This is a genomic window from Burkholderia sp. PAMC 28687, from assembly GCF_001577465.1.
Classification (GTDB): domain Bacteria; phylum Pseudomonadota; class Gammaproteobacteria; order Burkholderiales; family Burkholderiaceae; genus Caballeronia.
The window spans coordinates 968225-1890970 of sequence record NZ_CP014505.1; the positions used below are offsets into that span (position 1 = coordinate 968225).

A 922746-nucleotide genomic window follows, 5' to 3' on the forward strand; every position below is an offset into this window, starting at 1 on the left:
ACAATTGCGCAGCCTGCCACGGGCCGAACCTGAACAAGCCGGTGAGCGCGGAGTATCCGAAGCTCGCGGGCCAGCACGCCGACTACATCTATTGGGCGCTGCGCCAGTACCAGATGGGCAACGGCAATCCGAACTTCGGCCGCGCCAACGCCATCATGTCGGCGCAGGTGCAGAACCTGTCGCAGGCGGACTTGAAGGATATCTCGGCGTATATCGAATCGCTGAGTGGCGATCTGGTGCTGAAGAAGTAACTTTTTGCCGGTTTATCGCGCATGACGAAACACCTCGCTGATGCGAGGTGTTTTTGTTTGAAGCTTCAGCGCCTCAATCCCGCGATGCGCGCTGTTCGATCAACGCAAGATAGGCATCGGTGTCAGGCGGCGTATTGTTGCGTTGCGCCTCCCAGATGATCTGGCCGAGGCATTCCATGATCGCGTGCTGCGCATCATGCGTCGAACCCAGACGCCCGACCAGCCGCTCGTGCGCGCGGCGAATTCCCGGCGGTTGATCGATGGAAAGTTGCTCTGTGATCGCCAGATGCATCGACAGGTGCAGGAACGGATTGCTCTTGCCCTGGTCCGGCGAGTAGTCGGCGTGGGCGACGTCGGGATCGGCGAGTTCCTGCTGGTATTCCGGATGCTCGCCAATCCAGTCGGCCGCGATGCTTTCAAGCGGCGTCAGGACGCCGCCTTGCCGCTGTTTGCGCCAGGTTTCGGTGAAAAATTGGCGAACTTCGTCGCGGCTGGGGTTGAACATGGGGTCGTGTCGCTTTACTGAATCGTGGTCTGACGGGCATTTTAAGCTGCATCGATGCGGCTCGCTTGGCGCCGGGACAGAGCGCTTATTCGATGGGCGCCGGCGTCTTCGGCCGGTACTCGCACAAAGGTTCGATCGCGCAGTGCCAGCACTCGGGCACGCGCGCCTTGCACACATAACGCCCGTGCAGGATCAGCCAGTGATGCGCGTCTTGCTTGAATTCGTCGGGGACGAACTTCTCCAGCGCCAGTTCTACCGCACGCACGTCCTTGCCGGGCGCGAGTCCCGTTCGGTTCGAAACGCGAAAGATATGGGTATCGACGGCAATGGTCGGATGGCCGAACGCGGTATTCAGGATCACGTTCGCGGTCTTGCGCCCGACGCCCGGCAGCGCTTCGAGCGCCTCGCGGTTATCGGGCACCTCGCCGCCGTATTGCTCGACGAGAATCCGGCACGTCGCAATGACGTTCTTCGCTTTCGTCCGATACAACCCGATCGTCCTGATGTATTCCGTCACGCCTTCTTCGCCGAGCGCCAGCACCTTGGCCGGCGTGTTGGCGACCGGGTACATGCGACGCATCGCCTTGTTCACGGAGACATCGGTGGCTTGCGCCGAGAGCAGGACGGAGATCAGCAGCTCGAACGGCGAGTTGTGCTCGAGCTCGGTGGTCGGATGCGGGTTCAGGCTCTGCAGCGTCTCGAAGATCGCGCGGCGTTTTTTCGGGTTCATCGGATCAGGCGTCGGGGTCGTTTGCGGAGTCGCTGTCGGGCTCGTTGTTCGCGTCAGTCAAACCTAGGCGGCGGCGCCGGGCTTCGGCTGCGTCGATTTGCGCCTGGACCTCGGGGCTCACCGAATCGATGTTCTTCGGCCCTGCGCCAAGCCTCGCCAGTTCTTCCTTTTTCTTGCGCGCACGTTCCATCGCGGCCTGGATGATCGCGCGTTTTTTGGCTTGCGCTTCGTCTTCCGGCGTGGCGGCTGCTGTTTTCACGACGCGATCGCCGGATATGGCCGGTTCGACTGGCTTGGCCGATCCCGCCACGCGCGCAGCCTTACGCGCTTCGGCGGCATCGCGTTCACGCGCGAGCCGCGCCAGATGCTGGTCGTGCCGGATGCGCGCGGCGTCGGCTTGCGTCTGCGTCCATGCGTCCCAGCCGGTCTTGTCGCCGGTGACTGGAATCATGGCGATGCAATCGACAGGGCAGGGCGGCACGCACAGGTCGCAGCCGGTACAAAGCTCGGGGATCACCGTGTGCATCTGCTTGGCCGCGCCAACGATAGCGTCCACCGGGCACGCTTGCAGGCACAACGTACAGCCGATACACAGGTTTTCGTCGATGATAGCAAGCGGCCGCGGCCGTTCAACACCGTTCTCGGGATTCAGCGGAATGACAGGCTTGCCAAGCAGGCGGGCAAGCCGCGCCACGCCTTCCTCGCCACCGGGCGGGCATTGGTTATAGCTCGCCTGACCTGCCGCGATGGCCTCGGCGTACGGCCGGCACGCGGGGTAGCCGCATTTTGTGCACTGCGTCTGCGGCAGCAGGTCTTCAATCTGGCTAGCAAGGGTCGTGGGGAAAGTTGCAATCACTGCTGTCACATTAACGGCTGGGGTATGGCGGCGCCGGCCGCATGAATCAGATGGACACGAAGCGAACAGGTCAAGATGCGAGAAGCATCCTGACACTGCAGACGATTCGCATTCAAGCGATCAAACGGCTAAACCGACGACCACTTGTGGGGATATGTTCAAGCGCTTATGCTCGCGCTCGTTTTGATATCGCATTTGTGCGTTCGGGGCATTCGGCCTGGTTTCGATGCGTTGTGCCCGAGGCGGCATTATCGCCGAATTTCAAGCTGTTCCCAATCAATCCCAATTGCCAACGGGCCAACGATGTGCACATAATCAAATCGCTTTAGATTGACTGCAGGACGGTATTCCCAATCACGTTGGCGCAACCGATCCATCGCATGCTTCTTTAGGACACAGGAATGCATGACGCTACTCTCAAAACGCGGTTTGTCGATCATGAAGCCACCATGAACCAGCCAAAAATCAAAAGAGATCCTGAGGGCACGCGCCGCAGAATCCTGCTTGCCGCCGCCGAGGAGTTCGCGGCGGGAGGCCTGTTCGGTGCGCGTGTGGACCAGATAGCCCGCCGCGCCGAAACGAATGAGCGAATGCTCTACTACTATTTCGGCAGCAAGGAGCAGTTGTTCACCGCCGTCCTGGAACATGCGTTCACGGCGCTCACCGATGCGGAAAAATCGCTCGATCTGGAGGGCGTGGCGCCGGTCGAAGCCGTTACGCAGCTCGCGCATTTCATCTGGAATTACTATCGTGAGCACCCCGAGCTATTACGGCTGGTGAATAACGAGAACCTCCATGAAGCACGTTATATAAAGGGCTCCACGCGTATCCGCGAGCTCATCTCGCCCGTGGTCGCGAAGCTCGCGAAGATACTGGAACGTGGTCAACAAGCCGGATTGTTTCGCAATAACGTGGACCCCTTGCGCTTCTACATCACGTTGTCCGGGCTCGGGTATTACATCGTATCCAACCGGTTCACGCTGGAAGCCACGTTCGGGCTCGATTTCAGCGCTGACGCGGAACGTGATGAAATCATCAAGATGAATACGGAGTTGCTGCTCGCCTACCTGATGCGGCGCTGACCCACGCAACCTGCGCAAGAACTCATGCATCCGACTCGGCACGCCTCACTGAAGGGGTCACGCCCGCAATGAAACACGCCGCGTAAGGACGCGGCGTGCGGTGTCATGCTGATCCGACCGATCCAGACTCAGGCGGGAACTGCTTCCTTCTTCGGCGCCTTGTCGTGCGAGAGAATGAATTCACGCAGTTGCGGGTACACCATCGTGCGCCAGCGGCGGCCCGAGAAAATGCCGTAGTGGCCGGCTTTCTCGGCGGTGTAGTGGCGCTTGTTCTTGGCTGGAATGCCGGTGCACAAGTCGTGAGCAGCGCGGGTCTGGCCGCTGCCCGAGATGTCGTCGAGCTCGCCTTCAATGGTCAAGAGCGCCGTCTGCTTGATGTCCTGCGGACGTACACGCTCGCCGTTCACGTCCCACGTGCCTTCGGCCAGCTGGAAATCCTGGAAGACGATCCGAATGGTATCGAGGTAATAATCCGCGTCCATGTCGAGCACGGCGTTGTATTCGTCGTAGAAACGGCGATGCTGCTCTGCATCTTCGTCGTCGCCACGCATGAGGTTCTGATAGAAGTCCCAGTGCGCGGTCACGTGGCGCTCGGGGTTCATCGCGACAAAACCCGCGTGCTGCAGGAAGCCCGGATAGACCTTGCGGCCCACGCCCGGATAGTTCGCCGGGACCGTGTGGATCACGTTGTTCTCGAACCATTCGTAGGAATGTTCGCTTGCAAGCGAGTTCACGGAAGTCGGGCTGCGCCGTGCATCAATAGGACCACCCATCATCGTCATGGTCCGTGGCGTGTCTTCACCGCGGCTTGCCATCAACGATATGGCGGCGAGCACCGGCACGGTCGGCTGGCACACCGAGATCACGTGCAGGTCCTTCGCGCCGATGTGGCGGATGAATTCCTGGATGTATTCCACGTAGTCGTCGAGATGGAACGACCCGTCTTCTAGCGGGACCATGCGCGCGTCGAGCCAGTCGGTCAGGTAGACCTTGTGGTCCTGCAGCAGCGTTTTGACGGTATCGCGCAAAAGCGTGGCGTGGTGGCCCGAAAGCGGCGCGCACACCAGCACGATAGGTTCGGTCTTGAGGTCCGTGACGGTCGCGCTGTCGTCGGAAAAACGCTTGAAGCGGATCAGCCGGCAAAACGGCTTCTCGATCACGATCTGCTCGACGATAGGAATGGCGTGGCCATTCTTCTCGATCTGATGCAGCTCGAATTCAGGCTTCTCGTAATCCTTGCCCAGCCGATACAGCAGCTCGTAGCCGGCCGCGAGACGCGTGGAACCGGGAACATACGAAAGCGGACTGGACGGATTGGTGAACGACTTCGACGCCGCTTCCGCCCATGCTGTAAGCGGACTCAGCATGGCCCGCTGGAATTCGTGAAATTGATAGAGCATGTTTTACCCGTGTAAAACCGGCTGCGCCTATGGTGAACGGCGGGGCCGGGGTTTGGCTTCGGATGCATTGTTTCGCCGAACGACCGGTCGGAAACCTTCTCCGATCATAGCCAAGAACACCGTTTTGTGCAACGCAGCATACGTGTCGTTTACCTCAGTAAAACGCTGGTTTTCACGCAAAACTCGTCAAGTTTTGACTGAAAATTACGAATCGCTTTCGTTTGTGCTCACGGCTTCCGAGGGTTTGTCCTGACGCTGCGCAGGTTGGCCGGTCGCCTTGGCCATGCCTTGCTCGTGTTTCATCAGGTTCATTCCCGTGTGCACGAGCGCCACGTGCGAAAAAGCCTGCGGGAAGTTGCCGACCTGACGTTTCGCGACCGTGTCGTATTCCTCGGCAAGCAAGCCGACGTCGTTGGCGAGTCCCACCAGCCGTTCAAACATGGCGAACGCTTCCTCCAGGCGGCCCTGGAGCGCGAGGTTATCGACGAGCCAGAAGCTGCACGCGAGAAACGTCCCTTCGCCAGGAGGCAAGCCATCCTGCACTTCGGCCGTGTGATAGCGCTTCACCAGGCCGTCGTGCGTCAGGTCGCGTTCAATGGCATCGAGCGTCGAGATCACGCGCGGGTCTTCCGGCGGCAGGAAACCGAGCAGCGGAATCAGCAGCAGGCTCGCATCGAGGTCGCCGCCGCCGTATGTCTGGACGAACGAATTCATCGATGCATTCCAGCTCTTCGAGCAAACGTCGGCGTGGATGACCGTGCGCTGGTTGCGCCAGTGTTCGAGCGGACCTTCCAGCCCGAACTGTTCCGCCGATTTGATCGCGCGGTCGTACGCAACCCAGGCCATGACCTTCGAAAATGTGAACTGCTGGCGGCCGCCGCGCGTTTCCCAGATGCCTTCGTCGGGTTCCTGCCAGACCGTATCCAGGTGATCGAGCATGGCGCGCTGGATGGACCAGACGGTGTCGTCGCTTTGCAGGCCGCCCACCCGTGCGAGGTGCAGCGCGTTCATGACTTCGCCGTAGACATCGAGTTGCAACTGGTCCACTGCGCCATTGCCGACGCGCACGGGCTTCGAATCCTCGTAACCGGACAGCCAGTCGACTTCCCATTCGGGCAAGCGCCGTTCGCCGGCAATGCCGTACATGATCTGGATCTGTTGCGGCGAACCCGCCATCACGCGGCCAAGCCACGCGCGCCATGCGCGGGCTTCGTCGTAGTAGCCGCTGCGCATCATCGCGAGGAGCGTGATGGTCGCGTCGCGCAGCCAGCAGTATCGATAATCCCAGTTGCGGGTTCCGCCAAGCTGCTCCGGCAGCGACGTGGTAGGTGCAGCGACGATGCCGCCGGTCGGCTCGTAGGCGAGCGCCTTCAACGTGATCAGCGAGCGGCGGATCGCCGGACCCCATCGGCCATCCAGGTTGCTGCGGCCGGACCACTCGAGCCAGAAATTCTCGGTGCGTGCGAACTGCGTATGCGGATCGCGGGCGGGCGGCAGGCGCAAGTGAGATTGCGAATAAACGAGCGAGAAGGGCACGCGTTCACCCTCGCTCACCGTGAACTCCCCGACGGTACGCATGTTCTCGCCAGACAGGTCGATGGGCGTGCGCAGCACGCACAAATCGGGACCGGCGATGGCGCGAATGCCACTGTCGTCCGGAAGGCGGCTGACCCAGGGAATCGATGAGCCGTAATCGAAGCGCAGCACCAGTTCCATCTTCATCTTCACGGTGCCGCGCCGGCCAACGACAATACGCACGAGGTCGGACAGGCCATCGCGAACGGGCATGAAATCGATGAGCGAGACCCGGCCCTCGGGCGTTTCGAAATCGGTTTCGAGGATCAGCGTGTCGCCGCGATATTTGCGCGTGATGACCGGAGGCGGTGCGCCCTCGGGCAGGTCAGGCGTGATCAGCCAGCGGCCGTTTTCGGGCGTCCCCAGTAGCGCGGCGAAACAGGCGCCGGAATCGAAGCGCGGCCAGCACAGCCAGTCGACAGATCCCTCTTTCGAGATCAAGGCGGCGGTGTGGCCGTCGCCAACCAGGGCGTAGTCTTCGATCAGTGCGGGCATAGGCAGGTATTGATTTCGATGAAGCGATTGGAGCGGTCGATTATGAAGTGCATTCGTATTTCGTGCGTTGGCATGCGAGTTTGGTGTTCACTTCAAAGCGATCGGTCGAACGGAATATGTAAGCTCAACTTGAAAATAAAGTGGACGAACGCCTAGAATGAAAGTTCGCGCCTGAGCGATGCCAGCTTCCGACCGGCATGCAGATTCTGATCGCACCACGCGTCCACGCTTGCCTGACGTCTTCGAGGAAATCGAACGTGAAAGCCATGCCGAATCCGTTGAGAGCCGATTGCATCGCCATCCTGTCTGCTGCGAGCCGTATCGCCGATACGTCCACGCTCATCGATCTCGATTACAAACATCTTGGCCTCTCGCGAAATGGGATGGAGGTCGCGGCGACGTTCCTGATTGAACGCGATTGTTTCACGCAGCATCGGGATATAAACGGCTTGCTGGCTGTCGGCGGCCTTTCGCTGCAGGGCCGCATGCGCCTCGAGCAGCTTTCCAACGGGTGATGTACAGCCTGGGTCGCACCCCCAGGGTTCTTGATTTCAATGCTGCAACCTGATGCGAGACCGCTATGCACGATCTCGCACGGCGTTGCGCGCGTCCCGCCGGAACCTCAATCCCAAAGTACCGTCTTACCTCACCATGCTTCACGCGGTGGCGTGCGGCAAGACGGCGCCTGGGGCATGCAGCATTGTCAAAAATGCGTTGCGCTCAATCCGAACACGCCGATCAACCCGATGATGATCAGATAGATTGCAACAATAAAGTTGAGGAGGCGCGGTACGACCAGGATCAAAATGCCTGCGATGAGCGCGACCAGCGGACCGAGGCTCAGATGGATATCCATTATTGCTCCTTTGTTTTGATAGAAATTTGACAGAGACGTTGGTTGTAATTGGTTGGACGAAGGCATGCATCACGCGCCACATAACCTGAAACAAGCCGTAATAACGAACGATCAGGAGGTTTCAATGCATTCCGTTTTTACTTCTTCTTCCCCGCGTAGCGCCCCCACGCAAACTTCATGCCGCAACATGAATGTTCTGGTCAAGAGTTTCGCGGCGAGCGTGACGATAGGGCTGTCCCTGGCAGCGGGCCCAGCGTTCGCACAGAGCGCGTCCGACCCGTCCGTGAATCCTGCCGGGTCAGCCGAGAGCAGCGTATATGACCTGCTGGTCGGCACTTATACGGGCAGCGGCAAGAGCGAGGGAATCTATGTCTACCGGTTCGATACCGCCAGCGGCGCCATCACGCGTCTTTCCGCGACGCAAGCGGTGAATCCTTCTTATCTCGTGGTCAGCAAGGACAGGCAGCACGTCTACGCAGTCAACGAATTGCCCGGCGACAACGGTCCCGCATCGCAGCGCGGCGGCATTAGTGCGTTCCGGTTTGACCCGGCGAGCGGCCAGCTCACCTTCGTGAACCGCGTCTCGTCCGATGGCAACGATCCCGCGTACCTTGCGTTGTCCCCTGACGGCAGGTATCTGCTCACGGCGAACTACTCGGTGGCGTCGAACCCGGGCGGCAGCTTCGCCGTTTTCCCGCTGGAGGGCGAACGCGTCCTGCCGTCTGTACTCACGGTTCATCACGACGGCAGCGGTCCCGTGACCGGACGTCAGGATAATTCGCACGTTCATTCCACCGTGTTTTCGCCTGACGGCCGCTATCTATTTGCGCAGGACTTGGGAGCGGACAAGCTGTATTCGTACCGATACACCCCCGACGGGACACGTGGCCTCTTCGGTCCGACCGAATCGCGCTACACGCTGGTGAAACCGGGTTCGGGACCGCGCCACATGATCTTCGACGAAGCCGCCAGACATGCTTACGTGACGACCGAGATGAACGCGTCGGTGATGGTCTACGATTACAACGACGGCAAGCTCACGCTCAAGCAGACCTTGGCCATGACCACGCCCGGTTTCAAAGGAAAGATCGGCGGCGGCGCGATCCATTTGTCGCCGGACGGGCGCTTCCTGTACACGACCAATCGCGGCGATGTCAATGAGATCCTGACCTACGCTGTCAATCCCGCCGATGGTCATCTGAAACTGCTTGGCCGGCGTTCTACGCTCGGCAAGACGCCGCGTGAATTCGCCATCGATCCGACCGGCCGTTGGCTGATCGTCGGCAACCAGGACAGCGACAGCGTCTACTTCTTCAGGCGCAATCCGGAGACGGGGGAACTGGCATCGGATCCGAAGAAACTCGAAATCGGTTCGCCGGTCGATTTCAAGTTCGTTTCGCCTTCCTGACGATCTCCGAACGTAATTGGATCGTATTGATGTGCCGGGCCGCTTTCGTTCCACGCGGCCTGGATTTTGCACAATAAGAGTTTTTCAACCCGCAGTGCCCGCCAGTTGCCGGTATGCAAGGAATCGACCGTTGAACATCATCACAGCATCGAGCAAAGAAACAGACCAGCCCAATGCCGCAGCGCCCGACGACTCGAAGGCGCCGCCTGGCTTCATCTGCGCGTTCCGCTTTTCCGGCGCCGAGGCGCTGCGCCTGTCCTGGGACGAAGCACGCCGGGAGATCGTCGGCGATGGCCCGACCTGGCTGCACCTGAGCGCCAACGACGACACCGTCGAAAGCTGGCTCACCGGCGTCACCGCCATGCCGGATGTGGCGCGGGAATTCCTGAACGGCGAGGACAAGCGGCCGCGCGTTCATATGGGATCGACCTTCATGTACGGCGTGGTCGCGGATCTGGAGCGCGTCGCGGAGACGCCCGACGCCGATCCGAATGCGCAGGCCACGCGCCGGGCAACGGGCGCGCTGCGCTTTTACGTCGATAGAAACCGCATGATCACCGTACGCGCGCAGCCCCTGCAATCGACTGACCGGCTGCGCCATGCGGTGCTGGAAGGCACGATGTTCCGCGACACGGTCGATCTCTTCGCGGGTTTGATCCGCGCGCTGAACGACACGTTTGCGGATCGTATCGATGAAATCGGTGATCGGCTCGACGACGTGGAGGAGGGCGTGCTCGACGGCCGCCATTCAAACTGGCGCGCGGAACTGGGATCGGTGCGAAGGCGGCTGGTGGAGGTGAAGCGGTTTGTCGATCCCGAACGCAATGCGCTCACACAACTCGTGACGCGGCGGCTCGACTGGGCCGAACCGCGCTCGATGGAAACCTTGATCCAGGCCATCCAGGTTTTGAACGGACTCGCCGCGGGGCTTGAAGCGCAGTACGAACGCGCGAAGTTGCTGCAGGACGAGATCGCGGCGCTGCTGTCCGAGGACATCAACCGCAAGCTGCTGTGGCTCGCAATCATGTCCGCGTTGCTGATGCCCGCGACGCTCGTCTCGGGCATCTTCGGCATGAACGTCGCCGGTTTGCCCGGCACGCACGACCACTATTCGTTCGCGGTCGTGATGGGCGTGATGGCGGTTTGCGCGGCCGTCACGCTGTTCCTGCTCAGGCGCTTGCGCTTGTGGTGATGCGTTATTCCGGCTGGCTCGGCGCGAGCACTTCGCGATTGCCGTTGGTTCCCATCGGCGAAACGAGACCCGCCGATTCCATCTGTTCAACGAGCCGCGCGGCACGGTTATAGCCAATCCGCAACTGCCGCTGAACCGACGAAATCGATGCCCGGCGCGTACGCAACACGAACGCGACGGCTTCGTCGTAAAGCGGGTCAGCTTCGGCGTCCTGCGTCTCGCCGAACAAATCAGGCGTGCCGCCTTCGGGCGTCGGCCCCGACAAGATCCCTTCCTCGTACTCCGGCTCGCCGAACTGCTTCAGATACTCGACCACGCTGTGCACTTCTTCATCGGCCACGAACGCGCCGTGCACGCGCTGCGGATAGCCGGTGCCCGGCGGCAGGAACAACATGTCGCCGGCGCCAAGCAGCGATTCCGCGCCCATCTGGTCCAGGATCGTGCGCGAATCGATCTTCGATGAAACCTGGAACGCCACGCGCGTCGGAATGTTCGCCTTGATTAGGCCGGTGATCACATCCACCGATGGCCGCTGCGTCGCAAGGATCAAGTGGATACCCGCCGCCCGCGCCTTTTGCGCCAGGCGCGCGATCAACTGCTCGATCTGCTTGCCCGCGACCATCATCAAGTCGGCGAGTTCGTCGATCACGACCACGATCATCGGCAGCTTGGCGAGCGGTTCGGGCGCATCCGGCGTGAGCGAAAACGGGTTCGTCAGTTTCTTGCCGGCCGCTTCAGCGTTGCGAATCTTCTGGTTGAAGCCCTGCAGGTTACGCACGCCCACAGCCGACATCAGCTTGTAGCGCTTCTCCATCTCGCCAACACACCAGTTGAGCGCGTTCGCGGCGAGCTTCATGTCGGTCACGACCGGCGCGAGCAAGTGCGGAATGCCTTCATACACCGACAATTCCAGCATCTTCGGATCGATCATGATCAGGCGCACGTCTTCCGGTTTTGCCTTGAAGAGCAGCGACAGGATCATCGCGTTGATGGCCACCGATTTGCCCGAGCCCGTGGTGCCCGCGACCAGCATGTGCGGCGCACGAGCGAGGTCGGTGACGACCGGATTGCCGATGATGTCCTTGCCCATCGCGATGGTCAAAAACGACTTGGAATCGCGATACACGTCGGCTTCGAGGATTTCGGAAAGCCGGATCATCTGCCGTTTGGCGTTCGGCAGCTCGAGCCCCATGCAGGTCTTGCCGGGAATGGTCTCGACCACGCGGATCGATGTCAGTCCAAGGCCGCGCGACAGGTCCTTCATCAAGCCCACGATCTGGCTGCCGCGCACGCCGAGCGCCGGTTCGACTTCGAAGCGCGTGATGACCGGTCCCGCCGATGCGCCGACCACCGTGACCGGCACCTTGAATTCCTGCAGGCGCTGCTCGATCAACTGACCGGTAGCGGCGAGATGCTGCTCGGAGACCGGTTCGACTTCGTCGGACGCAGCTTCGAGCAGATCGAGCCCGGGCAGGTCCACCGCAGATGCCGCCGGCGCATGGAACTCGAACTCCGTCGCGATGAAACCACGGACCGGCGCGCGCGGCTCCTGGGGCGCCGGCGGGGTTTGCGTTATGGGCGCAGGCACAGGCGCAACCGCGCGGGGGAAATGCACGACGTTCGATGGATTCGGCGCCTGATCTTCGAGATCGTCTTCTACTTCAGCTTCCTCTTCGATCTCGCTTATTGGCGGCAGGGGAGGGCGGGGCGTGCTTGCCGCTGCATGCCATGCCGGTGTTGCAGCGTGCTCGATGCCTTCGACCGGCGACTCTTCACGGCGAGTGGCCCATGGCGGAATATCGGCGGGCGGCGTCGGTTCCGGTTGCGCGATGGGTGCAGGTTCGTCAACGGCATCGTCCAGATCGATCGATGCGGTGGGCAACGGGTCAGGTTGAGCATCGAGGTCGCTTGCTTGGGCTTCGGGCGGCGTATCGGCGGATGCTGCTTCCGGTGTCGCGCCGAAATCATTGTGCGTCGGAACGGCGGGTGAGTACTCGCCCGCCGCGCTGAACGTCGGCGTCGCGGCAGGAATGGGCGTGGCCGGTTCCTGTGCAACGCTCGCAGGTGGGATTTCCACAGCCGGTGGACCGGCCGTAACGCTTGGAATGCCATTGGCGCGTGTCGTCCACTGCGCTGCCGTCTGCTCGATAGAGCGCAGCGCCTCCTTGATCCGGTCGGGTTCCGGCGGCGGCGCGGCGGGCTTCGCGGGCGCGTTCCCCGCGGAGGACGCGGCCACCGCAAAAAACGATTCCTTGGTGACGACAGGCGCGAAGGTGTTGTTGCGCGAAGCCGCCGCCGATGTGCTCGCCGATGGCCGCATCGATGAATTGCGTGCTGCCTGAGCCGCACGAGCCGCCGACGATCCGATGGAACTGGCCGGCACGCTGCGGGTGATTGTCGATCGCGTTGCATCCGGACGTCGCGGTATGTTCGTCTCGACCTGGCGCTGCGTACTTTGCGTATTCGTCGGGCTCAAAGGCGGCGCAGGCTTCCCTTGCGCTGCGTCCGCCTTCAGCCATCCGGCGGGCGCGACGGGCTCGAGCGGTTCGATTGGCCCAGCGCCGCGACCGTGCAGGTCCCGTCTTTCACCAAACGATGGTTCTATCGGACGCGCAGTCTCGGGGCCGCGCGCCTGACGTTCGGCATCGCTGCGTCGAGCGGGCTGCGGCCGCCAGACCGTCGGGCGTTGATACCGGCTGCCCTGACGGGGTGTGACGGGCGGAATGCCGAGCGGGGGTGCATCGGGTGAAATCCTGCTCGATGAAGCGGCCGCGCCCGCAACGCCGCTCGCTCTTTCCGCTTTCTCCCTTGGCGCTTTCTTGCGCGATGGCTTCTCGCGGACCGCGCGTTCCCTGGGCGCGAAGGAGGCGGGATCGAATCCAAAGCCGAATGCGATGTTCGCCCACGCAAGCACTTCGCGCCACTGGAAGTCGAGGAACCACGGCAGGCCGGTCAACAACACGACGGCCGCGCCGGCACCGACGGCGAGCGCGCCCTCCGGATTGATCACCCCGCTGCGGGATGCGAACGCGTTCAACAATGCATGGCCCAGATGGTCCAGGTCGGTGGCGAAAGCAAAGGAGTGGAACAGGGCGGCTTCGAGCGTGCAACTCGCGAAGAGCACGCAGAAGAAACCGAGCCACAGGCGGATCGTGCCGGGACCGCGCAGGCCGCCGCCGTTGGGCAGGACGGACTTGACGATGCGCCAGAGAAGAGGGATGAACCAGACGGCCGAGATACCGAACCAGCCGAAAACTACCGTGTGCATGCAAGGAACCAGGAATGATGTGAGCGATGTGAGCAGCGAACCAAGGCTCGGAAAAATGCTTGAACCAAAGATAAAACCATACCGCCGAGTTTAACCGTCATGGACCTGGAAATGGTTTGGAGAACCACGCTCGGGTTCTCGTTTTTCCGGTGCGGGCGTCACTCTGAAGAAAACATCCTCAAGGTTGCGTGTGTTCGTTGAACGTCAGCACGTCGCCAGTTTTGAGCGTGATCTGCAACTCCCTTGGCGGGCGCATCTGCACCCCGGTCTTTTCGATGCCGGCCAAGCCTTGCAAGAACGGCTGTTCCAGCGCGCTGGCCGGTCCGGGCGCACATGCCATCCGCGTGCCGGCGAGCGGTCCGAATGTGAGCTTGCCATCGGTCAGGTCGTACGTGCCGGCAAAGCGATTGCAACCAGAGAAGCCGTTTGCGCGGCGCTGGCCGCCATCCGTCGATAGATTCAGCGTAAGGGGCGTGGCGTCCGGAATCTTGCGTGCACGGCCGCTTGCGTCCGTCCAGGTGGCAAGCTGCCATTGGGTATCGTCGAGAAGCTGGGTCGCTGCCGGATTGTACGGATCGGTCGGCGGCGCGGCGCTGTCGGGGTGCGTGGGCAGCGCGCAGCCGGCGAGCGCGCCGCCCAGAACGAGTGCCGCCGTTGAGAAAATAGCCGCCATGGAAAGCCTGGAACGGGCAGAAGCAGCATGGACGTGGCTACGCGCCGAGGGGGGCGCCAGGCGCGAACGGGAAGGCTGCATCGACATGAAAGATCCTCAGGCTGGCAAAACCGTAAGGGTATCGCACTCGTCAGGCGATTGACCAAGGTCGTTTGCATCGGAATCGTTGCGATGTGTAAAGAAATGTCCTGTGCGACTTGCTTTCTGGCATGCAATTTCTTGCGGCGAATGTTCCTGCGCGACAGGTCGCGGATCATGTCCGCAAGGAGGCCGCGTGTTAACATCCCGGGCTTTACTGGCCTCTTTTCCGGAGCATCCATGCAGAGCGCGAAGTCCGCTGCGTCCCCCTTTCAAACCGGCACCATCGGCACGCCGCTCTCGCCCGGCGCGACCCGCGTGATGCTGCTCGGCGCGGGCGAACTCGGCAAGGAAGTGATCATTGCGCTGCAACGGCTCGGCGTGGAAACCATCGCGGTCGACCGTTACGCCGATGCACCCGGCCATCAGGTCGCGCATCGCTCGCACGTGATCGACATGACCGACGGCGCGGCGTTGCGCGCCTTGATCGAAGCCGAGAAGCCGCATTTGATCGTGCCGGAAATCGAGGCCATCGCGACCGACACGCTGGCCGAAATCGAAGCCGAGCAACTCGCCGTCGTGATCCCGACCGCGCGCGCGACCCAGCTCACCATGAACCGCGAAGGCATCCGCCGCCTCGCCGCCGAAACGCTCGGGCTGCCGACGTCGCCTTATGCTTTCGCCGACTCGCTCGACGAGATGAAAGCGGGTATCGGGAAGATCGGGTTCCCGTGCGTGGTGAAACCGGTGATGTCGTCGTCGGGGAAGGGGCAATCGGTGCTCAGAAGTGCCGCCGATATCGAACCCGCCTGGCAACACGCAATGGCCGGCGGCCGCGTGAATCACGGGCGCGTGATCGTGGAGGGGTTTATCGATTTCGACTACGAGATTACACAACTCACCGTGCGCGCGACCAGCCCGGAATCCGGCAATCTGCAGACATATTTCTGCGAGCCGATCGGCCATGTGCAGGTCGCGGGCGATTATGTCGAATCGTGGCAGCCGCAAGCCATGAGCGCAGCGGCGCTGGAGAAGTCGCGCGATGTCGCGGAAAAAGTCACGGCGGCGCTGGGCGGACGCGGCTTGTTCGGCGTCGAATTGTTCGTGCGCGGCGACGACGTCTGGTTCTCCGAAGTCAGCCCGCGACCGCATGACACGGGTCTCGTCACGCTCGCCACACAGCGTTTCTCGGAGTTCGACCTGCACGCTCGCGCGATCCTCGGTCTTCCGGTGGATGCGGCGTTGCGTGCGCCGGGGGCATCGGCGGTGATTTACGGCGGGCTCGACGAAGCGGGCATCAGCTTCGAAGGGGTAGCTGAAGCGCTCGCGGTGCCGGATTCCGACCTGCGCCTCTTCGGCAAGCCGGAGAGTTTTACGAAGCGCCGCATGGGCGTGGCGCTTGCGACCGGACGCGATACTGACGAAGCCCGGGAACGCGCGAAGCTGGCAGCGTCTAAGGTAAGACCCGTCTCCATTCGATGACGGCAACACGCTGCCCGTATCACGGGTTTTGCACGGGCAGCACGGAGGTTCCAAGTGAAATTGTGTGTGTTGGCCGCGTTATGCGCGGTCCTGGCCGGGCTCGGCGGGTGCGGACTGGCAGCGGCGCCGTGCCGTATTGCGTCGGCGGGGCTGAAGATCGTACCGGTGGTCGGTCACGTCGCGGCGGCTCCAACCGACGCGTGCGCCGGGGTGATCGATCCTTGATTGGCGTGCAGCGCGGCGCTTGACCGCACAAACGACGAACAAAAGGATATCGAGATGAAACGAATTTTTGGACGAACGCGCGAGAAAAGGAGGAAGGTCGCCGCCACCCTTGCGGCGCTGTGTGCCGGGTCTGCAGCGCATGTGGCATCTGCCATGCCGCTCACCGTGCCCCAGATCCAGACGGCTACCATGAACACGCTGCGCTACAAGTGCGACGGCGGTCATGCGCTGACAGTCCAGTACATGAACACCAAGAACAAGCAAAGCTTCGCGCTGCTCACCGTGGACGGCCGCAAGATGTTGTTCGTCAACGTGCTCGCCGCGTCCGGTGCGAAATACGTTGGCGACCACTACACGTGGTGGACGAAAGGCCCGGAAGGCACGCTTACCGACGAGACCGCCGACCCGAAAGCCGCGCCCATGCTTGCCGAGTGCAAGACAGGAACCTGATCCGGCCAGTGTGCGGTATGCAGTGAAAGCCCGTTTCGACGTCAATCGAAACGGGCTTTTTGTTTGGCGATCTCGCCGAAAACATAGGCCGGATGGCCAGCGTGAGGGCTCGTCGCGGCATCGAACGGCTATCCGGAGTATGGTTGCCATGGTGATGTGGACTGAGGCGCACGCGCCGCTGGTACGCGAATGTTTTGCGACGCCGGGTGCGTCTGATCGACGTGCCTATCTTTAGACTGAGGCAGAGGCTGACATGCTGAAGAAAACCTATCCGTATTACCTGGCGAACAAAGCCGTGAACGCCAACACAGACCTGGAAGTCACCGATAAATACAGCGGCGAGGTCGCGACCCGCGTGGCAATGGCAGACGCGAAAACAATCGATGCCGCCATCGGCCACGCCGTTGCTGCCCAGCGCGCGATGCGCGAATTCAAGCCATACCAGCGGCAAGCCGTGCTCGACCATTGCGTGAAGCGCTTCCGTGAACGTTTCGATGAACTCGCCGAAGCGCTGTGCATAGAGGCCGGAAAGCCAATCAACGACTCAAAGGGCGAGGTAACGCGTCTTATCGATACCTTCAGGGTGGCGGCCGAGGAATCGGTGCGTATCGACGGCGGCATGATCAACCTGGAGATCGCGCCTCGCGCCGCCGGTTATCACGGCTATTACAAACGCGTGCCGATCGGGCCGTGCTCGTTCATCTCGCCGTTCAATTTTCCGCTGAATCTCACAGCACACAAGGTCGCACCCGCGATCGCCGCCGGTTGTCCGTTCGTGCTGAAACCCGCGAGCCGCACGCCGGTCGGTGCGTTGATCATGGGCGAAGTACTCGCCGAGACCGATTTGCCAAAGGGCGCATTTTCGATTCTCCCGGCGCATCGGGACGGCGCGGATCTTTTCACAACCGACGAACGTTTCCGCTTGTTGTCGTTTACCGGATCTCCTGCGGTCGGCTGGGAGCTGAAGAAAAAAGCCGGCAAGAAGAAGGTGATCCTGGAACTGGGCGGCAACGCGGCGGCCATCGTGGACGGCGACCAGGCCGACCGGCTGGATTACGTAGTGGACCGGCTGACGTTCGGCGCGTTCTACCAGTCGGGGCAAAGTTGTATCGGCGTTCAACGGATCATTGCTCACGCGGATATCTACGATGCGCTGCGCGAAAAGCTCATCGCAAAAACGAAATCGCTGAAGATGGGCGATCCGAAAGACGAAAGCACTTTCGTGGGCCCGATGATCTCGGAATCCGAGTCCAGACGGCTGGCCGGCTGGGTGGAAAGCGCCGTGGCGAGCGGCGCGAGGATCATCGCCGGCGGGAAGGTCGACGGCGCCATGTTCGAAGCGACGTTGCTCGAAGGTGTGAAGCGCGATCAGGATCTGTATCGGAAGGAGGCGTTTGGTCCGGTTGCGATACTCGAAAAGTTCACTGATTTCGCGCAGGCTCTCGAAACGGTCAATGACAGCGATTTCGGCCTGCAGGCCGGTGTTTTCTCCGATAGCCTCACCCACGTGAATCTCGCCTGGGACGAGCTGGAGGTGGGCGGCGTGGTCGTCAACGACGTGCCGTCGTTCCGCGTCGACAACATGCCTTATGGCGGTGTGAAGGATTCCGGGCTCGGGCGCGAAGGGGTCAAATATGCCATCGAGGACATGACCGAACTGCGGCTGATGGTGGTTCGCGATGTGCCGAAACCGGCGCCAGACACCGCGTCGAAGGCGAAATAGCCTGTTGTCGCCGCTGCGCTGTGTCGCCGGAAAGCCCGGCAGGCTGGGCCGGCGGGGTTTTCGCGGCAGCGGGGTACGCGACGCGATCGGTGTGTGGCTGCAAGCGGCGCAGTGCTACAATATCGGGCTTTCCCGTAGTTCGGACGCCACGACTGGCGCGGCTGCGGCGAAGGGCGGGACCGGCATGCTTTCATGTCGGTTGCCGTCGAGGTGGCGCCATGTGAGTCGCTGCCACCCGGCGCGCTACTTGTAACTTGCCGTTTGAGCCGTTTGTACCAGCTGCACGTACTACGCTGTCCGGCTGAATTAGTACGGACCTGGCAACAATTCGCAGAGGTCGAAACCTTGCGAATTCGAAGTCCGCGCGTTGATCGTCGATTGCCAGTTGCAAGGCGAAACACGCGGCTTCTTTCTTCACGATGTCCATGAGCGGTGGAATGACCGCTCGCGCGCCGCTCCGGCGCATTTTTAGCGAAAGCGAAAGCCACCAAAGTCACCATGTCCGATCCCGTCGTCACGAACCCGTCCGCCGCTCAATCCGACGCACCCGGCGCTGAAATCAGCGCTACGCCTCACGTACCCGAGGCTGCAGCGCCTGCTCCCGTGCCTACATTCGACCAGTTCGGCCTGTCCGCCGACATCCTGCGCGCAGTCGTCGAATCCGGCTACACGATCCCTACGCCCATCCAGGCGCAGGCCATTCCGGTGGTCCTTGCAGGCCGCGACGTCATGGGCGCCGCGCAAACCGGTACGGGCAAGACTGCAAGTTTCTCGCTGCCGATCATCCAGCGCCTGCTGCCAATGGCCAGCACGAGCGCATCGCCTGCCCGGCACCCCGTGCGCGCGCTGATCCTCACGCCCACACGTGAGCTCGCCGATCAGGTCGCCGCCAACGTGCAGGCTTATTCCAAGCACACGCCGCTGCGCAGTACGGTGGTGTTCGGCGGTGTCGACATGAATCCGCAGTCGGAAGCCTTGCGGCGCGGCGTGGAAATCCTGATCGCAACGCCCGGGCGCTTGCTCGACCACGTTCAGCAAAAGACGCTGAATCTCGGTCAGGTACAGATGCTCGTGCTGGACGAAGCCGACCGCATGCTCGACATGGGTTTCCTGCCGGATTTGCAGCGCATCCTGAACCTGCTGCCGAAGGAGCGCCAGACGCTGCTGTTTTCGGCCACGTTCTCGGGCGAAATCAAGAAACTGGCAGCGACTTATTTGCGCAATCCGCAAACCATCGAAGTCGCACGCAGCAATTCCACGAACGCGAACGTGCGGCAAATCGTGTTCGAAGTCGCTGAAAGCGACAAGTCGGGCGCGGTAACGCAGTTGATTCGCGAGCGCGGGCTGAAGCAGGTGCTGGTGTTCTGTAACAGCAAGATCGGCGCAAGCCGTCTCGCACGCGTGCTCGAAAAAGACGGAATCATCGCGACGGCCATCCACGGCGATCGCACGCAGGGCGAGCGCATGCAGGCACTCGATGCGTTCAAGAAAGGCGAGATCGAAGCGCTGGTCGCGACCGACGTTGCCGCGCGTGGCCTCGACATCACCGATTTGCCGGCAGTGATCAATTTCGACCTGCCGTTCAGCGCGGAAGACTACGTTCACCGTATTGGCCGGACCGGACGGGCGGGTGCGACGGGCGACGCGTTGTCGCTGTGCAGCCCGAACGAGCGCAAGCAACTCGCCGATATCGAAAAGCTGATCAAGCGGCCGCTCGAAGTCATGACGCTGAAGGTCGATGTCCCGGTGCGGCGCGAATCGTCTCCGGGTCGCCGCGACGAACGGCCGGCCCGCGCCGAACGCGGTGAATCCCGGCATGCACGCAGCGAGGAGCCGCGCCGCCGTTCTACATCGTTCGAACGTTCGCATTCGCGCCAGCAACCGGTCGATGACTTTTTCCTGAAGCCGTACGTAGCGTCGCCGGCATCGGCGAGGAAAGCACAGGACGAGGCAGCGGCGGAAGCCGAGCGCAAGAATACGCCGCGTCAGCCGTTGGCTGCGTTGCTGGGCGGATTGGGCATGCCGCGCAGGACGCCGTCGGAGTCTTGATGGGTTCGTGGGAGTGTGTAGCGAAGAAAGCGGCCGCGATGCCGCTTTTTGCTTTTTGAAGATTACGAAACTACGGCCCGAACCTTTGCGCCCATTGAGTCGTGGCGTCCAAGAAAAAAGCTTCAAGCGATCCGGCGGGCAAGGGTTCCAGGCTGAGATGCCTCGCTGCTTGCGTCAATGCTGCGAGCGGTTTGGCCGTGTCCAGTGCCGTTGCGCCGGTTTGTTTGCTGAGCTTCTCGCCGTGGTCATTCTCGACCACGGGCACGTGCAGATAAGCGGGCGTAGGCACATCGAGGCATCGCTGCAAATAGATCTGGCGCGCGGTCGAATCCAGCAAGTCTGCGCCGCGAACAACATGCGTGATGCCGCAATCTGCATCGTCTACTACAACTGCGAGTTGATACGCCCATTCGCCATCGGCGCGCTTGAGCACGAAGTCGCCTACTTCCGTTGCAAGATCCTGCGTCTGCGTTCCCTGCCAGCGATCCTCGAAAGTGAATACGGCGGCGTCTCCGTCCGGCACGCGCATTCGCCAGGCGCGCGGCGGCTTGCCATGCAATCCGTCGCGGCAGATCCCTGGATAAGCGAGCGTGGCGTGCCGCAAGTGAGCATGCGCGAGCGAATCGGCTATCTCGCGGCGCGTGCATCCACAGGGAAACACAAATCCCGCCGATAACAACTGGTCGAACGCTCTCTGATACGCGTCCTCGCGTTGACTTTGCCAAATGGGTTTCTCGTCGGAATGCATGCCGAACCTGCGCAGCGTTTCGAGGATATCGTCAGCCGCGCCGGCTACTGTGCGCGGACCGTCCACGTCTTCGATCCGCACGAGCCATGTGCCGCGATGGGCGCGTGCGTCGAGGAAACTGGCCAGCGCGCTCACCAGCGAACCGAAATGCAGCGGTCCGGTGGGGGAAGGCGCAAATCGCCCGCGATAGCCTTGTCCGGCGTTCATTGGCTGAGCCTGCTTATTGGCATCGCTCCAAAAAGAACCAGCCACGCGGGCGCGGCCCTCATGCCTTGTGTCGCTGCTCGCCGGGGCCGGGGAAAGACGCCCGGCCATCGGCGGTGATTGCGGCGTGCGCTTCGTCGCTGTTTGCAGCCTCGTCTTCCGCGCCCGCGGCATCGCCACTTTGCGGATTTGCCGCCGGCTCGAGCGCCGCATTCAACGCCGTCCGATGATCGAACACAAAACACTCGCCATGGTAATGCGCGCCGCCAACTTCCTCGAAGTATTTGAGAATGCCGCCTTCGAGCTGATACACGTGGTCAATGCCCACTTCCTTCATGTGGATCGCTGCCTTCTCGCAGCGGATTCCTCCGGTGCAAAACGATACCACCGTCTTGCCTTCCAGTTCCGCGCGGTGCGCTTCGATCACGTCCGGAAATTCGCTGAATTTGTCGATGCGGTAATCGAGCGCCTGATCGAACGTGCCCACGTCGACTTCGAACGCATTGCGCGTGTCGAGCATCACGACCGGACGGCCTTCGTCGTCATATCCACGGTCGAGCCACGACTTGAGCCGGGCTGCGGGGACGGACGGCGCACGGCCCAGTTCCGGTTTGATCGCCGGCTTTTTCATGGTGATGATCTCGCGCTTGAGTTTCACCAGCATCTTGCCGAACGGCTGCGTGGCCGAGATGCTTTCCTTGAATTCCAGGTCCGCGAATTTGCCTTCGAAGAGCGCGTCCGTGCGCAGGTAGTGCATGAATGCATGGATAGGTTCCGGCGCGCCCGCGACAAACAGATTGATGCCTTCGGGCGCGAGCAGGATCGTCCCGCGAAGGCCAAGCGCCGCGCAGCGCTCTACAAGCAACGGCCGCCAGTCGGCGCCGCTCTCGATGCTCACGAATTTATATGCCGAAAGATTGATGATGCTCATGACGCAAATGCTCTTAAAGTGCTTGAAAACGGGCGTTGCCGGGCGAAAAAGCGGGTTCGACGAGCGGAACCGGCATCTGTCGAATCCGTATTATCTCGCAAACGGCCCGCGCTTCCGACTCGGCCGTTCGGCTAACGAGTACACGTCGATGCGGCACTTTTTTCATCATGCGGATCGATCTTGCGGAACCATAGGTCGAATGGCTAACGCGCGCTTTCAAGGCTATTTTCGCGAATAGGCGCATGTACAATATCGTTCATGTCAGATCCCCGCTTTGTCCATCTTCGTGTTCACTCCGAATTCTCGATTGCCGACGGCATCGTGCGCCTTGACGACGTCGTCAAGGCCGCAGCCAAGGACGGCCAGGGCGCGCTCGCGCTGACCGATCTCGGCAATGCATTCGGCCTCGTCAGGTTCTACAAGGAAGCGCGCAGCAAGGGCGTGAAGCCCATTGCCGGCTGCGACGTCTGGATCACCAATCCAGCGGATCGCGACAAGCCCGCGCGTTTGCTCTTGCTCGTCAAGAATCAGCGCGGTTATCTGAACCTGTGCGAACTCCTGTCGAAAGCGTGGCTGACGAACCAGTATCGTGGGCGCGCGGAAGTCGAGTACGAATGGCTCGAAGGCGGGTTGTCGGAAGGATTGCTGGCGCTGTCAGGCGCGCAGCATGGCGACATTGGCATGGCGTTCGCCGCCGGTAACGACCAGGCAGCGCAACGTCACGCAGAGCGCTGGGCGAAGCTGTTCCCGAATGCGTTTTACATCGAGTTGCAGAGGGCCGGGCACCCGGGCGGCGAGACCTATATCCAGCAGGCTGTCGCGCTCGCCGCGCAGTTGCAGCTGCCGGTCGTCGCCACGCATCCCATGCAGTTCATGACGCCGGACGACTTTACGGCGCACGAAGCGCGCGTGTGTATTTCCGAAGGAGACATGCTCGCCAATCCGCGTCGTCAGAAGCGCTTTACGACCGAGCAATATTTCCGTACGCAAGAGGAAATGTGCGCGTTGTTCGCGGACATTCCATCAGCATTAACGAACACCGTCGAAATTGCGAAGCGCTGCAATCTCAAGCTCGAACTTGGCAAGCCGAAACTGCCGCTGTTCCCGACGCCCGACGGCATGTCGCTCGACGACTACCTCGTGCATTTGTCGAAGGAAGGGCTCGAGAAACGCCTGGCCCAGCTCTACCCCGACGAAGCCGCGCGCGAAGCGCAGCGCGAGACGTATTACGCGCGCCTGGAATTCGAGTGCAAGACCATCATCGGCATGGGCTTCCCGGGCTACTTCCTGATCGTCGCCGACTTCATCATGTGGGCGAAGAACAATGGTGTGCCGGTCGGGCCGGGCCGGGGATCGGGCGCCGGCTCGCTCGTCGCGTATGCGTTGTTCATTACCGACCTGGATCCGCTCAAGTACAACCTGCTGTTCGAACGGTTCCTGAATCCGGACCGCGTGTCCATGCCTGACTTCGATATCGACTTCTGTCAGGAAGGGCGGGACCGCGTCATTCAATACGTGAAGCAGAAGTACGGGGCTGACGCCGTATCGCAGATCGCGACGTTCGGTACGATGGCCGCGAAGGCCGCCGTGCGCGACATTGGACGGGTGCTCGATCTGGGCTACATGTTCACCGATGGCATCGCCAAGCTGATTCCGTTCAAGCCGGGCAAGCACGTGACCATCGCGGACGCGTTGAAGGAAGAGCCGACGCTGCAGGAACGCTTCGACAACGAAGACGAAGTGCATCAGTTGATCGAGCTGGCGCAACGTGTGGAAGGGCTCACGCGCAACGTCGGCATGCATGCGGGCGGCGTGCTGATCGCGCCGGGCAAGCTCACGGACTTCTGCCCGCTCTACACGCAGGGCGAAGACGGCGGCGTGGTCAGCCAGTACGACAAGGACGACGTGGAAGCGGTCGGGCTCGTGAAGTTCGACTTCTTGGGCCTGACCACGCTCACCATTCTCGACTGGGCTGAACGGTATATCCGCCGGCTGGATCCATCGAAGAAAGACTGGAATCTGTCGCAGGTTCCGCTAGACGATCCCGCTTCGTTCCAGATCCTTAAGAAAGCGAATACGGTCGCCGTATTCCAGCTTGAAAGCCGCGGCATGCAGGGCATGCTGAAGGACGCGCAGCCTGACCGGTTCGAGGACATCATCGCGCTGGTGGCGTTGTATCGACCGGGCCCGATGGACCTGATCCCGAGCTTCTGCGCGCGTAAGCATGGCCGCGAAATCGTCGAGTATCCGGACCCGCGCGTGGAATCCGTCCTGAAAGAGACCTACGGCATCATGGTCTATCAGGAGCAGGTGATGCAGATGGCGCAGATCATCGGCGGATACTCGCTCGGTGGCGCCGACTTGCTGCGGCGCGCGATGGGCAAGAAGAAGGCCGAGGAAATGGCCGAGCATCGCGAACTGTTCCGGCAGGGCGCGGCGAAGAATGGACTGACCGCGGTCAAGGCCGACGAAATCTTCGACTTGATGGAGAAGTTCGCCGGCTACGGTTTCAACAAGTCGCACGCGGCCGCCTACGCGTTGCTCGCGTATTTCACGGCGTGGCTGAAGGCGCATCATCCAGCCGAATTCATGGCGGCCAACATGTCGCTCGCCATGGACGACACGGACAAGGTCAAGATCCTGTTCGAGGATTGCCTCGTCAACAAGATGGTCGTGTTGCCGCCGGACATCAACCAGTCGGCGTACCGGTTCGAGCCAGTGCCCGAAGCCGATGGCAAGCGTTCGAAGACCATCCGGTACGGACTCGGTGCGGTGAAGGGCAGCGGGCAGAGTGCTATCGAAGAAATCTTGCGGGCGCGCGACGAAGCGCCGTTCACGGATATCTTCGACTTCTGCACACGCGTGGATCGGCGCATGGTGAACCGGCGCACGGTGGAAGCGCTGATTCGCGCCGGCGCGTTCGATTCGCTGCATGACAATCGGGCGCAACTGATTGCATCGGTGCCGCTCGCCATGGAAGCGGCGGATCAGGCCGCGGCGAACGCCATGCAGTCCGGTCTCTTCGACATGGGCGACGAACCGCAACAAGGTCACGAACTCGTCGACGAACCCATGTGGTCGGACAAGAAGCGCTTGCAGGAAGAGAAGAGCGCGCTGGGTTTCTATTTGTCGGGCCATCTCTTCGACGCCTACAAGACCGAAGTCCGCCGTTTCGTCCGCCAGAAGATCGGCGAGTTGAAGGAAGGGCGCGAGAAGCTGGTTGCGGGCGTGATCACGACCATGCGCACGCAGATGACCCAGCGCGGCAAGATGCTGATCGTCAATCTCGACGATGGCACCGGCCAGTGCGAAGTCACTGTGTTCAACGAGCAGTTCGAGGCGAACAAGGCGCTCTACAAGGAAGACGAGTTGCTGGTCGTGCAGGGTCAGGCGCGCAACGACGCGTTCACCGGCGGCATTCGTTTTACGGTTGAAGCGGCAATGGATCTGGAGCGCGCGCGCAGCAAATACGCGCAATCCGTGAAGGTCGAAATGAACGGCAACGCGGACGCTTTGCGATTGAAGAAGGTGCTGGAAGCGCATAGCGCACCGCCCGAGCAGGCTGCGGCGCCCGCTGCTGTTCAGCCCTCATCGCGGGGCGGCTTCAGAGGCGGCGATCGCGATGGCGGCGGCCGTGGTCAGCGCGTGCCGGTCCCAATCCCGAATGGCCTGAACGTGAGCATCCTGTACCGAAGCGAACACGCGGAAGGCGAAGTGCGGCTTGGCGACGAATGGCGGGTGAAACCAACCGACGACCTCATCACGGCGTTGCGCGGAGAGTTCGCGGGAAGCTCCATCGAAATCGTTTATTGATGCGCGCCGGGACCGACGCGCGGCCAAGTCTCGGCATCTCCGCCAATGCGCTCAAACAAAGCGGCGGCCTCGAGCGTTACGCGCTGGACCTGGTTCGCGGGCTCAACGCGGCTGGTTACGCAGGCGAGCGCAAGCCGGCGTTTTTTGCCCGCAAGATCGACACTTCTCAGCCCGAAAGCGCGATGGTTGCGGCGCACAGGATCAACGTATCCTTGCTGCCGTCCAAGCTGCGCGATTCCTATTTCAACTGGGCGTTGAAGCGTGCGCGCAAGAAGGCGCAAGTCGATGTGCTGATTGGCTGCAATCGCGTGGAGTCTTCGGAGATCGCGATTTGCGGCGGTACGCACATCGGTTTCCTGGCCGCGACCGGACGTCATGAACGTCCCTCTGACACGCGTCAGATCAAGATCGAGCGTTTGCAGTATCAGCAGGCCACGGTGATCGTCGCGCACTCGGAGATGATGCGCGACGAGTTGCGCGCGCTCTACGCCGTGCCCGATTCGAAGATCCGTGTGCTTTATCCGCCCGTGGATGGCGCGCGTTTCTCGCCGGTATCCGCCGAAAAACGCGTGGAGCTGCGCAAGCAGTTCGGTTTCGCCAATAACGAGATCATCCTGCTGTTTCCATCCAGTAGTCACGAGCGCAAGGGTTTGCCGCTGATCGACGCGGCGTTGCGCGACAGCGGCTTGCCCGTGGTGATCGCAGTCGCGGGAAGGCCGCCTGTGCAGACATCGGAAACGCTCCGATATATCGGATACGCGAAGAACATCGAGGACGCGTATCGGGCGGCGGACTTCACGATTCTTGCATCTTCGTATGAACCGTTCGGGCTAGTGGGTATCGAGTCGGTGATGTGCGGAACACCGGTGATTTTCCCGACGAGCATCGGCTGCGTCAGCGCGATTGCTGACAACGCCAAATTCACGTTTCAGCCCGGCAATGCCGATGATCTGCGCCGCGCGGTGCAGCGCGCGCTTGCAGCAAAACCGGCGAATGCATCGGCCGAATCCATTCTCTACGACACGAGCATCGCGGCGCACGTCAGCGCCTTGCTGGAACTCGCCGTCAGTGCGGCTGGTTCAACTGTGACAGTTTGAGAAAGCGGTAATACACGGTCTGCGCGTTGAACACCGCGATCATGAAACCGGCGCGGCCATCGAGAAAACCACGGCGCAGGAAATAGGTCCGCACGAACGCCCATGCACCGCGCAGCACCGCGGTGCTGAAGCTGCCGCGCTTGCCCGCCGCGTGACGTTGTTGTGCACCGGCCGTCGAGTACGTATCGAGCTTGCGCAGCACGGTCTCGAAGTCCTCGTAAGAGTAATGCATCAGCTTGCCGTTCAAGCGCGCGACCTTTGTTGCGTCCGGTTGTGTGAGCACGAGCCGCTCGTGCACGAGATCATCGGAGAAACGCGCCGTGCCGCGTTTGAAGAGCCTGGGAATCCAGTCCGGATACCAGCCGCTGTGGCGAATCCAGTTCCCGCAAAAATTCGATAAACGGTCGACCGCGTAGACATCGGCCTGTGGCTTGGCGAGCGCTTCTCGGATCGCCAGGCCCAGTTCGGGCGACACGATTTCATCGGCGTCGATCGACAATATCCAGTCTGTTGTCAGCGCATCGAGCGCGCGGTTTTTCTGCGGGCCGAAGCCGGGCCAGTCCGGCGCGTCTATCACACGGGCACGATGCGCCTCGGCGATCCCGGCGGTAGCGTCGGTGCTGCCGCCATCGATCACGACGATTTCATCGGCGAACGCGACTGCCTCGAGGCATTGCGCGAGTCGGGCCGCAGCATTGAACGTGATAAGGGCGATGCCGAGCGTTGGGCGGGTCATGGGGCGTGAAAAAGGTACATGAATTGCTATAATTTGACGCTAAAAGCACCGGCCGCGAGTGCTGCGTTTATAGTCGCGGTCGCGGCAATTTATGCCGTGAGCTGCACCAGATCGTGCATGGCTGCAAGACTGGTTGAAGTGCACATCGAGCACCAGGCATCAGGCGGTGTGGCGTGCCTGAAGTCTGCGAAGCTGGACATCGTTATACCAGACTCGGCCTGCCCGGCTCAGCGCCGGAACTCACAATACAACCGCCTGGGGCAAGCAGCGGCACGTCAGGATCAAACGGAGTCCATCACTGCAATGAAACCGCTGAGAATTTTGCACAGCGAATCGTCCAACGGGTGGGGCGGTCAGGAACATCGCACATTCAAGGAAATGCTTGCGCTGCGTGAACGCGGCCATACGCTGGAACTCGTTTGTGTTCCGGGCGCGCGGCTCGGCGAGCGGCTCGGCGCGGAAGGCTTCACGATTCACACCACACCCATGCGATCGGGCATGGACGTGAGCGCGGTCGCGCGCATTCGGCAGCTTTTGAAGGAACGCCGTTTCGACGTGCTCAATACGCACAGTGGCCGCGACAGCCTGCTTGGCGGCGCTGCCGCGCGTCTCGCAGGTACGCCGCTGATCGTGCGCACTCGCCATCTCGCGCTTGCCATCACCTCGCGCGCCACGTACACATGGCTGCCGCACAAGGTGGTCGCCGTGAGCCAGTCGGTGCGGCGTTATCTGGTATCCGAAGGCGTGCCGGAAAACGATGTCGTGACCATTTATACGGGTATCGCGAAACCACCGTCGGTGAGCCGCGCGGCATCCACGCTGCGCGCGGAACTTGGCCTCGGAGAGAACGCGGTAATCGCCGGCACGGTCGCAATCCTGCGCGACAAGAAAGGCCACGCGGATTTGATCCGGATTGCGAAACCTTTGATCCAACAGCGTCCAAACCTGCATTTTGTGTTCGCCGGCGACGGACCTCTCTTCGATGAAATCCGCGCGAGCGTGCAGGACAACGGTCTTGCCGATCACATCCATATGCTCGGGCTGCGCCGCGACATCCCCAATGTGCTGGCAGGCTTCGATCTGTTCGTGCTGCCGACACATCAGGAGGCGCTGGGGACGTCGTTTATCGAGGCCATGGCTGCAGGACTGCCTGTGATCGGCACGGCGGTGGACGGTGTGCCCGAGGTTATCGACGACGGCGTGAACGGCCTGCTCGTTCCGGCGCACGACGACCGGGCGCTCGCCGCCGCCCTGCTGCGCCTGGCCGATGCCCCCGACGACCGCCGCCGTATGGGCGATGCCGGTTTGCGCATCACGCAGACGCGTTTTTCGGTGGACACCATGGCGAACGAAATGGCTGCGTTTTATGTGAGCAGCCTGAGCGAGCGGGGCCTCGCATGAAGACGGCGCGCGCCGTGCCCGTGCTGATGTATCACCACGTGAGCCCGGCGGCGGGCGCAGTGACCGTATCGCCGACGAATTTCGCGGACCAGATGGCGATGCTCGCGCGCGAGGGTTACACGACATTGGGTGCGAGCGCTTTCAGCGCGTATCTTGCAGGCGAGCCGGTGCCCGAGAAGTCCGTGGTGCTCACCTTCGACGACGGATACCTCGACAACTGGGTTCACGCCCATCCGGTGCTCGCACGGCACGGATTTACGGCGCTCGGTTTCCTGGTATCGGGATGGATCAACGACGGCCCCGTGCGTTCCAACTCGGTGAGCGCATTGCCGGACCTGCCCGAGTTGCTGGGGCATACGGCATCGAAGGCGGCGATCGAGGCAGGTGAAACGGACAAGGTGATCGCCCGTTGGTCCGAGATTCACGCCATGCGCCAGGCCGGAACGTTCGAATTCCACAGCCATACGCACACGCATACGCGCTGGGATCGGGTGAGCGCGGACCCGGCTGTCAGACGCGCCAGCCTGCGATATGACTTGCTAGAAGCCCGCGCGACGCTCGAACGGAATCTCGGCGAGGCATCGGATCATCTTTGCTGGCCGCAGGGTTATTTCGATACCGACTATCAAGAAGAGGCCGCCGCCGCGGGGTTCCGGCATCTCTACACGGTGCAACCGGGCACGAACGTCCAGCGCGGTGATCCGGGTCATATCTTCCGGCTCGACGTACGCGACAAACCCGCTGCGTGGCTGAAAAGCCGCCTGTGGGTTCACAGCCGGCCGCTTCTCAGCCGCCTTTACCTGAAAATCAAATGACGATGGACCGAAGCAGCCGCCGCGGCGACGCATTCGGACCCACGCGAGTCCCGACACTTACGAGTAATTATCGCCATGCATGATCGACACGTCTCCGTTATCGGCCTGGGTTATGTGGGTTTGCCCGTCGCCGTTGCCTTTGGCATGCAGCGCCGCACGATTGGCTTCGACGTCAGCCCGAACCGGCTCGCCGACCTTCGCGCGGGTCTGGACCGCAACGGCGAGGTCAGCCGCGACGAACTGGCTGGGGCGCAGATCGAACTGACCGACAGCGTCGAGAGCCTGAAGCAAGCCGACTTCCACATCGTCGCTGTGCCGACTCCGATCAGCGCCGGCGCGCAGCCGGACCTGCAGCCGGTGATCCGCGCCTCCGAAACGGTCGGCCGGGCGCTCAAGCGCGGCGACATCGTGGTGTACGAATCGACGGTTTATCCCGGTGTCACCGAAGAAATCTGCGTGCCGATTCTCGAGCGCGAATCGGGCTTGTGCTTCGGCACGGATTTCACGGTGGGGTACAGCCCGGAGCGCATCAACCCGGGCGACAAGCTGCACACGTTCTGCAATATCGTGAAGATCGTCTCGGGGTCGGATGCAAGGACGCTCGACCTGGTCGCCGAGGTGTATGGCTCGGTGGTGACGGCGGGCGTGTTCCGCGCCGGGTCCATTAAGGTGGCCGAGGCCGCGAAGGTGATCGAAAACACCCAGCGCGACCTGAACATCGCGCTGATGAACGAGGCGGCGATCATTTTCGATTACCTCGATATCGATACCCGCGAAGTGCTCGACGCCGCCGGCACCAAATGGAACTTCCTGCCGTTCACGCCCGGTCTGGTGGGCGGTCACTGCATTGGCGTGGATCCTTATTACCTGACGCACAAGGCGCAGGTATCGGGTTACACGCCGCAGGTGATCCTTGCGGGACGACGGGTCAACGACGGCATGGGACGGTTTGTTGCCGAGCGTGCCGTCAAGACGCTGATCCGGACCGGCCGCGCGCCGCTGGGGGCGAAGGCGGTCGTGCTCGGGCTCACGTTCAAGGAGAATTGCCCGGACCTGCGCAATTCCAAGGTGATCGATATTGTTCATCACCTCGAAGACTACGGTCTCAACGTCCAGCTCCACGATCCGCTCGCGGACCCGGAGGAAGCTTTCACCGAATACGGCGCGTCGCTGACCGCGTTCGATGCGCTGGAACAGGCCGATCTTGTTGTTCTCGCGGTGCCGCATCGCAATTTCCTGCAAAATACGGGCGCATTGATCGCGCTGGCGAAACCGGGCGCCGTTTTCGCCGACGTGAAGTCGACCTTGCCGCTGGAGGAGATCGCTGCGGCGGGCCTCGTAGTGTGGCGTTTGTGAACGGTTAGCCGGGCCTGAACCTCCTCTATTGCCGGGTTCGCTGAATGGGCGTGGTTCCTGGCGTGTATCGATCGCAACCCACACACTCTAATTCTCAAGCAGGAACGCTGTCCGATGAGCCGACTTTCTGGACGCATGCGCATCATGACCCGCGCATTGCCCCGGCTGACGTTGAAGCCGTTGCGCCGGAAGCCGCAGGTGGTGAGGCGCGTCCTGATTGCGCATCACTTGTTGCTTGGCGACACGCTGCTGCTGACGCCGCTCATCGCCAAATTGCGCGCCCAACATCCGGATGCGCAGATCGTGCTGACCTGTCCGAAGCCGATCGTGCCGCTTTACGCCGGCAAGCCGTTCGGTATCGATGTGATTCCCTTCGATCCGCGCGACCAGCGCTCGGTCAGGGCCGTGTTGCGTTCGGGACCGTACGATCTCGGCATCGTAGCCGGGGATAATCGTCATGCGTGGCTGGCGCTCGCGGCCGGATGCCGGTGGATCGTCGGTCACGCGCACGATCTCCCTGCCTGGAAGAACTGGCCGCTCAACCAGGCCGTGCCCTATCCAGACCATCCGGGCGCGTGGGCCGATATTGCCGCCGGGTTGATCGACGGGCCGGCGCCGCGGGCATATCGGACGGAGGACTGGCCAGCTCCGGCGCCTGCGGCGCTCGCGGAAGACGATGCACGCATCTTGCAGCAACCTTACGTGGTGCTGCATCCAGGCGCGAGCACTGACGTCAAGCGCTGGCCCGATGAGCGCTGGCGCGCGCTGGCGGCTTATGTGGAAACGCTCGGGCTCAGGCCGGTATGGAGCGGCGGCCCCAGCGAAACCGGGTTGATCGACGCAATCGATCCCGCCGGACGGTATGCGAGCTTTGCCGGCCGTATCGATTTGCGTCAGGTGTGGCATATGTTCGCCGGTGCGCGGGCGATCGTCTGCCCTGATACCGGCGTGGCTCATCTCGGACGTCTGACCGGCGTGCCGACCATCGCGCTGTTCGGGCCGGGCAACGCACTGATCCATGGCGCGGGAAACTACTGGCGCGATGCGCCGTTCACGCCGGTTACTATCGCTGAAATGCCGTGCCGTGATCAACCCGATATTTTCAGGCGGTACGTGGCGTGGGCCCGCCGCTGTGATCGCAATACATCGACGTGCGTCGCATGGCGCGGCGACCATGCCGACTGCATGGGCTTTATATCGCTTGAGGCCGTCTGCAAAAGCTTGCGGGCGGCTCTTCCGGGAGTGCAATGACGAAGATGTGCGTGAAGGTGGAACGCGTCCTGTGGGTGGCGTGTCCAGTCATTATGTTTGTCGCGATGTTCGCCCACATGACCGCGCTCGAAAACCTGTCGCTGGGACTTGTGGGGATCGGCACGCTTGCCGCGGCATTTTCGCCGGACCGGCCATCGCCGTTGCGCTGGCCGTTGGTACTGCCTATAGCGGCCTGGGGCGCCTGGGCGCTGATATCCGTCTCGTGGTCGCCGTTCCCGCGCGACAGCATGCATGCGTGGCTCGACGAAGTGCTGTATCCGCTCGTGTCTTTCCTGGCGTTCTGGCTCGTCGGCACACGCACTGAGCGGCCGCAGCAGATCGTGCTGATCAACTGGGTTGCGTGCCTGCTGCTCGCGGCCGGCAGTGTGTATTACTGGGGCCGCCTGCAGCCGCCCACCAATCCCGCCGATGTCCTTCTTCACTACTACAACCGGGTTGGCCACACGAGCACGCTCGCCATCTTCTCGATAACCCTTTTCACCGGCTTCCTGATGGATCGCCGCTGGCGGCTTTTCGGGCTGAGCGGCATTGTGCTGGCGCTGGTCATCGGCCTGGCGACGCTCAATCGGTTTTTCTGGCCGGCTGCGGGTGTCACGCTCGTGGTCGCGGCTTACCCGCTGTATCGGAAGCATTTGTTCCTTGCGGCGGTGAGCGTGCTGGTGATTTGCGTCGCAGCGGTGGGAACGCTCGAGCTGAGCGTGCGTTTGCGTCTCGGTCACAACATGCCGAAACCGGTGGCGCGCGAAGTCACGGTCGCCGGCGACAAGATGTACATGCCGGAGGCACTGGCGGGTATCGGCGACGCGATGTCCTCCGATACCCGTCCCAAACTGTGGGCGTTCTACGGGCGGGAGGGCGAGGCGCGCACGTGGACGGGCGTTGGTTTTGGCAAGCCTTTGCCGGGACGCGTCTTTCAGGCGGAAATTCCGCCGAGCTTGCTGGAGCGTGAGCCGCAGGCGTTGACGCACGCGCATAACCTTTTCCTGAACACGTGGCTCGAGACGGGCATTGTCGGCGTGGTGCTGGAGATTTCGTTGCTGCTGGCGTTGATCTGGCGCTTCTGGCGTCTGCGGCACGCGGTGCCATGGGTGAGCGCTGCGGGAATAGCGCTGGCGGTGGGCATGATCGCGAAAAATTCCACCGATGACTTCATGTGGCAGACGACGGCACTTGCATTCTGGTGTTTTTCCGGCTTCCTGATGGGGCAGGGGGAAAAGCTGGCTGGAATGGTTCCGAAAGCGCGCAACGGCGAACAGCGATGATCGTGCGCCGTATGTGTTAGCCGCGTTTCTGAGCTTCTCGGAAAATTGCCGTGGCGAAGCGCCGAGGGTGTTAATGAGACAGAGCACCCCACCGCATTACAATACCGGTTTGCCGAACCGGCACAGGGCAGAGTCAGGGCAAGAGCACAAAAGCACAGGCGCCGTGCGAGCGGCCAAGTCCCGTGCGCGCCCGCCCATGCACCAACCAGGAAAACAACTTTTGAGTCAAAAGCCAACCTTGAGCAAAACGATTGGCGGCGGCAAGACCACATCGCCCGCCGCCGTCATGACCCGGCTCTGGCCATACATCAAGCCGCTCCTCGGCATCGTGACGCTCGGCCTGATCGCGATGGGTTTTGTCGCCGCCAGCGAAGCCGGTATCCCGATGCTGCTCAAACCGCTGCTCGACCACGGCTTCGGCGCGAACGGCAGCGCGAGCGCCAAGTGGATCGTGCCTGCTGCGGTTGTCGGTCTCGCGGTCGTGCGCGGCGGTATGCAGTATGCGTCCGGCTACCTGCTTTCGTACGTCACCAACAAGATCCTGCTCGAACTGCGCCTCAAGATGTTCGACCGGATGATCAACACCAGCGCCGGTTTTTTCCAGCGCGAAACTGCCAGTACTATCATCAACGCGATCGTGTTCGAGGTGAACCAGATCCTGAACGTGCTGCAAAGCGTTGTCGTGACGCTCGTGCGCGATTCGCTGACGGTGATCTTCCTGCTCGGCTATCTGTTCATCCTCAACTGGCGCCTGACGCTCGTGATCGCGGTGATCCTGCCGGCTATCGGCTGGCTGGTCAGCAAGATCAACCGGCGGTTGCGCCGCCTGAACCGCGAGCATCAGTTGCTCACGAACGAGCTGTCGTACATCGTTGAAGAAACGGTCGGCGGCTACAAGGTCGTGAAGGTGCATAACGGCCAGAAGTACGAAAACGACCGCTTCACCGACATGAGCAACCGCCTGCGCGGCTACTCCATGCGCATGACGGTGTCGGGCGGTCTCGCCCAGCCGCTGACGCAATTCCTCGCATCGATTGCGCTCGCGATCGTGATCACCATCGCCGTCGTGCAATCGGCGAACGACCAGACCACGGTCGGCGGTTTCGTCGCGTTCGTCACGTCCATGCTGCTGGTGATCTCGCCGCTCAAGCACCTGATCGACATCAACCAGCCGCTGCAGCGCGGCATGACGGCGGCCGAGCTGATCTTCGGTCTGATCGATGAACCCGTCGAGCCCGAAGGCGGCGGCCGTTCCTTGCAGCACGCGCGCGGCGAAGTGGAATTCCGCGACGTGTCGTTCAGCTATGGCACGAGCGGCGCGCCTACGCTCGATGCCGTGTCGTTCAAGGTCGCGCCGGGCGAGATGGTGGCGCTGGCGGGGGCATCGGGCAGCGGCAAGACAACGCTGGTCAACCTGCTGCCGCGTTTCTTCGACCCGGCCGGCGGCGCGGTCATGGTCGACGGCGTGGCGCTTCCCGAATACAGCCTCCACGACCTGCGCAGCCAAATGGCGATGGTGAGCCAGGACGTGGTGCTCTTCAACGACACGATCGCCGCCAATGTCGCGTATGGCCAGACACCGGACCGCGAACGCGTGAGAGCGGCGCTCGCCGCGGCAAATCTGGCGGACGTGGTCGACGCCATGCCCGAAGGCATGGAGACACGCGTAGGCGGCAACGGCATGCGGCTCTCGGGGGGCAGCGCCAGCGGCTTGCGATTGCGCGCGCCATCTACAAGGATGCACCGATCCTGATCCTCGACGAAGCGACGTCCGCGCTCGACTCCGAATCCGAGCGGCACGTCCAGGAAGCGCTGGAAACCCTGATGAAAGGGCGCACGACGCTGGTCATCGCGCACCGGTTATCGACGATCGAGCGCGCGGATCGCATCCTCGTGATGGACGCGGGCAAGATCGCCGAGCAGGGCAGTCACGCCGAATTGCTGCGGCACAACGGGCTGTATGCGAACCTGCATCGGATCCAGTATCAGCAGCAAGCGGCTTGAAATAAGAAGTCGCTCTGACCGAAACGCGCGCTTTGCTCAACAGGCAAGGGCGCGTTTTTTATTTGCGCGGGTTCACGATTGAACCGGCGTTGCCGGTGCGGCCGCCTCGCGCGCTTTCATCCGCTTGCGATAAATGATCGTCCACACCGTCAGGCCGCCATAAATCCCATAGCCGATAAACGGCGACACCAGCAGGAAGCGTTCGATCGGCCAATGCCACGCAAGCCACGCGCGCAGCAGGTTCTCGCCGGTCAGCCCCAGTCCCCACGCAAACGTCATCAGGCGGATCGAGCGGCGCAATTGAGGCCGGCTCTCCCACAGTGTCTCGAAGCGCTCGGCGCCGCCATCGGATTCGCGTGCCACCGTCGCCCGTGCGAGGTAGAACGTCAGCGGCCGGCGCGCGACGAGCGATAGCAGGAACGCAAGGCCGATGGCGCCGGATGCCATCGATTCACGCATCAGCAAGAGGCGCGGACTGCCGCCAAGCGCCATCAGCACGATGGACAGCGCAATGCCGATCAACACCAGCACGCTCAGGGCATCGACACGCCGGTTCCTTGCAAACTCGGCAAGACTCCAGACAATCGGCGGCACCGCCGATGCATACAGCGCCCCAAGCTCACCCCAATACGGCAACGCGAGTTTGTAAGCGAGCCAGGGCAGCAGCAGATTCACCACGAGCTCGATCACTTGTGCGGGGCGAATCTTCATATTGAACGGAGGGCGGGTCAAAGGCGGATATTCACGTGAAGATCGACACGACGATTGCCAGCCAAAGCGCGCCCACGCCTGCCAGAAAGGCGTGCCGCGCATGGCGTATCAGGGAGTCGTCGTCGGGATGGGCGACGGGGGAGGTGGCGAGCCAGGGCACCAGACCCAGGCATATGAAGCCGCCGAGTGCAAGGATGGCCACGGTGACATCGGCGAAATGCCACTGGGTTGATTCGTGGATGCCCCAGTACCCGAGGAACACGATGCCGATGGAAAACACCGTCGCCGCCGCCGAACTGAGCGCGGCGACTGTACCCGCGGGATAGGCCATTCCAACCTCCGGCGAACGCGTTAAACGCGGATTGTAGCAATCATAGGTCGTTGCGACGGGAGTTTGGGAAAGCGGTGCGGCCGCCCGGTCAGCTATCGCGCGAACCCTGGATATCGGCGCGGGGCAGGTCGTCGAGTTCTGTGCTGGCCGATGGTTTTTCGCGGGTCATCGACTTGAATTTGCGCTGCATGAATCTTTGCACCGATACCACGATGAAAAACGCCAGCGGCGTGAACACGAGCCCGAGAACGGTCGCGGTGATCGCGCCGCCGAACACGCCGGTGCCAATCGAACGCCGGCTTTCCGCCCCGGCGCCGCTCGACACGAGCAGCGGCGTGACGCCCAGCAAAAATGCCGCCGATGTCATCACGATTGGCCGGAAGCGGGCGCTTGCAGCGGCGACGATGGCTTCGGCCAGCGCCATGCCATCGGCGTGAAGCGTGCGGGCGAACTGCACGATCAAGATCGCGTTTTTCGCCGATAACCCGATCACCGTGATCATGCCGACCTTGAAATACACGTCGTTCGGCATGCCGCGCGTGTACATCGCGATCACCGCGCCGATCATGCCGAGCGGCACGATGGTCAGCACCGCCAGCGGAATGGTCCAGCTCTCGTAGAGCGCGGCCAGCGCCATGAACACGGCCAGCAGCGACAAGCCGATCAGCACCGGCGTGAGCCGCGCCGCGCGGGTCTCTTCGAGCGCGGTATCGGTCCAGTCGAAGCCGACGCCAACCGGCAGCATCTGCGCGAGGCGCTCCATTTCGGCCATCGCCGCGCCGGAGCTCACGCCGTTGGCCGGGCGGCCGCTGACATCGAGTGAAGGCGAGCCGTTGTAGCGCGTGAGCACGGAAGGACCGGTCGTCCAGTGGAGCGATGCCACCGACGACAACGGCACCATCTGCCCCGCAAGATTGCGCACCGAGAGATTCATGAGATCGGCTTCGGTCATGCGCGAAGACGCATCGGCGGCGATCATCACGCGGCGCATCCGGCCGCCGGACGGGAAGTCGTCGATGTACGTCGAGCCGAAGGTATTGCCGAGCGCATCGCCGATCCTGTCGAACGACACCCCCAGCGCATACGCTTTTGCACGGTCGACATCCAGCACGATGCGCGGTGCGTCCGGCAGCGCTTCCGAGTGGACATCGGCGAACGCGGGGTTGCGTTTGGCTTGATCGAAGAGCTGTTCCCGCGCCGCGGTCAACGCCTGGATTCCAATGCCGCCACGGTCCTCCAGGCGCATCACGAAGCCTTCTGAATGGCCCATGCCGGGCACGGGCGGCGGCATCTGCGCCGAGACCGTCGCATCCATGATGCCCGCGAGCGAGCGGTTCAATTTGTCGCGCAGCGCGCCTGCATCGATATCCCGCGCGGACCAGTCCTTCAGGTCCACGAAACACATTGCCACGTTCTGGCCGCTGCCCTGGAAGCTCCAGCCAACGACGCTCGTGATATTCGATACCGCCGGTTCGCGTCGAAGAATGGCTTCCGTTTGTTCGATCGCCGCGAGTGTGCGCGCCTGCGTGGCGCCGGCCGGCAATTGCACCATGACCTGGAGCTGGGCCTGGTCTTCCTGTGGCAGGAAACCATTGGGCATATGCATATAAAGCAGCGCGCATGCGCCGGCGAGCACGAGATACACCACGAACATGGAACCTGCCCGACGCAACACGCGTGCGACGAGGCCGCTGTATTTGCGCGAGGTCCAGTCGAACATAGCGGGAAAGCCGCGTGAACTGTGCTTGCCGTGAGCACCATGTCCTCGCGCGTCGCGCGGCGGCGCCTTCAGCAAGTTCGCGCACAACGCGGGCGTAAGCGAGAGCGCGGTGAACGCGGAGACGAGGATCGACGCGATCATTGCCACCGTGAATTGCCGATAGATCCCGCCTACGCTGCCCGGGAAAAAGGCCATCGGTACGAACACGGCAGTAAGCACCGCCGTGATGCCGACAATCGCGCTGCCCATCTGTTTCATCGCGCGGCGCGTGGCGGCCTTGGGTGCAAGACCTTCCTCACGCATCACGCGATCGACGTTTTCGACGACCACGATCGCGTCATCGACAAGAATGCCGATTGCAAGCACCAGCGCGAACATGGTGAAGACGTTGATGGACATGCCGAGCGCGTAGAGCGCGAGCAGCGCGCCGGTGAGCGCGACCGGAATCACGACGGTCGGCACGAGCGCATACCGCAAGTCGCGCAGGAACAGCCACATGACGAGGAACACGAGCAGCACGGCTTCGAGCAGGGTCAGCGCCACTTCGTGCAGCGCGACGTGGACGAACCTGGAGGTATCGAAGGGGATCACGACTGCCACGCCCGGCGGCAAGCTGCGCGACAGTTCGGCGAGCTTCGCGCGAATTGCATCCGACGTTTCGATGGCGTTGCCTTGCGGCGAGAGCTTGATCCCGACCGTTGCCGATGGTTTGCCGTTCAGCCGTGAAAACGACGCGTAACTATCGCGGCCCACCTCTACACGCGCCACGTCTTTCAGCCGGACCGCCGATCCGTCCGGCCGCGCCTTCAGCACGATTTCGCCGAATTCGTGCGGCGAGATCAACTGGCCGCGCACGGTCACCGTCGCCGTCAGTTGCTGCCCCTCGACGAACGGCACGTCGCCGAGCGTGCCGGCTGTTACCGTCGAGTTTTGCGTGGCGATGGCCTGCGTCACGTCGGCGGCGGCGAGGTTGTACTCGCGCAGTTTCATCGGATCGATCCAGACGCGCAGCGCCTCGCCCGCGTCCCACAAATCGGCGGCGCCGACGCCCGGCGCGCGCTTCAGGTCGCGCAGCATGTAGCGGTTCACGTAGTCGCTCAGCACCACTGAATCGCGCTTGCCATCGGTGGAGGTGAGCGCCACGAGCATTAGGAAGGTGCCCGTGGACTTGAACACGCTGATGCCTTGCTGGACGACCTGCTGCGGCAGCCGCGATTCGATCTGCTTCATGCGGTTCTGGACATCGACCATGGCGATGTCCGGGTTCGTTCCCGCCGAGAAGGTGGCGGCGATCTCGAGTTCGCCGATGCTGTCGCTCGTGGTTTCGTAGTACTGCAGGCCTTCGGCGCCATCGAGACTTTCTTCGATCACGCTCGCGACCGTGTTGTCGACGCTTTCCGGCGCGGCTCCCGGATACATGGCCGAGATCACGATGCGCGGCGGCGTCAGCCGCGGGTATTGCGCGACGGGCAGGAAGGGCGTGACGAGCGCGCCCGCCACGAAAATGGCGAGCGCAACGATCCATGCAAATACCGGACGATCGATAAAGAAAGACGACACGCAGGTCCTGACGATTTAACGGGGTTGATCCGGGCTTTTTTCTGGAAAAGCGTCTGCGAGGCGCGGATGCGCGAGCAGCGGAGCCGACGGAAAATCGATCTTAAGTGTTCAGGCGAAACGGATTTCAAATTCTGAGCCGTAGGCGGCGAGCAGTTTGCCGATCTCAGCATCGATGGTTTCCTTGGTCCAGGTAACGAAACGTCGCCAGTGATACTTTGCATGCTTCCAAACGATTTCGATCAGGTTCAGCTCGGGACTGTAGGGCGGCAGATGGAAGAGCACCATGCGATGCTCGAGAAACCACCGGTCGATCGTTTCCTGCTCGATGTTGTGATGAATCGAGGCGTTGTCGAGGACGACCACCGTCATCAGACCGGGCGAGCCGTCCTTCGCGATCTGGTCAAGAAACTCAACGACGGCGGGGCGTTTGATGGTCGCCTTGCTGACTTCATGCTTCAGAAGGTTGGCGCCGAAATCAAATGCGCCGAGGACCGAGCGTCTGCAATGCGGCCGAGGAACAACACGGTGTGGCTCGCCGATGGGCGACCAGCCGCGTTGCACCGGCGGTGAAGCGCAGAACCCTGATTGGTCAAAGTAGACCAGGCGGCACGCCCCATCACGAGCGGCCTGCTGCAACTTTGAGAGCGTGCCTGCTTTCACGGCGAACTCCAGTTCGTCGCGCTTTTTTTGAGCGAGTAGCGGCCACGTTTGTAGGAAAACCCCGCGCGCTTGAGCGCCACCGACAGCGTTTCCAGGCGGCATGGCAAAGGCTGGCCATGCACCTCCTCAATGCGCAGCGCGATCTGCTTGAGCGTCATCGATTCGGTGCGGGCCGCTTCGATGGCAGTGGCGATCAAGGCATCAGACAACGCGCGAGGCCGCCCGCCTTTATGCCCGGTCAGCAAACCACACAGGCCCCTGTCGTTCCAGGAATGCACCCAGTTGTACACCGACTTGTCGCTCACATCGAGCTCGACGGCGATCTCATGAACCCGTCGGCCGCTGCCAAGCTCCAGCAGACCCAGCCCTCGGGTTCGAAAGTCTTGATGAGGATGCTTGCGCGAGAGTTGTTGCAAGGTCTTCGTCTCCGCTTCGGTCAGTTCAACAGCACATTTCATCGGCAGGCAGGTAATCAGGATGGGATTGCCTGTCAGACTCGCCATTCTGAAATTCGTTTACTCCGCACACTTAGAAATATAAAAAGACCGTGTCCAGCATTATTAAAAAGGAGGATTGAAACAGGCGCGCTTCATATTTATTTAATAATCGCGCCAGTGCGTATCTTCACTTTTCCAAATGCTGGAATATGTGTTTAACGCATTGCCTATTATCAAACCTGATACCGGGTGTGCTGGTTCGACGTTGAGGCCGAGGGCAACGCGATGTCGCTTGTTGAGTTGGATGTGCGGCTTCCGGCAGGCCTGCCTTCGCAGTTGCCGGAGCGCCAGGGACGTCAATATTTCAGCCACACGTGGACGCCGGTCTTGAATTCGAGTCTTCGAGCATCGAGATGGCCGCGTGTATTTGCCCAACTCGTTTGCGCTGGGCGGGCATGAGCGTCAAGGCATCGCGTTATACACAAGTGTCGTCGCCGTCGGCTTCGCGTAATAGGCGCAGTGTTTTTGCGGCAATATGAACTTCCCTGAGTCCGAGCCAGATCGTTTTCGCGCCGGGTTCGCCGTCGCTTTTGCGTCCGAGGAATCCCCCCAGGCGTGCGATCAGGCGCAATACTTCATTGAGCTTGGGCTGGGTCGGACGGGGTACTTTCGTGAACAGGTAGGCACTGCGAATTTCGTCTGGATCAAAGAAAAGATGCGCGTCCAGATCGGGGCAAGTGCGTCCCAGCCGCATCAGATAGGCCACGCGCCAAGCCACTACCAGGAACAGCGCCAATGCGCGCTCGAGCTGTTCGATCGAGCCGAGCTGAAGCGCCTCGACGCGGCAAGCATTCTTCAAGATGTTGAACAACATCTCAATTTCCCAGCGCGTTCGATACCAGTCGATCAATTCGATCGCCTCTTCCGAGGTCGTCGCCACGCGGTTGGTCAGCAAGCGCCATTCGATCGGCTTGACTCCCGCGGGCGCATCAAACTCGCGCGCGACCAGACAGGTGGCCGCCACGCACTTGCCTCGGCCTGTGGGCAACTCTACGCGCTGCATCCACAGGTGCTGGCGCACCGTGCGTGCCTTGACACCATGACGCGAGGCCATTGTGAAGCTGATCTGCCCGATGGATTCGCCACGGGTCGCGCGGTCCCACAGCTTGTCTCCCTCCGGCAAGCAGCGGTTATGCGTGGCACGTACCAGCCAGTCGGCCGGCGTACCCAGTGCTTGGGCGCGCTCCATGAGCGCCATCAGGTCCGCTTCGCGGTCCGCCACGTACACCAGGCGCGTGGATGGCAGGCTCGGTGCCATCTCGGCAATGCGTTCATACCCCTCGATCCAACGCAGACTTTCCTTCAGCCCGCCGCGCTTGCCCGATTCGTCCTTCTTCTCGCGCGCCCACATCCACGCGTCCAAAATACCCAAGGGCTCGCGCTGCGGCGTGACCGCGTAGGTCGGATGCAGATACATGCCGCGCTGGGCCTCATAGCTCAGTGGTCCGAGTCCGAACGTGCCTTGACCGTTAAAGTCCAGCTCCGTGGTGTCTTGCAGGCACAGCACCACACGATGCGCTTCCATCCGCTTTTGCGTGTGCTGCCAATGGGGCTCGAGAATCGCGTGCCAGTCGACGTTCTCGTTGTCGAAGAAGCGGTACGCCGCCATCGTCTCGCCCCAACCCTGGCATGCCTTGGGGACACTGGCCATCGGGTCGGCCGCCAATCGTTGCATCAAAAGCCTCGCTCGCTTGTTCAGGCGCGCATCGCCGAGCTCGAGTTGCTCGAATTCCGTCTGGGTCCAGGGCGTCGTTTCGGTGACCAATACGTTCACTCAAAAAGCGAAAGTAAACGCGATTTGCCGAAAGTTTACAAGCCCCCACTCCATGTCATTGAAAGTAAACATGTTTCTCTGCGCTCAGCGACCACCGATCAGAGATGTGTATAACGCAATGGCGTCAAGGACAACATCGAGTCCACGCGTTTTCTCCAGTACGACAGAGAAAGCCCGTGACTCGCGGCAATCTTGTTTACCACGCGTTCAAGATGCACGAGATCTTTTTCGATAAGATAGTTATTCAATTTAATTCCCCGGTTGCGCCACAATTCGGTTGCTATTAATGGTGGCCTGTTTGATTCGAGCCGTGTGCTTTTATTGTCTGAGCGTTCTCGTTCAGACCCGCACTGGTCAATGCGATACGTTTTAGGTGCACGAGACGTGCCACGTATTTCGAAGAGAACACGATTGCTGCTACACCCCGTAGCGTCCCCAGCCGGTCACATTCACCGGGCTGTTACGCCGCAGCGTTACGTAACGGCGGCGAAAAGATCGTAACGCGGAGAGGGATGGAGTGGGTCATCGTTGCCGGTTTAGCTGTTTTGGGCGGTGGGACTCAATTAGATTTTACCGGGCCTTTTTCCCGCATTTTTTGTACGGCGCTAATTCGTTTCTACCGATTAAACGGTGAACAGGTTCACAGGTGTAGGTGGTGCAGCCTTATAACTACATCCGCCTGATTAATCCCGATATTGTCTCGACCGCATTTGCCAATAGCGACTAGTATCAGTTAAAAGGACGGCGAAAAATAACGCCACCCATCCTGATATATCTCGCGTGGCGGAAGGACACCCGGCGCGAATTCTCAGGAAACAGATTGGCCGGCTCGCCCCGCGTTCGTACGCTTTTTGCGTCGATTGTTCGTGCGATTTGCCGGTTCTCGGAAGGAGCTTCCGATGAATCCTTCAACCCAACCGGGCTCCCTTATTATTTCGTCCTCTGACTCGAAGGCCCTGAATGAGGAATTACAGGCGATCAATGGGGAGCTTCGTTCTACCGGCGAGGGGCTCGAAGCAGGTAAGGAAGAGCTTCAGTCGGTCAATGAAGAACTCGTCACGGTGAACATCGCGCTGGCCGATACAGTCGCCGAAACCGTCGACGCCAACGACGAGCTGCAAGACCTGATCACCTCCACCGGTGTAGCAACGGTGGCCGTCGATCGCGAACTGCGGATCAAACGATACACGCCGCGTGCGGCCGAATTGTTCCGGCTGAGTGCATCGGATATCGGGCGGTCCCTGCTTCATATCACCCATGGGCTCGATTATCCCGACATGGCCGCCGACGCCCGCGCCGCATTCAACGAGTTCAAACTGACCGAACGCGAGATCGGCTCGGATCGAGGCGAATGGTTTATCGCGCGCGTATTGCCATATCGCAGGGCGGGTGAGCACATCGACGGCGCCGTGATCGCCCTGATCGACATCACCGTGCGTCGCGCCGCCGAAACCGCCATGCGCAGCAGCGAAGAACGCCTGTGGCTCGCGGCCGTCACCACGGACGACTATGCAATCATCGTGCAGGACATGGATGGTCTCGTGGTCATGTGGAACGGCGGCGCGCAGCGCATTTTCGGCTACCTGGAAAGCGAAGTGCGCGGCAAGCCTATCGATCTCATCTTTCTTCCCGATGACCGCGACGCACACGTGCCGCAGATGGAACGCCAGCGGGCTACCCAGGCCGGGCGCGCAGAAGACGAACGCTGGCATGTGCGCAGCGATGGCGTAGAGGTCTTCTGCAGCGGCGTGACGACGCCCGTCGAATCGGGTTCGTTCCGGGGCTTCGCGACGATCTCCCGCGATGTCACCGGCAAGACCGGCGTCGAAAGTCCGCAGCAACTCACGCTGGCGCTGGAGCGCGCCATTCGCACACAAGCCGAAGCCGCAAATCGCGTGAAGGACGAGTTCTTTTCTGTCCTGTCGCATGAGTTGAAGAACCCGCTCAACCTGATTCACGTCAAGGCCGAGCTGCTCACGCGCACCCCCGAGGTGCGCGACAACGCGATCGTCCAGGATGCCGCCGACGCCATCCAGCGCGCGGTGGCGGGACAGGCGAAGATCATCGACGACCTGCTGGATTTGTCGCGCGTGCGCACGGGCAAGCTCGCGCTGCGGTTCTCGCCGGTGGACGTGACGTCGATGTTGCGTGCAGTCGTGCAAGCAAGCACGGCGGATGCGGTTTCGGGGGGTATCGATTTATCGATGACAGGCGCCGACGCCGCCATGATGATTTACGCCGACGCCGAACGCGTCGAGCAGATGATCTGGAATCTCGTGCGCAATGCGCTGAAATTCACGCCGCGCGGCGGGCGCGTGCAGTTGGCGATATCGCAGCTTGCGGGTTCCGTATGCCTTGACGTGACGGACACCGGGCAGGGCATTGCGCCGGACTTTCTGCCACGCATCTTCGAGATGTTCAGTCAGGCCGATGGCGGCGGCCGTCGCGATCGCGGTGGTCTCGGTATCGGACTGTCGCTCGTGAAGCAGCTTGCAGAGTTGCATGGCGGGCGCATCGAGGCGGAGTCGGCAGGGTTGGGACAGGGCGCGCGCTTCAGGCTGTGGTTGCCGGAGAATGCGCCGTCGCCGCGCGGGGAAGCGCCGCGCGAACTCGTCGATCCGAGCATCCTGACGGGCCTGCGCGTGCTGCTTGTCGATGATTCCGTCGAAGCGCTCGAAGCGTTTCGCACGTTGCTGGAAATGGAAGGCGCGCATGTGCGGGCTGAGCCGAGCGCGGAGCAGGCGCTCGTGGCCACGACGCAGCAGGAGTTCGACGTGGTGCTTTCGGACATCGGCATGCCGACCATGAACGGCTACGAGATGATCCGGCAGATGCGCAGCACGCCGCGAACCGCGAGAATTCCGGCGCTTGCGCTTACGGGTTTTGGCCGCGAGCAGGACGTGAAAAAAGCGCTGGATGCCGGCTTCGACGGGCATTTGAGCAAGCCGGTTTCGCTGCATGCCCTGGTCGCAGCGATCGACAGGAGTTTGCATAAGTCTTTCAGTTGAGCGATTTTCTGTTTCACCGATAAAAAAATTCCGGACACGATGTGGCGCGGCTGAATCTGGCCGCTGTTTGCGTGCGTATATTCGATCGGTATCGATCGAGGGGCCGTTGATCTTGAACATTTCGAGCGGCCGTATCGATGCCAGTCACAGCTTTTGTCTGCTCCAGAAAACGATGCTATTGAAGATTGGAGAGCGCAATGCACAACGACCTCACCGAATTCGAACTGGACTGGCTGCTCGAACTGGCAATTAACGGAAGCGGGAGGATACCCGCCACGATTGCCGCGCATTTTCGGGAACTGGGTTACGCCGAACTGATCTTTTCGACGACCTGCGTCACGCGCAAGGGCCGCGAAACATTGATGGCAGGAATGCAGGCCGGAGCGGGTTCGAAGATCAAGGTGCGGCCGGGGGTGTTGCTGGATTGAAGTGGGGTGTGCGGCACCCTGGCGGCCGCTACTTCGAGCCACTTGGAGGTTCGCTGATCTTTTTCACATCAATGTGGCGAACCCGACGGCGAGGGGAAATGAAGGTGTACATGGCAACCTCCCAACGAAGCTGGCCTCTCGCTCGTCCTGCTACGGAACAAGGACGTGCAGCGTATGGGCGGGACGTGCACGACCCGGCACTAGCTCAACGCTTTCTCTTTGCATTATACGTATTTTGTATATACAATTAGGTTCATGCACGTCACCTTCGATCCGAACAAGAATTCTCGAAACATCACCGACCGTGGCCTTTCCTTTGAGCGTGCAGTGGACTTTGATTTCGGAACCGCCCTTATAGGCTCCGACGAACGGCGCGAGTACGGCGAGGTTCGGTACATTGCGCTCGGCTTCCTTGACGCCCGTTTGCATGTGCTGTGTTTCACTGAAACCGATGATGGGATCCGCGTAATCAGTTTTCGCAAGGCTAATTCGAGAGAGGTAAAACGCTATGACAGCACGCAAACCCATGATTGATGAGCACGGTGAAGTGCGTGAACTCACGACTGACGATCTGAAGACGTTCGAGCGCGGTGAGAACGCGTTGCCGCCATCTTTGCGCGCGAAAGTTGGGGTACGTGGCAGCCAGAAGGCTCCGACCAAGGTTCCGCTTTCGCTTCGACTGTCGCCGCAGGTGGTGGCGGCTTTCAAGGAAACTGGAGATGGCTGGCAGACACGGATTGATCTGGTGCTGTCTGAGTGGCTGAAAACGCATTCGCCGAAAGAGTTGACGGTATAGCTGCACCATGCGTTTTCCTACGGATCGAACGCCGTGCTCGCGAGCGTCGGGCTTAGAACAATCTCAGGCTCTTAGTTCGGGCGCGGCTTTCATGGGCGCTCTTTATGCGGTCCTTTCCGGCGTGGCATGATCACATCAAGACAATGTCGTATTGTTCGCGATAGCGTTTTTATTCATATAAAAATCGAATACTTATTGTAAATAAATGCAAGAATTGTCGTCTAGCTACCCATCCAGCTACCCGACTTGAGGGCTGCGTCGTTCCATGCGAATATTGCCGGGAAAGCGAAAGTTGGAGTGTGTGACCGCAGTTGATATGGACTGCCTATCCAGCAGGTTTTGCTTTTCCATCCATTCTTTTGTCACCTCGACATTCCGAGTGACCTACATTGCCGCGCTCGGGAAGTTTGTACTTAAGCAGACGAAACCCTTCGTCAATTTGTGTCGCTCCAAGCCGGCCGTGCGCGGGGACGTCTCGAAGAGCAACAATTTTGTCGGATATCAGGTCCCGATCGTAGCGCTTGGCGTCACTGTTGAAATCTCGAATGAGATTGCTCAATGAACGATAGTCCGTAAGCGGAGTGGCTATAACGTTCTCTCCAACATGCGCGACATGCGGAAAATCAGCGACCGAGTCTTTTCCATCTAAGCGTGCAAGAAAACAGCGGATCAGATACTCAAGCGACATCAAGTTGCAATGGACTTTTCTCTTCGAAGCGGAAACAAGTCACGCTCGGTCAACTGGGTATTCATCGCATAATTTTGGGACATTCACCTTCCTTCTCTAATACGTGCTCACGCGATCAAAATCGTAACTGAAAATTTACAAGCGAACGCTTGCGGAAGTGCGCTGATACAACTGGTAGCAAAGAGTGGCCAAAAAAACACAACATTTTGTGTTTTTCTTAGGTATTAGGATTGAAGTTCACGGTAATGTCTACTTGCACGAAAAAAGGGCCGCACCTGTAAAAGATGCGGCCCTTGTGCAGGCCAGCTGCGACACATCCCCATGCGAGAGCGGCTGATTTCGAAACGCGTAGGGCGTGAGTATTGGCTGCTCATAAAGCAGTGTCAAGCCTCGTCCTCGCTAAGAGAAAAGGTATTTATCATGGCAACAAGCTACAAACCAGGCGAAAAAGCACCACGTAGCGGCGAGTATGAGATTAAGGGTCCTCGAGGTGGTGATACCGGGAAGGAGCGAACGGTAGTACGAGGTGAGCCACTGCCTCCTACTCCGAAACCAGGGCAGACCTACACAATGCATCGACCGGCGCACAACGGCGCCGGCAAGGGTGGGAAAAAATAATGTCCAACGCCGGGCGGCATACGCTGTCCGGGCCTTTCCAAAGTAGGGACCAAGAATGTCACAACGCGTAGAAGTGAAATGCATTAACAAATTTGACCGTCTAAGTCGGCACGAAGCAATCCGCAATATTGGCGGTATTAATGTGGACGGAACCCGTTGGAAAATGAGCGAGGCAAACGCCATATCTGCGATCGAGGAGGGCAAGTATTCCTTCTTTGTGACTGCTGGTGGTTATACGACTGACGTGCTTATTTGGAAAACTCAACAAGGACACAAGTTTCTTAGAACGGGTCGTGATGCGACGACGGCCGACAATCTGTTGAGCTTGCCGGAATGTCCCGCCTAATCATATGTATTGGGATGGGGGATCGCCGTAGATGGCGTTCCCCCACTCGGACGGGCCGCGATAGGAGAACTATCCATAGAGATTAGCTACAACGCAACCGTGAACATTATCGAAAGCATAGCCGAGCTCGGTCCCGTTATGGTCGGCATCTATGTCGCATGGATAGACGGTCAACAGTTTGCCGCTACTCGGCAGAAGCTTCGGCTTGACCTTTTCGACCGTCGCTTTTCGATATTTGCCGCTACTCTGGATTGTTACCAGGCACTGCTCAGTGGGCCACGAAGCCGAGATGATTTGCGGTCATACAACGCGAATTCATCAAAGCAGTACGTGAGTCTAGGTTTTTGTTTGGCGCCGACAGCGAGGTCGTCAAAATTTTAGATGACATGAACGAGCGAAGCTTCAGAATTTTGGGTTTTCGAGATTCGAAGGACATTTCGTCGGCTGATCCCGAACTCTATCAACGCCTATATTTGCAGCAGAACGATGATGTGCAGTGGTTCGGAGGCGCGTCGGGAATGCTTGCGCTCTAAGAAGAAATGTTGCCGTTTCTAGATTTTCGGCGCGTTCGAGGATTGAGTCGTAGAAGCTGATAAATATTCAAGACCTGCAAAAGTTGCCACGCTGAATTTTCAGCCGCAGCTATTTACGTCCGATCTGTAATGCAGGGCGGAGGGCCATTCTTTAGAAGATGGCTCCAATCTGAGCCGTTAAGATAGGAAAGGGGAGGGCGTTTGCCCACCCGGGAAAGCGGGTGGGCAACTCTTGGCAGCTTTCGTCTGTCCCCTCACGCACGCGCAAGGCAACGCACGACTCCTGACGATTTCAGACGGCGCTCGTCGTGCTCGACTGGAAGCAATCGGACTTCTGCCGAATGGCAGGCGTCGACAAAAACACCCCAAGCCGCTGGCTCAAACGCGCCACGCCAATACCCGGCTTGGCGCCGCGCTTCTTTGCGATGGCCACCGGGATAAGAAGCTGGCCGCGCTGATCGAGCCGCCGAGGGTGTGACGCTCCCACGCGCGCCCGGCTGCGTCGAAGTACCGTTCCATTGCGATCGAAGCCTTTGAAGCGTTGCAGGACGCGCACGGCGGCCGCAACGCATGAGGCAGAAGGGACGCGCAGCCAGAGCGCGAGCGGTTTTTACCGGCTATAAAAAGGGCGCCGGGAAAATGGCGCTTTTGGCCTGGTATCCACGGTTTGCGCGCTGCCCGGCCCGCGATGCCTGAAGTCACGCAACGAATAAGAGGACCGCAGTGGACCAACTTTACGACCACGCAATAGCGAACATGACGGCAGCGCTGTATCGGCTCCGGTTGTTTGGACACACTTTTGCAGTTCAGGCGGCCAATTTCATCAGCCTTTCCTGACGGGCTTCGAGGGGTGATTTGAAGCCCAGCTTTTCAAGACGCCAGTCGCGGTTGTATCGATCCTTGAACGCGACAGCGGCGGCACGAACTTCCTCCAGGTTTTTGAAGATACGTCCATGAACAGCCTGCTCCTTCATGGTTCGGTTGAACCTCTCGGCCACGCCGTTGGTCTGCGGCTCGGCGACGAAGGCGTAGCTCGGCGCGATGCCCCAGAATTTGATCTGGTCGCGAAAGTTGTCCGAGGTGTACTGCGAACCATGATCCATGCGCAGCGACAGCCCGCGACCCGCGTCGGCACCCACGGAGCCAAACTCGCCCAGCAGCCCCTGGGAGATCGGCTCGAGGGCGGCGAAACGGTCACCAATTTTCGCGGCATGAATGCCGGTGCACATGCCGTCGCAGTGGTCGACGGCGCAGAAGATCCACACCATGCCGTCGTCCACGGTCGCGATGCGCACGCCGTCGGTACCCCACATTTCATTGGGGCGATCAGTTGTAATCCGGCCGTCGTGAAGGATGGGTTCGCCTCGCGCTTGACGATGCGGCGAGAGCAGACTGTGCTCCCGCATCAGCCGCAACACGCGGGTCCGGGAGACACGGATGTCATGCAGGATGCGCAGCCGTGCCCAGACCTTGCGATGCCCCTCGCCCTTGAAGGGCGAAGCCGCCAGATCGTCACGGATGGCCTTGAGCAGGTCAGCATCGGGCATCTTCGGCTTCGGCCCACGCCTGCGCACAACCATCGGCGTCACGCCGGCGCTCGCTCTGGCACGTACGGCGTAGATCGTCGAGCGCGGGAAGTCGAGCACCTGGCAAACCCGTTGCAATCCAAAGGGCTTGCCGACGCTCACGGAGATCTCGTGGCTCATGTCGATGATCTCCGAGCGCTCAAAGGGCGACGGGCCTGCCGCTCGCGTTCCTTGTTCAAAATCTCGATTGTCATCGTGAGCTCGCCGACGCGCCGGACGGCCTCGTTGAGTCGGGCTTCCAACGGATCGCTGGTGCGTGCCTTCAGACCTGCCTCCATGCCCGCCAGAGCCTGTTCACGCCAGCATTCAAGCTCAGCGATCGTCACGCCAACTTCGCGCGACACGGCATCGACTGGTTCGCCGCGCAGCAATCGGAGCACCACGCCACGTTTGCGCCCGGTCGACCAGCGTTTGACTTCGGGGGCGCCAGAGGCGCTTCCAGTCGCGCTACGCGCGCCTTCCAGCGACTCTGGCGCAACTGCATTCGCATCAGCTTTCTTCAACATGAACTACTCCAGTTTGGAACACACGTTTTACCCCAAATCTGTGTCCAAAAAAACCGGAGGCGCCGCACATGACGGCAGCGCTTCAGGTGCTTGTCCGAAGTGTGCCGGCGCCGGAAGCCGTCCCCATCGAAGGTGGAGGGTTCTTTTTCCGCTTCAAGGAAAAGACCGTGCATCAGGCGCTCGTTCAAAAGCTGGCGCGCGTGGTGAGTGGATTGAACGCTGTGCGAGTCCTCCACGATGCCGGATTCATTCAGGAGCAAGGCGCTATCCAGCGGATGCTGGATGAGTTCGAGGAGGATATTAATTTTCTGTCGCTCGCCGAGATAACGGGTAAGCGCACACCCTCCCATGACAACTACCTGATGTGGTTTTGGCAGGAGGAATACGCAGATCCGCGCCGCCCGGCCGAGACTCGCATTGCCCGAGCCATGGTGCCAAGGAAGCAGATCCGGGCTTATATCGCCAGTGCTGATTCCGTCACTGGCGACCGGGCGTCATTTGCCGCTGTAATGGAGACACTCAGCAAGACATATTCAGGGTATGTCCACGGTGCTTCCCCGCACTGCATGGAGATGTGGGGCGGCGATCCGCAACGCTTTCATGTAGAGGGGATGCAAGGGACGTTGCCTTGGTTCGATCACTTCACCGATATCTTCAACTACGTGTATCGCGGCTTGTTGTGCTTTGCGCTGGCAGCGCGAGCCTTTGGCAACGAACAACTGTTCAACGAGTTACGAGCTTTCGGCGGCCACATGGACCGGCAGCAGGACGCATGGGACGCCGCCGCCCGGTGAGTGAAACGCCATTCAGCCGCCGCCTTGGGAAAAGTCCTAACGCCTGTGTCGAAGCCACGGGACCGCGCGACCAATCAATACCGCGGCAGTGGCATCGCAAGTGGTGCGCGCGCCTTCCGTGGGTAGCTACGTGGGTAGCTACGGCGGAAATCAGCCGGAGAAAATCTCTGTAAGCCTTTCTGGTAAGGCTTGGAGGCATCACATCAAAACAATGTCGTATTGTTCCTGACTCAAATTCGACTCGACCTGCAACGACACCGGCTTGCCGATAAAGTCCATCAGCATGGCCAGATGCTGCGACTCTTCTTCCAGGAACAGATCGATTACCTGCTGTGACGCCACCACCCGGAACTCGCGCGGGTTGAATTGCCGCGACTCGCGCATGATCTCGCGCAGCACGTCATAACACACCGTTCGCGGTGTCTTGACCTGGCCTTTTCCATCGCACGTCGGGCAAGGTTCGCACAGCACATGGGCAAGCGATTCGCGCGTGCGCTTGCGCGTCATCTCGACCAGTCCAAGCTGGGAAAATCCGTTGACCGTCACCCGCGTGCGGTCGCGCGACAACGCCTTCTTCAACTCCCCGAGAACCTGATCGCGATGCTCGACGTTCTCCATATCGATGAAATCGATAATGATGATCCCGCCCAGATTCCTGAGCCGCAATTGCCGCGCAATCGTATGGGCGGCTTCGAGATTGGTCTTGAAGATCGTATCGTCGAAATTCCGGGCGCCGACATAACCGCCCGTATTCACGTCGATAGTGGTCATGGCCTCGGTCTGATCGATCATCAGGTATCCGCCCGACTTCAGATCCACGCGGCGGGATAACGCGCGCTGGATCTCCGCTTCGATGTTGTACAGATCGTAAAGCGGGCGCTCGCCTGAATAATGATGCACGCGCGATGCAACCGCCGGCGTGAACTCGGCCGCGAAGTCCGCAAGCATCTGATACGTCTCGCGCGAATCCACTTGAATGCGCGAGGTCTCGTCATTCACGAAATCGCGCAATACGCGCTGTGCCAGATTGAGATCCTGATGCAGCAACGAAGTCGGCGCCACGCGCTGGGCCTGCGCGACGATCGTCGTCCATGTCTTGCGCAAGTATGCGACGTCGGCGGCAAGTTCTTCGCTCGTCGCATCTTCTGCGATCGTGCGGACGATGTATCCGCCTTTTTCATCCACGGGCAGAACCGCCGTGAGACGCGCACGAATCGCCTCGCGCTCGGTCTCACTCGCGATCTTCTGCGAAATCCCGATATGTGGTTCCTGCGGCAAATAAACCAGCGTACGTCCTGCGATGCTCACCTGAGTCGAAAGCCGCGCGCCCTTGGTACCGATAGGATCCTTCACCACCTGCACCATCAGCGCCTGCCCTTCAAACACGATCTTCTCGATGGGGATATGCGGCGCACTCGAATGCGTCTCGCCGGCAATGCGCGGATGCCAGATATCGGCAACATGGAGGAACGCGGCGCGCTCGAGCCCTATGTCGATAAACGCCGACTGCATGCCCGGCAATACACGCACGACCTTGCCGAGATATACATTACCCACTCGGCCGCGCGACAACGTGCGCTCGACATGAAGCTCCTGCACCGCGCCTTGCTGAACGAGGGCAACGCGGGTTTCCTGCGGTGTGACGTTGATCAGAATTTCTTCGTTCATGGACGGGTTTAAAAGTCGACGCGCGCCACGCGCAGGAGTGCGGCTGTTTCGAAAAGAGGCAGGCCCATGATACCCGAATAGGACCCTTCAATCCGTTCGATAAACGCTGCCGCGCGTCCCTGAACGCCATACGCACCGGCCTTTCCGAGCGGTTCGCCAGTGGCGGCGTAGCGTTGCAGTGCAGCACGGTCGACCGCGGCGAAGCGCACGAGCGAACGCGACAGGACGGGCTGGAGCATCCCGCCTTCGGAATCGACGACGGCGAGCGCCGTCAACACTTCGTGATCACGCCCGGACAGCCGTTCGAGCATTGCGACGGCATGGGCGGCATCGTCCGGTTTGCCCATGATGGCGCCATCGAGCGTGACGGTTGTATCGGCAACAAGGATGGGCGAAGGCGCGTGCTCGCCCTTTACGCGCCGAGCATATGCAGCCTGTGCCTTCGCCGCGCATACGCGCAGGACGTAGGCATCGGCGGCTTCGCCGGGAAGCTCGGCTTCGAGCGCTTCGGCGTCTTCATCAGGAAGGGGGAGGAGCAGTTCGCACTTGACGCCGAGTTGCTGCAACAACTCCCGGCGCCTGGGACTTTGCGACGCAAGATAAACAAACGCAAACGTGGTCGATGACATTGAGGCAATCCTCGAAGCGCACGCGTTGGCGGTTCCGCGCCTTCGATGACCCGTTGCCGTTCACGCGCGATGATATGGGTGGTTCTGCGTGATGCTCCACGCACGATAAAGCTGCTCGGCCAGGAGCACGCGGACCATGCCGTGCGGCAGCGTAAGACTCGACACACGCAGTAATACGTCGGCGCGCGCCTTGATGTGCGGATCGAGACCGTCGGCACCGCCGATCACGAAGGCCACGTCGCGGCCATCTTGCTGCCAGTCGGGAAGGGCGCCGGCGAGTTGCATCGTGGTCCAGTCGCGGCCGCGTTCATCGAGCGCGACAAGACGCGCATTTTTCGGCAACGCTGCTTCGACGCGCACACGTTCAGCCGCCATGACGCTCTCGGCGTTACGGCCCGACGAGCGCTGTTCAGGCTTGATCTCGCGCAACTCCACGCGCAACTCGGGCGGCATGCGTTTCGCATATTCGTCAAAGCCGGTTGAGATCCAGTCGGGCATCTTGTGGCCGACCGCGAGGATATGAAGTTTCATGGCAGCGTGAGGCGCACGAAGCGTCCGCCTTCAGGTAAAGCGGTACGTTCGCACTGAACCTGAAGCTCAGCGACGCGTGGTCTTGCGCGCGGGCTTGGCCGCCGGTTCGTCTTCCTCGTCTTCTTCGTCCGCGGTCACACGCGCGCCGCCGAAACCGCCTGCGCTTTGCAGCTTCACGCGCACGGGTTTGTCGCCCCAGACTTCTTCGAGGTTGTAGTACTGGCGCAGCGCCGGTTGCAGGATATGGACGACGGCGTCACCGCAATCGACCAGCACCCATTCGCCGATTTCCTCGCCCTCGGTGCTGATGACGTCGCCGCCCAGCTCCTTGACCTTTTCGCGCACGCTGTTCGCAAGCGCCTTGGTCTGACGATTCGACGTGCCGCTCGCCACGATCACACGGTCGAAGAGGGCGGTCAGGTGAGTGGTGTTGAACACCTTGATGTCCTGCGCCTTGACGTCTTCGAGACCGTCGATGATCGCGCGTTGAAGCTTTTGAATTTCCATATTTTTACCGATGGTACAAGTGGTGTTGAACAATATAGTCCCATACGGCGGACGGAACATTACTCTCGGCAGCAATCCCGCCTGCCGCGTGCGTTTTGAGGCGTTCGCCCGACTGCTCGCGGATTTCGGTGGCGGATACTTCGAGCGCCAGCGCCGAGTCGATCAACAGGTGCCCGTGCGGCGTGGACCGGAGCACATCCGCGCTCGCGCTGCGGGCCGCAATTTCCTCGGCAACAGCGGGTGAAACCGTCGATACATCGAAACCCGCGCGTGTTTCCACGCATACGTGCGCAAATTCGAACAGCCGTTTCCAGTCGCGCCAAGAATCCAGATGCACGAGCTGGTCGGCGCCGATCAGCAACGCCAGCGACGCATCCGCGCCTTCCCGCTCGCGCCAGCGCGCGAGCGTCTCCACGGTATAGGTCGGGCCATCGTGATCGATTTCGTCGGTCGCGACGGTGATCTTCAAACCGTCGATGTGCAGCGCTTGCGCCGCTGCGCGAGTCATTGCGAGCCGGTGATGCGCCGGAGTCACGTCTTTTTTCTGCCACGGTTGGCCTGCCGGCAGAAATACGAGTTCGGTCAGGTCCAGCAACTCGGCGAAACGCCGCGCGAGCGCCATGTGAGCGTTGTGTATCGGGTCGAACGTGCCGCCCAGCAAGCCGACGCGGTGAACGCAAGGAAGATTGGGTTTCAGTGGACGGTCCTCTTTGGGGACGGAATGCAACGGGTACAGCGCCGGTTTCTCATGTTTCCGTGGCTATTTAAACCCACTCTCGCGCGACAAGGAAATCGGAATAAAGCCGCGCTTCGGGCGTGCCGGTTTCCGGTTTCCAGTTGTATCGCCATGAAACGGCCGGTGGCATCGACATCAGGATGGACTCCGTGCGCCCGCCGCTTTGCAACCCGAACAGCGTGCCCCGGTCGAATACCAGGTTGAATTCAACGTAGCGGCCTCGCCGATAGGCCTGGAATTCCCGCTCGGCTTCGCCATACGGCGTATTGCGCCTGCGTTCGATGATCGGCACGTAGGCGTTGAGAAAGCTGTCGCCGACGCTGCGCATCATCGCGAACGATTCGTCGAAACCGGGTTCCGAGAAATCGTCGAAAAAAATCCCGCCGATACCGCGCGGCTCGTTGCGATGCTTGAGATAAAAATACTCGTCGCACCATTTCTTGAAACGCGGGTATAAATCCGCGCCGTACGGCGCAAGCGCGTCACGGCACACGCCGTGGAAATGCTGCGCGTCTTCCTCATAACCGTAATACGGCGTCAGGTCCATTCCGCCGCCGAACCAGAAGAGCGGCGCCTCGCCGGCTTTCGTGGCGATCAGCAGGCGCACGTTCATATGCACGGTCGGGCAGTGCGGATTGCGCGGATGCATGACCAACGATACGCCCATTGCCTCGAAACCGCGGCCGGCCAGTTGAGGACGCGCGGCACTCGCCGATGGCGGCAGGGAGTCGCCCGCGACATCCGAAAAGCCAATGCCGCCGCGCTCGAAAAACTGCCCGCCTTCGAGAATCCGGGTGCTCCCGCCGCCGCGCAGCCGCTCCTCAGGCCCACGCTGCCATGAATCGACGGCAAATTCGGCGCCCTCGAACCTGCCGAGCGTATCTGCGATCTGCTTTTGCAAACCGGTGAGATAGGTGCGGACAGCGTGTACGTCGTAGGTCGAATCGGTCATCGTGCTGCGTGCTTTCTGGTGTGCGGGAAGGCGGACAAGGAGGCGGTCTGCCGCCATTCGGCGCGTTTCGTCTAAAAACGCACTGCCGGACGCGAAGGTCCGGCAGTGCTGTACTTGAATGCGGTGTCGAATCAGCTTTGTCGGTCCGACGCCTTTCGATTGAGCGCCCGATACCCAATGTCCCGCCGATACTGCATGCCGTCGAACGCGATCTGGTTGATCGTATCGTAGACGACGGATTGCGCGCCGCGAACCGAATCCGACAGACCCACGACACACAGGACGCGGCCGCCGGACGTGGTCAGCTTGCCGTTTTCCAGCGTGGTGCCGGCATGGAACGTCACTGCTTCCGGCGTTTCCGCAGGTATGCCGTTGATCCGGTCGCCCTTGCGCGGCGTGTCCGGGTAGTTGTGAGCGGCGAGCACCACGCCAAGCGCGGTACGCCGGTCCCATTCGATCTCGGCCGTGGCAAGCGTGCCCGCGATCGCCAGTTCAACCACCTTCGAGAAATCACCCTTCAGGCGCGCCATGATCGGCTGCGTTTCCGGATCTCCCATGCGGCAATTGAATTCGAGCGTCTTCGGATTGCCCTGCGCGTCGATCATCAGGCCGGCATACAGGAAGCCCGTGTAGCGGATGCCTTCCTGCTCCATGCCGCGCACTGTCGGCAGGATGATTTCGCGCATCACGCGCGCATGCAGTTGCGGCGTGACGATCGGGGCAGGTGAATACGCACCCATGCCGCCGGTGTTCGGGCCCTTGTCGCCATCGAGCAGGCGCTTGTGGTCCTGGCTCGACGCCAGTGCCAGCACATGCTTGCCATCCACCATCACGATAAAGCTGGCTTCCTCGCCGTCCAGGAACTCCTCGATCACCACGCGTGCACCGGCGTCGCCCAGCTTGTTGTCGGCGAGCATGGAGTCGACGGCTGCATGCGCCTCTTCCAGGCTTGTCGCGACAACCACGCCTTTACCCGCAGCCAGGCCGTCGGCCTTGATGACAATGGGCGCGCCCTTCGTGTCGAGATAAGCGTGTGCCGCACCGATGTCCGTGAACGTTTCATACTCGGCCGTGGGAATGGCATGGCGTTTCATGAACGCCTTGGCAAAGTCCTTCGAGCTTTCGAGTTGCGCCGCTTCTTTGGTCGGACCAAAAATCTTCAGGCCACGCGAGCGGAACAAGTTCACGATGCCTGCCGCCAGCGGACCCTCGGGACCCACTACGGTCAGCGCGATCTGCTCATTTTCTGCGAAATCGGCCAGCGCGGCCGGATCCGTGATGTCGACATTCAGCAGACGTTCGTCCTGAGCCGTGCCGCCGTTACCCGGCGCGACATAAACCATCTGCACGCGCGGCGACTGCGCGAGCTTCCACGCGAGCGCATGTTCGCGACCGCCCGAACCGACGACGAGTAACTTCATTTAAACCTCGAAGACCTTAAGAAATTCGTGGCGGCTGGCAGCGCGAACCGGTGAGTTCTTCCTGAACCGGTTCACCGCGCCTCCGCAGTTTTGCTTTGCTGCATTCCGGCTGACTGTCAGTGGCCGCAGGGATCATGAGAGAGAGAAGAGGGCTCGCGCCGATAACGGCTGCGTCACACGACTTCGCGTCTTTAAACCCGGCCGTCAAAAGCCGTTTGCGGCTTGTTTCTCTGCAGACCCGGAACGGCTGCTGAACGCGCATGCACCAATCGGGCCAGAAATGCTTTGGGTTCTCGACTTCGCCTGCTGCAATTTCCAGCGCGTGAAAGACAAGCCCCTTACCAACCCGCGTTTACTCTTCGTCGATTGTTGCGTTGGTATAAACCTCTTGCACGTCGTCAAGATTTTCCAGCGCATCGAGCAATTTCTGCATTTTCGCGGCGTCTTCGCCCGTGAATTCGACTTCAGTCTGCGGTTTCATGATCACTTCGGCGACTTCAGCCTTGAAGCCGGCAGCTTCCAGCGCGTCCTTTACCTTTTGGAAGTCGTTGGCCGGACACACCACTTCCATGCTGCCATCGTCGTTCGTCACCACGTCGTCCGCGCCCGCTTCGAGCGCCGCTTCCATCAGCTTGTCTTCCGGCGTGCCGGGTGCGTACAGGAACTGGCCGACGTGGTCGAACATGAACGCGACCGATCCGTCCGTGCCCATGTTGCCGCCGAACTTCGAGAACGCGTGGCGCACTTCCGCGACCGTGCGGGTCCGGTTGTCCGTCATGGTGTCCACGATGATCGCCGCGCCGCCAATGCCATAGCCCTCGTAGCGGATTTCTTCGTAGGTCGCGCCGTCCACGCCGCCCACCCCGCGCTGGATCGCGCGGTTGATGTTGTCCTTGGGCATGTTGGCGTCGTACGCCTTCTCGACGGAGAGCCGCAGGCGCGGATTGGTGTCGATCTCTCCGCCACCCATGCGCGCTGCAACCTGAATTTCCTTGATAAGACGCGTCCAGACCTTGCCGCGCTTGGCGTCGGTGGCCGCTTTCTTATGCTTGATGTTGGCCCATTTTGAATGACCCGCCATACCTTTCTCCATCGCGCCCGAGCTGTTCTCGCACGCCTGTGTGTCAATGTCGCCGCCTTATGCAGCTTTGTGCAGCTTTCTTTCAGCTTCCCTGCGCAGCGTTTTTCGCCAGCTGGCATGTATGTTCCCGCTGCTTACATGACGGGGCCTGCCGGGCGCGAAAAAACCGCGGCAAGGCTGCCTCAATGCTGCATCAACGCATTTGGCGGACCCGAATTTTATCATGGCGCGCCCGTCCGGCAGGCATTGGCCTTATGGCGGCGACGCGATGAGCCGTAGGTTCGCCGGGCTTTCCGTCAGTTCTTGGTGCCGAACAGCCGGTCGCCGGCGTCCCCCAGGCCCGGGACAATGTATGCGTGCTCGTTCAAATGGGAATCGAGCGAGGCGACGTAAAGCTTCACGTCAGGGTGGGCATCGGAGAAAACCTTCACGCCTTCAGGCGCCGCGACCAGCGCGACGAAGATGATGTTTTCACCCAGCACCTTGCGCCGTTTCATGACGTCGACCGCGTGCACGGCCGAATAGCCGGTCGCGAGCATGGGGTCGCACAAGATGAACACGCGCTCCTCGAGATCCGGGGGCAGGCGCACGAGATACTCGACCGGCCGGTGATCTTCCGCCCGATACACCCCGATGTGCCCCACGCGTGCCGACGGAATCAGGTCCAGCAACCCGTCCGACATGCCGATGCCGGCGCGCAGCACGGGCACGATGGCGAGCTTCTTGCCCGCAATGACAGGTGCGTCGACGGTAACGAGCGGTGTCTCGACACGCTTCGTGGTCAGCGTCAGGTTGCGCGTGATCTCGTAACCCATCAGCAGCGTGATTTCGCGCAGCAATTCGCGGAATGTACGGGTGGACGTGTCCTTGTCCCGCATGTGAGTCAGCTTGTGCTGGATCAGCGGGTGGTTGAGGATGAAAAGATTCGGAAAGCGGCTGTCCTGGTTCATGGTGTTCGCGCGGTTGCCGCGGCATTAAATGTGGTTTCGGGTCATGCTTGTGACGCAGATTGTCGGTGCGGCTGCTTTCAAACCGCGCGTGCAGGGCGGTTTCAATTGCTGAGCTTGGGCAGTGCCGCCAGTTTACCCAAATTAGGGGCGCTGAAAGTGGAGATTGCGGGCGACAGGCCATCCGGTCTATTGCACGGCCGACGTCCGATCCCTCATTCTTCTAGAATTGCATCATGCGATCCAATGCATGATTGCGAGCCGGGATCCGGCCGACATTCGAAATTCCGCTTGGACCGGTGCAAACCTGTCAAAGCGCGGGCAACTAGCGGACAACTACAAAGGGACAGCAATGGACATGGGAATCAAGGGGCGCACGGCGCTCGTATGTGCGGCCAGCAAGGGTTTGGGGCGCGGCTGCGCGGAAGCGTTGGCCGCCGAAGGCGTCAACCTCGTGATCGTGGCGCGCACGGCGGTGCCGCTGGAAGCCACGGCGGAGCACATTCGAGTGACCTATGGCGTGAACGTGACGGCGGTCGCCTGCGACATCACCTCGCCGGAGGGGCACGCGGCGGCGCTGGCCGCTTGTCCGGCGCCCGACATTCTCGTGAATAACGCCGGTGGTCCGCCGCCGGGCGACTTCCGCCAGTTTTCCCGCGATGACTGGATCAAGGCGCTCGACTCGAACATGCTCACGCCTATCGAGCTGATCAAGCAGACGCTCGACGGCATGATCGAACGGGGTTTCGGGCGGATCGTGAACATCACGAGTTCGTCGGTGAAGGCGCCTATCGACGTGCTGGGCTTGTCGAACGGCGCGCGTTCGGGGCTGACGGGGTTTATCGCGGGATTGTCGCGCAAGGTGGCGGCAAGCGGCGTGACCATCAACAACCTGCTGCCAGGTTCCTTCGACACCGACCGCCTCGTCACCACGTTCGCGGCCGACGCGAAGGCGAACAACATCAGCGTGGAAGAAGCCAAGAAGCGCCGCATGAGCAAGTTGCCCGCCGGCCGCTTCGGCTCGCCCGAAGAATTCGGCAAGGCGTGCGCTTATTTGTGCAGCGTGCATGCAGGGTACATCACCGGACAAAACCTGCTGATCGACGGCGGCGCGTATCCGGGCACTTACTGACGTATCGATGTATTGAAGTATCGGCACCGAACCCATAACAACCCATGACAGAGAGACATTCGATGAACCCACGCGTCGCGCTGATCGCGCACGACATGAAAAAGGATGACATCGTTGCGCTGGCCGGCGAGTTCGCGGCGACGCTCGCGCAGTGCCGGCTGCTGGCAACGGGCACGACCGGCGCGCGTATCGCGGCAGCTCACGGACTGGAGGTGGAGCGCAAGTTGTCCGGGCCGTTTGGCGGCGACCTGCAGATTGGCGCTGAACTGGCGGAGGGCCGCGTCGACCTGGTGATCTTCCTGCGCGACCCCATGACGCCACAGCCGCACGAGCCGGACATCAACGCTTTGGTTCGCGCCTGCGACGTCCATAACGTCGCGTGCGCCACGAACCTCGCAACGGCGCGCATGATTCTCGACGACTTGAAGCTGCGACTGGGCAGGGCCGCTTAGATAGGGCCGCTAAACCAGGCTTGGCGTTGCGTTTGCTGGTCATTGGACGCGCAAGCGCCCTCAACACGGAGACAACGGTGACAAAAGCAATTCGATTCGAAAAAACGGGCGGCCCCGAAGTATTGAAATGGGTCGATGTGGAAGTGGGCGCGCCGGGCAAGGGCGAGATCCGCGTGAAGCATCACGCGGTGGGCCTGAACTATATCGACGTGTATTTCCGAACCGGGCTTTATCCGATGCCGTTGCCGGGTGGCATCGGCATGGAAGCGGCGGGCGAGGTCACCGCAGTGGGTGAGGGCGTGACCGGGTTCAAGGTCGGTGACCGGGTGGCCTATGCGTCGCGGCCGCCGGGCGCCTATGCCGAGGAACGCGTCATGTCGACGCAATATGTGGTGAGCCTGCCCGACGCCATCAGCTACGAGGACGCTGCCTCCGTGATGCTGCAGGGTCTGACCGCGCAGTACCTGTTGCGCAGGACCTATCGTGTGAAGGCGGGCGACACTGTACTGATTCACGCCGCCGCGGGCGGAGTTGGCATGCTTGCCTGCCAGTGGGCGAAGGCGCTCGGTGCGACCGTGATCGGCACGGTCGGATCGGACGAAAAAGCAGCGCTCGCCAAGGCGCATGGCTGCGATCATCCGATCGTCTATACGCGGGAGGATTTCACGAAGCGTGTGCGTGAAATCACGAATGGCGCGGGCGTTCCCGTGGTCTACGATTCGATCGGCAAGGACACGTACACGGCGTCGCTGGATTGCCTCGCGCCGCTCGGCATGTTCGTGAGCTTCGGCAATACGTCGGGTCCGTTGCCGCCGATCGACTCATCGGAATTCGCCGGGCGCGGGTCGCTTTATTTCACGCGCCCGACGTTGTTCAGTTATATCGCCAAGCGCAGCGATCTCGAGCAGATGGCCGCTGAGCTCTTCGATGTATTGACGACGGGGCAGGTCAAGACGAGCGTGCGCCAGCGTTATCCGCTCTCGGAAGCGGCAAGGGCTCACGAGGATCTCGAAGCACGCCGGACGACCGGGTCGACGATCCTGCAGCCTTGAGCGAATGAGACGGCGCGGCGCTGACCGGGTGTGGACGGTGCTGGCGCCGCGCTCTTTCTTTACACAATTTTTATGCTCGCGCATCGACCTTTGATCCGGTCTTAATGCCAACGCGCTTAATGTTCGAGCCATCGCAGGCTATGCAGACGTCATAGGCCAAACGGCGGAGGATACAAGTCAGCCCCAGTTGAGCATACTGGGACAGTCGCATACCGACGCGCCGGGTCTTCGCGTCGATATGCTCGTTCCCGCCAGGCATGCGACCGCTCCTGAACACCAGAAAATGAACCGCCCGAACCCAGACGAGCTGCTGGACAAGCTGCAAAGAGAAGAAGAAAAGCGTCATCGCGGACGGCTGAAGATATTTTTTGGCGCATCGGCCGGCGTGGGGAAGACCTACGCCATGCTGCTTGCCGCGCGGCGGCGCAAGGAGCAGGGCGACGATGTGGTTATCGGCATCGTGGAAACGCATGGCCGGACCGAGACCGCCGCGCTCACCGAGGACCTGGAACACCTGCCGCTTGCGCAGATCGCGTACCGCGGCCATTCGCTGCAGGACTTCGATCTCGACGCCGCCCTGCTGCGCCATCCGCAACTGATTCTGGTCGATGAACTCGCGCATTCCAACGTCCCCGGCGCGCGTCATCTGAAACGCTGGCAGGACGTGCATGAGCTGCTCGACACGGGTATCGATGTCTACACCACCGTCAACGTCCAGCATCTGGAAAGCCTGAATGACATCGTCGGCCAGATCACGCAGATCCGCGTGTTCGAGACGGTTCCTGACCGCGTGCTTGATCAGGCCGACGAAGTGACGCTCGTGGACCTTCCGCCCGAAGAGCTGCTGGAACGGCTGCGTGACGGCAAGGTGTACATGCCGCAGCAGGCAGAACATGCCGTGCGCAATTTCTTCCGCAAGGGCAATCTGATCGCGCTACGGGAACTGGCGCTGCGGCGCACGGCAGATCGCGTCGATGCCCAGATGCGTGAGTATCGGGCGGACCGGTCTATCGAGCGCATCTGGCAGGCGCGTGAACGGCTGGTAGTCTGCATCGGTCCCGGGCCGGAAGCGCCTACGCTCGTGCGCGCAGCGGCACGGCTCGCTGCCAGTCTGCGTTCCGACTGGATCGCGGTGTACATCGAAACACCGCGCTTGCAAAAACTGTCCGATGCCCGTCGCGAACGCACCCTCGCCGCGCTGAAGCTCGCGGCTGAACTCGGCGCGGAGACGGTCACGCTGGCTGGCGCGGATGCCGTCGCTACGCTGATTGGTTATGCGCAGGCTCGCAATGCATCGAAGCTTGTTGCAGGAGCGTCGGCGCGACGTGGTTTTGATCGCTGGCTAAAACGGCCGTTTGGTGAGCGGCTGGCGGAGCGCGCAGGGGACCTCGACCTTACGCTGATTCGCGCCCGCGAAGGTGAGAAGAACCCAGCGCTGACGCAGAAAGACAAAGCTGGCGGAGGTGAATGGCGAGACACGTTGGGTGCTGCCCGCGAGCAACGCTCGGCGCCGCGTGGCTACCTGTACGCCGTCGCCATCTGCGCAGTCATCACGGTGCTTGCCAGCCAGATTCGTGACCGCTTCGATCTCACCAATCTCGTGATGCTATATCTGGTCGGCGTGATCTATACGGCGGCGCGAATCGGGCGCGGTCCGGGCGTGCTTCTGTCGTTCCTGAGCGTAGCCGCCTTCGACTTCTTTTTTGTGCCGCCGCGCATGTCGTTGTCGGTCACGGACACGCAATATCTGCTGACCTTTACCGGCATGTTGTTGACTTCGCTGGTGATCAGTCACCTGACGTCGAGTCTGCGGCGCGAAGCACGCGTTGCATCTAAACGCGAACGCCGCACGGGCGCCATGTATGCCATGGCGGGTGAACTCGGCGCGGCGCTCGCGACCGAGCAGATCGTGGGTATCGGCATGCGTCATGTCAGCGAAGTGTTTCGCGCAAAAGTCGCCATCTTGCTCCCCGATTCCGCCGATAAAGTCCGCCAGAAACTTGACCCTTCGGAACCATCGGCCACAGCCTTGTTACTCGAGGAAAGTGCGCTTGATCTCGATGTCGGCCAATGGGTCTACGACCAGCAAAAGCCGGCCGGGCGAGGGACCGATACGTTGCCGGCCGCCGCAGCGCTTTATTTGCCGCTGAAGGCGCCAATGCGAACGCGTGGCGTGCTCGCGGTGATGACGCACGACGCCAGTGAACTCGAGGTGCCCGAGCAGAAGCGCATGCTCGATGCGTTCGCCGCGCAGATCGCGCTTGCGCTGGAACGCGTGCATTACGTGGACATCGCCCGTGATGCGCTTGTCAGCATGGAGTCCGAACGTCTTCGGAACTCGCTGCTGTCCGCAATCTCGCACGATCTGCGCACGCCGCTTACAACTATCGTCGGATTTGCATCCATGCTGGCGCAAGCCCATGGCGACGCCCGTTCGCCGGCAAATGTCGAGTTGATCTCGGCGATTCACGACGAATCGCTGCGCATGACGAGTATCGTGACAAACCTGCTCGATATGGCTCGGCTGCAAGCCGGTGGCTTGCGCCTGAACCTGCAATGGTCGTTGCTCGAAGAAACGGTCGGGGCCGCGTTGCGCGCGTGTCGCCGAGTGCTGGATGGCCGTACGGTCGACGTCCGCTTGCCGGCCGACCTGCGGTTCCTGCAACTCGATGCCGTGCTGATGGAACGGCTCTTCTCGAATCTGCTGGAGAACGCTGCCAAGTACACGCCGACAGGCTCGAAACTCGTGATCGGCGCGCAGAACGTCAGCGCGGGTGGAAAGCCCTTTGTGCGTGTGTACATAGACGATAACGGGCCCGGTCTTCCCGCGAACATGGAAGACCGCGTCTTCGAGAAATTCACGCGTGGGGAGAAGGAGTCGGCAAAGCCGGGTATTGGCCTCGGGCTCTCGATCTGCCGCGCGATCGTGGAGGCCCACGGTGGTACGATCGGCGCTGACAATCGCCTGAGCGCGACCGCTCGAGAAACGCAAATAGAAGGCGCGCGCTTCTGGTTCACGCTGCCGGTCGAGCCCGCGCCGCCCGTCCCTTCTCTCTTCGATGAAGTCGAACAGGACTTCGCCGATTTCCCTCAGTCCGACCCGAAAAGCGCATGAGCGAACCTACTGTCACCGTCGTGCTGATCGAGGACGAAAAGCAGATTCGCCGCTTCGTGCGTGCGTCGCTCGAGGCCGAAGGCATCACCGTGCACGAAGCGGAAACGGGCAAGCAAGGCCTGGTGGAAGCGGCCACGCGCAAGCCCGACCTGCTGATCGTGGATCTTGGTTTGCCGGATACGGATGGTCTCGATGTGATACGCGAGCTGCGGAGCTGGACGGAGCTGCCGGTGATCGTTTTATCGGCGCGTACGCAAGAGGAAGAAAAGGTCGCCGCGCTCGATGCCGGCGCGGACGATTACCTGACCAAGCCCTTCGGCGTATCGGAATTGATGGCGCGGATTCGCGCGCATTTGCGCCGGCGCAACCAGGCGGCATCGAGTGAATCGCCGTTGGTGAAATTCGGCGAAGTGTCCATCGATCTCGGCCTGCGTCAGGTGACCCGTGCAGGCGCGGCCGTGCATCTCACGCCGATCGAATACAGGCTGCTTTCCACGCTCGTGCGGCATGCGGGCCGGGTATTGACCCATCGTCAGCTGTTGCGCGAAGTGTGGGGGCCTTCACATGTGGAAAGCCACCACTATTTGCGCATCTACATGGCGCATCTACGGCAGAAGCTCGAACGCGACGCCGCCCAGCCCGAGCACATCGTGACTGAGACGGGCGTGGGCTACCGGCTGGTCGGCGCGGTCTGAACGGTGTCGAGCGCCACGTCTATGGGCGTGTCGCCACCGACAAAACCGATCACCTCGTCGCGCACGCCGCGGGTAATGCACGCCACTGTCACGCGCGCCACGTCGTCGCGTGACACCGGCAACGTACTGGCGTTGCGATCGGTTGCGAGCGCGATCGTGCCCCGGCCGGTTTCATCGGATAGCGCCCCCGGACGCAAGATGACATACGGTACGCCGCTTGCCTGCACGTAATCGTCGGCTTCGCGTTTCATCTTCGAGTAGTGCTTGAGTTGGAGCGTGCTTGATTCCGGCCAATACGCCGAGATCGCGCTGATCACCACGAGTTGCTGCGTGCGGCGGCGTTTGGCGTAGTCGGCCGTGCGTTGAACGGCGTCGCGGTCGATCGCGCGTTCCTCGTTCACGCCTTCGCTTTCCGCCGATCCCGCCGCGTAAACGACGTGCGTGACGTCATCGAAGGCATGGGAGAAATCGTGCGTCAGATCGCCCAGCACGATTTGCGCGCCGAGCGCCGCGAACTCACCGCGTTGCGTCGATTTGCGCAGCAGTACCTTGAAAGGAAGAGATGCGGCACGCAGTTGCCGGGCAACGTGACGCCCGGTGCGGCCATTTGCGCCGATGAGCAGGACTTTCATCGCTGAAACGCTCCTTCTATTGGTGGGCAGACGGAAACGTTAAGCCATTTTGGGGAATCCTGCTCAGGGCTTGTTATTGAAGCGTCTCATTCCGTCACGCTTGCCGGTCGTTGCGGACCTCTGCGCGCCCGGCGATTCTCCGACCAGATCCGGATCCGGTCCATATAAAGATAAACGACCGGTGTGGTGTAAAGCGTCAGCAACTGGCTCACGATCAGGCCACCCACGATTGCGATCCCGAGCGGGGCGCGCATTTCCGATCCTTCGCCCGTTCCGAATGCCAGCGGCAACGCGCCGAGCAACGCGGCGGCGGTGGTCATCATGATCGGACGAAAGCGCAGCAGGCATGCTTCCTCGATTGCCGCGCGGGAAGTCGATGCCCCGTGCCGCTGCGCCTGGATCGCGAAGTCGACCATCATGATGGCGTTCTTCTTCACAATCCCGATCAACAGGATCACGCCGATCAACGCAATGATGCTGAACTCGGTGCGAAACAGCAGCAGTGCAAGCAATGCACCGATACCAGCCGAAGGCAGCGTGGAGAGAATCGTGATCGGGTGGATGTAGCTTTCGTAAAGGATCCCCAGCACGATATACACCGCTGCGAGCGCCGCCAGGATCAGGATCGGCTGGTCCTTCGTGGAATCCTGGAACTGCTGCGCCGTGCCCGCGAAACTGCCGCGAACCGTGGCCGGCACGCCGATGGTCGCCATCGTCTCGTAGATTGCTGCAGTTGCGTCAGACAGCGACTTGCCCGGCGGCAAATTGAACGAGATGGTCGACGCCACGAACTGGCTCTGGTGATTGACCGAAAGCGGCGTATTCCCCGGCCCGAACTTGGCGATGGACGAGAGCGGGATCATGGTTTCCTTCGACGTCGATACCGCCGCGCCCGACGACGAACTCGACTTTCCGCTTGCCGCAATGGCATTGGTCGCGCTGTTGCGAATGGACGCAAGCGCAAGCGCGCTGTTCACGCTCGTCGAGGCATCGGCGGCCGTGGTGACGCTGGTCGCGGAAGTGGGAGCCGTGGTGGTCGTCGCGTTTGTCGATGCCGCCCCGTTCGCTGACCCGCCCGACGTGCTGATGTAGATCTGCTTGAGCATCTCCGGGTCTTGCCAGTACTTCGGCGCGAGTTCCATCACCACGTGGTACTGGCTCAGCTCGTTATAAATGGTCGATACCTGGCGCTGGCCGAAGGCATCGTAAAGCGTGTTGTCGATCTGCGCCGGTTTGATGCCATAACGCGCCGCGGTTGCGCGGTCGAACGTGACGAACGATTCCAGCCCGCCTTGCTGCTGGTCGGAATTGACGTCGGCGAGTTCGGGGCGGGCGAGCAGGGCGTCGGTGAGTTTCGGTCCCCACTTGTAGAGGTCGGCCGTGGAATCCGCGAGCAGCGTGAACTGGTATTGCGCGTTCGATTGCCGGCCGCCCGAGCGGATATCCTGAACGGCTTGCAGGAACGTGCGGGCCCCCGCGACGTTGGACAACGCTGGACGCAGGCGCTGGATCACGGCATCGGCGGAAACCTTGCGCTCTTTCTTGGGTTTCAGCGAGATGAACATGAAGCCCGAATTGGTCTGCCGGCCACCCGTGAAACCCGCGACGCTTTCTACCGCAGGATCGGCCTGCACGATCTTCATCATGTCGGAGAACTTGCCCTTCATCGCCTGGAATGACGTGCTCTGGTCAGCCTGAATTCCGCCGACGATCCGCCCCGTGTCCTGCTGCGGGAAAAATCCCTTCGGCACGATGATGTACAAATAAACGTTCAGCCCGACTGTCGCGATCAGCACCAGCAAGACGATTCGCGGATGCGCGAGCGCCACGCCGAGCGTGCGTCCATAGCCGCGCTGCATGGCGTCGAACTGGCGTTCGAGCCAGCGCGAGAAACGGCCCGGCGGCTTCTGGTTGTGCGGCTCCTGCAAGAGCCGCGCGCACATCATGGGCGTGACAGTCAGCGATACGACCAGCGACACGGCAATCGCCAGCGACAGCGTCAGCGCAAATTCCCGGAACAGCCGCCCGACAATGCCGCCCATCAGCAGAATCGGCAGGAACACGGCGACAAGCGAAATGCTCATCGATAACACCGTGAACCCGACTTCCTGCGCGCCGAGAATGGCGGCTTTCATGCGCGGCACGCCGTTTTCTATATGCCGCGAGATGTTTTCGAGCACAACGATGGCGTCATCGACCACGAAACCGGTCGCGATGGTCAACGCCATCAGCGAGAGGTTATCGAGCGAGAACCCGAGCAGATACATGGCCGAAAACGTGCCGATAATCGATATGGGCACGGCCACGCTCGGAATCAGCGTCGCGCGCCAGTTGCGCAGGAACAGGAACACGACCATCACGACCAGCGCCACCGCAATGATCAGCGTGGCTTCCGTGTCGTGCAGCGACGAGCGGATCGTGGTCGACCGGTCGGCAGTCGGCGTGATCTCGATGTCGGCGGGAAGGGCGGCCTGCAATTGCGGAACCATGGCCTTCACGCGATCGATGGTATCGATGATATTCGCGCCCGGCTGGCGATACAGGATCACGAGCACGGCGCGCTTGCCGTTGATCAGGCCGAGATTGCGCAGGTCTTCGACCGAATCGACCACTTCGCCTACGTCGCTCAGATGCACGGCCGCGCCGTTGCGGTACGCCACCACAAGGTCGCGATATTGCGCGGCCTTTGTGGCCTGGTCGTTGGTGTAGAGCTGGAAGTGCGTGCCGTTGAACTCGATTGCGCCCTTGGGACTGTTCGCATTCGCCGATGCCAGCGCCGCACGCACGTCTTCCAGGCCAATGCCGTAGTGAAACAGCGCGCCCGGTTCGAGTTCCACGCGCACGGCGGGATTCGCCGAGCCGCTTACATCGACCTCGCCGACGCCCGGCACTGTCGACAATGTCTGTTGCAGCACCGTCGCGGCGGAATCGTAGAGTGAGCCGGCCGTTCGGGTCGGCGAGGACAACGCCAGGATCAGGATCGGCGCGTCGGCGGGATTCACCTTGTGGTACGTCGGATTGCTTCGCAACGACGCTGGCAGGTCGGCGCGCGCCGCGTTGATGGCGGCCTGCACGTCGCGCGCGGCGCCATCGATGTCGCGGTTCAAGCCGAATTGCAACGTGATCCGCGCTGCGCCCACCGAGCTCTGCGACGTCATTTCGGTGACGTCCGCAATCGAACCGAGGTGACGCTCCAGCGGGCTTGCCACGCTGGTCGCGACCGTTTCGGGACTCGCGCCCGGCAAGCTCGCCTGCACGGAAATGGTCGGAAAATCGACTTGCGGCAGCGGCGCGACCGGCAGCTTGGTGAACGCGAAGAGGCCAGCCAGCGCAATGCCGATTGCCAGCAGCGTGGTGGCGACCGGGCGCGCGATGAACGGTTGCGACAGGTTCATGCGCTTACTCCGCGTCCGCCGCGGGGCGAGGCGGCGCGTTCCGGTTAAAACGCGCACGCACACGGCGGCCGAGCGAATCGAAGCCGAGATAGATCACCGGCGTGGTGAACAGCGTGAGCGCCTGCGACACGATCAAACCACCCACGATAGCGATCCCCAGCGGCCGCCTGAGTTCCGAACCCGCGCCCCAGCCGAGCATCAGCGGCAACGCACCGAGAAGCGCGGCCATGGTCGTCATCAGGATGGGCCGGAAGCGCAGCAGGCACGCCTGGTAGATGGCTTCGCGCGGCGTCTTGCCTTGCTCGCGCTCGGCCTCCAGCGCGAAGTCGATCATCATGATGGCGTTTTTCTTCACAATCCCGATCAGCAACACAATGCCGATGATCCCGATGATGTCGAGATCGTGCCCCGTGATCATCAGCGAGAGCAGCGCGCCGACGCCGGCGGAGGGCAGTGTCGAGAGAATCGTGATCGGATGGATGAAGCTCTCATACAGCACACCGAGCACGATATACATGGTGACGATCGCGGCGAGGATCAGGAACAGCTCGTTCGAAAGCGATGCCTGGAACGCGAGCGCGGCGCCCTGGAAGCGGATCTGGAACGACGCTGGCAGGCCGATGTCCTGCTTCGCCTGTTCGATGGCCTTCACGGCCGCGCCGAGCGACGCGCCGGGCGCGAGGTTGAACGACACCGTGGTCGCCGGGAACTGGCCGAGGTGAGTGATGAGCAGCGGCGCGGCGCGTTCGTGGAACGTCGCAATTGCGGATAAGGGCACTTGCCCGTTCGACGCCGTCGATGACGGCAGATAGATGCCGCTCAGGATTTCGCTGTAATGCGCGTCGCTTGGTTCGTTCTCGAGGATCACGCGGTACTGGTTGGACTGCGTGAAGATGGTCGAGATGATGCGCTGGCCGAATGCATCGTAGAGCGCGTTGTCAACGGTTGCAGGGGTGATGCCGAAACGCGCCGCCGTCGAGCGATCGATTTCCACATACACCGATTGCCCGTTCTGCTGCAGGTCGGTGGCGACATCGGCGAGTTCCGGCGATTGCTGCAGACGTGCCGTCAGCTTTGGCACCCATTCGGCGAACTCGGCCGAATTGGGATCGGTCAGCATGAACTGATATTGCGTCGGGCTGACCGTGGAGTCGATGGTCAGGTCCTGCACCGGCTGCATATAAAGCCGGATGCCGGGAATGTTCGCCACATCCTGCTGCAGGTTGCGGATCACGTCGCTCGACGTGCTGCTGCGGTCGTCGCGCGGCGTGAGGTTGATCAGCATCCGGCCGCTGTTCAGCGTGATGTTGGTGCCGTCCACTCCAATGAACGACGTCAGGCTTTCGACGTCCGGGTTCTTCAGGATCTGCGCGGCGAGCGCCTGCTGCTGCTGTGCCACCGCCTGATACGAAGCGGCTTGCGGCGCCTGCGTGATCGCCTGGATCACGCCTGTATCCTGGATCGGAAAGAATCCCTTCGGAATCCAGATATAGAGCAGGGCAGTGAACACGAGCGTGAGCAGCGCGACGACCAGCGTGGAGCGCTGCCGGTCGAGCACCCACGTAAGCGCGACGGCATACCGTCCAATCACGTAATCGATGAACTGATGCGCCCGCGCCGAGAACCGGTGCGTCTCGGTCGGCGGCGTATGGCGCAGCAGTTTCGCGCACAACATGGGCACGAGGGTCAGCGACACGATTGCCGAAATCACGATGGTCACGGCCAGCGTGATTGCGAACTCATGGAACAGGCGGCCGACGACATCGCCCATGAAAAGCAGCGGGATCAGCACCGCGATCAGCGAAACCGTCAGCGAGATGATCGTGAAGCCGATCTGCTTCGAGCCCTTCAGCGCGGCTTCGAGCGGTCCTTCGCCTTCTTCCACGTAGCGGGCGATATTTTCGATCATGACGATGGCGTCATCGACCACGAAGCCGGTCGCAATGGTCAACGCCATCAGCGAGAGGTTATCGAGCGAGAAACCGCACAGGTACATGACGGCAAGCGTACCGATCAGCGACACTGGCACCGACAAGCTTGGAATCAGCGTGGCCCAGATGTTCGCGAGGAACAGGTAGATCACGAGCACGACCAGCACCACGGAAAGCGCCAGTTCGAACTGCACGTCGCGCACGGACGCGCGGATGGTCGTGGTGCGGTCGGTGACAATGCGCACGTCGAGCGCGGCGGGCAACGCCGCTTGCAACTGCGGCAGGATCTTCTTGATACCGTCGACGACCGCGATCACGTTCGCGCCCGGCTGGCGCTGCACGTTCAAGATGATGGCCGGCGTGTTGTCCACCCATGCGCCGAGCTTCGTGTTTTCCGGACCCGACACCACGGTGGCCACGTCCGTCAGCATCACCGGCCGGCCGTTCCTGTACGCGATGACCGCGCTCTGGTAGGCGTTGGCATCGGTGAGCTGGTCGTTCGCGTTGATGGTGTAGGCGCGCGACGGGCCATCGAAATTGCCCTTCGGCGTATTGACGTTCAGGTTCGCAATGGTCGTGCGCAAGTCGTCGATATTCAATCCGTACGACGCCAGAGCGCGCGTGTTCGCCTGGATTCGCACGGCGGGCCGGTTGCCGCCGCTGACCGAGACCAGACCCACGCCTGCGACTTGCGAGATCTTCTGCGCGAGACGGGTATCGGCGAGATCCTGGACTTGCGTGAGCGGCAGGGTCTTCGAGCTGATCGCGAGCGTGATGATCGGAGCGTCGGCGGGATTCACCTTCGCGTAGATCGGTGGCGCGGGGAGGTCGGACGGCAGCAGATTGCCCGCTGCGTTGATTGCGGCCTGCACTTCCTGCTCGGCGATATCGAGCGGCAAGTCGAGACTGAATTGCAGCGTGATGACCGAGGCGCCCGCGGAACTCTGCGACGACATCTGGTTCAGGCTCGCCATCTGCCCGAACTGTTTCTCGAGCGGCGCCGTCACCGACGTGGTCATTACATCCGGCGATGCGCCCGGGTAGAACGTCTGCACCTGGATGGTCGGATAGTCGACAGCCGGCAGTGCGGACAGCGGCAGGAAGCGCAGCGCAACGAGGCCGACCAGCATGATCGCCGCCATCAGCAGCGCCGTGCCGACCGGACGCAGAATAAAGGGACGCGATGGATTCATGCGGTATCGGTGCGGTTAGGGAGCATCAATGCGTTATTGCGGCTGCGGGCGGTGACGGCCATGATGCGCGCCGGAAGCGCCATGCGCGCCCGATGCCCCCGACGCCGTCGCTGCACCTGATGCACCTGACGCGCCTTTCGGTGCATCGGCCGGAATGGTGATCTTCGCGCCTTCCTTCAGCCGGTCCGACCCGTCGATCACCACGCGTTCGCCCACCTGCAGACCTGTCCTGATGCTGGTGCGCTCGCCATCCACCGGGCCGATCTTCACATTGCGCACCGTCACCGTGTTGTCCGGCTTGACCACATACACAAATGCGCCCGATGACCCGTTGAGCACCGCGGGCGTCGGAACGATGGTCGCGTCCTTGATGACATCGACGAGCAGCTTCGTATTCACGAACTGATTTGGAAACAGCAGCGATTCCTTATTGTCGAAGGTCGCGCGAAGCTTGACGGTGCCGGTGGTGGTGTCGATCTGGTTGTCGACCGTTTCGAGGTAACCGCTTTCCAGCGACGTTGTATTGGCCCGGTCGTAAGCGGTCACCGACATCTTCGAGCCCGCATGAAGCGGCTTCAGGATGGCGGTCAGGTTGTCCTCGGACGTCGTGAAGATCACGCTGATAGGCTGGAGCTGCGTGATGACGACCACGCCGTTTGCGTCGCCGGTGGTCACGTAGTTGCCTGGATCCACTTGCCGCAAGCCGACGCGGCCCGATACCGGCGCCGTGATGCGCGCGTAATTGAGGTCGAGCTTGTATGTGTCCACGTTCGCCTGGTCGGACTTGACCGTCCCTTCGAGCTGTTGCACGAGCGAGGCCTGCGTATCCACCTGCTGACTCGCGATGGAATCCTGCGATAGCAGCACCTTGTAGCGCTGCAGATCGAGCCGGGCGGTTTGGAGCAACGCCTGGTCCTTCGCGAGCGTGCCCTGCGCGTTGCGCAGCGAAATCTCGTAGGGACGCGGGTCGACTTGTGCGAGCAGATCGCCCTTTTTGACCATCTGGCCTTCACGGAACGCGACTTCCTGCAGCGTGCCGTTGATCTGCGTCTTGACGATCACCGACGCCAGCGGCGTGACCGTCCCGAGCGAGTTGATCACCACCGGCATTTCACCTTGTGTCACGTTCGCGACATGCACCGGCTGGGGCTGCGCGCCCATGCCGGGGCCACCACCACGCCTGCCGCCTCCCTGCCGCGCTTGCGGCGCGTTGTCCGGGCTGCCCCGGTTCCACGGATGCCACGCGAACAAGCCAATCAAGACCAGCACCAGCACCACGATCCACAACAACTTGCGGCTGCGGGGGCGTGAAGCGGGTGGACGGGGTGTGGAAGCCTGGGAGATGGGCGAACGCGGTTCAGTATGAGGCGGTGGCGTTGAGTGGTTTTTTTGTTCGTCCATCGTTTCAGTGGCTCGGTGAGTCGGTGGGCTCGGAAAAGGTTTCTTGAAGCAGTGTCTTGATGCGCGGCCGCGCGGCCTTGCCGAGCGCTCGCACTGACGGTCGAAAGCAGGCCTTGAACGGGCCGGTTTTGACGCCGTGGCGGCGACCCGCGTGAGGCCGGGCATGGGCGTTGTGGCGTCCAAAGCGGTTGCACGAAGCGTCGAATGATAGCTTTTAAGCGGTGGCCGGGCGCGCGAAGCATGATGCTACGTCCCGCGCTTCCTTGCAGTCCAGTTATCTTTCTTTCGATTGATTACGAGCGTTACAGGACCTTGCTCGTGCTGCAGGAGAGCATCGGGCGATGAACGCTATGCTGGAAACTGCGCTGTGGGCCGCAAGGGCGCGCAACGAAGGCACGTCTTGAAATGGTAATGAAAGCTTTTGTCGAGACGAGCGCCCGACAGGAAACCGAAATGATCGATGCTGCGCCACTACGACCGGCGCAGCATCGGCACAAGCAAGGCTTTACTCGCTCAGGCGCGCAGTCGGCGTGCCACCGATCTCATTAGTGATTCTTGCGACACATTCAAGCAACGCCGGCGCTACCGTTTCGAGCAGCACGTCGAGGGGCGCCTGATATTCGGCGCCACCGCAGTTCACCGCGTAACGCTGGCCGGACGGACCGACAAAACCGGCCGCGACTGCATTCAGCCCGTGATGCCACTCGCCGGTCGACATGGCAAACCCGCGGCGCAAGGCGTCTTCGAGTCCGGTCTTCAAACCGCTGTCGATGCTCGGCCAGTCATCGCCCGACGCAATGCGCAGGCTTTCGACCAGACTGTCGCGGTCAGCCTCGCCCAACGCAGCCAGGTACGCCCGGCCGACCGCGGTCCGCCCGAGATCCATGCGCGCGCCCACTTCCAGCCGAGACACGAGTACCGCCGAGCGTGGCCGGATAGTATCGATGACGACCATGTCCAGGCGGTCGCGGACAGCCAGATGAACGCTCAAGGTCGTCCGGTCAGCCAGCGCGATGAGAAACGGCCGTGCGCGTGCCCGGATATCGAAGTTGCGCAGGAATCCGTTGCTTAGCTCGAGCACTGATGCCGTGAGCACGAACCGCTCACTGTCGGGTAATTGAAACAGCAGGTTGGCGCTGACCAGGGTCGCTGTCAGGCGCGAGATGGTCGGCTTCGGTATGCCTGTCCACTCTGCGAGCTCACGGTTGCTTACCGGCGCATCAGCCGCTGCAATTCGCCTCAAGACATCCAGTCCACGTGACAACGCAACTACTTCTTCTCCGTCGCGCCCTTTTTCTTTTTCCCGGCTCGCTGGCCGGCTCTCAGTTGTGTGCATTTATTTTTCGGAACTTGGTTTCGTTGGGAAGGACGTTTGCTGCCGATCGTTGATGCTGACCGGTGACGGGCGTCCCGCTTATCGGAATCGTACCAATCAGCGACCATAGGATGCATTCGCTGAACCCGTTTTTGTCATTAAACCCGTGTACCGTACCGTTGGATAGTCGCTCACCCCCCGAAATTTCGCTTGACTCGGTTTCGCTTAACGTAAAAAATGGAACCCGATTTCGAAAGACTGGTTAGAGACGCTTTAACGACTCGCTAGCCAATTGATCACCGGCTCTCAGGTTCTAGCACGGCCCTCGGAATGGCTAGAACTTTTAAGGCGCTACGGCAACGTAGCGCCTTTTTTTTCGCCCCTGTCCCGCTTAAGCGCGCCGCCTGAAGCGCCATGACACCCGATCTATATACCTCAGACCGCGTAATCCTAATCCGTACGGCATCCTATTTTTTACGTTTTTCCGCTCGCGGAAAGGTTTGTTTAGTAATTTCAGGTGAACTAGACAGTGCCGTCTTCCATCTCGATGTCTCCCGCCAAGCGTCGATTCTTATCGGAGTCGTCGAATAGAAATGTGTAGCACCCCACATAACGCGCGTACCGATAGCCTCAATGCGTCGAGAACATCTTTCCCGGTTTGAGCAGGCGCGTCCCGCGCCAGGCCCAATAAATCCCCGCGAGCATGAGCAATACCGAACTGCTCAGGACCAGGAGCGGGGAAACCAACTGAGGCGACGGCTCGCTGGTCGCTATGATCAGTGCCGCCAGCAACGCCGCGCCCGCCTGAAAGAACGCGCGTTTCGCGCGATTGCGATGCCCGGTAAATCGAACGGATCGCGAGACCGGCGCGCGCGTGAAGGGTTCAAACAGGATCAGTCCCGCGACAAATGCGACCAGCAAGTTCATGAGAATCATGACGACACTTCAATGTAGGAATCAAGGATGGTCCGCACTATAAGAAGGGTCACTCACGAATTGAATCAGAAGGGTCTGAAAGGAGGTCGGATTGTTAACACTCCGGATCGGTCGCCCCGTGAAAGGGCTGTTTTGAATGTTGAAGATTAGGCGCAACGGCTAACGTCGCGCTCCGAAATAGAGGCGGCGGGCTTCGGCAGTTATCATTTGTATGGTGCAATCGATTGAACTCAGGAATGGACTTCTGGCGTGCGGCGACACGCACACCGGGCAAGGAAGACGAGAAATGAACAAGTTGCGAACGAAAGGAATGAACCGGCTGGCGAGCGCAGTGATCGTGATCGGCTTTCTTGCTGCTTGCGAAAAACACGACGCCGCGGCCGGGCAGGCCATGGGTGCGCTGAACAACGTCGCGAGTCAGGCGGGCCAGAAATTCGACCAGGCCGCCAACTATGTCGGACAGCACGTCGACTCGGTCAAGCAGTCCGCACAGCAGAATGTCGAGTCGGCGGGAACCCTGCCGGATTTGTCGGCGAGCGGCGTAGCGGCCACGGCCCGCGCCAATCTGGACGGGGCCGCGAGCGCAACGAATGCGGCCATCGCGAACGTGGCGAGCGATACTGGAGCCGGTTTGCAGACGGCCGGACGCAAGCTGCAAGGGTGGTCGGCAAGCGGTACGCCTGGTTCCCAAGGGGCGGCGAGTGGGGTGTCCGGCACCGGCGCGGCCGGTTCAGGAACACCGTCGGCTTCATCAGATCCGGGCAACGCGCGCGCCGACATGGATAAATAAGCTGGAGCGAGCGGCGCGGCTACTGGTTTTTCCCGGCTACATTTCGTTACGCACCTGACCGTTTCGTCTAAAGATAATTTCGGGACAACGGCTAAACTGGCGGTCTTTTACATCTTCCACACCGCCATGAAGCCAAGCCGAATCCGGGCGCTCGCTGGCGCGCTGGTCTTTGCTGCGATGTTTTTCGCCGCCATGACCGGTTTTTCTCCCGACGCGCACGCGGCGCCGCCAGCGCTTGCACTGCCGTCATTTCAGGAACTGGTCAGCCCGCCAGCCGCTTCGGACGCAGCGGCTGTCCCCGCGTTCACAACCGGGGCGTCGGATACGCCTGCGAGTGCCGCGACCAACGCCGACCTGACACGCTCGCTCGACACGGTGATCTCCGCACTCGACAGCGACCGCCAGCGCACGGCGCTTGTCGCCCAACTGAAGAAGCTGCGTGACGCGAAGCGCGATGCCGAATCGGGCACGCTGCCACCCGTCACAGCCAGCGCGACGTCTGCGGATGATTCCGCATCAGCAGCGAGCGCGGCGGCCGAGGCGCCGCCGGCAAGTTCTACGTCGGCGGCGTCCTCCGTCGTCGCGGCGATCACGCCGAAGACCGGGCTGCTGGGGGCAATTGCGTCGGGTCTGTCGAACATCGAAGCCGATATCAGCCGCGGGCACACGCCGCTCAACTACTGGGGCGGCCGTCTGAACGCCGCGGGCAACGAGTTGTACACCATCGCCTCGGGGCAGAGCCGCGAACCGTTCGGCCGCACCTTGCTCAACTTTTTCCTCACGCTTGCCGGTTGGGGCGCATGCGCTTTCCTGCTCGTCTACCTTCAAAGACGCCTCCATGCCCGTTTCAAGATTCATTTCGGGCTGCATCCGAATCCGAGCACCCGCGAACTGCTGATTTTCACACTGCGCCGAGTCGGGCCCTATTTGTTCGCGTTTGTCGCGGCGTTGACGTTCGTGCGGATGATGCCGGTATCGCTCGGCCGGACGCTTGCGATGGTGACGGCCTACGCGATCGTCGCGGGCGCGATTTTCTCGTCGATCTGCCTGATCATGTTTTCGCTGTTTGGTTCGGCGCACCGGCGGGTGGCGGTGAACGTGCTGATCGTCCATGCGCGCCGCCTGCTGTTCGTGATCGGCACGCTTGGCGCGCTCGGGGACGCCGCCGCCAACTATGACGTGGCCCAGCAGCTCGGAACGAACTTGTCGGCGCTGATATCGACCATCGCAAACATGTGCGCCGCTATCCTCACCGGCTACTTCGCGCTCGCGTTCCAGCGGCCCGTGGCCCATCTGATTCGCAGCCGTTCATACGAGCAGCGCAGCCGCCACAAGGCCGCGACCGAAACGTTCGAAGTGTTCGGCTCGTTATGGCATTTGCCCATGCTGCTCCTTGTTGCCGTGTCCGTGATCGGGACGCTGGCGGGGATCGGTACGTCGGAAAATGTGCTGCAACTCGATATTGCCAGCGCCGGGCTGCTTGTCATCGGCCTGTTTCTCAGCGCGATCGTGCTGCACGTCACGAAGCTGCCGGAGCGCAAGACCCGCCGGCAGTCCGCTTATGTGCGGCGGCTCGTCAGGTACTCCGGCCGGCTGCTGGTGCTTTTCATCTGGCTCGGGTTTCTTGAGCTCTGGTCGCATCTCTGGGGTTTTTCGCTCGCGAATCTCGCGGAGGAAAGCGTCGCCGCACGCGGCATCACGCACGCGGTCAGTGCAATCCTGCTGACCATTTTCGTCTCGTGGCTGGTGTGGATCATCATCGATACGGGAATCCAGGAGGCGCTCAATCCGAACGCGCCGCGCGGCAAGGGGCGCGGGCCGAGCATGCGCGCGCGCACCATGCTGCCGCTGATCCGCAACGTGGTGTTCGTGGCGCTCCTGACCACCGCCGCCATTGTGACGGCAGCAAATCTTGGGCTGAACGTGACGCCGCTGCTTGCGGGCGCGGGCGTGATTGGCCTGGCGGTGGGTTTTGGCGCCCAGTCGCTGGTGGCCGATCTGATCACGGGGCTTTTCATCATTATCGAGGACACGATTTCGGTAGGCGATTCCATCGAAGTCGATGGGGGCCATGCAGGCGTGGTCGAGACGCTGACCATTCGGACGGTGCGTTTGCGCGACGGGCAGGGCGCCATTCACGCGATTCCGTTCTCGCAGATCAAGATCGTTAAGAACCTGTCGCGTGATTTCGCCTACGCCGTGTTCGAAGTGCGCGTGCCGTTCTCGGCCGACGTCGACCATGTCACGCAAATGATCCGGGAAGTGGGCGCCGAACTGAAAGCGGATTTCCGCTACCGGCGCGAGATGCTCGGTCCAATCGAAGTGTGGGGGCTCGACCGTTTCGATCCGAACTGGATGGTGGTGAAAGGGCAGATCAAGACGCTGCCGTTGAAGCAGTGGAGCGTCGCCCGGGCGTTCAACGTCAGGGTCAAACGGAAGATGGACGAGGTCGGGATGGACGTTCCGGTGCCGCAAATGCAGTTGCGGGTATCGAAGGAATCATCGGGCAAGGACGCGCCTTGGGACGATCTCGACGAGGTGAAGGACCCCTCGCCGATGTCGCCCGTGTCCCCGGCTGCGCGCAGCGCCGCGTCGGAGGCGCGTGATATCTCGCATGATCCGCAGCCCGCGCCGCCGGCAACGGATCAATCCGTGCAGATTCCGCCGCAGATTCCGACTGCAGCGGCGCCGGGGAAAGCGTAGCTGTCAGGCGGCTTGCACGAGATCGTTCACGTGCGTCGAAATTTGCGCACTCGTCACGCCGTAGACATGAATGGAGACAGCGGTTTTTCCCGCTGCTGATGCGTTACCGAGGCGGTGGATCGCGGCGCGTCCCGCGCCCACCACCGAAACCGCGCCGCAAACGCGCTCGTGCTGGCGGATTTCGACCGCGCGATGGGTATCGGCGTCAAAGGAAAACAGTGTTTCGCTCAGCGTCCCTTCGATTACCGTGTAAGCACACCACGTATGGTGCCCGTGGACCGGACTCATCTGGCCGGGCCGCCACACAAGAGCCGCCACGGCGTAGCGGCCAAGTGGATCCCCGAGCAACAGGTGCCGCCTGTAGCCATCGGCGCTGGATTCGCGCTGTGCGTTGGATAGCAGCCCCGGTTCAGCGGCCAAACCGGCCAGTGCGGCCCGGACACCCAGCGTGAAGCCTGGCGATGCCGGGTCCAGGCAGCACGCGGCATCGAGTGCATGGGTCAACCGGGCGAGCGAAAGTTGGGTGTCCAGGGCTTCAACGGTGTCGAGGATCAGAGTCATGGCGAGCTTTTATGGTCAGCTTTGGTCCGCAAAAGGGCAGCGAATTTGCGTTCTTCGATAGCTCATTTATACCGGTTTGCTTGTGGAAGAAGTTTCCATATAATTTCGTGAATTAGCGCGAAAGTAGAATAATTTCCTACAAGGGGCAGCGTGGGCATGGACCTTATCGATCGGAAGCTGTTGGAACTGCTACAGGAAGATGTCACGATGCCCATTGCCGAACTGGCGACGCGGGTCAATCTTTCGCAGACGCCGTGCTGGAAACGCGTTCAGCGCCTCAAGGAAGCCGGCGTGATACGCGCGCAGGTCGCCCTGTGCGATCCACGCAAGCTCGGCGTGGGGACCACGGTGTTCGTCGCCGTGAAGACGAACCAGCACACGCAGGACTGGGCGGACGAGTTCACACGTGCCGTGCGGGATATCCCCGAAGTGGTCGAGGTGTACAGGATGAGCGGGGAAACGGACTACCTGATGCGCGTGGTGGTGTCGGATATCGACGATTACGACCGTGTGTACAAATCGCTCATTCGCGCCATTCCGTTGTACGACGTGAGTTCGAGTTTCGCGATGGAACAGATCAAATATTCCACGGCGCTGCCAGTCAGGCCGCCGGTCGGTGTGACAGCGAATTAGCCGTCGGCCCGAATGGGGACCGTGTCTTGCGTGTTTCTCGGAGTGAAACCCCGCAATCCATCTGAAATCAGCGTCGAGTAAGATCTTGCGCTTCATCCAATCTTAAAAGAGCCCCGATTTTCATGACCGATGACCGCCGCAAACAGGCTCCGACGCGCAGCAAGAATCCCACTTTCGCGATCAGTATTCTTATTGTGGTCGTGGTGCTGCTTGTGATCGGAACGCTATTTTTCAACGCGATCCGCGAAAAGCGCGACTACGAGCATGAAAACGCGACGCCGGCATCCGGCACAACGGTGCCCGCCGTGCCTGCCACGGGCGCTTCGCAATAACGCGGCACTCGCGCCTCATTCATTCCGGCAAGTTGATGAGGCTCGCGTCCTTGAGGATCAGGAACGACGCCGTCAGCATCTGCTTGCACTGATGCGCGAGCAGCTTCAGGTCCTGCACGGCGTCGAACGGAATATCTTCCGCGCGCTCGGCGCCCACCACCATCGAATCCAGTTCGACCGTGAGTTGCTTCGATTGCTCGGCTTGATCGTCGGGCGCGGGCACGCCTTCTTGCGCTTGCGTCAGATTGTCACGAATCACGGTCAGCGCGCGTTGAACGGGTTGCGCGGCGTGACCCGCGGCGGACTTTCCAACGGACTGCAGCAAGGGACCAGCAGCCGTGATCTGGGACGCGAGCACGTGGCTGCGCACTAGAAGGTCGTTGAGTTCGGGAACGAACTTCTGCTGCGCTTTGGGCTCGAGCATCATGCGCTGAAACGCCTGGCCGAGATTCGCAAAAGCGATATGCACGTTCTTGCGTGCGAGGCGGTATTTGAAATCGCTGTCCAGGGCCGATGCGGCTTCGGCGGCGGCCGCCGATGCGCCCGACTGAGCAGTCGCCGCGGAGCTTTCGCCGGAAACCGGTTTGGTCTTGGTTGCACCGGCTGCGCTCGCGGCTTCGCTCGTGGTCGCAACCATTGACACACTCTCGGCTTCCGGCGCCGAAGCGGGCGGTTCTGCCTTTGCGAGCGCCATTGTTGCCGCTTCGGCAGTCGCCGCATTGGCATCGGCGAAAAGATTGGGGTTTGTCGCGGTCTTCGCTTCGGGTTGCGTCGCGGGCTTCCCTGTCCACCACCAGCTCGCTTCGAGGTAGTTGCGCATTGCGCCGATCATGTCGTGCACTTGCTTGCCCATCAGCCGGTATTCCCAGTACGGGAACAGATGGCTCGCGGCAATGGCGATGGCGCAACCCACGGCGGTATCGATTGCCCGTTCGCCAATCAGGCGCATCCCGCCTGGTGCGAGCAAATGCAGCATCAGCAACACATACGCCGACGTGAAAACGACGCTCGCCGTGTAATTGAAAAGCAGCAGGCTATAGCTCATCACCATGCAGGCGAACATGGCCACGAGCAGCACATGCGGATCCTTCACCACGAAAATCAGCCCGACACATGCCGTACAGCCTATGGCCGTGCCGATGATCCGCTGCACGTTGCGCTGCTTGGTGAGCGAGTAGCCCGGCTTGAGAATGATGACGGTGGTCATCACGATCCAGTACGCGTTGGTCAAGGGCAACAAGCGTCCGAGCCAGAAGCCGATACCGACCGCGATCGTCACCCGCAGCGCATGGCGAAAGCTCGGCGACGACATGGTCAGATTGGAAAAAATCTGCATGAACGGCACGCGCCGGCTCGACACGAACCGCGACAGCTTCGGATCAACGCGTATTTCTGTTTCCGTGATGCTCGGATCGTGCCGCGTCTGGCGCCGCATTTTATCGATGAGACGAGTCGCGCTCCATAACCGCCTGAACGCCGACGACACTGCCGAATACGCCTCGGGGTTCTTCTGCGGGACTTCATGTTTGCGCATCTGATCGAGTTCGTATTCGATCGCGCGCAACTCCGCTTTCACGTTGATCTTCGGACGCGCCGGTCGATTCTGCAGCACGGCCAGACCAATGTCTTCGAGATCGAGCGCAGACTTTCGCATCAGATCCCGATAGAAGATCAGGATGTCCGCGCCGCCGAAAGTGTTGCGCACGAGCGGATAGTCCGTGTGCGCGCCGACGAACATCTCATGCAGATCCACCGCGTTGATGAACAGGTTGAAGAGCATCGCGCGGCGCGGATCGAGTTTGCCGCTCCTCAGCTTGGGCAGGTTGCGCAGCACGATGTCACGCGCCGCGTCCTGACGTTCAACCGCCTGAATCTGCTTTTCGATCAGCTTTCTATAACATTCGTCGATATTCGTATCGAGATCGTAGAACTCGGAACGCGCGAGCAGATACTCGGCGCAACTGAAGACACTTTCGGCAAGCGCCTGGCGTTCGATCCGATAGACCATCCAGCGGCTGACGAACGTTGCCCAATAGGTGTACCAGAGGCCGCCGAGCAGAATCCACGATGCATAAACGAGCGCCTGCATGGGGGTGAAATGCTCTTCCAGCGTCACGATCATCATGAAGAGCGTGGCGAAGCTGATTTGCGGCCAGCGATTGCCGTACACCACGATTAGCGACAGCACGAACGTGAGCGGCACGACGGTCAGCCACAACGTCACCACATTCGCGCTCGCAATCCCGGTTGCAAGCGCCGACAAAAACCCGATCACCGTGCAAGCCAGCATCTCGTTGTGCTTGTACTTCAGCGGCCCCGGCATATCGACCACGCACGCGCCCAATGCGCCGGTCGCTATCGTGAAGCCGAGTTCACGATTGTGAAAAATGGTCAGCATCAGGACGGCAGGCAGCGAGACGCCGAGCGCAATGCGCAAGCCGCCGAAGAAGTACTGGCTATAAATGAATTTTCTGATTTCTAGCGAGTAACGCATCGACTTCCTAATTTCCCGGCGTGGTCCCGTTTGCCTGTGAGGCGTTCGGCCCCGCCTATCATTGTGGCTCCGAGTCTAACCCAACTCGACGGCGCCGAAACGTAGGCCGTTCGGCCTAATCGCCGTGGAGAACGGCCTTTGCTATCCTGTCGTTTCACCTCGCGACACGTCCCTGGCTTTTGCCGAACGAGCCGTTGCCTTTCACGCTCAACTAGCAGGATCCATGCTCGAACTTTTCTATTCGAACCGCCATGAAACGCTGTCGCAGGCGCTGCTGGACGACGTTGCCGCGTTCGCGCTCAATGATGGTGACCCCTTTGCAAGCCAGACCATCATCGTGCCGAGCGCGGCGGTGCGAAGGCGGCTGGAACTCGACATGGCAGCGCGCTTCGGAATCTGCGCCAACGTGGACCTGTGTTATCTCGCGCAATGGTTGTGGGCGCGCATTGGCGGCGTGTTGCAGGTGCCCGAGCATTCTCCTTTTGCGCCGGACCGGCTGGTGTGGCGGTGCTTTCGTCTGCTCGGCGCAATGGAGGACACGGCGCCCGAGGGTTCGTCGCGGCTTCACGCGTATCTGGATGCAGCCGACGATTCCATGCGCTACGAACTCGCGCGCCGTATTGCGACGGTGTTCGATCACTATCTGACATACCGCCCGGAATGGCTGCAGCACTGGCAGGCGGGCGGCTCGATCATGGCGTCCACCGGCGGCGCGATCGATGCCAACGGTCCACGCCTGCCCGGCGCGAGCGCCATCCAGCGCGAAGACGAACGCTGGCAGGCCGATCTGTGGCGCGCACTGCTCGCCGATCTTGCGCTCGATACCGACGCGCGTGACCCCACGCCGCCTGCGTACAAGTTCCTGACCGAATCGCCGAAGCTGGATCTCGATGCCGTGATGAAGGCGGAGTGGCCCGAGCGCGTCAGCGTGTTCGCGTTGCCGACCATGCCGCCGCTGCATATTGCGTTGCTGCGTGAACTGTCGCGCTGGATCGACGTCCGTATTTACGCCATCAATCCGTGCCGGGAATTCTGGTTCGATATTGTCAGCGAGGCACGGGTTGAACAACTCGAACTCGCAGGCAAGCTGGACTTCCAGGAGGTGGGGCATCCGCTGCTTGCCGAATGGGGCCGCCAGACGCAGGCACAGTTGCATATGCTGCATGAGTTGACCGAGAGTGCAGCATCGCGGGAAGCCAGTCATTTCGAGCACAACGCCGCGCCGAGCTGGCTCGCGCACGTGCAGAACGCCATCCTCGACCTGGACGCGCCGTCCGGAGCGGAGGAGGCACTCTCTCTCGAACCCGGGATCGAGATTCATGTTTGCCATAGTCTGTCGCGCCAGCTTGAAGTGCTGCACGACCGCCTGCTCGGCTGGTTCGACGAGGTCGACGGACTGCAGCCGTCCGACGTACTCGTGGCGTTTCCGGATCTGGCCGCAGCCGGTCCGCTGATCGACGGCGTGTTCGGCACTGCGCCGCCCGGCGTGGCCGGGGAGCGTCGGCGCATTCCGTATCGGATCACGGGTCTGCCGCCATCGCAGGCGAATCCTGTCGCGCGTGTGCTGCTTGACTGGCTGGCGCTGCCCGAGCGCAGCGTGGGTGCACCCGAACTGATCGAATGGCTGCGGGTCGATGCGGTCGCGGCGCGTTATGGCATCGATGCCGTCGCGCTCGAAACCGCGCAGACATGGCTGGCGGCGGCGGGCGCGCGGCGTGGTCTCGCGCCTTCGGCCGTCACTGGCGTGGATGTTCCTGCAGCCCGCCATACGTTTTCGGATGCGCTGACCCGGCTCTTCCTTGGCTACGCGCTGCCCGATGGCGGCGCTCCTGTCGACGAATGGCTGCCCGTGGAAGGCGCGCACGGATCGGATTCGGAGCTGCTCGGGCGGTTGACGCGTTTCATCGACGATATCGATGCCTTCGGCGAGCGCGTCGCCACACCACGCCCGCCCGCGGCGTGGACACAAACGCTGCTCGCCGCGCTCACGCAATTTTTCGATGCTGGCCTGCCGTTCGCCGATTCGATCGCCGATGTGCGCGCAACGCTCGACTCGCTGATGCTTTCAATGAACGAGGGCGCGGCCGAAAGCGAAATTTCCGCAGATGTATTACGCACGGCGCTGACGGATGCCCTGGACGATGCCGCGCGTGGCGGCGTGCCGTGGGGCGGTGTGACGTTTTCGTCGCTGACGAGCTTGCGCGGCTTGCCGTATCGCGTGATCTGTTTGCTCGGCATGGACGACGGCATGTTGCCAAGTCTCGCGCGTGCCGACGAATTCGACCTGATGGCAAGTTTCGGCAAGCTCGGCGATCGTCAACGCCGCGACGACGAGCGCAACTTGTTCCTCGACTTGCTGCTGGCTGCACGCGATCGATTGATGATCGCGTACACCGGACGCAGCATTCGCGACAACGCCGCACTGCCGCCCGCTGCGCTGATCGATGAACTGCTCGATCATCTCGCCGTGACGGTCGCGGGAGACGACGCGTCGCCTAAGGAACTCGAAGCGGCACGCAGCCGCTTTGTGTTCGAGCATCCGCTGCAACCATTCGCGCCTGAGTACTTCAGCAATCCCTTGTTCACCTATGAGCCCGAGCGTGCAGAGCTTGCCCGGACGCTGGCGCTCGGCAAGACCGAGCCGTCGGTCAGATTCTTCGGCGTGCCGTTGCCGGCGGAAGACGTCGAACCCATCGCCTTCGATGACTTCGAGCGATTTTGGCGCCATCCGGCGCGAGCGATCCTGCGCGATCGTCTTGGCATCGCGCTGTTCGACGCTGAAAGCGAACTCGGCGATACCGAACCGTTCGAGCTTGAATATCCCGGCCGTGCGGCGCTCGCTGACCGTGTGTTGCCGTCGCTGCTTGAACTCACCGTTGAAAACGAAACTCGTGCGCTCGATCGCGCGCGCCGGGTTGCGCGTGCAAGTCCGGAAATGCCGGGCGGTGCGACGGGCGGCGTGTGGCAATCACGCGAGATCGGCGCGTTGCATTCGCTTGCCAATCGCGTTCGGATCGCAACGGAAGTAGGCGCGTCGCGTTTGCCTTTTGCGTTGGACATCGCGCCGCGCTGGCCCGACGCCGAACTCTTCGGACGCTATGACGCGACGTTGCAGGCGGACGCCCTGCAACCAATGCAAATCCACGGCACGTTGAATCTGCTGACCGACGAAGGCCAGATCATCTACCGGTACGACGTCCCGCGTGCGCGCGATTATCTGTCCGCGTGGCTTGCCCATCTCGCGTATTGCGCCGCGCTGCCCGACGGTCCGAGGCGCACGGTATGGCACGGGCGCGGCGCGCAATCGAGCGGTTTCGAACTGACGCCTGTCGCAGACCCTCTAGCTCACCTTGCGACGCTTGCGGCGCTTTATCGCGCGGGACGGAGATTGCCATTGCGGTTCTTCCCCAAGAGCGCGTGGACGTGGGTAACGGAGAGCGAATCCAAGGCGCAGGGCGTGTGGGTATCGGACAGGACGCGTGGCGAGTCGGATGATCCTGCTTTGCGCATCGCGTTTCGTGGCTCGGATCTGAGACTCGATGAAACTTTCGCCACGCTCGCTCGTCTCGTTTTCGAGCCGCTCAAGCAGCACTTGCGGAGCGACGCATGACGAATATGGCAACAAATATGGCAACGACCGTGAGCATCGGCGAACTCGATGTCTTCGAGTGTCCGCTCGATGGCGTGAACCAGATCGAAGCATCGGCGGGGACAGGGAAGACCTGGAACATCTGCGCGCTTTATGTCCGGCTGCTGCTCGAAAAGAAGCTCGCCGCCGACGCGATTCTCGTCGTCACGTTCACGAAGGCGGCGACGGCCGAATTGCACGAACGCATCCGTTCGCGGCTCGTGCAGATCGCGCATGCAATGGAAACAGGCGACGCGGCGGGTGACGCATTCATCGAGCGCCTGTTCGAAACGACGCTCGAGCGTGTCGATCCGGAAGAAGCGCTCAAGCGTATCCGGATTGCGCTGCACACGTTCGATCAGGCCGCTATCCACACCATTCACGCGTTCTGCCAGCGCGCGCTGCAAGAGGCGCCGTTTGCGGCAACCATGCCGTTCGCGTTCGAACTCGAAGCCGACGACAGCGCGTTGCGTTTCGAAATGGCGGCAGACTTCTGGCGTGAACGGGTCGAGCCCGCCGCGGCGCGTGACTCGTCATTCGCTGCGTGGCTGGTGAGCAAGGGCGCCGGGCCGGCATCGCTCGATGCACAGCTTTCGCGCCGCTTGAAAAAACCGCTGGCGGCGCTGCGCTGGGGCGAAATGGAATCAGGCGTGCGGGAAGACGCACGGGTGTTGTTCGACACGGCTTGCGCGCTCTGGCATGCAGAGCGCGCGACCATCGTGCAATTGCTCGTCGATGCCGAAGCGAAGCTCAGCAAGACCACGCACAAGCGTGCATTGATCGACGCCGCGATTGCCGCATGGTCCGATTATTTCGCCGATAACGACTGTCACGCGGCGCCCCCGAAGGAAGCGCTGAAGCTCACCGCAAGCGCGTTGAAAAAAGGCACGAAGGTGAAGAACGAGCCGCCCGCGCACGTGTTCTTCGACCATGCGGAGACGCTCGCTGCCGCCGCTGCTGCCGCGGAAGCGGCGCAGCGCGCGGCGTGGCTCGGGATCGTGCGTGAGTGGCTCGATTACGCGCCGCTCGAACTGGCGGCGCGCAAACGCACGCGTCGCGTGGTTTCGTTCGACGATCTGCTGTCGAACCTGTATCAGGCGCTCGACGCCAACCCGTGGCTCGCCGACGCGCTGCGTGCCCGCTACCCGGCTGCGTTGATCGACGAATTCCAGGATACCGATCCGCTGCAGTTCGCCATTTTCAGCAAGATCTTTGCGCCGCAGGGGCCGCTGTTTCTCGTCGGCGATCCGAAGCAGGCCATCTACAGTTTTCGCGCGGCAGATCTGCATACATATTTGAAGGCGCGTGAAGAGGCATCGGCGAGATATACGCTGGCGGTCAACCAGCGCTCGACAGCGCCGATCATCGACGCCTGCAATCGGATTTTCAGCACGAATCCGACAGCGTTCATTCTCGATGGCCTCACATATCAGCCCGTGCGCGCGGGGACGCGCGAGCGCGAACCTTTCACCGATGACACGCCGTCAGCCGCGTATTCCGATACCGCCGATTTTTGCGTGTGGCTCTTGCCGCAAGGTGAATCGGTGTTGTCGAAGACGAACGCGAACCGGCAAGCCGCCGAGGCATGCGCGGCCGAGATCGTGCGCTTGTTGCGCGGTGCGCAGGACGGCGAAGTGTTGATCGGCGAGAAGCCGTTGTCGCCGGGGCAGATTGCCGTGCTCGTGCAGACTCACCGGCAGGGCAGTCTCGTCAAGCGCGTGCTTGCGAACTGGGGCGTGGGCAGTGTGGAATTGGCGCAGGCATCGGTGTTCGGCACGCTCGACGCCGAGCAGATCGAGCGCGTGCTGGCGGCTATCGATACCCCTGGCGACCTGCGTCGCCTTCGCGCCGCGCTTGCAACCGATTGGCTCGGCCTCGATGCATCCGAGCTATGGAACATGGAGCATGGCGAGACCGTAGAAAATGCCTCCGACGCCATGAGCTGGGTCGAGCGGTTCTCGCGATACCGCATGTTGTGGCACGAGCGCGGCTTCGCGGTCATGTGGCGCACGCTCGCGCGCGAGTTGTTCATTGCGCAGCGCCTGGTGGTCGGGCCGGATGGCGAACGCCGCTTGACGAACGTCAACCATCTCGCCGAGCTGATCCAGGCGCGCGGCGCGGTGCAACCGGGCATTGCGCCGACGTTGCGCTGGCTCGCCGCGCAACGCGCGGAGCAGAGTGGGGGAGAGGACGCGCAATTGCGGCTGGAGTCGGATCGCAACCTCGTGCAGATCGTCACCGTGCATAAATCGAAGGGACTTGAATATGCGGTCGTGTTTTGCCCGTTCCTGAACGACGGCGCGTTGCGCGATCCACCGTCTTCCGGCCTTCCCGATGCCCGCGAATACCACGACGAAGGCGCAGCCGTCCTGCATTACGGCTATACCGATGAAGAAGGTGAGCGCGCTTCCGGCCTGGCGACGCGCGAGCAGGCCGCCGAGCGTGCGCGGCTGGTCTATGTGGCGCTGACGCGCGCGGTGTATCGGTGTTATGTGGTGGGCGGCGTGTACCTGATCGGCAAGTCGGCGAAGGAATCGCGGCGCAGCGTGTTGAACTGGCTGGTCGCGGGAGCGGGCCGCGAGTTCAGCGACTGGCTGGCCGCGCCGCCTGAAGAGGACAATGTGATCGGCGCCTGGCAAGCGCTCGCGACTGGATCGATTTCGGTCGAGCCGTTGCCGGTCATCGATGTCCGCGAACCGCTGGTCGTGCGCCGCGATGCTGCGTTTTCGCCCGAGCCGCGGACGAGTCGTCGTGTGCTGCGCGATAGCTGGCGTACCGCGAGCTTCAGTTCCATGATAGCGGCCGGCGCGCGCGAAGAATCGAACCAGCCGCAACCCGCCGACGAACGCCCGGACCACGACGGCCGCATCGATGCGATAGTGTCTCTCGAACCTCCGTTGCCCGAGACGCCGGTTCCACTCGATCCCGACGACATCCTCGCGTTTCCGCGCGGACCGTCGGCAGGCGAGTGTCTGCACAGGATGTACGAACTGGCGGATTTCACGGAGCCTGCGACATGGCCTGAGGCCATCAAGAAAGCCTTGCACGAACATCCCGTTCCGCTTTCCGTTTTTGACGCGCCGGAAACGGATCTCCCGTTGATGATGTCGCGCGTTCTCGCCGACACGGTGAAGACCGAACTCGTGCCGGGCATGCGGCTCGACATGATTTCGCCAAAGCGCCGCATGAACGAACTCGAATTCCTGTTCCCGGCGCAATCGCTGGATTTCGCAGCGTTGCGGCGCGTGCTCGTCGCGCACGGCTTCCCCGATGTCGCACTCGAAGCTGCAACCTTGCGCGGCTTCGTGAAGGGTTTTATCGACTTGATCGTGGAACACGAGGGGCGCTTCTGGATCGTCGACTGGAAGTCGAATCATCTTGGTCTGGCACCGGCCGATTACAGCGGTGCGTCGCTGGACGCTGCAATGGCTTCGCACGCTTACCACTTGCAGGCGCTCTTTTATGTGGTCGCGTTGCATCGCTATCTGAAGATCCGGTTGCATGAATATGCGTTCGAGCGGCACATCGGCGGGTATTTGTATTTGTTCATTCGCGGCGTGCGTCCGGATTGGCGCAATGGCAGCGACCCTGCGGGCGTGCATGTCGGCAAGCCGTCGTTTGAACTGATCGAGGCGCTCGACCGCCTGATGCAAGGAGTCGCCGCATGAACGCGCCAGATCTGAATCTCATAGCCGACGAAAGCCTGGCGCTCGCCGATGGTTTCGCGCGCAGGATCGGCGTGTTGTCGAAGCGCCTTCAACGCGATGCCGGCAACACCCGATGGGCGCAGCGCGCCGCGTTCGCCGTAAGCCGGGCGACGACGCAGGGCCATGTTTGCATTTCACTCGCCGCATTGGCGCGCCGATACGGTGACCAACCCGGCACTGTGCGCGAGGCCTTGCTCGCGAGCGGTGTTGTGTGTGATGGCGAGGAAGTGGCTGCGGACCTGTTGCCGCTCGTCATCGATTCGGGCCAGCGCATCTACCTTGCGCGTTATTTCGACTATGAACGGCGGCTCGCGCGGGCGTTGGTCGAACGGTCCAAGGCGGACTTCGCCTCAGTTGGTCCAGACGAATTGAAAGCGCGAGTGGGACGGTACTTCACCGCATCAAAGAACGCCGGCGACTGCATCGACTGGCAACGCATAGCGGCGCTGGTGGCGTTGTCGGGACGCCTGACGATCGTGAGCGGCGGACCCGGAACAGGCAAGACCACGACTGTCGTCGGCGTGCTCGCCTGTTTGCTCGACCAGGACCCCGCCTTGCGCGTGGCGCTTGCGGCACCAACGGGCAAGGCCGCGCAGCGCATGCAGGAGGCGCTGGCCGAACGCGCCGGCAGTCTGCCGCCGGAACTGGCTGCACGCCTGCCCAGCACATCGTTCACATTGCAACGGCTGCTCGGCACGCAGGTGAACGGGCGCTTCCGGCATCATCGCGATAACCCGCTTCCGTTCGATGTAATCGTGATCGACGAAGCATCCATGATCGATGTCGCGCTCGCCGCGCACTTGCTCGAAGCGGTTGCGCCGGACGCTCGCCTCATCATGCTTGGCGACAAGGATCAGTTGGCGGCCGTGGAAGCGGGCGCCGTGTTCGCGGAATTGAGCGCGCGGCTGGTTTTCAGCCAGCGCGGCGTGGAGCGGATAGCCGGGGCGTTGCCGGTGCCGGTGGAACGGTTTATCGGTGAGTTGCCGAGGGCTGAGGAGGATCAGCTATCGGTCGAGCCGGACCTCGAGCCCGCGTGGTATCCCATGCCGGAGGGCGACGCCTACGCCGAACTCGACTGGCATCCGGCCGCGCCGGCCGTCGCCATGGCGGAGGCGCAAAGCCCGCTGACTGATTGCGTGGTATGGCTGCAGCGCAATTACCGGTTCGGGCTGGAATCGGATATCGGCAGGTTGTCAGTTGCGATTCGCAGCGGTTCGGTGGACGAAGCGCTTGCGGCGTTGTGGGCCGGGGGCGATGCAACGCTCATCGATGACGCCGGCCCGCATCTCGCCGACCGTACGCTCGCGCTTCTCAACGCCGGCTTCGAACCCTACGCCCGAGCGCTCGCCGAAGCGCTGGCAACCGGAAGTGACGCAGCGCCGCTATTCGATGCCCTCAACCGCTTTCGCATACTTGCCGCAACGCGTCATGGGCCGCGTGGTGTCGATGAGATCAATGCTCGTGTGTCTGCCTGGGTTCGGGCGGCGGCTTCGGTGACATTGGCTACGGGCGCGCAATGGTTCGCCGGCCGGCCGGTGATCGTCACGCGCAATGACTATGCGCTTGGCGTATTCAACGGGGATGTCGGCATTGCGCTGCCAACACCCGGCGGCGCAATGCAGGTCTGCTTTCGCCTGGCCGATGGCTCGTTGCGCGCCATCTCGCCCGCTGCGCTGCCGCCTCACGATACGGCGTTCGCGCTGACGGTCCACAAATCGCAAGGCTCGGAGTTCGATCACGCCGCGCTCGTGTTGCCAAACGCGTTCGGCCGCGTGTTATCGCGGGAACTGGTTTATACGGCGATCACGCGCGCCCGTAGCCGCGTTGACGTGATCGGCTCGGCGGCGGTTTTTGCGCATGCGGTCCAGACGCCGACGCGGCGTGACTCGGGGCTGGCGGCACGCATTGTGGAGGCGGCATCGTGAATTACATGATCGACTATGCAATTCAGCCGAACGAAGTCGAGCTGATCGCCGTGCGCGCGCAAGGCGCGGGCGGCCAGAACGTCAACAAGGTATCCAGCGCGATCCATTTGCGCTTCGACATACGGGCGTCGTCCTTGCCCGAGTCGATCAAGATGCGGCTTCTCGCGTTGCGCGACAGCCGTATCACGCGCGACGGCGTGATCATCATCAAGTCCCAGGAGCACCGAACGCAGGACATGAATCGCGCCGCGGCGCTTGCCCGGCTCGACGAGATGGTCCAGCGTGTGAGTATCGTCCGGCGCACGCGTGTGGCGACAAAACCCACGCGTGCGTCGCAGGTGAGAAGAGTCGAAGGAAAAGTGCGCCGCGGCGCCGTGAAAGCGACGCGCGGGCGAGTGGTCGGCGATTGATCCGCCACCAAAGCTTTAATGCGGAATCATCCACGTCAGCACGTTCTGCTGCAGCCAGACGAGCACGCCGAGCAGTACCGTCAGAAGGATGGAATGCTTGAACGTCTTGGCGAACACCACGCCTTCCTTGCCTTTGAGTCCCGTCGTAGCAACGCCTGTCGAGATGTTTTGCGGCGAGATCATTTTCCCCATCACGCCGCCTGATGAATTGGTCGCGGCCATGAGGATCGGATTGAGATTGAGCTGTCGCGCGGCGACCACTTGCAGATTGCCGAAGAGCGCATTACCGGACGTGTCGCTGCCCGACAGGAACACCGCAACCCAGCCGAGGAAAGCGGAAACCAGCGGGAAAAACGCGCCCACCGACGCCACGCCCAGGCCGAGCGTGTAGTTCATCCCGGAGTAGTTCATCAGGTACGCAAGCCCGACGATCGTCGCCACGGTCATGATGGCGATGCGGGTCTGAATCCACGTGTCCGCGATCGATGCGCCGAATTCACGCGCCGGCAGCTTCACGATCAACGCGGTGATGATCGCCGCCACCAGGATAGCCGTGCCTGTGGCGAGCGGCTGGAAATCCCAGATCGCGGCATATGGCTGGTTGTAGAGCGTGATGAAGACGGCTTTGTCGAGTCCGGGCCATGCCACTTTTACATCGCCGATCATGAAGATCTTTGCCACCGTCCACACGATCACGACCACTGACACCACGATCCACGGCACCCAGCCATGTCCGCCGGAAAGTTTGCCGCGTGTCTGCGCCACGCGATCCACGTTCACCGCAAAGCGTTCATCGGGTGCGGGTTTCCAGACGCGCAGGAACGCGATCGTGAGGATCAGGGAGACGAGTGACGACAGGACATCGGTCAGCGAGTAACTAATGAAATTCGATGTCACGAATTGCGTGAGCGCGAACGTCCCGCCGGCAACCAGCAGCACCGGCCAGATCTTGAGCATGTTGCGAAAGCCCGCGTAGACACCGATCACGTAGAACGGCAGCATCAGCGCGAAGAACGGCAACTGGCGGCCGACCATCTTTGCGAGGGCATCGGTGGGAAGGTGAGTAACGGCGCCGAGCACGGTGATCGGCACGCCCAGCGCGCCGAACGCAACCGGCGCCGTGTTGAAGATCAGCGTGAACGTCAGCGCTTCCAGCGTAGGAAAGCCGAGCAGGATCAAGAGCGAACTCGTGATCGCGATCGGCGTGCCGAACCCGGAGATACCCTCGAGCAGCGCGCCAAAAGAAAAGCCGATGACAACCAGCACGATGCGCCGGTCGTTCGGCAGGTTATCGATCATCCACATGCGGAATGCTTCGAAGCGGCCGGAGCGTTGTGCAATGTTGTAGAGCAGGATGGCCGCGAAGACGATCCACATCACAGGCCAGACGGCGAACACCGCGCCGGCCGCCACAGAATCGAGAGCAAGTCCTACCGGGAAATGCCACACGCCGATCGCTATCACGATCCCGACGACGAGTCCCGCTAGAGACGCCTGCCACGCAGGTCTGCGCGCCCATCCGAGCAACACGAGCACGACAATAATGGGCAGCGCCGCCACGAGGAAAGACCAGCCGAGCGAGCCGCTGACTGGAGTCAGAATCTGGTGGAACATAACGTCTCCTGGTTCTTATTTTTCAAGGACGCGCGGCAGTTCCGATTCTGGCGATCGCGGTTGCGATCCAGACGTCAGCGCGCTTTTAACGCATTAAGTAAGTGATCGGCGAACGTGTATCGACTAAGGATAGGGCGATGTGGACAGACGTCAAGGGATGAATACCCACGGCTGTCTCGTTCTATTGAGTGGTCGGCTCTTGCACGGCGGCGCCAGGCGACGCATCTGTGGACGGCGCATCGCGCAGCACCCAGACGGAGAGTACGCCCAGGCAAGCTGCGAGCCAAAGAAGGATCAGCGTAAAGACCAGCATGATAAGGAGTCCCCTGACGGAGCGCGCGAAACGGCGCTTTCGACGGAGGCAGAAGCGAAAACCGTGCCAGATCGGCTTGAAGGGCTTTACCGGCCGAGCAACGTCGCCTTCAGACAAACCAGCCGCTACTTCGGCGCGGCTGGTGTGAAACGGTTACATCAAACGGGTAAGGTGGGACTAAGCCGAACCCTTAGTGATAATGCCCGTGGCCGCCACCGCCATGCCAGCCACCACCGCCGTGCCCACCGCCCCAGAATCCAAAGCCGATCGAAACCGCTGGACCGCCATAGCCGTATCCATAGCCATACGGATAACCGTAATACGCCGGATATGGGGCATAGACAGGGTAAGCCGGGTAGTAGGCGGGAGGTGGCGCGTAGCCTGCGGGCGGCGGCGTGGCAGAGGCATAACTGCTTGAATTCTGCTGTGCGTTTTGAGTGTTGTCGTACTGCTGCGCAGGAGCCGAACCGGAAGCCCCGTCCGGCGCCACAGGAATCTCACGTTGCGCCTGCGCCGTGCCGACCACCGGCTGACCGGCGTACGCGGGGTAGCCGGGGTAAGACGGATAGTATCCGTAAGGCACGTAGTAACAGCCGCTTAAGCTCAAGGCGCCCACGAGGGCTGCGGCTGCGAGCTTCGGGTTCATGATTCGACTCCTAGGTTGCGTAGAAACGCGATGTTCGGAACAACGAGAAACTGATACCAGGAGCCTAGCGCATCGTTGAAACGTGGGAAAGCGTTGGTGAGGCCGCGAATATTTCGACGTGTTTCATGACGATGAAACCGCATCGAATCACAAGCGGCCAATAGCCATCGGGCGCTCTCTACGAAAACTTACTTGCCAACCTGATTGCCGATAATGCCACCCGCCGCAGCTCCGCCAACGGTCGAAAGCGCGCTCCCGCCGAGGGCCGCGCCAGCCACGCCGCCTACGCCAGCGCCAACGGCAGTATCGCGTTGACGGGTGCTCATTTGATCGCAGGCGGACAGGCCGCCAAGAAGTGCGACCACGAGAGCAGCAGCGCCAATCTGTTTGATCTTGTTCATTTCAACTCTCCAAATCGATAAATCAAGAAGGTGTGACAGGTGTCGCGGAATCGGCGTGTTCTTGTCTCGCATCCTCCCCGGACGACAAAACAGGTCCCGCCGATTCTTTCAATTAGAGAGCAGAAACAGTGCCTGATCGGGTGATTCCGCAGAACAAAGCAAACGGCCCGCCACATTCGCATGTGGCGGGCCGTTTCCATTTTCATCGTGCGTGAGTTTTTAAGTCCGTTGGTAAATCTCCGAGCCTTTCTTTACGAACTCGATGGCCTTGGTCTGCATGCCTTGCTTCAACGCCTCGATATCCGACACCCCCTGTTTAGCCGCATATTCACGCACGTCCTGAGTAATTTTCATCGAGCAGAAATGCGGGCCGCACATCGAACAGAAATGCGCGACCTTGGCGGAGTCCTTCGGCAGGGTTTCGTCGTGGAATTCGCGCGCCTTGTCCGGGTCGAGGCCGAGGTTGAACTGGTCGTCCCACCGGAATTCGAAACGCGCTTTCGACAACGCATTGTCCCGCACCTGCGCGCCCGGATGACCCTTGGCCAGATCGGCGGCGTGTGCGGCGAGCTTGTACGTGATGATCCCGGTCTTCACATCGTCCTTGTTCGGCAGGCCCAGATGTTCCTTTGGCGTGACGTAGCAGAGCATGGCGGTGCCGAACCAGCCGATCATCGCGGCGCCAATGCCCGACGTGATGTGGTCGTAACCCGGCGCAATGTCGGTGGTGAGCGGCCCGAGCGTGTAGAACGGCGCTTCGTCGCACCAGTCGAGTTGCAGGTCCATGTTCTCCTTGATGAGCTGCATCGGCACATGGCCCGGACCTTCGATCATCACCTGCACGTCGTGCTTCCACGCGATCTGCGTCAGCTCGCCAAGCGTCTTCAGTTCGCCGAGCTGGGCTTCGTCGTTGGCGTCGTAGATGGACCCGGGGCGCAGGCCATCGCCGAGCGAGAAGCTGACGTCGTAGGCCTTCATGATTTCGCAGATGTCTTCGAAGTGCTCGTAGAGAAAGCTCTCCTTGTGATGCGCGAGACACCATTTCGCCATGATCGAGCCGCCGCGCGAGACGATGCCGGTCATGCGGTTCGCGGTCATCGGCACGTAGCGCAGCAAGACGCCCGCGTGAATCGTGAAATAGTCGACGCCCTGTTCGGCCTGTTCGATCAGCGTGTCGCGGAAAATTTCCCACGTCAGGTCTTCGGCCTTGCCGTTCACTTTTTCCAGCGCCTGATAGATCGGCACCGTGCCGATCGGCACCGGGCTATTGCGGATGATCCATTCCCGCGTTTCATGAATGTGCTTGCCGGTCGAGAGATCCATGACCGTGTCGCCGCCCCAGCGGATCGACCACGTCATCTTGTCGACTTCCTCGCCAATCGATGATGTCACCGCCGAATTGCCGATGTTCGCGTTGATCTTCACCAGGAAATTCCGCCCGATGATCATCGGCTCGCTTTCCGGGTGGTTGATGTTGTTCGGGATGATCGCGCGGCCGCGGGCGATCTCCTCGCGCACGAATTCGGCCGTGATTTCCTTCGGCGCACCTTCGCCGAACGCCTTGGCGCCGAAAGCCTGCCCTGGATGCTGCCGGCCCATCATTGCCGCGAGCTTTTCACCGTTCGGACCGCTTGTCCTCAGCGATTCAAGATATTCCGCGCGGCGCTGGTTCTCGCGGATCGCGACGAACTCCATTTCCGGCGTGATGATGCCCTGTCGAGCGTAGTGCATCTGCGAGACGTTCTTGCCCGCTACCGCACGGCGCGGCGTGCGGTGCAAACCCTTGAAACGCAAGTCCGCGGTGGCAGGATCGGCGGCGCGTTCGCGGCCGAAATCGCTGGAGAGGCCGCTGAGCGATTCGGTATCGCCGCGTTCTTCTATCCACGCCTGGCGCAACGCCGGCAGGCCCGAACGGATATCGATGCTGGCCTCCGGATCGGAGTAAGCGCCGGAGTTATCGTAGACATACACCGGCGGGTTTTTCTCGCTGCCGAAACTTTCGTTCGTGTCGGATTGCGTGATTTCGCGCATCGGCACGCGGATGTCGGGACGCGAGCCCGTCACGTAGATCTTGCGCGAATTGGGCAGCGGGGCGATGGCGGCGGCGTCGACGACGGCGTCAGCAGACAGGAATTTCGGGTTGGCGTTCATGCGGTTTCTCCTGTGTCGACCGGACTGGGCGCTTGGGCGCTCAGTCCGGTCCCATGCAGATGGTTGCTATGGGGACGGTGTTCCCAGCCGGCTGGCGCGCGTACAAGAAATTCGCAAGACGATCGCGGGAGGATCGAAAGCACGCACACAGTCGGCTGAGCCAAACGCTAGCAACGGGAGACCGACGAAAAAGCAGAGAGAGAAGGCGGCGGATTTGGCGAGGATGCGCGAGAAGAAACAGAAAGACCCCGGCGCGGCAAAATCCGAACGCTTCCCTGCGCTGGCATTATCCAGATCAGGTTCAAAGGGTATTTCTCACCCGCGACACACGGACAATCCCGACAGACAGATTGCGATGTGCAGCGCAGGACCCCCGCGTTAGCAGCCGCAACAATACACCCCGGCGTAGCGTGTTGGCAACCATCTGTAACGATCTCGCGAAAGCGCGCGGCGCTTACTGCATAATGGCGACCACTGCGTGCTGTCATGGTGTTTTCCCGGATGCGCCCCGAATATTTTCGTGCTGCCCGGTGTCACCTCAAGCGCGCGGCGGTTCGTGCCGGCTTTCGAGCCGGTTCCGAGCTTCGGCATGGTGATGCCCGACCCTTTTTTGCTGCTTCCGACATGTTGTTCTGCCTTGCCCGTTTTGCCGCGATATTCGAGCGGCATGCGCGCCGTTCATCGGGTCGCCGGTTCCTTCCGGCCGGATCGATGCCGGCGGTTCCGAGCATTTCTTCGGATTGGGCCGCACGGCCTGCCGATACTGCCAGCGGCGCGGAGTAACGGATGTCCACGTCGTTGCCGCCGCCGCAGTCTTCATCGACACCTGCTTCTTCGTCTTCTTCGCAGTACATTCCGCCCGCGACGCAGACTTCGGCGGACGTGTTGCCGTTTCCGCAGTCCACCGCCGATACCCAGGAGACGGGCGCGACGCAACCAGACGCTTTTTCGCCTGAAACGGCGCCGCCTCAGCGCCGTCCGTTCAACCTGCCCGGCTATTTCCCCTTCCGGCTTCCAGCAACGAGAGGCGGGCGCATTGCGCTCGCGCTGTTCGTGGTCTATCTGGTCTGGGGCTCGACCTACATGGCCGTGCACTTGTCGCTGGAAGCCTTTCCTCCGCTGATGCTTTCCGGATTGCGCAATCTGTTCGCCGGCATCGGCTTGTTCATTTTTGCGGCGCGGCGCAATCCGGTCTGGCCGAAAGCCGCCGAAGTCCGCAACGCGGCGCTGGTCGGAACGTTGCTTGTGGGTTTATCGAGCGGGATGCTCGCGTTCGGCATGCGTACGGTCGAAACCGGAACGGCCGCCGTGATGGTCGCGACCGTGCCGCTGTTTGCTACGGTCATCGCCGCCATTGCGGGGCGCAAGGTGGCGAAGGGAGAATGGGTCGCGGTCGGGCTCGGGCTGGTCGGCATTGCATTGCTCAATCATGGCGATCCGTCATCCGGTTCCACGGCAGGCAGCCTGGCTATTCTTTGCGGCGCGGTCTTCTGGGCCGGCGGCTCTCATCTCGCGAGCCGTCTCAAGCTGCCTTCGGATCTGCTGGTATCGACTGCCTTGCAGATCGGCCTGGGCGGGCTGATGGCGACCATCGTGGCGTGGGTATCTGGCGAGCGCATCGTGAGCATGGCGTTCACGCCGTTCCTGTCGTATCTCTACCTCATGCTCGTCGGTTCGATGGCTGCCTACGTGGCTTACGCATACCTGATCCGTCACACGAGCCCGATTATCGCGAGCAGTTGCATGTACGTGAATCCGGTCGTGGCCGTGGTGATCGGCGCGCTCTTCCTGGGAGAAGTGATCACGAAGTGGACCGTCATGGCGACGCTGATCATCCTGGCGAGCGTGGGGTTGTCGTTCTGGTTCGATTACAAGCGGCGCGGGCTGGTTTGAGGTTCGAGCGCAAGACGAAAAAAGAGCCTCCGAGGAGGCTCTTTTTTCACATATGCATCGCGTTCCCGGCGCGCTGAATCAATTACGCGCCGCGGTCCGTTCACATTACTCCGCGCCGTGCTTGTCGGCCGAGTTCGTGAGCGCGTTGCCCGCCTTCGAAATATCCTGGCCGGCGCCCGCCGTCGTGTTGCAACCTGCGAGTGCTGCGGTTCCTGCGATCAACAGCAAAGCGATGAGTCGAGTCATGAGCAATTCCCCTTGAGTATGCTGCAATTGATATGGGCAACTGGCCTATTGTCGATAAGCCGAAAAACCTTGCCCGAAGTCCGAATCCCGGCCATTCAGCGTATCAGCTAACACATCGTGGCTTTGGTTACGAGCGACCCTTAAAACGTCATCGCCTGAATCATGATTGGCGGCTTCGTTTCGATCGACCACACCGGTCTAAAGAATCTTAAAAAATTGGCCGTCCGCAGGCTGTAGGTGCGGATGTTTTTATCGTGTAGGCCAGCTCTGCAACTTGTGTCGGCGCTGTCCTACATGACTCAAACAGCCAATGTCACGCCGTAAAGTTGCGTACGCGGGGCATGGTCACGCGGATATCGGTGCCATGCGGTTCTCGCCGCTCGATCTCGATGCGCCCGCCGCGCGCGCTCACCCGCTGCCGCATGCCGAGAAGCCCGTGCGTATGCGTGCGCAGCAGATCCTCCGGCCGGATGCCGACGCCGTCATCGGCGACATGCATGGACACGCGCTCATCGTCGAGCGCCAATGCAATCGATACCCGCGTTGCCCGCGCGTACTTTGCGGCATTCGTGAGCGACTCCTGCGCGACGCGGAACAACGCGATCTCCACTTCCTCGCCCAGCTTGATGTCGTCTTCAGGCAACGCGAGGTCGAGCGTCCAGCCGGTGCGTTGCGCGGTCTCGTCGGCAAGGGTGCGAAGCGCCGTGACAAGCCCGAAGTTCGCGAGCACGGTCGGGCGCATGTCTTCGACGATCCGCCGCTTCAGCGCTATACCCTGATCCAGGTTGACCAATGCGCGGCCGAGTTTTTCGGCCATTGCGGGTTCCACGCTTTTCAGCTTGTTGTTGACCCAGGCAACATCCATCTTGCTTGCCGTAAGAATCGAGCCGAGTTCGTCGTGAAGTTCGCGGGCGAGTTCTGTCTTCTCGTTTTCACTCACCGATTGCAGATGCCACGCGAGCGCTTCGAGTTGGCGCGTGCGCTCGAAGACGAGCTGGTCAAGCTCTTCCTGTTGCGTGATGAGTTTCTGCTGCACGCGGTCCTGCTTGTCTAGCTGGATGCCGAGGTTGCGAAACAGAAGCAAGAACAACACGATGTTGAGCGCACACAACGCGCCCACGCAAAACGTGGAAATGCGCTGGTCGGCGCGGCTTGCATCGAGCGCGGATTGTGCGCGATTTTCCTCGTTGAGGCGCAACAGGGCGAGGGTGGTGTCGAGCGTGTCCGAGGTAGGGGCGGCCTGCGCGTTCAGGCCGGCGTTGATGCGTGCATCGAGGATGGTGCTGAGCTGCCGGAAACTGGTAAGCGCAGTATCGTCGGCCTTGCGACGGTAATAGGCGTCCAGCAATGCCACCGAGTTGCGTATGCGGGCCGCCGCAGCGTTGTAGTCCACGAGAGTCGCCGCGTCCGGCGCCGAATGGAATGCGCGCTCGTCGGCGGTGAGTGACGCAATGTCACCGTTTAGCGCCGTCAACAAGGTGGTCGCGCCTTTGGCCTCGAGCGCGGTCTCGTACTCCGCGGCGATGCGCATGCGGCCGGACTCGAGGATCACGAGACCGCCAACCGTGATCACGATGGCCACGGTCATCGCGACGGCCCAGCTCCAACGGCGCATCCAGCCGTTGATGCGCGCGTTCAGCCGGGCTGCATGGCGCGCGAAGCTTGGGGCCGGGGCCGCCTTGCTGCCGTCGTGCAAAGAGGAAGTCATAAGGATCGCCGGGTTTTTATGTAGCCAGTGTAGCTTTCCGAGTCGGTCGGGTCCGCTGAATCATTACGAAACACAGCAACCCAAGACATTTGAAAGCGTTTGTCGGCGCCGTCCTACAGCAAAACCGGCCAGCATCCAGATGGAAGCCGGCCGACTCGCCGCTACCATCCGGTCATCAAGACCAACTCTATGGGAACCGATCATGTTGAAGTGGGCATTGTTTTTCGCGATTATCGCCGTCGTTGCCGGTCTGCTCGGCTTCACCGGCGTTGCAGCGGGTGCGGCCGGGATTGCCAAGTTCCTGTTCGTGCTGTTCCTGATCGTCTGCGTGGTGTTCCTCGTGCTCGGCTTTGTAGTGACGAAGAAAATAGTCGACTAGCGCCCGCTCGTTTCTTCGACGCGGCCGGTGGGTCGCAAAGGGATTCAACGAAGCCGACTTTGCGAACCCGACGCCCGGAACGCTCCATCGGACGGAGAGGTCACCATGCTTCACTACGCCGTCATTTTCTTCGTCATTGCGATCATTGCCGCGGTGTTCGGTTTCACGGGGATTGCTGTTGGCGCCGCCGAGATCGCAAAGATTCTCTTTTACATTTTTCTCGTGGTGTTTGTCGTGACCTTACTGCTGGGTGTGTTCCGGACATGACGACCGGGCACGCCGTATGCGTGCGATAAATATAGCGACCGTAGACGCGCCGCCCAAGCCGTTACTCATCCCGGCACGCGTCGTGATCCCGTCCAATCGCTGAAATTAGAACCCCAAATCTGGAGCACATCAATGTCGAAATCGTCTGCTGTAAAAGCTGCACCGGTCCAACCCAACGAGACAGGTCAGAAGTCTGATCCGTTCGTGCTGGATGTGGAGAAGATCCGCGCCGACGCACGTCAACACATGGACGACGGTCCCGTTACATCCAGCTATGGCGCTGACAAGGATGTCGTACTGAAGCTGCTGAACGACGCGCTCGCGACCGAGATCGTGTGCACGCTGCGCTACAAGCGTCACTACTTCATGGCGAAGGGCATCCATTCGGAAGCCGTCGCGAGCGAGTTCGCCGAACATGCGACGGAAGAGCAGGAACACGCCGATACCCTCGCCGAACGCATCGTCCAGTTGGGTGGCGAGCCGAATTTCGCGCCGGACAGCCTGGCGTCGCGTTCGCATTCGGAATACAAGGAAGGCGGCAACCTTATCGACATGATTCGTGAGAATTTGATCGCCGAGCGCATCGCCATTGATACGTATCGGGAAATCATCCGGTATCTCGGCGAGAAGGATGTCACCACGCGCCGTATCTTCGAGGAGATTCTGGCAGTCGAAGAAGAACACGCCGACGACATGGCCGACCTGCTCGACGGCCTCGACGGTTGACAGGGCGTTGAAGTAACGGACGACTGAAAGCGAAAGACGGCGCGCGGCGGAATGATTTCCGCCGCGCGCCGTCAGTACAATGGTTCAAATGTAAAACGGCCGCGGGCAGCGCAGATGATTCGAGTGTTGATAGCGGACGATCACGCAATCGTGCGAAGCGGGTTTCGGCAATTCGTTGCCGACGAACCCGACATGGAAGTGGCAGGCGAAGCGTCCACCGGGGACGAGACTATCGCGCTCGTGCGTGAGAGCGCGTTCGATGTGGTGCTGCTGGACATTGCGATGCCGGATAAAAACGGCATAGACACGCTGCGCGTGATCAAGCAGATTCGCCCGGAGCAGGGTGTGCTGATGCTTTCGGGCTATCCGGAGAGCCAGTACGCCATCAACCTGCTGCGCGCCGGCGCCAATGGTTATCTGAACAAGGATGCGGCACCCGACGAAATCGTGCGCGCCATTCGCACGGTCGCGCGCGGGCACCGATACTTGTCGGAATTCATCGCCGATGCACTCGCGGACAAGCTCGAAAAGCCCGCTGCGGAGCGGCCACACGAAGCCTTATCGGAGCGCGAGTTCCAGATTTTTTGCAAGCTTGCCGGCGGACAACTGCCGACTGAAATCGCGGATGAGCTGCATTTGTCGGTGAAGACGATCAGCACGTACCGCGCGCGCGTTCTCGAAAAAATGCGCCTCGCGAATAACGCCGATCTTACGTATTACGCGATCAAGAACGGATTGATCGAGTAGGAAGCAGGAGGATGCCCGCCGTGGGCCAACAAACGATCGCCGATGAAACCAGGCTTGCACAGAAGCGGCCGCTGAGCGTGTTGCTAATCGAGGATTCGCCGTTGATCCGGCGCAGCCTCGTGGAGGCCATCGATGCGTCCGGCGAGCTGAAAGTGAGTGCCTGGGCCGATACGCCTGAAGGCGCGATTGCGCTGCTGGCTTCGGCGGCATTCGACGCGGTGATCGTCGACTTGCAGTTGAAGAGCGGCTCGGGCATCGAGGTTCTTTCTTACTTGCAACGCACCGGCATCACGGATTCAACCTTCGCAGCTGTTCTGACCAACCATGCGTTGCCGGCCTACCGCGAGCGCTGCCTGCAATACGGCGTGCGCCATTTCTTCGATAAATCCCTGGAATTCGACCGCGTGCTCGACGCGCTGCATCTTTATGCGCGCGCCCGGGACTGAGCACGTCCGGGAACGGCGTCAATCCGTGTCGGCCTGATCCGGCTTCAAGGGATATTTCGCGGCGAGCGTGGCCGGCGCGAGCCACTGGAATGTGCGCATCTGATCGCCGTCAAAGGTGCATTCCACCGCGGCCGGCACAGGGGTTTTCGTGGTCTTGATCGGTGTCGCGCCCGCTGGCGCAACTCTCAGAATGTAAGTGCCTTCCACTACCACGCGCGTCCCGCGATAGGAAACACGCGGAATCTCATAGTCGAGCTTCGGGCTGGAAGCGGGATAGGTCTCGACCATCTTCGCCTTGCATTGCTGGGCGTTCTGATACCCCGTCGTGCATCCGGCGGTACAGGCGAGAACGGCGGCAGCGGCAACCGTGTAGAGGCTTCGATGTTTCATGTGGGCTCGCGCTAATAGAGACGCTCGATGAGACGCGCAGTCTACTTCAGTCGGCGGGCATTGGCAGAATCGCCCGGAAACGATAGCAGGCACAGGCGGCAGTGGCGTCCGCCCGTCTTTCCAAAGCCGTATCGGGTGCTGGTAGCGGGGACCGGACTTGAACCGGCAAGCCGTTAGGCGGCGGATTTTAAGTCCGCTATGTTTACCAATTTCATCACCCCGCCAGGCGGACGGCATTCTACCATCGGAAGGGCGGAGGGCCAATCCGCGGTGCCGTCAACGTCACGAACTCCGGTCATCGAGTGGGCCTCCGGCGCGCCGTTTTTGCACATCGATAAACGCGTTTATCTACGTTGCGCATTGCAACAAAGACAACTGCCCGCGCACTCGTCCATGTCGCTACCGGAAAGAAACAGAAATATATTCGCGACCGGGTGCATCCGTTTCATCTCAGGCCCGCGTATTTAGCTACGTGAAGATCAGCCGTCCTGATGGCATCAGGGCTTCATCGCTCCGGCCTGTCTTCATTACCTCATCCTCATGTCTCATGCATCACGGCTCCTTGTTGCAAGGTGCAGCCGCTGCTTTAACTCGGCTGTGCACTTCGAATGGCGCCGTACGGTTAATTACTCAATATGCAGGAAAGGAGATAGTCATGGCAGAAGAAATTGCGATCCTCGATATCCTCGAACGCCGCGCCAATAAGTTGGCCAAACGCCGGCAGTTCTTCAGGAGCGCAGGCGGGCTGGGATTGGGGCTCGTCGGCGGCACGATACTCGGCGCATGCGGCGGCAGTTCAGGCGACAATGCCAACGCTCAGACAGGCCCGAGCGATGCGGACATTCTCAACTTCGCGCTCAACCTCGAATACCTCGAAGCAAGCTTCTACGCCTACGCCGTGACGGGCGCAGGGCTGCCGGCCAACCTGATGAGCGGCGCGGGCACGCCCGGCACGGTCATCCCGGGGCAGAAGGTCGACTTCACCGGCGACCCGCTGGTCGGCGCCTACGCCGCTGAAATCGCGCGTGACGAGCTCGAGCACGTTACCTTTTTGCGCACGGCACTCGGCGCCTCCGCGGTCGCAATGCCGGCGCTTGACGTAGGCGGCACGAGCGCGACGGGGGCATTTTCAATCGCGGCGCAAGCAGCCGGCGTGATCGGCCCGGGCCAGGTCTTCAATCCGTACTCGAGCCCGACGAACTTCCTGATCGGCGCGTTCATCTTCGAAGATGTCGGCGTAACGGCGTACAAAGGTGCGTCGCCGCTGATCACGAACAAGACGTACCTGGAAGCGGCAGCCGGCATTCTCGCGGCCGAGGCTTACCACGCAGGTCTGGTTCGCACAGTGCTGTTCTCGCGCGGCATGACGACGCCTTCTATCTATACGACCGTGCAACAGATCTCCGACGCCCGCGATTCGCTCGATAGCTCGACAGATGTAGACCAGGGCATCACCGGCGCAACGGCGGGAAGCTCGAACATCGTGCCGCTCGATGCCAACGGTCTTGCATTCAGCCGCAGTTATGACGATGTCCTGAATATCGTGTACCTGAACAAGGGTGCAGTGACGCAGGGCGGGTTCTTCCCGGCCGGTGTGAACGGCACGCTGCACATGAGCAGCGCGTTCGTCTGAGCGTTAAGGAACTTGGGGTGGGTGAAGCGGGCGGCGCCGGTTCTCGCATGTGGGGTCATGCGGAACCCGGCGCCTCTTCGGTCATTGGATAGCTCAAAAGATTTCAGGAGAAGACCATGAAAAACGTTTCTATCGGCGCCTGGCGCGAGCGCACGCGGATCGGGATCGGCCTGTCGATCATCGCGGCCGGTGCCGGCTTGCAGCTGCTCCAGTGGCTTCATACATCGATGCCTGGATAAATACCCCCACCTTTCCCTCGTTCACACCAAATCGACAACACTGTGCCGCTCACGCATAATTTGCAGCGCGCAGTTGCGGCGCCATGCAGCCATGCTGCGTGTCCAGGTCGGTTCAAGTCGTGTAACGGGAGAGGGCGAAGATGGGTACGAACCGGATCGAAGCGTTCAGCGACGGCGTGATCGCCATCATCATCACGATCATGGTGCTGGAACTCAAGGTGCCGCACGGCGCCGACCTTGCCGCGCTAGGCACGTTGATCCCTGTTTTCTGCGCTTATGTCCTGAGCTTCGTCTACGTCGGGATCTACTGGAACAATCATCATCACCTGATGCATGCGGCAAAACGCGTCAACGGCAGCGTGCTGTGGGCAAACCTGCACGTGTTGTTCTGGTTGTCGCTGTTTCCGTTCACTACCAACTGGATGGGTGAAAACCACCTTGCGTCCTGGCCGACCGCACTCTACGGCTTCGATCTCTTCATGACGGCAGTCGCGTGGTATATCCTCACGCGCACGCTGATCGGCTTGCACGGCGCCAACTCCATGCTCGAGCGTGCGATCGGGGCGGACTTCAAAGGCAAGCTCTCGGTGGTCCTCTACCTCATCGCGATTGCCGCGTCCTTCTGGGAACCCTGGATCGCTGCCGCCCTGTACGCGATCGTCGCTGTCGTCTGGCTCGTGCCCGATCGCCGTGTGGAAAAAGTGCTGATGACCGAGGAGCCGTAAGAGCGGCTCCTGCCAGCATGAACGGTGCTACGCTTCGGGCATGAAGTCCTGAGAGCGAAGCCCATGTCATCAAATGCGATACGCATCGGCGTAATCTCCGATACCCACAACCTCGTGCGCCCCGAAGCGCTTCACGCGCTGCAAAGCTGCGAGCACATCATTCACGCGGGCGACATCTGCAACCCTGCCGTGCTGGACGCGCTCAACGCGCTTGCACCCGTCACCGCAGTGCGCGGCAACAATGATTCGGGCGTGCAGATCGATGACCTTCCCGAAGCGGTGACGCTGCGTTTGGGCGAGACATCGATTCATGTCGTGCACGATATAGCGGATGTCCCGCGACGGCTCGACGGTGTCGATGTCGTCATCACGGGCCATTCGCACAAGCCGCTGGTCGAGCGTCGCGGTGCGACGCTATTCGTCAACCCCGGGAGCGCCGGACCACGCCGCTTCAAATTGCCAATAACGCTTGGGATCATGGTCATCGAAAGCGGCGAGGTGAAAGTGGAGATCGTGACGCTGGTCGAGTGAAGCCATCGGAATAAAAAGAGGCCGTTCCCAACCAGGAACGGCCTCTTTGTCTTAGCTGGCGTGGATCAGCCCCGATCAGGCGTGAGCGGTTGTATCCGGCAAACGCTCATCCATCTCTGCAGCCTGCTTTGCGCCGCGCAACACAGCATGGGCTTCCGAGCGCGAACCGACCGACGGCGGCGAGCCCTTCAGCGGCTTCCTCGCGGTCTCATGCAGCGCGATCACCGAAACGATTCCGATCAACGACGCACCCATCAGGTAGTACGCGGGCATCATCAGATTTCCCGTCGATGAAACCAGCCACGCCGTCACGAGCGGGGTCGTACCGCCGAACAGCGAAACCGAAACATTGAAGCCGATTGCGAGCGCGCCATAGCGGATCTTGGTCGGGAACAACGCAGGCAGTGCTGAAGGCATCGCGCCCGTAAAGCACGACAGCAACACGCCAAGGATCAGCATGCCGCTGAAAATCGGCATCACGTTGCCCATGCGGATCAGCGTGAGCGCGGGCATGGACAGCACCAGAAGTCCGACGCACCCAAACAGCAGCACCGGCTTGCGGCCAATCTTGTCGGAGAGATGGCCGGCGAAAAGCGTCATCGGCATCATCAGCACCATCACGATCAACACGACGAACAGCCCATGCGTTTCGTTGAACTTGAGCGTGGCGGAAAGATAACTCGGCAGATAAGACAGCGCCATGTAGTCAGTGACGTTGAAGATCAGCACGAGTCCCACGCATTGCAGCATCGGCTTCCAGTTCTTCACGAGCATGTCGCGAAACTGATCCTTCGGCGTGCTGTGCGCTTCGGTCTCGCGCTTGTCGGCTTCACGCTGGAACGCAGGCGTTTCTTCGAGCTTCAGACGGATATACAAGCCGATCAGACCAAGCGGTCCGGCGATCAGGAACGGGATACGCCAGCCCCATGAAAGCAGCGATTGCTCCGACATGGTCGCGGTCAGGACCGCAACGCAGCCCGCGCCGAGCACGTAACCCACGAGGGTGCCGAATTCCAGGAAGCTGCCAAGGAACCCGCGCCGTTTATCCGGCGCAAATTCCGCGATGAAGGTCGCCGCGCCGCCGTATTCGCCGCCGGTCGAAAAGCCCTGCAGCAGGCGAGCAGCCAGCAAAAGAATGGGCGCGAAGATGCCGATGGTGCCGTAATCAGGAATCAAGCCGATACAGAACGTCCCGATAGCCATCATGATCATCGTCATCGCGAGCACGCGCTTGCGGCCGATGCGGTCGCCCAGCGGCCCGAACACCATGCCGCCGATCGGACGCACGAGGAATGCCGCAGCGAACGTGCCGAACGTGGCGATCAATTGCGCGCCGGGATTGCTTGAAGGAAAGAACACCTTGCCGAGCGTCACCGCGATGTAGCTGTACACGCCGAAATCGAACCATTCCATCGCATTGCCGATCGCCATGGCGCCGACGGCGCGCTTGAGGAGGCCCTTATCGACGATGGTGATATCGGCAAGCGACAGGTCTTTCTCGGGTTGGGGTTGTCGCCAGAGGCCGTCGTTCGGTGTTGCCATGAAGAGAAGCTCCAGGTGTGTCGCCGATCCATTGGGGGACGGATCGGCGGGTGCGCTATGCGCACGTTGCCGGGGAAAGTGCAGTTTCGCGACGAGGCGAGGCGTCAGTTCATGAAGAAGCCGAAGGCTGGTCGCACACCGAACGCGTCGGAATGCTCAGAGCAAAGCCTATGCCTCGCAACGATGGTCGCGAAATGGCACTTCGTGGGTACTGCTTGAATTGATGGCTGGACGCAACGAAACCCGTTCAGACGCGGCGCATGATGCGCGGCGGTACGGCTTTGCTGTGTCACGGACGGAAGAGGCTTGGGAACAGCATCCACGGACAGACCATGACCCGTGGAAGCCTCGACAATCACTCGCCGGTATCTCTTAAATGACGCTTGGGGCAAAGGGCTCAGCTACTCGGAAGGCTCTTTGCATCTAGTTCAGTCGTGAGAAATTGACTTTGAATTGCTATTGGAAAGAAGGAGATGATAGCACGATGCAAGACGATGCGCAAACCGCCTGCCCTCGCGCGGCATTTGGAGCGTTCTATCTGGTGCATGGTGGAAACGAAAAAGCCGGTCTTTGGAAGACCGGCTCTTCTAAGCCGAACGGTAGTCCCGTCTCAGCTTTGCGCTGGCGGAACATAGCCTTGAGCGGTGTCCGCGCCTTCACCGAAGAAGTACTTTTCCGTCTGCTTGAGCAGGTACTGACGCGCCCGCGGATCGGCCATGTTCAGGCGGTTTTCGTTGATCAGCATGGTTTGCTGCTTGAGCCAGCCTTGCCAGGCTTCCTTCGATACCGTTTCATAAATCCGCTTGCCGAGTTCGCCCGGCAGCGGGGGGAAGTCGAGTCCTTCGGCTTCCTTGCCGAGTTTTGCGCATTGAACCATTCGGGCCATCTGTCATTCTCCTGTAGCGGGTTATCTGGACGATTCGTTCAGGCGGCGCATGGGTTGCGCGGCGACCGGATCGAAGCGTCTGTAAATGGAGTGCTTAAAGCTGCTTCATCAGCACGAGCGATTTGCGCTGCCAGTTATAAAGGCGGCGCCGGTCTTCAGGCAGGTCGTCAACGGTCACCTTCACGAAACCGCGCTTGAGAAACCAGTGCTCCGTGCGCGTGGTCAGCACGAAAATATGCGTGAGGCCGCGAGCGCGTGCGCGTTGTTCCACGCGCTTGAGCAGCCGTTCGCCGTCGCCCGCGCCTTGTGCTTCCGGCGAGACGGTCAGGCAAGCCATTTCGCCGATACGTTCCTGCGTGTACGGATACAGAGCCACGCAGCCAAACAGCACGCCATCGTGCTCGATCACCGAAAAATGATCGATATCGCGTTCAATCTGGTGCCGGCCACGCCGCACCAGCGTGCCGTCCATTTCCAGCGGCTCGATCAGCGTCAGGATCCCGCCGACGTCATCCGGCGTGGCTTCCCGCAGGCTTTCCAGATTCTCGTACGAGATCATGGTGCCGACGCCGTCGTGCAGGAACAATTCCAGCAGGACGCTGCCGTCGAGCGCGTAAGGGATGATGTGCGCGCGCGCCACGCCGCCGCGGCACGCACGAATGGTGTGTTTGAGGTAAAACGCCGCGTCGCCCTGCAGTTCGCCGCTTTCGTGCAAACGATAAGCGTCATCGAGCGACATTTCGCGCACGAGTTCGCCGTTTTCATCGACGAGGCCCGGTGTTTCGGTCAGGAAAATGATCTTGTCGGCACGCAACGCGATCGCCGCCGCCGAAGCGACATCTTCCATCGATAGATTGAACGCTTCGCCCGTTGGCGAGAATCCGAGCGGGGAGAGCAGGACCAGCTTGTTGCTGGTGAGCGAGTGGCGAATCGAATCGCCGTCGATCTTGCGGACCACGCCGGTGTGCTGGAAATCGACGCCATCCAGAATGCCGACTGGACGCGCCGTCACGAAATTGCCCGATACCACGCTGATGTGCGCGTGAGCCATCGGCGTGTTGGGCAAGCCCTGGCTGATCGCCGCTTCAATGTCCAGGCGCACTTCGCCGGCGGCTTCCTTCGCGGATTCGAGCGCGCGGGCGTCGGTGATGCGCAAGCCGTGCGAAAACTCCGACTCCACCCCGTGCAGATTCAACTGCTCTTCTACCTGGGGTCGCGATCCGTGCACGAGCACGACGTGAATACCCATGGCGTGCAACAACCCGACGTCCTGGACGAGTGCGTTCAGCCTGCCTTCCTGCACCAGCTCGCCGCCGAACGCGACCACGAAGGTCTTGTTTCGGAACGCGTGGATATAAGGGGCGACGGAACGCATCCAGTCGACAAACTGGGCGTGTTGATCAGGCGCTTCTGGCTCGGCGGAAACCGGCGGCTGCGCGGCGGGGAGGTCGGTCTGAGTATTCATGCCGGGATTATAATGCTGCACTATGCCGAATGCTTTTAAACGTCCCGCCGATGCGGACAAGCTTGACACCCAGGAGCAGTTGAAAAAGCTGCGTGAAGCCCTGCTGCGCGACGCCGCGGCGCGCGAAAGCGATGGCGAAAACGACCCGGATGATTCAGCCGATGAAGGCGTGAACCGCAAGAAGGAAGCGGCTGCGCGGCGGTTTTCGGGCGGATCAGGGGGTGCGCCGAGCGGTCCTGGCTCGGGGTCGGGTTCGGGACGGATGGCTACTCAACCCGCTCCGAAAAAAAATGTTGCCAAGGGTGCCGCGAATTCGCCTGGCGTTGCCCCGGATTCTTCCGCTTCGTCCGCGCAGCGCAAGGAGATTCGGGGCGGTTTGGCCGTGCTGGCCTCATTGGTCGGATCGTCCGATAAATCGGCCGCGCCCGATGATGTTGCCGTCACCGCCCGCGACGTGAAGACACAGCCTAAAGAACAAGCAGTAAAAAAAGCGGTGCTGCCTCCTTTTACTGCGCCTCCCGCACCTCCCGCTCCGCCAACTGCGAAGCCAGTGCCATCGGACAAGCAAGTTGTGCGTCGTCCCGAACATAAGACTCACAAGGTCGCCGGTGTTTCCGTGACCATTGGCGCACAGCCGTCTTCCGTCGAGCGTGCGCAAAAGTCTCCAAAAGCCGCCGCCGTCGAAAAGTCGGCGGCGCCGCAGGAGAGGCGTCCTGAGCCGGGACCTGCGCCTCGCGCACCCGAGCCGCGCGCCGATGCGCCTCGCGCCAATGCGCCGCGCGCGCCCGCAGAAGCGTTGGCAAAGCCCGATTTGGAGCGCGAAGCGACACGCAACGGCGGTCGGCGTGATGCCGCGCCGCAGCCACACTCGGCGCCAGACAGCGTACGCGACCGTGTCAAACCGGACGACAAACAACCGCGCAAGCCCGATGACATCCCGCGCCGCACGCGCGCCGAGCGCGATCCGGCGCGTCACGCCGCGCGCCCGGCCCGGGTGATCGCACCGAACCCGATTCCGCCGATTCATTTTCCCGAGACGCTGCCAGTTTCCGCCCGGCGCGATGAGATCGCTGCAGCGATCCAGTCGAATCAGGTGGTTATCGTCAGCGGCGAAACCGGCTCCGGCAAAACCACCCAGCTCCCGAAAATCTGTCTGGCGCTGGGCCGTGGCCTCGGTGCAGGCGGATCGGGTCTTATCGGACACACGCAGCCGCGGCGGATCGCGGCATCGGCGACGGGACGCCGGATTGCCGAAGAACTCGGCACGCCGTTCGGCGAGGTCGTGGGTTACAAGGTTCGCTTCACGGACAACCTGTCCCCTGGCGCATCAGTGAAACTGATGACGGACGGCATCTTGCTTGCCGAAACGCAGACCGATCCGCTGCTCGCCGCGTACGACACGATCATCATCGACGAAGCGCACGAGCGCAGCCTGAACATCGATTTCCTGCTCGGCTATCTGCGTGAAATCCTGCCGCGGCGGCCTGATCTGAAGGTGATCGTGACGTCGGCGACCATCGATGCCGATCGCTTCGCCCGTCACTTCGGCAGCGATGAAAAACCCGCACCGGTGATCGAGGTGAGCGGGCGCCTGTATCCGGTTGAAGTGCGGTATCGGCCGGTCGAGGAGACGAGCGCTGCGGTGAAGTCGGCGCAGGGGACAAACAGCCCGAGCGCAGCCACGCCTCAGAAAGACCGCCCGAAAAACCAGCGTGAAAACGATCGCGACCTGATGGAAGCCATCGTGGACGCCGTCGACGAACTCTGCCGCGAAGGTCCCGGCGACGTCCTTGTATTCCTGCCCGGCGAGCGCGAAATCCGCGAGGCCGCCGAGGCGCTGCGCAAGCACCATCCGCCGCATACGGAAATCCTGCCGCTGTTCGCGCGGCTTTCTGCGGCGGAGCAGGAGCGTGTGTTCAAGTCATCGAACGCGCGGCGCATCGTGCTTTCCACGAACGTTGCGGAAACGTCGCTGACCGTGCCGGGCATTCGTTATGTTGTCGATACCGGCCTGGCGCGCATCAAACGCTACTCGTACAGAAACAAAGTAGAGCAGTTGCAGATCGAACCGATTTCGCAAAGCTCGGCAAATCAGCGCGCGGGCCGCTGCGGCCGCGTGGCCGACGGCGTCTGCATCCGTCTCTACGAAGAGGATGATTACGCGCTGCGTACGCGGTTCACCGATCCGGAAATCCTGCGTTCGTCGCTCGCGTCGGTGATCCTGCGGATGAAGTCGCTGCATCTGACGGCCATCGAAACGTTTCCGTTTCTCGAGCCGCCGCCGGGCCGCGCGATTGCTGATGGTTATCAGTTGCTGAACGAACTCGGCGCCGTCGATGACGACAACACGCTCACGCCGCTCGGCCGTGAACTCGCGCGTTTGCCGCTCGATCCGCGCGTCGGCCGGATGATTCTGGCCGCGCGGGACCATCAGTCATTGCGCGAAGTGCTGATCATCGCGAGCGCGCTGTCCGTTCAGGACCCGCGCGACCGTCCCATCGAAGCGCAGGAGCAAGCCGATCTGGCGCACAAGAAGTTCGCCGATGAACGCTCCGAATTCCTTCAATGGACCAAAATCTGGGCGTGGTTCGAAGACGCGATCACGCACAAGAAATCGAACAAGCAACTCACCGATGCCTGCCGCGCGAACTTCCTGAATCACGTGCGTTTGCGTGAATGGCGGGACGTGCATTCGCAATTGCTGACCGTCGTGCGGGAACACGGCTGGCGGCTCAACGAATCGGAAGCCACCTTCGAGCAGATTCACCTTGCATTGCTGACGGGTTTGCTCGGGAACGTCGGCCTGAAAGCCGATGACGAGCCCTATTTCCTCGGCGCTCGCGGCATCAAGTTTTACTTGTGGCCGGGCTCGGCGTTGTTGAAGAAAGCGGGGCGCTGGGTCGTGGCGGGCGAACTCGTCGAGACGAGCCGGCTATATGCTCGATGCATCGCGAAGATCGAGCCCGAGTGGCTCGAACAAGTTGGCGCGCATTTGTTGCGCAAGTCGATTTCCGAACCGCATTGGGAAAAGAAGCCGGCGCAAGTCAGCGCTTATGAGCGCGCGACCTTGCATGGGCTCATGGTCTATGCGCGTCGTCGCGTGAGTTTCGGCAAGCAAGATCCGGAACGCGCACGCGAATTGTTCATTCGCGGCGCGCTGGTCGACGGCGAGTTTGAAACCCGGCTGCCGTTTTTTGCGCACAACCGCAAGTTGCTCGCGGATATTGAACAACTGGAGCACAAATCGCGTCGGCAGGACGTGCTTGTCGATGACGAACTGATCTTCGGTTTCTACGATTCGCTGATTCCCAAGGGCATTTATTCGGGCGCGGCGTTTGAGCGCTGGTATCGGGACGAAGAGAAAAAAGAAGGGACGTCGCGCCTGCTGTTCCTCTCGCGCGACGACCTGATGCGCCACGAAGCCGCCGGCATCACGACCGACCTGTTCCCCAAGCGGATGACGATGGCCGGCATTGAAATGACGCTGACGTACCACTTCGAGCCCGGATCTCCGCGCGATGGCGTGACGCTGACCGTCCCGTTGTTCGGCCTGAATCAGGTCGACGCCCGCCGTTCAGAATGGCTCGTGCGCGGCATGCTGAAAGAGAAAGTGCAGTTGCTGCTGAAGTCGTTGCCGCAAAAACTTCGGCGCCATCTCGTACCGTTGCCCGAGTTTTCGGCGGGCGTGGTCGAGCGCCACAGCGGCAAGACGTTCGGCGCGGGCGGGTTGCTTGAAGCGCTGATCGCCGATATCCGCGAGCAGACGCAAATCGCAATGAAACCGTCGGACTTCAAGCTCGAATCGTTGCCGGCGCATCTGTTCATGAACTTCAAGGTCATCGACGAACACGGGCGGCAACTCGCGATGGGTCGTAACCTCGCGCAATTACGCTCGGAACTCGGCGGCCAGGCGCAGCAGCATTTCCAGAAGCTCGCGGCGGGTGCGACGCTGGACATCGGCAGCGACGCGGCCGCGCCTGTCACGCGAAGTGCGGCGGCGTCGGAATCTTCAGGTGGAAGTTCAGGCACCGCGTTATACGAAAACCTCACCACGTGGGACTTCGGAAGGCTGCCTGAACTGCTCGAAATTCGACGACGCGGGCAGACGCTGTTCGGTTACCCCGCTTTGGTCGATCGGGGAACACATTGCGACGTTGAGGTGTTCGATTCGCCAGAGGAGGCGGCGCGGATTCATCGGGCGGGTTTGCGGCGCTTGTTCGCGTTGCAGTTGCGCGAGCCGATCCGTTATCTCGAACGCAATCTTGGCGGTTTGCGCGAGATGTCGTTGCAGTACATGGCGCTAGGTTCGCAGGAAGAACTCGCGAGCCAGATCATCGAAACGGCATTGGATCGTGCGTGTCTGCAAGATCCGCTTCCTGATAACGACGCGGATTTCTACGCAAGGCGTGATCAAGGGAAAAGCCGTTTGACGTTGCTGGCCCAGGAAATCGCACGGCTCGCCGGCCAGATCCTTGCGGACTACGCAATGGTGACGAAAAAACTGACGCAGGCAAAATCGTTTGGCGCGCCGTACGCGGATATGGTTGCGCAACTGAACGCGCTGATTGGCAAGCGCTTCATTATCGATACGCCTTACACGCAGTTATCCCATTTCCCGCGATACCTGAACGCAATGGCGTTGCGTATCGATAAATTGAAAGTGGACGCGGTGCGGGACGCGCGATTGTCGGCAGAGATTGCGCCGCTGTTGCAAAACTATCAGCGGGCTATTGCGCAACGCGGCGGAGTAGCCGATGCGCGATTGGGCGAGTACAGGTGGTTGCTGGAGGAATTGCGCGTGTCGCTGTTCGCGCAGGAACTGCGCACGCCGATGCCGATATCGGTCAAGCGCTTGTACAAGGTGTGGGAATCAATGCAACGGTAGCCGGTAAAAAAACGCGAGACCTGACGGACAGCCAAGTCTCGCGTTTTGCAGATTTCACGAAATTACTTCGCCGTATCGCCCGGCGTTTCGACTTCAAGACTGAGCGGTGCTGCCGTCAAGACATTGGCTTCGGCGCTTACCGGCCCGCTGGCTTCTGTGCGGACTGGCGTGAACACGTACTTTTGCCATTTGCCGCCGGTGAGCGTTTCCACGTTATCTCCGCATTTCCGATAGAAATTACGAGCCTCGTCGCGCGAGGTGAACACGGCCTTGAGCTGACAGACCATCTGCGGTGCGCCGGCGTCGTTCGTGACGTTCAGCACGTAGTCCCACTCACGAACGCCGAAGAACCCTTCGTTGAACTGCGGACGACCGAGAAGGCCGGCAACCTGGTTTTTCGTCATGCCGGGCTTGAGCTTGCGCAAAGTTTCGGTAAGCGGATAGCTGCCGCCGACATTCGACGCTGATTCCGGAGCCGGGAATACCAACTGGTCTTGACCGCCGTTGCTGGCAAGACGACTGCCAGTGCCAGTGCCGCACGCAGACATGAGAAGGGCTGTGACTAGCGCAGCTGCGAATGGAAGTGCACGCGCTGCATTGCGGAGGGTGAAGTTCATCTCTTGATCGGATCCGTTGTTTTCATTAACTCGATGTCGCGGGCTTTTTGCATGCCCGCGACACTTCCTCTTATTGACTGCTGTGGCTTACCAGTGCATTCCCGCGCCAACCGAGACGCCAAACTGGCCCCGCGTGCTCGTGGTGCCGCTGACCTTGTACGCCCAGATGCCGTTCTCGGAGAGCTGCGATACGCCGACCGCGACTGCGGATTGACCGCCATACGTGCCGCCGCCAATTGCCACCATGCCGCGGCCCGGCAGTACTGCTTGCGGCAAACCCGCGACTGCCAAGGCCGACGCCGTACCCGCATACGCGTCGCGACGCGTGCCTTCCGTCTTCGAGTCGGTGTAGTCGTTGGCTGACTTGAGCGTGCTGCCTGCGCTCTGGTTCAACTGGTTGACGTTGACAGCATCAGTGCCTTGCGTGCCTGCCGCGACGTTCGTGATCTGGCGTTCGCTGCCTGCCGCACCGACCGACACGGTATTCGCACGATCCGCGACAGAGCTCTGTCCGAGGGCGACTGAATTGGCCGCAGTTGCCTGGGCGCCGTTACCCACGGCAACCGAACCCGTGCCGCTCGCGAGTGCGTTTTGACCCAATGCCATTGCGTTGTCAGCTGTAGCCTGAGCGCCATTGCCCATGGCGACTGATCCAGCGCCCGTTGCGACTGCCTTCGCGCCTACTGCAACCGCAAGCGTGCCGGTTGCCGATGCCGCGTCCACGCTGCGATCACCGTCAGCGCTGAACAAGGGGTCCTTCGCGTCGATGACCGCATTGCTTACCGCGTTCGCAACTGCATTGTTGACTGCATCGCCAACCGATGCGTTAACCTGACCGATTGCATCGTTGAGCTGTCCTACGTTCACTGCGTCGGTCGTATCCACGCCGGCTGCGACGTTGTGGAGCACGGTGCCGCTTGTGCCTTCGAGCGTCACGCTGTCATGGTTGACCGAGCCGTCCGTATTGCGGTCGTATTTGACTGCGCCGTCGGCAGTAGTAGTTGCCGTTGCAGCCGCTGCTGTTGCCTGGTCACTGACCGCCTTCAACTGTGCGACGTTGACCGCGTCCGTATCCAGCGCGCCGGCGGAAACGCCGCTGATCGTGCGGCCGCCGACGTTGACTTCGCCGGTCGATGTTTGCGGTGCCGACAAGCCGAAAGCCGCATAGCCGCTTTGAGCGCCGATGGCGGCCGACGATCCGGCGCCGAGCGCGACGCTGTTATCCGCGGTCGCCGACGCGTTTGTGCCGATAGCCACCGAGTTAGCCCTTGCGGCGGCAGCAGAACCCACTGCAACCGCGTTATCGCCGGCGCCCGAGTTTGCACCGACTGCGATGGCATTCACCCCGTTTGCAGTTGCGTAAGTTCCCGCGGCCACCGAATTGGCGCCTTGCGCCAAAGCCGCATTGCCAATTGCGGCTGAGTTGTCGCCCGTCGCTGCGGCGTTGCTTCCGTACGCGGCAGCGCTGGCGCCGCCGGCAGCGGCATTTGCGCCGGTCGCAGTGGAGTTGATGCCCGACGCCTGGGCGTTGTCGCCGACGGCAACCGACGTCTCGGCCGTGGCGACGGCGTTTGCGCCCACCGCAACAGAGCCGGCCGTCGCAATGGTGCTCGAACCCACCGCCACGCCGTTGTCGGCGGCGCCCGAGTTCGTACCGACCGCAATGGCATTCACGCCGTTTGCGGTTGCGTAGTTTCCTGCGGCCAGCGAGCCGGATCCTTGAGCCGAAGCCGCATTGCCGATTGCAGCTGAATTGTCGCCCGTCGCCGCGGCGCCGCTTCCGTATGCTGCAGCATTGGCGCCGCTGGCGACGGCATCTGCGCCTGTTGCAGTGGCGTTTGCACCTGACGCCTGAGCGCTGTTGCCTAGGGCGACTGCGCTCTCGCCCATTGATGTAGCGTTTGCGCCGACCGCGACGGAGTCAGTCCTCGCCACAGCGGCCGAACCCACAGCGACGGCGTTGTCAGCCGCGACGGTATCTGAACCGACTGCGATGGCATTGACGCCATTCGCCGCGGCATAGTTTCCTGCTGCGAACGAATCGGAGCCCACTGCCGAGGCGTTGTTGCCAACGGCTGTAGCATAAGCTCCCTCAGCCGTTGCGCTGTTTCCAAGAGCGGCAGAGTTGACGCCGCTTGCGGTAGAGTTTGCACCGATGGCCGTGGTGCCTGCGGAAGTTGCACTGGAAAGGGCTCCCAAGGCGATGGCCTGATCTGCGGAAGCGGTCGCGCCGTCACCCAGGGCCACGCTGCTGTCGCCAAGCGCGAATGAGTAGTTGCCGACGGCCACTGTCGCCAGGCCCTGTGCTGCCGACGAGTTTCCGATTGCTAAGGAACCATTGCCGGCTGACTGCGCGTCAAAACCGACTGCGGTGGACCCGCTTCCCGTGGATCTTGCTCGATTTCCAAATGCACTCGATCTCGTGCCATCCGCTTCAGCGGCAAAGCCAACAGCGGTTGAACGTTCGCCATTGGCGCTGGCAGTAGGCCCAACGCGAGTGGAGTCGCTTCCGGAGCCGACGCCCGCCCAGTCGTCAACTGCTTGCGCCTGAGCCGAGCTCCCGACGAGGAAGCCCCCGACCATTACCGCATGCACGATCGCGAGCTTGCCTGCAGAAGAGGATCGCTTGGAATGCGATTTGGAAGTCTCGGATGCTGCCACCCAGGTACCGGAAGATTCGTTCCAGACTGCTTTGAAAATTCTATTCATGAAAGAAGGATGTCTAACAATTTGACAAATACTTGTCGGTTGATCGATGGAACAGGTCGCGCTGGGTCCGGATGATGGTCGGAATTGGACGTGACCGTTCCTGGTAACGAGGATCTCCCGCCTCGCAAATTCTGGCCCGCTTGGGCGTTGGACAAGCTTCCTGCATGCTGCGCTTCGGACTCAGAAGCTCGGGATCATCCGCGTTGTAACGCCGGCGATATACACGATCTTTCTTAATTTGAGTGGGCGAGCCGGATAAATGGTTCGTATTGCAAACTAAGTGATTTAAGTGTGAAAATTTGTGATGTCTGGTAGATTTTCGTCGTCGTTTTCCACTGTTGCTTGGCTGCTTCTCTTCGGGGCAGTTGTCGAGCCGGTGGACTGGTGATGTTTTTTGCGGCATCGAACTTTGCACGTGACCGCGCCGGCGTTTGCGCGGTATTGCCAACAAAACGTGGAAAACCTGCGTCCGCTCAACCTCTCAAAAGCGCAAACGTTCTACAATGTCGACTGATTTCTGACTTGAGTTTTCATGCGCAATTTTCTTCGTACTCGCCTTCGTACTCGTTTCTCCCGCGCGACTGCAGTCACTGCGGCATTGCTCTCGGTGTTTTCCGTCACCGCGCCGGCCCACGCCAACAACGTGATCGTGCTGAATTCAGGCGAAGCCACGCTCAGTCTCATCGACGAAGCAACTCGCCAGGTCGTGGCCACCATTCCGACCGGCAAGGAGCCGCATCATTTGATGGCAACACCGGACAATTCGTCGCTGATCGTGGCGAACTCGGTGTCGAACAACCTGATGTTCGTGGACCCGAAAACAGGCAAGCCTCAGCGCTGGGTCGAAAATATCGAGGACCCGTATCAGGTCGGTTTTTCGCCGGACAACAAGTGGTTTGTGTCAACCGGCTTGCGGCTCGACCGGCTGGACATCTACCGCTATGACGGCAAGAATATTTCGATCGCAAAGCGCATCCCGCTCGCGGTCATGCCGAGCCATATCGCGTTCACGAACGACAGCAAGACTGCGTTCATTTCGCTACAGGTATCCGGCGAGATCGCAGCTATTGATCTGGCAACGCAGACCGTGAAATGGAAGATGAAGGTGGGGCCGGTGCCCGCCGGTCTCTGGATGACGCCGAACGACAAGTACATGCTGGTTGGCATGACAGGCGCGGATTACGTCGCCGTGGTGGATTGGCGTAACCAGAAGATCGTCAAGACAATCAAGACCGGGAACGGCGCGCATAACTTCCGCTCGCTGGCGGACGGCAAGCATGTCGTGGTGTCAAATCGCGTCGCGAGCACAATTAGCGTCATTGACCAGGATTCGCTCACAAATGTCGGCGACATCACCGGTCTGCTTCCCGGTCCGGACGATATGGAACTTTCCGCTGACAAACGCTATCTTTGGGTAACGTTCCGGTTCGCGAAGAAAGTCGGAATCATTGATCTGACAAATCGCAAGCTCATACAGACAATCGCTGTGGGCCGTTCGCCGCATGGCATCTATTTTTACGACCGGGCGCCGGTGTTTGGCCCGAACGGCGGCTGAGGCGAGGGGCTGGGTCGCGAGTCACGTTGAGGTTGAAGGGCGATGCTGTGCCGGCAGCGCCTGGTAACGGTTACGGAGTTTCATGTTTCAATCCATCATTTCCGTGCTCGACACGGTTGTCTCGACAATTCAGACATCCCTGTACATCGATGTCGTGCAGCCGCTCCTGTTCAAGGTCGGCTTGATGGGCTATGACGAAGACACGTACGACGCGCTCTATTGGGTGATCGTGGGTGTGTTCGAAGTGCTTGTCATGTACGCGATCCTCAGACCGCTGGAGGCGCTCCGTCCGGCGGAGAAATGGGAAAACAGGAAAGGCGTGCGCGTAGACGCACTCTATACGTGGATCGTCAAGCTTGGCATTCTGAACGTGTTCTTTTTCTTTACCTTCCAGCCGTTCTTCGACAGTTTTCAAAGCTGGCTGCGGATTCACAATATAGCGAACCTCCAGCTCGACAATCTTTGGCCGGGTGTCACCTCTGAACCCATCGTTGCATTCGCAATCTATCTGGTCGTGCTTGATTTTGCCGGCTATTGGTATCACCGGATGGAACATCGAATCGGTATCTGGTGGGAGCTGCACGCGGTTCATCACAGCCAGCAAAAAATGTCGCTTTGGACCGACGACCGGAACCATTTGCTCGACGACATCATGCAAGCGGGTTTCTTTGCTGCCATCGCGCTGGTGATTGGCGTGCCGCCTTCGCAATTCGTCGTGCTCGTCGCGATCACCAATCTCATGCAAAGTATTCAGCACGCCAATATCCGCGTGTATCTCGGCTGGTTGGGCGAACGTCTGCTGGTCAGCCCTTCGTTTCACAGACGGCATCACGCGATCGGATATGGCCACGAAGGTACGGCGTACGGATGCAACTTCGGCGTGCTGCTGCCGTGGTGGGACATGATGTTCAGGAGCGTGTCGTGGAATCGCGAGCTCGAGCCGACCGGTATCCGGGATCAACTGGCCAGTCCGGACGCACCGGGACGCGATTACGGGGACGGTTTCATTGCGCAGCACTGGCTGGCGTTCAAACGGATCGGAGAACGCATAGCATCCCACCGGGCAATGCGCGCGCCCGGGTCCGACTCTGACGCCACAGCGGTTTAGCGGGCCGTTCTCTAGAGAGCTTTTTGCTGTTTTCGCAATTTTTTGCAGTCTGACACGGCGTTGCTCTCTTTGGGACTGACCGGTGCACGACGCAGGCAGTTCGCTCTCGCGCAGCTTGAATTTGTGTTGTCGGCCTGCAACCGGCGATGTTTTTTGCAACGCCGGCGTTAGCCATCCGGACGAGCAGCGCGCAACGCGCGCTCTGGTTTATCCTAGCTTCTTTCCCTCTCTCAAACGATCTCCGCATGAATGACTTGCTGCGTTCGTTCGTGCGTGCTCTCGCGAACGCGTTTCATCCGAGGATGCTCTGGCTGACGTTCATGCCCTTCGCCGTGGCGACGGTCGCATGGGGCGCTGTCTTGTGGTTTTTCTGGCAAACGCTGACGGGCGCCGCGCGTGACTGGCTCGACGGCTGGGCATTTACATCGGCTATGTACCGACTCTTCGATTCTGTCGGGTTCTCATCGCTGCATGCCGTGATCGCGCCGTTTTTCATCGTGATCATGGCAATCCCGTTGATCGTGGTGACCATTCTGCTGCTCATCGCGACGCTTTCAATGCCGTCCGTGATCAAGCTGCTGACACGGCGCCAGTACGCATCGCTTGAGATGCGGCGGGGCGGATCGTGGTACGGCAGTCTCGGGCATTCGGTCGTCACTACCGTCGTGTGCCTCGTGCTGTTGGTCGTCACGCTGCCGCTATGGCTGATTCCGCCGTTTTTCGCAATCATTCCGCCCGTGCTGTGGGGTTGGCTGACGTACCGGGTGATGACTTATGACGCGCTCGCGATGCACGCCAGCGCAGACGAGCGGCGCACGATCGTGCGGCGCTCGCGTTGGCCGCTGTTTGGTATTGGTGTGGTCAGCGGTTTGCTGGGGTCTCTGCCGACGATGTTGTGGGCGTGGTCAGTATGGCTGCTGCCGTTGTTCCCGATCGTCGCCGCGGCGACCATCTGGATTTACGCATTTATTCTGGTTTTTTCGGCGCTCTGGTTTGCACATTATTGCTTGCATGCGCTCGAGCGCTTGCGCATCGAAACCGCTACAGCGCCTGCGCTGAGCGGTCATGGCGCGGCTGCCGAGTTGCACACTCCGGCTAATTACTAAGATCAGGGAGCATTCATGGGCTTTGGCGTGATCATCATTGGTGACGAAATCTTGTCCGGCCGAAGGTCCGACAAGCATCTGCCAAAAGTTATCGAATTTTTGTCGGCGCGCGGTCTGGCGCTGGATTGGGCCGAATATATAGGCGATGACCGTGAGCGGATTACAGCCACGCTCAAGCGGGCGTTTGCATCGGGCGACGTTGTGTTCTCGACCGGGGGTATCGGCGCCACGCCCGACGATCACACGCGCCAGTGCGCGGCGGCGGCACTGGGCGTGCCGCTTGAATTGCATCCGGAAGCGGCCGAGCTGATTCGCGCGCGCATCCGCGAAACGGCGGGCGACAAACCCGCCGACCTGAACGCACCGGACAACCTGCACCGGTTGAACATGGGAACGTTTCCGATGGGAGCGAGCATCATTCCCAACAGCTACAACCGCATTCCCGGATTTTCGGTCGGCGACGTTCATTTCGTGCCGGGATTTCCGGTCATGGCGTGGCCGATGATCGAATGGGTGCTCGATACCAAATACACCGATTTGCATCACGCGACGCCATATGTCGAGCGGTCGCTGTTCGTATTTGGCTTGCCTGAATCGCGCATTACGCCGCTCATGGAATCCATTGAAAACGATTTTGCGGGCGTGCGCGTTTTCAGCTTGCCGAGCGTCGGGGATGCCTCGCGCGGTGAAGTGTTCGGGCGCGCCCATATCGATCTCGGCGTGAAGGGTGAGCCGGAGGCGGCCAATGCGGCGTTCGAACGGCTGCGCGAGGGCGTGACTGCGCTAGGCGGCGAGATAGTCGAAGTCGAGCCGGGCGCGGGCCACTAAGGCTGAGCCGGCGCTGGCTCAACGATTCATGCGCCAAGCCAGGGCAGGCCGCGAAAGCACCATCCCGAAATGGTCTTGCGGTGACCTTGGGCGTCCTTGTCGCCTTCAAAGCCTTCTAGCAGGTCGAAGGCTTTTGTGAAGCCTGCCTTTTCTGCCGCTACGGCCGCAAGCTTTGAGCGTGCAGCGCTGCGGCAGAGAAACAGGATCGGTGTATCAGGCGCGGCGACCTCGCGTAATTGCTCGATGAAGGCCGCGTTTGGAACGGACCCCGGGTATTGGATCCATTCGATGTGCGTGTACTGCGCAGTATCGATGGCAGGACGACCGACCCAATCCAGTTCAGCGCGCGTGCGGACGTCGACAAGGCGCACAGAAGGATCGAGTTGCAGAAGCTCAAAGGCTTCCGCCGGAAGAATAGCGCCGGCGTAGGAAAGCTGATTCTCAGCAGCGCGGCCTGTACCCTGGGAATACAACTGTTCGAGCGTGCTCATGAACGAAGGTCTCCAATCGGACATTTTAATGAGGCATTCTAGCGTGCCGATGGTGGTATCAAAGCGCGCAACGTAAGACTATGGACGCGCATCAAAAAGGTGCGCAGAGTGTGAATCGCCCTGAATCAGTGCTAACGTTATGAGTTGCTGGCCTCTATGCACTAAAAAAGTGCATTTGGGGTTTGCTGCAGTAGATGCGAAGTTTTCAAGTGTGTGCGGCTTCCCCGAAAAAGCGCGCAGCTTCAACTGCTTAGCGCAATAATGGTGCAGTTGGCATGGAAGCTGCTTTTGACTATGCCGATGGTTTCGAATCGGTTAGGCGGCGAATAAAGTTTCGTCGATTTTGTTAATCAGGAGATAGGTAATGAGCAAATCCGTGGCCGACGTCATGCAACTCGTCAAGGACGAGGACGTCAAGTTTGTCGACTTCCGTTTCACCGACACGCGCGGTAAAGAGCAACACGTTTCGGTGCCGGTCTCGGCATTCGACGAAGACAAATTTGAAAGCGGCCACGCTTTCGACGGTTCGTCTATCGCCGGATGGAAGGGCATCGAAGCGTCGGACATGCTGCTGATCCCGGATGCGGACACTGCGTTTATCGACCCGTTTTATGAAGAGTCGACGCTCGTGATGTCGTGCGACGTCGTGGAACCGTCGGACGGCAAGGGCTATGAACGCGACCCGCGTTCGCTGGCAAAACGCGCTGAAGCCTACCTGAAGAGCTCGGGTCTCGGCGACGCAGCGTTCTTCGGTCCGGAGCCGGAATTCTTCATTTTCGACTCGGTGCGCTGGAGTGCAGACCAGTCGGGCTGCTTCGTCAAGGTGGGTTCGGAAGAGGCGCCGTGGTCGTCGTCGATGGAATTCGAAGGCGGCAACACTGGTCACCGTCCCGGCACGAAGGGCGGTTACTTCCCGGTTGCGCCGGTCGACACGTTCCAGGACATCCGTTCGGAAATGTGCCTGTTGCTCGAGCAAATCGGCATCCCGGTCGAAGTGCATCACCATGAAGTAGCAGGTCAAGGCCAGAACGAAATCGGCACGAAGTTCTCGACGCTGGTTCAGCGCGCTGACTGGACGCAACAACTGAAGTACATCGTACAGAACGTGGCGCACACGTACGGCAAGACGGCAACGTTCATGCCGAAGCCGATCGTTGGCGACAACGGTTCGGGCATGCACGTTCACCAGTCGATCTGGAAGGACGGCAAGAACCTGTTCGCCGGCGACGGTTATGCGGGTCTGTCGGAATTCGCGCTGTTCTACATCGGCGGGATCATCAAGCATGCTCGCGCGCTGAACGCGATCACGAACCCGTCGACGAACTCGTACAAGCGTCTCGTGCCGCACTTCGAAGCACCGGTGAAGCTCGCTTACTCGGCCAAGAACCGTTCGGCATCGATCCGCATTCCGCACGTGTCGAATCCGAAGGGCCGCCGTATCGAAACGCGTTTCCCGGATCCGATGGCAAACCCGTACCTGTGTTTCTCGGCGCTGATGATGGCCGGTCTCGACGGCGTGCAGAACAAGATCCATCCGGGCGAAGCAGCAGACAAGAACCTGTATGACCTGCCGCCGGAAGAAGATGCAAAGATTCCGACCGTGTGTGCCGGCCTGGATCAGGCGCTCGACGCACTCGACGCTGACCGCGAGTTCCTGACGGTCGGTGGCGTGTTCACGGATTCGATGCTCGACGCGTATATCGAATTGAAGACGACGGAATTGCAGCGCTATCGCCAGGCTGTGCATCCGATCGAATTCGAGATGTACTACTCGCTGTAAGCGGATGGCGCGCGTGCTTCAGTTTCCGGTAGTCGGAAAAGCATGCCGCTCGATGCGAAGCAGAAGTGTCAGGTGAACGAAAAAGGGACGGCGCGCCGTCCCTTTTTTAATCGCCGGATCTTCGTCTCACCAGTTTCAAGACCGGGTCTCACTGCACGATGGTTCTCAAGAATCTCATCAAGGCGAGAAAGAGTCCTCCCGACAATTCGCTGTCCGACGACGCGACGCTCGTCGCCACCAATCTGCTGCCGGGCATGGAAGCGTTGCCCACGGTCGTGCTCGTGCTGGACAAGTCGACGCTGAAGATCGCATTTGCGAATCCGTCGGCGGAAGCCATGCTGGAACGCTCGCGCAGGCAACTGGCTCAAACTGCGTGGCCCGAATTGTTCGCCAACGCAGACGAGCTGGTGACGACCATTGCGTCCATTGCCGATCACAGGTTTAACGCGACCCATCTCGATGCCGTGCTCGAACGCCCCGGTCGCGAGCCGCTGCATGTTCATGCGATCGTCGCTTATCTGGAAGTAGCGCCCAATTACGTGCTGCTCGAACTCTTCGAGAACGAGCGGCACCTGAAGACCGACCGCGAAGAACGTATTCACGATCTGACCGCGGTCAACAAGCAACTGATCCGCAATCTCGCGCACGAAATCAAGAATCCGCTTGGCGGTATTCGAGGCGCTGCACAACTGCTGGAGTTCGAACTCGGCGCGCGTGAGCGCGATGAACTGCGCGAATACACGCAAGTGATCATCAAGGAATCGGACCGGCTGCAGACATTGGTCGACCGGTTGCTTGAACCGCACCGGCATCCGCATATCGTGGGCGATGTGAATATCCATGAGGTGTGCGAGCGCGTGCGCGCTGTGATTCTCGCGGAGTTTCCGCGTGGCCTCACGCTCGACCGCGATTACGACGTGAGCGTGCCCGACCTGCGCGGCGACAAGGAGCAGCTTATCCAGGCGCTGCTCAACATCGTTCGAAACGCGGCAGAAGCGCTGCGCGAACGGATTTCGCAAGGCGATGCACGTATCGAATTGCGCACACGCATCGCGCGCAAGGTGACAATCGGCAAACGCTTACACAAACTGGCACTGGACTTGCATATCACTGACAACGGTCCTGGCATCCCGGAAGAGATACGCGACCGGATCTTTTATCCGCTCGTATCAGGACGAGAAGACGGCAGCGGACTTGGCCTCACGCTTGCGCAAACTTTCGTGCAGCAACACGACGGGTTGATCGAAGTGGAAAGCAAGCCAGGCTGCACCGAATTCACGATCCTGTTGCCGTTCGAAGGATGAACGGCCTCGCCCGGCAACCAACGCAATCGCGGCAGTCATTCAACGATCAATCACGAGGGTTCATCGATATCTTGAAAAGCGCTCATGCGCCTGACCGTTTCGACGGGCTTAAACCGAACCACACGAAGACATCTCGCCGAACTATATGAAGCCGATCTGGATAGTAGACGATGACCAATCCATCCGCTGGGTGCTTGAAAAAGCCCTCGCAAGAGAGAACTTCGCGACGCGCAGTTTTTCCGGCGTCCGCGACGCGCTGACCGCACTCGAACAGGAAAGCCCGCAAGTGCTCGTGTCCGACATTCGCATGCCGGGTGGCTCGGGCCTCGAATTGCTGCAAACGGTGCGCGACAAGCTGCCCGGTCTGCCGGTCATCATCATGACGGCGTTCTCCGATCTCGACAGCGCCGTCGCCGCGTTCCAGGGTGGCGCGTTCGAGTATCTCGCCAAGCCGTTCGACGTGGACAAGGCGGTCGAACTCATCCGCCGCGCGGTCGATGAAAGCATGCGCGGCGAAGCCGCCTACGACAACAGCGTCACCGAAACGCCCGAGATGCTGGGCCAGGCTCCGGCGATGCAGGACATGTTTCGCGCGATCGGCCGTCTGTCACATTCCGCCGCCACCGTGCTCATCACGGGCGAATCAGGCACCGGAAAGGAGCTTGTCGCCCGCGCGCTGCACCGCCATAGCCCGCGCGCGAACGGGCCCTTCATCGCGCTGAACACCGCGGCGATTCCGAAGGACCTGCTCGAGTCCGAGTTGTTCGGTCACGAACGTGGCGCGTTCACGGGCGCGCAGGCCATGCGTCAGGGGCGCTTCGAGCAGGCGGAAAACGGCACGCTGTTCCTTGATGAAATCGGCGACATGCCGTTCGATCTTCAGACACGTCTGTTGCGCGTGTTATCCGACGGCCAGTTTTATCGCGTAGGCGGGCACAACCCGTTGAAGGCGAATGTTCGTGTGATCGCGGCCACTCATCAGAACCTTGAGTCTCGTGTACGCCAGGGCTTGTTTCGCGAGGACTTGTATCACCGGCTGAACGTCATCCGTTTGAGGCTTCCCGCGATGCGCGAACGTAGCGAGGACATTCCGCTGCTCACCCGCCATTTCCTGCAAAAGAGTGCGCGCGACCTCGGTGTGGAACCCAAGCGCGTGTCTGAAGATGCGCTGGCGTTCCTTGCGTCGCTGCCGTTTCCGGGCAACGTACGGCAGCTTGAGAACCTCTGCAACTGGCTGACCGTGATGGCGCCGGCGCAGACCATCGAGCGCAAGGATCTGCCGCCCGATCTCACGCCGACTCAGGAATATGCCGGCGAGAGTACGGCGCTCACAGCGTCGGCGGTGGAGGGCGGAACGAGCTCGGGTTTGGCGAGTGGTCCGAATGGCGCGCCGGTTGCACTCGGCGCTGCACCGGCCGGCATTGCCGCGAGCATCTGGGAAAACGGCTTGCGTACTGAGGTCGCGCGACTGTTGCGCGAAAATACCGCCGATGTCATGGACGAACTCGCTCGACGGTTTGAAGCCGCGGTGATTCGCGAGGCCCTCGATTTCACGCGTGGCCGCAAGGTGGAAGCGGCTGAGCGCCTGGGCATTGGCCGCAATACGATCACACGCAAGATCCAGGAACTGCATCTGGACGCGTGACGTGAAGCGGGGACGATTTCGTCCCCGCTTCATTCAATCAATGGTCGCGATAACCGGTGCGTGATCCGACGGCTGTTCCCACTTTCTCGGCACCTTGTCGACTTCGCATGCAGTGCAGCGTGCGGCGAGTTCCGCCGTCGCCAGAATGTGATCGATGCGCAACCCCGCGTTACGGCGGAATCCGAGCATCCGATAATCCCACCAAGTGAATAGTTTCTCCGGCTGCTCGAATTTGCGGAAAGTATCGGTGAGACCGAGGTCGATAAGTTGCACGAAGTGCGCACGCTCATCGGGCGAAACGAGGTTCTGGCCTTCCCATGCTTTTGGATCGTGAACGTCGCGGTCTTCCGGCGCGATGTTGTAGTCGCCGAGCAGCGCCAGTTGCGGATAGGTTTTCATTTCAACTTCTATCCAGTCGCGCAGCGCTTCCAGCCAACGCATCTTGTATGCGAACTTTTCGGTGCCGGGCGCTTGTCCATTCGGAAAATAGGCCGAGATGATCCGGACGCCTTCGACCGTCAGGGCAATCACGCGTTGTTGCGGATCCTCGAACGCGGGGATGTTGCGCACGATCGTGGTTTCATCGACGCTCAAACTGCTGCGCACCAGAATACCGACGCCGTTGTAGGTCTTCTGGCCTGCGTACCAGCTCTTGTAGCCAGCGGCTTCGAGTTCGGCCACGGGAAATTTGTCGTCAGTGAGTTTGAGTTCCTGCAGGCACAGCACATCGACGCCGCTCGTTGCCAGCCAGTCGATAACGTGCTGCTGGCGGACTTTGAGGGAGTTGACGTTCCAAGTGGCAATTTTCATGAAGTAAATGTTTGGGTTTGACTCTGATCAGTGATGCAGCGGCACGGCGACGAGTTTGACGCCCAGCGCGGCCGCTACTTTCTGGATGGTTTCGAACCGGGGTTTCGCGCCTTCGGAGAGCGACTTGTAAAGGCTTTCGCGCTGCACGCCGGCGTCGGAGGCGACCTTCGACATGCCGCGTGCCTTTACGACGTCGGCAAGCGCCGAGAGCAGAATATCCGAGTCGCCCGAAGCAAGCGCTTCATTCAGATAAGCTGCGATGGCCTCTTCGCTGTCGAGATAGTCGGATGCGTCGAATGCTGAAATTTGAGTGGAGTTCATTTCCGTTCCTGTCTGATTCGCTGCCACATGGCCTTCGCTCGGGCGATATCCGCTACTTGCCCTTGCTTGCAGCCGCCTGCTAACAAGAGATAGACGCTCAGGCCGTCGCGCACATAGTAAACACGATACCCCGCGCCGGTGTGGATCCGCATTTCCCAGACGCTTTCGCCAACATCGTGGCAATCGCCAAAATTACCCTTCGCTGCGCGCTTGATCCGGACCAGGATCGTGGCACGTGCGCTCAGGTCTTTTACGCTCAACAGCCAACCTGAAAATTCACGCGTTTGATTGATGGTGTTGGTCATGCACGTGAATCCCGAGTAAGAGTCGAGCGGGATATCTGGCATCGAGTGTATCTCATTGGATACAGTGATTCAAGATATCGTTTAGTGGGGTGTGGCAGTCAGATCACAGGGATTACTTTGACCTGCGCGCCCTCGCTCTTGAAGTCGACCGAATGGCTAACGCGGCCCGTACGCTCGAAATTCTTCTTTCTGTCCCGCTACAATGTCCAGAACACCTCAGCGAAAGGACGAGCCCCATGGACCTGATCATTCGACGCGCCGCGCTCGCCCACTCGCGCGATCCTGTGGATATCGGCATCAAAGACGGCCGCTTTGCCGCCATCGAGCCGCGGCTCGACGCCACGGCGCCTGAAGAAATCGACGCTGCGGGTGCTCTCGTCACGGCGCCGTTCATCGATGCGCATTTCCACATGGACGCTACGCTGTCCTACGGCTTGCCGCGCGTGAACGCGTCGGGAACGTTGCTGGAAGGCATCGCATTGTGGGGTGAACTGAAGCCTGAGCTCACGCAAGAGGCGCTGGTCGACCGAGCGATGCAATATTGCGACTGGGCCGTCGCACGCGGTCTGCTCGCGATCCGTTCTCATGTCGACGTGTGCGATCCGCGTCTGCTTGCGGTGGAAGCGCTGCGTGAAGTGAAGCGTCGAGTGAAGCCATATCTCGACCTGCAACTCGTTGCGTTCCCGCAAGACGGCATCTTGCGCAGCAAAGGCGCTTTCGAGAATTTGAAGCGTGCAATATCGATGGGCGTCGACGTCGTCGGCGGCATTCCGCATTTCGAGCGCACGATGGCCGACGGCGCCGAGTCTGTGCGGCTGTTGTGCGAGTTCGCAGCAGAGAAGGGCTTGCGCGTAGACATGCATTGCGATGAATCCGATGACCCCATGTCGCGGCATATCGAAACGCTGGCGGCGCAGACGCATCGGCTGGGGTTGCAGGGGCGTGTGACCGGTTCGCACTTGACTTCCATGCACTCCATGGACAACTACTACGTGAGCAAGCTGATCCCGTTGATCCGCGATTCGGGCGTGGCCGCAATCGCAAATCCGCTGATCAACATCACGCTGCAGGGGCGCGCCGATACTTACCCGAAGCGTCGCGGCATGACGCGCGTGCCTGAACTGATGGCGGCGGGCGTCGACGTTGCGTTTGGCCACGACTGCGTGATGGACCCCTGGTACAGCCTCGGTTCCGGCGACATGCTCGAGGTGGCGCATATGGGATTGCACGTGGCGCAGATGACGGGCATCGACGCAATGCGCGCCGCGTTCGAAGCGGTGACTGCGACACCGGCGAAGATCCTGGGTATCGAAGGATATGGGATTGCCGTGGGTAACAACGCGGATTGCGTGGTGCTGGACGCGCGTGATCCTGTCGAAGCGATTCGACTACGGGCGGCACGCACGGCTGTGCTTCGACGAGGGAAGGTGATCAGCCGTTCACCGTCGATGCGGGCGAAGTTGAGCCTCGAGGGGCGGCCGGCGGAAGTGAATTTCAGGCTGGACCGCTAAAGCCGTTGACCAAAAAAAAAGCGGCCCCGAGAGGGACCGCTTCATCAACTCAAAAAAACAATCAATGCGCAGCGGTCGGCGACATGCCGTTATGCCTCAACAGCGCATCGATATTCGGCTCACGGCCGCGGAACGCCTTGAACGAGTCCATTGCTGGCCGGCTCCCGCCAACCTCGAGAATCTCGCGACGATACCGGATACCCGTTTCTGCATCCAGCACTGAACCGCCGCCGAGCTTCGCCGCTTCTTCGAAAGCCGCGTAAGCATCCGCCGACAACACTTCCGCCCACTTGTAGCTGTAGTACCCCGCCGCGTACCCGCCCGCGAAAATATGCGTGAAGGTATTGGTCCAGCGTGAGAAGGGCGCCTGTGGCACGACGTGGAAACGCTCGTTGATCTCACGCGCGAAGTCGTTGACGTTGGTAGCGCCTGCCGGATCGTAGTTGCTGTGAAGCTGGATGTCGAACATGGACAGTACGATCTGGCGCAATGTGCCCAGGCCGCTCTGGAAGTTCTTGGCTGCCAGCATCTTGTCGAAGAGTTCGCGCGGCAACGTGGCGCCCGTATCGACGTGACCGGACATGTCGGTGAGGACGTCCCATTCCCAGCAGAAGTTCTCCATGAATTGCGACGGCAGCTCGACCGCGTCCCATTCGACGCCATTGATGCCGGAGACGCCGAGTTCATCGACGCGCGTAAGCATGTGATGCAACCCATGGCCGAATTCGTGGAACAGGGTGATGACTTCGTCGTGTGTGAAGCAGGCGGGCTTTCCACCGACTGGCGCCGAGAAGTTGCAGGTCAGGTACGCAACCGGTGTCTGCACGCCGCCATCCTGGCTCTTGCGGCGTGAGCGGGCATCGTCCATCCATGCGCCGCCACGCTTGCCTTCGCGCGCGTACAGATCGAGATAGAACTGCGCGACCAGCGAGCCGTCCTTGTTCTCGACGCGGAAAAAGCGCACGTCCTGGTTCCAGACGGGAGCTTCATCGCGACGAATCGAAACGCCGAACAAGGTCTCCGTGACCTTGAACAAGCCCTTCAACACGGCTTCCTGCGGGAAGTATTGCTTCACTTCGTTTTCGGAAAACGAGTAGCGTTGCTGGCGCAGACGTTCGGCGGCGAAGGTCGAATCCCAAGGCTGCAGTTCCGGCATGCCGAGTTCGGTCGCGGCGAACGCGCGCAACTCCATCCAGTCCTGTTCCGCGTGCGGACGTGCGCGCACCGCGAGGTCTTCCAGGAACGAGACCACTTGCGCCGGCGACTCGGCCATCTTCGGCGCGAGGGAAACCTCGGCGAAATTCTGGTAGCCGAGCGCGTGCGCTTCTTCGTCGCGCAGCTTCAATTGCTCGACCACGTTCGCCGTGTTGTCCCATTCGGGCTTGCCTCGGCCGTAGTTCGCGCCGAGCTCGGACGCCCGCGTCACATACGCGCGATACATCGCTTCACGCAGGGGCCGGTGTTCGGCGTATTGCATGACCGGGAAATACGACGGGAAATGCAGCGTGAACTTCCAGCCTTCGACGCCTTCTTTCTGCGCGGCTTCGCGCGCAGCCTCGATCACGTCTTCCGGCAAGCCCGCAAGCTCGCTTTCATTCGTCACGATGTACGAAAACGCATTGGTGGCATCGAGCACGTGATCGGAAAATGCCTTCGACAGCGCCGCCTGTTCTTCCTGCAGACGCGCGAAGCGTGGTTTCTTGTCCTCGGGCAACTCGGCGCCTGACAAACGGAAACCGCGCAATTCATTGCTGAGCAGCTTCTTCTGCTCGGCTGTGAGTGTTGCGTGTTCGTCGCTCGCGGCGATGGCCTTGTATTTCTCGTAGAGCGCCAGATTCTGCCCAACACTTGCTGAGAACTCGGTCACGCGCGGCAGATTTTCGGCATGGGCGGCGCGCAATTCGGGGGTATCGGCGACGGCGTTCAAGTGGCCGATGACGCCCCAGGCACGTGACAACCGTTCGCTCGCGCGCTCGACACTTTCCACGATGTCATGCCACGTCGCCGGTGTTTCGGGCGCGGCGGCATGATCGACCGCGGCTTTTGCGTCGGCGAGCAGCACGTCGAGCGCGGGCGTGACGTGTTCAGGCTTGATATCGTTGAAAAGGGGCAGGTCGGAGAAGTCGAGCAGCGGGTTGCCCTGGACTTGGGACTGAGCTTGATTCGCGGTATTCGATGGTGTCGAACTGGACATGACTCTCCCGGTCTCGGATGAAAATCTTTAAGAAAAAACACAACGGCGCGCCCGACAAACGTAACGCGCCGAATTGACGGTGATCAATCTATTGTGGGGACGCCTTGGCCAATTCTCAAATCGTTTCTGACTACGGCGGCGATTGATGCATCACGCACTTGACAGGCACGAGCGTCGCGCGGTGAATCAGTCGCGGTCCTGCTGCATTGTTCGTTCCGCAGCTTCGATGGTATTCACCAGCAGCATGGTGATCGTCATCGGCCCGACACCGCCCGGCACCGGCGTAATGAATCCGGCAACATCCTTTACATTCGCAAAGTCCACGTCGCCGCACAGTTTGCCGTTTTCGTCCCGGTTCATGCCGACATCGATTACCGTTGCGCCTGGCTTGAGCATATCCGCGGTCAGGATGTTGCGCCGGCCCGTCGCCGCGACGACCACATCTGCGTGGCGCGTGAGCGCCGCCAGATCGCGCGTCTTGCTGTGCGTGATGGTGACCGTGGCGCCGGCTTCGAGCAGCAGCATGGCCATCGGCTTGCCGACGATGTTCGAGCGCCCGATCACGACCGCATTCGCGCCTTCCAGCGCGATTTTGTGCGCCTCGAACATCTTCATCACGCCATAGGGGGTGCAGGGACGGAACAACGGCTTGCCGGTCATCAGGGCGCCCGCATTCTCGACGTTGAAGCCGTCGACATCCTTCGCCGGCGCGATTGCTTCGATGACCTTGTGGCTGTCGATATGTTTCGGCAGCGGCAGCTGGATCAGAATGCCGTGGACGTTCGGATCGTTGTTCAGGTCGTCGATTCGGGTCAGCAATTCGCTTTCCGTGAGCGTGGACGGGTAACGATCGAACACGGAATGCAGGCCGTTGTCCTGGCACGCCTTGACCTTGTTGCGCACGTAGACTTCACTGGCCGGATTTTCGCCGACGAGGACAACGGCGAGGCCCGGCTGCTGGCCACGGGCGGTCAACGCGGCGGCGCGTGAAGCGACATCGGCGCGAATGGTCTTGGAGAGGGCGTTGCCGTCGATGATTTGGGCAGTCATAGGAATCTGGGCGGGGAGGCCGCCGGGTGCTTGAAGGGCGCAGAGCGCGGGAGGCTGTCGTGCCGATGGAATTCCACAGGCGTAACGTTGCGGTCAGACTTGAATTATACCCGCCATGGCTCGGCGGATTTGTATGGGGAGAGGTGCCGGGAAGGGTAAAAGCTGGTGTTGAGGCGCGTTCGTAGCGAATGCTGAACGCGCAAGCCGATCGTTCGGCGAAGTTGCAACACCGGCGCCGCCGGCCTGATAACCGGCGCGCCGATGTAACGGTAAAACCTTACTGCGCCTGCTGCGTCTGCGGCTTGTTGGAAAGCGCGAGCCTCAGCAAGTCGGCAACGGTATTCACGGAAAGCTTCTCCATGATATTCGCCCGATGTGCCTCGACCGTCTTGATGCTGATTCCGAGGTCATCGGCGATCTGCTTGTTCAGGCGCCCCGCGATGATCCGCTCAAGCACCTGGTGTTCGCGCGCAGTCAGTTTGCCCAGCCGCTCGGCCGCAGCACGCTGCTGCTGCACGCTCGAGCTTTCGGTACGCGCCTTGTCGAGCATGCGTTCCACGAGCTTGCGCAACTCGGCTTCATCGAACGGCTTTTCGATGAAATCCATCGCGCCCTTCTTCATGGTCGAGACAGCCATGGGCACGTCGCCGTGACCCGTCACGAAGATGATCGGCAGCAGCGAATTCTCGGCGATCAGCTTTTCCTGCAACTCGAGACCGCTCATGCCGGACATGCGCACATCGAGTATCAGGCACGAGATCGCGCCGGAATGGGCGATCGGGAGGTAAGCATCGAGGTACGCTTCAGCGCTCGCGAAACACGAGACGCGGTAGCCATTGGCTTCAAGCAGCCAGCGCAAAGAATCACGCACGGCCTCGTCGTCGTCGACGACAAACACCGTTTCCTGAGTGGTGACTGTGCTCATAGCTCTCCCGTAACAGTTTGTTGTGTGGGTTGATGGCTGAGAGCCTCCTGCCCGCTATTACCCGGACTGTCGGCTTCTCCGATTGGCAAACTGCAATGGAATGTCGCGCCCGTGACCTGGCCGGCGGTGTCGATATTGTTCACCACCCAAAGCCGTCCACGATGCGATTCGATGATCGACCGGCAAATATTCAGCCCCATGCCCATGCCGTCCGACTTGGTGCTGTAGAAGGGCTCGAACAGGCGCTCGGCGGTGGCTTCGTCCACGCCCGGCCCCTGGTCGACCACGCTGATGCATACGAAACCGCCGTCGGTGCGCTGCACGACCACGCGGATCACCGGATCGACGGCGTTCGGCTTGGCGTCGTGCATGGCTTCGGCCGCGTTCTTCAGCAAGTTCACGAGCACTTGTTCGATCAGCACCGGGTCCACATGGATCACCGGCATGCGCGAACGGATTTCGGTGAGTATTCGGATCTTGCGCTTGCGTGCTTCGATTTCCGCAAGACCCACGGCGTCCGCCACGATGTCACTGACACGCGTCGGCTGCCGCTTTGGCTCGCTGCGCTTCACGAATTCGCGGATGCGCTTGATGATCATGCCCGCACGCACCGCCTGCTGCGCGGTTTTTTCGAGCACGGGCAGCAGCGCGTCCTGCGTCATCCGCCCCGATTTCACGAGCGCGACGCAACCCGAACAGTAGTTATTGATCGCGGCGAGCGGCTGATTCAGTTCATGCGCAAGCGATGACGCCATCTCGCCCATCGTCATCAGGCGGCTGGTGAATTGCAGCTTTTCTTCCTGCTGATCGGCGAGTTCCTGCGCTTGTTTGCGCGTGGTGATGTCGGTCGCGATCTGCATCTGTGCGAGGTGACCGTCCACCCACTGGATGTACTGGCGGCGTACTTCGAACCATTTCTGGATGCCTTCCACATACACTTCCTGCGCGTCCGATGTACTTTCGGTCAGCGCAGTGGCGGGCAGGCCGGCGTAGGTATCGACCATATCGATGGAATCGGACGACGCCTGGGCCGTATCGAAACCCGCGCCCGCAAGTTCGAGATGGCCGTCCGGACGGATGCCGAACAAATGCCGGTAATAGCGGTTCGCGAACAGCAGTTCGGCTTCGTCGGCGGCTAGCACGGACACGGCGGCGTCGAGGCTTTCGAGCACGGTCGTGAAGCGCTCGTGCGCAGCGGCGAGGTCCTCGCGGGCGCGGCGCGGCTCGGTGATGTCGGTCATGGAAGACATCCAGCCCGTCTGGCGTCCCGAACTGTCGATCAGCGGCGACACGTAAAGCCGTGCATGGAAGAACGAACCGTCCTTGCGACGCACGCGCAGTTCAAATCCGGACGATGGCGCCTTGCCGCGCAATGTCATGTCGAGTTGCCGCTGCATCTCGGGGTACGCGTCTTTCGGCCAGTACGGGAAGGGTGCCACCTTGCCGACCAGATCGCTTTCGTCCCAGCCCGTCATGCGGCAAAACGCCGGGTTCACGTGCGTGATCCGGCCGTGCATGTCGAGCACGCGCATGCCGATCAGCACCGAGTTTTCCATCGCGCGGCGAAAGAATGCTTCGGCGTAAAGCGCCTGCTGCGCTTCGAAACGTTGCCGCGTGTGTTTCCAGAGACTCCACAAGCTCCACAACACGAAACACGACAACCCGGCGACGAGCCAGACGAGCGTGTTGTTGGTGAAATTGGTGAGTTGCGGGAACGAATAAACGCGTACCGACACCCCTTGTCCCGGCGGATCGAGCGGCAAATCGTAGAACATGTCGCGCGGCAAGCGTGGCCGGGTCGACGTCGTGGCGAGTTCGCGGTTGTTGAGATCGGTGATGGAAATCTTGTACTTCGCGGAAAGCTCGGAGGGAATGTCGTGCTTCAGAATCCCTTCGATGGAAAACACCGCCGCTATCGAGCCCAGGAACTCGCGATCGCGATACACCGGTGTCTGCAGCGTGATGTAGCCGTTGCCGACGTCATCGTAGATAAGGGGGGAGTAAATCTGGCGGCGGGTGGTGCGGGCTTCGTCAAAGGCGGCCTGGACGGCGTCGTCCATCTGCGCGTCCGTGGGTTTGGCGAGCCGCGAACCCAGCACGGGCAACGGCGTGTTTGGCCAGCGCGGTTTGTGCAGCGCCGTGTACCAGTTCATGTAGAGAATCTCGGGATGCCCCTGCATGATGTCGCCCGTGGAACTCTGGAACGACTGGGGATCGCCGTGGCCGGCCGCGATATCACGTGCGAGCGCCTGGACCTGTTCTTGCGCGCCGGTCATGGAAAGCCGGATCTGCTGCTGCGCCCATGCGACATTTCGATACAGCGTGTCCTCTTGCTGCTGCTGCTCGCGCCGGTTGAGGCTCCATAAGATGAGGCTCATCACGACGAGGAACACCAGAATGGATATCAGCGGCGTGAGCAAATACGAGTTCGACCACCACGGTCCGTGGTGCCAGCGGGTCGGCGCCGTGTCGTTGAGTTTCTTCGACGAGCGGGCCGAGCGTGCGAAAAGCCGGTCGGTCAACATGCGCGCAATTGTAACGCAGCGAAGGACTGTTAAAAGGCGTAAAAAGGCTTCAAAAGCCCGGCATTTGATTGCAAGGACACTAAACCTCTCTCAAAAAGTCCTTGTCCCACGGTGCGTTGCAGCATTTTTCCGCATTATGAGATTGCCTCTCATGATTCGAAAAATTGCTTGCGTTACCGTTTATAGCCTCTTTAGAATTGCCGCACGCGCGCTTGTCCCCATTGTTTTCCGCGGCTGATCCCGTGGTTTTCCATAAGGCTCGCGTCGTCTGTTCACAGAGCGTTCCTCAAATCAGGAGACGAGCATGTCCGCTGTACCCGACGAAGTGATGAAATATGTCGCCAACGCCAAGGATGACGAAGATCCCCAGGAAACCGCAGAGTGGCTCGAAGCCCTCGACGGCGTTATCTCGGCGGAAGGCCCGGATCGCGCACATTACCTGATCGAAAAGCAGATCGAATTCGCACGCGTGCACGGCGAACATCTGCCGTTCTCGGCGAACACGCCGTACATCAATACCATCCCCGTTGCCGCCCAATCGAAGATTCCTGGCGACCAGGACATCGAACACAAGATCCGCTCGTACACCCGCTGGAACGCGATTGCCATGGTGCTGCGCGCCGGCAAGGACACGAACGTGGGCGGTCATATCGCTTCGTTCGCGTCTGCGGCGACGCTGTATGACGTCGGTTTCAACCACTTTTGGCACGCGCCGTCGCCCGAACATGGCGGCGACCTGGTGTTCGTGCAAGGCCACTCATCGCCGGGCGTGTATGCCCGCGCGTTCCTGCTCGGCCGCCTGAAGCAGAGCCAGCTCGACAACTTCCGCCAGGAAGTGGGCGGCGAGGGCATTTCGTCTTATCCGCATCCGTGGCTGATGCCGGACTTCTGGCAATTCCCGACCGTATCGATGGGCCTCGGCCCGATCATGGCGATCTATCAAGCGCGCTTCATGAAGTACATCGATGCGCGCGGTATCGCCAAGGCGGGCAACCGCAAGGTCTGGGCGTTCCTCGGCGACGGCGAAACGGACGAACCGGAATCGCTCGGCGCAATCGGCATGGCCGGTCGCGAGCGCCTGGACAATCTCGTCTTCGTGATCAACTGCAACTTGCAGCGCCTCGACGGTCCCGTGCGCGGCAACGGCAAGATCATTCAGGAACTCGAAAGCGAGTTCCGCGGCGCCGGCTGGAACGTGATCAAGGTGGTGTGGGGCAGCCGCTGGGACTCGCTCTTCGCACGCGATAAAACCGGTGCATTGATGCGCCGGATGATGGAAGTGGTCGACGGCGAATATCAAACGTACAAGTCGGAATCGGGCGCATATGTGCGCGAGCATTTCTTCAACACGCCGGAACTCAAGGCGATGGTTGCAGAGTGGTCCGACGAAGACATCTGGAACCTGAATCGCGGCGGTCACGATCCGCACAAGATCTACGCGGCGTACGCCGAAGCATCGAAGACGAAGGGCCAGCCGACTGTCATCCTCGCCAAGACCATCAAGGGTTATGGCATGGGCGAAGCCGGTCAGGCCATGAACATCACGCACCAGCAGAAGAAGCTGCACACGGATCAGCTGAAGAAATTCCGCGACCAGTTCAAGCTGCCGATTCCCGACGACCAGATCGCCGACGTGCCGTACCTGACGTTCGAAGAAGGTTCGAAGGAACTCGAGTACATGCGCGCTCGCCGCCAGGAACTCGGTGGTTACCTGCCGGCCCGCCGTCAGAAGGCCGAGTCGCTGCCGGTGCCGGATCTGTCGGTGTTCGAACCGGTGCTGAAGGGCACGGGTCCGGGCCGCGAGATCTCCACGACCATGGCGTTCGTGCGGATCCTCAACATCCTGTTGAAGGACAAGGCGCTCGGCAAACGGATCGTTCCGATCGTGCCGGATGAATCGCGTACCTTCGGCATGGAAGGGCTGTTCCGCCAGATCGGTATCTGGAATCAGGACGGCCAGAAGTATGTGCCGGAAGATTCGGATCAGTTGATGTTCTATCGTGAATCGGAAACCGGCCAGATCCTGCAGGAAGGGATCAACGAAGCCGGCGGGATGTGTGACTGGATTGCGGCGGCGACGTCGTACTCCACGCATAACGAGATCATGATCCCGTTCTACATCTTCTATTCCATGTTCGGCTTCCAGCGCATCGGCGACCTGGCATGGGCGGCGGGCGACATGCGTTCGCGCGGCTTCCTGCTGGGTGGTACGGCGGGACGCACGACGTTGAACGGCGAAGGCCTGCAGCACGAAGACGGCCACTCGCTGATGTGGGCAGCGTCCGTCCCGAACTGCGTGAGCTACGACCCGACCTTCGGTTACGAACTCGCGGTGATCATGCAGGACGGCCTGCGTCGCATGGTGGCCGAGCAGGAAGACGTGTACTACTACGTCACGGTCATGAACGAGAACTACGAGCACCCGGCGATCCCGCAAAGCGATTCGGTTGCGGCCGATATCGTCAAGGGCATGTACGCGTTCCGCAAGTCGGATGCCGACGCAAAGGCACCGCGCGTTCAACTGATGGGCGCAGGCACGATCTTCAACGAAGTGATCGCCGCCGCTGACCTGCTGAAGAACGACTGGAATGTCGCTGCCGACCTCTGGAGCGTTCCGAGCTTTACCGAGCTCGCACGCGACGGCATGGACGTCGAGCGCTGGAACCTGCTGCATCCGACCGAAGAGCGTCGGGTCTCGCACGTGACCAAGCTGCTGAAGGACGCGAAGGGTCCGGTGATTGCATCGACCGATTATGTGCGTGCGCTGGTCGACCAGATCCGCGGCTTCGTGCCGAACAAGTTTGTCGTGCTCGGCACGGACGGTTATGGCCGTTCGGACACACGTGAAAAGCTGCGCCACTTCTTCGAAGTCGACCGCTACTGGGTCACCGTCGCCGCGCTCAACGCGTTGGCCGACGAAGGCACGATCGACCGCAAGGTCGTCGCCGAGGCGATCAAGAAGTACGAGCTCGACCCCGCCAAACCCAACCCGATGACGGTTTAACGTATCGGCCCCCGAGTGTTGCTGCGTGAAGTCGCCTTGGCCCTGGCTGTCAGCCTCGTGCCAGGGCGATTTTCGCGTCGCGACCCAGGAGACAATAAACAATGAGTCAAGCGATCGAAATCAAGGTGCCGGATATCGGCGATTACACGGATATTCCGGTGATCGAGGTACTGGTGAAAGCGGGCGATACGGTTGAGAAAGAGCAATCGCTCGTCACGCTCGAATCCGATAAAGCGACCATGGACGTGCCGAGTTCGGCAGCCGGCGTCGTGAAGGAAGTGAAGGTCAAGGTTGGCGACAACGTTTCTGAAGGAACGTTGATCGTCGTGCTGGAAGGTGGCGAGGCGGCCGCTCCTGCTGCTCCCAAGGCTGCTGAAAAGCCGGCTGAACCGGCCAAGGAAAAGACCGCGGAAACCGCTGCGCCAGCGGCATCCTCGGGCGGCGGATCGGTTGAAGTGAAGGTGCCGGATATTGGCGACTTCAAGGATATTCCGGTTATCGAAGTGAACGTGAAGATCGGCGACAAGGTCGAGAAAGAGCAATCGCTCGTCACGCTCGAATCCGATAAGGCCACCATGGACGTGCCGTCGCCCGCAGCGGGCACGGTCAAGGAACTCAAGGTCAAGGTTGGCGACAACGTGTCCGAAGGGACATTGATCGTCGTGCTGGAAGGCGGGGCTGGCTCATCGGCACCCGCCGCTGCACCTGCCGCGCCGAAAGACGAAGCGCCGAAGCAGGAAGCACCCAAGGCGGCTGCGCCCGCTCAAGCCGCTCCGGCTCAGAAAGACGCGCCGTCCGCACTTGCGCTCGCTCCGGCAATTCCCGCTGGCGAAGGCGGTGCGCGCACGTCGAGCCATGCATCGCCTTCCGTGCGCAAGTTCGCGCGTGAACTCGGCGTGGATGTATCGAACGTTTCGGGCACCGGTCCGAAGAGCCGCATCACGCAGGCGGACGTCACCGCGTTCGTGAAGGGTGTGATGACGGGTCAGGGCAAGGCGCCGGCTGCGGCTGCAGCAGCGCCGGCAGGCGGCGGCGAGCTGAACCTGCTGCCGTGGCCGAAGGTCGATTTCACCAAGTTCGGTCCGGTCGATCCAAAGCCGCTCTCGCGCATCAAAAAGATTTCGGGCGCGAACCTGCATCGCAACTGGGTCATGATCCCGCACGTCACCAACAACGACGAAGCGGACATCACCGACCTCGAAGCGTTGCGCGTGACATTGAACAAGGAAAACGAAAAGGCCGGCGTGAAGTTCACCATGCTCGCGTTCGTGATCAAGGCGGTCGTTGCTGCGCTCAAGAAATTCCCGACGTTCAATGCGAGCCTCGACGGCGACAACCTCGTCTTCAAGCAGTATTACAACATCGGTTTCGCCGCCGATACCCCGAACGGCTTGATGGTCCCGGTGATTCGCGACGCCGACAAGAAGGGTCTTGTCGATGTCGCCCGCGAAATGGCCGATCTCTCGAAGGCAGCACGCGAAGGCAAGCTGAAGCCGGATCAGATGCAAGGCGGATGTTTCTCGATCTCGTCGCTCGGCGGGATTGGCGGAACGCATTTCACGCCGATCATCAACGCACCTGAAGTGGCCATTCTCGGATTGTCGCGCGGCGCGATGAAGCCGGTCTGGGACGGCAAGGCGTTCGTGCCGCGGCTGATTCTGCCTTTGTCGCTGTCTTACGACCATCGGGTGATCGACGGCGCCGAGGCCGCGCGGTTCAATGCCTATCTTTCTGCTGTGCTGGCGGATTTCCGCCGGGTGAGTCTCTGATTTTTTGCGCCTGGCGGCCCGCTTCGCAGTGGTCCGCCAGCCATCTCGTCGAACTCGCTTTGCATGGCATCAAGGCAAAGACAGGCAAGTCTGCCGACGGCAGAACCGATCGCTTTCGCTTGAACGCTTTCGCAGGTTCTGCCCGCTTCTCATTTAGGGGACACCATGAGTCTCACCGAACTTAAAGTACCCGATATCGGCGATTTCAAAGACGTCGACGTCATCGAAGTCAATATCAAAGCCGGCGATGCCATCGAAAAAGAACAAGGCGTCCTGACTCTCGAATCCGACAAGGCTTCCATCGAAGTGCCGAGCGATCTCTTCGGTACGGTCAAGGAAGTCAAAGTCAAAGCCGGCGACAAAGTCTCGCAAGGCACCGTGATCGCGACCGTGGAAACGGCGGATGCGGGCAGCGAAAAGCCGGCGGAACAACCCGCTGCGCCGGCCAAGGCCGAAGCGGCAGCGCCGGCGCCTGCGCCGAAAGAAGCCGCTGCGTCCAGGCCTGCCGAACAAAAACCCGCAGGCGGCGGATCGCAGGACGTGAAGGTACCGGACATCGGCGATTTCACGGACATCCCGGTCATTGAAATCCACGTGAAGGCCGGCGATACGGTCGAGAAAGAGCAGTCGCTCGTCACGCTGGAATCCGATAAAGCCACCATGGACGTGCCGTCGCCCGCAGCGGGAACGGTCAAGGAAGTGAAGGTCAAGATCGGCGACAACGTCTCCGAAGGCTCGCTGATCCTGACGCTCGAAGGTCAGGGCGGTGGCGTAAGCCAGGTCGAGGAAAAGCCGCAGCCCGCCGCGCCGCAGCCCGCCGAAAAGGCAAGCGCTGCGCCCGCGCCGAAGGCCGCATCGTTCTCCGGTTCCGCTGATATCGAGTGCGACATGCTCGTGCTGGGCGCGGGTCCCGGTGGGTATTCGGCAGCGTTTCGCGCGGCGGACCTGGGTATGAACACGGTCATCGTCGAACGCTATGCAACGCTTGGCGGCGTCTGCCTGAACGTCGGCTGCATTCCGTCGAAGGCGTTGCTTCACGCTGCATCGATTACCGAAGAAGCCAAGGCGCTCGCGCACCATGGCATCTCGTTCGGTGAACCGACTATCGACCTCGACAAGCTGCGCGACTTCAAGTCGGGCGTGGTCAAGAAACTGACCGGTGGGCTCGCCGGAATGGCGAAGGCGCGCAAGGTCCAAGTGGTGACGGGCGTCGGCAAGTTCGTCGGCCCGAACCACATGGAGATCGAAGGCGAGGGCGGCAAGAAGGTCGTGCAGTTCAAGAAGGCGATCATCGCGGCCGGTTCGCAAGCCGTGAAGCTGCCGTTCATGCCGGAAGACCCGCGCGTTGTCGACTCGACCGGTGCACTCGAATTGCGCCAGATTCCGAAGCGCATGCTGGTGATCGGCGGCGGCATCATCGGCCTGGAAATGGCGACGGTGTACGCGGCGCTCGGTGCGCAGATCGATGTGGTCGAAATGCTCGATGGCCTGATGGCCGGCGCCGATCGCGACCTGGTGAAGGTGTGGGAGAAGTTCAACGCCAAGCGCTTCGCGAACGTCATGCTCAAGACGAAGACCACGAAGGCGGAAGCCCGGGAAGACGGCATCTACGTGAGCTTCGAAGGCGAAAAAGCTCCCGCCGATGCACAGCGCTATGACCTGGTGCTCGTGGCTGTAGGCCGCAGCCCGAACGGCGGCAAGATCGGCGCGGACAAGGCGGGCGTGGCGGTGACGGATCGCGGTTTCATCAACGTCGACAAGCAGTTGCGCACGAACGTCGAGCACATTTTTGCCATCGGCGATCTGGTCGGTCAGCCGATGCTCGCGCACAAGGCGGTGCATGAAGGCCACGTTGCAGCCGAAGCCGCGCATGGCGAGAAGGCGTACTTCGATGCGTTACAGATTCCGTCCGTCGCCTACACCGATCCCGAAGTGGCATGGGCCGGCAAGACCGAGGATCAGTGCAAGGCCGAAGGCATCAAGTATGGCAAGGCAGTGTTCCCGTGGGCTGCATCGGGGCGGGCGATTGCCAATGGCCGCGACGAAGGGTTCACCAAGCTCATCTTCGACGAAGAGACGCACCGGATCATCGGCGGCGGGATCGTGGGAACGAGCGCGGGCGACCTGATCAGCGAGGTGTGCCTGGCGATCGAAATGGGCGCGGACGCGGAGGATATCGGCAAGACGATCCATCCGCACCCGACGCTCGGTGAATCGATTGGAATGGCCGCCGAGTTGTACGAAGGCGTGTGTACCGACCTGCCGCCGCAGCGCAAGAAGTAACGGCCGGCAGTCGAATGCAAAAGCGGCGCGTTCTGCGAAGAACGCGCCGCTTTTTCCTGTCTTGCCACACTTCCCGAAGAGCGTAAAAAAACCGCTCGAGCGTGAACTGGAGCGGTTCTTTTTGCTACGCGACTTTCAAGCATTTACGCGAATCTTTTCGGATGCAAATGCTCGAACTACATCGCTTAAGCAGGCTTCTTTACGGCAGCGCGCGAAGCTTGAGCGGTTGCCTGCGATGCAGCCTTCGTGGCGGCTGTAGCGGCTGCGTTGAAGTTACTTTCCGCGATTTCAACGGCTTGCTTGCTTGCCTTGTGAATGGTTTCGTACGTGGTGTTGGCGGCGGTAATGGCCGACTTCATCACGGCGACAGCCGTTTCCGAACCTGCTGGTGCGTTCTTGGCAACGTTGTCGACAAGTGCCTGCACCTTGCGGTTCTGGTCTTCGTACTGGGCTTCGGCAACGCGTGCGAATTCAGCTTGCGTGGACGATGCGATCTCATACAGGTGGCGGCCATACGACAGCGCCTTTTCGGCAACCGGCTGAGCCAGGCTGGCTTGCAGTGCGAGCAGTTCTTGCGCGTCCTTCACCGACAACACGCGCTGCGTGTTTTCCTGGCTTTCAGCCAGCGTCGACTTTACGACTTGCAGGTTCAGCTCAAGCAGCTTTTCCATACCTTCGAATGCCTTGTTCGTCAGACCGAACAGCATGTCGAATTGGGCTTTGTTTGCAGCGGCGATTTGTTCCGGGGTCAAAAGGGTCATGTCACGCTCCTGAAAGTCGACCCATCATCAGCGCGGGTCGTGGGTTTTGGCGGCGCCGGATCTCCGGCAGCCGTATGAGGCGAAACAGCTATTGGTGCGTCGCAACATGGAACCATTCTAGGCATATTCCTAAAGATGTCAAGCGTCTTTTTGTGCGTCGCAGCATGGGATGAAATGTTATTAAACAACGGCTTACGTAAGCTAAGTTGTTCTATGGAACCATATTTCGAGATGGAAGGCACCAGTTTGGGGCGACGGGCGCAAACGATTCCGATGCTAGGATCACGCGTCGACAAATTGGAATTCCGTTTCAATGAAGGCTTATTACAGCGACCGCTTCGTGCTGCCCTTGCCATCCGGTCATCGCTTTCCGATGCAGAAGTACCGGATGTTGCGCGAACGCGTCGAAGCCGAGTTGCCGGATGTCGAACTGGACGAGGCGCCCATCGCGTCTGATTCGGATCTCGAGCGCGTGCATGCCGCGGATTTCGTCGCTCGGGTTGCGACGGGTTTGCTGAGTGCGCAAGAGCAGCGGGAAATCGGTTTTCCATGGTCGCCCGAAATGGTCGAACGGTCGCGGCGGTCGGTGGGTGCGACCATCGCGGCATGTCGCGCGGCGCTGCGGGACGGATTTGCCGCGAATCTGGCTGGAGGCACGCATCATTCGTACGCGTCTCGCGGCGCGGGATTCTGTGTCTTCAACGACGCAGCCGTCGCGGCCCGCGTCATGCAGTCCGAGGCGCTCAAGCGGGGCGAGGACATGCTGCAAGTTGCGATCGTCGATCTGGACGTGCACCAAGGCAACGGCACGGCGGCTATCTTCCAGGACGATCCAAGCGTCTTCACGCTGTCCTTGCATGGCGAGTCGAATTATCCGTTCAGCAAGGAGACGAGTGATCTCGATGTCGCGCTGCCCGATGGCTGCGACGACGCCAACTATATGGAAGCGCTGGAAAAAGCACTGGCGACGATGTTCGATCGCGTTCAGCCGGCAATGCTTATCTATCTGGCGGGCGCCGATCCCCACGCGGGTGATCGCCTGGGACGGCTGGCGCTGTCAATCGATGGATTCGCCCGGCGCGACTCATTGGTGTTCGCTATGGCGGCCAAGCGCGGCTTGCCGGTTGCGATTACGATGGCGGGCGGTTATGGCCGCGACATCGACGTGACTGTCGATGTGCATCTGCAAACCATCCAGCTCGCCGCGGTCGCGGCTGGTTTGAGTAGGGCAGAGCATGCCGGGCTTACCGGCGGGGACGGTTGATTTGAAAAGGTTTGAAACGGTGTACACCAAAATTGTTAAACCAACGTTAACATTCGAAGTGGGCTGAAAATCGTCATAGTTTGTATGAACAAAAACTCGCGAACTTGGTCGAACCGCCGGTCGCTTTACTCGCAGTTACGGATTACCTGAACACTCACTTCTGTTGATTCACTCGCTTTTGGCGAAATTTCGCTTTTAAGGTAGCACGCATGTTTTTCGCGGACGCCCTCCAAGCTGCCTCAAAAAGTGCCTTAAGTTTCACGAACTATTGCCGTTAGTTCGTTGATAGCCAAAGCTCTGCAATTACTTATGATGATCAAAACGATTGTGCTGATTGTCATGTTTTCTTACGATTAGGCCCTGAAACGTGTCCGGCTCCAAGGATCGTCTCTTACAATCCAGTTTAAGTACTGCCCATAAGTGCTTAATATTGCTAATTTTTCGAAGCTTTACTACACTGGCGACACTCTCTCGCCGGTCCAGAACAGAACACTAATGAAAACCGAAATGTTTTCGTCGCTCAGGGTGATCCACGGCGTTGCAGTCCGCACTGCGCTGTCGGTTGCCGTGTCGGTGGCGCTCGCGACGTCTTTCGCAGCCGCACCGGTCGACGCTTTAGCCAAGACCCCAACATCAAAAACCGCAAAAAAATCCACCAAGCCGGCCGCTGCTGCCGCGCCGCAAGCAAAGTCCGCCAAGCTGTCGAAGGTCGGCGCGCGTGCGCCCAAAGGCGCAAAGACGGCTAAAGTCGCTGCTGCTGCTCCCGCCGATGACGATGCAGTGCCCGCTGCGCGCGGTACCCGCCGGCATCGGGTGAGCTACCGGATGGATGCACATGGCCGTCGTGCCGCCGTGCGTTCGGTTGCGTATCAGCCACGCCCGCCGACCGTCGGACAGGCGTTTGGTTTGCATGAAACGCCAGATAGCCTTGCGCTGCGTTCGAGCGTCGCATACGTGGTCGACCAGAACACGTCCGAAACTCTCTTCGATAAAAACTCGCGCGCCGTCGTGCCCATCGCCTCCATCACGAAGCTGATGACCGCCATGGTCGTGCTCGATTCGAAAGCGCCGCTGACGGAAGAAATCGACGTCACCGACGAAGACCGCGACTACGAGAAATACACCGGCTCGCGCTTGTCCGTCGGTTCTGAATTGAATCGCGAAGACATGCTGCATATTGCGCTGATGGCATCGGAGAATCGGGCCGCCGCAGCGTTGTCGCGTTATTACCCGAATGGCCGGCCGGGTTTCATCGCTGCGATGAATGCGAAGGCGCGGATGCTAGGCATGACCGACACGCACTTCGAAAATTCGACCGGATTGACGAGCCTGAACGTGTCGAGCGCACGCGATCTCGTGAAGATGGTCAACGCGGCGTATCAATATCCGCTGATCCGGAAGTTCTCGACCGATCGCAGCTACGACGTATTCACCGGCAAGCGCAATCTGGCTTACAACAGCACGAATGCCTTGATTCGCAATCCGAGCTGGGACATCGGCTTGCAAAAAACCGGCTTCATCAACGAGGCGGGTGAGTGCCTCGTGATGCAGACGACTATCCACGGCCGTCCGGTCGTGATGGTACTGCTGGATTCGTCGGGCAAATATTCACGTTTTGCCGATGCCGGGCGTCTGCGCGGTTTCCTCGAAACCGCTGGAGAACCGCAAATCACCAGCGCCGATGCCGGTGGCGGTGGTACCTGATCTGCGAGGACGCCAGAAGCGTAAAAAAGCCGGTTTATCGAAAGATAAACCGGCTTTTGCATACCTGGCCCGAACAGACGGCGTGTCTAGCGCTGCTGGGAATCGGCGCTTGGTTCCGGCCGGTACCCCAGCGAACGCGAAATCTCGAGCGCGGTCCCGCTCAACTGGTTCAGCCAAGAATCCTGCAGCCGGTCTGCCGGCGCGGACAGCGATAAACCCGCGACGAGCCGGCCGGTATCGTCGTAGATTCCTGCCGCGATACAGCGCACGCCGAGTTCAAGTTCCTCGTTATCCCGCGCGCATGCCTGGCTGCGTACGAACGACAATTCGCGCTCCAGCTTGGCGAGATCCGTAATGCTGTTTTGCGTGTGGCCGGAGAGGCCGGTGCGCGTAGCGTAGGCGCGGACTCGGGCGGATTCGTCGGCCGCGAGAAAGAGTTTCCCCACCGATGTCAGATGCAAGGGCGCGCGTCCGCCAATGGCACGCACGACCTGCATGCCCGAACGCTCCGAATAAGCCCGTTCTATATAGACGATTTCGTCGCCCTGACGCACCGACAGGTTCACGGTCTGCCCGGTTTCGCGATGCAGTTCGCGCATGGGCGGCATGGCGGCTTCCCGAACCGACAGCCGCGCCTTCACCAGATTGCCGAGTTCAAGCAGACGCATGCCGAGCCGGTAAGTGCCTGGATCGGAACGGTCAACCAGCCGGCAAGTCACCATGTCGTTCAGGATGCGGTGCGCGGTCGAAGGATGCAGCGACGTGCTCTGCGAGAGTTCTTTGAGACTGACGGGATCGGTGTGCGCGGCAAGCGCATCGAGCAGGCGCATCATGCGCTCGATCACCTGAATGGACGTTCTGGATTCCGGGCTCGTATCGCTCATGGAGAAAATCAGTTGATACGTCAAACAGCGGAATTGTGATTGTATCTCGTATTGTGAAAAGAGCGAAAGGCGGTCGAACGCAGTCACGCTCGGGTTGTGGGCCAACGGTAACCGCAAAACAGAAAAAACCGTCCGGGATCTCATGTGGATCGAGGACGGTTTTTTGTGTGATAAGAAAGCGAGACGTCAGTGATTGCGTTCTGAAGTCTGCGGCGAAGGTTTCCCCCAGTTCGAACGGCCAACGTACGGCGTGCGCGCTTGCTGTTGCTGCGGTTGCGGTTGTGGCGCTGCGCCAGGGCCACCGGCTTGCGGCGGGCGGCCGCCTTGCGGACCGCCGCCTCCGGCTTGTTGTCCGCCGTGACCGCCAGGGGCGCCGCTTTGAGGACCGCCTCCGCCTGCTTGCTGTCCGCCATGACCGCCGCGATCGCCTCTGTCACCGCCGCGATCGCCGCCGCGGTATCCGCCACGATCACCCCGGTCGCCCCAGCCTCCAGGCGGCGGGCGCCGGTATCCGGGTCCATCGTCCCATCGCGGGCCGGGACCGCCGCCGTAATAGCCCCCGCCGATCACCACGCCTGACTGAACAACCGGCGCGCCATAGTAGCCGGGATCGTAGCCGCCAGGGTACGCAGGATAAGACGAGTAACCGCCACCCGCATAGGCGGGCGTGCCGTCGGGATAAACGGCGCAGCCCGCGACGAGCGCGGACGAAACGAGGATGAGTCCTGCGGCAGCGAGTTTCATATTTGATATTGCAAACAGTGGTTGATTACCGTATCTGACAGCATTGACGAAGGGTTGTCGCAAGAAACTTGTAAAGTTTTATCTCGCTGGTAACGCGCGCATAAAGGTCGAGACCCACTTGGGACGCGGCTTGCGCCGCATTACAACGCCGATTGAACATGCGCTGTTGACACAACTGCAACAATGCTTTGTGCCTTAACGCATTTATCGGATCAGGACTAACCCTTACAATTCAACTGTTCTGCAGTGGGCCCGTCAGCCCACGGGACACGAGAAAGGGGTTAGAAATGAAAAAGACAATATCGACCTACTGGCCTGTTGCCATGCTTGTACCGCTCGCTCTTGCGGGTTATTGCCACGCAATCCACCCCATGGTGGGAGCGGCAGCACACCCGCAAAGCGCCGCTACAGTCAGCGCGGAGTTTGCGCGTGCCATTTCGCTGGGTCTTGTAGATTCGGACAGCGCCGCACCGGCAACATCGCCGTCGGTCACACAGACGTTTTGAACAAGCGTCGTTCGGGCGCAAAAGCGACGTCCTTTGTATAATTCGGGACCGTTCGCGTGCGCTCGCCTTGAGGGGATGCGAGACGGCAGGCGGTACTTTATCGACGCCTCAAGTCAACGATATCCGGAACCCGATGAACACGATCGCCATCTGCTTTGTGTGCCTTGGCAACATTTGCCGTTCGCCCAGCGCCGAAGCGGTGATGCTTCATCAAGTGGGGAAGGCAAGACTCTCGGACCGGATCGTCGTGGATTCTGCGGGCACGGGTGATTGGCATATCGGCCAGCCGCCGGATGATCGCGCCCAGCGCGCGGCCAGAACCCGTGGTTATGACCTGTCCTTGCTGCGTGGCCGGCAAGTCGGCGAAACAGATTTCGCGCGGTTCGACCTCCTGATCGCAATGGACGATGCCAACGCTGCCGCGCTCGCAAAACTCTGCCCACCGGAATACCGCGACAAGATCCGTTTGCTCATGGAATTCGCCACGCGCGATGACAGCCGCGTTGTCGTCGATCCTTATTTTGGGGGCGATGAAGGTTTCGAGCAGGTGCTCGACCAGTGCGAGGACGCTTGCGAAGGCCTGCTGAAAGCGCTGCGCACCCAGCTGGTGTCCTAGGCGCATGGCAGCCGAGCGGGTTTCGGCCCGCGAAACGTCTCAGCAAATTCCTAATAAATGAACCTGAGATACTTGACTAAATCCGTAGGCTATTTATACTTGAGCAAAATCATCGAGTATTAGCAGTAGCCCCCGGTAGCCACAAATTATGAGACTCACCACGAAAGGCCGTTTCGCCGTCACGGCGATGATCGACTTGGCATTGCGCCAGGAGCAGGGCCCGGTGACGTTGGCCGGAATCAGCCAGCGCCAGCACATATCGCTCTCTTACCTTGAACAGTTGTTCGGCAAGCTGCGCCGCCACGAAATCGTGGAGTCGGTGCGGGGTCCGGGTGGCGGATACAATCTCGCTCGCCGTGCTGAAAACGTCACGGTCGCGGACATCATCATTGCGGTGGACGAACCTATCGATGCCACGCAGTGCGGTGGCAAAGGCGCGTGCGAAGGCACGAAGCAGCACGACGGCCATTGCATGACCCACGAACTCTGGTCCACGCTCAATCAGAAGATGGTCGAGTATCTCGACTCCGTCTCGCTGAAAGACCTGGTCGACCAGCAGCGTGCGCGCGATGGTTCGCCGGCGGTATTGCGCGATCGCCGTGCCGATACGGCGACCGTGGAGCCTGCCCGCGTGGCGCCAAAAGGACCGAATTCCGTTTTCAACCTGGCCGGCTGATGGCTGCCGCGCGTCCGTCAAGCTGACGCGGCTGTCTCGCCTAGAAAAGCCAATTGAGTCAATTCCCGGAGCAACTGATGAACAACGACATTCCCCATCTGCCCATTTACATGGATTACAGCGCAACGACCCCGGTCGACCCGCGCGTGGTGGACAAGATGATTCCGTATCTGCGTGAGCAGTTCGGCAATCCGGCATCGCGTAGCCATCAGTACGGCTGGGATGCGGAACGGGCAGTCGAAGAAGCGCGCGAGAACGTCGCGAAGCTGGTCAATTGCGATCCGCGGGAAATCATCTGGACGTCGGGCGCAACGGAGTCGGACAACCTCGCCATCAAGGGCGCTGCGCATTTCTACAAGAGCAAGGGCAAGCACATCATCACGGTGAAGACCGAGCACAAGGCCGTGCTCGATACCTGCCGCGAGCTCGAGCGCGAAGGTTTTGAAGTCACGTACCTGGATGTGAAGGACGACGGTTTGCTGGATCTGGACGTGTTCCAGGCGGCGATCCGCCCGGACACCATCCTCGTGTCCGTGATGAACGTGAACAATGAAATCGGCGTGATCCAGGATATTGCCGCCATCGGCGAGATCACGCGTGCGAAGGGCATCGTGTTGCATGTCGATGCAGCGCAAGCCACCGGCAAGATCGAGATCGATCTGCAAAAACTGAAGGTCGACCTGATGTCGTTCTCGGCGCACAAGACGTATGGCCCGAAGGGTATCGGCGCGTTGTTCGTGCGTCGCAAGCCGCGCATCCGTATTGAAGCGCAAATGCATGGCGGCGGTCACGAGCGCGGCATGCGGTCAGGTACGCTGGCGACGCACCAGATCGTTGGCATGGGCGAGGCTTTCCGCATCGCGCGTGAAGAAATGGCGACCGAAAACGAGCGCGTGCGCATGTTGCGCGACCGCCTGTTGAGGGGTCTTTCGGAGATGGAAGAGGTTTATGTGAACGGCGACATGGCAACCCGTGTGCCGCATAACCTCAACATCAGCTTCAACTTCGTTGAAGGCGAGTCGCTGATCATGGCGGTCAAGGATGTGGCGGTGTCTTCCGGGTCGGCTTGCACATCGGCTTCGCTGGAACCGTCATACGTGCTGCGCGCGCTTGGCCGCAACGACGAACTCGCGCACAGCTCGATCCGCTTCACGGTTGGCCGCTTTACGACCGAGCAGGACGTCGACTACGTGATCAATCTGTTGAAGGGCAAGATTCAGAAGCTGCGCGATTTGTCGCCGCTTTGGGAAATGCATAAGGATGGCATCGACATCTCGTCGATCCAGTGGGCCGCGCACTAAGCAGCACTTTGCGCCCCGGTTGAACGCACACGCATACGAATTCAAGGAGTTTGAATCATGGCTTATAGCGACAAGGTTCTGGACCATTACGAAAACCCGCGCAACGTCGGTTCGTTCGGCAAGGACGACGACACGGTCGGCACCGGCATGGTCGGCGCGCCCGCGTGCGGCGACGTGATGAAGCTGCAGATCCGCGTGGGCGCGGACGGTGTGATCGAAGATGCGAAGTTCAAGACGTATGGCTGCGGCTCGGCGATTGCCTCCAGCTCGCTCGTGACCGAATGGGTCAAGGGCAAGACCCTGGACCAGGCGCTGACGATCAAGAACACCCATATTGCTGAAGAACTGGCTTTACCGCCGGTCAAGATTCACTGTTCGATTCTCGCCGAAGACGCAATCAAGGCCGCCGTTGCAGACTACAAGCAACGTCATGGTGCGGGCGTTGCAGAAGCGGCTCCGGTTGAAGCGAAGCAGCACGCAGCGTAAGCAATTCAGGGAGGGGCGCCTGGGTCTGCAAGAGAGATCCGGCGCTCGGGTTTTGGATTCAAAGCAAGGCTGCAGCATGCGACCGGGAGCAACCATCCGGATTCAAGCAACTGCTGAAGAGAGACTATGGCAATCACGTTGACGGACAAGGCAGCACAGCACGTGCAGAAGTATCTGGTTCGACGCGGCAAGGGCGTAGGGCTGCGTCTTGGCGTGCGCACGACCGGCTGTTCGGGCCTCGCTTACAAGCTCGAGTACGTGGACGAACTCGCGCCGGAAGATCAGGTGTTCGAGTCGGCGGGCGTGAAGATCATTGTCGATCCGAAGAGCCTCGCTTATATCGACGGCACCGAACTGGATTTCGCGCGCGAAGGGCTGAACGAAGGTTTCAAGTTCAACAACCCGAATGTGAAAGACGAGTGCGGCTGCGGCGAATCTTTTCGCGTATAGCATTGTGGAAGAACAGCAAAGAGGCGGCGCGTGCCGCCTTTTTCTTTAGCGTCACTGCTTTTTAAGTCCATCTATCCTCCTCCCATGGCCACGCTCAACGACAGTCACTTCGACCTGTTCGATCTCCCGCCGACTTACGCCATCGATTCCGCGAAGCTGGACGAAGCGTATCGAACGGTGCAGGCGCAGGTTCATCCCGACCGGTTTGCAGCCGCGGGCGATGCGCAAAAGCGCGTTGCGATGCAGTGGGCCACGCGCGCGAACGAGGCGTACCAGACGCTGCGCGACCCGCTCAAGCGGGCCACGTACATGCTCTCGCTGCGCGGTGTGCATGCCGACGCCGAGAACAACACGGCGATGGAACCGGCCTTCCTGATGCAGCAAATGGAATGGCGCGAAAATATCGAGGACGCGGCGGGGGCGAAGAACGTGGGCGCGCTCGAGTCCCTGCTCGAGGAAATGCGCGACCAGGAACGCATTCGCTTCGAAAAGCTGGCGGCTTTGATCGACAGTCACGCCGATCAGGCGGCAAGTGAAGCCGTCCGCCAGTTGATGTTTATCGAACGTGTGGCGAGCGAGATTGGCAACCAGATCGAAAAGCTCGACTGATTTCAGACCACCAGACGACACTACAGGCGTCACCAACCCCCAATAGAGCAACGATGGCTTTACTGCAAATTTCAGAACCCGGCATGGCTCCGGCGCCGCATCAGCGGCGCATTGCCGTGGGCATCGATCTCGGTACGACGAATTCGCTCGTGGCCGCCATGCGCAACAGCGTAGCTGAAGTGCTGCCCGACGAGGACGGCCATTACCTGCTGCCGTCGGTGGTTCGGTATCTGGAGAAGGGCGGCCGGCGTATCGGTCGTGTTGCGAAGGAAGAAGCGGCGCTTGATCCGCGCAACACGATTGTTTCGGTCAAGCGTTTCATGGGCCGCGGCAAGAGTGAAGTGGAAGGCGCCGAGAACGCGCCCTACGATTTTGTCGATGCGCCAGGCATGGTGCAGATTCGTACTATCGATGGTGTGAAGAGCCCGGTGGAAGTATCGGCGGAAATCCTGGCGACGTTGCGTTATCGCGCGGAAGATTCGCTTGGCGACGATCTGGTCGGTGCGGTGATCACCGTTCCGGCTTATTTCGATGAAGCCCAGCGTCAAGCCACGAAAGACGCCGCGAAACTCGCCGGCCTGAACGTGCTGCGTTTGCTGAACGAACCGACTGCGGCCGCGATTGCTTATGGGCTGGACAACGCATCGGAAGGGTTATACGCCGTGTACGACCTCGGCGGCGGAACCTTCGACCTGTCGATTCTCAAGCTCACCAAAGGCGTCTTCGAAGTGCTCGCGGCAGGCGGCGATTCAGCGCTGGGAGGGGATGATTTCGATGCCATGGTTTATCGGCACGTGCTCGCAAAAGCGAAGGTGAAGCCGGCAACGCCTGAGGACGTGCGGCTGTTGCTCGATCATGTGCGTACGGCCAAGGAAGCGTTGTCGGATGCGCCGGAAGCGCGCATCCAAGCCGCGTTCTCCGATGGTCAGAAAATCGATCTGACAATCACCGAAACCGACTTTGCCGCGCTGACTGAAACGCTGGTTGCACGCACGCTGACGCCGACCCGCAAGGCGTTGCGCGATGCGAAGATCTCGGCGTCCGAGATCAAGGGCGTCGTGCTGGTTGGCGGCGCGACACGTATGCCGGTGATTCGGCGCGCGGTCGAAGAATATTTCGGCCAGCCGCCATTGACCAATCTCGATCCCGATCAGGTCGTGGCGCTCGGCGCTGCGATCCAGGCCGACATGCTCGCGGGCAATCGAAGCGGCGAGGGCGATGACTGGCTGTTGCTGGACGTAATTCCGCTGTCGCTCGGTGTCGAAACCATGGGCGGCCTGACGGAAAAAATCATCCCGCGCAATTCGACCATTCCGGTCGCGCGCGCGCGCAGGACTTCACGACCTTCAAGGACGGCCAGACCGCAATGGCCATTCACGTGGTGCAGGGCGAACGCGAGCTCGTTTCCGACTGCCGGTCGCTCGCGCGTTTCGAGCTGCGCGGCATTCCGCCCATGGCCGCCGGCGCTGCGCGCATTCGCGTGACGTATCAGGTGGACGCGGACGGTTTGCTGTCGGTGTTTGCGCGCGAACAATTGTCGGGCGTGGAGGCATCGGTGGTCGTGAAACCGTCCTACGGTCTTGCCGATGACGACGTTGCCCGCATGCTGGAAGAGAGCTTCACCACCGCCGAAGTCGATATGCGCGCCCGCGCGCTGCGCGAAGCGCAAGTCGACGCACGGCGTCTGGTAGAAGCATCGCAAGCGGCGTTGGGCGCGGACAGCGAACTGCTGGACGACGCCGAGCGCGCGAATATCGAAATGTTGATCGGCCAGCTGGCAACGGTCACGACGGGCGACAGCACGGACGCCATCGAAGCCGCGACCAAGGAACTGGCCGCCGCCACCGACGAGTTCGCCGCCCGCCGCATGAACAAAAGTATTCGCCGCGCACTCGCCGGCCGCCGGCTCGACGAAGTCTGAGCCCATAACGACATAGAACGGAAAGAAGTCATGCCCCAGATCGTAGTTTTGCCCCACGTCGAGTTGTGCCCGGATGGCGCGGTGATCGACGCGGACTTATCGAAGAGTATTTGCGACAACTTGCTGGATAACGGCATCGAGATCGAGCACGCGTGCGAGAAGTCATGCGCCTGCACGACGTGTCACGTGATCATCCGCGAAGGATTCAACGCGCTGGTTCCATCGGAAGAAGACGAGGACGATTTGCTCGACAAGGCATGGGGACTCGAGCCGACGTCGCGGTTATCATGTCAGGCGATGGCACCCGCCGACGAGGATCTCGTGGTCGAGATTCCGCGCTACACCATCAATCACGCTAAAGAGAATCACTGAAACTATCAGGGACCTTGAGACAGGAGCGCTTGCCATGAAGTGGACAGACACGCAGGACATCGCGATGGCACTGACCGACGCGCATCAGAACGTCGATCCGCAGTTCGTGCGATTTACGGATTTGCATCGCTGGGTGACGGAATTGGCAGGCTTCGACGACGATCCTGAGAAATCCAACGAGAGGATTCTCGAGGCGATCCAGGCGGCATGGATTGAAGACGCGGATTACTGAATCTGGCGTCGGCCAAGACAAAACAAAACGGCGACTCCGCGAGGAGTCGCCGTTTTGTTATCCAGTTCAACCATCCAACCGATATCAGCCCGCAGCCAGCGTACCGTTCTCGATGCGCACGCGTTGGCCCTGGCTGAATGGCGGCGGCTCACGATACGTGAAATAACGCGTCTTGCCGTTTTCCATGTGCACGCGCACCGAATAATCGGTCTCGCTGCGCAGATGTTTTTCCACCGCGTTACCGCCAAGGCCGCCGCCTAAAGCGCCGAGAATCGTCATGCCGGTACGGCCACCTCCGCGACCAAACTGGTTACCGATCAGACCACCCGCAACCGCGCCGCCAACTGCACCGATACCCGTGCCGTGACCTTCGCGCTTCACCGCCGAGATGCCTTCAACCGTGCCGCAAGTAGAGCAGTACGCAGCTTGCACTGGTTGCTGCTGCGCATAGTTCGGCTGCTGCGCGGGTTGCTGTTGAGCCACTTGGCGGGCCTGCTGTTCCTGCGCTGCTTGTTGCTGCTGCGCCGCTTGCTGTTGAGCGGCTTGCTGCTGCGCCTGTGCTTGAGCCGCTGTCGGCGCCACGGGTTGTGTCGCGACCTGTGCTGCTTGCGTCTGGTCGTTCACAGGCGACGTGCTGGACGCCTTCGGAAAGAGTCCAGTGACGGCGGCCGTAGCCGCGAGACTCGCAATGATGACCGCACCCGCGGCGGTAGCCACCAGTGGGTGAATCTTGCGATTGGGTGAATTTGGGGTGGTCATGTTGTTGTTGCTGTTATCCATTTTTGAACCTCCGTCTCAAGGCAGAGTGCGATGTTGCTGGGTGTCTGGTGATTAGTTTGCGGCAGTATCCGCCGCCGGATTTATCAATTTGTAACGTTTCGGTGTGATCTATTGACGCAAGAACCGCACCGGGATCGATAAGTGCTACAGGTGCTTGTTTTATAAGGGTTTTTGCCTGTACTGGGTCCGTGGTTTCGCTCAACAGCAATTACCTTTTACCTAAAGTTACAAACTTTATGACCCATCTGAACGTAAAAAGGCGCTTTCGCGCCTTTTTTACAAACCAGCCGTGTTTGCCGAAATCAGTCTTCCCGGCGCAAATGTGGGAACAGGATTACGTCACGGATGCTAGGGCTGTCGGTGAGCAGCATGACCATCCGGTCAATACCAATCCCGCAGCCGCCCGTCGGCGGCATGCCGTGTTCGAGCGCGCGAATGTAGTCGGCGTCGTAGAACATGGCTTCTTCGTCACCGGCATCTTTTTGGTCGACCTGCTTTTGAAAGCGTGCAGCCTGATCTTCAGGGTCGTTCAGCTCGGAGAAGCCGTTCGCGATCTCGCGGCCCGTGATGAACAGCTCGAAGCGCTCGGTGATTCCCGGAACCGTATCGGATGCCCGTGCCAGCGGCGACACTTCCAGCGGATAGTCGACAATGAACGTCGGCTCCCACAATTGCGATTCCGCGGTTTCCTCGAACAGCGCGAGTTGCAGCGCGCCCACGCCGGCATTCAGGAACTGCGGCTGCGATGCATCGACGCCAAACTTTTTCAGTTCCGGGCGCAGGAACGCTGGATCGCCAAGTTGTTCGTCCGTGTATTGCGGTGCAAATTTCTGGATTGCCTCGCAAATGGTCAGCCGATGGAACGGCTTCGATAAATCCAGCTCGCGCCCCTGATAGGTGATGTTGGCGGTACCGCGTGCATCGATGGCCGCCTGCCGGATCAGCTCTTCCGTGAAGTTCATGATCCACGTGTATTCCGTGTACGCGGCGTAGAACTCCATCATGGTGAACTCGGGGTTGTGTCGCGGCGACACGCCTTCGTTGCGGAAATTGCGGTTGATCTCGAACACGCGTTCAAAGCCGCCGACCACCAGCCGCTTCAAATACAGCTCGGGCGCGATACGCAAAAACATCTGCATGTCGAGCGCGTTGTGATGCGTGACGAACGGCTTTGCCGCGGCGCCGCCGGGAATCGGATGCAGCATCGGCGTTTCCACTTCCATGAAATCCGCCTTCGCCATGAAGCTGCGAATCGACGCGAACGCCTTCGTGCGCGCAATAAACGTCTGGCGCGTTTCCGGCGTCACGATCAGGTCGACGTATCGCTGGCGATAGCGCATTTCCTGATCGGACAGCCCGTGAAATTTGTCGGGAAGAGGGCGCAACGCCTTCGTCAGCAGACGCAGCTCGGTGCATCGGACAGAAAGTTCGCCTTTGTTCGTGCGGAACAAAACGCCCTTCGACGCGATGATGTCGCCCAGGTCCCACTTCTTGAACGCGTCGTAGACGTCCTGGCCGACGTCGGCGGGCGTGATGAAGAACTGGATCTGGCCGCTGCCGTCCTGCACTGTCGCAAAACTGGCCTTGCCCATCACGCGTTTCAACATCATGCGGCCGGCGACAGCGACTTGCAGCGGCTCGGCTTCGAGCGCTTCCTTGTCTTTATCGGCGTAATCGGCTTGCAGCGCGGCGGCCTGGTGCGTCGGACGAAAATCGTTCGGGTACGCGATGCCTTGCTCGCGCAGCGCACGGAGTTTGTCGCGACGCTCGGCGAGGATCTGGTTTTCTTCCAGTTCGGGAGCGGCGCCCGGCTGAGTCGGTTCGGTCATGATGTCTTCGGCGATGAATACGGTGACTGCGGCTGAATTGGGACCTGATTCGGTCGTTGGCCGCAAATATCAGCGACGCAATGCTGCGGTGAATTGCTGCAGAACGTCGCTGCAAAAGATGCTTAAAAGCGTGCTTCGGTTACACGCCCTGTTTCAGGCTGGCGCTGATGAAGTCGTCCAGATCGCCATCGAGTACGGATTTCGTGTTGCTGATTTCCACGTTCGTGCGCAAGTCCTTGATACGGCTGTTGTCGAGCACGTACGAGCGGATCTGGTGACCCCAGCCCACGTCGGTCTTGCTGTTTTCCAGGTTGTCTTTCTCGACCTGGCGCTTGCGCATTTCGAACTCGTACAGCTTTGCCTTCAGCATCATCATGGCTTCGGCGCGGTTGCGGTGCTGCGAGCGGTCGTTCTGGCACTGCACGACGATCCCCGTCGGTCCGTGCGTGAGACGCACAGCGGAATCTGTCTTGTTGATGTGCTGGCCGCCCGCGCCCGACGCGCGGTACGTGTCGGTGCGAATGTCCGCCGGATTGATATCGATTTCGATGGAGTCGTCGACTTCCGGGTACACGAAGATCGATGAAAACGACGTATGGCGCCCGCCCGACGAGTCGAAGGGCGACTTGCGCACGAGCCGGTGCACGCCCGTTTCCGTGCGCAGGAATCCGTATGCGTATTCGCCTTCCACCTTGATGGTCGCGCTCTTGATCCCGGCAACGTCGCCGTCGGATTCTTCCAGCACTTCGGTCTTGAAGCCCTTACGCTCGCAGTAGCGCAGGTACTGGCGCATCAGCATGGCTGCCCAGTCGCACGCTTCGGTGCCGCCGGCGCCTGCCTGGATATCGATAAAGCAGTTGTTCGGGTCGGCCGGGTTCGAGAACATCCGGCGGAATTCCATGTCTTCGACGCGTTTTTGAAGCGCTGCCGCGTCTGTCTCGCACGAGACGAGTGTGTCTTCGTCGGCTTCCTCGCGGGCCATGTCGAACAGATCCTGCGTGTCGCGCAGGTCGTTATCGAGGTCCGTGATCGTGGTGACGACGCCGTCGAGCAGCTTTTTCTCGCGGCCCAGCGCCTGGGCGTTTTTCGAGTCGTTCCAGACGTTCGGGTCTTCTAGTACCCGGTTGACCTCGTCGAGGCGAAGAGCCTTGGCGTCGTAGTCAAAGATACCCCCGGAGCTCGCCGGCGCGATGGCGCAGGTCGGCGAGGAGATTCTCGATTGCGTTTAGACGTTCCGCTTCCATGTGATCGTTTTCAGGTTTTTTGGCTAAGAGGGAAATTATAACTTAGCCGCAACCTGCGCTGGGCGGGCGCGGACGATCGGGACCCCGCGTTTCACGCGAGCGCGTGCTCGACGATCATCTGCACACGCGCCACACCATTCCATGTATCTGAAACCAGCCGGTACGCCACCACCGTGCGATTCGGCAACGTGTCCGTATGATTGAACCAGATCGCATTGAAGCGCTGCTGGCCGCGCCGCAGTTGCAGTTTCAGGTGTTTGTCCTTCACAAGCGCCTGCGAAGCCACTTCGAATTCGCCAGAGAAAACCGGCGCGGGGAAGCCCTGGCCCCAGACGGCGTTATCGATCAGTTCGACGAATTGCGGCGTGAAATAAGCGTCTTCGAGTTCGCCGTCGGTTTCAACCACCCGCGATAAGGCGTCGGTTGTCAGCCATTCGCGCCCGACCGCTTCGAACGCGGCGGTGAAGCGGGGAATGTCCGCGGTGACGATGGTCATGCCAGCGGCCATCGCGTGTCCGCCGAATTTCACGATCATTCCGGGCTCGCGCTTGGAAATCAGGTCCACGGCGTCGCGCAAATGGAAGCCGGCAATCGAGCGTCCCGATCCCTTCGATAAAACCCCGCTGTCATCCGCGTGCGCAAATGTGAACGACGGACGATGAAATCTCTCCTTCAAACGCCCGGCGACAATCCCGATCACACCCTGGTGCCAGGTGGGATTGAACAGCGTCAGGGTGGCGGAATCGGCCGGATCGATGCTCGCCAGTTCCTCGAGCGCCTGTTCCTGCATCCCGGCTTCGATTTCGCGCCGTTCGCGGTTGATGCCGTCGAGTTGCTGCGCGAGTTCCCACGCGCGGCCGATGTCGTCGGTGATCAGGCATTCAATGCCGAGCGACATATCCGACAAGCGTCCCGCCGCGTTCAGGCGAGGGCCGAGCGCAAAGCCGAGATCGAAGCCGGATGCAACGCGCGCATCGCGCGCCGCTGCGCGAAACAGCGCCGCGATACCCGGCTGCATGCGTCCCGCGCGAATCCGCTTCAGACCTTGCGCCACCAGGATGCGGTTGTTCGGATCGAGCTTCACCACGTCGGCGACGGTTCCAAGCGCAACGAGATCGAGCAGGCCGTCCAGACGCGGTTCGGGCGCTTCGTCCGTGAACGCATTGCGGCGGCGCAATTCCGCGCGCAACGCCAGCAGTACGTAGAAAATCACGCCCACGCCCGCAATGCATTTGCTCGGAAAGCTGCAGCCCGGCTGGTTCGGATTCACGATTGCGCGCGCCGGCGGGAGATCGTCGCCCGGCAGGTGGTGGTCGGTCACGAGCACATCGATACCCAACGCGTTCGCCGCTTCCACGCCATCCACGCTCGCGATGCCGTTATCGACCGTGATCAGCAAATCCGGCTTGCCTCCCGCGCGACCCGCCGCCAACGCCACGATTTCAGGCGTCAACCCGTAACCGTATTCAAAACGATTCGGCACCAGATAATCGATCTGCGCGCCGAACATGCGAAGCCCGCGAACGGCCACCGCGCAGGCCGTCGCGCCGTCGCAATCGTAGTCGGCAACGACGAGCATGCGGCGCTTCGCTACGAGCGCATCGGCGAGAACAACGGCCGCTTCATCGCAGCCCTTGAGCCCGATGGGCGCGTGCAATTTCTTGAGCTCGGTTTCGATTTCGTCCGGTGAACACACACCGCGCGATGCATACAGCCGCGCGATAACCGGATGAACGCCATGACGCACGAGAACGGCGGCATCGGCGGGAGAGGGGGCACGTGTGACGATTCGGGTCATTCGTTCCAGTTTCTATTCGATGAACAACGCGGCAATCGGACGTCGCCGCCAGAATTTGCGCAACGCACCGCGTGTAACGCTCAGCGATACGGAGCCGGTATCGCTGCACAACGTAAGGCGCAACGTGCCGAGCGAGTCATTTTCGAGCGCGCTGAGCGCAGGCGCGAACCAGTCGCGCTCGAGAACACCGAGCGCTTCATTCCACCGCGCCCAGTCCTGTTCTATAAACGGCGCCGAGAACGGATCGAGTTCTACCAGCGTGCGGCCATTGTTCTGGTTTTGATCTGCGGCAAGCGCCGCGAACGATGCCGGCGGCGCTTCCGGAACGATATCGGCGGCGAGTGCCAAGCCGCGTGTGGCTGCCGCACTCGACATGACCCGCGCGAACGGACTTGTCGCGCTGCGAATCGCGCCTTGTGCGTGCAACCAGATCGAGTTGATCGCGGGCAGGCCGCGCATCTCGCGCGCTTCGTTGAGCGGATGCTCGAACCACGCCATCTGCACTTCATTCTGCAACTTCATCCATGCCCGCGAGCGCTCGCCCGTGCCGGCTTCGTGCGGCAGCCAGATCTCGATGTTGCGCCCGCTCGCCCGCAACGGCGACGCCCCGGCTAGCGTGCCGAGGCTTTCGCCCGTGACGTACCAGCGCACCGGTTGCGGCGCCTGGATCGTCAGGCCAAGGTCTTCTATTAGTGGCTTGACGACATCGAACAGCGTTCGTGCTTCCTCGTTCTCCACGCCGAGCGTCGCCGGATCGATCAGGACCAGGTGGTCACGCGCAATACGAACGTGAACCGGCTCGATGCAAGCCCATGTGGCATCGGCCGGAGAACCGCCGTCGGCGAGCAGCATGTAGGGCGCGAGCGGTGCTTCGTCGGCGGCCTGCCTTGATGACGTATTCGATGAGTCATTCACCACGCCGAATTGCCGCGCAATCCAGCGTTCGTGCGGCAAGGTGCGCTGAAAATCCTCGCCGATCACGCGTTCGTCGACCGTTGCGCGGGCAAGCAGCCGATCAAGCGCTGGACGCGCGAGGGTGTGAAGCGCAGTTGCCGCGTCGGCGGCGGACGGCAGCGCGAACGGAAGAAGAAGATGGAGATCGTGGAGCTTGGGCGTGGGCATGATGCTGGGCATTGTATGGCAAAGGGCCCGGCGCTTCTGCTGGCTGATTGCGCGTTTTAAGCGCGGGTAGGCTCGCGCGGTTCGACTTTTCGATCGATTTCACTGCGTGTGGGCAGTGTCTTGAGGTCGTACATGGCCTGCAGATTCAACCAGAATTCAGGCGTGGTGTCGAAGTAGCGCGCGAGGCGATAAGCCGTATCCGCCGTGATGCCGCGCCGTTCCTTCACGATCTCGTGCAGCCGCGTGGCCGGCACGTTGAGCGCCAGCGCCAGCGCGTTGACGCTCAACTCCAGCGGAACCAGATAGTCTTCCCGGAGAATTTCTCCGGGATGAACTGCGCGCATTCCGTTCTTCGACATGTTGAATCAACCCGCTTAGTGATAGTCAATGATCTCGACGTCGACAGGACCCTTCGTCGTCCATTTGAAACAAACGCGCCACTGGCTGTTGATCCGAATGCTGAGCTGGCCCCGCCGGTCGCCCGACAGCCGTTCGAGACGGTTGCCGGGCGGTGATTTCAGGTCGCGCAACTCGTGCGAAGCATCCAGCGCCGAAAGCCTTCTGGTCGCGACATCTGCAATTGCTGCGAACCGCTTCGGCGTTTCACCTTCGTAAAGTGCCTGGGTGTCCTTGCATCGGAACGTTTGAATCATTATGGTCATCGTATTACGTTTTGCGTAATACGTAAAGGGTTAAATTGAAGGCCGTCGCGGCGGGCATCGCCAAGTCTTTTTGGAAGGGTTCGTGCGGCTGGCGAGCTGATCGAGTATGGACTGACGTCTCGCTTCCCGAAATTGGCCGAATGGCCAGTGTCAAGGGTTTTGCACGCGTTTCGCGTGCGTTTTCCGCCGCATTGCGTCCCTCGGTCTAAAGGGGGGCTTAAGCATTGTGTGGCAAACTTCGCGCTTGATCGGATGCGCAACGGCGCGTCCAGTTCGCGCCTGATCGACGGATCGGGTGATAAAAACGGCGCAAGTCGCACGGAACGTCCATCCGTGCACCGAATGCGCGATGGTCGGATCGAAGAACGTTAGACGCTGAAAGGAATCGCTTGAAACTTCCCTATGAATGGCAGATCGGCTGGCGCTACACCCGCGCCGGCAAACGCACCACCGGCAACGGTTTCATCTCGTTCATTGCGCTGGTATCCATGGCCGGCATCGCGCTCGGCGTGGCCGCGCTGATCGTGGTGCTTTCGGTAATGAACGGCTTTCAGAAAGAGGTTCGCGATCGCATGTTGTCGGTGCTCGCGCACGTCGAAATCTTTTCGCCGACGGGGTCCATGCCCAACTGGCAACTGACCGCTCAGGAAGCGCGCAAGAATCCGGAAGTGATCGGCGCGGCGCCTTATGTCGACGCGCAGGCGCTGCTCACGCGGCAAGGTGCTGTCAGCGGCGTGGCGTTGCGCGGCGTCGAGCCGACGCTCGAGCCGCAAGTGTCCGATATCGGCAAGGAAATGAAGGGCGGCAAGCTCACGGATCTCGTGCCGGGCGGGTTCGGCATCGTGCTCGGACGCGACCTGGCGAGCAATCTCGGCGTAGGAACAGGTGACAAGATCACGCTGGTGGCCCCGGAAGGCACGATCACGCCAGCGGGCATGCTGCCGCGGCTCAAGCAGTTCACGGTCGTCGGCGTATTCGAATCCGGGCACTACGAGTACGATTCCACGCTCGCACTGATTTCCATCTCCGATGCCCAGGCGCTCTTTCGCCTGCCGGCGCCCACGGGCGTGCGGCTGAAACTGAAGGACATGCAACGCGCGCCGGAAGTCGCGCGGCAGCTTTCGCGCACGCTCTCCGGCGACCTTTACATTCGCGACTGGACGCAGCAGAACAAGACGTGGTTCTCGGCCGTGCAAATCGAAAAACGCATGATGTTCATCATCCTGACGCTCATCATTGCGGTCGCGGCGTTCAACCTGGTTTCGTCGCTGGTGATGACCGTGACCGATAAGCAAGCGGACATCGCGATTCTTCGCACGCTTGGCGCGCAGCCCGGGTCGATCATGAAGATCTTCGTGATTCAGGGCGTGACGATCGGGTTTATCGGCACGGCAATCGGCGTGACGCTCGGATGCCTGATCGCCTGGAGCATCCCGTGGCTCGTGCCGGGTATCGAACATCTGTTCGGCGTGCAGTTCCTGCCGCCGTCGGTGTATTTCATCAGCGAACTGCCGTCCGAACTCGTCCCCGCCGACGTGATCCGGATCGGGCTGATCGCGTTTGTCTTGTCATCGCTCGCCACGCTCTATCCGAGCTGGCGCGGCGCGAAGGTCCGTCCGGCGGAGGCATTGCGGTATGAGTGAGGTGTCGAACAACATCGTGCTGGAAGCATCGGCCATTTCGAAGACGTTCGTGCAGGGCGGCTTCAACGTGCAAGTGCTGGACAATGCTGAATTGCAGGTGCATCGCGGCGAAAAGCTTGCGATCGTCGGCGCGTCGGGTTCCGGCAAAAGCACGTTGTTGCACGTGCTCGGCGGGCTCGATGAACCCAGCGCCGGCAAGGTTTCGCTTTTGGGCAAGCCGTTCACCGCGTTGCGCGAACGCGAGCGCAACGAACTGCGCAACAAGGCGCTTGGATTCGTGTACCAGTTTCATCATCTGCTCGCTGAATTCAGCGCGCTCGATAACGTCGCGATGCCGCTGCGCATTCGCCGCATGACCGAAGTCGATGCCCGCAAGCAGGCCATGGACATGCTCGAGCGCGTGGGTATCGGGCATCGGGCGAAACATCGGCCCGGCGAGTTGTCGGGCGGCGAGCGCCAGCGTGTGGCCATCGCGCGGGCATTGGTCACCCATCCGGCCTGCGTACTCGCCGACGAACCTACCGGCAACCTCGACGGCGGCACGGCGGACACCGTGTTCAACCTGATGCTGGAGTTGTCGCAGACGCTTGAAACGAGCTTCGTGATCGTCACGCACGATCCTGATCTGGCCGCGCGCTGCGACCGCATCATGCGCCTGCGCGATGGCGTGCTGTTCGAGGAGCCGGTCGTACCTGTCTAGTTGCGGGAATCACGGAGCGATCATGTGGATCGATACGCACTGCCATCTCGATGCTTCCGAATTCGATGCCGACCGCGAAGACGTCGCGGCATCGGCGCTGAAAGCGGGCGTCGGGCGAATCGTGATCCCGGGCGTCGAGCGCCAGAACTTCAGTACGGTGCGCGAGCTTGCGCATCGGATCGAGGGCGGCGCTTATGCACTCGGCATCCACCCGCTCTTTACTCCGCGTGCACAGGACGACGATCTACGCGTGTTGCGCGAGCATATCGCGGCGAGCATGGATGATCCTCGGTTTGTGGGTATTGGCGAGATCGGGCTGGATTATTTCGTGCCTGGCCTCGATGACGCTCGCCAGACCTTCTTCTATTACGAGCAGCTCAAGATTGCACGTGACTTCGATCTGCCGGTCATTTGTCATGTGCGTAAATCGCAGGACAAAGTGCTCAAAGGCTTGCGTGTGCACGGCGTGAAAGTGGGTATCGCGCACGCGTTCAACGGCAGTTTTCAACAGGCCGAAGCGTTCATTGCGCATGGCATGCGGCTTGGTTTCGGCGGCAATCTCACGTTTGAGCGCGCACGGCAGATCCGGCGCCTTGCGGCTGACCTACCGCTCGATGCAATCGTGCTCGAAACCGATGCGCCGGATATTGCGCCCTCCTGGTTATACAAACATCGGAATGCGCCGGATCAGGTGGCGGGCATTGCGCGGGTGCTGGCTGAATTGCGCGGTATCAGCGAAGAGACGCTTTCCATAGGCACAACGGCTAACGCGCAATTGGCACTGCCGCGGCTTGCACTTATCTCCGCATAATCAGTTCTTCTGACTTGTTCGATTGCACGCGTCGTAGAGAAACGCTTTCTCGCCGATGCGTTTGCGCTCGCGTCAAGGTTTTGAGGAGCGGGCGTGCGGGGAATGTTGATCGGGTTTGCTCTCGGGATCGTGTGGCTGCAGCGGCAGGCTGCGCTGCCCGGCGTGTGGGTTATTTGCGCCGCTGCATGCGCGGTTGCGTGCGCTTGTACGCTCTCAGTTTATTTGCCGCGTTGGCGTTACGCGTGCTTGATCTCCGCCGCGTTTATCGTCGGTTTTAGCTACGCCGCATCGCGCGCCGAAGGTCGTTTGCAATTCGTATTGCCCGCAGCATTCGAGAACCGCAATATCGAGCTGACGGGCTTTGTGCGCGGTCTGCCAATGCAAGGCGAGGACGGCACGCGTTTCCTGTTCGAAGTGGAATCGAACGAAGCACGGATACCTAAGTTTCCGCGCATCGTGCAGTTGTCGTGGATGGCGGTGGATGCATCGAAACGCAGGCCTGCCGCCTCGCCGCCTCCGCCGCTTTGGGCCGGGCAGCGCTGGACGTTCGTCACGCGGTTGAAACGTCCGCACGGAAACGCGAATTTTCGAGGGCGCGATGCCGAAGCGGCGCTGCTCGCCCGCAACATTCGCGCGACAGGGTATGTATCGATGCCGGAGTCCGCGCGCCGAATGCCCTCCGATGCCCGCGGTTTTACGCTGATGATCGATCACTGGCGCGCCCGGTTGCGCGCAAGGGTGTTGAGCGCACTCGATGGCTCGCCGCACCGGGGAATCGAGGTCGCGCTCGCGGTCGGCGCGCAGGACGTGGTCAGTGACGCCGACTGGGCCTTGCTGCGCGCAACCGGCACGAGTCATCTGGTCGCGATCTCGGGGCTGCACATCGGGTTTGTCGCGGGGCTCGCCGCGTTGATCGGCGGATGGTTCTGGCGACGCCTGCGATGGCGCGGCATGCCGTTGCCGTTGATCGTATCGGCGCAGAAGGCGTCGGCGGCGACGGCGGCCGCGTTCGCAGCGTTCTGTGCCGCGCTGGCCGGTTTCAACGTACCGGCGCAACGATCGATGTGGATGTTGTGCTTCGTTGCGCTTGCCGTTCTGAGCGGGCGCAGGCCGGCTTCGTCGCTGGTGCTGACGTGGGCGCTTGCGCTCGTGCTGCTGCTTGATCCGTGGGCGGTCACGGCCGCGGAATTCTGGCTGTCGTTTTGCGCCGTGGCTGCGATCCTGTTCGCGATTGCATCGCGGGGAAGAAGGGCATCGGTCGGCATCGCGGACGAGGCTGAGCCAGATCGCGACGAAGACCTGATCCCTGATATTCCCCACGATCAGCCGCGCGCACGCCGGCTCATGCGTGACCGGATCGCGGATGCGCTTCGTCGCTCCAGCATTCGCTCGAGTGTGCGGCTCAGACGTATGGCACGAGACATCGGCCGCCGGATCGCTGCAAGTGCACGAGTGCAGTACGCCATCACCATCGGGCTTGCGCCGCTCACCGCCTATTGGTTTTTCCAGATCCCGCTGCTCGGACCGCTCGCCAACGCGTTCGCGATTCCGTGGGTCAGTCTTCTGGTCACGCCAACGGTTCTGGTGGCCGTCTTGCTGCCCGCACCATTGGACGAATTCGCCTACCGCGCCGCCCATGGCCTGTTGACGATCATGTGCGACGTGCTTGCGCATCTGTCCGGCTCCGCGTGGACGCTGTGGCGTCTGCCGCAACCGGACACCTTTGCGATGACCGCCGCTGCCTTCGGCGTGATCTGGGCGCTGGCGCCGCGCGGCTGGCCATTGCGCTTCGCCGCGCCGCTCACGTGGCTGCCGCTGGTTTTTCCTCCATCGCATGCGCCTGCGACCGGCACGTTCCGCGTGACGGCGCTGGATATCGGACAGGGTTCGTCGATTGTCATAGAAACCGCGCGTCATTCCTTGCTCTTCGATGCCGGCCCGGGCCCGGAATCCACGCGCGCCGGCGAGCGGCTCGTCGTGCCATATCTCTTTGCGCACGGCCTTTCCACACTCGATACCCTCATGGTCAGCCACTCGGATTCCGATCATTCCGGCGGTGCGCCCGCCGTGTTCGAAAGCATCCGGGTGCGCCAGTTCGTGGCGTCGATGCGGCCGCACGAAGCTTTGTGGCGGATCGCCCGGGAAGAGGGCAGCGACTCCCTGCGATGCATCGCAGGTCAGCAATGGCAGTGGGACGGCGTGAAGTTCGACGTGTTGTGGCCAATGGCCGGTCCGCTTGCGGCGCAGCCGAACGCGACCTCGTGCGTGCTGAAAATAACGAGCGCGGCCGGGCGCTCGGCGCTCCTCGCGGCGGATATCGAAGCGGACGTCGAGCGCCAGTTACTGACACAAGATGGCACGTTGCTTCAGGCGGATGTGCTGGTCGTGCCGCACCACGGCAGCAAGACGTCGTCTACCGAGCCTTTCCTCGACGCCGTCGAGCCGCGCGTCGCCGTATTTCAGGTAGGCTACCGCAACCGATTCAACCACCCGAATCCAACTGTTTTCGAGCGGTATCGGCTGCGTCGTATCGAGCTGTCTCGCAGTGACGAAGATGGCGCTGCACGCATGGAGATGTCGGCGGATGTTTCCATCGAACGGTTCAGGCAAACGCACACACGCTACTGGATGGGCCGGTAAGAAAGAAGAGGGCACGAGAAGAGGACACGACGCTTGAAAGACATCCTGCATTTTTCACACGCGAACGGGTTTCCCGCGTCGACGTACCGGACGATCTTCGCCGAGCTCGCCGACGATTACGAGATCCGCGCGGTCGAGCGCTTCGGCCACAATCCGCGCCTGCCGGTCACGCGCGACTGGCCTCATCTCGTGGACGAACTGCTCGAAGACATCGATTCCACCCGTCCCCCGGATACAAAAGTCTGGCTCGTCGGGCATTCACTGGGCGGTTATCTGTCGTTGATGGCGGCGCTCAAGCGTCCGCATTGGGTGAAGGGCGTCGTCATGCTGGATTCGCCCGTCATTGCAGGCTGGCGCAGCCATTTGCTGCGGATATCCCAGTGGACCGGTCTCGACACGCGTTTGTCGCCTGCCGCCGCGACAAAAAACCGGCGGACGAACTGGCCGAGCCGTGAAGAAGCATGGCGCCACTTTCATGCAAAAAGCGCGTTCTCGCGCTGGGACGAGCGGATGTTGTCGGATTACATCGACTTCGGGATTCCGCCGGACACGGCTGCCCCCGCGGCGTCCCGCAGTCTGCGCAAGCTCGCTTTTGATCGCGAGGTGGAATTTCGCATCTACAAGACCTTGCCGCGCACGTTGGGTGCGCGGGTCACGCACGGCGTGCCGGTACCGGTCGGCTTTATCGCGGGGACGCATTCGCGCGAAGTGCGGCAAGTCGGGCTGGATATGACGCGGCGCATTGTGGGCGAGCATCTGGAGTGGATCGAAGGCAGTCATTTGTTCCCCATGGAGCGTCCCATCGAAACCGCCCGCGCGTTACAACGCACGCTTGACGGGCTGCGCCGCGCGGACATCTGATTCATCCATGAATATGCGCCGCGCACTGCAAATCCGCCCCCGCGGCGCTGGGTTCCGGGGCGCCTTTCGGGTATAATCCGTTTTTCCCGCGAGCACCTAGCGATGACCAAATATGTATTCGTCACCGGCGGCGTAGTGTCTTCCCTCGGCAAGGGTATTGCCGCCGCTTCCCTCGCCGCGATCCTCGAATCGCGCGGTCTGAAAGTCACCCTCCTCAAGCTCGATCCCTACATCAATGTCGACCCCGGCACGATGAGCCCGTTCCAGCATGGGGAAGTGTTCGTGACGGAAGACGGAGCGGAAACGGACCTCGACCTCGGCCATTACGAGCGCTTCATCAGCACGAAGATGCGCAAGGCCAATAACTTCACGACGGGCCAGATCTACGAATCGGTGATCCGCAAGGAACGCCGTGGCGAGTATCTCGGCAAGACCGTTCAGGTCATTCCGCATATCACCAACGAAATCCAGGCGTTCCTGCAACGCGGCGCGGCTGCGGCCACGTGCGGCGAGCCGGATGTGGCTATCGTGGAAATCGGCGGGACGGTGGGTGATATCGAATCGCTGCCGTTTCTCGAAGCCGCGCGCCAGATGAGCTTGCGCCTCGGGCGCAACAGCGCGTGTTTCGTGCACCTGACGCTTGTGCCGTACATCGCTACGGCAGGTGAGCTCAAGACCAAGCCTACGCAACACAGCGTGCAGAAGCTGCGCGAGATCGGTATCTCGCCGCACGTGCTGCTGTGTCGCGCGGACCGTCCGATCCCCCTCGACGAATGTCAGAAGATTTCGCTCTTTTCCAATGTGCCGGAAGACGCGGTCATTTCGGTGTGGGACGTGGACAGCATCTACAAGATTCCGCAGATGCTGCACGACCAGGGTCTCGACAACATCATCTGCGAAGAACTCAAGCTCGAAGCGAAACCCGCTGACCTCAGCATGTGGGCCGGCCTCGTGCAAAAGCTCGAGAACCCGCAGAGCGAAGTCACCATCGGCATGGTCGGCAAATATGTGGAGTTGACCGAGTCGTACAAATCGTTGATCGAGGCGTTGAAGCACGCGTCCATTCATACGTCGACGAAGGTGAACATCGAGTACATCGATTCCGAGCAGATCGACACGGACGGCGTCGATGCATTGAAGCATCTCGACGCAGTGCTCGTGCCGGGCGGTTTTGGCGCGCGTGGCACCGAAGGCAAGATCAAGGCAATACGTTATGCACGCGAATCGAAGACGCCGTATCTCGGCATCTGCCTCGGCATGCAACTGGCTGTAATCGAATTTGCACGCGACGTGGCCGGTCTCACGGACGCAAACAGCACGGAATTCGATACATCGACTACAAACCCAGTCGTGGCGCTCATCACCGAATGGTATGACCGCGCCGGTCGTGTTGAAAAGCGTACGGAAGAGTCGGATCTTGGCGGCACCATGCGCCTGGGTTCACAAAAATGTCCGATCAAGCCGGGCACCATGGCGGCTCGTATTTACGGAACGGATGTGAACGAGCGTCATCGTCACCGCTACGAAGTGAACAACCGGTTCGTGCCGCAACTCGAGGCAGGTGGCCTCGTGATCAGCGCGCGCACGCCGAGCGAAGACCTGCCGGAAATGATGGAACTGCCGGAATCGATGCACCCGTGGTTTGTCGGCGTGCAGTTCCACCCGGAGTTCACGTCGTCGCCACGCGATGGTCATCCGCTTTTCAAGGAGTTCGTCGAAGCGGCGCGCGCGCATCACCAGGCGCTTGACGCTGCGGGTCACACCGGGGCTTCTGACCCGGCGCCGGCCGTTGCGGTTTCTGTCGGAGCGCAAGCATGAAGCTGTGTGATTTCGAGGTCGGTCTCGACCAGCCGTTCTTCCTGATTGCGGGCACCTGCGTGGTCGAATCGGAGCAGATGACGATCGACGTCGCCGGCCGCTTGAAGGAAATCTGCGCCAAGGTCGGCGTGCCGTTCATCTACAAGTCGTCGTATGACAAAGCCAACCGCAGCTCAGGCAAGTCGTTTCGCGGTTTGGGCATGGACGAAGGCCTGCGGATCCTCGGCGAAGTGAAGAAGCAACTCGGGCTGCCCATTCTCACCGACGTTCACTCGGAACACGAGATCGAAGCGGTGGCATCGGTGGTCGACGTGTTGCAAACGCCCGCGTTTCTGTGCCGCCAGACTGACTTCATTCACGCATGCGCGCGTTCGGGCAAGCCGGTCAACATCAAGAAGGGCCAGTTTCTCGCGCCGCACGACATGAAGAACGTCATCGACAAAGCCCGCGACGCCGCACGCGAAGCAGGCCTGTCCGACGACCGTTTCATGGCCTGCGAACGGGGTGTGTCGTTTGGTTATAACAACCTGGTTTCCGATATGCGGTCGCTCGCGATCATGCGGGAAACCAATGCGCCCATCGTTTTCGACGCCACGCATTCGGTGCAGTTGCCGGGCGGCCAAGGCACGAGTTCCGGCGGTCAACGCGAATTCGTGCCGGTGCTGGCGCGAGCCGCGGTCGCCACGGGCGTTTCCGGCCTTTTCATGGAAACCCATCCGGACCCGGCGAACGCAAAGTCCGACGGTCCGAACGCCGTGCCGCTGCACAGAATGGAAGCCCTGCTGGAAACGCTCGTTGCGCTCGACCGGGCCGTGAAAAGCGGACCGTTCCTCGAGAACGATTTCAGCTAAAAACAAATCAAGGGCACCGCGTTTCGTGACGCAATTTTACGGACACGGCGCCCGAATCGCATCAGGAGGAGAGGGCAATGGCAAAAGGTTATGTCATCGTGAATGCCAATGTGACGGACCCGGAGAAGTACGCGGCGTACCGACCGCTGGCGGCTGCGGCAATCGAAGCGCATGGTGGCCGCTACCTCGCTCGCGGCGGTAAAAGCGAAACCCTCGAAGGCTCGTTGCTCCCGCGCGGTGTCGTGATCGAATTCGACGATTACGAGACCGCGGTCAAGTGGTACCACTCAGCCGGGTATGAAGCGGCGCGAAGTGTGCGAAGCGGCGCAGCCGAGATGCACATGATGGTCGTCGAAGGCGTGTAAGCCTCCCGTTCGAGCCCGCGCAAGATCTTCAACCCCGGCTTGCTGTCAGACCTGATTTATCGTCATTTCTTGAGGAAACCATGAGTGCCATCGTAGATATCATCGGTCGCGAGATTCTCGACTCGCGCGGCAATCCCACCGTCGAATGCGACGTCCTGCTGGAATCGGGCACGATGGGCCGCGCCGCGGTGCCGTCCGGCGCATCGACCGGATCGCGTGAAGCCATCGAATTGCGCGACGGCGAAGCCGGCCGCTACGGCGGCAAGGGCGTGCTGAAGGCAGTCGAGCACATCAACACCGAAATCTCCGAAGCCATCATGGGACTCGATGCATCGGAACAGGCGTTTCTCGACAAGACCCTGCTCGAACTCGACGGTACCGACAACAAGTCGCGCCTCGGCGCGAACGCCATGCTGGCCGTTTCCATGGCAGTGGCCAAGGCCGCGGCTGAGGAAGCGGGCTTGCCGCTGTATCGTTATTTCGGCGGTTCGGGCGCCATGCAATTGCCCGTTCCCATGATGAACATCGTGAACGGCGGCGCGCACGCCAACAACAGCCTGGACATCCAGGAATTCATGATCGTTCCGGTCAGCCAGCCGACCTTCCGCGAAGCGCTGCGTTGCGGCGCGGAAGTGTTCCACGCGCTCAAGAAGATCCTGAGCGACCGTGGCATGAGCACGGCCGTGGGCGACGAAGGCGGTTTCGCGCCGAATTTCGGCAGCAACGACGAGTGTCTTTCGACCATCGTTCAGGCGATCGAGAAGGCGGGTTATCGTGCGGGTGAAGACGTTTTGCTTGCGCTGGATTGCGCCGCAAGCGAGTTCTACCACGACGGCAAATATCAGCTCGCGGGCGAAGGCCTGCAGTTGTCGTCCACTGAATTCGCAGATTATCTCGCCACGCTCGCCGATAAATTCCCGATCGTGTCGATTGAAGACGGCATGCACGAAAGCGACTGGGACGGATGGAAGATCTTGACCGATAAGCTCGGCAAGAAGATCCAGCTCGTGGGCGACGATCTGTTCGTGACGAACACGCGTATTTTGAAGGAAGGGATCGAAAAGGGCATCGCCAATTCGATCCTGATCAAGATCAACCAGATCGGCACACTGACAGAAACTTTTGCAGCAATCGAAATGGCGAAGCGCGCGGGTTACACTGCCGTTATCTCGCATCGTTCGGGCGAAACGGAAGATTCGACGATTGCGGATATCGCGGTCGGCCTGAATGCCGGTCAGATCAAGACGGGTTCTTTGTCGCGTAGCGACCGCATCTCGAAGTACAACCAGTTGCTGCGCATTGAAGAAGATCTGGGCGATATCGCCAGCTATCCGGGCAAGTCGGCCTTCTACAATTTGCGTTGAAGCTAAAGCTTTTGTCCAGACGGACGTTAGTCCGGATATAGCCGTTTGTTCAGTCCGCCGCCCCGTGTTCCCGCGAACCCGGGGCGGCGCCGAAATACCAGTTGAAGTTTCAGCGCTTTTCTCTCGCCTCTTAAATGCGGATTGTCACCTTTGTCCTGATCCTGCTGCTGGCGATGATCCAGTATCCGCTGTGGTGGGGGCACGGTGGCTGGTTGCGTGTTCACGAGTTGCAGCAGCAACTGGTCAACCAGACAAAGAAAAATGCGGATCTGAAGCTGCGCAACGAACGTGTGCAGGGCGAAGTCGCGGATTTGCAGAATGGTACGGCGGCTGTTGAAGAACGCGCGCGTTATGAAATGGGCATGATGAAGGACAGCGAGGTATTCGTGCAGTTTGTCTCGCCGAATTCCCCTGCGCCGGCCAACTCGGTGAACGCACAGTCCAGCGCGTCCACGCGAGGACAAGTTTCCGCCGCGCCTTTGCGAGTGGTGCCCAACCCGGTTTCACGATCGAAGGAAGAGCGCCGCGCGTTCGAGCGGCAGGCGACCAAAGAGAAGCAGGACGCCGCCAAGAAGAAAGCGGGCGGCTGAGGCTAGTCGAATCGACCCGACAGAATACAAAAAAGCCGTTCCAATGTAAGTTGGAACGGCTTTTACTATTTGCGGCCCTTCTCGACCCTTGGGAATCAGCCTTACCAATAATACCCCGGGTATCCAACCCCAATACCCGTACCCCATCTGTTACCCCACCCGCCGCTCGAATATCCGCCGTACACCGTCACCGGCGGCCGATAGTATTGCGAATACGCCTGAGCCGCGGCATCCGCAGCCATGGCCTGTTGCTGCTCGGCGAGCACCTGCCGGTCGATCTGGTTGTAGCGCTGTTGCTCTTCCGGGGAAAGCGGCTGGGCCGCATGATTCTGCGTGGCGGGCAGGCGGCTGTAAACCGGCGACGGTCCTGGCGGGTCCATCATGCACCCGCCGAGCGTGAGAAACGCTGAACCGCACACCGCGACGGCCAGTTTCTTCGATACAAATGCAAAGAGTTTCATGTCGACCTCCAGCGGGCCGGGCTACTAATCGGACAGGGATAATGCCACGTCGCGCATCGGCAAAGCGCCATCCCGCGACGTCTTGTTACAGACAATAGAACTCTTCCTGTGCGACGTCGATCAATGCCGTTGATCCGGCGCCGGGCTTACGGCTTGCGAGATTTCTCCCGCGACAAAAAGTTGCGCCACGTCCACGGGATCGAACTCATAGCGCTGGTTGCAGAATTCGCAATGGACTTCAACACTGCCACGCTCTTCGACCACGCTGTCGACTTCTTCCCGACCCAGCATCTTCAGCATCCCGCCGACTTTCTCACGCGAACACGTGCATTCGAAACGAGCCTGAGCCGGCTCGAAGTGCTGCACGTTTTCCTGCCAGAACAGCCGCTTAAATACAGTCTCAGGCTCTTCCTTCAACAACTCTTCATTCGACAGCGTGCCGCCGAGGTGACACACGCGCTGCCAGGTATCGGCGTCATGTTCGCCCGGGTGCGGGACGATACCGCCATCGCCCGGAAGCTTCTGCAGCAGCATGCCCACCGCGCGCTCGGTGTTCGCGGCGAGCCACATGCGTGTATCGAGCTGCTCGGAGTGATGCATATAGTGTTCCAGCACTTCGGCCATCGATGCGAGCGGCCCATGCTCGCCGCTTAGCGGCACGATGCCCTGATACGCCTGCTGGCCGGGCTTCTTGTCGCGCGGGTCGAGCGTGATCACACAACGTCCCTGGCCATTGCGGTTCAGCAAGTCGGGGAGGGTCATGTCGTCGGTGATCGCGACGGGCGCTTCGCTCGCTCCTTCTATTGACTCAGCGAGTTTTGCCGTCGCGCGCAGCGACAGGTCCGAATTGCACTGCACGACGAGCATCGTCACCGGTCCGTCGCCGTAGATCTGCATGATCAACGTGCCATCGAACTTGAGATTCGCCGACAGCAGCGCGCAGGCAGCCATCATTTCGCCGAGCACATTGCGCACGGGCGCGGGATAGGAGCGGCGCGTGAGTACTTCTTGCCATGTATCGCGCAACGAGACGATCTCGCCGCGCACTGGCGCCGCGTTGAACATGAATTTTTGCAGCTGATCGTTAACCACGCTGGGGTCCTTTAATCGATTGCGCAAAACGCACGAAGCGGCATTCAGCCGATCCGCACGAGTTGCGCCTTGTAATATTCGCGGCGTTCCACGTAACCACGCGTGCCGCCCTGCATCTTCGCAATGTCCGCTTCCGTCAGTTCCCGCACGGCTTTCGCGGGTGCGCCGAGGATCAGGGTGTTATCGGGGAAAATCTTGCCTTCGGTCACCACGGCGCCTGCACCAACAAGGCAATTGCGGCCAATTACCGCGCCATTCAAGACCACCGCCTGAATTCCGATGAGCGCGCCTTCCTTGACGGTGCAGCCGTGCAGCATTGCCTGATGGCCGACGGTGACGTTCGCCTCAATGGTCAGGGGAAAGCCCGGATCGGTATGAAGCACCGCTCCCTCCTGGATATTGCTTCCATGGCCGAGCACGATCGGCTCGTTGTCCGCGCGCAGCGAGGCGCCGAACCAGACGCTCGAGTTCTCCTCAAGCGTTACGCGGCCGATGATGGTCGCCGTATCAGCGACAAATACGCTTTCGTGGATGGTCGGGGCGGCATCGCCGAGCTTGTAGATTGCCACTGTGTCTCCTGTGGGGCTGGAAGCGGAATTGGGCGGCAGGCTAGGGCGCCGCGGCTGGACAGTACAATCGGTCGCTGGTTGAGCTCTTGAACGGCGGCTCCAGCGCGTTTTGATGCTGAAATCTGAAATGCGACCGGGGAAACCGTTATTTTAGCCGGTTGCGGGGAAGTGCCGTGCGGCCGGCCGCCGAGGACGGGATTGCCCGGTTCCGGCGTATCAAGCATAAGCACGTCAAAACTCTTTGAGAATCATGTCCGACCCGCTCGACTTGTCCAGTTCGTCATCCTTTCTACTGAGTGTCCGGCACGCTGCACTCGCGCTGTTGCGCGAACGTGATCCGTCGACCAAAGCCCGCGCCACGCAGCTTTTCTACGACCGCATGCTCGCGATGGACATGACGCTCGACGTCACCGCCCGTATCACCGATCCGCTCGACCTGCCCGGGCGCCCCGACGCGCCGGAACTGGTGGCGCCTTCATCGCTCAAACGGCGCAGCATGCAGTCCGACGCCGGGCGCGCCGTGCTGTTGCACGCGCTCGCTCACATCGAATTCAATGCGATCAATCTGGCGCTCGATGCAGTCTGGCGGTTTCCATCGATGCCCGAGGCCTTTTACATCGACTGGTTCAAGGTGGCGGCTGAAGAAGCGCGGCATTTTTCGCTGCTGAGCGCGAGGCTGGCGGAGTTTGGTCACGCATATGGCGATTTTCCCGCCCACGACGGCCTTTGGGAAATGGCCGAACGCACGCGGGGCGACGTGCTCGCGCGCATGGCGCTGGTGCCGCGCACGCTCGAAGCGCGCGGCCTGGACGCAGCGCCGCCGATTCGCCGCCGTCTGGCGCAGGCGGGCGACCATGCATCGGCGGCTATCCTGGACATCATTCTCCACGACGAAATCGGCCACGTGCTCATTGGAAATCACTGGTTCCGGCACTTGTGCGACAAGGCGAACGCCGATCCGCACGTCGCCTACGAAGAACTCGCCGAGCGCTATCACGCGCCGAAACTGCGTGGACCGTTCAATTTCGAAGCGCGCCGCGATGCCGGTTTTGACGAGGCCGAACTGCGCGCGCTCGCAGGCCTCGACGCCACCGGGTCTTCCCGATGAAAACATCCACTTCCGACTTCGTCACCACACGCGGGACGCGCCTGCATGTCCGCCGCTGGGGCCGCCCCGACGCGCCCACGCTTTTCATGCTGCACGGGTGGATGGATGTAGCGGCGTCATTCCAGTTCGTCGTCGATGCGCTCGCCGGCGAGTGGCAGGTCATCGCGCCCGATGCCCGCGGTTTTGGCCTGTCGGACTGGCCGGTGGCCGAGGGCAAGAGCGGGAACTACTGGTTCCAGGACTATCTCGCCGATCTCGATGCACTGATCAACCACTACACACCGCCACGCGAGGCGGTGAACCTGGTCGGCCACAGCATGGGCGCGAACGTCGTCTGCCTTTACGCGGGCGTTCGGCCGGAGCGAGTGCGCCGCGTGGTCGATCTGGAAGGGTTCGGGATGGCCGCGGTGCAACCCGGGCGCGCGCCGGCACGCCTCAGGCAATGGCTGGACGACCTTCGGGCGCCGCCGACGCTCAAAACCTACGCCACTTTCGACGATGTCGCCCAGCGCCTGATCCGCACGAACCCGCGCTTGCCGCTCGCGAAGGCGCGTTTCCTGGCCGCCCACTGGTCAAAGCCGGACGGCGAAGGCCGCCTCCATTTACTCGCCGATCCGGCCCACAAGCTTCGTGGACCGGTGTTGTACCGGCTGGAAGAGGTGATGGCCGTCTGGTCGAAGGTCGAGGCGAAGGTCTTGCACGTGGAAGCCGTCGGGTCGCCGACTTTGGCTGCGATCGCGGCGGACGTTCCCATCGATGAATTCAAGCAGCGTTTCACCGCATTCCCGGATTGGCGCGAGGAACTCATCGATAACGCCGGCCACATGCTGCACCACGATCAGCCGGAGCGCGTAGCGGCGCTGATCGAAGCGTTTTGCGCGTGATCCGCTTTGACGCGTTGCAGTAGAATGAATAGATGACTCCCAGAGTTCCAACGATGAACGCCGACCTGCATTGCCATTCCACCGTTTCCGATGGCCAGCTCGCTCCAGCCGAGGTTGCCGCGCGTGCGCACGCAGGCGGCGTGACGCTGTGGTCGCTGACCGATCACGACCAGATCGGCGGCCAGCGCGAGGCGCGCGAAGCGGCCAGGGCGCTTGGAATGGACTATGTCGGCGGCGTCGAGATCTCGGTCACATGGGCGGGACGCACGGTTCATGTCGTGGGGCTCAATGTGGATGCGGATTGCCAGGAGCTCATCGACGGCCTTGCCGAGACGCGTAGCGGCCGCAGGGCACGCGGTGAGGCCATCGGGCAGGCGCTGGCCGCGATCGGCATCCCGGGCGCCTATGAAGGCGCGCTGACCTACGTGAACGACCCGGCAATGATCTCGCGCACACACTTCGCGCGTTTTCTGGTTGATAAAGGCTACGCAGAGTCCACCTCGGACGTGTTCTCGAAATACCTCGGTGACGGAAAACCGGGTTTCGTCGGCCATCGATGGTCGAAACTCGCCGACGCCATGAAATGGATCAAGGCGGCCGGCGGCGAAGCGGTGATCGCGCACCCGGGGCGGTATGATTTCTCGCAGGTCGAATTCGCCGCGCTCTTCGATGAATTCATCCAGCTAGGCGGCCGCGCCATTGAAGTGGTGACGGGCAGCCATACGCCGGATCAGTATCGGGAATATGCGGAGGTTGCGCGCCGCTATGGGTTCTACGCTTCGCGCGGTTCGGATTTTCATGCGGCGGGCGAGGGCCGTATCGACCTTGGCCAATTGCCGCCGCTTCCCGCCGACCTCAAACCCGTCTGGGAATGCCTGCGCTGAGCTTGTCCGCCAGGCTTCGCACGATCCTTGCACCACTCCACGCTCCCTTGCGCCGTTTGTCGCGCAATAGCATGAATTTGCGGGTATTCTGCCGAGTTCACATGGAGAGCCTCGGGCAAACCGACGGATGCTCCCGCCGGGCAACTTTTCTAGTCCTCTGGTCATGTCTCAATTCTTTCGCATTCACCCGGATAATCCGCAGCCGCGGCTGATCAATCAGGCGGTGCAGATCATCAACGATGGCGGCATCGTGGCGTTGCCGACCGATTCGAGCTATGCGCTGGCGTGTCATCTCGATGACAAGGACGCCGTCGAGCGTATTCGCCGCATTCGCGGACTCGACGAGAAACAACTGCTTTCGCTGTTGGTGCGGGATTTGTCTGAGCTTTCAAATTTTGCGATCGTCGATAACCGGAACTATCGTCTGATCAAATCCGTGACACCGGGTCCTTACGTTTTCGTTTTGCAGGCAACCAAGGAAGTCCCGCGGCGCCTTTCGCATCCGTCGCGCAAGACGATCGGCCTGCGGGTGCCGAATCACGCCATCACGCTTGCGCTGCTGGAAGCGCTCGGACAACCGCTGCTGGGCTCCACGCTGATCATGCCCAATGATACCCATCCGCTCAACGACGCCGAAGAGATCCGCGAAAAGCTCGAAAAACAGATCGATCTCGTGATCGACGCCGGCGCCTGCCCAATGGAACCGTCAACCGTGATCGATCTGACGGGCGAAGTACCGGTCCTCGTGCGCCCGGGGCTGGGAAGCCTGGAGTTGTTCGGTCTCACCGCTGACAGCGCGCAATGACACGGGCGGGCAACATTTCCATCACCTGAATTTCCGCGATGACACAATAGGGCGGCGCGCGAGGCAAAGCGCACGCCTCGACGCGCGACGGCCCGCGAACGCTCGCACACACCGCCATGAGTGGCGCCACAACTGCTTGATACAATAGCGAGCTATGGATTCCTCCCTGATACAAACGATCGCGGTCTACGCGCTCCCCGTGATTTTCGCGATCACGCTGCACGAGGCCGCGCACGGCTACGCGGCCCGCCTCCTGGGCGACAACACGGCTTACGTGCTCGGCCGCGTCTCGCTTAATCCGATGCGCCACATCGACCCCATCGGCACGCTGGCAATTCCACTGGTGCTGTATTTCGTCACGAGCGGCGCGTTCATGTTCGGGTACGCAAAACCGGTTCCGGTTGCATTCGGCAATTTGCGCAACCCGCGCTGGGGCAGTCTGTGGGTCGCGGCTGCCGGGCCGGCCAGCAACTTCGCGCAAGCGCTGATCTGGGGCGTGATTGCCGTGCTGCTCGCAGCATTCAATGTCAACGAACCCTTCCTCACGCGCATGGCTGCGGCGGGCGTGGGCGTGAACCTCGTGCTCGGCGTGCTCAACCTGTTCCCGCTGCCGCCGCTCGACGGCGGCCGTGTGCTGATGGCCTTGCTGCCGGTGCGTGCGTCGATCATGCTGTCGCGGCTCGAGCCCTACGGGTTTTTTATCGTGATGGCGCTGGTCATGACCGGCACCCTGACGCGTTTCTGGCTCGGACCGCTGGTGAGCGCCGGGTACGTCGCGGTGTCGGCCGTCCTGAATCCCCTTGCTTCGCTCTTCCAATAAAACCATGTTCCCTGACCGTATCTTCTCCGGCATGCGGCCTACCGGCTCGCTGCACCTAGGCCACTATCACGGCGTGCTCAAGAACTGGGTGCGGCTGCAGTCCGAATACCCGTGCTTTTTTGCGGTCGTCGACTGGCACGCACTGACGACGCACTACGAAACGCCCGAGGTGATCGAGAAGAACGTGTGGGAAGTGCTGATCGACTGGCTCGCTTCTGGCATCGACCCGGCGCAGGCCACGCTGTTCATTCAGAGCCGCGTGCCTGAGCACGCCGAACTGGCGCTGCTGCTCGGCATGGGGACGCCGCTTGGCTGGCTCGAACGCGTGCCGACCTACAAGGAGCAGATCGAGAAGCTGAAGGAAAAGGATCTCACCACATACGGTTTTCTCGGTTATCCGGTGCTGATGGCGGCAGACATCCTGCTGTATCGCGCGTCGCTCGTTCCGGTGGGCGAAGACCAGGTGCCGCACGTCGAAATGACGCGTGAAATTGCCCGGCGCTTCAACTATCTTTATGGACGTGAAGCGGATTTCGAAGAGAAGGCGCTCGATGCCGCCAAGAAGCTCGGCGGCAAGCGTGCAAAGCTTTATCACGAGTTGCGCGTCGCGTATCAGCAAGAGGGTGACGACGAAGCGCTCGAACAAGCACGCGCGATGCTGCAGGAATCGCAGAGCTTGTCCATGAACGATCGCGAACGGCTTTTCGGCTACCTGGAAGGCGCGCGCAAGATCATCCTGGTCGAGCCGCAAGTGCTGTTGACCGAAGCGTCGCGCATGCCGGGCCTCGACGGCGCCAAGATGTCGAAGTCGTATGGCAACACTATCGGCTTGCGTGAAGACGCCGAGAGCATCACGAAGAAAGTGCGCACCATGCCGACCGATCCGGCGCGTGTTCGCCGCACCGATCCGGGCGATCCGGACAAATGCCCGGTATGGCAGCTTCATCAGGTCTACACCGACGAAGCGACGCACGAGTGGGTGCAAAAGGGGTGCCGCACTGCGGGCATTGGCTGCCTCGAGTGCAAGCAGCCGGTGATCGAAGGGATCCTGCGCGAGCAGCAACCCATGCTCGAGCGCGCACAGAAATACATGGATGACCCTTCGTTGTTGCGTGCCATCGTGGCCGATGGCTGCGACAAGGCGCGCAAGTTTGCAGTCGAGACCATGCGCGACGTTCGCGACGCCATGGGCCTGTCTTACAACTGAAGCAAGCCGTGATGCCGACGCCCGCGCTGTATTCGCCCCCAACCACCGCCAGTGCATGGATCGAGCAATGGTCGCATCTGGTGGAAAAGGGCGGTGCGGTGCTTGACGTGGCGGCCGGCAACGGCCGTCATTCGCGGTTTTTTGCATCGCGTGGACACGACGTTCTGGCACTGGATCGCGATGAAACCGCGCTCGCCAGTCTCGCTGCCGTGCAGCACGTAAGCACGCGTTGCGCCGATCTTGAAAATGCGGCGTGGCCCTTGCGCGAAGACGAAAAGTTCGCCGCCGTGGTCGTGACGAACTATCTTCACCGGCCGTTATTTCCCTTTCTTCTCGATGCCCTCGCGCCCGGCGGCGTGCTGCTCTACGAAACCTTTGCCGCAGGCAATGCGCAATTCGGCAAGCCATCGAATCCGGATTTCCTGCTCAATCCCGGCGAACTTCTCGACGCCGTGCGCCCGCGCTTGCGGGTCATCGCTTATCAGGATGGATTTATCAGCGCGCCGCGTGCATCCTGCGTGCAGCGCATCTGCGCCGTAGCCGGGCCGGCGCCTCTGTCCACGGGCCTTACGGACCGTAACAATGCCGCACCCCCGGATCGTTACGTTCTACAGTCCTAATCCGCTACAATCGCGGTTTCCGACCAATTTCCCTAGCGTTTCATGACAAACGGAACACACGGCGGCATCCAGATCCGCGGCAGCATTCCTGCCATCGTCACCCCGATGCACGAGGACGGTAGTCTCGATCTGCCGGCGTTTCGAAAACTGATCGACTGGCATGTTGAAGAGGGCTCGAACGGGCTCGTGGTCGTCGGCACCAGTGGTGAGTCCGCCACGCTCTCCGTGGAAGAGCACGTGTTGATGGTGAAAACCGCCGTCGAACATACGGCCAAGCGCTTTCCGATCATCGCGGGCGCGGGTGGCAACTCCACCTCGGAGGCCGTCGAACTGGCGCGCGCCGCGAAGGAAGTTGGCGCGGACGCTACGCTGCAAGTGGTTCCGTATTACAACAAGCCCACCCAAGAGGGCATGTACCAGCACTTTCGCAAGATCGCGGAATCGGTTGATCTGCCGGTGATCCTGTACAACGTGCCGGGCCGTACTGTTGCCGACATGAATCACGACACCGTGATCCGCCTGGCAAACGTGCCAGGAATCATCGGCGTGAAGGAAGCGACGGGCAACATCGATCGTGCAGCGAATCTGATCAACGAGGCACCCGCGCATTTCGCAATCTACAGCGGTGACGATCCGACCGCGATCGCGTTGATGCTGCTCGGCGGCCACGGCAATATTTCGGTGACCGCGAACGTGGCACCGCGTGCAATGAGCGAACTCTGCCGTGCGGCGCTGGCCGGCGACGCCATCACGGCACGCAAGATTCATTTGAGCCTGCTGTCGCTGCACAAAAACATGTTCTGCGAGTCGAATCCGATTCCCGCGAAATGGGCGCTGACCGCGCTTGGGCGCATGGGGAGCGGGATTCGCCTGCCGCTGACGCCGCTCGACGCGCGTTATCACGACGTCGTGCGCGCCGCGTTGCGCGAGACCGGGCTTTTGGCCTGACTTACCGCGGGCGGATGCGCTTGAACAACACGCGCGTTCGCCTGCATGCAGTGCATCCCGGCCGCACAACCGTTCGGCCAGCCAGCGAGTGTCATCAACCCGTCGTTCATCGACCCGTTCCCGGCTTAGCTTCCAGGCAACGCGCATTCAGCATCACGAAGGACCTCATGAAACGTTCTGCCTTAATCAACAACGCTCGCACCATTGGCGCGCTGTCGCTTGCAATCGGCACGCTGATCTCGCTTGGCGGTTGTGACACCTTGAACGATTGGCTCGCGCCTGACCGTGTGAATTACAAGGGTGCTGAAACGGCGCCGTCGCTGGCAGTGCCGTCGGATCTGACCACCGGCGACATCAGCCAGCGGTACGCTGCACCGCCCAAGCTGAATTCGCTCGGCGGCGCGGCACCGCGTTCGCTGACGCCGGCAGGCAATGCGACAGTCGGTTTGCCGACGCCGCAAGACCCGTTCGGCATGCACGTGGAACGCGACGGCGACCGCCGCTGGCTAGTGGTCGACGGCCGCTCGCCCGATCAACTCTGGCCACAGTTGCAGGAGTTCTGGGAAGAGAACGGTTTCACGCTCAAGACCGATGCGCCGGCCACCGGCATCATGTCCACTGACTGGGCTGAGAATCGCGCGAACATTCCGGACGACTGGTTCAGGAAGAGCGTAGGCAAGCTGATCGACTTTGCGTATTCATCGGGTACGCGCGACCAGTTCCGCACGCTGGTGGAACGTGGCTCGAACAACTCCACGGACATCTCGATCAGCCACGCCGCGATGGAAGAAGTGCTGACCGGCCAGGACAAGACCTCGTCGAAATGGGAAGAGCGTCCGCGCAACCCGGCGCTCGAAGCGGCGTTCCTTGCGAAGCTGATGGAGAAGTTCGGTCTCACGGATGCACAAGCCAAACAATTGCTGACCGAAGCACGTCCGGCCGAGCCGGCTGTCGCACTGGATCAATCGGGCGGCACGTCTACGCTCGACATTTCCGAGCCGTTCGATCGCGCCTGGTTGCGAGTCGGTTTGGCGCTTGACCGTACCAACTTCACCGTGGACAACCGGGACCGCGCGAAGGGCGTGTATTACGTGCGTTTCTCCGACTCCATGGCGGAGCTGAAGAAGGAAGGGCTGCTCGGCAAGCTGTTCACCGGCAGCGCGCCGAAGCCCTCACGCGAATTCATGGTCAATGTGCGTCCGAAGGCCGATGCCCTGACGCAGGTCGCCGTGGTCGATGCGAACGGTCAGGTCGATACATCGACTGACGCTCAACGTATCGTTGCGTTGTTGCATGCGCAGTTGAACTAGGTCCCGGCCAATGCGCTTTGCCAGTCTCGGCAGCGGCAGTGAAGGCAACGCGTTGCTGGTCGAGTCGGCCAGCGGCACGATCACCACGCGCGTGCTGCTGGACTGTGGTTTTTCAGCCAAGGAAGTCGAGCGGCGCCTTGCGAGGCTCGACGTTCGCCCTGATCAGCTCGATGCCATTTTCATCACGCACGAGCATACGGATCACATTGGCGGCGCGCTGACGCTGGCGCGCAAATGGTCCATACCGGTACACATGAGCTGGGGCACGGCGCGCGCGGTAGGCGCCGATGACGCACCGGTCGACCTGCATGTGCTCTGGGGCGACGAGAGCGTCGCTGTGGGCAACCTGCATGTGCTGCCCTACACAGTTCCCCACGACGCACGCGAACCCCTCCAGTACGTGTTTTCCGACGGCGCAAGCCGCTTGGGCGTCCTGACGGATGTGGGCGTTGCTACGCCGCATATCACCAGCACGTTGAGCGGTTGCGATGCGCTGGTGCTCGAATCCAATCACGACATGGAGATGCTCGCGACGAGCCGCTATCCTGCGTCGTTGAAGGCCCGCATCAGCGGCATGCATGGGCATCTGAACAACGACGCGGCGGCGGCCATCCTTGCATCGCTGGATCGATCGAAGCTGCGTCATCTGGTGGCCGCCCATTTGAGCCAGCAGAACAACTTGCCTGAGCTGGCGCAGGCGGCCCTTGCTTCGGTCTTGGGCGCGACGGCCGCCGACGTGATGGTCGCGACGCAGGCGGATGGCTTCGACTGGCTATCCCTTTGAAGCGTCCTCCGTGACAGGCATATCGAACTTTTAAATCAAGAAGCACCAGACGTAAAAAAACCGGCCCGAGGGCCGGTTTTTTCGTAAGCCTACAAAATCAACCTTGTGGGCTTACTGCGGAGGCTTCGTTTCCTGCTGGATCAATCATGCTCAAGAGCGGGAAACTTGGCCTCTGACTCAATACTTACTGGCTCGCGCCCGAAGCAGCAGCAGCCGGAGCAGCAGCGTCCGATGCCGTTGCAGCAGCCGAAGCTGCGTCGCTTGCAGCAGCCGTAGCGCTCGATGCTGCGTCCGTTGCGGAAGCCGCAGCGTCCGAAGCAGCAGCTGCCGGTGCCGAAGCAGCCGACGTATCGCTAGCAGCGCCCGGAGCAGCCGTATCGCTAGACTTGTTGCATGCAGCAAGAGCAACAGCAGCCAACAGGGATGCTACGAGGAGAGATTTCTTCATGATCACGTCCTTTTATGGTTAAAGGTAAGCAACAGCGCAAAGTACCGGTAATGTGTGCTCCAACACCGACCCGGGCCGTTGTGGACTCACATTATGTATGGTTGTGAGACTTCCTACGGCTTGGGCGGAAATTATATGCACTTTCGTACTGACCGTCGATAAATGCAGGGACAATACGTTGTCTTTCTCATACATTTCATCAGCCTGCGATAACAACCCGGCGAACAACAAGACCAAACAACGCTAGGCGTTCGCGTCGACTTGAATCCAGCCCGCACAATACCACTCGTGCAGTAAGACTGTCATTGACGATTCTCCAGAGAGTGTTACAAACCGTTTCCCCTCCAGATATCGCTTGTCAGCAAGCTCGGGCAGCCATTTTCTGGCTTTCGGCGACATTAACTCGCGTTCGCCGTTGAGAAAATAAGCGTGCTTGTCGTAAAGCAGCACGGTTTTTCTATCGAGCTTCAAACCGGACTGCTTCGCGCGCTCAATAAATCGCTTTTCATTCAAAGGTCGTTGTGGCGGATCAAATACGACATTCGCCTTGGGCTCGCTCAAATAAGTACCGAGAAAACCAGCAACCTCCTTTTCAGTCCATTCGATGTTCGCAAGGATCGCGCCTACCCGCTCGACCAGAAGGGGCGGCAATTGCGCGGGATTCGTGACGGCCGGCTGAGTCGGGTCGCGGTAACGCTGTTCGCCCTTGCCGCGGCCACCCGACATCTCTTCCATGCGCTCAGCCAGGTGATACAGGAATTGTCCCGACAGTTCGGCGGCGGACGGTGCGCGAAAGCCGATAGAGCATGTCATGCATTCGCCTTCGGCCACGCCGTCATGGGCGATATGAGGCGGCAGATAAAGCATGTCGCCCGGCTCGAGCACCCATTCCTCATCGGCTTCGAAGTGCTGTAAAACTTTCAACGGCAACCCCTCTTTTAGCGAGAGATCGCGCTGCGCACCGAAACGCCAGCGGCGTTTGCCATGGACCTGCAGCAGGAAGACATCGTAGGAATCGAAATGCGCGCCGACACCGCCGCCGTCCGTCGCGTACGAGATCATGAGGTCGTCCAGCCGCGCATCAGGTATGAAACGGAAGCGGTCGAGGAGCGACCGGGCGCGGTCGTCGTGCAGGTTCACGCCTTGCACGAGTAATGTCCAGTCACGCTTTTTTACGGACGGCAGTTCATCTGGCGCAAACGGGCCGTGTTCCATTGCCCAGGATTGGCGAAAATGGGTGATCAGGCGTGATTCGGCGTCGTCGTTGTCGGCGAGGTCGAACAGTTCGTCGCGCGCGAGGGGCGCCTGGATGCCGGGAATCGCCTGACGGATCAGCAGCGGCTTTTTCTGCCAGTACCGGCGCATGAACTGCGCGGGCGAGAGGCCGCCAAGGAGGGTTGAAGGTTCGTCGGGAAGCGGCACCGCGAAAGGACTTGAGGGAACGTTTGGGGACCGCGCTGGCATCGTATAATTGAGGCTTGTATCTTGGAGAATCCAATGAAAATCGCAAAAGACACCGTCGTATCAGTCGCCTATAAGCTGTCTGACGCTCATGGCAACCTGATCGAGGAAAGCGACGAGCCGATGGTCTATCTGCACGGCGGCTATGATGGCACGTTCCCCAAGATCGAGGAAGCACTCGACGGTCAGGAAGCCGGCTATCAGACGCAATTGCAGCTCGAGCCGCAAGACGCGTTCGGCGAGTACGATCCCGATCTCGTGAAGGTGGAGGCGCGTGGCCGCTTTCCGGAGCCGCTCGAAATCGGCATGCAATTCGAGGGCACGCCGGAAGACGGCGAGGACGAACTCGATTCGCTCATCTACACAGTGACCGATGTAGCAGAAGACAAGGTCGTGCTCGACGGCAATCATCCGCTCGCCGGCATGGCGCTGCGTTTCGCGTTGAACGTGCAGGAAGTGCGTGAAGCCACCGAAGACGAGAAAGAGCACCAGCACGCGCATGGGCTCGATGGTCTCGAAGTGCTCGACGAGGACGATGAAGAGCCGGGCAAGGACGCGGGTCCGACCTTGCATTGAGGCGGTTCGGTTTTATCGGTTGATCGGGATCGGAAGTGAACACAAGGCGCAGGCAGGTTGCTGCGCCTTTGTTTTATTTCATTGACCATCTGCTTTATTCGATGCACCGCTTGCAGGTGTTATTGGGTTCGAAGGCGCGTTCAGGATCGGCGGCACAGTCGGCGGCGGATTCGGATTCAGCAACGGTGGCATCTGAGGCGTGGCATTGGACGCTGCGCCGTCGCTCGCGGGCGCAGGCGCCGGATGTTGCTGCACCGGTTGCATCTCCTGGAAAAAAGATGACGGTCCCGGCGCGCCGTTTTCAACGCTCGGCACAGACGATGCAGCCGGCGCCGATGCCGGAGGCGACCCTTGAGCTTGCGCGTTCGGCCGCACGGTCACGTCCCGCACGCGGACACGAAACGGCGGTCGCCAGCTCAGGTCGGATTCGACTTCGAGCCATTGCGTTCGCGGATTCTTCAATCCGACCTCGATGCGCGTCAGATTCGCCACCACGGTCCCCTTGTCATTGCGCAAGGGTTGATCGATACGAAAACCTTTGACAATAGGTGTGTCGGAGCCGTGAATCACAATCATCGGACCCCGAAACGATTCTGCGGCTTTCACAAGGCTGCGCTTGAGCTCGAGAAACCCGTCGCGTGATGTATCGCCGCGCGAAAACCGCAACCACGCAAACCGATCACGCCGTTCATAGCGCGTAAAGTCCGGATCACCTTGCAGGATCACCACGACCGCACGCATGTCGGTGCGGCGCGCGGTTTCGACCGCGTGTTCCAGCCAGAAAGCGTTGGCGACGGAGCGGTCCTCGAACTCGCCGTTGCGTCCGCCGGCGGTCAAATAATGATTGTTCGGCGCGGGCGCATTCAATCCGATGAACGCAATGCCGTTGGTCTGCCATCGCACGTTTTCGCGGAACGGACGAAAGCGCGCAACGTCGCTTTCGCGAATCACGCTCATGGGCGTCTGACCGAGAGAGTTCGAATCCGCGAAGAACGACTGGCGAATGAAGTCCAACCGCTCGACCGGATCATAGCCACCCGCTTGCGACGAACTGCACGACGCCCAGTCATTGCCGCCAGGCAACAGGACCACGGGTTTGCGCGAGCTATCGAAGATCTGCTGGCGCGTGTTGTACAGGGCGTCGCGACAAGGTTCGGCTTCGCTTTTCAGATTGCCGTCGTAGACGATGAACGACGTATTGCGATCGCGTCCGATGGCATCGAGCATCTGTTGCAGCGTGGTCTCGTCACTTGATCTGTTCACCACGTTCGATGCAATCGCGAAACTCATCGGCGGCGCCTCGGCGCGCGCCGTTTGCGCGGCCATGACGACGCAGGCGAGGGCAAACGCGTGCGTCACGCGCGCACGCAGCCAGTGAGCGCGTGACGCGCAATTAGCGAGATGCATCCGGAGCGTGCGACGCCAGCTCATGTAGTTCGTACAGCAGATCGAGCGCGTCGCGGGGACGCACCTCGTTGGGATCGATCGCACGAAGGCGGTCAAGCGCCGGGTGAGGCGCGGCCGGTTCATCGCGCGCTTCGGGTTCGTTAATATCCGTGAGATCTGCCGGCGGGGGCGCGAACAGGTCGAATTGCGGCGACGCCTGGCCGATCGACTGCTGCTCCAGATGCGCCAGGTGTTTTCTGGCGGCCTTGATCACGGCAGGCGGAACGCCTGCGAGTTGCGCCACTTGCAATCCGTAACTCTGGTTCGCAGGACCTTCGTTGACCGAGTGCAAAAAAACGATGCCATGGTCATGCTCGACCGCCGACAAGTGCACGTTCGCGGCGTGCGCGAACTCGGCCGGCAACTGGGTCAACTCGAAATAATGCGTGGCGAACAGCGTATGGCAGCCGTTGTGCGAGAGCAGGTGCCGTGCAATCGCCCAGGCGAGCGCGAGGCCGTCGAAAGTCGATGTGCCGCGGCCGATCTCGTCCATCAGTACGAGACTCGACGGGGTGGCGTCGTTGAGGATGGCCGCGGCTTCGGTCATCTCGACCATGAAGGTCGAGCGGCCACCCGCGAGGTCGTCGGCCGCGCCAATGCGGGTAAAAATCCGGTCGATCGGACCAAAGCTCGCGCGCTTGGCCGGTACATAACTGCCCACGTACGCAAGCAGCGCGATCAACGCCGTCTGGCGCATGAACGTCGATTTACCACCCATGTTCGGACCGGTGATCAGCAACAGTTTGCGTTCGGTGTTCAGGCAACAATCGTTGGCGATGAACTGTTCGACTTGCGCTTCGACTACGGGGTGCCGCCCTTGTTCGATATCGATGCCCGAGTCGCCCGCAAACGACGGCGCCACCCAGTCGAGCGCGAGTGCGCGTTCGGCGAATGCGCTCAGCAGATCCAGTTCTGCTAACGCCGCCGCCACGCGCTGACAGTCGCCGATATGCGGGAGCAGCGTCTGCAGCAGCGCGTCATAGAGCATGCGCTCGCGGGAGAGCGCGCGGTCCTGCGCGGACAGCGCCTTGTCTTCGAAAGTCTTCAGCTCCGGCGTGATGTAACGCTCGGCATTCTTGAGCGTCTGACGGCGCCGGTAGTCGTCCGGAACCTTGTCCGTCTGACCTCGCGTGACTTCAATGTAAAAGCCATGCACCTTGTTGTACTCGACTCGCAGATTCGCGATCCCCGTGCGGGCGCGCTCGCGCGTTTCCAGGTCGATCAGGAACTGGTCGCAGTTCTCCGAGATGTCACGCAACTCGTCGAGATCCGCGTCATAACCGCGCGCCATCACACCGCCGTCGCGAATCAGCACGGCAGGCTCCTTGGCAATCGCGCGGGTCAGCAGTTCGAGGCATTCCGGCGGCGGTTCGAGCGAGGCATCGATACGTTCAAGCCATGCCGCGTGCACCTTGACCGAAGCGAGCCGTTCGCGCAGTTGCGGCAGGGCGGCGAAGGTATCGCGCAAGCTCGAAAGATCGCGTGGTCGTGCCGACAACAGTGCAAGCCGGCCCGTGATTCGTTCAATATCCGAAATCTGGCGAAGTGCTGCGCGCAGGCCATCGAGGCTTGCGTCCGGCGGTGCTTCGAGCAATGCGCCGATCGCGCGCTGCCTTCCCTGGGCGATGGCCGAATCGCGCGGCGGATGGTGCAGCCAGTGGCGCAGCAAACGGCTGCCCATGGTTGTGCAGCAGGTATCGAGCAACGAGCAGAGTGTCGGAGATTCCGTACCGCGGAGTGTTTCGGTCAATTCCAGATTGCGTCGCGTGGCCGGGTCCAGTCCGATGTACTCCGACTCGTACTCCACCTTGAGGCTTCGGACGTGCCGCAATTGCTGACCTTGGGTTGCGGCGGCATAGAGCAACAGCGCACCGGCCGCTCCACATGCGCAGGTCAGCGAGTGGGCGCCGAAACCGTCGAGGCCCGCGACATCGAGTTGCTCGCACAAGCGCTGCGTGCCGGAGCCGACATCGAAGTGCCATGCGGGTACGCGCGTGGTTGCGCCGACGTTCGGAACCTGGAACGGTGCGTTCGATTCCGAGAACGAGTCGGCCACCAGCGTTTCCGCCGGCCGGATGCGTTCAAGTGCCGCGCCCAGTTGATCCGGCGCCACTTCAGCAAGACGCAACGCGCCGCTTGCAAGATTGAGCCACGCAAGCCCCACGCTCGTCACAACACCGCGACGGTTGTGTGCAGGGCATAACGCCAGCAGGAAGACGTCGTTTTTATCGGAGAGGAGAGCCGCGTCAGTGAGCGTGCCGGGCGTGACGACGCGTACGACCTTGCGCTCGACCGGTCCCTTCGATGTCGCCGGGTCACCGATCTGCTCGCAGATGGCGACCGACTCGCCGAGCTTCACCAGCTTGGCAAGATATTGCTCGCACGAATGATGCGGAATGCCCGCCATCCTGATGGGGTTGCCGCCCGATGCACCGCGTTGCGTGAGAGTCAGGTCGAGCAGGCGCGAGGCTTTGACAGCGTCGTCGAAGAAAAGCTCGTAGAAATCGCCCATGCGGTAGAACACGAGGGTCCCCGGATGCTCCGCCTTGATTCGCAAGTACTGCTGCATCATCGGCGTGTGATGCGACAGGTCGACCGGCACAGCGGAATCGATGCGCTGCGCGTCAGGTGCGGCGGGAGAAACGGAGGTGTGAGTGCCCATCGTGATTGCTTGGATTTCGCGAATGTCTAAGATGTCTAAGGGCACGAGTGTACCGCGTCAGGGCCTTGGCGACCCCCTGGCCGGATGGCTAACGAGAGGTCGAGATCTTGACGTTTTCGAGCGATCTTCACGCCGTAAAAGCAAAAACGCCGGCAAGCCGGCGCTTTTGCTTTGATCATGCTTGCGATTTTACGAACGTCCTGCCAGAAAACCGACCAGCAGCGCAAGGCCCGCGACGGCGCCCAGCGTGTGCCACGGCTTGTCGTGGACGAATTCATCAGCGTAACCGGCGGCGTCGTTGAAACGATCCGCGATCGCCGAGGACGACCCATCGAATTGCGAACGCGCTGTCTTCAGCTTGGACTGCAAGTCCTTGCGCAACTGGTCCACATTGACGTCTTTCGCGTCGCGGATCGAACTGTCGAGCTCGTCCAACAATCCGCGCAGTTGCGTGCTGGCCGAATCGACCACGTCGCTTGCGCCACGCACAGCACGTCGGCCGACCTTGGCGGCGTCATTGATGTTGCTATCGAGTGTAGAACGTGAAAACAAACCCATTTGCAGCTCCTTTGACGTGTCCCTGGTTTATTTCGATCCGCGCTTTTCAGTCGCGCGGCTCTCAATCGAGCAAAGTGTCCAGCAAATACCGTTCCTGCACCAGGCGTTTTATCATTCTTCCACCAGCGCGCCAAGGTCGACCGTGCGCTCGTTGCGCGCGTGCCGCCGCATCGCGAGGCCCATCATCAGGCAAATAAACACCCCGAACACCACGATGATCCATTCCACCGGCAGTTTGGTCGTGAGCAAGAGTGCGTAGGCGCCGAGCATCGATAACACCGCCAGGTTCTGGTTGAAGTTTTGCACCGCGATCGACGCGCCTGCCGTCAGCAAGGTCGCACCGCGATGCTGCAAGATTGCGTTCATCGGCACGATGAAAAACCCCGACAGCGCGCCAAGCAGGATCATCAGTGGATATGCGCCGAGGATATAAAGCGGGGCAAACAAGGGCCCGATATGCACGCCCGATCCGGCCGGAAACAGGTCCTTGTTATAGAACGCCATGCAGATGGCCACGGCGCCGGTCACGACTCCGATCGGCAACACCTTGAGCGAACTGCGCAACGGCACCCAGGCGGCAGCGGCCGATGCGCCGATCGCAATGCCCAGTCCCGTCACGCCTTGCAGAACGGCCGCTTTGGAGAGCGACAGGCCGAGGTTGGCATCGGCCCATTTGAGGACGAGCAACTGCAGCGTGACGGCGGCGCCCCACAGCAGCGTGGTCACCCACAACGCGATCTGGGCGAGCTTGTCGCTCCACAGAACCTTGAACGCATGCGTGAAATCGCCAACGAGTTTCGATGGTTCCTTCAGGCGGTTCTTGTAGCGCGCGCCAGTATCGGGAATACCGATGTTGATGACGGCGGCGGCCGCATACACGACCATGACCGCGAACATGGCGGCGTCGGCCGCCGAGCGGATCAGGACGAGGTGCGCCGCGCTTACGAAATGTTCCACGTACTGGCTGACCAGTGCGCCGCCAATCACGGTACCGAGAATGGTCGAACCGACAGTCGCCGATTCAAGCCATGCGTTCGCCGGGATGAGTTTTTCGGGCGGCAACAGTTCGGTGAGAATGCCGTATTTGGCGGGCGAATACGCAGCGGCGCCCAGACCTACGACGCCGTACGCGATCATCGGATGCACGCCCAGGATCATCAGCGCGCAGCCGCCGGCCTTGAGCGCGTTGGAGATGAACATGACGTGACGCTTTTGCATGGCATCGGCGAATGCACCGACAAATGGCGCGAGCAGCACATAGGAAATGGTGAAGAAGATCTGCAGCAGCGGCGTCACCCAGGACGCCGAATGCATCACCGAAAGCATCGCGATGGCGGCAATGAGCAGCGCGTTGTCGGCAAGCGACGACACGAACTGCGCGGCGATGATCGTATAAAAGCCTTTTTTCATGTGACGGCAGGGCGGCAGCGAAGGGTGAGGAGACTCGGATGAGGAAGCGCCGCGAGCGGCCGGACGGGACACTGTAGCGGAGGCGGGCGCTGCGTGCATGAACGCCGCGGACCAACATGAGACCCGTTCCGGACATCAAGTGCAATCTGCGTGCTCCAACAAAAAAGGCGGCCGCAGCCGCCTTTCGCTCAACCGTTACGCGCTCGTGCGCGTGGTCGTGAAGGGATCGAGGATCTTGATCATTTGCGCGTACACCTTAGGGTTCGCCGCGACAATCTCGCTCTTGTGCAGGAAGTCGGATTCGCCGGTGTAGTTGCCGACCAGTCCGCCGGCTTCCGTGATCAGCAGGCTGCCCGCCGCCACGTCCCACGCCTTGATACCTTGTTCAAAAAACGCATCGAGACGGCCTGCGGCCACGTTGGCCAGATCGAGCGCGGCCGCGCCCGGACGACGCAATCCGGCGCACGCTTCGGTCATTTGCGTGAAAAGCTTGCTGTAGGCTTCCAGACCGTCACCTTCGCGAAACGGGAAGCCGGTGCCAACGAGGGCGTCGCCGAGACGATCCAGCTTGCCCACGCGGATGCGCCGCTCGTTCAGGTAAGCGCCCGAACCGCGCGAGGCGGTGAAAAGGTCATTGCGAGTGGGATCGTAGACGACGGCCTGCGTGATGATGCCCTTGTAGGCAAGCGCAATGGAAACGCAGTAATACTGAAAACCGTGGATGAAGTTGGTCGTGCCGTCGAGCGGATCGATGATCCACTGGAATTCGGATTCCTTGTCCAGTTCGCCGGATTCCTCGGCGAGGATGGAATGCTTCGGATAAGCAGTCGTCAGCGTTTCGATGATCGCGGCTTCCGACGCCTTGTCGACTTCCGTCACGAAGTCGTTGTGCTGCTTCTTGCTGACCTGGATCCGGTCCAGATCGAGCGACGCGCGGTTGATGATCTGTCCGGCGCGGCGAGCGGCCTTGACAGCAATATTGAGCATCGGATGCATGAATAGAGTCCTTTGCCCGGCGGCTGCGCTCCACGCCATGCGCGTGAAGCCGGAACCCCGAGCGGAAAGTGCCCAACCGGCGGGCAGAATCGACGTTTGTGTCGACGGCAACAAATTGAAGAAGAGCGATGCACGTGCCTTTTTTCAACCTGAAACTGGCTGAAAACAGCGTAAGGCGCGCGCGAACTGCGTATTTTACCCGAGTCGGGCAGGGCGCGGGTTATGCCCGTTGCGCCGCGATGCACACGTTGGAAACCTCGTCTGGCGATACCATGACGGTTTTCCTACCTTTTTCGCAAGCGTTCTATCGTGACCACGAACTCTTCCCCGGATCAACCCGGCGACGCCTTCTCATCGACCCGGTTCGTGCTCGTCGAGCCGAGCCATCCAGGCAATGTCGGCGCAGCGGCGCGCGCGCTCAAGACCATGGGATTTTCCCGGCTGATCGTGGTCGCGCCGAAAATCCCGTTCGTCACCCGCGAACCCGAAGCCATCGCGATGGCCTCGGGCGCCGATGACGTGCTGGCATCAGCGCAAGTCGTCGAAACACTCGCCGATGCGCTCAGCGGCGTCCATTGGTCCATCGCGCTCACGGCCCGCACGCGGGAATACGGACCGCCGCAAATGGCGCCGCGCGCAGCCGTTGGAAAAGCCTGCGAGCAGGGCGAGGGCGGCGGCGCGATTGCGCTGGTGTTCGGCAACGAGCGCGTGGGGTTGTCGAACGCGGATGTCGAGCGATGCAGCGCGCTTGCACATATTCCGGCCAATCCGGCGTACAGCTCGCTCAATCTCGCGCAGGCGGTCCAGGTCCTGGCTTATGAGTTGCGGCTTGCGCTGCTCGAGCGTACTGAAGCGTTTGCCGCTTCGGTCCCGAGCGCCGCAGCCAGCGCGCCAAGCGACGAGATCGAAGGCATGTACGCGCATCTCGAACAGGCGCTGGTCGCGCTCGATTTCCTCGATCCGGCCAACCCAAAGAAGCTGATGTCGCGTTTGAGGCGCCTCTTTTCGCGCTCGGGGCTGGAGCACGAAGAAGTGAATATCCTGCGCGGAATCGCCAAACACATTCTTCTGCGGGTCAAGCGCTGAGCGAGTTCAGACCGTGCTGCCAGCGGGGGCATCGGAGCGTTTCCGAACGGCTCGTCCTACAATCTGCGCAAAACAAGCTATCGATTCCCGGATTCGTGCTGAGCCTTACGGCCGTGCGTTTTCGCAATAAACCCCGCAGATCACCGACCGAGCCACGCCATGTTCAGCCGACTTCGTGAAGACATTGCCGCCATCCGCGAGCGCGATCCCGCCGCCCGCAGCGCGTGGGAAGTCGTGACGTGTTACCCGGGCTTTCACGCTGTCGTACTGCACCGGATCGCGCATGCGTCGTGGGTGTCAGGCGGGCGCTGGTTCGGGCGCTTCGTCTCGCAGTTCGCGCGTTTCTTGACAGGCATCGAAATCCATCCGGGCGCGACGCTCGGTCGACGCGTGTTTATCGATCACGGGATGGGCGTGGTTATCGGGGAAACAGCGGTTATCGGCGATGACTGCACGATCTACCAGGGCGTCACGCTCGGTGGCACGTCGCTCGAGCGCGGCGCGAAACGGCATCCGACGCTCGAACGGGGCGTGATCGTCGGCGCGGGCGCGAAAGTGCTCGGCGGATTTACGGTCGGCGCTGACGCGAAGATCGGTTCGAACGCGGTCGTGGTGAAGCCCGTTCCGGCGGGCGGAACGGCGGTGGGCAATCCGGCGCGCGTTGTCATGCCGGCGACCGCGAAGCCCGTTGAGAAAGACTGCACGCCCGAGCGTTCCGCCTTTTGCGCGTACGGAATCACGCCGAACGCCGATGACCCCGTCTCGCTCGCCATTCACGGCCTGATCGATCATGCGTCGACGCAAACGCACCGGGTGGATGAGATCGTCGCGGCGCTGGACAAGCTGGGTACACGCATCGATGCCATCAGCGGCGTGGATAACGCGGCGTTCATCGACTTGAAGCGGCTTTCGGATGTGATGAAAGGCGAAGCGGCGCGTCGTTAGAAGCTGACTAAAACCCGTTACAGCGGCAGCGCGCGGATTCCCTCGGCGTCCACGCGCAGATAACCGCCGCGTGGCTCGCCATGATCGAGTTCCCAATCGGGCATGACCCATCGGACGCCATCGTTTTCACGATGCCGCGCGGGCAAGTGCGTGTGGCCGTGAATCATCGTATGCGTGCCGGTGCTGGCGAACAACTGCGCCACGGCGCTTCGCGTCACGTCGTATTTGGCCTGCACGGGGCGCATCCGTCCATCTTCGCTCGTTGACCGCATGCGTTCCGCAATCGATAACCGCAGCTTCAGCGGCAAGCTCAGGAACACCTGCTGCGCAACCTGATTACGCGCAAAACGGCGAAAGCGCTGGTACGCGGGGTCATCGGTGCAAAGCGCGTCGCCGTGCGCGACCACGATCCGCGTGCCGAATGCGGTGATGACGAAAGGATCGGGCAACGACATTGCGCCGGCCGCGCGCATGAAACGCTTGCCGAGCAGGAAGTCGCGATTTCCGTGCATCACGTACAAGCCGATGCCACGCTCGGACAACGTATGCATCAGCGCCGTCATGCGCCGCGCGAACGCCGCGCGCGGACCTTGCACGCAGGCCGCGAGCACGTCGTCGCCAACCCAGAATTCGAACAGATCGCCGAGGATGAAAACCGAGTCTGCGTCGTTCGCCGTCACTTCGATGAAATGCTCGAACGCCGCCACCGTCTTCGGAATGGCGTCGCTCAGATGGAGATCGGAAATGAAAAACAGCGGGCGCGCTGTAGCATGCGCGCCCGCTGTTTCCACTGAATCGATCAAGCCGTGCGTCAAGTCAGTCATTCACCGACTACAACAGCCTTCTCGATCACGACGTCATCCGCCGGCACGTCCTGATGAAAACCCTTCGAGCCGGTCTTCACCTTGCGGATCTTGTCGACGATATCCATGCCGTCCACGACCTTGCCGAACACCGCATAACCCCAGCCCTGCGACGTCGGCGCCGTGTGGTTCAGGAACTCGTTGTCGCCCACGTTGATGAAGAACTGCGCGGTCGCCGAATGCGGATCGTTCGTGCGTGCCATGGCGAGCGAACCGACTTCGTTCTTCAGGCCATTGTTCGCTTCGTTGTCGATGGGTGCGTCCGTCGGCTTTTGCGTCATGCCCGGTTCGAAGCCGCCGCCCTGGATCATGAAACCGTCGATCACGCGATGGAAGACGGTGTTGTCGTAGTGACCTTTCTTGACGTAGTTCAAGAAATTCTCGACGGACTTCGGCGCCTTTTCAGCGTTCAGTTCGATCTTGATGATGCCGTGATTCGTATGGAGTTCGACCATGATGAATTCCTTTCCTTTTCAAGAGTTGTTGGAGCATTACGCGACGCGCACGGCGTATGCCTGCTGCTGCAGCTTTTACTTTCCGACCACGCTGGCGGACTCGATCACGACGTTCGATTGCGGCACATCGCCCATGGGACCGCGCGTGGTGGTGGGCGTAGCTTCGATCTTCTTGACCACGTCCATGCCGGAGACGACCTTGCCGAATACGGCATAACCGTTGCCGTCGCCGTTGGGGTAATCAAGGCCGGTGTTATCGACGGTATTGATGAAGAACTGCGACGTGGCCGAGTTCGGATCGCTCGTGCGGGCCATCGCGAGGGTGCCGGTGCTGTTCTTCAAGCCGTTCTTGCTTTCAAGCGGAATGGGCGCGCGCGTGGGCTTCTCAGCGAAGCTCGTGGTATAGCCGCCGCCCTGGATCATGAAGCCTGGAATCACACGATGAAAGATCGTTCCGTTGTACTGGCCGGACTTCACATAATCGAGAAAGTTGGCGACGCTCTTCGGCGCCTTTTCAGGATAAAGCTCGACCTTGATGTCGCCTTGCGATGTCTTGAGCAGCACGTTCGGATGAGCGGCCGCCGGCGACGACTGGGCAAAAGCAGGCGCCTGGGCGATGAGTGCAGCGCTGCCGAGCGCCAACAACAAACTTTTCATGAGCAATCGATCCTCTGGTTGGAGCTGCATCGTGTAGCGGTCTGTACGGACATCCGGACCTGCGCGGTCCGGATGTCCGTACACGCCGGGTCACGGTTTGGAAGGTGCGAAATAAGGCGTGTTCGAGAGCGGCACGCTGGGTCCGCCGAACGGCGAATAAAGCGGTGCGGACATGTCCGTGGATGACGAGGACGAGCCTGTCGTGCCCGAATTCGGCGCGTTCCAGTCACCGTTGTTTGACGTCGCCGCCGATGAAGCCGCCACAGGCGCCGAAGCCGCCGGCACACCCGATGCGCCTGAAGCTGCCGCCGCTGCTGCAGCAGCCGCTTCCGGACGACGCCGCGGCGGAGGTGAAACGATCTTTTGAATATCGCCCACGCGCTGCGCGGTCAGCGGGCTTCTCGAGCCGAGCGTCTGAGCGCGCTTGTACGATTCGCTTGCGAGACGCAGATAAAGATCGCCCAGGTTCTCGTACGCAAGCGCGTAGCTTGGATTGGCCTTCGTTGCGGTTTCAAGCGCAACGCGCGCTTCGTCATAACGGCCTTCCTTCGCGTAAAGCGCAGCGAGATTGTTATACGGCTCGGGCAACTCCGGATACGTTTGCGTGAGTTCGGTGAAGGCCGTGATGGCTTCATCGTCCCGGTTCAGGCGCGCGAGGACGGTGGCGCGCTTGAACTTTGCCTGCACGTCGCGCGGATTGGTCGCGAGGCGCGCGTCGAGCTGGATGAGCGCGCTTTGCCATTGCTTCTGCGCAATGGCGGTGTCGATGGCGGGCGTGTCATCTGCAGTGGCGGTGGAGACTTGCGCAAGCGCCGGCATGACCGGCCACAAAGTTGCACCAAGTCCGAAAGCGGCAGTTGCAAGTGCGGTCGCCGCGAGCTTGGCAACGCTTGGTACGCGGCGGCTGGTAGGTTTCATAGGCTCGTTTCTGAATGTTATACTCCGGCCCATTCTAACAAAACGTCCGCAACGTTCCGTCGAACGTCCGGACAGTCTTTACGCCACTCGCGGCCGCCTCCGTTTTGATTCGCATGACCCGCATGTTTTTGCGGCGCTCTCCCTCCTGTTCCGGCGTGCTCTCATCGGGATCGCATCGCTCCGGTTTTTATAGCTGAACATGTCTCTCGCCGTTATGCCATCGTCATTATGTTGCTGCCGGTCATGCTGTCGTTCTAGTTCTTGTCGCCAGCCGATCGCTACCTGTAGCATGATCATCTCGGCGCCGACGTGCAGTTTGCACATTTTGTAAAAGGCGCCTACGTGTGAACCACGTGCCTTACGTGGGAAATACGCAGCACGCTCGCCACATTTGGCCAGCAATCGAAACACTCGGATGTCCCGGCCCACGCACCATCGTTTATGAACTCATTGCGCATCTACAACACGCTCGCGCGTGACAAGCAAGCTTTTGTGCCGCTCCGTGCAGGAGAAGTGCGCATGTATGTCTGCGGAATCACGGTGTACGACTACTGTCACGTCGGGCATGCACGCATGATGATCGTGTTCGACATCGTTCAGCGCTGGCTTCGTACGATCGGCTATGACGTGACCTACGTGCGCAACATCACGGACATCGACGACAAGATCATTCGGCGCGCCGTGGAAAACGGCGAATCGATCAAGGCGCTCACCACGCGATTCATTCAGGCCATGTATGACGATCTCGATGCCCTCGGTGTCGAGCGCCCCGACCACGAGCCGCGTGCAACCGATTTCGTGCCGCAGATGCTCGGCATGATCCAGACCCTCGTGAACAACGGCTACGCCTATCAGGCAAGCGACGGCGATGTGAACTATGCGGTGCGCAAATTCGAGGGCTACGGCAAGCTGTCGGGCAAGTCGATCGAGGACTTGCGCGCGGGCGAACGCGTGGCGTCGAACGACGCGAAGCTGGACCCGCTCGACTTCGTATTGTGGAAACGCGCGAAAGAGGGCGAACCGCCCGACACGGGCTGGGACTCTGCATGGGGACGCGGGCGGCCGGGCTGGCACATCGAGTGTTCGGCCATGGGCTGCACGTTGCTCGGCGAGCGTTTCGACATTCACGGCGGCGGCCAGGACCTGCAGTTTCCGCACCATGAGAATGAAATTGCGCAGAGCGAGGCGGCGACCGGCGTTCGGTTCGTGAACTACTGGATGCACAACGGCTTCGTGCAGATCGACAGCGAAAAGATGTCGAAGTCGCTTGGCAACTTCTTCACCATTCGCGAAGTCCTCGAAAAATTCGATGCGGAAGTCGTGCGGTTTTTTATTGCACGGGCACACTATCGTTCGCCGCTCAATTACAGCGACGTACATATAGATGATGCACGTGGGGCGCTCACGCGCTTGTACACTGCGCTGAAAGATGTGAACCCGGATACGAATCCTCTCGACTGGAACGAGGCACATGCGCAGCGTTTCCAGGCAGCCATGAACGACGACTTCAATACACCCGTGGCTGTTGCCGTGCTGTTCGAACTGGCGAGCGAAGTGAACCGCTCACGGGATGCCGTGCTCGCGCGTCAGTTGAAGTCGCTTGGCGGCGTGCTCGGCTTGTTGCAGCGCGAGCCGCGTGCGTTCCTTCAGGATGCGCCGGGCAGCAGCAGGAACAACGGCGAGGAGGGCGCTGCCGGCCTCACGCCTCTTGATATCGAAACGAAGATCGCTGCTCGCGTTGCTGCGAAAAAAGCGAAGAACTATGCCGAAGCAGACCGGATTCGCGCTGAGTTGCTCGAGGCCGGAATTGCACTTGAAGACAAACCGGGTGGGTCGACCGAATGGCGTCTTAACTGAACGTCCTTCGCATTTCTTTGATCGACTCACCAGGTAGGAGGCATGATGGCAACGGCCAGAAAGACGCCGGCTAAACGAGCCGCGTCCGGAAGTACCGCAGCGACCGAAACAACGGCTACGCGGCGTGCAAATGTAAAGACATCGACGGCGTCCAAGCCCTTGGCCAAGCGGCTCAATGGCGCGGCCGACGGCGCGGCGGGCAAGACGGCATCGAAGAAACGCGCGGTCAACGGCGCCGCGCATGAAGACGTGTCAAAAGCAAATGCAGCGAATGGCGCGACTCGGGCACGCAAGACTGTGCATACGGGCGCGCTTAAGGCGTCGCCGAAGACAGCGAACGGCGACGCGGCCAGGGCGATCGATGTCAAGGTCAACGAAGCCGATCTCGCTGCAGAGTCTTCGCAAGCGCTCGTGCGCGATCCCCAGGCTGATGGCGCGATCGTCCGAAAGTCGCGCGCCATCACTGCGGAAAAATCGGTCCCGGTGCAAACACCCGGGCTTGCCCCGGAAGCCGCCCGTCCCGAGTATTGGGAAAAAGCGTGCGCGGATCTGGTCAAGCGCGACCGGATCCTCAAGAAGCTGATTCCGAAGTTCGGCCCGGTGCACCTCGTGAATCGCGATGATCCGTTCACCACGCTCGCGCGTTCTGTCGTCGGCCAGCAGATTTCGGTGGCCTCCGCGCAAGCCATCTGGAAACGCGTGGAGGTGACGTGCCCCACGCTCGCGCCGCAGCAGTTCATCAAGGTCGGTCCGGCGAAGCTGCAGTCGTGCGGGTTATCGAAGAGAAAGTCCGAGTACATTCTCGATGTCGCCCAGCATTTCGTGTCGGGCGCATTGCACGTGGATAGCTGGACGTCGATGGAAGACGAAGCCGTGATCGCGGAGTTGACGCAGATTCGCGGCATTGGCCGCTGGACCGCGGAAATGTTCCTGATCTTCAACCTGTCGCGCCCGGACGTCCTGCCGCTCGACGACCTCGGCCTGATCCAGGCCATCAGCGTCAACTATTTCAGCGGCGAACCTGTCACACGCAGCGAAGCGCGCGAAGTCGCGGCCAACTGGGAGCCGTGGCGCACCGTCGCGACGTGGTACATGTGGCGCAGCCTTTATCCAGTGCCCGCCGATCACTAAAATGTATCGTCGGAGTCGTTCGACTATCAATATTATATAATCGATAGTTTCGACCCGAAATTTAGTGAGGCTGGCGCGGTTAGAATACGCGCTGCCCGATGCTCTAGGATTCGAACATATGAAGACCACTTTTCTGGATTTCGAACAGCCGATCGCTGAACTCGAAGCGAAGATCGAAGAATTGCGCTTTGTTCAGGACGATTCCGCTGTCGATATCTCGGAAGAAATCGAGCGGCTTTCGAAGAAGAGCCAGCAGCTCACGAAAGACCTGTACGCAAACCTGACCCCGTGGCAGGTTTCGCAGATCGCGCGCCATCCGCAGCGTCCGTACACACTCGACTATGTGAACGAGCTTTTCACCGACTTCCACGAACTGCACGGCGACCGCTCATATGCCGACGACCTGGCCATTGTCGGCGGCCTCGCGCGTTTCAACGGCCAGGCCTGCATGGTGATCGGCCAGCAAAAAGGGCGTGACACCAAGGAGCGCGCCGCGCGTAATTTCGGCATGCCGCGTCCGGAGGGGTATCGGAAAGCCGAGCGCCTGATGCGTCTCGCTGAAAAATTCGGGCTGCCGATTTTCACGTTCATCGATACACCCGGCGCCTATCCCGGCATCGGCGCCGAAGAGCGCGGCCAGTCGGAAGCGATCGGGCGCAATCTGTATGTGATGGCCGAGCTGAAGACGCCGATCATTGCGACGATCATCGGCGAAGGCGGCTCCGGCGGCGCGTTGGCAATTGCCGTTGCGGACAGCGTGCTGATGCTGCAGTTCTCTACCTACTCGGTGATTTCGCCGGAAGGCTGCGCGTCGATCTTGTGGAAGAGCGCGGCGAAGGCGCCGGAAGCAGCCGAAGCGCTTGGTTTGACTGCGCACCGGTTGAAGGCGCTCGGTCTGATCGACAAGATCGTGAACGAGCCGCTTGGCGGCGCGCATCGCGATCCGAAGGGCATGGCCGCGTTGCTGCGCCGTGCGTTGGCTGACACGCTGCGTCAGTTCCACGGCATGAACGCACTCGACGTCCGCGCACGCCGGTTCGACAAGCTGATGGCCTACGGCAAGTTCAAGGAAAACCTGCCGGGTGCGTGAGCGGCAACGCTTCGCTCACCTTCTGCGGATAAGCGATTCCCGTGACCTCCGACACTGAAACTCCCGCCAGCCGCCTCGTGATCGATGCGGTGCGCGCGGCGTTAGCCGACGTGTCGACTTCCACCGACAGTCCCATCGCCGTTGCTTTCAGCGGCGGTCTTGATTCCACCACGCTGCTCGATGCCGCCGTGCGTTGCGCGGGACAGGCTCGCGTCATCGCGTTGCACGTTCATCATGGCCTGAGCCCCAATGCCGATGCGTGGGCCGCGCATTGTCATGCGTTCGCCCGCGGGCTGGGCGTGCGGTTTGTATCGCGCCAGGTCGATGTCGTGCGTGAAGGTGGCGAGAGTCTCGAAGCGGCGGCGAGAGATGCGCGTTATCGAGCGCTCGATGCCTTATGTGAAGAGCAGGGCGCCACCACGCTCTGGCTTGCGCATCACGCCGACGATCAGGCGGAAACCGTGTTGCTGCAACTGCTGCGCGGCGCCGGTGTGGCGGGGCTCGCCGCCATGGCGCCACAACGCGCCGACGGTCTTTCCGTGCCGCGTGTCCGGCCCTTGCTGCATGTGTTGAAAGCGCAGCTCGAACACTATGCGCATCAGCGGGATCTGCGCTGGATCGACGACGAATCCAACGCCGATACCCGTTATGCGCGCAACGCGTTGCGCCACGATGTCCTTCCCGCGCTCGCCGTGCATTTCCCCGGTTTTCGCGATGCACTTGCGCGCACGGCGTCGCACGCGGCGTCGGCACAACGCCTGCTGGATGATCTTGCGCGCATCGATCTGCAATCGGCCGCCCATCCCGACGATGAAAACGCATTGATGTCATCGGCTGTGCTCATGCTCGACGATGAACGCGCGATCAACCTCTTGCGCTACTGGATGCGCGTGCTTGGACTGCAGGCGGCATCGACGGCGCGTATTGGCGAGATCCTCCGCCAGCTACGCGATGCCGCGGCTTCCCGCGACGGTCATGCGTTGCGCATCGATCATGCGGGACAGTGTTTGCGGGTGTACCGGGATTCCATGTTCTGGGAGACGGGTGACAGCGCCGATCCGGCAGATCTCGACAACGGCGCATCATCACCGCGCGCGGCAAGCAGACTCGACTGGAATGGCGAAAGCGTGTGGCGCTTGCCGCAGTGGCGCGGGACTTTCGTGTTCTCGCCAGTGACCGACGACGACACCGATACTGCCGGCTCCGTTTCCGAAGCCACTCTGCGCCTGAGCCCGCTCACCGCACGTTCGCGTGCGGGCGGCGAGCGAGTGAGGATATCGGCAAATGGGCCGAGCCGCACGCTCAAAAACCTGTTTCAGGAGCAGGGAGTGCCGGGATGGAAGCGCGACGTGCCGCTTCTCTTTTCAGGCGAGACTCTTTTGTTCGTGCCGCTGATCGGGATCAACCGCGCGTGCGAGCGACCCGGCAGCGAAACCGGCCCCCGCTGGCGTATCGCGTGGCAACCGGATCTGGTGATCGCCTGACCCGTCGAGCGGTCCAGGCATCATCTGCCGGTCGGTAATTTTCTCCCTTCCTGCGGATTCCGACGCCGTCATGCCACGTAGGAAACGGCCGTTCCAGCTTGTGTTTTAGGCCTCGATCGGGTACGTTTACCGGTTTCCCGCTACGCCTTTCAAGCAGCTTTTCCGTCCAGAAGACGCGTTTTTGGCCGCTGGAATCGCATTTCGCGTGTGAGCGAACCTTGCGCGCGCGGCGTCCGCGTTTCGTCGTCACGCTTAAGTCGTCGATCGCACCTATCCAGATTCCGCCCGGACTCACGCTCAAGGCGGGCTTCTGTTGCAATACGTGAACCACGTGCGGTACGCGGCGCATTACACGGCGCGCAGCGCGGCTTTTCCTCCAGTTCAAAACGACAATGGCACTCATCGTACATAAATACGGCGGCACTTCGATGGGCTCGGTCGAGCGCATCAAGAACGTCGCCAGGCGCGTCGCCAAATGGCACAAGGCAGGCCACAAGCTGGTCGTCGTCCCGTCGGCCATGTCCGGCGAAACGAACCGCCTGCTCGGCCTCGCGCGCGAAATCACCGCGAACCCCGACCCGCGCGAGCTCGACATGATCGCCTCCACGGGTGAACAGGTCAGCGTCGGCCTCTTGGCTATCGCATTGCAGGCCGAAGGCCTCGAAGCGGTCAGCTACGCCGGCTGGCAAGTACCCATCAAGACCGACAGCGCATTCACGAAGGCACGGATCAGCGAGATCGACGGCACGCGCGTGCTCGCCGATCTCGATGCAGGCAAGGTCGTCGTGATCACAGGCTTCCAGGGTGTCGATCCGGAAGGCCATATTGCAACGCTCGGACGCGGCGGTTCGGATACGTCGGCGGTGGCCATTGCGGCGGCATTGAAAGCCGACGAATGCCTGATTTACACGGACGTCGACGGCGTCTACACCACAGACCCGCGCGTGGTGGAAGAGGCGCGCCGGCTGGATCGTGTGACGTTTGAAGAAATGCTGGAAATGGCGAGCCTCGGATCGAAGGTGTTGCAGATCCGTTCGGTGGAATTCGCGGGTAAATATCAGGTGAAGACACGGGTGCTGTCGAGCCTGACGGACCCCTTGATTCCGCTCGAAACCGAAATGTGCTCGGGCACCCTGATTACTTTTGAAGAAGACGAGACCATGGAAAAAGCTGTTATCTCGGGCATTGCATTCCAGCGCGATGAAGCGCGTATTGCCGTGATGGGCGTGCCTGATAAGCCAGGTATTGCGTACCAGATCCTGGGCCCGGTGGCGGATGCGAACATCGACATCGACATGATCATCCAGAACACGAGCGTGGACGGCAAGACCGACTTCACGTTCACGGTGGGCCGCGGCGATTACGCGCGCGCCATGGATATCCTGACAAACCAGGTGAAGGAACATGTGAAGGCCGAGCAGGTACGCGGCGACCCCAAGGTGTCGAAGGTGTCGGTCGTGGGCGTGGGCATGCGTTCGCACGTGGGCATTGCCAGCACGATGTTCCGGACGCTGGCGGAAGAGGGCATCAACATCCAGATGATCTCGACGTCCGAGATCAAGATTTCGGTGCTCATCGACGAGAAATACACCGAGCTCGCCGTGCGGGCGTTGCACAAGGTGTTCGAACTCGATCGCGCTTGAATTGCAAATGGGTGAATGAATAGCGCGTTAGCCGGGGTGTTTGTTACCGTTTTGAGGGCTTGATGTGTCGTCCTTCAACGCACTCTCAGATACGAAAATTTTTGTCTCATGAAATTGACCCGCAGCCGCTAACCCGCTATGATCTTGGCTTCGTCGCGTTGACTCCCGCGCGGCAGAAAGTGCAGGAGACGTGGCCGAGAGGTTGAAGGTACTCCCCTGCTAAGGGAGCATCTGGGCTAAAACCTGGATCGAGGGTTCGAATCCCTCCGTCTCCGCCAGAAGATGGTCAAAACCCCGTAGATCGTCAGATCTACGGGGTTTTGTTTTTTCTGCTGAGCAACGAATCTGCAAGACGCCCCGCAAGGTCTTCTGGCTCGCGGCGGACTTCGCCTCTCAAGCAACAGCTTCTTCCTCTTCGTGCTGCCAGCCTTTCTCGGTTTCACGCATGACGATGGTCAACACTCTTTCTGTCACATTGAGTGCTTCGACCAGATCCTTGACCTTCTGATTGCCACCCACGTGTTCCATGTAGATGGCCCGCATGGCGAAGTCGGCCAGCTTGGGCAGCGGAACGTGCTTCTTTTCCCACTTGGCAACGGCCTGATCGGTTACGCCCATCAAGCGTCCAACCGACGTCTGCGATAAACACAGCGCTTGCCGAAGATAGCGAAACTCTTCGGCGGTAAGCGGTGAACGCTTGCTTGCAAGCGCGAGGCAGATTGCCCGGATCAGGCCATCCAGGTCGTGAAACGAAACGCCCGGGCCAAACTCGGTGTCGTGCTCTTCGTAGCCGTTCGCGACGACAATGTTGGTCAAGCCGCCATCGGTATAGGTGTACATTTTTTTTCTACTCCTCTCTATCTTTGTCGAACGCAGTGACAACTATGGTTTGCGTCGCGCCCATGCCGGCTACTGCCGCAATGACCTTGATCTCGTCCCCGCCACAGTCGTACTCCATCCGGCACTTCATGTTGCCGCCTGGCGTCTGCACGGGTGGACGCACTATATGTCCTCGACGCAGCGTTTCCAGCACCATTGCTTTCGTGATGCGTCGTGCTGTCATCATCTCGTCGGCATGTCTGGTAAAGATCACGTTGATGGTGCTTTGCGCTATCTCATGAATGAGCTTTTCCCAATCGCGGTTGGTTGCCATAATCTATAAAAAGTATAGGTTGATGCGATTCAAAACGCAACCGAAATTTTCATGTCGGTTGCCTCGCCCGCGCCGAGGCTTGACCTATACACTCGCCGGTTTCAAGCATTTTCGGCAAGTAATAATTCTGCAAATTAGATTGGGATGTGACCACGCGAGCTCTCGCGCAGCACGTTGCAGCCATCAATGATTTTGCTTCGCAGAGCGACGGAGTTTTATCGCTTCAACGCTGCGGCTGTTGCTTCATCGGCGGGAAAGAACATCTCGATGGCAAGCTCCGACAGCGTCACGTCGACCGGTGTGCCAAATACCAGCGTCGTCGTGATAAACGATAGACGTCCGGCCGTGGTATTCAACACGAACGGAATGGCGATGGACGATTCCATCGTCCGGTCTTCGTTCGAGGCGCCCGGATAGCTCGATAACTCGTCGCGCAATGCGATGAGTTGCACGTCGCCGCTTACGCGTATCTGGCCGTCGAGCCGTTCGAGCAGATGCCTTCGCCACTGCCCGAGATTCGCGATCTTCGACGCAAGCCCGTTCGGATGCAGGCTCAACCGCAGCACGTTGACCGGTGGCTCGAGCAGCGCAGGATCAGCACTGGCGACAAGCGCTGCGACCGCACCATTTGCCGAAATCAGATTCCAGTGCCGGTCGATTGCCAGCGCCGGGTAGGGATCGTGTCCCTTCAACACTTGCTCGACGGCGAGCCTTGCGGGCGCCATCGATTGATCTTCGAGTGAGCGTTCCCGGAACACCGGCGCAAAGCCGGCTGCCGTGAGTAATTGATTGCGCTCGCGCAGCGGAACATCGAGGTATTCGGCGAGACGCAACACCATCGCGCGGCTTGGCGAGGCTCGGCCGGTTTCGATAAAGCTCAGATGCCGGCTCGAGATCTCTGCTTCGTTGGCAAGCAAAAGCTGGCTCATGCGCCGCCGTTCGCGCCAATGCTTGATCAACGTGCCGATAGGTACGGCCGACACGGCCGTCGAGGTCAGAGTGTTCATGTCCTTACCTTAGCAAAGCGCCGTGCACGCGGCCATTACCTCTCGCGTAATCGACGCGCCGCGCGCCTCTCCCGATCATGACTTCCACGCCGTGCCAATCCGGTTCGGCCGCAAGTCAGTCACGTTGAAAACAGGAGAGCATGATGACCGAGCATGAGGTTCTGGTAGGCCGTTATATCGATGCCTGGAATGAGACGGATACATCGCGCCGCGAAACGCTTGCCGCGCAGGTGTTCCAAGAAAGCGGGCGCTACGCCGACCCGATGATGAACAGCACGGGCCCCAAGGGCTTCGCCGGCATGATCGGTGCGTTCCAGGCGGCCATGCCGGGCTTGAAGTTCGAGCGTATTGGCAAGATAGATGCGACGGGACAAGTGGTGCGCTTCAGCTGGCGTCTGATCGATGCAACCGGGCGGCAGTTTGCAAGCGGCACGGATATAGGCGATTTCGGCATGGATGGACGCTTCGCCAGTATCACGGGGTTTATCGACAGTGCGTTGATGGGCCGCGACTGGAGTGTCGAGAAGTACGCAGCGTTCTGGGCGGCGCCGGATTTCAGCAAGCCGTCGGACGAACTGGCCGCGGATATCGAAGGATATTGGCCGGGGCTCGATACACCGCTGAAGGGCGTCGAAGCGTATGTTTGTCCGCTGCATGAACTGCTCCGGCGGGTTCCCGATTTCAGCCTCGAAGTCGCAGACTACGCAAGCCGCGGCGACACGGTTTTCATTCGATGGATCGCGACGGGTACGCACGAAGGTTTGCCACTGCGTTTCGAAGGCGTGGACTGCGTCCGGCACAAGGACGGTCAGGTCCATGAAAACCGCATCTTTTGCGACCACCCGCTGGTGCTTTCGTTGAACCGCTGAAAGGCTGTGGTCAGCGGTTATACATCGCCCAGGACGTCATCCTGATCCACGTCGATATCCGGCTGTCCGCGCACCGTGCGGCGCTTTTGCTGTACGTGATAGGCGCTCAGGACGGCGTGGACGACCATGTCCAGCGCCGGCTTCGCAATGCCTTGCTTGTCGGTCCAGACCTTCGGCGTGAGCGCGCCGGCGAGGGAGACGCTGTCGCCGTCATCGAGCGCCTGCAGCGCTTCCTTGGCTATATCGTCGAAAGCGATCACGTTGATGAAAAGGCTCTCTCCATCGCCTGCCGTGGCACGAACGCGGCATGTGACGAAATGCGTGCCGTGCTGGCCGGTGCGCACTTGCGCAGTACCGTAGATTCGTCCGGAAACGAGACCGTCGATCATCGTATGTTCCTTCGAAATCACGGATTGTCTCACTGGGACTGCGACAGGGCGTGGTAACCGCACAAGCTTTCGATTTGCAGTGCAAGCGCGCGAACAGCTTGAGTCAAATTTAGAAGGCGAAAATCGGCGTTCCAAGGCGTTTCTCATGCTGCGACGCATAAGCGCCCGCTAATCATGCCATTCATCCTAAAAAAGCATGCGCGTGCGGTAGGTAAAGGTATAAGAACCGGACGCGACAAACACCACTAAAATCACTTATCACTTTAATAATTAAATGCTACGATTATTGAAAGAGGGCGCTCTATGACGTAATGGAGTAAAGCCACTAGACCTGAGAGTAATAAGAGAGCGCGTTGCCCTGCTTCATAGCAGGGCAACGATGCTTTACGAGTTAAATGAAAGGCCAGCTTGGCCGTTGGCTTGGTTTCAGCTGATGGTCCCATGCGCCAGCCTATGCAATCTGCTTATCGGTCATAACCCAAAGCTAAGCGCACTTACACGATAAGGGTGTTGCCAAGCTCTCCAATGCCTTTACTTCGAACAGCGCTCCCTCCTTCTGCTGTACCGTTCAGCGCGTTTGTAATGGCTGCATCACGGAAACCGTGATTGAATAGAACGTTATAACCAGGATCAGACGCCTTGCCGTTAGGTTGAATGAGCAAGCCTGTTGGCCAGGTTAGCAGATATATCAAATATGGTTGAGTGCCGAAACATAGTGACGAAAGCGGTAAAAGCCGGTTTGTCCGGGAAGCACTAAAAGAAACTACTGATCAGGCGCGATCGATATACCGTCCCGCGCCAAGCCATCCGAATAACAACGCGCAAGCAGCCGCATTTCCTCAGGCTGGTATCCCAGATAACACGTCGAACGAATTTGGAGTGCCGGGAAAACATTTGTTATTGGCGAGGCCCGCTGGAAAATGACGGCAGTGTCTTAAGTCACAGCCATCAATAACGGGAAACGGTGGGAAACTTTAGCGGCAAGCTCAATCACGTTCGAACAATGTGCGCCGACCGACCTGCAGGCGGGACGGTGTGCGCAGAACTGGCGGCGCTCGTCAGGGCTGCGACAGACCAAGTGCCACTTCCGGTCGTGAGGCAGAGGGGCGGCGCTGCTTTCCCACGCCAAGCCCCCGCACATCGGGCGAACCGCTGAAATTTTATGTCACATCCGGTCGGTAGTCGTAATTCGGGGTTACTGCGTTGAAACACTACCCGGAGATCGTTCAGCTAAGATTTCCATAACAACATTCCGTTGAGGTGGTCTTCAAATGAACAACACGTTAAAGACATCGATTCTTGCAGGCGCAGTCGCCATCGGGGCGTTGGGACTGTCTGGTGCAGCTATGGCACAGGTTCGCTTAGGTGTGAATATCGGGGTTCCCGCGCCGGTGTATGTCGCGCCGCAACCGGTTTATGCGCCGCCCCCGCCACCCGTGGTCTATGCACCGCCGCCGCCAGTTGTCTATGCGCCGCCTCCGCCGGTGTATGCGCAACCCGCGATCGTGATCGGCTGGCATGGCGACCGTTATTACGATGGCCACCGCTACTGGGCACGCGACGACTGGTACCGACATCATGGCGGCGGTCCGCGATACGGCGATCGTCGCGGGTATTGAGCGAACGTGGTCTGGTTCAAGTCCGAGGCCCCAGCAACAAGGCCATTCGGCGAAAGCCGGATGGCCTTTTATACAAGTTGCACGGCAGCGATCTTCGCCGCTGTCCGCCGTCCTCCTGTACGTAACAAAGAGTAAGCTTTCCACAGACGATATCACTCGTCACCGAACAACTTACAAAGTTGAAATACTGGATTGGTCTCGATCCGCTATATTCGCTTCCACCTGAACAATGACGGCCCGAGGCGCGCCTTTACACATGAATACGACCAGAAGCATCCGCAGTCTTGCAGGCATTGCCGGCATTTGCCTCATCACCTTGTCCGGCGCGGCCCACGCGGGCGGCGTGCACTTGGGTATCAATATCGGCATTCCTGCACCCGTCTACGTTGCGCCGCAGCCGTATTACGCGCCGCCGCCCCCGCCGGTCGTTTATCAGCCGGCGCCTGTGTACGCACCGCCCCCGGTTGTGATCGGGTGGTATGGAAACCGGTACTACGATGGACGGCGTTACTGGGCTCGCGACGACTGGTATCGGCATAATGGCGGCGGTCGGGGCTACTACGGTGGTCCGCAGCATGGCCATGGCGGCGGGGGCGGTGGAAATGGTCACGGCGGCGGTCACGGAAACGACCACCGCAGATAACCCCTCGCACGATCCACAATACAAAAGGCCGTCCCGGTAAAACGGGACGGCCTTTGCATTTGCTGTAAGACCAAGGCTTCCGATCGACGACTTACTCCGCCGCAGCCAGAGGTGTCATGCCGCCAACCACCGCGTTGAAGCCGCTGTCGACGTGAATGATCTCCGCGCTTACGCCGCCCGCAAGATCTGACAGCAGGAACGCCGCGACGTTGCCGACCTGATCGATGGTCACATTGCGCCGCAACGGCGCGTTGTTTTCGACGAATTCCAGGATCTTGCCGAAGCCCTTGATGCCGCTTGCCGCCAGCGTCTTGATCGGGCCGGCCGAGATGCCGTTCACACGCACGCCTTTCCCGCCCAGCGATTCCGCCAGATACCGCACGCTCGCTTCCAGCGATGCCTTCGCGAGACCCATGGTGTTGTAGTTCGGGATCGCACGCTCCGCGCCCAGATAGCTGAGCGTGAGCAAGGAAGCATCGGGGGAAAGCATCGACTGGGCGGCTTTTGCGAGCGCCGGGAAGCTGTACGCCGAAATATCGTGGGCGATGCGGAAGTTCTCACGCGTCATGCCATCGAGGAAATTGCCTGCAATCGCTTCGCGCGGCGCAAAGCCGATGGAATGCACGAGACCGTCGAGCGTGTCCCAGCGTCCCTTGAGCGACGTGAAAAGGGCATCGATGTCCTCGTCGCTTGCCACGTCGCAAGGAAATATGAGATCGCTGCCAAATTCCGTCGCGAACTCGGTGATGCGATCCTTGAAGCGCTCGCCCACGTACGTGAATGCGAGTTCGGCGCCTTCACGCTTGCATGCCGCCGCAATGCCATAGGCGATCGACCGGTTCGACAACAAGCCCGTCAGCAAAATCCGTTTTCCAGCGAGAAATCCCATGAATGCTCCTTAAGAAGTCAGTATTGCGCCTGCCCCGAATGATGGCGCGATTGCGGCGCGAGAAGCCTGTGCGCCTCGTTACAATGCCCGGGACAGTTGTTTTAAGTAGAATTCTCTCACACTGCCGCGGCTCGGCCGCGGGTTGAGCAGGCATTGCCGGACGATGCTTGCCGGACGTTTTCAATCATCGTTGCAATGGTACGCATAAAGGCACTCATGACGACTGGCTCCCGACGGGTCCTCGGTCCACTGTTCGCAGGTTTGGCTGTTGCCTTCGGCGCACTCGCGGTTTCCCATCCGGCATTCGCCGTGTATGCCATCGCGCAGTATGGCGAGCCGAAATACCCGGCCGGTTTCAAGCACTTCGATTACGTCGATCCTGACGCGCCGCGCGGCGGCACGCTCGTCCTTGCCAATCCGAACCGGCTGACGAGCTTCGACAAGTTCAACCCCTTCACGCTGCGCGGCAACTCGGCGCCCGGTCTCGGCTTCATGTTCGAGAGCCTGACGACGGGAAGCCTCGACGAAGTATCGACCGCCTATGGTCTTCTCGCCGATGACATCAGCGTCGCGTCCGACGGCCTCTCAGCCACGTTCCATATCAATCCGAAAGCGAGGTTTTCGAACGGCGATCCCGTCACCTCCGACGACGTCAAGTACTCGTTCGAGACGCTCAAGAGCCCGCAGGCAGCGCCACAGTATTCGGTGTACTTCGGACAGATTTCGCGGGCGGTGATTGTCGATCCGTTGACGATTCGCTTCGAGTTCAAGGAGCGCACGCGCGAGATGCCGTTCATCGCGGGCGGGATTCCGGTGTTTTCGCGCAAGTGGGGCATGAAGCCGGACGGAAGCCACGTACCGTTCGATCAACTCGCGTTTGAGAAGCCCATAGGCAGCGGACCGTATCTCATCGAGCAATATGACAACGGCCGCACGATCACTTACAAGCGCAATCCGGCGTATTGGGGCAACGCGTTGCCCGTGCGCGTCGGCACGTATAACTTCGAGCGTATCAACTACAAGCTGTATTCGGATGGCGTTGCACGGCTGGAAGCGTTCAAGGCCGGCGAATACGATGCGCTCGTGGAGTACATCGCGCGCAACTGGGTACGGCGTGACATCGGCAAACGCTTCGATAACGGCGAACTGGTCAAGCGCGAATTCCGCAATCACAACGGCACGGGCATGCAGGGGTTCTTCATCAACACCCGCCGCCCCTTGTTCAAGGACGTGCGCGTGCGGCAGGCCATCGATCTGGCCTTCGACTTCCAGTGGCTGAACCGGCAATTGTTCTTTAACCAATACACGCGCATCGACAGTTTTTTTGCCAACACGGATCTCGCGGCGACCGGCATGCCGAGCGCGGGTGAACTTGCGATCCTGTCGCCGCTGCGCGCGCAACTCGACCCGGCTGTCTTCGGCCCGATGGTGAAGCAGCCCAGCACCGATTCCCCCGGCTCCCTGCGCGCAAACCTGATCAAGGCGCGCCAGCTTCTCGCCGATGCCGGCTGGACGTATCGCGACGGCGCGTTGCGCAACGCGAAGGGCGATCCGTTCGTGTTCGAGATACTCGACGATTCGGGCGGCGGCGCATCGATGGAACCCGTCGTAGCGACGCTCCAGCGCAACTTGCAGAAGCTCGGGATCGTGGCGAACTTCCGCACGGTGGATTTCGCGTTGATCCAGAAACGGCTCGACGCGTTCGACTTCGACGTCACGAGCATCCGCATGCCCGACGTGCAGATTCCGGGCACGGAGCAGGAGACGCGGTTCGGCAGCAAATCGGCGGATCAGCAGGGTTCGGATAATTACATCGGCTTGAAGTCGCCGGCGGTCGATTCGATCGTGCATACGCTGATCGGCGCGCAGACACGCGAGCAGCTTCTCGATTCCACCCATGCGCTCGACCGTGTGCTGATGCACGGCTACTATGTGATCCCGCATTGGTACACGGCGTCGCACCGGGTCGCTTATCGAAACACGCTCGCGTATCCAGCGACCTTGCCGCTCTACTACACCGCCGAGGACTGGATCACATCCACGTGGTGGTTCAAACCCGCGCAGCCGACCGCGCAGTAAATCAAAGCATTCAACCGGAGCGCCGCTTATGTGGAGCTACATCCTCAAACGCATCTTGCTGATGATCCCGACCTTGCTCGGTGTCCTCACGCTCACGTTCGCCGTGATCCAGTTCGTACCGGGCGGACCGGTCGAGCAGGCCGTGCACGAATTGCGGCGCGGCGAGCAGGGCACGAGTTTCGGCATGCGCCAGCATACCGGCGTGGACGCGCAACAAGTCGCGCAACTCCGCGCGCTATACGGCTTCGATAAACCCCCGCTCCAACGCTACTTCCTGATGCTCGGCCGTTTCGCGCGCTTCGACCTTGGCGATAGTTATTTCCGGCATCAAAGCGTGTGGTCGCTGATCGTATCGAAACTGCCGGTGTCGATCAGCATCGGCTTGTGGACGTTTTTTATTACCTATCTGATATCGGTGCCGCTCGGCATTGCAAAGGCGGTGCGCAATGGCTCCACATTCGATGTGACCACCAGCTTGCTCGTACTGATCGGCTTCGCGATTCCGGGTTTCGTGCTCGGCGTGTTGCTGCTCGTGCTCTTCGGTGGCGGCTCGTTCTGGCAACTGTTTCCGCTGCGCAATCTCACCTCGGACAACTGGGCGACCCTTAGCCTTGGCGGGAAAATCGCGGACTACCTGTGGCATATCACGTTGCCGATCATTGCATCGGTAGTCGGCAGTTTCGCCGTGATCACCATGCTGACAAAGAATGCTTTCCTCGATGAAATCCGCAAGCAATACGTTCTGACTGCGCGGGCAAAGGGTTTGTCCGAGCGCACGGTGCTGTGGAAGCACGTCTTTCGCAACGCATTGCTGCCGTTGATCGTAGGATTTCCCGGCGCGTTCATCGGTGCGTTTTTCACGGGCAGCTTGCTGATCGAAACGCTTTTTTCACTCGATGGACTCGGCCTGCTTTCATACGAATCCGTCGTGCGGCGTGATTACCCGGTCGTGCTCGGCACGTTGTACTTGTTCACGCTGATCGGACTTGCCACCAAGCTCATCTCCGACCTCTGTTATGTGTGGGTCGACCCGCGCATTCAATTCGAACAACTGGAGCGTTGAGTTGAACCAGTCCATGCTCCGCACGCCCCGCGACAGCGACGCAAAACCATTGAGTGCGCCTGTCTCGACCACGCCCGGACGACGCGTCTGGCAGCGCTTCAAACGCAACCGGCTCGGTTACTGGAGCCTCGTGATCTTCGTGATCGCGTTTGCAATCAGCCTGGCCGGACCGTTATGGTCCAACGACAAACCCCTGGTCGTTCGCTATCAGGGGCAGCTCTATTTTCCGCTGGTGAGGACGTATTCGGAAACCACCTTCGGCGGTGACTTCCCGACACCCGCCGATTACCTCGACCCGTACATTCGCGACCGTTTCAGCGAGGGCAGCAACTTCGCCGTCTATCCGCCGAATCACTACTACTACGACACGCTGAACTACTTTTCGAAGGGCTCGAACCCGGCGCCGCCATCGCGCGAAAACTGGCTCGGCACCGATGACCGCGGCCGCGATGTATTCGCGCGGCTTCTGTACGGATTCCGCGTCTCGGTGATCTTCGCGCTGGTGCTGACCGCAATCGGCACTGTGCTCGGCATGCTGGCCGGCGCGGTACAGGGTTACTTCGGTGGACGCACCGACCTGACCGGACAGCGCCTGATCGAAATCTGGAGCGCGCTGCCCGAGCTTTATTTGCTGATCATCTTTGCGTCCATCTTCGAGCCGAGTTTGCTGCTGCTCGTCGTGCTGCTTTCGCTTTTCGGATGGATAGGCTTGTCCGATTACGTGCGCGCCGAGTTCCTGCGCAACCGCACGCAAGACTATGTTCGCGCGGCGCGGGCGATGGGGTTGTCGAATGCGCAGATCATCTGGCGGCATATCCTGCCCAACAGCCTCACACCCGTCATCACGTTCCTGCCGTTTCGCATGAGCGGCGCCATCCTCGCGCTCACGAGCCTCGACTTTCTCGGCCTCGGCGTGCCTTCGCCGACGCCGTCGCTTGGCGAACTGCTCGCGCAAGGCAAGGCGAATCTCGACGCGTGGTGGATTTCGTTATCGACTTTTGGCGTGCTGGTCGCGACCCTGTTGCTGCTCACGTTCATGGGCGACGCGCTGCGTAATGCGCTCGACACCCGCATCTCGGATGCCATCAAGGCCGGAGGCGGGAAATGAGCGCGCCGTTGCTGGACATCGCGGATTTGCGGGTGCGCTTTGGCGACACCATGGCGGTCGATGGCGTCAGCCTCAGGATCGCAGCCGGTGAGCGCGTTGCGCTGGTGGGCGAGTCGGGGTCGGGCAAAAGCGTGACGGCGTTATCGATCCTCCGTCTTTTACGCGATGCCGACCTGACCGGGTCGATCCGGTTCGACGGCCAGGAGTTGCTCTCGAAGAGCGAGCCGGAGATGCGCAAGCTGCGCGGTTCCGACATCGCGATGATCTTCCAGGAGCCAATGACGGCGCTCAACCCGCTGTACACAATCGGCGACCAGATCATCGAGACCATCGTGCTGCACGATGGTGTATCGGCACGCGATGCCCGTCGCCGCGCGATCGACCTGCTGGCGCGCACGGGCATTACCGAGCCGGAAAAACGCATCGACCGGTATGCGCATCAGCTTTCCGGCGGACAACGGCAGCGCGCGATGATCGCGATGGCGCTTGCGTGCCGCCCGCGCCTGCTTCTCGCCGACGAACCGACGACGGCGCTCGACGTCACGATCCGTGCGCAGATCGTGGAATTGCTCCTCGAACTTCAACGCGATGAAGCCGCGTCGCGCGGCATGGCCGTGTTGCTGATCACGCACGATCTCAACCTGGTGCGCAAGTTCGCGCAGCGCGTGGCTGTGATGGAGCAGGGTGTGCTGGTGGAAAGCGGCACGGTGGAATCGATTTTCGCGTCGCCGCAGCATCCGTACACGATCCGCCTGCTCCAGAGCAAACCGGAGCGGACGGTGTTGCCGGTGTTGCCGTTGTCGCCAGTTCTGCTCGACGCGAAGGATGTATCGGTGGAATTCGCCACGAAGATCGCGGGCGTGGGCGGCTGGTTCCGGCGCGGCGCGTTCAAGGCGGTCGACGGCGTTTCCGTAAGCGTGCGGCAGGGCGAGACGCTCGGCATTGTCGGCGAGTCGGGCTCAGGCAAATCCACGTTGGCCATGGCGTTGCTCGGTTTGCAGCGGACCTCGCACGGACAGGTCGAGTTCCAGGGGCGTTTGCTCGCCGATTACCGTGGCCGTGAGCAGACGGTGCTGCGATCGAACATGCAGGTCGTGTTTCAGGACCCGTACAGCTCGCTCTCGCCCCGCCAGACCATCGAGCGGATCGTGGGGGAGGGGCTGGCGCTGCATCGTCCCGGGCTCGACGCTGCCGCCCGTCACGCAAAGGTCGTGGCGGTCCTGCGGGAAGTCGGCATGGATCGGACATGCCTGAATCGTTATCCGCACGAGTTTTCCGGCGGCCAGCGTCAGAGAATCGCCATTGCCCGCGCATTGGTGCTCGAACCGCGCATCCTGATCCTCGATGAGCCCACCAGCGCACTCGATGTTTCAATTCAACATCAAGTTTTACGTCTGCTAGCCGACATACAACAGAAGTACAACCTGGGCTATGTCTTTATCAGCCATGACCTGGAGGTCATCGGCGCAATGGCACACCGGGTGGTGGTCATGCAGAACGGAACTGTCGTGGAAACCGGTGATGTGGAGAATATTTTTGCCACGCCGTCCCACGAATACACAAGAAAGTTACTGAAAGCCGCGATCGCGGCCTAATTTTCACCAATTAGGTGCGCATCTTAATTGTATTTTTCTATGCCTTTTGACATGTAAATAATATCTGGCTAGTATCGAGCAAACTTTTTCCGCATCGCCCTGATTTTTCAGACTTTTCACCCCAAACTTACCGACCGATGCAGCCATTGACCTTGACTCAGACATGCGCGCGTGCAGCAGCCAGCATGTTGATCGGCCTGATGATGACAGCAGCTAGCGGTGCGTTCGCCGACGAAGTCAACATTTCGAGCCAAAATGCCAGCAACGGCATTTTTTCGTCGCCGAAAGCAGCGAATGACATCTATCCCGTTGCAGGATCCAGCAACGTGACAAGCACCTCATCTTCTCCGGCACCCGCTTCTACAACTGGCGGTACGCGTTCTTTTCTTTCCGGCATGGCGAGCAAGGCAGGCGACGTGGTCGTCGGCGCGCTCAACATGATCGGCGTGCGTTACCGCTGGGGCGGCAACACGCCGGACTCCGGCCTGGATTGCAGCGGCTTTGTGCGCTACGTGTTTCAGGACACGCTCGGCATGACGCTGCCGCGCCGCGCGGAAGAGATGAGCCGGGTTGGTGAAAAGGTTCGCGTGAGCGAGCTGAAACCAGGCGATCTGGTGTTCTTCAACACAATGCGCCGTTCGTTCTCGCATGTCGGCATCTATATTGGCGACAACAAGTTTGTGCATTCGCCGTCCACGGGCAGCACGATCCGTGTCGACGACATGGACAACAGCTATTGGGAAAAGCGTTATACCGGCGCTCGTCGAATCGAAGCGACGTTCCCCATCGACGGCGTGGATCTGCGCCAGCGAGTTAGCGCCACGATTGGTGGCAACGGCGACAATTAAATTATTTGAAATGAGCTGATGCCGGCTGATAGGTAAATACGCGCCAGCCAGCCAGCAACGCATGCCTGCCTTTCGAAAGAAGGCGGGCTTTTGTCGTTGGTCGAAACAACTCGGGCACGCTTGCACGCTCAAGCACAAAACTTGACACCCTGATCGCTGCCTGCAGGCAACCTTGCCACGTACAATCGCCAGCTTTTCACGCTGACTGCGGCTCCCTGCCGCAGCCAATCACGTAGATGCCGTCAAAGCGTTTCGAAGTGAATAAAAGCGCATGTTGAAATTCGAAACAGGCTGCTGCAAATCCTTGCACCCTGACGAACCGAAGTGCGTTTAGGATCGGAAGCGCTTTTTAACCCCGTCATTCTTCCTTTGCAACGAATAAACGGCTGGTTCTAAAAGTTAATAGTTTCGGAATCCGAAATGAGTTCCGGAATTTGATTGAATGTGACCTAAGGGCGTTGAGTCGCTTGGGTGAGGAGAGTGATATGGGGGAACTCGACCGATCGCGTCGTGGTTTTCTTAAGGCGAGCGTCGTTGCAGGACTGACTGTCATCATCGCGCCGCTTGGCAGTCGCGCTTTCGCCGCGTTGTTTGAAGAAAAGGTGCTGACGCCGATCCAATGGGATGCGGCGACCGGCCGCGCGAAGTTTCGTATCGACGGGATTGCAAAGGTCACCGGGTCCAAGGTGTTTGCTCGTGACGTACGCGCCGCTGACATGCCGCACTGGCCGAACCAGCAGTCCCATGCGTTGATCTTGCGCACGACGCAGGCCGACCGGACCTATGAGGGCTTCGATCTCGGCCTGCTTGGCGACGAACTGAAACCCGACCGGATCGTCACGGCCGAGGATCTGGCGCGTGACGGTCTCGCGTTCCCCGCCTTCTATGGCGACGACATGCTCCTGCCTCAGGGCAAGACGCCGGCCTATCTGGGCCATGCCGTCGCGATGCTGATCTATCACGACTTCGCGAGCTTTCGCTTCGCGAAAGACGCGCTGCAGTTCCACGAAGACGTCATTCGCTACGGCGCGAAGACCGGGCCGCTCGAACGCGATCCATGGGGCACGTTTCGCTTCGTGCGCGTCGGCGGTGCGACCCCGTTCGACGAGGACACGTTCTCGAGCTTGAAAGACACCATGCTTTTCCCAAGCGCGATGCGCAAGCACGAGCCGCTGTGGGCCGCCGGCAATGCAAGCGGCAAGCTCGATCAGCAGGGCATGTTCCATGCCGGGAAGTTGCGCGATGAACTGGACCATCCGCCGGCAGACTGGCTGGTGCTGGATCGTCACTACACGACGCAATCCGTCGATACCGCCGCGCTCGAAGCCGACAACGCGAATTGCTGGTACGACGCGTCAACGCAGTCGCTGCACATGGTTGTGCCCACGCAAGGGCCGACCGAAGTCGCAGCAAGCGCCGCGGGTATGGCGGCGAAGTGCCGGTTTCCGGTGAAAAACCTCTTCGTGCACCCGGTATCGACCGTCGGTTACGGGTCGAAGGATCACTACAACGTGCCGTTCTACGGCCTTGTCGCCGCCATGTACGGCGATGGCCGGCCGGTGCGCCTTGCCTTTGACCGCTACGAGCAGTTCCAGACTTCCATCAAGCGTCATGCGTCGAAGATGCACTACCGGATCGGTGTCGATAAGAAAACCGGCATGCTGCAATCGTTCAACGCCGAGCTCGAAGTCAACGGCGGCGGGCGTTCGAATTTTTCACCATCGGTCGCGATGGTGGGCGCGTCGGCCGCGCAGTCGATCTATTACTTTCCGAAAAGCGATCTGTTGGGTGTGGCGACCGCATCGCGTGCAATCGATGCCGGTTCCGCGCGCGGTTATGGCACGCTGCAGACCATGGCTGCAACCGAGATGCTGATCGATGAAGTGGCCGGGCAGCTCGAAACGGACGCCATCGATTTGCGGTTGAAAAACGCGCTGCGTTCGGGCATGAAAAACACTCAGGGCGCGATCCCGGCGGGCGCAATTCGCGTCGACGAAGTCCTGCAGAGAGCCAAGGTTCATCCGCTCTGGACCGAACGCGCGAAGAAGAAGGCCGAGTACGAATTCGCGCATCCGGGCAACCGGTACGGCGTGGGGTTCGCCTGCGTGCAGAAAGATTTCGGCACGGGCGCGGAGGCTTCTTTTGCTAAGGTCGAGATCGCGGCCGACGGCACGATCAAGCTGCAGCACACCGCCGCTGAAATCGGCACGGGCATTTCCACGTCGCAGGCAATCGCGTGCGCGAAGTGGCTCGGCAAGCCGGCGGCGGAGGTTCGCATGGCAATTGTCGATTGGCCCGAATTGCCGATGATCACGAGCGGCGACCCGTACATGATGTCGCAAGCCGAGCAGGACAAAGTGTCGGCGAATCCGCGATGGACCCCGGAGCTGGCATCGCCTTCGAGTGCCACGAATTCGGCGTTCTATTTCACGCACAGCACGCATGAAGCAGCGCGCGTCGTCTTCACTCATGGCTTGTGGCCGGCAGCCATGTCCATCTGGGGTGGCGGTATTGGCGGCGGTCAGGCTGCGCCGCTGGTCGTCCGGCGCGAAGATGCGCGCTGGGTGGACGGCAAGCTGACCGCGGCGGGTCTCGAACCCCTGCCGCTAGAACAACTTGCGAAGAAGGCGCACGAACTCGGGCTCGTCACCGGCGCGGTCGTGCACGTGTTCAACCGGTGGCAATGGACCGAAGCCGAGTTCGACATCCGTGGCGCAACGGACCGTTTGCCAATAGACGGGTTGTCGCTGCTCTTCGGCGAAGGGGAAGCCAAAAAAGGGGAAGCCAACAAGGGCGAGGCCGCACCCGCTGCGCCCGCGTATCACGCTGTGAACCGCAAGCGCGTTTTCATCGCGCCTGTTCAGCGCAATAACGCGGCCGTGACGTATTACAGCGCGGTCGGAACGCTGGTCGAACTCTCGGTCAATGAAGCAAGCGGCCGCGTGGATGTGCTCTCGCATCACTCGATCATGGAGTGCGGCAACATGCTTTCGCCGGAACTCGTGTCAGGCCAGTTGCAGGGCGGCCTGGCGATGGGTATTGGCCACGCGCTGCACGAGTATTTGCCGCTTTACGAGGAAGGTCCCGGCAACGGCACCTGGAACTTCAACCGCTATCACCTGCCGCGCGCAAGCGATGTCGCCGTCTGGACCCAGACCGGCGAAGTGCTGCCGCCCTTGTCCGAAACCGATCCGCCGAAGGGCATTGCGGAAGTGGTGATGATTCCGGTGGTGGCAGCAATCGTCAACGGCATTGCGCACGCTATCGGGCATCGGTTCAACGACTTGCCTGTCACGCCCCAAAACATTCAGGAGGCGCTCGCATGACGGCCCCTAATCAAACCAGCATGATCCAGATGAAGCCTCTGTCGCTCACCATCAACGGGGTGGCGACCGGTCCGGTCCAGACGCCCGACGGGCTGATGATGATCGACTTCCTGCACGAATACGTCGGTCTGACGGGCTCGCGGCTCGGCTGCGGGCAGGGCGTCTGCCACGCGTGCGTGGTGATTCTCGACAAGCCCGACGGAACCAGCGAGGAAGTGCGTTCGTGTATCACGGGCGCGCATTTCTTCGATGGCAAGAAGATCCGGACCATCGAAGGTCACGGTTCGAAGAACGAGCAAGGCGAGATTATCGAACTCTCGCCGGTGCAGCAAAAATTCCTTGAGCACTTCAGTTTTCAATGCGGGTACTGCACGCCGGGATTCGTCAATGCTGCGACGGTTTTTATCGAACGTCTGAAGCGCGAGCCGATCTCGAAGGCATCGGTGGATAGCGAGATCATGAAGGCGCTCGACAACCACATCTGCCGATGCACAGGCTATGTACGCTATTACGAAGCGGTAAAGGACGTTGTGATGAACACGCCCGGGCTCGTCAAGGATTCCGCATGAGCACGACATCCTCACTTCGTCTTGGCGCCCTGGCGTTATGCATCGCGGCCCTGTCTACTTTGGCGGCGTGTAGCAAGACGCCCGACAATACGTCCGTCGATGCGCGCACGTCCACGCCCGATCAGATCGCACACGGCCGTTATCTTGCGAAGGCCGCCGATTGCGCCGCGTGCCACACGAGTCCCGGCGGCGCACCGTTTGCGGGCGGCGTGCGCCTCGGCTCGCCGTTCGGCACCTTCTATGGCACGAACATCACGCCGGACCCGGTGCATGGCATAGGCAAATGGACGGCGGCCGAGTTCTACAAGGCCCTGCACGATGGCGTGACGCCCGACGGCCAGCTCTATCCGGCGATGCCCTACACGTCGTACCGGACAATGACGCGTGCGGACAGCGACGACATTTACGCCTACTTGATGGCGCAAAAACCGGCTGCTGTGCCGAACCTCAAGCCCGACCTCAAGTTCCCGTTCAACATGCGGTTTGCCGTGATGTTCTGGAACATGCTGTTCCTGAAAGACAGCTTGCCGGATGCATCCGTTGGAACGTCGGCTGACTGGACGCGCGGGAAATATCTGGCTAACGCGCTGGGCCATTGCGCCGAATGTCACACGCCGCGTGGCGCGTTCGGGCAGATGAACGGGGCGAAGGCGCTGCACGGATCGGATCTCGGACGCGTCGTTCCACCGGATATCACACCCGCCGCGCTCGTCGCGCGCGGATGGACCGGCGCCGACCTGCAAACATTCTTCGCGACCGGGATCAGCCGTCAGGGACCCGCGTTCGGAGAGATGCATCCGGTGGTTTATCTGAGCACGCAATATCTGTCGCCGGGCGACTTGCGCGCGATGTCGGTTTATCTGCTGGGCGACGCACCGCCGCCGCCAACACCCGTACAGCCGGGATCGGCGGATGCCGCTCAGGTCGCCGCTGGCCGCAACACCTACGTCGCGGTGTGCGCGGGGTGTCACGGACTCGGCGGGGAAGGCAAGCCGCACGTGTCGGTATCGATGCAAGGCAGTTCCACGCTGCGTCAGGCCGATCCGCACAACATGCTCGTCGCGATGCTCGACGGCGTGGAAGCGTCGGCGTTCCCAGGCACGGAGAGCCTGCAGGCAATGCCGGCGTTCGCCAAGACGCTCAACGACGAAGAACTTGCGCAACTCGCGAACTATCTTCGTTCAGGCTGGGGCGGCCAACCCGGCGATGTCACCGCGGCGAAGGTCAAGGCGCTGCGAGACGCGCCGTCGCACTAAGGCCCCTGGGCGCTTCCGTCCTCTCAGACGGCAGCGCCTTTGGCCGCCAGTTGCCGTTGCAGATCGGGCCAGATCCTGGCAACGGCTTCTTCGCCCGCCAGGATCGCCGCATTGCGCTGACTGAAGTCGCTGCCGCTCATGGCGGCGAGGTTCGGGCGAATGACGAAGTCGGCGTATTTATCGAGCTCGTAGGCCTTGATGGTCTGGCCCATGATCGTGAAGGTCTGCATCAGCACGTCGAAAGAGCTCTGCGTCAGCGCCGTTTCCGGACGCGCTGAAATATCCACCGCGATCACGAAGTCCGCACCCATCTTGCGCGCAAAAGCGGCCGGCACCGGACTCACCAGTCCGCCGTCCACATACTCGTGGCCGCCGATCTTCACGGGCTCGAAGATCGACGGCACGCTGCACGATGCACGCACGGCAATGCCCGTATTGCCGCGCTGGAAGAGGATCGGCTGGCCGGTTTTCAGGTCGGTTGCAACGATCCCGAGCGGTTTCGCCATCTTCTCGATCGGCTTGTTATGTGTGCCTTGCTAAGGCACGGTTGATTGGTCGGTGCAAATCCGACCCGGCCAACTCTCGCTCCGGCCGGAAGCACAAGGGGCGGTCCAGGAGGTAACAAATGGGCTGAAGCACTCTTTGAAAAGGCCTCGAAGGAGGTCAGCGGGCTCTGCGGGCCGCAACGTGAGTGAACACTGAGCAGGCCTCGAAAAATCGTTGTGGAAGCCGACTCGCCATAATAACGAGGAAGGCCGATGTCGTCGGAGAAGCGAGCGAGATACGCATCCGGCGGTTCCACCGGGGTAGTGGTGGCAGCACGCAGAGAAGCGATTAACCGTGCAACAAGGGAAGTCCGTGTCGGTGCGTGGCGGGCAGTCGCGCAACGGCAATCTCGTGAGAGATCGAGCCGGCCGCACGGATGGCGGATGGGGGCGTAGTAGTGATGAAGCCGGGTAACGCTGGTGGAGCCAAGGCCCCCTGTTTCAGAGCAAATGGCGGAAAGTGGAAAGAACCCAAGGATTGACGTGAGTCTACTAACCTTGCTTGATTCGGTTCGGACGCTACAGACCACATTGCAGACGAAAGCAAAGAACGAACCGGCTACGCGGTTCTACAGTCTGTGGGACAAGGTGTGCCGAGAAGATGTTCTGTTCGACGCCTATCGGCGCTGCCGCGCAAACCGCGGTGCGCCGGGAGTCGATCGAGAGCGTTTCGAGGATATCGAAGAACATGGACGAAACGACTGGCTGGAAAGATTGCAGCAAGAGTTAAAGGCCAAGACTTATCGGCCTCAGCCCTTGCTGCGCGTATGGATCCCCAAAGCTAGTGGTGGCGAAAGGCCACTCGGTATTCCAACTGTTCGGGACCGTGTGGTGCAGATGGCGGTATTGCTGGTAACAGGTCCGATCTTCGAAGTGGACTTGTTTCGCTGGCAATATGGCTTTCGGACGGGAGTGGACGCAAAGATGGCGTTACGGCGCATCCATTTCGGCATTGTCGATCGGGGTGCACGGGATGTTGTCGATGCTGACCTGTCTGATTATTTCAACACCATTCCGCATGGCGACCTGATGCGCTGTGTGGCTCGGCGTATAGCCGACGGCTCCGTGCTGTCGGTGATTCGCGACTGGCTAAACGCCCCTGTGATCGAACGCACATCGAACGGTGAGCGGCAATCCACGGAAGCAAAGGACAGTCATCGAGGCACACCGCAAGGTGGCGTGATATCGCCACTGCTCGCAAACCTGTACTTCCGGCGGTTCATGCTGGCTTGGTATGGCCACGGCTACGCCGATAAGTATCAGGCGGAAATCGTGAATTATGCCGATGACTTTGTGATCCTCTGTCGCGAAGGACGTGGTGAGGGAGCGATGGAAGCGATGCGGCACTTGATGGGAAAACTCGGCCTGACGGTCAACGAGAAGAAAACTCGGCTGGTGAAGTTGCCGGACGAGAGGTTTGACTTCCTCGGTTATACCGTCGGTCGCTTCTATGGTTTGGGAGGCCGTCCGTACTGGGGCACCCGGCCGTCGAAGAAGTCTATCAAGCGGCTGAAGGATGCGGTCCACGACGCCACAACTCGGCGTTGGAACGCCCTTGACGTAGAAAGTCGAGTCACGGAATTGAATCCGTTGTTGCGAGGTTGGGCCGGTTATTTTAATCAAGGCCCAGTGACGCGGATTTATGAAGATCTCGACCGGTACGTCGCGCGGCGCCTACGGGTCTGGTTGATGCGCAAACGCGGGAAGACGGGAACGGGGTACCGCCAATACTCTGACCAGTTCCTTTACGAATCATTGGGACTGATACGCCTCCGCACGCTTGCCGCCAACCGTTCGAACGCGAAGGTCTGATGTTCTGAAAGAGAGCCGGATGCGGGAAATCCGCACGTCCGGTTCGATGAGCGGGATGTGGAAACGGAGCTATGGTGAGGTTATTCGGGCACCGCCAGACGAAAGAGGCGGCAACAGACAAACCAACCCTACCGCCACCGCGCCACATCTCGACTCTACCGAGCGTCTTGTTCAGGTAATTCTGCAGCGCCACGCCTTGCAGGAAACCGCGCGTGCGAAACGGCATGGCCCAGTCGCTGATCGACGCTTCGTCCATGGTGAGCGCGAGTTTGTTGATGGCAATCCCGTTCATCCCCGATGCCGATAACGCCGCGATCACCGATCCCGCGCTCGTGCCGCTCAGCAGGTCCACCTTCACGTTGCGCGCTTCGAGCGCCTTGATCACGCCGATATGCGCGAACCCGCGCGCCGCGCCGCCGCCGAGTGCAAGACCGATGCGGACGGGTCGCTGCGGCGATGTCGCGACCGGCGAAGCCGGCGTGACGCCCGATGTCCCCGCTGAACTGGACGATGTTTGAGATGTGGTAGCCGTCGTGCAGGCGCTGAGGACCGCGGACGCGCAGCCGAGAGAGAACGCCCGGCGGGACAAGCCGGACAGGCGAGGCAAAGGGGGGAGCGGCGGGGAAAGCGGCGATTTCAAGGAGTTCTCCTGCTGTGCGGCGAACGAAGCGTATTTGAGCGGATCAAGCGGGAGGCGCGCGTCCGGTCGGCGGACCTGGCCGTTCGGATACGCCGTCCTGTAGCGGCGGACATGATAAAACATGATGACCGGCCGCCGCAGGTCGAAAGTCCCCGGCGGGTATAATTCCATCTCGCATTGAGCGCTTGCAGTGTTAATCAGTAACCGCGCGGAACACGGCGCGAAAACACTTTGCCCCAAGCCGTTCCCCGATGTATCGCCTGTCTGGCAGTCCGTGCCGGCATGCGCATTTGAGCTATCGAGCACACCGCACATGACCCAAGTCCGTACCCGTTTCGCTCCCAGCCCCACAGGCTTCATCCACCTCGGCAACATTCGCTCCGCGCTTTATCCGTGGGCGTTCGCGCGCAAGATGAAGGGCGTTTTCGTGTTGCGTATCGAGGACACCGACCTGGAACGTTCAACCGACGCATCCGTGGACGCCATTCTGGAGGGCATGGAATGGCTCGGCCTCGACTATGACGAAGGTCCGATCTATCAGATGCAGCGCATGGAGCGGTATCGCGAAGTGCTCAAGCAGATGCTCGACAAGGGCCTTGCATACCACTGCTACATGTCGACGGAAGAACTCGACGCATTGCGTGAACGCCAGCGCGCCGCGGGCGAAAAACCCCGTTACGACGGCACGTGGCGCCCCGAAGAGGGCAAGGTGCTGCCGCCCATTCCCGAAGGCGTATCGCCCGTGATCCGCTTCCGCAATCCGATTGGCGGCGTGGTGAGCTGGGACGACGCGGTAAAGGGCACCATCGAGATCTCGAATGACGAACTCGACGACCTGGTGATCGCGCGTCCGGACGGCACGCCCACGTACAACTTCTGCGTGGTCGTGGACGACCTCGACATGAAAATCACCCACGTGATTCGCGGCGATGACCACGTGAACAACACGCCGCGGCAGATCAACATCCTGCGTGCGCTGGATGGCGAGGTGCCGGTGTACGCGCACTTGCCGACCGTGCTCAACGAGCAGGGCGAGAAGATGAGCAAACGTCACGGCGCGGTTAGCGTGACGGGGTATCGCGACAGCGGTTACCTGCCGGAAGCGGTGCTGAACTATTTGGCGCGGCTGGGTTGGTCGCACGGCGACGCGGAAATCTTCTCGCGCGAACAGTTTGTGGAGTGGTTCGATCTCGACCATCTGGGCAAGTCCCCGGCGCAATACGATCCAGACCGTCTGAACTGGCTGAATGCGCACTACATCAAGGAAGCCGACAACGCACGGCTCGAGATGCTCACCAAGCCGTTCCTGGCGGACCTGGGCATCGATGCGGCCATGCTGGAACAAGGGCCGGCACTCGAGCTCGTGATCGGGTTGCTGAAGGATCGTGCATCGACGGTAAAGGAGATTGCCGAGAACGCCGCCATGTTCTATCGCGAACCCGTGATCGACCCGGCTGCGCTCGAGCAGCACGTCACCGACGCCGTGCGTCCGGCGCTGGCCGACCTGCGCCATGCACTGAGCGAAGTTGAATGGAACAAGGAGGCGATCTCGGCGGCATTCAAAGCCACGCTGGCGAGCCATAAGCTCAAGATGCCGCATCTGGCCATGCCCGTACGTCTGCTGGTCGCAGGCACCACGCATACGCCCTCTATTGACGCCGTGTTGATGTTGTTCGGACGCGAAACGGTGCTGGCGCGGCTGGAAAAGGGTGCCCCCTGATCCTGGCAACGGACGTGCTCGCGCCGGCAATTTGGAACGGGCACGAACGGTGTCTGATTCACGTGTCCGTTTTGCACCCTGAAGACGATTTATTTTCAGAAGCTGTGGCGAAAGGTATTTACAACTTCAATAGCCCCCTTTAAAATCTCGTTTCTGTTCTGCAAGGGGGGTATAGCTCAGCTGGGAGAGCGCTTGCATGGCATGCAAGAGGTCAGCGGTTCGATCCCGCTTACCTCCACCACGGAATAGAGTGAAGTCAGTTGAAACGCCAAGGCATCGTACAAAAAACACTTCACAAGGTACAAAAAGCTGTTTATAATGTCGTTCTTCGCTGATCACTGAAACAAACTGATTAAACGATTCGAATGATTAAGAAGTCGTTAATCATGGTTAATCAGAAAATAATCAGGGTTTAAGCGAAAATAGTAAAGACATTAACTGAAAAGTTTATGTCCCCTTCGTCTAGAGGCCTAGGACATCACCCTTTCACGGTGAGTACAGGGGTTCGAATCCCCTAGGGGACGCCAAAACATCGGCGGCTGCTAGAAGCGCTGCAAGCTTGATGAGTCGACCAACCTCTCAAGCCGATGAAAAGAAGTGGAGCGGTAGTTCAGTTGGTTAGAATACCGGCCTGTCACGCCGGGGGTCGCGGGTTCGAGTCCCGTCCGCTCCGCCAACGAGTTGTAAGAAAAAATCCAGCCTACGCTGGATTTTTTTCGTTGAGCGTCCGCTTTTCACGCTGGCGTGTTTTGCCCTGTTGAACACGCGCGACAAACGTCGTCAAAAGCGTGTGCCCGGAAAACTCTCCATTGCCAGCGGGCGCGAGCTGACTTAGTGTGGTGACCTGATTCAGTGCTTTTATCGCGCAATGCTCGATCCCACCGAAGCCCTCTCGCCGTTTATGCTGCGCCTCGCGTCGATGGACGATTTTTCGTTCGCCGAAGCGCTCACGCGCAACAACATGAACGGCTACTATCGACGCCACAACCTCGTGTGGCGCAGCGACCTGTTCCTCGGGAGCTGGCGGGAATCCGAAAACTTCGTGCTCGAGTGCGATGGCAAAGCCATTGGCGTGATGCGGGTGACCGAAGAAGACGAGTCGCTTCATATACGCGATGTTCAGGTCGTCGAAGGCTGGCGCCGCACGGGCGCAGGCACGTTCCTCCTGGACACGGCTCACCGATGGGCGCGCGCACGTGGATTGAAAGAAACGCAATTGCGCGTTTTCGTCGATAACCCCGCGGCCCGGCTTTATGTTCGAATGGGCTATAAGCCCGCGGGTTCTCGGCTCGCACAGTTCGGCGCGATCCGGCACATGGTGCGCAGCGTCTGACAAGCTGAATTAATCCCTTTCGTCAACGGTCCGCCACGTCGTGCGGCTCGCTATCGCGGACAAAAAACGCGCGTGGACTTTCGCCGAACGCACGCCTGAACATGGCTGAGAATGCGCTCTGGCTCTGATAGCCCAGCAGCAGCGCGACTTGCGCAAGCGGTCGTCCCTGGCTCAGCAACGGAATGGCGCGCGCCAGCACTGCCTGTTGCCGCCATTGCGAAAAACTCACGCCCAGCTCGCGACGGAACAAACGCGCGATCGTGCGCGTGCTTGCACCCACAAGCGTCGCCCAATGTTCGAGCGAATCGGCGGAAGCGGGGTCCTCCAGCACCGCTTCGCACAACGCGAGCAAGCGTTTGTCCGTGGGCATGGGGATGGAGAGGGGAAGGGGGCGGGATCGCGTGATCTCGTCGAGTGCGAGGGTTCCAAGCAGCCGCTCACGTTCGCGTGAGATGGATGTGTCATTCAGTGCGACCGCCACTTCGCGCAGCAGCGGCGATACTTCCACCACGCGACATGCATCGAGTCCTTCGGGCACGACGCTTTCATCGATATAAAGCGTGCGCAGGAACGCGTCTTCCACGATCACCACTTCATGCGTGACGTTGGGCGGTACCCAAATAGCCCGCGATGGCGGCACCATCCATGTAGAACCTTCTGCGGCGATCCGCAACACGCCGCGCGTCGTACACGCGACCTGCGCCCACGCATGCGTATGACGCGCGATCCGGACGCCCGCCGGCACGGGCCGCGAACGCACGCGGATGGGGTGTGCGGGCGTAGGCGACGATTCGGCCGGAATGTCGAGGTGCTCGACTTCCTCGGCGGTCGGGCTTTCTGTCTGCTGGCGGGCGTGTATAAGCATGCGGTCTCTCGACGAATTTCATCATGATAGTCAATGCAGTGCTGTTTCTGCTCTTGGCATAATGCGCTGGCTTGTCTGCAATCGATAATTCAAGGAATCAAGCGCATGCAACACGTATTCGTCTACGGCACGCTGCGGGCCGGGGAGAGCAATGACATTCACCGCGCGGCCGAGCGCAATGGCGTCGCGGACCCGGTGCTCGTCGGTTCGGGCCGTATCCATGGCCGGCTTTATGATTTCGGCGCATATCCGGGCGTGGTTCTTGATGCCGACGCCTCATCGGTTCATGGCGATGTTTATCGGATAGAAGATACGCTCGTTCCCGTACTCGATGAAATCGAGGAAGTCGTGCCGGGTATCAGCGGACTCTTTCGTAGTGAGCATATGCACGTGACGGTGGGGCTCGATGGACCTGCCGAGACGATCGAATGTCTGGTTTATCCGGTGAGCGACGCGGCCGTGCAGGGGCTGCCGCGTATCGATCATGGCGACTGGGTGAGGCACAGGCGAGCGCGATAACTCAGGGTTGGCTTGGGCGTTCTCCGATTCCGTTACTACAATGGAAGACCACACGGAGCGGCGGGGAGCCAGCCATGTTCAAGCACATTCTCGTTTCGACGGACGGGTCGATCCTGTCGCAGAAGGCCATCGACGGCGCGATCGACCTGGCGCAATCGGTGGGCGCGCGGATCACGGCCTACGCCTGCTTGCCGCTCTATCCGTATTCCCCTTTCGCCGATGTCGCGGTCGAACCGCCCAGCGACTTCCATGAGCGATCGGAAAGGGAGGCGCGCGAGCATCTCGCCGCGGTTGAAGCGGCTGCGGCCGCCGCGGGCGTTTCCTGCGATGCCGTGACGAGCGTCGAGTCGGCGCCCTACATCGGAATAATCGATATCGCCGAGCGTGATGGCTGCGATGTGATCTTCATGGCGTCGCACGGACGACGCGGGCTGGGAAGCTTGCTGATCGGCAGCGAAACGCAGCGCGTCCTGACGCATACGAAGATCCCGGTGATCGTGTATCGATAACGCCGCAGCGGGGCGTCGTCTATCTGTTTTCACGTGCAAGCGCGAGGAAAGCGAGGACGGCTCCACTGGTTTCGTTGGCACGACTTAACAGCATCAGATCCGCCGACATCTCCGTTTCTATGATCGGCCGGTAAGTCAGGTTTGGAATCGCGACGCGAGCAACCGGCGCGGGGACAATGGCAACGCCGAACCCTGCCCCTGCGAGCGCGAGCACCGTCAACGTGCTCGACACCCGATGCACCGCCTTGGACTGCGTACCCATTTGCGCGCTCAGCATCGCCACGCTCTTTTCGCCTTCATTGAGACCGTAAAGAATGAGCGTTTCGCTGACCAACGATTTCACCGATACGCGTTTCTTTTTCGCCAGCGGATGATCCTCTGCCATGGCGATCAGCAACGGCCACGCTCCGACCTTTTCCACGATGAGTCGCGGGTCTGGCGCCGAGCCCAGACTCGGGCTGTATCCGACATCGAGTTGGCCCGAAAGGATAGCCTCGCTCTGCAAATGCGGCGACATTTCGACCGGCTGCAATTCCGCATCGGGGTAGCGTTGGCGAAACGCGCGCAAGTTGTCTGTCAGCTTGCCGGTCACAACGGCGTTGCCCGCAAAGCCGACCCTGACCGTGCCGGTCTCGCCCCGCAGCGATCGCTGCACAATGTCTTTCGTGCGCTCGGCTTGCGCAAGCGTGCGCCGCGCTTCCACCAGAAGAAGGGATCCCGCCTGCGTGAGTTCGACTTTCCGGCTCGTGCGTACAAAAAGTGCGCCGCCAATTTCTTCTTCGAGCGAGCGTATTTGCATGCTCAACGCAGGCTGCACGATGTGCAGACGTTGTGCCGCGCGACCAAAGTGCTTCTCTTCTGCAACGGCAACGAAATAACGGAGATGACGCAGGTCCACGATCGATAACTCATCAGAAAAATTGATTAATCGATCATATCAATCTACTTAACGATACGGCTCCAATGCGTGACACTACGTTCACGTTGCGGCGATCGAGAATTCGCTGCCCACTCGCGTTAGAAGGAGATTGACTGTGCAAACGTACCTGGAAGACCGGCTCAGCATTGCAGATTTGATGACCGGATGGATTCACCGCGATCTCGCGCAATGGGACGAGCTGCGCGAACTGTTCCATTCTGACGGCACTATCGAGATCACCTGGTTCGACGGCCGCTTCAGCGATTTCGTCGATGGATCAATGAAAATGGGCGCCTCCGATTTGCGCACCAAGCATTTCATCGCGGGGCCGGTGGTCGAGTTCAACGGCAACAAGGCCATCGTCGAGACCAACGCAATGATCGTTGGCGAGAATGTTCGCCTTGGCTTGGGCTGCAGTTCGCACAACCGCTTCTACGATCGGGTCGAAAAGCGCAATGGCGTCTGGAAGATCGTGAGGCGCCAGAGCATTTACGACATGGGGTCGTTCACGTTCCCGCGCGGTATCGTCGAGATTGACGCAGCGGCCGTTGAAAAGCACCCGCGCGAATACGCACCGCTCGCTTATCTGCTCGAGAAAAGCGGCTTTCCTGTACAAAAGACCTTCGCCACCAAAGGTAGCGACCTGGAGAAGAGAATGAAGGCGGAAGGGCAGGCCTGGCTGGCGGGCTGAACAGCAGCGGTGTCAGCCACGTAGAAAAGGGCATACGGTTTTTGACCGTATGCCCTTTGCAAGCCTTAAACGTCAAGCCTCAAACCAAGCGTAGCCTTTTAAGCCACTTTTTCCTCGAAGAACTGTTCGTCTTCGGTAGAACCGTGCAACGCCGTCGTCGAGGCTTCTTTTTCGACCGCCTGCGTGACGGCATCGAAATACCCCGTGCCCACTTCACGCTGATGCTTCACAGCCGTGAATCCCTTTTCAGCCGCGGCGAACTCCGCTTCCTGCATTTCGACGAACGCGCTCATCTGGTTGCGCGCATAGCCGTGGGCGAGATTGAACATCGAATAATTCAACGCGTGGAAGCCGGCGAGCGTGATGAACTGGAACTTGTAGCCCATCGCGCCGAGTTCCTTCTGGAACTTCGCGATGGTCGCATCGTCCAGATTCTTCTTCCAGTTGAACGAAGGCGAGCAGTTGTATGAAAGCAGCTTGCCCGGAAATTCGCGATGAATCGCTTCGGCAAATTTTTTCGCATATGCCAGATCCGGCTTGCCGGTTTCGCACCAGATCATGTCGGCGTACGGTGCGTATGCAAGACCACGCGATACCGCTTGTTCCAGGCCCGGCTTCGTGCGGAAAAATCCTTCGATAGTGCGTTCACCGGTGAGGAAAGGCTTGTCGTTTTCATCCACATCCGATGTGACCAGGTCAGCGGCTTCGGCATCCGTCCGTGCAAGCAGGATCGTGCGCGTGCCTGACACGTCGGCGGCCAGTCGCGCGGCCGTGAGCTTGGCGACGTTCTCACGCGTCGGCACCAGCACCTTGCCGCCCATGTGTCCGCATTTTTTCACCGATGCCAACTGGTCCTCGAAATGCACGCCGGCCGCGCCGGCTTCGATCATTGCCTTCATCAGTTCGAACGCATTCAGCACGCCGCCGAAACCGGCTTCGGCATCGGCTACGATCGGCTGGAAGAAGTCGAGATAACCTTCCTCGCCGGGGTTCTTGCCTTCCGACCACTGGATCTGATCGGCGCGCGTCAGCGTGTTGTTGATGCGCTTGACGACGAGCGGCACCGAGTTTGCCGGATACAGCGACTGGTCCGGATACATTTCGCCCGCGACGTTCGCGTCGCCTGCCACTTGCCAACCGGACAAGTAGATTGCCTTCAGGCCCGCTTTCACTTGCTGCATGGCCTGGTTGCCCGTCAGCGCGCCGAGTGCGTTGACGAACGGCTCTTCATGGATCGATGCCCACAGTTTTTCCGCTCCGCGTTTTGCCAGCGTATGTTCCACCGGCACCGAGCCGCGCAGGCGCACGACGTCATCGGCCGAGTAGCTGCGCGTGATGCCTTTCCAACGCGGGTCCGTATCCCATTGCTTCTGGAGTTCCTGAGCTTGTTGTTGACGCGACATGGCGTTTCTCCTTTGATTGCTGATAAGTAACCGGATGGTCATCTGGCCGAACAAGCAGGGCGGTGCTGCTTCCTGTTGCTCAACTCTTATATAAGAGTCTAGTGAGATGAAGACATCCGATCCAGCCTTTAAACGGAGATTTCACATAAAAATAGTATATATAAATCATAAGGATGGAGCAGAAATTTCACATCGAGAAATGACCTCTTTCATCCTGAGATTCCGAAATTTGTGCCGTGCACCAACAATTTCGCCGCCCGCAACCTCTTTCCACATCGTGAAACGTCGACCACAGGCGAAAAAAAACCGATGCACGAGGGCATCGGTTTTTTTAATCGAACAAGGCGTGCAAGGCGCACGCCACGCTCTGGCTACATTTAGCTGCCACGACGCGGAGCGCGCGGGCCGTCATTGCGACGTGCTGCATAACCATCGCGCGAACCGCCGCCGAAGCCCGAACCGCCATCACGCGATCCACCGCCGCTGCGATAGCCGTCACGCGAACCACCGTCACGCGAGTCACGTGCACCAGCGCTCGCCGGCTTGTTGCCCCAGCCACCCGGCTTGCCCGTACCGCTGCTGCTGCCGCCGCCACTGCCAAAACGACGGCCTGCGGCAGCACCTGCACCACCGCCCGGACGGCCACGGCCGCCAAAGCCCGGACGACCACCGCCACCAGCGGGAGCCGAACGACGCGGTTCGAAGCCGACAATGACGCTCACTGCCAACGGCAGACGAACGAAACGCTCGATGCGCTTGAGCGCGCCTTGCTCTGCATGGTGCACGAGGCTGATTGCCGTGCCCGTACGGCCAGCACGGCCCGTACGACCGATACGGTGAACATAGTCTTCCGCGAACTTCGGCAGATCGTAGTTGAACACGTGCGTGATGCCGGGGATGTCGATACCGCGAGCCGCGACATCGGTTGCCACCAGCACGCGCACCTTGCGTTCACGCAGCGCACGGATCGTGCGGTTACGCGCGCCTTGCGGCAGATCGCCGTGCAGTGCAGCCGATTCAAAACCAGCGTCCGACAGACGGATAGCCAGTTGGTCAGCGTCGTTCTTGGTTGCCGTGAAAACGATAGCCTGGTCGAGGCCTTCATCGCGCAACAGATGGTCGAGCAGACGATCCTTGTGATCGCGGTCATCGACGTAATGCACTGTCTGCGCAATGTTGTTCTGTGCTTCGAGCTTTTGAATGATCTCGATGCGTTCCGGGTTCTTCAACAGGCGGCCGGTCAGCGAGCTGATCTTGCCGTCGATGGTCGCCGAGAACAGCAGCGTCTGACGCGAAGCGGGCGTAGCGGCAACAATGGTCTCGATGTCGTCGATGAAACCCATGTCCAGCATGCGGTCGGCTTCGTCGAGCACGAGCATTTGCAGTTGCGACAGGTCAATACGGCCGCGTTCCAGGTGATCCAGCAGACGGCCCGGCGTTGCAACCAGGATTTCCGGGTTCTTCGCGAGCAGCATCAATTGCTGGCCATAGGCAACGCCACCCAGGATGCTGACGGTACGCAGCCGGCGCAGGTGCTTGCCGTACGTGGTTGCAGCAGCGGTAACCTGCATGGCGAGTTCGCGCGTGGGCGTCAGAACCAGCATGGTCGGACGAGCGACCGGCTGCTGGCGGCGTGCCGGACGCGCGTTCGGGTCATGCGGCTCACGGGGAGTTGCGGCCTTGGTTTTTTCGAGTTGCGAAAAACGTTCGATAGCCGGCAGCATGAACGCTGCCGTCTTGCCCGAACCGGTCGGGCTGGACACCAGCAAGTCACGGCCGGCGAGCGCTGCGGGAATTGCGCGCTGCTGAACCGGGGTCGGTACTTGATAGCCGGAAGCGGTCAGCGCAACGACGATCTCGGGCGACAGGCCGAGCGACTCGAAGCTCGGGCCAGTCTGCACAGCGATTGCGGCGGCGACAGGCGCTACTGATGAAATGGGGGTGGGAGCAGCCGGCGAAGCAGATGCTGCGGGCATGGCGGGTGTATCGGCGCCTAGTGCCTGTGCAGCGATGGAGTCCAGCGGGCTGTTGGTGTTGCTCGAAGTCATGTCGATCCTTGAAACGGGGAATAAGGCGTGTGGCGCCAATCGGCATACCCAAGTCGTCAGATTCAGCGAGCAAAGAAGCAGCGAGCAAATCGAAAAACGGGGGCAGCTCGCAACAATGAAGGCGAGCTTTTCGTTAGAAGCTGTATCGGATTCGACAGGCCGAGGCGGCGTTGTCGTCAGCCTGATGCATGATCGGCCGAAGAAGGCCTAGCAGGGAGGGGACAGTTTCTAAACTGGATTGGAGCAAAACGCTACGAGGCGCCGCGCTGCGTGCGATGAACTGACCTCAAACATCAATTCACCCGGTCACAGTGAAGCGCAGGCAACAGTATATCGGGAATTGTTGCGCTGCGCCAGATTTTAAGACAGTTTGATTCGATTGGCGCTTCACCCGCTGCAAAGTTGCGGGCGTTCTTACCAGTGCTTACGCAGATTCGCCATTTTTCAGCGATTCCACCAGTTCCACGTATTGCTGCTTGGCCGTGTCCTGCGATGTGCCAGTTAGCGCTGACCAGGCATCGTACTTGTACTTCCCGACAATATCGGCGAAACCGGGCTTGTCGCCGTCCGCATCGCCCACGCTGCCTTGCTTGAACAGCGCGTAAAGGCGCAGCAAGGTGAGATTGCCCGGACGTTCAGGCAAATCCTTGACATCGGCCTGGGCTTTTGCGAACTGCGCATCGATATCGCTCATTCTTGGTCTCCGTGATTGCTGGTTCAGGGCAATCGATCATAGCAAGCGTACTCAAGGCAGATTTCGAAGGTTTATTCCAAAATCGTCGCAGAGGGAATTACCAGGAACCGGCGTGAGCAGGCACTCAAGCACCCTTTCGCGCCGACGTCACGCATTACAATAGCGGCTATGACACGTACCGTTTTGCTCGCTCTCGATACATCGACCGAATTCTGCTCGGTCGCGCTGCTGGTCGCCGGTCCGGCGGCCGACTCGGCATATCGAAACCCTCCGCACCATGTTTCCGGCGAAATCCGCGTCTGGTTCAGCCATGAAATGACCGGGCCGGTCTCCAGCACGCGTTTGCTGCCCGCTATCCGCGAACTGTTCGATGAAGCAGGTCTTAAGCTCGCCGATTGCAGCGCGATCGCCTTTGGCGCCGGGCCGGGATCGTTCACGGGCTTGCGTACGGCAACAGGCGTGGCGCAGGGGCTCGCGTTCGGTTTGAGTGTGCCGGTTGTCCCAATCGGAACCTTGCTTGCGTGCGCCGAGTTCGCGCGGCTGCATGATCCAGCGGTCACGCGTGTGCTCGCAGCACTCGACGCCCGCATGAACGAGGCGTACTGGGCCGATTTCCGCTGGGACGACGCCACGAACGAATGGGTCACGATCCAGGCGGCATCGCTGGATGTTCCTGGCGCGATTGCGGCGCCCGATGTTCCGTTCGTGCTTGCGGGCAATGCAGCCGCCGCATTCGGCGATGTTTTATCGCTCCAGCAATCGGCCGCATGCCGAGTCGACTTCGATGCGCTTCCCCATGCCTTGCCTGTCGCGCTCGCCGGCCTCCGCGCGTTTCGCGACGGCCGCACGGTCGCGCCGGACCAGGCTGCGCCGGAATATGTGCGCAACAAGGTCGCGCAAACCACGGCCGAGCGCATGGACGCGCGGGCAGCCAAAGACGCCGCCGCTCAACTGGATTCCCAGGCCGCTTCCGCCGCGGAGCCGTTACGGTGAGCGGCGTGTTGCTCGCCGATCGCTATCTGTCTCCCATGACGGAGGCCGATCTCGATGAAGTCGCCGCCATCGAAAAGATTGCGTATGAATTTCCGTGGAGCCGCGGCAATTTCCAGGATTCGCTGCGCAATGGCTACTTCGGCGTGTGTCTGCGCCACGTCACCGGCACGTTGCTCGGTTATTGCGTGCTCATGCCGGTCGTCGATGAAATGCATCTGCTGAATCTTTGCGTCGCGCCGCAAGCACAACATGCGGGCGCCGGGCTGACGCTGTTGCGCGAAGCGGTGCGCATTTCGAAGCACCAGAAGCTCGATGGCGTGCTGCTGGAAGTGCGGCCCTCGAACCCGCGCGCCATATGGCTTTACGAGCGCTTCGGATTTATGACCATCGGGCGTCGGAAGAACTATTACCCGGCGCGGCATCGTTCGCGCGAGGATGCGCTTGTCATGCGCCTGACGTTTTCAAGGGAGGCCGCCGATGGCGCTGCATAAGTCGATGCTCGACGAGTTTGGACTCGGGACTATCTGGGTGAGGCGGGGAACGCAGCCGGTCGAAACGGCTGTGGAACCCGTTGCAGTGGCGCCCGAAAGATCGACAGCCGTTCCGTTGAACCGCGCAGCGGCGGCTGAACTTGCTGAACTCGAGCGCGCCGCGCCGGGCGCGCCGCAGCGTAGCGCCAGCGAGACCTTGACCGCGCTCGATGCCGTGCTTTCCGCGGCGCAAAAGAGCCGAAACGTTGCGCGAGAAACGCGAGAAGCGCGAGAAACGCCAGAAGCGTCAGAAGCGCCGGTGGTGGCGAAGTCCGATCCGCAGGAACCGCCTGCCTTCGATGACATTCCGTGGATCGACGATCTTCCGCAACACATGCCGCCCGAACCGGAAGCCATCGATGAAACCGCGAACGACATCGCGTCCCTCGACTGGGACACGCTTGCCGCCCGCGTCTCCGTTTGCGAGCGCTGCAAGTTATGCGAGCGGCGCACGAACTCGGTTTTCGGCGTGGGCGACCGTGATGCCGACTGGATGCTGATCGGCGAAGCACCGGGCGAAAACGAGGACAAGCTAGGGGAGCCGTTCGTCGGGCAGGCGGGCAAGCTGCTCGACAGCATGTTGCATGCGGTGGCGTTATCGCGTGAAGACAATGTGTTTATCGCGAACGTGATCAAGTGCCGCCCGCCCGGCAACCGTAATCCTGAACTCGATGAAGTCGCGCGTTGCGAGCCGTATCTGAAGCGTCAGGTCGCACTGGTGAAGCCAAAGCTGATCGTCGCGCTGGGACGTTTCGCGGCGCAAAGTCTGCTGAAGACCGAGGCGAGCATTGCGTCGCTGCGCGGGCGGGTGCATGACTATGAGGGCGTGCCGGTCATCGTGACGTATCACCCCGCGTATCTGCTGCGCAGCTTGCCCGACAAAGCCAAGGCGTGGGCCGACCTGTGCCTCGCTCAGGCGACTTATCGCGAGTCGCTGAAGGTGGCGGACGGCGCGTGAGCTTCGCCGGCGCGGTTGCGCGATTCAACGATGCTGCCGTCCGGGATCTCGCGTGGCTACTGTTCTCACCTGACTTGCTGAGCGCGTCACATGCGGGCGCGCCGCTGGCGTGTCCTGTCGAAAGCGATGAGCGCGCAGCCGTTTCAGGCTGGCTCGAAGCGCTCGATGACAATCCCGAAGCGCTTCACGCGCTGGTCCGCAAACCGTCGCTGAGACGGCTCGGTCTCTATGCCGAGGCCTTGCTCGAATACTTTTTGACGCATGGACCCAGTGCACGGCTAATCGCCGCCAACGTGCCGTTGCGCGCAGCAGGGCAGACCCTCGGCGAGGTCGATTTCCTCTTGCACAACGCCCGGCGCGAACGTCTGCATTGGGAGCTTGCCGTGAAGTTCTATCTGCATATCGGCGAGGGTGCGGCCGCGTTATCCGATTATGTCGGACCCAATCTGCAGGATCGCTTCGACCTGAAGCATGACCGGCTCTTGCATCATCAACTCGGTTTGAGCGCGCGCGATGAATTCGCATCGCTCGGATTCGAAGGACCGTGGCGCGCTGAACTGTTCGTCAAGGGCAGGCTGTTTTATCGACAATGCGCCGCGCCGACGCTGCCCCCGAACTCGCCGACGATCATTTGCGCGGCTGGTGGATGACGGTATCGGAGTGGCAGGAGTCGAAAGGAGACGAGGCCTTTGCCGTTGTGCCGAGACTTGCGTGGCTGGCGGAACGGTCGTTGTCGAACGAAGAAGCCGGAACGCTGACCTTCGATGCCGGCGCGCTGACATCGCCGACCATGGTCGCAAATTACGACCGGAGCGCCGGCGATATCTGGCGCGAGCGCTCGCGTGGTTTTATCGTGCCGGATGAATGGCCCGAACGCGCGCTGCGTTATGCGCGCCTCACCACCACTTGAAGAAATGATGCACAGGCCCGACGCCGTGCCCGACTTCGAGTCGCGCGCTCTGTTCGATCGCGCCGGTCAGATAAAGCTTGGCATCGGCGGTTGCGGCGGCGAGCGAGTCGCGCTGCGGCAATAACGCGGCGATCGACGACGACAACGTGCATCCCGTCCCGTGCGTGTTTTTCACCGGCACGCGCGGACCGCCCAGCCGTAGCGAACCACTTGCCTCGATGAGCCAGTCGGGACTGTCGGGGGCGCTCAGATGGCCGCCTTTCATCAGCACGGCCTTCGCACCCATCGCCCGCAGCGCTTCGCCCTGGCGCACCATTGTTTCTTCGTCTTCCGCTGACACGTCGTTCAATAGCGCCGCCGCTTCCGGCAGGTTCGGCGTGACGATGGTGGCCAGCGGCAATAATTCATCGCGTAACGCGGCGACGGCTTCCGGTGCGAGCAACGCATGATGACTCTTGGAAATCATGACCGTGTCGAGCACGACATGCGCCGGTTGGTATCGACGCAACGCTATCGCAACCGCGCGCACCACATCGGCGTTGGCGAGCATGCCGATCTTCACGGCATCGATACGGATATCGTCGAAAACAGCGTCCAGTTGCGCCGTGACGAACGACGCATCCGGCGTGTGGATCGCCGTCACGCCGCGCGTGTTTTGCGCGGTAAGGGCGGTGATCACCGACAAACCATATGCGCCGAGCGCCGAAAACGCCTTCAGGTCGGCCTGGATACCCGCACCGCCGCCCGAGTCGGAACCGGCGATGGTGAGAACGTTGGGGATCGAATGGGTCATGATGTCCGGGAATTTTCAGCGCGCAATTGCTGCGCGGCGAGACGTGGATCGGCGGCCTTGCAGATCGCCGATACCACCGCGATTCCGCGCGGTTTTGCGCGTTTGACATGCCCGGCGTTGCTCAACTGGATGCCGCCGATAGCCACCGTCGGATGCAACGACCGCGCACACAGCGCCGCAACCCCTTCTATACCCAGCGCCGCCGATGCATCCGGCTTCGTGGGGGTGTCGAACACGGGTCCGACGCCGACGTAATCGATCATCGTGCCGAGCGGATTGGCGTCATCGACTTCGCGTTCATCCGCTACCGACAGACCGATCAACGCACGCGGTCCGAGCAGCTTCCGGGCGACCTCCGGCGGCAGATCCTTCTGCCCGATATGCACGCCATCGGCGCCGCAGGCGAGCGCGACATCGATGTGATCGTTGATGATCAGCGGCACGGCAAACTGGCGCGTGATCGGCAGCAGATCCGAGGCGAGCGCGAGCCACGCACGCTTGTGCCATTGCGGCGCGCGCAGTTGCACGATCGTGACGCCGCCTTCAAGCGCGGCTTGCGCGATGGCGAGCGAGCCCGCATGTCCGCCGCACTGCACAGGGTCGAGCACGAGATAAAGCGAGAGATCAAGGTTCATGTTCAGGCGGCCGGGATATCGCGCTGGACGAGCGTGGCGGCGAACGCGTCTTCAGCAAGCGATGCCAGCCTGTCCAGATACGCGACTGCAAAGCTGCCGGGTAACGCTGCGTCGCGGGCGGCGAGTTCGCCGGCAATGCTCGAATACGCGACGGCGGCCAGGGTCGCGGCCCAGAACTCGTCAGCTACGGCTACGCCCACGAATGCTGCCACCGTCGCCGATAACGCGCACCCGACGCCCGTCACGCGCGTCATCAAGACCGATCCGTTCGATAACGCCACAGTCCGCCGGCCATCGGTGATGTAATCGGTCGCACCCGTCACGGCCACGATCGCGCCCGTTTTCAGCGCGAGGATCTGGGCTGCATCGAGCGCACTTTCGGCCAGGGCCGTGCTGTCCACGCCGCGTCCGCTCGACGCGCCGCCCGACAGGCTGATGATCTCAGACGCGTTGCCACGAATCACGGCGGGTTGTGCATTGAGCAGATCGAGCGCGAATTCAGTGCGAAAGCTCAGCGGGCCGACCGCGACCGGATCGAGGATCCAAGGCTTGTGCGCGCCGTTGGCGGCATCGACGGCGGCGCGGATCGCACGGCTCTGCGGCAGGTCGAGCGTGCCGAGATTCACCGATACCGCGTTCGCCATCGGCGCAAACTGGCTGACTTCCTCGCGCGCGACGACCATCGCCGGCGCTGCGCCGATCGCGAGCAGCACGTTGGCCGTGAAATTCGTGACAACGAGATTCGTCAGGCAATGGACGAGCGGCGCGCGTTCGCGCACGCGGTTTGCGAACGAAAAGAGATCGGCGGCGAGCATGGAGTCTGGCGTGAAGAGAAATGGATAGCCCGATTATCGCGCGTCCGGCTTCGCTCGCGTCGTGCCGGGTTCGGCCGGGTTCAGTGGCGTGATTCGCCGATCAGCGCGACCGAATCGAACGCGCGCTGATTGGCCTGATGCCGCCGCATGACGAAGTACATCATCAGGCAGACAAAGGTGCCGAACAGCACGATCACGAATTGAATCGGTACATCGAGCCAGACGAGCACGGCATACAGGCACAACATCACGAGCACCGAAAGATTCTCGTTGAAGTTCTGCACCGCGATCGAATGCCCGGCCGAAAGCAGCACGTGTCCGCGATGTTGCAGCAGCGCGTTCATCGGCACCACGAAAAAGCCCGACAGGCCGCCGACGATCATCAGGAAGATATACGCGACGATCAGGTAACCCGGAAGGTGCATGCGACCAAAATAGATGCCCCAGTGCACCGGGAAGAGATGCTTCGAATAGAACGCGAGCAGCATCACCGCGACGCCCATCATGATGCCAACCGGCAGCACCGACAGTGACTTCTTCAGCGGCACGCGCGCCGCCGCGAGAATTGCACCCACGGCCACTCCGACCGCGATGATCGCCTGGAGAATCGCCGCCTCCGACAGTGACATGCCGAGCGACACTTCCGCCCACTTCAGCACGATGAACTGCAAGGTCGCGCCCGCGCCCCAGAACAGCGTGGTCACGGCCAAAGAGATCTGCCCGAGCTTGTCGTGCCAGAGCGCATTGAAACAATCGGCGAAGTCGGTGATGAGTTTGATCGGGCGATGTTCCTGCTTCGGATAACGTGCGCCGGTATCGGGGATCCGCAGATTGAAGATCGCGGCGACGATGTACATGAACACGATCACGAGCATGGCCGCTTCGGCGGGCGTATCGACCTTGGGAATATGTAGCGAAAGTATGTGCGACGCTATATGCGGACTGATCAGCGCACCGCCCATGACCGTGCCGAGAATGATCGACCCGACCGTCGTCCCTTCAATCCATCCGTTGGCCGCGACCAGGCGGTCGGCAGGCAGCAGCTCGGTGAGAATGCCGTACTTCGCGGGCGAGTACGCAGCCGCGCCGAAACCGACAATGCCATACGCCAGCAGCGGGTGCGCGCCGATCAGCATGGTCAGGCAGCCGACTACCTTGATGGAGTTGGTGACGAACATCACGTGACCCTTCGGCCGTGAGTCGGCGAAGGCACCTACGAAAGCAGCCAGAACTACGTATGACAGCACAAAGAACAGCTTGAGCAGCGGCGTCATCCAGTTCGGGGCGTGAAGATCTTTCAGCAGGGCGATCGCAGCGATCAGAAGGGCGTTGTCGGCCAGCGACGAGAAAAACTGCGCGGCCATGATGGTGTAAAAACCTTTTTTCATCTGATCCGATGCTAGTCCGCACTGCGGGTGATCCGCCCCGTTTCCGCACGGCGCGCTCGTCTTTCGCGTCCGGGTTCGCGCTCAGGCTCCCGTTCAGGCAATTTCTGTTTGAAATGGGTTGTGTGCACGGCTTTATAACACGAAAATAGGCGCATTCTGACTAGCAGTAACCTCCATGACAGTCCCTTGGCGCTCATGTGACATGCGTGCCGCAACATCGGCTGGCATCAGGGTGACGATAAAGTATTGATTCGAAACATGTGTTCTTTTCGAATTTCGTGCCGGGTTCGCGGTCTTAAGTTCATCGGCGAGCTGACAGGTCTTCTGTACGAAGTCTCTCGTGCAACCGCAGCGCGGCGGTTTGCCACCGCGCCAGCGCAATCGGAACACAGTCCGCTGTTACCGCGCCGACCTTGAAAATGCCCCGTCCGCGACGACGGCCAGCTTTCGCGGAATTCCCCGTTCATCCAACCGAACCTTCCATGCCGCGCCCCTTATCCGCTACTGTCCACACTGCCGCACTCGCCAGCAACCTGGCCATCGCACGGGCGCATGCGCCGAAATCCAAGATATGGGCCGTCGTCAAGGCCAATGCTTATGGCCACGGATTGGCGCGAGCGTTCCCCGGATTGCGTGCAACCGATGGTTTCGGTCTTCTTGACCTAGAGGAAGCGGTCAAGTTGCGTGAACTCGGCTGGGCCGGCCCGATTCTCCTGCTGGAAGGCTTTTTTCGTCCGACAGATATCGATGTAATCGACCGGTACAGCCTCACAACCGGCGTTCATTGCGACGAACAGTTACGCATGCTCGAAATGGCGCGCTTGTCGAAACCGGTGAATATCCAGCTGAAGATGAATACGGGCATGAACCGCCTGGGCTACGCGCCCGAGCGTTTTCGCGCCGCATGGGAACGGGCGCGGGCGGTGCAGGGCATCGGCCAGATCACGTTGATGACCCATTTCTCCGATGCCGACGGTCCTCGCGGCATCGACCATCAGATGGAAGCGTTCGAGCGCGGTGCCGAGGGCATTGCCGGCACGCGCAGCCTGGCGAATTCGGCAGCCGTGCTCTGGCACGCCGGATCGCATTTCGACTGGGTGCGCCCGGGGATCATGCTGTATGGCGCGTCGCCGTCGGGCAGGACCGAGGACGTCGCGAATATCGGCCTGAAGCCGGCCATGACGTTCGCGTCCGAACTGATCGCCGTGCAGACCGTGGCGGCAGGGCAGACGGTGGGCTATGGTTCGTCGTTTTCCGTCACTTCGCCTATGCGCATTGGCGTAGTGGCGTGCGGTTATGCGGACGGTTATCCTCGTTGCGCGCCGGAAGGCACGCCTGTCATTGTGGATGGCGTGCTCACGCGCATTGTCGGGCGCGTCTCCATGGACATGATCACGGTGGACCTGACGCCGGTGCCGACGGCCGGCATCGGAACGCATGTGGAAATGTGGGGTGCGAAGCTGCCTGTCGATGACGTTGCCGCCGCGTGCGGCACGGTCGGCTACGAGCTGATGTGCGCGGTCGCGCAACGTGTGCCGATGCGGGCTGAATAACAGCAAGTTTGTGTGTGTAACGATGAAACCCAGGAAGGCGAGTGGCGAAAGTAGCGAAGGTTAAAACGCTTTACGTATGCACGGAATGCGGCGGGCAAGCGCCGAAATGGCAGGGCCAGTGCCCGGCTTGCGGCGCGTGGAATACGCTGGTGGAGTCGGTGGCGGAGTCGCCGTCGGCGCATCGCTTCCAGGCGCTGGCGAAGACATCGCCTGTGCAGCGTTTGTCGGAAATCGAAGCGTCGGATGTGCCGCGCTTCACAACGGGTATCGGCGAGTTCGATCGCGTGCTGGGCGGCGGTCTGGTCGCGGGCGGCGTGGTGTTGATCGGGGGCGATCCGGGCATCGGCAAGTCGACGCTGTTGCTGCAATCGCTCGCGGAAATCGCGCGTGAACGGCCCGCGCTTTACATCAGTGGCGAAGAATCCGGCGCGCAGATCGCATTGCGCGCCCAACGGCTCGGCTTGCTCGGCGATTCGGGTAACGCGGCGCCCGATTTGCGCCTGCTCGCGGAAATCCAGCTTGAGCGGATCCAGGCAACCATCGATGCCGAACGGCCGGAAGTGGCGGTCATCGATTCCATTCAGACGGTTTATTCCGAAGCGCTGACTTCGGCACCCGGATCGGTTGCACAGGTGCGCGAATGCGCGGCGCAACTGACGCGGATCGCCAAGCAGACCGGGACGGCCATCATCATGGTCGGTCACGTGACGAAAGAGGGCAATCTCGCCGGACCTCGCGTGCTGGAACATATCGTCGATACCGTGCTGTACTTCGAAGGCGATACCCATTCGTCGTTCCGGCTCGTGCGCGCGTTCAAGAACCGGTTCGGCGCGGTCAACGAGCTTGGTGTATTCGCAATGACCGAGCGCGGTCTGCGTGGCGTGGCGAATCCATCGGCGCTGTTTTTATCGCAGCATGAGCAGAGCGTGCCGGGGTCCTGCGTGCTCGTCACCCAAGAGGGATCGCGGCCGCTGCTGGTGGAGGTACAAGCACTGGTCGATACCGCCCACGTGCCGAATCCGCGACGCCTTGCCGTGGGACTGGAGCAGAACCGGCTGGCATTGCTGCTGGCGGTGTTGCATCGGCATGCGGGAATTGCCTGCTTCGATCAGGACGTGTTCCTGAACGCAGTCGGCGGTGTGAAGATCACAGAACCCGCCGCCGACCTGGCCGTGCTGCTGGCCATTCAGTCATCCCTGCGCAACAAGCCGTTGCCCAAGGGCTTGATCGTGTTCGGCGAGGTGGGTCTTGCGGGCGAAATCCGGCCATCGCCGCGTGGTCAGGACCGGCTGAAGGAAGCGGCCAAGCTCGGTTTTTCGATCGCGCTGATTCCGAAGGCGAACGCGCCGAAACAGCCTATCGACGGACTGGAAGTGATCGCCGTGGACCGGATCGAAGAAGCAATCGACCGGGCGCGTGCGTTCGACTGATTTTGCGAAAGACTCGCGATCGGGATCGGGCCCTTTCGTAATGTGGCGTAAAAATCGGTGCAGTCCCTGTAACCCACGTGGCGCGTCCTTTTTCTATGCTTCTATCGCGACAAACCCCGATACGAGCGGAAAAGGACGACGCCTTGAAACACGCAAATCAAACTTCGTCAGCCCCATCATTTCATCTGCGTGGCTGCCGGGTGTCAGCACCTATCCCGCAACCGTGGGGCGGTGGCTGCAGAATCGTCGAATGGATCGATGCGGAAGGGCAGATCTCCCGCCGCGTGGTGGCGGAAAACGTGACTGAGGACGAGGTCGTGGCAACGATCCGCTGCCACGTAAAGGGCCGCAAGCACGTGCTGCACGACGACGAAGGCATGCCGAGGCAAACCTTGCCACGGCGTTAGCCTGGACTCACTCAAGTCAGCCGATCTGCTCGAGTTCTTCGTGTGCCTCGAGCCATTGCGCTTCCAGCGCTTCGAGTTTGATGTTCACGTCGGCCTGACGGCGAATCGACTCGGTCAGCTTGGATTTCATTGACGGCTCGTAGCTCGCGGCATCGGCTACGAACGCATCCAGTTGCGCCTTCTCGGCGTTCAGCTTGTCCATCTCCTTCTCGATCTTCGAAATCCGCGACTGCAGCGGTTTCTTCAAGTGCGAGAGTTTCTGGCGCTCTTGCGCTTCCAGCCTGCGCTGTTCCTTGCGGTTCTGCCCCGAATCGAGCGTGTCGTCCGCGCTGTCACTGCCGGCATCCTTGGCGGCCGCGCGCTGCTCGGCCGCGTGCTGGAGCAGCCAGTCACGATAATCGTCGAGGTCGCCGTCAAAGGGCTGAAGGCGGTGTTTTGCCACCAGCATGAACGTGTCCGTGGTCGCGCGCAGCAAGTGGCGATCGTGCGAAACCAGGATCAGCGTCCCCTCGAATTGCGCCAGCGCCATGGTCAGGGCGTGCCGTGTTTCGAGGTCGAGATGGTTCGTTGGTTCATCGAGGAGAAGCAGATTCGGCTTTTGCCAGATGATCAACGCGAGTGCCAGGCGCGCTTTTTCCCCGCCGGAGAACGGGGCGATCTTCGCGGTCGCCATCTCGCCCGAGAAATTGAATCCACCCAGGAAGTCGCGCAGTTCCTGTTCGCGGGTATCGGGCGCGAGACGGGCGACGTGCTGCAAGGCGGAGTCATCCGGACGCAGGGTTTCGAGCTGATGCTGCGCAAAATAGCCGATCCGCAAGCCCTTGCCTTCGCGCACGGTCCCGCTGAGCGCTTCCAGCGTCCCGGCGAGCGTCTTGATCAGCGTGGATTTGCCCTGGCCGTTAGCGCCCAGCAGACCGATGCGCTGGCCGTTCTGAATGGAGAGCGTGACACCTTCCACGATCGGCACGTCGCCCGCTTCCGTGTGGTACCCGCAGCGCACGCCTTCCATCACCATCATTGGATTGGGCGCGGAGTCAGGTGTGCGGAACTCGAACGTGAACGGCGAAGAAGCATGCGCGGGCGCGATGATTTCCATGCGCTCGAGCGCTTTCACTCGGCTTTGCGCCTGCTTCGCCTTGGTCGCCTGCGCCTTGAACCGATTGATGAAGCTCTGCAGATGCTCCACCGTCTTCTGCTGCTTCTCGTATGCGCTTTGCTGCAACGCCATTTGCTGCGCGCGGAGGATCTCGAACTGACTGTAGTTGCCGCCGTAGCGCTTGATCTGCCGGTTTTCCAGATGCAGCGTGACGTTGCACACCGAATCGAGGAATTCGCGATCGTGCGAAATCACGATCAGCGTCCCCGGGTATTGATGCAGCCAGTCTTCCAGCCAGATGATCGCATCGAGATCCAGGTGGTTCGTGGGTTCGTCGAGGAGCAGCAGGTCCGAGCGGCACATCAGCGCCTGCGCAAGGTTCAGGCGCATGCGCCAGCCGCCTGAGAAGCTCGTGACCGGATCCTTCGTCTGCGCGAGCGTGAAGCCCAGGCCAATCAGCAGTGTCTCGGCGCGGGCGGGCGCGGTGTAACCGTCGGCATCGGCGAACGCGGCGTGCGCTTCGCCTTCCGCGGCGCCGTCGTGAGCGGCTGAAGCCGCCGCGATCCGCGCTTCGATGCTGCGAAGCTGCGTGTCTCCGTCGAGCGTGTAATCGAGCGCGGTGCGGTCCACCGCCGGCGTATCCTGCGCGACGTGCGCGATTTGCCATGACGGTGGCATGGAAAAATCACCGCCGTCTGCGTGCAGGTCGCCGCGCAGCACGGAAAACAGCGTGGATTTGCCTGCGCCGTTTGCACCGACAAGCCCCGCCTTTTCGCCAGGATTGAGCGTGAACGTGGTCTGTTCGAAGAGCGGTTTCGTGCCGCGGGCAAGGCTGAACTGATTGAAGCGAATCACGGCGTGAGACCCAGGCGAGTACGGGAAAACGCTATTTTAGACTGCCGCTGGCGCTCGACGCGTGCTCATTCATGTCCGGTGCCTCGCTGGCCGTTCGGCCGAATGTTCTTTGCCTGGCGTTTCGCTTAGACTGGATTTTTTCAAGCGGAGACTCGAATGAACCCTATCTACTCGTTTTCGGCGGAAACCCTGGGCGGCGAGACAGCCAGTCTGGAGCAATACCAGGGCAAGGTGCTGTTGATCGTGAATACCGCGAGCGAGTGCGGATTCACCCCGCAGTACAAGGGTTTGCAGGAAATCTACGACCGGTATAAAGACCGCGGTTTCGCGGTACTGGGTTTCCCGTGCAATCAGTTCGGGAAGCAGGAACCGGGCGACGCCGCGCAGATCGGCAGCTTCTGCGAGAAGAATTACGGCGTCACGTTTCCCATGTTCGCCAAGGTCGATGTGAACGGCGCGAACGCGCATCCGCTGTTTCGGTATCTGACTGAAGAAGCACCGGGTGTGCTCGGAACCGAGGGCATCAAGTGGAACTTCACGAAGTTTCTCGTCGATAAGGAAGGCAACGTGACCAACCGGTTCGGATCGGTGACGAAGCCTGATGCTCTGTCCAGAGATATCGAAAAGCTGCTTTAAGCATGGGTACGGTCGAACACTTCGATTCGACCGCATCCTCTTTCCATGGCGACGCCCGTCCGGGCGGCGCTTTCCGAGTAACGGCAGATTGATCGGAACCCGTGCATGCGTCGGGATTCCCTCGTCACATCCGAACCATCGCGCTGGACGTGTTAAGTGCTGCTGATTGTGGAAATATGTCATACATAACAATTTCTTGAGGCTAAATTATGTATGATTTATTCCACTGACCTTGAGCGAGTTCTTCGATGAAACCCGAATCGGCGGCCGCGCCGACCATGACGAAGCTGCACGAGGCGATCGTCATCCATCTCGCGGATGCAATCCTTTCTGGCGTCCTTCCGGTCGGATCGAGCTTGCCAAACGAGAATGAACTTGCCGCCGCGCATGGTGTGAGCCGTACGGCAGCCCGGGAGGCGATGCAAAAACTGGCATCGCTCGGATTGATCGAAAGCCGGCGGCGCAAAGGCGCGACAGTTCTTCCTCGCGATAACTGGAAGCTGCTGGATGAATCCGTGCTCGACCTGGCAGTGTTGCGCGTCACCGACGCCGCGTTCTTCCAGTCTTTGGTGGAAGCGCGGCTGTTGATCGAGCCACGCGCGGCAGAGTTGGCGGCGCAACGGGCCTTGCCGGCCGATATCGCCTGTATCGAAGAGGCGTTGACCGCGATGGCGAGCGAAGCGGATGGTGCGCGCGGAGCGCTGTGGGCCGCAGGAGACGTCGCGTTTCATGCGGGCGTCATTGCGGCGGCCGGCAACTGGGTGTTCGCGCAATTGATCGGCACGGTCCGCGCGGCGCTGGGTGCAGGGATTCGCCTTACTGGAGAACACGCGCTGTCGGCGCAGGCGTCACTGGAACAGCATCGTGCTGTGTTCGAGGCAATTCGCCGGCGCGATCCTGCCGAAGCACACGCGGCCATGACGCGACTGCTGCTCACAACGCGGCGTGACTTCGACGCGCTGGAGCAAGACGGCGTGCTTTCGGGTCGGTGACCTTAAACCTCAACAAGACACATCATGCGCAAACTTCGATCGCAACAATGGTTTGGCACGCACGGGAAAGACGGTTTCATTCACCGTTCGTGGATGAAGAACCAGGGCATCCCGCACGACAATTTCGACGGACGGCCTGTCATCGGCATATGCAACACGTGGTCCGAGTTGACGCCCTGCAACGCGCATTTTCGAGAACTTGCCGAATACGTGAAGCGTGGCGTGCGCGAAGCCGGGGGATTGCCGCTCGAATTTCCCGTGATGTCGCTCGGCGAATCCAACCTTCGTCCCACGGCAATGCTGTTTCGCAACCTCGCTTCAATGGACGTCGAGGAATCGATCCGCGGCAATCCGCTCGATGGCGTGATCCTCCTCGTGGGCTGCGACAAGACCACGCCGGCGCTTCTGATGGGCGCGGCGTCCTGCAATTTGCCGGCGCTCGCAGTCTCCGGCGGACCGATGCTCAACGGCCGGTATCGCGGCAAGCCGATTGGTTCGGGAACCGGCGTATGGCAGATGTCGGAAGAGGTGCGTGCGGGCACGATGACGCAGGAGGAATTCACGGAAGCGGAGTCCTGCATGAACCGCTCGCGCGGCCATTGCATGACCATGGGCACGGCGTCCACGATGGCGTCGATGGTCGAATCGCTCGGCATGGGCCTGCCGCACAACGCGGCGATTCCTGCCGTCGATGCCCGGCGTCAGGTGCTCGCGCACATGGCGGGACGGCGAATCGTCGATATGGTCCGCGAGGACTTGACGATGGACCGGATCCTTACACGCGAAGCATTTGAAAACGCGATTCGCGTGAACGCGGCGATTGGTGGCTCGACCAACGCCGTGGTGCATTTGATTGCGCTCGCAAAGCGCATTGGTGTGCCGTTGACGCTGGAGGACTGGGAGCTCGGTTCGGATGTGCCATGCCTCGTGAACCTGCAGCCATCGGGCGAATTTCTGATGGAGGACTTCTACTATGCAGGCGGCTTGCCGGCCGTCCTGAGGGAACTGGGCGAACACGGTTTGCTGCACAAGGACGCGCTTACGGTGAACGGCAAGACGATCTGGGACAACGTCTCGAACGCCCGCAATGATGACGAGAAGGTCATCACGCGGTTCGCCGCGCCGTTCAAGCAGAAAGCGGGCATTGCCGTGCTGAAGGGAAACCTCGCACCAAACGGCGCAGTGATCAAGCCGTCGGCGGCGACGCCTCATTTGCTCAAGCATCGTGGCCGGGCGATCGTGTTCGAGAACGTGGAAGAACTGCACGCGAAAGTGGACGACGAAGCGCTCGATATCGACGAGCACTGCGTGATGGTCTTGAAGGGCGCGGGGCCGAAGGGTTATCCGGGATTTGCCGAAGTCGGCAATATGCCGCTGCCGAAAAAGGTGCTTCAAAAGGGCATCACCGACATGGTGCGCATCTCCGATGGCCGGATGAGCGGCACTGCATACGGCGCGGTCGTGCTCCATGTGTCGCCGGAAGCGGCTGCCGGAGGTCCGTTGGCGTTCGTGCGGACCGGCGACATGATCGAGCTCGATGTCAAAGCGCGGCGGCTGCACCTGGAGGTTTCGGATGAAGAACTCGAACGGCGGCGGGCGGCGTGGCGGAAACCGGCATCTCCGCTGCGTGGATACGTGAAACTTTACGTCGATCATGTGCTGCAGGCGGATCAGGGCGCGGACCTCGATTTCCTGGTCGGGGCAAGCGGCGCGCCCGTGCCGCGTGACTCGCATTGAACCACAGCCTTAAGGAGTCACGCATATGGAATTGACCCGCGCAACACTGCCTGCGAACTCGCCGGCCGGCATATGGCCGGTCCTCTACGCTTATTTCGATCACAGCAACCAGCTCGACCGCAACGCAATGCGCACTCAGATCGAGCGGACCATCGCGGCGGGCGCGCCTGGCATCGTGGTGCTGGGTCTCGCGACCGAAGTGCAGCGGTTGTCTCGTAGCGAACGCGAGCAGATCGTGGATTGGGCGCATCAGGACATCGCTTCGCGCGTGCCGCTCGCCGTGACGGTCACAGGCGAGACCCCTGAGACGCAGATCGAGTTTGGCAACTGGGCCATCGCGCATGGTGCGCAATGGCTGGTCTTGCAACCGCCGTCGGCTCGCACCCAGCCCGAGCGATTCTATTTCGACTTCTTCGCTTCGGTCATGAGCGGTTTGAACAATACCGCCGGTGCGGGTATCCAGAATGCGCCGGAGTATCTTGGCGTGGGTTTGTCGCCGGAATCGATCGCGGAACTTGCGCGGCAATGTCCGAACTTCCGGTGGTTGAAAGGCGAGGGCGCGGCGACGGTGCTGCACGCCACGATCGAATGCTTGCGCAGGTCCGGCAGCGCCATGCCTGTGTTCAACGGGCGCGGCGGACAGGAGTTGCTGGATAACCTGCGCTCCGGCTGCGCTGGAATGATCGTGGCGCCGGACAGCTTCGATCATCAGGTGAGCATTTTCCAGGCTTACGAGCGCGATCCGGCTGAGGCGCAGCAGCTTTACGAAGATGTATTGCCGGCGATCGTTTTCGTGATGCAGTCGCTCGATGCCCTAACGTGTTACGGCAAGCGCATTGCGGCATGGCGAATGGGGTTTGAGGTCAGTCACGATCGCGGTATGGCGCCTACGGCCTTCGGCCTCGATTGTGCACGGCGCTTTGCCGACAGCCTTGGGCCCTACGCGGGATAATGCCAGCCTAAAGAATGGGCGAAAAAAGCCGCGCGACATGCATGGCCATGCGCCGCAGAGGGGGCGCACCAAGGTAATCGTCGCGGCTGATTTCCCACGATTGCGCGAAGTCGTCGAGCAGCATCTTTTCGACTTCGGCGGCAAAGCTCTGGTCCACCGTCAGCACCATGATTTCGAAGTTCAGGCGGAACGAGCGGTTATCCAGGTTCGCGCTGCCGATCGCCGCCGACATGTCGTCGACCAGCACCACTTTCTGATGCAAAAAGCCCGGCCGGTAACGGAAGATCCGCACGCCGGCGAGCAACGCATCGTAGGCATACAACTTTGACGCGGCAAACACCACCCGATGATCGCGCCGGCTCGGAATCAGGATGCGCACGTCCACGCCGCGCAGCACGGCAAGGCGTAACGCGGAGAACACGGCTTCGTCGGGGATGAGATAGGGCGTCGTGATCCATATGCGCGAACGCGCCGCGTTGATGGCTTCGACAAAAAACAGCGAACACGTTTCCTGCCGGTCGGCGGGACCGCTTGCGAGCACGAGACAGCTCATGTCTTTTTCAGAGACCTTCGATGCCTCGACTTCCGGGATGCGCTGCGTCGCCCAATACCAGTCTTCAATGAACACGAACTGGATGCTCGCGACCGCCGGCCCGCGCACTTCAATGTGTGTATCGCGCCATGGCGACAAGCGCGGATTGCCGCCCAGATATTCCACGCCAACGTTGTGCCCGCCGACAAACGCGCGTTCGCCGTCCACCACGACGATCTTTCGATGATTGCGAAAGTTGATCTGAAAGCGATTGACGAATTTCCGCTTGGTCGCGAACGGATGCGTCTGCACGCCGCCGGCGCGAAGCGCGTTCACGTAGCGATGCGGCAAATCGAAACTGCCGATGCTGTCGTACAGGAAATAAACCCGCACGCCTTCTTGTGCTTTCCTGATCAACAGGTCTTTCAGCTTCAGCCCGAGTTCATCGGCGCGAACGATGAAAAACTGCACGATCACATAAGTCTTTGCTTTTTCAATGGCTTCGAAAATTGCATCGAAAGTCGTGGTGCCGTTGATCAGCACGCGTACCGAATTGCCGCGCAAGAACGGCATTCCGCTCAGACGCGTGAGCGCGCGAATAGTCGGGTGTCCAAGATATTCGGCGGGATCGCCGGGCGCCACGCCGCGAAGGCGGGCGGCTTCATCGGGGAAATTCCATTCGGTCGGATGCGCGCTTTTGCGCAGGATTTCGTTCTCGAGGCGCCTTGCGTCGATATACCCCGCGAACTTGCTGCGCCCAAGGAACAGATACGGGATGAGCGTGAAGTACGGCATGGCGACGAGCGACACTGCCCACGCAACCGCGCCCTGTGACGTGCGCGTGTTGAGCACCGCATGGCACGCGGCCATCACGCCGAGCAAGTGGGCGATGATGACAAACGTGCCTAGATGCAGCCAGTCCTGCCATTCAATATGCATGTGCGCGGTCGGCCCGTGAGCGTGCTCTAGTGGTGCTGGAGTCCTGCGGTGGACATCAGGCCGGCAGGTCGGCGGCCTGGATGAGGAACACGTTGTCGTCGCCGGCACTGGTCGAAAGCCAGACCATGTCCAGTCCGCCGAGCGTCGCTTCCACGTTCGCACGTTCGTTGCCGATCTCGATCACGAGCACGCCGTCCTCGGTCAGCCATTTGCGCGCTTCGCCAATGATCCGCTTCACGATATCCATGCCGTCCGCGCCGCCGGCAAGCGCCAGTTCAGGCTCATGACGGTACTCGGCCGGCAACGACTGCATGGCGAGCGCGTTGACGTAGGGCGGGTTCGTGATGATGACCTCATAACGGCCGCCGGGCAGCGGCGCGAACAAGTCGCCTTCGTACAGGGCGATGCGCGAATCCAGGTCGTAGTCGTCCACGTTCTGGTGCGCGACTTCCAGCGCTGGCGCGGAGATGTCGACGGCATCGATATCCGCATTCTGGAACGCCTGCGCCGCGAGAATCGCGAGACAGCCCGAGCCGGTGCAGAGTTCGAGCACGCGCGAGACTTCGTCGGGGTCCTGCACGTACGGCTGCAAGCCGTCCTGCAACAATTCGCCAATGAACGACCGCGGCACGATCACGCGTTCGTCGACGTAAAAACGATGCCCGTGCATCCACGCCTCGTTCGTGATGTACGCCGCGGGCACGCGATCTTTCGCGCGCCGCTCGATCACTTTCATGATGGCGTCGATTTCGGTGTCGAGCAGACGGGCGTCGAGAAACGGGTCGAGCGTGTCGAGCGGCAAGTGCAAGGTGTGCAGGACGAGGTACGCGGCTTCATCGAATGCATTCGATGAACCGTGCCCGAACGACAGCTTTGCCTCGGTGAATCGCGAGACGGCAAAGCGCAGCAGATCGCGTACGGTGGTGAAGGGAAGCGCCATCGCAGGCTCCTTTAAAGAGTGGTTTGGATCAGGCGAGCAAGGTTTCGAGCACGCGCCGGTACACGTTTTTCAACGGATCGATGAACGCGATCTCGACATGCTCGTCGATCTTGTGAATGCTTCCGTTGGGCGGTCCGAATTCGACGACTTGCTCGCAGATCTGCGCGATAAAGCGGCCGTCCGACGTGCCGCCGGTGGTCGAGAGTTCGGTGCGAACGCCGGTTTCATCGAGAATGGCCTGCTCCAGCGCGCCCGACAACGTGCCGCGCGGCGTGAGGAACGGCAGGCCGCTGACGCTCCATGCGAGGTCGTAGTTGAGCGCGTGTTGGTCGAGGATCGCGTGGACGCGGCTTTGCAAGCCTTCCACCGTGCTCGCCGTGGAGAAGCGGAAATTGAACATCAACTCGATGTGACCCGGGATCACGTTGGTCGCGCCCGTGCCGCCATGCAGGTTGGAGACCTGCCACGTGGTCGGCGGGAAATATTCGTTGCCGTCGTCCCAATGCGTCTGGACGAGTTCGGCCAACGCCGGTGCAAGCAAATGGATCGGGTTCTTCGCGAGATGCGGATACGCAATGTGACCCTGCACGCCTTTCACGACCAACTTGCCGGACATCGAGCCGCGGCGGCCATTCTTGACCATGTCGCCAAGCGTGGCGCTGGATGTCGGCTCGCCGACGATGCAGTAATCCAGCCGCTCGCCGCGTGCTTTCAGCGCTTCGATCACCTTCACGGTGCCGTCGGTCGCGGGACCTTCTTCGTCGCTCGTGATCAGGAATGCGATCGAGCCGCGATGCGCGGGATGCGCCGCGACAAACTCCTCGCTCGACACCACGAACGCCGCGATCGACGTTTTCATGTCTGCCGCGCCGCGGCCGTACAGTTTGCCGTCGCGGTGTGTCGGCTCGAACGGCGGCGATGTCCATTGCTCAAGCGGCCCGGTCGGCACCACGTCCGTGTGGCCGGCGAACGCAAGCAGCTTGCCGTCAGTGCCATCCGTGCCGCGTTTGACGGCCCACAGGTTCGTGACGCCGCCCGACTCGATGGTCTCGCATTCGAAACCAACCGCCGACAAACGCTCGATCAGCACGTTCTGGCAGTGTTGATCGTCCGGCGTGACGGACGGACGCGCGATGAGTTGTTCGGAAAGAAGAAGGGTGCCGGACATGGTTTCGAGCCACTTTCAATAAAAATGCCGGCGCGGCGGCCGGCATGGATGATTATTCACGCAGGATTCACGCGCGCTACGATGGCGCGCGATGCTGCATGCAAAGCCGAAACTTCAAACAAACAGCGTTTGGTACTTTTCGGCGTCGAACCCGAGCGACTTCACGCGGCCGTTCACGACCAGCACGGGCCGCTTGATGATCGACGGCTTGTGGATCATCAATGCAATCGCGCCGGCGGTCGATCCGGCTTCGTCCTTGTACGTATCCGACAAGCCGCGCCATGTCGTGCCGCGACGGTTGATCAGTTCGTCGAGCGTGACGTCCTTCAACCAGTCCTGCAACAACGCCGTCGATACACCGGCCTTCTTGAAGTCGTGGAATTCGAACGGCACGTCATGTTCTTCCAGCCACACGCGCGCTTTTTTCACGGTGTCGCAATTCGGAATCCCATACACGACGATCTTTTTCGCGGCCATGGATCAATCGCCTCGCAGCAACTCGTTCAGACCAACCTTGGCGCGCGTCTTCGCATCGACCTTCTTCACGATCACCGCGCAGTACAGGCTGTGCGAACCGTCCTTTGAAGGCAGATTGCCCGCAACGACCACCGAACCTGCCGGAATGCGGCCGTACGTCACCGAACCGGTTTCGCGGTCATAGATCTTCGTGCTCTGGCCGAGATACACGCCCATGGAAATGACCGAATTTTCTTCGACGATCACGCCTTCCACCACTTCCGAACGCGCGCCGATAAAGCAGTTGTCTTCGATGATCACGGGGTTTGCCTGCAGCGGTTCCAGCACGCCGCCAATCCCCACGCCGCCCGACAAGTGCACATTCTTGCCGATCTGCGCGCATGAACCGACCGTGGCCCAGGTATCGACCATCGTGCCTTCATCCACATACGCGCCAATGTTCGTGTATGACGGCATCAGCACCACGTTCTTCGCGATGAACGAACCGCGGCGCGCAATGGCAGGCGGGACGACGCGAAAACCGCCCGCTGCGAAATCTTCAGCGGTGTAGTTGGCGAATTTCGACGGCACCTTGTCATAGAACTGGCTGTAACCGCCGGCGGGCATCGGCGCATTGTCTTCGAGACGGAACGACAGCAGCACCGCTTTCTTCAGCCATTGATTGACCAACCATTCGCCGTTCTGCTTTTCGGCGACGCGCAGTGCGCCTTTGTCGAGTTGCTCGATTGCGTGAGCGACGGCGTCGCGTACCTCGGCGGGCGCCGCTTTCGGCGACAGCTCGGCGCGGTTTTCCCAGGCGGTATCGATGATCTGCTGAAGTTGTTGCGACATGGTCGTGACTTAAAGTGAGTGCTGAGATTAAGGAGGGATCTAGCGGTCCAGCGAGCGGCAGAAATCCACGATTCGCTGTGCGCCTTCCACGCATTCGTCGACATCCGCGACCAGCGCAATGCGGATAAAACCGCTGCCGGGATTCGTGCCGTGGGCATCGCGTGCCAGGAACGAGCCCGGCAAAACCGTCACATTATAGTCGGCGTAAAGGCGTGCGGCGAACTCGGTGTCCGAGAGGCCGGTGCGCGCTACGTTCGCCCAAAGGTAGAACGCGGCGTCGGGCAGGCGCACGTCAAGCACCTCGGCGAGCATGGGCGTCACCGTCGTGAATTTCTTCAGGTAGAGCGCGCGGTTTTCGCGAACGTGCGCCTCGTCTTTCCACGCGACGACGCTCGCTGCCTGGAACATGGGCGAGAGCGCGGCGCCGTGATACGTGCGATAGAGCAGGAATTGCTTGAGGATGGCCGCGTCGCCGGCGACAAAGCCCGAGCGCATGCCGGGCACGTTCGAACGCTTGGACAGGCTCGACAACATTACCAGGCGCTCAAACCCGCGCCCGAGCTTGTGCGCCGCTTCCAGGCCGCCAAGCGGCGGGGCGGCTTCGTCGAAATAGATCTCGGAATAGCATTCGTCGGATGCGATCACGAAGCCATGGCGATCCGACAACGCGAACAGTTCGCGCCAGTCGTCGAGTGTGAGCACGGCGCCAGTCGGGTTGCCCGGCGAGCAGACGAAAAGCAACTGCGTGCGCGCCCAGATGGCGTCCGGTACGGCCGAGTAATCGCAGGCGAAATTGCGCGCCGGATCGCTGTTTACGAAATACGGCTCGGCGCCGGCCAGCAACGCCGCGCCTTCGTAGATTTGATAAAACGGATTCGGGCACACCACGACCGGCGGTTCGGCGGCGCTACGGCTGTCGATCACCGTCTGAGCCAGCGAAAACAGGGCCTCCCGTGAACCGGAAACCGGCAGCACCTCGGTGGCGGCGCTGACAGCGGGAAGCAAGTAACGTTGCCTGGTCCATTCCGCAATCGCCTGCCGCAACGGCTCGCTCCCGGCGGTGGCCGGATAGGAAGCCAGCCCCGCCATGGCATTGACAACAGCTTCGCGGATCAGCGCGGGCGTGGCATGTTTCGGCTCGCCGATGCCAAAGCTGACCGGTGAGAAATCCGCCCGCGGCGTGACGCCCTTGAACAGCGCGCGCAGCTTTTCGAACGGATACGGCTGAAGTTTCTGTAGAAGTGGATTCACGGCTTGGTCGATGCCCTGGGGTTCATGCGTCAGGTCGCGGCTGACAGTGAGACAACAAGGCTGCGATTATATCCCGGGGCGCTTTCCCGGCGGCCCTGCAACTTCAATGGCGGGGCCATTCGGAATAGAAACACGCCCGCTGACCTGCCTGGTCGATTGCCGATAAAAGACATACACAAAGCGTCCGCCTTGAGCGAAAAGAAATCATTCCGCGCGATGGTATGATTGTCATCGTTCGCCGGGCAGTGTCTTGATCAAGGGTCCAGCCCGCGCCGCCCGAGCGTTTTCGACCGGCGTCTTACGCCCTCCGCTGCACGGACATGCGTGCACACGAGGTTCGCCGGCCCGTTTCCAGCATTCATTTCAATCAGCGATATCGCCGTGCGTCTGACCTCGATAAAACTCGCTGGCTTCAAGTCCTTCGTCGATCCCACCCATTTCCAGGTCCCAGGCCAGCTTGTCGGCGTGGTCGGCCCGAATGGCTGCGGCAAGTCCAACATCATCGACGCCGTGCGCTGGGTGCTCGGCGAATCGCGCGCCTCCGAGCTGCGCGGCGAGTCGATGCAGGACGTGATCTTCAACGGTTCCACCGCGCGCAAGCCGGGCAGCCGGGCCAGCGTCGAACTGATCTTCGATAACGCCGACGGCCGCGCCGCCGGGCAGTGGGGCACCTACGCCGAAATCGCCGTCAAGCGCGTACTCACGCGCGACGGTACCTCCAGCTACTACATCAACAACCTGCCCGCCCGCCGCCGCGATATCCAGGACATTTTCCTGGGTACGGGCCTTGGGCCGCGTGCGTACGCGATCATCGGGCAGGGCATGATCGCGCGGATCATCGAGGCGAAGCCCGAAGAACTGCGCGTGTTCCTGGAAGAGGCCGCGGGGGTATCGAAGTACAAGGAGCGCCGGCGCGAGACCGAAAACCGCTTGCACGACACCCGCGAAAACTTGACCCGCGTGGAAGATATCGTGCGCGAGCTGAGCGCGAACCTCGAGAAGCTCGAAGCGCAGGCAATCGTCGCGACGAAATACAAGACCTTGCAGGCCGATGGCGAGGAAAAGCAGCGGCTCTTGTGGCTTTTGCGCAAGAACGAGGCGGGCAACGAGTCCGAGCGTCAGCAGCGTGCAATCAGCGACGCGCAGATCGAACTCGAATCGCAAACCGCGAAGCTGCGCGAAGTCGAAGCACAACTTGAAACGCTGCGCGTGGCGCACTACAGCGCAAGCGACGCCATGCAAGGCGCTCAGGGCGCGCTCTACGAAGCGAATGCCGAAGTCAGCAAGCTCGAGGCGGAAATTCGCTTTATCGTCGAATCGCGTAATCGCGTGCAGGCGCAGATCGCCGCGTTGACCGCGCAGCGCGAGCAATGGCAGATGCAGGCCGGGAAAGCGCGTGGCGAGATCGACGACGCTGAAGAAGCACTGGCTGTCGGCGAGGAAAAGGCGGCCATCGCGCAGGAAACGGCGGCTGCGAAACAGGACGAATTGCCTGCACTCGAAGCGCGTTTTCGCGATGCACAGACCGGATTGAACGACGAACGCGCGACCATTGCGCGCACGGAGCAGGCGTTGAAGCTGGAGGCCGCGCATCAGCGCAATGCCGACCAGCAACTGCAGCAATTGCAGCAGCGCCACGAACGCCTGAAAAGCGAAGCGGGCGGCCTGGATGCGCCCGACGAAGCGCAGCTCGAAGAGTTGCGCATGCAAATGGCCGAGCACGAGGAAATCCTCGCAGAGGCCCAAGCGCGTCTCGCCGATGCACAGGACATGGTCCCGCGTCTGGACGGTGAACGGCGGGCCGCGCAGGAGAAAGTGCAAGCCGAAAGCGCCCAGATTCACCAGCTCGAAGCGCGGCTCGCGGCGCTCAGGCAGTTGCAGGAAAACGTCCAGACCGAGGGCAAGATCCAGCCGTGGCTCGACAAGCACGAACTCGGTTCGCTGCCGCGTCTTTGGAAGAAGCTGCATGTGGAAGCCGGCTGGGAAACGGCGCTGGAATCGGTGCTGCGGGAACGGATCGCGGCGCTGGAAGTGTCGAATCTCGATTGGGTGAAGGCGTTCGCCACCGACGCGCCGCCGGCCAAGCTCGCGTTCTACGCGCCGCCGAATGCCGGCCCAGCGCAGGAAACGCCCGCGGGTTTGCGGCCGCTCCTGGGGCTGATCCGTATTGACGACGCGGGTTTGCGGGCCGTGCTGACCGACTGGCTGGCCCAGGTGTTCGTCGCCGATGACATCGCCCAGGCGCTTTCCACGCGCGCTCAATTGCCCGATGGCGGCGCGTTCGTGGTGAAGGCCGGGCACGTGGTAACGCGGGTCGGCGTGCAGCTTTACGCGGCCGACTCCGAGCAGGCCGGCATGCTCGCACGCCAGCACGAAATCGAAAACCTGACGAAGCAGGTCCGCGCCCAGGCGTTGCTCGCCGACGAAGCCAAAGCCGCCGCCGTTCGCGCGGAAGCGGCGCACACGCAGGCATCGGGGGCGCTCGGCGACGCACGTTCGGCCGCTGAACGCGCGACCCAGCGCGTGCACGCGCTGCAAATGGACGTGCTGAAGCTCACGCAGGCGCACGATCGCTACATGCAGCGCAGCACGCAAATCCGTGAAGAACTCGCAGAAATCACGGCGCAAATCGATGAACAACGCGCTTTGCGCGCCGAATCGGAAGCGAACTTCGAGCGCCATGACGGCGAGCTTGCTGAATTGCAGGCGCGTTTCGAAGACAACCAGCTTGCGTTTGAAGCACTCGACGAAGCGTTGACCAACGCCCGTCAGGAAGCGCGCGATCTGGAGCGCGCGGCTACCGACGCCAGCTTCGCGGCGCGCGGGCTTGCGGCGAAGATCGAGGAATATCGGCGCAATATCGAAACAGCGAAAGAGCAGAGCGAACGTGTTGCAGGCGCCCTCGAAGATGCGCGTGCCGAGCTCGAAACCATCAACGAGCAAACGGCGCACACCGGCTTGCAAGACGCGCTCGAATTGCGCGCGGCCAGGGAAGAGGCGCTGCAGTCAACGCGTATCGAACTGGACGATCTCACCGCGCGTCTACGTCAGGCAGACGAGCTTCGGCTGATCGCCGAGCGTTCGTTGCAGCCGCTGCGCGACAAGATCAGCGAGTTGCAGTTGAAAGAGCAGGCCGCGCGCATCAGCGGCGAGCAGTTCGTCGAGCAACTGGCGGCCGCCGGCGTGGACGAAGCCGATCTGCAGGCCAAGCTCACGCCGGACATGAAGCCTTCGTACCTGCAAGGCGAAGTCACGCGTCTGAATAACGCGATCGCGGCGCTTGGCGCGGTCAACATGGCGGCGCTCGACGAACTCGCGGCGGCGAGCGAGCGCAAGTCGTTCCTCGATTCGCAATCGGCGGATCTGAACGACGCCATCGGCACGCTGGAAGACGCGATCCACAAGATCGACCAGGAAACGCGCTCATTGTTGCAAGGCACGTTCGACGAGGTCAACCGTCATTTCGGCGAGCTGTTCCCGCGTCTCTTCGGTGGCGGTCAGGCGAAGCTCGTCATGACGGGCGATGAAATTCTCGATGCCGGCGTGCAGGTTCTCGCACAGCCGCCCGGCAAGAAGAATTCGACCATCCACCTGCTTTCGGGCGGTGAAAAGGCGCTGACGGCGACCGCGCTCGTGTTCGCCATGTTCCAGTTGAATCCGGCGCCGTTCTGCTTGCTGGACGAAGTCGATGCGCCACTCGACGATGCCAACACGGAACGCTTCGCGAACCTCGTCCGGGCGATGTCGGAGAAGACGCAGTTCCTCTTCATCTCGCACAACAAGATCGCAATGGAAATGGCGCAGCAACTGATCGGCGTGACGATGCAGGAACAGGGTGTATCGCGGATTGTTGCCGTGGATATGGAATCTGCGGCGGGTTTCGCCCAGAATGCATGAACGTTTCGCCGGAGCGCGGATTGATGCACTTCGGGCGATCAAGACAGAGTGAAGAACCGGTCCGGCAGGCCGGTTCTGGCGCGTCAGGCGCGGAGTGGCGAACGGGGTTCGATTTGTGAATCCTGATGCGGCGCAGATCGCGGGGCGTAATTCAATACAAGCGCTGGACACGGGTAGCGGCAGCTTAAAGGGCGCCGCTCGGCATGAAACAGCGCAAACAGAAAGTATGACGGAGCGTGCATGGACGAGTTGACACTCGGGTTGATCGGGGCAGGAGCCGTGGTGGTGGGCGGCGTGGTGGTCTACAACGCGTGGCAGGGCGCAAAAGTGCGCCGCAAGATGCCCCGTCCAATGCCTGAGGAAGCGGCGGAATCGCTCGCCCGGCAGGATACGGAGGACGAGCAGCCGTTCATTGAACCGACGCGCCCGGTACGGCGCGAGCCCGCAATCGGCGAGGCTGACAGAACCGACACGCCGGACTCACGCGTGGAACCGAGTTTCGGCGGCACCGGGCCGCTGTCCACGGTTGCGCCGGCAGACACGGCCGTGGATATCCAGGCCGAATCGACTTCGGTGAATGGCGACTTTGAGGAACCGGATTCGCCCTCCATCATTGCCGATGACGACGAACCGGTGCTGCCGGCCGCGACCACCATTTCTTCGGCGCCGCCGGCTATCGTGGATCGCCGGATCGATTGCGTTGTGCCAATTCGCCTTGTCGCACCCATTGCCGGCGACAAGCTGATTCCGAGCGCACAGAAGCTGCGGCGCGCGGGCGCGAAACCGGTACACATCGAAGGCAAGCCGGAAGGAGGCACGACGTGGGAATTGCTCAAGAACGGCGCGCGCTACGAGGAATTGCGTGCAGCGGCCCAGCTCGCCAATCGCGGCGGCCCGCTGAATGAACTCGAGTTTTCCGAGTTCGTGACGGGCGTACAGCGTTTCGCCGACGGAATCGACGGTTCGCCCGAATTCCCCGACATGCTCGAAACAGTCGGAATGGCGCGTGAGCTCGACGCGTTCGCGGCCCAATGCGACGCTCAGTTGTCCATCAATATTCTCTCTGACGGCGCGCCCTGGTCGGCCAACTACGTGCAGGCGGTGGCGTCGCAGGACGGCTTGCTGCTTTCACGCGACGGCACGCGCTTCGTCAAGCTCGACGCACGCCAGAACCCGGTTTTCATGCTGCTTTTCGGCGATACCAACTTCCTGCGCGACGACCTGACCTACAAGGGCGGCCAGATGATCACGCTGGTGCTGGACGTGCCGGTCGCCGACGAAGACATCCTGCCGTTTCGCCTCATGTGCGACTACGCAAAATCGCTGTCCGAGCGCATTGGCGCAAGGGTGGTGGACGATCAGCGCCGGCCGCTGCCGGAAAGCTCGCTGCTCGCCATCGAAAAACAGTTGATGACGCTCTACGCGAAGCTTGAGCAAGCCGGCATTCCCGCGGGCTCGCCCGCCACGCGGCGCTTGTTCAGCCAATAAAGCTTACCGCAGCGGCGCGGCATTGCCGAATCAATTTCGGAGGCATCGGCCATTCGGCCGATGCCACGATCAGCCGTTCTCTGAGACAATCGACAGGTCGGTTTCTTCCAACTTCTCAGCCCGTCCTGCCGCATGTCCGCCAAACCGAAAGCCGCTGCCAAAGCAGAAAAAGCAGAGCCCGCTGTTCCAGCTACGCCCATTCCGGGCGCCGACCGTCCAGCCGAGCGCGCCGGGTGGCTGCGCGCGGAACTCGAGCGTGCGAACTACGCGTATTACGTTCTCGACCAGCCGGAGCTGCCTGACGCCGAATACGACATTCTGTTCAAGGAACTACAGCAGATCGAGGCGGCGCAACCTGACCTGATCACGCCGGATTCGCCCACGTTGCGGGTCGGCGGTCAGGTCGCGACAGGTTTCCAGCCGGTCACGCACGACGTGCCCATGCTGTCGCTGAACAACGGCTTTGCCGACGAAGATATCGTTGCATTCGACAAACGCGTCGCTGACGCACTCGGCCATACGCCCGTGGAATATGCGTGCGAGCTGAAATTCGACGGCCTCGCCATTTCGCTGCGGTATGACGACGGCGTGTTCGTTCAGGCGTCGACGCGCGGTGACGGCGCGACAGGCGAAGAAGTGACCGAAAACGTTCGCACCATTCATTCAATTCCGTTGAAACTCAAAGGCAAGAACATCCCGAAGCGGCTCGACGTCCGTGGCGAAGTGCTGATGTTCAAGCGTGACTTTGAGCGGCTGAACGCCCGGCAGCGCGAGGCGGAACAACGTGAATTCGCCAACCCGCGCAATGCGGCTGCAGGCGGTCTACGGCAGCTCGATTCGAAGATGACCGCGCAGCGGAAGCTGTCTTTTTTTGCGTATGGGATCGGTGTGCTGGAAGGCGCGGAAATGCCGCCGTCGCACTCGGCGCTGCTCGACTGGTACAAGCAAATGGGCCTGCCGGTGAACGCGGAGCGCGGTGTCGTGAAGGGCGCGGACGGGTTGCTCGCTTTTTTCCACAGGACCGGCGAGAAGCGCGATGGTTTGCCGTATGACATCGACGGCGTGGTTTATAAGGTCAATCAGCGCGACGAACAGGACAAGCTGGGATTTGTCTCGCGTGCACCGCGCTTCGCGCTTGCACACAAGTTTCCGGCGCAGGAAGCGCTGACGCAGTTGCTGGCCATCGACGTGCAGGTCGGGCGGACCGGCGCAATCACACCGGTCGCGCGGTTGACGCCGGTGTTCGTCGGCGGCGCGACCGTGACGAACGCGACCTTGCACAACGAAGACGAAGTACGGCGCAAGGACATTCGTATTGGCGATACGGTGATCGTGCGACGTGCCGGCGACGTGATTCCCGAAGTTGTCGGCGCGATCCTGGATCGTCGTCCCGACGACGCGCGCGAGTTCGTGATGCCGACCGCGTGTCCGGTGTGCGGTTCGAAAATCGAACGGCTGCCCGACGAAGCCATCGCCCGTTGTACCGGTGGCCTGATCTGTCCCGCCCAACGCAAGCAGGCGCTGTGGCATTTCGCGCAGCGGCGCGCGCTGGATATCGACGGACTGGGTGAGAAGATCATCGACCAACTGGTCGAACAGAACATTGTGCGCACGCCGGCCGATCTGTTCAATCTGGGCGTCGCGAAGCTCGCGGCGCTGGACCGGTTCGCCGACAAATCTGCCCAGAATCTATTCGATTCCATCGGCAAGGCCAAGCACACCACCTTGCCGCGGTTTCTCTATGCGCTGGGTATTCGGCACGTGGGCGAGTCCACCGCGAAGGATCTCGCCAAGCATTTTGGTTCGCTCGATCCGATCATGGCGGCAAGCGTCGAAGAATTGCTCGAAGTGAACGACGTGGGTCCGGTCGTGGCCGAATCGCTGCACAATTTTTTCAGCGAAGAGCACAACCAGATGGTGATCGAGCAATTGCGCGCGCCGGGCAACGTCACATGGCCCGAAGGGCCGCCGGCGCCCAAGGCGCCGCAAGGTGTGCTCGCCGGCAAGACGGTCGTGCTGACCGGTACGCTGCCTACGCTTTCGCGCGAGGACGCCAAGGAAATGCTCGAGGCTGCGGGCGCGAAGGTGGCAGGCTCGGTATCGAAGAAAACGGATTACGTGGTGGCTGGAGCGGAGGCGGGCAGCAAGCTCGTGAAGGCCGAGGAACTCGGCGTTCCGGTACTCGACGAAGATGGTATGCGCAAGCTTTTGGAGGGAGAAACACCATGATTCGCGAAATCCTCAAGATGGGCGATCCGCGTTTGTTGCGTATCGCCGAGCCGGTGGATCATTTCGATACGCCCGAACTGCACGCCCTGGTGGAGGACATGTTCGACACCATGCGTCATGCGAACGGCGCTGGGCTTGCGGCGCCGCAGATCGGCGTGGACCTGCAGGTAGTGATTTTCGGCTTCGCTCACAACGAGCGTTATCCGGACGCGCAACCGGTGCCGGAGACGGTGTTGATCAATCCGATCATCACGCCCGTGTCGCACGACATGGAAGAAGGGTGGGAAGGGTGTTTGTCGGTGCCCGGGTTGCGCGGCGCCGTGCAGCGGTATTCCATGATTCGCTATCAGGGTTTTGATCAGTACGGCACGGCCATCGAGCGGCTTGCCGAGGGCTTTCACGCGCGTGTCGTGCAGCACGAATGTGATCACCTGATCGGCAAGCTTTATCCGATGCGCGTGACGGACTTCTCGAAGTTCGGTTTCACCGAGGTGCTGTTTCCCGGGCTGGATCCGAAGAGCGACGACTGAAAGTCGTCACGGCAGCCCGTGGAATTGCTTTGAATCGACGGGCTGCCGACGGGTTTCAGGCAAAGCTCTTATTGCCCGAAGCCGTCTCCGGTTGACGAAACAGCTTGATATGTTCCGGATTTGCCGACGCCTGCAAACGCCCATCCGGCAAACGCGCAATGACGACTTCGCCAATGCCCGGGCTCATTACCACGACTTCGTCGCGCAACGCGAGCAGTGCGTCGAGGCGGCGTCGGCCGCTGATGATTTCGAGGCCGGTTTTTGTTTCGCGAACAATGATCTCAACGGACATGGCAATTCTCCAGTGGCTTTTGCGAGGCTCACGCGCGGCGGAGCGGTAAATTGCACGCGTACCTGCCTAACGGTCATCAGTCATATTTTCTTTAACCAAAATATTGGCCAAAAAAAATCGATGTGATCAGCGGGTGCTGTTCACATCGATTTGTGCGGATTCCGTCGTTTTTTCGCGACGTTATCTATCAGATCAGAAGCTTTCGTCTGCGCCGAGGTAACGCCATTGTCCCGGCGGCAGCGCACCCAGGGTCACGTGGCCCATCCGGATTCGCTTCAGCCCAACCACTTCCAGGCCGACCAACTCGCACATCCGGCGAATCTGGCGCTTTTTGCCTTCGCGCAACACGAAGCGCAGTTGCTCTCCGTTTTGCCAGCTAACCTGGGCGGTCTTGAGCGGCAAGTCGTCAAGTGCGAGGCCGTGGCGCAAGAGCGCGAGGCTTTCCGGTGGGAAGTGCGATTCGATATCGAGTTCATGCTCGCCGAATTTCACGCGCACGAGATATTCCTTGTCGACATCCGAATGTCCGCCGATCAACTGCTTCGCCACGCGGCCATCCTGCGTGAGCACGAGCAGACCTGTCGAGTCAATATCCAGACGTCCCGCAGGCGCCAGCGTGCGCAGATGCGTGGGTGAAAAGCGGATGCCGGATTGGTCATCGGCCCAATGGTTCGAAGGGTTGACCAGCGTGACCGCCGGCTGATACCCGTCTTCCGCCTGACCCGAAACATAGCCGACCGGCTTGTGGATCAGGATCGTCACCTGTTGCATTTGTGCGGCATGCGCGGCCTGAGCGATCTCGATGTTCTGATCGGGACGGATCTTGGTGCCAAGCGTATCGATGACCACGCCGTCTACCAGCACCCAGCCTTTTTCGATCCACTCATCGGCTTCCCGGCGCGAACAGAGGCCGAGTTCCGACATCACTTTCGACAAACGCACGAGCCCGTCTTCACCTTCGCGCGCGATGCGGGCCGGTGAGGGCGGCGCGTCTGCATCGCGGGGTTTAGAGGGTTTGGCCGCTGGTTTGCGTGGGGGTTTGCGCTCGTCACCGAAGCGTTCCGGCGATGCCTCGCGTTTTGCGTAGGGACGATCGCCTGGCGGACGCTGGCGATCGAAGGAGGCCGGACGCGGGCTGCCATCGTGCGCGTGGTTGCGCTCGCGGCGAGGTGCGCCGGTGTCACTGAACGACGGGCGCGGCGCGCGATCGCTTGCCGGGCCGCGGGAATCTTCACGGGGCTTGAACGGGCGGCCTTCGCCGTCACCGGTCGGGCGATCGCCGCGCGGCGCGGCGCGGTCGTTGAACGACGGGCGGGGCGTACGATCGCTGCTTGCGCCACGGGGCGCGTCGTCACGCGGGCTGAAGGGACGGCGTTCACCGTTCCCCGTAGGACGGTCACCGCGCGGAGCGCCGCGATCGCCAAATGACGGACGTGGTCCACGATCACCGCGGGGTGCATCCCCACGCGGCGGGAACGGACGACGTTCGCCATCGCCCGAAGGACGGTCGCCACGTGGTGCGCCACGATCTCCAAACGAAGGACGTGGTCCACGATCACCACGAGGTGCATCGCCACGCGGCGCAAACGGACGGCGTTCACCATCGCCTGAAGGACGGTCACCACGCGGAGCGCCGCGATCTCCAAACGAAGGACGCGGCCCGCGATCACCGCGGGGTGCATCGCCACGCGGCGGGAACGGACGGCGTTCACCATCGCCCGAAGGACGGTCACCACGCGGAGCGCCGCGATCGCCGAATGACGGACGCGCCCCGCGATCACCGCGGGGTGCATCGCCACGCGGCGGGAACGGACGGCGTTCACCATCGCCCGAAGGACGGTCGCCACGCGGAGCGCCGCGATCGCCGAATGACGGACGTGGCCCACGATCACCGCGGGGCGCATCGCCACGCGGCGCGAACGGACGGCGTTCGCCATCGCCCGAAGGACGGTCACCACGCGGTGCCCCACGATCTCCAAACGAAGGACGCGGCCCGCGATCACCACGAGGTGCATCGCCGCGCGGTGGGAACGGACGACGTTCGCCATCGCCCGAAGGACGGTCACCACGCGGTGCGCCACGATCCCCAAACGAAGGTCTAGGCCCGCGATCGCCACGAGGTGCATCGCCACGCGGAGTAGCCGGGCGATCTCCCGCCTGATCGACCCTTACCGGCCGATCTCCAGCCGGCCCCTCTGTCCGAGGCGGTTTTTTCCGTCCGGCGACGCTGCCGGTACGAACGGGGGAACGCGCCGGCGATGCCGGTCGCGGATGTTTCGCTGTCAGTTTGACGCGCATAGATTCTCAGGCTGCGATCGCGCGCAGCAGCTCGGTTTCGACCTGGATTTGCGTCCGGTTGTCGGATAGGGTTTTGCCGTCGAGCAGGAACACGTCTTCCACACGTTCGCCAAGCGTGTTGATCCGCGCCGCATGGACGCCGATCCGGTGCTGGGCGAGAACCCGCGCGATCGAATAAAGGAGGCCCTGCCGGTCGTTGGCCGACACGGACAGGATGTAATACTGACCACGTTCGTCGGGACGCAAATCCACGCGCGGTGTGATCGGGAAAGTGCGCACCAGCCGGGAAACCCGTCCCTTCGACGGTTCCGGCAAGATGCCCTCGGCGGTGAGCAACATGCTCAACTGCTGTTCGACGAGGTTGGCAATGTCGCGATAATGCCCGTCATGGTCCGGATGCGCGACCAGAAAATTGTCGAGCGCATAACCGTGGCGGGTCGTTGTAATGCGTGCATCGAGGACGGACAGGCCGTTTTTGTCGAAATAAGCGCAGATGCCGGCAAACAGGTCCGGCCGGTCCTTCACGTACACGAGCACTTGAAGCGCCGCGCCGATCGGCGATGGGCGCGCCCGCACGATCGGCTTTTCACTCTCGACGTGCTTGTAAAGCACGCGGGTCTGCCAGGCGATATCGGCAGCGTCATGGCGCAGGAAATAGCCGACATCCAGCTTGTCCCACAACGCTTTTTCAGCGTTCTCCGGCACCGTTTCAAGGCGCAGCAGCGCAAGCGCGTCTTCCTGGCGCGACTTGAGTTCCGAGTGCGCGTGCATTTCGGCGCCGCCAAGCACGGCACGGGTGGCCCGGTACAGATCCTCGAGCAGCTTGCCTTTCCATGCGTTCCAGACCTTGGGGCTCGTGCCGCGGATATCGGCGACGGTCAGCAAATACAGCGCGCTCAGCCGGCGCTCGGTCTGCACCATCGTTGCAAACCGCTTGATGACTTCCGGATCGCTCGTGTCCTGCTTCTGAGCGACCTGGCTCATCGTCAGGTGCTGTTCGACGAGCCATACGACCAGGTCGCTGTCGTCGGCATTCATGTTGTGATCGCGGCAAAAACGCCGGGCATCGACCATGCCGAGCGTGGAGTGATCGCCGCCGCGGCCCTTCGCAATGTCATGGAACAGCGCCGCCACGTAGAGCACCCACGAGCGTTCGAAATTGCCCATCAACTGCGTGCAGAACGGATACTCGTGCGCGTGTTCGGCCATCGCGAAACGGCGGATATTGCGCAACACCATCAGGATGTGCTGGTCGACGGTGTAGACGTGATACAGGTCATGCTGCATCTGCCCGACAATGCGCCGGAAATTCAGCAGATATCGGCCGAGCACGCTTGTCTGGTTCATCAGCCTGAGCGCGTGCGTGATGCCTTCGGGCGCCTGCAGGATCGCCATGAACAGGCGCCGGTTTTCCGGGTCGCGGCGCCAGTCGCGGTCCATCAGGTCGCGTGCGTTGTAGATCGCGCGCAACGTCCTCGCCGATAACCCCTTCACCCCGCGCGTTTGCTCATACAGCAGGAAGGCTTCGAGAATAGCGTTCGGCTGACGCTCGAAGACATCGTCGCTGGCAATTTCGAGCATTCCCTGCTTCTCGACGAAGCGCTCGTTCAACACGCGCGTCACGCCGCTCGTCGATGGAAACAGTTGCGCTTCCACGTTCTGGATCAGGATGGTTGCGAGCTGCGTCACGGCTTTCGCGGCCCAGTAATAGCGGCGCATGAGCTGTTCGCTGGCGCGTTTGGACGATGTCGCCTTGTAACCCAGGCTTTCCGCGAGCGCGGTTTGCAGATCGAATACGAGAATGTCCTGCCGGCGCTTCGCAATCACGTGCAACCGCGCTCGCAGCGTCTTCAGGAAACCTTCGTTGCGCCTGAGCTCACTCGCTTCACGCTCGGTGATGAGCCCGCGTGAATCGAGTTCGCGCCAACTGCTGCCAAAACCCGCCGCACGCGAAATCCACAGGATCAGTTGCAGGTCTCGCAAGCCGCCGGGGCTTTCCTTGATGTTCGGCTCGAGGCTATACGGCGTGTCCTGGTATTTTGCGTGGCGCTGGCGCATTTCCAGCACCTTCGCCTGGAAAAACGCACGCGGATCGAGCGTCTGCTGGTAGCGCGCTTCGAAGGCATCGACCAGTTTCTCGTTGCCCACGATCCGGCGCGCTTCGAGCAGCGACGTCCGGATGGTGATGTCGTTGCTCGCTTCGTGGATGCACTGCGACACCGAGCGCACGCTGCTGCCAATCTCGAGCCCGAGATCCCACGCCATGCCGATCAGCTTTTCGATACGTGCACCAAGCGTTTCCACCTGATCGGGCGTTTCGTGATCGGGCAGCAGGACGAGGATATCGATGTCCGAATACGGCGCAAGCTCGCCGCGCCCGTAACCGCCGACCGCCAGCAACGCCGCCGATGCCGGCATCTCGCACGCGTCCCACGCGCCCTTGAGGGCGTCGTCGGTGGCGCGGGCGAGGGCATGCATCAGGCCATCGACATTGGTCGCGCTCTTGAAGCGCTCGAGCAGCGCGGCTTTCGCTGTCTTGTACGAGGCTTTCAGCGAATCGGCAATAGGCGGGGCGTCGGCAGGTACGCTCATGGGCAGGCGGATCGTGAGGTCAGTGGAAGAACGTTATATTCGACGAAACGCTGCGCTCGCCGTCTTTCAATGCGCCGGGCCGTGCCCCGAACAGTTGCGCGAGATACCGGGTCTCTCGCGGCGTGCTTCCGATCAATCAAGCCGTCGCGGCGATCAGCTCGGAAGGTGCCTGCGTTCCGGCCGACACGGTCAGCACTTCATAACCCGTCGGCGTCACCAGCACCGTATGCTCCCATTGCGCCGACAAGCTGCGGTCGCGGGTCTTCACGGTCCACTGATCAGGCATGGTGCGGATATCGCGGCGACCGGCGTTGATCATGGGTTCAACGGTAAAGATCGTCCCGGCCTGCAGTTCGATGCCCGTACCCGGGCGGCCGTAATGCAGCACTTGCGGGTCTTCGTGGAACACCTTGCCCACGCCGTGACCGCAATATTCGCGCACCACGCTGTAACCTTGTGCTTCGGCATGTTTCTGGATGGCGTAGCCGATATCGCCCAGATGCGCGCCCGCCTTGATCTGGTCGATGCCAAGCCACATGCAGTCGAACGTGGTCTGCACCAGCCGCCTGGCCAGGATGGACCCTTCGCCGACCAGGAACATGCGGCTGGTATCGCCGAAATAACCGTCCTTGATCACCGTGATGTCGATATTCAGCGCGTCGCCGTTCTTCAACGCCTTGTCGCCGGGAATGCCGTGGCAGATCACGTCGTTGACGGAAATGCAGGTGGCCTTGGGGTAGGGCGGATAGCCCGGCGGCTGGTAATTCAGGGGCGCGGGCACGGTGCCCTGTTCCTTCGCCATGTATTCGTGGCAAAGGCGGTCCAGTTCGCCGGTCGTTACGCCCGCGACAATGTGGGGCGTGATGAAATCGAGCACCTCGCTCGCGAGCCGGCAGGCGATGCGCATTTGCGCAATATCGTGATCGTTTTTCAGCGTGATGGACATGACTTGTATCGAAAATGCGTGTAAGCGGCTTGAAACGCCAATCGCGCATTATCGCACCTTAGGCGGCACGCCGCAGTGGAAAACCGGTGAGGTTTGCGCCAAAAGCGCCGCCCGGCGCGGCACCGGCGGCTTTGGCGCACCCGGAAAACGCAGTTCGGAACGACTCCTTGCGGATCGTCAGGTAGCTTGAAACGCGACATTCGTGCGTGATATACTCGCTGGCTAAGTCTGCATCCACTTTGCAATCGTCTTTTCAATGCCTTTTTCCAGAAACCCCGGTTTCCGGGCAAGCCGGCGAAAAGCCCATCAAGAAGAGATCGGACTTGAATCGCAAGCCGGCGCACCCAGGGTGTCCGACGCCTCGAAAAGCTAAGAAACACGAGGCGCCCGATGCGGCAGCCGGCTTAAGACCCAACCCTCGCGGAGAACTCTCATGGCAGTAACAATGCGTCAAATGCTGGAAGCCGGTGTCCACTTCGGTCACCAAACGCGCTTCTGGAATCCGAAGATGGCTCCGTTCATTTTCGGTCATCGCAACAAGATTCACATTATCAACCTCGAAAAAACGCTGCCGATGTACAACGACGCGCTGAAGTACGTGCGTCAACTGGCGGCAAATCGCGGCATGATCCTGTTCGTCGGCACGAAGCGTCAGTCGCGTGACACGGTGGCAGAAGAGGCGCAACGCGCCGGCATGCCGTTCGTGAACGCACGCTGGCTCGGCGGCATGCTGACCAACTTCAAGACGCTGAAGGTATCGATCAAGCGCCTGAAGGACATGGAAGCAGCGCTGGAAGCCGGTGAAACGGAACGCATGAGCAAGAAGGAAGCGCTCCTGTTCGAACGCGAAATGGCCAAGCTGGTGAAGTCGATTGGCGGCGTGAAGGACATGGGCGGCATTCCGGACGCAATTTTCGTGGTTGACGTGGGTTACCACAAGATTGCCGTGACCGAAGCCAAGAAGCTTGGCATTCCGGTTATCGCGGTGGTCGACACGAACCACTCGCCGGAAGGCATCGACTACGTGATCCCGGGTAACGACGACGCCAGCAAGGCTGTCGCGCTGTACACGCAAGGCGTGGCCGACGCGATCCTGGAAGGCCGTTCGAGCGCGGTGAACGAAGTGGTGCAGGCAGTTCGCAGCGGCGAAGGCGACGAGTTCGTTGAAGTCAACGCAGAAGCGTAATTTGCAAAAGATGACGCCGATATGATGTATCCGGCTAGAAAGGGGGCTTTGCGAAAGGCCCCCTTTTTTTAGCCAGGCTCGTTTGGCCAGCCTCAGTAAGCGCTGAGCAACACGCGGGTCATCGAATAGTGTTTAAGTAACAAGCAGTACCCCATTCTGGCCGCGGGTGATTTTCGCCGGCGGCGCGTGTCAATAGTGCGATTCACGTGCCTTAAAGCTAAGGCTAAGGCACGGCACAGACTCAAGGAGCAAATGATGGCGGCAATTACCGCAAGCATGGTGGCAGAACTGCGCGCAAAGACCGACGCGCCCATGATGGAATGCAAGAAGGCGCTGACCGAAGCCGATGGCGACATGGACCGCGCTGAAGAACTGCTGCGCGTGAAGCTCGGCAACAAGGCGAGCAAGGCTGCATCGCGCGTGACGGCTGAAGGCATCGTCTCGGCGCATATCGCCGACGGCGTGGGCGTTCTGGTCGAACTGAACTGCGAAACCGACTTCGTTGCCAAGAACGACGACTTCCTGGCGTTCGGCAAGACGGTCGCAGAACTGATCGCGAAGAACCATCCGGCTGATGTGGCGGCCCTCTCGGCGCTGCCGCTGGAAAGCTCGACGGTTGATGCAGTGCGCCTCGCACTGATCGGCAAGATCGGTGAAAACGTCTCGGTGCGCCGTTTCGTGCGTTTTGAATCCGCCAACAAGCTCGCTTCGTACCTTCACGGTACGCGCATTGGCGTGCTGGTCGAATTCACGGGCGCGGACGAGCAGGTCGGCAAGGATGTCGCCATGCACGTTGCAGCAATGAAGCCGGTTTCGCTGTCGTCGAACGACGTGCCGGCGGAATTGATCGCGAAGGAACGCAGCATCGCTGAGCAAAAGGCTGCTGAATCGGGCAAGCCGGCTGAAATCGTCGCGAAGATGGTCGACGGCAGCGTGCAGAAATACCTGAAGGAGGTGTCGCTGCTGAACCAGACGTTCGTCAAGAACGACAAGCAGACGATCGAGCAGATGCTGAAAGCGGCAGGCGCATCAGTGCAGAAGTTTGCGCTGTTCGTGGTCGGCGAGGGCATCGAAAAGCGTACGGACGACTTCGCTGCCGAAGTGGCTGCCCAGGTCGCCGCTGCCAAGCAAGGCTGAGAAGCAGGTCCTCGCATGACGTTTCAAGCGGTGGCGGGTGTTCGCAACTGACGCTCAGCCGGCCCGTCCAACCGGGCCGCTCGACCGATGCACAGCTCGCCGCCGTGTTGTCACAGTTTCAAAAAGCAGTCGGATGCGGGTCTGGCGTTCCCATCGAGGAACGCTCGTTCCGTACCCTCATAGCGGCCAAAACCGCGCCGGATGGGCAAACCGGGGTCAACTCGTTATGCCGCCGCGGCTTGCCCAATATGGGATGCTTGCCGTAAATATCGTTTCACCCCTACAGTTCTACGTTGTTGCACTCCCTCTCGGCGCGAAACCGGAAATCTCATATGCCCACAGCCTACAAACGCGTACTCCTCAAACTCTCCGGCGAAGCACTCATGGGCGACGATGCCTTCGGCATCAATCGCGCGACAATCGAAAGGATGGTGGCAGATGTTGCGGAAGTGGTGCGCATGGGCACGCAGCTCGCGGTCGTGATCGGCGGCGGTAATATCTTCCGCGGTGTGGCAGGCGGCGCGGCCGGCATGGACCGTGCAACAGCCGATTACATGGGCATGCTTGCCACCATGATGAACGCGCTGGCCTTGCAGGACGCCATGCGCCATGCCGGTATCGAAGCGCGCGTGCAGTCCGCGCTGCGCATGGACCAGGTGGTCGAGCCGTACATCCGCCCGCGCGCGATTCGTCAGCTCGAAGAAGGAAAAGTGGTTATTTTCGCGGCCGGCACGGGTAACCCGTTCTTCACGACCGATACCGCTGCTGCCCTGCGCGGTGCGGAAGTCGGCGCGGAAGTCGTGCTCAAGGCGACCAAAGTGGACGGTGTATATTCCGCCGATCCCAAGAAAGATGCGAGCGCTACGCGTTACAGCACGATCAGCTTCGACGAAGCGATCGGCAAGAACCTGCAGGTGATGGACGCGACGGCGTTTGCGCTGTGCCGCGACCAGAAGCTGCCGATCCGGGTGTTTTCGATCAATAAACCGGGGGCGCTCAAGCGCATCATCCAGGGCGACGACGAAGGTACGCTCGTCCACGTGTAAACTCTCGCAGTAAGTAACGAAAGCAGGCTTGAGGCCGAGTGCGGGTTCGTTGGGACCGGCGCCCCCCATGCCTGCACTGCGTGTAACAAAGCAAGTACGGAGGCTGAAATGAGTGTGGCTGACATTAGAAAGAGCGTCGACCAGAAGATGCAGAAGTCGATCGAAGCGTTCAAGAACGATCTCGCCAAGATTCGCACGGGTCGCGCCCATACGGGTTTGCTCGACCATATCCAGGTGGATTACTACGGCTCGAGCGTACCTATCTCGCAAGTCGCGAACATGACGCTGATCGACGCGCGCACGATCGGCGTGCAGGCGTGGGAAAAGAAGATGGTGCCGGTGGTGGAAAAGGCGATCCGCGATTCGGATCTCGGCCTGAACCCGTCGAACCAGGGCGACCAGATCCGCGTGCCAATGCCCGCGCTGACGGAAGAACGCCGCCGCGAACTGACGAAAGTGGTGAAAAGCGAAGGCGAAAACGCCAAGATCGCGATTCGCAACCTGCGTCGCGACGCGAACGAGCAACTGAAGAAGCTTGTGAAGGACAAGGAAATCTCCGAGGACGACGAGCGTCGTGCAAGCGATGACGTCCAGAAATTAACTGACAAAAACGTCGCGGAAATCGACAAGCTGGTGGTGTCGAAAGAAGCCGAAATCATGACGGTTTGAAGCCGATCACGGTCTCTTGCGTCGTGCCGGCGCGTCACTCTGTCGATACTAAGATTCAGCGGCCATGACCTATACCAGCTCTACCGTTCGCGTGCCCGATGTCGCGGCTGTCCCGCGTCATATCGCGATCATCATGGACGGCAATGGCCGTTGGGCAACGCAGCGGCGCCTGCCGCGCGTAGCGGGCCACACGCGCGGCGTCGATGCCGTGCGGGCAACGGTCGAAAGCTGTGCGCGCCAGGGCGTCCAGTTCGTGACGTTGTTTGCTTTCAGTTCCGAAAACTGGCGGCGTCCAACTGACGAAGTCTCGTTCCTCATGCGCCTGTTCGTCACGGCGCTCGAGCGGGAAGTCGGCAAGCTGCACGCAAACGGCATCCGTTTGCGGGTGGTGGGCGACACGTCCATGTTCGACGATCGCATCCGCGCGCTGATCCAGCGTGCCGAAACCAAGACGGCGCGCAACACGCGCCTGACGCTGACCATTGCGGCGAATTACGGTGGCCGCTGGGACATCATGCAGGCCGCCAGGAAGCTCGCCGAGCAGTCGGTGGAAGAAGGCCGCGTCGTTCCCGTCGACGAAGCGTCGTTCGAGCAGCATCTGGCCATGGCTTATGCGCCCGAGCCGGATCTCTTCATCCGCACGGGCGGGGAGCAGCGCATCAGCAACTTCCTGCTGTGGCAACTGGCCTACACCGAGTTCTATTTCACCGATACCTATTGGCCCGACTTCGACGCCGAGGCGCTCGCACGGGCGCTCGAGTCGTATGGCGAACGCGAACGCCGCTTCGGCCGCACCAGCGCGCAACTCGAACCGCAATCGCAGAAGGCCGATACCCTTTCATGCTAAAGACCCGTGTCATCACGGCAATCGTCTTGCTGGCAGTGCTCCTGCCAATCACGTTTTTCGCACCAGTGGGCGCTTTTGCGGCGCTGATCGCCGTAGTCGTGGTCTTCGCGGCCTGGGAATGGGCGCGGCTCCTCAAGCTGGGCGGCGGGACGCCGGTGGTGTACGCGGTGATCGCGGGCGTGGCGCTGGTCGCCAGCACGCGGCTCGGGCTCGGTTACCAACCCCTGTATCAGATGGCCGCGATCTTCTGGGTCCTGGCCGGACCATTTGCGCTCGCCCGCAAGCCGGTGCTTGCCGAAGGCGCGTGGCGCGTTTTCCTGTTGTTCGCGGGAATCGTGACGTTTGTGGCGTGCTGGCACGCTTTGGTTGCGGCTCGTACGGTAGGCGTAGCATTCGTGCTATCGCTTCTCCTAGTCGTATGGCTGGCCGACATTGGCGCATACTTCGCCGGAAAAGCGTTTGGCCGGCACAAGCTCGCGCCGTCCATCAGCCCGGGCAAGACCCGCGAAGGCGCGGCTGGCGGCTGGCTGGCGGTGATGGTCGTGGGTTCGGCGGCCGCTGCAACGATGGTTTTTGCGCCAACCCTTTATACGGCGCTCGTGGAGCATCTCGGCTGGCTCGGCGCGCTGGTGTCATTGACCGTGCTGACCGTGTTCAGCGTGATCGGCGATCTGTTCGAATCGCTGCTCAAGCGCCAGGCCGGTGTCAAGGATTCGAGCGGATTGCTCCCGGGACACGGCGGCGTGCTCGACCGGATTGACGCTCTCCTGCCGGTATTGCCGATCGCGCTGTTGTTGCTCGGATCGTTCGGCGGCTAGTTGGCCAGAAAGAGTGGCCACGTGTGCGGTCTTGCAGGTAGCCAAATGCGATGTAGCCAAATGCGCCAAATCGAAGCTAAATCGGCGGCCGGGTTGATCCGGCCAGCCCGCTAAAGAAGGATTTATGCAAAAACGTCTGACTCTGCTCGGCTCAACGGGCTCGATCGGCGAGAGCACGCTTGATGTCGTGGCGCGGCATCCCGACCGGTTCAAGGTCTACGCACTGAGCGCGCATCGCAACGGCGACAAGCTCGTCGATCAATGCCTGCAGTTCCAGCCGGAAGTCGCGGTCGTGGGCGACGCCGGCACCGCCGAGAAGGTCGCAGCCGCGCTGCGCGAGCAAGGTTGCAAGACCGAGGTGAGCTACGGCCGGCAGGCGCTCGTGGATGCATCGGAGAGTTCGGGTTGCGATACCGTGGTCGCCGCGATCGTCGGCGCCGCGGGGCTCGCGCCCACGCTGGCCGCAGCCCGTGCCGGCAAGCGCATCCTGCTGGCCAACAAGGAAGCGCTGGTCATGTCGGGGCAGATTTTTATTGATGCCGTGCGCGATCACGGCGCCGTCCTGCTGCCGGTGGACAGCGAGCATAACGCCGTGTTCCAGTGCCTGCCACGCGAAGTGGCGCTGCACGGCGGGGTATCGAAGATCATCTTGACGGCGTCGGGCGGACCGTTCCGCACGCGCGACCCGTCGTCGCTCAAGCATGTCACGCCCGACGAAGCCTGCAAGCATCCGAACTGGGCCATGGGCCGCAAGATTTCCGTCGATTCCGCGACCATGATGAACAAGGGTCTCGAAGTGATCGAGGCGCACTGGTTGTTCGACGTGCCGGGATCGCGCATCGAAGTGCTGATTCATCCGCAAAGCGTGATTCATTCGCTGGTGTCCTACGCCGATGGCTCGGTGCTCGCGCAACTCGGCAATCCCGACATGCGCACGCCGATCGCGCATGCGCTGGCGTTCCCGGATCGTGTCGATTCCGGCGTCGCACAACTGGATCTCGCGCAAATCGCCACACTCACCTTCGAGAAGCCCGACCTCAAGCGTTTTCCGTGTCTCGCGCTCGCGCTCAAGGCGCTGGAAGCCGGTGGCACGGCAAGCGCGGCGCTCAATGCTGCCAACGAAGTCGCGGTGGAGGCGTTCCTCACGCGCCGTATCGGCTTCATGGCGATTGGCGAAGTAGTCGAGCGCGTGCTGAACGCCATGCCGAACGGCAATGCATCGACGCTCGATGAAGTGCTCGCAGCCGACGCCGAAGCGCGCCGCCTCGCGGGCGAGTTCTCGGCCTTGCTGACCATGGACGCGCCGCAAGCAGAGCGCGTCCTGCATTGAGACGGACATGAACTTCCTGACTGAAATCGTTGCGTTTGTCGTGGCCATCGGCGTCTTGGTCGTCGTCCACGAATTTGGCCATTTCAGCGTCGCACGGCTGTGCGGCGTGAAGGTCCTGCGATTTTCGGTCGGCTTTGGCAAGCCGCTCGTGAAATGGGTCAGCAAGACCACTGGCACCGAGTGGACGATCTCGGCGTTGCCGCTTGGCGGCTACGTGAAGATGCTCGACGAACGGGAGTCGGACGCGACCATTCCCGAAGCCGATCTGCCGCACGCGTTCAACCGCCAGTCCGTGTTCAAGCGCATCGCGATTGTTGCGGCGGGCCCGGTCTTCAACTTCATTCTCGCCATTCTTCTGTTTGCTGGCGTGTTCGCCGCAGGCGTGTCCGAGCCGGCGGCGATCCTCGCCACGCCGGCAGCCGGCACCGTGGCCGCGAAAGCCGGCTTCGAAGGCGGCGAGACAGTCGTTTCGATGCGCGACATGACGCCCGGCGGCGGTGCGACTGGTGACACGTTGCCGATCCGGTCATGGTCCGACCTGCGCTGGAAGCTGCTCGATGCATCGTTCGACCAGCGCCGCGTCGTGCTCGCGGCCAAGACGAGCGAAGGTACGTTCGATTTTCCTGTGACGGTGGGCAAGGTCGACGACCAGGACATCGATCAGGACTTCATGGACAAGCTCGGCTTCGAACCGGGCGGCGGCACGTTATCGGTGGCGGGCGTGGAAGCGGGTAGCGCGGCCGCGAAAGCGGGTCTTCAGGCGGGCGATGTACTGCGCGCAATCGATGGCAAGAAGATCGACAACGCGATAGGCTTCATCGACTATGTCCAGCATCGTCCGGGGACGCCGGTTTCGTTGACGGTCGAGCGCAACGGCGCGCAGCGCGCCGTGCAGATCGTGCCGGAACTCAAGGCCGATGCAAGTACGAACCGCAACGTCGGCCGTATCGGCGCGTCGCTTGCCACGCGCATTCCTTCGGTCGATGTGCGCTACGGTCCCATCGAGAGCCTGCAGCTCGGCGTGAAACGCACCTGGGACATCAGCATCTATTCGCTGCGCATGTTCGGCCGGATGATCACGGGCGAAGCCTCGCTCAAGAATCTTTCGGGTCCCGTGACAATCGCGGACTATGCAGGCAAAAGCGCGCGCCTTGGCTTGTCAGCGTTTCTGTCCTTCCTGGCACTCGTGAGTATTAGCCTCGGAGTGTTGAACTTGTTACCGATTCCGGTTCTTGACGGTGGGCATCTGTTATATTATTTGGTTGAAGCCGCAACTGGCAAAGCCGTGTCTGATCGCTGGCAAATGGTTTTGCAGCGAGCGGGTCTTGTCTGCATCGTTGCCTTGTCGGCGATTGCACTCTTTAACGACCTCGCTCGGTTGATTCGCTTTTGATCCGGTTTCCGATTCACATTGATCCTTTTCATCTTGTCCGGCGGCGCTTGAACGAACGCGGTCCGGCTAGATGCAGCTATACACACTGGGGAAGCACGTTGTTCAAACCTCATCGCTTTGTTCCTAAGTCGGCTGTGGCCGCAGCATTGGCCGCTACCGGCATGGCGGCGCACGCGACAACGCCGTTTGTCGTGCAGGACATCCGGATTGACGGCCTTCAGCGCATCGAACCCGGCTCGGTTTTCGCCTACTTACCCATCAAGCAGGGCGACACGTTCACCGACGACAAAGCCTCCGAAGCGATTCGGGCGCTTTACGCAACGGGCTTCTTCAACGACGTCCAGGTTGCAACACAGGGCAACGTGGTGGTCGTGCAGGTGCAGGAACGTCCGGCTATCTCGCAGATCGATTTCTCCGGCATCCACGAGTTCGAAAAAGACAACCTGATCAAGGCACTGCGCTCGGTCGGCTTGTCGCAAGGCCGCTCGTACGACAAGGCGCTCGTTGACAAAGCTGAACAGGAACTCAAGCGCCAGTATCTGACGCGCGGTTTCTATGCAGCGGAAGTCACGACCACGGTCACGCCGGTCGACCGCAACCGTGTGCAGATCTTGTTTTCGGTGGCTGAAGGTCCGAGCGCGAAGATCCGCCAGATCAACTTCATCGGCAACAAGGCGATCAGCACGAGCACGCTGCGCGACGAGATGCAGCTGTCCACGCCGAACTGGTTCTCGTGGTACACGAAGAACGACTTGTACGCGAAGGAAAAGCTCACGGGCGACCTCGAAAACGTACGTTCGTACTACCTGAATCGCGGTTATCTCGAGTTCAACATCGACTCGACGCAGGTGTCGATCTCGCCGGACAAGAAGGACATGTATCTCACGGTTTCGCTGCACGAAGGCGAGCCTTACAAGATCAGCGCCATCCAGCTTTCGGGCAATCTGCTCGACCGTCAGGCCGAGTTGAACAAGCTCGTCAAGATCAAACCAGGCGATCGTTTCTCGGCTGAGAAGCTGCAGGCGACCACCAAGGCGATCGTCGACAAGCTGGGCGAATACGGTTATGCGTTCGCCCAGGTCAATGCCCAGCCGCAGATCAATCAGGCCAATCACACCGTCGACCTGACGCTCAACGTGGATCCGAGCCGCCGCGTGTATGTGCGCCGCGTGAACATCGTCGGCAATACGCGCACGCGTGACGAAGTCGTGCGCCGCGAAATGCGTCAGCTCGAAAGCTCGTGGTTCGACTCGAGCCGCCTTGCGCTCTCGAAGGACCGCGTGAACCGTCTCGGTTACTTTACCGACGTCGATGTGACGACCACGCCTGTCGAAGGCACGAACGACCAGGTGGACGTGGACGTGAAGGTCGCTGAAAAGCCGACTGGCGCCATTACGCTCGGCGCCGGTTTCTCATCGACGGACAAGGTCGTGCTGTCGGCCGGCGTGTCGCAGGACAACGTGTTCGGTTCGGGTACCAGCCTTTCGGTCAACGTCAATACGGCCAAGACGTATCGAACGTTGACGGTGACGCAGGTCGATCCGTACTTCACCATCGACGGTATCAAGCGTATTACCGACTTGTACTACCGCACGTATCAGCCGCTGTATTACTCGACCGATTCGAGCTTCAAGATCGTGACGATTGGTGGCGACCTGAAGTTCGGCATTCCGTTCTCCGAGCAGGACACGGTCTACTTCGGCGCGGGCCTCGAGCAGAACACGCTGGATGTGGATGCATCGACGCCGCAAAGCTACAAGGACTACGTCAACGAATTCGGCCGCGTCGTGAACAACGTGCCGGTGACGGTGGGCTGGTCGCGCGACAATCGGGACAGCGCGCTGGTCCCGAGCCGCGGGTACTACACGCAGACGAACGCCGAGTACGGCACGCCCGCGGGTAACACCACCTATGTCAAGGTGGACGCGCAGGCGCAGTATTACTATTCGTTCGCTCGCGGCTTCGTGCTGGGCCTGAACCTGCAAGGCGGATACGGTAAGGGCCTGAAGGGCCAGACGTACCCGATTTTCAAGAACTACTATGCAGGTGGTATTGGTTCGGTCCGGGGTTATGAACCAAGCTCGCTCGGTCCGCGCGACACAATCACGGGCGATCCGATCGGCGGTTCACGCATGGCGGTGGGTAACATCGAGTTGACGTTCCCGTTGCCGGGCACGGGTTACGACCGCACGTTGCGCGTGTTCACGTTCCTTGACGGTGGTAACGTCTGGGGCGATCCGGGTCAGGGCGGTACGACCACCGGCGCAAATGGCCTGCGATACGGTTATGGTGTGGGTCTGGCGTGGATCTCGCCAATTGGTCCGCTCAAGCTGAGCCTGGGTTTCCCGCTGCAGAAACATGAAGGCGACCAGTATCAGAAGTTCCAGTTCCAGATTGGTACGGCCTTCTAATACCGTGGGAACACTTTTCGCGACCCGGGTTGCGCTGCGGCGGAAACCGGGTCGAGACGAAATGGATTTCGCAGCAAACGTAAATCAAGCGACGTAAATAAGTAACGTGAGGAAGACTTTGCGAACCGGTAAGCTTTCGAAACATGTGGCACTGGCACTCCTGATGTCGGTGGCGTTCGGACTGACGGGCGTGGCTACCGCAGACGCGCAAGAGGCCCGGATTGCAGCCGTCAATTCCGATCGCATCCTGCGCGAGTCGGCGGCGGCCAAGGCGGCGCAGTCGAAGCTCGAACAAGAGTTTTCGAAGCGCGACAAGGCGTTGCAGGACATGGCCGCGCGTTTAAAGACCATGTCGGACGCCATGGACAAGAACGGCGCGGCCATGGCCCCGGCGGACCGTGCTGCCAAACAGCGTGACCTGTCGCAACTGGACCAGGATTTCCAGCGCAAGCAGCGCGAGTTTCGGGAAGACCTGAACCAGCGCCGCAACGAGGAACTCGCGGGTGTGCTTGACCGGGCCAACAAGGTCATCAAGCAGATTGCCGAGCAGCAGCATTACGACCTGATCGTGCAAGAAGCGGTGTATGTCAGTCCGCGTATCGATATCACGGATCAAGTGCTGAAGGCGTTGGCGGCGAATCAGTCGAGCCTGTCGACCAACCCGGGCGCCGGCACATCGAACTGATCGTCAAATAGTCAATCGAGTCACTGAATTTGCACTGATTTGGAGCGGTATAGCGGATGGCATCAAACAGCGCAATCACGTTAAGTGAGTTGACACAGCGCTTCGGCGGAGACATAGCGGGCGATGCCGGGCATCGCGTGAACGGCCTCGCGCCGCTCGATAAAGCAGGGCCCGAGCAACTAGCGTTTCTTGCGAACCAAAAGTATTTGTCGCAGGTTGAGAGTACACGCGCGGGAGCGGTGCTGATCTCGCCGGCCGATTTGGAAAAAGTGGCGTCGCCGGAAGGGCGCAACTTTATCGTCACACCGAATCCCTACGCTTATTTCGCCCGGGTGGCGCAGGTCTTCATCGACCTCGCGACGCCTCCGGTCGAACCGGGCGTACATTCCACGGCGTTTGTTCATCCAGCGGCGAAAGTCGCGGCGAGTGCTGTGATCGGGCCGCATGTGAGCGTGGAAGCGGGCGCGGTGATTGGCGAGCGCGTTAAGCTGGACGCGGGCGTTTCGATTGGACAGGGCGTCAGGCTCGCGGACGACGTGCATTTGTATCCTCACGTGACCGTCTATCATGGCTGCAAGCTTGGCGCGCGCGTGATCGTGCATGCGGGCGCGGTGATCGGAGCGGACGGCTTCGGTTTTGCGCCGGACTTCGTTGGCGACGGCGAAGCGCGCACTGGGAGCTGGGTGAAGATTCCGCAAGTCGGCGCGGTGGTTATCGCCAATGATGTGGAGATCGGCGCAAACACCACTATCGATCGTGGCGCAATGGCCGATACGATCATCGAAGAATCCGTGAAGATCGATAATCTGGTGCAGATCGGACATAACTGCCGGATCGGCGCTTATACGGTGATTGCGGGCTGCGCCGGCATTGCGGGCAGCACGAACATTGGGCGGCATTGCATGATCGGCGGCGCGGTGGGCATCGCCGGCCACGTCACGCTGGCGGACTACGTGATCGTCACGGCGCAGTCGGGCGTGTCGAAATCCCTGCTGAAACCCGGCATGTACACCAGCGCATTTCCCGCTGTGAATCATGCGGACTGGAACAAGAGCGCTGCCATTGTCCGGAATCTGGACAAGCTGCGCGAGCGTATCAAGACGCTGGAAACGGCGGCTGAGAAGCTTCAAGACAAGCCCTAAAGCGAGCCATACCACAAGCTGTACGGCGAGCCGTGGCGGCGAACTGGAAAGCACTTCGGACACACACCAAGACGGTAAAAACCGCCATCCCACGCGAAGTCGCCCGAGACGAAATCCACGAGCGCCTTCGCAGTCAACACCCGCGCTGTGAAGCGCGCGAGCAGAACGACTATGAGCACCGACAAAATCAATTTAGACATTCACAAGATCCTCACGCTGCTGCCGCATCGGTATCCGATCCTGCTCGTGGATCGCGTGCTCGAACTCACGCCGCACAAGAGCATCAAAGCGCTCAAGAACGTGTCGATCAACGAGCCCTATTTCCAGGGCCATTTCCCGACGCGACCGGTAATGCCTGGCGTGCTGATTCTCGAAGCGCTCGCACAGGCTGCGGCGCTGCTGACTTTTGTCGAAGATGGTGAAACAGCGCCGCATGATCCGGAAACGACGCTCTATTACTTCGTCGGTATCGACAAGGCGCGCTTCAAGCGCGTGGTCGAACCAGGCGATCAGTTGATCCTGAACGTGAATTTCGAGCGCTACATGCGCGGCATCTGGAAGTTCAGCGCGGTTGCTGAAGTCGACGGCGCGGTTGCAGCCGAGGCCGAGCTGATGTGCACGATCAAGAACACGGCTACCGAGCCAAAATGATGCCGGCCGCGCAATCAGTGCAAAAGGCGCCATCGGCGCGGCGAACAGGCAGCAGAACACATAGCGAGGGCGCATGAGCAAGATTCACCCTACCGCGATCATCGAACCGGGCGCGCAGCTCGACGAATCCGTCGAAGTCGGTCCGTACGCGATCGTAGGCTCGCACGTGCAGATCGGTGCACGTACGACCATTGGCTCGCATAGCGTGATTGAAGGCCATACGGTGCTCGGCAGCGATAACCGCATCGGCCATTACGCGTCGGTCGGCGGCCGGCCGCAGGACATGAAGTACAAGGACGAGCCCACGCGGCTCGTGATTGGCGATCGTAATACCATTCGCGAATTTACGACCATTCACACGGGCACGATGCAGGACACGGGCGTGACCACCATCGGTGACGACAACTGGGTCATGGCCTACGTGCACGTCGGTCACGACTGCCAGTTGGGCAGCAACATCATCATGTCGAGCAACGCGCAGCTTGCGGGCCACGTGATCATCGGCGATTACGCGATCGTCGGCGGCATGTCGGGCGTGCATCAGTTCGTGCGGATTGGCGCGCATTCCATGCTGGGCGGCGCTTCGGCGCTCGTGCAGGACATTCCCCCGTTCGTGATCGCGGCCGGAAACAAGGCCGAACCGCATGGCATCAACGTTGAAGGACTGCGTCGGCGCGGTTTTTCGGCCGAAGCCATCTCGGCGCTGCGCTCGGCGTATCGGCTGGTCTACAAGAGCGGCGCGACGCTCGAAGAAGCGAAGATGCAGTTGCGCGAACTCGCTTCCGCAGGCGGCGACGGCGATGCGCCGGTCACCGCTTTCGCTGATTTTATCGACGCGTCGCAGCGCGGCATCATCCGTTGACCGAGCGCCCGATGACGCTCACGCCCGCACCCTTGCGTGTTGCGATGGTCGCCGGCGAGCCGTCCGGTGACTTGCTGGCCGCGTCGCTGCTCGACGGCCTGAACGCGCGCTTGCCTGCGGGTACGCGGTTCAGCGGCATTGGGGGTCCGCGCATGACGGCCGCCGGTTTCGATGCCCACTGGCCCTTGGAGAAGCTGACCGTCCGCGGCTATGTGGAAGCGCTCAAGCACATTCCCGAGATCCTCGGCATTCGCAACGAGCTCAAGCGCCAGTTGCTTGCCGAGCCGCCATCTGTGTTTATCGGCGTGGATGCGCCTGATTTCAATTTTGGTCTCGAACACGCGTTGCGCGATGCCGGCATTCCGACCGTGCATTTCGTGTGTCCGTCGATCTGGGCGTGGCGCGGCGGGCGGATCAAGAAGATCGTCAAAGCCGTCGATCACATGCTGTGCGTGTTTCCGTTTGAACCGGCGCTGATGGAAAAGGCGGGCATAGCGTCCACTTATGTGGGCCATCCGCTTGCCGACGAAATCCCGCTCGTCCCCGACGTCGATGCCGCCCGCCGCGAACTGGGTCTGACCGTGGGTGGTCCGATCATCGCCGTGTTGCCAGGTAGCCGGCGCTCGGAGATTACGCTGATCGGCCCGACGTTTTTCGATGCAATGGCGCTGATGCAGCAACGCGAACCCGGCGTGCGATTCGTGATGCCGGCGGCGACCGCCGCGTTGCGCGAACTGCTGCAACCGCTCGTGGCGGCGCATCCGGATCTGGCGTTGACCATCACGGAAGGCAAGGCCCAGGTCGCGATGACAGCCGCCGACGCCATCCTGGTCAAGAGCGGCACGGTGACGCTCGAAGCGGCATTGCTGAAAAAGCCGATGGTGATCTCGTACAAGGTGCCCTGGCTGACTGGCCAGATCATGCAGCGCCAGGGTTATCTGCCGTATGTCGGCTTGCCGAATATTCTGGCGGGGCGTTTTGTCGTGCCGGAGATCCTGCAGCATTTCGCCACGCCCGAAGCGCTCGCCGATGCAACGCTCAAGCAGTTGAACGACAACGCAAACCGCGCGACACTCACAGAAATCTTCACCGAAATGCATCATGTATTGCGTCAGAATACGGCGCAACGGGCGTCGGAGGCTGTGGCGCAGGTGCTGGAAACGAGGAGGCCGCGGTAATGGCTAAGATCGTCGTAAAGGGCGTGGTCAGGCGCGCGAATCAGCCGGAGTTCGACTTCGATTCCCCGTCCGACATCATTTGCGGTGTCGACGAAGCCGGCCGTGGTCCGCTCGCCGGCCCGGTGGTTGCGGCGGCAGTGATCTTCGATCCGTCGAAACCGAAGATTCGCGGCCTCGATGACTCGAAAGTGCTGAGTGCCAAGAAGCGCGAGGAGTTGTACGAGAAGATCATCGATCGCGCGCTGGCGTATTGCGTGGCATCGGCGAGTGTCGAGGAAATCGACACCATCAACATTCTGCACGCCGCCATGCTCGCCATGAAACGCGCGGTCGAAGGGCTGTCGGTCACGCCGACGGTCGCGAAGATCGATGGCAACCGGTGCCCGACTTTGTCGATGCGTTCCGTTGCCGTCATCGGCGGCGACGCGCTGATTGCGCAGATATCGGCGGCATCGATTCTGGCCAAGGTCACGCGTGACCGCATGCTGCTCCAATTGCACGATACACACCCCGTGTACGGCTTCAATGCTCACGCCGGGTACGGCACGCCGCAGCATCTGAAGGCGCTGCTCGACCATGGGCCTTGCGAGCATCATCGGCGTTCTTTTGCGCCTGTGCGCGAAGCGCATGCGCGATTTGGCGTGGTGCTGCCACCCGTCGCGCCGGAGTTGCTCGCGGCAGCCGCTGCTGCGGCGGCCAGTGCCGAGCCAGGTATCGACGCACCTCCGTTTTAAATCCAAGTGAAATCCATAACCTCGCGGGACAACCCGCTTTACAAGCGGTTGAAGGCGCTCGCCGGGTCGACGGCGCAGCAGCGCCGCAGCGGCCATGCGCTGCTGGAAGGCCTGCATCTCGCCGATGCCTATCTGCAAGCGGCCGGACAGCCCGAGACTTGCGTGGTGACCGAAGGCGCGTTGCAGCACGATGAAGCGCGCGAGATCGTTGCCCGCATCGATCCCACACGGGTCCATACGTTGCCCGATGCCTTGTTCGGGCAATTGTCGGGTGTCGTGCACGGCGTGGGCATGGTGTTGCTGGTTGACCGGATTGCGCCGGTTTTGCCTGTGCGTGTGGATCAAACCTGCATCGTGCTCGATGGGGTTCAGGATGCCGGAAATGTCGGTTCCATCTTGCGGAGCGCGGCGGCGGCGGGGATCCAGCACGTGTTCTGTGCGCCGGGAACGGTGTACGCATGGTCGTCGAAGGTCTTGCGCGCCGGCATGGGCGCGCATTTCCTGCTGAACGTCTATGAGGATGTCGAGGCAGCGGATCTGCGGTCGCGGCTCGAACCCGAAGTGCGGGTTACCATCACCGATTCGCACGGCGCGAAGGCGCTCTACGACACCGATTTGTCCGGCCCGCTGGCCTGGGTGATGGGCAATGAAGGCGCGGGCGTTTCGACGTTCTGGCGCGATCATGCGGCGTTGCGCGTGACGATCCCACAGCCCGGTGGCATGGAGTCGCTGAATGTGGCGGCGGCTGCGGCGGTGTGCATCTTCGAGCAGTGCCGGCAGCGACGCGTATAAAAAAAGCCGTTTCAACGCAGGTTGAAACGGCTTTTTGCTGAAGGTCGCCGCCTGCTAATAATACGAAGGCCGCTCCAGGCGAATCTCCTGCAAGATCGTGGTGGCGATTTCCTCGATCGACTTGTGCGTCGATGACAACCACTTGACGCCTTCGCGCTTCATCATCGCTTCGGCTTCGTTGATTTCGTAGCGGCAATTTTCCAGCGCGGCGTACTTGCTTCCCGGGCGGCGCTCGTTGCGGATCTCGGCCAGCCGCTGCGGATCGATCGACAAACCAAACATCTTTTCCCGATACGGCAGCAAAGGCGTCGGCAACCGGCCGCGCTCGAAGTCTTCCGGGATCAGCGGATAGTTGGCCGCTTTCACGCCGTACTGCATTGCCAGGTACAAGGAGGTCGGCGTCTTGCCGCTGCGCGATACGCCGACCAGGATGACATCGGCATCTTCCAGGTTGCGGTTCGACTGGCCATCGTCATGCGCGAGCGAAAAGTTGATCGCCTCGATCCGGTTCTTGTACTCGTCCGTGTCGGCGTTCTGGTGAACGCGGCCCATTGCATGCGTGGACTTGATGTCGAGTTCGATTTCCAACGGCTCGATGAACGTCTGGAACATGTTCAGCACCAGCGCGTTCGAACGCTGCACGATCTCGTTGGACTCGCTGTCGACCAGCGTGGTGAATACGATCGGACGGCGGCCATCGAGGGAAACAGCCTCGTTGATCTTCGCGATGGTCGCATGCGCCTTGTCCGTGGAGTCGACGAACGGCACGCGCACGAGCCGGAACTTTTGATCGAACTGGGAGAGGATCGAGTGCGCGAAGGTTTCGGCAGTGATCCCGGTGCCATCTGAAACGATAAATACGGTTGGCGGCATCGGCGTGGTGAGCGTTGAATGACGTGAAAGAATGAGGCGATTATCGCCGATGTGCGTCGCCACACGTAACACGTGTGAAGGGTCTCATTGCGCAGCGGATTTATGCCCCGCAATAGAACATTTCGAGAGCCATCACGGTAGAATAGCGGCAACCTGTTCGATAAGCAATTGCGAACGTTCTGCCCGAGAATTGCACGAAGTTACGTATAGATCGCGTGTTCTGGGCGAAATTGTTCGGTTTTCAAAGCAAATTTGATTGGTGGCGGCGAGTTCGGCCGAACCGTCATCGTGGCTCAGGAAGTCTTATGCGGTTGCTTATCAAACAGGTTATGCAGGTTGCGGTACGCGTTGCCAATCAACGCGGCCGCATCGAGCCCACTTGCATGATCGTGAATTCCATCCACCTTAGGGGCTTGTATGACTAACGAAGCTAACGTTGCAAAGGACCAGGCGTATGTAGTTCCATTCGAGCAGTTGCGAATGACCGACGTCGACATTGTCGGCGGCAAGAATGCCTCACTCGGCGAAATGATCAGCCAGCTCGCCGAAGCCGGCGTGCAGGTGCCGACTGGTTTTGCGACCACGGCGCAGGCATTTCGCGACTTCCTGCATCACAACGACCTGACTGAGCGCATCGCCAAACGTCTTGAACTCTTCGACGTAGACGATGTAAAAGCCTTGGCTGAAGCAGGCAAGGAGATTCGTCAATGGATCGTCGACGCGCCAATGCAGCCGCGCCTCGAAGAACTGATCCGCAAAGGCTTCGACACACTTCAGGCGAGCTCCCCGGAAGAACTGTCGTTTGCCGTGCGATCGTCGGCGACCGCCGAAGACTTGCCGGACGCATCGTTCGCAGGTCAGCAGGAAAGCTATCTGAACGTGGTCGGCATCGACGAAGTGCTCGATCGCATGAAGCACGTGTTCGCATCGCTGTATAACGACCGTGCCATTTCGTACCGCGTGCACAAGGGTTTCACGCATGCTGAAGTGGCGTTGTCGGCAGGCGTGCAGCGCATGGTTCGCTCGGACGTGGGCGCAGCCGGCGTGATGTTCACGCTCGATACCGAGTCGGGTTTCAAGGACGCCGTGTTCATCACGTCGAGCTACGGTCTTGGCGAAACGGTCGTGCAGGGCGCCGTGAATCCGGACGAGTTCTACGTCTTCAAGACCACGCTCGAACAGGGCAAGTACCCGATCATCCGCCGCTCGATTGGCTCGAAGCTCATCAAGATGGAATTCACGAAGGCCGGTGAAGCCGGTCGCGTGAAGACGGTCGACGTATCGCACGAGCAGCGCAACCGTTTTTCCATCACCGACGAAGACGTGATCCAGCTCGCGAAGTACGCGGTGATCATCGAAAAGCATTATCAGCGTCCAATGGATATCGAGTGGGGCAAGGACGGCCGCGACGGCAAGATCTTCATCCTGCAGGCACGTCCTGAAACGGTGAAGAGCCAGAACGCGGGCAAGGCTGAAATGCGCTTCAAGTTGAAGGGCCAGTCGAACGTGCTCGCAACGGGTCGGGCCATCGGCCAGAAGATCGGCGCGGGTCCCGTGCGCGTGATTCACGATCCGTCCGAGATGGATCGCGTCCAGCCCGGCGACGTGCTGGTGGCGGACATGACCGACCCGAACTGGGAACCGGTGATGAAGCGTGCATCGGCGATCGTGACGAATCGCGGCGGACGCACGTGTCACGCGGCCATCATCGCGCGTGAGCTGGGTGTGCCGGCAGTCGTCGGTTGCGGCGATGCTACCGATCTCCTGAAAGAAGGCCAGTTGGTGACGGTGTCGTGCGCGGAAGGCGACGAAGGCAAGATCTACGACGGCCTGCTGGAAACCGAAATAACCGAAGTCGAGCGCGGCGAATTGCCCGAGATTCCGGTCAAGATCATGATGAACGTCGGCAACCCGCAACTGGCTTTCGACTTCTCGCATCTGCCTAACGCAGGCGTGGGCCTGGCGCGGCTCGAGTTCATCATCAACAACAACATCGGCGTGCATCCGAAGGCGATTCTCGAGTATCCGAATATCGATGCCGATTTGAAGAAAGCTGTGGAAAGCGTCGCACGCGGTCATGCATCGCCGCGTGCGTTTTATGTCGACAAGCTGACGGAAGGCATCGCGACGATTGCCGCGGCGTTCTATCCGAAGCCGGTGATCGTGCGCCTGTCCGACTTCAAGTCGAACGAGTACAAGAAGCTGATCGGCGGTTCGCGTTACGAGCCGGACGAAGAAAACCCGATGCTCGGCTTCCGTGGCGCTTCGCGTTATATCTCGGAGGACTTCGCTGAAGCCTTCCAGATGGAATGCATTGCGCTGAAGAAGGTGCGCGAAGAGATGGGCCTCGACAACGTCGAGATCATGGTGCCGTTCGTGCGGACCTTGAAGCAGGCCGAGAAGGTTGTTGGACTGCTGGAGAAGTTCGGTCTCAAGCGCGGCGTGAACGGCCTGCGCCTGATCATGATGTGCGAGATTCCGTCGAACGCGATCCTTGCTGAAGAGTTCCTTGAATTCTTCGACGGCTTCTCGATCGGATCGAACGACCTGACGCAGCTCACGCTGGGCCTGGACCGCGATTCGGGCATGGAGTTGCTCGCAGTCGATTTCGATGAACGCGATCCCGCTGTGCAGTTCATGCTGAAGCGCGCTATCGAAACATGTTTGCGGCTGAACAAGTACGTGGGTATCTGTGGTCAGGGTCCTTCGGATCATCCGGACCTTGCTGAATGGCTTGCGAAGGAAGGCATCGCGTCGATGTCGCTCAATCCGGATACGATCATCGACACGTGGAAGACGCTTGCGAAGGCGTTGAACAAGTAAGGCTGCAGGCAGGTCGCGCGATCGGCAAGAAGGCTTCTTATCAAGCTTTCAAAACCGTAAGCGTGCTATAACACCCCGGACACCATCCGGGGTGTTTTTGTTTGGAGCGGGTCAGGAGGTAGGCAATGGCTGCTAACGGATTTTTCTGGTGGATCGGCGCCGGCGCGCTCGTCTTGCTCGAGTTGATGTCGGGCACGTTTTATCTATTGATGATCGCGCTTGGATTTGTGGCGGGCGGGATCGCGCATCTGGTGGGAGCGGGACTTGAGATCGAATTGCTCGTGGCCGCGCTGGTCGCGGTGATCGCGGGAGCCGTGTTGCGGCGTTCGAAGCTCGGGCGTCCTGCGCGCCGGGACGCATCGCATGATCCGGGCGTGAACCTGGACATTGGCGAGACGTTGAAGGTCAACGAATGGCACGAAGGCCGCGCGCGGGCGATGTATCGCGGCGCCGAGTGGGATATAGAACTGGCGCCGGGGGAAACGGAAGGTGCGCAGCTCTACAGGATCACGGCGTTTTCCGGCAACACACTGGTTGTGGCTGCCAAGCGCTGAGATGTTGGACCGGGGTTCAAGCCTTTATCAGCAGGACATGCATTGTTAAGGAGTGGAGATGGACGTGACTATCATCGGGGCAATTTTGTTGATCATCGTTATTGCGATTGCTGCGCAGACGATCAAGATCGTGCCGCAGCAACATGCCTGGGTGCTCGAGCGGCTGGGGCGTTATCACGCGACGTTGACGCCGGGCATGACGATCGTGCTGCCGTTTATCGATCGGGTGGCCTACAAGCACGTGCTCAAGGAGATCCCGCTTGAAGTGCCGAGCCAGGTTTGTATCACGCGCGACAACACGCAGCTTCAGGTGGATGGCGTGCTGTATTTTCAGGTCACCGACGCCATGAAGGCATCGTACGGATCGAGCAACTTCATCTATGCCATCACGCAGTTGTCGCAGACCACGCTGCGTTCGGTCATCGGCAAGCTGGAACTCGACAAGACCTTTGAAGAGCGCGACTACATCAACCACAGTATTGTCACGTCGCTCGATCAGGCAGCCGCAAACTGGGGCGTAAAGGTGCTGCGTTACGAGATCAAGGATTTGACCCCGCCCAAGGAGATTCTCCACGCAATGCAGGCGCAAATCACGGCGGAACGTGAGAAGCGGGCGGTGATCGCTGCGTCCGAAGGTCGCAAGCAGGAGCAGATCAACATTGCCTGGGGCGCGCGCGAAGCGGCCATTCACAAGTCCGAAGGCGAGCGCCAGGCGCAGATCAACCAGGCAGAAGGCGAGGCTTCGGCAATCCTGGCGGTGGCCGTTGCAAATGCTCAGGCGATCGAGAAAATCGGTGCGGCGATCCAGACGGCGGGCGGCATGGAAGCGGTGAACCTGAAGGTCGCCGAGCAATACGTCACCGCGTTCGGAAACATTGCGAAGCAGGGCAATACGCTGATCGTGCCGGGGAATTTATCGGAGATGAGTTCCATGATCGCGTCCGCGCTGACCATCATCAAGGGCGATGCCGCGCCGGGTAGCGTGATCCGCAAAAGCTGATTTTTACTGTGGCTGAATGCAAAAGGGCGTCGACTCAACCAGTCGACGCCCTTTTTGTTTTGCCATACTGACAGCCATGCGCACGCCCTCGATCAATGCTTGGCGCCGCGCATGATTTGCGCTTTTTCGCGTTCCCAGTCGCGCTTCTTCTCGGTTTCGCGCTTGTCGTGGAGCTTCTTGCCCTTGGCAAGCCCGATTTCGCACTTCACGCGGCCGCCTTTGTAGTGAAAGTTCAGCGGCACGAGCGTGTGGCCTTTTTGCTCGACCTTGCTGATGAGCTTGGAAATTTCTTCGCTATGCAGCAGCAGCTTGCGCGTGCGGACCGGATCCGGATGGATGTGGGTCGAGGCTTCGGGCAATGGGCTGATATGCGCGCCGATCAGGAACAGCTCGTTGTCACGAATGATGACGTAGCCTTCCTTGATCTGGCCGCGGCCAGCCCGGAGGGCCTTGACTTCCCACCCTTCCAGCACGAGCCCCGCCTCGTAGCGATCTTCGATGAAGTAATCGAAGAAGGCTTTTCTGTTGTCGATGATGCTCATGAATGAAAAGTGCCCAACTCGTTTAAAATCCTGATTTTAGCAGCGCGGGCCCGGTAAAGCCCGCAAAGCTTCCCACTCTTGCCACGCGTTGCGCCCTTTATGGCAGATGTTCAGAAAACTGTATTGATCCGACATTCTGCTGAGCAGATGTTCGACCTCGTCACCGATGTCCCCGATTACCCGAATTTCTTGCCCTGGTGTGGCGGCGTGGAGGTAGGCCGCCACGACGAGCACAGCATGGAAGCGAAGATCCACATCAATTTCAAGGGTATCAAGCAGCATTTCGCGACGCGTAACGTGCAAACGCGCCCGACCAGTATCGATATGGAGTTCCTCGACGGGCCTTTCAAGAAGTTCACCGGATATTGGCGCTTCACGCCGTTGCGGGCGGACGCCTGCAAGATCGAGTTCGCGCTGCACTACGAATTTTCGAACATCATTCTCGAGAAGATCATCGGGCCTGTTTTCAGTCACATTGCGCACACGTTCGTGGATTCGTTCGTGAAGCGCGCCGACCAGCGGTATGGGAAGTGACGAACCTTTCCATTGAGGTTTGCTACGCGTTGCCGGACGGCAAGGGGGCGGTATGCGCGCTTTCGCTGGCTGAGGGCGTGACGGTGCAGGAGGCTATCGATGCGAGCGGGCTGCTGGCCCGTTTTCCGGAGATCGATCTCGGGGTGCTGAAAGTTGGTGTCTTCGGGAAAATTCAATCGTTGGATGTCGTGCTTGCGGATCTTGATCGTGTGGAGATTTATCGGCCGCTGAAGGTCGATCCCAAGGTCGCGCGGCAACGGCGGGTTGAAAAGACACGACGCGGCGGATCCATAGAAGGGCGGCGCTGGACGCGAAAGGAAGCCCGCTGAGCGCAGCGCGTCATCTCGGGTCTTCCGCAAAACCGAACTTCGATCGAACCTGAGTCGAGCGAAAAAGTGAAAAGGCGGCGTGAGTGCCGAGGCCCATAAATTGCACTGCAGAGGTCAAACGCGACCTAAGCCGCTGTTCGGGCAGTGAAAATCCGGGGAACTATCGGTATAATTCGGTTTTGCGCCCATAGGATTTGCCATGCGTCTGATCCAGAAAGCACTCACGTTCGATGACGTGCTCCTCGTGCCCGCGTTTTCCAACGTGCTCCCGCGCGACACCAGCCTGAAAACTCAGGTAACCCGCAAGATTTCCCTGAATATGCCCCTGTTGTCCGCTGCCATGGACACAGTCACCGAAGGCCGGCTCGCAATCGCGATGGCCCAGCTCGGCGGCGTCGGCATCATCCACAAGAATCTCACATCAGCCGAACAGGCCCGCGAAGTCGCGAAGGTAAAGCGTTTCGAATCCGGCGTCGTGCGCGATCCGATCACCGTTCCGCCGCAAATGAAAGTGCGCGATGTGATCGCCTTGACGCAACAGCACGGCATTTCCGGTTTCCCGGTGGTCGAAGGGCCGCAGTTGATCGGTATTGTGACAAACCGGGATTTGCGCTTCGAAGAACGTCTCGACGACGAAGTGCGCAAGATCATGACGCCGCGCGAGCGGCTCGTGACGGTCAAGGAAGGCACGCCGCTCGCAGAAGCCAAGGCGCTGATGCACAGCCATCGGCTGGAGCGGGTGCTGGTCGTCAACGACGCGTTTGAATTGCGCGGCCTGATGACGGTCAAGGACATCACCAAGCAAACCGAACACCCGGACGCCTGTAAAGACGAACACGGCAAGCTGCGCGCCGGCGCGGCAGTCGGTGTCGGTCCGGAAAACGAAGAACGCGTGGATCTGCTGTCGGCGGCGGGCGTGGACGTGATCGTAGTCGACACGGCGCACGGCCATAGCCAGGGCGTGCTCGAACGCGTGCGCTGGGTGAAGCAGAACTATCCGCACATTGAAGTGATTGGCGGGAATATCGCCACGGCCGCGGCGGCCAAGGCGCTCGTGGAATACGGCGCGGACGGCGTGAAGGTGGGTATCGGCCCGGGGTCGATCTGCACCACGCGAATCGTGGCCGGCGTCGGCGTGCCGCAGATCACGGCGGTGGCGAATGTATCGGATGCATTGCGCGGTTCGGGCGTGCCGGTGATTTCGGACGGCGGAGTGCGTTTTTCCGGCGATGTCAGCAAGGCGCTTGCCGCCGGCGCGGACGCCGTGATGATGGGCAGCATGCTGGCTGGCACGGAAGAGTCCCCGGGCGACGTGTTCCTGTTCCAGGGTCGCCAGTACAAGGCGTATCGCGGCATGGGTTCGGTCGGCGCGATGAAGGACGGCGCGGCGGATCGCTACTTCCAGGACAACTCGGCGAACATCGACAAGCTGGTGCCCGAAGGGATCGAAGGGCGGGTCGCCTATAAGGGCTCGGTCAATGCGATCCTGTTCCAGGTCATTGGCGGCGTGCGGGCGAGCATGGGATATTGCGGTTGCCGCAATATCGGCGAAATGCACGACAAGGCCGAGTTTGTCCAGATCACGGGCGCCGGCATGCGCGAGTCGCACGTGCACGACGTCCAGATCACGAAGGAAGCCCCCAACTACCACGTGGACTGACCATGAAACCGCTGCTGCGCGTTGTACTTGTCGTCAATGCACTGATCTTCCTCGCGTTTGGCGTGCTGTTTTTGCTGAGCCCATGGGGATCCTTGTGGGAATCGATGCATCTCGTGCGCGTGCAGCCGCCTCTGATCGGCCAGTTGCTGGGTGTGGCGCTGATCGGGTTTGCGTGGCTCGGGTTTCACGCGGCCATCGATGGCGCTCTCACTGCGACCGCGGCGAGGGTTTCAGGGCATGTGGAGTGGTTGTCGGGCCTGATACTGATTGTGTGGCTCGGGCTCCGGATGTCGGACGTGACCGGCTTCGGGCAGTTGCTCGGCGCGCTGATCGGCGCCGCGTTGCTGATATTGGGGCTTGGCAGCGTCCGGCTCTCCGGCGCCGTGCGGCGGCGTGAACGCGCGGCGATTGCCGGTGCGGCTGCTGCCGAGCGTGCCGAGAAGCAGGCAGCGAAGACGCGTGCTGAAGAGCGTGCTGCGGGCACGCCCGTTCGGCCGCCCATGACGTCGGATCCCGTTGCGCCGGCAAACCCGCGCTGGGACACGGAGCCTGTCGTGGGTGAAGCGGTGCGGCCGTCTTCGTCAGCCCGGCCTGCGGCGAATGCAGCGTTTGATCCGGCCACGGGACATGCCATCGGTCCGGCCACGGGCCGTTCGCTCGATCCTGTGACCGGCCGCGCGTTCGAGCCGGTAAGCAGCGGTCACAAGATCGATCCCGAGACCGGCCGGGCAATCGACCCGGTGACCGGACAAGCCATCGATCCGGTGACGGGCGCCACGATTCGCCGCGATCCGCATTGAACGTCGTGAGCGGCAACTGTGCCGCTCCAAGTGTTTCCAAAGACGAGCGGCGTCAGACGCCGGCCGTTGATATTTCTGCGCGACGCGACGCGCGGGACACCGTTCCCGCCGCTTCGCGTTTCTGTTTTGCCAACCGTTTCCGCTCACTCGCCTTCTGGCCGCTGCCATGCACGACAAGATCCTGATTCTCGATTTCGGCTCCCAAGTCACCCAACTGATTGCGCGGCGCATCCGCGAATCGCACGTGTATTCGGAGATCCATCCGTACGACGTCGATGAAGCGTTCATTCGCGAGTTCGCGCCGAAGGGCATCATCTTGTCGGGCGGACCCAACTCTGTGACCGAGCTGAATTCGCCGCGCGCCCCGCAAGTCGTGTTCGATCTCGGTGTGCCGGTCCTCGGCATTTGCTACGGCATGCAGACCATGGCCGAACAGCTCGGCGGCAAGGTCGAACTCGGCAATGTGCGCGAATTCGGCTATGCGGAAGTGCGTGCGCATAACCATACGAGTTTTCTGAACGGCATCGAAGATTTCCAGACGGCCGAAGGTCACGGCATGCTCAAAGTGTGGATGAGCCACGGCGACAAGGTGGCCGACATGCCTTTGGGATTCAAGCTGATGGCATCGACGCCGGCTTGCCCGATCGCGGCCATGGCCGACGACGAGCGCCATTTCTACGGCCTGCAGTGGCATCCGGAAGTCACGCATACGGTGCAGGGCCGCGCGATGCTCGATCGCTTCGTGCTGGAACTGTGCGCAGCGCGGCCGGATTGGGAGATGGGTCATTACATCGATGAAGCCGTCGAGAAGATCCGCGCCCAGGTCGGCGACGAACACGTGATCCTCGGGTTGTCGGGCGGCGTGGATTCGTCGGTGGCCGCGGCGCTGTTGCATCGCGCGATTGGCGCGCAACTGACGTGCGTGTTCGTCGATCACGGCTTGTTGCGGTTGAACGAGGCCGAGCAGGTCATGACGACGTTCGCCGATCACCTTGGCGTGAAGGTGATTCACGTCGATGCCAGCGAAGTGTTCTTGTCGAAGCTTGCCGGTGTCAACGATCCCGAAGCGAAGCGGAAGATCATTGGTGCTGAGTTCGTGGAAGTGTTCCAGACGGAAGCAAACAAGCTGAAAGATGCAAAGTGGCTCGCGCAGGGGACGATTTATCCCGACGTGATCGAGTCGGCGGGCAAGGGCAAGAAGGGTCACACGATCAAGAGCCATCACAACGTGGGTGGTTTGCCGGAGACGTTGAACCTGAAGCTGCTGGAGCCGTTGCGCGAGTTGTTCAAGGATGAGGTGCGCGAGCTGGGCGTGAAGCTTGGACTGCCGCCAGCGATGGTTTATCGGCATCCGTTCCCGGGTCCGGGGCTGGGTGTGCGGATTCTTGGCGAAGTGAAGCGCGAGTTCGCGGATCTGTTGCGTCACGCGGATGCGATTTTTATCGAAACGTTGAGGAATACGTTCGATAAGGAATCGGGCCAGTCATGGTATGAGCTGACGAGCCAGGCTTTCGCGGTGTTCCTGCCGGTGAAAAGCGTCGGCGTGATGGGCGATGGGCGCACCTATGAGTATGTGGTCGCCTTGCGCGCCGTGCAGACGCTGGACTTCATGACCGCGCAATGGGCGCATCTGCCTCATGAGCTGCTCGGGCATGTTTCGAACCGGATCATCAATGAGGTTCGCGGGATCAATCGCGTTGTTTATGATATTTCGGGGAAACCGCCGGCGACGATTGAGTGGGAGTGAGCTTCGAAGTTTTCAGCAGCATCTCTTTCGCCATAAAGTGGAATGGACACCTATAGAAGTTAGGCTGCAGCTTTAGTCTATCGTTTGGCTATAACGCGCGACGCCCCCCGGCATCGCGCGCAGTCCCATCTCACTGCTTATCCGGCAACGCATAAGCCATCACGTAATCGCCCAGCTTGGTCCCGAACGACCCATGACCACCAGCCGCGATGACCACGTACTGCTTACCACCGGCCTCATACGTCATCGGCGTCGCCTGGCCTCCCGCAGGCAGGCGAGCTTCCCATAGCTGCTCGCCGGTATCGGTATTGAACGCGCGCAGATAGTTGTCCGCCGTCGCCCCGATAAAGAACACGTGACCCGCCGTCGTGACTGGACCGCCGAGCATCGGCATGCCCATCTTGAACGGGATCGGGATGGGCGAGCTGTCACGCGTCGTGCCGATGCGCTTCTTCCAGATCACCGCATTCGTGCCCAGATCGACCGCCGATACATAACCCCACGCAGGTTGCTTGCACGGCAATCCCAACGGTGACAGGAACGGGTTCAGCGTCACTCCAAACGGCACGCCATATTGCGGCTGGACGCCGGTTTCGGTGCCCGTACCACTCTGGCCGGAGGCGGGAGGCTCTATCGGATTTTTAGGCCCGCGTGGAATGAGCCGCGAGACGAAAGGCAGCGCGATCGGATTGGCGATAGCGATGCGCCGGTCTGTATCGATGGCAAGTCCGCCCCACTCGAACATGCCGAGATTCCCAGGAAACACCAGCGTTCCTTGCTCAGAAGGCGGCGTGAACGGTCCTTCATAACGCAAACGATGGAACATCACGCGGCACACGAGTTGGTCGAACATCGTCGCGCCCCACATGTCCGCGCCGGTCAGGTTCTTCTTCGGCCTGAACGTGAGATCGGAGAATGGCTGGGTCGGCGACACGTGATCACCCGTAGCCGCGCCTTGCGGCACCGGTTGCTCCGGTGCGGGCACGATCAGCTTGCCGGTGCGCCGGTCGAGCACGAAGATGTTGCCCGTCTTGGCCGGCGCATAGATCGCGGGGATGATGTTGCCGCTGCTGTCCTTGATGTCGGCGATGGTCGGCTGCGCCGGCAGGTCCATGTCCCACAAGTCGTGGTGGACGGTTTGATAGAACCAGGCAAGCTTGCCTGTCGTTGCATTCAGCGCAAGCAGTCCGCTCGCGTAGCGCTCCTGATCAGGCGTGCGATGGCCGCCCCAGATGTCGGGGGTCGTTACGCCCATCGGCAGATAGATGAGATCGAGTTTCGGATCGTAGGCTGAGGGAGCCCATGAGTTCGGCGAGTTCATCGTGTAACTATGCTGGTCGCCAGGAATTGCGTTGGGGTTGGACGCGCCGGGATCGAACGCCCAAAGAAGTTTGCCCGTGTCCACATCGAATCCGCGTATCACGCCGGACGGCTCGCGCGTTCCATAGTTGTCGGTGACGGCACCCGCAACGACGATGACCTTCGATGTAATGATCGGCGGCGACGTGGGCTCATACTGACCAGGGGTCTTGACCGGCTGCAGATGCTGCAGATCGAGCACGCCGTTTTCGGCGAAGGTGGCACAGCGCTGACCGGTGGCGGCATCGAGTTCGAACAGGCGGCCATCGTTCACCGGGAGGATGATCCGGCGCGAGCACGCGGGCAGGGCCGCTGCGCTGCTGGTCTCGCGCGCCTGCGATGCGGCGGCGGTCTCGTGGTAGGAGACGCCTCTGCATGTTACGTGCTGGAAGCTGGGATCAGGCTTGAGGTCCGGGTTGAAACGCCATTTCTCCTTGCCTGTCGCTCCATCCAGCGCGATCGCAATCTGATGGGGCGTGCAGAAGAACAGCGTTCCATCGACTGCCAGCGGTGTCACTTCGTTGGTTATCTCGACCGGATCGTTCGGCCCTTTCATGTCGCCGGTGCGAAACGTCCAGGCCTCTTTCAAGGTGCCCGTGTTCTTGCTGTTGATCTGCGTGAGCGGCGAATATCGCGTTCCAGCTTGTGTATTGCCGTAGGCGAGCCAATCGCCCGGCCGGGAGGCGGCCGCTGCCGGCGCGCTGTCTGCCTGCGCCTGCACGGTGCCGTCGATTTCCTGCGGATCGTTGAACGCGGCATATGCAAGGGCGATGCCGCTAAGCACCACCGCTGCAGCGAGCGTCAGGCCGCCTTTCTTTACGGGCGTCGCAAACAGGCGATAGGTGAATGGAAGCAACAGCCAGACGCCGGCGATAACCAGTACGTCCAGGCGCGGCGCCAGCGCCCAAAAGTCGAACCCCGCCTCGATGACCGCCCATATCAATGTGCCAAAGAGCAGCAGCGCATAAAGATAAAGCGCCGATGTGCTTCGTCGCCAGACGAGATAAGCGACCGCCAGCATGAAAAGTCCGGCGATCACGTAATAAGGCGACCCTCCGATTGCGATCAGCCAGATACCCATTGCCACGAGGTAAATCCCCGACAGCAACAAAAACGCAATGGTGAGCCACTTTACGATGGGAGATGACGCGACAGGGGATCGCGCTGCCGGAGAGTTCGTGTTCATTTACGCACCTCGGGTTGTAGCCTCTAGCGGTTCTTGGCAGAACGGTGCCAAGGAAATTGCATGACGGGAAGGGTAACCGGTGTGGAATACGCTATGCCGGATCGACTTGATGCGGCTATCGCGCCGTCGAACATGGCGACGCGAAAGGCATACATATCGGCGGAGCGCCCGGGCGGGGCGCGCAAGCTTTCAAAAAAGTCGAAATTTCGGCGATGCGCATGGATATGACTTTTATAGAAACAAGCGCTGCCCAGCAATCATCATGCCCGGAGGGTCACATCGAGCCGGGGGCACGGGTCAGGTTGCGCGTCTAGCGCTTCGTGACTGCGGCAATATCGAACACGGCGCGGACTCCGAATCCGAGCTTTTCATACACGCTGGCTGCGCCGGTGTTTCCGTCTCTCACGTGAAGAAACGCGGTGTCGCCACGCTCGAGGATGGTCTCCGTGATTGCCGCGCTCAGTAGCTGCGCATAGCGCTTGCCTCGATGCTCAGGATGCGTGCATACGCCGCTTACCTCGGTTGCGCCGTCGAGCCGCATCCGCTCCCCAGCCATTGCAATGAGCTTGTCGTCGTCATCGAAAATGCCGAGATACCGGCCTAGTGTGACCGTTCGAGCTTCCATCGGGCCGGGCTGCGCCAGCGCGGCGAGCTCGACCATGGCGTTGCCATCGGCGAGGGTGAGTACGCGCATTGACGGGTGAGCAGCCGCGCGTGCGGGTGCCTTGAAACTCGCCCTCGTGCATGTCATCTGCGCGAAGGTGTAGCGCCAGTCGACAGTCCAGTCTTCGGGCGGCGCGTCCTTGTCGATGGCGAAAACGCCAACCAGCGAACCGGCGCCTACAACTTCGGCCAGTGCGCTCCAGCAAGCCGGATCGGCGGAATTCATGACCGCTGCGATGGGCGATATGGACGGTTCGAAGCGGCGAGCCAATTCATTGCCCGAGCTGACCGAGCGTTGCAAGGTGGTGAGCGCGTTCCACGCCGGATTGTCGAGAGGATGCACTAAGCGAAGCTCCTTTTAAGGTTAGTGGGGGGTGCCGTCTTACCATGAACACCAGGCAGCCCGCAATATTCCCTGCACGGCTAACTGATTACCGATATCTCGGTTGCCAATAGTGCCTTCATTGCCGGTCGTCTGCTGCTTCTGTATGGTGGTCGTCATGCGCAATGCACTGATACGCAGCACAGAAGAGGATACTGAATGACCTTCGAGAACGGCACCCATACCGATACCCCGATCCGCACCGATGTCCTAATTGTCGGTGCCGGTCCCGTTGGACTTTTTGCGGCGTTCGAGGCGGGCGTCGTCGGTTTGTCGTGCCAGATCGTGGACACGCTTGGGCGCATTGGCGGGCAATGCATCGAGCTGTATCCCGACAAACCCATCTACGACATCCCCGCGGTTCCATCATGTACGGCACGCGAACTCGTCGACCGGCTGATGGAACAGTGCCGTCCGTTTGATCCGCCTATCCATCTGAACCAGCGCGTCGAAACAGTCGACCAACGCGACGATGGCCGATGGACCGTGACAACAGGTCAGGGCCTCGTCTTCGATACCGCCGCCATCATGCTCGCGGCCGGCAACGGCGCGTTCGTGCCGCAGCGTCTTGCTCTGCCGGAAGCCACACCGCTGGAAAATGAATTCGTGCATTACAGCGTGCGCGCGCTCGCGGACTTCGCCGATAAAACCGTCGTGGTCGCCGGCGGCGGCGACTCGGCGCTCGACTGGGCGCTGGCCTTGCGCAAGCTTGCGTGGCGCGTGGTGCTGGTGCATCGGCGCAATGGGTTTAGCGCGGTGGCATCGAGCGTCGATCAGATGCGGCGTGCGGTCGATGCCGGCGAGATGGAGTTCATGGTCGGCTCGATCGCCGGGCTGCAGATGCTCGATGACAAGCTCGCGTCCATCGAGATCCGACAGATCGGCGGCGCAGCGCAGATCAATGCCGATCATCTCGTGGTGCTGTACGGCCTCGTTGCAGATCTCGGACCGATCGCGAAGTGGGGTATCGAGATCGCGGGTGGCCGCGTCAATGTCGATACATCGAACTACGAGAGCTCGCGGCCGGGGATTTTTGCGGTAGGGGATATCGCGAACTATCCGAACAAGCAGAAGCTGATTCTCTCGGGGTTTCACGAAGCATCGCTCGCGTTGAGAAAGGCGTACACATACGCGTACCCCGACAAGAAGCGCACCCATGTGCATTCGAGCTACGACGCGGGACTGGCCGAGCGGATCACATCGAGTGCAGCGCATGATGACAACGCGGCATGGCCGCGCATCAGCTGATGTTGAAATGAACGCGAACATCCTGATGGCTTTCGACCGCATGGCCGTCCTGCATCGCGGGGAAGAAACGCCACTTACGCAGTGCGTCCAGCAGTAACGCGTTCAGGCGCGGATTGGACGTCGGTTTCGATAGTTCGACGTCCACGCTTCCGTCCGCATGGACATCGAAACGGGCGATCGCCACAGCTTGATACGCGTCTTCGCGAAGATCATCGGGAAGAGAGGGCATGGGCTGATTGATGACACGCGCGGTGGAGCTTGCGGGGGCTGCGGACTTATCGCTCTCCGGTGCCGGCGGTGACGGCGCGGGTTCCTCGGAATGTGGAGGCGCTTCAGTCTTGTCGATGGCGTGTTCGATCGCCGGCAAGCGTGTCACGCGCGGCTCTCTCGCGTGAATTGGCGCTGGACTCGGCCGTGCATGAAGGGGTTTCGCTGAGGGTTCGTTGTGGGCAGGCGCGGGCTCGAGCACAGCAGGCGGCGTGATTTCGACAAGACGCATCTCCACGGGTGGCGGCTCTTGCACAGGACTTTGCGGCGACGGCTGCGACAATCGGCTCATGACATGAGTCAGCAGGATCATCCACGCAGCGACCGCGATCAGAAGCGCAATGCTCAACCTGAAGCGCGGACCATCGAGCAGAACGTTCAAACGTCGCGTCCAACTATTCACGATGTACAGCGATCAGGAAATGCTCGGCGCCGCCGCGACGTGCGGCGAGCATCGCGTGCACGACGACGCCTTGGGCTGCGGCGTCATCTGCGGCAATCACCACGTTCCGATCAGTTTTAAGGCGTCGCTTTACGCTGGCCTCGACCTGATCCAGTCGAACCGGTTGATGATCTATAAAGATCCCGTTCTTCTGATCGATGCTCATTGTCAGCGGTTGGTTTTCGGCCATGCTCTCGGCCTGTCCCGATGGCAAATTGATCTTCACTGCATCGAGGTGTTGCATTGCCAGGGAAGCGAGCATGAAGTTGGCGAGCAGGAAAAACATCACGTCGATCATCGGAATGATTTCGATGCGGCCGCGCTTCGATGCTCGTGATCGCCGAAGTTTCATGGAACATCGCTCGCGTTTGCTACTGTATTTTCAGCCCCGAGGCGTAGTTCACTGAGGCGCTCGTTGGCATGAACCTCGAGGTCATCCATCAACCGCTCGAGGCGTCGCGAAAAGTAGTTGAATGCGAAGAGCGCGAACAACGCAACGATCAACCCGATCGCCGTCGCCACCAGCGACTGCGCGACACCGCCAGTCACTGCGCCGGGATTCACGAGTCCGCTGCCTCCAAAGAGCTGGAAGGAATGCATCATTCCCACGATGGTTCCGAGCAACCCCAGCAATGGCGCAGCGGTGACGATCGTCTCGAGCAGCCAGAAACCCCGACTCATGTCGCGCTCGATGCGCGTTGCCAGAGACTGCGCCCGCGTTTCGTGCAGCCATAACGGCGTGCCGGGTTGAGTGACGAACATCGCGTCGAGGCGCCTGAAGGCGTGAAAGCGCGCAAAGACATAAGCGCGGTCTATGGTTATCGCCATTGCCAGCACCGCAAGCAGCGTCAGCGGATAGACGACCCATCCGCCTACTCGCACGGCAGCAAGCATTCCTCCCCAATCCTGCATGATCGAAGCCCTTAGCTAGTTATCCGGTCCATCAGAAATTTTTCGTCACGCCTGCGTACAGCGCGAGGTGCGGACCGTACTGTGGCGCACCTACGCCAATGCCGGATCCATCGCGCAACTCGTACACGCGATTGAACGCATTGATGAGCAGCAGCCGCCCGTCGAACTTGCCGATCAGCGGCTCCTTGAAGTCGAAGTGATGAATCACGCCGAGGTTGATCTGCGTGTACACCGGCAGGCGATCTGTGTTCGCAAAGCCGCTGCGCAGCCCGCTGCCGACAATGCCATCGAACGTGAAGGTGGTGGTGCCCAACTGATAGGCGCCCCCAAACGATGCTGTCACACGCTGGTCGTGATCGAGGAACACATAGTGGCTGCTGATGAACGCGAGCTCGTCCGGGCCGAAGTTGAACTGCGCCGAGTCGATGTCCTTTCCCTGAGCGCGGCTGAACGCGACGTTCAAGTACGCGGAGACGTTGCCCTGTTTGTAGTTGCTGGTGAACTCGACACCGTACACGCGGCCGTATTGATAGTTGAATGGCGTGAAGATCAGGGCGGTTCCGAACTGCCCTTCATCGAGCAGGTTCTTCGATTTCTTGTAGTACGCATCCACACCGACGGTGATCGCAGACGTCAGCCGTTGCGTGACGCCGAGGTCGAAATAATGGCTGCGTTCCGGCTGCACGGGGTCATTTTGCGTCGATGTCTGCGCAGTCGTTCCGGCGAATCGCGCGATGTCTTCGCCAGAGACAAGTTCAAATGCGGGCGGCGTGAAGTATCGCGAATAACCGGCATGTACGATCGTCGATGGCGTCAACGCATACACAAGCCCGACGCGCGGACTGAGCTGGCTTGCGCTCACGTACTCATCCATCTTGTCGTATCGGAGGCCGTAGTTGACCGTGAGTTTATCGGTGACTTTCCATTCGTCCTGGACGTAGGCGCTGTACAGATACCCCGTCTTGCTGCTTGAATCCGGTATGTTGAACGGTTGATCGGAGAGCGGGTTGCCGTCCTGATCGGCGGGGAAAACGCTCAGGTCATTGTTGAACACCGCGTGTTCCTGTTGAAACGATATACCCGCGCGCAACGTATGTTTTGCGTTGAGCCGGTAGGTGGTGTCGGCTTGCACGCCGTTCGCGCTGTCGCTGTGAAAATCGCTTGCGGCCACGCCGTTGAAGAGCATATCGCCTACAGGGTCGGGATTGAACTGCGTTCGGGAATAGCGGGTGAAGAGCGCGACCTGATAGTCCAGCGCGCCGCCGTTGGTGCCCTGCAGCGCGACCACCGCGAACTGGTTGAGTTCGGACTGGGTTTCGTTGAGCTTGCTCGAGTCGAACGAGTTGTTGCCGTTCAAGATGAAATTGGTGGGCAAACCCGCCGTGTTCGGAATGTCGAACTGATTGCTCGTCGTGCCGAACATCAGGCTTACGCGCGTGAGCGGGTTGATGATGTACGACATGAGGCCGAAGGCATCGCCCTGACGCGTATGGTCGTGAATGGCGTTCGCGCTCGACGTCGGATTTTCTATCCCCAGGTTGTTCTCGCCCACGGAGCCGCTGAAGTAATAGCTGAACGGCCCCTTGCTGCCGAATACATCGGCGCTGGTCTTGATGGTCTGATGGCTGCCACCAAAGACATCGATGGAACCACCGTTGCCCTGGTCCCCGGATTTCGTATGGATATCGACAATGCCGGCCGTCCGGTCGCCATATTGCGCGGGCAAGGCGCCGGTCAGCAGATTCAACTGATCGATGATGCGCGTATCGAGCGATTGCCCGAAACCGCTGATTGGTTCCGGAATGATCACGCCGTTGATACGGTATTGCAGGTTCGCGTGGTCTCCCCGCACGTGCAACTGTCCGTACGAATCGCTGGCGACGCCCGGCGCCTGCAACAGCACCTGATTGAGCGCGGTGTCCTGGCCAGCGGGGAGGGTGTCGATGTCTGTCTGGCTGAAACGATAAACGCTGCTTCCTGTCTCCGGCAGCAGCCCGTTTCGTGCGCGGTCGAGCCGTTTGGCATTGACTTGTACATCGAGTGCGTCGCTCTTTGAAATCGATATGGATACCGAAGTATTTCCGTCACTGCTTGTGGTGGCGATGGTGCTTCCGCTCGCATATCCCGGCGCGGCCGCGACGACTGCATAGGTACCCGAAGTCACGTTGTGCACGACAAAATGTCCGCTCGTGTCTGTGCTGGCTGTCCCGGCGGTCGCGCCGCTTGCGTTCTGCAATACGACATTTGCATTCGCAACAGGTTTGCCCGTGCTGTCAATCACAGAGCCGGATACGGTGGCGTCCAGACCGGCTGCATAGGCGTGCCCCACTGCTATCTGGGCAAACAGCAATAACGCCGCATGGGCAAAGAGCGTGCGATTTTTCATCGATTATTTTTTTGGTAAGTGTTGGCGGGGAGCGCGACGAGTCAGGTGGATGAGCTTGGGCAGGGAAATCGATTTGTCGAAAAGGATGTCAGTGATGTAATGTTATAACATCCAACACTATTGATGCGAGAAATTTGATGACGAAATTGATGGGAAAGCTTCCGGTAACTGTTTTGTCGGGTTTTCTTGGCACTGGCAAAACCATGCTTCTGAACCACATCCTCAACAACCGCGAAAGTCGGCGGGTCGCGGTGATCGTCAATGACATGAGCGACGTCAACATCGATGCCGCGCTGATTCGTGAAGGCGGCGCGCAGCTTGCCCGAACCGATGAAAAGCTCGTGGAGATGAGCAACGGCTGCATTTGCTGCACGTTGCGCGAGGACCTCTTGCTTGAAGTGAACCGGCTCGCAAAGGAGGGGCGCTTTGACTATCTTGTGATCGAATCAACCGGCGTGTCGGAGCCATTGCCGGTCGCGGAAACGTTCACGTTCGCCGATGAAGAAGGACAGAGCCTCGCCAATGTCGCGCGGCTCGACACCATGGTCACCGTGGTGGACGCGTTGAATTTCCTGAAGGACTACGGATCAGCCGACAGCTTGCAGTCGCGTGGCGAATCGATGGGCGAAGAAGATTCGCGCACAGTCGTGGACTTGTTGGTCGAGCAGGTCGAGTTCTGCGATGTCATCGTACTGAACAAGATCGACCTTGTCAGCGATGAAGATCGCACCCGGCTCATGACGATCCTTCGCGGCCTGAACCCGCGTGCGAAGATCGAGATGGCCGAGTTCGGCAAGCTGAGTCTGGACAAGGTGCTCGACACCCGGCTATTCGATTTTGATGAGGCTTCCAAAGCGCCGGGCTGGCTCACGGCGTTACGCGGCGAACATCGATCCGAAGCCGACGAATATGGCATCACGAACTTTGTGTATCGGGCGCGCCGGCCGTTTCATCCTGAGCGGTTCTGGGATTTCATCGAAAGCGAATGGCCGGGCGTGGTGCGGTCCAAAGGGTTCTTCTGGCTTGCGAGCAGGCCTGCCTATGTCGGTTCGTGGTCGCAAGCCGGCGGTGTATGCCGTCACGGCGCGAAGGGGTTGTGGTGGGCCGCGGTGCCGAAATCTTACTGGCCGCAAGACCCCGAGTCGCTGCAATCAATCGAGGAGGACTGGGACCCGCAGGTCGGCGATGCACGGCAAGAGCTGGTGCTGATTGGCATCGATATGGATGAAGCGGCGTTGCGTGCTCGGCTGTACGCGTGTCTTCTCACCGATGTGGAAATGTCGCAGGGACCTGAAGCCTGGCACAGGTTCAAGGATCCGTTTCCAGCGTGGCAACACGAAGCAGAGCTTGCGCACTAAGCGGCCATGATAGTCACCCGCCGCACGAAGCGAGCTCGGCCACTTGCAGCACCTCGCCGTTCGTTCCACGTTCAACGAATGCAACGACGCCGAAGCGCATGGCATCCGACGCGTAATCGCCGGATAGTTGCGCGCGTCCTTCGGTCAATCGAATGGGTCCGATCCATTGGCGCACCACGCGGTCGTGATGCAGTGTCGCGCCGTTGTTTTCTCCGCCGTTGACTGCGCTGACGAGCTGGTTTTCATACACGGCCGCGTAGGCGACGGCATCGTCCGGGAGGTTCTTGCGCGCTGTGAACGATGCGTTGAACGCAATATGGCCGGGCGCTGACGGATGGCCGTCGATGTGGATATCGGCGAGCGGCGTTTCGCTGTTCAACTGTTTTATACGCGATTCGAAACTCGCGTCGCTCGACCAGTCGCGCAACTCTTTTCCGCCGACGAAAATCTCCGGCGTGTACACGACATGTCCACTGCCAGCCGATGTCAGTTGCTGTTGGCGCGTGGTGAATGCCGCTTGTGCAAACCGGTCTTTCCACGCCCGGTTATCCCAGTAGTCCACGTGCAGGGCGAGCGGCACGATGGTATCGGTCCGGCGTGCGTGATCGAGTGCGCCAAGCCAGTTGTCGGCGGGCGGGCAACTATTGCAGCCTTCGCTTGTGTAGAGTTCTACGAGCGCCGCGCGGTGAGCGGGACTCGACGCACTGCACGTATTACCCGATGCAGCGTTGGCGCTCGCGGCGCAGAGTGAGATGCAAATAGCAAAGAGGGCGGAAGCAGACGAAGGGCGCATTGCGGACTCCAGACATGGGGCGGATGAAATCTAATTCGACCGGGACATGAAACGGGTTACATCAATGCAAGAATACTTGCTGCAGTCACCGCAGCGCCCATTCAAGGTGCGGGTCGTCGACTAGCCTGATCGATTCGGCAGCGCGTGGCTGCCACCTCGGCCGCTACCAGCGCAACACACGCGGTCCCAGAATCCCGCCGACAATCGTTGGCGCCATCATCCCAAGCACGTACCACACGCCCCAGAACGGCACGGTCATCTCCACGCAATAAAGTGTGTAGACAAGGACGGCCTGAGCGCCGCTGAGCAGACCTGCCGCAGCGCCCGCCAAAACCGGCCGGGTTGGCGCAAGCCCTTTCATGGCCCAGAACACAGCAACAAAAGTCGGCGCTGACAAGATCGCGATGTTGATCGTGCAGACTTGCCACGTGCTGCCAAGCACGAGTTGAAGCCGAAGCGCCGGCGGTGCGGCAATGATCACGATCAACGCCGCCATCCAGATAAGCACGAGTGGAATGGCAAGCGCGATCCATCCGAACGCCGTATCCGCACCGGGGCGTGAAAGTCGGGTCGCGATGAAAAGCGACGCACCAGCGACCACAAGAGGAAACGCAACTTTCAGCCAGAATAGAGGCGTGGTCAGCATTTGCGGCATGTCGCCGCGCACGCCGTAGAGGGCAACCATCAAGCAGGCAGCGCCGCTCAGGCCTAAAAACAGTGCCGTTGCGAAACGTCGCGCGATCACACGAGGGTGGGTCGGGGCGATGCCAGTGGCAAGCATCGATACAAACTCGCTGGTCTTCATGGCCACTCCGCAGACAGGAACCGATAGTGCGTCGATCCCGAGGCCGCAGAACAGGACGCATGACTTCTATTCGGTTTGATCTGCAGGAAGGTTACGCTTGCGTGCGAATTTTTATGAGGCGGCGATTGCGCCTCATTAGCCGAGCTGGCTGCCCCGTCAAGCTTATTACCAGCGCAGGAAACGCGGACCGAGCAACGCGCCGATCAGCGTAGCTAGCGTCATGCCAAGCAAGTACCAGACAGCCCAGAAGGCTACGCTCATCTCGGGACAATGCAGGCAGTACGCCATGGTCGCGATAGTTCCCGCCAGCATGCCGCCCGCGGCACCCGCGAGTCGCAACCGCGTGGGTGCAAGTCCGCGAATCGCCCAGAACACGGCGACAAAAGCCGGCACCGAAAGCAACACGATATTGAACGGGCATGAGCGCCACGTCGTGCCCATTACAAGTGGTATGCGGGCATCGGGGGAAGCCAGGCACAGGACCGCGACCGCAGCGCTCCACACTACAAGGATCGGCACGGCGGGCATTGCCCAGAATGCGCCGATGCTCGTCCCCGGGCGCGACAGGCGCGCCGCCAGGAACAGCGCGCACGCGGCAAGTGTTGCGGGAAATGCGAAGCGCGCCCAGAAGAGCGGTGTGCGCGATACAACAGCGAGGTCGTGTCGCAAGCCGTAGACGGCCAGCATGAGCACGAACGAACCCATGCCGCCCAGCAGCAACGCGCGCACGAAGCGGCGTCGCGACAGGCCGGTATCGACGGGCGTGACCCCTGTCGAGAGAAGCGAAATCAGGTCGTCGGTTTTCATGCGGTGCCTCGAATTTTTGCTGCCAGCGCTTTCAATCCTCGGTGAATGCCCACTTTGACCGCCGACTCCGACATGCCCGTCAGCGTGGCTGTCTCGGTCACGGAAAGACCCTCCAGCTTCACATGCACGATCGGCAACCGGTGACGGTCCGGCAACTGCTCGAGCAACTTGCCGATATCGCGTTTCGCGTCGGCGGGCTCTTCGTCTGAAATTGCGAAGATATCGAGCGTCTCGTCGAGCGGATCATTCAGCGCTTCGCGCCGTGATCTCGCCCGAAAGAAATCCATCAGCTTGTAACGCGCAATGGCGTGCACCCACGCCGTCAGCGGTTCGTCCGGACGATATGTATGGCGGCTGTTGTGCACCGCCAGCAGGATTTCCTGCACGATGTCTTCAATGTCGTCCTGAAGATAATGGATACGTTTCCTCAGGAAACCGCGCAGGTGTCCCGTCAGGTCGTCCAGAAACGCACGATACGCAACCGCGTCGCCATCCAGGCCGCGTACGAAGAGCGACTTCAGCCGCTCTTCGACACCCGACACGCCATTACCTTGTGTTATTCGCTTCATCGCGGCATTGGGTTACAGCGCGCTCCAAATAAAAAAGCGGCAGGGCGTCTGGTGACCTGCCGAACGCGAAACGTGCGGATTGTGCCGCAACGTTTTGCTGCTGTCGACGTCGGCGCGCAACGCCGGCGTCGAAAGCGGGGCGAGATCAGCGAGCGGCGTCCGGATAATTTGATGGGAAGAGGGCACGGCGTGCTTGTTCGTCAAGTTCGCGCTTGAAAGTCAGGTCGCGGCCGACGGCGCGTGCGCGGGCGACAGCCGGCCGGGCGCTGATGGAATCGAAGAAACGGCGCAGATTCGGGAAGGCAGCCAGCGGCTCCACGTCGCCCGGCAGAACCCGTGGCGCGCGTTCGAGCCAGCCCCAGGCAGACATGTCGGCGATCGAATAATCCTGGCCGACGATATATTCGCGCTGCGCCAGATGTTCGTCGAGCACGCGGTAATGACGTTCGATCTCCCGTCTGTAGCGGTTGATCGCATATGGCAGTTTTTCCGGCGCGGCATGCTGGAAATGCACTGCCTGACCCGAAAACGGCCCAAGGCCCGAACTGATGAAGAACAGCCATGAGAGGAGTTCGGGCCGGTCTGCCGCTGTGCCGGCAAAGCGCTGGGTCTTCTCGGCGAGGTATAGCAGGATCGCGCTGGAATCGAATACGCGCGCTTCGCGGCCGCCGGGGCCGTCCGTATCCACGATCGCCGGGACCTTGCCATTCGGGTTGACGCTCAGAAACGCGGGCAGATGCTGTTCGCCTTTGCTGGTATCGATGGGGATGACCTCGTACGCCAGTCCCGATTCTTCGAGAAACAGTGCGACTTTTGCCGGGTTCGGCGTGGGGTGAAAGTAGAAGCGGATCATGGCGTCCTGGAATTGAAGAGCGATAAGCGGGGCCGCAATGGCCGGCCGTCTGTGTTTAGCGTGTTCGATTCAGGGTATCCGATGAAATCCGGGATGGCAATCGTGTCCCGTGAGAGCGATTTACGCCTGCATGTTTGCTTACGTCCTCGCCTGAGTCGCACTGCCGGCAATAAAGATATTCCGTTGTAACCCGCCATCGGTTTCTGACGAACTAACTTGCAGACACACGTTTGTCTGTGAATGAAAGCTTTCGCAGAAACAATTTTTCGAGCGGTGTAACCGCTTATGCAGCCCCGGCGAATTAGTAAGCATTGGGCTGATCGGCAAGGTCAGCATTCCGATACCGGCACAGGATCTCTTATGAACACGACACATGCAGCACGCGGTATCAAGGGTCCTGCGAGAGTCATCCAGCCCGCATGGGTGCGCACCACGCACTGGCTCAACGCGCTTGCGGTGATCCTGATGATGCTGTCGGGATGGAGGATCTACGACGCATCACCAGTATTCAAGGGCTTCATGATCCCGCCGGGCATAACGTTGGGCGGCTGGCTCGGCGGCGCGCTGCAATGGCATTTCGCGGCAATGTGGCTGCTGGTGTTCAACGGTTTGTTCTACCTCGCAATGAACCTCGCCACGGGGCGCATCAGAACGAAGTTTTTCCCGCTGTCGCTGCGCACGATCTTTCATGACCTGATCGAAGCACTCAAGGGTCACCTCTCGCATGCCGATCCGGGCAAGTACAACGCGGTACAGAAATTCGCTTACCTGTTCGTGATGATCGATATTGCAGTGCTGGTCCTGTCGGGTCTGGCCATCTGGAAGTCGGTGCAACTTCCTCTGCTGCGCGACCTGATGGGCGGATATGACTTCGCGCGCGTCGTCCACTTTTGCGCCATGTCGCTGCTGGCGGCGTTCATCGTGGTGCATCTGGTGATGGTCTCGCTCGTGCCGCGCTCGCTCCTCACCATGATTCGCGGCCGATGAATCAACCACCGATCCCAAGCGAAGCCTCTGGAAAATCGATCATGAAACCCGTCAAACCAAACCGCATGACTGTAGACCGTGAGTCGCTGATCATCGACGTGAAGCGTGAACTCGACATGCCTTCGCGGCGTCTTTTTGGCAAACGCATCGTCACGCTTGGCGGCCTCGCGATGCTGACCGGTTGCAGCATCTCCGACGACAAGTCCGTCGAGACCTTCCTATCCCGCGTCTCGCGTCTGAACGATACCGTGCAAGGCTGGCTCTTCGATCCTAACCGCCTCGCGCCCACCTATACAGAAGCGCAAATCACACGGCCGTTTCCGTTCAATGCGTTCTACGGCGTTGACGACGTTCCTGAAGTCGATGGTGCCAACTTTCGCTTGAAAGTAAGCGGTCTCGTTCAGGACAAGAAGACCTGGACCTTGCCTGAACTTTACGCGTTGCCGAAGGCCGAGCAGATCACACGCCACATCTGCGTGGAAGGCTGGAGCGCGATAGGGCGCTGGGGCGGAACGCCGTTCTCCGAGTTCCTCAAGCGCGTAGGCGCCGATCCATCTGCGAAATACGTGGGCTTCAAATGCGCGGATGACTACTACGAGAGCATCGACATGCCGACGGCATTGCACTCGCAGACGCTCCTTACGTTCACGTATGACGGCAAGCTTCTGCCGCCCAAATATGGCTATCCGATGAAACTCAGGATGCCTACCAAACTCGGCTACAAGAATCCCAAACACATCATGGAGATTTTCGTCACCAACACGTTCCCTGGCGGTTATTGGGTTGATCAGGGCTACAACTGGTTCGGAGGTTCCTGACTGCACGCATGCACCTTGCATTGCGGCGTCAGGTACTTCGATTCACCCCGGCTCGGCCGGCTACTGTTACTTGAGAAGAGGTCCATATGAAACTGTTTATCACGGCAGCACTCGCAGCAACACTCGCATTGAGCGGCTCCATGGCGTTTGCCCAGGCAAGCGATGCAATGGCCCACGATTCAATGGCGAAGGATTCGATGTCCAAGGATTCCATGTCGAAGGACTCGATGTCCAAGGATTCCATGTCGAAAGACTCCATGAAGAAGGGCGACAAGATGAAAAAGCACGATGCAATGGGCATGGGACATCCGGCATCCGGGGCCATGGCTCAGTAATTGCCCGGCGTTTCGAAAGCGATTCAACGCATGCGTGAAATCGCTTTCGATAGAAGTTCTCTTCCCGCAAGCCCAGATCCCGGCTCCCCGCAGAGTCGCAACAGCGGATTTTTGGCGAGGTTTAATCTGTGCTGGTGTTGACCAATACGGTCAACCACGGGCGCAAGCTGTGACACCGAGTGTGGTGTGTCTGCACATTCGCCCCCAAATCATTCATTTTGATAAACAATAACGGCACCGCACGTCTTCGTGAGCTTCGAACCAATACCGCCGATGCCCGATCACCGTTTGCTTATAATCACTCCCGCCACACATGGCGTCGCCATCGACCTGGTCTACGCCACAGACCGCAATCTCACCGGCAAGCCGATCTACAAGGCGGCGCACTGCCTGCTGCTGAGCCCCGCTGAAGCGGCGTTGAGAAAGGCTGTCGAGCTTGCCGGAAACATTGGCATGACGCTCAAGATCTTCGATGCCTACCGGCCTCCGCAAGCGCAGCAAGTGCTCTGGGACTTCCTGCCCGACCCCACCTATATCGCTGACCTGAAGCGCGGCTCGAACCACAGCCGCGGGACGGCGGTCGACCTCACGCTTGTCGGCGCCAACGGGCACGAACTCGACATGGGTACGGGTTTCGACGAAATGTCGGTTGCATCCGAACACTTTCACGCTGGCTTGCCCGAGCATGTGCAGCGCAACCGCACGCTTTTGCTAGGCGTCATGCACGGCGCGGGTTTCATGCATATTCCAAGCGAGTGGTGGCATTACGAATTGCCCGGCTCGCGTGAACTTCCGGTCATCGACAATGCGGACAGCGGCCCTTTGCGTCTGATGTAAGGGCGCGCCAAGTACAGCGATCAACTTTCACGGAGCGAGTATGAAACGTGTTTTGCGCAACGCGCTGGCAGCCATCGCGGTGGCATCGACCTTGACGGTGACCATGGGCGGCTTGAGTTCGGCATATGCGGCCACGCCCAAGGACATGCTGGTGATGGCGACCTTGCTCGACGAATTCACCACGTTGGATCCGGGCGAGATCTACGAACTGGTGCCGCAGGAATATGTGGCGAACACGTACGACCGCCTGATTCGTGTCGATCTTAAAGACCCGGCGCGCTTCAACGGCGATGTTGCGCAATCATGGGCCGTGAGTCCCGACGGCCTGACGTTCACGTTCAAGATCCGGTCCGGCCTCAAGTTCCACTCGGGCAACCCGCTCACCGCCGACGACGTCGCGTGGTCGATCCAGCGCACCGCGTTGCTCGACAAGGGCGCCGCGGCGGTGCTCGCGGGCATTGGACTCACGAAGGCGAACGCGCTGCAGAACGTGAAGAAGATCGACGATACAACCGTCTCTGTCACGACCGACCAGAAGTACGCGCCGACCTTCGTGCTCAACGTGCTGGGATCGTGGCCGGCATCGGTGCTCGACAGAAAGCTGCTCGAATCGCACGCGAAGGGCAACGATTTCGGCAACGAATGGCTGAAGACGAATGAAGCGGGGTCGGGTGCCTACAAGCTCGTGAAATGGACCGCGAACGACAGCATCGTGTTGCAGCGTTTCGATGGTTATCGCGTGCCGCTTGCCATGAAGCGCATCGTGATGCGGCATGTGCCCGAGGCATCCAGTCAGCGTCTGATGATCGAAAATGGCGATATCGACATAGCGCGTGACCTGAGTTCAGATGACCTCGCCACGCTTACGAAGAAGGGCGCGATTCACGTGACATCCGTGCCGCAAGCTACGCTGATGTATCTCGGGCTGAACAACAAGAACCCGAATCTTGCGAAGCCGGAGGTGCAGGAAGCAATGAAATGGCTCATCGATTACAACGGCATCCAGCAGAACATCGTGCGCACGACGTACAAGGTTCACGAGACGTTTCTTCCCGAAGGTTTCCTCGGCGCCCTGAATACAAATCCATACCACCAGGATGTCCCGAAGGCGAAAGCGCTGCTCGCAAAGGCTGGTCTGCCGAACGGTTTTGCCGTCAAGATGGATGTGCGCAACGACTCGCCTTATGGCGAAATAGCGCAAGCGGTGCAAGCCAACCTGGCGCTGGCCGGTATCAAAGTAGAGCTCATTTCCAGCGATAACAAGCAGACGCTCGGCAAATATCGCGCGCGCCAGCATGACATATACATTGGCGAATGGTCGGCCGATTACATCGATCCGCACAGCAACGCGCAAGGCTTCGCATGGAATCCGGACAACTCCGACAACTCCAGCTTCAAGATGCTCGCGTGGCGCAATTCGTGGGACATTCCGCAATTGACGAAAGAGACGCAGGCGGCGCTCGAGGAATCATCGACGGCAAAACGCGCGCAACGTTATGAGGTTATGCAAAAGGAAGTGCTCGCCAAGTCGCCATTCGTGATCATGTTCCAGAAGGTCTCGCAGGTCGCGGCGCGGCCGGGGGTGACGGGACTGGAAGTCGGGCCGATCTTCGATCTTGTTTCCTACCGTGACTTGAAGAAGCAGTAAGCGTGGATCTGCAACTAACAGTCTCCCAACGTGCACGCCGCGCGCTTGCAAATCATGCAGGCGTGCGCCGGGGATGGCTGTTCGTACGCTGGCTGTTGATGCTGGTTGTCACGTTCATCGGCTTGCTCGGGGTGACGTTTTTCATCGGGCGGAAGATCCCGATCGATCCGTTGCTCGCCATGCTCGGCGAGCGCGCATCGCCTCAGGCTTACGCGGCGGCGCGGCTCTCGCTCGGGCTCGACAAGCCCCTGATCGTGCAGTTCGCAATCTACGTTCGCGATGTGCTGCATGGCAATCTCGGCATGTCGCTGCTGACGTCGAATCCGGTTGTCGACGACATCAAACGCGTTTTTCCAGTCACGCTTGAACTCGCCACCCTGTCCACCTTCATGGGCATCGTGATCGGTGTGCCGCTCGGCGTCGTGGCGGCAGTGCGGCATAACCGCTGGATCGATCATGTGGCGCGATTCATCGGGTTGGCGGGGAGTTCACTGCCTGTGTTCTGGCTCGCGCTGATGGGCCTGCTTTTGTTCTATGCCAAGCTGCATTGGGTCTCGGGACCGGGTCGTATTGATCCGCTTTACGACGGCATGGTCGATACACATACCGGAAGTTTGCTGATCGATTCCATCATTGCCGGCGAGTGGGACGTGCTGAAGAATGCGCTCTCGCATATCGTCCTGCCTGCCGGCATTCTTGCGTTCTATTCCATCGCTTACCTGAGCCGCATGACGCGCTCGTTCATGCTCGAACAGTTGAGCCAGGAATACATTGTCACGGCGCGGGCAATGGGGCTGAGCGAACGGCGCGTGATCTGGCGTCATGCATTTGGCAATATCGCGGTGCCGCTCCTGACGGTGATCGCGCTCGCTTATAGCTACCTGCTCGAAGGCTCGGTGCTGACCGAGATCGTGTTTGCGTGGCCGGGTATCGGTTCGTATCTCACGGGCGCGCTCCTCAACGCCGATATGAACGCCGTGCTCGGCAGCACGCTTGTGATTGGCGCAACGTTCATCACGCTCAACTTGCTGACGGACGCACTGTACAAAATATTCGATCCTCGCGCCCGATGACTGCCAAAGGTTCATGACGTGCTTCCATCCAGTGATTCCACTCGAATGACGAAACCGCGCAAGGAATGGCAGGCGTGGCTCTTGACGGACACGCCCGCGTCCCGCAGGCAAGCCGCGCTCGGATTGGCATACAGGCGATGGACACGGTTCGCGAGCAACCCACTGAGCGTGTTCGGCCTTGCAATTTTGCTCTTGCTGATCCTGTTCGCTGCAATCGGTCCGTGTCTTCCGCTGCACGATCCTTTGCGTCAGGTACTGGGTGATCGCTTGCTGCCGCCGGGTTCGCCTTCGCATTGGTTCGGCACCGATCAACTTGGGCGCGACATTCTCGCGCGCCTTGTGATCGGATCGCGACTGACGTTGAGCATCGCTATTCTGGTGGTCGTGCTGGTCGTGCCCGTCGGTTTGCTGATCGGCACGGCGGCAGGCTTTTGCGGCGGTTTCGTCGATACCATTCTCATGCGTCTCACCGACATCGCGCTCGCGTTTCCGAAGATCGTGCTGGCGCTCGCGTTTGCCGCAGCGCTCGGACCGGGCGTGATCAACGCGGTCATCGCAATATCGATCACTGCATGGCCGCCGTACGCGCGTCTTGCTCGTGCCGAAACGCTTCGGCTCGTCCAGGCCGACTTCATCCATGTCGCGCGCCTGCAAGGGGCGTCGTCCATGCGGATCTTGTTACGTTATATCGTGCCGATGTGCTCGTCGTCCGTGATCGTGCGTGCAACGCTCGACATGGCGGGCGTCATCTTGACCGTCGCGGGGCTCGGTTTCCTCGGGCTCGGCGCGCAGCCGCCCAGTCCGGAATGGGGCTTCATGGTTGCGTCGGGGCGCGGCGTGCTGCTGGACGCCTGGTGGGTCGCGACCATCCCGGGCATCGCCATCTTGTTGGTGAGCCTTGCTTTCAACCTGCTCGGCGATGGCCTGCGCGACGTCTTCGATCCCCGTCAAGGAGGCTGACATGCACGCTGATACCCTCTGCGAAATCGATAACCTGCGCATTGCGTTCGCAGCCCACGACGGCACGCTGACCGAAGCCGTGCGAGGCATTTCACTTACGCTGGCAAAGGGCGAACGCCTTGGTATCGTCGGTGAATCGGGATCGGGAAAGTCGCTGACAGGACGCGCGCTGCTCGGACTTCTGCCAACATCTGCACGATGGTCGGCCGATGCCATGCGCCTCGACAATCACAACCTGCTTGCCTTGAGCGCCAAAGACCGGCGCCGTCTGTGCGGCACGCAGATGAGCATGATCCTGCAGGACCCGAAGTATTCGCTCAATCCCGTGATGACCGTCGCGCAGCAAATGCGCGAGGCATTCGGGCGGCAATCGCCGAGGCTTAGTGGGAAGGCAATGCGCAAGCGCATTGTCGAAGCGCTTGCTGCCGTGCATATCCGCGATCCGGAGCGGGTTGCCGACGCTTATCCGCACGAGCTCTCAGGCGGCATGGGCCAGCGCGTGATGATCGCGATGATGGTCTCGTCGGGGCCCAAACTGCTTATCGCCGATGAACCCACCAGCGCGCTCGACGTCCTGGTTTCCATGCAAGTGCTCTCGGTGCTCGACGAAATGATCGCGAAGCACGACACCGGTCTGATCTTCATCAGCCACGACTTGCCGCTCGTGATGTCGTTCTGCGACCGCGTGATGGTGATGGTCGGCGGCCGCGTGGTCGAGACGTGCGCGGCGCGTGATCTCGCGAACGCGCAGCATCCGTACACGCGTGCTTTGCTTGCAGCGAGCCCACCGCTGCGCAACCCGCCGGACCAGTTGCCGGTATTGCAACGCGACGCTGCATGGTTCGCCGAGGCCGCGCGATGATCGATGCAAACGCGGTACAGGTACGCTTCAAAACCAAAACCGGTTTCGCCGATGCCGTGCGCGCAGCGACCTTTCACGTGAACGAAGGCGAAGTCTTCGGACTTGTGGGCGAATCGGGCTCGGGCAAGTCGACAGTGCTTCGCGCGCTGACCGGACTCGTGCCCATTGCAGGCGGTTCGATGCGGATCGGCCGGCACGTCCTCGGTGAGCGCGTCGACCGCACGTTCAGGCGCGAAGTGCAGATGGTGTTTCAAGACCCGTACGGCTCGCTTTATCCGCGCTTCACGGTCGACCAGACATTGCGCGAACCGCTGTCGATCAACGGCATGGATCGCCAGGACGAACGCATCCTGGATGCGTTGCGCGAGGTTGGTCTCGGCCCGGCATTTCGCTTCCGGTACGCGCATCAATTGTCGGGCGGGCAGCGTCAGCGCGTTGCAATCGCACGCGCGTTGATTGTGGAGCCGCGCGTGCTGCTCCTCGATGAACCTACGTCCGCGCTCGATGTATCGGTGCAGGCGGAAATCCTGAATCTGCTGCGGCGGCTGCATCGCGAACGCAATCTCACGATGATCCTCGTCAGTCACAACATGGCGGTGGTTGGATTTTTATGCCAGCGGGTGGCGGTGATGCGCGATGGCGATATCGTCGAGCAGCTTTCGGTTGAAGCGGTGCGCGAGCAAACCGTGGCGCATGAGTACACACGAAGCCTGTTGCTCGCAACGCAAGGTTATACGCGAAGAACGGAAGATTCAGCCCGTTCCGGAGCGCCTGATAGAATAAGAGAGTAGCTGGTGGCATCCCCGAAGCGTGTGACGCCGGAATCGCCTGCGCGGCTATGCACGCGGCCGGCTTTTCCCCGCTACCGCGAAGCGTAACCCTCAAAACGTGACAGTCTGGCTCGATCCGCTTTATCGAACATGTTTAAGAATGACATTCGACAAGCCGGTCGCCGACACCCAAAACGCCGATGAAACTGCTAGATGCCCTGGTCGAACAGCGAATTTCGGCCGCAGCCGCGCGCGGTGAGTTCGATAATCTGCCTGGCGCGGGCGAGCCCCTCGAGTTCGACGACGACGCCCTGGTTCCCGAAGAAGTGCGTGTTGCCAACCGCATTATGAAAAACGCCGGTTTCGTGCCTCCTGCTGTCGAGCATCTGCGCGCGTTGCGTGATCTGCAAAACGAAACAGGCGTTGCGGAAGATCCGGCAACACGTCTCAAGCTGCAAGCCAAGATGCTCGCGCTCGACATGGCCCTTGAATCGCTGCGCGGCAACTGCACGGTGGTGCCGCTCGAGTATCGGCGGCGCATTGCGGAGCGTCTGTCCGAGCGCTGGTCGGAGCAGGAAAAGACCGCAGACGTTGCCACGCACGATCAGGCCGGGCAGAAGTGACAGCCGTTTCCGAGCCTGCATCCCCGGACGAGCGCGACCGCCGGTTCATGGCGCTTGCCCAGGCCGCCGCCGAAAAAGCGCGTGCGCTGGGCGAAGTGCCTGTGGGTGCGGTGCTGGTACGTGGCGACGAAGTCATCTCGACCGGTTTCAATCATCCTATTGGCGCCCACGATCCATCGGCGCATGCCGAAATGGCTGCGTTGCGCGCCGCTTCCATCGCACTCGAAAACTACCGCTTGCCCGGTTGCGAGCTGTACGTCACGCTCGAACCCTGCATCATGTGCGCCGGCGCAATCATGCATGCACGCATTGCGCGCGTGGTGTTCGGCGCGCACGATCCCAAGACCGGCGCGTGCGGCAGTGTTGTGGATGCATTTGCCATCGGCAACCTGAACCATCACACGACCGTTACCGGCGGTGTGCTCGGCGTCGAATGCGCCAACGCGCTGCGCAGTTTCTTCGCCGAACGCCGGCGCGAAACCAAGGCGGCACGCGATGCCCGCAACGCCGCCACGCCTGATCCCGCCGATCCACTTTTACCTCGCCCATGACCCTTCGCGCACGCACCATCGATCTCGTTGCACCTTCTGGTTATCCTGCTCTGGAGCCGGTTGAACGCGCGATCGCGCGTCTGCAGGAGCAGGGACATACGCTCGAGAATGCGTCGTCCGCGTGGCGCCGGTACCAACGGTTTGGCGGTACGGATAGCGAGCGCGCAGCGGATATCAACCGGCTTGCCGATCCGTCGCGGCCTTTGCCTGAAATCGTGCTGGCAGTGCGAGGTGGTTACGGTGCGTCGCGCATACTTCATGGTCTCGACTACGACGGTTTGCAACGCCGCTTGCGTGATCAGCCCGTGGTGATGGTCGGCCATAGCGACTTTACGGCCCTCCAGCTTGCGTTGTTCGCCCGCGCCGGCATCAAGACTTTCGGCGGGCCGATGCTCACCGCCGATTTTGGTGCCGAAGAGCTGAGCGCATTCACGATGGATCACTTCTGGGAAGCGATCACGAAGCCATCTTTCACGGTGACGAGTGACTTCCACCAAGCGCAATCCGCCGATGTCACCGGCATGCTCTGGGGCGGCAATCTCGCGATGATCGCTTCGTTGATCGGCACACCGTACATGCCACCTGTCGAGGGCGGGATCCTGTTTCTCGAAGACGTCAACGAGCATCCGTTTCGCGTTGAACGAATGATTTATCAGCTTCATTTGTCCGGGATTCTTGCGCGGCAGCAAGCCGTCGTACTGGGTCAGTTCACGAGCGCCAAACTCTCGGAATACGACAACGGATACACGTTCGAGACGATGGTCGAGCAGGTTCGATCGCTGGTCGCGATTCCGGTCGTGACCGGGTTGCAGTTCGGACACGTGCCGGATTTGCTGACCTTGCCGTTTGGCGCGACTGCGCATCTGGTCGCGAGACCAAGTGGTTTCAGTATGAAGCTTTCGGATTACCCGCATTTGTCCTGACTACGTTCGAAAGTCAGCCGAAAAGCGCCCCGTCGGGCGCTTTTTTCATTTGAACGCACTGGATTTGGGCAAATTTGCACGGGTTTTGTGCCCAATATTGTTGACAATATGGGGGCGCACGGAGTGAGGGATTTACCTGATAAGGCCTCCCAAGTCTTTACCTGCAGGCCTCTGGACTGCTTTTGAGTATCGTGACCTCCCGCAGGCGATCGAATTTCACGAGAAATTGTTGACAGTTTTTATGTCCGTCATAAGATGCAACACATACAGGCGAACGCGCTCATGTCCGAAGACAAAATGAAAGCTTTATCGAAGGTAAGCGTCATTGGTAATGCGGTTCCGGCTGCCGCGGCTACGGCCGAATCGATCGCGGCAAACATCCGTGATGCGATCCTCGAACATCGTCTCGCGCCTGCGGCCAAGCTGACAGAAGCGCAGTTGTGCGAAGTATTCGATGTAAAGCGCGGTACGGTGCGCCAGGCGCTGGCGCAACTCGCGAGCGAGCGTCTGGTCGATCTCGAGCCGAACCGGGGCGCATTTGTCGCGAGTCCGTCGGTGCAAGAGGTCCATGAAGTGTTCGAGATGCGGCGCATCGTCGAGATAGCCGTGGTCGAGCGCATTTGCAGCGGACACGGCACGCGCAGGCTGAAGTCGATCAGCGCGACGATCGGACGTGAACGCAAAGCATATGAAAGCCGCGATTTTTCATCGTGGATAAGGTTGTCGGGCGAGTTTCACAAGGAGCTCGCGCAGCTTACCGGCAACACTGTCTTGTGCGAATGCCTGTCGGGGCTGGTGGCGCGCTCCACGCTGATATCGGCGTTGTATGAGTCGCTTGGCCGGAGCTCCTGCAGTTTTGAGGATCATGAGGAAATCCTGGCCGCACTCGACGCCGGCGACGCGCCCAAAGCCGCCGAACTGATGGCGCGTCACTTGCAGGACGTGGAAATGAAAATGCTCGACCGGCCCGCTCGCGGCGCAGTCGATCTGCATGAAGTCTTCGCCAAACCGAAGTCCGCCGAGCGCGAAAAAAGCGCTTGAACGAAGTGTGTTGCCGCGCGACCTTAAGCATGGGCGCGCCGCGATAAGCCTTAATTGAAAGTTGAGTGAATCTTAAGGTCCGCATTGAACGAATGCGTGACTTGACCGTGCCTTTTCCTGGATGCATGCGCTTTTGTGCGCGTGTTGAAGTGTTGAATTGCGTCCGCGCAACGTCTGTATGCGTTTGGACTGCTAAATGAATCGATCAAAAGAACGCCGCGCGCGAACCTGTGCGAAGGCGCCGTGTAGCCATACAACGAAGCCGTAGAAGTCGACGACCTCAACGACGATCTTAAGCGGCGCCATTGCCGAGTTCATTCAAGGAGAAGTCATGGTTCAGTTCAGCGCGACCCCTGGCAGTGCTGCAATACCCCCTTACGAAGATTCGGACCGCGATCCAGATTATCCGGCTGGCTATAGCGATCGTCTTTATAACGACGACCTCGCGCCGCTCAAGCACCAGACCTGGGGCGCATACAACATCTTCGCTTTCTGGATGTCGGACGTGCACAGCGTAGGCGGTTATGTTTTCGCAGGAAGTCTGTTCGCGTTGGGCCTGACGAGCTGGCAAGTGCTGGTTTCGTTGCTGGTTGGAATCGGTATCGTCAATGTACTTTGCAACTTGATCGCCAAGCCGAGTCAACAGGCCGGTGTGCCTTATCCGGTTGCCTGCCGCGCGACCTTCGGCGTGCTGGGCGCGAACCTTCCCGCCGTGATTCGCGGGCTGATCGCGGTCGCGTGGTATGGCATCCAGACGTTCCTTGCTTCCAGCGCGCTCGTGATCGTGTTGCTGAAATTCATGCCGCAATGGATGCCTTACGCCGATGTCCACAATCACGGCTTTGCGGGCTTGTCCGCGTTGGGCTGGGCCGGGTTCATGCTGCTGTGGGTCCTGCAAGCCGTCGTGTTCTGGCGCGGCATGGAGATGATCAAGAAGTTCATCGACTTCGCGGGGCCGGCGGTGTACATCGTGATGTTCATTCTTGCCGGTTACATGGTGTGGCGTGCGGGTTGGCGCAATATCGGATTGAACCTGGGCGGGGTCAAGTATCACGGCATGGAAGTGGTGCCGGTCATGATTACGGCGATCTCGTTGGTCGTGTCCTACTTCTCCGGACCGATGCTCAATTTCGGCGACTTCTCGCGATACTGCAAAAGCTATAAGAGCGTGAAGCGCGGCAACTTCTGGGGATTGCCGGTCAACTTTCTCGCGTTCTCGCTTGTCACCGTCGTGACGACCGCCGCGACCTTGCCGGTGTTCGGTCAACTGATCACGGACCCCGTTGAAACCGTTGGGCGGATCGATCAACCGACGGCCGTCATCCTGGGCGCCTTGACCTTTACGATCGCAACCATCGGTATCAACATCGTCGCAAACTTTGTTTCGCCGGCTTTCGATTTTTCGAATGTTGCACCACGTCTGATCAGCTGGCGGATGGGCGGAATGATGGCGGCGGTGGCGTCGATTTTCATCACGCCGTGGAACCTCTTCAACAACCCCGCCGTGATCCATTACACGCTCGATGTACTGGGCAGTTTTATCGGACCGTTGTATGGCGTGCTGATCGTGGACTTCTACTTGATGAAGCGCGGCAAGTTCGACGTGGAAGAGTTGTACACGACCTCTGAAACAGGACGTTACTGGTACACCAATGGCGTGAACTGGCGCGCGGTATCGGCCTTGTTGCCCGCTGCTGCGATTGCGGTCGCATGCGTGATGATCCCGGCGTTGCAGGATTCGGCGAACTTCTCGTGGTTCATTGGCGCGGGATTGGGCGCCTTGTTTTACTGGATCATCGCGGACAAGAAATCAGTGTCGAATTTTTCCTGAAAAAAAATTCATGCCACGCATGGTGTAGCGTGGCATGAACGTGATTTCACTGGTGCTTTCCGTACGCTCAAGGAAGAAGGTATAAATGCGCATCAAACTGATCAATCCAAATACGACCGAACGCATGACACGCGCAATGGATCGCTGCGCTAGAGAGGTGGCATCTGATGGGACGGAAGTCATCTCGGTCAGCGCGTCGATGGGACCACCGTCCATTGAGGGCTATTACGATGAAGCGCTTGCAACGCTGGCCTTGCTGCAGGAAATAGAAAAGGGCGAGAAAGAAGGCCTGGATGGTTATGTCATTGCGTGCTTTGGCGACCCCGGCCTTTACGCGGCGCGCGAACTCGCAAGCGGTCCTGTCATAGGGATAGCCGAAGCGGCAATGCATGCAGCAAGCGTGATTGCGCCGAGCTTTTCTGTTGTAACAACGCTCAGGCGCACATGCACGATGTCGTGGCATCTGGCCGAGCGATACGGTATGAAGCGCTTTTGCAAGAACGTGCGCGCAACCGATGTCGCCGTGCTCGATCTCGACATTCCCGGTTCCGAAGCGCGCGCAATCATCATCGATGAATGTCGCAAGGCGTTAGCGGAAGATGGCGCGGAATCCATCGTCCTGGGGTGCGCCGGCATGGCGGAGTTCTGTCGCGAGATTGAAGATGCAATTGGCGCGCCGGTAATCGAGGGCGTGACGACTGCGGTCAAATGGGCGGAGGCGTTAATTTCGCTAAGGCTTAAAACTGCCAAGCGCGGCGATTATGCGCGCCCCTTGGCTAAACAATACGACGGCGCCCTCGCGGCTTATAGTCCTGAATGAGTCAAATGACCCTGGTGGCGTGCGCAGAACATACCTGTCACCTGACCCGCAATATCTGCGTATGAATATGGGCGCGGCGATGCGTTTTCGCTAAACTGGACTATCGTCGCGCAGGGTCCAATGCAGGGTCCTTAGGCACCGTGCGCGGCCCCATCGACTTTCACGCACTGATCCAGCCATGTCGAACCAATCGAATTATCCACGCGACCTGATCGGCTATGGCCGGCATCCCGTGCAGCCGAACTGGCCCGGGAACGCGCGCATCGCCGTGCAATTCGTGCTGAATTACGAAGAGGGCGGAGAGAACTGTGTTCTGCACGGCGATCCGGCATCCGAGCAATTTTTGTCGGAGATCGTGGGCGCGGCTGCTTACCCGTCGCGTCACATGAGCATGGAATCCATCTATGAATACGGGTCGCGGGCGGGCGTGTGGCGCATTCTTCGCGAGTTCGAAAAGCGTGATTTGCCGCTGACCGTGTTTGGCGTTGGCATGGCGATTGAACGTCATCCGGATCTTGGACGTGCATTCGTCGAGCTGGGGCATGAAATTGCGTGCCATGGATATCGATGGATCCACTATCAGGATATGTCGCCCGAGAAGGAAGCGGAGCATATGCGTCTTGGCATGGAAGCCATCGAGCGCGTAACCGGCGTGAGGCCGCTTGGCTGGTACACGGGACGTGACAGTCCCAATACGCACAGACTGGTAGCGGAGCACGGCGGCTTTCTCTACGACTCGGATTATTACGGCGACGACCTGCCGTTCTGGATGGACGTCGAAGTAAGCGGCGGCGCAAAAACGCCGCAACTGATCGTTCCCTATACGCTCGATACCAACGACATGCGCTTCGCCACGCCGCAGGGTTTCAACACGGCGGAACAATTCTTCGTGTATCTGCGCGATGCATTCGACGTGCTTTACGAAGAAGGCAGCGAGGCGCCGAAGATGCTGTCCATCGGCATGCATTGCAGATTGCTCGGGCGTCCCGGGCGCTTTCGCGCGCTGCAGAGGTTCCTTGACCACATCGAACAATATGACCGCGTGTGGGTCACGCGCCGCGTGGACATTGCGCGCCACTGGCGCGAACATCACCCGTATGAAGGTACGGCAGGAGCGAGCGCGTGATGACGACTACACGAATGACACTAGAACAGCTTAACGCCGTGAACGCGGACGATTTCGTTGGCGCGCTGTCCGGCATCTTCGAACACTCGCGCTGGGTCGCGGAAGAGGCGGTGGCGAAGAGACCCTTTGCGAGCGTCGATGCGCTTTATAAAACCATGGCATCCATAGTCGATAACGCCGGCGACGCGCGCCAGCTTGCGTTGATCAACGCTCACCCCGAGCTTGCGGGCAAGGCTGCGGTGCGTGGCGAACTCACGCACGAGTCCACGCGTGAGCAAAGCGGTGCGGGCCTCGATCTGTGCACGCAGGAAGAGTTCGACACCTTGCAGGCGCTCAACTCAGGCTATCGTGAGAAGTTCGGTTTTCCTTTTATCTTGGCCGTGCGCGGGTTTGATCGTCACGGCATCATCGCGAACTTCCAGGCGCGGCTTAATAACAGCCGCGAGGTCGAGTTGCGCGAAAGTCTGCAGCAAATCTACCGGATAGCGCGCTTCAGGCTCGACGATCTGATCGTCGCCTGATGTCCGCGCGCCGCCTTCAACTCATACAAGGAACCTCATGTCCATTCCGACACTCGATCCCAACGCTCCCGAATTCACGCGCCGTTATGTGAACCTCGCGGACCCGCGGCTTGGCGCGCAGGCGCTCGAAGCCAGCGACGATTTTTTTGCGCCCAAGGAGCGCATGTTGAATCCGGAGCCGGCTGTCTTCATCGTGGGCAAATTCGACGATAACGGCAAGTGGATGGACGGTTGGGAAACGCGCCGCAAGCGCGTGAGTGGTTACGACTGGTGTGTGGTGAAACTGGCGCGGCCGGGCGTGATCAAGGGGTTCGATATCGACACGAGCCACTTCACCGGCAACTTCCCGCCGGCGGCGTCCATTGAAGGCGCGCATGTAGCCGATGGCGCGCCGAATCAATCGACGAAGTGGACCGAGGTCGTGCCGTCCATGACCTTGCAGGGCAACACGCATCACTACGTGGATGTCGCGAATGAACAACCGTTCACGCATTTGCGCGTGAACATCTATCCCGATGGCGGTATTGCCCGATTGCGCGTCTATGGTCAGCCGCAGCTCGACTGGAGCAGTGCGAGTCGCAGCGAATTGTTCGATCTCGCTGCCATGGAAAATGGCGCGTATCTGGTTGGCACGAACAATCAGCATTTCGGCTTGGCGTCGACCTTGCTGATGCCGGGCCGCGGCGTGAACATGGGCGATGGCTGGGAAACGCGGCGTCGTCGTGAGCCGGGCAACGACTGGTGCATCGTCGCGTTGGCGCAGCCGGGCGTGATCAAGAAAATCGAAGTCGATACCGCGCATTTCAAGGGAAATTATCCTGACCGGTGTTCGCTGCAGGCCGCGTATGTGACGGGTGGAACCGACAGTTCGCTCGTTACGCAGGCTATGTTCTGGCCGGTATTGCTTGGCGAGCAGAAGCTGCAGATGGACAAGCAGCACGGGTTTGAATCGGAGATTGCTGCACTGGGCCCTGTCACGCACGTGCGGTTCAACATTTATCCGGATGGTGGCGTATCGCGGTTGCGCTTGTTCGGCACGCTGGCGTGAAGTTCATGATGAAGCAGGTCCTGCGATGAAAAAGTTGGCAGTTGAACCGTTGACCAAGGCAGCCTTCGAGCCGTTCGGCGATGTCATCGAGCTCGAGGGCGCGAAGCAGATCCCGATCAACCTCGGGACGACGATGCGCTTCCATGATCTGGCTCGTATCGACGTGGAAGACGAAGGTGGACGGACGCTGGTGAACCTGTTCCGCGGGCAGCCGCGGGTGCTGCCGTTCGAGGTATCGATGCTTGAGCGGCATCCTTTGGGAAGTCAGGCGTTTGTGCCGCTCAACGATCGCCCGTACCTGGTTGTGGTGGCGCCGGCTGGCGAGTTGAAACCTTCTGCTATTCGCGCGTTTGTGACGCGCGGGTGGCAGGGCGTGAATTACGCGAAGGGAGTCTGGCATCACCCGTTGATTGCACTTGATGAAGTGAGTGACTTCATCGTGGTTGATCGTGGCGGTGATGGGGTCAACCTCAATGAGCAGCAACTGGAAGAATCGCTCTGGTTGATGGACGAGGACTTCGGTCGTACCTGACTAGAGTATTTGCGTGAACGAACAGCAGCGAGCCGGTTCAACCCGTGCCGCTGCTTTTTGCTTTACTGGATTTGTTTGAAGGTGTTTCAGAGGCTCAGCTAACTAAGCGAACATTTGATCAAGCCATAGATCGCAAACGAAGGATTCGGTCATACCAAGCCCTATGTGCATTGGAACTAGCCCGAGACCACTGGTGGCGAAGCGTGTGGATGTAAGAGTTCGGAGGGGGAGGGGTTCAAGTGTCGGTGGTTATGGCGTCTAGCGTTCTTCTGAAGTACCAAACAGATTGGAACTGCATGCTCGGGACACTTATGAGCCATCGGTTGAGAGGCGTTTTCTTTGCTTCGTTTCTTTTTCGCCGTTGGAAAAAGAAACGAAGTCCCGCCACGGACAGTGGCTAATAGTGTTCAAGAAATCAGCCAAGACAAACCGCGCGAGAACCTGGACAGCAGCAACCCGGCATAACCGAGCACCGAGCTACTGCCATCAACCGTCCAGGCCCCGCGCAACAAACCAAACCAGTGCGAACGAAAGTTACTTCAAAGCGCCGCCTTGAAACCACGCAGCGATCTTGGCCCGTTCGGCATCGGTCATCTGCGTGACGTTCCCAAGCGGCATTGCTTTGAGCACCACAGCCTGCTGATAGACCCGTTGCGCGTTCATCGAAATAGCATCCGGCGTATCAAGCAAAACCCCTGCGGGCGCGGCGCCCATCATCGTAGGATGTGCAGCATGACAGGTCGCGCAACGCTGCTGCAGGATCGGCTCAATATCGGCAACCCGCACAACCGGCGCACCCGCCACTGGCGCAACAGTCGGCACAGCCTTCGGCATGGTCCACGCAAACGCACCGAACATCAGCAACACGCCAATCACAGGCAAATACCACAACACCTGCCCACGATGCCGCATCACAAAGAACTGCCGAATCAGCGCACCGGCCAGCATGATGATCAGCAACACGGCCCAGTTATACGGATGCGTGTAAGTCATCGCGTAGTGATTCGACAGCATCACGAACACCACCGGCAACGTGAAATAAGTGTTGTGCACCGAACGCTGCTTGCCGCGCTTGCCATAAATGGCATTGGGCACCTGGCCCTTGAGCATGGCATCGACCATCTTGCGCTGGCCGGGGATGATCACGAAAAACACGTTCGCCGACATGATCGTGGCAAGCGTCGCGCCGGTAATCAGATAAGCGGCGCGTCCAGCGAACACATGACATGCCAACCACGCCGCGATGATCACGTAAGCGCCAACACAGATGCCCAGCAACCGGTCGCGATTCCCGAGCAGGCGGCACAGCGAGTCATAAACGATCCAGCCCGCAAGCAGGAAACCCAGCGCTGACGAAACGGCAACGACCGGCCCCATGTCGAGCACGTTTTTATCGATGAGATACGTGCTCGGCGAGAACAGATACAACACCATGAAGAGCCCGAAGCCGGACATCCACGTGGTGTACGAAGGCCACTTCGACCAGTGCAAATCCTCGGGCATGTTCTCCGGCGCGACGGTGTATTTCTGCATGTTGTAAAACCCGCCGCCATGCACGTGCCACAACTCGCCGAATACGCCGCGCTTCGTCGCGGCAGGGTCCTTCGCCGGTTTCAGGCTGTTATCGAGCGCCACGAAATAGAAGGACTCGCCAATCCACGCAATCGCCACAATGACATGCAGCCAGCGCAACGCGAGATTAAGCCAGTCAACAATAAAACCTTGCATGAAACGTCTCCACCACGAATTCTTTAATCAAGCCTCAAAGGCCAGCTCTTGAGCAAAACTCCGATCAACCTCAGCTTCCGCGATACGTGCTGTAAGCCCATGGCGATACAAGCAGCGGCACGTGATAGTGCGAGGTGGCATCGGCCACACCGAAACGCAGCACCACGCGATCCACGAATCGTGGCTCGGGCAGCGTTACGCCACTGGCAGCGAAATAATCGCCTGCGTGGAACACGAGCTCGTATTCGCCTGTGACGAATGCACCGTCCTGAAGCAACGGAGCGTCGCAACGCCCGTCGGAGTTGGTTTGGGTGGTGAGAAGTGAACGCCGGGTTTCACCGGCAAGAACGAAGAGTTCGACTTTGATGCCGGCGCCGGGACGGCCGTGCGCGGTATCGAGTACGTGGGTTGTTAGCTTGCCCATTCGCGTTGTCCTTGTAGTGTGCGAGGAGCGGCTGCGCATCGAACCGTCTGGAACAGACTTCAGCGGCGGATCGAGGCTCCACAATCGTGGCTACATACCCGTCGGCGTGAGTGGATGCGCGCCGTGTTCAGCATTGTAAAAAGTTGCCGTGATCATAACGCCCGCGATAAGCAAGATAATCCGCAGCACATGAGCGAAAACCCTGCATTGCGGGCGAGAACGGCCATGCGTTCCAACCCTTTTTCATCGCTTCCCGCCGATGCTACCTGCGCCAAAATTCACCATCATATTGAGTCTGTGAAGACAACTATGGCGGCGTTCGCATTGTCAGGGGCTTTTTGGCTTGTGACAGTGAGGCCTTGCACAGCGCGGCTGGCTGGCATCCCGAAGACGGCGATCGACGCTGGGTAACCGGGTGAATACGCGAAGTCGAGTGTTATCTTCGCGCCCTCGGAAAACAGTGAAGCAGCGGAGATCAATATGCAACAGAAGCAAAAAACCTTGCTGGTAAAGAATGCGCAGGTGCTCGTGACCATGGACGACGCACGGCGTGAGATTCGCGACGGCGGATTGTTTATCGAAGGCAACCGGATCGTGGCCGTTGGGCCGACGAGCGAGTTGCCGCAGGACGCAGACGAAGTGCTGGACATGGCGGGCCATCTGGTGATTCCGGGTCTCGTCAACACGCATCACCATATGTACCAGAGCCTGACGCGGGCCGTGCCGGCAGCGCAGAACGCCGAGTTGTTCGGCTGGCTCACGAGCCTCTACAAAATCTGGGCGAACCTGACGCCGGAAATGATCGAGGTGTCGACGCTCACCGCCATGGCCGAGTTGCTGCTCTCGGGCTGCACGACGTCGAGCGATCACCTCTACATTTATCCGAACGGCGCGCGGCTCGATGACAGCATTGCGTCGGCGCAGCAGATCGGCATGCGGTTTCATGCGGCGCGCGGCAGCATGAGCGTCGGGCAAAAAGACGGCGGATTGCCGCCGGATTCGGTGGTCGAGAAAGAAGACGCGATCCTGAAAGACACGCAGCGCCTGATCGAGACATATAACGACACAGGCCGTTACGCGATGCTGCGCGTCGTCGTGGCGCCATGCTCGCCGTTTTCAGTGAGCCGCGAGTTGATGCGCGATTCGGCTGTACTGGCGCGGGAGTATGGGGTATCGATGCACACGCATCTCGCCGAGAACGTGAATGACGTCACGTACAGCCGCGAGAAGTTCGGCATGTCGCCGGCCGAATACGCCGAGGATCTGGGCTGGGTCGGACCGGATGTGTGGCACGCGCATTGTGTGCAACTCGACCGCGCGGGTATCGAATTGTTTGGACGCACCGGGACGGGCGTGGCGCACTGTCCGTGTTCGAACATGCGGCTGGCATCGGGCATTGCGCCCATTCGTGCGATGCGTGATGCGGGCGTGAGCGTGGGCATCGGCGTGGATGGATCGGCATCGAATGATGGCGCACAGATGGTGGCCGAAGTGCGGCAAGCCATGTTATTGCAGCGCGTGGGGTTTGGTCCCGACGCCATGGGCGCGCGCGAAGCCCTGGAGATCGCCACGCTTGGCGGCGCAAAAGTACTGGGCCGCGACGATATCGGCGCGTTGGCGCCGGGCATGGCCGCGGATTTCGTGTCGTTCGATCTAAGCCATCACGCTTTCGCCGGCGCGCTGCACGATCCCGTCGCGGCGCTGGTTTTCTGCGCGCCGTCGCAGGTGGCGACGAGTGTCATCGATGGAAAGGTGGTCGTGCGTCACGGTCAGTTGACGACCGTCGATCTGGGTCCGATCGTCGAGCGTCATAACCGGCTGGCGGGAAAGCTGATGGAAATGGCCCGCTAGGGCCTCGGGCAAGGATCAGGGAACATCGATCAGCGAGCGCGTGGCATCGGCGACCAGGTGACGCAGCCACCGTACTTCGTCGGAGTAATGGCAGCGCTCGTGCCACAACTGGTAATACTGCATTGGCGGGAAATCGAGCGGGGCGGGCACCACGGTCAGCGGCAGGAACTTCGCGTAGTGATCCGCAAAAAGGCGGGTGGTCGTGAACACGAGGTCCGACTTGATCAGCACGTACGGCGCGAGATTGAAGTAGGGCAGGGTGACGACCACATGGCGCTTGAGGCGCTCGCGTGCCAGATGGACATCGATCGCACCGCGCTGGCCCACGGAATAAGGCGTGGGCGCGAGATGCGGCGCGTTGAGGTACTGGTCGAGTGTGAGCGCGCCGCGACGCGCAAACGGATGATTGGAGCTGACAAGGCACACGATCTTGTCGACAAAAAGATTCGAGAGATGCAGTTGTTCTGGCGGCTCGGGCCAGTTGCCCACAACGATGTCGAGCTTGCCTTCTTCCAGCGCGAGTTCGTAGTCGAAAGCGGGACCGAGCGAATGAAATTCGAGCGTGGCGTTGGGCGCAGCAATGCGAAAGCGCTCGACCACGGTGGGCACGAACAACACGTTCAGGTAATCAGGACAGCCAATCCGATAACACCGCACCGAAGTCGACGGTTCGAAATTATGTTGCTGGACCTTGATGCGTTCGATCTCGCGCAGTGCGTTTTGCGTGGGTTCGAGCAGGCGCAGACCGTATTCGGTCGGGACCATGCCTGCTTTGCCGCGCACGAGCAGCGGATCTCCGGTGATATCGCGCAGACGCCGGAGCGCCGCGCTGATGGCGGGTTGCGACTGATTCAACTTCACGGCCGCGCGTGTGACGCTGCGTTCCATGAGAAGGGTGTGCAGGACGCGTAACAAGTAAGTATCGATTGCTTCGCGTTGCTGACTCATGTTCTCTCCAATATACGGTCTAGCTGATAGACCAAGGTGCGGGACATATTGTTTTTAATATGACACATTCATGGCGTCAAGACAGACATACCCGAAAGCAAGTTCGTTGCAAGCTTTGCAACAGCCGTTTGTTGCTTGGAAGTGACTTCAACGTGGCGTTATCACGCGCACTATTTTGAGCAATCGACGCCCCGCACCATTTTGGGTATCTTTTCCTCGCAGACTGCTTGTTTCCGTTGCTGCCTGACCGGTTACCCCGGTTTTGCGCAATTTCCGCACTTTCTGAGTCCATATGGGCGACGCTATTTCCTCTTTCATTCAGCCGGGCGGTGCGCGTGTTCCGCGCCTCGCGCTACGCGGCATCAGCAAGCAATATCCCGCCGTCAAGGCGAACGACGACGTCACGCTCGTCGTCGAACCCGGTGAAATCCACGCCGTGCTCGGCGAGAACGGCGCCGGTAAATCGACGTTGATGAAAATCATCTACGGCGCCGTGCGGCCAGACGAAGGCGAGATTCAGTGGAACGGCGAGACGGTCGAGATCGGCAGTCCGGCTGCGGCGCGAAAGCTGGGCATCGGCATGGTGTTCCAGCACTTTTCGCTCTTCGATACGCTGACCGTCGGCGAGAACATTGCGCTCGCGCTCGACGATAAATTCGATCTCAAGACCTTGAGCAAACGCATCCGCGAGGTGTCGGCGGACTACGGACTCGATGTCGATCCGCAGCGCCACGTGCATAGCCTGGCGGTAGGCGAGCGGCAGCGCGTCGAGATCGTCCGGTGCCTGTTGCAGAACCCGCGGCTCTTGATCATGGACGAACCGACGTCCGTGTTGACGCCGCAAGCGGTGAAGAAGCTCTTTACGGTGCTCAGAAGACTTGCGTCCGAAGGCTGCAGCATTCTCTACATCAGTCACAAGCTCGATGAAATCCAGGCGCTGTGCCAGACCGCGACGGTGATGCGCGGCGGCCGTGTGACGGGCAGTGTCGATCCAAGAAAGGAAACGCACGCATCGCTCGCGCAATTGATGGTCGGCCACTCGCTGCCGGACTACACGCGGCGCGAACACACGCCGGGCGAGGTGAAACTGGCGGTAAAGAATTTGTCGGTCACGAGTGCCGATCCGTTCGGCACGTCGCTCAAGGACGTTTCGTTCTCCGTGCATGCAGGAGAAATTTTCGGCATCGCTGGGGTGTCGGGGAATGGACAAGCCGAGTTGCTTGCCGCGCTTTCGGGCGAAATCCGCGATAAACACATCGCGCCCGATGCGATCACTATCGTGGGCCAGCCAGCCGCGCGCTACAGCGCCGGTGGCCGGCGTGCGCTCGGCTTCGCCTTCGTGCCCGAAGAGCGGCTTGGACGCGGCGCGGTGCCGGCCATGTCACTCGCGGAAAACGCGCTGTTGACCGGGCATCGCGAACATATGGTGCGGGGCGGCTGGATCAGCACGAAGTCCATGCGCGCGTTCGCCGACCGTTGCATCAGCGCCTTCGATGTCCGCTGCGGCGGCAACGGCGCGCTCGCGCAAAGCCTGTCCGGCGGCAACTTGCAGAAGTTCATCGTGGGCCGCGAGATCCTGCAGGAGCCGAAGGTGCTTGTCGTCGCGCAACCGACATGGGGCGTCGATGTCGGCGCAGCCGGCTTCATCAGGCAGCAATTGCTCGATCTGGCCGCGCGCGGCGTGGCGATCCTGGTGATATCGGAGGAACTGGAAGAGCTCTTCGATATCTGCGACCGCCTCGCCGTCCTTGCCCGCGGCAAACTTTCTCCGGTTCGCGAAACCGGCCTCACAAACGCGGAAGAAATCGGCCTCTTCATGGCGGGTCTCTTCGATGGCAACCGCGCCGAACCCGCCGCCCTCGACACCACGGCATCGACATCATGAATTTTCCGTACCGACTCGAAGCGCGGCCTACGCCGTCGCGCGCCATGCAACTCGCGGTGCCGGTGGTTGCTGCCGTGCTGACGCTGATCATCGGCTTCCTGATTTTTACGCTAGTTGGACAAGACCCCTTGCGCGCGATGCACGGGTTTTTCATCGAACCGTTGTCGAACGTGAATGGCTGGTCCGAGCTTGTCCTGAAAGCGTCGCCCTTGTGTCTGATCGCGCTCGGGCTTGCTGTTGGCTACAGGGCGAACGTCTGGAACATCGGCGCGGAAGGGCAGATGCTGCTCGGCGGGATCGTCGCGGGCGGCATCGCGATTCATCTCCCCGATGCAACCGGCTGGTGGATCCTCCCGCTGATGATGATTGGCGGGGTGATCGGCGGCATGGTCTGGGCGGCGATCCCCGCGTTGCTCAAGAGCCGTTTCAACACCAACGAAATCCTGACGAGCCTGATGCTCACGTACGTTGCGACGCAATTGCTGATCTATCTGGTGAGCGGTCCGTGGCGAGATCCGGAAGGCATGAATTTCCCCATCTCGGCCATGTTCAGCGATGCCGCCCAATTCCCGCGTCTCTACAGCGACTGGGGCTGGGCGTGGCTGAAGGGAACGCGGATCAACGCATCGGTGTTCCTGACGGTGATTGCGATTCCGCTCGTATGGTTGTTCATGAGGAAAAGCTTCGCAGGATACCGGATGAACGTGGGCGGTCTCGCGCCGCTCGCCGCCCGATACGCCGGTTTCTCCGATAAAAAAGCCATCTGGACTTCACTGCTGCTGAGCGGTGGTCTCGCCGGTCTGGCCGGCATGGGCGAAGTCGCCGGGCCGATCGGCCAGTTGCAGGCCGGGTGGTCACCGGGGTACGGCTTTACGGCGATCATCGTGGTGTTTGTCGGGCGCTTGCATCCTGTCGGGATCGTGCTGGCAAGTCTTCTTATGGCGCTGCTGTATCTCGGTGGCGAAGCGGTGCAGACGTCGCTGCAATTGCCGCAAGCGCTCGCCGGCGTGTTCCAGGGCTTGCTGCTGTTTTGCCTCTTGGGCGCGGATTTGTTCGTCAACTATCGCGTGCGCCGCCGGGTCGTCGCGCACGCGCATTCATAAATAAGTCGATAAAAGCATATGGACATCAATCAAGCCAGTTCGCTTGCATCGAGCGCCGTTGTCGCGGCCATTCCGCTGATGTTCGCCGGCGCGGGCGAGCTTGTCGCGGAGAAGTCGGGCGTTTTGAATCTCGGCGTGGAAGGCATGATGCTGATGGGCGCCGTCACCGGATATGCCGTCACCGCGATCACCGGCAATCCGTGGCTCGGGATCATGGGCGCGATCGTCGCGGGCGTACTGATGTCGCTCGTGTTCGCGTTCCTCACCATCACCATGCTCGCTAATCAGGTCGCCACGGGTTTGTCGCTGACGATCTTCGGCATCGGGTTTTCGGCGTATATCGGCAAGCCTTATACGTCGGCGGCGGTGCGAGCTTCCATCGACGTATTGCCGATACCTGGTCTCGCTTCCATTCCCGTCATCGGACCGGCGTTTTTCATGCTGACGCCGCTCGGTTATCTCGCGTTCATCATGTTCGGCGTGATCGGCTGGTTTCTGTACAAGACGCGCGCCGGGCTCGTGCTGCGCTCGGTCGGCGAGTCGCCGTCGGTTGCGCACTCGGTCGGCTTCCCCGTGGTCGGCGTGCGTTACGCAGCGACGCTTTTCGGCGGCGGCATGGCGGGCATTGCCGGCGGTTATTATTCGATCGTCTACCTGCATTTGTGGCAGGAACAGTTGACCTCCGGGCGCGGCTGGATTGCGCTCGCGCTGGTCGTGTTCGCGACGTGGCGGCCGGGCAGGTTGCTGATCGGCGCGTTGCTGTTCGGCGCCGTGATGGCCCTGCAGTTCTATGCACAGGCGATCGGCGTGCCGATTCCGACACAGTTTCTCGCGATGCTGCCGTACCTTGCGACCATCGTCGTGCTGGTGCTGATCTCGCGCAATCCGAACACGATCAAGCTCAACGCTCCTGCCTCGCTCGGCAAGCCGTTTTTCGCGGCGAGCTAAGGGTGCTTGCCATCCCATTTTTGCACCACGATTTATAAACAACATCGACAGGAGAATCACGATGAAGAAAAGCTGGCTGAATACGTTGGGCGCGGCAGGCGCCGTGGGCACGATGCTCGCGCTCTCCGCCACGATGGTGACCGCCCCGGCGCAGGCCGCCGATGCACCCGGCATTGCGTTCGTCTACCTCTCCAATCCAGGCGATGCAGGCTGGACCTTTGCGCACGATGCCGGCACGAAGGAGATCGAAGCCAAATACGGCAACAAGATCAAGATCACGCGAGTGGAAAACGTCCCGGAATCGGCGGACTCCGAGCGCGTGTTTCGCGACCTGGCGGCGAAGGGCAACAAGGTGATCCTGGGTACGAGCTTTGGTTATCAGGATTTCGAACTGAAAGTGGCGCGCGATTATCCGGACATTACGTTCCTGACCGCGACGGGCTATAAGAAGGCCAAGAATTTCGGCGTCTACGACAACCGCATGTATCAGGGCGCATACCTCGCGGGTGTGGCTGCCGGTTACGTGACAAAGACGAACACGTTGGGCTTCGTTGCGTCGGTGCCGATTCCCGAGGTGATCCGCAACATCAACGCGTACACGCTGGGCGCGCGATCGGTGAACCCGAAGATCCACACGAAGGTCATCTGGATCAATAGCTGGTTCGACCCGGGCAAGGAAAAGCAGGCAGCCGAAACGCTGATTGGACAGGGTGCCGATGTCCTGTTGCAAAACACCGATTCGAACGCGACGCTCGCCACGGCCGCTGAGAAGAAGGTTTATGCATTTGGCTGGGATTCGAACATGAAGAAGTTCGGTCCGAGCGCGCATCTGGGGTCGGTGGTATCGCACTGGGGCGTGTACTACAACATGATGGTTGAGGAGCTTCTGGCGGGTAAGGTCAAGACCGATCCGGTGTGGCTGGGCATGCCGCAAAAGGCGGTCGATATTGAAGACATGAATACGGCCGTTGTCCCGGCGAAAGCGATGCAGGCGGTTCAGGCGAAGCGCGAAGAATTGCAAAGCGGCAAATGGGATGTCTTCATGGGACCTGTGAAGGATCAGGCCGGTGCGGTAAAGATCGAAGCCGGCAAGAACCTGAGCGATCCGGAACTGCAGCGAATCAACTGGTACGTTGAGGGCGTGGACGGTACGTTGCCGAAATAAGTCGCCGGTCGGTATGAACGTCATATGAAAAGGCCGCGCTCTGGTGTGAGCGCGGCCTTTGTTGTCTGCGTCGCGATTAATCTTAATCGTCGATTCGCAGTCCAACTTTAAGCGTGACTTGCCAGTAGGCGACCTTGCCGTTTTCGATCTGGCCGCGGGTCTCGGTGACCTGGAACCAGTGAAGGTTGCGAAGTGTCTTCGATGCTTTTTCGAGCGCAACGCGCACGGCGTCGTCGCTGGATTGGGTGGAGGAGCCTGTCAGCTCGATTTGTTTGTAGACGTGATCGGTCATGGATTCTCCCGGTTCTGTTGGCTGTCCGCTGCGCGGTCTCGAGTTGCTATCGAAGTGGGCAGCAAGTCTTGAGCCTAAAACAGCACCGACACAACGCCAAGATGCAGGGTTGTCGCTATCTACATTATTGCGCTCATGCTGATACGCGCAATACGGGTTTCCGATTTGACTGCCACAGGCACTGGTGGCGAAGCGTGTGGGTATCTGTTGACGGAGGGGGAGGGGTTCAAGTGTTCTTGATTGCGGCGTCGAGCGCTCTTCTGAAGTACCAAACAGTTGTCACTGCACGCTTGGGACACTTAAGAATTAGCGGTTGAGAGGCGTTTTCTTTGCTTCGTTTCTTTTTCGCCGTTGGAAAAAGAAATGAAGTGCCGCCACGCACAGTGGCCAATAGTGCGAAAAAGATCAGCCAGGAGGTAACGCGCGAAGACCTGAAAAGCAACAACCCGGCACAAACCCCGCCCCCCCCTACCTCAACCTCGAAGCCGCATCCCCCGCATCCTGCCTGCGGGCCCCACGTCTAACCCGCGAACTCGCGGTCGCACCAAACTCGCTCAAAATCTGCGTTCGGGCCCGGCTGGCAAAGACCAGAATTCCGAACCCATTAGCCTCATACCAATACCCGCCATTCTCGAGCCCATCGATCGGCTGTTCCAACGCATTGGTGATGCACTCAATACACCGCCGGTGCAATTCCTCCACTGCTGGATAGGGCGGTTGCGCACCCCGCACGCTGCAAAGAAGTACATCGAGCCCCGGCAGGACATGTGCATACAACACCGGTTCATCCTGGGCGCGAGCACGTGCGATCTTCGTATCGAGTTGGCCGAACGGCTTGAAATGCCTGAGCACGGCGAGGAAGGACTCATCGCCGTCGACCTTCGCGCGTCTACGCTTTTTCGGGAAGGACATAAAAATTCGCCTGAAAAAGAATTGCAAAAAACGCAGCGTCCTCATGCGGCCACTCCCGTCTGGCGGGCCGCTCGTTTGTCTGGACACGTCGATCTTTTATAGCACATCGAAGTGGCGGGTTCACGGCGATTCAGGGTAAGGGCGCAGCACCTGGGTCAATCGACCTGTCGTGCAGCGCCGCACGAATTCTGCCGAAAACCCTGCTGCGGCTCGCATGGCATTCATGTCTCAATAATAGACCTACGAAACCCCGCTGCGCCAAAAATCGCGAGGAAAATTCAAGCGAATGTCACGAACTGGCATCCCCGCAACAGTGCGGGCACTAAACAAAAAGCCCGCGGCAAGCATCGCGGGCTTTTATGTATCACGCCTGAATCAATCGTGGATGTGAGTGGCAGGTTCCACCTCAAACGCGCGGCGTACCCTTGAGCGAGTCGCGGATCTCGCGCAGCAGGAGCACGTCTTCAGGCGTTGCAGGCGCTGGCGCGGGCGCTTCATTCTTGCGCAGGCTGTTGATGAACTTGACCATCAGGAAAATGATGAACGCCAGGATGATGAAGTTGATCAGTACCGTAATGAACGACCCGTAGCCAAATACGGCGACGCCTGCAGTCTGCAAATCCTTGTACGAGCCGGGATTACCCTTGAACGACGGTGGAATCTCGCCCAGCTTGATGAACAAATTGGAGAAGTCCAGCCCGCCGGTCGCCAGTCCGACGACCGGCATGATCAGATCCTTCACGATCGAATTGACAATGGTCGAAAACGCGCCGCCGATAATCACACCGACCGCCAGATCCATTACGTTGCCTTTTAAGGCGAAGGCCTTGAATTCCTGAACCATGCTCATGCGTCGCTTCCTCCGTAAATAGTTCACAAGAATCGGCAGCAAAGGATGTGCCATTGAATCAAATCCATAAACGAATGGCCGAAACGCCGCGGAAGCTGGAGTCGTTCTGATCGGGCGACCATTCATTGAAACGGATAATGACAATGATATCGAATCGGTTGCAATTCCGTCCCCGGTTTTTTGTGAGATAGGAGCTGCACAAGCTGTCGAGCCAATCGTCAGGATTTTTCCGGGGGCGCCGCCTTTACGCGTCCCGCGGCGATCGCCTGCACGAAGGCTGCGTGATCGTCGACGGTCTGCGCGCCGTAGCGCTCGGCCCATTGCGCGTATGCGGCGTCCAGCCGCTCCGAGCTGCCGCAATACCCCGCGATCAACGCGGCATCTCCCGTGCGGGCATGGGCGCGTGCCAGCAACAGGCCCAGGCACCAAGCGTAAAAGTCCAACGTCGCGCCATGCAGCCAGTCGACGGGAATCGAGCCGCGCATGTTTTTCATCTGTCGGACATAAAAGTCGCGCCCCGAGATCGTCGTCCATCCAAGCAACGGGTCCGATGAACTTTGCAGCAGGCGCTGCCCGTGCACGACGCGCCGGCCCTGGTGATTGAAAGGTTCTGGCATCGCCGGCATGAATGGCGCGGCGGCCGGCACGATGCCTTCCTTTACCTGCATGAACAGCGGGTCGCCATGTGCGCGCCCGAGCAGCAGCAACAAATACGCACGCGTACCGACGCTGCCCACCCCGACTACCCGATGCGCGACATCGGCCACGTCGTAGCGCTCGAGCATCGTGCGCCACTCGCCGGCGATGGTCTGCGTGTATCCCCGCAATCCTTCGATCACATGGTTCGTCTCAGCTTTGTCGAGACGCGTGAGAATGGGCGGGTCCTCGCGAAAGCGCCAGCTTTTGCCCGCGGGCTCGGCAACCCGCGCGAGCATGGTCGCGTGACTGCGCTTGGTCGCCCGCTCGACGGCCTTCGTGATCGTTGCTTTTTCGGCCGAATCAAGCGCGACGGGCGCCTCGATATGCAGCACGCTCGCATAAGAGCGCATTTGCCAGAGGTCGTAGGCGGGTACTTGCCATAGCGTGGACATCGTTGTCCGATAACCCGCGCAGGCCGAGCGCACGGCGCGCTCGCGGCCGCTGGCATCGACGCCGTTTTCCCGCGCTGCCACGTTGATGCTGGCAGTCAGCCGCTTCAGATCCCATTCCCAGGGCGCGACGATGGTTTCATCGAAGTCATTCAGGTCGAAGACCACGTCTTGCCGCGGCGTGCGGAAAAGGCCGAAATTGTTGAGATGCGCGTCGCCATCGATCATCACGTGATGCCCGATAGACGGCGTTCGCGCCAGATCCCACGCCATCACGCTTGCCGCGCCCCGCAGGAACGCAAACGGAGAAACGGCCATGCGCGCCATTCTCAGCGGCACGAGGCGTTCCTGTCTGCCTGCGTTGTTTGCAAGCACGCGTTCGACCGGATCGGGCCGGTCGTGCTCCGGTTGCCACGCAGCGTGGGCATCAAAGGGAGTGGTGTCGCGCAACGATCGGCCGAGCGCGCGGCTCTCCTCGGCGCTGCCATGGGAAGTGCCGGCTGGCGTTGACTTGACGGAGAGGGGGCGAGTGGGCAAGGGAAAGCCTCTGGATCAATGATGGACAAATGACGTGGCGGTGTTGAGTTCCGTCGCAGGCAAGCCGCGAGCAGGATGCGCGCCAATCTTGCTGGACAATGCGATCGATAACAGGCACGCAACCTGCTCTTGATCTCTGCCCGTCGAAACACTGAGCGATGCATTTTGCACCTTGACTGATTCAGATCCCTGCGGATCCCGGACTCAGGCGGCGCGCATCAACTACTGACAGCATTACCCAAATACCTGGACACCCGCATACATGGCTCACGATATCCGCATTGCCGAAGGTTCGCCATTTCCGCTAGGCGCGACCTGGGACGGCGAGGGCGTCAATTTCGCGCTGTTCTCCGCGAACGCCTCGAAAGTCGAACTCTGCCTCTTCGATAAAGACGGCGAAAAGGAACTCGAGCGCATCGAATTGCCTGAATACACCGATGAAGTTTTCCACGTTTATCTGTTCGGCCTGAAACCGGGCGCGGTCTATGGTTATCGCGTTCACGGTCCGTACGAACCGGAAAACGGCCATCGTTTCAACCCGAACAAGCTCCTGCTCGATCCGTACGCGAAGGCGCACGTGGGCGAGCTGAAATGGGACCCGGCGGTCTTCGGCTACACGCTCGACGACGACGGCGAAGACCTGAGCTTCGATGAACGCGACAGCGCGCCGTTCATGCAAAAGTGCCAGGTCGTCGACCAGAGCTTTTCGTGGGTCAATCCGACGCGCGTTCGCGTGCCCTGGGAACAGACCATCTTCTACGAAACCCACGTGCGCGGTTATACGAAACGCCATCCCGCCGTGCCGGAACATTTGCGCGGAACGTTCGAAGGGCTCGGCACGAAGGAAGTCATCGAACACATCAAGGGCTTGGGTGTGACATCGGTCGAACTCCTGCCCATTCACGCGTTCGTGAACGACAGCCACCTCACCGACAAGGGTCTTACCAACTACTGGGGCTACAACACCATCGGTTTTTTTGCCGCCGATCCGCGCTTTTTTGCGCAAGGTCCGGGCGCTATTTCCGAGCTCAAGCAGATGATCGACCGCTTCCACGAAGCGGGACTCGAAGTGATCCTGGACGTCGTGTACAACCACACGGCCGAAGGCAATGAACGCGGGCCGACGCTCTCTTTCAAGGGTATCGACAACGCTTCGTATTATCGCTTGCCGGATGACAAGCGCTACTACATCAACGATACCGGCACGGGCAACACGCTTAACCTGTCGCATCCGCGCGTGCTGCAGATGGTCACCGACAGCTTGCGCTACTGGGTGACGGAGATGAACGTCGATGGTTTCCGTTTCGATCTGGCGACCATACTCGGCCGTGAACCCTACGGTTTCGATGAAGGCGGCGGTTTCCTCGACAGTTGCCGTCAGGACCCGATTCTCTCGAGCGTGAAGCTGATCGCCGAACCGTGGGACTGCGGTCCGGGCGGATACCAGGTCGGCGGTTTTCCGCCGGGCTGGGCCGAGTGGAACGACAAGTTCCGCGATACCGTTCGCGAGTTCTGGAAGGGCGAAGAGGGCGTCGCGGCGGAACTCGCCACGCGCATCACGGGTTCGGGCGACAAGTTCAACCACCGTGGGCGTCGCCCGTGGGCAAGCGTCAACTTCATCACCGCGCACGATGGCTTCACGTTAAACGATCTCGTTTCGTACAACGAGAAGCACAACGAGGCGAACGGCGAAGACAACAAAGACGGAAGCTCGGATAACCGCTCATGGAATTGCGGCGCCGAAGGCCCGACCGATGACCCCGAAATCCGCGCACTGCGTGAACGCCAGAAACGCAACATGCTGGCGACGCTGCTGTTCTCGCAGGGCACGCCCATGATCCTCGCGGGCGATGAATTCGGCCGCACGCAGCAGGGCAATAACAACGCGTATTGCCAGGACGACGACATAAGCTGGGTCAACTGGGATATCGACGAAGACGGCCGCGCCTTGAACGACTTCGTGCGCAAGCTCACGACCTTGCGTCACACCTTGCCGGTGCTGCGCCGGGGCCGTTTCCTGACGGGCGAGTTCCACGAAGACCTGCAGGTCGCAGACGTCAAATGGTTCAGCCCATCGGGCGATGAACTAACACCCGAGCAATGGGACGATCCGGCAATGCGCTGCTTCGGCCTGGTTATCGATGGCCGGGCCCAGGCGACCGGTATTCGCCGCCCGGCATCGGATGCGACGTTGTTGCTGGTTGTCAACGCGCATCACGATGTCGTGGATTACACGCTGCCCGAAATCCCGGGGAGCGACCAGTGGAGCTGCCTGATCGATACCAATGCGCCGATCCGCGAAGAACTCGAGGACTTCGATTCAGGTGGCGTGTATCAGGTGACGGGCCGTTCGCTCCTGCTGTTCGCGTTGCATGCTCGCGGTGCTACGAAGCGGATTTTCAAGCGCCTCGAAGAAGCGTTGACGGATGAGGTCGAGCCGGAAGGCGGCAATACGATCTGAAGCCGCGCCGCCTGGGTTTTGAGACAGGCGGATCGCAACGGCTATCATGCGGGTCATGAACCCTTTTAAGCCGTTGCGACCCAGTTTGATCTTTCCACTAATACCGCGCGACTTTCAACGCGCCCGTAAAACATGATGCTGGCGACGCTGCTGCACGTCGCCGGTTGGGACCAACTCGAACGGATCTGGGAATTCGTCGTGGGGTTTTTCAAGTTCTTGTGGGCGTTGCTGAGGTTCCTCGGCGGCGGATAAAATAAAAGCGCGGGACGATTTGCATCGTCCCGCGCTTTTTGTCTGGCGCGCTGCATTTAGCTTAGCTGTTGTTATCCCAGTTGCCCGAATCGTTGCTGCCGAGATCCACGCCGCCGCCATCGCTCCAGTCGTTGGAGCCATTGCCGAAGTCAAGGCCGCCGCCGTTGTTGCCACCACCTCGGCGACGCAATTCGTCGTCCACGTCCACCGGCACGTCGCGTTCGATCACGCGTTCCCGGCCGCCGCCGGACAGCGCTTCACCAAGCAGGACGCCGCCCAGCAGTCCGCCCAGTCCGCCGCCAAAACCGCCGCCGCCTTGCTGAATGACAACCGGCGGCTGTTGCTGCGGATAAGGCGAATAGGGCGGCTGTCCCGGCGGCGTGCGCCCGAAGCGCTCCGCTTCCTGCAGATAGACCGACTGGTTGTCGTTGACGTTCGCCGCGGGCGCTGCTGCACGCGGATCAGGGCGTCCCTCCGAACGTGCCCTGACGCTGTCGATCTGACTCGCCAAATCCTCGATCGCATAGGGCGGCACGGGATTCTTAGAATTGGACAGCGCTTCGACCATCTGTCGCAATTGCGTCTCGATGCCTTCCACTTCCTTCAGCATCGCTTCGTGACCCGGTTGCGTCGATAAACGCACGTCAAGCTTGAGCGAGCGGACATCGTTTAGCAGTTCGGTCGCGCGTTTGAGTTGCGTGCGGCGATCGGTATCGGCCTGACCGTCTTCGTTCGAGCGCGCGCGTTTCAGACCCCATCGCAGCACCAGCGCAATGCCGGCCACCACGACCGCGAGCAACACCCACATTCCCATGGACGGGCCGTGTTTTTCAGGTGCTGCAACCGCGCCCTGGTTAAACGGATTGCGCGTCACCGATGTCACCGCATTACCCGTGGACCGCTCGTTCGTCTGCCCACCCGAATTGGATGATGAATTCACGCGGTTCGCGTCAGAGCGAATCCGCGCTTCCATCGCGTTGAAGCGCGACGGGTCGGTGAACTTGATCGCGGGGTCCAGCGTCTTCGCCTGCTGGATCTGGGCGAGCGCATCGGCTGGACGGCCTTCGCGGTCCAGCACCTGCGCATACAGATAATGCGCCTTGGCATTGTTCGGATGCGCCTGGATCACTTCGTTCAACTGGGAGTCGGCCTGAGCCCAGTTGCCTTGCGTCATCGACTGCTCGATCTGGCCGGCGCTCGGTACGGCGAACGCCGCAGCCGACACCAGCATCAGCGATGCAGCCACTGCCATCACATATTTTTTCATCAGCGGACCGGGGCGTTCGCACCCGTCTCCATTTCGTGCGACATGTCGATGCAATATCCAGTGTTGCCCGCAGCGGACTCGATGATTTCACCGGCCGCTGCGTCCTGAAGGGTGTTCGATACCCTTCGTCAAACCGGCGCAAGTTTCGCGCCGCTACTTCCTGGTCACTGCGCTGGCGTGTTCATCTGCTTCTTCAACGCTTCAAGGCGATCTTCCACCGATGGTCCACGCGTGAGAGCTGCGAGTTTGTCTTCAAGCGCCTTGCCGCTCTTCTGATCGGCAGAGTTCAGCCGGGCATCGGAACGCGCGTTTGATAGCTGCACCTTGTCTTCGAGCTTCTGAAAGTCTTCTGACAGGTTCTTCCCGCCGATACCGCCCAGCGCCGTAGCGGCCACGTCTTTCGCAGTCGCAATCTCCTGCTTCGCCTGCAAAATGTTCGAGCGCGAATTGAGCTCGTTGCGGCGCTGGCGCATGTCGTTGATTTGCTGCTTGAGATGATCCGTCGATGGCACCAGCGTCGTCAATTCGGCAGCCAGTGCGTCGCGTTCGGATTCGGCGTTGGCTTGCGCGCTCAGCGCTTCACGTGCGAGCGCTTCGTCGCCGCTTTGCAGCGCGCGCTTCGCGCCTTCCTCGTACTTCCTGGCCTTTTCGGCGGCGACATCGCGCTTGCTTTGCTGCGTGGCGACCTGCGCCTCGATTTCGATCAGCGAGTTCTCGGCTTTCGCGATGCTGTCGTCGAGTTCGCGCACGATCTGACGAGCGTCTCGCGACGGGTCCTGCACGGTGTCGGCGGCGTCGTTCAACAGGCCCTTGACGGTGCGCGAGATGGAATCCAAAAGCGACATGAGTTTCCTCCTGAAAATTGATTCGGCTGCTTCGGGACGGGTCCCTCAGCGAGCCGTGCTGCAACGTTCAACATCTGTTGAACGCATGCTTAAAGTTGCTCTAACGCAGCGCTCGTTGCGCCACGCGTCGGGTAGGTCGGGCCGGGCGCGGTAATTGCAAGCTCGCCGATACACTTTGTTGCGAGCTTTTTTGCACCGGACAAGGCCGGGTTTTCGTCTTTGCATCCGGGCCGGTGCATTAAACCATGCATCGGCTTAAACCGGACTTAACAGGCACCGCATCCACTACGGTACACCTTGCGCCCGAGTCCGGAAAATCACATATCTTTCACGCTTTGCTCAACGTACCGGAATGCTCATGTCAAAGACGTTAGTTGTTGCTTTTGTGGCCACCGCCGTCGTGTTCCTGATCCTCGATGCCATCTGGCTCGGCGTGGTTTCGCGAAATATCTATCAGCGTGAAATAGGTGACTTGCTGCTGCCTAAACCGAACTTCGGCGCTGCGGCCATCTTCTACGTGATTTATATAGTCGGCCTGGTTTATTTTTGTGTCGTGCCGGGCGTAGCCGAAGAGAGCGTCATGCGCGGACTGATCAGCGGCGCGTTGTTCGGGATCGTTGCATACGCCACGTACGACCTGACGAATCTCGCGACGCTCAAGGGCTGGAGCACGTCGCTTGTTTTCATCGATATTGCGTGGGGCGCCGTTGCCAGCGCAATCGCATGTGCGATCGCTGTGGCGGTGACTACGCGAGTGGTATCGGCGAGTTGAAACGCCTTTAATCAGGAATGCCCCGAGAGCGACGCGTCTTCATCCGAAGCATCCGATGCAGACGTGTCCGGTAAAGCCAGATCCTCCGCCTTTTCCGCCGCCAGCGTCCGTTTGCTTGCTTCCCGGGCGACTTGTGCGGCGTCCCGCGCCTCGCGAGCGGCGGCGCGTTCGGCGACTTGCCTGAGCGCGACATTCAGCGGATCGGGCGTCTTCGGCGCACGCAGTTTGTCGACGAGGCCCGCGACCTTGACCTGCTCGCTGGTCGCATTGAAGCTGAGAACAGCGCGTCGCATGAGTTCGCTGACACTGATGCCGAGACCGTCGGCGGTGCTGGTGATCGCGAGTTTCTGCGCGGGGGTCACAAATACGACGATGCGTTCGCTGGGTTTGGTAGTCATGAGCGCCTCACATGCTGGGGCCACGCAAGCGCGGCCGGTCGACGTCCGTCAGCGGCACAACAGGCGACGCGTCCAATATGCGCCGCAGTCGCGGAGTCAGGCAAAATCGCGCAATCAATGCATCCATCATATCGTTTTGGCGCGGCTGCGTGCTTGTGCGCGTGCATGAACGCAGCGTGTGCGAGACAGGTATGAAAGCGTAGAGGTATCAACGACTTGCGTCCTGCAGATGAGAATGCTAAAGCTCCGCTCGACCTGCTGTGCGGCATCGCGCGCATGGCGAGAAAAAAGCGGAAAGGCTTTCCGATCTGGTCGCAAACCCAACTTCTTACAATGGATTTACTTACAAAAAAATCGGGCATCGCCCGGTGCTGCTCCCGCAAATTCTTTAAAATGCGCTGTCATTACGCACCGGGCCGTAGCTGTTGCAGGTTTCTTACAACGCTATAACAGCCCGCTGTGGACGCGCAGCCTGTCCGGGGACATCGGCGTGCAATGCAGCGGTTCGCGCCAGATTTGAACCGCCGCACTCTTCGATGATGACGACGGCTGCACATTCGGCTTCAAGGCACAAAGCGCTCATTGGCTCTTTGAAGGCCTCAACATTCATCGTCACGCGGCGGGTTGGCGTGGCGCACCGGGCGCCCCAGAAGCGCACCGTTCAAATCCAGTCATGCCAATCATCAAACGACCTAATTCCTCGAACACGCCACGCGATGACCGGGATCAAGACGGTCCATACAGATACCGCACCTCAGACCGCAAACCTGCCAGACCGTCCATAGCGCTGCGTCTCATGCTGTGGTTCGTCGGGCTGATTGCCGTCATGGCGATCGTCGGCGCATTGATCGTGGGATACGCGCTCGTGGTGATGGGGCCGAATTTGCCGTCGCTTGATGCAATCACCGATTACCGGCCGAAGGTGCCGTTGCGCATCTATACGGCGGACCATGTGCTGATTGGCGAATTCGGCGAGGAGCGCAGGCGCATCGCCCGTTTCGACGAAATTCCGGAGCAGATGAAGAAGGCGGTGCTCGCGATCGAAGATTACCGCTTCTATGAACACGGCGGTGTGGACTTCGTCGGCATTGCACGCGCGGGCGTGAGCGACATCATGCATGGCGGTGCATCGCAGGGCGCAAGCACGATCACCATGCAGGTCGCGCGCAACTTCTTCCTTTCCAGCGAAAAGACCTATACGCGCAAGATCTATGAAATGCTGCTCGCGTACAAGATCGAGCGTGCGCTCACCAAGGACCAGATCCTTGAGCTGTACATGAACCAGATTTATCTGGGCGAGCGCTCGTATGGGTTTGCATCGGCGGCGCGGGTGTATTTCGGCAAGGATCTGAAGGACCTCACGCTCGCCGAATGCGCAATGCTCGCAGGCTTGCCGAAGGCGCCTTCGGCGTACAACCCAGTGGTCAATCCAAAGCGCGCGAAGATTCGCCAGCAGTACATCCTGAAGCGCATGCTCGATCTGAAGTTCATCACGCAGGAACAATTCGATCAGGCGAGCGCCGAGGAATTGCATGCGCGCGTGGCCGGCACGGAGTACAGCGTGCACGCGGAATACGTCGCGGAAATGGTGCGTCAGATGATGTACGCCCAGTACAAGGATGAAACCTACACGCGCGGATTCTCGGTGACGACGACCATCGATTCTGCCGATCAGGACGCGGCGTATCGGGCGGTCCGAAAAGGCGTGATGGATTACGAGCGGCGCCATGGATACCGCGGTCCGGAAGGCTTCGTCAATTTGCCGGCAAATCCGGATGACCGCGATGAAGCCATCGACGACGCACTCGCCGATCATCCCGACAACGGCGACATCATCGCGGGCGTGGTGACGTCGGTGAATCCGAAGCAGGTGGTGGTCGAGTTCGTCAATGCCGACCCGGCGACCATCACCGGCGACGGCTTGCGTTTTGTAGCAACCGCTCTGCGCAGCAATGCGACGCAAGCGCTGAAGATCAAGCCGGGTTCCATCGTGCGTGTGATGAAGGACGCGAAGGAAAACTGGACCATCACGCAGTTGCCGCAAGTGGAGGGCGCGCTGGTTTCGCTCGTGCCGCAAGACGGCGCGATCCGGGCGCTGATTGGCGGCTTCGATTACAACAAGAACAAGTTCAATCATGTGACGCAGGCATGGCGTCAGCCGGGGTCGAGCTTCAAGCCGTTCATCTATTCGGCATCGCTTGAAAAGGGCCTTGGACCGGCGACCATCATCAACGACGCACCGCTCTATTTCCCGCCGACGTCGCCGGGTCAGCAAGCGTGGGAACCGAAGGACGACGATCAGCCCGACGGCCCCATGTCCATGCGCATGGCGTTGCAGAAGTCGAAGAACCTGGTGTCGATCCGGATTCTGTCGTTCATCGGCACGAAGTACGCGCAGGATTTCGTCACGCAGAAATTTGGTTTCGATGCCGATAAAACCCCGCCGTACTTGCCGCTCGCACTCGGCGCGGGTCTCGTCACGCCGCTCCAACTGGCGGGCGGTTATTCAGTGTTCGCCAACGGTGGTTCACGCATCAATCCTTACCTGATCGGAGAGATCGCCGATGCACGCGGCACCGTGATTTCGCGCGCGAATCCGTTGCTTGCGGGGAACAACGCGCCGCAAACGCTCGAACCGCGTAACGCGTATGTGATGAACAGCTTGCTGCATTCGGTCGCGACTGCCGGCACCGGTTCGGGCACGAATGTGCTCAAGCGCAACGACCTGCAAGGCAAGACCGGTACGACCAACGACGCCAAGGATGGCTGGTTTGCCGGCTATCAGCATCAGCTCGTTGCTGTCGCGTGGATGGGCTACGACCAGCCCAAGTCGCTCGGTGGCCGCGAATTCGGCGCGCAGCTCGCTCTGCCGATATGGGTCGAATTCATGCAGCGTGCCCTTGCGAAGATTCCGCAGCAGCCGATGGAAATGCCTGAAGGTCTCACGAGCATCGACGGAGATCTGTTCTTCGCCGATAAAACCCCGGGCAACGGTTTTGTCGCGAGCATTGGCCTGGATACGGCGAATCCGGCGGAAGGTTCCAGCGACGCCGTTGGCGGAGTCGGACCGGGCGGGATGACGCCGCCACCGCCGCCGCCGGATGTTGCTCCGGCCGAGCGCCAGGAGATCATGAATCTCTTCAAGGGGCATTGACCGGCAATTCAACGCCAAACGAAAATCGCGCCGCAATCAGATTGCGGCGCGTTTTTTTATTGTGCTTCGAGGTGGACGTTGCGGGGTTACTTGCCGAGCGTTGAAGCCGCCTTCACGGCGCACTGTGTGCTGATGCTCGACTGGTCCGAGAACGTCAGCTTGAGCGGGATTGTGGTGCCGACCTTGAGCGGTTTGGGCGCGTCCTCCAGCATCAGGTGATAACCGCTCGGCGCAAATGCGAGCGTGCCGTGCGCGGGGACGTCGGCGGAATCGACCATCGCCATGGTGGACGTGCTGCCGTTGCTGCTCGATTTATGCAGCATGGCCATGCCGAACGCGGGCGTTTCTGCGCCGGTGAGCGTGGCGAGTTTATCGCCGTCATTCGATACCACGAAGTACCCCGACGACGGCAAGCTCGCCGGCATCAAACGAATCCAGCAATCGTGCGCTGTGAGCGTCGCGGCTTGCGCGGACGTGAATGCCATTGCGCTCATCGCGATGAAACCCGCGTGTATCAGTGTGAATTTTTTCATGGTCAGGCTGCTCACTTCACGTTGAAAAGATAATGACCTTGCGTACGATGCCCGTCTTCGGCCACCGCGGTCCACTCGACCTGGTATGCACCGGTCTTCAGATCGCCGAGCGCGACGCTCATATGCTGTTTGTTGCTGCTGTCGACGGCTGACTTTGCGCTGTTGACCTGCTTGCCGGCGGCATCGACGACTATCAGGGTGCTGAAAGTCGGCTCCAGCCCTTCCGAGAAATCGATGGCGACTTCGTGAGGCGCTTCGACGGTTGCGTCGGGCGCGGGTGTCTGTTGCTTCGGCAATGCGTGGGCCATGACGAGTTGAGCCATGGCAAGAAAGGCGGCTGCAAGCGCGCCGCGCCTGGCCAGCTTTGCGACTTTTGAAAGCGACGGGTTCATGCTGATCCTGTTTGCGCGAAAAGAAAGTGCCGGCGATACAGCCAGCAACAATGCGGAATTCAGATGAAGAAGGGCGGTGCCCTGGGTTGCGCGGCGAATAAGGGAGCGTAAGGCGCCGCGAACAGAGCCGGGGCGTTGACCGCAAGAGCCGCTGCCGCACGATGCGTTGGCAGCGTATCGATGGAAGGCGGCGCCGCGGGCGAGTGCGCTGCGAAATTACAGTAACCGCATGCGTCCCAATGACCTGCCATCGAGTGACGCGGCTGCTGGTGATTTGCTGCAATTAACGTTTGGGATCCCGTTATCGCAGAGCAATGCGCGTTGAAAATCGAGTTCGTGCGAGCACGCGAAGCAAGCGTCTGTGAAATGGCAGGCGCGAGCGTCATCATCAGAATTGCAAGCATTCCGATAAAGCTGCCGAACTTGCGGACGTGACTGCGACGCATGAGGCTGACGATGGCTTCCGAGGCGATTTAGCCGTCGATTATGCCACGCGTGGAATGGGTGATTTGTGCCTTGGGGTCGCACCTTCAGTGACCTGTTGAGTACCGGCGAACTGCCGCCGATGGACTCTGGAGGTGGAACACGACCTCAAAAAGCAAAAAGCCCGGAGAACCGGGCTTTCGACACTTGACCTTGGTTGCGGGGATAGGATTTGAACCTATGACCTTCGGGTTATGAGCCCGACGAGCTGCCAGACTGCTCCACCCCGCGAAAAAGATTATATGACAAGCGGCACTGCAGTGCAACATGTTTGTCACGCTGGACTGCTCGGTGAAAATGGACAAACAAAAAAGCGGCGGAATATCTCGTTGCCGAGACATGCCGCCGCATTAAAGCACCTTGCTTCAACGTTGCTTAGAAGCCGAACGCGAAACCCGCACCGCCGGTGGTTTCTTCGCCAGTTGTCGAACCGCCGACCGTCAGGACCATGTTCGTTCCAAAGCGCTTCTGGAAGCCGATCGCAATTGCAGCCTTGTCACGATAAACACCCGTGCCGGCCGCGAAGCGATTGTCCTTGTCGGAGATGGCCGCCGCGCTGCCTGCCATCATCGCCATGGCGCTGCTCATTGCACCGACGCTGTTGATATGGTTGTTGGCAAGCGAAAGACCGCTGTTCATGTCCGAGCGCAATGCGTCGGTGTAACCCTTCGCTGACTTCACACCCGTGTTCACCGACTGCTGCATCTGGTTCACGTTGACAGCGTCAGTGCCTTCCGTGCCGGCCGCGACGTTCGTGATCTGGCGCTGACCGCCCGCAGACGCCGTACCGACCGAGACCGCGTTGGCACGATCGGCCACCGACCCTGCACCGAGCGCCACCGAGTTCTTCGCCGTAGCCGATGCATTCGCGCCGACAGCAACCGCATTGGCGCCGCTCGCCACGGACGAAGCGCCCGAAGCAATGGCATTTGCGCCAGATGCAACGGCGTTCGCACCCGACGCAACCGAATGCGTACCGCTCGACGTTGCCGCTTCCGTATCGCGGTTGCCGTCAGCCGAGAACATCGGATTGTAGGCGCCGTTGGCGAGGTTGGTGACCTGACCGATCATGTCGTTGATCTGACCGAGGTTCACCGCGTCCATGCTGCTGGTGCCGGCCGCGACGTTATGCAAAGCCGTGCCCGTTACATTGCCGTTGCCAAGCGTTGCGTTGGCATAGTCCGACGTGCCGTCGGCGTTGGTGTCGTACTTGATTGCGGCCGCGCTAAGCGTGCTCACGCTGTTCGAAACCGCGTTGAGCTGGCCTACGTTGACTGCATCAGTCGTTGCCGTGCCTGCTGCTACGTTCGTGATCTGACGCTCGCTGCCTGCAGCGCCCACCGACACTGAGTTGGCCCGGTCAGCCACCGAGTTCGCGCCCAGTGCCACCGAATTGTTCGCCGATGCAACCGCCGCGCCGCCGATCGCCACTGCATCCGTACCCGTCGCCGACGAATCGATCAAGGTCGAGTTCGAGTGGAAGTACTTGATGCCGCCACCGTTGTTGATGTTGTTGGTGAAGCTTTGCAAGGCTGCGACGTTCTGGTTTGTCGCATACAACTGTGAACCGTTGACTGCGTCCGTGCTCGTTTCCGTCAGGTCGCCCTTGGCGAGGTTGGTCAGAAGCGTGGGTTGCGCCGCGCCCGCGCCGCCCAGCGTTACACGCTGATAGTTCGCCGAGCCGTCTGTGTTCTTGTCGTACTTGACGGCAAAGCTATCGAGCGTGCTGACGTTGTCGGACACGGAGGTGAGCTGACCGAAGTTGACTGCATCCGTCGTGCTCGTGCCGGCTGCCACATTCGTGATCTGACGTTCGCTGCCCGCTGCACCTACCGACACGGAGTTCGCGCGATTTGCCACCGAGTTGGAGCCGAGCGCAACGGCATTGTTCGCCGACGCTTTAGCCGCGCCGCCGATCGCCACGGAATCGGTGCCTGTGGCCACGGAGTCTGCCAACTGCGAGTTAGTGTGGAAGTACTTGATGCCGCCGCCGTTGCTGATGTTCGTCTCGAATGTTTCCAGCGAGCCGACGCGTGTGTTCGTGGCAAACAGTTGCGAGCCGTTGACGGCATCGACGCTGGTCGACGACAACATGCCTGCTTTTACGTTCGTCAGGGTGACGGGCGTTGATGTGCCCGACCCGCCGAGCGTGACCTGCGTCTTCGCGGATGAATCGTAGGCAACCTTGTTGTTCAGTTCCGTGTCGACCTTGGCAATGGCGTCACCGACCGTGCTGAGCGAGGTGCCGGCGACGGTGTAGGCGGGCGCTTTGATCGAACCGTCCGCGTTCACCTTGGCGCCGCCGCCGAGCAACGAGGTAACGTTTTGAAGTTGCGTGACGTTGACAGCGTCGGTGCCAAGAGTGCCAGCGCTTACGCTGGTGATCTGGCGGGTACTCGCTGCGGTGCCGACCGAAACCGTATTTGCACGATCCACGGTCGAGCCGGCGCCCAGTGCGACGGAGTTATTGAGTGACGCAACTGCGCCGTTGCCGAGCGCGAGCGCGCCCACCGCCGATGCCGATGCCGCCGCACCCAGTGCAACTGCGTTGGCAGCAGTCACGGACGACTTTGAGCCGATGGTCACGCCACCGGCCGCACCTGCCGCTGTTCCGGACAAGTTGATGGAGTCGTTGGAGTCCGACGTATTGGTAGGCGAGTCTGACGTAGCATTGCCGTACGGGTTGAACGAAAGCGAATTCGCGGAATTCACTACGTTGCCGCCGTTCGGCGCCAGAAGCACGCTGCTGGTGGACGACTTGTCAAGTGAGAGGTAGTTGCTGCCGATGGCGACGGAATTGATCGCGTTATTCTGAATTTGCGAACCTATCGACACTGCATCGTTCACGGTGCTGCTAACTTCGGCGCCTATAGCGATCGATTCGTTGCTCCCGCCTGACACCGCTTTGTAACCTATTGCGGTGGTATTGTTGCCCGCAGCGGTCGATAAAGGGCCGATCGCAACGGAGTTTGTGCCTGTCGCGGTCGAATCCGCCAGTGTCGAATTGGCGTGGAAGTACTTGCTCGAGCCCGAGCTGTCTCCGAGCGCAGCCAGCGCTGCGCCAACGGTGCTGTAATTCGTTCCCTTAATGGTATATGTCGGCCCCGTTACCGTGCCATCTGCCGCGACGGCAGCGCCGCCGCCCAGCGCAGTGACGACCGGTGTTAGTTGACCCAGGTTGACCACGTCGGTGGCTTGCGTACCGGCCGCGACGTTGACAATTTGACGCTTGGCCGTTGCGTTACCTACCGAAACTGTGCTGATTCGATCCGCGAGAGACTCTGAACCTAAGGCTACCGAATCAAATGCGGCGGCTGTCGCGCTCGGTCCTAATGCAGTCGCTCTGGTTGCTGCGCGCGAGTGAGAGCCGATCGCAATTGCAGCGGCTGGACCAGTATTGGTTGCAACAGCATCGCCGCCAATCGCAATGCTACCAATGCCGATGGCAGTCGCACCGGCCGTGCTTGCGTCCGCATCGAAGGCTGAAAGGTATTTGTCAACGTCCGTGACGTCAGCAGACGCGGTCCCGACTGCCCCCAGCGTTACCGCTGACGCCAACATCGCTTTAGCAATACTGCCGCTTTTCTTCCCACGTGCGCGGCTCAATTCCGAAGCTGCCACCCAAGCGCCCAGCGATTCATTCCAGACGGATTTATAAGTTTTGTTCATTCGTACACCTGTGTAAAAGTTAGCCTTTGTCCGGAGCCGGAAGACGGATCACGCTCAAGCGCGCTGTGTTGCAGGGCTTTGCATCGGCAGAGAACCGCTGGTTCTTCGGCTTTTGCCTGGAGAAGGCTTGAACTCTACGTAGACGGATGGATAGTCTTAATCGGAAATGTCCTAATCTCGGGCGAGAGGATACATATACAACGCTGTTAGAAGACGGGATGGCAGATTCTCGGAAAAACCGGGACGAAGCGTGTGGGGAACAAGAACACCACCTTCACGCGGCGCGGAGTTTGTGCTTGCGCAGGGCGTGGGAACACCGGTGCATGACGGTCGGGAACAAGCGAATGCAGCCCCTCGTGTCAAAATCCAGGGATCGCGCGATGAACGCTTCCGGTTCACCGCATGTTTGAGCTTTCACTATAAGGATTGACTGGCCATGGATATCGCTCACGATTTGCAAACCATCCTGCATCAGGAGCACACGCTCGTTTTCCCGCAATTCGATACCGACCGCGCGTGGCAGATCGGCTCGCAATTGCGTGAAATGGCAGTGGCGCGTGGCGCCGTCGTCGCCATCGAGGTGAGGACATTCGGCCAGCCGCTGTTCTTTGTCTCGCTGAACGGCACAACCCCCGACAACGCCCGGTGGGTTCAGCGCAAGGCGCGCACGGTCGAGCACTTTCGCCGCAGTTCCTACGCGATCGGCTTGAGCCTGCAGCAGGCATCGACGACCCTAGCCGATAAATACTCGCTGCCCGCCGCCGAGTTCGCATCCCATGGAGGCGCGTTTCCGTTGACAGTCAAAGGCGCGGGCGTGATCGGCGTGGTGACGGTGTCGGGCTTGCCGCAACGCCAGGATCATGAACTCGTGGTCGAGGCGCTGTGCGCGGTGCTCGGACACGATGCGAGCGCGCTCGCATTTGCATCGGACAAGGGGTAAGCGATGCGCACTTCCGCTTATGCGCTGCTCGCGGTCGCGATCGTTGCCGAAGTCGTGGCGACATCGGCCTTGCGGGCATCGGACGGGTTTTTGCGGCTCGTGCCGTCGGTGATCGTGGTGATCGGTTACGGCATCTCGTTTTACTTGCTTTCGCTCACACTCAAGTCCTTGCCGGTCGGCATCGTGTATGCCGTGTGGTCAGGGGCGGGCATCGTGCTGATCACGCTCGTTGCTGCAATCTTGTTCAAACAGATACCCGATCTGCCCGCTGTGCTCGGCATGGGGCTGATCGTGGCGGGCGTGATCGTGCTGAACGTATTCTCGAAGGTCAGCCCGCATTAGCCGAAGCCCTCGCGGCTGACCGCCGCCGGCGTGGCGGCTTAGTTGCAGCGAACGACCATCGAGCGATTTTTTACATTTGCCGATATCACGTTTGTAATGCCGCCACCCGTCGGGCCGCCTTCCTCGTTGTCCTTCGACACGATCGTATATCCCGTCGCGCCGCACTTGTCGCCGGCCATGACGTAGCAACTCGCCCACGTCGTGCTGGCGTCCGCTCCGCTGCAGTTGATGGCGTAGCCGGACTGGCCATCAGGGAGATGGATCAGAGATGCGTCGTTGGACGATGCACACCCGCCAACGCTCAAGACTCCGGCGGCGCAGAACGCCAGGCCTGCGCCCTGCAGCATGCGCGTGATGGATGTGTTCAGCGGCAACCGCCATGCAAATTGCTTCATTCTTTTCCTCATTAGCCATCGGCCGGGTTGTTTGCTGCGCGCATTTTCCCATACACCCGTACCCGCGGGAAAAAGCGCTGTCCTTGATGCAGGTCAAATGATGGCGTGAATGTGCTGGCGCGTGCCTTGCGGAGGTATAGACAAGCTCTATCTTTTTACATTCGTCTCTGATCTGGCGCCTGGAGAAAATGCAACCGGATGCAACCAACGAGAACTTATTGCAGGGCGGCGGACCTTACAGTATTCATGGACATCAAATAAAACGACGAGAGGACAACCATGGCAGAACGCGTCACCGGCCCGTACCGCGGGTATTACATCAGTGCTGCAGCACGGCTGACGCCGGCACCGGAGCAAGGCGAAGAGCCCATTTATGTCGGCACAGTGAACGTCGCGCAGGGCGGCCCGGATAATGTGCACCGGTTTGAAACCATGGTCGATCTGGGCGGCCAGCAACGCTTTGCGACCGAAGACGACGCGCTCGGCCAGGTCGAGGAGGCAGCGCGCGCCTACATCGACAGACTGTTGCAAAATACCTGATGCGCACGCTCAACATCCGTCACCCGGCGATGCGCTGCGTGGCCAAGGCGTTGCTCGATCTTTTTCCGAGCGGCGCGGATATCAGCGAAATCGGCACGGACGCGAAGCCCTGTCTTTTTGTTGGCTGGCGGACCAGCGGCACCGCGGGTCAGCCCGGCAATATTGCGTGGGGCGTGCACTACCGCTTCGAGGCCGAGGCGCTGAGTCTTTTCGATATCGCTTGCGAGCCCGCCCAGCAGCGGCTCTGCGAACACGTGAGGGATATCAGCCGGCATCTGAAATTCGACTATGCCGATCCAGACGCGCTCTCGTTGAAAATTGTCGACGTGACCGCTGACATGGTCCGCGAGTGCATGAGCGAAGCGTAGCGCGCCCGGGGTAGACCGGCCTCTCGCGGTGCGAGTACTATCGATGCGTTTCTGTTTCTTGCGTCCGAGGCAATCATGAACATCCAGTTTCCGGCCGACGCGCCTGCGTATCGCGACACCAATCTCACCGTGGTTTTTCCCGCGCTGGTCGACGGCGAGCGCGTGCCGTGCGCGATCTCCGTGGAAGCGCTGGAGGACCATTTCGGCGTGAAAAGCTTCGACAGCAACGGCTGGATCAGCGCGTTCCATGCGGCCCGGCCGAAAATCGAGGCGGTGGCGCGCGAGCATTTATCGATAACGCAGGGCGCGCCTGTGCTTTTGAAAAGCGGGCATTTTCCCCCGGGCGCAGTTTCTTGCTGAACACCGTTCAGGTTTAAATTGACTTGGCCGTCATCTCGCGGAAAATGCGCGGATGGTCAGCCAAAAACAACATCTGTCCGATCAGCCGCTGCTCCGAAGCCATATTCTCGATGCCGCGCGCTCCATAGTCGTGCGTCACGGATTCGACGCGCTGTCCATGCGCAAGCTCGCCGAGGTTGTCGGCTATTCGCCCGCTTCGCTTTATCTGCATTTTTCCGGACGCGATGCGATCGCCCATGCGCTGGGCGCCGAAGGACATGCAAGATTACTCGCGGCGCTGCATTCGTACGATTTTGTCGAGGACGATACCGAGCGTTTGAGATCGATGGGGCATGCTTACGTCGAGTTCGGGCTCAAGCATCCGGAGATGTATCGGCTGATCTTCATGCAGAATGTCGGTTATACGGAAGCGATATTCAATGACGCGGCGGCGTCCGGCGAAACCGCGCTTTCCCTGCTTGCGGAGGCGCTCGCGTTTTCCAGCCAGGCACCGGCTGCTGCCGAAACCTTGTGGACGGCGCTGCACGGCATCGTGTCACTGAGTCTGACCGCGGCGAAGCATCTGGTCACGCCGACCGACGTGCTCATCGATGCAACGCTCGAGCTTTATTTATCCGGCGTCAGGAAAAAACCCGTGCGCCGCCCGCCGAGGCCCCGCGCTGTGTGACGATTGCCGCCATACTTTCCAGTTATTTCGAATCCACCGAACCTGTATTGCACATGACCGAGACTATCGAAGAAATCCGCGTCGAACGCGCGCAGGGCATTGGTTTTATCGCGCTGAACCGGCCGAAGGCGCTCAATGCACTTTCCACGCCGATGATCCACGCCATTCACCGCGCGCTCGAAGCCTGGCGCGACGACGACTCGGTGCATGCCGTGATCATCTACAGTCCGCATCCTCGCGCGTTTTGCGCGGGCGGCGATATCCGCTTCCTTTACCACACGGCGAAAGCGGGCGAGCACGCGGCGATTGACGAATTTTTCACCGATGAATACCGCCTGAACCACGCTATTTTCACGTATCCGAAACCGTACATTGCGTTGCTCAACGGTGTGGTGATGGGCGGCGGCATGGGCATCTCGCAGGGTGCACGGCAAACAGGCGGCTTGCGCGTCGTGACTGAATCCACCCGGATGGCGATGCCGGAAACGCGCATCGGCCTCTTTCCGGACGTCGGCGTGAGCTGGTTTCTCGCGCGTACGCCCGGCGCGATCGGACGCTATCTCGCGGCGACGAGTGCGACCATCGATTCCGCCGATGCCCTCTACGCCAATCTCGCCGATGTCTACATGGAAGAAGACACGCTCGCCGGGCTTGTGGATACGCTCAAACACAAGAGCTTCGGATCAGGTGCGGAGGTCGTGAGGTTCATTGAAGGGGAAGGGCGTGCGGATGCGGGCAAGGCGAGCGAGCTCGAAGCGAATCGCGGGTTGATCGACAAGCATTTCGCGTCGGGCAATGGCGCGGCTTGCCTGAAGTCGCTCGCAAGCGCCACGAACGGCGCCGAGCAGGAGTGGGCGGCGAACACGGCGGCCGAGTTGCGTGAGCGTTCGCCGCTGTCCATCGATGTATCGCTGGAGCTGATCGATCGCGCCAAAACATCGACGATGGCCGAAACGCTGCGCCGCGACCTCGGTCTCACACGCGCAACCTTCGATCACGGCGATGTGATGGAAGGCATCCGGGCGCGCATTGTTGATAAAGACAATCAGCCCGTCTGGAAAGTGACGCGCGTGGAAGACGTGACGCGTGAAGAAGTGCTGCAGATGTACGAAAGCCCGTGGACTGCAGCCGGTCATCCGCTTGCCGATCTGGCGGATTAGTCCGCGTCGCTGCCGGCTGTGAAGGCGCGCATGAAGACGAGCGCGCCCCAACCCCACATTGCATTCGATGCAAATCCGAGCGCCAGTCGCGGCATCATGTTGCCGCTTGGCCAGATGCCGCGCAGCGGATCAAGCACGAACACGCTCGCGGCCGTCAGCACGATTCCGCCGAAGACCAGCGCGCCGATCCACGGCGCGGTGCGATCGGGCGAGACGCGCAGGAGCCACGCCATCAGAATGCTGAAAAACCCGCTCCATAACGCCGCCACGATGAACTCGGGAATGCCAAGCGGCAGGAAGGGAGTAGTCGAATAACCGGTGATTTCGATCACGCCGGCTGCGTGCAGGATCGCAATTGTCGATTCACGGAAGAACAAGGCGGCGAGAAAACCCGCGACGAACGGCAGAATGACTTTTTGCATTGAAAAACACCGCTTGAGACGCGAGCTGCGGCCGCGCCTGATTTTTAGAGTGGCGTCATTATAGGGTCGGGCATGCCGCGAAATGGTGCAATCGATGGCGCCTTTGCGGTGGATGCAACGGAGTCCTTGTCGTCGCTATTTGGCGATGGCGTCGCTCGCCGGATTGTTGTGCAGCATCCGGTCGCTGTTGGCGGGGAGAGCCGGGCGCTTGGTCGGCATGTTGTCTGGATTGTTGGGGTGTGTGGCGCCTGCATCCGGCGACGCCGGTGGTTTGACCATAGATGCAGAGTCGGCGGCCTTGGCGGTCTGGGCCTGGGCAGTGGCCGTCAAGATTGATGCTGCAGCGAGCGCAAGGCCAAGCGAAGTTCTGATGGCGCGGGATTTCATCTGTATCTCCAGTGCGGCGCGCGTTTTGGTCGAGGCTTGCGGGACGCTGCCGTCTGCATTTCTGACAGTGGAAAACGGTGAAGATTCGGTTTTCCTGATGGCCAGACACGTAGTGCCAGGGTTCTCGGTACCGTTCCAGTGGTTACGGTAAAATTATGTACTCGGCGCAAAAACCGCGCCTCACGCTTCGAATTCAGCAGTTTCCATGTCTAAAGCATCAAAAATCAGCCCTCGCCGCGTAAGCGTTGCACCAATGATGGACTGGACCGACAGGCATTGTCGTTCCCTCCATCGCATGATCTCGCGCGACACCTGGCTTTATACAGAGATGGTCACGACCGGCGCCTTGCTGCACGGCGACGTTGCGCGCCACCTTGCCTTCACGCCCGGCGAAGCACCCGTCGCGTTGCAGCTCGGCGGCAGCGAGCCGGCCGACCTCGCCCACAGCGCGAAGCTCGGCGAGCAATGGGGCTATGACGAGATCAATCTGAATTGCGGTTGTCCGTCCGAGCGCGTCCAGCGCGGCGCGTTTGGCGCGTGCCTGATGAACGAGCCGCAACTCGTCGCCGATTGTGTGAAGGCGATGCGCGATGCCGTGTCAATTCCTGTCACGGTCAAGCATCGGATTGGCGTGGATGCCGTCGAAGACTATGGGTTCGTGCGTGACTTCGTCGGCACGGTTGCGAATGCGGGTTGCGAGGTGTTTATCGTCCATGCGCGCAATGCGATCTTGAAGGGCTTGAGCCCGAAGGAAAATCGCGAGATCCCGCCGCTGAAGTATGAATACGCGTATCAATTGAAGCGTGATTTTCCGCATCTTGAGATCTCGATCAACGGCGGTATCAAGACGATCGACGAAGTGGAGGAACACCTCAAACACGTCGATGGCGTGATGCTCGGCCGCGAGGCGTATCACAATCCGTACGTGCTGGCAGGCGTCGATTCACGGTTCTATGGAGCGTCGACAGCGATTCCTTCGCGCGAGGAGATCGAGGCCGGATTGATCGAATACGCGCGTGAAGAAGTGGCGCGCGGGACCTATCTCGGCGGTATTACACGGCACGCTCTCGGGTTGTATCGCGGCATGCCGGGCGCGCGTGGCTGGCGGCGTGTGTTGTCGGACAGCCGCAGGCTTGCAACCGGCGATCTGGCCGTCTTCGATGAAGCGCGCACGCATCTACGGGAATCGGCCGAATTGATCGAATAAGGGACTAGGCAAACCGAATCTTTGTTCGTATAATCTCGTTTCTCGATTCAGCAAGCCGGTTTTTGGTGCGCCAGAGAAGAAGTAAGTCAGTGGTGGCTGTAGCTCAGTTGGTAGAGTCCAGGATTGTGATTCCTGTTGTCGTGGGTTCGAGCCCCATCAGCCACCCCAAAGAATTTGCTGGTAGTAGGAAGGTTTCAAAGACGGGCACTGTGAGAAATTGCAGTGCCCGTTTTCATTTCAGCCGCCGGTTTTCGCCTTGCGTCCGCTTACTTCCGCCCCCGCATCCCGATGCAGACTGAACAGATCGGCCACGCCGAGCAGTCCCACCGCCGCCACGATCAGGAACGCGATGCTGAAATCCGCGGCCGTCACCGTCTGCGAACCATGGCCATGCATCCATTCGGCGAGCCTCAACGCGATCGCGCCCAACGCCACACCCACACCCATCGTCAGTTGAAACAGCGTGCTCGATAACGCCGACGCACCGCTCATCTGCGCTTTCGGTACGTCGGCAAAACTGAGCGTGTTGAGCGCGGTGAACTGCAGCGAGCGCGACAATCCGCTCGCGAACAACACGGCGACGACGATCCACGTCGGTGTCGCCGGTGCGATCAGGCTCATCACCGCCAGCGATATCGCCGCGATGACGCCGTTCACGATCAGCACCGAACGAAAGCCGTAGCGCCGGACGATCGGCGTGGTGACGAGTTTCATCGATAAATTGCCGGCGAAGACAGACAATGTCAGCAGCCCGGATTCAAACGCGTTCAGCCCGAAGCCGACCTGGAACATCAGCGGCAATAGAAAAGGCACGGCGCTGATCGATACGCGAAAGAGCGAACCGCCGCCCATCGCGACCGCGAATGTCCGGATTCGCAAGGACTTGAGATCGACGACGGGCTCCGGCGTGCGCCGCAGATGCAGCCACGCGGCCACGCTCGCCAGCACGCCCGCGGTGATCAACGCTCCCGTCAAGAACCACGGCGTGTCGTTCCGGCCAACCAGTTCCATCGCGTAGAGCAAGGTCGTGCAGGCGAGGCCGCACAGCATGAAGCCCGCGAAATCGAAGCGGCGCCCGGCCTGTTCGCGGGTGTTGTCGAGATAACGAAGCGCCAGCGCGAACCCAATGATTCCCAGCGGCAAGTTGAGGTAAAAAATCCATCGCCACGATGAATACGTCGTGATGAACCCGCCCAACGGTGGCCCGATCACCGGCGCGACAAGACCCGGCCACGTGATGATCGAGATCGCGCGCATCAGGCCGTCCTTCGGCGTCGCGCGCAACACGGCGAGCCGGCCGACCGGCACCATCATCGCGCCTCCGATGCCTTGCAGCACGCGCGCAGCGGTGAACATCGGCAAGGTGGACGTCATGCCGCACAACACCGAGGCCACCGTGAACACGGCAATCGCGCTGCCAAATATGGTGCGAAGGCCGAAGCGGTCGGCGGCCCAGCCGCTGATCGGGATAAACACGGCAAGCGTCAGCAGGTACGAGGTGATGCCAAGGCTGAGATCGACAGGATGCAGGCCGAACGATTGCGCCATCTGCGGCAGTGCCGTGGCGATGATCGTGCCGTCGAGGTTCTCCATGAAGAATGTCGCCGCGACCAGCATCACGATGACCGACGAACCACGCGGGTTCGTCCGCTGCGATGCGTCGCGGGTGAGATCGGGGGCCTGCATCAAAGGCGTACTCCTGTGGCGGTTACGGTCTCGGCTGCTCGTGTAAGGCAATGAAAAGCTGATCGGAAGCTTGGCGCAATCCAGCGGGCAGTCACTGCAGCAAGGCCCGCGCTATGGTAGCGTCAGCGTTTGGCCGAAGGTCTCGAAACGACGGCCCGACACCTGAACATGACCATAGGAAAGCATACGATGGAGTACCGGAAACTCGGTGGAACGGATATCAATGTCAGTCTGATCGGACTGGGCACCATGACCTGGGGCGAACAGAACACGGAAGCCGAGGCACACGCGCAAATCGATGCCGCGCTCGGCGCCGGCATCAACCTGATCGACGCCGCCGAAATGTATCCGGTGCCGCCGCGCCCTGAAACACAGGGGCGCACGGAAGAGTACATCGGCACGTGGCTGCGTGCGCATCCTGCCCAGCGCGAGGAGATCGTGCTCGCCACGAAGATCGCCGGACCGGCGCGTCAGCCGCATAATCCGCGTCACATTCGCGGCGAAGGCAATCAGTTCGACCGGAAGAACCTGACGGAAGCCATCAATTCAAGCCTCACACGGCTGCAGACGGACTACATCGACCTGTATCAGTTGCACTGGCCGGACCGCAGCACCATGACGTTCGGCCGCGCCAATTATCCGTGGATCGAAGATGAATATACGGTGCCCATCGAAGAGACGTTGAGCGTGCTCGGCGAGTTCGTGAGAGCGGGCAAGATCCGGCACGTAGGGGTATCGAACGAGACGCCCTGGGGTGTCGCCCAGTTCCTCAACGCCGCCGATAAACACGGCCTGCCGCGCATCGTCAGCATTCAGAATCCGTATAGCCTGGTGAACCGCACGTTCGAAGCAGGGCTCTCGGAATTCACCCACAAGGAAGGCGTGGGCCTGCTCGCCTATTCGCCGATGGCCTTCGGCTGGCTGTCCGGCAAATACGAAGGCGGCGCGCGTCCGGACGGCGCGCGGATCACGTTATTCGAGCGTTTCCAGCGTTACAGCAAGCCGCACGCGGTAAAGGCGGTCAGCGCCTACGTGGAACTCGCCCGGCGTCATGGCCTGAGTCCGGCGCAGCTTTCGCTCGCATTCGTGAATAGCCGGCCGTTCACGACCAGCACGCTAATCGGCGCAACCACCCTTGCGCAGTTGCACGAGAACATCGGCAGCGTGGACGTGAAATTGTCGGACGAGATCCTGGCTGAAATCGACGCCATTCACGAGCTTCAGCCTAACCCCGCGCCTTGATAGGTTCACCGAAAAGTGTCATGCATGGCCGTTATCCTGACGGGTAGCGGTCATCGAACGGCCACGAAAAATTACCGTTTGCGTTCGTTTTTGCAAGGTTTCAAGCGTACAGTTGTCGTCTCAAACAGTATCGTAACCGTCTGTCATAAGCCGCGCCGGGCCTTTGGCGGCGCGCGCTTCGTTGTTCTTTGGTGACGCGCCAGTTCCCATGGCACTACACTTGCTCGAAGGACCCGGTTGCCCGCTGTGGCGCCTCTCGTGCCTCAGCGCGCCCTACGCAAAAGGAGTCGTCGCTCATGCCGCAAACCCCCTCGAACTCGTCGGATCTAGACACACTCGCCATCAATACCATCCGCACGCTGTCCATGGATGCCGTGCAAAAGGCCAATTCGGGGCACCCCGGAACGCCTATGGCGCTTGCGCCCGTTGGTTTTCACCTGTGGCAAAACCACCTTCGCTACGACCCGACCGAGCCGCTGTGGCCCAATCGCGACCGCTTTGTCTTGTCGGTCGGTCATGCTTCCATGCTGCTTTATTCGCTGCTGCATCTGACGGGTGTCAAGGCAGTCGATCATGCTGGCAAGGCGACCGGCGACCCCGCCGTATCGCTGGATGACATCGAGCATTTCCGGCAACTGGACAGCAAGACGCCGGGCCACCCGGAATACCGCATGACCACGGGCGTCGAGACCACCACCGGTCCGCTCGGGCAAGGTCTGGGAAACAGCGTTGGCATGGCAATGGCCGCACGCTGGTACGAGGCGCATTTCAACAAGCCGGACGCGAAGATCTTCGACTATCGCGTGTACACGCTGTGTGGCGACGGCGACATGATGGAAGGCATCTCGCACGAAGCTGCATCCATGGCCGGGCACCTGAAGTTGTCCAACCTGATCTGGATCTACGACAGCAACCGCGTGACCATTGAAGGGCATACGGACTTGGCGTATAGCGATGACGTGGAAACGCGTTTCAAGGGCTATCACTGGAACACGCTGCATGTGGACGACGCCAACGATGCCGGCGCGCTCGAAGCAGCGCTGAACCAGGCGAAGGCGAGCACTGACAAGCCGACGCTGATCGTGGTGAAGAGCATTATTGGCTGGGGCGCACCGCACAAGCAGGACACATCGGCGGCGCATGGTGAGCCGCTGGGTGTCGAAGAAATCAAGCTCGCGAAGAAGTTCTACGGCTGGCCGGAGGATTCGAGCTTTCTCGTGCCGGACGGCGTGTACAAGCATTTCGACGAAGGCATCGGTGCACGCGGCAAAGCTGCACGTGAAGCGTGGCAAAAAAGCTTCGATGATTACTCGAAGAAATATCCCGACCTCGCGAAGGAGTTTACGCAGATCGAGGAGCACGAGCTGCCGGAAGGCTGGGACGCCGATATTCCGGTGTTCGATGCCGACGCCAAGGGCGTGGCATCGCGCGAGTCGTCGGGCAAGGTCCTGAACGCCATCGCCAAGCGGATTCCGTGGATGATCGGCGGTTCGGCGGACTTGTCGCCATCGACCAAGACCGATCTGAAGTTCGAAGGCGCGGGCAGTTTCGAGTATGACAACTACGCCGGCCGGAACCTGCACTTCGGCATTCGCGAACACGTGATGGGCGCGATCTGCAATGGCCTTGCGTTATCGAACTTGCGGCCTTATGGTTCGACCTTCCTGATTTTCAGCGACTACATGAAGCCGCCTGTCCGCCTGTCCGCGATCATGGAAGTGCCGGTGGTCTACGTGTTCACGCACGATTCCATTGGCGTGGGCGAGGATGGTCCGACGCACCAGCCGATCGAACAGCTGGCTTCGTTGCGTGGCGTGCCGGGATTGAGCACCTTCCGTCCGGGCGATGCCAACGAAGTCGGCGAAGCGTGGCGCTTTGCGTTGAACCAACCGCAGACGCCGGCTTGTATCGTGGTATCGCGTCAGCCCATGCCGACGTTCGACCGTACGAAATACGCATCGGCGAAGGGCGTGCACAAGGGCGCCTACATTCTCGCCGATGCCGAAAACGGCAAGAAGCCCGAAGTCATCCTGATGGGGACGGGCACGGAAGTGGGCGTGTGTATCGAGACATATGAAAAGCTCAAGGCGGAAGGAATCGCCGCGCGCGTTGTCTCCATGCCGTCATGGGATGTATTCGAGAAACAGGACAGCGACTACAAGGATTCCGTCCTGCCGCCGGACGTCGATGCCCGGGTGTGCGTGGAACAGGCCGGTTCGCTCGGCTGGGATCGTTATGTCGGCCGTCTCGGCTCCGAGATCGTCATGCATACATTCGGAGCATCAGCGCCGCTTGCCGACTTGAAGAAAAAGTTCGGCTTCACGCCGGAGCACGTCTACGGCGAAGCCAAGAAGCAGATCGAACGCGTCAAAACCAGCCATAAGGAGTAAGCCGTCATGCAGATAGGAATCGTTGGACTCGGCAGGATGGGCGCAAACATCGCACGCCGTCTCATGCGCGGCAAGCAAACGTGCGTGGTGTACGACCACAACCCGGACGCGACTCAAGCCGTGGTTGCCGACGGCGCGACAGGATCAAGCGACCTCGGCGACCTGGTGAAGAAGCTCGAAGCGCCGCGAACCGTCTGGCTGATGTTGCCGGCGGGCAAGATCACCGAAGATTCCATGAACGATCTCTACGAGATCCTGGAAGCGGGTGACACGATCATCGACGGCGGCAACAGCTTCTACAAGGACGACATCATCCACGCGGCGAAGCTCAAGCAGAAGGGCATTCATTTCGTCGATGTCGGTACGTCCGGCGGCGTCTGGGGCTTGGAACGCGGCTATTGCATGATGATCGGCGGCGAGCAGGATGTGGTGCAGCGGCTCGATCCCATCTTCTCCGTGCTGGCTCCGGGACGCGGCGACATTCCTGAGACGCCCAATCGCGAAGGTCGCGATGCACGCGTCGAAAATGGCTATATGCATGTCGGGCCGGTCGGTTCGGGGCACTTCGTGAAGATGGTGCATAACGGTATCGAATACGGCTTGATGCAGGCGTATGCGGAAGGGTTCGATATCCTGAAGCACAAGTCATCGACTGATTTGCCCGAGGCGCAGCGCTATGATCTCGATCTCGCCGATGTCGCCGAAGTCTGGCGGCGCGGCAGCGTGGTGTCGTCATGGCTGCTCGATCTGACGGCGGGCGCGCTGGCGGGCAACGGAACGCTCGACAAATACTCGGCTGAAGTTGCCGATAGCGGTGAAGGCCGCTGGACCATCGAGGCGGCGATCGAGGAAGCAGTGCCGGCGCAGGTGTTGTCAGCGGCGCTTTACTCGCGTTTCCGTTCTCGCGACGGCAATTCGTTCGCCGACAGGATGTTGTCGGCAATGCGCTTTGGGTTCGGCGGTCACAAGGAGTTCACGCCGGGTTTGAAGTGAGCGTGTGACTGGCAGTTGGAAAGCCGCTCGAGCGCCAGGCTGAGCGGCTTTTTTTATCAGCGCATCATGCGCCGGCGGAACAGAATCGCGCAGAGGAAAAACGGGACGATTGCATAAGCCAGAAGCACTGCAACGTGCAGAACGACATGCTCCGGCGGACGATCCAGCATCGCGGGACGGATCAACGCGACCGCGTGCGATAACGGCAACAACAACGAGACATGCTGGGCGAGCGCCGGCAATTGCGTCAGCGGGAAAAACACGCCCGAGAGCAACAACATGGGCGTGAGCGCGAGGGTCTGGTAGAACATGAAAAAGTCATAGCTCGGCGCGAGCGCGGTCACGATCATCGCCGTGCTGGAAAACGCCAGACCGGTCAGGACGATGACGGGCAGCGCGTAAAGCATCGATGGAAAACTCGCGTACCCGAGCACACCGGCGACCAGCATGATCGCCACACCCGAGAGCACCGACTTGCTCGCCGCCCATATGATCTCGGCCAGCACGATATCGCCGAGCGTCAAAGGTGTATGCATGATCGCTTCCCACGTGCGCTGGACGTGCATACGCGAAAAGCCGGAATACATGGCCTCGAAGCTCGCCGACATCATTACGCTTGACGCAACCGTGCCCGCCGCCAGGAACGCGATGTACGAAACACCGTCCACATGACCGACCATCAGTCCGAGCCCGAGACCCAGGCCGAATAAATAGATCATGGGATCGGCGAGATTACCGAACATCGACGCAATCGCGAGTTTCTTCCAGACGAGATAGTTTCGCCGCCAGACCGAAATCCAGTTCGATGCGTTCGCCGGCATGGACGACAGGAACGGCTCGTCCGCGCGCTTCTGTTCGACAGGCCGGGGCGCGCTTGCGGCGCTTGTTTGCGGTTCGCTCGCCATTGATCAGTCCACCATCTCGCGCCCGGTCAGGCGCAAAAACACATCTTCGAGATTCGCCGGGCGGTGCAGGTAACGCACGCCCGGCCGCCCCTTTACTCGCTGATGCACGGGGGCGGGGTCATCGACGTAGCAAAACAGCGTTTCGCCGCTTATTTCCATCCGCCCGACAAACGGCGTGAGCTCGTCCCGCAGTGCTTGCGGATCAGGCCCGTAGATTTCGATGACGTCGCAACCAATCACCCGTTCGATCAGCTCATCGGGTTTGCCTTCCGCCACCTTGCGTCCTTCCTCGATCACGCACAGCCGGTCGCAAAGCCGTTCGGCTTCCTCCATGAAGTGCGTTGTGAGCAGAATTGTCTTGCCGCGCGAGAGCAGCGAGCGCAGACGCTCCCAGATCAGGTGACGCGCCTGGGGATCGAGGCCTGTGGTCGGTTCGTCCATGACCAGAACGTCGGGATCGTTCACGAGCGCGCGGGCAAGCGTCAATCGCCGCTTCATGCCGCCCGACAACTCGCCGACGCGCGCATTCGCCTTGCTTTCCAGCCGCGCAAATTCCAGCAGCGACGGAACCACGGCTTCAATCTCGCGCCCGCTCATGCCGAAATAGCGGCCGAAGATCAGCAGGTTTTCGCGAACGGTGAAATCGGGATCGAGATTGTCGAATTGCGGAACCACACCCACGCGGCGCCGTGCGAAGCGCGCGCGGGATGGAATGGGTTCACTGACCAGATTGATGGTGCCGGCGTCCGGTGCGGCCAGTCCGAGCAGCATCTTGAGCGTGGTTGTCTTGCCAGCGCCGTTCGGCCCCAGCAGTCCGAAACACTCTCCCGGCTGCACGTGGAACGACAAGCCATTGACGACGGTCTTGTCGCCGTAGTGTTTCCGGACATCGATGAATTCGATAGACGGAGTCGCCGGCGCGTGGTCCGCGGCGGGCGTGTCGAGGGATAACACTGCTGCATCTGCCATGCGTAGGAACTCGGCGTGGGGTCAGGAAACAAGCTGCTTAGTTTAATCGATTGCACCAGCGCGGCGCGTCGCCGCTATTGCCTGCACTGCCAATGCGCATCCGCGCTTGAGTACGGTTGCGCCAAGATTGCGGCAAGAGGCGTTCAATGCCCGGAATGCCCGCCCAGCAAGGAACCGCAGGTGCTGGCACGCCGCACGCTTGACGTTTTTCCGGCGGCGTACATGCATTAGCGTTTTCCATCGTTGCAAGCGATTTGGCAACGCACCATGATGACGGCAACGCCACTCGCGTCATGTTGCCCGATGGCACGGGGCCACACGCGCAATACGTTGAACACTGTTTTTTTCGATGCCCTTTGCTGCCACGAGCAGCGCGGAGAACCACCATGGCAAGCTACCGAAAAATCCTGCTGTGCTACGACGGCTCCCGCGAAGGACGCAAGGCGTTACGCGACGGCGCAAATCTCGCGCTCGAGCTGAAAGCCGAAACCCATCTGCTGGCCGTTGTCGATATGCGTTCGAGCATCGCGCAAAGCGCGGGCCTCCTCACCGACATGGCCTGCGGGCGCTTTGAAGACGCCGCCCGCGACATCCTGCACGAAGGCGTGGATTGGCTGACCGAGCGTGGTGTACATGCCGAGGGTCATTTTGCGTTCGGGCATCCTATCGATGAGATTGCCGGGCTTGCGCAAAGTCTTCAGGTGGATCTGGTCGTGGTGGGACACCGTTGCCGCACCGGGCTGGCGCGGTGGTGGATGGGCGCGGGGAACACGCCGCTGATGGACCGCGTCTCGTGCAGCATTCTGGTGGCCGTGTCGCCGACCGGATCGACGGCCGAGCAGGAAGATGCCGCCCACGCCGCAGTCCCCGTCAAGGCCGAAGTGAGTGTCTGAGGATGCAGGGCGTCAAGGTACCTGAAGCCCGGTTCATCCGTTCAACTCGATGCCGACCAGCTTCCACGAGAACAGGCCGTATCGTTTGAGAATGGCCGAATAGCGCGCGTCACCGGCGCCGTGCCGGTAGTTCACCGTGAACGTGTCGAAGCTTCTATAACCCGCCGTTGTTTGTGGCGGCTGCTTGGGCGCCGGTTGCGCCGGCGCGCTCGTGACAGGCGGAGATTGCTGTGCGCTGGGTGCCGTGCCAAGTGTGGCGGAATCGGGCGAGGGCGGAGCCGGCGGTTTCTCGCCGGGATCGCCTCGCGGCGGTATGCCGTTCAGGATTGCCGCCACGCCATCCGGCGTTGCGTACGAATCCACGAGTGGACCGATCAGCGCGGCGCCAATCATTGCGCCCAGCAACGCCAGCGGATTGCCGCTTTTACGTACATCGATCTTCCGGGTAAGCAGTTGCCCGACTTGTTCCTTCAGACTCTCTCGCAGCAGCGGAAAATCCACATACGCGTTCACCGTCTCGGCATCGCGCGCATCGGCGGCGCGTTTCATGCGGTCCAGCGCAATATAAGGTGATGCATAAAGTAGTCCGAGCGCTGCGACGGCCGCAATTACGATCAGTGCGGTTAGAACGGATTTGCTGATGCGAGACATACGTCAGGGTGCCTTCGTGAGTTCGAGGTGATTGACGACGACCAATTGACAACCAATCTCAATTGACCGCGCCGTCACGAAATCTATCCCTCAAACTCGAACAATCACGAGGATTACCTGGAGGTCACGCAAGAAGACCGCTTTCGACGCCCGCGCGTTCTTCGTCGATATAACGGTCGATCATGCGCGAAACCGCTTCAATGTTGCCCACCATGATCACGCGCGATTCGCCGCGATAAACCCGCACCGGCGCACGGCGCTCGGCTTGCGCATGAACCGACGCGCTGAGCGACACCCGTGCAAACGCAGGTTGCCGCGAAGGCAGCACAGGCGGTTCGTCGAACATGTCGGGCGTGTTTGTGTCCTTGCGGGTCTTGCAGGAGATCAGCGCGCGCAGATGACGAAAGCGGCCGAACTCGCGGAATTGCCTGAATGAAAGCGGCGACCGTGCTGCGGGCGCGAAAGAAGCTGACGCAGCCGACGAAGCAGATAAAAACGAGGCAGAAAACAGGCGGGCAAATCGTTCCATGATGTTTCTCCGTGAACAATAGGGTGCGCGCCGGTTCATCGCGGATGCGATGTCCGTCACGCTTTATAAGGCCGGAAATTCAACCGCAGCGCGGCTGGTAGCGGGAGCGCCCGCCGCCGCAGAGCGGATCAGAAAGCAGCAATCAAAAGACGAGAATCAGAGCGTGGGCATCAAGTCGACCGCGCTCGAAGCACATCACAATTCGCCGGATCGGATCAGTCCGACGGCGATACCTTCAAGTGCGAATTCGTCGCTGCCCGAAGCCACGAAGATGTTTTCGTAGTCGGGATTCTCGGCGATCAGTTCGACGCCGTCCGGGCGACGCTTCCAGCGTTTCACCGTCACGTCGTCACCGAGCCGCGCGACGACGATCTGGCCGTCTTTTGCCTCGTTCTTCTTCTGCACTGCGAGCAGGTCACCGTCGAAGATGCCGGCGTCGCGCATGGAAAGCCCGCGAACCTTCAACAGGTAGTCGGGCTTGCTCGAGAACAGTGCCGGGTCACAAGCGAAGTGCTGCGAGATATGTTCCTGCGCAAGGATCGGGCTGCCTGCAGCCACGCGCCCGACCAGCGGCAGGGACAATTGCATGATGCTCGCGTGCGGCAATGTGAATTGATGCGGTCCGTCATCAGGACCTGGCTGGTTCAGCAACCGAATGCCGCGTGAGGAACCCGCCGCCAGCTCGATCACGCCTTTACGGGCCAGCGCACGAAGATGCTCTTCGGCGGAATTGGCCGAACTGAAACCGAGTTCCGCCGCGATCTCGGCGCGCGTGGGCGGAAATCCCGTGCGCTCGATTGCGCGCTGGATCAGTTCGAACACCTCTTGCTGCCGCGCAGTCAGTTTGCTTGTCTTGGTCACGTGCTTTAGCCCCTTGTCTGGTCCGCCACCCACTGTATGGATGAACAGATGCCTGTAGTTTTATACAGTATTCGCCGCTTTTCAAGCTTTACTTTAAGTTCGGCGTCGTCCAGACCACACAGAGCGAGAAAACAGGCTGCTCCAACACCCGTTTACCGGTCGCAACGCCGCTGCCAGCCTTCATTAGCACTTTTTGATCTAAAAACATGAAGAACAATTATTTTTAATAATGAAAGGCCGTCGATAGACTCAGCCCATCGAATACCATAAGACGGAGAACGGGGAATGTTGAGTCGTAGATCGGGGTGGGGCGTGCGTGCCAGGAAACTGCTTGCAACGGCGGTTATCGGGGCTGCGTCGGGAATCGGGATGATCGCGCAAGCGCACGCCGATACGTCGTTTCTCAACGTGTCGTACGACCCGACGCGCGAGTTGTATCAGGACTTCAACCAGGCTTTTGGCAAGAAATGGAAGGCCGAGACCGGCGAGACGGTCACGTTCAAGCAGTCGCACGGTGGGTCGGGCGGTCAGGCGCGCTCGGTTCTGGATGGCTTGCAGGCTGACGTGGTAACGCTGGCGCTGGCTTATGACATCGATGCATTGTCGGCCAAGGGTCTGGTCGCGCAGGACTGGCAGAAGCGTTTGCCGGACAACGCGTCGCCTTATACATCGACTATCGTGTTCCTCGTTCGTAAGGGCAACCCCAAGCAGGTCAAGGACTGGCCGGATCTGCTGAAGCCGGGTGTATCGATTGTGACGCCGAATCCGAAGACTTCCGGCGGCGCCCGCTGGAACTACCTCGCGGCATGGGCATACGCCGAACATTTGCCGGGTGGCAATGCGACGACCGCCAAGGATTTCGTGACCAAGCTCTATAAGAACGCCGGCGTGCTCGATTCAGGCGCGCGTGGCGCCACCACGAGCTTCGTGCAACGCGGTCAGGGCGACGTGCTGATCGCCTGGGAAAACGAGGCGTTCCTGTCGCTGAAGGAATTCGGTGCGGACAAATTCGAGATTGTGGTGCCTTCGGTGAGCATTCTGGCTGAGCCGCCGGTGGCAGTCGTCGACAAGGTCGTTGACCGTCATGGCACACGCAAGCTGGCCGAGGCGTACCTCAAGTACTTGTATAGCGAGGAAGGGCAGGAGATTGCGGCGCGCAATTTTTATCGTCCGCGTTCGGCAACGGTTCCGGCCGCGCTCACCAAGCAGTTCCCAAAGATCAAGCTGTACACCATCGATGATTCGTTTGGCGGCTGGACCAAGGCGCAAAAGACGCATTTCGCCGATGGCGGCGTGTTCGATTCGATCTATCAGCCGCAGTAATAGCGGCGAGTTTCAAAGCATGAAGCACAGCATCGCCTGCGTTGATCCGCTCGCGATGCTGTAGTCGTAAGAAGCCACAAAAAACCAGCAACACCACCACGGCCGCACAGACGGTCAGAACCCCGAAGCGCCGTTCCCCGCGACGCAACGGTACTGGATGATGGACGCATGACAACTTTCACTTTCCGCAAGCCCAGCGCGCTGCCGGGCTTCGGCCTGACGCTCGGCGTCACGGTGGCGTATCTGAGCCTCGTGGTGTTGATTCCGCTCGCCGCGACCTTTGCCAAGACGGCCACCCTCGACTGGGCAACGTTCGTGCGAGCCGTCACGTCGCCGCGTGTGCTGGCGTCGTATCGGCTGACGTTTTCGGCCGCGCTCGGCGGCGCGCTGATCAACGCCGTGTTCGGCTTTCTGGTCGCCTGGGTGCTGGTCCGCTATACGTTTCCATTCAAGCGGATCGTGGACGCTGTAGTCGATCTGCCGTTTGCGTTGCCTACCTCCGTAGCAGGCATTGCGCTCGCGGCCGTGTATGCGCCCAATGGCTGGATCGGACAATTTCTCGCGCCGCTCGGGCTCAAAGTGGCGTTTACGCCGCTGGGCGTGCTGGTGGCGCTGACGTTCATCGGCTTGCCGTTCGTGGTGCGGACCGTGCAGCCGGTGCTCGAAGACTTCGAGCGCGAACAGGAAGAAGCCGCCGCGTGCCTTGGCGCGACTCGCTGGCTGACGTTTCGCCGCGTGGTCCTGCCGTCGCTGTTCCCCGCGCTTCTGACCGGCTTCGCGCTTGCCTTCGCGCGTGCGCTGGGCGAGTACGGGTCGGTGATTTTCATCGCGGGTAATGTGCCGATGAAATCCGAAATCACGTCGTTGCTGATCATCACGAAGCTCGAACAGTACGACTATGCCGGGGCGACCGCGATTGCGGTCGTGATGCTGTGCGTGTCCTTCTTGATGCTGCTCCTGATCAACACGCTGCAATGGTTCCTCCAGCGGCGCACCAGCCGCGGCGGAGCGGGTCCCGCGCCGGCGCTGGCCGGTTCACTGCATGTCGATGGAGCCAAAGCATGAGCGGCGTCGACCAGAAAGCGGCGGATCTCGGGGCGCTGCGTGCCATCGAACACAAGCTCGATCCCGTTACCGAATCGCGCGCCGTGCGCTGGATCCTGACGACGATCGCGCTGATCTTTCTCGCGCTGTTTCTCGTCGTGCCGCTTGCTGCCGTGTTTGCGCAGGCCTTTGCGAAGGGCGTGGCGTATTACTTCGATTCGTTGAAGGACCCCGATGCGTGGTCCGCCATCAAGCTCACGTTGATCACGGCGGCCATTGCCGTGCCGCTGAACGTTGTGTTTGGACTCTGCGCTTCGTGGGCGATCGCCAAGTTCGAGTTTCGTGGCAAGGCATTTCTCACCACGCTGATCGACTTGCCGTTTTCGGTCTCGCCGGTCGTCTCGGGCCTCATCTACGTGCTGATGTTCGGCGCGCAAGGCTGGTTCGGACCATGGCTCATCGACCATAACGTGCAGATCATCTTTGCCGTGCCGGGCATCGTCCTAGCAACGATCTTCGTCACGTTCCCGTTTGTCGCCCGTGAGCTGATCCCGCTGATGCAGGCCCAAGGCAACGACGAAGAAGAAGCGGCGCACGTGCTTGGCGCGTCGGGCTGGCAAATCTTCCGGCGCGTGACGCTGCCCAATGTGAAGTGGGGTCTCCTGTACGGCGTGATCCTCTGTAACGCGCGGGCGATGGGCGAGTTCGGCGCCGTGTCCGTGGTCTCGGGCCATATTCGCGGCCAGACCGACACCATGCCGCTGCACGTCGAAATTCTCTACAACGAATACAACTTCTCGGCGGCGTTCGCCGTGGCCTCGTTGCTGGCGCTGCTGGCGCTCGTCACGCTCGGGCTGAAACTGCTCGCCGAAAACCGCATGGAGAAATCGATAAAAGCCGCGCAAGCCCGGCCTGCCGATATCGATGTACACAAGCCCGCGGCCGCGTCACTCCAGAACTAGAAGGCGAAGATCACCATGAGCATCATCGTTCGCAATTTGCAAAAGCGCTTTGGCGATTTCGTCGCGCTGGATAACGTCTCGCTGGACTTCCCCGCGGGCGAGCTGGTCGCGTTGCTTGGACCGTCGGGCTGCGGCAAGACCACGTTGTTGCGCGTAATCGCGGGACTCGAATACGCGGATGCGGGTTCGGTCGTGCTGAACGGCGAAGACGTCGCGGAAGTCGGCGCGCGCGAACGTCAGGTCGGTTTCGTGTTCCAGCATTACGCGCTGTTCCGCCATATGACCGTGTTCGAGAACGTCGCGTTCGGGCTGCGCGTGAAACCGCGCAAGGAACGGCCGCCGGAAGCCGTGATCCGCGAGAAAGTGCATGAGCTGCTGAAGCTTGTCCAGCTCGATTGGCTTGCGCAACGGTTTCCATCGGAGTTGTCGGGTGGTCAGCGGCAGCGCATTGCGCTGGCGCGTGCATTGGCTGTAGAGCCGAAAGTGCTGCTGCTCGACGAACCCTTCGGCGCGCTGGATGCCAAGGTCCGGAAGGAGCTGCGTAGCTGGTTGCGCCGTCTGCATGACGACCTGCATATCTCGACCATTTTCGTCACGCACGACCAGGAAGAAGCGTTGGAGGTCGCGGACCGGATCGTGGTGCTCAATCGCGGACATGTGGAGCAAGTGGGCAGCCCGCAAGACGTCTACGATCATCCGCAGACGTCGTTCGTCTACGAGTTCCTGGGCGCGGCAAACCGCCTGAAAGGGACCGTCGATGCACAAGGTTTCGTGGCGCAAGGCGCCGCCAAACCGATCGCGACCGAAGCCAGCTTCGCGGGTCCGGCGGTCGCCTACGTCCGGCCGCACGATCTCACGCTGTTCCCGACGGCTTCGGGTCATCGCGACGGGATCGTGGTCGACGTGCGCCGCGTCGTGACGCTCGGCGGTTCGGTGCGCGTGGACCTGGAAGGCGCGGAAGGCAACGTGCTCGAAGCCGAACTGGATCGCGAGACGTGGCGCGCTTTGAACCTGAACATAGGCGATGGCGTGACCGCCGTCCCGCGCGTGCTGCGCGTGTTCCCGGCACATTGAGACTACCCAAGAAGAGAGGCTGACATGAACTTCCAGCAACTGCGTTTCGTCCGCGAGGCCGTGCGCCAGAACATGAATCTGACCGAGGTCGCGAACGTGCTTTATACGTCGCAATCGGGTGTATCGAAGCAGATCAAGGACCTCGAGGATGAACTCGGCGTCGACATTTTCATTCGTCGCGGCAAGCGTCTGACGGGCCTGACCGAGCCGGGCAAGGAAGTGCATCAGGTGATCGAACGCATGCTGCTCGATGCCGAAAACCTGCGCCGCGTTGCGCGCCAGTTCGCCGACCAGGACAACGGCCATCTGGTGGTCGCGACGACTCACACGCAGGCGCGTTATGCATTGCCGAAAGTCATTCGCCGGTTCACCGAGGTGTTCCCGAAAGTCCACCTCGCGCTGCGCCAGGGCAGCCCGCAGCAGATCGCGCAGATGATCATCAATGGCGAGGCGGACATCGGTATTTCGACAGAAGCGCTCGACCGGTATCCGGACATCATTACCTTCCCATGCTATTCGTGGCATCACACGGTAGTCGTGCCGAAGGGCCATCCGCTGGTCGGACGCGAGAACCTCACGCTCGACGAAATCGCCGAATACCCGATCGTCACCTACGATAACGATTTCACCGGCCGTTCGCACGTCGACCAGGCGTTCGCGAAAGTGGGCGCAATGCCGGACGTGGTGCTGACCGCCATCGATGCCGACGTGATCAAGACCTATGTGGAGCTGGGCATGGGTATCGGCATTGTGGCTGCAATGGCCTTCGATGAAAAACGCGACACCGAACTCGTCGCGCTCGATACCCAACATCTGTTCGAGGCGAGCACCACGCGCGTGGGCTTGCGCAAGGGCGCCTTCCTTCGCGCTTACGCGTACAAGCTGATCGAGATGTTCGCGCCGCAACTGGATGAAGCGCAAATCGCGGCGCAGTTGCGCGAGGCGGCGTAAAACTCGCTTCAGACACGCTCCGCTACAATTGCGGCATGAACTCCTTACACACTTCATTGCCGCAGATTGCCGTCCTCGCCACCGGTGGCACCATCGCGGGCGAGGCGAGCGATGTCGCGAAAACCTCGGGTTACAAGGCCGGCGTTGTCGGCGTCGACAAACTGCTCCACGCCGTGCCGTCCTTGTCGCAGGTTGCGCGGATTCACTCGGAGCAAGTCGCGAGTATCGACAGCAAGGACATGACGCCGGCGCTCTGGGCCAATTTATGCGCACGCGTGAATGTCTTGCTCGCGCAGGATGACATCGATGGCGTCGTCATCACTCATGGCACGGATACGCTCGAAGAAACCGCGTATCTGCTGCATCTCACCGTCAAGAGCGACAAGCCGGTTGTGCTGACGGCGGCCATGCGGCCATCGACTGCCTTATCCGCCGATGGCCCGCTCAATTTGCTCAACGCGGTCACTGTGGCGGCGAGCAAGGCATCGTGGAAGCAGGGCGTGCTGGTCGCGTTCAACAATCAGATCCACAGCGGGCGCGATGTCACCAAGACCAGCACCTACGCCGTCGATGCCTTCCGATCGCCTGAGGGCGGCGCGCTCGGCTGGGTTCAGGACGGACAGGTCGAATATCAGCGCACGGTCGTGAGACCCCACACGCTGCAGACGCCGTTCGAGATCGCGGCTGAATTGCCGGCGGTCGAGATCGTGGCGAGCTATGCGGGGGCATCGCGAGTGGCTATCGACGCCCTGGTCGCCGCCGGCGCGAAAGGGCTGGTAATTGCCGGTACGGGAAACGGCTCGATCCACTCAACCATGCAGCAAGCCGTCGCCGATGCCACGAAGCACGGCGTAGTGGTCGTGCGGTCATCGCGTGTCGGTTCGGGTCACGTGATGCGCAACGGCGCGGCGCCGGACGACGCGCTCGGCTCGATCACGGCGGGAAGCCTGAACCCGTACAAGGCCCGCGTGCTGTTGATGCTGGCGCTGGCCGCGGGTGTTGCATCGAGAGACCTGCAAAACGTCTTCGATACCTACTGATTCGCACACTCGCTCAATCGCTCGATATCGCCCGACACGATCTGTTCCAGATGTCGGGTGATGGTTTCGACAGGCCAGTCCCACCAGGCGATGGCCTGCAGCCGGGCAACGGCTTCGGGCGCGAAGCGGGCCTTGATGGTTTTCGCCGGATTGCCGCCTACGATCGTATAGGGCGCGACATCGCCGGTCACCACCGATCTCGACGACACAATCGCGCCGTCCCCGATCCTGACGCCCGGCATGATCAGCGCGTCGTAGCCAATCCAGACGTCGTTGCCTATTACCGTATCGCCCTTATACGGCAAGTCGGAAAGCGATGGCATGACCTTTTCCCAGCCATTGCCGAAGATCTGAAACGGATACGTCGAGATTCCGGAGAGTTTGTGATTGGCGCCGTTCATGATGAACTGGGCGCCTTTGGCGATAGCACAAAATTTCCCGATGATCAGCTTGTCGCCAATAAACGGAAAGTGGTAAAGCACGTTGCGTTCGAAGTGCTCGGCGTCTTCGGGATCGTCGTAATACGTGTAGTCACCGACCACGATATTCGGATTCTTGACAGTGTTCTTGATAAAACAGACTTGCGGAAAGCCTTCCATGGGATGTTTGTTCTTCGGATCGGGACCGTTCATGCGCACTCCGGAAAAAGGATGTCATTGATAGGCCGATCCTGCCTTGCCGCGTTGATTCAGGCAATAAAAAACGCGAACCAGGGTTCGCGTTCTTCAATTCTTCAACCGACTCAACCTACTCAAGCCAGCGGCGGAATCCGCAAGACCTGTCCCGGATAAATCTTGTCCGGGCTGCTGAGCATCGGCTTGTTGGCCTCGAAAATCACGTCGTTCTTCGCGCCGTTGCCGTAGTACTTGGTCGCGATCTTCCAGAGATTGTCGCCCGCGGCCACAGTGTGAAATTGTGAAACGGGCGTGGGATTCAGAACGGTGATGTGATCGTCGACCTTGTCGACATGCTGCACGTTGCCTGCCGCGACGAGAATCTTCTCCTTGGTCGCCTGATCGGCGGCCTGGCCGCTAACTGTGACCGTATGCGATGCGCCGTCGAACGTGACTTGCAGGTTGTCGGCCGTGAGGCCCTGATTGCGGATGTACGCAGCGATCGCGTCTCCCGCAGTCTTGTTCAACGCCGCTACATCCGGCGCTGCCGGCGCAGCCGATGCGGTTGTCGATACGGCGCCGAACAACTTCTCGCCTGCTTCCTTGATGAAACTGAACATGCCCATGTTGCAACTCCTGTATTAAGCCAATGAGACGGCCGGATAAAGCCGAGCCTCTTAGTCGCACGGCATCGGGCTTAGTTCGCGGTGTTCACGGGAGGAGTTGTAATACTGTGTGGACGGGCACGAAGTGAAACAAAAACTTGAAGCAAAGCTTGAATCAAAAACAAAAAAAGATCCGGCAGGCGGACACCCGGCAATGACGTCTGACCGACCAAGGCTTCCACGTCATCGCCGGGCGCCGCTAGACGGACCCAACGTTATTACACTTCTTGCAACCCACCGGAGATCAGCCGGTTTTCAGCAATTCAGTTTCCTTCGGTAACCTGATGATTCGACATCAGTTCCAGCGCCCGGATCATGCCCGAGTGATCCCACTCGCGCCCGCCGTTCGCCACGCAGACGCTGAACAGTTGCTGCGCGCTCGCCGTATGCGGCAACGCGAGTCCAAGCTTCTTGGCGCTTTCCAATGCCAGATTCAGGTCCTTTTGATGCAGTTCGATCCGGAAGCCCGGGTTGAACGTGCGCTTGGTCATGCGCTCGCCGTGAACTTCCAGGATCCGCGATGCCGCGAAGCCGCCCATCAATGCCTTGCGTACGCGCTCGGGATCGGCGCCGGACTTCGATGCAAACAGCAGCGCTTCACCCACGGCTTCAATGTTGAGTGCCACGATGATCTGGTTGGCCACCTTGCAGGTTTGCCCCGCGCCGTTATCGCCGATGAGCGTGATGTTCTTGCCCATCGCTTCGAAGAGCGGCTTCGCGCGTTCGAACGCAGTTTCCGGGCCGCCGACCATGATGGTGAGCGTCGCTTCACGCGCGCCGACTTCGCCGCCGGAGACGGGTGCATCGAGGTAATCGCAACCCAATGCGTTGATCTTCTTGGCGAATGCCTGCGTTTCGATGGGCGAGATGGAGCTCATGTCGATCACGAGCTGGCCTTTCTCGAGACCCTTCGCCACGCCGTCGTCGGCGAACAGGACGTTGGCGACGTCGGGCGTGTCCGGCACCATCAGGACGATGATTTCGCTGCCGCGCGTCACTTCCGTCGAGCTGCCGACGACCGTGCCGAGCGAGCGCAGATCCTCAGGCACCGGATACGCGCCGTTCAGGACCAGCGTGTGGCCCGCTTTTTTCAGGTTGCGCGCCATGTGGGCGCCCATGATGCCAAGTCCGATAAAACCGATTGTTGCCATTACGTGTGTCTCCTCCAGTTGTCGGGTCGTGGCTTCAAGCCACCGCGCGCGCGTTCTTCCGGCCTGCAAGCTCGCTCAGCCATCCAAGGCCGGCTTCGGTCGTCGCACGCGGTTTGTATTCGCAACCGATCCAGCCTTGATAGCCGACCGAATCGAGCAGCGAGAACAGGAACGGATAGTTGATCTCGCCCGTGCCCGGTTCGTTGCGGCCGGGGTTGTCGGCGAGTTGAACGTGCGCGATCAGTGGCAGGTTGCGTTTGATCGTCGCCGCAAGTTCGCCTTCCATGCGCTGCATGTGATAGATGTCGTACTGCAGGAACAGGTTGTCCGAGCCGACATCGCGGATCACATCCAGCCCTTCCTGCGATTTGTTCAGCGCGAAGCCGGGGATATCGAAGTGATTGCACGGCTCGACCAGCAGCCTGATGCCTTCCTTCTTCAACGCGGCGGCGGCGAACTTCAAATTCTCAACGATGGTCGCCCGTGCGTCCTCACGGCTCACCGAAGCAGGCGGAATACCGACCAGGCAATTGAGTTGCGGCACGTTCAACGCCTTCGCGTATTCGATCGCCTTCGACACGCCTTCGCGAAACTCTTCCTTGCGGTCCGGCAGACACGCGATGCCACGCTCGCCGCCTTCCCAATTGCCGGCCGGGAGGTTATGCAGCACGATCTGAAGGTTGTTGTCGTCAAGACGCTGGCGCAAATCCGCGATGGAGTACGGATACGGAAACAGGAACTCCACCGCCTCGAAACCCGCTTCCGCTGCCGCTGCAAAGCGGTCGAGGAAGGGCACTTCGTTGAACAGCATCGTCAGGTTTGCGGCAAATTTCGGCATGGTTTCTACTCTCTCAGGCTGCATTCAGGCTACGTTCTGACTGGTACTCAGGCGTTCGATGTCGACGCAATGGCCGTCGGCGCGTCCTGCTCGGTTTCGGCGAGCGGCTCGAACTCGTTGATGGCATCGATTTCCGTGCCCATCGCAATGTTCGTCACGCGCTCCAGAATCACTTCCACGATGACCGGCACGCCGAACTCCGCGAGCATCCCTTCGGCCTTGCGCAGCGCCGGGGCGAGATCTTCCGGTTTGAAGACGCGCATCGCCTTGCAACCCAGACCTTCGGCCACCGCCACGTGATCCACGCCATACCCGTTCAGATCAGGCGCGTTGATGTTCTCGAACGCGAGCTGCACGCAGTAGTCCATATCGAAGCCGCGTTGCGCCTGGCGGATCAAACCGAGGTACGAGTTGTTCACGACCACGTGAATGTAAGGCAAGCGGAACTGCGCACCCACAGCCAGCTCTTCGATCATGAACTGGAAGTCGTAGTCGCCGGAGAGCGCCACGATCGGCCGTTGCGGGTCCGCTGCACGCACACCGAGCGCTGCCGGAATCGTCCAGCCGAGCGGGCCGGCCTGGCCGCAATTGATCCAGTTGCGCGCCTTGTACACGTGCAGGAACTGCGCGCCGGCGATCTGCGAGAGACCGATCGTCGAGATGTAGCAGGTGTCGCGTCCGAAGACCTTGTTCATCTCTTCGTAGACGCGCTGCGGCTTCATCGGCACGTTGTCGAAGTGCGTCTTGCGATGCATCGTGCGCTTGCGTTCCTGGCATTCGCCCACCCACGTTCCGCGATCCTTCAGCTTGCCCGCTGCCTTCCATTCGCGCGCCACTTCCACGAAAAGTTCGAGCGCGAATTTGGCGTCGGAGACAATCCCGAGATCCGGTCCGAACACGCGGCCGATCTGCGTCGGCTCGATATCCACGTGCACGAACGTACGGCCCTTCGTATAGACCTCGACGCTGCCCGTATGACGGTTCGCCCAGCGATTGCCGATGCCGAGAACGAAGTCCGACGCAAGCATGTTGGCGTTGCCGTACCGGTGCGCGGTCTGCAAGCCGCACATGCCGGCCATCAGCGGATGGTCGTCGGCGATTGCGCCCCAGCTCATCAGCGTCGGGATCACCGGCACGTTGATCAGCTCGGCGAACTCCACGAGCAGATCTTCAGCAGCCGCATTCAACACGCCGCCGCCGGACACGATCAACGGCCGCTCGGACGTGGTCAGCATCGTCAGTGCTTTTTCGACCTGGGCGCGGGTGGCTTTCGGCTTGTAGACGGGCAGGGGTTCGTAGGTATCGATATCGAATTCGATTTCGGCGAGCTGCACGTCAATCGGCAAATCGACCAGCACCGGACCCGGACGGCCCGAACGCATCAGGTGAAACGCCTGCTGGAACACGCGCGGCACAAGCGCCGGTTCGCGCACCGTGACCGCCCACTTGGTCACCGGCTTCGCGATCGACTCGATATCGACGGCCTGGAAATCTTCCTTGTAGAGACGCGAGCGCGGTGCCTGGCCCGTGATGGCGAGGATCGGAATCGAATCGGCCTGGGCGGAATAGAGACCCGTGATCATGTCGGTCCCGGCGGGTCCCGACGTTCCGATACACACGCCAATATTTCCCGGCGACGCCCGCGTATAACCTTCAGCCATGTGCGACGCGCCTTCCACGTGCCGCGCCAGCACATGGCCGATACTGCCGGCCCGCTGCAACGCCGAGTAGAACGGATTGATGGCCGCGCCCGGCACGCCGAACGCCATTTCGATCCCTTCTTTTTCCAGCACGAGAACGGCTGCATCTACAGCTCGCATTTTGGTCATGACTGTCTCCATCCACTGTGTGTTTCGTTGCGTCCCGCCATTGCAGAACGTCGTTTGATGGACTTTATGCGTGTGCCGGAGTGTTGATAAGATCAGCCAGAGTCGTTTGATCCGATACAAAAAGTATCGAACGAACAAATACGGAGACAAACAAAATGGATCGCTTCAGGCAAATAGAGACGTTCGTGAAAGTCGCCGAGGCCGGCAGTCTTGCCGCGGCCGCGCTGGAGGAGGGCGTGTCGCCGGTGATTCTCGGGCGGCGTATCGATGCGCTGGAAAAACGTCTGGGCGTCAAACTGATGTACCGCTCGACGCGCCGTCTGGTGGTGAGCGAGGAGGGTGCGGCATTCCTGGAACGCTGCCGCGGGCTGCTCGCCGACTGGAACCAGGCGGAAAACGAGCTCGCCGATGGCCAGCGCACCGTCGATGGTCATCTGATCGTCTCGGCGCCCGCAGCTTTCGGGCGAATGCACGTGGCGCCGCATGCCCCCGGTTTTCTCGCCGACAAACCCGCGCTGCAGATGTCGTTCAACCTGAACGACCGCGTGGCGGACCTGATCCGCGAGGGCTACGACTTATCGATAAGAATCGGCGGCGCGGTGGACCAGAATTTCGTGGCCGTGAAGATCGCCGAGAATCATCGCGTGGTCTGCGGCACGCCCGCGTACTTCAAGAAGCACGGCAAGCCGAAAACGCTCGATGACCTTCCGCGCCACAACTGCCTTGCATTCAACCTGCAGGGCGGCCAGAACCGCGGCTGGTATTTCCGTCGAAACGGCAAGCTGGCGACCGTGCGCGTGTCCGGCAACCTGGATTGCAACGACGGCGAATTGCTCCATCGATGGGTATCCGAAGGCCACGGACTCGGCTGGCGCTCGACATGGGAAATCCAGCGGCAACTGGCTGCGGGCGAACTGGAAACCGTGCTGGACGAATTTGCGCTGCCTGACTACGACATCCTCGCGGTGTATCCGCAACAGCGCTACATTCCGGCGAAAGTGCGCTACTTCATTGATTATTTGAAGAAAATCTATGCGCAGCCGGATTACTGGAGCCGCTGACACTAGACCGTACCGGTTGGCTAAAAGCCTGTTGCCGATGCCTTGCCGATGCCTTGTTGATGCCTTGTTGATGCCTAAGCGATTGAAAACACAGCGGAACTAAAGCGCGAAAAGCCCGATTTAGTTGTACGCGCATCCAGATCCGGCTATAATCGTTGGCTTCTCTCTTGCCGCACCGGTCCGACGCCCGGGTGGCTTTATATCCTCAAGGAGTAACAATGCGTCATTACGAAATCGTATTTATCGTGCATCCGGATCAGAGCGAGCAAGTGCCCGCCATGATCGAACGGTACAAAACCACGATCACGTCGCACGGTGGTTCGATCCACCGCATCGAAGACTGGGGCCGCCGTCAGCTGGCTTACATGATCGAGAAACTCGCGAAGGCTCACTACGTGTGCATGAACATCGAATGCAGCCAGGAAACCCTGGAAGAGCTGGAGCACGCATTCAAGTTCAATGACGCAGTGCTGCGTCACCTGATCGTCAAGATGAAGAAGGCCGAAACCGGCCCGTCGCCGATGATGAAGGAAGTGCACCGCGAAGAAGCCAAGAAGGCGGCCAGCCAGCCGTCGACTGAAGCGCAGGCTTAATTAGTCGCCTATACCTAAACATAGGCGTCAAGCCACCAGGATTTAAGTGAACCGGCTGCAACTGACAGCAAGCGTCGTGGAACGCGAACCGGTGCGGTACACCCCCGCCGGCGTCCCCATAGCAAGCTGCACGTTGCATCACTGTACGGAAGTTGTCGAAGCGGGCATTCCCCGCCAGATCGAGCTGACACTTCCTGCGGTAGCGGCCGGAGCTGCGAGCGGCAAGCTGGAAAGCCTTGCGATGGGCGTCGAAACGCTCTTTACAGGCTTCATGGCGAAGAAAAACCGCAACGCGCGAACCCTGGTGTTTCACATCACAGAATTGCAGGATATTGGAAAGGACTGAACATGCCCCGCCCGACTGGTAAGAAATTCGACAAACGTCGTCAGCAACAAAACCCGCTCTTCAAGCGCAAGAAGTTCTGCCGTTTCACCGCGGCCAATGTCGATTACATCGACTACAAGGACACGGACACGCTGAAGGACTTCGTTGGTGAGAACGGCAAGATCACGCCGGCTCGTCTGACTGGAACGAAGGCTCACTACCAACGTCAGCTCGACACCGCTATCAAGCGCGCCCGTTTTCTCGCGCTCCTGCCGTACACCGACCTGCACAAGGCCTAATCAGACGACGCAATAAGGAAAAGCCAAATGCAAATCATTCTTTTGGAAAAAGTCGTCAACCTGGGCAACCTCGGCGACATCGTGAAGGTCAAGGACGGTTACGCACGTAACTTCCTGATCCCGGGCAAGAAAGCTCGCCGTGCAACGAAGGACGCGATCGCGGAATTCGAAGTGCGCCGTGCGGAACTGGAAAAGGTTGCGGCTGAAAAGCTGGCAATCGCTACGGCTCAGGGCGAAAAGCTGAACGGCGCAACCGTTCAGATCTCGCAGAAGGCGGGCGTCGACGGCCGTTTGTTCGGTTCGGTGACGAACGCGGACATCGCCGACGCGCTGAAGAAGCAAGGTCTGGCAGAAGTCGAAAAGTCGCAAGTGCGTCTGGCCGACGGCCCGCTGAAGCTGGTTGGCGATCACGCTGTCCAGGTTGCATTGCACACGGACGTCGTTGTCGACGTGACGGTGTCGGTGCTGGGCGAGCACGCTTAAGCTTCCAGCCAGCCGGGTTGTCTCCCGGCGCTGATGCAAAAGTAAAGTGGTAAAGGAAGGGCGGGAACCCTCAACGGTTCCCGCCTTTTTTGTTTTCTCTTCGCCCGCCGCCCCGTCATTTCGCCGATAATTGCCCCCATGAACGCACCCTCGAAAGATCCGCAAATGGATGCGCTGAAGGTCCCGCCGCATTCCATCGAAGCCGAACAGTCCGTCATTGGCGGCTTGTTGCTCGACAACGCCGCGTGGGATCGCATTGCGGACTTGATGTCGCACAGCGATTTCTACCGCTACGACCACAGGATCATCTACGAGGCGATCGGCAAGCTGATTGCGACCACGCGTCCGGCCGACGTCATCACGGTCTATGAGGCGCTGACCAACACGGGCAAGGCCGAGGGAGTGGGCGGCCTCGCGTATTTGAACGCGCTGGCCCAGAACACGCCGAGCGCGGCCAACATTCGCCGGTACGCGGAAATCGTGCGCGACCGGGCAGTTTTGCGCCGCCTGGTTTCCGTCGCCGATGAAATCTCCGCCGACGCCTTCAATCCGCAAGGCAAGGAAGTGCGCCAGTTGCTGGACGAGGCCGAGGCGAAAGTGTTCTCGATTGCGGAAAGCGGCGCGCGCGGCACGCAAGGGTTTCTTGAGATTGGCCCGCTTTTGACGGAAGTTGTCGAACGTATCGACACGCTTTATCACACCGCGAATCCCAGCGATGTCACCGGTACACCGACGGGTTTTGTCGACCTGGACCGCATGACCTCGGGCATGCACGGCGGTGAGCTGATCATCGTGGCAGGGCGCCCATCGATGGGCAAAACCGCTTTTTCCATGAACATCGGCGAGTATGTGGCGGTCGAGTACGGCCTGCCGGTCGCCGTGTTTTCCATGGAAATGCCGGGCACGCAACTCACCATGCGTATGCTGGGTTCGGTCGGACGCCTCGATCAGCACCGGATGCGTACCGGCCGTCTCACGGACGAAGACTGGCCAAAGCTCACCCACGCAGTGCAAAAAATGAGTGAGGCGCAGATCTTTATCGATGAAACCGGTGGCCTCAACCCGATGGAACTGCGCTCGCGCTCGCGCCGCCTTGCGCGCCAGTGCGGCAAGCTGGGTTTGATCATCGTCGATTATTTGCAACTCATGTCGGGGTCCGGGTCAGGCGGCGAAAATCGCGCGACGGAAATCTCGGAAATCTCGCGTTCGCTCAAAAGTCTCGCAAAAGAGCTCGATGTCCCGGTGGTTGCGTTATCGCAGTTGAATCGCGGACTCGAGCAGAGACCAAACAAGCGTCCGATCATGTCGGATTTGCGAGAATCCGGCGCTATCGAACAGGATGCGGATGTCATTTTGTTTATTTACCGGGACGAAGTTTACAACCCCGACAGCCCCGACAAAGGTACTGCCGAGATCATCATCGGCAAGCAGCGCAATGGCCCAATCGGGCCAGTACGTCTCACGTTCCAGGGGCAATACACGAAGTTCGAGAATTTTGCGGGCGCGCAGAATTTCTACAGCGACTAAAGGAACTCATGTTGCAACCGCACCCGGATTGTTACCGATCAGGGTGCGGCAGCGTTCCCGCGAAGGTACAATGTGGCGGTTTTATGTCAGCCCCATTTTGAGCCACTTTCCGGGATTTTCATGTTCGGTCGATTCATGCCCACCGAGGGCAAATTTTTCGAAATCTTCAATGCGCACGCGAAGTGCATCGTTGACGCGAGCCACGAACTCGAACTGCTGATCGACAACATGGACCAGATGGAAGTCCATAAGCAGAACGTCCAGACGAACGAAAAACGTGCTGACAAGCTCACGCACGAAACCATCGACCTGTTGCACAAGACCTTCATCACGCCGCTCGATCGCGACGAAATCCACAAGCTCATCACGACCATGGACGACATCCTGGACCTGATGGAGGATGTCGCCACGGCAATCTCGCTTTACGACGTGCGCGAATCGACTGCGGAAATGAGCCAGCTCGCTCATATCTGCACGGCGACTTCCGAGCGCGTGCAGCAAGCCGTGCAACTTCTCGCGGACATGAAGCGCGCCAGCGAAATCCTGAAGATCTGCGAAGAAATCGACCGTCTGGAGTCCGATGCGGACCGCGTACTGCGCTCGGCCATGTCCAAGCTTTTCCGCGAAGAAGATAACGTCAAGACGCTGATCAAGCTGAAGGCAATCTACGAGCTGCTCGAGACGATCACCGATAAATGCGAGGATGTCGCGAACATCATCGAAGGCATCGTGCTGGAAAACGCCTGATTTCAGCCGCGCCACTCACTCGATAAACGATGCATTCGATTCAACTCGCCCTCTGGGCTGTCATTACGCTCGTCGTGGTCGCGCTGGTGTTCGACTTCATGAACGGTTTTCACGACGCCGCCAACTCAATCGCAACCGTCGTCTCTACCGGCGTGCTGAAACCTCAGCAGGCCGTGGCTTTTGCTGCAGCTTTCAACGTCATCGCGTATTTCATCTTCCATTTGAAGGTCGCGGCGACCGTAGGGAAGGGAACCATCGATCCGGCAATCGTCGATCAATATGTGATCTTCGGTGCCCTGGTCGGCGCTATCGGCTGGAACATCATCACGTGGCACTATGGCATTCCGTCGAGTTCGTCGCATGCGCTGATCGGCGGCCTGGTCGGGTCTGCATGGGCCAAATCCGGCTGGGGTTCGCTTAACCTCGACGGCCTGCTCAAGACCGTTTCGTTCATCTTCATTTCGCCGCTGCTCGGCTTTGTGCTCGGGTCGCTCTTCATGCTGATCGTCTCGTGGATGTATTTCCGAACGCCGCCGTCGAAGGTGGACCGGCGTTTCAGGCGCTTGCAGCTTGTGTCGGCGGGACTCTATAGCCTCGGGCATGGCGGTAACGACGCGCAGAAAACCATCGGCATCATCTGGATGCTGCTGATTGCGGCGGGTTATGCATCGGTTACAGCCGACGCGCCGCCAATCTGGGTGATCGGCGGATGTTATTTGTCGATGGGACTCGGCACGCTCTTCGGCGGCTGGCGCATCGTGCGCACGATGGGGCAGAAAATCACGAAGCTGAAACCAGTCGGCGGGTTTTGCGCGGAATCGGGCGGGGCGATCACGCTGTTCGTGGCTTCGTTTCTGGGTATTCCCGTCTCGACCACCCATACGATTACCGGCGCGATCGTCGGTGTCGGCGCGACGCAGAAGTTCAGCGCGGTGCGCTGGGGCGTGGCGGGGAACATCGTCTGGGCGTGGATTCTGACGATTCCGGCATCTGCCGCAATGGCCGCCGTTGCATGGTGGCTAGGTCGGCACTTTTTCTAAGCCGGCATGCCATCAGGCAGTTAAAGAAACGGGCGACATCAGTCGCCCGTTTTCGTTTCTAAATCAACGGTGCGCCAACGCCGTCCATCGGAATGATTGCGCCGGACACGTAGCTCGCCTGGCGGCTCGCCAGGAACAATGCAACGTTCGCGATTTCCTCCGGAGTGGCGTAGCGGCCGAGCGGCACTTTCGCCTGGCTGCGCGCCAGCGCTTCGTCGCGTGTGATGCCTTGCCGTTGGGCTTCGAGCGCGAGCGATTCCTCCACACGTTCCGTCAGGGTCGCGCCCGGGTTGATCGCGTTGATGCGAATCCCTAGTTTCGCGTAATGATGTGCGAGACCAACCGTCGCCAGCATCAGCGCCGCATTTGCCGCGCCACCGGCAATGTGAATATCGCTCGCAATCTTGCCGCCCATTCCGATGATGTTCACAACCGCGCCCGGATCGCTCTTCGGGTCCGCTTTCAGCCGCTCGGCCATTTTTTTCAGCACCGCTTGCTGCGGATAGATGCATGGGAAGTACTTGGCTTCCATCGCGGCTTTGTAGGCGTCGGCATCGAGCAGATCGGGATCGTAGCGTTTCGCCGCGCCCGCGGAATTCACAAGGATATCGATGGGGCCAAGCGCGCTCGTGGCTTCCTCCACCACATCCTGCACGCTGTGCGCTTCGTGAAGGTCGGCGCGTGCGAGATGCACGTGGTGTCCGTGCTGCGCCAGCTGTTCGCGGGCGCGCGCCAGGTTCGCTGCATCGCGCGAAACGATCGCGACGCGCGCACCTTCCGCTGCAAATGCCTGCGCGCATGCGAAGCCGATGCCCTTGCTGCCGCCCGTGATGAGCACGACTTTCCCGGCAAGTCCCAGGTCCATGAGGTCACTCCTTATCGAGGCTGATTGCGATTCTTCGACGCTTGGCAATCGATGCTGGCAAGCGTTTGACAACACACGATAGCAGAGGCCGCCGGGGTGTGCGCGTCAGGAGATGTGTGGAGAGGCGTGCGTCGTTCGCGGCTCAGTAGCTGCCGTTGGCAAACTTTGCGATGGGGTCATCGGCGGCGGCGGGGCGCGTGGGCACGAGCGGATTCGTCGACGCACGCATTACGTGGACGGCCGGGTCCGAAGCTGGAATGCGCGCCACGGACGATGGCTGTAGTTCCTGCACCGCGCGTACTTGTTGGGCCGCGAGGCGGGCGGTCGGCGGCGGTGGTTCGAAGGCATCGGCGGCGGCGGCGATGGGGTCCGGCGCATTCGATGCTTTAGCGATTGCGCTCGATTCCGCTTGCGGCTGCCGAACTGGCGAGGTTGCGTTGGCCGCCAGCGCCTGACGTTGCGCGGCGGAAAGCGCGGACGGCGAAGGTTCGAACGGATCGACGCTCGCACGTGCGGTAGACACAGCCGGCGAAACCGCGCCGGCTGATTGCGCTTGTCGCTGAGCGGCAGACAACACCGGCGGCGGAGGTTCGAACGCGTCAACCGCGTTGGTACTGTTCGGCGCCGCCGCGACTTGTGCAGGCGCAGACCGGCTGGCAGCGCCATCGGACGGAGCGGGAACGGGCGACGCCAGATACGTCGGTGAATCGAAAGGCGCTGGAGCCGACTTAGGCGCGGCGACGCGGCGGATGCCATCGAAGCGCTTCGCCCAGTAGGGGTTCGTCAGATAATCAAGCCGGACCGTGCCGCCGGTGGATGGCGCATTCACGAAGCGCAGCTTGCCCACGTAGATCCCGACATGCGAATGCGCGCGTCCGGTCGTGTTGAAGAAGATCAGGTCGCCGGGTGCGACTTCGTCTGGTTCGATGGACTCGCCGCGCCCGCTCATGTCAGCGGTCGTGCGTGGCAGATTGACCGAGGCCGCGCGGTCGACCACGTACCGAACCAGTCCGCTGCAATCGAAACCGGCTTCCGGCGTATTCCCGCCCCAGCGATACGGCACGCCGACAAGCGCCATTGCCTGAATGGAAATTTCCTCGCGCCCCACGCTGTGATCGACGAAGTTTGGAAACCCGGATGGCTTGGCAAAAGTGCGGTTTGCAGCAGTCGTATTCGATTCGGCCGGCGCGCGCGATATCCGCTGCGGCGCGCTGGAGCAGGCGGCAACGAGAAAGGTGACGAGCAGCAGTGACCAGAATCGGCGCATTCGAAAAGGCGAGCGGACCGCTCACCGTGATGACGGTCTCGCGATACTAGCCCGTCAGATGGGGCTCCGGCAAGTTTTGTTGATAAGTCACTTTAGGTTAACGTTGTAAGTGCGGTTGCATACGACGTCGGTTTAGAGAAAAAACCACAAAAAAAGCCCGGCAAGCGATGCTTGCCGGGCTTTCGGACAGTGGGTGAAACTTTAAAGGATATCTGAAGCGTAATCCGCCAGACGCGAGCGCTCACCGCGCGCCAGCGTCACGTGACCGCTGTGCGTCCAGCCCTTGAAGCGGTCAACCACGTACGTCAGCCCCGAGCTGCCTTCGGTCAAATAAGGCGTATCGATCTGCGCGATATTGCCCAGGCACACGATCTTCGTACCCGGACCCGCCCGCGTGACGAGCGTTTTCATCTGTTTCGGCGTCAGGTTCTGCGCTTCATCGATGATCACGTACTTGTCCACGAACGTGCGTCCACGCATGAAGTTCATGCTCTTCACCTTCAGGCGCGAGCGGATCAGTTCCTGCGTGGCGGCGCGGCCCCATTCGCCGGCGGCGTCGTCCGTTTTCTGCAGGACCTCGAGGTTGTCGTCGAATGCGCCCATCCACGGCTGCATCTTTTCCTCTTCCGTACCCGGCAAGAACCCGATATCTTCGCCCACCGGAACCGTCGCCCGGGTCACGATGATCTCGTTGTAGCGCTTGTCGTCGAGTACCTGTGCGAGGCCGGCGGCCAGCGCCATCAAGGTCTTGCCGGTCCCGGCCTGACCCAGCAGCGTGACAAAGTCGACGTCCGGGTTCATCAGCAGGTTCAGCGCAAAATTCTGCTCCCGGTTGCGCGATGTAATGCCCCACACGTTGTTCTTGTGGTGACTGTAATCGCGCAGCGTTTGCAGCAGCGCCGTCTTGCCGTTGAGCTCACGCACGATGCCATAGAACGACGGTTCGCCGTTCTGCGGTTCGAAGTACACAAACTCGTTCACTAACATGGACGCGCATTGCGGACCGGTCACGCGGTAGTACGTGGTGCCTGTCTTCGTGTCCTGCCAGCTTTCCATGCCTTTCGCGTGCTTCGTCCAGAAGTCCGAAGGCAGCGCGCGCACGCCGGAATAAAGCAGATCCTTGTCTTCCAGGACCTGGTCGTTGAAATAATCTTCTGCCGGCAGACCGAGCGCGTGGGCCTTGATGCGCATGTTGATGTCTTTCGACACCAGCACGACCTGGCGATCCGTGCGCTCTTTTTGCAGCGCGCGAACCACGCCGAGAATCTGGTTGTCCGCCTTGCCGACCGGCAGACCCTCAACCGGCTCGATGTCGGTCAACGTGGTCTGGAAGTAAAGGCGGCCGGTTGCATCGCGGTTACCCAGGGCGGAGAGCGGCAATCCCGCCGACATCTCGCCAACATGGGCGACCAGCGCATCCAGCGTACGGCTGACCTGGCGTGCATTGCGCGCCACTTCCGACATGCCTTTCTTGTGGTTGTCGAGTTCCTCGAGCGTCATCATGGGCAGATAGACGTCGTGTTCCTCGAACCTGAAAAGCGATGATGGATCGTGCATCAGCACGTTCGTATCGAGCACGAAGAGCTTGCCGATCTCGTTTTCCGGCTGGCCGCGCTGACGGCGCTTTTGCTGAACGCGCGGCTGTGCGGCAGCCGAAGCCGGCGCGGCGGGCGGCGCTTCGGAACGAACGCGAGCTTCGACCGGCGCGCGGGCCACGGCCGGCTGCGCCGTGGTCTCGACCTGCTCGGCGGGCGCAGCGGCGGGCTGCAGCAAGGCCGCGGTCTGCCTGGTGCGGCGCGTACGCGCGGCAGGTGCGGCGTCGGATGCTTCGACGGCCGAGCCTTTTGCGGCATTCGCGAGCGTTTCACTGGCGATCGCGCGCAACGTGTTCGCGGCGGTGGGGCGCGAAGCGCTAGCCGGCGCGGCGAAGTCAGTATCGATGTCAGTCGTGGCTAGGTCGCCCTCGCTCGCCTGCTTTCTGGATGGTCGGGCAGGCCGGGCTTTGGCTTTGTATTCTTCAGACGGCAGGAGGTTGCCGAGCTTGACGGGTGCGGTAGGCAAAGGCATGGTTTCCCTCGAAAGGATCGGATCTTATGTCGTGCGTCGCCTGTCGCATCCTGCTGGGTTGGCCTGAGTTATCAGGCCTGACTTCGATGCAGTTTGCGCCCGGTGACGCGCTTCGGTTTCGAAAACGCCGGTTCGCCTAGATTTCGATCGGCTCCTTGGAAGTTGCGTCCTGAAGATCAAACGGGAGTTCAAACGGGAGTTCAAACGCGCGGACGGCGCGGCGCGCAGCGCGGGAGGGAGCGTCCGCAAACAAAAAAGCCGCCGTCCCGGACGTTGGGACCAGCGGCTCTGGAGCGCCTGCGTACCTGCTCCTTTCGTCCTTCACTTCGCCCGGGCAACATGTGAAGCCGGAGCGTCGTGTGTAGCGGAGACCCGTGCCGGTCGCGGGGGTTGCCGCGATACACCGGGCGCTACGTAAAGAGAAATGGAAGGAGGGGCATGCGCTCATTGCGAATCAATATAACGTGCCTCAAAGCGCTTGTACAGCTTCCACAATCTGCTCGACGTGACCTGGAACCTTTACGCCACGGAACTCCCGGCGAAGCACACCGTTCGCGTCCAGCAGGAAGGTCGAACGCTCGATTCCGCGGACTTCCTTGCCATACATTTTCTTCATCTTGATGACGCCGAAGAGCGAGCAGATGGCTTCGTCGGAGTCGGACACCAGTGTGTACGGCAGTTCCAGCTTCGCCTTGAAGTTGTCGTGCGATTTCACGCTGTCGCGCGAGATACCGATGACCTCCGCGCCGGCTGCCTTGAACTGGTCGTAGAGATCGCGGAATTGCAGGCTTTCAGTGGTGCACCCCGGCGTATTGTCCTTCGGATAGAAAAACAGCACGACTTTCTTGCCCTTCAGGCTGGACAGCGAAAAGTCGCCGCCGGTGGCGGGGGCGGTGAAATCGGGAACAGGTTGATCGACTGCGATCGGCACGGAGTTTCTCCTCTTTTTTATCGATGACGCGTGCCCGGACGCCAGTTTCTGGTGATCGGGCACGTTGAAACGGTGGTGCAGATTGGAAGAATCTCGTTCCTGCAAGCTCGCTGAGCCCGCGCGAGGCATCAGTCCGGCTGCAGGATCAGCTCACCCGCGCGGCCCGGAATCTCGCCCCACGCAACAGGGTACGTGGGCAGCGTCGAGCGGTCCAGCGTCGCATGATAGTCACCCATCGTGCAGAACGTGTGACCCTGGGCGCTCCAGCCAGCCAGCATCTGCTCGAAAACCGGGGCAAGCTTTTGTCCCTCGAGTTCGGCGTGCAGCGTGAATACCTGATCGTGATCCTGCTTCGATGTCAGCCCGAGCAGATGAGCGGCGACTTTGCTCACGTCGACGCCATCGACGCCCAGAACCTCATCCAGCGTGGGCAGCGTGGTCGGCATCTGGACGTGATTCAGGACGCGGCCATCGAGCACGGGAATGTAGGGCGCGTGGCCCCGTCCGTCGGACGCGTACTTCATGCCCCAGGCATCGATCTGTTCAAACGCGTGGCCGTTCATCTGCCAGCCTGCCGCGCCGTGCGTGACGGGCGGTGCGCCGAAGATTTCGATGAAACGCGCGTGGCTGCGCTGCATCTGCGCGGCGGTCCACTCACGGTTGCCTGCGCGGACGTTGTCCTGCCAGTAGACGTGGTCCCACGTGTGGATGCCGCACTCGAAGCCGCCTTCGTGAATTGCGCGCATCTCTGCAACCGCACGCCGGCCGATGTCCGGCCCCGGCAGAAGCACGCCATACATGAGCGTCTTGACGCCGTAGTGCTCCACGACCGATGTCCGCGAGACCTTCTTCAGGAACCCCGGACGAAACACCCGGCGTAAAGCCCAGCCGGTGTGATCGGGTCCGAGACTGAACAGGAAGGTCGCGCGGGCGTGATACTTGTCGAGCAGGCGCGCGAGATTCGGCACGCCTTCGCGCGTGCCGCGCAACGTATCGACGTCGATTTTCAGAACGATGCGAGCCACGCGCCGCCCTTAATTCTGGTCTTCGACAAGGCGCCGGGCCGTCGCCACATCGCCGCGATACGCTTCGAAGATCTTGCGCAGGGCGTCGTCCATGGTCGCGACCGGTTTCCAGTCCAGTTCTTCGATCGTGTTGTCGATCTTGGGCACGCGGTTCTGCACGTCCTGGTAGCCCGTGCCGTAATAAGCATCCGACGACGTCTCGACCAGTTGCACGGTCTTCGCGCTCTCGGCGTACTCGCTGATCTCGTTCGCGAGCTTCAGCATCTTGTTCGCGAGTTCGCGCACCGAGAAGTTGTTGCTCGGATTGCCGATGTTGTAGATCTTGCCCGTCGCCACGCCGTTCTTGTTTTCGATGATCTTCATCAGCGCGCCAATGCCGTCGTCGATATCCGTGAACGCACGTTTTTGCGCGCCGCCATCGACGAGACTGATGTTTTCGCCCCGCACGATATGGCCGAGGAACTGCGTGACCACTCGCGAGCTGCCTTCCTTCGGCGTGTAGATGGAGTCGAGGCCCGGGCCGATCCAGTTGAACGGGCGGAACAGCGTGAAGTTCAGGCCTTCCATGCCGTAACCCCAGATCACGCGGTCCATCAACTGCTTCGAGCACGCGTAGATCCAGCGCGGCTTGTTGATCGGGCCGTAGCTGAGTTGCGATTCCTCGGGATCGAACTGCTCGTCCGTGCACATGCCGTAGACCTCGGACGTCGACGGGAACACGAGGTGCTTGCCGTACTTCACGGCCGAACGCACGATGGGCAGGTTCGCTTCGAAGTCGAGCTCGAACACACGCAGCGGCTGCTTCACGTAGGTGGCCGGCGTTGCGATCGCGACCAGCGGGAGGATCACATCGCATTTCTTGATGTGATATTCGACCCACTCCTTGTTGATCGTGATGTCGCCTTCGAAGAAATGCATGCGCTCATGGTGGGCGAGGTCGCCCAAACGGTCGCGCTGCATGTCCATGCCGAAGACTTCCCAGTCGGTCGTCTCGAGAATGCGCTTGGAAAGGTGGTGGCCAATGAAGCCGTTGACACCCAGGATCAGGACTTTTTTCATGAATGAGGAAGTGATTGAGTGAGTCGGCCGAATTCGGCGGGACTGACGACGCGTTCGCCGCCGGCTGGAGTCTGGCTTTCGTCCACGAATGGCTGCCGTAGTTCACGAATGGCGACGACGCGGCCATCGCCGCATACGCCAAACAGCGCATTATCCTTCACGTGAAGGCCGGGGGGCAAATCCCCGAGCGCGCGCAGGGTCTCGGCTTCGAAATCGGGCAAACCGGTCTCCGGCACGAGCCGGGCCCGCGCCACGATAAACCGTGTTGGTCCAAGATCCGTGAAAGCGCCCGGATACGGCGGCGCGACGGCGCGAATCAGGTTGTACACCTGCTGTGCCGGTTTCGACCAGTCGATACGCCCATCTTCCGGTTTCCTGCCGCCGAAATAGCTGCCTTTGCTGAGATCGTTCGGAAGATGCGGCGCTTCCCCTGCGATCAGCGCCGGCAGCACACGCCAGAGCGTCTGTTCGGCGGCGACGGTGGTTTTGTCGAAGACCTGGCTCGCGGTGTCGTCCGGGAGAATGGGAACAGGCGTCTGCGCGAGAATGGTCCCGGCGTCGGGCTTTGCCGCCATTTCATGCAGCGTCGCACCGGTTTCCGTCTCGCCGTTCAGCACGGCCCAGTTGGTTGGAACGCGGCCGCGATATTTCGGCAGCAGCGAGCCGTGCATGTTGTACGCGCCGCGCGTGGCGAGCGCGAGCAGGCCGACCGGCAGCATATGACGGTAGTAGAACGAGAAGATGAAGTCCGGCGCAAGCCTGGCTATGGCGTCATGCAGCTCGGCCGACTTCGGGTCGGCGGGCGTGATCACGTCGATCCCATGATCCGCCGCCACGGATTTCACGCTGCTGAACCAGATGTTCTCTTGCGGATTGTCTTCGTGCGTGACGACCAGCGCAACGTCCACGCCGCGCGCCAGCAACACCTGCAGGCAACGCACGCCGACGTTGTGATACGCGAACACGACTGCGCGTGGCTTCATGGCAAAGACCTCATGACGGATCGACCTCGCGCGTGATCGCGGCGACGGCTTCCTGACGCGGCTTGGTACGCGAGATCTGGCCGTCGCGTTCTTCCAGTATTGTCTGAACCAGATAACGCGGCCGTGCACGAACCTGCTGATAGATCCGGCCGATGTACTCGCCGAGCAGCCCCAGCGCGAAGATGATCACGCCGAGCATGAAGAAGGTGATGGCGAACAGCGTGAACACACCTTCGACTTCCGCGCCGAACATGAAACGCCGCACCAGCAGCAGCAGGAACAAACCTGCGGACCCTACCGAAAGAATCACGCCTATGAACGATAACCACTGCAGCGGCACGACCGAAAACCCGGTCACGAGGTCGAAGTTCAGGCGGATCAGGCTATACAGCGAATACTTGGATTCGCCCGCGAAACGTTCTTCGTGCGCGACATCGATTTCAATCGGATTCTGCGAGAACGTGTAGGCGAGCGCCGGAATGAACGTGTTGATTTCGCCGCAACGATTGATCGTATCGATGATATGACGGCTATACCCGCGCAGCATGCAGCCCTGGTCCGTCATGCGAATCCGCGTGATGCGTTCGCGCAATCGGTTCATCAGCCGCGATGCCTTCTTGCGCCAGAAACTATCCCGGCGCTGCTGACGGATCGTGCCGACATAGTCGTAACCCTCGCGCATCTTGGCGAGCAGTTTGGCGATTTCCTCGGGCGGATTCTGCAGGTCGGCGTCCAGCGTGATTACGCTTTCCCCGCGTGACTGCTCGAAGCCGGCGAGGATGGCCATGTGCTGGCCGTAATTGCCGTTCAGCAGGATCACGCGCGTCGTGTCCGGACGTGCGCGAAATTGCTGCGCGAGCAGTGCGGCGGATTTGTCCCTGCTGCCGTCGTTGATGAAAATGACCTCATACGTTGCACCGAGCGCATCGAGCGCGGGATACAGGCGCGAGAAGAGCGCGGCGAGGCCGTCTTCCTCGTTGTACACCGGGACCACGACCGTCAGTTCGGGTCCGGTCGGCAAAAAATCGGTTTGACTCATATTGGCGATGGTTCCGCTAGATTTCCGTAATCAATTGATGCTGCGCCGGCCGCATCCCGCGGCGCGGCTTCTTCTTATATGGCGTGCGCCGCGCAGATTTCATCGACGGCCTGCACGACTCGCGTCACGTCGTCATGGGTCATCTGCGTGAAAAGGGGCAGCGTAACCGTGGACGCGCCATACTTTTCGGCGTGCGGGAACATGCCTTCATGGAATCCGCGCGCCCGGTACAGCGTGAACAGATGCAGCGCCGGGTAATGCACGCCCGTGCCGATGCCGCGCTCCTTCATCTGCCCCATGAATTCCGAGCGCGTGAGGGAGAGGCGCTCCTGCGGCAACGCAATCTGGAACATGTGCCAGTTGCTGTCAGTGAAGTTCTGCACCGGCAGTTGCACGCCCGCGCGCACGGCCGAGCCGTTCGCGAAACTCTCGAAATAGGCTCGCGCGAGCTCGCGGCGCTTTTCCGTGAAACGCCCGACGTGCTTCAACTGCCCGAGGCCGACGCGAGCGGCGACATCGGTGAGATTGTATTTGCCGCCGAGCAGGTCGCAGTCCATGCCGTCGAAGCCCGTGCGCGTGATGCCCTGCAGCCGGTACTTCTGGGCCAGCACCGCTTCCTCTTCGTTATTCAGGACGAGCGCGCCGCCTTCTATGGACGTCACGTTCTTGTTGGCGTGAAAACTGAACGAAACCATGTCGCCAAACGAGCCGATTTTCTTGCCGCGCCAGGTTGAACCGAACGCCTGCGCGGCGTCTTCGATCACGCGCAATTTATGGTCGCGGGCGATGCCGTAGAGGCGGTCCATATCCACGGGCAAACCAGAGAGATATACCGGCAGGATGGCCTTGGTGCGCGGCGTGATGGCTTTTTCCAGTAGATCCAGGTCGATATTGCGCGTGACCGGATCGATGTCCGCAAACACCGGCGTGGCGCCCGTTTCAATGATCACATTGCTGGTCGAGACCCAGGTCATCGGCGTGGTGACGACTTCGTCGCCTTCGCCTACACCCGCAATCCGCAAGCCGATTTCCATGGTCGCCGTACCGGAATTGAACGTGCGCACCGGGCGGCCGCCGCAATAGGCAGACAGATCAGCTTCGAACTGCGTGTTCTGCGGGCCGGTCGTGATCCAGCCGGAACGCAGTACGTCGGCTACGCCCTGGATTGTTTCTTCGTCGATCTCGGAGCGCACGAACGGCAGGAAAGGGAGCGTTTTGGAGGTCACGTTCTGGGTCATGGAGTCTCTGCGTTAGAAATGGAGGAGCGAGGCGTTGACATAAGCTGACAAAAGCGAAGCCGGGGCTAGGCGCGGGTCAACACCACTACGCCAATCAGGATGATGCCGATACCAACCAGGCGCTGCACTGACAGAATTTCACCGAACAAATACCATGCTGCGAAGGCGTTTACCACGTAACCCAATGAAAGCATGGGATAAGCCACGGAAACGTCGACCCGCGACAAACCCACGATCCACACCACGACACTGAACACATAGCAGGTAAGGCCACCGATGATCGGCCATTGCGTTGCAATCTTCAAACCAATCGGCACGATGTTCGCCGGCGTGAACTCGAAATGGCCCACGGCGTTCACACCTGCTTTGAGCAGCAACTGCGCACCGGCGTTCAACAGGACGCCGGTGATGATGCAAATGAAGGATATCGGGTTCATCGTCGACCGTAATAGTGGTTTTTATCGGCGTAGTGCGGCGCAGCATTCTTGTATAAAATGGCTTGCGCGAACGCCGCGCCATTGTTTCAAGGCTGCGGCTTTTCCACAATGACCCTTCGATCATCACGCGCAATCACTTTCATCGGCACGTTTTTCGCAAGCATTTCGTCATACCTGCCCGGGGGCATCAGCGCGAGAGCGTATCGATCGGCGTCCCAGCGTTGAATCCACGCATCGATGGTCGGCAACCATTTCTGCGGCTCCGTCGTCACACCGAACTGCAGTTCGTCGGGCTCCTGGACCATGATCATGGTGTGGCCGAGGTAAAACGGCATGGTGTGGTCGAGCTTGGCAACCGAATAAAACGGTGTGTCTGCCGGGAGCTTTGCCATAGCTGCCTTGACCGCAGGCACCAGTTTCACGCCTGAACTCTCGCGGCCGAAGACATCGTGTCCTGTTCCCGCGATGGTACCGATCAGCAACCACGCGGTGCCCAGCAACACAACGCCGCCAATCGAACTGCGCCGGTTGTACCAGATCGCTGCAAGCGTGACTACGAACGCAACAGCGAGCGCTGCATACACCCAAAGCTGGAACTCACGATACAGAGAGTTCGGCGTATGCCCACCGCCCATGCGACCCAGGAAGATTGCGCCGAATGCCGCCGCGACCAGAAAGACGGCATAGCCAATCAAATGCCGGCTCCATTGCACCCTCGTCAGAAGCGGCAAATAGATTGCGATAAGCAACGCGATCGACGGCGCAATCGGCAGCGTATAGGACAGGAGTTTCGAGTGTGATGCGCTGAAGAACAGGAAGATGAAGGCCGTCCAGACCAGCAGCAAGGTGACTGGCGCAAAGCCGTTTGGCTGTCGTGGCACTTTCACCGCGTGGCGGGCGCTCTGGAAAATCACGGAGAGCCAGGGCAGGAATCCGATGATCAAAACGGGCACAAAGTAATAGAACGCGCCCGGCCGGTTCTGTTCGGGCGTCAGATAACGCTGAAACTGCTGCACGATGAAAAAGAAGTTCAGGAACTCCGGATTTTTCATCTGCACCAGCACGAACCAGGGCACGGAGATGATCGCAAACAGGATCAGTCCGCTGCCAATGTAAAGGCGCCGCCACAGGGCCCAGTCACGCGCGATCAGCGTGTAGAGCACAAGGACCGCGCCCGGCAGAATAAGACCGACCAGCCCCTTTGAGAGCAATGCGAGCGCCATGCCGGCCCAGCAGAGCCACATCCAAAGCCGGACCTGGCTGGCGGGGAGGTTGGGGCGTTGCGCGAGCAACAAGCCGCACAGCGTGAGTTCCATCCAGAAGGACAAACCCATGTCGAGCGTGTCGAAATGGGCCATCAGATTCCAGTAGGGCGACGTCGCAAGGACGACTGCCGCGCAAAAGCCCGTCACGCCATTGAATACTCGCGCGCCGGTATAGCCAATCAGCAGCACGCCGGCAAACCCCGTCAGTGCGGTATAGAGCCGCGCCTGCCATTCGCCGATCCCGAACCACGCGAACGTCAGCGCGTTCGCCCAGGTTTGCAGCGGCGGTTTCTCGAAATATTTGTAGCCGTTGTATCGCGGCGTGATCCAGTCACCAGTCACGAACATTTCGCGGGCCATTTCCGCGTACCGGCCTTCGTCGCTGGGAACGAGATGGCGCAGGCCGAGGGGCGCAAACCAGACCACAGCGAGCGCTGCGACCAGCAATAAAAGCGAGAGGCGGGTGAGCGGTAGCCGGTAAGGCGTATCGTTCATAGAAGTCGACCTGTCCAGTGCCGCTTTTGCGGCGAAAAGCAAATTCAAAAAGGGGCTCGAGTGTTGCGCATCGAGACTTAAGGGCGGCTTAGGCGGGCTCCGGATGTCTTGTCGCACATGTTCGGTGAACACACGCAGGTTCCGCGTCTTCGACAATACGCACAAGCTGTCCGAATGGGCTGGTAGGTGAAGAAACGTGCAACGTTTCAACTGCTGACCGAAGGGCGCGGGCCGGGCTTACGTGACAAAGCTGCCGGGCGGCAGTTTATCGTACTGGCGTGCCGATTCCGCGCTGAGGCGCCTTGATGACGTTACGAACCGGTTCAGCGAGCGCGGATCAGGCTTCGAGCAGCAGCGCGGCGGCGACCCGGCGGCCTTCCGACATCAGAATGTTGTAAGTGCGGCATGCGGCGCCGAAGTCCATCGTCTCGACGCCAATGCGCTGCTGCGTGAGCCTGGCAGTAAGCCGCGGATGCGGAAAACGCAGGCGCGCGCCGCTGCCGAACACGATGACTTCGGGCGCCAGCTCGAGCAGCGCATCGAAATGTTCAGGCGTGAGCGTCTCGAACGACGTGACCGGCCACTGGATCACGGGACTTTCCGGCATCACGATAATGCTGCCTTCATGACGCTGGAGATTGATCGCGACGTAATCGGCGCCGTAACTCGTGATGGTGTTGAGCGCGCCGCTGGCTTCCTGATGTAATTTCAAATCGATAGTCCGACAGGCGGGTTGATGGCAAGGAGCGACTGTGCGAACGCCCGTGCCGGGAAGAATCTGCCGGCGAGTACGGCGCGCGCATTGCGAAAGTCACGCTTAATCCGCTAAATTATAACTTTTCAGCCGTTCGCGGGTTGCGAGTCCGGACGGCGCAGTGCTTCGCGTGCCGCCACAAGCTGCTTGCCGACACGCAAAAAAGGGCTGTTTTCCTTGGCCTGATGGCCAAAAATCACACGTTTGAGCCCAAACCCGCCTTTATCCGGCGCATTTTCGCTAGACTGCCTGTTCTGCGCTGCCTTCCGAATCCCGAAATTTCGCCGGTTCAGGAGCGCCATGACGTCCACCACGGTCGAACGTCCTTGTTGCATCTTGTGACCGGCCCGCGTGCATCGACGCGATCCCGGTCCGGATTGGAACGCCTTGCAGCGCAGGCCGCAATGTCCTTTGTTCGTATCCTTTCGCCGACCTTGGCCGCCGACTGCACCCGATAACCAACAGAGCCTGATTTCAAGTAACCGAGTGAGCCTTCCCGCCGTGAAACCGATTCTCAAGTCCAATAAATTACAGAACGTCTGTTACGACATTCGCGGACCCGTGCTCGAACACGCGAAGCGTCTCGAGGACGAAGGTCACCGGATCATCAAGCTCAACATCGGCAATCTGGCCTCGTTTGGTTTCGACGCACCGGACGAGATCATCCAGGACATGATCCGGAATCTGCCTGCATCGTCGGGATATTCGGACTCGAAGGGCGTGTTCGCTGCGCGCAAGGCGATCATGCATTACACGCAGGAAAAGGGTGTGCTGGGCGTGGAGCTGGACGACATCTACATCGGCAACGGCGCGTCCGAGCTGATCGTGATGGCCATGCAGGGTTTGCTCAACGACGGCGACGAAGTGCTGCTGCCCGCGCCGGACTACCCGCTGTGGACGGCCGCGGTCAGCCTGTCATCCGGCACGCCTGTGCATTATCTCTGCGACGAAGCCGCTGACTGGATGCCCGATCTCGACGACCTGCGCTCGAAGATCACGCCGAACACGAAGGCACTGGTCATCATCAACCCGAACAATCCGACCGGCGCGCTGTATTCCGACGCGCTGCTGACCGAAATGATCGAGATCGCCCGCAAGCACGGCCTGATCATTTTCGCCGACGAGGTCTACGACAAGATCGTCTACGACGGCCGCAAGCATACGGCGGTCGCGGCTTTGTCCGAGGACGTGCTGACGGTCACGTTCAACAGCCTTTCGAAGAGCTATAGGGCGTGCGGGTATCGTGCGGGCTGGATGTTCATTTCCGGGTTGACGGGCGAGAATCGCCGGATTGCGAACGACTATATGGAAGGGCTAGGCATCCTTGCGTCCATGCGCTTGTGCGCGAACGTGCCGGGACAGTACGCCATCCAGACGGCGCTCGGCGGCTACCAGAGCATCAACGACCTGATCCTGCCAGGCGGGCGCCTCTTCAAGCAGCGCGAGCTTGCGTACGACATGCTGACCGCCATTCCCGGCGTGAGTTGCGTGAAGCCGCAAGCGGCGCTGTACATGTTCCCGAAGCTCGACCCGAAGATGTATCCGATCGTCGACGACCAGCAGTTCATCACGGACCTGTTGCTTGAAGAACGCACGTTGCTCGTGCAAGGCACGGGTTTCAACTGGCCGGCGCCCGATCATTTCCGCGTGGTGTTCCTGCCGAACGTGGACGATCTGGCTGACTCGATCAACCGTATCGCGCGCTTTCTCGATGGTTATCGAAAGCGTCACTCTGTTTAACACCTCTCTTAAAAGACTTACGCTGCAATGGAACCGATCAAAGTTGGCCTGCTGGGCTTCGGCACCGTCGGCAGCGGCACCTTCACGGTGCTGCGCCGCAATCAGGAAGAAATCAAACGGCGCGCGGGACGTGGTATCGAAATTTCGCGCATCGCCGTGCGAACGCCGTCCAAGGTGAAGGGCGCCGAAGGCATCGAGATCACGACCGACTTCAATTCGGTCGTGGACGATCCGTCCATCGACATCGTGGCCGAGATGATCGGCGGCACGGGCGTGGCGCGTGACCTGGTGCTGCGTGCGATCGCCAACGGCAAGCACGTGGTGACGGCGAACAAGGCGCTGCTCGCCGTGCACGGCAACGAGATCTTCGAGGCGGCCAGCAAGAAAGGCGTGATGGTGGCGTTCGAGGCGGCGGTCGCGGGCGGCATTCCGATCATCAAGGCGCTGCGCGAAGGGCTGACGGCCAACCGGATCGAATACATCGCGGGCATCATCAACGGTACGACGAACTACATCCTGTCCGAGATGCGCGATCGGGGGCTCGACTTCGCGACCGCGCTGAAAGCGGCACAGGAACTGGGGTATGCGGAAGCCGATCCTACCTTCGACATTGAAGGCGTGGACGCCGCGCACAAGGTCACGATCATGAGCGCGATCGCGTTCGGCGTACCCGTGCAATTCGACCGCGCTTATGTGGAAGGCATCAGCAAACTGGATGCAATCGATATCCGCTACGCTGAAGACCTGGGTTACCGGATCAAGCTGCTGGGGATCGCGCGCCGCACGGAGAAAGGCATCGAATTGCGCACGCACCCGACGCTGATCCCGGAAAAGCGTTTGCTCGCGAACGTGGAAGGGGCAATGAACGCGGTCGTGGTTCACGGCGATGCCGTGGGCACCACGCTTTACTACGGCAAGGGCGCGGGCGCGGAGCCCACCGCGTCGGCGGTGGTCGCGGATCTCGTGGATGTGACGCGCCTGCATACGGCCGACCCGGAGCATCGCGTGCCGCACCTGGCATTCCAGCACGACAGCCTGGCGAATACACCGATTCTGCCTATCGAGGAAGTGACGAGCAGCTACTACCTGCGTTTGCGGGTGGCTGACGTGACCGGTGTGCTCGCCAACATCACGCGCATTCTCGCGGACAAGGTCATCTCGATCGATGCCTTGCTGCAGAAGGAATCCGAGCACGTCAACGGCGAGGACAAGGGCGAGACCGACATCATCCTGCTCACGCACGAAACGGTTGAAAAGGAAATCAACGCAGCGATCACGCAGATCGAAGCGCTCTCCACGGTGGTTTCGAAGGTGACGAAACTGCGCATGGAAGGAATGAAATAAGGCCCTGAAATGAACTACATCTCGACCCGCGGCGCAGGCATTGGCGAGCGCCATACTTTCTCCGACATCCTTCTCGGCGGTCTCGCCAAGGATGGCGGCCTGTATCTGCCCGCTGAGTACCCGCGCGTCACGGCGCAGGAACTCGACGCGTGGCGCTCGCTGCCTTATGCAGATCTCGCCTACGAAATCCTGCGCAAGTTCAGCGACGATATCCCTGACGAAGACCTTCGTTCGCTCACACGGCGCACCTATACCGCAAAGACGTACAGCAACGTTCGCGATCACGAAAGCGCATCGCAGATCACGCCGATCAAGACGCTGGGCGTGGAGAACGGCACGACCGTGTCGCTGCTGGAATTGTCGAACGGACCGACGCTCGCGTTCAAGGACATGGCCATGCAGTTGCTCGGCAACCTGTTCGAGTACACGCTCGCGAAGCACGGTGAGACGCTCAACATCCTGGGCGCCACTTCAGGCGACACAGGCAGCGCCGCCGAGTACGCCATGCGCGGCAAGCAGGGCTTGCGCGTGTTCATGCTCTCGCCGCATCAGAAGATGAGCGCGTTCCAGACGGCGCAGATGTTTTCGCTGCAGGACCCGAACATTTTCAATCTGGCGGTCGTCGGCAATTTCGATGGTTGCCAGGACATCGTCAAGGCTGTATCGAACGATCACGCGTTCAAGGCTGCCAACAAGATCGGTACGGTCAATTCGATCAACTGGGCCCGCGTGGTTGCGCAGGTGGTCTATTACTTCAAGGGCTACTTCGCCGCGACGAAATCGAACGCCGAGCGGGTGTCGTTCACGGTGCCGTCGGGTAATTTCGGCAACGTCTGCGCGGGACATATTGCGCGGATGATGGGCTTGCCGATCGAACAGCTCGTTGTCGCCACGAATGAAAACGACGTGCTGGACGAGTTTTTCCGCACCGGGGTTTATCGCGTGCGCACGGCCGCCGAGACGTATCACACGACGAGCCCGAGCATGGATATCTCGAAGGCGTCTAATTTCGAGCGTTTTGTGTTCGATCTGCTCGGCCGCGATCCGGCCCGAGTACTGCAGCTTTTCCGTGACGTTGAGGAAAAGGGCGGTTTTGACCTCGCGGCAAGCGGCGATTTCGGGCGCGTGAAGGAATTCGGTTTCGTGTCGGGGCGCAGCAGCCATGCGGACCGGGTGGAAACCATCCGCGACGCATTCAGCCGGTACGACACCATGATCGACACGCACACGGCAGACGGCTTGAAAGTGGCTCGCGAGCATTTGAAGCCGGGTGTCCCCATGATCGTGCTGGAGACAGCGCAGCCCATCAAGTTCGGCGAAACCATCCGCGAAGCCCTGCAGCGCGAACCGGAACGTCCGGCAGCTTTTATTGGCATGGAAGAATTGCCACAGAAGTTCGATATCGTCAAAGCTGACGCAGGCGTGGTGAAGGCGTATATCGCTGAGCGCCTGTAGGCAGGACCCAGGCGGCGAGCGGCCTTCAGCGCCGCTTTGCCGTCCCGTTCCGCTGCAACGCCGCAAATCGTCGCAAAAACTGCTAAAATTGCAGGTTTTTCGCCGTACACCATTCAAAAGGACGCGCTGTGCTGTCTACTGCCAACATCACCATGCAATTCGGGCCGAAGCCCCTCTTCGAGAACATTTCGGTCAAGTTCGGGGAAGGAAATCGCTACGGCCTCATTGGGGCAAACGGCTGCGGCAAATCCACGTTCATGAAAATCCTGGGTGGCGACCTGGAACCGAGCTCCGGCAACGTGATGCTCGAACCGAACGTTCGCCTGGGCAAGTTGCGCCAGGATCAGTTCGCGTATGAAGACATGCGCGTGATCGACGTCGTCATGATGGGCCACACGGAAATGTGGAATGCCATGTCCGAGCGCGACGCCATTTATGCGAATCCGGACGCCACCGACGACGACTACATGCACGCCGCCGAACTCGAAGCAAAGTTTGCGGAATACGACGGCTATACCGCTGAAGCGCGTGCGGGCGAACTGCTGCTCGGTATCGGTATTGCAATCGAAGACCATGCCGGACCAATGAGCAACGTAGCGCCGGGCTGGAAGCTGCGCGTGCTGCTCGCGCAAGCGTTGTTCTCGAAGCCGGACGTGCTGCTGCTCGACGAACCGACCAACAACCTGGACATCACGTCCATCCGCTGGCTCGAGGACGTGCTGAACCAGTACAACTCGACCATGGTGATCATTTCCCACGACCGGCACTTCCTGAACCAGGTCTGCACGCACATGGCGGACATGGATTACGGCACGCTCAAGGTTTATCCGGGTAACTACGACGACTACATGCTGGCGTCGGCTCAGGCGCGCGAGCGTCAAGCGAGCGCGAACCAGAAGGCGAAGGATCGTGTGGCCGATCTGCAGGACTTCGTACGCCGCTTTTCGGCGAACAAGTCGAAGGCGCGCCAGGCGACGAGCCGCGCAAAGCAGATCGAGAAGATCAAGATCGAGGAGTTCAAGCCTTCGTCGCGTCAGAACCCGTTCATTCGCTTCGAGTTCGAGAAGAAGCTGCACAACATCGCGGTCGTGGCCGATGGCATCACGAAGAAATACGACCGGACCATCTTCAATCATCTCAATTTGAGCGTGCAGCCGGGTGAGCGGATCGCGATCATCGGCGAGAACGGTGCGGGCAAGACCACGCTGCTGCGCGCGTTGAAGGGCGCGATCGAACTGGATGGCGGCACGGTCAAGTGGGCGGAAAACGCGCTGATCGGCTACATGCCGCAGGACACGTACGAAGAGTTTCCGAACGACGAGACGCTGACCGACTGGGTCGATCAGTATCGTCAGGACGGGGACGACGACCAGATGGTGCGCGGTACGCTCGGGCGTTTGCTTTTCAACGCCGACGACATCAAGAAGTCCGTCAAGGTGCTGTCAGGCGGTGAAAAAGGCCGCATGATCTGGGGCAAGCTGATGCTCGGCCGCCCGAACGTCTTGCTGATGGACGAGCCGACCAATCACATGGACATGGAATCTATCGAATCCCTGCAGATTGCGCTCGAGAAATACGAAGGCACATTGATCTTCGTTTCGCATGACCGCGAGTTCGTGAACGGCTTGGCGAATCGTGTAATCGAAGTCAAGAACGACGGCACGATTCGTGACTTCGGCGGCACGTATGAAGAGCTGCTGGCAAGTCAGGGTATTCAGTAACGCGACAGTCGAATAGCCGAATCCGAAAGGGTCCGCTTCGAAAGAAGCGGACCCTTTGCGTTTTCAAGGCTGCGTTCGTGCCAGACAAGAGCTGCAACACAATCAACCGCAACACAATCAACCGCAACACAATCAATCGCAAACACGTTCGCGAAAACGAAACGCAGCACAGTCGAACTTGATTGATAAATCGCAACATGGGTCTGTCTAACCTCCTGCAAGCTGAAAACTTTTGACCCAGGAGTTGAACCCCACATGACGCCTCTTTCCCACCTGACCATCCGCGGCCGCACCTTGCTTCCTGTTGTGCAGGGAGGCATGGGCGTTGGCGTTTCCGCGCACCGGCTGGCCGGCTCGGTGGCAAGGGAGGGCGCAATGGGTACGATCGCCAGCATCGACTTGCGCCACCACCATCCTGATCTGATGGAAATGTGCCGCATTGAACCGTCACAGGAAACACTGGAGACCGCAAACCAGACCGCCTTGCGCCGGGAAATCATCGCAGCGAAGGAGATCAGCGAAGGTCGCGGCATGATTGCCGTGAACGTGATGCGCGCAGTCGCATCGTATGCGGCGGCAGTGCAGACGGCGTGCGATAACGGCGCGGACGCCATCGTGATGGGCGCAGGGCTGCCGCTCGATCTGCCGGACATGACGCAAGGTGTCGACATCGCGCTGATTCCCATTCTTTCGGACAGCCGGGGCATCGCGCTGGTGCTCAAGAAGTGGATGAAGAAGAACCGCCTGCCTGATGCCATCGTGATCGAACATCCGGCGCATGCCGGCGGTCATCTTGGCGTGGCAAGCGTCGCGGATATCCCGAGCGAGCGTTTCGATTTTGCGCGCGTGATCGAAGAAACCATGCTGACGTTCGATGCACTCGGCCTCAGCCGAACGCAGATCCCATTGATCGTGGCGGGGGGTATCGACAGTCATGCTGCGGTACGTCACTGGCTTGCGGCGGGCGCATCCGGTGTGCAGCTTGGAACGGCGTTCGCGGTTACCGAAGAAGGCGATGCGCATCCCGAATTCAAGCGCATTCTCGCCGATGCAAGACCTGAAGACATCGCCGAATTCGTGAGCGTGACGGGTTTGCCGGCGCGCGCCGTGAAGACGCCGTGGCTCGTGCGATACATGCGTCAGGAAACGAAGATTCGCGAGAAGATCGGCACGAAGCCGCAAGAATGTCAGTCGGGCCTGAACTGCCTGACTGCGTGCGGATGGCGCGACGGCATCGAAAAGTTCGGGCACTTTTGCATCGATGCCCGGTTGTCCGCGGCACTACGCGGCGATCGTCAGACCGGATTGTTTTTCCGCGGGCACGAGGCGCTTCCGTTTGGCTCGGCGATTCGCAGCGTGCGCGAATTGCTCGACCTTCTGGTTGCGGACATTCATCCTGCGGCGGCGCCGGCCTGAACGACGCCGGAACAACGCAATAGCGCGGCTCAGACCTTGTCGCGCGTGAAACGCATCGCCGAGCCTTCGCGGTTGATACGCTCCCAGATCGCGCGCTTTTCGTCGTCGCTCAGGAATACCCAGTTGGAAACTTCGGAGGCGGTCCGGCCGCAGCCCTTGCAAATGTCGTCAAAGAGGGTGGAGCACACGCCAATGCACGGGCTGTCGGGTAAATCGTGAAGATTCGATGCCATAAGACGCCTGTAAAGCGGGCGCTGCACGTGTTAAACGGCAGCGCCTGCGCGGAAAGTGAACCCGATTTTACCGCGCAATGCTGTATCCGATCCGGGCGATCCAGTGTTGCCGCTGGTTGTAGTCGAGAATGTCCTCGCCGTAGCCGTTAAAATACCCCACCCACAAATAACCGCCCCATGCGCTGTTGATGAGCTTGGCAAGCGGGTACGTGAACTGGGCATCCACGCTGCCGTATTTCGCCTTCGTCCCTTTGCGCAAGGTCGCCGCGAGTTGCCAGCTTTCCGGGCTGCCGTACTTCACGAGCAAATCCACGTACCCGCGATAGTCCTGGATATCCTCGTTTCCGCTCTTTGTGATGTAGTAATAAACCTTCGGCGATATGGTCAGGTGGTTCGAGTTGACATCGCCGAAATCCCACGTTGGGCGGACGAACGCGATATTGATCGCGCGCGAATCGGCGCCGCTCTTGCCGTTCGATTCATGGCCGATACCCGCCGTCACGCCCATGCGCGACCAGAGCGAACTCTTCCAGCCCGTGTCCTGCAGGTAGTAGAACAGTTGCGGCTGGTAGCTGGTATCGCGAAAGGGTGCGGACTCTGCGGACAAGTCCCAGATCGAGGTCTGCGTGTACGCCAAGTACAGGTTGTCCAGGAAGCTGCGTGAGCGGGGATCGTCGGGCAGCATCAGGCGGTACTTGAAGCTGAACTGGAACTTGGCGAGGTTGTCGCCGTTCTGGCCATCGGCGAAATACATGGGTTCGAACGTCGATAAACGGCCGCTCAGCATGCGGTCGCTCGTGGGCGTCGGTACTGCCGATGTATTGGCCGCCGCTTCCGCGCTCGCAAGTTGCTGCGGCGTCTTTGCCTGCGTCTCGGCGGTCTCCGCGGCGACAACCTGGGCTTGCTTGTCGCCGCGGTTGAGCACGATCAGCATGGGCGATGAATCGAAACCCACCGGGTCGACTTTCACCGTGCCGCGCGCCGTGTCCGGCCACGGGGCCGAGTACTTGACCTTCCTGTATTGGCCTGGGCGCAGCGTGAGTCTGTCCGGCACGTTCGCTTCGCGATCGAGCGCCAGCGGTTTCGGCGGCAGATCGCCGTTGGTCAGCGTGACCGTGAGGTTGCGGGGGACGTCGATGGTCAGCGGCTTCTTGTCGTCATCGCTGTACAGCAGCGTGAGTTCGAGCGGCTGCTGAGCGGCTGCTTCCCGCACCGGTTGCAGCACCGAGACCGTGGCATGGGCCGTCGCGGTCCAGCAAAAGCCCAAGCCAAGCGCCGCTGCAAAAGGGGTAAGACGAAAAGCACGCGGAATACCGCGCAGTGGCAAACGATTGATGTGCTGCAGTGGGCCTTGGGCCATGAAACGATCGTCCTTGTGGCGTTGATTGGCATCGGGCGCGGCGATGCGGCAAAGGACGATAAACCCATTCTCCTTGCCGTCTGTTGAGCGCGGCTCACAACCGCAACACGTCGCGGATTTCGCTCATCGCCGGGACTTGCAGCCAGCGAATCTTCGAAATGCCGAATTGTAAACGCGATGAACGTTTATCTCGAAATACGGTGCAAAACGGGCAGCAACAGCAAGAAGCGATCCCGGGCGGCAAGAATTGCCTGGTGGGATCTCGGTTATATGCTGGAGTAACGTTGCGTCATTACGTGGCCGCTCAGACGTCCGTCACTAATTGCCACAGCAAAGCCACGTTCAACACGACGATAATCCCGGCGCACATCCACGCCAGGGCCAGCGGGATGCGTTTGACGCGCCAGCGGCCCATGAGGCCGGCATCGGAAGCGAAACGTACGAGGGGAATGACGGCCAGCGGCAGTTGCAGGCTCAAGACCACCTGACTCGCCACGAGCAACTGATTGGAACCGTGTTCGCCAAACGCGCCGACGGCAAGCAGCGCCGGTCCTATTGCAAGTGTGCGGGTCAGGAGCGCCCGAGCCCAGCGTGCAATTTTCAACTGCAGGAAACCTTCCATCACCGCCTGGCCCGCCAGCGTGCCGGTGACGGTCGCGTTCAGCCCGCAGGCGAGCAGCGCCGCTGCGAAGATGGCGCTTGCCCACTGGCTGCCGACAAGCGGGGCAATCAGGCGGTGTGCATCGGCGAGATCGCTGACGTCGTAATGTCCGCTTGCGTGAAAAACAGCGGCGGCCACGATCAGTAGCGACGCATTCACCGTGAAAGCCAGGCTGAGCGATGCAAACGTATCGATGTTCACGCCTTTCATGGCGTCGGAGATGGCTTCGTCGTCGCCGCTTTTCGCGTGGTCCTTTACCAGCGCCGAGTGCAGGTAAAGGTTGTGCGGCATGACGGTCGCGCCCAGGATGCCGGCGGCGAGCCAGACCATGCCGGCGTCGCGCAAGAGCGCGGCGGGCGGCGCGAGGCCGGCGAGCGCGCCGCGCCACGAGGGATTGGCGAGCGCGAGTTCGACCACGAAACAAAAGCCCACGAAAAAGATCAGCGTGGTGATGACGATCTGCAGCGGACGTTGGCCACGGCTTTGCAGCGCGAGCATGGCGAACGTGCCCACGGCGGACATCAGCACGCCAACCGTGAGCGATACCCCCAGCAGCAGTTGCAATGCCACGGCGCTGCCGACGACTTCGGCGACGTCGCACGCGATGATCGCGATCTCACAAGTGATCCAGAGGAAAACCGTGGTGCGGCGGCTATAGCGGGCGCGGCACAGTTGGGCGAGATCACGTCCGGTCACGACGCCGACTTTCGATGCCACCCATTGCAGCAGCAAACCCATCAGGCTGGCTGCCAGCACCACGCTCAGCAACTGGTAGCCGTACTTTGCGCCGCTGCCAAGCGCGGTGGCCCAGTTCCCCGGGTCCATGTAACCGACCGCGACCAGCGCGCCGGCGCCGATAAAGGAGAACCAGCGTCCGCGTACTCGGGGAGCGCCGTCGGGCGGTTCGCCGCGATGATTGAGGCCGGAGGCGGGAACGAGGTCGGACGGCGGATTGTCCGCAGAGCCAGTCTGGTCGAGAGCGGACGAATTCGTATTCATGCAGTCTGAGGCCTGTTTCCTATAACCGGAAATTCACGAAGCGGGTGGAAAAATGGCGAGTCCGGCAAGAGCAGTGCCGCGGCGAGCGTCGGTTCCGGCTGTGCAGCAACCAACGTTCCGCTCCGTGTAGTCAGCGGCAAATGCACGACAAAAACCTTCGATTCGATAACAACATGGCAATCTCCCCAATGATGACATTACGCAAGCGAATGCGCTTTCAGATTCATTGGCGGCATTATGGTCTTTACCGGTATCGATAAGGTGCCGTGTCCGCACCAGCCACAATGCACCAGCTCGCGCCAGTCCTTGCAGGCAGTGATTCCGCGCATGTGCACTTTGCGCGACAATCGCTCCCGATTGTTTTTTGGTGCGACGCGTTTTGATGATAGTTTTCGTTTTTTTCACCGTCTCGATTGAGCTATAAGTAAAGGGCGCATCGGGATGAGGGTGGTCAACGGTCGGCAAGTCGAAAGGACGGAGGAACTGATATGGCAGAGAAATTGGCGGACCAGTTGTCAAAGCGCGCAGGCGCGGCGGCGTTAGTAGTGGCCACTGCAATGGCATTGGGAGCGTCGATGCCGGCATCGGCGAAAGACACGCAACTCAACGTCTACAACTGGTCGGACTATATTGCCAAGGACACCATCCCGAACTTCGAGAAGCAGACCGGCGTCAAGGTCAAATACGACAACTACGACAGCGATGACACGCTGCAGGCCAAGTTGCTTACAGGCAATTCGGGCTATGACATCGTGGTGCCGACCAGCAATTACGCGGGCAAGCAGATCGCCGCCGGCATTTTTTCTCCGCTCGACAAATCCAAGCTCCCGAACCTCAAATACCTCGATCCCGACCTGATGAAACTTGTCGCCGGCGCGGACCCGGGCAACCAGTACACGGTGCCCTGGGCGTACGGCACGACGGGTCTTGGCTACAACGTGACGAAGGTCCAGCAGATTCTCGGCAAGAACGTGCCGCTCGATAACTGGGACATCCTGTTCAAGCCGGAAAACATCTCGAAGCTGAAGGCATGCGGCGTGTCGGTGCTCGACGCGCCGGACCAGATGTTTGCGGCGGCGCTGCATTACATCGGCAAGGATCCGATGAGCACGAACCCGGCCGACTACCGCGCCGCGCTCGCGATGCTCAAGAAGATCCGCCCGTACATCACGCAATTCAACTCGTCTGGCTACATCAACGACCTGGTGGGCGGCGATGTGTGCTTTACCTACGGCTGGTCCGGTGACGTCGTGATCGCCAAGCACCGCGCCGTGGACGCAAAGAAGGCATTCAAGATCGAGTACTACATTCCGAAGGGCGGCGCGCCGGTCTGGTTCGACGTGATGGCCATCCCGAAGGACGCGAAGAACAAGGAAGCCGCGCTCGAGTGGATCAATTACATCGAGACGCCGCAGGTTCACGCCGCGATCACGAACGAGGTGTATTACCCGAGCGCGAACCAGGAAGCGCGCAAGTACGTATCGAAGGATGTGGCTGAAGATCCCGCCGTGTATCCGCCGCAGGACGTGATCAAGACGCTGTTCCTGCTCAAGCCTTTGCCGCCGGAAATCCAGCGCCTGCAGACCCGGCTCTGGACCGAGTTGAAGTCCGGCCGATAAAGAAACGATGCCGCACGGCGTACGATGAACGCAAAGCCCCCGGTCACCCGGGGGCTTTGTTCGTCACCGGTTTGAACATTGGTACAGGAAAAAAACGCAGTGGAACGAGGCAGCACGAACGCGCGGATGCGCACGAGCCGGGCAGCAGATCATGAGTGAGCAGTGGAGTGCAGTGCCTTCCGCACAAGGTGGCCAGAACGGCGCAGGCGGTCCCAACGGCCGCCGGCCGGAGCCCGGCATGCGCAGCCCGGACTGGGCCGAAGAGAACTTCGTGCGGATCGTCGATGTCGTCAAGAAATTCGATGAAACCGTCGCGGTGAAAGGCGTGAACCTGTCGGTCAAGAAGGGTGAGTTGTTTGCGCTGCTCGGCAGTTCCGGTTGCGGCAAGTCCACCTTGCTGCGCATGCTCGCGGGGCTCGAGTCGGTGACATCGGGCCAGATATTGATCGATGGCGAGGATCTCGCGGCCATGCCGCCGTATCGCCGGCCGACGAACATGATGTTCCAGTCGTACGCGCTCTTTCCGCATATGTCGGTGGAAGCGAACGTCGCGTTCGGGCTGAAGCAGGAAGGCGTGCGCGGCGCGGAACTCAAGGAGCGCGTGCACACGACGCTCGAACTCGTGCAAATGGCGCGTTATGCGCAGCGCAAGCCGCACCAGTTGTCCGGCGGACAGCAGCAGCGGGTGGCGCTTGCCCGCAGTCTCGTGAAGCGGCCGAAGCTGCTGTTGCTCGACGAACCCATGTCCGCCCTCGACAAACAAATCCGCCAGCGTACGCAGATCGAGCTGGTGAATATCCTCGATAAAGTCGGCGTCACCTGCATCATGGTCACGCACGATCAGGAAGAGGCCATGACCATGGCTGGCCGGATCGCGGTGATGAGCGAGGGCGAGATCATCCAGACCGGCACGCCGCACGAGGTCTACGAATACCCGAATAGCCGGTTCACGGCGGAATTCATCGGTTCGACCAATCTCTTCGATGGCAACGTGGTCGAGGACGAACCCGATCACGTGTTCGTGGAGTCGAAGGATCTGCCGTCGCGCTTGTATGTGAATCACGGGATCACTGGACCGCTCGGCATGCCGGTCACCATTTCGGTCAGGCCGGAGCGCATCGCGCTGACACGCAAGCCGCCCGAAGGCGCCTATAACTGGGGCCGTGGGACGATCGCGAACATCGCTTACATGGGCGGCTACACGCTTTATCACGTGAAGCTCGACAGCGGCAAAGTGGTGGTCGCGAACTTGTCGAGCCTGACAATCGGCGAACTCGAATCACCCACCTGGGACGACGAGGTTTATGTGCGCTGGTCGGCGTCGGCCGGTGTGGTGCTTACGGCATGAAAGCGCTGCATTCAATCCGGCAACGCTTTGGTCTTTCTGGAAAGACGGCTGTGATTGCCGGGCCGTATCTCTGGCTCGTGCTGCTGTTTCTCGTGCCGTTCCTGCTGGTCGTGAAGATCAGTTTCTCCGACTCGCGTCTGGGCATCCCACCTTATACGGATTTGACGGCGTTGAAAGAGGGCGTGCTGAATATCGCGCTCGATTTCTCGCACTACGCATTCCTGCTGACCGACAGTTTGTACTTCGCAACGTACATGAACTCGCTGCTGGTCGCGGGGATATCGACGTTGCTGTGTTTGCTGATCGGTTATCCGATGGCGTATTACATCGCGCGATCGAATCCGGCGACCCGCAATCTGCTGATGATGGCCGTCATGCTGCCGTTCTGGACATCGTTTCTGATTCGCGTCTATGCGTGGATCGGCATTCTCAAGAACAACGGCTTGCTGAATAACTTCCTGATGTGGACGGGGATCATTCATTCGCCCATCGAGCTTTATCACACGAATATAGCGGTTTATATCGGCATGGTGTATTCGTATTTGCCGTTCCTCGTGATGCCGCTTTACGCGCATTTGGTCAAGATGGACCTGACCTTGCTCGAAGCAGCTTACGATCTCGGCGCGAAGCCCTGGAAAGCGTTCTTGCAGATCACGCTGCCGCTTTCGAAGAACGGGATCATTGCGGGTTGTTTGCTGGTGTTCATTCCGGCGGTGGGCGAATACGTGATTCCGGAACTGCTCGGAGGCGCGGATACCTTGATGATCGGCCGCGTGATGTGGAATGAATTCTTCGATAATGCCGACTGGCCCATGGCTTCGGCCGTGACGTGCGCGATGGTCCTGCTGCTGCTCGTGCCCATGGCGGTCTTCCAGTATTACCAGGCGAAGCAACTGGAGGAGAAGCCATGATCCAGCCTAGCCGCCCGCTGCGTTTCACGTTTCTCGGTATCGGATTCCTGTTTCTTTATATCCCGATCATCAGCCTGATTGTGTATTCTTTCAACGAGTCGCAACTGGTCACGGTATGGACGGAGTTTTCGTTCAAGTGGTATCGTGCGCTGGTTCACGATGAAGAGTTGATCAACGCCGCGTGGTTATCTATACGGATTGCAGTATTCACGGCGTGCGCGTCGGTCGTGATCGGCACGTGGGCGGGTTATGTGCTCGCGCGAATGGGCCGGTTTCGCGGCTTCACGCTCTATGCCGGCATGATCAACGCGCCGTTAGTGATTCCCGAGGTGATCCAGGGGATTTCGCTGTTGCTGCTGTTTGTGGAAATGGCCAAGATTTTCGGCTGGCCTGCGGGACGCGGCTTGTTCACCATCTGGATTGGCCACGTGATGCTGTGTATTTCCTATGTCGCGATCATCGTGGAATCGCGGGTCAGGGAATTGAATCCATCGATTGAAGAAGCCGCACTCGATCTGGGCGCCACGCCGTTACGGGTGTTTTTCTCGATCACGCTGCCGCTCATATCGCAGGCGTTGGTGGCCGGGTGGCTGCTGTCGTTCACGCTGTCGATCGATGACCTCGTGTTGTCCGCGTTCTTGTCCGGACCGGGATCGACCACGTTGCCGCTCGTCGTGTTTTCGCGCGTCCGGCTCGGGCTGAATCCCGAGATGAACGCGCTGGCCACGTTGTTTATTGCGTTTGTGACGGTCGGCGTGATCGGCGCAAATTACGTCATGCAGAGAAACGAGCGAAAGCGCCTGACCAACGTGCTCTAACCGTCAGGCGGCCATCGACAGATGTTTGTTCAGCGTCGCCGGGTCGGTATTCGTGCCGCAAAGCAGGACGCCGACGCGTTTGCCTTCCAGCGTTTCGCGCAACGGGCCGAGCAGTGCAGCCGTGGCCGCGGCGCACGCGGGTTCCACGGCCAGCTTCAGTTCGTTGAACAAATGCAGCATGGCGCGGCGCAGGTCGGCATCGGTTACGGTCACGAGACGGTCGATATGCCGCCGGCACAACTCGTAGCTGTACTCCTCGGTATGCGGCGCCATCAATGAATCGGCAATGCTCTGCATGGCGGCCATCTTCACCGTGTGGTTTGCGGCGAAGCTTTGGCCCATGGCATCGGCGCCTTCGGGCTCGACGCCGAAGACATGTATCGATGGATTCGCGAGCCGGAATGCCAGCGACACACCCGCAGCAAGGCCGCCGCCGCCGACAGGCAGGATCACCGCGTCGAGGTCAGGCGCTTGCGATGTCCATTCGTAACCGAGCGTGGACGTACCGATCACGGTTCTATATCCGTTGAACGGATGCACGAAATAGCGGCCTTCCTCGGCTTCGATCTTACGCACGATCTCGAACGCTTCCGCGCCGTTCTCCGCCATCACGACTTCGGCGCCGAAACGGCGGCACAACGCGACGCGCGCCGGGCTCGCCGTCTTGATCATCACGACCTTCGCGCCGATCTCGAGGCGCATCGCAGCATAAGCGACGGCCACCGCATGATTTCCCGCCGATACACACGTCACGCCCGCATCGCGCTCGCTGTCGGATAAGGCAAGCAGGTGCGAAAAGGCGCCACGCGTCTTGAACGTGCCGCCGACCTGCAGCAGCTCGAACTTGAAGTTGACTGGCGTGCCTTCCAGTGTGGGGAAGTCGTGGCGCTCGAAGGTCGGCGTGCGCGCAACCCACGGCGCGAGCGCCATGTGCTGGGCGGCGATATCGTCGAGGGTAGGGATCGGCGTGCCGTCGATGGTCTGGTCGGGGTGATGGGCCGTGGACATGGGGATGTGCGTAATGTGGGTCAAAGAAGCGTTTCACTCATACCGGCGCCGCTTCCGCCAATACCTGTTTTCGAAACCTGATCGGCAGATCGCCTGGCGTGAGTAAGTCAACGGTCACGCCAAGCACTTCTTCGAGTTCCATTTGCAGGCCGCCCAAGCCGAAAAGCGTTGCGCCAGGCAAAGCGTCGACCAGCAGGTCCAGATCGCTGCGGTCCAGGTCGGTGCCATGCAAAACCGAACCCAACACACGTGGGTTGGCAGTGTGGAAGCGGCCAACCGCTTCGCGCATTGTGTCCCGTTTCAGATCAAGGGCGGCGGAAGGTTTCATCGTATCAACGCACCTGCGCGTCAACCGACATGCTATGAATGAACTTGCCCAAAAACGCCTCGCAGGCCGCAAGCTGCTCCAGCGACACATACTCGTTCGCCTTGTGCGCCTGCTCGATATTCCCTGGCCCGCAGACAATGCTCGGCACGCCGGCGAGCTGGAACAACCCGGCTTCCGTGCCATACGCGACCTTGCGTTTGTCCTGGTTCTCCGTCAGCGCGCGCACGAGTTGCGTGATCGCCGCCTGCTCTGAAGCATCCAGACCTGGAGCCGCGGCGATCCGTGAAAACTCGATCGCCGCGTTTGCGTGTTCCTTCTGCATCTTCGGCAGCAACTCTTCGCGCGCGTACTTCTCGATGCGCTGAAAAATCGGCTCCGGATCGAGCGTCGGCAAGTTGCGGAATTCGAACGCGAAATTGCATTCGGCGGGCACCGTGTTGATCGCGTTGCCGCCGTTGATCGTGCTGGTCTGCGCGGTCGTGAAGGGCACGTCGTATTGTTCGTCGAACGGACCTTGCGCGCGGAATTCGTCGGCGATATCGCGGATATGGCAGATCAGCCGCGCCGCGTATTCAATCGCGTTCAAACCCTTCGGTGTCAACGACGAATGCGCCGCCAACCCGCGTACACAGCAGTTATAAGCGTTGATGCCCTTGTGCGCGATGATCGGCCGCATGCTGGTCGGCTCGCCGACAATACAGCCGTCCGGACGCAAGCCGCGCTTTTGCAGGTCGGTGATCAGCAGCGGCGCACCGGCGCAGCCGATTTCTTCATCGAAGGAGAGAGCGAAGTGGATCGGCCGCGCGAGTTTCGTGGCCTGCATCTTCGGCAGCAGGGTCAACGCCGCGCCGATAAACCCCTTCATGTCGCACGTGCCGCGGCCGTACAGCAAACCGTCGCGGACTTCAGGCTTGAACGGATCGCTGTCCCATTTCTGACCGTCGACGGGCACCACGTCCGTGTGGCCGGACAGCACGATCCCGCCATTCGTCGCGCCGTCGTGCGCGGGAACGGTCGCGAAAAGATTGGCCCACTTGCCGCTCGGGTCGGTGGTCAGCGTGCTTTCGATGCCCGCCGCGCGCAGGTCGTCGCGCACGGTCTCGATCAGGCCCATGTTCGGATTGCGGCTGACGGTATCGAAGGAGACGAGCTTCTTGATCCACGGCAGCGACGCCGGTTCAGTGGAAGGTGTTTGGGCGACGGAAGCCGTCGATTCAGCGATCTGCGACATGACACTCTCCTTGATTTTCACTTTTCGATGATACCGAAAAAGCAATAAAAACTAACGCGATGGTGCGATGGCGGCAGCCGGTTTCTGTTGCCGCACCGGCGCGCCGAGTGCGCGCAACGTTTCCTTGACCGTCGAAATCCGCACCGCGAGGTCCGGACTGCGCACTTCGATGCGCAGCTTGTCCTGCCCCGCGAGCTTGATGTGCTTGTTCTTCTGCACCATCTCGATGATCTTCATGGCGTCGACAGGCGGGTTCGGCACGAACTGCAGCGAGATCACATGTTCCGCCGCATCGATCTTCAGGATCCCCAGCGGTTTGGCGGCGAGCCGCAGCTTGTGGGTCTCGACCAGTGCGCTAGCCTGCGGCGGCAGCTTGCCGAAACGATCGATGAGTTCTTCCAGGATCGAGTCGATGGCATCGCTCGATTCGCAGTTCGCCATGCGCTTGTACAGCGACAAACGTTCCTGCACGTCGGCGCAATAGTCGGCGGGGAGGATCGCGGGCGCGTGCAGGTTGATCTCGGTCGTGGCGGCGAGCGGCGCGTTCAGGTCCGGTTCGCGGCCCTCTTTCAGTGCACGCACGGCGTCGTTGAGCATGTCGGTGTAGAGCTGGAAACCGATCTCGTGGATCTCGCCCGATTGTTTGTCGCCGAGCACTTCGCCCGTGCCGCGAATTTCCAGATCGTGCATGGCGAGGTAAAAGCCCGAACCGAGTTCTTCCATCTGCTGGATCGCTTCCAGCCGCCGCTGCGCCTGTTTCGTGAGCGCGGCCGGATCGTGCACGAGCAGGTACGCATACGCCTGATGGTGCGAACGCCCGACACGGCCACGCAACTGATGCAACTGCGCGAGGCCGAATTTATCGGCGCGATGGATCAGGATGGTGTTTGCGCTCGGCACGTCGATCCCGGTTTCGATAATCGTCGTGCACAGCAGCACGTTCGCGCGCTGGCCGACGAAGTCGCGCATCACGCGCTCGAGTTCGCGTTCATGCATTTGTCCGTGCGCGACCGCGATGCGCGCTTCGGGCACGAGTTTTTCGAGCATCGAACGACGGTTTTCAATGGTCTCGACTTCGTTGTGCAGGAAATAAACCTGACCGCCGCGCTTGAGCTCGCGCAGCATCGCCTCGCGGATCACGCCATCTTCCTCGCGGCGCACGAAGGTCTTGATCGCGAGACGTTTTTGCGGCGCGGTCGCGATGATCGAAAAGTCGCGCAAGCCTTCCAGCGCCATGCCGAGCGTGCGCGGAATGGGCGTGGCGGTGAGCGTGAGCACATCGACTTCAGCGCGCAGCGCCTTCAACGCTTCCTTCTGCCGCACACCGAAACGGTGTTCCTCGTCGATGATCACGAGCCCCAGCCGCTTGAACACCACGTCGCTGGACAGCAGCTTGTGCGTACCGATGACGATATCGACAGTGCCGTCGTTGATCGCCTGGATCGACCCTGCCACTTCCTTCGTGCTCTTGAAGCGCGACAGCTCGGCGATCTTCACGGGCCAGTCGGCGAAACGGTCGGTGAAGGTGTTCGTGTGCTGTTCGGCGAGCAGGGTGGTGGGCGAGAGGATCGCGACCTGTTTGCCGCCAAGCACCGCGATAAACGCCGCCCGCAGCGCGACTTCCGTCTTGCCGAAACCCACGTCGCCGCAGACCAGACGGTCCATTGGCTTGCCGCTCGTCATATCGCCGATGACAGCGGTAATCGCCGCGGCCTGGTCCGGCGTTTCCTCGAAGCCGAAACTTTCGGCGAACTTCGCGTAGTCGCGCGCTTCGAGCGGGAACGCGTGGCCCTGGCGCAGCGCCCGCCGCGCATAAAGGTTGAGCAGCTCGGCGGCGGTATCGCGGATCTGCTGCGCAGCCTTGCGTTTTGCCTTGTCCCACTGGCCCGACCCGAGCGTGTGCAACGGCGCGGTGTCCGGGTCCGCGCCGCTGTAGCGCGAAATCACATGAAGCTGCGCGACCGGCACGTAGAGCTTGGTTTCGTTCTGATATTGCAAATGGAGAAACTCGGTCTCGCCTTCGCCGAGATCCATCGATACCAGCCCCATATACCGTCCGATCCCGTGCTGCGTATGCACGACCGGATCGCCGATTTTCAGCTCGGAGAGGTCGCGCACCATCGAGTCGACGTTGCTCGCCTGTTCCTGGCGGCGTCGTCCGGCGCGGCGCGTGAGTTGTCCGTATAGCTCGGTTTCGGTGACGATCGAGAGACCTTCGCCCGGCAACGAAAAGCCGTTCGAGAGCGGCGCGACGCCCAGGGAAAACTTGGCGTCGCCCGTCAGCCATTGCTGGAACGTGTCGTCGATGGCGGCGCGCAGGCCGTTGTCGGCGAGAAGCTGCTGGATCGTCTCGCGACGACCCGCCGATTCCGTGGCGAGCAGCACGCGATTGGGCGTTTGCTCCAGGTAATGGCGCAGCGCGAGCAACGGATCTTCGGCATGCCGATCCACGGCAAGGCTCGGCAGCGGCACGGCCCAGCCGCCCTCGGGCGAGGGCGGAAACTTGATCTGCGCGAACGGTTTGGCGAAGGAAAAGAAGTCGTCGTCAGAAAGAAAGAGACGCTTTGGTTCGAGCAGCGGCCGCTCGCGGTCATGCGACAGGAAGTTGTAGCGCTGCTTCGTGTCGTTCGTGAAGCGCTTGATTGCCGCGTCCATGTCGCCGACGAACGCCAGTTGCGCTTCTTGCGGCAAATAGTGGAAAAGCGTGGCTGTTTCGTCGAAGAACAAGGGCAGGTAGTACTCGATACCCGCTGCCGGCACACCATTGCCGATGTCCTTGTATATGGATGAACGGCTCGGATCGCCTTCGAAAACCTCGCGCCAGCGGCTGCGGAAGGCGGTGCGGGCGGGTTCATCGAAGGGAAATTCGCGCCCTGGAAGCAGACGCACATCGCGGACCGGGTACAAACTGCGTTGCGTGTCCGGATCGAAGGCGCGGATGGAATCCACCTGATCGTCGAACAAATCGATCCGGTACGGCAACGGCGAGCCCATCGGAAACAGATCCAGCAACGACCCACGCACGCAGTATTCGCCCGGACGCACGACCTGGCTCACATGCTCATACCCCGCGAGCGTCAACTGGCTCTTGAGTTTCGCCTCGTTGAGCCGCTCGCCCTGCGTGAACGAGAAGGTGTACGCGGCCAGGAACGATGCCGGCGGCATCCGGTACAACGCCGTGGTGGCGGGCACGAGCAGGATGTCGCAACGGCCTTCGCCGAGGTCGTGCAGCGTCGCAAGGCGCGCTGAAACCAGGTCCTGATGGGGCGAAAACGTGTCGTAGGGCAGCGTTTCCCAGTCGGGCAGCAGCCTGACCCGGGCGTCCGGCGCGAAGAACGGGATTTCGACCGAAAGACGTTGGGAATCCACCGCGCTCGCGCACATCACGACCAATAACGGGACGTTTTCGCGGTTTGCGAGGTGGTAACGCGCGAGAGCGAGCGCGTCGGAGGAACCGGTGGCGCCATCGAAGGCAAAGCGCTGACCGGCCTTGACGAGTGCGATAGGAGACGTTGACTGCAAACTGACGGCTTTTGAAGGCATAAAGTGTGCGGGGAACCGTTCGCGTGCGAAAGTGCATGCGGGACCGGCATGGTCGCGATAGACCTATTATAAAATCCGGGCTTCACTTTTGACTTGGGCGTTTTCAACTCGTGACTTCCCGCCTGTTCGCCCTCATCCCATGTGCCGGTTCCGGCAGCCGTTCCGGCGCCCCCATGCCTAAGCAATATCAGACCGTCGGCCGTCATCCGATGCTGCGCTATTCCCTCGCTGCCTTCGATGCCTGCTCCGAGTTCGCCCAGACGCTCGTGGTGCTGGCGCCCAACGATCATCACTTCGATGACCGCCGTTTCGCGGGCCTGCGCTTCGCCGTGCAACGCTGCGGCGGCGCGACGCGGCAAGCTTCTGTATTCAACGGCCTGGCGGCGCTGGCAGGCTTTGGCGCCCGGGAAGACGACTGGGTGCTCGTGCACGACGCTGCGCGCCCCGGTCTCACGCCCGAGATGGTGCGCAAGCTCGTGGGTGAGTTGAAGAACGATCCGGTTGGCGGGATTCTGGCGCTGCCGGTGGCGGATACGTTAAAGCGCATCGAGGCAGAAGGCACGGCGCACGACGAAGGGCGCATTGCCCGCACCGAGTCGCGCAACGGCTTGTGGCAGGCACAGACGCCGCAGATGTTCCGTCTCGGCATGTTGCGCGATGCAATCACGCGGGCCCGGCAAGACGGCCACGACCTCACCGATGAAGCGAGCGCCATCGAATGGCTGGGACACGCGCCGCGATTGATTCAGGGGAGTTTGCGCAACTTCAAGGTCACGTATCCTGAGGATTTCGCATTGGCGACAGCCATGCTCGGCGCTGTCTGATATTTCATTTCGCTCACCGCTTAACCTTTTAGGATTATCGATGGATTTCAGAATCGGACAAGGCTACGACGTTCACCAACTGGTCGAGGGACGGCCGCTGATCATCGGTGGGGTGACGATTCCTTATGAACGCGGCCTGCTCGGGCATTCGGACGCCGATGTCCTGCTGCACGCGATCACGGACGCCTTGTTCGGCGCAGCGGCAATGGGCGATATAGGCCGTCATTTTCCCGATACGGATGCTGAATTCTCAGGCGCCGATAGCCGTGTTTTATTGCGCGAGGCATTTGCGCGGGTTTCGGAGGCGGGGTTTGCGATCATGAACGTCGATTCGACCGTGATCGCGCAGGCGCCGAAGCTTGCGCCGTTTATCGAGGCGATTCGCGCGAATATCGCAGAAGATCTGGAACTGCCGTTGAGCCGCGTCAACGTGAAGGCGAAGACCAACGAGAAGCTGGGCTATCTGGGCCGGAAAGAGGGGATTGAAGCGCAGGCGGCGGTACTGTTGATGCGTACGGGAATCGATGCCTGAAAAATGCAGTTGATAATAGTCGCGCCGGAGAATCCTCCGGCGCGCTTGATCGATTTACTTCCCTTCAGCCGTAATCGCCAACTGAGCCGCCACGATCACCGCGGCAATGCGCCCGACATCGCGTAATTGCGTCGTGCTCATGCCTTCGCCTACGAGATTCTCGTAGTGCGATTTCACGCAGAAATGGCACTTCCCGACAATCGATGCCGCCAGCGCAAACATCTCGAAACGCCGTTTATCCAGACCGCCGTGCGTGGCGTACGCATTCATCCGCAAAGCGGCGGGCTGCGTCTTCAGGTCGGCGTTATCGGCCATTTCCAAGTACGGATACCAGACGTTGTTCATGCCCATCAAGGCGGCAGCGGTCAACGCGCCGTTCGTTTCCTCAGCCGACAACACGCCCGACTCGCGAATCAGCGTCACGATCTTCGTAGCCTTCGCGGCATAGGCGGCCGCGAGCGCCACGCCGACGGCATCATTGCCTTCCAGCGATGACCGCGCAATCGTCCCGTCCACGTTCAGCCGGATGTCTTTTGCGTAATCAGGAATCAGTTCTTTAATCGATGCGAGGAATTCCATAAATTTCTCCTATCCAACAACCGATAAAAAAGCCCGCCGGCTCGAGCTTGACTCGTAAAGCGGACGGGCTGAGGCGCAGCCATGAAGGCCTCGCCGGTACATATGCAATTACAGCGTCGTACCGCCGACAGCGCGGTTGCACGGGCAGAGTTCGTCCGTTTGCAGGCCGTCGAGAATACGCAGCACTTCTTCCGGGCTGCGGCCGACGTTCAGGTTGTTCACCGAAACGTGCTGGATCACATTGTCCGGATCGATGATGAACGTTGCCCGCAACGCCACGCCCGCTTCCTTGTCACGCACGCCGAGCTGGTCGATCAGTTCGCCCTTCACGTCGCCGAACGAGTAGTGGTTCAGCTTGCTCAGGTCCTTGTGCTCACGGCGCCATGCCAGCTTGACGAATTCGTTGTCCACGCTGCCGCCAAGCAGCACTGCGTCACGGTCTGCGAAGTCGCCGTTCAGCTTGCCGAACTCGACGATTTCCGTCGGGCAGACGAACGTGAAGTCCTTCGGATAGAAATACAGGATTTTCCACTTGCCAGGAAACGACTGCTCGGTGATCTCTTCAAATGCCGACACGCCATTTTCTTCGTGATTGTTGAAACCCGGCTTTGCAGCTGTAACGGTGAAAGCTTCAACTTTATCGCCCACGGTCTTCATATGAATACTCCTGTGTTCGTTGGAAGAAAAACCAAGACTACCTGATCGCTGTAACGCTCACATGACGCAGCATCAAACTCAAAGCCGTTGATCTGGCGAGAGCGCTGCGTTGAACGAAGTCCACTATAACCCTATTGAGCAATGGTATCAATAGATTTTGACTAACACCCCAGATAGCTTTTAACGAATGGACCGATAGGCATTTGAAACCACCCTGCGCATTGAACGCCATGGCGAAACCCTTGGGCCTGCATGAAACTTCATGAGCGCAGTGTGCGTCTTTCCATGGCCGGAAAGTCGATGGTGACTTCGAACCCTGGGTGCGGCGAACGGTTACGCAGCCGCAGCGTGCCGCGCTGACGCGTCACCAGCCGTTGCACGATCGCCATGCCCAATCCGGTTCCGTTGGCCTGCGTGCGGGCGGTATCGACGCGATAGAAGGGCCGCGTGATCAGCGCAACCTGGTCTTCGGGAATGCCGCGTCCTTCGTCCATCACCGATAACTCCACGCGCCCATGGTTCACACGGGTTTGCAGCGTGATCCGCGCGACGTCATCGGCGGCGCTGCGGCCATACTTGCGCGCGTTTTCCAGCAAATTGCCGATCACGCGACGCACATCGGTGGGATCGCCCTCGACGATCGCGCCTTGTGCCAGATCGGTTTTCATCACCACGCCTTCCTCGGCGAGAAAGCGCGCGGTCATCTCGCCGCCGATCATCGACAGATCCACAGCCTCGGCCATGCGCTGCATCGGCCGCGCGTAGTCGAGGAAACGCCCGATGATCATGTCCATCTGTTCGATGTCATCGACCATCGCGAGTTTCGTCGCTTCGTCGGAGGGGCTCATCTCGGTTTCCAGCCGCAGACGCGCGAGCGGCGTGCGCAAGTCGTGCGAGATCCCGGCGAGCATCAGCGCACGGTCGGCATCGAGTTGCTCGAGGTCCTGCACCATCTGGTTGAAGCTTCGATTGGTTTCGGCGGCAACGCCCATGCCGCGTTCAGGAAGCGGTTCGGGTGATTGTCCCGAGCCGACCTTGCGCGCGGCAAGCGCGAGGCGCGCGAACGGCCTGTTGACGAGACTGGTGATGAACGCCGCGCCGAAGAGCGACAGCGCGAGCGCAAAGATGCCCCAGCCGGCCCATTGCAGGCCGGTGACGGTATCGAGCTGATCGCGGTCGAGCGCGACCCAGTAATCGTCGTCGTCGATCTTGAAGCTGATCCAGACGCCCGGGATGTCGTTCACCGATTGCGCGATGACCGTGTCGTTGCCCAGGCGGCCGCGAACGTCGCGCTCGATCAGACGGTTCAGCGATTCGTCGGGCTGGAGACGGTATTTATCGGTGGTTTCGCGCGGATACACGCGCACGCCTTCATTGCTTTCCAGATCCTGCAGCAGCGCGCGGCGAAGGTCGGGATCGGAATAAAGGAGGGCGGTGCGGGTGAGCTTGACGACGGCGACCAACTGCAGCGCGACGCGCTGCGCGCGCGGCTCGCGTTCGATCACGCGGAAGCTCTGGAACCAGGCGGCAATGCTCACCGCGATCAACAGCGCGATGAGGGCGAACGTCCGCCAGAACAGGCCGCCGAACGCGAGCGTCAGTAGCCGCCTGTCAATCCGCATGGGTCGTTGACGCTCGTGCTTGTGGCGCGCATGAAGCGCGTTTGCGAGGACTCAATCAGAACTCAACTGGTACTCAATGCTCAAGCCGCGCCGTCCGGAATGAAGACGTAGCCGAGACCCCACACCGTCTGGATGAAGCGTGGGCTGCTCGGGTCCGGCTCGATCAGCTTGCGCAGCCGGGAGATCTGGACATCGAGACTGCGGTCGAACACTTCGTATTCACGGCCGCGCGCCAGTTCCATCAGTTTTTCACGTGACAGCGGCGCACGCGGATGCCGCGCGAAAACCTTCAGCACGGAGAATTCACCCGTGGTCAGCGGGATTTCCTGGCCATTCTTGGTCAGCGTGCGCGTGGCGAGATTCAAGGCAAACTCGCCGAATTCAAACACTTCAGCAGTTTCGGACGGCGCACCCGGCAATTCCGACGGCGACTGCCGGCGCAGCACGGCATGAATCCGGGCCACGAGCTCGCGCGGATTGAATGGCTTCGGAAGGTAATCGTCGGCACCCATTTCCAGCCCGACAATCCGATCCACGTCTTCGCCCTTGGCCGTGAGCATGATGATCGGCGTGCGGTCATTGCTGCCGCGCAGTCGCCGGCAGATCGACAGGCCGTCTTCCCCCGGCAACATCAGGTCGAGCACGAGCAGGTCGAAACGTTCGCGTACCCAGAGCTTGTTCATCGACGGTGCATTTTCAGCGACATAGACATTAAAGCCTTGTTCGCCGAGATAACGCCGCAAAAGATCGCGCAAACGGGGATCGTCGTCGACTACGAGTATTTTTGAGGGATTTTTGGTTTCCATTCCGGCATCTTAGCGCGATTAGAAAGAGGAGCGAGTTTGCGTGAATTATAAGGTAACAGATAGTTACAAAATTTACGGGGACTGTGGCACGACGTAAAGGTTCTATGCGTACACTCCTTTACCTAAGCCCGTCATTCGGTAGATACTCCATTAGTACAACGATTGCGCGTCAGCGACATGGCGGCATGACCGTCCACCTTGCCTGCCACGCAAGCACGCCAAAGAGCCTGAGACTGTCCGGTTGTCGAGCAACGAAGGGAACAACATGAAGGGAGCGCGGCGGCGCAAACCTGTGCGCAACATGCGCATCATCCGACTAACGCTGATCGCTAGCGCGTTTTACGCCGTGTTTGCCGTGCGCAGTGCTTTCGCGCAACCATCCCAATCCTCCAGTCGCAATGCGTCGGCGTTTGACCGGCCGGATTCGTCGTGGGCGTCGTCATCGGGTTATCTGAATTCGGATGCCGGCGAGAATCCAACTGCCGGCGGGTCGAGTGCGCGCCCGCAAAGGAGCCGCAGTTTCGATGGCCGCCTGATGCGCGCACAGCATCGAATGGGCAAGCAGTCTGGAAACACTCAAGCGCAGCAAATGCCTGTCATGCAGCCGCCACCTGTTGACCCGCAACCGCCCGAACGTACGCCACGGCACGGCGTGATGACCGCCGATGAACGCAGGCTGTTGCGCCAGCACATCGAGGAAGCGGTCAGGGATCTGTATAAGCGGTGATTGCTTTCCGTCTGATGCCGGCCGTTCCCGGAACGCAAGCGCGCCTATGAACCGGCGCGATTTTCTTTCTGTTGCTTGCGCACTCGGTGTTTGTGCGATGGCGCCATCGACGATTGCGATCGCTCGTCAGGCTCCGCCGGCAGCTCAAGGCATGGTGCTGATTCTGGTCGAGCTGAAAGGCGGCAACGACGGCTTGAATACCGTGATTCCGTTTGCCGATCCCGCTTACGCGGACTTGCGTCCGACCATCGGAATCCATCGGGACCATGTGCTGCAGCTCGACGAGCGCAGCGGGCTTCATCCGGCAATGCAGCCGCTGATGCCGCTGTGGCGCGACGGACAGATCGCAATCGTGCAGGGCATTGGCTACCCGCAGCAGAACCTCTCGCATTTTCGATCGATGGAGATCTGGGACACCGCGTCGCACGCAGACCAGTACCTTCGCGATGGCTGGCTTGCACGGGCGTTTGGCGCGGGAGGATTCGAAACGACATTGCCCGCCGATCCCATTGGAACGTCAATCAAGACAGCGATGGAAGCGCTTGCAAGCACGCGAGCCTTGTCGGTGATTCGCCTTACGCTCAACGGCTTCGATACTCATCAGAACCAGCCGATACAGCACGCGCGTTTGCTCGGTCAGTTATCGAATGGATTGGCCGCAGTGCGATCCGCACTGACCGAACTCGGTCGATGGAACGACACCCTTGTCATGACGTACTCGGAATTCGGCCGGTGTCCACGTGAAAACGACAGCCGCGGCACGGATCACGGCACGGCCGCGCCGCACTTCCTCCTGGGTGGCCGGGTGAACGGCGGTTTATACGGCGCCGCGCCCGCACTCTCTCGGCTCGACGGCAACGGCAACCTGCCAATGAACGTGGACTTCCGGCAGCTGTATGCAACTGTTCTGGGGTCCTGGCGCGGCATGAACGCCGACGCCGTTCTCGGCGGCAAGTTTGAAACGCTGCCAATAATGCGCGCCTAGCGAACCCGCCACGTAATCCACAGTTTGCGGATGGGCGTGAGCGCGATGCGCTGATGCAAGACCTTGAAATCCTCGCGCTCGATTTCATCGAGCAAGGCCAGCGATAACGCCGCGTGCGAGCGCAGCACGCGCTGCGTCGGGCGTTCATCGGCGGGAATGGCGGCCAGCGCCTGGTTCAGCGCGTCACGGGCACGGCCCGTCTGGAAGCGCATGAGTTCGGTGAACGCGTCGCTGTATTTGCGGTTGATCAGATCGGCCGCCGTGACGCCGAAGCGCTGCAGTTCGTCGATGGGCAGATAGATGCGGCCATGACGCGCGTCGTCGCCGATGTTTTCCACGCGCTCCGCGAGCATCGAGGCCGAGCCCAGCGCCATCGCCCAGTTTGGAACGTTTTCAGGGTGGCGCGCCGTGGCCCGCGCGACGATCACGGCAAACGCGCCGCCCGCGTTATCCAGATATCGCCGAAGACCCGCCCAGTCGATATATCGCGCCTGCTCCAGGTCGAGTTCATAGCCATCGACCATGTTGCCGACATATCCGCGGCCTTCGTCGTCAAGGACCGGCGTGCCGGCCTGATGCGCCGCGATGGCCTTCGTGACCGGGTGCGCCGGTTCGCCGCCGAAGAGGCTTGCCAGTTCCTTCTGCCACCACGCATGTTTGGTCCGTCCGATAGTGGGATCGCTCGTCTCCTTGGCCGTTTCCTCGAGTTCGCGGCGCAGGGCGTGGAGCGCGGTCAGGAGCGGCCGGCGCGAAGCGGGCGCGCGACGCAGCGCGTAGTAGGTGCTGGAGCCATCGGGCGCAGCTTTTTGCTGACAGTAGTCGTCGAAGTTCACGGCAATGAATTGGCAACGGCGCGAAGCCGATAAAGTCCCGCCCAGAAAAAAAGCCATTGAAATTCAATGGCTCCGGCTGTTCTGGCACGAGGACGTGTAGGGGAGGACGGTTGGTCTGTCAAGCCGGCGCAAGAACCGGGTTGCGCGCAAATCTCCCGGCGAATTATCGCCCGGATGAGAATGTGCCGCAAGGCGCGGGCAAGGCGCGGGCAAGGCGCCGGCACGTGCGCGCGCGGCTCGACCCGCGTCGCGCACCAGGATACTTAGAATCCCGAATCAAACCTGCGCTTCTTCCTGCTCGCAAACGACATCGAACTTGAGCAAGGCGGTAGGTCCGAAGGTGTTGCTGATGGCCACATCCGCGGCGTCGCGGCCGCGCGCCATCAGCACGCGTCCAATACGTGGGGCGTTGTTGCGTGCGTCGAACGTCTGCCAGCTTCCGCCGATGAACGCCTCGAACCACGCAGCAAAATCCATCGCTGCGTAGGGTGGCGGGAGGCCTACGTCGCTGATATAACCCGTGCAATATCGCGCCGGGATGTTCATCGCCCGGCATAGCGTCACAGCCAGGTGTGCGAAGTCGCGGCAGACGCCCTGGCGCTCCTGATAGGCCTCGAACGCGGTTTTCGTCGGCCGCGCGTGCGCGTAGTTGAAGACGATGTGATTGTGGGCGAAGTCGCAAATCGCCTGCACGCGCGCGCGTCCGGGCGGCGTGGCGCCGAACTGCTTCCAGGCGAAGTCGGACAGCAGATCGGTTTCGCAATAACGGCTGCCGAGCAGGAACACGAGGCATTCGTTCGGCAAATCTTCCACCGGATGCTGTTCGCCGTTCGGCCCGGGCTGTTCGAATTCGCCGGACACTTCGAGCAACGCGGAGGTCGACAGCGATATCCGTCCCGCCGGTGCCACCAGCCGGCTGCACAGGTTGCCGAAGCCATCGCGATACTGCGAGATGGGCACCGGCGGATTGACCGTCAGCACATCGGCCAGCAACACCTGCGGCGCGACTGAAAAGTGCGTATTCAGCATGAGCAGCATTGGTGTCGGTTGCGGACACTCGTAGACCAGTTCGTAGCCAACGCGGAGTTTCATGGGAGCTGCCCTTTGCTGTGAACTATAAAAGAAAACGTCACTGGTTCTCGGTCACACTGACCTCGACATCGAGGCTGCGAAACGATCCGGGCTCGCCATTCCAGGTTCCCCACAGCGGCAGGGCCTGATGGTGATCCCAAGCAACCGCGACGCGTATCAGGTGCCGATTGCCGACAATGCTGTTCGTCGGGTCGAAATCGACCCAGCCCGCGCCCGGGAGATAGATCTGCAGCCACGCGTGCGTGGCGCCGCCGCCGCGCGTGGTGTCGCGTTCGGGCACGAAGATGTAGCCGCTCACGAAGCGCGCCGCCAATCCGAGCGACCGGACGGCGTCCATCATCAGCACCGCGAAGTCGCGGCAACTGCCGCTGCGCAAACGCAGGGTATCGGCGGGACGATTCACGCCTTTTTCCGTGCGCCGTACGTACTTGAAATCGTCGTTGATCTCCTGCGTCATTGCCCGCAAGAGCGCCATCGTGCCCGTGCTTTCCCCGGGCGCAACGAACCGGCGGGCCCACGCGTCGACATCTCCGTCCGGTTCCGGGCGGTTGCGCGCGTTGACGAGATCCGATGCTTCCTCGTTGGTGTACGCGAACGGGAACGTGAGCGCGTAGCGTTCCAGCGCGTAGTCCGGCTGCGGCGACTCGAAGTGCTCGAGCGTCACTTCGCTTTCGAAGGTCAGCTCGGTCGCCTGCGTGTCGAAGGTGGCGACGGCCACCGAATTATCGAAGACATCGTGCAGCCAGCGCAGTCGCGCCGGTTCCGGCGTGATCTTCAGTTGCGTGGTGACCAGCCGGAGATCGTGGCTGGATCGTGGCCTGAACATCATTCGATGCTCGCCGAAATCGACCGGTTCCGAGTATCGGTACACGCTCGTATGCCGGACCGTAAAGCGTTGCGGCTCGTTCACCTGGCAAATCTTCCCAAGTTCAGGCTGGCCGGCCGCAGGGCGCTGCCGAGCAACCACACCGCGGCTTTTGCAGCCTGTTTGTTGAAATCCATGGTGGACCCTTGTATTGCAGCGCCCGGACGTTCCGGTCGCCAGAATTCAGGATACACGAGACAGTTCTGGCGAAAGAATTCGTTTGTGATTCGGTAAGAGGCGTCTTGCGCGCGAGAAGAGGGGAAATGAGCGGCAGGCGCGAGGAGACAGCCGCGCCGGGCGGGACGCTTGCCCGGCAAATCCGGCTTACGCGAGGGCCGGTTCGGTAATCCGCGGCAGGGCGATGCGCCCAAGCCGCAGCCGGGCGATCAGCGAATGGGTAAGCAATACCGCGAACGCACTTGCAGATGCTGTTGTCACCGCCGGGGCTCCGGTTAGCGTCAAGGCCACGAGCGCATGCACGTCCTGCCGGGCGATTGCATCGAGCAATGATTCGATCGCGTCCTCGGCGCCCAGCGAGGCGTCCGGGCGGTCGCGCCGCCGGTCATCCCGCACGCGGTCTTTCGCCCGATGCACGATCTGCCGGCAATGCACCGCGCTGCGGTTAAGAATCCTGGCGATGCTCGCATAGTCTTCCTCGAACGCCTCGCGCAGCAAAAACGCGGCGCGTTCCTCAGCCGACAGACGCGCGAGCACGCGACGCATTCCGTACGACAAATCGGATTTCTGTTCGGCCAGAGCCTGCGCAGAAGGGGCTTGATCGAAGCCGTCGCATTCCTCGAGCAGCCGCATGTCCTGCGCTGAACGCCGCAGACGGTCGATGGCCGTGCGTTTTGCAACCGTCGTGAGCCACGCGACGGGCGTTTCGAGCGCATCGATACCGCCGGCCCGTTGCTGCAGATGCCATTTCACGAACGTATCCTGCACGACGTCTTCCGCGTCCGCGCGTACGCCGAGAATCCGGTAAGCGAGCGAAAAAAGCCGCGAACGGGACGCCTCGAAGAGGGCGAGCTGCGCTTCGTCGCGATGTGATTCGATCTCAACGCTCATGCGTTTCTCCTTGTTGCGCTTCATCACCTGTGACGCTTATGACGGCTCGCACGGGGCGAACGTGACAGCCGGCGACAAAAATATATCGCGACCGCGAATGTCACGCACGAACGGCGGCGCGCGTCATATGGGCTGGAACGCTCTTGAGTGATCTGAAAACAACCCGGGAACCGCAAAGATATGAATCCGCTGAACCTCGGCCTCGTGCCGACCGTTATCGAACAATCCGGGCGCGGCGAACGCGCCTATGACGTCTATTCGCGGCTGCTGCGCGAACGGATCATCTTCATGGTAGGACCGGTGACGGACCAGACGGCGAGTCTGGTTGTCGCGCAATTGCTGTTTCTCGAAGCCGAGAATCCGGAGAAAGATATTTCGCTGTATATCAATTCGCCGGGTGGCTCGGTCTACGACGGCATGGCGATTTTCGACACGATGCAGTTCATCCGCCCCGATGTCTCCACGCTGTGCACGGGTTTTGCCGCGAGCATGGGCACGTTCCTGTTGAACGCGGGCGCAAAGGGCAAGCGCTACGCGCTGCCGAACGCGCGCATCATGATTCACCAGCCGTCGGGCGGTTCGCAGGGGACGGCAGCGGATATCGCGATCCAGGCAAAGGAAGTGGTGTATTTGCGCGGCCGGCTGAACGCGATCATGGCGGAGCGCACGGGGAAAACCGAAGAGGAGGTTGCCCGCGATACCGACCGCGATAATTTCATGTCGGCGGATCAGGCGCGGGACTATGGCTTGATCGATGAAGTGCTGCAGCAGCGGATTTAAGTCCCGCCGCTTAGACCCGCCGCAACAGAAACGACAAAGCCCCGCAGCTTTCGCTGCGGGGCTTTGTTTTTCAGCCTGGTGCGTGAGGTCGGACTCGAACCGACACGACATTGCTGCCGTCAGGACCTAAACCTGGTGCGTCTACCAATTTCGCCACTCACGCGTATCTTTTCTGGTGGCACGCGCTACGCGCGCTACGAGTACGCACGCCACTGAGCCGGGCATTCTATCTGAATCGATGACCAATGTCTGCAGTACGGCGTTTCAAGCACGGCCCTGCGGCGCCACAATCCGCATTGCATCGCGCGAACGACCTGCCTACAATCGCAACTCATTCTCGTTTGTGTCCACTTCGACAACTTTTACATCGATGAACCGCGTTTCGCGCAATCGCTTCGTTGCATGGCTCGGCATTGCCGCCATGTGGCTTGCCATTGTCGCGCCGGTGATCAGCCAGACGCTGGCCTCGCGCGAAGCCCGCTTTGATCTCCTCGAGGCGCTGTGTTCCGTCGACACCCGAGGTCAAACCCAGGCCGCATCGCCCGTTCCGAACGGGTTGAATGTGCAAGCCCAAGGGGAAGAACACGCCGGCCATCACATGTCCGGCGACGCGTTCGATGCCTGCTCGTATTGCGGACTGCTCGCGCACAACGTGCCGCTGGCCTCGGCCCCGGCTGCGGCGCTCGTGCGCATCGAACGCGTTACGCGGCTTGCCGCCGAGCCGGCCGTTCGCGCTGTACACGTCAAGTCGTTCAACGCCGCGTCGCCACGCGCGCCTCCCGTCGTTTCCTGAAGTCCGTCGTCAGAGACCGTTTGCCGTGACCTTGCGCGCCGTTTGAGCGCGTGCGTCCGGCCGGCTTCTCGTCCACTCATTCAGGAATTTTTCAGATGCTCAAGCTCCTCAAGCGAGCGCGGCAGCCTTCCGGCCGCCGCGCCGCCGTGCGTTCGCGCGCGTTCAGTTTTCATCGCCATGCGTGCTTGCCGATTTCGCTGATGGCGCCTGCATTTGCACTCGCTGCGCCTCCCGTCACACCGGAATCGCCATCGGCCGAACGCCGCGAAACCGGTGCCGTGCAGCTCGCACCCGTGGTCGTCACCAGCTCGGCAAGCTCGCCTGCACGTTCGCCGCTCGATCCGGACCTGCCTTCCACGACCGCAACGGTCACCGCCGAACAGTCGCAATACTGGAACGTGGTGACGGCCGAAGACGTGCTGAAATACGTGCCGAACATGGCGGTGCGCAAGCGCTTCATAGGCGACGTGAACTCGCCCATCGCCGTACGCGGCACGAGCAATTCGCAAACGGCGCGCGGTCTCGTCTACGCCGACGGCCTTTTGCTCAGCAATTTCCTCGGCAACACGTTCACCTTCGCGCCGCGCTGGTCGATGGTCTTCACCGACAACATCGACCGCACCGATGTGATCTACGGCCCATATTCCGCGCTGTATCCGGGCAACTCGATCGGCGCGACGGTCGCGATCACCACACGCATGCCGCAAAAATTCGAAGCCGACGCCCACGTCCAGGCGTTCAACCAGCATTTCGATTTGTTCGGCGTGAACCGCAGTTTCAACGGGACGAATTCGTCGGCGACCATCGGCGATAAAAACGGCAACCTCTCCTGGCTCATCGGCGTCAATCATCTGGAAAACACCGGGCAGCCGCTGCAATTCGCGACGCTCGCGGCATCGAATGTTCCGGCTCGCACGACCGATCGGCCGGTTACCGGCGCGCTCTTCTACAACGACCAGAACAACGCGCGAACCGCAGTTTTGGGGGTAACGGCCGAGGGCATAGAGCGGACCTTCCAGGACCAGTTCAAGCTGAAACTTGCATACGACTTCACGCCGACGTTGCAAGCCGGCTTCACGCTCGGCTACTGGCATCAAAAATACAACAGCGACACCCAGTCGTTTCTCCGCGATGCCGCCGGCAACCCCGTGTATAGCGGCCTCGTCAATATAGGTGGTTACGAATACAACGTTCCCGCCGCGACGTTCGCCCCGAGCCAGGGTTCGAGCGAGAACTTCCTGTACGGGTTATCGCTGAAAACGCGCAATGCAACGGGCTGGAATGCCGAAGCGGTGGCGTCTTATTTCGACATCACGCAGAGCATTGCGCGCACGGCGAACTCGGGCGTGCCGGGTAACGGTCCAGGCACGATCGCTTTCGGCGACGGCACCGGCTGGAAGACACTCGACCTGCGCACGACATGGACGCCCGAATCGCCGACGGCAGGGCTCGCTGCCCACTGGCTGTCGTTCGGTTACCACTACGACGACTATTTCCTCGACAACGAAACCTACAACACGGCCGCGTGGCGCGACGGAGGCGGGACATCGTTCGCCAATGCATTCGGCGGACGCACGCAAACGCAAGCCGTCTACGCGCAAGACGCGTGGCGTTTCCTGCCGCGCTGGAAATTCACCTACGGCGCGCGTTACGAGAACTGGAATGCGTACGACGGCTCGCGGGCGATCGGCGCGACATCGCTTGACTACGGTGAAGTCAGCCAGAGCCACTGGTCTCCCAAGGCGTCGCTTTCCTTCGATGCCACGCAAGATCTTTTGCTGCGTGCATCGATAGGACGCGCCTACAGGTTTCCCACCGTCGGCGAGTTGTTTCAAGGGCAGATCACGGGTTTGTCGATCGTCAATAACAACCCGAACCTCAAGCCCGAGGACGATCTCTCGAAGGAGCTGACGGCCGAGTGGCAACACGGCAACGGGGTGTATCGGTTCACGCTCTTCCAGGACGATGTGAAGAACACCTTGTTCAGCCAGACGAACACCACAGTGATACCGAACATCACCAACTTCCAGAATATCGACAAGGTGCGCTCGCGCGGCATCGAGACGAGTTACGAAGGGCAGGACGTGCTGATCCATGGCCTGGATCTGACGGCGGGCGTGGCCTACACGCAGTCGAAGATCATCGCGAACAGCGGCAATCCGGCGTCAGTGGGCAAATATTTTTATCGGATTCCGTTGTGGCGCGCGAACGTCGCCGCGACGTGGCGTGCGACGAGCCAGAGCGCAATCACTCTCGCCGCGCGCTATTCGGGCCGCGAGTACAACACGCTGACCAACATCGATACGAACCCGAACACCTACGGCGGGACCAGCACGTACACCGTCGTGGACGCCAAGTTCACCTTCCGGCCGACCAAGCGGACCGAGCTTGGAATCGGCGTCGATAACCTCTTCGATCATCGCTATTACGTGTTCCATCCGTATGCGGGCCGGACGGTTTATGTCGAAGGGCGTATCGGGATCTAGGCACCTTAAAAGGACAACTCACATGCAATCCGCTTCTCTTTCCGATGCCCGCGCGCTCGCGCGGCATCGTCTGCTCTGGCGCTGGCATTTTTATGCCGGCTTGTTTGTCATGCCGCTCTTGCTGGTGCTTGCGATCACCGGCACGCTGTATTGCTTCCAGCCGCAGATCGAACAGTTGCTGTATCACGACCGGATGACCGTCAGCGCCCGCGCCGAACCGCGTATGAGCCAGCAGGTGTTGCTTGCGAAAGCCACCGCCGCCGAGCCGCGCGATGCAACGCCGACGACCGTCGTCGTCAACAACGATCCTCGCCGCAGCGCCGAGTTCGTTTTCAGGCTTCGATCGGGCGGGAGTGAAAGCGTTTATATCGATCCGTATAACGGCGCAGTGCTGGGACGGTTGAGCGTCGAGAACCGGTTGATGAAGCAGGTCCGCAATATTCATCGCGGCTTGCTGCTGGGCAAGACCGGCGAAATCGTGATGGAGCTTGCCGGCTGCTGGACGCTCGTGATGATTGCTACGGGCGTGGCGTTATGGTGGCCGAAAGCGCAACAGAAGAACGGCCGTTTCGTACCGCGTTTGTCGTCAGTGAAAGGCCGTGCTTGGTGGCGGGAGTTGCATGCGGTCGGTGGTGCATGGCTCGCACTCGGCGCATTGTTCTTCGTGCTGAGCGGCCTGCCGTGGTCGAGCACGTGGGGCAAGCAGTTCAAGGCGCTCGCGACGTCGGCACAACTCGGATACCCGAAGGGCGCGTGGGGCAAGGCGCACGTACATTCCGCAACGCCCGCACCGACGATGAACATGGCCGATCCATCGATGGCCGGCATGAAGATGGACGACCTGCCGTTACCGCAAACGCCCTGGGCGGTCGGCGCAACGCATGTACCAGACAGCGCCGCCGATGCAACGCATTCCACGATTGCGCTCGATCAGGTGATCGGCATTGCAGCGCAGGCGGGGGTGAAAGACGGCTACGACATTGCGTTGCCCACCACGCCACAGGGCGTGTACACCGTCTCCTACTTTCCCGCGAATCCGCAAGACGATCGCACGCTTCATATCGACCGATACAGCGGCCGGATTCTCTCGGACATCGCTTACGGTGATTACGGACGTGTGGCGCAGTGGATTTCGTACGGCACTTCGCTGCACATGGGCCGCTATTTTGGCGTGGCGAATCAATTGCTCGCCTCGGCAATCTCGCTCGGGCTCGCCGCCATGACCGTGAGCGGTTTCGTGATGTGGCGCAGGCGCAAGCCTGGCCGGGCGGTAGGTGCACCGGCGCGGCCGGCGTTGCACCCGCCGATGCGCGCGTGGGCGATCGGCTTGACGGCGCTTGGCATCGTTTTCCCGCTGATGGGGTTGACGATGCTGATCGTGTGGCTTTCGGATCGCGTGCTGTTCAGTCCCGGGAGAATCGCCAGCACGCGATGATCAGGACGGCTTCGGTCCGAACTTCAGCCGCGCCAGTTGCTCTGCTTCATTTGCGAGCAACGTGGCGGCGTCGCGGATGGCGATTTCCAGCGTGATCGGACCGGGGGCGGGCGAAAAGCAGCCGCTGAAATACTCCGATAAACGCGGCAACGCCGCCGGATCGATCGCGCCCGACAGCAACGAGGCCTCCACGCCAAACGCTCGCGCATGCTGGCACGCGATGAACGGCGCCTTGCCGTGCAGCGTCTGTACGTCGGAGCGTCCTTCGCCGGTGATGAGCCAGTCGGCGCCCTCGAGCGCGGCATCGAGACCCACTTCCCGCGCGACCACTTCCGCGCCCGCCTCGAAGCGCGCGCCCAGCATGTGCAGCGCAAAACCAAGGCCGCCTGCCGCGCCGGCGCCGGGTTTATCGCGTGCTTCGAGCTTGAGCGCAGGCTCCAGGACATCGGCGAAATGGGCGAGGGCAGCATCGATGCCCGCGATCTGCTCGGGCGTCACGCCTTTTTGCGGGCCGAAGATCGCCGTTGCGCCGTGCTCGCCGGTGAGCGGATTGTTCACATCGGACATGCCGGTGAATTCGGCCTCATACACACGCGGATCGAGCCCCGTTGCATCGATGCGCGCAATTCGCGCCAACTGCGAAGGCACGGGTTCGAGCGTGTTGCCGTCCACATCGAAGAGTTTCAGGCCGAGACCCACGAGCAGCCCGGCGCCGCCGTCGTTCGTGCTGCTGCCGCCAAGCGCCACATAGAACTTGCGCACGCCGAGATCCAGCAGCGTGCGGATTGATTCGCCCATGCCTAGCGTGCTGCGTTCCGCAACTGGCACGGCCATGCCGTCGGGGTCCGTGATGCCCACGACTTCCGCCGTCTCCACGATCGCGCTGCCATCGGCGAGGAGGCCCGTCGCGGCATCGCGCCGTTTCGACGACGCCCCGCGCACGTTGAAGAGGCGCCGCTCGCCACCGGCGGCCAGCATGGCGTCGAGCGTACCTTCGCCGCCATCGGCCATGGGAACGATACGGATCACGGCATCGGCACGGGCGCGGCGAATGCCGCCTGCGATCGCTTCGGCGACCTGTTCCGCGCTAAGCGACCCCTTAAATGAATCGGGCGCGATGACGACGACGGGGGGCGTGGAGGAATGGATGGAGGGCATGTTGTCTCGTGTTATGGAATTTGCCTGAAATCTATCGGCACGGCCCGAATTAATCAAACCTTATGCATCCTGCGCATGCTTCCAATGCGCACGGGAAATGGAAGGGCTGCGGGAGAGCGGCGTAAGGCGCCAGTGCGCGCGGATTCAAAACCTGCCCGCAGCGGCGCGTCCTACTTGAGAAACCCACCTAAAAACCGCGAAAACAGGTCCGTTTAGACTGTATTTGCACCCCCGAGTCCCGAACCGGCGTGATGCTTGCAAATAGTTTGGTAAAATGTTTGGCTGTGTTGACTCAAACCGGCGTGAACGGTTGCACAAGCGGTTGAATTAGCGGTTTCCTGTCCGGCTTGCTGAACGCTTCTGCGAGCCGCTGGCATTTCAGGAGCCGCATTCAGGAACCGCGAGACGCCGAGCGCCTTACGCGGCGCGAGATCGAACAAGAATTGACCCGATACACGAACCCGAATACTCGATTTACTCTAGGACGATAGAAGCCATGGCTAACGTTGTTGAAAACCTCGGCAAGCTCGAACGCCGTGTGACGATCTCCCTGCCGAAAGATACGGTGCAAAAGGAAGTGGACTCGCGTATTCGTCAGTTGGCGAAGAACGTGCGCATGCCAGGGTTCCGCCCGGGCAAGGTGCCGCTCAAGATGGTCACGCAGCAGTACCAGGGCCAGGTCGAAGCCGAAGTGCTGAGCGACAAGGTCGGCAAGGAATTCTTCGACGTCACGCGCACGGAAAACCTGCGCGTTGCAGGCCAGCCGAGCTTCGCACCGAAGGTGGCTGAAGGCGAGGTCGCTCAAGACTATGCGTTCGACGCCACGTTCGAGGTGTACCCGGAAGTGAAGGTCGGCGACGTCGCGACGGCCGAAATCGAGCGTACGGTGACGACCATCTCGGAAGCCGAGATCGACCGCACGCTTGAAATCCTGCGCAAGCAGCGCGTTCACTTCCACGCTCGCGGCGAAGGTGGCGAGCACGGTGACGGCGGTGCGGACACGGCGGCCAAGGACGGCGATCGAGTGACCATGGACTTCGTCGGCAAGCTGGACGGCGTGCTGTTCGAAGGCGGCAGCGCCGAAGATTTCACCTTCGTGCTGGGCGAAGGCCGCATGTTGCCGGAATTCGAAACCGCGGCGCTCGGCCTGAAGGTAGGCGAGTCGAAGGAATTCGACCTGAAGTTCCCGGACGATTATCACGGCAAGGACGTGGCCGGCAAGACGGCTCAGTTCACGATCACCATGAAGAAGATCGAATGGCCGCATCTGCCGGAAATCGACGCTGACTTTGCCAAGTCGCTCGGCGTGGAAGATGGCGACATCACCAAGATGCGCGGCGAGATCAAGGACAACCTGGAGCGCGAAGCCAAGCGCCGCACGCAGCAAATCGTGAAAAATCAGGTCATGGACGCGCTGCTGAAGATCTCCGAACTCGACGTGCCGAAGGCGTTGGTCGAGCAGGATCAGGAACGTCTGGTGGAAATGGCGCGTCAGGATCTGCAACAGCGCGGCGTGCCGAACGCAGCCGACGCGCCGATCCCCGCAGAAATGTTCGTGGAACAGGCTGAACGCCGCGTCAAGCTGGGCCTGGTTCTGGCCGAACTGGTCAAGGCAAACGACCTGCAGGCAAAGCCGGAACAGATCCGTGCTGAAGTCGACGAATTCGCGAAAAGCTACGAGGACCCGAAGGAAGTCGTCCGCTGGTATTATTCGAACCAGCAGCGCCTCGCCGAGATGGAAGCGTACGTCGTGGAAAGCAACGTCGTCGAATTCGTGCTCGGCAAGGCACGAGTGAAGGACAAGGAAGTAAGCTTCGAAGAGTTGGCCAGCGCGACGGCGCAAGCGTAAGCAGCGTCGGAAAGGCGTGCAGGGCCGTCGGGGTGACGGGCCGGCACGCCTTTTTTGCGTTTGTGCAGGATCGACGTTTTCGGCGCCGGGTTTGCAAGTCATTGCAAGTCACCGTGTTTGGCCTTATCCAAGGATGTTGCTTGTCGTTCAGTATCCCTATTCCGAACAAGGAAATTGCATGACCTATCGCGCTCAATTACTGGACTCGCTCGCGTCAAACGCGCCGCATGATTTCGAAACCAAGGCGCTGGGTCTGGTGCCGATGGTTGTCGAAACTAGCGGCCGCGGCGAACGTGCCTATGACATCTACTCGCGCCTGCTGAAAGAACGTGTCGTGTTCCTGGTCGGGGAAGTGAACGACCAGACGGCCAACCTGGTTGTCGCGCAGTTGCTGTTCCTCGAAAGCGAAAATCCTGACAAGGACATCAGCCTGTACATCAACAGCCCGGGCGGTTCGGTATCGGCTGGCATGGCGATCTACGACACCATGCAGTTCGTGAAGCCCGACGTCGCCACGCTGTGCATGGGCCTCGCCGCAAGCATGGGCGCTTTCCTGTTGGCAGCAGGCGCCAAGGGCAAGCGCGTGGCGCTCCCGAATGCACGCGTGATGATTCACCAGCCGCTGGGCGGCGCGCGTGGGCAGGCATCGGATATCGAAATTCAGGCGCGGGAAATCCTGTACCTGAAGGAACGTCTGAATCAGTTGCTGTCGCACCATACCGGCCAGCCGGTGGAGCGTCTCGCGCGCGACACCGACCGCGACAATTTCATGTCGGGCGATGACGCGCAGGCTTACGGTCTTGTCGACCAGGTTCTTCACAAGCGTCCCTGAGTTGTAACGCGCCGGACTCGGGAATGACCGGTCCAGCCGACTGTTTCATTAAGTAGGCGTTGCGGATCAGTGCTGTGCAGCGGTCTGATTCGCAGCGGCAACGCAGCAAGGAAGCCCGGCACACCATGCTGGAGCCGACGCGCGAAATGGCGTTAAAGCACACGCCACACACGCTTTCACCTGGTGCACGTGCCGTTTCTGCGCGGGTGAATTGAGCGGCGTATTATGTAATCGAGTGTCCGGAGGCTCACACATCCATGGCGGACAAGAAAGGTTCGAACAGCGAAAAGCTGTTGTATTGCTCGTTCTGCGGCAAGAGCCAGCACGAGGTCAAGAAGCTGATTGCCGGTCCTTCCGTATTCATCTGCGATGAATGCATCGACTTGTGCAACGAAATCATTCGCGACGAGGCAGCGGGCGCGGCGGAAGAGGCCGGCCTGACGAAATCAGATTTGCCGAGTCCGCAGGAAATCAGCGAAATCCTGAACCAGTACGTGATCGGTCAGGACCGCGCGAAGCGCATTCTTGCTGTGGCGGTTTATAACCACTACAAGCGTCTCAAGCATCTCGAGAAGAAAGACGATATCGAGTTGTCAAAGAGCAACATTCTGCTGATCGGACCCACGGGTTCGGGCAAGACGCTGCTCGCGCAAACGCTCGCGCGCATGCTGAACGTTCCGTTCGTTATCGCAGACGCAACCACGCTCACGGAAGCGGGTTATGTCGGCGAGGACGTCGAGAACATTATTCAGAAGCTGCTGCAGAACTGTAACTACGAAGTCGACAAGGCCCAGCGCGGGATTGTCTACATCGACGAAATCGACAAGATCAGCCGCAAGTCGGATAACCCGTCCATCACGCGCGACGTGTCGGGCGAAGGCGTCCAGCAAGCGCTGCTGAAGCTTGTTGAAGGCACGATGGCTTCAGTGCCGCCACAGGGCGGGCGCAAGCACCCGAACCAGGACTTCATCCAGGTCGACACCACCAACATCCTGTTTATTTGCGGCGGCGCGTTCGATGGCCTGGAAAAGGTCATTATCGACCGCACGGAAAAGACAGGCATCGGGTTTGGTGCTAGCGTAAAGAGCAAGGTTGATCGCGACGCGGGCGAAGTGCTGCGCGAAGTGGAACCGGAAGATCTGATCAAGTTCGGTTTGATTCCTGAGCTGATCGGCCGTTTGCCGGTGGTCGCCACGCTCGGCAAGCTGGACGAAGATGCGCTGATCAAGATCTTGACCGAGCCGAAGAACGCGCTGGTGAAGCAGTATCACAAGCTGTTCAACATGGAACGGGTGGATCTGGAGATTCGTCCCGCCGCGTTGCAGGCGATTGCGCTCAAGGCAATCCGCCGCAAGACGGGCGCGCGTGGTTTGCGCTCCATTCTGGAACAGGCGTTGCTGGATGTGATGTACGAGTTGCCGACCATGAAGGGCGTAAGCAAGGTTATCGTGGACGACAACACAATCGACGGCGACGGCAAGCCGCTGTTGATTTATGAAGATACACCGAAGGTAGCAGGTTCTAACTAAAGTTGGGCTGTGTGTCGGCGAAAAGCCGTTCATGGCAACGTGAACGGCTTTTTGTTTATTTTTCGGATATCTTGTGGACGTTACTGACACGTTACTGAGGCGAATTTTTTCGATTCACTGATCTTTTCCCACACGCTTAAGGCTTGCAATCCATTTTGACGGCCTTATTTACGACTGAACTGATTCCACTACTGGGGAAATGAAAATGTCAGGAACCCAACTCCTCCCGCAGGAACGCATTACGCTCCCGCTGCTCCCGCTGCGTGACGTAGTCGTTTTCCCGCACATGGTGATTCCGCTCTTTGTCGGACGACCCAAATCGATCAAGGCCCTCGAAGCTGCGATGGAAGGCGGCAAGCACATCATGCTTGTTGCACAGAAAACCGCCGCCAAAGACGAGCCGACCGAAAAAGACATGTACGAAGTGGGATGTATCGCAAACATCCTGCAAATGCTGAAGCTTCCCGACGGTACCGTTAAGGTGCTCGTGGAAGGTTTGCAGCGCGCGAAGACGCTCACGATCGAAGAACAGGAAACGCAATTTTCCTGCGACGTGATGCCGCTCGAACCCGACCATGCCGACAGCGCGGAAACCGAAGCGTTGCGCCGCGCGATCGTGTCGCAGTTCGATCAGTACGTGAAGCTCAACAAGAAGATCCCTCCCGAGATCCTGACGTCACTGTCGGGTATTGATGAAGCGGGTCGTCTGGCCGATACCATCGCGGCGCATCTGCCGTTGAAGCTCGACCAGAAGCAGCACATTCTTGAGATGCTCCCGGTCGTCGAGCGCCTCGAACATCTGCTTGCGCAGCTCGAAGCCGAAATCGACATCCTTCAGGTCGAAAAGCGTATCCGTGGTCGCGTAAAGCGTCAGATGGAGAAGAGCCAGCGCGAGTACTACCTGAACGAACAGGTCAAGGCGATCCAGAAGGAGCTCGGCGAAGGCGAGGAAGGTGCAGATCTCGAGGAGCTCGAGAAACGCATCACCAACGCACGCATGCCGAAGGAAGCCAAGAAGAAGGCCGACGCCGAGCTGAAGAAGCTCAAGCTGATGTCGCCGATGTCGGCTGAAGCGACCGTCGTGCGCAATTACATCGATACGTTGATTGGTTTGCCGTGGCGCAAGAAGAGCAAGGTCAACAATGACCTCTCGAATGCGGAACGCGTACTCGATGAAGATCACTTTGGCCTGGAGAAGGTCAAGGAACGGATCCTCGAGTACCTTGCGGTCCAACAGCGTGTAGAGAAGGTCAAGGCGCCTATCCTGTGTCTCGTCGGGCCTCCGGGCGTTGGCAAGACCTCGCTGGGTCAGTCGATCGCTCGTGCAACGAACCGCAAGTTCGTGCGTATGGCGCTCGGCGGCGTGCACGACGAGTCCGAGATTCGCGGTCACCGTCGCACGTACATTGGTTCGATGCCCGGCAAGATCCTGCAAAGCCTTGCGAAAGTCGGCGTACGCAATCCGCTTTTCCTGCTCGACGAAGTCGACAAGATGGGCATGGATTTCCGCGGCGACCCGGCTTCCGCTTTGCTCGAAGTGCTCGATCCGGAACAGAACCATACGTTTGCCGATCACTACATTGAAGTGGACTTCGACTTGTCGGACGTGATGTTCGTGGCGACGTCGAACTCGCTGAACATCCCGCCGCCGTTGCTCGACCGGATGGAAGTGATTCGCCTCTCGGGTTACACCGAGGACGAGAAGGTCAACATCGCGCAGAAGTACCTGTTGCCGAAGCAAACGCGCAACAACGGCCTGAAGCCGGGCGAGATGGATCTCACGGAAGAAGCAATCCGCGACATCATTCGTTACTACACGCGTGAAGCCGGCGTTCGTTCGCTCGAACGCGAAATGTCGAAGATCTGCCGCAAGGTCGTGAAGATGCTTCTGCTGAAGAAGGCAGATGGCGCGGTCAAGGTCGACGGCAGCAATCTCGATACGTTCCTCGGCGTGCGCAAGACCGACTTTGGTCTGGCCGCGAAGGAGAACCAGGTCGGTCAGGTAACGGGTCTCGCGTGGACGGAAGTGGGCGGCGATTTGCTGACCATTGAAGCTGCAGTCATGCCGGGTAAGGGCAATATCATCCGCACGGGTTCGCTTGGCGACGTGATGAAGGAATCGGTCGAGGCTGCACGTTCGGTGGTGCGTTCGCGTTCGCGTCGTCTGGGTGTATCGGATGAAGCGTTCGAGAAGAAGGACATCCACATCCACGTGCCTGAAGGCGCGACTCCGAAGGATGGTCCGTCCGCCGGTATTGCGATGACGACGGCGCTCGTGTCCGTGCTCACCGGCATTCCCGTTCGCGCTGATGTGGCGATGACCGGCGAAATCACGTTGCGTGGCGAAGTGTTGCCTATCGGTGGATTGAAGGAGAAGTTGCTCGCGGCGCATCGCGGTGGCATCAAGCTCGTGCTGATCCCCGAGGAAAACACGAAGGATCTCGCCGAGATTCCGGACAACGTGAAGAACGCGATCGAAATCGTTCCGGTTCGCTGGATCGACAAGGTGCTCGAGCTTGCGCTCGAACGTGTCCCCGCGGCATTGCCGGAGGAAGAAGCGAAGCCTGCAACGCCGGCCGTGGCCGACAAGAAGGACGCGCCGGCAACGGGTGACTTCGTCAAGCATTGAGGTTGGTTGCCGGTTGAGAAAGTCGAAACCCGCGGGTGCCCCCCGCGGGTTTTTTGTTGCGCGTCCGAGATGAAGAAGTGTCGGCGGGATCAGGCTCAATCCCGGTTGACACGCGTGTTTCGGCTACTTCTAATGACCGCCGCATATATGGCTCACGGCCTGTGCTCAAAGCAGTGAATCGCTCTTTTGCATCGCCCAATCACAAACCATTTTCGGGGGATCACAATGAACAAGACGGAATTGATCGACCATATCGCGCAGCAGGCGGATATATCGAAGGCAGCAGCCGGACGGGCGCTCGAAGCGGTGATCGGCGGCGTGAAGACTACGCTGGAAAAGGGCGGTTCGGTGACGCTTGTGGGCTTCGGAACGTTCGCGGTCGGCAAGCGCACGGCACGCACGGGCCGCAATCCCCGAACGGGCGACGCGATCAAGATCAAGGCCGCAAAGGTTCCTAAATTTCGGGCTGGCAAAGCACTAAAAGATGCGCTAAACTAGCGGACTCGCTGGGTACGGAACGGTTTAAACCAGTTTAAACCCGGCAGAAACCCACGCGGTATTGCGAAGTTTGCGAAGCGGGGTGCTTAGCTCAGTTGGTAGAGCGGCGCCCTTACAAGGCGTAGGTCGGGAGTTCGAGCCTCTCAGCACCCACCACCGTTTTGCAAGACGTCCAAGGCAGCCTGAAGAAGTGCAGAGAAGTATCTAGAACCCGCATGGCGACAAGCTCTGCGGGTTTTTTATTGGCTGGAAATCGGCTCGGGACGTCCGCCGTGGTGCCGCCAGTTCTTAAGTTTGATAGTTGTTGATATCCTGGCTCAATAGACGCATCGCTGCGTGTTTGCCTCAGGACAAACGCGCTTCCAGAGAAGCCTTCAGCTTGCCCGGTGTCACGCCATAAATCTCTTTAAAGCCGCGAATAAAATGCGCGGAGTCAGCGAAGCCACATTCGTAAGCGATTACCGTGATGCGCTTCGTCGTGTTGAGCAGCAGCCAGCGCGCGTAGCGCAGTCGCATCGTCCGATAAAACTCCTTCGGCGACATCCCTGTTTCTGTCAGGAAGTTGCGCTCGAGTTGCCTGACGCTAGTCCCGGCCATCTTCGCGATCACCGTGATATTGAGCGGCGCCTCCAGGTTTTCTTCCATCAGCACGATCGCGTGCCGCACCAGCAAATCACCTACCGCCAGATAGCCTAACGCCTTGCGGCGTTCCACGAACGACGTGCCGCCCAGACGGCTGACCGTCATTTGATGGATCACCTTGGAGGCCCTGTCCGGGCCGCAATGCAGGCTGATCAGACGCGTTGCCAGTTCAAGGACAGAGACCCCGCCGGCGCATGTGATGCGGTTGCCATCGATCAAATAGTCTGAATTGGCGACGACCGGCATGTTCGGGAACATCGTTTTGTAGTCTTCAAGATGGAACGCATGGACGCACGCCACGCGGCCTTGCATCAGGCCGGCGTGCGCCAGTACAAAACTGCCGGTACACATGCCGATCAACGGCACGCCGCTGGCATCCGCCTCGCGCAAATAGTCCCAGTAGCGCCGGTCGACCTGTTCGAGTTTAGGCAGCAGCCCGCCGATCACGACGAGGTAATCGAATTGACGCGGCGACCCGTCTACCGCCTGGACGGGCACGGCCACGCCGCAACTCGCTTCCACGGTTGTAGCGGACGTGCCGAGCAGCGTCCATGTGCATCGTAAAGGCCTGCTCTGGTCACCAAGGTCCGCAGCATGGCGCAATGCGTCGCAGAAACCGGCTAGTGAGAGCAACGGGAAGCTGGGCCAAAGTAAAAAACCGATATTCAGTTCGGCGCCCGCCCGGGAAGGATGGGTGTCGCGCTTCAAACAGGCGCGGTCGAGCCGGTCGACAAGTTCCCGGCCATCGGACGGTGTTCTCTCTGTAACCATGACCTTCCCTCAAGCCGCTGATGAACCCAAGTATAAGAGCCGGCGAACGAGTCCGACCGGCGTGTCGCGTTTCTTCTATTTTCTTGCGGTTTGGTGCAATGCCGGCGATTTTATCGATCCTAAAGTCGGTCCTGTCGAACGTGCCCGTTGATTCCAGCCGAGCACCGCGGCGATACCTTCAAAGCCATGCAATAAAACAGGAGAGTCTCATGTCGACCAGAAATCCCGGCAGTCTGTTTGCCCGAATTGGAGCAAGCCTGATCGTGCTCGGCTCTGCCAGCGCGTTTGCAGATGAAGTTGTCAAAATTGGACATGCGGCGCCGTTGACCGGCGCGAATGCCGAATGGGGCAAGGACACCGAAAACGGCGCCCGTCTCGCGGTAGAGGAGATCAATGCAAAGGGACTTGTGATCGGCGGCCAGAAAGTGACGCTCGAACTGGATGCACAGGACGACGCGTCTGACCCGCGCCAGGGAACGCAGATCGCGCAGAAGCTCGTCGATGACAAGGTTGTCGCCGTTGTCGGGCATATGAATTCGGGAACCACGATTCCGGCTTCGAAAATTTATAGCGATGCGGGTATCGTCGAGATATCTCCTTCGGCTACGAATCCGATCTACACACAGCAAGGATTCAAGACCGCTTACAGGGTAGTTGCAACCGATGCACAGCAGGGCCCGGCACTGGCCGATTACGCGAAGAAAACGCTCGGGGCGAAGTCAGTCGCGATCGTGGACGACGCAACCGCTTACGGTCAGGGGCTTGCCAACGAGTTCGAAAAGCAGGCGAAGGTGCTGGGTCTGACGGTCCTCTCGCACGACGCGACCAACGACAAGGCGGTCGACTTCCGTTCGATCCTCACCAAGGTCAAGGGCGAACATCCGGACATCATCATGTATGGCGGAATGGACGCCACGGGAGGCCCGTTCGCGAAACAGGCGCGCCAGCTTGCGATCGGCGCCCGCGTGCTGGGTGGCGACGGCTTGTGCGCCGATTCGCTCGCGAAACTCGCAGGCGAAGCTGCCGATAACGTCGTGTGCTCGATCGCCGGCATGCCGCTCGAAAAAATGCCGGATGGTCCCGCTTTCGAGCAGCGCTATGAAGCCCGGTTTCATCAGCATGTTCAACTCAACGCGCCGTTCGCCTACGACGCGGTGTATATCATCGTCGATGCAATGAAGCGCGCCCGCTCGGTCAAAGCCGCGGACATTCTTGCGTCGATGCCGGGTGCGGACTTCGTAGGCGTGCTGGGACGCACACAGTTCGACGCACATGGCGATCTGAAGCAGGGCGCCATCTCCTTGTATGACTACAAAGGCGGCAAGCAGACGCTCCTCACCGTAGTGAAAATGTGAGCATCATGGAAATCACTGTTCTGGGCGCCGGCGTGATCGGCTTGACAACCGCTTATTACCTGAATGCGTCGGGTCATCACGTGACAGTTGTCGACCGCCGTTCGCAAGTCGGCCTGGAAACGAGCTATGCAAACGGCGCGCAACTTTCGTACAGCTACGTTGCGCCGCTCGCCGGTCCGGGTGTCCTGTCGAAGATTCCTGGCTGGCTGATGCGCCACGACTCGCCAATGCGTTTTCGTCCGTCTGCGGACCCTGCCTTATGGCGCTGGTGTTTCCAGTTCTTGAGGGCGTGCACGCGTCAGAGAAGTTTGCAATCGACGCGGCACTTGCTTGCACTGTCTTTTCTCAGCCGTTCGCTGATGCACAAGCTGGTGGACAACGAACCATTGCTTGATTTCGACTATGCCCGTTCCGGCAAGCTGGTCATGCATCGGGATGCGAAAGCGTTCGGGTCGGCGCTGGGTTTGCTGGAGTTCCAGCGCACGCTCGGCTGCGAGCAGCTGCCGCTCGACCGGGAAGCATGCGTTCGCATTGAGCCCGCGCTGGAATCCATTCGTCACGAGATCGCCGGCGGCATCTACACCGCCAGCGAAGACACGGCGGATTGCTATCGATTCTGTTTGAGCCTCGAAAAGTTGCTGCGCGGGCGCGGCGTGGTCTTCGAATTTTCAGCCGATGTCAGCGCGTTGAAGCACGCGCCGGGCGGACGTGTCGAAGCGTGGGCCGGGGCACGCAGATTGCCCGGTGAACAGATCGTCGTTGCGTTGGGTTGCGGCAGTACGAAGTTGTTGAGGCCGGCTGGTATCGATGTGCCGGTGTACCCGTTGAAAGGATATAGCCTGACGGTTCCAATCAGGTCCGGCGGTATTGCACCCCGTATCAGCGTGACGGATTTCGCCCGCAAGGTCGTGTACGCGAGGCTGGATGGGCGCATGCGCGTGGCGGGAATGGCTGATTTAGCGGGTTATTCAAATGCGCTTAACCGTCGTCGGCTTGATACGTTACGCCTTGAGTCGGAGGCGGTCTTCCCGCGGGCTGGTGACTATGCCGCCGCCGATGAATGGGCCGGATCAAGACCCGCTACGCCAGGTGGAATGCCTATCGTTGGCTCGACGCCGATCAAGAATCTGTGGCTCAACGTCGGGCAGGGCGCGCTCGGTTTCACACTCGCGACGGGGTGCGCGCAGTTACTGGACGATCTGATCGCGCAACGCCCCACGGCCTTCGATTGCTCGATGTTCAACCTGAGCGCACACCCATGACGCGCGATACCGCAGCGGCTGCGCGACAGAAAGCGAGGATCGTACTGATTGGCACGGGCGGAACGATCGCAGGTCGAGGCGCCTCGCCGGTCAACACCTCGGCATATGATTGTTCGGTGCTGTCTATCGACGACATCCTAGCTGATCTGCCAGTCGCGGATTCGCTAGCCGACATCACGACTGAACAGCTATTTCAGGTTGGTTCCGAGAATTTCGGCAACGTGCAACTGCTGCAGTTGGGAAAGCGCATTGCGTCGCTCCTGGAACGTGACGACATTGACGGCATCGTGGTCACGCATGGCACCGACACTATCGATGAAACGGCTTATTTCCTCCATCTGACGCTCAAGAGCCCAAAGCCGGTTGTCGTGGTCGGTGCCATGCGTCCGCCGTCCGCCCTAAGCTCGGACGGACCGCTCAACCTGTACAACGCGATAGTCGTGGCTGCGAGCCGGCTTGCACACGGCAAAGGCACGTTGGTCGTCTCGAACGACGAGATCCACACAGCGCGCGACGTCGTCAAGACGAATACCTTCAAGCAGGACGCGTTCAAGTCGCCTTACGGACCCTTGGGATTTGTCGTCGAAGGCAAGCCGGTCTTTTACCGGCTGCCGGCACGTCCCCATACGGTGGACAGCGAATGGTCGATCAACGAGATCGAAGCGCTGTCCCATGTCGGCGTCGTCTACGCGCATGGCGGCATGAACGACGCGATAGTACGCGCCATACTCGACTCAGGCGTAAAGGCGGTCATCTATGCTGCAACAGGGAACGGCAATGTGGCGGTTTCGATCGTCGCTTCTCTGGTCGAGGCGAGAAAGCGCGGCATCCACGTGGTTCGCGGTTCGCGCACGGGAGGAGGCGTAGTCATTCGTAATGCCGCCCAGCCCGATGACCTATACGACTGGCTGGTAACTGACGATCAGCCTGCGCACAAGGCCCGGATCCTGATGATGCTTGCGCTCACCCGAGAGCATTGCACACGAAAGCTGCAGGACGTTTTCTGGCGTTATTGATGTGGGTCTGAGCATATCCGTACTATCGAATTTTTACGTTCGAAGTCCTGAATACAAGCGGTCAACTGCGCAGTTTGGTCGTGGGCGCTTTGGCACCTTTCCTACGCGGCGAGCCCGCAATCCCATAGGAGCCCGCGAACTGCAACTCCCGCGTCGTGTCGATCACAAAAGAACGAAGCCACGCATTTTGCTCATCGTCGTTCTGCGCTGCCTTCCAGATCATGAATACGCGAAAGGCCGGCACGGTGATGGGCACCGGACTCACCGTCAAGCGCGCAATGCGCGCGTAAGCATGAGCCGCAAAGGTCGGCAGCGTGGCAATGGCATCGCTATAAACAAGCGTTGCGAGCATGCCTGAGAAATGAGTAAACGACGCCGAGACCCTGCGCGCGATACCCTCGTTTTCCAGCAGATCGTCAACGAAGCCACGGCGGCCGTCGAACGACACGCGCACGTGGTGATGCAAAAGATATTCGTCGCGGGTGATCGGGCTTTTCAGATTCAACCGCACGCCATCGTAGAGACACGAGTACGACGACGAAAACAGGATCTGCGACGAATAACGCGAGCTGAACGCTTTCGGCTCTGAGCAAAGCACAAGGTCCACGTCGCGCTCGTCGAATACTGACTTCCATAGCGAGCTGTTGGTCTGGTGGAACGCGAAACCAACCGATAGCCCGCGCGACTGCGCCTCGTTGACCAGCATCGGCGACACGCAACTCTCGATGTCGTCCGACATTGCAATGTTGAACACGCGGCGAGAGGTTTCGGCGGCGAATTGCCTGCGCCCGTCGATCAACGTGGAGACCGCGCCGAGCGCCTCGCTCACCTTCGGTGCGAGTTCGAGTGCACGGCGTGTCGGCGTCATACCACCGGCGCCCCTGACGAACAGGTCATCGCCGAACTGTTCCCGTAGCCGCTTCAATGACGAACTGACCGCACCCTGCGTCAAGCTCAGGATCTCCGCGGTACGCGTCACGCTGCGCTCGTTCATGAGGCACTGGAACACAACCAGCAGGTTCAGATCCATCCGGCTGATATTAGCTACATTAATGATGGTCATTTTTAACACTCGTTTGATTGAATCCGTTCCCGATTTCTACACTGAGGCCACTCAGTCATGCAACTGCAATTTTCGGGAGTTCGGGATGAAACAGATAACGATGGATAGCACGCTGGCCACCCAAGCGGTAGCCGAACAAGGTGTCGACCTACGCAAGCGGGCGATTGCGGTCGGCATCGGCAATTTCATGGAGTGGTTTGATTTCGCGATCTACGGCTACTTCGCGGCGATTATCGGCAGGACCTTCTTTCCATTGGCGGCGCCGGGCGTCTCGCTGCTCTCGTCCCTTGCGGTGTTCGCCGTGGGTTTTCTGGCGCGTCCGTTCGGCGCGCTTGTGCTCGGACCGCTCGGCGACCGGCTTGGACGGCGTGCAGTGTTGATCATCACCGTCTTCGGGATGGGTTTGTCGACCACGCTGATCGGCCTGTTGCCGGGCTACGCCACGCTCGGTCTTGCCGCGCCCGCGTTGCTGGTGCTGCTGCGCTTCGTGCAGGGGATGATGGTCGGCGGCGAATGGTCGAGCGCGGGCATCTACATGGTCGAAAGTGCGCCCCGCAACCGGCGTGCGACGGCTGCTAGCGTCATCACGGGAACGGCCGGCGCGGCGTTCCTGTGCGGCACGTTTATCGCTGCCGTTATCTCGGTGTCGCTGCCGGAGGCCGCCGTGGCGTCGTGGGGATGGCGCATGCCCTTCGTCGCGTCCGTCTTCATGACAGCGGTGGCAATCTACATCCGCAGACGCCTGGGCGACACCCCGGTGTACGAAGAAGTGCAACGCCAACGCGCGAGCCACGCAACCGCGCCACCGGCGCGCGGCGAATACGCGAAAGCCATGGTGATGACGCTCGCGTTCTCGGCACTCTTTGGCGTGTCGCTCTACTACTTCATCACGTACGCCAACAACCATCTGACGCAGACGGTCGGATTGCCAAAGTCCACGTCCCTCTGGCTATGCAGCATCTCACTGGTCCTGTACACGATTTTCCAGCCCTTGGTGGGACGACTGTCCGACCACATCGGACGACGCACGATGGTGCTCGCGTCGGCGCTCGGTCTTACCGTACTGGCCTATCCAATCTTCTTGCTCCTCAACACCGGCAATGTTGCGGCGATTCTCGTGGGTCTGGTCGTGCTCGCCGCCCTCGTTGCCGTGACGGCGGTCATGGATGTGGTGTTGCTCGTGGAGGTGTTTCCCGCCTCGATCCGTTCGACAGGCGCTGCACTCGGTCACAACATTGCGCTGGCGGTGCTCGCCGGACCGGGACCGTTCATAGCCACTGCGTTGATCCAGTTCACTCACAACCCGAACATTCCCGCGTGGTATCTCGCCGGGGTCTCGCTGCTCTGTTTCATCGTTCTGTACTTCACCTTGCCGGAAACGAGAGACAGGGACATCGCACGTGGTTAAACATGCGATTCAAATTCAATTCAAGCCGGAGTGTTTGTCATGTTCAAAGCTGCTGTAGTCCAGGCTTCGTCGGTTCCTTTCGAGCCGATGAAGAGCGCCGAAAAAGCCGCCAATCTGATTCGCAACGCTGCTCGCGAAGGCGCGACGCTCGCCGTGTTTCCAGAGGCATTTCTCGGTGGCTATCCGAAGGGTGCGTCGTTCGGCACCGTGGTCGGCAAGCGTACCGAAGCGGGCCGCTCGCATTTTCTCAGCTACATGGAAGGCGCGGTGACGCTCGACGGTCCCGAGCTTGCGCTGCTCGCCGAGGTCGCGACAGAGACGGGCGTGCACGTGGTGATTGGCGTGATCGAGCGCTTGAGACGCACGCTGTACTGCACGGGGGTGACGCTCGTGCCGGGCAAAGGCGTCGCGGGCTACCATCGCAAGCTTATGCCGACGGGACAGGAGCGCATCATCTGGGGTTTCGGCGACGGCTCTACAATTGCGCCGGTCGATACGCCGCTCGGCGGTATTGGCACCGTCATATGCTGGGAGAACTACATGCCGGCCCTCCGGCAGGCTATGTATGCGCAAGGCACGGAGTTGTATTGCGCGCCGACCGCCGACGACCGCGCGACCTGGGCGCCGTCGATGGTGCACATCGCCCTTGAGGGCCGCGTGCATGTGTTGAGTGCGTGCCAGGCCATCCGGCTGGGCGAATACCCGCCGTTTTATCGCGAAGACTTTTGTATGGAGGCGGGCGTCGACGATTTCATCATGCGCGGCGGCAGCATGATCGTCGATCCGCTCGGCAAGGTGCTTGCCGGACCCGTGTTCGACACAGAGACGATTCTTTACGCGGATATCGATACCGCTATCGGCCGCGCCAGCAATCTCGACTTCGATGTGGCCGGCCACTACTCGCGGCCGGAAGTGTTCCATCTGTCGGTCAATACCGCGCCGATGCCGCCGGTGACATTCGCGCCGAAGTAATCCACTTCGAATCTCGAACGGCCGCAAAAAAGCCCAGGCGCTGGCTCTGGGCAAGTCCACCAGCATGTAGACCGGTGGAGGAGGTTCTTTAAAAGCAAGCTGACCGCTTATCGAAGTCGATAGCGGTCAGCGTTCCATGGGGGCCGCAGCTACTACTGCCAGGTCGGCTTAGTGACCGAAATAGACCGGCTTGACTCCGTTCGCTGTGCCCGTAAATGCCGGTGCGTGATAGGCACCCGATGCTGAAGAGGTATCCGCAACGCCACCGTAACTGGCCTGGTCATTCCGAGCTGCGATCTTCGCGTCGGCCGCCTGAATCTCTGCCGGATACGTCGTACGGTCCGTCGTCGGGTTGTAACCGGCCCGTTCGACCTGAACGAGCTGCGCCTTCACATCAGCGCGAGTCAGCGGTTGACTTTGAGCGAATGCGGAGAGAGCAGGGACAGCCAGCGCAGCTGCAACGATGATGGTTGAAAGTTTCATGATGCTTACCTCCAGATCTTGTTTTCGCGCAAACACCCGTTTGCGTTTCAGTGAATTCAGTATAGGTAAGCGCACGCTTAATATTCATGTCAGAAAAGACAAAGCATTGTTGCGGCGTTTGCGATAACGGCTGGACGACAATCGAACTCCGTTTTCCAAACAGCCGACTACGTCATTAATATTGTGCAATTCGGAATTATTAATTGCGCATATCGATAAAATAAAAGTTGGTTAATCAGACGATTCTATTTCTCGCACCAAATGGAAGCGAAAACGAAACCGCCTCCGCTGCCATCCGAAAACATCATGTAATTACATTTAAAGGAAGCGTAATGCCGCCCGAGGGGTTTTGACTTTTTCATAAAGCTGTACTAGATTAAAAGCAACTCGCGTCTTCCACGAAAGTTGTTGCCAAACATTTTCAGTGCGAGTTAGAGACCGTAAGCGGGCTTACGGTCTCGCCCTTAAACTGCCCATCCTGCATTCATTTGACGATGGGCATCTTTCGTTTATTAATCAGCGACTTCGATTGACTTGATCAAGTTGCAAAAGGGCAACAGCTTTAATTACTCGTTTTTTTGAGATGTATGCTCTGCGCTGATTCGCTTCCTGATTTTTTATCGCGTGGAGAACAGAATGAAAAAGATCGCTTTAAGTGCGCTTTCGTTGACGCTGTTCGGAATGACCGGCGCCGCCTATGCTCAATCCAGTGTCACACTATACGGCACTATCGATGCAGGTGTCGGTTACGTTAAAACCAGTTCGGGCGCTCGCTGGGGGTTCATTGATGGCACGCTTTCTGGCGATCGCTGGGGCTTGAAGGGATCTGAAGATCTCGGCGGTGGATTGAAAGCAATCTTCGATTTGGAAAATGGCTTCGACATTGCCAATGGCACGCTTGGACAGGGAGGCAAGGAGTTCGGGCGGCAAGCGTTCGTCGGGTTGACCGGGGATTCCTGGGGTACTGCCACGATCGGCCGCCAGTACGATCCGCTCGTCGACATGGTCCAGCCAATCACCGAAGACAACTACTTTGGCAGCGCCTTCGCGACGCCGGGCGACGTCGACAACTACGACAACAGCTTGCGCGTGTCCAATGCGCTCAAGTACGTCTCGCCGAATTTTGCCGGGCTGCAGTTTGAAGGCCTGTATGCGTTCAGCGGTCTTGCCGGTCGCACGGGTCAGGGTTACACGTACAGCGGTGCGGTCACGTACAACAACGGCCCGCTCGGCATCGCCGGAGGTTACTTCCTCGCGACCAATCCGAACCCGACCGCCGGCGCCTTCCGCGACGGTTGGGATCCGACCTCGTCGTCGGACGCGATTTTCGACGGCGCCATCAATACGGGCTACGCTACCGCCAAATCGCTCGGCATCGCGCGCGGTGCGATCCAGTACGCCATCGGGTCGTTCACGGTGGGCGCGTCGTACAGCAATGCGCAATACAAAAACGACGGCGCGTCGACGTTTGCCAGCACCGAGAAATTCAATATTGGCAGCGCGTTCGTGAACTATCAGATGACGCCGGCCATGCTGCTTGGCGCGGGCTACACGTACACGAAGGCGAGCGGCGATACGTCGGCCAAGTACCATCAGGCGAGCCTGGGCGCCGACTACTCAGTCTCGAAGCGCACGGACTTCTACGCCGTGGCCGCCTATCAGCATGCGAGCGGCACGCAGCTCAATCCGGACGGCACGACGCAGAACGCACAAGCATCGATTGGCTCCTACGGTTTCAACGGCACAGCCAGCCAGGAACTCGTGATCCTGGGTATGCGCCACAAGTTCTGATACGCGCGGCTCCCGAAGGCGACGGTTTTCGTACTTGAGTGACGCGCTCGAGCTTGGCGAACGCCGCCGCCATTGCACTGGCCGATCTGGATTCGCGACGGTTGCGCCGCCGCTTATGGCTACTGTGGCCGCCACTGCCGCCACGCCGTTCCTGCGGCGCGTCGTGAGTCTCCGGGTCTTCGTCTAGACGCATGTCAACTGCCATGGAACACTGACTTGTTCTGAAGGCGTTCACTCGTGCTACAGCGCACAAATCAGACTTCTGCATGACTATGTATTCGCAGATGGTTTCCGCGATGACATGGCGTCGTCTTGTCGGGTCGCTCAAGGGTCGCTCAAGGGTCGCCACCTGCGTCTGCAGAAGAGAATGCCTGGTGACCTGATGAGGACCATTGCGGAGAATTCAATCGTTTGCTTGCGGCTCCGGTTTCTTACGACCCTGTGCAGCAAAAATTAATTCATCAGATAATGAAATACGCTCTTGGCTCCAAGACCTTGGACGAAGGCAGGACTTCCTTCTCATAGATGGTACGGAGCTCTCGCGATCTTCATGTCAGATATCAACGAACATTGGCAGCGCAATCTCATCGTGTGTCTTCTGGGGTCGTTCTCGACCATCTTCGCCATGACGTTGATGCTGCCGTTCTTGCCTATCTATGTGGAACAGCTTGGCGTGCGCGGGCATGCAGCGATCGTGCAATGGTCGGGAGTCGCCTATAGCGCCACGTTCATGACTGCCGGGCTGGTAGCGCCGTTATGGGGATATCTCGGCGACCGCTATGGACGCAAGCCAATGCTTGTGCGCGCGAGCTTCGGCATGGCGATTGTCATGTCGCTGATTGGATTTTCGACCAATGTCTGGCAGCTTGTCGGGTTGCGCCTGCTTGCGGGTATTGCCGGCGGATACTCTTCTGGCGCCACGATCCTTGTCGCCACGCAAACGCCGCGCGATCGCTCGGCATGGGCGCTTGGCATGCTGTCGTCCGGCGTCATGGCGGGCAATCTGCTTGGACCGTTGGTGGGTGGGTCGCTGCCGCCGTTGATCGGCATCCGCGCAACGTTCTGGTGCGCAGGCGCCATGATTTTTATCGCTTTTCTTGCGACGGTGTTTCTGGTCAAGGAAGCGCCCCGGCAGCCTCGGGGAAACGAACCGAAACCAAAACGCGGTTGGTCTGAAATTTCTGCGAAGACTGTGGTTATCGCCATGCTCGCGACATCACTGTTGCTGATGTTCGCCAACATGTCGATCGAGCCGATCATCACCGTTTATGTGGGCACGTTGGTCAGGGACCCGAAGCAGGTAACGATGTTCGCGGGACTCGCGATGTCCGCGGCCGCGTTGGGCAGCATTTTGTCGGCATCGCGGCTGGGGAAGCTGGCGGACCGCATCGGATATTCCACCGTTATCGTGTTCGCACTGGTCGTGGCGGCGCTCCTCATGATTCCGCAGGCGTTCGTCAATTCGGGCTGGCAACTGATCGGCTTGAGATTTTTGATGGGGCTTGCGCTGGGCGGCCTGATGCCTTGTGTCATCGCCGCAATCCGGCGCTGCGTACCGGACCACATGGCGGGAACCGTTTTGGGGTATTGCGTCTCCGCGCAGTTCGCGGGACAAGTCGCGGGGCCGTTGATGGGCGGATTCGTCGGCGGTCATGTTGGTATGCGTGCGGTGTTCCTCGGAACGTCCGTGCTACTTTCACTGGGCGCCGTATTCAACTGGCGCGTGGCCCGACGCGCATCCTCTATGTAGCACGTCACGCTTTCCAGTGGCTGTCCTGGGCATGTTTCAGTCTTGATATCGTGGACGGCAGCGTTGCGCCTCGTTGAAAGCGCCTTCGCATGGCTCCGGTCGCCGGTCGACAAGTAACGATGGTCATCCTGGAAAAATGGCGTGGCCATTCGCCTGAAAGGAGAAATGATGGAAGTGAATCAGCAAAAATTATCGGTGGACTCGGCCGGGACGGTAGATGAGGCGCTGCTGACGCGACGCTCGGTGCGTGCATTTCTGAATAAAGAGGTGGAGCGTGAGCAGATTGAAGACGTCTTGCGCCTGGCATCTCACGCACCCAGCGGATCGAATTTCCAGCCGTGGCATGTGTATGTCGCGACGGGCGAGACACTGGCCAAGCTGACGCATGCAATGCAGGCGGCCTATCTTTCCAACAATGGCGACGTCATGCGGGAGTACGATTTCTACATGAACCCGATAGAAGAGCCGTACCTCAGTCGTCGTCGCGCATGTGGCTGGGGGCTTTATGCAACACTCGGCATTGAACGGCACGAAAAAGACAGGCTGGCCGCGCAACGGGCCCGTAACTTCGTTTTCTTCGATGCGCCAGTCGGCATGATTTTTACTATCGACAGGCGCATGGCGTCAGGGAGTTATATCGATTACGGCATGTTCCTTCAGAGTATCGCATTGGCTGCGCGCGCACGAGGCCTTCACACGTGCGCCCAGGCTTCCATAGCCGAGGTACCGCAAATTGTGTGTGAGCACCTCAACGTCCCGCCTGATGAGATGGTCTTGTGCGGAATGGCGCTAGGTTATGCCGACCCTGACGCAGTAGTGAACGAATTCAGCCCCAAGCGACAAGATGTCGAGGCCTTCACGCGTTTTTTCAACTAGCGGGCTGCGATCACGCAATACCCACTTGCGTCTCGCAGCCATTCGATGCGGGAAGCAAAACTCTCTCGACAGTCAAGCGGCTGCCGCGGTTATCTAGTGTGGCCGCCGAACTCAAGATTGCGCTCAAAAATGCCGTAATTACGATCGAAAGCCATAAAGTAGTGGCGACGTACAAAAAATATCCTGAGAGAGGTAGTACCCCATGCGATCTTCGAACTCGATTCGATCGCTGTTGCGCGTTTGCGACGACAATCCGGAACTGACCCGTTCGCAACTCTCGGCGCTTGGACGCCAGTTGCCGCTCCTGTACTTCATTCTCGTTGTCAATACCATCGCGGTATGCGTAACGCATTTTCGCCTGGCGCCTTTGTGGCTGAGCGTGTATTTGCCAGGAGCGCTTTGCATCGTTTGCTTGTGGCGCGCGATCCACTGGTGGCAGCGTCGCGCGATCTATCTGTCTCACGACAAGGCTGTCAGCCTTTTGCGAAAGACCGTCCGTCTGACTGTCGTGTTCGGCATCGCCTTTACCGCCTGGGCGCTCAAGCTTTACGAATATGGCGATGCCTACGCGCAGGCGCACATTGCGTTTTACATGTCGATCACGGTAATAGGCTGCATCTTCTGCCTGATGCACCTGCGTCCGGCCGCATTGCTTCTCACCGCAATCGTCGTAATTCCGTGGACCATCTTTTTCGTTCTGAGCGGACAACCGGTATTCATTGCGATTGCCGTGAACATTGCGCTCGTCGCGTTAGCGATGATGGTCATTTTGTTCATCAACTACCGCGACTTTGCGAACCTGATCGATTCGAAGAAACAATTGCTCAAGCAACAGGCCGCTACGCAGACGCTCAGTGACGACAATTTCCGTCTTGCCAATCTCGACAGCATGACCGGCCTCCCGAACCGGCGCAGTTTCTTTTCGTCGCTGGACGCCATGCTTGTAAGCGCAGAGGCGCAGAAGCGCCGTTTCGCCGTAGGACTGATCGATCTGGACGGCTTCAAGCAAGTGAACGACGCCTACGGGCATTCGGTCGGCGACCGGCTGCTCTCGGAGGCAGCGAACCGGCTGGTTGGCATTGCATGCATCCATACACAGGTTTCGAGGCTGGGTGGCGATGAATTCGGTATCCTGATCGATCGGGACATGACGCGCGAAGAGTTGTTGATGCTCGGCAACCTGATTTGCGCGACACTCAAGGACGATGTGCTCATTCGCGACGCCACAGTGGGACTGCTTGGCTCCGTAGGCTTCGCTACGTTCCCCGACGCCGGCGTGACCTCGGAAGAACTTTTCGAACGCGCCGACTATGCAATGTATTTTGCTAAACGAACGGCGCGCGGTTCGTCGGCGATCTTCTCCTCCATGCACGAAACGCAAATCCGTCGGGCAAGTGTTATCGAGCAGGAATTGCGGCTCGCAGTACATCACGACCAGATGACGCTCGCGTTTCAACCGATCGTGGATTTGCACACGACGCAGATCGTCGGCTTCGAGGCGCTTGCACGCTGGACCAACGGCAAGCTCGGAGTCGTCGGTCCGGATGAGTTCATCCCCGTCGCGGAACGCTCTGACCTTGTGCATCGACTGACGACGAACCTGCTGACAAAGGCGCTTGCGGTGCTGACAATATGGCCGTCGGACGTCTTCGTCTCGTTCAATCTTTCCGTTCGCGATCTCTCGTCGAGCGAGCAGACGAATCGCATCATCGATATTGTGAGGGACAGTGGTATTGACCCGGCGCGCATCGAGTTCGAAGTCACGGAAACAACTGTCATGCCGGATATCGACCAGGCGTGCGCTTCGATCGCTGCCTTGCGCAGGCTCGGTGCGCGCATTGCGCTCGATGATTTCGGTTCGGGGCATTCGAGCTTGAGTTATGTGCACCGGTTGCCGCTCGACAAGATCAAGATCGACCGGAGCTTCATCGAAGGGATCGAGTTGGACAAAGCGTGTCGGGATATCGTGCGGACAGTTGTCGACATGTGCCACAGGCTGAAAGTGGAATGCACGGTCGAAGGAATCGAGACCAACCAGCAGCGGGATGCTGTGGTGGCGCTTGGCTGCAACTCGGGCCAAGGCTATATGTTTGGCAAACCGATGAGCGAACAAGATGCGCTTGCATGCCTGATGACGAGGTCTCAACACCAATGACCATCGCGTTGGCTTACGGAGAAACCGCTAGTCACGATGTTCTGCCGATTCAACGGGTCCGGCGCGAAAGCACCGGGCCGAGGAAGCTCGGGTGATTCGATGCTACCGGTCCCACACCTCGTGTGGCACGGGCAGTCCTTCGAGATCGGCTGCGCTCAGCGGTCCATCAGGCGCGATGCCATCGCTTTCCAGCATCAGCATGACCTGGCGCGTATGCTGCGCCGCGTGCCAGGCGGTGCGCTCCAGCACTTCGTGGAACGGCCGGGTGCCGTAGTAGGTCTCGACACTGTAGTTCACCATCGGGTCGCTTTCTGCCGCCCACCAGTCCAGGAATTTCGCATGTACACGCTCACCCCAGGCAGCAATGTCCTCGCCGCTCCAGTCGTCGGGCGGAAGTTCATCGAAGGACTCGAAGCGCAATGGAATACCTTGCGCGGCCTGCATTCCCATCTCGGCCACGCGGAACATATGAAAGCCCAGCCCGGCCGGCGTCCGGTTCCTGTTGCGGAATGGCGTCTTCAATTGCTCCGCGGTGAACTGGCGAATGTATCGGGCATTCGCACTCATCAGAAGGTCGAGCTTGGCCACCAGTTGCGCGGGAGGCAGCGGGTCCATGACGCGCGTCTTGAGGTCGAGGAACTTGATGACATCGTGGATTGACTGGCAGAAGGTATAACGTTTGCCGATTGAAACGACCGGTACGCTGCGAGCGCCCAGTTCCACGAGTTGCGCGAGCGCATCAGGATCGTTATGAACGTCGAGTGATTCGAATTCGATACCCTGTTCAGTCAGGAATTCCTTGGTTCGTAAGCACGACGAACATCCGGGCTGCCAGAAAACCTTGATGCGCGCTGCGTTCAGTGTTTCGGTCATCATCGTTCCCCAAGAATCGACTTTGGTGAAATCAATCAGGAATTCAATCCGTTGTCCGACTTTGCCAGGCTGTGGTGCCACTTCAGCAGCAACAGGTTCACTACCGTTGCAAACACGAACAACAGGATCGCCAGCGCCATGATGGTTCGCGTGTCGTTGCGTCCCATCGCAATCATCAGCATGTGGCCTATGCCGCTTTGCGACGCGAACATCTCGCCGATCAGCGTACCGAGCAGCGTCAGCGAGAAGCCGATGCGCAAGCCCGCGAGCACTTCCGGAACGGCAGCGGGAAGCAGCACGTAACGCGCATATGCAACTGGCGACAGGCGGCAGGCGCGCGCAGTGCGGCCAAAAACCGGCCGCATGTTGCGCACGGCGCCCATCGTGAATACGGTGATGGGAATGATGCCGTGGATCACGCCGAACGTGACCTTGGCGTAGAGGCCCAGTCCGAACATGAGGAGGACAACCGGGTAGAGCGTGATCTTCGGAATAGCATAGAACGCCATCAGGATCGGCTCTATCACGTCGCCCGCGAGGCGCTTGACGCCGAGGACCAGACCCAGGCAGACGCCGCCGACGCACGAGATCGCAAAGCCGAGCGAAAACGCAATCGACGTCACCCGCAAGTTCTCTGGAAAGTCTTCGTCTTGCAGGATTGCCTTAAGGCGGACGGAGGTGGCCCATGGACCGGGCAGGACGTCATCGCCCAATAGCGAACTGGCAATTTGCCACAGCGCAAGCAGGACCACGATCAACAGCACGCTGTCGCTCCATCGTGAGGCGGAGCGTTTTGGCTTCAGGGCAGCCGTCGCAATGGTGCTCATGCCGGGCTCCTCCGTATGCGGCTGTAGAGACGCTGTTCGGCCATATGAAGCAGCATGTTCAGCGTGCCGACAAAGACCAGCAGTAACAGCATCAGCCCATACATGGTGGGATTGTCGAAATTGTTGTACGCGTAAGCGATCCTGAAACCGATACCCGATCCCGCCAGAACGAATTCGCCGGCGATCACCGCAATGAACGCATACACCACGGTCAGCTTGATGCCGGTGAACACGAATGGCAGGCTCGAGGGCAGCGTGACGAGACGGATCTCATCGAGCGCACTCATGCGCATGGCGCGTGCGGAGCGCAGCAGCACGCGCGGCACGCGTTCGAGTCCATTAAGTGTATTGGCGGCCATTGCGACGACGCCAAACAGAAAGCCGATAGCAACGAGCGGCCAGCGGTTCAATCCGAAAATCACGATCAGGACCGGATACACAACAAAAATAGGCACCGCGTAATACGACAGAAGCAACGGGTCGATCACGCGCCGCAAGCGCGGCAGCCGGAACAGACCTATGCCGAACGCGAAACCACCGGTCACCGCCAGCAATACCGCGAGTGTCGCATTGGCGAGCGTTTGCAGAATGTCGTGTGTGTAGTCGCCGGAAGCCAGCAACGCCCACGCACCTTCAACCATTCTGGATGGCGGTATGAACGACACCGGATCGATCCACGCAAGCCGGCTTGCCACCTCCAGCGTCGCGACGAAGAGCACGACCAGTGCCAGGCGCCAGCGCGCCGCGACTTTCATGTCTGACTCCCGAGAGCCTTGAGCGCTTCACTGCGCAGCAGTCCCCACACGCGCGCCGTCAGTTCGCCGAAGCGCGGATCGAGTGCGGTGTTGCTGTCGCGCTGCCGTGACCAGCCGGTATGGATCGTTTCAATGAACCGTCCCGGACACGCCGACATCACGCCGATACGATCCGATAGCAGCACTGCTTCATCGATGGAATGCGTGATCAGCATCACAGTCGCGCCAGTCTCGCGCCAGAGCTTCAGCATCTCCTCGCCCATCAGCAGACGAGTTTGTTGATCGAGTGCACCGAAGGGTTCGTCGAGCAGCATGAGCCGCGGACGCACGACCATTGCACGCGCGATGCAAACGCGCTGACGCATGCCACCCGAGAGCTGGACCGGATACGAATGCGTGAACGCCTTCAGGCCCATGAAAGCGAGCGCATGCTCGACCCGTTCGCGGATCTCGCTTTCGGACACGCCCGCACGGCGTGCGCCAAATGCGGCGTTGTCGTAGACATCGAGCCAGGGGAACGTTGCGTCTTCCTGGAAAACCACCGCGACGCCTTCCGGCACTTTGCCTCGCACGGCAGCGCCTTCGAACATCACCGTGCCGGAACTCGCCGCGTTGAGTCCGGCGATGACATCGAGCAACGTCGATTTGCCGCAACCCGACGGGCCGACCACCGAGAAGAACTCGCCTTTCTGCAGGCTCAAGCTGACCGGTCCAAGCGCGTGAAAGGGTGGCTTGCCATGCTCGGCGGCATAGAACCGTGTGACATCGGTGAGCGTCGCGTGAATCTCTGACTCGCCACGCTCCACGTTGCTTGCCGGCACGACGGACAAGGGCAGGGATTTCATCGCTGGCCTCACTTTGAGCGATCACTCGCGGGCAGCATCGATTCGTCGACGATCGCATGCCAGTCGAACGGGCCCGGTTCCACTGCCTTGATCAGCACGAGACCTTTCACCACTTCGTCCATGCTCGTGTAGTTGAAACGGCCGGTGCTCCAGTAGTGCGGATCGGTATCGAGACAGTTGTCGATGGCCGACTTCGCAACCGCCAGATCGATCTTGTAGGCCCTGGCGAGAATCTGCGCGGACTCCTCACGATGCGCGGCAATGTATTGCACGCCCTTGGCGCGTGCATCGATGATCGCCTTGATCGTTTCGGGATGCGCCTTCAGGTAATCAGTTCGCACCACGCCTACAGTCTGCGTCTCGGCCGGGACGATATCGGTCGAGCGAAATGCGATTTTCAATTGGTCCTTGCGCGCGCTGTAGGCAGGCTCCGTCATGTAGGCAACATCGACCGCGTGTTGCTGCAATGCAATCATCATCGTGCCGGAAGCGCCGACGGGTTTGCGCTGCACCTGGCCCGTGAGCCCGGCACGTTCGAGACCGACGATCGTGATCATCTCGGTCATCGATTTGGGGCTGCTGTAGCCAATGCTCTTTCCCTTCATGTCCGCAATGCCGTTCACGTTCGATGCCTTTAGCTGGACCCACAACAGGTCCGCCACGCTCTGTACGCCGCTATGCACGATCGTGATCGGCACGCCTTGCTTGATCGCAGCGATGGCAGCCGGCAACGCAACTTCGCCATAGGGAATCTCGGACGCCATTGCATTGCGCACTGACGTGCCGCCGCCTTCCGATGTAATGAAGCCCGTGACGTCCACCCCGTTTTGCTTGAAATAGCCCTTGTCGAGGGCGACCGCGAAGGGAACGCCATACATGCCGTCGATCCAGTGCGTGACAGTCAGCGTTGCGGCTTGCACATGCGTCGCTGCCAGTACCGGACTCAGTAGCGTTGTCAGCACGGCAAGTCGCGCCAGCGCGCGGTTGAGCTTCATCGGGGGTCTCCTGAATGGTCGTTGTTAGACTTTGATCAGAGATTTATGGAAAAATTGTAGGATACTTTTAGTCCTCAGCTTGATTTGTCGCCATGCTTGTTTACACCTAAAAACCCTGAAAGCCTTGTCAGTAAAGGCTTGTGGCGATCTACTGCGTGGTTTTCCGTGTCTTGTCTCAATTAGAAGCAGCGCGTGGGCACCTTTTTGTCCTACACTTTCAGCGAGCCCAACTTTGCGTTTCCATTGAGACAAAATTCTGTGCAGGCCGAAAAGGCCGCCATATCGATCCATGAACTACGAATCCATTGACCAGCTCGACGACGCGCCCCAAGCCGCGATCGAACCCTTGCTTCGCACCGGGGAAACGGTCGACAGGACAGCGGATCTGCTTAAACAGCAAATCCTGGAAGGGCGCCTTGTCCCCGGGCAGCGGCTGATTTCACGCGACCTGATCGAGGAACTCGGGATCAGCCGGGGTTCATTGCGTGAAGCGTTCAGGCGGCTTGTCGCCGATGGCCTTGTCGATCTGATTCCGAATCGCGGCGCGGTGGTCCGTCACTTGTCCGTCGATGAAATCGCGAACCTGTACCAGGTGCGAGAAGCGCTCGAAGGTTTTGCCGCGCGGCGTGCCGCCGAAGTCATCGACGAGGGCGATAACCGCGCCCGCTTCACCGAGGTGCTGGAGCGCGGACGGCGGCATTTCACGCACCCGGACTTCCAGGCGTTCGTAGTCGATAACCGCCAGTTTCATCGGATCATCGTGGACATGTGCAACAACCCTCAGTTAAGCGAACTGATCGACAGGTACCAATTGCCCGTTTTCATGATCCAGTTGCGCCAGCGCATCGGCGTGGATGCGATCGTGCGCAACTCGTTGGCCGAACACGAGGCGATTGCCGCGGGGATCCTGGCCGGCGACCCGGATGCCGCAAGCAAAGCCATGCAGCAGCACCTGTGGCATTCGGCAGATGCGCTGGTCAAGCTGCCGGCGCTCAAGCCGCCGAAGTAGCGCTGCACGATGTAGCGCTACACCAGCGCACAAACGGCTCGAGCCGTCATTGGGACAAAACGCCAGGGAGACGAGTCGTGGCAAGAACCATGTTCGACAAGATCTGGGACGCGCATGTGATTGCTGACTTGCCCGGCGGCGTCAGCCTGCTGCATGTGGACCGGCACCTGATGCATGAGCTGACGAGCGTCGCTGCGATCCGCCAGCTCGAGCAGCGTGGCGCCGCTGTCCATAATCCCGAGCTGACGTTTGCCACGGTCGATCATGTGATCTCCACGCGTCCAGGGCGCGCGGCGGGCGATGCCGAATGGAGCACGACTGCGATCAGTACGCTGCGGGAACAGACCACCCGGCTTGGCATAGAGCGCTTCGATATCGACGATGGCCGCCAGGGAATCGTTCACGTGATCGGTCCGGAACTCGGACTGACCTTGCCGGGGCTGCTGCTCGTTTGCGCCGACAGTCATACGTGCACACATGGCGCGCTCGGTGCGATCGCGTTCGGCATAGGCTCGACCGAGCAGGTTCATGTACTCGCGACGCAGACCATCCGCCAGACACGTCCTGCCACCATGCGGGTGCGCTTCGAAGGAGAGACGCGGCCGGGCGTCGAAGCCAAGGACATGATCCTGTATCTGATCGGGGTGCTTGGAACCTCGGCGGCAACGGGATATGCAGTCGAGTACGCGGGACCGGCAATCGAGGCGCTGCGCGTGGAGGCGCGTCTGACACTGTGCAACCTGTCGATCGAGCTTGGCGCGAAGGTCGGCATGATTGCGCCCGACGGGACCACGTTCGCTTACATCGAAGGACGCGACTATGCGCCGAAGGGAGAGGCGCTTGACCAGGCCATTTCGCAATGGCGTCTGCTTGCAAGCGATACCGATGCGGTTTTTGATAAGGAAATCACGGTCGACGCCACGCAGATCCGCCCGCAAGTGACATGGGGCACGAGTCCCGAACACGTGATGGCCATCGATGCGCGGGTTCCCGATCCCCTGGATGAACCCGACCCCATGCGGCGCGAGGCGCTTGAAAAGGCCCTGTCCTACATGCAGCTCAAGGCGGGACAACGGCTCGACGACACGCGGATCGACCGTGTCTTCATTGGCTCGTGTACGAACAGCCGGCTCAGCGACTTGCGCAACGCCGCGGGCGTGGTTAAGGGCTTGCACGTGGCTCGCCATGTGAAGGCATGGGTCGTACCCGGCTCGATCGACGTCAAGCGTCACGCCGAACGCGAAGGGCTCGACCAGATTTTTATTGCTGCCGGCTTCGAGTGGCGCGAACCGGGCTGCTCGATGTGCGTTGGCGCGAACGGCGATCTGGTCGGCCCGGGAGAGCGATGTGTATCGACATCGAATCGCAATTTCGTGGGACGGCAGGGGCCGGGTGCACTGACGCATCTGGCCAGCCCTAGCGTGGCGGCCGCGAGCGCCATAGCAGGGAAGATCGCCATGCCCGGCGTGGAGCGTGCCGCATGAAAGCATTCACCGTGTGTGAAGGCATTGCCGCGCCGCTTTTGCGCGACAACATCGATACCGACATGATCGTGCGTGTCGAACGCATTGCGCAATTGCAGCGCGGGCAGTTCAAGGCGTGGGCGTTCGAGATGATGCGTTATCACGCCGATGGAAGCGAAAACCCATCGTTCATCCTCAACCAGCCACCGTTCCGAGGCGCGAAAATCCTCCTTTCCGGCAGCAATTTCGGTTGCGGCAGCTCACGCGAAATGGCGGTCTGGGCGCTGGAAGAGTTCGGCATCCGCTGCGTGATCGCGCAGAGTTTCGGCGACATCTTTTATGCAAACTGCATTCAGAACGGCCTGTTGGCAATACGCATGAGCGCGGCGCAAATCGAGCTGCTTGCTGCGGCAGCCGGGCGCGGCGACCCGCTCTGCGCGGACCTTCACAGCCGCACGGTCAGCGCGCCCGGTGTGCCGCCTGTCGCTTTCGATTTTCCCGGCCACCACCGTGACGCGCTGCTCGAAGGGCTTGACGAGATCGACCAGACGCTCCGGCACGACGCGCGCATTCTCGCGTTTCAGCAAGCCGGCAAGGTGCGGTGTCCATGGGTCTACATGCAGCAATAACATTCATTACATCGGAGTCCGAATATGCTGAGCACGGTACATGCAGGCGCAAGACTGGACCGGTTACCGACTTCATCGTTTCACCGGCGAATCTTGTGGCTGATCGGCGGTGGCATGTTCCTCGATTCCTTCGATATCTACCTTGCCGGCGGGGTGCTCGGTGCGCTGTCGCGCAGCGGCTGGTCGAGCATGACGTTGAACGCGGCATTCCTGTCGTCGACCTTCATCGGCATGTTGATCGGCGCGTTTACGGCCGGATTTCTGGGCGACGCCTACGGCCGGAAGTTCACCTATCAGTTCAACCTGGCGATCTTCGGTATTGCATCCATCGCGGGATCGCTTGCGCCAAGCATGAACTGGCTGATCGCCTGCCGCTTTTTCATGGGGCTCGGATTGGGGGCGGAAATCGTTGTCGGCTATGGCTCGATAGGCGAATTCATTCCGCCGGCGGTGCGGGGAAAGTGGTCGGCGTATCTGTCGTTGATTACGAACTCCGCGCTGTTTTTCTCGACCTATATAGGCTATCTGATCATTCCTACGATCGGCTGGCGGGCGATGTTCGCAATTGTCGGCGTCGGCGCGCTCGGTGTCTGGGTGCTGCGCAAGAAGATGCCGGAGTCGCCGCGCTGGCTCGAATCCAAGGGACGCTTCGAGGAAGCTGAAGCCATTCTGGCGGGCATCGAGGCGGAGACTGCGCAAGGACGCGCGTTACCCGCGATCGTGGAACCGGCGGCTGCTCCGATCAAGGCAACGTCGCTTGGCAGTCTGTTCCGGCCGCCGTTGTTGCGCCGGACGCTGCTCGCGGTGGTGATCCAGATCGCGATCAACGTGGTGATCTACGGTTTTATCGTGTGGGTGCCCACCTTTCTGATCAAGCAGGGACACGGCATGGCGTCGTCTCTTGGCTACTCGTCGCTGATGGCGCTGGGCGGACCGGCGGGCGCGCTTGTGGGCGTGCTGATAGCGGACCGCGTCGGCCGCAAGAACGGACTCATCGGCGTTGGAATCCTTGCCGCCATCGTTGGGTGGCTGTACGGCAATTCCACCAGCGTGGAAATGGCGACGCTGCTCGGCTTTCTGCTCTTCACGATGACTTACCTGATGGTCGCGCTTGGCGTCGCGACATACATTCCTGAGCTGTTCGCCACCGAGAACCGGATGCGCGGCAATGGCATCGCCGGATCGGCCGGCCGCTTGTCGGGCATCGTCGCTCCGCAGATCGTCGTACTCATGTATGCCACTGGCGGCATCAAGGACGTGCTGTCGGTCATTATCGGCGCATTGGTCCTGATGGTCGCCGTACTGGCCGTCTTCGGTGTCGAGACTAACCGCCGCTCGCTCGAAGAAATCGCGGTGGTCCCGGGCGATCCGTCGTTGCATCGCCCAGCCACGGACATTCCCAGCGAGCGGGTTCATTGACTGGTTTCGCTAATCTTTTTCTGTTCACTTATTTCAGAAGGTAATCGACATGACCGCTAATTCCCGTAGAAAAGCGCTGAAAGCACGACTCAATTCCGGCGAGATCGTTGTTGCGCCCGGCATCTTCGACATGATCTCGGTGCGTCTCGCGGACACGATGAACTTCGACTGCCTGTACATGACAGGCTTCGGTACGGTTGCGTCTTATCTTGGCGAGCCGGACGCAGGGATTGCCACATACACCGACATGATCAATCGCGTCACGGCGTTTTGCGCGGCTGCCACGACCCCGCTTGTCTGCGACGCGGATACCGGCTACGGCGGACTGCTCAACATGGCGCATACGATTCGTGGCTACGAACGCGCAGGCGCGGCCGGCATCCAGATAGAGGACCAGGAGTTTCCAAAGAAATGCGGGCACACGCCTGGGCGCCGCGTGATTCCGATAGCCGACATGGTGAAGAAGATCCAGGTCGCGAGCGACGCGCGGGAGGACAAGGACTTCCAGATCATCGCGAGAACAGATGCACGGACAACGCTTGGCCTGGATGAAGCATTGCGCCGTGGCGAAGCCTACGCAAAAGCAGGTGCGGACGTCGTATTCATCGAGTCGCCGGAGACCGTGGAGGAACTCGAAACGATCGGCAAGTCGTTCGATATGCCCTTGCTGGTGAACGTGGTGGAGGGCGGCAGGACACCGCAACTGACGCCGGCGGAGTTGCAGGAACTCGGCTTTTCGATTGCGATTTATCCGTCGGCGGGATTCTTGAGCGTCGCTCGCGCGCTCGAAAATGTATATGGCGAAATAAAAGCGCTCAAGGGAACCACCGGCGCGGAGGCCAACATGATGCCGTTCAAAGCCATGTGCGAACTGATGGGCTTTCAGGCGGTCTGGGACTTCGACAAGGCCCATGCCGAGTGATTGAAATTGAAGAGAACACGGCGATGAAAGGGATGGAGTCGCCTGTCATCCAGCGCCGAATGGATCGCCGGAATTCGGCGCTGGCCTAGCCGGTGTCGGCATCTGCGATGAGCGGCAGCGTCGTGCATGCGACGATGCGTGCTGCATTGGCGACCATCTCGGTCATCGTCAGGAGGCCGTAGTCCGGCAGGCCGAACGACGCTGACGTACCCGCGCCGGTCATGTAGAGGGCTGAGAAACCCGCTTGCTCGGCGAGTCGTGCGGTCAGGCCATCATAAACGCCGGGTGCGACGGTCAATTGACCGCTGTCGAGCAACTGACGCAGGCGCTTCGAGCGTGAAGAGGCAACGGGGTCCGACATGCGCATCTCCTTCAGGGTGATTTCAGACCGCCAGGCGTTGTGCTTGCAGCAAAACGGCTTCCGCTTTCGCGGCGTAAGGGGCATCGATCATGATGCCATCGACAACGATCGCGCCTCGACCCAGCGCGCCGGCTTTCCGCCACGCCTCCACTACCTTGCGCGAAAAAGCGATTTCGGTCCCGCTTGGCATGAATGCCTCGTTGGCTGCCGCGATCTGCGTTGGATGAATGCAGCTCTTGCCGCGAAAGCCGAGGGCTTTTGCGCGCATGGCTTCTTCGCGGAAGCCTGTTTGATCGGCGATATCCGGAAATGCGCCGTCAAAGGCGGCAATACCGGCTTCGCCCGCCGCGAACCGCACTGCAAGTTGCACGTGTTCGAGCGCGCCCGCGTGCTTGCGCCCGATGTCCAGCGGCTCGAAAAGATCGCCATACCCGATTTGCAAGCCCATGACACGCGGACTCGCCAAAGCAATGTCGGCGGCGAAACGCAAGCCGCGAGGCGACTCGACGTTCGCCAGGATCTTCAACGGCCGGCGATGAGCGCGCTGTTTTTCCAGTTCGCCGATTGCGCCGGCAAGCGTGGCGATATCGTTCGCCGACTCGGCCTTCGGCAGATTGACGATATCGAAATCGAGGCCAACGAGCGCGTCGAGATCGGCGTCGAAATGCATAGAACCTAGCGGATTGATTCGGATGAGAATCACCTTCCCATGATCGCGATCGAGATCGCGAACGAAGCGGGCTACGTCACCACGTGCATGTGCTTTCATCGTCTCCGGAACCGCGTCCTCCAGATCGATCGAGATTGCGTCGGCACTGCTGGCAAAGGCTTTCTGGAACAATTCGGGGCGCGCGCCCGGTACGAAGAGCTTGCTTCTCATGGGCGGATGGCTCACGTCAGTCGACCATCCGGCCCGCATTGCCTTCGAGCAGCAAGCGGTTATGGTGCGAGGGCATTTCGCTGAACGGCTTGCGATATTGCGACCACAAGCGCAAGTCCTCTGCCTTGTGGAAGACCTGCGAGTCAGGCATTGCAGGCCATGAAGCCGCGGTGAGCCACAGGCGCATCAGATGCCGCCGGTCCTCGAGCGCCTTTGCGTCCTGATAGTCGGTGCGGCCATGCACCATCACGCGGTTATTGAGGAACTGGATGTCGCCATCGCGAAAGCCCATGTCGAGATAGAACTCCGGCGATGCCGAAATCTTCCGTACCTGATACAACGCCTCCGATTCAAGCGCCGAGTACGGACGTTCACCGCTTTTCTCGGCGAGGCGCGCATATCCCGTCGGCAAATAACAGATGGTCTGTGGGCCTTCGCCTGTAAAGAACGGCACCTTGAATTCGCTGAACGTGCGCGTGGCACGGCGGCCGTCTTCGTCGGTACGCTTGAGGAACAGTCCATCGCGCAGCACCTCGAGCAGATCCGGCCGGTGTTCAAGCATGTGATTGTGCACGGCAACGGCACTCGAAATGCGGCTTTCGCCGCCGGAAATCGCCGTGCGCAAGCACATCAGGCCAATGATGTCGCAGGAGTCCGTGTGCATCAATTGACCGCCGCCCTTGCGATAACCGCGTGATTTCGGCTCGTAGTCGCTGACATCCATGACGTGCCCGAGCAGATCGCCAAGATACGACTGCGTGACCGGGCGGCTGATGTACGAGCCGAGACCAACGTAGATCTGCGCCATGTCGTCGTCGGAATATTTGTCGCGAGGCAGTCCCCGCAGCATCAGGAAGCCGCGACCATTGGCAAGGAAATGCGGCAGGTCGCGCATCAACTGGCCGACGCCATCCAGTGGAAACGTCTCTGGCGTGATGTCCGGAAAGTCGATGTTACCCAGCGCCTGCAGGTGGCGCAGCGCATGGTCGATCTCGGCAAGCTCGCTCGCGCTGAGCAGATGCAAACCTTCTTTGGTCCAGTCGAGGTCGGGACCTTTCCAGACTGCGGGGCTATCGATTGCTGATTCGATGGTACTCATTCACTGTCTCCAGTTGGAAATTGATTCAGGCGACCGGCGCAATCACCGCGTGCTCGCGGTCCGTTTCCACGATCACACCGTCGGTTACGAGTTTCCGATACGCAGCGTCGCCGAGAAGCGGCGCGAGGATTTCACCGCTATGCTCGCCCTTGAGCGGCGCCGGAAAGCGAAAGCCGCCAGGCGTTGCGGATAGACGCGGAACGACGTTGTGCATCGGCAACTGGCCGACTTCGTGATCGTCGACTTCCACGATGCTTTCCCGCTCGCACACGTAGTGGTCCTCGAGCAGATCCGCAGCGTCGAAAACGGGGCCGGCGGTGACATCGGCGGCATCGAACAGTGCGCGATTCTCACTCAGCGTCCGCTCGCCGATAAACCCGCCTACGATGCGATCGATCTCTTCCACATGGGCCACCCGGGCGGCGTTGGTTGCATAGCGCACGTCGCTGGTCAGTTCGGGCTTGCCGATGGTCGCGAACAGCCGTTGCGCCATCGACTGTGTCGAGGTCGAAACGCAGAGCCACTTTCCATCCGCCGTCTTGTAGGTATTGCGCGGTGCCGTCGTGCCAGAGCGGCTGCCGGTGCGCGGCTTGATGCGGCCATTGAGCTTGAAGTTTGCAACCTGCGGCCCGAGAATCGAGAGCGTCGGTTCGAAGAGAGAGATGTCGAGCACTTGCCCGCAACCGCCGTTCACCCGTGTATGCCAGAGCGCCATCATCACGGCATTGGCGCCATAGATGCCGGTTGTCATGTCACCGAGGAACATCGGCGGCAGCACCGGTTCACGATCAGCGAAGCCATTCATTGACGCGAAGCCGGAATACCCTTCCACCAGCGTGCCGAAACCAGGCTTGTTCCGGAAGATGCCGGTTTGCCCCCAGCCCGAAATCCGCGCAATGACGAGCCGTGGATTGCGTTCGTGGAGTCTTGCAGGCGCGAGTCCCATTTCCTCCAGCGTGCCCGGTCGGAAACTTTCGACCAGCACGTCGGCATCGTCGATCATGCGCGCTATGAGTTCGATTGCTTCCTTGCAACGAAAGTCGACGCACACGCTCTTTTTGTTGCGCGCATACGTCTTCCAGAATATCTCGTAGCCGTCAGTCTTGAACGCACGCAAGGTATCGCCGGCAATGGGCTCGACCTTGACGACATCTGCACCGAAATCGGCAAGCTGCAGAGTCAGCATATTGCCAGCCACGAGGCGCGACAGGTCCACGACCCTCAAGCCCTGCAGCGGGCCGTTTTCATCGTTTGAGAATTCCTTCTTGTGCAGCTTTGACATGGGTTTCCCGAGCGTTGCGCATTGAGGCACTGAATTCAGGTTACACAGAAATAGACATGATGTCTATTTAAGCAGACGGCCACGCCTTGCGGAGTGCCCTGAATTGCTTTACTTTTAGGCCGCGCGCGGGGCGCGAGACGCTGACCCCGCATAACATTGACGAACGAAATCATTGGCAACACGACATGGCAAATCCAGCCGATACAGGCGTAGCAGCCGTGAACAGGGCGCTGAGCATTCTCAAGGCGTTCGAAGAAAGCGTCGACGGCATGACGCTCGCCGATCTCACGGCGGCAACGGGTCTCTATCACAGCACCATCCTTCGTTTGTGCGAGTCGCTGGAAAGCTTCGGCTACCTCAAGCGTCTTGCCGATGGCCGCTACATGCTCGGCCCCACGCTGTTCCATCTCGGCATGATCTACCAGGGCTCGTTCCGGCTACAGGACTACGCGTTGCCGGTGCTGCGCGAACTGGTCAAGCAGACAGGCGAGACCGCGGCTGTCTACGTGAGGGAAGACGACGTGCGCTTGTGTCTCTATCGGCTGGAATGGCAACGCTCCGTACGTATGCATGTGCGCGAAGGAGAGCGTCTCACGCTCGAAAAGGGCGCCGCCGGCAAAGTGCTGCTCGCCTTCGCAGGCGACAAGGGCGCGACGCTCAAGAAAGTCCGTGACGCGGGCTATGCCGTGTCCCTTGGTGAACGCGATGCCGAGAGCGCTGCCATTGCAGTGCCCGTGTTCGGTGTGGGGCAGAAACTGATATGTGCGATATCGCTGGGCATTCCTCGCTACCGGTTCGACAAGAAGGAATTCAAACTCTATCTGCCGTTCGTGATGCGAGCCGGCGCCGAGCTGACTACTGCCCTCGGCGGTGATCCTGCACTGTTCGAACCGCCGTTCGCGCCAAGCGATGTCATGCGCTGATGGTCTCTAGGCTTGCGCGTTCACGAGCGGTACTGCGCGTCGCGACATCTGCGTCTGGAGGAATGCAAAGCACACGGCGCCGATCAGCAGTGCGCCGATCATGAAGATGAACCCGCCGTTGTACGACCCGCTCGTCTTCACGATCGCGCCTACCACCAGGGGCGCCGTCAACCCGCCAATCTGTCCGCCCGTGTTGATGAAGCCGGCATAGCCGCCGCGCGCGCCTTCGGGCGCCAGGTGCGCGACGAGACCGGCGTACGGCGAAAGGCTGCCGTAGAGCAGGAAAGCCGCCGCGGAGAGGCCGGCGATGCACATTGCGGGGTCGTCGGCGGTGAAAGTGAAGTACAGCGCGATCGCGGTGCCGGTGTAGCCAAGCGCAAGCATGACTGGACGCTTGCGATGCAGCGTGCCGCTCCCCAGCGTGCCGAAAACGATCAGTCCAAGAAAACCGAACAGGTACGGGATCGATGCCGCGAAGCCGAGCGCCTTCAAATCGATATGCCGTTGTGCCGAAAGATAGCTCGGCACCCAGCCGAGGAAGCCCCAATACCCGATGCTGAACGTCATGTATCCGAAAAACAGCAGCCACGTGCTTTTCAGTCTGATGAATGTCTTCCAGTGTGCGCGACGTTCCGCACGTTCCGCCAGCGATGATTTCGCGCCCGCGACTTGCGGCGGAATCATCGCGTAGATCAGAATCGAGACGATCACGCCGGGGATCGCGAAGTAGAAAAATACGTGCTGCCACGGACCGCGCACGAGCAGCCAAACGACGACCGGCGCGACCACCGCCGGACCGATTGCGAGCGCGCTCAGCCACACACTGTGCGCGCGGGCGGCGTCCTTCGAGCTGAAGTTGTCAGCGACCAGTTTGTAGACCGCTGCATTGCACGATCCCTCTGACAATCCAAAGCAGAAGCGCACGACCACCATTGCCGTCACGGTCGACACCAGACCGGTCAATCCCGTGAACAGCGAGAACAGGAGCGGCGCGACGACCAGCAGGGCCTTTGTGCCGAAGCGGTCCGACAGCATGCCGCCCGGCAGTTGCATCAGCGCGTAGCCAAGCGCGAACGCGGCGAAGATCACGCCAAGCTGGGCGGCGTCGAGGTGCAAGGCTTTCATCATCGAGGGTGCGGCTACCGAGATGCTGACCCGGTCCAGGTAGTTCACGAACTGCAGCAGCCACGTCAGCATCAGCAGCTTGTACCTAAGGCTCATGTCTTCTCCATGTGATTTTTTCGACAGATCTGGATTCTCGACCGGTGATGATTCTGGATTGTCAGTCTTAAAAACAGACATACTGTCTATTCGGAGTTTATGGGAGCCGTCTGCGCGCTGCAAGCACGTTTGAGGCAGGGATTACCCGCGTTTTTCCCGCGCGGAAATCAATAGCAGAATGCTCAGGCGCGCGTTGCGCCCGCATCGGATGAAGGAAGGTCCATGAATAAAATTGAAAGCCTTAACCGGCACGCCGCCGTTAGAACGCTGTTCGACAAAGTCTGGGATGCGCATGCGATCACGGTCACAGACAACGCGTGGACGCTGCTTCACATCGACCGGATGTTGTTGCACGATCTGTCCGGCAATAACGCACTGACGGCGCTGGAGCAACGTGGCTTATCGGTTCGGCATCCTGAGCTTTCGTTTTCCACGCCCGATCACGCCGTATCGAGCGCGCCGGGGAGAACCGGTCAAACGTATCCCGGCGGCGCAAAGTTGTGGGCAGGTCTGAAGGGACGTTCGGCCGCGCAAGGCATCCGTTTCTTCGATACCGGTGAGATCGGGCACGGTATCGTTCACGTGATGGGGCCAGAGCTCGGGATCGTCTTGCCGGGCAGCACGCTGGTCTGCGGCGACAGTCATACATGCACGAATGGCGCCCTTGGCGCGCTGGCGTTTGGCATTGGCGCGTCCGAGCTGGTGCATGCCCTTGCCACGCAGACGCTTTGGCAGCAGAAGCCAAAGACGCTGCGCGTCACCTTCGACGGTCCGCTGCAGGACGGCGTCACGGCGAAAGACCTGGTGTTGTATTTGATCGGCAAACTCGGGGCCAAGGCGGGAACGGGGTATGCCGTCGAATACGCGGGTTCAACGGTACGGGCGCTGAACATCGAAGCGCGCCTTACGCTTTGCAATCTCTCCATAGAGATCGGCGCGAAGGTCGGGATGATTGCGCCCGACGACACCACGTACGCGTATCTCAGGGGACGCGACCGGGCGCCGAATGGGTCGATGTTCGACATGGCGGTGGCGCACTGGCGCACGCTACCTTCTGATCCAGGCGCAGTTTTCGATCGTGAAGTGCACATCGACACGACCGGAATCAAGCCGATGATCACGTGGGGCACGAGTCCCGAGCATGTAATGGCTATCGATGGGGCCGTGCCCGATCCCGCCTGCGCACCCGACGACAAGCACCGCGCAGCCTGGCGCGACGCACTGGACTACATGGGGCTCGCTGCGGGACAAAGCTTGGAGGGAACGCCGGTGGACTGGGTGTTTATCGGCTCATGCACGAATTCGCGGCTGTCCGACCTGCGCAGCGCGGCAGCCGTGATTCGCGGACAGCAGGTTGCGAAGGGCGTGCATGCCTGGGTCGTGCCGGGTTCCGAGACAGTCAAGCGCGATGCCGAAGCGGAGGGTCTCGACCGCGTGTTCATTGCCGCTGGCTTCGAATGGCGCGAGCCGGGATGCAGCATGTGCGTTGCGGCCAATGGTGAGACCGTACCGCCTGGCGCGCGCTCGGTTTCAACGACCAACCGTAACTTCATCGGCCGTCAGGGCCCGGGCGCGCGCACGCATCTGGTGAGCCCACAAAGCGCTGCTGCTGCGGCCATCACCGGCGTAATCACCGACGCACGAAGGCACCGTCATGGATAAGTTCACTATGCTTAGCGGTGTTGCAGCACCACTGCTGAGGTCGAATATCGACACTGACACGGTGATACGGATAGAACGTCTCACGCAGAACGCCCGGCAGGATCTGGGTCCCTATGCATTTGAAGCGCTGCGCTTCCGGCCGGATGGCAGTGAAGATCCAGCATGCGTGCTGAACCAGGCCCCGTTTCGCGGGGCCCCGATCGTGCTCGCCGGAGAAAACTTCGGTTGTGGTTCGTCGCGCGAAGGCGCCGTTTGGGCTCTGATGGCTGCCGGCATACGCTGTGTGATTGCCGAAAGCTTTGGCGACATTTTCTACAACAATTGCTTTCAGAATGGCCTGTTGCCGGTTCGTCTGCCTGCAAACGAAATCGCGATGCTGGGTCAGGCCGTCGAGGTCGATCTGGAAAAACAAATGGTGAGTTCAGGCTCCCACGCTTTCCCGTTCGACATTGAACCGATCCGGCGCGAAGCGCTGCTTGAAGGTCTGGATGAAATTTCTCGCACCATGAAAAGCGCCGCGGTCATTGCGCAGTGGGAAGAGAACGATCGTGTACAGCGGCCGTGGATTTGGGGTGGGTGATTGGAGAGGGCGGATTGCTGTGTCGAATGGGTGCGCGACGGCAAGTCTGGGAGCTTGGGCATCGCGACGGCGTATTACGCTGTCGTGCTGCTCGATGTTTCTCTCTTGGGCGCATGCGGTATCGATCTGTAAAACGCGTAACGTACTGCGCGCAACGATGTTCCCGTGCTGACGCTCAATGCAGTGAATGATCTCGAAACGCGTGTGCACAGTCTTGATGTTGGATCCGACGATTGCCCCCGCAAGCCATTCGGCATCCGCGAAATGCTTGAGCGTAGGCGGGCCGTATTGCGGCGTTCGTGCTGCCCCGACCTTCGCTCAGATTGCCAGACCACGCTTGCGTAGCCAGTCAAGCACGATCATTGCGATAGTATCGCTGTTGTCGTCGGCCATGAGGGCGTGAGAATTGCCCGTAATGCCGCGCGCGGGCAAATCGATCCATTCGACATCGGCGCCCGCAGCCGCCAGCGCGTCGTACCAGCGACGCACTTTCGGCACCGAGTCGACCCAGAACGAGTGCCGATCGAGAAAGTCGCCCCAAACAAAAAGATGAGGCACATGCCTGAGCGCGGCAGCATCGTTTTGATCGGCAGAAGGGGCGCCCGATGGCTCAAGCGAGATGACTGCCTTGATTCGTTCCGGCGCATTTAGCGCAGCGGTCAGCCCGAAATTGCCGCCCTGGCTGTGCGTGAGAATGATGCTGGCGTCGAGTTTGCCGACAAGAGCGTCGTATGCGCGTTGCGTGCGCTCGTTGTTCGTCGACCAGCGGGGAACGAACTGGTTCATGAAGGTTTGCATCAACTCGACCGGGAAGCGCACGCCAGGGTGTGGGTACCTCGCTCCCGGGTCGCGATGCCATGATCCAACGGGCCCAAACCGAAAGGTCTCTTCCCATGCTTCTCGCGCGGTGCGGAAATACGGCGCTTCGTCATAGACCTCGGGATAGGGCGCCCATGAAGCACGGCCTCGCTCGACCGCATCCGAAACATAAACGTCAAATCCCGCCCGCAGGAAGAACATCTGCCAGCCGGGGCGGCCGTCGGGTGTCGTTTCCCAGTTGACGCCGCTCATGCCGCCTCCATGCCACAGCAGCAGGGGCCATTTGCTGGTCGGACGTTCGAGTTTGACGTACTGGACGTACATCTGGCCGGCAATGATCTCGCCGTTCTGATCGACCGGGTGAATCGCCCCTTGATTGGTACTGACCCGCTCACGAAGCGGCATTCCTTGAAGGCTCAACATTTCTCCGCCCACATGGAAACTGCCCATGTCGCGGACTAGGACCGGGCTTGTCAGTAGCCGCAATGAATCCACCTGCGTTTCTTCGCTCATGACCAGACACCTCCACAGGGTAGCTATTGAAATAATGCCATCTTCATCGGCGGGCGTTCCCTGACATCAATCAGATCCGGCCGGCCGTGAGCACTACCACCACTAGCGCCCAAAGTCCCGAGAGACTCATGCCATCGCACTGGGTTTCATGCACGTTCCTTAAGTCTGGAAATTGTCTCGAACTGCCAAAAGCGCTTTGCGCTTGTGCCCGTTCTGTTGAGCACGCCGCTTCGAACGACGAAACGCAGACCGAACGGGTAACGGCGATATCTCTTCACATCGATTCACGAGGCTGTCAATTTTTACGGCCTGATTCTTCGTATCAGTCGATGTCGTCAACGACTCCTTTCGATGATGCCGCTGACGGCTCTCTAAGCGGAAAAATGAACATGGCGGCGGCAAGGCCGAGTGTGCCGCCGAGCAGCGTTTCCCAGGCGCGGGCGACGAGCAACGCAAGCGAATGCACGCCGCTTGCCGCAAGCGTCACGATCAGCGTGAACGCGAATGCGCCGCACGCAATGTCGTAGCGCTCCGGTAGGGCCATTGCGTAGACGATGATGGCGAGCGCGGCGGCGATCCATATCAGCAGCGGCGCATGTTCCGCGACGGGCAGACAGGCGAGGCCCAACGGCACGCCGATCAGCGTGCCGACGATCCGCCGTCGCACGCGCAGCATTGTGCCGCTCGCCGATCCCGCGACGACATACGTGCAGGCAGTGATTGCCCACGACGATTCAACGAGGCCAATCGATTCGTTCAGACCGACGATGACCAACGCCGCGATCGACGCCTGAAGCCCCATGCAGAATTCGGGCGAGCATCGATGGGAGTCGGAGGCCGGGCCGGCAGAGAGCGCCGCGATGGAAACGGGGCGCTCGGCGGGCCCGCTCAGCACGCGCGGCACAATCGACGCGACCGCCGCGATCGATGCCGCCACGCTTATGGCGCGTAGATCCGCAGTGGTGAGCCGTGCGCCATAAGCGAGCAATTCGCCGATAAAAACCTGCGACCCGATGCCCGCGCCCAGCACCCCGAACCGCTTCAGATATCCGGTGAGGAACGCGCCGCTCACGAGAACCAGTTCCGGCCTCGCCAGACCGGCGAGCGCCAACGGGCGGGACATGACCACGAATACGAGCGCGCCCAGCGCGGCCGCGAGACTCAATAGTGCTAGATCGCGGCTCGACTGGGCTCGCGTCGTCTTGCCTTCGGACACGCTTGCCCAGAGCGCAATGTTGCCCGCGAGAAAGCCGAGCGACGCGCTGCCTGGCAAGCCGATCGCAACGTCGTGAAGCGTCCCGAGCGCCGCCGCAATGCCGTAAGCGGTCACGAGCCGCAACCCCTTGATGCGCCGATGCGTACCCGGGTCGACGCGATCCAGCCAGCACACTGCCGCGTTGAGCCGATTTCGGGTGGTATGTGCGTCTTCAATCATGGCGTTCCCTTTCTGGAAAGTGGTCCAGGTCGCCACAAAAACCTTTGGTTTGCGTGCGCATTCTTTCCCCACTTTCACAGCTCACACTGCCTGCATCGATACGGCGAACCGCTGGCATCACACGAAAGGAGCCGATATGAGAGTCATCCGCCACACCGTCATTGCCGCCGCACTGGGTTGCGGTCCATCAACGGGATTGTGAAGTATGGGCAGGCCGAGTGTTCAGGATCTCACACGAGAGCGCCGATTACATCTTGGAGACGACAACTGTGCCGACCCGCGTCTAGCCACCATTCGATGCGGGGAGCAACACCCTCAACAGTTCGGCGATGTCAGGCAAAGACCCCACATAGCTGATCGGACCGTCGAAATCAATCGCGTTTTGCTGCATGCCTTTGGGTTTGGCGCCTGGTTCCAGAACAAACGTCAGGCCACCGGCGTGGTGAACGGCTTCCGTACCCCGGGAGCCGTCGTCAAGCGCACCTGACAGAAGGATTGCAACGCTTCGATTGCCGGCATGCAGAGCGACGGATTTGTATAACTCGTCCACAGTCCGATTGCGTAATTTGTCATTGCGACCGTCAATGAGCTGCGCCTCGCCTTGACTTCCCAATGTCAGAATCGCGTCGGGTGTTCCAAGATAACAAACGCCCGGCTCCATTAGTTGGCCGTTGCTCGCAATCTCCACGGGAAGGCTGCTGGAACGGCGAAGGATATCGGCGAGGTAACTCACGTGACCGCTCGGGCGATGAAGCACCGCCAACACGGTTACGTCCAGCCCTGTAGGCCAGATTTCCATCAATTCACGTAGGTTGTCCAGGCCTTCAGAGCCGGAACCGCCGATAGCAACATAAGACCGCGAAGGATTTGTGTTCATTCCAGATCATAGAGGATGCGAAAAGGTAGTCTTGAAATCGGACATGGAGCATCTTTCCGGTTAATTACCATGACGCTGGGCTCATCGGAAAAAAACAGTTCGTCGGGCGGGGATGTGCTTCTACTTGCGCTCGGCTCCGAGGACGGCGTCGGCGCACGCGAGGAAGCCCTTGATCAAGCGTGCCCTCGGCGACGCCCGGTTCCACAGCACGCCGAATCGACGCGGCTCGGTGTGAACGGGCAGTGCAAGTTTCGCGATGTCCAGATGTACTGTCAGGGGTGACACGATATCCGGCACGAGCGACACGCCGAGTCCGCGATCCACCATCATTGCAATCGCCATCAAAGAATTCAATTCGAACAGTTCGCGCGGCATGATCTTCGCCGCGCGCAGATACCGGTCAGCCTGCTTGCCACCGCCAAGCGAGCGGTCATAGCGGATGAACGGCTCGTTTCTAAGCAGTCCGTGCGGATCGTGGGCGGCAAAACGCGCTGGTGCCAGCACGACGATCGGCTCTTCTCGCAGCAGGTGCCAGTCGTAAGCTTTCGGTAGTGAAAACCCCGGATGAAGACAGACGGCGATATCGACGTCGGCACGCTGAAGCGTTTCGTAGAGTTCCATCGACGTTCCGGCGCGGATCAAAACCTTCGCGTTCGGATACGACCTGGCGAACGCGGAGAGGACGTCCGGCATCAGGCTCAGCAATGCGGTTGTAATCGTGCCGATCCGCAGTTCGCCCGCCGCGTCGTCTTCGAGCGCCAACGCCTTCAACTCCGAAAAGTCGTGCACCAGGCTGCGCGCGCGCTGGATCACGCGATAGCCGGCTTCCGTAGGCATGACCGTGCGCCCCGAGCGAACCAGTAGTTCGGCCCCGAATGCGCGTTCCAGCGACTGGACCTGCTGGGCCACCGCAGCCGGTGTTATCCCGATCCGGCGCGCTGCTTCCGCGATAGAACCACTGTCGGCAACCAATAAGAAATTCGCCAGAAAAGCGATGTCCATAAAGATAGATTCTGCATCTTTTGAAGATAGGTTCGGATAGTTTATCTAAATTCATTCAGGAATTAGACTGGATCGTGATAAGTCAAATAGATCAGAGCGGAGACATGAGAAGCAAACTGTTTGTGCCAGCCTCGCGACCCGAGTTGTTCGGCAAGGCTTTAGCCAGCGCCGCCGATGCAGTTTCATTCGACCTCGAAGATGCGGTTGCGCCCGAACGCAAGCCGCAAGCACGGGCTGCGCTGAGCGACCTGTTACGCTCCGATCTCATCGCTGCCGCCAATAAGGTACTGATAGTGCGTGTAAACGCGCTCGACACGCCTTATTTCAATGCGGACATCGATGCCATCGCACAGCGCGGCCTTGATCTGATCAATCTGCCAAAAGCGGAATCGGCCGACGACGTGCGCGCTGCCGCCACTGTGCTCGAGCGCGCCGAAAGGGCCAACGGCGTGACCACACCGATCCGGCTGCTGCTTAACATTGAAACACCCAAAGGATTACGCCACGCCGCCCAGCTTGCCGCTGCGCACCCGCGCGTCGCGGGCTTGCAACTCGGCCTGGGCGATCTGTTCGAGCCGCTCGGTATTGCGCGTCGCGAAGCAGTTGCCATTCAGCAGGCCATGTTCGGCTTGCGCATTGCGGCCGGCGAAGCGGGTGTGTTCGCCTACGATTCCGCGTTCGCCGACATCAAGGACCAGGAGGGTTTCCGTGCCGAAGCACAACTCGCCCGGTCGATGGGTTTTCTCGGCAAGAGCTGCATCCATCCAGGCCAGATTGCGCTCGCCAACGAAATCTTCCGTCCTTCCGACGAGGAGATCGCCCATGCGTTGCGCGTCCTCGACGCGGCACGCGACGCCGAAGCACGCGGCGTCGGTGCGTACGTGGTGGATGGAAAGATGATCGATCCGCCGTTCTTCGAACGCGCGCGCGCACTGGTCCGTGATGCTGAACGCCTTGGCCTGCTGAATGATCGCTGAATCCGCCACGTCGAACCGGGAACCGATGGAGCCACACATGGAACATTCGCCTCACGCAGCCACGACCGGCACGACAGGCCCGCTATCGGGAATTCGCGTGCTCGACTTGAGCGCTTACATTGCAGGTCCGTACGGATGCACACTGCTCGCGGACCAGGGCGCCGATGTCGTCAAGATCGAACCGCCTGCTGGCGACAATCTGCGCAAATATCCGTCCACCCTCGAAGCCGAAAGTCGCGCTTTCCTGGGTGTGAACCGTGGCAAGCGCGGTCTGGTCCTTGACCTGAAGCAAGCAGAGGCACTCAACGTGCTGATGCAACTCGTCAAAACCGCCGATGTGCTGGTGCACAACTTCCGCCCCAACGTGCCGCCGCGTCTCGGCATTGCATTCGAACAGCTTCGCCAGATCAATCCGCGGCTGATCTATTGCGCAGTCACCGGCTACGGCGAGACCGGCCCGAAGAAGGACAAGGCCGGTTATGACCAGGTCCTGCAAACGATGAGCGGAATGTGTGCACTGCAAGGCCCGAGCGAAGGGCCGCCGGAAATCCTTTACGGCTCGGTGGTTGACTACTACGCTGCGGCGCTCGTCGCCGCGGGCGTGTCTTCCGCGCTTTTCGAGCGCGGGCGTACCGGCGAGGGACAGTACGTTGGTGTATCGCTGCTGCGCAGCGCGCTCACGATGCAATCAGCGCGGATGATCTGGGCCGACAGCGAACCGAAAGACGTTGGCCGCGATATGCGTTCGGGCGGCATCACAGGCATCCATCCGACTCGCGAAGGCTACCTGTATATCTCGGCGAACACGCCACACTTCTGGCAGGCACTGTGTGAGAAAACCGGGCTCGGCGCACTTGCAGAAAACGAACGCTACGACTCGGTGCGCAAGCGCGCGATGCATCGTGATGAAATCGTACCGAAATTGCACCAGGCGCTGACAGCGCGTAGCGCGCTGGAATGGGAAGCGCTGTTCGGCGACGCGGTGCCGTGCTCGGCCGCGCGCACCATCGAAGACATGTTCGACGATCCGCAGGTGCTTGCGGAGGACATGGTGGCCACCTACGACTATCCCGGCGTCGGACGTTACCGCGGCTTTCAGCATCCGATCCGTTTCGGCGATAAAGCAGGAGACGCGACAGCGCACACGCCGCAAGCCGCTCCTGCATTCGGCCAGCATTCGGATGCGGTGCTGCGCGACGCAGGTCTGAGCGATGACGAAATCGCGGCGCTGCGTGCGAAACGCGCGGTGCTGTAGGGAGAGAGTGCAGCGCGGTGTGAGTGACAGGGCGGCACGCCCGACATATAAAACGGAGACGATGATGAATTCGCAGTCGCGTAAAGATAACGCGCAACCCGCCGGGCGCCGACCCCCTGCAGGCGCGTGCGATTCGCACATGCACGTGTACGACCGCCGCTTCCTCGCGGATGGCGCAAGCCAGGCGAACTTCCCGGATCGCGCGAGCGCTGCGGATTATCTCGAGGTACAGCGGCAGACCGGCACGACCCGCACCGTAGTCGTAACGCCGCGCAATTATGGCTCCGACAACCGCGTCACGCTGGATGCAATCCAGGCGCTTGGCCGCGAACGAACGCGCGGTGTCGGCGTGCTGACGCCCGAAGTGACGGACGCACAACTCGAACAACTTCACAATGGCGGCGTTCGGGGTATCCGTTTCACGCTTTACACCCCGGCCAATGCCGCCGTCCGCTTCGATATGGTCGAGCCACTCGCGCAACGCATCGCGGAACTCGGCTGGCACGTGCAACTGCACTGGACCGCTGCGCAGATCGTCGAGCACCGGGCGATGCTTGCACGCCTGCCATCGGCAATCGTGTTCGATCATCTCGCGCGTCTGCCATTACCCGACGGTGCTTCACATCCCGCGTTCAATATCGTGCGTGATCTGGCCGAATCGGGTCGCGTCTGGGTCAAGCTCTCCGGACCGTATCTCGACTCTTGCGTGGGGCTCGCCGATGACTATGCCGATACTGCACCGATCGCACGTGCATGGATTGGCGCGCTGCCCGATCGCGTCGTCTGGGGCAGCGACTGGCCGCACGTGACAGAGTCACACAAGCCCGATGACACGCGACTGCTCGATCTGCTCGATACATGGACCGAGGATACTGCGGTCAGCGACCGCATCCTGGTGGACAACGCAGCCGCGCTGTATGACTTTCCGAATCAAGAGGATCCGGTATCAAAAGCCTGAGTCTTCCATTTCCCAGCGCCCAAAGAACGCGCGACCTACAAAAAATCAAGAGATAAAACGATGAAACCTGCTGCCGCAACACCCATCGAGCGCAAGACGCGTTTCACCGAAGCGACGGTCAGGCTTTTCGAACGGATCATCCCCGACCCGTTTGTCCTCGCGATCCTGATTACCGCCGCGGTCGCGTTATTGTCGGCGGCATTCGGGCCGCGTGCGTCGGCCTCGCACCTGATCGGGGGTTGGTACAAGGGCTTCTTCGACATCCTGACGTTCGCGTTCCAGATCACGCTGGTGCTCGTGACAGGACACGCGTTTGCGCACGCGCCGCTCGTTCAGCGCATGTTCAAGGCGCTGGTCTCGGTCGCGCGCACGCCGGTCCAGGCGGCGGCGCTTACGTTTTTGCTCGTCGCGGTCGCATCGTTCTGCAACTGGGGCCTGGGGCTCGTCATCAGCGCATTGCTGGCGCGCGAAGTCGCGAAGCGCATGCGTGTCGACTTTGCATGGATCGTTGCGGCGGGTTTTTCGGGCTGGGTCGTTTGGGCAACGGGCATGTCAGGCTCGATCGCGCTCGCGCAGTCCACGGCCGGCAGTTCGATGAACGTCGTGCAGAAGCTGACCGGACAAGTGCTGCCGTTGAGCAGCACCGTGTTCACGCGCTTCAACCTCGTGCCGACGATCATCATGCTCGTCGCAATGCCATTTGTGTTTGCGTGGCTCAAGCCATCCGCCGAGGATTCGGTGGTGCTCGACATGACGAAGCATCCTGACGCGCCGAAGCGGGAACGACCGGCCGGCCCGCTCAGCTTCGCGCGCTGGATCGAATATTCCTGGATCGGCAGCGCATTCATCGGTGTGGCGGGCATCGCGTTTTTCGTGTTGGCGCGCATCGAGAACCTGCCGTTTTCAGGCGTGAACGGCGTGATCTTCGTCATGTTCATAGGCGGCGTGATCCTGCATGGGTATCCGCTCGCGTACGCCGATGCTGTCAAGAACGCTGCAAAGCAGACTGGCTCCATGATGCTCCAGTACCCGCTTTACGGCGGGATCATGGGAATGATGGACGCGACCGGATTGCCCGATGTAATTTCGCATTTCTTCATCGCGATTTCGAATGCACACACGCTGCCGTTCTGGAGCTACGTGTGCTCGTTGATCGTCACGTTCTTCATTCCAAGCGGCGGCGGTCACTGGGCTGTGCAAGGACCGTTCGTCGTGCCTGCAGCCATCGCGCTGCATGCGTCGGTGCCGGCAACGACAATGGCCGTCGCCATGGGCGAACAAGTGTCGAACATGTTGCAGCCATTCTGGGCTGCGCCGGTGGTCGCGATGGCCGGCATCGGCGTGCAGCGTGTGCTCGGCTATACCGCGGTGACGTTTGTGGTGGGCGCACTGGTGTACGGCGCTGCGTTACTGCTGCTGGTGTAGTGCAACACCGCACAGTGGGTCATAACAAATAACAGGAGACGATGCATGCATCGCCGTCATTTCATCAAATCGCTTGGCGCGCTTGCGGTCAGCGGCACCGCGCTGCAATCGTCGTTTGCCGCTGGTGCGCCGGCCGCCACCTCGATCGCGGAGCAGCTCGCTGCTTACACGGCAGCACTGCGCTACGAGGACCTCGATGAACAGACCATCGAAGCTGTCAGGACGCACCTGGCCGACGCGCTCGGATGCGGCGTTGCGGCGCTAGGCGAAGGGCCGGTGACAATCGCGCGCAAGGTCGCCCTCGCCGGTGCGGGCGATGCTGCGGGGTCGACTGTACTCGGCACGTCGCGTCGCACCTCGCCGGATCTTGCGACCTTCGCCAACGGAGCCGCGATTCGCTACTACGACCTGAACGATGTCTATGCGGGCAAGGAGATCGGCCATCCGAGCGACAACGTGTCGGCCTGTCTCGCTCAGGCAGAGGCGGAACACGCAAATGGACGCGACCTGATCCTCGCGATCGTCATAGCGTACGAAATCGATTGCCGCTTGATGGACGCGGCATCGCTCAGTTCGCGCGGCTGGGACCATCCGATCTACAGCCTGCCCGCCGCGGCGCTCGGGGCAGGCAAGCTGATGAAGCTTTCGGCAGCGCAGCTCGCGCAGGCAGTCAGCCTTGCAATCAACGGCCATCTCGCGCTGAACCAGACGCGGGTGCAGACCATGTCGAACTGGAAGGGGCTCGCCGATGCCGACGCCGCGCGCAACGGCGTATTCTCCGCCGCACTGGCGCGGGAAGGCCTGACTGGACCCGCTCCCATCTTCGAGGGCGATGCCGGATTCTTCAAGCAGGTGTCCGGGCCGTTCACCATCGACACGAGTACTTTTGGCGGCAGGGGCCGCCCTTTTCGCATCAACGATTGCTCGGTCAAGTTCTACCCGTCACAGGCGCTCACGCAGACAGCCATTGCGGCAGGCATAGACGTGGCGAAGCAGGTCGGGAATCTGTCGCGTGTGACGAATGTCGAGATCCGGACCTCCCATGAAGGTTACTTCTCAGCGGGTATGACCCTCAAAAATGGACGCCCGACACCAGCGAGACCGCCGATCACAGTCTCCCGTACGTGACTGCAAGAGCCATGTTCGATGGCGACATCAGCCACGCGAGCTTTAGCGACAAAGCGCTGCACGATCCGGCTATCCGCGCGTTCATGCAGAAGATCAAGGTCGTGGAAGATCCGGTTCTGACGAAGCTGTACCCGAAGTACTACGCGACGATCGTGACAGCGACTTGCGACGATGGACGCACTTTCACGCGACGCGTCGATGATATTCCCGGCTTCGCCACGCGACCGATGCGGCGGCACGACTTTGAATTGAAGTTCCGCAAAAACGTGGCATCGCAGATTGGCGACGCGCGCACTCAAGAGGCACTGCAAATGTTCTGGACCCTTGAGAAGCAGGGGAATATCTCGCAATTGTTCACGCCGTTTGCGGTGCTTTAAATCCATGAACGACCTTCAGGCGCGCGCGACACTGGCGCAACCTGGCCGCAACAGCATGCGCCGAAAGACAGCATTGGTTTGGGCGTCGCTCCCTCGTACCGGACGCATGGTTGAGCAGAACCGGCGGCACGGCGAGGAAGGCCGACGACGCAATTCAGACGCTCGCGGTCACCAAACTCGCCTGAAGAGACTCCAAGCCTTCCGCGATGTCCTTAAGGCTTCGAGTAGATGTCGCTGATGTTGGCGAACGACTGGGTTTCGCGGCGGAAGGTGAGCCGCTCGGTAGCACGTCTGCGTGCAATCAATCTCGCCGTGTCCGCGCGCCGGCTCGCAGTCACGCTGACACCTGCTGCAGGCGCGATGATCGCGGGTTCGCCGGCAGGCGTACCGGTTTGTGCCACCGCGCGCAGCAGCATGTCGCGCGCTTCCGAATCCGAGACGTCGCTGGCCAAAGCATCGCCCGCGGCTCGAAGCACGCACGGTGTATCGCCGGCTTTTTCGCATGCGCGTGCAAGACCCATCGCCGCATCCCGCGCAAGTTCGCGCTGGATCAACTCGTTCGTGATCTGACGGACGTCGCCGCGTTTGCTTTCACTGGCTGGCAGCATCGAAAGGCGCGTGCGGGCGTCGCGCAATTCGCCACGCACCATGGAGAGCCTGGCGGCATCGACGGTGCCTGCCAGATCGAGCGACGCGGCCTTGGTGCTGAAAGGCGCGTCGATAAGCCGATCGGGCGCAAGGTGCGGAATGCTGTCCTGCGCGACAGCTTCTGTCAGTTCCGAGTCGCCACGCCCGGGAGTCGGGCCGAAGGCAAGGTACAAACCGCCGGCCAGCAGCGCGACGAGGGCCGCGCCAATCCCCGCGCGCCTGAGTGCACGGCCGGACCCGCTTCCCGTCGCGACCGGTGCGCCTTCCTCATACAGTTCAGGCTCTTCGACGCTTGGGTAGGCCGAGTCCATCGAGGCGCGCTTTTGCGCGAAGCGGTCAGGGAGGGTGGCTTCATCGGCGGCGCTCAGGACGGCTGTTCCTGCGGCGGCCGTGCCGGACAAATGCGGCTCGATTGTCGCGCCGCTTGCGGACACGCCGTTGCAGCGCGTGCAGGCGGTATCGGACGAGGGCAGCGGATTACCGCACGTCAGGCAGTAGTCGGAAGGATCTGTGTTGGGCACGGTCGGGTCGCATCAGAAGACAAAAGCAAATCGCTCGAAACAGATAGTAACGGTTTGCGGCGGACGGCGAACGTTCGCCTGAAGCAGGATCAATGCCGAGTGTGCTCAGGCGCACACACCGCTCGCAGGCGGGCGTCCCGTCGGAAGGGCCACGCAAGGACCGGCAGCCTCATGTAGGAATCGACCGGACTTTTGAAATTTCGTCGCGTCGATCGTAAGACAAATCATCGAAGCGTCTCGACCTCCAGTTGCGCGACGCTCGCCCGCGACTCGTGCCTTTCCACCTCCTCCACACGATGCACCCCAAGCGTCTGCCGGCGCACGATCCTGTCGAATCCAGCGAGCACGCGGGCGCAGGTCAGCGTATGACGCCACCATTTGTTCTTCAGGAATGCGCTCGGCACCCATTGCCACGGCAGCACCACTTCGACATTACCCCAGGCCGGCCGCCATTTTTCCGACACATTCCTGCGCCGGAACACACTCACAGACGGAATGCCGAGATTCGACGCAAGATGCCCGATGCCGGAATCGTTGCCGATAAACCAGCCTGACTCATACACGTAGCCCGCGAGCTCGCTCAGGTCGTGGATCCTGGGCGCGGCGATACCTTGCTGGCGCAGGTCCCGCCAGCGTTCCCGTTCGTGAGGCGCCAGGATGAACACGACTTCCAGACCGCGTGCTTTCAGTTGCGATGCGACTTTCATGAATCGGGCCGGCAACCAGCGCTTGTCGCCGGTGCTGGCTTCCGGATGGATGATGACGCGGTTTGCATGGCGCCTGTGCACGAGCCCCTTGAGCGCTGTCATGCCGTTGTGCGATGTCGCGCCGCTGATGCCGAGCTCGTCGCGGCAGTAATGCATGAATCGCTCGGCCATGGAGCCTTGCCTGTTTCCATACTCCACGTCGTGCAGCGTAATCACGCGATCATGCATGTCGGTGAGCGTTGGCAGCGGCTGCTCGGGCTGCATCTGGAATACGGCTTCGAACTGGGCGAACGTTTCCTTGATCTTGCTGACGTGCGGCAGCGGCAAGATCCGCGCATCCGGAAACCACGCGCGCAGTGCATGGGCCGGCGCGCCGAACACAGTTACGTCGATGCCATTCCTGATCAGGTTCTGCACGATCACCATGCAGACGAGCGAATCGCCGATCGCGTTCGACATGGAGAATGCCACGCGCCGAAAGGGCAGAAGGCCACGTAACGGCGTTAAAGCCATCGGGTTTCGCTTGTAAGAGTGTTCACGCTGCCTGAATGCCTGGATGCATGGTTGAGCTGAGAGGGCGGTTCGATTGCACGCATTGAACGCGTTTTGATCCCGGCCGGACCAACATGATAAGCGCCATTGAGAAATTGCTCACGGGTGAGCGCCGGACCAATGCCAAAAGCCGGCGAATCAACCAATATTGTTCGATGAAAATCACGACTTTCGCGAGTCACTCACACTACTCGGGTTGGTGGCAACGCTGAAACCGGGGCCGGTTAGCGGTAAAGGATAGGTGTTGCAGGCTTTCGGGTTGTAAGACGTATATCGGTGAACACCCTTAAGCGCGCAGCCATCTGTGCAAACGAACGCGCTTAACAGGTAGCATGTGACGGCTAGCTGACAAAAAAATTACCTGGCATACAGGAGGAGACAAAAGCATGCGCAAGATGCGTTGGATGGTTGTATTTCTTTGCTTCCTTGCTATCGCGATCAACTACATCGATCGTGCAAATCTGGCGGTAGCAGCGCCACAGATAGAGAAGGCCCTCAATATTGGTCCCGCGCAAATGGGGCTCGTGCTGAGCGGATTTTTCTGGACCTACGCTTTCATGCAGATGCCGTTCGGCTGGTTCGTCGACAAGATCGGCGGACGTATTGCATTGCCGCTCGCGGTGGGATGGTGGTCCGTATTCACCGCACTGACCGCGGCGGCCACGAGCGTAGCGGGCATGTTCGGCTGCCGGCTGATGCTCGGCGTAGGCGAGGCGGGCGCTTATCCGGCGTGCGTGAAACTCGTCGCGCAATGGTTCAAGCCCGCGCAGCGCGCGTTTGCAACCAGCATCTTCGATAGCGGTTCGCGTGTCGGCGCGGCGCTCTCCATTCCGGTGGTGGCGCTGATCATCAGCAGCTTCGGCTGGGAAGCGTCGTTCATCGCAACAGGCGCGCTCGGAATCGTGTGGGTGCTGGGCTGGTTCGTCCTCTATCGCAATCCCTCGCGCGGTGACCTGACAGGCGAGGAAGGCGCGGAACCCGTGGTTCAACCGAAAGCAACGGGCAAGAAGATCACCTGGTTGTCGCTCTTCAGGCACCGGACGCTGTGGGGCATGATGCTCGGCTTCTTCTGCCTGAACTTCGTGATCTACTTCTTCATCACATGGTTCCCGAGTTATCTCGTTCAGACACGCGGGTTCTCGTTGAAGTCGCTTGGCACGCTCGGCATGATTCCCGCGCTGATATCGATCCCGGGCGGCTGGCTCGGCGGCATTGTCTCCGATGGCCTTTACAAGCGCGGCTGGAGCCTCACCAAGGCGCGCAAGACCTGCATGGTCGGCGGCATGTTGTTGTCGTCGGTGATCACGGTGTCCGCGTTCACCACGAGCACGGCATTGATGCTGGCGTCGTTCGGCATCGCTTATGGAAGCCTGGCGTTTGCAGCGGCAAGCATCTGGTCGCTGCCCGGCGATGTCGCGCCAACGCCGGATCATGTCGCATCGATTGGCGGCATACAGAACTTTGCCTCGAATCTCGCGGGCATCGTCATTACCACCTTCACCGGTTTCATGGTGCAGCTCACCAAGGGCTCGTTCACTGTGCCGCTTGTCGTTGCTGGCGGTTTTTGCGTGCTTGGCGCGTTCAGTTATCTGGTGATCGTGGGCAAGGTCGAGCCGTTGCATTTACCCGATGACCCGCCGCAGGATGTCGCAGCCACGCAAGGTGCCGGCGGCCACTGAAACGCTCATTTCTATCCCGATATAAAAATCTTCGCGCCGCCGGAAATTTCGTTATATACTTCGTCCCCGATTGATCGAAACGGTTGTCGCGCAAGGCTGGCAGAGGTGTCGTTAAACTCTTCGGCATGTCGTTTTCCGATTCGAATCAAGCGGTAAGCAGCACAAAATGGAGTGGTAGTTCAGTTGGTTAGAATACCGGCCTGTCACGCCGGGGGTCGCGGGTTCGAGTCCCGTCCGCTCCGCCAATATCGTGGTTCAAGCAGCATCAAAGCAAACTTCATAGCCCGCACGCAGCGGGCTTTTTGCTTTTCAGTTTTCCCATGGGTCGGCAACTTAGTGGACGCATCGCGATTTGCAGCGAATCGTCATCCAGTATCATTAACGAACCCCGTTAATGACTTAAGCACGATGCCCGACGACCACACGCCTCCGACTTCCGCGCCGCCTCGCATGGCCGATGTAGCGCGCATTGCCGGGGTCTCCAAGATGACCGTATCGCGCGTGCTCGCCGGCAGGCCGGTGGCCGCCGCCACCCGCGAACGCGTGCTCAACGTGGTCAACGAACTGGGGTATGTGGCGGACGCGGCGGCGGGTGCCTTGTCGTCAGGGAAATCATCGTTTGTAGCGGTGCTCGTGCCGTCGCTGTCGAGTTCGAATTTTTCCGATACCGTGCGTGGCATCAACGACGTGATCGAACCGGCCGGCATGCAATTGCTGCTGGCCAACACCGACTACGAATTGCCGCGCGAGGAAGAGCTCGTGCGCGCCATGCTGCGTTATCAGCCGCGCTGCATCGTGCTGACGGGCAGCCATCACAACGAAGAGACGCATTCGCTGCTTGCCCGGGCGCGCATTCCGGTGATCGAAACATGGGACATGCCGGTCGATCCTATCGACCGGGTCGTGGGCTTCTCGAATGTCGATGCATCGCGCGCGATGGTGCGCCATCTCTACGAACGCGGCTATAAGCGCATCGCGTTCGTGAGCAGCGCGTCGAAGCTGGATAGCCGCGGTATCGATCGGCGTCGCGGGTATCTGAAGGAGGTGAGGGCGGCCGGTTGCGAACCGCGCGACATCACCAAAAGCGCATGGACCACGACCATGGCGCACGGCGTTGCAATGGCGCATGGTGCGGCCGCGTTGCAGCAGTTGCTCGAACGCTGGCCCGACACCGACGCCGTCATGTGCGCAAGCGACATCCACGCGTTTGGCGCGGTGATGGCGTGTCATCGGCTGGGGTTGGCGGTCCCGGGGGATATCGCGATTGCGGGCTTCGGGGACTTCGAGGTCTCGCGGCATTGCTATCCGACCATCACGACCGTTTCAGTCGATGCCTATGGGATTGGCCGCGCCACCGGCGAGTCCTTGCTCACGGCACTGGACGAAGTGGAAGGCGATGAAAAGCTCGACAAGACGCGCGGCGTGAAAACGACCGCTGCGACCAGGCGCAAGCCGTCTCCACCCGTCATCGAAATTCACTACGAAGTCGTGCCGCGCGAGAGCACCTAGTGCTCCCGCGTGGCATGAACGAAGCTGGGCGCTTAGTGGTTGTCTTAGTGGTTATGCCGCGACTCGCCCCGCGTTTCGACAATGTTGAGATACAACGTCGCCGGCTCCAGGCATGCGCCGCTGCCTTGCTGCCCGACCATGCTTCTGTAGATCTCTTCCCACGGCGTCATGTTCTTAAGTACGGGCGGCTTCCATGCCGCACGACGCTGCGCGAGTTCGGCCTCGGGGATCATGAGGTCGACCTTGCGCGTCTTCAAATCGATGCGAATCCTGTCACCCGATACGAGCAATGCAAGGCCACCGCCAACGGCTGCTTCCGGCGAGACATTGAGAATCGAAGGGCTCGCCGATGTCCCGCTCTGACGACCATCGCCGAGCGTTGGCAGTGTGTCGATACCGCGCTTGAGTAACGCTGCCGGCGGCTGCATGTTCACCACTTCGGCGCCCCCAGGGAAGCCGACTGGCCCGCAATTGCGGATGACGAGGATCGAACGTTCATCGACACCCGTTGCCGGGTCTTCAATACGCGCGTGATAGTCCTCCGGACCTTCGAACACGACGACCTTCCCCTCGAACACGTCGGGATGATCGGGATCGGCGAGAAAGCGCTTGCGGAAGGCTTCGTCGATCACGCTGACCTTCATCACGGCGCTGTCGAAGAGGTTGCCCGAGAGCACCACGTAACCCGCCGATTCCTTCAACGGGTTTTCATAGGCACGGATGACCTCGCGGTCAGGCACGGGGACCGTGGCCAGATCTTCGCCCAGCGTCTTGCCGGTCACGGTACGCACGGAGGCGTCGAGACGGCCGGCATCGAACAGTTCTTTCATCACCGCCGGCACGCCGCCCGCGCGATGAAACGCTTCGCCCAGGAACCGTCCCGCCGGCTGGCAATCGACCAGCAGCGGCACCTCGGGCCCAAGCCGCTGCCAGTCTTCCAGCGTATGGTCGATACCCATGTGCCGCGCAATCGCGATCATGTGGATCGGACAATTCGATGACGCGCCGAGCGCCGCCGCCGCGACGACCGCGTTCTCGAAAGCGCCCTTGGTCATGATGTCCGAAGGCCGCAGGTTTTCGGCGACCATCTCCACGATCCGCTTGCCGGTCGCATAAGCCATCCAGCCACGCTCGCGATGCGGACCCGGGATCGCCGCGCAGCCGGGCAGCGACATGCCGAGCGCTTCGGCGAGCGAGTTCATGGAAAGCGCGGTGCCCATGGTGTTGCAATGCCCGACCGACGGCGCCGACGACGCCACCATATCCATGAATCCCGGATAGTCGATCTCACCCGCCGACAGACGTTTGCGCGCGTCCCAGATCACCGTGCCGGAGCCTGCGAGCTTGCCGTGATACCAGCCGTCGAGCATCGGGCCGCCGGACAGGACGATCGCCGGAATGTTGACCGTGGCCGCAGCCATCAGGCATGCGGGCGTGGTTTTATCGCAGCCGGTGGTAAGCACGACGCCATCGATGGGATAGCCGTGCAGGATCTCCACGAGCCCGAGATAAGCGAGGTTGCGATCGAGCGCGGCGGTCGGACGCTTGCCGGTTTCCTGGATCGGATGCACCGGAAATTCGAGCGGAATGCCGCCGGCGTCGCGGATGCCATCGCGCACGCGGGTGGCGAGTTCGATGTGATGACGATTGCACGGCGCGAGATCGGAACCCGTCTGCGCGATACCGATGATCGGCTTGCCCGACTGCAGCTCTTCGCGCGTGATGCCATAGTTCATATAGCGCTCGAGATACAGCGCGGTCATGCCGGGGTCGGAGGGATCATCGAACCAGCGGCGGCTGCGAAGACGGTTTTGCGGGGTGTTCGATTGATTCGACATGCTTGTCTGTCCGTTTTATTTGTATGGGGAGTCAGTGATTCGTTCTAGGTTCAACGCGTGGAAAACTCGGTCACGAGCGGCGCGCCACTGAAGAAGGCCTTCAAGTTCTCACGCACCAGTTGCGCCATCGCACTGCGCGTTTCGACGGTTGCGCTGGAGCGGTGCGGCTGCAGCACGACGTTGTCCAGCGTGAAAAAACGCGGATCGATTGAAGGCTCGTTCCAGAATACATCCAGCGCGGCGCCGCGAATACGGCGTTCGTTCAGATATTCGAGCAACACGGGTTCGTCGACAATACTTCCACGCGCGATGTTCACCAGAATGCCATCGGGTCCGAGCGCGTCGAACACATCGCGGCTTACCGATCCCTGGCTCTGCTTGTCCGCCGCCGCACAGATCACGAGGAAATCCGATTCGCGCGCCAGGGCCACGGCGCTGTCGCAATACGTGTAGCCGACATCGTCGAACTGGACGCGATCGTGATACGCAATGGACATGTCGAACGCAGCGGCCCGCTTCGCCAGTGCGCGTCCTACACGGCCGAGTCCGAGAACGCCAAGGCGCTTGCCGAACATGCGCGTGGCGAGCGGAATTGCGGCCTTGCCCCATTGAGCGTCGCGCACGAGGCGATCGTTCGCCGGGATCTGGCGCGCAATCGAAAGCATCAGGCCGATGCCCATGTCGGCGACATCGCCAGTCAGCACATCGGGCGTATTGGTCACGCGAATGCCGCGTTTTGCCGCGTGTGCGAGATCGATCGCATCGACTCCGACGCCGTACGACACGATGATCTCGAGCGCCGGCAACGCATCGATCAACTCGGCGCTTGCGCCGGCTTCGCCGTTGGTGGCGAGCGCGCGAATGCGGGAACCGACTTCAGCTAGCAATGCACCTCGATTGGCGCAATCCGACAGGACGTGCAGCGTGAAATGACGTTCGAGTTCCGCCATATCACGCTCCGGATACCGGGCGACTACCAGTAAATCCGTCTTGTGCATGCCATCTCCTCATGTTAGATTCGTTTAATGGTTACCGGTAACCATACCTCACGATGAAACGCGTGTCCAGCAGTGGGTGACTCCAAGGTAGCGAGACGATGACGAATTCAAAGGACCGGCCGGAGAAGATTGCTTTTCTCGGGATCGGCTTGATGGGAGAGCGGCAAGCACGCGTGCTGCTCAGGGCGGGCTACGGGCTAACCGCCTGGAACCGTACCCGGGACAAAGCCGAGCGCTTGCGTGCGGATGGCGCGGACGTCGCGGGCTCGCCGGTTGAAGCGGTTCGCAATGCCGACATCGTGATTACGATGCTTGCAAACGGCGAGACCGTGCACGATGTTCTGTTCGATCAAGGCGTGGCGCAGGCGTTGAGTGCCGATGCGGTAGTTGTCGACATGAGCTCGATCCGTCCCGACCAGGCGATCACGCATGCGCGTCTGCTTGCCGCGCGAGGTGTTCGACATATCGATGCCCCCGTATCAGGCGGCACGAGTGGCGCGGAAAACGCGACGCTTGCAATCATGTGCGGCGGCGATGCAGAGGTCTTCGAACGTGTATCGCCCGTGCTGCGTTGCATGGGGCGGCCCGTATTGATGGGCGCTCACGGCACGGGGCAACTCGCCAAGCTCGCGAATCAGATGATCGTGGGCACGACCATTGGCGTGGTGGCCGAGGCGTTGTCGCTGGTTGCGAAGGGCGGTGCGAACCCCGCGATGCTGATCGAAGCGCTCGCGGGCGGTTACGCCGACAGCACCATCCTGCGCATCCACGGCCGCCGCATGGTCGACAAAAACTTCGAGGTCAGTGGCCGGTCGAGCTCGCAACTCAAGGATCTTCAAAACGCGTTGCGTGCGGCACAGGACGTGGGCGCGTCGATGCCGTATACCCAACTCAGCGCGCAGCTTTTCACGTCTCTCATCGCGCATCACGGCGATATCGATCACAGCGGAGTCGTGAAGATCATCGGCGATCAGACAGCATGAACAACCGTTTCATTCGATACGTCCGCGCAGCCCTAACCAATCCGAAGCGGACAATACATACATAAAGAAATAGCCGGGATTCAATCAACCGGCAAACCGATTTGCAAAGGAGACGCAAATGGATCTGCAGCACCCCCAATACCCGAATTACCTTCGGCGTCGCTCGCCGGTACGCCAACCAAGGCGCCGGTTTCACCACAGCAATTGCGGCGTGCAATCCTCACGGGCGCGGTCGGAAGCGCCCTCGAGTATTACGACTTTGCGATCTTCGGACTCGCGTCGGCACTGGTTTTCAGTCATATCTTTTTTCCGGCGCTCGGCGCGAAAGCCGGGCTGCTGGCGAGTTTCGGCACCTATGGTGCGGGCTTCCTCGCGCGGCCGTTCGGCGGCCTGTTCTTTGGTTCCATCGGCGACAGGAAGGGGCGCAAGTTCGTGTTGCTCGTGACCATCGCGATCATGGGGACATCGACCATGCTGATCGGACTGTTGCCGAGCGGCACGATCGGCGCGGTATCGCTCGTCGTATTGCGGCTCGTGCAAGGTTTCGGCGCGGGCGCCGAGCAAGCGGGGGCATCGACGCTCATGGCGGAGGTCGCGCCCGTCAAACAACGCGGCTTCTTCGCGGCGCTGCCGTTCGTCGGCATCTTCGCGGGGCTGGGTCTCGCGACGGGCACGTTCAGCATCATGCAGCACGTGCTGGGTGAGCAGGCCATACTTGATTGGGCGTGGCGCATTCCGTTTGTATCGAGCGTAGTGCTGATCGGCGTTGCGGTATGGATCCGGTTGCGCTTGCGTGAGAGTCCGACGTTCCTGAGCCTCGAAGGCGCGCAAGCCGTCATCAAGTCGCCGATGAAAACCGTCATCACCCACGCCCGCCGCCCCGTACTCGCCGCCACGCTGATGCGTTTTGCCGAGCAGGGCGGATCGACGATCTACACCACGGTCGTCATTGCGTTCCTGGGCGGCACGGTCGCCGCGAAGCTGGGTATGAAGCCGTCCGCGCTGAGTTCGATCGGCACGACAGGCGCGCTGATCGCGAGCATGGCCAGCGTGATCACCACGCCGATGTTCGGCGCGTTGTCGGATCGGATCGGGCGCATTGCGGTGTATCGCGGCGGCGCGATCTTCATGCTGCTCTGGTCGGTGCCGTCCTGGTACATGGTGAGCACGGGCAAACCGCTGTGGGTCGACATTGCGATGTTCGGCGGCCTCGCGCTCGGCGCGAACAGCATGCTTGGCGCGCAATGCGCTCACTTCTCGGAACTCTTCGGCAACCGCTACCGGTATTCGGGCGTGGCGCTCGCACGCGAACTGGGCGCGGTGCTGTCGGGCGGACTCGCGCCCTTGCTCGGCATCTACCTGATCGGGTTATCGGACGGTGCGTTCTGGGTCATGGGCGTCTACATGGCGGTGTTGTCGGCGATCACGCTGATTGGCGTGTCCTTGTCGACGGAAACCCGCCGGCGCGACCTGACCTTGCTCGATGACGCCGTGCACTGATTTCGCCGCGCAAAACGTGCCCGGATCATTGTTGCGGATCCTGTTTCAGCGGCACGTTAATCGAGTCCGCAGAGGGGGCCGGAAGGGGGGCAAGAAGGGGGGCAAGAAGGGCGCGGATGTTATACTTCGCGCGCTTTACAGAGTGCCCGTTCGTTGACCGAGCGTACTTTCAAGGTGCACCGCGGTTCGTCGAATCGTGCAACGCCTTGACTGATAAGGCTCACCGGCAGGAGGTCGCACCTCGTCCACACCGGCCGAATTCACGAGAAAGGCGAACTCCGGTTCGCCTTTTTTATTGCCCGCTGCTGTAACATCGGGCGTTTCGTATTAGGCAGAATCGTCACGCATGCTCGACTTTTTCCGTAACCACCAACGCCTGATGATGGCCCTGTTGATCCTGATCGTCGTGCCGGGATTGGGTATCGTGGGTGTCCAGGGTTTCAGCAGTTTCTTCGACGAAAACGCAAACGTCGCCAGCGTCAACGGCCACAAGATCACGCGTGTCGAGTACGACGGCGCGATGCGTCAGCAAGTCGATCGCGCGCGCCAGATGCTCGGTGCGCAGTTCGACCCGAAGATGTTCGAAACGCCGCAAATGCGTGCTTCGCTGATCGACAGCCTCGTTCAACAGCGCGTTCTCGCCGATGAAACCCAGCGCCTGCACCTGACCGCATCGGATCAGGCCGTGCGCCGCGCGCTCCTGGCCGACCCGACGATTGCATCGTTGCGCAAGCCCGATGGTTCGATCGATCTGGACCAGTACAAGCAACTGCTCGCCATGCAGGGCATCACGCCCGAGCAATACGACGAGCGCGTGCGTTATGGCCTGGCGGCCGATCAGCTTCCTTCGAGCATCCAGTCGACCGCGTTCACGTCGAAGACACTGGCGCAGAGCCTGACCGAGATCGCCGAGCAGCGTCGTGACGTGCAGGGCCTCGCTTTGCGCACCGCCGATTACGCCGCCAAGGTCCAGCCGACCGACGCGCAACTGAAGTCCTACTACGACGCGCACAGCGCCGAGTTCACGACGCCGGAATCCGCGAACATCCAGTACCTCGTGATGTCGCCGGCGACCTTGGCGACCGCGATCAAACCCACGGACGCCGATCTCAGGAAGTACTACGACGACAACATCGCGCGCTTCAAGACGCAGGCCGAAGTGCGCGCGAGCCACATCCTGATCACCGCGCCGAAAGACGCGAGCGCAGCCGACAAGGCCAAGGCGAAGGCGCAAGCCGACGCGTTGCTCGCACAAGTGAAGGCGCATCCGGACCAGTTCGCGCAGATTGCGCAGAAGGAATCGCAGGACCCGGGTTCGGCATCGAAGGGCGGTGACCTCGGGTACTTCTCGCACGGCATGATCGCGGGCGGCAAGGCATTCGACGACGCCGCGTTTGGCCTGAAGAAGGGCGAAATCAGCGGCGTGGTGCAGACGGATTTCGGTTACCACATCATCCAGGCAACCGACGTCAAGCCGTCCGCCACCCAGTCGTTCGACGAAGTGAAGGACCAGATCACGCGTGACGTCACCGCGACCCAAGCCGCGAAAAATCTCGCCGATGAAGCCGAAGGTTTCACGTCGCTCGTCTACGAAAAATCGAAGACGCTGCAACCTGCTGCAGATAAATACAAGCTGCAGATCCAGACCGCGACGGTCGGACCGAAGCCTGACCCGAAGCTGCCGGCCGACAGCCCGCTGAACAACTCGAAGGTCCTGAACGCCATCTTTGCTTCGGACGCGGTGAAGGAGCGCAACAACACGCAGGCTATCGATATCGGCAACAGCACGCTGGTCGCAGCGCGTGTGACGGACTACAAGCCGGCGGCCGTCCCCGCGCTCGACACGATCAAGGACGCAGTGCGCACCAAGGTCGTCGCAGAGCAAGCCGCGGAGATGGCGCGCAAGGACGGCGCGGCGAAGCTTGCCGACGTGCAGAAATCAAACTCGACGACAGGGTTCTCTTCGGTGGCGAAGGTATCGCGTAACGACGCGCAAGGCGTGCCGCCCGCAGCGCTCGCCGCGATCTTCAAGGCGGATTCGTCGAAGCTGCCGACCTACGTAGGCGTCGACCTTGGCGCCGATGGTTACGCGATCTACCGCGTGGACGGGATCGAGAAGCCGGAGCCGGTTGCCGCAGACCGCCTGACGGGTGCGCAGCAGCAGGTTGCGCAGGTTTATGCCCAGGCCGAGATGGAATCGTATCTCGACGCATTGAAGGCGCGCTCCAAGGTAAAGATCAATGCACCGGCCACCAACGCGCCGGCAGAGCAGCCGCAATAAACTGAAGCTTACTCACGCGTACGCAACACAAACAAAAGCCCCGCTGGCCAAAACCAGCGGGGCTTTTTTTGTCGCCAAAACCTGCTTACAGGCAGGCCTGGATATCGCCAGTGGCGTCGCTGCCGCCCGCGCCAGCGGCACGGAAGCCGACCCACGAACCCGGGCCCGAATAGTTGGGACGCACGACGGCGGCGGCGCCGTTCGGCGGTTGCTGACCCGGAACGTAGACATCGGCTGCCATGTCGTTCGCGAGCGTGTCTTGCGACACCACTTGTTGCTGTGATTTATCGGCCCATTTCTGCGCGATACATTGTGCGACCACCTTGGGCGGTTGCTGGCTCGTGCCGACCTGGCTGACGTTAGCGGGCGGTTGAGCGGCGCAAGCCGAGATCGCGACGGTCATAGCGAGAATTGGTAAATATTTCACGTTACCTCCTTTCAATGCGCTCACAAGCGGAGCCGGGGTTTTTTCAGGGTTACGCGAAAGTCTTGATGCTGAATCGTGGCCTTTCTTCGCGCATGGCTGAAAGCCGGCTGGGCAACGCGTGACGGGGTTTAAACGTGAATCGCTTCAAAAACGGCTAAATCCCCATCATTTCGATGGCGTGCCCAGCAAAGGTCTCAAAACTGGCCAGACGTTGTTCAATAGCAAAGGCTGGGCCTGAGGGGTCGGATGAATTTGGTCTGCCTGGAACATTTCAGGCTTGTTCTCCATGCCTGCAAGCAGGAACGGGACGAGCGGCACCTGTTTCTCCTTCGATAACTTTTCGTACACGGCGTGGAATTTTTGCGAGTAGTCCGGGCCATAGTTAGGCGGAACGTACATGCCGACGAGTAAAACCTTCGCATGGACCGCCTGCGATTTCTCGATGATCGTGCGCAGGTTGGTTTCGGTGGTGGCTAGTGGGACGCCGCGTAACGCGTCGTTGGCGCCCAGTTCCACGATCACCACCTTCGGCTTGATCCGGTTGAGCGCAGCGGGCAGGCGGGCGAGGCCGCCGCTGGTCGTGTCGCCGCTGATGCTTGAATTGGCGACGCTATAATCGAAGCGCTCTTGCATCAGCTTCTGCCGCATCAGGTTGACCCATCCTGTATCGCGCGGCAGGCCGTATTCCGCCGATATGCTGTCACCCAGCACCACAATGGCCGGCGCCGCGGGCGCGGCCATTGCGGTATGGGCCAACGCATCGGCCGCTTGTGCCGGCGCCGTGGCCGCGCATCCGGCCATCGCCAGCAGCGCCAGTGTGGCGCGTGGTGTCCAGTTCACCTTAAGTCTCTCCATGCCAAACAATATCGAACCAGTCATTGAAGTACGGGGTTTAAGCAAGCGGGTGAAGGACGCGACGGGTGAATTGATCATCCTCGATCAGATCGACCTGTCGATAGAAAAAGGCAGCAGCGTCGCCATAGTCGGCGCATCGGGCTCGGGTAAGTCTACTTTGCTTGGGCTGCTCGCCGGATTGGACAGCGCGAGCAGCGGGTCGGTTCGCTTGCTCGGCCGTGACCTTGGCGCGCTCAATGAAGATGAACGCGCGGCATTGCGCAGCGGGTCGGTCGGATTCGTGTTCCAGTCGTTCCAGTTGATGCCGCATCTGACCGCGCTGGAAAACGTGATGTTGCCGCTGGAATTGCGTGGCGGCGTGCCGCACAAGGACATCACGTCGCGTGCGCGCGACCTCCTTGAACAAGTTGGATTGAGTCAGCGGACTGCGCATTATCCGAAGCTTTTGTCAGGCGGCGAACAACAGCGCGTGGCGCTGGCGCGTGCGTTTGTCACGCATCCAGCCATCCTGTTCGCCGATGAACCCACGGGCAGCCTGGACGCCGCGACGGGTTACGCGATCATCGACCTGATGTTCGAGATGAACCGGCGCAACGGCGCAACGCTGATCCTCGTCACGCACGATACCGAACTCGCCGAGCGCTGCGATGCGACGGTGACAATTGAAGCCGGGCGAATCGTGAACAGTTTGAGCGTATAAAAAACGAAGGGCGTACCAGTCTCAAGTGACCGGAACGCCCCACGCCGCTTAGATGCTCTTCAGTGCGGCCTGCGCCCGCGCGATCAGCGCCGACGTTGACGAATCGTGCTTGGAAGGATCGGACTTCGAACTGGTGATATCGGCTTCAACGACCTTGCCGAGAATCTTGCCCAGTTCCACGCCCCACTGATCGAACGAATTGATGTCCCAGATCGCGCCCTGTACCAGCACCTTGTGCTCGTACAGCGCAATCACGGCGCCTAGCGTTTCCGGCGTGAGTGAATCGAGGATGATCGTGGTCGTCGGACGGTTGCCCGGGAAGCTCAAATGCGTCGCGAGTTCTTCCTTGCCTTCGCCCGCAACCTTCTTCGCTTCTTCAAGCGTACGTCCGAGCATCAGCGCTTCACTTTGCGCGAAGCAATTCGCAAGCAGCTTGGCGTGATGATCGATGAGCGGATGCTCCGGCTTCAATACCGCGATGAAGTCGACCGGAATCAGCGTCGGGCCCTGATGCAGCATCTGATAGAACGCGTGCTGGCCGTTGGTGCCGGGTTCGCCCCAGATCACGGCGGCAGTCGGGTAATCGACCATGGTGCCGTCGAGCCGCGCCGACTTGCCGTTGCTCTCCATCTCGAGCTGCTGGAGATACGACGAGAGATACCGCATGGCTTGCGAGTACGGCGCGACCATCACGCTTTGCGACTCGAAGAAATCGCGATACCAGATCCCGATCATGCCCATCAGGACAGGCAGATTGCGCTCGAACGGCGCGGTCCGGAAATGCTCGTCCATGGCATGCGCGCCAGCCAGCAGTTTCTCGAAGTTTTCAGGCCCGACCGAGATCACGATCGACAAGCCGACAGCCGACCACAGCGAATAACGGCCGCCGACCCAGTCCCACATCTCGAAGACGTTTTCGCGCGCGATACCGAACTTGACCACTTCCTCCGGATTCGCCGATACACCCACGAAGTGCTTCGACAACGCGTCTTCCGGGCAGCCGCTCTTCACGAACCAGTCGCGCATGGAACGCGCATTGGTCATGGTTTCGAGCGTAGTGAACGTCTTCGATACCACGATTGCCAGCGTCTCTTCGGCATTGATGTCCTTGAGCACGTTGTAGATATCGGCGCCATCGACGTTGGAGACAAATTCCGTCTTGATCTCCGGCAGCGCGAGGTGCTGCAGCGCGTGCACGACCATCTTCGGGCCAAGGTCCGAACCGCCAATGCCTATGTTCACCACGTGGCGAATGCGCTTGCCGGTGTAGCCCGTCCACGAGCCGTCGCGAACCTTGTTCGCGAACGCGGCCATCTTGGCTTTTTCAGCGCGGATTTCCTTCTGGAAGGGCGAGTTGTCGTCGGTCGCTCGCAACGCCGTGTGCAGCACTGCGCGATGTTCCGTGACGTTGACGATGTCGCCCGCGAATACGGCGTCGCGCTTCGCTGCGACCTTCGCCTGCTCGGCGAGCTCCACGAGCAGCTTGAGCGTGGCTTCGGTGATGCGGTTCTTCGAGAAATCGACGGAGATGCCGCCGCCGTCGAACGTCAGGCGCTCGGCGCGGGACGGCTTGATGTCGTTTTGCGGCGCAAACCAGTCGCGCAGGCGCTCGTCACGGATGGCATCGTAATGCGCCTGGAGCGCCGGCCAGGCAGGAAGCGAATTGAGCGTCATAACGGTCCGTTTTTAGAAGGTGGCGGAAAGTGTTGATCATCACGCGCGGCCGGACAGTTTCACATCGACCGCCTAACGCGAGACAACAAGTATAGCCACGATGGATGAACGATTGCTTGCTTGAGCGTAAAGGCGTGCTGCCGGCATGCCGTGTTTAGTTACGTCGGGTAGAACAGGCGGTTGATCAGCGCGCGAACCTTGGGAGCGAGTTCGCCCGCCGTCAGGCCCGCGGGACCTTGTCCCTCGCCGGTCAGCGTCTCGGCGGCAAGCCCGTGCAGATAGACGCCTGCAAGCGCCGCTTCGTACGCGGGCAAACGCTGCGCGAGCAACGCGCCGATCAGTCCGCCCAGCACGTCGCCGGTGCCGCCGGTCGCCAGCGCGGCGTTGCCCGTCGGATTCACCGATACACGTCCATCGGGCGAGGCGACGATCGTGCCCGTTCCCTTCAGCACGGCGACCGCGGTATATCGCGCGGCCAGTTGGCGCGCCGCCGCAATCCGGTCCGCCTGCACCTTTTTCACGTCCGATCCCAAAAGCCGGGCCGCTTCCAGCGGATGCGGCGTGAGCACGCACAGATCGCCGCGGGTGCCGCGTTCGGCGACCTTGCCGGCAAGGATTTCATCGGATGAAATCAGGTTGAGCGCGTCGGCATCGAAGAGTTTTGCGACATCGAGCGCGAGCACGTCTGTCAGCACCTTCTTCGCACGATCGCTCTGGCCCATGCCGCAACCGACCGCCAGCGCGTCCATCTTGTCGAGAGAAAACTGGTCGATGTGATGCAGCATGAGTTCCGGATGCGGCGGATCGTAGGGCGGCGAGTCCGTGCCAATGAACGCCACGTTCACCTTGCCCGCGCCGCTGTACAACGCCATGCGCGCGGCGAGGATGGGCGCGCCGCACATGCCGGTGTCTCCGCCAATGACAGCCAGCGTGCCGAACGTGCCTTTGTTGGTCGCGAAGTCGCGCGGGGGGAAATGCGGGCCGAACAGCGGCGGTGCGTTCAGCACCACGGACGGTTGCGCAAGCGGCCCGATGCCCAGATCGGCGATATAAACCTTGCCCGACAGATCGCGTCCGTCGCCGGTGAAAAGCCCCGGCTTCCCGCCGATGAACGTAATCGTGTGCGTCGCGCGCACGGCCTGAGCGCGGCCGTCGTTGCTGCGGCTGACGGGCTCGCCCGTGTCGCTTGACAGGCCGCTTGCAATATCGAGTGCGAGCACGTTGCCGGAAGACTTCGAACGCTTCGACAATCGCGCTGCGACCTCCGCGAAGACGCCCTCGAGCGGCCGTCCAAGGCCGATGCCGAACATGCCGTCGGCGAGCCAGCCGAAGTCATCGAAGGAAGCGGGCACGTCTGCCGTGATCTTGACGCCGGCCTGACGCGCTTCGTTGAGCGCCCAGCGGGCATCGCCGGGTTTGACTTCTACGGGCATGCAAACCTGCACTTCCACACCCGCCTGCTTGAGGCGCGCCGCCATCACCAGCGCATCGCCGCCATTGTTGCCCGGACCGGCGACGATCCAGACAGGTCGCTGCGACCCGCTATCGACGATGAATTGCGCCGCGGCCGCGCCAGCGCGCGCCATCAGCGTATTGGGCGGAAGAGCCGCCGCGGCGCGGTGTTCGAGCGTTCTGAGTTCATCGAGCGTGAGAAGGGCGATTGCGCGGTCGCCTGGCTCGGCATACGGCGAAGTCAGGGAATTGGAAGCGGAGTCGGTCATGGCGGCGGCGTGAAATAGGAGCTTGAACCCGCCGCAATTATTGCGCCCAAATGACCGGAGCGGCCATCTGCGGGTGTCCCGCGTGCGTTCAATACGTCGCCCGCAACGCGGCGCGCGGCATCAGAACCGGTCGATCCTCAACGCCCTGAGTGTTCGTTCAGGCACGTCGGGTTCCTCGTGCGAGACAAGCGCCGCGATCAGTCTGGCGGCTCCGCACGCAATACCCCAGCCCGCCGGACCATGCGCCGTGTTGACGAACAGCCGCGCGTGCGACGTTGCGCTCACCACGGGCAGTCCGTCCGGCGATATCAGCCGAATCCCGTCCCAGGCCCGTGCGGCGGATACTTTCGCTGCGCCCGGAATCCAGTCGTGCGTTGCCTGGCCAAGCAGCGCAAGCGCGCGATGGGTCAGGCTTTCGCTCATCGGCTTGCTGGCCTTGGCGATGCTTTGCAATACCGCGCCGCCGGTCACGCGCATGCGCTGGTTGATTCGCGTCATCGCGATGCGTTTCACGGAATCCACGATCGTCAGGTGGGGCGCGCGCTCTTCGTAAGCTATCGGAGCGGTCAGCGTGTGCAGTCGAAGAGGATGCAGGGGCAACGAGATTCCCAGCGTGGCCAGCAACGCCGGCGTCCCGGTGCCGGCCGCCACGACGATGGCATCGGCGCCGATCAGCTCCACTTCGCGAGATCTGCCGCCTGTGCCATCCAGTGCGCCGCTAAGCGGCGCCAGTTCGACCGCGGCGCGTTGAGCCTCGACGCGAATGGCGGTCACCTCGCGGCCCAGCCGGAACTGGACGCCGTCGTCCTCAAGCACTTGCTTGAGCAGCTTGGTGAACAACGGGCAGTTGGCCGTGCGCGCGTCAGGCAGCAGCACACCGCCGGCAAGCGGCGGATCTTCCGGTATGGATGGCTCCGCGGCGACGCATTCCTGCGCGGTGAGCAGCCGGTGCGGCGTTTCGAAACTCTGCATCAGCTTGATTGCCGCATCTGTCAGTTCCAGATCGCGCTCGTGCCGGAACACGTGCAACACGCCGGTACGCTGTTCAAAGTCGAGCGGGAATTCAGCCTCGATTTCCGCGATGGCATCGCGGGAACTGTCGACCAGCGGCCGCAATGCGCCGTATTGAGTGGCAAAGCGGTGCGGATCGTGAAATTCCGTGAGCTTCTTGGCGAATTCGCGTGTTTCCGAATCGAAGCCGGGTTTGAACACGACACCCGTTTTCGCAGCACGGCGCGTCTGCATGAAAGTCGGCCCGAACCAGACGTCGAGCGGTGAGGGCAGGATGGCGCCGCCGTGACCATAGGTCGCGCCTTGCGCGACGGTGGCATGGCGCTCGACCACGCAGACGCGGTGCCCGGCCGCACGCAACTGATACGCGGTGGCGATGCCGCCGATTCCGCCACCGATGACAATGACATCCATGATTCGTTTTCGCCCGAAGGCGCAAGACCTTGACTGGTTCACGAGCCGGCGGCCGCATGAGCGCGGGCGTCCGGACCACTCGACCCGGGCGTGGCGCCCGGACCGCCGGAATTCTCGTAAGAGAGGCGAGCCGGCGCATTGATACCGCTTTGCTGCACGGGTAACCGGTGCGCCGGGTTGGGAAAGCGCGCCATGATAGCGCCAAACGCGCCCGGCCGGGACGCCGCGGGGCGGGGTGAAACGGCCAAACGCGCTCTGTGCGGCCGCTCAACCGGGCGCATCGAGGCTTCGGGCGTGCATCGCCGGGGACGGTCAAAAAGTATCGCGTCGTCTTTGAGAGATTGCCGCGGGCCGTTCCCGCCGTTTCACGCATGGCCGCGAGGGCGTTTTCGAGACACTTCCGGGTTATAATCCGGGTCTTCCCATCGCCAATTGCGGCAATCCCGCAAGCGGCTCCGACGTCTTTCGTCCCGACGTCTTCTCAGCACCGTGACAATGCCCCACTTCTCGTGTTTCCCCGGCGCTTCGGCCCTCTCTGATTTCCGTCAAACCCGCCTGCTCGAAACACTGACGCGCATCGACCCGAATATTGTCGGCGTGCGCGGCCAGTTCCTGCATTTTGTGAACTCGGTCGAACCGCTCTCCGACAAAGACAGCAACCGCATCCACGCGCTGATGCATTACGGAACACCGTTCGATGCCGGCAGCGAGCGCGGCGCGCAAGAAACCTTCATGGTCGTGCCGCGTTTCGGAACAGTGTCGCCGTGGGCCAGCAAGGCCACCGACATTGCGCATCATTGCGGGCTGACGCAGATTCGCCGGATCGAGCGCGGTGTCGAGTACACGGTCCTGCTGAAAAGCGGCTTGCTCGGCACGGGCATCGGCGGCAAGAAGGCCTTGTCCGAACAGGCGCGCACCGAAGTGGCCGCCGCGCTGCACGACCGCATGACCGAAAGCGTAGCGCCATCGCGCGATCACGCCGTGCATCTGTTCGATGAACTGCCGGCTCAACCGCTGCAAGCCGTCGATATCCTCGGCCACGGCCGCAGCGCGCTGGAAACGGCGAACATGGAACTGGGCCTCGCGCTCGCCGACGATGAAATCGACTACCTGGTCGATTCATTCAAGCACTTGCAGCGCAATCCCACGGACGTCGAATTGATGATGTTCGCGCAGGCCAACAGCGAGCATTGCCGCCACAAGATTTTCAACGGTCAGTGGACCATCGACGGCGAGCCGCAGGACATCTCGCTGTTCAACATGATCCGCAACACCGAGAAGCTCAATCACGCCGGCACCGTCGTCGCGTATTCGGACAACTCGGCGATCATGGAAGGCGGCACGGCCGAGCGCTGGTTCCCGCGCGGATCGAGCGAGCATTACGGGCGTCACACCGAACTCACGCACACGCTGATGAAGGTCGAGACGCATAACCATCCGACCGCCATTTCGCCGTTTGCAGGCGCTGCAACGGGTTCGGGCGGCGAGATCCGCGACGAAGGTGCGACCGGCCGCGGCGCGCGCCCCAAAGCGGGTCTGGCGGGCTTCACGGTCTCCAATCTCGATCTGCCCGATGCACGCCAGCCATGGGAAAACGCCCGCGACAGCGCCGTGCCGGTGCCGCAGCGCAACCCCTCGGACAATAACGAACCGTATGGACGGCCGGAGCGGATTGCTTCGCCGTTGCAGATCATGATCGACGGCCCCATCGGCGCGGCCGCGTTCAACAACGAATTCGGCCGGCCCAATCTGGGCGGCTATTTCCGCGCATATGAACAGAACGCCGCAGGGCGCGTGCGCGGTTATCACAAGCCGATCATGATCGCGGGCGGTATCGGCAATATCTCGGACCAGCATACGCACAAGATGGATCTGCCGGCGGGATCGTTGCTGATCCAGATCGGCGGCCCGGGCATGCGGATCGGCATGGGCGGGGGCGCCGCGAGTTCGATGGCGACCGGCGCGAACACCGCGCAACTCGACTTCGATTCCGTCCAGCGCGGCAACCCGGAAATCCAGCGGCGTGCGCAGGAAGTCATCAATGCGTGCTGGCAGTTGGGCGCGCAGAACCCGATCCTGAGCATCCACGATGTGGGCGCGGGCGGGTTATCGAATGCATTCCCCGAACTGGTCGATGGCGCCGACAAGGGCGCGCGTTTCGAATTGCGCCGTGTGCAACTGGAAGAGTCGGGCTTGTCGCCGCGCGAGATCTGGTCGAACGAAGCGCAGGAGCGTTACGTCCTGGCAATCGCGCCGGAAAGCCTGCCGGCCTTCGAAGCCATCTGTACGCGTGAACGTTGTCCGGTCGCTGTCGTGGGTGTTGCGACAGAAGAGCGCCAGCTCAAGCTGATCGACGACGAGAAGAACGCCGATCAGGCGCTCGAACCCGTCGACATGCCCATGGAAGTCCTGCTCGGCAAGACGCCCAAGATGCATCGCGATGTCAAGCGCGAAGCGCTGGCGTTCGAACCCGTCGATGTAACCGGCCTGGTGTTGTCGGAGGTCGCGGTGAGCGTGTTGAAGCACCCGACAGTCGCCAGCAAGTCGTTCTTGATCACCATCGGCGACCGGTCGGTGGGCGGCACGACGGCGCGTGACCAGATGGTCGGCCCGTGGCAAGTGCCCGTCGCCGATTGCGCAATCACGACCATGGATTACGCCGGCTTCCGCGGCGAGGCGATGACCATCGCCGAGCGTACGCCTTTGGCCGTGATCAACGCGCCCGCGTCGGGCCGCATGGCCGTCGGCGAAGCTGTGACGAACATTGCTTCGGCGCCCATCGAATCGTTGAACAAGCTGAAGCTTTCCGCCAACTGGATGGCCGCATGCGGCAGTCCAGGCGAAGACGCAGCGTTGTTCGACACGGTGAAGGCCATCGGCATGGAGTTGTGCCCGGCGCTCGGTATCAGCATTCCGGTGGGCAAGGATTCGCTGTCGATGCGCACCAAGTGGCAGGACGCAACGGGCGTGGCGAAGGAAGTCGTGTCGCCGGTGTCGCTGATCATCTCGGCGTTCGCGCCGGTTGAAGACGTACGCCGTCAGCTCACGCCGCAATTGCAGCGTGGCACGGATACCGTGCTGATTTCCATCGACCTCGGCCGCGGCAAGAACCGCCTTGGCGGGAGCATTTTGGCGCAGGTCACGCAGCAGATTGGCTACGCTGTACCTGACGTCGATGACGCCGAGGACCTCAAGCGTTTCTTCAACGTCATTCAATCGCTGAACGCGGCGGGCAAATTGCTTGCGTATCACGATCGTTCCGATGGCGGCCTGTGGGCGACCGTGTGCGAAATGGCATTCGCGGGACACGTGGGTGTATCGATGAACGTGGACATGCTGATCCTCGATCCGACCCACGAATCCGATTACGGCGATGCCAAGGACTGGGCGAAGCAGACCAGCGGACGTCGTGAGGACCGCACCATTCGTGCGTTGTTCTCCGAGGAACTGGGTGCGGTGATCCAGGTCCGTCTGTCAGAGCGCGATGCCGTGCTGGCCGCGTTGCGCGAACACGGACTGTCTGCGTGTTCGGAAGTCATCGGCAAGCCGAACGATCGTGACGTCATCGAGATCTATCGTGACGCGAAGAAGGTCTTCGATGCGCCGCGCCATGAATTACAGCGCGCGTGGAGCGAAGTGAGCTGGCGCATTGCACGGTTGCGTGACAACCCCGCGTGCGCCGACGCCGAGTACGACGCGTTGCTCGACGCCAACGATCCGGGCATTTCGCCGGTTCTCACCTTCGATCCGGCGCAGGATGTCTCGGCTCCGTTCGTTGGCAAGGGTACGCGTCCGCGTGTCGCGATCCTGCGCGAGCAGGGCGTGAATTCGCATCTGGAAACAGCTTACGCGTTCGATCGTTCAGGGTTCGACACCCATGACGTTCACATGAGCGATTTGCTGGAAGGGCGAGTCACGCTGGCAGACTTCGCGGGTGCGGTTGCGTGCGGCGGGTTCTCGTACGGCGACGTGCTGGGTGCAGGCGAAGGCTGGGCCAAGACGATCCGGTTCAATCCGCGTCTCGCCGACATGTTCGCCGAGTTCTTCGGCCGCACGGATACCTTTGCGCTGGGCATCTGCAATGGTTGCCAGATGATGAGCAGCCTTGCATCGATGATTCCTGGCGCCGACGCATGGCCCAAGTTCACACGCAACAAATCGGAGCAGTTCGAGGCGCGGTTTTCATCGGTTGAAGTGCAGAGTTCGCCGTCGATCTTCTTTGCCGGAATGGAAGGTTCGCGGCTTCCGGTCGCCGTTGCGCACGGTGAAGGCTTTGCAGATTTCTCGCAGCAGGGCGACAAGTCGAATGCCCTGGTCGCAATGCGCTTTGTCGATAACCAGGGTGCCGCGACCGAGCGGTATCCGTTCAATCCGAACGGGTCGCCGGAGGGCATTACGTCGGTGACCACACCGGACGGACGCTTTACGGTGCTGATGCCGCACATGGAGCGCGTGCACAGGAATGTGCAGATGAGTTGGACGCCAAACGACTGGACCGCCGATGCCAGCCCGTGGCTGCGTGTGTTCCAGAACGCGCGGCGCTGGGTGGGTTAAGGCGCAGTACGAAAAAAAGCCGCTCGAAGATCATCGAGCGGCTTTTTTACGTCTGCACTAAAGCGTTGCTACTTGATAACCGCTTTCTTGCGCAAATCCTCTTCGAACGCAGCCAGCTTCTCCTGCTGGATCTGCTGCGCAATCTGCGCCTTCACCTGCTCGAGCGGCGGCGGAGCGACATCGCGCACATCGTCCAGACGGATGATGTGCCAGCCAAACTGCGTCTTCACCGGCGTATCCGTCATCTCACCCTTCTTCAACTTCTCAGCGGCCGCACCGAACTCCGGCACGTAAGCCTGCGGGCTAGACCAGTCCAGGTCACCGCCGTTCTTGCCCGATCCCGGATCCTTTGAAAACTGCTTCGCCAGGTCTTCAAAGCTCGCGCCACCCTTGATCTTTGCGATCAGATCCTTGGCCTGTGCTTCGTTATCGACCAGGATGTGATGCAGGTGGTATTCCTTGCCGCCACCGGCCTGCTTGACCATATCGTCGTAACGCGCCTTGATCTCGGCGTCGGTCGGCGCATTGGCCTTCACGTAATCTTCGATCAACGCACGCAAAACCACCGTCTGCTGGGCCACTGCGATCTGCGCCTTCACGTCGGGACGCGTGGCGATACCGCGGCGGGCCGCTTCCTGCATCAGGATTTCGCGATTGACCAGTTCCTGGCGCACGGCCGCCTGCAATTGCGGCGTGTCCTGCTGGCCTTGCTGGACCAGTTGCGCCACGAGGGCGTCGACACGGGACTTTGGAATCGGTGTGCCGTTGACCACGGCAATGTTCTGAGCGAAAGCAGGCGCTGCCGCGAACGCGGCCAGCAATACCCAAATACGGGGGTTTTTTAGAATCATCGATGGTTCCTGATCAGGACGAGGGCTGGAAATTCTGGAATGAATTGAAGGTGTCTCGAACACGTAAGTCCGCAGCAACCCCGAGGGCTATTCGAACTGGTCTGCGAATTCTTCAGGCGTGTAAGCCTTGATGGCAAGGGCGTGAATGCCTCGCCGCATCTCGTCGGCCAGCGCATCATACACTAGCCGGTGCCGCGCCACGCGTGGCTTTCCGGCGAATCCGGCGGCCACGATGGTCACCGTATAGTGGCTTCCCGCCGACGCCCCGGCGTGCCCGGCATGCGCTGCGCTGTCGTCATCGATATGAACGGATTGCGCGTTGAGCGCCGCATTCAGCCGCGCTTCAAGGTGCGCGATCTTGCCTTCGGCGGACGCGTTGACGAAGTCATCTGTGGAGGTCGGATCGCTCATTTGCCTTCATCCTCTTTCATGTACTTCGCGAGCCACAAACTCTGCGCGACGATAAAAACGAGCAAGCACCCGGTCGCGCCGAACAACTTGAAGTTGACCCATTGGTCGGTGGTGTAGTTGTAGGCCACGAACAGGTTCACCACGCCGAGGATCGCAAAAAACACGGCCCACGCGAGATTCAACTGGCCCCACACGCGATGCGGCAGCACGATCTGCTTGCCCATCATCGCCTCGATGAGATTCTTGTTGAAGATACCTTGTGACACGATCAGCGCGCCGGCGAAAAGCCAGTAAAGCGCGGTGGGTTTCCACTTGATGAACGTATCGTTATGCAGCACGAGCGTTGCCCCACCGAACACGACCACGACGCCCAGGCTCACCCACAGCATGGGATCGACCTTGCGATGCCGGAACGCGACCCATGCAATCTGCACGAGCGTGGCGACAATCGCGACCGCGGTGGCGGTGTAGATGCCCCAGATCTTGAATGCGACGAAGAAGAGGAGGATCGGAAACAGATCGAACAGAAATTTCATGTCGTTGGGACGGGGAGGGGCATCGAATTGGAAGCGCAAGTGCGACGGACGTGCCCGGGATCGGATCGGATTCGGAGCCGGCACGAAACGACGCGCGCGTTTTTAGGGTGACCGTTAGTAAGCAGCCACTGAAGAAGCGTTGACAGTGGCCAGAAAAAAGGCGGCTTACCTGAGTAAGCCGCCCTTGTACTTACTTGGGTTCGAATTGTAGCGCAGCCGAGTTGATGCAGTAGCGCAGGCCGGTTGGCGCCGGGCCGTCTTCGAAAACGTGGCCCAGATGCGCGCCGCAGTTATTGCATTGCACTTCGATGCGCAGCATGCCGTGCGCGCGATCCGTCTTTTCCTTGATGACTTCGCCGTTGATGGGCTTGAAGTAGCTCGGCCAGCCGCACCCGGCGTCGAATTTCGTGTCCGATTCGAACAGTGGCGTGCCGCAGCACACGCAGTCATAGATGCCGCGTTCCGTGTGATCCCAGTATTCGCCTGTGAACGGCCGCTCGGTGGCGGCGTGGCGCGTGACCTGGTACTGGATATCGGTCAGCTCCTTCTTGTACGTGGCGTCGTCTTTCTGCAGCGGTGCAGCGGGTTCCTTCGTGAGGTCGTCTCGGTTCATAATTTATCTCCAGAGCGATAGAGCGGCTTTGATATCCGGCTCAGGTATTTTGGGGCGGTTTCAGGAAGAACAACTCACTTCCAGGTCGCTTGCCCAGTCGGGCGGCAGTCCGGCGTAGGCTTCGAACTCGGGTTGTTCATCAAAAGGATGGCGCAGCACCCGTGCCAGCCGCTCGACTTCCGAAAAATCCTTTTCCTTTGCAAGGCGTATGGCGTTTTCGGCCAGATGATTGCGCAGGATGAATTTCGGATTTACGGCGTTCATGGCCGCGGCACGTTCTTCGTCGCCGCGTGTTTCCTCCGACAAACGTTGCCGGTACTCGTTCGCCCAGACATCGAAAGCGCCGCGATCGAGGAACAGATCGCGCACGGGTGCGTCGCCGGAAGCATCTGCCCTGCGCAGTTTCGCAAGGTTGCGGAACGTCAGTGTGAAATCGGCGCGATTCGCGTTCATGACTTCGAAGAGGCGATTGGCCAGTTTGTCATCGCCGTCCCGGATTTCGGCCAGGCCGAGTTTCGCGCGCATACGCTGTTCGAGCGCCGGTGCAAACCGGTCCCTGAAGCCTTCCAGGACACGCTGCGCATCCTCGATGATTTTTTCGTTGCGCGCGTCCTCGCCATATTGCGGGCCGAACAGCGGCACCAGCGCCTGCGCAAGACAGAAGAGGTTCCAGTAGCCAATCTGCGGCTGCATCTTGTATGCGTACCGGCCCTGCGAATCCGAGTGATTGCAGATGTGATTGGCGTTGAAGCCATCGATAAACCCAAACGGCCCGTAGTCAATCGTCAGCCCGAGGATCGACATGTTGTCCGTGTTCATCACGCCGTGGCAGAAACCGACGGCTTGCCAGTCCGCCATCAGGTCGGCGGTGCGCAACGTGACTTCGCCAAGGAGCGCGAGATACGGGTCATCGGCTTCGCGGCATTGCGGATAAAACCGGTCGATGACGTGATCCGCGAGCTTGCGCAATTCGTCCAGCCGATCGTTCGTGTAGAAATGCTCGAAGTGCCCGAAGCGCACGAAACTCGGCGCGACACGCGTCACGACGGCCGCCGTCTCCATGGTCTCGCGGCGTATCGGCTGGTCCGATCCCGTGACGCACAAGGCGCGTGTGGTCGGAATGCCAAGATGGTGCATGGCTTCCGAGCAGAGATATTCGCGGATCGATGAACGCAGGACCGCGCGGCCGTCGCCCATGCGCGAATATGGCGTGCGTCCCGCGCCCTTGAGCTGCAGTTCGAGCCGTTTGCCGTCATGTTCGATCTCGCCAAGGCCCATCGCGCGTCCGTCACCGAGCTGTCCCGCCCAGACGCCGAACTGATGGCCCGAATAAACCGATGCATACGGCAGCTCATCGGCGGGCAGATCGCGCGTGGTATTGCCCGTGAAATAGTCGATAAACGCCGGATCCTGCGCGTGAGTCGAGTTCAAGCCGACATTGAAGCCGAGCTCGGCAGCGGTATCGGCGGAGAATCCGACCAGATAGGGCGCGGGCAAGGGCGAGGCGGGCAGGCGGGTGAGGAACGCGGAACCGAGCGCGACGAATGAATCACGCCGGTCGGTTTCGATCGACCCGATCAGCTTGCTTACCGGTCCCGAACTCGCATCCGATATCGCGTGCGAGTCCGTCAATTCGGCTTCTGCAGCGGCACTGACAGCCATACCGCTTGGGGAAAACGACATATTGAGCACCTCATGGTTAACCGATATTGTAAATCCGCGCCCGCGCCGCTGCTGGAGCCCGCTCTTAGCCTTATCCGCGTTGGCTTTGAGACAAAATCAGATATTGCTTAGTCGAGAAACACTCAACAAGAAACACCCAGCATCAAATCCCGTGCATCCGGACTTGTGAGGAACTTGCCCATGACGTCGCCGCTTTTAGGCCAGATGATGGATGTACCGCTACTCGCTTCATCGCTGATTTCCCATGCTTCCCGCCATTTCGGCGCTACCGAGATCGTTTCGCGCCGCATTGAAGGCGACATTCATCGCTATACGTGGCGCGATTGCGAAAAACGCGCGAAGCAGCTTGCGCAGGCGCTGATCGGGCTGAATGTGCAGCCGGGCGAGCGCGTTGGTACGCTGGCGTGGAACGGGTATCGTCATCTGGAATGCTATTACGGCGTGACCGGCATGGGCGCGGTCTGCCACACCATCAACCCGCGGCTTTTCCCCGACCAGATCGCGTTCATCATCAATCACGCCGACGACGAATACGTCGCCTTCGACATGACCTTCACGGCGCTTGTCGACATCATCGCGCCGCAGTGTCCGAACGTGAAAGGCTGGATCGCTCTCGGCGACGAAGCGTGCATCAGCACCCATCTCGCCGATATGGCCACGCCCGTCACGAGCTACGAAACGCTGCTCGCGAAACACGATGGCGACTACGAATGGCCCATGCTCGATGAACGTTCGGCATCGTTTCTCTGCTATACATCGGGCACGACCGGCAATCCGAAGGGCGCGCTGTACACGCATCGCTCGACGGTCCTGCATGCCTTCGGCGCAGCGCTTCCCGACGCCATGGCCTGTTCCTGCCGCGATTCGATCTTGCCCGTCGTGCCGATGTTCCACGTCAATGCATGGGGCATTCCGCACGCGGCGCCGCTGGTTGGCGCGAAGCTCGTGCTGCCCGGCAATTGTCTCGATGGAAAATCGCTCTACGAACTGATGGAAGCCGAAGGCGTGACGTACTCGGCCGGCGTGCCGACCGTCTGGCTGGGTTTGCTGAACTACGTGAAGCAGGCTGGCGTGCGCTTCAATACGTTGCAGCGCACGGTCATTGGCGGCTCGGCTTGTCCGCCGGCGATGCTGCGCACGTTCGAGGACGACTATGGCGTCGAGGTCATTCATGCCTGGGGCATGACGGAAATGTCGCCGCTCGGCACGCTCGCCAAGCTCAACTGGGAACAGCGCCAGCGTTCGCCCGAAGAACAACGCCATCTGCGCGAGAAGCAGGGCCATGTGATGTTCGGCGTCGACATGAAAGTCGTCGGCGACGACGGCAACGAACTTCCCTGGGACGGCAAATCATTCGGCGATCTCTACGTGCGCGGGCCATGGGTGATCGACCGGTATTTCCGGAAGGACGATTCGCCGCTCGTCGATGGCTGGTTTCCGACCGGCGATGTCGCGACCATCGATACCGACGGTTTCATGCACATCACCGATCGCAGCAAGGACGTGATCAAGTCAGGCGGCGAGTGGATCAGCTCGATCGATCTGGAAAACATCATGATGTCGCATCCGCAGGTCGCGGAGGCAGCGTGCATTGCGTGTTCGCACCCGAAGTGGACGGAACGGCCGCTGATCGTGGTCGTGCTGCGTCCTGAGGCAACCGTCACGCGCGAGGAACTGCTCGCGTTTTACGACGGCAAGGTGGCGAAGTGGTGGCGCCCGGACGACGTTGTTTTCGCCGATGAACTTCCCCACACGGCGACCGGCAAGCTGCAGAAGCTCCGGTTGCGCGAAATATATCGGGAGCATGTGTTGCCGACGGTCGGTGAAAGCGTCGACTAGCTTGCCATTCACCGGGCTGCCGCCGCGCAGCCCGTTTCTTGTTTTCCGCGTTCCGTCTCCGCCATCCCGCAACAACAAAATTGAACGAGCGTTCGTTTTTGTGTATTCTTGCCGGGTGGCTCAAACCCAAAGCATCACAATCACAGCATCACGCGAATCAGCGCCTTCCGGATTTTTGCCGGAAGATAGATGGCGCACCGAATGGAGGAAGACGAAATGGCAGTGGATTACACGACCCGCGACGGCATCGCCGTCATCACGCTGAATAACCCGCCGGTCAACGGCCTCGGGTTCTCCACGCGGCTTGGCATTGTCGAAGGCATCGAAAGAGCGCAGGCCGATGCGTCGGTCAGGGCCATCGTCCTGATCGGTGCGGGCAAGGCGTTCTCCGGCGGCGCCGATATCACCGAGTTCAACACGCCGAAGGCCACGCAGGAACCGACGCTGCATACGGTCATCAAGGTCGTGGAAGCCAGCTCGAAACCCGTCGTGGCCGCGATCCATGGCGTCGCAATGGGCGGGGGCCTCGAGCTTGCGCTGGGCGCGCATTATCGGATTGCTTCGGCGGGCGCGCAAATCGCGTTGCCTGAAGTCAAGCTTGGTTTGCTCCCGGGCGCCGGCGGCACGCAGCGCCTGCCGCGCGCGGTGGGTCTCGAAACCGCGTTGAACATGATCGTCTCGGGCGCGCCAGTGATGTCGGAGAAACTCGCCGGATCGGGCTTGATCGACCAGATGGCCGAAGGCGACCTGCTCGACGCAGCCATCAAGTTCGCCCAAGAAGCCGGGGCGCAAAACGGGCAGCATCCGTTGGTTCGTGAGCGCAAGATCGAGCATCCGAACGCGGAAGGGTTCATCCAGTTCGCGCGCAATATGGTCACGCCGCTGGCGAAAAATTTTCCGGCGCCGCTTAAATGTATCGATGCAGTCGCGGCCGGCGTAAAGCTCGGCTTCGACAAAGGCCTGGCGGTCGAGCGCGAGTGTTTCGTGGCGCTGGTGCAGACGCCTGAAAGCCGCGCCTTGCGCCATGCATTCTTCGGCGAACGCGCGGCGAGCAAGATTCCCGACGTGCCGTCGAACACGCCCGTTCGCAAGATCGAACGCATTGGCGTGATCGGCGCGGGGACGATGGGCGGTGGTATTGCGATGAACTTCATCAACGCCGGATTGCCGGTGACGTTGCTCGAAACGAAACAGGAAGCGCTTGATCGCGGCCTCGCGACCATTCGCAAGAACTACGAAAGCGCTGTGAAGAAAGGCCGGTTGACGGCGGAGAAACTCGAAGAACGGCTTGCGCTGATCACGCCGACCCTCGCGTATGAGGACCTGAAGGACGCCGATCTCATCGTCGAAGCGGTGTTCGAGGAACTCGGCGTGAAAGAACAGGTGTTCTCCAAACTGGATCAAGTGGCGAAGAAGGGCGCGATCCTGGCATCGAATACTTCCACGCTCGATGTCGACAAGATTGCCGCGTTCACCAAGCGCCCCGAAGACGTCGTAGGCATGCATTTCTTCAGCCCGGCCAACGTGATGAAGCTGCTCGAAGTCGTGCGTGGCGCGAAGACATCGAAGGACGTGCTCGCCACCGTCATGCAGCTCGCGAAGAAGATCAAGAAGACGGCGGTGGTGTCGGTCGTGTGCGACGGGTTTATCGGCAACCGGATGATCGAGCAGTACTTGCGTCAGGCGCTGTTCATGCTCGAAGAAGGCGCATTGCCGGCGCAAGTCGATCGCGCGATCGAAAAGTTTGGCTTTGCGATGGGACCATTCCGCATGAGCGATCTGGCGGGCAATGACATTGGCTGGGCGATTCGCAAGCGGCGCTATCAGGAGAAGCCGGACCTGAAGTATTCGAAGATCGCAGATCGTTTGTGCGAGACGGGGCGCTTCGGCCAGAAGACCGGCGCGGGATGGTACGACTACAAGGCCGGTGACCGGACGGCGCATTCGTCGAAAATCGTGGACGAGATGATCGTTGCGTATTCGCAGGAACAAGGCGTCGAGCGCCGCAAGATTTCGGACGATGAGATCGTCGAACGCCTCGTCCTCGCGCTCGTGAACGAAGGCGCGTTGATCCTGGATGAGGGGATTGCGTCGAAGGCATCGGACATCGATATGGTCTATCTGACGGGCTACGGTTTCCCGCTGCATCGCGGTGGTCCCATGTTGTATGCGGACACGATCGGCCTCTACAACGTCGAACGTGCGATGCGCAAATACGCCGCGCAGCCCAATGGCGATGCATGGAAGCCTGCGGCGAGCGTGACCGGACTGGCGGCCGCCGGTCGTGGTTTCAATAGCTGAAAACCGTAAAGCGAGGCATCAATGAAAGGCGCAGACGAAGTCCTTCTCGTGATCGATGTCCAGAACGATTTCATGCCGGGCGGCGCACTGGCCGTCGCTCATGGCGATGAAGTCGTGCCCGTGATCAACCAGCTTGCGCACGCGTTTTCGCATGTCGTCGTGACGCAGGACTGGCATCCGGCGAAGCATATTTCGTTTGCCGAGCATCACGCGGGCCGCGCGCCTTTCGACATGACCACGCTTCACTACGGCGAGCAGGTCTTGTGGCCGACGCACTGCGTGCAGGACACCGAAGGCGCGGCGTTGCATCGTGATCTCCATGTGCCGCATGCGCGGCTCGTTATCCGCAAGGGCCACCATGTGGGCGTCGATAGTTACTCGGCCTTCATGGAAGCCGATCGCGTCACGCCGACGGGCCTCTCGGGTTATCTGCGCGATGCGGGCGTGAAGCGCGTCTTCTGCTGCGGACTGGCGACGGACTATTGCGTCGGGTGGTCCGCGCTCGATGCACGCAGCGCAGGCTTCGAAGCGGTCGTCATCGACGATGCCTGCCGCGCCATCGATCTGAACGGATCGCTGGAACGCGCGTGGGCGCAGATGACGGCGGCAGGCGTGGAGCGGATCGTCTCGGCGGATCTGCTGCGCCCGTAGCTACGCCCGTAGTGATCAACATCAACATTATTCGTATTCGAAGTGGAGACAGGAATGACTGACGCGGTAATCGTATCGACGGCACGCACGGGTCTCGCCAAATCTTGGCGCGGCGCATTCAACATGACGCATGGCGCGACGCTCGGCGGTCATGTGACGCAGGCGGCAGTGGCGCGCGCGGGCATCGACCCGGCGCGTGTGGAAGACGTGATCATGGGTTGTGCGAATCCGGAAGGCGCGACGGGCATGAACATCGCACGGCAGATCGCGTTGCGCGCGGGACTGCCCGTGAGCACGCCAGGCATGACCGTGAACCGCTTTTGCTCATCCGGGCTGCAGACCATCGCGCTCGCGGCGCAACGCGTGATTGCCGGAGAAGGCGACGTTTATGTGGCCGGCGGTGTGGAATCGATTTCGTGTGTGCAGAACGAGATGAACCAGCACATGCTCTTCGATGGCTGGTTGAAGGAACATAAGCCGAGCATCTACTGGTCGATGCTGCAAACCGCCGAGAACGTCGCGAAGCGCTATGAAATATCGAAGGAACGCCAGGACGAGTACGGCGTGCAATCGCAGTTGCGCGCGGCCGCCGCTCAAGCTGCGGGCAAGTTCAACGACGAGATCGTGCCGATCACGGTGCTTGCCGGTATCGCCGACAAAACCACGGGCCGCGTGTCCACAAAGGAAGTCACGCTTTCCTCCGATGAAGGCATTCGCGCCGATACGACGCTCGAGGGGGTATCGAAGATTCGCACCGCGATGCCCGGTGGCGTGATCACGGCGGGCAATGCAAGCCAGTTTTCCGATGGCGCATCGGCTTGCGTGGTGATGAATGCATCGGTGGCCGAAAAGGAAGGGTTGAAGCCGCTCGGGATTTTCCGGGGCTTCGCCGTTGCGGGTTGCGAGCCGGATGAAATGGGTATTGGACCGGTGTTTGCCGTGCCGAAGCTGCTGAAGAAAGCCGGCCTCAAGGTCAGCGATATCGACCTGTGGGAACTCAATGAAGCGTTCGCCGTGCAAGTGCTGTATTGCCGCGATACGTTGGGCATTCCGGCGGATCGATTGAACGTGAACGGCGGGGCGATTGCGGTGGGACATCCGTATGGCGTGTCGGGCGCACGATTGACGGGGCATGCGTTGATCGAAGGGAAGCGGCGTGGCGCGAAGTTCGTCGTGGTGACGATGTGCATCGGCGGCGGGCAGGGCGCGGCGGGATTGTTCGAAGTGGTGTAGGCGGGCGGTTGGCTGGGGTTTAACCCGGGCAACCGGCTGTAGGGCGCTGGCGAAACGTGGGATAATCGCTACGGGTGGGGTTTGAGCACGAACAGCGTCGCGCAGCCGTCGATTTCGCATTGAAAATGGCGCGCGAACTCATCGAGACAAAAAAGAGTCTTGTGCCTTATACGCCACGTCATTTCAACAACGTCAAGGACACAAGCTCCAGGATGGTTTCACATCGCTTTGGCTGGGTCGGACACGGAACACAGAACAAGCCACCGACGGGTGGCTTTTTTATTGCTGCGTTGTTATTTCTGCGTTGTTGTTACCCAGCGCGTCGCAGGTTTTTGCGTCCACGCCATGAACATCGGAATCTGTTAATTTTATGCGTTGAGCAAGAACCCGCAAACGCTAACGAACCAAGGTGATCAAGTTGTTACGACACATCGTCATGTGGAAGCTTAAGGAAAGCGCCGAGGGCGGCACGCGCGCTGAGAACATCGTCAAGCTGAAGGCCAAGCTCGAAAGCTGCCGCAGCATCGTTTCAGGGCAGGGACACTTCGAAGTCGGCGTGGCTCAGGACGGCTACGAAGCCACGTGCGACGTAATCCTCGTTTCGGATTTCGATAACAAGGAAGCGCTGCATGCGTATCAGGTCCATCCCAAACACGTGGCAATCAAGGACTTCGTGGCGGCGGTGCGGGAATCGCGTCAATGCATCGATTACGAAGTCTGAACTCATGACTGACTCCTTCGCGCTTCCTGAAAGTCCGTTCGTCGACTCACTCGGAGTCCAGCTCATCTGCGCCGAAGACGGCGCGAGCGAAGTTTTGCTGCCGCTGACCGCCACGCACATGAACACGTGGGGCATCGCGCACGGCGGCGTCACCATGACCCTCGCCGATGTCGCTCTTGCAATGGCCGCGCGCAGCCTTGCGGGCACGGGTATCGGCGTGGTCACGGTCGAAATGAAAGTCAACTTCATGCAACCGGGCCGCGGCGAGCTTCGAGCGTTCGCACGCGTGCTGCATCGGTCCACCACCATGGCGTATTGCGAGGGCGAAATCCGCGACAGCGAAGGGCATTTCGTCGCCAAGGCACTTGGTACTTTCAAATACATGCGCCGGCTTGCAGTCGGGCGCGACATTGCACAGCAACGCCTTCGATCAGACCCGTCGGCGAAACCCGGTCCAAGCGACGCCTGATCCGCAGGGCCCGACCATAGACCGAACAGGAGTATCACGATGTCCGAAAACGCCGCAATCAATCGTCAGGTTCTGCTTGTCTCACGCCCGCAAGGCGCGGCAAGCGTAGATAACTTCAAGCTCGTCGAGACGCCCCTTGCACCGCTGGCCGACGGTCAGCTACGCGTGCGCAACCACTACCTTTCACTCGATCCCTACATGCGCGGCCGAATGGACGATTCGAAATCGTATGCCGCGTCGCAACCGCTCAACGAAGTGATGATCGGCGGAACCGTGGGCGAGGTGGTGGAATCGAAGAATCCGAAGTTTGCAGTCGGTGACAAGGTCGTCGGAACCTATGGCTGGCAGGAATTCGGCACGTCGGACGGCAAGGGTCTGCGCAAGGTCGACGATACCCATATTCCGCTTTCAGCCTATCTCGGCCCGGTCGGCATGCCCGGCGTGACGGCGTGGCTTGGGCTGAACAAGATCATCGAACCGAAGGCGGGTGAGACGGTGCTCGTCAGCGCGGCGAGCGGCGCGGTGGGCAGCGTGGTCGGCCAGTTGGCCAAGGCGGCGGGCTGCCGGGCGGTGGGCATCGCGGGGGTGCAGACAAGTGCCGGTACGTGACCGAGACGCTCGGCTTCGATGCATGCGTCGATTACAAGGCCGGCAACCTGTACGAGGACCTGAAGGCGGCCTTGCCGAATGGGGTCGACGGTTATTTCGAGAACGTCGGCGGGGAAGTGCTCGACGCCGTGTTGCCGCGCATGAACGCGTTCGGCCGTATTGCGTTGTGCGGGATGGTCGCGACCTACGACGGCTCGCCCATGCCGCTCAAGAAACCTTCGCTATTGCTCACACAACGGCTGAAGGTCCAGGGCTTTATCGTGAGTGAGTCGCCGGAAGTGTGGCCCGAAGCGCTCGCTCAGCTCGGGGGCCTCGTCGCGCAGAAAAAGCTGCAGTATCGTGAAAGCATCGCGCAAGGGCTCGAGAACGCGCCCGAAGCGTTTCTCGGCTTGCTCAAGGGCAAGAACTTCGGCAAACAGCTCGTCAAGCTGATCTGAGGCCGGGTGCACATCGAAGGGAGACACAGTGGATCAGTTCGACGGCAAGGTAGCGGTGATCACGGGCGCGGGCAGCGGCTTTGGCCGTGAGTTCGCGCTGAAGGGCGCGGCGCTCGGCATGAAGCTCGCACTCGCAGATATCGATGTCAAAGGCCTCACGGAAACCGTCGAGATGGCCCGTGCGTTGGGCGCGCAAGCGCTGGGCGTGCCGACAGACGTCTCCGATGCAAACCAGGTCGACGCCCTGGCACGCATGACCATGGACACGTATGACGCCGTGCACTTGTTGTTCAACAACGCGGGCGTCGGTGCAGGCGGATTCGTGTGGGAAAACAGTGCGAACGACTGGGCTTGGGTGTTCGGCGTCAACGTAATGGGCGTGGCGAACGGCGTGCGTGCGTTCACGCCGTTGATGCTCGCGCAGAACGAACCGGCGCATATCGTCAACACGGCGTCTGTCGCGGGTTTGTTGTCCGCGCCCGCAATGGGCGTGTACAACGCATCGAAGCACGCGGTCGTCGCATTGACCGAGACGCTTTATCACGACCTGAAGATCGTCGGCGCTCCCGTGGATTGTTCATTGTTGTGTCCGGCGTTCGTACCCACAGGAATCGCTCAGGCCGAGCGTGCGCGGCCTGAGGAATTGCGTAACGAAGAGCCCATGACGCCATCGCAAACCATGGCAGTCAAGCAGCTCACGAAAGCGGTAGAAGGCGGCAAGCTGAGTGCAAAAGAGGTGGCGGAAATCACCTTTGACGCCGTGCGCCAACGCCGTTTTTACGTGCTGACGCATCCGAAGATCCTGGCGTCGGTGCAACTGCGCTTCGACGATGTCGCGCAAATGCGCAACCCGACCGATCCGCTTTCGCTGAAGCCCGAGGTGAGAGGGCGGCCTTGAGCACCGATGTGTCATCATCGCGAGCTTTTACCGCCATCCCTTTCCCATGCCGCTGAATCCTGCCATTGCCCAGGTCCTTGAACTGATCGCGAAGGCGAAGCGGCCGCCGTTTCATACGCTGAGCGCTGCCGCAGCGCGGGCATCGTATGAACGCAGCGCCCTGATCATCGATATCGCGCCGGCACCCATGTTCGATATCCAGGATCTGGCTATTCCCGCGCGAGACGGCGCGTCCATTCGCGCGCGGCTTTTTCATCCGGTCGAACCGGCGTGGACCTCCCCGGCGCCGACGCTCGTGTACTTCCACGGCGGCGGTTTCGTGGTGGGGAGCATCGATACCCATGCGGCCCTGTGCCGGCGTCTCGCAGCAGATTCGGGGTGCGCGGTGGTATCGGTCGATTACCGGCTCGCCCCTGAGCACACGTTCCCGACCGCCGTCCACGATGCCTTCGATGCCCTCACGTGGCTCCACGCACAGGCCTCATCGTTCGGGCTCGACAGCGCGCGTTTCGCCATTGGCGGCGACAGCGCTGGCGGCACACTCGCCACGGTCTGCGCGGTACTCGCCCGCGATGCGGGTATCGCGTTGCGCCTGCAGTTGCTGATCTATCCCGGCGTCAGCGCGCGTCAGGACACGCCGTCGTACGCGCAATTCGCGGAAGGTCACGTCCTGACGGCGAAAACGGTCAAATGGTTCTTCGAGCATTATCTGCGCGAAGAAAAGGACCGCGACGACTGGCGTTTCGCGCCCCTGGATGCGCGAGGACCGATGCCATCGTTTGAAGGTATTGCACCCGCGTGGATTGCCGCCGCCGATCACGACCCGCTCTTCGATGAAAACGTCGCCTACGCGGCGAAACTCGAACGCGAGCACGTGCCCGTCGAACTGGTCCGCTACGAAGGCATGACGCACGAGTTCTTCAAGATGGGCGGACTGGTGCCGGACGTCGCGAAAGCGCATGCCGACGCGGCGAGTGCGTTGCGTCGTTATCTCGACGTCGAAAGTTGATCAGCGGGCGATCACAAACGCGTCGCTGATCTCAAAGTTGCCGGGGCGAACGATCTTGTGTGAACCGTCGTCGTCGCTGAGTTCCTTGATTTGCAGCTCGAGTTGATCGCCTGCAGATGAAACACGCAGCGCCGTCGTGCTCCGCGTCCCATACCCATCCGACTCGATAAACGCCGCCGACAACACACGTTCGCGTTCAAGCGAAAGGCCGGTCGAGGGCAGCAGGGCGTCATCGGCAATATGCGGGTTTCGCATCGTCCCGATCAGCAGATCCAGCGATGGCTGAACCCGGTCCCCGGTGTGACCGAGATCGCGAAGCGCATCGCGTTGGGCGACGAGCTTTGGCCACGGCGTATTCAGCAAGCTGTTCGATAAACCATGGATACCGGCCTCAAGGCGTGCGGGCGGCGCATCGGCGCGATTGCCGTACCACGCCAGTTCGCGCCGCGTGAAGTCGCCGACAATCAGGTTGAAGCCGTTGTACAGATGCCCGTTGCGGGCGACGTCGTCCAGATAAGCGAGCGGCGCGGCGATTTCTCCCGACAAGAAATCACTGACGAGCGTACCGCGGGTGGGCGCGCCAGGCCGCACCTCGGTCGGCGCCCGATAGTTGGTCAATGCAGCAAACCGGCCATCGCGGGTCACGCCCAGCCATGTCCCGCCGCCCGTGAGGTCGCGTCCGGCGAGCATGCCCGGCGCGTCCTTCCACCAATGCATCGGCTGGGTTTCGCGGCTGTAGAACTCATCGCGATTGGCGGCGAGCGTGAGCATCGGGCGATTCGATGCCGAAGGCCCCGCTTCCGGCTGCCAATCGAAGACGATCAGGCACATGAGCGCCTCAGACTTCTGTGGGGAAGGCGTACGGCAGCGGCGAGAACTTCAGCACGGGACCATCCGCCGCGCCCACATGCACCGATCCCTGTTCCAGCGCCGCAAGCTTGATTTCCACGAGCGCATCCACACCGCCATCGGGCGCGCTCGCTACGTTGACCACGAGGCCGCAGGGCTGGCCGGGGTCGTCGGAGTGGAACAGTTCGTCGCCGGCTTTGGCCATTTCCGCATGCGCGAGCGATGTGCGCCGCTTGATCGTGCCGCGATACTGGCTGCGCGCGACCACTTCCTGACCCGGATAACAGCCTTTCTTGAAGTTGACGCCGCCGAGCACGTCGAAGTTGACCATTTGCGGGACGAACTGCTCGGACACCGGCTGTGTGATGCGCGGTTCGCCCGCGTGAATGTCGAGCCAGTCCCACACTTCGGCGCTCGCGCGAGTCAGTTTCTTTTCCAGCGCGGCGAGATGCGAATCGACTTCTGCCTTCGGGCCGACCCACAGGAAACGCGGACGGCCGGCGGCATCGGGTACGCGGATCAGCGAACCGAGCGGACCGTCCACTTTCACGTGCACGCCGTCGGGCATGGCATCGAAGAGATGGGACAGCGCGTCGCGCACGTCGCCTGCAAAACCGACGGCGGTCAGCGCCGGAGTGGCATCCGCCAGCTTGGCTTTTGCGCGCATCACGAACATGGACAACCGCTTCTGCACGGTGGCCTGCAAGTCGGCGGCGATCATCAAACGCACTGCGTCCCCGGCACGCCACATCAGGAATGACGCCATCAAGCGGCCTTTCGGCGAGCAATACCCCGCCAGACGCGCCGTCGATGCATCCAGGTGCTGGACGTCGTTCGTCAGTTGCGTGTGAAGAAAGGCGGCGGCGTCGTCGCCGGTAGTATCGATGAAACCAAACTGCGTGAGCGGCGCGAAAATTCCGCCGCTGAGCACAGCCTTGAAAGGAGAAGCAGCGGGTGTACCGGTCGAAGAATTCATGGACCTGACTTGGACGATGGCGAACAAGTATTATATGGGTTAGTGTACGTACGGTAACTCTTTAAAATCAATAACTTAGAGATTTATCCTTGGTCCGTGGCACCCTTATGGCACACCGGCCACGCGCGAACGCTTATAAATCAGGCGTCCCACGGCACGATTCTATCCTTTTGACTGGGCGTTGCTTGAACATGCATCGACGGAGACCCGACTGCTGCGTAGCAGGCCTGTGTACGCGATATCGTGCAGGATCATTCAGCCTATCCTCCTTTTGTCCGTAGAAACAGTGTTTCTACGGTGCTGTAGAGAGTACAATCCTAGGTACTTATTCTACGCAAGGGTCATGTAATGGCTAAGAAGAAGACACCACGGGAGTCGCCGCTTGAGATACTGGCCGCGTCGCAGGCACAGTGGAAGGCGGATGAGGCTGAACTAGCGGCATCTAAGGCTGAAGCGGATGCTGCGGCGGCGCAGGAAGAACTTTACGATAGCTATTCCGCACGTGAAGTAGACAACGCGACGGCGCTAGACCATTTTCGGCGCAGAAAGGCGGTCGGATCGAAACGGCGGGTGCCTAGTCCCGAACGTAAAGTGGGCGTAGATATTGCCCAAAGGCTCAAAGTCATAGACGACGCGTACGAGCATGCAGACAAATCAAGGGTGGAAGCATTGCGCGTCCAGGCGGTTGCCGACAATCCCAAGCAGGTACTTGCAAAGGAGGCTGAAAAGGCTGCAATCCGCCAGGGCGTAAAGGCATCCGTAGAAACAGTGCCGATGCCAGTCCGCTTGGAAGTGGAGCAAGTCAGGATGCTGAAGCTTCTCGCGTCTTACGAACAAACAACCGCATCGGCAATTATTCGCGCGAGCATAAAGGAACGCTTGGAGCAAGCCCGACAACGGAATCCGGGGTTCGATGCCGCCGTGCGGTCTAGTATCGAAAAGTAAGGCGGGCAGATTTACAACAGGGGCGAGCAGGCCCCTAAAAATAAAGCTTGCTGTAGAAAGAGTTCACATGTACATTTCGGCACTGGGACTTGTAGAAAGAGTTCACGAAAAGCAGCAAGCCCTCCGGCAAGGCGACCGGTGAATGACTAGGGCGGTTCTTTAAGCGGTACCCGGAACGTAGGCCCCGCAGACTTTGCGGCACGCCTGCCGGTCTGACTCTAGATCGTTACGTAGTACGGAAATCCCCAACGGCTAGGCCAGAAATAGGGGCATCTGATAGCTACGAAAAGACTTACCAAGGCGCATTCCTGTGAGTGTTCCTTGGTAACTACCAAACAGGATATTTATGAAAATGCCTAATGCTCTGCGCCACAAGTTGAATAGCAGGAAAAGTAAGAAGGCTCCGGAGGTAGCGGGTGTGCCTGCTGTAATCGAAGTCGTGTCGTATGACCCAGCCAAATACGCGGGGAGGTCCGTGAAAACGCGCCTTACGATACATAACGAGATTGCAAAAGCGGGCTGGAAAGCGAGCGGTTCTAAATTGGTACGCGTGCCCTCGGAACCAAATACTGACGCTGATAGGAATCGACTCAAGAACGAGATAAGTGACAGCGAACAGAGTAAAGAGGACAACTGGGGGCTGGAGATCGCTGATCTTCGGGGCGAAGCAGAAAGACTGGCTGAGCACATGGACACCGTACTCTCGCCCGTGCGTCAGATGCACGGCATTCGGTATTAGGGGTAACAAAATGATCACCTACGCACTCTGCCGGGGGCTTTCCTCCGGCGTGTACATCGAGACGTGCTGGCTGGACTTAGGATACCTACCCATTCAGCACCTCACTGAGGACTCTGCTCCTTACTCCGCCGTCCAATTTGCATATGCCGTTTAACGAGAGAGAACATGAAACAGTTTATGTGGGTCAATTTTGCACGGAATGATGGAAAGCCAGATAACACCGTAATGAGTATCTTCGAGGCGGTACGGCTGGCGGGTTTCACACTGTCCACGCCGCTCCTGTACAAGGCTGAACGGCGTCTGTATATGCGGTACGAGTACACGGGCGAGATGGATGTCGCGGACGCACTGGTGGCGCTGGCTAAGGAGCTTGGGCAGGATGCGACGCTCTTGGAGTTCGGTACTGCGGAGATGGTGGCTGCGTGATTTCCCAACCACAAATTGTGGATGTTATCCAACCGCCATTGGTGGACGAACAACTCCCACAAATTGTGGAAGTATCAGGGCTGTTCCCTGACCGGAGCGGCCCTTTTCTATTTTGGAGTCCTACATGAAAGTCCTCTCAGCGTTGTGCGTAGTGTGCTGGGTATGTGTCGGCGTACTGCTTTATCTCCCGGTTAGCGCGTTCAGCGTTTAACCCTTTCTTTTAATCGTAGGTCTACCTTAGGGCTGTTATGAACAAAGGGCATACGGGGCTTATTCCCGAAGCTCCTTATTCTGATTCCAGAGTATTGAGTACAAAGGTCGGTCCGGTATTGCACAAGCGCATCCGGGCATACGCTGCGGAAGTGGACGCCACCGTGTCTGCTGTTATCAAAGAAGCTGTATCCAACTATCTAAATTCCAAAGGTCATTAATGAAAAAGAGTAAATCCCTGAAGCTTATGTCTGAACTGGCTGTAGCTCGTTTCGCAGCACGTCGCGCTAATCTGGCTTTGCAGTATGCGGAGCTTAAACTTGACCGGTGTCTTTTCGAGTCGGATATGGTCGGTAGTGCAGAGGATGAGGTGGAGCTTGCAGCTATCCGGGGCCGTACCGCAGCACTGGAGGCGGAAGCTAATGCTTTGGATGCCGACGAAGCATTCCATGTGCGTTTCGGAGGTTCGGGAAAGAAAGCCCGTGCGCGTCGTGTTGCATGGTTGAAGGAGGGAAGTGCGCAGGCTCATAGCCTGGTGTACGGCCAGTAAGAGTAGTACCGCAGGGTCGATGCATGACATTCCGTTATGCCGACAAGTAGTAATTTAGGAATCCATACTTTGATCAATCCCATCATTAATGCAGCTATCCTTAAGCGTCTCAATACTACCCAGTCCCTCCAGTTTGCTATCTCGAAGGATTGGAACCTTGAGCAGACCCGTGCAGTTTTCGGAGATACCGGCGTTACGGGGCGTGTTAAAGCTTTGATTGAGCGCAACCAGCTTACGGTGGACGGCGTTCCGGTAGAGGACTATCTGGATACGGTCCTGCTTAACAAGGCCATCGAACAAGGCAACTCAGGTAAGCCGGGACTTATGCACTTTCCTATCCATAGCAGCGACCCCGTACGCGGCATGCGTGCCGCACTGGGTAAGGCTGTCGTGGCCCCGGCAACTACGGGTAACACGGGCGCACTGTATTACCCCTCGCAAGCTCCGGGCGTACTCCTCCCTCCGGTTACGCCCGCGTTGATTACCGCGCTGGCTAATGGTGGTGCTGCGGTTCTCCCGCCTAATACCCGCTTGCTTACTCAGGCCGCGTTGCTTTCAGCCAGTGAGATTGCCGAGGGCGCACCGTATCCGGCTGCTGCACCGTCGCTGGCTTTCACGCTCACCAATACGGACCGCAAATTTGGTTTGATCCTCGCCTACTCGCGGGAGATGGTAGCGGCTAGTAACTTCGATTCCCGCGTGCAGGATTACGTACAGGGTCAATTGGAGGCCGCAGCTAACAATGCGACTGACGCGTTCCTTATCGCGCTTATGACGAGTGGTGGCACGGCTGCGGCAAGCGTGGGCACGGCTGGTATTAATGCGGCTATGGCGACGTTTGCGGGAGACTTGCGGAGCGCCGTGTGGATCGCTAACCCGGCCACGTTGGTGAGCTTGCAGGACGCAGCTAACCCGAACATCGGCGCATCGGGCGGAGTCTATAAGGGCGCCCAAGCCCTGGCATCGCTCGCGGCCCCCGCGGGCAAGTTGTTCTTGGTTGATCGTGCGCGGCTGGCGGTGTTTGATGGTCCCCAGATTATCGAATCGACGGACGAGGCGTCTATCGTTATGGATAGTGCGCCGGGTGCTGCAGTAGAAGGGCCTACCCATCTTTTCCAATCTGAACTGGTCGCACTGAAAGTGACGAAATTTGCCGATGCCCGGCTCTTGTCCGCCCCGCTGGTTATCAATCTCTCGTAATTTCAAATAGGCCCTTCGGGGCCTTCAAGTAATCGTAAAGGAAGATCACATGTTCAAATTGTTTAAGCCCACCGCTCCGCAGCAGCATGATTTCAGTACGGAAGCTGGACAGCGTATTAACTTCGCATTTCCAAAGACTGAGTCTCAGCTTGTCGCAGAGAACACGCACGGGCATACCGTTACGTTAGCTGCAGCCGTATCGCGTATTCAAATGGAGTTGCGCCAGTTGCGTACCGTTATCGAGGGTGCGCAAGGTCTGCGGGCCGTAGGCGTGGTAATGCAGGATATCAGTATTACTAAGGACCTCGTAGAAGCGCATAGATTAGCGCGTGAGAAAGCGCAAGCCCAGGCCCGTGCCGGTTTGATTGCCGAGAAGGATATTTTGCCCGCGTTGCAGCTTGAGGACCAAACACGGGACACGTACCGTGCGTTGCATACGGAACTGGCTGCAGTCACTCAGGCTAACGAGGCTGGGAATGCACTCGATAAGCTGCTGGCGGACATCCAGTAATGGCCCGCTTCTCTCCAGAAGGCTATAACGAGGGCGATATGGAGTTCCCGGTGTCGGTATGGGCTTACGCGCGGCTAAAGGACTTCGCGAGGGACCGGGGGATTATGTCAGTCGGTCATGCAGGCCGGATTCTGGTCACACGGCTTCTTACCCACGCGCGGTTCGTTAAGTGGGATTTGTCCAAGCTCGAATTCAGTATGGGGCACGGCGCTACTGATCGGTCATTGATCACTCGGACGGGAGTTGACCCAGAGGACGTTACGCGGCTGTGTAAGGCTGGCTGGTTCGGGCCGGAGGAGTTGCTGGAAGTAGCCTTATCCCTACAGGGCGTGAAGGAAACAGCGTGAGCCGGGCTAGTCTGGTTCGCCATGCAAAGGCGCGGCACATTCCGCTTGTCGTGACCAAGGGGAAGGTCTCGTACCCTAAGTCGATTGATGATCTGCGCATTGAGCTAATGGAAAGTTTCTACGGGCCTAACCTTGGCGTTATCAAGGGTACGGCTCCTGATATCGATGCACGGATTGATTGGGCTGCAAAGACGCATGATGGTAAGTGCGGGCCTGATCTACTTAGAAGCCAGCTATGTATTTTCCTCGCTAACCGTGATCGGGCTGAGGCTAAGCGATTATCTGGAGAAAAGGTAAAGGATAGAGATGCTATTTCAGCTTTCTTAAATAGTTCGCGGCAGTATTTAGTGTTGGCAAACGTAGCGCTTAATCTGCATGGGATAGCAAAGGGCTTGCGTGGATACCCACCTGTGGATTATCGTGCTTCGCCATTTACAGAACCAGTTGTTAGTAACAAGGAGAATAATTAATGGCAACCAAGGCGCAACATACTCAGGCCGTATTATCTATGCGATTAGAATGGTCTGCTGGAGATAAAATCCTGGCTGTCCAATTGGCTAATCTCCGATATACCATTGAGCGTAAATCTAAACTGGCGGATAAGTCGGCTTTAACTGTCGTATCTGCTGCGGGTACGGATAAGTCTAATCCGCTATTTATGGTTCTGGATAAACTCAAAACGCAAGAGTTGCAATTGACGAAGCGCTTAGGGTTACAGGCCAGTATTAGAAACGCATCGCATAACTATGAGATTAACGCCAACCCTACGGATAAGCGCAGCAAACTGTGGGCCGAGTGGCGCGAGAACTGTATCAGTAACCTACTGCCGGGCTGCTGGGTAGGGATTACCCGAGATGAGAAGTGTGGTATTCCAGAGGATGAACTAGGCTGGCCGAACAATCCGCTGACGCTTCCAGTACCAGGGGAAGTCCACGAGCATGGCAATTACTACCCTGTATCACACGCACCACTGCGCCGGTGAGTGCTCGGAGGCACGTGCCTAGCCTAATCACTGAGAACCTCTCCACGGGCCTAGAAATGGGCCTATTTTCGATATGCTCTAATTCTGCAACAATCCACGTAGAATAAGGGGTTTCGGTAGCTGATTACCTCCAAAAAGAGGGTAAATTTGCCGTTGCCGTTAAAGTGAAGGGGAACTGTCGGCGCTGTGACCTTCGAAGCCTATATTTATCACTACCCCCCGTCATTAGGCTGCACCTATCATCTATCGGTTAGTTTGATCGATAAAGTTCACAATTTCAGTGCGTGATTTGATATTCCGATTACCCGCAGACCAACGCACGATAACCACATAAGGATCACAATGTCTGACTGTTTAAAGCATCCGGAGTATCAATGGTCGATGACCTCACTGAGTTGTCCACATTGCGCTACCACTAGCACGCCGGTACGTACTAAGCCACTCACTGATAAACAGAAGGTGCGATTAGCTAATGCTGGTACTGCTGCTCGTATTGATGACCTGAGTGGACACGCTTGGGCCAAGATTAGATTGCGGATTAGACAGCGTGATGGTTATCAATGCCAGTCGTGCAAGGTAGCAGTAACGACCGGTATCGTAGACCATAAGATCGCGCTTGTTAATGGCGGCAGTAATGACGACAGTAACCTTCAACTCATGTGTACCGAATGCCACCGCATTAAGACTGCTACTGATCTAGGCCATCGTGTTAAGACTGGGGTTAGTGATACTGGCATGCCTACTAATCCAGGCCACCACTGGAATACGTAAATTGGCACAGATCGTTATCGTTTCAACTAACCGATGGGCGGGGGTATAGCGCGTAACTAATCACTCTTGGGCATGATCGATAGATCAGTGTCGTTATAGTGCGATGTCCGAAATAAGGGTAGAAAACGCCATAGTCTCACGGTAGTTACTCAGTGGCCGATCCTAGCATAACCCTTACCTGCCGGGGGTATAGGCCATATATCAACTACTGGAAAGCCCACCGGTAGATCACGACAGTGCAGATTAAATACCTATTTTGCTCCCTTAAGTGGGAGTTATACCGGCCTATTTGGTAAGTTTAAGTAGTTAAAATTAATATGCGGACCACATTTAAGGATTATTTAATGCAGAACAGTTATGCGGACTGGCCTAATTACGAAATTGCAGCGGCCCTGCTTGAGACGGTAGACGAAGAGGAGTACTCGACTCACGTTAAAAAACCCAGTGTGGAGCGCGAGGTGATTACGGAACTCGTGGATGCACTCTTTGCACACACGCACGCAGGCTGGTCTAACCCATTGCGTTATACACATCTCTGATCGGTGGTCGCTGAGCGCAGAGAAACATGTTTACTTTCAATGACATGGAGTGGGGGCTTGTAAACTTTCGGCAAATCGCGTTTACTTTCGCTTTTTGAGTGAACGTATTGGTCACCGAAACGACGCCCTGGACCCAGACGGAATTCGAGCAACTCGAGCTCGGCGATGCGCGCCTGAACAAGCGAGCGAGGCTTTTGATGCAACGATTGGCGGCCGACCCGATGGCCAGTGTCCCCAAGGCATGCCAGGGTTGGGGCGAGACGATGGCGGCGTACCGCTTCTTCGACAACGAGAACGTCGACTGGCACGCGATTCTCGAGCCCCATTGGCAGCACACGCAAAAGCGGATGGAAGCGCATCGTGTGGTGCTGTGCCTGCAAGACACCACGGAGCTGGACTTTAACGGTCAAGGCACGTTCGGACTCGGACCACTGAGCTATGAGGCCCAGCGCGGCATGTATCTGCATCCGACCTACGCGGTCACGCCGCAGCGCGAGCCCTTGGGTATTTTGGACGCGTGGATGTGGGCGCGCGAGAAGAAGGACGAATCGGGCAAGCGCGGCGGGCTGAAGGAAAGTCTGCGTTGGATCGAGGGGTATGAACGCATTGCCGAGATGGCACCGAGCCTGCCATCCACGCGCCTGGTGTACGTGGCGGACCGCGAAGCGGACCTGATGGCGCTCATGGAGCGCGCCCAAGCACTGGGTACGCCGGCCGACTGGCTGGTACGTGCCACGCATAACCGCTGCTTGCCGGAGGGAGACAAGCTGTGGGACCGCGCGACCCGTGGCGAATCCATCGGGCAGATCAGCTTCACAATGGCCTCGCGTCATGGTGTCAAGGCACGCACGGTGCGCCAGCACCTGTGGATGCAGCGCGTAGAGTTGCCCACAGGCCGAGGCAAGTGCGTGGCGGCCACCTGTCTGGTCGCGCGCGAGTTTGATGCGCCCGCGGGAGTCAAGCCGATCGAATGGCGCTTGCTGACCAACCGCGTGGCGACGACCTCGGAAGAGGCGATCGAATTGATCGACTGGTATCGAGCGCGCTGGGAAATTGAGATGTTGTTCAACATCTTGAAGAATGCTTGCCGCGTCGAGGCGCTTCAGCTCGGCTCGATCGAACAGCTCGAGCGCGCATTGGCGCTGTTCCTGGTAGTGGCTTGGCGCGTGGCCTATCTGATGCGGCTGGGACGCACTTGCCCCGATCTGGACGCGCATCTTTTCTTTGATCCAGACGAAATTCGCAGTGCCTACCTGTTCACGAAAGTACCCCGTCCGACCCAGCCCAAGCTCAATGAAGTATTGCGCCTGATCGCACGCCTGGGGGGATTCCTCGGACGCAAAAGCGACGGCGAACCCGGCGCGAAAACGATCTGGCTCGGACTCAGGGAAGTTCATATTGCCGCAAAAACACTGCGCCTATTACGCGAAGCCGACGGCGACGACACTTGTGTATAACGCGATGGGTCTAACCCCGGTGCAGCGATTGAAGAGATTAATCAAGCCGATCTGGCGTGGAGTGGTGCGGGTATTGACATTCCCCACGCGTCCGACCTTCTGCGGAGTCTCCTTTGGACAGGTGTCTGGTATCGGAAGATGCAGGATAGATAATATAGAAGCGTGCTGCCGTAGGCGGCATGCGCAATAATCACGGGGATTTAAATGGTTGAAGTAAATCGCAGGGTTGTAATCGGTAGTGATGGTGAAGGATTGGCGGGTTACGCTGAGTTGGTCGGCGAGATAATGGCACGCGACGATACTGGTTTGTATTTATGCGGGGGACATGTGCATGTGTTACGGCGTACCAGTGCGGGCAGCGTTGAGTTTGATATAGCACGCGGTGGAAAGATTGCAGCGATATTGCAGGATGCTCGTAGAACTGGGCGGTATGTTGCCGCTGAGGATAAGAATGGTAAGCCTAAGATGCTACCTGATCCGGTTATTCGGCTCGCTATGGAAACTTTCCGGGATATCGCACGGGAGGAAAAGCGCATCGTGTATGCCCGCACGAAGTTTCCGATTATGGTCCGGAGTGCAGCAGGTAAATGGTCCGCGTTTAAGCATAAGGATGCGGGTGTGCACGTTGGAGTGTTCGTGTCGCCTGATGCGCGTTACGTTGATGTGCCTGACGTGGCGAGTGAGGAACAGTTTAAGAAGTTGGTCGGCACGGTTATGCGGCCCTTTCGAGAGTTTGAGTTTGCGGATAAACGGCATAAGGCGTTGGTGTTAGCTGCTGTGCTGATGGCGTGCACACGAACGACTATGCGCAGTGCGCCTGCAGTGATGATTGAGGCGCCTATTCCCCGTTCCGGTAAGACGCTATTCGCGGAGACTTTGGGAATGTTGACGCCTAATCGGGATGATGATGGCAGCATAGCGACTAGTATTCCCGATAAAGAGGAGGAGCTTGAAAAGAAACTGGCTGCGTTCGCCGGCGATGGTAGCGATGCTGTGCTGTTCGATAATCTCCGTAGTGGGCTTTATAGCGCGGCGTTGGAGTCGCTAGTGACTGCCGGGACCGTTACGGTTAGGCCAATGGGGCAGAATGATGCGATGGTGACGCGTGAGTTCAGGGCGCTGCTAATGTTCACTGGTAACAATGCCTCAGTCTCCGATGATATGCGTCGGCGGTCATTGAATATTCGTATCGATGCTAAAACGGGTAGGCCGCAGGATATCCGCCACGATTTTGATCCGCGAGAGAAAGCTACGGAAATGCGCGGTGAGATTGCGGCGGCGGCTATTGGCCTATTGGAGTTCGGGCAGACTGGAGACGTGCAGCGCGAGCAGTGGATGCGTGATGTATCGCCCGACTTTGCGGATTTGATTGCGCCCGTTATTCGACTGGCTTGTGATGCGATGCCGGGTAGTTTCGAGTGGCCGGACAAGGTTGTAGACGAGGCGCTTTCGGATAAGGGCGGCGGGGCAGTCGTGGAGGCTATCTTGCGCGGGTTCGTAGATTCTCCTCATTTGATCGCGCAGGCCGAAAAGACTATGCGGGTTGCGGATATGCTTGTTATGCCCCCGTTTAGTACGGTGAGGGATATGTTGGAGGGGAGGCAACCTCCGCAGCGATATAACGCCAACACATTGGGCCGGTTTCTGCAGAAACTCCGAGATAACCCGTCCGACCTAGGGACTTTGCGCAGGGTCAAGAAATCGCAGGCACGGGATACCGTAGGATGGCGCGTGGAATTCTCCGATGCGTTCAGAGCGATTATTGTTGAAAAGGACAGTAATTGAGAGTTGCTAAGGACGGTTAAGGAATTTATGGGCAATATCTCGGAATTCTGGAATCTAGTTCCCCTTGCGCCTTTACTGGAAAGGCTTTCGGCATTCCGAGATGTGGTAGGAATTTACACGGAATCGGCACGGAACAGCACGCATTATCCTCAATCGCAGGCCCCATTTTTGGGCATTATTGCATTTTTAATAGGTAATTGATATGAAGCACTGGCGCATGAACGCCGTTGATAAATCGGACTTTGTAACGGAGCTTTGGGTGTTTTCTGAGAAGTCCTGCAAGCTGTGCCTGCGACGGCTACCCAGGTCCAGTATGGTGAGCGATCACGATCACGTAACGGGGCTGACACGTGCGGCGATTTGTCGGCGCTGTAATGGATTCTTGGGCCACATGGAGACGTCAGGTAAAACGGAGTCTCAGGTGAGTGCGCTTATGCGCGAGCGCGGATTGCGTGCAGGTGTTGGGGAAACGGTTCGCCGGATGCGGTCGTATCAAGTCTACTGGCGACTAGTGGCGGACGAGTTCGTTATTGTTCAAAACGCGTATGGTTTAGCGGGATCCAAGGGCGGCGAGGCGGGGTGGGAAAAAGCGTGGATTGTTGGTACTGCGCGGGCAATGCTGAGATATAAACGCTGGATTCGTAAAACCTACGGGCGTGCGTACACTGTCGCCTGCTGGATGGACACAAAGCCCCACACACATAAGACCGTAAAGGATATGCGCAGGCGTCTCATAGAGGGGTTGCCCGAATCGATATAGGCATTCACAGATTGTGGAAGTTGAAAATCACCTTTGGGAGTAGATGATATCCGCAGCGCCTAAATCGGAATGGGTGCATACGGGATTCGGGGATATCGACAAAGCGGGCGCGGCATTGATCGGGAAGATTGTAGGCGTCACTGAGTATAACGGGAAGCGGTATCTGGACCCATACCGAACGCCTATTCAAAATTAACACGTGCAATTTAACTAGTAACTAATCCAGAGGGTAATGAACAATCAAAATAGTAATCGCTTCCTGGCGACAGAGAAGTAATGAACACAGTGTTTCTTCTCATGGCCCAATTTGGAGCCAAAGCAGTTATCCCAATTGAGGACGTAAGGCGGGAATACTTCTCGCACCTTGAGCCGGATAACATGACGCGTAAGCTTGTTAAGGGCGAGATACCGCTACCAGTCGTGAGAGCCGATAAGAGCCTCAAAGCAGCCAGGGGCATCTACGTGCAGGACCTAGCCGATTACATCGACGCACAGCGGGCAGCAGCAGTGAAGGAGCGTAATCAGCTTTGCGGCTTGACGTAGCCCAACGGAAGCTGTGGGAGCGGTGCGCAGATATCCATCCATTCCCAGTTTGCGTACTTATCCCCAAAGGCGTGTATGTGGGCGTATCTCTTTAGGTGCGTCCAAGACTTATGCCCCGACATCATAGCTACGGCTGGGATGCTCTTGCCCAGTTCAAATAACCGGCTCACTCCCTCGTGGCGCATATCGTGGAACCGCAAATCTTCGATGCCCAGCGCGTCGCATGCGTCCTCAAACTCCGTCGTTATCGCATTCAGCGAAACCGGGAACACTAACTCGCTGTCGGTCCTCGGCACTGCCCTAACTATGCGGACCGCCTCCGGTGTCAAATCTACCCATACGTGATTGCCGATTTTCTTCTTTGGGTCCTTCATATCAAATACGAGCAGCCGGGAACCCACTGGCTCAATGTCGGACCATCGCATACGCCCAATCTCGCCGCGTCTCCGCGATGAGAATACGGCAAACAATACGATAAGGTCATACGGAGTTAGGGCAGGGTTCCGCATTCTCTTGGCCCGCATCCAGCCAATGATCTTGCCTAGCTCGTCCAGCGTAGGGCGTCTGTCGCGTGTGTCGGATGTGCCGGTTATGCCCAGTTCGGCCAGGACGTCCAGAGCCTCTATAATCGTCGCTTTGGCGAGCGGATAGCCCCAGGCAGGGCGGGCAATCTTGTAGATCGTCTTGAGGTGCGAGAAATAGCCGGAGACGGTAACCGGTGCGAGATCGAGCGAGACGCCCCATTGAACTAGCGTATTGCTCGTAATGTCAGAACCCCGTCGCAGGCCTATGGTGCTGCGGCCAATGAGGAGCAGGGCGTTGCGTTTGCTCTTGCCTATCTCCCGCTGTGCTTCCTTGAGATAGCGGTCAATGATGTTGGATAGGGTCGGGTTCTCCGCTTTGGTTTCCTCCAGTGCACCCGGTTTAGCAAGGTCAGTCTCTCGCTTCTTGGTCCATGCTGTAGCAGCCTGCTTACGGTCAAACGTCTGGGTCTCCTGGTGGATTACCGTGCCGCCTCTGCGGATGCGTACCTGGGCCTTGTATGAGGTCGTCCCGTCCGCGTTCGTACGTGTTGTGATTGTTCCCATGCTGTGTATCCCCCGTGGCACCTATTTTGGCACACTGGCACACTGAGGACAACCGGGGAGGAGCGGTTACGCACGGCGAGAAACGGATGGGATGCCCAGTGTAAAAGCAATCCCAGTAAGGCAATACGGCTGGAATGCCCGGTGGATAAGGGCCTGAGGCTTGGCACCCTGTTTTCGTGAAATCAAGTATTATATGGGTCTTACCTAGAGCGTGTTTCGCATGTCCCTTTTGAAGAAATGTCTGGTCGCGGCGGTCGTCGCGGTCGTGGTTGCCGGTGCGCTCGTCGCGGGCATGTTCAAGTGGGCGAATAGCCCGGTCGACCTGGCCTCGCCCGAACTCGACATCACCATCAAGTCCCACAGTACGCTGAAAAGCGTGAGCACCCAGCTCGATCGCGGCGGCGCCCATATGCGCCCCGAGCTGTTCGTGCTGATGACGCGCGTGCTCGGCCTGTCGTCGCAGTTGAAATCCGGCAATTACGCGTTCAAGGAAGGCATCACGCCCTACGAGATGCTGCAAAAAATCGCGCGTGGCGACGTGAACGAATACGTGGCGACGATCATCGAAGGGTGGACGTTCCAGAAAATGCGCAACGAGCTGGACGGCAATCCGGCGCTCCAGCACGACACCGCGGGCATGACGGATACCGAGCTGCTGAAGGCCATCGGCGCGCCGGACGACGTGATTGCGAAGGCGACGGCGGAGGGTCTGTTTTTCCCCGACACCTACCTCTTCGATAAAGGCACGAGCGACATCGCCGTCTACAAACGTGCGTACAAACTAATGCAGATGCGCCTGACGGAAGCCTGGAGCACGCGTGCACAGAACCTGCCGTACAAGACGCCGTATGACGCGCTGATCATGGCGTCGATCGTGGAGAAGGAAACCGGGCGCGCCGCCGACCGGCCATTGGTCGCGGCCGTGTTTGCGAACCGGCTGCGCATCAACATGCCTTTGCAGACCGACCCGTCAGTGATCTACGGCCTGGGCCCGGCTTACGGCGGCCGGCTCAAGAAGAAAGATTTACAAACCGACACTCCGTACAATACCTACACGCGCATGGGCCTGCCGCCCGGTCCGATCGCCTTGCCCGGCGTCGCGGCGCTGGCAGCGACGGTCAACCCTGCGTCGAGCAGCGCGCTGTATTTCGTGTCGCGCGGCGACGGCAGCAGCTTCTTTTCAGACAATCTCGGCGACCACAATCGGGCCGTCGACAAGTACATCCGGGGACAATGATGGTGCGCGGCAAATTCATCACGTTTGAAGGCATCGACGGGGCGGGTAAGACAACGCACCTCGGGTGGTTCCGCGAACGTCTGGAAGCGAAGATCGCATCGGCCGGCCACTCGGTCGTGATGACGCGCGAACCCGGCGGCACGGCGCTCGGCGAAAGCCTGCGGGAATTGCTTCTCAACCAGCCGATGGACCTCGAAACCGAGGCGCTGCTGATGTTCGCTGCGCGCCGGGAGCATCTGGCGCTTGTGATCGAGCCGGCGCTGGCACGCGGCGACTGGGTGCTGTCGGATCGATTTTCCGATGCCACCTTTGCGTATCAGGGCGGCGGCCGGGGTCTGCCGCGCGACAAGCTCGAAGCACTGGAGCGTTGGGTGCAGGGCGGATTTCAACCGGATCTGACCGTACTGTTCGATGTCCCCACGAATGTGGCCAGCGAACGCCGGGGCGCGGTACGTGCGCCGGACAAGTTCGAGAGCGAGTCCGATTCGTTCTTTGCGCGTACGAGAGCCGAGTATCTGCGTCGGGCGGCGGAATCACCAAGCCGGTTCGTGGTGATCGATGCAACACGGTCGGTCGCAGATATTCAGAAAAAACTTGAGGAAGTCGTTTCAAGCATCTGATTTCAAAACGAATTTATTCAAGAAATGAAGTCAATTGCAATTTACAACAACGCAGCTTAAATTACTGATTTAAAAGACTTTTCATGATCTATCCGTGGCAAACCGACGACTGGGCTCAACTTGAGCAACTGCGCGCAAGCTGGCCGCATGCGTTGTTGCTGCATGGGCGCGCGGGCATCGGGAAATTGCAGTTCGCGCAACATCTCGCACAGAGCCTTTTGTGCGAAGCACCGACTGCGACGCGGGAACCGTGCGGTCATTGCGTCGCTTGCCTCTGGTTTAGCCAGGGCAATCACCCTGACTATCGGGCGGTGCTTCCGGAAGCGCTCGCCGGCGAACTGATCAGCGACGAAAAGCCGGATGCCGATGAAGGCAAGAAAACCAAGGTGCCGAGCAAGGAGATCAAGATCGATCAGGTGCTCGGCCTGTCGAATTTCTTCAGCCTCGGCTCGCACCGGGGCGGCGCGCGCGTCGTGATGATTTACCCCGCCGAATCCATCAACGTGTTTGCCGCGAACGCTTTGCTCAAGACGTTGGAAGAGCCTCCGGCGGGCGTTGTCTTTATCCTGGTGACGGCGCGTATCGACCGGTTGTTGCCGACGATCATCAGCCGATGCCGACAATGGCCGATGACCCTCCCGGCCGCCGAACCTTCCGTAGCCTGGCTCGCGCAGCAAGGCGTTCAGCAACCGGCGGCGCTGCTTGCGGAAGCAGGCGGTGCGCCACTGACAACGCTGGCGCTCGCCAACGACGAAAACCGCGCCCTCCGTGATTTCGCGCTGGCGCAGTTGGCGGCGGGTCCCGGCTGCGATGCGTTTGCATGCGGTGAGAACCTGCAGAAACTGCCCGTTCCGATGGTCCTCGGCTGGATGCAGCGCTGGCTCTACGATGTGCTGGCGCAGAAAACGGCGCGGCGGCCGCGGTATTTCCCGGCGGCATCGAAGGCGCTGGAACGCTGCGCCGCGCAGCTCGATGTGAACAGGTTTTCCCGCTACCAAAAGTCTGTGACGCGCCAGCGCGCGGTGGAGAATCATCCGCTCAACGCGCGGCTGGTTTTTGAAGAGCTGTTTCTGGGCTATCGCGACGTGTTCAACGCCGCCTGACTTGCCATTCACGTCCGTAAACATTCATTCGCAAAAGCAAAACGCACCATGACTCTCCATTTCCGCGACGCGGTTCTCGATGATCTTCCCGGCATCGTGGCCATCTACAACTCCACGGTGCCCTCGCGGCTCGTGACGGCAGATCTGGAGCCGGTGACAGTCGAAAGCCGTCTCGCCTGGTTCCATGCTCACGGGCCGAACGCCCGGCCGCTTTGGGTCGTGGAGGAAAACGGCGCGATCGTCGCGTGGCTGAGCTTCTCCGATTTCTACGGACGTCCGGCTTATTTGCGCACGGCCGAAGTCAGCATCTATCTGCACGAGAAAACGCGCGGACGCGGCCTGGGAACGCAGTTGCTGGACGCGGCATTGGCACGCGCGCCGGAACTGGGTATCGATACGTTGCTGGGTTTCGTGTTCGGCCATAACGATCCGAGCCTGCGCCTGTTCCGCCGCTTCCAGTTCGACGTCTGGGGCACGCTGCCGCGTGTCGCGGTGCTGGACGGCATAGAGCGCGATCTCGTGATTCTCGGCCGCCGGCTGATCCCGCAATCCGCCGGCTAATCAAAGCCTTGTCGGAAATCACCACGGAACCACCATGTTCGTCGATTCACATTGCCACATCAATTTCGAAGGTCTCGCCGACCGGCTGCCCGAAGTCCTCAGCAAGATGCACGAGCTGAAGGTGACGCACGCGCTGTGTGTATCGGTGGATCTGGAAACGCTGCCTTCGGTGCTCAAGATCGCGGAAGAAAACGAGCATATCTATGCATCGGTGGGCGTGCATCCGGATCACGAAGATGCGCAGGAGCCGAGCGTCCAGCAGCTCGTGGAACTGGCCCAGCATCCGAAAGTGGTCGCCATCGGCGAAACAGGACTGGATTACTACCGTCTGGAAGGGCGCAGCATCGCCGACATGGAATGGCAGCGTGAACGCTTTCGCACGCATATCCGGGCCGCCCACGAGACGGGCAAACCGCTGATCATCCACACACGGTCTTCTTGGGAGGACACGTTGCGGATCATGGCCGAGGAGCGTGCAAGCGTGCCAGGCGGCGTGATGCATTGTTTCAGCGAGCCGTGGCACGTCGCCCAAGCCGCGCTCGAGCAGGATTTTTACATTTCGCTGTCAGGCATCGTCACGTTCAAGAGCGCGAAGGACGTGCAGGACGTCGCGCAACGCGTGCCGCTCGAGCGTTTGCTGATCGAAACGGACTCGCCGTATCTCGCGCCGGTGCCTTATCGTGGAAAGTCGAATGAACCTGCGTACGTAAGTTATGTCGGACGTTTCATCGCGCAGGCGCGTGAAATGCCGGAAGACGCGCTGGCAGCGGCCACGACCCGCAATTTCTTCAAGCTCTTCAAGATTCCCGAGCCTGTCGAACACTAGGCTCGGCGGAAGCCTTCGACGCGAAAACTATTAGATTCAGCCAGTAATCCCCAAGGAACACATGCTCAAACTTTCGACGGATTCATTTTCGACATCTTTCAACCGCCAGACGGCCGCGCGCAGCAAGACGTGGCGCTCGCTGGTCACGGGCATCGTCCTGACGGCCGCAGCCATTGCTCAACCGGTTTTCGCGGCGCCTGAGGATTCCATGATCAAGGCGGTGAAATTCGACGATGTGTCGGCCGTCAAGAAGCTGTTGTCGCAAGGCATCGATCCGAATCTCGTCGATAACACCGGCGCGCCGCTGCTCGTGATCGCCGCACGCGAAAAGTCCGACAAGGTGGGCAAGCTGCTCGCCGAGAATCCGAAGACCGATCTCGAGAAGCTCGACCCCGCCGGCGAAAACGCAATGATGCTGGCCGCGCTCAACGACGACCTCGATTTGGTGAACATGCTGATCTCGAAGGACGCGGAAGTGAACAAGAAGGGCTGGACGCCGTTGCACTACGCCGCGACCAACGGCAATGACGATGTGGTCAAGGTACTGCTCGACCATTCGGCGTACATCGATTCGGGGTCACCCAACGGCACCACGCCACTGATGATGGCGGCGCGCGGCGGCCACCTGTCCACGGTGAAACTGCTGCTCGATGAAGGCGCCGACTTGCGCGTGAAGAACCAGATCGGCCTGACTGCGGTGGACTTCGCGAAGCAGTATCACGAGAAGGACGTGGCGGAAGGCCTGGCGGCGCGGCTGGCGTCCATGCAGGCGGCGGGCGCCGCGGGCGCATCCGGAACCCCGCAAACCGGTACAAACAGTGCAAAATGACGCACTCGCGAAGCGAGGCCGGAAAATCAAACCGGTTTCGCGCTCCGCAAAGCGTCATTATAAGAAATAGTCCAAACAAGCCGGGATCGAGCCAAAAGGCGCTGCAAGGCGCAGGGAGGGCCACACCCGGCGACCGCCAATCATAAAAAAGGATCATCATGCTGCGGGTTTTAGTCATGGCCGGGGTGCTTGCGTTTCCGCTCAGCGCGGCAGCGTTCACCGGCAACGATCTGAACATGCTTTGTACCAAGACGGACACCGCTTCGCGCAGCGCATGCGCGGCTTACATAGAAGGTGCCGCTGACGGCATCTACAACACGATCGAAGCAATCGGCGGCACTTCCGGTCCGCAGGTAGGCCAGTATTTTTGCCTTCCCGTCGATGTAAAACCGCAAGAGCTGACTGACGCGGTGCGCAAATTTATCGCCGAGAATCCCGCCCAAGGCACTTTCAACGCGACGACCATGGTTTCCCTGGGGCTGGGTAAAGCCTTTCCGTGCAAGGCGGAAAAGTAAGCGTTCCTTGGCTGTGCGCCCCTCTGATGCCCGCCGCCTGATCAGCCGGGCACAGCATTTGCTGCACTGCAATACGCCGGTCATGTAACCGGCCTTTTGCAAATCCCGTCGTATCCACCTTATCAAGGCTGATTCCACGACGAAGATGATCAATTTCGATACCTTCGAGCGCATCGCTTCGGCGCCGCTCAACACCTGGCCCGGCGCCATTGTCGTAGCAGCGCTCGCGGTCCTCTTTGCCATCGGCGTACATCGGATCGGCGCACGGATTCTCGTGCGCATCGCGCGGCCGTACCCGCTGATGAGCGTGGTCCTGCGTTTCATCGATAAACCCGCGCTCGCGCTCCTCTTCATCCTCGCGCTCGGCTTCGTGCTGGTCGAAGCGCCGGATTCGCTGCCCTTCGCCGCCGCGTTGCGCGACCTGCTGACCCTTTCGTTGATTGTCGCGCTGACGTGGCTCGCCGTGCGTTCGGTCGGCGCCGTGGCCGAAGCGCTGGTTCAGGCCCATCCGCTCGACTCCAAGGATAATCTGCAGGCCCGCCGGATACACACGCAGGCACGCGTGCTGGCGCGCTCCGTGATGGTGGTCATCGTAATCATTGGGTTTGGTGGCGCGTTGATGACGTTTCCGGCCGTGCGGCAGATCGGCGCGAGCTTGCTGGCGTCGGCGGGCGTGGCGGGGCTGGTCGCCGGTATTGCCGCGCGGCCCGTGCTCGGCAACCTGATTGCCGGCTTGCAGATCGCGTTGTCGCAGCCCATCCGGCTCGACGACGTCGTCGTGATCCAGGGCGAATGGGGCCGCGTCGAGGAAATCACGGGCACCTACGTATCCATCAGGATCTGGGACCAGCGCCGCATGATCGTGCCGCTGCAATGGTTCATCGAGAACCCTTTTACCAACTGGACGCGCAATAGTTCGCAGATCATCGGGACGGTGTTTTTCTACGTCGATTACCGCATGCCGATGGCGCCATTGCGCGAAGAGCTCGAACGCATCCTCGAGCATGCGCCGGAATGGGATGGCCGCGTGCAGGTACTTCAGGTAACCGACGCCACCGAAAAGTCGATGCAGATTCGCGTGCTCGTCAGTTCCTTCGATTCCGGCCTGAACTTCGACCTTCGATGCCGCGTGCGCGAAGGTCTGCTGAACTTTGCCCAAGCCGAGTTCCCGCAGTTCCTGCCGCGCACGCGGGCGGATTTGGCGCCGGAGGGCGAGCATGTCGATTTCGTCGCGCCGCTCGACCGGACGCAGGCAAGCAGCGCGATCCGGCCGCCAGTACGCGGAACGGCCAATACGGAAGCCGATCCGGTGGCTAGCCGCGGAGAGCGGCATGGCCCGGATCCGACGGCGCATTCGGCGGCATCGACAGCGCCCGAGCCTGCCAGCGCGGGCGAGCGGCGCTGAACGCCGCATCCGACTTCAAGTTCCGGACAAAGTTTGAACTGAGGCCGCCGTCCGGGGCCAAACTCACTACTATTTCGGGATGGACCCGAAAACCCGGACGTCACGAACCACGAAAGGAATTCCAGGAATGAGCCGTCTAGTCGTTGTATCGAACCGAGTTGCTTCACCAACAGAAACCAAAGGCTCCGCCGGCGGCCTCGCCGTGGGTGTATTCGGCGCGCTGAAGGACAGTGGCGGCGTGTGGTTCGGCTGGAGCGGCGACGTGGTGAGCGACACGGTCGCGAACCAGGGCCCGAAGCTCGAACAGGATGGCGCAGTCACATTCGCGACTGTCGGCTTGCCGAAAAAGGATTACGACCAGTATTACCGCGGTTTTTCGAACGCGACGCTCTGGCCGGTCTTCCATTATCGAAACGATCTGGCTGTCTACGACCGCGACGAATACGCCGGATACAGAAGGGTGAACTCGTGGCTGGCGCACCGTGCGATCAAGCTGCTGCAGCCCGACGATGTCATCTGGGTCCACGACTACCATCTGATCCCGTTCGGCGAAGCGCTGCGCTCTGAAGGCGTCACCAACCGGATGGGTTTTTTCCTGCATATCCCGTTTCCGTCGCCGCAGATCCTGCTCAACATTCCGCCGCACGAGGAACTGGTCAAGTCACTATGCTGCTACGACGTGGTGGGTTTCCAGACCCCCGGCGATCAGGCTGCGTTTCATGACTACATCGTGCGTCACGCGCATGGCACGGCAAGCGCCGACGGTCAGGTGGAAGCCTTTGGCCGAAAGCTGAAAACGGGCGTGTACCGGATCGGCATTTTCCCCGATGAGATCGCCGAGCAAGCCACGCGTGGCGAAGCACGTCAGGATGTGATGGATCTGAAGCAGAGTCTTGAAGGACGCAAGCTCATCATGAGCGTGGACCGGCTGGATTATTCAAAAGGGCTGGTCGAGCGCTTCAAGGCTTTCGAGCATTTCCTCGAGAAATCGCCGGAATGGCGCGGCAATGTCACGCTCGTGCAGATTGCGCCGCCAACACGCTCCGACGTCGATACGTACCAGCAAATCCGCCATAACCTCGAGTATGAGGCCGGGCGCATCAATGGCCGCTACTCCGGTCTCGACTACACGCCGATCCGCTACATGAACCAGCGGTATGACCGGTGGAAGCTGATGTCGCTGTTCCGCGAATCGCAGATCGGACTGGTCACGCCGTTGCGCGACGGCATGAACCTCGTCGCGAAGGAATACGTTGCGGCGCAAAATCCGGACGATCCCGGTGTGCTCGTCTTGTCCCAGTTCGCCGGCGCCGCCGACGAAATGACGGGCGCTATCATGGTCAATCCCCACGATATCGTCGGCATGAGCGAAGCGATCGGGCGCGCGTTATCCATGCCGCTTGCCGAGCGTCGCGAGCGCTATGAGACGAACATGAAAATGCTGCGCAAGTACGATCTCGGCGTGTGGCGCGACTCGTTTCTCGCCGACCTTCGCGGTGTCCCAAAGGGCAAACCGTCGTCGAAGACGAAATAAGCGGTAATCAAAAAAACGTTCTCACCACTCAAGAAACGGTCCAAAAACGCCGATGTAACGTTGCAAAACGTGTGTTTCGTGACTGTAACAGCGTCATGAAAGTGAAAGTTTTGCAAACGCCGGCGCATTCACGGCCAATAATGCGGGTGTCGTCATTACGAGAGGAATGCTCGCGCGTGACGACCGGCGACCGTGCTTATCCGGCATTGCACCGGCTAAAGATCACGGCGACGTAAGACCGAGTGGAGACGAGAACAATGAGAATTGCACAAATAGCACCCCTGACCGAGTCGGTGCCGCCCAAGCTGTATGGGGGAACCGAGCGGGTCGTGTCGTACATCACCGAGGCGCTGGTCGAGCTTGGGCACGATGTCACGCTGTTCGCTTCGGGCGACTCCGAGACCAAGGCCAAGCTCGAAGCCGTCTGGCCACGCGCGTTGCGGCTCGACCCGGCTATCCGGGACCGGATTGCGCCACATATGCTGCTGATGGAAATGGTTCGCCGCCGCGCCGACGACTTCGACGTCCTGCATTTCCACATGGATTACTACTCGTTCTCGCTCTTCAAGCGGCAGGACACGCCGTTCGTCACCACGCTGCATGGCCGGCTCGACTTGCCGGAGCAGCAGCCGATTTTCAACACCTTCAACACCGCGCCGGTCATCTCGATCTCGGATTCGCAGCGCCATCCATTGCCGCAGGCGAAGTGGTTGTCAACCGTGTATCACGGGCTGCCCGAAAAGCGATACATGCCGCAGCCGGTCGAACAGACCTATCTGGCCTTCCTCGGGCGCATATCGCCGGAAAAACGCGTGGATACCGCCATTCGTATAGCCGGACGTTGCGGCATGAAGATAAAGATCGCGGCGAAGGTGGACTCGGCCGATCGCGAGTATTTCGAGCGCGAAATTGCGCCTTTGATGAAGCTGCCGTATGTGGAGTTCATCGGTGAAATCGATGACCATCAGAAAGCCGATTTTCTCTCCGGCGCCCACGCGCTGCTGTTCCCGATCGACTGGCCCGAGCCGTTTGGCCTCGTGATGATCGAAGCCATGGCGTGCGGCACGCCGGTGATCGCGTTCAACCGCGGCGCAGTGCCGGAAGTGGTGGACGAGGGCGTGTCGGGGTTTATTGTCGAGGACGAGATTGGCGCGGTTGCCGCCGTGAACCGGCTGCACACCATCTCCCGCGCAGGCGTGCGTAAATGCTTCGAGGAGCGCTTCACGTCGCACCGCATGGCGCAACAGTACGTGGATGCTTATCAGGCCGTTGTGAGGGCGCAGAAGCGTTCACGGCTCAAGCTGATCGACAGCGCCACGAGCTAAAGGACCACGCAAGACAAAACCGCCGCGCAGTACGACCTTTAGGGTCGGGCTGCGCGGCGGTTTTTTTGCGGCATCAAGTCAACAAGACAGGCTTGGAAACCTCAGATGGACAGACGCGAGACCTTCGTGCCTTCCAGTGACAGATTGGCCATCAGGCCGGCGTTCGTCAGCACGAACACTTCGACCGGCGCGGTTGCTGTCGTCGAATCGATGTTGCCGTTTGCGCCCATCTTGACCAGTGCGACGGATGCATCGCCGCCCACCGACCAGCCGTCGGTATTGCGGAATTTGTCGAGTGCGTCCTGCGTCATGAACAGGAAGATGATCGACTTGGATTGCGCACCAGCCTGCAAGCCGATGGAACCCGAGGTCGTGCTGTAATAGCCGACCGAGCTGCCGCCCACTCGCAGCGCGCCCTTGCCGTACTGCGCGCCCACGATGAAGCCCGCCTGGATTACCGACGGGAACACCAGCACGCCGCGCGCCTTGCCCACGAGTTCGCGTGAGCCTTTGGCCGTAACGTACAGGCGCTGCATGGTCGCATCGATATCCGAGTCAATGGAACGGCGTGCGTCCGCGTCGCCTGCCGTCTTTTGTGCGCCCTGGTTCGACGTCGTCGTGCAACCGGCCAGCGCGAAGCCGCCCATTGCAAGTGCGGCGGTCGATTTGATCATGAAGTTTCGTCTTTGCATCGTTTTCTCCATCGTGGTTTTTTGGGAAACCCCATCTAACGAGTGTTCCAGCAGGGCGATTTATAACACAGCAGGTCGTTTAACAACACCTTCGCTGATCGCGCAAAGCCTTGCCCCGCTTGGGCTTGAGCACGATAGTACGATCCGGTGAGGTAATTTTGACCTGGAGCGGCCCGCCGCTTGGCCGAGCGAGAACCCGCTTGTTTGTGTGAAACATTTTGTGCTCCCGTCCAGCAGATCTGCACTGCGCAAAATACGGGCCACCTCAACCAGGAACGGGGAATTACGGTCAAACTTACCCGTAAAAATAAGTTTGAAAGATGGGATGATTTGGTCAAAAAGAAGCGAATTTGTTGTCACAACGCAAATGCGCAGTCTCATGGTTTGGCGACGTGCGTGGTTTTGTGAGCGGGTTCGTGCGTGGATTGAACGTCGTTTTGCTTCATCGGATGACGCAGTGATCGACGAATCACACCGATGATCGCGCCGAGTACGAAAAGCGTGATGGCCGGGACCACCCAGTATCCAATGAAGGCAGTCCAGAGATAGCCGAACAGCACGCCTTTGCGTGTCGCGTATTGGGCGATGGCCTGCTGGTCCAAAGCGGTTTTCGCAGCCAGCATGTCTTGAGGACATCCGGCGCTTCGCGCTTCATCGATCGGACCGTGGCAGCGTTGAGCTGCGGGCTGCGCGCGTTGGGTATCGGTGAACGACCAGGTTGAAAGCGTGTGTGACAGGTCCGCGGAGTCATAAGCGAGTTGCTCGCGGATTTCATTTGCTGCCACGATCATCACCGGGACCGCCCAGAAGACGATCAGCACCAGCCACCGCCTGAACCAGCGGTTTTTATATCGCCACACCATCCTCGGGCCTCCGTCCGTTGCAGTGCTGCAAACCGGCAAGACTGGCGGACCCACAGCGCTTGAATGTCGTATTTGTGTCTCAGGGCAGGGCCGCCTCCGCGTCATCTTATGAGATAAACCGCGTGGCGCGTAGCATGACCGTAGGTGCGCTGCAATAAGAGCGGGTGCGGGTTTTCCCGGCTTTGCGACCCTTTGCCACGCCTCGCGATGCTTTGTGACGTTCTGCCGCGGGGGGTTTTAGTCGGTCGATCGATAAAAAAGCCGCGGGCCCGAAGGCGCGCGGCTTGCGCGGTAACGACCCGCGTCACCTCGCTGCGGCTTATCCCTTGTTGCTCAGGCAGTCTTTCATGAACGCCTTTCGCTCATCGCCTTTCTTGCCGGTAGCAGTCTTGTTGCATGCCGTCATTTTTTGCTGCTGGGTCATGGGTGCAGCTGCAGCAACTGGCGCCGATGAAAGGCAGTCCTTCATATAAGCCTTGCGGTCGTCGCCTTTCTTGCCGGCGGCTTGCGTGTTGCAAGTACTCATTTTCGACTGCTGGCTGTTCTGCGCGAACGCTGGCGTTGCAGCGAAGCTCCCGCTTAACGCTACGCCCAGTGCCAACGCTGTCATGGTTGCCCGGATCTTCATGGCGATGCTCCCTCTTTGGATGGATGACGTGCTGCAAGGTGACGCCGGTCGAAATCCAGGACTGGCGTTCGCCGAACGACATATATGCTTCGGCGCCTCATTATGGCAAAAAGCCCTACAAATGCCGTACGGTTTCGTACCGATACAGCATGAAAACCTGCGCTCGCGCGTCGGCGCATGGAAGCGGAAGAACGGTCATCGCTGTACCACGATCAAGGTTGTAAGCTTGTGCTTCACGATGACGGCAATCGACTGTTGCAGGCTTACAATTTCGCCGGTGCTTGCCTCTGGCTGTCCGCACGCCATGCCGCGTTGCAGCGTCGCCACATTGCGGTTTTCGAAATGTTGCAGACCCGCTTGTTCCAACCGTTGAAGGAGTCGCGCATGACCAGCCCCTTGTCAGATCACTACAAAGGTTTTGAAATCAGCGTCCAGGCGTTGCGGCGCGCGAAGGAACGCGACGAGCCCGACGACGGCCCGCGCCATTTCGATATCGTCGTGACCATTTCGCGCAGCTCGGCGGGCGAGAGCGGCAGATCGGAGATGTTCGGCGTGCCGGACCAGGAACCGTTCGAAAGTCCTATCGAAGCAACACGGGCCGGGATCGACTATGCGCGCAAGATCATCGACAAGCAGGTGGAAGGCCAGTCCGTCGATGAACTGTGATGGCTGCGTCATGTGGATCTGGGTCAATGAGCGGGTGTGCTGAAATCAGGGGCAACAGCAATTGCGGCATGCCGGTGAAACATCCACGCTTGGGGCGCGCGGCTGTCGGCCAAACAGCCGGTTGAGCCGTTCTACAGGTTCTACGTGTCATAGGTTCAACGCCGTCCTACCCGACATCCGACAACTCGAACAATCCAGGAGATTCGTTGCATGAACTCACATGACAAAACCGCAAAACCAGCGCTGCGCCGCCGCTTTCTTTCCATCGCGCTGTCGCTTGGCGCATGCGCTGCGCTGCCTATGTCGATGTATTCGACCGGTGCCGCCGCTCAGACCGCGCACAAGCCCAAGGTCGCGCTCGTGATGAAGTCGCTTGCAAACGAGTTTTTCCTGACCATGGAAACCGGCGCCAAGGATTACCAGAAACATAATCCGAGCCAGTTCGACCTGATCACGAACGGCATCAAGGACGAAACCGATACCGCCAACCAGATCCGCATTGTCGAGCAGATGATCGTGTCGAAGGTCGATGCGCTCGTGATCGCGCCGGCGGATTCGAAAGCGCTGGTACCGGTGATCAAGAAAGCGGTCGATGCCGGGATCATCGTGGTGAACATCGACAACAAGCTCGATTCCGACGTGCTCAAGTCCAAGGACCTGAACGTGCCGTTCGTGGGTCCGGACAATGCCAAGGGCGCGCGTCAGGTTGGCGAGTATCTGGCGAAGCAGAAGCTCAAGTCCGGCGATGAAGTCGGCATCATCGAAGGTGTCTCGACGACGACAAATGCGCAGCAGCGCACGGCGGGTTTCAAGCAAGCCATGCAAGCTGCGGGTGTGAAGGTCGTGGCGCTGCAGTCAGGCGACTGGGAAATCGACAAGGGCAACGCGGTGGCATCGCAAATCCTGAACGCGAACCCGAATGTGAAGGCGCTGCTGTGCGGCAACGACAACATGGCGATTGGCGCCGTGTCTGCAGTTCGCGCAGCGGGCAAGGCAGGCAAGGTGCAGGTCGTGGGTTATGACAACATCAACGCCATCAAGCCGATGCTCGCCGATGGCCGCGTGCTCGCCACGGCCGATCAATACGCTGCAAAACAGGCAGTTTTTGGCATCGATACCGCGCTAAAAGCAATTGCCGAGCACAAGAAACAGTCGGAATTGTCCGGGGTGGTGGAAACGCCGGTGGATCTCGTTACCAAAAAGTAGTAAGTATCTGCATGGAAAATGGGATTCGTCTGTCGAAATCTGTCTAAAATCTCAAGAACCGGGCATCGCTGCCGATAATTGAAGCAACGGCCGGGTCGTCGATGCACCATGGAGATGACTGGCCAGGCGATGTTCAGCGTGGTTTTTACTGACGCGAAGGACCGGAGACGGCTTGTCAGAAGGGCTTGCCTGCAAACGATTGCGGCGTGCCTTGCGTGACAGCGTCCGGTCCGCAGCAGCGGGAAGGCGATGGACAACATTATGGAAACCGCTCCGGTTTTAACGGTGAGCGGCGTTGGCAAGACCTATGCGGAGCCGGTGCTGGCGGGCGTCACGCTGGACTTGCGCGCGGGCGAAGTGCTGGCGCTGACCGGCGAGAACGGCGCGGGCAAGAGTACGTTGTCCAAGATCGTCGGCGGACTGGTCGATCCGACTGCTGGTTCCATGACGCTTGGCGGCGAGCCTTACGCGCCCGCGAGTCGCAAGGATGCCGAAGCGCTGGGCGTGCGTATGGTGATGCAGGAGCTGAACCTTCTGCCGACTTTATCGGTGGCGGAAAACCTGTTCCTCAACCGTCTGCCCCAGCGCAAAGGCCTGAAATTCGGCTGGATCGACCGGGCGGCGCTGCGCGAGGATGCGCACCACGCAATGCGCCAGGTCGGACTGGACGCGATCGATCCCGATACGCTCGTGGGCGAACTGGGCATCGGGCATCAGCAGATGGTCGAGATCGCGCGGAATCTGATTGGCGATTGCCGCGTGCTGATTCTCGACGAACCTACGGCCATGCTGACCGCGCGTGAAGTGGATCTGCTCTTTGAGCAGGTCGAGCGGCTGAAGGAGCGGGGCGTGGCGCTGGTGTACATCTCGCACCGGCTGGAAGAGTTACGCAGGATTGCGGGGCGCGCGGCGGTATTGCGCGACGGCAAGCTGGTCCATATCGACGCCATGGCGAACCTGACGAGCGACCGGCTTGTCACGCTGATGGTGGGACGTGACATTGGCGAACGGATTGATCTGGGCGAACGGCGAATTGCCGATGTTGCGCTGAAAGTCGAAGGCATGCGCCGCGCCGACGTGGTTCGCGACGTGTCCTTCGAAGTCAAGGCCGGGGAGATTTTCGGCATCAGCGGGCTGATCGGCGCGGGCCGCACCGAGCTGATGCGGCTGATCTACGGCGCGGACAAGGCCGATGGCGGCGTTGTATCAGTGGCGCATCAAGGCGGAGCGCTCACGCCGGTGAAGATTGCATCGCCGGCTGATGCGGTGAAGAACGGCATCGCGCTCATCACGGAGGATCGGAAAGGCGAAGGTTTGCTGTTGCCGCAGCCGATCGCCGCGAATATTTCGCTGGGGAACATCGGGGCGGTATCGAACAAGGGTTTTGTCGATGGCCGGCGCGAAGCCGCGCTTGCCCAGACGCAGATCGACGCCATGCATATTCGTGCGGCGGGTCCGTCGCAGCCGGTCTCCGAGTTGTCGGGCGGCAATCAGCAGAAGGTCGTGATCGGCCGCTGGCTCGCGCGTGATTCCACGGTGCTGCTCTTCGATGAACCCACGCGCGGCATCGACGTCGGCGCCAAGTTCGACATCTATGCGCTGATGGGCGCGCTCGCGCTCGAAGGGCGTGCGCTTGTGGTGGTATCGAGTGATCTGCGCGAGTTGATGCTGATTTGCGATCGTATCGGCGTGATGTCGGCGGGGCGTATGACCGGGATCTTCGCTCGCGATGACTGGACGCAGGACATGCTGCTCGCAGCGGCGTTCGCGGGCTACGCGAAACGCGATGAGATCTTGCAAGATCCCATCGTGCCGGACGCAAAGGCGCCGCCGGCGGAGACGGGGGAAGTGCAACGATGAACCGGGTCCCGCGCTGCCTGGCACAGCGGGTGCTTTGTTGAGACGCTTCGGGCGGAATGGAAACCGTTCAGTGGTCAGAAGAACGACGCGTTACGTTACACGCTGCTTATTCGCGAGAAGCAGCGAGGTAACAAAGAGGACACACGCAGCTCGGACTGCGGACGTAGCGAGCTTGAAGCCGGCACGGGGATGCACGCCGGCTGACGGCCTTGAGGCTGATGAACTTGAGTCGGGGCCGCGAACCAGCGTGGAACGGGTGCTGCCGGGCGGACTGCCGAAAGGCAAGCGTTGCGAGTGCCAACTATAAGAGCAAAAGCAAGACCAAAAGTCAGAGAGAAGGACCAAGTATGGCGACGATCAAAGATGTAGCAGCCATTGCGGGCGTTTCGTTCACAACCGTGTCTCATGTGGTGAACAACTCGCGGCCTGTATCGGCTGAAGTGCGGGTCAAAGTAGAACGAGCAATCCGGGAACTGGACTATGTGCCGTCGGCGGTGGCGCGTTCGCTCAAGGCGCGCAATACGCTCACCATCGGCTTGCTGGTGCCGAATGCGACCAATCCGTATTTCGCGGAACTCGCGCGTGGCGTGGAAGATGGGTGCGCGAAGAACGGCTATTGCATGTTCTTCTGCAATTCCGACGACGACCCCGCCAAGCAGCGAAGCTACCTTCGTGTGCTGCAGGAAAAGCGCATCGACGGGCTCGTGATTGCATCGGCGGGAGAAGATGCGGTGCTCGCGCAAAGTCTTGCCGGCGCACGCGAACCGCTCGTGATCCTGGACCGGAATATTGAAGGGGTATCGGCCGATCTGGTGCAGATCGATCACGAAAAAGGCGGGTATCTCGCCACGCGCCACTTGCTGCAACTCGGACATTCGCATGTTGCCTGCATCACCGGACCGATTGGCACCGCGGTGAGCGCAATGCGCGTCCACGGCTTCATCCGGGCGATGGCCGAGCGCGGTATCGAGATCGAGCCGAATGCAATCCAGCAGGGCGCGTTCTCGGCGACAGGCGGTTATGAAGCGGCGTCGCAACTCTTCGATACGTTAAAGCCAACCGGCATTTTCGCGTGCAACGACATGATGGGCGTGGGCGCGTTGCGGGCGGCGGCGGAGCGGGGAATCAACGTGCCGAAGGACTGCTCGATCATCGGTTTCGACGATATCGAATTGAGCCGGTACACGTATCCGGCTTTGTCGACGGTTGGGCAATCGGTGCGGGAACTGGGCGAGCTGGCGGCTCAGACGCTGATTGACCGGATCGCGGGGAAGGTGCCGGCGAGCACACGCCGGCGCGTGGTCACGCCGCATATGATCCTGCGGGAATCGACCGGGGTCGTGCCGCAACAGGCTTGATGGGTCGGTTGGCGCTGCTTCGCGCTTAGGTCGAACGCCGCCCGTTTGAAATCCGCGTTGGGCACAACGAGTGTCTCAACGCGGCTCTCTGTTTCTCTCCAAAACGCTGGCTGCCAGCCACGCTTCTCCCAGTTCGCCCCGACCCTGCTAAATTGCGCTTCATTACACATCTCATTCATGCATGACCGCCGACGAGCGCAGCGTCCGTTTTAACGACTTACTAAACATGAACTTTTCAGGGTTTATCCGCGTCCTGGCGCAGAAAATTGCTAAGGGTTAATCCTCTGACGAAACATCATTTCAATTTTTCCCTAAAGTGCGTGGCTTACAGGCCGTAAATCTGACCAAGCAGGCGCATTCGGCCTCGTCGTGAAGAACGATGGGCTGGATACTGCCGCCGATCATTTCACACACGCGGTTCAAGGAAAATCATGAACATGAGTTTCACGATCAAGGCCCGGCTCGGCCTCACGATGGCTTTTCTCGGCCTCTTGCTGGTGGCGATCGGCGGCCTGGGCCTTTACGGCATGACGCAGTCGAACCACGCGTATCGCGACACGTTCGAAAATCAGATGCCAAGCGCGAATGCCGTGAGCAACGCAGAACTCTATACCGCCCGCGAACGCCTGGTGTTCGATCGCGCGGCTTTCCTCGCCGGTACGCCGGAAGCAGCACCGACCATTGAACGCGGTGCGATGATGCGCTCTAAAGCTGATGGTTTCTGGAAAAAATATACCGAACTTCCCGTGTTCAACGATCACGAAAAGCAGCTTGCGGAGGCATCGAATACAAAACGCCTCGCGCTTCAGAAGCTGATCGATGGCGGGTATGACGCGGTGAGAGCCAACGACCAGGCGCGCATCGTGGAATCAGCCAAGGCGATGCAGGCAACCTACAACGAACTCTCGGGCGCCAATGACGCGCTGCGCAAGTTCCAGTTCGATGCCGCCCGCCAGGGTTACGACGCGGCCCAGGGCGCTGCGTCGACTTTTGAAACGCTGAGCCTGACTGCGATCGTGATCGGACTCGCCGCAGCCGCGTTCTCGTGGTTTGCACTGCGCCGCGCCATCGGCCGGCCGCTCGACGAGGCGATCGAACACTTCGACGCGATTGCCGCCGGCGACCTGCGCCGCCAGGTCAACGTTGCATCGCGCGATGAAATGGGACTGCTGATGCAAGGCCTTGCGCGCATGCAGACGAGCCTCGTTGCAACGGTTCGCAGCGTGCGCTCGGGCAGCGAATCCATTGCGTCGGCGACCAAGCAGATCGCGGCGGGCAACATCGATTTGTCGTCGCGTACCGAGGAACAGGCGTCGGCGTTGCAGGAAACTGCGTCGAGCATGGACGAACTGACCGGCACGGTGAAACAGAACGCCGATAACGCTCGCCAGGCCAGCTCCCTTGCGGCCAACGCATCGGAAATTGCAAACAAGGGCAGCCGCGTGGTCGCACAAGTCGTCGGCACGATGGGCGACATCAACCAGAGCTCCGCCAAGATCGCAGACATCATCACGATCATCGAAGGAATCGCCTTCCAGACGAATATTCTCGCGCTCAACGCGGCGGTCGAAGCGGCGCGCGCAGGCGAAGAAGGACGCGGTTTTGCGGTCGTGGCAGGCGAGGTGCGCAGCCTCGCGCAACGGTCATCGGCGGCGGCGAAGGAGATCAAGGGTCTTATCGATACCTCTGTCGAACGCGTCCAGTCGGGCACCTCACTGGTCGATGAAGCCGGCCGCACCATGGCCGAGATCATCGGCGCCGTGCAGCGCGTAACCGACATCATGGGCGAGATTGCAGCAGCGTCGGAGGAGCAGAGCAGCGGGATCGAGCAGGTTGCGCGCGCCGTCACGCAAATGGACGAAGTGACGCAGCAGAATGCGGCGCTCGTGGAAGAAGCGGCCGCGGCCGCACAGTCACTGGAGGACCAGGCCGGGAAACTGCGCGAAGCCGTGGCTGTCTTCCATCTCAACGACGACGGATCAGTGGTCGTAGGCGCGGCTCGGACGGCTCCTCGTACTGTGTCGTCACCGGGCGCGGCGAAGTTCCGGCCTGCCGTTGCACTCAAGGCCAAAGGCGTTGCTCCGGCCAAGCCTGTAGCGGCTGCCGCGCGACCACTGGCGACGGCGGGCGGCGACTGGGAAACGTTCTGATGTCGAGTTGAATGCAGGGCTTTCAACGCGCCGCGAGTTTTCGCGGCGCGTTTTCGTTTGGCCTCAGGAAAACGTTCGCGCGTATCTCCGGGCGATGTATTAAACGATCGTGTGGAATGGTTATCACAGCGGGTTTCACAGCAGTATTCGAAGGGCGCGCATCCGATTCGCGGCCGTTGCCAACTTCCCCGTACACTGTGCGCTGCATCCGATAACTATTTCAGGACATGCCATGACCGAATCCACTCTCGCCGCGCAACTCGTGCAGGCCCGCCGGCAGCGAACGCTGATCGAGGACCTCGAGTCGGCAGATATTCCCGCCGATGCCAACGCGGCTTACGCCATCCAGCATGAAGTCCTGTCGCTCACAGGCGCCCGGATCGGCGCGTGGAAAGTCGGCGCACGCTCGCCCGGCGCGCAGGCGAACACGGCGCCTATCGATGCGGAGCTCGTCCACACATCACCGGCGCGTATTGCGCATGCGTCTTTCTTTCGCGTTTTGATCGAAATGGAAGTGGCATTTCGTTTTTCTCATGCACTTCCGGCGCGCGCGGAAGCTTACAGCCGCAGCGAAGTATTTGCGGCGCTGGGCGGCATGGCGGTGGCGCTCGAAGTCGTCGATAGCCGTTTCGCCCAATGGCCGAACCTTGCGCCGCTTGCGCAACTAGCCGATTCGCAGAACAACGGTGCACTGATCGTGGGCAAGATGGAGCCGTACGAAGTGATCTCACCGGGCTTCGACTTCTTGTCGCCACAACTCGAACTGACCGTCGACGGTGTCTCGATCGTTCCGCCGACCGCAGGCAACCCCGCTGGTGATCCACGTGAACTGCTGGTGTGGTTCGTCAATCATTGCAGCACGAACGGACATACTGTGCAGCCTTTCTGGACCGTCACGACGGGTTCGTACACGGGCGCACGCCGCATTGAAGGGCCAGGTGTAGTAAGTGGACGGATTGACCGGATCGGGGATATTGAATTGACGCTCGAATAGGCATGACGCATGCGGCCAAAGCGCGCATGAACGAAGCTCTAACAAGTTTGTAACGCTGAGCGCCAATGCTATGGCGTTGTAGAAACAGCACTAAATCAAGGCACTCGAATGAGTGCCTTTTTTATTCCGCAAATCCCTTTGCGCATATCGGGTATTGAATGAACAAGCACACATGCAACGCCAAAAAGCCGGGTAACGGAGGTCAACCGATGCCATTGCGACTCGTTGTGTAAGAAAGACCAAAAAGAACATTGCGTCTGCATCGTTTGGGCTTGGTTGTGCGTATGTACGCATGGAGCAAGGCAGTCGATGCGTCACACATGCTTCATCGCGGTGGATAACATGTGGATGAGTCTGTGGATGACCGGTAGATAAGCGATGGATAACATGGGGCATAAGCACGCTGCACAAACGCGGCGCGCGACTTATCTGCGGCAGCAGCAGCCGGGTGCTTCGGCTGCCAGCGTGCGCATGAGTCCAGGGCTTGTACAGCAAGGCTGTGCAGCTATTGCCGAAGACGTTTCGCGAGTCGGGATGATGATTGTAGGTGAACGAAAATATTCCACCAAGCTAGGAATACTTCGAAGCAAATCAGCAACGCATTTGCATGAAAAAAAATTCGAATAGGTTTAGGATGAACTGAAGCGATGTTGTTCTGATTAGGCGCGCCGCGCACACATTGCTTTCTGACTTCGGCGAGGAGGTAGCATGGATATCTACAGCAGTTTCGCGACCCGCTTCGAAAAAACCCGCGAGGAGGAATTCTCGCTCGAAGAGTATCTCGCGCTCTGCAAAGACGATCCTGCAACGTATGCAACAGCGGGCGAACGGATGTTGGCGGCTATCGGGGAACCGGAGTCAGTCGACACGCGCACGGACCCGCGTTTATCGCGTGTGTTTGCAAACAAGGTGATCAAGGTGTATCCGGCATTCCGTGAGTTCTACGGAATGGAGGAAGTGATCGAGCAGGTGGTGTCGTACTTCCGGCATGCAGCTCAAGGGCTGGAAGAGAAGAAGCAGATCCTGTATTTGCTGGGTCCGGTAGGCGGCGGCAAGTCATCCATTGCCGAACGTCTGAAGCAACTGGCCGAGCGTGTTCCTTTCTACTCAATCAAGGGTTCGCCCGTCAACGAGTCACCTCTTGGCTTGTTCGACTACGACGAAGACGGTCCCATTCTCGAAGAGCAATACGGCATTCCGCGCCGCTACCTCAAGAACATCCTGAGCCCGTGGGCCGTAAAACGCCTTCATGAATTCAATGGCGACATCCGCAAGTTCCGCATCGTTCGCCGCTATCCTTCCATCCTTCGCCAGATTGGTATCGCCAAGACCGAACCGGGCGACGAAAACAATCAGGACATCTCGTCACTGGTCGGCAAGGTCGACATCCGCAAGCTCGAAACCTTTTCACAGGATGATGCCGACGCCTACAGCTACTCCGGTGGATTGTGTCTCGCGAACCAGGGCTTGCTCGAATTCGTCGAAATGTTCAAGGCGCCAATCAAGGTCCTGCATCCGCTCCTGACCGCCACTCAGGAAGGCAACTTCAAGGGTACGGAAGGTTTCGGCGCGATCCCGTTCGACGGCGTGGTGCTGGCTCACTCGAACGAGTCCGAATGGAAGACGTTCCGCAACAACAAGAACAACGAAGCACTGCTCGATCGTATCTTCGTGGTAAAGGTGCCGTATTGCCTGCGCTATGGCGAAGAGATGAAGATCTACGAGAAGCTGCTGCGTAATTCTTCGTTGACGAACGCAGTGTGCGCACCTGGCACGCTGAAGATGATGGCGCAAATGGCGGTGCTGACGCGTCTTCATGAACCGGAGAATTCCAGCCTCTTTTCGAAGATGCAGGTCTATGACGGCGAGAACCTGAAAGACACCGATCCAAAGGCGAAATCCTTCCAGGAGTACCGCGATTTTGCGGGTGTAGACGAAGGCATGAACGGGGTATCGACCCGCTTTGCGTTCAAGATTCTCTCGCGCGTGTTCAACTTCGATTCCACCGAAGTTGCGGCCAACCCGGTGCACCTGATGTACGTGCTCGAACAACAGATCGAACGCGAGCAGTTCCCGCCGGAAACCGAACAGAAATACCTGTCGTTCATCAAGGACGTGTTGGCCTCGCGGTATGCCGAGTTTATCGGCAAGGAGATTCAGACGGCTTACCTGGAATCGTATTCCGAGTATGGCCAGAACATCTTCGACCGTTATGTCACCTATGCCGATTTCTGGATCCAGGATCAGGAATTCCGCGATCACGATACCGGCGAGAGTTTCGATCGTGCGTCGCTGAATGCGGAACTGGAGAAGATCGAGAAGCCGGCCGGCATCAGTAACCCGAAGGACTTCCGCAACGAGATCGTGAATTTCGTGCTGCGGGCGCGGGCGGCGAATGGCGGCAAGAATCCTGCGTGGATCTCCTACGAGAAGCTGCGGGTGGTGATCGAGAAGAAGATGTTCTCGAACACTGAAGAGCTCCTCCCGGTGATCTCGTTCAACGCCAAAGGTTCGGCGGAAGAACAGCGCAAGCATGAGGATTTCGTCAACCGCATGGTCGCAAAGGGTTACACGCCGAAGCAGGTTCGTCTCTTGTGCGACTGGTATCTGCGTGTTCGCAAGTCGTCGTAATTCGGTGCGTCGCGTTACGGTGCGTTCAGTCTTGAGCGAAGGAGGAAATCTGTTCCCAAGCGAAACCAGGCAAAACGTGATTGAATCAGGAATGTGTTGCTAGTTCTATAGTCATACGTTCGCGTGACGCCGGTATCTAACCGGTGAAACGCGAGCACCTTGGCGAGTGCTTGTCGGTCCGCGCCGCAGCGTGCGGTTGAGGCAAACGAGCGCTTCGCTTCCTCGCCAATTACGCGGGAGACTGGATGTGCTGCATCAAATCATCGACCGCAGGTTAGCCGGTAAGAACAAGAGCATTGCCAACCGCGAACGCTTTTTGCGTCGTGTCAAAAACTACATCCGCCGCGCGGTGTCGGACGCCGTTCGAGACCGCAGCATCAAGGACATTCAAAGTACGCAGAGCATCACGATTCCGAAAAAGGACATCGCCGAACCGTCGTTCCGGCATGGCCCTGGCGGAAAGCGCGAGCTCGTGCATCCGGGCAACGCCGAGTACATTCGTGGCGACAAGATCGCGCGTCCGAATGGCGGCGGAGGCGGTGGCGGCAAGAGCGCGAGCAACGAAGGCGAAGGGCAGGACGACTTCGTGTTCGAACTCTCGCGTGAAGAGTTCATGCAGTATTTCTTCGATGACCTCGAGTTGCCGCGCCTCGTCAAAACCCAGTTGGCCGCCGTGCCAACCTGGAAGAACGTGCGCGCGGGTTTTTCGGCGGAAGGCACGCCGAATAACATCGACGTCGTCCGGTCGCTGCGCAGCGCGCTAGGACGCCGGATCGCGCTGGGTTCGCCCCTGTCGCGTCAGTTGCATGAAATGGAGCGTCAGCTCGAAGTGCTTCTGGACGAGAAAGGTGACCCTGAAGAGATTGCGCGGCTCGAAGCCGAGATCGTGATCATGAAGGGGCGTATCACGCGGATTCCGTTTATCGATCCGTTCGATCTGCGGTATGTCAACCGGGCGAAACAGCCGACGCCCTCCAGCAAGGCCGTCATGTTCTGCCTGATGGACGTGTCCGGTTCCATGGACGAACAGCGCAAGGACTTGTCCAAGCGCTTCTTCATTCTTCTGTATCTGTTCCTGAACCGGAATTACGAAAAGATCGAAGTGGTCTTTATCCGGCACCACACGCGTGCAGAAGAAGTCGATGAAGAAACGTTCTTCCATTCAACAGAAAGCGGCGGCACGGTGGTATCGAGCGCGCTCGAGTTGATGAAAAAGATCATGGACGAGCGTTATTCGCCCTCGGAATGGAATATCTACGGCGCGCAGGCTTCTGACGGCGATAACTGGACGGATGACTCGCCCAAGTGCCGCAAGCTCCTGTCCGAAGACATCCTGCATAAGGTGCGCTATTTCGCGTATATCCAGGTCGCGCCTGAAGAGCAGAACCTTTGGGTCGAATATGCACATCTGGCGCAGAGCGCGCCGGAACTCGCGATGAAAAAAGTCGAATCGGCTGCGGATATTTATCCGGTCTTTCGCGAACTGTTCGAAAAACAACAGGCGGCTGCATGACGACAAGGCATTTGAACAACGAAGCACGCGGGTATCACCTGGAACCTGGCGAAGAACTGAAAGCACAGGACAGTGCGCCGCAAAAGGTCAGGAAGCCGCGCGCAAGCGCGACGCCGGAGGGAGACACCATGAACGTGGCGGAAAAGAGACCGTTGCCATGTCCTTCGGACTGGACGTTCGAACTCATCGAGGAATATGACACCGAGATTGCGCGTGTGGCGCAACGCTATGGGCTCGACGTCTATCCCATCCAGCTTGAACTCATCAGCGCCGAGCAGATGATGGACGCATATGCGTCGGTCGGCATGCCGGTGAATTATCGGCACTGGTCGTTCGGCAAGCACTTCTTGTCGACCGAAAAGAGTTACCGGCGTGGGCAAATGGGCCTTGCTTACGAGATCGTCATCAATTCGAATCCATGTATTGCGTACCTCATGGAAGAGAACACGATGACGATGCAGGCGCTCGTCATTGCGCATGCCGCTTACGGGCACAACTCGTTCTTCAAGGGCAACTATCTGTTCAAGTTGTGGACAGATGCCCATGCGATCATCGACTACCTGGTTTATGCGAAAAATTACATCGCAGAGTGCGAGGAGCGGCACGGGATCGATCGCGTCGAGGAGTTGCTCGACTCATGTCATGCGCTGATGAATTACGGGGTGGACCGGTATAAGCGGCCGCAGAAGTTGTCGCTGGCGAAGGAAGCTGCTGCGCGACGTGAACGCGAAGCGTATCTGCAATCGCAAGTGAATGAACTCTGGCGCACGTTGCCCAATAAAAAGGCGACGACAACCGAAGAGATCGAAAGCCGATATCCGCCGGAGCCGCAGGAAAACCTGCTGTACTTCGCGGAGAAAAATGCGCCCTTGCTCGAACCCTGGGAACGCGAGGTGATTCGCATCGTGCGCAAGGTGGGACAGTATTTCTATCCGCAGCGCCAAACGCAGGTCATGAACGAAGGCTGGGCTACCTTCTGGCATTACACGCTGCTCAACACGCTGTATGCGGAAGGCCGGCTCGAGGACGGCTTCATGATGGAGTTCCTCCATTCGCACAGCAACGTGGTGTATCAGCCGCCGGTGACCAAGCAGTATTACAGCGGCATCAACCCGTATGCGCTCGGCTTTTCCATGATGAGCGATATCCGCCGCATCTGCGAAAACCCGACGGACGAAGACCGGGAATGGTTTCCGGAACTTGCCGGCAGCGACTGGCTGGAAGCACTGCACTACGCCATGCGCAATTTCAAGGACGAGAGTTTTATCGCGCAGTATTTGTCACCGCATCTGATCCGGGAAATGCGCCTGTTCTCGATTCTCGATGACGACATGCGCGACTCGCTGGAGGTATCGGCGATTCACGACGAAAGCGGGTACAGGTACGTGCGGCAAGCGTTATCGCGTCAATACGACATGCATCACCGGGAGCCTAATATCCAGGTCTACTCGGTGAACACGCGCGGTGACCGAAGCCTCACGCTTCGCCACTTCATGACCGATAACCGGCATCTCACCAACGACAGCGAGGAAGTGCTCAAGCACATGGCTCGACTTTGGCAGTTCGATGTGTATCTGGAAAGTGTCGATGAAAACGGCACGGTGAGAAAACGCTTCGACTGCAAGTACGCGGGGGCAGAGCGGCGCTGAGTCGAACGGGTTCTCATGGAAAAAACGGCTCGCTGATCCAATCAGCAAGCCGTTTTTCATTCAGCAGGCAAACTCACACCTTGTCTATGGTCCGTGTTCCTTCCGCCTGGCCTTCTTCGTTCTGCGTGAACAGGTCCCAGGCCGCCATGAACAACGCGGCGATCAGCGGTCCGATCACGAAGCCGTTGATCCCGAACAGTCCCATCCCGCCCAACGTCGAAATCAGCACGACCCAGTCCGGCATCTTCGTGTCCTTGCCAACAAGAATCGGACGCAGGATGTTATCGACCAGACCGATGATGACCACGCAGAACGCGATCAGGATCACGCCTTTCCAGATGTCGCCGGTGAGCAGGAAATACGCTGCCGCCGGCGCCCAGACGAGTGCGGCGCCGATGGCCGGAAGCAGCGACAGGAAAGCCATCAGCACGCCCCAGAGCAGCGAGCCCTGGATGCCGAGAAACATGAAGATCATCCCGCCGAGAAACCCCTGAGCTGCGGCAACGGCGATATTGCCCTTCACGGTTGCGCGTACGACCGTTGTGAATTTGGCGATCAGGTGCTGCTTCGGCGCTTCATCGAGCGGCAATGCGCGGCGAATGCGCCGGCCGATTTCACCGCCATCGCGCAGCAGGAAAAACACCAGGTACAGCATTACGCCGAAGCTGATCACGAACTGGAATGTGTTCTGTCCGATGCTGAGGGCTTGCGTCGCGACAAACTGGCTGATCGCGGCGGCGCCATCGGTCAGCCGTTTCTGGATGCTCGGGATATCCGTGAGTCCAAAACGGCCGAGCAAGGTCTGCACGGACTTCGGCAGTGCGTGGATGCCTTCCTGGAAGTACATCGTGAAGTTGGGCTGGCCCGACTTGATCTGCGTGTAGGCGAGACCGATTTCCTGGACCAGCGTGGCTGCAACAAACGACAGCGGCAGGATCACGATCACGATGGTCAGCCCGAGCGTTGCAAACGCAGCGAGATTGCGGCGCTTGCCAAATTTGGCGGCAAGGTAGCGCTGCATCGGCTGGAACAGGATGGCGAGAATCGTCCCCCAGAAGATCGCGCCGAAGAACGGCGTCAGGATCCAGCAAAGCGCGACGGTAACCACGAACAGCAGGATGTGGAAAAACTTTTGGTGTACGGAGTGGTTGTTCATAAATGCCTTGAGGGAAGCTGGAATCGTGACGTAGGCGCGGCAAGCTCCCATGCCGGCGCCCTATAGCAAGAAGACGGCCCGATGCTAGCACGGGCAGGTTTTGGCCCGTCCGGAGCGATATTGCGTCAATCTCAAAATTGGTTATAATTGAGTATTCACTCATTTAAACTGCATGGTCTTCGATGGCCCGACCCAAAAGCGACGACAAACGCAACGCACTTCTTCTTGCCGCCGAGCAGGTCTTCGCCGAGCGCGGACTTGCCGCGCCTACATCGGCCATCTCGAAGCAGGCGGGCGTCGCGGAAGGGACGCTGTTCACCTATTTCCGCACGAAGGACGAACTGGTCAACGCGTTGTATCGGTCGATCAAGCTCGAACTCGCCGACGCGCTGATGGCGCAGTTCCCGCGGCGCGGGCCGGTGCGGCACCGGCTCGAATACTTGTGGAATGCGTTCGTGGACTGGGGTGTGGCCAATCCGCAGCGGTTGAATGTGCTCGACCAGTTATCGGTGGCGGATATTGTCACTGAGGAATCGAAGGCGGTCGGGTACGAACCATTTGCCGAAATCGAAGCGCTCGCGCTGCACAGCATCAAGACCGAGATCTTGCAGGCTTATCCGTGCGAGTTCATTGCGGCGAATATGAAGGCGCTGGCGGAGACCACGATGGGATTCATGAATGCGTATCCCGATGAAGCAGGGCGGTATCGGCAGATTGGCTTCGACGTGTTCTGGAATGGCGTCGCGCGCAACAAAGCCTGAAGTCCGCCTGATTCAAGCCAATTTGCCGCCGATTCAATGACTGATTACTCACGCAATCAAATACGAAAGGAATTCAAAATGAGCACATGGACGACTGCCGATATCCCGCCGCAAACCGGCAAGCGCGTTGTCGTGACGGGCGCAACGGGTGGACTGGGTTATGAGACCTCGCTGGAACTTGCACGTGCGGGCGCCGAGGTGGTTCTCACGGGACGCAACGAGGCAAAGGGCCGGGCGGCGCTCGACCGTATCCGCCACGAAGTGCCGAATGCGCGGGTCAGCTTCGAGATGATTGATCTGGCGAGTCTGAAGTCGATTGCGCGCGCGTCTGAGCGCTTGCTCGCGGATGGCGCGCCTGTCGATATCCTCGTGAACAATGCGGGCGTGATGATGCTGCCGCAACACGAGAAAACTGCCGATGGCTTCGAGCGTCAGTTCGGCACGAACTATCTCGGTCACTTTGCGTTGACTTCGCAATTGCTGCCGCTCCTGCAAAAGAGCGCCGCGCCGCGCGTGGTGAACCTGAGCAGCATCGCGCACAGGCGGGGCAAGATCGCATTCGATAACCTGCAGGGCGAGCGCGCCTACAAAGCGTGGCCCGCGTACGAGCAATCGAAACTCGCCATGCTGATGTTCGCGCTGGAGTTGCAACGGCGCAGCGACGCAAACGGCTGGGGCCTCATGAGCAACGCCGCACATCCGGGATTCGCACGCACGGACCTGATTGCGAATGGACCGGGAACATCGGGCATGCTGGCGCTCGCCGGTCGGGTGATGTCGCGGTTCCTGAGCCACAGCGCGGCGGAAGGCGCCTTGCCCACGCTTCTTGCGGCCACTGCACCGGAAGCACGCGGCGCCGCGTACTATGGGCCAAAGGGTTTTCAGGAACTGATCGGGCCGCCATCGGAAGCGCGCATTTTCCCGCAGGCTACGGATGCGGCTGTCGGCGCGAAGCTCTGGGATGTATCGGCGAAACTCACGGGCACTGAATGGGGCCCGAAGCGGAACATAGAGCGGGACGCAAAGCCGGGCGTCCAAAGGCCGGAGAAACTATGAAAGTCATCGTTTTTGGCGCGACGGGAATGGTCGGGCAGGGCGTGCTGCGGGAATGTCTGCTCGACCCGGATGTCGAGCGCGTGGTCGCGCTCGGGCGCAGTTCCACGAAACAACTCGATCCGAAGTTCAACGAGATCGTGCATGGCAATCTCTTCGATCTCTCCGCAATCGAGGACCAGCTTACTGGATTCGACGCCTGCTTTTTCTGCCTCGGCGTGTCATCGTTCAGAATGAGAGAGGCCGACTACGCGCATCTGACATACGACCTGACGTTCGGCATCGCGCGGGTCTTGTCGCGAATCAATCCCGGGATGACGTTTTCGTATGTCTCGGGCTCGGGCACGGACACGACCGAGCGCGGAAACAGCATGTGGGCACGGGTGAAGGGGCGCACGGAGAACGCGCTTTTGCGCATGCCCTTCAAGGCGGCCTATATGTTCCGCCCTGGAGCGATCCAGCCGATGAACGGCATCCGTTCGAAGACGCCGATGTATCAGGCGGTCATTTCCGTCATGGGGCCGTTGTTTCCGCTGTTGCGGCGTTCGTTTCCGAATGCGATCACGACGACTCAGCAACTCGGCCGCGCAATGGTCGCCACGGCCAAACAGCGCGGGCCGTCGCGCACGTTCGAGCCACGGGATATCACGAGGTACTAGGTTTGCCCGTGCCGGCCGAAACCGGCACTTTCGCAAATCTAGCGGGCCGCATCGCCCCAGCGATATTCCTTCGTTGCATCGTCGAGCTTCGCTTTCAGCGCGTCGTCGAGTTTCAGGTCGACGGCGGCCAGACTGTCCGTGAGTTGCTCGGGTTTGCTCGCACCAATGATCGCCGATGTAATCGCGGGATTCGCCAGCACCCAGGCCACCGATGTCTTTGTCAGTGACTCGCCGGTTTCCTTCACGATCTGCTGCAGCTTCGCGATGGTCTCGAACTCGCGCTCGTGCCAGTAGCGCTGCGAATACATCTCGCCGGCCTTGCCGACCGTCCCGGTGAAACGGCCATCGGACGGTTTGGCGTCGTGCTTGTGCTTGCCGGTCAGCAGGCCTCCGGCGAGCGGGTTGTACGGAATCACGGCGAGGTGTTCGTCGGTCGCAAGCGGCAGCAGCTCGCGCTCGATCTGGCGAAACAGCAGGTTGTATCGCGGCTGGACGGAGATGAAGCGCGCGACGCGCAGGAAGTCCGAGCGGCCGAGCGCGGTCGCAAGCCGGTACGCCAGGAAATTCGACACGCCGATGTAGCGCGCCTTGCCATGACGCACGATGGTATCGAGCGCTTCGAGGGTTTCGTCGAGCGGCGTCTCGCGGTCGTCGCTATGCAACTGATACAAGTCGACGTAATCGGTATTCAGCCGTTTGAGCGATGCATCGATCGCATCCAGCAAGTGCTTGCGCGACGCGCCTTGATCCCATGCCGCCGGGCCCATCTTGCCGACCGCCTTGGTCGCGAGAATGAATTCGCTGCGGCGCGACGGCGTGTCCTTGAGCCATCGGCCGACGATCTCTTCCGTGCGGCCCGCGTGCGTTTCGTCGGCGCCGAGCGGATAGACGTCGGCGGTATCGATGAAATTCACGCCCGCTTCCGCCGCACGGTCCATGATGCTGCGCGACACGTTTTCTTCGGTCTGCAAGCCGAAGGTCATGGTGCCGAGACACAGGCGCGAAACGGTCAGGCCGGTCTTCCCAAACTTACGATATTCCAAGGCGAACTCCTCGAGCGATTTGACCAGGTTGAACATCGCACAAGCTTAAACGCTACAGCCGATGCTTGCAGACGAAGCCTATGAGGTTGCGGGCTGGGTCGAGGCACGCGGGGGGACGGCATCGAGGAACCGGAACACGATGGCCGACGCGAGCGTGACCAGGCCCACGCACACGAACGCGATGCGAAACGCCAGCGCGGCCGAGCCGAGGCTCGACGAGAAAACGGACACGAGGCCACCGCCTATCGATACACCCAGTCCGATCGCGAGCATCTGCACCATCGAGAAGAGGCTGTTGCCGCTTCCCGCATCCTTGATCGAAAGTCCCTTGAGCGTGACGCTGTTCATCGCGGCGAACTGCATGGAATTACAGGCGCCGAACACGGCGAGAATCGCAATTTCCAGCACGAGCGGCGTGCTCACCGAGAACGACGCGAAGCCGACTATCGATGCACCGACCAGGATCGTGTTCCACAGCAGGAAGTTGTCGTAGCCGTAGCGTTTGACGAGCGGCGAGATCCAGCCCTTCGCGATCGTTCCCGCGAACGCAGCGGGCAGCATCATCAAGCCCGAATGCAGCGGTGAATAACCGAGCTGCAATTGCATGAGCAGCGGCAGCAGGAACGGCACGGCGCTCGAACCAATCCGGCACAGCAAGTTGCCGATCAGCCCGACGCTGAAATTCGGTTCGCTGAACAAGGACAGGTTGAACAGCGGATTCGCACGGCGCCTTGCGTACGGAATGTAGGCGAGCGCGGCGATGGCGGACACCGCGAACAAACCGCCCGATACCAATATCTTGTGCGATTGCGCGGGGCTGTCGAGCGCCATCGAAAACGCGACCATGCAGAGCGACAACATCGCGCCGCCGATGAAGTCGAAAGGCGGGGCATCGGAGATGGCGTCATCGGGCAGGAAACGCTGCACCGCGAGCAGACCGACTGCGCCGATCGGCACGTTGATCAGGAAGATCCAGTGCCACGAAAAAGATTCGACGAACCAGCCGCCCAGGGTCGGGCCGAGAATCGGGCCCACTTGGCCCGCAATGGAGATCACCGCCAGCGCCGAAACATATGCTTCGCCGGTCACGCTGCGAAGCACGGCGAGCCGGCCGATAGGCAGCAGCATGGAACCGCCGATACCCTGGATCACGCGTGCCACGATCAGTTGGTTCAGCGTTTGTGCGTTCGCGCAGCACAGCGATCCGATCACGAACAGGAGAATGGCGACGAAATAGACGCGCCGCGTGCCGAAGCGGTCGGCGAGCCAGCCGGAGGCAGGCGTAAGCAACGCCATGGTCAGCGTGTATGCAACCACGATCGGTTGCATGGCGAGCGGTTGCGCGTGCAGGCTTCGCGCAATGGAGGGCAGGGCCGTATTGACGATAGTCGTGTCGAGGGCCTGCATGAAAAAGCCGACGGCCACGATCCAGAGAAGCGCCGTGTGTGAGTTCTTTGGGGTCATTCTTTTACTGACGAAGCGTTATAGCGCGGAATTCCGTGCAATGTGAAGATTTTAAGACGATGCATGGTTATCGGGAACCCCGCTGGCAACATTGACTGCTATCGGAGTAGTCGATAACAATGGCATATGCTCAATCCTGTCTGGCTGAACACCTTCGCGACGGTGGCCGCGTCGCATAGTTTCACTGACGCCGGCCGTCAGCTCAGTCTCACGCAGTCGAGCGTCAGCGAGCACATCCGGCGTCTCGAGGAACATGTGGGTCGCCGCCTGCTGGTCCGCGATACCCATTCGCTCGCGCTCACCGCCGACGGCGAAGCCATGCTCGTTCACGCGCGCGTGATCCTCGAGGCCATGTCCCATGCCGAATCGCAATTCCGCTCGCCGCGATTACGTGGCCGCGGGCGGCTGGGTTCATCGGACGATATGGCGCTCGGGCCGCTGCCGAGCGTGCTCGCTGCGTTCCGGCGCACGCATCCCGATGTCGAGCTGGAGATCACCATTGGCATGACGGGGCGGCTTTACGAGCGCCTGGATGCGGGCGCGATCGATCTGTTGATCGGCAAAAGGCGGCTGGGCGACCGGCGCGGCATACCGCTCTTTTCAGGAAAATTGGAATGGCTTGCGCGGACCGGCACCGAAGTGGATCTCGCGCAGCCCTTGCCGCTGATCCTCGTCGCCGAGCCGAGCGTCACTCGTGCCGTGGTGCTCGATGCGCTCGCGGCCGCGGGCGCCCAATGGCAAATGGTCTGCACGAGCAGCTCGTATGCAGGATGCATTGCCGCCGCGCGTGGCGGGCTGGGCCTGACAGTGCGTTCGAACTTTCTCTCGGGCAGGGGACTTGCACCCCCAACCAATCGTGCCGAGTTGCCGGAATTGCCGGAGGTCGAGTTCATCGCGCTGGCGGCGAAGCATTTGAGCCGGCCGGCGGAAACGCTGCTCGAACTCCTGCAGGACAGCGATCTTCGCGGTGAATGGGCCGGGGAATGACCCGGCACCGCCCGCAGGCATGCTGCGTGCGAAGGCGGTGGCGCGGCATTGCGCCGCCGCTTGTGTCGCTTTTCGCCACTTTTGGCTAGACCTAATCGTGGGATCAATCGCGTTGTAAGCGCGTGTGCTTCGGAAAACATTTGCAAGGTTGTGCAAACACAACGCGCGGCGGATTGGATTCGTTCCAATAAGAAGCTTCTTATATATTGTGCGGCGTCGGCCTGCAGTCAGCTTCAGGCAACAGTCTCGTGCCGTACACGGCAATCAACCTCTTATCGATGCCCCAAGCCACACTTCGTCTCCTTCGCCACCTGTTGCCCTTCGCTGCCTCGCTCGCGTGCAGCGCTCACGCGAGCGCTGCTTCCTACGTGGTCAAGCATTGCGCTGAACTGCAGGGCAAGGACGTGCCCGCGTCGGTGATCGGACTGCCCACGCGCGGGGCGATCATCACGGATGCATCGTTCGTTGCTGCTGCAGCGCCTCGCAACCGCAACGGCGATTACTGCCGGCTCGTCGGCGTGATCAAGGCGCAGCTCGACACCACGCCCGATATCCGCTTCGAAGTGAACCTTCCGGCGCGCTGGAATGGCCGCGCGCTGCAAATGGGCGGCGGCGGTTACAACGGCGTGATCGTGAGCGGAACGGAACCGACGGCGTTCGCGCCGGCGGCGTCTCCGTTATCGATTGGTTACGCGACCTTCGGCTCGGACTCGGGTCACGTCGGGAATTCAGGGCGCGCCGACTTTGCGATGAACGACGAAGCGGTGATCAACTTCGGCTACGGGCATTTGAAGAAGACGCACGATGTCGCGCTGGCGCTCATCATCATGGGCTACGGGCGCAAGCCCGAGCAGACCTACTTTGCGGGTGGCTCGACAGGCGGGCGCGAGGCGTACACGGTGATCGAGCGCTTTCCCGACGACTACGACGGCGTGATCGCAAACGCGCCCGCCATCAATTTTTCGGGCGTGCGGCTGATGGGGGTGAAAGTCGGGCGTGCATCGTACGGGACACCCGGCGGGTTTGTCGGACCGGCGCAGCAAAAACGCGTGGTCGAAACCGTGCTGCAGGAATGCGACGGACTCGACGGCGCGCTCGACGGCATCGTTGCGAATGTGGAAGCCTGCCGTGAACGCGAGCCGAAGATCATTGCGCAGTTGCGATGCGTCGGCGGACAGCGGCCATCGCAGCGGGACAGTTGTTTGTCGGAGGCGCAACTCGCGACGCTCGAGACCTTGCGCGACGGCTTCACGCTGCCCTACGAACTCGCGCACGGCGTGACCCGTTATTACGGCTACAACGTTTTCCAGGGCGTGGACTTTTCAAGCGGGCTGGGGCTTGGCAATTCGGCAACGCTAGTGCAGCCGCCGCGTTTCGATGTCAACGGCTACCTGTTCACGCAGGGCGACAGCTACATGAAGTACTTCGTCACGCATGACCTGCGCTTCAACACGCTCGACTTCGACCTGGATCACCCCGGCGAGTACAAAGGGCGCCTGGTGGATTTATCGTCGACGGTCGGCGCAATGAACCCCGACATGTCGGCGTTCATTGCGCATGGCGGCAAGCTGATCACCATGCACGGTCTCGCCGATGAAGTCATCAGCCCGAACCAGACCATCGCTTTCTATCAGTCGCTTGTCGCGAAGTATGGGCAGGCGATCGTCGATTCGTTCATGCGGCTTTACATGGTCCCGGGTTTTCAGCATGGCAACGGCGTGTTCATTCCAGCCTGGGACGAACTCGGCGCGCTGGACCGATGGGTCACGGGAAACATTGCGCCGGAGACGCTGGTCGGCTTCGATATCGCAAGCGCCACGAACGGACGCAGCCGCCCGCTTTGCCGGTATCCGGGATATCCGCGGTACATGGGGAAGGGGAGCATGAACAGCGCGGCGAGCTTTCGTTGTGAGAATCCCTGAGCTCGCCGCTTTCAAACGTGACGCTTACTTCGCCGCTTCGACCTGGCCGCGAATCTCGCCGCCCGGATTCTTCGCCGTGTGAACGTTGAAATACCAGTTGCCGGCGAGCAGGTCCTTCGCTTGTGCATCGGTCAATGTGGCGCTGCCTTCAATCGGGCTCGGCAGCTTGCTTGGATCGATAGGAATCACCACGCCTGCGTTCTTGCCCACCGGCGCCGGGCCGTGGAAATGCGCCATGCTCGCCGGACCCGTCAGGTCTGCGTAAGTCACTTTCCATTGCAGCAGCTTGGACGACGTGTCGTACGTGCCGTCGAGCTTGCCGTGACCCTGGCTGTCCTTCGGCGGGACTTCCGACGAAGCGGCGAGGTCGGCTTTCAGGTTGACCGTATCGGCAAAGGCGAGCGCCGGTACAGCCAGCGTGAGCGAGAGGGCGGCGGCAGTCAGCATGCGATTGAGTTTCATGAGCGGTTTTCCAGTTTTTATGGACTAATGGAACTTCACGACGATGCTCGACCAAAGCTGTCCTTGGATCCCGGCCGAGTGTTTCGATGATACGCGTTGCGTCGTTAGCTGCTTTGGGAAACGCCTGTGCTCACAGGTTTATTCCATGTGCGCATGCGGGATTTGCGACGCGTGAAAAAAGGCGCCGTCGGCGCCTTTTTCGTCATGATGGCTTTGCTGGCGAGTACCGTGCTTACGACCGCGTCGCTTCGAAGAGGAACCACACTCGCTCTTCTGTCTGGTCGATCCAGTTTTCAATAAGACTTGCCGTTGCGACATCTTCCTTGTCGTCGCAGAGTTCATGCAATTCGCGCATGTACTTCACGAGCGACTCGTTGTCGGTGCGCAGCTCGTTGAGCATGTCGATAGGCGGCACGAAGTCCGCGTCGTTATCGGCGAGGCGCTTCAACGTGCTGATTTGTCCGACGGAACGCAGCGTCGTGCCGCCGAGCTTGCGTGCGCGTTCGGCGATCGGGTCGATCATGTCGTAGACGAATTGCGCCTGGTCATCGAGCAGCAGGTGATAGTCGCGAAAGTGCGGGCCGCTCACGTGCCAGTGGAAATTCTTCGTCTTGACGAAGAGAGAAAACACGTCAGCGAGCAACCGGGTCAGGCCTTCGGCGACTTGCTTGCGTGCGTCGTTACCCAGGTCGGTCGGTGTGGTCAGAGCGGCAGATGCTGCGCTCGGTTTCTTTGTCGATGTAGCCATGTAAAAGCTCCGGAGTTGCAGATTGGCGGGAAAATCTTGGGTCAACTAGCGCATGCGTTGCACGTCTTGTGCCTAGCCGGATCCAATGGACACATCACGACCCGCGTTTTCCCCTACGTCTTATTTGTTGACTCAGGACCGCCGAGGCAACACACTTTGTCTCAAGGTGTGATCACAGGTCACAGATCGCGTAAGGAGTTGTTTAATTCATGGCACAAGGCACGACGCGAGACACCACGCGCGAAGCAAACGAGCCGCTGCCGCTCGAACTGGTGGCGCGCGAAACCATGGCAGGGCGTGTGTACGCCCAGTTGCGCGAAGCGATCATGACGGGGCGTTTTGCGCCCGGACAGGCGCTGAGCCTGCGCGGGGTGGCGGAGGCAGTGGGTTCATCGACCATGCCGGTGCGCGCCGCGCTGACACGGCTGCAGGCCGAAGGCGCGCTGATCGACGGTCCCGGCCGCGCGCTCATGGTCCCGCCCATGACGCTCGACTTGCTCGATGAGCTGCGAGATGTACGGATATCGCTTGAAGGGTGCGTCGCGAAACGCGCGGCCTCGCGGATGACGAAGGAACATTTAAGCGCGCTGCAAGCCGTGTTCGATGCAATGCACGCGCATGTGGAAGCCGGCGATGTCGCCGCGTATTTGCGCAGCAACTTCGAGTTTCACATCGCCATCTACACGCATGGCGCGAGCGATCTCACGCTCGCCACGATCCAGAACTTGTGGATGCGCATTGGGCCGTTCCTGAATCTCGTCGCGCCGGATATTCCGCACATGAGGTTATCGATGGCCGCGCACAAGAAGATCGTCGATGCGCTCTGGAAAGGCGATGGCGAAAGCGCGCGGGCGGGTATTGAAGAAGACATCGGCGGCGCTGCGGCTGACTTGCAGGACCGCCTGCAAAGCAGGGAGGCTGCACGCGCCTAGCAAGGCTTTCGAGGCTCAACGAACTATAAGAACATCAACGGAGACAAGCATGACGGTTCTGCAAATGTTGAAACCGCACGCGGGATTGCGCGTGCTGGTTACGGGTGGGGCATCGGGTATCGGACTCGTGATAGCGCGTGCTTTCGTCGATGCCGGTTCGCGTGTCCATGTCTGCGACGCAAGCAAGGATGCTATCGACACGCTACTCAAAGTCGAAGAAAGCGCCGAGCTGAACGCGATCACCGCGACGCTCGCGGATGTATCGGACAGGGCGGCGGTGGATCGCGTATTCGATGACGTCGCCACGCAACTTGGCGGCCTCGATGTGCTGATCAACAACGCGGGCATTGCGGGGCCGACGGGCGGTATCGATGAGATGGATGTCGGCGAGTGGGAACAGACCGTCGATGTCAATCTCAACGCGCAGTTCTATTTCGCGCGTCGGGCCGTGCCGTTGCTGAAAGAGGCGCGTGAGGGCGGATCGATAATCGCGTTGTCGTCGGTGGCAGGAAGGCTCGGATATGCATTCCGCACGCCGTATTCCGCGACGAAATGGGCCGTGGTCGGGCTGACGAAGAGCCTGGCCATTGAACTCGGACCGGACAACATCCGCGTCAACGCCATTCAGCCGGGCATTGTGAAAGGACCACGCATCGAGCGTGTGATCTCCGCGCGCGCCCAGCAGCTCGGCCTCTCCTATGAAGACATGGAGAAGGATTACCTGGCCAAGATCTCGCTGCGCCGCATGACCACGCCGGAAGAGGTCGCCGCGACCGCGCTGTTCCTCTGCTCGCCCGGCGGCAGCGGGATTTCGGGGCAGGCCATCTCGGTGTGCGGCAACGTCGAAGTGCTTTGAACACGCTTAAAACATTCGTCTTTTTTCACGAGGTCCGAAAGCAATGGCTACCAAGCGCAAGGTCATCATCACATGCGCGCCCACCGGCGCGATCCATACTCCTTCGATGTCGCCGTACCTGCCCGTCACGCCGCAGGAAATCGGCGACGCCGCGCTGGCCGCAGCGAAAGAGGGCGCGGCAATCCTGCACCTTCACGCCCGCGACCCCGTCGACGGCCGGCCCACGCAAGACCCCGCTGTGTTCCAGCAATTCCTGCCGCGTATCAAGGCCGAAACGAATGCGGTGATCAACATCACGAGCGGCGGCAGCCCGCATATGACGGTGGAAGAACGTCTGAAGCCGGCACATCATTTCCAGCCGGAAGTGGCATCGCTGAACATGGGTTCGATGAACTTCGGCCTCTATCCCATGCTCGACCGCTTCAAGGAGTTCAAGCACGACTGGGAGCGCCAGCATCTGGCCAACAGCCGCGACCTGATCTTCAAGAACACGTTCAAGGATATCGAATACATCCTGACGTCTTGCGGTGCGAACGGTACGCGCTTCGAGTACGAGTGCTACGACATTTCGCACCTCTATAACCTCGCGCATTTCGTTGATCGCGGTCTCGCGAAACCTCCGTTCTTCGTGCAGAGCGTGTTTGGTCTGCTTGGCGGTATCGGCGCGCATCCGGAAGACCTGATGCACATGCGGCGCACCGCTGACCGGCTCTTCGGAAACGATTATGTCTGGTCGATCCTCGGCGCAGGACGTCATCAGATTCCACTCGCAACCCTCGGCGTGGCGCAGGGATCGAATGCGCGCGTCGGTCTTGAAGATTCGCTTTGGATAGAAGCCGGGAAACTCGCTGAATCGAGCGCGGCGCAGGTCGTGAAGATCCGTCAGGTGATAGAGGGCCTGTCGCTCGACATCGCCACGCCAGATGAAGCGCGCGCCATGCTCGGGCTCAAGGGCGCGGACAACACGAACTTCTGACGCATCCTTTCAACCTTTGACGGCGGAGATCACTGTGACTGTGCAGAAGCTCAAGGTGGTCGCCATGCCTACGGGATGGCTGACTGTCGATCGTTCATCGCAGATATACGGCCGGTATTACGGCCAGCAGATCAAGGTGCCGGTCTGGTCGACGGCAATTGTCGGCGGCGACAAGAAGATCGTGGTGGATACCGGCATTCACGATCCGGGCTGGGTATCGAATTTCGTGTGCCCGTGCACGCAGGCGCCGGGAACGGCTCGAACGCGCGCTGAAAGAGTACGTGGGATGGAGTGCGGACGAGGTCGATATTGTCATCAACACGCATTTGCATTACGACCATTCCGGCGGCAATACGCTGTTCAAGAATGCGCGGTTCGTCGTGCAGGCAAGTGAATGGGAATACGCGGGCCGTCCGCTGCCCACGCAAGCCACGTTCTATCAGGAGTTCCTGATTGGCCGCGAACCGCTTGCCTATTTCCGCTGGCAGTTCGTGCACGGCATCACCGACATCGCTCCGGGCGTGCGTGTTGTGCCAACGCCTGGGCATACGCCGGGCCATCAGTCGGTCGCGGTCGATACCGCCGACGGCGTGGTGCTGATTGCCGGCGACTGCGCAAGCTGCATGGAGAATATCGTCGATCTCGTGCCGGTCGGAATCGTTCACGAGACCGCGGCCGAACTGGCTTCGCTCAGGCGAATCAGGCAGATCGCTGACTTCGTCATCCCCGGTCATGATCCGAATGTCGTGGCCGGATCTGCAGGCATTGAATTACCCGCAAGTGCACGTCTGAAGCACGTAGAAAGTTAGTAGTACACGTACATATAACCATATGCAGCATCGGAGGAAGACATGAAAACGCTGACGAACACCCTGCGTCGGGCGGCACGGCTTGCGCTCGGGGCCACGTTGCTCGCAACGCTGGCGGTATCGCAACAAGCAACGGCCGCCGAGAAATACAAGGTATTCCTTTCGATGAGCTATGTCGGCAACGACTGGCAAACCGAAGCCGCGAACATGGTCAAGGCCATGTCCGCAACGCCGGGCCTGAAAGACAAGGTCGATCTCGAAGTGCAGGTCGCGGGCACCGACGCACAAAAGCAGATCCAGCAAATCAATTCGATGGTACAGGCGGGCGCGAAGGCCATCGTGATCTATCCGATCTCACCGACGGCGTTGAATCGTGCAATCAAGAACGCGTGCTCGAAAGGCGTGATCGTGGCCGCGTACGACGGCGAAGTGACCGAGCCATGCGCGCATAACGTGACGATCGACCAGAAGCAGGCCGGTACGGTGACGGCGGAATGGCTCGCGAAGACGATCAATGGCAAGGGCAATATCGTGCTTATCAACGGCGTGCCGGGCACGTCCGTGGATCGTGCGCGCACTGAAGCGGCCAAGGCGGTGTTCGCGAAGTATCCGGGCATCAAGATCGTGGCTGAGGGCACCGGCATGTGGAGCCAGGCGACGGCGAAGACGGAGTTGTCGAAGATCCTTGCCACCAATAGCTGGGACAAGATCGACGGCTTATGGATGCAGGTTGGCTGCTTCACGGCGGCGTCCATGCAGCTCGAAGCCGGCATAGCCGACGACAAGGTGAAGCCATGCGCGGGTGAATCGTCGAACGGGCACCGCGTGCAGATGCTGCCGCCGGGCACCGTCAAGGGCGACGGTTCGTATCGCTCGATCGGGTACAGGTCGATCTCCTATGGATCGCCGCCGTACTCGGGCGCGCTGGCGTTGAAGATGGCTGTCGGCAAACTCGAAGGCAAGGACTTCCCGCCGCACGTGACGCTCAAGCTGCCGCTGGTCCTGACGGCGGAATCCAAGCTGTGCAAGACGGGTTCGATCGATGAACTGAAGGCAGGGTGTACCGCGTTCATGCCGGACAAGGTGCCGCCGGGCTGGTTCGCCGACATCTATTCGGCGGAGACGAGCGAGGTGGGGTTCAACGCGGCGCTGACCGGCAAGCCGGATTAAGGAGCGTTCCATGCAGAGCCACTCACAGGCAGCAGACGGCGGCTGGGCGATCGATCTGTCGAACGTGACCAAGCGCTTCGGCGCGACCGTCGCGCTGGACAATGCGTCCTTTCGGGTCAGGCGTGGTGCCGTTCACGCGCTGCTTGGCGAGAACGGCGCGGGCAAGTCGACGACCGTGAAGCTGCTTTCAGGCTTGATGCAGCCGGACGAAGGCAGTATCTCGATCCTCGGGCAGAGCGTGAACATGCGCGGTCCGAAAGACGCGCACCGGGCGGGCGTGCAGACCGCGTTCCAGGAAATGACGCTGGTGCGCGACCTGACGGTCGCGCAAAACCTGCTCATGTCGTATGAACCCACGGGCTGGTTTGGCCGCATCCGCCAGCGCGAAGCGCAACGTCAGGCGGCGGAGTGGCTCGACAAGCTCGAACTGGGCGATGTCCGTCCCGGCGCGTATATCCGCGATCTGGCTTTGCCGGTACGCCAGAAGATCGAGATTGCAAAAGCGCTCGTGCGCAAACCCGACGTGCTGTTGCTCGATGAACCGACTTCGGCGCTATCGGGCCGCGATGTGTCGTGGCTTGCGCGCCGTATCGAAGAGATGAAGGCGCGGGGCGTGACCTTCGTGTTCATCACACATCGCATGCAGGAAGTGCGCGAGTTCTGCGACAGCCTGACGGTGTACAGGAACGGCCACGACGTGGGCGCATTCGATACCTCCGCGATCTCGGACGACGAAGTCATCCGGCTTGTCATCGGCCGGTCGCTGGAAGCCAAATACCCGCCGAAGGTCGCTTCTCCCACCGTGCTCGACACCCCGGCGATGGAAGCGCGCGGCATCAAGGTGAATGCCGTGGTGAACGACTTCGACCTGACGTTGAAAGCGGGCGAGGTGCATGGCATTGCGGCACTTCAGGGCATGGGGCAGCGCGAAATTTTCGAGGCGCTGTTCGGGGCGGAGTTTATCGATGCAGGCCAGATCCTGGTGGATGGGAAACCGGTCACGCTGACGTCGACGGCTGATTCGTTGAAGGCCGGGATATCGACAAGTTTTCTGCCTGAGGACCGCAAGACCGAGGGCTTGTTTCTGCGGCTTCCCGGCGGAGAAAACGTCTCGTTGCCGGTCATCAAGCGCTTTACGCACTTCGGTCTGATCGACAGAAAACGCGAGCAGGCTGCCATCAAGCGTGCGCTTGCACAGATGGAAGTGAATCCGCGGGCCGTCTACAAACCGTGCCTCTCGTTCTCGGGCGGCAACCAGCAAAAGATCGCGATGGCGAAATGGCTGCTCACGCAAAGCCGCGTGTGGCTGATGTTCGATCCGACGCGCGGTATCGATGTCGGGACCAAGCATCAAATATTCGTGTTGATGCGTGCATTCGCGGCGGCCGGCGGGTCCGTGCTGTTTTATTCCACCGATGTCCCCGAGCTGGTGAACGTATGCGATCGCGTGACGGTGGTGTATCGCGGGCGCAATGTGGCCGAGCTCGCAGGCGACGCGCTCACGGAAGAAAACGTGATGCGCAAGATGCTCTCAAGCTGAAGCAACCAGAGGTCGATCATGAAAATTGCAATTGCGTCACCCGATAGCGAAATCGTGCGCCCAGGCGCGCACGTCGGTTTGCGGGCGCGCATCGATCATTATCGCGGGCTGATCATCGCCATCGGCGCGCTCTTCGCAATGCTGGTTGCGTGGGTGTCACTGTCGGCAACGCCGGTCGGCATGTACGACGTCGGCTCGGTGATCTCCAGCAGCACGACGCTTGCGCTTGCGGCCATTGGCCAGACTATCGTCGTCCTGAGCGGCGGCTTTGATCTGTCGGCGTCCGCGGTGGTTTCGCTGTCGAACGTGCTCGCCGTGCACTTTGTACAAGGCACGCCCATCCAGCAATGGGGCGGCGTTGCGTTGATTCTCGCGATAGGCGGCGGTATCGGGCTGATCAACGGTGCACTGATCGCGTGGTTCCGGTTGCAGTCCATCGTTGTCACGCTCGCGACCATGTTCATGGTGCAAGGACTCACGCTGCTGATCCAGAACAAGCCGGGCGGGAGTATCGGCGAGCAGTTTGGCGGCCTGATCACGTCGGATCTCATTCAGGACAAGGTGCCGATGTCAGCCGCCGTGCTGATTGTCGCGCTGCTTGTCTGGACCTTCGTCAAGCGCACGCGGTTTGGCGTGGGGCTCTACGCCCTTGGCAGCGATCCCGACGGCGCGTACTCGAACGGCATGCCCGTTCAAACATACCGGATTGCGACGTATGCGCTCGCCGGCATGTTCTACGCGGCGGCGGGCTTGTATGTATCGGCACAGACGGGCTCCGCCGATCCGCTCGTCGGCCGGCCGTTGCTGCTTTCCATGTTCACCGCGGTGGTGCTCGGCGGAACGTGGCTCGGCGGCGGGCGCGGCGGCTGCGTCGGCACGGTGTTCGCGGCCATGACGCTCATGATCACGGTGAACATCTTGCTGGTACTGAACGTGTCGGCGTTTTTCACGACTATCGCTGAAGCGATCATCCTGATCCTGGCTGTGCTCGGATCGTCGATCGGCAAGCAATCGGCGGCGCATCACTGCGCACAATACGCCAGCCGATGGGTCACCGCGTGGCGAACCGGAACGCGCGCCAAGGACGATCCAGGCGCGCGGCGCGTGAAATTTGAAGTCGAGGATTTTCGTCCGCTGGAAAATACCGAGCTCAAGGGCAGGGTGGTATTGGACTGGATCGAGCGCAATCGCGAATGGGTGAAGTACGTGGTGCCCGCGTATTTGTTGTTCTTTGCGGTCATCGCGATCACGGGCGTGGTATATGGGCCGGGCGTACTTGCGAGCTCGAACTTATATACGAGCTTGCTCACGCTGACGCTCTTCCTCGCCATATTGGGCCTGGGGCAAGGCGCGGTCATTCTCACGGGCGGACTCGATCTATCGGTGCCGTGGCTCATCACGTTATCGGGCGTGTTGCTTACGGGACTCACGCACGGTCTCAACGATGCCGCGATCTGGGCCGTACCGCTCGTGCTCGGCGCAGGTTTGCTCGTGGGTGTCTTCAACGGCGTCGGTGTGGTTGTGCTCGGCTTGCCGCCGATCGTCGTCACGCTTGCAGCCAATGGCTTGCTGCAGGGCATCACGCTGATCTACTGCAACGGATCGCCGCAAGGCTGGGCGCCTTCAGCGATAAGCAACTTCACGAACGGACACTTCGGGCCTTTGTCGCTCGCCGCGTGGTGCGTCCCGCTGTTCCTGGCGTTTGCATTGTTGCTGCTGCATCGCACGGCCTTCGGAAGACGGGTCTATGCGGTTGGGAATTCGCCCATCGCGGCGAAGCTCTCGGGCGTACGTGTGGGCGCCACGCTGATCGCCGTGTATTGTCTTTCCGGCTTGTGCTCCGCCGCTGTGGGCTTGCTGCTTGCCGGCTTCAGCAGCCAGGCGTTCCTCGGCATGGGCGACCCGTACTTGTTGCCATCGATTGCAGTCGTGGTCGTCGGCGGCGCTTTGATCACCGGCGGACGCGGCCATTATCTCGGCGTGTTCGGTGGCGCATTGCTGCTGACCGCGCTCGGAACACTGCTCGCAGGAACGACCGTACCGCCGGCCGTGCGCGACATCATCAACGGGCTCGTCGTGCTGGCCGCGGTGATCACGTTGCGCGACAAGAAGGCATAAAACCAAAAAGGAGTCGACTATGAGCAGCAAACGCGTTGCGGTGATCGGGTCGGGGCGCATCGGGCGCGCGTGGGCGGTCGTGTTCGCGCGTGCGGGGTTTGAAGTGCGTCTTCACGATGCCGACAGCGCAATGCTCGAAGGCGCGATTGCGTCGATACGTGAAAGCGTTTCCGATCTCCAGGACTATGGCCTGATCGATGAACCCATCGAACAGATCGTGTTGCGGGTGAGCACCTTCAACGCGCTCTCCGACGCCGTGCACGACGTCGATCTGGTGCAGGAGAACATCGCGGAAATCGTCGATGTGAAACGCACGTTGTTTGCAGAACTCGACAAGTTGACGCGTCCCGACACGCTGCTCGCGAGTTCGACTTCAGGCTTGCCCGCTTCGACATTCACCGAAGAGCTTGCCGGGCGCTCGCGATGTCTCGTGGCGCATCCCGTGAACCCGCCTTCGCTCGTGCCTCTCGTGGAGTTGTGCGGCGCGCCGTGGACCACGCCCGAGACCATCGCCCGCGCGCGCGCGATCTATGAAGAAGCCGGTCAGCAACCGGTCACCGTTACACGCGAGATACCGGGTTTCCTGTTGAACCGGCTGCAAGGCGTGCTGCTAGATGAAGCCCTGAGCCTCTACGCACGGGGTTCCGCAAGCGCCGCCGACCTCGATACCGTGATGCGCGATGGCCTCGGATTACGCTGGTCGTTCATGGGTCCGTTCGAGACCATCGATTTGAATGCGCCCGGTGGCGTGACGGATTACGCGACGCGTTATGGCGCGATGTATCAATCGTTCGCGAAGGACAGCGTGCCGTTCGACTGGTCGCCCGAAAGCATCGCGCGGCTCGATGCCGAACGTCGTGATGTCCTGCCGCGCGACGAGATAGAAAAGCGCAGCCGGTGGCGTGACCGGCGGCTGATGGCATTGCTTGCGCATCGTCGGACCACGTCGAAGTCCGATAAATAACAGGAGACAACCATGATCGAAACGCGCCTGATTGTTGATGCCAACAATCACCTTGGCGAAGGGCCGCTATGGGACGTGAAGGAACAGCGCTTGTACTGGATCGACAGCACGGCCGCCGAGATCAGCAGTTGCCGGGCCGATGGCAGCGATACCAAGCGTTATTTCGTGCCGCGCCATATTGGTTCGATGGCGCTGCGCGAGCAGGGCGGCGCCGTGGTCGCGCTTGCCAACGGTCTGCATTTCTATGACTTCGACGCGCAGACGGTGAAGCTCATCGCCGACCCGGAAAGCGACGATACGGAAACACGTTTCAACGACGGCAAGGTGGACCGGCGAGGGCGGTTTATCGCGGGGACCATGGCGTATGACTTCGACCGCTATGACGCAGACCGGGGCCAGCGTTCTAGCCGCAGCGGCGCGTTGTATCGGCTCGATACCAATGGCAAGGTCACGCGCCTGGACGGCGGCATCAGTTGCTCGAACGGTCCGTGCTGGAGCCCGGACAACCGCACCTTCTATTTCACCGATACCTACGACCGCCAGATGTACGCGTATGACTACGACATCGAAACGGGCGCCGTTGCGAACCGGCGCGTGTTTGCATCGGCGAGAGACATGGCGGGTACGTTCGATGGCGCGACCGTGGATGCCGAAGGTTACGTCTGGTCGGCGCTCGTGTTCGGCGGGCGCATCCTGCGCTTCGCGCCGGATGGAGCGCTGGACCGCGTGGTGCCTTTCCCTGTACGCAACCTGACGAGCGTGATGTTTGGCGGCCCGGACCTCGACATCCTGTTCGTCACGACGATGGGCCGTCCAATGTGGGGTATTCCCCAAAAAGAGCGCGACAAAGGTGGACTGTTCGCAGTCACCGGGCTCGGCGTGAAGGGCTTGCCGGAGCCACGGTTCGCGGGTTGAGGTGTTGGTGAGCGGCGGGATCAGACTTGAGCAAAAGCGATAGCGACATGAAATCTTGTCACTATCAACGCCGAAGGGGCCATGCCTATAATGCGGGACCAAAGCCGCGGAAGATGCGGCGGTCTGGTTAACCCTTTAGATAACGCTTGCTCACTGCCATGTCGCTCATCAATTACATCACGCAAATCCAGTTCGACTTCGGCGCAGTCAAGCTCATCAAAAGCGAGTGCGAGCGCATCGGCATCCGTCGTCCGTTGATCGTGACGGATCAGGGTGTGAAGGCTGCCGGCATTGTCGATATCGTGCTCGATGCCCTGGGCCAGGGCCCAGCCGTGCCGGTGTATGACCTAACGCCACCGAACCCGAACGAAGGCGCCGTGCGCGACGCCGTCGCCTTATACAAGCAATCGGAGTGCGACGGCATCATTGCGATAGGCGGTGGCTCATCAATCGATCTCGCGAAGGGCGTCGCCGTTTGCGCCACGCACGAAGGGCCACTGCAGAGCTTCGCGGTGATCGAAGGCGGTGCTGCGCGCATTACATCGGCGACTGCGCCACTGATCGCGATTCCGACCACGGCCGGCACCGGCAGCGAGGTAGGGCGCGGTGCGATCCTGATTCTCGACGACGGCCGCAAGGTCGGCGTGATCTCTCCCTTCGTCGTGCCGAAGTCAGCGATCTGCGATCCCGAACTGACGATGAAATTGCCCGCGGCGCTGACCGCTGCAACCGGCATGGACGCGATAGCGCATTGCATCGAAACGTTTCTTGCGCCGGCGTTCAATCCTCCTGCCGACGGCATTGCGCTCGATGGGTTGTGGCGCGCATGGCGTCATATCGAGCGTGCGACGCGTCAGCCCGATGACCGCGTTGCACGCCTGAACATGATGAGTGCGTCGATGCAGGGCGCGCTCGCGTTTCAAAAGGGACTTGGTTGCGTACACAGCCTGAGCCATTCGCTTGGCGGCATCAACCCGCGATTGCATCACGGCACGCTCAACGCCATCTTCCTGCCCGCTGTGATCGCGTTCAACAGCGAGGCCGCGAGCGTGAAGGAGGAAGGCAAGCTCGCTCGTCTCGCACAGGCGATGCAACTCGAATCCGGCGATCAGATCGGCGTCGCGATCCGCGATATGAGCCGCACGCTCGACCTGCCTTCGGGACTGGCCGAACTCGGTGTAACGCGCGACATGTTCGAGCGGATCATCAGCGGCGCGCTGAAGGATCACAGCCACAAGACCAATCCGCGCGATGCGTCGGTGGAGGACTATAGGGAAATCCTCGAACGCTCGATGTAATACGTCTTAGGCTTCTTGTTCGTTGAACGTTTCCGTGTTCGGGTCGACCGAGGCAGGTCGAACATACCCCACATCTCCAGGCAGGCCGCTCTGCCGCAGCGGCTCCGTTATGCGCGCCGTCCCCTCGTCACCAAATATCGGCCACTGTGCGAAGTCGTCGCACAGCGATACCTTTCGACTGCCGTCATGACACCGCGCGAGACGTGTTTTGATAGATCGCAGTCGTCAAAGATAAATGTGACTCTATCTTCAAGATCACCTGTCAGCAGATCTTCGATGCGCTAGAGTGAGAATTCGATAGCCCGGAATCTGGAGGATAACGATGTTCGAATTGAAAGAGCTTGAAGATGGAGACTTCAGGCTCATCGCCGCAACCAACGGCGGTGCGGCTTGGAAAGCTGACCGCGGCATCTGGAATCGATACCTTCAAGAATCGCGTAATGGTGAAAGGCACACATTGCTTGCCCTTGACGAACAAGGACGAGCAGTGGGCTATGGAAACTTACTGTGGGCCTCGGATTACCGCGCATTCCGTCAGGCGGGTGTGCCGGAAATCAATAATCTTGTCGTTGCATCTTCGGTCCGTCGGAGTGGCATCGCTACGCGACTCATTGCAAAATTCGAGCAGTACGCGCTCGGCCAAGGTAAAACAACCATCGGAATTGGCGTCGGCCTTTATGCCGACTATGGTCCCGCACAAAGTCTTTACGTGAAGCTTGGCTATCGACCCGACGGGAACGGGGTTTCTTACAATTATGAGCCGGTACCGCCGGGCTCGAACGTACCCCTCGACGATGACCTGGTGCTCTGGATGACAAAACAGCTGAAGCCGTAAGATTGTCTGCGACACGCATCTCGATTCCAATTTCAGGAATTGGTCAAAATACGAGCCAGGCTTTGACAGATTCCGGTCGCCCTAAAAATTCTTCTGCCAGCGGCGCAAACAGCGCTTCTTGCGGCACGAACCCGGATTGCGGGCAAAAGCGCCATGATCTGTTCGATAAAAAGGATCGCACACTTTGTTGCACATACCAGGGATCAAACCGCTCAGGTTAGGTCGATAATCAGAGTTGAGAGATCCCTTCCACGACAGTGTCGAGAGTGCATCGGCATTATTGGGGTACTAATTGAATATCGAATTCAAACGATTACCAGCTGTACGTCTCAGTGAGATCATCTCGTTGCTATCAGATCCTCTGGTTTTGCGGCACATGCCTCTTTCGGACGGAGTCTTTGACGAGGAAAGATGTCGCGCGTGGGTAGAGGGCAAGGAATTGCAATGGCAGCATCATGGATATGGTCCGTGGGCATTTTTCATCGATGGAAAATTTGCTGGATGGGGCGGGTTGCAGCTTGAGCATGACGATGCCGATCTGGCGTTGGTGCTTGCTCCAGAATTCTGGGGGCTTGGCCACGCCATTTACAAGGAAATTATCGAAAAAGCATTCGATGAAATGAAGCTTGAATCCATAACGGCTCTACTACCCACTAGCAGAAACCAAACGAGAAATATGTTGCGTCTTGGATTTGAGAAAGACGGTGAGACGGAACTGAACGGAAAGAGCTTTATCCGTTATCGATTATTCGCTCGTCAAGGGAAGTGAGCTGGAATTGATCCGGCCAGTCCCGAAGCAAGAGATCCGCAGATGCCTCGCCTGTGGACGAGGCTGGCGATTGAGACTGACAATCACATTTCGCCTTTCGGTATAGCAGAAGCGGATACAGGAAGTGCCAGACTCTTTTCTTGCATCCAGCCGTAGCAGCTCCCTGCTGCTTACGAGATTTCTTCGGGCATCCCGACGTCGATCACTGTTGTACCACCGCTCGGAATTGGATCAGCCGGGTCAGTGCAGGGGGCTGGTCGAACGATCGCCCTGCGCTAGCGTCGCCACCGCCCGCGGGCCGATCACCGCGAGGATCTCGGGATCGGTGATGAAATCCGCAGCCGATGTCGCCGCCAGGATCACCTCAGGCAATTGCGGCCGTGCGATGGCAAAGCCCTGCACATAATCCACGCCCATGGTCTGCAGGATCTCTAGCGTATGCGCGTCCTCGACCCACTCCGCGATGCTTTGCATGCCGAGGTTGCGCGCCAGTCCAACGATCGCTTCGACAATCGCCGCGTTCGCCGAAAATTCCCTGATACGCCGCACGAAACCGCCATCGATTTTTAACGCATCGGCAGGCAGCTCGGTCAGATACGGGAACGATGTGTACCCCGCGCCGAAGTCATCGAGCGCGACCTTGGCGCCAAGGCGCTGAACGCTGTCAATGAGTCGGCGCGTATTGTTCAGGTCACGCAACGCCACGCCTTCCGTGATCTCGATGCAAAGCATGGGCACCACGTGCTGATACCGTCGCAAGAGGTCGCTCACTTCCGCGACGAACCGTTCGTCGTTCAGCGATGCGGCGCTCACATTCACCGATACAAACCGGGTGCTCGATAGACGCGCCAGATTCCGGTCGATCCAGCTCAGCGTGGTCTCCATCACCCATTTATCGACGAGGGAAATCGTGCCGTTGGCTTCTGCCGCCGAGATCACTTTCACCGGCGGGATCACAGTGTTGTCGGGGCCGCGCATGCGCAACAGCACTTCGAAATCGAGCGCATCGTACGGCGTTTTCAGCGACATGATCGGCTGCATCTCGAGGAACAAACCGGTCAGTGGAAGATCGCCGCTGAAGCGTTCGATCAGGCTCAATTCGCTATGCCGTTCCACGAACATGGGCGCATCGCTGCGATACACCACCACGCGTCCGTTACCATTGAGCTTCGCTTCGCGGCAGGCGCTGTCGGCCGCAGAGATGGCTTCCTCGGCGCGCAACTCGGCAGGCGACTCGATCAGGCCAACCGATGCATGCACATGGAACGCGCGCTGGCCAATCTGATAGGGCTCGCTGTCGATGGTGCCGATGATCGCCTGCGCCGCGAGCGCTGCCGCGTCGAGCGATGTATCGCGAAACAGGATCACGAACTCGTCGCCGCCGATCCTGCACACGCGATCCACCGGCCGCAGTCCAGTTTCAATGCGCGTGCAAACTTGCTTGAGCACTTCGTCGCCAATGTGATGGCCGAACAAATCATTGATGAGCTTGAAGCGGTCGAGATCCAGATACGCAATGATCAGCGGTTCCGACTGATGTCCGGCTGCGGTGGTCGTATCTGCGATACATTTGTCGATACCGCGGCGGTTCAGTACGCCGGTCAGCGGATCGTGGTGCGCCAGAAAACTCAAGGTATGGATGGCTTGTTGCCGCTCGGTGACATCTTGCACCGACCCCTCCAGTTGCGTGCCGGCGGACGCGGCCTTGATCAGGTAATGATGCTGATGCACACCGGCCGAGAGGGGCGCAGCGACGAGGTCATCGGCTTGAACACCCGGCTTGCCGTCGAGCGTCATTTCGAATTCGACAGCGCCCGTTTGCATGGCTTGCTTGTAGATGGGCTGCCAGCTTCCTGCATCGAAAAAATCATCCCAGTGGCGGCGACGTCCGTCGCGCGCCATGCCGAGCATCGACTCGAGCGCCGGGTTCACGCGCACGAAGCTGCCGTCGGGATCGAGCGTGAAGAGTCCGACGGGCGTCACTTCGTAAGCGCGGCGAACTTCGGCTTGTGCCCGCAACCGTTCCGCACGTTCGGCGCGCATCTGTTCGGCAATGGCAAGTGCTGCCATCAGGCTCGAGACGAGCGCCGCTGTTACGCTGTTGAATGCGGGGATGAAAAAGTGCGTCTTGAAGGCGGCCGAAGCAACTTCCGAGAAGCTCGCGAGCATCGCGATCACGAGGGCGCCGCTGTACCAGAGTGCGGTACGTGATGGCGCAATGACCAGCAGGCGAACAAGTACAAAGACGATCACGGCGATCGAAAAACTCGCGATGCTCCACATCAGCGGCAAGTAAAACCTGACCGGCAACGCAATCGATGCAATCAGCAACACCGGCCCAAGCCATTGAATCGCGCGCAGCAGGCGTTTATGTCCGATACGCGGCAGATCGTTCTTGAACAGCGTCTGAAAAAGCGTCCACGTCAGGATGTAGTACACCGGGACAGTGATTTTGCGGATCAATGAAACCCAGTCGGGCGGCAATGCGGAACCGAGCCATTGTTCGTCCCAGCCCATGGAGATCGCGCCGAGCCGGAGATTGCCGAACAGCCACGCAGCGAACAGCACATAGACCCAGTCGCGATTGATGATCGCCATGATCAGCACGAAGGCGGCAAGCGTCGCGAGGCCACCTTCGAGCAACCCGGCATGCCGATAGAACGAGTCGTTCCTCTGCTTCAGATCACTCGACGACAAGCTCAACGCCGTATGCGCCGCGGGGCCGCTGAAGTGTGCCCGGCACACCACGCCATCGCGCGGACTTAATGTCACTGCAATGCCGCTGCCTGAGCGGGCGAGGGCACCCGAGGCCGGCGCGTCTTTCGATACGCTTCCGATCGGCGCAAGCGTCGATGGATCGAAGCAGGTGATCCGCTGGATATGCCGCGAAGGGAACAGGATCGCCTGGGCAGGCTGCGCTGCGTTCTCGAGGTTCCCGACATCTGAAGCGTTCGATGCAACCGAGAACCAGGTAGGCGCTTCACTCAGGCGGGAATCGTAACGGTCCTGCTGCGGCCGTGCACGCAGGGCGGTGACCGCGCTTGCGACGTCGAGCTGGTTTTTCGGATCGGTGAGGATGTGCATCGACAGCGGCACGCCGCCTTCGGTTTCTGAGGACGCGCCCGGATGCAGCAGCACGATCAGCGACAGAACCCCGATAGCCAGCGGAGTCGCGTAGTAAGAAAACAGAAATGAAAACGTATCGATCGTGAAGCGCGATCGTGCTCCCGTCCGAAACGGCTTTCGTTCAAACCCTTTCATTCATCCGTCCGTCAATGTGCGTGGCGGCAGTTCGTTCGTTCGCCGCTTATGCAGTGTGCCAGTGTGCATGCGCGGCCGGTACTTTACTCGTTAAAAGCCGCCTCTGCCCGGAGGCTGAGGCGGCTTTCAGACCTCGTCTTACTTTAAATGCACTGCCACGAATGGACAGCTAGTAGTGCAACGCCTCGCCGGTGCTTACGGATCCATTCAATGCTGGTCTGTGCTGACTCGTCAGGTTGCTTGCCGGGTCTGTTGTGCCGGGCCAGTTGAGAGAGGGCGCCGCGCTCAGGTCGATATCCGGATGATGTGTCGCCACCATGAAATCGTAAAGCGGGTGACGCGCCTCTCGCCAACGATGTTCGGCCGTAGCAACTTCGAAAGCCATTACACGGTGCGGGATGTTGGCGGCATGGGCAAGGGGAATGAACTCCTTTTCCCCATAAACATCACGAAAAAGCATTGCAGCGTATTGGCGGTCGAGCGGAGTTCGCGCGGCAATCACCATCCATTCGATCTGCTCAAGCATGCAGTATAAGTAGAACGCTTTGAATAGCGCAGTTTTAACCATGCGTCCGGCTTCCCCTGTCTCGACTCCCAGCCGTGTTGCACCGACCAGCCTCCCGGAAACCCAGTCAGGCAGATCCACCGATGTCTGAAGCGAGAGTTTTTGATACCGGTTGCTCTGGACGCGCATGGTGCCGACCGGCGCGCGGTTCAGTTTTGCTTCGGCGAGAAAGATGAGGCCGCCGGGATCGCGGTCATAGGCTTCAGGCTGGTCCATCGTCCGGGCGAAATCGGGAACGTGCCGCTGGTATGCCGCTTGGCGCATTTTCAGGGCGCGTTCTAGGGCGTCGTCGTCGGCGACGACGCGTATCGTGAACGGCAGACGGGCCTCTTGTCGGCCGGCTCGTGTCGCGGTGAGTTGGGCGGCCGGCGGCGGGCTGAACGGCGGACTTGAGGGAGTTACTGTTTGAAACTCGTGCGGTGAATCGTGCATGTGTTGCTCCTGGTTGAGCTGCCACCGGGTGGCGGCAGTAAGCGGAGCTTCGCACGGACGTTAAAATGTGTAGCTGGTGGGGGTGCCGAGGGACCTGGCGGCGGTTGAATCGGGGAATTGGACATCGCTAGAATGTCATTGGTCGACGAGCATACTTGAGTTGATAATTTTACATAACATAAATTATCCACTTTTCGACTGTAGGGGCAATATCCTAATGTCGTGTTTTAGCAATATAGAAATGTCGTGTTCTGCTGTTGGTGCCAAGCTGGGAACTTCCGATCAGACGATGGGAGTTCGCCATGAAACCAACCGGACTGGTGACACTAAATATGCGCGAACTCGATCGTCTCAAAGTGATTCAGGCTGTCGTGGACCGGATGCTCAAACCGGGCCTGGCGGCTGAGCGTTTGAATTTGACGGTGCGCCAAGTCGAGCGTTTGGTGCTGCGGTACAAGCAAACGGGCGCAGCCGGTGTGGGCTCGGCAGCGCGAGGTCGTCCAGGCAATCGAAAGCTTGATGAGGTAACGGCATGCCGGGCACTGGTTTTGATTCGCGACCGATACGCCGACTTTGGCCCAACGCTTGCCTGCGAGAAGCTGCGCGAATGCCATGGTTTAACGCTTTCAAAGGAAACGGTTCGCCACCTGATGACCGACGCCGGCCTGTGGATTCCACGCAAGCAGCGCCCGCCCAAGATCCATCAGCCGAGGAACCGGCGTTCGTGCCTGGGCGAGCTGATCCAGATCGATGGTAGCGATCACCGATGGTTTGAAGACCGGGCGCCAGCGTGCACGCTGCTGGTGTTTATTGACGATGCATTTAACGCGCATCGGGCGCTCAGGAGCGATGAAGACCTCGACCTGATTCTGACGCACCGGGTGTTGCGTTGCGTGTCGAACAGCCTGACATTGCAGTACGACCGGGTCATCTACATGCTTGACGACACGCCGCAAACACGTGCCCTCGCCCATCACTACATCGATGTCTATGAATACCCGGATGGGCGTATCGAAATCCGGGCACATGGCAGCGCGCTGGCCTATCGCCAATACGACAGGCTATCAGCGATGGGCCAGGGTGCCGAGGTCGACAACAAGCGCCTTGAGCATGTGTTGGCGCTATCGCGCCAGGTGCAGATGGAGCGCGACAACCGACGTATCTCGGGCTCGCCATCAAGGACCAATCAGGGCGAACCGGTGAAACCGAAGATGCGGGCCAACAACACGCGTAAGCAACGCGAGCTCAGGCAAATCGACATGAACGCGATGATGCTAAGAAGCGCCGAACTGCGGGCAGCCGCGGTGGGGAAATGAGCTTTTTAAAGAGAGATTAATAAAGTCAAAACCCGACATTTCTAAAAAGTTTGAACCCCGACATCTGAACTTAGCCTCGACAAATCGTGTAGCAGCTAAGTTGTAATGTCCGCTTCTAGCCAGATTCAAATGTCCGCTTCTCGGCGGCTTAAGCTTAGCCGGCGTCGATTCCCACGGCGCCGGAGGCTACGATGGCGGCGACGGACAGAATCACCATGACGATGCGCAAGTTGGACCGGTTTAAAGTGATTCAGTGCGTGGTCGACGGGCAACTCAAGCGTCGCCGGCAACCAACGGCATTCGGCAGCCGGTAAAGGTCGATGACCATGCGTTCCCCATCGAGTTTCTCGATGCATGCGCGAACGCCTATGCGTTCACGTTCGGTTGAAAAGAATCACGCGGCTTCCTCACACGCACGCATAACAAAGCCGCCACGGCGAGCGCTGCGGCTGCAGTTTCGAGCGACGTCGAGAACGAATGATGCGATGCATACATCGTATTCGCAACAAGCGGTCCGACGATCTGCCCGACACCAAAACACGCGGTCATCATCGCGAGGATGCTGATGCGCATGGTGTGCGCGACCCGGCGCGCGGCGAGCATCGCGATGGTTGCGGTCCCCATGAACGTCCCGCCCACGATCAGCGCGCTGCCGAGATAACCCACCTGATTGGCAAACACGACCGGGAATACAACGCCCACCGCTTGCAACGCAAGATTGAGAAACAGCGCGCGCCGTGTTCCAAGCCGCATGTGGACCGCGTGCCAGATGAAGCACGAAGGAATCGCGCCCAGACCGAACAACGCCCAGACCTGAATCGGATCGATCGAGCCGATCGCGTCCCTCACGAACAACGGCAAGTAGGTCGCGGTGATGATGTAGCCAAAGCCCGCAAGTCCGTAGAGTGCGATCAGCGGTCCCGCTCCGAGCGCCGGAAAGGACTCGTGTCCATGCAAAGCGGCACGCGTGCCGGAGTCGTGAACCGGACGTGCATCGAGACCCGGCAACGCGATGGCGCCAAGGATCAGCGCGCCCGCCGCCAGCACCCACCACAGTCCTGCGCTGTGCAGGCCGGAACTGCGTCCGGCGACGAGCATCTCGGATGACAGCACGATCCCGATGCCGACACCCGCATACAGCATCGGCGCACCGCGCGTGTGACCGCGATGTTGCAAGAGCCAGAGCGACGCCGCGACCATGGTGACCGCGCTGACGGCGCCGGTGATCCCGCGCATCGCGATGATGAGCCAGGGCGCAACCAGCAACGCCGTCACACCGAGACAAACCGCAATACCGGCAAGCGCAAGCATGCACAACCTGCGCGAGTGTCGCGGATGCACGGCCGCGGTCAGCAGCGCGCCGATCAGGTAACCCGCATAGTTGGCCGACGCGGCGAGCGTTCCCTGGTGCACGCTCAGCACGGCATCGCTGACCATGACCGGGTAGATGCCCGTGAACGCAAAGCGCCCGAATCCCATTCCGACTGCCATGACGAGGGCGGCCACCATCGCCGCCATGCCCTGGCTTGCAGTCGATGAAACCTGCCGTATCGTGCTCATGACATTTTCTCCTTCGCCGACAACTGCTTCGACATGAATGGCGTGAGCGCCTCGCGCAGTGCGTTGAACGCTGGCGTCTGATAACCCTTTCGATGAACCAGCCACGTGTCCACTTTCGCCACGACATGCGTGCGGAACTTCGGCGGTTCGCGCAGCAACTCCAGCACGCTGCGCGGCACAAGGGACACACAAGCGCCCGCAGCAACGCACGCAAGCATGCTGTGATACGAACCGACTTCCTGGATGTCCAGCAGCGCTGCGCCCTGCCCGAGCCACTCTTCGGCGAGCACGCGATAGCTGCAGCCCTGCGCAAACGCGGCGAGCGAACGCACGGTGACGTCCCCGCCCTTCCGAACGACGCCATGTCCGGGCGGCAACACGAGCAAGATCTCCTCGCGAAAAACCGCTTCGCCATGAAGTCCTGCGGCATCGAGATCCATTGCCGACGCCATGTCGCCACAGGGCGGCAACGCCGCAAACGCGCAATCGACAAGACCGCTGCCGACCTGTTCGAGCAACTGCCTGGAAGGCGCGGTCGAAATCCGCAACTGAACATCCGGGTACTGCACGTTAAGCGCCGCAAGCGGTCCGGGCAACCGCGCCGCAGCCGTGCTTTCCATGGTGCCGATCCTGAGTGTGCCTGAAGGCGCTTGCGGGGCAAGCACCTGCCGCGCTTCGTCGGCGAGAGCGAGCATGCGGTTCGCATAACCGAGAAAGCGTTCGCCTTCTGCGCTGAGCGTCAGGCGGTTGCCGTCGCGCCGGAATAGCGCAACGCCGAGCTCTTCTTCAAGCTGCTGGATTCGAGTCGTGACGTTCGACTGCACGCGGCCCAGCCGTCTGGCGGCCCGGGTCACGCTCAGTTCGGCGGCAACGACACAAAAAATATCGAGAGTCGTATGGTCCACGCGAATCTCTATTTGAGAACGATGTAAACATAATATTCCCAAATAGAGATAATATGCAAGTCAGGTATTTCTTTTTCCGGTCATTGGCCGGACGTCTTCCCGAACCATCGAGGTCTTCATGGATCAGCACGCAACCGTCTTGCCCAGCTATGCCGAACGCAACGCACCTTATTGGCGGCGCAACCTGTTTGTGTGCGTCTTCGGCTCTTTCACCACGCTGCTGAGCTTGAGCATGTTGCTGCCGTTCTTGCCGCTCTACGTCGAGCAACTGGGCGTGCATACGCCCTCCGCGATCGTTCAGTGGTCTGGCGTTGCCTTTGGCGCAACGTTTTTTGGTACCGCGATCACTGCGCCGCTCTGGGGGCGTCTCGCGGACCGTTATGGACGCAAGCCGATGCTGATTCGCGCGGCCGTCGGCATGGCTATCGTGATGTCGATGATCGGGCTCGCGCACAACCTGACCGAGCTTGTCGTGCTGCGGCTGATCGCGGGGTTGATCGGCGGTTATGCGTCGGCATCGATAGTCATGGTCGGCACGCAAGTGCCGCGTGAACGCTCGGGATGGGCGCTCGGCGTACTGTCTACCGGCGCGCTTGCGGGCAGTCTCATCGGGCCGCTCGTGGGCGGTTTCCTGCCGACATGGGTGGGCATCCGCGGCACGTTTTTCGTGGGCGGCGCAATCATCGCGGTCGCGGCGGTGCTGACCATCGTCGTGGTGCGCGAGGATTTCGACCGCACGGCCGATACGAAAAAGCGCATCGACGTTGCAGGCGCATCGCTGCCATCGATGAAGCGCGGGGTGATCCTCATATTGCTCCTGACAGCAATGATGGTGCTGCTTGCAAACATGTCGATCGAGCCGATCATCACCGTGTATATCGGGCAGCTTGGTGTGCCGCGCGATTATGTTGCGCGCATGGCGGGCATTGTGATGGCGGCCTCGGCGTTCGGCAGCATGTTGACCGCCCCGCGGCTTGGCGCGCTTGCCGATCGCATCGGCAGCGCGAAGGTGATCACAGGGTGCCTGGTTGCCACGGCCGTGGTCCTGGTGCCGCAGGCGTTCGTCACGCAATGGTGGCAGCTCGCCATTCTTCGCGGCCTGATGGGTATGACGCTCGCGGGCTTGCTGCCATCGATTGCGAAGGAAGTCCGGCACGCCGTCGCCGATCACAACTCCGGCAAGACACTCGGGTATCTGCAATCCGCGCAGTTCAGCGGACAAGTGATCGGTCCGTTGATCGGCGGACAGATCGGCGCGCATGTCAGTTTGCGCGCCGTGTTTTTCGTGACCTCCTCCTTGCTGCTTGTTTGCGCGGGTTTGAATCGATGGATGCGAGGCGCGTCATGAAGCGAATCGCTAATCGAACTCAGCCGCCGAATTGCGCGTTCAATGTCTTGCCTGGCGCCGCGCCTTCGAACCCGTCGAACCGTCCTTTGGCGAGCGACTCCGCCGCGCGCATGAAACCTCCCCAGGCTGCGCGGGCCAGTCCGCCGCCCACGCTTACCCGGCGCACGCCGAGCGCGGCAATCTCCTGGACGGTGAAGTCGCTCACCGATCCCACCAGCAGGTTCACCGGCTTCGGCGCAACCGCGGCCACCACGGCCGCAATCTGCTCGCGCGTGGTGATCCCCGGCGCATACAGACAATCTGCGCCCGCGTCCGAATACGCCTTCAATCTCGCGATGGTGTCTTCAAGGTCCGGCCGTCCCGCAAAAAAATTCTCGGCGCGGCCGACGAGCAACGTATCGCCACCGGTTGCATCGATAGCCTTTCGTGCCGCGTGCATCCGCTCGACCGCGACATCGATGCTGAAGAGCGGTTCGTCCGGGTTGCCGGTCGAATCTTCAATCGATAATCCCGCAACACCGGTCGCAACCGCAAGCCGCACGCTTTCGGCGACGCCGTTGGCATCGGACGCGTAACCGTTTTCGAAGTCCGCGTTGAGCGGCAGATCCGTCGATGCAACCATGTCCCGCAAATGCGCCAGGATCAGGTCACGCGCCACGGTATTGTCGGCCTGCCCGAGCGACCACGCGAAGCCGGAACTGGTCGTGGCGAGCGCCTTGAACCCGAGGCCCTCAAGATACCGGGCGCTGCCGGTGTCCCAGGGATTCGGAAGCATGAAGCAGCCTTGTTCATGAAGCGCACGGAAGGCAGCACGTTTTTCGGCGATGGAACGGCTCATTTGAAGTCTCATTGTTTGGCGCATGCATAAGTCGGGCGGATGCCCTGAGCGAAATAATACGCCTCGCACGTGTATCCGTTTCTCGTAACGAACGCGATACCGCCTGTGTTCACATCCCTCGGGCTGATTCCGTGTGAACACTATCTTGCGTCGCTAGCAGAACCTTGGCCAATAGACATGGTCTTGAAACAAGCGATCGACCTTTCGGAACCTCTATCAAACCGATAACGATTGTTTTGGGATAACCCTTGGGCTACAGTTTCAGCCCGTGCCATCCGTCAAGGTGGGCCCGCGAATCGCTTTGGCATCCTCAAGTTGATCAGTCAGCCTTTATTTCCCTTCCAATGATCTTTTAAAAAACGATCTCGCAAAACGGTACCAAGTCCAACATGATCTTCCTACCAGAAGGCTCGGCAAAATGTGGAAAAAGGGTTTTCACATAAGCCATCCCTTGCGAACAAAGACCTTCGTCGGCTTTCTTGCATTTGCGATTGCAATAATTCTGCACATATTTGTGCTGCTCGCTTTGGTTCATGAAGAACGAAGACCGCGCGCATCACGTCCACAACTTGCACCATTGCTCGCGCGATTGATTCCAGATGAAATATCGATGCCGGTGTCCCTACCCGGACGTACAGACAAGGCAACAGTGAACAGAGCCGTGCCGCGCAAGCAGAGTCGCAACGGGAGCACTGATCGTCGCGTGCCTGAAAGTCGAGCTCCGCCCAATGTTGCAAGTGCAGCCGATCTTGAGAGACGCGACCCTGACTGGCAAGCTGACTTGGGATCGATCACATCGCATCGATCAGTACGCTACAGCGACGAACCACGGATGCCCGAGCCAGCCGCTGGAACAAACGTCCAGCGAGAATCGCCGACTGAGACACTCGAACGTGAGATGTCCAAGGCCGTGCGCAACGATTGCCGCGACGCGTATTCTCGCGCTGGGCTGTTGGCGATTCCCATGCTGGCTATCGACGCAATGAATCGATCAGGTTGCAAATGGTGAACGCTGACGCGAGTTTGATTCAGTACGACCGGCAGCCATTTACGACCCATAGTTTTATGCACATTAGGAAAAAACCGATGTTTCATAACGGTGTTATAAAAATGCGTGTGTTTTCGTTAGTTGGCAAGGCCTGTGCAAGCGTAGCTTTTGCGCTGCTTTTTGGACTACTAGCCGGCGTCGCGCACGCTGCCGAAGTGCGGAGTGCAAGCACGACGAACCTTGCTCCGTTATTGACGTATTCGATTAAGCGGCCACATGCAGGAGATACTGACATTACCTATTACCTGAGCAGGCCGAAGGAAAAGATAGATTTCCCCATTGTTGTGTTGATCGGCGGCTCGTCGGATCAGAACAATGCAGCCAGCATCACGCAATTTCATCGTTATTTTTTAAGAAACTTCGATGCAGTCGGCGCCGCCGCCTTGACTGTTGAACAGTGGGGCATAACCGAGCACGCCATAGACAAAAAGATCTTCATGGCGCATTACACCCGAACCCAGCGCCTGCAGGATCATCGTGCCGTAATCGAGCATATCAGGCGTTACCCGCCATGTACCGGCTCCGGTTGTTTGGACACGCTTTTGCAGCTCAGGCGGCCAGCTTCATTAGCCGTTCCTGACGGGCTTCGAGGGGTGATTTGAAGCCCAGCTTTTCAAGACGCCAGTCGCGATTGTATCGGTCCTTGAACGCGATGGCGGCGGCACGAACCTCCTCGATATTTTTGAAGATGCGCCCATGAATAGCCTGTTCTTTCAGCGTCCGGTTGAACCGTTCGGCAACGCCGTTGGTCTGCGGCTCGGCGACGAAGGCGTAGCTCGGCGCAATGCCCCAGAACCGGATCTGGTCACGGAAGTCGTCCGAGGTGTATTGCGAGCCGTGATCCATGCGCAGCGACAGTCCGCGGCCCGAGTCTGCGACCACGCCACCGAACTCGCTATGCAGCCCCTGGGAAATCGGCTCAAGTGCAGCGAAGCGGTCACCGATTTTCGCAGCATGGATGCCGGTACACATGCCATCGCAATGATCGACCGCCGAGAAGATCCACACCATGCCGTCATCCACGGTCGCAATGCGCACGCCGTCGGTGCCCCACATTTCATTCGGGCAATCGGTCGTGATCCGGCCGTCGTGAAGGTTGGGTTCGCCCCGCGCCTGACGATGCGGCGAGAGCAACCCGTGCTCGTGCATCAACCGCAGTACGCGGGTCCGGGAGACGCGGATGTCGCGCACGATGCGCAGCCGCGCCCAGACCTTGCGGTGCCCCTCGCCGATGAAGGGCGAAGCCACCAAATCATCGCGGATGGCCTGCAGCAGGTCGGCATCTGGCATCTTCGGTTTTGGTCCACGCCTGCGCGGCAGCATCGGCGTAACACTTGCGCTCGCCCGGGCACGAACGGCATAGATCGTCGAGCGTGGGAATTCGAGGACCTGGCAAACCCGTTGCAACCCAAAGGGCCTGCCTGCACTGACGGAGATCGCGTGGCTCATGTCGACGATCTCCGAGCGGTCAAAGGGCGACGGGTCTGCAGTTCACGCTCCTTGCGCAGAATCTCGTTTTCCATAGACAGCTCGCCCACGCGGCGCACAGCGTCATTGAGCCGGGCTTCCTGTGGATCGCTGGTCCGTGACTTCAGGCCGGCCTCCATGCCGGCCAGTGCCAGCTCACGCCATTGCTCAAGTTCGGCGATCGTCACGCCCACTTCACGGGACACGGAGTCGACCGGTTCGCCGCGCAGCAACCGAAGGACCACGCTACGTTTGCGGCCGCTCGACCAGCGTTTGACTTCGGCCGCGCCAGAGGCGCTTCCAGTCGCGCTACGCGCGCCTTCCAGCGCCACTGGCGCAACCACTTTTGCATTGACTTTCTTCAACATCACCCGCTCCAGTTTGGAACACACGTTTTACCCCAAATCTGTGTCCAAAAAAACCGGAGGCGCCGCAGGCGTTACCCGCCACGAGGGTGGAATGGCAAGCTTGCGCTTTTGGCGGTGTCCGAAGGCGGTAACATTGCGGTAACACTCGCCGCCGATCCCAATGTCCCCGTTTCGGCCACTGCAATCTGGTCGGGCGCTGGCGACTGGTCCTGGCGTGATGAACTTTGGGCTTTTATGCGGCAAGCATGCAGCGAAGAATCTGCTAAAGACGAAGCGGAGTGTCAGAATGTATCGACCAGGCAGCAATTCGATTCAAGATTGGACGAGGTATTTTTACACCCGTCTTCTCAGCTCTATTACTCCAACATGACCAACATGTATATGTCCGATGCCATGACATACCCCAAGCCGGCCTATAAAAACATACATGGAAAGCTGCTTGTGGTGTCGGGAGTGAGAGACACGCTGATTCAATCAAGTGATGACTTCTACAAGAAGGCGAAGCAGGCCGGGGTAAATATCACTTACTGGCGCATTGAAGACATGGACCATTCAATCAGGAAGCGGCCTGAGCTGATCGAGCGTTCGTTTGAGTGGCTGAAACAACAACTGCAATAGTATCCCTTGCTTGATGCCTGCCACGCTGCTAATCACTCGGAGCAAGCTGCACATCAAACTACGGTTTTTCCGATCACGTTCCAATCGATAGAAACAACTGCACCATCGGCGCCTTTGATCCACCCGGCACCGGTGCACGCAGCGGCACGCCATACGTGCCGCGCAAATCCACATGACGCGACCACTGGACGCGCAAACCCGCACCCACGCTCACCAGCGATCCGTTGCTCGCTTCCGCCGGCTGGTCGATGCGGTTCCACGCGTGCCCGGCATCGAGAAAGACGAAGGGCTGCATCGCGATACTGCTTGCGCCTATGGGAATGCCCGGCGTACGCACTTCCGTCTGCACGTTCCATCCGCGGTCGCCCAGCACCACATACGGGTCGTATCCGCGCACGCTGGTCTCGCCGCCCAGCCCAAGTTCCTCGCTCGGCAGCAAGGTGTTCGGCGTCCACTGAAACGTGCCACGCGCGCTGAACGCGAAGCCTGCGCCGAGCGCGAAGTCGTGTTGGCCGCCAAGCTGCAAGTACGCATATCGGGCGGTTGCGCCTTGTCGCGCGGTGGTGAACGCAGTATCGCTGTTGTCTGAATCGAGCCCGCCCGGACTTGCCACGAGCGTGACGTTCGCACGCGCCAGTCCGAAATCATCGGGCTGGCTGATCGAGTACGAAGCCAGGAACTGATGCACGTGCACATTCGAATTGAAGACCTGGAAACCGCCGAACTCGAGATCGTTGTTGGTTCGCTTGAAGTCGTAACCAAACTGCATCTGCTGATTCCAGTCACCGGCCGGCGGCAATAGCCAGTCGTATCGGATACTTGCTTGCGCGGAGATGCCGGTCTGGCCGTAGCTGTCGGGCAGCCTCGGCGTGCTTTGGGCATAGACCCCGAACAGTTCGATGCGGTCATGCCACGGGAGCGGCGCCGAATAGCTCAGCGAATGCGCCATGAAGCGGGCGCGATCCGGACGCCCTTCTATGTCGGGATTGCCGCTGAAAATATCGTTGCTCGCGGTGAATTGATACGCGATCTGCTGATCGAGTCCAAACAGATTCCCATAGTCGATGCCGGCAAAAAAGCGGTCGCGACCCAGTTGCGGGACGCCGGCGTTGTCGTAACCGGCGTTGACGCGCAGCGGCAGGCGGTCATCGGTTTGAAGAAGGACATCGGTGGAATTTGCGGCCGTGCCCGGCGCGTAGACTACATCGACGCTCCGGTACGGATTTGCGTTGAGCATCGCGAGCCCCGCCGCAACCTGCGATTGCAGGATCGGCTCGCCGGGACGCAGCGGCATCTCGCTTGTCAACACGGCATCGGAAAAATAGCGGTTCCCGCTTGCACGCACTTGCCCAAGCCGAAACTCGGCAATCGCGATATGCACCACGCCGTTGGTCACGTCTTGCTCGGGCACGAAAACATCGACGAGCGGTTTGCCCGCAGCACGATACTGCGCGACGACCGCACGGCGGATCTGCGCGAGGCGCTCGAAGGTAAGCGGCTTGCCGATGTCGGGCTGGAAGGTCTGCAGGAAGGCGGCATCGAGAACGGGAAGTCCTTCGGCGCCGATCTGTGCTTGCGGCGCCGATGTGTCAGACGTACCAGCCGGCACGAAGATCAAGGCCGCAAGCGACGGCACCGCGACTTGCGTAGCCTGCGGCATCTCAACGGCCTGGGGCGGCGACGCCTCACGCTTGATCATGGAAGGCGGCGTTTGCGGCGCGACATCACGATACGACTGCGCATGTGCGGACACTGAGAGCGCAGCCGCGTACGAAGCCGTCAGCAGGCGTCGTACGTTACGCGACATGGCCTGGCGCTCAGTTCTCAATCTGCCGGCGCAACAGGGAATGCGCGGCGCCGGCGGGCGGTCCGAAGCCCGGTACGATGGACGTCGAGATCATTCGGCATACTGATGGAGACGGCATGGTGATCTCCGTGACACGAACGCGGGCGCGCCATGGGGTGGCACACCATCGCATCCGATTAGCCGGTCACCGGGTACCTTGCGCAATCGGCCAAAGGAGAATAGCAGATGGGTCGGAGATGCAAAGCACGTTAATCGGACAATCACTGTTCAAAAAGAGACGAAAGCGCCCTCCGCCAACGTGGGAAACGACCTGATACGAAAGCTCGGCGGATGTTCTTACCGTCCTCATGAGCGTTATGCAAAACCGATCAAACGGGCTTGCCCTCGCTCGATACCCAGTTCGGCATCAGCGTGTTGGTCGGGAGGGTTTCATCGATCATCTTTTTGGCGGTCTGGATGCCCGCGACCGGCAGACCCGTCGGATCGAGCACGCCGATCTGCACCAGCACCGAAGCCTGATCCCAGTAGATGTGCTCGTTGTAAAGCTTGTCGCCGCGAAACCGGATTACGGCCAGCATGGGAACCTCGAAGTATTTGCCCGTAGGCTTGAGTCCCGGCAACAGCCAGTCGATCTCGCGATCGTGCGTGGCGCAGAACACGAATTCATCGACAACCCGATCCGAGCCGATGGTCCGGGACACCGGAATCAGGCGTGTATCGGCGGGATTGGAATCGACGAAATGGTACTTGTAAAAGCGCTTTAATTGATCATGACCGACACCGCCCGTCATGGTCGGAACGTGGTTCACGTAAGGCTCGGCCACCATGGTCGGCATGACGGCGTCGACGTCGCGCGTGCCGAACTCGTAGTAGCAATGCATCTCCCACAGGCGGTTCAGGTCGTACACGGGACCCAGCACCTTGCGCAGCAATGACAGGGTCCGCGAATAGGCCATCAGGGCCGCGGGCTTGTCGTAGTGATCGCGCTCGGGCGTGGCGAAGGCGTGATCGCAACCCGCGTAGACGTAATGCTCGATCAGCGGTTTGCCCGCAAACGCGGCTTCGAGTTTCGCGCGGGTTTCAGGCGGCGTGAACGTATCGTTTTCGGCGAAGTGGAAAACCATCGGGCAGCGGATGGTGGCGATCTCGCCGAGATACGCATCGAGGTCCACGCCGTAGTAACTCACCGCGCAGTCCACGTCCATGCTTGCCGCTGTGCGCATCGCGAGACGGCCGCCGAGGCAATAGCCGATCACCCCGAGCTTGCCCGCTTGCTCGGGCAGCGCACGCAAGGCAGCGAGTGTCGCGGCGATATCGTCGAGCGCTTCGGGTTCGTCGAATCTCGCGTTGAAGTCGAGCGCAGCGGCGAAATCCGCTTCCCCGTAGCCCAATACCACGCCGGGTTTCATGCGCCAGAACAGATCCGGTACGAGCACGACGTAACCTTCTTCGGCGTAACGGTCGGCCATCGACTTCATGTAGTCGTTGATGCCGAAAATTTCCTGGAGCAAAACAAGGCCGGGACCCGAACCTTGCGCGGGTTTCGCGAGATACGCAGTAAATCGGCCGCCGTCCTGCGCCGTGATTTCAATCGTCTGACTGCTCATGTCGCCTCTCCTGGTTCGCTTGATGAACGTTACGTGCCTCGCGTGAAGAGCATATTGTGCACTGGGTCGATCGAGGAGATCATGCCGGTCAAATTAATCAACACCGCGTCATAGCCTCATAATCGACGACTGCGCAACGAACTCTTTATCGACCATGCTGATCAACGATCCCGCTACCCTCGCCTCCCTCGAAACCGCGTTCGACAAGTATGAAGTCGCGTTGACCATAAACGATGTCCCGGCGCTCGACACGCTCTTCTGGGACAGTCCGCATACGCTTCGATACGGCGCAACCGAAAACCTGCAAGGTTACGAAGCGATCCGCGAGTTCCGCGCCAAGCGACCGGGCAGCGCGCTGCAACGGACGATCATCGACCGGTCGGTGACGACGTTCGGAACGGAGTTTGGCGTGGCGAACATCACGTTTCACCGCAACGGCGAAACGCGGACCGGCCGCCAATCACAGACCTGGGCACGTGTTGACGGCGTGTGGAAAGTGGTCGCCGCGCATGTGAGCTGGATGGATGAACCGAAGCCGTGACGTAGACATGGTGATGGAACGTCTCGGTTATCGAACGCGGCGAGCCTGTCGCCGTGGCCAGGAAGAACGGCACCATCTCGCCCCAATGGCCGGCGAAGATGTTGAGCTTCGGATACTTTTCGAAGAAACCCGCCAGGATGGTTGTGGCGTACGCGGTGGGATCGTCCAGCGTCTGCGCGGCCCATCCCGCCATATGGTGCGCCGGCGCCGGACCTTTCTCAAACGCGTGATGCGGACAGTGCGCTCAGTATCTCGTGCAGTTCATTGGCAAAGATCACCGGGTCGCTTGCATAGCTCACGTGATGCCCGATCATCTCGATGCAGGGGCAAGGCAGTTCACGCGCCAGTTGGCGTGCAGTCTGCGCGTAGAATGCGTCGCCGCTCGCGCGGCCAACGGCGGTGACCATGGGCACGCCACCGCGGCGCAACGCATCGAGATCGGGAATTAAACGGTTGATGACATTGAATTCGTGTGCAAGGAAGCGCTCAAAGTCGCCGCTGTCCTGATCCGGTGGAGCGATTGCTGCAGAAGGAAGACCAACAAACGATGAGGCGAACAGCTTCATGGCGGGAGCACCACCTTGCGTGCGATAGGTGTCATACACGCTGTCGAAAAACTTTCGCCATATCACGCCGTCCGGCAAGATGTCGCTGACAGGCGGCTCGTGGTCCACCAGCCCTCGAACGAGTTGCGGATGATCCTCTGTCAGCTTCAATGCAATATTGGCGCCGGCGCTGTTGCCGAACACGAACGCCGGTTCACCGCCCATCGCATGGATGACGGCGGCAGCATCCCGGCCTTGTTGCGCCATGTTCATTTCGGCATGTTTGTCGCCGGTACTGCGCGAATTCGCACGGCGGTCGTAACGGACGACTGTGTAGCGATCGGCTAGTTGCGCCGAGAGTCTGATGAAACGACTGCTGTCACCATTTCCCCCGACGATCAACAAAAGCAACGGCCCTTGGCCTTCAACGTCGTAGGCAATCTCTGCATCTTCATTATGGACAGTGGCAAATCGATTCATGCGGAACTCCCTGAGTAATGGCTCGTGATGCCGGCGACTATGAACATGACCGCCGCCAGGACGATCCCAATCATGTGATAAATACCGGGTGAGGTCCAATAACTTTATCTAACCGATCAATCAGTTCACCTGACCCTTGAATTCCTGTCATGCGACAGATCACGCGGCTCTAGCCTCCCGCGAGCGCAACGGATGTTCAACCGGGGTATCGAGAACCAGACGCCCGAACTCCTTCGCCGCCAGCGTCTTTTCGCCCTTGCCCCACAGCAGCCTGAACTCGGCTTCGGGCAATGCGGGCAAACCGTATTGCCCATCGATCACGGCGATGCCCGGTTCAAGGTCGTCTCGTGTCAGCACGGTGATCGCAAGGCCGGCCATGACGGCTGCACGAATGCCCGACTGACTCGACGATGTGAACGCCACATGCCAGTCCACGGGCAAGCTATCGAGCGTTTCGACGGCCACGCGCCGGTTCACACAAGGCGCCGGAAAAAACGCCAGCGGCAATGACGCGCCTTCGCGTACCTCGAACGATTCGGCCGCCGCCCATATAAACCGCGTGCGCCGCAGCACAATGCCTTCGTCGCCACTTCCGTGCTTGTGGCTCTTCACGCATAACACCACCGCGAGATCGAGCTCCTGCGCGGCAACCATCGCTTCCGAATCGATACTCATGCCAACGCTGACATCGAGCCGCACGTTTGGAAATGCCCGCGAAAATTGCGTCAGCAACACGGGCAGGCGCTCGCCCATGAAGATATCCGGTGCGCCGAACCGCACCACGCCCGATGCCGGCGATGAATGAAAACGCCGCGTGACCGCTTGCATTGCATCGAGGATTTGCGTGGCGTAGCGCAGGAAATCCTCGCCGTCCTCGGTCAGTGTCAGCGTGCGCGTTGTGCGGTAAAGCAGCGGCCTGCCGACCTCTTCTTCCAGGCGCCTGATCTGGTGACTGATGGCAGATTGCGTCAGGTTCAGCCGACGGGCGGCCTTGGTGAAGCCTCCCGCTTCGGTGACGGCGATAAACGCACGCAGCAAGCCTGGATCGAGATTCATGGTCGCTCGAATGATGAAGTGATTTACTGGATGATAGTAAATTAAATCATTTCCGTCATGGAGACGAATTGCCGAGAATGGATTTATCCCTTCTTTAGGTAGCTCGTCATGGATGCTTTGCCTCGCGTCACCGCATCAAGGCAACTCGCGCTTACGTTGTTGCTTGCGGCCGTCATAGCCGCAACTTATGGCTTTGGTGTGTACTTGTTTCCGGTTGTCCTGCCCGCGATGAAACACGATCTTGGCTTCGGGTATGCACAAGCGGGTTACATCACCGCAGCCCGGCAAATCGCGAATGTGCTGGTGGCGTTGCTGTCCGGCCTTGCTGCTTCGCGTTTCGGCGCAGCAAGAGTCATGCTGGGGGCCACCGCGTTATCGGCTGTCGGGCTTGCGTGCCTGGCCTTTGCCGATCACACCTGGGTCATGGGAGTTGTGCTTGTTGCACTCAACGCGTTCGCAGCGGCGACGTGGGTGCCCATGATGGCGCTCGTCGCGCCTTTGATCGATGAACGTCATCAAGCGAAAGCCATTGGCGTGATCGGTAGCGGCACCAACTATGGCGTGTTGCTCAACGGGCTCATGGTGCCGGGGTTGATGGCAGCGTGGGGATGGCGTTCCGTGTGGCTTGTGAGCGCGTTGTTCACGGCATTGCTGAGTGTCGTGATCTTGCTGATGTTTGCACGGCTTGGACGACCGGAAACGCGCGTGAAAGCGCAGCCAGGAGTCAAGGGGCCACGGTTCGCCGCGCGGACGCTGTTCTCGCGGCGCTGGCAGCTCGTGTACGCAATCGCGTTGCTCTCGGGCTTTGCCGGCGTGCCGTTCATCACCTATTTCTCGGCTTATGCGCACGATGACCTGCATCTCGGACTCGATGTCACCGCACATGCCTGGGCGCTCGTCGGCTTCGTGGGTGCGGTAAGCGGCCTGACGCTCGGCATGATAGGCGATGCACGATCTTCTGCCTCACAACCGCAACGTGACGGCATGCGCACGGCGCTTGTCAGCGCAGGGATTCTATTGCTGTGCGCGTCGTTGATAGCGGCATCGCGTCCCGGCGTTTATGCGTTGATGATCGCAGCCGTTGCGTTCGGCTTTTCGTTCTTTCCGCTCTTCGGGTTGTTGCATGCGTATGTCGGCAAGACGAGTGAACCGGCGCTCGCGGCTATCGTGTGCGGAATTTGCGAAGCGTCATTCGGTGCAGGGGGCGCGCTCGGTAACGTGCTCGGCGGTTTGTGCAAGAGCGTGGCCGGGTCGTTTCAACCGGTGTATTTTTTCGCGGCAGGCGCGTCCGTCGTGGCAATCGCACTGAGCTGCTTTATGCCGGGCGTGCGGCGAGCGGAATCGACTAATCGATGCACACTCGCCGACGCGCGTTGACGCGCACAAGGAAAACCGCGCGCCATCTGGAATTTCAGGTGATCGCGCCGATCTGCCAGGGCACGAATTCGTTCTGCCCATACCCGTGCACTTCGCTCTTCGACAACGTGCCCGATGCCGTCGCCAGCATCAGTTCGAAGATCTCCTGGCCGAGTTCATCAATGCTCTTTTCGCCATCGAGAATCGAACCGCAGTTCAGATCTATGTCTTCTTCCTGGCGCTTCCACAAAGCGGTATTCGTGCTGAACTTGAGCGATGGCGACGGCGCGCATCCGTAAGCCGAGCCGCGTCCGGTCGTGAAGCAGATCAGGTTCGCGCCACCCGCAACCTGCCCCGTCGCGGACACCGGGTCATAACCCGGCGTGTCCATGAACACAAGCCCACGCGCGCTGACATGCTCCGCGTACTTGTAGACATCGACGAGATTGGTCGTGCCGCCCTTCGCCACCGCGCCGAGCGATTTTTCGAGGATGGTTGTAAGGCCGCCTGCCTTGTTGCCCGCCGACGGGTTGTTGTTCAGGTCAGCGTTCATCCGCGCACAATATTCTTCCCACCAGTGAATGCGCTCGACGAGCTTGTCGCCCACTTCCTTCGATACCGCCCGTCGCGTCAGCAAATGCTCCGCGCCGTAAATCTCCGGCGTCTCCGACAGGATCGCCGTGCCGCCATGTGCGACGAGACGATCGACCGCGGCGCCCAGCGCCGGGTTCGCCGTGATCCCCGAATACCCATCCGAGCCGCCGCATTGCAGGCCGATCACGAGGTGGCTGGCATCGACGCGTTCACGCACGACCTCGTTCGCTTCCACGAGCATGACCTTGATCGCCTCGATACCCGCAGCTACCGTGCGCGCGGTGCCGCCCGTTGCCTGAATCGTCATGGTCTTGAGCCGGGCGCCTGTTTCGAGGTGCTGCTCCTGGAGCAAACCGTCGATCTGATTCGTTTCGCAACCGAGGCCGACCAGCAGCACGCCGGCAAAGTTCGCATGCCGCGCGTAGCCGCCGAGCGTGCGGCGAAGCATCTTCAGGGCTTCGCCTTCGGAGTCGACCGCGCAGCCCTGACCATGCGTGAGCGCGACCACGCCATCGACATTCGGAAATGCGGCGAGCGCTTCAGGATGCACATCGCGGCGAAAATAATCGGCGATAGCCCGTGCGGCGGTAGCCGAGCAATTTACCGATGTGAGCACGCCGATATAGTTGCGCGTCGCAATGCGTCCATCGGGACGGCGGATGCCGAGAAAACTTGCAGGCTGCACCGCGTGTTGCGTGGGTTTTGCATCTTCGCCGAACGCGTAGTCGCGATCGAAATCGCCCATTGCGAGGTTATGCACGTGCACGTGTTCGCCGACATCGATGTCGCGCTTCGCAAAGCCGATGATCTGCCCGTAGCGTCGGACGGGTTGCCCTTGCGAGACTGCTTTGACGGCAACCTTGTGCCCCGCCGGGATCAAACCGCGCACGGTGATGTCGCCATCGGCGAGCTGCATGCCCGCGACGAGTTGATGGCGAGCGATGAGGACATCATCGATGGCATTCAGGCGCACCGTCGCAGTGTTTGCAGGAGCAGTTTCAACTACTGGTTTCATAATGCGTATCTCCGTATTTTGCGTGGGGTGCGCGAGGCTCAACGCGATGCCGCTTTCGATGCAGCCAGGTCGCCCGCTTCCTGCCGCCGCCCTTTCATGCCGATGCTCAACAGCAGCAGCACGCCGATCACACCCGCCACCGCAAGCGCGCCCATGCCGGCACGCTGACTCTGAAAGAAGCTTTCGACAGCGGTCTTCAATGTCGGCGCAATGAAACCGCCGAGATTGCCCAACGCACCGATCATCGCAATACCGCTTGCCGCCGCGGTCCCGCTCAAGTACGCCGTAGGCAGTGTCCAGAACAGCGGTTGAACGACCACAAAGCCGACCGTCGCAATGCAGAATGCAAACAGAACGGGGACGAGATGCGTGCCCATCGTCGAGAGGCCAATGCCCGCTGCCGCCATGACCAGCATCACCACCGCGACCTCGCGATGCTTGCCGCGGGCATCGGCGTAACCCGTCACGAAGCGCAACGAGACCAGCGCACAGAACCATGGAATCGCGGTGAGAAAGCCCACCTTCGCGCCAATCGCGGTCCCCGTCAATTCGGATATACGCGTCGGCAGATAGAAGATCACACCATACACGCTGACCTGGATCGCAAAGTAAATGGCGACAAACCGCAGTACGTTCCAGTTCGCGAGCGCGGCAAGCGCCGTCGACGGACCATGGGCGACCTTCAGCCGGTCCTCCGCGGCGATCGCCGATTCGAGCGCATCTTTTTCGGCATCGGTCAGCCATTTCGCCTGACGCGGTTTGCTCACGAGATAGAAGAATGCGATCACGCCGACCACGGAAGCCGCGAGCCCTTCGATCAGGAACATCCATTGCCAGTTGCGCAGCCCGAGCAAACCGCCCATGACTTCCATGAGGTAGCCGGATAACGGACTGCCGAGCACGAGTGCGACCGGGACGCCGAAATAATAGATGCCGAGCGCCTTGCCGCGCTCGCGTGCCGGAAACCAGTAGGTCGAATAAAGGATCACGCCGGGCGAAAATCCCGCTTCGGCGACGCCGAGAATGAAGCGCAGCACATAGAACGCGGTCTCGTTGTGCGCGAACATCATGGCCGCCGACGCCAGCCCCCACGTCACCATGATGCGGCTCAGCCAGACCTTTGCACCCACGCGATGCAGCATCATGTTGCTCGGAATCTCGAACACTGCATAACCGATGAAGAAGATCCCGGCGCCCAGTGCAAACGCTGCGTTGCCGATATTGGAATCGACCTGCAGCGCCTGCTTGACGAAGCCGACGTTGGAGCGGTCGAGCATGGAAAGCGCGAACATCAGCGCGAGAAATGGCGTAAGGCGCAGCCGCGCTTGGCGCACCGCGCTCGCCAACGGCTGGGACGAGAGGGCCTGAGTCTGCATGTGTGTTGTCTCCATCGTGAGGACGCCGGATCCGCCCGGTCTATTTCATCTGGCACCACTCTATGCATTGGCGCGATAAACATCCAATCGATTATTGACTACAATCGATTCCATCCGGTTATGAGTAGATGCAGGTTTACCCTTCACTCGTCCCTATGTCCCGACCTTCGTCACTGCTTCCATCGACCGTCCTCGCCCGCCTGCGCTACCGGCACCTGCAATTGCTCGACATCCTCGGCCGCACGCGCAACATGCGGATCACCGCCGAGCAGATGCACATGACACAGCCTGCCGCCACGAAAATCCTGGGCGATATAGAAGGCATGCTGGACGCGCCGCTCTTCGAACGCCTGCCGCGCGAGATGCGGCCGACCGAGCTGGGGCATCTCGCGCTGCGTTATGCGAACACCGCGCTGGGCGACCTCGGGCGCTTCGTGAGCGAATTCACGACGCTGAAGAACGGCGGATATGGGCACATCACGGTCGGCGCTATACCGGCATCGGCGGCGCAACTGGTGACGGCGGGTATCGGGGAGATCCGGCGGCAACGGCCGCAACTCGTCGTGAAGCTGTTTGAACTCAGCAGCGATCAGCTTGCAATCTGGCTCGATGAAAAAAAGATCGACGTGATGGTCGGCCGTCTGACCGAGCCGCGTCATCATGCGTTGTTCGACTTCGAGGTGCTCGCGGCGGAGCCGGTTTGCGTGGTGGCGGGAAGCCATCATCCATTATTGAAAAAGCGAAAGCTGGAACTGGCCGATCTCGCGGAATGGCCGTGGATTCTTTATCCGCAGGTAACGGCGATCAGGCAGTTATTCGAGGAGACGTTCGCAGCCGCGGCCATTCCTGTACCGGTCGGGATGGTGGAGCTGACATCGATATTTTCCGCGCTGGAACTCTTGCAGGCGACCGACATGATTTCGCTGCAACCACAAGCCGCCGTCGAGAAGTATGTGAACAATGGCTTGCTGGGACAGCTTCCTGTTCCGATACGCCGCGTCATGACAAGCTATGGGATCGTCACGCGCAAGCACGAATTCCCTGCGCAACCGGTGCAGGAGTTTATCGGCATCTTGCGTTCGCTTGCGGCCGATAAAGAAAAGCCTTGAGCGTTACTTCGATGTCACCTGGACCAGCGCATCGATTGCGATGGCATAGCCCTTCACGCCCAGCCCCACGATAATCCCGCGTGCCGCCGGCGAGATGAACGAGTGATGCCGGAACGATTCGCGCGCATGCACGTTCGAGATATGCAGCTCGATCAACGGAACGCTCGCGCCCTTGATTGCATCGTGTAGCGCAACCGATGTATGCGTATAAGCACCCGGATTCATCACTACGCCCAGCATGGCGCCGGCCGCGACCTCGCGCCCGGCCTCATGAATCCAGTCGATCAGCACGCCCTCGTGATTCGACTGCCTGCATTCCACCGCGACGCCCAGCTTGTCGCCTGCCTGCACGCACAGCGTTTCCACCGTATCGAGCGTGTCATGGCCGTACTGATCGGGCTCGCGCAAACCCAGCAAGTTCAGATTGGGCCCGTTGATCACCATTACCTTCTTCATGACTTCGCCCTCAGTATTTGATCTGGGAAACTGCGCGCAACTCGTCCGCCGTGGCTGTGCCAAAACCGAAGAATTCCAGATACGCCGGGATCATCTCGAAGAGCATGTCGGTGCCGACCTGCACTGCACAGCCCTTCTCTTTGGCTGCATGCAAGAGCGGCGTGTACTCTGACTTCATCACGACCTCGCCCACGAACGTGGACGGTGAAATCCGGTCGATATCGAAAGGCAGCGGATCGTTCGCGTTCATGCCGATAGGCGTTGCATTGACCACCACGTCGTAGCCCGCCGGGTCTTTCGAGCCTGTCGTCACTTCGAGCTCGGGATAGTGCTTGCGCAAACGGGCGGCGAGTGCATCGGCGGATGCGCTGCTGGTGTCGAAGAGCGCTAGCGCCGATACCCCGGACGCCGCCAGCGACGCAGCAATGGCAGAACCCACTCCGCCGCTGCCCAGCACGAATGCACGCGCGCCTTGCAACGGACGGCCCTTGCGTTCGACGCCACGCGTGAAACCGGCGCCATCGAATTGATCGCCGAGCAAGCTTCCATCCGAACGCAGCAGGATGGCGTTGCAAGCGCCTGCAATGCGCGCGGTGGGCGTGAGTTCGTCGACAAGATTCGTAGTCGTCACCTTGTGCGGCATGGTGACCAGCGCGCCGCGAATGTTGCTCAAACGGAAGAGCGACTTCACGAACGCGGCGTAATCGTCAGGCTTGACGCCCATCGGCACCACCACTGCGTCGATGCCCTTCTGCTCGAACCACGGGTTGTAGATCATGGGCGCCTTGAAGGTTTCCGTGGGATAACCCAGGTGCGCAATAAGGGTAGTTTTTCCGCTGATCATCGCTGCATGCCTTAAGAAGTTGGAACTGCGGAACACTCAGTCTGCAATTTCAACGCGGCGAACGTCGCCGACTATGAAGATGTACGACAGCGCGCCAACGAGCGCCGCCGCGCCTACGTACGACAGCGCGTAGAAGAACGAGCCCGTCTTCGCCACGATCAGGCCGATCACCAGCGGCGTAACGATGCCCGCAAGGTTCGCGCAAAAATTGAAGATGCCGCCCGTCAGTCCCATCAGATTTTTTGGCGCGATATCCGAGATCAACGTCCAGCCGAGCCCGACCATGCCTTGCCCGAAGAACGCGATCGAGAGAATGGTGATGACGAGGGCGTCGCTGCTGACGTAGTTCGCGGCAATGATCGTCGATGCCCCCAGCAAACCGAAGATGATCGGCAACTTGCGTGCAATGTTGGCCGAGCCGGTGCGCTTGAGCAGAAGATCGGAGATCCATCCGCCGAACATCACGCCGACCGCCGCCGCAAGAAACGGCATCACCGCGAAGAAGCCGACCTTGAGCCAGCCCATGTGACGTTCCGTGGCTAGGTAGGTCGGGAACCACGTCAGGAAAAATACGAGCGTGGTGTTGCCCGCAAACTGCCCGAGGCATGCACCCGCGATCTGACGGCGCTTGAGCAGCTTGCCGACGTTGCCCCACGAGAAAGCCATGGTCTGCTGACCGCCCGCCGGCTCGAGGCCGCCGCCCGCGGAAATGTAGTCGAGCTCAGCCTGGTTCACCGACTTCGAATCATGCGGCTCGCGATAAAACAGCCACCAGACCATTCCGAACACAATGCCGATTACGCCCACCACAATGAACAAGGAGCGCCAGCCGAAGTTGCCCATGATCCAGAACAAGGCCGGCGCAAAACACGCGAGGCCGAGGTATTCGCCAACGGTATAAATGCCCGTGGCGCGTGCCCGCTCATGCTGCGGGAACCATGTAGCGACCACGCGGCTGTTGACCGGGAAGCATGGCGCTTCGCTGACGCCGAGCCCGAAGCGAAACAGCAGCAACGACTTGAGTCCGACGGCGAAACCCTGCATCAGCGTGAAGAACGACCAGAACGTCAGCGCGAGAAAGTAGGTGACCTTGCTGCCGAAGCGGTCAAGGAAAACGCCGCCCGGGATCTGCGCCAGCGCGTATGTCCATGAGAACGCGGAGAACACGATCCCCATCACGGCCGCATCGATTCCGAGCTCCTTCGTCATGGTCGGCGCTGCAATGCCGAGGACCGTGCGGTCCAGATAGTTGATCATCGTACCGACTGCCAGCAGCGCGAGGATCACGAAGCGCGTGCGCGACCGTGTGCGAACTGCGGCCGGCGCGGCCGTATGAACCGCGTGGGATTGGTGAACGTCTTGCATGACGCGTCTCCTGAATCAAAATATTGGATCCCGCCCTGCGGTTTTATGCGCGAGCGATGTTATTGGACCGATGGTCCGCCCATTAAAAGCGGTGATGATACCTACGCCGCAGCTCACTGCTGGAAGCCGTTGCTGAAAACTGCCGCTATAACGCTTGATGGACACTTTGATCAGCGTTCCTAATCTATTAAATTGATTTCTTGCTTACGGAAAAAGGCACTGCATGTGCGAGTGCCTTGTTGATCACTCGCCGCTTGTTAGCCGTGCCGGTATGTCGTCACAATAGAGCGAAGGCCGAGTCCGGGCAACGGAATATTAGAAAACACGTATGTTTATCGAACGCATTCGTTCGGTAATCGCGCATTATTCGGGTTTGCACTAGACGGTGCTCGACGTTGACGAATCAGACTTCTCGTGCCTTCCCGAGCGCAATCAGATTCCCTTCGCCGAACCCTTCCCCGCCGCGCCGCTCCACGATTTCGAAGAACATGTCCCCGGCCTCGTGCTGGATGAAAGTCTGCAAGAAGAGCAACGGCTTGCCGTCCTCGGCTATACGGCCATCGACGAGAATGCCGCGTGAGCGCAATGCCTCCACATCCAGTCCATGACCGGGCAAGCGCGCATCGAGTTGCTCGTAGTATTTCGCCGGCGGCTGCACGAAGCGCATGCCGCGTGCACGCAAGATGTCGACGGAAGCAAAGATATTCTTCGATGCCAGCGCGATATGCTGCACGCCTTCGCCGCTGTGATCGGGCAGATAGTCCTGCATCAGGCTCGTACGATACGTGCCTTCTTCATACACCGGAATGCTGAACGTCTGGCATGGCGAGACGATCACGGGCAGATCCTGTGCGACTTTCCAGTCGGGATGTATCGCGTGGATCTCCTTGAAATGGAGCACCTGGAGATAGAACTCCAGCCAGTCCGGAAGCCGGCCAGCCCCAACGGTCTGCGTAAAGTGATCGACCTTGACGAGCCCTGCGTCGTTGTCATGCAATGCAGATCTTGTGGTTTGTGCATCGAGCCACTTGAAATCGATGTCGTAGATGGACTTCGCTTTCTCGCTCGGTGGCGCGTCCCGGCCCTCCCAATGATCCACGAAATAAATATGCGAGTCGCCAATGCCCTGGATCGCGGGAATCATCAACTCGTTGGGTCCAAGCCGTTCGCCTTCGAAATCCCAGGCCCCAAACTCGACGGCGCGTTCGTGCGAGATAGGCGCATCCAGCACGCGAAGGCCGATTGCACATATGCCCACGCCATGCGTCTGCGCAAAGCGGGTGGCGAACGAATCGTCGTCGGCATTGACAAGGAAATTCATGTTCCCTTGCCGGTACAGCGTGACGTCCTTGCTGATATGGCGAGCAACCTGCGTAAAACCGAGTTGCTCGAAGAGCGCACGCAGCCGGTCAGGATCCGGGCTGGAAAACTCGACAAATTCGAGGCCGGCGACGCCGAGGGGGTTGTCGCCCTGCAGCATTTGCGCCGAGGCAGCGCCAGGCAGGGAAGCATCGTTGTTCATCGAAAATCACCTCAGAGAAAGTCCGGTCACATTCGCCTGAGGCCTGGTCATCCGTAATGTCCGATGTCCAGTCGCAGCAAGCGCGTGAACAGATTATCGCCTCAGGCGGCGAGGCGTCAAACTCTCTGCACGTGTCCCCATGCCTGCGCGCGCCGCTGCGCATGGGCGGCAAGGCGCACGGGCGCGTTCGCCGCGCCGTATCCTTCGTAGCCGCCACGGCGTTCCACGATCTCGAGGAAAAAGCGTTCGTTGAATTGCTCCGTGTAAACGTGTAGAAACTCTCCGCCATCGGGATCGCGATCATAGAGGATGCCGCCCTCGCACATGCGCTCGATCTGCGTATCGTCGAATCCAAAACGGGCTTGCAGGTCGTCATAATAGTTGCGCGGAATGCGCAGCAATGGCACGCCTTGCGTACGCAACGCAGCGACGGTCGCAAAGATATCGCGGGTCGCGAACGCGACGTGATTGAGCCCCGAGCCGTGGTACTTAGAGAGCGATTCAACCACCGATGTATGCCGGTCTGCCGACGCATTCAGCACGATCCGCACAGACCCGTCGCGGCTGCGCAGCGACCGGCTTCTGACAAGGCCGTACGGGTCCGGCAAGAGCACGGAAGCTTCTGCATCAAAACCGAAGGTAGCCTTGAAGTACAGCACCCACGTGTCGAGCGTATCGGCGGGGATGTTCAGGCAAACGTGGTCAATACACTGCAGCGGATCCGCACCGCTCCTGCTTTCGATATTGCCGAGATTGAAATCGGTTTCGTAAAGCGTGGGTTCGCCGCGCGCTTCATCGACAAAATATTGCAGGCTTCCATCCGGCGCCTGCACGCTCGGCACCACACGTTCGTTCGGCCCCACCCTGCCTGAAAACGGGACGAAGCCGAATGCCGCTGCGCGCTCGAAGGCTTGCGCGGCATTGTCGACCCAATACGCCGATGCACACACGGACAACCCATGCGCCTCATGAAACTCGCTCGCAAACGAGTTGGCCTCTTCGTTGAGCAGAATGCTCGCGTCGCCCTGCACGTAGAGCGTCACCTGCTTCGACCGGTGCCGCCCCGCTGCGCGAAATCCCATGCGTTCGAGCCATTGTGCGAGCGTCCGGCCGCTGTTTGCATCGACGGCGAATTCTAGAAACTGGAAGCCTGCGTGCGCAGGCGCGGCCGGCGGATGGAACAACGTCTCCTTCGATGCCCCCGCGCATTGCTCCTCGAGAAAGAGCAGCGAACGATAACCATCGACAGCAGTCGCCGCATTGGGCGCTGCGCGAAAGCCATCGTTGAAGATTTCGAGCGACAGGGGTCCCACGTAACCGGATGCCAGCACTGCACGCGTGAAGGCCGTCACATCCAGATCGCCTTGCCCGGGAAAACAGCGGTAATGGCGGCTCCATTCGAGCACGTCCATTGCCATTCTGGGGGCATCGGCGATCTGCACGAACGTGATGCGATCGGCGGGATGCTGGCGATTTCATCAAGCGAATCGCCTATGGACAGCGTATGGAAGCTATCGAGAATCAGGCCGAGGTTGGCGTGATCGAGCGTATTGACCAGGCGCCATGCGTGCTTGTAGGAGTTGACATGCCGGCCCCACGCGAGCGCTTCGTAACCTGCGATCACGCCTTCGGCGCGCGCAAGGTCGGCGAACTCTCCAAGCTGATCGATGATCAGCGCATCGTCGCGGATCGTATCTGGTGATGCATTGCTGCAGACCAGAATGCGATCCGTGCCCAGTTGATGCATCAGGTCGAACTTGCGGCGGGCGCGTTCAAGGTTGCGCGCGAGTTTGTCGGCGCTGACGCCTTCGAAGTCGCGGAACGGCTGGTACAGCATGATCCTGAGTCCAAGATCGGCGCAGATGCGTTTGACGTCAGCGGGAGAACCGTCGAAGTAAAGGAGATCGTTTTCGAAGATTTCGACACCGTCGAAGCCGGCTGCGCTGATGGCTTTCAGCTTTTCGATGAGCGTACCGCTGATGGATACTGTGGCGATGGATCTTTGCACGGAAGTCTCGGTGTGGTTGTTCGGGCGGTTTTTTATGCTGGCGCTTGAGTCGCGGGGTTCGGTACAGTGGGCGGGGTTGATGCCGGGTTGTTGCTTCTTACGCTACCGCGCGGTCTGTTCTAGCTGATTTCTTTAACACTATTAGCCACTGTGCGTGGCGGCACTTCATTTCTTTGTCCAACGGCGACAAAGAAACGAAGCAAAGAAAACGCCTTCCAACCGCTAATTCTTAAGTGTCCCGAGCGTGCATGTACAACTGTTTGGTACTTCACAAGAACGCTCGACGCCATAACCACCAACACTTGAAACCCTCCCCCTCCGTCAACAGATACCCACACGCTTCGCCACCAGTAACCGTGGCAGTCAATACGGAAACCTGGCCCGAGTAAACAACGGGTTGAGCACATGACGGCGCTACAGCATCCTGAACTTGCCGAGACTTCGCCGCCGGTAATCCCGGGCAAGTACGGGCACAACAGAACCAGTACAGCAACCTCTTCGTTTGGGCGCTAGCGCGCGCAGCGCGGAAGCCTGATTAGCGGATTCCCACACTGGTGGCGAAGCGTGTGGGTATCCGTGTTCGGAGGGGAAGGGTTTCAAGTGTTCTTGATTGCGGCGTCGAGCGTTCTTCTGAAGTACCAAACAGTTGTACGTGCACGCTCGGGACACTTAAGAATTAGCGGTTGAGAGGCGTTTTCTTTGCTTCGTTTCTTTTTCGCCGTTGGAAAAAGAAATGAAGTCCCGCCACGGACAGTGGCTAAAAGTGCTAAAAAAATCAGCCAAAACAAACCGCGCGGTAGCCTAAATAGCAGCAACCCGGCATCACCCCCACACCACCTCTTCCACACACAACCCTGACGCCAATCACGTTCACGAAAGCCCCTAAACCTCAGGTCTTTTTCATCTTCGCGGCAACGACCACCGACAGTGCACATCCAATGGCGAGATACGCCGCCACCGGGTGCCACGAACCCCCGGCGAAACTCACCAGCGCCACCGCGATGAACGGCGTAAACCCGCCTCCCACCACGCTAGCCACCTGGTACCCCACGCCCGCGCCGCTATAACGATATTCAGTGCCGAATAGCTCCGTGAACATCGGCTGCTGGACGCTCACGACCATGTCATGCGCAATGTTCGCAAGCATCACCGAGAAGACCACGATCCAGACGGTCGAGCGTGCATCGAGCGCAAGAAAGAACGGCACCGCGCTCAACATGCCGATCACCGCGCCAATGATGTAGATACGCCGGCGCCCGAAGCGGTCAGCGAGTATTGCAAAACACGGAATGGTGAGAATGCTGACGGCGCCCACCAGCAACCCGATGTTCAGGAAAAACTGCCGGGGCATGCCGAGGTTGCTCGTGGAATAACTCAGCGCGAATGCAGTGACGATATACATCGTGAAAAGCTCGGCAAGACGCAGCGCAATGATCAGCAGGAACGCTTTCGGGTGCTGGCGCAGCGCTTCGAAGATCGGCAGGCGTTTGGGCTTTTGTCCCTTTTCGATGACCTTGTGCACGAACTCCTGCGACTCCTCCATGCTCGATCGAACCCACAACCCGATCAGCACCAGCACGACACTGAACACGAACGGAATGCGCCAGCCCCAGCTCTTGAAAGTGGCATCGTCCATGGTCTGGCTGAGAATGGAGACAATCCCCGTCGCGAGAATCAGCCCAACGCCATAACCCACTTGCACGCCGCTGCTATAGAACGCCTTCTTTTTGCTCGGCGCACTTTCCACGGCCATCAATGCTGCCCCGCCCCATTCGCCGCCCACGGCAAAACCTTGAATCGCACGCAACGTGATCAGCATCACCGGCGCCCACCAGCCGACGGACGCGAACGTAGGCAACAAACCGATCATCGCCGTCGACAAACCCATCATCATCACGGTCAGCACAAGCATGCGCTTGCGGCCCAGCCTGTCGCCGTAGTGCCCGAACACGAAGCCGCCCAGCGGCCGGAACAGGAAACCCACGCCGAAGGTGCCGAACGCTGCGAGCATGCCCATGGCCGGGCTCACTTTCGGAAAGAACTCGGTGTTGAACACGATCGCCGCGATGATCCCGTAGAGCAGGAAGTCATACCAGTCGACCACAGCGCCTACGAAACTGCCGAGTGCCGCCTTGCGGGCGCGGCTTTTATCGAGGTCCACACTCGCGACGCCGACAGGCTGGATTGCGATAGTCATTGCGTTGTCTCTGATATGTATTGGTTTGACTGTCCGATGTTTTTTTCATGCTGCTCGCGTAAGCGAGTCGATCGGTTCCGGAGTGGATGAAGCATAGGATGGCGTCTTTTGCAGGGCAACGGTTTCTATAGATGTGAACGCGATTATCGAACGAGAATGTGCGATCAGCGATTGTTTATCGGGTTAGCACTAGGGCCTGGAACGGCGTCCGCGAGGCGCGCCATCCGGATTCTGCATTATGAGTGCGTGAAACATCAACGCGCTCATGTGAGCGATAATCGCTCGTATGCCATCACTGATCGCACGGATTTAGGATTGATGCTTATGACCAAACGACCGCCTCTCGACAAACGCGACTGGATCGCGGGGCTCGAAAAAGGTCTTGCAATACTCGAGGCTTTCGACAGCGACCATGCACGCATGACCCCGACGCAGGCCGCGGCTCGCACGGGAATGACGCGCACGGCCGCGCGCCGGCATCTGCTCACACTGGAGCATCTCGGCTATGTGGAAAGCGACGGCAAGCTCTTTGGCCTCACCCCGCGCGTGCTGCGAGTCGGTTGGTCGTACTTCGATTCCGCGCGCTTGCCCAAGCTCGTTCAGCCCTATCTGCAACAACTCAGCGCGACGCTCAACGAGTCGGTCTACATGAGCGTGCTCGATGAATGGGAGCTTGTGTTCATCGCGCGCAACGGCACCTCGCGTGTGATGACAACGGGCTTCGTGCTTGGTGCGCGAGTGCCGGCGCCGCTGACATCGCCGGGGGTGGTGCTGCTCGCCTACAAACCTGATGAAGACGCGGTGCACGAGTGGCTCAACACCACGTCGCTCGCGCCGTTCACGCCCCATACGCTGACCAACAAGGTGCGGCTGCAGGAGAAGATCCGTCAGGCGCGCGCCGATGGATTTGCGGTCATCGAACAGCAGTTGCAGGTTGGTGTGCGCGGGATTGCGGTGCCGGTGAAGGACCGGCATGGCGAAGTCGTCGCGGCGCTCAGCACCAACATGCCGATAGGACGCGAAACCACCGAAGCCGCCGTCAACCGAGTGGTGCATCACCTGCAAGAGACCGCGCTCGCCATGCTGAACGTTGTTTGATGTGGTCTGAGCGAGCCCCGACATCATGAATCTCCGGCACCTGCATGCGTTTGTCGTCCTTGCGGAAGAACTCAACTTCAGCCGCGCGGCCGAGCGATTACACGTCGCGCAGCCTGCGCTCAGCCAGCAGATCCGCGCGCTTGAAGAACGGCTCGGCACACAGCTCGTGGATCGTGGCAGCCGTCCGTTGCGGCTGACCGAAGCGGGAAGTTATCTATGCATCGAGGCACGGCAGATCCTTGCATCGTTCGATCAGGTCGCGCTCGGCACACGTGAAATCGGACTCGGCTTGCGCGGATGGCTCGGCATAGGGTTCACGCGTTCATCGATGTATAGCGTGCTGCCTCCCGCGCTCAAGGCGTTTCATCGCGCGTATCCGAACGTCGAGCTGAAACTGTTCGAGATGCTCACCGAAGAACAGACCGACGCCCTGCACGAAACGCGGATTCACGTCGCCATTGGGCGGCAGGTGCAGGCCATTGCGGGCTGCACCACGCTGCCGCTTCTGCACGAGCGGGTCGCGGTCGTGCTCTCACCGGACCATCCGCTTGCGGGCAAGAAATCGGTGCGCATCACACAACTTGCCAATACCCCGCTCGTGCTCTACCCCAAGCATTCAAACGGACTATATTCGCGCTTTGTGGAGTCGCTTTATCGCAATGCCGGCGTGACGCCGCATGTCGCGCATCAGGCTTACGAGATCCAGACGGCGATTGCACTGGTTGCGGCCGGGCTGGGCGTGACGTTCGTGGGTGAATCGGTTGCACGGCACGGTCGTTCCGATGTCGTCTACCTTCGCCTCGATGCACCGTTGGCGTCGCAGACGACGACGCTTTCAGCGAGCTTTCGAAGCGACGATACATCGTCTCATCTCCAAGCCTTTCTGAAGTGCCTCGCGCCCGTACTATAAGCAAATCATTATAAAAAGATAAAAACACGGTCTTGGACGCGCGGCGCCCGGGTTCGTAATATCACTCCATCAGTCAGGCATCCCGTGCAATGCACGATCTTGCCGCAGCTCGCTGCCAACACATTCCGGACTTGATCGAAGCAACGCGGGCACCGCCCTGTGCGTATGCGTCCGTCCGCAAAAAAGCGATCCGCCTATACGACACCCGGTCCACGGGCGCTAATAAAGACAGGAGACGTTGATGATCGACCCGATCGAAAGCTCGACCATGCGCAAGGTGTACGGCCGCCTCATGCCGTTGCTCTTCGCGATGATGTTCTTCAACTATCTGGACCGGATCAACATCGGTTTCGCCGCGCTCGACATGAACAAGCAGCTCGGCTTCAGCCCGGCCGTGTTCGGTTTCGCAGGCAGCATCTTTTTCTTCGGCTACATGCTGCTCGAGGTGCCGAGCAACCTGCTGCTGCATCGTCTGGGCGCGCGGCTCTGGATCGCACGGATCCTGCTGACATGGGGCGCGGTTGCAGCCGCTACCGCTTTTGTTTTCAGCGAATCCAGCTTCTACGTGCTGCGTTTCCTGCTAGGCGTGATGGAAGCGGGCTTTCTGCCCGGTGTTGCGGTCTATCTGACGAAGTGGTTCCCGGTGCGCTACCGGGCGCGGGCGGTGGGCGGCTACATCATCGCGGGATCGTTTTCGGCGGTGCTTGGCGGACCTATCTCGACTGCGCTGATGACCTACGCGAACGGACCACTCGGCTTGCAAGGTTGGCAATGGATGTTCATCCTCGAAGGCGTCCCCGCCATGCTGCTCGGCTTGCTGACCCTGCGGTTGATGACAGAACGTCCGACCGAAGCAGCCTGGCTCACGCCTGAACAAAAACACTGGCTCGAATCCACGCTCGCGAGAGAACGCGAAGCGCTCGGCGCCGATAAACACTTCCCCATGCTGCGCGTCGCGAGCGATATCCGCGTCTGGAGCCTTGCGTGTCTCTTCGGCTGCGCGCTCGTGGGTATCTATGGCCTCTTCCTGTGGTTGCCGCAGATCGTGAAAAGCCTGGGTCATTTGAGCAATCTGGAAGTTGGATTTCTTTCGGCCGTGCCGCCGCTTCTCGGTGTGGTCGGGACGCTCGTGATCAGCCGCAGTTCCGATAGAACCGGCGACCGCAAGAAGCATCTGGCCTTCGTGTATGGAATGAGCGCGCTTGCAATTGCAGGCAGCGCCTACGCGCCGAATCCGGTGATTGCCTATGCGCTGCTTTGCGTGACCGGCCTCTTCATCTATGCAGGCAATCCGCTGTTCTGGAGCCTTGCTTCGTCATTCAGAACGGGCGCGGCGGGCGCGGCGACCATCGCGCTGATCAACACCATCGCGCAATTCGGCGGACTGGTCGGCCCGTGGAGCATCGGCCTCGTGCGCAGCGCGACGGGCAACTTCAAGCTGGCGCTCCTGACGATCGCAGCGTTTCTTGTCGTGGCGACTGTCATTGCGCTGGTGATGCGCGTGAAGCCCTCTGAAGACGAACTCGAAGCGATGCCTGCCGGCGATACCCCTGCGGGACATCTTCATTAAGCCTTGATCTGGAACCCAGCGATGATTATCGATTGTCACGGCCACTACACGACGTCTCCACCCGAACACGAGGCATGGCGTGCTGCGCAAATCGCCGCGCTGAAGGACGGCCTGCCGGCTCCTGCGCGTCCGGTCATCACGGACGACCAGATCCGCGAGAGCATTGAAGGCGGACAGTTGCGCATCCAGCGCGAGCGCGGCACCGATCTCACGATCTTCTCGCCGCGCGCAGCCGGCATGGGCCATCACCTTGCCGGCGCCGATGCCAACGCACATTGGTCGCAAGAAAGTAACGACCTGATTCACCGCGTGTGTGCGCTTTTTCCGCGCAACTTCGTGGGTGTATGTCAGTTGCCGCAAGCGCCGGGGGTGGCGCCTGCGAATTGCATTCCCGAATTGCGCCGATGTGTGGAAGAGCTTGGCTTCATAGGTTGCAATCTGAATCCCGATCCATCGGGCGGCCACTGGACCGGACTGCCGCTGACCGACCGTTCGTGGTATCCGCTGTATGAAGCCTTGGTCGAGCTGGACGTGCCCGCGATGATCCACGTTTCGTCGTCGTGCAATGCGAATTTTCATGCAACCGGCGCGCACTATATCAATGGCGATACGTCCGCATTCATGCAGTTGCTGACCGCGGACCTGTTCGCCGATTTCCCGACTTTGCGCTTCATCATCCCGCATGGCGGCGGCGCTGTTCCCTATCACTGGGGACGCTACCGCGGGCTTGCGCAGGACATGAAAAGGCCTTTGCTCAAGGACTATCTGCTCAAGAACGTGTTCTTCGATACCTGCGTGTATCACCAGCCCGGCACCGACTTGCTGGCAAAAGTAATACCTGTAGAAAACATTTTGTTTGCATCGGAAACGATCGGCGCTGTCCAGGGCATCGATCCCGAGACAGGCCATTATTACGACGATACCCGCCGTTATATCGACGCCATCGAATGGCTCACCGACGCCGACCGCCAGCGCATCTTTGAAGACAACGCGCGCGCCGTTTATCCACGCCTTTCGAATCAGATCACCCGCCAGTTTTCCTGAAGGAGGAGCAATCATGAATCAACCTGGATGGCGCCGGAATGCATCCGCGCCGCAAGCGAGTCCCGAAGTGCTCGAGACGTTGCGCGGCCTTGCCGTTTCGCTGTTGAGCGACAACATGGCGCGTGCGAGCGGCACGGTAGGACTTCTGCCCTATCACAAGCCCAAGCCTATGGCCGGAACGGCCGTAACCGTACACACCCGTCCGGGCGATAACCTCGCGATTCATCGTGCGTTCGATTTCTGCCGCCCCGGTGATGTCCTCGTGATCGATGGCGGCGGCGAACTCACGCAGGCGCTCATGGGCGAGATCATGGCGACGTATGCTGAAAGCCTCGGTGTGCAAGGTCTCGTGATCGATGGCGCCATTCGCGACGTCGGCGCGCTGAGCGCACACGATTTTCCGGTCTATGCACGCGGTGCGACCCATCGCGGGCCGTATAAAAACGGCCCTGGCGAGGTCAATGTGCCGGTGACCGTGGGCGGCATGGTAGTGCATCCAGGCGATATCATCGTTGGCGATGCGGACGGTGTGCTTGCAATTTCCCCCGACGATGTAATGACGGTAATCGAAGGCGCGAAGCGTCAGGCGGACAAGGAAGCCGCTGCGCTGCGCTCCATCGCCGAGGGACATTTCGATCGCGACTGGATCGAGGCACAGGAGAAAAAGATGATGGCTGTCTAAAACGATGCGCGGCGCCGCTTGAACGATTCGATGAACAGCGCGTTATCGGCGGCGCTGCCTATGGATACACGCATGCAGGTCTCGTAGCCCGCTTCGCGCCACGGCTTGACGATCACGCCATCAGCAAGCATGCGCGCGGCGAGCGCGGCAGCGTCTTCACCGCAGTCGAAAAAGAGAAAGTTGGCAAGAGAGCGCGCCGGACTGATGCCGAGCGCTTCGAGCGCAGCATGCATTTGCGTTCGCCCTGCACGCGTGTCTTCGACGCTCGCGGCAACATGAGCCTGATCCGCGAACGCAACGGCCGCGGCTTCCTGAGCAATCTGATTGATGTTGAAGGGCGTGCGAACGCGGTCCATCAAGCTGGCGAGTTCGGGCGCCGAAGCCACGCCATAACCCACGCGCAAACCAGCGAGCCCGTAAGCCTTGGAGAACGTGCGCAGCAACAGCCACGGCAAACCAGATTCGCGCAGTATCGCGAGGCTGTCGGGATAACCGTGTTCGCCGGCGGCATATTCGAAATAGGCTTCGTCCCACAAAACCAGCGTATTCGGCGATACCGCGCTCAACAGCCTCCGCATCTCATTCGCGTTCATCGCGCAACCGACCGGATTGCTCGGATTACTGATTATCACCATCCGCGTTTGCGGAGAGATTGCCGCGATCAACGCATCGACATCGAATTCCAGATCGGCGCGCATGGGCACAGTGATCACCTTCGCGCCAGCGCTCTGCGGATAAATGATATGCAAGCCAAACGACGGAACCACGGTGACCACTTCATCGCCGGCGCCAAGAAACGTATGCGCTGCAATCGCAAGCAAGTCTTCGGAGCCGTTTCCGAACAGCAACTGCTCAGGAGCGACGTTCAGCTTTTCAGCGATCATCGTGCGCAAGACGCTGCATGATGGATCGGGATAGAGCGAAAGTGAAGCGGCGGTCGTCCACTGCGCCAGATGTGCCAGGACGGCCGCACTGGCCCCGCGCGGATTTTCATTGCTGCCGAGTTTGGCAACATGCGTCACGCCATATTGCGCACGTACGAGATCGCTCGATAAACCCGCGTTATAGGCAGGCAGGTTGCGCACTTCGGCACGCATGCCGTCGATAAATCCGGTAGTGCTCATCAAGTACCTTCCGCAGGCAATACCTTGCCCGGATTGAGAATGCCGTGCGGGTCGAGCGCATGCTTGATCGCACGCATGCACGCAAGTTCGGCCGGACTGCGCGAATAACCGAGGAATGGCCGCTTGAGCAAGCCGATCCCGTGCTCCGCGGATATCGATCCCTTGTAATCGCGGACCATGCCGTAGAGCGCGTGATCGACCTCTTCCACCGTCACGCCGGGTATCGATCGCGCATCGAGCGTGACATGCAGGTTCGAGTCGCCTATATGCCCGAAATAGAACCCGCGATGCGTCGGCCAGCGTGCGCCAAAGTCCTTCCGGCATGCATCGACAAAATGACCGATCGCGCCTATCGGCAAGCTCACGTCGAAGTTGATCGGCTCCAGTTTTACCGGCAATTCCGCGGTCGCTTCGCGGATCGCCCAAAGCGCTTGCGTCTCGGATTGCGATTGCGCAATGACCGCGTTGAGCACAACGCCCGCCTCGAGTTGCGCATTGAGCGCAGCGGCGAACCGCTCGCCGTGGTCATCGGAGAAACCGGCTTGTTCGATCAGCGCATACACCGGATACGCTTCGCCCAGCGGCGATTGCTTCGATTGCGTCAGCGACACACCGAAGTCGTAAAACTCCGGCCACATGATTTCGAATGCGCCGATTTCATCGCCGAAAGTGGATTGCAGCGACCGCAGCAACGCAACCGCGCCGTCATAATCATTCAGCGCGCAAAGCGCTGTGCTGCGTGCCGCCCGACGCGGCTTCAGCTTCAACACTGCACGCGTGATGATGCCAAGCGTTCCCTCCGATCCAATGAACAGATTGCGCAGGTCGTAACCCGTATTGTTCTTGACCATCTTGTTCATGGAACTGAGCACGGAGCCATCGGCGAGCACGACTTCGAGTCCAAGTACCTGCTCTCTCGCCGTGCCGGATTGCAGCACGCGAATACCGCCGGCGTTCGTGGCGAGATTGCCGCCGATCTGACACGAGCCGCGCGCGCCGAGATCCAGTGCGAATTCGAAGCCGGCCGCCTGCGCAGCTTCCTGCACGGTCTGTAACGTGGTGCCGGCGAGTACGGTCATGGTCGCGGCCGCTTCGTCGAGTTCTTCGATGCCGACGAGACGTTCCATCGAAATGCAAACATCGCCGCCTGTGGGAATCGAGCCGCCGGCGAGACCTGTCATGCCGCCTTGCGGCACGACACTTTGACGCGCTTCATTGCAAAGGCGCAGGACGGTCGCGACTTCATCGACCGAACGCGGCAGCACGACCGCCAGCGGCGGCACCGGCGAACGTCCGCTCCAGTCGCCAAGATAGCGCGGCTCGATCGCGTCGCCAGTGCGCACCGATGCCGGACCCAGTGTATCGATCAACTTTTGTACTATCTGGTTCATTCCGTGTTCAGCCATTCGCGCGTTTCTTTCTGTAACCCATCGAGTCATTGATGCGGCCGAGTATGTAGTCGCCGGCCGCGACCGGGTCATACAGTGGCGGTGTATCGCTCAAGCCGAGATCGCGGGGATCGACACGGGCGCCGTAAGTCGGATCGTAGAAGGTCGCGATTGAATAACGCTCTTGTCCCGAACTATTGATCACGCGATGCAGCGTCGAACGAAATCGATCGTTCGACCAGCGCGCGAGCAGATCGCCGACGTTCACCACGAGCGTGCCGGGAATGGGCGGCGCGTCGATCCAGCTATCGGTCGCCAGCTCCTTCACTTGCAGGCCGCCCACGTTGTCCTGCCACAAAAGCGTGATGCATCCGTAATCGGTATGCGGCGCGACGCCGAACTGATCGGCGTCGGATTTGGGCGCTTGCGGCGGGTAATAAACCATCTGCGTGCGCTGCATGCGCTTGGTGTATTTATCGGTGAAAAACGCTTCGTCTATATCCAGGCTCACCGCGACCGCGCGCAGCAAATCTGCGCCGCATGCACCAATCGCTTCGTAATAACCATACAACGCCGGTCTCAGCGACGGCATGAAGTCCGGCCAGTTGTTCGGACCGCGCAATGCTTCGCCCGCGAGGACGCTGGGATCGTCCTCAGCCAGTTCCAGGCCAATGCTGAAGAACTCTTTGTAATCAGGCTTGGTCGCCTGATACATGACGGCATCGCCAAGCGCATTAAAGCCGCGATGCCGATGATTCACCGCCACGCGACGCTTCACTTCCGGCGCATGCGCGAAAAATTCGCGCGCACCTTTAATGGCGCCGTCGAGCACATCGGCAGGCACGCCGTGATTGCTCACATAGAAGAATCCGATGCTCGTGCAGGCGTCGCGGATTGCCGCAGCGGCTTCGCGCAAGCCGACGGGGTCATGCGCGCGAACGGCCGCCATATCGACGACAGGAATGTGGGAAGCCGATCTCATCCGTGACTCCAGAGATTTGAATACCGTCTGTTCATAGCCGCGAAAGCACATCAAGATCGCGGCAACATCGTCTGTATATACCGCCAATTACGCGAGCGCAACCCGGCGTTTGTTCGAACTTGATCACGCTTTCCTACAAGGCCGACACTGCCTCTCAAGAAGTATTTTTGACACGGTTGGCACCGCAAATTGACGGTATATACTGAATTGCACCATCCGGATTTCAGCGCTTCTGCCAACCCAACGCCCATCAATCCGCTTGCTCACCTGCGCAAACTCCATGAGGCCAGGTGCTCTTAAATCAGGGGAGTTCAACAATGAATGTGTTCTCGAAGTGGAAGGGTCGTTTGCTCGTGGCCGCGTTGGTCGCGACAGCGGTTTCGGTTTCGGCTCACGCGGAAGACCAGTTGGCGAAGGTCAAGAAGGCGGGTGAACTGGTCGTCGGAACTGAAATGCAGTTTGCGCCGTTCGACTTCCTGGAAAACGGCCAGCAACAGGGCTTCAATAAAGACTTCTTTGCTGAACTCGCGAAGGAAATGGGCGTGAAGGTTCGCTCGATCGACTTGCCCTGGCCGAGCGTGCTGCCAGGTCTGGAAGCCGGCAAGTTCGACATTGTCAGCGGTCCCGTGACCATCACCAAAGCGCGCATGGAACGCTACGAATTCATGCTGCCGATTGCGGATGGCACGGTTGCATTGCTCAAGCGCGCGAACGACACGAGCATCAAGACGAACGCCGATGTCGCCGGCAAAGCCGTTGGCGGCGGCAAAGGTTCGGCGCAACTCGACCAGTTGAAGCAGTACGTCGCGACGTTGCCGGGCAAAACGAACGTTCGGGAATACATCGACAATAACCAGGCCTATGCCGACCTTGCTGCCGGCCGGATCGTCGCCGTGGGTAACTCGCTACCGAACATTGCCTACGTGGCGCGTCAGCGTCCGGATACCTTTGCCGTGGTGCAGCCGCCGTTCGGAACGAAGGTGTTCTTCGCCTACCTCGGCCGCAAGGACCCGGACAGCAAACCGCTTATCGATGCAATCAACAAAGCGATCATCAAGATGCATGGCGACGGCCGTCTCGCAGCACTGCAGAAGAAGTGGTTCGGCGTAACGATGGATACGCCGACAACCATGCCAACGCCTAATTATTGATCCAGGAGCCGATGGCGCCGTGGCGCCTTCGAATCCCCTGCCGGACAGCACATGTTCAGCCTTCATGCATTGTTGGACGCCCTGCCGCTACTCATCAAGGCCGCGCAAGCCACGGTCCTGATTTCGCTTGTCGGGCTGGTGGTGGGCTTTGTCGTTGCGATCGCCGTGTGCAGCGCGAGGCTTTCGAAGAATGTTTTCATCTCGAAGCTCGGCGGTGCGTACGTCGGATTCTTCCGCGGCGTGCCGCTGCTCGTGCAGCTTCTGCTGACCTACTATTTTTTGCCATTCATCGGTATCAATGTGCCGCCGCTCGTCGCCGCTGCCGCAGCGGTGTCCTTGTGCGAGGCGGCTTATCTCGCCGAGATTCTGCGTGGCGGGTTCATCGGGATTGCGCATGGGCAACTCGAAGCCGCGCAGTTGCTCGGGCTGTCGCGCATGCATGCCGTGCTCCGCATTCAGGTGCCTCAGGCATTGCGCACGACACTGCCGTCGCTCGTCAATGAAATGGTGATGCTCGTGAAGGCCTCGTCGCTGATCTCGGTCGTCGGCGTCGCCGATATCACGCGCACCGCACAGAATATTGCAGCGAGCACATACCGGCCGCTTGAAGCGTATGTCGCGGCTGGGCTCGTGTATCTCGTGATCAACGGCGCCTTGTCGCTCGCCGGGCATCGCGCGGAACGCCGGCTCGCGCAGGCATAGGCATAGACAACGCCATGGCCCTTCACTTCGACCCATCGGTCCTTACCGATTCCCTCCCTGCCCTCGCCGAAGGTTTCGCGACGACCATCGCCGTGTGGATAGGCGGCGTGCTGATCGGCATGGCGATAGGATTCGCCATCGCGTTGCTGCAGATTTTTTGCGGCAAGTGGGTGCGCGGTTTTTTGCGCGCGTATATAGAGGTCTTTCGCGGCACGCCGTTTCTCGTGCAGCTATTCGTGCTGTATTACGGCGGCCCATCGTTCGGGTTATCCCTTGAACCGTTGACGGCGGGTATCGTTGGATTGGGCCTGTATGGCAGCGCCTATTTTGCGGAAGCGTTCCGCTCGGGTTTTACGTCGGTGCCGCGCGGTCACATGGAGGCGGCGCAATGTCTCGGCTTCACGCGGCTGCAAGTCATCATGCGCGTACAGTTGCCGCAGATGCTCGTGATCATCCTGCCGGCGCTGACGAATCTGATCATCGTGCTGAGCAAGGAGACCGCGGTGTTGTCGGTCGTTACCGTACCGGAACTGACGTTCGTGCTGACGGGTATCGGCTCCGAAAAATTTGCGTTTGTCGAAACGCTGCTCGCGTTGTGCGTATGTTATCTCGTGCTGGTGGAAGCGGCTTCGCGCGCCGGGCAATGGGTCGAATTGCGTGTCGGCCGTTTCCTGACCCGATGAACGCATTAAAAACGCCGACCTCATTGTGAGTGCTGAATCATGAAGAAACCGATTATCGGCAACACGCCGGCGCAGGCTGAATATCTCGTCGATGCCCGGCATGTCAGCAAGCATTTCGGCACGCTCAAGGTACTCGACGACGTTTCGCTCGCCGTGCGCAAGTCGGAGGTGACGTGCATCATCGGGCCGTCGGGTTCGGGCAAAAGCACCCTGCTGCGATCACTCGCGTTCCTCGAGGAATACAGCGAAGGCGAGATTTACATCGAAGGCGAGTTGCTGGGTTATGTGACGGAGCGCAACGGCAAACGCGTGCGCGCACGCCAAGCCGAGATCAATCGTGTGCGCCGGAATGTCGGCATGGTGTTCCAGCAATTCAATTTGTGGCCGCACATGACGGCCATGGAAAATGTCGCCGAAGCGCTGGTGCGCGTGCGCAAACTTCCGAAGGCGGAAGCACATAAACGCGCGCTCGCCATGCTCGACAAAGTCGGCCTCGCCGATCGTGCGAACAACCATCCCGCGCGTCTTTCCGGCGGCCAGCAGCAACGCGTCGCAATCGCACGCGCGCTCGCCATGGAACCGCACATCATGCTCTTCGACGAACCCACGTCCGCGCTCGATCCGGAGCTCGTCGGCGAAGTGCTGCAGGTCATGAAGAACCTGGCGAACGACGGCATGACGATGGTCATCGTCACTCACGAAATGGGTTTTGCAGCGCAGGTTGCGGATACGGTCATGTTTATAGATCATGGCAAGATTGCCGCGCAGGGCTCGCCCGAGGACGTGTTTCACAACGCCCAGCAGCCACGCCTTCGACAGTTTCTGCAAAACTATCTCGACAGGAACGCGTTCTGGACGCGTCGTGAGGACCCCGCTGCCGGCAGCATGCCGGTCTTGACAGAATCCAGCAGGATGTAAAAACATGAATACAAACGGGCTTTCGAACCCAGCATCTGCAGCGCAGGAAACAGCCGTGCCACTCGCGCGCTATGAGCGCGTGAAGGAACATATCCGCACGCGCATTCTCTCGGGGGAATGGCGGCCGGGCGACCGCATTCCGTCGGAGATGACGCTGGTCGGCGAGCTGGGCGTATCGCGCATGACGATCAACCGCGCGTTGCGCGAGCTAACGGAACAAGGGGTATTGACGCGCTTTTCGGGCGTCGGGACGTTCATCGCGGAAGAGAAGCCGCAGTCCACGTTGCTGATGATCGCGCATATAGGCGACGAGATTCGTGCCAGAGGTCACGAGTACGGTTATTCGATCATGCTTGCCGTGCGTGAGGCGGCCGCAAGCGATGTGTCCGCCGCGCTAGGTCTGGCGCCTGGTGCGTCCGTGTTTCATGTGGTGTGCGTGCATCGTGAGAACGGGGTGCCGGTGCAACTCGAAGACCGGTATGTGAATCCGGAAGTCGCACCGCATTTTCTGGAGCAGGATTTCTCGACGGTGCGGCCTTCGGAGTATTTGTACAACACGGTGCCCGCACATGAAGTCGAGCACGTGGTCGATGCCGAACTGCCTTCCCGCGCCGATGCCCGCTTGCTCGAGATCGGCCCCGATCAGCCGTGCCTGACGCTGGTGCGCCGGACGTGGGCAAATAATGTTGCGGTGACGTTCGCGCGCTTCGTGCATCCAGGTACACGATACAGATTGGGATGCCGCTTCAGCAGCGACAACCTTCAGCGGCAGAGTTGAGAACGACCCGGCCGCCGTAGGCTTGAAAACGACTAAACCGTGCCGTGCGACGCGAATTGCAGCGGGCAGAATCCGGCAATCTTGCCGCTCCTCACCTGCTTCGCCACGGCCACGATATCCGGCGCGAAGTAATGATCGAGCTCGTAATGCTCGACATCGGCGCGGATGGATTGCATGACCGGCTGCAAACGCGGACTCGTCAGATGCGGCGCGCGCAAGTCCACGCCCTGCGCCGCCGCGAGCAATTCGATCGCGAGGATATGGGTCACGTTCTCGGCAATATCGCCCAGCTTGCGCGCGGCGAACGTCGCCATGGACACGTGATCTTCCTGATTCGCCGACGTCGGCAGCGAGTCCACCGATGCCGGATGCGCGTAGGTCTTGTTCTCCGATGCAAGGGCGGCCGCCGTCACATGCGCGATCATGAAGCCCGAGTTCACACCGCCATCGCGAACGAGGAAAGGCGGCAAGCCGGAGAGCGTGGCATCGATCAGTAGCGCAATGCGGCGTTCCGCCAATGCGCCGATTTCCGCCGCGGCAATCGCGAGGTTATCGGCGGCAAACGCGACGGGCTCCGCATGAAAGTTGCCGCCCGAAAGCACTTCGCCCGTGTCCGGGAAAATCAGCGGATTGTCCGATACGGCGTTCGCTTCGATCAGCAACACGTTGCCTGCATGACGGATCTGGTCGAGACACGCGCCCATGACCTGCGGCTGGCATCGAAGGCTGTACGGATCCTGGACCTTGTCGCAATCCTGATGCGACAGGTTGATGCCCGAGCCTTCCAGCAAGGTGCGATACGCAGCGGCTGCATCGATCTGCCCCTGGTGGCCGCGCAACGCGTGAATGCGGGCGTCGAAGGGAACGACGGAACCCTCGGCGGCATCCACCGACAGCGAGCCCGACACCAGACCCGTCCGGTAGAGGTCTTCGATTGCGAACATGTTGTATAACGCGAGCGCGGTCGATGCCTGCGTGCCGTTCAAAAGCGCGAGTCCTTCCTTGGCTTGCAGGGTCAGCGGTTCGAGGCCGACGGACTTGAGTCCATCGATGGCAGGCGCCAGCTTTCCGTCGAGGAACACTTCGCCGATACCCATCAGCACGCCCGACATATGCGCGAGCGGCGCAAGGTCGCCCGATGCGCCGACCGACCCCTTGACCGGAATGACGGGCAGCACGTCTGCGTTGAACAGCGTGATCATGGCGTCCATCACCTTGCGGCGAATGCCGGAATGACCACGCCCCAGGCTCGACAGTTTCAGCGCCATCAACAAACGGACGACGGGCGGCGACATTGGCTCACCGACACCGACCGCGTGCGACAAAACCAGATTGCGCTGCAGGAGTTCGAGCTGGTCTGCGGGAATATGCGTGTTCGCGAGGCGGCCAAAACCCGTGTTGATGCCGTAGGCCGGCAGACCTTTCGCGGCGATGTCCTCGACGGCTTTTGCACTGGCATCGATAGCCGCGTGGCTTGCCGGGTCGAGTTCGAGCTGCACGCGTTCGCGTGCGATCTGGCGCAGTTGCGGGAGGGTCAGTTTGCCGGGGGTGAGCTTCATCATCGGTGTTGTCCTTGGGCGTCAGGCTTGCGCGTTTGCACGCAGGGGCTATCTTGTCTATACAAGAGCATAACCGCGAGTCTAGGACAACAAAATCGGTATATACAAGTATTTTCTGATTCAGGACGAACGAAAACCAGCGCCGTACCGGCCCTGGAGCCCGCAACAGCGGGGAATGCCGCGTGAAACTGGTGAAATCCAACCGTTCGTCGAATTTTGATCGCAACGCCGAGCCGGTCCATTCCGCATCCTGAAAAACTTCTGTCTATACCGCATCCCGGGAGACATCCGAGATCACGGTCTCGAGCAGCGCGGCGCAATAAATGAACGTGCGGCACATGAGCCGCGCATTAGTCGACACCTGACGCGGGTTGCGGGTGCTGTTCGAGCGAGATAAAGCTGCCGCGTTCGGCCGAGGCACAGGCGGCCCCGCGCTCAGCGGCCGGCCGACCGTGGATGATCAGTCACTAGCCGTGCACGACACCGCGTGTCAAATGCCCGCTTTGTGCGCCGCGAATATGAGCCGCAAACCGAGCGCGGCAACGGCCGTTGCAGCAATCCGGTCAACCCATTTCTTCGCGCGCAGATAAACCTCGCGCGGACGGCGGCTGGAGAAACCCAATGCTACGACGGTGTACCAGCCCGCCTCGATGCCGAATAGCAAAGGCGGCAGCACGAAATAACACCAGAGTGGCGGATGTTGCGGCAACAGGGCAGCAAAGATACTGCTGTACCAGATCGCGGTCTTCGGGTTGCTGAGTTGCGTACTCAGGCCCATCCAGAACGATTTCCGAAGATTGCGGGCGTGTGCGGAGCGCGTTTGGTCGACGGATATGGGACTCGATGCACCCCGCCAGATATTGAACGCAATGTAGATCAGGTAGAGGCCACCAGCAATTTTTAACGTGACATAGAGCCATGCGACGGCGGACAGCAGCGTGTACAAACCCGCCAGCGCGATGCCGCTGAAGAACACACCGCCTACGCCCATGCCGAGTGCGGTCGCGAGTCCATCGGCGCGGGACAGGCCAATTGCATTGCGCGCGACCAGCACGAAGCTGGGACCGGGGCTCATGGCGCCCATCAGGATCGCGGCGAGGATGGCCAGGACAGCGGCTGAGGCAGTCATCGGAAAGCTCCTTTGTGTGACAACGAAGCGGTTGGAGGCTTGAAAAATAACACGGTACGGCTTAAGTGGCTCCTTTTCCCCGGCCAGATGAAATCAGGTCTCGGCTGGTGTCACGCGCATCTGCCATGCGGCAAGCAACTCCGCCTGCTTGCTCAACCAGCGCTTGGGCAATGCTTGCGATCCCCATTGATCGGTCCTGCTTGCGTACCCGCCCATGAACCAGAAATGGCGGACTGGTCGAAGGCACGTGAATATCCATCAGTGAAGCGCCGTCCCATTCAACGTGACTTTCGTGACCGCACTCGATTGCAAGCTCCACTTCGCGACAATCGCTGCGTACGTACCGTTTGCGATCAACGTATTGAGCGCACCGAGCACGGCATCGCGCAATTTTGGATTCGACTTGGCGAACGCAATGCCTTCAGGCGATGTCGCGAACGGCTCGCCGATAGGCTTGTACGTATTCGGTTCAAGCTTCATTGCGTACGGCAAGGTCTCGCTGCCCTGCACGCCCGCTGCAATGCGTCCTTGCTTGAGTTGCATGCGCGCGGACGCGGTATCTTCGGTTCCCGCAACGGTGATCGCGCCCTTGCCCGCGCCTTCGCAGTTTTTCGCGCTCCACGCGGCGGTATCGGCGGGAAACGATGTGCTGCGGCTCGTACCGACCGGCTTGCCGCACAGGTCCGGCGCCTGTTTGATCTCATGCGCCCGCGACGCAAGGATATAAAACTGCGCGCCCGAATTCAGGTAGTCCAGAAAATCCGCGGTATCGCGACGACCGGGGACATCGCTCAGGCCGCTCAGGATCATATCGACACGACCCGTCGCCAGCGATGGCAACAACTGTTCAAACGCCGATTCCTGCCAGTCGAACTTCAGGCCGAGTTGCTTGGCAATCGCGTTGCCGAGGTCGATATCGAAACCAACCAGGTCCCCGCTTTCCGGGTCCTTGTATTCCATCGGCGGATAGATGGAGTTCACCGCGACCTTGATCACTTTCGACTTTGCGAATGCATCGGGCAAGGCCTGCGCGTGCGCGCCGCTCGCGAACAGAAACGTCGAGAGGCACAAGGCCATCAGGCTGGAAACGGCACGCATCGGGTTCAGCTTGTTCATGAAAGACACACCTTATGAAGGTCTTGTGAAGTTGCGAAGGATCGTTACGAAATCTCGGGACGTAGTGGCCTAACGCACTACAGGTCGTGCATCGGCATCGCCGCCGAGCCATTGCGTCAGAGTCCGGACATCGGCGAGAGTGTCCAGATCGAGCAGCGCCGTTTCAAGCGCATCGACTGAGGCTTCCGGAATCGTCATACCGGCCAGCGCGCGGAATTTCGCAACCAGAGCCGCGTCCGAAACCGGATTGCGCGGATCGCCGAGCGGTATGTCGACGCGTCGCGAACGCGGTTCGGTATCGGATATCGCGAGGGTGATCACGGGTTCGTCGAGATCCGACATGGCAGGATCGATCTCGAGCGTGATGCGTCGCATGGCCGCCGCGATACGCGGGTCGTGACGTTGTGCGTCGAGATATGCGCCTATGCCAGCCTGGCCGTTCACGAGCGCCGTGGCGATGGCGTACGGCAAGCTCATTTGCGCCGATGCAAGCGTGTTGAGATCGCGTCCGCCGCACATCTGGTTCACGAACGCGCTCAGGCTCACATGCACCCCGGTCAGCTTGTCCAGGTCCGCAGCGCGTCCTTGCAGGAGTTCAAGCGTGGCGTCGATCGCCGCATGCGTACTCCGGCATGCGGCGTGTGGCTTGATCGAACAGCGCATCAGTTTCCATACCACGCCAATGTCCGCGAGCAATGCCTCGGGCTGCTGTGTTTCACGCGCGAAGGCATTGAAGAAACCGCCCCATACGTCTTCGAAGATTTGTGTCGGACCACTGACGCCCTGGCGCGCGAGCAGCGCGGCAAGCAGGCCGCCTTCCGCAGCGCGTCCCGTATGCATGCGCTTGGTCTGCGATGCATCGTGTATGAAGCCCCACAACCCGCCGCTGAAACTTCCGGCGTGGCCGAGCGCGGCGGCGGTCTGAATAGCGTCGAGACCGAGCAGGCGCGCGCTCGCCGCAGCCGCACCGAACGCGCCGCATGTCATGGTGGAATGCCAGCCGTAGTTGTTGTGTGGCGAATATCCGCCGCACGCTTCGAGCACACGCCGGCCGACGTCGTAGCCTAAGACGACCGCCGTCAGAAATTCGCGCCCTGATACAGCGCGATCGGTGCAGGCAAGCGCCGCGAATGCAGCGGGAAGGACGACTGCGCCGGAGTGGTCGCAGCCGCCGGCGTCATCGAGTTCGAGCGCATGTGCTGCAACGCCGTTGACGAACGCCGCGTCACGCGCGTTAAAACTCTGCGACGTACCCCATGCGCGTATTTCGCCTTTGCTTCCCAGGCTCATCAGTGCACGCACGCTGCGCGCTTCAACTGCCGTCGCACCGCCCAGAGACACGCCGAGCGTGTCGAGTATATGGCGCTTCGCTTTATGCACGACAGCGGCCGGAAGCGTCTCCCCCGAAGTCTCTGCGACAAACCCCGCAAGCCGTTGCGACAAGGTCGATTTGCCAGCGTTCATGCCTGCTCCTGCTTGTGCCGTGCATACACTTCGACCGGGTGACCGGGCTCGTTGCTCGTGACGCTTTGGCGCCACCACGCGGCCATCTCGGCGCCCGTCGCGAACCAGACATCGTTGCGTGAGCGGATGTCGGCGAGCAGTTCACGCAGCACATCGATGCGCCCTGCCGTGCCGATGATCTCCGGATGCAGCCGCAGCACGAAGCACAATCCAAATCGATGAAACGCCGCGAAATCATGCTTCCAGTTCTTCAGCACTTCACCGTACGACGGAATGCGGGGCTGCCCAACAGGAACCGCCGGCGACAGGTTGTATGCGAAGTAAGGCTCGTCTTCGAGCTCATAGTGAAGCGGCAGTTCTACGAGCGGCGGTGTAGTGATCGTCGTGTCGGAATCCGGCAAATGGAAATACGGCAGGTCATCGCCACGCCACGACGACGACCATGTGACGCCTTCATCGCGAAGAAAGTCCGCGAAGCCCGGCGCCCAGTTTCCAGTGAACGAACGGAAGCCCTCGGCGCGGTGGCCAAGCACGTTTTCGAGCGCGGCTTGTCCCTGCCTGAAGACGTTCTTCTGAGCGTCGAGCGTGAGCGTATCGAAGTCCTCGCAGACGTAGCCGATATTGCCTATCTCGTGCTTCTGCGCATCAATGCGCGCGACCAGTTCGACATGCGTCTCGGCAACACGGCCCGGCACGAACCAGCTTGAACGGACATCGAATTCTTCCAGCGCATCGAGCACGCGATCCACCCCGCGCTTGGCGCCGTAACGCCATACGGATAACGATTTTTCGCGGCCCGCGATGCGCGGTTCCTGCGTGAGGATGCCGTGTTCGTCGTTGAAATCGACCGTGATGACGACGGCGCTTCGCGCATTGTCGGGCCACCGTATTGTGTTCATCGTTCAGGCCTCCGTGTGGTTATCGTGCCACCATTGCGCCACATCGCGACACGTGGCGAACCACACGTCGCCCTTCGCGTGCATGTGATCGAGCAGGTTTTCGAGCAGCGCGATACGCCCCGGCTTGCCCGAGACTTTCGGATGAAACAGCGTCGTCAGGCACAACCCGTCGCGATGCGAACCATCGAATTCACGACGCCAGTTGTCGAGCGTCGTGTCGTAGCTTGCAATGCGGTCGAGGCTCGCCGGAAAGTTTGGATTGCGGTGATATGCAAGCGACGCATAATCGTCCATCTCCCAGCGTCCGGGGATCTCGACCATGGGAGTGTCTCCGTTTTCTGCCGGCAGGAAGTACGGACGGTCGTCACCGCGCATGGAGCTCGAGTAGCGCACGCCGGCTTCCATCAGGACGCTGATGGTGTCAGGACCCCAATCGCCCGATGGCGTTCGGAAACCGACCGGGCGCATGCCGAGATGTTTATCGAAGGCTTGCGCGGAGCGCTCCATGACCGCGCGTTGTCCATTGCGATCGAGCGTCCAGAATGCTTCATGCTTGTAGCCGTGGTAACCGATCTCGTGTCCGCCTTCCAGGATCGCCGCGCATTGCCTAGGCCAGTTTTCCAGCACCCACGCAGGCACGAAGAACGTGGCCGGGACCTTGCGTTCCGCGAGCATGTCCAGCAGACGGCCCAAGGCACGCCACGGCCCGTAACTGCCCAGCGTGAAGTACGAAGGGTTTTTCCAGATGGACCCGTCGAGCATCGCGTCACCCGTGGGTCCGTCGAGATCGAAGGCCAAGGCGAAGCAGGATCGCTTGCCATCCGGCCAGCGTGGTTTGCTCAAATCAGTTGTTGGCATCGATGACGGCCTTTTTCACTGCGTGTTCCTGCCAGCCCCATTTCACGGGGATCTTTGTTACGTGCCATCAATCGACGCCGACGACGGCCCCGTCTTGAAGCGCCCGCCCCACAACCGGTTTGAATGCTCGCTCATGCGAATCGCCGCGAAGCTGATTGGTATGCGGCGGCGGATTGCGTCGAGAAACCAGACCTACCCGCACGATCCAGCCGATTTTATGAACGCCAATTTTTTACCGACAAACGGTAAAATCTCATGGTTACCATGCACAACTTGCATAAATGAAAATCGAGCGATATCCGCCGTTCAATGTGCTGCAATCGCTGCTGGTGGTCGCGCGTTGCGGGAACTTCACGGCCGCTTCGCAGCAGCTTTTCCTGAGCCAGAGCGCCGTCAGCAGGCACATCCAGCAGATCGAGGAGTATTTCGGCTGTGCGCTTTTCGTGCGCCATACGCGCATGGTCGTGCCAACTGCGGAATGCCAGCGGCTGGTTCCCATCGTGGAGGAGTTGCTTGCGACCGCACGCCGATCCATGCATGTCACGAGCACCGGCGGGCAGACCGTGACCTTGCGCGTGACGCCGACGCTCGCTGCGCGCTGGCTGATGCCGCGGCTGCCGAGCTTCTACGAGGATGTGCCTGGCACGCAGCTCAATATCGATACCGCGTGGTTCCTGCCGACGAATTTCGGCGAAGGCACGCTCGATGCCGCCATTCTCTTTGGCAACGGCCGCTGGGACGGGCTGGAGGCGACCTGCCTGATGCGGGAAAGATTGACGCCCGTGTGTTCGCCGCAGACGGCGCTGGGCGAGCCGCCCTTGCGCGACCCGGCAGACTTGAAGAAGCACACGCTGCTGCATTCGAGCTTCGGGCGACGCGGCTGGATGTTATGGCTGCAGCAGGAAAGCAGCGAGCTTGCGGCTCATACGTATCGCGAGCAAGTCTTCGATACGCTCGATCTCGCGTTTGGCGCAGCCGTTCGCGGAATGGGCGTGGCGTTGGGCGATCTGAATCTGGTCCAGGAAAATCTGTCGAACGGCGCGCTGGTGGCGCCGTTCGATCGCGTGCTTGAATCGGGCTCGGGGTATTACCTCGTGCATCCGCCGCGCAATGAGTATCGCGAGAAGCTCAGGCCGCTTCTGGCGTGGTTGCAGGGGATTGCGGCAGCGAATTAACGCGTCAGGATTTCATCCACGGCCTTGAGCACCAGACCAAAAAACTCATCGGCGTGGGCGGAATTCAGCCAGCGGACGATCACCGCCATCTTCCGCTCCGGCTCGATCCACATGAACGAACTCCCCGCGCCGATAGCGAAATAGCTCGATGCCGGCACGCTCGGAAATACGCGCCCCTCGTGGTTCAGCCACACGAGATACCCGTAATAAGCCGCGAGTTTGCACGGCGTCTGCATGCGGGCGATCCAATCGCGCGAGATAACCTGGCGCCCGTCGATCATCCCTTCGTTGACGAAGAGCTGGGCCACCTTGAGCTGGTCGTTCGCGCTGATCGATAACCCGCCGCCCCAGTGCGTTCCACCCGGCACCGACTGCACGCGCTGACCGTTGATCTCCACCCATGCGTTGTCGTAACCGACCCATTGCCAGTTCTCGCTCGCTCCAGCCGGTCGCATGATCGCTTCGCGGAATACATCGGGCAGTGGCCGGCCGAACAAATACAGTAGCGCCAGCGACAACTGGTTGATGCGCACATCGTTGTATTCCCAATACGTGCCGGGCGTTTGCACCGGCCGCAGGTCGCCCTTCTTGCCATTCGGCGGCGTGCCGAACGTCACCGCCCGATAATGATCGGCCTGATCCGACAAGCCGAAGTACTCGCCCGTCCATTCGCTCGTCTGCTGCAGCAACTGCGCCCATGTGACCTGGGCGTTGTGTTCATCGTCGAAACCGATGCCCGGCACGCGCACATGGACCGGTTCGTTCACATCGGGCAACAGGCCGCGATCGTGCGCCACGCCTGCCAGCAGAGCGAGGTACGTCTTTGCGATACTGAACGTCAGGTCCGCACGATCCGGTTCGCCCCACGTAGTGAGCACGCGGCCATCGACGGAAATCGCACCCGACACCGGCCCGCGATCATGCACTGGCCCAAGCAGCTTGTTCCAGGGCGGGGGGTCGTTCGGATGCACGCCCCACGCGCCCTTCACGCTGCGATCCCAGACAGTTTCGTGGTCGGTTGAAAACCGGATGGCGTCCTTCATGGCCTGCGATAAATCGTTTTGCATATCGTTTGATTCCAAGGTGTTCGTCGAACTGAATCAGTGTACTTTCAGGCGCCTGCGCGCCCATACCAGAGTGAAAAGACTGATGATGGCGGCGATCATCAGATAGAAACCCGGCGCCAGATTGTTGCCCGTCAGCGCGATCAGCGAAGCCACCGCAAGCGGCGTGAAACCACCGAAGACGGTCGTGCCGACGTTGTAGCCGACCGCCATCCCCGTGGTCCGAGTACGAGTCGGAAACAGGTCGGACATCAAGGCGGGAATCGGCGCGAAGTAGATGGCCTTCAGCACCGCGACCCAGATCACGGCGGCAAGCAGCGTCAGCATGGAGGGATGCGCATTCATGAACATGAACGCCGGATAGATGGTGACGAAGAATATCGAGCCGGCCCCCAGCATGATCCGGGTGCGGCCGACTTTATCGGACCAGTGACCCACAATCGGCGTGAGCACCATCACGATAAAACCGGCCGCCAGCGTCGCGATAAAACCGGACGACGGCGAGAGCCCGAGCTGGCGCGATGCATACGTCGGCATGTAAAGCAGCATGTAGTTGGCGGTCGTCGTCAACACCAGTGATCCGATGGACACCAGCAGCCGCTCTTTCTGCGTCGCGAGGACTTCGCGTATCGGCGATTCGGCCGTTTCAGCGCGCTCGAACTCGGGTGTCTCATCGACATGGCGGCGGATATACATACCCACCGGGCCGATCAGCAAACCGAAGAGAAAAGGAATCCGCCAGCCCCAGCCTTCGAGTTGCGCGGGCGTCAGCGTGCTCGTCAACACTGCGCCAAACGCCGATGCAACCAGCACGCTCGCGCCCTGGCTTGCGAACTGCCAGCTCGCCATGAAGCCGCTGCGCGCGGGTGCATGTTCGGTCAGGAACGCCGTCGAGCTGCCGAACTCGCCGCCCGCCGAGAAGCCTTGCAACAACCGCGACGCAAAAATGCCGATGGGCGCCAGCACGCCGATCGCCGCATAACTCGGCATCAGCGCGACCATGCCGGTGCCGAGCGTCATCATCGCGATGGACAAGGTCAGCGACGCCTTGCGGCCCTTGCGGTCGCTGTATGAACCCAGCACGAAGGCCCCGACCGGCCGCGCGAGATACGAGAGTGCGAAGGTGCCGAGCGTGAGGAGCAGCGAGACGGTTTTATCGGTGGTCGGGAAGAACAGCTTTGAAAGCGTCGACGCGAAGTAGCCATAGACCACAAGGTCGTAGAACTCGAGCGCATTGCCTATCGATGTCGCGGCGATCAGCTTGTAGATGCTCGCCTGTGGTTTCCTGCCCGGTATGATGGTCGCGGCCGTGTCAGTGCTCATCGCGTGTTCCCCACCTGGTTCATGATGGCCGCGTGCGGAACATCTCGCTCGCCCAGGTCCCAGAAAAGCCCCGCCATGATGCCGAGACCCTCGCGCACGACCGGTCCGAGCATGTGTTCGTCGGGCGCGTGCTGCGAGCATCCGGGGTACGAATGCGGCACCCAGAGCGTCGGCATGCCAATGACCTCTGCAAAGACATCGTTGGGCAGCGTGCCGCCGAGATTCGGCAAGAGGACGGGCTTCTTGCCGGTGGTCTCTTCGAGGGACTTGAGCCCCCATTGGACCCATGCGTTGTCCGGGTCCACGCGCGTTGCAGGCGCGCCGCGATCCACATCGATATGAACCATGCCGAACCCGCGTTCGTCCAGATGACGACGCACGATATGTTCGAGATCCTCCCAGTTCGTGCCAACCACGAAGCGGATTTGCATGAACGCGAAGGCGTGCGGCGGGATTGCGTTGACGGGCTTCTCGGGGTTGCCGGTGCGAAACGCCAGCACTTCGAGATTGTTCCAGCCAAACACGCGTTCCGATGGCGTGAGGCCCGGTTCGCCGTAGTCGGTATCGACTTCCGGCTCGCCCGGGTTCCCGCCTACAACGATGCCCTCCAAAGCACGACGCACCGCTTGCGGGACTTCGGGGGGACGCAAGCCTTCAACCAGAATGCGGCCGTTTTGATCGACCATCGATGCAATTGCGTTCGCCAGCACCACGCCCGGATTGCGCAGCAAGCCGCCCCAGTTGCCCGAATGATGGCCGCCTTCGCGCAGGTCCACGGTGAGCTTGAAGTTCACGAGACCGCGCGAGCCCAGAAAGATCGTGGGACTCGATGCGCCCAGGCGCGGACCGTCGGAGGCGATCAGGACATCGGCTTTCAGTTCGTCGCGCAAGGTCTCGCACACAGCGTGCAGACCCGGAGAGCCGACTTCCTCGCCAGTTTCGAATAGCAGCTTGAGGTTGAAGCCGAGCCGTCCATCGCGTGCGTCGAGCACGGCTTTGAGCGCTGCAAGGTTGATGCTGTGCTGGCCCTTGTTGTCGGCGGTGCCGCGGCCATACCAGTGATCATCGACGACGGTGACTTGCCACGGCGACAAGCCCTCGCGCCACTGCGCGTCATATCCGCGGACGACATCGCCGTGACCGTAGGTCAGCACGGTGGGCAACCCGTCGCTTTCCTTGCGATGCGCAACCAGGAACGGCCCCGCGCCGGGCGCCGGGTTATCGACCAGCCGGAACGTGAATCCCATTCCGGCCAGAACCGGCGCGATTTCGTCGACCAGGTAAGCGCTCAGAACCGGACCGCTTTCTGACTCCTGACTCTCCGTGCGAAAAGCAACCCGGCGACACAGGTCTTCGAGAAAGGCGCCGGAATCGTACAGATTGGCAGCGGCTTGGATAGCGGACTCGCGTGTCACTTCTTTCTCCAGTAAAACGCGCCCTAAGCAGCCCAGGCACGCCGGTTCTTCTTCAGGTAGAAAAAATCGATGACGCGATCTTGATACCGCCGATATTTATGGACAATGACAATATTTGGCAGTTTGCGTTGCCGAAACGGCAAAGCTACCGGGCTATCGATTTGTCTTTACTAGAGATGCATCATGCAAACCACCGCGCTGCGGTACTTTCTGGAAGTTGCACGAAGCGGCTCGCTGAGCAAGGCGTCGGAGCGCCTGTTCGTGGCGGTATCGGCGATCAGCAGGCAGATTGCCAAGCTCGAGGACGAAATGGGCGTGCCGCTGTTCGAGCGCCGGCCGCGAGGCATGGTGCTGAGCGAAGCCGGTCGTTTGCTTGCGGCGCACGCTCACAGAAGCCTGATGGAACAGGAACGTGTCACCGAGGAGATCCGCGGCCTGACTACGGAAAGCCGCGCGACGATTCGCGTGGCAAGTTCGGAGGGCGTGGCGCGCGATTTCCTGCCGCAAGTCTTCGCACATTTCCTGAAGAGCTGGCCGGCCGCGCATTTTCAGCTCGATGTCGCGGCGCCTACTGAAGCGACCCAACGTGTACGCGATGGCACCGCCGACATCGCCGTGTGTTTCAGCGTCGCACCCGAGAAAGACGTGAACGTGCATTACGCCCAGCGCGCGCCGATATTTGCATTGGTCACGCAGGATCATCCGCTGGCGAAAAAAGAGTCGGTGTCGCTGGCAGACCTCACACCGTGGCCGCTCGCAATCTATGGCGAAGGCGTGACCGTGCGTCAGCTATTCGATATCTCCTGCAGCCTGGAAGGTTTGAACTTCGAGCCGGTATTCGTGAGCAACTACGGCGGTGCGCTGCAGAGCTTCGTGCAGCAGACGAAAGCGGTGACATTCGTGGGTTACCTGACGGTTCGCAGCCGGCTGAAGCCCGACAGGATGGCGGCCATTCCGATCAGCAACCCCGAGTTGCATCAGCGTACGCTGCAAGTGCAGACCATGGCCGGACGCACTTTGCCTAAAGCGGTGGGCGCATTCCTGGATTTGCTGATCGCGGCGATTCAGGACCCTGCATGCCTTGACTGAAGCATGCCGCAGCGCCACGCGCATCCGGTTTTCGCGCGGAACAGAGTGAAGCCGTGGGACGCTTCGAGGCGCATGCGCGCATCGATTACATCGGCCGGGAGGGTGTTGAAGTCGAACAAGCCGCAGTGATGGGCGATCAACGCACGAGCACCACTTTGCTTCGCGAGCGCGATGCCTTCATCGAGCGTGAAGTTTCCGGGCACGCCATTGCCGCTGCGCTCGGCGTCGCGGCCATTGACGGGTAGCAGCGCCACGTGCGGTTCGAACCTTGCCAAGGTTTCAGCAAGTCCCGCGTAGGGAATGCAATCGCCCGAGTGATACAAACGAATCGGGCCGGCATCGATCACATAACCCAGCCAGGGATAACGCCCTTCGGCATCCCTGTCCAGCGACTCGTGTGCCGAGGGAACCGGCGACACGAAGCAGCCTGGAAGGACCTCGATGCGTTCGCCCGCGTTGACCGGAATCAGCCGTTCGATACCAACACCGCATCGCGTGATGGCTTCTTCAGTGACCGCAGCAGGAACCACGAACCTGAGATTTGGGAATCGCCGCGCAAGCGGCTGCAAGGTCCCCGGGTCCATGTGGTCCGTGTGCCGATGCGTGCACAACACAAGGTCCAGCCGATCCAGTTCACCGGGCAGCACAGGCGCGGCCATCATGCGCGTATGCGGAAACTTCGTGCCCTTGTATTTCTCCGCGAGCGAGTCGGAGAGGTACGGATCGATCAGCATCCTGTAACCGCCGGACTCGATCACAAATCCCGCCTGCCCGAGCCAGTACAGCACGGCCTCGCCTTCACGAGGTGCCGCATCATGATCGGCCAGGCGGTCACGCAACGACGTCGCGAACGTCTCGGTCAGCAGCGAGACATCACCAGCAGACATAACCGCCGTCGGCGAGAACGATCGATCCTGTCATGAGGCTCGATGCATCGCTTGCGAGGAACAGGATCACCGACGCCACTTCATCCATGCGTCCGAGGCGATTCATCGGCGTACCGCCGACCCACTTGTCGAACATCTCCTTGTTCTGATACACATAGGTGTTCATCTCGGTATCGATATACGTCGGCGCCACCGCATTCACACGCACGCCACGCGCGCCCCATTCGGCCGCGAGCGACTTCGTGAGGTGATGCACGCCCGCTTTCGACGCGTTGTAGTTCGCCTGCTCCTGCGGCCGATTCACAATGAACCCCGACATCGACCCCACGTTCACGATACTGCCGGCGCCACTCTCCAGCATGCCTTTTCCGAACGCACGGCAAGCCCAGAATACGCCGTTGAGATTGACATCGATCACCTTGTTCCAGATCTCGTCCGTCATGGTCTCGGCGGGATGGTTCGAGATCGCGATCCCCGCGTTGTTCACGAGTACATCCACGCGTCCGTGCCGCGCGACGACCGCGTCGTTCACGCGTTGTGCCGCGGTCGAATCGGTGACATCGAGCAACTCGGTTTCGACGCGATGTCCCTTCGCTGACAAATCCGACGCGGCCTTGTCGAGCAATTCCGCATTCATATCCGTGAGCACCACGAGCGCGCCAGCTTCGGCCAGCGCCTCGGCCGTGGCGAAACCGATACCGCGAGCCGACCCGGTGACAACGGCAATCTTCTTGTCGAGCTTGAACTTGTCGAGATACATGCTTGGCGTCTTCCTTAAGCTGTTCTTGTTGGCGCGGGTTTGCCCGCTTGTGCCGCAATGCGGCTGATTTCATCGAAGCCGGGACCGCTCACCGGAATGTCGACGTGAAAGACTTCGGCGATCACGCGCGTCCATCCGTAGATGAAGTAAGTCCAGCCGTCTTCGATCTGCAGTGTGCGCGTGCTTTCCTGCGCGCGCGCCTGATCGAGAAAAATCAGGTCGCCGCGATAGTTCAGGTCCCACACAACCGCGCGTTCGGGGAACACCGCCGCGTTGCTCAACGGCGAACCCGGCGCGTCCTTGCCCAACCCCGTCGCATTGATCACGAGCGCACCCGGCGACAGACGAGCAAGCACGGCGTCGTTGTCCTCGGGCTTCGGTGCGACGACATATTCGCACGGTACATCGAATTCGAGTTCGCGATGAATGCGTTCGATTTCCTCGAGCCGTCCCGCCGACCGGTTCGATACGATCACCTTCGACGGCCGGTTCGCGCCGCGTTCCTTCTGCATCAGGTGCCAGGTCAGTGCGATGGTCGAACCGCCCGCGCCCATCGAAAATACTTCCGCGCCGGTATCAGCAAAGTGATTGGCCGGCAAGAATCCATCCAGCGATAACCCCGATGTAATGGGATCCTTCGCGTGACAGATGAATTTTCCATCCTGCTTCGAGAGGCAACTGGTCTCGCCCATGACCTCGGCGGTCGGATCGATCACATCGAAAAGATCCTTGCACGCGGCGTACAGGTCGATCTTGTGCGTGGTGACGAGCGCGCCGACCGACAACGGATCATGCTTCAGGAACTCGACCGCTTCACGATACGCCTCGGGCGCCGCATGCGGCGGAAAATCGATGCCCTTGATCTCTACATCACCGAGACCGAGATGCTTCGCCCACTGCGGGAACACACGCATTATGGAACTCTGCGCAGTCGTCACGCCGATGAAATAAAAAGTCGGACGCGTGGCGGCCCGGTACCGAGTGGAAGCGCTCATCGCGTCGCTCCTTCGGTTGCCAGCGCACCGCGCGCCAGCAGCGCTTCGATTTCTTCCGGCGTGCGTTCCTTGTAGTCCGGATTCGGCTCGGTGCGCCACGCGCCGGCGCCGTCATCGACTATGCGCAGTTTCATGCCGTTCGATTGTTCGATGATCGCGTAGTCCTGCCCCGAATCGGCCGGATAACAGAACAGCATCACGAAGTCCTCCTGCCCCAAATTAACCGAACGATGAATCCAGCGCGGCGGCACATAACATGCCGTGTTCGCCTTGATCTCGACCACGCGTGTATCGCCTGATGGCGACTCCATCAGCATCACGCCATGACCCTTCAGCCCGAAGTAAAGCTCCGGGCGGTCGATGGCCGCGTGAATGTGCCCGCGCGTCATGAAAAATTCGTCGCCGACCTTGCCCGCGCTCATGCGCGTCACGCCGGTAATCAGGTCGCCGGGATTGCTGTTCGGCTTGTGGTCGGTGACTTCATATACGACTTCGTCACCGCGCGTTGCAGCGAGCGCATTGAAGGCGGCGCTGTTGGCATAGAGCCCGCTCAGGTCGCGCAGGAACTTCTGGTAGCGCGAGCCGGTGCCGTTCATCAGGCCCGTCTGCAGGTCGACATCGAAGGAACGTGGTTCAGGCCATTGCATCGGGTCCATCTCCTGGAAAGTGCAAGTCGCCTCATCCAGCGAAGCGAACGTTAGTTTTAATAATGATAGCTTTAACTTAAATACAAAACATCAGGGTTTTCCCCGCCATTCGACGCCTGTATTTCAGATAAATGATAGCTATACTATCGTTCAAGATATGCGGAAACAACGTTACTTCCTCTCAACTTGGGGTTAAGCGAAATGCTTGCTGATTCAACGCGACCCCGATTGCTGGAGACATTCAATGCAAGACAAGCAGCCCTCCGAACATGTTCAGCCCAGCGCCGCTGTTGCAGCGCTGCGTGAAGCGCTCGGAGCCGACGTGGTGAGCCTTCCGCACGAATTCGCCGGCCGCAGGAACGCGGACTCGAGCCGCATGCCCTGCGATGAACCGGTCGCACTGATCCGGCCACGCACGACTGAACACGTCGCCACCGCAATGCGGATCTGCCACGAGCACAAGCAGACGGTCGTGACGCAAGGCGGCCTGACGGGACTCGCCGGCGGCGCGTGCATGCTCGGCGGTGAAGTTGCGTTGAGCCTGGAGTTGATGAACGGGATCGAAGCCATCGATGAAGTCGGCGCCGCCATGACGGTCTGGTGCGGCACGCCGCTGCAAGTCGTGCAGGAAGCCGCCGACGCAGCCGGCTTCATGTTTCCGCTGGATCTGGGCGCACGAGGAAGCTGCACGATTGGCGGCAACCTCGCGACCAACGCAGGCGGCAACCGCGTGATCAAGTACGGAATGATGCGCGACCAGGTGCTGGATATAGAGGCAGTGCTGGCGGACGGCAGTATCGTTGGCGGGCTGCGCAAGATGATCAAGAACAATACGGGTTACGACTTGCGCAACTTGTTGATCGGCAGCGAAGGAACGCTCGCGATCATCACGCGCGCCGTGCTGCGCCTTAGGCCCAAACCACGGGCGGTATCGACGGCATGGTGCGGATTGCCCGGCTACGACGCGGTCACCACGTTGTTGAGACGCGCTCAGGAAGGCTTGCCTGCGGGTGTGTCGGCGTTCGAAGTCATGTGGCCGGGTTATTACGATTTTGTGTTGTCGCGCCTGCCGGAATTGCGCGCGCCGCTCGAAGGCAAGCATGCGTATTACGTGCTGCTCGAAAGCAGCGGCGCCGATCCCGAGCGTCAGGCGGACGCGTTCGAAGATTTCCTGGGCGGGATGCTCGAGGAAGGCTTGATCAGCGACGCCGCCCTCGCCTCATCGGAGTCCGATGCCGCCGCGTTCTGGGCGATCCGCGATGCCCCCGGCGAATATCAGCGGCTGATTCCGGGCCGCGTTTCCTTCGATGTGAGTTTCTCCATCGCTGATGTAGGCCGCGCCGCGCATGAATGCGACAAGCAGCTTCGCGAGCGCTGGCCCAACGCGACCATCCTGATCTACGGACATCTCGGCGACGGCAACCTGCATATCGTCGTGCAGGAACCCGACTGGCCGCCAACCACCGCGCCGCAAGTGCAGGAAGTCGTCTACGGCGTGACCGGCGCAATGGGCGGCTCGGTATCGGCGGAACACGGCATTGGTACGAAGAAACTGAAGGTGCTCGCGTTATCGAGAACACCGGCCGAACTGGCCGCCATGCGCGCCGTGAAAGCCGCGCTCGATCCGCTGAACATCCTGAACCCAGGCAAGTTGTTGTTGAACGTTGTTTAAAACCGCCAAACCCCAACAAAAGGAGGAGACATGACGCGGTTCGTGAAGAAGGTGATGTGTGGTGTAGCGCTGGCAGTCGCAGGTGTAGTGGCAGCAGCCCCGGCGATGGCAGCCGACAAGATGAAAGTGGGCATTTCCATGAAGGTGCTCAACGCGCCCTACTTTTCGGCCGCAATGGAATCGGCCAAGGCGCGAGCCGCGGAACTCGGCAACGACGTGATCACCGCGGATGCCCAAGGCAAGATGGGCAAGCAGATCTCTGACGTGGAAGACATGCTGACGCGCGGCATCAAGGTGCTGATCATCGATCCGGCCGATCCCAAGGGTCTCGTCAACGTGGTCAACACGGCGACCGCCGCAGGCGTGAAAGTCGTCGTGATCGACAGTACGCTCGATCCGAAAGCCAACTACCTGACGCTCGTGCAATCGTCCAATCGTGAGAACGGCGCGCTGGTTGGTTCGTGGGTGGTCGACACCATGGGCGACAAGCCGCTGAAGATCGCGTTGATCTCCGGCGAGAAAGGCAACCCGGTCGGCAAGGAACGGCGCGACGGCGTGATCGAGGGCATCGTCGAGGCGCAGCTCGCAAAGACCGGCAAGGTCAACATGCAGATCGTGGGCCAGGGCTGGGGCAACTGGTCGGACGAAGGCGGCCTGAAGGCGATGGAAGATTTGCTCGTCGCCAACAAGGACATCAACATGGTGCTCGGCGAAAACGACAGCATGGTGCTGGGCGCACGCCGCGCGATCGAAAGCGCGAACCGTACGGGCATCACGCTGGTTGCCGCCGCCGATGGCCAGAAGGAAGCGCTCAACCTGATCAAGCAAGGCAAGTACGGCGCAACCGCGCTGAACGACCCGGCGCTGGTTGCGCGCACGGCAGTCGATATCGGCGTGAAGGCGGCGAAGGGCGAAGCCACCAACGTGCCGAAGATTTCGTACACGCCGTCCGCCGCGATCTACAAGAGCAACGTCGACAAGTACTACAACCCCAAGGCGATTTTCTAAAGCCGGCGGGTTCATGCGAGGCGCGCCGGCCAAGTACGGTGCGCCTCGCATTCTGGAGACACCTTCATATGATTCCCTTTATAGCCCTCACCGGCGTCGACAAACGCTTCGGCGGCATTCATGCCATCGAAGGCGTCGACTTCGATGTCCTCAGTGGCGAAGTCCATGCGCTCGTCGGCGAGAACGGCGCGGGCAAGTCGACGCTGATGCGCATTATCGGCGGTGGTCATCAGCCGGATTCCGGCACGATCAAGCTCGAAGGCCGCGAGACGTCCTTTCGCAATCCGCATGCGGCGATGGAAGAAGGCATCGCGGTGATTCATCAGGAAACCGCGCTGGCACCGGATCTGTCCGTGGCGGAAAACGTATTTCTGGGTGCGTTGCCGGCTGTCATCGACTGGGGGACGCTGCGCAAGAACGCGCGTGCCTTGATCGCGAGCCTCGGCTTCGATATCGATCCTGCCGCGCTCGTCGGCGATCTCTCGGCGGCTCAATGCCAGGTGATCGAAATTGCAAAGGCGCTCAGCCGCCAGGTGAAGCTTCTCGTACTCGATGAACCCACCGCGGCCCTCGCGCCATCGGATGCAAACAAGCTGCTCGAGATCGTGCGCGAGTTGCGCTCGCGCGGTGTGGGCATTGTCTATATTTCCCACCGGCTGGAAGAAGTGTTCTCAATCGCGGACCGCATCACCGTGCTGAAGGACGGCAAGCGCGTGGATACCCTCACGCCCGCCGAGCTCACCATGGACGGCCTGATCCGCAAGATGGTCGGGCGCCCGCTGTCCGTGCTGTTTCCGCAGCGCCGTGCAACGCTTGGCGCCGAAGTCCTGAAGGTCACGGGCCTCATGCGAGGTCATGCCGTGCGCAACGTGTCGTTCACGCTGCGCGCCGGTGAAGTAGTCGGTCTCGGCGGCCTGATCGGCTCGGGTCGTACCGAAGTCGCGCGCCTGATCTTCGGCGCCGATACGCGCGATTCCGGCACCATCGAATTGAACCAGAAGGTCATGGCGATCCGCTCGCCGATGGCCGCAGTCAAGGCCGGCATCGGCTTCGTGCCTGAAGACCGCAAGGGGCAAGGCGCCGTTTTATCGATGCCGATTCGCGTCAACGCCACCCTCGCCGCACTGAAGTCGGTGAGCGGTCCGGGCGGCTTTCTCGCCTTCGGCCGCGAGCGCGCATTCGTGCAAAAGCTGATGGAACAACTGCGCATCAAGGCGCGTTCCATGGACGCCGATGTCTCAACACTCTCTGGCGGCAATCAGCAAAAGGTCGTGCTGGCGAAGTGGTTCCACGCGGACGGCGACCTCATCATCCTCGATGAACCCACGCGCGGTGTGGACGTCGGCGCGAAGGTCGAGATCTACACGCTCATCAACCAGCTTGCCGAACGCGGCAAGGCAGTGCTCGTGATCTCGTCGGAACATCAGGAACTCATGGGCCTGTGCGATCGAATCCTCGTGATGGGCGAAGGCGAGATTCGCGGCGAACTTCAACCTGCTGATTTCAGCGAAGAACAGATCCTGTCGCTGTCGCTGCGCCGCGCGCCGGACGAAGCGCCGGCCACGCTCACTCATTAAATGCATCGTGAATAATCCGGAGACTCGCACCATGAATCCCAGCGCCGTCACCCCGAAAACGCATCAGGCGAACTCGGCACAGGCCCACGCAAAACACTGGTGGTCTGTTGCGCGCCGCTTCAACACGGTCGCGATCCTGATCGTGCTCGTGATCGCAGCGTCGTTTGTATCGAGCGACTTTTTATCCGTGCCCAACCTGTCGAATATTTCGCGGCAAGTGGCGGGCGTCGGCATCATGTCGGTCGGCATGTTGCTGGTCGTGCTGACCGGTGGTATCGACTTGTCGGTTGGATCGATTGCGGCGCTTGGCAGCGTGCTGTCGGCGTTGCTGATTCCGCAATACGGGCTGACGGTCGCCTTGCTCGCCACGCTGGTTGTCGGCGGCTTCTGCGGGTTTATTTCCGGCGCGTTGATCGCGTGGTTTCGTCTTACGCCCTTCGTTGTCACGCTGGCCATGATGACCGTTGCGCGCGGCGTTGCGATGATCGTGTCGAACGGCTCGCCCATCCTCGTCGATGACCCCGGTCAGGCCCTGCTCGACTTCGGCCGTCATTCCTACTTCGGCATTCCGGGTCCGACACTCGTGATGCTGATCGTGTTCGTGATCGGCGGCATAGCATTGAACCGTCTGCGTGCCGGCCGCGTGGTTCGTGCAATCGGGTCGAACGAGGAAGCCGTGCGGCTTTCCGGCGTGCCCGTCGCGCGCCATGTACTCGGTACCTATGTCAGCTCGGGATTGCTCGCGGCGCTGGCCGGGATCATCTCGACATCGCGTGCGGGCGTCGGTGCGCCGACAGTCGGCGTAGGCGATGAACTGACCGTGATCGCGGCGGTGGTGATCGGCGGCGCGAGTCTCGCCGGTGGCAAGGGCGGCGCGCTGAATACGCTGATGGGCGTGCTGATTCTCGGCGTGATCGGCAACATCATGAATCTGGCGAGCGTGCCGGGCTACCATCAGCAAGTGGTGATGGGCGTGATCATCGTGGCGGCTGTCCTGTCGCAGCGAGGTGCGCGTTTCTGGCGCCGGTGATGGCCCGAATCCAGGCCGCCCCCGCCGATCCGATACACTTGGAACGCTTGCCACTTGCATGAAGCTCGGGGCGCCGCTTGCGGCGCCCCGTTCATAATGAACGAAGGAATATCGAGTGCCCGATTACAATATCCTCGAACTGATCGACCGCGCGCGTCCCAATCTGCGCCGCGGCAGCCGGCAAGTGGCCGAGTACATTCTTGCAAACCTCGGTTCCATCTCCGATATCAACCTCGCCGAACTCGCGCGCAACGCGAAGGTGAGCGAGCCGACCGTGCTGCGTTTCTGCGCGTCCCTCGGCTGCAGCGGCTTCAAGGACTTCAAGATTCGCGTGGTGCAAAGTCTGGCGCTCGGTGCGCCCGCCACGCATTCAGTGCTCGGTAAAGGCGATGATCCGGAAACCGTCGCCACCAAGATCTTCGACTACACCATTACGAGCCTCGACTGGGCGCGCAAGAAACTGGATTTTGCGGCCGTCGGGCGCGCGGTCGATCTGCTGGCGAAGGCGCGGCGTATCGAGTTCTTCGGGTTCGGTGCATCGGGCATTGTTGCGCTGGACGCGCAGCAGAAGTTTCCGCTCTTCGGCGTGCCGTGCGTCGCGCATCAGGATTCACATCAGCAATTCATTGCGGCGTCGATGCTCAAACCCGGCGATGCGGTCGTCGCGATCTCCAATACGGGATCGACGCGATCATTGATCGAAGTTGCAAGGACCGCGAAGGAACGCGGCGCGAGCGTGATCGTGATCACGGGTTCGAATAGTCCGTTGACGAGCTTTTCGGATGTCGCCGTGATAGCCGAAACGCTGGAAAACACAGACGTCTATACGCCGACGACTTCTCGCCTTGCCGCGCTCGTGATCATCGATATTCTTTCCACCAGCGTCGCGTTGCGCAAGGGCGAAGCGCACACCCTCGAAGTGCTGGACATGAAAAAGCGCCTCGCCGATATGCGGTCTACGGGCGTGATCTGAGTTGAGGGGACGGATCAGCCTTCGCCATCAAGCAAAAACGAGCCTTCCATCACGTTCACACATTTCCCGCCGATACGCACGCGTGGCTGACCGTCATGGACATCGACGGTCGTGATCAACGTGCTCGGACGGCCCATGTCCACGCCCTGCCGAACGCGTAACGACAGTTCCGACACTCCCCGCACATCAGCGATCAATGCAACGGCCGCAGCAGTCGCGCTGCCGGTTGCCGGATCTTCGGTCATGCGCGGCGTGAACATGCGCGCCTGGATATCGCCCGAGGTGTCGTCACCGACATCTCGCGTATAGGCATAGATGGACGTGGCGCCATCAGTGGGCAACACCTTCTTGTAGTCCACGAGGCTCGGGATAGATCGGCGCAACGCTTCGCGCGATGCAAGCTCGACCACGACAAACGGCAAGCCGACAGACGCCACTTGCGGCGCGTGGGCGTCGGTCCGGATGTCAGTCACGTCGAGCGACAGGCACGCAGCCACGCTCTCAACTGCTAGCGTCGATGCCCGCGTCAGACGCTCCGGCACCGTGAGTTCCGCACCCACCACCCGGCCGCCGTCTTTCATTTGCGTAACCGGCACGAGACCCGCGGCTTCCTCGAACACGAGCTGATCCGGCAAGGGCGTGCCGCTCGCCGCAGCACGCGTCGCAAGGACAAACGCCGTGCCGATGTTCGGATGTCCCGCAAACGGAATCTCGCGGCTCGGCGTGAAGATGCGCACCCATGCAGTGTGCGCGGCGTCGCGCGGCGGCAAGACGAAGGTCGTTTCGCTATAGCCGAATTCAGCGGTAATCGCCTGCATCTGGATGGTCGAGAGGCCTTCGGCGTCCAGCACCACGGCCACGGGGTTGCCCTCGAATCGGTTGCTGGTAAAGACGTCCGCTGTGACATAACGACGGTTCATGACTGTTGCCCCTGTTGGAAGAAACGTATTGGCGACGAACTTCATTGTCACCTCGATGCACCGCCTTGCACCATGTACAGTTCGACCGGATTTCATACGGCCGGCAACTTCGAAACCCATGAACGGACACTGATCCGCGACAATCTCACCCTCCCAATGCAGGGCCGCGCTTCCTGCGGCGCCCCACATCAAGAGGGTGACGGACATTGCGCACACTGCCTATAACAGAGCATGAGTTGCAAACGCGGATGCGCCGTCCGTGCTTGCGAGTCACTCCTGAAAACGGATCGTGCTTCGAGGTGACCACCATGCGCGTCCTGATCGTCGACGACCATTCTTTACTCAGGGCAGGACTCACTCTGCTGCTCAAGGAGCGCGACAGCGACGCACAGGTGTTCGAGGCGGAATCCGTTAGCGACGGGGTGGAACAGGCGCTGACTCATTCGCCCGATGCCGTGCTGCTCAGCCTCGACATGAGCGAAAACCGGGGCTTTGCCGCACTTGCTGCATTGTGGCAACGTATGCCATTGGTTCCAGTCGTGGTGATTTCGTCCGACGAGCGCGCGGAAACGGTGCGGCGTTGCCTCCAGATGCATGCAATGGGGTTCGTGGCGAAGACCGCTCGTGCGCACGTGCTGCATCTCGCGCTCGAGGTTGCAATGATCGGAGGTGTGTTCGTTCCCGCCGCGAGCGTCGGGAAGACCTTAGCCTGTAGTGAAACGTTCTGCGCGCCCTGCGCTGATCCTTCCGCTCACTCGTTCGACCGCAGCCCCGTTGCGATGACACCGCGAGAAAGAGAAACGCTCTCGTGGCTGCTTCGAGGTCTTCCGACGAAGTCGATCGCGTCCAAGATGGGCGTAGAGGACATCACCATACGCAAGTACGTAAGTCACTTGCTGGCGCGTTTCAATGTGCACAGGCGTACTGAACTGATCGCGATGATGTCCGACCACGGCACCCGCGCGCAACCCGGGTGCGCCTTTGCTACTGGCGACGTCAATGCCGAAGCTGCAGAGGCGCTCCTGGCAGCTCGTTTTGAGTCGAGCCGCGTTACTACATTTGTTGCATGAATTAAATCAGGCGTGGCGATACACCTGTGGGTAGCGCCCTTCCATTGACCGGCGAACAATACACCGGTCGGTCAAGCTTGAATGTCTCACAACTGCCTTGGGCGGCCCTTTCAGTGAGGGTACAAATGAAATGCTATCTGCTTGTTTTGGTCTTGCTGGCGAACGTCGCCTGCTTTGTGAGCCAGATGTGCGTTCCGTTTCAAGCTGCGGGTCCTGTGACACAAGCTGCGACCGCTCGGAGCGCGATACCAGCGGTAACGCCGCGTGCCATGAAATCCGCGCACATCGCCGCACGTTCCACGCAACTATAAAAAAACCGCGCAAAGGCGCAGATGAATCCAAGCGAAAACGCGGCCGTCTAATAGTACGTATTACTAATATAACTGAGTGTGAATCTGGATGCGCCCGCTCGCGCCGGGTACTCGCGCCAGCCGTCAATCCGTCCCTTCAAAACGAGGTAAGCCATGAGCACCGTACCGAATCCGATCGACTCGATTTCCATCGACCTGCAAGAGATCCAGGGAAATATCCTTGCGGGCTTCAACAAGGATCATCAACGTTTCGTGTTCTTCACCATCGAACATGTGGGGCGCGCCAAGAAGTGGCTTGCCGGGTTTGCCAGCCACGTGGACAGCGCTGCCGCCGTCGGGGCGTTCAACGACGTCTTCAGGGCGAAACGCAAAAAGCACAAAGGCGAAGTGAACATGCCTACGGCAACGTGGCGCAACATCGCGTTCAGCTATGCCGGTCTCGAGAAACTGGGCGCACCGGATCATGCGACATTCCCGGACGACTTCAAGCAAGGCATGGCTGCTCGCAAGACCCTGGTCGGAGACCTCGATCGCAGCGATCCATCACGCTGGCACAGCCCTTTTAAAAAGCCGCAGGAACTGCACATCGTGGTGATGGTTGCGTCGGACATCCCTGGCGAGCTCGCGCATACAACGGATCAGATCATCGCGCACGCACAGCTGAATGGTTTGCGTCTGCTCCATGTGGAACATGGTGAAGTCCGTCCCGACCTGCCGGGTCACGAGCAATTCGGTTTCAAGGACGGCGTCTCGCAACCCGGGATCAAGGGATTTACGCTCTCGGTGAATGACCAGCCTGATCCGAATTCCGGACATCAGGGCGTGCCTGGCCAAGACTTGCTGTGGCCCGGCGAATTCGTGCTGGGATATCCGACCCAGATCCCCACCACGCCACCGCCGCCCTTCGACGGGCCAAATCCCGGCCAGGGTCCGATCAGCGCCAGCGGTCCGGACTGGACGAAAAACGGTTCATACCTCGTGTTTCGCAAGCTCCGTCAGGACGTTGCCGGCTTCATGGCAAGCGTGGTCGCGCACGCTTCGACTCTCGGCCTGAGCGCCGACGTGTACGGAGCGAAACTCGTCGGGCGGTACGCGAGCGGCTGTCCGCTCGCGCCAACCTCGTACGAGGTCGACTTGAGCAAGCTGCCCGAACTCGCGCCATCGAGCGCTAACGGCTTTCCCTCGGCGTTCGATCCAAATGATGGCGATCCGTCTGTCCAGCATCCGGAGTTGCTGGACGACAACCTCATCAACAACTTCGAATACGGTCAGGATCTGCCCGGGACGTGGGTGCCCCGCGCAGCGCATATCCGCAAGGCGTATCCGCGTGACGAAGAGTTTTTGCTGGCTGACGGCACCGTCGATCCAAACAGCGCGCTGCAGGAAAGCTTCACCCAGACCCGCCGGCTGTTGCGGCGCGGAATTGCCTACGGCGCGCCGCTGGCGCTGCCCAAAGATCCGGGCACACCGGTACAGGATGACGATGTCGACCGCGGCCTGCTGTTCCTCTGTTATCAGAAGAGCATAGAGTCGCAGTTCGAGTTCGTACAAAAGACGTGGATCGACAACCCGGACTTTCCGCAGTCAGGCGACGGCGAGGATCCGCTCATTTCGCAGACAAAATCAGCGACCATGACGTGCCCCATACACAGCGCCTCGACAACCGAAACGCTTTCGCATTTTGTCGTCACCGAGGGCGGAGAGTATTTCTTTCAGCCATCGATCACAGCGCTTAAATTGATCGCCAGCAGCTAGCGCGCAAGAACAAAATGGCGGCTCACAGGTAAGCGTGAGCCGCCATTTCTTGCTTTGCTCCTTTAGTTTCTACACCCCGCTCGCATACCCTCCATCGACCGGCAACGTCACGCCCGTGATGAATGCGGACGCCGGCGACGCCAGGAACAACGTCGCGCCGACGAGGTCATCGACTTCGCCCCAGCGCTTGAGCGCACTGCGCGCCGCGATCTTGTCCGCGCTTGCCGGAACTTCCCACAACGCGCGTGTCATGTCCGTCCGGTGGTAGCCGGGCGCGATCGCATTCACGCGCACGCCCGCGGGCCCGAACGCGTGCGCGAGCGAACGCGTCAAACCCAGAATGCCCGTCTTGCTCGCGCAATACGCGGGCACTTCCACATCGGCGATATAACTGAGCATCGACGCCACATTGACAATTGCACCATGCGCGCGTTCGAGCATGTCGCGCGATGCCATTGCGAGGCGCATGGCGGCGGTCAGGTTCACATCGATGACTTCGCGGAACACATCATCACGATACTCATCGGCGGGACGCGCCACGCCTGCCGCATTCACGAGCACATCGAGTTCACTCAGGCTCCCAACGAACGCCTTGATCGCGTCGTTATCGCGGACATCGAGTTGTTCGAAGCGAATGCCTTTCAGTGTCGTGTCCGCGCGCAACGCTTCGAGCTTGCGCGTGGAGCTTCCCGTGGCGATGACCTCGGCGCCCAGCGCGGCGAACCCCTGCGCGATCGCCAAGCCGATACCGCTCGTTGCGCCTGACACAAGCACGTTTTTTCCATCGAAGAGGCCGGGACGGAACGCCGCTGTTTCCTGACCTTTGAGTTCAGTTGCCATGTTGTTTCTCGCGTGAGTTCAGATTGGGTTATCGAAGCGCTGTGCATAGCGGTCCATCGCTTTCAATGCGGCGACGACCAGCGCTGCATCGACGGGATACGGTTCGTTGTGGATGATCTCGCCCGCGCGGCACGCACGCTTTGCCACGGTTTCGAGCGCGGCCTGATCAGTGACGTCCACGTTGATTTCAGCAAGCCGCGTAGGCAATCCCACGGCGCGGCAGAACTTGAAAACGCGCTGACGCTCGTCATCGGGCACCGCCGATAAAAACAGTGAAGCCAGCACGCCGATCGCAACCTTCTCCCCATGCAGCAAACCATGTGACGAAGGCAAGTCCGCGAGACCGTGATGGATCGCGTGGGCCGCCGCAACGCCGCCCGACTCGAAGCCAACGCCAGAAAGCAGGACCGTCGCTTCGAGCGTGGCATCGAAATCCGGCGTGACGATCTGCGCACGGCAATCGTCCACGGCCTGCACGGCATGCGCGAACAATGTGTCGCGGCAGAGCTTCGCAGCTTCGAACGCGAGCGCCGTTCCGCGGCCGCCGCACAGGTTCTTCGCATAAGCTTGGCGGCACGCGTCGGCTTCGTAGAACGTCGCGAGAGCATCGCCGATTCCCGCGATAAAAAACCGCACCGGCGCACGCACGATCAGGCTCGTATCGAGCAATACGAGATCCGGATTGCGCCGCACGAACCGGTCACGCACCACGCGGCCTTCTTCGTCGTAGATCACGGCGAGCGCCGAACACGGCGCATCGGACGCAGCGATGGTCGGCACGCAGACGAACGGCAGGCGCAGGTCATCGGCTGCGGCGCGGCCGGTATCAACCACCTTGCCGCCACCGAACGACACCACGATGTCCGCCCCGCTTTCGCGAATCCACTCGGCCGCAGCGGCGACCGAGCGCTCGGTGCAGGCGGCGTCGACGGAACGCACGACGAGCTCCACGCGTTCCGCCTTAGATAAAGCCGGCTGCAACAACGCCGCGACGTTGCTGTCGACGAGACACGCGGCATGCGTGCCCAGGCGCGCGAGTTCGGTATCGAGGGAATCGAGCGCCCCTGCGCCCTGGACGTATCGCGAGGGGAAAATGCTGGTTCGGAGCATGGTCTGGGTTTCAGGTGTCAAGTTGAACGCCGAGTGCTGCGGCGATGGCGGTGGACAACTCGTGTTCGGAGAAAACGAGTTCGGCGAGTTCGGGGAAAGACGACGCCGCGCCCGGATGTTCGGGCCATGCGAGCACTCGCATGCCTGCCGCGATGGCTGCACGTGCGCCGGTCGGACTGTCCTCCACGACAATCGCTTCTTCCGGCGAAATGTGCAAAAGCCACGCGGCGCGTTCGTACGGTTCGGGATGCGGCTTGCCGGCGCGGACATCGTTGGCGCTGATGGATATGAGTTGCGGGTCCTGCAAATCCAGCGCGCGAAGTCCGGCTTCGAGCAGCATGCGCGGCGAATTCGATACGATCGCCTGATGGATTCCGGCTGCACGCACGGCGTTATAAACGCTCAACGCGCCGGGCCTGGGTTGCATGTTGATGGCTTCGGACACGTAGTGGCGCGCACGCGCCATCGACCATTCGTCGTAGTCGAAGTCGATGCCAAAAAGCTTGCAACATAATGTATGCACTTCGCGCGCGGTCATGCCGAATATCGATGCATGCAGATCGTCGCCCGCCTTGATGCCGTGATGATTCAGCACGGTGACGAGTGTGTTCAGATGCAGCGCTTCGCTGTCGGCGAGCGTGCCGTCCATGTCCCACAAAACTGCTTTGATTGCGTGCGTCATGCATGAGTCTCAGCGAGACGATCGAGGTCGTCGTAGAACTGTTGCGAGCTCGAATAGAGCCGCTCGAAGAGCGGCATCATCCGGTCGTAGATATCGCCGGCGCGCGGGTCCGGCAGGACTTCGCGCTCGAATTGAACGAAGGCGGAGACGGCATCGCCAAGGCGCGCAAACTGGCCATGCGCGGTCGCCGCGAGAATCGCGCAGCCCATCACGCCGCATTCCACTTCAGCCGGCACGAGAATCGGCGTTCGGTACATGCTCGCCTTGATGTCGAGCCACAGCGCAGCCTTCGCACCGCCGCTTGCAGCGACGAGCCGTTCCATGCGCACGCCCGCGGATTCGATCACGCCAATGTGACGCCGCACGCCGAAGGCAACACCCTCCAGCACCGCCCGATGCAAGTGCGCCGTCCCATGTTTGGCACCGATGCCAAAAAATTGCGCGCGCGAATTCGAGTGCTCGCCAAGGCGTTCGCCCGTGAGATACGGCAGGAAAAAAAGGCCTTCGGAACCGACCGGCGCTTCGGCCGCTTTTTGCGCGACGGCGTCGTAGCTCAAGGCGTTTTCGTGGAACGCACGACGTGCCCAGCGCATGGCGTCGCCGCCTGAATCGAGCAACATGAAGCGTCCCCACAAGCCCTCTGCGGTCGCCACGTTCGAGACTTCGGGATGCAGCATGGGGGTATCGGCGATCACGGTGATGATCGATGACGTACCGGTGATGTCCGACCCGAGACCCGGTGCATACACACCCGAGCCGAGCACCGACAGCGGATAATCCGCACCGCCTACCAGCACCGGCGTGCCTTCGCGCAAGCCGGTCGCCTGCGCAGCTTCAGCGGTGACGCTGCCGAGGATTTCCTGCGGCGAACGGATGGGCGGGAATTTGGTGATGTCGAGGCCGAGCGCATCGAGCATCGGTTGGGACCAGGTCCGCGTTTGCGGGTCCATCAAGAAGCTTGTCGATGCATCGCTCCAGTCCCACGCGCGTTCGCCCGTCAGACGGAAGTTGACGTAGTCCTTCGACATGAAGACGGTCGCGGCGCGCTCGTACGCTTCGGGCTCGTTCTGCTTGAGCCATTGCAGCTTGAAACCGGGCCACGCGGGCGTGGCGGGGTTCGCTGTCAGCGGGAGGTAGGACGTGGAGTCGTGCGCTGCCCGGAAGGCTTCGACTTGCGCGAGCGTGCGTTTGTCATTCCAGAGCGGCGCGGTTTCGCGGGTGAGCTGGCCGTCCGCATCGATCAGAACCGTGCCGTGCATTTGCCCGCACGCGCAGATTGCCGCGATGTTTGCAGCCGCATTCGGCACGCTTTCGAGCACTTCACGAATGGCGCCGGCAGCGCCCTGCCACCAGTCCGCGGGACGTTGTTCGGACCAGCCGTAGCGGAGCACGATCTGCTCGTGCTCGCGCGCCGCCATGCTTGCTATTTTTCCACGTCCATTGACAAGGGCAGCGCGAACGCTGCCCGTGCCAACGTCGATGGCAAGGTAATACGTCTCCATGACTCGAGTCCCCAGGTGTTGCCTGAACGAGCGAATTCGTCGTGCGAAAAATGCGCCGAACTTCTAATTAACGTTATCTTGACTACGTTTTGTAGTCGTGTCAATTAGCTGCTCACGCTTATTGCGCCGTGATTTCGCCGTTCAACTACCGTGGAGTCTCGTTTTTAGCTTCCGTCTTTCGTTGTTTTCACTAACTTTATTTCTCATTGATGCGGAAAGCGCTCCCGCATCGCGTCCAGCCAAAAACCGTCAATACAATACGTTCTTTGCAACCGGCTGATCGATGTTGCCCTTGTCGACCATGACCACGCCCGTATCGACAAACTTGGGCGGCATTTTCTTCTCGATCACGCCAACCACCGTTTCGATGCCCTTGTAGCCCATCTGGTACGAACCCTGCACGGCGATCGCCTGGATGGTCCCGTCCTTCACGAAGTTCTGCAGATCCTGGTTGCCATCGAAGCCGATCGCCACGACCTTTCCGGCCTTGCCCGATTGCGCGAGTGCGCGGCCCATGCCCACTGCCGTCGGTTCATTCGCGCCGAAGATTCCTTTGAGATCAGGATTGGCCGCCAGCACGTCGGTCGTCTGGTTCAGCGCGTTCGCCATTTGCGATTGCGAGTAGAACGGACCCACCACCGTCAGCTTCGAATGCGCTTCCAGGTACTTCCGGAATCCGCCCACGCGCGCAGCCTCGGAGCCGGCGCCGGCCACGTACGACATCAACGCGATCTTGCCCGTCTGCCCAACCTTCGCGATCAGCGCCTGAGCGCACATCTCGCCGGCCTTGGCGTTATCGGTGGAAAGGAAAGCCTGGTAGTACTGTTTGCCCGAATCGGCCAGTGCCGAGTCGATGATCACCACCGGAATGTGCGCTTCCCACGCCTTCTTCACAGCCGGCACGAGCGCATCAGGATCTGACGCGGCCAGCACGATACCCGAGACCTTGCGGTTCACCGCATTCTCGACCATGTTCACTTCGGCTGCGATATCCGATTCGGCGGTCGGCCCCTGGAAGGTCATCGTGTAGCCCTTCTGCTTGGCCATGGCCGCAGTCGCGCCCTTGTTGACGTTTTGCCAGTAGTTGGAATCAGCGCTCTTCACAATGACCGCAATCTCGCCGCCCGCGGCAAATGCGGTGCTCGCGGCAACGGCCAGTACAGTGGCAAACATCGCCTTCGTAGTCAGTTTCATGTCTCGCTCCTTTGGTTTTATAAGCCTCTGCGGCCCGCTTCGCTTCTGCCCTTCGGACGCTTGAGAAAGACCCCTCGCGCCCGATGAAACTCATCGCCGGTTGCGAATCTGGTCGATCCACACCGTGCCCAGAATCACGAGGCCAATGATGATCTGCTGGATAAAACTCGATACGCCGTTCATGTTCAGGCCATTGCGCAAGATGCCGATCACGAACGCGCCAATGGCCGTGCCCGAGATCGTCCCGACGCCGCCCATCAGCGACGTCCCGCCGATCACCGCACTGGCGATGGCATCGAGCTCATACATCACGCCTTCGTTCGGCTGCGCGGTCACGAGCCGCGACATCAGCACGCAACCCGTCAACCCCGCGAGCGCGCCGGACAACACATAGGTGAAGAGCTTCACGCGATTCACGTTCACGCCCGACAAGCGCGCTGCTTCCGCGTTCGATCCGACCGCATAGATATGCCGCCCCAGCGACGTCCGGCTGAGCATGATCGACACCAGCACGGCGAGCACGACCATGATGATGACGGGATAAGGAATGCCCGGAAAGACGACGTCAGGAAAACCATCCGAACCCATGCGCACGATACGAAACAGCGACCCGTTGCCGAGTTCCGCGAACGAATCGCCGAGACCCGAAACCGGCCGTGCGCCGGTGATCTGCAGGGCAACGCCGCGTGCGACCAGCATCATCCCCAAGGTCGCGATAAACGGCGGCAAGCCCATGCGCGTGACAAAGATCCCGTTGAACGCGCCGCAGATCGCTCCGACGATCACGCCACCCAGCATGCCGATCGGCACCGGAACGCCCGCCTTCACGAGCAGCGCGGCGCACACGCCGGAGAGCGCGAGCACCGACCCCACGGACAGGTCGATACCGCCCGTGATGATCACGCAAGTCGCCCCGAGTCCGAGATACGCAATCGATGTCACCTGCAGCGCCACCGTCATGCCGTTACCCAGGGACATGAACGCGTTGCTCGTCGCGGAAAACACGATCACGAGCATCACCAGACTGCCCAGCGCGGCAAACTTCTGTATCAGATCGCGGCGCCGTTCACGAGCGCGTGCGCGATCGGCATGAGCGGGGTCGGTAGTCATCTCAAGCATGGGTCGTCCGTCCTGATGCGTAGTGCATGATTTCTTCCTGATTGGTCTTGCGGGTCTCGAGTACGCCCGCTATTTCGCCTTCGTGGAACACCGCCACGCGATCGGTCATGCCCATGATCTCGGGCAGCTCGGAACTGATCAGGACAACGCCAATTCCCTGCGCTGCCAGCCGGTCCATCAGTTCATAAATGGCGTATTTCGCGCCGACGTCGATGCCGCGCGTGGGTTCATCGAAGAAAAGAATCTTCGATTCGCGGAACAGCCATTTGCTGATCACGACCTTCTGCTGGTTGCCCCCGGACAGATTGCGCGTGATCTGGTTCGCGCTCGGCGTACGGATGCCGAGCGCATCGATATATTTGCGTGCGACCTTCCCTTCTTCCTCGAAACGGATGAAACCGCCCGCGCCGGAAACCGCCCCCACGTTCGCAAGCGTGATGTTCTTCGCGACCGTCATCTGCAGCGCGAGCCCGTTGCCCTTGCGATCCTCCGAGAGATACGCAATGCCGTTGCGAATTGCATCGATAGGCGAATGAATCGACAGCTTCTCGCCTCGCAAATGCACTTCGCCACTGTCCACGGGGTCCGCACCGAATACCGCGCGCGCCACTTCGGTACGACCCGAACCCATCAGGCCCGCGAAGCCAAGAATCTCGCCGCGACGCAATTCGAAGCTCACCGGCCCGAACACTTCGCGGCGCTTGAGGCCGTTGACGCTCAAGAGGACCTCGGTAGTCGGCTGCGATTTGCGTTCGGGGAACACATCGTCGAGATCGCGGCCAACCATATGCGACACCACTTGTTCGATGGTCGTGGCCGCGAAGTCGTCGGTGGAAATCGTGCGGCCATCGCGCAGCACTGTCACGCGGTCCGCGATCTCAGCAAGCTCATCCAGCCGATGCGAGATGTACACGATCCCCACGCCGGACTTCCGCAACTCCTTGATGATCCGGAAAAGATGCACGGTCTCGGATTCGGTCAGCGACGACGTGGGTTCATCCATGATCAGAAGCCGCGCGTTGAGCGACAACGCCTTCGCGATCTCGATCATCTGCTGCTGCGCGACCGACAGCGATCCAACCAGCGTGCGGGGTTTCAGCGGCAAGCCGATCCGGTCGAGCGCGGCCTGCGAATCGGCGGCAAGCCGGGCGCGGTCGATAAATATCCCGCGCTTCGGCTCCCGCGCCAAGAAGATGTTTTCCGCGATCGACAGATGCGGGATCAGGTTCAGTTCCTGATGGATGATCGCGATGCCGGCGGCTTGCGCATCGAGCGTGGACGCGAAATGCTGCACGCGACCATCGAGATAAATCTCGCCTTCGTCCGGCCTGTACTGCCCGCTGACAATTTTCATCAACGTGGATTTCCCTGCGCCGTTCTCGCCGCAGATGGCGTGGACTTCGCCCGCACGGACATCGAAGCTCACGTTTTGCAGCGCGATCACGCCCGGGAAACGCTTGCCTACGCCGTTCAGGCGCAGCAAGGATTCCGCTGAACTGGCGGAAGGGGATGACACGTCCGGTTCGGCCGTTGCGTTCATTGCACGGCCCGACAGACTGACTGGGACGGATGCATCGGCTTTTGTCTCCTCGATGTGGGGCCTTCGCCCATGTCGTACCCGCTATCAAAGTGGTCAAGCCAATTTAGTGTTCGCGGCAATGGTTTGAAGAAGCGGCCTGACCTGCCGCTAATGATAATGGCGTTGGGCCTGTACTGGAATCGAGGTATTTACCCTTATATCCAAAGACATACGCTCCAAGCGATGCTGGCGCGAAATGGCGGCAAATTGGTCAAGCCACCTTACACGTTTTGACGCGGACAACGCATCGGACTCCATGACTTCTCTCGTAAAACCTGTTGAAACACGGCGGCTGTATCAGTCCATCGCCGATCAGATCAACATGCTGATCCGCCACGGCAGCTTTCAGGCCGGCGCGCGTTTGCCGCCTGAACGCGAACTGGCGCAGCAACTCGGCGTATCGCGTCCGTCGCTGCGCGAAGCGTTGATTGCGCTGGAGATCCGAGGACAAGTCGAGATCCGCATGGGTTCGGGCGTGTACGTGTGCGAAGTCGGCAGCGAAACGTCGCCTTTGACTGCCATGGGAGAAAGCCCGACTGAACTGATGCAGGCGCGCGCCGCAATAGAAGGATCGGTGATCGTGCTGGCGTGCACACGGCTTACTTCCGATGGCACGGCCAAACTGCAGAAAACAGTCGATGTCATGCGCGAGTTGATCGCAGCAGGCCGCTCGCCACTGGAACCGGATCGCCAGTTCCATATGACGATCGCGGACATAGCGGGAAATTCGGTGCTCACACGGCTCGTCGGCGAATTGTTCGATGGCCGCAACGATCCCATCGCAGCCAAAGCGAGTGTGCTTTCGGAAAACATCACGACGTGGGGCGTCGCGTTATCCGAGCACGAACGCATTCTCAGGACGCTCGAAGCGCGCGACCCAATTGCCGCGCAGGCGGCGATCCGATCGCATTTGAAGGCATCGGAGGAACGGTGGGTCGGCGACGCCTGAACCTCAACCGCAAGATGTTTCTTCTCCGGAACCGCTCCCAACCTTCAGAAAAACCTCTGGCCAGAGCCGTTATCAATTGTGTCGTTTTTTTTGCGCGACAAATGATAACGATTCGCATTCGTGTATAATCCTCTCGTTTGTCAGGTCTTGTAGTCCAGTTGTAAATCCAAACTCGCAAGTCCACACATAAACCCACTACAAAGCAGCGCTCCGTTGCCCGCCATTTGCCTGGCGGATGACGGGGCGAAATCACGACCGCTTCGCTACTCCGCTCCTTCGATGCTTCCAAACAAACCGCAATCGCTTCGCGTCCGGCCCGTATCGGCCGCCGTCCGTCAGGTCTTTTTCCGCGCAGCGATGCCGCTCGCCATGGGTCTCGCCGGCGCGGCCGGTATTGCTCACGCGCAAAGCGACCCGACGACAGATGCCACCGACAAGACCCTGCCGGCCGTAAAAGTCCAGGGTGCCGCAGAAGCGCTCCCAGGTGACTTCGCGCCGACGTACAGTGGCGGTCAGGTCGCGCGGGGCGCGAGTTTCGGTGTGCTGGGCGACCAGAAGATGATCGACGTGCCCTTCAGCATGACCACGTACACCTCGAAGCTGATCGAAGACCAGCAAGCGCGAACCCTCGCCGATGTCCTCGACAACGATCCGTCCGTGCGCTCGAGCCTGGGCTTTGGCAACCAGTCGCAAGTGTTCGTGATCCGGGGCTTCCAGTTGAACGGCGACGACATCTCGCTCAACGGACTTTATGGCATTACGCCGCGTCAGCTCGTGGCAACCGAAACACTCGAACGCGTCGATGTCTTCAAGGGCGCAAATGCGTTCCTGAGCGGCGCGTCGCCGACCGGCTCCGCCATTGGCGGCGGCGTGAACCTGGAGCTGAAACGTGCCGGCGACAAACCCCTGACGCGCGTAACGGTGGAAGGCACGGCATCGGGCGAACTCGGCACGCACGTGGATGTAGGCCGCCGTTTTGGCAGCGAAGGCCAGTTTGGCGTGCGCGTGAACAGCTTCGTGCGCGACGGCGAAACCAGCGTCGACGATGAACACAAGCGCAGCACGGCCACGTCGGTATCGCTGGATTATCGTGGCGACAAACTGCGTCTCTACGGCGATTTCCTGTATCAACGCGAACGTGCGAACGAAGCGCGCCCCACGGTCAACCTGAGCGGCACGGACATCCTGATCCCGGCGGTTCCGTCGGCAACGCACAACTACGCACAGCCCTGGTCATTCACCGCGCTCGAAGACACGGTCGGCATTGCGCGCGCCGAATACGACTTCTTGCCGGGATGGACGGCGTATGTGGCGGGCGGCGTGCATCACGCGAACGAGCATGGCGATTATTCTTCGCCGAACTTCAACGGCGATACCGGATTGACCACGGCGTATCGCCTGGGCGTGCCGCGCAAGACCGATGCATTTTCGACCGAAGGCGGCGTGCATGGCCGCTTCGACACCGGCCCGGTCTCGCATTTCGTGACCCTGGGCGGGTCGCTGACCAGTATCGAAGACCGCTCGGCCTTCGACTTCTCTGGCACATTCAACACCGACCTCTACAACACGCCGCAGGTGCCGCGCCCGGGCGCGAGCCCGGTCGGCAACTTCGCCGATCCCTTCGTTACCGACCGCGCGTTGATCCGAAGCGTGGCGGTATCGGACACGCTGGGCTTTTTGCATGACCGCGTGCTCTTCACACTCGGCGCGCGCCGCCAGGAATTGCACCAGAACAACTACGCAACCGGGACCGGCGACCTCACGTCCTCGTATAACGACTCCATCACCACGCCGATTCTCGGACTCGTGATCAAGCCATGGGAAAACGTCGCGATCTTCGCCAATCGAAGCGAAGCGCTGGCCCAAGGGCAGGCGGCGCCGTCGACCGCGGTCAACTTCGGCACGAACCTCGCGCCATCGCGCTCGAAGCAGTACGAAGTCGGCGTGAAATACGACACGAACCATTTCGGCTCGACGTTCTCGGCCTATCAGATCGAAGAACCGACTGCGTACACGAACAGCGACATGGTGTTTGCAGCGAACGGGCGCGAGCGGCATCGCGGGCTTGAAGCGTCGATCACGGGTGAACCGTACAAGGGCGTGCGGCTGCTGGCGGGCGCGTCCTACATCCAGGCCGAGCTGCTCAACACCGTGGGCGGCCTGACCGACGGCAACCGTCCGACCGGCGTGCCCGCGTTCCTGTTCAATCTCGGCGCTGAATACGACCTGCCGATGGTGCCCGGCCTGACGTTCACCGCGCGCTACCTGCACACGGGCAAGCAATACTTCGATGTCGCCAATACGGCGTCGCTTTCATCGTGGAATCGCTTCGATGTCGGCGCACGTTACGCGACCAACCTGTTCCGCAAGAACACGACCTTCCGGGTCAGTGTGCTGAACGTGGCAAACAAGGCGTACTGGGAATCAGCCGCGACCTCGGGCCAGGGGTATTTGACGCAAGGCGCACCGCGCACGTTCTTGTTCTCGATGACGACGGACTTTTAAAGCAGGTTCGACTTCGCGTTTCAAAGCGCCAGCGCAAACCTCCGCAAATGCAAACGGCCCGCTAATAGCGGGCCGCTGGAGTTCAAAGCGCTGCAACAACGTGATGTCGGGAGCTTCCATGCCGGATGGTTGTTTCAACCGAACCATCGGCCGTATATCTGCTGCTTACACGGTCATTGCACTTACTGGCGCTTGGTCGCCTCCTTCTTCAACTTCTTCGCCTCTTTCTTTTCCTTCGGCGACTTGAGGGCAACCTTTTTCTCGGTTTTCTTTGCGTCCTGGGCTTTACTCATGATGTGCTCCGTGGTTGACCTTAAATTTTGCCCGGGTTTTGCCCCAGGCTGGCTGTGAGCCTTTGTTAATCGATCCGTGAACGCAGTTCTTCCGCGCTCACAAGCAGCGCCTGATAGCCCGAGCGTGCATGCTCGGGCAAATCCGGATCGCCGACAAGCGTGCCCAGCGTCTCGATCACGCTGTACAGAATGCCTTTCGCAGCCTTGGCGGCCAGCACGCCCGACGAATACGAACTGTCGACGTGGTTGATGGCGGCATCGAAGTGATCCTGCTCGGGCCGTTCATTGACGTTGACTGACGGCGTGCCGCGATCTTCTGCCGGGTTGGGTTCCATGATGATCGACCTCTTTGGTTATTACTTGACTACCGGCACGTTACTTCCAGCCGCTCTCTACGATATCAGCCAATCTCAATCTGTAACGGGCTGAATGATGTGCACGCGACGTTCCAACGCAGGCTCGCGAACCGGCGCGCCGCATTCGGTCAGCAGCGACCGCAATTCGAGGATGACCGGAAACACCTCGTGATTATGATCGCCGCCTTGCCGGTCATGCGCTTCCTGTTCGCGCTCGACGATCCACCGGTCTTCCTTGAAGATACGCTCGGTGAACCACACCAGCAGCGGCCAGGCGGCATCGAGAATGCCCGGAATCTTCGGGCGGCGGATCGACAGCAAACCGAACGTGCGGTTCGTGCGCTGCTCGGCGTCGAGCGGCACATAGGCAATCCACAGATCCATCACCATGGTCTGGTCCTTGGTGCGGATCCTGAGCGTCTGGTACGGATATTCCGTACGAATCGTCATTACGTCCTTGTTATTGTCGTCGGGCTTCGTGCCGCGTTTCTGGCTGAAGACGAGCGCTTCGCCTATCGGCTGCTTGCCCTCTTCGCGCGCGAACGTGTAATTCACCTCCACCCAGTCTTCGCCACGACTGCGTCCGACTGAACGCGCCTTCATCTGGCCCATTTGCTTGCGATGCAGGAACTGATGGTTCATGTCCATCAGGTTCTCGTGCATGAAGGTGTAATGGCACTTCACCGCGCGGCCGAAGCGGCGGGTTTTATAGGCTTTGTCGCCGGCGGAACCGAGCGCCGGGAACGGCACGCTCTCAGCGAGCAGCGGATCGCCCGGGAAGATGAAGATCAGGCCGGCTTCTTCGCGGCACGGGTACGAGCGCACGCCGTTGGGCAGACGCTCGCGCCCGAGATAGGGCACGTCGATACACTTGCCCGAGCAGTCGTAAGTCCAGCCGTGGTAACAGCAGCGGATGGACTCGCCGTCGACCACGCCCGCATGCAACGGCACTTGCCGATGCGCGCAGCGGTCTTCCAGCGCGAACACCTTGTCGCTCTCGGTGCGCACCAGCACGACGGGGTCGCCGGCGAACTTGACGCCATGCGCCTTGCCGCGCTTGACTTCGCGCGACCACGCGACGGGATACCAGTGATCGGGGTGAATGTCGACACGGCGCAGATCACGCGGCGTTTTTTGAGGTTGTTCGGCGGGCGTGCCGCTCGTGACGGCTTCCTGCTGCAGCGCTACATGCATGTACGATGCCTCCGCTTGAGGGTATCGGCGAAAAATCGGCCCGATAGTGGCCGAAATTGGCGAAAAAATGTGTTGGGGAGTCGATGCAACCAACGGGTCTAACGCAGTCTACACGTGAGCGGCCCTTTGAGGCGCAAACGCCCTCCCTTGAAAGTTCGGCGAAGGCGTGCGGGGCGGGCATCGGAGCAGAAAATTTTGCGGATTTTCCCCGATGGTTCCACCTAGATTCGCGCCCGCCTGAACACCAGGCTGAAATTGTTGGCGGGCATGGGCACGGCTTCTTCCATCACCAATCCCGCGCGGCGGCCCAGTTCCGACACGTCCTCCATGTTGCGCACGCCCCAATCCGGGTTGGTGGCGCGGAGCTGGGCATCGAAAGCTTCATTCGATACCGCCGTGTGCGCGCCGTCGCGTTTGTAGGGTCCATAGAGGAACAGCACGCCGTCGTTCGTCAGACGTTCGGCCGAGCCACGGAACAACGCTTCGGCCGCCGCCCACGGCGCGATATGAATCATGTTGATGCAGACGATCGCCGCGAGCGAATCCGGCACGGGCCACGGCGCGCTGCATACGTCCAGTGCGACGGGCGCGTTCAGGTTGGCGAGCGCGGCGTGGGCGCGCCATGCGCTAATGGAGGCGCGCGAGGCTTCGTCCGGGTCGCTCGGCTGCCAGGTGATCTCCGGCAGTGCGGCGGCGATGTGGACCGCGTGCTGTCCGGTGCCGCTCGCGATTTCGAGAACGATCCCGCTCTTCGGCAATACGCGCACGAGGACATCGCGGATCACGTCGCGGTTGCGCGTGGCTGCTGGTGCAATACGGCGCAGGGGGTCGGGATTGTCGGAATGACTGGCGTTCAAAGATGCGTCTCCAGAGGAATTGGTGGCGAGCGTAAGCGCGCGGTTTGCGCGGGTCAAGAAAAGATCCGCAGCAACTCAGAACCATACGCCTCGGCTCACGCGCTCTCACGAGGCCCGAATCCTGCTACCTCGTGCGGCCCTCGATCAAATCTGTGTATCCTGACGCACTTGAGGCGCAGGACCGAATGCAGCACCGAATACCAGCACCCGAAACCCTGAGGAACGACCCGCCACGGGCCAGTGCATCGTGCCCGGCCGCCTGGTCCATCCCACTCCATGGAGCCTTTCATGCCAACCGATACCCCTTCCGGCGAGCAGAAGCCGAATCAAGAAACGATGAGCGAAGAACTCATCAACTTCGCGGCTGAAGTCTTCGATACCGCCCGCCGCGGCGACGCCCCCATGCTCGACGCGCTGCTGCACAAAGGCCTGCCGCCGAACATGCGCAACGACAAGGGCGACACCCTCGTGATGCTCGCGAGCTATCACGGCCATGCCGACGCCGTGCGCGTGCTGCTGCAACACAAAGCCGATCCGAACCTGCGCAACGACAACGGCCAGACACCGATTGCGGGCGCGGCGTTCAAGGGCTACAAGCCGGTCATCGAAGCATTGCTGGAGCATGGTGCGGACGTCGAGGGCGCATCGCCCGATGGCCGCACGGCGCTGATGATCGCGGCCATGTTCAATCGTGTGGAAATGGTGGAGTTCCTGATCGCGCACGGCGCAAATCCGGACGCAAAAGACGCAAACGGCTTTACCGCACGCGACGCTGCCGCGAAAATGGGCGCCCCCGACACCGTCGCGCGTCTCGCCCAGGCAACCGAAGCGAAGTCGCGGCCGCCGGGCGTCTGACTTTTCCGAGTCAGCGTTTTACCGATAAACCCGCGCCATCGATCATTCTGATTGGCGGCGCACGACCCTTTTGAAGGCGATCCGGCAACATGGAGCTCTTGTGATGAGTGGCGGCTTCCCGCGGGGTGGCTTCCCGCTTCGAGCGTACGACTGGCACTGGCGCACGATGGCCAGGATGCTTGCCATACTTATCGGGCTGGCGCTTGTCTCGGTCATGTCCGGGTGCAGCCTGTTCCCGACACAGCCGGCGGCGCCGATCATCGATTTGTCGACGCCGCAGCCGGCGAGCGAGCCCGAAGCCGTCGAGCCGGAAGAAGAGCCTGCCTCCACACCGGTCGCCACGCAACCGCCGACCGAGCAAAGGGCGCCGCGTCCGAAGCCCAAGCGCCGCGTTGTCGTGCCGAAGAAAGCGCCGCCTCCGCCGCCTCCGCCCGTTGAAGAGAAAGTGCCGGCGCCTCCGCCGCCGCTGCTGACCACGCGCATCATGCAGCGCGAGCAGATCCACGGTCTCCTCGACAGCGAGATCCAGCGCGACGGCAAGATCGTCGGCCGCGCGGTCGACATGTACGTGGATGCCGCCGCCAAGCCGAAGCTCATGATCGTCAACCTGTCGGGTTTCCTCGGCGTGGGCGACCGCAAGGTCACGTTCCCGTGGAGCGCGTTCCGCTTCAACCCGGCGGACAAGAAAGCGCCCGTGACCTTTGTCATGCCGCAACCGGCGACAGGTAAATCGAAGGCGGAAGCGCCGGCGAAACCGGGTTCTGTCGCCGATGTCCCGCCGACCCTTGCCCAACTCGTCGATTCCAACGTCACGCAAAAGAGCGGCGCGCGCATGGGCCGGGTGGTCGACGTATTGATCGATTCGCAGGCGCAACCGCAGGCGCTCGTCATCGACCTTTCCGATTCCCTCGCCGGCGACAAACGGCAAGTCGCGGCCAACTGGCCGGACCTGCACGTGGTATCGCGCAACAAGGTGCTGCAATTGCAACTGGATTTCACCGATACACAGATCAAGGCCGCACCGACCTATTCGCCTGACCAGCCGATCAAGATCATCTCTCCCGTCGTGCCGCCGGCCGAACCGGCGGCGGCGTCGGAGCCCTCATCGGCATCGGCGGCGGTTGCGGTACCCGCTTCAACGTCCTCTGGACCGGTCGCGGCTGCATCCGCCGCTCGGCCCTCGAAACAATGAGGACGATCTGAAATATGGTTACTGCACGAAGTCTGCGCGCGCTTGACTGGCTGAACTTTTTCGTCGCGAATGTGCAGACCGGCTTTGGGCCGTTCATCGCTTCCTATCTCGCCGCGAACAAGTGGACGCAAGGCGAGATCGGGCTGATGCTGAGCGTCGGCACGATCAGCGCGATGGCAAGCCAGTTACCGGCCGGCGCGCTCGTCGATGCCTTGCGCAACAAGAAAGGCGCGGCTGCCGCTGCGATCATCGCGATCATCATCAGTGCGCTGCTGCTCGGCGCGAGTCCCACATTCGTCTCCGTCTTCGCGGCCGAAGTGCTGCACGGGTTCGCGAGCTGCATGCTCGTTCCCGCGATGGCCGCGATCTCGCTCGCCCTCGTCTCCCGCGCCGATCTAGGCACGCGGCTCGGGCGCAATGCGCGATGGGCGTCCATCGGCAGCGCGCTGACCGCGGCGTTGATGGGCGTGTTCGGGGAGTACCTGTCGCTGCGCTCGGTATTCTTTCTGACGGCTGCGCTCGCATTGCCGGCGCTGGTCGCGCTGAACATGATCCATCACGAGATGCCGCCGGTCGTACCACGCATGAAAAAAGCGGCGGCGAAGGCAGGATCGAATATCGCCGATGCACTCAGTTCAGCTAGCGGCGAACGCCCCGAAAGCCTGCGCGACTTGGTGCGCGATCCGCGATTGCTGACGTTCGCGGCGTGCGTGGTGCTGTTCCACTTGTCGAATGCGGCGATGCTGAATCTTGCCGCCGGCGAAGTGACCGCGCACATGGGCGACAACGTTCAACTGGTGATTGCGGCGTGCATCATCGTGCCGCAATTCATCGTGGCAGGGTTGTCGCCGTGGGTCGGGCGGCAGGCGCAGACGTGGGGACGGCGGCCCGTGCTGATCCTTGGTTTCTCGGCGTTACCGTTGCGTGCGCTGTTGTTCGCCGCGGCCAGCAGCGCGAGCAGCCCGTATCTGCTCGTGCCGGTGCAGATGCTCGACGGTATCAGCGCAGCGGTGTTCGGCGTGATGCTGCCGCTGATCGCAGCCGACGTTGCCGGCGGCAAGGGCCGGTATAACCTGTGTATCGGCTTCTTCGGGCTGGCGGCGGGAATTGGCGCCACGCTGAGCACGGCGATTGCGGGGTTTGTCGCGGACAAGTTCGGTGTGAACACGAGCTTTTTCGGGCTTGCTGCGGCGGGCGCGCTCGCGGTTGCGCTGGTTTGGCTGGCAATGCCGGAAACGCGCGATGCCGCCGCCAACGACGAAGCTGCAAAGAACGGCAAGGACAAGGAAGCCACGCCTGCGGGGTGAACGAGCATGACCGAAACGAGCGTAGCCGATGGTTTTTCATGGTCGCGGCATGAGGGCGTGGTCACGGTGCGGCTGACGCGCGAAGCGCAGCACAACCGGATCGATCCCGCGGATATTGCGGGCTTGAGAGGAGCGATTGCCAATGCTTCGAGCGATGCGGCTTCAATCGCGCTGGTGGTGACCGGCACAGGACCGGCAACCTTCAGCTCCGGCTACACGCTGTCGGCGCTCGCGGCAGGGAACATCGACGATTCGTTCGAAAGCCTGCTCAACGAACTCGAAGCGTGTCCCCTGCCTACAATCTGCGCGCTGAACGGAAGTGTGTATGGCGGCGCGACGGATCTAGCGTTGTGCTGCGATACACGCATTGGCGTTGAAGGATCGCGGATGTTCATGCCGGCGGCGCGTATCGGCTTGCATTACTACCCGGATGGCATGCGCCGGTATGTCCGCGAACTCGGGACTACGCAGGCGAAGCGGCTGTTTCTGACCGGCATTGCAATCGATGCGCCGGAAATGCTGCGTATCGGCTTCCTGACTGATCTTGTCGCGGCCGACCAGTTGACCACGCGCACGGCGGAATACATCGATGCATTGCGCGCCTGCGAACCCAACGTGGTGCGCTCGATGAAGCGCCAGTTGAATGCCATCGCGGCAGGCGATCCCTCCGCTTTGACAAATAGAATCGCCTACGAAGCCTCGCTTCAAAGCCCGGCGATCGCCGAGCGGATCAAGCGGCGCCGGAGTTGATCACTCCAGCGGTTTCAACATCCCCATCAGCGTGGGAATCAGCTCGCTCACCGTCGGATGAATATGCATCGCGCGTTGCAGCGTGGTGTACGGCGCGTCCGCATTCATGATGTCGATGAACGTATGGATCGCTTCGTCACCCTCGATGCCCAGAATTGCCGCACCGAGAATCTTCTTCGTCTGCGCGTCCACCAGCACCTTCATGAAGCCATCTGTCTCGCCACGCTCGCGGGCTCGCCCAACGCGCGACATCGGCATGGTGGCGATCAGCGCGGCGCGTCCGTCCTTGCGGACATCGGCTTCGCTCATGCCCACTCGCGCAAACGGCGGATCCACAAAAACCGCGTAGCACATGATGCGGGAATCGACGCTGCGCGATTCGCCATCGACCACGTTCGACGCAATGATCTCGTAGTCGTTGTACGACGTATGCGTGAACGCGCCGCGCCCGTTGACATCGCCGAGCGCCCAGACGCCCTCCGCTTTGGTGCGAAGCTGACCATCGACACTGATCAGGCCATGCTTGTCCGGCACGATGCCCGCATGCTCGAGCCCGAGGTCGTCGGTGTTCGGCGTGCGGCCCGTGGCGAACAATAGATGCGACGCATCGATGCTCTTCCCGTCGGTGAGGAAGATCCGCACGCCCTCGCCCGCCGCCTCGACCTTCGACGTCTGGGTGTTGAAGCGGAACTCGACGCCATCGCGCGCCAGAACCTTCTGAACCTGTTCCGCGAAATCCTTGTCCTCGCGTGCGAGCACGCGCTCGCCCCTGACAAGCACCGTCACGCGGCTGCCGAAGCGCGCGAACATCTGCGCGAATTCCAGCGCGATGTAACTCCCGCCCACGATCGCCAGATGTTCAGGCAACGCGGTCAGTTCCAGGATCGTGGAATTGGTCAGATATGAAATCCCCGCGAGTCCTTCGATTTCCGGAACGGTCGCACGCGTGCCGGTATTGATGAAAATCGAATCCGCCGTGAGTTCGTGCTGCTGACCGTCGTTGCCCTGCACGCTGATGGAATGCGGCCCGCTAAAGCGCCCGTGACCGTTGGACACCGTCACGCCTGATGTCCCCCGCAACCACTTCTCCACGCCTTCGCGCGATTCGCCGATGACCTCGTCCTTGCGCGCCTTGACTCGCGCCAGATCCACCCGAACGCCGCCATCGAGGATCACACCGTAATCCCCGGCATGGCGCGCGACGTGCGCCGCCCGCGCGCTCGCCACATATGTCTTGGTCGGCGTGCACCCTACATTCACGCACGTCCCGCCGAACAACGACCGTTCGATGATCGCCGTACGCTTGCCGCTTTCTGCAAGCTTCACGGCCAGCGGCGCGCCGCCTTGTCCGGTGCCGATCACGATGGCGTCAAATTGTTGCGACATGTTCACGTCTCCTCGGCGGTGTTTGCGGACTTTGCATGGTAGCTCGCCGGGGAAACCGGTGCAGCAGGAAACCTCCCCGCCGTGTGTGCGTTTTACGCATGGACAGGTCGAGATTTAATCGCTTGTGGCCCAGTGTCGCGCCCGCTAAAACTAGCGCCATTCACGTCGCGGACCCGCTGCGGCGCTTCTTTCCGGGCTATCACGATGCGCACCTACCGTAATTTCATCGACGGCCGCCTGATCGACTCATCGTCCGATCGGTTTGCCGATGTCGACAACCCCGCCACCGCTGAGATCATCGCCCGCGTCACGCTCGCGTCCCGGGACGACGCGCTCGCCGCCGTGGAAGCCGCATCGCGGGCGCAGAAAACGTGGCGCAAGCTGAGCTCCATCGAGCGCGGGGAGCATTTGCGCCGTTTCGCCGATGCCATCGTTCAGCGCGCGCCGCGAATTGGCGCGGCGCTCGCGCTGGAATCGGGCAAAAGTGTGGCGGATTCGGAAAACGAGGCCCGCTACGCCGCCGATATCACCCGCTATCACGCCGAATGGGCACGCCGGATCGAAGGCGAAGTCATTCCCAGCGACACGCCCAACGAAAACCTTGTGCTGCATCGCGAGCCGATTGGTGTGGTCGCCTGCCTGATCCCGTTCAACTACCCGGTCTACACGCTCTTGCGCAAGGTCGCGCCGGCGTTGATCACGGGCAATACGGTCGTGGTACGGCCGAGCAACAACACGCCCACGTCCGCTTTCGAAATCGCCGAAGCCGCGCGTCAGGCGGGACTGCCGGCCGGCATCTTCAACGTGCTCGCAATGGATCACGCGACGGCCGCCACGGTCTGCACGCATCCGGCCGTCGGCATGATCACGCTCACCGGCAGCGTGAACGCCGGGCGCATCGTGCTGGACTACTGCAAGGCGAACATCGCGAAACCTTCGCTGGAACTCGGCGGGAAGGCGCCCGCGATCATCGAACCGGATGCCGACCTCGAAGCGGCAGCGAGCGCGATCGTCGGATCGAAGACCACGCATTGCGGCCAGTTGTGTACCGCCATGGAACGCGTGTATGTCCACGCAAGCGTGCACGAGCGCTTCGTCGAATTGCTGCGCGCGAACATGAGCGCCGTGAGTTTCGGCGACCGGTCGATGGACGCATCGAAGATGGGACCGCTGGTGAGCCGCTCCGCCCAGCAAGACATTCACGCGATGGTCCAGCGCGCCGTGGCCGAAGGCGCTACGGTCGCGACCGGCGGCACGCTGCCCGACACCGCCGGCTATTTCTACCCGCCTACGCTGCTGCTCGATTGCCGCCACGACATGGAAATCGTGCGCGAAGAAATCTTCGGCCCGGTGCTGCCGGTGATCTCGTACGGCACGCTCGACGAAGTCCTCGCGATGGCGAACGACCATCAGTACGGGTTGTCGTCGGTGCTTTATACGGAGAACTATCGCACCGCCATGCGCGTGGCCAATGAGATCGAAGCCGGCGAGCTGTACGTGAACCGCACGCCCGCCGATCCGTATCAAGGTTTTCACGCTGGCTGGAAACGCTCGGGACTCGGCGGCGATGACGGCAAGCACGGCATGCTCGAATTCACGCAGACCCGCCTCGTCGTCATGAAGTACTGATTTTTCCTCAACCTGCATGAATCGATAAAAAAACAGCGCGCCTCAAAGCGTGCTGAAGGAGACGTATCGTGGATAAAACCTTGACCGGCGTCACGCCGGCAGTCATCGAGACAAGCCGGTCGCAGCGTTACATCCAGCTTATGTTGCTGGTTGTCGCCGCTGGCGCGATCTACCCGTTGCTCTATCTGCGTCAGGTGTACCAGACGCCGATGCTCGAGTTTTTTCACATCGACAATAGCCAGCTCGGGTATCTGTATTCCATCCTCGGCACCGTTTTCCTGCTGAGTTATCTGCCGAGCGGCTGGCTTGCCGACCGCATCGCTCCGCGTTTCCTGATCTGTTTTTCATTGATCGCAACCGGCGCGCTCGGGCTCGTTTATTCGACCGCGCCGAGCTTCGGGATCCTGCTGGTCGTATTTTGCTGCTGGGGCTTGACCACCGGCCTGACCTTCTGGGCATCGATTCTGAAACGCGTCAAGACCATCGCCGCGCACGACGAACAAGGCCGTTTCTTCGGCTTGCTCGATGGCGGCCGCGGCCTGATTGAAGCGCTGCTTGCGACCATCGCGCTCGTGATCTTCGCCACCGCCACCGAAAAACACGGCTTGCCGACGAACGTCGGTTTCCGCTACGTGGTCTATTTGTATTCGACGTTTTGTATTGGACTTGGGTTGCTCATGGCGCTGGTGAAGGAACCGCCCGCGACACCGCAGGAGCTTCAGCAAGCCGCCGACAACCGCACGCAGAAACACAACCTGTGGCGCGATCTCGTCACGCTGATGCGCATTCCGCAACTCTGGCTGATGGCGGCCATCGTGTTCTGCGGATACCAGATTTTCTGGGCGACCTATAGCTTCTCTGCGTACCTGCAAGTGGGCGACCTGAAGATGACCGTCGTGATGGCGGGCACGCTCACCACGCTGAAACTCTGGATGCGGCCGGTTGGCGGTATCGGCGGCGGCTATCTCGGCGATCGTTTCTCCACGCTCGGCGTACTGACCACCGCGCTCTTTCTCGCCGCGATCGGGCTCGTGGCGCTGGCCGTGCTGCCGACGCTGCATATAGCACCGCACGTGGGCGTCGCGGTGATCGCAGTTGTCGTGCTGGTCATCGGCATTCTGACCTACGCGATTCGCGGCCTCTACTGGTCGCTACTCGACGATTGCGGCATCCCATTGCGCATCACGGGCCTGGCGATCGGCCTGGTTTCGTTGATCGGTTATTCGCCCGATGTCTTCCTGCCGCTCGTGAACGGCTGGACCACCGAGCATTTCCCAGGCCTTCCCGGCTATCAGATCTATTTCTCCTATATCGCTGCAATCAGCGTGGTTGGCGGTGTGGCCGCCCTCGCCCTGACGCGCATGCGCAAGACCGTCACAAAGGACGCCATCCGATGAAAATCGTCTCCCTCGAAACGCATTTCGTAGCCGTGCCGCCGCCGCATCTCGGCGGCATGTACTGGATCTTGTTGAAGCTCAAGACGGCTTGCGGCATTGAAGGCGTGGGTGAGATCTATTCGGCGACGTTCCATCCGAAAGCGATGGCGCACATCATCGACGACGTCTTCGGCCGCTATCTGCAGGACCACGATCCGCATCACGTCGAGCGCTTCTTCCGCGAAGCCTATTCGAGTGGCTTCACGCAACGCCCCGACCTCACGATGATGGGCGTCGTCAGCGGCCTCGAGATGGCATGCTGGGACATCATCGGCAAGGCGGCGGACAAGCCGGTCTACGAGTTGATGGGCGGGCTCGTGAACGAACGGCTGCGCTCGTACACCTACCTGTACCCGAAAAACGCCGCCGGCGAATACGATTACGACGACGTCGACCTGGCCGCCGACTGCGCAGTGAAGAACGCGGACCTCGGCTTTACCGCCGTCAAGTTCGATCCCGCCGGTCCCTACACGGCCTATTCGGGCCACCAGATATCGCTCGACGTACTGGAACGCTGCGAGACCTTCTGCAAGCGCATCCGCGAAGCCGTCGGCAATCGCTGCGACCTGCTGTTCGGCACGCACGGGCAGATGGTTCCATCGTCGGCAATTCGTCTCGCCCAGCGGCTCGAAAAGTACGACCCGTTGTGGTTCGAAGAACCCGTTCCGCCCGGCCAGGAAGACGCGATGGCGCAAGTTTCGCGGCATACGAGCATTCCAATTGCAGCCGGCGAACGGCTCACCACCAAATATGAATTCTTCAAGCTGCTGCAAGCGGGCGCGGCATCGATTCTTCAACTGAACGTTGCGCGCTGCGGCGGTCTGCTCGAAGCCAAGAAGATCGCGACGCTCGCCGAGGTCTACTACGCGCAGATCGCACCGCATCTCTACAACGGGCCCATTGGCGCTGCCGCGAGCATCCAGTTGGCCGCGTGCACGCCGAACTTCCTGATCCAGGAAAGTATCGGCACGTGGGACGGGTTCCATGCGGAGATCTTGAAGACGCCGATTCAGTGGGAAGACGGTTACATCATCCCGTCGAAAGCGCCGGGACTCGGCGTGGAACTGGACATGGATGTCGTGCGCGCGCATTCCCCTTACACCGGCGAACGTCTGCATTTGCAGATGGCGTCGAAACCCGCCGATGTACGGGATTCTTCTCCGGCCAGAGGCTGAGGCGAGCGATCAGATATGACTTACGACTACATCATTGTGGGCGCCGGATCGGCGGGCTGCATCCTGGCTGAACGGCTGTCGGCATCGGGACGACACACCGTGCTGGTGCTCGAAGCCGGCGGCAAGGCCGATTCGTTCTGGTTCAAGATACCCGTGGGTTTTGCAAAGACGTACTACGATCCGGACTGCAACTGGATGTACTACTCCGAGCCGGAAGCAGAACTCGCCGGCCGCAAGATCTATGCGCCGCGAGGCAAGGTCCAGGGCGGCTCCGGCTCCATCAACGCCATGATCTTCGTGCGCGGCGCACCACGCGACTTCGACGACTGGGCGGCCGCCGGGAACGCTGGCTGGTCGTACAAGGACGTGCTTCCGTACTTCCGCAAGCTCGAGACGCACGCCGCGGGCGACACCGCCATGCACGGCTCGAACGGCCCGATTCACGTGACATCGATGAAAGATGGCATTCATCCCGTCACGCGTCATTTCCTCGATGCCTGCGACGAACTGAAGTTTGCGCGCAACGATGACTTCAACGGCGCGCACATAGAAGGTGTCGGCGTGTACGACGTGAACACGCATAACGGCCAGCGTGCATCGAGCAATGTGGGTTATCTGGAGCCGGCATTGAAACGCGCGAACGTGAGCATTGAACATCATGCGCTGACGACACGCGTCTTATTCAATGGACGGCGCGCCACCGGCGTCGAAGTTTCGCAGAACGGCGTCACGCGCATCTTCAATGCAAAACGCGAAGTGCTGCTGTGCGCGGGCGCCGTCGATACCCCAAAGCTGCTGCAACTTTCGGGCGTGGGTCCGGCCGCGCTGCTCGCGCGCCACGGGATTCCTGTCGTGCATGCGCTGCCTGCCGTCGGCCAGAACCTCCAGGATCATCTGTGTGCGAGTTACTACTATCGCGCGAACATGCCGACGCTCAACGGCGAATTCGGCTCGCTTCTGGGCAAGCTGAAACTCGGTCTGCAATATCTGCTGACGCGCAAGGGACCGCTTGCGATGAGCGTGAACCAGGCCGGCGGTTTTTTCAGCACGGATCCAGATAGCAAGCACGCAAACATGCAGCTTTACTTCAATCCGCTGTCGTACCGGATTCCGAAGTCGAGCCGCTCGCAACTCACGCCCGAGCCGTATCCCGGTTTCCTGCTCGCGTTCAATCCGTGCCGTCCGACGAGCCGTGGATCAATCGAAATAGCATCGGCGAATCCCGCCGATGCCGCCCTGATCCGCGCGAACTATCTGACGACGCAAAAGGATATCAATGAAGTGATTCAGGGCAGCCGCCTGATCCGCTCCATCATGCAGGCGCCTGCATTGCGCACGGTAACGGTCGAAGAAACGCTGCCGGGGCAATCGGCTGTGCCCGAAGGCGACGACGCCGCCATGCTCGAATATTTCCGCGAGAACAGCGGTTCGATCTACCACCTGTGCGGTTCATGCGCGATGGGCCCGGACGCGCGGACCGCCGTGGTCGATAACCGCTTGCGTGTGCACGGCATGGAGGCGTTGCGGATCGTGGACGCATCGATCTTTCCGAACGTCACGTCGGGCAACATCAATGCGCCGGTCATGATGGTCGCGGAAAAAGCCGCGCAAATGATCCTCGACGACGCCACCGCGCCAAGCTTCGTTCAGCGCGAAGCACTCGCCGCCGCTTCGGCCTGAAGCCACTGCTGGAACAGGCGCTGCGTCCCGCTTGCACGCTGCTCGGGACGCAGCACGAACCAGTATGACTGGCGACCCTCGATCTCCACATCGAGCACTTGCCGCAACTGTCCCGAGGCCAGTTCGGCCGCGATCATATGACGATCGGCGATGGTGATTCCCATGCCGTCAACTGCCGCTTGTATCGACAAGTCGAGCACATCGAACTCATGGCCGCCGTCCGTATCCACGCCTTCGATACGCGCCGCATCCAGCCAATGCTGCCATGTGAGATAGCGCTGGTCTTCGCCAGACAGCACATGCAACAGCGTGAAGCGGTTCAAATCGACCGGCGTGCCCTCACTCTCACGATCGAGCAAAGCCGGCGACGCCACCGCAATATGCCGTTCGTGCATCAGCAAGGTGCTTTCGAGGTTGTTCCATTCGCCATCGCCAAAACGAACCGCGCAATCCAGCCGGTTCGAATCCGCGATGCCGTCATCCACGCGCGTCGTAATGCTCAGGTCCAGTTCCGGGAAAGCCTCACGCAGCCGTCCGAGCCGCGGTACGAGCCAGCGGGCCGCAAAGGTAGGCGGAACGTTGATGCGAAGCCGGTTGACATCGTTTTTCTGGCTGATCGCGCGCACTGTCAGCTCGATCTTGTCGAACGACTGCTGCAACGCGCGCAGAAGCACACGGCCGCTCGGCGTCAGCACCAGATGCTGATGACGGCGCGAAAAAAGCGTCTCGCCGACCTGCTCCTCCAGTTGCCGGACCTGCCGGCTCACGGCGCTCTGCGTAACGTTGAGCAGCGTGGCGGCGCGGGTGAAGCTGCCGGTCGTGCCGGCTGCTTCGAAGGCTTTTAGCGCATTGAGCGCAGGCATTTTGCGTTTCACAGGGATTCGGTGATTCGATGGTTCGATGGTTCGTGGTTTGGGAACGCTGGCATGTCCCGACGTTCGCGTGATCTTACGCAGGCCGCCGCCCGAACTGTGACGATTTCATAATCTCATGCAAGAAAGACCGAACACGCCTGACGGCATTATTCGCCTGGTATGGTTTTGTGGCACGCACCTTGCTCCCAAATGGCTTACGTCGCATCCACCTCAGGCTCTCATGACCGAAACGATATGGTTTCTCGTCGTTGGCGGTGTGCTCATCTTCATGGGGCTTGCCAGCTCGACGTTCAAAGAACTCCCCATCAGCAGTGCAATGGTTTATCTCGCCATCGGCTTCGGCCTTGGCCCGTTTGGCTTCGGCCTGCTCAAGATCGACCTGCTCGGCGACGCCACGCTGCTGCGCCGGATCACCGAAGTCGCCATGCTCGTGTCGCTTTTTGCGATCGGCCTGCGCCTGCGTGTGCCGCCGACCGACCGAATCTGGCTATTGCCCCTGCGTCTGGGCCTGGTCGCGATGGTCGCGACCGTCGCCATCATGACGCTCGCCTGCGTCTACCTGCTGCATATGAGCTGGGGACCCGCATTGCTGATCGCCGCGATGCTCGCGCCCACCGACCCCGTACTCGCCCACGACGTGCAAGTCCAGGTCCCGGGCGATGTCGACCTTCTGCGCTTTTCGCTCACTGGCGAAGGCGGCCTGAACGATGGCATCGCGCTGCCGTTTGCGCTGCTGGGTATTGCGGTGTGCAACTACGAGGCATCGCCGCAACAGGCGTTGAGCTGGCATTTCGCCGCTGATGCAATGTGGGGTGTCGCGGGGGCGCTGGCCGTCGGCTGGCTTCTGGGTGACCTTGCCGTGCGGCTGATTGCGTACCTGCGCACACGCCACAGCCTCGCGCTCGGGCCTGAGGGCTTTTACGCGCTCGGCCTGATCGCGCTTTCGTACGGCATCGCTGAACTGATGCATACCTACGCATTTCTCGCCGTCTTCGCCGCCGGCCTCGCGATGCGCCGTGTCGAACAAAAAGCAAGCGGCGATAAATCCGTCCACGAAGCCGTCGGCAAGATCGATGCGCAGGACGTGGGCGCAACGGCGTCCGATCCCGACCGCGCGCATGCGTTCGTCGCGGAGCGGGTGCTCGGCTTCACGATAGAACTCGAGCGCATCGCCGAAGTCGCGGTCATGCTGATGGTCGGCAGCGTGCTCGCCGATGTCTGGGATCACCTCTTCACGTGGCGCGGCGCAGCCATTGTCGCGCTGCTGTTCTTCGTGGCGCGGCCGATTTCGGTGCAAGCGTCACTGATCGGCTCTTCGGCAACACGATCACAGAGGCTGCTCACGAGCTGGTTCGGCATTCGCGGCGTGGGCTCGTTTTATTATTTGCTGTACGCGCTGGAACATGCGCCACGAAGCGCCGCACAACCGCTGGTACCGCTGGTACTTGCGGTGATCGCGGCGTCGGTCATCATGCATGGCATTACGTCTACGCCGTTGATGAACCGCTATAAGGGTTGAAGTCAAGGGCGGCGTGTCCAGCCGCCCCCGGCTCTCCTCAAGCTTCGACAAGCTCCCGCACGCCGGCTATTTCCCGCGCCCCTTCATACAGCCGTCCGAAACGGTTATCGAGAAACGCCTGCAGAGGAACCTGTTCCTGCCGGATAAAACCGCTTTCCGGCAAGACGCCGTCACGGAACAAATCGAGTTCTGCGCAAACGGCTCCAGCGGTCGTGATCTGGATCGCGCTCATCGATACACCGCAGACCTTCTTCGCGAAAATCTTCCGCGTGAAAACGTCCTGCACCAGACGTCCGTCGCGCATGCCGGTGGCCGTGACAAAAACCAGCACGACGTCCTGCGCCGTCGCGGGGACTGCGCGCCGCAGCATCGCCTTCAATCCGTCACGATCGCTCGACATCCGCAGGTCATCGAGCAGGAACTTCATCAGCTCACGATGCCCCGGGTAACGCACCGACTTGTAATCGAGCGATTCCACTTTCCCCGCCAGCGTCTCGCACAACGTGCCAAGGCCGCCTGAGGTGTTGAACGCCTCGTACTCGGTGCCATCGAGAGAAAAATGCTCCAGGCCTTCCAGTGGCTGCACCCATTGTGTACTGCCGTCGCGAATGGCTTCGCAGGGCTGACAATATTCGTTGATCAGGCCGTCGATACTCCACGTCAGGTTGTACTTCAATGCGTTCGTCGGGAATTCGGGCAATGCGCCGACGCGCATCTTGACCTCGCGCAACTCGGTGAACCGCTGCGCCAGTTCATTCGCGACAATGCCGATAAACCCCGGCGCCAGCCCGCATTGCGGCATGAATGCATGCGTGGAATCCTCGGCGATTGCGCGGATTGCGTGGGTGGCGCGCACGTCTTCGGTCAGGTCGAAGTAATGCACCCCGGCCGCCTTCGCAGCCGTGGCAACAGTTACGGCAAGGTAATAAGGCATGGCATTGATGAGCGCATCGAAACCTTGCAGGGCGAGGCGCAACGCATTGGCATCGGCGGAATTGACGCGCCGGGTCGGGATGTCCTGCGCTTCGAGCAGGCTGAGCGCGTGGGCGTCTCGGTCGAAAACGACGACTTCATAGTCGCCGGTTTCACGCAGCATCCGGGCGATGCTCTGGCCAATCAGGCCGGCGCCGATGAGGGCTATTTTCATGTTCATCTCCTTGATGGGCGTCCTGGGGGCAAATCCCTGGACACCAGTTTAGGAGCGCATGAATATTGATAAAAGGCACAAAAAGATGCGATTCGACATCTAATTTCGACATTTTGACGATCTTTCGATACAAAACGTCAAGGTGTCATTCAATTCATGCCACCTCGGTCCACCTTGCGCGCAAGAATGATGGACGTGGTGGTGCGCTCGACGCCCTCAAGACCGCCGATTTCATCGAGCAGGTCGTTGAGTCTGTCAGGCGAATCGGCCCGCAGCCACGCAACGTAGTCAAACTCGCCGCTGACCGCGCAAAGCAGTTGCATTTCGGGCATCCTGGCGAAGCGCTTTTGCACGTCGCGGCCGTACTTCGGCGCGAGTTTGATGCCAACGTATGCCTGGATGCTCGCGTCGAGCACGTCTTGTCCGAGCCGCACGCCATAACCCGCAATCACGCCGGTCTTTTCGAGCCGCGCGAGCCTGGCAATCACTGTAGTGCGTGCGATGCCAAGCTGGCGCGCGAGTTCCGACACGCTCTCGCGTGCGTTCACCTGCAATGAAGCAACGAGGTTGCGGTCGATATCGTCAAGTTGATCGAGACGCGGCGGTCGCATGGAACAATTTCCTTTTGTTATTACAACGCGTTAGGGCTTCCAGGTATTAAAGCATGAGGCTCAACCTGCGCACGATGCATCAGGTTGGTTAAACTCCGTGGTCTCGCGCGAATTTTTCGCAGTCGTATCGGTTGTAAGCAGTTGTGGCAACCAAAGCAGAGCCGCGCGCTAACGTGATATTAATAGCGCGTTGCCAAGCAGCACATGCGGTATTTGTGTGTATCGCTTGCCCCTTCTTAATGGACCCAAGGTGTCACCCATGAAAAAAACACTCGTTGCACTGGCCGCCTCGCTCGCTCTTTCGACCGCATTTGCACAGTCTTCCGCGCCGGCCGCCTCGCCTGCGGGAGCGTCGGCGCCTGAATCGGCGCGCGGTCAGGCACGCGAAGCACGCGTCGAGCAACGCATTGCCGATCTGCACAGCAAGCTCAAGATCACTTCGGCACAGGAAGATCAATGGAACAAGTTCGCCGATGTCATGCGTGAAAACGGCCACACCATTGGTGAGTTGTATCGCCAGCGTATCGCGCTCGGGACGAACACCACGGCGGTCGACGACATGAAGCAGTACGCGCAGATCACGCAAGCGCAAGCCGACGGCACGAAGCGCCTCGTCGATGCATTCGAGCCGCTTTACTCGAGCCTTTCGCCGGAACAGAAGAAGCTCGCCGACGCCAGCTTCCATCAGACGGCGCAACGCGGCGAGCACAAGGGCCGCCGCGCACCGCGCAGCAAGGCTACGCCGGACAGCATCGCGCCGGACGCAGCGTCTTCAACCAAGCCGTAAGTTGGAGAAACAAGCGCTTGTATCGGGTTACCGGTGCAAGCGCTCTTTGTTTTTGTTGTGTGCGAACTGCAAGGCTTGGCGTTACGATTCCGGTCTCCAAAGCTTCCGCCTCTCCCGGCACCGTACATGACATCGATTACCCACCTTGACCTGACTGCCGACTCCGCCACCCAACGCGTGGTGAAGGACGAAGCCGTCCATGTCCAGTTCGCGCATGAACCGGGCTCGCTGATGAGTCTGGAAGGTCCGAACCGCTATGAAACCGGCGATGCGCTGATCACCGGCGCGACGGGTGAACGCTGGGTGGTTTCGCGAGATCGTTTCAATGCGAAATACCTTCCGCACGATGGCGTCGAGCACGGCGACGCGGGCGTGTATCGAAACATTCCGGTTGTCGTGCTTGCGAAACAAATGCACGAGTCGTTTTCAATCGCGAGATCGGAAGCCGGCGATGTATTGCACGGCGTGGCAGGCGACTGGGTCATGCAGTACGCGCCGGGCGACTACGGTGTAGTCAAAGCAGCGCGTTTCGCGAAGGTTTATAAGCCGGCTTAAGCAATCAAGCGTCCGGGTCACGCGAAATCGTCGCCCATGTCGATCTCCACGTTACGCGGCACTGTTTCCCCGTTCGCGTACATCTCTTCAAGCGCGCCCAGTTCCGTTTCCACATACGCCCGCAGCACCGCGTAACTGCGCGCGTGCATGCGCGGCTGCATCGCCCGATAGCGCGCGAGCGCGGCGGGATCGAAGCGGATGTCGATGGCAATGCGGCGCGCCGTTGTCCCGAAACGCATCGCGATGTAATGGACGACGAGCGAAAGCCGGCCATCGTCGCCGGGGCGTTCAACGAATTGCGTCTGTTCCGGGAACAGGTCGCTGATCACGCGCGCCAGGATTTCGATGTCGGCGCTCGGACATTCGAACTGATATTCGTCGCTCATCTCAGACTCCGTTCTTCGCTCGCGCCGCACGGTCGGACGCAACCCTCACGCCGATAAAATACCGGCGCAACGCACGCATCACGATCAGGCCGAACACGAGATACACGGCGTCTGCCGCGAGCAGTGGGATCAAGCGCGCCTGATACAGCGCAATGGGCAACGCAATCAGCGCATGCGCCACGATCATGAACGGCAGCGTGAAGCGGAAACGCTCGCGCAACATGTGCCACATCACAACAGAGAAGCCGATCTGGAACACGAACGCCGCAGCGCGTTCGACCAGGAACAGTCCCGCGGATTCAGGCGTCAGGCTGCCCAGCACCATATGCAAGCGCAGCAGCGATTCTGCGGGAACACTGGTGAAATATTGATCGAGCATGTTGCGATCGGCGAGCGTGGCATACAAAAGCCACTGAAGCTGAACCAGCACGCCGACAAGCCACGCTTCCGCGCCACCATGCCCGATTCCGTAACCCAGCGCCGTCCCCGGCTTTTGCAGCGACGCAGGATCGCGCCGGATCAGCCATTTCATGCCGGCGAAGCGGCCCACTTCTTCGCAGATACCAGTAGCCAGCGCGCCATAGATCACGAACAACGCGGGGTTCATCAACAAGCCGACGGTCGTCGCATTGCTCAGCATGAGGCCATGCAGGCCCCGTTCGATGACCATCGAAAAAAGCGCGAATACCGCAATCCCGACGATCACATCGCGCCGCCCGAACCCGTACTGCGGCCGCATTTTCCGGTAGAGCCAGAAAGGCAAGGCCGCAATCAGCAGCGTTGCAAGCGTGAGGCAAACCAGCGTCAATACACTTACCATGAATCAATATCCTCAAAAACCATGTTCGGCCAGATGCTAGATGTTGCCCGCAAGCGTCGACGTGCGCACGACCAGTTCGCCCGGCAGCAGGCATTCGCGCGGCGCCATGACCGCGCCCTCGATGCGCTCGTGCAGGAATTCGACGGCGCGCTCCCCTATGGTATAGGTCGGCTGGCGCACAGTCGTCATTCCGGCTAGTTCGGCCCACTCGGAATCATCGATACACATCAGCGCCACGTGCCGCTGCCACGCGGCGCCATGGCGCTCTTTCATATGCAGCGCGACGCGCAACGCAACCGGCGCGTTCGCCGCGAACAACGCAATGCGGCGGTTGCGTTGCCGGTTCTCGCCGATACGGGTATCGATTCCGGCAAGCGCCTCGGCCGCCAGTTTGTCATCATCCAGGTCGAGCACGACTGTCGCGCCCGACACTCCAAGGGCGCCGATAGTGTCACGAAACGCCGTCTCGCGCACGCGGCGCGAACTCACATGCGTGAAAGGCTGCACCACGAATACGAGTTCATCGAAACCCTGCTCCGCCAGATGGCGGATCGCTGATGCGACCGCTGCGGTGTTGTCGAGGCCGACCATGTCGGTCACCAGGCCATCGATCGAACGATCGACCAGCACTACCGGCACCCCGCCGCTTGCGAGCGTTTCCAGCGTCTCCTCCTTCACGCCGAGCGCATTCACGATCACGCCTTCCACACGATACGTACTCAGCAATTGCAAGTACCGCCGTTCGAGATCCACCTCGTTGGCCGCGTGGCAGATGAGCGGCATATACCCGAAAGCGTGGCACGCCGCCTCGACGCCCTGCAGCACTTCCACCGAATACGGATTGGTCAGGTCGGCAAGCAACATGCCGATCAGCCTGTTGCGCCCGCGTTTCAGCCCGCGCGCCATCTGGTTCGGCCGATAATCGAGCTTGGCAATCGCCTCCTCGATGCGCTCGCGAAGGTCCGTGGACAGCACGCCCGTCTCGCCATTCAGATACCGCGAGATGCTGGTCTTACCGGTGCCGGCTTCGCGGGCGACATCCGTGATGGTCGCGCGGCGTTCGGTGGAAAAGTTGTCTTTTGGCATGGTCTCGTGCAGTAAAAATAAAGCGCGCCAGAGCGCGCTTTATCTACCAAGGCGGATTGAAGGCAACGCCGCTCAGCGCTTCAGTGCTTCCGGATTCACCATGTTGTTGGTCAACGTGCCGTCGAGCGCGCCGATCAGGTTCTCGGCGGCGTTCTTGTTCATCGCGTGCCGGGTTTCGTGTGTGGCCGAACCAATGTGCGGCAGTGCGACCACGTTCTTCAGCTTGAGCAACGGCGAGTACGCGGCAAGCGGTTCTTTCACGAACACATCGAGACCCGCGGCGAGGATCGTCCCGTTTTGCAGCGCTTCGATCAGGGCGTCTTCATCGACGGTCGGTCCCCTCGATGCATTGATCAGGATCGCGCTCGGCTTCATCTTCTTCAGTTGCGCCGCGCCGATTAGATTGCGCGTCTCGGCGGTCAGCGGCACTTGCAGCAGCACGAAATCGGAGGTCGCGAGCAACTCGTCCAACTCGACTTTCTTCGCGCCGTAATCGCGTTCCGCTTGTTCATTCCGGCTGCGATTCGTGTACTGCACGTTCATCCGGAAGCCCAGCGACGCACGCCTTGCAACGGCGCCGCCAATCCGTCCCAGGCCGATGATTCCCAGCGTCTTGCCTTGCACATCGACACCGAATTGTTCCTCGCCAATGCTCTTGGTCCATTTGCCCTCTTTCACCCAGTCGGCCAGTTCCACGACACGGCGCGCGCTCGCCAGAATCAACGCGAAGACGGTATCCGCGGTCGATTCGGTCAGCACGTCGGGCGTGTTCGTCAGCACGATGCCGCGGCGATTCAGGTCGGCGATATCGAAAGCATCGAAACCAACGGACACCGTTGCGAGCGCCTTGAGCTTCGTTGCGCCTTCCAGCATTGCGGGCGTGATCTGCGTACTGGCGCCAATGGCGCCATCGGCATCTTTCAATGCGGCGACAAATGCGTCGTGCTGCTTCGGATCGACGGTGGTAACGTCCGCGTGTTCCTGCAAGTAGGCAAGCACGTCCGCGGGCAGCGGCTTGTACGCGACGATTTTCTTTTTCATCGAACGGGTCCTGAAAGTCAGATTTAGTGCGCTGCGAATTTGGCGGCAGGCGCAACGGGTTGCGGTTTTACAGCCAGGGTCAGTATGACGGCAGCGACGAGCGCCGCACTCATGAACACGTACGATGCCGCAGGCGACCCCGTCGCGCCGTTCAGATACCCGACGACGTAGGAACCCACGAACGAGCCGAGCGCGCCCATGCTGTTGATCAGCGCCATGGCGCCGCCTGCGACGTTCTTCGGCAAGAGTTCCGGCACGATCGCAAAGAACGGGCCGTAAGGCGCGTACATGGCGGCGCCGGCAATCACGAGCAACGCATACGACGCCCAGAAATTCGTCGATCCCAGCAAGTACGACCCCGCGAAAGCAAACGCGCCGATCAGCAGGAACGGCCATACAAAAAGCTTGCGGCGCTCCAGTTTGTCCGATGCCCACGACGCCGCGATCATCGCAATGGTCGCCGCGAGATAAGGCACGGCGGACAGCCAGCCGGTCTCGACCATGCCGAACGAGGACGCGTTCTTGAGAATCGACGGCAGCCACAGCACGAAGCCATACACGCCGATGCTCCAGCAGAAATACTGCGCCGAGAGTTTCATCACGGCCGGCGACTTGAACGCCTCGCCATAGTTCTTGACCGGTTTGATGGCGGCTTGTTCCGCGCGCAGGGTTTCGTCGAGATCGCGCTTTTCCTGATCCGAAAGCCACTTCACCTGCGCCGGTTTGTCTTGCACGATAAACCACCAGATCACTGCCCAGATGATTGCCGGCGCGCCTTCCACGATGAACATATGGCGCCAGCCAAAGGAGTTGATCAGATAACCCGAGACCACGGACATCCACAGCACCGTCACCGGATTGCCGAGAATCAGGAACGTGTTGGCGCGCGAGCGTTCGGACTTCGTGAACCAGTTCGAGATGAAGATCAGCATGGCCGGCATCACGGCTGCTTCCACGATGCCGAGCACGAAGCGCAGCGCCATCAGCGACGGAATGTTCGTGACTACACCGGTCAGCGCCGCGCATCCGCCCCACAGGACCAGGCTCACGAACACGAGCTTCTTGACGCTGCGCCGTTCGGCGTAGATCGCGCCGGGAATCTGGAAGAAGAAATAGCCGAGGAAAAACAACGCGCCGATCAGCGATGCCAGCCCCTTGCTGATCCCGAGGTCATGGTTTATCCCCGCCGCCGATGCAAAACCGAAGTTCGCCCGGTCGAGGTAGGCAAGGCTGTAGGTGATGAATACGATCGGCATGATCGTCCACCAGCGGCGCACCGCAAGCGTGGGTTTGTTCGTCGTGCTGTCGCTGGCTTGTTGCATGACTGTCTCCGTCCGTGGGCGTGCGCGCGTTATGAGGCGACCGTGGTGGTGGCGGGTGCTTGTTCCAGCTTGTCGAGTTCCGCGCGGGTCGGCAGGCCTTCGCTGTCGCCGATCACCTGGATTGCCAGCGCGCCGATGCGGTTGCCGCGCGTCAGCGCGTGACGTACATCGCGTCCTTCCAGCAAGGCGCTTACCACGCCGACGGCGAAACCATCACCGGCGCCTACGGTGTCCACGACCTTCTCAACCGGAATCGCCGGCACGGTGCCCTGGTCGTTGTCCGCGGTGCGGAAATACGCGCCATGCGCGCCGAGCTTCACCACGACGCCCTTCGCGCCCTGATCCAGATAGAACCGGGCAATGTCCTCCGGCGTCGTGTAGCCCGTCAGGATCTTGCCTTCGCTCACGCCGGGCAACACCCAGTCCGCGTGCGCGGCGAGCGCGTTGAGCGCCTCGGCCATTGCTTCTTGCGACGGCCAGAGCGTGGGGCGCAGGTTCGGATCGAAGGAAATGGTCTTGCCGGCCTTGCGCATTTCGGCCGCCATGTGGAACGCGAGTTCGCGCGATGTGCCCGAGATCGCAGGCGCCACGCCCGTCAGATGCAAATGGCGCGCGCCGAGCACGTAGTCGGCGACGTAGTCATCGAGCGACAAATGGCTCGCCGCCGAACCCTTGCGGAAATACTCGATGGCCGGATCGCTGCCGTCATCGTTCCTGGACTTGAGCTGGAACGCCGTCGGATAGCGCTCGTCGATAGTCACGCGGCTCGAGTCGATGCCCTCCTGCGCGAGTACATCGAGCACGTACCGGCCGAATGAATCGCGGCCGACGCGGCTCATCCAGCCGACCTTGAAGCCGAGCCGCGACAAGCCGATCGCCACGTTCAGATCGGCGCCGGCAACGCGTTTTGCAAAGTGGCCGACCTTCGCGAGATCGCCGGTTTCCGTCGCGACGAACAGCGTCATTGCTTCGCCGTAAGTCACGACATCGAGTGCTGGATTCATGTTCGGTTTTTCTTGGGTCATGTTCATTGATCAGTCGATGCTATTTGTTTGACGTAGCGCGCGGCGTCATCGGCAAGATGCGCAGGGTCGAACGGAAATTCGATACCGCGTGGGACGTCGCGCGGGAGGTGTTTCAGTAGCGTGGCGAAGGACGTGTCGCCGATTGCGGGCGCGGTTGCGAAACGTCGCGCGCCTTCGCCCTGGACCGCCTTGCAATGCACGTAGGTGACGTAGCTGGACAGGCGCCGCGCCGCCTCCATCGGATCCTGATCGGCCCAGCGCCAGTTGCCGGTATCGAAGGTCATCGACAGCGCATGCGTGCGGGGTTTCAACGCTTCGAACAAGGCCGCGAATGCGTCGATCGTGCCGCCTGCTTTCAATTGGCCGTTCTCGACCACGACCTTGGCTTTCGAGTCAGCGATTCCTGCAATCAGCCGCTCGAGCGTGTCTGCAGCGGTCGCCGTGCCCGTGGTTGCCGACCCGCCCAACTGAAACTTGACGATGCGCGCGCCGAGCGCGTCGGCTTCGGCAAGCGTTTGGGTCATGGCGGTTTCATCGAGCGCGCCATGGTCGTCAAAGAGCGTTGCCGGCGTGGAATACACAGGCCAGATCCCGGCTGCGCGGATTTTATCGCCGAGTTCGCGGAGGGAGTCGGGCTGGGATTGCGTGTTATCGGCAAACAGTTCCCGACGCACTTCGAACCCCGCCGCACCCGCTCGCGCCGCGACTTCGGCCCATATTGCGTGACCATCGCGGCGGATCGATTCGACGCCAAAAGCGCTCGCAACGATCACAACGGGGACATTTCCGGCAATAGCAGTATTTTTGGTCAGATTCACGGAATGACTGGATTCCACGGTCAGATTTGCCTGAAATGTCGCCTTGGAACCGGTTCCAAAGACGATATTTAAAAAAGACGCGTGAGCGTCCGTGCATTTCCGAGATGATCCGCCAGCGACAGACGGGTTGCCATCATGGAAATCCCTTACGGCAGCCGACTACCGGTGATTTTCCCCGTCGCCTTCCATACACAACGCACGAAAGCTCGCCGCTACCCGCGATGGGGCCGCCGCATGCGGCATCAGAATCGAAAACCGGCGCGTGAGTGGTTCAGGCGCGATCCGCAAGCGTTGCAAGGCGTCGTCCTCGTGCCGCATCGACATCGCCGATACAAAACCGATCCCCATTCCCGCCCGCACCGCTTCCTTCACACCCTCCACGCCCGCGATTTCCAGCGCGACACGCATCTGCACGCCAGCCCGCGCGCAAGCACGCTCGACCAGTTGGCGCACGCCAGACCCCGCTTCTCTCAAGACCAGCGGCCCGGCACAGAGCGCTTCAAGCGTGGCCTCGCCATTCCCCGCAATCAGAGGATGGCCACTCGGCGCAATCGCGACAATCTCGTCCTCGCGCCATTGCGCAACTTCGGTTCCGGGCGGCAGATCGGCGCCAACCGGCCCTTCGATCATTGCGATATCGAGCGAGCCGAGCGCCGCGACGATCTCGGTCGTGTTGCCGTCGATGGTATGGATTGTCACGTCCGGATGCTGCCGATGAAACGCCGCTATCAGATAAGGCAGGAGATAACTGGCGGGCGTGGTGCTCGCCCCGATTCGCAGGGTGCCGCTTTCGAGGCCACGCAGCGCATTCCGGTATGCGTGCGCCTGAGCGAAGGTTTCGCGAATCCGATTGGCATACACGACAAGCTGCTCGCCGGCACCAGTCAGCTTTACGCCACGGCCGTCACGCTGGTACAGCGGCTCGCCGAATTCGTCCTGCAACTGCCGCAATTGCCCCGACACCGCCGGTTGCGACAAATGCAGGGCGATCGCTGCCCGGCTGATATTTCCGTGTTCGGCAACAAACGCTAGGGTTATAAGCTGGTCAGGGGTCATTTGAAGAAAAATATCGGCTGGACTGATACTTTACATCCTAAATGACGATTTTTCATATCGATATATCGAGAATAGGATTGGCAAATCAAACCAAGGTGAAAAAACCATGTCCTCCGTCACTACGCCCCTCTCACCGAATGCCGCCCTCGCCGGCCAGACTCGTGGCCAACTGAACGGTATTTTGTTCGTCGCACTCTTCGCCGCAGCGGTGACGCAATTGTCGGCGTTGCCGGTCATTGCAAATCTGGGCTTGAGTCAGCTGATCGTCGGGATCGTCGCGGGTGCGATCTATGGCAACGTACTGCGCGACGGCATGCCGGAGAGCTGGGCATCAGGCGTGAATTTCTCCGCCCGTAAATTGTTGCGCATCGCCGTGGGCTTCTTCGGGCTGCGCGTCAGCCTGCAGGAAATCGCGCAAGTCGGCTTGCCGGGGTTGACGGTATCGGTGCTGGTCGTGGTGAGTACGCTTGCAATCGGCACGTGGGCCGGCATGAAGCTGATGAAACTCGACCGCGATACCGCCCTGCTGACCGCCGCGGGAAGCGCGATATGCGGCGCGGCGGCCGTTCTTGCGTTCGAATCGACGCTGCAATCCGAGCCGCACAAGAGCGCGATGGCCGTTGGCAGCGTGGTGCTGTTCGGCACGCTCTCAATGTTCCTCTATCCGCTCGCCGTGCATCTCGGCTGGCTGCATCTGGATACGCTGGGAGTCGGCTTGTTCTTCGGCGGCACGATTCACGAAGTGGCGCAGGTCGTGGGCGCCGCGAGCAACATAAGCCCGGAAGCAACGCATATTGCGACCATCGTGAAGATGACGCGCGTGATGTTGCTCGTGCCGGTGCTGCTCGTGATCGGCATGTGGGTGAACCGCTCGCGCAATGCAGCGGATGGCGCCGATGGCGCGGATGGCACAAAGCGCAAGCTCGCGATTCCCTGGTTCGCGCTTGGGTTCCTCGCACTGGTCATCGTGAATTCGCTGCACGTTCTGCCCGCCGCGGCCACACATTCGCTGAACACGCTGGATACGTTCGCGTTAACCATGGCGATGACGGCGTTGGGTATCGAAACGAGGGTCGCGCAGATTCGTCAGGCCGGGCCGCGTGCGCTGGTGACAGGGGCTATTTTGTATGCCTGGCTGATTGGCGGCGGCCTGGCGATTACGGTGGGTGTGGAGCGGTTGCTGGGATAGTTAGCGCCACAACTGAGGAATTTTCGATTAGAGACCGAGAATTGACCGCTTTTGTTAAGATATTTCGAATCCGGTTAAAAAATTTCGAGTCTTATGGCATTTATCGGCTACGCACGGCTTATCGAACAATTCTCATTGCAGGTTCGCCCCTTGGATGCGCCTGCATCGACCAGCGGCTCCGTCAATAGAAGAGTCGACACGCACGACCGGATTCTATTTCCTAGAAATGTTTCAGTCGACGACTCGCCCGTAGGCCATCTCGAATTCGCGCTGCGACATGAAGGCGTCAATCTGGAAGTTATCGATGCCGCGTTCCAGCACATCTCGCCAGTTGATCTTGCGACCCGGCTTAAAGCTGCGCCAACCGGAAATCACATTCGACGGGCATGCTACTTGTGGGAGTGGCTTACCGGCGGTGACCTACCGACCACAGGAATCGCCATGGCCGGGGGATACGTTGATCTGTTTCCAAGAGAGGCCTACGTCACCGCTGAGAAGCCAGTCAACAAGCCGAAATTCCGCGTTCGCGATAACGCCCTGGGTACGGCCGACTTTTGCCCCATCGTCCGGCTCGACGTTGTGCCCCAGGCGCCGTCAATGATCGAACTATTCGATGAAGCCAGGCGCACTCTCGAAACTTTATCCGACCCGGCGCTTTATGAGCGCGCCGTCAACTATCTGAACTTGTCCGAAACGCGCAGCAGTTTTGCCATCGAGCGCGAGCAACCGAGCTCGGAAAAACAAGAACGGTTTATCCAGCTCTTGCGCCGCGCGGGTGAACCGGTAGTCGTTGACGAAGACTGGCTGGTCGACTTGCAAAATACCGTTGTGCGGGATGTATTCAGCCAGGAAGCGTCGTATCGGACGACACAAAACTGGCTCGAAGATGCGACCGGGAAAATCTCATTTTTTCCACCACCGCCCGAAGATTTGCGACGCCTCATGGACGGGTGGGAAGCGTTTGTCAGCGAACGAGGCCGATGCAATGACGTATTGGTGAAAGCGGCCTGCGCTGCATTTGGATTTGTATATATCCATCCGTTCCTCGATGGCAACGGCCGGCTTCATCGTTTTCTAATTCAGCATGTCCTGGCAAGGTCAGTTCCGCTTCCCGGAGGCGCCATCGTTCCGGTGTCTGCAGTCATCCTGAAGGACATCCCGGATTACCTCGCCGTGTTGACCCGGTTTTCGCGTCCTGTGACTAATCTGTGGCGCTACACGCGCGGTGATGTCAGCCCAATGGTGATCGAATCGCCGCCGAGCCGGGCTTATCGGTTTTTCGATGCAACCCGGGAAGTCGCGTTTCTGCACAAAATGATTCGACTTGCCGTCCAAGAGGAGATACCACGCGAGCTCGCATGGCTGACCGGTTACGACGTCGCCTTTCGACAAATCGATACCGAGTTCGACCTGCCTCAAAAGGATATTTCCGCTTTGATACGGATGATTCAGTCCAACCAAGGGAACATCTCGGCGAACCGGCGCAAGCAGTTCAGCCATCTGCCAGCTACGGTGCTCGACCGGATCCAGGAGATTGTGCGAGATACATTTTTTAGCGCTATTGGTAGCAAGAACGAAAACTAGGCTGATCTTTTTTCAATAATCGCTTCGAAACTCGCGGAAAATATGGCTTTTACGAATTAAACGAGTTTTTTGCGAGCGGGGGGCACCGCAATCCCCTCTTTTGCAACTACGCGGCGCGATTTATTGGCGAGTTCGCCAAGGACACTCCTGCAGCGCTTCCACCGGCACAACCGTTGCTACCCTTCCCAGTTCACCCCGCCAACATTCAGACATGAGGATCTTACGAATGGCGTACGAGCTCTATTACTGGGATGGCCTTCAGGGTCGCGGCGAATTCGTTCGGCTCGCACTCGAAGATGCGGGTGCGGACTACATCGATGTGGCGCGCGGCGCCAAGAAAGACGGCCAGGGCACGGGCGCGATGATGAAGATCATCGAAAGCGAGAGCGAACCACATATTCCCTTCGCGCCGCCCTTTCTCAAAGACGGCGAGCTGATCGTGCCGCAAGTCGCGAACATCCTGTTTTACCTTGGTCCCAAACTCGGCCTTTCGCCCAAGGACGAAAAGCTGCGTTACGTTGCCAACGGTTTGCAACTCACCATCGCGGACATGGTGGCCGAAGTCCACGATACCCATCACCCGCTCGCCTCCGACCTGTACTACGAGGACCAAAAGGACGCGGCGAAAACGCGGGCGAAGGATTTCATCGACAACCGGATTCCGAAGTTCATCGGTTACTTCGAGCGTGTGCTCAAGCAGAATCCTCACGGTTCCAGACACATGGTCGGCGATCAAATCACCTACGTGGATCTGTCGGTATTCCAGCTTGTCGAGGGCCTTCACTATGCCTTCCCGCGCGCAACCAGGACATTCGCAAAGCAATACCCGCACGTGCAAGCGCTCCACGACGCCGTTCTGGATCGCCCCAACATTGCCGCATATGTCGATTCGGAACGCCGGATTCCCTTCAATGAATCCGGTATCTTCCGGCATTATCCCGAGCTGGATCAGGATGCCTGAGCGCGCCTGGACTCGCTCGGCCCTTGAATAACCGTACTCAAAGGAGCATCAGATGGTTGAAACGATTCCCTCATTTGGACTGGGTACTTTTCGTGTGGATGCCGAAAAGACCGTGAACGCAGTCAAGAGCGCGCTGCAGCTCGGCTATCGCCATATCGATACCGCGAAGTTCTACAACAACGAAGAGTCCGTCGGCAAAGGCGTGCACGATTCGGGCATTCCGCGCGAGGACATCTGGGTCACGACGAAGGTCTGGCACGACCAGTTGCGCAGAGAAGATGTGGTGAAGAGTCTCGTCGATAGCCACAAGAAACTGAACATCGGCACGATCGATCTGGCGCTTGTCCACTGGCCGTCGCCCGACAGCGTGGTGCCGATCGCAGAAACCATCGCGGGATTCCAGGATGCGCAGAAGCAAGGGCTGATTCGCCATTTCGGCGTGTCGAACTTCACCGCACCGCTGCTGGAAGAAGCGCTGAAGGTGCCGGGCGGCGAAGGTATCGTGACGAACCAGTTCGAGATCAGCCCGTTCCTCGCCAACCGCAAACTGGTCGAAGCGACGCAAAAGCTCGGCGTAAAGGCGACAGCGTACATGCCGCTTGGCGAAAGCCGTGCGCACAAGGATCCGACGCTCAACGAAATCGCGAAGAAGCATGGCGTGACGGCCGCGCAAGTGACATTCGCGTGGCTGCTGTCGCGCGATATCGTGGTGCTGTCTGCATCGACGAATCCGGAACATCAGCAGGTGAACTGGGACTCGCAAAAACTCAAGCTCGACGCCGACGACATCAAAAAGATCGATGCCCTCGACGAAGGCGAACGCCACGCCAAGCCGCCTTTCGCGCCCAAGTGGTGAATTAGCGGTTGCATGCTGGACAGCCCGGTCTTGTGCAGGCACGACCGGGTTTTTTATTGCCGCGACACCCGCAGCGCGTGAAGTCCCCGCGCCCGGTCGCCGGTGATATCCTTGCCCCCGCAAACCTCCGCCTCGACCCGATCAAACCCAGCTCACGTGCTTTCATTCCTCCTCAAGCTGCGTACCCGCGCACAGCGCCGGTTCCGGTTCTCCGAAGCCCATACCATGCTCGTGTGGGCGGTGATCGTCGGCGTGGCCGGGGCGTTTGCGACGGCGGCGTTCCGCAGTGGTATCGACGAATTGCAGCGGCTCTTTGGCGGCACGAACGGGAACTTCGTCGAGATGGCCACCCGCCTGCCGTGGCCCGTGCGCGTTACGTTGCCTGCAGCGGGTGGTTTGATCGCGGGACTGTGTCTTCTGATGGCGCGGCGTCGGCCGACCAGTCAGGCGCATGCGGACTACATGGAAGCAGTGACAATCGGCGACGGCGTCGTGCCTGTGTCGCAAAGCCTGTGGCGCAGCGTCTCGTCGCTGTTCACCATTGCGAGTGGCGGGTCCATCGGGCGCGAAGGTTCGATGGTGCAACTCGCCGCACTCTGTTCTTCCCTGATCGGCCGCTGGGTTCACTTCGATCCCCCGCGCCTGCGCTTGCTCGTCGCGTGCGGCGCGGCGGCCGGAATCACATCGGCGTACAACGCACCCATTGCCGGCGCGTTTTTCGTGACCGAGATCGTGCTCGGTTCCATCGCGATGGAAAGCTTCGGGCCGATCGTCGTCTCGTCGGTGGTGGCGAACATCACGATGCGCGAATTCGCGGGGTATCGGCCGCCTTACGAAATGCCGGTGTTCCCGACAGTGACCGGCGTCGAAGTGCTGCTGTTCGTGCTGCTCGGATTGATATGCGGCGTGCTCGCGCCGTATTTCCTGCGCTTGCTGTCGGCATCGAAGGAACGCTTCGCACTCTTGCCCTTGCCGGTGCCCATCCGGCTCGCGCTCGGCGGGTTGATCGTCGGCGTGGTTTCGATCTGGTATCCCGAGGTCTGGGGCAATGGCTACGAAGTCGTCAACTCGATCCTGCATCACGCGTGGACCTGGGAAGCACTCGCCGCCGTGCTGCTCTTCAAGATCGTCGCGACCGCAGCGACTGCCGGCTCGGGCGCGGTCGGCGGGATCTTCACGCCGACGCTGTTCGTGGGCGCGGTCGTCGGTTGCCTGTTCGGACTCGCCGCGCACGCCATCTGGCCGCACTCCACCTCCGCGCCGTTCGCCTACGCCATGGTCGGCATGGGCGCGTTCCTCGCCGCCGCCACGCACGCGCCGCTGATGGCCATCCTGATGATCTTCGAGATGACGCTGAGCTATCAGGTCATGCTGCCGCTGATGCTCTCGTGCGTGGTGGCATTTTTTATCGCGCGGGCCTCGGCGCAGACATCGATGTACGAAGTCACCTTGCGCCGCAATCGCGATGAAAAGGAACGCGTGCGCCTCGCTGCCACGCAGATGCGCGAACTCGTCAAGCCGGCTGACACGATCGTGCAACTCGATGCCGACGTGAAGGCCATGACGCGCGTGTTCCTCGAGTATCCGGTGAAATACCTGTACGTCGTCGATACAGACGGTCTGTTTCGCGGCGTAGTCGCGCTGAAGGACATCACGTCCGACCTGCTCGACGAACGCGATACCGCAGTCAAATCGGCTGCGGATTATCTGCAACCGCATTTCGATGTGCTGACGCCCAACATGTCGCTTGGCGAAGCATTGCAGCACTTCATGGCATTCCAGGGCGAGCGTCTGCCGGTCATCGACTGCGCGGCGCGACCGGTCCTGCTGGGCGTGGTGTACAAGACGTCGCTGCTAGATGCTTACTTCCGCCTCAATCCTGCCTCGCGCTAGGTCAGGACAAACTCGCGTTGAATTTGCGCGCAGCGTGCAAAAACGTGGCGTCCACGGCGGCCAGGAAAAGACGCGCTGCATCTAGAAATCACGCGAAGAACTTCTTGCCGCGTCCGGCCTCGGCTGGCTTTGCGCTACATCTGAAATCGTCAGTCGATTCGCTAAAGAGTGGCGGCCACTGATTGGCATAACCCTTGCTCGAGTCATCGCTGATAATCTTGTACTGCCTTGATCTGATTCGTTTTGTTGTCAGGAGGGTTGGGCGATGAAAACCTCGACGGTGTTATCCATGGCGCTGGTCTCCGTGTCCTGCTACGCGGCCCCGCTTCACACGGGAGACGGAGCTGCCGACGCCGCGCGGCAAGAGCAGGCGACGCGCGTGGCGCTGGCCCTCCGGGCAAACGCAGCGCCAGTCTCGCCACCCGCGCCCGACATCGCCGCACAGGAAATCGATCACGCGCGCTGGCGCCACGTGCCGTTGCCGAAATCGCACTCGCCTAGTCACGGCATGGTGAGTCAGGTAGTGCAAGTCCGTACATGACTCAACCACAACCCAGGACACAGATGACCGATACACGCATTAGCGAAGGCCTGAACTACGAACCTATCAACGATGAAATTGCGCAGGTTCTCCGCGACGTTAAGTTCCCGGCCAACAAGGACGGCATCGTCGATGCAGCACGCGCCGCGGGCGTGAGTAATGACGTAATCAGTGTGTTCGACGGCTTACCCGAACAGGACTACGCAAGCGCCGATGCAGTCGAGCAATTGCTCGGCAGTGGCGCAGGCCCGGGAATATCGGCTTGAAATAAAGCACCAGTTCAGGCGGTCCCGGCCTTTTCAGTCCCAAACACCACCCGGCTGAAGAACTTGGCGAGCACCGACTCGGACATCTCGGCCCCGCAGCCTTGCGGGTCCGAAGTATAGAAAAACTGCATTCCATCGATCAACGCCGTCAGGCCCAGCGCCAGTTCTTCAGCCGGCATGGGTAACGGCGTTCCCGCACGCTCCGAAAACGCGACGATGTACGCCGTCGTCATCTGCAATAGCTCCCGGATGAATGCATTGAATTGCGCGCGGAATTTCGCATCGCGGCTTGACTGCAATTTCGCTTCGACCCAGAGCAAAAAACACTTGTTGTCGCGATAACAGACGCTGTAATACTGCAGGAGGCGCGCTTCCATGTCGGCGCGCGTCGCCTCGCCCTCGAAGATGGAATGCAGCCGTTTCATGATGACGTCGTGATCACGCTTGAGAAGATCGAGGAACAACGCCGACTTGCTGCCGAAGTTCGAATAAAAAGCGCCGCGCGTATAACCGGCCGACGCCGCGATGTCCTCGACACTTGCCGCAACAAATCCCTTCTTCATGAAAACCGCTTGGGCAGCGTCCATCAAACGCTCTCTGGTTTGATCGCGGCTTTGTTCCCGGGTCAGGCGAATTCGTTTCATCCGCGAAGTTTATCATCTCAAAAATTTAGATACAGAGTCGATTCCAGATACAGTGTTGTATTAGAATGCAACCCGTATCTCGGTATCAGCACACTCCAAAGCATGTGGGCATTGGCTTTCGGACGCTTCGATCACCGCAACCAAACTGCTTGAATCTCATGAAAACGCGCTGCATCAGGCTGAGTCGGCGCTGCGCGTTCACCGTTTTGCGTCGAGGTCATCCGTGATTCTGCAAGTCTGTCGTCGCATGTTCTCGCTGTTACCGCGGGTTGAAGGCCGCTCGGTTTCCTTCCGTGCAGCGCTTGTCGGATCTATTGGCGTGGTCGCCGTCGTGACGTTGGCCGCGTGCGGCAAGAAGGACGCGCCGGCCGTTGTCTTGCGTCCGGTGGTCGCCGTCGCAGCACAGGCCGATACCCGCGCGTCGCAATCGTCGTTGCCCGGAACCATCGAATCGCGTTATTCCACGCCGCTGTCGTTTCGTGTCGGCGGGAAGATCATCGAGCGCCGCGTGCGGCTTGGCGACCGGGTGAAAGCAGGTGACGTCGTGGCGCGCCTCGATCCCGCCGACAACACCAAGAACGCCACTGCAGCCGCCGCCCAGCTCTCCGCGGCGCAGCACCAGTTGATCTACGCCGAGCAGCAGGTCACGCGCGACCGGTTACAGGCACAGGAAAACCTGATCTCGCGCGCGCAGCTCGAACAGACCGAAAACGCGTACGCCGCAGCGCTCGCGCAGCGCAATCAGGCGCAAGCGCAGTCGGCGTTATCGCAGGATCAGTTGAAGTACACCACGCTCATCGTCGACAAAGCCGGCGTCATCACCGCTGAACAGGCCGACACGGGGCAGAACGTGTCAGCCGGACAAGCCGTCTACAACCTCGCATGGAGCGGCGAGACCGATGTGGTGGCCGATGTGCCGGAGACGGCGCTTGCCTCGCTTGCAGTCGGGCAGAACGCTACGGTCAGCATCGGCGCGCTTGCCGGCAAGAAATTTGCCGCACGCGTGCGCGAAGTGTCCCCGGCCGCCGATGCACAGAGCCGCACGTACCGCGTAAGGCTCACGCTCGAAGCGCCCACGCCGGAAGTCCGGCTCGGCATGACCGCCGATGTCGCCTTCGCGCAGAGCACAGCTCCAGCTTCCGGCACCCCGGGACAGTCATTCACGCTGCCTTCCACGGCACTGTTTCATGCCGGAAACTTGCCCGCCGTGTGGGTCGTGAAGGCGGACAACGCGCTTGAATTGCGTCGCGTGGAAGTGTCGCGTTATGGCGAGCGTACCATGACCGTATCGCAGGGAATCGCGGCGGGCGAGCGCATCGTATGGCAAGGCGTCCATACCGTTTCCGCCGGCGAAAAGGTTCGCGTGGTCCCGCCCTTGCATCCGGAAGATTTCGCGTCATGAGCGATCAAGAGGGCAAACAGACGCGCGACACCTCCGCCGCCGAGGCAGCGGCGGCAGCGGTGGCTTCCGGCGATTATCGTCACGAAGAAGGCCGCTTCAATCTCTCCGCGTGGGCGTTGCGGCATCAGGCGCTGGTCGTCTTCCTGATCGCAATGGCAACGATCTTCGGCGTGCTTGCGTACGCGCGGCTCGCGCAATCCGAAGACCCGCCGTTCACGTTCCGCGTGATGGTCATCCAGACCTTCTGGCCGGGCGCAACCGCGCGCCAGATGCAGGAACAGGTCACCGACAAGATCGCGAAGAAGCTGCAGGAAACGCCATCGACGGACTTCCTGCGCAGCTACTCGCGCCCCGGCGAATCGCTTCTGTTCTTCACGATGAAAGACGGCGCACCGGCGAAGGAGGTGCCCGAAGAGTGGTATCAGGTGCGCAAGAAAGTCGGCGATATTGCGTACACGCTGCCCCGGGCGTGCAAGGCCCCTACTTCAACGATGAATTCGGCGACGTCTTCACCAACATCTACACGCTGGACGGCGACGGCTTTTCGCCTGCGCAGCTTCACGATTACGCCGACTCGTTGCGCACGGTCCTGCTGCGCGTGCCGGGCGTCGCGAAGGTCAATTATTTCGGCGATCAGGACGAGCGCGTTTATGTAGAGATATCGAATACGCAATTGACCCGGCTTGGCATTTCGCCGCAGCAGATCGCGCAGGCTATCGACGGGCAAAACGCCGTCGCCCCCGCCGGCACCATGAACACGCCGAATGACCGCGTATTCGTGCGCCCGAGCGGCCAGATCACCGACATGGCCGCGCTCGCCGACACGCTCATTCGCGTGAACGGCCGCTCGTTCCGCCTTGGCGACATCGCGACCATCAAGCGCGGTTACCTCGATCCACCTTCCACGCAAATGCGTTCGGGCGAAAAGCCTGTACTCGGCATCGGCATCACGATGCAGCCCGTCCAGGACGTCGTGCGTCTGGGCAAGGCGCTCGACGCACAAGTGGCGCAACTGCGTACGCAACTTCCCGCCGGCCTCGTGCTGAACGAAGTGTCGAGCATGCCGCACGCGGTATCGAAGTCGGTGGACGACTTTCTCGAGGCAGTGGCCGAAGCTGTCGTGATCGTGCTGATCGTGAGTCTCGTGTCGCTGGGTTTTCGTACCGGCATGGTCGTCGTGATCTCGATTCCGGTCGTGCTCGCCGTGACCGCGCTCTTCATGTATCTCTTCGATATCGGCCTGCACAAGGTCTCTTTGGGCACGTTGATTCTCGCGCTGGGCCTCCTGGTCGACGACGCGATCATCGCGGTCGAGATGATGGCCGTAAAGCTCGAACAAGGATGGAACCGCTCGCGCGCCGCGGCTTATGCCTACACGAGCACCGCCTTCCCCATGCTCACCGGCACGCTCGTCACCGTCGGCGGCTTCCTGCCTATCGCGCTTGCAAAATCGAGCACGGGTGAATACACGCGCTCGATCTTCGAGGTATCGGCGATCGCGCTCATTGCATCCTGGTTCGCGGCGGTCGTGCTGATTCCGCTGCTTGGCTACAAGCTGTTGCCCGAACGCAAGCGCGAGGCACATCACGCGCATGATCACGAACACGATATCTACAACACGAAGTTCTATACGCGGCTGCGCGGCTGGCTCGCGTGGTGTATCGAGCGGCGCTTTGTCGTGCTTGGCATCACGCTCGTGCTGTTTGTCATTGCCATGGCGGGCTTCACGCTCGTGCCGCAACAGTTCTTCCCGAGTTCGGATCGTTCGGAACTGCTCGTCGATGTCCGCCTGCAGGAAGGCGCGTCATTCGAAGCCACGTTGCGCGAGACCAGGCGTCTGGAGAAGGTGCTCGAAGGACGTCCCGAGATAGATCACATCGTGAACTTCGTCGGCACCGGCGCGCCGCGTTTTTATCTGCCGCTCGACCAGCAATTGCCGCAACCGAACTTTGCGCAGTTCGTGATCACCGCGAAGTCCGTGGAAGACCGCGAGAAACTCGCAAGCTGGCTGGGACCTGTTTTGCGCGAGAAGTTTTCATCGATAAGAACACGCCTTTCACGGCTCGAAAACGGTCCGCCGGTCGGCTATCCCGTGCAGTTTCGCGTGAGCGGCGACGATTTGCCGACCGTGCGCGGCATCGCGGAAAAGGTTTTCGCCGAAATGCGCGCCGACAGCGGCACGACCAACGTTCAATACGACTGGGACGAACCATCGGAGCGCTCGGTGCGCTTCCAGATCGACCAGAAGAAAGCGCGTGAACTCGGCGTCAGTTCGCAAGACGTGTCCAATTTCCTCGCGATGCAATTCACGGGCTACACGGTCACGCAGTATCGGGTGCGCGACAAGCTGATCAGCGTCGACCTGCGTGCGCCGCAAAGCGAACGTGTCGATCCGGCGAAACTCGCCACGCTTGCCATGCCCACACCGAACGGTCCCGTGCCGCTCGGGACCATTGGGCATGTGGTGAACGACCTGGAATACGGCGTGATCTGGGAGCGCGATCGACAGCCGACCATCACCGTGCAATCCGATGTCAGCGCGGGTGCGCAAGGCATCGACGTGACGCATGCGATCGAGAAAAAACTCGATACGCTGCGTGCGAGCCTGCCGGTCGGTTACAGGATCGAAGTCGGCGGCCCGGTCGAAGAAAGCGGCAAGGGCCAGGCTTCCATCAACGCGCAAATGCCGATCATGGTGATCGTCGTGCTGACACTCTTGATGATCCAGTTGCAGAGCCTCGCACGCGTGATGATGGTCGTGCTGACCGCGCCGCTCGGGCTGATCGGCGTGGTGATCACGCTGCTGCTTTTCAACAAGCCATTCGGTTTTGTCGCGATGCTCGGCGTGATCGCCATGTTCGGCATCATCATGCGCAATTCCGTGATCCTAGTGGATCAGATCGAGCAGGACATTGCGGCGGGGCATCCGCGTTTCGATGCCATCGTCGGTGCAACCGTGCGGCGCTTCCGGCCGATCACGCTGACCGCAGCCGCCGCCGTCCTCGCGCTGATCCCGCTCTTGCGCAGCAACTTCTTCGGGCCGATGGCCACCGCACTGATGGGCGGCATCACGAGCGCGACCGTGCTTACGCTGTTCTATTTGCCGGCGTTGTATGCGGCGTCGTTCAGAGTGAAGCGCCATGAGCGCGCGGATTACCAGGAACCCACTACGCCCGATGCTGGAAACGGAGGCCGGTCATGATGCGTTATTCCCTGGCTGCCCTTGGGGTTGCAGCCGCCCTGTCCGCCTGTTCGTTTGGCCCGGACGGAACGCCGCCCATATTGCCGCCGGTACCGCACTACGGCGTATCGGCGCAACCCGCGCGCACCGTGATGGCCGAAGGCGTGACACAGACCTTCGATGCCAACGCGAGACCCGTCCCCGACTGGTGGAAGCTCTACCAGTCGGACGCGCTGAACGCTCTTGTCGATGAAGGCCTGCGCAACAGCCCGAACCTCGCCGCCGCCGATAAAAGCCTCGCCGCCGCCCGCGAACAACTGCGGGCGCAAGTCGGCTCGTCGATGCTGCCGAGCATCGACCTGGGCGGACAGGCCAACCGCGAACGTGCGATCGGCGTGCCGAATTTCGGGCCGCCGACCGTGCTCTACAACCTGTTCGTCGGCCAGATCCGCGCGCAGTACACGTTCGATCTGTTCGGCGCGGCGCGGCTCGCCGACCGCGCGCTGGCGGCGCAGGTGGACAGCCAGTCCTGGCAATTCGATGCCGCTCGTCGAGCGCTCGCGGCGAACATCGTGACCGGCGCAATCAGTGCGGCCGCGTTGCACGCGCAGATCGACACAACGGAGCGCCTCGTCGTTCTCGCCGATGAAGACGCGCGCGACACGCAACGCCGCTTCGAACTCGGCTCGGCGTCGCGTTCGGACGCGCTCAATGCGCAATCGGGCGCGGCTTCGTTGGCCGCGTCGCTTCCCGGCTTGCGCGCCCAATGGCTTTCGACGCGTCACGCGCTCGCCGTCCTGCTCGGCCGCACGCCGGATCAGGCGCCCCCCGATCTCGATCTGGCGGCGCTCACGGTCCCGGCGAACGTGCCGGTCGTGGTGCCATCGGAACTGCTTGCCAGCCGGCCGGACATCCAGGCCGCCGATGCCCTGCTCAAGGCCGCCGCCGCGCAGGTCGGCGTGGCGACCGCACAGATGTACCCGAGCCTGTCGCTGTCGGCGCAAATGGGGAAAGCCGGGTTTAGCTGGCCCACGGCGCTGTCCGGCGCGGGCGCCATCTGGGGTATCGGCGCATCACTTTCGCAGCCGCTCTTTCATGGCGGCGCGCTGCTCGCGCAAAAGCGCGCGGCGCAGGCGAGCTACGAAGCCGCGGTCTCGCAGTACAAACAAACGGTGCTGACCGCGTTTCGCAACGTCGCCGATTCCCTCGCAGCGCTCGAGCAAGACAACCAGGCGCTGAATTTCGCCGATACCGCCAGCCGCACCTCCATGAACGTCTTCTCGGATTCCGCGGCCCGTGCGCGGCTCGGCGCAATCCCGCCGTCGTCGGTTCGGGCAAGCGAGCGGCAGTATCGAAATGCCAGGCTCGATGCAATCCGCTACGAAAGCGCACGCCTGACCGATACCGCGCTGCTCTTCCAGGCGATGGGCTCGCCGAACGGCGGTACAGCGAACGTGGCTGCGGCGAACGCCAAATGAATGGCGTGGCCGGGAGAAAACCACTCACTATTCGGATAAATCCCGTTATCTCGGACTGCCGTTTGCCATAGGCTTGCGTTCTTTCGTGCAATCCGAGGAAATGCCATGTCTCGCCCACCGATCCGCGACGTCTTCCGATTCGCTCATTTGGGACTGGAAAAAGTCGCGCTGGCATGTGCTGCCTTCAGCTTGATGCACGCAACGGCCCGCGCCGATGAACCGGCACCGCCTGAACCCGCGGTTGTCGATCAATGGGCCTTGCCAGCGGGCGTTCAACCGGGCGTCCCGGACGCCGATCAAACCGTCCGGAATACTGTTCGCGACGATCCGTGGGCAAACCCGGCCGCAGTACACATGGTGCAGGACGATTCGTGGAGCGCACCTTCTGGCAATCAGGTCAGATCGGGAGAGCAACTGCACGCAGTCACACCCGCTCGACAAACAATGGCGGCAGCCGACCAGCCGGGCCGACCGGCGCACCCCGCCAACGTCCTTGTGATGGACAGCTCGAACTGGAACGAAACGCCGCGCGGACGTTCGCCCGGCCTGATCGCCAGCAACAATGCATGGCGCAAGCGCGTAGCGCCCGATTCGGCCGCGACGATCGAACGCGACGCCACAAAACACAATCGGGGGACTCAACCGGCCGCAGTGTTGAAACTTGATGGCAGTGCGCAATCCGATCCCTGGATCACCCCTGCAGCAGCCTCCAAAGGTGCCGACAACGCCGCAGACTGGCAGAACCTCAGGCTTGCATCGGCGCATCAGCCACGAAGCTGCAATCGCGACTGGAGCATCTTCTCCGGCCCGGGTTGCCCGGATTCCAACAACCCTGCCGATTCAGCGAAGGGCACACAGGTGCAGGCAAGCGGCAATACCGTGCGCCGCCTGATCGCCATAACGCCGGACGGTCGCTGGCGCGCTCCGCTGGTTATCGACGCCGAGGCTTCGCCGCGAAAGTAAGCGCTTATGCGCCGCCGACCTCAACCCGGTTACGTCCATCGCGTTTCGCACGATACAACGCCAGATCAGCCGCTTCGATAAGCTGCTTCACGTCTTCGCCAGGTTCCGGCACTTGCGTTACGCCACCCACACTGATGGTGACGCACTTGGCAACCGCGCCGGCATGCGGCACGGCAAGCGTCTCGACCGCCGCGCGAATTTTTTCGCCGAGGAGGCGCAATCCCGCAGCCGACGTAGACGGCAGCACCACGGCAAACTCTTCACCGCCAAAGCGCGCAGCGAGATCCGCAGGTCGGTTCAGGCAAGATTCAACGGCGCGCGCGACGTGCTTGAGCACATCGTCACCGGCGACGTGACCGTAGGTATCGTTGTATGACTTGAAGCTGTCTACATCGATCATGAGGAAACCAAGCGGCGACTTGTCGCGCGCGGCGCGTTTCCATTCGGCGCTCAGATAATCATCTAGGCAACGCCGGTTCGACAAGGCCGTCAGCCCGTCCGAATTCGTGAGGCGCTGCAATTCCAGATTCGTTTCCAGCAGCTTCTGCTGCGACGTACGCAACGCGCGATACGCCTCGTCGCGCTGCGTGAGGTTCAGGTACGAGCGCGAGTGATAACGGATCCGCGCGATCAGCTCGATGCTGTCCGGCAACTTCACCAGGTAATCGTTGGCACCTGCCGCAAACGCCGCGCTCTTGATGCGCGGTTCCTCTTTCGTGGACAACACGATGATCGGGATATCGCGGGTCGACTCATGTTCACGATACTGCCGCACGAGCGTCAGTCCATCCACGCCGGGCATCACCAGGTCCTGCAGGATCACGGTCGGCCGCGTGGCTTGAGCCACGCGCAATGCGTCCTCCGGATTCGCGCAGTAATGGAAATCGAGCCTCGGCTCATCCACCAGCATGCGGCGCACGGCTTCCGCGACGATCGTCTGGTCATCGACGAGCAGCACCATGACTGCGCTTTCCGCCGCGCTCGGCATGTTCAGGGCGTCGTTGAGCAGGTCGGCGGCGTGTGTAGCCGCGGCCGAAGTGTCCTCGCTGGGGCTTTCCGGCGCGGCGTCCCGGCTCTGCGCCTCACGTCGGGCACGCTCTGCCAGCGGGTCTGCATTTCGATGTTCCATGACTGTCCTGTGTGATCCTGAATACTCAATCGGTTCTCAAGCGCGAGCTCATACGCCTCGCTTGCGCGACGATGCGAACGCATTGACGGCAGCATTCGCGATGTTCTGAAGCGGCAGGATGGAAACAGCCGCATTGATTGCGGCGGCCGCCTTCGGCATGCCATATACAGCGCACGTCGCCTCGTCCTGGGCGATCGTGTAAAACCCGTTGGCGCGCATGGCCGCCAACCCCGCGGCGCCGTCGCGGCCCATACCGGTCAGCAGCACGCCGACCGCGTTACCGCTCCAGCGCGCGACGACGCTGTTGAAAAATACATCGATCGAAGGCCGGTACGGCGTCGCCTCCGGATCTTTCGTGTAGCCAAGCCGGTTACCGCCGCCAAAATGCAGGTGGTCGTTGGTCGCGGCCAGCAGCACCTTTCCCGGCTCCGGACGATCGCCCTCGCGGGCAATGTACACCGGCAATTTCGACTGTGCGTTCAGCCATTCCGCCATCCCGATGGCAAACGCCTGATCCACATGCTGCACGATCACCGTCGCCGGCGTGAAATCGGCCGGCAGCGCGGCGAGCAACACCGCAAGGGCTCCGGGACCGCCGGCCGACGCGCCTATCGCCAGCAAATCCGTACCGGGTGTAATACGCGGCGCGGCACCCAGCGGATTCGCAGCGGCTTTTGCCCGCTGCTGCGCCCCGACCTGGTCGATCTTCGCGATCAACGCGGCGATCCCGCGCTTCGCGTCGGGGCCGGCGAGCGCGGGGGTATCGACGGCATCGAGCGCGCCTGCGCCCATTGCCTCGTACACGCGCCACGAGTTCGCACCCACGTCAACTGTCACGATCAGGATCGCGCACGGCGCCTGACGCATGATCCGCCGCGTGGCTTCCGTCCCGTCGACGTGCGGCATCACGAGGTCCATCAGCACGACGTCCGGCTTCTGCGCCGTGCAGTAATCCACGGCCTGCACGCCATCGGTCGCCACCCAGATCACATCGAAATCAGGCCGCGTCGCCAGCGCCAGGCGCGTGGCTTCCACCGCAAGCGGCATGTCGTTCACTATTCCGATCTTCATTGCCAGCCCCCAGCTCTCTCGTTTTTATAACTGCTTCATCATGGCTGCGCCTCGCCAATCAGATCGCGCACAGCATCGAGCAGCGTCTGATCGTGGAAACTGCCCTTTGCCAGATAGTAGTCCGCGCCCGCGTCCAGCCCCCGCTGGCGGTCTTCCGCACGGTCCTTGTACGACACGATCATGACCGGCGTGTCGCGCAAATGCGGATCGCGCCGGATCAGCGTCACGAGCTCGATGCCGTCGAGACGCGGCATGTCGATATCCGTGATCACCAGGTCGAAGCGCTCTCCGCGCACCGCGTTCCAGCCGTCCATGCCATCGACGGCAATGGTCACGTCGTAGCCGCGGCCGGCCAGCAGCTTGCGTTCGAGTTCGCGCACGGTCAGCGAATCGTCGACCACCAGCACGCGCTTTTTCGGCGCGGCGACCGCGCGGGCAGTACCTTGTGAAACGCGGCCGAGTTCGCCATCGACGACGAGTTTTTCGACCGCGCGCAGCCAGTCGTCGAGATCGGCGATCAGGAGCGGATCGCCGTTTTCCATCAACGCGCCCGCCGCGATGCTCGGCACCTTGCCGAGACGTTTGTCGAGCGGCTGCACGACCAGCATGCGCTCGCCGAGGAACCGGTCGACCACCACGCCATAAGTCGCCGCACCCTGGCCGATCACGACCACGTTGAGCGTGTCGCTGACCGTGTTGAAGGTGCCGGCGCGCAGGATCTGGTGCGCCGTCACGATGCCAAGACGCCTGCCCTCGAACTCGAAATGCTGATGGCCCTCGAGCAGATCGATCGATGCACGCGGCAACACGAGCGTGCGCGCCACATGCGCGAGCGGCAGGCCGTAGGGTTCGCCATCGACCTCCACGATCAGGCTGCGGATCACAGACAGCGTGAGCGGCAATTGCATCACGAAGCGCGTGCCGACGAGTTCTTCCTGCGTGACACGCAGGCTGCCACGAACCTGGCGCACGACGTCGTGGACCGCGTCGAGACCGACGCCGCGGCCGGAGACATCGGTGACGGTATCGCGCATCGAAAAGCCGGGGAGGAACAGGAATTCGAGCAATTCCGCTTCCGACAGACGCGCGGCCGTCGCTTCGTTGGACAGGCGTTTTTGCACGATCGCCCGGCGCAGCGCGGGAAGGTCGACGCCGCCGCCGTCATCGCTCACGCTGATGAAAAGCGATCCCGCGCTGTGGCGTGCTTCGAGCGTGATCGTGCCTTCGGGCGGCTTGCCGAGCGCGCGGCGCAGCGACGGCGCCTCGATGCCGTGGTCAACGGCGTTGCGCAGCAGGTGACCGAGCGGCGCTTCGAGCATGTCCAGAATGTCGCGGTCCACCTCCGTTGCTTCGCCCGCGATCGCGAAGCGCACTTGTTTCTCGAGCGCACGCGCGACGTCGCGCACCATGCGCGCAAAACCACCGGTGGCATCGACGAAAGGACGCATCCTGCATTCGAGCGCTTCGTCGTAGAGCTGTTGCGAAAGGTGCGTCGTACGGCGGTCGTAGTTCTCGAGCTCGGCCAGGCGTTCGCCAAGCTGGCGCTGCGCCTCGGCGTTGAGGCGGCGGATTTCATCGAGGGCGGCGAGCGTGCGCACGTCGAGCGCGGCGGTCGACGTAACGTTCGAAGCGGCGCCCGAAGCGGTGCCCGAACTACGCGAAGATTCAGTCAGCGATTCATGCAGGAAGTCGAGCGCGCGGCTCGCGTCGCGCTGAATGCGCTTCACGCGCAGCATGGATTGCGCGAATGGCTTCAGCCAGCGCGATTCCACCAGCGACTCGCCGGAATGGCTGAGCAGGCGATCGAGGGTTTCCGTGCGAACGCGCAGCATGCGAGTCGTTTCACGTTGTTCGGCCGGCGACCAGACGGGCAACGGGCGCGCGGGTTCGGGTTCCGATTGGGGAACCGGCGCGGCGAGCGTCAATTCCTTCGATAAATCCAGAAAGTCGTCCGGTGCCGGCGGCTTGAACGAAGCCTCCCCGGAGTCCCCGGCTTCGCCACTCATCCGCGCATTCAACTCATCGACGAACGCGTCGACGTCGGCCTGCGGGATGGTTTCGTCGCCGGAAGCCTGGCCGATGCGCACGATCAGGTCGACGCCTGCCAGCAACACATCGATCATGGCGGCATCCACGTTCACGCGGCCCTGCTGCGCGCCGACGAAGCAGTCCTCCATCACGTGCGCGAGGCTCACGCCGACCGGCACGCCGACAATCCGCGCCGCGCCCTTCAACGAATGCGCGGCACGCATGCACGCTTCAAGCGTGACAGGATCGCGCGGCGCGCGTTCGAGCGCGAGCAGGCCGTCGCTCAGGATCTGCGCCTGTGCCCGCGCTTCCTCGCGGAACAGATCGACGAGCGAGGCGCCGCTCATGTCAGGCTCCGGTTGAGGGTTTCGAAGAGCTTCGCGGCGTCGAGCAAACCGACCGTCACGCCCTTCCACGCCGTGACGGCGATCGCGTGCGAAGCCGACATGCTCGCGACCGTAGCCGGGACTTCCTGGAAGTCGGCACGGGCAAATCGATGCACGCCATCGACGGCATCGACGGGAAACACGATCGGGTTCGCGAAGTCGCTGCGCGGCGCGCTATCGGCGGCGGGTTCGACGACCAGCAGGCGGCCGAGATCGCGGGCATCGACGACCTGCTGCGCGGCGTCGCGCCGGCCATCCTGCGCAAACTCCGATGCAATCCCGAAAAGCCGTGCAAGCGATGCGCAAACCAGCAGCGCGCCGCGGATGTTCACCACGCCGAGCACCGCCCGGTGACGCCGGTGCGGCAACGAGTGGATCGGCCTTAACTGCGCGACCTGCTGGAAGATGGCCGTGGGCAAACCCAGCCATTCTTCGCCGATGCGGAACACGAGCCATGACGTGGTATCGGCTTCACGCGCGGTACGGTCGGCCAGCGAATTCAGCGGCTGGCGTTCGCCGATCGAATCGACGGCGTGCTCACGGTCGAGCACGAGCGCAGCCGCGGCATCGTGCACGGGGCAATTGCGGCAATGGATGTAGCCGGCAAGACGTGGACACGAACCGTCGCCACGCACGCCGACCCGGTTCCAGCAATCATCGATGAGCACTGTCTGGGACGCGTCGTGGACTTCACTCATCGCGTCCTCCCGAAGCACGACCCGGATGACTCGCCCGCGCCGCACGAGCCAGCAGCAATTGCGCGCCCGCACGATCACCCTCCAGTCCCAACACCGCTGCGAGATGCGTCAACGCTTCGCCATGCTCGGGATCCAGATACAGCGCACGTTTGTAATGACCGCGCGCCTCGGTTTGCGCGCCCTGAGCATCGGCAATGACGCCCAGCAGGTAATACGCGTCTGCGCTCGACGGATGGGTCTCGAGGAACCCACGGGCAAGAGCGGCGGCTTCGGACAAGGACCCGCTGTTAGCGAGCGCGTGTGCCTGATCGAGCGTGCCCTGCCCGTCCGGCGCCGGTCTCGCGGCCGCGTGGACAGATGCCGCCGGCGCTGCGGTCTTCGCTGCGGGCACCGATGCAAAAGGACGTGCGTTCGGCTGCAGGCCGCTCAACAATGACCCGGCTTGCGATGCAAACACATTCGCTGCAGCCAGATTCGCGCTTGCCGAGACAGCCCGTGGCGCGGCTTGGCGCGCCGAAAAGCCCATCTCCTCTTCCGCTTTCGCGATTGCCGAATACAGCGCCCGCGTCTTCGCGTCTTTCAGGCGGGTATCGTCAAACGATGGCCGGCCGTTCTCAGGCCGCCGGAACGCAAACGCAAGCGCGAGTTTCGCCGATGTCATTCCCTCACGCATCATCAGCCCGGTTTCCGCCGGCCCGACGAACAGGGTCGCGCCAGGCGCAAGCAGATCGTCCAGCACGCGCACGGCGGTGCGTTGCATTTCCCGATCGAAATAGATCAGGACGTTGCGGCAGAACACGAAATCGAACGGCTCGAATGCCTGGGTTTCGAGCGTCAGCAAGTTTGCCTGCCGAAAACGCACGCGTTCGGTAACGTCGGCGGAAAGGCGCCAATGGTCGCCCGACGGCTTGAAATGGCGGTCGCGAAAGCCGAGCGCCCGACTGCGGAATGCATTGCTGCCGTATCGCGCCTCGCGAGCGATGGTGAGGGCGTGATTGCTGATATCGATGGCATCGATGGTGAAACGCTCGGGCGCAATCCCCGCGTCGAGCAAGGCCATGGCGATGGTGTACGCCTCCTCGCCCGTCGAGCACGGCATGCAGAGGATGCGCACCGGCTTGAACGGCTGTTGGGCGAGCCGTGCGCGTGCGAGGGTCACGAGCGCGTTGAATGCCTCGCTATCGCGGAAAAACCACGTCTCGGGCACGACCACCGCCTCGATCAGCGCCTGCAACTGCTCCGGCGCACCGCTCACCGCAATCCAGAAATCTTCGATGCCGGCCGCCGGGAATTTCACGGCGTTCGCCGCACGCCACGCGGCATAACGATCGGCTACGGCCCGCTCGATTGCTTTGTCGCCGATAGACGCCGCATCCAGCCCGATCGTTTTATGCAGCAACGCCGCAAAGCGCAGGATCTGCGCACGGGGGAGCGGTTCGCGCACGCTTTCATGCAGCGCATCGAGCGCGCGGCGCGTCTGAACGGAGATGAAGTCGTGCTTCATGCCGCGCTCTCGGTGAAAAGTTGCGCCTGCACGTGCTCGGGCAACAGATGTTCGATCCGGACCCACTGCACGAGTCCTTCCGCGTCGCGTGCAAGCGGCCCCAAATAGCGCGCATCCGCCGCTTCGATACCAGCGGGGCTGAACGCGCTTGCATCGAAGGAGATCGTGCGGGTCGCGCGTTCCAACAGGATGCCCAGCCGGCGCATTTCGACGTCCGCGCCGCTTTTGTGCGGGTAATACACCAGCGCAAGCCGCGTCGAAAGCCGGTCATGTGAATGCCGCCCGAGCGCGAGCGCCGCCAGATCGATGACCGGCACCGGTGCGCCCTCGTACTCGAAAATGCCGGCCACCCACGCGGGCACGCCCGGCATGGTCTTCAGCGGCGCGAGCGGCAACATCCGCTCGATCTGCGAGCTGTCGAGAACGTAGCGGTCTTGATCGAGCGTGAACTGGACGAAGAGCATGATTATTCGGTCCGTCAGACCGTCGCGACCTTGAAGCGCGACACACCCGTGCGCAGGCCGTTGGCGGTGTGCGTGAGGTCGTCGATGGCTTGCGTCGACTGCCGCAGCGACTCAGCCGTCTGCTGCGCGGCCTCGGACAGTTGCGCGAGCGCCTGCGTGATCTGGTCGGCGCCCGTCGCCTGCGTCTGCATGCCTTCGTTGACCATCACGAAACGTGGCGCGAGCGTCTGCACCTGCATGATGATCTGCGACAACTGGCCGCCGACCTGTTGTACGTCGGTCATGCCGCGCCGCACTTCTTCGGAGAACTTGTCCATGCCCATCACGCCGGCGGCGACCGCCGACTGGATCTCCTTCACCATCTGTTCGATATCGAAGGTTGCAACCGCCGTCTGATCCGCAAGCCGGCGGATCTCGGTCGCAACGACCGCGAAACCGCGCCCGTATTCGCCCGCCTTCTCCGCTTCGATAGCCGCGTTCAGCGACAGCAAATTGGTCTGGTCGGCGACCTTCGTGATGGTGGCGACCACCTGGTTGATGTTGCTCGCACGCTCGTTCAGGATCGCCAGCTTGCCGTTCACCGAGCCGGCCGCCTCCATTACCAGGCGCATGGTGTCTTCCATGCGCGTCAAGCCGATCTGACCCGTGCCGGCGAGTTGCGCCGACTGTTCGGCGACGCCGGAGACCTCGTTCATCGTGCGCACGAGATCGCGGGACGTCGCAAAGATTTCCCGCGATGTCGCGCCGATCTCCGTGGTCGTGGCCGCCGTTTCGCTCGCCGTGGCTTGCTGTTCGCGCGCGGTCGCGGCGATCTCCGCCACGGACGTGGTCACCTGCACCGCCGACTTCTGCGCCTGGCCGACGAGACCCGTGAGTTCATCGGTCATGCGGTTGAAACCCGTGCCGAGCGTGCCGAATTCATCCCCGCGCTCAAGGTGCAGGCGCTGCGAAAGATCGCCGGTACGCATGGCATCGACCACTTCGACCAGGCGCTGCATGGGGATCGTGATGGCCTTGAGCAACAGGAAGCCCGCCCAAGCCGCCACCACGAACGTCACGAGAAGCACGACCAGCAGCGTTATTTCAGCTTTCGTGACCGACTGGCGAATGCTCTGCGCCGACCTGATCTGCTGTGAATTGTTCAGCTCGACCAGCTCGCGGATCGCGGTCCTGCCCGCTTCCCAGATCGGCGTGAGCCGGGTGTTGAACGCCGTTGCGGCCGTAGCCTTCGATACCGCCAGGTCATCGAGGATCTGCCCCTGGACCGGCGCGTAGAGCGTGCGTTGCTGCTTGAAATTGTTGAAGAGGCGACGGTCCTCGTCGTCGAAGATCGTGGCTGCGTATTTGTCCATCAGCTTGTCCAGCGAGTCCTTCGTCTCCGCTGCACGCTGCGTGTCGCGCTTGATCTGATCGGGCTCGGTATCGATGTAGATCAACCGCTGCGTCACCGTGTAGTTCTCGAACCACGACGCGCGGATCGTCGTCGCGAGATAAACGCCCGGTGAGGAATCGACTTCCTGGCTATGCGCGTCACGATCGATGTCGCTGAACAACGCGTACGACACCACGGCCATCACCAGCATTAACGCCAGGATCACGCCGAAGCTCGCAAGAATCCGGTTTCGAATGGTCAACTGCTTCACGCATGAACCTTTTCAGTAATGGTTGGGACGGGCGCGCGGAGGCGACGGACACGGAACGTCGGCGCAATTTTAAGACGGAAAACAAAACGGCTAGCGGATTAATGCGTAGATCTGTCTGTTATCTGCTAATGGCGCCCGGCTGCGGCTGTTTCCGGCAAATATTGCGTGCACGAGCTCGACAAAACTTATGCACAGAAACTGGGGAGCACCCTGTTGAAAACGTTCTGACAAACGCCGGATGACATTGATAGCAAACGGTTTTCAGCCGTCGCTTCATAGCGATCAAAGCGTGTGGTTGGCGTGTCGACGGTTCATCGACTTGTGCACACAAACTGTTGATGGCCCTGTGGACAAGCATGAGCTTATGTCTGTAAGCCTCTGATTCGAATTGGGAATTGAGCTGCGACTGGTTTTGATACACGTTTGCCTGCTTCAGGCGATCCGTGTCACCGCAGGCAAGTTATCCCCAAAAATTGTGGGCAGGCTTGTTGATAAGTGCGGGACCGGAAACTTAGCTGCTGATGCAGCACGAATTAACACGTCTGACTCAATGCGCGCTTTCGGCATGGCGGCCAGCGCTCAGCGAAAACCACCGGCGGGTCTTCTTGGATTGGTAAACGGCAACGGGCCCGTTCGACGAACCTCGCCACGGATGCGGGAAAGGAGGTCATCGGCTCGATATCGTTCGTCGGCGGCGAGATGGTCGGCGACGGCGTCGAAAGCGGTATCGATGCGCAACAGCACCGCTTCCGCCTCGCCGCGTTTCAGGCCCAGGCGTTCACCGTAAGCCACGAGCTGTTCGGGCACCGGGAACACCTTGGACTTGTTCAGGTTCAGCGCCATGCGGCCATCGAGCGACGGATAGATGCCCGTACAGACGACATCGTAAATAGGCGAAAGGCGGCGCGGTCCGGTTGGATCCGAATACAGCAGGCCGATGTTCTTCATGTGGGCATCCCCGTCACGCAGAAAGCACGACAACGCCACACGCTCGAACAGCCGGATGGCCTGTGCGCGGAAATCCGCACCCGTGTACACCTCCACTGCACGCGCGATCATCTCGTAACTGCCGCGATACTTCTCGTTGCCCGTCAGCACGCTCATGTCCTCGAAACCGAGCGCCGCGCCGTCCGGCGTGCGGTCGAACCGGGCCATGACAAATAGAAGACCGTCGTCGGACAGCCAGAAGTCCGGCACTTCGAAGCCCGCTTCCCGCGCCACCGACATGCAAAGGAACTCGTTGCGCGCAATGCCTGGATAGTCGTCACCCTCCGCTTTCACGATCACCGTCTTGAGCGGCAATGCAGCGTGTGAATTGACGGTAGCAGGCTCGGCCGGCGCCGGAAGCAGCGGCACGACCGTCTTGGGTTGCACGCCCGAGATACCAGACCCGAGCGCGTACTTGCTCACGAGCCGCTCGAACAGTTGCCCCGAAGGCGAAGACAGCAATTCGTCGAGCTGCTCGCCCTCGCCTTCGGGCACCGCTTCGCCGCGCAGCGCATAGGTCAGCCGTCCGATCTGGTTCCGGCCGGCGAGAAACAACAGGAACATGTCGCTCGGCGTGCCAAAGCGCGCCAGTCTTTCTTCGACGATGTAACGCAGATAGCCTTCCGGCCGGTTCATGGCGAAGACGCTCATCAACGCGCCGCTGCTGTAACTCTTGCGGCGAACGGGCATGGTCAGCGAGACAGCCGCGCTTGGCTCGACGTCGCCGTAATTGAAGACAAACGTGCTTTCCTTCGCCAGCAACCCGGCGATACCCTGTGGCGTGTGGACATCGAGTTGACGGATTTTGTCGAAAAGCTTTTCGATGTCGAAAGTGGAGGCAGGCGTGTTCATTCCTCCTCCCGGAAAAAGAAATCCAGGTCCTCGTAGACCACAGTATCTTTCGGACGCAAGGTCAGGTCGTAACCCAGCGCGTTCGCCATTCGGCAGAACTCATGAAGACCGACGTTCTGCGCGGTCTCCGCGTTCGTGATCGTTCGCCGCGACACGCCTGCGCGGTCGGCGAGCGTCTGCTGATTCATACGAAGCTCACGCCGGAGCTTTCTGAGCTCAGCGGCGACTCGCTCTGAATTACTGATAGGATCGGATTTTTTGCGCGTCATGATGCTCAATTATAGGCTTTATTACTTTTTTGAGCATTATTTTACGCATTACCATGTTTTGATATGCCTGCGACGCCATAACTTGAAATTGCGCGTTATCTTGCGCTTTTTAGATGTGAAAACGGCAAATGCGCATTTTGATGCGCATTTGCCGTTTTACGTACGCTAACCAAAACCAGCAATCAACTCCCCCGATAAGCCGCCGCACTTGCCGGTGAAGGCGCTACCGGCTGAGCCTTGGCTTTGCCTTTCGCAGCCGCCGCACCGGGAGCCGACGCCGCGGCCGGGTTCGACACCCCCGGCTCCATATATCCGGGCGCACCTTTCGCCACTTGCTTCTGCCCGGGCGGCGGGGCCGACGGCGCCTTGCGCATGTCAGCCAGCATTTGCGTGCACGGCAGCGGCTGGTTGTTGCTCGGCGCAATCAACGGAATCAGTGCGGCAAACGGATTGATCAATCCGAGCCCGACCGCCGCCGCGCCACGCGCGGCTAGTGCACCGGCATCCACGCCCACGTGCGGGTCCTTGAATGTCCCCTTCACGTAGAGCGGCGAGCGTAGCGAAAACACCCGGAAGCCCTTCGTGTGCGGATGAATGCCAAGATTCATCTCCTCGGTCTTGAGGTTGATCGTGCCGTCCATGTTGATGACGGCGTCGTCGGTATCGAGAGCGAACACGCGCGATTCAAGTACGCCGTTCGTCGCCACGAAATCGGCGGCAGCGCAGTTGATCTTCACGTCGCGTTTGCCAAAAAGCTTCTCGTACACCGCATTCGCCACGTTCAAGCCGGCCGCTTCCATGTACAGGCGGCTGACGGTGCCATCGGTAATGAGCGTCTTCACTTCGCCGTTCATCGTGCCGGCGAGCGCAGCCGGGGAATTGCCGGTCGCGGACAACGCGGCGTCGCCGTTCACTTCGCCCAAGGCGGACTGCATGGTCTTGACGGTCGGCAGAAGCTGCTTGAGCTTCAAATGCCGCGCCGAGGTCGAGAAGCGGCCCTTGAGCGGCGTCGTGCTGCCATCGAGGTGAATATCCGATGACAACGTCCCGCCCGCCACGCCGAACTTCAGCGGCTCGAACGACAGTACGCCATCCTTCATCACGACATGCGTGTAGAGGTCCGAAATTGGCAGCGCCGGATCCTTGACGATCTTGCGGCCGGTGAACTTCACGTCGGCGTCGACAGCCTTCCATCGGTCGGTCTTGAACTCTTCGGCAGGCAATGCCTTGGCCGACGGCTGTTTCTCCGTCTCTCCGCGCTTGGCTTTGCTGGCGTTGGAATCGGCGCCGATGATCGGTGCCAGATCCGAGAACTGCAGCAGGTTCGATACAAGCTCGCCCGACAGCAACGGCCGAGGTTTGCGCCCGACGAACGTCAGCGAGCCGTTCAGGTCGCTGCCGCCGACGCGGCCGGTGAAGTTCTCGTACTTGAAGACGTTGCCGTCCTCGCGGAACTGGCCGACGAGCCGTCCTTCGGTCGCATACGGCGGCGTGGTCGGCAGCGTCACGCCAACAATCGGATAAAGGTGATCGAGACTCACACCCTGCAACCAGAGGCGCAGATCGAGCGCGCCCAGATGCGCCGGGTCGGTCACCGTCCCGACAAACGCAATATGCGTGTCGCCAATACGAACATCCGCCTGCACCGGGAACGGCCGCGTGGCGTCCTGCAACGCGAACACGCCGCCCACCTTGCCGTCGCCGGACACTGCCACATTGTTGTACTTGCCCTTGACCGACCAGCCAATGCCATAAGGCGGCACAGGCGGTTTCGGCGCGTTCTTGGTCGTGATGCTGTTGCTGGCGGAGACGCTCGCCGGATTCGGCGCGCTCGCGTTGGCCGCGGCCGCGGCAGAAGCCGCCGATGCCGCCGCCGCTTCCGATGCCGCGGCTTTATCGACTTGCTGGTTGAGCTTGTTCGCGCCGCTCTTGCCGACCTGTTCGGCCGATGACTTCTGCGACGCCGCTTCCTGCTGCTTCATCACATCGCCGATAGGAATCATCTGGCCGAGCGTATTGACGACTGCCTGCATATCGGCTTTCGTGATTTCGTCGGCGTAGCCGATATTGCCTTTATTCAGCGCGATGTCATGAAGCTGCAAGTTCCACGTGGACGGCTCCGTGGATTGCTTGAACTTGAACGTCCAGTTATTGCGGTTATCTTTCAGGCGTTCGAGATCGACCGAGGGGTTCACCAGGTTGATCGATGGAATCACGATATTGCGTGCGAGCAGCGGCAGGATCTCGACCTGAAAGTCGATCTCGTCGAGCGTCGCAAAGTACTTTTGTTTCGTCCAGTCCGGATTGGCGACCGTGATTTTTTCAGCGGAAAAACAGGGCCATGGAACCCATCGGCGCCATCCGGTTTCATTGGGCGGACGCTGCCAGCCGACCTTCAGGTCGCCGGTAATCTGGAACTCCCGGCCGATGGCTTGCGAGACCTTGTCGTCAACCCATGGCCGCGCGCGATTCCAGTCGAAGGTGAGGAACACGATCACCGCAACGACGATCAGCACGATCAGAACCGCAATGATCCAACCGACTATTTTTCCGATTTTCCGGCCAATTGCCATCGCGGCATCCTCGTTTTTTCTGTTGAATAACGGGGTCAGCACGTCGCGTGCCCGGCGTTTCCATGCCTTATCGGTGGCTTATGATTGCGCTCAAACAACAATCCCCGCCGTCAGCTCGATGCCCACACACGCAAATTCGCCAATGCTTCGCACCGTCGCGCTCACGCGCCAGGACCCAGCTCGCGGCGTCACCCTGCTTCATCCGACCAGCTTCACCCTTGCAGCCGGCGAGCGAGCGGTAATCACGGGGCCATCGGGATCGGGCAAAAGCGTGTTCTTGCGGGCGTTGGCGCTGCTCGATCCCATCGACGACGGCACGATCCAGTGGCGCGGCCAGCCGATCGCGCGCGGCGAAATTCCTTCGTACAGACGCCGGGTGGCCTACATCGCGCAACGCCCCGCCATGCTCGATGGCAGCGTCGAAGACAATCTGCGCTATCCGTTTTCGCTGAAGGTTTATCGCGATATCCGGTTCGATCGCGAGCGCGTTGTCGAGCTTGCGAACCACGCTGGCCGCAGCACTGGTTTCCTCGACAAACGCGCAAGCGACCTTTCGGGCGGCGAAGCGCAGATTGCCGCGCTGATCCGCGTGCTGCAGGTCGACCCGGACATCCTTCTCCTCGATGAACCCACGGCTTCGCTCGACCCTGCTTCGGCGCTGGAGATCGAAGCGCTGGTCGGCGCATGGTTCGCCGAAGGCCATGGCGCGCGCGCGAGCATCTGGATATCGCACGATCCGGCCCAGGCGCAACGCGTGGGCGAACGCCAGCTCGTGATGACTGCCGGAGTCCTGGCATGAGCGGCTACCAGACGCTAAGTCTTTTCGATATCGGCATCGCGGCCGCGCTGATCGTGGTGAACGGCGTGTCGTCGGTGATGTTGAAGCTCGATCTCGAACGCAAGCTGGCGTGGGCGGCGGTGCGAACCGTCGTGCAGTTGCTGGCGATCGGCTATGTGCTCGGCTGGGTGTTCCAGTTCGCGCGCTGGTATGTCGTCCTGCCTTTGATGGCGTTAATGACGCTGATCGCGGGACTGTCGGCATCCAATCGTGGACGGCGGACCTATGCCGGGCAGCGGGCAGACAGCATCATGTCGATCTGGGTGAGTTCGTGGCTCGTGGCGGCTGTCGGATTGTTTGTCGTGATCCGCATTCATCCGTGGTACGAACCGCAATACGCGATTCCAATCCTCGGGATGATCCTCGGCAATACGCTCACGGGCGTGTCGCTCGGGATCGAGCGGATGACGGAGGAACTGACCTCGGGACGCGGCGTGGTGGAGATGTCGCTTGCACTGGGCGCCACGCGCTGGGAAGCGGCGCAGGGTCCAGCGCGGCAGGCGGTGCGCGCGGGCATGATCCCGACGTTGAACCAGATGACCGTGGTCGGCCTGGTCAGTCTGCCCGGGATGATGACGGGACAGGTGCTGGCCGGACAATCGCCGTTGCAGGCGGTGCGGTATCAGATCGTGATCATGTTTTTCATCGCGGCTTCGTCGGCGCTGGGAACGGTCGGCGCTGTATTGATGACGTACCGGCGATTGTTTTCCGCCGAGCACCGGTTCATGGCATCGAAACTGGTCGAGAGGAAAACCAGAAGCAAATAAGGCAGCTAAATAAGGCAGCTAGATAAGGCAACTAAGCGCCCGGCCGCCGCGCGAACGTATGAATCAGCGACTCGAGCCGTGCAAAATTCACCGGCTTGGTCAGGTGATCGAGGAAACCGGCTTCGCGGCATCGGCGGATATCCTCGTCCATGCCATAACCCGTGATCGCAACCGACGGCTTGCCGGGCTGCAGCTCGGTCCAGGCGCGCGCGACGTCGAGCCCGCTGCCATCCGGCAAACCGATATCGCTGACGAGCAGATCGAACACATCCGATCGCGCGAACGACAGCGCTTCGGTTACGGTCGTCGCGACGGCGACCTGATGCCCGAGCACTTCCAGGACCTGCGCCATCGCCGACGACGTGTATTCGTTGTCCTCGACCAGCAACACCTTTAGCGACCGCACTATTTCATCGGGGTCCTGAGTGGCGCTCGGCGACGCCTCGTCTTCAGCGCCGGACTTGACGAGCGGCAAGGTCAGCGTGAAGCGCGCGCCCTTGTCGCGTCCGTCGCTCTGGGCGGTCAGCGTGCCGCCATGCTTCAACGCCAGCGTGCTTGCAATGGCAAGCCCCAGTCCAAGTCCGCCGAACGCGCGCGTGATGGAATCATCGGCTTGCTCGAAAGCCGAGAAAATGCGCGGCAACGCTTCGGCGCTGATGCCGATGCCGCTGTCGGTCACCGAAATCGCAATCGTCGATGTGTCCGGATTCCACGTCCGCACCGCGATATGTCCACCCGCGGGCGTAAATTTCACCGCGTTCTTCATCAGGTTCCAGACGATTTGCTGCAGCCTGGCGGCATCGCCGAAAACCAGCGTCGAGCTCGCGCCCAGCGTGGTTTCGAGCGTCAGGCCCTTGCCGCGCAGATCGGACTCGGACATATCGAGCGCGCTCGACATCAAAGTCTCGAGCACCACGTTCGCAAAATTCAGCGATAACTTGCCGCGCGCAATGCTGGTCAGATCGAGCAGATCGTCGATCAGGCGCGCTTCCAGTTCCACGTTGCGCCGGATCAATTCGAGCGTGGGCTGGGCTTCGGCCGGCAGCGTATGACGCATCTCGAGCAGCCGGACGGCAGCCACGATCGGCGTCAAAGGCGTGCGCAATTCATGCGACAACACGGCGAGGAAGTGGTCCTTCGCGCGGTTCGCGGTCTCGGCCTGCTCCTTCGCAACGCGCAGGGCGTCGGCGGCCATGTGTTCTTCGGTGACATCGCGGATGATCGTCGAATAGCCGATCAGGTCGCCGTTATCCGCGCGGATGGCCGTTGTCACGCCCGATGCAAAAAACGAGCGCCCGTCCTTGCGCCATAACCACCGGTCGGCGCTTCCACTACCTTCGGCACGCGCGATCGCCAGTTCCGCGGCAAAGACATCGGCGTCACGATCTTCCTGACCGTAGAACACTTCGGCCGAGCGGCCGATCACGTCATGTGCCGTAAATCCCAAAATGCGTTCCGATGCCGCATTCCACGTCCGTATCCGGCCCTCCTGATCGAGCGTGATGACGGCGTAGTCCTTGAGTGCATCGACGAGCAGCCGGAAATGCGTCTCCGTCTCCCGCAACGCGCGTTCAACCGCAATGCGTTGCTGGCGTTCGGTGCTTTCCGTCAGCGCACGACGCACGACCGCGGGCAAGCGCTGCAGGCGCTGCTTGAGCACGTAGTCGGTGGCGCCGCGCTTGAGCATGTCGACCGCATGTTCCTCGCCGAGCACGCCGGACACAAAAATGAATGGCGTCTGCGGCACGCGTTCACGCGCGATCGCGAGCGCTTCCACGCCGGAGAAAACCGGCATGACAAAGTCGGCAAGGATGACATCGAACTCGGTGGTGTCCAGCGCCGCGATGAAATCCTGTTCGGTATAGACAATCTGTACGTCGACCTCATAGTCGGCGCGCTCCAGCTGGCTCAAGGTCAGTTCCGCGTCGAGCGCGTTGTCTTCTACGAGAAGCAGGTGCAAAGGCTGCATGGTCTGGGAGCTCAGGCGAACCGGCGCGCGCAGCAAGGCGCCGGGCGGACAAGATTGTGCTTATGGTTCATTCCGAAGCCGGCTGACGGCGTACCCGCATGGACCCGGGCGGCGGCTCGTTCAGCACGGCCCAGAACACCCCGAGATCCGCAATGGCCTCGACGAACTCATTGAACTCGACCGGCTTGACCACGTAGGCGTTCACGCCAAGCGCGTAGCTGCGAACGAGGTCCTGTTCTTCACGCGACGAAGTCAGCATGACGACGGGAATCGCCTTGAGTACCTCGCTCGCGCGAATGGTCTCGAGCACTTCCAGGCCGTCGATTTTCGGCAGCTTCAGGTCAAGCAGTATGACCGCCGGATTACCCGGGTTACGCGTGTTCCATTCGCCCTCGCAGCGCAGATAATCGATCGCTTCCTGGCCGTCGCGCGCCACGATCACCTCGTTGGCGAGCTGGCTTTTATCGAGCGCGACGAGCGTCAGTTCTAGATCGCTGGGATTGTCTTCGACAAGCAATATGGGTTTCAGCATGGTCTGGTAATTGACTGGTTTTGAGCGGGTGCTGCCTGGGTGCGTTTCAACCGGACGACGGCGCCGCGCGAGACTTGCGCCGCCTGCCGTCGGCATCTACGGAATCGGTCCTGAACACCTTTGGCAGCGAGAAATGGAACGCGGCCCCTTCGCCTTCGCGCCCTTCGGCCCACGTCCGGCCGTCGTGCCGCTCGATGATCCGGCGCACGTTCGCAAGCCCGATTCCGGTGCCGTCGAATTCCTCCGCACGGTGCAGCCGCTGGAACACCCCGAACAGCTTGTTCACGTACTTCATGTTGAAGCCGACGCCGTTATCCCGCACGCTCACGATGTATTCGTCGGTTGTCGAATTGACCGACAATTCGATTCTCGCCGATTCCCGCGTACGCGTGTATTTCACGGCGTTCGAGAACAGGTTGCGCAGCGCGATCTGCAGGAACGCCGGGTCGCCCGTGACACTCGGCAACTCGGGAATGATCCATTCGACCTTCCGGTTTGCGGTTTCCGCGCCGAATTCCTGGACCACCGACTGAACGAGCTGATTCAGGTCGACCTGTACCGGCCGCAACGCCGCACGGCCCATTTGCGAAAACGTCAGCAGATCGTCCACGAGCACGCCCGCAAGCCGCGCCGAATCCAGCATATTGGTGAGAAAGCGCTTGCTGCGCTCCGATAGCGTCTCGCCCTCGGTCTCGCGCAGCAGGTCGCCGTATCCGGCAATGTGGCGCAGCGGCGCGCGCAGATCGTGGGAAACGGAATACGAAAACGCTTCGAGTTCCTTGTTCGCGCGGCTCAGTTCGCTTGCGAGTTCCGCGAGTTCTTCGGCCCGGCGCAACACGATGTTAAGCATCGATGCACGGAATTCAGCCGCTATTTCAAGTTCCACCGGCCGCCAGCGCAGTGACCGGTTGCGCACGATTTCGAGCCATGGCGCAAAGTCCTTGCGCGGCGCTACGCTGCCGTCCTGACTCGATACACGCTTGACCGGCTCGCCCGCCCATTTGATCGTGCGCGCGGTTTCGGGCCGGAACCAGATCACGTAATTGCGAAAAATCTGCGAGATGGGCACAGCGAGAATGCCGCTTGCCGTATCGATATGACGGGATGCGCGCGGCCACTCTTCAGGCAGTGCGTCGGTTGCATAAACGCCCTTCGTGCTCGATTCGAGCCATTGTGCGAGTGCGAGCACGGTATCGGCGTCGGGCGTGAAACCGATCAGCGTCACCTTGCCGTCCGCGACAATGGCCGCGCCCCGCGAGCCGGCGAAACACAACAGATCGTCGGGCGACGATTCCAGGGCCACACGGTAATCTTCGTGCTCCGAAAGCCTCGCGATCAGACGTGACATCGTGCTGCGCAAGCTTTGCAGGTAAGCGGCCTCGGCGCGCTCTTCCTTCGCCTCGATCTGCAGCGACACAAGCTGCCCAAGATGCTCGATCGCCATGCGCACTTCGAACGGTACGAGCTGCGCGTCGTGGTCGTGGCAGGAAATCAGGCCCCACAGCTTGCCGCGCACGATAAGCGACACCGACATGGACGCGTACGTGCCCATGTTGCGCATGTATTCGAGATGAATGGGCGAGAAGCTGCGCAGCGAGGTGTAAGTCAGGTCGGGCGGGCGGCCTGTGACAGGGCTGACCGGCGGCACGATCCGCACGGGTTTGGCATCGACGTCCGCGACCAGCCGCACGCGCTGCTTGACGTAGAGCGCACGCGCCTGACGCGGGATATCCGAGGCGGGAAATGTCTGGTTCAGGAACGACACGTAGCTGTCGTCCTTGCTTTCGGCCAGCACGTGGCTGCGGCCTTCTTCGTCGAAATTGTAGAGAAGCACGCGGCCAAAACCGGTCATCCGGCGCACTTCCTGGACGGCGAGTTCCGCCAGCTCGGTCACTGTCTCCACATCCTGCAGGCTGCGTGTGAAGGTGCGCACGAGCGGATACATGGATGCAAAGACATCCGAGTTCGAATGCCGCGCGATTTCGAGTTCGACGATCAGGTTGCCGTCATGCCGGTGGATGGTGATATCGAACTCGGGTCCATCGACGGATGCAATCGGTCGTTCCTGTGCCGATGCCGCCGGCAGATAAAGCACGTTTTCCACCACGCCGATGTAAAGCGGCGTCTCATCCAGCTCGGCGCTCGCCACGGCATGCGCGATCTGTTCTGCGGCAGTCATGCCGAGCAGTACATCGACCGGTTCACCCAGTAGCTGCTCGACAGGCCGCTTTGCAAGCACTGCAAGATTTTCGCTCGCCTGCAGGATAGTCAATGTGTCGGACAGACACAGCAGATAGCCATGCGGCTGGATGCCACCAGGGATATGGATGGGCTCGGCGTCGCATTGCGCATTGGCAGCGCCGGCTGCTAATGCGAGCTGGCGCGCCTTCATGTCAGGCAATGAAGAAGAATATGCGATGTCGCTGACCGCCGCGCGCGCTGTCGCATCAACGCCCGGCGTTGGCTCGGACCCACTGCTCATGCCGTTGCCCCCGAATCTGCGCGAACCGCGCCGAGCCAGTCGTGCAGTCCGTCGAATGTGGCAATCGCAGCCTCGAGCGCAGCATCGTATTGGTCACGCGGCACTTCACCGCTCGCCGTTTCGCGAAACGCATTCCACATGCTGCCGGTTCGCGGGCCGTAACCGTCGAAGTACGCGTTGCCCAAGCCGGCATCCAGGCTGAAGAGCTTGGCCACGTGCGGCGCGATGAAACGTCCGCCGAGCGTCGAGCCTTCCATGACATACATGGAACCGAACACACGGCCAATGGTGTTCATCGCAGGCAAATGGTCCACTGAAGGCGCTGTTTGCGCGCGGGCGGGGTCGCCGGTGAGAAACGACAGGTCAGCTTCGAGAAGCGCTGCCTTCCGACGTGCTTCAAAGAATTGGCGCAAGTGCGCCGGCACGGACCACGCAGCCAGGTCTTCCCACGGCGCAACATAGCCATAAAAGCCGTCGAGCAGCGCGACATAGTCTTCACGCGGCCATTCGGGGCGCATCAGGTCCAGTTCGTTTTCAAGCCGCGTATGACTCTCGGCGGTTGCAGCCTTCAGAAGGGACAGAAGTTCGTATTGCATGGTCCGTTCATGGTTTTCCACGGGGTTGCGGCGCATTGGCCCACGTCGCATTACGACGATGCATGAGATCCGCAGCTTTTTAGCGGACACCTCGTTGCCGATGCAAGGCCGGCCGGCGTGCGCGAGGATATCGGCAAGGATTACCGAAAATCAATTTTTGCCAACTGCAAAAAGGTAGGAATAACTGCAGCGAACTCCCGCGAGCGCCTTTACCAGCTTGACTCACGCGCTGTCGCGTCAATTTTCGATACCGCGCGCCCATTCTACGCAAGAGGCGCTTTGTTGACCACGGGCAGTGATTACGTGTTGCGGATCAGGGCTTGCGAGGGCTGTTCGTGTTCGCGTGCTCGTCGGTTTGCGTCCGCTCCTGATAGTCTGCGCCGCCACGGCGATCCGTATCTTCGAGTCCCCGCTCCAGATCCTCATGCGCCTGTTCCCCGACCTTGCGCGGCTCGCGATCATCTTGCGAGGCCGGGCTTTCATCGGTTTCATGCGGAAGCGGCGCGGCCGTATCGACCGCGCGCTTGCTTTCCAGTTCGCGGCCGTCGTCAGTCGGACCGGCTCGCGTGGCTTCGTCGTGGGATGTCTTGCCTTGCTGCGTCATTGCAACCTCCGGGCGGTTTATTTGATATCGAGCCGCTTTTTCATGGCAGCGGAGATGCGTTGTTTCGTCTTCCAGTACTCGGCCCATGGATCGGCGTCGAGTTCGTCCAGCCGCTCATGCAGATTGCCGATGTTCCATTGATCGCCGGCCGTGGTGGCATCGAGTTCATCCCAGCCGATCGGCACCGACGCCCCCATTCCCGGCCGTGCGCGCAATGAGTATGCGGCGACCGTGCTTGAGCCGCGGTTATTGCGCAGGTAATCGACGAAGATCTTGTCCTGACGATTCTGCTTGCCCATCTTCGCCGAGAAATATTTTGGCAACGCGCCGGCCATGTGCTGCGCGACGGCTTGCGAGAAACCCTTCACTTCATCCCATCCGGCTTGCGGCGTGAGCGGTACGACTACGTGCAAGCCCTTGCCGCCGCTCGTCTTGCAAAAGGAGGCAAGGCCGAGTTCTTCCAGCAGTTCGCGCGTGAGACGCGCGGCTTCCTTCATGCGGTCCCAGCCGAGTCCTTCGCCGGGATCGAGGTCGAAGACCATGCGGTCAGGTTTCTCCAGCTTCGCCGCAAGCGCGTTCCACGTGTGCATTTCAATGGTGCCCATCTGCGCCGCGCCGACGAGCGCGCCGACGTTTTCTATCGTGATGAGCGCCGGGTGTCCAGGATCGATACCCGGATGCTGTTTCACGTTCGGGATCGTGAGTTTTTCGCTGTGCTTTTGAAAAAACAGCTCCCCGCCGATATCCCCTGGTGCTCGAACCAGCGACACGGGACGGTCCTTCAGATGCGGCAGCATCCAGGGCGCCACGGCTTCGTAGTAAAGGGCAAGGTCGAGCTTGCTGACACCCGTCGATGGATCGAGCACGCGCTCCGGATGGCTGATCTTCACGCCGGCAACCAGTTCAGCGCCGGCGGTTTTTTTCGCGGCGGCTTTCTTGGGCGGGGCTTTCTTGGCTGGGGCTTTCTTGGCGACGGCATTGGTTTTGCTCACCGACTTCGCCGCCGATTTTTTCGCGGGCGCCGCTGCGACTTCGTTTTCGTCGTTCAATGCGACCTCCTTCGTCAATTTCGGCTCTTCCCTCACGATCTCTTTCGCGGGTTTATCGGTTCTCAAACTGACGAACGATGCCTGCCGGACAATCCGCTCAGACGTCCACTCGGCAAAGTTGCACTCGGCGACGAGCTCCGGCGTGACCCAATGCACCGGCGTACGGCTGCGCTCTTTTGGCGCCGACGCAAACGGCATCTTTTGAATCTCGCGTTTATCGAGTTGCTTCTTGATATCGCGCAGGGTTCCGGCATTGAAGCCGCTGCCCACGCGGCCAGCGTATTGCAGCTTGCCTTTTGCATCGTAGACGCCAAGCAGCAAGGCGCCGAACTCGCCACGGCTGCCAGTAGGCTCCGAGTATCCGCCGACCACGAACTCCTGCCGCCGCCTGCATTTCAGCTTGATCCAGCTATTGCTGCGCCCAGACGTATAAGTGCTGTCGCGACGCTTGCCGATGATTCCTTCCAGCGCCATGTCGCACGCACTTTTCAACAGATCGTCCGCGCCGAATTCGAAGTCCGCCGAAAAGCGCAGTACGTCGTCGTCCAGCGGTTCCAGTAGCGCTTGCAGGATCGCCCGGCGCTGGATCAGCGGCACGTTGCGCAGGTCGTAACCATTCAGAAAAGGGATATCGAAGAAATAGATCGCGATGTCTTGCGGACGGTTTGTATCGAAGGCGTTCTGCAGCTTCTGGAAATTCGGCAGATCGTTGTCGTCCAGCACGACGGCTTCGCCGTCAAGCCATGCGTTCTGTACATCGAGCTTGTCGAGCGCCTTGACCTGACGGCTGAACTTGTCGGTCCAGTCGTGGCCGTTGCGCGTAAAGAATTGCGCTTGCGCTGCCTTTGGCTTTGCACCGCCCTCGCGGTCTATGCGGATCATGATCCGATATCCATCGAACTTGATCTCGTACGTCCAGTCATCGCTCGAAGGCGACGCGTCCACGAGCGTCGCAAGTTGCGGTTTCATGGTGGCGGGGAGTTTCGCCTTGACCGCGTCCTGGATGGCGGGGTTATCGGCGAGGGTGCGCAGCGATTCAGCGCTGCGGTTCGCGACGATGTCCGGCCGCGGCCGCTCGGGACTCGTTCCCTTGTCCTTGACGGCAGGCCGCTTTGGGGATGGCGCCGCTTTCGTCGTCTTCGCTGCGCTCTTGCGCTCGGCGCGCTCGCGCACCTCACCGCTTTTCGTGCGCGCGCCAAGCGAATCGCTCATCACACTGCCGGGCTTCTTGAGCAAAACGTCGTAGTCGGCTTCGTTGCGGGCTTCGTCGTCGCGTTCCTTGATCAGCAACCACTGTTCTTTGTCGCCATTGCCGCGCATATGGCTGCGCACGAGCGTCCAGCCGCCCTGCAGCTTGTCGCCATGAAGCACGAACTTGAGCTTGCCCTTTTCATACGTGGCGCGCGCTTCATCGATACTCCCGCTTTGCGGCTCCCACGTCCCGCGATCCCAGACGATTACGCTGCCCGCGCCGTAATTGCCTTCGGGGATCGCGCCTTCGAACGAACCGTAATCGATCGGATGGTCCTCGACATGCACGGCAAGCCGTTTAACCGATGGATCCAGGCTCGGCCCCTTCGGCACGGCCCACGACTTCAGCGTGCCGTCGAGTTCGAGCCGGAAGTCGTAGTGAAGCCGGCGTGCGTCGTGCTCCTGAATGACGAACGAAAGCTCGCTCGCCTGCGCCTTTTTCGATGCGCGTCGGGCTTTAGCTTTTTCAGCAGCGTCGCCGGAAGGTTCCGGCGTCTGGTTGAAACGCCGCATGCGCTGATAGGTTTCGAGTTTTCCAGCCATCGGCGGGTCCGCTTGACGGTTGCGTGCTTTAAGCGCGCTTGCGGCGCGTAGCCGTCTTGCGCGCCGGTTTCGTGGCGGCGGCCGGTTCTTCGGTGTCAGCCGCGTCGTCGCCTTGGTCAGCGGCCGCTTTGGCGCCGCGCTTCGCCGCGGGCTTGCCCTTCTTCAGGCTGCGTTTAAGCAACTCCGACAAATCCAGAATCTCCGCCGATGACTTCCGCGGCTTGCCTTCCTCGACCTCGGACACTTCCTCCGTGTGCCCTTCCTTCACCTTCTTTTCGACGAGCGCCATGATGTCTTCGCGGAACGTATCGTGGTAATCGTGCGGATTCCACGAATCGCTCATGTCGTCTATCAGGCGCTGCGCCATCTCCAGTTCTTTCGGCGTGACGCCGGCTTTCTTCGGGTCTTCATCGGGTAGCTTGAACTGGTCGAAATCGCGCACTTCGTCGGCCCAGCGCAAGGTGTTGAGCGCGAGAGCCGGACCAACCGGAATCAGCGCGGCCAGATGCTGCTTGTTATGCAGCACCACGCTCGCGATACCGACCTTCCCCGATTGTTTCAGCGCGTCGCGCAAAAGCGCGTAGACCTTTTCGCCCTTGCGGTCGGGCGCAAGGTAATACGGGGTGTCCAGCGACAGAAACGAGATGTCGGGCGCTTCGACGAACGCGAGAATATCGACGGTTTGCGTCGATTCTGGATTGGCCGAGCGGATTTCGGCATCGCTCATCACGACGTATTTGCCCTTCTCGTACTCGAAACCGCGCACGATGTTGTCGCGCGTCACGTCCTTGCCGGTGTTCTTGTTGAACTGCTTGTAGCCGATGGGATCCATCGAGCGTTTATCGAGCAGGTTGAAGCCCACTTTCTCCGACTGCGTGGCCGGGTAGAGTTGCACGGGGACGTGGACCAGCCCGAAGCTGATCGCGCCTTTCCAGATCATGTGTGGCATCGTGCTTGACCTTCCGACGAGCGGTTTATCGACGTTGCGGTTGACGGTGTTGGCCCGCGCCAGCGGGCGCGGACCGTCAACGCTCCGCAGAAAACGTGCCAGATGGGAAAGCGCCGTGGCGCCGTGGTTTTACTTGCGGCTTGCGCTCACGGTGAGCTTCGTACCGTCGCTGAGCGTCACCGATTTTTCGGCGCCACCGGTCGGCATCGTGAAATGTGTCATCTGGCTAAAGGAATTATCGGTGGGACATTGCAGTTTTTTGCCGGCTACAGTAACCGCCGTCGCGGCACGCGGCGTGTGGCCCTGGAAATTCATCTGGACATCGGCGTCACCGTTGCTCGCAATCACCGCCGCAAAGCGGATCTTCACCTGGCGCACCGTGACGCCGCTGGCGTTGCGGATGGAACCCACGTCCGGACAGGCGTCCGGCACGTTTTGCGCGCCGCCGGGAGGTTTGCTCTGCCAGGTGAAGTCATCGGTCTGGCCGGAGCGGATCGTGCGTGTTTCCTGTTCGTTACCCCACGCCTTGGACGCCATCTTGACCGTGTATTTGATCGGGCCGTCGTTGGCGACTTCGGACATCACCTTGATGCCGGGCGTTGCATGCGCCGACACCATACAAAAGCACAGCGCGAATGCCGTACCCGCAGGCCGGCAAAACTGAGCGAAACCCGAACGATCGATCATGCGTTGCCCTCCGTTTGCACCGTCACGCGAGATGAACACGACGGCGCCGAGGAGGCTCGGACCGCGCGCGAGGCGCGTCCAGTCTAGCGCGACGCGCGCCGCGGGCTTCTCATGGGAAACCCGCGGCGCGCGCAGCGTGCAACGCAATGGCAGATCAGTTCAGACGGCGAATCAGAACCCTGTCATCACCAGCTTGCCGATCGCACGCCCTTCTTCCAGAAGGCGATGCGCCTCGCGCAAGTTCGCTGCGTTGATCTTGCCGAGATCACGGCCCAGCGTCGTCTTGATCGTGCCTGCGTCGATCAGTCGCGCCACTTCGGTGAGCAGTTTGTGCTGTTCGATCATGTCGGGCGTGCCGAACATAGCGCGCGTGAACATGAATTCCCAATGGAACGCGGCACTCATCGCCTTCAGCAATTCGACCGCAATCGGCATGCTGTTTTCGACGATCGTGCAAATCCCGCCTTGCGGGGCGATGACCTCGGCAGCCGCGGGGAAATGCTTGTCGGTATCGTTGAAGATCAGCACGTAATCGACCTGCTCAAAACCCGCGTCCTTCAGTTGCTTCGGCATGTCGCCGAAGTGATCGACTATATGATCCGCGCCCAGCTCGGTCGCCCATTTCGCCGATTCCGGCCGCGACGCGGTCGCGATCACCCTCAGCTTCGCCACTTTCTTCGCGAGCTGAATCCCGATGGAACCCACACCGCCCGCGCCGCCCACGACCAGCACCGACTTGCCCGCGTCCTTCCCTTCCGCCGATACCCCCAGCCGGTCGAACAACGCTTCCCAGGCGGTGATCGTGGTGAGCGGCAACGCGGCGGCATGCGAAAAATCAAGCGATGCCGGTTTCTTGCCGACGATGCGTTCATCGACGAGATGAAACTCGCTGTTCGTACCCGGCCGCGTAATGCTGCCCGCGTAAAACACAGGGTCGCCCACTTTGAACAGCGTGACGTCCGGGCCGACCGCCTCGACTGTGCCCGCTGCATCCCAGCCGAGCACGCGCGGCGACTCTTCGACCTTGTCCTTCGGCGCGCGGACTTTAGTATCGACAGGATTCACGCCGATCGCTTCGACCTTTACCAGCAGGTCGCGTCCAGTTGGCGCGGGTTTGTCGATTTCGACGTCCATTAGCGATTCGGGGTTGGAAATCGGCAGGTAACGGGTCAGGGCAATGGCTTTCATAGATTAGTTCCTTCGAAGGTTTCCAGCTTCAGGCTGCAAGGTGTGAACCCGATCCTAGGGGCTTTCGGCTTCACAAAGAACCCAGCAATCGATAAAACATCTTCGCTTAAAAGACGAAAATTCGCCCGCAAGAGTTACCTGGAACGAGCTCTTTCAGGGGCAGACGCCCGTTCCTGCGGGGATAAAGCGGCCAGCGAAGCTGCAATTTACATTTCTCCTGTCAACCCGCCCGATTATCTCAATTCATTCGTTTTTTTAAGAACCTTCGATAAATCAGCCGTGGTAGCATCGTTCTCTATATTTATTGAGCGCGTGATTTGTTAAATTAATTAATCAATTTTTTGATTTAAACTTGAATTATGCAAGACGAACAAAACACGCTTCACGCTGCTTTTACAGCGCACCAGCGCGGTGACTATGCGTTAGCTGAAGAACAGTACAAAGCAATCCTGGAAATTAACAAGCAATCAATTGCGGCATTGACCAACTATGGCGTCTTGCTAGCCCAGTTGAAGAGGTCAGCCGAAGCACGTGCCCACTTCGAGGCGGCGCTAAAAATCACGCCGAACGACGTCGGATTATTAAATAACCTTGGTCGATTGACGCTGGATCAGGGTGATATTGAAGCCGCTGAAAAGCTGTTCCGCAAGGCGTTTGCACGCAACAAGACAGACGTGACAACACTAGGCCATATTGGATTGATCAAAAGCTGTTTATCGGACCTGGCTGATGCGGAAAAGTGGTATCGGCGCGCGCTTGAGATTGACGAATCAGCCGACTGGGTAAGTTACAACCTGTCCGTCAATCTGCTTGCACAAGGTCGCTTCGACGAAGGATGGCCCTTGCATGAAGCCCGATTTTCAAAGCGGTGGGATGCCCGTCCAGTCAATGCGCCAGAGTTGCCGTTTCCACCATGGCGCGGGGAAAACCTAGTCGGCAAATCGATTCTGGTCATTGGCGAACAAGGGCTGGGCGACGAAATCCAGACGGTCCGTTACGCAGCTTCGCTCGCCGCGGCCGGCGCAAGCAAGGTTACGTGGGCCTGCAAGCCCACGCTGGTTAGCCTGTTCGCGAGCATTGGAGAGGTTGATTTTCTTCCGTTATCTCCTGGCATGTCGGTAAATCGTCACGACTATTGGGTGCTCTCAATGAGTCTGCCGTACCGTTTTCATACGGCAGTCAGCACAATTCCGGAAACCGTTAATCCATATCTGCGCGCGCCAACCATAAGAACCGGCGTCATTCCACAAAGCGATATGCTGCTTAAAATTGGATTGGTCTGGAAAGGAAGCAAGCAGTTAAAGAACGATATCAATCGTTCAGCGTCGCTGGTCGACTTCAAACTCTTGTTGGAATTGAGCTCAATCAAAGCAGTTCATTTCTTCAGTTTGCAAAAAGGCGAAGGTGAAAGTGATGCGCGTGAGGCAGACGGTCGGGGAGAACTTGTCGATCTGAGCGGTGAGCTCCACGACTTTGCAAATACAGCGGCACTAATCAACCAGCTCGATTTGATTATCACGGTCGATACCGCGGTCGCCCATCTCGCGGGGGCCCTGGGCAAGCCGGTCTGGATCATGTTGCCTCACTTCGGAACTGACTGGCGCTGGATGACAAAAAGTGAAACGTCAGCCTTGTATCCAAGCGCCCGGCTCTTCCGTCAGCCCCGGCCGGGTCGAGACTGGTCGAGCGTCATTGCTCAAATGCGACGGGAACTCATCTCGAGGCCAGGTGCTTGACGACGCTATGCGCTGCGCGTTGTTGGCCACGCGAGGCGCGAGCGGCGCTTCCGCAGACCCACGAAAGCGAGCACGCGCGTCTCGTGTTGCGGCGTCGGCCAGCCGATACGGCGTATAGGCGGCAACACAATAGTCGCCCGCTCGCCTTACGGGGCGAGGGCGACAAGCCTGCGCACCGATGAATGCCGAACAAGCGGAGAATCAGAACCCCGTCGTCACCACCTTCCCGATCGCACGCCTTTCGTCCAGAAGGCGATGCGCCTCGCGCAAGTTCGCTGCGTTGATCTTGCGGAGATCACGGGCGCTTCGGCATGTCGCCGAAGTGATCCACGTTGTGATCGGCGCCCAGCTCGTTGCCCATTTCGCCAATTCCGGCCGCGTGATGCTCCCCGCATAGACGACCGCGTCGCCCATCTTGACCAAGCGTGATGTCCGGACCGACCGCCTTCACCGTACCCACCGCATCCCAGCTGCGCAAGCGCGGCGACTCTTCGACCTCGTCCTTCGGAGTGTGGGTCCATCTTATGGACTTCCACCTTTGCGGAAAAATACGGTAATCGCTAAAAAATCTTCTTCCGAATCGCGAAGATCGATAAACGAAAGTGACCTTCTAGGCCAACACGTATAGGACTAGGCCAAAGTTCATCTCAAAGAAATGGGAATAAGAGTTTTCCGATTTTAAATAATTTTTAGCCCTCAGATTATTGCTAACGAGACATCGATACGGCCTTTAGACCGGCGCGATCCATAGTTCGTGGGTGTACATTAAAAGCTTGCATATCCAGATTTTTGGGGGTACATTATTAATGCCAATCTCGTACAACGTACTGAAAAGCGAGACGAACATTCGGGAGCGTGGCCTGTCTTTCGAGGCGGTCCGCGACCTGGATATGACAACGGCGCTGGTTGTCGAAGATATCAGGAAGCTTTACGAGGAGCGGCGCTTCCAGGTGCTTGGCTTAATTGAAGGCAGGTTGCACATGCTGGTTTTTGCTCCGCGCGGCGCGAAGATGCACGTGATCAGCCTGCGTAAAGCAAATTCTCGCGAGATAAACAGATATGAACAAGCAAATCAAAGAAGTTAAGGATCTGGCGCCGGAAGACAATCCAGAATGGGGTGATACCGAATTCGCCCGCGCGCGTCCGGCCTCGGAGGTCTTGCCGGAGCTTTATGGCCAGGAACGCGCGCAGGAATTACTGCGTCCGCGCGGTCGGCCCAAGCTCGAGAACCCTAAACTGCCCGTCAAGTTGCGGATCGATCCGGATGTGGTCCATGCGTACAAGGCACAAGGCGACGGCTGGCAAACACGCATGAACGCCGCGTTGCGCCATTACGCCATGTCGCACGGTCTGATGCGTTGAAGCTGCAGCAAGTCCGTCATTCAACCAGAACCGGCGCTTCCACAAACCCGCGAAAGCGAGCACGCGCGGCTCGTGTTGGGTCGCCACTCAGCCGATACGCCGGAAAGCGCGCCACGAATCGTCCGATCGCGATTCGGGCCTCAAGACGCGCGAGCGACAAACCCGCGCACTGGTGAATGCCGAATCCGAACGCAAGGTGGCGGTTCGGCTCACGGGTGATATCGAATGTTTCGGCATGATCGAATTGCTCCGGGTCGCGATTCGCCGCACCAATGCACAAGGTTACCGGCGTCCCGCGCGGTACTTCAATGTCCGCGATCTGCGTATCCGCCGTTGCTATCCGGTTGCCGAGCTGATTCGAACTTTCGTACCGCAGGCATTCCTCAATCGCGCTTTCAATCAGCTCCGGCCGGGCCCGCAGCCGCGAGCGTTGCTCCGGCCACTGTGCCAGCAGGACAATGCCGTTGCCGATCAGATTCGTGGTCGTCTCGTGGCCCGCGTTCAAGATGAAGATGCAGTTATGCAGCAATTCGGCTTCGTCGAGCGTTTCGCCGTCGGATTCACTTTGGATGAGACGCGTCAACACATCGTGCTGCGGATCGCCGGGATTTCTCCGGCGGCGTGCCACCAGCGTCACCAGATAATCGATGAACTCCGTCACCGCGCGATTGCCCTTCTCGTGCTGCTCCACGGTGAGCGCCGGCTCCAGCGCGCCGAGAATCGCGAGGGACCAGTCGCGCAGCGGCGCGCGTTCGTCGTGCGGGACATCGAGCAGATTGCCGATCACTTCAACCGGAATCGCCGATGCAAACTCGCCGATCAAATCGATCTCGCCACGCTCGGCGGCCTGATCGAGCAGAGCATCGACAAGCCTAACGAGGCCGGGTTCCATCGCGGCGATGGCGCGTGCCGTCAGCGCGCCCGCAATGAGCTTGCGCACCCGGGTATGCCGCGGCGGATCGTTGAAGACGAGGCTGGTCGTGTGATGTGCGAAAAGGGGACTGTCGGCGCCGTACTTCGGGCCGAACTCTACGGTCTTGTCCGAACTGAAGGTCTTCGGATCGCGATATACCGCCTGCACGTCTTTGTATCGTGTGAGAAAGAGCGAACCGTCCGGCATTCTCTTGATCGGCTCGGTGGCGCGCAACGCATCGTAGACCGGATAGGGATCGGCGTAGAACGCGGCGTCGAGCTGGCGCAGGTCGAAGGCGCGTGCGTGGTCGGTCGGGGTCATGCGGGTCTCCGTTATGTCATCTGACGTTCATGATAGCGGCGTGGCGCGTGCGTTCGCCATCGGTCGGGACCATTACAATGACGGTCTTTCGCCGCTTAATATTCCCTCCCGCCATGAATCTCGTCATCCAAAGCCTGGAACCGATCGCCGATACCCATCTGAAACCGCTCGCCGCCCTCGCCCGTTCGCGGCAAACGGAGCGCGCGGCCGCTGACGGCACGGTGTTGCGGTTGAGCGGCGCTGATCCGCTGCAGCGTCCGGACATCGATGCCTATTGCGGCACACATCGGCTGGATTACGCGTTCGTGGCACCGGACGCGCGGCTTGCCGACTTCGGCCTGGTTGCAATGGACATGGATTCGACGCTGATCACGATTGAATGTATCGATGAAATCGCCGACTTCTGCGGGCTGAAAGCGGAGGTCGCGGCGATCACGGAAGCGTCGATGCGCGGCGAAATCAAGGACTTCAACGAGAGCCTGACACGGCGCGTCGCGCTGCTGAAAGGACTCGATGCAAACGCGCTGGAGCGCGTGTACGAGGAGCGCCTGCGCTTGTCGCCGGGCGCGGAAGTCATGCTCGCGGGCGCCCGCGCCGCCGGCCTGAAAACGCTCCTGGTGTCCGGCGGTTTCACGTTCTTCACCGGAAAATTGAAAGCACGCCTCGGCCTGGATTTTTCGCGCGCGAACACGCTTGAAATTATCGATGGGAAGCTGACTGGCAAGGTGACCGGCGAGATCGTCAACGCCGAAGTGAAAGCCCGCACGTTGCGTGAAACGTGCGCTCAGCTCGGGATTGATCCGAAGCGCGCCATCGCGATGGGTGACGGGTCGAACGACCTGAAGATGATGGCGGAAGCGGGGTTGTCGGTGGCGTTCAGGGCAAAGCCGGTGGTCCGGGAATCAGCGACGCTCGCGCTCAATTTCGTGGGACTCGATGGCCTGTTGAAACTCTTCTGAACGCCGCCGTTGGTTGTTCTCAGTCGCCCAGGCCGTCCAGCGCGCTCTCCAGATCCGCGCGCAGATCGGCCTCCTCCTCCAGCCCGATATACAAACGCACCAGCACGCCCTCATGCGGCCACGCGCCGGCGGTGCGCATCGACTTGATGTTGTACGGCATGGCGAGGCTGTTCGCGCCGCCCCAGCTCCAGCCAATCGCGAAGTTTGCCAGCGCTTCAACGAAGGTATCGATTTGCGCCGGGCTGTAGCGCTTATCGAAGACCATGGAAAACAGGCCGCCCGCGCCCGTAAAATCGCGCTCGAAGAACTCATGGCCCGGACAATCCGGCAGCGCCGGATGCAGCACCGCCGCGATTTCCGGGCGTGTCTTCAGCCAGCGCGCCAATGAAAGCGCCGTCCGGTCATGCGCTTCGAAGCGGATTTTCATGCTCGGCAAGCTGCGCAACACCAGCGAACAATCGTCTGACGACACACCGATCCCCATGCGCATCCGCGCGGCTTTGATCCGGGCGTGGAGGGATTTATCGACGGTGATGATCGCGCCCATCAAAATGTCGCTCCCGCCCGACTGGTACTTCGTCAGCGCCTGCACCGAGATGTCGACGCCGTGTTCGAACGGCTTGAACGCGAGGCCGGCGGAGTAGGTGTTGTCGATAGCAGTCAACACCTCATGTGCGCGCGCAACCTTCGTAATGGCCGGCACGTCCTGCACTTCCATGGTCACCGAGCCCGGTGCTTCCAGCCAGATCAGCCTGGTGTTCGGCTGGATCAATGCGTCGATACCCGCACCGATCAGCGGATCGTAATACGTCACTTCGAGCCCGAAATCCTTGGCGAGCCAGTCGGCGTGTTCGCGATTGGGCGAATACGCGTTGTCCGGAATCAGCACGTGATCGCCGGATTTGACGAGCGCGAAATACACATTCGATATCGACGATAACCCCGACGGTGCCAGCAACGCATGCTGACCGCCTTCGATCGCGGCGAGGCGTTGCGCCAATGCAAGCGATGTCGGCGTGGCATGCAGGCCATAGCGCCACTGGCTGTCGTCGTGCCAGACGAGGGCGCGCATGGTGGCGAGATCCGGAAACACGACCGTCGACGCACGCGCGACCGGCACCGAAAACGACTGGAAACCGGGCGTCAGCTTGTCCTCGGGATGGACGATGCGAGTCTGCAAACTAAGTTCTTTCGACGAATGGCTGGAATCGGTCATGGAAATGTCCTGCATGTCTGGGCTAAAAGAAAAAAGCGCCATCGCGAGAAGCCGATGACGCCGTATCACGCTGGACGGCTAAGTGCAAATCACTCGCCGATGATCACGTTGCTCGTCCCGCCCACTGCGTTGTTCGGCGGCACGGGCGCGGGTTCGAGCGACGGCGCGGCGGGCGGCGCGGCTCTCGGCGCGAGCGGCGCATTCGCACCGGCCGCACGGGCGGGCGGCAATCCGGCGCCGACCGGCTTGAGCTCGAACGGCACCGGGTTGGAATCGTCGGCGTTCATCCGCTCACCGGATACGCTGCCGTCGGCGGCAAACTTGCCGACCCAATTGCCCGTGATGTGCGTGCCATCGGTCGACTCTTCGATTTCGAGCGTATCGCCGTCGCGGTCTCCCGCCACCACGATCACCGTCGGACTTCCTGCGAACCGGTATTCGCCGTGAACGCCCGACGCTTCATCCGTCTTTGCGCCGAGCTTCATCTCGATCTGTTGGTCGCCGAGCGTACCTGCGTACACCGGAAACCGCGCAAATTCGGGGTTGGGCGTCAAGGGTTTTGCCGGCGGCAACGCCAGCGTCTCGATGGCTTCCGACGTCCCCGGCGCCCGCAGGCCCAGGTCGCCCGGCGTGGCCGCTGCGCGCGCTGCTGAAACCGAGCGCGATCCGTCAGGCGGCATGGCTGAATTACATCCGGCAAGCATCAGCGCTGCCGCCGCGAATGCTGCCACTTTCAATTGCGTCATCGAATGGTCTCTGCTCAATTGCTACTTACACGTTCAAAAATTGCCGCGATACCCTGCCCGCCGCCAATGCACATCGTCACGAGCGCATATCGGCCGCCCGTGCGCTGCAGCTCGTACAGCGCCTTCACGGTGATCAACGCGCCCGTTGCGCCAATCGGATGGCCGAGCGAAATGCCCGAGCCGTTCGGATTGACCTTCGCGGGATCGAGTGCCAGTTCCTTCGATACCGCACATGCCTGCGCCGCAAATGCTTCGTTGGCTTCGATCACATCGAGGTCGGCCACGCTCAATCCGGCGCGCTCCAAGGCCTTCCGCGTGGCCGGAACCGGTCCGATGCCCATGTATTTCGGATCGACGCCCGCATGCGCATACGAGACCAGACGCGCAAGCGGCCTGAGGCCGCGCTTCTCGGCCTCATTGCGTTCCATCAACACGACGGCAGCGGCGGCATCGTTGATACCCGATGCGTTGCCCGCCGTCACCGTGCCGTTTTCTTTCGCGAACACCGGCTTGAGCTTCGAGAAGTCTGCGAGCGTTGCATTCATGCGGACGTGTTCGTCGGTATCGAAGACGATGTCACCCTTCTTCGACGCCTGCGTCACCGCAAGGATCTGCTCCTTGAAATAGCCCCCTTCGATGGCCCGCGCCGCCCGCCCGTGGGACTCCACCGCAAGCTCATCCTGCGTCTCGCGCGAAATGCCGTACTTCGCCGCGACGTTTTCAGCGGTCACGCCCATGTGAATGGAATCGAAGGGATCGTGGAGCGCGCCGAGCATCATGTCGACGAGACGGGCGTCGCCCATGCGCTGGCCGAACCGCGCGGCCGGCGCGAGATACGGCGCCCGGCTCATGCTCTCCGCACCGCCGCCGATGGCGATATCGGTATCGCCCAGCAAGATGGATTGCGCGGCGGAAACTATGGCCTGCAATCCCGATCCGCACAGCCGGTTGACGGTCAACGCCGGTGCGTGTTGCGTGACGCCGCCGTTCAACGCGGCGACGCGCGCCAGGTACATGTCCCTCGGCTCGGTCTGGATCACGTTGCCGAACACGACATGGCCGACGTCATCGCCGGACAGATCCGCCCGCGATAAAACCTCGCGCACCACACGTGCGCCAAGATCGGTCGGGCTGAAGTCCTTCAGAGCACCGCCGAAATCGCCGATTGCAGTCCGTACTCCACTGACCACCACCACTTCACGCTGCGTCATGAAAGCTCCTTTGTCCCGTTGTTAAACTTCGCCCCACAGGTCGTGGCCATCGGCGCCAGTGATCTTTACCGACACGAAGTCGCCCGCTTTATATCGTTTGGACGCTTTTTTCGCCGGTTCGATATACACCACGCCATCGATCTCGGGCGCATCGGCCGCAGTACGTCCGACGCCGCCTTCGGCGCTGAGTTCATCGACGAGCACTTTCAGCGTCTTGCCCACCTTGCGCTTCATGCGTTCCGCCGATAATTCCTCGGCCAGTTCCATGAACCGCGCACGGCGTTCCTCGCGGACTTCGTCGGGCAGCGCGCCGTCGAGATCATTCGCCGTCGCGCCTTCGACCGGCGAATACGCGAAGCAGCCGACCCGATCCAGATCAGCGATACGAATGAAGTCCAGCAGCGTCTGGAACTGCTCTTCCGTCTCGCCCGGGAATCCCGCAATGAACGTGCTGCGGATCGTCAGGTCCGGGCACATTGCGCGCCACTTCTGCACGCGTTCGAGCACTTTCTCGGCGTTCGCCGGGCGCTTCATGCGCTTGAGCACTTCGGGATGTGCATGCTGGAACGGAACGTCGAGGTACGGCAGCACGTGCCCTTTCAGCGGTCCCTCCGCCATCAAAGGAATCACTTCGTCCACACTCGGATACGGATACACGTAATGCAGGCGGACCCACGCGCCATATTGCGCCGCGAGTTCGCCCAGCGCACCGACGAGGTCCGTCATCCGTGTCTTGACCGGCTTGCCGTTCCAGAAGCCGGTGCGGTATTTGACATCGACGCCATAAGCGCTCGTGTCCTGCGAAATCACGAGCAGTTCCTTGACGCCGGATTTGAAAAGGTTTTCCGCTTCGAGCATCACGTCGGCGATGGGACGCGAGATCAGGTCGCCGCGCATCGACGGGATGATGCAGAACGTGCAGCGGTGATTGCACCCTTCCGATATCTTCAGGTACGCGTAATGGCGAGGCGTGAGCTTGATCCCGGCCGGCGGCACCAGATCGATGAACGGATCGTGCGGCTTGGGCAAGTGCTGGTGCACGTGGATCATGACTTCGGCCGTCGCGTGCGGACCGGTCACGGCCAGCACCTTTGGATGCACTTCCTCGATCAGGCCTGTCCCGCTGGCGCTCTTTTTCGCGCCGAGACAACCGGTCACGATCACTTTGCCGTTTTCATGCAGCGCTTCACCGATGGCGTCGAGGCTTTCCTGCACGGCTTCATCGATAAAACCGCATGTGTTCACCACCACGAGATCGGCGCCATCGTAGGAGCTGGAAATCTCGTAACCTTCGGCGCGCAGTTGCGTGATGATTTGCTCGGAGTCGACCAAGGCCTTCGGGCAGCCGAGGCTGACAAAGCCGACTTTAGGCGCCGAATGAGCCTTAGCCGTTGTTTCTAAATGATTTTTCACGGGACTTCCAGATGTGGGGCAGGCCGGGACCGCAACTCGCGTCAAGCGGTGTAGACCAATCCGATATTTTACCCGCAGACGGGCGCGTGCACGTTCGACGAGATCGAACCGGTGAGATTGACGGCGGCACACCTTAACTTTATTTCGAGATAAGCGATCGTCGCAAGGTCCCGTCATACAATTTGAGGCGATCGACCCGACAAGGCCCAAAGCACCAAGTGGCCGAACTGGAACAGGAAACAACCGTCATGAAAAATGCTTCCATACATATCCGCGTCGCAACCATCGAAGACGTGCCATCCCTTTTCGACGTTCGCACCAGCGTGCGTGAGAACCACATGTCCATCGCAGACCTGGCGTCTGTGAATATCACGCCGGAGACAATTGCCGCCATGCTGACCGGCGAAGGTCGCGGCTGGGTCGCAGAGGACCTTGGAAGGGTTGTGGCATTTGCCATGGCCAACGCGACGGAAGCGACGATCTTCGCGGTTTTTGTTCGACCCGAATATGAAGGAATTGGAATAGGCCGCCTGCTCATGCACGAAGCGGAACAGTGGTTGTCGACTCGAGGCTGCGGTGAAATCTGGTTACGCACAGACCGGAATCCGAACGTCCGCTCGAATGGCTTTTACCAGCGACTTGGCTGGAAGAATGAGGGCGTTCAGGAAGACGGGCAGAATCAGTACACAAAGCGCGTCGATAACGTCGACCAGCAATGACGATGGCGACACATGGAACGTTGCGCAAAAGCTAAGGGGCCGCAGCCCGTTACGTCACCGAGCCGGCGATGAAGCGCCCGGTCAAATAGCGAGGCTTTACCGGATCGGGCGACCCAATGGCCGCACAGTGAACGACCGGTGTTGAATCGTCGAGTGCCATAGCGCGCTCGATCACTTCAAGAATTTCATACGCATCATGCAGGCGCCGAATCGCTGCGTGCAGCTCGGCAGCCTGTGGCCAGGTCCGCTTGAGATAGCCGAGCCACATCTTGACGCGGCCGTGCTCATGACGGGATGCCACCCGGAGTTGCAGTTTCCTCAGGTAATCGGCGAGTAGACCCTGCACGGCCGGCCATTCGTCGTCGGAAGGCGTCCGGTCCATCAATCCGCGGATGCGCAAAGCCAGGAACGGGTCCGAGACGGCGCCCCGCCCGATCATCACGTCCGCGCAGCCGCTGACCGCACGGCATGCGTCCCAGTCGGCCACGGTCCAGACTTCTCCGTTGGCTACAACCGGTACGTCCACGGCGGCGTCGATACGCGCGATCCATTCCCAGTGCGCCGGCGGCCGATAACCATCGTCCCGCGTTCTGGCATGCACCACGAGGGAGGCAGCGCCGCCCTCCGCCAGCGCCGTGGCGCAGTCGATCGCGAGCGAAGTATCGGATACGCCAAGCCGCATTTTTGCCGTCACGGCAATGCTGCGAGGGACTGCTGCACGAACGGACGAAACAATCCGGTGCAACTGTTCAGGGTGCGCCAGCAGCATCGCGCCGCCACCGTGCCGGTTGACGATCTTTGCGGGACAGCCGAAGTTCAGATCGATGCCATAAGGCGACAGACTGGCCGCCGTAGCCGCATTCAACGCCATCCATTCAGGATCGCTGCCGAGCAACTGGATCACCATCGGCGTGCCGTTGGGTGTTCGGCCTCCGTGGAGGACTTCAGGCGTCTCTCTCTCGTAGACACCCCGGGGAAGCACCGACCCCGTTACCCTGATGAATTCGGATACGCAGCCGTCGAATCCGCCGGTGCTGGTCAGCACATCGCGCAGCACGTAGTCTGCGAGCCCTTCCATGGGCGCAAGAAGCAGCCGGCTCATGCGAAAGCCTCGCCTGAGCAGCGTCTGCGAATTTTACAGGCGTCCAAGTGAACTCAACCCCACCTTGGGCACAGCGGGATTAGCGATCAGGGACATTTTTTACTCTGGTGTTGTAAGTGACGTATGGCTTGCGGCAAGCCGGCCTGGAACGAAGCTGACCAGCCGGGCAGCGCGCGCTGTCGCTGGCGTCACCGCTGGAAAAGCAGGACAGAAGACGCTTGGAAGGGAAAGACCCGGCGCGGCTGTCGTCACAAGGCGACTGTTCGCCCAGGCGCCGCACCGCAAACCGTCATTGTACTGTGAGCCAGGAATGGCTCACGGACGGCGTCAACCGGTCGGGTTCTGTTACTTCTTCTCCCCCGTCCCACTCGCGCCCGGCGGATTCGGAAACGGAAACGTGCTGAACATCGATTTCGCCTGGCTTTGCATCTGCTCCTGCATCTGCACGAACATGTTCTTCGACTGCTCGATATAGCTCGTCATCATCCCCTGCATCATCGGCGCCTGCATGTTCATGAACTGTGACCACACTTCCGGGTTCAGTTGCGTCCCGTTCCCGCCATCGATCAAGCCCTTCGACTGATCGGTGAGCTTGTGCTGGATATCGATGAACGCCTGGATATTCTTCTCCAGGTACGTGCCCATCATTCCCTGCATGGCGTTGCCGTAGAAACGGATGATCTGCGAAAGCATGACCGATGAAAACATCGGCAGCCCGCCGCTCTCCTCCTCCAGGATGATCTGCAGCAAGATGCTGCGCGTCAGGTCCTCGGACGACTTGGCGTCCATCACCTTGAACTCTTCCTGGTCGAGCACGAGCTGCTTGACGTCGGAGAGCGTGATGTAGGTGCTGGTTTCGGTATCGTAGAGCCGGCGATTCGGATATTTTTTTATGAGCCGTTCAGCGGATTTCTTTGTAGTGGTCATGTAACGCCTTTAAACGCAAAACTCAAACTGTGCCGGCGGACTTCATGCGCTTTGAGCGCCGGGAAGCCGCCGGTTCGTAGTGGGCGCCGGGGTCGGAAGGTCAAGCCATTCGCGGCACGGCGCGCAAGGTCTCCACGTTCTGTCGCGCGCAGTGCCTCGCGCCCTCAACCCATGTGCAGGCCGCCGTTCAGCGAGAAGTCGGCGCCGGTCGAGAAACCCGATTCCTCCGATGCCAGCCACGCCACGATCGACCCGATTTCCTCAGGCCGCCCGAGCCGGCGGACCGGAATGGTCGCGACGATTTTTTCGAGCACGTCCGGGCGGATCGACTTAACCATGTCCGTGCCAATGTAGCCCGGCGAAATGGTATTGACCGTCACGCCCTTGGTCGCCACTTCCTGCGCGAGCGCCATCGTGAAGCCGTGAATGCCGGCCTTCGCCGTCGAATAGTTCGTCTGGCCAAACTGCCCTTTCTGGCCGTTCACCGATGAAATATTGATGATGCGCCCGAAGCCGCGCTCGACCATGCCGTCGATCACCTGCTTGGTCACGTTGAAAAGACTCGTCAAGTTGGTATCGATAACCGCGGTCCAGTCCTCATGCGTCATCTTGCGGAACACCACGTCGCGCGTGATGCCGGCGTTGTTCACGAGGATGTCGATCTCGCCGACTTCGGCCTTGACCTTGTCGAACGCATTCTTGGTCGACTCCCAGTCGCCCACGTTGCCTTCCGACGCGATGAACTCGTACCCGAGCGCCTTCTGTTCCTCGAGCCACTTGACCCGGCGCGGCGAATTCGGTCCGCAACCCGCGACGACCGTGTAGCCGTCCTTGTGCAACCGCTGGCAGATGCTCGTGCCAATGCCACCCATACCGCCCGTTACATACGCTACTCGTTTAGTCATTGCTCGCTCCGTTTATCGTTATGCGCGCTGGTACAGCGCACCGTGCCCGCTCGCACGGCCTCCCTACGGGCGCTCGAGTGCAAGCGCCACGCCCATGCCGCCGCCGATACACAGCGACGCCAGCCCTTTCTTTGCATCCCGTTTCTGCATTTCGTGCAGCAGCGTGACCAGGATCCGCGCGCCGGACGCACCAATCGGATGGCCGATCGCGATTGCCCCGCCGTTCACGTTCACTTTCGATGTATCCCAGCCCATCTGCTGATGCACCGCGAGCGCCTGCGCAGCGAACGCTTCGTTGATTTCCATCAGGTCGAGATCGCCTGCAGACCAGCCCGCGCGTTCCAGGCACCGCTTCGATGCCGGCACCGGACCCATGCCCATGATCTTGGGATCGACGCCCGCATTCGCGTACGCCTTGATGCGCGCGAGCGGCGTGAGGCCGAGCGCGTCGGCTTTTTTCGCGGACATCACGATCACGGCTGCAGCGCCGTCGTTCAGGCCGGACGCATTCGCCGCCGTCACCGTGCCTTCCTTCGAAAACGCCGGTTTCAGCGATGCAAGCGACTCGGCCGTCACGCCGTGGCGCACGAATTCGTCGGTAGCAAAACGCACGGGGTCGCCCTTGCGCTGGGGAATCTCGACGGGCACGATTTCATCGTCGAAACGGCCGGACTTCTGGGCCGCTTCCGCCTTGTTCTGCGACAACGCAGCGAACGCGTCCTGGTCCGCGCGCGAGATGCCGTATTCCTTCGCGACATTTTCTGCGGTCACACCCATGTGGATGGAGTTGAACGCATCCCACAGGCCGTCGACGATCATCGAATCGATCAGCTTGGCGTCGCCCATGCGAAAACCATCGCGCGAACCCGGCAGCACGTGCGGCGCCGCGCTCATGTTCTCCTGTCCGCCTGCGACCACGATGTCGGCATCGCCGGCAATGATCGCGTTTGCCGCGAGCATCACGGCCTTCAGGCCCGAGCCGCACACCTTGTTGATGGTCATGCCCGGAACCGAATTCGGGAAGCCCGCCTTGATCAGCGCCTGACGCGCTGGATTCTGGCCGGAGCCGGCCGTAAGCACCTGGCCGAGGATCACTTCGCTGATCTGCTCGGGCTTCAGGTTCGCGCGCTCCAGCACCGCGCGCAGCACGATTGCACCGAGATCAGGCGCGGCGATCTTCGCCAGCGACCCGCCGAATTTGCCGACTGCCGTCCGTGCAGCCGATACGATCACTACGTCTGTCATTTTCCGTTTCCTTTGATAATCGAAAGTGGTAGCCCGCTTCGGGAAGCCCGCTTGCCTCTCTGTCTGACGATGCACGCGACGCCCCGGAGAACGTTCGCGTCATGCGTAATTACCCGCCTACTGTTGACCTGTCGCAGTTGAAATGCAATCAGGTCTGGTCCGCATGCCGGTCACTGGTCCCGCTGCAGGACGTAGCGTCCCGGCGCGGGCTCGATCACCGCGAAATCCGCTGACCCCAGTTCCGGCTTCGGATTCACTTTCTTGCCGCCGTGACCATCGAGCCAGGCGGTCCAGGTCGTCCACCAGCTTCCCGGATGCTCGGTCGCGCCCTCAAGCCAGTCGTCCGGGTTCTCGGGAAGGGTTTTATCGGTCGTGTCCAGCTTCCAGAAGCTGCGCTTGTTTTTCGACGGCGGATTGATCACGCCCGCAATATGCCCAGATGCGCCGAGCACGAACGTCTGCGGGCCGGTGAGCAACGGCGCCGATGCGTAGGCCGCCGTCCACGGCACGATGTGATCCTCGCGCGAGCCATACAGGAACGTGGGCACGTCGATCAGCGACAAATCCACCGGTTCGCCGCAGGCGGTCAACTCGCCGGGATTGCGCAGGCGGTTTTCCAGATACGTGTTGCGCAGATACCAGACGAACATCGGCCCGGGAAGATTGGTGGAGTCGCTGTTCCAGTAAAGCAGATCGAACGCTTGCGGCGTGCGTCCCTTGAGGTAGTTGTCGACCACGTAGTTCCACACCAGGTCGTTCGGGCGCAGATACGAGAACGTGTTCGCGAACTCCACTCCGCGCATCAGGCCCGCCGGCGTACCGTCTTTTCCGCCGATGGTCTGTTCGCGCATCTTCACATGCTGTTCATCGATAAAAACATCCAGCACGCCCGTATCCGAGAAATCGAGCATGGCGGTGAGCAAGGTCATCGATGCCGCCGGATGTTCCCCGCGCGCGGCCAGCACGGCCAAGGCCGTCGCGAGCATGGTGCCGCCCACGCAGAAGCCGAGCGTGTTGATCTGCTCGCGTCCGCTGATCTGCTTCACCACATCGATAGGCGTAAGCACGCCCTCGTCGATGTAATCGTCCCACGTCTTGTGAGCAATCGATGCATCCGCATTGCGCCACGAGATCATGAAAACCTGATGACCGGCATCGAGCGCGTGGCCGACGAGCGAACCTTCGGGCTGCAGATCGAGGATATAAAACTTGTTGATGCAAGGCGGCACGATCAGGAGCGGCCGCTCGCGCACCGTCGCGGTATGCGGCGTGTACTGGATCAATTGCAGCAGGTCGTTCTCGAACACGACCGAACCCTGGGTGGTCGCGATGTTCTTGCCGACCACGAAGCCCGATTCATCGCTTTGCTGAATCTTGCCGCGCTGCATGTCCGCGAGCAGATTCATCATGCCTTTCTGCAGGCTCTCGCCGCGGCTTTCGATCAACGCCTTCTGCGCATCCGGATTCAACGCAATGTAATTACTCGGCGATGCTGCCGCCGCCCATTGCTGCACGGCGAAGCGAATGCGCTCGCGCGTCTTGGCGTCGCCCTCGACCGCTTCCGCAAGTTCCTGCAGATAACGCGCGTTGAGCACGTACCACGCGGCCGCGAACGCAAAACCCGGTGTGGCTTGCCAGGCGGCGCCGCTGAAACGCCGGTCTTTCAATGTCGACAAATCGATGCTTTGCGCGCCCGCCTGCTTCATCAGTTCCGTGGCGTCGCGCGAGAAACTCGCCTGCAATTCCTGCAGGCGTTGCGGCGCAATCGCGGCCGTCGGAATCTTCGGCATGGCCGGCATACCGGGCATCGACGCAAACATGGATTGAATGTTGCCGTTACCGCCGGGAAAACCCGCAAAGCCAGGGATGGCGCCGAAAGCCGCAAACGGATTCGCACCCGGCGCGCCCGATGACCCCGCATTGGCTTGTGCCGAGAGCTTTTGCCACGACGAAGGATCGGCGACTGAACGCCATGTGTTGAGCCATTGCTCGAACATCTTTTGCATGGCGGCGGGGTCCGCACCTGGCACGCCGGACGGCGTGCTCGCTGCTGTATCCGCAGCCCCGGCCTTACCCGAAGGACGCGACGAACCCGATGAAGATGAGGAAGAAGATTTGGAGGCAGCCATATCCGCGTTTGACCTAAGCGTCCCGAAAGACTGAGTTGCTGATAGAGGCGTGACGTGGAGCCGCGTCGGATCCATCGCGAGTGAGGTGCCGGAGGTTCAAACGCCCGACGAACGCCCGACCGCGATGATTTGACTTTGCTTACGCCATGCGCTTTTGTGAAACATTCTTGCTCCACGGTGCAAGGCGTGTCAATGCGTCACCTTGATTTTGACGCAGTGCGATATTTTTTTCATCATCGTTTTCCCGATGTAATCAACGGTCCGGACAATGAATTATGTTGCGCAACATATAAGTCGCGATAACGCCTCAATGGCGAGCAAGAAATGCGCACTTCTAAGCGCGCGCTGGCCGGGTGAAAAGTTCAGTTGGCAAGCCAGATCATGGCGGCCATACGCCCGGTTGTCCTTTCGCGCCGATACGAAAAGAAACGCTCAGCCTCCGTAACCGTACAATGCGTTCCGCCGTGGACGTGCTGCGGCGCAACGCCCGCCAGTTCGAGCCGCAAACGCGCAAGCGCATAGATATCAGCGAGATATTTGTGTTTCTGTTCGCGCGGCGCGAAGGCGGCCATGACTGCGTCGCGATGCGCAGGACTGGCGGGGCTTACAAACGCATCGAGCACATCTTCGCCGACCTCGAATGCGCTTGGACCAATTGCCGGTCCAAGCCATGCATGCAGCGTTTCCATGCGAGCGCCTGCGAGACTGGCGACGCGCATCGCCGTCTTCTCCACAATGCCGCCAGCAAGTCCGCGCCACCCCGCGTGCGCCGCGCCCACGGCACGGCCGGCGGTATCGCAAAACAGCACCGGCAAGCAATCGGCCACCATTACCGCGCAGACCACGCCAGGGCGATCGGTCACGGCGGCGTCGGCCTTGACCGTCGATGAGGGAGAACCCGCGCACCGGTCGATCACTTCGGCCGCGTCTTCGATATCGACGCCGTGAACCTGCTCGAGCCACGCGACAGGCGCGCCCGTCAACGCGACCACGCGGCGCCGGTTTTCAAGCACCGTGTCAAGAACGTCGCCGGTATGCAACCCGAGGTTCAAACCGCCCTCGCCCTTTGCTCCGCCGTAAGGCGCTTCGCTCACGCCTCCGTTGCGCGTGGTCGCGAACGCATGAACGCGCTTCGATACCGCCGCAGGCCCGCTCGACCAGTCAGGCCAGAGACAATCGTCGTGACGAAGCGGCCGAGCTGAAAAACCCGCACGGGAAGTTTCGCTCATCGCCCTTATTCCTCGTCGTCATCTTCGTCGTATTCGATCGGCTGCGATTCATCCCAGCCACCGCGCGCCTGGGCGTCATACCCTTCTTCCTCGATGAAGTCCTCATCTTCCGGATCGAGATCGGTCGATTCATCGCGGCCGAGTCCGAGTTCAGCCGCCAGCGCCTCGATGTCCTCCGGAACGTCCGCGCGCCAGCTTATCTCGCGGCCCGTGGTCGGGTGAATCAGGCCGAGACGCCAGGCATGCAGCGCCTGCCGGTTGAAGCCATCGGGCAAAGGCTGCACCGAGCGCTTGCCGCGCGCGTGGCCATAAATCGGGTCGCCGAGCAAGGGATGGCGGATATGCGCGCAATGCACGCGAATCTGGTGCGTGCGGCCGGTATCGAGATCGCAATGCACGGCCGAGACGGGCTGCTGGTTCCACATCGCCCGGTCGATGGTGCGGTAATGCGTGCGCGCGTACTTCCCCGATGCGCTCTCCACCACGGCCATGCGCGTGCGGTCGCGGGGATCGCGGCCGATGGGGGCATCGATCGTGCCTTCGTCCGGCATCGTGCCCCACACCAGCGCGACGTAGCGGCGCTTCACCGTGCGCGCCTGCAACTGGCGCGTGAGGATGGTCTGCGCCTCGAGCGTGCGCGCAACGACCATGAGCCCCGACGTCTCCTTGTCCAGCCGATGCACGATACCCGCGCGCGGCAGGCCGGCTGCGGCATCGCCGTATCTGTAAAGCAGGCCGTTGAGCAGCGTGCCGCTCCAGTTCCCGGCTGCCGGATGCACGACCATGCCGGCGGGTTTGTTGATGACCACGAGTGCATCGTCTTCATAAACGATGTCGAGCGGCACCGGCTCGGGCGTGAACGCAAGCTGCTCGGGCAACAGGTCGGGAATCAGCGTGATCGTCGCGCCCAGCGGCACCGGTTGCCGGATCTTTGCAGGCGCGCCGTCGACCTGCACGCGCTGTGCATCGATCCATGTCTGCAAGCGGCTGCGCGAGAATTCCGGGAACAGCCGCGCCATGACCTTGTCGAGCCGCTCGCCGGCGTACTCGTCGGGCACGGCAATCGTGCGTGGCGTTTCGGCATCGGCGCGGCGCGCGTGAAGGTTGGTGGATACAGGCGCACCATGCGTTTCGGTTGCAGAACCGGATGCCGCCGCGGATGCGGTCAAATCGTCCGGACGTGCGTCGTCGGCCGATGCGCTTGGGCTATAATCTTTGCTGCGATCTTTGGTACGACTTGTACTTGAGCGGGTCATTTAGACTGAAAGCTGGGAATTAGCCAGAAAGGCATGAGCTAGAAAATGCAAGCACTGATGCGAGCCGTGAATCAAGCTTTGAAAACCGTTTTGAACCCTGTGCGCCAGTTGATCAGGCTATCGTCGAATTCGTCTGTCAGGGTTGCTGCGCTGGCTGCGGGTGCCGTCATTGTCGCAGGCTGCCATGGCCTGCCCGAGAAAACCGACGAAACGGCCACGTGGAATAACGGGAAATTATACTCGGAGGCGCAGGATGCGCTGACCGGCGGCGACTTTGGCAAATGCGCAAAGTATTTCGAGAACCTCGAAGGCCGTGACCCGTTCGGACATTTTGCGCAACAAGCGCAGATCAACGTGGCGTACTGCAACTGGAAGGACGGCGAAACCGACTCGGCTGATGCTGCCATCGACCGGTTCATCAAGCTGCATCCGGATCATCCGGACATTGCCTACGCGTATTACCTGAAGGGCATGATCCATTTCAACGACGACCTCGGTCTGTTCGGCCGCTTCTCCGGCCAGGACATGAGCGAGCGCGATCCGAAGTCGCTGCGCGAATCCTACGATGCGTTCAAGATCGTTGTCGACCGTTACCCGCAAAGCAAGTATGCGCCGGATGCAGCCCAGCGCATGCGCTATATCGTGAACGCACTGGCTTCGCATGAGGTTCATGCCGCGGATTATTACTATCGGCGTGGTGCTTATGTGGCCGCAATCAACCGCGCGCAACTCGCCATTCGCGAGTACAAGAACGCGCCGGCAACGGAAGATGCACTGCATATCATGATGCTGTCGTACGGCAAGCTTGATCAGCCGCAACTGGAAGGCGACACGAAGCGCGTGCTGGCCGCTACGTTCCCCGACAGCCCGTATGTCACCGGCAGGTCGCGGCCGGGCAAGGACAACAAATCGTGGTGGCAGATCTGGTAAGCAGTTTGATTCGCTGACCGTACCAACAGAAAACCCGGCTTTAAGGCCGGGTTTTTTATTTATGTGTTCGGTTGAAAGAATGCGTGTTACTTACTCTTCCGCTTCGGTCACCGCCGTTTCAGGATCGGTGAAGAACGCGCGCACCACCTCTATTTCACGCGTGCGCTTGAACGGCGGAAGGCTCTGCCAGATGCGCCGGCCGTAAGGTTTATCGACGAGACGGGTGTCGCAGATCATCAGCACACCGCGATCCGTTTCTGCGCGAATCAGACGCCCCGCGCCCTGCTTGAGCGTGATCACTGCCTGCGGCAACTGGTGCACAGCGAAAGGGCTCAAGCCCTTCTTCGTCAGCGCATTGAGTCTCGCCGACAACACGGGATCATCGGGCGGCGCAAAAGGTAGCTTGTCGATGACAACCAGCGACAACGCATCACCGCGCACATCCACGCCTTCCCAGAAACTCTGGCTGCCAACGAGGATCGCGTTGCCATAAGAACGGAAACGATCGAGCAATTCAGTGCGGCTCGCGTCGCCCTGAACCAGCAACGGATAATCCCAGCCGCGCCGCTCGATGGTGTCGCGCAGGCGGTTGGCAATGCGATCGACGGCGCGCAAGGTCGTGCACAAGAAAAACACGCCCCCCTTCGATGCTTCGATGACAGGCAACGCAGCATCGAACACGGCGTCGGTGAAATTCGGCGACGATGGTTGCGGCAAGTTGCGCGGCACGTACAGCAAGCCCTGCTCGGGGTAGTCGAAGGGACTGGGCAGCGTCATGGAGCGTCGCGCGTTCAGGCCCATCTGCGCGGCGTAATGGGTGAAGTCGCCGCGCACCGACAAGGTTGCCGATGTGAAGATCCACGCACGCGGAACGCCCGCGCGCTGCTTCGAAAAGATCGGCGCGACGGACAGCGGCGTTTCGTGCAACTGGACCGTGTGCGAGAACACTTCGATCCATCGGACCATCTCGTTCGGATCGGCTTTGGCGGCGGCTTCCTTCTCTTGCGCGACGGCCTTTTCCACGGACGTTGGCGGTGCGGTCCAGCCCCCCAGCAAACCTTGTAATTCCCGTGCCCGGCGCTGCAGCGCGCCCAGCGATTCCGCGCGTTCGGCGTGAGCGTTCAAAGCGGCCGTGAGCGCATCGAGGTGTTCCTCAAGTGTGTCGAGGGCATCGAATAAAGGATGATCGTCGACGAGCTGGCCGAGCGACATGCGCACCGAATCTTCCCTGAATGCGAGCCGGACGTCCCGCGCCGCACGTTCGAGCGCGGCGCCGAGCTTGGTCCAGTCGGAGAAGTCACGCGCGTGGCTCAGGCCTTCCGCAACGGCATCGCGTGCGAGTTCCAGGAACTGCGTGGTCGATACGGTCTCGCCGAAAAACAGCGTCGCCGTCTCGGGAAGCTGATGGGCTTCGTCGAAGATGATGGTGTTGGCGGTCGGCAGCAACTCGGCCATGCCGGTGTCGCGGAGCATGACATCGGCGAAAAACAGGTGGTGATTCACTACCACGATGTCCGCCTGCTGCGCCTCGCGCCGCGCCTGCATGACAAAACATTCCTTGTACTGCGGGCACTCCTGGCCCAGGCAGTTGTCGCGCGTGGACGTGACCATCGGCCAGACCGGCGAGTTCTCGGGCACGCTCGCGAGTTCGGCTTTGTCGCCGGTGTGCGTCAGTTTCGCGAAGCGGATGATTTCCTGCAGATGCGCGGTGTCCTGGCGCGTGGGCAAACGGCCGTTATCGGCGGTGCGCTGCAGGTAGTAATGGCACAGGTAATTCGCGCGGCCCTTGAGCATCGCGACGGAAACCGGCACCGCGAGCGCGTCGCGCACGGTCGGGATGTCGCGCTGGAAAAGCTGGTCCTGCAAGTGCTTGGTGCCCGTCGATACGATCACCTTGCCGCCCCACAGCATGGCCGGCACGAGATACGCGAAGGTCTTGCCCGTGCCCGTGCCCGCTTCCACGATCAACGTGTTCTCACCGCCGTCGACGCCCGTGGTTGCGGTGGCCAGGCCGACCTCCTCGCCGCTTTCCTCGACCACGACCGGCGCATCCGATGGCCCGAGCTTGCGCGCCGGACGGCGTTGCGCGTCGAACAAGGCGGGTTCGGGCATGGCGCGGCCGGACGCTTCCATCGCGGCCGCGACTGCGCGCGCCATTTCGATCTGCGACGCACGCGAGCGATAACCATCGATTTGACGCGCCAGCAGGCCCTCGGCGGCAAAAATCGCGTCGAGTTCGGTGCGGCGCTTCGGTGCAAGTGTCAGCGAAAGCGATGTGTCGGCGCCACCCGCTTTCGCGGCCGGCTTCAGCACGGATTCCGCGTTGTCTGTGAGGGCGTTGTCGGGCGAATTCAAGGGGAAGGTTCCTGCTTGTAGCTTGGGCTTTTTTGCCGCGCGTAAGGCAAAACTGTTCGATGCACGCGCCGCTGAATCGCGCGACGCCATTCAGCGCGACGCCTTTCAGCGCGACGCCGTTCAGCGCGCGTCCGGTTCCAACTGTAACTGCAGCAGGATGATCGTGTCCTTGACCTTGAGCTTGCGCTTTTTCAGGCGCCTGATTTCCAGCTCATTGATGCCCGGCACGTCGGCCATCTTGTCGATCAGGCTGTCCAGGCCATGATGCTCCGCCTGCAACTGCACGATACGCTCGCGGATCGTGCCCGTGTCGACTGCTGCTGCAGGATATGCGTGCATGTTCGGCTCCTCTCGTCACGGCGGACGCCGGAAAAACGCCGGCGGCATCGCCCGAGGTTGCTGTCCACATCCAGACCTTCTTCAGCTTACTTCGATTGTTGTTGCTGTTGTTGCTTGAGCTGCTCCTGATGCGCGCGATCGGCGGCTTCCTGTTGCGCGCGCTGCTGCTGTTTCACAGCCGCTTCCTTCTGCCGTGCCTGCACTTCCGCCTGGTGCTCGGCAGCGTCGCGCTGCTTCGCCTCGTAACGCTCAGCCTTCGCGTCGCGATCACGCGCGTCCTGCGCGCCACGCGCGGCGGCGTCGTCGAGCTTCTTCTGGTAATCCGCCTGCTTGCGGTCGTACGCCGCCTGATTCTGGGCCCGTTGCGGCGCTTCTGCGGTGCGCTGCGCTTCTGACAGTGCGTTCTGGCGCTGCTTTTCAGCGAATGATTCCGCGCTCGCCTTTTCGGTCGTTGCGCGTTGCGGCGCATCTGCTTCGTACTGGGCGCGCTTGAGCGCCGTTTGCTGGTCCCGCTGTTGCGCGTGTTGCAGACGTTGTTCGTCGTCGAGCGCCAGTTGTTGCTTGCGGATTTCCTGGCTTACATCGCGTTTCGCTGCACGCGCGGCATTAAGACAATGATTGACAAAAAAATCGTTATAACAATCGTGCTGCTTGACCGCATACCGATAGTTGTTTTCCTCGCTGCGCGTGTCAAGCGCCTTCTGACGCGCGCCGAAACCGTTCGCGTCCGCGTCTGCGTCCGCCGGACTTGCGGCATTTGCGCCGGTCGCACGGGCGTCGTCGAGCGGCGATTCTGTGACCGACGTGCCCGGATTGATAGGCCTGGGCGTCTGCGCCGTGGCTGCCTGAACAAAACCCGCGCACCCCAGCACGGCCATTGCGGCGCGAAGCGGATGAAACCACCGCGAGCAAGAGCGCGCGGCGTGGCGCGTGGCGAACAAATCGACTGGTACAGTCGGCAAAACGGGCGAAAGGCGGGAGGTCGGCAACGTGATAGCCAGCGGGTTGGACAATGTATTGAAATGCAGCTTCTACGGTGCCGAAATTCTATCACCGTGCGCCGGAGGCCTCCGGCATTTATGGCAAAATGCCCCGCTTCACCAACCCGGCAAACGTGTTCGCGCGGATTCAAGTGAAATGCGCGGCATGGAAACGCCCCTGATGAGCCAGCAGGCAGACGCAGACACCCATGACGGAAACCGTAGCACTCAAGATTGTCCAGCGCATCGCCACCGAGTTGAGCGTGCAGCCGCGCCAGGTCGCCGCCACCGTGCAACTTCTCGATGAAGGCTCCACCGTTCCGTTCATCGCCCGTTATAGAAAGGAAGTGACAGGCAATCTCGACGATACGCAATTGCGCAATCTCGAAGAGCGGCTCGTCTACCTCCGCGAGCTCGAGGACCGGCGCGCGGCGATTGTCCAGAGCATCGACGAACAGGGCAAGCTCACGCCCGAACTGCGCGCAGCCGTGGAAGGCGCGGACAGCAAGCAGGTGCTCGAAGACCTGTATCTCCCGTACAAACCGAAACGGCGGACCCGCGCGATGATCGCCCGCGAGGCCGGCCTGCAGCCGCTTGCGGACGCCCTTCTCGCCGATCCGAAGCTCGACCCGCAAACCGAAGCCGCGCGTTATGTGGACGCAGAAAAAGGCGTCGCGGACACGAAGGCCGCGCTCGACGGCGCCCGCGACATTCTCTCCGAGCAGTTCGGCGAAACTGCCGAGATTCTCGGCAAGGTCCGCGAATATCTGTTCAAGCAAGGCAGCGTGATCTCGACCGTGGTCGAAGGCAAGGAAACCGAGGAAGGCGAGAAATTCCGCGATTATTACGACTACTCGGAAACCATCCGCACGGTGCCGTCGCATCGTGCGCTGGCGCTGTTCCGCGGCCGCAACGCGGGCGTCCTGTCCGTCAAGCTGGGGCTTGGCGGCGAACTTGATGCCCAGGTGCCGCATCCGGGCGAGACGCTGATCGCGAACCATGTGGGTATCGCCAATCAGGGCCGTCCCGCCGATAAATGGCTCTCCGACGTCTGCCGCTGGTGCTGGCGTGTAAAGGTGCAGCCGAATGTCGAGAACGACTTGCTGACGAATCTGCGCGAGGAGGCCGAAGGCGAGGCGATTCGCGTGTTTGCGCGCAATCTGAAGGATCTTTTGCTGGCAGCGCCGGCGGGTCCGAAGGCGGTTATCGGACTGGATCCGGGCATGCGTACCGGCGTGAAAGTCGCCGTGGTCGATCGCACTGGCAAGCTGCTCGCGACCGATGTCATCTATCCTCACGAGCCGCGTCGCGACTGGGATGGCTCGCTCGCGAAGCTCGCGCGCATCGCGGCGCAGACGCAAGCCGAGCTGATCAGTATCGGCAATGGCACCGCTTCGCGCGAGACGGACAAGCTCGCAAGCGAGCTGATCGCGAAACACCCGGAACTGAAGCTGCAGAAGATCGTGGTGTCGGAAGCAGGAGCATCGATTTATTCGGCATCCGAACTGGCATCGAAGGAATTTCCTGACCTGGATGTAACCTTGCGCGGCGCTGTTTCCATCGCACGGCGCTTGCAGGATCCGCTCGCAGAACTCGTCAAGATCGACCCGAAGGCCATCGGCGTTGGCCAGTATCAGCACGACGTGAATCAGCGCGACCTCGCCCGCTCGCTCGACGCCGTCGTCGAAGACTGCGTGAATGCCGTCGGCGTGGACGCGAACACGGCATCGGTGGCGCTGCTTGCACGCGTGTCCGGTCTGAACGCGACATTGGCGCGCAATATCGTCGATTTCCGCGATGCCAACGGCCCCTTCGCTTCACGCGATCAGTTGAAAAAAGTCCCCCGTCTCGGCGATAAAACCTTCGAACAAGCTGCGGGATTCCTCCGCATCAACAACGGCGCCAATCCGCTCGACCGGTCGTCGGTACATCCGGAAGCGTATCCGGTCGTCGAACGGATCCTGGCGAAAATAAAGAAACACGCCGCCGATGTGATGGGCAAACGCGAAGCGTTGTCAGGCTTGTCGCCGGCGGATTTCGTCGATGACCGGTTTGGTCTTCCCACCGTGCGTGACATTCTGGCCGAGCTCGAAAAACCCGGCCGTGATCCGCGCCCCGAGTTCAAGACGGCCACGTTCCGCGAAGGCGTCGAAAAGCTCTCCGACCTGACGCCGGGCATGATCCTGGAAGGCGTGGTCACGAACGTGGCGGCGTTTGGCGCGTTTATCGATATCGGCGTGCATCAGGATGGACTCGTGCATGTGTCGGCGATGTCGACGAAGTTCATCAAGGACCCGCACGAGGTGGTGAAAGCCGGTCAGGTGGTGAAGGTGAAAGTGCTCGAAACAGATGTGAAGCGCCAGCGGATCGCACTGACCATGCGTCTTGACGATGACTTCGCGCCTGAGGGCGGTACGGCGCAGCAACAGCAACGCGGCGGGCAGGATCGCCGCGGCGGTAGTGCCGGAGGTGGCAGCGCCCGCGATGTCCGCGGCAACAGCGGCAGCCGGCGCGAGCCGGAAGCAGCCAGCAGCGCAATGGCAGCGGCGTTCGCAAAGCTGAAGAAATAGGTCATCGCAATCGACGAAGCAGAAACAAGAACGGCCCATCTTTCGATGGGCCGTTTGTCTTCCTCAGTCAAACATGACGATCAAATCTCGATCTTCGTCCCGAGTTCGACCACACGATTAGCCGGAATGCTGAAGAAGTCCGTTGGCTTCGCGGCATTCTGATGCATCCACGCGAACACACGCTCGCGCCATACCGACATGCCCGGCAATTGCGTCGGCACCACCGTCTCGCGCGCCATGAAGAACGAGGTGTCCATAAGCTCGAATGTCATGTCATGTGTGCGCCCGATTTCCATCAGCACAGCCTTCACATCCGGCGTTTCATTGAAGCCGTACTGCGCCTTCACGAGGAACAAACCCCCGCCCGCGTCTTTCACTTCCACGCGGGTAGCATCGTCCACGTAAGGGACATCGCGCGTGGCGAAATTCAGGAATATCGTGCGCTCGTGGAGAACCTTGTTGTGCTTCAGGTTATGCAGCAAGCTCACCGGCACGAGCGAATCGCTGCCGGTCAGGTAGATCGCCGTACCCGACACCCGATGCGGCGGGTGCGCAAGCAGACCCTGCAGGAACGGCATCAGCGGAATGCCATCGGCGGCGGTCCGGTCCTTGACGATCATGCGGCCCTTGAACCACGTCATCAGCAGGAAGAACAACACTCCGCCGATACCCAACGGCAGCCAGCCGCCCTGCTCGATCTTGAGCAGGCTGGCGCCGAAAAACCCGACATCGATAATAAAGAACACGCTGATGATCGCGCCCACCAGGAACTTGTTCCATCCCCACAGCTTGGTCATCACCACCGACGCGAGAATGGTCGTGACCAGCATGGTCGCGGTGACGGCAAGCCCGTATGCAGCCGCGAGATTCTCGGAGCTCTTGAAGCCGATCACGATGCACAGGATGATGAACAGCAGCATCCAGTTCACGACCGGAATATAGATCTGCCCAATAGCCAGATCCGACGTATGCAGGATCTTCATGCGCGGCACGTAGCCGAGCTGGATGGCCTGGCTCGTCAGCGAATAGGCGCCGGAGATCACCGCTTGCGATGCAATCACGGTCGCAATGGTCGACAGGATCACGAGCGGCAGCAGCGCCCAGTCGGGCGCCATCAGGAAGAACGGACTTTCGCGCGCTTCGGGCGAATGCATCAGCAGCGCGCCCTGGCCGAAGTAATTCAGCAGCAGCGAGGGCATGACGAGGCCGTACCAGCCGTATCGAATGGGCTTGGCGCCAAAGTGTCCCATGTCGGCATAAAGCGCTTCAGCGCCGGTCAGCACCAGCACGACCGAGCCCAGCACGATATACGCTTGCAACACATGCGCCTGCATGAACGAAAACGCGTAATACGGATTCAATGCGACCAACACACGCGGTGCCTGAACGATGTGAAACACGCCCATCACGGCAAGCGTCACGAACCACACCAGCATGATCGGCCCGAACAGCTTGCCGACCACCGACGTGCCGCGCCGCTGAATCCAGAACAGCGCGATCAAGATGACGATGGTGATCGGAATCACGTAGTTAGCGAGCCGCGGCGAGGCAATTTCAAGCCCTTCCACCGCCGATATCACCGACATGGCCGGCGTAATCACGGCGTCGCCATAAAACATGCAGGCGCCGAAGATGCCAAGCATCATCAGCACGCCGGTGGCGCGGCCCGATTCCTTCAGCGTGCGCAGCGCGAGCGTCATGAGCGCGAGCACGCCACCTTCGCCGTTGTTGTCGGCGCGCATGACGAACAGCACGTATTTGATGCCCACCACGATCACGATCGCCCAGAACAGCAGCGAGATGACCCCGAGGACGGAAGCCTCATTGAGTTCGATGCCATGCGTTTTGCTGAACGCCTCTTTCAGCGCGTACAGCGGGCTCGTACCAATGTCACCAAACACGACTCCGATAGCGGCAAGCGCCAGAGCAGGAAGTGGTTGTTTGCGCTCATGCGCGTGGGTCACTGTTGTCATAAACGCGGCGGAGCCGTCCTGATCGGAAAAAACGAACGCCATTCTAACGCCGCGCCTGTCGCCTCACCGCCGTGTTGTGATACCGCGACGACGGGCGCATTTAGGCGATTTGACATTGCGGCGAAGTCACTAAGCTGCATGGGCGATGAACATGAAAATGCCGTTCGAACATCCTAACAGGCATTCGAACGGCATCTTGGGTGGAACGGCGTAACAGCCGCCGTGCCGAAATGGAACAAACGATCAGCTACGTTCGTCGTGCAGACCGCGCTTGATCCACGCACCGAGGTTGTGCGGCCGGACCGTATCCCATTCCTCGAACGGCTGATGAATCCACGGGTTCGTTTCGAGGAACTGAACGAAATAATCGGGCTTCACGGTCGAGCAGCCTTTATACCAAAGGACGGCAGAGCGCACGGCGGTTACCGCCGGATAACGCTCCTTCAGATGCTGCTGAACGCGCGAAAGCGTGACGCCTGAATCGACCAGATCGTCGACGAGCAGCACGTTGCCGGAGAGTTCCCCACGCGTCATCGTGATGTATTGACCGATGTCGAGCGCCCCCTGCTCCGTTCCCGCCGCCTCGCGATACGAACTCGTCGCGAGGATCGCGAGCGGCAGATCATAGATGCGCGAAAGCTGGTCGCCTACGCGCAGGCCGCCGCGCGCGAGACACAGGATATTGTCGAACTTCCAGCCTGAGTCGTGCACGGACAGCGCCAGCAGTTCGATCAGCCGGTGATATTCGTCCCAGCCCACCCACAGGTTCCGGTCGTCGTTGCGCGGGTCTTTCATCGCGATCATGGTCAAACTCTTTTAAATACGTGCAACGGTTGAAAATGCAAAGTGGCCGCACATTCGCGGCCACTTGGTCTTTGCCAGACGCCCGAGGTCTTAAACCTTGAACGGGTGACGCAGCAGGATGGTTTCGTCGCGATCCGGACCCGTCGACACCATGTCGATAGGCACGCCCGCCACTTCCTGCACACGCGACAGATACTTGCGCGCGGTTTCCGGCAAGCGGTCCCATTGCGTGATGCCGATGGTGCTTTCCTTCCAGCCGCCGAACGTTTCGTAGATCGGCTCGCAACGCGCCACTTCCGAGGCGCCGCGCGGCAGGATGTCGACGTCCTTGCCGTCGAGCTTGTAGCCCACGCAGAGCTTCACTTCTTCCAGGCCGTCCAGCACATCGAGCTTGGTCATGCACAGGCCCGAGATCCCGTTGATCTGAATGGAGCGGCGCAGCGCAGCGGCGTCGAGCCAGCCGGTGCGGCGCGGACGGCCGGTCACCGAGCCGAACTCCTTGCCGACGGTGGCAAGCGTCAGGCCAATCTGTTCCTGACGATTCACATTGTCCGCATCATACAACTCGCTTGGGAACGGACCCGCACCCACGCGCGTGCAATATGCTTTCGTGATGCCGAGGATGTAGTTCAGTTTCTGCGGACCCACGCCCGCCCCCGAGGTTGCCGCGCCCGCCACGCAGTTGCTCGACGTGACATACGGGTACGTGCCGTGGTCGATGTCGAGCAGCGTGCCTTGCGCACCTTCGAACAAGAGGTTGCGGCCGGCGTGGTTCTCGTCGTAAAGGCGACGCGAGACGTCCGTCACCATGGGCGCGAGGCGCTCGGCGTAACCGAACATGGTGTCGAGCGTTTGCTGAAAATCCACCGCCGGCGCGCCGAGATAACCCGTCAGCACGAAGTTGTGGAAGTCCAGCGTTTCGCGCAGACGTTCAGCGAATACGTCGCGGTCGTACAGGTCCTGCACGCGCAGGCCGCGGCGGCCGACCTTGTCCTCGTACGCCGGTCCGATACCGCGTCCCGTCGTTCCGATCTTCGCCGCGCCACGACGTGCTTCGCGCGCCTGGTCGATGGCAATGTGATACGGCAGGATCAGGTTGGCGGCTTCGGAAATGAACAGGCGCTTCTGGACGTCGATACCCGCCGTTTCCAGTTCGCCGATTTCCTTGAAGAGCGCTTCGGGCGACAAAACCACGCCGTTGCCGATATAGCAAGCCGTGCCGGCGCGCATGATGCCCGACGGAATCAGGCGAAGAATGGTCTTCTTGCCGCCGATAATGAGCGTATGGCCGGCGTTATGACCGCCCTGGAAGCGCACGACGCCTTGGGCGTGGTCCGTCAACCAGTCGACGATCTTGCCCTTGCCTTCATCACCCCACTGGGTGCCGACCACGACGACGTTGCGCCCCGGGTTCACATTCACTGCGCTGGCAGACATGTCAATTTGATAGCTGGTTAAAAAAGCATTTTACCTATGTTCGCCGAAGGTTCCGAGTTTTTCCCGGTATTTGCGAACGGATATCGACCGAAAGTCGATCGGATGAGGCTGAAGTTTTGTCTGCGGTTATGTGCTGCATGCGCGTGAAAAACGCTTGCAGCAAGCCCCGAAGCCGCTAGGAACGGGCCTCGACGACCCATGTCCCGTTGCGCTCGACCAGCACGCGGTCGAACGCGAACTCGTCGAGATCATGGTCGTGTCCGGGCAACGCCTGGATCACGACTTCGCCGGCATCGCGCAGTTTCGCGACCGCCGTCTGCAGCGGTTCGTCATGGTTCCACGGGGCGAGGACCGCGCTGCCGCGGGCATCGACAGGAGAAATGCGCGCGACTTCACGCAGATCGAGCGAGAAACCGGTTGCGGGACGTGCGCGGCCATAGGCCTGGCCAACGTCGTCGTAACGGCCGCCTCGCGCAACTGCGTTCGGCACGCCGTCCACGTAGGCCGAGAACATCACGCCGCTGTGGTACGCGTAGCCGCGCAGGTCGGCGAGATCGATCATCAGCTCGGCGCCGTGCGCCTGCGCCGCAAGGAACGCGAGGTCGTCGAGCGCCCGGCCGATGACCGGCAAATTCGGCAAGCGTGCGCGCGCTTCATCGAGTACCGATGCGTCGCCGTAGAGTGACGGCAACGCCCGCAGCGCGTCGCGGGCGACATCGCCGAGTCTGGACGTGAGTTCGTTCAGACGCGGTACGTCCTTCGCGCCGAGCGCGTCGTAGAGCGACTCACCGAGCGCGGCAGCGCCAGGTTCGAGGTCGAGCAAAGCCGCCAGGACGCCCGCGTGGCACAAGTCGAGACGCACCTTGTTCAAACCGCTCAGACGCAGCGAATCGAGCATCAATTGCTGGATTTCCAGATCCGCTTCCAGCCCGGCGTGGCCGTAGATTTCCGCGCCGATCTGGATCTGCTCGCGCGTCGCGTGCAAGCCACGCGGACGCGTATGCAGCACATTGCCCGCGTAACACAGGCGCGTCACGCCTTGCCGGTTCAGCAAATGCGCATCGATGCGGGAAACCTGCGGCGTGATGTCAGCGCGCAGGCCGAGCGTGCGTCCGGACAATTGGTCGACGAGCTTGAACGTGCGCAGGTTGAGGTCGCTGCCGCCGCTGGTGAGCAGCGATTCGAGGTACTCGAGCATCGGCGGCATCACGAGTTCGTAGCCGTACGAACGAAAACGATCGAGCAGCCGGCGGCGCAACTCTTCAATCTTGCGCGCCTCGGACGGCAAGACGTCGGCGATATTCTCGGGAAGTAACCAGGTGGACATCGGGGCGTTTCCTACGGAACGTTTTTGAGCGCGGCGATGCGAGGTGAAGGTGGCATCGCCGGTCGGTCAGGATAATCTTTTGATCTGCGGGTGGCTACGGACTCGGCCAGCCTCGACGCAATTCAGGTCGCAATCAGCAGCAGAATCACGCCGAGCGCCATCGCGATCAGGCCGCCGATCCGAATCTGGTGCGGCGGCCGTTGAGCGATCCGGCGGAACGTGTCGCGCCAGGAATTGGGGAAGACGAACGGAAACATCCCTTCGATAATCAGCATCAACGCAATCGCGAGCAGTAACGATGCAGCCATATCCATTCAATAGATGGCGCCGCGGCTCGCACCGCGACGATTGGAGCTCAGCGCTTGCGCGCGGGCGCCGGGGTGGTGGCATCGGCGGCGCTCGGCGCAGCACCGTTCGGGCTGCGCATGAAGCGGAAGAAATCGCTGCTCGGATCGACAACCATCACATCGCCGGCATTGAACGTCTTTTTATACGCTTCAAGGCTTTGATAGAACTGGTAGAACTGCGGATCGACGCCGTACGCATCTGCGGCAATCGACGCAGCACGGCCATCGCCCTCGCCCTTGATGGTCTGCGCTTCCTTGTAGGCATCGGCGAGAATGGCTTCCTGCTGACGATCCGCATTCGCCTTGATTGCGTCTGCGTCAGCCGTGCCCTTCGCGCGTTCTTCGGCCGCCGCTTGCTGGCGTGCTGCAATCATGCGCTTGTAGACGGAATCCGCCACCGCAGCCGGAAAGTCGATGCGCGTCAGTTGCACATCCACGAGTTCCACGCCGAACGCCGCTGCCGGCTGCTCGATCGCCTTCTGCGCTTCCGTCCCGATAGCCTGCTGCTCGCCGAGCACATCGGCCAGCGGACGCTTCGTGAACGACGACGTCAGCGCCGTGCGCGTGAGCGCGGCCAGACGGTCCTGCGCGGTCTGTGTGTTCTTTTCGTTGCTCACAAAAAGCTTGAGCGGGTCCGCGACACGATACTTGATGACCGTATTCACGATCACCTCGTTCTTGTCCGACGTATTGAAACGGTCAGTGCCCGCTTCGTCGATGGTGAGCGTACGGGTGTCGATCAGCGTCAGCGTCTGGAACGGCGGCGGCAGCTTGAAATGCAGGCCGGGCGTGACGAGCTTGGGGTCACCTCCGCCGTGCGCGGTGACTACGCCGGCATGACGTTCGTCGACCACGAACATCATGGAAGAGCCAATAAACAACACGACCACGACGGCAACTACCAGCGCAACGATTCGATTCATGATCGCGCTCCTCATTGCGTGTCGTCTTCACGCGAGCGCGAACGGAACGCGTCGCGCGAGCGCAATGGATCGCCACCGGTCGACTGCGCCGATCCAGATGCCGATGTCGACGATGCAGCCACGGCGCTGGCCGCAGTGCTGGCGGAGGCAGATTGCGCCGCAACGGCCGATGTTGCCTGCGCGCTTTCGCTGCGCGCATCCTGCGTGATCGACGTGCCGACGCTCGCGGGCGCTGCGCCAACCGGCTGGTTCGCTACACTTGCCGAAGGAGCCGAAGCGTCCGATGCACCGCTTGCCGGAGCGGCCGCGCTCGCACGCTGACGGTTTGCATCGACGAGCTTGTCGAGCGGCAAATAAACCACGTTATTCGAGCTCTTGCTGTCGACGAACACCTTCGTCGCCCGCGAATAAATCTGCTGCATTGTGTCCAGATACATGCGTTGACGAATCACTGCCGGCGCCTTCGAATATTCTGCATAAACCTGCTTGAAACGCTCGGCATTGCCTTGCGCCTGCGAAACGGCCCGGTTGCTATAACCCTTGGCTTCGTCGATCATGCGCGCCGCGTCCGTCTTCGCGCGGGGAAGCAATTGATCGGCGTAGGCCTTGGCTGTATCCACCGCGCGTTCGTTGTCCTGGCGCACCTTCGCCGCTTCCTCGAACGCGGGTTGAACCTGCGCGGGCACCTGTACGCTCTGAATGGTCACGCCGGTCACCTGCAAACCGGTCTTGTACGAATCAAGCGATGCCTGGATCCGGTCGACCAGCTTCGCACGCAATGCTTCGTGGTCCTTGAACAGCAGTTCGTCCGTGCTGTGCGTGCCTGCGATCTCGCGGATGGCGGCCTGCGCCGATTCCGTCACGTTCTGCTCCGGATCGAGATTGCGGAACAGATAGTCGGTCGCCGACTTGATCTGATACTGCACGGCAAAGCGCACGTCGACGATATCCGCGTCGTGCGTGAGCAGCGACGCGTCGCGAACGTTGGCTTGCGTGAGCGTGTTATTGCGGCCGATATCGACCGAACGGATCTGCGACGTATTGACGATCTCGTGCGATTCGAACGGATATGGCAGACGCCAGTGGACGCCCTGATCCGCCTGGCCTTCGTACTTGCCAAAGCGCGACACCACGCCCACGTTCCCGTCCTGCACGACAAACACGCCGCTGCCGAGATAGATCGCGATCAGCGCGCCGACAACAATGCCCAGTCCGATCTTCGCGGTGCGGCCGTTATCTGGACGCGGACCGCCGCCGGCCGGCTTCTTGCCGAACAGGCCTGCAAGCTTCTTGTTGAAGTCGCGCCACATTTCGTCGAGATCCGGCGGTCCTTCGCCATCCTTGTCCTTCGATGGACGCTTCTGTTCCTGCGGACGCTTCGGGTCCTGGCCTTTATTTTCGCCATTGCCGTCGCCCCGCCCCCAGCGCGGGTCGTTGATCGAAAAGACGGCATGCGAAAGCTGCCGGGTACTCCGCTCGTTGTAGTCGTTCACTCGGTGATTCACCATTAGACAGCCGGGTCAATGCAAATCGGAACAGATCAGTGCCCGTGCTCGGGGACCTTGCGGTCTTCACTTTCGTCGGCTGACCGGTGGTCTTCCGGTAGCGTGGTTCCGTCGTCGGATGTGCTATCCATGGACTCCGGCACGATTGTGCCGTCCGGAAGTTCCGTGTACTCGTTGTTATCTTTAGGTTCGGAAGCCGCAAATTCGGCGATGGCAGCGCGCAGCGCGTCGAGTCCCTGACCCGTTCGCGCGCTCAAAAATACGCGCAAAATATTACCATACTCGTCCCTTTCAACCGGATCGTTGCGGGCCGCGAGTTCAGGCACTGCATCAATCTTGTTGAATACGAGAATTTGCGGAACGCCGTCGGCACCGATACTGCTCAGCACCTTGTTCACTTCCTCGATCTGGTCGAGCCGCACCATGCTCGATGCATCGACGACATGCAGCAGCAAGTCGGCCTGTACCGTTTCCTCGAGCGTCGCGCGGAATGCCGCAACCAGTTGGTGAGGCAAGTCGCGAATGAACCCGACCGTGTCGGACACCACCGCCTGTCCCGCTTCCTCGCCGAGATACACCCGGCGCGAGGTTGTATCGAGCGTGGCGAACAACTGGTCCGCCGCATACGCCTGCGCCTTCGTCAGCGCATTGAACAGCGTGGACTTGCCCGCGTTCGTATAACCCACGAGAGAAACCGACGTGGTCCGGTTGCGCTCCCGCTGACGGCGCTGCGTGCCATGCTGGCGTTGCAGCTTCGCAAGCCGCGCCTTCAACGCCTTGATACGCTCGCCGATCAACCGGCGGTCGGTTTCAAGCTGTGTTTCACCCGGTCCGCGCAGGCCGATACCACCCTTCTGCCGCTCGAGGTGAGTCCACGCACGAATCAATCGTGTGGACAGATACTGGAGCTGAGCGAGTTCGACCTGCAGCTTGCCTTCGTGACTGCGGGCACGCTGCGCGAAAATATCGAGTATGAGACTGGTGCGGTCGATCACTCGGCGCTCGAGCGCCGTTTCCAGGTTCCGCTGCTGCGCGGGTGCCAGAGCATGATTGAAGATGACGAGTTCCACGTCGTTGGCAACGCAGGCGAGGCGCAGCTCTTCGACTTTGCCGCTGCCGACAAACATCTTGGCATCAGGGCTGGAACGGCGACCGGTCAGGGTGACGGCGGGATGGGCACCCGCACTTTGTGCGAGCAGACTGAGTTCTTCGAGACTGGCGTCGAAATCGATTTTTCCGAAGTCGACACCCACAAGCGCTGCGTTGATCAAATTGATGTTTTCATTTTGAAGCGACCGGTGAATTAGCAAGTTCATTCATGCCATTACACCGGACGCTGCGAGGTTTAGGGCGTTTCAGCATCCGGGTGGAAATTCACCGGACGCGCTGGCACGACCGTGGAAATGGCGTGCTTGTAGACCATCTGGGTCACGGTGTTACGGAGCAACACGACGTACTGGTCGAACGATTCAATATTGCCTTGCAGCTTGATGCCGTTGACCAAGTAGATCGACACCGGCACATGCTCTTTTCGCAGTGCGTTCAAAAACGGGTCTTGTAACAATTGCCCTTTGTTGCTCATAGCAAACTCCGTATTATTTTTGCAGGTTAACGTGATTGCGACGAAGAAAAAGAGATCCGCCGTCAATCGCTACACTATAGCCGATTTTCATTTTCGCACCAGCGCGCCCCGCCCGTCCAAATCCGCCGAAACGCTTGATGCACGCGGGATTCAGGCCGGCATCAGCCCTTATCCGCGTAAGGATTCGCACTCGAACGAAACTCTATTCGCAATGGAGTCCCAACCAGCCCGAAAGTTTCTCTGAAGCGTCCTTCCAGATAACGTTTGTAGGTGTCCGTGATCGCGTCGAGCGCGTTGCCGTGCACGACAATGATCGGGGGATTCTGCCCGCCCTGGTGCGCATAGCGCAGCTTCGGACGGATCGGACCACGGCGCCGGGGCTGCTGGAACTCCACTGCGTCAATGAGGGCGCGCGTGAGCTTCGGCGTGGGCAGCTTTGCCATGGCCGCGGCGTAAGCGTCATCGACGGATTTCATCAACTGGCTAATACCGGTTTTCTCCAGCGCCGAGACGTAATGGAATTTAGCAAAGTCCAAAAACTTGAGCTTGCGCGTGAGGTCCGCCTTGGTGCGCTCGCGCACATGCGAATCGAGTCCGTCCCACTTGTTCACGCCAACGACCAGCGCGCGGCCTTGTTCCACTACGAATCCGGCGATGTGCGCATCCTGCTCGGAGATGTCCTGTTGTGCATCGACCAGCAGGATCACCACGTTCGCGTCTGAAATGGACTGCAGCGTCTTCACCACCGAAAACTTCTCGATCGCTTCGAACACCTTGCCGCGACGACGCAAACCCGCTGTATCGATCAACGTGTACTTGCGGCCACTTCGCTCGAAATCAACATAAATGGAATCGCGCGTGGTGCCGGGCATGTCGAACGCGATCACGCGCTCTTCGCCAACCAGCGCATTGATCAGCGTCGACTTGCCGACGTTCGGGCGTCCCACGATGGCGATCTTCACGCCACGCGCGGCCTTTTCTTCGGGATCTTCTTCCGGCTGTCCGGCGTAAGCGATCTCGAGCGCATCGCCGATCATCTCCGTCACACCGTCGCCGTGCGCGGCTGAAATGGCGCGCGGGTCGCCCAGGCCCAGTTCGTAGAAGTCCGCGGCCACCGCGCTGTACTTCATGCCTTCGGCCTTGTTGACCACGAGGAACAACGGCCGGCCCGTCTTGCGCAGGTAGTCGGCGATCGCCTTGTCTTGCGGCGCGAGCCCGTTGCGGCCGTCGGTGATGAACACGACGATGTCGGACTCTTCCACTGCCTGGCGTGTCTGGCGAGCCATCTCGTGCAGGATGCCGTCCTTTGCGACAGGCTCGAAACCGCCGGTATCGACGACCAGATAAGGACGGTCGCCCACACGGCCTTCACCGTAATGGCGGTCGCGCGTAAGACCGGGCAAGTCGGCGACGAGCGCATCGCGCGAGCGCGTCAGGCGGTTGAAGAGCGTCGATTTCCCCACATTGGGGCGCCCCACGAGGGCAATTACGGGTTTCATCAGATGGTGTTCTTGGTTGAACGCAGGGCGGATCATTCCGGCCCGGCGCGCGCCGGATGTCACTCCGGAAACGGCGAACCGCGAGTTTGCGGTCCGGCGATGTGTCGAAAATTAGCACGGTTCCAGCGGATGGATCGCAGGATGCAGCGTTTCTGCTGCTCCGGTTCCTGGTTCATGGCCGCTTTCATCGCGTTCGGGACGCACTTGGAACGCCTTACGTGTTGTCTGGCGTTGCGTTTGCCGTTGCCAATACTGCTTGTGCGCTTATTTGCCGCACGACAGGTCCGTCACGTGCAGCGTTGATCAATCGATTCTATTCGCACGGCGCGGACTCAAAAAACATAAAAGTCCGTAAAACACGAGCGGCCGGCAAAACCGGCGCGCTCATCAGGTCAAACCAACGCATTAACGCGGGCGGAAACCATACAGGCCGCCGTCATGTGTCTGGATCACGAGCGTGTCGCCCGCCAGCACCGGAGCAGCCGTGATTGCGCTGCCGTCGGTCTTCGCGCGGCCAACGAACTCGCCATTGGTTGCCGACAGGAAGTGCACAAATCCTTGATAGTCGCCGACCACGACCGCGCGACCCAGGATGAACGGCACGCTGACCGTGCGATTCTTCAGCTTGTCGTTCTTCCAGAGGACGGTTCCGTCGATACCGCTAAATGCGTTCACCACCGACCAGTCGTCGCCTGCTGCCACGATCTCGTTGTCCTGCGCGAGACCGCTGTCGCTCGAGAAGTTCTTTTCCCATTGCGGACGGCCCGAATTCGCATCGAAACAGCCGATACGGCCCTGGAACGTCACCGCGCAGGTCACGGATCCGACCAGCGTCGGTGCGCCCGTCACGTCGTTGATACGCTCGACTTCGGTCACGCCCTTGGGGAACGAAACCGGCGCTTGCCAGTAAGCGTCGCCGGTCTGCAAGTTGATCGCCGCAAACGTGCCGCCCGGGAAACCCGCCAGCACCGCCTGCGATGCCGCGAACGTCATACCGGCAGCCACGCGCAGGTTCAGCGGTACGGCGCGCGTCTGGAACATCCACTTCTGCTCGCCGGTCACCGAATTGAACGCGACGATCTTGCCGTCGATAGTCCGTACAACCACGAGGTCGTTACCCACGAGCGGCGGCGAGATGATTTCGCCCGGCGCCGTAGCCGTCCACAATTGCTTGCCGTCGGGTCCGAGCACGTACACATTGCCCTTCAGCCCGCCGACCGCAGTCAGGTTGCCGTCGCTGCCCACGCCCGCCGACAGATCGTCTTTCAGCTTGATGCGCCACACGTCCTGACCGGTCTTCGCATCGATCTTCGCGACCGTGCCGTTCGCGCCTGCTGCATAAACAGCATCGCCGATGGCAACCGGCGAGAACAGGTAACGTCCGGCCTTGCCGACGCTCGCCTTCCAGGCCTGCTCCACATTCAGGACAGGCTTGATCTCGACAAGCGGAGTCGGCACCCGGCGCTCGTCCTTGGTGGCACAGGCCGTGAGCATGACCGACATCGCGCAGGCGAGCGGCAGAGCGTAGCGTTTCAGAAAATTCATCGGTGGACGCAACATGGATAAAATGAAATCGGTTGATCGGTGTGCGGCGCGAGACTCAGGACTGTTCAGGTCTGACCGCTGAGAACCCGCGACTTTAACCCAGTGAGCACCGCGCCCGCACAAAGACGACGTTGCTACACGCCTATTCCGGCACGAGCGGCATCAGCCGCCCAGCGCGTCGAGCTTGAACTGAATCAGCTGGCGTGCGGACGAATCGGATTGCGGCAACGAGGTGAGCGCCAGTTTATAGGCCGCGCGCGCGTCGTCGCGCTTGCCTTGCGCCGCCAGCAAATCACCACGACGATCCGATACCACGCCCTTGAACGCGTCGAGGGGTTCGTCGGCGAGGACTTTCAGGCCGGCGTCGTAAGCTTTTTGATCGAGGAGGATCAGCGACAGCCGCAGTTTCGCGATCTGCTTGTATTCAGCATCCTTCGCGTGATCGACAGCCCACTGAAGCTGCGTCTTGGCACCGGCGCTGTCGCCACTCATGTACAGGGATTTGGCTGCGGCAAGCGCGGTCATCTGCGCGTACGCGGTGCCGCCGAACTTGTCTTCCATGTCCGACGACACACGTGTGACCAACGCCTTGTCACCCGCTGTGACTGCTTGCTGGACCTGATCGTAGAGTACGGCGGCTTCGGCCGCCTGCCTGCGTTGCCAGAAATTCCAGCCGTTCCAGCCGGCCGCGACCACGAGCACCGCGAGCACGATCCAGGTCGTGGAGTTGCCCCATTTCGCCCACCAGGCCTTCAGGTTTTCAAGTGACTCTTGTTCTTCGTGATAGCTCATGCCCAGCGTATTCCTTGACTGCTTTTGTGTTCGCGTGCAATGCCGCGCGCCATTGTTTCGGGCCGCCGCACGGGGGTTTCCACGCGGCGCCGCCGGACAATCAGTCGGCGCTGTCGTCGGCGGTTGCCACCATCGCATTGATTAGAAATTCGGTCAAGTCTTCCACAGGCACGGTGGCCTGCTCGTTCTTTTGACCCGTCGATTCAAGCGATGAGGACCGCAACGGTTTCACGCCAACCATGCCTTGCGCGAGTTCGTTTTCGCCAAGAATGACCGCGAACGCTGCGCCGCTTGCATCGGCTTTTTTCATTTGCGACTTGAAGCTCGCCGGCGTGCCGTCCGGGCTGCAATGCAGGATGACGTCGAGACCGGTATCGCGCAAACGCTCGGCAATGATAAACGCCTGCTCCGCCGCCGCTTCACCCTGATGCACGACATAAATGTCAGTGCCTTCCGCCGCCGGCACGAGGTTTTCTTCTTTCAGCAATTCAAGAATCCGCTCGACGCCCATCGCCCAGCCGCACGCAGCCGCCGCCTTGCCGCCAAGCTGTTCGATCAGCGGGTCGTAGCGTCCGCCGCCTGCAACCGTGCCTTGCGAGCCGAGCTTGTCGGTCACCCATTCGAACACGGTCAGGTTGTAGTAATCGAGACCGCGCACCAGGCGCGGATTGATCTTGAACGGCACGTTGTTCGCCTTCAGCAAACGCTGAACGCCTTCGAAGTGCGCGAGCGATTCGGGCCCGAGAAATTCAACGAGCTTCGGTGCGTTCTGCGCGATTTCCTGCATCGCCGGATTTTTCGTATCTAGCACGCGCAACGGGTTCGTGTAGAGGCGGCGTTTCGCTTCTTCATCGAGTGCTTCGACGTGTTGCTCAAGATAGGCAATCAATTCTTTGCGATGCGCCGCGCGCTCTTCCGGCTGGCCGAGCGAATTGAGTTCGAGACGGATGCCGGTCAGCCCGAGGTCGTCCCACAGACGCTGACACATCATGATGATTTCAGCGTCGGTGTCCGGACCTGCGAAGCCCAGCGCTTCCACGCCTACCTGATGAAACTGCCTGTAGCGTCCGCGTTGCGGGCGCTCGTGGCGGAACATCGGGCCGACATACCACAACCGCTTCGGGCCGTCGTACAGCAGGTTGTGTTCGATCGTCGCGCGCACCACCGCAGCGGTGTTCTCCGGGCGCAGCGTGAGCTGCTCGCCGTTGAGCGCGTCGGTGAAGCTGTACATTTCCTTCTCGACGATGTCCGTCACTTCGCCAATGCCACGCGTAAAGAGTTGCGTATGCTCGAGGATCGGCGTGCGGATCTGCTGGTAGCCATAAGCACGCAGCATCGATTTGACGGTACTTTCGAAGAATTCGTAAAGCGCGGCGTGTTCGGGAAGGATGTCGTTCATGCCCTTCACGCCGCTTAGCTTTTCAAGCTTTTTCTTGACTTCAGTCATCTGTATTTAGAGTGTTTCTGCCTGCGCGGTTTCGCGCTTGCCGTAAGTCCGCGTGACGTACTCGCTGACGATTTGCTGGAAATCCTGGGCGATGTGTTCGCCGCGCAGCGTCTTGACCTTCACGCCATCGATGAACACCGGCGCCGCAGGATTCTCACCGGAACCGGGCAAGCTGATGCCGATATTCGCCTGCTTCGATTCGCCCGGCCCGTTCACGATGCAACCCATCACCGCAACGTGCATTTTCTCCACGCCCGGGAACTGGTCGCGCCAGACCGGCATTGAGTCACGCAGATACGTTTGAATCTGCGACGCCAGTTCCTGGAACAACGTGCTCGTGGTGCGTCCGCAGCCCGGGCAGGCAATGACCATTGGCGTGAACGAGCGCAGACCCATGGTCTGCAGGATTTCCTGCCCGACAATCACTTCGCCGGTCCGCGCGCCACCCGGTTCGGGCGTCAGCGAGATCCGGATGGTGTCGCCGATCCCTTCCTGCAAGAGCACCGACAACGCCGCCGTCGATGCCACGATGCCCTTCGATCCCATCCCTGCCTCGGTCAGCCCGAGGTGCAGCGCAAAGCTGCAGCGCTTTGCCAGTTCGCGATACACCGCGATCAGGTCCTGCACGCCGCTGACCTTGCACGACAAGATGATCTGGTCGCGCCGCAAGCCGAGTTCGACCGCGCGTTCCGCCGAGCCGATCGCCGATTGGATCAGCGCCTCGTACATCACGCTTTGCGCTTCCCAGGGCGTCGGGCGCGCGGCGTTCTCGTCCATCATGCGGGCGAGCAGATCCTGGTCGAGACTGCCCCAGTTCACGCCGATACGAACCGGCTTGTCGTACCGCGCAGCCGCTTCGATCATTTGCGCAAACTGCGTGTCGCGCTTGGCACCGGCGCCCACGTTGCCCGGATTGATACGGTACTTCGACAGCGCTTCCGCACACGCCGGATAGTCGCGCAGCAGCGTATGCCCGTTGTAGTGGAAATCGCCGACGAGCGGCACGGTCACGCCCATCCGGTCGAGTTGTTCACGTACCGCGGGGACCGCCGCCGCTGCTTCAGGCGTGTTCACCGTGATCCGGACCAGCTCAGAGCCGGCCTGCGCCAGTTCCTTGATCTGGATTGCGGTACCGATTGCGTCCGCGGTGTCGGTGTTGGTCATCGACTGGACGCGCACCGGTGAATCTCCGCCGATAGTGATGAGCTGGCCGCCCCAGCGCACGTCGACGGCATGCGATGCCCGCCGTTTCCACGATCCGCCGAAAACAGGCTCCGACGAACAAATCTTGCTTTCAATAAGGGGGTGTTGAGCTTCGGATTGCATCTAAGTGACCCTCTGCGTTGCCGGATGCCGCACGGAAGACGCGTTTCTGGAATGAATGAGACTCAAGGACAAGGATCGGCGTTTGACAATCTTTAACGCCGAAACGAAATCTTCGCACGATTTCGTGTCAAGCCTGAGGATCGAGGTCAGACGCCACGATCCGGCGCAACTTGTTACGAAGGCTCCGGCATACGATGCACGGAGCCTGCGGCACGGACTTCAACGGCTTCAGGGGAGCGAAAAACGCGCGACGTTACCCTTGGCCGGCCCGAACTTGGCGGCCTCGACCGGTTGTCCGTCGAACGTCAGCGAGTCGAGGCCTGCGCGATTGCCGATCGTGATCTTGAACGGCGCTTCGCCCGCCACACGCTGCACCGAATCGGCCTTGACCAATCCTGAGAACACTTCCTTGCCGTCCTTCTGGCGGACGCTGAACCAGCTGTCGGCCGCCACCTTCAATTCGAGCGTATTCGAGCCCGTGCCGACCGCAGCCGCAACGGATGCGGGTGTGGGCGCTCCGGCCTTCGCCGCATTCGTCAACGGAACTGCAGCGGGAACACCCGCGCTTCTGGCGGCGGCACCCTGAACTGCCGAAATGGTCGATGACGACGCCGGCAGCGCGTTCGTACCCAGCGGGCTCGGCATTGGCTGAGCGCCAGCTTGCTGCGTAGTCGCGTTGTTCTCTGCTGCGCCGCTTGCAGCCGTCGTATCGGCCGGCGCAACCGAACCGGCATTTGCGCTCGACTCTTCAGATCCAACTACGGCCGAACTCGTGCTCGTATCGCCGCCGGCTGACTGGCCCGTACCATTGGCGCTTGCTTTGAAACGGGCAAGCCACGCGGCGGAGTCACTGCCGGTATGCCACATTGCAAGCGCGATCACCGCAACGACTACAGCCGCCACGCCCCACAACCACGACCGGCGCTTAGGGGAACTGCCAAGCGGCACCGATACACGGCCTCGCGGCAATCCTGCACCCGACGATGCCGGCAACGACAAATTCTGTTCAACCGGACCGTTCGCCTGGCGCAACGCCGCAGTGAACGGCGCCGGATCGGCGCCCATGATCTTTGCGTAGCTACGCACAATGCCGGCCGCGAAATTGCGATCGGGAAAAAGACTGAGATCGCCGCTTTCAAGCGCGCGCAACTTTTGCGGCGAGACCTTCAACCGCGCGGAAACGTCGTCAAGCGACCAGTTCTTCGCCTCGCGAAGCTGCGTCAGACGCGCCCCTACCGCTGCGACCGATTCAAGGCGCGCGGCCTGGATTCCACCCTGCGCGGCGCTCGCGGCCCGCTCCGGCTGGCTTCCCGGCACATCGCCGGCTTGGCCGCCCGACTGGCCACCTTTATGAGCGCCAAACGGCGTCGGGTGCTGCGGCTCACTCATCCCAATTTCCTCGCATCGATTCTTTTTTGTCGCTGCTCAGCTTCGTTGCCAAGCACGGCGCTACCGCACGGACTTGCCGCGCCGGCGTTGCAGACCGCTTTATAACAAAATGCGCGGTGTTGTGCGCCGACTTTGATCGTTTATTGCTGATTATTCCGATTCCGTAACCGAATGACACGTATCAGCCTGGAGCGCTCGTCTTGCGGCGCCGGCGTGGCTGATGAAACGAATCAGACAGCCCGAACCTCAATTACCTTCGATGCCTTGCCGATGCGCTGCGCAAGACGCGTACGGTCCTGGACCGCACCGGCCAGTTGTCCGCATGCCGCATCGATGTCGTCGCCGCGGGTCTTGCGCACCGTGGTCACTACACCGGCGTCCATCAAAACCTGCGCGAAACGCTTGATCTGCTCGTTCACCGAGCGCTTCAACCCGGATTCAGGGAACGGATTGAACGGGATCAAATTGAATTTGCAAGGCACGTCGCGCGTGAGCGCAACGAGCTCGCGTGCATGCGCTTCGCTGTCGTTCACGCCGTCGAGCATGCAGTACTCGAACGTGATGAAGTCGCGCGGCGCCACTTTCAAATAGCGCTGGCATGCCGCCATCAGTTCGCGCAACGGATACTTCTTGTTCAGCGGCACCAGCATGTCGCGCAAGGGGTCGTTCGGCGCGTGCAAGGATACCGCGAGCGCAACCGGCAAATCCGCGCCAAGCCGGTCCATCATGGGCACGACACCCGAGGTCGACAAGGTCACGCGGCGACGCGACAACCCGTATGCGTTGTCGTCAAGCATCAGCCGCATGGCGGGCACCACGGCGTCGTAATTGAGCAGCGGTTCGCCCATGCCCATCATCACGACGTTGGTCACCACACGATCGGCCTTGCCATTGTTCGGCGCGCCGTAAGTACCGCTCTTCGATGCACGCAGCGCAAATTCCGCCATTCTCAACTGGCCGATGATTTCGCCTGTGCTCAGGTTGCGCGAGAAACCCTGCTTGCCGGTCGAGCAGAACCGGCAATTGACTGCGCAGCCCGCTTGCGATGAAACGCACAGCGTGCCGCGATTTTCTTCCGGAATATAGACGGTCTCGACCGCGTTGCTACCGCCCACGTCGATCAGCCACTTGCGCGTGCCGTCGGTGGAAACATGGTCGCTGACGATGGCGGGCATATCCAGACTCGCCCGCCCTTTCAATTTTTCGCGCAGTGACTTCGCCAGATCGGTCATGCCGTCGAAATCGTCGACGCCGAACTGGTGAATCCAGCGCTGCAGTTGCTTGGCGCGAAACGGCTTCTCCCCCAGGCTGTCACAATAAGCGACAAGCCCGGCGGCATCGAGATCCAGAAGGTTGACGGTGGAAGCTGTCATTCGATTTTCTGCCATTTCCCTGATGAGCGAAGCCAGGAAGCCGTTCAAAGCCGCACCCCAGTTCGCTTTTCGGTTATTTCGCGCCAATTCCTGCGATAAATCTACTCCGAATCAACGCGAATAAACGTTTACTTCGGGGAAGAAGAAAGCGATTTCCTGACGCGCCGTTTCTGCTGCGTCGGAACCGTGCACTGCGTTGGCGTCGATGCTGTCTGCGAAGTCAGCGCGGATGGTGCCCTTATCAGCCTTCTTCGGATCCGTCGCGCCCATCAGGTCGCGGTTTGTCAGGATCGCGTTTTCGCCTTCCAGCGCCTGGATCATCACGGGGCCGGAGATCATGAATTCAACGAGGTCCTTGAAGAACGGACGTGCAGCGTGGACTGCGTAGAACTTTTCTGCATCAGCACGCGACAGGTGAACCATGCGCGACGCGATGATCTTGAGGCCCGCTTGTTCAAAACGGCTGTATATCTGACCGATCACATTCTTTGCCACTGCATCCGGTTTGATAATCGACAGGGTGCGCTCGATCGCCATGAAAAACTCCAAAAAATTAACGGGTTACGAATATAAAGAATCGACAATTATAGCACGAAGCATTGTATGATTGCGATGGAAACCTTACGACATCGTAAGCATCAAAGCTCAAGTCTCGTGACGAAATGCGCGGTAATTTTACTGGTTGAGCCATTGCAGTGCAGCACTGTTGATTTCGGTGCAACATAGGTGCATATCGCGTCTGTAAGGCTCGCCGCGTCGCGAAGTAAATAAGTCGAGCCGGAATTTTTGAACCAGTTGGCTTTACACAAGTTTAGGCAAGGAGAAACCATGAACGAATCCCCTTACGGTTTTGGTCGCACAGGCAGTGTCACGTCGTCCGAAACCCGCAATCGCGTTTTACGGAACACGTACTGGCTGTTGGCGCTCTCCATGGTGCCGACCGTACTCGGCGCGTGGGTAGGCGTCGCGACCGGCTTCTCGCTGTTCGCGGCAACCAGCCCGGCCATGAGTTTCATCGCCTTCATGGCGATCGCTTTCGGCTTCATGTTCGCTATCGAACGCACCAAGAACAGCAGCCTGGGCGTGCTCGTCCTGCTCGGTTTCACGTTCTTCATGGGCCTGATGCTGTCGCGTCTCCTGAGCTTCATTCTCGGTTTCTCGAACGGACCGCAGCTCATCATGATGGCGTTTGGTGGCACGGGCGTGATCTTCGCGGCCATGGCGACCATCGCAACCGTGAGCAAGCGTGACTTCTCCGGTCTTGGCAAGTGGCTGTTCATGGGCGTGCTCGTGCTCCTGCTGGCCGCGTTTGCAAACGTGTTCCTGCATCTGCCGGCATTGATGCTGACCGTGTCGGTCCTCGCGATCGTGATTTTCTCGGCCTACATGCTGTTCGACGTCCAGCGCGTCGTGAACGGTGGCGAGACGAACTACATCAGCGCCGCACTCGCAATCTACCTCGACCTGTACAACGTGTTCACGAACCTGCTCGCGCTGCTTGGTATTTTCGGCGGGAATCGGAACTGACGCGGCGGAACTGATCCGGACAGCGAAAAAGTTTTATCGATAAAAAAAGCCGGCCTCATTTGGGGCCGGCTTTTCCATGTCCGCGACGGGGCTAGTTGCGGGTTAGTCGCGCTCGAACAGCGCGATCGATTCGACGTGCGACGTATGGGGAAACATGTTCATTACGCCAGCGCCCTTCAGCCTATAGCCCGCCTCGGTCACAAGCACGGCGGCGTCGCGAGCGAGCGTTGCCGGATTGCACGACACATATACAATGCGCTCAGGCATCAGATCATGATCGCCGTTCTGCGCCAGTTCCGCGAGCGCCTTCGACACCGCAAGCGCGCCGTCGCGTGGTGGATCGATGAGATATTTATCGAAGCGTCCAAGCGCACGCAGATTGTCTGCCGTAATCTCGAACAGGTTTCGGCATGCGAACGATGTGTGCCCGTCCACACCGTTTGCTTTCGCATTTTCAAGCGCGCGTTGAGTAAGGCTCTCGCTACCTTCAATGCCCACCACCTCGCGCGCAACCCGCGCAAGCGGCAGCGTGAAATTGCCGATACCGCAAAACAGATCCAGCACGCGGTCCGTGCGTGCGGAAGCCAGCAGCCGCAGCGCGCGGCTGACCAGCACGCGGTTGATCTGATGGTTGACCTGCGTGAAATCAGTCGGCTTGAACGGCATCCGGATGTTGAATTCCGGCAAGGTGTACGCCAGTTCTTGTTCGACCGGATGGAACGGATAAGCCGTCTCCGGCCCTTTGGGCTGCAGCCACATCTGCACGCCGTGCTCTTCGGCGAATGCACGTACCAGCGATTCGTCGGCTTCGGTCAATGATTCAAGAATCCGCAACACCAGCGCCGTAACCTCGGCGCCAACGGCGACTTCAATCTGCGGCAGGCGATCGCGAACGGAGAGATCCTGAACCAGCTTGCGAAGCGGCATGAGCAACGCCGACACTTGCGGCGTTAGAACGTCGCAAGTCTGCATGTCGGCGACGAAGTCGCTTTTTTTCTCATGAAACCCGACCAGCGCCCCGCCCTTGCCCGCGATCAGCCGCACAGACAAGCGCGCCCGGTAACGATACCCCCACGAAGGCCCGTGAATCGGCCGATAGATGGTCTCGGCGCTCAGCTTGCCGATCCGCTCGAGGTTGTCCTCGAGCACGCGTTGCTTGACCGCGATCTGTGCGCGAACATCGAGATGCTGCATGGAGCAGCCGCCACATTTGCTGAAATAGGGACATTTTGGACGCGTGCGCATCACGCTTTCGCGCAGCACCTTGACGAGCAACCCGTTCTCGAATGCCGCTTTCCGGCGAAAGGTCACATACGAGACACGTTCACCCGGCAGCGCGCCTTCCACAAAGATAACCTTGCCCGGCGAGCCGTCCTCGGTGGCCGCGCGGCCGACTCCCTGCGCCTCCATATCGAGTGAATCGATTTCGATCTCGACCGGTGCGGCCGTCGGGTCCAACGGAACGATTCGGGCCGGCATGCTCCAGCGGCGGTTGGATTTTTTACGAGCGCGAGGCACCTGCGGACTTCCTGACTGATATTTGAACTGCGATGGGGACTGACGTCGAAGGGCAGGATTGTAAACGATGCGGGTGCGGCACTCGCCTGATGCTGCGGAAGGCTTATTGACCGAACGCCGCGAGATATTCCGCCCAGTGCGGCGCCGGCTCGAGCGCAAGGGCGTTCTTCACGACGTTGATTTCATCCGCATATTCTTCCTGCGAAAAACCGCCGCGCATCAACTGGAACCGGCAATACATCAGGTACGTATTGACCACGTCGGTCTCGCAGTAATTGCGGATTTCTTCGAGTCGTCCCTCCGAGAACGCTTGCCAGACCTTGCCACCGTCCATGCCGAGTTTTCCCGGAAAGCCGCAGAGCTTCGCCAACGCATCGAGTGGTGCATTCGCGCGGGCCTGGTACATCGCGAGCACGTCCATGAGGTCGGTGTGACGCGCGTGGTAGCGGCTGATGTAGTTGTTGTAGCGGAATTCGCGGTCATCGCTTCCGAGGTCCCAGTACCGCGAAGCCGCTACGCCGTGGATCATCGCGCGATAGTGCAGTACCGGCAGATCGAAACCGCCGCCGTTCCACGAAACAAGTTGTGGCGTGTACTTCTCGATCACGCGAAAGAACGACTGGATCAGCGTGGCTTCGGTGTCCGTCGTAGTGCCGAGCGAGCGCACGCGAAATCCCGTGTTATCGCGAAACACGCACGAAATGGCGGCGATGCGCTGCAGATGGTGGGGCAGGAAGTCGTTGCCCACACGCTCCCGGCGCGCGGCGAATGCGTGCTCGGCGACTTCGGCGTCGGTGAGCGTGGCGGAGAGATCTTCGAGACGGCGAATGCCGTCGACATCGGGAATCGTCTCGATATCGAAAACGAGAATGGGTGTCATTGCTTTATTCGATGCTGCGTTTTTAAGGAAAGCGCTGACCGGGTCGCCGCCCGAATTGCGAAAGGCTAGAGAACAGCGTCTTTGCGCACACCGTTCGATGCAAAAAATCGCTTTAGCCGCACTAGCGCTTCTTGCTGGATCTGGCGCACGCGTTCGCGCGTCAGGCCCATTTCGTCGGCGAGTTCTTCGAGCGTGGCCGGCTCGATGTGGTTCAGGCCAAAACGTCGCTCGATGACGTGCCGGTGTTTGTCGGAGAGACGCGAAAGCCAGAGCTTGGTCAGCGTTTCCAGTTCACGATGCTGAACTTCGGAATCGGGCGACTGGCTGGCGTCGTCGGATAGAAGGTCCAGCAAACTGCTCGCCGGGTCCAGATCGAGCGGCGCGTCCAGCGACGCTGTGTGTTCGTTCAGCGCGAGGATGTCGGTAACTTCTTCAGGCGTCTTCCCGGTGAGATGCGCGATGTCGTCGATGCTTGCGTCGCGCCTGTCCGGCGCGATTGCCGCAGTGGAATTCGCCGAGCTTTTCTCGAGATGACGTTTCGCGCGCAGCACCTGATTGAGCTCGCGAATCACATGCACCGGCAAACGCACCGTACGCGCCTGATTCATGATCGCGCGCTCGATGCTCTGGCGGATCCACCACGTGGCATACGTAGAAAACCGGAAACCGCGCGTGGGATCGAATTTTTCGATGGCGTGCATCAGGCCGAGATTGCCTTCCTCGATCAGGTCGAGCAACGGGACGCCCCGATTCAGATAACCCTTCGCGATGCTGACCACCAGCCGCAAATTGCGTTCGATCATCACCTGCCGCGCCTCGAATTCGCCGGCTTTCGCAAGCCGCGAATAACGCTGCTCTTCTTCGACCGTCAAGAGCGGCTTGACGCTGATGCGATTCAGATAATGCTGGATGGTGTCGGCAGTGAGTTCCGCCTGCAGGATCGATTTGAAGTCGTCAACGTCGGGCACGGTATCGTTTGCGCCCTCCACTGCTTCCTTGCGGTTTGATCCGCTGTCTTCGTCGCTATCCAGCTCGGCTTCAGCCGCTTCGGATTCCGACTCGTCAGCGTGGTTCGAAGCGCCGTCTTCCACCGTTGTCTGCGTGGGTCTGATTAAATCAGTCTCGGCTTGCGGCGGATGGCGCTTCGATTTAGGCATGATGATTTCGCTTATTGCGGCGGCAAATACGTCAGAGGGTCGACAGGTTTGCCCTGCCGGCGAACTTCGAAATGCAACATCACACGGTCCGAATCGCTGCTGCCCATCTCGGCGATCTTCTGCCCTTTTGTCACCGCGTCACCTTCTTTTACCATCAAAGCGCGGTTATGTGCGTATGCGGTCAGAAAAGTTGCGTCGTGCTTGATGATGATGAGATTACCGTATCCGCGCAGACCATTGCCGGAATAAACAACCCGTCCATCCGCCGCGGCATTGACCGGATCGCCCGGCGCGCCGCCAATATTGACGCCTTTGTTCTTGGCGTCGTCGAACGTGCCGAGAATCGGTCCGCGCGCCGGCCAGATGAACGCGGGTTGGGCCGCCGGCGCAGCCGCTGCCGCGCCGTTATCGATTCCGGTGGCGGGCTGGTTCATTGCCAGCCCGGGCGTCGCGCCCGGTACCGGAGGTTGCGGCGTTCCCATGCCGGACGATGAACCGTAAGCCGGCGCCTGCGGCAGCATGGTGCTGCCTGCGCCGTTGGTGGTGGCAGCACCGTTCGCGCCATTCGCGCCATACGTGCTCGTCAGCGGCTGCGCCTGCACGCCGCCGCCTACGATAGGCGCGGTAGACACGCCCGGCGTTGCGGCGGCAAGATTTGCACCCGGAGGCGCTACCCGCAGCAACTGGTCAACTTCGATTTGATTCGGGTTCGTCATGTTGTTCCACGACGCGATATCCCGATAATTCTGGCCGTTTTCCAGCGCAATCCGGTATAGGGTGTCACCCGGTTTTACGCGGTAGTAGCCTGGCGGCGGCGGACCCGGCGGCAGGACGGCACCGTCCTGAGCGGCTTGCGTGCCGATCGCAGCTCCGGTCCGGTCGACGACCGGCGCATTGTCCATCCGTGTCGCGCACGCCGCCAGCACGGACAGCGCCGCGACACACACCATGCGCTGAACCACGGTCAAACCAGGGTTCGCGCTCACTTCTCGTTTAGCACGCAACATACTCATCGGTGTCAAATCACTCCGGATTTTAAAGGTACAAAGAAAACCCGATCAAGCTGCGACTCGCGCCATTGCGTGGGCGAAACGCGCTCGACGAGCGTCAGGATTTGCGCTTGCGCGGTTTGCGATCCGACCGGCGCAACCAGCCTGCCGCCAACGGCGAGTTGATCGAGCAGCGCTTGCGGAACATCGAGCCCCGCGCACGCTATGACGATGGCGTCGAACGGCGCGGCTGCCGGCAGTCCGAGCCGGCCATCGCCGTAATGCAAACGGATGTTCGGTACACGCAAGGGGCGCAAATTCAGCTTCGCGCGCTCCGACAACGGCCGAATCCGTTCAATGGAGTACACATCAGTTGCGACCTGCGACAACACGGCCGCCTGGTAACCACAGCCGGTGCCGATTTCCAACACGTTTTTCAGCGTTCGCCCCGCAGCAACCAGTTCGATCATTCGCGCGACAACCGAAGGTTTCGAGATCGTCTGGTGATGACCGATTGGCAACGCCGCGTCCTCGTAGGCCTGCGCCGCAAGCCCGGGGTCCACGAACAAGTGCCGCGGCACCGCCGACATGGCCGCCAGCACACGCAGGTCTGTGATGCCGTTTGCGCGCAGCCGTTCGACCATACGTTCACGCACCCGTTCCGACGTCAACGCGTGCGTGCTGCCATGCGTTCCGTGCAACGCCGTCTTCCGGCCCGTACCGGACTTGACGTCCGGCTGCTGCACCGGCTTCGTATCCTGCGCCGCCTGAGCCTTCACGCTCGCGGCGAAGTCCCGCGTTTCGTTCAGGCGCGCACCGGAACGCAACGCCCCGGACTGATGGTGAGCCACAACCGCAGAAGGCTTCGGTGCGGCATGCGGCTTTCCTGCTGTCGTTCCCGGAACGCCGGCCGGCTTGACTACAGCGTTGGCCTTCGCTCCGGGATGAAGCGCCGTCGACAATTTCGCAACCTTTGCAGCCGCGGGTTTCAGCGTCGCGGCGCCGGCCTTGTGCGTTGCCCCCGCCGGCCGCGCTGCGCCGTTACCGCCCGCGATCGACTTCAGGACCGGCTTCGCGACCGGCCTGGCGTTCGATTTGCTGCTTGCATCGGGACGCGCAGTCGCTTTGCGCGGCTCGCGCACCAGGTCGGCGAGTGCCAGCGGGAAGCGTTTTGCGCGTTCTTCCGTCATGAACGGCTGCTCCGCGCCTCGGCCCACTCGCGCGTGGCGGGCAGCAGCTTGGTATGCGTGAGATCGAGTTGCAACGGCGTGATTGAAACATGTCCGTTCGCAATAGCATGAAAATCTGTGCCTTCGCTTGCATCGAGCGCGTCGCCTGACGGCCCGATCCACCAGATCGGGTTCCCGCGGGGATCGATTTGCCGGATCACCGGTTGCGAGGGATGACGCTTGCCAAGCCGCGTGATGCGCCACTCTCCCATTTCTTCGTAAGGCAGACTTGGAATGTTCACATTCAATAACGGATGGCCCGGCATGGGATGCGCCAGAAAATGCGCAACGATGTCAGCGGCAACGCGCGCTGCGTCTTCAAGATGCAACCAGTCGCGCCCGACCAGCGAGAACGCGATGGCCGGCACGCCGAACATGAAACCTTCTGTCGCCGCCGCGACCGTTCCGGAATATAACGTGTCCTCGCCCATGTTCTGGCCGTTATTGATACCGGAAACGACCAGGTCCGGCTGCTTTTCCAGCATGCCCGTCAGCGCGATATGCACTGAGTCGGTGGGCGTACCGTTCACGTAATTGAAACCGTTCGGCGCCGTGTGAATGGTGAGCGGGCGCGACAGTGTCAGCGAGTTAGAAGCACCGCTGCAATTCTGCTCAGGGGCCATGACCGTGACCTGCCCAAGCGGCTCCATGGCCGCGTGCAGCACGTTGAGCCCGCGGGCCAGATAACCGTCGTCGTTGCTGAGTAGGATTTGCATTCGACGATTGTAACCGAGGAAAGTAGGCCCGCGGCCCGGCCGTGGGGTCCTCGGCCGAACGGCCAGGTTTTCCGCGCAATGCTGGTTGATCTCGAGCGTTTTTCGTGCGTTTTATTAGACCGGATGGCTAACGCTGCGTCTCTGAACGCACGCCCGGGCAACGTCGTTTTACACTGGCGCATAGCGGATTTTTCAATGGAGACCCCATGCGCGCCATTCGATGCAACCAGTACGGACCGCCCGAATCACTCGTGCTCGAAACCTTGCCGGATCTCCGTCCAGGCGCCGACGAAGTGGTGATCGACGTACGGGCGGCCAGCGTGAACTTCCCTGATGTGCTGGTTATCCAGAACAAGTATCAGACGAAGCCGGCACTGCCCTTCACCCCGGGCGCCGAGTTCGCGGGTGTCGTGCGAGAGGTCGGCATGAACGTCAGGCGGCTCAGCGTAGGCATGCGGGTCGCTGCTTACACCGCGCAAGGCGCGTTCGCCGAACAGGCGGTTGCCCGCGAAGCGGCCTGCATTGCCCTGCCCGAGGACATCGACTTTGCGAGCGCGTCGGCCGTCACGCTCGCGTACGGCACGTCGCATCACGCCGTGGTCGATCGCGGCGGCCTGAAAGCCGGCGAAACCATGCTCGTGCTCGGCGCGGCCGGCGGCGTGGGGCTGGCAGCGGTTGAAATTGGCAAGGCGCTTGGAGCACGCGTGATCGCTGCGGCGTCCAGCGCGGAGAAGCTGGCATTGTGCGTTGAACATGGGGCAGATGCGACCATCGACTATTCGAGCGAGAACCTGCGTGAGCGCATCAAAGAGCTGACGGACGGAAAAGGTCCGGACGTCATCTACGATCCGGTTGGCGGCGAGTATGCGGAACCGGCTTTTCGCAGCATCGGATGGAGGGGGCGTTATCTGGTGGTGGGGTTCGCCAACGGCGAGATACCGAGGTTGGCCCTCAATCTGACGCTGCTGAAAGGCGCCAGCATCGTGGGCGTGTTCTGGGGCCAGCACATACAACACGAACCCGAGCTCGCAGGCGCAGCAATGAAGCAGATCTTTGGTTGGATCAAGGAACGCCGGCTTCGCCCGCACATCACGAAGCGTTATCCGCTCGCGCGAACCGCCGATGCATTGAGCGACATGGCGAGCCGGCGTGTCTCGGGCAAGATCGTGATCGAGCCGTGAACGATCGGCGTCAAGAGGGCCGCGTCACATCTTTTCGGTATCACCGGCGCTCGGCTGCCACTTCATCAGGCGGCGTTCAACGAACGCAACTATCCCGTCCAGGATCAGTGCGAATGCCGTGAGCACCAGAATGCCTGCGAACACGGTATTGATATCGAACGTGCCTTCGGCTTGGAGAATCAGGTATCCGACACCGCGTGCCGAACCCAGATATTCGCCCACCACGGAGCCGACAAACGCAAGTCCCACCGACGTGTGCAAGCTGGAGAACACCCAGCTTGTCGCGCTCGGCAAATACACGTGCCGCAGCAGATGTTTGCGATTGGCGCCGAGCATGCGGGCGTTGGCAAGAACGACCGGGCTCACTTCCTTCACGCCCTGATAGACGTTGAAAAACACGATGAAAAAGACCAGCGTCACGCCGAGCGCCACTTTCGACCAGATGCCGAGGCCGAACCAGACGGCGAAGATCGGTGCAAGGATGACGCGCGGCATCGAGTTCGCGGCCTTGATGTACGGATCGAAGAGCGCGCTCATCATGGGCGCCAGGGCAAGCCATAAACCAACCCCGAGACCCATTACCGTTCCAATCACGAATGCGAGCACGGTTTCGATCAGCGTGACCCAGAGATGCACGTAGATCTCGCCGGTCGTGAACCATTGCCAGATGCGCAACAGCACTTTCTGCGGTTCGCCAAAGAAGAATGCGGCCTTGCTCGAATCGTCGAAATAAAAAGCCGGCAACAGCGTCGGGCTGGTCAGCACATACCAAAGTAAGAAACACAGCACGAGCAGCAGCCACTGCCATACAACCAGGTTTGCGCGGTTCGGGCGCAACGTTTTCCACATGATCGATCTGCTCTTGTTAGCAAGCTAATTGGTGGATCAAACGGCTGTGAGCTGTTGCTTGTAGCCTTTCAGGACTTCTTCCCGAAGCACGGACCAGATCTGTGAATGCAATTCCACGAAGCGCGGATGCGAACGGATTTCGGCCACATCACGCGGACGCGGCAGATCGATCACGAACTCGCCGATCGGATGCGTGCCCGGCCCTGCCGACAGCACCACCACGCGATCGGACAGCGAAATCGCTTCGTCGAGGTCATGGGTGATGAAGAGCACGGCTTTACGCTTGGCTGCCCAAAGTTCGAGCAACTCGTTTTCCATGAGCTGGCGCGTCTGGATATCGAGGGCTGAAAACGGTTCGTCCATCAGGATGATGTCCGGATCGAGGATCAGCGTTTGCGCCATGCCCACGCGCTTTCGCATGCCGCCGGACAACTGATGCGGATAACGGTCGCCGAACCCGCCAAGACCGACGCGCTTTAACCACTCTTCGCCTCTCGCAGACGCTTCGTCTTTGGGAACGCCGCGAAACGACAAACCGGCTGTGACGTTGTCGAGTGCCGATCGCCAGGGCATCAGCGCTTCAGCCTGGAACATGTATCCGGCGCGGCGGTTGATCCCGTCAAGTTCGGTACCGAAGACGTTGACCGTGCCCGACGAAGGCGCGAGCAAACCGGCGCCGACGTTCAACAGCGTGGACTTGCCGCAGCCCGTAGGACCGACGACCGAGACGAACTCGCCCGGCGCGACGCGCAACGTCGTCTCCTTGACCGCCGTGTAGCGGGAACGGCGGTCATCGCGGGAGACGAACGTGCAAGTGACATTCTCCAGCGCGAGCGCGGGGACCGGTGTAGTTGTCGGCTGCACCGCTTATGCCTTGACCGAGGTCAACGCCTTCTTCACGAAGTCGTTGGTCCACGTCTTCGACAGGTCGATCGGCTTGCTTTTTACGGTTTCGTCGAAGGCTTGCAGCGTCTTGAGCGACGTCGCAGGGCCGTTTGCGGGCATCAGGCCATCGGGCGACATGGCTTCCTTCACGTGCTGCCATGCATCCAGATAAAGCGAACTGTCGCCGAGCAAGTATGCCTCGGGCACCGTCGAGATCAGGTCCTTGCCCGTTGCCGTCTGAAGCCACTTGAGTGCACGGACCATCGCGTTGGTGAGCGCCTGGGTAGTGTTCGGATTCTTCGTGATGAAGCTCTGCGACGCATACAGGCACCCTGCCGGCATGTCGCCGCCGAAGACCGCGCGGGTATCGGCGAGCGTGCGGGTGTCCGAGATCACTCGGATGTCGCCGGAGCGTTCCAGTTTGGTCATGACGGGATCGAGGTTCGCCATGGCATCGATCTGTCCCGACTGCAATGCAGCGACCGCACCCGCTCCCGCGCCCACGCCGATGAACGACACGTCGCTCGCGGTGAGCCCGGCCTTTGCCAGAACGAAGCTCGCCATGATCGACGTCGACGAACCCGGCGCAGTCACGCCGATCTTCTTGCCTTTGAGATCGGCGATGCCCTTGTAGTTCGGCATCGCTTTCTTCGACACAGCCAGCACGATCTGCGGCGCGCGCCCTTGCAGCACGAACTCGCGGAACATCTGCCCCTTCGCCTGCAGCAGCAGCGTATGTTCGAACGCGCCCGACACCACGTCCGCGCTGCCACCCACCGCGGCTTGCAACGCTTTCGCACCGCCGGCGAAGTCGGAGATTTCGATCTCGAGCCCTTCGTCCTTGAAGTAGTTGCGGCGCTCCGCAATGGTGAGCGGCAAGTAGTAGAACAGGTTCTTGCCGCCGACCGCGATCAAAACCTTTGGATGCTCGAGCTTCGCTTGCGCGAACGCGAATGGGGTGTCTATCAATGTCCCGGCAGCGAGCGCCGCGCCGCTTGCGATGAAAGTCCTGCGTTGCATCTTGTCTCCTTCGTTTTTATTTTTCGAGGCTTTGGTTTGAACGCCGAGATATTTTGCGGAGGCTCAAATCACCCTGTCCGCCCGCAATCTTGCAATATTGTCAGGATCATACCCGAGCGATTGCAGGACTTCATCGGTGTGTTCACCAAGTTGCGGTCCGAGCCAGCGTGTTCCGCCAGGCGTTTCCGAGAGCTTTGGCGTGACGTTCGGCAAGGCGATCTCACGGCCGTCCTGCCACGAAAATCGCTGGATCATCTGGCGCGCGATGTACTGCGGGTCGGTGAACATGTCGGCCACGCTGTAGATGCGTCCCGCGGGAACATCGGCAGCGTTGAGCACGGCGAGGGCTTCGTCGATCGTGCGCGTGCACAGCCACACGCGGATGGCATCATCGATTTCCCGCGTACGTGGCACACGTCCATCATTCGATGCCAGCGTCGGATCGTTGCCCAGATCTTCGCGGCCGATCGCCAGCATCAAACGCTTGAAGATAGGATCGCTGTTGCCGCCGATCACGATGCTGCCATCGCGGCACGGATACGTATTCGACGGCACGATACCCGGCAGCGACGCGCCCGTGCGCTCGCGGATCATGCCGTACACACCATATTCCGGCACCACGCTTTCCATCATGTTGAAGACGGCTTCGTAAAGCGCGACATCGACGACCTGCCCTTTGCCACCGTTCGCTTGCCGGTGATGCAGCGCCATCAGTGCGCCGATCACGCCGTGAAGCGCAGCAATGGAATCCCCGATCGAAATGCCGATCCGGGGCGGCGGCAAATCGGGATAGCCCGTGATGTGACGTAATCCGCCCATGGATTCGGCGATCGCGCCAAATCCCGGCCGGTCGCGATATGGCCCGGTCTGCCCATATCCGGACAAACGCACCATCACGAGGCCAGGATTTTCAGCGGACAAGACTTCATAACCGAGCCCGAGTTTCTCGAGCAGACCCGGCCTGAAATTCTCGACGACGATATCGGCTTCCTTGGCCAGCCGGCGGACGATTTCCTTGCCTTCCGGGGCTTTCAGGTTGATGGTCACCGACTTTTTATTGCGCGCCTGAACGGCCCACCATAGCGACGTCCCGCCCACTTCCGGATAGAGCTTGCGCCATTTGCGCAGCGGATCGCCGCCGTTCGGATCTTCGATCTTGATGACGTCAGCGCCGAACTCGCCCATGAAGCGCGAGGCGAACGGCCCGGCGATCAGCGTGCCGAGTTCGAGCACCTTGACGCCGGCGAGCGGTCCCGAGGTTGCGCTCATGGTGTCTCCTGCGTTGTTGTTTGTGACTTGTTAAAGCGGAATCTCGAGCGCCTGGAAACGCGGCGAACCGTTTGAGAGCGTGTCGTTGAAGATCGCGGCCGGCCGCACCCACAAGCCGTGGTCGTGAGGCCACAGATGTTCGTAGACGATCATGGGCTCTTCAGTTTCGGAATGCCGCGCCACGCCAATCACACGATACAACCCGCCCTTGTAATGGCGATGTGTGGCCAATGCCAGTGCTTCTGCTTCGGTCATGTCGTTGTATGTCCTCGGGTCTATACCGAACGGCGATCCAGCATCGCGCGCGCGATCGTGCCTGCATCGACGTACTCGAGTTCCCCGCCCACCGGTACGCCGCGCGCGAGCCGCGTCACCTTCAGGCCCTTGGATTTCAGCGTCTGCGCGAGGTAATGCGCGGTCGCTTCGCCCTCGTTCGTGAAGTTCGTGGCGAGCACGATCTCCTTCACGATGCCATCGGTGGCGCGCTGGATCAGGCGATCAAAATGAATTTCCTTCGGCCCGATACCATCGAGCGGACTCAGCCGCCCCATCAGCACGAAATACAAGCCGCTATAAGTCAGCGTCTGTTCGAGCATGATCTGGTCGGCTGGCGTTTCGACCACGCAGAGCAATTCGGCGTCGCGCTCGGGATCGCTGCAGACTTCGCAGATTGCCGCCTCGGTGAACGTGTTGCATTTCTCGCAGTGCTGCAGATGCTCGGTTGCAAACATCAGCGACCGGCCGAGCTTTTCAGCGCCTGGCCGGTCATGCTGCATGAGGTGATAGGCCATGCGCTGCGCCGACTTGGGACCCACGCCCGGCAGAGCGCGCAGCGCTTCGACGAGCGCCGACAAGGCGGAAGGTTGTTTCATGCGCGGTGGCCGTTGCTCTGAGAGTTGGTGTGCTGGCAGCTTAGAACGGCAGCTTGAAGCCCGGCGGCATCGGCATGCCGGCGGTCATGCCGCTCATCTTTTGCTGCGTGGTGGCTTCGGCCTTGCGCACGGCGTCGTTGAATGCTGCAGCAACGAGGTCTTCCAGCATGTCCTTGTCGTCGGCGAGCAGGCTCGGATCGATCACGACCCGGCGCACGTCGTTCTTGCAAGTCATCGTTACCTTCACAAGGCCCGCGCCCGACTGACCTTCCACTTCGATCAGCGCGAGTTCGTCCTGCGCCTTCTTCATGTTGTCCTGCATTTGCTGCGCTTGCTTCATCAAGCCGGCGAGTTGGTTCTTCATCATGATCGGGCTCCTTGGGGAAAACGGTATAGAAAATAGGTGTCTATTGCGTGGCTGGCGTTCAGTACATGGCCATGCCAGCGAAGAATGTGCGCTTCGTTGCGCTTGAAACGATGTTCTCTAAAAGCTCAATTCGCCGATGCCGCATTCTGCCCGCCGCCCTGTGCGCTGCTGCCGTTCTCCGGCGAGATCGGCTTGATGGACCCCTGCACGATACTCGCGCCGAAATCGCGAATCAGGGACTGCACGAACGGGTTCTGCGTGATTTCCTTTTCCGCTTGCTGCTGGCGCTGGGCGCGAAGAGCCGCATCGACGGCCGCAGCCGTACGGCGCGCCGCCCCGACGCTCACGACCACTTCGAGCGGCCGGCCAAGCTTGTCGGCCAACGCCGCTTTCAACTTGGCGACTTGCGCACTTTCCGCGTATTGCGGAACCGGCACGACCAGTGTGATCGATCCGGCGTCGCATGCGGTCAGCTCGCTATTGAACGCAAGCTGATAAGCGATGCCCTTCAACGGCAAGTCCACGGCCAGCGAAGGCCAGTCGCCTGTGACGCCAATAGCATCGAGCGGGACGGCCGGCGGGAGCGGACGGGTGTCGGCCTTGGCTGCGGGTTTGGTCTCGGTCCTCGAACCAGGCGAGTCATTGAAGCGTACGTCGTCGGGGCCGCTTTCGAACGAGGGCACGAAACCGTCGTCCGGCGCCATGAAATACCCATCGTCCGATGAAGCCGGCTGATAATCATCCAGTGGAATCTCTTCCCACGGCGCAACGGCGCTGCCGTTATTGGCACCGGCGGGCTCGTTTGCGTTGCGCGCGGACGCGTCGGGCCGGGCATCGCTCGCGGGCGCAGGCTGCACGGGCGGCGCGGCTGGCCGCCGTGGCACCGGAACCTGGACGACCGGCGCGGCCTTCGGCATTACTGACTTGCGCGCCTGTTCTGCCGGACGCGCGCCCCGGTCCGACGATACCCGCATGCCGGCGCTGCGCAGTACATCAAGCGCCGCACTCGCGCCACCGGGAGTCCGCAGAGAAGCTGTTGCCACTTTTTCGAGCGGTGCGCTTTCGCTGGGCTCCGCTACCACGCGCTCCACGAGTTCCTGTGCAGCAGCAGCCATGGGCGCCCGCTCAGGCTCGGGAACTTCCGCAACAGCAGGTTCGCTGTTTAAAGGAACTTCCGGTCCCGCGGTTTGAAGCGAAGAGGTATCGACGGGAGTTTGCGCTTCATCAGTGCCTTGCTCGACCGGCGCATCCTGATCAGCCGGCGCGGCTGGCAACGTGCCGGAAACATCGGCCAAACTACCCTCGATACCCTTCGCGGCCTGCGCTTCTGATTCAGGAGCGTTGGCGGAAGCCTCTGCACTGGCCAGGGGCGCCTCGATCGTCTTCGGACTGCGTGCATCAGCATCGAGCTCCGGCGCGGCCGCCGCCTTCGGCGTCACGTCGGCCGCAGCGCGAATACCACTGGCTGTCACCGCGCCCGGCGCCGCGCTGCGAACGCTCGTGGCGCTCACGCCGGCTCCCGCAGCCTTGACACGCGCGCCGCCCCCTCCTCCCGGACCACCCGCTGGTTCGAACGCCAGCATCCGCAGCAGCGTCATGGTGAACCCGGCGTATTCATCGGGCGCGAGACCCAGTTCACCACGCCCGATGGTCGCGATCTGATAGAACAGTTGCACGTGCTCGGCGCTGAGGGCACCGGCAAAACGGCGGATATCGCCGGCCTCCGGCCATTCATCGAGCACCGATGCCGGCGCAAACTGCGCCCATGCAACCTTGTGCAGCAATCCGGCAAGATCCTGCAGCGCCGTGGAAAACGACAGGCTGCGCAACGCCATTTCGTCGGCGATAGCCAGCACGCCCGGCCCGTCGCCGATCGCGAGCGTATCGAGCAAACGGATCAGATAACTCTGGTCGAGCGCGCCGAGCATTCCGCGCACGGCTTCCTCGGTCACCTGGTTCGCCGAGTATGCGATGGCTTGGTCAGTGAGAGACAGCGCGTCACGCATGCTGCCGTCAGCCGCACGCGACAACAACCGCAACGCCTGCGCCTCGTAAGGGATTTTTTCCTCGCCCAGCACGTGTTCCAGATGACCGACGATATGTCCCGCCGGCATCTGCTTCAAGTTGAACTGAAGACAGCGCGAGAGCACGGTGACCGGGATCTTTTGCGGATCGGTGGTGGCGAGGATGAACTTGACGTGTGCGGGCGGCTCTTCCAGCGTCTTCAACATGGCGTTGAATGCGTGGTTCGTGAGCATGTGCACTTCGTCGATCATGTAGACCTTGAAACGCGCATCGACCGGGGCGTACACGGCACGCTCGAGGAGCGCCGCCATCTCGTCCACGCCACGATTGCTGGCCGCGTCCATCTCCACATAATCGACAAAACGTCCCTCGTCGATTTCCTTGCACGCCCGGCATACGCCGCACGGCGTTGAGGTCACGCCGGTCTCGCAATTGAGCGCCTTGGCGAAGATACGCGACAGCGTCGTCTTGCCGACACCGCGCGTTCCTGTGAACAGATAAGCGTGATGCAGCCGCCCGCCGTCTAGCGCGTGCGTGAGCGCGCGCACCACGTGCTCCTGGCCGACGAGCGAGGCGAAAGATTTGGGGCGCCACTTGCGTGCGAGAACTTGATAGGTCATGCCGAAATTGTATCAGCAACGTCAAGAGCCCAAAGCGTTTCCAAGGCGGGACGGCACGGGTTCGAACGGCGTTCGGCGCGCTGCGGGAAACGCATTGAAATGCGATTCAGGCGGCCATACATTTGACGCAAAGGAAGTAAGAGCTGGAGCGAAAGATGCGAGGAAACAGCAGAGATAAAAACAGGGGAGATGAAGCGAAGGTGACGAGCCCGACCCTCGGCACTGGTAGAAAACGGCTGTGGCTGCTTCGTTCCCGACCTGACCAGGTTGACCGCGCCACCATGCGAGGAGGCCCGTCACGCAGAATCATATCAGACCTGGTACGCATTGCGTACCCCCATCCTCAAGCGCCCTCGCGTTCCCCCCCGTTCACCCCATCACCTCATGGCTCGCCGCGCTCTTTATCGACGCAGAAAAACCGGCTTGGAGATCTTGAAAAACGCAGGTCCGGGTACATCCTATCGGTAGCCGGCAACGGATAGCAAAGTAAGCTAAGATGACATTTTGAAGCACCGGCTAAACACCGTGTGGCGGGCAGAAGCGGCATACCGGCAACGGTTTCGCGCCCACCCAAGCGAGCGGTTCTACACCCCGCGGCGCGGGAGAACAATTTCCTTGTTTTGGTGTATCGTGGCGAGCATTCAAACGCGGGCCTCGAATTCCGAGAGGTATCTACATAATGAGCGAATCGATCAAACATATTAGCGACGCATCCTTTGACCAGGACGTCACGAAGTCGGATAAACCCGTTCTGCTCGATTTCTGGGCTGAATGGTGCGGTCCCTGCAAGATGATTGCGCCCATCCTCGACGAAGTTGCCAAGGATTATGGCGACCGCCTGCAAATCGCGAAGATCAATGTGGATGAACACCAATCCACGCCCGTGAAGTTCGGTGTGCGCGGCATCCCCACGCTGATCCTCTTCAAGAACGGCGCGGTTGCAGCGCAAAAGGTCGGCGCCTTGTCGAAGTCGCAACTGACAGCGTTTCTGGACAGCAACCTGTGAGATCGAATCCGGGACGCCGGCGTCAGGCAACTTATTCGGCGACCCGGATTCAGCAGCAAGTCTGTATTGGTGCACGGCCTGGCTTCGGTGCCAGGCCACACAAGTGAAAAGCAAGTAAAAGCGATTAGCTGCACCTGTGGGATTCCCGCTAAATGTTGTGCGACCACAACATGCGCGCGTTCCATCGCCACCAGGCCTTTTCGAGGCTCCGTCGGCATGTGCTATGCTAGAATCCTAAGACTGCAAGACCAAGACGGTTTAGGTCCTTGAGCGTTCAGCTCACTTCTCCTCCCAAATTCTCTGTTGTACCTCTTCTCCCTGGCGGGAAATCCGTATGCATTTATCCGAGCTCAAGTCTCAGCACGTCTCCGCATTGATCGAAATGGCCAATGGCCTGGAGATCGAAAACGCCAATCGCCTGCGCAAGCAGGAATTGATGTTCGCGATTCTTAAAAAGCGCGCCAAGACCGGCGACACGATTTTCGGCGACGGCACGCTCGAAGTATTGCCGGACGGCTTCGGCTTCCTCCGCTCACCCGAGACTTCATACCTCGCCAGCACGGACGATATCTACATCAGCCCGTCGCAGATCCGCCGCTTCAACCTGCATACCGGCGACACCATCGAAGGCGAAGTGCGCACCCCGAAAGACGGCGAGCGTTATTTCGCGCTGGTCAAGGTGGACAAGGTCAACGGCCAGGCGCCGGAAGCCTCGAAGCACAAGATCATGTTCGAGAACCTGACGCCGCTGCACCCGAACAAGCCGCTGCCGCTCGAGCGCGAAATGCGCGGAGAGGAAAACGTGACGGGCCGGATCATCGACATGATCTCGCCTATCGGCAAGGGGCAGCGCGGGTTGCTGGTGGCATCGCCGAAATCGGGCAAGACCGTGATGCTGCAGCACATTGCGCACGCCATCAAATCGAACCACCCGGATATCGTGCTGTTCGTGCTGCTGATTGACGAACGCCCGGAAGAAGTGACGGAAATGCAGCGCTCGGTGGTCGGCGAAGTAATCGCCTCCACCTTCGACGAACCCGCCGCGCGCCACGTGCAAGTCGCGGAAATGGTGATCGAAAAGGCCAAGCGCCTGGTCGAAATGAAGCACGACGTGGTCATCCTGCTCGACTCCATCACGCGTCTCGCGCGCGCCTACAACACGGTCGTGCCGGCTTCGGGCAAGGTGCTGACCGGTGGTGTGGATGCCAACGCGCTGCAACGTCCGAAGCGGTTCTTCGGCGCGGCGCGCAATATCGAGGAAGGCGGATCGCTGACCATCATCGGTACGGCACTGATCGAAACCGGCAGCCGCATGGACGACGTGATCTACGAAGAGTTCAAGGGCACCGGCAACATGGAAGTGCATCTGGAACGCCGTCTTGCTGAAAAGCGGGTTTATCCGTCGATCAACCTGAACAAGTCGGGCACGCGCCGCGAAGAACTGCTCATCAAGCCTGACCTGCTCCAAAAGGTCTGGGTGCTGCGTAAGTTCATTCACGACATGGACGAAGTCGAATCCATGGAATTCCTGCTCGACAAGATCCGCCAGACCAAGAACAACGCTGAATTCTTCGATCTGATGCGCCGCGGCGGTAGTTGAGCCCCGACGGTCCAACCGAACACGAAAGCCGTCCGCATTGCGGGCGGTTTTTTTTCGCCCATCGAAACCTATACCAGGATTCCAAACGTGTACGTTCACGTTCATGTTGATCTATAATTCAGGGAAACCTTTCTCACCGGAACGCAAACCGGCCAACGTCATGTCCGAAGAACTTCTGACCGTGCGCGACGCCGCCGAGCGGCTCGGAGTCACCCCCCGCACGCTGAAATACTACGAAGAACGCGGCCTTGTTGTGCCGAGCCGGAGCGAGGGGCGGTATCGGCTATACGACGCAGACGATCTGGAACGGTTTGGGCGCATTCTCCGGCTTCGCTCGCTCGGATTCTCGCTGCACGGGATTGTCGAGATGCTCAAGCGGCCGCTCGAAAAAACCGATGCGGGCCACAACCGTTATTCGCCGGATTCGCTGGCCGGAATCAAGAACGGCTTGCAACAGCAACTCGATGCCATCGATACCCGTATCGAAAACGTGCGTCGAGAACTGAAAGAAGCGCAGACCGTACGCGCGGAGCTGCGGCTCGATCTGGATTACGTGGAAGCGCGGCTTGCGGGCCAATCCGCCGAAGCGCTCCTCGAACAACAATCGAAGACGCGCGCCAAACCGGGGAGCAAGAAGTAATGAGCGCGCGGGCGCCGGTATTTGCAGTCGAGCGGCTGCGAGGCGACTTCTTCCCGTGGGTGCTGGCGCTGGTAACGGGCCTCGATTACTTCGATAACGCCATCTTCTCGTTCTTCGCGAGCTACATTGCGGGCGGCATCAATGCATCGCCGGACGAGCTCGTGTGGTCATCGAGTGCTTACGCGGTCGCGGCCGTGCTCGGGATCTTGCAGCAGCAATGGTGGGTCGACCGGCTGGGGCATCGGCGATACGTGGCTGGTTGCATGTTGTTCTACGCGTGCGGCGCGATCCTGTCGGCGCTCGCAGAAACCTCGCTGGAACTCACGTTCACACGCGGCCTTCAAGGCTACTTCATCGGTCCGATGATGGGCGCCTGCCGCATCCTGATCCAGATCAGCTTCACGCCGCAAAAACGCGCCGGCGCGACGCGCGCGTTCCTGCTGCTGATCGTGGGCAGCAGCGCGATCGCGCCGTTGTTCGGCGGCTGGCTGGTATCGCATTTCGACTGGCGCGCGTTGTTCGCATGCACGGCGCCGGTGGGTTTCGCGTTCGCGGGCCTTGCGATGCTCGCGTTGCCCGATTCGGGCAATGTTCATCGCGATGAACGCGGCGCCACGTCCTTCTGGCCATATCTGGTGTTTGCGTTCGCCCAGGGCGCATTGCAAATCGTGATGCAACAGGTGCGCTTCGAGCACTTCACCACCTCGCCGACGCTCGTGATGCTGACGGCAGCCGGCATCGGCACGCTGGTCTGGTTTGCGTGGCATCAGTGGCATCACCCGGCCCCACTCGTTCGCCTTCACGCGCTGCGCGAGCGTTCGTTCCAGGTTGGCCTCGTGCTGTACATGCTCTACTACTTCGAGTCCACGGGATTCAGCTATCTGATCTCGCGGTTTCTGGAACAAGGACTGGGCTATCCAGTTCAGAATGCCGGACGGCTCGTGGGGATGACGTCGCTGATATCGGGTTCGGCGCTCTTCCTTTATTTCAAATATACGAAGTACGTCACGCGGAAGAAATGGATCATCGTGCCGGGGTTTGCGATTGCAGCGCTGGTCGGGTGGATCATGACGCGCATGTCGCCGGGCGTGGCGCAAATCGATCTCATCCTGCCGATGCTGCTGCGCGGCTTGCTGTTGCTGTTCATCGTGCTGCCGGTGGCGAACCTCACGTTCAAGATCTTCGCCATAGAAGAGTTCACGCATGGCTACCGGCTGAAGAATATCGTGCGGCAGTTGACGCTCTCGTTTGCGACGGCGGCGGTGATCATCGTGGAGCAGCACAGGCAGGCGCTGCATCAATCGCGGCTCGCCGAAGCCGTGAATCCGTACAATCCGGAGTTCCAGAACGCCGCAGGCACGCTGGCGCACGGGTTTGCCGCTGCCGGCCATACGGCCGGTGAGGCTCACGCGCTCGCCCTCGTGACGATTTCCCGTATGGTTACGCAGCAGGCGAGTTTCCTGGCGTCGCTCGATGGCTTTTATTTCCTGATGGGCGTCGCGATTTGCGGTGGTCTGTTCGCGGCATGGCAAAAACAGATTGACTGAATTCGAGAGACTGACACGGACCTCATGGCCAATTTTCTGACCCGGCTGATCGGCGGGAATCGTCGCGAACGGGCGCTGCGCAAGTACGCGATCGATGACGCGCTATGGCAAGCCACGTTCGACCGGCTGCCGTTTTTCGGCCATCTTAGTGCTGGCGACCTGGAGCGTCTGCGTGAGAACACGACGCTTTTCATCGCCGAGAAGGAATTTTCGACGGCGCACGATCTGCCGCTGACCGACGCGATGATCGTCTCCATCGCCTTGCAGGCCTGCCTGCCGGTGCTGAACCTGAGCCTGGAGTTGTATCGCGGATGGGTGGGCGTGATCGTGTACCCGGGCGAGTTCGTCATCAAGAAAACGGTCGAGGACGAGGACGGCGTGGTGCATGAGATCGAACACGACGCCAGCGGGGAGGCTTGGGAAGGCGGCCCGGTGGTGTTGTCGTGGGAGGACGCGCAGATGACCGACGGGGAGGACGCGTACAACGTCGTGATCCATGAGTTCGCGCACAAGATCGACATGCTCAACGGCGAGGCGGATGGACACCCGCCGCTCTACCGCAAATGGCATGCGCCGCTCGATTCCGTGGCCTGGAACGATGTCTTCGATCATGCCTACGACCATTTCTGCGCTCAAGTCGACGCCGTTTCCGACCGCCGATGGAACCGTTTCGAGCGCGAATCCCTGATCGATCCGTACGCGGCCGACCATCCGTCGGAGTTTTTCGCGGTGTGCAGCGAGGCCCTGTTCGTGAAACCGGCGGCCTTCGAACGGGACTATCCCGAGTTGTATCGGCTGCTCGCGCGTTACTACCGGCAAGACCCGGCGAACGTGGGCGCGCTTTCGTAAGCGCCTGGCCAGAGGGCCCCAAAAACATGCCAGGCGACTGATTTTCTGGCATAATCCACGGTTTTCGACCTCAGGCAAGTGGCTCGCGCTCGGGAAAAGTGACAAACGTCATACTGAGCGCACGTTGAGCGGGCTGGCTACCAACAGATACCAAAGGAAAGACCATGAAAGAAGGCATTCACCCGAATTACCGCGAAGTGCTGTTCGTCGACATGTCGAATGATTTCAAATTCATTACGCGTTCGACCATCAACACGCGCGAAACCGGCGAGTTCGAAGGCAAGCAGTACCCGCTGGCAAAGATCGAAGTGTCGTCGGAATCGCATCCGTTCTACACCGGTCAGCAAAAGATCATGGACACGGCCGGCCGTGTCGAGAAGTTCAACAAGAAGTTCGCAGCGTTCTCGTCGAAGAAGTAATTCAGCAGAATTGCAGCACTGAAGAAAGGCAGCGAAAGCTGCCTTTTTTTTCGCTTGAATTTTCGTCGGAAGCCCGTCGTCTACGCACCGCAACGACGCACGCGACGGCTCCCGTCTACAATGCCGGATTCGTTAAAAATTGCACTAACTAAAAAGTGACGAAAAAGCGTCACGAAAACCGCGCGCTCCCGGGCTTGCCAGCCTTGATCCAGCGCCGCCGCTTCGCCCAATCCGTTCTGTTCCCTGTCGCCACCGCATGCGAAATGTCATCCGTCTGACCGCCTCCGCAACCAGCGCCCTGCCGCGCTGGCTGCTGCTGACCATTTGTATCGTCTATGCGTCGTTTGGCCTGTTCGGCCGCGATCCGTGGAAAAACGAGGACGCGGCAGGTTTCGGCGTGATGTGGACGATGGCCAACGGCAGCGTCAAGGACTGGCTATTGCCGAATCTGGTCGGCAAGGCGCTGACCTCCGACGGCCCGTTCATCTATTGGTTCGGCGCGGGTTTCATTCGCCTGCTGAGCCCTTGGGTCGATGCCAGCAACGCTTCGCGGGTCGTCACCGGCCTGCTCTTTTGTATTGCGTGCGCGTTTGTCTGGTACACGGCGTATCTGCTCGGCCGCCGCGACGAAGCGCAGCCCTTCAAGTATGCGTTCGGCGGCGAACCGGAACCGCGTGACTACGGCCGCACGCTCGCCGACGGCGCCCTGCTCATTTTGCTCGCCTGCTTTGGTCTTGCCGAGCGTGGCCACGAAACCACGCCTCAGCTTGCCCAGTTCGCCGGTACCGCCATGCTCGTGTACGGCCTCGTGCGCAGTTGCGATAAACCCATTCAAGGCGCGCTCATCTGGGGCGCGGCGATCGGCCTTGTTGGTTTGTCGAGCAGTCCGGTGCTGGTGCTTGCACTCCTGATCTGCACGCTGGCCATGACCGTGATCGTGCGTGAAGTGCGGCCGTTTTATCTGCTCGTGCTCGGCGTGCCGGTCGCGGCCATTCTGATCGGCGCGTGGGTCTGGCCGGTGCTGCATCTTTACCCGGACGACGGCGAGTGGTGGCTGCGCCAATGGTGGCGTCATAGTTTCGACGCGTTCTCCGGCTCGCCGATCCCGGCGCTGTCCTACGCAATCAAGAACCTGCCGCTATTCACCTGGCCCGCATGGCCGCTCGCCATCTGGACCTTCGTGAGCTGGTCGGGACTGCGGCGTTCGCCGCACGTGGCAGTGCCGGTATCGGTGATCGGGCCGTTGCTGGTGCTCGTGATCCTGCAAAGTCATCAGTCGAACCGGCTTTTCATGTTGCTGCTGCCGCCGCTGTCGGTGCTCGCCACGTTCGCCTTGCCCACGCTCAAGCGCGGCGCGATCAACGCCATCGACTGGTTCGCCATGCTGAGCTTCACCCTGCTCGCCACCTTCGTCTGGCTGGTCTGGACTGCCGGCTTGTACGGTTTCCCGGCGCCGCTCGCGCGCAACCTGGCGCGCCTCGCGCCGGGGTTCCAGCCTGAATTCAAGATCCTGTCGTTCGTGTGCGCGGTCGCCGTGACGGTCTGCTGGTTCTCGCTCGCGCGCTGGCGCCTCGCGCGGCATCCGAAGGTCTTGTGGCGCAGCGTGGTGCTGTCGAGCGCCGGCACGACGCTGATGTGGGTGCTGCTGATGACACTGTGGCTGCCGGTCGTGAACTACAGCCGGACGTATCGCGACGTGGCGGAGCAGATTGCCGATCATCTCCCGGCCGACTACACGTGCATTTCCCCGGTACGTCTGGGCGATGCGCAGATCGCAACGTTCGCGTATTTCGGCGGCATGCACTTCGCCTTCGATGAAGACTGCGACGTCATCCTGCGCCAGGACACGCAGGACTACGGCGAGCCGTCGTCCATTTCCACGTTCGTCTGGAAGCTCGTCTGGGAAGGCCGCCGCGTCGCCGACCGTGACGAACGCTTCCGGCTGTACGTGCGCATCGAGCGGCCGGTTCCGCCCGTCAGAAGGCCTGGGCCGAAGCCGTTGCGCCGGGGCACGAACTGACCATGTGGCCGGACGTCCGCAAGATCGCCGCGTTGGCGTGGCCGGTGCTGATCGGGCAACTGGCGATCATCGCGTTCGGCGTGATCGATACCGCCATGGTCGGCCGCTTCTCCGCGACCGATCTCGCCGCGCTCGGCCTGGGTTCATCGATATACATTTCCGTCTACATTGGCCTGACCGGCATCCTCACGGCGTTGCAGCCAATCGCCGGGCAACTGTTCGGCGCGCGGCAGGAAGCCGAGATCGGCGAGGAAGTGCGCCAGGCGTTGTGGCTGGCGGCGGTGTTATCAGTGATCGGTTTCGTTTGCCTGTACTTCCCGCAACCGCTCCTGAGCATCGCCGATGCCCCACCCGTCCTGCACGAACGCACCCTCTCCTATTTGCGCATCCTGTCGCTGGGGTTGCCCGCGAGTCTCGCGTTTCGCGTCTATAGCTCGCTGACCAATGCGGTCGGCAAACCGCGGCTCGTGATGTTCCTGCAAGTCGGCGCGCTGGTGGTGAAGGTGCCGCTCAATTTGTGGTTCATCTTCGGCGGCTTCGGCATGCCGGCGCTTGGCGGCCCGGGCTGCGCGATCGCCAGCACGCTGATCAACTGGCTGATCGCGATCGTCGGAATGACGGTGCTCGTACGCGTCGGATTCTTCCGGCCGTTCGGTATCTTCTCGCGGTTTTGCTGGCCTGTCTGGCGACGCCAGAAGGCGCTCCTCAAGCTCGGGATTCCGATGGGACTGTCCTATCTCATCGAAGTGACGTCGTACACGTTCATGGCGCTTTTCATCTCGCACTTCGGCACGACGACACTGGCCGGGCATCAGATCACCGGGAACATCGGCGCGGTGCTGTACATGACGCCGCTCTCCATTGGCGTAGCCTCCGCCACGCTCGTCTCGCAGGCAATCGGCGCGCATCATTTCGATGCCGCCCGTTCCCTCGCACGGCACGGCATCGCGCTCTCGTGCGGGATCGCTGTTGTATATGGCGTCGCGCTGTTCGTGCTGCGGCCCTACGTGCTGATGGCCTACACGCCGGACGCGAAGGTCATTGCCGCAGCCATGCCGCTGCTCGCAATCGTGGTGTTCTACCACCTCTTCGACGCACTCCAGATCACCACGGCCTTCGTGCTGCGCGCCTACAAGGTCGCCGTCGTGCCGACGGTCATCTACGCCGTTGCGTTATGGGGAATCGGGCTGGGCGGCGGGTATTTGCTTGGCTTCAATATAGGGGGTTTTGCGCCTGAATCGCTACAAGGCGCGCGCGGTTCTGGGTCGCGAATTCGGTGAGCCTGGGAGTGGCGGGCATCGGTCTGTTTCTGTACTGGCGCCGCGTCAGCCGCCGCCATATCCCCGCCGACGCCAAACCCGCATAGCATCTCCACGTAACAACGCGCACCCGATGCAAACAATCATCAAATCTTGTCGCACGATGGAAACAAATGCTTAGCTTAACGTAAGGCTCCGGTAAAATCGCCAGCGGTTTTGGCTTTTCCCGGAGCGCATTCGATGATCAGCGTCATAAAAAAACAAACCTGGACGCTGGCTTCGGCCGCTGCCGTCTCATTGCTGGCAATAGGCTTTCTCGGCGCGACGCATCGCGCTGACGCCGCCCGGACGGTGAGCGTCTCGCCGCAAGGCAAGATCACGCAGGTCCGGCAAGTCGTGGTCAAGTTCGACGAACCCATGATCGCCTTCGGCGGCGCCGCCGCAAAGGCGCCGGCTGAGGTGCATTGCAGCGGTGGCGCGGCCCCGGGTGCCGCGTCAGGCTCGGCCCACTGGGTCGACGATAAAACCTGGGCCTACGATTTCGATCAGGACCTGACGCCCGGCATGCGCTGCTCGGTGGCGCTCAACGACGGCCTCAAATCAAACGCTGGAAACGCGCTTACCGGACCGCGCGAATATCGCTTCGAGACGGGCGGCCCGTTTGTCCTGAGCGTGATGCCGGGGTATGGCGACATCGAAGAGAACCAGTTCTTTGTGGTAAGGCTCAACGGCCCGGCAACGGAAGCCTCCGCGCTGCAAAACATCTGGTGCGAATCGAACGGCTTGGGTAACCGCATTCCCGTCAAGTCCATCGATGCCACCGCACGCACCGCCTTGCTCAAGCACTTCCGCCTTGAAAAAGACAGTGCACGCGTCCTCACGCTCGCCTGCCAGCAGACCCTGCCCTCGGCCACGAAGATGCAACTCGTCTATGGCCGTGGCGTCGCGGGCCCGAGCGGTCTCGCGAACGACGTGGAAAAACGTTTCGACTTCGATGTCCGCGCCCCCTTCACCGCAAGTTTCTCTTGCGAACGTGAAAACGCAAAAGCGCCCTGCACGCCGCTGCGCCCGTTGCGCATCCGCTTCAACTCGCCTGTACTGCGCACCGACGCCGCGAAGATCACGCTGCGTGGCCCGGGCGGCAACGCAACGCCGACCTTCGATCCCGACGAAAAGGATAGCGAGATCAGCACGGTCGAGTTCGCGGCGCCGTTGCCGGAACACGCGGATCTATCGATTGAACTGCCTGGTGGGTTGAAGGACGCGAGCGGCCGTGAGTTGTCGAACGCAGATCTCTTCCCGCTGAGGACCGCGACCGCTCCCATGCCACCGCTGGCGAAGTTTTCATCGTCGACATTCGGGATCATCGAGCGCTTCGCCGAACCGAACATGCCCGCCATGTTGCCCGTCACGCTGCGTCATGTAGAAGCCGACCTGAAGGTCAGCGGCTTGAACGCGGGAGCATCGAGCGTGACGAAACTGCGCGTGGACGCCGATACGGATATTCGCCGATGGATGAAGACCGTCGACCAGTTCGACGGCTTTTCGATGTCCGTTTCGCAGATCGAGAAGCAGATGCCGCAGGCGCTGCACAACGGCATCAAGCCAGTCTACGCGGTGGGGAGCACAGCGAAAAATCCGCAGATCGATATCCGCTCGTTGTCGCTGCTCGCAAAGCAACCCGGCGTCGAGACGTTGAGCGTGCCGCAGGCCGATCCGAAGTCCCTGCGTCCGTTTGAAGTGGTCGGCATTCCGATCATGAAGCCGGGATTTTACGTGGTCGAAATGGCGTCGCCGGCGCTTGGCGCGTCGCTGCTCGGCAAGCCGCAGGCCATGTACGTGCGTACGTCGGTGCTTGTGACAAACCTCGGCGTGCATTTCAAGCAAGGGCGCGAGAACAGCATCGTTTGGGTGACTGCGCTCGACAGCGGCAAGCCGGTGCCCAACGCGCAGGTCGACATCAGCGATTGCAATGGCGAACAGATCGCCACGGCAACGACGAACGCGCAAGGCATTGCAAACGTGAACAAGCCGCTCGCCGCGGCTGCCGAATGCGATGAACAGAGTCTGGAATGGTCGGGCTTTTTCGTCTCGGCACGTGTGGACGATCCGAAGACCGGTCCCGACATGGCGTTCGTGCGCTCGGACTGGAATCGCGGTATCGAAAGCTGGCGTTTCAACGTTCCGACCGACATGAGCCGCGACCAGACCACCCGCGCCACGACCGTGTTCGACCGGACGCTCTTGCGCGCCGGCGAAACGGTATCCATGAAGCATTTGATGCGCGAGGAAACGCTCAGCGGTTTTGCGTTCCCGTCGCATATGCCGTCGCGCGTGACGATCCGTCATCTGGGCAGCGGCCAGACCTATCACCTGCCGCTCAAGTGGGCCGCCGATCACAGCGCCGATTCGACCTTCCCGATTCCCTCCGCCGCAAAGCTCGGCGAATATAGCGTGACGCTCGACGACGGCAAGGCCGACGCCGGCGACGATGACGAGGATTCAAGCGCCGGTTCTGGCCGAATGAGCGTCGATACAGGCAGTTTCCGCGTAGAAGAATTCCGCCTTCCGGTGTTCAAGGGATCGATCGGGATTCGCGACCAGAAGACGGGCGCGCTTGTCGCCGCCAAAGAAGCGCCGCTCGCGGTGCAGATCGAATATGTATCGGGCGGACCGGCATCGAATCTGCCTGTCCAAGTGTCGGCGTTGATGAAAGACACATCGCCGCCGTTTGCATCGCAATTCGATTCGTTCAGCTTCGCGCCGTACAAAAAGCCTGCGGACGATGGCGCAAGCGCGCCCGCAACGGAAGGCGACGACGACAACTCGAGCGCGCAGGAAGATACATCGACGGCAAAACTCGTCGCCGATAAAACCGCGCTCACACTTGACCGTAACGGCACGGGCACGCTCACGCTGAAATCGCTGCCCGTGGTCGAGGCGCCCAAACGGCTCGCGCTGGAAGCGACCTTCGCGGACCCGAACGGCGAGATCCAGACGCTGCGCGGCGACGCGACGCTCTGGCCTGCGGCGGTGGCTGCTGGCATCAAGGCGGGCGACTGGGTATCGGTCGGGAACGCAGTGCCGGTGCAGGCGCTCGCCGTCGATTTGCAGGGCAAGCCGCGCGCCGGCGTTGCGCTGGAAATACGCGGCGTTGCGCGCACCATGACGAGTTCGCGCAAACGCATGGTCGGCGGTTTTTACGCCTACGACAACCACACCGAAATCAAGGACCTCGGCACGCTGTGCAGCGGCAAGAGCGATGACCACGGGCTGCTTTCCTGCGATGCAAAACTCAAGGAAGCGGGCAACGTCGACCTGATCGCGATTGCGAAAGACGGTGACGGACGTGTCGCGAACGCGACGACATCGGTTTGGGTCACGCGGGAAGACCAGCTCTGGTTCGGCGGCGAGAACACGGATCGTATCGACGTATTGCCCGAGAAGACCAGCTACGAACCCGGCGAAACCGCGCGCTTCCAGGTGCGCATGCCGTTCCGCTTTGCGACCGCGCTCGTGGCCGTGGAACGTGAAGGGATCGTGGAAACGAAGGTCGTCGAACTGGACGGAAAGAACCCGACCATCGAATTGAAGGTCCAGGACACGTGGGGGCCGAACGTGTATGTCTCCGTACTCGCGATTCGTGGCCGGATTCATGAAGTGCCGTGGTATTCGTTCTTCACGTGGGGCTGGAAAGCGCCGCTCGACTGGGCGCATGCGTTCTGGTACGAAGGCCGGCAATATGAGGCGCCCACGCCGCTCGTCGATTTGTCGAAGCCCGCTTTCCGGTACGGTCTCGGCGAGATCAAGGTGGGTACGGCCGTGCACAAGCTGGGCGTCACGGTGACGCCCGACGCAAAGTCGTACGCCGTGCGTTCGAAGGCGCATGTGAAGGTTCGCGTGACGTTGCCGGACGGCAAGCCTGCGCCGGCCGGCACGCAGATCGCGCTCGCCGCTGTCGATGAAGCCCTGCTCGAACTCATGCCGAATCCAAGCTGGAACGTGCTCGACGCCATGCTGCAACGGCGCGCATATGGCGTGGAGACATCGACGGCGCAAATGGAGATCATCGGACGGCGTCACTTCGGGCGCAAGGCGGTGCCGGCGGGCGGCGGCGGCGGACACAGCGCCACACGCGAACTCTTCGATACGCTCCTGCTCTGGAATCCGCGCCTGACGCTCGATGCAACCGGCGAAGCGTCGGTCGACGTGCCTTTGAACGATGCGTTGACGAGCTTCCGTATCGTTGCGATCGGGGCGGTTGGCGCCGGGCAGTTCGGTACCGGGAGCGCATCGATACGCAGCACGCAGGACCTGCAACTGATATCCGGCCTGCCGCCGCTCGTGCGCGTGGGCGACCAGTTCCGCGCGCTCTTCACGCTGCGCAACACGACCGCGCGCACCATGCAGGTTGTCGTCACGCCGAACGTGCCTTCGCTCGATCTGAAGGCGCAAACGGTGGAACTCGCGCCGGATTCATCGAAGGAAATCTCGTGGGAGATCAACACGCCGGACGCCATTGGCATGGCGGCGACGGGCGCGTTGAACTGGCAGGTGAACGCAGCCGAGCAAGGCGGTCCGAAAGCCGCCGATGCGATCAAGCTCACGCAACGCGTCGTGCCGGCCATCCCCGTGACCGTCCAGCAGGCCACCATGACGCAAGTCGATGGCACGTTCACGCTGCCGGTCGCGCCTCCGGAGACTGCAGTGGCATCCGCCGACGGGCAGATTCGCGGCGGGATTGCTGTGACCTTGCAGCCAAGACTCGCCGATGGCCTGCCCGGCGTGCGCCGCTGGTTCGAGCGCTATCCGTATAGCTGCCTCGAGCAACAGACATCGCGATCGCTGGGTCTCAACGACCTCACGCAATGGAAGACGGTGATTGCACGCATGCCGTCGTATCTGGACAGCGACGGCCTCGCGAACTACTTCCCGCCGTCCGATGATTCGCGCCCATACGGCAGTCCGACGTTGTCGGCGTATCTGCTTGCGGTCAGCGACGAAGCATCCAAAGCGGATCGCCGCTACGCCCTGCCTGATGACCTTCGCGACAAGCTCGCGGGCGCATTGACGAACTTCGTGGAAGGCAAGATCCAGCGCAAGTTCTGGTCGCCGCGTCAGGACCTCGACTTCGTGAAACTCTCGGCCATCGAAGCGTTGTCGCGATACGGTCTCGCAGAGCCGCGCATGCTCGGCTCGATCACCATCGCGCCGAACCAGTGGCCGACGTCCGCGCTGCTCGACTACTACGCGATCCTTTCCCGCGTGGACGGCATTGCCCAGCGCGACGACCAGCGCGCGCAAATCGATCAGATCCTGCGCGCCCGCATGACGTATTCGGGTACGCGCCTGACGTTCTCGACCGCGGCTGATGACGACCTCTACTGGCTCATGACCGGCCCGGAAACGAACGCGGCGCGCATGGCGCTGCTTTTCGCCGACAACCCTTCCTGGAAGGACGAAATGCCGAGGCTGATCGGCGGATTGCTGGCGTTGCAGAAGAACGGCGCGTGGGACACCACGACTTCGAATCTGTGGGGCAAACTTGCTGTCGAACGTTTCTCGCGTGTGTTTGAAAGCACGCCGGTGACAGGGCAGACGCACATTGCGTTAGGCAGCGTGGATAAAGCGATCGCGTGGAACACACCGGGCTCGCACAGCGTGACATTGCCCTGGGACAAGGGTGCGCTCACCCTCACGCAGGACGGAACAGGCAAACCATGGGCGACCATGGAAAGTCTCGCGGCCGTTGCGTTGAAGGCGCCGTTCGCGGCGGGGTATCGGATCACGAAGACTGTGACGCCCATCGATCCCGCCGTCAAAGGCACGCTGTCGCGCGGTGACATTGTGCGCGTGCATCTTGATATCGAAGCGCAAAGCGACATGACGTGGGTTGTCGTGAACGATCCGGTCCCGGCTGGCGCGACGATCCTCGGCTCCGGCTTAGGCCGCGACTCGGAAGCCGCCACCGAAGGCGAAAAGAGTGCGCAAGGCGCGTGGCCGGCATTCGTGGAACGTGGCTTCGATGGATACCGCGCGTATTACGACTATCTGCCGAAGGGCAAATTGCAGGTCGAGTACACGGTCCGGCTGAACAACGCGGGCACGTTCGGGCTGCCGCCAACGCGCGTGGAAGCGCTGTACGCGCCGTCCGTGTTCGGTGCAGTTCCAAACGCGACCGTGGTCATCTCGCCGCTTGCTTCATCACCGACCGCTGCAAAATAGACCCATGAAACGCGCCGCCCTCGCCCTTCTCGGATGCATGCTCGCCAGTTCGGCCTACGCGCTGCCGAGCTTCGACGAGGTGCGCTCGGGCTGGCGCAGTTCCGACTGGGTGTTGCTTGGCCGCGATGGCGAGCCGCTGCAGCGCACGCGCATCGATACATCCGAACGGCGCGGCGACTGGGTCGCGCTGCAGGATGTATCGCCGGCGCTGCGCGAAGCGATCGTGGTCTCGGAGGACAAGCGCTTTTACGAGCACAGCGGCGTGGACTGGCGCGGCGCCGCGGCCGCGGCATGGGCGAACTTGTGGAACACGCGCACGCGGGGTGCGTCGACGGTGACGATGCAACTGACCGGTTTGATCGATGACGATCGCCGGCCGGGCAGAAGATCGGTTACCGAAAAAGCGACGCAAACAGTCGGCGCATTGTGGCTCGATCACGCGTGGCGCAAGGACCAGATCCTGGAGGCGTATCTCAATCTCGTGCCGTTTCGCGGCGAGATCGTGGGGCTGTCCGCGTTATCGCAGACGCTCTTCGGCAAGTCGCCATCCGGCTTGAACGAGCGCGAAGCCGCTGTGACCGCGGCGCTCGTGCGAGCGCCGAATGCGAATTACGCGAAGGTCTCGGCGCGGGCGTGCGGAATCCTGCGCGACATGAACCGGGCTAAGACGCCGACTTTGGACCCGTGCGTGAATCTCGACAGCTACGTGCAGTTGACGCTCACGCGCACGGCATCGGCGGCGCAGCGTTCGTTCGATTCAGAATCGCTCGCGCCGCATTTCGCGCGTCGTATCGCGAATGAAGTCCATCCGCAAGCCGGCGCGCGCATCAAGTCCACCATCGACACCCGCCTGCAGCGCTTCGCCCGCGATTCGCTCGCGCGCACCCTGCTCGAACTCAACGCGCGCGCGCATCAACGCAATGTGCACGACGGGGCGGCCATCGTGATCGATAACCGCAGCGGCGAGATCCTCGCGTGGGTGGGCTCGGCGGGCGAGTTATCGAATGCGCCGGAGGTCGATGCGGTCGTCGCATTGCGGCAGGCCGGCTCGACGCTCAAGCCATTTTTATACGCTCAGGCCATCGATGAAAAACGTCTCACGCCTGCCACCTTGCTCGATGACGCTCCACTCGATCTCGCGACCGGCGGCGGCCTGTATATCCCGCAGAACTACGATCACGATTTCAAGGGCTGGGTGAGCATGCGCACGGCGCTCGGGTCATCGCTGAACGTGCCGGCCGTGCGTACGCTCGTGATGGTCACGCCGCACAAGTTCGCGAAGACGCTGGTCTCGCTCGGATTGCCGCTCACGCAGGCCGGCGATTACTACGGCTTCAGCCTCGCTTTGGGGAGCGCCGACGTGACACTTGCATCGCTCACGAACGCGTATCGCACGCTTGCGAACGGCGGCACCTCCGGTTCGATGTCCGACGCGGCGGTGCATCCTGCCGCCGTGCCCGGAACACGTATCTTCAGCCCGCAGGCGAGCTTTATCGTGACGAACATCCTTGCCGACAACAACGCCCGCACGCGTACGTTCGGCTTCGACAGCGTGCTCGCCACGCGCTTTTTCAGCGCCGTCAAGACCGGCACGAGCAAGGACATGCGCGACAACTGGGCGGTCGGTTATACGTCGCGCTATACGGTCGGCGTGTGGGTCGGGAACGCCGACGGCGCGCCGATGTGGGACGTCTCCGGCGTGACGGGCGCCGCGCCCGTGTGGGCCGCGCTCGTCAACTACCTGCACCGGCAGACGCCGAGCCGCGCGCCCGCTGCGCCCGAAGGCGTGGTGCGCACGAAGATCACGTATCAGAACGATATCGAACCGGCGCGCGACGACTGGTTCCTGAGCGGCACGCAGATGTCGCGGATCGGGTTATCGGCGAATGCTGAGGGAACCATAAAGGGTGCGGATAACTCCGGCGCGGCGCGAATCTCTACGCCGACCGACGGCACGATCTTCGCGCTCGACCCCGACATTCCCGCGGCCCGCCAGCGCGTCTGGTTCGAAAGCGGACAAGGCGCGCCTTCGGGCAGCACGTGGCGTCTGGACGGCAAGCCGGCCGGACGCGCACAACGCATGGCATGGTTGCCGTGGCCGGGACATCACACGCTGGATCTCATCGATAAACACGGCGAAGTCGTCGACTCCGTGAAATTCGAGGTTCGCGGCGCATTCGTGAAAATCAAAACCAAGGGCTGATCGAGGCGGATTTTGTCGATAATTTTTATAAGACAAAAGACAGATTAATCGCAGCGACATTCAGAAACTGTTAAATCTCGACAGGACCGTCCCGATCCGCCACGCGTCTGGTGATAATCGCAAAAGAGAATTGAAACGCTGCAGCGAAAGCGCTGCCGCAGCAAAATACTATCCGGCGATGTTGTCAAAATTAATGCTGCCCGAACCGATTCACGGTTGCCGCCATTATGCTGGCGGTCGTTTTGTCCTATGCTAGTTGGACTTTCTGGCCAGGCTTCCAGTAAAGTCGGGGCGGCACTGAGACACTGATTTCTCCTTCTGTTTTCAACCTGGAGCACTTGTCATGCTTAAAAAGCTGTTGATGTTGTTTCTGGCCTTTTCGTTGTCGATGGGCGCGGCATTCGCCGCCACTGACGTGAACACCGCCGACGAGGCCTCGCTTGAAGCGATCAAAGGGCTCGGGCCGGTGAAGTCGAAGGCGATCATCGACGAACGGACTGCGAACGGCCCGTTCAAGAACGCCGACGATCTCGCCAATCGCGTGAAAGGGCTCGGCACGAAGTCCGTAGGACATCTGGAAGAAGCCGGGCTGACCATCGGTGGTTCATCCGCGCCGCCAACCGGCGTGAAGCCCTCCAAGACGCCTGCAACCAGCACGAGCGCCGCGCCGGGCAAATCGACGGTGAAGTCTTCGGCCGCCGCCACCGCCGCAACCTCTCCTGCAGCGACCACGGCCACCACGCCTGCCGTCACGCCGGACGCGGCATCGGCTCCGAAAGCGAAGAGATCGAAGAAAGCAAAAGCCGCCGACGCCGCCAGCGGGTCGACCACCGCCAGCGCCGATGCAGCATCTGGCGCGAGCGGCGCCAAGGCATCGAAGAAGTCAAAGAAGAAGAAAGCCGCGAGCGACGCGGCTGCAACCTGAGTACAGCGGCGCGTTTCTTTCGCGCGCCGTTGACTTGATGCAAGGGCGTGTCGTTCGTGAAACGGACACAAACACGACGCTTGAGCTTCAGCGCACTCAGGTCGTTTTGCAGCAGAACACGCGTTGTCCTGACGGACGGCGCCTTGTTCGCCCGGTCACTGCAACACAACCGGGCGATATACTCAACCCGTATCGCTTTTCAGAGAGACAGCCATGAGCCTACTCGATACCCTCGCCTCCTCCTTCGGCAAATCGTCACCGGAAGGTGGCGGCGCAGCACCGGCCGGTCTGGTCGCTGTCGCCATGGAATTCATCAACAACCAGCCAGGCGGCCTGACCGGCCTGATCCAGCGCTTCCATGAAAATGGCGCAGGTGATGTGGTGTCGTCATGGATCGGTCATGGCGAAAACAAGCCGATCAGCTCGGACACCCTGACCAACGTGCTCGGGTCGGGCGCAGTCAGCGATCTCGCACAGAAGGCAGGTGTGTCGGGCGATCAGTTGAGCGGCATGCTGGCCTCCGTGCTGCCGCAACTCGTCGACAAGGCAACGCCGAACGGCGAAGTGCCGGCGGACGGCAAGCTTGATCTCGGCAGCGTGCTGGGTTCGCTCGGCGGTCTGGGCGGCCTGTTCGGCAAGAATGAAGAGCCGAAGGCTTGAGGGTTCTTCTCTTTATTGTGTTTGCTTGAAGTGACGAAGGGGCATCGGAGTAATCCGTTGCCCTTTTTCGTCAATGCTTGAAACCCTGGCGCGCGAGCAGCTTCCAGCCGTTGCCGCCCTTCTTCCAGACCATCAACTGATCGAGTTCGACATCGGTCTGCTGGCCGTCGCTTTCCACCGTTGTCGAAAAATGATCCCGGACGATGGCGTTATCGCCCGCGAGCGTCACGCTCGGCTCGGTCAGGTCGATGCGCTTGTAGTGCGTCTTCCCGCTCGTGATCGTATCGATATAAACCTGCTGGTTCTGAACCGAAGCGTTCGAATGACCGTAGCTCAAAGTCGAGGTGGTCAGCGCTTTGAGTTCGGCGCCGTTGGCCGCGATCATCGCGGCATGCAGGCGCCTGACGGCAGAGTCAAGGGACGCCTGATCGCTGGTCTTGGCGTAGACGTTCACCGACGCGGCGCACGCGACTGTCGCTGCCAACAAGAAGTTCAGTTTCGTCATGAGATGATGTGAGTTGGAGGTGATTAGAACGGACGTCCTATGACTTTCGCCTTTTATAACGGAGGACTTTCAAGTATGAGAGACGCTTTTTAGATACGACGTCAGATAACTTGGTCGCAGATTATCACGATGCCCAAAGTTCGCTAACGGGGTATACCCAAACACGCTCTTGCTCCAACCACGAAAAAAAACGCCCGATAAACCTCATCGGGCGTTTCATCGCATCACCAAAGCGTCTTAATGCACGACGCGATCGAACACCAGCTCCCCGTCCCGAACATCCACAGGGATCACGTCCTTCGGCCCAAACTTGCCGGCCAGGATCAGCTTCGCGACCGGGTTCTCGATCTGCTGCTGGATCGCGCGCTTCAAGGGCCGCGCGCCGAACACCGGGTCGTAACCCACCTTGCCGACCAACTCGAGTGCCGCGTCCGATACATCCAGCTGCATCTCCAGCTTCGCAAGCCGTTCATGCAGCCGTTGCAACTGGATCTTCGCAATCGACTGGATGTTGCTGCGGTCGAGCGAATGGAACACCACGACGTCATCGATACGATTCAGGAACTCCGGCCGGAAGTGCAGCTTGACCTCTTCCCACACGGCATCCTTCACCGCTTCGTGCGGCTCGCCGACCATCGACTGGATCACGTGCGATCCAAGATTCGATGTCATCACGATCACCGTATTCTTGAAGTCCACGGTGCGCCCTTGCCCGTCGGTCATGCGACCGTCGTCGAGCACTTGCAGCAGCACGTTGAACACGTCCGGATGCGCCTTCTCGATTTCATCGAGCAGGATCACGCTGTACGGTTTGCGCCGCACGAGCTCGGTCAGATACCCGCCCTCTTCATAACCGACATAACCCGGCGGCGCGCCGATCAAACGGGCGACGCTGTGCTTCTCCATGAACTCGCTCATGTCGATACGAATCAGGTGATCCTCCGAATCGAACAGGAACGCGGCGAGCGCCTTGCACAACTCGGTCTTGCCCACGCCCGTCGGCCCGAGGAACAGGAACGAACCATACGGCCGGTTCGGGTCCGACAAACCGGCGCGTGAGCGGCGGATTGCATCGGCCACGGCGCCAATCGCTTCGTCCTGACCGATGACGCGTTCATGCAGCTTGGCTTCGATCTGCAGCAGCTTGTCACGCTCGCCCTGCATCATCCGCGACACAGGAATGCCGGTCGAACGCGACACGACTTCCGCGATCTCTTCAGCACCGACTTGCGTGCGCAACAGGCGCGGCCGCGTGGGATTGCTTTGCTCGGCGGTCTCGGCCTGCGTCACCTGCTTCAATTGCGCCTCGAGCCCGGGCAGCTTGCCGTACTGCAATTCGGCGACCTTCTCGAGCTTGCCTTCGCGCTGCAAACGCACGATATCCGCGCGCACTTTCTCGATCTCTTCCTTCAGCGTCGCGCTGCCCTGCACGGCGGCTTTTTCTGCCATCCAGATTTCCTCGAGGTCGGAATACTCGCGATCCAGCCGCTCGATTTCCTCTTCGATCAATTGCAGGCGCTTCTGCGATGCTTCGTCCTTCTCCTTCTTCACAGCTTCGCGCTCGATCTTCAACTGGATCAAACGACGGTCGAGCCGGTCCATCTCTTCAGGCTTCGAATCGATTTCCATCTTGATGCGCGACGCGGCTTCATCGATCAGGTCGATAGCCTTGTCCGGCAGGAAACGGTCCGTGATGTAGCGATGCGACAACTCCGCCGCTGCGACGATCGCGGGATCGGTGATCTCCACGCCGTGATGCAGTTCGTACTTTTCCTGCAAGCCGCGCAGGATCGCAATGGTCGCTTCCACCGAAGGTTCGTCGACGAGCACCTTCTGGAAACGGCGTTCGAGCGCCGCGTCCTTTTCGATGTACTTGCGATATTCGTCAAGCGTGGTCGCACCGATGCAATGCAGCTCGCCGCGCGAGAGCGCCGGCTTGAGCATGTTGCCCGCGTCCATCGCGCCTTCGGCCTTGCCGGCGCCGACCATGGTATGGATTTCATCGATGAAGACGATGGTCTGCCCTTCGTCCTTCGCGATGTCGCTCAGCACGGCCTTGAGCCGCTCCTCGAACTCCCCGCGATACTTCGCGCCGGCCAGCAACGCGGCCATGTCGAGCGAAAGCACGCGCTTGCTCTTGAGCGATTCCGGCACTTCGCCGTTCACGATCCGTTGCGCAAGCCCTTCCACGATGGCGGTCTTGCCCACGCCCGGCTCGCCGATCAGCACCGGATTGTTCTTCGTCCGCCGTTGCAGGATCTGGATGGAACGGCGGATTTCGTCGTCACGTCCAATCACCGGATCGAGCTTCCCGGCGCGAGCGCGCTCGGTCAGGTCGACGGTGTATTTCTTCAGCGCGCCGCGCTGGCTTTCGGCGTCCTGACTATGTACCTGGCCGCCGCCGCGCACGGTGTTGATCGCGGCTTCGAGCGCCTTGCGCGTCAAGCCATGCTGCTTGGCAAGACGGCCCGCGTCGCCTTTGTCATCGGCGACTGCGAGCAGGAACATCTCGCTCGCAATGAACGTATCGTTGAGCTTTTGCGCTTCTTTATCCGCGCTGTTCAGCAAGCCGGCAAGGTCGCGGCTGACCTGGACGTTGCCGTCCGTGCCCTGGACTTGCGGCAAACGCGTCATCGCGTCTTTCAACGCGGTTTCCAGCGCCTGAACCTGAACGCCCGCCTGCGAGAGCAGCGAGCGCGCCGAACCGTCCTGTTGCGCAATCAGCGCAGCAAGCAGATGAACCGGTTCGATGTATTGATTGTCGTTGCCGACGGCGAGACTCTGCGCGTCGGCCAGTGCTTCCTGAAACTTGGTCGTGAGCTTGTCGATTCTCATATTGAGACCTCCAAATGGGATGTATTCAAAATGAGGCGCGATCCGGCACTTTCAAGCGCTTCGGTGCCCGAAAACGGCAATTTTTTGGATAAATCGTCAAATCGGGCGCGAGGGAAGCCGAGGATGCGGGAGCTTTGGAGCAGGTAGCAGAAGGCCTAAGTTCGACCGGCGCTCTGACCCGATCCGCCTTTGTCCGAGCTTGGGTGAGGCATGAACCGCACGATACCGAGCAAACCCGCCAGCTCGTCCGCCGGCGACGCCAGATCCCCTATGGTATGCCGGTCGAGCTCGGCGAGGAAAGCATCGCGCGCCGCCGCAAACACGCCTCTCAACTGGCAGTGCGACTGGATCACGCAATGCCGGTGCGCTTCATGGTCCCCGGCGAAGCAACCGACGATGGAAAAATCATTTTCTGTCTTGCGCACTACCTCGCCAATGGTCAGAAGCGGCGTACGAGGGTCGAGCCTCAGGCCGCCGTTACGGCCGCGCAGCGTTTCGACCCAGCCCAGTTCTCCAAGCCGCTGCACCACTTTCATCAAATGATTCTTCGAGATGCCGTACGCCTCCGAGATTTCCTGGATCGTCGCCAGTCCTTCCGGGCGCACGGCCAGGTAGAGCATGACGCGCAGGGAATAGTCGGTGTAATCGGTTAGTCGCATTAGGGTAATCGCGTAACAATCGCGTTATTCAGTCGCGCTTCGATGCCGCATGGGCGGGCGCATCGATTTGAAAGGTGGCGCGTTGGCGGCGCCGTTCACGCGCAGGGATCGCGCGCCAAGGGTAGTCGGGCACGCACACGGGCAAACCGCGCGGCGCGGCGATGGAAGGCTGAACGTAGGGGCCGGAGCCGACATGCGTATGTCCGGACTCGGCTCGAGCGTCATCGTCGCCGCGGCAAGCCGTCGCTGACACGACGGAGGTTTCACGCTAAAACGTCGATTATCATGAGACGCCAACTCGCAGGAGAACGTGAAACCGTATTTCACGGCATGGGCGCTATTCTGCGACAAATTTCCCATTTATTCACTTTTCTTCGAAATCGCCCTTGTTCTGAGGCTTGGTCCGCGAATAAAGGACCGGTATAAAACGCGGGTTCAGCCGCTTCAACCATTGCACGAAACGCATTCAAGCCATGACCGATCCCGCAGTCCAGCCCACGCCGCCTGTTCGCTCCTCGCAGGCTAGCGAAGCCAACATCCGCGAACTCGTCGAAGTTTTTTACCGTCGTGTAGATGAAGATCCGCTGCTCGGCCCGGTCTTCGCGCGTGAGTTGGCAGGGCGCTGGGACGCTCATCTCGCGAAGATGACGACTTTCTGGTCGAGCCTCGTGCTCGGGACGAAGGACTATTGCGGCAACGTGCAGGAAGCGCACCGGCCACTTGGCGATATCGAACCGCAGCACTTTGCGCGCTGGATCACGCTATTTCTTGATACCGTCGAAAGCCGGTACGAACCGGCCGCCGCAGTCCAGTTCATGGAACCGGCGCTGCGCATTGCGCAAAGCCTGCAGTTGAGCAAGTTTGGCTGGGACTATCGCATTCCCGAGGCACAGGTTGCGCTGCTGGCGTCGCTCAGGCGCTTGCGCAGAGGTGAGCGGGAAACGGAAGCGGCGGAGCATCTGCGCGATCGCAGCGGTGCTACGTCGTTTCCCGTGAATGTGACGGACACAGGCAGCGAGAAGTCCTGATCAGCGGGCCGCGGCGCCCCATCGCGCACGCGCGGCGTCGTCGGATTCGCGTGCATCGACCCATTTCTCGCCGTGCTCGGTCTTCTCTTTCTTCCAGAACGGCGCCTGCGTTTTCAGGTAATCCATCACGAACGCGCACGATTCGAACGCTTCCGCCCGATGCACCGCGGTCGTCGCGACCAGCACGATCTGATCGAGCGGCAGCAGCTTTCCCACCCGATGCACGATCAACACATCCGATCCTGGCCAGCGCCCGCGCGCCTCGCCTGCAATCGCTTCGAGCGCCTTTTCGGTCATGCCGGGATAGTGTTCCAGTTCCATGGCCTGGACGGTATGGCCTTCGTTCAGATCACGAACCGTCCCGACAAAACATGCAACCGCGCCGACCTTGGGGTTGTCGGCACGTAGTGCGGCGACCTCGGCGCTGATATCGAAATCGGTTTCCTGCACGCGAATCCGGGTCATCTCAGCCGCCTGTGACCGGAGGGAAAAACGCGACCTCGCAGCCGTCCGTGATGCGCCGCGACGGGTCCGTCATCTCGTGGTTGCAAGCCATGCGCAGCGACCGCCCTTCCCCCAGCGTCTCGGCCCACACGCCGCCGCGCGCGCGCAGCCAGGCACGGACATCGCCAACGTTGGCAACGCCGTCCGGCACTTCGACACTTTCATTTGCCACACCGAGCGCTTCACGCACGCTCGCAAAAAACCGCAACTCGACTTTCATGATTGCCTTCAACGCATCAGTTCTGAAAACGGGATAAAACGCACGATTTCGCCGGCCTGGATGGCGTGGTCCGGAGGGTTATCGATCAGTCCGTCACCCCATACCGTCGATGTCAGCACCGCCGAACTCTGGTTGCCGAACACGTCGAGACCGCCGGCGGCGTTCACACGGGCGCGCAGGAATTCGTTGCGGCGATCACCCTTTTTCTGCGTGAAATCCGCCCGCATGGAATACACGCGCGGTTCGACCGCGTCCACGCCCGCCAGTCGCAGGATAAACGGCCGCACGAACAGCAGGAACGTGCAGAAACTCGAAACCGGATTCCCCGGCAAGCCGATAAAAAACGCCTCGTCTTCCGCCCGGGAAGCCTCGCGCCTGACCGCGCCGAACGCGAGCGGTTTGCCGGGTTTCATCGCGATTTGCCACATGGAAATGCGCCCTTCGGCTTCCACGGCGGGCTTGACGTGATCTTCCTCTCCCACCGACACCCCCCCGCACGTAAGAATCAGGTCGTGATCGCGTGCCGCCCGCCGCAGCGTCTCGCGGGTCGCGTCGAGCCGGTCCGGCACGATTCCGAGGTCCGTCACCTCGCAGCCGATCGTGGCGAGCAGCGCGCGCAAGGTGTACCGGTTCGAGTTGTAGATCGCGCCCGGGCGCAGCGGCTCGCCGGGCGTGGTGAGTTCGTCGCCGGTGAAAAACACAGCCACGCGCACGCGCCGCGCGACCTCGAGCGCAGCACATCCCACCGATGCTGCCAGCCCCAATGCCTGCGGTGTGAGCCGCGTCCCGGCGGCCAGGATGACAGCGCCGCGACGGATATCAGCGCCTTGCCGGGTGATCCACTCGCCTTCTGCCGGAGCCTGCGAGAAGCTTGCGCCGTTGTTATCGAGACGAACCATTTCCTGCATCACGATGGCGTCCGCGTCCGGCGGCACGGTCGCACCCGTAAATATCCGCGCGGCCGTGCCGGCGGCCAGCGGCTCGGCTATGGCGCCGGCCGGAATGCGCTGCGACACGGGGAGCGTCACACCGTTAGAGCCGGAAGCCCCGGCGAGATCCGCCGCCCGCACCGCGTAGCCGTCCATGGAGCTCGTGCGCATGGGCGGCACGTCGAGCGGCGACACCACGTCGGCGGCGAGCACGCGGCCGAGCGCGTCGAAGCAGTCGACGGTTTCCGTGCCGTCCACCCGGCGCGCGGCCGCGAGCAAGGTGGCGAGCGCGTCGGCGGTGGACAACATCGGCGGGCGTGATGCGGCGGGCGTGGTGGACATCGGCAGGATGAGTTAGTGACCGTGAAATGGACGACGCAAAAAAAGCGCCGCATCCGAAGGACTTATATTGTAGCCAGAAGCGTCCGCCCGCTCGCACCCGATCCGGGGCCATAGACCATCCGGACAAGTCGCCGATGCAACCGCAACGCGGCCGCGACCCGTCCGCGCGCCCCGGCCTCGGTGATACACTCGCACGACACTTTCAGACTTCTCCCCTATGAAATTCTGCTCCGTCTGCGGCCACGAAGTTAGCCTGCTTGTGCCTCCCGGCGACAACCGCGAACGTTTCGTCTGCGGCAACTGCGGCACGGTGCATTATCAGAATCCGCGCAACGTGGTCGGAACCGTCCCTGTCTGGGACGACAAGGTTCTGCTGTGCCGCCGCGCGATCGAACCGCGCTACGGCTTCTGGACGCTGCCGGCGGGTTTCATGGAAATGAACGAGACGACCAGCGAAGGCGCCTCGCGCGAGACGCTGGAAGAGGCCGGCGCACGCGTCGAGATCCAGAGCCTCTTCACGCTACTGAACGTGCCGCATGTGCATCAGGTGCATCTGTTTTATCTGGCGCGTTTGCTCGATCTGGATATCGATGCCGGCGAGGAAAGCCTCGAAGTGAAACTCTTCGATGAAAGCGAGATTCCCTGGGACGAAATTGCGTTCCCGACCGTCGGCCAGACGCTGCGTTTCTTTTTTGCCGATCGCGCCGCCGGCACCTATTCGCTGCACACCGGCGACATCTTCCGCTCACTGCGCGAAGGCTGAGCGCCGCCCCGCATCATGGTTCCATGGCTCGCATCCGACGATCCGTTTCCGCCCGTCGAGCGCGCACTCGGCGAGGCGAGCGGCGCGCCCGGTTTGCTCGCGGCGAGCGCCGAATTGCAAAGCTCACGTTTGATCGATGCCTATCAGCACGGAATTTTCCCCTGGTATTCCGATGGCCAGCCCGTCCTCTGGTGGAGCCCGGACCCCCGCATGGTCCTGATTCCGGATGAATTCAAGGTCTCGGATTCACTTCGCAAGACGCTGCGGCGGGTGTTAAAAGACGCAGCGTGGGAAATTCGCGTCGATCACGATTTCGCCGGCGTGATGCGCGCGTGCGCGCAGACGCCGCGTGAAGGCCAGCGCGGCACGTGGATCACGGCGGACATCGTGGAGGCGTATTCGTCTTTACACCGCGACGGACGCGCGCACAGCATTGAAAGCTGGTTCGAGGGCAGGCGCGTGGGCGGTCTTTACGGCGTGTCGTTCGGGCGGATGTTTTTCGGCGAATCGATGTTCGCGCACCGCACTGATGCATCAAAAATCGCGCTCGCGGCACTCGTCGGACACTTGCGCCACCATAAAATAGAGATGATAGACTGCCAGCAGAACACGTCGCATCTGGCCTCGCTGGGCGGGCGCGAGATCACGCGGAAGGCATTTCTGCGACACCTTCGCTACGCCGTGTTCGAGCCGCCGATTCCCTGGCAGTTCGACAAGTCGGCACTGCTCGCCACGCTTGGGGTCAATGCGGAAAGCTGAGAGCGCCCGAGCCAATCGCGACGGCAAGACAATTCAACGCAGGATCGAGTATTTCGAACACAGTGCCTTGTTTGGCCGGCAACGTCAGGCCGGCAACACAACGAGGCGACAGACGTTTAGAACGAGAGCTGCCAACGTGACTCACCCCAATGAGCTGCCGCTTTCACCGCTTTCGGCGTTGCAATTCTATGCAACGGCGCCGTATCCCTGCAGCTACCTCGACGGGCGCATCGCCCGCTCGCAGGTGGCGACGCCCAGTCACCTGATCAACTCCGACGTCTACACCGAACTCGTCAAGGCCGGCTTCCGGCGCTCGGGCGTGTTCACGTACCGGCCTTATTGCGACGGTTGCCGGGCGTGCGTGCCGGTGCGTTTGCCTATCGATGGATTCAAGCCCAACCGCACCCAGCGGCGCGTCTGGAAACAGCACGGCGACCTGGTCGCGAGTGTGGCTCCGCTTCACTACGACGAAGAACATTACGCGCTCTACATGCGCTATCAGTCGGCGCGGCACGCAGGCGGCGGCATGGATCGCGACAGCCGCGACCAATACGAGCAATTTCTGCTGCAAAGCCGGATCAATTCGCGCCTGGTGGAATTTCGCGAGCCGGTGGCGCCGGTCGAAGCTGCCGCGAGCACGGAAAGCGACGACGGCAAGCCCAGCGACGATCCACCCGCGAAAGGCGTGCTGCGCATGATCAGCATGATCGACATCCTGGGTGACGGCTTGTCTTCGGTGTACACATTCTTCGAGCCGGACATGCCGCACACGAGCTTTGGCACCTACAACATCCTGTGGCAAATCGAGCAGGCGCGCAGCCTCGACCTGCCTTTCGTGTACCTTGGCTACTGGATTCGCGAGAGCGAAAAGATGGCATACAAGGCGAACTTCCGGCCATTAGAAGGATTGATCGATGGCCGCTGGGATCTGCTCGATCCCCTTACGATGCACTCCGCCGGAACGCCGCCGATGCCCGGCAAGATGGCCGCTGACAAACCGCGTCGCTAACGGCGGCACGCGCCGGGTTACTGCCAGGTCCGCCCCAAACGGATTTTTCCGCGAAATTCAACGTTCCGACACAGCTTTTCGGCCGTCGCCATTAAAGCCGCTAAAATGGCGCGTCTCAATTTTTGCCGTTCCGGCCTCTCCTCGTGTTCAGTTCCCTCTACCCGCTTGCCCGCGCGCAACTTTTTCGCATGGATGCGGAAGATGCCCACCATCTGACGCTGCGCATGCTCGGCGCCGCCGGCCGCACCGGTTTGTCCGGCATGCTCGCCGAGCGCGCGCCCGACTCCCCGCGCACCGTCATGGGCCTGAACTTCCGCAATCCGGTCGGGCTCGCGGCCGGGCTGGACAAGGACGGCGCGTGTATTGACGGGCTGGCGTCGCTGGGGTTCGGGTTCATCGAAGTGGGAACGGTCACGCCGCGCGCCCAGCCCGGCAATCCGCGCCCGCGCATGTTCCGGCTGCCGGATGCGCAAGCGCTCATCAACCGGCTCGGCTTCAATAACCGCGGCGTCGATCAGTTCGTCGAGAACGTGCAGGCGGCGCGGTATCGCGGGATTCTGGGGCTGAATATCGGGAAGAATGCCGATACACCCATCGAACGGGCCGCCGAAGATTATTTGTATTGCCTCGAGCGCGTGTATCCGTTCGCGAGCTACGTGACCATCAACATCTCGTCGCCGAACACGAAGAACCTGCGCCAGTTGCAAGGCGCGGGCGAACTCGACGCACTGCTCGGTGCGCTGAAGGACAAACAGCAACGTCTTTCCGACATGCACGGCAAGCTCGTGCCCCTCGCGCTCAAGATCGCGCCCGATCTCGACGACGAGCAGATCAAGGAGATCGCCGCCACGTTGCTGCGTCATCAGATCGACGGCGTGATCGCCACCAACACCACGCTGTCACGCACCGCTGTGACCGGCATGAAACACAGCGATGAAGCTGGTGGTCTGTCCGGCAAGCCGGTGTTCGAGGCGTCGAATGCGGTGATCCGAAAGTTGCGCGTGGAATTGGGCAATGCCGTGCCGATCATCGGCGTGGGCGGCATCATGTCAGGCGATGACGCGCGTGAAAAACTGGCGGCGGGGGCATCGCTCGTGCAGATCTACACGGGCCTCATTTATCGCGGACCCGCGCTCGTGACAGAGTGCGTGGAAGCGCTGTCGCGCCAGCCAGCCGCTGTATGACGCGCGAAGCATCCCTACCCGTTCTCATAACCACATGAGGAATCGATCTGAAGCGGTCGTGGCGTTTTCGCTATCATCGCGGCACTTCAGATTACCGATAAAAACTCGGACAAAGGCAAACAACACATGAAATTGACTCTCTTCAAGAAAGTGCTCGTGGCAGCACTGATCGGCGCGTCGCTCTCGGCGGTCGCCCACGCAGAAGATCTGCTGGATTCGGTCAAACAGCGCGGCACGTTGCGCATTGGCCTGGAAGGCACGTTCCCGCCGTTCAACTCGAAGTCGCCGCAAGGTGAACTGGTCGGATTCGATGTGGATATCGCCAAGGCTATCGCGGCGAAACTCGGCGTCAAGCCGGAGTTCGTCACGACCGAGTGGAGTGGCATCATCGCCGGTTTGCAGGCAGGCAAGTTCGATGTGATCGCGAACCAGGTCGGCATCACCGATGCCCGCAAGCAGACGCTCGATTTCTCCCCGGCCTACACATATTCGAACGCCCAGCTGATTCAGCGCAAGGACGACACGCGCGACTTCAAGACGCTCGACGACCTGAAGGGCAAGAAGCTCGGCGTGGGCCTCGGCACGAACTACATGGACATGGCGAAAGCTGTTCCGGGTATCGATGTCAAGACGTATCCGGGCGCGCCTGAATACTTGCGCGATCTGGCATCGAACCGTCTGGACGCCGCGTTGAACGACCGACTGATGCTCGCGTACCTGATGAAGAATTCGCAGTTGCCGCTGCGCACCGGCGCGAACGTCGGCCCGGGCAACCCGTCGGGCATCCCGTTCAAGAAGGGCAATCCGAAGTTCCAGAAGGCCATTGATGACGCGATGACCCAGCTCGAAGCCGATGGCACGTTCGCCAAGATCTCGGACAAGTGGTTTGGTATCGACGTGACCAAGCCGGCTGTAAAGTAAAACCGGGCGCTCCGCGTTCGGCATCGGGGCGGCGTCTTGACGATGCCGCCCTTGGCTTTTGATACCCGCCTCGATCGATAAGAAGCCAACTCAATCCCTCATGTCCACGACATCCCTGCTCGTTCAATCGATACCGGCACTGGCCCAAGGCGCCGTGCTGACGATCAAGTTCGCGGTCTACTCCATGTTCTTCGGCCTGATAGCCGCCGTCGTGCTTGCGGTCATGGGCATCAGCCGCAGCAAGACGCTGGTGGGGATCGGACGCGTTTATGTAAGCGTGATGCGCGGGACGCCGCTGCTCGTGCAGATCTTCGTGATCTATTACGGGCTGCCGAGCCTTGGAATTTCGCTCGATCCGACCCCGGCTGGGGTGATTGCGTTATCGGCGAATGCGGCCGCGTATTTGTCGGAGAGCATGCGCGGGGCAATTCTCGGGATCCAGAGCGGGCAATGGCTGGCGGCGTATAGCCTTGGGCTTTCCAGGTCGCAGACGCTTCGATATGTGATCGGCCCGCAAGCGTTGCGCATCGCCGTGCCGAGTCTTTCGAACAGCCTGATCAGCCTCATCAAGGATACGTCGCTGGTTTCCGTGATTACGGTGACCGAACTGCTGCGCAGCGCGCAGGAAGTGATCGCCGCCACATACCAGCCCTTGCCGTTGTATCTGGCCGCCGCCGTGGTTTATTGGGTGCTGTGCAGCGTGCTGGAATTCGTGCAACGGCGGCTCGAGCGGAGACTGGCACTGCCGGGAAGGCATTAAACGGCACTTAGGCTTAGCCGTCTCCTTAGCCGTCCAGCCGCGCGCCGAATCTTCCCAGGCGCGGAAAATAATGTTTTTCCGGGTCGAGCGAATACGCAACCCTTCTCGCCCTTCCCATCAGTTCATCGCGCGGAAAAAAACCGAAATAGCGCGAATCCGCGCTGTCATCGCGGTTGTCTCCGAGCATCAGATACTGCCCCTTCGGAACGGTCACCGGCCCGAACGAGCGCCGTGGACTCGGCGCGAGTACCGACAACCTGACCACATGCGAAACGTGCCCGAGCTTCTCATCGAGATACTCGCCCGGTGACGATGAATCACCCGCCACGCCCGCAATATCGACAGGCTGGTAAGCAGCGCGTTTGCCATCGATGTAGAGCACGTTGTCACGCATGGCGACCACGTCCCCAGGCAGACCGATCAACCGCTTCACGATCAGTTCCTTCGCCGCCGACGAATCCACCGTCACGATGTCCCCACGCTGCGGATCGTGCAGATGCAGGATCGCTACATGGGTGAACGGGACGCGCAGATCGTAAGCCATCTTGTCCACGACGATCCGGTCGCCTTCGCGAATGGTCGGCAACATGGAACCGCTCGGCACCACGTTCCAGTCCGCAATCGCGCTTCGAAACAGGGCCATCAGAACCAGGAACGCCACCAGCTTGCGATTGTCGCGCCAGAATCGGGATAAGAATCGCATGGTAAAAATGCCCTGCATGTGAAGACGTCGCAGCGTATCGCGACAGTCTGAAATGACGCTTAAACAAGTTGGTGCGCGGCGAGACCGGTCTGTCAGTCGGTCTCGAACGGGAAATGCACGCCGAGGTCGCGGCGGGCGGCGTCGGTGATGAAGATCATTTGCATCGATACCGCGTGACGCATGACCGGACTTTCAATCGCCCCAGCGCGCAGCAGCTCGCAAAAGTGCGCGGTTTCGTAGTTCAGGCCACCGCCTTCGAAGGGTGCATCGAGTTCGACCGTGCGGCCATCTACGTAGCGAACCGTTGCGCGCGCGGGGTTCCACCAGTTCTCGTGAATCGTGACCGTACCGCCGGTCGCGGCAAGCAACGCGTCGCCCTTGCCCTGAAGATCCATACCGCAAAAGATCTGCGCGACACCGCGTTCATGGCGCACATTCAGGCTCGCAAAACTGTCGACGCCGCTTTGCCCGAGCCTGCCGAACGTCTGCACTTCAAGCGGTTCGCCGAGCCAGTCGACCGCGAGGAACGCTTCGTAAATGCCGATATCGAGCAACGCGCCGCCGCCCATGTCCATCGAATACGAAGGATGGTCGAGCGGGACATTTGCAATCGAACACCCGGCGCGTACAAGTCCAATCTGGCCGATGGGGTCCGCCGCCAGATGCTCGCGCAATTGCGTGTAGAGCGGGTAGAACGGCGGTTTCATGGCTTCCATGAAGAGGAGCTTCGAAGACCGGGCGGCGTCGATCATCTGCTGCAACGCGCGTGCATTGACGGCGGCCGGCTTCTCGCAAAGCACGGCACGCCCCGCCTTGAATGCACGCAACGCATACTCGGGATGACTGTTCTGCATGGTCGCAATGTAGAGCGCGTCGATATTTTCGAGCATTGCGTCGAAGCTTTCGAAGGCCTTCGTCTGGTATTTGTCGGCGAATGCGCGCGTTGGCTCCCCCCGGCGCGACCAGACGCCTGCGAGCTGCGTGCCCGGTACGAACGCCAGCCCTTCGGCGAAGCGGTGTGCAATGCGTCCCGCGCCGACGATACCCCAGCGAATCGTGCTCTCTTCGTTCATTTGCTGCGCTCCGTGATTTGATGTCGATGACTCAATGACGCTCATTGTCCACTAAGGGAGCGATCGCCGGGAAGCGTGAACAAACGGCAGGGAGTTAAAAAGACGAGAGGGAGTGAAACGTTTGCGCAGGGAAGAACCCCGGAGACGGCGCCTGAAGCGCCCGGTCACGAGAAACGTGACCAGAAATCTCCCGGAACCGTTCCGGGATCAAGCATGCAGCACGTGCCGAAATCAGGCGCCCGCTGACTGTGATTCGTCGATCGGCGGAGACGAACTGTCCTCGCGTCGTTCAAACGAAAACGCGCGGCCGACTTCTTCAGCCGTGACATCGATCAGGCGGCTCATCGCACGTTCGGCCGCGGCGGCATCGCGTGCACCGATGGCTTCCACGACTTCGCGTTGCGCGCCGAGCGTAGCTTCACGCATCGTCGCAATGCCTTGCACGATCGGATATACCGTCACCAGCGCCCCACGCACGATAGCCGTCATCTGCTGGAAGAACTGGTTTCCGCTCGCCGCAACAATGCGTGTATGAAGCGCGACATCGGCCGCCTGGAACTCGGGCTCGCCCGTTTCAAGCGACGACAATGCGTCGAACGCTTCGCGGATCCCGGCAAGCTCGTCGGGTGTCGCGCGAGCCGCAGCCAACGCAGCCGCACGCGGCTCGATCAGCATCCGGAACTCGATCACGTCGCGTAAAAACGCCTGGTCGGGCGTGGCCCTGAAACGCCAGCTCACGACGTCTTCATCGATCAGCCGCCAGTCGCTCATCGGCCGGATTCGCGTGCCCGTCTTGGGGCGTACGTCCAGCATGTGACGCGCGAGGAGCATGCTGAGCGCCTCCCGCATCACGGTCCGACTCACGTCGAACTCCTTCGACAAAACATCCTGCGGCGGCAGGATCGCGCCGTACTTCTGTTCGACGATGCCCGATACGAGCCCGTCCATCACCTTGGCCACCAGTGACCGCTCTTTATTTTCGTCCATCACCCCTCTCCCCTTGCGCCCCACATTGTGTCCCTGCGTATCCGGAAAGCTTCCCCAAGCTCCCGGAACCGCACGCCCGTGCAAAGCCGATGAACCAGCAGTGCCGCTACGTGCTCGATAAATTGCGTGTTCAATACCGCGAACGCCAGTCGGAATGTCCCTCTCAAGGGTTATCCCTTTGCCTCTCTCGCGTCCGCGGCGCTGCTTCGGCAACCGCTGTATTAAGTACTCCGTGATTCCTGTTGCCTTGTTGCCCTGAGCGGTGGCCTGTGTTCTTTTTTGCTTCGCCGTTCAGTTCATGCATTCGTCTTGCGGGTCTTTTTTTCCGCCACGCGTCCATACTGATCGTCGAAGCGAACAATGTCGTCTTCGCCCAGGTACGTACCCGATTGAACTTCGATCATTTCCAGCGGCGTCTTGCCGGGATTTTCCAGTCGATGCGTCGTGCCAAGCGGAATGTAAGTGGACTGGTTTTCGGTCACGAGGAATGTCTCTTCACCTCGGGTAACAAGTGCCGTGCCGCATACGACGATCCAGTGCTCCGCGCGATGATGGTGCATCTGCAGCGACAGCCGCTGACCCGGCTGCACCACGATCCGCTTCACCTGGAAGCGCTCGCCGTGATCGATCGAATCGTAGAAGCCCCACGGACGCTGTACCTTGCGATGATCGTGCGCTTCTGCGCCCTTCGCTGCTTTCAGACGGCCGACCATCGCTTTCACTTCCTGCACGCGGTCCTTCGATGCCACGAGAATCGCGTCAGCCGTCTCCACCACGACCACACCGCTCACGCCCACGCATGCAACGAGCCGTCCGTCGGAATGCGCAAAGCTGTCGTGCGACCCTTCAAAGAGCACGCGGCCACGCGCCACGTTGCCGTCTTCGTCTTTCTTCGACATGTCCCACACTGCGTCCCACGCACCGACGTCGGACCAGCCGGCTGCAAGGGGCACGACCACGCCCGGGAAACCCGGCTCGTGTGCGATGCGTTCCATCACGGCGAAATCGATGGAGTCCGAAGGGCATGCTTCGAAGGCGGCGACATCGAGTTGCGTGAAGCCGTCCTGGTGCAATCCGCGTTCGAAGGCCGCGATGCACGCCGCGTGAATAGCCGGTTGAAAGTGCTCGATCGCGGCGAGCCACACGGATGCGCGGCACACGAAAATGCCGCTGTTCCAGAGATATTCGCCCGATGCAAGGTACTGCTCCGCAATCTCGCGCCTGGGCTTTTCGATAAACCGTTCAAGCACGTGCGCTTCGATCGCGCCAGTGATCGAACCCTTGAGCGCCGCACCCGCCTTGATGTATCCGTAACCTGTTTCGATCTTGTCCGGCACGATGCCGAGCGTGACCAATGCACCGCCTGCCGCGTGTTCGATCGCGGTCGCGATGGTGCGCTGGAATGCGTCGGGATCGGAGACTGCATGGTCTGCGGGCATTGCGACAATCACGGGATCGACGCCTGGAACGGTTGCCTGGGCAGCCCATGCAGCGAGCGTAAGCGCCGGCGCCGTATTGCGCGCACACGGTTCGAGCACGATGCGCGCATGGCGCCCATTACGCTCGATCTGCTGTGCGGTCAGCAATTTGTGTTCCGATCCGCATACAACGATGAGTTCGTCGGCAGTCTCGAGTTGCAGGGCGTGGTCGTCCTTGCCGGATGCTTCAAGACCATCGAGACCGTCGAGACGACGCAGCGTGGCCTCCAGCAAAGACTCCGAACCCATGAGTTCGATCAGTTGCTTGGGGAACTGCTGCCTCGACAAAGGCCATAGCCGCGTGCCTGAGCCGCCTGCAAGAATGACGGGCTGCACACGCACGCTCGCGGCACTCTCCACGGCAGCGCTCCCGAGGGGATGGCTGGACACGTCCACGGTGACTCCTGATGCGTAAAAGCTGATTGGGGGCTGAACGCGTCGAACAGGTGCGGACGCGCGGAACACACGCATCGATTGATGCGTCATTTAAACAGGCAAATATTTTTAGTTCTGTGCGCGCGCGAACGCCCGCACGCTGTTACGTCTTCGGCGCTTCATGACCAGGACCCGCGAATCTCGCAGATGTCACGCAACGCAAAGTCGACGCTGGGCCCGTCACCCCGCGCTAGGGAGCAAGCGCTGCCGCAACCGCGCCGCGACCTCACGCAATTCGCTCGATTCGAACAACGACCATCCGAGGTTGCCCACCACCAGCGCCACGCAGATTGCTGCCATGCTGCTCAGCGAATCCATGTAGTCCGCGCACAGCGTCGCGACGATCAGGAACGCCAGATGTCCGGCCATGTTGCGCACGATGGGTTGCGGCTTGAGCTTCGAAAAGTAGAGGAACGCCGCGTAGTCGAAGAAGGTTTTCGCGACCACTGCAACGCCCGCGCCCAGCAACCCGTACCAGCGAATTCCCAACCACAGGACCAGCGCGAACACCGGCAATCCGATCCAGCCGACCCGCGCCACTTGCGCCGGATTGGCCTTCGCCTGTATCAGCACGCTCATGATGCTTGACTGACCGGCAAGCCACACGCCAATCACAAGCACCCGTCCGACAGGAGCAGACTGAACTGCCATCTCGTGGCCAAGCCATACGTTCAGGAACGGTGCGAGGGCGAACAGTGCGACCACCACGCAGGGCGTGAACGCACAGTTGAGGAACGCCAGGGCCTGATGCGACAACGCGCCGGCGTGTTCACTGCCCGAGGCGGAAAAGCGCGGGAAGAGCGTGCGCAACATGGCGCTTGGCAACAGGTTCAGACGCGTGACGAGGTTCTGCGGCGTGGCGTAATAAGCCACGGATTTGGCACCCAGCATGGAGCCGATCACCACGCGGTCCAGCGTGGTCGCAATCATGTTCGCGCCCGAGAACAACAATAGCCAGCGCCCATAATTGAAGAGCTCGCGGATCAGCGGCCATTCAGGTTTTGCGACACCGGTGATGCCGAGCGCGCGGAACGTGCCATAGCCCAGCAGTAGTGCCGCAAGGAAGCGCGCGATGACCGCAGCCGGCACGACCACCGCCAGCGACGGCGAGATCAGGTACAACGCTGCAAGCGGAAGCAACTGGAACATGAACGTGCCGACAGTCTGGTTCGTGTTGTACAGCGTAAACTTTTCCATGCCGCCGATCGCGCCGCTGAAGACCCACGACACATTGGCGATCGGTACGGCAATCGCAATCCAGGGCAGCGATTGCAGCACTTCGCGCTGGAACGCCGGCGCGATGGTCGCGATATGCACCACGTAGATATACGCGCCGAACCAGATCATCACGGCACCCGCGAACCCGGTCGCGAGGTTCAGGAAGAACGCGCTCCAGAAAATGCGCTGGATGCTGCCGTCGTTTGCATCACGCGCCTTGGCGATGTAGTTTTCAGTCGCCATCGAAATGCCGAGATCGAGCACGCTGAAGTAGCCAATCAACGCCCACACAAGATTGATCACGCCATAACGTTCGATACCCATGCCATGGATATAGGCCGGCACCGTCGCGAGCGAGACGAACACGGGCAGGATGAGCCCGGCGAAGTTGATCGCGATGTTCTTGAGGAGACTTTTTTCCATTGAGCGACGGACCGATTACAACAAATCAAACAGGATGAACCCGGGGACCGCGGACAGCTTGCGGTGATGCGCGACACGTCCAGGACGTGCCGCGTAGTGCATGAAACAACTGTCCGGCCTGCGAGTTTCTGATGCACCGGAACAATCAGACAATTGACCGCTAGGGTAAAACCCTTGCGCCCTGGGGTCTGTGCGAATTCGAACGCATCAGGGCGCGCTTTGCAATTGGTTACATTCGCTGCGCCTGACGTGGCTCGAGAACCTCCGTATGGCGCTCCTTGGTGCGTTCAACTGGCGCCTGGAAGACAGGCAGGATCGAGCGAAAGCGCGGACGCCGACGCTTGTGACCCAACGTTTGTTGCGACTCGTCACGAACGAATGCAGCAAACGAAGCCATCAGTTCCTCGCGCGCCGGATAAGAAAAACAGGCGTGGTCGAGCGTCTCGCTGTGGATCGTCTCCACGTTGCGCCATTTGCGCATGCGCCAGCCGCCCGCGCCAAAAAATATCGCGAACTCTTCCAGGCCGGCATCGGCATTGCCGTACACAAAGCGCACCTGGACGCCGCGCTCGCCGAGGCCGCGCACCATTGCCCGGACACGGGAGCCAACCGAGTTCACGCCCACTGTGCGTTCCGCAAGATACGCGATGCTCGCCGTGAACCGTGTACCCATGCGCCGCACGAGTTCCTTTGCGATCGGTGCGACCTCGCGCTGGCCGCGCAAGACACGCTTCCATTTGCGCGCGTTCACGAACGAACGGATGAACGTGCTGGTTGCCGTTCGCGGACGGTCATCGTTGCTGAAGAGCGGCACCGGATCTTCCGGGGAGTTGAATTTCGGCGTATTCACGAGGGTCAGCGACCGGATATAGGGGCTGACCGTTGCCGCTTGCAGGCAAAGATATGCGCCCGAACAGACGCCGAAGCACGAGACGTCGTCAAGACCCCGCGCAGCCAGATAAGCCGCGGCGGCAGCCACGTCGTCACAGCTTTCGCGCATGAAAAGCATGGAGACCGGACGTTCGTCGACGGGCGCTGCGCTGTCGCCGAGGGCGCCGACATCGAAACGAAGCGACGTTACGCCTTCCCGCGCAAGCCGGCGTGCGAGCGTCACGGAAATGCGCGCGTCGCCAATGCGATGCGTGGCGCCCGGGTTCACGAAAATCACCGAGCGGCGCGACGCCGTGCCTGATACCGGCTCGCAAAGAATGCCGAAGAGACGGCCGTTGTCGAAGATTACTGGGGTTTCGCGCATGCCGTTGTCGACGAGCACCGCTGCCGGAATGTCTCTCGCGATCGCCGCGCCGGAAAACGCGGGCGCGCCCAGCCATTCGACGATGCGCGCGATCGCCGCACGCGGCGTTTCCGTCACGCCGGATTCCTGCATGAACGCGCTGCATTCATCAAAGCTTTCAAACGATGCGTCGGCGCCGGCAGCCGAGCAGGCATCGACGAGTTTCCTGGCGCGCACCGGATCGTACGAATCGAGCACGAGCAGACGGCGCGGCGGATGCTCGACGAGGCGCGCGTCGCGCAACAGGTCGAACTTGCTCAGCTTCGCCACGCTCGATGCCACCAGACGATGCCCCACGGCTTCTGCATAAGCAGCGTCGGCGGGCGCCGGATCCACATAGATGCCGCCCGTCTCGAGCCAGTTCTGTTGCAGCAAGCGCAACTCGCGCAGATATTGACGGCCCGATGCAACTGGCGCCAGCAGCACGAGCTCACTGATCTCTTCATCAGCCGCGACCATCGCAGCAAGCGTTGCCCCGAGGCGTAACCCGCACAACGCGACTTCGGTCACGCCGGTGGTTTGCTTGAGGAAAGCGACTGCCGCGCGGATGCTTTGCAGCCATCGCTCGAGCTGTTCCCGTCCATCGCCGGGATTCTCGGATTCACCGGCGGAGTCGCCCGTGCCGGCGTAGTCGAAGCGAAGTGTCGGCGAACCGGCTGCAGCAAGTTCTTCGGCCAGCACGCGCCAGCCCTTGTGTATCCACATTGCCTCGCGGCCAAACGGCTGACACAGCACGACCCCTCGTGCGGCGGATGGCACGCCCTCGTGTAGCCAGCCAAAGCAGTCATCGAAAGTTACAGGCTTCATCTCGGCATTGCGCCCGGAAAGGCGTCGTTATTAAGTTGTTTGCGTATTACACGTTTTGTAAGACTTCGGTTCAGTGCGCCCGCACACACACTTTCGACCCGGCCCCGATTTTTTTGCTGCGCGTTACAAAACATGGGTTGATCGGCCTACCTTGCGCCGTCCGATGTTCGATGTCCCACAGACGCATATTTCTGCGGCAAGTCAAATAGCGCATCACGCCGTGCCGTACAAAAGACGGAACAACGACAAAAAAGCCGGGGAAACACATGGTCAACTCATTTCACGAATCCAGTCAGTCTGCAGCGCCGAGTTTCTCGGTCTGCATCTGTACGCGCGACCGGCCGGAAGACCTTGCCCGGGCGTTGCGCTCGGTCGAGGCATCGACGTATCCGGCGCATCAGATCATCGTGTCGGACGACAGCAAGGAACCGCATACGCGCGCCATGGTGAGCTCCGAGTTTCCCCAGGTCGTGTTTCTCGAGGGACCGCGCCGCGGGCTGGGCGCAAACCGCAATAGCGCGCTCGATGCCGTCACGGGCACGCACGTGGCATTCATCGACGACGACGCCACCCTGTCCCCGGACTTCCTCGCGCGGATGGCAAAGTCGCTTCAGAACGGCGGACAGCATCCGGAAAAGCTTATTGTTACGGGATACGAACTGAATCACGGCACCAAGGTTTTCGCCAACGCGACCACGTTCTTTGGTTTCCAGTCACGACCTTACAGGAGCGGGGATTTCCAGGACACAGTCGTCATCAACAGCGCAGTGTTTCCTGCATGGCTTTTCAAGGTGATCCGCTTCGACGAGCATCTCATCTATGGTTACGATGAGGTCGATATCGTGATGCGCGCCACGCTCCAGGCGAAATGCGTCGTCCGGTTGCTGCCCGACGTGTTCAACTCGCATTTCCCGTCGATGGTGAATCGCGACTACTACAGCTCGTTCACAGAAGCTTCACGTATCTACGTGACGCACAAGCGCTACCGCTGGTTCGAGCGCAATCGCGCGAAGGCGGCCCTGTTTCTGACGCTCGCCGTGGCGCACAACTTACTGCACAACGTCCGTGCGCATGGTCCGAAAGGCCTCGCGCGCAGCGCGCGCACCGTCTCGCTCGCACGCGGCTACATTCGTCGATACACCCCGGAAGGACTGGCTCTGCAAAATGAAAATAACCGTACTAGTACCCACGTATCGTCGAACCTCGGATCTCGCTCGCTGCCTTGATGCGCTCGCGCGCCAGAAGCGCGCGCCTGACGAAGTCCTGGTGGTGTGCCGTGGCGCCGATGAAGAAACGCAGGCATGGCTCGCCATCGAGAAGTCGCGTGCGCGGTTGCCGCTCGTGAAGGTCGAGGTTTCGCAGGGCGGTCAGGTTGCTGCGTTGAACGCGGGGCTCGATGCTGTCACCGGCGACATTGTTGCGATCACCGACGACGACGCAGCCCCGCGTCCCGCGTGGCTGCAGCGCATTGAAGCGCATTTCGCGAGCGCGCCTGATGTAGGCGGAGTGGGCGGGCGCGACTGGGTGCATGAACATGGCGCAACGCTCGATGCGTCCGAGCCGGAAGTCGGGCGCTGGCAGTTTCCGGGCCGCGCGATCGGCAATCATCATCTGGGTGTGGGCGCGGCGCGCGACGTCGATTTCCTGAAGGGCGCGAACATGAGTTATCGCGTGAGCGCGGTTCGCGGCAAAGCCATTCGCTTCGATACGCGTTTGCGCGGAACTGGCGCGCAGGTCAACAACGATATGGCGTTTGCATCGGCGGTGCGGCGTGCGGGGTGGCGGCTCGTCTACGATCCGGCAGTGGAAGTGGATCATTATCCGGCGCAACGTTTCGATGAAGACGCGCGTGCGGTGCGCGGCAGCCGGAGTTGGGTTGCTATCGAGAACGAGTCGTATAACCTGCATCTGGTCATACGCGATGAGTATCGCGGCGTACGTCGGCGGATTGCGTTGATGTGGTTGACGGCGGTGGGGCATGGCGCGTGTCTGGGGTGGCTCAATCTTGCGCGCGCCCGGGTGGTTCATCGCGAGGGGACGGCTTTGCAACGGTGGCGGGCGGCGCGCAGCGGCGCTGCAATCGCCAAGAAGGATTTTTCGCAGCGCCGGTTGAGGAATGCACAAGGGGAATTTGCGGGGTGATTTTTGCTGGTGCCTGGGGGAGGGTTTCAGTGGTTGGGGCAGATGCCGGGTTGTTGCTGCTTGGGCTTGCTCGCGTTTTCGTCCCGACTGCTCTCTTTAGCTGCGAAAGACCGGCGAAGGGCCGGTCGAGCTACGCGTGAGGAGTTGATTACCCGGGCGCATCGCAGAGGCGTGGGAACGGCGGTACGAAAAGCGCGGCGCGAACGATGATGCGGACCAAGCGGCGGGTTAATCGCTTTTTGGCTGACGGGTAATCTTTATGTACGGCTCCAGCATCGGGTAGGAGATAGCGAGCGTCGTCAAAATGCTTGCTCCTAATTTACGCGCAAATTCGTCATCAAGATTGTGCTTATGTTCCTCAAGAAAAACAGGGTACGTAAGTTTCGTGGCGTCAAGGCCGGCAATTGCCATTGCATCGACAGTCTGAATGTTGATCGCCTCATTGTCTTGCGAGTAAGACAAGACAACGGATTTTGGTTTCCGTGGTGACATTAAAATCCCCTGCAAGTTTGGTGATCTTCAAACCCGTTTTGTTTGCACAGCGCATAACCCCGTGCGCCTCCCATCAAATGGGCGAGATTGTCACAGGTGCGCATTGCTGATTCATATTCGTAAAAACAATCGGCGTTCAGTTCTTCGCCTACGCCGCGCGCTGCTGCAGACAATACATCATCACCCGTCGCGCTCCTGAAGTACTCGAACGGTGCGGCGTCGCCTAACGGCGTGCTGCCCGTGCCGACTTCCGACACATTGCCCAGGTCAAAGACCTCATGATCCATCGACGGCAACGCAGAGGCAACGACAGACGCCGCCGTCGATGCAAGCGCGGCAAATGCATCACGCGCCGCCCACGCCGCCCGATTGCGCACCGCCGCCTCTGCGATGGTCTCGATGTGCCGGAAGACTTGCGGCGGGCGCGCTGCGCGTTCGGCGTCCTCGACTTGTTGGTGATATTCCGCTAACTCCTGCTGATACCATTTCGTGCGAGCCTCGAAGATCGCGCCGCGCTCGGCCATATCCGCCATTTCGCGCCTATACCGTTCATCCTCGAAAAGCGCCGGGGCGAAACCGCTATGCGCGATATAAGCAGGCTTCGCACGCACGATCAACGCTGCCCCGTTTCGCACCTCCCAGCACAGCGCGTTGATCACGTCGCGCGGCCTATTGCCGTAGGGACTCGGACGATATGACGGTACCGCACGCACAAGGAAAGTCTGGATACACTCGACAAGCTCCGGCTGGCTCGCCCAATGTTCGAAATTCGCGGCCTTGAATAAAGCTTGCCCGGCATCGAGCGCTTCCTGCTGCTCTTTGGTTCTGCCGTGCGGCGCGTAGTCCCATCGCTTATAGAGCATGAACCGATGGCCTTGATACTGCATCAACTCCGTTGTCATCCTGATTATTTTTGTTGTCGAAACGCCTACGCTAGCGCACTTTTCCGCGCGCCCATCTCAATAAAAGACGGACGCGCGGGCGGTACGTTTCGATGGTGTCTGCATCGAGCGCTTTGCAGCAACGCGCCGATACACACACGCTTCGCCACCAGTGTGGGAATCCGTTAATCAGGAAACCCTCCGCGAAAGCCCTGGAAACAACAACTCGGGATCACCTCCGACCGTTACCAACAGCCCCACCGGCGCCTGCGGCCCTGACAGTTCGTTGCCCTCCTCTTTCCTGCCGCGCTTCCTGAAGCTTGCGTTCCTCGATCGCGCGCTGGTACACCGCAAGGTGATCCGCGCAGACACGCTCCACCGAAAACTTCTCGAGGTCCCGGCGCGCCCGCTCCTTGTATTGCGCCCGAACCGGCGAATCCATCAACAACCAACCAATCTTCGACGCCATTTGATGCGGCTGACCCGGCTCCACGAGCACACCCGTGCCCTTGTCAAGCATCTCGGGAACACCATCCACTTTCGTCGCGACGATCGCACAACCCGCTTCGCGCGCCTCGCTCAGGATCAGCGGTCCCGGCGCCTGGTGCGGCGCGAACACAAACACGTCAGCGGACGCAAGATACGAGCGCGGATCTGCCACGAACCCCGCGAACGTTACATACTTCGCAATCCCAAGTTCTTCGGCGAGCATTTCCATCGCGCTGCGGTCCGGTCCGTCGCCCACCAAGTAAAGCTGTGCATCGTGCGTATGACGCACGAGCGCAAACGCGTGCAAGATATCGGCGATGCCGTTGCGCTCGAACATGGACGAAACGCTCACCACAGCCGGACGATGGTGGTTGAGCGGCCGCGGCGCCGGACGCCCGCAATGACGCGGCGTTCCCACCGTCCCGCTCGGGATCACGCTGAGGATGTCGCCCAACACCCCACGCTCCAGCATGACGTCGGCCACCGCGTGACTCACCACGATCACACGATCGCCAAAGCGCATCAGGGATGCACTCTTCTGGATATCGTGATGAATGGTCGTGACGAGCGCAAAGCGGCGGCGCATGCTGCCAAACCGCGATATCAGCGCGCCGGTCATCATGTGCGCATGCACGACATCAGGATTGAAGCGCTCGATCAGCCGGCCGAAACCCGCGATCATCGCCGGCACGCGCCATGGCTGGCGCGACTGCTGCAACAGCACGTGCGTGACGCCATGACGGCGCAGCAACGACTCGTAGCCGCCGCCCGAGGACGCAACGGCAACGTCGTGTCCGTTACGCGCCTGTGTGCACGCGAGATCGATCATTGCATTGACAGTGCCGTTGCCGTTGCACTGCGCATGTGTAGCCAGGTGAACGATTTTCATGACTAGGTTCGCTTCGAGGTTGGACGGCGCCTGGGGCGCCGAGGCCCTTCTTTCTTCTTGCTGGCTCTTGCGCGCGCTGAAACAACGCAACATCAATATGAGTCGATTGCTTCGCGATACACCGCCGCAGTCTGCGCCGCAATCACGGGCAGGTCGAAGTGAGCGCGCGCGTATGCACGGCACTGTTCTTCCGTGGGCAGCGTCCGGCGGCCGAGCAACGCGCTGCTCAATCCTGCGCCCAAGGCCTGGAACCCCCCTGCTTCGAGCACAAGCTCCGAACTCAAAGGCGCGACAGCCTCGGGCAAACCGCCGACCGGCGTCACGATCACCGGCGTGCCGCTTGCAAGCGATTCGATGGTCGTCAGTCCAAACCCTTCGAGCGCAACCGTGGGCACCACCGATACATTCGCGGCGCGATACCAGAGCGGCAGCGCTTCGTCGGCGACAAAACCCGCGAGACGCACATGCTGCGAAAGCCCGCGATGTTCGATTCGCGCCTGCAACGCAGCCATGAGCGGTCCCTTCCCGGCAATCGTCAGGAGTACGTCCGGTATGGCCTGGCGCACGATGAACATGGCATCAATAAGATCTTCGAGGCCCATGCGCGAAACCAGCCGGCGCACGCAAAAAAGGATGGGACGGTCCTGCGGCAAGCCGAGCGCGGTGCGCGCGGCATGCTGGTCGACACCGGTGCTGAAGTGATTCACGTCCACGCAGCCCGGCACGATGCGTATCGTGTCCGGCTTCACGCCGTACTGCTTTTGCAGGACGTTGCCAAAGGCCTGGGACAACACGATATGCCGGTCGCCGCGCTGATAAACATGCCGTTCCAGCGCGCGCCGTGCGCCGGCGCTTGCCTGTCCGCGCGCACCGTGGGCCGATTCGTCGCCCCAGGGCCCGTGAAAATGAATCACCTTGGGCACGCGTTTGAACTTGCCGAGCACGGGTGCCGCATACAGCGCAAAGTGCGCCGCCACGACGTCCGGCATGCGTGCATCGCGCAGTTGGACGGCCGAGCGGCGCACGGCGAGCAGACGCTTCATCAGCGGCGCGTCAGCTTCGGCGAACGGCGTGACGACGCCATCCGTGGACGTGCGCACGTTATCCGTGCCCGCAACCAGTCCGCGAACCGACACACCCTGCGCCGGCAGCGACTGGATTAGCGCAGTCACCATGCGGTCGAGGCCGCCGGGACGCTCGAAAAACCAGTTCATGCCGATCTGCAGCGAATCGATGTTCCGCTCGCCCAGCTTGTCTTCCGAGGCCTTGTTCATAGGTGCTTTGACACTTGGAGTCGCCCCGGGGATCATCGTGGATTTCAATACCGTACTCATGTCTTCACCGAAACAGTCTCGCGATGCGTCCGCGCGTTGTGGTTTGCCTTCTTGCCGATCTTTCGGTTGGCGGCGATCTCTTCGAATAGCGAAAGATAACGGGCCGCCATGGTCTGCCACGACAAGGTTGCAGCGAGCGCCTGCGCTGCGTGCCCCATGTCACGCGTGCGCAGCGGATCGGCTGCAAGCCGCGTGATCGCGTCGGCGAGCGGGCGTTCATTGTCGGGGTCGTCCAGCACCACGCCGCATTCGGGCGTAATCACTTCCGCACCGCCCGACGTATGCACGGTGATCACCGGCAAGCCCGAGGCAAGCGCTTCGAGCATGACGAGGCTCATCGCTTCGTAACGCGACGGGAACACGAACGCATCGGCGCAACGCATCAGTGCAGGCATTTCGCGGGTCATGCCCACGAAGTGCACGCGGTCAGCGATGCCGAGTTCTGCGGCCATTGCCGGATAGGGACTCTTGTCCGTGCCGGCCGCGACCGTCAGATGCACGCTCGGCGAGCAGGTCACCATGGCGCGAAGCACGGTATCGAGGTTCTTGCGGGCTGTGCGGATATCGCCCGCGAAAAGCAGCATGAACGGCGCTTCAGGAAGCTTGAAACGCGCACGCTGCGAGGTTTGCGACGGGTCCGGCGAAAACTCGACGTTGTCCACTCCGTTATGAATCACGCGGATCTTGTCACGCGGCATGCCGAGGTCCACCAGTTCGGCGGCGACTTTCTCCGATACCGGCACGAGCACGCCAGCACGCTTGAACGCCCAGCGTTCGCACCACGCGTTCAGGCGCGTGAACAGCACTTGATAAGCCCCATACGGACCGCCGCTCAGGCGAAACGGGTAATAGCCGCTCTTGAACCAGCCGGTGTGAACAAAGTGAATGGCGTTGACGTCGGCACGCGTCCACGCAATGAAGCCGTTGACCTGCACGACATCGAACTCAGCGCGGTGAGCACGAATCCAGGCCGCTGCGCGCAACGCGAAAGACTGGTATTTGAGCAAGCGCGTCGGCACGCGGCTTGGCGCAAGCCGAACGACGGTGATACGCGGATGACGGGACAAGGTTTCATCGACTGTCGTGCTCAGCAACGTGACGGAGTGGCCGGCGGCGAGTGCGGCCTGGACAACCTCGTAGTTGACGCGCCCTTGTCCGTCGTTCTTGCCGACAGTGTGGGTGACGATAAGCAGGTTCATGCGATCCTCGTTGAATACTGGAAGGTCGGCCTTGCGATCGGCCCGCTCGATAGTGGCGCTCATGGGACCAGCGGCGAAGGCAACGCAATGCTTTGTTGAGCAGCGGTTCCGGAAGGTGCCGGCGCTTCGGCACTGGCGGCGGCGCGCGCTTGCGCTTTCACCTGCTGATCGGCACGAGTCTGCATTTCGAGCGCGTAACGCCTTCCGGCGACCGGCAACATCACCCCGATGAAAAAGAACACGCCGCCGCCGCCGACCAGTGTGTTGAGAAACACCATCATCGCGAGGATGCCGAATGCGGCGGCTGTACCCGCCACGGCAAAGCGGTCGTTCTTGCGGCTGAAACTCGTGACGAACGCGCGCAGCACCAGCATCACCACGCCCGCGGCATACAGCAGCGTGCCCGGCCAGCCCAGCACGAATGGCACTTCCATCAGGCCACTGTCGAAGTCGACGCTGCCCGACGACGAACCATCGCCGGAAAGCTTCGACCCGAGACCCGTCATGCCGAGTCCCTGACCCGCGATGTTGGTAGTCATCTCCGAGAGGAAGTGCTTGTAGATCTCGGTTCGCGTCTGATAGCTGTCGTCCTGGTTGAGTTGCGTGACCGTCGAGAAGCGCGCCGTGGCCTTCTCGGTAATCTCGTCTACCATCAGCGCCGGCGAACAGAGCAGCACGATCACCGCAATTGCGCCGGCAAGGCGCAACCGGCTGCGGCCGTCGAGCATGATGAAAAGATAAATCAGCCCGATGGCGAGACCGCCGAGCACGCTGCGCGACATCGTACCGATCAACGCCGGAACCGCCAGCCCGCCTGCAAGCATCGCCATCTTGTTTCGCGCGGCGAGCGTCATCAGGAGACAGACCATCATCGCTATGGCGAACGGACCGGACGAATTCATCGTGCTCGAGACACGCATGGAATACGGCGCCGCGACGCCTTCGGAGACCATCCCCGAGTTTTGCAGCCAGAATGCGTCCCATGGTGGCGGATTGACGTACTGGAACACGCCATACGCCGCGATCACCAATCCGCCGAAGACAAAGGTCTTCAGCAGGACGCGGTGATATTCGGGGTAATGCCGCCATGTGATGAGCACATGAAAACCGATGAGCACCGGAAACAGCCACGAGATCAGCATGTATGACGCCGCTGCAATGCCCGCCCCCACCATGCCGATGAAATAGCCGTATAGCGTGGCGAGCACGATCAGCGTGAGGGGAATGGCGCGCCGTTGCATCAGCACGCGAAAGTGGGTCAGCAGGTTCATGCCGCAGATTGACGCGGCCATTACCGGTGCCAGCATGATCAGGCTGCGTTCGCTGAACGCGCCGTTGAAGAAATCGGCGAAGCGTCGCACTTCTGGCGTGAGGAAAAACAGCCAAAGCACGAATGACAGGTAGTGTGCGGGCGAACGCCTGAAGAGCAACGCGGCCACCACGAGCGCGCCGGCGGGGAAGATGAATTCGACGAGGCGGCCCTGATGCAGTACGAGCAGCAATATCGTGATTGCTGCAAATCCTATCGGGGCGATCATCAGACGGCGACGGCGGCCCGCTTCGGCGCGCTTTTTTGCCTTGGGCGAACTGGCGGCGTTCATAGCGCGTGCGTCCTCGGCAGACGCGGAGTCGTTCGCGGCCATCTTTTCGCGCTGCGCCATCCAGGGCGTTTTCCATGTCTCGACGCGTCCATCCTGCGACTCGTCTCGAACATTCGTGATCGAAACACTCGACATCGTGCAATCCTGAAAAGTAGAGGTCGGCTCAGTGAAGCGTGCAATGCACGCAGCTGCGCGTCCTCTGTGTCATTTGGAAACGTCCAATGCCGACGTTGGGCACCTGCTTGATCAAACTTGCTGCTACGGCTTCAAAACGTTTCGACGGTATCGATGCAACCCGCCGTCCTCGCGAGGCCCAGGTTCAGACGGCTTTTACGTACCAGGCTGATCGTGCGGACTCCGCGATCGTCGAAAGGCCCATCGTTCTTGCGAAAACCGAATGCTTCATAAAACCCGCGCAAACTCACCGGCGCAAGTAACCGGATGCTGCGTCCGGGCCAGCGTTCGCCCGCCGCTGCAATCACCCGCTCGATCAGCACGTGCGCCGTGCCATCGCAGCGCCGCTGCGGACTTGTCAGGATCTTGTCCACCACGACTTCCGCCGCTCCCGTCCCGCCCTCATGCAAGCGCGCGTAAGCGATGACGGGCATCGAACGGGAAATGTCTTCCGCCGCGAATACATGAACCGATGTCTCGTCGCGCCCATCCGGATCCAGATGCACGCAGGACTGTTCGACAACGAACACAGCGCTTCTCGCGCGGAGGATCAAATACAGTTCCCGCGCGGTGATCTGTTCGAAGTCGAGGGCTTTCCAGTTCATGTCCGGGTCCGGTCGTGAGAACACCGGCAGCACCGGCTTGTTCCATGTTCATACGATACGTCGCCAACCGCGCAGCTTCCGTGCGCCATCGCACCGACGCCACCCCTTGTCAATTCGTTAAATACGGTCATCGGAGAGCAATCCGGCATTGAGGAACGGCAGCGAGAAAAAGCCCGGCATCCAGACACTTGGAACGACCGATCAGGCTTCACAACAAGCGAGCCGTTATGGATTGCAAGACCAACCCGGTCCGTGAACGCGACAAGCCAGTACGAGTGGCCGCGTCCGGTTTTTAGGTGACACACCTTTAGTGACGCTTCTTTGGGGGCTATTAAATGAAATCCGCACTGCGCCGCATCCTTACCGAATCCGCCCGGCTCGACGTTCCGGCCGAATCACTTGCTGATGACGCCGATCTTTACGCCGCGGGACTGTCGTCGCTCGCAACCGTTCATCTGATGCTCGCCGTGGAAGACGAGTTCAACATCGAGATTCCTGACCGCATGCTCACGCGCCGCCTGTTTTCGTCCATCGACGCGCTCGCTGCAGCGGTTACCGAATTGCAACAGGCACAGGCGGCCGCATGAACGCCCCGGTGCAGGCCGCTGTTTTGACAGCGAACGCCGACCGGGCTGCAGTCGCCGCGGCGCAGATCGTGGAGGAAGTCCGGCAGGCATCGGCCGAACCTTCCTGGCTTGCCGCCACCCGGCGGGTCGCGCAGGTCGCGGCGCAGCATGCGGCAGCAGTCGATCGCGAGGCACGCTTCCCCGTAGAGGCGTTCGAAGCCATGCGCCGCGAACGGCTTTTGTCGGCGATGGTTCCGGCGGAACTCGGCGGTGCCGGCCTGACGCTCTCCGAAGTCGCGCGCATTTGTGAAACGTTGGCGCATGCGTGTTCGTCGACGGCAATGGTCTACGCGATGCATCAAAGCCAGGTGGCGTGCCTGTCCGATCAGGGCAACGACGTCCCCTGGATTCGCCAGATGATCGCCCGCATGATCGATGAACAATGGCTGCTGGCGTCGGCAACGTCGGAGGAAACGATCGGCGGCAACATGCGCACCAGCGCCTGTGCGGTCGAATTGACCGATGGTGCGTTTCGCATCGAAAAGCTTGCTCCGACCATTTCATATGGCGCGCACGCCGACTGCATCCTGGTCACCGCGCGCCGCAGTGCCGAGGCAAGCGCGTCGGACCAGGTGCTGATCGTGGCGCCGCGCGACACCCTCGTGCTGGAAAAGCGCGGCGGCTGGGATTCGCTCGGCATGCGCGGAACCTGCAGCGAAGCTTTCCGTCTGATCGCGACGGGCCGCGCCGAGCAGATCCTGCCCGTGCCGTTCGCCCAGGTCGCGGACCAGACCATGCTGCCGGTGTCGCACACGCTCTGGGCCGCGGTCTGGGTGGGCATCACGTCCGACGCCGTGAACCGCGCGCATCAGTTTTTCCGCACGCAGGCACGCGGCAAGCCGGGTGCGCTGCCGCCATCGGCGGGACGGCTGGCCAATGCGGTTGCGCAGTTGCGCATGATGCAGGCACGTCTGAAGGACGCACTGGACGCCGCCAGCGTCGCATCGTCCGAACGCGTGGCGCGCGATGCACGTGAAGCGTGTGACTTCGATACGCCGCTTGGCGCGTCGTTGAGCCTGGCATCGGACATGAATACGCTCAAGCTGAGCATTTCGTCCGCAGCGCTCGAAGTCGTGCAGGAAACGCTGATGATCTGCGGCATGGCAGGATACAAAAACAACACTGAATATAGCGTCGGGCGTCATCTGCGCGATCTTTTTTCCGCGCCGCTGATGATCAGCAACGACCGCATCCAATTGAACACGGCGAATCTGCTGCTCGCGCAGCGCACGCCGGCTACGGGGAGAATCTAGGACATGAACACGCTCACGGATAACGCGGCCATTGAAGCCGCCAGCGCAACGAACACCTACAACGCTTCGGATGTGACGCTGCGAGCGCGCATGATCGAAGCGGGGATCCTGATTGAAACCGGTGAAGACGGCCTGTACGGACGCAGCCACGTGTTCGAGGATGTGATCGAACGCCTGAACAACGCCATTTCGCTGCTGGGCGCGGATCAGGAAGCCGAAGTGCTGCGTTTCCCGCCGGCCATGCGCCGCCACGACTTCGAAGACAGCGAGTATCTGAAGAGCTTCCCTGACCTTGCCGGCACGATCCACTCGTTCCAGGGCAACGACCGCGGTCATCACAGGCTGCTCGCGGCGCTCGAAAAGACGGTTTCAGTCGGCGAAGAAGAACGTACAGACGAATGGATGGACCAGCAAAAGCCCACGCGCCTCGTGCTCACGCCGGCCGCCTGCTATCCGATCTACCCGGTGGTCGCCAAGCGCGGTGCGCTCGCTGAAGACGGCGCAACGGTCGACGTATTCGCGTACTGCTTCCGTCACGAACCATCTATCGATCCGAGCCGCATGCAGATGTTCCGCATGCGCGAATACGTGCGTTTCGGCAGCCCGGAGCAAGTCATGGCGTTCCGCCAGAAGTGGATCGAGCGTGGTTCGCTGCTCGTGAACCTGCTCGGCCTGCCGTTCGAAATCGATCTGGCCAACGATCCGTTCTTCGGTCGCGGCGGCAAGATCGTGGCCGACAGCCAGCGCGCGCAGCAACTCAAATTCGAATTGCTGATTCCGGTTGCGACGCCCGACCGTCCTACCGCATGCCTGTCGTTCAACTATCACATGGAACACTTCGGCGAAATCTGGAAGATCGCCCAGGCAGACGGCGAAGTGGCGCACACAGCGTGCGTGGGCTTCGGCATGGAGCGCACCACGCTCGCCCTCTTCCGCCATCACGGTCTGGACGTCAAGGCGTGGCCGGCTGAAGTGCGCGATTTCCTCTGGGGCGATACGCAATCACGCATCAAGACCGGACTCGAGGCACTTTCATGACAGCCGTTCACACAAGCGGCGCGGCAGATTCGAATCGCGAGCGTGCCCGGGTAATTCAATTGCTTCCGCAGCATATGCGCGTACGTAAGCACCAGTCGCACTCGCTGCATCAGGGCGATCGCGTCTGGGCGGAAACGAACTGCTACGTCGACTTGTGGATTGAGTTGCTGCACGGCTACGGGCTCGACCCGCGCGCCGCGCTTGGCTTCACTGTCATGCAGGACTTCGAGGGGGACCAGTTCACGTTCTTCAAGTTTCCTCTCGAAGACCTCTACACGCTTTATGGCATGCAGGTGCAGGAACTCGCAATCTACGATTCACTCGAGGACCGCATTCGTACGCAAACCCAGCGCGGGCATACCGTGCTGGCTGAAGTCGACGCGTTTTATCTGCCCGATACCCGTGCGACTTCGTACCAGCAGCAGCATACAAAGACGACCATCGGCGTGGATTTCATCGATCCGCGTTCGCGCCGGCTCGGTTATTTCCACAACACCGGTTATTACGTGCTGGACGGCGAGGACTACCAAGGCGTGTTCCGGCAGCTTCCTGAATTCGCGGACCGCCCCGAGATCCTGTTTCCGTACGTGGAGTTCTGCAAGCGCGCACGGCCGGCGCTGAGCGGCACGGCGCTCGCGGAGGCATCGGCGGATTTGCTGGTCGCGCATTTGCAGCGCCGCCCGGCGCGCAATCCGATCACGCAATGGCGTGCGGCGTTTCCCGAGCACCTGGAGATGCTCGTCGAGCGCGGAGAAAGCGCTTTTCATCTCTACACATTCAACGTGATGCGGCAACTGGGATCGAACTTCGAGTTCCTTTCGCGTTATCTCGTGTGGATGCGGGAACGTGGTTTCGCGATTCCGGACGCCATGCCGACCGCGGCGCAACGGATCGCGACCGAATCGATGGTCATGCAGTTCCGGCTCGTCCGCGCAATTACGCGCGGACGCCGCGACCCGTGCCACGAGTGTTTCGATGTGCTCGAAGAGTCCTACAATCAGGTCATTGGACCGCTTGCCGCACTGATTCGCTAACAGGTTTTCACAAGCCGGTGCCGCGGCCTGATACGCCAACAGGTCGCGCCGCGTTCCGGCTGGACACACTATAAAAAGAAGGCCGTCCCGATATGGCCTTCGATAGTCATACGGGGAAATAACCATGCGCGTCATAACGCCTGGCGTACTCACGCCTTGCTCGTCCACGCCCGCCGAGCCCACGCCGGCCGTCCGCACGCCGGCCTCCTATCTCCCACAACGCTTGTCCGAAGGCTGGCAGTGCATCAGCACGCCGGCAGGTGCATATGCAACGCCGGCCGAACTGCCCTCCACCGACAACACCGCACACTGGATCGACGCACCCGTGCCCGGCACGGTTGCGTCGGCATGGAGAGCAGCCGGCAAACTCGATATGGAGTCGCCTCCGGCTTTCGCTTTCGATGACCACTGGTATCGATTGGTCTTGTCGGGACATGGCGCGCGCCGCGTGCGCCTGAACGGACTTGCAACAATTTGCGAAGTCTGGCTCGACGATACAAAATTGCTCGATACGGATTCGATGTTCGAAGCGCACGACATCGATATCAATCTCGATGGTCACGCAACGCTGTACCTGTGCTTTCGCTCGCTCACCGCCGCACTCGGCGCAAAGCGGGGACGTGCGCGCTGGCGCCCGAGGCTCGCGCAGCCCGCGACATTGCGCAATGTCCGCACGACGCTGCTTGGCCACATGCCCGGTTGGTGCCCTTCCGTGCAAGCCGCCGGACCGTGGCGCGCGGTGCAATTGCTGGGTGAATCGGCTACGTCGATTGATCGCGTGGATCTGCAATCGAGCCTCGATGGCGACGATGGCATCGTGCACTTAACCATTCGCTTCGTGCATCCGCAGGCGTATCAAGCCGCGCGTGTCATGTGCAGGGACTCGGCGATCACGCTGCAATGGCAGGATGCGCAAACGATCAGCGGCACCTTGCGCGTGCCCGATGTTCCGCGCTGGTGGCCGCATACGCATGGCGATCCGGCCTTGCACGAGGTCACGCTCGAGTTCGCGAATCTCGATGCCATTTCCCTTGGCCGTATCGGCTTCAGGGAGATCACGGTGGACCGCGGACCCGCAGGCGATGGCTTTCAGCTCGTCATCAACGGTGTACCTGTGTTCGCGCGCGGCGCGTGCTGGACGACCGCAGATCTCGTGTCCCTCGACACGTCGGCTGAACAGGCGCAAACGTTTTTCCGGCTTGCGCGCGATGCTGGCATGAACATGTTGCGAGTGGGTGGCACCATGCTTTACGAGTCCGATGCGTTCTATGCTTTGGCCGATGAACACGGACTCCTCATCTGGCAGGACTTCGCGTTCGCTAATTTCGATTACCCGACCGATCCGGCCTTTAAAGCCAGTGTTCAGCGCGAGGCAGAACAGTTTTTATCAAGAACGCAACGCTTTGCGTCGCTTGCCGTCCTGTGCGGTGGAAGCGAAGCCGACCAGCAAGCGGCCATGCTCGGACTGCCGCCGGCAATGCGCACGCAAACGTTGTTCACGCAGCAATTGCCTTCCATCTGCGCGGCGAAGCGCCCTGATGTGCCTTATGTCGTCAACTCGCCGAGTATCCCGGCATCCGATGACAGCGAGAACGCCTGGCCCTTCGCCACACGTGCAGGCATCACCCATTACTACGGCGTGGGTGCGTACCAGCGGCCACTCGATGACGCACGACGCGCAAACGTTCGTTTCGCAAGCGAGTGCCTCGCGTTCGCCAACGTTCCCGACGATGTCGCGCTCAACGCGGTGCCGCTTGCATCGATGCCGCACCAGCCGCGCTGGAAGGCCGCCGTACCGCGTGATCCGGGCGCAAGCTGGGATTTTGACGACGTCCGCGAACACTACCTGCGCACGCTCTATTCGGTCGATCCACTGCGTCTGCGCTATGAAGACCCGGAGCGGTATCTGGCCTTGTCGCGAGCCGTGGTCGCCGAAGTGATGGGCGAAGTCTTCTCGGAATGGCGCCGGCAGGGATCGTCATGCGCGGGCGGGATCGCGTGGCAGTTGCAGGACATCAGGGCGGGCGCCGGCTGGGGCTTGATCGATGCCCTGGGCACGCCCAAAAGTGCGCTACACGGCCTCGCACACGTTTTACGTCCGGTAACGGCACTCATCACCGACGAAGGCCTTGACGGGCTCGATATCCATCTCATCAACGAAACGGCGACGCCGATCAATGCGCATCTCGAACTCGTGTGTCTTCGCGACGGCGCCACGAAGGTTGCGAGCGCCTCGCGGGACGTAACGCTTTCGCCCCGCAGCAATACGCGCCTGCAGGCATCCGATGTCCTCGGCCAGTTCTTCGACTTTACCTACGCGTATCGATTCGGCCCGCGCGCCCATGAAGCGACCGTCATCACCTTGCGAGACAAGGCGACAGGCGCCGTGCTGTCGGAAGCATTCCACTTCCCCGAGCGGGAACTGGCGCAACGCCACGACCTCGGCTTCGAAGTACGTCTTGAACACGACGCGCAGGGCGAATGGGCGCTCGTGATGCACGCCAAACGTTTGGCACGATGGGTACATGTAGTCGATCCGCACTATCGCGCACGCGATGAATGGTTCCATCTCGCGCCCGGTGTCGAGCGTCGAATCGCCCTCGTTGCTCGTGAGCGAAACACTTCGCATACGCCGCAAGGCGAGGTTCGTGCGCTGAACGCAACGTTTTCAGTTCAGTACCAGCGCATGCAACGCGCGTTGTCTGCAAGGGCTGCATAAGCCCTGCGCGCCCTTGCGGGTGTGTCAAGCGGGCGTCGGCGGCACTTGCGTTCGTTAGCACACGCAGATCGTGGAACAGTTCTGAATCATTTTTTAAACAACCGATGAATGCCTGTTAAAGCATTCGCGGTTCGTGCGCCAGATGCCCGTTTTGTGGTCAGGAATGAAACGTGGACAGGCCACCAGTAAGGCATTGCGCAGACGAAAGGGTGCGTTGCATCAATCAAGGTGGAAGTCCGGGTCAAACAGGGCTGCTGTTCAAGAGTGAAACAAAAACATCCATCTGCAGATTTGCCGCTGGCACCCGCCACGCACGACCCCATGATGGCATTGAGATTGACCATCGCTGGCACGGTCCTCGCTAAATGAGTTGCGCAACGCGGTAACGTCGAAAAAACAAACCAACTAAACGACGATGCTGCGCTGCTTACGGGGCTGGTCGCGAACCGTTTCGATGAATGCCGTCAGATGCACTCACGGATCGTTTCGCTGGCCGGTAAATAAAAAGTAAGGCGCAATGCGCACAGTCACGAGAGAAGAACATCATGCTGACCCTTCAGTCCGACCTGCACGGCAATCATCTGTTGGGTGCGCTTCCCGCGCACGAATGGCAAGCTCTTACACCTCACCTTGAACTGGTTCAGCTTCGCACCGATCAATTGCTGTGCGATTCGGGTCAGCGTATTCATCACGTGTACTTCCCCACCACCGCCATCATCTCCCTGCTTCACACGATGGAAGACGGCGGTTCAGTCGAGATCGCAGCAGTCGGCCGTGAAGGCATGACCGGCGTGCCCGTTCTGACTGGCGGTGAAACCATGCCGACGCGCGTCCAGGTGCAATGCCCGGGCTTCGCTTATCGCATGAGCGCATCTGCTTTGCGCGAACAGTTCGGCCGCTCGGATTTCCTGCGCCGCCTGATGCTGCTTTATATGCAAGCCCTGCTCACGCAAGTGGCGCAAACGGCTGCATGCAATCGTCACCACTCGCTCAACAAGCAACTGTGCCGCTGGCTCCTGATCGAAATCGACCGCACTTCTTCGAACCAGCTTCAAGTCACTCAGCAACTGATTGCCGACATGCTTGGCGTACGCCGTGAAGGTGTGACCGAAGCCGCAGGCAAGCTGCATGATGCAGGACTGATTCATCACAGCCGTGGTTGCATCAAGGTGCTGGATCGCGAAGGCCTCGAAGCGCGCGCATGCGAATGCTACGGCATCGTCAAGCGTGAATTCGACCGGCTGCTCCCGCGTCTGCGCCAGGCTGCCGAAGAAGTTCATTGAATCCGCGGACCATGCGATCAGTGTGAGCGTCACGCAAGTCAGGTCATGGCCTGCCGCGCGCCCTCCTCTTCCCGCAGTCACAGGTTCAACGTGTCGACATTTGCGTACGCATTAAGCTGCGATCATGCGTTTCATAAAAACATAATCATGCTTTCGATATTTATTGCATCGAACGGATTTTGCACGCGTGTGGTGGTCGGATCGCGTTAATCGCCGCGCAGTTTTAAAAAGTGGTTTTGATTTGAAGCATTACATGTCAAGGGGTCACGGCGCTATTTGTGTGAACTAAGACGCCCACGTGCGGAAACGCACTTACCGGCCCTGCCGGAAACGCCACGATGTCACATCGAACGGCCAGAAGCGCGCCTCGACCATCGCATCACCGCGAGTCAGTGCAAGCAGCCGCAAAGATGAAGCGAAGCAACGTAGCCAATAACAGTTTTCAAAGAGGCGCAGCGGTCTCCTGCCATGCGTCTTTCAACCTGCAGTTCTTCCTGTGTGAACACCCGCCAGATTCTCAAGGCAGGGAGCGTTAGCTGTTGTTTCGAGTGGCTGCTGCGAATGGGTGGACCGGGGAGAAACCCGTTCGCAGCGAAACCCGGATGACGCTATCAAGGCGCTTACGTCATGCACAGGAAGGACTACCTACGCGCACTGCGCGTTGACGGTCAGGAGACTTTGCGCTGGGGACATTCAGCGTATCCGTAACGCGAGGACCACTAATATGAATATCAAACTACTCGTTTCACTGCTGGCTGGCGCAACCTTTACAGCATCGTTGACCGGTTGCGCGATTGCACCGGGACCTTATCTCGACACCGATCGTCTCGACCAGACACCGGCGCCGGACAGCGTCGCCCAGGCGAACGTGAAGTATCACGTGACGCCTATCGATGTCAGCTACTTCGAGACCCATCCGCAACTCAGCGATGAAACGATCGCAAGCGTCTGCCCGCTCACCTGCCTGACCAAAGATACCCGCAAGCTCTATGCGTATCACATTGGCGTGAACGACCAGATCAGCATCACCGTCTGGGATCACCCTGAATTCAGCTCGAGCGGTATTTCGGCAAGCACGGGAGGCGCGGGCGTACCGCCGCTGCCCGCGGGCACTGCAGGCAACGCAGGCGCGCCGCTGAATGCGTCGGCTGGTGCGGCCAGTCCGGAAGCCGGCGGCGTGACAGTGCGCGTCGCCAACGACGGCACCATCTTTTTCCCGCGTGTTGGCCGCGTGCAGGCTCTCGGCAAGACGCCGCAGCAATTGCAGGCAGCGCTTACGCAAGGTTTGTCGAAGACCATCCGCAATCCGCAGCTCGACGTACGCGTGTCCGGCTTCTACAGCAAGCAGGTACAAGTCACCGGCGACGTGAAGACACCTTCATCCATGCCGATCACCGACGTGCCGCTGTCCGTTATCGATGCGATCAACCGCTCGGGCGGTGCAAATGCCGACGCCGATCTGCAGAACGTAGGCGTCACCCGTGACGGCAAGCGCTATGCAGTCGATGTCGCCGCCCTCCTCGATCGCGGCGATATCCAGCAGAACGTGTTGCTGCAGGATGACGACATCATCGATGTGCCGGATCGCACCAAGAGCCGTGTGTTTGTGCTCGGCGAACTCGCAAAGCCGCAAACCATTCCGATGAACCGCGGCCGCTTGACACTCGCCGATGCACTTGCGAACGCCAACAGCATCGACCCGCGTTCGGCTGACCCGCGTCAGATCTACGTGATCCGCGCACCGGAACAATCGGCAAAGGGCGGCATGATCAAGACCGCCGCATTGACGCCGGCCAATGGCAGCGCAATGCCGGGCGCACGTCCGCTCGATCTCAGCGTGTACAAGCTCGACATGACGCAAGTCGATGCGCTGATGCTGATGACACAATTCGAGTTGCATCCGCGTGACGTGATCTACGTGCAAGTTGCCAGCGCTGCCCGCTTCAACCGCGTGCTCGAGCAAATCTCGCCGACGATCCAGACGCTGTTCTACACCATCCAAACGACCCGCTAACAACGCGTCATGTGTCATGCCTGGAGTGCGACATGAGTACTTATGAAATGCTGGAGCATTCGCCCGCGCAAGCCAAGGACGAAGAGTTCGTCTTGCGCGACCTCGTGCGGATGATCACGGACCAGATCTGGTGGGTGCTGGGCATTGCGCTTGGCATCTTGCTGGCCGCCGTGCTGTATGCAAAGCTGTCGACCCCGATCTATTCCGCCGATGCCCTCGTGCAGGTCGATACGCCGAATACCAGTTCGACGAGCAACAATCAGGGTTCGCTTTCCGCAGCGTTGACGCCGAGCGGCGGATCGTTGCACGCGGACTCCGAGATCGAGATCATCAAGAGCCGCACGGTGATCGAACCTGTTGTCGATCAGTTCAACCTAAACTTCAGCACCGAGTCCAACGTGATGCCGTTTATCGGGCGCATCACGCCGTTGTTCGCACGCAGGGGACATCCGCTGCCTGCGGTGTTGGGACTCGACACCTACGCATGGGGCGGCGAAGAGTTCAAGGTGGACTCCATCACGGTTCCTGCGATGCTGCAAGACCAGCGCCTCACGTTGCGTGCGCTGGGTCAAGGCCGCTACGCATTGCTCGATGCACAAAACCACGAACTGCTTCAGGGTCTCGCCGGCAACATGGCGAAGGGTAATGGCATCACGCTGCTCGTAAGCCAGCTCGTGGCTCGCCCTGGCACCGAATTCTTCGTGACGCGTGCCTCGCAGCTCGAAGCCGTGCAAGCGTTCGGATCCGGCATGCAGGTGGCCGAGAAAGGCAAGGACACGGGCATCATTCAGATCTCGTACAGCGGCTCGCAACCCCTCTATATCACCCAGGTCGCAAACGCGCTTGCCGCTTCATACTTGAAGCAGCGTACGGAACGTGCGCAGGAAGAAGCGAACCGCATGCTCACCTTCCTGAACAACGAGCTGCCGCGAGTGCGTGACGAGTTGCATGCAAGCGAGACCGCACTGGCGCAGTATCAGACGGCGGCCGGCTCGTTCCAGCCGACGCAGGAAGCGCAGACGTATTTGTCGGGTGGCCTCGATTACGAACGCCAGATCGCTGCGCTGCGTATGCAACGCGTTCAGTTGCTGCAACGCTTCACTGATGGCGCCGACGAGGTCCGTGCAGTCGACGCGCAACTTGCCGCGCTCAACGTCGAGAAATCGCGCTTCGATAACCAGTTCAAGACGCTGCCGGGTTCGGAGCGTCAGGCGGTATCGCTGCAACGCGAAGCCAAGGTCAACTCGGAGATCTACGTCGCGCTGCTGAACAAGACGCAGGAGCTTTCGATCAGCCGTGCGGGAACGGTCGGCAACGTGCATATCGTCGATATGGCGCTCGTGCCTTCGCAACCCGTGAAGCCCAAGGCTGCGCTGATCATTGCCGCGGGCGGTCTGCTTGGCGTGATTGCCGGTGTTGTGTTCGCCTTCGTGCGCCGTTCGTTCTTCGCTGGTGTGGATGATCCGGAACTCGTCGAGCGCCGCTTCAACCTGCCGATTTTCGGCGCGATTCCCTTTAGCGCAGAACAAGCCAGGCTGGATCGTGTGCGCCTCGATCGTCCGATGGCATTGCCGTCGTCGTCGGCCAAGGGTGGCATGAAGCGTCTGGGCACGCAGTCTGTAGGCGATTCGATGGGTACCACGCTCGGGCTTTCCACCAAGACCCCTGAGGCCATGGCGCTTCAGAACGCTACGGTGCTGCCGGCGGCCAACACTGGCAAGCAACCGCTGCTCTCGACCACGCATCCCTTCGATACATCCATTGAAGGTCTTCGCGGACTTCGCGCCACGCTGCAATTCGCACTGGTCGATGCGCCGAATCGCGTGATCGCGATCACGAGCCCGGCGCCGTCGGACGGCAAGAGCTTCCTCGCGGCCAACCTTGCGGCATTGCTCGCCGAGTCAGGCAAGCGCGTGTTGCTGATCGATGCCGATCTGCGCCGTGGCCGTCTTGCTCACTATATGGGGAAGTCATCGAATGGTGGTCTTACCGAGCTGCTTACGGGACAGACCGACTTCGAGATGGCTGCACGTGAGACCGGTGTGAATGGACTGCACTTCATTGGTTCGGGTGCACATCCGCCGAATCCGTCGGAGATTTTGACGTCGAGCCGGTTCGCTACGTTGCTGCAGGCTTTTGAGAAACAGTTCGATCTGGTGATTGTCGATACGCCGCCGTTGCTGGCTGTGCCGGATGCTGCGGTGATCGCGAGCCTTGCTGGATCGACGGTGTTGGTGATGCGTTCTGGTGCCCATTCGGAAAAGAATATTGCGGATGCGCTGAAGAAGCTCAAGCGCGCTCGCGCCAGGGTTGTGGGTGGTGTGTTGAATGCGATGCCGGCTAAGAGCGGTGGTCGTAAGGGGACTTATGACTATGCCTACGCTTATACGTATTCGAGCGATCCGGCCGCTGTTGATGTGAAGCATTGAACGCAGGTGGGGGAGTGTTTTTTCATTAGGTCATGAGATAGCCAGAAGGCTGCTAGTAGCCAAGGGTGCCCGCGGAAGCGGGCATTTGGTTTTTGGGGGGTGATGCGATGTGCCTCATTTTTTGGACTGCCTACTCGGCCAAGCAATGCCGAATTGTCGTTCGACACCGGGATATCGTGGCGGTAGCTGCCTGCACGGCAGCGAACGAAACGCATGTCTCAGCTCCTCGCGGCTCATCCGCCGGCATCGTAGCGCCGACGCAGAACAGGGTTAAGTGTGATTCGCAACCTGAAGCAGTTGGGACACCATGCCCCACGATTAACCACATTATTCGGCGAGCTCTCCCAGACATGGCCGAGCTTGCATTGCCACGTTAGTTTGATTTGATTTCCAAGGTAGGCAGTACTGAGGCAGCGGCCTCCCCGCTCTCTCCCAATGGCTTGCATCTGCTCCAGTGTGCGGCGCTTCGCCAGGTTAGCGCAACGTCCGCACCATGTCCCGCCGAGCACCAGATTTCCGACTGCCGCCCATTCGTGTCCCCGCTCGCAGCGAAACCGGTATTTTAGATTCGCGCCCTCATAGAGATCGTCCAGACATTCTCCGCGGCGAGATCGCGCAACTGCTCTCAAACGCTCCAACCCGTCGCGACTGCGCCGCACTTCGCCATGCCGCGCCCTCGCACAATGCGGACACCAACTGCCCTCAACAATTTTTGCCGCGACGGCTTGCCACTGGTGTCCATCGGCGCACTCCCATAGATGCCGCCGTCTCATTCCAAGATAAGAAGGGGAAAGGCACCGGCCGCCGCGTTTTAGCGAAATCTCCTGTAATTTCGTCAATCCATCAGGCAACCTGTTGCAAATGGACCTCTGTTCAATAGCGCAACGCGGACAGCCCGACCCTTCCATGATCTTGCGCGCCTGCACTTGCCACGCATGACCCTTGCTGCAAGTGAAGGAATGCGGCGTTGTCAATCCATGGAATACATCGCGATCGCACTTGAAGTCGCGCTCGGTCAAGACATCGAAAAATCGTTTGCTTATATCGTCAGCCTTGCATTCCAGGCAGGTTGTGTTGCCCGTCAGCAAGCGCGAGCCATGGCGCGCAAACCGATGTCCATTCTGGCAGACAAGAGGATAGACCGCCGTTCGGCCTGCCCACTGGGTTGCCAGGAGTTGAAAACCTTGAGCTGCAATCGTATCAACCAATGCCTGAAATGCCGTGTCGAGCATACTTATTGTCTCCATAGTAGAACCGCGCTCAGAGTGTGATTAGGATCGCTTATTACATGGAAGGTGCGTAGTAAGAATGTGAACCCCTCGATGCTCCTAGCTCCCTCCACTCGGAGTGTAATCCCCGCACGCAAGCAGGTCTGGGACACGGCGGGTTGACCATCACGCCAGCACAAACCACTCTCCACGGACGCCAAACCCGACCACGGCGCGTCCGAATTGGAGAACGTACCCGCGCCGCCCGCAGCCGTTGCGATGACGTTCGCTATGATGTTCGCGAGTGCCTAACTGACGTTCGCATCACCGGTCGGGTTTGAGCCTGCAACCGAGTTTCCAAGTTAGGTTCATCTATTTCTTAGAGATTTACGAGTATTCCGAATAAAAAGCAAAATACGCCAGCTAAAATTTGCGCGTTCACCGAGGTTGACCAACCGGGTTCGAGCGGACTGATTATGCCGTATCTTGTTTTACACGGTCGTCGCAGTAATCGCGTTCGTAACGCCCCCAAAAACATGATTCCGCCGACCGCAGGAAAGAGCACGGGCGCCACTCGATATGTATCTAAACCGCGTGGAAGGCCGAACACATAGACAGCAAACAAAATTACGGCCCCCACTGCCAAACCAAACGTAAAAGAGGAAATATAAAATGGTAGTGATGGTCGAGACAAGGTCGGACCGACTCGTGAAAAAACGGGACATTGCTATAGTTCGTCGTTGCGGTGCTTGCATATCAGAAGTGCTATTGAACCGCCCCGGGAATCGTGGAGGCTGGTTGGTTTAAGTTGATGCGGGTTCAACGGCAGGTATTTCAAGTTGCCGGTAGTAGTTTGCCTCAGCTTCAACGGGCGGGATATAGCCGAACGGTTCCATCAGCCGATGGTGATTGAATTAGGCCACCCATTCCAGCGTTGCCAACTCGATGGACTCGCGTGTTTTCCAGGTGCGGCGATGAATCAGTTCAGCCTTGTACAAGCCGTTGATCGTTTCAGCGAGGGCATGATCGTAGCTGTCGCCCCGACTGCCGACTGCCGACCTACGGTTCGATGCCCGCTTCGGCGAGCCGCTCGCAATAGCGAATGCTGACGTATTGCGAACCTCTGTCGGAGTGGTGTATCAGCGTTCCGTCGTCGCCTGGTCGCCGCGCGTAAAGCGCCTGTTCAAGCGCATCCAGAACGAAGTCCGTGGTCATCGACGTGCTGACGCGCCAGCCAACGATCCGCCGAGCGAACACGTCGACCACGAACGCGACGTACAGCCAGCCCTGCCACGTCGAGACGTAGGTGAAGTCCGAGACCCAAAGCTGGTTTGGCCGCGAAGCGTTGAACTGGCGATTGACCCGATCCAGCGGGCGCGGGGCGCAGGCATCGGGGACCGTCGTGCGAACACGCTTGCCTCGCATCACGCCACGCAAACCCAGTCGCCTCATCAATCGTTCAACGGTGCAGCAAGCCACCTCGATGCGCTCCCGGTTCATCTGCTCCAGACCTTATCCGCGCCGTAGACCTGCATGTTGGCCTGCCAGACACGCTTGATCTCGGGTTGCAGACGTTCATCGCGTATCGCGCGAGCACAGCGCCGCGACGGATCGCGAAGCTGTGCGGCATGACGCCAATAGCCCGACAGGGCAATCCGCAAGACCTTGCAGATCGACTCGACCCCGAAGGCGTCGCGATGTTGATCGACGAAGGCCTTCAGGACTTCAGACGGCGGTTGAGCTCCGCCTGGGCGAAAAACGCGCTCGCCAACTTCAGAATCTCGTTGGCGCGGCACAGTTCCTTGTTCTCACGTTCCAGCGTCTTGAGGCGTTCGCGTTCCGACGTGCTTACGCCTTCGCGCCCGCCGCTGTCAATCTGGTCACGCTTGACCCAGCCCAACAGCGTCTGGCTCGAACAACCGATCATCGGCGCAATGGTTTCAACAGCTGCCCACAGTGACGAATGCTCGCCACGCTGCTCGCGCACCAGACGAACGGCGCGCTCTCGGACTTCGGGGAAAAATTGGCTTGGCTTGCTCATGGCTCCATTCTCTCAAGAGTTGGAGCCTCCATCAAACCCGGGGCGGTTCACGGCAGTCTCACCATACTGGCTACTGCTCGCCCCGCGCATGGAGTTTTCAATCTGTGCGATCGTGATCGCTGATCCATCGACGTTGGTTAGTCCTTGAGCCTTTGCCGTTGCTGCGATCTTCTGCGCCGTCGTCTTTTCCTGCGGATGCAACTGCCGGTTGTAGCGGTCCACGTTCATGCTTGCGCATGCAGCCGCTGAGCCGCTCGATCAGATCAGGGGCGCGGGTGACTCATCATAGGACTAAAGAAATATATGCCGATGGCAACAATGATGAGGATCGCCAGAATAAGCATAAGAAGATTTCGCCAACCTTTGCCAGTTGTCGGAAGGTCCATACCCGCGCCTCCGCTGAGAAGATTGAGAACAACGAGAAGCAGAACGGCAATGACCATCGTCGCCTTCGCGATCGTACCGAAGAACAATTCAGCGAATCGATAGGGCCACGCGGAACGGCGCGGTCCTACCAGGGGACGACGAAACTCCGGATTTTCTTTTGAGAACATGGTATTTCCACAACAATGTGGCCTCGTCAGTAATGAACATCAAACCAAGCTCTATAAACAACGAACCCACCCACGGCCGGGTTCGTTGTTACTACTCGCCCTTATTGGCCGGACTCTCTGTGCTTTGCTCCTCCCGCTTTAAAGCCCGAAGCTCTTTGATGAACTGATACGTTATCCCGGAGAAGACCGTTAGATAGATTGCAGACCCCGTCATAACTGGTTTCCACCCGCCCCCTTGAGCTAGCGAGAACACTAGTACGAGCAAAGGCAAACAAAGCCAACATGCTTATGCGAATGCAAATCTCCGATACAGCCCTCTTCTTCTATCAAGCAAACTTTCGCTCATTTCTTCTTCCCTTGCGATTCGATAGCGGTTTGCGCTGGCCCTAGCAGAACCTGCATGAATGCTCCCACCGGTCCTGGCAAAGCATATTGAAACCCTGAGCCAATAATCCCAGCCCCCGCACCGAGCGCGCCGGACATCATAGGATTACTGCTTGAATTCGTTATAGCAGTCGCTCCAAAGGCTCTCACGCCACCAACCGCTACGTTGTACCCACCCATCGCAACTTTTCCGGCAACGCCGGTACCAAGCGTAGTCAATGGCGGAAGAAGCGGTGCCATTGCGCCCGTCACACCACCAACCGTGAACGACTTCGTAAAATTCGGAGCGTCCGGCGACAGTCCCATGCCATGGCTGATCGCATCACCAACGAAGTCATACACCGTGCCCGCCCCCCACGCCGTGGCGACCGTCGGTGCAACGGCACCCAGCGCAACCAGGCCAAGCCCCGCACCCACAGCAACGCCAATCTGTGGATGTGCCTCATGCCCTGGCATCGTCAATTGCTCCGGCGTCAAGGAGCCATTCTTGTTACCGCCCATGAACGGACTGTTGTACTCGGCCGATGTTGCGCTAAACAGTGTCCCGGCATATTGGCTGATGTAGGCCACCGCCACTGCATCACCGCCCGGCCCCTTGCTGGCCGCTGCATCGACCAACCGATAACCGTTCGCCAGCAACATGCTTTGCGCCTGATCAGGCGTCAGGTCCTGCCCAGTCTGAGCCTTGTAAACCGCCGCAAAGTCCATCGCGTTTCTCGTGGCCCACTGCCTCTCATCCAGGTGAAGTTGCCGATTGAATCGGTCGTCGTTGTATCCCGCGATCGCGCCAGCATTGCCGCCAACCGCTCCGCCCGCACCCGTGGCAATGACGTTCGCCACGATGTTGCCCAGCGTTCTATCGATATCCGCGTTACCCGTCGGGCTAGAGTTGGCAATTGAATCGCTCAGTGCGTTGAGCTTGCCTGCCGATATCGATGCCAAACCGCCTCCCGCTGCTGAACCTGCCGCACTCGCTATGCCTCCACCCAAACCACCCACGAGCGCCGCGCCCGCCGCCTGCATTTCCGCTCGATACGTACCGCCTTCTTTCCACCCCCAACTCACAGAAGGAGTTGACCATGGTTGACGCCAATCTTAAATCGAGCTCGACCTCTACCGAACGCTTTATGGCCTACGAGCGCGCCACTCGATGGACCGTTTACCCGCCGCACCGGCCACCGCCCACGCAACGGCCTATCCCGCGTATCAGGCTTATGGGCCGATGGCTCGAGCAAGCTGGATTCAAACCCGACGGTCGTGTCTGTATTCATGTTCAAGAGGGCCCATTGATCATCACGCCAGCGTGAACCACGCTCGTAAGAACAACGAACCCGGCCTTAGTCGGGTTCGTTGTTACTGAGACTTGTCTTGATCGTCGTCTTTGTAACTCTCCAAGCCTTTTTAAGAACCGTTATATTTTCTAAGGTCTAGAACGCGGATATCTTTGTTGTAGCCCCAGCCGAAGATGACGCCGATGATCAGGCAAACAAAGCCAACGATGTTGATCACTAACTTTGCCTCCTCGGTGTGAGGCTGACGGACGACCAAGATACAAGCTACGACACCGGCCAACGCTACATACGAGAATAGGCGATATGCGCGCTTCTCGAAGGATGTCAAATTGTCATTGTTTGGCTGATCGCGCATTTTAGGTTCTCAAGGCAAGGAAGCGTGAACAAGTTATTTCTGATTCGGAATAACGTACGGCTGTGCTGCCGACGTTCCAAACGTAAAGAGCGTCTGCACGCCGCGGCCTTGCGGAATAGCCAAGCCCGCAAACGTCGTAGCAATGTCATACAGAATTGATGACGAACTCGGTGGACTAAGTGCGTAGTTAGCGGATTTCATCCCAGCAGCCCCGACTAAGGCGCCAACATCAAAGGGCGGAGGGAGCCAGATGGCAGCCACTCCCATCGCGGTAGAACCAAGGTCCGTTGCCGTTGCCAGTTGCGCCCTCGTCGGAGGATTGACTGTGGTGTTGATCGTTGTATTTACAACACCGCAATCGCCACGCGGACAAACGCTCCCCGTCGATCCCGACGAATCATACTGCGGCCCGATCTGCGGCTGCGTAGACGAAGCTGTGTAACCGCTCACGGTGCTCGGCACAGCGCCAGGCGCCGCCGACGCATAGTTCTTCACAATGTAAGCCTGGAGCTGTGGATCGGCCGCGACGGCGGTCTGGGTCCGGATCGGCTTGCCGTCAGCAGTCTGACCAGCGCTCATCCAACCTGCACTGGCGTCGCTCGGGGCTTGACCAATCAGCGTCACTGCCGCGCCGCTCTCGACCGTGCCGTTCACCGTCGCGCCCATGATCCGCAATTGATCTTCGACTTGAGCCTGCGTGTAAGCATTGGCGCAATGCCGCCGGTGTTGCTGCCCGATGTATTGCCGTGTGTGGCGTACGTGTTGCCACCGTTGCCCGTCGACGCGCCACCGCCGAAACCACTCGATTTCGCATCGTAGCTCGAACTATTCTGGATGTCCGAGAAAGTGAGCGTGCCGGTAGTCAGCGTGTTTTTATCGGGTGTAGCATCGCTGGCAATTAACCCACCTTTCAGGTCAGTGCCGCCCTTGACGGTAATGTCGAAACCATCCGTTCCCGCATGAATCACAGTTTGTTCCGTCACGCCTGCATAGTTGCCGTTCGCACGACCGCTGCTGTGATTGAAGCTACCCGATGCACCGCCCGCGCTGATCGCAATGCCTCCGCCCGTGCTGTCCTGCTTCGCCGCGCTCGTGCTCGTATCCTGAGTCGGTGCGATATTTAAATTCCCGCCCACATCCATTGATACCGACTTGCCATTCACATTCGCGCCGATCAGGTTGGTATCTCCGCCGCTAATAATGGTCGCGTTGTTCGCAGCGTTGATATGCGTGTTGTTGCTTGCAGTTGAATCCGAGTTTGCATTCCCATGCGCCTTGGACATCGACGCATCGACACCGATTCCACCCGTTCCCACCGATACCCCCACGCCCGTGCTCTTCGATTCATTCGTGCTGCGCGTGCTGTCGGTATCCGTGCTGTTCGTGAGATTCACCTGATTCGCCGCGCTCAGGATCACATTGCTGGCGTTCACATCGGAACCGGCGATATCGACGTTCCCGCCCGTGGCAACAAACGCCGCGGTGCCGCCAGCCTTCACCGTCGAACCGGTGGTGTTCGAGCTGTCCTGCGTGAACGTCGACTTACTGCTCGATGAACCCCAGCTCAGTTCGAGCTTCGCGTCAGGCATCTTGCCCGCAGCCAGATCTTGCGCCGCACCGTTCGCTGCGCCTGCTGCATCGTAAGCACCGCTTGCCGCCGCCATTACGTGCAAGGCACTCGCGCGATCATCTTGACTTCGTGCGCCTGAACTGGCTTGTCGAAGTGTGTTCTGCGCGGCATCGATCACCGGCGCACTGGCCGTGATCGAGAACCCGGTCGTCCTCGACTCGTGCGTTTCATCGTGATGACGGTTCGTCTGCGAGCCATCGATGACGACATTCGCCGCCACGCCCGTCACATCTTGCGCCGCAACGATATCCGACCCCGTCACGTGCAGCGTGCTCCCGGCCTGCATGTGCACGCTGCCATCGGTACTGCCGATCAGACTGCCTTGCTCAGCGTGGCCTGCGCGTGCGCTACATCGATGAGAAGCGGTTGCAGACCGAACAGGCAGAGCGCGGCGAAGGTGGACTTGCGAGTGGCGAACCAGGTGGCGCGCGGCGGTACCGCAACGACTTTGGGCGCGGCCTGATTGATCGCTGCTTCGCTTTTAGCTTGAGCGCTCGCGGACTTTGCAACGGGCACCATCGTGCGCATGCGGGTGAGCACTGACCTCAAACGACCCTGATTCATGCTTCTCTCTTCTTATTACTATTGTTTTTACGCGGACTCGGACCGCGTGCTGGACCGGAATATCAGCGCCATGCCGTTCGAGAAGCAGTTCGTTCTGGCGCGCTACGCGTCATAACCGTGAGCTAATGCGAGCTGTGCTAAATCCTGTCGCACCAAAAACGCAGGCCTTCAGCTACGGCGAAAGTGGGCGACACGGACTGCGAATCAAAATTCCGTCATCCGGGGTCAGAATTGTTCCTACTGCGAAGCAACGGTACGAAACCTGTTGTGCCACAGATAGGAATACTCCGAGCGGGGCGAAATCTTAATGCCCAAGCTCACATTAGCAAGCTCAGTAATTTCTTAAATTACGTGAAGTGATTCCACCAGTTGTTATCAACGTCAAGTTGAAGTAATCAATTTCGATTGATCTCGACGAAGGATCGCGGTGCGTTCAAAACTGGTGCGTTCGCGTGCACACCTCTGATGGCGCAGCAGCCTTCGAGCACAGTGGGTTCTGAGCTGCCTGTGCGGCAGCAAACAAGGGGTACGCCGATTCGCAGAACAGTAAATATTTCTGAACTGCCTGTGTGGCAGCAAACCTCACGCATCGCATCAAGCGCGTTGTTAGCCCTTTCTGAGCTGCCTGCGCGGCAGCGAACTTGGACGGGCTTTGCTTCGCGGCTCGGATTGATTTTCTGAGCTGCCTGCGCGGCAGCGAACAAACCACGGGAACGGCCTTAGTCGCCCTAGTCTTTCTGAGCTGCCTGCGCGGCAGCGAACACGCGAAAAATTCGCCTCTTCTAAGATCGTGGATTTCTGAGATGCCTATGCGGCAGCAAACTAACTAAAGACACGGAGCTAGCTGAGGCGGTATTTCTGAGCTGCCTGTGCGGCAGCAAACATCATCGGCCGCTGCTTTGCGCTGTTGAGGATTTTCTGAGCTGCCTGTGCGGCAGCAAATTGTACGTGCGCGCCTCTGGTGGCCCCGTCATCTTTCTGAGCTGCCTGTGCGGCAGCAAACCGCAGAAATCCGTACCGCCGCTGAGATTTCAGTTTTCTGAGCTGCCTGTGCGGCAGCAAACGGAGTGGTCTTGAACCCGCAGTGGGTCGACGGTTTCTGAGCTGCCTGTGCGGCAGCAAACCGATGACTTCGCCGCTTTGCGGGTCCGGCTCGTTTCTGAGCTGCCTGTGCGGCAGCAAACATGAAGATCCCGCGCGCGCCGAGCGTCATCGATTTCTGAGCTGCCTGTGCGGCAGCAAACCGTACGACGGCCTTCAGTGGACGACCTGGGTTTTTCTGAGCTGCCTGTGCGGCAGCAAACAGCGATCATGAAATCGCGCGCGATACCCTGTTTTTCTGAGCTGCCTGTGCGGCAGCAAACGAACGACTATCGACGCTACCCGATGAGGCAAATTTCTGAGCTGCCTGTGCGGCAGCAAACGTGAATCCATTGCGCAGCACGAGCACGCATATTTTCTGAGCTGCCTGTGCGGCAGCAAATTCTGGCGGCGCTTTCTCGTCCGCGCTCCACTCTTTCTGAGCTGCCTGTGCGGCAGCAAACTAGACGAGCCTTACCTTAACGCATTGATTTCAAAGAATATCCCGACTGGCCCTGCAATTTACCCAAATCGTCGCCTCATCGCTAACTCATTGATTTACCAACAACCTAAAACCAGTCCAGAAAAAAGGGGCTAGAAACATGGCACGCTCGCTCCCTGACTCAGCCCATAACTATTAAACGGTCCCAACGCTCCTGCTGGCACCCCAACCTGCTCAATAAACAAACAAAACGGCTGCCCCGTACTCGCGCTTCGTATCTGTACGTAAGGCAGATTCGGCGTTCGCTCAACGCTATCGGGAATTGCCTCGGCCGCTTGCTCCATGCTTTCGCCCTTGCGTTGCATACGGCGGCGGCGCATGCGATCAGCATTCGTCTTGAACTGACGGCGTTGCACGATCTGATGCGTCGCTCCAGCCGGTACCAACCCGACCGCCGTCACTGCCACATGATCGCGCATGCCTTGAAGCCAGGCGTGCTTCATCAAACCCAGCAAAGCCGGTTCACCGCCGTGCAGCCGTAGCACCCGCCCGAGCGAGCGCGGACGCAAGCTATATTCGGGAAAGCTGATGCCGATGTCGTCGGTCCGAAGCTGCACCAGCGCCCTATGCAGTTTCGCCACAAGCGCGCCGAACAGATGCGCCTGGCTAAACTCTGGATCGGGCAACAAGGTTATATCGATAAAATGTGTCGTCATGGCTATCAGCTCGTGGCGCCAAACACCCCGCCGCGAATGAGCACGGCCATGACAAAATGTTGCTGCTCCAAAGGCGGCGCCTGGTCTTTGAGCAGCCAGTCATCCAGCAACGTGTAGAAGTCCTGCTTTTGCTTAGGCTGACGATACGCCTTGCCTTGCGTGGTGACCGATCCATAGGGCTCCACCGCGATCGGACCAAGTTCCTGCGCGTCCTCATACCAGGTATCGATTGTTCGCACAGCATTGCCGATCTTTTGCGAATGCATTGCCGCCACGTCCTGCACGCAATACAGCGTCCGACTTTTTTTGCTGTCGTTCTTGTCGAGAATCAGTTCCTGCGACGGAAAGACTTCCTGCCCGCACCCGAGACGCACGTAAGCAGTCACTTGGAGCAATACATGCATACGCCCTGCCAGGCCTTCGGCGATCAGCCCGCCCAGCGTTTTGACGTTCTCATCAAGTTCGTTCAGCGCACGTAGGTTTTGGGTCAGTGCATCGAATGACCAGACTTGTCCGGGCTGGCCGTTCCGCAGTTGCGCCACTTCAACCTGAACGCTCTCCGCTCCGATCCGGTTACGCCAGAGAAAGCGTCCATTCGCCAAGTTGGCTGCGTAGCGATTCGCCAGTTCGATGAAGCCGTGTTGCCCGACATAGTCATTCACCGCACCCAGCAGTCTGGTCCGATACGCGGCGCTGTTGCACGCCGAAGGCGTACCCGCACCGGCGAGCACGCGCAAGGTGAACTGCACTTTGAGCGTGTCGGCTTCAACTGGCAGCGTGGCGACATCCACTGTCTGCAAGTTGGGGTTCGTTATGGAAGCATCCAGCTTGGCCGGATCTTGATCCTTGGTCTTGAGTCGATTCGAGATCGTGCCGCGCACCGATTTCTCACGAAGACGAATCGGTGGCCAGGCCGCTGCGTTAGCGCGGTCATCCCAATTGCCTGCATTAAAAACGGCATCGGACGGATCAAGTTTGCGTTCGAAAGCGAGAACAGAAGCGGTAATCAATTTTTCAGACACGATAAACATCCTGTAAAAAAGGTGATGGCAGACAGATTCAGTCGAAATCGGGAATGTCGTCGCCGGCCAAACTGGTGGCGGACCCGGCGTGGACATAACCGCTGCGGCAGCGATACAAACCGATAGCCGCATCGGTTTCGGGCCGCCACAGGATTTCCTGCACGTGGTTGAGCCGATGCGGACTAATCCATTGACCGAACGAATAAACCGACTCAACAAACACGCAGGGCGTGGACGCATCGCGCGTGTTGGCGACGGCGCCAGCCGGCAATGGTTTTGTCAGGGCGGCATAGCCGACGGGTATGGGTACCGTCCAGCCGTCGCCCTTTTGTTTTGACGGATCCGCCCAGCGCTGCTTTTCGGCTTTGGAATTTCCCGGCGTGCTCTTGGACGGATCGCCAGGCACAGGTTTGAAGTTGAATCGCGCTGCGTCGAGCCAGGCATCGAGCAACGTGGCATCAGGCAGTGCGTCGCGCATAGTCCGATGACGTTCCGCCAGCAAATCATCGCGTCCGACCAGCGCATAGCCGGGCAACCACTGATATCGCCAGCGCGCGAATACCAGGGCCTGTGCCTCTTCGTCCTCCGAGATCGGTTCCATCCACGCTCGCGTGCGCCTTCCCGGCATGGAACCTGTTGGCAGCAGCGTCCCGCCGGCAATCCGCATGCACGCCACGATCTCTGCAACGCGCGCGGCCCATTCGGACATCTGCGCTCGCTGATCCGCCGTGGACCCGGCGCCACTCGCCAATAGTTGCGACGCAGGCACCGTCAACTGGAACATCACGGTCAATTCCAGGTGAATATGGCCTTCCTCCACGATGGCCGCCGTGGCTCCATCCCTGTCCACAGGATTGCGGGTCAACCGAAACGTTTTCACATAGCCGTCTGTCAACTGCTCCTCATGGTGATGACAGATCACTCCTACTTGCCGCAGCTTCAGTGGTAATCCAGCGGCTGTCAGCTTGCGCTGCAACGCCCACATCAGACCGGTAAATGCAGTGATGGATGGAAAACCATGAGTAAGCGGACTGGAGATTGCATTGGCGTTTTGCACTCGCAGATGTGGAAGGACAAGCAGTGCTTTTGTTGTGACGTCCTTTGTTGAATGGCTCATTTGTTCTTCCGCAGTACAGTCAGCTCATCATGTGTCTTGCGCACAGGAATGTATCCGGGTGCATCTTGCAGATCGCGAATACGGCGCAATTCTTGTATCCAGGACCCGTCCTCGCCCATGCAGATCCGGCGCCATTCCTTGGACTCTATGTATTCGACCTTGGGCAGCTTGTCCCGCAGTTGACCATTGAGCCAGTTGCCGAACCGCTGAGCAATAAGAGCGGGCCAGTCCATGAATTGCCATCGACTGGCGAACGCGGTTTCTTCTAGCAGGTCCGCCCGATACGGGTCCAGCCATAGCTTCTCTTCGTCGGCCAGATCATCGAATAGCGACTCCGTTGTCCACCCCGCGGGTTGGTGCGACAGTTCAGCGCCATAGATGACCAGCTCGTCTACAAGACTGTTCACGAGGCTCTTGACACGTTTGCGCGTATCTTCATTTGGTCGCGGATTGCTGAGCAGAAACGCAGTTAAATCCCGGACGATGGCGCGCACCGGAGGGCGCGCGCCAAAGGCTCGATCGAAAATCGATTTTGCGTTGACCGGACGGAAGTTGCGCTGCTTTTGCCAAACCGGTGGCAGCGATGCCAGCAGATAATTGATGCCTCGACGTTCGCTGTTTAGCTGGGAGATGTTTTGAGGCTTTGTGCCTCCCAGATGTCGAGCTGCAAGACCTCGGTATTCCCGATAGACCCCATCGTGCGGCACGCCGTCGCGACGAGCTTGACGCGCCGCTTTGTTCGCATCGCCAAACCGCGCGTCCTGTATCTCTTCATGCACGGCTTGAGCCAGCGACGTGGGGTATAGCGGTGACAGGAGGTAATATTGCGCATCGTCGTTGGCATCGTCGCCTACCAGCCAGTAGACCTGCTTCGCACGCACATGTGAAGTCGGCTGGCCTTCCCGTTCAGCAGTGAGACTGACGAACGCATCTCGAAGAGCAGAAGCCTTAAGCGGGTCGGTGCTGAGCGCTTGCAAAGCATCATCGTCATTGGCACTCAACGCCTGCAGCAGAGTAGTCCCGCTGGCTTCTATCTTTAGCAACTTGTACACGTCGAGCGCCGCGGCGTTGCCGACTACGTCCATTGCAAAGACGCTGCCAAGCGCATGGCTGCCCAGTTCGGCGAGCGGCGACAGACTCGCAGGCGAGACAAAAAGGTTGGTGCCGCGTGCCTCCGGATGAATGGGCTTGAGCGAATGCGTGACGGCCTGAATCTGTTTGACACGCACGGCTGCATTTTCAAGCCAGGGACCGCGTTGGTGTTCCGCAATCAGTTCTGAGCGTTTTGGGTCGTCAGGCGGGAGCTTGTCGAGCTTTGCCTGGAGCCGGTCATGCAGGAATGCATCGATGGCGGCACGGAAACGCCGGCGGTTTGGCGTTACTGGTGATTCAGACATCAGTTTCCTTCCGAACTAAAATCAGGGAGAATCCCCGGTTCGTGACTATGAACCGGGGAATGAAGCTGATCTCCAGCCTCAAGCTCTTCTGAGCACGCGACAGCTAGCCACGATAGGCCCTCCTCTTTATAAATGTTAATTTTTGTTAGATACCCTAAGCTTTTCCCCTGCGATCTGATCGCTTGGGGGAATGCTTAAGCCACAGTCGAATCCGATTAGAAGTTTACTTCTCTCGGCATCTGGACTCACCGCGCATAATCATAATGCTCTGTCCTTTAACGTTGGTCCGCAATGTTTGTAAAATTTTTAGTTACTTCGTATAACTACCGAAAAGGTAGCTTAGAAAGATTAAAAGTTGGCTTCCCAAGACCCCTTTCTGCCGAACAGGCAGCACCAGACCTCAAGCCGGTTTAAACCCCAGCACCGGATGAAACAGCCACCCTTGATCCGACTCCGAGGCCGGCAAACTGGCGGTAGCAACCTGTTTCGCACTGTCGTACAAACTCTGCCCCTGCGAATCCGCCCATTGCCGCAGCAGGTCCATCAAATCGACGTAGCACCACGGACCAATGCCTCGTCCATCCGGAGAGCAATCACGAACCGGTCTCAATAAGTGGCGAATGTCAGCGTAAGGTGTTTGCCCGCGCTCGCGCCGATCTATGACTCGATGCATGCGCAACTCATCCTCGTCCTCAGTCGGTAACAACACAACGTCGTCCCGCTTCTGCGGGTCGTCCCGAAAGCGCTGGAGCTGGGGCAACAGTCCAGTCAGCAAGATTCGCTGCCCTTCGTCAGCATCGCGGACATACCAATGCCGCGTGGCATCGCGCTTGACCGGTGTAATTAGCTTGCTGGTCTCATCGCGTGGCAACATGGTGTCGCGCATCCGGGCATGCTCCAGGTCGATCAGGCTACCCTTCGGCTGCAACTTCTCCCCTTGCCGAATGCGTGGCCGGGCATCGATGGGCCAGTCGCTTCCGCCGTCTGGCAAGAGATCAGTCAGACGGTGCGACTGCAAGTGAAAGTGCGTTAAAGAATCGTGTTGCTCCGTTCTTTCATGCTTCCCTAATGACGACGTCGAGTTCTTTTCGAATCCCGGCATGCAAAACACCGCATCCTTATCGCTGCTCCTTTCGAAATTTCGCAGGTTTGTATCGAACACCAGCATGTTCCGCCGCGCAACCGCCCCACTCCGATGACGGCGCACCCGCCCGGCAAGCTGGATCAACGAACGCATCGATGAAGGTTCGACGATTGCCCAGTCAGCATCCCAGTCGCGTCCGACCTCGCAGACCGGCGAGGCCAGCACCACGAACATTTGGTCCGGCTCCGGATGCGCGTCGAGCAGCGCCCGGACCGAAGGATGCAGTAACGCAGGATCGTCGCCGGTTTTGCCCGGACGTCGATCGAATACCGCATCGAGTTGTTGCTCGATATGCGACCGTGCCAACAGCGGAAACTGCGAGTGATACACACACAGATGCACACGCACGTTCGGCACTGGCGCGCCCTGCCGATACATTGCGATCGCAACGTCGAAAAGCGGACCAATATTGGCCATGCGCACCAAACCGAAACTCACTCGCTTGCCGCTCCCCGAATCGACGCAGTGATTTTGCTCGTCCTGATGCAGCGCCCAACCGCGTTCGAGCGCCATGCAAGCAAACGCTTCGCGGCGCGTTTGTTTTTGCATCGATTGCCAGGCAGCCGGGAGTTGCACGAGCCCGGCTTTGCGCCGGACTTCGGCGCGTGCCAGTTGAGCGCAACGCTTGTTCACGAAGATTTCGTGTGCATCGGCGAAGCTCTCGCCATCGCCACAGTCGGCGTGCGACTGCGCGAACTCGTCGATCCACAGACACGCAACGCGCGGCGGTTCTGTGGGTCGTTCCCCACGGTTACGCTGGTAATGAGACCTGCCGTCCAGATAGGCCAGATACAGTCCTCGCACCAGCGCGGGCGGCAACGTAGCCGACGAAAGCAACACCCGCGCGCCCAGGAGTCCCGCCCAATGCACCAGCCGCATCAAGGCGGGCAGGTCGTCCATATCGAAATCGTCCGGCTCGTCGAGGACCAGGTCGCCGGTCATCAGTCGCAGCATCGGTGCAATCTGGCGTCCGCCACGTGTGCTCTCAGTGGCGGGCGTCAGATGATCCACTGTGCAGACCAGCACGGGCGCTGCGATCAATGAGCGTACTTGCGCATCGTCGGTCAGGCGTTCCAGTAGCGGATGCTGATCATTGCCTTCGAACATGACCTGGCCGCCTTCGTCGAGCAATGCCTGCGCAGAGGCCGAACCCGTGGCTTCAGCCTGCATTTCCCAGTAATCGAACACTGCACGGCTCGCCGCTCCGCCCACTTTGATGGCCAGTTGCTCATCGTTTAGCCCCAGGTCGTGCTGGAAACTGCGTCCGGTTTGCATCGTGAGCGTACGCAGCCCGATTGCGAACACACAACGCATGCCGCGTTGCGGCTCCGCTAACGCGTTCATGATGCGTGCGTTTCCCAGCGTCTTGCCGCAGCCGGTAGACGCCATATTTACGATGAAAGCACCGTGTTCAGCCGCGCGCGGACGCACACCGACAGCCAGATCCGCTGCCTTGTCCTGCCAATGAAAACGTGCATTGGCACTGCGTTTTCTAAGACCGCGATGGTTCTGCAAGGCCGGCAAGCTGCGCACGAGCGAAGGTAGCGAGCGAGCAATCAGTGATGCGTGGGCCTGGACGCCGAGCAGATGCTCATCGAGCGTCTGGTTGAAAAATGGTCCCGCGCCAGTTTGTTGCAGGCGTTCGATGCTCCGATTTCCGAGCGTGTTGGCATAGAGTGGATAGTGCGGATTACGAAAACGTTTGCGGCGAGGTTCGTCTTCGATGCTTGAGTAGTGGTGATCGGCCAGCATCAGGCACAACCGCGAGACGTGCATTAAGAATGGATCGTCGAGCGCGCTCCGGCTGACCTCGGGCCGGGAAAGCTCCAACAGCTTGCAAGCATATCGAGCCGCCTGCTTGCGCCAAGGGGCCAGGACAACCGGTAGGCCCGAGGGGAACCGCCAATATCGCGCGACCGTAGCGCCAGGAACGTCTTCACAAGGCTCATTCCAGTCCGCACTGATCTTCTCAAAGAGTCCTCTTAACTGATATGTCTCAATACTGTCGAGATGGGCGCCGAAGCGCCTCCAGCGGCTTTTCGGTTGGTCGTCATCGGCGTCCGTGCTGCACTCTTTTTGTGAAACCGGACGGCATGGCAACCGATGATGCGTGAGCACCAGCCACGCTGCGGCTTGCGCGAGCGGCGGCATGGTCGCGAACGGTAAGCTAAGTGCGGCCTGCTCATCCATTCCATCCCGCAACAGGCGACCCGCCCGATGATCGAGCCATTGCGCTTCGAAGGTCTTGCCGTCCATCTGCGCGTCCGCGCAAGCTGCAAGGCGGCTCAGCCAACTCGCGTCGTCGCGTGCTTCTCCGACGAACGCCTGGAAAAGCCGAACCGAGACCCATTCGTGGCGATAATGGTTGCGCTCCCGCGAGCCGTGTCCGCGAAGTCGGGTCTGAAACGCCTGCGTGGCCTTGCCCAGATCATGCAGCAGCGCGGCCAGCGCAATCATGGCCGTGATCGTGGGCAGGTTGTGCCACGTGTTTTCATCGTCGGCACGCAGCACGTTTTTCGCCGTCGCATTGGTGGGCACGGCCCCTTCTGAATTGAATCGGCGTGCATCGCCCACAATCCACAGCAACTCGCTGCGATCTCTTCCGCATATCCAGTGACAGGCAACCGCGGTGTTTTTGCGTGCGTTCTGTCTGAGCAGTTTGCGCACCGTGTCGAGTCCTGCCTGTGTAATCGGCGTCTGCCAAGTACGCTCACCGCGCCGCTCAGCAAACTGATCGAGGATGCGCCGGGTTTCGGCAAGGGCGCGTTTCGTGCATTGCGAAACGAAAAGGACGTTCATGTTTCCGCCCGCGCTGCAGTTACCAAACCTGCCGTATCGAGCGCGATGGTCTTGAGGGTGTCGATCATGAAGTCCAGCGACTCGTCTCGCGTCAGCGCCTCGATGCATTGGCGGCGGAACTGCTGCTCGTCGTCGCCGCGCATGGCTGAAATAAAGGCCTGCGGCAAGATGACGGCGTCCTTGACCAGATCGGCCGCGTCGAACACCAGGCCGCCGCGCCGCGTCTTGCCGTGCAGAACGGCCAGTCCGTGGGGCAATCCGAGGACCCAGGTCGCGGTAGCGCCCAGGCCGTAGCCAAGATAATTGCCGTGGTCCAGATACCGGTTGGCGGCGTCAGTACCGGTACCGCGCTTGGCTCGTGTGAAATCGCCATAATCCACGGCTTCCACTGCAAGCTTGAACAACGCTTTGGTCAGGCGTGCTTCGTCGGTCAGCAACGCAGTCAGATCATGTGCATCGGCAATGCGCTTGCTGAAACTGGCTGTCAGCGCCTGCACGCGCTGCACGTCGACTTTGAACCCGGCGTCGAACAACTTGCGCGCGCGCCAGGCTTCCCGTAACCGTTGCAGGCGGAACACTTGCAGTTGCTTCGCGGCGTGCAGTCGCAGCGCATCATCGAACCAGAAGCGTGTCCACGCTTGCAGGTATTCGGTTGGCCGATATTCGCTTTGGGGCAACATCCAGGCTACTTCGACATCGACCTCAGTGGCACTGAACAAGGGCGTGCCACCGCCGCCGCAAAAACCGACCAGGACGCCGGCCTTGGCCAGTTCTCGCATGGCCGCCTGGGTAATGGAGGTTCCGGTACCCAGCAGAATGCTGGTTGTATTGGCAATGGGAATGTTCCAGTACAGGCTTTGCTTGCCCGCATCTGTGACATATTCGACGCGGCCGCCGTTCAGAAGCACCCGGCAGTGTTCAAGGTAGTAGAGATTGGCGCGCTTGGAATGCAGGATATTTTTAAGATCTGATGCTTGAATCGATTCCACTGAGACCCCGGACTGCTCTCGAAATCGATACAGGTACATCAAATCGCAGCGCTGCGAGTTGCGGAAGCGCAAAACCTGGACGAATAAAACCGCAAACACAAAAAGCCCGCGCTTTCAAGGCGCGGGCGAACGTCCTGCTTACGTTTTCTGTTGACTAAGCCGCTTTAACAAACGCCCGCGCGGCCATCGCCGATACATCCCTGTCGGCGCCAGGATTCGCCTTCGCCATCGTATTCAACACCTCGACAATGAACTTGCGACGAAAGTCCGCAGCACTGAAACGCTCAGCATTCTTCCGGCATGCCTGCGCCGAAAACGCATGCGGCGAATCCTCAAATCGCTCGACCGCATCGCACAGCGACGCAGCCGTCTGCTGAGGAAAATGAATGCCAGTCGCCCCCGGCATGCCAAGCGGCACGACCGACTCCAACGCCCCACCCTTGCCAAACGCAATCACCGGCGTGCCGCATGCCTGCGCTTCCACAATTGCAATGCCAAAGTCTTCCTCAGCCGCGTAGACAAATGCCTTGGCGCGCTGCATATGATCCTTCAGAACATCAAACGTCTGATAGCCAAGAACACTCACGTTGGGCGTTGCCTTTGCGCGCACCAGATCCATCTGCGGACCGTCGCCAATCACCACGAGCTTGCGATCCGGCATCGACGCAAACGCTTCAACGATCATATCGATGCGCTTGTAAGGCACCATGCGCGAAGCGGTCAAATAGAAATCGCCCTTCTCGCTGCCAACCTCGAAAGCCTGCACGTCGACCGGCGGCGCAATGACCGCCGACTCACGCCTGTAACTCTTCATGATCCGGCGCGCAACGAACTGCGAATTGGCAATGATCCTGTCAACGCCGTTAGCCGAGCGCGCGTCCCAATTGCGCAAGTAATGCAGCAACATGCGCGCGACCCATGACCGCGGACCGCGCTCGAGGCGCGCTTCACGCAAGTATTGATGCTGCAGGTCCCACGCGTAGCGGATCGGCGAGTGCACATAACTCACATGCGTCTGATCAGGACCAACCAACACGCCCTTGGCCACGGCATGTGAGCTCGAAAGAATGAGATCGTAGCTCGATAAATCAAACTGTTCGATAGCAAGCGGCATTAACGGCAAATACCCGCGATATTTCTTTTCCGCATATGGAAGCCGCTGGATAAAGGACGTCTTGACGGGCTTGTTATGAACAATCGAACGGTCTTCGAGAAAGTCCACGAGGCTGAAGATATCCGCCTGCGGAAAGCACGCAATCATCTGCTCAAGCACCTTCTCCGCGCCGCCCGACACCACCAGCCAGTCGTGAACAATAGCCACTTTCATGATGAAACCCGTGTGCCGCAGCCTATTGCTGCCGATGAAGCGAGTTTAAAGAGAGTCCTTTTATGGTTTCGTGCGCACGCCCACACACCAGAAGCATCGCAATGCGAATAATGGGTCCTGTGTTCATGTCGTCTTAATGCTCTTCATTTACCCATGGCCGCCGGGTTAATCGGCCTCGGGTTTGCTCAATGCTCATACCTGTCATCGATGCCCACAAAATCCGCAGCCAGCTTATCGATTCCAGCCAACACGCTGCTGCGTGATCAGGGCCTGGCGCCCGCGGCCGCCGCACGTGACACGAGCCATATGCGTGCAGACCCGCCTTCGCAAGTCCAGGGTGAACCGAAAATTCTTTTCATCGATCAGAGCGGTCAGCTCGGTGGCGCTGAAATCTGCCTGCTGCCTCTCGCTGTTCGATGCACCCCGCGAAGCGAAGTGCTGCTGCTCTCCGATGGCCCGTTCCGCGACCGGCTTCGTGCTGAAGGTGTGACGGTATCGGTTGAGTCGGACGCGCGCATTCAGGGCATCAAGAAAGAGCGCATGAAGTTCGGCACGCTTGCCGCCCTGCCCGGCATCTTGCGTCAGGTACGCATGATTGCCGAGCGCGCAAAACCATTCGACATGGTGTTCCTCAACACGCAGAAGGCGCTGATCCTTGGCGCCTTCAGCCGCGCGTTGCATGGCAAGCCGACGGTCTGGCATGTGCATGACATCGTTTCGCGTGAACATTTCGGCCGCTTGCATTTAACGCTGATCAAATGGGCCGTGAAAGTCGGCGTCGATCATGTCGTTGCAAATTCACGCGCTTCCGCAGACGCGCTGATCAAACTCACCGGCTTGCCGCGCAGCGCCGTACCCGTCGTACATAACGGCGTGGACATGACACGCTTTGGCGACGATGCGAGTCAGGCGAGCGCGGTCATCGAACAACGCCGTACCGCGCTCGGACTTCCCCGCGATGCATTTCTCGTCGGACTGTTTGGCCGCTTCACGCAATGGAAAGGTCAGCATGTTGCCATCGATGCAATCGCCCGCGTGCCAGACGCGCATCTGGTTCTCGTCGGCGATGCGCTTTTCGGCGAGACCGCCTATGCGCAAGGTCTTCGAACACAAGCCGAGGCGCTTGGCATCACTGACCGCGTGCACTTCGCCGGCTTCCAGCACGACGTTGCATCGTGGATGAAAGCCATGGACGTGATCGTTCATGCATCGACACAACCCGAGCCCTTTGGTCTTGTCATCATCGAAGCAATGGCTGCAGGCAAACCCGTGATAGCGTCGAACGGTGGCGCGGTGCCGGAGATCGTGAGGCACGGCGAGAACGGCATGATCATAGAACCCGGCGATGCATCGAAGCTTGCCGTTGCCATCAGCACCTTGCAGCGCGAGCCTGAAATGGCGAAGCGTATTGCCGCTCAAGGTCACGCGGATGCGGGCCAGCACTTTTCCATCGATCGATATTTGCAGCAAATGACGCGCGTGCTGTTCGATATCGCAACGCTCGCAAGCAGGAACGATGCGCCGGAATCGACGAACGTCATCGAAAATGCGCCGGCCAGCGAAGCCGGATTAACCAGATAGTTAAAAATGGAATCAAAAAAATGGCCCGGCATGAATCAATGCCGGGCCATTTCCATGATCAGTCGATAAGTGCGTTACCGAGTACTGAAGTTGCCGGGCACGCCCAGCTTGATCTCATACATCGCGGCGAGCATCGCAAGGTAAGCGCGTTCGCTCTCCGCTTCTTTCATTGTCATTCCCCTGCAGGTTTGTCCACCCATGATCACGCCGAGGCATAACGCGTAGTTGCCGGCGAACGCCGTAGGCGACGGTTCCATGCTTCTCAGGCGGATATAGGACGCGTCGAGTGTCTTGCGAAGATTGTTGTGCATCGCTTCATTCCCGTAATTGTTAAGACTTTGATGCCGCGCCCAGCGAGAGATGAGATTCAACCTGTTGAGGCTGTCAATGCGGACGAAACGTTCGCGGTCACTCTGATTGACGGGCTTGAAGCACTGGCTCCAGCGACGTACCTAGTTTGAATGATCGCCTTTGTGCCACGCATCGGATTGATCTGACTATGAATGTAGTTTAGCGAAACAGATCATTGAGCGTTGGCGGGAATAAAAAAACGCGCGGCAGCCGTGAAAGGCTGACCGCGCGCCTGACCCGTGCGCATCCTGCGTTTTTATATTCAAGCAAGCATCATCGAGCGATGTAATCGATCCGCTCGACACCGCCCGCCGTTCCCAAAAGACAAACATTCGCACCGCGCGCCGCGAAAAGACCCACGGTCACCACGCCCGCCCAGCCGTTGACCGTCGCCTCGAGCGCGATCGGGTCGGTGATCTTGAGCGCCTTCACGTCGATGATCTCGTTGCCGTTATCCGTGATGAAGGGCGAGCCGTCCGTGTTCACGCGCAGCACCGGCACGCCGCCTAAGGCAATCACGCGACGCCCGATTGCGGTACGCGCCATTGGCACGACTTCGATTGGCAACGCAAAGTTGCCGAGCACGTCGACGCGCTTGCTGCCATCGGCAATACACACAAACACGTCCGCAACCGACGCCACGATCTTCTCGCGCGTCAGCGCCCCGCCGCCGCCTTTGATCATGGCGCCGTGTGCATCGATTTCATCGGCGCCGTCCACGTACACAGGCAATGACTCGATTTCGTTGAGTTCGAGCACCTGGAACCCGTGCGCTTCGAGCCGCGCGGTGGTTGCAAGCGAACTCGATACCGCCCCGCGATACCGCGACTTCGTGCTCGCGATGGCATCGATAAAACAATTCGCCGTCGTGCCCGTGCCGACGCCGATCACCGCGCCTTCAGGTACGTTGGCGTGGACGTAGGCGGCCGCTTCGGCAGCGACCAGTTGCTTCAGTTCATCTTGGGTCATGGCAAGGGTGACAGCTTGGAAGAGGTAAACCTGAATTCTAGACGCTCAGACGTGCATCAAGAAGCCGAGCGGATTGTGCGTGCGCGCGACCGACGCAATAAACGCGAACACGAGGATAGCGAGCACGCCGAACACCGCACGCGCGCCTTTTGTGCGGCCGCGTTTCAGGGCAAACGTCCCGAGCACGATATACACGATCAATCCTGCAATCTTCGCCGAAAGCCACGCGGCGTTCGGCCCGAAACCGATGATGCCGACAAGCACGATGGCGCTGAGCAGCAACAGCGTATCGACGATATGCGGCACCACTTTCACGGCGCGTTTTTGCAGCATCGGCGAGTCGCGCAGCATCCAGATCCAGCGGATAAAAAATCCGAGGATGCTAAGCGCGGCGCACGTCATGTGCACCGAACGAAAGGGAAGGAAAAGTTCTGACATGGGCGGGATAAGCCTTTAGGGAAGGTACTTGTCGAGCAAGGCTGAAGCGATGGCGTCGGTTTCCGCGTCCGGATTGCCGGCGTAATCGGTAGCACGAAAGTGCATCTGGAACGCAGCGATGACCTTGCGCGTCTTGTCGTCCAGCACGCCGTCGGTTGCGACTTCGTAGCCGTATCGATGAAGTTTTTGCTGCAACGCAGCCACGTCGACCAAAGACTTCGGATCGCGGCCCGCGAGATGCTGCGCGACGGTTGCGTCGTCGGGCCAGGCACCTATGCCGTTGTCGTAGAGTGTGCGCCACGGGAACGCAGGCCCCGGATCGATCTTGCGTTGCGGCGCGATATCGCTGTGGCCCACCACGCGCGTGGGCGGAATCTTGTAGCGCGTGACGATGTCCTGCGCGAGCTTCACGATCGCGTCGACCTGAGCCGGCGGGTATGGCGCCCAGGTGCGGCCTTGGCGGGTATCGATGGGACCGACGTTCACGTTTTCAATGCCTATCGATGCCGCATTCAGTTCCGTCGTGCCCTGCCATTCGCTTTTGCCCGCGTGCCACGCGCGCTCGGTTTCCGGCACGAGCTGGTACACCACCGGCTCGCCATTCTCGATACGCGGCGCATCCGGCACCACGTAATGGACGCTGACATCGTCACCGGTGAGCACCGCGAGCGATCGCGCTTCACCGCTTTGCGTGTAGTGCATCACGAGGAAACGCACGCGTGAATCGACGCTCGGCGCGTGATAGCGCGTGTCGGCAATGTACGCGCCGCGATCGACCTGGGTGGTGGAACAGGCGGCGAGCAGCACACATAACACGCCGCCCGCAATCGCAGAAATGAACCGCTTCACGTGCGCTTACTTCTTCACCGACCGCTGACGCACCGCTTCGAACAGGCAAATCCCGCTCGCCACCGATACATTCAGACTCTCGACACTGCCGGCCATCGGGATCTTCATGATTTCGTCGCAGGTCTCGCCGGTCAGGCGGCGCATGCCCTCGCCTTCGGCGCCGACCACGATCGCAACGGGTCCATCGAGCTTCGTCTCGTAGACGCTCGCCGTCGCATCGCCCGACGTGCCGATCACCCACACGCCGGCATCTTTCAACTCGCGCAACGCGCGCGCCAGATTCGTCACCGTGATGTACGGCACGGTTTCGGCCGCGCCGCTCGCGACCTTCGCGGCCGTTGCGTTCAATCCCGCTGAACGATCGCGCGGAGCGATCACGGCATGGGCGCCGGCCGCATCGGCGACACGCAGGCATGCGCCGAGGTTATGCGGATCGGTCACGCCATCGAGCACGAGCAGCAAGGGGGTGCCGCTCACGCCATCGAGCAGCTCCGCCAGGTTTTGCGCAAGCGGCATGTCGGACGCGCGTGCGACCACACCCTGATGACCGACATTGCCAGACAGGCCCCAGAGGCGCGCTTCGTCGGCGGCGATCAGGCGAATGCCCGCTTCTTTCGCGGTGCGCAGGAAATCCGTCATGCGCCGGTCCTTGCGGGTCGGATCGTAGAGAATTTCTTCGATCGTCGATGCATCCGCGCGAACCCGTGCGGTCACCGCGTGAAAACCATACAAAACTTTGAGACGTGACATGACTGGACCAGACCGTATTCAAACAAAACAAAATGGAAACGCGGCCCGGATGCATCGTGCATCGGGCCGCGCATTTCAAACCGAGGCGTGCGGCATCCTCATTACTCGATGAAAAGCCGCGCCGCCTCAGTACTTCTTTTAGCGCTTCTTGCGCGGCGGGTGACTTTTCGCCGCCGGCTTAGTGACAGCGCCGCGCTTTTTCGCCACCGCTAGATCTTTCGCGATGGTCGGCGGCAACGCGGCGGCTGCCGCCTTGCCTGCCGCTTGCGCCGCGGCCTTCTTGCCGCCGCGATCACGCCGGCGCCCGTTCACGCTGCTGCCTTCGTCGGCCGGCAACGAACGGACACGCGGACCGGCACCGTTGACGCCCGCGTGCTCAACCGCCGCAGCCGGTGCCGATGAACGGCCGGGCGGCTTGACGGGTGTATCGCGGACGAGACGGAAGTCGATCTTGCGCGAATCCAGATCCACGCGGCTCACCTGCACGCGGACACGATCCGACATGCGGTAGCGGATGCCCGTGCGTTCGCCGCGCAACTCGTTCTTGATCTCGTCGTACTGGAAGTAGTCCGCACCGAGCTCGGTGATATGCACCAGCCCTTCGATGAACAACGAATCCAGTTGCACGAAAATGCCGAACGTCGTCACGCCGTTGACCATGCCGCCGTACTCTTCGCCGAGCTTGTCGCGCATGAAATAGCACTTGAGCCAGGCTTCCACGTCGCGCGAGGCCTCGTCGGCACGCCGTTCATTCGACGAACAATGCAGTCCGAGTTCTTCCCAGATCGCGACGTTGTTGCGCTGACGGCTGCGCGACTCGTCGTCGGACTTCTGCATGGCGCGTGCGGCTTTCGTCAAGCCGGTGCTGAGCGTGACGTCGTGACCGACTTCAGGCTGGTACTTCTTGCCTTGCAGGATGGCGTAGATCGCGCGATGCGTGAGCAAATCCGGATATCGGCGAATCGGGCTCGTGAAGTGAGCATACGCTTCGTACGCGAGTCCAAAGTGGCCGATGTTGTCAGGGCTGTACACGGCTTGCTGCATGGAACGCAGCACCATGCTTTGCAGCATTTGCGCATCCGGCCGGTCACGAACCATCGCCATGAGCGCGGCGTAATCGCTTGCGTGCGGCTTCTCGCCACCGCCCAACGCCAGCCCCACGCCACGCAGGAACGCACGCAGATTCTCGAGCTTTTCCGGCGTAGGCCCGGCATGCACGCGATACAACCCCGGGTGCTTGTTGCGCTTCAGGAAGTCCGCGGCGCAGACGTTCGCGGCCAGCATGCACTCCTCGATCAGCCTGTGCGCGTCGTTCCGGTGACGCGGCACGATCTGCTCGATCTTGCCCTGCGCGTTACATACGATGTAGGTCTCGGTGGTATCGAAGTCGATCGCGCCGCGCTTCTGACGCGCCGCGTGCAGCGACTTGTACACGCCATAGAGATTCTGCAGTTGCGGCAGAAGATCAGCGCGCTTCGCAGCTTCGGGTCCCTTCGTATTGGTCAGGACAGATGCAACTTCCGTGTACGTCAACCGCGCCGCCGAATGCATCACAGCCGGGTAGAACTGGTACGCCTTGATCTCGCCACGCGCGGTGATCACCATGTCGCAGACCAGCACGCAACGATCAACCTGCGGATTCAACGAACACAAGCCGTTCGACAGCTTCTCCGGCAACATTGGAATCACGCGGCGCGGGAAATACACCGACGTGCTGCGATCGAGCGCGTCCACGTCCAGCGCTTCATTCGGGCGCACGTAATGCGAGACGTCGGCAATCGCGACCAGCAAGCGAAAGCCCGTACCCCGACCGACATTCATGGGTTCGCAATACACGGCGTCGTCGAAGTCGCGTGCGTCTTCACCGTCGATGGTCACGAGCGGCACATCGCGCAAATCCACGCGATGCCGGATGTCAGCCGGACGCACTTCGTCGGGCAGCTTCGAGGCTTGCTCTAGCGCGCGATCGCTGAACTCGTGCGGCACGCCGTATTTGCGCACCGCGATCTCGATTTCCATGCCCGGGTCGTCGATATCGCCGATCACTTCGACCACACGCCCGAGCGGCTGCGAGTGACGGCTCGGAAAATCGGTGAGATCCACCGATACCACCTGCCCCACTTTCGCCTTCTTCGGGTTCTGCGTGATCAGGATGTCGTGACCGATACGCTTGTCTTCGGGAACGAGAATCAGCGCGCCGTTTTCGCTGATCAGCCTGCCGATAATGCGTTTATTCGCGCGATCCGTGACTTCGACAATATGGCCTTCCGGACGTCCGCGGCGGTCATAGCCGACGATCCGCGCGAGCACGCGGTCGTTGTGCATGACTTTCTGCATTTCGCCGTTGGGCAAAAACAGGTCGTCCTGGCCGTCGTCGCGAATCAGGAAACCGAAACCGTCGCGATGGCCCTGGACCCGGCCCGCCACGAAATTCGAGGGATGCGTGAGTTGGTAGTAGCCGCGTTTGTCGAGACGGACCTGGCCGTCGCGCTCCATGGCTCCCAATCGCTTGAAAAATCCTTCGCGCTCCTGGCGCTTGATCGACAGAGCTTCAGCGATGTCGTTCGCAGCAAGCGGGGCTTCGCTCGTGCGCAACACGCCGAGAATTTCTTCGCGGCTCGGAATCGGATACGGATATTTGTTCAAGGGCTTATCGATGATCTCTTCTCGTCTAACTGAATGTCGCGGTTAATCGGGCAACGCACGGGTAACGCGCTCCGGGCTTCCCGTCCTGACTTTACCCGCCGTCCTGAAAGCGGTGGGCCGGCGCGTTGCCGGGACGTTGCGCTTAACGTTGTTCCGGTTCGTTCACGAATAGTCTGCGAATCATTCTAACACCCGCAAACGAGGCCATATCGGCGCTTAAGCCATATGGACAATGGCTCGCGGCCCCGTTTCACTTTGGGTCTCAAAATGCTTGACAGGGCGACAAGCCCGGCTATAATTACGTTCTTTGCTGCATACGCACACTGCCCAGGTGGCGGAATTGGTAGACGCACATGGTTCAGGTCCATGCGCCGCAAGGTGTGGAGGTTCGAGTCCTCTCTTGGGCACCAAAAAGCTGAAGCAAGGCTTCGCGGTTCGTAGTTGACGTTGATGCACGTAGTTTCTGCTCCGCAAAAGCAGCCTTGTTTTACAAAAAGCCTTCCCTAACCGGAAGGCTTTTTCGTTTCCGGCTCCAAGCCCCAGCCATAACGACAGCTCGAATGTCAGTCGATACACCTACGCAAGCGCATTAATACAAAAACAAAAACTGCGCGCGCGTCGTTACGATAGTGGCAATCCCTACGATCCGGCGCTTCCGGTCCCGCCTGGCTTGCCTTCGGACAGAACGCGATCCGCCCCTGACGGTTTCCACTCCCCACATACTCCTCTGCCATGCCACGCCCGATCGTCGCCGAAATCCACCCAAACGCCGTCAGGCACAATCTCGAAGTCGCCAGACAGAAAGTTGCCGGGGCGCGCATCTGGGGCATTGTGAAGGCGGACGCCTATGGTCACGGCATCGAACGGATTTATGCGGGGCTGGACGCGGCGGACGGCATCGGTCTGCTCGACCTGAACGAAGCAGTCCGCGTGCGCGAACTCGGCTGGACCAAACCGATTCTCTTGCTCGAAGGCATATTCACGACAGAAGACGTGCAGATTGCCGATCGATACCGCCTGACCACCGCCGTCCATTGCGATGAACAACTCGCACTGCTAGCGAGCTGCAAAGCAACGCGTCCCATCGATATCTATCTCAAGATGAACTCTGGCATGAACCGCCTGGGTTTTGCGCCGGACGTCTATCGCGCCGCGTGGGACCGCGCGCGCGAATGCGTGAATATTGGAGAGATCACGCTGATGAACCACTTCGCCAACGCTGACGAAGGCGAAGTGGACTGGCAGATGGACCGCTTCGATGCCACCACCGCCGGCATGCCGGGACAACGCAGCCTCGCGAACTCGGCATCGGTGCTCTGGCATCCGCGCACGCATCGGGACTGGGTCCGCCCGGGAATCGTGTTGTATGGCGCGTCGCCGACGGGTATGGCCGAACATATCGCCGATGTGCCGCTTCAGGCGTCCATGACCCTGCGCAGCGAATTGATCGGCGTCCAGACACTGCGCGAGGGCGAAACCGTCGGATACGGGCGCACCTTCACGGCGCCGCACGCGATGCGCATCGGCGTGGTCGCGTGCGGTTATGCCGACGGATATCCACGGCACGCGCCAACCGGCACGCCGGTCGCGGTGGACGGCGTGAAGACGCGCCTGGTTGGACGGATATCGATGGATATGCTGACCGTCGACCTCACGCCCGTTCCCGCCGCACGCGTGGGTTCGCGCGTGGAATTGTGGGGCGGCCAGATCCGCATAGACGATGTCGCGAGCAGCGCAGGCACGATCGGATACGAGCTGATGTGCGCGCTTGCGCGCCGCGTGCCGGTGGGCATCGTTTAGGGTCTTGAACAGCCGGCAACCGGCTAGTTCTCACTCGCCCATTGACAGCGCGGGACGGTTGGCTACAATACCGGTCTTCGCTGTACCGCTTGGCCCAGGTGGCGGAATTGGTAGACGCACATGGTTCAGGTCCATGCGCCGCAAGGTGTGGAGGTTCGAGTCCTCTCTTGGGCACCAAAGATTCAGGCAGTAAGGAAACATCGAGAAACCCCGTGATGCTTTTGGCTCGCGGGGTTTTTTGTTGTCCGCTCGTTTCTGCCCGACTGCTTCCGTTCAACGCCTCCGTGTCATATCTTCGCCACGCGACGCGGTTACGGTGCTGTACCACCACAAAAAACAGTCCCCACGATGTCGTCGACGTCCGAGTACGGCCGCGAAAAGCATGACACTGCCTCTGCCTTCAGAGCAGCCCAAGCGAGTGTCCTTTTGAATGCGGTGCTGATGACGGTGCAGATCGTCATTGGATGGATGGCTTTTTCGGATGGACTGCTCGCCGACGGCGTTCATACCCTGGCCGATCTCGGCGCCGACGGCATGGTGCTGATCGTGTTGCGCCTGAGCGCAGCGGCAGCGCATCGCCGGGCAGGTTACGCATTCAACCAGTCCGATCGATATGAAACCGCGGGGTCCCTTCTCATAGCGATCCTGCTGATTGCAACCGGAATGCAAACGCTCTGGACGAGTCTCAGCCACATGAACGACGCTGGCAACGGCGCCTCCGTTCATGCAGCCGCACTCGTGGTCGCGGTGTTCGTGATCGTCGCCAAGGAGGCGCTGTTTCGCTACATCATGGGCGTGGCCAAACGCACCCGCTCGAGCGTTCTCGTTGCGAGCGCGTGGCATGCGCGCTCGGATGCGATATCGGCGTGTGTTGCCGTGCTTGGGATCCTGGGCAGCATGGCCGGCGTGCCGATGTCGGACCGCGTCGCCGCCGCGCTGATCGGCTTGATGATTGCGCGCATGGGCTGGACGCTCGGCTGGAAAACGTTCAAAGGTTCCTTCGCGCGAACCGCCGCCGAAACGACCGGCCAATAGCTGACTGATTCAGGCGCGCCTCAAGCGATCCTGAACACCGCGACCGCCGCTTTCAGATGACGCGTTTGCTCATGCAGCGACGTCGCGGCAGCGGCCGCCTGCTCCACCAGCGCGGCGTTCTGCTGCGTCATTTCATCCATCTGGACGACCGCCTGATTCACTTGCTCGATACCCGTGCTTTGTTCAAGCGATGACGCGCTGATCTCGGCCATCATTTGCGTGAGGCGGGATATGGATGTCGATACTTCACGCATCGCCTCGCCGGCGCGTTCAGCGAGCGCGGAGCCGTCGTTCACTTGCGAAACCGATTCGCCGATCAGCGCCTTGATCTCCTTCGCCGATTGCGCGCTGCGTTGCGCGAGACCACGCACTTCACTTGCGACCACAGCAAATCCGCGGCCCTGCTCACCCGCACGGGCCGCTTCGACCGCCGCGTTCAGCGCGAGAATGTTGGTCTGGAACGCAATGCCGTCGATAACCGAAAT

The 922746-nt window shown here is 60.6% G+C and carries 793 protein-coding genes, 12 tRNA genes, 1 other RNA gene, 15 pseudogenes, 1 CRISPR repeat array, 1 riboswitch and 1 other annotated feature (2 of these 824 only partly in view); of the genes and pseudogenes, 424 read left to right on the top strand and 397 right to left on the bottom strand.

Features of this window, described 5'->3' with window-relative positions; translation table 11 throughout:
* Positions 1 to 251, top strand: the 3' portion of a protein-coding gene (locus AX768_RS04515; protein WP_061998959.1) for a c-type cytochrome. The gene continues 121 nt to the left of window position 1, outside the view; only the last 251 of its 372 coding nucleotides appear in the window; its start codon lies beyond the left edge, outside the window; its stop codon occupies positions 249 to 251.
* Positions 252 to 324: 73 nt separating this feature from the next.
* Here the strand turns inward: AX768_RS04515 and AX768_RS04520 are convergent, their stop codons facing one another.
* The 4 genes from AX768_RS04520 to AX768_RS33610 all read right to left on the bottom strand — a co-directional run bounded on the left by AX768_RS04520 (position 325) and on the right by AX768_RS33610 (position 2989).
* The gene (locus AX768_RS04520; RefSeq protein WP_061998960.1) at positions 325 to 756 is read right to left on the bottom strand and encodes a DUF1841 family protein; all 432 of its coding nucleotides are present in this window, start codon (positions 754 to 756) and stop codon (positions 325 to 327) included.
* An 85-nt stretch (positions 757 to 841) separates the two neighbouring features.
* Positions 842 to 1486, bottom strand: a complete 645-nt coding sequence (gene nth / locus AX768_RS04525; protein ID WP_061998961.1) for an endonuclease III — start codon at positions 1484 to 1486, stop codon at positions 842 to 844.
* Positions 1487 to 1490: 4 nt separating this feature from the next.
* Positions 1491 to 2342: an electron transport complex subunit RsxB gene (gene rsxB, locus AX768_RS04530; protein ID WP_062000772.1), complete on the bottom strand. Its 852-nt coding sequence runs from the start codon at positions 2340 to 2342 to the stop codon at positions 1491 to 1493.
* A gap of 248 nt (positions 2343 to 2590) precedes the next feature.
* Complete coding sequence (locus tag AX768_RS33610) at positions 2591 to 2989, bottom strand: hypothetical protein (protein ID WP_231941396.1); 399 nt, start codon at positions 2987 to 2989, stop codon at positions 2591 to 2593.
* Here AX768_RS33610 and AX768_RS04535 point away from each other — a divergent pair.
* A complete protein-coding gene (locus AX768_RS04535) occupies positions 2894 to 3424 on the top strand; it encodes a TetR/AcrR family transcriptional regulator (RefSeq protein WP_231941366.1) in 531 nt (176 codons plus the stop codon). The genes AX768_RS33610 and AX768_RS04535 overlap by 96 nt on opposite strands.
* Positions 3425 to 3552: 128 nt before the next feature.
* Here the strand turns inward: AX768_RS04535 and AX768_RS04540 are convergent, their stop codons facing one another.
* Both AX768_RS04540 and AX768_RS04545 read right to left on the bottom strand, forming a co-directional pair.
* Positions 3553 to 4824, bottom strand: coding sequence for a polyhydroxyalkanoate depolymerase (locus AX768_RS04540; protein ID WP_061998962.1), 1272 nt, complete (start codon positions 4822 to 4824; stop codon positions 3553 to 3555).
* Between the two features lie 204 nt (positions 4825 to 5028).
* On the bottom strand, positions 5029 to 6894 hold the full coding sequence (locus AX768_RS04545; RefSeq protein WP_061998963.1) for a glycoside hydrolase family 15 protein: 1866 nt from the start codon (positions 6892 to 6894) through the stop codon (positions 5029 to 5031).
* A gap of 266 nt (positions 6895 to 7160) precedes the next feature.
* Here AX768_RS04545 and AX768_RS04550 point away from each other — a divergent pair, with 266 nt between their 5' ends.
* A complete protein-coding gene (locus AX768_RS04550; protein WP_062000774.1) occupies positions 7161 to 7409 on the top strand; it encodes a hypothetical protein in 249 nt (82 codons plus the stop codon).
* A 188-nt stretch (positions 7410 to 7597) separates the two neighbouring features.
* Here AX768_RS04550 and AX768_RS31870 read toward each other — a convergent pair whose 3' ends face one another.
* Positions 7598 to 7750, bottom strand: a complete 153-nt coding sequence (locus AX768_RS31870; RefSeq protein ID WP_075360510.1) for a DUF3096 domain-containing protein — start codon at positions 7748 to 7750, stop codon at positions 7598 to 7600.
* Between the two features lie 187 nt (positions 7751 to 7937).
* Between AX768_RS31870 and AX768_RS04555 the strand changes: the two genes are divergently transcribed.
* Both AX768_RS04555 and AX768_RS04560 read left to right on the top strand, forming a co-directional pair.
* Entirely contained in the window at positions 7938 to 9158 is a 1221-nt protein-coding gene (locus AX768_RS04555; protein WP_061998964.1) for a lactonase family protein, read from the top strand.
* Positions 9159 to 9288: 130 nt separating this feature from the next.
* The gene (locus AX768_RS04560; protein ID WP_231941320.1) at positions 9289 to 10350 is read left to right on the top strand and encodes a transporter; all 1062 of its coding nucleotides are present in this window, start codon (positions 9289 to 9291) and stop codon (positions 10348 to 10350) included.
* 4 nt (positions 10351 to 10354) lie between these two features.
* Here AX768_RS04560 and AX768_RS04565 read toward each other — a convergent pair whose 3' ends face one another.
* The gene (locus AX768_RS04565) at positions 10355 to 13618 is read right to left on the bottom strand and encodes an FtsK/SpoIIIE family DNA translocase (protein ID WP_061998965.1); all 3264 of its coding nucleotides are present in this window, start codon (positions 13616 to 13618) and stop codon (positions 10355 to 10357) included.
* 178 nt (positions 13619 to 13796) lie between these two features.
* Positions 13797 to 14372, bottom strand: coding sequence for an META domain-containing protein (locus AX768_RS04570; protein ID WP_442857252.1), 576 nt, complete (start codon positions 14370 to 14372; stop codon positions 13797 to 13799).
* A 237-nt stretch (positions 14373 to 14609) separates the two neighbouring features.
* Between AX768_RS04570 and purT the strand changes: the two genes are divergently transcribed.
* The 5 genes from purT (at position 14610) to AX768_RS04595 (ending at position 20298) form a co-directional block, all read left to right on the top strand.
* Positions 14610 to 15851, top strand: coding sequence for a formate-dependent phosphoribosylglycinamide formyltransferase (gene purT, locus AX768_RS04575; protein WP_061998967.1), 1242 nt, complete (start codon positions 14610 to 14612; stop codon positions 15849 to 15851).
* Between the two features lie 54 nt (positions 15852 to 15905).
* Positions 15906 to 16076 (top strand): DUF6726 family protein, encoded by a 171-nt coding sequence (locus tag AX768_RS33215; protein ID WP_172811922.1) that lies wholly within the window; start codon positions 15906 to 15908, stop codon positions 16074 to 16076.
* A 54-nt stretch (positions 16077 to 16130) separates the two neighbouring features.
* Positions 16131 to 16526 carry an MliC family protein gene (locus AX768_RS04585; RefSeq protein ID WP_062000776.1) on the top strand — a complete coding sequence of 132 codons (396 nt, stop codon included), beginning with the start codon at positions 16131 to 16133 and terminating at the stop codon, positions 16524 to 16526.
* Between the two features lie 253 nt (positions 16527 to 16779).
* Entirely contained in the window at positions 16780 to 18249 is a 1470-nt protein-coding gene (locus AX768_RS04590) for an aldehyde dehydrogenase family protein (protein ID WP_061998969.1), read from the top strand.
* A 498-nt stretch (positions 18250 to 18747) separates the two neighbouring features.
* The gene (locus AX768_RS04595; RefSeq protein ID WP_082771394.1) at positions 18748 to 20298 is read left to right on the top strand and encodes a DEAD/DEAH box helicase; all 1551 of its coding nucleotides are present in this window, start codon (positions 18748 to 18750) and stop codon (positions 20296 to 20298) included.
* 70 nt (positions 20299 to 20368) lie between these two features.
* Here the strand turns inward: AX768_RS04595 and gluQRS are convergent, their stop codons facing one another.
* On the bottom strand, positions 20369 to 21253 hold the full coding sequence (gene gluQRS, locus AX768_RS04600; RefSeq protein WP_061998970.1) for a tRNA glutamyl-Q(34) synthetase GluQRS: 885 nt from the start codon (positions 21251 to 21253) through the stop codon (positions 20369 to 20371).
* A gap of 58 nt (positions 21254 to 21311) precedes the next feature.
* Positions 21312 to 22181, bottom strand: coding sequence for a sulfurtransferase (locus tag AX768_RS04605; RefSeq protein WP_082778748.1), 870 nt, complete (start codon positions 22179 to 22181; stop codon positions 21312 to 21314).
* A 249-nt stretch (positions 22182 to 22430) separates the two neighbouring features.
* On the opposite strand from AX768_RS04605, the gene dnaE reads away from it, so the two are divergent.
* Positions 22431 to 25994 carry a DNA polymerase III subunit alpha gene (gene dnaE, locus AX768_RS04615; RefSeq protein WP_172811965.1) on the top strand — a complete coding sequence of 1188 codons (3564 nt, stop codon included), beginning with the start codon at positions 22431 to 22433 and terminating at the stop codon, positions 25992 to 25994.
* Positions 25994 to 27091 (top strand): glycosyltransferase family 4 protein, encoded by a 1098-nt coding sequence (locus AX768_RS04620; RefSeq protein ID WP_061998973.1) that lies wholly within the window; start codon positions 25994 to 25996, stop codon positions 27089 to 27091. Before dnaE ends, AX768_RS04620 begins: the two co-directional genes overlap by 1 nt.
* On the opposite strand, the gene AX768_RS04625 is transcribed toward AX768_RS04620, so the two are convergent.
* On the bottom strand, positions 27060 to 27827 hold the full coding sequence (locus AX768_RS04625) for a glycosyltransferase family 2 protein (RefSeq protein ID WP_061998974.1): 768 nt from the start codon (positions 27825 to 27827) through the stop codon (positions 27060 to 27062). The genes AX768_RS04620 and AX768_RS04625 overlap by 32 nt on opposite strands.
* Before the next feature lie 303 nt (positions 27828 to 28130).
* On the opposite strand from AX768_RS04625, the gene AX768_RS04630 reads away from it, so the two are divergent.
* The 6 genes and pseudogenes from AX768_RS04630 (at position 28131) to msbA (ending at position 35937) form a co-directional block, all read left to right on the top strand.
* Positions 28131 to 29228, top strand: coding sequence for a glycosyltransferase (locus AX768_RS04630; protein ID WP_061998975.1), 1098 nt, complete (start codon positions 28131 to 28133; stop codon positions 29226 to 29228).
* Complete coding sequence (locus AX768_RS04635; protein WP_061998976.1) at positions 29225 to 30043, top strand: polysaccharide deacetylase family protein; 819 nt, start codon at positions 29225 to 29227, stop codon at positions 30041 to 30043. The genes AX768_RS04630 and AX768_RS04635 overlap by 4 nt, the downstream gene beginning before the upstream one ends.
* Positions 30044 to 30118: 75 nt before the next feature.
* Positions 30119 to 31399 (top strand): nucleotide sugar dehydrogenase, encoded by a 1281-nt coding sequence (locus AX768_RS04640; protein ID WP_061998977.1) that lies wholly within the window; start codon positions 30119 to 30121, stop codon positions 31397 to 31399.
* A 114-nt stretch (positions 31400 to 31513) separates the two neighbouring features.
* Positions 31514 to 32650 (top strand): glycosyltransferase family 9 protein, encoded by a 1137-nt coding sequence (locus tag AX768_RS04645; RefSeq protein WP_061998978.1) that lies wholly within the window; start codon positions 31514 to 31516, stop codon positions 32648 to 32650.
* The gene (locus tag AX768_RS04650) at positions 32647 to 33933 is read left to right on the top strand and encodes an O-antigen ligase family protein (protein WP_061998979.1); all 1287 of its coding nucleotides are present in this window, start codon (positions 32647 to 32649) and stop codon (positions 33931 to 33933) included. Before AX768_RS04645 ends, AX768_RS04650 begins: the two co-directional genes overlap by 4 nt.
* A gap of 286 nt (positions 33934 to 34219) precedes the next feature.
* A pseudogene (msbA, locus tag AX768_RS04655) lies at positions 34220 to 35937 on the top strand (lipid A export permease/ATP-binding protein MsbA).
* Between the two features lie 72 nt (positions 35938 to 36009).
* On the opposite strand, the gene AX768_RS04660 reads toward msbA, so the two are convergent.
* The 6 genes from AX768_RS04660 to AX768_RS04685 all read right to left on the bottom strand — a co-directional run bounded on the left by AX768_RS04660 (position 36010) and on the right by AX768_RS04685 (position 43181).
* Positions 36010 to 36648, bottom strand: a complete 639-nt coding sequence (locus AX768_RS04660) for a VC0807 family protein (RefSeq protein WP_061998980.1) — start codon at positions 36646 to 36648, stop codon at positions 36010 to 36012.
* Between the two features lie 31 nt (positions 36649 to 36679).
* Positions 36680 to 36979, bottom strand: coding sequence for a hypothetical protein (locus tag AX768_RS04665; protein WP_061998981.1), 300 nt, complete (start codon positions 36977 to 36979; stop codon positions 36680 to 36682).
* A gap of 88 nt (positions 36980 to 37067) precedes the next feature.
* Complete coding sequence (locus AX768_RS04670; RefSeq protein WP_061998982.1) at positions 37068 to 40259, bottom strand: multidrug efflux RND transporter permease subunit; 3192 nt, start codon at positions 40257 to 40259, stop codon at positions 37068 to 37070.
* Positions 40260 to 40367: 108 nt separating this feature from the next.
* A complete protein-coding gene (locus AX768_RS04675) occupies positions 40368 to 40919 on the bottom strand; it encodes an IS630 family transposase (RefSeq protein ID WP_197672636.1) in 552 nt (183 codons plus the stop codon).
* Entirely contained in the window at positions 40916 to 41422 is a 507-nt protein-coding gene (locus AX768_RS04680; protein ID WP_231941265.1) for a helix-turn-helix domain-containing protein, read from the bottom strand. Before AX768_RS04680 ends, AX768_RS04675 begins: the two co-directional genes overlap by 4 nt.
* A gap of 409 nt (positions 41423 to 41831) precedes the next feature.
* Complete coding sequence (locus AX768_RS04685) at positions 41832 to 43181, bottom strand: IS4 family transposase (RefSeq protein ID WP_062000780.1); 1350 nt, start codon at positions 43179 to 43181, stop codon at positions 41832 to 41834.
* A gap of 908 nt (positions 43182 to 44089) precedes the next feature.
* Here AX768_RS04685 and AX768_RS04690 point away from each other — a divergent pair.
* From AX768_RS04690 to AX768_RS04705, 4 genes are all read left to right on the top strand, one after another.
* On the top strand, positions 44090 to 46198 hold the full coding sequence (locus tag AX768_RS04690) for an ATP-binding protein (RefSeq protein ID WP_061998983.1): 2109 nt from the start codon (positions 44090 to 44092) through the stop codon (positions 46196 to 46198).
* A 197-nt stretch (positions 46199 to 46395) separates the two neighbouring features.
* Positions 46396 to 46626 (top strand): hypothetical protein, encoded by a 231-nt coding sequence (locus AX768_RS04695; protein WP_061998984.1) that lies wholly within the window; start codon positions 46396 to 46398, stop codon positions 46624 to 46626.
* Positions 46627 to 46881: 255 nt separating this feature from the next.
* Positions 46882 to 47160, top strand: coding sequence for a BrnT family toxin (locus AX768_RS04700; RefSeq protein ID WP_061998985.1), 279 nt, complete (start codon positions 46882 to 46884; stop codon positions 47158 to 47160).
* On the top strand, positions 47135 to 47422 hold the full coding sequence (locus AX768_RS04705) for a BrnA antitoxin family protein (protein ID WP_061998986.1): 288 nt from the start codon (positions 47135 to 47137) through the stop codon (positions 47420 to 47422). The genes AX768_RS04700 and AX768_RS04705 overlap by 26 nt, the downstream gene beginning before the upstream one ends.
* Positions 47423 to 47747: 325 nt before the next feature.
* Here AX768_RS04705 and AX768_RS33615 read toward each other — a convergent pair whose 3' ends face one another.
* Positions 47748 to 48110, bottom strand: coding sequence for a hypothetical protein (locus AX768_RS33615; RefSeq protein ID WP_155524183.1), 363 nt, complete (start codon positions 48108 to 48110; stop codon positions 47748 to 47750).
* A gap of 673 nt (positions 48111 to 48783) precedes the next feature.
* Here AX768_RS33615 and AX768_RS04715 point away from each other — a divergent pair.
* On the top strand, positions 48784 to 49074 hold the full coding sequence (locus AX768_RS04715) for a DUF3892 domain-containing protein (protein WP_061998988.1): 291 nt from the start codon (positions 48784 to 48786) through the stop codon (positions 49072 to 49074).
* A gap of 825 nt (positions 49075 to 49899) precedes the next feature.
* On the opposite strand, the gene AX768_RS04725 is transcribed toward AX768_RS04715, so the two are convergent.
* From AX768_RS04725 to AX768_RS04735, 3 genes are all read right to left on the bottom strand, one after another.
* A complete protein-coding gene (locus tag AX768_RS04725; RefSeq protein ID WP_155524184.1) occupies positions 49900 to 50094 on the bottom strand; it encodes a hypothetical protein in 195 nt (64 codons plus the stop codon).
* A gap of 319 nt (positions 50095 to 50413) precedes the next feature.
* The gene (locus tag AX768_RS04730; RefSeq protein ID WP_061998991.1) at positions 50414 to 51313 is read right to left on the bottom strand and encodes an IS3 family transposase; all 900 of its coding nucleotides are present in this window, start codon (positions 51311 to 51313) and stop codon (positions 50414 to 50416) included.
* The gene (locus tag AX768_RS04735; protein ID WP_061998992.1) at positions 51310 to 51699 is read right to left on the bottom strand and encodes a transposase; all 390 of its coding nucleotides are present in this window, start codon (positions 51697 to 51699) and stop codon (positions 51310 to 51312) included. Before AX768_RS04735 ends, AX768_RS04730 begins: the two co-directional genes overlap by 4 nt.
* Positions 51700 to 51767: 68 nt before the next feature.
* On the opposite strand from AX768_RS04735, the gene AX768_RS04740 reads away from it, so the two are divergent.
* Entirely contained in the window at positions 51768 to 52493 is a 726-nt protein-coding gene (locus AX768_RS04740) for a hypothetical protein (RefSeq protein WP_231941322.1), read from the top strand.
* A 198-nt stretch (positions 52494 to 52691) separates the two neighbouring features.
* On the opposite strand, the gene rng is transcribed toward AX768_RS04740, so the two are convergent.
* From rng to upp, 9 genes are all read right to left on the bottom strand, one after another.
* Positions 52692 to 54161: a ribonuclease G gene (rng, locus tag AX768_RS04745; RefSeq protein WP_061998993.1), complete on the bottom strand. Its 1470-nt coding sequence runs from the start codon at positions 54159 to 54161 to the stop codon at positions 52692 to 52694.
* Positions 54162 to 54169: 8 nt separating this feature from the next.
* Positions 54170 to 54790 (bottom strand): Maf family protein, encoded by a 621-nt coding sequence (locus tag AX768_RS04750; protein WP_082771396.1) that lies wholly within the window; start codon positions 54788 to 54790, stop codon positions 54170 to 54172.
* Positions 54791 to 54850: 60 nt separating this feature from the next.
* Complete coding sequence (rlmH, locus tag AX768_RS04755) at positions 54851 to 55321, bottom strand: 23S rRNA (pseudouridine(1915)-N(3))-methyltransferase RlmH (protein ID WP_061998995.1); 471 nt, start codon at positions 55319 to 55321, stop codon at positions 54851 to 54853.
* Positions 55322 to 55387: 66 nt separating this feature from the next.
* Positions 55388 to 55828, bottom strand: coding sequence for a ribosome silencing factor (gene rsfS / locus AX768_RS04760; RefSeq protein ID WP_061998996.1), 441 nt, complete (start codon positions 55826 to 55828; stop codon positions 55388 to 55390).
* A gap of 4 nt (positions 55829 to 55832) precedes the next feature.
* Positions 55833 to 56555 carry a nicotinate-nucleotide adenylyltransferase gene (locus AX768_RS04765; protein ID WP_082771397.1) on the bottom strand — a complete coding sequence of 241 codons (723 nt, stop codon included), beginning with the start codon at positions 56553 to 56555 and terminating at the stop codon, positions 55833 to 55835.
* 37 nt (positions 56556 to 56592) lie between these two features.
* A complete protein-coding gene (gene hemF / locus AX768_RS04770; RefSeq protein WP_062000782.1) occupies positions 56593 to 57516 on the bottom strand; it encodes an oxygen-dependent coproporphyrinogen oxidase in 924 nt (307 codons plus the stop codon).
* A 131-nt stretch (positions 57517 to 57647) separates the two neighbouring features.
* Complete coding sequence (gene purD / locus AX768_RS04775; RefSeq protein WP_061998998.1) at positions 57648 to 58937, bottom strand: phosphoribosylamine--glycine ligase; 1290 nt, start codon at positions 58935 to 58937, stop codon at positions 57648 to 57650.
* Positions 58938 to 59289: 352 nt separating this feature from the next.
* A complete protein-coding gene (locus tag AX768_RS04780; RefSeq protein ID WP_062000783.1) occupies positions 59290 to 60018 on the bottom strand; it encodes a YebC/PmpR family DNA-binding transcriptional regulator in 729 nt (242 codons plus the stop codon).
* 296 nt (positions 60019 to 60314) lie between these two features.
* Positions 60315 to 60968: a uracil phosphoribosyltransferase gene (upp, locus tag AX768_RS04785; RefSeq protein WP_061998999.1), complete on the bottom strand. Its 654-nt coding sequence runs from the start codon at positions 60966 to 60968 to the stop codon at positions 60315 to 60317.
* A 349-nt stretch (positions 60969 to 61317) separates the two neighbouring features.
* Here upp and AX768_RS04790 point away from each other — a divergent pair, with 349 nt between their 5' ends.
* The 5 genes from AX768_RS04790 (at position 61318) to kdpE (ending at position 67411) form a co-directional block, all read left to right on the top strand.
* Complete coding sequence (locus AX768_RS04790) at positions 61318 to 62097, top strand: SDR family oxidoreductase (RefSeq protein WP_062000784.1); 780 nt, start codon at positions 61318 to 61320, stop codon at positions 62095 to 62097.
* A gap of 62 nt (positions 62098 to 62159) precedes the next feature.
* A complete protein-coding gene (locus AX768_RS04795; RefSeq protein WP_062000785.1) occupies positions 62160 to 62549 on the top strand; it encodes a methylglyoxal synthase in 390 nt (129 codons plus the stop codon).
* A gap of 77 nt (positions 62550 to 62626) precedes the next feature.
* Entirely contained in the window at positions 62627 to 63601 is a 975-nt protein-coding gene (locus tag AX768_RS04800) for a quinone oxidoreductase family protein (protein ID WP_062000786.1), read from the top strand.
* A 283-nt stretch (positions 63602 to 63884) separates the two neighbouring features.
* Positions 63885 to 66716: a sensor histidine kinase gene (locus AX768_RS04810; RefSeq protein ID WP_061999001.1), complete on the top strand. Its 2832-nt coding sequence runs from the start codon at positions 63885 to 63887 to the stop codon at positions 66714 to 66716.
* Entirely contained in the window at positions 66713 to 67411 is a 699-nt protein-coding gene (kdpE, locus tag AX768_RS04815; protein ID WP_061999002.1) for a two-component system response regulator KdpE, read from the top strand. The genes AX768_RS04810 and kdpE overlap by 4 nt, the downstream gene beginning before the upstream one ends.
* Here kdpE and AX768_RS04820 read toward each other — a convergent pair.
* The 6 genes from AX768_RS04820 to AX768_RS04845 all read right to left on the bottom strand — a co-directional run bounded on the left by AX768_RS04820 (position 67387) and on the right by AX768_RS04845 (position 78214).
* A complete protein-coding gene (locus AX768_RS04820) occupies positions 67387 to 68043 on the bottom strand; it encodes an SDR family oxidoreductase (RefSeq protein WP_061999003.1) in 657 nt (218 codons plus the stop codon). The genes kdpE and AX768_RS04820 overlap by 25 nt on opposite strands.
* Before the next feature lie 86 nt (positions 68044 to 68129).
* Positions 68130 to 71438, bottom strand: coding sequence for an efflux RND transporter permease subunit (locus tag AX768_RS04825; RefSeq protein ID WP_061999004.1), 3309 nt, complete (start codon positions 71436 to 71438; stop codon positions 68130 to 68132).
* Between the two features lie 4 nt (positions 71439 to 71442).
* Positions 71443 to 74562 carry an MdtB/MuxB family multidrug efflux RND transporter permease subunit gene (locus tag AX768_RS04830; protein WP_061999005.1) on the bottom strand — a complete coding sequence of 1040 codons (3120 nt, stop codon included), beginning with the start codon at positions 74560 to 74562 and terminating at the stop codon, positions 71443 to 71445.
* A gap of 33 nt (positions 74563 to 74595) precedes the next feature.
* Entirely contained in the window at positions 74596 to 75963 is a 1368-nt protein-coding gene (locus AX768_RS04835) for an MdtA/MuxA family multidrug efflux RND transporter periplasmic adaptor subunit (protein ID WP_082771398.1), read from the bottom strand.
* Between the two features lie 505 nt (positions 75964 to 76468).
* Positions 76469 to 77299, bottom strand: a complete 831-nt coding sequence (locus tag AX768_RS04840) for an IclR family transcriptional regulator (RefSeq protein ID WP_061999006.1) — start codon at positions 77297 to 77299, stop codon at positions 76469 to 76471.
* Positions 77300 to 77908: 609 nt separating this feature from the next.
* Positions 77909 to 78214: a hypothetical protein gene (locus AX768_RS04845; RefSeq protein ID WP_061999007.1), complete on the bottom strand. Its 306-nt coding sequence runs from the start codon at positions 78212 to 78214 to the stop codon at positions 77909 to 77911.
* A 286-nt stretch (positions 78215 to 78500) separates the two neighbouring features.
* Here AX768_RS04845 and AX768_RS04850 point away from each other — a divergent pair, with 286 nt between their 5' ends.
* Positions 78501 to 79004 carry a hypothetical protein gene (locus AX768_RS04850; RefSeq protein ID WP_062000788.1) on the top strand — a complete coding sequence of 168 codons (504 nt, stop codon included), beginning with the start codon at positions 78501 to 78503 and terminating at the stop codon, positions 79002 to 79004.
* A 126-nt stretch (positions 79005 to 79130) separates the two neighbouring features.
* Positions 79131 to 81707 (top strand): mechanosensitive ion channel domain-containing protein, encoded by a 2577-nt coding sequence (locus AX768_RS04855; RefSeq protein WP_082778749.1) that lies wholly within the window; start codon positions 79131 to 79133, stop codon positions 81705 to 81707.
* A 3-nt stretch (positions 81708 to 81710) separates the two neighbouring features.
* On the opposite strand, the gene AX768_RS04860 is transcribed toward AX768_RS04855, so the two are convergent.
* Positions 81711 to 82268, bottom strand: coding sequence for a cysteine dioxygenase family protein (locus AX768_RS04860; protein ID WP_061999009.1), 558 nt, complete (start codon positions 82266 to 82268; stop codon positions 81711 to 81713).
* 156 nt (positions 82269 to 82424) lie between these two features.
* On the opposite strand from AX768_RS04860, the gene AX768_RS04865 reads away from it, so the two are divergent.
* Positions 82425 to 82901, top strand: coding sequence for an Lrp/AsnC family transcriptional regulator (locus AX768_RS04865; protein WP_061999010.1), 477 nt, complete (start codon positions 82425 to 82427; stop codon positions 82899 to 82901).
* A gap of 122 nt (positions 82902 to 83023) precedes the next feature.
* Complete coding sequence (locus AX768_RS04870) at positions 83024 to 83233, top strand: hypothetical protein (protein ID WP_061999011.1); 210 nt, start codon at positions 83024 to 83026, stop codon at positions 83231 to 83233.
* Between the two features lie 19 nt (positions 83234 to 83252).
* On the opposite strand, the gene AX768_RS04875 is transcribed toward AX768_RS04870, so the two are convergent.
* The gene (locus AX768_RS04875) at positions 83253 to 85727 is read right to left on the bottom strand and encodes an FUSC family protein (RefSeq protein ID WP_061999012.1); all 2475 of its coding nucleotides are present in this window, start codon (positions 85725 to 85727) and stop codon (positions 83253 to 83255) included.
* 223 nt (positions 85728 to 85950) lie between these two features.
* Between AX768_RS04875 and recC the strand changes: the two genes are divergently transcribed.
* From recC to arfB, 4 genes are read left to right on the top strand one after another with little or no spacing between them, the layout of a single operon-like run.
* Positions 85951 to 89337 (top strand): exodeoxyribonuclease V subunit gamma, encoded by a 3387-nt coding sequence (gene recC / locus AX768_RS04880; RefSeq protein ID WP_061999013.1) that lies wholly within the window; start codon positions 85951 to 85953, stop codon positions 89335 to 89337.
* A gap of 17 nt (positions 89338 to 89354) precedes the next feature.
* Positions 89355 to 93023 (top strand): exodeoxyribonuclease V subunit beta, encoded by a 3669-nt coding sequence (recB, locus tag AX768_RS04885; RefSeq protein WP_231941323.1) that lies wholly within the window; start codon positions 89355 to 89357, stop codon positions 93021 to 93023.
* Positions 93020 to 94987 (top strand): AAA family ATPase, encoded by a 1968-nt coding sequence (locus AX768_RS04890; protein WP_061999014.1) that lies wholly within the window; start codon positions 93020 to 93022, stop codon positions 94985 to 94987. The genes recB and AX768_RS04890 overlap by 4 nt, the downstream gene beginning before the upstream one ends.
* A 5-nt stretch (positions 94988 to 94992) precedes the next feature.
* On the top strand, positions 94993 to 95397 hold the full coding sequence (arfB, locus tag AX768_RS04895; protein ID WP_062000790.1) for an alternative ribosome rescue aminoacyl-tRNA hydrolase ArfB: 405 nt from the start codon (positions 94993 to 94995) through the stop codon (positions 95395 to 95397).
* Positions 95398 to 95412: 15 nt separating this feature from the next.
* Here the strand turns inward: arfB and AX768_RS04900 are convergent, their stop codons facing one another.
* From AX768_RS04900 to AX768_RS32625, 5 genes are all read right to left on the bottom strand, one after another.
* Positions 95413 to 97011 (bottom strand): L-lactate permease, encoded by a 1599-nt coding sequence (locus tag AX768_RS04900; protein ID WP_061999015.1) that lies wholly within the window; start codon positions 97009 to 97011, stop codon positions 95413 to 95415.
* A 503-nt stretch (positions 97012 to 97514) separates the two neighbouring features.
* Positions 97515 to 97970 carry a hypothetical protein gene (locus AX768_RS04905; protein WP_061999016.1) on the bottom strand — a complete coding sequence of 152 codons (456 nt, stop codon included), beginning with the start codon at positions 97968 to 97970 and terminating at the stop codon, positions 97515 to 97517.
* 188 nt (positions 97971 to 98158) lie between these two features.
* Positions 98159 to 98371 (bottom strand): glycine zipper 2TM domain-containing protein, encoded by a 213-nt coding sequence (locus AX768_RS04910; protein WP_061999017.1) that lies wholly within the window; start codon positions 98369 to 98371, stop codon positions 98159 to 98161.
* A gap of 219 nt (positions 98372 to 98590) precedes the next feature.
* Positions 98591 to 100522: a phosphomethylpyrimidine synthase ThiC gene (gene thiC, locus AX768_RS04915; protein ID WP_061999018.1), complete on the bottom strand. Its 1932-nt coding sequence runs from the start codon at positions 100520 to 100522 to the stop codon at positions 98591 to 98593.
* Between the two features lie 254 nt (positions 100523 to 100776).
* A riboswitch (TPP riboswitch) is annotated at positions 100777 to 100907 on the bottom strand.
* A complete protein-coding gene (locus tag AX768_RS32625) occupies positions 100901 to 101191 on the bottom strand; it encodes a hypothetical protein (protein WP_143325693.1) in 291 nt (96 codons plus the stop codon). It overlaps the preceding riboswitch by 7 nt.
* A gap of 117 nt (positions 101192 to 101308) precedes the next feature.
* Here AX768_RS32625 and AX768_RS04925 point away from each other — a divergent pair, with 117 nt between their 5' ends.
* Positions 101309 to 102415, top strand: a complete 1107-nt coding sequence (locus AX768_RS04925; protein ID WP_082778750.1) for an EamA family transporter — start codon at positions 101309 to 101311, stop codon at positions 102413 to 102415.
* Between the two features lie 105 nt (positions 102416 to 102520).
* On the opposite strand, the gene AX768_RS04930 is transcribed toward AX768_RS04925, so the two are convergent.
* Together AX768_RS04930 and AX768_RS04935 are read right to left on the bottom strand one after the other, a co-directional pair.
* A complete protein-coding gene (locus AX768_RS04930) occupies positions 102521 to 102661 on the bottom strand; it encodes an entericidin A/B family lipoprotein (protein WP_056352444.1) in 141 nt (46 codons plus the stop codon).
* Between the two features lie 313 nt (positions 102662 to 102974).
* Complete coding sequence (locus tag AX768_RS04935; protein ID WP_061999020.1) at positions 102975 to 104369, bottom strand: sensor histidine kinase; 1395 nt, start codon at positions 104367 to 104369, stop codon at positions 102975 to 102977.
* A gap of 202 nt (positions 104370 to 104571) precedes the next feature.
* Here AX768_RS04935 and AX768_RS31880 point away from each other — a divergent pair, with 202 nt between their 5' ends.
* From AX768_RS31880 to AX768_RS04950, 5 genes are all read left to right on the top strand, one after another.
* On the top strand, positions 104572 to 104748 hold the full coding sequence (locus AX768_RS31880; RefSeq protein ID WP_075360549.1) for a DUF1328 family protein: 177 nt from the start codon (positions 104572 to 104574) through the stop codon (positions 104746 to 104748).
* A gap of 105 nt (positions 104749 to 104853) precedes the next feature.
* On the top strand, positions 104854 to 105015 hold the full coding sequence (locus tag AX768_RS31885; protein ID WP_069638345.1) for a DUF1328 domain-containing protein: 162 nt from the start codon (positions 104854 to 104856) through the stop codon (positions 105013 to 105015).
* Positions 105016 to 105147: 132 nt separating this feature from the next.
* Entirely contained in the window at positions 105148 to 105741 is a 594-nt protein-coding gene (locus AX768_RS04940) for a ferritin-like domain-containing protein (protein ID WP_061999021.1), read from the top strand.
* Between the two features lie 114 nt (positions 105742 to 105855).
* Positions 105856 to 106488: a response regulator gene (locus tag AX768_RS04945; protein WP_061999022.1), complete on the top strand. Its 633-nt coding sequence runs from the start codon at positions 105856 to 105858 to the stop codon at positions 106486 to 106488.
* Between the two features lie 20 nt (positions 106489 to 106508).
* The gene (locus AX768_RS04950) at positions 106509 to 106934 is read left to right on the top strand and encodes a response regulator (RefSeq protein WP_231941324.1); all 426 of its coding nucleotides are present in this window, start codon (positions 106509 to 106511) and stop codon (positions 106932 to 106934) included.
* An 18-nt stretch (positions 106935 to 106952) separates the two neighbouring features.
* On the opposite strand, the gene AX768_RS04955 is transcribed toward AX768_RS04950, so the two are convergent.
* Together AX768_RS04955 and AX768_RS04960 are read right to left on the bottom strand one after the other, a co-directional pair.
* Positions 106953 to 107324, bottom strand: a complete 372-nt coding sequence (locus AX768_RS04955; RefSeq protein WP_061999024.1) for a hypothetical protein — start codon at positions 107322 to 107324, stop codon at positions 106953 to 106955.
* A 139-nt stretch (positions 107325 to 107463) separates the two neighbouring features.
* Positions 107464 to 107548: transfer RNA gene (locus tag AX768_RS04960), tRNA-Leu, on the bottom strand.
* Between the two features lie 431 nt (positions 107549 to 107979).
* Here AX768_RS04960 and AX768_RS04965 point away from each other — a divergent pair.
* The 4 genes from AX768_RS04965 to AX768_RS04975 all read left to right on the top strand — a co-directional run bounded on the left by AX768_RS04965 (position 107980) and on the right by AX768_RS04975 (position 110452).
* A complete protein-coding gene (locus AX768_RS04965) occupies positions 107980 to 108957 on the top strand; it encodes a ferritin-like domain-containing protein (RefSeq protein ID WP_061999025.1) in 978 nt (325 codons plus the stop codon).
* Between the two features lie 116 nt (positions 108958 to 109073).
* Positions 109074 to 109196 carry a hypothetical protein gene (locus AX768_RS34090; protein WP_257722382.1) on the top strand — a complete coding sequence of 41 codons (123 nt, stop codon included), beginning with the start codon at positions 109074 to 109076 and terminating at the stop codon, positions 109194 to 109196.
* A gap of 140 nt (positions 109197 to 109336) precedes the next feature.
* A complete protein-coding gene (locus AX768_RS04970) occupies positions 109337 to 109921 on the top strand; it encodes a TMEM175 family protein (RefSeq protein ID WP_061999026.1) in 585 nt (194 codons plus the stop codon).
* Positions 109922 to 109984: 63 nt separating this feature from the next.
* Positions 109985 to 110452: a metallophosphoesterase family protein gene (locus AX768_RS04975; RefSeq protein WP_061999027.1), complete on the top strand. Its 468-nt coding sequence runs from the start codon at positions 109985 to 109987 to the stop codon at positions 110450 to 110452.
* Positions 110453 to 110527: 75 nt separating this feature from the next.
* Here the strand turns inward: AX768_RS04975 and proP are convergent, their stop codons facing one another.
* From proP to argA, 3 genes are all read right to left on the bottom strand, one after another.
* Positions 110528 to 111994: a glycine betaine/L-proline transporter ProP gene (gene proP, locus AX768_RS04980; protein WP_061999028.1), complete on the bottom strand. Its 1467-nt coding sequence runs from the start codon at positions 111992 to 111994 to the stop codon at positions 110528 to 110530.
* A gap of 610 nt (positions 111995 to 112604) precedes the next feature.
* Entirely contained in the window at positions 112605 to 112880 is a 276-nt protein-coding gene (locus AX768_RS04985; RefSeq protein ID WP_061999029.1) for an oxidative damage protection protein, read from the bottom strand.
* 94 nt (positions 112881 to 112974) lie between these two features.
* On the bottom strand, positions 112975 to 114345 hold the full coding sequence (argA, locus tag AX768_RS04990) for an amino-acid N-acetyltransferase (protein ID WP_062000792.1): 1371 nt from the start codon (positions 114343 to 114345) through the stop codon (positions 112975 to 112977).
* Positions 114346 to 114367: 22 nt separating this feature from the next.
* Here argA and hrpA point away from each other — a divergent pair, with 22 nt between their 5' ends.
* On the top strand, positions 114368 to 119230 hold the full coding sequence (gene hrpA / locus AX768_RS04995; protein WP_231941325.1) for an ATP-dependent RNA helicase HrpA: 4863 nt from the start codon (positions 114368 to 114370) through the stop codon (positions 119228 to 119230).
* A 62-nt stretch (positions 119231 to 119292) separates the two neighbouring features.
* On the opposite strand, the gene AX768_RS05000 is transcribed toward hrpA, so the two are convergent.
* From AX768_RS05000 to AX768_RS34240, 3 genes and pseudogenes are all read right to left on the bottom strand, one after another.
* Entirely contained in the window at positions 119293 to 119847 is a 555-nt protein-coding gene (locus AX768_RS05000; protein ID WP_082778751.1) for an outer membrane protein assembly factor BamE, read from the bottom strand.
* An 87-nt stretch (positions 119848 to 119934) separates the two neighbouring features.
* Entirely contained in the window at positions 119935 to 121899 is a 1965-nt protein-coding gene (locus AX768_RS05005) for a YadA family autotransporter adhesin (protein ID WP_231941368.1), read from the bottom strand.
* 42 nt (positions 121900 to 121941) lie between these two features.
* Positions 121942 to 122556, bottom strand: a pseudogene (locus AX768_RS34240) (ESPR-type extended signal peptide-containing protein); the annotation flags it as partial.
* A 532-nt stretch (positions 122557 to 123088) separates the two neighbouring features.
* On the opposite strand from AX768_RS34240, the gene AX768_RS05010 reads away from it, so the two are divergent.
* From AX768_RS05010 to AX768_RS05025, 4 genes are all read left to right on the top strand, one after another.
* Positions 123089 to 124111, top strand: coding sequence for a YVTN family beta-propeller repeat protein (locus AX768_RS05010; RefSeq protein ID WP_061999032.1), 1023 nt, complete (start codon positions 123089 to 123091; stop codon positions 124109 to 124111).
* Between the two features lie 82 nt (positions 124112 to 124193).
* Entirely contained in the window at positions 124194 to 125219 is a 1026-nt protein-coding gene (locus AX768_RS05015) for a sterol desaturase family protein (protein ID WP_061999033.1), read from the top strand.
* Between the two features lie 245 nt (positions 125220 to 125464).
* The gene (locus AX768_RS05020; RefSeq protein ID WP_062000794.1) at positions 125465 to 126325 is read left to right on the top strand and encodes an EI24 domain-containing protein; all 861 of its coding nucleotides are present in this window, start codon (positions 125465 to 125467) and stop codon (positions 126323 to 126325) included.
* A 15-nt stretch (positions 126326 to 126340) separates the two neighbouring features.
* Positions 126341 to 127153 carry a competence/damage-inducible protein A gene (locus tag AX768_RS05025; protein WP_061999034.1) on the top strand — a complete coding sequence of 271 codons (813 nt, stop codon included), beginning with the start codon at positions 126341 to 126343 and terminating at the stop codon, positions 127151 to 127153.
* A 26-nt stretch (positions 127154 to 127179) separates the two neighbouring features.
* Here AX768_RS05025 and AX768_RS05030 read toward each other — a convergent pair whose 3' ends face one another.
* Positions 127180 to 127644 carry a rhodanese-like domain-containing protein gene (locus AX768_RS05030; RefSeq protein ID WP_061999035.1) on the bottom strand — a complete coding sequence of 155 codons (465 nt, stop codon included), beginning with the start codon at positions 127642 to 127644 and terminating at the stop codon, positions 127180 to 127182.
* 364 nt (positions 127645 to 128008) lie between these two features.
* On the opposite strand from AX768_RS05030, the gene glnA reads away from it, so the two are divergent.
* The 3 genes from glnA (at position 128009) to ntrC (ending at position 132373) form a co-directional block, all read left to right on the top strand.
* Positions 128009 to 129424, top strand: coding sequence for a type I glutamate--ammonia ligase (glnA, locus tag AX768_RS05035; RefSeq protein WP_061999036.1), 1416 nt, complete (start codon positions 128009 to 128011; stop codon positions 129422 to 129424).
* Positions 129425 to 129582: 158 nt separating this feature from the next.
* A complete protein-coding gene (gene glnL, locus AX768_RS05040; RefSeq protein WP_061999037.1) occupies positions 129583 to 130728 on the top strand; it encodes a nitrogen regulation protein NR(II) in 1146 nt (381 codons plus the stop codon).
* Positions 130729 to 130873: 145 nt separating this feature from the next.
* Positions 130874 to 132373, top strand: a complete 1500-nt coding sequence (ntrC, locus tag AX768_RS05045) for a nitrogen regulation protein NR(I) (protein ID WP_061999038.1) — start codon at positions 130874 to 130876, stop codon at positions 132371 to 132373.
* A gap of 33 nt (positions 132374 to 132406) precedes the next feature.
* On the opposite strand, the gene xth is transcribed toward ntrC, so the two are convergent.
* Genes xth through AX768_RS05060 form a run of 3 tightly spaced genes read right to left on the bottom strand, consistent with a single transcriptional unit; the run spans position 132407 to position 133809 of the window.
* Positions 132407 to 133183 carry an exodeoxyribonuclease III gene (gene xth, locus AX768_RS05050; protein WP_061999039.1) on the bottom strand — a complete coding sequence of 259 codons (777 nt, stop codon included), beginning with the start codon at positions 133181 to 133183 and terminating at the stop codon, positions 132407 to 132409.
* Between the two features lie 27 nt (positions 133184 to 133210).
* Positions 133211 to 133504, bottom strand: a complete 294-nt coding sequence (locus tag AX768_RS05055; protein ID WP_061999040.1) for an addiction module antidote protein — start codon at positions 133502 to 133504, stop codon at positions 133211 to 133213.
* On the bottom strand, positions 133501 to 133809 hold the full coding sequence (locus AX768_RS05060) for a type II toxin-antitoxin system RelE/ParE family toxin (protein ID WP_061999041.1): 309 nt from the start codon (positions 133807 to 133809) through the stop codon (positions 133501 to 133503). Before AX768_RS05060 ends, AX768_RS05055 begins: the two co-directional genes overlap by 4 nt.
* A gap of 236 nt (positions 133810 to 134045) precedes the next feature.
* On the opposite strand from AX768_RS05060, the gene AX768_RS05065 reads away from it, so the two are divergent.
* Positions 134046 to 135320, top strand: coding sequence for an amidohydrolase family protein (locus AX768_RS05065; RefSeq protein WP_061999042.1), 1275 nt, complete (start codon positions 134046 to 134048; stop codon positions 135318 to 135320).
* A gap of 61 nt (positions 135321 to 135381) precedes the next feature.
* Here AX768_RS05065 and AX768_RS05070 read toward each other — a convergent pair whose 3' ends face one another.
* The 4 genes from AX768_RS05070 to fixL form a co-directional block, all read right to left on the bottom strand.
* A complete protein-coding gene (locus tag AX768_RS05070) occupies positions 135382 to 137514 on the bottom strand; it encodes a M3 family metallopeptidase (protein ID WP_061999043.1) in 2133 nt (710 codons plus the stop codon).
* Positions 137515 to 137700: 186 nt separating this feature from the next.
* Positions 137701 to 138564, bottom strand: a complete 864-nt coding sequence (folD, locus tag AX768_RS05075; RefSeq protein WP_061999044.1) for a bifunctional methylenetetrahydrofolate dehydrogenase/methenyltetrahydrofolate cyclohydrolase FolD — start codon at positions 138562 to 138564, stop codon at positions 137701 to 137703.
* A gap of 277 nt (positions 138565 to 138841) precedes the next feature.
* Positions 138842 to 139489, bottom strand: coding sequence for an oxygen response regulator transcription factor FixJ (gene fixJ / locus AX768_RS05080; protein WP_060816916.1), 648 nt, complete (start codon positions 139487 to 139489; stop codon positions 138842 to 138844).
* On the bottom strand, positions 139486 to 142014 hold the full coding sequence (fixL, locus tag AX768_RS05085; RefSeq protein WP_061999045.1) for an oxygen sensor histidine kinase FixL: 2529 nt from the start codon (positions 142012 to 142014) through the stop codon (positions 139486 to 139488). The genes fixJ and fixL overlap by 4 nt, the downstream gene beginning before the upstream one ends.
* 304 nt (positions 142015 to 142318) lie before the next feature.
* Here fixL and aceE point away from each other — a divergent pair, with 304 nt between their 5' ends.
* The 3 genes from aceE to lpdA all read left to right on the top strand — a co-directional run bounded on the left by aceE (position 142319) and on the right by lpdA (position 149070).
* Positions 142319 to 145018: a pyruvate dehydrogenase (acetyl-transferring), homodimeric type gene (aceE, locus tag AX768_RS05090; protein WP_061999046.1), complete on the top strand. Its 2700-nt coding sequence runs from the start codon at positions 142319 to 142321 to the stop codon at positions 145016 to 145018.
* 101 nt (positions 145019 to 145119) lie between these two features.
* Complete coding sequence (gene aceF, locus AX768_RS05095) at positions 145120 to 146787, top strand: dihydrolipoyllysine-residue acetyltransferase (RefSeq protein ID WP_061999047.1); 1668 nt, start codon at positions 145120 to 145122, stop codon at positions 146785 to 146787.
* Positions 146788 to 146952: 165 nt separating this feature from the next.
* Positions 146953 to 149070 carry a dihydrolipoyl dehydrogenase gene (lpdA, locus tag AX768_RS05100; RefSeq protein ID WP_082778753.1) on the top strand — a complete coding sequence of 706 codons (2118 nt, stop codon included), beginning with the start codon at positions 146953 to 146955 and terminating at the stop codon, positions 149068 to 149070.
* A gap of 185 nt (positions 149071 to 149255) precedes the next feature.
* Here the strand turns inward: lpdA and AX768_RS05105 are convergent, their stop codons facing one another.
* Positions 149256 to 149831, bottom strand: coding sequence for a phasin family protein (locus AX768_RS05105; protein ID WP_061999048.1), 576 nt, complete (start codon positions 149829 to 149831; stop codon positions 149256 to 149258).
* A 313-nt stretch (positions 149832 to 150144) separates the two neighbouring features.
* Between AX768_RS05105 and AX768_RS05110 the strand changes: the two genes are divergently transcribed.
* Both AX768_RS05110 and pbpG read left to right on the top strand, forming a co-directional pair.
* Positions 150145 to 151095 (top strand): histone deacetylase family protein, encoded by a 951-nt coding sequence (locus AX768_RS05110; protein ID WP_061999049.1) that lies wholly within the window; start codon positions 150145 to 150147, stop codon positions 151093 to 151095.
* A gap of 495 nt (positions 151096 to 151590) precedes the next feature.
* On the top strand, positions 151591 to 152799 hold the full coding sequence (gene pbpG / locus AX768_RS05115; protein ID WP_061999050.1) for a D-alanyl-D-alanine endopeptidase: 1209 nt from the start codon (positions 151591 to 151593) through the stop codon (positions 152797 to 152799).
* 86 nt (positions 152800 to 152885) lie between these two features.
* Here pbpG and AX768_RS05120 read toward each other — a convergent pair whose 3' ends face one another.
* Positions 152886 to 153683, bottom strand: coding sequence for an IclR family transcriptional regulator (locus tag AX768_RS05120; protein ID WP_062000796.1), 798 nt, complete (start codon positions 153681 to 153683; stop codon positions 152886 to 152888).
* 186 nt (positions 153684 to 153869) lie between these two features.
* A complete protein-coding gene (locus AX768_RS05125; RefSeq protein ID WP_061999051.1) occupies positions 153870 to 154427 on the bottom strand; it encodes a hypothetical protein in 558 nt (185 codons plus the stop codon).
* 287 nt (positions 154428 to 154714) lie between these two features.
* Between AX768_RS05125 and AX768_RS31890 the strand changes: the two genes are divergently transcribed.
* From AX768_RS31890 to iscX, 10 genes and pseudogenes are all read left to right on the top strand, one after another.
* A complete protein-coding gene (locus tag AX768_RS31890) occupies positions 154715 to 154933 on the top strand; it encodes a hypothetical protein (RefSeq protein WP_062169747.1) in 219 nt (72 codons plus the stop codon).
* Positions 154934 to 155066: 133 nt separating this feature from the next.
* Positions 155067 to 155549 (top strand): low molecular weight protein-tyrosine-phosphatase, encoded by a 483-nt coding sequence (locus AX768_RS05130; protein WP_061999052.1) that lies wholly within the window; start codon positions 155067 to 155069, stop codon positions 155547 to 155549.
* Positions 155550 to 155697: 148 nt separating this feature from the next.
* The gene (gene iscR / locus AX768_RS05135) at positions 155698 to 156225 is read left to right on the top strand and encodes a Fe-S cluster assembly transcriptional regulator IscR (RefSeq protein ID WP_061999053.1); all 528 of its coding nucleotides are present in this window, start codon (positions 155698 to 155700) and stop codon (positions 156223 to 156225) included.
* A 77-nt stretch (positions 156226 to 156302) separates the two neighbouring features.
* A complete protein-coding gene (locus AX768_RS05140) occupies positions 156303 to 157526 on the top strand; it encodes an IscS subfamily cysteine desulfurase (protein ID WP_061999054.1) in 1224 nt (407 codons plus the stop codon).
* Positions 157527 to 157583: 57 nt separating this feature from the next.
* Positions 157584 to 158012 (top strand): Fe-S cluster assembly scaffold IscU, encoded by a 429-nt coding sequence (gene iscU / locus AX768_RS05145; RefSeq protein ID WP_061999055.1) that lies wholly within the window; start codon positions 157584 to 157586, stop codon positions 158010 to 158012.
* Positions 158013 to 158138: 126 nt separating this feature from the next.
* Positions 158139 to 158462 carry an iron-sulfur cluster assembly protein IscA gene (iscA, locus tag AX768_RS05150; protein WP_047896463.1) on the top strand — a complete coding sequence of 108 codons (324 nt, stop codon included), beginning with the start codon at positions 158139 to 158141 and terminating at the stop codon, positions 158460 to 158462.
* Positions 158463 to 158546: 84 nt separating this feature from the next.
* On the top strand, positions 158547 to 159071 hold the full coding sequence (gene hscB, locus AX768_RS05155; RefSeq protein WP_061999056.1) for a Fe-S protein assembly co-chaperone HscB: 525 nt from the start codon (positions 158547 to 158549) through the stop codon (positions 159069 to 159071).
* Between the two features lie 53 nt (positions 159072 to 159124).
* A pseudogene (hscA, locus tag AX768_RS05160) lies at positions 159125 to 160992 on the top strand (Fe-S protein assembly chaperone HscA).
* Between the two features lie 30 nt (positions 160993 to 161022).
* The gene (gene fdx / locus AX768_RS05165; RefSeq protein ID WP_061999057.1) at positions 161023 to 161364 is read left to right on the top strand and encodes an ISC system 2Fe-2S type ferredoxin; all 342 of its coding nucleotides are present in this window, start codon (positions 161023 to 161025) and stop codon (positions 161362 to 161364) included.
* Between the two features lie 34 nt (positions 161365 to 161398).
* On the top strand, positions 161399 to 161596 hold the full coding sequence (gene iscX, locus AX768_RS05170; RefSeq protein WP_061999058.1) for a Fe-S cluster assembly protein IscX: 198 nt from the start codon (positions 161399 to 161401) through the stop codon (positions 161594 to 161596).
* 84 nt (positions 161597 to 161680) lie between these two features.
* Here iscX and AX768_RS05175 read toward each other — a convergent pair whose 3' ends face one another.
* The 7 genes from AX768_RS05175 to AX768_RS05205 all read right to left on the bottom strand — a co-directional run bounded on the left by AX768_RS05175 (position 161681) and on the right by AX768_RS05205 (position 169031).
* Positions 161681 to 162376, bottom strand: a complete 696-nt coding sequence (locus AX768_RS05175) for a glycine zipper 2TM domain-containing protein (RefSeq protein WP_061999059.1) — start codon at positions 162374 to 162376, stop codon at positions 161681 to 161683.
* Between the two features lie 302 nt (positions 162377 to 162678).
* Complete coding sequence (gene lysS, locus AX768_RS05180) at positions 162679 to 164205, bottom strand: lysine--tRNA ligase (protein WP_062000797.1); 1527 nt, start codon at positions 164203 to 164205, stop codon at positions 162679 to 162681.
* A gap of 139 nt (positions 164206 to 164344) precedes the next feature.
* A protein-coding gene (gene prfB, locus AX768_RS05185) for a peptide chain release factor 2 (protein WP_119024634.1) occupies positions 164345 to 165449 on the bottom strand; the annotation gives its coding sequence in 2 pieces (ribosomal slippage) (positions 164345 to 165367 and positions 165369 to 165449; 1104 coding nt in all).
* Positions 165450 to 165540: 91 nt separating this feature from the next.
* Positions 165541 to 167247, bottom strand: coding sequence for a single-stranded-DNA-specific exonuclease RecJ (recJ, locus tag AX768_RS05190; RefSeq protein ID WP_061999061.1), 1707 nt, complete (start codon positions 167245 to 167247; stop codon positions 165541 to 165543).
* A gap of 12 nt (positions 167248 to 167259) precedes the next feature.
* Entirely contained in the window at positions 167260 to 168381 is a 1122-nt protein-coding gene (locus AX768_RS05195; RefSeq protein ID WP_061999062.1) for a hypothetical protein, read from the bottom strand.
* Between the two features lie 44 nt (positions 168382 to 168425).
* Positions 168426 to 168728: a HigA family addiction module antitoxin gene (locus AX768_RS05200; RefSeq protein WP_061999063.1), complete on the bottom strand. Its 303-nt coding sequence runs from the start codon at positions 168726 to 168728 to the stop codon at positions 168426 to 168428.
* Between the two features lie 15 nt (positions 168729 to 168743).
* Complete coding sequence (locus AX768_RS05205) at positions 168744 to 169031, bottom strand: type II toxin-antitoxin system RelE/ParE family toxin (protein WP_075360460.1); 288 nt, start codon at positions 169029 to 169031, stop codon at positions 168744 to 168746.
* Between the two features lie 389 nt (positions 169032 to 169420).
* Here AX768_RS05205 and AX768_RS05210 point away from each other — a divergent pair, with 389 nt between their 5' ends.
* From AX768_RS05210 to ftsB, 10 genes are all read left to right on the top strand, one after another.
* Positions 169421 to 170674 carry a lipoprotein-releasing ABC transporter permease subunit gene (locus AX768_RS05210; protein WP_061999064.1) on the top strand — a complete coding sequence of 418 codons (1254 nt, stop codon included), beginning with the start codon at positions 169421 to 169423 and terminating at the stop codon, positions 170672 to 170674.
* A complete protein-coding gene (gene lolD / locus AX768_RS05215; protein ID WP_061999065.1) occupies positions 170667 to 171374 on the top strand; it encodes a lipoprotein-releasing ABC transporter ATP-binding protein LolD in 708 nt (235 codons plus the stop codon). Before AX768_RS05210 ends, lolD begins: the two co-directional genes overlap by 8 nt.
* A 22-nt stretch (positions 171375 to 171396) precedes the next feature.
* Entirely contained in the window at positions 171397 to 172185 is a 789-nt protein-coding gene (locus AX768_RS05220; RefSeq protein WP_061999066.1) for a TatD family hydrolase, read from the top strand.
* 93 nt (positions 172186 to 172278) lie between these two features.
* The gene (locus tag AX768_RS05225; RefSeq protein WP_061999067.1) at positions 172279 to 174825 is read left to right on the top strand and encodes a DNA internalization-related competence protein ComEC/Rec2; all 2547 of its coding nucleotides are present in this window, start codon (positions 172279 to 172281) and stop codon (positions 174823 to 174825) included.
* A gap of 33 nt (positions 174826 to 174858) precedes the next feature.
* Entirely contained in the window at positions 174859 to 175686 is an 828-nt protein-coding gene (locus AX768_RS05230; protein ID WP_061999068.1) for an alpha/beta fold hydrolase, read from the top strand.
* Positions 175687 to 175788: 102 nt separating this feature from the next.
* Positions 175789 to 177504 (top strand): CTP synthase, encoded by a 1716-nt coding sequence (locus AX768_RS05235; RefSeq protein WP_061999069.1) that lies wholly within the window; start codon positions 175789 to 175791, stop codon positions 177502 to 177504.
* Positions 177501 to 178355 carry a 3-deoxy-8-phosphooctulonate synthase gene (kdsA, locus tag AX768_RS05240; RefSeq protein WP_061999070.1) on the top strand — a complete coding sequence of 285 codons (855 nt, stop codon included), beginning with the start codon at positions 177501 to 177503 and terminating at the stop codon, positions 178353 to 178355. Before AX768_RS05235 ends, kdsA begins: the two co-directional genes overlap by 4 nt.
* A gap of 77 nt (positions 178356 to 178432) precedes the next feature.
* Complete coding sequence (locus tag AX768_RS05245; protein WP_061999071.1) at positions 178433 to 178720, top strand: DUF1330 domain-containing protein; 288 nt, start codon at positions 178433 to 178435, stop codon at positions 178718 to 178720.
* 80 nt (positions 178721 to 178800) lie between these two features.
* Positions 178801 to 180084, top strand: a complete 1284-nt coding sequence (gene eno / locus AX768_RS05250; RefSeq protein ID WP_056352523.1) for a phosphopyruvate hydratase — start codon at positions 178801 to 178803, stop codon at positions 180082 to 180084.
* A 134-nt stretch (positions 180085 to 180218) separates the two neighbouring features.
* Positions 180219 to 180674 carry a cell division protein FtsB gene (ftsB, locus tag AX768_RS05255; protein ID WP_061999072.1) on the top strand — a complete coding sequence of 152 codons (456 nt, stop codon included), beginning with the start codon at positions 180219 to 180221 and terminating at the stop codon, positions 180672 to 180674.
* A 101-nt stretch (positions 180675 to 180775) separates the two neighbouring features.
* Here the strand turns inward: ftsB and AX768_RS05260 are convergent, their stop codons facing one another.
* The 3 genes from AX768_RS05260 to AX768_RS05270 form a co-directional block, all read right to left on the bottom strand.
* Positions 180776 to 181135 carry a hypothetical protein gene (locus AX768_RS05260; RefSeq protein WP_061999073.1) on the bottom strand — a complete coding sequence of 120 codons (360 nt, stop codon included), beginning with the start codon at positions 181133 to 181135 and terminating at the stop codon, positions 180776 to 180778.
* Between the two features lie 120 nt (positions 181136 to 181255).
* Complete coding sequence (hslO, locus tag AX768_RS05265) at positions 181256 to 182200, bottom strand: Hsp33 family molecular chaperone HslO (protein ID WP_062000799.1); 945 nt, start codon at positions 182198 to 182200, stop codon at positions 181256 to 181258.
* 71 nt (positions 182201 to 182271) lie between these two features.
* Positions 182272 to 182796 (bottom strand): gamma carbonic anhydrase family protein, encoded by a 525-nt coding sequence (locus AX768_RS05270; protein WP_061999074.1) that lies wholly within the window; start codon positions 182794 to 182796, stop codon positions 182272 to 182274.
* Positions 182797 to 183046: 250 nt separating this feature from the next.
* Here AX768_RS05270 and AX768_RS05275 point away from each other — a divergent pair, with 250 nt between their 5' ends.
* The 10 genes from AX768_RS05275 (at position 183047) to AX768_RS05320 (ending at position 192166) form a co-directional block, all read left to right on the top strand.
* A complete protein-coding gene (locus AX768_RS05275; RefSeq protein ID WP_061999075.1) occupies positions 183047 to 183904 on the top strand; it encodes a ferritin-like domain-containing protein in 858 nt (285 codons plus the stop codon).
* A complete protein-coding gene (locus tag AX768_RS05280; protein WP_061999076.1) occupies positions 183901 to 184788 on the top strand; it encodes an alpha/beta fold hydrolase in 888 nt (295 codons plus the stop codon). The genes AX768_RS05275 and AX768_RS05280 overlap by 4 nt, the downstream gene beginning before the upstream one ends.
* A 53-nt stretch (positions 184789 to 184841) precedes the next feature.
* Complete coding sequence (locus tag AX768_RS05285) at positions 184842 to 185672, top strand: 3',5'-nucleoside bisphosphate phosphatase (RefSeq protein ID WP_061999077.1); 831 nt, start codon at positions 184842 to 184844, stop codon at positions 185670 to 185672.
* A gap of 163 nt (positions 185673 to 185835) precedes the next feature.
* Positions 185836 to 186477, top strand: coding sequence for an L-threonylcarbamoyladenylate synthase (locus AX768_RS05290; protein ID WP_061999078.1), 642 nt, complete (start codon positions 185836 to 185838; stop codon positions 186475 to 186477).
* Between the two features lie 154 nt (positions 186478 to 186631).
* Entirely contained in the window at positions 186632 to 187297 is a 666-nt protein-coding gene (locus tag AX768_RS05295; RefSeq protein WP_061999079.1) for a site-2 protease family protein, read from the top strand.
* A 4-nt stretch (positions 187298 to 187301) separates the two neighbouring features.
* Positions 187302 to 188504: a tryptophan--tRNA ligase gene (locus tag AX768_RS05300; RefSeq protein WP_061999080.1), complete on the top strand. Its 1203-nt coding sequence runs from the start codon at positions 187302 to 187304 to the stop codon at positions 188502 to 188504.
* Between the two features lie 11 nt (positions 188505 to 188515).
* Complete coding sequence (locus tag AX768_RS05305) at positions 188516 to 189124, top strand: class I SAM-dependent methyltransferase (RefSeq protein WP_061999081.1); 609 nt, start codon at positions 188516 to 188518, stop codon at positions 189122 to 189124.
* Positions 189125 to 189166: 42 nt separating this feature from the next.
* Positions 189167 to 190072, top strand: a complete 906-nt coding sequence (gene dapA, locus AX768_RS05310) for a 4-hydroxy-tetrahydrodipicolinate synthase (protein WP_061999082.1) — start codon at positions 189167 to 189169, stop codon at positions 190070 to 190072.
* A 167-nt stretch (positions 190073 to 190239) separates the two neighbouring features.
* Positions 190240 to 191382: an outer membrane protein assembly factor BamC gene (bamC, locus tag AX768_RS05315; protein ID WP_062000800.1), complete on the top strand. Its 1143-nt coding sequence runs from the start codon at positions 190240 to 190242 to the stop codon at positions 191380 to 191382.
* Positions 191383 to 191392: 10 nt separating this feature from the next.
* On the top strand, positions 191393 to 192166 hold the full coding sequence (locus tag AX768_RS05320) for an MBL fold metallo-hydrolase (protein ID WP_061999083.1): 774 nt from the start codon (positions 191393 to 191395) through the stop codon (positions 192164 to 192166).
* A gap of 184 nt (positions 192167 to 192350) precedes the next feature.
* On the opposite strand, the gene AX768_RS31895 is transcribed toward AX768_RS05320, so the two are convergent.
* Both AX768_RS31895 and AX768_RS05325 read right to left on the bottom strand, forming a co-directional pair.
* Entirely contained in the window at positions 192351 to 192614 is a 264-nt protein-coding gene (locus tag AX768_RS31895; protein ID WP_075360448.1) for a hypothetical protein, read from the bottom strand.
* A 243-nt stretch (positions 192615 to 192857) separates the two neighbouring features.
* On the bottom strand, positions 192858 to 194078 hold the full coding sequence (locus AX768_RS05325; RefSeq protein WP_061999084.1) for a cupin domain-containing protein: 1221 nt from the start codon (positions 194076 to 194078) through the stop codon (positions 192858 to 192860).
* Positions 194079 to 194111: 33 nt separating this feature from the next.
* On the opposite strand from AX768_RS05325, the gene AX768_RS05330 reads away from it, so the two are divergent.
* A complete protein-coding gene (locus AX768_RS05330) occupies positions 194112 to 194651 on the top strand; it encodes an FKBP-type peptidyl-prolyl cis-trans isomerase (RefSeq protein WP_061999085.1) in 540 nt (179 codons plus the stop codon).
* Between the two features lie 78 nt (positions 194652 to 194729).
* Here the strand turns inward: AX768_RS05330 and AX768_RS05335 are convergent, their stop codons facing one another.
* From AX768_RS05335 to AX768_RS05355, 5 genes are all read right to left on the bottom strand, one after another.
* Positions 194730 to 196082: a hypothetical protein gene (locus AX768_RS05335; RefSeq protein WP_231941326.1), complete on the bottom strand. Its 1353-nt coding sequence runs from the start codon at positions 196080 to 196082 to the stop codon at positions 194730 to 194732.
* Positions 196045 to 198669, bottom strand: a complete 2625-nt coding sequence (gene mutS, locus AX768_RS05340; RefSeq protein ID WP_231941369.1) for a DNA mismatch repair protein MutS — start codon at positions 198667 to 198669, stop codon at positions 196045 to 196047. The genes AX768_RS05335 and mutS overlap by 38 nt, the downstream gene beginning before the upstream one ends.
* A 279-nt stretch (positions 198670 to 198948) precedes the next feature.
* Positions 198949 to 199317 (bottom strand): DUF883 family protein, encoded by a 369-nt coding sequence (locus tag AX768_RS05345; RefSeq protein WP_061999087.1) that lies wholly within the window; start codon positions 199315 to 199317, stop codon positions 198949 to 198951.
* A gap of 111 nt (positions 199318 to 199428) precedes the next feature.
* On the bottom strand, positions 199429 to 200727 hold the full coding sequence (lplT, locus tag AX768_RS05350; RefSeq protein WP_061999088.1) for a lysophospholipid transporter LplT: 1299 nt from the start codon (positions 200725 to 200727) through the stop codon (positions 199429 to 199431).
* Between the two features lie 195 nt (positions 200728 to 200922).
* Positions 200923 to 201723, bottom strand: coding sequence for an inositol monophosphatase family protein (locus AX768_RS05355; RefSeq protein ID WP_062000802.1), 801 nt, complete (start codon positions 201721 to 201723; stop codon positions 200923 to 200925).
* Between the two features lie 309 nt (positions 201724 to 202032).
* On the opposite strand from AX768_RS05355, the gene AX768_RS05360 reads away from it, so the two are divergent.
* Positions 202033 to 202809, top strand: a complete 777-nt coding sequence (locus AX768_RS05360; protein WP_231941328.1) for an RNA methyltransferase — start codon at positions 202033 to 202035, stop codon at positions 202807 to 202809.
* Between the two features lie 159 nt (positions 202810 to 202968).
* Positions 202969 to 203754, top strand: a complete 786-nt coding sequence (gene cysE, locus AX768_RS05365; RefSeq protein WP_061999090.1) for a serine O-acetyltransferase — start codon at positions 202969 to 202971, stop codon at positions 203752 to 203754.
* Positions 203755 to 203771: 17 nt separating this feature from the next.
* Here cysE and AX768_RS05370 read toward each other — a convergent pair whose 3' ends face one another.
* From AX768_RS05370 to AX768_RS05385, 4 genes are all read right to left on the bottom strand, one after another.
* On the bottom strand, positions 203772 to 204578 hold the full coding sequence (locus AX768_RS05370) for a UDP-2,3-diacylglucosamine diphosphatase (protein WP_061999091.1): 807 nt from the start codon (positions 204576 to 204578) through the stop codon (positions 203772 to 203774).
* Entirely contained in the window at positions 204575 to 205072 is a 498-nt protein-coding gene (locus AX768_RS05375; protein ID WP_061999092.1) for a peptidylprolyl isomerase, read from the bottom strand. The genes AX768_RS05370 and AX768_RS05375 overlap by 4 nt, the downstream gene beginning before the upstream one ends.
* 75 nt (positions 205073 to 205147) lie before the next feature.
* Positions 205148 to 205729, bottom strand: coding sequence for a peptidylprolyl isomerase (locus AX768_RS05380; RefSeq protein ID WP_062000803.1), 582 nt, complete (start codon positions 205727 to 205729; stop codon positions 205148 to 205150).
* Between the two features lie 90 nt (positions 205730 to 205819).
* Complete coding sequence (locus AX768_RS05385) at positions 205820 to 206680, bottom strand: tetratricopeptide repeat protein (RefSeq protein WP_069638347.1); 861 nt, start codon at positions 206678 to 206680, stop codon at positions 205820 to 205822.
* 408 nt (positions 206681 to 207088) lie between these two features.
* Here AX768_RS05385 and cysS point away from each other — a divergent pair, with 408 nt between their 5' ends.
* The 6 genes from cysS to AX768_RS05415 all read left to right on the top strand — a co-directional run bounded on the left by cysS (position 207089) and on the right by AX768_RS05415 (position 214130).
* The gene (gene cysS, locus AX768_RS05390) at positions 207089 to 208504 is read left to right on the top strand and encodes a cysteine--tRNA ligase (RefSeq protein ID WP_061999094.1); all 1416 of its coding nucleotides are present in this window, start codon (positions 207089 to 207091) and stop codon (positions 208502 to 208504) included.
* Positions 208505 to 208549: 45 nt separating this feature from the next.
* Positions 208550 to 209635, top strand: coding sequence for a DNA-3-methyladenine glycosylase family protein (locus AX768_RS05395; RefSeq protein WP_062000804.1), 1086 nt, complete (start codon positions 208550 to 208552; stop codon positions 209633 to 209635).
* A gap of 118 nt (positions 209636 to 209753) precedes the next feature.
* Entirely contained in the window at positions 209754 to 210725 is a 972-nt protein-coding gene (locus AX768_RS05400; protein WP_060816859.1) for an acetyl-CoA carboxylase carboxyltransferase subunit alpha, read from the top strand.
* Between the two features lie 41 nt (positions 210726 to 210766).
* Positions 210767 to 212209, top strand: coding sequence for a tRNA lysidine(34) synthetase TilS (tilS, locus tag AX768_RS05405; RefSeq protein ID WP_061999095.1), 1443 nt, complete (start codon positions 210767 to 210769; stop codon positions 212207 to 212209).
* Positions 212210 to 212601: 392 nt separating this feature from the next.
* Positions 212602 to 213852: an aspartate kinase gene (locus AX768_RS05410; protein WP_061999096.1), complete on the top strand. Its 1251-nt coding sequence runs from the start codon at positions 212602 to 212604 to the stop codon at positions 213850 to 213852.
* Between the two features lie 184 nt (positions 213853 to 214036).
* Positions 214037 to 214130, top strand: a tRNA-Ser gene (locus tag AX768_RS05415).
* A 115-nt stretch (positions 214131 to 214245) separates the two neighbouring features.
* Here the strand turns inward: AX768_RS05415 and AX768_RS05420 are convergent.
* From AX768_RS05420 to AX768_RS05430, 3 genes are all read right to left on the bottom strand, one after another.
* Complete coding sequence (locus AX768_RS05420) at positions 214246 to 214692, bottom strand: helix-turn-helix domain-containing protein (protein ID WP_061999097.1); 447 nt, start codon at positions 214690 to 214692, stop codon at positions 214246 to 214248.
* 7 nt (positions 214693 to 214699) lie between these two features.
* Complete coding sequence (locus AX768_RS05425) at positions 214700 to 215005, bottom strand: DUF4258 domain-containing protein (protein ID WP_061999098.1); 306 nt, start codon at positions 215003 to 215005, stop codon at positions 214700 to 214702.
* A 215-nt stretch (positions 215006 to 215220) separates the two neighbouring features.
* Positions 215221 to 216012 carry a helix-turn-helix domain-containing protein gene (locus tag AX768_RS05430; RefSeq protein ID WP_061999099.1) on the bottom strand — a complete coding sequence of 264 codons (792 nt, stop codon included), beginning with the start codon at positions 216010 to 216012 and terminating at the stop codon, positions 215221 to 215223.
* Positions 216013 to 216152: 140 nt separating this feature from the next.
* On the opposite strand from AX768_RS05430, the gene AX768_RS05435 reads away from it, so the two are divergent.
* Positions 216153 to 216881, top strand: a complete 729-nt coding sequence (locus AX768_RS05435; RefSeq protein WP_061999100.1) for a nuclear transport factor 2 family protein — start codon at positions 216153 to 216155, stop codon at positions 216879 to 216881.
* A gap of 17 nt (positions 216882 to 216898) precedes the next feature.
* Here the strand turns inward: AX768_RS05435 and AX768_RS05440 are convergent, their stop codons facing one another.
* On the bottom strand, positions 216899 to 217270 hold the full coding sequence (locus tag AX768_RS05440; protein ID WP_061999101.1) for a single-stranded DNA-binding protein: 372 nt from the start codon (positions 217268 to 217270) through the stop codon (positions 216899 to 216901).
* A 1271-nt stretch (positions 217271 to 218541) separates the two neighbouring features.
* Between AX768_RS05440 and AX768_RS05445 the strand changes: the two genes are divergently transcribed.
* Positions 218542 to 218889, top strand: a complete 348-nt coding sequence (locus AX768_RS05445) for a hypothetical protein (protein ID WP_061999102.1) — start codon at positions 218542 to 218544, stop codon at positions 218887 to 218889.
* Between the two features lie 256 nt (positions 218890 to 219145).
* Positions 219146 to 219532, top strand: a complete 387-nt coding sequence (locus tag AX768_RS05450; RefSeq protein ID WP_061999103.1) for a hypothetical protein — start codon at positions 219146 to 219148, stop codon at positions 219530 to 219532.
* Between the two features lie 91 nt (positions 219533 to 219623).
* Here AX768_RS05450 and fabI read toward each other — a convergent pair whose 3' ends face one another.
* The gene (gene fabI / locus AX768_RS05455; RefSeq protein WP_061999104.1) at positions 219624 to 220421 is read right to left on the bottom strand and encodes an enoyl-ACP reductase FabI; all 798 of its coding nucleotides are present in this window, start codon (positions 220419 to 220421) and stop codon (positions 219624 to 219626) included.
* A gap of 216 nt (positions 220422 to 220637) precedes the next feature.
* Here fabI and AX768_RS05460 point away from each other — a divergent pair, with 216 nt between their 5' ends.
* The 8 genes from AX768_RS05460 (at position 220638) to AX768_RS05495 (ending at position 232265) form a co-directional block, all read left to right on the top strand.
* Entirely contained in the window at positions 220638 to 222500 is a 1863-nt protein-coding gene (locus AX768_RS05460; protein WP_061999105.1) for an extracellular solute-binding protein, read from the top strand.
* Between the two features lie 28 nt (positions 222501 to 222528).
* Entirely contained in the window at positions 222529 to 223563 is a 1035-nt protein-coding gene (locus tag AX768_RS05465; RefSeq protein WP_061999106.1) for a microcin C ABC transporter permease YejB, read from the top strand.
* Between the two features lie 13 nt (positions 223564 to 223576).
* Positions 223577 to 224671, top strand: a complete 1095-nt coding sequence (locus tag AX768_RS05470; RefSeq protein ID WP_061999107.1) for an ABC transporter permease — start codon at positions 223577 to 223579, stop codon at positions 224669 to 224671.
* Positions 224668 to 226266: an ABC transporter ATP-binding protein gene (locus tag AX768_RS05475; protein ID WP_061999108.1), complete on the top strand. Its 1599-nt coding sequence runs from the start codon at positions 224668 to 224670 to the stop codon at positions 226264 to 226266. The genes AX768_RS05470 and AX768_RS05475 overlap by 4 nt, the downstream gene beginning before the upstream one ends.
* 137 nt (positions 226267 to 226403) lie before the next feature.
* Positions 226404 to 227114: a C40 family peptidase gene (locus tag AX768_RS05480; protein ID WP_061999109.1), complete on the top strand. Its 711-nt coding sequence runs from the start codon at positions 226404 to 226406 to the stop codon at positions 227112 to 227114.
* A 485-nt stretch (positions 227115 to 227599) separates the two neighbouring features.
* Complete coding sequence (locus tag AX768_RS05485; protein ID WP_061999110.1) at positions 227600 to 230440, top strand: xanthine dehydrogenase family protein molybdopterin-binding subunit; 2841 nt, start codon at positions 227600 to 227602, stop codon at positions 230438 to 230440.
* Complete coding sequence (locus AX768_RS05490; protein ID WP_082778754.1) at positions 230437 to 231009, top strand: (2Fe-2S)-binding protein; 573 nt, start codon at positions 230437 to 230439, stop codon at positions 231007 to 231009. Before AX768_RS05485 ends, AX768_RS05490 begins: the two co-directional genes overlap by 4 nt.
* Complete coding sequence (locus tag AX768_RS05495) at positions 231006 to 232265, top strand: c-type cytochrome (protein WP_061999112.1); 1260 nt, start codon at positions 231006 to 231008, stop codon at positions 232263 to 232265. The genes AX768_RS05490 and AX768_RS05495 overlap by 4 nt, the downstream gene beginning before the upstream one ends.
* A gap of 23 nt (positions 232266 to 232288) precedes the next feature.
* On the opposite strand, the pseudogene AX768_RS05500 reads toward AX768_RS05495, so the two are convergent.
* Positions 232289 to 232792 (bottom strand): annotated as a pseudogene (locus AX768_RS05500) (patatin-like phospholipase family protein); the annotation flags it as partial.
* Between the two features lie 501 nt (positions 232793 to 233293).
* On the opposite strand from AX768_RS05500, the gene ltrA reads away from it, so the two are divergent.
* Complete coding sequence (gene ltrA, locus AX768_RS05505; RefSeq protein ID WP_197672647.1) at positions 233294 to 234622, top strand: group II intron reverse transcriptase/maturase; 1329 nt, start codon at positions 233294 to 233296, stop codon at positions 234620 to 234622.
* Positions 234623 to 234782: 160 nt separating this feature from the next.
* On the opposite strand, the pseudogene AX768_RS31905 reads toward ltrA, so the two are convergent.
* Positions 234783 to 235375 (bottom strand): annotated as a pseudogene (locus AX768_RS31905) (patatin-like phospholipase family protein); the annotation flags it as partial.
* A 200-nt stretch (positions 235376 to 235575) separates the two neighbouring features.
* On the opposite strand from AX768_RS31905, the gene gltX reads away from it, so the two are divergent.
* The 5 genes from gltX to AX768_RS05540 all read left to right on the top strand — a co-directional run bounded on the left by gltX (position 235576) and on the right by AX768_RS05540 (position 238315).
* Positions 235576 to 236982, top strand: a complete 1407-nt coding sequence (gene gltX, locus AX768_RS05520; protein WP_061999116.1) for a glutamate--tRNA ligase — start codon at positions 235576 to 235578, stop codon at positions 236980 to 236982.
* Between the two features lie 165 nt (positions 236983 to 237147).
* Positions 237148 to 237223, top strand: a tRNA-Ala gene (locus tag AX768_RS05525).
* Between the two features lie 210 nt (positions 237224 to 237433).
* Positions 237434 to 237509 (top strand) — tRNA-Glu (locus AX768_RS05530).
* A 72-nt stretch (positions 237510 to 237581) separates the two neighbouring features.
* A tRNA-Asp gene (locus AX768_RS05535) sits at positions 237582 to 237658 on the top strand.
* A gap of 192 nt (positions 237659 to 237850) precedes the next feature.
* Positions 237851 to 238315 carry a GNAT family N-acetyltransferase gene (locus tag AX768_RS05540; RefSeq protein ID WP_056352642.1) on the top strand — a complete coding sequence of 155 codons (465 nt, stop codon included), beginning with the start codon at positions 237851 to 237853 and terminating at the stop codon, positions 238313 to 238315.
* Positions 238316 to 238337: 22 nt separating this feature from the next.
* Here AX768_RS05540 and AX768_RS05545 read toward each other — a convergent pair whose 3' ends face one another.
* A complete protein-coding gene (locus tag AX768_RS05545; RefSeq protein WP_061999117.1) occupies positions 238338 to 239180 on the bottom strand; it encodes an AraC family transcriptional regulator in 843 nt (280 codons plus the stop codon).
* 105 nt (positions 239181 to 239285) lie between these two features.
* Here AX768_RS05545 and AX768_RS05550 point away from each other — a divergent pair, with 105 nt between their 5' ends.
* Both AX768_RS05550 and AX768_RS05555 read left to right on the top strand, forming a co-directional pair.
* Entirely contained in the window at positions 239286 to 239699 is a 414-nt protein-coding gene (locus AX768_RS05550; RefSeq protein ID WP_061999118.1) for a gamma-glutamylcyclotransferase family protein, read from the top strand.
* Between the two features lie 74 nt (positions 239700 to 239773).
* On the top strand, positions 239774 to 240208 hold the full coding sequence (locus AX768_RS05555) for a universal stress protein (RefSeq protein ID WP_061999119.1): 435 nt from the start codon (positions 239774 to 239776) through the stop codon (positions 240206 to 240208).
* 19 nt (positions 240209 to 240227) lie between these two features.
* On the opposite strand, the gene AX768_RS05560 is transcribed toward AX768_RS05555, so the two are convergent.
* Positions 240228 to 241106, bottom strand: a complete 879-nt coding sequence (locus AX768_RS05560; protein WP_061999120.1) for a LysR substrate-binding domain-containing protein — start codon at positions 241104 to 241106, stop codon at positions 240228 to 240230.
* Between the two features lie 136 nt (positions 241107 to 241242).
* Between AX768_RS05560 and AX768_RS05565 the strand changes: the two genes are divergently transcribed.
* Entirely contained in the window at positions 241243 to 241818 is a 576-nt protein-coding gene (locus AX768_RS05565) for a nuclear transport factor 2 family protein (protein ID WP_061999121.1), read from the top strand.
* Between the two features lie 98 nt (positions 241819 to 241916).
* Here AX768_RS05565 and aceA read toward each other — a convergent pair whose 3' ends face one another.
* From aceA to AX768_RS05585, 3 genes are all read right to left on the bottom strand, one after another.
* Positions 241917 to 243221 (bottom strand): isocitrate lyase, encoded by a 1305-nt coding sequence (gene aceA, locus AX768_RS05570; RefSeq protein ID WP_061999122.1) that lies wholly within the window; start codon positions 243219 to 243221, stop codon positions 241917 to 241919.
* A 377-nt stretch (positions 243222 to 243598) separates the two neighbouring features.
* Positions 243599 to 245269: a DEAD/DEAH box helicase gene (locus AX768_RS05575; RefSeq protein ID WP_061999123.1), complete on the bottom strand. Its 1671-nt coding sequence runs from the start codon at positions 245267 to 245269 to the stop codon at positions 243599 to 243601.
* Between the two features lie 424 nt (positions 245270 to 245693).
* Positions 245694 to 245963 (bottom strand): acyl-CoA-binding protein, encoded by a 270-nt coding sequence (locus tag AX768_RS05585; RefSeq protein ID WP_061999125.1) that lies wholly within the window; start codon positions 245961 to 245963, stop codon positions 245694 to 245696.
* Between the two features lie 168 nt (positions 245964 to 246131).
* Between AX768_RS05585 and tsaB the strand changes: the two genes are divergently transcribed.
* From tsaB to AX768_RS05605, 4 genes and pseudogenes are all read left to right on the top strand, one after another.
* Positions 246132 to 246956, top strand: a complete 825-nt coding sequence (gene tsaB, locus AX768_RS05590; protein WP_061999126.1) for a tRNA (adenosine(37)-N6)-threonylcarbamoyltransferase complex dimerization subunit type 1 TsaB — start codon at positions 246132 to 246134, stop codon at positions 246954 to 246956.
* Positions 246953 to 247447, top strand: coding sequence for a ribosomal protein S18-alanine N-acetyltransferase (rimI, locus tag AX768_RS05595; protein ID WP_061999127.1), 495 nt, complete (start codon positions 246953 to 246955; stop codon positions 247445 to 247447). The genes tsaB and rimI overlap by 4 nt, the downstream gene beginning before the upstream one ends.
* On the top strand, positions 247434 to 248444 hold the full coding sequence (locus tag AX768_RS05600) for a uracil-DNA glycosylase (RefSeq protein ID WP_061999128.1): 1011 nt from the start codon (positions 247434 to 247436) through the stop codon (positions 248442 to 248444). The genes rimI and AX768_RS05600 overlap by 14 nt, the downstream gene beginning before the upstream one ends.
* Positions 248441 to 249354: pseudogene (locus AX768_RS05605) on the top strand (DUF1853 family protein). Before AX768_RS05600 ends, AX768_RS05605 begins: the two are co-directional and overlap by 4 nt.
* On the opposite strand, the gene thiD reads toward AX768_RS05605, so the two are convergent.
* The 4 genes from thiD to lplT (AX768_RS05625) form a co-directional block, all read right to left on the bottom strand.
* A complete protein-coding gene (thiD, locus tag AX768_RS05610; RefSeq protein WP_061999129.1) occupies positions 249341 to 250147 on the bottom strand; it encodes a bifunctional hydroxymethylpyrimidine kinase/phosphomethylpyrimidine kinase in 807 nt (268 codons plus the stop codon). The pseudogene AX768_RS05605 and the gene thiD overlap by 14 nt on opposite strands.
* A complete protein-coding gene (thiE, locus tag AX768_RS05615; RefSeq protein ID WP_061999130.1) occupies positions 250144 to 250782 on the bottom strand; it encodes a thiamine phosphate synthase in 639 nt (212 codons plus the stop codon). The genes thiD and thiE overlap by 4 nt, the downstream gene beginning before the upstream one ends.
* Before the next feature lie 2 nt (positions 250783 to 250784).
* A complete protein-coding gene (gene thiM / locus AX768_RS05620; protein ID WP_061999131.1) occupies positions 250785 to 251597 on the bottom strand; it encodes a hydroxyethylthiazole kinase in 813 nt (270 codons plus the stop codon).
* Between the two features lie 80 nt (positions 251598 to 251677).
* Entirely contained in the window at positions 251678 to 252985 is a 1308-nt protein-coding gene (gene lplT, locus AX768_RS05625) for a lysophospholipid transporter LplT (RefSeq protein WP_061999132.1), read from the bottom strand.
* A 482-nt stretch (positions 252986 to 253467) separates the two neighbouring features.
* On the opposite strand from lplT (AX768_RS05625), the gene alr (AX768_RS05630) reads away from it, so the two are divergent.
* From alr (AX768_RS05630) to AX768_RS05640, 3 genes are all read left to right on the top strand, one after another.
* Positions 253468 to 254538, top strand: a complete 1071-nt coding sequence (gene alr / locus AX768_RS05630; RefSeq protein ID WP_061999133.1) for an alanine racemase — start codon at positions 253468 to 253470, stop codon at positions 254536 to 254538.
* Between the two features lie 41 nt (positions 254539 to 254579).
* Entirely contained in the window at positions 254580 to 255968 is a 1389-nt protein-coding gene (radA, locus tag AX768_RS05635; RefSeq protein WP_061999134.1) for a DNA repair protein RadA, read from the top strand.
* A 95-nt stretch (positions 255969 to 256063) separates the two neighbouring features.
* Complete coding sequence (locus AX768_RS05640; RefSeq protein ID WP_372237100.1) at positions 256064 to 256375, top strand: DUF2866 domain-containing protein; 312 nt, start codon at positions 256064 to 256066, stop codon at positions 256373 to 256375.
* A 16-nt stretch (positions 256376 to 256391) separates the two neighbouring features.
* Here AX768_RS05640 and AX768_RS05645 read toward each other — a convergent pair whose 3' ends face one another.
* The gene (locus AX768_RS05645) at positions 256392 to 258326 is read right to left on the bottom strand and encodes an ATP-binding cassette domain-containing protein (protein ID WP_061999135.1); all 1935 of its coding nucleotides are present in this window, start codon (positions 258324 to 258326) and stop codon (positions 256392 to 256394) included.
* Positions 258327 to 258482: 156 nt separating this feature from the next.
* On the opposite strand from AX768_RS05645, the gene AX768_RS05650 reads away from it, so the two are divergent.
* The 4 genes from AX768_RS05650 to AX768_RS05665 all read left to right on the top strand — a co-directional run bounded on the left by AX768_RS05650 (position 258483) and on the right by AX768_RS05665 (position 262643).
* The gene (locus tag AX768_RS05650) at positions 258483 to 258962 is read left to right on the top strand and encodes a glutathione peroxidase (protein WP_061999136.1); all 480 of its coding nucleotides are present in this window, start codon (positions 258483 to 258485) and stop codon (positions 258960 to 258962) included.
* Positions 258963 to 259210: 248 nt separating this feature from the next.
* A complete protein-coding gene (locus tag AX768_RS05655; protein ID WP_061999137.1) occupies positions 259211 to 259954 on the top strand; it encodes a FadR/GntR family transcriptional regulator in 744 nt (247 codons plus the stop codon).
* A 24-nt stretch (positions 259955 to 259978) separates the two neighbouring features.
* Positions 259979 to 261691, top strand: a complete 1713-nt coding sequence (locus AX768_RS05660; RefSeq protein WP_061999138.1) for an IlvD/Edd family dehydratase — start codon at positions 259979 to 259981, stop codon at positions 261689 to 261691.
* A gap of 25 nt (positions 261692 to 261716) precedes the next feature.
* Positions 261717 to 262643 (top strand): dihydrodipicolinate synthase family protein, encoded by a 927-nt coding sequence (locus AX768_RS05665; protein ID WP_231941329.1) that lies wholly within the window; start codon positions 261717 to 261719, stop codon positions 262641 to 262643.
* A gap of 7 nt (positions 262644 to 262650) precedes the next feature.
* Here the strand turns inward: AX768_RS05665 and cls are convergent, their stop codons facing one another.
* The 6 genes from cls to dapC form a co-directional block, all read right to left on the bottom strand.
* Positions 262651 to 264114: a cardiolipin synthase gene (gene cls, locus AX768_RS05670; RefSeq protein WP_172811924.1), complete on the bottom strand. Its 1464-nt coding sequence runs from the start codon at positions 264112 to 264114 to the stop codon at positions 262651 to 262653.
* A gap of 55 nt (positions 264115 to 264169) precedes the next feature.
* The gene (gene prmB / locus AX768_RS05675) at positions 264170 to 265054 is read right to left on the bottom strand and encodes a 50S ribosomal protein L3 N(5)-glutamine methyltransferase (RefSeq protein ID WP_061999139.1); all 885 of its coding nucleotides are present in this window, start codon (positions 265052 to 265054) and stop codon (positions 264170 to 264172) included.
* Positions 265055 to 265082: 28 nt separating this feature from the next.
* Positions 265083 to 266222, bottom strand: coding sequence for a succinyl-diaminopimelate desuccinylase (gene dapE, locus AX768_RS05680; protein ID WP_061999140.1), 1140 nt, complete (start codon positions 266220 to 266222; stop codon positions 265083 to 265085).
* A 114-nt stretch (positions 266223 to 266336) separates the two neighbouring features.
* Complete coding sequence (locus AX768_RS05685; RefSeq protein ID WP_061999141.1) at positions 266337 to 266699, bottom strand: ArsC family reductase; 363 nt, start codon at positions 266697 to 266699, stop codon at positions 266337 to 266339.
* Positions 266700 to 266702: 3 nt separating this feature from the next.
* Positions 266703 to 267530, bottom strand: a complete 828-nt coding sequence (gene dapD / locus AX768_RS05690) for a 2,3,4,5-tetrahydropyridine-2,6-dicarboxylate N-succinyltransferase (RefSeq protein WP_061999142.1) — start codon at positions 267528 to 267530, stop codon at positions 266703 to 266705.
* A 39-nt stretch (positions 267531 to 267569) separates the two neighbouring features.
* Complete coding sequence (gene dapC / locus AX768_RS05695) at positions 267570 to 268781, bottom strand: succinyldiaminopimelate transaminase (protein ID WP_061999143.1); 1212 nt, start codon at positions 268779 to 268781, stop codon at positions 267570 to 267572.
* A 381-nt stretch (positions 268782 to 269162) separates the two neighbouring features.
* Between dapC and smc the strand changes: the two genes are divergently transcribed.
* From smc to def, 4 genes are all read left to right on the top strand, one after another.
* Positions 269163 to 272678 carry a chromosome segregation protein SMC gene (gene smc / locus AX768_RS05700; RefSeq protein WP_062000808.1) on the top strand — a complete coding sequence of 1172 codons (3516 nt, stop codon included), beginning with the start codon at positions 269163 to 269165 and terminating at the stop codon, positions 272676 to 272678.
* A 240-nt stretch (positions 272679 to 272918) separates the two neighbouring features.
* A complete protein-coding gene (locus tag AX768_RS05705; RefSeq protein WP_061999144.1) occupies positions 272919 to 274166 on the top strand; it encodes a cell division protein ZipA C-terminal FtsZ-binding domain-containing protein in 1248 nt (415 codons plus the stop codon).
* 132 nt (positions 274167 to 274298) lie between these two features.
* Positions 274299 to 276395 (top strand): NAD-dependent DNA ligase LigA, encoded by a 2097-nt coding sequence (ligA, locus tag AX768_RS05710; RefSeq protein WP_061999145.1) that lies wholly within the window; start codon positions 274299 to 274301, stop codon positions 276393 to 276395.
* The gene (gene def / locus AX768_RS05715) at positions 276392 to 276925 is read left to right on the top strand and encodes a peptide deformylase (protein ID WP_056352690.1); all 534 of its coding nucleotides are present in this window, start codon (positions 276392 to 276394) and stop codon (positions 276923 to 276925) included. The genes ligA and def overlap by 4 nt, the downstream gene beginning before the upstream one ends.
* 55 nt (positions 276926 to 276980) lie before the next feature.
* On the opposite strand, the gene AX768_RS05720 is transcribed toward def, so the two are convergent.
* From AX768_RS05720 to map, 5 genes are all read right to left on the bottom strand, one after another.
* Positions 276981 to 277217, bottom strand: a complete 237-nt coding sequence (locus tag AX768_RS05720) for a hypothetical protein (RefSeq protein ID WP_061999146.1) — start codon at positions 277215 to 277217, stop codon at positions 276981 to 276983.
* A 192-nt stretch (positions 277218 to 277409) separates the two neighbouring features.
* Positions 277410 to 278159 carry a pseudouridine synthase gene (locus AX768_RS34245; RefSeq protein WP_335340460.1) on the bottom strand — a complete coding sequence of 250 codons (750 nt, stop codon included), beginning with the start codon at positions 278157 to 278159 and terminating at the stop codon, positions 277410 to 277412.
* Positions 278141 to 279349 carry a hypothetical protein gene (locus AX768_RS34250; protein WP_335340461.1) on the bottom strand — a complete coding sequence of 403 codons (1209 nt, stop codon included), beginning with the start codon at positions 279347 to 279349 and terminating at the stop codon, positions 278141 to 278143. The genes AX768_RS34245 and AX768_RS34250 overlap by 19 nt, the downstream gene beginning before the upstream one ends.
* Positions 279350 to 279521: 172 nt before the next feature.
* Positions 279522 to 282107: a [protein-PII] uridylyltransferase gene (locus AX768_RS05735; RefSeq protein ID WP_061999149.1), complete on the bottom strand. Its 2586-nt coding sequence runs from the start codon at positions 282105 to 282107 to the stop codon at positions 279522 to 279524.
* Between the two features lie 136 nt (positions 282108 to 282243).
* The gene (map, locus tag AX768_RS05740; protein WP_061999150.1) at positions 282244 to 283053 is read right to left on the bottom strand and encodes a type I methionyl aminopeptidase; all 810 of its coding nucleotides are present in this window, start codon (positions 283051 to 283053) and stop codon (positions 282244 to 282246) included.
* A gap of 433 nt (positions 283054 to 283486) precedes the next feature.
* Here map and rpsB point away from each other — a divergent pair, with 433 nt between their 5' ends.
* The 11 genes from rpsB (at position 283487) to lpxD (ending at position 295717) form a co-directional block, all read left to right on the top strand.
* Positions 283487 to 284239, top strand: a complete 753-nt coding sequence (gene rpsB / locus AX768_RS05750; protein ID WP_061999152.1) for a 30S ribosomal protein S2 — start codon at positions 283487 to 283489, stop codon at positions 284237 to 284239.
* Positions 284240 to 284494: 255 nt separating this feature from the next.
* Positions 284495 to 285376 (top strand): translation elongation factor Ts, encoded by an 882-nt coding sequence (gene tsf, locus AX768_RS05755; RefSeq protein ID WP_061999153.1) that lies wholly within the window; start codon positions 284495 to 284497, stop codon positions 285374 to 285376.
* A 332-nt stretch (positions 285377 to 285708) separates the two neighbouring features.
* Positions 285709 to 286422 (top strand): UMP kinase, encoded by a 714-nt coding sequence (gene pyrH, locus AX768_RS05760; RefSeq protein ID WP_056352704.1) that lies wholly within the window; start codon positions 285709 to 285711, stop codon positions 286420 to 286422.
* A 108-nt stretch (positions 286423 to 286530) separates the two neighbouring features.
* A complete protein-coding gene (gene frr, locus AX768_RS05765) occupies positions 286531 to 287091 on the top strand; it encodes a ribosome recycling factor (RefSeq protein WP_056352706.1) in 561 nt (186 codons plus the stop codon).
* Between the two features lie 64 nt (positions 287092 to 287155).
* Positions 287156 to 287938 carry a polyprenyl diphosphate synthase gene (gene uppS, locus AX768_RS05770; protein ID WP_061999154.1) on the top strand — a complete coding sequence of 261 codons (783 nt, stop codon included), beginning with the start codon at positions 287156 to 287158 and terminating at the stop codon, positions 287936 to 287938.
* Positions 287932 to 288756 (top strand): phosphatidate cytidylyltransferase, encoded by an 825-nt coding sequence (locus AX768_RS05775; protein WP_061999155.1) that lies wholly within the window; start codon positions 287932 to 287934, stop codon positions 288754 to 288756. Before uppS ends, AX768_RS05775 begins: the two co-directional genes overlap by 7 nt.
* 124 nt (positions 288757 to 288880) lie before the next feature.
* Entirely contained in the window at positions 288881 to 290086 is a 1206-nt protein-coding gene (locus tag AX768_RS05780) for a 1-deoxy-D-xylulose-5-phosphate reductoisomerase (protein ID WP_061999156.1), read from the top strand.
* A 7-nt stretch (positions 290087 to 290093) separates the two neighbouring features.
* Entirely contained in the window at positions 290094 to 291479 is a 1386-nt protein-coding gene (gene rseP, locus AX768_RS05785) for an RIP metalloprotease RseP (protein ID WP_061999157.1), read from the top strand.
* Between the two features lie 98 nt (positions 291480 to 291577).
* Positions 291578 to 293890 carry an outer membrane protein assembly factor BamA gene (gene bamA, locus AX768_RS05790; protein WP_062000809.1) on the top strand — a complete coding sequence of 771 codons (2313 nt, stop codon included), beginning with the start codon at positions 291578 to 291580 and terminating at the stop codon, positions 293888 to 293890.
* A gap of 163 nt (positions 293891 to 294053) precedes the next feature.
* Positions 294054 to 294575, top strand: coding sequence for an OmpH family outer membrane protein (locus tag AX768_RS05795; RefSeq protein ID WP_061999158.1), 522 nt, complete (start codon positions 294054 to 294056; stop codon positions 294573 to 294575).
* A 56-nt stretch (positions 294576 to 294631) separates the two neighbouring features.
* Complete coding sequence (gene lpxD, locus AX768_RS05800; protein ID WP_061999159.1) at positions 294632 to 295717, top strand: UDP-3-O-(3-hydroxymyristoyl)glucosamine N-acyltransferase; 1086 nt, start codon at positions 294632 to 294634, stop codon at positions 295715 to 295717.
* Here the strand turns inward: lpxD and AX768_RS32630 are convergent.
* Positions 295714 to 295917: a hypothetical protein gene (locus tag AX768_RS32630; RefSeq protein WP_143325676.1), complete on the bottom strand. Its 204-nt coding sequence runs from the start codon at positions 295915 to 295917 to the stop codon at positions 295714 to 295716. The two genes, lpxD and AX768_RS32630, sit on opposite strands and share 4 nt — an antisense overlap.
* On the opposite strand from AX768_RS32630, the gene fabZ reads away from it, so the two are divergent.
* The 5 genes from fabZ to AX768_RS05825 all read left to right on the top strand — a co-directional run bounded on the left by fabZ (position 295889) and on the right by AX768_RS05825 (position 299934).
* Complete coding sequence (fabZ, locus tag AX768_RS05805; RefSeq protein ID WP_061999160.1) at positions 295889 to 296368, top strand: 3-hydroxyacyl-ACP dehydratase FabZ; 480 nt, start codon at positions 295889 to 295891, stop codon at positions 296366 to 296368. The two genes, AX768_RS32630 and fabZ, sit on opposite strands and share 29 nt — an antisense overlap.
* A 73-nt stretch (positions 296369 to 296441) precedes the next feature.
* The gene (gene lpxA, locus AX768_RS05810; RefSeq protein WP_061999161.1) at positions 296442 to 297230 is read left to right on the top strand and encodes an acyl-ACP--UDP-N-acetylglucosamine O-acyltransferase; all 789 of its coding nucleotides are present in this window, start codon (positions 296442 to 296444) and stop codon (positions 297228 to 297230) included.
* A gap of 11 nt (positions 297231 to 297241) precedes the next feature.
* Entirely contained in the window at positions 297242 to 298408 is a 1167-nt protein-coding gene (gene lpxB, locus AX768_RS05815; protein WP_062000810.1) for a lipid-A-disaccharide synthase, read from the top strand.
* Entirely contained in the window at positions 298408 to 299142 is a 735-nt protein-coding gene (gene rnhB / locus AX768_RS05820) for a ribonuclease HII (protein WP_061999162.1), read from the top strand. The genes lpxB and rnhB overlap by 1 nt, the downstream gene beginning before the upstream one ends.
* Before the next feature lie 6 nt (positions 299143 to 299148).
* A complete protein-coding gene (locus tag AX768_RS05825; protein ID WP_061999163.1) occupies positions 299149 to 299934 on the top strand; it encodes a TrmH family RNA methyltransferase in 786 nt (261 codons plus the stop codon).
* A gap of 54 nt (positions 299935 to 299988) precedes the next feature.
* Here AX768_RS05825 and ppsR read toward each other — a convergent pair whose 3' ends face one another.
* The gene (gene ppsR / locus AX768_RS05830) at positions 299989 to 300807 is read right to left on the bottom strand and encodes a posphoenolpyruvate synthetase regulatory kinase/phosphorylase PpsR (protein ID WP_062000811.1); all 819 of its coding nucleotides are present in this window, start codon (positions 300805 to 300807) and stop codon (positions 299989 to 299991) included.
* A gap of 417 nt (positions 300808 to 301224) precedes the next feature.
* Between ppsR and ppsA the strand changes: the two genes are divergently transcribed.
* The 3 genes from ppsA (at position 301225) to AX768_RS05845 (ending at position 305184) form a co-directional block, all read left to right on the top strand.
* On the top strand, positions 301225 to 303630 hold the full coding sequence (gene ppsA, locus AX768_RS05835; protein WP_061999164.1) for a phosphoenolpyruvate synthase: 2406 nt from the start codon (positions 301225 to 301227) through the stop codon (positions 303628 to 303630).
* A gap of 125 nt (positions 303631 to 303755) precedes the next feature.
* Entirely contained in the window at positions 303756 to 304184 is a 429-nt protein-coding gene (locus AX768_RS05840) for an NfeD family protein (RefSeq protein WP_061999165.1), read from the top strand.
* Between the two features lie 58 nt (positions 304185 to 304242).
* Positions 304243 to 305184 carry an SPFH domain-containing protein gene (locus AX768_RS05845; protein ID WP_061999166.1) on the top strand — a complete coding sequence of 314 codons (942 nt, stop codon included), beginning with the start codon at positions 304243 to 304245 and terminating at the stop codon, positions 305182 to 305184.
* Between the two features lie 92 nt (positions 305185 to 305276).
* Here AX768_RS05845 and smpB read toward each other — a convergent pair whose 3' ends face one another.
* Entirely contained in the window at positions 305277 to 305726 is a 450-nt protein-coding gene (gene smpB / locus AX768_RS05850) for an SsrA-binding protein SmpB (protein WP_061999167.1), read from the bottom strand.
* Between the two features lie 99 nt (positions 305727 to 305825).
* Here smpB and AX768_RS05855 point away from each other — a divergent pair, with 99 nt between their 5' ends.
* The 5 genes from AX768_RS05855 (at position 305826) to guaA (ending at position 310796) form a co-directional block, all read left to right on the top strand.
* Positions 305826 to 306260, top strand: coding sequence for a type II toxin-antitoxin system RatA family toxin (locus AX768_RS05855; RefSeq protein ID WP_061999168.1), 435 nt, complete (start codon positions 305826 to 305828; stop codon positions 306258 to 306260).
* Positions 306257 to 306589, top strand: a complete 333-nt coding sequence (locus AX768_RS05860; RefSeq protein ID WP_061999169.1) for an RnfH family protein — start codon at positions 306257 to 306259, stop codon at positions 306587 to 306589. The genes AX768_RS05855 and AX768_RS05860 overlap by 4 nt, the downstream gene beginning before the upstream one ends.
* A gap of 199 nt (positions 306590 to 306788) precedes the next feature.
* On the top strand, positions 306789 to 308249 hold the full coding sequence (gene guaB / locus AX768_RS05865; protein WP_061999170.1) for an IMP dehydrogenase: 1461 nt from the start codon (positions 306789 to 306791) through the stop codon (positions 308247 to 308249).
* Positions 308250 to 308251: 2 nt separating this feature from the next.
* Entirely contained in the window at positions 308252 to 309049 is a 798-nt protein-coding gene (locus AX768_RS05870) for a hypothetical protein (RefSeq protein WP_061999171.1), read from the top strand.
* A 166-nt stretch (positions 309050 to 309215) separates the two neighbouring features.
* Positions 309216 to 310796: a glutamine-hydrolyzing GMP synthase gene (gene guaA / locus AX768_RS05875; RefSeq protein ID WP_061999172.1), complete on the top strand. Its 1581-nt coding sequence runs from the start codon at positions 309216 to 309218 to the stop codon at positions 310794 to 310796.
* A gap of 130 nt (positions 310797 to 310926) precedes the next feature.
* On the opposite strand, the gene AX768_RS05880 is transcribed toward guaA, so the two are convergent.
* Both AX768_RS05880 and AX768_RS05885 read right to left on the bottom strand, forming a co-directional pair.
* Positions 310927 to 313341, bottom strand: coding sequence for a glucose/quinate/shikimate family membrane-bound PQQ-dependent dehydrogenase (locus AX768_RS05880; protein ID WP_061999173.1), 2415 nt, complete (start codon positions 313339 to 313341; stop codon positions 310927 to 310929).
* Between the two features lie 310 nt (positions 313342 to 313651).
* The gene (locus AX768_RS05885; protein ID WP_061999174.1) at positions 313652 to 314347 is read right to left on the bottom strand and encodes a GNAT family N-acetyltransferase; all 696 of its coding nucleotides are present in this window, start codon (positions 314345 to 314347) and stop codon (positions 313652 to 313654) included.
* Positions 314348 to 314545: 198 nt separating this feature from the next.
* On the opposite strand from AX768_RS05885, the gene AX768_RS05890 reads away from it, so the two are divergent.
* Positions 314546 to 315634, top strand: coding sequence for an NAD(P)/FAD-dependent oxidoreductase (locus AX768_RS05890; protein WP_061999175.1), 1089 nt, complete (start codon positions 314546 to 314548; stop codon positions 315632 to 315634).
* On the opposite strand, the gene AX768_RS05895 is transcribed toward AX768_RS05890, so the two are convergent.
* Genes AX768_RS05895 through AX768_RS05910 form a run of 4 tightly spaced genes read right to left on the bottom strand, consistent with a single transcriptional unit; the run spans position 315627 to position 319641 of the window.
* Positions 315627 to 316283 (bottom strand): energy transducer TonB, encoded by a 657-nt coding sequence (locus AX768_RS05895; RefSeq protein ID WP_061999176.1) that lies wholly within the window; start codon positions 316281 to 316283, stop codon positions 315627 to 315629. The genes AX768_RS05890 and AX768_RS05895 overlap by 8 nt on opposite strands.
* Before the next feature lie 13 nt (positions 316284 to 316296).
* Positions 316297 to 316695 (bottom strand): ExbD/TolR family protein, encoded by a 399-nt coding sequence (locus AX768_RS05900; protein ID WP_061999177.1) that lies wholly within the window; start codon positions 316693 to 316695, stop codon positions 316297 to 316299.
* Positions 316692 to 317255: a MotA/TolQ/ExbB proton channel family protein gene (locus tag AX768_RS05905; RefSeq protein ID WP_061999178.1), complete on the bottom strand. Its 564-nt coding sequence runs from the start codon at positions 317253 to 317255 to the stop codon at positions 316692 to 316694. Before AX768_RS05905 ends, AX768_RS05900 begins: the two co-directional genes overlap by 4 nt.
* Before the next feature lie 31 nt (positions 317256 to 317286).
* Positions 317287 to 319641, bottom strand: a complete 2355-nt coding sequence (locus AX768_RS05910) for a TonB-dependent receptor (protein ID WP_061999179.1) — start codon at positions 319639 to 319641, stop codon at positions 317287 to 317289.
* A 137-nt stretch (positions 319642 to 319778) separates the two neighbouring features.
* On the opposite strand from AX768_RS05910, the gene zigA reads away from it, so the two are divergent.
* Complete coding sequence (gene zigA / locus AX768_RS05915; RefSeq protein WP_061999180.1) at positions 319779 to 320999, top strand: zinc metallochaperone GTPase ZigA; 1221 nt, start codon at positions 319779 to 319781, stop codon at positions 320997 to 320999.
* A 13-nt stretch (positions 321000 to 321012) separates the two neighbouring features.
* On the opposite strand, the gene AX768_RS05920 is transcribed toward zigA, so the two are convergent.
* The 5 genes from AX768_RS05920 to AX768_RS05940 form a co-directional block, all read right to left on the bottom strand.
* Positions 321013 to 321792 (bottom strand): DUF1223 domain-containing protein, encoded by a 780-nt coding sequence (locus AX768_RS05920; RefSeq protein ID WP_061999181.1) that lies wholly within the window; start codon positions 321790 to 321792, stop codon positions 321013 to 321015.
* 163 nt (positions 321793 to 321955) lie between these two features.
* A complete protein-coding gene (locus AX768_RS05925; protein WP_061999182.1) occupies positions 321956 to 322597 on the bottom strand; it encodes a DUF1109 domain-containing protein in 642 nt (213 codons plus the stop codon).
* Positions 322598 to 322762: 165 nt separating this feature from the next.
* Positions 322763 to 323404 (bottom strand): DUF1109 domain-containing protein, encoded by a 642-nt coding sequence (locus AX768_RS05930; RefSeq protein ID WP_061999183.1) that lies wholly within the window; start codon positions 323402 to 323404, stop codon positions 322763 to 322765.
* Positions 323401 to 323973, bottom strand: coding sequence for a sigma-70 family RNA polymerase sigma factor (locus tag AX768_RS05935; protein WP_061999184.1), 573 nt, complete (start codon positions 323971 to 323973; stop codon positions 323401 to 323403). Before AX768_RS05935 ends, AX768_RS05930 begins: the two co-directional genes overlap by 4 nt.
* A 145-nt stretch (positions 323974 to 324118) precedes the next feature.
* Positions 324119 to 324826: a glutathione S-transferase family protein gene (locus AX768_RS05940; RefSeq protein ID WP_061999185.1), complete on the bottom strand. Its 708-nt coding sequence runs from the start codon at positions 324824 to 324826 to the stop codon at positions 324119 to 324121.
* Positions 324827 to 325186: 360 nt separating this feature from the next.
* Here AX768_RS05940 and AX768_RS05945 point away from each other — a divergent pair, with 360 nt between their 5' ends.
* The 19 genes and pseudogenes from AX768_RS05945 (at position 325187) to AX768_RS06035 (ending at position 342132) form a co-directional block, all read left to right on the top strand.
* The gene (locus AX768_RS05945; protein WP_061999186.1) at positions 325187 to 325813 is read left to right on the top strand and encodes a cytochrome b/b6 domain-containing protein; all 627 of its coding nucleotides are present in this window, start codon (positions 325187 to 325189) and stop codon (positions 325811 to 325813) included.
* Between the two features lie 41 nt (positions 325814 to 325854).
* The gene (locus tag AX768_RS05950) at positions 325855 to 326631 is read left to right on the top strand and encodes a molybdopterin-dependent oxidoreductase (protein WP_082778756.1); all 777 of its coding nucleotides are present in this window, start codon (positions 325855 to 325857) and stop codon (positions 326629 to 326631) included.
* Between the two features lie 86 nt (positions 326632 to 326717).
* Entirely contained in the window at positions 326718 to 326966 is a 249-nt protein-coding gene (locus AX768_RS05955) for a pentapeptide MXKDX repeat protein (RefSeq protein ID WP_061999188.1), read from the top strand.
* A gap of 273 nt (positions 326967 to 327239) precedes the next feature.
* Positions 327240 to 327803, top strand: coding sequence for a D-alanyl-D-alanine dipeptidase (ddpX, locus tag AX768_RS05960; RefSeq protein WP_061999189.1), 564 nt, complete (start codon positions 327240 to 327242; stop codon positions 327801 to 327803).
* A gap of 40 nt (positions 327804 to 327843) precedes the next feature.
* A complete protein-coding gene (locus AX768_RS05965; RefSeq protein WP_061999190.1) occupies positions 327844 to 329451 on the top strand; it encodes an ABC transporter substrate-binding protein in 1608 nt (535 codons plus the stop codon).
* Positions 329452 to 329549: 98 nt separating this feature from the next.
* A complete protein-coding gene (locus tag AX768_RS05970; RefSeq protein ID WP_082771466.1) occupies positions 329550 to 330524 on the top strand; it encodes an ABC transporter permease in 975 nt (324 codons plus the stop codon).
* 45 nt (positions 330525 to 330569) lie between these two features.
* Positions 330570 to 331484 carry an ABC transporter permease gene (locus AX768_RS05975; protein WP_061999191.1) on the top strand — a complete coding sequence of 305 codons (915 nt, stop codon included), beginning with the start codon at positions 330570 to 330572 and terminating at the stop codon, positions 331482 to 331484.
* Position 331485: 1 nt separating this feature from the next.
* Positions 331486 to 332346 carry an ABC transporter ATP-binding protein gene (locus AX768_RS05980; RefSeq protein WP_061999192.1) on the top strand — a complete coding sequence of 287 codons (861 nt, stop codon included), beginning with the start codon at positions 331486 to 331488 and terminating at the stop codon, positions 332344 to 332346.
* On the top strand, positions 332343 to 333137 hold the full coding sequence (locus tag AX768_RS05985; protein WP_061999193.1) for an ABC transporter ATP-binding protein: 795 nt from the start codon (positions 332343 to 332345) through the stop codon (positions 333135 to 333137). Before AX768_RS05980 ends, AX768_RS05985 begins: the two co-directional genes overlap by 4 nt.
* A 179-nt stretch (positions 333138 to 333316) precedes the next feature.
* Positions 333317 to 333739 carry a DnaJ family domain-containing protein gene (locus AX768_RS05990; RefSeq protein ID WP_061999194.1) on the top strand — a complete coding sequence of 141 codons (423 nt, stop codon included), beginning with the start codon at positions 333317 to 333319 and terminating at the stop codon, positions 333737 to 333739.
* Complete coding sequence (gene tadA / locus AX768_RS05995) at positions 333736 to 334290, top strand: tRNA adenosine(34) deaminase TadA (protein ID WP_231941330.1); 555 nt, start codon at positions 333736 to 333738, stop codon at positions 334288 to 334290. The genes AX768_RS05990 and tadA overlap by 4 nt, the downstream gene beginning before the upstream one ends.
* Positions 334287 to 335213 carry a muramoyltetrapeptide carboxypeptidase gene (ldcA, locus tag AX768_RS06000; RefSeq protein ID WP_061999196.1) on the top strand — a complete coding sequence of 309 codons (927 nt, stop codon included), beginning with the start codon at positions 334287 to 334289 and terminating at the stop codon, positions 335211 to 335213. The genes tadA and ldcA overlap by 4 nt, the downstream gene beginning before the upstream one ends.
* A gap of 282 nt (positions 335214 to 335495) precedes the next feature.
* Positions 335496 to 336254 carry a GntR family transcriptional regulator gene (locus tag AX768_RS06005; RefSeq protein ID WP_082778866.1) on the top strand — a complete coding sequence of 253 codons (759 nt, stop codon included), beginning with the start codon at positions 335496 to 335498 and terminating at the stop codon, positions 336252 to 336254.
* A gap of 331 nt (positions 336255 to 336585) precedes the next feature.
* On the top strand, positions 336586 to 338085 hold the full coding sequence (locus AX768_RS06010) for an NCS1 family nucleobase:cation symporter-1 (protein ID WP_061999197.1): 1500 nt from the start codon (positions 336586 to 336588) through the stop codon (positions 338083 to 338085).
* 85 nt (positions 338086 to 338170) lie between these two features.
* Positions 338171 to 338902: pseudogene (locus AX768_RS06015) on the top strand (aspartate/glutamate racemase family protein); the annotation flags it as partial.
* Between the two features lie 181 nt (positions 338903 to 339083).
* Positions 339084 to 340031: an allantoinase PuuE gene (gene puuE, locus AX768_RS06020; RefSeq protein WP_061999199.1), complete on the top strand. Its 948-nt coding sequence runs from the start codon at positions 339084 to 339086 to the stop codon at positions 340029 to 340031.
* Entirely contained in the window at positions 340031 to 340552 is a 522-nt protein-coding gene (gene uraD / locus AX768_RS06025) for a 2-oxo-4-hydroxy-4-carboxy-5-ureidoimidazoline decarboxylase (RefSeq protein ID WP_061999200.1), read from the top strand. The genes puuE and uraD overlap by 1 nt, the downstream gene beginning before the upstream one ends.
* A 37-nt stretch (positions 340553 to 340589) precedes the next feature.
* Complete coding sequence (gene alc, locus AX768_RS06030) at positions 340590 to 341600, top strand: allantoicase (RefSeq protein ID WP_061999201.1); 1011 nt, start codon at positions 340590 to 340592, stop codon at positions 341598 to 341600.
* Positions 341601 to 341625: 25 nt separating this feature from the next.
* The gene (locus AX768_RS06035; RefSeq protein WP_062000814.1) at positions 341626 to 342132 is read left to right on the top strand and encodes an ureidoglycolate lyase; all 507 of its coding nucleotides are present in this window, start codon (positions 341626 to 341628) and stop codon (positions 342130 to 342132) included.
* A 534-nt stretch (positions 342133 to 342666) separates the two neighbouring features.
* On the opposite strand, the gene AX768_RS06040 is transcribed toward AX768_RS06035, so the two are convergent.
* Both AX768_RS06040 and uraH read right to left on the bottom strand, forming a co-directional pair.
* On the bottom strand, positions 342667 to 343860 hold the full coding sequence (locus AX768_RS06040) for a urate hydroxylase PuuD (RefSeq protein WP_061999202.1): 1194 nt from the start codon (positions 343858 to 343860) through the stop codon (positions 342667 to 342669).
* A 70-nt stretch (positions 343861 to 343930) separates the two neighbouring features.
* Positions 343931 to 344284 (bottom strand): hydroxyisourate hydrolase, encoded by a 354-nt coding sequence (uraH, locus tag AX768_RS06045; protein ID WP_061999203.1) that lies wholly within the window; start codon positions 344282 to 344284, stop codon positions 343931 to 343933.
* Between the two features lie 480 nt (positions 344285 to 344764).
* Here uraH and AX768_RS06055 point away from each other — a divergent pair, with 480 nt between their 5' ends.
* Positions 344765 to 346135, top strand: coding sequence for an 8-oxoguanine deaminase (locus tag AX768_RS06055; RefSeq protein ID WP_061999205.1), 1371 nt, complete (start codon positions 344765 to 344767; stop codon positions 346133 to 346135).
* 15 nt (positions 346136 to 346150) lie between these two features.
* Here AX768_RS06055 and AX768_RS06060 read toward each other — a convergent pair whose 3' ends face one another.
* Positions 346151 to 347083, bottom strand: coding sequence for a LysR substrate-binding domain-containing protein (locus tag AX768_RS06060; protein WP_056352995.1), 933 nt, complete (start codon positions 347081 to 347083; stop codon positions 346151 to 346153).
* Between the two features lie 292 nt (positions 347084 to 347375).
* Here AX768_RS06060 and AX768_RS06065 point away from each other — a divergent pair, with 292 nt between their 5' ends.
* The 4 genes from AX768_RS06065 to AX768_RS06080 all read left to right on the top strand — a co-directional run bounded on the left by AX768_RS06065 (position 347376) and on the right by AX768_RS06080 (position 352184).
* Entirely contained in the window at positions 347376 to 348968 is a 1593-nt protein-coding gene (locus AX768_RS06065; protein ID WP_061999206.1) for an ABC transporter ATP-binding protein, read from the top strand.
* Complete coding sequence (locus tag AX768_RS06070; protein WP_061999207.1) at positions 348965 to 350071, top strand: ABC transporter permease; 1107 nt, start codon at positions 348965 to 348967, stop codon at positions 350069 to 350071. Before AX768_RS06065 ends, AX768_RS06070 begins: the two co-directional genes overlap by 4 nt.
* A gap of 18 nt (positions 350072 to 350089) precedes the next feature.
* On the top strand, positions 350090 to 351019 hold the full coding sequence (locus AX768_RS06075) for an ABC transporter permease (protein WP_061999208.1): 930 nt from the start codon (positions 350090 to 350092) through the stop codon (positions 351017 to 351019).
* A 61-nt stretch (positions 351020 to 351080) separates the two neighbouring features.
* Positions 351081 to 352184 carry a BMP family ABC transporter substrate-binding protein gene (locus AX768_RS06080; protein ID WP_061999209.1) on the top strand — a complete coding sequence of 368 codons (1104 nt, stop codon included), beginning with the start codon at positions 351081 to 351083 and terminating at the stop codon, positions 352182 to 352184.
* Between the two features lie 82 nt (positions 352185 to 352266).
* Here the strand turns inward: AX768_RS06080 and AX768_RS06085 are convergent, their stop codons facing one another.
* From AX768_RS06085 to AX768_RS06100, 4 genes are all read right to left on the bottom strand, one after another.
* The gene (locus tag AX768_RS06085; protein WP_056353004.1) at positions 352267 to 352476 is read right to left on the bottom strand and encodes a dodecin; all 210 of its coding nucleotides are present in this window, start codon (positions 352474 to 352476) and stop codon (positions 352267 to 352269) included.
* Positions 352477 to 352944: 468 nt separating this feature from the next.
* Entirely contained in the window at positions 352945 to 353433 is a 489-nt protein-coding gene (locus AX768_RS06090) for a hypothetical protein (protein WP_061999210.1), read from the bottom strand.
* A 361-nt stretch (positions 353434 to 353794) separates the two neighbouring features.
* Entirely contained in the window at positions 353795 to 354238 is a 444-nt protein-coding gene (gene mscL / locus AX768_RS06095; protein ID WP_062000815.1) for a large conductance mechanosensitive channel protein MscL, read from the bottom strand.
* Positions 354239 to 354456: 218 nt separating this feature from the next.
* A complete protein-coding gene (locus AX768_RS06100; RefSeq protein ID WP_061999211.1) occupies positions 354457 to 355863 on the bottom strand; it encodes a DUF2252 domain-containing protein in 1407 nt (468 codons plus the stop codon).
* Positions 355864 to 356125: 262 nt separating this feature from the next.
* Between AX768_RS06100 and glgX the strand changes: the two genes are divergently transcribed.
* Positions 356126 to 358324 (top strand): glycogen debranching protein GlgX, encoded by a 2199-nt coding sequence (glgX, locus tag AX768_RS06105; RefSeq protein WP_061999212.1) that lies wholly within the window; start codon positions 356126 to 356128, stop codon positions 358322 to 358324.
* A gap of 313 nt (positions 358325 to 358637) precedes the next feature.
* On the opposite strand, the gene AX768_RS06110 is transcribed toward glgX, so the two are convergent.
* Both AX768_RS06110 and AX768_RS06115 read right to left on the bottom strand, forming a co-directional pair.
* Positions 358638 to 359843: a tetratricopeptide repeat protein gene (locus AX768_RS06110; protein WP_061999213.1), complete on the bottom strand. Its 1206-nt coding sequence runs from the start codon at positions 359841 to 359843 to the stop codon at positions 358638 to 358640.
* Positions 359844 to 360007: 164 nt separating this feature from the next.
* A complete protein-coding gene (locus AX768_RS06115) occupies positions 360008 to 360688 on the bottom strand; it encodes a PspA/IM30 family protein (RefSeq protein ID WP_061999214.1) in 681 nt (226 codons plus the stop codon).
* 358 nt (positions 360689 to 361046) lie between these two features.
* On the opposite strand from AX768_RS06115, the gene AX768_RS06120 reads away from it, so the two are divergent.
* Positions 361047 to 361460 (top strand): DUF2177 family protein, encoded by a 414-nt coding sequence (locus AX768_RS06120; protein WP_062000816.1) that lies wholly within the window; start codon positions 361047 to 361049, stop codon positions 361458 to 361460.
* An 11-nt stretch (positions 361461 to 361471) separates the two neighbouring features.
* On the opposite strand, the gene AX768_RS33625 is transcribed toward AX768_RS06120, so the two are convergent.
* On the bottom strand, positions 361472 to 361858 hold the full coding sequence (locus AX768_RS33625) for a hypothetical protein (RefSeq protein WP_061999215.1): 387 nt from the start codon (positions 361856 to 361858) through the stop codon (positions 361472 to 361474).
* Between the two features lie 673 nt (positions 361859 to 362531).
* On the opposite strand from AX768_RS33625, the gene AX768_RS06135 reads away from it, so the two are divergent.
* On the top strand, positions 362532 to 365012 hold the full coding sequence (locus AX768_RS06135; RefSeq protein WP_061999217.1) for a penicillin-binding protein 1A: 2481 nt from the start codon (positions 362532 to 362534) through the stop codon (positions 365010 to 365012).
* 86 nt (positions 365013 to 365098) lie between these two features.
* On the opposite strand, the gene AX768_RS06140 is transcribed toward AX768_RS06135, so the two are convergent.
* From AX768_RS06140 to AX768_RS06160, 5 genes are all read right to left on the bottom strand, one after another.
* Entirely contained in the window at positions 365099 to 365545 is a 447-nt protein-coding gene (locus tag AX768_RS06140; RefSeq protein WP_061999218.1) for a copper chaperone PCu(A)C, read from the bottom strand.
* Positions 365546 to 365556: 11 nt separating this feature from the next.
* Positions 365557 to 365937: a copper homeostasis periplasmic binding protein CopC gene (copC, locus tag AX768_RS06145; RefSeq protein WP_061999219.1), complete on the bottom strand. Its 381-nt coding sequence runs from the start codon at positions 365935 to 365937 to the stop codon at positions 365557 to 365559.
* A gap of 59 nt (positions 365938 to 365996) precedes the next feature.
* Positions 365997 to 366383 carry a DUF2946 domain-containing protein gene (locus tag AX768_RS34405; RefSeq protein ID WP_061999220.1) on the bottom strand — a complete coding sequence of 129 codons (387 nt, stop codon included), beginning with the start codon at positions 366381 to 366383 and terminating at the stop codon, positions 365997 to 365999.
* Between the two features lie 191 nt (positions 366384 to 366574).
* Positions 366575 to 366651: transfer RNA gene (locus tag AX768_RS06155), tRNA-Met, on the bottom strand.
* Between the two features lie 144 nt (positions 366652 to 366795).
* The gene (locus tag AX768_RS06160) at positions 366796 to 370089 is read right to left on the bottom strand and encodes a YadA family autotransporter adhesin (RefSeq protein WP_061999221.1); all 3294 of its coding nucleotides are present in this window, start codon (positions 370087 to 370089) and stop codon (positions 366796 to 366798) included.
* Positions 370090 to 370525: 436 nt separating this feature from the next.
* Here AX768_RS06160 and AX768_RS06165 point away from each other — a divergent pair, with 436 nt between their 5' ends.
* Both AX768_RS06165 and AX768_RS06170 read left to right on the top strand, forming a co-directional pair.
* Positions 370526 to 371029, top strand: a complete 504-nt coding sequence (locus AX768_RS06165; RefSeq protein WP_061999222.1) for a heme-degrading domain-containing protein — start codon at positions 370526 to 370528, stop codon at positions 371027 to 371029.
* A 3-nt stretch (positions 371030 to 371032) separates the two neighbouring features.
* Positions 371033 to 371371, top strand: coding sequence for a DMT family transporter (locus AX768_RS06170; RefSeq protein WP_061999223.1), 339 nt, complete (start codon positions 371033 to 371035; stop codon positions 371369 to 371371).
* Positions 371372 to 371409: 38 nt separating this feature from the next.
* Here the strand turns inward: AX768_RS06170 and AX768_RS06175 are convergent, their stop codons facing one another.
* Complete coding sequence (locus AX768_RS06175; protein WP_086383725.1) at positions 371410 to 371718, bottom strand: hypothetical protein; 309 nt, start codon at positions 371716 to 371718, stop codon at positions 371410 to 371412.
* A 327-nt stretch (positions 371719 to 372045) separates the two neighbouring features.
* On the opposite strand from AX768_RS06175, the gene AX768_RS06180 reads away from it, so the two are divergent.
* The 5 genes from AX768_RS06180 (at position 372046) to AX768_RS06200 (ending at position 374861) form a co-directional block, all read left to right on the top strand.
* Positions 372046 to 372306, top strand: coding sequence for a hypothetical protein (locus tag AX768_RS06180; protein WP_061999225.1), 261 nt, complete (start codon positions 372046 to 372048; stop codon positions 372304 to 372306).
* Positions 372306 to 372674, top strand: coding sequence for a hypothetical protein (locus AX768_RS06185; protein ID WP_231941331.1), 369 nt, complete (start codon positions 372306 to 372308; stop codon positions 372672 to 372674). Before AX768_RS06180 ends, AX768_RS06185 begins: the two co-directional genes overlap by 1 nt.
* Before the next feature lie 75 nt (positions 372675 to 372749).
* The gene (locus AX768_RS06190; RefSeq protein WP_061999227.1) at positions 372750 to 373034 is read left to right on the top strand and encodes a DUF1488 domain-containing protein; all 285 of its coding nucleotides are present in this window, start codon (positions 372750 to 372752) and stop codon (positions 373032 to 373034) included.
* 52 nt (positions 373035 to 373086) lie between these two features.
* Positions 373087 to 373701 (top strand): TetR/AcrR family transcriptional regulator, encoded by a 615-nt coding sequence (locus tag AX768_RS06195; RefSeq protein WP_061999228.1) that lies wholly within the window; start codon positions 373087 to 373089, stop codon positions 373699 to 373701.
* 53 nt (positions 373702 to 373754) lie between these two features.
* On the top strand, positions 373755 to 374861 hold the full coding sequence (locus AX768_RS06200; protein WP_061999229.1) for an enoyl-CoA hydratase/isomerase family protein: 1107 nt from the start codon (positions 373755 to 373757) through the stop codon (positions 374859 to 374861).
* Here the strand turns inward: AX768_RS06200 and AX768_RS06205 are convergent.
* The gene (locus tag AX768_RS06205; RefSeq protein WP_061999230.1) at positions 374858 to 375283 is read right to left on the bottom strand and encodes a hypothetical protein; all 426 of its coding nucleotides are present in this window, start codon (positions 375281 to 375283) and stop codon (positions 374858 to 374860) included. The two genes, AX768_RS06200 and AX768_RS06205, sit on opposite strands and share 4 nt — an antisense overlap.
* A gap of 135 nt (positions 375284 to 375418) precedes the next feature.
* Positions 375419 to 375670 (bottom strand): hypothetical protein, encoded by a 252-nt coding sequence (locus AX768_RS31920; protein WP_082778758.1) that lies wholly within the window; start codon positions 375668 to 375670, stop codon positions 375419 to 375421.
* A gap of 205 nt (positions 375671 to 375875) precedes the next feature.
* Here AX768_RS31920 and dusA point away from each other — a divergent pair, with 205 nt between their 5' ends.
* Both dusA and AX768_RS06220 read left to right on the top strand, forming a co-directional pair.
* Complete coding sequence (gene dusA, locus AX768_RS06215) at positions 375876 to 376877, top strand: tRNA dihydrouridine(20/20a) synthase DusA (protein ID WP_061999232.1); 1002 nt, start codon at positions 375876 to 375878, stop codon at positions 376875 to 376877.
* Positions 376878 to 376969: 92 nt separating this feature from the next.
* Positions 376970 to 377045, top strand: a tRNA-His gene (locus AX768_RS06220).
* A 69-nt stretch (positions 377046 to 377114) separates the two neighbouring features.
* Here the strand turns inward: AX768_RS06220 and AX768_RS06225 are convergent.
* Complete coding sequence (locus AX768_RS06225; RefSeq protein WP_061999233.1) at positions 377115 to 378563, bottom strand: MFS transporter; 1449 nt, start codon at positions 378561 to 378563, stop codon at positions 377115 to 377117.
* A 189-nt stretch (positions 378564 to 378752) separates the two neighbouring features.
* On the opposite strand from AX768_RS06225, the gene AX768_RS06230 reads away from it, so the two are divergent.
* From AX768_RS06230 to gnd, 3 genes are all read left to right on the top strand, one after another.
* The gene (locus AX768_RS06230; protein ID WP_062000817.1) at positions 378753 to 379805 is read left to right on the top strand and encodes an NADP(H)-dependent aldo-keto reductase; all 1053 of its coding nucleotides are present in this window, start codon (positions 378753 to 378755) and stop codon (positions 379803 to 379805) included.
* Positions 379806 to 380101: 296 nt separating this feature from the next.
* The gene (gene tkt / locus AX768_RS06235; RefSeq protein WP_061999234.1) at positions 380102 to 382195 is read left to right on the top strand and encodes a transketolase; all 2094 of its coding nucleotides are present in this window, start codon (positions 380102 to 380104) and stop codon (positions 382193 to 382195) included.
* Positions 382196 to 382201: 6 nt separating this feature from the next.
* Positions 382202 to 383188, top strand: a complete 987-nt coding sequence (gene gnd, locus AX768_RS06240; RefSeq protein WP_061999235.1) for a phosphogluconate dehydrogenase (NAD(+)-dependent, decarboxylating) — start codon at positions 382202 to 382204, stop codon at positions 383186 to 383188.
* Between the two features lie 56 nt (positions 383189 to 383244).
* Here gnd and AX768_RS06245 read toward each other — a convergent pair whose 3' ends face one another.
* Both AX768_RS06245 and nodI read right to left on the bottom strand, forming a co-directional pair.
* The gene (locus AX768_RS06245; protein ID WP_231941370.1) at positions 383245 to 384009 is read right to left on the bottom strand and encodes an ABC transporter permease; all 765 of its coding nucleotides are present in this window, start codon (positions 384007 to 384009) and stop codon (positions 383245 to 383247) included.
* An 87-nt stretch (positions 384010 to 384096) separates the two neighbouring features.
* Positions 384097 to 385062, bottom strand: a complete 966-nt coding sequence (gene nodI / locus AX768_RS06250; RefSeq protein ID WP_061999237.1) for a nodulation factor ABC transporter ATP-binding protein NodI — start codon at positions 385060 to 385062, stop codon at positions 384097 to 384099.
* Between the two features lie 386 nt (positions 385063 to 385448).
* Here nodI and AX768_RS06255 point away from each other — a divergent pair, with 386 nt between their 5' ends.
* A complete protein-coding gene (locus AX768_RS06255; protein ID WP_061999238.1) occupies positions 385449 to 385955 on the top strand; it encodes a universal stress protein in 507 nt (168 codons plus the stop codon).
* Between the two features lie 33 nt (positions 385956 to 385988).
* Here the strand turns inward: AX768_RS06255 and AX768_RS06260 are convergent, their stop codons facing one another.
* The 3 genes from AX768_RS06260 to lexA all read right to left on the bottom strand — a co-directional run bounded on the left by AX768_RS06260 (position 385989) and on the right by lexA (position 387996).
* The gene (locus AX768_RS06260; protein WP_061999239.1) at positions 385989 to 386606 is read right to left on the bottom strand and encodes a DUF2939 domain-containing protein; all 618 of its coding nucleotides are present in this window, start codon (positions 386604 to 386606) and stop codon (positions 385989 to 385991) included.
* Between the two features lie 124 nt (positions 386607 to 386730).
* Entirely contained in the window at positions 386731 to 387135 is a 405-nt protein-coding gene (locus AX768_RS06265) for a hypothetical protein (protein ID WP_231941332.1), read from the bottom strand.
* A gap of 195 nt (positions 387136 to 387330) precedes the next feature.
* On the bottom strand, positions 387331 to 387996 hold the full coding sequence (gene lexA, locus AX768_RS06270; protein WP_062000819.1) for a transcriptional repressor LexA: 666 nt from the start codon (positions 387994 to 387996) through the stop codon (positions 387331 to 387333).
* Between the two features lie 285 nt (positions 387997 to 388281).
* Between lexA and AX768_RS06275 the strand changes: the two genes are divergently transcribed.
* The 6 genes from AX768_RS06275 to AX768_RS06300 all read left to right on the top strand — a co-directional run bounded on the left by AX768_RS06275 (position 388282) and on the right by AX768_RS06300 (position 394390).
* On the top strand, positions 388282 to 389319 hold the full coding sequence (locus AX768_RS06275) for a sulfate ABC transporter substrate-binding protein (RefSeq protein WP_061999240.1): 1038 nt from the start codon (positions 388282 to 388284) through the stop codon (positions 389317 to 389319).
* Between the two features lie 168 nt (positions 389320 to 389487).
* Positions 389488 to 390384 (top strand): sulfate ABC transporter permease subunit CysT, encoded by an 897-nt coding sequence (gene cysT / locus AX768_RS06280; RefSeq protein WP_061999241.1) that lies wholly within the window; start codon positions 389488 to 389490, stop codon positions 390382 to 390384.
* Positions 390381 to 391325, top strand: coding sequence for a sulfate ABC transporter permease subunit CysW (gene cysW, locus AX768_RS06285; RefSeq protein ID WP_061999242.1), 945 nt, complete (start codon positions 390381 to 390383; stop codon positions 391323 to 391325). The genes cysT and cysW overlap by 4 nt, the downstream gene beginning before the upstream one ends.
* 15 nt (positions 391326 to 391340) lie before the next feature.
* A complete protein-coding gene (locus tag AX768_RS06290; RefSeq protein WP_061999243.1) occupies positions 391341 to 392399 on the top strand; it encodes a sulfate/molybdate ABC transporter ATP-binding protein in 1059 nt (352 codons plus the stop codon).
* 24 nt (positions 392400 to 392423) lie between these two features.
* Entirely contained in the window at positions 392424 to 393350 is a 927-nt protein-coding gene (locus tag AX768_RS06295; protein WP_061999244.1) for a CysB family HTH-type transcriptional regulator, read from the top strand.
* Positions 393351 to 393385: 35 nt separating this feature from the next.
* Positions 393386 to 394390 carry an asparaginase gene (locus AX768_RS06300; protein WP_061999245.1) on the top strand — a complete coding sequence of 335 codons (1005 nt, stop codon included), beginning with the start codon at positions 393386 to 393388 and terminating at the stop codon, positions 394388 to 394390.
* Here the strand turns inward: AX768_RS06300 and AX768_RS06305 are convergent.
* From AX768_RS06305 to gcl, 5 genes are all read right to left on the bottom strand, one after another.
* The gene (locus AX768_RS06305; RefSeq protein ID WP_061999246.1) at positions 394384 to 395022 is read right to left on the bottom strand and encodes a Vat family streptogramin A O-acetyltransferase; all 639 of its coding nucleotides are present in this window, start codon (positions 395020 to 395022) and stop codon (positions 394384 to 394386) included. The genes AX768_RS06300 and AX768_RS06305 overlap by 7 nt on opposite strands.
* Positions 395023 to 395141: 119 nt before the next feature.
* Positions 395142 to 395630, bottom strand: a complete 489-nt coding sequence (lysM, locus tag AX768_RS06310; protein WP_061999247.1) for a peptidoglycan-binding protein LysM — start codon at positions 395628 to 395630, stop codon at positions 395142 to 395144.
* A 302-nt stretch (positions 395631 to 395932) separates the two neighbouring features.
* Complete coding sequence (glxR, locus tag AX768_RS06315; protein WP_061999248.1) at positions 395933 to 396820, bottom strand: 2-hydroxy-3-oxopropionate reductase; 888 nt, start codon at positions 396818 to 396820, stop codon at positions 395933 to 395935.
* Positions 396821 to 396854: 34 nt separating this feature from the next.
* Positions 396855 to 397658 carry a hydroxypyruvate isomerase gene (hyi, locus tag AX768_RS06320; protein ID WP_062000820.1) on the bottom strand — a complete coding sequence of 268 codons (804 nt, stop codon included), beginning with the start codon at positions 397656 to 397658 and terminating at the stop codon, positions 396855 to 396857.
* A gap of 47 nt (positions 397659 to 397705) precedes the next feature.
* Positions 397706 to 399487 (bottom strand): glyoxylate carboligase, encoded by a 1782-nt coding sequence (gene gcl / locus AX768_RS06325; RefSeq protein WP_062000821.1) that lies wholly within the window; start codon positions 399485 to 399487, stop codon positions 397706 to 397708.
* 155 nt (positions 399488 to 399642) lie between these two features.
* Here gcl and AX768_RS06330 point away from each other — a divergent pair, with 155 nt between their 5' ends.
* The 8 genes from AX768_RS06330 (at position 399643) to AX768_RS06365 (ending at position 405562) form a co-directional block, all read left to right on the top strand.
* Positions 399643 to 400548, top strand: coding sequence for a LysR family transcriptional regulator (locus AX768_RS06330; RefSeq protein ID WP_061999249.1), 906 nt, complete (start codon positions 399643 to 399645; stop codon positions 400546 to 400548).
* Positions 400549 to 400766: 218 nt separating this feature from the next.
* Positions 400767 to 401141 (top strand): 30S ribosomal protein S6, encoded by a 375-nt coding sequence (rpsF, locus tag AX768_RS06335; RefSeq protein ID WP_056353082.1) that lies wholly within the window; start codon positions 400767 to 400769, stop codon positions 401139 to 401141.
* 46 nt (positions 401142 to 401187) lie between these two features.
* Positions 401188 to 401487 (top strand): primosomal replication protein N, encoded by a 300-nt coding sequence (gene priB / locus AX768_RS06340; protein ID WP_061999250.1) that lies wholly within the window; start codon positions 401188 to 401190, stop codon positions 401485 to 401487.
* Between the two features lie 2 nt (positions 401488 to 401489).
* The gene (gene rpsR / locus AX768_RS06345) at positions 401490 to 401765 is read left to right on the top strand and encodes a 30S ribosomal protein S18 (RefSeq protein ID WP_061999251.1); all 276 of its coding nucleotides are present in this window, start codon (positions 401490 to 401492) and stop codon (positions 401763 to 401765) included.
* 27 nt (positions 401766 to 401792) lie between these two features.
* The gene (rplI, locus tag AX768_RS06350) at positions 401793 to 402248 is read left to right on the top strand and encodes a 50S ribosomal protein L9 (protein ID WP_061999252.1); all 456 of its coding nucleotides are present in this window, start codon (positions 401793 to 401795) and stop codon (positions 402246 to 402248) included.
* 138 nt (positions 402249 to 402386) lie between these two features.
* Positions 402387 to 403775: a replicative DNA helicase gene (locus AX768_RS06355; protein WP_061999253.1), complete on the top strand. Its 1389-nt coding sequence runs from the start codon at positions 402387 to 402389 to the stop codon at positions 403773 to 403775.
* A 120-nt stretch (positions 403776 to 403895) separates the two neighbouring features.
* Entirely contained in the window at positions 403896 to 404522 is a 627-nt protein-coding gene (locus AX768_RS06360) for a DUF47 domain-containing protein (protein WP_056353092.1), read from the top strand.
* Between the two features lie 29 nt (positions 404523 to 404551).
* Entirely contained in the window at positions 404552 to 405562 is a 1011-nt protein-coding gene (locus AX768_RS06365) for an inorganic phosphate transporter (protein WP_061999254.1), read from the top strand.
* A 58-nt stretch (positions 405563 to 405620) separates the two neighbouring features.
* Here the strand turns inward: AX768_RS06365 and AX768_RS06370 are convergent, their stop codons facing one another.
* From AX768_RS06370 to AX768_RS06435, 13 genes are all read right to left on the bottom strand, one after another.
* A complete protein-coding gene (locus tag AX768_RS06370; protein WP_061999255.1) occupies positions 405621 to 406427 on the bottom strand; it encodes an SDR family oxidoreductase in 807 nt (268 codons plus the stop codon).
* 142 nt (positions 406428 to 406569) lie between these two features.
* The gene (locus AX768_RS06375; RefSeq protein WP_061999256.1) at positions 406570 to 407694 is read right to left on the bottom strand and encodes an NlpC/P60 family protein; all 1125 of its coding nucleotides are present in this window, start codon (positions 407692 to 407694) and stop codon (positions 406570 to 406572) included.
* A gap of 201 nt (positions 407695 to 407895) precedes the next feature.
* Positions 407896 to 409761 carry a PhoH family protein gene (locus tag AX768_RS06380; protein WP_061999257.1) on the bottom strand — a complete coding sequence of 622 codons (1866 nt, stop codon included), beginning with the start codon at positions 409759 to 409761 and terminating at the stop codon, positions 407896 to 407898.
* Between the two features lie 469 nt (positions 409762 to 410230).
* Positions 410231 to 410692, bottom strand: a complete 462-nt coding sequence (locus tag AX768_RS06390; protein WP_061999259.1) for a peroxiredoxin — start codon at positions 410690 to 410692, stop codon at positions 410231 to 410233.
* A 128-nt stretch (positions 410693 to 410820) separates the two neighbouring features.
* Positions 410821 to 411717 (bottom strand): polysaccharide deacetylase family protein, encoded by an 897-nt coding sequence (locus AX768_RS06395; RefSeq protein WP_061999260.1) that lies wholly within the window; start codon positions 411715 to 411717, stop codon positions 410821 to 410823.
* Positions 411718 to 411726: 9 nt separating this feature from the next.
* A complete protein-coding gene (locus AX768_RS06400; RefSeq protein WP_061999261.1) occupies positions 411727 to 412776 on the bottom strand; it encodes a bifunctional UDP-4-keto-pentose/UDP-xylose synthase in 1050 nt (349 codons plus the stop codon).
* The gene (locus AX768_RS06405; protein ID WP_061999262.1) at positions 412773 to 413759 is read right to left on the bottom strand and encodes a formyltransferase; all 987 of its coding nucleotides are present in this window, start codon (positions 413757 to 413759) and stop codon (positions 412773 to 412775) included. Before AX768_RS06405 ends, AX768_RS06400 begins: the two co-directional genes overlap by 4 nt.
* Before the next feature lie 10 nt (positions 413760 to 413769).
* Entirely contained in the window at positions 413770 to 414798 is a 1029-nt protein-coding gene (locus tag AX768_RS06410) for a glycosyltransferase (protein WP_061999263.1), read from the bottom strand.
* A gap of 74 nt (positions 414799 to 414872) precedes the next feature.
* A complete protein-coding gene (locus AX768_RS06415) occupies positions 414873 to 416036 on the bottom strand; it encodes a DegT/DnrJ/EryC1/StrS family aminotransferase (RefSeq protein WP_442857243.1) in 1164 nt (387 codons plus the stop codon).
* A 65-nt stretch (positions 416037 to 416101) separates the two neighbouring features.
* On the bottom strand, positions 416102 to 416473 hold the full coding sequence (locus AX768_RS06420) for an SMR family transporter (RefSeq protein ID WP_061999264.1): 372 nt from the start codon (positions 416471 to 416473) through the stop codon (positions 416102 to 416104).
* An 86-nt stretch (positions 416474 to 416559) separates the two neighbouring features.
* Positions 416560 to 418233 (bottom strand): glycosyltransferase family 39 protein, encoded by a 1674-nt coding sequence (locus AX768_RS06425; protein ID WP_061999265.1) that lies wholly within the window; start codon positions 418231 to 418233, stop codon positions 416560 to 416562.
* A 337-nt stretch (positions 418234 to 418570) separates the two neighbouring features.
* Positions 418571 to 418945 carry an Mth938-like domain-containing protein gene (locus tag AX768_RS06430; protein ID WP_061999266.1) on the bottom strand — a complete coding sequence of 125 codons (375 nt, stop codon included), beginning with the start codon at positions 418943 to 418945 and terminating at the stop codon, positions 418571 to 418573.
* A gap of 128 nt (positions 418946 to 419073) precedes the next feature.
* Complete coding sequence (locus AX768_RS06435) at positions 419074 to 419322, bottom strand: hypothetical protein (RefSeq protein ID WP_061999267.1); 249 nt, start codon at positions 419320 to 419322, stop codon at positions 419074 to 419076.
* A gap of 166 nt (positions 419323 to 419488) precedes the next feature.
* Between AX768_RS06435 and AX768_RS06440 the strand changes: the two genes are divergently transcribed.
* The 5 genes from AX768_RS06440 to AX768_RS06460 all read left to right on the top strand — a co-directional run bounded on the left by AX768_RS06440 (position 419489) and on the right by AX768_RS06460 (position 426663).
* Positions 419489 to 420727 carry a pyridoxal phosphate-dependent aminotransferase gene (locus AX768_RS06440; RefSeq protein WP_162916050.1) on the top strand — a complete coding sequence of 413 codons (1239 nt, stop codon included), beginning with the start codon at positions 419489 to 419491 and terminating at the stop codon, positions 420725 to 420727.
* A 27-nt stretch (positions 420728 to 420754) separates the two neighbouring features.
* On the top strand, positions 420755 to 422071 hold the full coding sequence (locus tag AX768_RS06445) for a homoserine dehydrogenase (protein WP_061999269.1): 1317 nt from the start codon (positions 420755 to 420757) through the stop codon (positions 422069 to 422071).
* A 9-nt stretch (positions 422072 to 422080) separates the two neighbouring features.
* The gene (gene thrC / locus AX768_RS06450) at positions 422081 to 423526 is read left to right on the top strand and encodes a threonine synthase (protein ID WP_061999270.1); all 1446 of its coding nucleotides are present in this window, start codon (positions 422081 to 422083) and stop codon (positions 423524 to 423526) included.
* A 128-nt stretch (positions 423527 to 423654) separates the two neighbouring features.
* Positions 423655 to 425247, top strand: coding sequence for an ABC-F family ATPase (locus AX768_RS06455; RefSeq protein ID WP_061999271.1), 1593 nt, complete (start codon positions 423655 to 423657; stop codon positions 425245 to 425247).
* 255 nt (positions 425248 to 425502) lie between these two features.
* A complete protein-coding gene (locus tag AX768_RS06460) occupies positions 425503 to 426663 on the top strand; it encodes an NAD(P)H-dependent flavin oxidoreductase (protein ID WP_061999272.1) in 1161 nt (386 codons plus the stop codon).
* Positions 426664 to 426692: 29 nt separating this feature from the next.
* On the opposite strand, the gene AX768_RS06465 is transcribed toward AX768_RS06460, so the two are convergent.
* The 3 genes from AX768_RS06465 to AX768_RS06475 form a co-directional block, all read right to left on the bottom strand.
* On the bottom strand, positions 426693 to 426896 hold the full coding sequence (locus tag AX768_RS06465) for a DUF1289 domain-containing protein (RefSeq protein ID WP_061999273.1): 204 nt from the start codon (positions 426894 to 426896) through the stop codon (positions 426693 to 426695).
* Between the two features lie 67 nt (positions 426897 to 426963).
* Positions 426964 to 428256 (bottom strand): phospholipase A, encoded by a 1293-nt coding sequence (locus tag AX768_RS06470; protein ID WP_082778759.1) that lies wholly within the window; start codon positions 428254 to 428256, stop codon positions 426964 to 426966.
* A 304-nt stretch (positions 428257 to 428560) separates the two neighbouring features.
* Positions 428561 to 429916: an Nramp family divalent metal transporter gene (locus AX768_RS06475; RefSeq protein WP_061999274.1), complete on the bottom strand. Its 1356-nt coding sequence runs from the start codon at positions 429914 to 429916 to the stop codon at positions 428561 to 428563.
* Between the two features lie 557 nt (positions 429917 to 430473).
* On the opposite strand from AX768_RS06475, the gene AX768_RS06480 reads away from it, so the two are divergent.
* From AX768_RS06480 to AX768_RS06495, 4 genes are all read left to right on the top strand, one after another.
* Positions 430474 to 431535 carry a polyamine ABC transporter substrate-binding protein gene (locus AX768_RS06480; RefSeq protein ID WP_086383732.1) on the top strand — a complete coding sequence of 354 codons (1062 nt, stop codon included), beginning with the start codon at positions 430474 to 430476 and terminating at the stop codon, positions 431533 to 431535.
* A 238-nt stretch (positions 431536 to 431773) separates the two neighbouring features.
* Entirely contained in the window at positions 431774 to 432883 is a 1110-nt protein-coding gene (locus tag AX768_RS06485; protein WP_062000824.1) for an ABC transporter ATP-binding protein, read from the top strand.
* Positions 432880 to 433794: an ABC transporter permease subunit gene (locus tag AX768_RS06490; RefSeq protein WP_061999276.1), complete on the top strand. Its 915-nt coding sequence runs from the start codon at positions 432880 to 432882 to the stop codon at positions 433792 to 433794. Before AX768_RS06485 ends, AX768_RS06490 begins: the two co-directional genes overlap by 4 nt.
* On the top strand, positions 433791 to 434612 hold the full coding sequence (locus tag AX768_RS06495) for an ABC transporter permease subunit (RefSeq protein WP_372237039.1): 822 nt from the start codon (positions 433791 to 433793) through the stop codon (positions 434610 to 434612). The genes AX768_RS06490 and AX768_RS06495 overlap by 4 nt, the downstream gene beginning before the upstream one ends.
* A 3-nt stretch (positions 434613 to 434615) precedes the next feature.
* Here AX768_RS06495 and AX768_RS06500 read toward each other — a convergent pair whose 3' ends face one another.
* The 4 genes from AX768_RS06500 to mfd are packed head-to-tail and all read right to left on the bottom strand — an operon-like array spanning position 434616 to position 440722.
* Positions 434616 to 435620, bottom strand: a complete 1005-nt coding sequence (locus AX768_RS06500; protein ID WP_061999277.1) for a threonine/serine dehydratase — start codon at positions 435618 to 435620, stop codon at positions 434616 to 434618.
* Between the two features lie 37 nt (positions 435621 to 435657).
* Positions 435658 to 435948: a nucleotidyltransferase family protein gene (locus tag AX768_RS06505; RefSeq protein ID WP_061999278.1), complete on the bottom strand. Its 291-nt coding sequence runs from the start codon at positions 435946 to 435948 to the stop codon at positions 435658 to 435660.
* A gap of 4 nt (positions 435949 to 435952) precedes the next feature.
* Positions 435953 to 437179: an acetylornithine deacetylase gene (gene argE, locus AX768_RS06510; protein ID WP_061999279.1), complete on the bottom strand. Its 1227-nt coding sequence runs from the start codon at positions 437177 to 437179 to the stop codon at positions 435953 to 435955.
* A 51-nt stretch (positions 437180 to 437230) separates the two neighbouring features.
* Complete coding sequence (gene mfd, locus AX768_RS06515; protein ID WP_061999280.1) at positions 437231 to 440722, bottom strand: transcription-repair coupling factor; 3492 nt, start codon at positions 440720 to 440722, stop codon at positions 437231 to 437233.
* 110 nt (positions 440723 to 440832) lie between these two features.
* Here mfd and ispD point away from each other — a divergent pair, with 110 nt between their 5' ends.
* Entirely contained in the window at positions 440833 to 441546 is a 714-nt protein-coding gene (gene ispD, locus AX768_RS06520; protein WP_061999281.1) for a 2-C-methyl-D-erythritol 4-phosphate cytidylyltransferase, read from the top strand.
* 40 nt (positions 441547 to 441586) lie between these two features.
* Positions 441587 to 442078, top strand: coding sequence for a 2-C-methyl-D-erythritol 2,4-cyclodiphosphate synthase (gene ispF / locus AX768_RS06525; RefSeq protein ID WP_061999282.1), 492 nt, complete (start codon positions 441587 to 441589; stop codon positions 442076 to 442078).
* A gap of 54 nt (positions 442079 to 442132) precedes the next feature.
* On the opposite strand, the gene AX768_RS06530 is transcribed toward ispF, so the two are convergent.
* The 4 genes from AX768_RS06530 to ompR form a co-directional block, all read right to left on the bottom strand.
* Positions 442133 to 442657 carry a carboxymuconolactone decarboxylase family protein gene (locus AX768_RS06530; RefSeq protein ID WP_061999283.1) on the bottom strand — a complete coding sequence of 175 codons (525 nt, stop codon included), beginning with the start codon at positions 442655 to 442657 and terminating at the stop codon, positions 442133 to 442135.
* Between the two features lie 108 nt (positions 442658 to 442765).
* Positions 442766 to 443314 (bottom strand): peroxiredoxin, encoded by a 549-nt coding sequence (locus AX768_RS06535; RefSeq protein ID WP_061999284.1) that lies wholly within the window; start codon positions 443312 to 443314, stop codon positions 442766 to 442768.
* A 260-nt stretch (positions 443315 to 443574) separates the two neighbouring features.
* Complete coding sequence (locus AX768_RS06540; RefSeq protein ID WP_061999285.1) at positions 443575 to 444936, bottom strand: ATP-binding protein; 1362 nt, start codon at positions 444934 to 444936, stop codon at positions 443575 to 443577.
* An 80-nt stretch (positions 444937 to 445016) separates the two neighbouring features.
* Positions 445017 to 445742: an osmolarity response regulator transcription factor OmpR gene (ompR, locus tag AX768_RS06545; protein WP_056353156.1), complete on the bottom strand. Its 726-nt coding sequence runs from the start codon at positions 445740 to 445742 to the stop codon at positions 445017 to 445019.
* Positions 445743 to 446007: 265 nt separating this feature from the next.
* Between ompR and AX768_RS06550 the strand changes: the two genes are divergently transcribed.
* Together AX768_RS06550 and AX768_RS06555 are read left to right on the top strand one after the other, a co-directional pair.
* Positions 446008 to 446469: a hypothetical protein gene (locus AX768_RS06550; RefSeq protein WP_061999286.1), complete on the top strand. Its 462-nt coding sequence runs from the start codon at positions 446008 to 446010 to the stop codon at positions 446467 to 446469.
* Between the two features lie 46 nt (positions 446470 to 446515).
* Complete coding sequence (locus tag AX768_RS06555; RefSeq protein ID WP_061999287.1) at positions 446516 to 447454, top strand: DUF1501 domain-containing protein; 939 nt, start codon at positions 446516 to 446518, stop codon at positions 447452 to 447454.
* Here the strand turns inward: AX768_RS06555 and AX768_RS06560 are convergent.
* The 4 genes from AX768_RS06560 to AX768_RS06575 form a co-directional block, all read right to left on the bottom strand.
* A complete protein-coding gene (locus AX768_RS06560) occupies positions 447451 to 448344 on the bottom strand; it encodes a squalene/phytoene synthase family protein (protein WP_119024636.1) in 894 nt (297 codons plus the stop codon). The two genes, AX768_RS06555 and AX768_RS06560, sit on opposite strands and share 4 nt — an antisense overlap.
* Before the next feature lie 219 nt (positions 448345 to 448563).
* A complete protein-coding gene (locus AX768_RS06565) occupies positions 448564 to 449379 on the bottom strand; it encodes a transglutaminase-like domain-containing protein (protein ID WP_061999288.1) in 816 nt (271 codons plus the stop codon).
* 37 nt (positions 449380 to 449416) lie between these two features.
* A complete protein-coding gene (locus AX768_RS06570) occupies positions 449417 to 450289 on the bottom strand; it encodes a transglutaminase family protein (protein ID WP_062000827.1) in 873 nt (290 codons plus the stop codon).
* Between the two features lie 279 nt (positions 450290 to 450568).
* Positions 450569 to 451312 carry a sigma-70 family RNA polymerase sigma factor gene (locus AX768_RS06575; protein ID WP_172811925.1) on the bottom strand — a complete coding sequence of 248 codons (744 nt, stop codon included), beginning with the start codon at positions 451310 to 451312 and terminating at the stop codon, positions 450569 to 450571.
* Positions 451313 to 451492: 180 nt separating this feature from the next.
* Between AX768_RS06575 and clpP (AX768_RS06580) the strand changes: the two genes are divergently transcribed.
* Positions 451493 to 452092, top strand: a complete 600-nt coding sequence (gene clpP / locus AX768_RS06580; protein ID WP_061999290.1) for an ATP-dependent Clp endopeptidase proteolytic subunit ClpP — start codon at positions 451493 to 451495, stop codon at positions 452090 to 452092.
* 76 nt (positions 452093 to 452168) lie between these two features.
* Here clpP (AX768_RS06580) and AX768_RS06585 read toward each other — a convergent pair.
* Positions 452169 to 452255: transfer RNA gene (locus tag AX768_RS06585), tRNA-Leu, on the bottom strand.
* A gap of 207 nt (positions 452256 to 452462) precedes the next feature.
* On the opposite strand from AX768_RS06585, the gene AX768_RS06590 reads away from it, so the two are divergent.
* The 3 genes from AX768_RS06590 to AX768_RS06600 all read left to right on the top strand — a co-directional run bounded on the left by AX768_RS06590 (position 452463) and on the right by AX768_RS06600 (position 456806).
* On the top strand, positions 452463 to 452885 hold the full coding sequence (locus tag AX768_RS06590; protein WP_062000828.1) for a DUF2946 domain-containing protein: 423 nt from the start codon (positions 452463 to 452465) through the stop codon (positions 452883 to 452885).
* 95 nt (positions 452886 to 452980) lie between these two features.
* On the top strand, positions 452981 to 455371 hold the full coding sequence (locus AX768_RS06595; protein WP_082778761.1) for a TonB-dependent receptor: 2391 nt from the start codon (positions 452981 to 452983) through the stop codon (positions 455369 to 455371).
* A gap of 22 nt (positions 455372 to 455393) precedes the next feature.
* On the top strand, positions 455394 to 456806 hold the full coding sequence (locus tag AX768_RS06600; RefSeq protein ID WP_061999291.1) for a PepSY-associated TM helix domain-containing protein: 1413 nt from the start codon (positions 455394 to 455396) through the stop codon (positions 456804 to 456806).
* On the opposite strand, the gene AX768_RS06605 is transcribed toward AX768_RS06600, so the two are convergent.
* The gene (locus AX768_RS06605) at positions 456807 to 457964 is read right to left on the bottom strand and encodes a glycerate kinase (RefSeq protein WP_061999292.1); all 1158 of its coding nucleotides are present in this window, start codon (positions 457962 to 457964) and stop codon (positions 456807 to 456809) included. It lies immediately after the preceding gene.
* A gap of 496 nt (positions 457965 to 458460) precedes the next feature.
* Between AX768_RS06605 and tig the strand changes: the two genes are divergently transcribed.
* From tig to AX768_RS06635, 6 genes are all read left to right on the top strand, one after another.
* Positions 458461 to 459813, top strand: a complete 1353-nt coding sequence (gene tig, locus AX768_RS06610) for a trigger factor (RefSeq protein WP_061999293.1) — start codon at positions 458461 to 458463, stop codon at positions 459811 to 459813.
* Positions 459814 to 459991: 178 nt separating this feature from the next.
* Positions 459992 to 460645: an ATP-dependent Clp endopeptidase proteolytic subunit ClpP gene (clpP, locus tag AX768_RS06615; RefSeq protein ID WP_056353750.1), complete on the top strand. Its 654-nt coding sequence runs from the start codon at positions 459992 to 459994 to the stop codon at positions 460643 to 460645.
* Between the two features lie 257 nt (positions 460646 to 460902).
* Positions 460903 to 462174, top strand: a complete 1272-nt coding sequence (clpX, locus tag AX768_RS06620; RefSeq protein ID WP_056353183.1) for an ATP-dependent Clp protease ATP-binding subunit ClpX — start codon at positions 460903 to 460905, stop codon at positions 462172 to 462174.
* Between the two features lie 205 nt (positions 462175 to 462379).
* Positions 462380 to 464803 carry an endopeptidase La gene (gene lon, locus AX768_RS06625; protein ID WP_062000830.1) on the top strand — a complete coding sequence of 808 codons (2424 nt, stop codon included), beginning with the start codon at positions 462380 to 462382 and terminating at the stop codon, positions 464801 to 464803.
* Positions 464804 to 465028: 225 nt separating this feature from the next.
* Positions 465029 to 465301: an HU family DNA-binding protein gene (locus AX768_RS06630; RefSeq protein ID WP_056353185.1), complete on the top strand. Its 273-nt coding sequence runs from the start codon at positions 465029 to 465031 to the stop codon at positions 465299 to 465301.
* Between the two features lie 80 nt (positions 465302 to 465381).
* Positions 465382 to 465457: transfer RNA gene (locus tag AX768_RS06635), tRNA-Val, on the top strand.
* A gap of 189 nt (positions 465458 to 465646) precedes the next feature.
* Here AX768_RS06635 and AX768_RS06640 read toward each other — a convergent pair.
* Positions 465647 to 466714, bottom strand: coding sequence for a GlxA family transcriptional regulator (locus AX768_RS06640; protein ID WP_061999294.1), 1068 nt, complete (start codon positions 466712 to 466714; stop codon positions 465647 to 465649).
* A gap of 209 nt (positions 466715 to 466923) precedes the next feature.
* On the opposite strand from AX768_RS06640, the gene AX768_RS06645 reads away from it, so the two are divergent.
* Genes AX768_RS06645 through AX768_RS06655 form a run of 3 tightly spaced genes read left to right on the top strand, consistent with a single transcriptional unit; the run spans position 466924 to position 470347 of the window.
* The gene (locus AX768_RS06645) at positions 466924 to 468069 is read left to right on the top strand and encodes a branched-chain amino acid ABC transporter substrate-binding protein (RefSeq protein WP_061999295.1); all 1146 of its coding nucleotides are present in this window, start codon (positions 466924 to 466926) and stop codon (positions 468067 to 468069) included.
* A 5-nt stretch (positions 468070 to 468074) separates the two neighbouring features.
* Positions 468075 to 469331 carry a D-amino acid dehydrogenase gene (locus AX768_RS06650; RefSeq protein ID WP_062000831.1) on the top strand — a complete coding sequence of 419 codons (1257 nt, stop codon included), beginning with the start codon at positions 468075 to 468077 and terminating at the stop codon, positions 469329 to 469331.
* Positions 469328 to 470347 (top strand): asparaginase, encoded by a 1020-nt coding sequence (locus AX768_RS06655; RefSeq protein WP_061999296.1) that lies wholly within the window; start codon positions 469328 to 469330, stop codon positions 470345 to 470347. Before AX768_RS06650 ends, AX768_RS06655 begins: the two co-directional genes overlap by 4 nt.
* Before the next feature lie 61 nt (positions 470348 to 470408).
* On the opposite strand, the gene AX768_RS06660 is transcribed toward AX768_RS06655, so the two are convergent.
* Positions 470409 to 471410 carry a LysR family transcriptional regulator gene (locus AX768_RS06660; RefSeq protein ID WP_082778763.1) on the bottom strand — a complete coding sequence of 334 codons (1002 nt, stop codon included), beginning with the start codon at positions 471408 to 471410 and terminating at the stop codon, positions 470409 to 470411.
* An 85-nt stretch (positions 471411 to 471495) separates the two neighbouring features.
* On the opposite strand from AX768_RS06660, the gene AX768_RS06665 reads away from it, so the two are divergent.
* Positions 471496 to 472818, top strand: coding sequence for an MFS transporter (locus AX768_RS06665; RefSeq protein ID WP_061999297.1), 1323 nt, complete (start codon positions 471496 to 471498; stop codon positions 472816 to 472818).
* Positions 472819 to 472857: 39 nt separating this feature from the next.
* Complete coding sequence (locus AX768_RS06670; protein WP_061999298.1) at positions 472858 to 473790, top strand: carbon-nitrogen hydrolase family protein; 933 nt, start codon at positions 472858 to 472860, stop codon at positions 473788 to 473790.
* A 168-nt stretch (positions 473791 to 473958) separates the two neighbouring features.
* Here the strand turns inward: AX768_RS06670 and AX768_RS06675 are convergent, their stop codons facing one another.
* Entirely contained in the window at positions 473959 to 474273 is a 315-nt protein-coding gene (locus AX768_RS06675; RefSeq protein ID WP_062000832.1) for a DUF4148 domain-containing protein, read from the bottom strand.
* A gap of 636 nt (positions 474274 to 474909) precedes the next feature.
* On the opposite strand from AX768_RS06675, the gene AX768_RS06680 reads away from it, so the two are divergent.
* The 4 genes from AX768_RS06680 to AX768_RS06695 all read left to right on the top strand — a co-directional run bounded on the left by AX768_RS06680 (position 474910) and on the right by AX768_RS06695 (position 480845).
* On the top strand, positions 474910 to 476064 hold the full coding sequence (locus AX768_RS06680) for a porin (protein ID WP_061999299.1): 1155 nt from the start codon (positions 474910 to 474912) through the stop codon (positions 476062 to 476064).
* Positions 476065 to 476614: 550 nt separating this feature from the next.
* Positions 476615 to 477814 (top strand): MFS transporter, encoded by a 1200-nt coding sequence (locus AX768_RS06685; RefSeq protein WP_061999300.1) that lies wholly within the window; start codon positions 476615 to 476617, stop codon positions 477812 to 477814.
* Positions 477815 to 477982: 168 nt separating this feature from the next.
* Entirely contained in the window at positions 477983 to 478690 is a 708-nt protein-coding gene (locus AX768_RS06690) for a nitroreductase (protein WP_062000833.1), read from the top strand.
* A 202-nt stretch (positions 478691 to 478892) separates the two neighbouring features.
* Positions 478893 to 480845: a putative bifunctional diguanylate cyclase/phosphodiesterase gene (locus tag AX768_RS06695; RefSeq protein ID WP_061999301.1), complete on the top strand. Its 1953-nt coding sequence runs from the start codon at positions 478893 to 478895 to the stop codon at positions 480843 to 480845.
* Between the two features lie 102 nt (positions 480846 to 480947).
* Here the strand turns inward: AX768_RS06695 and AX768_RS06700 are convergent, their stop codons facing one another.
* Genes AX768_RS06700 through AX768_RS06720 form a run of 5 tightly spaced genes read right to left on the bottom strand, consistent with a single transcriptional unit; the run spans position 480948 to position 485140 of the window.
* Positions 480948 to 481721 carry a glutaredoxin domain-containing protein gene (locus AX768_RS06700; protein WP_231941333.1) on the bottom strand — a complete coding sequence of 258 codons (774 nt, stop codon included), beginning with the start codon at positions 481719 to 481721 and terminating at the stop codon, positions 480948 to 480950.
* Positions 481722 to 481753: 32 nt separating this feature from the next.
* Positions 481754 to 482545 (bottom strand): ABC transporter permease, encoded by a 792-nt coding sequence (locus AX768_RS06705; RefSeq protein ID WP_061999302.1) that lies wholly within the window; start codon positions 482543 to 482545, stop codon positions 481754 to 481756.
* Positions 482542 to 483300: an ABC transporter permease gene (locus AX768_RS06710; RefSeq protein ID WP_061999303.1), complete on the bottom strand. Its 759-nt coding sequence runs from the start codon at positions 483298 to 483300 to the stop codon at positions 482542 to 482544. Before AX768_RS06710 ends, AX768_RS06705 begins: the two co-directional genes overlap by 4 nt.
* Entirely contained in the window at positions 483297 to 484145 is an 849-nt protein-coding gene (locus AX768_RS06715; RefSeq protein WP_061999304.1) for an ABC transporter ATP-binding protein, read from the bottom strand. The genes AX768_RS06710 and AX768_RS06715 overlap by 4 nt, the downstream gene beginning before the upstream one ends.
* A gap of 8 nt (positions 484146 to 484153) precedes the next feature.
* A complete protein-coding gene (locus AX768_RS06720; RefSeq protein ID WP_061999305.1) occupies positions 484154 to 485140 on the bottom strand; it encodes an ABC transporter substrate-binding protein in 987 nt (328 codons plus the stop codon).
* Between the two features lie 289 nt (positions 485141 to 485429).
* On the opposite strand from AX768_RS06720, the gene AX768_RS06725 reads away from it, so the two are divergent.
* The 5 genes from AX768_RS06725 (at position 485430) to AX768_RS06745 (ending at position 490582) form a co-directional block, all read left to right on the top strand.
* Positions 485430 to 486149, top strand: a complete 720-nt coding sequence (locus tag AX768_RS06725; RefSeq protein WP_061999306.1) for a GntR family transcriptional regulator — start codon at positions 485430 to 485432, stop codon at positions 486147 to 486149.
* Positions 486150 to 486238: 89 nt separating this feature from the next.
* Positions 486239 to 487633: a 3-isopropylmalate dehydratase large subunit gene (gene leuC, locus AX768_RS06730; RefSeq protein ID WP_061999307.1), complete on the top strand. Its 1395-nt coding sequence runs from the start codon at positions 486239 to 486241 to the stop codon at positions 487631 to 487633.
* Positions 487630 to 488241, top strand: coding sequence for a 3-isopropylmalate dehydratase small subunit (leuD, locus tag AX768_RS06735; RefSeq protein WP_061999308.1), 612 nt, complete (start codon positions 487630 to 487632; stop codon positions 488239 to 488241). The genes leuC (AX768_RS06730) and leuD (AX768_RS06735) overlap by 4 nt, the downstream gene beginning before the upstream one ends.
* A 24-nt stretch (positions 488242 to 488265) precedes the next feature.
* On the top strand, positions 488266 to 489660 hold the full coding sequence (locus tag AX768_RS06740) for an MFS transporter (protein WP_061999309.1): 1395 nt from the start codon (positions 488266 to 488268) through the stop codon (positions 489658 to 489660).
* Between the two features lie 49 nt (positions 489661 to 489709).
* Entirely contained in the window at positions 489710 to 490582 is an 873-nt protein-coding gene (locus AX768_RS06745; RefSeq protein ID WP_172811926.1) for an isocitrate lyase/PEP mutase family protein, read from the top strand.
* A gap of 85 nt (positions 490583 to 490667) precedes the next feature.
* Here AX768_RS06745 and AX768_RS06750 read toward each other — a convergent pair whose 3' ends face one another.
* From AX768_RS06750 to AX768_RS06765, 4 genes are read right to left on the bottom strand one after another with little or no spacing between them, the layout of a single operon-like run.
* Positions 490668 to 490943, bottom strand: a complete 276-nt coding sequence (locus tag AX768_RS06750; protein ID WP_062169889.1) for an isocitrate lyase/PEP mutase family protein — start codon at positions 490941 to 490943, stop codon at positions 490668 to 490670.
* A 22-nt stretch (positions 490944 to 490965) separates the two neighbouring features.
* A complete protein-coding gene (locus AX768_RS06755) occupies positions 490966 to 491823 on the bottom strand; it encodes an HpcH/HpaI aldolase/citrate lyase family protein (protein ID WP_062000835.1) in 858 nt (285 codons plus the stop codon).
* A gap of 16 nt (positions 491824 to 491839) precedes the next feature.
* A complete protein-coding gene (locus AX768_RS06760) occupies positions 491840 to 492922 on the bottom strand; it encodes a TauD/TfdA family dioxygenase (RefSeq protein WP_061999312.1) in 1083 nt (360 codons plus the stop codon).
* 25 nt (positions 492923 to 492947) lie between these two features.
* Positions 492948 to 494204 carry a CaiB/BaiF CoA transferase family protein gene (locus AX768_RS06765; protein WP_061999313.1) on the bottom strand — a complete coding sequence of 419 codons (1257 nt, stop codon included), beginning with the start codon at positions 494202 to 494204 and terminating at the stop codon, positions 492948 to 492950.
* A 185-nt stretch (positions 494205 to 494389) separates the two neighbouring features.
* Here AX768_RS06765 and AX768_RS06770 point away from each other — a divergent pair, with 185 nt between their 5' ends.
* Positions 494390 to 495127 carry an IclR family transcriptional regulator gene (locus AX768_RS06770; RefSeq protein ID WP_061999314.1) on the top strand — a complete coding sequence of 246 codons (738 nt, stop codon included), beginning with the start codon at positions 494390 to 494392 and terminating at the stop codon, positions 495125 to 495127.
* A 6-nt stretch (positions 495128 to 495133) separates the two neighbouring features.
* On the opposite strand, the gene AX768_RS06775 is transcribed toward AX768_RS06770, so the two are convergent.
* Positions 495134 to 496348 carry an MFS transporter gene (locus AX768_RS06775; protein ID WP_061999315.1) on the bottom strand — a complete coding sequence of 405 codons (1215 nt, stop codon included), beginning with the start codon at positions 496346 to 496348 and terminating at the stop codon, positions 495134 to 495136.
* A 222-nt stretch (positions 496349 to 496570) separates the two neighbouring features.
* Here AX768_RS06775 and leuC (AX768_RS06780) point away from each other — a divergent pair, with 222 nt between their 5' ends.
* Together leuC (AX768_RS06780) and leuD (AX768_RS06785) are read left to right on the top strand one after the other, a co-directional pair.
* The gene (leuC, locus tag AX768_RS06780) at positions 496571 to 498010 is read left to right on the top strand and encodes a 3-isopropylmalate dehydratase large subunit (RefSeq protein WP_061999316.1); all 1440 of its coding nucleotides are present in this window, start codon (positions 496571 to 496573) and stop codon (positions 498008 to 498010) included.
* Positions 498003 to 498590 (top strand): 3-isopropylmalate dehydratase small subunit, encoded by a 588-nt coding sequence (leuD, locus tag AX768_RS06785; RefSeq protein ID WP_061999317.1) that lies wholly within the window; start codon positions 498003 to 498005, stop codon positions 498588 to 498590. The genes leuC (AX768_RS06780) and leuD (AX768_RS06785) overlap by 8 nt, the downstream gene beginning before the upstream one ends.
* Before the next feature lie 318 nt (positions 498591 to 498908).
* On the opposite strand, the gene AX768_RS06790 is transcribed toward leuD (AX768_RS06785), so the two are convergent.
* The 4 genes from AX768_RS06790 to AX768_RS06805 all read right to left on the bottom strand — a co-directional run bounded on the left by AX768_RS06790 (position 498909) and on the right by AX768_RS06805 (position 503236).
* Positions 498909 to 499922, bottom strand: a complete 1014-nt coding sequence (locus AX768_RS06790) for an esterase (protein WP_061999318.1) — start codon at positions 499920 to 499922, stop codon at positions 498909 to 498911.
* Positions 499923 to 500244: 322 nt separating this feature from the next.
* The gene (locus AX768_RS06795; protein ID WP_061999319.1) at positions 500245 to 501357 is read right to left on the bottom strand and encodes an FUSC family protein; all 1113 of its coding nucleotides are present in this window, start codon (positions 501355 to 501357) and stop codon (positions 500245 to 500247) included.
* 283 nt (positions 501358 to 501640) lie between these two features.
* Positions 501641 to 502234, bottom strand: coding sequence for a chemotaxis protein CheB (locus tag AX768_RS06800; protein WP_061999320.1), 594 nt, complete (start codon positions 502232 to 502234; stop codon positions 501641 to 501643).
* A gap of 120 nt (positions 502235 to 502354) precedes the next feature.
* Positions 502355 to 503236 (bottom strand): LysR family transcriptional regulator, encoded by an 882-nt coding sequence (locus tag AX768_RS06805; RefSeq protein ID WP_061999321.1) that lies wholly within the window; start codon positions 503234 to 503236, stop codon positions 502355 to 502357.
* A gap of 104 nt (positions 503237 to 503340) precedes the next feature.
* On the opposite strand from AX768_RS06805, the gene AX768_RS06810 reads away from it, so the two are divergent.
* The 5 genes and pseudogenes from AX768_RS06810 (at position 503341) to AX768_RS06830 (ending at position 509356) form a co-directional block, all read left to right on the top strand.
* On the top strand, positions 503341 to 504213 hold the full coding sequence (locus AX768_RS06810; RefSeq protein WP_061999322.1) for an HpcH/HpaI aldolase/citrate lyase family protein: 873 nt from the start codon (positions 503341 to 503343) through the stop codon (positions 504211 to 504213).
* 37 nt (positions 504214 to 504250) lie between these two features.
* On the top strand, positions 504251 to 505468 hold the full coding sequence (locus AX768_RS06815) for a CaiB/BaiF CoA transferase family protein (RefSeq protein ID WP_061999323.1): 1218 nt from the start codon (positions 504251 to 504253) through the stop codon (positions 505466 to 505468).
* Between the two features lie 139 nt (positions 505469 to 505607).
* Complete coding sequence (locus AX768_RS06820; RefSeq protein WP_231941334.1) at positions 505608 to 506426, top strand: amidohydrolase family protein; 819 nt, start codon at positions 505608 to 505610, stop codon at positions 506424 to 506426.
* A gap of 60 nt (positions 506427 to 506486) precedes the next feature.
* Positions 506487 to 507851, top strand: a complete 1365-nt coding sequence (locus AX768_RS06825) for a short-chain fatty acid transporter (RefSeq protein ID WP_061999324.1) — start codon at positions 506487 to 506489, stop codon at positions 507849 to 507851.
* 45 nt (positions 507852 to 507896) lie between these two features.
* Positions 507897 to 509356 (top strand): annotated as a pseudogene (locus AX768_RS06830) (MmgE/PrpD family protein).
* A 212-nt stretch (positions 509357 to 509568) separates the two neighbouring features.
* Here AX768_RS06830 and AX768_RS06835 read toward each other — a convergent pair.
* Together AX768_RS06835 and AX768_RS06840 are read right to left on the bottom strand one after the other, a co-directional pair.
* Positions 509569 to 510525: a hypothetical protein gene (locus AX768_RS06835; RefSeq protein ID WP_061999325.1), complete on the bottom strand. Its 957-nt coding sequence runs from the start codon at positions 510523 to 510525 to the stop codon at positions 509569 to 509571.
* Between the two features lie 224 nt (positions 510526 to 510749).
* Positions 510750 to 511691, bottom strand: coding sequence for a glycosyltransferase family 9 protein (locus tag AX768_RS06840; RefSeq protein ID WP_231941335.1), 942 nt, complete (start codon positions 511689 to 511691; stop codon positions 510750 to 510752).
* Between the two features lie 479 nt (positions 511692 to 512170).
* On the opposite strand from AX768_RS06840, the gene AX768_RS06845 reads away from it, so the two are divergent.
* From AX768_RS06845 to AX768_RS06855, 3 genes are all read left to right on the top strand, one after another.
* Positions 512171 to 513463 (top strand): MFS transporter, encoded by a 1293-nt coding sequence (locus AX768_RS06845; RefSeq protein ID WP_061999326.1) that lies wholly within the window; start codon positions 512171 to 512173, stop codon positions 513461 to 513463.
* Between the two features lie 168 nt (positions 513464 to 513631).
* Positions 513632 to 513708 (top strand) — tRNA-Asp (locus AX768_RS06850).
* 163 nt (positions 513709 to 513871) lie between these two features.
* The gene (locus tag AX768_RS06855) at positions 513872 to 514972 is read left to right on the top strand and encodes a LacI family DNA-binding transcriptional regulator (protein ID WP_082778766.1); all 1101 of its coding nucleotides are present in this window, start codon (positions 513872 to 513874) and stop codon (positions 514970 to 514972) included.
* A gap of 44 nt (positions 514973 to 515016) precedes the next feature.
* Here the strand turns inward: AX768_RS06855 and AX768_RS06860 are convergent, their stop codons facing one another.
* Together AX768_RS06860 and AX768_RS06865 are read right to left on the bottom strand one after the other, a co-directional pair.
* Positions 515017 to 516810: an IlvD/Edd family dehydratase gene (locus AX768_RS06860; RefSeq protein WP_061999327.1), complete on the bottom strand. Its 1794-nt coding sequence runs from the start codon at positions 516808 to 516810 to the stop codon at positions 515017 to 515019.
* A gap of 50 nt (positions 516811 to 516860) precedes the next feature.
* Positions 516861 to 517808, bottom strand: coding sequence for a 2-hydroxyacid dehydrogenase (locus AX768_RS06865; RefSeq protein ID WP_061999328.1), 948 nt, complete (start codon positions 517806 to 517808; stop codon positions 516861 to 516863).
* A gap of 98 nt (positions 517809 to 517906) precedes the next feature.
* On the opposite strand from AX768_RS06865, the gene AX768_RS06870 reads away from it, so the two are divergent.
* From AX768_RS06870 to AX768_RS06880, 3 genes are all read left to right on the top strand, one after another.
* Entirely contained in the window at positions 517907 to 518791 is an 885-nt protein-coding gene (locus tag AX768_RS06870; protein ID WP_061999329.1) for an NAD(P)-dependent oxidoreductase, read from the top strand.
* Between the two features lie 204 nt (positions 518792 to 518995).
* Positions 518996 to 520291 (top strand): MFS transporter, encoded by a 1296-nt coding sequence (locus tag AX768_RS06875; RefSeq protein ID WP_231941336.1) that lies wholly within the window; start codon positions 518996 to 518998, stop codon positions 520289 to 520291.
* 346 nt (positions 520292 to 520637) lie between these two features.
* On the top strand, positions 520638 to 522572 hold the full coding sequence (locus AX768_RS06880; RefSeq protein ID WP_061999331.1) for a SurA N-terminal domain-containing protein: 1935 nt from the start codon (positions 520638 to 520640) through the stop codon (positions 522570 to 522572).
* Between the two features lie 85 nt (positions 522573 to 522657).
* Here the strand turns inward: AX768_RS06880 and AX768_RS06885 are convergent, their stop codons facing one another.
* The gene (locus AX768_RS06885; protein WP_062000838.1) at positions 522658 to 522999 is read right to left on the bottom strand and encodes a hypothetical protein; all 342 of its coding nucleotides are present in this window, start codon (positions 522997 to 522999) and stop codon (positions 522658 to 522660) included.
* Between the two features lie 165 nt (positions 523000 to 523164).
* Positions 523165 to 523854, bottom strand: a complete 690-nt coding sequence (locus AX768_RS06890) for an arylesterase (protein ID WP_061999332.1) — start codon at positions 523852 to 523854, stop codon at positions 523165 to 523167.
* Here AX768_RS06890 and AX768_RS06895 point away from each other — a divergent pair.
* Entirely contained in the window at positions 523853 to 524554 is a 702-nt protein-coding gene (locus tag AX768_RS06895) for an ABC transporter ATP-binding protein (protein ID WP_061999333.1), read from the top strand. The genes AX768_RS06890 and AX768_RS06895 overlap by 2 nt on opposite strands.
* 48 nt (positions 524555 to 524602) lie before the next feature.
* On the opposite strand, the gene pgi is transcribed toward AX768_RS06895, so the two are convergent.
* The 4 genes from pgi to AX768_RS32645 all read right to left on the bottom strand — a co-directional run bounded on the left by pgi (position 524603) and on the right by AX768_RS32645 (position 529568).
* Positions 524603 to 526228: a glucose-6-phosphate isomerase gene (pgi, locus tag AX768_RS06900; protein ID WP_061999334.1), complete on the bottom strand. Its 1626-nt coding sequence runs from the start codon at positions 526226 to 526228 to the stop codon at positions 524603 to 524605.
* Between the two features lie 158 nt (positions 526229 to 526386).
* A complete protein-coding gene (locus AX768_RS06905) occupies positions 526387 to 527949 on the bottom strand; it encodes an NAD(P)H-hydrate dehydratase (RefSeq protein WP_061999335.1) in 1563 nt (520 codons plus the stop codon).
* A gap of 120 nt (positions 527950 to 528069) precedes the next feature.
* Entirely contained in the window at positions 528070 to 529374 is a 1305-nt protein-coding gene (locus AX768_RS06910) for an FAD-dependent oxidoreductase (RefSeq protein ID WP_061999336.1), read from the bottom strand.
* Between the two features lie 38 nt (positions 529375 to 529412).
* Positions 529413 to 529568 carry a hypothetical protein gene (locus AX768_RS32645; RefSeq protein WP_155524188.1) on the bottom strand — a complete coding sequence of 52 codons (156 nt, stop codon included), beginning with the start codon at positions 529566 to 529568 and terminating at the stop codon, positions 529413 to 529415.
* A gap of 301 nt (positions 529569 to 529869) precedes the next feature.
* Between AX768_RS32645 and purL the strand changes: the two genes are divergently transcribed.
* The gene (gene purL, locus AX768_RS06915; RefSeq protein ID WP_061999337.1) at positions 529870 to 533928 is read left to right on the top strand and encodes a phosphoribosylformylglycinamidine synthase; all 4059 of its coding nucleotides are present in this window, start codon (positions 529870 to 529872) and stop codon (positions 533926 to 533928) included.
* 68 nt (positions 533929 to 533996) lie between these two features.
* Here purL and AX768_RS06920 read toward each other — a convergent pair whose 3' ends face one another.
* The 5 genes from AX768_RS06920 to AX768_RS06940 all read right to left on the bottom strand — a co-directional run bounded on the left by AX768_RS06920 (position 533997) and on the right by AX768_RS06940 (position 538022).
* Complete coding sequence (locus AX768_RS06920; protein WP_061999338.1) at positions 533997 to 534779, bottom strand: peptidylprolyl isomerase; 783 nt, start codon at positions 534777 to 534779, stop codon at positions 533997 to 533999.
* An 87-nt stretch (positions 534780 to 534866) separates the two neighbouring features.
* Positions 534867 to 535190 (bottom strand): BolA family protein, encoded by a 324-nt coding sequence (locus AX768_RS06925; protein WP_061999339.1) that lies wholly within the window; start codon positions 535188 to 535190, stop codon positions 534867 to 534869.
* Positions 535187 to 535726, bottom strand: a complete 540-nt coding sequence (locus tag AX768_RS06930; RefSeq protein WP_056353215.1) for a septation protein A — start codon at positions 535724 to 535726, stop codon at positions 535187 to 535189. The genes AX768_RS06925 and AX768_RS06930 overlap by 4 nt, the downstream gene beginning before the upstream one ends.
* A gap of 190 nt (positions 535727 to 535916) precedes the next feature.
* Complete coding sequence (gene msrB, locus AX768_RS06935) at positions 535917 to 536339, bottom strand: peptide-methionine (R)-S-oxide reductase MsrB (protein ID WP_061999340.1); 423 nt, start codon at positions 536337 to 536339, stop codon at positions 535917 to 535919.
* 60 nt (positions 536340 to 536399) lie between these two features.
* Complete coding sequence (locus AX768_RS06940; protein WP_061999341.1) at positions 536400 to 538022, bottom strand: protein adenylyltransferase SelO; 1623 nt, start codon at positions 538020 to 538022, stop codon at positions 536400 to 536402.
* A 180-nt stretch (positions 538023 to 538202) separates the two neighbouring features.
* Here AX768_RS06940 and AX768_RS06945 point away from each other — a divergent pair, with 180 nt between their 5' ends.
* The 9 genes and pseudogenes from AX768_RS06945 to AX768_RS06985 all read left to right on the top strand — a co-directional run bounded on the left by AX768_RS06945 (position 538203) and on the right by AX768_RS06985 (position 548189).
* A complete protein-coding gene (locus AX768_RS06945; protein WP_061999342.1) occupies positions 538203 to 539861 on the top strand; it encodes a 3-(methylthio)propionyl-CoA ligase in 1659 nt (552 codons plus the stop codon).
* A 216-nt stretch (positions 539862 to 540077) separates the two neighbouring features.
* Positions 540078 to 542162, top strand: coding sequence for a 3-hydroxyacyl-CoA dehydrogenase NAD-binding domain-containing protein (locus AX768_RS06950; protein ID WP_062000839.1), 2085 nt, complete (start codon positions 540078 to 540080; stop codon positions 542160 to 542162).
* A gap of 21 nt (positions 542163 to 542183) precedes the next feature.
* A complete protein-coding gene (gene pncA / locus AX768_RS06955) occupies positions 542184 to 542813 on the top strand; it encodes a bifunctional nicotinamidase/pyrazinamidase (RefSeq protein ID WP_061999343.1) in 630 nt (209 codons plus the stop codon).
* A gap of 54 nt (positions 542814 to 542867) precedes the next feature.
* Positions 542868 to 544046, top strand: coding sequence for an acetyl-CoA C-acyltransferase (locus tag AX768_RS06960; protein ID WP_061999344.1), 1179 nt, complete (start codon positions 542868 to 542870; stop codon positions 544044 to 544046).
* A 418-nt stretch (positions 544047 to 544464) separates the two neighbouring features.
* Positions 544465 to 544767 (top strand): Dabb family protein, encoded by a 303-nt coding sequence (locus tag AX768_RS06965; protein WP_062000840.1) that lies wholly within the window; start codon positions 544465 to 544467, stop codon positions 544765 to 544767.
* A gap of 4 nt (positions 544768 to 544771) precedes the next feature.
* The gene (locus AX768_RS06970) at positions 544772 to 545236 is read left to right on the top strand and encodes a PaaI family thioesterase (protein ID WP_061999345.1); all 465 of its coding nucleotides are present in this window, start codon (positions 544772 to 544774) and stop codon (positions 545234 to 545236) included.
* Positions 545237 to 545275: 39 nt separating this feature from the next.
* Positions 545276 to 546282 (top strand): annotated as a pseudogene (locus AX768_RS06975) (NADP-dependent oxidoreductase).
* Between the two features lie 28 nt (positions 546283 to 546310).
* A complete protein-coding gene (locus tag AX768_RS06980) occupies positions 546311 to 547180 on the top strand; it encodes an SDR family oxidoreductase (RefSeq protein ID WP_061999346.1) in 870 nt (289 codons plus the stop codon).
* A 46-nt stretch (positions 547181 to 547226) separates the two neighbouring features.
* The gene (locus AX768_RS06985; protein WP_061999347.1) at positions 547227 to 548189 is read left to right on the top strand and encodes an alpha/beta hydrolase; all 963 of its coding nucleotides are present in this window, start codon (positions 547227 to 547229) and stop codon (positions 548187 to 548189) included.
* On the opposite strand, the gene AX768_RS06990 is transcribed toward AX768_RS06985, so the two are convergent.
* The gene (locus AX768_RS06990) at positions 548190 to 549020 is read right to left on the bottom strand and encodes an NRDE family protein (protein WP_061999348.1); all 831 of its coding nucleotides are present in this window, start codon (positions 549018 to 549020) and stop codon (positions 548190 to 548192) included.
* 7 nt (positions 549021 to 549027) lie between these two features.
* Positions 549028 to 550014 carry a CAF17-like 4Fe-4S cluster assembly/insertion protein YgfZ gene (gene ygfZ / locus AX768_RS06995; RefSeq protein ID WP_061999349.1) on the bottom strand — a complete coding sequence of 329 codons (987 nt, stop codon included), beginning with the start codon at positions 550012 to 550014 and terminating at the stop codon, positions 549028 to 549030.
* 348 nt (positions 550015 to 550362) lie between these two features.
* On the opposite strand from ygfZ, the gene AX768_RS07000 reads away from it, so the two are divergent.
* From AX768_RS07000 to AX768_RS07055, 12 genes are all read left to right on the top strand, one after another.
* Positions 550363 to 550959, top strand: coding sequence for a hypothetical protein (locus AX768_RS07000; protein WP_061999350.1), 597 nt, complete (start codon positions 550363 to 550365; stop codon positions 550957 to 550959).
* A 964-nt stretch (positions 550960 to 551923) separates the two neighbouring features.
* A complete protein-coding gene (locus AX768_RS07010; RefSeq protein WP_172811928.1) occupies positions 551924 to 552124 on the top strand; it encodes a hypothetical protein in 201 nt (66 codons plus the stop codon).
* Between the two features lie 430 nt (positions 552125 to 552554).
* Complete coding sequence (locus AX768_RS07015) at positions 552555 to 552884, top strand: hypothetical protein (RefSeq protein WP_061999353.1); 330 nt, start codon at positions 552555 to 552557, stop codon at positions 552882 to 552884.
* A gap of 69 nt (positions 552885 to 552953) precedes the next feature.
* Positions 552954 to 554084, top strand: a complete 1131-nt coding sequence (locus AX768_RS07020; RefSeq protein WP_061999354.1) for a hypothetical protein — start codon at positions 552954 to 552956, stop codon at positions 554082 to 554084.
* Positions 554085 to 554133: 49 nt separating this feature from the next.
* A complete protein-coding gene (locus tag AX768_RS07025) occupies positions 554134 to 554595 on the top strand; it encodes a hypothetical protein (protein ID WP_061999355.1) in 462 nt (153 codons plus the stop codon).
* Between the two features lie 343 nt (positions 554596 to 554938).
* On the top strand, positions 554939 to 555412 hold the full coding sequence (locus AX768_RS32650) for a hypothetical protein (RefSeq protein ID WP_155524189.1): 474 nt from the start codon (positions 554939 to 554941) through the stop codon (positions 555410 to 555412).
* Positions 555412 to 555924, top strand: a complete 513-nt coding sequence (locus AX768_RS32655) for a hypothetical protein (RefSeq protein ID WP_155524190.1) — start codon at positions 555412 to 555414, stop codon at positions 555922 to 555924. The genes AX768_RS32650 and AX768_RS32655 overlap by 1 nt, the downstream gene beginning before the upstream one ends.
* Positions 555925 to 556305: 381 nt before the next feature.
* Positions 556306 to 556695 carry an HNH endonuclease gene (locus tag AX768_RS31925; RefSeq protein ID WP_231941372.1) on the top strand — a complete coding sequence of 130 codons (390 nt, stop codon included), beginning with the start codon at positions 556306 to 556308 and terminating at the stop codon, positions 556693 to 556695.
* A gap of 646 nt (positions 556696 to 557341) precedes the next feature.
* A complete protein-coding gene (locus AX768_RS07040) occupies positions 557342 to 558691 on the top strand; it encodes an IS4 family transposase (protein ID WP_062000703.1) in 1350 nt (449 codons plus the stop codon).
* Positions 558692 to 558895: 204 nt separating this feature from the next.
* Positions 558896 to 560476 carry a hypothetical protein gene (locus AX768_RS07045; protein ID WP_061999358.1) on the top strand — a complete coding sequence of 527 codons (1581 nt, stop codon included), beginning with the start codon at positions 558896 to 558898 and terminating at the stop codon, positions 560474 to 560476.
* Between the two features lie 217 nt (positions 560477 to 560693).
* Positions 560694 to 561236: an endonuclease domain-containing protein gene (locus AX768_RS34410; RefSeq protein WP_442857244.1), complete on the top strand. Its 543-nt coding sequence runs from the start codon at positions 560694 to 560696 to the stop codon at positions 561234 to 561236.
* 297 nt (positions 561237 to 561533) lie between these two features.
* Positions 561534 to 561779 (top strand): pyocin activator PrtN family protein, encoded by a 246-nt coding sequence (locus AX768_RS07055; RefSeq protein ID WP_335340465.1) that lies wholly within the window; start codon positions 561534 to 561536, stop codon positions 561777 to 561779.
* On the opposite strand, the gene AX768_RS07060 is transcribed toward AX768_RS07055, so the two are convergent.
* Positions 561758 to 562867, bottom strand: a complete 1110-nt coding sequence (locus AX768_RS07060; RefSeq protein WP_061999361.1) for a site-specific integrase — start codon at positions 562865 to 562867, stop codon at positions 561758 to 561760. The genes AX768_RS07055 and AX768_RS07060 overlap by 22 nt on opposite strands.
* Positions 562868 to 563087: 220 nt before the next feature.
* On the opposite strand from AX768_RS07060, the gene mltG reads away from it, so the two are divergent.
* From mltG to AX768_RS07110, 10 genes are all read left to right on the top strand, one after another.
* Positions 563088 to 564104, top strand: coding sequence for an endolytic transglycosylase MltG (gene mltG / locus AX768_RS07065; protein WP_061999362.1), 1017 nt, complete (start codon positions 563088 to 563090; stop codon positions 564102 to 564104).
* Positions 564104 to 564724: a dTMP kinase gene (gene tmk / locus AX768_RS07070; protein WP_062000841.1), complete on the top strand. Its 621-nt coding sequence runs from the start codon at positions 564104 to 564106 to the stop codon at positions 564722 to 564724. Before mltG ends, tmk begins: the two co-directional genes overlap by 1 nt.
* A gap of 83 nt (positions 564725 to 564807) precedes the next feature.
* On the top strand, positions 564808 to 565827 hold the full coding sequence (locus AX768_RS07075; RefSeq protein WP_061999363.1) for a DNA polymerase III subunit delta': 1020 nt from the start codon (positions 564808 to 564810) through the stop codon (positions 565825 to 565827).
* A gap of 48 nt (positions 565828 to 565875) precedes the next feature.
* Positions 565876 to 566388 (top strand): GNAT family N-acetyltransferase, encoded by a 513-nt coding sequence (locus AX768_RS07080; protein ID WP_061999364.1) that lies wholly within the window; start codon positions 565876 to 565878, stop codon positions 566386 to 566388.
* A gap of 34 nt (positions 566389 to 566422) precedes the next feature.
* Entirely contained in the window at positions 566423 to 567214 is a 792-nt protein-coding gene (locus AX768_RS07085) for a TatD family hydrolase (RefSeq protein WP_061999365.1), read from the top strand.
* Positions 567215 to 567275: 61 nt separating this feature from the next.
* On the top strand, positions 567276 to 568043 hold the full coding sequence (locus tag AX768_RS07090) for an ankyrin repeat domain-containing protein (RefSeq protein WP_061999366.1): 768 nt from the start codon (positions 567276 to 567278) through the stop codon (positions 568041 to 568043).
* 158 nt (positions 568044 to 568201) lie between these two features.
* Entirely contained in the window at positions 568202 to 568558 is a 357-nt protein-coding gene (locus AX768_RS07095) for a Rap1a/Tai family immunity protein (RefSeq protein ID WP_061999367.1), read from the top strand.
* 145 nt (positions 568559 to 568703) lie between these two features.
* Complete coding sequence (locus AX768_RS07100; RefSeq protein WP_061999368.1) at positions 568704 to 569963, top strand: mechanosensitive ion channel family protein; 1260 nt, start codon at positions 568704 to 568706, stop codon at positions 569961 to 569963.
* A gap of 127 nt (positions 569964 to 570090) precedes the next feature.
* The gene (otsA, locus tag AX768_RS07105) at positions 570091 to 571497 is read left to right on the top strand and encodes an alpha,alpha-trehalose-phosphate synthase (UDP-forming) (protein ID WP_061999369.1); all 1407 of its coding nucleotides are present in this window, start codon (positions 570091 to 570093) and stop codon (positions 571495 to 571497) included.
* A gap of 257 nt (positions 571498 to 571754) precedes the next feature.
* Positions 571755 to 572822, top strand: coding sequence for a glycosyltransferase family 4 protein (locus tag AX768_RS07110; protein WP_061999370.1), 1068 nt, complete (start codon positions 571755 to 571757; stop codon positions 572820 to 572822).
* Positions 572823 to 572923: 101 nt separating this feature from the next.
* Here AX768_RS07110 and AX768_RS07115 read toward each other — a convergent pair whose 3' ends face one another.
* From AX768_RS07115 to AX768_RS07125, 3 genes are all read right to left on the bottom strand, one after another.
* Positions 572924 to 573514 carry a BPSL1445 family SYLF domain-containing lipoprotein gene (locus AX768_RS07115; protein WP_062000842.1) on the bottom strand — a complete coding sequence of 197 codons (591 nt, stop codon included), beginning with the start codon at positions 573512 to 573514 and terminating at the stop codon, positions 572924 to 572926.
* Positions 573515 to 573891: 377 nt separating this feature from the next.
* Positions 573892 to 574377 carry a hypothetical protein gene (locus tag AX768_RS07120; RefSeq protein ID WP_069638350.1) on the bottom strand — a complete coding sequence of 162 codons (486 nt, stop codon included), beginning with the start codon at positions 574375 to 574377 and terminating at the stop codon, positions 573892 to 573894.
* A gap of 319 nt (positions 574378 to 574696) precedes the next feature.
* Complete coding sequence (locus AX768_RS07125; RefSeq protein WP_061999371.1) at positions 574697 to 575005, bottom strand: PsiF family protein; 309 nt, start codon at positions 575003 to 575005, stop codon at positions 574697 to 574699.
* A gap of 384 nt (positions 575006 to 575389) precedes the next feature.
* Here AX768_RS07125 and AX768_RS07130 point away from each other — a divergent pair, with 384 nt between their 5' ends.
* The 9 genes from AX768_RS07130 (at position 575390) to AX768_RS07170 (ending at position 589032) form a co-directional block, all read left to right on the top strand.
* Positions 575390 to 575671 carry a hypothetical protein gene (locus tag AX768_RS07130; RefSeq protein ID WP_062000843.1) on the top strand — a complete coding sequence of 94 codons (282 nt, stop codon included), beginning with the start codon at positions 575390 to 575392 and terminating at the stop codon, positions 575669 to 575671.
* Between the two features lie 210 nt (positions 575672 to 575881).
* Positions 575882 to 576877, top strand: a complete 996-nt coding sequence (locus AX768_RS07135; RefSeq protein ID WP_061999372.1) for a sugar ABC transporter substrate-binding protein — start codon at positions 575882 to 575884, stop codon at positions 576875 to 576877.
* A 261-nt stretch (positions 576878 to 577138) separates the two neighbouring features.
* The gene (locus tag AX768_RS07140; protein WP_231941338.1) at positions 577139 to 578737 is read left to right on the top strand and encodes a sugar ABC transporter ATP-binding protein; all 1599 of its coding nucleotides are present in this window, start codon (positions 577139 to 577141) and stop codon (positions 578735 to 578737) included.
* A 347-nt stretch (positions 578738 to 579084) separates the two neighbouring features.
* Positions 579085 to 580095, top strand: a complete 1011-nt coding sequence (locus AX768_RS07145) for a LacI family DNA-binding transcriptional regulator (protein WP_061999374.1) — start codon at positions 579085 to 579087, stop codon at positions 580093 to 580095.
* A 431-nt stretch (positions 580096 to 580526) separates the two neighbouring features.
* On the top strand, positions 580527 to 582245 hold the full coding sequence (locus AX768_RS07150; RefSeq protein ID WP_155524191.1) for a methyl-accepting chemotaxis protein: 1719 nt from the start codon (positions 580527 to 580529) through the stop codon (positions 582243 to 582245).
* Between the two features lie 232 nt (positions 582246 to 582477).
* Complete coding sequence (locus AX768_RS07155) at positions 582478 to 583239, top strand: 2-keto-4-pentenoate hydratase (protein ID WP_061999376.1); 762 nt, start codon at positions 582478 to 582480, stop codon at positions 583237 to 583239.
* A 708-nt stretch (positions 583240 to 583947) separates the two neighbouring features.
* Positions 583948 to 585870 carry a PrkA family serine protein kinase gene (locus tag AX768_RS07160; protein WP_061999377.1) on the top strand — a complete coding sequence of 641 codons (1923 nt, stop codon included), beginning with the start codon at positions 583948 to 583950 and terminating at the stop codon, positions 585868 to 585870.
* Positions 585871 to 586117: 247 nt separating this feature from the next.
* Positions 586118 to 587383: a YeaH/YhbH family protein gene (locus AX768_RS07165; protein WP_061999378.1), complete on the top strand. Its 1266-nt coding sequence runs from the start codon at positions 586118 to 586120 to the stop codon at positions 587381 to 587383.
* On the top strand, positions 587380 to 589032 hold the full coding sequence (locus AX768_RS07170) for a SpoVR family protein (RefSeq protein ID WP_061999379.1): 1653 nt from the start codon (positions 587380 to 587382) through the stop codon (positions 589030 to 589032). Before AX768_RS07165 ends, AX768_RS07170 begins: the two co-directional genes overlap by 4 nt.
* Positions 589033 to 589105: 73 nt before the next feature.
* Here the strand turns inward: AX768_RS07170 and AX768_RS07175 are convergent, their stop codons facing one another.
* Positions 589106 to 590188, bottom strand: coding sequence for an AI-2E family transporter (locus AX768_RS07175; RefSeq protein ID WP_061999380.1), 1083 nt, complete (start codon positions 590186 to 590188; stop codon positions 589106 to 589108).
* A 182-nt stretch (positions 590189 to 590370) separates the two neighbouring features.
* Between AX768_RS07175 and AX768_RS07180 the strand changes: the two genes are divergently transcribed.
* From AX768_RS07180 to AX768_RS07190, 3 genes are all read left to right on the top strand, one after another.
* Positions 590371 to 590949, top strand: a complete 579-nt coding sequence (locus AX768_RS07180; protein WP_061999381.1) for a TetR/AcrR family transcriptional regulator — start codon at positions 590371 to 590373, stop codon at positions 590947 to 590949.
* A 78-nt stretch (positions 590950 to 591027) separates the two neighbouring features.
* Entirely contained in the window at positions 591028 to 592005 is a 978-nt protein-coding gene (locus AX768_RS07185; protein ID WP_061999382.1) for an SDR family oxidoreductase, read from the top strand.
* The gene (locus AX768_RS07190; RefSeq protein ID WP_061999383.1) at positions 592002 to 592661 is read left to right on the top strand and encodes an NAD-dependent epimerase/dehydratase family protein; all 660 of its coding nucleotides are present in this window, start codon (positions 592002 to 592004) and stop codon (positions 592659 to 592661) included. The genes AX768_RS07185 and AX768_RS07190 overlap by 4 nt, the downstream gene beginning before the upstream one ends.
* 38 nt (positions 592662 to 592699) lie before the next feature.
* Here AX768_RS07190 and AX768_RS07195 read toward each other — a convergent pair whose 3' ends face one another.
* Both AX768_RS07195 and AX768_RS07200 read right to left on the bottom strand, forming a co-directional pair.
* On the bottom strand, positions 592700 to 593704 hold the full coding sequence (locus AX768_RS07195; RefSeq protein ID WP_062000844.1) for an aldo/keto reductase: 1005 nt from the start codon (positions 593702 to 593704) through the stop codon (positions 592700 to 592702).
* A 78-nt stretch (positions 593705 to 593782) separates the two neighbouring features.
* Positions 593783 to 595168 carry a DHA2 family efflux MFS transporter permease subunit gene (locus tag AX768_RS07200; protein WP_061999384.1) on the bottom strand — a complete coding sequence of 462 codons (1386 nt, stop codon included), beginning with the start codon at positions 595166 to 595168 and terminating at the stop codon, positions 593783 to 593785.
* Positions 595169 to 595294: 126 nt separating this feature from the next.
* On the opposite strand from AX768_RS07200, the gene AX768_RS07205 reads away from it, so the two are divergent.
* Complete coding sequence (locus AX768_RS07205; protein ID WP_061999385.1) at positions 595295 to 596155, top strand: LysR family transcriptional regulator; 861 nt, start codon at positions 595295 to 595297, stop codon at positions 596153 to 596155.
* Between the two features lie 278 nt (positions 596156 to 596433).
* Complete coding sequence (locus AX768_RS07210; RefSeq protein ID WP_062000845.1) at positions 596434 to 598077, top strand: tannase/feruloyl esterase family alpha/beta hydrolase; 1644 nt, start codon at positions 596434 to 596436, stop codon at positions 598075 to 598077.
* 24 nt (positions 598078 to 598101) lie between these two features.
* On the opposite strand, the gene AX768_RS07215 is transcribed toward AX768_RS07210, so the two are convergent.
* Both AX768_RS07215 and AX768_RS07220 read right to left on the bottom strand, forming a co-directional pair.
* Complete coding sequence (locus AX768_RS07215; protein ID WP_062000846.1) at positions 598102 to 598524, bottom strand: CHRD domain-containing protein; 423 nt, start codon at positions 598522 to 598524, stop codon at positions 598102 to 598104.
* 247 nt (positions 598525 to 598771) lie between these two features.
* Positions 598772 to 599287 (bottom strand): Dps family protein, encoded by a 516-nt coding sequence (locus AX768_RS07220; RefSeq protein ID WP_061999386.1) that lies wholly within the window; start codon positions 599285 to 599287, stop codon positions 598772 to 598774.
* Positions 599288 to 599574: 287 nt separating this feature from the next.
* Here AX768_RS07220 and AX768_RS07225 point away from each other — a divergent pair, with 287 nt between their 5' ends.
* From AX768_RS07225 to AX768_RS07280, 12 genes and pseudogenes are all read left to right on the top strand, one after another.
* Entirely contained in the window at positions 599575 to 600219 is a 645-nt protein-coding gene (locus tag AX768_RS07225) for a GntR family transcriptional regulator (RefSeq protein WP_086383743.1), read from the top strand.
* A 49-nt stretch (positions 600220 to 600268) separates the two neighbouring features.
* Complete coding sequence (locus AX768_RS07230; protein WP_061999388.1) at positions 600269 to 601075, top strand: SDR family oxidoreductase; 807 nt, start codon at positions 600269 to 600271, stop codon at positions 601073 to 601075.
* A gap of 43 nt (positions 601076 to 601118) precedes the next feature.
* Complete coding sequence (locus tag AX768_RS07235) at positions 601119 to 602051, top strand: 3-keto-5-aminohexanoate cleavage protein (RefSeq protein ID WP_061999389.1); 933 nt, start codon at positions 601119 to 601121, stop codon at positions 602049 to 602051.
* A gap of 64 nt (positions 602052 to 602115) precedes the next feature.
* Positions 602116 to 602860 (top strand): annotated as a pseudogene (locus AX768_RS07240) (N-acyl homoserine lactonase family protein).
* 42 nt (positions 602861 to 602902) lie between these two features.
* Entirely contained in the window at positions 602903 to 604030 is a 1128-nt protein-coding gene (locus tag AX768_RS07245; RefSeq protein WP_061999390.1) for a sugar ABC transporter substrate-binding protein, read from the top strand.
* A gap of 10 nt (positions 604031 to 604040) precedes the next feature.
* A complete protein-coding gene (locus AX768_RS07250; RefSeq protein WP_061999391.1) occupies positions 604041 to 605570 on the top strand; it encodes a sugar ABC transporter ATP-binding protein in 1530 nt (509 codons plus the stop codon).
* Positions 605571 to 605588: 18 nt separating this feature from the next.
* The gene (locus AX768_RS07255; RefSeq protein WP_061999392.1) at positions 605589 to 607688 is read left to right on the top strand and encodes an ABC transporter permease subunit; all 2100 of its coding nucleotides are present in this window, start codon (positions 605589 to 605591) and stop codon (positions 607686 to 607688) included.
* Between the two features lie 19 nt (positions 607689 to 607707).
* Positions 607708 to 608652 (top strand): 3-hydroxyacyl-CoA dehydrogenase, encoded by a 945-nt coding sequence (locus AX768_RS07260; RefSeq protein ID WP_061999393.1) that lies wholly within the window; start codon positions 607708 to 607710, stop codon positions 608650 to 608652.
* A 12-nt stretch (positions 608653 to 608664) separates the two neighbouring features.
* Positions 608665 to 609567 (top strand): SMP-30/gluconolactonase/LRE family protein, encoded by a 903-nt coding sequence (locus AX768_RS07265; RefSeq protein ID WP_061999394.1) that lies wholly within the window; start codon positions 608665 to 608667, stop codon positions 609565 to 609567.
* Between the two features lie 158 nt (positions 609568 to 609725).
* Positions 609726 to 610865 (top strand): iron-containing alcohol dehydrogenase, encoded by a 1140-nt coding sequence (locus AX768_RS07270; RefSeq protein WP_061999395.1) that lies wholly within the window; start codon positions 609726 to 609728, stop codon positions 610863 to 610865.
* A gap of 322 nt (positions 610866 to 611187) precedes the next feature.
* Entirely contained in the window at positions 611188 to 611700 is a 513-nt protein-coding gene (locus tag AX768_RS07275) for a GNAT family N-acetyltransferase (protein WP_061999396.1), read from the top strand.
* A 292-nt stretch (positions 611701 to 611992) separates the two neighbouring features.
* Positions 611993 to 612469, top strand: a complete 477-nt coding sequence (locus AX768_RS07280; RefSeq protein ID WP_061999397.1) for a GNAT family N-acetyltransferase — start codon at positions 611993 to 611995, stop codon at positions 612467 to 612469.
* Between the two features lie 240 nt (positions 612470 to 612709).
* Here the strand turns inward: AX768_RS07280 and AX768_RS07285 are convergent, their stop codons facing one another.
* Both AX768_RS07285 and AX768_RS07290 read right to left on the bottom strand, forming a co-directional pair.
* Positions 612710 to 615730 (bottom strand): putative bifunctional diguanylate cyclase/phosphodiesterase, encoded by a 3021-nt coding sequence (locus AX768_RS07285; protein ID WP_061999398.1) that lies wholly within the window; start codon positions 615728 to 615730, stop codon positions 612710 to 612712.
* 169 nt (positions 615731 to 615899) lie between these two features.
* The gene (locus AX768_RS07290; protein ID WP_155524192.1) at positions 615900 to 616727 is read right to left on the bottom strand and encodes a hypothetical protein; all 828 of its coding nucleotides are present in this window, start codon (positions 616725 to 616727) and stop codon (positions 615900 to 615902) included.
* 302 nt (positions 616728 to 617029) lie between these two features.
* On the opposite strand from AX768_RS07290, the gene AX768_RS07295 reads away from it, so the two are divergent.
* Positions 617030 to 618043 carry a helix-turn-helix domain-containing protein gene (locus AX768_RS07295; RefSeq protein WP_082778768.1) on the top strand — a complete coding sequence of 338 codons (1014 nt, stop codon included), beginning with the start codon at positions 617030 to 617032 and terminating at the stop codon, positions 618041 to 618043.
* 366 nt (positions 618044 to 618409) lie between these two features.
* Here the strand turns inward: AX768_RS07295 and AX768_RS07300 are convergent, their stop codons facing one another.
* Together AX768_RS07300 and AX768_RS07305 are read right to left on the bottom strand one after the other, a co-directional pair.
* On the bottom strand, positions 618410 to 619603 hold the full coding sequence (locus AX768_RS07300) for a YbfB/YjiJ family MFS transporter (protein ID WP_082778769.1): 1194 nt from the start codon (positions 619601 to 619603) through the stop codon (positions 618410 to 618412).
* Positions 619600 to 620508 carry a LysR substrate-binding domain-containing protein gene (locus AX768_RS07305; RefSeq protein WP_061999401.1) on the bottom strand — a complete coding sequence of 303 codons (909 nt, stop codon included), beginning with the start codon at positions 620506 to 620508 and terminating at the stop codon, positions 619600 to 619602. The genes AX768_RS07300 and AX768_RS07305 overlap by 4 nt, the downstream gene beginning before the upstream one ends.
* A 118-nt stretch (positions 620509 to 620626) precedes the next feature.
* On the opposite strand from AX768_RS07305, the gene AX768_RS07310 reads away from it, so the two are divergent.
* A complete protein-coding gene (locus AX768_RS07310; RefSeq protein ID WP_061999402.1) occupies positions 620627 to 621856 on the top strand; it encodes an MFS transporter in 1230 nt (409 codons plus the stop codon).
* Between the two features lie 19 nt (positions 621857 to 621875).
* On the opposite strand, the gene AX768_RS07315 is transcribed toward AX768_RS07310, so the two are convergent.
* Positions 621876 to 622694: an isocitrate lyase/PEP mutase family protein gene (locus AX768_RS07315; RefSeq protein ID WP_061999403.1), complete on the bottom strand. Its 819-nt coding sequence runs from the start codon at positions 622692 to 622694 to the stop codon at positions 621876 to 621878.
* Positions 622695 to 623112: 418 nt separating this feature from the next.
* On the opposite strand from AX768_RS07315, the gene AX768_RS33630 reads away from it, so the two are divergent.
* Both AX768_RS33630 and AX768_RS32665 read left to right on the top strand, forming a co-directional pair.
* Positions 623113 to 623703, top strand: a complete 591-nt coding sequence (locus tag AX768_RS33630; protein ID WP_155524193.1) for a hypothetical protein — start codon at positions 623113 to 623115, stop codon at positions 623701 to 623703.
* Positions 623697 to 624344: a hypothetical protein gene (locus tag AX768_RS32665; RefSeq protein ID WP_155524194.1), complete on the top strand. Its 648-nt coding sequence runs from the start codon at positions 623697 to 623699 to the stop codon at positions 624342 to 624344. Before AX768_RS33630 ends, AX768_RS32665 begins: the two co-directional genes overlap by 7 nt.
* Here AX768_RS32665 and AX768_RS07325 read toward each other — a convergent pair.
* Positions 624292 to 625191, bottom strand: a complete 900-nt coding sequence (locus AX768_RS07325) for an IS3 family transposase (protein WP_061999405.1) — start codon at positions 625189 to 625191, stop codon at positions 624292 to 624294. The genes AX768_RS32665 and AX768_RS07325 overlap by 53 nt on opposite strands.
* The gene (locus AX768_RS07330) at positions 625188 to 625577 is read right to left on the bottom strand and encodes a transposase (RefSeq protein ID WP_061999406.1); all 390 of its coding nucleotides are present in this window, start codon (positions 625575 to 625577) and stop codon (positions 625188 to 625190) included. The genes AX768_RS07325 and AX768_RS07330 overlap by 4 nt, the downstream gene beginning before the upstream one ends.
* A gap of 108 nt (positions 625578 to 625685) precedes the next feature.
* On the opposite strand from AX768_RS07330, the gene AX768_RS32670 reads away from it, so the two are divergent.
* Positions 625686 to 626195: an alpha/beta hydrolase fold domain-containing protein gene (locus AX768_RS32670; RefSeq protein ID WP_172811930.1), complete on the top strand. Its 510-nt coding sequence runs from the start codon at positions 625686 to 625688 to the stop codon at positions 626193 to 626195.
* Between the two features lie 73 nt (positions 626196 to 626268).
* Here the strand turns inward: AX768_RS32670 and AX768_RS07340 are convergent, their stop codons facing one another.
* Both AX768_RS07340 and AX768_RS07345 read right to left on the bottom strand, forming a co-directional pair.
* Positions 626269 to 628002 (bottom strand): ShlB/FhaC/HecB family hemolysin secretion/activation protein, encoded by a 1734-nt coding sequence (locus tag AX768_RS07340; RefSeq protein ID WP_061999408.1) that lies wholly within the window; start codon positions 628000 to 628002, stop codon positions 626269 to 626271.
* Positions 628003 to 628370: 368 nt separating this feature from the next.
* Positions 628371 to 629609 carry a dienelactone hydrolase family protein gene (locus tag AX768_RS07345; protein WP_061999409.1) on the bottom strand — a complete coding sequence of 413 codons (1239 nt, stop codon included), beginning with the start codon at positions 629607 to 629609 and terminating at the stop codon, positions 628371 to 628373.
* Positions 629610 to 629763: 154 nt separating this feature from the next.
* Between AX768_RS07345 and hpxZ the strand changes: the two genes are divergently transcribed.
* Positions 629764 to 630150, top strand: coding sequence for an oxalurate catabolism protein HpxZ (gene hpxZ, locus AX768_RS07350; protein ID WP_061999410.1), 387 nt, complete (start codon positions 629764 to 629766; stop codon positions 630148 to 630150).
* A gap of 218 nt (positions 630151 to 630368) precedes the next feature.
* Here hpxZ and AX768_RS07355 read toward each other — a convergent pair whose 3' ends face one another.
* Together AX768_RS07355 and AX768_RS07360 are read right to left on the bottom strand one after the other, a co-directional pair.
* A complete protein-coding gene (locus AX768_RS07355) occupies positions 630369 to 631175 on the bottom strand; it encodes an alpha/beta fold hydrolase (protein WP_061999411.1) in 807 nt (268 codons plus the stop codon).
* Positions 631176 to 631334: 159 nt separating this feature from the next.
* A complete protein-coding gene (locus tag AX768_RS07360) occupies positions 631335 to 632231 on the bottom strand; it encodes a LysR family transcriptional regulator (protein WP_061999412.1) in 897 nt (298 codons plus the stop codon).
* A gap of 108 nt (positions 632232 to 632339) precedes the next feature.
* On the opposite strand from AX768_RS07360, the gene AX768_RS07365 reads away from it, so the two are divergent.
* Positions 632340 to 633608: an MFS transporter gene (locus AX768_RS07365; protein WP_061999413.1), complete on the top strand. Its 1269-nt coding sequence runs from the start codon at positions 632340 to 632342 to the stop codon at positions 633606 to 633608.
* Between the two features lie 34 nt (positions 633609 to 633642).
* Here the strand turns inward: AX768_RS07365 and AX768_RS07370 are convergent, their stop codons facing one another.
* Positions 633643 to 635196 carry a UxaA family hydrolase gene (locus AX768_RS07370; protein WP_062000848.1) on the bottom strand — a complete coding sequence of 518 codons (1554 nt, stop codon included), beginning with the start codon at positions 635194 to 635196 and terminating at the stop codon, positions 633643 to 633645.
* Positions 635197 to 635234: 38 nt separating this feature from the next.
* Positions 635235 to 636572: an MFS transporter gene (locus AX768_RS07375; protein ID WP_061999414.1), complete on the bottom strand. Its 1338-nt coding sequence runs from the start codon at positions 636570 to 636572 to the stop codon at positions 635235 to 635237.
* A 155-nt stretch (positions 636573 to 636727) separates the two neighbouring features.
* Here AX768_RS07375 and AX768_RS07380 point away from each other — a divergent pair, with 155 nt between their 5' ends.
* On the top strand, positions 636728 to 637681 hold the full coding sequence (locus tag AX768_RS07380) for a LysR family transcriptional regulator (RefSeq protein ID WP_061999415.1): 954 nt from the start codon (positions 636728 to 636730) through the stop codon (positions 637679 to 637681).
* Between the two features lie 3 nt (positions 637682 to 637684).
* Here AX768_RS07380 and aroQ read toward each other — a convergent pair whose 3' ends face one another.
* The 6 genes and pseudogenes from aroQ to shiA form a co-directional block, all read right to left on the bottom strand.
* On the bottom strand, positions 637685 to 638137 hold the full coding sequence (gene aroQ / locus AX768_RS07385; RefSeq protein ID WP_061999416.1) for a type II 3-dehydroquinate dehydratase: 453 nt from the start codon (positions 638135 to 638137) through the stop codon (positions 637685 to 637687).
* Between the two features lie 10 nt (positions 638138 to 638147).
* Positions 638148 to 638981, bottom strand: coding sequence for a shikimate dehydrogenase family protein (locus AX768_RS07390; protein WP_061999417.1), 834 nt, complete (start codon positions 638979 to 638981; stop codon positions 638148 to 638150).
* A gap of 36 nt (positions 638982 to 639017) precedes the next feature.
* The gene (locus AX768_RS07395) at positions 639018 to 640346 is read right to left on the bottom strand and encodes an MFS transporter (RefSeq protein ID WP_061999418.1); all 1329 of its coding nucleotides are present in this window, start codon (positions 640344 to 640346) and stop codon (positions 639018 to 639020) included.
* A 403-nt stretch (positions 640347 to 640749) separates the two neighbouring features.
* Positions 640750 to 641868 carry a 4-hydroxyphenylpyruvate dioxygenase family protein gene (locus AX768_RS07400; RefSeq protein ID WP_061999419.1) on the bottom strand — a complete coding sequence of 373 codons (1119 nt, stop codon included), beginning with the start codon at positions 641866 to 641868 and terminating at the stop codon, positions 640750 to 640752.
* 116 nt (positions 641869 to 641984) lie between these two features.
* Positions 641985 to 643876 (bottom strand): annotated as a pseudogene (locus tag AX768_RS07405) (bifunctional sugar phosphate isomerase/epimerase/4-hydroxyphenylpyruvate dioxygenase family protein).
* A gap of 889 nt (positions 643877 to 644765) precedes the next feature.
* Complete coding sequence (shiA, locus tag AX768_RS07410) at positions 644766 to 646073, bottom strand: shikimate transporter (RefSeq protein ID WP_061999420.1); 1308 nt, start codon at positions 646071 to 646073, stop codon at positions 644766 to 644768.
* Positions 646074 to 646397: 324 nt separating this feature from the next.
* Between shiA and AX768_RS07415 the strand changes: the two genes are divergently transcribed.
* The 5 genes from AX768_RS07415 to AX768_RS07435 all read left to right on the top strand — a co-directional run bounded on the left by AX768_RS07415 (position 646398) and on the right by AX768_RS07435 (position 651377).
* On the top strand, positions 646398 to 647171 hold the full coding sequence (locus tag AX768_RS07415; protein ID WP_062000849.1) for an IclR family transcriptional regulator domain-containing protein: 774 nt from the start codon (positions 646398 to 646400) through the stop codon (positions 647169 to 647171).
* Positions 647172 to 647196: 25 nt separating this feature from the next.
* Complete coding sequence (locus AX768_RS07420) at positions 647197 to 648081, top strand: LysR family transcriptional regulator (protein WP_061999421.1); 885 nt, start codon at positions 647197 to 647199, stop codon at positions 648079 to 648081.
* A gap of 241 nt (positions 648082 to 648322) precedes the next feature.
* On the top strand, positions 648323 to 649651 hold the full coding sequence (locus tag AX768_RS07425; protein WP_061999422.1) for an MFS transporter: 1329 nt from the start codon (positions 648323 to 648325) through the stop codon (positions 649649 to 649651).
* A 21-nt stretch (positions 649652 to 649672) separates the two neighbouring features.
* The gene (locus AX768_RS07430) at positions 649673 to 650695 is read left to right on the top strand and encodes an amidohydrolase family protein (RefSeq protein ID WP_061999423.1); all 1023 of its coding nucleotides are present in this window, start codon (positions 649673 to 649675) and stop codon (positions 650693 to 650695) included.
* A gap of 13 nt (positions 650696 to 650708) precedes the next feature.
* Complete coding sequence (locus AX768_RS07435) at positions 650709 to 651377, top strand: RraA family protein (RefSeq protein ID WP_061999424.1); 669 nt, start codon at positions 650709 to 650711, stop codon at positions 651375 to 651377.
* Here AX768_RS07435 and hisC read toward each other — a convergent pair.
* From hisC to AX768_RS07450, 3 genes are read right to left on the bottom strand one after another with little or no spacing between them, the layout of a single operon-like run.
* A complete protein-coding gene (gene hisC, locus AX768_RS07440; RefSeq protein ID WP_061999425.1) occupies positions 651374 to 652501 on the bottom strand; it encodes a histidinol-phosphate transaminase in 1128 nt (375 codons plus the stop codon). The genes AX768_RS07435 and hisC overlap by 4 nt on opposite strands.
* On the bottom strand, positions 652501 to 653892 hold the full coding sequence (locus AX768_RS07445) for an FAD-binding oxidoreductase (protein WP_231941341.1): 1392 nt from the start codon (positions 653890 to 653892) through the stop codon (positions 652501 to 652503). Before AX768_RS07445 ends, hisC begins: the two co-directional genes overlap by 1 nt.
* A gap of 7 nt (positions 653893 to 653899) precedes the next feature.
* Complete coding sequence (locus AX768_RS07450; protein WP_062000850.1) at positions 653900 to 654871, bottom strand: isopenicillin N synthase family dioxygenase; 972 nt, start codon at positions 654869 to 654871, stop codon at positions 653900 to 653902.
* 317 nt (positions 654872 to 655188) lie between these two features.
* On the opposite strand from AX768_RS07450, the gene AX768_RS07455 reads away from it, so the two are divergent.
* From AX768_RS07455 to hutC, 5 genes are read left to right on the top strand one after another with little or no spacing between them, the layout of a single operon-like run.
* A complete protein-coding gene (locus AX768_RS07455; RefSeq protein WP_061999427.1) occupies positions 655189 to 656022 on the top strand; it encodes a transporter substrate-binding domain-containing protein in 834 nt (277 codons plus the stop codon).
* 51 nt (positions 656023 to 656073) lie between these two features.
* Complete coding sequence (locus AX768_RS07460) at positions 656074 to 656724, top strand: amino acid ABC transporter permease (protein WP_061999428.1); 651 nt, start codon at positions 656074 to 656076, stop codon at positions 656722 to 656724.
* Positions 656725 to 656738: 14 nt separating this feature from the next.
* The gene (locus tag AX768_RS07465; RefSeq protein WP_061999429.1) at positions 656739 to 657407 is read left to right on the top strand and encodes an amino acid ABC transporter permease; all 669 of its coding nucleotides are present in this window, start codon (positions 656739 to 656741) and stop codon (positions 657405 to 657407) included.
* 39 nt (positions 657408 to 657446) lie between these two features.
* Positions 657447 to 658325 carry an amino acid ABC transporter ATP-binding protein gene (locus AX768_RS07470; protein ID WP_061999430.1) on the top strand — a complete coding sequence of 293 codons (879 nt, stop codon included), beginning with the start codon at positions 657447 to 657449 and terminating at the stop codon, positions 658323 to 658325.
* A gap of 4 nt (positions 658326 to 658329) precedes the next feature.
* Positions 658330 to 659103, top strand: a complete 774-nt coding sequence (gene hutC, locus AX768_RS07475; RefSeq protein WP_061999431.1) for a histidine utilization repressor — start codon at positions 658330 to 658332, stop codon at positions 659101 to 659103.
* Positions 659104 to 659135: 32 nt separating this feature from the next.
* Here the strand turns inward: hutC and hutH are convergent, their stop codons facing one another.
* From hutH to AX768_RS07505, 6 genes are all read right to left on the bottom strand, one after another.
* Positions 659136 to 660665: a histidine ammonia-lyase gene (gene hutH, locus AX768_RS07480; RefSeq protein WP_061999432.1), complete on the bottom strand. Its 1530-nt coding sequence runs from the start codon at positions 660663 to 660665 to the stop codon at positions 659136 to 659138.
* A gap of 487 nt (positions 660666 to 661152) precedes the next feature.
* Positions 661153 to 661791, bottom strand: coding sequence for a LysE family translocator (locus AX768_RS07485; RefSeq protein ID WP_061999433.1), 639 nt, complete (start codon positions 661789 to 661791; stop codon positions 661153 to 661155).
* A gap of 258 nt (positions 661792 to 662049) precedes the next feature.
* On the bottom strand, positions 662050 to 662907 hold the full coding sequence (locus AX768_RS07490; RefSeq protein ID WP_061999434.1) for an ABC transporter substrate-binding protein: 858 nt from the start codon (positions 662905 to 662907) through the stop codon (positions 662050 to 662052).
* A 69-nt stretch (positions 662908 to 662976) separates the two neighbouring features.
* Complete coding sequence (locus tag AX768_RS07495) at positions 662977 to 664371, bottom strand: MmgE/PrpD family protein (RefSeq protein WP_061999435.1); 1395 nt, start codon at positions 664369 to 664371, stop codon at positions 662977 to 662979.
* A complete protein-coding gene (locus tag AX768_RS07500; protein WP_061999436.1) occupies positions 664368 to 665270 on the bottom strand; it encodes a polysaccharide deacetylase family protein in 903 nt (300 codons plus the stop codon). Before AX768_RS07500 ends, AX768_RS07495 begins: the two co-directional genes overlap by 4 nt.
* Before the next feature lie 3 nt (positions 665271 to 665273).
* Positions 665274 to 666128: a polysaccharide deacetylase family protein gene (locus AX768_RS07505; RefSeq protein ID WP_061999437.1), complete on the bottom strand. Its 855-nt coding sequence runs from the start codon at positions 666126 to 666128 to the stop codon at positions 665274 to 665276.
* A gap of 281 nt (positions 666129 to 666409) precedes the next feature.
* Between AX768_RS07505 and AX768_RS07510 the strand changes: the two genes are divergently transcribed.
* Positions 666410 to 667303 (top strand): LysR substrate-binding domain-containing protein, encoded by an 894-nt coding sequence (locus AX768_RS07510; RefSeq protein ID WP_061999438.1) that lies wholly within the window; start codon positions 666410 to 666412, stop codon positions 667301 to 667303.
* Here AX768_RS07510 and AX768_RS07515 read toward each other — a convergent pair.
* The 3 genes from AX768_RS07515 to AX768_RS07525 are packed head-to-tail and all read right to left on the bottom strand — an operon-like array spanning position 667300 to position 671105.
* On the bottom strand, positions 667300 to 668370 hold the full coding sequence (locus AX768_RS07515) for a serine hydrolase domain-containing protein (RefSeq protein ID WP_061999439.1): 1071 nt from the start codon (positions 668368 to 668370) through the stop codon (positions 667300 to 667302). The two genes, AX768_RS07510 and AX768_RS07515, sit on opposite strands and share 4 nt — an antisense overlap.
* Positions 668371 to 668403: 33 nt before the next feature.
* Positions 668404 to 669690, bottom strand: a complete 1287-nt coding sequence (locus tag AX768_RS07520; RefSeq protein WP_061999440.1) for an MFS transporter — start codon at positions 669688 to 669690, stop codon at positions 668404 to 668406.
* Complete coding sequence (locus tag AX768_RS07525; protein WP_061999441.1) at positions 669687 to 671105, bottom strand: M20 family metallopeptidase; 1419 nt, start codon at positions 671103 to 671105, stop codon at positions 669687 to 669689. Before AX768_RS07525 ends, AX768_RS07520 begins: the two co-directional genes overlap by 4 nt.
* Positions 671106 to 671288: 183 nt before the next feature.
* Between AX768_RS07525 and AX768_RS07530 the strand changes: the two genes are divergently transcribed.
* On the top strand, positions 671289 to 672194 hold the full coding sequence (locus AX768_RS07530) for a LysR family transcriptional regulator (RefSeq protein ID WP_061999442.1): 906 nt from the start codon (positions 671289 to 671291) through the stop codon (positions 672192 to 672194).
* Here AX768_RS07530 and AX768_RS07535 read toward each other — a convergent pair.
* From AX768_RS07535 to AX768_RS07550, 4 genes are read right to left on the bottom strand one after another with little or no spacing between them, the layout of a single operon-like run.
* Positions 672170 to 673081 (bottom strand): MBL fold metallo-hydrolase, encoded by a 912-nt coding sequence (locus AX768_RS07535; protein ID WP_061999443.1) that lies wholly within the window; start codon positions 673079 to 673081, stop codon positions 672170 to 672172. The genes AX768_RS07530 and AX768_RS07535 overlap by 25 nt on opposite strands.
* A complete protein-coding gene (locus AX768_RS07540) occupies positions 673068 to 673841 on the bottom strand; it encodes an SDR family NAD(P)-dependent oxidoreductase (protein ID WP_061999444.1) in 774 nt (257 codons plus the stop codon). The genes AX768_RS07535 and AX768_RS07540 overlap by 14 nt, the downstream gene beginning before the upstream one ends.
* Positions 673842 to 673855: 14 nt before the next feature.
* Positions 673856 to 674836: a shikimate dehydrogenase family protein gene (locus AX768_RS07545; protein ID WP_061999445.1), complete on the bottom strand. Its 981-nt coding sequence runs from the start codon at positions 674834 to 674836 to the stop codon at positions 673856 to 673858.
* Positions 674833 to 675483, bottom strand: coding sequence for a glucose-6-phosphate isomerase (locus tag AX768_RS07550; RefSeq protein ID WP_062000851.1), 651 nt, complete (start codon positions 675481 to 675483; stop codon positions 674833 to 674835). Before AX768_RS07550 ends, AX768_RS07545 begins: the two co-directional genes overlap by 4 nt.
* Before the next feature lie 244 nt (positions 675484 to 675727).
* Here AX768_RS07550 and AX768_RS07555 point away from each other — a divergent pair, with 244 nt between their 5' ends.
* The 5 genes from AX768_RS07555 to AX768_RS07575 all read left to right on the top strand — a co-directional run bounded on the left by AX768_RS07555 (position 675728) and on the right by AX768_RS07575 (position 681743).
* The gene (locus AX768_RS07555; RefSeq protein WP_061999446.1) at positions 675728 to 677155 is read left to right on the top strand and encodes an FAD-binding oxidoreductase; all 1428 of its coding nucleotides are present in this window, start codon (positions 675728 to 675730) and stop codon (positions 677153 to 677155) included.
* Between the two features lie 30 nt (positions 677156 to 677185).
* Positions 677186 to 678163, top strand: coding sequence for a sugar ABC transporter substrate-binding protein (locus AX768_RS07560; protein ID WP_086382437.1), 978 nt, complete (start codon positions 677186 to 677188; stop codon positions 678161 to 678163).
* 68 nt (positions 678164 to 678231) lie between these two features.
* Positions 678232 to 679740 (top strand): sugar ABC transporter ATP-binding protein, encoded by a 1509-nt coding sequence (locus AX768_RS07565; protein ID WP_061999447.1) that lies wholly within the window; start codon positions 678232 to 678234, stop codon positions 679738 to 679740.
* A gap of 31 nt (positions 679741 to 679771) precedes the next feature.
* The gene (locus AX768_RS07570) at positions 679772 to 680770 is read left to right on the top strand and encodes an ABC transporter permease (protein ID WP_061999448.1); all 999 of its coding nucleotides are present in this window, start codon (positions 679772 to 679774) and stop codon (positions 680768 to 680770) included.
* Between the two features lie 115 nt (positions 680771 to 680885).
* Complete coding sequence (locus AX768_RS07575; protein ID WP_061999449.1) at positions 680886 to 681743, top strand: SIS domain-containing protein; 858 nt, start codon at positions 680886 to 680888, stop codon at positions 681741 to 681743.
* A 14-nt stretch (positions 681744 to 681757) separates the two neighbouring features.
* Here the strand turns inward: AX768_RS07575 and AX768_RS07580 are convergent, their stop codons facing one another.
* Positions 681758 to 682663 carry a PhzF family phenazine biosynthesis protein gene (locus tag AX768_RS07580; protein ID WP_062000853.1) on the bottom strand — a complete coding sequence of 302 codons (906 nt, stop codon included), beginning with the start codon at positions 682661 to 682663 and terminating at the stop codon, positions 681758 to 681760.
* A gap of 308 nt (positions 682664 to 682971) precedes the next feature.
* Here AX768_RS07580 and AX768_RS07585 point away from each other — a divergent pair, with 308 nt between their 5' ends.
* Both AX768_RS07585 and AX768_RS07590 read left to right on the top strand, forming a co-directional pair.
* Complete coding sequence (locus AX768_RS07585; RefSeq protein WP_061999450.1) at positions 682972 to 683733, top strand: response regulator transcription factor; 762 nt, start codon at positions 682972 to 682974, stop codon at positions 683731 to 683733.
* Positions 683734 to 684197: 464 nt separating this feature from the next.
* Positions 684198 to 685799: a Dyp-type peroxidase gene (locus AX768_RS07590; protein WP_061999451.1), complete on the top strand. Its 1602-nt coding sequence runs from the start codon at positions 684198 to 684200 to the stop codon at positions 685797 to 685799.
* 69 nt (positions 685800 to 685868) lie between these two features.
* Here the strand turns inward: AX768_RS07590 and AX768_RS07595 are convergent, their stop codons facing one another.
* The 7 genes from AX768_RS07595 to AX768_RS07625 all read right to left on the bottom strand — a co-directional run bounded on the left by AX768_RS07595 (position 685869) and on the right by AX768_RS07625 (position 693786).
* Positions 685869 to 686639, bottom strand: coding sequence for an SDR family NAD(P)-dependent oxidoreductase (locus tag AX768_RS07595; protein ID WP_061999452.1), 771 nt, complete (start codon positions 686637 to 686639; stop codon positions 685869 to 685871).
* 18 nt (positions 686640 to 686657) lie between these two features.
* Positions 686658 to 687749 (bottom strand): glycerol dehydrogenase, encoded by a 1092-nt coding sequence (locus AX768_RS07600; RefSeq protein ID WP_061999453.1) that lies wholly within the window; start codon positions 687747 to 687749, stop codon positions 686658 to 686660.
* A gap of 10 nt (positions 687750 to 687759) precedes the next feature.
* Positions 687760 to 688431, bottom strand: a complete 672-nt coding sequence (locus AX768_RS07605; protein WP_061999454.1) for an HAD family hydrolase — start codon at positions 688429 to 688431, stop codon at positions 687760 to 687762.
* The gene (locus tag AX768_RS07610) at positions 688428 to 689933 is read right to left on the bottom strand and encodes a xylulokinase (RefSeq protein ID WP_061999455.1); all 1506 of its coding nucleotides are present in this window, start codon (positions 689931 to 689933) and stop codon (positions 688428 to 688430) included. The genes AX768_RS07605 and AX768_RS07610 overlap by 4 nt, the downstream gene beginning before the upstream one ends.
* A gap of 249 nt (positions 689934 to 690182) precedes the next feature.
* Entirely contained in the window at positions 690183 to 691127 is a 945-nt protein-coding gene (locus tag AX768_RS07615) for an ABC transporter substrate-binding protein (RefSeq protein ID WP_061999456.1), read from the bottom strand.
* A gap of 90 nt (positions 691128 to 691217) precedes the next feature.
* Positions 691218 to 692246, bottom strand: a complete 1029-nt coding sequence (locus tag AX768_RS07620; protein WP_061999457.1) for an ABC transporter permease — start codon at positions 692244 to 692246, stop codon at positions 691218 to 691220.
* Entirely contained in the window at positions 692239 to 693786 is a 1548-nt protein-coding gene (locus tag AX768_RS07625) for a sugar ABC transporter ATP-binding protein (RefSeq protein WP_061999458.1), read from the bottom strand. Before AX768_RS07625 ends, AX768_RS07620 begins: the two co-directional genes overlap by 8 nt.
* Positions 693787 to 694081: 295 nt before the next feature.
* Here AX768_RS07625 and AX768_RS07630 point away from each other — a divergent pair, with 295 nt between their 5' ends.
* The gene (locus AX768_RS07630) at positions 694082 to 694774 is read left to right on the top strand and encodes a FadR/GntR family transcriptional regulator (RefSeq protein WP_061999459.1); all 693 of its coding nucleotides are present in this window, start codon (positions 694082 to 694084) and stop codon (positions 694772 to 694774) included.
* A 279-nt stretch (positions 694775 to 695053) separates the two neighbouring features.
* On the top strand, positions 695054 to 697279 hold the full coding sequence (locus AX768_RS07635; protein WP_061999460.1) for a TonB-dependent receptor: 2226 nt from the start codon (positions 695054 to 695056) through the stop codon (positions 697277 to 697279).
* A 358-nt stretch (positions 697280 to 697637) separates the two neighbouring features.
* On the opposite strand, the gene AX768_RS07640 is transcribed toward AX768_RS07635, so the two are convergent.
* The 3 genes from AX768_RS07640 to AX768_RS07650 all read right to left on the bottom strand — a co-directional run bounded on the left by AX768_RS07640 (position 697638) and on the right by AX768_RS07650 (position 699979).
* Positions 697638 to 697907, bottom strand: a complete 270-nt coding sequence (locus AX768_RS07640; RefSeq protein WP_061999461.1) for a hypothetical protein — start codon at positions 697905 to 697907, stop codon at positions 697638 to 697640.
* A 75-nt stretch (positions 697908 to 697982) separates the two neighbouring features.
* Complete coding sequence (locus AX768_RS07645) at positions 697983 to 699122, bottom strand: aromatic ring-hydroxylating oxygenase subunit alpha (RefSeq protein WP_061999462.1); 1140 nt, start codon at positions 699120 to 699122, stop codon at positions 697983 to 697985.
* A gap of 221 nt (positions 699123 to 699343) precedes the next feature.
* Positions 699344 to 699979 carry a DUF938 domain-containing protein gene (locus AX768_RS07650; protein WP_061999463.1) on the bottom strand — a complete coding sequence of 212 codons (636 nt, stop codon included), beginning with the start codon at positions 699977 to 699979 and terminating at the stop codon, positions 699344 to 699346.
* Positions 699980 to 700315: 336 nt separating this feature from the next.
* On the opposite strand from AX768_RS07650, the gene AX768_RS07655 reads away from it, so the two are divergent.
* The 4 genes from AX768_RS07655 to AX768_RS07670 all read left to right on the top strand — a co-directional run bounded on the left by AX768_RS07655 (position 700316) and on the right by AX768_RS07670 (position 704083).
* Positions 700316 to 700834 carry an ankyrin repeat domain-containing protein gene (locus AX768_RS07655; RefSeq protein ID WP_086382463.1) on the top strand — a complete coding sequence of 173 codons (519 nt, stop codon included), beginning with the start codon at positions 700316 to 700318 and terminating at the stop codon, positions 700832 to 700834.
* Positions 700835 to 700937: 103 nt separating this feature from the next.
* Positions 700938 to 702026, top strand: coding sequence for a hypothetical protein (locus tag AX768_RS07660; RefSeq protein WP_231941240.1), 1089 nt, complete (start codon positions 700938 to 700940; stop codon positions 702024 to 702026).
* Positions 702027 to 702040: 14 nt separating this feature from the next.
* The gene (locus AX768_RS07665; protein WP_061999465.1) at positions 702041 to 703333 is read left to right on the top strand and encodes an MFS transporter; all 1293 of its coding nucleotides are present in this window, start codon (positions 702041 to 702043) and stop codon (positions 703331 to 703333) included.
* A 6-nt stretch (positions 703334 to 703339) separates the two neighbouring features.
* Positions 703340 to 704083 carry an enoyl-CoA hydratase/isomerase family protein gene (locus AX768_RS07670; RefSeq protein WP_061999466.1) on the top strand — a complete coding sequence of 248 codons (744 nt, stop codon included), beginning with the start codon at positions 703340 to 703342 and terminating at the stop codon, positions 704081 to 704083.
* Here AX768_RS07670 and AX768_RS07675 read toward each other — a convergent pair whose 3' ends face one another.
* Positions 704084 to 705469 carry an FAD-containing oxidoreductase gene (locus AX768_RS07675; RefSeq protein WP_061999467.1) on the bottom strand — a complete coding sequence of 462 codons (1386 nt, stop codon included), beginning with the start codon at positions 705467 to 705469 and terminating at the stop codon, positions 704084 to 704086. It abuts the gene before it with no gap.
* Between the two features lie 204 nt (positions 705470 to 705673).
* Between AX768_RS07675 and aldA the strand changes: the two genes are divergently transcribed.
* The 4 genes from aldA (at position 705674) to AX768_RS07695 (ending at position 711389) form a co-directional block, all read left to right on the top strand.
* On the top strand, positions 705674 to 707098 hold the full coding sequence (gene aldA, locus AX768_RS07680) for an aldehyde dehydrogenase (protein ID WP_061999468.1): 1425 nt from the start codon (positions 705674 to 705676) through the stop codon (positions 707096 to 707098).
* Positions 707099 to 707166: 68 nt separating this feature from the next.
* The gene (locus AX768_RS07685) at positions 707167 to 708495 is read left to right on the top strand and encodes an MFS transporter (protein ID WP_061999469.1); all 1329 of its coding nucleotides are present in this window, start codon (positions 707167 to 707169) and stop codon (positions 708493 to 708495) included.
* Complete coding sequence (locus AX768_RS07690; RefSeq protein ID WP_061999470.1) at positions 708492 to 709709, top strand: mandelate racemase/muconate lactonizing enzyme family protein; 1218 nt, start codon at positions 708492 to 708494, stop codon at positions 709707 to 709709. Before AX768_RS07685 ends, AX768_RS07690 begins: the two co-directional genes overlap by 4 nt.
* A gap of 15 nt (positions 709710 to 709724) precedes the next feature.
* Positions 709725 to 711389 carry a GMC family oxidoreductase gene (locus AX768_RS07695; RefSeq protein WP_061999471.1) on the top strand — a complete coding sequence of 555 codons (1665 nt, stop codon included), beginning with the start codon at positions 709725 to 709727 and terminating at the stop codon, positions 711387 to 711389.
* Here the strand turns inward: AX768_RS07695 and AX768_RS07700 are convergent.
* Positions 711356 to 712252, bottom strand: a complete 897-nt coding sequence (locus AX768_RS07700; RefSeq protein WP_197672635.1) for a LysR substrate-binding domain-containing protein — start codon at positions 712250 to 712252, stop codon at positions 711356 to 711358. The two genes, AX768_RS07695 and AX768_RS07700, sit on opposite strands and share 34 nt — an antisense overlap.
* Before the next feature lie 232 nt (positions 712253 to 712484).
* On the opposite strand from AX768_RS07700, the gene AX768_RS07705 reads away from it, so the two are divergent.
* Entirely contained in the window at positions 712485 to 713783 is a 1299-nt protein-coding gene (locus tag AX768_RS07705; protein WP_061999473.1) for a cation:proton antiporter, read from the top strand.
* A gap of 37 nt (positions 713784 to 713820) precedes the next feature.
* Here AX768_RS07705 and AX768_RS07710 read toward each other — a convergent pair whose 3' ends face one another.
* Both AX768_RS07710 and AX768_RS07715 read right to left on the bottom strand, forming a co-directional pair.
* The gene (locus AX768_RS07710) at positions 713821 to 714930 is read right to left on the bottom strand and encodes a saccharopine dehydrogenase family protein (protein WP_062000855.1); all 1110 of its coding nucleotides are present in this window, start codon (positions 714928 to 714930) and stop codon (positions 713821 to 713823) included.
* 149 nt (positions 714931 to 715079) lie between these two features.
* Complete coding sequence (locus AX768_RS07715) at positions 715080 to 715541, bottom strand: Lrp/AsnC family transcriptional regulator (RefSeq protein WP_061999474.1); 462 nt, start codon at positions 715539 to 715541, stop codon at positions 715080 to 715082.
* Between the two features lie 259 nt (positions 715542 to 715800).
* Here AX768_RS07715 and AX768_RS07720 point away from each other — a divergent pair, with 259 nt between their 5' ends.
* The gene (locus AX768_RS07720; protein WP_061999475.1) at positions 715801 to 716328 is read left to right on the top strand and encodes a Spy/CpxP family protein refolding chaperone; all 528 of its coding nucleotides are present in this window, start codon (positions 715801 to 715803) and stop codon (positions 716326 to 716328) included.
* 126 nt (positions 716329 to 716454) lie between these two features.
* Positions 716455 to 716883, top strand: a complete 429-nt coding sequence (locus AX768_RS07725) for a PGDYG domain-containing protein (protein ID WP_061999476.1) — start codon at positions 716455 to 716457, stop codon at positions 716881 to 716883.
* A 17-nt stretch (positions 716884 to 716900) separates the two neighbouring features.
* Here the strand turns inward: AX768_RS07725 and AX768_RS07730 are convergent, their stop codons facing one another.
* From AX768_RS07730 to AX768_RS07765, 8 genes are all read right to left on the bottom strand, one after another.
* Positions 716901 to 717269 carry a DUF3022 domain-containing protein gene (locus tag AX768_RS07730; protein ID WP_061999477.1) on the bottom strand — a complete coding sequence of 123 codons (369 nt, stop codon included), beginning with the start codon at positions 717267 to 717269 and terminating at the stop codon, positions 716901 to 716903.
* 1 nt (position 717270) lies between these two features.
* On the bottom strand, positions 717271 to 718089 hold the full coding sequence (locus AX768_RS07735; protein WP_061999478.1) for a YhfC family intramembrane metalloprotease: 819 nt from the start codon (positions 718087 to 718089) through the stop codon (positions 717271 to 717273).
* A 36-nt stretch (positions 718090 to 718125) separates the two neighbouring features.
* Positions 718126 to 719175, bottom strand: coding sequence for a LacI family DNA-binding transcriptional regulator (locus AX768_RS07740; protein WP_061999479.1), 1050 nt, complete (start codon positions 719173 to 719175; stop codon positions 718126 to 718128).
* Positions 719176 to 719247: 72 nt separating this feature from the next.
* Positions 719248 to 720216, bottom strand: a complete 969-nt coding sequence (locus tag AX768_RS07745) for an NAD(P)-dependent oxidoreductase (protein WP_061999480.1) — start codon at positions 720214 to 720216, stop codon at positions 719248 to 719250.
* Between the two features lie 23 nt (positions 720217 to 720239).
* Positions 720240 to 721538 (bottom strand): MFS transporter, encoded by a 1299-nt coding sequence (locus tag AX768_RS07750; RefSeq protein WP_061999481.1) that lies wholly within the window; start codon positions 721536 to 721538, stop codon positions 720240 to 720242.
* 29 nt (positions 721539 to 721567) lie between these two features.
* Positions 721568 to 722542, bottom strand: a complete 975-nt coding sequence (locus AX768_RS07755; protein ID WP_062000856.1) for a sugar kinase — start codon at positions 722540 to 722542, stop codon at positions 721568 to 721570.
* A gap of 23 nt (positions 722543 to 722565) precedes the next feature.
* Positions 722566 to 723381, bottom strand: coding sequence for a sugar phosphate isomerase/epimerase family protein (locus AX768_RS07760; protein ID WP_155524195.1), 816 nt, complete (start codon positions 723379 to 723381; stop codon positions 722566 to 722568).
* 159 nt (positions 723382 to 723540) lie between these two features.
* The gene (locus tag AX768_RS07765) at positions 723541 to 724437 is read right to left on the bottom strand and encodes a LysR family transcriptional regulator (protein WP_061999482.1); all 897 of its coding nucleotides are present in this window, start codon (positions 724435 to 724437) and stop codon (positions 723541 to 723543) included.
* A 106-nt stretch (positions 724438 to 724543) separates the two neighbouring features.
* Here AX768_RS07765 and AX768_RS07770 point away from each other — a divergent pair, with 106 nt between their 5' ends.
* The 7 genes from AX768_RS07770 to AX768_RS07800 all read left to right on the top strand — a co-directional run bounded on the left by AX768_RS07770 (position 724544) and on the right by AX768_RS07800 (position 731727).
* The gene (locus AX768_RS07770; protein ID WP_061999483.1) at positions 724544 to 725626 is read left to right on the top strand and encodes a YeiH family protein; all 1083 of its coding nucleotides are present in this window, start codon (positions 724544 to 724546) and stop codon (positions 725624 to 725626) included.
* Positions 725627 to 725719: 93 nt separating this feature from the next.
* The gene (locus tag AX768_RS07775) at positions 725720 to 727210 is read left to right on the top strand and encodes a Fic family protein (protein ID WP_061999484.1); all 1491 of its coding nucleotides are present in this window, start codon (positions 725720 to 725722) and stop codon (positions 727208 to 727210) included.
* A 226-nt stretch (positions 727211 to 727436) separates the two neighbouring features.
* Positions 727437 to 728171, top strand: coding sequence for a glutathione S-transferase (locus AX768_RS07780; RefSeq protein WP_061999485.1), 735 nt, complete (start codon positions 727437 to 727439; stop codon positions 728169 to 728171).
* Between the two features lie 52 nt (positions 728172 to 728223).
* Positions 728224 to 729027, top strand: a complete 804-nt coding sequence (locus tag AX768_RS07785; RefSeq protein WP_061999486.1) for an aldo/keto reductase — start codon at positions 728224 to 728226, stop codon at positions 729025 to 729027.
* Positions 729028 to 729183: 156 nt separating this feature from the next.
* On the top strand, positions 729184 to 730920 hold the full coding sequence (locus tag AX768_RS07790; RefSeq protein ID WP_061999487.1) for a ClcB-like voltage-gated chloride channel protein: 1737 nt from the start codon (positions 729184 to 729186) through the stop codon (positions 730918 to 730920).
* A 265-nt stretch (positions 730921 to 731185) separates the two neighbouring features.
* Positions 731186 to 731461 carry a hypothetical protein gene (locus AX768_RS07795; RefSeq protein WP_061999488.1) on the top strand — a complete coding sequence of 92 codons (276 nt, stop codon included), beginning with the start codon at positions 731186 to 731188 and terminating at the stop codon, positions 731459 to 731461.
* A gap of 23 nt (positions 731462 to 731484) precedes the next feature.
* A complete protein-coding gene (locus AX768_RS07800; RefSeq protein ID WP_061999489.1) occupies positions 731485 to 731727 on the top strand; it encodes a DUF2795 domain-containing protein in 243 nt (80 codons plus the stop codon).
* A gap of 14 nt (positions 731728 to 731741) precedes the next feature.
* Here AX768_RS07800 and AX768_RS07805 read toward each other — a convergent pair whose 3' ends face one another.
* Complete coding sequence (locus AX768_RS07805; protein WP_061999490.1) at positions 731742 to 732371, bottom strand: TetR/AcrR family transcriptional regulator; 630 nt, start codon at positions 732369 to 732371, stop codon at positions 731742 to 731744.
* 247 nt (positions 732372 to 732618) lie between these two features.
* Between AX768_RS07805 and AX768_RS07810 the strand changes: the two genes are divergently transcribed.
* The 4 genes and pseudogenes from AX768_RS07810 (at position 732619) to AX768_RS07825 (ending at position 739395) form a co-directional block, all read left to right on the top strand.
* Complete coding sequence (locus AX768_RS07810; protein ID WP_062000858.1) at positions 732619 to 733773, top strand: efflux RND transporter periplasmic adaptor subunit; 1155 nt, start codon at positions 732619 to 732621, stop codon at positions 733771 to 733773.
* Positions 733770 to 736975: pseudogene (locus AX768_RS07815) on the top strand (efflux RND transporter permease subunit). Before AX768_RS07810 ends, AX768_RS07815 begins: the two are co-directional and overlap by 4 nt.
* Positions 736972 to 738432, top strand: coding sequence for an efflux transporter outer membrane subunit (locus AX768_RS07820; RefSeq protein ID WP_061999491.1), 1461 nt, complete (start codon positions 736972 to 736974; stop codon positions 738430 to 738432). The pseudogene AX768_RS07815 and the gene AX768_RS07820 overlap by 4 nt, the downstream one beginning before the upstream one ends.
* A gap of 105 nt (positions 738433 to 738537) precedes the next feature.
* Complete coding sequence (locus AX768_RS07825) at positions 738538 to 739395, top strand: hypothetical protein (protein WP_086386581.1); 858 nt, start codon at positions 738538 to 738540, stop codon at positions 739393 to 739395.
* 4 nt (positions 739396 to 739399) lie between these two features.
* Here AX768_RS07825 and AX768_RS07830 read toward each other — a convergent pair whose 3' ends face one another.
* From AX768_RS07830 to AX768_RS07875, 10 genes are all read right to left on the bottom strand, one after another.
* Positions 739400 to 740524: a diguanylate cyclase domain-containing protein gene (locus tag AX768_RS07830; RefSeq protein WP_061999493.1), complete on the bottom strand. Its 1125-nt coding sequence runs from the start codon at positions 740522 to 740524 to the stop codon at positions 739400 to 739402.
* A gap of 48 nt (positions 740525 to 740572) precedes the next feature.
* Positions 740573 to 741595: a chemotaxis response regulator protein-glutamate methylesterase gene (locus tag AX768_RS07835; RefSeq protein ID WP_061999494.1), complete on the bottom strand. Its 1023-nt coding sequence runs from the start codon at positions 741593 to 741595 to the stop codon at positions 740573 to 740575.
* 38 nt (positions 741596 to 741633) lie between these two features.
* Positions 741634 to 743970, bottom strand: a complete 2337-nt coding sequence (locus AX768_RS07840) for a hybrid sensor histidine kinase/response regulator (RefSeq protein WP_061999495.1) — start codon at positions 743968 to 743970, stop codon at positions 741634 to 741636.
* The gene (locus tag AX768_RS07845; RefSeq protein ID WP_061999496.1) at positions 743967 to 744707 is read right to left on the bottom strand and encodes a chemotaxis protein CheW; all 741 of its coding nucleotides are present in this window, start codon (positions 744705 to 744707) and stop codon (positions 743967 to 743969) included. The genes AX768_RS07840 and AX768_RS07845 overlap by 4 nt, the downstream gene beginning before the upstream one ends.
* Positions 744700 to 746211 (bottom strand): CheR family methyltransferase, encoded by a 1512-nt coding sequence (locus AX768_RS07850; protein WP_082778771.1) that lies wholly within the window; start codon positions 746209 to 746211, stop codon positions 744700 to 744702. Before AX768_RS07850 ends, AX768_RS07845 begins: the two co-directional genes overlap by 8 nt.
* Entirely contained in the window at positions 746208 to 746675 is a 468-nt protein-coding gene (locus AX768_RS07855; RefSeq protein ID WP_061999497.1) for a chemotaxis protein CheW, read from the bottom strand. Before AX768_RS07855 ends, AX768_RS07850 begins: the two co-directional genes overlap by 4 nt.
* A gap of 14 nt (positions 746676 to 746689) precedes the next feature.
* Complete coding sequence (locus AX768_RS07860) at positions 746690 to 748318, bottom strand: methyl-accepting chemotaxis protein (RefSeq protein ID WP_061999498.1); 1629 nt, start codon at positions 748316 to 748318, stop codon at positions 746690 to 746692.
* A gap of 579 nt (positions 748319 to 748897) precedes the next feature.
* A complete protein-coding gene (locus AX768_RS07865; protein ID WP_061999499.1) occupies positions 748898 to 750157 on the bottom strand; it encodes a type II toxin-antitoxin system HipA family toxin in 1260 nt (419 codons plus the stop codon).
* A complete protein-coding gene (locus AX768_RS07870; protein ID WP_231941241.1) occupies positions 750154 to 750345 on the bottom strand; it encodes a helix-turn-helix domain-containing protein in 192 nt (63 codons plus the stop codon). The genes AX768_RS07865 and AX768_RS07870 overlap by 4 nt, the downstream gene beginning before the upstream one ends.
* A gap of 263 nt (positions 750346 to 750608) precedes the next feature.
* Positions 750609 to 752999 (bottom strand): AsmA family protein, encoded by a 2391-nt coding sequence (locus tag AX768_RS07875; RefSeq protein WP_061999501.1) that lies wholly within the window; start codon positions 752997 to 752999, stop codon positions 750609 to 750611.
* A gap of 142 nt (positions 753000 to 753141) precedes the next feature.
* Between AX768_RS07875 and AX768_RS07880 the strand changes: the two genes are divergently transcribed.
* Positions 753142 to 753798 carry an ABC transporter ATP-binding protein gene (locus AX768_RS07880; protein WP_231941242.1) on the top strand — a complete coding sequence of 219 codons (657 nt, stop codon included), beginning with the start codon at positions 753142 to 753144 and terminating at the stop codon, positions 753796 to 753798.
* The gene (locus AX768_RS07885) at positions 753795 to 754604 is read left to right on the top strand and encodes an ABC transporter permease (protein ID WP_061999503.1); all 810 of its coding nucleotides are present in this window, start codon (positions 753795 to 753797) and stop codon (positions 754602 to 754604) included. The genes AX768_RS07880 and AX768_RS07885 overlap by 4 nt, the downstream gene beginning before the upstream one ends.
* Before the next feature lie 31 nt (positions 754605 to 754635).
* Here the strand turns inward: AX768_RS07885 and AX768_RS07890 are convergent, their stop codons facing one another.
* From AX768_RS07890 to AX768_RS07930, 9 genes are all read right to left on the bottom strand, one after another.
* Positions 754636 to 756573 carry a hybrid sensor histidine kinase/response regulator gene (locus AX768_RS07890; RefSeq protein ID WP_061999504.1) on the bottom strand — a complete coding sequence of 646 codons (1938 nt, stop codon included), beginning with the start codon at positions 756571 to 756573 and terminating at the stop codon, positions 754636 to 754638.
* Between the two features lie 67 nt (positions 756574 to 756640).
* Positions 756641 to 757105: a response regulator gene (locus AX768_RS07895; RefSeq protein WP_062000860.1), complete on the bottom strand. Its 465-nt coding sequence runs from the start codon at positions 757103 to 757105 to the stop codon at positions 756641 to 756643.
* Positions 757106 to 757151: 46 nt separating this feature from the next.
* Positions 757152 to 759587 carry an ATP-binding protein gene (locus AX768_RS07900; RefSeq protein WP_082778772.1) on the bottom strand — a complete coding sequence of 812 codons (2436 nt, stop codon included), beginning with the start codon at positions 759585 to 759587 and terminating at the stop codon, positions 757152 to 757154.
* A complete protein-coding gene (locus AX768_RS07905; RefSeq protein ID WP_062000862.1) occupies positions 759584 to 760183 on the bottom strand; it encodes a biliverdin-producing heme oxygenase in 600 nt (199 codons plus the stop codon). Before AX768_RS07905 ends, AX768_RS07900 begins: the two co-directional genes overlap by 4 nt.
* A gap of 313 nt (positions 760184 to 760496) precedes the next feature.
* Complete coding sequence (locus AX768_RS07910) at positions 760497 to 760787, bottom strand: hypothetical protein (protein ID WP_061999505.1); 291 nt, start codon at positions 760785 to 760787, stop codon at positions 760497 to 760499.
* Between the two features lie 17 nt (positions 760788 to 760804).
* On the bottom strand, positions 760805 to 763630 hold the full coding sequence (ligD, locus tag AX768_RS07915; protein ID WP_061999506.1) for a DNA ligase D: 2826 nt from the start codon (positions 763628 to 763630) through the stop codon (positions 760805 to 760807).
* 28 nt (positions 763631 to 763658) lie between these two features.
* Entirely contained in the window at positions 763659 to 764579 is a 921-nt protein-coding gene (ku, locus tag AX768_RS07920) for a non-homologous end joining protein Ku (protein ID WP_061999507.1), read from the bottom strand.
* 129 nt (positions 764580 to 764708) lie between these two features.
* Positions 764709 to 765266 (bottom strand): DUF6013 family protein, encoded by a 558-nt coding sequence (locus AX768_RS07925; protein WP_231941243.1) that lies wholly within the window; start codon positions 765264 to 765266, stop codon positions 764709 to 764711.
* 171 nt (positions 765267 to 765437) lie between these two features.
* Positions 765438 to 766454 (bottom strand): zinc-binding alcohol dehydrogenase family protein, encoded by a 1017-nt coding sequence (locus tag AX768_RS07930; RefSeq protein ID WP_061999508.1) that lies wholly within the window; start codon positions 766452 to 766454, stop codon positions 765438 to 765440.
* 42 nt (positions 766455 to 766496) lie between these two features.
* Here AX768_RS07930 and AX768_RS32675 point away from each other — a divergent pair, with 42 nt between their 5' ends.
* Positions 766497 to 766778, top strand: a complete 282-nt coding sequence (locus tag AX768_RS32675; RefSeq protein WP_155524196.1) for a hypothetical protein — start codon at positions 766497 to 766499, stop codon at positions 766776 to 766778.
* Between the two features lie 35 nt (positions 766779 to 766813).
* Complete coding sequence (locus AX768_RS07935) at positions 766814 to 768190, top strand: tetratricopeptide repeat protein (protein WP_061999509.1); 1377 nt, start codon at positions 766814 to 766816, stop codon at positions 768188 to 768190.
* A gap of 307 nt (positions 768191 to 768497) precedes the next feature.
* Here AX768_RS07935 and AX768_RS33635 read toward each other — a convergent pair.
* A pseudogene (locus AX768_RS33635) lies at positions 768498 to 768698 on the bottom strand (hypothetical protein); the annotation flags it as partial.
* 298 nt (positions 768699 to 768996) lie between these two features.
* Here AX768_RS33635 and AX768_RS07945 point away from each other — a divergent pair.
* On the top strand, positions 768997 to 769275 hold the full coding sequence (locus AX768_RS07945; RefSeq protein ID WP_061999511.1) for a BrnT family toxin: 279 nt from the start codon (positions 768997 to 768999) through the stop codon (positions 769273 to 769275).
* Positions 769250 to 769552, top strand: a complete 303-nt coding sequence (locus AX768_RS07950; RefSeq protein WP_061999512.1) for a BrnA antitoxin family protein — start codon at positions 769250 to 769252, stop codon at positions 769550 to 769552. The genes AX768_RS07945 and AX768_RS07950 overlap by 26 nt, the downstream gene beginning before the upstream one ends.
* Before the next feature lie 16 nt (positions 769553 to 769568).
* Here the strand turns inward: AX768_RS07950 and AX768_RS07955 are convergent, their stop codons facing one another.
* Positions 769569 to 770786 (bottom strand): cytochrome P450, encoded by a 1218-nt coding sequence (locus AX768_RS07955; protein WP_061999513.1) that lies wholly within the window; start codon positions 770784 to 770786, stop codon positions 769569 to 769571.
* A 113-nt stretch (positions 770787 to 770899) separates the two neighbouring features.
* Here AX768_RS07955 and serB point away from each other — a divergent pair, with 113 nt between their 5' ends.
* Positions 770900 to 771745, top strand: a complete 846-nt coding sequence (serB, locus tag AX768_RS07960) for a phosphoserine phosphatase SerB (protein ID WP_061999514.1) — start codon at positions 770900 to 770902, stop codon at positions 771743 to 771745.
* A gap of 19 nt (positions 771746 to 771764) precedes the next feature.
* On the opposite strand, the gene AX768_RS07965 is transcribed toward serB, so the two are convergent.
* The 4 genes from AX768_RS07965 to rimO all read right to left on the bottom strand — a co-directional run bounded on the left by AX768_RS07965 (position 771765) and on the right by rimO (position 776331).
* A complete protein-coding gene (locus AX768_RS07965; RefSeq protein WP_062000864.1) occupies positions 771765 to 772961 on the bottom strand; it encodes a cystathionine beta-lyase in 1197 nt (398 codons plus the stop codon).
* 89 nt (positions 772962 to 773050) lie between these two features.
* Entirely contained in the window at positions 773051 to 773707 is a 657-nt protein-coding gene (locus AX768_RS07970; RefSeq protein WP_075359539.1) for a hypothetical protein, read from the bottom strand.
* Positions 773708 to 773721: 14 nt separating this feature from the next.
* A complete protein-coding gene (bktB, locus tag AX768_RS07975; RefSeq protein WP_061999515.1) occupies positions 773722 to 774918 on the bottom strand; it encodes a beta-ketothiolase BktB in 1197 nt (398 codons plus the stop codon).
* A gap of 21 nt (positions 774919 to 774939) precedes the next feature.
* The gene (gene rimO / locus AX768_RS07980) at positions 774940 to 776331 is read right to left on the bottom strand and encodes a 30S ribosomal protein S12 methylthiotransferase RimO (RefSeq protein ID WP_061999516.1); all 1392 of its coding nucleotides are present in this window, start codon (positions 776329 to 776331) and stop codon (positions 774940 to 774942) included.
* Between the two features lie 218 nt (positions 776332 to 776549).
* On the opposite strand from rimO, the gene AX768_RS07985 reads away from it, so the two are divergent.
* Positions 776550 to 777050, top strand: coding sequence for a GNAT family N-acetyltransferase (locus AX768_RS07985; RefSeq protein ID WP_061999517.1), 501 nt, complete (start codon positions 776550 to 776552; stop codon positions 777048 to 777050).
* Positions 777051 to 777099: 49 nt separating this feature from the next.
* Here AX768_RS07985 and AX768_RS07990 read toward each other — a convergent pair whose 3' ends face one another.
* The 7 genes from AX768_RS07990 to AX768_RS08020 form a co-directional block, all read right to left on the bottom strand.
* Positions 777100 to 778152, bottom strand: a complete 1053-nt coding sequence (locus AX768_RS07990) for a tRNA dihydrouridine synthase (protein ID WP_082778773.1) — start codon at positions 778150 to 778152, stop codon at positions 777100 to 777102.
* Between the two features lie 345 nt (positions 778153 to 778497).
* The gene (gene phaR / locus AX768_RS07995) at positions 778498 to 779079 is read right to left on the bottom strand and encodes a polyhydroxyalkanoate synthesis repressor PhaR (protein WP_061999518.1); all 582 of its coding nucleotides are present in this window, start codon (positions 779077 to 779079) and stop codon (positions 778498 to 778500) included.
* A gap of 164 nt (positions 779080 to 779243) precedes the next feature.
* On the bottom strand, positions 779244 to 779984 hold the full coding sequence (locus AX768_RS08000) for a 3-ketoacyl-ACP reductase (protein ID WP_061999519.1): 741 nt from the start codon (positions 779982 to 779984) through the stop codon (positions 779244 to 779246).
* 63 nt (positions 779985 to 780047) lie between these two features.
* Positions 780048 to 781229 carry an acetyl-CoA C-acetyltransferase gene (locus tag AX768_RS08005; RefSeq protein WP_061999520.1) on the bottom strand — a complete coding sequence of 394 codons (1182 nt, stop codon included), beginning with the start codon at positions 781227 to 781229 and terminating at the stop codon, positions 780048 to 780050.
* Positions 781230 to 781399: 170 nt separating this feature from the next.
* The gene (phaC, locus tag AX768_RS08010; RefSeq protein WP_061999521.1) at positions 781400 to 783235 is read right to left on the bottom strand and encodes a class I poly(R)-hydroxyalkanoic acid synthase; all 1836 of its coding nucleotides are present in this window, start codon (positions 783233 to 783235) and stop codon (positions 781400 to 781402) included.
* Positions 783236 to 783720: 485 nt separating this feature from the next.
* A complete protein-coding gene (gene pgeF, locus AX768_RS08015; RefSeq protein WP_061999522.1) occupies positions 783721 to 784587 on the bottom strand; it encodes a peptidoglycan editing factor PgeF in 867 nt (288 codons plus the stop codon).
* Positions 784588 to 784592: 5 nt separating this feature from the next.
* A complete protein-coding gene (locus AX768_RS08020; protein WP_061999523.1) occupies positions 784593 to 785843 on the bottom strand; it encodes an RluA family pseudouridine synthase in 1251 nt (416 codons plus the stop codon).
* A 57-nt stretch (positions 785844 to 785900) separates the two neighbouring features.
* On the opposite strand from AX768_RS08020, the gene AX768_RS08025 reads away from it, so the two are divergent.
* Positions 785901 to 786773, top strand: coding sequence for an outer membrane protein assembly factor BamD (locus AX768_RS08025; protein WP_062000866.1), 873 nt, complete (start codon positions 785901 to 785903; stop codon positions 786771 to 786773).
* 90 nt (positions 786774 to 786863) lie between these two features.
* Here the strand turns inward: AX768_RS08025 and AX768_RS08030 are convergent, their stop codons facing one another.
* The 3 genes from AX768_RS08030 to AX768_RS08040 all read right to left on the bottom strand — a co-directional run bounded on the left by AX768_RS08030 (position 786864) and on the right by AX768_RS08040 (position 790480).
* A complete protein-coding gene (locus AX768_RS08030) occupies positions 786864 to 789086 on the bottom strand; it encodes an ATP-dependent DNA helicase (RefSeq protein ID WP_442857253.1) in 2223 nt (740 codons plus the stop codon).
* A gap of 162 nt (positions 789087 to 789248) precedes the next feature.
* Positions 789249 to 789467 carry a DUF465 domain-containing protein gene (locus AX768_RS08035; protein ID WP_061999524.1) on the bottom strand — a complete coding sequence of 73 codons (219 nt, stop codon included), beginning with the start codon at positions 789465 to 789467 and terminating at the stop codon, positions 789249 to 789251.
* Between the two features lie 86 nt (positions 789468 to 789553).
* Positions 789554 to 790480: a colicin transporter gene (locus tag AX768_RS08040; protein WP_442857231.1), complete on the bottom strand. Its 927-nt coding sequence runs from the start codon at positions 790478 to 790480 to the stop codon at positions 789554 to 789556.
* Positions 790481 to 790656: 176 nt separating this feature from the next.
* Between AX768_RS08040 and AX768_RS08045 the strand changes: the two genes are divergently transcribed.
* The gene (locus AX768_RS08045) at positions 790657 to 793017 is read left to right on the top strand and encodes a Tex family protein (RefSeq protein WP_061999526.1); all 2361 of its coding nucleotides are present in this window, start codon (positions 790657 to 790659) and stop codon (positions 793015 to 793017) included.
* An 80-nt stretch (positions 793018 to 793097) separates the two neighbouring features.
* On the opposite strand, the gene AX768_RS08050 is transcribed toward AX768_RS08045, so the two are convergent.
* The 17 genes from AX768_RS08050 to ndk form a co-directional block, all read right to left on the bottom strand.
* On the bottom strand, positions 793098 to 794990 hold the full coding sequence (locus AX768_RS08050; RefSeq protein WP_062000868.1) for a potassium transporter Kup: 1893 nt from the start codon (positions 794988 to 794990) through the stop codon (positions 793098 to 793100).
* Between the two features lie 243 nt (positions 794991 to 795233).
* Complete coding sequence (locus AX768_RS08055; protein ID WP_061999527.1) at positions 795234 to 795794, bottom strand: phosphoribosyltransferase; 561 nt, start codon at positions 795792 to 795794, stop codon at positions 795234 to 795236.
* Positions 795795 to 795884: 90 nt separating this feature from the next.
* A complete protein-coding gene (locus AX768_RS08060) occupies positions 795885 to 797231 on the bottom strand; it encodes an adenylosuccinate synthase (protein WP_061999528.1) in 1347 nt (448 codons plus the stop codon).
* A 175-nt stretch (positions 797232 to 797406) separates the two neighbouring features.
* Positions 797407 to 798558, bottom strand: a complete 1152-nt coding sequence (locus AX768_RS08065) for an ATP phosphoribosyltransferase regulatory subunit (RefSeq protein ID WP_061999529.1) — start codon at positions 798556 to 798558, stop codon at positions 797407 to 797409.
* A gap of 122 nt (positions 798559 to 798680) precedes the next feature.
* Positions 798681 to 798872: a DUF2065 domain-containing protein gene (locus AX768_RS08070; protein ID WP_056363906.1), complete on the bottom strand. Its 192-nt coding sequence runs from the start codon at positions 798870 to 798872 to the stop codon at positions 798681 to 798683.
* A 41-nt stretch (positions 798873 to 798913) separates the two neighbouring features.
* Positions 798914 to 799828, bottom strand: a complete 915-nt coding sequence (hflC, locus tag AX768_RS08075) for a protease modulator HflC (RefSeq protein WP_062000869.1) — start codon at positions 799826 to 799828, stop codon at positions 798914 to 798916.
* Positions 799829 to 799839: 11 nt separating this feature from the next.
* Positions 799840 to 801321: an FtsH protease activity modulator HflK gene (gene hflK / locus AX768_RS08080; protein WP_062000870.1), complete on the bottom strand. Its 1482-nt coding sequence runs from the start codon at positions 801319 to 801321 to the stop codon at positions 799840 to 799842.
* A gap of 47 nt (positions 801322 to 801368) precedes the next feature.
* A complete protein-coding gene (gene hflX / locus AX768_RS08085; RefSeq protein WP_061999530.1) occupies positions 801369 to 802649 on the bottom strand; it encodes a GTPase HflX in 1281 nt (426 codons plus the stop codon).
* A gap of 29 nt (positions 802650 to 802678) precedes the next feature.
* Positions 802679 to 802915 (bottom strand): RNA chaperone Hfq, encoded by a 237-nt coding sequence (hfq, locus tag AX768_RS08090; protein WP_031356421.1) that lies wholly within the window; start codon positions 802913 to 802915, stop codon positions 802679 to 802681.
* 161 nt (positions 802916 to 803076) lie between these two features.
* The gene (gene der / locus AX768_RS08095; protein WP_062000871.1) at positions 803077 to 804414 is read right to left on the bottom strand and encodes a ribosome biogenesis GTPase Der; all 1338 of its coding nucleotides are present in this window, start codon (positions 804412 to 804414) and stop codon (positions 803077 to 803079) included.
* Between the two features lie 405 nt (positions 804415 to 804819).
* The gene (gene bamB / locus AX768_RS08100; protein ID WP_061999531.1) at positions 804820 to 805959 is read right to left on the bottom strand and encodes an outer membrane protein assembly factor BamB; all 1140 of its coding nucleotides are present in this window, start codon (positions 805957 to 805959) and stop codon (positions 804820 to 804822) included.
* A 162-nt stretch (positions 805960 to 806121) separates the two neighbouring features.
* On the bottom strand, positions 806122 to 806751 hold the full coding sequence (locus tag AX768_RS08105; protein WP_061999532.1) for a YfgM family protein: 630 nt from the start codon (positions 806749 to 806751) through the stop codon (positions 806122 to 806124).
* A gap of 100 nt (positions 806752 to 806851) precedes the next feature.
* Entirely contained in the window at positions 806852 to 808198 is a 1347-nt protein-coding gene (hisS, locus tag AX768_RS08110; RefSeq protein WP_061999533.1) for a histidine--tRNA ligase, read from the bottom strand.
* A 6-nt stretch (positions 808199 to 808204) separates the two neighbouring features.
* Positions 808205 to 809524 carry a flavodoxin-dependent (E)-4-hydroxy-3-methylbut-2-enyl-diphosphate synthase gene (gene ispG / locus AX768_RS08115; RefSeq protein WP_061999534.1) on the bottom strand — a complete coding sequence of 440 codons (1320 nt, stop codon included), beginning with the start codon at positions 809522 to 809524 and terminating at the stop codon, positions 808205 to 808207.
* Between the two features lie 228 nt (positions 809525 to 809752).
* Complete coding sequence (locus tag AX768_RS08120) at positions 809753 to 810913, bottom strand: RodZ domain-containing protein (RefSeq protein ID WP_061999535.1); 1161 nt, start codon at positions 810911 to 810913, stop codon at positions 809753 to 809755.
* 230 nt (positions 810914 to 811143) lie between these two features.
* Positions 811144 to 812286 carry a 23S rRNA (adenine(2503)-C(2))-methyltransferase RlmN gene (rlmN, locus tag AX768_RS08125; protein WP_062000872.1) on the bottom strand — a complete coding sequence of 381 codons (1143 nt, stop codon included), beginning with the start codon at positions 812284 to 812286 and terminating at the stop codon, positions 811144 to 811146.
* Between the two features lie 111 nt (positions 812287 to 812397).
* Complete coding sequence (gene ndk, locus AX768_RS08130; protein ID WP_061999536.1) at positions 812398 to 812823, bottom strand: nucleoside-diphosphate kinase; 426 nt, start codon at positions 812821 to 812823, stop codon at positions 812398 to 812400.
* 291 nt (positions 812824 to 813114) lie between these two features.
* Here ndk and AX768_RS08135 point away from each other — a divergent pair, with 291 nt between their 5' ends.
* Positions 813115 to 813813 carry a Bax inhibitor-1/YccA family protein gene (locus AX768_RS08135; RefSeq protein WP_061999537.1) on the top strand — a complete coding sequence of 233 codons (699 nt, stop codon included), beginning with the start codon at positions 813115 to 813117 and terminating at the stop codon, positions 813811 to 813813.
* Between the two features lie 102 nt (positions 813814 to 813915).
* On the opposite strand, the gene rlmD is transcribed toward AX768_RS08135, so the two are convergent.
* The 6 genes from rlmD to surE all read right to left on the bottom strand — a co-directional run bounded on the left by rlmD (position 813916) and on the right by surE (position 820302).
* Entirely contained in the window at positions 813916 to 815292 is a 1377-nt protein-coding gene (rlmD, locus tag AX768_RS08140; protein ID WP_061999538.1) for a 23S rRNA (uracil(1939)-C(5))-methyltransferase RlmD, read from the bottom strand.
* Positions 815293 to 815434: 142 nt separating this feature from the next.
* The gene (locus tag AX768_RS08145; protein ID WP_061999539.1) at positions 815435 to 816211 is read right to left on the bottom strand and encodes a 3'-5' exonuclease; all 777 of its coding nucleotides are present in this window, start codon (positions 816209 to 816211) and stop codon (positions 815435 to 815437) included.
* Positions 816212 to 816276: 65 nt separating this feature from the next.
* Complete coding sequence (rpoS, locus tag AX768_RS08150) at positions 816277 to 817368, bottom strand: RNA polymerase sigma factor RpoS (RefSeq protein ID WP_061999540.1); 1092 nt, start codon at positions 817366 to 817368, stop codon at positions 816277 to 816279.
* Between the two features lie 11 nt (positions 817369 to 817379).
* Positions 817380 to 818381 (bottom strand): peptidoglycan DD-metalloendopeptidase family protein, encoded by a 1002-nt coding sequence (locus tag AX768_RS08155; RefSeq protein WP_061999541.1) that lies wholly within the window; start codon positions 818379 to 818381, stop codon positions 817380 to 817382.
* A gap of 5 nt (positions 818382 to 818386) precedes the next feature.
* Positions 818387 to 819547 (bottom strand): protein-L-isoaspartate(D-aspartate) O-methyltransferase, encoded by a 1161-nt coding sequence (locus AX768_RS08160; RefSeq protein WP_062000873.1) that lies wholly within the window; start codon positions 819545 to 819547, stop codon positions 818387 to 818389.
* The gene (surE, locus tag AX768_RS08165; protein ID WP_061999542.1) at positions 819544 to 820302 is read right to left on the bottom strand and encodes a 5'/3'-nucleotidase SurE; all 759 of its coding nucleotides are present in this window, start codon (positions 820300 to 820302) and stop codon (positions 819544 to 819546) included. The genes AX768_RS08160 and surE overlap by 4 nt, the downstream gene beginning before the upstream one ends.
* Positions 820303 to 820508: 206 nt before the next feature.
* On the opposite strand from surE, the gene AX768_RS08170 reads away from it, so the two are divergent.
* Positions 820509 to 821483, top strand: a complete 975-nt coding sequence (locus AX768_RS08170; protein ID WP_061999543.1) for an NADPH:quinone oxidoreductase family protein — start codon at positions 820509 to 820511, stop codon at positions 821481 to 821483.
* A 24-nt stretch (positions 821484 to 821507) separates the two neighbouring features.
* On the opposite strand, the gene AX768_RS08175 is transcribed toward AX768_RS08170, so the two are convergent.
* The 9 genes from AX768_RS08175 to ffs form a co-directional block, all read right to left on the bottom strand.
* Complete coding sequence (locus AX768_RS08175; protein ID WP_061999544.1) at positions 821508 to 822332, bottom strand: ABC transporter permease; 825 nt, start codon at positions 822330 to 822332, stop codon at positions 821508 to 821510.
* Between the two features lie 36 nt (positions 822333 to 822368).
* Positions 822369 to 823196, bottom strand: a complete 828-nt coding sequence (locus AX768_RS08180) for an ABC transporter ATP-binding protein (protein WP_061999545.1) — start codon at positions 823194 to 823196, stop codon at positions 822369 to 822371.
* Positions 823197 to 823199: 3 nt separating this feature from the next.
* Positions 823200 to 824237, bottom strand: a complete 1038-nt coding sequence (locus tag AX768_RS08185; protein ID WP_061999546.1) for an ABC transporter substrate-binding protein — start codon at positions 824235 to 824237, stop codon at positions 823200 to 823202.
* 63 nt (positions 824238 to 824300) lie between these two features.
* Entirely contained in the window at positions 824301 to 825506 is a 1206-nt protein-coding gene (locus AX768_RS08190) for a CaiB/BaiF CoA transferase family protein (RefSeq protein WP_061999547.1), read from the bottom strand.
* 30 nt (positions 825507 to 825536) lie between these two features.
* Positions 825537 to 825761, bottom strand: a complete 225-nt coding sequence (locus AX768_RS08195; RefSeq protein WP_061999548.1) for a DUF1653 domain-containing protein — start codon at positions 825759 to 825761, stop codon at positions 825537 to 825539.
* Positions 825762 to 825781: 20 nt separating this feature from the next.
* Positions 825782 to 826378 carry a recombination mediator RecR gene (gene recR, locus AX768_RS08200; RefSeq protein WP_061999549.1) on the bottom strand — a complete coding sequence of 199 codons (597 nt, stop codon included), beginning with the start codon at positions 826376 to 826378 and terminating at the stop codon, positions 825782 to 825784.
* A gap of 40 nt (positions 826379 to 826418) precedes the next feature.
* Positions 826419 to 826745: a YbaB/EbfC family nucleoid-associated protein gene (locus AX768_RS08205; RefSeq protein ID WP_056363948.1), complete on the bottom strand. Its 327-nt coding sequence runs from the start codon at positions 826743 to 826745 to the stop codon at positions 826419 to 826421.
* A gap of 125 nt (positions 826746 to 826870) precedes the next feature.
* The gene (locus AX768_RS08210; protein WP_061999550.1) at positions 826871 to 829390 is read right to left on the bottom strand and encodes a DNA polymerase III subunit gamma/tau; all 2520 of its coding nucleotides are present in this window, start codon (positions 829388 to 829390) and stop codon (positions 826871 to 826873) included.
* 199 nt (positions 829391 to 829589) lie between these two features.
* Positions 829590 to 829688: signal recognition particle sRNA small type (ffs, locus tag AX768_RS08215), an RNA gene on the bottom strand.
* Positions 829689 to 830069: 381 nt separating this feature from the next.
* Here ffs and trxA point away from each other — a divergent pair.
* From trxA to AX768_RS08275, 12 genes and pseudogenes are all read left to right on the top strand, one after another.
* Positions 830070 to 830396, top strand: a complete 327-nt coding sequence (gene trxA, locus AX768_RS08220; RefSeq protein WP_031356443.1) for a thioredoxin TrxA — start codon at positions 830070 to 830072, stop codon at positions 830394 to 830396.
* Between the two features lie 334 nt (positions 830397 to 830730).
* Positions 830731 to 831996, top strand: a complete 1266-nt coding sequence (rho, locus tag AX768_RS08225) for a transcription termination factor Rho (protein WP_056363952.1) — start codon at positions 830731 to 830733, stop codon at positions 831994 to 831996.
* 160 nt (positions 831997 to 832156) lie between these two features.
* On the top strand, positions 832157 to 832636 hold the full coding sequence (locus tag AX768_RS08230) for a MerR family transcriptional regulator (protein ID WP_062000874.1): 480 nt from the start codon (positions 832157 to 832159) through the stop codon (positions 832634 to 832636).
* A complete protein-coding gene (locus tag AX768_RS08235) occupies positions 832636 to 834183 on the top strand; it encodes an MFS transporter (RefSeq protein WP_061999551.1) in 1548 nt (515 codons plus the stop codon). Before AX768_RS08230 ends, AX768_RS08235 begins: the two co-directional genes overlap by 1 nt.
* A 24-nt stretch (positions 834184 to 834207) precedes the next feature.
* Positions 834208 to 835032 (top strand): M90 family metallopeptidase, encoded by an 825-nt coding sequence (locus tag AX768_RS08240; RefSeq protein WP_061999552.1) that lies wholly within the window; start codon positions 834208 to 834210, stop codon positions 835030 to 835032.
* A 164-nt stretch (positions 835033 to 835196) separates the two neighbouring features.
* A complete protein-coding gene (locus AX768_RS08245; RefSeq protein WP_056363961.1) occupies positions 835197 to 835451 on the top strand; it encodes a type B 50S ribosomal protein L31 in 255 nt (84 codons plus the stop codon).
* Between the two features lie 256 nt (positions 835452 to 835707).
* On the top strand, positions 835708 to 837471 hold the full coding sequence (locus AX768_RS08250; RefSeq protein ID WP_061999553.1) for an ArnT family glycosyltransferase: 1764 nt from the start codon (positions 835708 to 835710) through the stop codon (positions 837469 to 837471).
* 2 nt (positions 837472 to 837473) lie between these two features.
* Positions 837474 to 838837: pseudogene (locus AX768_RS08255) on the top strand (MATE family efflux transporter).
* A gap of 133 nt (positions 838838 to 838970) precedes the next feature.
* Positions 838971 to 844955: an Ig-like domain-containing alpha-2-macroglobulin family protein gene (locus AX768_RS08260; RefSeq protein ID WP_061999554.1), complete on the top strand. Its 5985-nt coding sequence runs from the start codon at positions 838971 to 838973 to the stop codon at positions 844953 to 844955.
* A gap of 4 nt (positions 844956 to 844959) precedes the next feature.
* A complete protein-coding gene (gene pbpC, locus AX768_RS08265; protein ID WP_082778776.1) occupies positions 844960 to 847158 on the top strand; it encodes a penicillin-binding protein 1C in 2199 nt (732 codons plus the stop codon).
* A 343-nt stretch (positions 847159 to 847501) separates the two neighbouring features.
* Complete coding sequence (locus AX768_RS08270) at positions 847502 to 848083, top strand: ComEA family DNA-binding protein (RefSeq protein ID WP_061999555.1); 582 nt, start codon at positions 847502 to 847504, stop codon at positions 848081 to 848083.
* Positions 848084 to 848296: 213 nt separating this feature from the next.
* A complete protein-coding gene (locus AX768_RS08275) occupies positions 848297 to 848743 on the top strand; it encodes a YidB family protein (protein ID WP_061999556.1) in 447 nt (148 codons plus the stop codon).
* Positions 848744 to 848813: 70 nt separating this feature from the next.
* On the opposite strand, the gene AX768_RS08280 is transcribed toward AX768_RS08275, so the two are convergent.
* The 3 genes from AX768_RS08280 to AX768_RS08290 form a co-directional block, all read right to left on the bottom strand.
* Complete coding sequence (locus AX768_RS08280) at positions 848814 to 849248, bottom strand: nuclear transport factor 2 family protein (RefSeq protein ID WP_061999557.1); 435 nt, start codon at positions 849246 to 849248, stop codon at positions 848814 to 848816.
* Between the two features lie 237 nt (positions 849249 to 849485).
* The gene (clpB, locus tag AX768_RS08285; RefSeq protein WP_061999558.1) at positions 849486 to 852083 is read right to left on the bottom strand and encodes an ATP-dependent chaperone ClpB; all 2598 of its coding nucleotides are present in this window, start codon (positions 852081 to 852083) and stop codon (positions 849486 to 849488) included.
* Positions 852084 to 852238: 155 nt separating this feature from the next.
* Positions 852239 to 852742: an Rrf2 family transcriptional regulator gene (locus AX768_RS08290; RefSeq protein ID WP_061999559.1), complete on the bottom strand. Its 504-nt coding sequence runs from the start codon at positions 852740 to 852742 to the stop codon at positions 852239 to 852241.
* A 473-nt stretch (positions 852743 to 853215) separates the two neighbouring features.
* Here AX768_RS08290 and AX768_RS08300 point away from each other — a divergent pair, with 473 nt between their 5' ends.
* Complete coding sequence (locus AX768_RS08300; RefSeq protein ID WP_061999561.1) at positions 853216 to 853770, top strand: group III truncated hemoglobin; 555 nt, start codon at positions 853216 to 853218, stop codon at positions 853768 to 853770.
* Here AX768_RS08300 and moaE read toward each other — a convergent pair whose 3' ends face one another.
* From moaE to AX768_RS08315, 3 genes are read right to left on the bottom strand one after another with little or no spacing between them, the layout of a single operon-like run.
* Positions 853771 to 854235: a molybdopterin synthase catalytic subunit MoaE gene (gene moaE / locus AX768_RS08305; RefSeq protein WP_061999562.1), complete on the bottom strand. Its 465-nt coding sequence runs from the start codon at positions 854233 to 854235 to the stop codon at positions 853771 to 853773.
* Between the two features lies 1 nt (position 854236).
* Positions 854237 to 854494: a molybdopterin converting factor subunit 1 gene (moaD, locus tag AX768_RS08310; protein WP_062000876.1), complete on the bottom strand. Its 258-nt coding sequence runs from the start codon at positions 854492 to 854494 to the stop codon at positions 854237 to 854239.
* 8 nt (positions 854495 to 854502) lie between these two features.
* Positions 854503 to 855765, bottom strand: coding sequence for a molybdopterin molybdotransferase MoeA (locus AX768_RS08315; protein ID WP_061999563.1), 1263 nt, complete (start codon positions 855763 to 855765; stop codon positions 854503 to 854505).
* 217 nt (positions 855766 to 855982) lie between these two features.
* Here AX768_RS08315 and AX768_RS08320 point away from each other — a divergent pair, with 217 nt between their 5' ends.
* From AX768_RS08320 to AX768_RS08345, 6 genes are all read left to right on the top strand, one after another.
* Positions 855983 to 856528: an NUDIX hydrolase gene (locus AX768_RS08320; protein WP_061999564.1), complete on the top strand. Its 546-nt coding sequence runs from the start codon at positions 855983 to 855985 to the stop codon at positions 856526 to 856528.
* A gap of 15 nt (positions 856529 to 856543) precedes the next feature.
* Positions 856544 to 857287, top strand: a complete 744-nt coding sequence (gene aat, locus AX768_RS08325; protein WP_061999565.1) for a leucyl/phenylalanyl-tRNA--protein transferase — start codon at positions 856544 to 856546, stop codon at positions 857285 to 857287.
* 136 nt (positions 857288 to 857423) lie between these two features.
* The gene (locus tag AX768_RS08330; RefSeq protein ID WP_062000877.1) at positions 857424 to 858296 is read left to right on the top strand and encodes an arginyltransferase; all 873 of its coding nucleotides are present in this window, start codon (positions 857424 to 857426) and stop codon (positions 858294 to 858296) included.
* A gap of 143 nt (positions 858297 to 858439) precedes the next feature.
* Positions 858440 to 859480: a quinone-dependent dihydroorotate dehydrogenase gene (locus AX768_RS08335; RefSeq protein WP_061999566.1), complete on the top strand. Its 1041-nt coding sequence runs from the start codon at positions 858440 to 858442 to the stop codon at positions 859478 to 859480.
* Positions 859481 to 859606: 126 nt separating this feature from the next.
* Positions 859607 to 860401: a cystine ABC transporter substrate-binding protein gene (locus AX768_RS08340; protein WP_061999567.1), complete on the top strand. Its 795-nt coding sequence runs from the start codon at positions 859607 to 859609 to the stop codon at positions 860399 to 860401.
* A gap of 100 nt (positions 860402 to 860501) precedes the next feature.
* Positions 860502 to 861161, top strand: a complete 660-nt coding sequence (locus tag AX768_RS08345) for an amino acid ABC transporter permease (RefSeq protein WP_061999568.1) — start codon at positions 860502 to 860504, stop codon at positions 861159 to 861161.
* 25 nt (positions 861162 to 861186) lie between these two features.
* Here the strand turns inward: AX768_RS08345 and lepB are convergent, their stop codons facing one another.
* From lepB to AX768_RS08375, 6 genes are all read right to left on the bottom strand, one after another.
* Positions 861187 to 861864, bottom strand: a complete 678-nt coding sequence (lepB, locus tag AX768_RS08350; protein ID WP_062000878.1) for a signal peptidase I — start codon at positions 861862 to 861864, stop codon at positions 861187 to 861189.
* A gap of 92 nt (positions 861865 to 861956) precedes the next feature.
* Entirely contained in the window at positions 861957 to 862937 is a 981-nt protein-coding gene (locus AX768_RS08355) for a Gfo/Idh/MocA family protein (RefSeq protein ID WP_061999569.1), read from the bottom strand.
* A 231-nt stretch (positions 862938 to 863168) separates the two neighbouring features.
* Entirely contained in the window at positions 863169 to 863924 is a 756-nt protein-coding gene (locus AX768_RS08360) for a FadR/GntR family transcriptional regulator (protein ID WP_061999570.1), read from the bottom strand.
* Between the two features lie 296 nt (positions 863925 to 864220).
* On the bottom strand, positions 864221 to 865798 hold the full coding sequence (locus AX768_RS08365; protein ID WP_062000879.1) for a mannose-1-phosphate guanylyltransferase/mannose-6-phosphate isomerase: 1578 nt from the start codon (positions 865796 to 865798) through the stop codon (positions 864221 to 864223).
* A gap of 219 nt (positions 865799 to 866017) precedes the next feature.
* On the bottom strand, positions 866018 to 867478 hold the full coding sequence (locus AX768_RS08370; RefSeq protein ID WP_061999571.1) for an oligosaccharide flippase family protein: 1461 nt from the start codon (positions 867476 to 867478) through the stop codon (positions 866018 to 866020).
* A gap of 229 nt (positions 867479 to 867707) precedes the next feature.
* Positions 867708 to 869579: an alpha/beta hydrolase gene (locus tag AX768_RS08375; RefSeq protein WP_075357835.1), complete on the bottom strand. Its 1872-nt coding sequence runs from the start codon at positions 869577 to 869579 to the stop codon at positions 867708 to 867710.
* A 266-nt stretch (positions 869580 to 869845) separates the two neighbouring features.
* On the opposite strand from AX768_RS08375, the gene AX768_RS08380 reads away from it, so the two are divergent.
* Positions 869846 to 870805, top strand: a complete 960-nt coding sequence (locus tag AX768_RS08380) for a glycosyltransferase family 2 protein (protein WP_061999573.1) — start codon at positions 869846 to 869848, stop codon at positions 870803 to 870805.
* The gene (locus tag AX768_RS08385; protein WP_061999574.1) at positions 870744 to 871721 is read left to right on the top strand and encodes a glycosyltransferase family 2 protein; all 978 of its coding nucleotides are present in this window, start codon (positions 870744 to 870746) and stop codon (positions 871719 to 871721) included. Before AX768_RS08380 ends, AX768_RS08385 begins: the two co-directional genes overlap by 62 nt.
* 228 nt (positions 871722 to 871949) lie before the next feature.
* Here AX768_RS08385 and AX768_RS08390 read toward each other — a convergent pair whose 3' ends face one another.
* The 7 genes from AX768_RS08390 to AX768_RS08420 form a co-directional block, all read right to left on the bottom strand.
* Positions 871950 to 872213: a hypothetical protein gene (locus tag AX768_RS08390; protein WP_061999575.1), complete on the bottom strand. Its 264-nt coding sequence runs from the start codon at positions 872211 to 872213 to the stop codon at positions 871950 to 871952.
* A complete protein-coding gene (locus AX768_RS08395) occupies positions 872213 to 873076 on the bottom strand; it encodes a hypothetical protein (protein ID WP_172811932.1) in 864 nt (287 codons plus the stop codon). The genes AX768_RS08390 and AX768_RS08395 overlap by 1 nt, the downstream gene beginning before the upstream one ends.
* A gap of 250 nt (positions 873077 to 873326) precedes the next feature.
* A complete protein-coding gene (locus tag AX768_RS08400; protein ID WP_082778874.1) occupies positions 873327 to 874472 on the bottom strand; it encodes a glycosyltransferase family 4 protein in 1146 nt (381 codons plus the stop codon).
* Positions 874473 to 874564: 92 nt separating this feature from the next.
* Positions 874565 to 875746: a glycosyltransferase family 4 protein gene (locus AX768_RS08405; RefSeq protein ID WP_061999577.1), complete on the bottom strand. Its 1182-nt coding sequence runs from the start codon at positions 875744 to 875746 to the stop codon at positions 874565 to 874567.
* Between the two features lie 56 nt (positions 875747 to 875802).
* Positions 875803 to 877005: a glycosyltransferase family 4 protein gene (locus AX768_RS08410; RefSeq protein WP_062000880.1), complete on the bottom strand. Its 1203-nt coding sequence runs from the start codon at positions 877003 to 877005 to the stop codon at positions 875803 to 875805.
* Between the two features lie 59 nt (positions 877006 to 877064).
* Positions 877065 to 878741, bottom strand: coding sequence for an O-antigen ligase family protein (locus tag AX768_RS08415; RefSeq protein ID WP_155524198.1), 1677 nt, complete (start codon positions 878739 to 878741; stop codon positions 877065 to 877067).
* A 131-nt stretch (positions 878742 to 878872) separates the two neighbouring features.
* Entirely contained in the window at positions 878873 to 879385 is a 513-nt protein-coding gene (locus AX768_RS08420) for a GNAT family N-acetyltransferase (RefSeq protein WP_061999578.1), read from the bottom strand.
* Positions 879386 to 879720: 335 nt separating this feature from the next.
* On the opposite strand from AX768_RS08420, the gene AX768_RS08425 reads away from it, so the two are divergent.
* The 9 genes from AX768_RS08425 to AX768_RS32685 all read left to right on the top strand — a co-directional run bounded on the left by AX768_RS08425 (position 879721) and on the right by AX768_RS32685 (position 893052).
* The gene (locus tag AX768_RS08425) at positions 879721 to 879972 is read left to right on the top strand and encodes an acyl carrier protein (protein WP_056364015.1); all 252 of its coding nucleotides are present in this window, start codon (positions 879721 to 879723) and stop codon (positions 879970 to 879972) included.
* Positions 879969 to 881264, top strand: a complete 1296-nt coding sequence (locus tag AX768_RS08430; protein WP_061999579.1) for an acyl-CoA dehydrogenase family protein — start codon at positions 879969 to 879971, stop codon at positions 881262 to 881264. Before AX768_RS08425 ends, AX768_RS08430 begins: the two co-directional genes overlap by 4 nt.
* 3 nt (positions 881265 to 881267) lie before the next feature.
* On the top strand, positions 881268 to 882302 hold the full coding sequence (locus AX768_RS08435; RefSeq protein WP_061999580.1) for an amino acid--[acyl-carrier-protein] ligase: 1035 nt from the start codon (positions 881268 to 881270) through the stop codon (positions 882300 to 882302).
* Between the two features lie 74 nt (positions 882303 to 882376).
* The gene (locus tag AX768_RS08440) at positions 882377 to 883336 is read left to right on the top strand and encodes a DUF1839 family protein (RefSeq protein WP_062000881.1); all 960 of its coding nucleotides are present in this window, start codon (positions 882377 to 882379) and stop codon (positions 883334 to 883336) included.
* 124 nt (positions 883337 to 883460) lie between these two features.
* Complete coding sequence (locus AX768_RS08445) at positions 883461 to 886055, top strand: glycosyl hydrolase 2 galactose-binding domain-containing protein (RefSeq protein ID WP_172811933.1); 2595 nt, start codon at positions 883461 to 883463, stop codon at positions 886053 to 886055.
* 545 nt (positions 886056 to 886600) lie between these two features.
* Positions 886601 to 887338, top strand: coding sequence for a Crp/Fnr family transcriptional regulator (locus tag AX768_RS08450; protein ID WP_056364021.1), 738 nt, complete (start codon positions 886601 to 886603; stop codon positions 887336 to 887338).
* 724 nt (positions 887339 to 888062) lie between these two features.
* The gene (locus AX768_RS08455) at positions 888063 to 889352 is read left to right on the top strand and encodes a polysaccharide biosynthesis/export family protein (RefSeq protein WP_061999581.1); all 1290 of its coding nucleotides are present in this window, start codon (positions 888063 to 888065) and stop codon (positions 889350 to 889352) included.
* A gap of 32 nt (positions 889353 to 889384) precedes the next feature.
* Positions 889385 to 891781 (top strand): polysaccharide biosynthesis tyrosine autokinase, encoded by a 2397-nt coding sequence (locus tag AX768_RS08460; RefSeq protein WP_061999582.1) that lies wholly within the window; start codon positions 889385 to 889387, stop codon positions 891779 to 891781.
* Between the two features lie 977 nt (positions 891782 to 892758).
* Positions 892759 to 893052, top strand: coding sequence for a hypothetical protein (locus AX768_RS32685; protein WP_086384065.1), 294 nt, complete (start codon positions 892759 to 892761; stop codon positions 893050 to 893052).
* A gap of 740 nt (positions 893053 to 893792) precedes the next feature.
* Here the strand turns inward: AX768_RS32685 and AX768_RS08465 are convergent.
* From AX768_RS08465 to AX768_RS08485, 4 genes and pseudogenes are all read right to left on the bottom strand, one after another.
* Positions 893793 to 895030, bottom strand: a pseudogene (locus tag AX768_RS08465) (IS3 family transposase).
* Positions 894636 to 894752 (bottom strand) — a sequence feature (AL1L pseudoknot). (Overlaps the previous pseudogene by 117 nt.)
* Positions 895031 to 895042: 12 nt before the next feature.
* On the bottom strand, positions 895043 to 895258 hold the full coding sequence (locus AX768_RS08475) for a hypothetical protein (RefSeq protein ID WP_061999584.1): 216 nt from the start codon (positions 895256 to 895258) through the stop codon (positions 895043 to 895045).
* Between the two features lie 35 nt (positions 895259 to 895293).
* A complete protein-coding gene (locus AX768_RS08480; protein WP_082778778.1) occupies positions 895294 to 895584 on the bottom strand; it encodes a hypothetical protein in 291 nt (96 codons plus the stop codon).
* 342 nt (positions 895585 to 895926) lie between these two features.
* The gene (locus AX768_RS08485) at positions 895927 to 896910 is read right to left on the bottom strand and encodes a hypothetical protein (RefSeq protein WP_155524199.1); all 984 of its coding nucleotides are present in this window, start codon (positions 896908 to 896910) and stop codon (positions 895927 to 895929) included.
* A gap of 185 nt (positions 896911 to 897095) precedes the next feature.
* On the opposite strand from AX768_RS08485, the gene AX768_RS34415 reads away from it, so the two are divergent.
* Positions 897096 to 897275, top strand: a complete 180-nt coding sequence (locus AX768_RS34415) for a SymE family type I addiction module toxin (protein ID WP_442857254.1) — start codon at positions 897096 to 897098, stop codon at positions 897273 to 897275.
* A gap of 94 nt (positions 897276 to 897369) precedes the next feature.
* Here the strand turns inward: AX768_RS34415 and AX768_RS08490 are convergent, their stop codons facing one another.
* The 11 genes from AX768_RS08490 to AX768_RS08540 all read right to left on the bottom strand — a co-directional run bounded on the left by AX768_RS08490 (position 897370) and on the right by AX768_RS08540 (position 911842).
* Entirely contained in the window at positions 897370 to 897615 is a 246-nt protein-coding gene (locus AX768_RS08490) for a hypothetical protein (protein WP_061999587.1), read from the bottom strand.
* Positions 897616 to 897648: 33 nt separating this feature from the next.
* Positions 897649 to 898281 carry a hypothetical protein gene (locus tag AX768_RS08495; protein ID WP_061999588.1) on the bottom strand — a complete coding sequence of 211 codons (633 nt, stop codon included), beginning with the start codon at positions 898279 to 898281 and terminating at the stop codon, positions 897649 to 897651.
* Positions 898266 to 899531 (bottom strand): hemagglutinin repeat-containing protein, encoded by a 1266-nt coding sequence (locus tag AX768_RS08500; protein WP_061999589.1) that lies wholly within the window; start codon positions 899529 to 899531, stop codon positions 898266 to 898268. Before AX768_RS08500 ends, AX768_RS08495 begins: the two co-directional genes overlap by 16 nt.
* Positions 899532 to 899557: 26 nt before the next feature.
* The gene (locus tag AX768_RS08505) at positions 899558 to 899809 is read right to left on the bottom strand and encodes a hypothetical protein (protein WP_155524201.1); all 252 of its coding nucleotides are present in this window, start codon (positions 899807 to 899809) and stop codon (positions 899558 to 899560) included.
* A 493-nt stretch (positions 899810 to 900302) separates the two neighbouring features.
* Positions 900303 to 901352: direct repeats of the CRISPR family, unit length 27 nt; unit sequence TTTCTGAGCTGCCTGTGCGGCAGCAAA.
* A gap of 131 nt (positions 901353 to 901483) precedes the next feature.
* Complete coding sequence (cas6f, locus tag AX768_RS08510; RefSeq protein WP_061999591.1) at positions 901484 to 902047, bottom strand: type I-F CRISPR-associated endoribonuclease Cas6/Csy4; 564 nt, start codon at positions 902045 to 902047, stop codon at positions 901484 to 901486.
* A 5-nt stretch (positions 902048 to 902052) separates the two neighbouring features.
* Positions 902053 to 903069: a type I-F CRISPR-associated protein Csy3 gene (gene csy3, locus AX768_RS08515; protein ID WP_062000883.1), complete on the bottom strand. Its 1017-nt coding sequence runs from the start codon at positions 903067 to 903069 to the stop codon at positions 902053 to 902055.
* Between the two features lie 37 nt (positions 903070 to 903106).
* Positions 903107 to 904186 (bottom strand): type I-F CRISPR-associated protein Csy2, encoded by a 1080-nt coding sequence (gene csy2, locus AX768_RS08520; protein ID WP_061999592.1) that lies wholly within the window; start codon positions 904184 to 904186, stop codon positions 903107 to 903109.
* Complete coding sequence (gene csy1 / locus AX768_RS08525) at positions 904183 to 905583, bottom strand: type I-F CRISPR-associated protein Csy1 (RefSeq protein WP_061999593.1); 1401 nt, start codon at positions 905581 to 905583, stop codon at positions 904183 to 904185. Before csy1 ends, csy2 begins: the two co-directional genes overlap by 4 nt.
* 400 nt (positions 905584 to 905983) lie before the next feature.
* Positions 905984 to 909526, bottom strand: a complete 3543-nt coding sequence (gene cas3f / locus AX768_RS08530) for a type I-F CRISPR-associated helicase Cas3f (protein ID WP_061999594.1) — start codon at positions 909524 to 909526, stop codon at positions 905984 to 905986.
* A complete protein-coding gene (gene cas1f / locus AX768_RS08535) occupies positions 909523 to 910515 on the bottom strand; it encodes a type I-F CRISPR-associated endonuclease Cas1f (RefSeq protein WP_061999595.1) in 993 nt (330 codons plus the stop codon). Before cas1f ends, cas3f begins: the two co-directional genes overlap by 4 nt.
* A 154-nt stretch (positions 910516 to 910669) precedes the next feature.
* Entirely contained in the window at positions 910670 to 911842 is a 1173-nt protein-coding gene (locus AX768_RS08540) for a glycosyltransferase family 4 protein (protein WP_061999596.1), read from the bottom strand.
* A gap of 207 nt (positions 911843 to 912049) precedes the next feature.
* On the opposite strand from AX768_RS08540, the gene AX768_RS08545 reads away from it, so the two are divergent.
* Positions 912050 to 913423, top strand: coding sequence for a glycosyltransferase family 4 protein (locus tag AX768_RS08545; RefSeq protein ID WP_061999597.1), 1374 nt, complete (start codon positions 912050 to 912052; stop codon positions 913421 to 913423).
* Positions 913424 to 913497: 74 nt separating this feature from the next.
* Here the strand turns inward: AX768_RS08545 and AX768_RS08550 are convergent, their stop codons facing one another.
* The 6 genes from AX768_RS08550 to rnr form a co-directional block, all read right to left on the bottom strand.
* Complete coding sequence (locus AX768_RS08550) at positions 913498 to 913734, bottom strand: hypothetical protein (RefSeq protein WP_061999598.1); 237 nt, start codon at positions 913732 to 913734, stop codon at positions 913498 to 913500.
* Positions 913735 to 914047: 313 nt separating this feature from the next.
* Positions 914048 to 914743: a ribose-5-phosphate isomerase RpiA gene (rpiA, locus tag AX768_RS08555; RefSeq protein WP_061999599.1), complete on the bottom strand. Its 696-nt coding sequence runs from the start codon at positions 914741 to 914743 to the stop codon at positions 914048 to 914050.
* Between the two features lie 45 nt (positions 914744 to 914788).
* Positions 914789 to 915181, bottom strand: a complete 393-nt coding sequence (locus AX768_RS08560; RefSeq protein WP_061999600.1) for a SirB2 family protein — start codon at positions 915179 to 915181, stop codon at positions 914789 to 914791.
* A 15-nt stretch (positions 915182 to 915196) separates the two neighbouring features.
* Positions 915197 to 916030 (bottom strand): N-acetylmuramoyl-L-alanine amidase, encoded by an 834-nt coding sequence (locus AX768_RS08565; protein WP_061999601.1) that lies wholly within the window; start codon positions 916028 to 916030, stop codon positions 915197 to 915199.
* Positions 916031 to 916036: 6 nt separating this feature from the next.
* Positions 916037 to 916780, bottom strand: coding sequence for a 23S rRNA (guanosine(2251)-2'-O)-methyltransferase RlmB (gene rlmB / locus AX768_RS08570; RefSeq protein WP_056364043.1), 744 nt, complete (start codon positions 916778 to 916780; stop codon positions 916037 to 916039).
* Positions 916781 to 916918: 138 nt separating this feature from the next.
* Positions 916919 to 919426, bottom strand: coding sequence for a ribonuclease R (gene rnr, locus AX768_RS08575; RefSeq protein WP_061999602.1), 2508 nt, complete (start codon positions 919424 to 919426; stop codon positions 916919 to 916921).
* 325 nt (positions 919427 to 919751) lie between these two features.
* Between rnr and AX768_RS08580 the strand changes: the two genes are divergently transcribed.
* From AX768_RS08580 to AX768_RS08595, 4 genes are all read left to right on the top strand, one after another.
* Positions 919752 to 919836: transfer RNA gene (locus tag AX768_RS08580), tRNA-Leu, on the top strand.
* 322 nt (positions 919837 to 920158) lie between these two features.
* Positions 920159 to 921226, top strand: coding sequence for an alanine racemase (gene alr, locus AX768_RS08585; protein ID WP_061999603.1), 1068 nt, complete (start codon positions 920159 to 920161; stop codon positions 921224 to 921226).
* A gap of 92 nt (positions 921227 to 921318) precedes the next feature.
* Positions 921319 to 921403 (top strand) — tRNA-Leu (locus AX768_RS08590).
* A gap of 264 nt (positions 921404 to 921667) precedes the next feature.
* Positions 921668 to 922261, top strand: coding sequence for a cation diffusion facilitator family transporter (locus AX768_RS08595; RefSeq protein WP_061999604.1), 594 nt, complete (start codon positions 921668 to 921670; stop codon positions 922259 to 922261).
* 20 nt (positions 922262 to 922281) lie between these two features.
* On the opposite strand, the gene AX768_RS08600 is transcribed toward AX768_RS08595, so the two are convergent.
* Positions 922282 to 922746 carry the end of a methyl-accepting chemotaxis protein gene (locus AX768_RS08600; RefSeq protein WP_061999605.1) on the bottom strand. Its footprint extends 1077 nt past the window's final position, so only the last 465 of its 1542 coding nucleotides appear in the window; its start codon lies beyond the right edge, outside the window; it ends in the stop codon at positions 922282 to 922284.

Excerpts from the sequence above, each read along its gene's own strand:
- AX768_RS04520 (WP_061998960.1), bottom strand. The coding sequence starts at position 756 with ATGTTCAACCCCAGCCGCGACGAAGTTCGCCAATTTTTCACCGAAACC.
- nth (WP_061998961.1), bottom strand. The coding sequence starts at position 1,486 with ATGAACCCGAAAAAACGCCGCGCGATCTTCGAGACGCTGCAGAGCCTG.
- AX768_RS33610 (WP_231941396.1), bottom strand. The coding sequence starts at position 2,989 with ATGTTCCAGGACGGCGGTGAACAACTGCTCCTTGCTGCCGAAATAGTA.
- AX768_RS04540 (WP_061998962.1), bottom strand. The coding sequence starts at position 4,824 with ATGCTCTATCAATTTCACGAATTCCAGCGGGCCATGCTGAGTCCGCTT.
- AX768_RS04545 (WP_061998963.1), bottom strand. The coding sequence starts at position 6,894 with ATGCCCGCACTGATCGAAGACTACGCCCTGGTTGGCGACGGCCACACC.
- AX768_RS04550 (WP_062000774.1), top strand. The coding sequence starts at position 7,161 with ATGCCGAATCCGTTGAGAGCCGATTGCATCGCCATCCTGTCTGCTGCG.
- AX768_RS31870 (WP_075360510.1), bottom strand. The coding sequence starts at position 7,750 with ATGGATATCCATCTGAGCCTCGGTCCGCTGGTCGCGCTCATCGCAGGC.
- AX768_RS04555 (WP_061998964.1), top strand. The coding sequence starts at position 7,938 with ATGAATGTTCTGGTCAAGAGTTTCGCGGCGAGCGTGACGATAGGGCTG.
- AX768_RS04565 (WP_061998965.1), bottom strand. The coding sequence starts at position 13,618 with ATGCACACGGTAGTTTTCGGCTGGTTCGGTATCTCGGCCGTCTGGTTC.
- AX768_RS04570 (WP_442857252.1), bottom strand. The coding sequence starts at position 14,372 with ATGCAGCCTTCCCGTTCGCGCCTGGCGCCCCCCTCGGCGCGTAGCCAC.
- purT (WP_061998967.1), top strand. The coding sequence starts at position 14,610 with ATGCAGAGCGCGAAGTCCGCTGCGTCCCCCTTTCAAACCGGCACCATC.
- AX768_RS04585 (WP_062000776.1), top strand. The coding sequence starts at position 16,131 with ATGAAACGAATTTTTGGACGAACGCGCGAGAAAAGGAGGAAGGTCGCC.
- AX768_RS04590 (WP_061998969.1), top strand. The coding sequence starts at position 16,780 with ATGCTGAAGAAAACCTATCCGTATTACCTGGCGAACAAAGCCGTGAAC.
- AX768_RS04595 (WP_082771394.1), top strand. The coding sequence starts at position 18,748 with ATGTCCGATCCCGTCGTCACGAACCCGTCCGCCGCTCAATCCGACGCA.
- gluQRS (WP_061998970.1), bottom strand. The coding sequence starts at position 21,253 with ATGAACGCCGGACAAGGCTATCGCGGGCGATTTGCGCCTTCCCCCACC.
- AX768_RS04605 (WP_082778748.1), bottom strand. The coding sequence starts at position 22,181 with ATGAGCATCATCAATCTTTCGGCATATAAATTCGTGAGCATCGAGAGC.
- AX768_RS04620 (WP_061998973.1), top strand. The coding sequence starts at position 25,994 with ATGCGCGCCGGGACCGACGCGCGGCCAAGTCTCGGCATCTCCGCCAAT.
- AX768_RS04625 (WP_061998974.1), bottom strand. The coding sequence starts at position 27,827 with ATGACCCGCCCAACGCTCGGCATCGCCCTTATCACGTTCAATGCTGCG.
- AX768_RS04630 (WP_061998975.1), top strand. The coding sequence starts at position 28,131 with ATGAAACCGCTGAGAATTTTGCACAGCGAATCGTCCAACGGGTGGGGC.
- AX768_RS04635 (WP_061998976.1), top strand. The coding sequence starts at position 29,225 with ATGAAGACGGCGCGCGCCGTGCCCGTGCTGATGTATCACCACGTGAGC.
- AX768_RS04640 (WP_061998977.1), top strand. The coding sequence starts at position 30,119 with ATGCATGATCGACACGTCTCCGTTATCGGCCTGGGTTATGTGGGTTTG.
- AX768_RS04645 (WP_061998978.1), top strand. The coding sequence starts at position 31,514 with ATGAGCCGACTTTCTGGACGCATGCGCATCATGACCCGCGCATTGCCC.
- AX768_RS04650 (WP_061998979.1), top strand. The coding sequence starts at position 32,647 with ATGACGAAGATGTGCGTGAAGGTGGAACGCGTCCTGTGGGTGGCGTGT.
- AX768_RS04660 (WP_061998980.1), bottom strand. The coding sequence starts at position 36,648 with ATGAAGATTCGCCCCGCACAAGTGATCGAGCTCGTGGTGAATCTGCTG.
- AX768_RS04665 (WP_061998981.1), bottom strand. The coding sequence starts at position 36,979 with ATGGCCTATCCCGCGGGTACAGTCGCCGCGCTCAGTTCGGCGGCGGCG.
- AX768_RS04680 (WP_231941265.1), bottom strand. The coding sequence starts at position 41,422 with ATGGCGAGTCTGACAGGCAATCCCATCCTGATTACCTGCCTGCCGATG.
- AX768_RS04690 (WP_061998983.1), top strand. The coding sequence starts at position 44,090 with ATGAATCCTTCAACCCAACCGGGCTCCCTTATTATTTCGTCCTCTGAC.
- AX768_RS04695 (WP_061998984.1), top strand. The coding sequence starts at position 46,396 with ATGCACAACGACCTCACCGAATTCGAACTGGACTGGCTGCTCGAACTG.
- AX768_RS04700 (WP_061998985.1), top strand. The coding sequence starts at position 46,882 with ATGCACGTCACCTTCGATCCGAACAAGAATTCTCGAAACATCACCGAC.
- AX768_RS04705 (WP_061998986.1), top strand. The coding sequence starts at position 47,135 with ATGACAGCACGCAAACCCATGATTGATGAGCACGGTGAAGTGCGTGAA.
- AX768_RS33615 (WP_155524183.1), bottom strand. The coding sequence starts at position 48,110 with ATGTCGCTTGAGTATCTGATCCGCTGTTTTCTTGCACGCTTAGATGGA.
- AX768_RS04715 (WP_061998988.1), top strand. The coding sequence starts at position 48,784 with ATGTCACAACGCGTAGAAGTGAAATGCATTAACAAATTTGACCGTCTA.
- AX768_RS04730 (WP_061998991.1), bottom strand. The coding sequence starts at position 51,313 with ATGAGCCACGAGATCTCCGTGAGCGTCGGCAAGCCCTTTGGATTGCAA.
- AX768_RS04735 (WP_061998992.1), bottom strand. The coding sequence starts at position 51,699 with ATGTTGAAGAAAGCTGATGCGAATGCAGTTGCGCCAGAGTCGCTGGAA.
- AX768_RS04740 (WP_231941322.1), top strand. The coding sequence starts at position 51,768 with ATGACGGCAGCGCTTCAGGTGCTTGTCCGAAGTGTGCCGGCGCCGGAA.
- rng (WP_061998993.1), bottom strand. The coding sequence starts at position 54,161 with ATGAACGAAGAAATTCTGATCAACGTCACACCGCAGGAAACCCGCGTT.
- AX768_RS04750 (WP_082771396.1), bottom strand. The coding sequence starts at position 54,790 with ATGTCATCGACCACGTTTGCGTTTGTTTATCTTGCGTCGCAAAGTCCC.
- rlmH (WP_061998995.1), bottom strand. The coding sequence starts at position 55,321 with ATGAAACTTCATATCCTCGCGGTCGGCCACAAGATGCCCGACTGGATC.
- rsfS (WP_061998996.1), bottom strand. The coding sequence starts at position 55,828 with ATGGAAATTCAAAAGCTTCAACGCGCGATCATCGACGGTCTCGAAGAC.
- hemF (WP_062000782.1), bottom strand. The coding sequence starts at position 57,516 with ATGACCGATTCGACCTACGACGTACACGCTGTCCGCACCTATCTCACC.
- purD (WP_061998998.1), bottom strand. The coding sequence starts at position 58,937 with ATGAAGTTACTCGTCGTCGGTTCGGGCGGTCGCGAACATGCGCTCGCG.
- AX768_RS04780 (WP_062000783.1), bottom strand. The coding sequence starts at position 60,018 with ATGGCGGGTCATTCAAAATGGGCCAACATCAAGCATAAGAAAGCGGCC.
- upp (WP_061998999.1), bottom strand. The coding sequence starts at position 60,968 with ATGAACCAGGACAGCCGCTTTCCGAATCTTTTCATCCTCAACCACCCG.
- AX768_RS04790 (WP_062000784.1), top strand. The coding sequence starts at position 61,318 with ATGGACATGGGAATCAAGGGGCGCACGGCGCTCGTATGTGCGGCCAGC.
- AX768_RS04795 (WP_062000785.1), top strand. The coding sequence starts at position 62,160 with ATGAACCCACGCGTCGCGCTGATCGCGCACGACATGAAAAAGGATGAC.
- AX768_RS04810 (WP_061999001.1), top strand. The coding sequence starts at position 63,885 with ATGAACCGCCCGAACCCAGACGAGCTGCTGGACAAGCTGCAAAGAGAA.
- kdpE (WP_061999002.1), top strand. The coding sequence starts at position 66,713 with ATGAGCGAACCTACTGTCACCGTCGTGCTGATCGAGGACGAAAAGCAG.
- AX768_RS04820 (WP_061999003.1), bottom strand. The coding sequence starts at position 68,043 with ATGAAAGTCCTGCTCATCGGCGCAAATGGCCGCACCGGGCGTCACGTT.
- AX768_RS04825 (WP_061999004.1), bottom strand. The coding sequence starts at position 71,438 with ATGAACCTGTCGCAACCGTTCATCGCGCGCCCGGTCGCCACCACGCTG.
- AX768_RS04830 (WP_061999005.1), bottom strand. The coding sequence starts at position 74,562 with ATGAATCCATCGCGTCCCTTTATTCTGCGTCCGGTCGGCACGGCGCTG.
- AX768_RS04835 (WP_082771398.1), bottom strand. The coding sequence starts at position 75,963 with ATGGACGAACAAAAAAACCACTCAACGCCACCGCCTCATACTGAACCG.
- AX768_RS04840 (WP_061999006.1), bottom strand. The coding sequence starts at position 77,299 with ATGCACACAACTGAGAGCCGGCCAGCGAGCCGGGAAAAAGAAAAAGGG.
- AX768_RS04845 (WP_061999007.1), bottom strand. The coding sequence starts at position 78,214 with ATGATTCTCATGAACTTGCTGGTCGCATTTGTCGCGGGACTGATCCTG.
- AX768_RS04850 (WP_062000788.1), top strand. The coding sequence starts at position 78,501 with ATGAACAAGTTGCGAACGAAAGGAATGAACCGGCTGGCGAGCGCAGTG.
- AX768_RS04855 (WP_082778749.1), top strand. The coding sequence starts at position 79,131 with ATGAAGCCAAGCCGAATCCGGGCGCTCGCTGGCGCGCTGGTCTTTGCT.
- AX768_RS04860 (WP_061999009.1), bottom strand. The coding sequence starts at position 82,268 with ATGACTCTGATCCTCGACACCGTTGAAGCCCTGGACACCCAACTTTCG.
- AX768_RS04865 (WP_061999010.1), top strand. The coding sequence starts at position 82,425 with ATGGACCTTATCGATCGGAAGCTGTTGGAACTGCTACAGGAAGATGTC.
- AX768_RS04870 (WP_061999011.1), top strand. The coding sequence starts at position 83,024 with ATGACCGATGACCGCCGCAAACAGGCTCCGACGCGCAGCAAGAATCCC.
- AX768_RS04875 (WP_061999012.1), bottom strand. The coding sequence starts at position 85,727 with ATGCGTTACTCGCTAGAAATCAGAAAATTCATTTATAGCCAGTACTTC.
- recC (WP_061999013.1), top strand. The coding sequence starts at position 85,951 with ATGCTCGAACTTTTCTATTCGAACCGCCATGAAACGCTGTCGCAGGCG.
- recB (WP_231941323.1), top strand. The coding sequence starts at position 89,355 with ATGGCAACGACCGTGAGCATCGGCGAACTCGATGTCTTCGAGTGTCCG.
- AX768_RS04890 (WP_061999014.1), top strand. The coding sequence starts at position 93,020 with ATGAACGCGCCAGATCTGAATCTCATAGCCGACGAAAGCCTGGCGCTC.
- arfB (WP_062000790.1), top strand. The coding sequence starts at position 94,993 with ATGATCGACTATGCAATTCAGCCGAACGAAGTCGAGCTGATCGCCGTG.
- AX768_RS04900 (WP_061999015.1), bottom strand. The coding sequence starts at position 97,011 with ATGTTCCACCAGATTCTGACTCCAGTCAGCGGCTCGCTCGGCTGGTCT.
- AX768_RS04905 (WP_061999016.1), bottom strand. The coding sequence starts at position 97,970 with ATGAACCCGAAGCTCGCAGCCGCAGCCCTCGTGGGCGCCTTGAGCTTA.
- AX768_RS04910 (WP_061999017.1), bottom strand. The coding sequence starts at position 98,371 with ATGAACAAGATCAAACAGATTGGCGCTGCTGCTCTCGTGGTCGCACTT.
- thiC (WP_061999018.1), bottom strand. The coding sequence starts at position 100,522 with ATGAACGCCAACCCGAAATTCCTGTCTGCTGACGCCGTCGTCGACGCC.
- AX768_RS32625 (WP_143325693.1), bottom strand. The coding sequence starts at position 101,191 with ATGCCGCTCGAATATCGCGGCAAAACGGGCAAGGCAGAACAACATGTC.
- AX768_RS04925 (WP_082778750.1), top strand. The coding sequence starts at position 101,309 with ATGTCCACGTCGTTGCCGCCGCCGCAGTCTTCATCGACACCTGCTTCT.
- AX768_RS04930 (WP_056352444.1), bottom strand. The coding sequence starts at position 102,661 with ATGACTCGACTCATCGCTTTGCTGTTGATCGCAGGAACCGCAGCACTC.
- AX768_RS04935 (WP_061999020.1), bottom strand. The coding sequence starts at position 104,369 with ATGACTTCCTCTTTGCACGACGGCAGCAAGGCGGCCCCGGCCCCAAGC.
- AX768_RS31880 (WP_075360549.1), top strand. The coding sequence starts at position 104,572 with ATGTTGAAGTGGGCATTGTTTTTCGCGATTATCGCCGTCGTTGCCGGT.
- AX768_RS31885 (WP_069638345.1), top strand. The coding sequence starts at position 104,854 with ATGCTTCACTACGCCGTCATTTTCTTCGTCATTGCGATCATTGCCGCG.
- AX768_RS04940 (WP_061999021.1), top strand. The coding sequence starts at position 105,148 with ATGTCGAAATCGTCTGCTGTAAAAGCTGCACCGGTCCAACCCAACGAG.
- AX768_RS04945 (WP_061999022.1), top strand. The coding sequence starts at position 105,856 with ATGATTCGAGTGTTGATAGCGGACGATCACGCAATCGTGCGAAGCGGG.
- AX768_RS04955 (WP_061999024.1), bottom strand. The coding sequence starts at position 107,324 with ATGAAACATCGAAGCCTCTACACGGTTGCCGCTGCCGCCGTTCTCGCC.
- AX768_RS04965 (WP_061999025.1), top strand. The coding sequence starts at position 107,980 with ATGGCAGAAGAAATTGCGATCCTCGATATCCTCGAACGCCGCGCCAAT.
- AX768_RS34090 (WP_257722382.1), top strand. The coding sequence starts at position 109,074 with ATGAAAAACGTTTCTATCGGCGCCTGGCGCGAGCGCACGCGGATCGGG.
- AX768_RS04970 (WP_061999026.1), top strand. The coding sequence starts at position 109,337 with ATGGGTACGAACCGGATCGAAGCGTTCAGCGACGGCGTGATCGCCATC.
- AX768_RS04975 (WP_061999027.1), top strand. The coding sequence starts at position 109,985 with ATGTCATCAAATGCGATACGCATCGGCGTAATCTCCGATACCCACAAC.
- proP (WP_061999028.1), bottom strand. The coding sequence starts at position 111,994 with ATGGCAACACCGAACGACGGCCTCTGGCGACAACCCCAACCCGAGAAA.
- AX768_RS04985 (WP_061999029.1), bottom strand. The coding sequence starts at position 112,880 with ATGGCCCGAATGGTTCAATGCGCAAAACTCGGCAAGGAAGCCGAAGGA.
- argA (WP_062000792.1), bottom strand. The coding sequence starts at position 114,345 with ATGAATACTCAGACCGACCTCCCCGCCGCGCAGCCGCCGGTTTCCGCC.
- hrpA (WP_231941325.1), top strand. The coding sequence starts at position 114,368 with ATGCCGAATGCTTTTAAACGTCCCGCCGATGCGGACAAGCTTGACACC.
- AX768_RS05000 (WP_082778751.1), bottom strand. The coding sequence starts at position 119,847 with ATGAACTTCACCCTCCGCAATGCAGCGCGTGCACTTCCATTCGCAGCT.
- AX768_RS05010 (WP_061999032.1), top strand. The coding sequence starts at position 123,089 with ATGCGCAATTTTCTTCGTACTCGCCTTCGTACTCGTTTCTCCCGCGCG.
- AX768_RS05015 (WP_061999033.1), top strand. The coding sequence starts at position 124,194 with ATGTTTCAATCCATCATTTCCGTGCTCGACACGGTTGTCTCGACAATT.
- AX768_RS05020 (WP_062000794.1), top strand. The coding sequence starts at position 125,465 with ATGAATGACTTGCTGCGTTCGTTCGTGCGTGCTCTCGCGAACGCGTTT.
- AX768_RS05025 (WP_061999034.1), top strand. The coding sequence starts at position 126,341 with ATGGGCTTTGGCGTGATCATCATTGGTGACGAAATCTTGTCCGGCCGA.
- AX768_RS05030 (WP_061999035.1), bottom strand. The coding sequence starts at position 127,644 with ATGAGCACGCTCGAACAGTTGTATTCCCAGGGTACAGGCCGCGCTGCT.
- glnA (WP_061999036.1), top strand. The coding sequence starts at position 128,009 with ATGAGCAAATCCGTGGCCGACGTCATGCAACTCGTCAAGGACGAGGAC.
- glnL (WP_061999037.1), top strand. The coding sequence starts at position 129,583 with ATGGTTCTCAAGAATCTCATCAAGGCGAGAAAGAGTCCTCCCGACAAT.
- ntrC (WP_061999038.1), top strand. The coding sequence starts at position 130,874 with ATGAAGCCGATCTGGATAGTAGACGATGACCAATCCATCCGCTGGGTG.
- xth (WP_061999039.1), bottom strand. The coding sequence starts at position 133,183 with ATGAAAATTGCCACTTGGAACGTCAACTCCCTCAAAGTCCGCCAGCAG.
- AX768_RS05055 (WP_061999040.1), bottom strand. The coding sequence starts at position 133,504 with ATGAACTCCACTCAAATTTCAGCATTCGACGCATCCGACTATCTCGAC.
- AX768_RS05060 (WP_061999041.1), bottom strand. The coding sequence starts at position 133,809 with ATGACCAACACCATCAATCAAACGCGTGAATTTTCAGGTTGGCTGTTG.
- AX768_RS05065 (WP_061999042.1), top strand. The coding sequence starts at position 134,046 with ATGGACCTGATCATTCGACGCGCCGCGCTCGCCCACTCGCGCGATCCT.
- AX768_RS05070 (WP_061999043.1), bottom strand. The coding sequence starts at position 137,514 with ATGTCCAGTTCGACACCATCGAATACCGCGAATCAAGCTCAGTCCCAA.
- folD (WP_061999044.1), bottom strand. The coding sequence starts at position 138,564 with ATGACTGCCCAAATCATCGACGGCAACGCCCTCTCCAAGACCATTCGC.
- fixJ (WP_060816916.1), bottom strand. The coding sequence starts at position 139,489 with ATGAGCACAGTCACCACTCAGGAAACGGTGTTTGTCGTCGACGACGAC.
- fixL (WP_061999045.1), bottom strand. The coding sequence starts at position 142,014 with ATGTTGACCGACCGGCTTTTCGCACGCTCGGCCCGCTCGTCGAAGAAA.
- aceE (WP_061999046.1), top strand. The coding sequence starts at position 142,319 with ATGTCCGCTGTACCCGACGAAGTGATGAAATATGTCGCCAACGCCAAG.
- aceF (WP_061999047.1), top strand. The coding sequence starts at position 145,120 with ATGAGTCAAGCGATCGAAATCAAGGTGCCGGATATCGGCGATTACACG.
- lpdA (WP_082778753.1), top strand. The coding sequence starts at position 146,953 with ATGAGTCTCACCGAACTTAAAGTACCCGATATCGGCGATTTCAAAGAC.
- AX768_RS05105 (WP_061999048.1), bottom strand. The coding sequence starts at position 149,831 with ATGACCCTTTTGACCCCGGAACAAATCGCCGCTGCAAACAAAGCCCAA.
- AX768_RS05110 (WP_061999049.1), top strand. The coding sequence starts at position 150,145 with ATGAAGGCTTATTACAGCGACCGCTTCGTGCTGCCCTTGCCATCCGGT.
- pbpG (WP_061999050.1), top strand. The coding sequence starts at position 151,591 with ATGAAAACCGAAATGTTTTCGTCGCTCAGGGTGATCCACGGCGTTGCA.
- AX768_RS05120 (WP_062000796.1), bottom strand. The coding sequence starts at position 153,683 with ATGAGCGATACGAGCCCGGAATCCAGAACGTCCATTCAGGTGATCGAG.
- AX768_RS05125 (WP_061999051.1), bottom strand. The coding sequence starts at position 154,427 with ATGAAACTCGCTGCCGCAGGACTCATCCTCGTTTCGTCCGCGCTCGTC.
- AX768_RS31890 (WP_062169747.1), top strand. The coding sequence starts at position 154,715 with ATGAAAAAGACAATATCGACCTACTGGCCTGTTGCCATGCTTGTACCG.
- AX768_RS05130 (WP_061999052.1), top strand. The coding sequence starts at position 155,067 with ATGAACACGATCGCCATCTGCTTTGTGTGCCTTGGCAACATTTGCCGT.
- iscR (WP_061999053.1), top strand. The coding sequence starts at position 155,698 with ATGAGACTCACCACGAAAGGCCGTTTCGCCGTCACGGCGATGATCGAC.
- AX768_RS05140 (WP_061999054.1), top strand. The coding sequence starts at position 156,303 with ATGAACAACGACATTCCCCATCTGCCCATTTACATGGATTACAGCGCA.
- iscU (WP_061999055.1), top strand. The coding sequence starts at position 157,584 with ATGGCTTATAGCGACAAGGTTCTGGACCATTACGAAAACCCGCGCAAC.
- iscA (WP_047896463.1), top strand. The coding sequence starts at position 158,139 with ATGGCAATCACGTTGACGGACAAGGCAGCACAGCACGTGCAGAAGTAT.
- hscB (WP_061999056.1), top strand. The coding sequence starts at position 158,547 with ATGGCCACGCTCAACGACAGTCACTTCGACCTGTTCGATCTCCCGCCG.
- fdx (WP_061999057.1), top strand. The coding sequence starts at position 161,023 with ATGCCCCAGATCGTAGTTTTGCCCCACGTCGAGTTGTGCCCGGATGGC.
- iscX (WP_061999058.1), top strand. The coding sequence starts at position 161,399 with ATGAAGTGGACAGACACGCAGGACATCGCGATGGCACTGACCGACGCG.
- AX768_RS05175 (WP_061999059.1), bottom strand. The coding sequence starts at position 162,376 with ATGGATAACAGCAACAACAACATGACCACCCCAAATTCACCCAATCGC.
- lysS (WP_062000797.1), bottom strand. The coding sequence starts at position 164,205 with ATGACCGAACCGACTCAGCCGGGCGCCGCTCCCGAACTGGAAGAAAAC.
- recJ (WP_061999061.1), bottom strand. The coding sequence starts at position 167,247 with ATGACCCGAATCGTCACACGTGCCCCCTCTCCCGCCGATGCCGCCGTT.
- AX768_RS05195 (WP_061999062.1), bottom strand. The coding sequence starts at position 168,381 with ATGCCCAGCATCATGCCCACGCCCAAGCTCCACGATCTCCATCTTCTT.
- AX768_RS05200 (WP_061999063.1), bottom strand. The coding sequence starts at position 168,728 with ATGTCGAAGAACGGAATGCGCGCAGTTCATCCCGGAGAAATTCTCCGG.
- AX768_RS05205 (WP_075360460.1), bottom strand. The coding sequence starts at position 169,031 with ATGACCATAATGATTCAAACGTTCCGATGCAAGGACACCCAGGCACTT.
- lolD (WP_061999065.1), top strand. The coding sequence starts at position 170,667 with ATGAGTGAGGTGTCGAACAACATCGTGCTGGAAGCATCGGCCATTTCG.
- AX768_RS05220 (WP_061999066.1), top strand. The coding sequence starts at position 171,397 with ATGTGGATCGATACGCACTGCCATCTCGATGCTTCCGAATTCGATGCC.
- AX768_RS05235 (WP_061999069.1), top strand. The coding sequence starts at position 175,789 with ATGACCAAATATGTATTCGTCACCGGCGGCGTAGTGTCTTCCCTCGGC.
- kdsA (WP_061999070.1), top strand. The coding sequence starts at position 177,501 with ATGAAGCTGTGTGATTTCGAGGTCGGTCTCGACCAGCCGTTCTTCCTG.
- AX768_RS05245 (WP_061999071.1), top strand. The coding sequence starts at position 178,433 with ATGGCAAAAGGTTATGTCATCGTGAATGCCAATGTGACGGACCCGGAG.
- eno (WP_056352523.1), top strand. The coding sequence starts at position 178,801 with ATGAGTGCCATCGTAGATATCATCGGTCGCGAGATTCTCGACTCGCGC.
- ftsB (WP_061999072.1), top strand. The coding sequence starts at position 180,219 with ATGCGGATTGTCACCTTTGTCCTGATCCTGCTGCTGGCGATGATCCAG.
- AX768_RS05260 (WP_061999073.1), bottom strand. The coding sequence starts at position 181,135 with ATGAAACTCTTTGCATTTGTATCGAAGAAACTGGCCGTCGCGGTGTGC.
- hslO (WP_062000799.1), bottom strand. The coding sequence starts at position 182,200 with ATGTTCAACGCGGCGCCAGTGCGCGGCGAGATCGTCTCGTTGCGCGAT.
- AX768_RS05275 (WP_061999075.1), top strand. The coding sequence starts at position 183,047 with ATGTCCGACCCGCTCGACTTGTCCAGTTCGTCATCCTTTCTACTGAGT.
- AX768_RS05280 (WP_061999076.1), top strand. The coding sequence starts at position 183,901 with ATGAAAACATCCACTTCCGACTTCGTCACCACACGCGGGACGCGCCTG.
- AX768_RS05285 (WP_061999077.1), top strand. The coding sequence starts at position 184,842 with ATGAACGCCGACCTGCATTGCCATTCCACCGTTTCCGATGGCCAGCTC.
- AX768_RS05290 (WP_061999078.1), top strand. The coding sequence starts at position 185,836 with ATGTCTCAATTCTTTCGCATTCACCCGGATAATCCGCAGCCGCGGCTG.
- AX768_RS05295 (WP_061999079.1), top strand. The coding sequence starts at position 186,632 with ATGGATTCCTCCCTGATACAAACGATCGCGGTCTACGCGCTCCCCGTG.
- AX768_RS05300 (WP_061999080.1), top strand. The coding sequence starts at position 187,302 with ATGTTCCCTGACCGTATCTTCTCCGGCATGCGGCCTACCGGCTCGCTG.
- AX768_RS05305 (WP_061999081.1), top strand. The coding sequence starts at position 188,516 with ATGCCGACGCCCGCGCTGTATTCGCCCCCAACCACCGCCAGTGCATGG.
- dapA (WP_061999082.1), top strand. The coding sequence starts at position 189,167 with ATGACAAACGGAACACACGGCGGCATCCAGATCCGCGGCAGCATTCCT.
- bamC (WP_062000800.1), top strand. The coding sequence starts at position 190,240 with ATGAAACGTTCTGCCTTAATCAACAACGCTCGCACCATTGGCGCGCTG.
- AX768_RS05320 (WP_061999083.1), top strand. The coding sequence starts at position 191,393 with ATGCGCTTTGCCAGTCTCGGCAGCGGCAGTGAAGGCAACGCGTTGCTG.
- AX768_RS31895 (WP_075360448.1), bottom strand. The coding sequence starts at position 192,614 with ATGAAGAAATCTCTCCTCGTAGCATCCCTGTTGGCTGCTGTTGCTCTT.
- AX768_RS05325 (WP_061999084.1), bottom strand. The coding sequence starts at position 194,078 with ATGCCAGCGCGGTCCCCAAACGTTCCCTCAAGTCCTTTCGCGGTGCCG.
- AX768_RS05330 (WP_061999085.1), top strand. The coding sequence starts at position 194,112 with ATGAAAATCGCAAAAGACACCGTCGTATCAGTCGCCTATAAGCTGTCT.
- AX768_RS05335 (WP_231941326.1), bottom strand. The coding sequence starts at position 196,082 with ATGAGCTGGCGTCGCACGCTCCGGATGCATCTCGCTAATTGCGCGTCA.
- mutS (WP_231941369.1), bottom strand. The coding sequence starts at position 198,669 with ATGATGCAGCAGTACTTGCGAATCAAGGCGGAGCATCCGGGGACCCTC.
- AX768_RS05345 (WP_061999087.1), bottom strand. The coding sequence starts at position 199,317 with ATGGGTTTGTTTTCACGTTCTACACTCGATAGCAACATCAATGACGCC.
- lplT (WP_061999088.1), bottom strand. The coding sequence starts at position 200,727 with ATGAAAAAAGGCTTTTATACGATCATCGCCGCGCAGTTCGTGTCGTCG.
- AX768_RS05355 (WP_062000802.1), bottom strand. The coding sequence starts at position 201,723 with ATGCATCCGATGCTCAATATTGCTGTCAAGGCCGCTCGCCGCGCCGGA.
- cysE (WP_061999090.1), top strand. The coding sequence starts at position 202,969 with ATGTTCAGCCGACTTCGTGAAGACATTGCCGCCATCCGCGAGCGCGAT.
- AX768_RS05370 (WP_061999091.1), bottom strand. The coding sequence starts at position 204,578 with ATGACTGACTTGACGCACGGCTTGATCGATTCAGTGGAAACAGCGGGC.
- AX768_RS05375 (WP_061999092.1), bottom strand. The coding sequence starts at position 205,072 with ATGGTCGAACTCCATACGAATCACGGCATCATCAAGATCGAACTGAAC.
- AX768_RS05380 (WP_062000803.1), bottom strand. The coding sequence starts at position 205,729 with ATGAAAAGTTTGTTGTTGGCGCTCGGCAGCGCTGCACTCATCGCCCAG.
- AX768_RS05385 (WP_069638347.1), bottom strand. The coding sequence starts at position 206,680 with ATGGGCCGGAGTATAACATTCAGAAACGAGCCTATGAAACCTACCAGC.
- cysS (WP_061999094.1), top strand. The coding sequence starts at position 207,089 with ATGAACTCATTGCGCATCTACAACACGCTCGCGCGTGACAAGCAAGCT.
- AX768_RS05395 (WP_062000804.1), top strand. The coding sequence starts at position 208,550 with ATGGCAACGGCCAGAAAGACGCCGGCTAAACGAGCCGCGTCCGGAAGT.
- AX768_RS05400 (WP_060816859.1), top strand. The coding sequence starts at position 209,754 with ATGAAGACCACTTTTCTGGATTTCGAACAGCCGATCGCTGAACTCGAA.
- AX768_RS05410 (WP_061999096.1), top strand. The coding sequence starts at position 212,602 with ATGGCACTCATCGTACATAAATACGGCGGCACTTCGATGGGCTCGGTC.
- AX768_RS05420 (WP_061999097.1), bottom strand. The coding sequence starts at position 214,692 with ATGTACACCTATACCGATGGCGGCTTGACCAACATTGTCGTCGCGAAC.
- AX768_RS05425 (WP_061999098.1), bottom strand. The coding sequence starts at position 215,005 with ATGGCAACCAACCGCGATTGGGAAAAGCTCATTCATGAGATAGCGCAA.
- AX768_RS05430 (WP_061999099.1), bottom strand. The coding sequence starts at position 216,012 with ATGAACACTCTGACCTCGACGGCCGTGTCGGCCGTACCTATCGGCACG.
- AX768_RS05435 (WP_061999100.1), top strand. The coding sequence starts at position 216,153 with ATGATGACCGAGCATGAGGTTCTGGTAGGCCGTTATATCGATGCCTGG.
- AX768_RS05440 (WP_061999101.1), bottom strand. The coding sequence starts at position 217,270 with ATGATCGACGGTCTCGTTTCCGGACGAATCTACGGTACTGCGCAAGTG.
- AX768_RS05445 (WP_061999102.1), top strand. The coding sequence starts at position 218,542 with ATGAACAACACGTTAAAGACATCGATTCTTGCAGGCGCAGTCGCCATC.
- AX768_RS05450 (WP_061999103.1), top strand. The coding sequence starts at position 219,146 with ATGAATACGACCAGAAGCATCCGCAGTCTTGCAGGCATTGCCGGCATT.
- fabI (WP_061999104.1), bottom strand. The coding sequence starts at position 220,421 with ATGGGATTTCTCGCTGGAAAACGGATTTTGCTGACGGGCTTGTTGTCG.
- AX768_RS05460 (WP_061999105.1), top strand. The coding sequence starts at position 220,638 with ATGACGACTGGCTCCCGACGGGTCCTCGGTCCACTGTTCGCAGGTTTG.
- AX768_RS05465 (WP_061999106.1), top strand. The coding sequence starts at position 222,529 with ATGTGGAGCTACATCCTCAAACGCATCTTGCTGATGATCCCGACCTTG.
- AX768_RS05470 (WP_061999107.1), top strand. The coding sequence starts at position 223,577 with ATGCTCCGCACGCCCCGCGACAGCGACGCAAAACCATTGAGTGCGCCT.
- AX768_RS05475 (WP_061999108.1), top strand. The coding sequence starts at position 224,668 with ATGAGCGCGCCGTTGCTGGACATCGCGGATTTGCGGGTGCGCTTTGGC.
- AX768_RS05480 (WP_061999109.1), top strand. The coding sequence starts at position 226,404 with ATGCAGCCATTGACCTTGACTCAGACATGCGCGCGTGCAGCAGCCAGC.
- AX768_RS05485 (WP_061999110.1), top strand. The coding sequence starts at position 227,600 with ATGGGGGAACTCGACCGATCGCGTCGTGGTTTTCTTAAGGCGAGCGTC.
- AX768_RS05490 (WP_082778754.1), top strand. The coding sequence starts at position 230,437 with ATGACGGCCCCTAATCAAACCAGCATGATCCAGATGAAGCCTCTGTCG.
- AX768_RS05495 (WP_061999112.1), top strand. The coding sequence starts at position 231,006 with ATGAGCACGACATCCTCACTTCGTCTTGGCGCCCTGGCGTTATGCATC.
- gltX (WP_061999116.1), top strand. The coding sequence starts at position 235,576 with ATGACCCAAGTCCGTACCCGTTTCGCTCCCAGCCCCACAGGCTTCATC.
- AX768_RS05540 (WP_056352642.1), top strand. The coding sequence starts at position 237,851 with ATGCTCGATCCCACCGAAGCCCTCTCGCCGTTTATGCTGCGCCTCGCG.
- AX768_RS05545 (WP_061999117.1), bottom strand. The coding sequence starts at position 239,180 with ATGCTTATACACGCCCGCCAGCAGACAGAAAGCCCGACCGCCGAGGAA.
- AX768_RS05550 (WP_061999118.1), top strand. The coding sequence starts at position 239,286 with ATGCAACACGTATTCGTCTACGGCACGCTGCGGGCCGGGGAGAGCAAT.
- AX768_RS05555 (WP_061999119.1), top strand. The coding sequence starts at position 239,774 with ATGTTCAAGCACATTCTCGTTTCGACGGACGGGTCGATCCTGTCGCAG.
- aceA (WP_061999122.1), bottom strand. The coding sequence starts at position 243,221 with ATGTCGCGTCAACAACAAGCTCAGGAACTCCAGAAGCAATGGGATACG.
- AX768_RS05575 (WP_061999123.1), bottom strand. The coding sequence starts at position 245,269 with ATGACTTCGAGCAACACCAACAGCCCGCTGGACTCCATCGCTGCACAG.
- AX768_RS05585 (WP_061999125.1), bottom strand. The coding sequence starts at position 245,963 with ATGAGCGATATCGATGCGCAGTTCGCAAAAGCCCAGGCCGATGTCAAG.
- tsaB (WP_061999126.1), top strand. The coding sequence starts at position 246,132 with ATGACACGTACCGTTTTGCTCGCTCTCGATACATCGACCGAATTCTGC.
- AX768_RS05600 (WP_061999128.1), top strand. The coding sequence starts at position 247,434 with ATGGCGCTGCATAAGTCGATGCTCGACGAGTTTGGACTCGGGACTATC.
- thiD (WP_061999129.1), bottom strand. The coding sequence starts at position 250,147 with ATGACCCATTCGATCCCCAACGTTCTCACCATCGCCGGTTCCGACTCG.
- thiE (WP_061999130.1), bottom strand. The coding sequence starts at position 250,782 with ATGAACCTTGATCTCTCGCTTTATCTCGTGCTCGACCCTGTGCAGTGC.
- thiM (WP_061999131.1), bottom strand. The coding sequence starts at position 251,597 with ATGCTCGCCGCCGATCTCTTTTCGTTCGCAAACCGCGTGCGCGAACGC.
- lplT (WP_061999132.1), bottom strand. The coding sequence starts at position 252,985 with ATGAAAAAAGGTTTTTACACCATCATGGCCGCGCAGTTTTTCTCGTCG.
- alr (WP_061999133.1), top strand. The coding sequence starts at position 253,468 with ATGCCGCGCCCCTTATCCGCTACTGTCCACACTGCCGCACTCGCCAGC.
- AX768_RS05640 (WP_372237100.1), top strand. The coding sequence starts at position 256,064 with ATGCTTCTATCGCGACAAACCCCGATACGAGCGGAAAAGGACGACGCC.
- AX768_RS05650 (WP_061999136.1), top strand. The coding sequence starts at position 258,483 with ATGAACCCTATCTACTCGTTTTCGGCGGAAACCCTGGGCGGCGAGACA.
- AX768_RS05655 (WP_061999137.1), top strand. The coding sequence starts at position 259,211 with ATGAAACCCGAATCGGCGGCCGCGCCGACCATGACGAAGCTGCACGAG.
- AX768_RS05660 (WP_061999138.1), top strand. The coding sequence starts at position 259,979 with ATGCGCAAACTTCGATCGCAACAATGGTTTGGCACGCACGGGAAAGAC.
- AX768_RS05665 (WP_231941329.1), top strand. The coding sequence starts at position 261,717 with ATGGAATTGACCCGCGCAACACTGCCTGCGAACTCGCCGGCCGGCATA.
- cls (WP_172811924.1), bottom strand. The coding sequence starts at position 264,114 with ATGCATATTGAATGGCAGGACTGGCTGCATCTAGGCACGTTTGTCATC.
- prmB (WP_061999139.1), bottom strand. The coding sequence starts at position 265,054 with ATGGCGCTTCCCTTCACCACCGTACGCGATCTGCTGCGCTTTGCCGTC.
- dapE (WP_061999140.1), bottom strand. The coding sequence starts at position 266,222 with ATGTCCGGCACCCTTCTTCTTTCCGAACAACTCATCGCGCGTCCGTCC.
- AX768_RS05685 (WP_061999141.1), bottom strand. The coding sequence starts at position 266,699 with ATGGCCGCGAAAAAGATCGTCGTGTATGGGATTCCGAATTGCGACACC.
- dapD (WP_061999142.1), bottom strand. The coding sequence starts at position 267,530 with ATGTCGCAACAACTTCAGCAGATCATCGATACCGCCTGGGAAAACCGC.
- AX768_RS05705 (WP_061999144.1), top strand. The coding sequence starts at position 272,919 with ATGGACGAGTTGACACTCGGGTTGATCGGGGCAGGAGCCGTGGTGGTG.
- ligA (WP_061999145.1), top strand. The coding sequence starts at position 274,299 with ATGTCCGCCAAACCGAAAGCCGCTGCCAAAGCAGAAAAAGCAGAGCCC.
- def (WP_056352690.1), top strand. The coding sequence starts at position 276,392 with ATGATTCGCGAAATCCTCAAGATGGGCGATCCGCGTTTGTTGCGTATC.
- AX768_RS05720 (WP_061999146.1), bottom strand. The coding sequence starts at position 277,217 with ATGTCCGTTGAGATCATTGTTCGCGAAACAAAAACCGGCCTCGAAATC.
- AX768_RS05735 (WP_061999149.1), bottom strand. The coding sequence starts at position 282,107 with ATGAGCGTACCTGCCGACGCCCCGCCTATTGCCGATTCGCTGAAAGCC.
- map (WP_061999150.1), bottom strand. The coding sequence starts at position 283,053 with ATGTCCATCACGCTGAAAAACGATCACGATATTGCGCAAATGCGCATC.
- rpsB (WP_061999152.1), top strand. The coding sequence starts at position 283,487 with ATGGCAGTAACAATGCGTCAAATGCTGGAAGCCGGTGTCCACTTCGGT.
- tsf (WP_061999153.1), top strand. The coding sequence starts at position 284,495 with ATGGCGGCAATTACCGCAAGCATGGTGGCAGAACTGCGCGCAAAGACC.
- pyrH (WP_056352704.1), top strand. The coding sequence starts at position 285,709 with ATGCCCACAGCCTACAAACGCGTACTCCTCAAACTCTCCGGCGAAGCA.
- frr (WP_056352706.1), top strand. The coding sequence starts at position 286,531 with ATGAGTGTGGCTGACATTAGAAAGAGCGTCGACCAGAAGATGCAGAAG.
- uppS (WP_061999154.1), top strand. The coding sequence starts at position 287,156 with ATGACCTATACCAGCTCTACCGTTCGCGTGCCCGATGTCGCGGCTGTC.
- AX768_RS05775 (WP_061999155.1), top strand. The coding sequence starts at position 287,932 with ATGCTAAAGACCCGTGTCATCACGGCAATCGTCTTGCTGGCAGTGCTC.
- AX768_RS05780 (WP_061999156.1), top strand. The coding sequence starts at position 288,881 with ATGCAAAAACGTCTGACTCTGCTCGGCTCAACGGGCTCGATCGGCGAG.
- rseP (WP_061999157.1), top strand. The coding sequence starts at position 290,094 with ATGAACTTCCTGACTGAAATCGTTGCGTTTGTCGTGGCCATCGGCGTC.
- AX768_RS05795 (WP_061999158.1), top strand. The coding sequence starts at position 294,054 with ATGTCGGTGGCGTTCGGACTGACGGGCGTGGCTACCGCAGACGCGCAA.
- lpxD (WP_061999159.1), top strand. The coding sequence starts at position 294,632 with ATGGCATCAAACAGCGCAATCACGTTAAGTGAGTTGACACAGCGCTTC.
- fabZ (WP_061999160.1), top strand. The coding sequence starts at position 295,889 with ATGAGCACCGACAAAATCAATTTAGACATTCACAAGATCCTCACGCTG.
- AX768_RS32630 (WP_143325676.1), bottom strand. The coding sequence starts at position 295,917 with ATGTCTAAATTGATTTTGTCGGTGCTCATAGTCGTTCTGCTCGCGCGC.
- lpxA (WP_061999161.1), top strand. The coding sequence starts at position 296,442 with ATGAGCAAGATTCACCCTACCGCGATCATCGAACCGGGCGCGCAGCTC.
- lpxB (WP_062000810.1), top strand. The coding sequence starts at position 297,242 with ATGACGCTCACGCCCGCACCCTTGCGTGTTGCGATGGTCGCCGGCGAG.
- rnhB (WP_061999162.1), top strand. The coding sequence starts at position 298,408 with ATGGCTAAGATCGTCGTAAAGGGCGTGGTCAGGCGCGCGAATCAGCCG.
- ppsR (WP_062000811.1), bottom strand. The coding sequence starts at position 300,807 with ATGCCGCCAACCGTATTTATCGTTTCAGATGGCACCGGGATCACTGCC.
- ppsA (WP_061999164.1), top strand. The coding sequence starts at position 301,225 with ATGACTAACGAAGCTAACGTTGCAAAGGACCAGGCGTATGTAGTTCCA.
- AX768_RS05840 (WP_061999165.1), top strand. The coding sequence starts at position 303,756 with ATGGCTGCTAACGGATTTTTCTGGTGGATCGGCGCCGGCGCGCTCGTC.
- AX768_RS05845 (WP_061999166.1), top strand. The coding sequence starts at position 304,243 with ATGGACGTGACTATCATCGGGGCAATTTTGTTGATCATCGTTATTGCG.
- smpB (WP_061999167.1), bottom strand. The coding sequence starts at position 305,726 with ATGAGCATCATCGACAACAGAAAAGCCTTCTTCGATTACTTCATCGAA.
- AX768_RS05855 (WP_061999168.1), top strand. The coding sequence starts at position 305,826 with ATGGCAGATGTTCAGAAAACTGTATTGATCCGACATTCTGCTGAGCAG.
- guaB (WP_061999170.1), top strand. The coding sequence starts at position 306,789 with ATGCGTCTGATCCAGAAAGCACTCACGTTCGATGACGTGCTCCTCGTG.
- AX768_RS05870 (WP_061999171.1), top strand. The coding sequence starts at position 308,252 with ATGAAACCGCTGCTGCGCGTTGTACTTGTCGTCAATGCACTGATCTTC.
- guaA (WP_061999172.1), top strand. The coding sequence starts at position 309,216 with ATGCACGACAAGATCCTGATTCTCGATTTCGGCTCCCAAGTCACCCAA.
- AX768_RS05880 (WP_061999173.1), bottom strand. The coding sequence starts at position 313,341 with ATGAACACGAACTCTCCGGCAGCGCGATCCCCTGTCGCGTCATCTCCC.
- AX768_RS05890 (WP_061999175.1), top strand. The coding sequence starts at position 314,546 with ATGACCTTCGAGAACGGCACCCATACCGATACCCCGATCCGCACCGAT.
- AX768_RS05900 (WP_061999177.1), bottom strand. The coding sequence starts at position 316,695 with ATGAAACTTCGGCGATCACGAGCATCGAAGCGCGGCCGCATCGAAATC.
- AX768_RS05905 (WP_061999178.1), bottom strand. The coding sequence starts at position 317,255 with ATGCAGGATTGGGGAGGAATGCTTGCTGCCGTGCGAGTAGGCGGATGG.
- AX768_RS05910 (WP_061999179.1), bottom strand. The coding sequence starts at position 319,641 with ATGAAAAATCGCACGCTCTTTGCCCATGCGGCGTTATTGCTGTTTGCC.
- zigA (WP_061999180.1), top strand. The coding sequence starts at position 319,779 with ATGACGAAATTGATGGGAAAGCTTCCGGTAACTGTTTTGTCGGGTTTT.
- AX768_RS05920 (WP_061999181.1), bottom strand. The coding sequence starts at position 321,792 with ATGCGCCCTTCGTCTGCTTCCGCCCTCTTTGCTATTTGCATCTCACTC.
- AX768_RS05925 (WP_061999182.1), bottom strand. The coding sequence starts at position 322,597 with ATGAAGACCAGCGAGTTTGTATCGATGCTTGCCACTGGCATCGCCCCG.
- AX768_RS05930 (WP_061999183.1), bottom strand. The coding sequence starts at position 323,404 with ATGAAAACCGACGACCTGATTTCGCTTCTCTCGACAGGGGTCACGCCC.
- AX768_RS05935 (WP_061999184.1), bottom strand. The coding sequence starts at position 323,973 with ATGAAGCGAATAACACAAGGTAATGGCGTGTCGGGTGTCGAAGAGCGG.
- AX768_RS05940 (WP_061999185.1), bottom strand. The coding sequence starts at position 324,826 with ATGATCCGCTTCTACTTTCACCCCACGCCGAACCCGGCAAAAGTCGCA.
- AX768_RS05945 (WP_061999186.1), top strand. The coding sequence starts at position 325,187 with ATGAACACGACACATGCAGCACGCGGTATCAAGGGTCCTGCGAGAGTC.
- AX768_RS05950 (WP_082778756.1), top strand. The coding sequence starts at position 325,855 with ATGAAACCCGTCAAACCAAACCGCATGACTGTAGACCGTGAGTCGCTG.
- AX768_RS05955 (WP_061999188.1), top strand. The coding sequence starts at position 326,718 with ATGAAACTGTTTATCACGGCAGCACTCGCAGCAACACTCGCATTGAGC.
- ddpX (WP_061999189.1), top strand. The coding sequence starts at position 327,240 with ATGCCCGATCACCGTTTGCTTATAATCACTCCCGCCACACATGGCGTC.
- AX768_RS05965 (WP_061999190.1), top strand. The coding sequence starts at position 327,844 with ATGAAACGTGTTTTGCGCAACGCGCTGGCAGCCATCGCGGTGGCATCG.
- AX768_RS05970 (WP_082771466.1), top strand. The coding sequence starts at position 329,550 with ATGCTGGTTGTCACGTTCATCGGCTTGCTCGGGGTGACGTTTTTCATC.
- AX768_RS05975 (WP_061999191.1), top strand. The coding sequence starts at position 330,570 with ATGACGAAACCGCGCAAGGAATGGCAGGCGTGGCTCTTGACGGACACG.
- AX768_RS05980 (WP_061999192.1), top strand. The coding sequence starts at position 331,486 with ATGCACGCTGATACCCTCTGCGAAATCGATAACCTGCGCATTGCGTTC.
- AX768_RS05985 (WP_061999193.1), top strand. The coding sequence starts at position 332,343 with ATGATCGATGCAAACGCGGTACAGGTACGCTTCAAAACCAAAACCGGT.
- AX768_RS05990 (WP_061999194.1), top strand. The coding sequence starts at position 333,317 with ATGAAACTGCTAGATGCCCTGGTCGAACAGCGAATTTCGGCCGCAGCC.
- ldcA (WP_061999196.1), top strand. The coding sequence starts at position 334,287 with ATGACCCTTCGCGCACGCACCATCGATCTCGTTGCACCTTCTGGTTAT.
- AX768_RS06005 (WP_082778866.1), top strand. The coding sequence starts at position 335,496 with ATGTCCGAAGACAAAATGAAAGCTTTATCGAAGGTAAGCGTCATTGGT.
- AX768_RS06010 (WP_061999197.1), top strand. The coding sequence starts at position 336,586 with ATGGTTCAGTTCAGCGCGACCCCTGGCAGTGCTGCAATACCCCCTTAC.
- puuE (WP_061999199.1), top strand. The coding sequence starts at position 339,084 with ATGTCGAACCAATCGAATTATCCACGCGACCTGATCGGCTATGGCCGG.
- uraD (WP_061999200.1), top strand. The coding sequence starts at position 340,031 with ATGACGACTACACGAATGACACTAGAACAGCTTAACGCCGTGAACGCG.
- alc (WP_061999201.1), top strand. The coding sequence starts at position 340,590 with ATGTCCATTCCGACACTCGATCCCAACGCTCCCGAATTCACGCGCCGT.
- AX768_RS06035 (WP_062000814.1), top strand. The coding sequence starts at position 341,626 with ATGAAAAAGTTGGCAGTTGAACCGTTGACCAAGGCAGCCTTCGAGCCG.
- AX768_RS06040 (WP_061999202.1), bottom strand. The coding sequence starts at position 343,860 with ATGCAAGGTTTTATTGTTGACTGGCTTAATCTCGCGTTGCGCTGGCTG.
- uraH (WP_061999203.1), bottom strand. The coding sequence starts at position 344,284 with ATGGGCAAGCTAACAACCCACGTACTCGATACCGCGCACGGCCGTCCC.
- AX768_RS06055 (WP_061999205.1), top strand. The coding sequence starts at position 344,765 with ATGCAACAGAAGCAAAAAACCTTGCTGGTAAAGAATGCGCAGGTGCTC.
- AX768_RS06060 (WP_056352995.1), bottom strand. The coding sequence starts at position 347,083 with ATGAGTCAGCAACGCGAAGCAATCGATACTTACTTGTTACGCGTCCTG.
- AX768_RS06065 (WP_061999206.1), top strand. The coding sequence starts at position 347,376 with ATGGGCGACGCTATTTCCTCTTTCATTCAGCCGGGCGGTGCGCGTGTT.
- AX768_RS06070 (WP_061999207.1), top strand. The coding sequence starts at position 348,965 with ATGAATTTTCCGTACCGACTCGAAGCGCGGCCTACGCCGTCGCGCGCC.
- AX768_RS06075 (WP_061999208.1), top strand. The coding sequence starts at position 350,090 with ATGGACATCAATCAAGCCAGTTCGCTTGCATCGAGCGCCGTTGTCGCG.
- AX768_RS06080 (WP_061999209.1), top strand. The coding sequence starts at position 351,081 with ATGAAGAAAAGCTGGCTGAATACGTTGGGCGCGGCAGGCGCCGTGGGC.
- AX768_RS06085 (WP_056353004.1), bottom strand. The coding sequence starts at position 352,476 with ATGACCGATCACGTCTACAAACAAATCGAGCTGACAGGCTCCTCCACC.
- AX768_RS06090 (WP_061999210.1), bottom strand. The coding sequence starts at position 353,433 with ATGAGGACGCTGCGTTTTTTGCAATTCTTTTTCAGGCGAATTTTTATG.
- mscL (WP_062000815.1), bottom strand. The coding sequence starts at position 354,238 with ATGAGCATGGTTCAGGAATTCAAGGCCTTCGCCTTAAAAGGCAACGTA.
- glgX (WP_061999212.1), top strand. The coding sequence starts at position 356,126 with ATGGCTCACGATATCCGCATTGCCGAAGGTTCGCCATTTCCGCTAGGC.
- AX768_RS06110 (WP_061999213.1), bottom strand. The coding sequence starts at position 359,843 with ATGAAAAAATATGTGATGGCAGTGGCTGCATCGCTGATGCTGGTGTCG.
- AX768_RS06115 (WP_061999214.1), bottom strand. The coding sequence starts at position 360,688 with ATGTCGCTTTTGGATTCCATCTCGCGCACCGTCAAGGGCCTGTTGAAC.
- AX768_RS06120 (WP_062000816.1), top strand. The coding sequence starts at position 361,047 with ATGTCAAAGACGTTAGTTGTTGCTTTTGTGGCCACCGCCGTCGTGTTC.
- AX768_RS33625 (WP_061999215.1), bottom strand. The coding sequence starts at position 361,858 with ATGACTACCAAACCCAGCGAACGCATCGTCGTATTTGTGACCCCCGCG.
- AX768_RS06135 (WP_061999217.1), top strand. The coding sequence starts at position 362,532 with ATGCCAATCATCAAACGACCTAATTCCTCGAACACGCCACGCGATGAC.
- AX768_RS06140 (WP_061999218.1), bottom strand. The coding sequence starts at position 365,545 with ATGAAAAAATTCACACTGATACACGCGGGTTTCATCGCGATGAGCGCA.
- copC (WP_061999219.1), bottom strand. The coding sequence starts at position 365,937 with ATGAACCCGTCGCTTTCAAAAGTCGCAAAGCTGGCCAGGCGCGGCGCG.
- AX768_RS34405 (WP_061999220.1), bottom strand. The coding sequence starts at position 366,383 with ATGCGTCGCAGTCACGTCCGCAAGTTCGGCAGCTTTATCGGAATGCTT.
- AX768_RS06160 (WP_061999221.1), bottom strand. The coding sequence starts at position 370,089 with ATGAACAAAACTTATAAATCCGTCTGGAATGAATCGCTGGGCGCTTGG.
- AX768_RS06165 (WP_061999222.1), top strand. The coding sequence starts at position 370,526 with ATGGATATCGCTCACGATTTGCAAACCATCCTGCATCAGGAGCACACG.
- AX768_RS06170 (WP_061999223.1), top strand. The coding sequence starts at position 371,033 with ATGCGCACTTCCGCTTATGCGCTGCTCGCGGTCGCGATCGTTGCCGAA.
- AX768_RS06175 (WP_086383725.1), bottom strand. The coding sequence starts at position 371,718 with ATGCTGCAGGGCGCAGGCCTGGCGTTCTGCGCCGCCGGAGTCTTGAGC.
- AX768_RS06180 (WP_061999225.1), top strand. The coding sequence starts at position 372,046 with ATGGCAGAACGCGTCACCGGCCCGTACCGCGGGTATTACATCAGTGCT.
- AX768_RS06185 (WP_231941331.1), top strand. The coding sequence starts at position 372,306 with ATGCGCACGCTCAACATCCGTCACCCGGCGATGCGCTGCGTGGCCAAG.
- AX768_RS06190 (WP_061999227.1), top strand. The coding sequence starts at position 372,750 with ATGAACATCCAGTTTCCGGCCGACGCGCCTGCGTATCGCGACACCAAT.
- AX768_RS06195 (WP_061999228.1), top strand. The coding sequence starts at position 373,087 with ATGGTCAGCCAAAAACAACATCTGTCCGATCAGCCGCTGCTCCGAAGC.
- AX768_RS06200 (WP_061999229.1), top strand. The coding sequence starts at position 373,755 with ATGACCGAGACTATCGAAGAAATCCGCGTCGAACGCGCGCAGGGCATT.
- AX768_RS06205 (WP_061999230.1), bottom strand. The coding sequence starts at position 375,283 with ATGCAAAAAGTCATTCTGCCGTTCGTCGCGGGTTTTCTCGCCGCCTTG.
- AX768_RS31920 (WP_082778758.1), bottom strand. The coding sequence starts at position 375,670 with ATGAAATCCCGCGCCATCAGAACTTCGCTTGGCCTTGCGCTCGCTGCA.
- dusA (WP_061999232.1), top strand. The coding sequence starts at position 375,876 with ATGTCTAAAGCATCAAAAATCAGCCCTCGCCGCGTAAGCGTTGCACCA.
- AX768_RS06225 (WP_061999233.1), bottom strand. The coding sequence starts at position 378,563 with ATGCAGGCCCCCGATCTCACCCGCGACGCATCGCAGCGGACGAACCCG.
- AX768_RS06230 (WP_062000817.1), top strand. The coding sequence starts at position 378,753 with ATGGAGTACCGGAAACTCGGTGGAACGGATATCAATGTCAGTCTGATC.
- tkt (WP_061999234.1), top strand. The coding sequence starts at position 380,102 with ATGCCGCAAACCCCCTCGAACTCGTCGGATCTAGACACACTCGCCATC.
- gnd (WP_061999235.1), top strand. The coding sequence starts at position 382,202 with ATGCAGATAGGAATCGTTGGACTCGGCAGGATGGGCGCAAACATCGCA.
- AX768_RS06245 (WP_231941370.1), bottom strand. The coding sequence starts at position 384,009 with ATGCCGGCGAACGCATCGAACTGGATTTCGGTCTGGCGGCGAAACTAT.
- nodI (WP_061999237.1), bottom strand. The coding sequence starts at position 385,062 with ATGGCAGATGCAGCAGTGTTATCCCTCGACACGCCCGCCGCGGACCAC.
- AX768_RS06255 (WP_061999238.1), top strand. The coding sequence starts at position 385,449 with ATGGCAAGCTACCGAAAAATCCTGCTGTGCTACGACGGCTCCCGCGAA.
- AX768_RS06260 (WP_061999239.1), bottom strand. The coding sequence starts at position 386,606 with ATGTCTCGCATCAGCAAATCCGTTCTAACCGCACTGATCGTAATTGCG.
- AX768_RS06265 (WP_231941332.1), bottom strand. The coding sequence starts at position 387,135 with ATGGAACGATTTGCCCGCCTGTTTTCTGCCTCGTTTTTATCTGCTTCG.
- AX768_RS06275 (WP_061999240.1), top strand. The coding sequence starts at position 388,282 with ATGTTGAGTCGTAGATCGGGGTGGGGCGTGCGTGCCAGGAAACTGCTT.
- cysT (WP_061999241.1), top strand. The coding sequence starts at position 389,488 with ATGACAACTTTCACTTTCCGCAAGCCCAGCGCGCTGCCGGGCTTCGGC.
- cysW (WP_061999242.1), top strand. The coding sequence starts at position 390,381 with ATGAGCGGCGTCGACCAGAAAGCGGCGGATCTCGGGGCGCTGCGTGCC.
- AX768_RS06290 (WP_061999243.1), top strand. The coding sequence starts at position 391,341 with ATGAGCATCATCGTTCGCAATTTGCAAAAGCGCTTTGGCGATTTCGTC.
- AX768_RS06295 (WP_061999244.1), top strand. The coding sequence starts at position 392,424 with ATGAACTTCCAGCAACTGCGTTTCGTCCGCGAGGCCGTGCGCCAGAAC.
- AX768_RS06300 (WP_061999245.1), top strand. The coding sequence starts at position 393,386 with ATGAACTCCTTACACACTTCATTGCCGCAGATTGCCGTCCTCGCCACC.
- AX768_RS06305 (WP_061999246.1), bottom strand. The coding sequence starts at position 395,022 with ATGAACGGTCCCGATCCGAAGAACAAACATCCCATGGAAGGCTTTCCG.
- lysM (WP_061999247.1), bottom strand. The coding sequence starts at position 395,630 with ATGGGCATGTTCAGTTTCATCAAGGAAGCAGGCGAGAAGTTGTTCGGC.
- glxR (WP_061999248.1), bottom strand. The coding sequence starts at position 396,820 with ATGGCAACAATCGGTTTTATCGGACTTGGCATCATGGGCGCCCACATG.
- hyi (WP_062000820.1), bottom strand. The coding sequence starts at position 397,658 with ATGCCGAAATTTGCCGCAAACCTGACGATGCTGTTCAACGAAGTGCCC.
- gcl (WP_062000821.1), bottom strand. The coding sequence starts at position 399,487 with ATGACCAAAATGCGAGCTGTAGATGCAGCCGTTCTCGTGCTGGAAAAA.
- AX768_RS06330 (WP_061999249.1), top strand. The coding sequence starts at position 399,643 with ATGGATCGCTTCAGGCAAATAGAGACGTTCGTGAAAGTCGCCGAGGCC.
- rpsF (WP_056353082.1), top strand. The coding sequence starts at position 400,767 with ATGCGTCATTACGAAATCGTATTTATCGTGCATCCGGATCAGAGCGAG.
- rpsR (WP_061999251.1), top strand. The coding sequence starts at position 401,490 with ATGCCCCGCCCGACTGGTAAGAAATTCGACAAACGTCGTCAGCAACAA.
- rplI (WP_061999252.1), top strand. The coding sequence starts at position 401,793 with ATGCAAATCATTCTTTTGGAAAAAGTCGTCAACCTGGGCAACCTCGGC.
- AX768_RS06355 (WP_061999253.1), top strand. The coding sequence starts at position 402,387 with ATGAACGCACCCTCGAAAGATCCGCAAATGGATGCGCTGAAGGTCCCG.
- AX768_RS06360 (WP_056353092.1), top strand. The coding sequence starts at position 403,896 with ATGTTCGGTCGATTCATGCCCACCGAGGGCAAATTTTTCGAAATCTTC.
- AX768_RS06365 (WP_061999254.1), top strand. The coding sequence starts at position 404,552 with ATGCATTCGATTCAACTCGCCCTCTGGGCTGTCATTACGCTCGTCGTG.
- AX768_RS06370 (WP_061999255.1), bottom strand. The coding sequence starts at position 406,427 with ATGGACCTGGGACTTGCCGGGAAAGTCGTGCTCATCACGGGCGGCAGC.
- AX768_RS06375 (WP_061999256.1), bottom strand. The coding sequence starts at position 407,694 with ATGCGCCGATTCTGGTCACTGCTGCTCGTCACCTTTCTCGTTGCCGCC.
- AX768_RS06380 (WP_061999257.1), bottom strand. The coding sequence starts at position 409,761 with ATGCCTTTGCCTACCGCACCCGTCAAGCTCGGCAACCTCCTGCCGTCT.
- AX768_RS06400 (WP_061999261.1), bottom strand. The coding sequence starts at position 412,776 with ATGAAAAAAGTCCTGATCCTGGGTGTCAACGGCTTCATTGGCCACCAC.
- AX768_RS06405 (WP_061999262.1), bottom strand. The coding sequence starts at position 413,759 with ATGAAGCCACGCGCAGTCGTGTTCGCGTATCACAACGTCGGCGTGCGT.
- AX768_RS06410 (WP_061999263.1), bottom strand. The coding sequence starts at position 414,798 with ATGAGTCAAACCGATTTTTTGCCGACCGGACCCGAACTGACGGTCGTG.
- AX768_RS06415 (WP_442857243.1), bottom strand. The coding sequence starts at position 416,036 with ATGACCCAGAACGTGACCTCCAAAACGCTCCCTTTCCTGCCGTTCGTG.
- AX768_RS06420 (WP_061999264.1), bottom strand. The coding sequence starts at position 416,473 with ATGAACCCGATATCCTTCATTTGCATCATCACCGGCGTCCTGTTGAAC.
- AX768_RS06425 (WP_061999265.1), bottom strand. The coding sequence starts at position 418,233 with ATGAACGATACGCCTTACCGGCTACCGCTCACCCGCCTCTCGCTTTTA.
- AX768_RS06435 (WP_061999267.1), bottom strand. The coding sequence starts at position 419,322 with ATGCAACAAGGACGTTCGACCGTGGTGGACGTCATGGCGCTCCTGAAC.
- AX768_RS06445 (WP_061999269.1), top strand. The coding sequence starts at position 420,755 with ATGGAACCGATCAAAGTTGGCCTGCTGGGCTTCGGCACCGTCGGCAGC.
- thrC (WP_061999270.1), top strand. The coding sequence starts at position 422,081 with ATGAACTACATCTCGACCCGCGGCGCAGGCATTGGCGAGCGCCATACT.
- AX768_RS06460 (WP_061999272.1), top strand. The coding sequence starts at position 425,503 with ATGACGCCTCTTTCCCACCTGACCATCCGCGGCCGCACCTTGCTTCCT.
- AX768_RS06465 (WP_061999273.1), bottom strand. The coding sequence starts at position 426,896 with ATGGCATCGAATCTTCACGATTTACCCGACAGCCCGTGCATTGGCGTG.
- AX768_RS06470 (WP_082778759.1), bottom strand. The coding sequence starts at position 428,256 with ATGGCCCAAGGCCCACTGCAGCACATCAATCGTTTGCCACTGCGCGGT.
- AX768_RS06475 (WP_061999274.1), bottom strand. The coding sequence starts at position 429,916 with ATGAATACGAATTCGTCCGCTCTCGACCAGACTGGCTCTGCGGACAAT.
- AX768_RS06480 (WP_086383732.1), top strand. The coding sequence starts at position 430,474 with ATGGCATTGGGAGCGTCGATGCCGGCATCGGCGAAAGACACGCAACTC.
- AX768_RS06485 (WP_062000824.1), top strand. The coding sequence starts at position 431,774 with ATGCGCAGCCCGGACTGGGCCGAAGAGAACTTCGTGCGGATCGTCGAT.
- AX768_RS06490 (WP_061999276.1), top strand. The coding sequence starts at position 432,880 with ATGAAAGCGCTGCATTCAATCCGGCAACGCTTTGGTCTTTCTGGAAAG.
- AX768_RS06495 (WP_372237039.1), top strand. The coding sequence starts at position 433,791 with ATGATCCAGCCTAGCCGCCCGCTGCGTTTCACGTTTCTCGGTATCGGA.
- AX768_RS06500 (WP_061999277.1), bottom strand. The coding sequence starts at position 435,620 with ATGTCCACGGCCCATCACCCCGACCAGACCATCGACGGCACGCCGATC.
- AX768_RS06505 (WP_061999278.1), bottom strand. The coding sequence starts at position 435,948 with ATGAAACCTTCCGCCGCCCTTGATCTGAAACGGGACACAATGCGCGAA.
- argE (WP_061999279.1), bottom strand. The coding sequence starts at position 437,179 with ATGTCGCAGATCGCTGAATCGACGGCTTCCGTCGCCCAAACACCTTCC.
- mfd (WP_061999280.1), bottom strand. The coding sequence starts at position 440,722 with ATGCCTTCAAAAGCCGTCAGTTTGCAGTCAACGTCTCCTATCGCACTC.
- ispF (WP_061999282.1), top strand. The coding sequence starts at position 441,587 with ATGGATTTCAGAATCGGACAAGGCTACGACGTTCACCAACTGGTCGAG.
- AX768_RS06530 (WP_061999283.1), bottom strand. The coding sequence starts at position 442,657 with ATGGAATTCCTCGCATCGATTAAAGAACTGATTCCTGATTACGCAAAA.
- AX768_RS06535 (WP_061999284.1), bottom strand. The coding sequence starts at position 443,314 with ATGAAGACCGTGGGCGATAAAGTTGAAGCTTTCACCGTTACAGCTGCA.
- AX768_RS06540 (WP_061999285.1), bottom strand. The coding sequence starts at position 444,936 with ATGCGGATTGACAGGCGGCTACTGACGCTCGCGTTCGGCGGCCTGTTC.
- ompR (WP_056353156.1), bottom strand. The coding sequence starts at position 445,742 with ATGGAAACCAAAAATCCCTCAAAAATACTCGTAGTCGACGACGATCCC.
- AX768_RS06550 (WP_061999286.1), top strand. The coding sequence starts at position 446,008 with ATGAAGGGAGCGCGGCGGCGCAAACCTGTGCGCAACATGCGCATCATC.
- AX768_RS06555 (WP_061999287.1), top strand. The coding sequence starts at position 446,516 with ATGAACCGGCGCGATTTTCTTTCTGTTGCTTGCGCACTCGGTGTTTGT.
- AX768_RS06560 (WP_119024636.1), bottom strand. The coding sequence starts at position 448,344 with ATGGCTTTTTTTCTGGGCGGGACTTTATCGGCTTCGCGCCGTTGCCAA.
- AX768_RS06565 (WP_061999288.1), bottom strand. The coding sequence starts at position 449,379 with ATGAAACTCCGCGTTGGCTACGAACTGGTCTACGAGTGTCCGCAACCG.
- AX768_RS06575 (WP_172811925.1), bottom strand. The coding sequence starts at position 451,312 with ATGAGCGTTGAGATCGAATCACATCGCGACGAAGCGCAGCTCGCCCTC.
- clpP (WP_061999290.1), top strand. The coding sequence starts at position 451,493 with ATGAATCCGCTGAACCTCGGCCTCGTGCCGACCGTTATCGAACAATCC.
- AX768_RS06590 (WP_062000828.1), top strand. The coding sequence starts at position 452,463 with ATGAACCGCGTTTCGCGCAATCGCTTCGTTGCATGGCTCGGCATTGCC.
- AX768_RS06595 (WP_082778761.1), top strand. The coding sequence starts at position 452,981 with ATGCTCAAGCTCCTCAAGCGAGCGCGGCAGCCTTCCGGCCGCCGCGCC.
- AX768_RS06600 (WP_061999291.1), top strand. The coding sequence starts at position 455,394 with ATGCAATCCGCTTCTCTTTCCGATGCCCGCGCGCTCGCGCGGCATCGT.
- AX768_RS06605 (WP_061999292.1), bottom strand. The coding sequence starts at position 457,964 with ATGCCCTCCATCCATTCCTCCACGCCCCCCGTCGTCGTCATCGCGCCC.
- tig (WP_061999293.1), top strand. The coding sequence starts at position 458,461 with ATGGCTAACGTTGTTGAAAACCTCGGCAAGCTCGAACGCCGTGTGACG.
- clpP (WP_056353750.1), top strand. The coding sequence starts at position 459,992 with ATGACCTATCGCGCTCAATTACTGGACTCGCTCGCGTCAAACGCGCCG.
- clpX (WP_056353183.1), top strand. The coding sequence starts at position 460,903 with ATGGCGGACAAGAAAGGTTCGAACAGCGAAAAGCTGTTGTATTGCTCG.
- lon (WP_062000830.1), top strand. The coding sequence starts at position 462,380 with ATGTCAGGAACCCAACTCCTCCCGCAGGAACGCATTACGCTCCCGCTG.
- AX768_RS06630 (WP_056353185.1), top strand. The coding sequence starts at position 465,029 with ATGAACAAGACGGAATTGATCGACCATATCGCGCAGCAGGCGGATATA.
- AX768_RS06640 (WP_061999294.1), bottom strand. The coding sequence starts at position 466,714 with ATGGTTACAGAGAGAACACCGTCCGATGGCCGGGAACTTGTCGACCGG.
- AX768_RS06645 (WP_061999295.1), top strand. The coding sequence starts at position 466,924 with ATGTCGACCAGAAATCCCGGCAGTCTGTTTGCCCGAATTGGAGCAAGC.
- AX768_RS06650 (WP_062000831.1), top strand. The coding sequence starts at position 468,075 with ATGGAAATCACTGTTCTGGGCGCCGGCGTGATCGGCTTGACAACCGCT.
- AX768_RS06655 (WP_061999296.1), top strand. The coding sequence starts at position 469,328 with ATGACGCGCGATACCGCAGCGGCTGCGCGACAGAAAGCGAGGATCGTA.
- AX768_RS06660 (WP_082778763.1), bottom strand. The coding sequence starts at position 471,410 with ATGACCATCATTAATGTAGCTAATATCAGCCGGATGGATCTGAACCTG.
- AX768_RS06665 (WP_061999297.1), top strand. The coding sequence starts at position 471,496 with ATGAAACAGATAACGATGGATAGCACGCTGGCCACCCAAGCGGTAGCC.
- AX768_RS06670 (WP_061999298.1), top strand. The coding sequence starts at position 472,858 with ATGTTCAAAGCTGCTGTAGTCCAGGCTTCGTCGGTTCCTTTCGAGCCG.
- AX768_RS06675 (WP_062000832.1), bottom strand. The coding sequence starts at position 474,273 with ATGAAACTTTCAACCATCATCGTTGCAGCTGCGCTGGCTGTCCCTGCT.
- AX768_RS06680 (WP_061999299.1), top strand. The coding sequence starts at position 474,910 with ATGAAAAAGATCGCTTTAAGTGCGCTTTCGTTGACGCTGTTCGGAATG.
- AX768_RS06685 (WP_061999300.1), top strand. The coding sequence starts at position 476,615 with ATGTCAGATATCAACGAACATTGGCAGCGCAATCTCATCGTGTGTCTT.
- AX768_RS06690 (WP_062000833.1), top strand. The coding sequence starts at position 477,983 with ATGGAAGTGAATCAGCAAAAATTATCGGTGGACTCGGCCGGGACGGTA.
- AX768_RS06695 (WP_061999301.1), top strand. The coding sequence starts at position 478,893 with ATGCGATCTTCGAACTCGATTCGATCGCTGTTGCGCGTTTGCGACGAC.
- AX768_RS06700 (WP_231941333.1), bottom strand. The coding sequence starts at position 481,721 with ATGATGACCGAAACACTGAACGCAGCGCGCATCAAGGTTTTCTGGCAG.
- AX768_RS06705 (WP_061999302.1), bottom strand. The coding sequence starts at position 482,545 with ATGAGCACCATTGCGACGGCTGCCCTGAAGCCAAAACGCTCCGCCTCA.
- AX768_RS06710 (WP_061999303.1), bottom strand. The coding sequence starts at position 483,300 with ATGAAAGTCGCGGCGCGCTGGCGCCTGGCACTGGTCGTGCTCTTCGTC.
- AX768_RS06715 (WP_061999304.1), bottom strand. The coding sequence starts at position 484,145 with ATGAAATCCCTGCCCTTGTCCGTCGTGCCGGCAAGCAACGTGGAGCGT.
- AX768_RS06720 (WP_061999305.1), bottom strand. The coding sequence starts at position 485,140 with ATGAAGCTCAACCGCGCGCTGGCGCGACTTGCCGTGCTGACAACGCTA.
- AX768_RS06725 (WP_061999306.1), top strand. The coding sequence starts at position 485,430 with ATGAACTACGAATCCATTGACCAGCTCGACGACGCGCCCCAAGCCGCG.
- leuC (WP_061999307.1), top strand. The coding sequence starts at position 486,239 with ATGTTCGACAAGATCTGGGACGCGCATGTGATTGCTGACTTGCCCGGC.
- leuD (WP_061999308.1), top strand. The coding sequence starts at position 487,630 with ATGAAAGCATTCACCGTGTGTGAAGGCATTGCCGCGCCGCTTTTGCGC.
- AX768_RS06740 (WP_061999309.1), top strand. The coding sequence starts at position 488,266 with ATGCTGAGCACGGTACATGCAGGCGCAAGACTGGACCGGTTACCGACT.
- AX768_RS06745 (WP_172811926.1), top strand. The coding sequence starts at position 489,710 with ATGACCGCTAATTCCCGTAGAAAAGCGCTGAAAGCACGACTCAATTCC.
- AX768_RS06750 (WP_062169889.1), bottom strand. The coding sequence starts at position 490,943 with ATGTCGGACCCCGTTGCCTCTTCACGCTCGAAGCGCCTGCGTCAGTTG.
- AX768_RS06755 (WP_062000835.1), bottom strand. The coding sequence starts at position 491,823 with ATGAGAAGCAAGCTCTTCGTACCGGGCGCGCGCCCCGAATTGTTCCAG.
- AX768_RS06760 (WP_061999312.1), bottom strand. The coding sequence starts at position 492,922 with ATGAGTACCATCGAATCAGCAATCGATAGCCCCGCAGTCTGGAAAGGT.
- AX768_RS06765 (WP_061999313.1), bottom strand. The coding sequence starts at position 494,204 with ATGTCAAAGCTGCACAAGAAGGAATTCTCAAACGATGAAAACGGCCCG.
- AX768_RS06770 (WP_061999314.1), top strand. The coding sequence starts at position 494,390 with ATGGCAAATCCAGCCGATACAGGCGTAGCAGCCGTGAACAGGGCGCTG.
- AX768_RS06775 (WP_061999315.1), bottom strand. The coding sequence starts at position 496,348 with ATGAGCCTTAGGTACAAGCTGCTGATGCTGACGTGGCTGCTGCAGTTC.
- leuC (WP_061999316.1), top strand. The coding sequence starts at position 496,571 with ATGAATAAAATTGAAAGCCTTAACCGGCACGCCGCCGTTAGAACGCTG.
- leuD (WP_061999317.1), top strand. The coding sequence starts at position 498,003 with ATGGATAAGTTCACTATGCTTAGCGGTGTTGCAGCACCACTGCTGAGG.
- AX768_RS06790 (WP_061999318.1), bottom strand. The coding sequence starts at position 499,922 with ATGAGCGAAGAAACGCAGGTGGATTCATTGCGGCTACTGACAAGCCCG.
- AX768_RS06795 (WP_061999319.1), bottom strand. The coding sequence starts at position 501,357 with ATGATTGAAGACGCACATACCACCCGAAATCGGCTCAACGCGGCAGTG.
- AX768_RS06800 (WP_061999320.1), bottom strand. The coding sequence starts at position 502,234 with ATGAACACAAATCCTTCGCGGTCTTATGTTGCTATCGGCGGTTCCGGC.
- AX768_RS06805 (WP_061999321.1), bottom strand. The coding sequence starts at position 503,236 with ATGGACATCGCTTTTCTGGCGAATTTCTTATTGGTTGCCGACAGTGGT.
- AX768_RS06810 (WP_061999322.1), top strand. The coding sequence starts at position 503,341 with ATGAGAAGCAAACTGTTTGTGCCAGCCTCGCGACCCGAGTTGTTCGGC.
- AX768_RS06815 (WP_061999323.1), top strand. The coding sequence starts at position 504,251 with ATGGAACATTCGCCTCACGCAGCCACGACCGGCACGACAGGCCCGCTA.
- AX768_RS06820 (WP_231941334.1), top strand. The coding sequence starts at position 505,608 with ATGCACGTGTACGACCGCCGCTTCCTCGCGGATGGCGCAAGCCAGGCG.
- AX768_RS06825 (WP_061999324.1), top strand. The coding sequence starts at position 506,487 with ATGAAACCTGCTGCCGCAACACCCATCGAGCGCAAGACGCGTTTCACC.
- AX768_RS06840 (WP_231941335.1), bottom strand. The coding sequence starts at position 511,691 with ATGTCGAACGCGATCGGCGATTCGCTCGTCTGCATGGTGATCGTGCAG.
- AX768_RS06845 (WP_061999326.1), top strand. The coding sequence starts at position 512,171 with ATGCGCAAGATGCGTTGGATGGTTGTATTTCTTTGCTTCCTTGCTATC.
- AX768_RS06855 (WP_082778766.1), top strand. The coding sequence starts at position 513,872 with ATGCCCGACGACCACACGCCTCCGACTTCCGCGCCGCCTCGCATGGCC.
- AX768_RS06860 (WP_061999327.1), bottom strand. The coding sequence starts at position 516,810 with ATGTCGAATCAATCGAACACCCCGCAAAACCGTCTTCGCAGCCGCCGC.
- AX768_RS06865 (WP_061999328.1), bottom strand. The coding sequence starts at position 517,808 with ATGCACAAGACGGATTTACTGGTAGTCGCCCGGTATCCGGAGCGTGAT.
- AX768_RS06870 (WP_061999329.1), top strand. The coding sequence starts at position 517,907 with ATGACGAATTCAAAGGACCGGCCGGAGAAGATTGCTTTTCTCGGGATC.
- AX768_RS06880 (WP_061999331.1), top strand. The coding sequence starts at position 520,638 with ATGCTCGACTTTTTCCGTAACCACCAACGCCTGATGATGGCCCTGTTG.
- AX768_RS06895 (WP_061999333.1), top strand. The coding sequence starts at position 523,853 with ATGCCAAACAATATCGAACCAGTCATTGAAGTACGGGGTTTAAGCAAG.
- AX768_RS06890 (WP_061999332.1), bottom strand. The coding sequence starts at position 523,854 with ATGGAGAGACTTAAGGTGAACTGGACACCACGCGCCACACTGGCGCTG.
- pgi (WP_061999334.1), bottom strand. The coding sequence starts at position 526,228 with ATGACGCTCAATTCGCTTCCTGCCTGGCCGGCGCTCCAGGCGCATTAC.
- AX768_RS06905 (WP_061999335.1), bottom strand. The coding sequence starts at position 527,949 with ATGACCGACTCCGCTTCCAATTCCCTGACTTCGCCGTATGCCGAGCCA.
- AX768_RS06910 (WP_061999336.1), bottom strand. The coding sequence starts at position 529,374 with ATGGATGTCATTGTCATCGGTGGCGGAATCGGCGGCATCGCCACCGCG.
- AX768_RS32645 (WP_155524188.1), bottom strand. The coding sequence starts at position 529,568 with ATGGCGCGCTTTCCCAACCCGGCGCACCGGTTACCCGTGCAGCAAAGC.
- purL (WP_061999337.1), top strand. The coding sequence starts at position 529,870 with ATGCCCCACTTCTCGTGTTTCCCCGGCGCTTCGGCCCTCTCTGATTTC.
- AX768_RS06920 (WP_061999338.1), bottom strand. The coding sequence starts at position 534,779 with ATGATTCTAAAAAACCCCCGTATTTGGGTATTGCTGGCCGCGTTCGCG.
- AX768_RS06925 (WP_061999339.1), bottom strand. The coding sequence starts at position 535,190 with ATGAGCGATCCGACCTCCACAGATGACTTCGTCAACGCGTCCGCCGAA.
- AX768_RS06930 (WP_056353215.1), bottom strand. The coding sequence starts at position 535,726 with ATGAAATTTCTGTTCGATCTGTTTCCGATCCTCCTCTTCTTCGTCGCA.
- msrB (WP_061999340.1), bottom strand. The coding sequence starts at position 536,339 with ATGAACCGAGACGACCTCACGAAGGAACCCGCTGCACCGCTGCAGAAA.
- AX768_RS06940 (WP_061999341.1), bottom strand. The coding sequence starts at position 538,022 with ATGTCGTTTTCCCCAAGCGGTATGGCTGTCAGTGCCGCTGCAGAAGCC.
- AX768_RS06945 (WP_061999342.1), top strand. The coding sequence starts at position 538,203 with ATGACGTCGCCGCTTTTAGGCCAGATGATGGATGTACCGCTACTCGCT.
- AX768_RS06950 (WP_062000839.1), top strand. The coding sequence starts at position 540,078 with ATGGCAGTGGATTACACGACCCGCGACGGCATCGCCGTCATCACGCTG.
- pncA (WP_061999343.1), top strand. The coding sequence starts at position 542,184 with ATGAAAGGCGCAGACGAAGTCCTTCTCGTGATCGATGTCCAGAACGAT.
- AX768_RS06960 (WP_061999344.1), top strand. The coding sequence starts at position 542,868 with ATGACTGACGCGGTAATCGTATCGACGGCACGCACGGGTCTCGCCAAA.
- AX768_RS06970 (WP_061999345.1), top strand. The coding sequence starts at position 544,772 with ATGACTGACTCCTTCGCGCTTCCTGAAAGTCCGTTCGTCGACTCACTC.
- AX768_RS06985 (WP_061999347.1), top strand. The coding sequence starts at position 547,227 with ATGCCGCTGAATCCTGCCATTGCCCAGGTCCTTGAACTGATCGCGAAG.
- AX768_RS06990 (WP_061999348.1), bottom strand. The coding sequence starts at position 549,020 with ATGTGCCTGATCGTCTTCGATTGGCAGCCGGAAGCGGGGCCTTCGGCA.
- ygfZ (WP_061999349.1), bottom strand. The coding sequence starts at position 550,014 with ATGAATTCTTCGACCGGTACACCCGCTGCTTCTCCTTTCAAGGCTGTG.
- AX768_RS07000 (WP_061999350.1), top strand. The coding sequence starts at position 550,363 with ATGGCTAAGAAGAAGACACCACGGGAGTCGCCGCTTGAGATACTGGCC.
- AX768_RS07010 (WP_172811928.1), top strand. The coding sequence starts at position 551,924 with ATGAGTATCTTCGAGGCGGTACGGCTGGCGGGTTTCACACTGTCCACG.
- AX768_RS07015 (WP_061999353.1), top strand. The coding sequence starts at position 552,555 with ATGAAAAAGAGTAAATCCCTGAAGCTTATGTCTGAACTGGCTGTAGCT.
- AX768_RS07025 (WP_061999355.1), top strand. The coding sequence starts at position 554,134 with ATGTTCAAATTGTTTAAGCCCACCGCTCCGCAGCAGCATGATTTCAGT.
- AX768_RS32655 (WP_155524190.1), top strand. The coding sequence starts at position 555,412 with ATGGCAACCAAGGCGCAACATACTCAGGCCGTATTATCTATGCGATTA.
- AX768_RS31925 (WP_231941372.1), top strand. The coding sequence starts at position 556,306 with ATGACCTCACTGAGTTGTCCACATTGCGCTACCACTAGCACGCCGGTA.
- AX768_RS07045 (WP_061999358.1), top strand. The coding sequence starts at position 558,896 with ATGGTTGAAGTAAATCGCAGGGTTGTAATCGGTAGTGATGGTGAAGGA.
- AX768_RS34410 (WP_442857244.1), top strand. The coding sequence starts at position 560,694 with ATGAACGCCGTTGATAAATCGGACTTTGTAACGGAGCTTTGGGTGTTT.
- AX768_RS07055 (WP_335340465.1), top strand. The coding sequence starts at position 561,534 with ATGGCCCAATTTGGAGCCAAAGCAGTTATCCCAATTGAGGACGTAAGG.
- AX768_RS07060 (WP_061999361.1), bottom strand. The coding sequence starts at position 562,867 with ATGGGAACAATCACAACACGTACGAACGCGGACGGGACGACCTCATAC.
- mltG (WP_061999362.1), top strand. The coding sequence starts at position 563,088 with ATGTCCCTTTTGAAGAAATGTCTGGTCGCGGCGGTCGTCGCGGTCGTG.
- tmk (WP_062000841.1), top strand. The coding sequence starts at position 564,104 with ATGGTGCGCGGCAAATTCATCACGTTTGAAGGCATCGACGGGGCGGGT.
- AX768_RS07075 (WP_061999363.1), top strand. The coding sequence starts at position 564,808 with ATGATCTATCCGTGGCAAACCGACGACTGGGCTCAACTTGAGCAACTG.
- AX768_RS07080 (WP_061999364.1), top strand. The coding sequence starts at position 565,876 with ATGACTCTCCATTTCCGCGACGCGGTTCTCGATGATCTTCCCGGCATC.
- AX768_RS07085 (WP_061999365.1), top strand. The coding sequence starts at position 566,423 with ATGTTCGTCGATTCACATTGCCACATCAATTTCGAAGGTCTCGCCGAC.
- AX768_RS07090 (WP_061999366.1), top strand. The coding sequence starts at position 567,276 with ATGCTCAAACTTTCGACGGATTCATTTTCGACATCTTTCAACCGCCAG.
- AX768_RS07095 (WP_061999367.1), top strand. The coding sequence starts at position 568,202 with ATGCTGCGGGTTTTAGTCATGGCCGGGGTGCTTGCGTTTCCGCTCAGC.
- AX768_RS07100 (WP_061999368.1), top strand. The coding sequence starts at position 568,704 with ATGATCAATTTCGATACCTTCGAGCGCATCGCTTCGGCGCCGCTCAAC.
- otsA (WP_061999369.1), top strand. The coding sequence starts at position 570,091 with ATGAGCCGTCTAGTCGTTGTATCGAACCGAGTTGCTTCACCAACAGAA.
- AX768_RS07110 (WP_061999370.1), top strand. The coding sequence starts at position 571,755 with ATGAGAATTGCACAAATAGCACCCCTGACCGAGTCGGTGCCGCCCAAG.
- AX768_RS07115 (WP_062000842.1), bottom strand. The coding sequence starts at position 573,514 with ATGCAAAGACGAAACTTCATGATCAAATCGACCGCCGCACTTGCAATG.
- AX768_RS07120 (WP_069638350.1), bottom strand. The coding sequence starts at position 574,377 with ATGGTGTGGCGATATAAAAACCGCTGGTTCAGGCGGTGGCTGGTGCTG.
- AX768_RS07125 (WP_061999371.1), bottom strand. The coding sequence starts at position 575,005 with ATGAAGATCCGGGCAACCATGACAGCGTTGGCACTGGGCGTAGCGTTA.
- AX768_RS07130 (WP_062000843.1), top strand. The coding sequence starts at position 575,390 with ATGACCAGCCCCTTGTCAGATCACTACAAAGGTTTTGAAATCAGCGTC.
- AX768_RS07135 (WP_061999372.1), top strand. The coding sequence starts at position 575,882 with ATGAACTCACATGACAAAACCGCAAAACCAGCGCTGCGCCGCCGCTTT.
- AX768_RS07140 (WP_231941338.1), top strand. The coding sequence starts at position 577,139 with ATGGAAACCGCTCCGGTTTTAACGGTGAGCGGCGTTGGCAAGACCTAT.
- AX768_RS07145 (WP_061999374.1), top strand. The coding sequence starts at position 579,085 with ATGGCGACGATCAAAGATGTAGCAGCCATTGCGGGCGTTTCGTTCACA.
- AX768_RS07150 (WP_155524191.1), top strand. The coding sequence starts at position 580,527 with ATGAACATGAGTTTCACGATCAAGGCCCGGCTCGGCCTCACGATGGCT.
- AX768_RS07155 (WP_061999376.1), top strand. The coding sequence starts at position 582,478 with ATGACCGAATCCACTCTCGCCGCGCAACTCGTGCAGGCCCGCCGGCAG.
- AX768_RS07160 (WP_061999377.1), top strand. The coding sequence starts at position 583,948 with ATGGATATCTACAGCAGTTTCGCGACCCGCTTCGAAAAAACCCGCGAG.
- AX768_RS07170 (WP_061999379.1), top strand. The coding sequence starts at position 587,380 with ATGACGACAAGGCATTTGAACAACGAAGCACGCGGGTATCACCTGGAA.
- AX768_RS07175 (WP_061999380.1), bottom strand. The coding sequence starts at position 590,188 with ATGAACAACCACTCCGTACACCAAAAGTTTTTCCACATCCTGCTGTTC.
- AX768_RS07180 (WP_061999381.1), top strand. The coding sequence starts at position 590,371 with ATGGCCCGACCCAAAAGCGACGACAAACGCAACGCACTTCTTCTTGCC.
- AX768_RS07185 (WP_061999382.1), top strand. The coding sequence starts at position 591,028 with ATGAGCACATGGACGACTGCCGATATCCCGCCGCAAACCGGCAAGCGC.
- AX768_RS07190 (WP_061999383.1), top strand. The coding sequence starts at position 592,002 with ATGAAAGTCATCGTTTTTGGCGCGACGGGAATGGTCGGGCAGGGCGTG.
- AX768_RS07200 (WP_061999384.1), bottom strand. The coding sequence starts at position 595,168 with ATGACCCCAAAGAACTCACACACGGCGCTTCTCTGGATCGTGGCCGTC.
- AX768_RS07205 (WP_061999385.1), top strand. The coding sequence starts at position 595,295 with ATGCTCAATCCTGTCTGGCTGAACACCTTCGCGACGGTGGCCGCGTCG.
- AX768_RS07210 (WP_062000845.1), top strand. The coding sequence starts at position 596,434 with ATGCCCCAAGCCACACTTCGTCTCCTTCGCCACCTGTTGCCCTTCGCT.
- AX768_RS07215 (WP_062000846.1), bottom strand. The coding sequence starts at position 598,524 with ATGCTGACTGCCGCCGCCCTCTCGCTCACGCTGGCTGTACCGGCGCTC.
- AX768_RS07220 (WP_061999386.1), bottom strand. The coding sequence starts at position 599,287 with ATGGCTACATCGACAAAGAAACCGAGCGCAGCATCTGCCGCTCTGACC.
- AX768_RS07225 (WP_086383743.1), top strand. The coding sequence starts at position 599,575 with ATGGCAGGGCGTGTGTACGCCCAGTTGCGCGAAGCGATCATGACGGGG.
- AX768_RS07230 (WP_061999388.1), top strand. The coding sequence starts at position 600,269 with ATGACGGTTCTGCAAATGTTGAAACCGCACGCGGGATTGCGCGTGCTG.
- AX768_RS07235 (WP_061999389.1), top strand. The coding sequence starts at position 601,119 with ATGGCTACCAAGCGCAAGGTCATCATCACATGCGCGCCCACCGGCGCG.
- AX768_RS07245 (WP_061999390.1), top strand. The coding sequence starts at position 602,903 with ATGAAAACGCTGACGAACACCCTGCGTCGGGCGGCACGGCTTGCGCTC.
- AX768_RS07250 (WP_061999391.1), top strand. The coding sequence starts at position 604,041 with ATGCAGAGCCACTCACAGGCAGCAGACGGCGGCTGGGCGATCGATCTG.
- AX768_RS07255 (WP_061999392.1), top strand. The coding sequence starts at position 605,589 with ATGAAAATTGCAATTGCGTCACCCGATAGCGAAATCGTGCGCCCAGGC.
- AX768_RS07260 (WP_061999393.1), top strand. The coding sequence starts at position 607,708 with ATGAGCAGCAAACGCGTTGCGGTGATCGGGTCGGGGCGCATCGGGCGC.
- AX768_RS07265 (WP_061999394.1), top strand. The coding sequence starts at position 608,665 with ATGATCGAAACGCGCCTGATTGTTGATGCCAACAATCACCTTGGCGAA.
- AX768_RS07270 (WP_061999395.1), top strand. The coding sequence starts at position 609,726 with ATGTCGCTCATCAATTACATCACGCAAATCCAGTTCGACTTCGGCGCA.
- AX768_RS07275 (WP_061999396.1), top strand. The coding sequence starts at position 611,188 with ATGTTCGAATTGAAAGAGCTTGAAGATGGAGACTTCAGGCTCATCGCC.
- AX768_RS07285 (WP_061999398.1), bottom strand. The coding sequence starts at position 615,730 with ATGAAAGGGTTTGAACGAAAGCCGTTTCGGACGGGAGCACGATCGCGC.
- AX768_RS07290 (WP_155524192.1), bottom strand. The coding sequence starts at position 616,727 with ATGCACGATTCACCGCACGAGTTTCAAACAGTAACTCCCTCAAGTCCG.
- AX768_RS07295 (WP_082778768.1), top strand. The coding sequence starts at position 617,030 with ATGAAACCAACCGGACTGGTGACACTAAATATGCGCGAACTCGATCGT.
- AX768_RS07300 (WP_082778769.1), bottom strand. The coding sequence starts at position 619,603 with ATGAGCACGATACGGCAGGTTTCATCGACTGCAAGCCAGGGCATGGCG.
- AX768_RS07310 (WP_061999402.1), top strand. The coding sequence starts at position 620,627 with ATGGATCAGCACGCAACCGTCTTGCCCAGCTATGCCGAACGCAACGCA.
- AX768_RS07315 (WP_061999403.1), bottom strand. The coding sequence starts at position 622,694 with ATGAGCCGTTCCATCGCCGAAAAACGTGCTGCCTTCCGTGCGCTTCAT.
- AX768_RS33630 (WP_155524193.1), top strand. The coding sequence starts at position 623,113 with ATGTGGAAAAAGGGTTTTCACATAAGCCATCCCTTGCGAACAAAGACC.
- AX768_RS32665 (WP_155524194.1), top strand. The coding sequence starts at position 623,697 with ATGGTGAACGCTGACGCGAGTTTGATTCAGTACGACCGGCAGCCATTT.
- AX768_RS07325 (WP_061999405.1), bottom strand. The coding sequence starts at position 625,191 with ATGAGCCACGCGATCTCCGTCAGTGCAGGCAGGCCCTTTGGGTTGCAA.
- AX768_RS07330 (WP_061999406.1), bottom strand. The coding sequence starts at position 625,577 with ATGTTGAAGAAAGTCAATGCAAAAGTGGTTGCGCCAGTGGCGCTGGAA.
- AX768_RS07340 (WP_061999408.1), bottom strand. The coding sequence starts at position 628,002 with ATGTCGCGTAACGTACGACGCCTGCTGACGGCTTCGTACGCGGCTGCG.
- AX768_RS07345 (WP_061999409.1), bottom strand. The coding sequence starts at position 629,609 with ATGAGCAGTCAGACGATTGAAATCACGGCGCAGGACGGCGGCCGATTT.
- hpxZ (WP_061999410.1), top strand. The coding sequence starts at position 629,764 with ATGCTGATCAACGATCCCGCTACCCTCGCCTCCCTCGAAACCGCGTTC.
- AX768_RS07355 (WP_061999411.1), bottom strand. The coding sequence starts at position 631,175 with ATGAATCGATTTGCCACTGTCCATAATGAAGATGCAGAGATTGCCTAC.
- AX768_RS07360 (WP_061999412.1), bottom strand. The coding sequence starts at position 632,231 with ATGAATCTCGATCCAGGCTTGCTGCGTGCGTTTATCGCCGTCACCGAA.
- AX768_RS07365 (WP_061999413.1), top strand. The coding sequence starts at position 632,340 with ATGGATGCTTTGCCTCGCGTCACCGCATCAAGGCAACTCGCGCTTACG.
- AX768_RS07370 (WP_062000848.1), bottom strand. The coding sequence starts at position 635,196 with ATGAAACCAGTAGTTGAAACTGCTCCTGCAAACACTGCGACGGTGCGC.
- AX768_RS07375 (WP_061999414.1), bottom strand. The coding sequence starts at position 636,572 with ATGCAGACTCAGGCCCTCTCGTCCCAGCCGTTGGCGAGCGCGGTGCGC.
- AX768_RS07380 (WP_061999415.1), top strand. The coding sequence starts at position 636,728 with ATGTCCCGACCTTCGTCACTGCTTCCATCGACCGTCCTCGCCCGCCTG.
- aroQ (WP_061999416.1), bottom strand. The coding sequence starts at position 638,137 with ATGAAGAAGGTAATGGTGATCAACGGGCCCAATCTGAACTTGCTGGGT.
- AX768_RS07390 (WP_061999417.1), bottom strand. The coding sequence starts at position 638,981 with ATGATCAGCGGAAAAACTACCCTTATTGCGCACCTGGGTTATCCCACG.
- AX768_RS07395 (WP_061999418.1), bottom strand. The coding sequence starts at position 640,346 with ATGCAAGACGTTCACCAATCCCACGCGGTTCATACGGCCGCGCCGGCC.
- AX768_RS07400 (WP_061999419.1), bottom strand. The coding sequence starts at position 641,868 with ATGAACAACGATGCTTCCCTGCCTGGCGCTGCCTCGGCGCAAATGCTG.
- shiA (WP_061999420.1), bottom strand. The coding sequence starts at position 646,073 with ATGACTATCGCAATCCAGCCTGTCGGCGTCGCGAGTGTGGACCTCGAT.
- AX768_RS07415 (WP_062000849.1), top strand. The coding sequence starts at position 646,398 with ATGACCAAACGACCGCCTCTCGACAAACGCGACTGGATCGCGGGGCTC.
- AX768_RS07420 (WP_061999421.1), top strand. The coding sequence starts at position 647,197 with ATGAATCTCCGGCACCTGCATGCGTTTGTCGTCCTTGCGGAAGAACTC.
- AX768_RS07425 (WP_061999422.1), top strand. The coding sequence starts at position 648,323 with ATGATCGACCCGATCGAAAGCTCGACCATGCGCAAGGTGTACGGCCGC.
- AX768_RS07430 (WP_061999423.1), top strand. The coding sequence starts at position 649,673 with ATGATTATCGATTGTCACGGCCACTACACGACGTCTCCACCCGAACAC.
- AX768_RS07435 (WP_061999424.1), top strand. The coding sequence starts at position 650,709 with ATGAATCAACCTGGATGGCGCCGGAATGCATCCGCGCCGCAAGCGAGT.
- hisC (WP_061999425.1), bottom strand. The coding sequence starts at position 652,501 with ATGAGCACTACCGGATTTATCGACGGCATGCGTGCCGAAGTGCGCAAC.
- AX768_RS07445 (WP_231941341.1), bottom strand. The coding sequence starts at position 653,892 with ATGAACCAGATAGTACAAAAGTTGATCGATACACTGGGTCCGGCATCG.
- AX768_RS07450 (WP_062000850.1), bottom strand. The coding sequence starts at position 654,871 with ATGAGATCGGCTTCCCACATTCCTGTCGTCGATATGGCGGCCGTTCGC.
- AX768_RS07455 (WP_061999427.1), top strand. The coding sequence starts at position 655,189 with ATGAATGTGTTCTCGAAGTGGAAGGGTCGTTTGCTCGTGGCCGCGTTG.
- AX768_RS07460 (WP_061999428.1), top strand. The coding sequence starts at position 656,074 with ATGTTCAGCCTTCATGCATTGTTGGACGCCCTGCCGCTACTCATCAAG.
- AX768_RS07465 (WP_061999429.1), top strand. The coding sequence starts at position 656,739 with ATGGCCCTTCACTTCGACCCATCGGTCCTTACCGATTCCCTCCCTGCC.
- AX768_RS07470 (WP_061999430.1), top strand. The coding sequence starts at position 657,447 with ATGAAGAAACCGATTATCGGCAACACGCCGGCGCAGGCTGAATATCTC.
- hutC (WP_061999431.1), top strand. The coding sequence starts at position 658,330 with ATGAATACAAACGGGCTTTCGAACCCAGCATCTGCAGCGCAGGAAACA.
- hutH (WP_061999432.1), bottom strand. The coding sequence starts at position 660,665 with ATGATGAAGCTCACCCCCGGCAAACTGACCCTCCCGCAACTGCGCCAG.
- AX768_RS07485 (WP_061999433.1), bottom strand. The coding sequence starts at position 661,791 with ATGACTGCCTCAGCCGCTGTCCTGGCCATCCTCGCCGCGATCCTGATG.
- AX768_RS07490 (WP_061999434.1), bottom strand. The coding sequence starts at position 662,907 with ATGAACAAGCTGAACCCGATGCGTGCCGTTTCCAGCCTGATGGCCTTG.
- AX768_RS07495 (WP_061999435.1), bottom strand. The coding sequence starts at position 664,371 with ATGAACGCTGGCAAATCGACCTTGTCGCAACGGCTTGCGGGGTTTGTC.
- AX768_RS07500 (WP_061999436.1), bottom strand. The coding sequence starts at position 665,270 with ATGAACACAATACGGTGGCCCGACAATGCGCGAAGCGCCGTCGTCATC.
- AX768_RS07505 (WP_061999437.1), bottom strand. The coding sequence starts at position 666,128 with ATGCCAACAACTGATTTGAGCAAACCACGCTGGCCGGATGGCAAGCGA.
- AX768_RS07510 (WP_061999438.1), top strand. The coding sequence starts at position 666,410 with ATGAAAATCGAGCGATATCCGCCGTTCAATGTGCTGCAATCGCTGCTG.
- AX768_RS07515 (WP_061999439.1), bottom strand. The coding sequence starts at position 668,370 with ATGCAAAACGATTTATCGCAGGCCATGAAGGACGCCATCCGGTTTTCA.
- AX768_RS07520 (WP_061999440.1), bottom strand. The coding sequence starts at position 669,690 with ATGAGCACTGACACGGCCGCGACCATCATACCGGGCAGGAAACCACAG.
- AX768_RS07530 (WP_061999442.1), top strand. The coding sequence starts at position 671,289 with ATGCAAACCACCGCGCTGCGGTACTTTCTGGAAGTTGCACGAAGCGGC.
- AX768_RS07535 (WP_061999443.1), bottom strand. The coding sequence starts at position 673,081 with ATGTCTGCTGGTGATGTCTCGCTGCTGACCGAGACGTTCGCGACGTCG.
- AX768_RS07540 (WP_061999444.1), bottom strand. The coding sequence starts at position 673,841 with ATGTATCTCGACAAGTTCAAGCTCGACAAGAAGATTGCCGTTGTCACC.
- AX768_RS07545 (WP_061999445.1), bottom strand. The coding sequence starts at position 674,836 with ATGAGCGCTTCCACTCGGTACCGGGCCGCCACGCGTCCGACTTTTTAT.
- AX768_RS07550 (WP_062000851.1), bottom strand. The coding sequence starts at position 675,483 with ATGCAATGGCCTGAACCACGTTCCTTCGATGTCGACCTGCAGACGGGC.
- AX768_RS07555 (WP_061999446.1), top strand. The coding sequence starts at position 675,728 with ATGCAAGACAAGCAGCCCTCCGAACATGTTCAGCCCAGCGCCGCTGTT.
- AX768_RS07560 (WP_086382437.1), top strand. The coding sequence starts at position 677,186 with ATGACGCGGTTCGTGAAGAAGGTGATGTGTGGTGTAGCGCTGGCAGTC.
- AX768_RS07565 (WP_061999447.1), top strand. The coding sequence starts at position 678,232 with ATGATTCCCTTTATAGCCCTCACCGGCGTCGACAAACGCTTCGGCGGC.
- AX768_RS07570 (WP_061999448.1), top strand. The coding sequence starts at position 679,772 with ATGAATCCCAGCGCCGTCACCCCGAAAACGCATCAGGCGAACTCGGCA.
- AX768_RS07580 (WP_062000853.1), bottom strand. The coding sequence starts at position 682,663 with ATGAACCGTCGTTATGTCACAGCGGACGTCTTTACCAGCAACCGATTC.
- AX768_RS07585 (WP_061999450.1), top strand. The coding sequence starts at position 682,972 with ATGCGCGTCCTGATCGTCGACGACCATTCTTTACTCAGGGCAGGACTC.
- AX768_RS07590 (WP_061999451.1), top strand. The coding sequence starts at position 684,198 with ATGAGCACCGTACCGAATCCGATCGACTCGATTTCCATCGACCTGCAA.
- AX768_RS07595 (WP_061999452.1), bottom strand. The coding sequence starts at position 686,639 with ATGGCAACTGAACTCAAAGGTCAGGAAACAGCGGCGTTCCGTCCCGGC.
- AX768_RS07600 (WP_061999453.1), bottom strand. The coding sequence starts at position 687,749 with ATGCTCCGAACCAGCATTTTCCCCTCGCGATACGTCCAGGGCGCAGGG.
- AX768_RS07605 (WP_061999454.1), bottom strand. The coding sequence starts at position 688,431 with ATGACGCACGCAATCAAAGCAGTTTTGTGGGACATGGACGGCACGCTC.
- AX768_RS07610 (WP_061999455.1), bottom strand. The coding sequence starts at position 689,933 with ATGGAGACGTATTACCTTGCCATCGACGTTGGCACGGGCAGCGTTCGC.
- AX768_RS07615 (WP_061999456.1), bottom strand. The coding sequence starts at position 691,127 with ATGAAACTGACTACGAAGGCGATGTTTGCCACTGTACTGGCCGTTGCC.
- AX768_RS07620 (WP_061999457.1), bottom strand. The coding sequence starts at position 692,246 with ATGCTTGAGATGACTACCGACCCCGCTCATGCCGATCGCGCACGCGCT.
- AX768_RS07625 (WP_061999458.1), bottom strand. The coding sequence starts at position 693,786 with ATGAACGCAACGGCCGAACCGGACGTGTCATCCCCTTCCGCCAGTTCA.
- AX768_RS07630 (WP_061999459.1), top strand. The coding sequence starts at position 694,082 with ATGACTTCTCTCGTAAAACCTGTTGAAACACGGCGGCTGTATCAGTCC.
- AX768_RS07635 (WP_061999460.1), top strand. The coding sequence starts at position 695,054 with ATGCTTCCAAACAAACCGCAATCGCTTCGCGTCCGGCCCGTATCGGCC.
- AX768_RS07640 (WP_061999461.1), bottom strand. The coding sequence starts at position 697,907 with ATGGAACCCAACCCGGCAGAAGATCGCGGCACGCCGTCAGTCAACGTC.
- AX768_RS07645 (WP_061999462.1), bottom strand. The coding sequence starts at position 699,122 with ATGCATGTAGCGCTGCAGCAGGAAGCCGTCACGAGCGGCACGCCCGCC.
- AX768_RS07655 (WP_086382463.1), top strand. The coding sequence starts at position 700,316 with ATGAGCGAAGAACTCATCAACTTCGCGGCTGAAGTCTTCGATACCGCC.
- AX768_RS07660 (WP_231941240.1), top strand. The coding sequence starts at position 700,938 with ATGAGTGGCGGCTTCCCGCGGGGTGGCTTCCCGCTTCGAGCGTACGAC.
- AX768_RS07665 (WP_061999465.1), top strand. The coding sequence starts at position 702,041 with ATGGTTACTGCACGAAGTCTGCGCGCGCTTGACTGGCTGAACTTTTTC.
- AX768_RS07670 (WP_061999466.1), top strand. The coding sequence starts at position 703,340 with ATGACCGAAACGAGCGTAGCCGATGGTTTTTCATGGTCGCGGCATGAG.
- AX768_RS07675 (WP_061999467.1), bottom strand. The coding sequence starts at position 705,469 with ATGTCGCAACAATTTGACGCCATCGTGATCGGCACCGGACAAGGCGGC.
- aldA (WP_061999468.1), top strand. The coding sequence starts at position 705,674 with ATGCGCACCTACCGTAATTTCATCGACGGCCGCCTGATCGACTCATCG.
- AX768_RS07690 (WP_061999470.1), top strand. The coding sequence starts at position 708,492 with ATGAAAATCGTCTCCCTCGAAACGCATTTCGTAGCCGTGCCGCCGCCG.
- AX768_RS07695 (WP_061999471.1), top strand. The coding sequence starts at position 709,725 with ATGACTTACGACTACATCATTGTGGGCGCCGGATCGGCGGGCTGCATC.
- AX768_RS07700 (WP_197672635.1), bottom strand. The coding sequence starts at position 712,252 with ATGCCTGCGCTCAATGCGCTAAAAGCCTTCGAAGCAGCCGGCACGACC.
- AX768_RS07705 (WP_061999473.1), top strand. The coding sequence starts at position 712,485 with ATGACCGAAACGATATGGTTTCTCGTCGTTGGCGGTGTGCTCATCTTC.
- AX768_RS07710 (WP_062000855.1), bottom strand. The coding sequence starts at position 714,930 with ATGAAAATAGCCCTCATCGGCGCCGGCCTGATTGGCCAGAGCATCGCC.
- AX768_RS07715 (WP_061999474.1), bottom strand. The coding sequence starts at position 715,541 with ATGCGACCGCCGCGTCTCGATCAACTTGACGATATCGACCGCAACCTC.
- AX768_RS07720 (WP_061999475.1), top strand. The coding sequence starts at position 715,801 with ATGAAAAAAACACTCGTTGCACTGGCCGCCTCGCTCGCTCTTTCGACC.
- AX768_RS07725 (WP_061999476.1), top strand. The coding sequence starts at position 716,455 with ATGACATCGATTACCCACCTTGACCTGACTGCCGACTCCGCCACCCAA.
- AX768_RS07730 (WP_061999477.1), bottom strand. The coding sequence starts at position 717,269 with ATGAGCGACGAATATCAGTTCGAATGTCCGAGCGCCGACATCGAAATC.
- AX768_RS07735 (WP_061999478.1), bottom strand. The coding sequence starts at position 718,089 with ATGGTAAGTGTATTGACGCTGGTTTGCCTCACGCTTGCAACGCTGCTG.
- AX768_RS07740 (WP_061999479.1), bottom strand. The coding sequence starts at position 719,175 with ATGCCAAAAGACAACTTTTCCACCGAACGCCGCGCGACCATCACGGAT.
- AX768_RS07745 (WP_061999480.1), bottom strand. The coding sequence starts at position 720,216 with ATGAAAAAGAAAATCGTCGCGTACAAGCCGCTGCCCGCGGACGTGCTT.
- AX768_RS07750 (WP_061999481.1), bottom strand. The coding sequence starts at position 721,538 with ATGCAACAAGCCAGCGACAGCACGACGAACAAACCCACGCTTGCGGTG.
- AX768_RS07755 (WP_062000856.1), bottom strand. The coding sequence starts at position 722,542 with ATGAATCCAGCACTCGATGTCGTGACTTACGGCGAAGCAATGACGCTG.
- AX768_RS07765 (WP_061999482.1), bottom strand. The coding sequence starts at position 724,437 with ATGACCCCTGACCAGCTTATAACCCTAGCGTTTGTTGCCGAACACGGA.
- AX768_RS07770 (WP_061999483.1), top strand. The coding sequence starts at position 724,544 with ATGTCCTCCGTCACTACGCCCCTCTCACCGAATGCCGCCCTCGCCGGC.
- AX768_RS07775 (WP_061999484.1), top strand. The coding sequence starts at position 725,720 with ATGGCATTTATCGGCTACGCACGGCTTATCGAACAATTCTCATTGCAG.
- AX768_RS07780 (WP_061999485.1), top strand. The coding sequence starts at position 727,437 with ATGGCGTACGAGCTCTATTACTGGGATGGCCTTCAGGGTCGCGGCGAA.
- AX768_RS07785 (WP_061999486.1), top strand. The coding sequence starts at position 728,224 with ATGGTTGAAACGATTCCCTCATTTGGACTGGGTACTTTTCGTGTGGAT.
- AX768_RS07795 (WP_061999488.1), top strand. The coding sequence starts at position 731,186 with ATGAAAACCTCGACGGTGTTATCCATGGCGCTGGTCTCCGTGTCCTGC.
- AX768_RS07800 (WP_061999489.1), top strand. The coding sequence starts at position 731,485 with ATGACCGATACACGCATTAGCGAAGGCCTGAACTACGAACCTATCAAC.
- AX768_RS07805 (WP_061999490.1), bottom strand. The coding sequence starts at position 732,371 with ATGAAACGAATTCGCCTGACCCGGGAACAAAGCCGCGATCAAACCAGA.
- AX768_RS07810 (WP_062000858.1), top strand. The coding sequence starts at position 732,619 with ATGTTCTCGCTGTTACCGCGGGTTGAAGGCCGCTCGGTTTCCTTCCGT.
- AX768_RS07820 (WP_061999491.1), top strand. The coding sequence starts at position 736,972 with ATGATGCGTTATTCCCTGGCTGCCCTTGGGGTTGCAGCCGCCCTGTCC.
- AX768_RS07825 (WP_086386581.1), top strand. The coding sequence starts at position 738,538 with ATGTCTCGCCCACCGATCCGCGACGTCTTCCGATTCGCTCATTTGGGA.
- AX768_RS07830 (WP_061999493.1), bottom strand. The coding sequence starts at position 740,524 with ATGGAACATCGAAATGCAGACCCGCTGGCAGAGCGTGCCCGACGTGAG.
- AX768_RS07835 (WP_061999494.1), bottom strand. The coding sequence starts at position 741,595 with ATGAAGATCGGAATAGTGAACGACATGCCGCTTGCGGTGGAAGCCACG.
- AX768_RS07840 (WP_061999495.1), bottom strand. The coding sequence starts at position 743,970 with ATGAGCGGCGCCTCGCTCGTCGATCTGTTCCGCGAGGAAGCGCGGGCA.
- AX768_RS07845 (WP_061999496.1), bottom strand. The coding sequence starts at position 744,707 with ATGAGTGAAGTCCACGACGCGTCCCAGACAGTGCTCATCGATGATTGC.
- AX768_RS07850 (WP_082778771.1), bottom strand. The coding sequence starts at position 746,211 with ATGAAGCACGACTTCATCTCCGTTCAGACGCGCCGCGCGCTCGATGCG.
- AX768_RS07855 (WP_061999497.1), bottom strand. The coding sequence starts at position 746,675 with ATGCTCTTCGTCCAGTTCACGCTCGATCAAGACCGCTACGTTCTCGAC.
- AX768_RS07865 (WP_061999499.1), bottom strand. The coding sequence starts at position 750,157 with ATGAACACGCCTGCCTCCACTTTCGACATCGAAAAGCTTTTCGACAAA.
- AX768_RS07870 (WP_231941241.1), bottom strand. The coding sequence starts at position 750,345 with ATGAATCAGCAGACGCTCGCCGACCGCGCAGGCGTGTCGCGGCGAACG.
- AX768_RS07875 (WP_061999501.1), bottom strand. The coding sequence starts at position 752,999 with ATGGCAATTGGCCGGAAAATCGGAAAAATAGTCGGTTGGATCATTGCG.
- AX768_RS07880 (WP_231941242.1), top strand. The coding sequence starts at position 753,142 with ATGCTTCGCACCGTCGCGCTCACGCGCCAGGACCCAGCTCGCGGCGTC.
- AX768_RS07885 (WP_061999503.1), top strand. The coding sequence starts at position 753,795 with ATGAGCGGCTACCAGACGCTAAGTCTTTTCGATATCGGCATCGCGGCC.
- AX768_RS07890 (WP_061999504.1), bottom strand. The coding sequence starts at position 756,573 with ATGCAGCCTTTGCACCTGCTTCTCGTAGAAGACAACGCGCTCGACGCG.
- AX768_RS07895 (WP_062000860.1), bottom strand. The coding sequence starts at position 757,105 with ATGCTGAAACCCATATTGCTTGTCGAAGACAATCCCAGCGATCTAGAA.
- AX768_RS07900 (WP_082778772.1), bottom strand. The coding sequence starts at position 759,587 with ATGAGCAGTGGGTCCGAGCCAACGCCGGGCGTTGATGCGACAGCGCGC.
- AX768_RS07905 (WP_062000862.1), bottom strand. The coding sequence starts at position 760,183 with ATGCAATACGAACTTCTGTCCCTTCTGAAGGCTGCAACCGCCGAGAGT.
- AX768_RS07910 (WP_061999505.1), bottom strand. The coding sequence starts at position 760,787 with ATGACGCAGCAAGGCAAGACATCCCACGACGAAGCCACGCGAGCCGGT.
- ligD (WP_061999506.1), bottom strand. The coding sequence starts at position 763,630 with ATGGCTGGAAAACTCGAAACCTATCAGCGCATGCGGCGTTTCAACCAG.
- ku (WP_061999507.1), bottom strand. The coding sequence starts at position 764,579 with ATGCCACACATGATCTGGAAAGGCGCGATCAGCTTCGGGCTGGTCCAC.
- AX768_RS07925 (WP_231941243.1), bottom strand. The coding sequence starts at position 765,266 with ATGATCGATCGTTCGGGTTTCGCTCAGTTTTGCCGGCCTGCGGGTACG.
- AX768_RS07930 (WP_061999508.1), bottom strand. The coding sequence starts at position 766,454 with ATGAAAGCCATTGCCCTGACCCGTTACCTGCCGATTTCCAACCCCGAA.
- AX768_RS07935 (WP_061999509.1), top strand. The coding sequence starts at position 766,814 with ATGCAAGACGAACAAAACACGCTTCACGCTGCTTTTACAGCGCACCAG.
- AX768_RS07945 (WP_061999511.1), top strand. The coding sequence starts at position 768,997 with ATGCCAATCTCGTACAACGTACTGAAAAGCGAGACGAACATTCGGGAG.
- AX768_RS07950 (WP_061999512.1), top strand. The coding sequence starts at position 769,250 with ATGAACAAGCAAATCAAAGAAGTTAAGGATCTGGCGCCGGAAGACAAT.
- AX768_RS07955 (WP_061999513.1), bottom strand. The coding sequence starts at position 770,786 with ATGACCCCGACCGACCACGCACGCGCCTTCGACCTGCGCCAGCTCGAC.
- serB (WP_061999514.1), top strand. The coding sequence starts at position 770,900 with ATGAATCTCGTCATCCAAAGCCTGGAACCGATCGCCGATACCCATCTG.
- AX768_RS07965 (WP_062000864.1), bottom strand. The coding sequence starts at position 772,961 with ATGACCGATTCCAGCCATTCGTCGAAAGAACTTAGTTTGCAGACTCGC.
- AX768_RS07970 (WP_075359539.1), bottom strand. The coding sequence starts at position 773,707 with ATGACGCAATTGAAAGTGGCAGCATTCGCGGCGGCAGCGCTGATGCTT.
- bktB (WP_061999515.1), bottom strand. The coding sequence starts at position 774,918 with ATGACGCAGCGTGAAGTGGTGGTGGTCAGTGGAGTACGGACTGCAATC.
- AX768_RS07990 (WP_082778773.1), bottom strand. The coding sequence starts at position 778,152 with ATGAGCCGGCTGCTTCTTGCGCCCATGGAAGGGCTCGCAGACTACGTG.
- phaR (WP_061999518.1), bottom strand. The coding sequence starts at position 779,079 with ATGACCACTACAAAGAAATCCGCTGAACGGCTCATAAAAAAATATCCG.
- AX768_RS08000 (WP_061999519.1), bottom strand. The coding sequence starts at position 779,984 with ATGACTAAACGAGTAGCGTATGTAACGGGCGGTATGGGTGGCATTGGC.
- AX768_RS08005 (WP_061999520.1), bottom strand. The coding sequence starts at position 781,229 with ATGACAGACGTAGTGATCGTATCGGCTGCACGGACGGCAGTCGGCAAA.
- phaC (WP_061999521.1), bottom strand. The coding sequence starts at position 783,235 with ATGCAAAAGATGTTCGAGCAATGGCTCAACACATGGCGTTCAGTCGCC.
- pgeF (WP_061999522.1), bottom strand. The coding sequence starts at position 784,587 with ATGAGCGAAACTTCCCGTGCGGGTTTTTCAGCTCGGCCGCTTCGTCAC.
- AX768_RS08020 (WP_061999523.1), bottom strand. The coding sequence starts at position 785,843 with ATGACCCGCTCAAGTACAAGTCGTACCAAAGATCGCAGCAAAGATTAT.
- AX768_RS08025 (WP_062000866.1), top strand. The coding sequence starts at position 785,901 with ATGCGAGCCGTGAATCAAGCTTTGAAAACCGTTTTGAACCCTGTGCGC.
- AX768_RS08035 (WP_061999524.1), bottom strand. The coding sequence starts at position 789,467 with ATGCACGCATATCCTGCAGCAGCAGTCGACACGGGCACGATCCGCGAG.
- AX768_RS08045 (WP_061999526.1), top strand. The coding sequence starts at position 790,657 with ATGACGGAAACCGTAGCACTCAAGATTGTCCAGCGCATCGCCACCGAG.
- AX768_RS08050 (WP_062000868.1), bottom strand. The coding sequence starts at position 794,990 with ATGACAACAGTGACCCACGCGCATGAGCGCAAACAACCACTTCCTGCT.
- AX768_RS08055 (WP_061999527.1), bottom strand. The coding sequence starts at position 795,794 with ATGATCGCGATGAAAGACCCGCGCAACGACGACCGGAACCTGTGGGTG.
- AX768_RS08060 (WP_061999528.1), bottom strand. The coding sequence starts at position 797,231 with ATGTCTGCCAGCGCAGTGAATGTGAACCCGGGGCGCAACGTCGTCGTG.
- AX768_RS08065 (WP_061999529.1), bottom strand. The coding sequence starts at position 798,558 with ATGTCCACCTGGTTACTTCCCGAGAATATCGCCGACGTCTTGCCGTCC.
- AX768_RS08070 (WP_056363906.1), bottom strand. The coding sequence starts at position 798,872 with ATGGATATGGCTGCATCGTTACTGCTCGCGATTGCGTTGATGCTGATT.
- hflC (WP_062000869.1), bottom strand. The coding sequence starts at position 799,828 with ATGAATCGAATCGTTGCGCTGGTAGTTGCCGTCGTGGTCGTGTTGTTT.
- hflX (WP_061999530.1), bottom strand. The coding sequence starts at position 802,649 with ATGAACTTGCTAATTCACCGGTCGCTTCAAAATGAAAACATCAATTTG.
- hfq (WP_031356421.1), bottom strand. The coding sequence starts at position 802,915 with ATGAGCAACAAAGGGCAATTGTTACAAGACCCGTTTTTGAACGCACTG.
- der (WP_062000871.1), bottom strand. The coding sequence starts at position 804,414 with ATGAAACCCGTAATTGCCCTCGTGGGGCGCCCCAATGTGGGGAAATCG.
- bamB (WP_061999531.1), bottom strand. The coding sequence starts at position 805,959 with ATGAATTTTCTGAAACGCTACGCTCTGCCGCTCGCCTGCGCGATGTCG.
- AX768_RS08105 (WP_061999532.1), bottom strand. The coding sequence starts at position 806,751 with ATGAGCTATCACGAAGAACAAGAGTCACTTGAAAACCTGAAGGCCTGG.
- hisS (WP_061999533.1), bottom strand. The coding sequence starts at position 808,198 with ATGACTGAAGTCAAGAAAAAGCTTGAAAAGCTAAGCGGCGTGAAGGGC.
- ispG (WP_061999534.1), bottom strand. The coding sequence starts at position 809,524 with ATGCAATCCGAAGCTCAACACCCCCTTATTGAAAGCAAGATTTGTTCG.
- AX768_RS08120 (WP_061999535.1), bottom strand. The coding sequence starts at position 810,913 with ATGAGTGAGCCGCAGCACCCGACGCCGTTTGGCGCTCATAAAGGTGGC.
- rlmN (WP_062000872.1), bottom strand. The coding sequence starts at position 812,286 with ATGACAGCTTCCACCGTCAACCTTCTGGATCTCGATGCCGCCGGGCTT.
- ndk (WP_061999536.1), bottom strand. The coding sequence starts at position 812,823 with ATGGCGATCGAGCGCACCCTGTCGATTATCAAACCGGATGCAGTGGCA.
- AX768_RS08135 (WP_061999537.1), top strand. The coding sequence starts at position 813,115 with ATGAACGAATCCCCTTACGGTTTTGGTCGCACAGGCAGTGTCACGTCG.
- rlmD (WP_061999538.1), bottom strand. The coding sequence starts at position 815,292 with ATGCCGGCCCGAATCGTTCCGTTGGACCCGACGGCCGCACCGGTCGAG.
- AX768_RS08145 (WP_061999539.1), bottom strand. The coding sequence starts at position 816,211 with ATGACACCCATTCTCGTTTTCGATATCGAGACGATTCCCGATGTCGAC.
- rpoS (WP_061999540.1), bottom strand. The coding sequence starts at position 817,368 with ATGCCTAAATCGAAGCGCCATCCGCCGCAAGCCGAGACTGATTTAATC.
- AX768_RS08155 (WP_061999541.1), bottom strand. The coding sequence starts at position 818,381 with ATGAGTATGTTGCGTGCTAAACGAGAAGTGAGCGCGAACCCTGGTTTG.
- AX768_RS08160 (WP_062000873.1), bottom strand. The coding sequence starts at position 819,547 with ATGACGGAAGAACGCGCAAAACGCTTCCCGCTGGCACTCGCCGACCTG.
- surE (WP_061999542.1), bottom strand. The coding sequence starts at position 820,302 with ATGCAAATCCTACTCAGCAACGACGACGGTTATCTGGCCCGCGGGCTC.
- AX768_RS08170 (WP_061999543.1), top strand. The coding sequence starts at position 820,509 with ATGCGCGCCATTCGATGCAACCAGTACGGACCGCCCGAATCACTCGTG.
- AX768_RS08175 (WP_061999544.1), bottom strand. The coding sequence starts at position 822,332 with ATGTGGAAAACGTTGCGCCCGAACCGCGCAAACCTGGTTGTATGGCAG.
- AX768_RS08185 (WP_061999546.1), bottom strand. The coding sequence starts at position 824,237 with ATGCAACGCAGGACTTTCATCGCAAGCGGCGCGGCGCTCGCTGCCGGG.
- AX768_RS08190 (WP_061999547.1), bottom strand. The coding sequence starts at position 825,506 with ATGAGCGCAACCTCGGGACCGCTCGCCGGCGTCAAGGTGCTCGAACTC.
- AX768_RS08195 (WP_061999548.1), bottom strand. The coding sequence starts at position 825,761 with ATGACCGAAGCAGAAGCACTGGCATTGGCCACACATCGCCATTACAAG.
- recR (WP_061999549.1), bottom strand. The coding sequence starts at position 826,378 with ATGAAACAACCTTCCGCCTTGTCGGCGCTCGTCGAAGCGCTGCGCGCT.
- AX768_RS08205 (WP_056363948.1), bottom strand. The coding sequence starts at position 826,745 with ATGATGAAGAACCAACTCGCCGGCTTGATGAAGCAAGCGCAGCAAATG.
- AX768_RS08210 (WP_061999550.1), bottom strand. The coding sequence starts at position 829,390 with ATGACCTATCAAGTTCTCGCACGCAAGTGGCGCCCCAAATCTTTCGCC.
- trxA (WP_031356443.1), top strand. The coding sequence starts at position 830,070 with ATGAGCGAATCGATCAAACATATTAGCGACGCATCCTTTGACCAGGAC.
- rho (WP_056363952.1), top strand. The coding sequence starts at position 830,731 with ATGCATTTATCCGAGCTCAAGTCTCAGCACGTCTCCGCATTGATCGAA.
- AX768_RS08230 (WP_062000874.1), top strand. The coding sequence starts at position 832,157 with ATGTCCGAAGAACTTCTGACCGTGCGCGACGCCGCCGAGCGGCTCGGA.
- AX768_RS08235 (WP_061999551.1), top strand. The coding sequence starts at position 832,636 with ATGAGCGCGCGGGCGCCGGTATTTGCAGTCGAGCGGCTGCGAGGCGAC.
- AX768_RS08240 (WP_061999552.1), top strand. The coding sequence starts at position 834,208 with ATGGCCAATTTTCTGACCCGGCTGATCGGCGGGAATCGTCGCGAACGG.
- AX768_RS08245 (WP_056363961.1), top strand. The coding sequence starts at position 835,197 with ATGAAAGAAGGCATTCACCCGAATTACCGCGAAGTGCTGTTCGTCGAC.
- AX768_RS08250 (WP_061999553.1), top strand. The coding sequence starts at position 835,708 with ATGCGAAATGTCATCCGTCTGACCGCCTCCGCAACCAGCGCCCTGCCG.
- AX768_RS08260 (WP_061999554.1), top strand. The coding sequence starts at position 838,971 with ATGATCAGCGTCATAAAAAAACAAACCTGGACGCTGGCTTCGGCCGCT.
- pbpC (WP_082778776.1), top strand. The coding sequence starts at position 844,960 with ATGAAACGCGCCGCCCTCGCCCTTCTCGGATGCATGCTCGCCAGTTCG.
- AX768_RS08270 (WP_061999555.1), top strand. The coding sequence starts at position 847,502 with ATGCTTAAAAAGCTGTTGATGTTGTTTCTGGCCTTTTCGTTGTCGATG.
- AX768_RS08275 (WP_061999556.1), top strand. The coding sequence starts at position 848,297 with ATGAGCCTACTCGATACCCTCGCCTCCTCCTTCGGCAAATCGTCACCG.
- AX768_RS08280 (WP_061999557.1), bottom strand. The coding sequence starts at position 849,248 with ATGACGAAACTGAACTTCTTGTTGGCAGCGACAGTCGCGTGCGCCGCG.
- clpB (WP_061999558.1), bottom strand. The coding sequence starts at position 852,083 with ATGAGAATCGACAAGCTCACGACCAAGTTTCAGGAAGCACTGGCCGAC.
- AX768_RS08290 (WP_061999559.1), bottom strand. The coding sequence starts at position 852,742 with ATGCGACTAACCGATTACACCGACTATTCCCTGCGCGTCATGCTCTAC.
- AX768_RS08300 (WP_061999561.1), top strand. The coding sequence starts at position 853,216 with ATGACCGATCCCGCAGTCCAGCCCACGCCGCCTGTTCGCTCCTCGCAG.
- moaE (WP_061999562.1), bottom strand. The coding sequence starts at position 854,235 with ATGACCCGGATTCGCGTGCAGGAAACCGATTTCGATATCAGCGCCGAG.
- moaD (WP_062000876.1), bottom strand. The coding sequence starts at position 854,494 with ATGAAAGTCGAGTTGCGGTTTTTTGCGAGCGTGCGTGAAGCGCTCGGT.
- AX768_RS08315 (WP_061999563.1), bottom strand. The coding sequence starts at position 855,765 with ATGTCCACCACGCCCGCCGCATCACGCCCGCCGATGTTGTCCACCGCC.
- AX768_RS08320 (WP_061999564.1), top strand. The coding sequence starts at position 855,983 with ATGAAATTCTGCTCCGTCTGCGGCCACGAAGTTAGCCTGCTTGTGCCT.
- aat (WP_061999565.1), top strand. The coding sequence starts at position 856,544 with ATGGTTCCATGGCTCGCATCCGACGATCCGTTTCCGCCCGTCGAGCGC.
- AX768_RS08340 (WP_061999567.1), top strand. The coding sequence starts at position 859,607 with ATGAAATTGACTCTCTTCAAGAAAGTGCTCGTGGCAGCACTGATCGGC.
- AX768_RS08345 (WP_061999568.1), top strand. The coding sequence starts at position 860,502 with ATGTCCACGACATCCCTGCTCGTTCAATCGATACCGGCACTGGCCCAA.
- lepB (WP_062000878.1), bottom strand. The coding sequence starts at position 861,864 with ATGCGATTCTTATCCCGATTCTGGCGCGACAATCGCAAGCTGGTGGCG.
- AX768_RS08355 (WP_061999569.1), bottom strand. The coding sequence starts at position 862,937 with ATGAACGAAGAGAGCACGATTCGCTGGGGTATCGTCGGCGCGGGACGC.
- AX768_RS08360 (WP_061999570.1), bottom strand. The coding sequence starts at position 863,924 with ATGGACGAAAATAAAGAGCGGTCACTGGTGGCCAAGGTGATGGACGGG.
- AX768_RS08370 (WP_061999571.1), bottom strand. The coding sequence starts at position 867,478 with ATGGAAAAAAGTCTCCTCAAGAACATCGCGATCAACTTCGCCGGGCTC.
- AX768_RS08375 (WP_075357835.1), bottom strand. The coding sequence starts at position 869,579 with ATGAAGCCTGTAACTTTCGATGACTGCTTTGGCTGGCTACACGAGGGC.
- AX768_RS08380 (WP_061999573.1), top strand. The coding sequence starts at position 869,846 with ATGGTCAACTCATTTCACGAATCCAGTCAGTCTGCAGCGCCGAGTTTC.
- AX768_RS08385 (WP_061999574.1), top strand. The coding sequence starts at position 870,744 with ATGAAAATAACCGTACTAGTACCCACGTATCGTCGAACCTCGGATCTC.
- AX768_RS08390 (WP_061999575.1), bottom strand. The coding sequence starts at position 872,213 with ATGTCACCACGGAAACCAAAATCCGTTGTCTTGTCTTACTCGCAAGAC.
- AX768_RS08395 (WP_172811932.1), bottom strand. The coding sequence starts at position 873,076 with ATGCTCTATAAGCGATGGGACTACGCGCCGCACGGCAGAACCAAAGAG.
- AX768_RS08400 (WP_082778874.1), bottom strand. The coding sequence starts at position 874,472 with ATGAAAATCGTTCACCTGGCTACACATGCGCAGTGCAACGGCAACGGC.
- AX768_RS08405 (WP_061999577.1), bottom strand. The coding sequence starts at position 875,746 with ATGAACAAGGCCTCGGAAGACAAGCTGGGCGAGCGGAACATCGATTCG.
- AX768_RS08410 (WP_062000880.1), bottom strand. The coding sequence starts at position 877,005 with ATGAACCTGCTTATCGTCACCCACACTGTCGGCAAGAACGACGGACAA.
- AX768_RS08415 (WP_155524198.1), bottom strand. The coding sequence starts at position 878,741 with ATGTCGAGTGTTTCGATCACGAATGTTCGAGACGAGTCGCAGGATGGA.
- AX768_RS08420 (WP_061999578.1), bottom strand. The coding sequence starts at position 879,385 with ATGAACTGGAAAGCCCTCGACTTCGAACAGATCACCGCGCGGGAACTG.
- AX768_RS08425 (WP_056364015.1), top strand. The coding sequence starts at position 879,721 with ATGAAATCCGCACTGCGCCGCATCCTTACCGAATCCGCCCGGCTCGAC.
- AX768_RS08430 (WP_061999579.1), top strand. The coding sequence starts at position 879,969 with ATGAACGCCCCGGTGCAGGCCGCTGTTTTGACAGCGAACGCCGACCGG.
- AX768_RS08435 (WP_061999580.1), top strand. The coding sequence starts at position 881,268 with ATGAACACGCTCACGGATAACGCGGCCATTGAAGCCGCCAGCGCAACG.
- AX768_RS08440 (WP_062000881.1), top strand. The coding sequence starts at position 882,377 with ATGCGCGTACGTAAGCACCAGTCGCACTCGCTGCATCAGGGCGATCGC.
- AX768_RS08445 (WP_172811933.1), top strand. The coding sequence starts at position 883,461 with ATGCGCGTCATAACGCCTGGCGTACTCACGCCTTGCTCGTCCACGCCC.
- AX768_RS08450 (WP_056364021.1), top strand. The coding sequence starts at position 886,601 with ATGCTGACCCTTCAGTCCGACCTGCACGGCAATCATCTGTTGGGTGCG.
- AX768_RS08455 (WP_061999581.1), top strand. The coding sequence starts at position 888,063 with ATGAATATCAAACTACTCGTTTCACTGCTGGCTGGCGCAACCTTTACA.
- AX768_RS08460 (WP_061999582.1), top strand. The coding sequence starts at position 889,385 with ATGAGTACTTATGAAATGCTGGAGCATTCGCCCGCGCAAGCCAAGGAC.
- AX768_RS32685 (WP_086384065.1), top strand. The coding sequence starts at position 892,759 with ATGGAATACATCGCGATCGCACTTGAAGTCGCGCTCGGTCAAGACATC.
- AX768_RS08475 (WP_061999584.1), bottom strand. The coding sequence starts at position 895,258 with ATGAACGTGGACCGCTACAACCGGCAGTTGCATCCGCAGGAAAAGACG.
- AX768_RS08480 (WP_082778778.1), bottom strand. The coding sequence starts at position 895,584 with ATGTTCTCAAAAGAAAATCCGGAGTTTCGTCGTCCCCTGGTAGGACCG.
- AX768_RS34415 (WP_442857254.1), top strand. The coding sequence starts at position 897,096 with ATGGCCTACGAGCGCGCCACTCGATGGACCGTTTACCCGCCGCACCGG.
- AX768_RS08490 (WP_061999587.1), bottom strand. The coding sequence starts at position 897,615 with ATGCGCGATCAGCCAAACAATGACAATTTGACATCCTTCGAGAAGCGC.
- AX768_RS08495 (WP_061999588.1), bottom strand. The coding sequence starts at position 898,281 with ATGGGCGCGACGGTGAACGGCACGGTCGAGAGCGGCGCGGCAGTGACG.
- AX768_RS08500 (WP_061999589.1), bottom strand. The coding sequence starts at position 899,531 with ATGCAGGCCGGGAGCACGCTGCACGTGACGGGGTCGGATATCGTTGCG.
- AX768_RS08505 (WP_155524201.1), bottom strand. The coding sequence starts at position 899,809 with ATGAATCAGGGTCGTTTGAGGTCAGTGCTCACCCGCATGCGCACGATG.
- cas6f (WP_061999591.1), bottom strand. The coding sequence starts at position 902,047 with ATGACGACACATTTTATCGATATAACCTTGTTGCCCGATCCAGAGTTT.
- csy2 (WP_061999592.1), bottom strand. The coding sequence starts at position 904,186 with ATGAGCCATTCAACAAAGGACGTCACAACAAAAGCACTGCTTGTCCTT.
- csy1 (WP_061999593.1), bottom strand. The coding sequence starts at position 905,583 with ATGTCTGAATCACCAGTAACGCCAAACCGCCGGCGTTTCCGTGCCGCC.
- cas3f (WP_061999594.1), bottom strand. The coding sequence starts at position 909,526 with ATGAACGTCCTTTTCGTTTCGCAATGCACGAAACGCGCCCTTGCCGAA.
- AX768_RS08540 (WP_061999596.1), bottom strand. The coding sequence starts at position 911,842 with ATGAAAGTGGCTATTGTTCACGACTGGCTGGTGGTGTCGGGCGGCGCG.
- AX768_RS08545 (WP_061999597.1), top strand. The coding sequence starts at position 912,050 with ATGCCCACAAAATCCGCAGCCAGCTTATCGATTCCAGCCAACACGCTG.
- AX768_RS08550 (WP_061999598.1), bottom strand. The coding sequence starts at position 913,734 with ATGCACAACAATCTTCGCAAGACACTCGACGCGTCCTATATCCGCCTG.
- rpiA (WP_061999599.1), bottom strand. The coding sequence starts at position 914,743 with ATGACCCAAGATGAACTGAAGCAACTGGTCGCTGCCGAAGCGGCCGCC.
- AX768_RS08560 (WP_061999600.1), bottom strand. The coding sequence starts at position 915,181 with ATGTCAGAACTTTTCCTTCCCTTTCGTTCGGTGCACATGACGTGCGCC.
- rlmB (WP_056364043.1), bottom strand. The coding sequence starts at position 916,780 with ATGTCACGTCTCAAAGTTTTGTATGGTTTTCACGCGGTGACCGCACGG.
- alr (WP_061999603.1), top strand. The coding sequence starts at position 920,159 with ATGCCACGCCCGATCGTCGCCGAAATCCACCCAAACGCCGTCAGGCAC.
- AX768_RS08595 (WP_061999604.1), top strand. The coding sequence starts at position 921,668 with ATGACGGTGCAGATCGTCATTGGATGGATGGCTTTTTCGGATGGACTG.